795 protein-coding genes, 12 tRNA genes, 3 rRNA genes, 8 pseudogenes and 7 riboswitches (2 of these 825 only partly in view) are annotated in these 922,746 nt (G+C 66.7%); of the genes and pseudogenes, 338 read left to right on the top strand and 480 right to left on the bottom strand.

The genetic code is table 11. From position 1 onward, the window contains the following. From NVV90_RS07390 to NVV90_RS07380, 3 genes are all read left to right on the top strand, one after another. Window positions 1–12 carry the end of a quinone oxidoreductase gene (locus NVV90_RS07390; protein WP_258440533.1) on the top strand. The gene continues 954 nt to the left of window position 1, outside the view, so the window shows 12 of its 966 coding nt (coding positions 955–966); its start codon lies beyond the left edge, outside the window; the stop codon is at window positions 10–12. Window positions 13–193: 181 nt separating this feature from the next. After that, window positions 194–4,150 (top strand): Pls/PosA family non-ribosomal peptide synthetase, encoded by a 3,957-nt coding sequence (locus NVV90_RS07385; protein ID WP_258440532.1) that lies wholly within the window; start codon window positions 194–196, stop codon window positions 4,148–4,150. A gap of 10 nt (window positions 4,151–4,160) precedes the next feature. Continuing rightward, window positions 4,161–5,555, top strand: coding sequence for a M1 family metallopeptidase (locus NVV90_RS07380; protein ID WP_258440531.1), 1,395 nt, complete (start codon window positions 4,161–4,163; stop codon window positions 5,553–5,555). A gap of 47 nt (window positions 5,556–5,602) precedes the next feature. Here the strand turns inward: NVV90_RS07380 and NVV90_RS07375 are convergent, their stop codons facing one another. From NVV90_RS07375 to NVV90_RS07355, 5 genes are all read right to left on the bottom strand, one after another. Then, complete coding sequence (locus NVV90_RS07375) at window positions 5,603–6,289, bottom strand: 4'-phosphopantetheinyl transferase superfamily protein (protein ID WP_309304102.1); 687 nt, start codon at window positions 6,287–6,289, stop codon at window positions 5,603–5,605. Window positions 6,290–6,405: 116 nt separating this feature from the next. Further along, window positions 6,406–7,269, bottom strand: a complete 864-nt coding sequence (locus NVV90_RS07370) for a serine protease (RefSeq protein WP_258440530.1) — start codon at window positions 7,267–7,269, stop codon at window positions 6,406–6,408. A 199-nt stretch (window positions 7,270–7,468) separates the two neighbouring features. Then, on the bottom strand, window positions 7,469–10,012 hold the full coding sequence (gene pheT, locus NVV90_RS07365; RefSeq protein WP_258440529.1) for a phenylalanine--tRNA ligase subunit beta: 2,544 nt from the start codon (window positions 10,010–10,012) through the stop codon (window positions 7,469–7,471). Between the two features lie 2 nt (window positions 10,013–10,014). Further along, the gene (gene pheS / locus NVV90_RS07360) at window positions 10,015–11,076 is read right to left on the bottom strand and encodes a phenylalanine--tRNA ligase subunit alpha (protein WP_258440528.1); all 1,062 of its coding nucleotides are present in this window, start codon (window positions 11,074–11,076) and stop codon (window positions 10,015–10,017) included. Between the two features lie 175 nt (window positions 11,077–11,251). Beyond that, the gene (locus NVV90_RS07355) at window positions 11,252–12,124 is read right to left on the bottom strand and encodes a cytochrome c-type biogenesis protein CcmH (RefSeq protein ID WP_258440527.1); all 873 of its coding nucleotides are present in this window, start codon (window positions 12,122–12,124) and stop codon (window positions 11,252–11,254) included. A gap of 103 nt (window positions 12,125–12,227) precedes the next feature. On the opposite strand from NVV90_RS07355, the gene NVV90_RS07350 reads away from it, so the two are divergent. Then, complete coding sequence (locus tag NVV90_RS07350; protein ID WP_258440526.1) at window positions 12,228–12,674, top strand: hypothetical protein; 447 nt, start codon at window positions 12,228–12,230, stop codon at window positions 12,672–12,674. Window positions 12,675–12,676: 2 nt separating this feature from the next. Then, complete coding sequence (locus tag NVV90_RS07345) at window positions 12,677–13,330, top strand: SIMPL domain-containing protein (protein ID WP_258440525.1); 654 nt, start codon at window positions 12,677–12,679, stop codon at window positions 13,328–13,330. Here the strand turns inward: NVV90_RS07345 and pcp are convergent. Then, window positions 13,327–13,968 (bottom strand): pyroglutamyl-peptidase I, encoded by a 642-nt coding sequence (gene pcp, locus NVV90_RS07340; RefSeq protein ID WP_258440524.1) that lies wholly within the window; start codon window positions 13,966–13,968, stop codon window positions 13,327–13,329. The two genes, NVV90_RS07345 and pcp, sit on opposite strands and share 4 nt — an antisense overlap. Before the next feature lie 76 nt (window positions 13,969–14,044). Here pcp and NVV90_RS07335 point away from each other — a divergent pair, with 76 nt between their 5' ends. Next, window positions 14,045–15,151: an Rv2578c family radical SAM protein gene (locus tag NVV90_RS07335; RefSeq protein WP_258440523.1), complete on the top strand. Its 1,107-nt coding sequence runs from the start codon at window positions 14,045–14,047 to the stop codon at window positions 15,149–15,151. Window positions 15,152–15,218: 67 nt separating this feature from the next. Here NVV90_RS07335 and NVV90_RS07330 read toward each other — a convergent pair whose 3' ends face one another. Continuing rightward, on the bottom strand, window positions 15,219–15,653 hold the full coding sequence (locus NVV90_RS07330; RefSeq protein ID WP_258440522.1) for a (deoxy)nucleoside triphosphate pyrophosphohydrolase: 435 nt from the start codon (window positions 15,651–15,653) through the stop codon (window positions 15,219–15,221). A gap of 126 nt (window positions 15,654–15,779) precedes the next feature. On the opposite strand from NVV90_RS07330, the gene NVV90_RS07325 reads away from it, so the two are divergent. Continuing rightward, entirely contained in the window at window positions 15,780–16,988 is a 1,209-nt protein-coding gene (locus NVV90_RS07325; RefSeq protein WP_258440521.1) for an MFS transporter, read from the top strand. 81 nt (window positions 16,989–17,069) lie between these two features. On the opposite strand, the gene NVV90_RS07320 is transcribed toward NVV90_RS07325, so the two are convergent. Further along, window positions 17,070–17,987, bottom strand: coding sequence for a cation diffusion facilitator family transporter (locus NVV90_RS07320; protein ID WP_258440520.1), 918 nt, complete (start codon window positions 17,985–17,987; stop codon window positions 17,070–17,072). Between the two features lie 208 nt (window positions 17,988–18,195). Between NVV90_RS07320 and NVV90_RS07315 the strand changes: the two genes are divergently transcribed. Next, window positions 18,196–18,465 (top strand): GlsB/YeaQ/YmgE family stress response membrane protein, encoded by a 270-nt coding sequence (locus NVV90_RS07315; RefSeq protein ID WP_258440519.1) that lies wholly within the window; start codon window positions 18,196–18,198, stop codon window positions 18,463–18,465. A gap of 79 nt (window positions 18,466–18,544) precedes the next feature. Here NVV90_RS07315 and NVV90_RS07310 read toward each other — a convergent pair whose 3' ends face one another. The 4 genes from NVV90_RS07310 to infC form a co-directional block, all read right to left on the bottom strand. Next, window positions 18,545–19,441: an RNA methyltransferase gene (locus NVV90_RS07310; protein ID WP_258440518.1), complete on the bottom strand. Its 897-nt coding sequence runs from the start codon at window positions 19,439–19,441 to the stop codon at window positions 18,545–18,547. A gap of 25 nt (window positions 19,442–19,466) precedes the next feature. Continuing rightward, the gene (rplT, locus tag NVV90_RS07305) at window positions 19,467–20,123 is read right to left on the bottom strand and encodes a 50S ribosomal protein L20 (RefSeq protein WP_258440517.1); all 657 of its coding nucleotides are present in this window, start codon (window positions 20,121–20,123) and stop codon (window positions 19,467–19,469) included. Between the two features lie 119 nt (window positions 20,124–20,242). Continuing rightward, the gene (gene rpmI / locus NVV90_RS07300) at window positions 20,243–20,437 is read right to left on the bottom strand and encodes a 50S ribosomal protein L35 (RefSeq protein WP_003798720.1); all 195 of its coding nucleotides are present in this window, start codon (window positions 20,435–20,437) and stop codon (window positions 20,243–20,245) included. Window positions 20,438–20,555: 118 nt separating this feature from the next. Continuing rightward, window positions 20,556–21,569, bottom strand: a complete 1,014-nt coding sequence (gene infC / locus NVV90_RS07295) for a translation initiation factor IF-3 (RefSeq protein WP_258440516.1) — start codon at window positions 21,567–21,569, stop codon at window positions 20,556–20,558. Between the two features lie 370 nt (window positions 21,570–21,939). Between infC and NVV90_RS07290 the strand changes: the two genes are divergently transcribed. After that, window positions 21,940–22,332, top strand: a complete 393-nt coding sequence (locus NVV90_RS07290) for a DUF1844 domain-containing protein (protein WP_258440515.1) — start codon at window positions 21,940–21,942, stop codon at window positions 22,330–22,332. A gap of 117 nt (window positions 22,333–22,449) precedes the next feature. Here the strand turns inward: NVV90_RS07290 and NVV90_RS07285 are convergent, their stop codons facing one another. The 8 genes from NVV90_RS07285 to NVV90_RS07250 form a co-directional block, all read right to left on the bottom strand. Beyond that, window positions 22,450–23,754, bottom strand: a complete 1,305-nt coding sequence (locus NVV90_RS07285; RefSeq protein WP_258440514.1) for an MFS transporter — start codon at window positions 23,752–23,754, stop codon at window positions 22,450–22,452. A gap of 52 nt (window positions 23,755–23,806) precedes the next feature. Then, entirely contained in the window at window positions 23,807–24,715 is a 909-nt protein-coding gene (locus tag NVV90_RS07280; protein ID WP_258440513.1) for an SseB family protein, read from the bottom strand. Beyond that, a complete protein-coding gene (gene priA / locus NVV90_RS07275) occupies window positions 24,715–25,458 on the bottom strand; it encodes a bifunctional 1-(5-phosphoribosyl)-5-((5-phosphoribosylamino)methylideneamino)imidazole-4-carboxamide isomerase/phosphoribosylanthranilate isomerase PriA (RefSeq protein WP_258440512.1) in 744 nt (247 codons plus the stop codon). Before priA ends, NVV90_RS07280 begins: the two co-directional genes overlap by 1 nt. Window positions 25,459–25,490: 32 nt before the next feature. Then, window positions 25,491–25,640, bottom strand: a complete 150-nt coding sequence (locus tag NVV90_RS07270) for a hypothetical protein (protein WP_258441265.1) — start codon at window positions 25,638–25,640, stop codon at window positions 25,491–25,493. A 9-nt stretch (window positions 25,641–25,649) separates the two neighbouring features. Continuing rightward, window positions 25,650–26,432 (bottom strand): imidazole glycerol phosphate synthase subunit HisH, encoded by a 783-nt coding sequence (gene hisH, locus NVV90_RS07265; RefSeq protein ID WP_258440511.1) that lies wholly within the window; start codon window positions 26,430–26,432, stop codon window positions 25,650–25,652. Beyond that, window positions 26,429–27,055 carry an imidazoleglycerol-phosphate dehydratase HisB gene (hisB, locus tag NVV90_RS07260; protein ID WP_258440510.1) on the bottom strand — a complete coding sequence of 209 codons (627 nt, stop codon included), beginning with the start codon at window positions 27,053–27,055 and terminating at the stop codon, window positions 26,429–26,431. The genes hisH and hisB overlap by 4 nt, the downstream gene beginning before the upstream one ends. Window positions 27,056–27,101: 46 nt before the next feature. After that, window positions 27,102–28,220, bottom strand: a complete 1,119-nt coding sequence (locus NVV90_RS07255; protein WP_258441100.1) for a histidinol-phosphate transaminase — start codon at window positions 28,218–28,220, stop codon at window positions 27,102–27,104. Window positions 28,221–28,289: 69 nt separating this feature from the next. Continuing rightward, a complete protein-coding gene (locus tag NVV90_RS07250; RefSeq protein WP_258440509.1) occupies window positions 28,290–28,649 on the bottom strand; it encodes a LysM peptidoglycan-binding domain-containing protein in 360 nt (119 codons plus the stop codon). 360 nt (window positions 28,650–29,009) lie between these two features. Between NVV90_RS07250 and lexA the strand changes: the two genes are divergently transcribed. The 3 genes from lexA (at window position 29,010) to NVV90_RS07235 (ending at window position 31,903) form a co-directional block, all read left to right on the top strand. Next, the gene (gene lexA, locus NVV90_RS07245; protein WP_258440508.1) at window positions 29,010–29,756 is read left to right on the top strand and encodes a transcriptional repressor LexA; all 747 of its coding nucleotides are present in this window, start codon (window positions 29,010–29,012) and stop codon (window positions 29,754–29,756) included. A gap of 149 nt (window positions 29,757–29,905) precedes the next feature. Continuing rightward, complete coding sequence (locus NVV90_RS07240; protein WP_258440507.1) at window positions 29,906–30,529, top strand: dihydrofolate reductase family protein; 624 nt, start codon at window positions 29,906–29,908, stop codon at window positions 30,527–30,529. A 267-nt stretch (window positions 30,530–30,796) separates the two neighbouring features. Then, on the top strand, window positions 30,797–31,903 hold the full coding sequence (locus NVV90_RS07235; RefSeq protein ID WP_258440506.1) for an IS110 family transposase: 1,107 nt from the start codon (window positions 30,797–30,799) through the stop codon (window positions 31,901–31,903). Between the two features lie 280 nt (window positions 31,904–32,183). Here NVV90_RS07235 and NVV90_RS07230 read toward each other — a convergent pair whose 3' ends face one another. From NVV90_RS07230 to hflX, 4 genes are all read right to left on the bottom strand, one after another. Then, a complete protein-coding gene (locus tag NVV90_RS07230; RefSeq protein ID WP_258440505.1) occupies window positions 32,184–33,038 on the bottom strand; it encodes an IS3 family transposase in 855 nt (284 codons plus the stop codon). Further along, window positions 33,035–33,361 (bottom strand): helix-turn-helix domain-containing protein, encoded by a 327-nt coding sequence (locus NVV90_RS07225; protein WP_258437810.1) that lies wholly within the window; start codon window positions 33,359–33,361, stop codon window positions 33,035–33,037. The genes NVV90_RS07230 and NVV90_RS07225 overlap by 4 nt, the downstream gene beginning before the upstream one ends. Window positions 33,362–33,631: 270 nt before the next feature. Next, entirely contained in the window at window positions 33,632–35,689 is a 2,058-nt protein-coding gene (locus NVV90_RS07220; RefSeq protein WP_258440504.1) for an ATP-dependent DNA helicase, read from the bottom strand. After that, a complete protein-coding gene (hflX, locus tag NVV90_RS07215) occupies window positions 35,682–37,244 on the bottom strand; it encodes a GTPase HflX (RefSeq protein ID WP_258440503.1) in 1,563 nt (520 codons plus the stop codon). The genes NVV90_RS07220 and hflX overlap by 8 nt, the downstream gene beginning before the upstream one ends. Before the next feature lie 428 nt (window positions 37,245–37,672). Here hflX and NVV90_RS07210 point away from each other — a divergent pair, with 428 nt between their 5' ends. Further along, window positions 37,673–38,287 carry a class I SAM-dependent methyltransferase gene (locus NVV90_RS07210; RefSeq protein ID WP_258440502.1) on the top strand — a complete coding sequence of 205 codons (615 nt, stop codon included), beginning with the start codon at window positions 37,673–37,675 and terminating at the stop codon, window positions 38,285–38,287. On the opposite strand, the gene dapF is transcribed toward NVV90_RS07210, so the two are convergent. From dapF to NVV90_RS07180, 6 genes are all read right to left on the bottom strand, one after another. Next, complete coding sequence (gene dapF, locus NVV90_RS07205) at window positions 38,268–39,236, bottom strand: diaminopimelate epimerase (RefSeq protein WP_258440501.1); 969 nt, start codon at window positions 39,234–39,236, stop codon at window positions 38,268–38,270. The two genes, NVV90_RS07210 and dapF, sit on opposite strands and share 20 nt — an antisense overlap. A gap of 79 nt (window positions 39,237–39,315) precedes the next feature. Then, window positions 39,316–40,236 (bottom strand): tRNA (adenosine(37)-N6)-dimethylallyltransferase MiaA, encoded by a 921-nt coding sequence (miaA, locus tag NVV90_RS07200; RefSeq protein WP_258440500.1) that lies wholly within the window; start codon window positions 40,234–40,236, stop codon window positions 39,316–39,318. 4 nt (window positions 40,237–40,240) lie between these two features. Next, window positions 40,241–41,776 carry a tRNA (N6-isopentenyl adenosine(37)-C2)-methylthiotransferase MiaB gene (gene miaB / locus NVV90_RS07195; RefSeq protein ID WP_258440499.1) on the bottom strand — a complete coding sequence of 512 codons (1,536 nt, stop codon included), beginning with the start codon at window positions 41,774–41,776 and terminating at the stop codon, window positions 40,241–40,243. Further along, window positions 41,776–42,306, bottom strand: coding sequence for a regulatory protein RecX (locus NVV90_RS07190; protein ID WP_258440498.1), 531 nt, complete (start codon window positions 42,304–42,306; stop codon window positions 41,776–41,778). The genes miaB and NVV90_RS07190 overlap by 1 nt, the downstream gene beginning before the upstream one ends. 67 nt (window positions 42,307–42,373) lie before the next feature. Continuing rightward, a complete protein-coding gene (gene recA, locus NVV90_RS07185) occupies window positions 42,374–43,420 on the bottom strand; it encodes a recombinase RecA (protein WP_258440497.1) in 1,047 nt (348 codons plus the stop codon). Between the two features lie 246 nt (window positions 43,421–43,666). Then, a complete protein-coding gene (locus NVV90_RS07180) occupies window positions 43,667–43,891 on the bottom strand; it encodes a DUF3046 domain-containing protein (RefSeq protein WP_258440496.1) in 225 nt (74 codons plus the stop codon). A gap of 32 nt (window positions 43,892–43,923) precedes the next feature. Here NVV90_RS07180 and NVV90_RS07175 point away from each other — a divergent pair, with 32 nt between their 5' ends. Then, window positions 43,924–44,430 (top strand): MarR family winged helix-turn-helix transcriptional regulator, encoded by a 507-nt coding sequence (locus tag NVV90_RS07175; RefSeq protein ID WP_396125358.1) that lies wholly within the window; start codon window positions 43,924–43,926, stop codon window positions 44,428–44,430. Between the two features lie 90 nt (window positions 44,431–44,520). Here the strand turns inward: NVV90_RS07175 and NVV90_RS07170 are convergent, their stop codons facing one another. From NVV90_RS07170 to NVV90_RS07130, 9 genes are all read right to left on the bottom strand, one after another. Then, entirely contained in the window at window positions 44,521–44,955 is a 435-nt protein-coding gene (locus NVV90_RS07170) for a helix-turn-helix domain-containing protein (RefSeq protein ID WP_258440494.1), read from the bottom strand. A gap of 133 nt (window positions 44,956–45,088) precedes the next feature. After that, entirely contained in the window at window positions 45,089–45,586 is a 498-nt protein-coding gene (locus NVV90_RS07165) for a CinA family protein (protein ID WP_258440493.1), read from the bottom strand. Continuing rightward, the gene (gene pgsA / locus NVV90_RS07160; protein ID WP_258440492.1) at window positions 45,583–46,185 is read right to left on the bottom strand and encodes a CDP-diacylglycerol--glycerol-3-phosphate 3-phosphatidyltransferase; all 603 of its coding nucleotides are present in this window, start codon (window positions 46,183–46,185) and stop codon (window positions 45,583–45,585) included. The genes NVV90_RS07165 and pgsA overlap by 4 nt, the downstream gene beginning before the upstream one ends. Window positions 46,186–46,252: 67 nt before the next feature. Next, complete coding sequence (locus tag NVV90_RS07155; RefSeq protein WP_258440491.1) at window positions 46,253–49,099, bottom strand: DNA translocase FtsK; 2,847 nt, start codon at window positions 49,097–49,099, stop codon at window positions 46,253–46,255. Window positions 49,100–49,251: 152 nt separating this feature from the next. After that, a complete protein-coding gene (locus tag NVV90_RS07150; protein ID WP_258440490.1) occupies window positions 49,252–50,943 on the bottom strand; it encodes a ribonuclease J in 1,692 nt (563 codons plus the stop codon). 27 nt (window positions 50,944–50,970) lie between these two features. Beyond that, window positions 50,971–51,882 (bottom strand): 4-hydroxy-tetrahydrodipicolinate synthase, encoded by a 912-nt coding sequence (dapA, locus tag NVV90_RS07145; RefSeq protein ID WP_258440489.1) that lies wholly within the window; start codon window positions 51,880–51,882, stop codon window positions 50,971–50,973. Window positions 51,883–51,911: 29 nt separating this feature from the next. Then, a complete protein-coding gene (locus tag NVV90_RS07140; protein WP_258440488.1) occupies window positions 51,912–52,790 on the bottom strand; it encodes a carbon-nitrogen hydrolase family protein in 879 nt (292 codons plus the stop codon). 9 nt (window positions 52,791–52,799) lie between these two features. Continuing rightward, window positions 52,800–53,177, bottom strand: coding sequence for a hypothetical protein (locus NVV90_RS07135; protein ID WP_258440487.1), 378 nt, complete (start codon window positions 53,175–53,177; stop codon window positions 52,800–52,802). Window positions 53,178–53,250: 73 nt separating this feature from the next. Then, complete coding sequence (locus NVV90_RS07130) at window positions 53,251–54,240, bottom strand: GDSL-type esterase/lipase family protein (RefSeq protein ID WP_258440486.1); 990 nt, start codon at window positions 54,238–54,240, stop codon at window positions 53,251–53,253. A gap of 49 nt (window positions 54,241–54,289) precedes the next feature. Here NVV90_RS07130 and NVV90_RS07125 point away from each other — a divergent pair, with 49 nt between their 5' ends. Next, entirely contained in the window at window positions 54,290–55,522 is a 1,233-nt protein-coding gene (locus tag NVV90_RS07125; protein ID WP_258440485.1) for a DUF1624 domain-containing protein, read from the top strand. Here the strand turns inward: NVV90_RS07125 and NVV90_RS07120 are convergent. The 9 genes from NVV90_RS07120 to NVV90_RS07080 form a co-directional block, all read right to left on the bottom strand. Then, the gene (locus NVV90_RS07120; RefSeq protein ID WP_258440484.1) at window positions 55,498–55,986 is read right to left on the bottom strand and encodes a hypothetical protein; all 489 of its coding nucleotides are present in this window, start codon (window positions 55,984–55,986) and stop codon (window positions 55,498–55,500) included. The genes NVV90_RS07125 and NVV90_RS07120 overlap by 25 nt on opposite strands. Beyond that, the gene (gene dapB, locus NVV90_RS07115; protein ID WP_258440483.1) at window positions 55,986–56,744 is read right to left on the bottom strand and encodes a 4-hydroxy-tetrahydrodipicolinate reductase; all 759 of its coding nucleotides are present in this window, start codon (window positions 56,742–56,744) and stop codon (window positions 55,986–55,988) included. Before dapB ends, NVV90_RS07120 begins: the two co-directional genes overlap by 1 nt. A gap of 79 nt (window positions 56,745–56,823) precedes the next feature. Further along, complete coding sequence (locus NVV90_RS07110) at window positions 56,824–57,279, bottom strand: molybdenum cofactor biosynthesis protein MoaE (RefSeq protein ID WP_258440482.1); 456 nt, start codon at window positions 57,277–57,279, stop codon at window positions 56,824–56,826. Further along, complete coding sequence (locus tag NVV90_RS07105) at window positions 57,269–57,769, bottom strand: molybdenum cofactor biosynthesis protein B (RefSeq protein WP_258440481.1); 501 nt, start codon at window positions 57,767–57,769, stop codon at window positions 57,269–57,271. The genes NVV90_RS07110 and NVV90_RS07105 overlap by 11 nt, the downstream gene beginning before the upstream one ends. Then, the gene (gene moaC / locus NVV90_RS07100) at window positions 57,766–58,329 is read right to left on the bottom strand and encodes a cyclic pyranopterin monophosphate synthase MoaC (protein WP_309304101.1); all 564 of its coding nucleotides are present in this window, start codon (window positions 58,327–58,329) and stop codon (window positions 57,766–57,768) included. Before moaC ends, NVV90_RS07105 begins: the two co-directional genes overlap by 4 nt. Beyond that, complete coding sequence (gene glp / locus NVV90_RS07095) at window positions 58,317–59,522, bottom strand: gephyrin-like molybdotransferase Glp (RefSeq protein WP_258440480.1); 1,206 nt, start codon at window positions 59,520–59,522, stop codon at window positions 58,317–58,319. The genes moaC and glp overlap by 13 nt, the downstream gene beginning before the upstream one ends. 50 nt (window positions 59,523–59,572) lie before the next feature. Beyond that, on the bottom strand, window positions 59,573–61,126 hold the full coding sequence (locus NVV90_RS07090; RefSeq protein ID WP_258440479.1) for a molybdopterin-dependent oxidoreductase: 1,554 nt from the start codon (window positions 61,124–61,126) through the stop codon (window positions 59,573–59,575). Beyond that, window positions 61,123–62,364 (bottom strand): sensor histidine kinase KdpD, encoded by a 1,242-nt coding sequence (locus NVV90_RS07085; protein ID WP_258440478.1) that lies wholly within the window; start codon window positions 62,362–62,364, stop codon window positions 61,123–61,125. Before NVV90_RS07085 ends, NVV90_RS07090 begins: the two co-directional genes overlap by 4 nt. Continuing rightward, window positions 62,351–63,187 carry a response regulator transcription factor gene (locus NVV90_RS07080; RefSeq protein ID WP_396125357.1) on the bottom strand — a complete coding sequence of 279 codons (837 nt, stop codon included), beginning with the start codon at window positions 63,185–63,187 and terminating at the stop codon, window positions 62,351–62,353. The genes NVV90_RS07085 and NVV90_RS07080 overlap by 14 nt, the downstream gene beginning before the upstream one ends. 112 nt (window positions 63,188–63,299) lie before the next feature. On the opposite strand from NVV90_RS07080, the gene moaA reads away from it, so the two are divergent. Both moaA and NVV90_RS07070 read left to right on the top strand, forming a co-directional pair. Then, complete coding sequence (moaA, locus tag NVV90_RS07075; protein WP_258440476.1) at window positions 63,300–64,424, top strand: GTP 3',8-cyclase MoaA; 1,125 nt, start codon at window positions 63,300–63,302, stop codon at window positions 64,422–64,424. 4 nt (window positions 64,425–64,428) lie between these two features. Continuing rightward, entirely contained in the window at window positions 64,429–64,695 is a 267-nt protein-coding gene (locus NVV90_RS07070) for a MoaD/ThiS family protein (protein ID WP_258440475.1), read from the top strand. A gap of 22 nt (window positions 64,696–64,717) precedes the next feature. Here NVV90_RS07070 and NVV90_RS07065 read toward each other — a convergent pair whose 3' ends face one another. Beyond that, window positions 64,718–65,842: a LuxR C-terminal-related transcriptional regulator gene (locus NVV90_RS07065; RefSeq protein WP_258440474.1), complete on the bottom strand. Its 1,125-nt coding sequence runs from the start codon at window positions 65,840–65,842 to the stop codon at window positions 64,718–64,720. Between the two features lie 110 nt (window positions 65,843–65,952). Here NVV90_RS07065 and NVV90_RS07060 point away from each other — a divergent pair, with 110 nt between their 5' ends. Together NVV90_RS07060 and NVV90_RS07055 are read left to right on the top strand one after the other, a co-directional pair. Then, the gene (locus NVV90_RS07060) at window positions 65,953–66,264 is read left to right on the top strand and encodes a hypothetical protein (protein WP_258440473.1); all 312 of its coding nucleotides are present in this window, start codon (window positions 65,953–65,955) and stop codon (window positions 66,262–66,264) included. A gap of 66 nt (window positions 66,265–66,330) precedes the next feature. Then, a complete protein-coding gene (locus tag NVV90_RS07055) occupies window positions 66,331–67,926 on the top strand; it encodes an ABC-F family ATP-binding cassette domain-containing protein (RefSeq protein WP_258440472.1) in 1,596 nt (531 codons plus the stop codon). 34 nt (window positions 67,927–67,960) lie between these two features. Here the strand turns inward: NVV90_RS07055 and NVV90_RS07050 are convergent, their stop codons facing one another. From NVV90_RS07050 to truB, 9 genes are all read right to left on the bottom strand, one after another. Further along, window positions 67,961–68,446 carry a DUF1579 family protein gene (locus NVV90_RS07050; RefSeq protein ID WP_258440471.1) on the bottom strand — a complete coding sequence of 162 codons (486 nt, stop codon included), beginning with the start codon at window positions 68,444–68,446 and terminating at the stop codon, window positions 67,961–67,963. 105 nt (window positions 68,447–68,551) lie between these two features. After that, window positions 68,552–69,895 carry a pitrilysin family protein gene (locus tag NVV90_RS07045; RefSeq protein WP_258440470.1) on the bottom strand — a complete coding sequence of 448 codons (1,344 nt, stop codon included), beginning with the start codon at window positions 69,893–69,895 and terminating at the stop codon, window positions 68,552–68,554. 173 nt (window positions 69,896–70,068) lie between these two features. Further along, the gene (locus NVV90_RS07040) at window positions 70,069–72,309 is read right to left on the bottom strand and encodes a polyribonucleotide nucleotidyltransferase (RefSeq protein WP_258440469.1); all 2,241 of its coding nucleotides are present in this window, start codon (window positions 72,307–72,309) and stop codon (window positions 70,069–70,071) included. 242 nt (window positions 72,310–72,551) lie between these two features. Next, window positions 72,552–72,821, bottom strand: coding sequence for a 30S ribosomal protein S15 (rpsO, locus tag NVV90_RS07035; RefSeq protein WP_207615208.1), 270 nt, complete (start codon window positions 72,819–72,821; stop codon window positions 72,552–72,554). Window positions 72,822–73,045: 224 nt separating this feature from the next. Next, window positions 73,046–73,900, bottom strand: coding sequence for a tryptophan 2,3-dioxygenase (kynA, locus tag NVV90_RS07030; RefSeq protein WP_258440468.1), 855 nt, complete (start codon window positions 73,898–73,900; stop codon window positions 73,046–73,048). A 33-nt stretch (window positions 73,901–73,933) separates the two neighbouring features. Next, window positions 73,934–74,917, bottom strand: coding sequence for a bifunctional riboflavin kinase/FAD synthetase (locus NVV90_RS07025; RefSeq protein ID WP_258440467.1), 984 nt, complete (start codon window positions 74,915–74,917; stop codon window positions 73,934–73,936). 105 nt (window positions 74,918–75,022) lie between these two features. Continuing rightward, on the bottom strand, window positions 75,023–75,475 hold the full coding sequence (locus tag NVV90_RS07020) for a hypothetical protein (protein ID WP_396125356.1): 453 nt from the start codon (window positions 75,473–75,475) through the stop codon (window positions 75,023–75,025). Window positions 75,476–75,477: 2 nt separating this feature from the next. Next, window positions 75,478–75,831, bottom strand: coding sequence for a hypothetical protein (locus NVV90_RS07015; protein WP_258441098.1), 354 nt, complete (start codon window positions 75,829–75,831; stop codon window positions 75,478–75,480). A 2-nt stretch (window positions 75,832–75,833) separates the two neighbouring features. Continuing rightward, window positions 75,834–76,799: a tRNA pseudouridine(55) synthase TruB gene (truB, locus tag NVV90_RS07010; RefSeq protein ID WP_258440465.1), complete on the bottom strand. Its 966-nt coding sequence runs from the start codon at window positions 76,797–76,799 to the stop codon at window positions 75,834–75,836. Between the two features lie 34 nt (window positions 76,800–76,833). On the opposite strand from truB, the gene NVV90_RS07005 reads away from it, so the two are divergent. Beyond that, a complete protein-coding gene (locus tag NVV90_RS07005; RefSeq protein ID WP_258440464.1) occupies window positions 76,834–77,988 on the top strand; it encodes a pyridoxal phosphate-dependent aminotransferase in 1,155 nt (384 codons plus the stop codon). 75 nt (window positions 77,989–78,063) lie between these two features. On the opposite strand, the gene rbfA is transcribed toward NVV90_RS07005, so the two are convergent. The 5 genes from rbfA to rimP all read right to left on the bottom strand — a co-directional run bounded on the left by rbfA (window position 78,064) and on the right by rimP (window position 83,992). After that, entirely contained in the window at window positions 78,064–78,573 is a 510-nt protein-coding gene (gene rbfA, locus NVV90_RS07000) for a 30S ribosome-binding factor RbfA (protein ID WP_258440463.1), read from the bottom strand. Between the two features lie 285 nt (window positions 78,574–78,858). After that, window positions 78,859–81,708, bottom strand: a complete 2,850-nt coding sequence (gene infB, locus NVV90_RS06995; protein ID WP_258440462.1) for a translation initiation factor IF-2 — start codon at window positions 81,706–81,708, stop codon at window positions 78,859–78,861. A gap of 152 nt (window positions 81,709–81,860) precedes the next feature. Beyond that, entirely contained in the window at window positions 81,861–82,202 is a 342-nt protein-coding gene (locus NVV90_RS06990) for a YlxR family protein (RefSeq protein ID WP_258440461.1), read from the bottom strand. A gap of 195 nt (window positions 82,203–82,397) precedes the next feature. Next, window positions 82,398–83,378 carry a transcription termination factor NusA gene (nusA, locus tag NVV90_RS06985; protein ID WP_258440460.1) on the bottom strand — a complete coding sequence of 327 codons (981 nt, stop codon included), beginning with the start codon at window positions 83,376–83,378 and terminating at the stop codon, window positions 82,398–82,400. After that, a complete protein-coding gene (gene rimP / locus NVV90_RS06980) occupies window positions 83,378–83,992 on the bottom strand; it encodes a ribosome maturation factor RimP (RefSeq protein ID WP_258440459.1) in 615 nt (204 codons plus the stop codon). The genes nusA and rimP overlap by 1 nt, the downstream gene beginning before the upstream one ends. Before the next feature lie 87 nt (window positions 83,993–84,079). Between rimP and NVV90_RS06975 the strand changes: the two genes are divergently transcribed. The 4 genes from NVV90_RS06975 to NVV90_RS06960 all read left to right on the top strand — a co-directional run bounded on the left by NVV90_RS06975 (window position 84,080) and on the right by NVV90_RS06960 (window position 87,884). Further along, window positions 84,080–85,219 (top strand): DUF4439 domain-containing protein, encoded by a 1,140-nt coding sequence (locus NVV90_RS06975; RefSeq protein ID WP_258440458.1) that lies wholly within the window; start codon window positions 84,080–84,082, stop codon window positions 85,217–85,219. Between the two features lie 76 nt (window positions 85,220–85,295). Next, entirely contained in the window at window positions 85,296–86,024 is a 729-nt protein-coding gene (locus NVV90_RS06970; RefSeq protein ID WP_258440457.1) for a VIT family protein, read from the top strand. A 36-nt stretch (window positions 86,025–86,060) separates the two neighbouring features. After that, on the top strand, window positions 86,061–87,083 hold the full coding sequence (locus tag NVV90_RS06965) for an aminoglycoside phosphotransferase family protein (RefSeq protein WP_258440456.1): 1,023 nt from the start codon (window positions 86,061–86,063) through the stop codon (window positions 87,081–87,083). A gap of 9 nt (window positions 87,084–87,092) precedes the next feature. After that, entirely contained in the window at window positions 87,093–87,884 is a 792-nt protein-coding gene (locus NVV90_RS06960) for an aspartate dehydrogenase domain-containing protein (RefSeq protein WP_258440455.1), read from the top strand. A gap of 19 nt (window positions 87,885–87,903) precedes the next feature. Here NVV90_RS06960 and NVV90_RS06955 read toward each other — a convergent pair whose 3' ends face one another. From NVV90_RS06955 to NVV90_RS06945, 3 genes are all read right to left on the bottom strand, one after another. Further along, a complete protein-coding gene (locus NVV90_RS06955) occupies window positions 87,904–88,701 on the bottom strand; it encodes a TSUP family transporter (protein WP_258440454.1) in 798 nt (265 codons plus the stop codon). Continuing rightward, window positions 88,698–90,509, bottom strand: coding sequence for a proline--tRNA ligase (locus NVV90_RS06950; RefSeq protein ID WP_258440453.1), 1,812 nt, complete (start codon window positions 90,507–90,509; stop codon window positions 88,698–88,700). Before NVV90_RS06950 ends, NVV90_RS06955 begins: the two co-directional genes overlap by 4 nt. A 251-nt stretch (window positions 90,510–90,760) precedes the next feature. Then, entirely contained in the window at window positions 90,761–90,985 is a 225-nt protein-coding gene (locus NVV90_RS06945) for a hypothetical protein (protein ID WP_258440452.1), read from the bottom strand. A 193-nt stretch (window positions 90,986–91,178) separates the two neighbouring features. On the opposite strand from NVV90_RS06945, the gene NVV90_RS06940 reads away from it, so the two are divergent. Genes NVV90_RS06940 through NVV90_RS06930 form a run of 3 tightly spaced genes read left to right on the top strand, consistent with a single transcriptional unit; the run spans window position 91,179 to window position 93,339 of the window. Beyond that, window positions 91,179–91,976, top strand: coding sequence for an ABC transporter ATP-binding protein (locus NVV90_RS06940; RefSeq protein WP_309304100.1), 798 nt, complete (start codon window positions 91,179–91,181; stop codon window positions 91,974–91,976). Window positions 91,977–91,984: 8 nt separating this feature from the next. Continuing rightward, window positions 91,985–92,728 carry an ABC transporter permease gene (locus NVV90_RS06935; RefSeq protein ID WP_258441096.1) on the top strand — a complete coding sequence of 248 codons (744 nt, stop codon included), beginning with the start codon at window positions 91,985–91,987 and terminating at the stop codon, window positions 92,726–92,728. Further along, a complete protein-coding gene (locus tag NVV90_RS06930) occupies window positions 92,725–93,339 on the top strand; it encodes a TetR family transcriptional regulator (protein WP_258440451.1) in 615 nt (204 codons plus the stop codon). Before NVV90_RS06935 ends, NVV90_RS06930 begins: the two co-directional genes overlap by 4 nt. 57 nt (window positions 93,340–93,396) lie before the next feature. On the opposite strand, the gene NVV90_RS06925 is transcribed toward NVV90_RS06930, so the two are convergent. The 6 genes from NVV90_RS06925 to dxr all read right to left on the bottom strand — a co-directional run bounded on the left by NVV90_RS06925 (window position 93,397) and on the right by dxr (window position 99,212). Then, a complete protein-coding gene (locus NVV90_RS06925) occupies window positions 93,397–94,137 on the bottom strand; it encodes a hypothetical protein (protein ID WP_258440450.1) in 741 nt (246 codons plus the stop codon). A gap of 127 nt (window positions 94,138–94,264) precedes the next feature. Further along, a complete protein-coding gene (locus NVV90_RS06920) occupies window positions 94,265–95,143 on the bottom strand; it encodes a GNAT family N-acetyltransferase (protein WP_258441095.1) in 879 nt (292 codons plus the stop codon). After that, complete coding sequence (ispG, locus tag NVV90_RS06915; RefSeq protein ID WP_258440449.1) at window positions 95,106–96,272, bottom strand: flavodoxin-dependent (E)-4-hydroxy-3-methylbut-2-enyl-diphosphate synthase; 1,167 nt, start codon at window positions 96,270–96,272, stop codon at window positions 95,106–95,108. Before ispG ends, NVV90_RS06920 begins: the two co-directional genes overlap by 38 nt. A gap of 52 nt (window positions 96,273–96,324) precedes the next feature. Further along, window positions 96,325–96,618 carry a YciI family protein gene (locus NVV90_RS06910; RefSeq protein ID WP_258440448.1) on the bottom strand — a complete coding sequence of 98 codons (294 nt, stop codon included), beginning with the start codon at window positions 96,616–96,618 and terminating at the stop codon, window positions 96,325–96,327. Between the two features lie 59 nt (window positions 96,619–96,677). Beyond that, a complete protein-coding gene (locus NVV90_RS06905; RefSeq protein WP_258440447.1) occupies window positions 96,678–98,009 on the bottom strand; it encodes an RIP metalloprotease in 1,332 nt (443 codons plus the stop codon). An 18-nt stretch (window positions 98,010–98,027) separates the two neighbouring features. After that, a complete protein-coding gene (gene dxr / locus NVV90_RS06900; RefSeq protein WP_258440446.1) occupies window positions 98,028–99,212 on the bottom strand; it encodes a 1-deoxy-D-xylulose-5-phosphate reductoisomerase in 1,185 nt (394 codons plus the stop codon). A gap of 47 nt (window positions 99,213–99,259) precedes the next feature. Here dxr and NVV90_RS06895 point away from each other — a divergent pair, with 47 nt between their 5' ends. Continuing rightward, window positions 99,260–100,714: a lipase maturation factor family protein gene (locus tag NVV90_RS06895; RefSeq protein WP_258440445.1), complete on the top strand. Its 1,455-nt coding sequence runs from the start codon at window positions 99,260–99,262 to the stop codon at window positions 100,712–100,714. On the opposite strand, the gene NVV90_RS06890 is transcribed toward NVV90_RS06895, so the two are convergent. Further along, on the bottom strand, window positions 100,677–101,786 hold the full coding sequence (locus tag NVV90_RS06890) for a LacI family DNA-binding transcriptional regulator (protein ID WP_258440444.1): 1,110 nt from the start codon (window positions 101,784–101,786) through the stop codon (window positions 100,677–100,679). The two genes, NVV90_RS06895 and NVV90_RS06890, sit on opposite strands and share 38 nt — an antisense overlap. A gap of 247 nt (window positions 101,787–102,033) precedes the next feature. Between NVV90_RS06890 and NVV90_RS06885 the strand changes: the two genes are divergently transcribed. From NVV90_RS06885 to NVV90_RS06855, 7 genes are read left to right on the top strand one after another with little or no spacing between them, the layout of a single operon-like run. Continuing rightward, window positions 102,034–103,359, top strand: coding sequence for an extracellular solute-binding protein (locus tag NVV90_RS06885; protein ID WP_309304099.1), 1,326 nt, complete (start codon window positions 102,034–102,036; stop codon window positions 103,357–103,359). Beyond that, window positions 103,356–104,285 (top strand): carbohydrate ABC transporter permease, encoded by a 930-nt coding sequence (locus NVV90_RS06880; protein ID WP_258440442.1) that lies wholly within the window; start codon window positions 103,356–103,358, stop codon window positions 104,283–104,285. The genes NVV90_RS06885 and NVV90_RS06880 overlap by 4 nt, the downstream gene beginning before the upstream one ends. Window position 104,286: 1 nt before the next feature. Further along, window positions 104,287–105,192: a carbohydrate ABC transporter permease gene (locus NVV90_RS06875; protein WP_258441094.1), complete on the top strand. Its 906-nt coding sequence runs from the start codon at window positions 104,287–104,289 to the stop codon at window positions 105,190–105,192. A gap of 11 nt (window positions 105,193–105,203) precedes the next feature. After that, window positions 105,204–106,418 (top strand): Gfo/Idh/MocA family protein, encoded by a 1,215-nt coding sequence (locus NVV90_RS06870; protein ID WP_258440441.1) that lies wholly within the window; start codon window positions 105,204–105,206, stop codon window positions 106,416–106,418. 11 nt (window positions 106,419–106,429) lie between these two features. After that, window positions 106,430–107,434 carry a sugar phosphate isomerase/epimerase gene (locus NVV90_RS06865; RefSeq protein ID WP_258440440.1) on the top strand — a complete coding sequence of 335 codons (1,005 nt, stop codon included), beginning with the start codon at window positions 106,430–106,432 and terminating at the stop codon, window positions 107,432–107,434. Between the two features lie 46 nt (window positions 107,435–107,480). Then, complete coding sequence (locus NVV90_RS06860; protein ID WP_258440439.1) at window positions 107,481–108,182, top strand: ThuA domain-containing protein; 702 nt, start codon at window positions 107,481–107,483, stop codon at window positions 108,180–108,182. Beyond that, on the top strand, window positions 108,167–109,270 hold the full coding sequence (locus NVV90_RS06855) for a Gfo/Idh/MocA family protein (RefSeq protein WP_258440438.1): 1,104 nt from the start codon (window positions 108,167–108,169) through the stop codon (window positions 109,268–109,270). Before NVV90_RS06860 ends, NVV90_RS06855 begins: the two co-directional genes overlap by 16 nt. Here the strand turns inward: NVV90_RS06855 and NVV90_RS06850 are convergent. The 7 genes from NVV90_RS06850 to NVV90_RS06820 form a co-directional block, all read right to left on the bottom strand. After that, window positions 109,267–110,136, bottom strand: coding sequence for a CoA ester lyase (locus NVV90_RS06850; RefSeq protein ID WP_258440437.1), 870 nt, complete (start codon window positions 110,134–110,136; stop codon window positions 109,267–109,269). The genes NVV90_RS06855 and NVV90_RS06850 overlap by 4 nt on opposite strands. 34 nt (window positions 110,137–110,170) lie before the next feature. Beyond that, on the bottom strand, window positions 110,171–110,722 hold the full coding sequence (locus NVV90_RS06845; RefSeq protein WP_258440436.1) for a MaoC family dehydratase: 552 nt from the start codon (window positions 110,720–110,722) through the stop codon (window positions 110,171–110,173). Beyond that, a complete protein-coding gene (locus NVV90_RS06840; RefSeq protein WP_258440435.1) occupies window positions 110,719–111,459 on the bottom strand; it encodes a CoA transferase subunit B in 741 nt (246 codons plus the stop codon). Before NVV90_RS06840 ends, NVV90_RS06845 begins: the two co-directional genes overlap by 4 nt. A 2-nt stretch (window positions 111,460–111,461) precedes the next feature. After that, window positions 111,462–112,250, bottom strand: a complete 789-nt coding sequence (locus NVV90_RS06835) for a CoA transferase subunit A (RefSeq protein ID WP_258440434.1) — start codon at window positions 112,248–112,250, stop codon at window positions 111,462–111,464. Window positions 112,251–112,324: 74 nt separating this feature from the next. Next, the gene (locus tag NVV90_RS06830; RefSeq protein WP_258440433.1) at window positions 112,325–113,488 is read right to left on the bottom strand and encodes an acyl-CoA dehydrogenase family protein; all 1,164 of its coding nucleotides are present in this window, start codon (window positions 113,486–113,488) and stop codon (window positions 112,325–112,327) included. Between the two features lie 2 nt (window positions 113,489–113,490). Next, window positions 113,491–115,743 carry a biotin carboxylase N-terminal domain-containing protein gene (locus tag NVV90_RS06825; RefSeq protein ID WP_258440432.1) on the bottom strand — a complete coding sequence of 751 codons (2,253 nt, stop codon included), beginning with the start codon at window positions 115,741–115,743 and terminating at the stop codon, window positions 113,491–113,493. A gap of 4 nt (window positions 115,744–115,747) precedes the next feature. After that, window positions 115,748–117,358 carry a carboxyl transferase domain-containing protein gene (locus tag NVV90_RS06820; protein WP_258440431.1) on the bottom strand — a complete coding sequence of 537 codons (1,611 nt, stop codon included), beginning with the start codon at window positions 117,356–117,358 and terminating at the stop codon, window positions 115,748–115,750. A 171-nt stretch (window positions 117,359–117,529) separates the two neighbouring features. On the opposite strand from NVV90_RS06820, the gene NVV90_RS06815 reads away from it, so the two are divergent. Continuing rightward, entirely contained in the window at window positions 117,530–118,162 is a 633-nt protein-coding gene (locus NVV90_RS06815) for a TetR/AcrR family transcriptional regulator (protein ID WP_258441093.1), read from the top strand. A gap of 109 nt (window positions 118,163–118,271) precedes the next feature. On the opposite strand, the gene NVV90_RS06810 is transcribed toward NVV90_RS06815, so the two are convergent. The 3 genes from NVV90_RS06810 to pdhA are packed head-to-tail and all read right to left on the bottom strand — an operon-like array spanning window position 118,272 to window position 121,827. Continuing rightward, complete coding sequence (locus tag NVV90_RS06810; RefSeq protein ID WP_258440430.1) at window positions 118,272–119,654, bottom strand: dihydrolipoamide acetyltransferase family protein; 1,383 nt, start codon at window positions 119,652–119,654, stop codon at window positions 118,272–118,274. Next, window positions 119,651–120,661: an alpha-ketoacid dehydrogenase subunit beta gene (locus tag NVV90_RS06805; protein ID WP_258440429.1), complete on the bottom strand. Its 1,011-nt coding sequence runs from the start codon at window positions 120,659–120,661 to the stop codon at window positions 119,651–119,653. The genes NVV90_RS06810 and NVV90_RS06805 overlap by 4 nt, the downstream gene beginning before the upstream one ends. Then, window positions 120,661–121,827: a pyruvate dehydrogenase (acetyl-transferring) E1 component subunit alpha gene (pdhA, locus tag NVV90_RS06800; RefSeq protein ID WP_258440428.1), complete on the bottom strand. Its 1,167-nt coding sequence runs from the start codon at window positions 121,825–121,827 to the stop codon at window positions 120,661–120,663. The genes NVV90_RS06805 and pdhA overlap by 1 nt, the downstream gene beginning before the upstream one ends. A gap of 192 nt (window positions 121,828–122,019) precedes the next feature. Between pdhA and NVV90_RS06795 the strand changes: the two genes are divergently transcribed. The 5 genes from NVV90_RS06795 to NVV90_RS06775 all read left to right on the top strand — a co-directional run bounded on the left by NVV90_RS06795 (window position 122,020) and on the right by NVV90_RS06775 (window position 125,519). Beyond that, complete coding sequence (locus NVV90_RS06795; RefSeq protein ID WP_258440427.1) at window positions 122,020–122,493, top strand: Lrp/AsnC family transcriptional regulator; 474 nt, start codon at window positions 122,020–122,022, stop codon at window positions 122,491–122,493. 165 nt (window positions 122,494–122,658) lie between these two features. Continuing rightward, window positions 122,659–123,204 carry a hypothetical protein gene (locus tag NVV90_RS06790; protein ID WP_258440426.1) on the top strand — a complete coding sequence of 182 codons (546 nt, stop codon included), beginning with the start codon at window positions 122,659–122,661 and terminating at the stop codon, window positions 123,202–123,204. A gap of 142 nt (window positions 123,205–123,346) precedes the next feature. Further along, complete coding sequence (locus tag NVV90_RS06785) at window positions 123,347–123,754, top strand: DUF4383 domain-containing protein (RefSeq protein ID WP_258440425.1); 408 nt, start codon at window positions 123,347–123,349, stop codon at window positions 123,752–123,754. A 46-nt stretch (window positions 123,755–123,800) separates the two neighbouring features. Further along, window positions 123,801–124,397 carry a hypothetical protein gene (locus tag NVV90_RS06780; RefSeq protein ID WP_258440424.1) on the top strand — a complete coding sequence of 199 codons (597 nt, stop codon included), beginning with the start codon at window positions 123,801–123,803 and terminating at the stop codon, window positions 124,395–124,397. A 102-nt stretch (window positions 124,398–124,499) separates the two neighbouring features. Beyond that, window positions 124,500–125,519 (top strand): PHP domain-containing protein, encoded by a 1,020-nt coding sequence (locus NVV90_RS06775; protein ID WP_258440423.1) that lies wholly within the window; start codon window positions 124,500–124,502, stop codon window positions 125,517–125,519. Window positions 125,520–125,592: 73 nt separating this feature from the next. On the opposite strand, the gene NVV90_RS06770 is transcribed toward NVV90_RS06775, so the two are convergent. Next, the gene (locus NVV90_RS06770; protein ID WP_258441092.1) at window positions 125,593–127,200 is read right to left on the bottom strand and encodes a cation acetate symporter; all 1,608 of its coding nucleotides are present in this window, start codon (window positions 127,198–127,200) and stop codon (window positions 125,593–125,595) included. 5 nt (window positions 127,201–127,205) lie between these two features. Further along, window positions 127,206–127,586, bottom strand: a complete 381-nt coding sequence (locus tag NVV90_RS06765) for a DUF485 domain-containing protein (protein WP_258440422.1) — start codon at window positions 127,584–127,586, stop codon at window positions 127,206–127,208. A gap of 195 nt (window positions 127,587–127,781) precedes the next feature. Here NVV90_RS06765 and NVV90_RS06760 point away from each other — a divergent pair, with 195 nt between their 5' ends. The 5 genes from NVV90_RS06760 (at window position 127,782) to NVV90_RS06740 (ending at window position 132,301) form a co-directional block, all read left to right on the top strand. Further along, window positions 127,782–128,969, top strand: coding sequence for a sensor histidine kinase (locus NVV90_RS06760; RefSeq protein ID WP_258440421.1), 1,188 nt, complete (start codon window positions 127,782–127,784; stop codon window positions 128,967–128,969). A 23-nt stretch (window positions 128,970–128,992) separates the two neighbouring features. Beyond that, window positions 128,993–129,712, top strand: a complete 720-nt coding sequence (locus tag NVV90_RS06755; RefSeq protein WP_258441091.1) for a LytTR family DNA-binding domain-containing protein — start codon at window positions 128,993–128,995, stop codon at window positions 129,710–129,712. Continuing rightward, window positions 129,709–130,068: a hypothetical protein gene (locus tag NVV90_RS06750; protein ID WP_258440420.1), complete on the top strand. Its 360-nt coding sequence runs from the start codon at window positions 129,709–129,711 to the stop codon at window positions 130,066–130,068. The genes NVV90_RS06755 and NVV90_RS06750 overlap by 4 nt, the downstream gene beginning before the upstream one ends. Next, window positions 130,065–131,531 carry a cation acetate symporter gene (locus tag NVV90_RS06745; protein ID WP_258440419.1) on the top strand — a complete coding sequence of 489 codons (1,467 nt, stop codon included), beginning with the start codon at window positions 130,065–130,067 and terminating at the stop codon, window positions 131,529–131,531. Before NVV90_RS06750 ends, NVV90_RS06745 begins: the two co-directional genes overlap by 4 nt. Window positions 131,532–131,611: 80 nt before the next feature. Beyond that, the gene (locus NVV90_RS06740) at window positions 131,612–132,301 is read left to right on the top strand and encodes a hypothetical protein (RefSeq protein ID WP_258440418.1); all 690 of its coding nucleotides are present in this window, start codon (window positions 131,612–131,614) and stop codon (window positions 132,299–132,301) included. Window positions 132,302–132,354: 53 nt separating this feature from the next. Here NVV90_RS06740 and NVV90_RS06735 read toward each other — a convergent pair whose 3' ends face one another. From NVV90_RS06735 to rpsB, 6 genes are all read right to left on the bottom strand, one after another. Further along, on the bottom strand, window positions 132,355–132,939 hold the full coding sequence (locus tag NVV90_RS06735) for a DivIVA domain-containing protein (RefSeq protein ID WP_258440417.1): 585 nt from the start codon (window positions 132,937–132,939) through the stop codon (window positions 132,355–132,357). A gap of 22 nt (window positions 132,940–132,961) precedes the next feature. After that, window positions 132,962–133,897, bottom strand: a complete 936-nt coding sequence (locus NVV90_RS06730) for a phosphatidate cytidylyltransferase (protein ID WP_258440416.1) — start codon at window positions 133,895–133,897, stop codon at window positions 132,962–132,964. After that, window positions 133,897–134,454, bottom strand: coding sequence for a ribosome recycling factor (gene frr, locus NVV90_RS06725; protein ID WP_258440415.1), 558 nt, complete (start codon window positions 134,452–134,454; stop codon window positions 133,897–133,899). The genes NVV90_RS06730 and frr overlap by 1 nt, the downstream gene beginning before the upstream one ends. A 103-nt stretch (window positions 134,455–134,557) precedes the next feature. Beyond that, entirely contained in the window at window positions 134,558–135,295 is a 738-nt protein-coding gene (gene pyrH / locus NVV90_RS06720) for a UMP kinase (protein WP_258440414.1), read from the bottom strand. A 142-nt stretch (window positions 135,296–135,437) separates the two neighbouring features. Further along, on the bottom strand, window positions 135,438–136,274 hold the full coding sequence (gene tsf, locus NVV90_RS06715; RefSeq protein ID WP_258440413.1) for a translation elongation factor Ts: 837 nt from the start codon (window positions 136,272–136,274) through the stop codon (window positions 135,438–135,440). A gap of 121 nt (window positions 136,275–136,395) precedes the next feature. Next, window positions 136,396–137,256, bottom strand: coding sequence for a 30S ribosomal protein S2 (gene rpsB / locus NVV90_RS06710; RefSeq protein WP_258440412.1), 861 nt, complete (start codon window positions 137,254–137,256; stop codon window positions 136,396–136,398). Between the two features lie 424 nt (window positions 137,257–137,680). Here rpsB and NVV90_RS06705 point away from each other — a divergent pair, with 424 nt between their 5' ends. Both NVV90_RS06705 and NVV90_RS06700 read left to right on the top strand, forming a co-directional pair. Then, window positions 137,681–138,211 (top strand): M23 family metallopeptidase, encoded by a 531-nt coding sequence (locus NVV90_RS06705; RefSeq protein ID WP_258440411.1) that lies wholly within the window; start codon window positions 137,681–137,683, stop codon window positions 138,209–138,211. Window positions 138,212–138,326: 115 nt separating this feature from the next. Next, a complete protein-coding gene (locus NVV90_RS06700; RefSeq protein ID WP_258440410.1) occupies window positions 138,327–140,144 on the top strand; it encodes an HNH endonuclease signature motif containing protein in 1,818 nt (605 codons plus the stop codon). Between the two features lie 184 nt (window positions 140,145–140,328). Here NVV90_RS06700 and NVV90_RS06695 read toward each other — a convergent pair whose 3' ends face one another. The 7 genes from NVV90_RS06695 to NVV90_RS06665 form a co-directional block, all read right to left on the bottom strand. Further along, complete coding sequence (locus NVV90_RS06695) at window positions 140,329–141,519, bottom strand: acyl-CoA dehydrogenase family protein (protein WP_258440409.1); 1,191 nt, start codon at window positions 141,517–141,519, stop codon at window positions 140,329–140,331. Window positions 141,520–141,759: 240 nt separating this feature from the next. After that, window positions 141,760–142,623 carry a hypothetical protein gene (locus tag NVV90_RS06690; RefSeq protein WP_258440408.1) on the bottom strand — a complete coding sequence of 288 codons (864 nt, stop codon included), beginning with the start codon at window positions 142,621–142,623 and terminating at the stop codon, window positions 141,760–141,762. A 226-nt stretch (window positions 142,624–142,849) separates the two neighbouring features. Continuing rightward, window positions 142,850–142,923: transfer RNA gene (locus NVV90_RS06685), tRNA-Ile, on the bottom strand. Window positions 142,924–143,054: 131 nt separating this feature from the next. Beyond that, a complete protein-coding gene (locus NVV90_RS06680) occupies window positions 143,055–144,251 on the bottom strand; it encodes a glycosyltransferase (RefSeq protein WP_258440407.1) in 1,197 nt (398 codons plus the stop codon). Window positions 144,252–144,360: 109 nt separating this feature from the next. Further along, entirely contained in the window at window positions 144,361–145,266 is a 906-nt protein-coding gene (locus tag NVV90_RS06675) for a DMT family transporter (protein WP_258440406.1), read from the bottom strand. Continuing rightward, window positions 145,266–145,922, bottom strand: a complete 657-nt coding sequence (locus NVV90_RS06670) for a CDP-alcohol phosphatidyltransferase family protein (protein WP_258440405.1) — start codon at window positions 145,920–145,922, stop codon at window positions 145,266–145,268. Before NVV90_RS06670 ends, NVV90_RS06675 begins: the two co-directional genes overlap by 1 nt. A gap of 55 nt (window positions 145,923–145,977) precedes the next feature. Beyond that, entirely contained in the window at window positions 145,978–146,826 is an 849-nt protein-coding gene (locus NVV90_RS06665) for a phage holin family protein (RefSeq protein WP_258440404.1), read from the bottom strand. Between the two features lie 185 nt (window positions 146,827–147,011). Between NVV90_RS06665 and NVV90_RS06660 the strand changes: the two genes are divergently transcribed. The 3 genes from NVV90_RS06660 (at window position 147,012) to NVV90_RS06650 (ending at window position 148,903) form a co-directional block, all read left to right on the top strand. Beyond that, window positions 147,012–148,235 carry a multidrug effflux MFS transporter gene (locus NVV90_RS06660; protein WP_258440403.1) on the top strand — a complete coding sequence of 408 codons (1,224 nt, stop codon included), beginning with the start codon at window positions 147,012–147,014 and terminating at the stop codon, window positions 148,233–148,235. A 5-nt stretch (window positions 148,236–148,240) separates the two neighbouring features. Beyond that, window positions 148,241–148,420, top strand: a complete 180-nt coding sequence (locus tag NVV90_RS06655) for a complement resistance protein TraT (protein WP_258440402.1) — start codon at window positions 148,241–148,243, stop codon at window positions 148,418–148,420. 75 nt (window positions 148,421–148,495) lie between these two features. After that, window positions 148,496–148,903, top strand: coding sequence for a hypothetical protein (locus NVV90_RS06650; RefSeq protein ID WP_258440401.1), 408 nt, complete (start codon window positions 148,496–148,498; stop codon window positions 148,901–148,903). A gap of 64 nt (window positions 148,904–148,967) precedes the next feature. Here the strand turns inward: NVV90_RS06650 and NVV90_RS06645 are convergent. The 10 genes from NVV90_RS06645 to NVV90_RS06600 form a co-directional block, all read right to left on the bottom strand. After that, a tRNA-Asn gene (locus tag NVV90_RS06645) sits at window positions 148,968–149,040 on the bottom strand. A gap of 219 nt (window positions 149,041–149,259) precedes the next feature. Continuing rightward, window positions 149,260–149,332, bottom strand: a tRNA-Asn gene (locus NVV90_RS06640). A gap of 85 nt (window positions 149,333–149,417) precedes the next feature. Continuing rightward, window positions 149,418–151,367, bottom strand: coding sequence for a DNA primase (gene dnaG / locus NVV90_RS06635; RefSeq protein WP_258440400.1), 1,950 nt, complete (start codon window positions 151,365–151,367; stop codon window positions 149,418–149,420). Between the two features lie 78 nt (window positions 151,368–151,445). Continuing rightward, window positions 151,446–152,777, bottom strand: a complete 1,332-nt coding sequence (locus NVV90_RS06630; RefSeq protein ID WP_258440399.1) for a deoxyguanosinetriphosphate triphosphohydrolase — start codon at window positions 152,775–152,777, stop codon at window positions 151,446–151,448. Between the two features lie 65 nt (window positions 152,778–152,842). Further along, a complete protein-coding gene (dusB, locus tag NVV90_RS06625; protein ID WP_258440398.1) occupies window positions 152,843–154,024 on the bottom strand; it encodes a tRNA dihydrouridine synthase DusB in 1,182 nt (393 codons plus the stop codon). A 55-nt stretch (window positions 154,025–154,079) separates the two neighbouring features. Then, a complete protein-coding gene (locus NVV90_RS06620; RefSeq protein WP_258440397.1) occupies window positions 154,080–154,754 on the bottom strand; it encodes a uridine kinase in 675 nt (224 codons plus the stop codon). A 37-nt stretch (window positions 154,755–154,791) separates the two neighbouring features. Further along, window positions 154,792–156,219 (bottom strand): YibE/F family protein, encoded by a 1,428-nt coding sequence (locus tag NVV90_RS06615; RefSeq protein ID WP_258440396.1) that lies wholly within the window; start codon window positions 156,217–156,219, stop codon window positions 154,792–154,794. Window positions 156,220–156,310: 91 nt separating this feature from the next. Then, window positions 156,311–157,273: a GNAT family N-acetyltransferase gene (locus tag NVV90_RS06610; RefSeq protein WP_258440395.1), complete on the bottom strand. Its 963-nt coding sequence runs from the start codon at window positions 157,271–157,273 to the stop codon at window positions 156,311–156,313. A 1-nt stretch (window position 157,274) separates the two neighbouring features. After that, complete coding sequence (locus NVV90_RS06605) at window positions 157,275–158,660, bottom strand: glycine--tRNA ligase (RefSeq protein ID WP_258440394.1); 1,386 nt, start codon at window positions 158,658–158,660, stop codon at window positions 157,275–157,277. Window positions 158,661–158,783: 123 nt separating this feature from the next. Next, on the bottom strand, window positions 158,784–159,779 hold the full coding sequence (locus tag NVV90_RS06600) for a DMT family transporter (RefSeq protein ID WP_258440393.1): 996 nt from the start codon (window positions 159,777–159,779) through the stop codon (window positions 158,784–158,786). Between the two features lie 33 nt (window positions 159,780–159,812). On the opposite strand from NVV90_RS06600, the gene NVV90_RS06595 reads away from it, so the two are divergent. Next, entirely contained in the window at window positions 159,813–160,043 is a 231-nt protein-coding gene (locus NVV90_RS06595) for an RNA-binding S4 domain-containing protein (RefSeq protein ID WP_258440392.1), read from the top strand. Window positions 160,044–160,124: 81 nt separating this feature from the next. Here the strand turns inward: NVV90_RS06595 and NVV90_RS06590 are convergent, their stop codons facing one another. Further along, window positions 160,125–160,775, bottom strand: a complete 651-nt coding sequence (locus NVV90_RS06590; protein ID WP_258440391.1) for an alpha/beta hydrolase — start codon at window positions 160,773–160,775, stop codon at window positions 160,125–160,127. 96 nt (window positions 160,776–160,871) lie between these two features. Here NVV90_RS06590 and NVV90_RS06585 point away from each other — a divergent pair, with 96 nt between their 5' ends. From NVV90_RS06585 to NVV90_RS06575, 3 genes are all read left to right on the top strand, one after another. Beyond that, on the top strand, window positions 160,872–161,687 hold the full coding sequence (locus tag NVV90_RS06585; RefSeq protein ID WP_258441090.1) for an SGNH/GDSL hydrolase family protein: 816 nt from the start codon (window positions 160,872–160,874) through the stop codon (window positions 161,685–161,687). 38 nt (window positions 161,688–161,725) lie between these two features. Then, a complete protein-coding gene (locus tag NVV90_RS06580) occupies window positions 161,726–162,871 on the top strand; it encodes a winged helix DNA-binding domain-containing protein (RefSeq protein WP_258440390.1) in 1,146 nt (381 codons plus the stop codon). A gap of 65 nt (window positions 162,872–162,936) precedes the next feature. Continuing rightward, window positions 162,937–163,425, top strand: a complete 489-nt coding sequence (locus NVV90_RS06575) for a hypothetical protein (RefSeq protein WP_258440389.1) — start codon at window positions 162,937–162,939, stop codon at window positions 163,423–163,425. A 62-nt stretch (window positions 163,426–163,487) separates the two neighbouring features. Here NVV90_RS06575 and NVV90_RS06570 read toward each other — a convergent pair whose 3' ends face one another. Further along, window positions 163,488–164,645: a homoserine O-acetyltransferase gene (locus tag NVV90_RS06570; RefSeq protein ID WP_258440388.1), complete on the bottom strand. Its 1,158-nt coding sequence runs from the start codon at window positions 164,643–164,645 to the stop codon at window positions 163,488–163,490. A gap of 13 nt (window positions 164,646–164,658) precedes the next feature. Then, a riboswitch (SAM riboswitch) is annotated at window positions 164,659–164,774 on the bottom strand. 173 nt (window positions 164,775–164,947) lie between these two features. Then, the gene (locus tag NVV90_RS06565; protein ID WP_258440387.1) at window positions 164,948–166,264 is read right to left on the bottom strand and encodes a bifunctional o-acetylhomoserine/o-acetylserine sulfhydrylase; all 1,317 of its coding nucleotides are present in this window, start codon (window positions 166,262–166,264) and stop codon (window positions 164,948–164,950) included. Window positions 166,265–166,493: 229 nt separating this feature from the next. On the opposite strand from NVV90_RS06565, the gene NVV90_RS06560 reads away from it, so the two are divergent. Next, window positions 166,494–167,132: a VOC family protein gene (locus tag NVV90_RS06560; RefSeq protein ID WP_258440386.1), complete on the top strand. Its 639-nt coding sequence runs from the start codon at window positions 166,494–166,496 to the stop codon at window positions 167,130–167,132. 152 nt (window positions 167,133–167,284) lie between these two features. Here the strand turns inward: NVV90_RS06560 and NVV90_RS06555 are convergent, their stop codons facing one another. Further along, the gene (locus NVV90_RS06555) at window positions 167,285–168,046 is read right to left on the bottom strand and encodes a CPBP family intramembrane glutamic endopeptidase (RefSeq protein ID WP_258440385.1); all 762 of its coding nucleotides are present in this window, start codon (window positions 168,044–168,046) and stop codon (window positions 167,285–167,287) included. Between the two features lie 134 nt (window positions 168,047–168,180). Between NVV90_RS06555 and NVV90_RS06550 the strand changes: the two genes are divergently transcribed. Then, window positions 168,181–168,837: a histidine phosphatase family protein gene (locus NVV90_RS06550; RefSeq protein WP_258440384.1), complete on the top strand. Its 657-nt coding sequence runs from the start codon at window positions 168,181–168,183 to the stop codon at window positions 168,835–168,837. 6 nt (window positions 168,838–168,843) lie between these two features. On the opposite strand, the gene NVV90_RS06545 is transcribed toward NVV90_RS06550, so the two are convergent. From NVV90_RS06545 to NVV90_RS06525, 5 genes are read right to left on the bottom strand one after another with little or no spacing between them, the layout of a single operon-like run. Then, on the bottom strand, window positions 168,844–169,629 hold the full coding sequence (locus NVV90_RS06545; protein WP_258440383.1) for a DeoR/GlpR family DNA-binding transcription regulator: 786 nt from the start codon (window positions 169,627–169,629) through the stop codon (window positions 168,844–168,846). 22 nt (window positions 169,630–169,651) lie between these two features. Continuing rightward, window positions 169,652–170,506 carry a class II fructose-bisphosphate aldolase gene (locus NVV90_RS06540; RefSeq protein WP_258440382.1) on the bottom strand — a complete coding sequence of 285 codons (855 nt, stop codon included), beginning with the start codon at window positions 170,504–170,506 and terminating at the stop codon, window positions 169,652–169,654. Then, window positions 170,488–171,441 (bottom strand): 1-phosphofructokinase family hexose kinase, encoded by a 954-nt coding sequence (locus NVV90_RS06535; RefSeq protein WP_258440381.1) that lies wholly within the window; start codon window positions 171,439–171,441, stop codon window positions 170,488–170,490. Before NVV90_RS06535 ends, NVV90_RS06540 begins: the two co-directional genes overlap by 19 nt. Next, the gene (locus NVV90_RS06530; RefSeq protein ID WP_258440380.1) at window positions 171,438–172,442 is read right to left on the bottom strand and encodes an ROK family protein; all 1,005 of its coding nucleotides are present in this window, start codon (window positions 172,440–172,442) and stop codon (window positions 171,438–171,440) included. Before NVV90_RS06530 ends, NVV90_RS06535 begins: the two co-directional genes overlap by 4 nt. 8 nt (window positions 172,443–172,450) lie before the next feature. Further along, window positions 172,451–173,368 (bottom strand): SIS domain-containing protein, encoded by a 918-nt coding sequence (locus NVV90_RS06525; RefSeq protein WP_258440379.1) that lies wholly within the window; start codon window positions 173,366–173,368, stop codon window positions 172,451–172,453. A gap of 352 nt (window positions 173,369–173,720) precedes the next feature. Between NVV90_RS06525 and NVV90_RS06520 the strand changes: the two genes are divergently transcribed. After that, entirely contained in the window at window positions 173,721–178,106 is a 4,386-nt protein-coding gene (locus NVV90_RS06520; protein ID WP_258440378.1) for an endo-alpha-N-acetylgalactosaminidase family protein, read from the top strand. 118 nt (window positions 178,107–178,224) lie between these two features. Here the strand turns inward: NVV90_RS06520 and hutI are convergent, their stop codons facing one another. From hutI to tdh, 4 genes are all read right to left on the bottom strand, one after another. Then, window positions 178,225–179,448 carry an imidazolonepropionase gene (hutI, locus tag NVV90_RS06515; RefSeq protein ID WP_258440377.1) on the bottom strand — a complete coding sequence of 408 codons (1,224 nt, stop codon included), beginning with the start codon at window positions 179,446–179,448 and terminating at the stop codon, window positions 178,225–178,227. Window positions 179,449–179,459: 11 nt separating this feature from the next. Further along, the gene (locus tag NVV90_RS06510) at window positions 179,460–180,587 is read right to left on the bottom strand and encodes an FAD-binding oxidoreductase (protein ID WP_258440376.1); all 1,128 of its coding nucleotides are present in this window, start codon (window positions 180,585–180,587) and stop codon (window positions 179,460–179,462) included. 62 nt (window positions 180,588–180,649) lie between these two features. Further along, window positions 180,650–181,855: a glycine C-acetyltransferase gene (locus tag NVV90_RS06505; protein WP_258440375.1), complete on the bottom strand. Its 1,206-nt coding sequence runs from the start codon at window positions 181,853–181,855 to the stop codon at window positions 180,650–180,652. A gap of 29 nt (window positions 181,856–181,884) precedes the next feature. Continuing rightward, a complete protein-coding gene (tdh, locus tag NVV90_RS06500; RefSeq protein WP_258440374.1) occupies window positions 181,885–182,931 on the bottom strand; it encodes an L-threonine 3-dehydrogenase in 1,047 nt (348 codons plus the stop codon). A 180-nt stretch (window positions 182,932–183,111) separates the two neighbouring features. On the opposite strand from tdh, the gene NVV90_RS06495 reads away from it, so the two are divergent. Both NVV90_RS06495 and NVV90_RS06490 read left to right on the top strand, forming a co-directional pair. Beyond that, entirely contained in the window at window positions 183,112–184,449 is a 1,338-nt protein-coding gene (locus NVV90_RS06495; protein WP_258440373.1) for an amidohydrolase family protein, read from the top strand. 75 nt (window positions 184,450–184,524) lie between these two features. After that, window positions 184,525–185,451: a LysR family transcriptional regulator gene (locus NVV90_RS06490; protein WP_258440372.1), complete on the top strand. Its 927-nt coding sequence runs from the start codon at window positions 184,525–184,527 to the stop codon at window positions 185,449–185,451. Between the two features lie 53 nt (window positions 185,452–185,504). Here the strand turns inward: NVV90_RS06490 and NVV90_RS06485 are convergent, their stop codons facing one another. The 5 genes from NVV90_RS06485 to NVV90_RS06465 form a co-directional block, all read right to left on the bottom strand. Further along, window positions 185,505–186,689: a Gfo/Idh/MocA family protein gene (locus tag NVV90_RS06485; protein ID WP_258440371.1), complete on the bottom strand. Its 1,185-nt coding sequence runs from the start codon at window positions 186,687–186,689 to the stop codon at window positions 185,505–185,507. Between the two features lie 25 nt (window positions 186,690–186,714). Beyond that, window positions 186,715–187,758: a LacI family DNA-binding transcriptional regulator gene (locus NVV90_RS06480; RefSeq protein WP_258440370.1), complete on the bottom strand. Its 1,044-nt coding sequence runs from the start codon at window positions 187,756–187,758 to the stop codon at window positions 186,715–186,717. Window positions 187,759–187,854: 96 nt separating this feature from the next. Next, window positions 187,855–189,516, bottom strand: a complete 1,662-nt coding sequence (locus NVV90_RS06475; RefSeq protein ID WP_258440369.1) for a sugar ABC transporter substrate-binding protein — start codon at window positions 189,514–189,516, stop codon at window positions 187,855–187,857. A 60-nt stretch (window positions 189,517–189,576) separates the two neighbouring features. Then, a complete protein-coding gene (locus NVV90_RS06470) occupies window positions 189,577–190,503 on the bottom strand; it encodes a carbohydrate ABC transporter permease (RefSeq protein WP_258440368.1) in 927 nt (308 codons plus the stop codon). Between the two features lie 40 nt (window positions 190,504–190,543). Then, window positions 190,544–191,578: a sugar ABC transporter permease gene (locus NVV90_RS06465; protein WP_258440367.1), complete on the bottom strand. Its 1,035-nt coding sequence runs from the start codon at window positions 191,576–191,578 to the stop codon at window positions 190,544–190,546. 286 nt (window positions 191,579–191,864) lie between these two features. Between NVV90_RS06465 and NVV90_RS06460 the strand changes: the two genes are divergently transcribed. Further along, window positions 191,865–192,857, top strand: a complete 993-nt coding sequence (locus NVV90_RS06460) for a formylglycine-generating enzyme family protein (protein WP_396125389.1) — start codon at window positions 191,865–191,867, stop codon at window positions 192,855–192,857. Here NVV90_RS06460 and NVV90_RS06455 read toward each other — a convergent pair. The 5 genes from NVV90_RS06455 to NVV90_RS06435 all read right to left on the bottom strand — a co-directional run bounded on the left by NVV90_RS06455 (window position 192,854) and on the right by NVV90_RS06435 (window position 198,808). Then, a complete protein-coding gene (locus NVV90_RS06455) occupies window positions 192,854–193,486 on the bottom strand; it encodes a DUF5666 domain-containing protein (protein ID WP_258440365.1) in 633 nt (210 codons plus the stop codon). The two genes, NVV90_RS06460 and NVV90_RS06455, sit on opposite strands and share 4 nt — an antisense overlap. Window positions 193,487–193,677: 191 nt before the next feature. Further along, window positions 193,678–195,186 (bottom strand): Asp-tRNA(Asn)/Glu-tRNA(Gln) amidotransferase subunit GatB, encoded by a 1,509-nt coding sequence (gatB, locus tag NVV90_RS06450; protein WP_258440364.1) that lies wholly within the window; start codon window positions 195,184–195,186, stop codon window positions 193,678–193,680. Further along, a complete protein-coding gene (gene gatA / locus NVV90_RS06445; RefSeq protein ID WP_258440363.1) occupies window positions 195,186–196,757 on the bottom strand; it encodes an Asp-tRNA(Asn)/Glu-tRNA(Gln) amidotransferase subunit GatA in 1,572 nt (523 codons plus the stop codon). The genes gatB and gatA overlap by 1 nt, the downstream gene beginning before the upstream one ends. Before the next feature lie 4 nt (window positions 196,758–196,761). Then, window positions 196,762–197,058, bottom strand: coding sequence for an Asp-tRNA(Asn)/Glu-tRNA(Gln) amidotransferase subunit GatC (gene gatC, locus NVV90_RS06440; RefSeq protein ID WP_258440362.1), 297 nt, complete (start codon window positions 197,056–197,058; stop codon window positions 196,762–196,764). Between the two features lie 286 nt (window positions 197,059–197,344). Further along, window positions 197,345–198,808 carry a CitMHS family transporter gene (locus tag NVV90_RS06435; protein ID WP_258440361.1) on the bottom strand — a complete coding sequence of 488 codons (1,464 nt, stop codon included), beginning with the start codon at window positions 198,806–198,808 and terminating at the stop codon, window positions 197,345–197,347. A 244-nt stretch (window positions 198,809–199,052) separates the two neighbouring features. Between NVV90_RS06435 and NVV90_RS06430 the strand changes: the two genes are divergently transcribed. Together NVV90_RS06430 and NVV90_RS06425 are read left to right on the top strand one after the other, a co-directional pair. Further along, entirely contained in the window at window positions 199,053–200,750 is a 1,698-nt protein-coding gene (locus NVV90_RS06430; RefSeq protein WP_258441089.1) for an ATP-binding protein, read from the top strand. After that, window positions 200,743–201,402: a response regulator gene (locus NVV90_RS06425; RefSeq protein WP_258440360.1), complete on the top strand. Its 660-nt coding sequence runs from the start codon at window positions 200,743–200,745 to the stop codon at window positions 201,400–201,402. The genes NVV90_RS06430 and NVV90_RS06425 overlap by 8 nt, the downstream gene beginning before the upstream one ends. A gap of 91 nt (window positions 201,403–201,493) precedes the next feature. Here the strand turns inward: NVV90_RS06425 and NVV90_RS06420 are convergent, their stop codons facing one another. Further along, window positions 201,494–201,877, bottom strand: a complete 384-nt coding sequence (locus tag NVV90_RS06420) for a RidA family protein (RefSeq protein ID WP_258440359.1) — start codon at window positions 201,875–201,877, stop codon at window positions 201,494–201,496. Window positions 201,878–201,934: 57 nt separating this feature from the next. Further along, window positions 201,935–202,447, bottom strand: a complete 513-nt coding sequence (locus NVV90_RS06415; RefSeq protein ID WP_258440358.1) for a GNAT family N-acetyltransferase — start codon at window positions 202,445–202,447, stop codon at window positions 201,935–201,937. 284 nt (window positions 202,448–202,731) lie between these two features. Here NVV90_RS06415 and NVV90_RS06410 point away from each other — a divergent pair, with 284 nt between their 5' ends. Beyond that, window positions 202,732–204,093, top strand: a complete 1,362-nt coding sequence (locus NVV90_RS06410) for an LLM class flavin-dependent oxidoreductase (RefSeq protein WP_258440357.1) — start codon at window positions 202,732–202,734, stop codon at window positions 204,091–204,093. A 20-nt stretch (window positions 204,094–204,113) separates the two neighbouring features. On the opposite strand, the gene NVV90_RS06405 is transcribed toward NVV90_RS06410, so the two are convergent. From NVV90_RS06405 to NVV90_RS06320, 18 genes are all read right to left on the bottom strand, one after another. Beyond that, window positions 204,114–204,971 (bottom strand): inositol monophosphatase family protein, encoded by an 858-nt coding sequence (locus tag NVV90_RS06405; protein ID WP_258440356.1) that lies wholly within the window; start codon window positions 204,969–204,971, stop codon window positions 204,114–204,116. Further along, window positions 204,968–207,226, bottom strand: coding sequence for an NAD-dependent DNA ligase LigA (gene ligA, locus NVV90_RS06400; protein WP_258440355.1), 2,259 nt, complete (start codon window positions 207,224–207,226; stop codon window positions 204,968–204,970). The genes NVV90_RS06405 and ligA overlap by 4 nt, the downstream gene beginning before the upstream one ends. A 93-nt stretch (window positions 207,227–207,319) precedes the next feature. Next, window positions 207,320–207,916, bottom strand: a complete 597-nt coding sequence (locus tag NVV90_RS06395) for a hypothetical protein (RefSeq protein ID WP_258440354.1) — start codon at window positions 207,914–207,916, stop codon at window positions 207,320–207,322. Window positions 207,917–208,098: 182 nt separating this feature from the next. Further along, window positions 208,099–212,544, bottom strand: a complete 4,446-nt coding sequence (locus tag NVV90_RS06390) for an FtsK/SpoIIIE domain-containing protein (protein WP_258440353.1) — start codon at window positions 212,542–212,544, stop codon at window positions 208,099–208,101. Then, on the bottom strand, window positions 212,541–213,245 hold the full coding sequence (locus tag NVV90_RS06385) for a hypothetical protein (protein ID WP_258440352.1): 705 nt from the start codon (window positions 213,243–213,245) through the stop codon (window positions 212,541–212,543). The genes NVV90_RS06390 and NVV90_RS06385 overlap by 4 nt, the downstream gene beginning before the upstream one ends. 45 nt (window positions 213,246–213,290) lie before the next feature. Continuing rightward, the gene (locus NVV90_RS06380; protein ID WP_258440351.1) at window positions 213,291–214,997 is read right to left on the bottom strand and encodes a serine/threonine-protein kinase; all 1,707 of its coding nucleotides are present in this window, start codon (window positions 214,995–214,997) and stop codon (window positions 213,291–213,293) included. Beyond that, window positions 214,994–216,892: a hypothetical protein gene (locus NVV90_RS06375; protein WP_258440350.1), complete on the bottom strand. Its 1,899-nt coding sequence runs from the start codon at window positions 216,890–216,892 to the stop codon at window positions 214,994–214,996. Before NVV90_RS06375 ends, NVV90_RS06380 begins: the two co-directional genes overlap by 4 nt. Next, window positions 216,879–217,778, bottom strand: a complete 900-nt coding sequence (locus NVV90_RS06370; RefSeq protein WP_258440349.1) for a PP2C family serine/threonine-protein phosphatase — start codon at window positions 217,776–217,778, stop codon at window positions 216,879–216,881. The genes NVV90_RS06375 and NVV90_RS06370 overlap by 14 nt, the downstream gene beginning before the upstream one ends. Next, the gene (locus tag NVV90_RS06365) at window positions 217,775–219,166 is read right to left on the bottom strand and encodes an RDD family protein (RefSeq protein WP_258440348.1); all 1,392 of its coding nucleotides are present in this window, start codon (window positions 219,164–219,166) and stop codon (window positions 217,775–217,777) included. Before NVV90_RS06365 ends, NVV90_RS06370 begins: the two co-directional genes overlap by 4 nt. Beyond that, window positions 219,166–221,649, bottom strand: a complete 2,484-nt coding sequence (locus NVV90_RS06360; RefSeq protein ID WP_258440347.1) for a transglutaminase domain-containing protein — start codon at window positions 221,647–221,649, stop codon at window positions 219,166–219,168. The genes NVV90_RS06365 and NVV90_RS06360 overlap by 1 nt, the downstream gene beginning before the upstream one ends. Further along, window positions 221,646–223,010: a DUF58 domain-containing protein gene (locus NVV90_RS06355; protein ID WP_258440346.1), complete on the bottom strand. Its 1,365-nt coding sequence runs from the start codon at window positions 223,008–223,010 to the stop codon at window positions 221,646–221,648. Before NVV90_RS06355 ends, NVV90_RS06360 begins: the two co-directional genes overlap by 4 nt. A 47-nt stretch (window positions 223,011–223,057) precedes the next feature. Next, the gene (locus tag NVV90_RS06350; protein ID WP_258440345.1) at window positions 223,058–224,026 is read right to left on the bottom strand and encodes a MoxR family ATPase; all 969 of its coding nucleotides are present in this window, start codon (window positions 224,024–224,026) and stop codon (window positions 223,058–223,060) included. A gap of 46 nt (window positions 224,027–224,072) precedes the next feature. Then, complete coding sequence (locus tag NVV90_RS06345) at window positions 224,073–230,180, bottom strand: Ig-like domain-containing protein (protein WP_258440344.1); 6,108 nt, start codon at window positions 230,178–230,180, stop codon at window positions 224,073–224,075. 257 nt (window positions 230,181–230,437) lie between these two features. Continuing rightward, window positions 230,438–236,560 carry an Ig-like domain-containing protein gene (locus NVV90_RS06340; protein ID WP_258440343.1) on the bottom strand — a complete coding sequence of 2,041 codons (6,123 nt, stop codon included), beginning with the start codon at window positions 236,558–236,560 and terminating at the stop codon, window positions 230,438–230,440. A gap of 242 nt (window positions 236,561–236,802) precedes the next feature. Beyond that, window positions 236,803–237,969 carry an adenylate/guanylate cyclase domain-containing protein gene (locus tag NVV90_RS06335; RefSeq protein ID WP_258440342.1) on the bottom strand — a complete coding sequence of 389 codons (1,167 nt, stop codon included), beginning with the start codon at window positions 237,967–237,969 and terminating at the stop codon, window positions 236,803–236,805. Beyond that, entirely contained in the window at window positions 237,959–238,561 is a 603-nt protein-coding gene (locus tag NVV90_RS06330) for a PH domain-containing protein (RefSeq protein ID WP_258440341.1), read from the bottom strand. The genes NVV90_RS06335 and NVV90_RS06330 overlap by 11 nt, the downstream gene beginning before the upstream one ends. Further along, complete coding sequence (locus tag NVV90_RS06325; protein ID WP_258440340.1) at window positions 238,554–239,492, bottom strand: biotin--[acetyl-CoA-carboxylase] ligase; 939 nt, start codon at window positions 239,490–239,492, stop codon at window positions 238,554–238,556. The genes NVV90_RS06330 and NVV90_RS06325 overlap by 8 nt, the downstream gene beginning before the upstream one ends. A gap of 75 nt (window positions 239,493–239,567) precedes the next feature. Further along, window positions 239,568–240,455, bottom strand: a complete 888-nt coding sequence (locus NVV90_RS06320; protein WP_258440339.1) for an NAD(P)-dependent oxidoreductase — start codon at window positions 240,453–240,455, stop codon at window positions 239,568–239,570. A 206-nt stretch (window positions 240,456–240,661) separates the two neighbouring features. Here NVV90_RS06320 and NVV90_RS06315 point away from each other — a divergent pair, with 206 nt between their 5' ends. The 5 genes from NVV90_RS06315 to NVV90_RS06295 all read left to right on the top strand — a co-directional run bounded on the left by NVV90_RS06315 (window position 240,662) and on the right by NVV90_RS06295 (window position 246,400). Continuing rightward, window positions 240,662–242,245 carry an acyl-CoA carboxylase subunit beta gene (locus tag NVV90_RS06315; RefSeq protein WP_258440338.1) on the top strand — a complete coding sequence of 528 codons (1,584 nt, stop codon included), beginning with the start codon at window positions 240,662–240,664 and terminating at the stop codon, window positions 242,243–242,245. Next, entirely contained in the window at window positions 242,242–242,466 is a 225-nt protein-coding gene (locus NVV90_RS06310; RefSeq protein ID WP_258440337.1) for an acyl-CoA carboxylase epsilon subunit, read from the top strand. Before NVV90_RS06315 ends, NVV90_RS06310 begins: the two co-directional genes overlap by 4 nt. A gap of 61 nt (window positions 242,467–242,527) precedes the next feature. After that, window positions 242,528–244,213: a DUF885 domain-containing protein gene (locus tag NVV90_RS06305; RefSeq protein WP_258440336.1), complete on the top strand. Its 1,686-nt coding sequence runs from the start codon at window positions 242,528–242,530 to the stop codon at window positions 244,211–244,213. 175 nt (window positions 244,214–244,388) lie between these two features. After that, entirely contained in the window at window positions 244,389–245,873 is a 1,485-nt protein-coding gene (locus tag NVV90_RS06300) for a dicarboxylate/amino acid:cation symporter (RefSeq protein ID WP_258440335.1), read from the top strand. An 89-nt stretch (window positions 245,874–245,962) separates the two neighbouring features. Then, entirely contained in the window at window positions 245,963–246,400 is a 438-nt protein-coding gene (locus NVV90_RS06295) for a YbjQ family protein (RefSeq protein ID WP_258440334.1), read from the top strand. Between the two features lie 91 nt (window positions 246,401–246,491). Here the strand turns inward: NVV90_RS06295 and NVV90_RS06290 are convergent, their stop codons facing one another. The 3 genes and pseudogenes from NVV90_RS06290 to NVV90_RS06280 all read right to left on the bottom strand — a co-directional run bounded on the left by NVV90_RS06290 (window position 246,492) and on the right by NVV90_RS06280 (window position 249,795). After that, window positions 246,492–247,964 carry an HNH endonuclease signature motif containing protein gene (locus tag NVV90_RS06290; RefSeq protein WP_258440333.1) on the bottom strand — a complete coding sequence of 491 codons (1,473 nt, stop codon included), beginning with the start codon at window positions 247,962–247,964 and terminating at the stop codon, window positions 246,492–246,494. 270 nt (window positions 247,965–248,234) lie between these two features. Next, window positions 248,235–248,406: pseudogene (locus tag NVV90_RS06285) on the bottom strand (recombinase family protein); the annotation flags it as partial. Between the two features lie 9 nt (window positions 248,407–248,415). Next, complete coding sequence (locus tag NVV90_RS06280) at window positions 248,416–249,795, bottom strand: NAD(P)-binding protein (RefSeq protein WP_258440332.1); 1,380 nt, start codon at window positions 249,793–249,795, stop codon at window positions 248,416–248,418. 389 nt (window positions 249,796–250,184) lie between these two features. On the opposite strand from NVV90_RS06280, the gene NVV90_RS06275 reads away from it, so the two are divergent. The 11 genes from NVV90_RS06275 (at window position 250,185) to NVV90_RS06225 (ending at window position 260,705) form a co-directional block, all read left to right on the top strand. Continuing rightward, the gene (locus NVV90_RS06275) at window positions 250,185–250,883 is read left to right on the top strand and encodes a TetR/AcrR family transcriptional regulator (protein ID WP_396125352.1); all 699 of its coding nucleotides are present in this window, start codon (window positions 250,185–250,187) and stop codon (window positions 250,881–250,883) included. 1 nt (window position 250,884) lies between these two features. After that, entirely contained in the window at window positions 250,885–253,434 is a 2,550-nt protein-coding gene (locus NVV90_RS06270) for an MMPL family transporter (protein WP_258440331.1), read from the top strand. A gap of 209 nt (window positions 253,435–253,643) precedes the next feature. Beyond that, entirely contained in the window at window positions 253,644–253,901 is a 258-nt protein-coding gene (locus tag NVV90_RS06265; protein ID WP_258440330.1) for a hypothetical protein, read from the top strand. A 65-nt stretch (window positions 253,902–253,966) separates the two neighbouring features. Next, window positions 253,967–254,419: a hypothetical protein gene (locus NVV90_RS06260; RefSeq protein ID WP_258440329.1), complete on the top strand. Its 453-nt coding sequence runs from the start codon at window positions 253,967–253,969 to the stop codon at window positions 254,417–254,419. 3 nt (window positions 254,420–254,422) lie between these two features. Further along, on the top strand, window positions 254,423–255,109 hold the full coding sequence (locus NVV90_RS06255; RefSeq protein ID WP_258440328.1) for a nucleoside triphosphate pyrophosphatase: 687 nt from the start codon (window positions 254,423–254,425) through the stop codon (window positions 255,107–255,109). 350 nt (window positions 255,110–255,459) lie between these two features. Beyond that, complete coding sequence (locus tag NVV90_RS20960) at window positions 255,460–256,635, top strand: hypothetical protein (RefSeq protein ID WP_309304098.1); 1,176 nt, start codon at window positions 255,460–255,462, stop codon at window positions 256,633–256,635. Between the two features lie 3 nt (window positions 256,636–256,638). Beyond that, window positions 256,639–257,064, top strand: a complete 426-nt coding sequence (locus NVV90_RS06245; RefSeq protein WP_258440327.1) for a hypothetical protein — start codon at window positions 256,639–256,641, stop codon at window positions 257,062–257,064. Further along, window positions 257,057–257,563, top strand: coding sequence for a phage tail protein (locus tag NVV90_RS06240; protein ID WP_258440326.1), 507 nt, complete (start codon window positions 257,057–257,059; stop codon window positions 257,561–257,563). Before NVV90_RS06245 ends, NVV90_RS06240 begins: the two co-directional genes overlap by 8 nt. Before the next feature lie 128 nt (window positions 257,564–257,691). Then, a complete protein-coding gene (locus NVV90_RS06235; protein ID WP_258440325.1) occupies window positions 257,692–258,045 on the top strand; it encodes an N-acetyltransferase in 354 nt (117 codons plus the stop codon). A 102-nt stretch (window positions 258,046–258,147) separates the two neighbouring features. Further along, entirely contained in the window at window positions 258,148–259,959 is a 1,812-nt protein-coding gene (locus NVV90_RS06230; RefSeq protein WP_258440324.1) for a biotin carboxylase N-terminal domain-containing protein, read from the top strand. A gap of 140 nt (window positions 259,960–260,099) precedes the next feature. Further along, window positions 260,100–260,705: a bifunctional 2-polyprenyl-6-hydroxyphenol methylase/3-demethylubiquinol 3-O-methyltransferase UbiG gene (locus NVV90_RS06225; RefSeq protein ID WP_258440323.1), complete on the top strand. Its 606-nt coding sequence runs from the start codon at window positions 260,100–260,102 to the stop codon at window positions 260,703–260,705. 58 nt (window positions 260,706–260,763) lie between these two features. Here NVV90_RS06225 and NVV90_RS06220 read toward each other — a convergent pair whose 3' ends face one another. Further along, window positions 260,764–262,176, bottom strand: coding sequence for an MFS transporter (locus tag NVV90_RS06220; protein WP_258440322.1), 1,413 nt, complete (start codon window positions 262,174–262,176; stop codon window positions 260,764–260,766). 293 nt (window positions 262,177–262,469) lie between these two features. Between NVV90_RS06220 and NVV90_RS06215 the strand changes: the two genes are divergently transcribed. The 4 genes from NVV90_RS06215 (at window position 262,470) to NVV90_RS06200 (ending at window position 270,996) form a co-directional block, all read left to right on the top strand. Further along, window positions 262,470–263,882 (top strand): MFS transporter, encoded by a 1,413-nt coding sequence (locus NVV90_RS06215; protein WP_258440321.1) that lies wholly within the window; start codon window positions 262,470–262,472, stop codon window positions 263,880–263,882. Beyond that, window positions 263,883–266,093, top strand: coding sequence for a molybdopterin oxidoreductase family protein (locus NVV90_RS06210; protein WP_258440320.1), 2,211 nt, complete (start codon window positions 263,883–263,885; stop codon window positions 266,091–266,093). It begins immediately after the preceding gene. Then, window positions 266,090–267,658: an FAD-dependent oxidoreductase gene (locus tag NVV90_RS06205; protein ID WP_258440319.1), complete on the top strand. Its 1,569-nt coding sequence runs from the start codon at window positions 266,090–266,092 to the stop codon at window positions 267,656–267,658. The genes NVV90_RS06210 and NVV90_RS06205 overlap by 4 nt, the downstream gene beginning before the upstream one ends. A 227-nt stretch (window positions 267,659–267,885) precedes the next feature. Beyond that, window positions 267,886–270,996 (top strand): discoidin domain-containing protein, encoded by a 3,111-nt coding sequence (locus tag NVV90_RS06200; RefSeq protein ID WP_258440318.1) that lies wholly within the window; start codon window positions 267,886–267,888, stop codon window positions 270,994–270,996. A gap of 24 nt (window positions 270,997–271,020) precedes the next feature. Here the strand turns inward: NVV90_RS06200 and NVV90_RS06195 are convergent, their stop codons facing one another. Then, window positions 271,021–272,430, bottom strand: coding sequence for an NAD(P)H-quinone dehydrogenase (locus NVV90_RS06195; RefSeq protein WP_258440317.1), 1,410 nt, complete (start codon window positions 272,428–272,430; stop codon window positions 271,021–271,023). Between the two features lie 133 nt (window positions 272,431–272,563). Here NVV90_RS06195 and NVV90_RS06190 point away from each other — a divergent pair, with 133 nt between their 5' ends. Further along, on the top strand, window positions 272,564–273,382 hold the full coding sequence (locus NVV90_RS06190; RefSeq protein ID WP_258440316.1) for a purine-nucleoside phosphorylase: 819 nt from the start codon (window positions 272,564–272,566) through the stop codon (window positions 273,380–273,382). A gap of 32 nt (window positions 273,383–273,414) precedes the next feature. Here the strand turns inward: NVV90_RS06190 and NVV90_RS06185 are convergent, their stop codons facing one another. Beyond that, window positions 273,415–274,728 carry an Ig-like domain-containing protein gene (locus tag NVV90_RS06185; RefSeq protein ID WP_258440315.1) on the bottom strand — a complete coding sequence of 438 codons (1,314 nt, stop codon included), beginning with the start codon at window positions 274,726–274,728 and terminating at the stop codon, window positions 273,415–273,417. Then, a complete protein-coding gene (locus NVV90_RS06180; RefSeq protein WP_258440314.1) occupies window positions 274,725–275,393 on the bottom strand; it encodes a hypothetical protein in 669 nt (222 codons plus the stop codon). The genes NVV90_RS06185 and NVV90_RS06180 overlap by 4 nt, the downstream gene beginning before the upstream one ends. Before the next feature lie 549 nt (window positions 275,394–275,942). Here NVV90_RS06180 and NVV90_RS06175 point away from each other — a divergent pair. From NVV90_RS06175 to NVV90_RS06165, 3 genes are all read left to right on the top strand, one after another. Next, window positions 275,943–277,544, top strand: a complete 1,602-nt coding sequence (locus NVV90_RS06175) for a glycoside hydrolase family 68 protein (protein ID WP_258440313.1) — start codon at window positions 275,943–275,945, stop codon at window positions 277,542–277,544. A gap of 118 nt (window positions 277,545–277,662) precedes the next feature. Further along, window positions 277,663–279,321, top strand: a complete 1,659-nt coding sequence (locus tag NVV90_RS06170; protein ID WP_258440312.1) for a glycoside hydrolase family 32 protein — start codon at window positions 277,663–277,665, stop codon at window positions 279,319–279,321. 99 nt (window positions 279,322–279,420) lie between these two features. Further along, window positions 279,421–281,184 (top strand): phospho-sugar mutase, encoded by a 1,764-nt coding sequence (locus NVV90_RS06165; RefSeq protein ID WP_258440311.1) that lies wholly within the window; start codon window positions 279,421–279,423, stop codon window positions 281,182–281,184. 27 nt (window positions 281,185–281,211) lie between these two features. On the opposite strand, the gene nirD is transcribed toward NVV90_RS06165, so the two are convergent. Then, complete coding sequence (nirD, locus tag NVV90_RS06160) at window positions 281,212–281,592, bottom strand: nitrite reductase small subunit NirD (protein ID WP_258440310.1); 381 nt, start codon at window positions 281,590–281,592, stop codon at window positions 281,212–281,214. 279 nt (window positions 281,593–281,871) lie between these two features. Here nirD and nirB point away from each other — a divergent pair, with 279 nt between their 5' ends. From nirB to NVV90_RS06145, 3 genes are read left to right on the top strand one after another with little or no spacing between them, the layout of a single operon-like run. Beyond that, window positions 281,872–284,502: a nitrite reductase large subunit NirB gene (nirB, locus tag NVV90_RS06155; RefSeq protein ID WP_258440309.1), complete on the top strand. Its 2,631-nt coding sequence runs from the start codon at window positions 281,872–281,874 to the stop codon at window positions 284,500–284,502. A gap of 8 nt (window positions 284,503–284,510) precedes the next feature. Next, entirely contained in the window at window positions 284,511–285,545 is a 1,035-nt protein-coding gene (cobA, locus tag NVV90_RS06150; protein ID WP_258440308.1) for a uroporphyrinogen-III C-methyltransferase, read from the top strand. A 10-nt stretch (window positions 285,546–285,555) separates the two neighbouring features. Further along, window positions 285,556–286,713, top strand: coding sequence for a uroporphyrinogen-III synthase (locus NVV90_RS06145; protein ID WP_258440307.1), 1,158 nt, complete (start codon window positions 285,556–285,558; stop codon window positions 286,711–286,713). A 94-nt stretch (window positions 286,714–286,807) separates the two neighbouring features. Here NVV90_RS06145 and NVV90_RS06140 read toward each other — a convergent pair whose 3' ends face one another. Further along, complete coding sequence (locus NVV90_RS06140; RefSeq protein ID WP_258440306.1) at window positions 286,808–288,274, bottom strand: sugar porter family MFS transporter; 1,467 nt, start codon at window positions 288,272–288,274, stop codon at window positions 286,808–286,810. 135 nt (window positions 288,275–288,409) lie between these two features. Here NVV90_RS06140 and NVV90_RS06135 point away from each other — a divergent pair, with 135 nt between their 5' ends. From NVV90_RS06135 to NVV90_RS06085, 11 genes are all read left to right on the top strand, one after another. Then, complete coding sequence (locus tag NVV90_RS06135) at window positions 288,410–289,417, top strand: LacI family DNA-binding transcriptional regulator (RefSeq protein ID WP_258440305.1); 1,008 nt, start codon at window positions 288,410–288,412, stop codon at window positions 289,415–289,417. A gap of 102 nt (window positions 289,418–289,519) precedes the next feature. Further along, a complete protein-coding gene (locus tag NVV90_RS06130) occupies window positions 289,520–292,147 on the top strand; it encodes a GMC family oxidoreductase (RefSeq protein ID WP_258440304.1) in 2,628 nt (875 codons plus the stop codon). Next, complete coding sequence (locus tag NVV90_RS06125) at window positions 292,144–294,225, top strand: hypothetical protein (protein ID WP_258440303.1); 2,082 nt, start codon at window positions 292,144–292,146, stop codon at window positions 294,223–294,225. Before NVV90_RS06130 ends, NVV90_RS06125 begins: the two co-directional genes overlap by 4 nt. Before the next feature lie 2 nt (window positions 294,226–294,227). Further along, window positions 294,228–295,283: an alpha/beta hydrolase gene (locus NVV90_RS06120; protein WP_258440302.1), complete on the top strand. Its 1,056-nt coding sequence runs from the start codon at window positions 294,228–294,230 to the stop codon at window positions 295,281–295,283. Then, window positions 295,280–296,269 (top strand): acetoacetate decarboxylase family protein, encoded by a 990-nt coding sequence (locus NVV90_RS06115; RefSeq protein ID WP_258440301.1) that lies wholly within the window; start codon window positions 295,280–295,282, stop codon window positions 296,267–296,269. Before NVV90_RS06120 ends, NVV90_RS06115 begins: the two co-directional genes overlap by 4 nt. Next, window positions 296,266–296,748 (top strand): DUF1772 domain-containing protein, encoded by a 483-nt coding sequence (locus tag NVV90_RS06110; RefSeq protein WP_258440300.1) that lies wholly within the window; start codon window positions 296,266–296,268, stop codon window positions 296,746–296,748. Before NVV90_RS06115 ends, NVV90_RS06110 begins: the two co-directional genes overlap by 4 nt. Then, complete coding sequence (locus tag NVV90_RS06105) at window positions 296,745–297,155, top strand: hypothetical protein (protein ID WP_258440299.1); 411 nt, start codon at window positions 296,745–296,747, stop codon at window positions 297,153–297,155. The genes NVV90_RS06110 and NVV90_RS06105 overlap by 4 nt, the downstream gene beginning before the upstream one ends. Beyond that, window positions 297,152–298,543, top strand: coding sequence for a patatin-like phospholipase family protein (locus NVV90_RS06100; protein WP_258440298.1), 1,392 nt, complete (start codon window positions 297,152–297,154; stop codon window positions 298,541–298,543). The genes NVV90_RS06105 and NVV90_RS06100 overlap by 4 nt, the downstream gene beginning before the upstream one ends. A 169-nt stretch (window positions 298,544–298,712) precedes the next feature. Beyond that, window positions 298,713–299,573 carry an FAD-dependent oxidoreductase gene (locus tag NVV90_RS06095; RefSeq protein ID WP_258440297.1) on the top strand — a complete coding sequence of 287 codons (861 nt, stop codon included), beginning with the start codon at window positions 298,713–298,715 and terminating at the stop codon, window positions 299,571–299,573. 133 nt (window positions 299,574–299,706) lie between these two features. Further along, window positions 299,707–300,387, top strand: coding sequence for a deoxyribose-phosphate aldolase (gene deoC, locus NVV90_RS06090; protein WP_258440296.1), 681 nt, complete (start codon window positions 299,707–299,709; stop codon window positions 300,385–300,387). Between the two features lie 53 nt (window positions 300,388–300,440). Continuing rightward, window positions 300,441–300,668, top strand: a complete 228-nt coding sequence (locus NVV90_RS06085) for a hypothetical protein (RefSeq protein WP_258440295.1) — start codon at window positions 300,441–300,443, stop codon at window positions 300,666–300,668. A gap of 88 nt (window positions 300,669–300,756) precedes the next feature. Here NVV90_RS06085 and NVV90_RS06080 read toward each other — a convergent pair whose 3' ends face one another. From NVV90_RS06080 to mfd, 3 genes are all read right to left on the bottom strand, one after another. Then, window positions 300,757–302,385, bottom strand: a complete 1,629-nt coding sequence (locus tag NVV90_RS06080) for a DUF6345 domain-containing protein (protein ID WP_258440294.1) — start codon at window positions 302,383–302,385, stop codon at window positions 300,757–300,759. 146 nt (window positions 302,386–302,531) lie between these two features. Further along, window positions 302,532–303,341 carry a metal-dependent hydrolase gene (locus NVV90_RS06075; RefSeq protein ID WP_258440293.1) on the bottom strand — a complete coding sequence of 270 codons (810 nt, stop codon included), beginning with the start codon at window positions 303,339–303,341 and terminating at the stop codon, window positions 302,532–302,534. A gap of 4 nt (window positions 303,342–303,345) precedes the next feature. Continuing rightward, complete coding sequence (mfd, locus tag NVV90_RS06070) at window positions 303,346–306,942, bottom strand: transcription-repair coupling factor (RefSeq protein WP_258441087.1); 3,597 nt, start codon at window positions 306,940–306,942, stop codon at window positions 303,346–303,348. Between the two features lie 238 nt (window positions 306,943–307,180). Between mfd and NVV90_RS06065 the strand changes: the two genes are divergently transcribed. From NVV90_RS06065 to nhaA, 3 genes are all read left to right on the top strand, one after another. Further along, window positions 307,181–307,678 (top strand): DUF2505 domain-containing protein, encoded by a 498-nt coding sequence (locus NVV90_RS06065; protein WP_258440292.1) that lies wholly within the window; start codon window positions 307,181–307,183, stop codon window positions 307,676–307,678. A gap of 1 nt (window position 307,679) precedes the next feature. Then, a complete protein-coding gene (locus NVV90_RS06060) occupies window positions 307,680–307,901 on the top strand; it encodes an SCO4848 family membrane protein (protein WP_258440291.1) in 222 nt (73 codons plus the stop codon). A 73-nt stretch (window positions 307,902–307,974) separates the two neighbouring features. After that, window positions 307,975–309,285, top strand: coding sequence for a Na+/H+ antiporter NhaA (gene nhaA / locus NVV90_RS06055; protein WP_258440290.1), 1,311 nt, complete (start codon window positions 307,975–307,977; stop codon window positions 309,283–309,285). 33 nt (window positions 309,286–309,318) lie between these two features. Here nhaA and sufU read toward each other — a convergent pair whose 3' ends face one another. The 10 genes from sufU to NVV90_RS06005 all read right to left on the bottom strand — a co-directional run bounded on the left by sufU (window position 309,319) and on the right by NVV90_RS06005 (window position 322,611). Beyond that, entirely contained in the window at window positions 309,319–309,783 is a 465-nt protein-coding gene (gene sufU, locus NVV90_RS06050; RefSeq protein ID WP_258440289.1) for a Fe-S cluster assembly sulfur transfer protein SufU, read from the bottom strand. A gap of 7 nt (window positions 309,784–309,790) precedes the next feature. Continuing rightward, the gene (locus tag NVV90_RS06045; RefSeq protein WP_258440288.1) at window positions 309,791–311,098 is read right to left on the bottom strand and encodes a cysteine desulfurase; all 1,308 of its coding nucleotides are present in this window, start codon (window positions 311,096–311,098) and stop codon (window positions 309,791–309,793) included. Window positions 311,099–311,211: 113 nt separating this feature from the next. After that, window positions 311,212–312,159: a hypothetical protein gene (locus tag NVV90_RS06040; protein ID WP_258440287.1), complete on the bottom strand. Its 948-nt coding sequence runs from the start codon at window positions 312,157–312,159 to the stop codon at window positions 311,212–311,214. A 609-nt stretch (window positions 312,160–312,768) separates the two neighbouring features. Further along, complete coding sequence (locus NVV90_RS06035; RefSeq protein ID WP_258440286.1) at window positions 312,769–315,477, bottom strand: LuxR C-terminal-related transcriptional regulator; 2,709 nt, start codon at window positions 315,475–315,477, stop codon at window positions 312,769–312,771. Between the two features lie 4 nt (window positions 315,478–315,481). Continuing rightward, on the bottom strand, window positions 315,482–318,010 hold the full coding sequence (locus NVV90_RS06030; protein ID WP_258440285.1) for a helix-turn-helix transcriptional regulator: 2,529 nt from the start codon (window positions 318,008–318,010) through the stop codon (window positions 315,482–315,484). 343 nt (window positions 318,011–318,353) lie between these two features. After that, window positions 318,354–318,938 carry an aminoacyl-tRNA hydrolase gene (gene pth / locus NVV90_RS06025; protein WP_258440284.1) on the bottom strand — a complete coding sequence of 195 codons (585 nt, stop codon included), beginning with the start codon at window positions 318,936–318,938 and terminating at the stop codon, window positions 318,354–318,356. 107 nt (window positions 318,939–319,045) lie between these two features. Further along, window positions 319,046–319,612 carry a 50S ribosomal protein L25/general stress protein Ctc gene (locus NVV90_RS06020; RefSeq protein ID WP_258440283.1) on the bottom strand — a complete coding sequence of 189 codons (567 nt, stop codon included), beginning with the start codon at window positions 319,610–319,612 and terminating at the stop codon, window positions 319,046–319,048. Between the two features lie 322 nt (window positions 319,613–319,934). Next, complete coding sequence (locus tag NVV90_RS06015; RefSeq protein ID WP_258440282.1) at window positions 319,935–320,915, bottom strand: ribose-phosphate diphosphokinase; 981 nt, start codon at window positions 320,913–320,915, stop codon at window positions 319,935–319,937. Continuing rightward, window positions 320,912–322,417, bottom strand: a complete 1,506-nt coding sequence (gene glmU, locus NVV90_RS06010; protein WP_258440281.1) for a bifunctional UDP-N-acetylglucosamine diphosphorylase/glucosamine-1-phosphate N-acetyltransferase GlmU — start codon at window positions 322,415–322,417, stop codon at window positions 320,912–320,914. Before glmU ends, NVV90_RS06015 begins: the two co-directional genes overlap by 4 nt. A gap of 122 nt (window positions 322,418–322,539) precedes the next feature. Then, a tRNA-Gln gene (locus NVV90_RS06005) sits at window positions 322,540–322,611 on the bottom strand. Window positions 322,612–322,845: 234 nt separating this feature from the next. Between NVV90_RS06005 and NVV90_RS06000 the strand changes: the two genes are divergently transcribed. Beyond that, complete coding sequence (locus tag NVV90_RS06000; protein ID WP_258441086.1) at window positions 322,846–323,445, top strand: TetR/AcrR family transcriptional regulator; 600 nt, start codon at window positions 322,846–322,848, stop codon at window positions 323,443–323,445. Between the two features lie 586 nt (window positions 323,446–324,031). On the opposite strand, the gene NVV90_RS05995 is transcribed toward NVV90_RS06000, so the two are convergent. From NVV90_RS05995 to NVV90_RS05975, 5 genes are all read right to left on the bottom strand, one after another. Continuing rightward, a complete protein-coding gene (locus tag NVV90_RS05995) occupies window positions 324,032–325,858 on the bottom strand; it encodes an ABC-F family ATP-binding cassette domain-containing protein (RefSeq protein ID WP_258440280.1) in 1,827 nt (608 codons plus the stop codon). 51 nt (window positions 325,859–325,909) lie between these two features. Continuing rightward, window positions 325,910–326,884, bottom strand: coding sequence for a 4-(cytidine 5'-diphospho)-2-C-methyl-D-erythritol kinase (locus NVV90_RS05990; protein ID WP_258440279.1), 975 nt, complete (start codon window positions 326,882–326,884; stop codon window positions 325,910–325,912). A gap of 11 nt (window positions 326,885–326,895) precedes the next feature. Further along, entirely contained in the window at window positions 326,896–327,777 is an 882-nt protein-coding gene (gene rsmA / locus NVV90_RS05985; RefSeq protein WP_258440278.1) for a 16S rRNA (adenine(1518)-N(6)/adenine(1519)-N(6))-dimethyltransferase RsmA, read from the bottom strand. 26 nt (window positions 327,778–327,803) lie between these two features. Continuing rightward, window positions 327,804–328,946, bottom strand: a complete 1,143-nt coding sequence (locus NVV90_RS05980) for a resuscitation-promoting factor (RefSeq protein ID WP_258440277.1) — start codon at window positions 328,944–328,946, stop codon at window positions 327,804–327,806. A 292-nt stretch (window positions 328,947–329,238) separates the two neighbouring features. Next, entirely contained in the window at window positions 329,239–330,123 is an 885-nt protein-coding gene (locus NVV90_RS05975) for a TatD family hydrolase (protein ID WP_258440276.1), read from the bottom strand. Between the two features lie 172 nt (window positions 330,124–330,295). On the opposite strand from NVV90_RS05975, the gene NVV90_RS05970 reads away from it, so the two are divergent. From NVV90_RS05970 to NVV90_RS05960, 3 genes are read left to right on the top strand one after another with little or no spacing between them, the layout of a single operon-like run. Then, a complete protein-coding gene (locus tag NVV90_RS05970) occupies window positions 330,296–331,420 on the top strand; it encodes a MoxR family ATPase (protein ID WP_258440275.1) in 1,125 nt (374 codons plus the stop codon). Window positions 331,421–331,432: 12 nt separating this feature from the next. Then, on the top strand, window positions 331,433–332,935 hold the full coding sequence (locus tag NVV90_RS05965) for a DUF58 domain-containing protein (protein WP_258440274.1): 1,503 nt from the start codon (window positions 331,433–331,435) through the stop codon (window positions 332,933–332,935). After that, window positions 332,932–335,535, top strand: coding sequence for a DUF3488 and transglutaminase-like domain-containing protein (locus NVV90_RS05960; protein ID WP_258440273.1), 2,604 nt, complete (start codon window positions 332,932–332,934; stop codon window positions 335,533–335,535). The genes NVV90_RS05965 and NVV90_RS05960 overlap by 4 nt, the downstream gene beginning before the upstream one ends. Window positions 335,536–335,642: 107 nt before the next feature. Here NVV90_RS05960 and NVV90_RS05955 read toward each other — a convergent pair whose 3' ends face one another. Both NVV90_RS05955 and rsmI read right to left on the bottom strand, forming a co-directional pair. Further along, window positions 335,643–337,124: an NAD-dependent succinate-semialdehyde dehydrogenase gene (locus NVV90_RS05955; protein WP_258440272.1), complete on the bottom strand. Its 1,482-nt coding sequence runs from the start codon at window positions 337,122–337,124 to the stop codon at window positions 335,643–335,645. Window positions 337,125–337,322: 198 nt separating this feature from the next. Further along, complete coding sequence (rsmI, locus tag NVV90_RS05950; protein WP_396125350.1) at window positions 337,323–338,231, bottom strand: 16S rRNA (cytidine(1402)-2'-O)-methyltransferase; 909 nt, start codon at window positions 338,229–338,231, stop codon at window positions 337,323–337,325. A gap of 69 nt (window positions 338,232–338,300) precedes the next feature. On the opposite strand from rsmI, the gene NVV90_RS05945 reads away from it, so the two are divergent. Then, entirely contained in the window at window positions 338,301–340,034 is a 1,734-nt protein-coding gene (locus NVV90_RS05945) for a dolichyl-phosphate-mannose--protein mannosyltransferase (protein ID WP_258440271.1), read from the top strand. Window positions 340,035–340,101: 67 nt separating this feature from the next. Then, the gene (locus tag NVV90_RS05940) at window positions 340,102–341,934 is read left to right on the top strand and encodes a long-chain fatty acid--CoA ligase (protein ID WP_258440270.1); all 1,833 of its coding nucleotides are present in this window, start codon (window positions 340,102–340,104) and stop codon (window positions 341,932–341,934) included. Between the two features lie 2 nt (window positions 341,935–341,936). On the opposite strand, the gene NVV90_RS05935 is transcribed toward NVV90_RS05940, so the two are convergent. Both NVV90_RS05935 and NVV90_RS05930 read right to left on the bottom strand, forming a co-directional pair. After that, entirely contained in the window at window positions 341,937–343,043 is a 1,107-nt protein-coding gene (locus NVV90_RS05935) for a TIGR01906 family membrane protein (protein WP_258440269.1), read from the bottom strand. Window positions 343,044–343,222: 179 nt separating this feature from the next. Continuing rightward, window positions 343,223–344,215, bottom strand: a complete 993-nt coding sequence (locus tag NVV90_RS05930; protein WP_258440268.1) for a stage II sporulation protein M — start codon at window positions 344,213–344,215, stop codon at window positions 343,223–343,225. Window positions 344,216–344,315: 100 nt separating this feature from the next. Between NVV90_RS05930 and NVV90_RS05925 the strand changes: the two genes are divergently transcribed. Next, on the top strand, window positions 344,316–345,116 hold the full coding sequence (locus NVV90_RS05925; protein WP_258440267.1) for an RDD family protein: 801 nt from the start codon (window positions 344,316–344,318) through the stop codon (window positions 345,114–345,116). A 21-nt stretch (window positions 345,117–345,137) separates the two neighbouring features. Here NVV90_RS05925 and NVV90_RS05920 read toward each other — a convergent pair whose 3' ends face one another. The 4 genes from NVV90_RS05920 to NVV90_RS05905 form a co-directional block, all read right to left on the bottom strand. Continuing rightward, window positions 345,138–346,358 (bottom strand): Ig-like domain-containing protein, encoded by a 1,221-nt coding sequence (locus tag NVV90_RS05920; RefSeq protein ID WP_258440266.1) that lies wholly within the window; start codon window positions 346,356–346,358, stop codon window positions 345,138–345,140. A gap of 158 nt (window positions 346,359–346,516) precedes the next feature. Beyond that, window positions 346,517–347,995: an adenosylhomocysteinase gene (ahcY, locus tag NVV90_RS05915; RefSeq protein WP_258440265.1), complete on the bottom strand. Its 1,479-nt coding sequence runs from the start codon at window positions 347,993–347,995 to the stop codon at window positions 346,517–346,519. 49 nt (window positions 347,996–348,044) lie between these two features. After that, window positions 348,045–348,269: a Trm112 family protein gene (locus NVV90_RS05910; protein WP_258440264.1), complete on the bottom strand. Its 225-nt coding sequence runs from the start codon at window positions 348,267–348,269 to the stop codon at window positions 348,045–348,047. Window positions 348,270–348,443: 174 nt separating this feature from the next. Then, on the bottom strand, window positions 348,444–348,869 hold the full coding sequence (locus tag NVV90_RS05905) for a DUF3499 domain-containing protein (RefSeq protein WP_396125349.1): 426 nt from the start codon (window positions 348,867–348,869) through the stop codon (window positions 348,444–348,446). A gap of 94 nt (window positions 348,870–348,963) precedes the next feature. On the opposite strand from NVV90_RS05905, the gene NVV90_RS05900 reads away from it, so the two are divergent. Further along, window positions 348,964–349,482, top strand: coding sequence for a metallopeptidase family protein (locus NVV90_RS05900; RefSeq protein WP_258440262.1), 519 nt, complete (start codon window positions 348,964–348,966; stop codon window positions 349,480–349,482). A 70-nt stretch (window positions 349,483–349,552) separates the two neighbouring features. Here NVV90_RS05900 and NVV90_RS05895 read toward each other — a convergent pair whose 3' ends face one another. From NVV90_RS05895 to NVV90_RS05885, 3 genes are read right to left on the bottom strand one after another with little or no spacing between them, the layout of a single operon-like run. Beyond that, the gene (locus tag NVV90_RS05895) at window positions 349,553–351,241 is read right to left on the bottom strand and encodes a DUF5719 family protein (RefSeq protein WP_258440261.1); all 1,689 of its coding nucleotides are present in this window, start codon (window positions 351,239–351,241) and stop codon (window positions 349,553–349,555) included. After that, window positions 351,234–354,584 carry a glycosyltransferase gene (locus tag NVV90_RS05890; RefSeq protein WP_258440260.1) on the bottom strand — a complete coding sequence of 1,117 codons (3,351 nt, stop codon included), beginning with the start codon at window positions 354,582–354,584 and terminating at the stop codon, window positions 351,234–351,236. Before NVV90_RS05890 ends, NVV90_RS05895 begins: the two co-directional genes overlap by 8 nt. A gap of 29 nt (window positions 354,585–354,613) precedes the next feature. Further along, entirely contained in the window at window positions 354,614–355,156 is a 543-nt protein-coding gene (locus tag NVV90_RS05885; RefSeq protein ID WP_258440259.1) for a WhiB family transcriptional regulator, read from the bottom strand. A gap of 361 nt (window positions 355,157–355,517) precedes the next feature. On the opposite strand from NVV90_RS05885, the gene NVV90_RS05880 reads away from it, so the two are divergent. Next, window positions 355,518–356,210, top strand: coding sequence for a TIGR03089 family protein (locus NVV90_RS05880; RefSeq protein ID WP_258440258.1), 693 nt, complete (start codon window positions 355,518–355,520; stop codon window positions 356,208–356,210). Here the strand turns inward: NVV90_RS05880 and NVV90_RS05875 are convergent. After that, complete coding sequence (locus tag NVV90_RS05875) at window positions 356,197–356,751, bottom strand: GtrA family protein (protein ID WP_258440257.1); 555 nt, start codon at window positions 356,749–356,751, stop codon at window positions 356,197–356,199. The two genes, NVV90_RS05880 and NVV90_RS05875, sit on opposite strands and share 14 nt — an antisense overlap. Window positions 356,752–356,920: 169 nt before the next feature. Between NVV90_RS05875 and NVV90_RS05870 the strand changes: the two genes are divergently transcribed. Genes NVV90_RS05870 through NVV90_RS05850 form a run of 5 tightly spaced genes read left to right on the top strand, consistent with a single transcriptional unit; the run spans window position 356,921 to window position 362,549 of the window. After that, window positions 356,921–358,108, top strand: a complete 1,188-nt coding sequence (locus NVV90_RS05870) for a 5-(carboxyamino)imidazole ribonucleotide synthase (protein WP_396125348.1) — start codon at window positions 356,921–356,923, stop codon at window positions 358,106–358,108. Further along, a complete protein-coding gene (purE, locus tag NVV90_RS05865; RefSeq protein ID WP_258440256.1) occupies window positions 358,105–358,665 on the top strand; it encodes a 5-(carboxyamino)imidazole ribonucleotide mutase in 561 nt (186 codons plus the stop codon). Before NVV90_RS05870 ends, purE begins: the two co-directional genes overlap by 4 nt. 9 nt (window positions 358,666–358,674) lie before the next feature. Then, entirely contained in the window at window positions 358,675–360,309 is a 1,635-nt protein-coding gene (locus NVV90_RS05860) for an LCP family protein (protein WP_258440255.1), read from the top strand. 53 nt (window positions 360,310–360,362) lie between these two features. Further along, entirely contained in the window at window positions 360,363–361,610 is a 1,248-nt protein-coding gene (gene manA, locus NVV90_RS05855) for a mannose-6-phosphate isomerase, class I (protein ID WP_258440254.1), read from the top strand. Between the two features lie 3 nt (window positions 361,611–361,613). Then, a complete protein-coding gene (locus NVV90_RS05850; protein ID WP_258440253.1) occupies window positions 361,614–362,549 on the top strand; it encodes a peptidoglycan bridge formation glycyltransferase FemA/FemB family protein in 936 nt (311 codons plus the stop codon). Window positions 362,550–362,642: 93 nt separating this feature from the next. Here NVV90_RS05850 and NVV90_RS05845 read toward each other — a convergent pair whose 3' ends face one another. Beyond that, window positions 362,643–363,599, bottom strand: a complete 957-nt coding sequence (locus tag NVV90_RS05845; protein WP_258440252.1) for an endonuclease domain-containing protein — start codon at window positions 363,597–363,599, stop codon at window positions 362,643–362,645. Window positions 363,600–363,741: 142 nt separating this feature from the next. Then, the gene (glpX, locus tag NVV90_RS05840; RefSeq protein WP_258441083.1) at window positions 363,742–364,764 is read right to left on the bottom strand and encodes a class II fructose-bisphosphatase; all 1,023 of its coding nucleotides are present in this window, start codon (window positions 364,762–364,764) and stop codon (window positions 363,742–363,744) included. Between the two features lie 201 nt (window positions 364,765–364,965). On the opposite strand from glpX, the gene NVV90_RS05835 reads away from it, so the two are divergent. The 5 genes from NVV90_RS05835 to NVV90_RS05815 all read left to right on the top strand — a co-directional run bounded on the left by NVV90_RS05835 (window position 364,966) and on the right by NVV90_RS05815 (window position 370,358). Beyond that, a complete protein-coding gene (locus NVV90_RS05835) occupies window positions 364,966–365,685 on the top strand; it encodes a DUF4245 domain-containing protein (protein ID WP_258440251.1) in 720 nt (239 codons plus the stop codon). A 9-nt stretch (window positions 365,686–365,694) separates the two neighbouring features. Next, complete coding sequence (locus NVV90_RS05830) at window positions 365,695–366,309, top strand: carbonic anhydrase (RefSeq protein WP_258440250.1); 615 nt, start codon at window positions 365,695–365,697, stop codon at window positions 366,307–366,309. 108 nt (window positions 366,310–366,417) lie between these two features. After that, entirely contained in the window at window positions 366,418–367,845 is a 1,428-nt protein-coding gene (locus tag NVV90_RS05825) for a class II fumarate hydratase (protein WP_258440249.1), read from the top strand. 144 nt (window positions 367,846–367,989) lie between these two features. Beyond that, window positions 367,990–368,658, top strand: a complete 669-nt coding sequence (locus tag NVV90_RS05820; RefSeq protein ID WP_258440248.1) for a TetR/AcrR family transcriptional regulator — start codon at window positions 367,990–367,992, stop codon at window positions 368,656–368,658. Beyond that, the gene (locus NVV90_RS05815; RefSeq protein ID WP_258440247.1) at window positions 368,655–370,358 is read left to right on the top strand and encodes an MDR family MFS transporter; all 1,704 of its coding nucleotides are present in this window, start codon (window positions 368,655–368,657) and stop codon (window positions 370,356–370,358) included. Before NVV90_RS05820 ends, NVV90_RS05815 begins: the two co-directional genes overlap by 4 nt. On the opposite strand, the gene NVV90_RS05810 is transcribed toward NVV90_RS05815, so the two are convergent. Both NVV90_RS05810 and NVV90_RS05805 read right to left on the bottom strand, forming a co-directional pair. Continuing rightward, window positions 370,340–370,816 carry an NUDIX domain-containing protein gene (locus NVV90_RS05810; RefSeq protein ID WP_258440246.1) on the bottom strand — a complete coding sequence of 159 codons (477 nt, stop codon included), beginning with the start codon at window positions 370,814–370,816 and terminating at the stop codon, window positions 370,340–370,342. The two genes, NVV90_RS05815 and NVV90_RS05810, sit on opposite strands and share 19 nt — an antisense overlap. Before the next feature lie 313 nt (window positions 370,817–371,129). Next, on the bottom strand, window positions 371,130–371,690 hold the full coding sequence (locus NVV90_RS05805) for an A24 family peptidase (protein ID WP_258440245.1): 561 nt from the start codon (window positions 371,688–371,690) through the stop codon (window positions 371,130–371,132). 115 nt (window positions 371,691–371,805) lie between these two features. Between NVV90_RS05805 and NVV90_RS05800 the strand changes: the two genes are divergently transcribed. Beyond that, window positions 371,806–372,531, top strand: a complete 726-nt coding sequence (locus NVV90_RS05800; protein WP_258440244.1) for a hypothetical protein — start codon at window positions 371,806–371,808, stop codon at window positions 372,529–372,531. A gap of 58 nt (window positions 372,532–372,589) precedes the next feature. Then, on the top strand, window positions 372,590–373,237 hold the full coding sequence (locus NVV90_RS05795) for a GNAT family N-acetyltransferase (protein WP_258440243.1): 648 nt from the start codon (window positions 372,590–372,592) through the stop codon (window positions 373,235–373,237). Window positions 373,238–373,355: 118 nt separating this feature from the next. Here NVV90_RS05795 and NVV90_RS05790 read toward each other — a convergent pair whose 3' ends face one another. Both NVV90_RS05790 and NVV90_RS05785 read right to left on the bottom strand, forming a co-directional pair. Continuing rightward, window positions 373,356–374,750 (bottom strand): PhoH family protein, encoded by a 1,395-nt coding sequence (locus tag NVV90_RS05790; protein WP_258440242.1) that lies wholly within the window; start codon window positions 374,748–374,750, stop codon window positions 373,356–373,358. Window positions 374,751–374,999: 249 nt separating this feature from the next. After that, entirely contained in the window at window positions 375,000–375,761 is a 762-nt protein-coding gene (locus NVV90_RS05785; RefSeq protein ID WP_258441082.1) for an isoprenyl transferase, read from the bottom strand. A 224-nt stretch (window positions 375,762–375,985) separates the two neighbouring features. Here NVV90_RS05785 and NVV90_RS05780 point away from each other — a divergent pair, with 224 nt between their 5' ends. After that, entirely contained in the window at window positions 375,986–376,627 is a 642-nt protein-coding gene (locus tag NVV90_RS05780; RefSeq protein WP_258440241.1) for a hemolysin III family protein, read from the top strand. Here the strand turns inward: NVV90_RS05780 and NVV90_RS05775 are convergent. The 3 genes from NVV90_RS05775 to mca all read right to left on the bottom strand — a co-directional run bounded on the left by NVV90_RS05775 (window position 376,624) and on the right by mca (window position 380,163). Then, complete coding sequence (locus NVV90_RS05775; protein ID WP_258440240.1) at window positions 376,624–378,843, bottom strand: thioredoxin domain-containing protein; 2,220 nt, start codon at window positions 378,841–378,843, stop codon at window positions 376,624–376,626. The genes NVV90_RS05780 and NVV90_RS05775 overlap by 4 nt on opposite strands. Before the next feature lie 16 nt (window positions 378,844–378,859). After that, complete coding sequence (locus NVV90_RS05770; protein WP_258440239.1) at window positions 378,860–379,144, bottom strand: hypothetical protein; 285 nt, start codon at window positions 379,142–379,144, stop codon at window positions 378,860–378,862. Window positions 379,145–379,257: 113 nt separating this feature from the next. Further along, window positions 379,258–380,163 carry a mycothiol conjugate amidase Mca gene (gene mca / locus NVV90_RS05765; RefSeq protein WP_258440238.1) on the bottom strand — a complete coding sequence of 302 codons (906 nt, stop codon included), beginning with the start codon at window positions 380,161–380,163 and terminating at the stop codon, window positions 379,258–379,260. Between the two features lie 98 nt (window positions 380,164–380,261). Here mca and NVV90_RS05760 point away from each other — a divergent pair, with 98 nt between their 5' ends. Both NVV90_RS05760 and greA read left to right on the top strand, forming a co-directional pair. Continuing rightward, a complete protein-coding gene (locus NVV90_RS05760) occupies window positions 380,262–380,720 on the top strand; it encodes a DUF4307 domain-containing protein (RefSeq protein ID WP_258440237.1) in 459 nt (152 codons plus the stop codon). Between the two features lie 154 nt (window positions 380,721–380,874). Beyond that, the gene (gene greA, locus NVV90_RS05755; RefSeq protein WP_258440236.1) at window positions 380,875–381,369 is read left to right on the top strand and encodes a transcription elongation factor GreA; all 495 of its coding nucleotides are present in this window, start codon (window positions 380,875–380,877) and stop codon (window positions 381,367–381,369) included. A 146-nt stretch (window positions 381,370–381,515) separates the two neighbouring features. Here greA and NVV90_RS05750 read toward each other — a convergent pair whose 3' ends face one another. Genes NVV90_RS05750 through NVV90_RS05735 form a run of 4 tightly spaced genes read right to left on the bottom strand, consistent with a single transcriptional unit; the run spans window position 381,516 to window position 385,656 of the window. Then, complete coding sequence (locus NVV90_RS05750; protein ID WP_258440235.1) at window positions 381,516–382,130, bottom strand: rhomboid family intramembrane serine protease; 615 nt, start codon at window positions 382,128–382,130, stop codon at window positions 381,516–381,518. A gap of 13 nt (window positions 382,131–382,143) precedes the next feature. Further along, window positions 382,144–383,382, bottom strand: coding sequence for a threonine ammonia-lyase (gene ilvA / locus NVV90_RS05745; RefSeq protein ID WP_258440234.1), 1,239 nt, complete (start codon window positions 383,380–383,382; stop codon window positions 382,144–382,146). A gap of 3 nt (window positions 383,383–383,385) precedes the next feature. Further along, the gene (locus NVV90_RS05740) at window positions 383,386–384,666 is read right to left on the bottom strand and encodes an AI-2E family transporter (protein WP_258440233.1); all 1,281 of its coding nucleotides are present in this window, start codon (window positions 384,664–384,666) and stop codon (window positions 383,386–383,388) included. Window positions 384,667–384,705: 39 nt separating this feature from the next. Continuing rightward, window positions 384,706–385,656, bottom strand: a complete 951-nt coding sequence (locus NVV90_RS05735; protein ID WP_258440232.1) for an aldose 1-epimerase family protein — start codon at window positions 385,654–385,656, stop codon at window positions 384,706–384,708. 100 nt (window positions 385,657–385,756) lie between these two features. Between NVV90_RS05735 and galT the strand changes: the two genes are divergently transcribed. The 3 genes from galT to NVV90_RS05720 are packed head-to-tail and all read left to right on the top strand — an operon-like array spanning window position 385,757 to window position 389,340. Next, a complete protein-coding gene (gene galT / locus NVV90_RS05730) occupies window positions 385,757–386,887 on the top strand; it encodes a galactose-1-phosphate uridylyltransferase (RefSeq protein WP_258440231.1) in 1,131 nt (376 codons plus the stop codon). Beyond that, a complete protein-coding gene (gene galK / locus NVV90_RS05725) occupies window positions 386,884–388,044 on the top strand; it encodes a galactokinase (protein WP_258440229.1) in 1,161 nt (386 codons plus the stop codon). The genes galT and galK overlap by 4 nt, the downstream gene beginning before the upstream one ends. A gap of 57 nt (window positions 388,045–388,101) precedes the next feature. Continuing rightward, a complete protein-coding gene (locus NVV90_RS05720; protein ID WP_258440227.1) occupies window positions 388,102–389,340 on the top strand; it encodes an acetyl-CoA C-acetyltransferase in 1,239 nt (412 codons plus the stop codon). A gap of 68 nt (window positions 389,341–389,408) precedes the next feature. On the opposite strand, the gene NVV90_RS05715 is transcribed toward NVV90_RS05720, so the two are convergent. Next, window positions 389,409–390,359: a Bax inhibitor-1/YccA family protein gene (locus tag NVV90_RS05715; protein WP_258440226.1), complete on the bottom strand. Its 951-nt coding sequence runs from the start codon at window positions 390,357–390,359 to the stop codon at window positions 389,409–389,411. A 482-nt stretch (window positions 390,360–390,841) separates the two neighbouring features. Here NVV90_RS05715 and NVV90_RS05710 point away from each other — a divergent pair, with 482 nt between their 5' ends. Genes NVV90_RS05710 through NVV90_RS05695 form a run of 4 tightly spaced genes read left to right on the top strand, consistent with a single transcriptional unit; the run spans window position 390,842 to window position 394,864 of the window. Next, window positions 390,842–392,116, top strand: a complete 1,275-nt coding sequence (locus NVV90_RS05710) for a branched-chain amino acid ABC transporter permease (RefSeq protein ID WP_258440225.1) — start codon at window positions 390,842–390,844, stop codon at window positions 392,114–392,116. Window positions 392,117–392,124: 8 nt separating this feature from the next. Then, window positions 392,125–393,096: a branched-chain amino acid ABC transporter permease gene (locus NVV90_RS05705; RefSeq protein ID WP_258440224.1), complete on the top strand. Its 972-nt coding sequence runs from the start codon at window positions 392,125–392,127 to the stop codon at window positions 393,094–393,096. Continuing rightward, window positions 393,093–394,094: an ABC transporter ATP-binding protein gene (locus NVV90_RS05700; RefSeq protein ID WP_258440223.1), complete on the top strand. Its 1,002-nt coding sequence runs from the start codon at window positions 393,093–393,095 to the stop codon at window positions 394,092–394,094. The genes NVV90_RS05705 and NVV90_RS05700 overlap by 4 nt, the downstream gene beginning before the upstream one ends. Further along, window positions 394,091–394,864, top strand: coding sequence for an ABC transporter ATP-binding protein (locus NVV90_RS05695; protein WP_258440221.1), 774 nt, complete (start codon window positions 394,091–394,093; stop codon window positions 394,862–394,864). The genes NVV90_RS05700 and NVV90_RS05695 overlap by 4 nt, the downstream gene beginning before the upstream one ends. Window positions 394,865–395,148: 284 nt before the next feature. On the opposite strand, the gene NVV90_RS05690 is transcribed toward NVV90_RS05695, so the two are convergent. From NVV90_RS05690 to NVV90_RS05575, 24 genes are all read right to left on the bottom strand, one after another. Then, the gene (locus tag NVV90_RS05690; RefSeq protein ID WP_258440220.1) at window positions 395,149–396,507 is read right to left on the bottom strand and encodes an ABC transporter substrate-binding protein; all 1,359 of its coding nucleotides are present in this window, start codon (window positions 396,505–396,507) and stop codon (window positions 395,149–395,151) included. 214 nt (window positions 396,508–396,721) lie between these two features. After that, window positions 396,722–396,795: transfer RNA gene (locus NVV90_RS05685), tRNA-Leu, on the bottom strand. A gap of 38 nt (window positions 396,796–396,833) precedes the next feature. After that, window positions 396,834–397,754 (bottom strand): N-acetyltransferase, encoded by a 921-nt coding sequence (locus NVV90_RS05680; RefSeq protein ID WP_258440219.1) that lies wholly within the window; start codon window positions 397,752–397,754, stop codon window positions 396,834–396,836. Between the two features lie 78 nt (window positions 397,755–397,832). Continuing rightward, window positions 397,833–399,293, bottom strand: coding sequence for an NAD(P)/FAD-dependent oxidoreductase (locus NVV90_RS05675; RefSeq protein WP_258440218.1), 1,461 nt, complete (start codon window positions 399,291–399,293; stop codon window positions 397,833–397,835). A gap of 38 nt (window positions 399,294–399,331) precedes the next feature. Next, on the bottom strand, window positions 399,332–400,705 hold the full coding sequence (locus NVV90_RS05670) for a S8 family serine peptidase (protein WP_258440217.1): 1,374 nt from the start codon (window positions 400,703–400,705) through the stop codon (window positions 399,332–399,334). Window positions 400,706–400,773: 68 nt separating this feature from the next. Beyond that, window positions 400,774–401,721 (bottom strand): Ppx/GppA phosphatase family protein, encoded by a 948-nt coding sequence (locus tag NVV90_RS05665; RefSeq protein ID WP_258440216.1) that lies wholly within the window; start codon window positions 401,719–401,721, stop codon window positions 400,774–400,776. Continuing rightward, window positions 401,718–402,446: a DUF501 domain-containing protein gene (locus tag NVV90_RS05660; protein ID WP_258440215.1), complete on the bottom strand. Its 729-nt coding sequence runs from the start codon at window positions 402,444–402,446 to the stop codon at window positions 401,718–401,720. The genes NVV90_RS05665 and NVV90_RS05660 overlap by 4 nt, the downstream gene beginning before the upstream one ends. 67 nt (window positions 402,447–402,513) lie before the next feature. After that, window positions 402,514–403,281, bottom strand: a complete 768-nt coding sequence (locus tag NVV90_RS05655) for a septum formation initiator family protein (RefSeq protein ID WP_258440214.1) — start codon at window positions 403,279–403,281, stop codon at window positions 402,514–402,516. A 150-nt stretch (window positions 403,282–403,431) separates the two neighbouring features. After that, a complete protein-coding gene (gene eno / locus NVV90_RS05650; RefSeq protein ID WP_258440213.1) occupies window positions 403,432–404,712 on the bottom strand; it encodes a phosphopyruvate hydratase in 1,281 nt (426 codons plus the stop codon). A gap of 121 nt (window positions 404,713–404,833) precedes the next feature. After that, a complete protein-coding gene (locus NVV90_RS05645) occupies window positions 404,834–405,517 on the bottom strand; it encodes a MazG nucleotide pyrophosphohydrolase domain-containing protein (RefSeq protein ID WP_258440212.1) in 684 nt (227 codons plus the stop codon). A gap of 31 nt (window positions 405,518–405,548) precedes the next feature. Next, a complete protein-coding gene (locus tag NVV90_RS05640) occupies window positions 405,549–406,691 on the bottom strand; it encodes an adenosine deaminase (protein WP_258440211.1) in 1,143 nt (380 codons plus the stop codon). A gap of 145 nt (window positions 406,692–406,836) precedes the next feature. Beyond that, window positions 406,837–407,544, bottom strand: coding sequence for a DedA family protein (locus NVV90_RS05635; protein ID WP_258440210.1), 708 nt, complete (start codon window positions 407,542–407,544; stop codon window positions 406,837–406,839). A gap of 174 nt (window positions 407,545–407,718) precedes the next feature. Next, a complete protein-coding gene (locus NVV90_RS05630; RefSeq protein WP_258440209.1) occupies window positions 407,719–408,369 on the bottom strand; it encodes a DedA family protein in 651 nt (216 codons plus the stop codon). A gap of 150 nt (window positions 408,370–408,519) precedes the next feature. After that, window positions 408,520–409,833: a thymidine phosphorylase gene (locus NVV90_RS05625; protein ID WP_258440208.1), complete on the bottom strand. Its 1,314-nt coding sequence runs from the start codon at window positions 409,831–409,833 to the stop codon at window positions 408,520–408,522. Next, window positions 409,830–410,180: a cytidine deaminase gene (locus NVV90_RS05620; RefSeq protein WP_396125388.1), complete on the bottom strand. Its 351-nt coding sequence runs from the start codon at window positions 410,178–410,180 to the stop codon at window positions 409,830–409,832. The genes NVV90_RS05625 and NVV90_RS05620 overlap by 4 nt, the downstream gene beginning before the upstream one ends. A gap of 57 nt (window positions 410,181–410,237) precedes the next feature. Next, on the bottom strand, window positions 410,238–411,536 hold the full coding sequence (locus NVV90_RS05615; protein ID WP_258440206.1) for an ABC transporter permease: 1,299 nt from the start codon (window positions 411,534–411,536) through the stop codon (window positions 410,238–410,240). After that, window positions 411,533–412,888 carry an ABC transporter permease gene (locus tag NVV90_RS05610; RefSeq protein WP_258440205.1) on the bottom strand — a complete coding sequence of 452 codons (1,356 nt, stop codon included), beginning with the start codon at window positions 412,886–412,888 and terminating at the stop codon, window positions 411,533–411,535. Before NVV90_RS05610 ends, NVV90_RS05615 begins: the two co-directional genes overlap by 4 nt. After that, on the bottom strand, window positions 412,878–414,398 hold the full coding sequence (locus NVV90_RS05605; protein WP_258440204.1) for an ABC transporter ATP-binding protein: 1,521 nt from the start codon (window positions 414,396–414,398) through the stop codon (window positions 412,878–412,880). The genes NVV90_RS05610 and NVV90_RS05605 overlap by 11 nt, the downstream gene beginning before the upstream one ends. Window positions 414,399–414,532: 134 nt before the next feature. Further along, on the bottom strand, window positions 414,533–415,627 hold the full coding sequence (locus NVV90_RS05600; RefSeq protein ID WP_258440203.1) for a BMP family protein: 1,095 nt from the start codon (window positions 415,625–415,627) through the stop codon (window positions 414,533–414,535). Between the two features lie 237 nt (window positions 415,628–415,864). After that, on the bottom strand, window positions 415,865–416,881 hold the full coding sequence (locus NVV90_RS05595) for an NADP-dependent oxidoreductase (RefSeq protein ID WP_258440202.1): 1,017 nt from the start codon (window positions 416,879–416,881) through the stop codon (window positions 415,865–415,867). Then, window positions 416,878–417,309, bottom strand: coding sequence for an organic hydroperoxide resistance protein (locus NVV90_RS05590; RefSeq protein ID WP_258440201.1), 432 nt, complete (start codon window positions 417,307–417,309; stop codon window positions 416,878–416,880). The genes NVV90_RS05595 and NVV90_RS05590 overlap by 4 nt, the downstream gene beginning before the upstream one ends. A gap of 118 nt (window positions 417,310–417,427) precedes the next feature. Continuing rightward, window positions 417,428–417,862, bottom strand: coding sequence for a MarR family winged helix-turn-helix transcriptional regulator (locus NVV90_RS05585; protein WP_258440200.1), 435 nt, complete (start codon window positions 417,860–417,862; stop codon window positions 417,428–417,430). A gap of 142 nt (window positions 417,863–418,004) precedes the next feature. Further along, a complete protein-coding gene (locus tag NVV90_RS05580) occupies window positions 418,005–419,204 on the bottom strand; it encodes an amidohydrolase (protein ID WP_258440199.1) in 1,200 nt (399 codons plus the stop codon). A gap of 117 nt (window positions 419,205–419,321) precedes the next feature. After that, a complete protein-coding gene (locus tag NVV90_RS05575) occupies window positions 419,322–420,455 on the bottom strand; it encodes a mannose-1-phosphate guanylyltransferase (protein WP_258440198.1) in 1,134 nt (377 codons plus the stop codon). A gap of 296 nt (window positions 420,456–420,751) precedes the next feature. On the opposite strand from NVV90_RS05575, the gene sdhC reads away from it, so the two are divergent. The 5 genes from sdhC (at window position 420,752) to NVV90_RS05550 (ending at window position 425,115) form a co-directional block, all read left to right on the top strand. After that, the gene (sdhC, locus tag NVV90_RS05570) at window positions 420,752–421,087 is read left to right on the top strand and encodes a succinate dehydrogenase, cytochrome b556 subunit (RefSeq protein ID WP_309304115.1); all 336 of its coding nucleotides are present in this window, start codon (window positions 420,752–420,754) and stop codon (window positions 421,085–421,087) included. A gap of 3 nt (window positions 421,088–421,090) precedes the next feature. Next, window positions 421,091–421,567: a succinate dehydrogenase hydrophobic membrane anchor subunit gene (locus NVV90_RS05565; protein WP_258440197.1), complete on the top strand. Its 477-nt coding sequence runs from the start codon at window positions 421,091–421,093 to the stop codon at window positions 421,565–421,567. A 95-nt stretch (window positions 421,568–421,662) separates the two neighbouring features. Next, on the top strand, window positions 421,663–423,462 hold the full coding sequence (sdhA, locus tag NVV90_RS05560; protein WP_258440196.1) for a succinate dehydrogenase flavoprotein subunit: 1,800 nt from the start codon (window positions 421,663–421,665) through the stop codon (window positions 423,460–423,462). After that, the gene (locus tag NVV90_RS05555; protein WP_207614322.1) at window positions 423,462–424,244 is read left to right on the top strand and encodes a succinate dehydrogenase iron-sulfur subunit; all 783 of its coding nucleotides are present in this window, start codon (window positions 423,462–423,464) and stop codon (window positions 424,242–424,244) included. Before sdhA ends, NVV90_RS05555 begins: the two co-directional genes overlap by 1 nt. A gap of 103 nt (window positions 424,245–424,347) precedes the next feature. Continuing rightward, entirely contained in the window at window positions 424,348–425,115 is a 768-nt protein-coding gene (locus NVV90_RS05550; RefSeq protein WP_258440195.1) for a carboxylesterase, read from the top strand. Here the strand turns inward: NVV90_RS05550 and NVV90_RS05545 are convergent. From NVV90_RS05545 to NVV90_RS05495, 11 genes are all read right to left on the bottom strand, one after another. Further along, on the bottom strand, window positions 425,075–426,196 hold the full coding sequence (locus NVV90_RS05545; protein WP_258440194.1) for a YihY/virulence factor BrkB family protein: 1,122 nt from the start codon (window positions 426,194–426,196) through the stop codon (window positions 425,075–425,077). The genes NVV90_RS05550 and NVV90_RS05545 overlap by 41 nt on opposite strands. Further along, window positions 426,135–426,818: a 2'-5' RNA ligase family protein gene (locus NVV90_RS05540; protein WP_258440193.1), complete on the bottom strand. Its 684-nt coding sequence runs from the start codon at window positions 426,816–426,818 to the stop codon at window positions 426,135–426,137. The genes NVV90_RS05545 and NVV90_RS05540 overlap by 62 nt, the downstream gene beginning before the upstream one ends. Before the next feature lie 4 nt (window positions 426,819–426,822). Next, the gene (trpS, locus tag NVV90_RS05535; RefSeq protein ID WP_258440192.1) at window positions 426,823–427,914 is read right to left on the bottom strand and encodes a tryptophan--tRNA ligase; all 1,092 of its coding nucleotides are present in this window, start codon (window positions 427,912–427,914) and stop codon (window positions 426,823–426,825) included. A 17-nt stretch (window positions 427,915–427,931) separates the two neighbouring features. Next, on the bottom strand, window positions 427,932–428,765 hold the full coding sequence (locus tag NVV90_RS05530) for an exodeoxyribonuclease III (protein WP_258440191.1): 834 nt from the start codon (window positions 428,763–428,765) through the stop codon (window positions 427,932–427,934). Between the two features lie 10 nt (window positions 428,766–428,775). Further along, window positions 428,776–429,348 carry a hypothetical protein gene (locus NVV90_RS05525; RefSeq protein WP_258440190.1) on the bottom strand — a complete coding sequence of 191 codons (573 nt, stop codon included), beginning with the start codon at window positions 429,346–429,348 and terminating at the stop codon, window positions 428,776–428,778. 106 nt (window positions 429,349–429,454) lie between these two features. Then, complete coding sequence (locus NVV90_RS05520; protein WP_258440189.1) at window positions 429,455–430,300, bottom strand: ABC transporter permease; 846 nt, start codon at window positions 430,298–430,300, stop codon at window positions 429,455–429,457. After that, window positions 430,297–431,118 (bottom strand): ABC transporter permease, encoded by an 822-nt coding sequence (locus NVV90_RS05515; protein ID WP_258440188.1) that lies wholly within the window; start codon window positions 431,116–431,118, stop codon window positions 430,297–430,299. Before NVV90_RS05515 ends, NVV90_RS05520 begins: the two co-directional genes overlap by 4 nt. A gap of 10 nt (window positions 431,119–431,128) precedes the next feature. Then, window positions 431,129–432,058, bottom strand: a complete 930-nt coding sequence (locus NVV90_RS05510) for an ABC transporter ATP-binding protein (protein WP_258441081.1) — start codon at window positions 432,056–432,058, stop codon at window positions 431,129–431,131. A 132-nt stretch (window positions 432,059–432,190) separates the two neighbouring features. Then, window positions 432,191–432,493, bottom strand: a complete 303-nt coding sequence (locus tag NVV90_RS05505) for an SHOCT domain-containing protein (RefSeq protein ID WP_258440187.1) — start codon at window positions 432,491–432,493, stop codon at window positions 432,191–432,193. 155 nt (window positions 432,494–432,648) lie between these two features. Next, window positions 432,649–433,314, bottom strand: a complete 666-nt coding sequence (locus tag NVV90_RS05500) for a response regulator transcription factor (protein ID WP_258440186.1) — start codon at window positions 433,312–433,314, stop codon at window positions 432,649–432,651. After that, complete coding sequence (locus NVV90_RS05495) at window positions 433,311–434,465, bottom strand: sensor histidine kinase (RefSeq protein ID WP_258440185.1); 1,155 nt, start codon at window positions 434,463–434,465, stop codon at window positions 433,311–433,313. The genes NVV90_RS05500 and NVV90_RS05495 overlap by 4 nt, the downstream gene beginning before the upstream one ends. A gap of 194 nt (window positions 434,466–434,659) precedes the next feature. Here NVV90_RS05495 and NVV90_RS05490 point away from each other — a divergent pair, with 194 nt between their 5' ends. Then, window positions 434,660–435,118, top strand: coding sequence for a CHRD domain-containing protein (locus NVV90_RS05490; RefSeq protein WP_258440184.1), 459 nt, complete (start codon window positions 434,660–434,662; stop codon window positions 435,116–435,118). 115 nt (window positions 435,119–435,233) lie between these two features. Here NVV90_RS05490 and NVV90_RS05485 read toward each other — a convergent pair whose 3' ends face one another. Together NVV90_RS05485 and glyA (NVV90_RS05480) are read right to left on the bottom strand one after the other, a co-directional pair. After that, window positions 435,234–436,148 (bottom strand): bifunctional methylenetetrahydrofolate dehydrogenase/methenyltetrahydrofolate cyclohydrolase, encoded by a 915-nt coding sequence (locus NVV90_RS05485; protein WP_258440183.1) that lies wholly within the window; start codon window positions 436,146–436,148, stop codon window positions 435,234–435,236. Window positions 436,149–436,290: 142 nt separating this feature from the next. Then, complete coding sequence (gene glyA / locus NVV90_RS05480; RefSeq protein ID WP_258440182.1) at window positions 436,291–437,583, bottom strand: serine hydroxymethyltransferase; 1,293 nt, start codon at window positions 437,581–437,583, stop codon at window positions 436,291–436,293. Window positions 437,584–437,808: 225 nt separating this feature from the next. Between glyA (NVV90_RS05480) and purU (NVV90_RS05475) the strand changes: the two genes are divergently transcribed. From purU (NVV90_RS05475) to NVV90_RS05465, 3 genes are all read left to right on the top strand, one after another. Continuing rightward, a complete protein-coding gene (gene purU, locus NVV90_RS05475; protein ID WP_258440181.1) occupies window positions 437,809–438,669 on the top strand; it encodes a formyltetrahydrofolate deformylase in 861 nt (286 codons plus the stop codon). Window positions 438,670–438,763: 94 nt separating this feature from the next. Continuing rightward, a complete protein-coding gene (locus NVV90_RS05470) occupies window positions 438,764–439,423 on the top strand; it encodes a class I SAM-dependent methyltransferase (protein ID WP_258440179.1) in 660 nt (219 codons plus the stop codon). A gap of 91 nt (window positions 439,424–439,514) precedes the next feature. Then, window positions 439,515–440,042 carry a gamma carbonic anhydrase family protein gene (locus tag NVV90_RS05465; RefSeq protein WP_258440178.1) on the top strand — a complete coding sequence of 176 codons (528 nt, stop codon included), beginning with the start codon at window positions 439,515–439,517 and terminating at the stop codon, window positions 440,040–440,042. Between the two features lie 80 nt (window positions 440,043–440,122). Here the strand turns inward: NVV90_RS05465 and NVV90_RS05460 are convergent, their stop codons facing one another. Together NVV90_RS05460 and NVV90_RS05455 are read right to left on the bottom strand one after the other, a co-directional pair. Next, a complete protein-coding gene (locus tag NVV90_RS05460) occupies window positions 440,123–441,853 on the bottom strand; it encodes an NAD(P)/FAD-dependent oxidoreductase (RefSeq protein WP_258440177.1) in 1,731 nt (576 codons plus the stop codon). Beyond that, window positions 441,850–443,280 carry an amino acid permease gene (locus tag NVV90_RS05455; protein WP_258441080.1) on the bottom strand — a complete coding sequence of 477 codons (1,431 nt, stop codon included), beginning with the start codon at window positions 443,278–443,280 and terminating at the stop codon, window positions 441,850–441,852. Before NVV90_RS05455 ends, NVV90_RS05460 begins: the two co-directional genes overlap by 4 nt. A gap of 193 nt (window positions 443,281–443,473) precedes the next feature. On the opposite strand from NVV90_RS05455, the gene alr reads away from it, so the two are divergent. Both alr and NVV90_RS05445 read left to right on the top strand, forming a co-directional pair. After that, a complete protein-coding gene (alr, locus tag NVV90_RS05450) occupies window positions 443,474–444,706 on the top strand; it encodes an alanine racemase (protein ID WP_258440176.1) in 1,233 nt (410 codons plus the stop codon). Further along, a complete protein-coding gene (locus NVV90_RS05445) occupies window positions 444,696–446,303 on the top strand; it encodes a PucR family transcriptional regulator (protein ID WP_258440175.1) in 1,608 nt (535 codons plus the stop codon). The genes alr and NVV90_RS05445 overlap by 11 nt, the downstream gene beginning before the upstream one ends. Here the strand turns inward: NVV90_RS05445 and NVV90_RS05440 are convergent. After that, entirely contained in the window at window positions 446,300–447,112 is an 813-nt protein-coding gene (locus tag NVV90_RS05440; protein ID WP_396125346.1) for a carbon-nitrogen hydrolase family protein, read from the bottom strand. The two genes, NVV90_RS05445 and NVV90_RS05440, sit on opposite strands and share 4 nt — an antisense overlap. 235 nt (window positions 447,113–447,347) lie before the next feature. On the opposite strand from NVV90_RS05440, the gene NVV90_RS05435 reads away from it, so the two are divergent. The 6 genes from NVV90_RS05435 (at window position 447,348) to NVV90_RS05410 (ending at window position 455,103) form a co-directional block, all read left to right on the top strand. Beyond that, the gene (locus NVV90_RS05435; RefSeq protein WP_258440174.1) at window positions 447,348–448,538 is read left to right on the top strand and encodes an ROK family transcriptional regulator; all 1,191 of its coding nucleotides are present in this window, start codon (window positions 447,348–447,350) and stop codon (window positions 448,536–448,538) included. A gap of 139 nt (window positions 448,539–448,677) precedes the next feature. After that, a complete protein-coding gene (gene mmsA / locus NVV90_RS05430; RefSeq protein WP_258440173.1) occupies window positions 448,678–450,264 on the top strand; it encodes a multiple monosaccharide ABC transporter ATP-binding protein in 1,587 nt (528 codons plus the stop codon). 19 nt (window positions 450,265–450,283) lie between these two features. Then, a complete protein-coding gene (mmsB, locus tag NVV90_RS05425; protein ID WP_258440172.1) occupies window positions 450,284–451,573 on the top strand; it encodes a multiple monosaccharide ABC transporter permease in 1,290 nt (429 codons plus the stop codon). A 56-nt stretch (window positions 451,574–451,629) separates the two neighbouring features. Continuing rightward, window positions 451,630–452,724, top strand: a complete 1,095-nt coding sequence (locus NVV90_RS05420; protein WP_258440171.1) for a sugar-binding protein — start codon at window positions 451,630–451,632, stop codon at window positions 452,722–452,724. Window positions 452,725–452,941: 217 nt separating this feature from the next. Further along, window positions 452,942–454,396, top strand: coding sequence for an ABC transporter permease (locus tag NVV90_RS05415; RefSeq protein ID WP_258440170.1), 1,455 nt, complete (start codon window positions 452,942–452,944; stop codon window positions 454,394–454,396). Between the two features lie 2 nt (window positions 454,397–454,398). Further along, on the top strand, window positions 454,399–455,103 hold the full coding sequence (locus tag NVV90_RS05410; RefSeq protein ID WP_258440169.1) for an ABC transporter ATP-binding protein: 705 nt from the start codon (window positions 454,399–454,401) through the stop codon (window positions 455,101–455,103). Between the two features lie 2 nt (window positions 455,104–455,105). Here NVV90_RS05410 and NVV90_RS05405 read toward each other — a convergent pair whose 3' ends face one another. The 3 genes from NVV90_RS05405 to NVV90_RS05395 are packed head-to-tail and all read right to left on the bottom strand — an operon-like array spanning window position 455,106 to window position 458,106. Then, window positions 455,106–456,287: an ABC transporter permease gene (locus NVV90_RS05405; RefSeq protein ID WP_258440168.1), complete on the bottom strand. Its 1,182-nt coding sequence runs from the start codon at window positions 456,285–456,287 to the stop codon at window positions 455,106–455,108. Next, entirely contained in the window at window positions 456,284–457,024 is a 741-nt protein-coding gene (locus NVV90_RS05400; protein ID WP_258441078.1) for an ABC transporter ATP-binding protein, read from the bottom strand. The genes NVV90_RS05405 and NVV90_RS05400 overlap by 4 nt, the downstream gene beginning before the upstream one ends. Then, window positions 457,021–458,106, bottom strand: a complete 1,086-nt coding sequence (locus NVV90_RS05395) for a hypothetical protein (protein WP_258440166.1) — start codon at window positions 458,104–458,106, stop codon at window positions 457,021–457,023. The genes NVV90_RS05400 and NVV90_RS05395 overlap by 4 nt, the downstream gene beginning before the upstream one ends. Before the next feature lie 166 nt (window positions 458,107–458,272). Here NVV90_RS05395 and NVV90_RS05390 point away from each other — a divergent pair, with 166 nt between their 5' ends. Then, entirely contained in the window at window positions 458,273–459,343 is a 1,071-nt protein-coding gene (locus tag NVV90_RS05390; RefSeq protein WP_258440165.1) for a Gfo/Idh/MocA family protein, read from the top strand. Between the two features lie 17 nt (window positions 459,344–459,360). Here NVV90_RS05390 and NVV90_RS05385 read toward each other — a convergent pair whose 3' ends face one another. After that, on the bottom strand, window positions 459,361–459,801 hold the full coding sequence (locus NVV90_RS05385; RefSeq protein ID WP_258440164.1) for a DoxX family protein: 441 nt from the start codon (window positions 459,799–459,801) through the stop codon (window positions 459,361–459,363). Between the two features lie 129 nt (window positions 459,802–459,930). On the opposite strand from NVV90_RS05385, the gene NVV90_RS05380 reads away from it, so the two are divergent. After that, a complete protein-coding gene (locus NVV90_RS05380; RefSeq protein WP_258440163.1) occupies window positions 459,931–461,034 on the top strand; it encodes an FAD-dependent oxidoreductase in 1,104 nt (367 codons plus the stop codon). 79 nt (window positions 461,035–461,113) lie between these two features. Here NVV90_RS05380 and NVV90_RS05375 read toward each other — a convergent pair whose 3' ends face one another. Continuing rightward, window positions 461,114–463,333 carry an NADP-dependent isocitrate dehydrogenase gene (locus NVV90_RS05375; RefSeq protein ID WP_258440162.1) on the bottom strand — a complete coding sequence of 740 codons (2,220 nt, stop codon included), beginning with the start codon at window positions 463,331–463,333 and terminating at the stop codon, window positions 461,114–461,116. A 243-nt stretch (window positions 463,334–463,576) separates the two neighbouring features. On the opposite strand from NVV90_RS05375, the gene NVV90_RS05370 reads away from it, so the two are divergent. Beyond that, complete coding sequence (locus NVV90_RS05370) at window positions 463,577–464,596, top strand: serine protease (RefSeq protein ID WP_258440161.1); 1,020 nt, start codon at window positions 463,577–463,579, stop codon at window positions 464,594–464,596. Between the two features lie 100 nt (window positions 464,597–464,696). Here NVV90_RS05370 and purH read toward each other — a convergent pair whose 3' ends face one another. Next, window positions 464,697–466,367, bottom strand: coding sequence for a bifunctional phosphoribosylaminoimidazolecarboxamide formyltransferase/IMP cyclohydrolase (gene purH, locus NVV90_RS05365; protein ID WP_258440160.1), 1,671 nt, complete (start codon window positions 466,365–466,367; stop codon window positions 464,697–464,699). A gap of 118 nt (window positions 466,368–466,485) precedes the next feature. On the opposite strand from purH, the gene NVV90_RS05360 reads away from it, so the two are divergent. From NVV90_RS05360 to NVV90_RS05350, 3 genes are read left to right on the top strand one after another with little or no spacing between them, the layout of a single operon-like run. Then, entirely contained in the window at window positions 466,486–467,433 is a 948-nt protein-coding gene (locus tag NVV90_RS05360; RefSeq protein ID WP_258440159.1) for an N-acetylglucosamine kinase, read from the top strand. Next, entirely contained in the window at window positions 467,408–468,388 is a 981-nt protein-coding gene (gene murQ, locus NVV90_RS05355; protein ID WP_258440158.1) for an N-acetylmuramic acid 6-phosphate etherase, read from the top strand. The genes NVV90_RS05360 and murQ overlap by 26 nt, the downstream gene beginning before the upstream one ends. 35 nt (window positions 468,389–468,423) lie before the next feature. Then, entirely contained in the window at window positions 468,424–469,776 is a 1,353-nt protein-coding gene (locus NVV90_RS05350; RefSeq protein ID WP_258440157.1) for an MFS transporter, read from the top strand. 97 nt (window positions 469,777–469,873) lie between these two features. Here NVV90_RS05350 and NVV90_RS05345 read toward each other — a convergent pair whose 3' ends face one another. Beyond that, window positions 469,874–470,809, bottom strand: coding sequence for a hypothetical protein (locus NVV90_RS05345; protein WP_258440156.1), 936 nt, complete (start codon window positions 470,807–470,809; stop codon window positions 469,874–469,876). A gap of 120 nt (window positions 470,810–470,929) precedes the next feature. After that, entirely contained in the window at window positions 470,930–471,505 is a 576-nt protein-coding gene (gene purN / locus NVV90_RS05340) for a phosphoribosylglycinamide formyltransferase (RefSeq protein ID WP_258440155.1), read from the bottom strand. Between the two features lie 11 nt (window positions 471,506–471,516). On the opposite strand from purN, the gene NVV90_RS05335 reads away from it, so the two are divergent. After that, window positions 471,517–471,966: a hypothetical protein gene (locus NVV90_RS05335; RefSeq protein ID WP_258440154.1), complete on the top strand. Its 450-nt coding sequence runs from the start codon at window positions 471,517–471,519 to the stop codon at window positions 471,964–471,966. Window positions 471,967–472,053: 87 nt separating this feature from the next. On the opposite strand, the gene NVV90_RS05330 is transcribed toward NVV90_RS05335, so the two are convergent. Beyond that, window positions 472,054–473,391, bottom strand: coding sequence for a DUF6350 family protein (locus NVV90_RS05330; RefSeq protein ID WP_258440153.1), 1,338 nt, complete (start codon window positions 473,389–473,391; stop codon window positions 472,054–472,056). 200 nt (window positions 473,392–473,591) lie between these two features. Here NVV90_RS05330 and NVV90_RS05325 point away from each other — a divergent pair, with 200 nt between their 5' ends. Further along, entirely contained in the window at window positions 473,592–474,053 is a 462-nt protein-coding gene (locus tag NVV90_RS05325) for a DUF4383 domain-containing protein (protein ID WP_258440152.1), read from the top strand. Window positions 474,054–474,234: 181 nt separating this feature from the next. On the opposite strand, the gene NVV90_RS05320 is transcribed toward NVV90_RS05325, so the two are convergent. Continuing rightward, window positions 474,235–475,281, bottom strand: coding sequence for a VOC family protein (locus NVV90_RS05320; RefSeq protein WP_258440151.1), 1,047 nt, complete (start codon window positions 475,279–475,281; stop codon window positions 474,235–474,237). Window positions 475,282–475,531: 250 nt separating this feature from the next. Between NVV90_RS05320 and NVV90_RS05315 the strand changes: the two genes are divergently transcribed. From NVV90_RS05315 to NVV90_RS05300, 4 genes are all read left to right on the top strand, one after another. Continuing rightward, window positions 475,532–476,968 carry a flotillin family protein gene (locus NVV90_RS05315; protein WP_258440150.1) on the top strand — a complete coding sequence of 479 codons (1,437 nt, stop codon included), beginning with the start codon at window positions 475,532–475,534 and terminating at the stop codon, window positions 476,966–476,968. Then, the gene (locus NVV90_RS05310) at window positions 476,961–477,197 is read left to right on the top strand and encodes a hypothetical protein (RefSeq protein ID WP_258440149.1); all 237 of its coding nucleotides are present in this window, start codon (window positions 476,961–476,963) and stop codon (window positions 477,195–477,197) included. The genes NVV90_RS05315 and NVV90_RS05310 overlap by 8 nt, the downstream gene beginning before the upstream one ends. Before the next feature lie 99 nt (window positions 477,198–477,296). Further along, window positions 477,297–478,475 carry a glycosyltransferase family 1 protein gene (locus NVV90_RS05305; RefSeq protein WP_258440148.1) on the top strand — a complete coding sequence of 393 codons (1,179 nt, stop codon included), beginning with the start codon at window positions 477,297–477,299 and terminating at the stop codon, window positions 478,473–478,475. Further along, on the top strand, window positions 478,472–479,944 hold the full coding sequence (locus NVV90_RS05300; RefSeq protein WP_258440147.1) for a UDP-glucose/GDP-mannose dehydrogenase family protein: 1,473 nt from the start codon (window positions 478,472–478,474) through the stop codon (window positions 479,942–479,944). Before NVV90_RS05305 ends, NVV90_RS05300 begins: the two co-directional genes overlap by 4 nt. A 105-nt stretch (window positions 479,945–480,049) precedes the next feature. Here NVV90_RS05300 and NVV90_RS05295 read toward each other — a convergent pair whose 3' ends face one another. The 3 genes from NVV90_RS05295 to NVV90_RS05285 all read right to left on the bottom strand — a co-directional run bounded on the left by NVV90_RS05295 (window position 480,050) and on the right by NVV90_RS05285 (window position 482,178). Next, window positions 480,050–480,490 carry a hypothetical protein gene (locus tag NVV90_RS05295; RefSeq protein ID WP_258440146.1) on the bottom strand — a complete coding sequence of 147 codons (441 nt, stop codon included), beginning with the start codon at window positions 480,488–480,490 and terminating at the stop codon, window positions 480,050–480,052. Window positions 480,491–480,619: 129 nt separating this feature from the next. Beyond that, complete coding sequence (locus tag NVV90_RS05290; RefSeq protein ID WP_258440145.1) at window positions 480,620–481,876, bottom strand: plasmid pRiA4b ORF-3 family protein; 1,257 nt, start codon at window positions 481,874–481,876, stop codon at window positions 480,620–480,622. A gap of 98 nt (window positions 481,877–481,974) precedes the next feature. Next, window positions 481,975–482,178: a cold-shock protein gene (locus NVV90_RS05285; RefSeq protein ID WP_011773907.1), complete on the bottom strand. Its 204-nt coding sequence runs from the start codon at window positions 482,176–482,178 to the stop codon at window positions 481,975–481,977. A gap of 359 nt (window positions 482,179–482,537) precedes the next feature. On the opposite strand from NVV90_RS05285, the gene NVV90_RS05280 reads away from it, so the two are divergent. From NVV90_RS05280 to NVV90_RS05260, 5 genes are read left to right on the top strand one after another with little or no spacing between them, the layout of a single operon-like run. Further along, window positions 482,538–483,905 (top strand): DUF3375 domain-containing protein, encoded by a 1,368-nt coding sequence (locus NVV90_RS05280; protein WP_258440144.1) that lies wholly within the window; start codon window positions 482,538–482,540, stop codon window positions 483,903–483,905. Next, on the top strand, window positions 483,902–484,546 hold the full coding sequence (locus tag NVV90_RS05275; protein ID WP_258440143.1) for a DUF4194 domain-containing protein: 645 nt from the start codon (window positions 483,902–483,904) through the stop codon (window positions 484,544–484,546). The genes NVV90_RS05280 and NVV90_RS05275 overlap by 4 nt, the downstream gene beginning before the upstream one ends. Further along, a complete protein-coding gene (locus NVV90_RS05270) occupies window positions 484,543–487,965 on the top strand; it encodes an ATP-binding protein (RefSeq protein ID WP_258440142.1) in 3,423 nt (1,140 codons plus the stop codon). The genes NVV90_RS05275 and NVV90_RS05270 overlap by 4 nt, the downstream gene beginning before the upstream one ends. Further along, window positions 487,958–488,596 carry a DUF3322 domain-containing protein gene (locus tag NVV90_RS05265; protein WP_258440141.1) on the top strand — a complete coding sequence of 213 codons (639 nt, stop codon included), beginning with the start codon at window positions 487,958–487,960 and terminating at the stop codon, window positions 488,594–488,596. The genes NVV90_RS05270 and NVV90_RS05265 overlap by 8 nt, the downstream gene beginning before the upstream one ends. Further along, window positions 488,553–489,086, top strand: a complete 534-nt coding sequence (locus NVV90_RS05260) for a DUF2220 domain-containing protein (RefSeq protein ID WP_258440140.1) — start codon at window positions 488,553–488,555, stop codon at window positions 489,084–489,086. Before NVV90_RS05265 ends, NVV90_RS05260 begins: the two co-directional genes overlap by 44 nt. Here NVV90_RS05260 and NVV90_RS05255 read toward each other — a convergent pair. Both NVV90_RS05255 and NVV90_RS05250 read right to left on the bottom strand, forming a co-directional pair. Beyond that, window positions 489,054–489,380 carry a type II toxin-antitoxin system PemK/MazF family toxin gene (locus NVV90_RS05255; RefSeq protein WP_258440139.1) on the bottom strand — a complete coding sequence of 109 codons (327 nt, stop codon included), beginning with the start codon at window positions 489,378–489,380 and terminating at the stop codon, window positions 489,054–489,056. The genes NVV90_RS05260 and NVV90_RS05255 overlap by 33 nt on opposite strands. Continuing rightward, on the bottom strand, window positions 489,377–489,580 hold the full coding sequence (locus tag NVV90_RS05250; protein ID WP_258440138.1) for an antitoxin MazE family protein: 204 nt from the start codon (window positions 489,578–489,580) through the stop codon (window positions 489,377–489,379). Before NVV90_RS05250 ends, NVV90_RS05255 begins: the two co-directional genes overlap by 4 nt. Before the next feature lie 114 nt (window positions 489,581–489,694). Between NVV90_RS05250 and NVV90_RS05245 the strand changes: the two genes are divergently transcribed. Continuing rightward, complete coding sequence (locus tag NVV90_RS05245; RefSeq protein WP_258440137.1) at window positions 489,695–490,468, top strand: alpha/beta fold hydrolase; 774 nt, start codon at window positions 489,695–489,697, stop codon at window positions 490,466–490,468. Window positions 490,469–490,509: 41 nt separating this feature from the next. On the opposite strand, the gene NVV90_RS05240 is transcribed toward NVV90_RS05245, so the two are convergent. Continuing rightward, entirely contained in the window at window positions 490,510–490,806 is a 297-nt protein-coding gene (locus tag NVV90_RS05240) for a hypothetical protein (RefSeq protein ID WP_258440136.1), read from the bottom strand. Window positions 490,807–491,154: 348 nt separating this feature from the next. On the opposite strand from NVV90_RS05240, the gene NVV90_RS05235 reads away from it, so the two are divergent. After that, window positions 491,155–492,249 (top strand): thioredoxin domain-containing protein, encoded by a 1,095-nt coding sequence (locus NVV90_RS05235; protein ID WP_258440135.1) that lies wholly within the window; start codon window positions 491,155–491,157, stop codon window positions 492,247–492,249. 39 nt (window positions 492,250–492,288) lie between these two features. Here NVV90_RS05235 and NVV90_RS05230 read toward each other — a convergent pair whose 3' ends face one another. Then, on the bottom strand, window positions 492,289–492,753 hold the full coding sequence (locus NVV90_RS05230; RefSeq protein WP_258440134.1) for a MarR family winged helix-turn-helix transcriptional regulator: 465 nt from the start codon (window positions 492,751–492,753) through the stop codon (window positions 492,289–492,291). 64 nt (window positions 492,754–492,817) lie between these two features. On the opposite strand from NVV90_RS05230, the gene NVV90_RS05225 reads away from it, so the two are divergent. From NVV90_RS05225 to NVV90_RS05205, 5 genes are all read left to right on the top strand, one after another. Then, window positions 492,818–493,180, top strand: a complete 363-nt coding sequence (locus NVV90_RS05225) for a VOC family protein (protein WP_258440133.1) — start codon at window positions 492,818–492,820, stop codon at window positions 493,178–493,180. 41 nt (window positions 493,181–493,221) lie between these two features. Then, the gene (locus NVV90_RS05220) at window positions 493,222–494,451 is read left to right on the top strand and encodes an NAD(P)/FAD-dependent oxidoreductase (protein ID WP_258440132.1); all 1,230 of its coding nucleotides are present in this window, start codon (window positions 493,222–493,224) and stop codon (window positions 494,449–494,451) included. A 66-nt stretch (window positions 494,452–494,517) separates the two neighbouring features. Then, entirely contained in the window at window positions 494,518–494,835 is a 318-nt protein-coding gene (locus tag NVV90_RS05215; RefSeq protein ID WP_258440131.1) for a hypothetical protein, read from the top strand. A 248-nt stretch (window positions 494,836–495,083) separates the two neighbouring features. Further along, window positions 495,084–497,078, top strand: a complete 1,995-nt coding sequence (locus NVV90_RS05210; protein ID WP_258440130.1) for a hypothetical protein — start codon at window positions 495,084–495,086, stop codon at window positions 497,076–497,078. An 8-nt stretch (window positions 497,079–497,086) separates the two neighbouring features. After that, on the top strand, window positions 497,087–498,736 hold the full coding sequence (locus NVV90_RS05205; RefSeq protein WP_258440129.1) for an Hsp70 family protein: 1,650 nt from the start codon (window positions 497,087–497,089) through the stop codon (window positions 498,734–498,736). Here the strand turns inward: NVV90_RS05205 and NVV90_RS05200 are convergent. Then, a complete protein-coding gene (locus NVV90_RS05200) occupies window positions 498,729–502,079 on the bottom strand; it encodes a helicase-related protein (protein ID WP_258440128.1) in 3,351 nt (1,116 codons plus the stop codon). The genes NVV90_RS05205 and NVV90_RS05200 overlap by 8 nt on opposite strands. A gap of 223 nt (window positions 502,080–502,302) precedes the next feature. Further along, window positions 502,303–502,416: pseudogene (locus NVV90_RS21030) on the bottom strand (2,3-butanediol dehydrogenase); the annotation flags it as partial. Window positions 502,417–502,471: 55 nt separating this feature from the next. Here NVV90_RS21030 and NVV90_RS05195 point away from each other — a divergent pair. Beyond that, window positions 502,472–503,032, top strand: a pseudogene (locus NVV90_RS05195) (FAD-dependent oxidoreductase); the annotation flags it as partial. A 1,248-nt stretch (window positions 503,033–504,280) separates the two neighbouring features. Here the strand turns inward: NVV90_RS05195 and NVV90_RS05190 are convergent. The 9 genes from NVV90_RS05190 to NVV90_RS05150 form a co-directional block, all read right to left on the bottom strand. Continuing rightward, window positions 504,281–505,531, bottom strand: coding sequence for an McrC family protein (locus NVV90_RS05190; RefSeq protein WP_258440127.1), 1,251 nt, complete (start codon window positions 505,529–505,531; stop codon window positions 504,281–504,283). Beyond that, the gene (locus tag NVV90_RS05185; RefSeq protein WP_258440126.1) at window positions 505,531–508,542 is read right to left on the bottom strand and encodes an McrB family protein; all 3,012 of its coding nucleotides are present in this window, start codon (window positions 508,540–508,542) and stop codon (window positions 505,531–505,533) included. Before NVV90_RS05185 ends, NVV90_RS05190 begins: the two co-directional genes overlap by 1 nt. Further along, window positions 508,539–509,411, bottom strand: coding sequence for a hypothetical protein (locus NVV90_RS05180; protein WP_258440125.1), 873 nt, complete (start codon window positions 509,409–509,411; stop codon window positions 508,539–508,541). The genes NVV90_RS05185 and NVV90_RS05180 overlap by 4 nt, the downstream gene beginning before the upstream one ends. Further along, window positions 509,408–513,415: an SAM-dependent methyltransferase gene (locus NVV90_RS05175; protein ID WP_258440124.1), complete on the bottom strand. Its 4,008-nt coding sequence runs from the start codon at window positions 513,413–513,415 to the stop codon at window positions 509,408–509,410. Before NVV90_RS05175 ends, NVV90_RS05180 begins: the two co-directional genes overlap by 4 nt. Beyond that, complete coding sequence (locus tag NVV90_RS05170) at window positions 513,415–516,288, bottom strand: DEAD/DEAH box helicase (RefSeq protein ID WP_258440123.1); 2,874 nt, start codon at window positions 516,286–516,288, stop codon at window positions 513,415–513,417. Before NVV90_RS05170 ends, NVV90_RS05175 begins: the two co-directional genes overlap by 1 nt. Continuing rightward, complete coding sequence (locus NVV90_RS05165) at window positions 516,285–521,411, bottom strand: DEAD/DEAH box helicase (RefSeq protein WP_258440122.1); 5,127 nt, start codon at window positions 521,409–521,411, stop codon at window positions 516,285–516,287. Before NVV90_RS05165 ends, NVV90_RS05170 begins: the two co-directional genes overlap by 4 nt. A 146-nt stretch (window positions 521,412–521,557) precedes the next feature. Continuing rightward, window positions 521,558–521,884 (bottom strand): hypothetical protein, encoded by a 327-nt coding sequence (locus NVV90_RS05160; RefSeq protein ID WP_258440121.1) that lies wholly within the window; start codon window positions 521,882–521,884, stop codon window positions 521,558–521,560. Between the two features lie 92 nt (window positions 521,885–521,976). After that, window positions 521,977–522,573 (bottom strand): NYN domain-containing protein, encoded by a 597-nt coding sequence (locus NVV90_RS05155; RefSeq protein ID WP_258440120.1) that lies wholly within the window; start codon window positions 522,571–522,573, stop codon window positions 521,977–521,979. 301 nt (window positions 522,574–522,874) lie between these two features. Next, on the bottom strand, window positions 522,875–525,994 hold the full coding sequence (locus NVV90_RS05150) for a DUF3427 domain-containing protein (RefSeq protein WP_258441077.1): 3,120 nt from the start codon (window positions 525,992–525,994) through the stop codon (window positions 522,875–522,877). A 110-nt stretch (window positions 525,995–526,104) separates the two neighbouring features. Between NVV90_RS05150 and NVV90_RS05145 the strand changes: the two genes are divergently transcribed. The 4 genes from NVV90_RS05145 to NVV90_RS05130 all read left to right on the top strand — a co-directional run bounded on the left by NVV90_RS05145 (window position 526,105) and on the right by NVV90_RS05130 (window position 531,938). Beyond that, a complete protein-coding gene (locus NVV90_RS05145) occupies window positions 526,105–527,106 on the top strand; it encodes a hypothetical protein (RefSeq protein ID WP_258440119.1) in 1,002 nt (333 codons plus the stop codon). A 65-nt stretch (window positions 527,107–527,171) separates the two neighbouring features. Next, complete coding sequence (locus tag NVV90_RS05140) at window positions 527,172–528,851, top strand: NERD domain-containing protein (protein ID WP_258440118.1); 1,680 nt, start codon at window positions 527,172–527,174, stop codon at window positions 528,849–528,851. 632 nt (window positions 528,852–529,483) lie between these two features. Then, window positions 529,484–530,485: a hypothetical protein gene (locus NVV90_RS05135; RefSeq protein WP_258440117.1), complete on the top strand. Its 1,002-nt coding sequence runs from the start codon at window positions 529,484–529,486 to the stop codon at window positions 530,483–530,485. Between the two features lies 1 nt (window position 530,486). Beyond that, complete coding sequence (locus NVV90_RS05130; RefSeq protein ID WP_258440116.1) at window positions 530,487–531,938, top strand: hypothetical protein; 1,452 nt, start codon at window positions 530,487–530,489, stop codon at window positions 531,936–531,938. Between the two features lie 265 nt (window positions 531,939–532,203). On the opposite strand, the gene NVV90_RS05125 is transcribed toward NVV90_RS05130, so the two are convergent. Further along, window positions 532,204–532,893 (bottom strand): hypothetical protein, encoded by a 690-nt coding sequence (locus NVV90_RS05125; protein ID WP_258440115.1) that lies wholly within the window; start codon window positions 532,891–532,893, stop codon window positions 532,204–532,206. A 79-nt stretch (window positions 532,894–532,972) separates the two neighbouring features. Between NVV90_RS05125 and NVV90_RS05120 the strand changes: the two genes are divergently transcribed. Continuing rightward, entirely contained in the window at window positions 532,973–533,404 is a 432-nt protein-coding gene (locus NVV90_RS05120) for a VOC family protein (RefSeq protein ID WP_258440114.1), read from the top strand. Window positions 533,405–533,425: 21 nt separating this feature from the next. On the opposite strand, the gene NVV90_RS05115 is transcribed toward NVV90_RS05120, so the two are convergent. Next, window positions 533,426–534,397 carry an AraC family transcriptional regulator gene (locus NVV90_RS05115; RefSeq protein WP_258440113.1) on the bottom strand — a complete coding sequence of 324 codons (972 nt, stop codon included), beginning with the start codon at window positions 534,395–534,397 and terminating at the stop codon, window positions 533,426–533,428. Window positions 534,398–534,560: 163 nt separating this feature from the next. Here NVV90_RS05115 and NVV90_RS05110 point away from each other — a divergent pair, with 163 nt between their 5' ends. Further along, on the top strand, window positions 534,561–535,016 hold the full coding sequence (locus NVV90_RS05110) for an anthrone oxygenase family protein (RefSeq protein ID WP_258440112.1): 456 nt from the start codon (window positions 534,561–534,563) through the stop codon (window positions 535,014–535,016). Here the strand turns inward: NVV90_RS05110 and NVV90_RS05105 are convergent. Then, window positions 535,013–536,377 (bottom strand): MFS transporter, encoded by a 1,365-nt coding sequence (locus NVV90_RS05105; protein WP_258440111.1) that lies wholly within the window; start codon window positions 536,375–536,377, stop codon window positions 535,013–535,015. The two genes, NVV90_RS05110 and NVV90_RS05105, sit on opposite strands and share 4 nt — an antisense overlap. Window positions 536,378–536,425: 48 nt before the next feature. Beyond that, window positions 536,426–537,814, bottom strand: coding sequence for a hypothetical protein (locus NVV90_RS05100; protein WP_258440110.1), 1,389 nt, complete (start codon window positions 537,812–537,814; stop codon window positions 536,426–536,428). Between the two features lie 209 nt (window positions 537,815–538,023). Here NVV90_RS05100 and phnD point away from each other — a divergent pair, with 209 nt between their 5' ends. The 6 genes from phnD to NVV90_RS05070 all read left to right on the top strand — a co-directional run bounded on the left by phnD (window position 538,024) and on the right by NVV90_RS05070 (window position 543,366). Beyond that, window positions 538,024–538,926: a phosphate/phosphite/phosphonate ABC transporter substrate-binding protein gene (gene phnD / locus NVV90_RS05095; RefSeq protein ID WP_258440109.1), complete on the top strand. Its 903-nt coding sequence runs from the start codon at window positions 538,024–538,026 to the stop codon at window positions 538,924–538,926. Then, a complete protein-coding gene (phnC, locus tag NVV90_RS05090) occupies window positions 538,923–539,732 on the top strand; it encodes a phosphonate ABC transporter ATP-binding protein (RefSeq protein ID WP_258440108.1) in 810 nt (269 codons plus the stop codon). The genes phnD and phnC overlap by 4 nt, the downstream gene beginning before the upstream one ends. After that, window positions 539,722–540,570 carry a phosphonate ABC transporter, permease protein PhnE gene (gene phnE / locus NVV90_RS05085; RefSeq protein ID WP_258440107.1) on the top strand — a complete coding sequence of 283 codons (849 nt, stop codon included), beginning with the start codon at window positions 539,722–539,724 and terminating at the stop codon, window positions 540,568–540,570. Before phnC ends, phnE begins: the two co-directional genes overlap by 11 nt. Window positions 540,571–540,577: 7 nt before the next feature. Beyond that, window positions 540,578–541,345, top strand: coding sequence for a tyrosine-protein phosphatase (locus tag NVV90_RS05080; protein ID WP_258440106.1), 768 nt, complete (start codon window positions 540,578–540,580; stop codon window positions 541,343–541,345). Continuing rightward, a complete protein-coding gene (locus tag NVV90_RS05075) occupies window positions 541,338–541,940 on the top strand; it encodes a TetR/AcrR family transcriptional regulator (protein ID WP_258440105.1) in 603 nt (200 codons plus the stop codon). The genes NVV90_RS05080 and NVV90_RS05075 overlap by 8 nt, the downstream gene beginning before the upstream one ends. A 193-nt stretch (window positions 541,941–542,133) precedes the next feature. Further along, on the top strand, window positions 542,134–543,366 hold the full coding sequence (locus tag NVV90_RS05070) for an aminotransferase class I/II-fold pyridoxal phosphate-dependent enzyme (protein WP_258440104.1): 1,233 nt from the start codon (window positions 542,134–542,136) through the stop codon (window positions 543,364–543,366). An 18-nt stretch (window positions 543,367–543,384) separates the two neighbouring features. Here NVV90_RS05070 and NVV90_RS05065 read toward each other — a convergent pair whose 3' ends face one another. Continuing rightward, the gene (locus NVV90_RS05065; protein ID WP_258440103.1) at window positions 543,385–543,759 is read right to left on the bottom strand and encodes a GNAT family N-acetyltransferase; all 375 of its coding nucleotides are present in this window, start codon (window positions 543,757–543,759) and stop codon (window positions 543,385–543,387) included. A 128-nt stretch (window positions 543,760–543,887) separates the two neighbouring features. Between NVV90_RS05065 and NVV90_RS05060 the strand changes: the two genes are divergently transcribed. Continuing rightward, window positions 543,888–544,643 (top strand): metalloregulator ArsR/SmtB family transcription factor, encoded by a 756-nt coding sequence (locus NVV90_RS05060; protein WP_258440102.1) that lies wholly within the window; start codon window positions 543,888–543,890, stop codon window positions 544,641–544,643. A gap of 82 nt (window positions 544,644–544,725) precedes the next feature. Here the strand turns inward: NVV90_RS05060 and NVV90_RS05055 are convergent, their stop codons facing one another. Further along, a complete protein-coding gene (locus NVV90_RS05055) occupies window positions 544,726–545,979 on the bottom strand; it encodes a type II toxin-antitoxin system HipA family toxin (RefSeq protein WP_258440101.1) in 1,254 nt (417 codons plus the stop codon). Beyond that, entirely contained in the window at window positions 545,976–546,233 is a 258-nt protein-coding gene (locus tag NVV90_RS05050; RefSeq protein WP_258440100.1) for a helix-turn-helix transcriptional regulator, read from the bottom strand. The genes NVV90_RS05055 and NVV90_RS05050 overlap by 4 nt, the downstream gene beginning before the upstream one ends. Before the next feature lie 216 nt (window positions 546,234–546,449). Between NVV90_RS05050 and NVV90_RS05045 the strand changes: the two genes are divergently transcribed. After that, window positions 546,450–548,003 (top strand): serine hydrolase, encoded by a 1,554-nt coding sequence (locus tag NVV90_RS05045; protein WP_258440099.1) that lies wholly within the window; start codon window positions 546,450–546,452, stop codon window positions 548,001–548,003. Here the strand turns inward: NVV90_RS05045 and NVV90_RS05040 are convergent. The 6 genes from NVV90_RS05040 to NVV90_RS05015 form a co-directional block, all read right to left on the bottom strand. After that, on the bottom strand, window positions 547,926–548,492 hold the full coding sequence (locus NVV90_RS05040) for a GNAT family N-acetyltransferase (RefSeq protein WP_258440098.1): 567 nt from the start codon (window positions 548,490–548,492) through the stop codon (window positions 547,926–547,928). The genes NVV90_RS05045 and NVV90_RS05040 overlap by 78 nt on opposite strands. A 31-nt stretch (window positions 548,493–548,523) precedes the next feature. Continuing rightward, a complete protein-coding gene (locus NVV90_RS05035) occupies window positions 548,524–549,234 on the bottom strand; it encodes a hypothetical protein (RefSeq protein WP_258440096.1) in 711 nt (236 codons plus the stop codon). A 113-nt stretch (window positions 549,235–549,347) separates the two neighbouring features. Beyond that, window positions 549,348–549,665, bottom strand: coding sequence for an acylphosphatase (locus NVV90_RS05030; RefSeq protein ID WP_258440095.1), 318 nt, complete (start codon window positions 549,663–549,665; stop codon window positions 549,348–549,350). A gap of 113 nt (window positions 549,666–549,778) precedes the next feature. Next, entirely contained in the window at window positions 549,779–550,627 is an 849-nt protein-coding gene (locus tag NVV90_RS05025) for a glycosidase (RefSeq protein WP_258440094.1), read from the bottom strand. Between the two features lie 186 nt (window positions 550,628–550,813). Then, window positions 550,814–552,427 carry a hypothetical protein gene (locus NVV90_RS05020; RefSeq protein ID WP_258440093.1) on the bottom strand — a complete coding sequence of 538 codons (1,614 nt, stop codon included), beginning with the start codon at window positions 552,425–552,427 and terminating at the stop codon, window positions 550,814–550,816. A 189-nt stretch (window positions 552,428–552,616) separates the two neighbouring features. After that, window positions 552,617–553,639: an adenosine deaminase gene (locus NVV90_RS05015; protein WP_258440092.1), complete on the bottom strand. Its 1,023-nt coding sequence runs from the start codon at window positions 553,637–553,639 to the stop codon at window positions 552,617–552,619. Window positions 553,640–553,762: 123 nt separating this feature from the next. Here NVV90_RS05015 and NVV90_RS05010 point away from each other — a divergent pair, with 123 nt between their 5' ends. From NVV90_RS05010 to NVV90_RS04995, 4 genes are all read left to right on the top strand, one after another. Continuing rightward, window positions 553,763–554,686 carry an MSMEG_6728 family protein gene (locus NVV90_RS05010; protein ID WP_258440091.1) on the top strand — a complete coding sequence of 308 codons (924 nt, stop codon included), beginning with the start codon at window positions 553,763–553,765 and terminating at the stop codon, window positions 554,684–554,686. 140 nt (window positions 554,687–554,826) lie between these two features. Beyond that, window positions 554,827–555,225: a DUF1622 domain-containing protein gene (locus tag NVV90_RS05005; RefSeq protein WP_258440090.1), complete on the top strand. Its 399-nt coding sequence runs from the start codon at window positions 554,827–554,829 to the stop codon at window positions 555,223–555,225. Window positions 555,226–555,791: 566 nt separating this feature from the next. Then, window positions 555,792–557,537: an HNH endonuclease signature motif containing protein gene (locus tag NVV90_RS05000; RefSeq protein WP_258440089.1), complete on the top strand. Its 1,746-nt coding sequence runs from the start codon at window positions 555,792–555,794 to the stop codon at window positions 557,535–557,537. Between the two features lie 235 nt (window positions 557,538–557,772). Continuing rightward, window positions 557,773–558,324: an ATP-binding protein gene (locus NVV90_RS04995; RefSeq protein WP_258440088.1), complete on the top strand. Its 552-nt coding sequence runs from the start codon at window positions 557,773–557,775 to the stop codon at window positions 558,322–558,324. Window positions 558,325–558,552: 228 nt separating this feature from the next. Here the strand turns inward: NVV90_RS04995 and NVV90_RS04990 are convergent, their stop codons facing one another. From NVV90_RS04990 to NVV90_RS04975, 4 genes are all read right to left on the bottom strand, one after another. Then, window positions 558,553–559,932 (bottom strand): DUF3100 domain-containing protein, encoded by a 1,380-nt coding sequence (locus NVV90_RS04990; protein ID WP_258440087.1) that lies wholly within the window; start codon window positions 559,930–559,932, stop codon window positions 558,553–558,555. Beyond that, window positions 559,929–561,212: a M20 family metallopeptidase gene (locus tag NVV90_RS04985; RefSeq protein ID WP_258440086.1), complete on the bottom strand. Its 1,284-nt coding sequence runs from the start codon at window positions 561,210–561,212 to the stop codon at window positions 559,929–559,931. The genes NVV90_RS04990 and NVV90_RS04985 overlap by 4 nt, the downstream gene beginning before the upstream one ends. 26 nt (window positions 561,213–561,238) lie before the next feature. After that, the gene (locus NVV90_RS04980) at window positions 561,239–562,093 is read right to left on the bottom strand and encodes a MurR/RpiR family transcriptional regulator (RefSeq protein ID WP_258440085.1); all 855 of its coding nucleotides are present in this window, start codon (window positions 562,091–562,093) and stop codon (window positions 561,239–561,241) included. Between the two features lie 109 nt (window positions 562,094–562,202). Continuing rightward, window positions 562,203–564,728: a Tex family protein gene (locus tag NVV90_RS04975; RefSeq protein WP_258440084.1), complete on the bottom strand. Its 2,526-nt coding sequence runs from the start codon at window positions 564,726–564,728 to the stop codon at window positions 562,203–562,205. 88 nt (window positions 564,729–564,816) lie between these two features. Here NVV90_RS04975 and NVV90_RS04970 point away from each other — a divergent pair, with 88 nt between their 5' ends. Beyond that, window positions 564,817–565,113, top strand: coding sequence for a hypothetical protein (locus NVV90_RS04970; RefSeq protein WP_258440083.1), 297 nt, complete (start codon window positions 564,817–564,819; stop codon window positions 565,111–565,113). Window positions 565,114–565,211: 98 nt separating this feature from the next. On the opposite strand, the gene NVV90_RS04965 is transcribed toward NVV90_RS04970, so the two are convergent. Together NVV90_RS04965 and NVV90_RS04960 are read right to left on the bottom strand one after the other, a co-directional pair. Further along, the gene (locus NVV90_RS04965; protein WP_258440082.1) at window positions 565,212–565,649 is read right to left on the bottom strand and encodes a CBS domain-containing protein; all 438 of its coding nucleotides are present in this window, start codon (window positions 565,647–565,649) and stop codon (window positions 565,212–565,214) included. 143 nt (window positions 565,650–565,792) lie between these two features. Continuing rightward, entirely contained in the window at window positions 565,793–566,251 is a 459-nt protein-coding gene (locus NVV90_RS04960) for a nucleoside deaminase (RefSeq protein ID WP_258440081.1), read from the bottom strand. 167 nt (window positions 566,252–566,418) lie between these two features. Here NVV90_RS04960 and NVV90_RS04955 point away from each other — a divergent pair, with 167 nt between their 5' ends. Continuing rightward, a complete protein-coding gene (locus NVV90_RS04955; protein WP_258440080.1) occupies window positions 566,419–570,075 on the top strand; it encodes a bifunctional RecB family nuclease/DEAD/DEAH box helicase in 3,657 nt (1,218 codons plus the stop codon). Window positions 570,076–570,159: 84 nt separating this feature from the next. On the opposite strand, the gene NVV90_RS04950 is transcribed toward NVV90_RS04955, so the two are convergent. The 9 genes from NVV90_RS04950 to NVV90_RS04910 form a co-directional block, all read right to left on the bottom strand. Further along, window positions 570,160–571,023 (bottom strand): triose-phosphate isomerase family protein, encoded by an 864-nt coding sequence (locus NVV90_RS04950; protein WP_396125343.1) that lies wholly within the window; start codon window positions 571,021–571,023, stop codon window positions 570,160–570,162. Window positions 571,024–571,096: 73 nt separating this feature from the next. Next, window positions 571,097–572,446, bottom strand: a complete 1,350-nt coding sequence (locus tag NVV90_RS04945; RefSeq protein WP_258440079.1) for an MFS transporter — start codon at window positions 572,444–572,446, stop codon at window positions 571,097–571,099. 172 nt (window positions 572,447–572,618) lie between these two features. Next, window positions 572,619–573,383, bottom strand: a complete 765-nt coding sequence (locus NVV90_RS04940) for an SDR family NAD(P)-dependent oxidoreductase (protein ID WP_258440078.1) — start codon at window positions 573,381–573,383, stop codon at window positions 572,619–572,621. Window positions 573,384–573,402: 19 nt separating this feature from the next. Further along, the gene (locus tag NVV90_RS04935) at window positions 573,403–574,410 is read right to left on the bottom strand and encodes a 3-hydroxyacyl-CoA dehydrogenase family protein (protein WP_258440076.1); all 1,008 of its coding nucleotides are present in this window, start codon (window positions 574,408–574,410) and stop codon (window positions 573,403–573,405) included. Window positions 574,411–574,412: 2 nt separating this feature from the next. Further along, on the bottom strand, window positions 574,413–574,895 hold the full coding sequence (locus tag NVV90_RS04930) for a ribose-5-phosphate isomerase (RefSeq protein WP_258440075.1): 483 nt from the start codon (window positions 574,893–574,895) through the stop codon (window positions 574,413–574,415). After that, window positions 574,892–576,646, bottom strand: coding sequence for a dihydroxyacetone kinase subunit DhaL (gene dhaL, locus NVV90_RS04925; protein ID WP_258440074.1), 1,755 nt, complete (start codon window positions 576,644–576,646; stop codon window positions 574,892–574,894). Before dhaL ends, NVV90_RS04930 begins: the two co-directional genes overlap by 4 nt. Window positions 576,647–576,649: 3 nt before the next feature. Next, entirely contained in the window at window positions 576,650–577,651 is a 1,002-nt protein-coding gene (locus NVV90_RS04920; protein WP_258441075.1) for a sugar phosphate isomerase/epimerase, read from the bottom strand. A gap of 311 nt (window positions 577,652–577,962) precedes the next feature. Next, window positions 577,963–578,661: a GntR family transcriptional regulator gene (locus NVV90_RS04915; RefSeq protein WP_258440073.1), complete on the bottom strand. Its 699-nt coding sequence runs from the start codon at window positions 578,659–578,661 to the stop codon at window positions 577,963–577,965. 92 nt (window positions 578,662–578,753) lie between these two features. Beyond that, on the bottom strand, window positions 578,754–579,833 hold the full coding sequence (locus tag NVV90_RS04910) for an alkene reductase (RefSeq protein ID WP_258440072.1): 1,080 nt from the start codon (window positions 579,831–579,833) through the stop codon (window positions 578,754–578,756). A gap of 233 nt (window positions 579,834–580,066) precedes the next feature. On the opposite strand from NVV90_RS04910, the gene NVV90_RS04905 reads away from it, so the two are divergent. From NVV90_RS04905 to NVV90_RS04890, 4 genes are all read left to right on the top strand, one after another. Continuing rightward, window positions 580,067–581,413 carry a cytosine permease gene (locus NVV90_RS04905; RefSeq protein ID WP_258440071.1) on the top strand — a complete coding sequence of 449 codons (1,347 nt, stop codon included), beginning with the start codon at window positions 580,067–580,069 and terminating at the stop codon, window positions 581,411–581,413. Between the two features lie 5 nt (window positions 581,414–581,418). Beyond that, on the top strand, window positions 581,419–582,966 hold the full coding sequence (locus NVV90_RS04900) for a hydantoinase/oxoprolinase family protein (protein WP_309304114.1): 1,548 nt from the start codon (window positions 581,419–581,421) through the stop codon (window positions 582,964–582,966). Window position 582,967: 1 nt separating this feature from the next. Further along, window positions 582,968–584,110, top strand: coding sequence for a DUF917 domain-containing protein (locus NVV90_RS04895; protein WP_258440069.1), 1,143 nt, complete (start codon window positions 582,968–582,970; stop codon window positions 584,108–584,110). A gap of 103 nt (window positions 584,111–584,213) precedes the next feature. Next, a complete protein-coding gene (locus NVV90_RS04890; RefSeq protein ID WP_258440068.1) occupies window positions 584,214–585,785 on the top strand; it encodes a CdaR family transcriptional regulator in 1,572 nt (523 codons plus the stop codon). A 78-nt stretch (window positions 585,786–585,863) separates the two neighbouring features. Here NVV90_RS04890 and NVV90_RS04885 read toward each other — a convergent pair whose 3' ends face one another. Then, the gene (locus NVV90_RS04885; protein WP_258440067.1) at window positions 585,864–587,594 is read right to left on the bottom strand and encodes a cytosine permease; all 1,731 of its coding nucleotides are present in this window, start codon (window positions 587,592–587,594) and stop codon (window positions 585,864–585,866) included. A gap of 211 nt (window positions 587,595–587,805) precedes the next feature. Here NVV90_RS04885 and bioB point away from each other — a divergent pair, with 211 nt between their 5' ends. From bioB to NVV90_RS04860, 5 genes are all read left to right on the top strand, one after another. Then, window positions 587,806–588,834: a biotin synthase BioB gene (bioB, locus tag NVV90_RS04880; RefSeq protein ID WP_258440066.1), complete on the top strand. Its 1,029-nt coding sequence runs from the start codon at window positions 587,806–587,808 to the stop codon at window positions 588,832–588,834. A 235-nt stretch (window positions 588,835–589,069) separates the two neighbouring features. Beyond that, window positions 589,070–590,467: an adenosylmethionine--8-amino-7-oxononanoate transaminase gene (locus tag NVV90_RS04875; protein ID WP_258440065.1), complete on the top strand. Its 1,398-nt coding sequence runs from the start codon at window positions 589,070–589,072 to the stop codon at window positions 590,465–590,467. A gap of 8 nt (window positions 590,468–590,475) precedes the next feature. Further along, a complete protein-coding gene (locus NVV90_RS04870) occupies window positions 590,476–591,693 on the top strand; it encodes an 8-amino-7-oxononanoate synthase (RefSeq protein ID WP_396125387.1) in 1,218 nt (405 codons plus the stop codon). Next, window positions 591,690–592,373 (top strand): dethiobiotin synthase, encoded by a 684-nt coding sequence (bioD, locus tag NVV90_RS04865; RefSeq protein WP_258440063.1) that lies wholly within the window; start codon window positions 591,690–591,692, stop codon window positions 592,371–592,373. The genes NVV90_RS04870 and bioD overlap by 4 nt, the downstream gene beginning before the upstream one ends. Further along, window positions 592,370–593,530, top strand: coding sequence for a cytochrome P450 (locus tag NVV90_RS04860; protein ID WP_258441074.1), 1,161 nt, complete (start codon window positions 592,370–592,372; stop codon window positions 593,528–593,530). Before bioD ends, NVV90_RS04860 begins: the two co-directional genes overlap by 4 nt. Here NVV90_RS04860 and NVV90_RS04855 read toward each other — a convergent pair. Together NVV90_RS04855 and NVV90_RS04850 are read right to left on the bottom strand one after the other, a co-directional pair. Beyond that, a complete protein-coding gene (locus NVV90_RS04855) occupies window positions 593,493–593,756 on the bottom strand; it encodes a hypothetical protein (protein ID WP_258440062.1) in 264 nt (87 codons plus the stop codon). The genes NVV90_RS04860 and NVV90_RS04855 overlap by 38 nt on opposite strands. 2 nt (window positions 593,757–593,758) lie before the next feature. After that, window positions 593,759–595,168 carry a glycosyltransferase gene (locus NVV90_RS04850; protein WP_258440061.1) on the bottom strand — a complete coding sequence of 470 codons (1,410 nt, stop codon included), beginning with the start codon at window positions 595,166–595,168 and terminating at the stop codon, window positions 593,759–593,761. 110 nt (window positions 595,169–595,278) lie between these two features. Here NVV90_RS04850 and NVV90_RS04845 point away from each other — a divergent pair, with 110 nt between their 5' ends. Beyond that, the gene (locus tag NVV90_RS04845; RefSeq protein WP_258440060.1) at window positions 595,279–595,737 is read left to right on the top strand and encodes a very short patch repair endonuclease; all 459 of its coding nucleotides are present in this window, start codon (window positions 595,279–595,281) and stop codon (window positions 595,735–595,737) included. 3 nt (window positions 595,738–595,740) lie between these two features. Here the strand turns inward: NVV90_RS04845 and NVV90_RS04840 are convergent, their stop codons facing one another. The 8 genes from NVV90_RS04840 to NVV90_RS04805 all read right to left on the bottom strand — a co-directional run bounded on the left by NVV90_RS04840 (window position 595,741) and on the right by NVV90_RS04805 (window position 606,554). After that, window positions 595,741–595,968 (bottom strand): PLDc N-terminal domain-containing protein, encoded by a 228-nt coding sequence (locus tag NVV90_RS04840; protein WP_258440059.1) that lies wholly within the window; start codon window positions 595,966–595,968, stop codon window positions 595,741–595,743. Between the two features lie 72 nt (window positions 595,969–596,040). Continuing rightward, window positions 596,041–597,246 (bottom strand): McrC family protein, encoded by a 1,206-nt coding sequence (locus NVV90_RS04835; protein WP_258440058.1) that lies wholly within the window; start codon window positions 597,244–597,246, stop codon window positions 596,041–596,043. A gap of 52 nt (window positions 597,247–597,298) precedes the next feature. Beyond that, window positions 597,299–599,530 carry an McrB family protein gene (locus tag NVV90_RS04830; RefSeq protein ID WP_258440057.1) on the bottom strand — a complete coding sequence of 744 codons (2,232 nt, stop codon included), beginning with the start codon at window positions 599,528–599,530 and terminating at the stop codon, window positions 597,299–597,301. Between the two features lie 56 nt (window positions 599,531–599,586). Continuing rightward, window positions 599,587–601,548 carry a DUF5107 domain-containing protein gene (locus tag NVV90_RS04825; protein ID WP_258440056.1) on the bottom strand — a complete coding sequence of 654 codons (1,962 nt, stop codon included), beginning with the start codon at window positions 601,546–601,548 and terminating at the stop codon, window positions 599,587–599,589. Continuing rightward, window positions 601,541–604,735 (bottom strand): glycoside hydrolase domain-containing protein, encoded by a 3,195-nt coding sequence (locus tag NVV90_RS04820; RefSeq protein WP_258440055.1) that lies wholly within the window; start codon window positions 604,733–604,735, stop codon window positions 601,541–601,543. The genes NVV90_RS04825 and NVV90_RS04820 overlap by 8 nt, the downstream gene beginning before the upstream one ends. Window positions 604,736–604,869: 134 nt before the next feature. Further along, complete coding sequence (locus tag NVV90_RS04815; protein WP_258440054.1) at window positions 604,870–605,352, bottom strand: GNAT family N-acetyltransferase; 483 nt, start codon at window positions 605,350–605,352, stop codon at window positions 604,870–604,872. 23 nt (window positions 605,353–605,375) lie between these two features. After that, the gene (locus NVV90_RS04810; RefSeq protein WP_258440053.1) at window positions 605,376–605,726 is read right to left on the bottom strand and encodes a helix-turn-helix transcriptional regulator; all 351 of its coding nucleotides are present in this window, start codon (window positions 605,724–605,726) and stop codon (window positions 605,376–605,378) included. A gap of 93 nt (window positions 605,727–605,819) precedes the next feature. After that, window positions 605,820–606,554: an MIP/aquaporin family protein gene (locus NVV90_RS04805; RefSeq protein WP_258440052.1), complete on the bottom strand. Its 735-nt coding sequence runs from the start codon at window positions 606,552–606,554 to the stop codon at window positions 605,820–605,822. Window positions 606,555–606,600: 46 nt separating this feature from the next. Between NVV90_RS04805 and NVV90_RS04800 the strand changes: the two genes are divergently transcribed. The 5 genes from NVV90_RS04800 (at window position 606,601) to NVV90_RS04780 (ending at window position 610,788) form a co-directional block, all read left to right on the top strand. Further along, window positions 606,601–607,275 (top strand): metalloregulator ArsR/SmtB family transcription factor, encoded by a 675-nt coding sequence (locus NVV90_RS04800; protein ID WP_258440051.1) that lies wholly within the window; start codon window positions 606,601–606,603, stop codon window positions 607,273–607,275. A 167-nt stretch (window positions 607,276–607,442) separates the two neighbouring features. Continuing rightward, on the top strand, window positions 607,443–607,865 hold the full coding sequence (locus NVV90_RS04795; RefSeq protein WP_258440050.1) for an arsenate reductase ArsC: 423 nt from the start codon (window positions 607,443–607,445) through the stop codon (window positions 607,863–607,865). Between the two features lie 36 nt (window positions 607,866–607,901). Next, window positions 607,902–608,891 carry a thioredoxin-disulfide reductase gene (trxB, locus tag NVV90_RS04790; RefSeq protein ID WP_258440049.1) on the top strand — a complete coding sequence of 330 codons (990 nt, stop codon included), beginning with the start codon at window positions 607,902–607,904 and terminating at the stop codon, window positions 608,889–608,891. Window positions 608,892–608,901: 10 nt separating this feature from the next. Continuing rightward, complete coding sequence (locus tag NVV90_RS04785) at window positions 608,902–610,275, top strand: NAD(P)-binding domain-containing protein (RefSeq protein WP_258440048.1); 1,374 nt, start codon at window positions 608,902–608,904, stop codon at window positions 610,273–610,275. A 75-nt stretch (window positions 610,276–610,350) separates the two neighbouring features. Next, a complete protein-coding gene (locus NVV90_RS04780) occupies window positions 610,351–610,788 on the top strand; it encodes a low molecular weight phosphatase family protein (RefSeq protein ID WP_258440046.1) in 438 nt (145 codons plus the stop codon). Window positions 610,789–610,806: 18 nt separating this feature from the next. Here the strand turns inward: NVV90_RS04780 and NVV90_RS04775 are convergent, their stop codons facing one another. The 6 genes from NVV90_RS04775 to NVV90_RS04750 form a co-directional block, all read right to left on the bottom strand. Further along, on the bottom strand, window positions 610,807–611,547 hold the full coding sequence (locus NVV90_RS04775; RefSeq protein WP_258440045.1) for a copper homeostasis protein CutC: 741 nt from the start codon (window positions 611,545–611,547) through the stop codon (window positions 610,807–610,809). A gap of 34 nt (window positions 611,548–611,581) precedes the next feature. Further along, window positions 611,582–612,001 (bottom strand): thioesterase family protein, encoded by a 420-nt coding sequence (locus NVV90_RS04770; RefSeq protein WP_258441073.1) that lies wholly within the window; start codon window positions 611,999–612,001, stop codon window positions 611,582–611,584. Between the two features lie 101 nt (window positions 612,002–612,102). Further along, window positions 612,103–614,193 carry an ABC transporter ATP-binding protein gene (locus NVV90_RS04765; protein WP_309304096.1) on the bottom strand — a complete coding sequence of 697 codons (2,091 nt, stop codon included), beginning with the start codon at window positions 614,191–614,193 and terminating at the stop codon, window positions 612,103–612,105. Further along, entirely contained in the window at window positions 614,190–615,923 is a 1,734-nt protein-coding gene (locus NVV90_RS04760; protein WP_258440044.1) for an ABC transporter ATP-binding protein, read from the bottom strand. Before NVV90_RS04760 ends, NVV90_RS04765 begins: the two co-directional genes overlap by 4 nt. A 142-nt stretch (window positions 615,924–616,065) precedes the next feature. Further along, window positions 616,066–617,715 carry an MFS transporter gene (locus NVV90_RS04755; protein ID WP_258440043.1) on the bottom strand — a complete coding sequence of 550 codons (1,650 nt, stop codon included), beginning with the start codon at window positions 617,713–617,715 and terminating at the stop codon, window positions 616,066–616,068. A gap of 10 nt (window positions 617,716–617,725) precedes the next feature. After that, window positions 617,726–618,208, bottom strand: a complete 483-nt coding sequence (locus NVV90_RS04750) for a MarR family winged helix-turn-helix transcriptional regulator (RefSeq protein WP_258440042.1) — start codon at window positions 618,206–618,208, stop codon at window positions 617,726–617,728. A gap of 346 nt (window positions 618,209–618,554) precedes the next feature. Between NVV90_RS04750 and NVV90_RS04745 the strand changes: the two genes are divergently transcribed. Next, window positions 618,555–619,457, top strand: coding sequence for a hypothetical protein (locus NVV90_RS04745; protein ID WP_258440041.1), 903 nt, complete (start codon window positions 618,555–618,557; stop codon window positions 619,455–619,457). Between the two features lie 97 nt (window positions 619,458–619,554). Next, window positions 619,555–620,292 (top strand): class F sortase, encoded by a 738-nt coding sequence (locus NVV90_RS04740; protein WP_258440040.1) that lies wholly within the window; start codon window positions 619,555–619,557, stop codon window positions 620,290–620,292. 3 nt (window positions 620,293–620,295) lie between these two features. On the opposite strand, the gene NVV90_RS04735 is transcribed toward NVV90_RS04740, so the two are convergent. Next, on the bottom strand, window positions 620,296–622,011 hold the full coding sequence (locus NVV90_RS04735; protein ID WP_258440039.1) for a thiamine pyrophosphate-binding protein: 1,716 nt from the start codon (window positions 622,009–622,011) through the stop codon (window positions 620,296–620,298). Then, on the bottom strand, window positions 622,008–623,078 hold the full coding sequence (gene speB, locus NVV90_RS04730) for an agmatinase (RefSeq protein WP_258440038.1): 1,071 nt from the start codon (window positions 623,076–623,078) through the stop codon (window positions 622,008–622,010). The genes NVV90_RS04735 and speB overlap by 4 nt, the downstream gene beginning before the upstream one ends. Before the next feature lie 214 nt (window positions 623,079–623,292). Between speB and NVV90_RS04725 the strand changes: the two genes are divergently transcribed. Beyond that, window positions 623,293–625,266 carry an amino acid transporter gene (locus tag NVV90_RS04725; RefSeq protein WP_396125342.1) on the top strand — a complete coding sequence of 658 codons (1,974 nt, stop codon included), beginning with the start codon at window positions 623,293–623,295 and terminating at the stop codon, window positions 625,264–625,266. 87 nt (window positions 625,267–625,353) lie between these two features. On the opposite strand, the gene NVV90_RS04720 is transcribed toward NVV90_RS04725, so the two are convergent. Further along, window positions 625,354–625,929 (bottom strand): helix-turn-helix domain-containing protein, encoded by a 576-nt coding sequence (locus NVV90_RS04720; RefSeq protein ID WP_258440036.1) that lies wholly within the window; start codon window positions 625,927–625,929, stop codon window positions 625,354–625,356. A 266-nt stretch (window positions 625,930–626,195) separates the two neighbouring features. On the opposite strand from NVV90_RS04720, the gene NVV90_RS04715 reads away from it, so the two are divergent. Then, entirely contained in the window at window positions 626,196–627,713 is a 1,518-nt protein-coding gene (locus tag NVV90_RS04715) for a sodium:solute symporter (protein ID WP_258440035.1), read from the top strand. 125 nt (window positions 627,714–627,838) lie between these two features. Further along, a riboswitch (SAM riboswitch) is annotated at window positions 627,839–627,959 on the top strand. Window positions 627,960–628,284: 325 nt separating this feature from the next. Here NVV90_RS04715 and NVV90_RS04710 read toward each other — a convergent pair. Beyond that, entirely contained in the window at window positions 628,285–628,476 is a 192-nt protein-coding gene (locus NVV90_RS04710; protein ID WP_258440034.1) for a hypothetical protein, read from the bottom strand. A 254-nt stretch (window positions 628,477–628,730) separates the two neighbouring features. Between NVV90_RS04710 and NVV90_RS04705 the strand changes: the two genes are divergently transcribed. Then, complete coding sequence (locus NVV90_RS04705; RefSeq protein ID WP_258440033.1) at window positions 628,731–629,939, top strand: VIT1/CCC1 family protein; 1,209 nt, start codon at window positions 628,731–628,733, stop codon at window positions 629,937–629,939. A 90-nt stretch (window positions 629,940–630,029) separates the two neighbouring features. Here NVV90_RS04705 and NVV90_RS04700 read toward each other — a convergent pair whose 3' ends face one another. Next, window positions 630,030–631,148, bottom strand: a complete 1,119-nt coding sequence (locus NVV90_RS04700; RefSeq protein WP_258440032.1) for a hypothetical protein — start codon at window positions 631,146–631,148, stop codon at window positions 630,030–630,032. A gap of 94 nt (window positions 631,149–631,242) precedes the next feature. After that, window positions 631,243–632,145: a hypothetical protein gene (locus NVV90_RS04695; RefSeq protein WP_258440031.1), complete on the bottom strand. Its 903-nt coding sequence runs from the start codon at window positions 632,143–632,145 to the stop codon at window positions 631,243–631,245. Between the two features lie 327 nt (window positions 632,146–632,472). Between NVV90_RS04695 and NVV90_RS04690 the strand changes: the two genes are divergently transcribed. Next, complete coding sequence (locus NVV90_RS04690; RefSeq protein ID WP_258440030.1) at window positions 632,473–633,300, top strand: matrixin family metalloprotease; 828 nt, start codon at window positions 632,473–632,475, stop codon at window positions 633,298–633,300. 131 nt (window positions 633,301–633,431) lie between these two features. Here the strand turns inward: NVV90_RS04690 and purU (NVV90_RS04685) are convergent, their stop codons facing one another. From purU (NVV90_RS04685) to glyA (NVV90_RS04655), 7 genes are read right to left on the bottom strand one after another with little or no spacing between them, the layout of a single operon-like run. Continuing rightward, the gene (purU, locus tag NVV90_RS04685; protein ID WP_258440029.1) at window positions 633,432–634,331 is read right to left on the bottom strand and encodes a formyltetrahydrofolate deformylase; all 900 of its coding nucleotides are present in this window, start codon (window positions 634,329–634,331) and stop codon (window positions 633,432–633,434) included. A 2-nt stretch (window positions 634,332–634,333) separates the two neighbouring features. Beyond that, window positions 634,334–635,725, bottom strand: a complete 1,392-nt coding sequence (locus NVV90_RS04680; RefSeq protein WP_258440028.1) for an L-serine ammonia-lyase — start codon at window positions 635,723–635,725, stop codon at window positions 634,334–634,336. Next, window positions 635,725–636,360, bottom strand: coding sequence for a sarcosine oxidase subunit gamma (locus NVV90_RS04675; RefSeq protein ID WP_258440027.1), 636 nt, complete (start codon window positions 636,358–636,360; stop codon window positions 635,725–635,727). Before NVV90_RS04675 ends, NVV90_RS04680 begins: the two co-directional genes overlap by 1 nt. Further along, complete coding sequence (locus NVV90_RS04670; protein WP_258440026.1) at window positions 636,353–639,295, bottom strand: 2Fe-2S iron-sulfur cluster-binding protein; 2,943 nt, start codon at window positions 639,293–639,295, stop codon at window positions 636,353–636,355. The genes NVV90_RS04675 and NVV90_RS04670 overlap by 8 nt, the downstream gene beginning before the upstream one ends. Then, entirely contained in the window at window positions 639,292–639,621 is a 330-nt protein-coding gene (locus NVV90_RS04665) for a sarcosine oxidase subunit delta (RefSeq protein ID WP_309304095.1), read from the bottom strand. The genes NVV90_RS04670 and NVV90_RS04665 overlap by 4 nt, the downstream gene beginning before the upstream one ends. 11 nt (window positions 639,622–639,632) lie before the next feature. Further along, on the bottom strand, window positions 639,633–640,853 hold the full coding sequence (locus NVV90_RS04660) for a sarcosine oxidase subunit beta family protein (protein WP_258440025.1): 1,221 nt from the start codon (window positions 640,851–640,853) through the stop codon (window positions 639,633–639,635). Further along, window positions 640,850–642,208: a serine hydroxymethyltransferase gene (gene glyA / locus NVV90_RS04655; protein ID WP_258440024.1), complete on the bottom strand. Its 1,359-nt coding sequence runs from the start codon at window positions 642,206–642,208 to the stop codon at window positions 640,850–640,852. The genes NVV90_RS04660 and glyA (NVV90_RS04655) overlap by 4 nt, the downstream gene beginning before the upstream one ends. Before the next feature lie 150 nt (window positions 642,209–642,358). Between glyA (NVV90_RS04655) and NVV90_RS04650 the strand changes: the two genes are divergently transcribed. After that, window positions 642,359–643,030 carry a GntR family transcriptional regulator gene (locus NVV90_RS04650; protein WP_258440023.1) on the top strand — a complete coding sequence of 224 codons (672 nt, stop codon included), beginning with the start codon at window positions 642,359–642,361 and terminating at the stop codon, window positions 643,028–643,030. 85 nt (window positions 643,031–643,115) lie between these two features. Here the strand turns inward: NVV90_RS04650 and NVV90_RS04645 are convergent, their stop codons facing one another. After that, complete coding sequence (locus tag NVV90_RS04645) at window positions 643,116–644,249, bottom strand: LOG family protein (RefSeq protein ID WP_258440022.1); 1,134 nt, start codon at window positions 644,247–644,249, stop codon at window positions 643,116–643,118. A 65-nt stretch (window positions 644,250–644,314) separates the two neighbouring features. On the opposite strand from NVV90_RS04645, the gene NVV90_RS04640 reads away from it, so the two are divergent. The 3 genes from NVV90_RS04640 (at window position 644,315) to iolB (ending at window position 646,918) form a co-directional block, all read left to right on the top strand. Beyond that, the gene (locus tag NVV90_RS04640) at window positions 644,315–645,091 is read left to right on the top strand and encodes a gamma-glutamyl-gamma-aminobutyrate hydrolase family protein (RefSeq protein WP_258440021.1); all 777 of its coding nucleotides are present in this window, start codon (window positions 644,315–644,317) and stop codon (window positions 645,089–645,091) included. A 175-nt stretch (window positions 645,092–645,266) separates the two neighbouring features. After that, window positions 645,267–646,007, top strand: coding sequence for a GntR family transcriptional regulator (locus NVV90_RS04635; protein ID WP_258440020.1), 741 nt, complete (start codon window positions 645,267–645,269; stop codon window positions 646,005–646,007). A gap of 17 nt (window positions 646,008–646,024) precedes the next feature. Continuing rightward, entirely contained in the window at window positions 646,025–646,918 is an 894-nt protein-coding gene (iolB, locus tag NVV90_RS04630) for a 5-deoxy-glucuronate isomerase (protein ID WP_258440019.1), read from the top strand. A 19-nt stretch (window positions 646,919–646,937) separates the two neighbouring features. On the opposite strand, the gene NVV90_RS21025 is transcribed toward iolB, so the two are convergent. The 9 genes and pseudogenes from NVV90_RS21025 to NVV90_RS04590 form a co-directional block, all read right to left on the bottom strand. Continuing rightward, entirely contained in the window at window positions 646,938–647,126 is a 189-nt protein-coding gene (locus NVV90_RS21025) for a hypothetical protein (RefSeq protein ID WP_396125386.1), read from the bottom strand. Between the two features lie 164 nt (window positions 647,127–647,290). Next, window positions 647,291–648,019: pseudogene (locus NVV90_RS21020) on the bottom strand (DUF222 domain-containing protein); the annotation flags it as partial. A 560-nt stretch (window positions 648,020–648,579) separates the two neighbouring features. Continuing rightward, the gene (locus NVV90_RS04620; protein WP_258440017.1) at window positions 648,580–649,620 is read right to left on the bottom strand and encodes a Gfo/Idh/MocA family oxidoreductase; all 1,041 of its coding nucleotides are present in this window, start codon (window positions 649,618–649,620) and stop codon (window positions 648,580–648,582) included. After that, window positions 649,617–650,720 (bottom strand): Gfo/Idh/MocA family protein, encoded by a 1,104-nt coding sequence (locus tag NVV90_RS04615; RefSeq protein WP_258440016.1) that lies wholly within the window; start codon window positions 650,718–650,720, stop codon window positions 649,617–649,619. Before NVV90_RS04615 ends, NVV90_RS04620 begins: the two co-directional genes overlap by 4 nt. After that, window positions 650,717–651,715, bottom strand: a complete 999-nt coding sequence (locus tag NVV90_RS04610) for a Gfo/Idh/MocA family oxidoreductase (protein WP_258440015.1) — start codon at window positions 651,713–651,715, stop codon at window positions 650,717–650,719. The genes NVV90_RS04615 and NVV90_RS04610 overlap by 4 nt, the downstream gene beginning before the upstream one ends. A 127-nt stretch (window positions 651,716–651,842) precedes the next feature. Beyond that, on the bottom strand, window positions 651,843–652,787 hold the full coding sequence (locus NVV90_RS04605) for an ATP-binding cassette domain-containing protein (protein ID WP_258440014.1): 945 nt from the start codon (window positions 652,785–652,787) through the stop codon (window positions 651,843–651,845). A gap of 12 nt (window positions 652,788–652,799) precedes the next feature. After that, a complete protein-coding gene (locus tag NVV90_RS04600) occupies window positions 652,800–653,849 on the bottom strand; it encodes an ABC transporter permease (RefSeq protein ID WP_258440013.1) in 1,050 nt (349 codons plus the stop codon). A gap of 52 nt (window positions 653,850–653,901) precedes the next feature. Then, window positions 653,902–654,897, bottom strand: a complete 996-nt coding sequence (locus NVV90_RS04595) for a substrate-binding domain-containing protein (RefSeq protein WP_258440012.1) — start codon at window positions 654,895–654,897, stop codon at window positions 653,902–653,904. A 170-nt stretch (window positions 654,898–655,067) separates the two neighbouring features. Next, entirely contained in the window at window positions 655,068–656,078 is a 1,011-nt protein-coding gene (locus NVV90_RS04590; RefSeq protein ID WP_258440011.1) for a LacI family DNA-binding transcriptional regulator, read from the bottom strand. Window positions 656,079–656,233: 155 nt separating this feature from the next. On the opposite strand from NVV90_RS04590, the gene NVV90_RS04585 reads away from it, so the two are divergent. The 3 genes and pseudogenes from NVV90_RS04585 to NVV90_RS04575 form a co-directional block, all read left to right on the top strand. Next, window positions 656,234–657,421 carry a Gfo/Idh/MocA family protein gene (locus tag NVV90_RS04585; RefSeq protein WP_258440010.1) on the top strand — a complete coding sequence of 396 codons (1,188 nt, stop codon included), beginning with the start codon at window positions 656,234–656,236 and terminating at the stop codon, window positions 657,419–657,421. Then, the gene (locus NVV90_RS04580) at window positions 657,418–658,437 is read left to right on the top strand and encodes a sugar phosphate isomerase/epimerase (RefSeq protein WP_258440009.1); all 1,020 of its coding nucleotides are present in this window, start codon (window positions 657,418–657,420) and stop codon (window positions 658,435–658,437) included. The genes NVV90_RS04585 and NVV90_RS04580 overlap by 4 nt, the downstream gene beginning before the upstream one ends. A 168-nt stretch (window positions 658,438–658,605) precedes the next feature. Further along, window positions 658,606–658,830: pseudogene (locus NVV90_RS04575) on the top strand (Gfo/Idh/MocA family oxidoreductase); the annotation flags it as partial. A gap of 103 nt (window positions 658,831–658,933) precedes the next feature. On the opposite strand, the gene NVV90_RS04570 reads toward NVV90_RS04575, so the two are convergent. From NVV90_RS04570 to NVV90_RS04535, 8 genes are all read right to left on the bottom strand, one after another. Continuing rightward, window positions 658,934–659,806 (bottom strand): sugar phosphate isomerase/epimerase, encoded by an 873-nt coding sequence (locus NVV90_RS04570; protein WP_258440008.1) that lies wholly within the window; start codon window positions 659,804–659,806, stop codon window positions 658,934–658,936. Between the two features lie 16 nt (window positions 659,807–659,822). Continuing rightward, a complete protein-coding gene (locus NVV90_RS04565) occupies window positions 659,823–660,836 on the bottom strand; it encodes a Gfo/Idh/MocA family protein (RefSeq protein WP_258440007.1) in 1,014 nt (337 codons plus the stop codon). 40 nt (window positions 660,837–660,876) lie between these two features. Beyond that, complete coding sequence (locus tag NVV90_RS04560; RefSeq protein ID WP_258440006.1) at window positions 660,877–661,794, bottom strand: sugar phosphate isomerase/epimerase; 918 nt, start codon at window positions 661,792–661,794, stop codon at window positions 660,877–660,879. Between the two features lie 27 nt (window positions 661,795–661,821). Further along, a complete protein-coding gene (locus NVV90_RS04555) occupies window positions 661,822–663,333 on the bottom strand; it encodes a CoA-acylating methylmalonate-semialdehyde dehydrogenase (RefSeq protein WP_258440005.1) in 1,512 nt (503 codons plus the stop codon). Window positions 663,334–663,371: 38 nt separating this feature from the next. Continuing rightward, the gene (gene iolD / locus NVV90_RS04550) at window positions 663,372–665,300 is read right to left on the bottom strand and encodes a 3D-(3,5/4)-trihydroxycyclohexane-1,2-dione acylhydrolase (decyclizing) (protein ID WP_258441070.1); all 1,929 of its coding nucleotides are present in this window, start codon (window positions 665,298–665,300) and stop codon (window positions 663,372–663,374) included. Between the two features lie 18 nt (window positions 665,301–665,318). Further along, window positions 665,319–666,242 carry a deoxyribose-phosphate aldolase gene (locus NVV90_RS04545; RefSeq protein WP_258440004.1) on the bottom strand — a complete coding sequence of 308 codons (924 nt, stop codon included), beginning with the start codon at window positions 666,240–666,242 and terminating at the stop codon, window positions 665,319–665,321. Next, entirely contained in the window at window positions 666,239–667,282 is a 1,044-nt protein-coding gene (gene iolC / locus NVV90_RS04540) for a 5-dehydro-2-deoxygluconokinase (RefSeq protein WP_258440003.1), read from the bottom strand. The genes NVV90_RS04545 and iolC overlap by 4 nt, the downstream gene beginning before the upstream one ends. A 208-nt stretch (window positions 667,283–667,490) precedes the next feature. Next, complete coding sequence (locus NVV90_RS04535; RefSeq protein ID WP_258440002.1) at window positions 667,491–667,895, bottom strand: tautomerase family protein; 405 nt, start codon at window positions 667,893–667,895, stop codon at window positions 667,491–667,493. A gap of 99 nt (window positions 667,896–667,994) precedes the next feature. On the opposite strand from NVV90_RS04535, the gene NVV90_RS04530 reads away from it, so the two are divergent. After that, the gene (locus NVV90_RS04530; protein WP_258440001.1) at window positions 667,995–668,450 is read left to right on the top strand and encodes a helix-turn-helix transcriptional regulator; all 456 of its coding nucleotides are present in this window, start codon (window positions 667,995–667,997) and stop codon (window positions 668,448–668,450) included. Then, complete coding sequence (locus tag NVV90_RS04525; protein WP_258440000.1) at window positions 668,447–668,857, top strand: VOC family protein; 411 nt, start codon at window positions 668,447–668,449, stop codon at window positions 668,855–668,857. The genes NVV90_RS04530 and NVV90_RS04525 overlap by 4 nt, the downstream gene beginning before the upstream one ends. 49 nt (window positions 668,858–668,906) lie before the next feature. Here NVV90_RS04525 and NVV90_RS04520 read toward each other — a convergent pair whose 3' ends face one another. The 6 genes from NVV90_RS04520 to NVV90_RS04495 all read right to left on the bottom strand — a co-directional run bounded on the left by NVV90_RS04520 (window position 668,907) and on the right by NVV90_RS04495 (window position 676,120). Further along, on the bottom strand, window positions 668,907–669,356 hold the full coding sequence (locus NVV90_RS04520; RefSeq protein WP_258439999.1) for an SRPBCC family protein: 450 nt from the start codon (window positions 669,354–669,356) through the stop codon (window positions 668,907–668,909). A 256-nt stretch (window positions 669,357–669,612) separates the two neighbouring features. Then, window positions 669,613–670,515 (bottom strand): succinate--CoA ligase subunit alpha, encoded by a 903-nt coding sequence (gene sucD / locus NVV90_RS04515; RefSeq protein WP_258439998.1) that lies wholly within the window; start codon window positions 670,513–670,515, stop codon window positions 669,613–669,615. A gap of 11 nt (window positions 670,516–670,526) precedes the next feature. Beyond that, window positions 670,527–671,696, bottom strand: coding sequence for an ADP-forming succinate--CoA ligase subunit beta (gene sucC, locus NVV90_RS04510; protein ID WP_258439997.1), 1,170 nt, complete (start codon window positions 671,694–671,696; stop codon window positions 670,527–670,529). 270 nt (window positions 671,697–671,966) lie between these two features. Beyond that, the gene (locus NVV90_RS04505; RefSeq protein ID WP_258439996.1) at window positions 671,967–672,662 is read right to left on the bottom strand and encodes a hypothetical protein; all 696 of its coding nucleotides are present in this window, start codon (window positions 672,660–672,662) and stop codon (window positions 671,967–671,969) included. A 13-nt stretch (window positions 672,663–672,675) separates the two neighbouring features. Then, entirely contained in the window at window positions 672,676–675,213 is a 2,538-nt protein-coding gene (gene pcrA / locus NVV90_RS04500; RefSeq protein ID WP_258439995.1) for a DNA helicase PcrA, read from the bottom strand. 49 nt (window positions 675,214–675,262) lie between these two features. Next, window positions 675,263–676,120: an inositol monophosphatase family protein gene (locus NVV90_RS04495; protein ID WP_258439994.1), complete on the bottom strand. Its 858-nt coding sequence runs from the start codon at window positions 676,118–676,120 to the stop codon at window positions 675,263–675,265. A gap of 33 nt (window positions 676,121–676,153) precedes the next feature. Between NVV90_RS04495 and NVV90_RS04490 the strand changes: the two genes are divergently transcribed. Beyond that, window positions 676,154–676,777: a hypothetical protein gene (locus NVV90_RS04490; RefSeq protein ID WP_258439993.1), complete on the top strand. Its 624-nt coding sequence runs from the start codon at window positions 676,154–676,156 to the stop codon at window positions 676,775–676,777. Here NVV90_RS04490 and NVV90_RS04485 read toward each other — a convergent pair. Both NVV90_RS04485 and NVV90_RS04480 read right to left on the bottom strand, forming a co-directional pair. Further along, window positions 676,774–677,544, bottom strand: a complete 771-nt coding sequence (locus NVV90_RS04485; RefSeq protein ID WP_258439992.1) for a DUF998 domain-containing protein — start codon at window positions 677,542–677,544, stop codon at window positions 676,774–676,776. The two genes, NVV90_RS04490 and NVV90_RS04485, sit on opposite strands and share 4 nt — an antisense overlap. 60 nt (window positions 677,545–677,604) lie before the next feature. Beyond that, window positions 677,605–678,648: a hypothetical protein gene (locus NVV90_RS04480; RefSeq protein ID WP_258439991.1), complete on the bottom strand. Its 1,044-nt coding sequence runs from the start codon at window positions 678,646–678,648 to the stop codon at window positions 677,605–677,607. A gap of 170 nt (window positions 678,649–678,818) precedes the next feature. Between NVV90_RS04480 and NVV90_RS04475 the strand changes: the two genes are divergently transcribed. Beyond that, complete coding sequence (locus tag NVV90_RS04475; protein ID WP_258439990.1) at window positions 678,819–679,031, top strand: hypothetical protein; 213 nt, start codon at window positions 678,819–678,821, stop codon at window positions 679,029–679,031. Between the two features lie 60 nt (window positions 679,032–679,091). Here NVV90_RS04475 and NVV90_RS04470 read toward each other — a convergent pair whose 3' ends face one another. Both NVV90_RS04470 and NVV90_RS04465 read right to left on the bottom strand, forming a co-directional pair. Beyond that, entirely contained in the window at window positions 679,092–680,612 is a 1,521-nt protein-coding gene (locus NVV90_RS04470; protein ID WP_258439989.1) for a bifunctional diguanylate cyclase/phosphodiesterase, read from the bottom strand. Next, window positions 680,602–681,039 carry an STAS/SEC14 domain-containing protein gene (locus tag NVV90_RS04465; RefSeq protein ID WP_258439988.1) on the bottom strand — a complete coding sequence of 146 codons (438 nt, stop codon included), beginning with the start codon at window positions 681,037–681,039 and terminating at the stop codon, window positions 680,602–680,604. The genes NVV90_RS04470 and NVV90_RS04465 overlap by 11 nt, the downstream gene beginning before the upstream one ends. A gap of 336 nt (window positions 681,040–681,375) precedes the next feature. On the opposite strand from NVV90_RS04465, the gene NVV90_RS04460 reads away from it, so the two are divergent. The 6 genes from NVV90_RS04460 (at window position 681,376) to NVV90_RS04435 (ending at window position 688,725) form a co-directional block, all read left to right on the top strand. Further along, window positions 681,376–681,448, top strand: a tRNA-Arg gene (locus tag NVV90_RS04460). Window position 681,449: 1 nt separating this feature from the next. Continuing rightward, window positions 681,450–681,893: a DUF6314 family protein gene (locus NVV90_RS04455; RefSeq protein ID WP_258439987.1), complete on the top strand. Its 444-nt coding sequence runs from the start codon at window positions 681,450–681,452 to the stop codon at window positions 681,891–681,893. Next, window positions 681,890–682,306, top strand: coding sequence for an NUDIX domain-containing protein (locus NVV90_RS04450; RefSeq protein ID WP_258439986.1), 417 nt, complete (start codon window positions 681,890–681,892; stop codon window positions 682,304–682,306). The genes NVV90_RS04455 and NVV90_RS04450 overlap by 4 nt, the downstream gene beginning before the upstream one ends. Before the next feature lie 139 nt (window positions 682,307–682,445). Next, window positions 682,446–684,437 carry a glycosyltransferase family 2 protein gene (locus NVV90_RS04445; RefSeq protein WP_258439985.1) on the top strand — a complete coding sequence of 664 codons (1,992 nt, stop codon included), beginning with the start codon at window positions 682,446–682,448 and terminating at the stop codon, window positions 684,435–684,437. Then, on the top strand, window positions 684,434–687,751 hold the full coding sequence (locus NVV90_RS04440) for a response regulator (protein ID WP_258439984.1): 3,318 nt from the start codon (window positions 684,434–684,436) through the stop codon (window positions 687,749–687,751). Before NVV90_RS04445 ends, NVV90_RS04440 begins: the two co-directional genes overlap by 4 nt. 38 nt (window positions 687,752–687,789) lie before the next feature. Beyond that, window positions 687,790–688,725 (top strand): diguanylate cyclase, encoded by a 936-nt coding sequence (locus tag NVV90_RS04435; RefSeq protein WP_258439983.1) that lies wholly within the window; start codon window positions 687,790–687,792, stop codon window positions 688,723–688,725. A gap of 36 nt (window positions 688,726–688,761) precedes the next feature. Here NVV90_RS04435 and NVV90_RS04430 read toward each other — a convergent pair whose 3' ends face one another. Together NVV90_RS04430 and NVV90_RS20955 are read right to left on the bottom strand one after the other, a co-directional pair. Then, entirely contained in the window at window positions 688,762–690,675 is a 1,914-nt protein-coding gene (locus tag NVV90_RS04430; RefSeq protein WP_258439982.1) for an ABC transporter ATP-binding protein, read from the bottom strand. 5 nt (window positions 690,676–690,680) lie between these two features. Then, window positions 690,681–692,341 (bottom strand): annotated as a pseudogene (locus tag NVV90_RS20955) (ABC-F family ATP-binding cassette domain-containing protein). 210 nt (window positions 692,342–692,551) lie between these two features. Here NVV90_RS20955 and NVV90_RS04415 point away from each other — a divergent pair. From NVV90_RS04415 to NVV90_RS04395, 5 genes are all read left to right on the top strand, one after another. After that, window positions 692,552–693,277, top strand: a complete 726-nt coding sequence (locus tag NVV90_RS04415) for a hypothetical protein (protein ID WP_258439980.1) — start codon at window positions 692,552–692,554, stop codon at window positions 693,275–693,277. Next, on the top strand, window positions 693,274–693,999 hold the full coding sequence (locus NVV90_RS04410) for a hypothetical protein (RefSeq protein WP_258439979.1): 726 nt from the start codon (window positions 693,274–693,276) through the stop codon (window positions 693,997–693,999). The genes NVV90_RS04415 and NVV90_RS04410 overlap by 4 nt, the downstream gene beginning before the upstream one ends. Before the next feature lie 196 nt (window positions 694,000–694,195). Then, window positions 694,196–695,011: an amino acid ABC transporter substrate-binding protein gene (locus NVV90_RS04405; protein WP_258439978.1), complete on the top strand. Its 816-nt coding sequence runs from the start codon at window positions 694,196–694,198 to the stop codon at window positions 695,009–695,011. Further along, window positions 695,012–695,671 carry an amino acid ABC transporter permease gene (locus tag NVV90_RS04400; protein WP_258439977.1) on the top strand — a complete coding sequence of 220 codons (660 nt, stop codon included), beginning with the start codon at window positions 695,012–695,014 and terminating at the stop codon, window positions 695,669–695,671. It abuts the gene before it with no gap. Then, on the top strand, window positions 695,658–696,494 hold the full coding sequence (locus tag NVV90_RS04395; RefSeq protein ID WP_309304094.1) for an amino acid ABC transporter ATP-binding protein: 837 nt from the start codon (window positions 695,658–695,660) through the stop codon (window positions 696,492–696,494). The genes NVV90_RS04400 and NVV90_RS04395 overlap by 14 nt, the downstream gene beginning before the upstream one ends. A gap of 54 nt (window positions 696,495–696,548) precedes the next feature. On the opposite strand, the gene NVV90_RS04390 is transcribed toward NVV90_RS04395, so the two are convergent. From NVV90_RS04390 to NVV90_RS04340, 11 genes are all read right to left on the bottom strand, one after another. Further along, on the bottom strand, window positions 696,549–699,575 hold the full coding sequence (locus NVV90_RS04390) for a glycoside hydrolase family 38 C-terminal domain-containing protein (protein ID WP_258439976.1): 3,027 nt from the start codon (window positions 699,573–699,575) through the stop codon (window positions 696,549–696,551). Between the two features lie 208 nt (window positions 699,576–699,783). Further along, window positions 699,784–700,653 carry a formate dehydrogenase accessory sulfurtransferase FdhD gene (gene fdhD / locus NVV90_RS04385; RefSeq protein ID WP_258439975.1) on the bottom strand — a complete coding sequence of 290 codons (870 nt, stop codon included), beginning with the start codon at window positions 700,651–700,653 and terminating at the stop codon, window positions 699,784–699,786. 1 nt (window position 700,654) lies between these two features. Next, window positions 700,655–702,970, bottom strand: coding sequence for an FdhF/YdeP family oxidoreductase (locus tag NVV90_RS04380; protein ID WP_258439974.1), 2,316 nt, complete (start codon window positions 702,968–702,970; stop codon window positions 700,655–700,657). A gap of 54 nt (window positions 702,971–703,024) precedes the next feature. After that, window positions 703,025–704,377 (bottom strand): molybdopterin molybdotransferase MoeA, encoded by a 1,353-nt coding sequence (locus NVV90_RS04375; protein ID WP_258439973.1) that lies wholly within the window; start codon window positions 704,375–704,377, stop codon window positions 703,025–703,027. Further along, window positions 704,374–704,661 carry a DUF6457 domain-containing protein gene (locus NVV90_RS04370; RefSeq protein ID WP_258439972.1) on the bottom strand — a complete coding sequence of 96 codons (288 nt, stop codon included), beginning with the start codon at window positions 704,659–704,661 and terminating at the stop codon, window positions 704,374–704,376. The genes NVV90_RS04375 and NVV90_RS04370 overlap by 4 nt, the downstream gene beginning before the upstream one ends. A 20-nt stretch (window positions 704,662–704,681) precedes the next feature. Continuing rightward, window positions 704,682–705,296 carry a molybdenum cofactor guanylyltransferase gene (locus tag NVV90_RS04365; RefSeq protein ID WP_258439971.1) on the bottom strand — a complete coding sequence of 205 codons (615 nt, stop codon included), beginning with the start codon at window positions 705,294–705,296 and terminating at the stop codon, window positions 704,682–704,684. 39 nt (window positions 705,297–705,335) lie between these two features. Beyond that, window positions 705,336–705,836, bottom strand: coding sequence for an HNH endonuclease (locus NVV90_RS04360; RefSeq protein ID WP_258439970.1), 501 nt, complete (start codon window positions 705,834–705,836; stop codon window positions 705,336–705,338). 247 nt (window positions 705,837–706,083) lie between these two features. After that, entirely contained in the window at window positions 706,084–706,845 is a 762-nt protein-coding gene (locus NVV90_RS04355; RefSeq protein ID WP_258439969.1) for a C40 family peptidase, read from the bottom strand. A 98-nt stretch (window positions 706,846–706,943) separates the two neighbouring features. Next, window positions 706,944–707,573 (bottom strand): C40 family peptidase, encoded by a 630-nt coding sequence (locus NVV90_RS04350; RefSeq protein WP_258441068.1) that lies wholly within the window; start codon window positions 707,571–707,573, stop codon window positions 706,944–706,946. 70 nt (window positions 707,574–707,643) lie between these two features. Then, window positions 707,644–707,812: riboswitch (cyclic di-AMP (ydaO/yuaA leader) on the bottom strand. A gap of 137 nt (window positions 707,813–707,949) precedes the next feature. Further along, on the bottom strand, window positions 707,950–708,777 hold the full coding sequence (locus NVV90_RS04345) for a M23 family metallopeptidase (RefSeq protein ID WP_258439968.1): 828 nt from the start codon (window positions 708,775–708,777) through the stop codon (window positions 707,950–707,952). A gap of 4 nt (window positions 708,778–708,781) precedes the next feature. After that, a riboswitch (cyclic di-AMP (ydaO/yuaA leader) is annotated at window positions 708,782–709,023 on the bottom strand. Between the two features lie 237 nt (window positions 709,024–709,260). After that, window positions 709,261–709,956 carry a metal-dependent transcriptional regulator gene (locus NVV90_RS04340; RefSeq protein ID WP_258439967.1) on the bottom strand — a complete coding sequence of 232 codons (696 nt, stop codon included), beginning with the start codon at window positions 709,954–709,956 and terminating at the stop codon, window positions 709,261–709,263. 305 nt (window positions 709,957–710,261) lie between these two features. Here NVV90_RS04340 and serC point away from each other — a divergent pair, with 305 nt between their 5' ends. Further along, window positions 710,262–711,392: a phosphoserine transaminase gene (gene serC, locus NVV90_RS04335; RefSeq protein ID WP_258439966.1), complete on the top strand. Its 1,131-nt coding sequence runs from the start codon at window positions 710,262–710,264 to the stop codon at window positions 711,390–711,392. A 208-nt stretch (window positions 711,393–711,600) separates the two neighbouring features. Here the strand turns inward: serC and NVV90_RS04330 are convergent, their stop codons facing one another. Then, on the bottom strand, window positions 711,601–712,326 hold the full coding sequence (locus tag NVV90_RS04330; protein WP_258439965.1) for a DUF3027 domain-containing protein: 726 nt from the start codon (window positions 712,324–712,326) through the stop codon (window positions 711,601–711,603). A 7-nt stretch (window positions 712,327–712,333) separates the two neighbouring features. Next, entirely contained in the window at window positions 712,334–712,717 is a 384-nt protein-coding gene (locus tag NVV90_RS04325; RefSeq protein ID WP_258439964.1) for a cold-shock protein, read from the bottom strand. A 215-nt stretch (window positions 712,718–712,932) separates the two neighbouring features. Between NVV90_RS04325 and NVV90_RS04320 the strand changes: the two genes are divergently transcribed. Genes NVV90_RS04320 through NVV90_RS04310 form a run of 3 tightly spaced genes read left to right on the top strand, consistent with a single transcriptional unit; the run spans window position 712,933 to window position 717,319 of the window. Next, window positions 712,933–713,148 (top strand): hypothetical protein, encoded by a 216-nt coding sequence (locus tag NVV90_RS04320; protein ID WP_258439963.1) that lies wholly within the window; start codon window positions 712,933–712,935, stop codon window positions 713,146–713,148. Window positions 713,149–713,199: 51 nt separating this feature from the next. Beyond that, window positions 713,200–715,665, top strand: a complete 2,466-nt coding sequence (locus NVV90_RS04315; RefSeq protein WP_258439962.1) for a helicase-associated domain-containing protein — start codon at window positions 713,200–713,202, stop codon at window positions 715,663–715,665. 10 nt (window positions 715,666–715,675) lie between these two features. Further along, window positions 715,676–717,319 (top strand): DNA repair helicase XPB, encoded by a 1,644-nt coding sequence (locus NVV90_RS04310; protein ID WP_258439961.1) that lies wholly within the window; start codon window positions 715,676–715,678, stop codon window positions 717,317–717,319. 69 nt (window positions 717,320–717,388) lie between these two features. On the opposite strand, the gene NVV90_RS04305 is transcribed toward NVV90_RS04310, so the two are convergent. Together NVV90_RS04305 and NVV90_RS04300 are read right to left on the bottom strand one after the other, a co-directional pair. Then, window positions 717,389–717,583, bottom strand: coding sequence for a hypothetical protein (locus tag NVV90_RS04305; protein WP_258439960.1), 195 nt, complete (start codon window positions 717,581–717,583; stop codon window positions 717,389–717,391). A 191-nt stretch (window positions 717,584–717,774) separates the two neighbouring features. Further along, entirely contained in the window at window positions 717,775–718,713 is a 939-nt protein-coding gene (locus tag NVV90_RS04300; protein WP_258439959.1) for a LysR family transcriptional regulator ArgP, read from the bottom strand. A 68-nt stretch (window positions 718,714–718,781) separates the two neighbouring features. Between NVV90_RS04300 and NVV90_RS04295 the strand changes: the two genes are divergently transcribed. The 4 genes from NVV90_RS04295 to NVV90_RS04280 all read left to right on the top strand — a co-directional run bounded on the left by NVV90_RS04295 (window position 718,782) and on the right by NVV90_RS04280 (window position 722,085). Beyond that, complete coding sequence (locus NVV90_RS04295; protein WP_258439958.1) at window positions 718,782–719,423, top strand: LysE/ArgO family amino acid transporter; 642 nt, start codon at window positions 718,782–718,784, stop codon at window positions 719,421–719,423. Window positions 719,424–719,530: 107 nt separating this feature from the next. Beyond that, a complete protein-coding gene (locus tag NVV90_RS04290) occupies window positions 719,531–720,241 on the top strand; it encodes a response regulator transcription factor (RefSeq protein ID WP_258439957.1) in 711 nt (236 codons plus the stop codon). Between the two features lie 2 nt (window positions 720,242–720,243). Next, window positions 720,244–721,692, top strand: coding sequence for a HAMP domain-containing sensor histidine kinase (locus NVV90_RS04285; protein WP_258439956.1), 1,449 nt, complete (start codon window positions 720,244–720,246; stop codon window positions 721,690–721,692). Window positions 721,693–721,794: 102 nt separating this feature from the next. Continuing rightward, the gene (locus NVV90_RS04280; protein ID WP_258439955.1) at window positions 721,795–722,085 is read left to right on the top strand and encodes a WXG100 family type VII secretion target; all 291 of its coding nucleotides are present in this window, start codon (window positions 721,795–721,797) and stop codon (window positions 722,083–722,085) included. 89 nt (window positions 722,086–722,174) lie between these two features. Here the strand turns inward: NVV90_RS04280 and NVV90_RS04275 are convergent, their stop codons facing one another. The 5 genes from NVV90_RS04275 to NVV90_RS04255 form a co-directional block, all read right to left on the bottom strand. Then, entirely contained in the window at window positions 722,175–723,212 is a 1,038-nt protein-coding gene (locus NVV90_RS04275; protein ID WP_258439954.1) for a ribonuclease HI family protein, read from the bottom strand. Between the two features lie 308 nt (window positions 723,213–723,520). Then, complete coding sequence (gene groL / locus NVV90_RS04270; protein ID WP_258439953.1) at window positions 723,521–725,155, bottom strand: chaperonin GroEL; 1,635 nt, start codon at window positions 725,153–725,155, stop codon at window positions 723,521–723,523. Window positions 725,156–725,497: 342 nt separating this feature from the next. Then, on the bottom strand, window positions 725,498–725,704 hold the full coding sequence (locus NVV90_RS04265; RefSeq protein ID WP_258439952.1) for a cold-shock protein: 207 nt from the start codon (window positions 725,702–725,704) through the stop codon (window positions 725,498–725,500). A 228-nt stretch (window positions 725,705–725,932) separates the two neighbouring features. Next, complete coding sequence (locus tag NVV90_RS04260) at window positions 725,933–726,571, bottom strand: LytR C-terminal domain-containing protein (protein ID WP_258439951.1); 639 nt, start codon at window positions 726,569–726,571, stop codon at window positions 725,933–725,935. Between the two features lie 49 nt (window positions 726,572–726,620). After that, window positions 726,621–726,953: a DUF3263 domain-containing protein gene (locus tag NVV90_RS04255; protein WP_258439950.1), complete on the bottom strand. Its 333-nt coding sequence runs from the start codon at window positions 726,951–726,953 to the stop codon at window positions 726,621–726,623. 106 nt (window positions 726,954–727,059) lie between these two features. Between NVV90_RS04255 and NVV90_RS04250 the strand changes: the two genes are divergently transcribed. Together NVV90_RS04250 and NVV90_RS04245 are read left to right on the top strand one after the other, a co-directional pair. Further along, window positions 727,060–727,824 (top strand): uracil-DNA glycosylase, encoded by a 765-nt coding sequence (locus NVV90_RS04250; protein ID WP_258441067.1) that lies wholly within the window; start codon window positions 727,060–727,062, stop codon window positions 727,822–727,824. A 52-nt stretch (window positions 727,825–727,876) separates the two neighbouring features. Continuing rightward, window positions 727,877–728,716 carry a siderophore-interacting protein gene (locus NVV90_RS04245; RefSeq protein WP_258439949.1) on the top strand — a complete coding sequence of 280 codons (840 nt, stop codon included), beginning with the start codon at window positions 727,877–727,879 and terminating at the stop codon, window positions 728,714–728,716. Between the two features lie 48 nt (window positions 728,717–728,764). On the opposite strand, the gene NVV90_RS04240 is transcribed toward NVV90_RS04245, so the two are convergent. The 10 genes from NVV90_RS04240 to NVV90_RS04195 all read right to left on the bottom strand — a co-directional run bounded on the left by NVV90_RS04240 (window position 728,765) and on the right by NVV90_RS04195 (window position 742,006). Then, window positions 728,765–730,252: a threonine/serine exporter ThrE family protein gene (locus NVV90_RS04240; RefSeq protein WP_258439948.1), complete on the bottom strand. Its 1,488-nt coding sequence runs from the start codon at window positions 730,250–730,252 to the stop codon at window positions 728,765–728,767. 27 nt (window positions 730,253–730,279) lie between these two features. Beyond that, window positions 730,280–731,563, bottom strand: a complete 1,284-nt coding sequence (locus tag NVV90_RS04235; RefSeq protein ID WP_258439947.1) for an aminoacyltransferase — start codon at window positions 731,561–731,563, stop codon at window positions 730,280–730,282. Window positions 731,564–731,674: 111 nt separating this feature from the next. Further along, window positions 731,675–732,808 carry a peptidoglycan bridge formation glycyltransferase FemA/FemB family protein gene (locus NVV90_RS04230; protein WP_258439946.1) on the bottom strand — a complete coding sequence of 378 codons (1,134 nt, stop codon included), beginning with the start codon at window positions 732,806–732,808 and terminating at the stop codon, window positions 731,675–731,677. A gap of 32 nt (window positions 732,809–732,840) precedes the next feature. Further along, window positions 732,841–733,662, bottom strand: coding sequence for a DNA/RNA non-specific endonuclease (locus tag NVV90_RS04225; protein ID WP_258439945.1), 822 nt, complete (start codon window positions 733,660–733,662; stop codon window positions 732,841–732,843). A gap of 86 nt (window positions 733,663–733,748) precedes the next feature. Beyond that, window positions 733,749–735,164, bottom strand: a complete 1,416-nt coding sequence (locus NVV90_RS04220) for an L-serine ammonia-lyase (RefSeq protein ID WP_258439944.1) — start codon at window positions 735,162–735,164, stop codon at window positions 733,749–733,751. 141 nt (window positions 735,165–735,305) lie between these two features. Beyond that, window positions 735,306–736,628: a serine hydroxymethyltransferase gene (gene glyA / locus NVV90_RS04215; RefSeq protein ID WP_309304093.1), complete on the bottom strand. Its 1,323-nt coding sequence runs from the start codon at window positions 736,626–736,628 to the stop codon at window positions 735,306–735,308. Continuing rightward, window positions 736,625–737,008 carry a glycine cleavage system protein GcvH gene (gene gcvH / locus NVV90_RS04210; RefSeq protein ID WP_258439943.1) on the bottom strand — a complete coding sequence of 128 codons (384 nt, stop codon included), beginning with the start codon at window positions 737,006–737,008 and terminating at the stop codon, window positions 736,625–736,627. Before gcvH ends, glyA (NVV90_RS04215) begins: the two co-directional genes overlap by 4 nt. A 39-nt stretch (window positions 737,009–737,047) precedes the next feature. Next, a complete protein-coding gene (gene gcvT, locus NVV90_RS04205; protein WP_258439942.1) occupies window positions 737,048–738,181 on the bottom strand; it encodes a glycine cleavage system aminomethyltransferase GcvT in 1,134 nt (377 codons plus the stop codon). An 11-nt stretch (window positions 738,182–738,192) separates the two neighbouring features. Continuing rightward, window positions 738,193–741,045 carry an aminomethyl-transferring glycine dehydrogenase gene (gene gcvP / locus NVV90_RS04200; RefSeq protein ID WP_258439941.1) on the bottom strand — a complete coding sequence of 951 codons (2,853 nt, stop codon included), beginning with the start codon at window positions 741,043–741,045 and terminating at the stop codon, window positions 738,193–738,195. A gap of 175 nt (window positions 741,046–741,220) precedes the next feature. Beyond that, a riboswitch (glycine riboswitch) is annotated at window positions 741,221–741,318 on the bottom strand. A gap of 148 nt (window positions 741,319–741,466) precedes the next feature. Next, window positions 741,467–742,006, bottom strand: a complete 540-nt coding sequence (locus NVV90_RS04195) for a TetR/AcrR family transcriptional regulator (protein ID WP_258439940.1) — start codon at window positions 742,004–742,006, stop codon at window positions 741,467–741,469. A gap of 71 nt (window positions 742,007–742,077) precedes the next feature. On the opposite strand from NVV90_RS04195, the gene NVV90_RS04190 reads away from it, so the two are divergent. Continuing rightward, window positions 742,078–743,619 carry an MFS transporter gene (locus NVV90_RS04190; protein WP_258439939.1) on the top strand — a complete coding sequence of 514 codons (1,542 nt, stop codon included), beginning with the start codon at window positions 742,078–742,080 and terminating at the stop codon, window positions 743,617–743,619. Between the two features lie 4 nt (window positions 743,620–743,623). Here NVV90_RS04190 and NVV90_RS04185 read toward each other — a convergent pair whose 3' ends face one another. The 10 genes and pseudogenes from NVV90_RS04185 to NVV90_RS04140 form a co-directional block, all read right to left on the bottom strand. Next, entirely contained in the window at window positions 743,624–744,082 is a 459-nt protein-coding gene (locus NVV90_RS04185; protein WP_258439938.1) for an SRPBCC family protein, read from the bottom strand. Between the two features lie 9 nt (window positions 744,083–744,091). Further along, the gene (locus NVV90_RS04180; RefSeq protein WP_258439937.1) at window positions 744,092–744,451 is read right to left on the bottom strand and encodes a metalloregulator ArsR/SmtB family transcription factor; all 360 of its coding nucleotides are present in this window, start codon (window positions 744,449–744,451) and stop codon (window positions 744,092–744,094) included. 67 nt (window positions 744,452–744,518) lie between these two features. Further along, the gene (locus tag NVV90_RS04175; RefSeq protein WP_258439936.1) at window positions 744,519–744,845 is read right to left on the bottom strand and encodes a hypothetical protein; all 327 of its coding nucleotides are present in this window, start codon (window positions 744,843–744,845) and stop codon (window positions 744,519–744,521) included. Then, a complete protein-coding gene (locus tag NVV90_RS04170) occupies window positions 744,842–745,588 on the bottom strand; it encodes a cation diffusion facilitator family transporter (protein WP_258439935.1) in 747 nt (248 codons plus the stop codon). The genes NVV90_RS04175 and NVV90_RS04170 overlap by 4 nt, the downstream gene beginning before the upstream one ends. After that, complete coding sequence (locus tag NVV90_RS04165; protein ID WP_258439934.1) at window positions 745,585–745,911, bottom strand: helix-turn-helix transcriptional regulator; 327 nt, start codon at window positions 745,909–745,911, stop codon at window positions 745,585–745,587. The genes NVV90_RS04170 and NVV90_RS04165 overlap by 4 nt, the downstream gene beginning before the upstream one ends. Before the next feature lie 2 nt (window positions 745,912–745,913). Beyond that, entirely contained in the window at window positions 745,914–746,228 is a 315-nt protein-coding gene (locus NVV90_RS04160) for a hypothetical protein (RefSeq protein WP_258441264.1), read from the bottom strand. Between the two features lie 67 nt (window positions 746,229–746,295). Next, window positions 746,296–746,484: pseudogene (locus NVV90_RS04155) on the bottom strand (hypothetical protein); the annotation flags it as partial. 564 nt (window positions 746,485–747,048) lie between these two features. Beyond that, complete coding sequence (locus tag NVV90_RS04150; protein WP_258439933.1) at window positions 747,049–747,285, bottom strand: hypothetical protein; 237 nt, start codon at window positions 747,283–747,285, stop codon at window positions 747,049–747,051. A gap of 376 nt (window positions 747,286–747,661) precedes the next feature. After that, a complete protein-coding gene (locus tag NVV90_RS04145) occupies window positions 747,662–748,873 on the bottom strand; it encodes an MFS transporter (RefSeq protein ID WP_258439931.1) in 1,212 nt (403 codons plus the stop codon). Then, a complete protein-coding gene (locus tag NVV90_RS04140; protein ID WP_258439930.1) occupies window positions 748,870–749,412 on the bottom strand; it encodes a Chromate resistance protein ChrB in 543 nt (180 codons plus the stop codon). The genes NVV90_RS04145 and NVV90_RS04140 overlap by 4 nt, the downstream gene beginning before the upstream one ends. 347 nt (window positions 749,413–749,759) lie before the next feature. Between NVV90_RS04140 and NVV90_RS04135 the strand changes: the two genes are divergently transcribed. The 8 genes from NVV90_RS04135 (at window position 749,760) to NVV90_RS04100 (ending at window position 755,799) form a co-directional block, all read left to right on the top strand. Further along, window positions 749,760–750,044, top strand: coding sequence for a hypothetical protein (locus tag NVV90_RS04135; RefSeq protein WP_258439929.1), 285 nt, complete (start codon window positions 749,760–749,762; stop codon window positions 750,042–750,044). Window positions 750,045–750,216: 172 nt separating this feature from the next. Next, complete coding sequence (locus NVV90_RS04130) at window positions 750,217–750,711, top strand: RNA polymerase sigma factor (protein WP_258439928.1); 495 nt, start codon at window positions 750,217–750,219, stop codon at window positions 750,709–750,711. Continuing rightward, entirely contained in the window at window positions 750,708–751,556 is an 849-nt protein-coding gene (locus NVV90_RS04125; protein ID WP_258439927.1) for a hypothetical protein, read from the top strand. The genes NVV90_RS04130 and NVV90_RS04125 overlap by 4 nt, the downstream gene beginning before the upstream one ends. Window positions 751,557–751,865: 309 nt before the next feature. Beyond that, entirely contained in the window at window positions 751,866–752,189 is a 324-nt protein-coding gene (locus tag NVV90_RS04120; protein ID WP_258439926.1) for a hypothetical protein, read from the top strand. A 69-nt stretch (window positions 752,190–752,258) separates the two neighbouring features. Then, a complete protein-coding gene (locus NVV90_RS04115) occupies window positions 752,259–752,423 on the top strand; it encodes a hypothetical protein (RefSeq protein ID WP_258439925.1) in 165 nt (54 codons plus the stop codon). Window positions 752,424–752,425: 2 nt separating this feature from the next. Then, window positions 752,426–752,968, top strand: a complete 543-nt coding sequence (locus tag NVV90_RS04110; protein ID WP_258439924.1) for a hypothetical protein — start codon at window positions 752,426–752,428, stop codon at window positions 752,966–752,968. A 233-nt stretch (window positions 752,969–753,201) separates the two neighbouring features. Next, window positions 753,202–754,227: an agmatine/peptidylarginine deiminase gene (locus NVV90_RS04105; protein WP_258439923.1), complete on the top strand. Its 1,026-nt coding sequence runs from the start codon at window positions 753,202–753,204 to the stop codon at window positions 754,225–754,227. Window positions 754,228–754,239: 12 nt separating this feature from the next. Beyond that, window positions 754,240–755,799 (top strand): APC family permease, encoded by a 1,560-nt coding sequence (locus NVV90_RS04100; protein ID WP_258439922.1) that lies wholly within the window; start codon window positions 754,240–754,242, stop codon window positions 755,797–755,799. Between the two features lie 97 nt (window positions 755,800–755,896). Here NVV90_RS04100 and NVV90_RS04095 read toward each other — a convergent pair whose 3' ends face one another. The 6 genes from NVV90_RS04095 to NVV90_RS04070 form a co-directional block, all read right to left on the bottom strand. Next, window positions 755,897–756,445, bottom strand: a complete 549-nt coding sequence (locus NVV90_RS04095) for a hypothetical protein (RefSeq protein WP_258439921.1) — start codon at window positions 756,443–756,445, stop codon at window positions 755,897–755,899. Window positions 756,446–756,743: 298 nt separating this feature from the next. Continuing rightward, on the bottom strand, window positions 756,744–757,046 hold the full coding sequence (locus tag NVV90_RS04090; RefSeq protein ID WP_258439920.1) for a DUF4193 domain-containing protein: 303 nt from the start codon (window positions 757,044–757,046) through the stop codon (window positions 756,744–756,746). 128 nt (window positions 757,047–757,174) lie between these two features. Further along, complete coding sequence (locus tag NVV90_RS04085) at window positions 757,175–757,378, bottom strand: hypothetical protein (RefSeq protein ID WP_258439919.1); 204 nt, start codon at window positions 757,376–757,378, stop codon at window positions 757,175–757,177. Between the two features lie 411 nt (window positions 757,379–757,789). Beyond that, a complete protein-coding gene (locus tag NVV90_RS04080) occupies window positions 757,790–758,764 on the bottom strand; it encodes a proline dehydrogenase family protein (protein ID WP_258439918.1) in 975 nt (324 codons plus the stop codon). A gap of 362 nt (window positions 758,765–759,126) precedes the next feature. Continuing rightward, window positions 759,127–759,203, bottom strand: a tRNA-Thr gene (locus NVV90_RS04075). Window positions 759,204–759,438: 235 nt separating this feature from the next. After that, window positions 759,439–760,317, bottom strand: a complete 879-nt coding sequence (locus NVV90_RS04070) for a DsbA family protein (protein WP_258439917.1) — start codon at window positions 760,315–760,317, stop codon at window positions 759,439–759,441. A gap of 176 nt (window positions 760,318–760,493) precedes the next feature. Between NVV90_RS04070 and NVV90_RS04065 the strand changes: the two genes are divergently transcribed. The 5 genes from NVV90_RS04065 to NVV90_RS04045 all read left to right on the top strand — a co-directional run bounded on the left by NVV90_RS04065 (window position 760,494) and on the right by NVV90_RS04045 (window position 767,215). After that, entirely contained in the window at window positions 760,494–761,996 is a 1,503-nt protein-coding gene (locus NVV90_RS04065; RefSeq protein WP_309304092.1) for a trehalose-6-phosphate synthase, read from the top strand. Then, a complete protein-coding gene (gene otsB / locus NVV90_RS04060; RefSeq protein WP_258439916.1) occupies window positions 761,986–762,789 on the top strand; it encodes a trehalose-phosphatase in 804 nt (267 codons plus the stop codon). The genes NVV90_RS04065 and otsB overlap by 11 nt, the downstream gene beginning before the upstream one ends. 193 nt (window positions 762,790–762,982) lie before the next feature. After that, on the top strand, window positions 762,983–764,065 hold the full coding sequence (locus NVV90_RS04055; protein ID WP_258439915.1) for an ABC transporter ATP-binding protein: 1,083 nt from the start codon (window positions 762,983–762,985) through the stop codon (window positions 764,063–764,065). A gap of 153 nt (window positions 764,066–764,218) precedes the next feature. Further along, the gene (locus NVV90_RS04050) at window positions 764,219–765,796 is read left to right on the top strand and encodes a beta-N-acetylhexosaminidase (RefSeq protein ID WP_258439914.1); all 1,578 of its coding nucleotides are present in this window, start codon (window positions 764,219–764,221) and stop codon (window positions 765,794–765,796) included. A gap of 3 nt (window positions 765,797–765,799) precedes the next feature. Further along, window positions 765,800–767,215 carry a DUF4032 domain-containing protein gene (locus NVV90_RS04045; RefSeq protein WP_258439913.1) on the top strand — a complete coding sequence of 472 codons (1,416 nt, stop codon included), beginning with the start codon at window positions 765,800–765,802 and terminating at the stop codon, window positions 767,213–767,215. A gap of 56 nt (window positions 767,216–767,271) precedes the next feature. Here the strand turns inward: NVV90_RS04045 and NVV90_RS04040 are convergent, their stop codons facing one another. Further along, window positions 767,272–767,955 (bottom strand): GntR family transcriptional regulator, encoded by a 684-nt coding sequence (locus NVV90_RS04040; protein WP_258439912.1) that lies wholly within the window; start codon window positions 767,953–767,955, stop codon window positions 767,272–767,274. Between the two features lie 239 nt (window positions 767,956–768,194). On the opposite strand from NVV90_RS04040, the gene NVV90_RS04035 reads away from it, so the two are divergent. The 6 genes from NVV90_RS04035 to NVV90_RS04010 all read left to right on the top strand — a co-directional run bounded on the left by NVV90_RS04035 (window position 768,195) and on the right by NVV90_RS04010 (window position 775,451). Next, window positions 768,195–769,256 carry an ABC transporter permease gene (locus tag NVV90_RS04035; protein ID WP_258439911.1) on the top strand — a complete coding sequence of 354 codons (1,062 nt, stop codon included), beginning with the start codon at window positions 768,195–768,197 and terminating at the stop codon, window positions 769,254–769,256. Window positions 769,257–769,304: 48 nt separating this feature from the next. Next, on the top strand, window positions 769,305–771,032 hold the full coding sequence (locus NVV90_RS04030; protein WP_258439910.1) for an ABC transporter substrate-binding protein: 1,728 nt from the start codon (window positions 769,305–769,307) through the stop codon (window positions 771,030–771,032). Window positions 771,033–771,097: 65 nt separating this feature from the next. Beyond that, window positions 771,098–772,099 carry an ABC transporter permease gene (locus tag NVV90_RS04025; RefSeq protein WP_258439909.1) on the top strand — a complete coding sequence of 334 codons (1,002 nt, stop codon included), beginning with the start codon at window positions 771,098–771,100 and terminating at the stop codon, window positions 772,097–772,099. Further along, entirely contained in the window at window positions 772,096–773,163 is a 1,068-nt protein-coding gene (locus NVV90_RS04020) for an ABC transporter ATP-binding protein (RefSeq protein WP_258439908.1), read from the top strand. The genes NVV90_RS04025 and NVV90_RS04020 overlap by 4 nt, the downstream gene beginning before the upstream one ends. Before the next feature lie 8 nt (window positions 773,164–773,171). Beyond that, the gene (locus tag NVV90_RS04015) at window positions 773,172–774,197 is read left to right on the top strand and encodes an ABC transporter ATP-binding protein (RefSeq protein WP_258439906.1); all 1,026 of its coding nucleotides are present in this window, start codon (window positions 773,172–773,174) and stop codon (window positions 774,195–774,197) included. Window positions 774,198–774,221: 24 nt separating this feature from the next. Next, entirely contained in the window at window positions 774,222–775,451 is a 1,230-nt protein-coding gene (locus tag NVV90_RS04010) for an amidohydrolase family protein (RefSeq protein ID WP_258439904.1), read from the top strand. Window positions 775,452–775,537: 86 nt separating this feature from the next. Here the strand turns inward: NVV90_RS04010 and NVV90_RS04005 are convergent, their stop codons facing one another. The 6 genes from NVV90_RS04005 to NVV90_RS03980 form a co-directional block, all read right to left on the bottom strand. Next, complete coding sequence (locus tag NVV90_RS04005; RefSeq protein WP_258439903.1) at window positions 775,538–776,794, bottom strand: MFS transporter; 1,257 nt, start codon at window positions 776,792–776,794, stop codon at window positions 775,538–775,540. Between the two features lie 135 nt (window positions 776,795–776,929). Continuing rightward, a complete protein-coding gene (locus tag NVV90_RS04000) occupies window positions 776,930–778,279 on the bottom strand; it encodes an FAD-binding oxidoreductase (RefSeq protein WP_258441064.1) in 1,350 nt (449 codons plus the stop codon). A gap of 144 nt (window positions 778,280–778,423) precedes the next feature. After that, window positions 778,424–780,346 (bottom strand): glycoside hydrolase family 13 protein, encoded by a 1,923-nt coding sequence (locus NVV90_RS03995; RefSeq protein WP_258439901.1) that lies wholly within the window; start codon window positions 780,344–780,346, stop codon window positions 778,424–778,426. A 2-nt stretch (window positions 780,347–780,348) separates the two neighbouring features. Further along, window positions 780,349–781,290, bottom strand: coding sequence for a sugar ABC transporter permease (locus tag NVV90_RS03990; protein ID WP_258439899.1), 942 nt, complete (start codon window positions 781,288–781,290; stop codon window positions 780,349–780,351). Then, a complete protein-coding gene (locus tag NVV90_RS03985) occupies window positions 781,290–782,954 on the bottom strand; it encodes an ABC transporter permease subunit (protein WP_258439898.1) in 1,665 nt (554 codons plus the stop codon). The genes NVV90_RS03990 and NVV90_RS03985 overlap by 1 nt, the downstream gene beginning before the upstream one ends. 102 nt (window positions 782,955–783,056) lie before the next feature. Then, on the bottom strand, window positions 783,057–784,355 hold the full coding sequence (locus NVV90_RS03980; RefSeq protein ID WP_258439897.1) for a maltose ABC transporter substrate-binding protein: 1,299 nt from the start codon (window positions 784,353–784,355) through the stop codon (window positions 783,057–783,059). A 212-nt stretch (window positions 784,356–784,567) separates the two neighbouring features. Between NVV90_RS03980 and NVV90_RS03975 the strand changes: the two genes are divergently transcribed. Further along, a complete protein-coding gene (locus NVV90_RS03975; RefSeq protein WP_258439896.1) occupies window positions 784,568–786,313 on the top strand; it encodes a glycoside hydrolase family 13 protein in 1,746 nt (581 codons plus the stop codon). A gap of 19 nt (window positions 786,314–786,332) precedes the next feature. Further along, window positions 786,333–787,385, top strand: a complete 1,053-nt coding sequence (locus tag NVV90_RS03970; protein WP_258439895.1) for a LacI family DNA-binding transcriptional regulator — start codon at window positions 786,333–786,335, stop codon at window positions 787,383–787,385. Here the strand turns inward: NVV90_RS03970 and NVV90_RS03965 are convergent. From NVV90_RS03965 to NVV90_RS03930, 8 genes are all read right to left on the bottom strand, one after another. Continuing rightward, the gene (locus tag NVV90_RS03965; protein WP_258439894.1) at window positions 787,382–787,903 is read right to left on the bottom strand and encodes a GNAT family N-acetyltransferase; all 522 of its coding nucleotides are present in this window, start codon (window positions 787,901–787,903) and stop codon (window positions 787,382–787,384) included. The two genes, NVV90_RS03970 and NVV90_RS03965, sit on opposite strands and share 4 nt — an antisense overlap. Then, window positions 787,896–788,390, bottom strand: coding sequence for an SRPBCC domain-containing protein (locus tag NVV90_RS03960; protein ID WP_258439893.1), 495 nt, complete (start codon window positions 788,388–788,390; stop codon window positions 787,896–787,898). Before NVV90_RS03960 ends, NVV90_RS03965 begins: the two co-directional genes overlap by 8 nt. A gap of 128 nt (window positions 788,391–788,518) precedes the next feature. Further along, window positions 788,519–788,635 (bottom strand): 5S ribosomal RNA (gene rrf / locus NVV90_RS03955). 196 nt (window positions 788,636–788,831) lie between these two features. Next, window positions 788,832–791,970, bottom strand: a 23S ribosomal RNA gene (locus tag NVV90_RS03950). A gap of 539 nt (window positions 791,971–792,509) precedes the next feature. Further along, window positions 792,510–794,035, bottom strand: a 16S ribosomal RNA gene (locus tag NVV90_RS03945). Together the 16S, 23S and 5S rRNA genes form the textbook arrangement of a ribosomal RNA operon. Window positions 794,036–794,526: 491 nt before the next feature. Further along, window positions 794,527–798,177, bottom strand: a complete 3,651-nt coding sequence (locus tag NVV90_RS03940) for a 1,4-alpha-glucan branching enzyme (RefSeq protein WP_258439892.1) — start codon at window positions 798,175–798,177, stop codon at window positions 794,527–794,529. A 1-nt stretch (window position 798,178) separates the two neighbouring features. Next, complete coding sequence (gene treS, locus NVV90_RS03935) at window positions 798,179–799,975, bottom strand: maltose alpha-D-glucosyltransferase (RefSeq protein ID WP_258439891.1); 1,797 nt, start codon at window positions 799,973–799,975, stop codon at window positions 798,179–798,181. Then, the gene (locus NVV90_RS03930; RefSeq protein ID WP_258441063.1) at window positions 799,975–802,080 is read right to left on the bottom strand and encodes an alpha-1,4-glucan--maltose-1-phosphate maltosyltransferase; all 2,106 of its coding nucleotides are present in this window, start codon (window positions 802,078–802,080) and stop codon (window positions 799,975–799,977) included. The genes treS and NVV90_RS03930 overlap by 1 nt, the downstream gene beginning before the upstream one ends. Window positions 802,081–802,185: 105 nt before the next feature. On the opposite strand from NVV90_RS03930, the gene glgP reads away from it, so the two are divergent. Then, window positions 802,186–804,810 (top strand): alpha-glucan family phosphorylase, encoded by a 2,625-nt coding sequence (gene glgP, locus NVV90_RS03925; protein ID WP_258439890.1) that lies wholly within the window; start codon window positions 802,186–802,188, stop codon window positions 804,808–804,810. A 114-nt stretch (window positions 804,811–804,924) separates the two neighbouring features. Here the strand turns inward: glgP and NVV90_RS03920 are convergent, their stop codons facing one another. From NVV90_RS03920 to NVV90_RS03905, 4 genes are all read right to left on the bottom strand, one after another. Next, window positions 804,925–805,284: a barstar family protein gene (locus NVV90_RS03920; RefSeq protein ID WP_258439889.1), complete on the bottom strand. Its 360-nt coding sequence runs from the start codon at window positions 805,282–805,284 to the stop codon at window positions 804,925–804,927. Between the two features lie 6 nt (window positions 805,285–805,290). Beyond that, a complete protein-coding gene (locus tag NVV90_RS03915; protein ID WP_258439888.1) occupies window positions 805,291–805,794 on the bottom strand; it encodes a ribonuclease domain-containing protein in 504 nt (167 codons plus the stop codon). An 11-nt stretch (window positions 805,795–805,805) separates the two neighbouring features. Continuing rightward, window positions 805,806–807,935, bottom strand: a complete 2,130-nt coding sequence (gene glgX / locus NVV90_RS03910) for a glycogen debranching protein GlgX (RefSeq protein ID WP_258439886.1) — start codon at window positions 807,933–807,935, stop codon at window positions 805,806–805,808. Window positions 807,936–808,071: 136 nt separating this feature from the next. Beyond that, entirely contained in the window at window positions 808,072–808,758 is a 687-nt protein-coding gene (locus tag NVV90_RS03905; RefSeq protein WP_258439885.1) for a DUF2848 domain-containing protein, read from the bottom strand. Window positions 808,759–808,907: 149 nt separating this feature from the next. On the opposite strand from NVV90_RS03905, the gene NVV90_RS03900 reads away from it, so the two are divergent. Further along, window positions 808,908–810,275 carry an MFS transporter gene (locus NVV90_RS03900; protein ID WP_258439884.1) on the top strand — a complete coding sequence of 456 codons (1,368 nt, stop codon included), beginning with the start codon at window positions 808,908–808,910 and terminating at the stop codon, window positions 810,273–810,275. A 4-nt stretch (window positions 810,276–810,279) separates the two neighbouring features. On the opposite strand, the gene NVV90_RS03895 is transcribed toward NVV90_RS03900, so the two are convergent. Continuing rightward, window positions 810,280–810,870, bottom strand: coding sequence for a GntR family transcriptional regulator (locus tag NVV90_RS03895; RefSeq protein WP_258439883.1), 591 nt, complete (start codon window positions 810,868–810,870; stop codon window positions 810,280–810,282). 115 nt (window positions 810,871–810,985) lie between these two features. On the opposite strand from NVV90_RS03895, the gene NVV90_RS03890 reads away from it, so the two are divergent. Further along, window positions 810,986–811,801, top strand: coding sequence for a carbon-nitrogen hydrolase family protein (locus tag NVV90_RS03890; protein ID WP_258439882.1), 816 nt, complete (start codon window positions 810,986–810,988; stop codon window positions 811,799–811,801). A gap of 244 nt (window positions 811,802–812,045) precedes the next feature. On the opposite strand, the gene rlmB is transcribed toward NVV90_RS03890, so the two are convergent. The 6 genes from rlmB to NVV90_RS03860 form a co-directional block, all read right to left on the bottom strand. Then, window positions 812,046–813,038: a 23S rRNA (guanosine(2251)-2'-O)-methyltransferase RlmB gene (rlmB, locus tag NVV90_RS03885; RefSeq protein WP_258439881.1), complete on the bottom strand. Its 993-nt coding sequence runs from the start codon at window positions 813,036–813,038 to the stop codon at window positions 812,046–812,048. A 79-nt stretch (window positions 813,039–813,117) separates the two neighbouring features. Further along, window positions 813,118–814,572, bottom strand: a complete 1,455-nt coding sequence (cysS, locus tag NVV90_RS03880) for a cysteine--tRNA ligase (protein WP_258439880.1) — start codon at window positions 814,570–814,572, stop codon at window positions 813,118–813,120. 35 nt (window positions 814,573–814,607) lie between these two features. After that, on the bottom strand, window positions 814,608–814,949 hold the full coding sequence (locus NVV90_RS03875; protein WP_258439879.1) for a hypothetical protein: 342 nt from the start codon (window positions 814,947–814,949) through the stop codon (window positions 814,608–814,610). Continuing rightward, window positions 814,946–815,455 (bottom strand): 2-C-methyl-D-erythritol 2,4-cyclodiphosphate synthase, encoded by a 510-nt coding sequence (ispF, locus tag NVV90_RS03870; protein ID WP_258439878.1) that lies wholly within the window; start codon window positions 815,453–815,455, stop codon window positions 814,946–814,948. The genes NVV90_RS03875 and ispF overlap by 4 nt, the downstream gene beginning before the upstream one ends. A gap of 29 nt (window positions 815,456–815,484) precedes the next feature. Then, window positions 815,485–816,267, bottom strand: a complete 783-nt coding sequence (ispD, locus tag NVV90_RS03865) for a 2-C-methyl-D-erythritol 4-phosphate cytidylyltransferase (RefSeq protein ID WP_258439877.1) — start codon at window positions 816,265–816,267, stop codon at window positions 815,485–815,487. 64 nt (window positions 816,268–816,331) lie between these two features. Further along, on the bottom strand, window positions 816,332–816,814 hold the full coding sequence (locus tag NVV90_RS03860; RefSeq protein ID WP_207616576.1) for a CarD family transcriptional regulator: 483 nt from the start codon (window positions 816,812–816,814) through the stop codon (window positions 816,332–816,334). Between the two features lie 295 nt (window positions 816,815–817,109). On the opposite strand from NVV90_RS03860, the gene NVV90_RS03855 reads away from it, so the two are divergent. Further along, window positions 817,110–817,640, top strand: coding sequence for a hypothetical protein (locus NVV90_RS03855; RefSeq protein WP_258441062.1), 531 nt, complete (start codon window positions 817,110–817,112; stop codon window positions 817,638–817,640). Window positions 817,641–817,754: 114 nt separating this feature from the next. Here NVV90_RS03855 and NVV90_RS03850 read toward each other — a convergent pair whose 3' ends face one another. Both NVV90_RS03850 and NVV90_RS03845 read right to left on the bottom strand, forming a co-directional pair. Further along, entirely contained in the window at window positions 817,755–818,435 is a 681-nt protein-coding gene (locus tag NVV90_RS03850; RefSeq protein ID WP_207616577.1) for a response regulator transcription factor, read from the bottom strand. Continuing rightward, window positions 818,432–819,694: a cell wall metabolism sensor histidine kinase WalK gene (locus tag NVV90_RS03845; RefSeq protein WP_258441061.1), complete on the bottom strand. Its 1,263-nt coding sequence runs from the start codon at window positions 819,692–819,694 to the stop codon at window positions 818,432–818,434. The genes NVV90_RS03850 and NVV90_RS03845 overlap by 4 nt, the downstream gene beginning before the upstream one ends. A gap of 199 nt (window positions 819,695–819,893) precedes the next feature. On the opposite strand from NVV90_RS03845, the gene phoU reads away from it, so the two are divergent. Further along, window positions 819,894–820,547, top strand: coding sequence for a phosphate signaling complex protein PhoU (phoU, locus tag NVV90_RS03840; protein WP_258439876.1), 654 nt, complete (start codon window positions 819,894–819,896; stop codon window positions 820,545–820,547). Window positions 820,548–820,626: 79 nt separating this feature from the next. Here phoU and NVV90_RS03835 read toward each other — a convergent pair whose 3' ends face one another. Beyond that, the gene (locus NVV90_RS03835) at window positions 820,627–821,373 is read right to left on the bottom strand and encodes a phosphoglyceromutase (RefSeq protein ID WP_258439875.1); all 747 of its coding nucleotides are present in this window, start codon (window positions 821,371–821,373) and stop codon (window positions 820,627–820,629) included. A 131-nt stretch (window positions 821,374–821,504) separates the two neighbouring features. On the opposite strand from NVV90_RS03835, the gene NVV90_RS03830 reads away from it, so the two are divergent. Continuing rightward, window positions 821,505–822,326: a class I SAM-dependent methyltransferase gene (locus tag NVV90_RS03830; protein WP_258439874.1), complete on the top strand. Its 822-nt coding sequence runs from the start codon at window positions 821,505–821,507 to the stop codon at window positions 822,324–822,326. 6 nt (window positions 822,327–822,332) lie between these two features. Here NVV90_RS03830 and NVV90_RS03825 read toward each other — a convergent pair whose 3' ends face one another. Both NVV90_RS03825 and NVV90_RS03820 read right to left on the bottom strand, forming a co-directional pair. Further along, complete coding sequence (locus NVV90_RS03825) at window positions 822,333–822,674, bottom strand: DUF2516 family protein (protein ID WP_258439873.1); 342 nt, start codon at window positions 822,672–822,674, stop codon at window positions 822,333–822,335. Window positions 822,675–822,797: 123 nt separating this feature from the next. Then, window positions 822,798–823,982, bottom strand: coding sequence for a PLP-dependent aspartate aminotransferase family protein (locus NVV90_RS03820; RefSeq protein WP_258439872.1), 1,185 nt, complete (start codon window positions 823,980–823,982; stop codon window positions 822,798–822,800). Between the two features lie 73 nt (window positions 823,983–824,055). Here NVV90_RS03820 and tmk point away from each other — a divergent pair, with 73 nt between their 5' ends. From tmk to NVV90_RS03805, 3 genes are read left to right on the top strand one after another with little or no spacing between them, the layout of a single operon-like run. After that, the gene (tmk, locus tag NVV90_RS03815; RefSeq protein WP_258439871.1) at window positions 824,056–824,730 is read left to right on the top strand and encodes a dTMP kinase; all 675 of its coding nucleotides are present in this window, start codon (window positions 824,056–824,058) and stop codon (window positions 824,728–824,730) included. Then, a complete protein-coding gene (locus NVV90_RS03810; protein ID WP_258439870.1) occupies window positions 824,727–825,875 on the top strand; it encodes a DNA polymerase III subunit delta' in 1,149 nt (382 codons plus the stop codon). The genes tmk and NVV90_RS03810 overlap by 4 nt, the downstream gene beginning before the upstream one ends. 8 nt (window positions 825,876–825,883) lie before the next feature. After that, window positions 825,884–827,494 (top strand): alpha/beta hydrolase, encoded by a 1,611-nt coding sequence (locus tag NVV90_RS03805; protein WP_258439869.1) that lies wholly within the window; start codon window positions 825,884–825,886, stop codon window positions 827,492–827,494. A gap of 45 nt (window positions 827,495–827,539) precedes the next feature. On the opposite strand, the gene NVV90_RS03800 is transcribed toward NVV90_RS03805, so the two are convergent. Beyond that, window positions 827,540–828,256 carry an HAD family hydrolase gene (locus NVV90_RS03800; RefSeq protein WP_258439868.1) on the bottom strand — a complete coding sequence of 239 codons (717 nt, stop codon included), beginning with the start codon at window positions 828,254–828,256 and terminating at the stop codon, window positions 827,540–827,542. Window positions 828,257–828,479: 223 nt separating this feature from the next. Here NVV90_RS03800 and NVV90_RS03795 point away from each other — a divergent pair. Continuing rightward, window positions 828,480–828,552: transfer RNA gene (locus NVV90_RS03795), tRNA-Thr, on the top strand. A gap of 73 nt (window positions 828,553–828,625) precedes the next feature. Here NVV90_RS03795 and NVV90_RS03790 read toward each other — a convergent pair. The 7 genes from NVV90_RS03790 to NVV90_RS03760 form a co-directional block, all read right to left on the bottom strand. After that, window positions 828,626–829,465: an aldo/keto reductase gene (locus tag NVV90_RS03790; RefSeq protein WP_258439866.1), complete on the bottom strand. Its 840-nt coding sequence runs from the start codon at window positions 829,463–829,465 to the stop codon at window positions 828,626–828,628. A 125-nt stretch (window positions 829,466–829,590) separates the two neighbouring features. Then, window positions 829,591–830,031 carry a hypothetical protein gene (locus tag NVV90_RS03785; protein ID WP_258439865.1) on the bottom strand — a complete coding sequence of 147 codons (441 nt, stop codon included), beginning with the start codon at window positions 830,029–830,031 and terminating at the stop codon, window positions 829,591–829,593. Between the two features lie 8 nt (window positions 830,032–830,039). After that, complete coding sequence (locus tag NVV90_RS03780) at window positions 830,040–830,693, bottom strand: bacterial proteasome activator family protein (protein WP_258439864.1); 654 nt, start codon at window positions 830,691–830,693, stop codon at window positions 830,040–830,042. A 79-nt stretch (window positions 830,694–830,772) separates the two neighbouring features. Further along, window positions 830,773–830,964: a YbdD/YjiX family protein gene (locus NVV90_RS03775; RefSeq protein ID WP_258439863.1), complete on the bottom strand. Its 192-nt coding sequence runs from the start codon at window positions 830,962–830,964 to the stop codon at window positions 830,773–830,775. Then, a complete protein-coding gene (locus NVV90_RS03770) occupies window positions 830,964–833,240 on the bottom strand; it encodes a carbon starvation CstA family protein (protein ID WP_258439862.1) in 2,277 nt (758 codons plus the stop codon). Before NVV90_RS03770 ends, NVV90_RS03775 begins: the two co-directional genes overlap by 1 nt. A 228-nt stretch (window positions 833,241–833,468) precedes the next feature. Next, complete coding sequence (locus NVV90_RS03765) at window positions 833,469–834,050, bottom strand: PadR family transcriptional regulator (RefSeq protein WP_258439861.1); 582 nt, start codon at window positions 834,048–834,050, stop codon at window positions 833,469–833,471. Window positions 834,051–834,086: 36 nt separating this feature from the next. Continuing rightward, window positions 834,087–835,070 carry an NAD(P)H-quinone oxidoreductase gene (locus NVV90_RS03760; protein ID WP_258439860.1) on the bottom strand — a complete coding sequence of 328 codons (984 nt, stop codon included), beginning with the start codon at window positions 835,068–835,070 and terminating at the stop codon, window positions 834,087–834,089. A gap of 108 nt (window positions 835,071–835,178) precedes the next feature. Between NVV90_RS03760 and NVV90_RS03755 the strand changes: the two genes are divergently transcribed. Both NVV90_RS03755 and NVV90_RS03750 read left to right on the top strand, forming a co-directional pair. Beyond that, a tRNA-Ser gene (locus NVV90_RS03755) sits at window positions 835,179–835,266 on the top strand. 202 nt (window positions 835,267–835,468) lie between these two features. After that, window positions 835,469–836,254 (top strand): VOC family protein, encoded by a 786-nt coding sequence (locus tag NVV90_RS03750; protein WP_258439859.1) that lies wholly within the window; start codon window positions 835,469–835,471, stop codon window positions 836,252–836,254. 118 nt (window positions 836,255–836,372) lie between these two features. Here the strand turns inward: NVV90_RS03750 and NVV90_RS03745 are convergent, their stop codons facing one another. Continuing rightward, on the bottom strand, window positions 836,373–836,579 hold the full coding sequence (locus tag NVV90_RS03745; protein WP_258439858.1) for a hypothetical protein: 207 nt from the start codon (window positions 836,577–836,579) through the stop codon (window positions 836,373–836,375). A gap of 34 nt (window positions 836,580–836,613) precedes the next feature. Between NVV90_RS03745 and NVV90_RS03740 the strand changes: the two genes are divergently transcribed. Together NVV90_RS03740 and NVV90_RS03735 are read left to right on the top strand one after the other, a co-directional pair. Beyond that, window positions 836,614–836,937, top strand: coding sequence for a septum formation family protein (locus NVV90_RS03740; protein WP_258439857.1), 324 nt, complete (start codon window positions 836,614–836,616; stop codon window positions 836,935–836,937). A gap of 253 nt (window positions 836,938–837,190) precedes the next feature. After that, window positions 837,191–841,699: an ExeM/NucH family extracellular endonuclease gene (locus NVV90_RS03735; RefSeq protein WP_396125340.1), complete on the top strand. Its 4,509-nt coding sequence runs from the start codon at window positions 837,191–837,193 to the stop codon at window positions 841,697–841,699. Window positions 841,700–841,770: 71 nt separating this feature from the next. Here NVV90_RS03735 and cycA read toward each other — a convergent pair whose 3' ends face one another. Next, window positions 841,771–843,237 (bottom strand): D-serine/D-alanine/glycine transporter, encoded by a 1,467-nt coding sequence (cycA, locus tag NVV90_RS03730; protein ID WP_258439855.1) that lies wholly within the window; start codon window positions 843,235–843,237, stop codon window positions 841,771–841,773. 156 nt (window positions 843,238–843,393) lie between these two features. Beyond that, window positions 843,394–843,491, bottom strand: a riboswitch (glycine riboswitch). An 89-nt stretch (window positions 843,492–843,580) separates the two neighbouring features. Further along, window positions 843,581–845,569 carry an FAD/NAD(P)-binding domain-containing protein gene (locus tag NVV90_RS03725; protein ID WP_258439854.1) on the bottom strand — a complete coding sequence of 663 codons (1,989 nt, stop codon included), beginning with the start codon at window positions 845,567–845,569 and terminating at the stop codon, window positions 843,581–843,583. A gap of 116 nt (window positions 845,570–845,685) precedes the next feature. Between NVV90_RS03725 and NVV90_RS03720 the strand changes: the two genes are divergently transcribed. Continuing rightward, a complete protein-coding gene (locus NVV90_RS03720) occupies window positions 845,686–847,956 on the top strand; it encodes a prolyl oligopeptidase family protein (RefSeq protein WP_258439853.1) in 2,271 nt (756 codons plus the stop codon). Between the two features lie 110 nt (window positions 847,957–848,066). Here the strand turns inward: NVV90_RS03720 and NVV90_RS03715 are convergent, their stop codons facing one another. Continuing rightward, entirely contained in the window at window positions 848,067–849,071 is a 1,005-nt protein-coding gene (locus NVV90_RS03715; protein ID WP_258439852.1) for an ABC transporter substrate-binding protein, read from the bottom strand. A gap of 121 nt (window positions 849,072–849,192) precedes the next feature. Here NVV90_RS03715 and NVV90_RS03710 point away from each other — a divergent pair, with 121 nt between their 5' ends. From NVV90_RS03710 to NVV90_RS03695, 4 genes are all read left to right on the top strand, one after another. Beyond that, window positions 849,193–850,251 (top strand): iron ABC transporter permease, encoded by a 1,059-nt coding sequence (locus tag NVV90_RS03710; RefSeq protein WP_258439851.1) that lies wholly within the window; start codon window positions 849,193–849,195, stop codon window positions 850,249–850,251. Continuing rightward, window positions 850,251–851,345, top strand: coding sequence for an iron chelate uptake ABC transporter family permease subunit (locus tag NVV90_RS03705; protein WP_258439850.1), 1,095 nt, complete (start codon window positions 850,251–850,253; stop codon window positions 851,343–851,345). Before NVV90_RS03710 ends, NVV90_RS03705 begins: the two co-directional genes overlap by 1 nt. 71 nt (window positions 851,346–851,416) lie before the next feature. After that, a complete protein-coding gene (locus tag NVV90_RS03700) occupies window positions 851,417–852,232 on the top strand; it encodes an ABC transporter ATP-binding protein (RefSeq protein ID WP_258441060.1) in 816 nt (271 codons plus the stop codon). An 86-nt stretch (window positions 852,233–852,318) separates the two neighbouring features. Then, window positions 852,319–852,406, top strand: a tRNA-Ser gene (locus NVV90_RS03695). Between the two features lie 145 nt (window positions 852,407–852,551). On the opposite strand, the gene NVV90_RS03690 is transcribed toward NVV90_RS03695, so the two are convergent. Both NVV90_RS03690 and NVV90_RS03685 read right to left on the bottom strand, forming a co-directional pair. After that, the gene (locus NVV90_RS03690; protein ID WP_258439849.1) at window positions 852,552–853,991 is read right to left on the bottom strand and encodes an MFS transporter; all 1,440 of its coding nucleotides are present in this window, start codon (window positions 853,989–853,991) and stop codon (window positions 852,552–852,554) included. 7 nt (window positions 853,992–853,998) lie between these two features. After that, complete coding sequence (locus tag NVV90_RS03685; RefSeq protein ID WP_258439848.1) at window positions 853,999–856,167, bottom strand: ATP-dependent DNA helicase RecQ; 2,169 nt, start codon at window positions 856,165–856,167, stop codon at window positions 853,999–854,001. 124 nt (window positions 856,168–856,291) lie between these two features. Here NVV90_RS03685 and NVV90_RS03680 point away from each other — a divergent pair, with 124 nt between their 5' ends. The 4 genes from NVV90_RS03680 (at window position 856,292) to NVV90_RS03665 (ending at window position 859,939) form a co-directional block, all read left to right on the top strand. Continuing rightward, complete coding sequence (locus tag NVV90_RS03680) at window positions 856,292–857,710, top strand: phosphomannomutase/phosphoglucomutase (RefSeq protein ID WP_258439847.1); 1,419 nt, start codon at window positions 856,292–856,294, stop codon at window positions 857,708–857,710. Between the two features lie 8 nt (window positions 857,711–857,718). Continuing rightward, window positions 857,719–858,186 carry a hypothetical protein gene (locus NVV90_RS03675; RefSeq protein WP_258439846.1) on the top strand — a complete coding sequence of 156 codons (468 nt, stop codon included), beginning with the start codon at window positions 857,719–857,721 and terminating at the stop codon, window positions 858,184–858,186. Window positions 858,187–858,208: 22 nt separating this feature from the next. After that, window positions 858,209–858,658 (top strand): Rrf2 family transcriptional regulator, encoded by a 450-nt coding sequence (locus NVV90_RS03670; RefSeq protein ID WP_258439845.1) that lies wholly within the window; start codon window positions 858,209–858,211, stop codon window positions 858,656–858,658. Window positions 858,659–858,778: 120 nt separating this feature from the next. Next, complete coding sequence (locus NVV90_RS03665; RefSeq protein WP_258439844.1) at window positions 858,779–859,939, top strand: globin domain-containing protein; 1,161 nt, start codon at window positions 858,779–858,781, stop codon at window positions 859,937–859,939. A gap of 104 nt (window positions 859,940–860,043) precedes the next feature. Here the strand turns inward: NVV90_RS03665 and NVV90_RS03660 are convergent, their stop codons facing one another. Beyond that, on the bottom strand, window positions 860,044–861,870 hold the full coding sequence (locus NVV90_RS03660; protein WP_258439843.1) for a phosphoenolpyruvate carboxykinase (GTP): 1,827 nt from the start codon (window positions 861,868–861,870) through the stop codon (window positions 860,044–860,046). Between the two features lie 283 nt (window positions 861,871–862,153). Here NVV90_RS03660 and NVV90_RS03655 point away from each other — a divergent pair. Beyond that, window positions 862,154–862,227, top strand: a tRNA-Arg gene (locus NVV90_RS03655). Window positions 862,228–862,378: 151 nt separating this feature from the next. Here the strand turns inward: NVV90_RS03655 and NVV90_RS03650 are convergent. After that, window positions 862,379–863,107, bottom strand: a complete 729-nt coding sequence (locus NVV90_RS03650; RefSeq protein WP_258439842.1) for a FadR/GntR family transcriptional regulator — start codon at window positions 863,105–863,107, stop codon at window positions 862,379–862,381. 359 nt (window positions 863,108–863,466) lie between these two features. On the opposite strand from NVV90_RS03650, the gene NVV90_RS03645 reads away from it, so the two are divergent. The 12 genes from NVV90_RS03645 (at window position 863,467) to NVV90_RS03590 (ending at window position 878,221) form a co-directional block, all read left to right on the top strand. Further along, a complete protein-coding gene (locus NVV90_RS03645; protein ID WP_258439841.1) occupies window positions 863,467–865,104 on the top strand; it encodes an ABC transporter substrate-binding protein in 1,638 nt (545 codons plus the stop codon). A 204-nt stretch (window positions 865,105–865,308) separates the two neighbouring features. Beyond that, window positions 865,309–866,214: an ABC transporter permease gene (locus NVV90_RS03640; protein ID WP_258441059.1), complete on the top strand. Its 906-nt coding sequence runs from the start codon at window positions 865,309–865,311 to the stop codon at window positions 866,212–866,214. A gap of 3 nt (window positions 866,215–866,217) precedes the next feature. Then, a complete protein-coding gene (locus tag NVV90_RS03635; protein WP_258439840.1) occupies window positions 866,218–868,341 on the top strand; it encodes a dipeptide/oligopeptide/nickel ABC transporter permease/ATP-binding protein in 2,124 nt (707 codons plus the stop codon). An 8-nt stretch (window positions 868,342–868,349) separates the two neighbouring features. Continuing rightward, window positions 868,350–869,153: an ATP-binding cassette domain-containing protein gene (locus NVV90_RS03630; protein WP_258439839.1), complete on the top strand. Its 804-nt coding sequence runs from the start codon at window positions 868,350–868,352 to the stop codon at window positions 869,151–869,153. 48 nt (window positions 869,154–869,201) lie between these two features. After that, window positions 869,202–870,131 carry a dihydrodipicolinate synthase family protein gene (locus tag NVV90_RS03625; protein WP_258439838.1) on the top strand — a complete coding sequence of 310 codons (930 nt, stop codon included), beginning with the start codon at window positions 869,202–869,204 and terminating at the stop codon, window positions 870,129–870,131. 588 nt (window positions 870,132–870,719) lie between these two features. After that, window positions 870,720–871,682 (top strand): ROK family protein, encoded by a 963-nt coding sequence (locus NVV90_RS03620; RefSeq protein WP_258439837.1) that lies wholly within the window; start codon window positions 870,720–870,722, stop codon window positions 871,680–871,682. A 23-nt stretch (window positions 871,683–871,705) separates the two neighbouring features. Continuing rightward, a complete protein-coding gene (locus NVV90_RS03615) occupies window positions 871,706–872,392 on the top strand; it encodes an N-acetylmannosamine-6-phosphate 2-epimerase (RefSeq protein ID WP_258439836.1) in 687 nt (228 codons plus the stop codon). Between the two features lie 100 nt (window positions 872,393–872,492). Next, a complete protein-coding gene (locus NVV90_RS03610; protein WP_258439835.1) occupies window positions 872,493–873,953 on the top strand; it encodes an NAD(P)/FAD-dependent oxidoreductase in 1,461 nt (486 codons plus the stop codon). 40 nt (window positions 873,954–873,993) lie between these two features. Next, window positions 873,994–874,725, top strand: a complete 732-nt coding sequence (locus tag NVV90_RS03605; protein ID WP_258439834.1) for a hypothetical protein — start codon at window positions 873,994–873,996, stop codon at window positions 874,723–874,725. Between the two features lie 117 nt (window positions 874,726–874,842). Next, a complete protein-coding gene (locus NVV90_RS03600) occupies window positions 874,843–875,535 on the top strand; it encodes an ABC transporter ATP-binding protein (protein WP_258439832.1) in 693 nt (230 codons plus the stop codon). Beyond that, a complete protein-coding gene (locus tag NVV90_RS03595; protein ID WP_258439831.1) occupies window positions 875,532–877,568 on the top strand; it encodes a YhgE/Pip domain-containing protein in 2,037 nt (678 codons plus the stop codon). Before NVV90_RS03600 ends, NVV90_RS03595 begins: the two co-directional genes overlap by 4 nt. Next, a complete protein-coding gene (locus NVV90_RS03590) occupies window positions 877,565–878,221 on the top strand; it encodes a TetR/AcrR family transcriptional regulator (RefSeq protein WP_258439830.1) in 657 nt (218 codons plus the stop codon). Before NVV90_RS03595 ends, NVV90_RS03590 begins: the two co-directional genes overlap by 4 nt. A 49-nt stretch (window positions 878,222–878,270) precedes the next feature. Here NVV90_RS03590 and NVV90_RS03585 read toward each other — a convergent pair whose 3' ends face one another. From NVV90_RS03585 to NVV90_RS03570, 4 genes are read right to left on the bottom strand one after another with little or no spacing between them, the layout of a single operon-like run. Further along, window positions 878,271–879,437, bottom strand: a complete 1,167-nt coding sequence (locus tag NVV90_RS03585) for an anhydro-N-acetylmuramic acid kinase (protein ID WP_258439829.1) — start codon at window positions 879,435–879,437, stop codon at window positions 878,271–878,273. A gap of 27 nt (window positions 879,438–879,464) precedes the next feature. Continuing rightward, window positions 879,465–880,787, bottom strand: a complete 1,323-nt coding sequence (locus NVV90_RS03580) for an MFS transporter (protein ID WP_258439828.1) — start codon at window positions 880,785–880,787, stop codon at window positions 879,465–879,467. Beyond that, on the bottom strand, window positions 880,784–883,726 hold the full coding sequence (locus NVV90_RS03575) for an FAD-binding and (Fe-S)-binding domain-containing protein (RefSeq protein WP_258439827.1): 2,943 nt from the start codon (window positions 883,724–883,726) through the stop codon (window positions 880,784–880,786). Before NVV90_RS03575 ends, NVV90_RS03580 begins: the two co-directional genes overlap by 4 nt. After that, window positions 883,723–884,649, bottom strand: a complete 927-nt coding sequence (locus tag NVV90_RS03570) for an N-acetylmuramic acid 6-phosphate etherase (RefSeq protein WP_258439826.1) — start codon at window positions 884,647–884,649, stop codon at window positions 883,723–883,725. The genes NVV90_RS03575 and NVV90_RS03570 overlap by 4 nt, the downstream gene beginning before the upstream one ends. A 176-nt stretch (window positions 884,650–884,825) precedes the next feature. Here NVV90_RS03570 and NVV90_RS03565 point away from each other — a divergent pair, with 176 nt between their 5' ends. Further along, window positions 884,826–885,734, top strand: coding sequence for a MurR/RpiR family transcriptional regulator (locus NVV90_RS03565; RefSeq protein WP_258439825.1), 909 nt, complete (start codon window positions 884,826–884,828; stop codon window positions 885,732–885,734). Between the two features lie 95 nt (window positions 885,735–885,829). After that, window positions 885,830–886,405, top strand: coding sequence for a hypothetical protein (locus tag NVV90_RS03560; RefSeq protein WP_258439824.1), 576 nt, complete (start codon window positions 885,830–885,832; stop codon window positions 886,403–886,405). On the opposite strand, the gene NVV90_RS03555 is transcribed toward NVV90_RS03560, so the two are convergent. Further along, window positions 886,378–887,319, bottom strand: coding sequence for an EamA family transporter (locus NVV90_RS03555; protein WP_258439823.1), 942 nt, complete (start codon window positions 887,317–887,319; stop codon window positions 886,378–886,380). The genes NVV90_RS03560 and NVV90_RS03555 overlap by 28 nt on opposite strands. A 72-nt stretch (window positions 887,320–887,391) precedes the next feature. On the opposite strand from NVV90_RS03555, the gene NVV90_RS03550 reads away from it, so the two are divergent. After that, window positions 887,392–888,306 (top strand): LysR family transcriptional regulator, encoded by a 915-nt coding sequence (locus tag NVV90_RS03550; RefSeq protein WP_258439822.1) that lies wholly within the window; start codon window positions 887,392–887,394, stop codon window positions 888,304–888,306. 73 nt (window positions 888,307–888,379) lie between these two features. Here the strand turns inward: NVV90_RS03550 and NVV90_RS03545 are convergent, their stop codons facing one another. Continuing rightward, window positions 888,380–888,901: a histidine phosphatase family protein gene (locus NVV90_RS03545; protein ID WP_258439821.1), complete on the bottom strand. Its 522-nt coding sequence runs from the start codon at window positions 888,899–888,901 to the stop codon at window positions 888,380–888,382. A 116-nt stretch (window positions 888,902–889,017) separates the two neighbouring features. Beyond that, window positions 889,018–889,887 carry a winged helix-turn-helix domain-containing protein gene (locus tag NVV90_RS03540; RefSeq protein ID WP_258439820.1) on the bottom strand — a complete coding sequence of 290 codons (870 nt, stop codon included), beginning with the start codon at window positions 889,885–889,887 and terminating at the stop codon, window positions 889,018–889,020. Between the two features lie 666 nt (window positions 889,888–890,553). Here NVV90_RS03540 and NVV90_RS03535 point away from each other — a divergent pair. The 5 genes from NVV90_RS03535 to NVV90_RS03515 all read left to right on the top strand — a co-directional run bounded on the left by NVV90_RS03535 (window position 890,554) and on the right by NVV90_RS03515 (window position 895,661). Beyond that, window positions 890,554–891,294: a response regulator transcription factor gene (locus NVV90_RS03535; RefSeq protein ID WP_258439819.1), complete on the top strand. Its 741-nt coding sequence runs from the start codon at window positions 890,554–890,556 to the stop codon at window positions 891,292–891,294. Window positions 891,295–891,304: 10 nt separating this feature from the next. Continuing rightward, a complete protein-coding gene (locus tag NVV90_RS03530) occupies window positions 891,305–892,804 on the top strand; it encodes a HAMP domain-containing sensor histidine kinase (RefSeq protein WP_258439818.1) in 1,500 nt (499 codons plus the stop codon). Next, the gene (locus NVV90_RS03525) at window positions 892,801–893,565 is read left to right on the top strand and encodes a class I SAM-dependent methyltransferase (RefSeq protein ID WP_258439817.1); all 765 of its coding nucleotides are present in this window, start codon (window positions 892,801–892,803) and stop codon (window positions 893,563–893,565) included. The genes NVV90_RS03530 and NVV90_RS03525 overlap by 4 nt, the downstream gene beginning before the upstream one ends. Window positions 893,566–893,718: 153 nt before the next feature. Further along, window positions 893,719–893,875, top strand: a riboswitch (cyclic di-AMP (ydaO/yuaA leader). Between the two features lie 5 nt (window positions 893,876–893,880). Next, window positions 893,881–894,657 (top strand): hypothetical protein, encoded by a 777-nt coding sequence (locus NVV90_RS03520; protein WP_258439816.1) that lies wholly within the window; start codon window positions 893,881–893,883, stop codon window positions 894,655–894,657. A 182-nt stretch (window positions 894,658–894,839) separates the two neighbouring features. Beyond that, window positions 894,840–895,661, top strand: coding sequence for a glycosyltransferase (locus NVV90_RS03515; protein WP_258439815.1), 822 nt, complete (start codon window positions 894,840–894,842; stop codon window positions 895,659–895,661). Window positions 895,662–895,697: 36 nt separating this feature from the next. Here the strand turns inward: NVV90_RS03515 and NVV90_RS03510 are convergent, their stop codons facing one another. From NVV90_RS03510 to NVV90_RS03495, 4 genes are all read right to left on the bottom strand, one after another. Beyond that, window positions 895,698–896,195, bottom strand: a complete 498-nt coding sequence (locus NVV90_RS03510; RefSeq protein WP_258439814.1) for a gluconokinase — start codon at window positions 896,193–896,195, stop codon at window positions 895,698–895,700. 156 nt (window positions 896,196–896,351) lie between these two features. After that, complete coding sequence (locus tag NVV90_RS03505; RefSeq protein WP_258439813.1) at window positions 896,352–897,737, bottom strand: pyridoxal-dependent decarboxylase; 1,386 nt, start codon at window positions 897,735–897,737, stop codon at window positions 896,352–896,354. A 38-nt stretch (window positions 897,738–897,775) separates the two neighbouring features. After that, complete coding sequence (locus NVV90_RS03500; protein WP_258439812.1) at window positions 897,776–898,453, bottom strand: HAD-IA family hydrolase; 678 nt, start codon at window positions 898,451–898,453, stop codon at window positions 897,776–897,778. 44 nt (window positions 898,454–898,497) lie between these two features. Continuing rightward, entirely contained in the window at window positions 898,498–898,875 is a 378-nt protein-coding gene (locus NVV90_RS03495; RefSeq protein WP_258439811.1) for a VOC family protein, read from the bottom strand. Between the two features lie 138 nt (window positions 898,876–899,013). On the opposite strand from NVV90_RS03495, the gene NVV90_RS03490 reads away from it, so the two are divergent. Continuing rightward, window positions 899,014–899,409 (top strand): RidA family protein, encoded by a 396-nt coding sequence (locus NVV90_RS03490; protein WP_258439809.1) that lies wholly within the window; start codon window positions 899,014–899,016, stop codon window positions 899,407–899,409. An 11-nt stretch (window positions 899,410–899,420) separates the two neighbouring features. On the opposite strand, the gene NVV90_RS03485 is transcribed toward NVV90_RS03490, so the two are convergent. After that, on the bottom strand, window positions 899,421–899,759 hold the full coding sequence (locus tag NVV90_RS03485; protein ID WP_258439808.1) for a hypothetical protein: 339 nt from the start codon (window positions 899,757–899,759) through the stop codon (window positions 899,421–899,423). Between NVV90_RS03485 and NVV90_RS03480 the strand changes: the two genes are divergently transcribed. Continuing rightward, window positions 899,752–900,027, top strand: coding sequence for a hypothetical protein (locus tag NVV90_RS03480; RefSeq protein WP_258439807.1), 276 nt, complete (start codon window positions 899,752–899,754; stop codon window positions 900,025–900,027). The two genes, NVV90_RS03485 and NVV90_RS03480, sit on opposite strands and share 8 nt — an antisense overlap. 277 nt (window positions 900,028–900,304) lie before the next feature. Here the strand turns inward: NVV90_RS03480 and upp are convergent, their stop codons facing one another. Beyond that, window positions 900,305–900,940 (bottom strand): uracil phosphoribosyltransferase, encoded by a 636-nt coding sequence (upp, locus tag NVV90_RS03475; RefSeq protein WP_258439806.1) that lies wholly within the window; start codon window positions 900,938–900,940, stop codon window positions 900,305–900,307. 23 nt (window positions 900,941–900,963) lie between these two features. On the opposite strand from upp, the gene NVV90_RS03470 reads away from it, so the two are divergent. Next, on the top strand, window positions 900,964–901,473 hold the full coding sequence (locus tag NVV90_RS03470) for a nucleoside deaminase (RefSeq protein ID WP_258439805.1): 510 nt from the start codon (window positions 900,964–900,966) through the stop codon (window positions 901,471–901,473). A 63-nt stretch (window positions 901,474–901,536) separates the two neighbouring features. On the opposite strand, the gene NVV90_RS03465 is transcribed toward NVV90_RS03470, so the two are convergent. After that, window positions 901,537–901,818, bottom strand: a complete 282-nt coding sequence (locus tag NVV90_RS03465) for a hypothetical protein (RefSeq protein WP_258439804.1) — start codon at window positions 901,816–901,818, stop codon at window positions 901,537–901,539. Between the two features lie 523 nt (window positions 901,819–902,341). On the opposite strand from NVV90_RS03465, the gene NVV90_RS03460 reads away from it, so the two are divergent. Beyond that, window positions 902,342–902,797, top strand: a complete 456-nt coding sequence (locus tag NVV90_RS03460) for a hypothetical protein (RefSeq protein WP_258439803.1) — start codon at window positions 902,342–902,344, stop codon at window positions 902,795–902,797. Between the two features lie 57 nt (window positions 902,798–902,854). Beyond that, window positions 902,855–903,241, top strand: coding sequence for a VOC family protein (locus tag NVV90_RS03455; RefSeq protein WP_258439802.1), 387 nt, complete (start codon window positions 902,855–902,857; stop codon window positions 903,239–903,241). Between the two features lie 30 nt (window positions 903,242–903,271). Here NVV90_RS03455 and NVV90_RS03450 read toward each other — a convergent pair whose 3' ends face one another. The 3 genes from NVV90_RS03450 to NVV90_RS03440 all read right to left on the bottom strand — a co-directional run bounded on the left by NVV90_RS03450 (window position 903,272) and on the right by NVV90_RS03440 (window position 905,985). Then, window positions 903,272–904,483 (bottom strand): winged helix DNA-binding domain-containing protein, encoded by a 1,212-nt coding sequence (locus NVV90_RS03450; RefSeq protein ID WP_258439800.1) that lies wholly within the window; start codon window positions 904,481–904,483, stop codon window positions 903,272–903,274. Window positions 904,484–904,548: 65 nt separating this feature from the next. Continuing rightward, window positions 904,549–904,941, bottom strand: coding sequence for a 6-carboxytetrahydropterin synthase (locus NVV90_RS03445; protein WP_258439799.1), 393 nt, complete (start codon window positions 904,939–904,941; stop codon window positions 904,549–904,551). Between the two features lie 3 nt (window positions 904,942–904,944). Continuing rightward, complete coding sequence (locus NVV90_RS03440; RefSeq protein ID WP_258439798.1) at window positions 904,945–905,985, bottom strand: zinc-binding alcohol dehydrogenase; 1,041 nt, start codon at window positions 905,983–905,985, stop codon at window positions 904,945–904,947. Window positions 905,986–906,119: 134 nt separating this feature from the next. On the opposite strand from NVV90_RS03440, the gene NVV90_RS03435 reads away from it, so the two are divergent. Next, window positions 906,120–906,209: transfer RNA gene (locus NVV90_RS03435), tRNA-Ser, on the top strand. A gap of 61 nt (window positions 906,210–906,270) precedes the next feature. Here NVV90_RS03435 and NVV90_RS03430 read toward each other — a convergent pair. After that, window positions 906,271–907,404, bottom strand: a complete 1,134-nt coding sequence (locus NVV90_RS03430) for a site-specific integrase (protein WP_258439797.1) — start codon at window positions 907,402–907,404, stop codon at window positions 906,271–906,273. A gap of 2 nt (window positions 907,405–907,406) precedes the next feature. Further along, entirely contained in the window at window positions 907,407–907,988 is a 582-nt protein-coding gene (locus NVV90_RS03425) for a helix-turn-helix transcriptional regulator (RefSeq protein ID WP_258439796.1), read from the bottom strand. 88 nt (window positions 907,989–908,076) lie between these two features. Here NVV90_RS03425 and NVV90_RS21015 point away from each other — a divergent pair, with 88 nt between their 5' ends. The 8 genes from NVV90_RS21015 (at window position 908,077) to NVV90_RS03390 (ending at window position 911,980) form a co-directional block, all read left to right on the top strand. After that, window positions 908,077–908,283 (top strand): helix-turn-helix transcriptional regulator, encoded by a 207-nt coding sequence (locus tag NVV90_RS21015; protein WP_396125339.1) that lies wholly within the window; start codon window positions 908,077–908,079, stop codon window positions 908,281–908,283. Window positions 908,284–908,944: 661 nt separating this feature from the next. Beyond that, entirely contained in the window at window positions 908,945–909,196 is a 252-nt protein-coding gene (locus tag NVV90_RS03420) for a hypothetical protein (RefSeq protein ID WP_258439795.1), read from the top strand. Further along, entirely contained in the window at window positions 909,193–910,302 is a 1,110-nt protein-coding gene (locus NVV90_RS03415) for a helicase RepA family protein (protein WP_258439794.1), read from the top strand. Before NVV90_RS03420 ends, NVV90_RS03415 begins: the two co-directional genes overlap by 4 nt. 196 nt (window positions 910,303–910,498) lie before the next feature. Continuing rightward, on the top strand, window positions 910,499–910,654 hold the full coding sequence (locus NVV90_RS03410) for a hypothetical protein (protein ID WP_258439793.1): 156 nt from the start codon (window positions 910,499–910,501) through the stop codon (window positions 910,652–910,654). Beyond that, complete coding sequence (locus NVV90_RS03405) at window positions 910,651–910,935, top strand: hypothetical protein (RefSeq protein WP_258439792.1); 285 nt, start codon at window positions 910,651–910,653, stop codon at window positions 910,933–910,935. The genes NVV90_RS03410 and NVV90_RS03405 overlap by 4 nt, the downstream gene beginning before the upstream one ends. After that, complete coding sequence (locus tag NVV90_RS03400; RefSeq protein ID WP_258439791.1) at window positions 910,932–911,180, top strand: hypothetical protein; 249 nt, start codon at window positions 910,932–910,934, stop codon at window positions 911,178–911,180. The genes NVV90_RS03405 and NVV90_RS03400 overlap by 4 nt, the downstream gene beginning before the upstream one ends. Window position 911,181: 1 nt before the next feature. After that, window positions 911,182–911,820: a hypothetical protein gene (locus NVV90_RS03395; RefSeq protein ID WP_258439790.1), complete on the top strand. Its 639-nt coding sequence runs from the start codon at window positions 911,182–911,184 to the stop codon at window positions 911,818–911,820. Between the two features lie 4 nt (window positions 911,821–911,824). Then, on the top strand, window positions 911,825–911,980 hold the full coding sequence (locus tag NVV90_RS03390) for a hypothetical protein (RefSeq protein ID WP_258439789.1): 156 nt from the start codon (window positions 911,825–911,827) through the stop codon (window positions 911,978–911,980). A gap of 284 nt (window positions 911,981–912,264) precedes the next feature. Here NVV90_RS03390 and NVV90_RS03385 read toward each other — a convergent pair whose 3' ends face one another. Continuing rightward, on the bottom strand, window positions 912,265–912,465 hold the full coding sequence (locus NVV90_RS03385; protein WP_258439788.1) for a hypothetical protein: 201 nt from the start codon (window positions 912,463–912,465) through the stop codon (window positions 912,265–912,267). 264 nt (window positions 912,466–912,729) lie between these two features. Between NVV90_RS03385 and NVV90_RS03380 the strand changes: the two genes are divergently transcribed. From NVV90_RS03380 to NVV90_RS03375, 3 genes are all read left to right on the top strand, one after another. Beyond that, the gene (locus NVV90_RS03380; protein ID WP_258439787.1) at window positions 912,730–913,059 is read left to right on the top strand and encodes a terminase; all 330 of its coding nucleotides are present in this window, start codon (window positions 912,730–912,732) and stop codon (window positions 913,057–913,059) included. Window positions 913,060–913,529: 470 nt separating this feature from the next. Then, window positions 913,530–913,835, top strand: a complete 306-nt coding sequence (locus NVV90_RS21010; protein ID WP_396125338.1) for an HNH endonuclease — start codon at window positions 913,530–913,532, stop codon at window positions 913,833–913,835. A 114-nt stretch (window positions 913,836–913,949) separates the two neighbouring features. Next, entirely contained in the window at window positions 913,950–915,827 is a 1,878-nt protein-coding gene (locus tag NVV90_RS03375) for a hypothetical protein (RefSeq protein ID WP_258439786.1), read from the top strand. Between the two features lie 285 nt (window positions 915,828–916,112). Here NVV90_RS03375 and NVV90_RS21005 read toward each other — a convergent pair whose 3' ends face one another. The 4 genes and pseudogenes from NVV90_RS21005 to NVV90_RS03360 form a co-directional block, all read right to left on the bottom strand. Beyond that, window positions 916,113–916,250 (bottom strand): hypothetical protein, encoded by a 138-nt coding sequence (locus NVV90_RS21005; RefSeq protein WP_396125420.1) that lies wholly within the window; start codon window positions 916,248–916,250, stop codon window positions 916,113–916,115. Between the two features lie 9 nt (window positions 916,251–916,259). Further along, window positions 916,260–916,328, bottom strand: a pseudogene (locus NVV90_RS21000) (integrase); the annotation flags it as partial. Window positions 916,329–916,717: 389 nt separating this feature from the next. Then, window positions 916,718–916,999 (bottom strand): hypothetical protein, encoded by a 282-nt coding sequence (locus tag NVV90_RS03365; protein ID WP_258439784.1) that lies wholly within the window; start codon window positions 916,997–916,999, stop codon window positions 916,718–916,720. After that, the gene (locus NVV90_RS03360; RefSeq protein ID WP_258439783.1) at window positions 916,996–917,922 is read right to left on the bottom strand and encodes an EamA family transporter; all 927 of its coding nucleotides are present in this window, start codon (window positions 917,920–917,922) and stop codon (window positions 916,996–916,998) included. Before NVV90_RS03360 ends, NVV90_RS03365 begins: the two co-directional genes overlap by 4 nt. A gap of 91 nt (window positions 917,923–918,013) precedes the next feature. Between NVV90_RS03360 and NVV90_RS03355 the strand changes: the two genes are divergently transcribed. Beyond that, the gene (locus tag NVV90_RS03355; protein ID WP_258439782.1) at window positions 918,014–918,511 is read left to right on the top strand and encodes a MarR family winged helix-turn-helix transcriptional regulator; all 498 of its coding nucleotides are present in this window, start codon (window positions 918,014–918,016) and stop codon (window positions 918,509–918,511) included. Window positions 918,512–918,620: 109 nt separating this feature from the next. Here the strand turns inward: NVV90_RS03355 and NVV90_RS03350 are convergent, their stop codons facing one another. Continuing rightward, window positions 918,621–919,382, bottom strand: coding sequence for an NUDIX hydrolase (locus tag NVV90_RS03350; RefSeq protein WP_258439781.1), 762 nt, complete (start codon window positions 919,380–919,382; stop codon window positions 918,621–918,623). A 76-nt stretch (window positions 919,383–919,458) separates the two neighbouring features. On the opposite strand from NVV90_RS03350, the gene NVV90_RS03345 reads away from it, so the two are divergent. Both NVV90_RS03345 and NVV90_RS03340 read left to right on the top strand, forming a co-directional pair. Next, the gene (locus NVV90_RS03345; protein ID WP_309304113.1) at window positions 919,459–920,472 is read left to right on the top strand and encodes an SPFH domain-containing protein; all 1,014 of its coding nucleotides are present in this window, start codon (window positions 919,459–919,461) and stop codon (window positions 920,470–920,472) included. A 9-nt stretch (window positions 920,473–920,481) separates the two neighbouring features. Next, window positions 920,482–921,378, top strand: a complete 897-nt coding sequence (locus tag NVV90_RS03340; protein ID WP_258439779.1) for a hypothetical protein — start codon at window positions 920,482–920,484, stop codon at window positions 921,376–921,378. Window positions 921,379–921,393: 15 nt separating this feature from the next. Here NVV90_RS03340 and NVV90_RS03335 read toward each other — a convergent pair whose 3' ends face one another. Beyond that, window positions 921,394–921,765, bottom strand: a complete 372-nt coding sequence (locus NVV90_RS03335; RefSeq protein WP_258439778.1) for a VOC family protein — start codon at window positions 921,763–921,765, stop codon at window positions 921,394–921,396. Window positions 921,766–921,891: 126 nt separating this feature from the next. Between NVV90_RS03335 and NVV90_RS03330 the strand changes: the two genes are divergently transcribed. Next, window positions 921,892–922,623: a hypothetical protein gene (locus NVV90_RS03330; RefSeq protein WP_258439777.1), complete on the top strand. Its 732-nt coding sequence runs from the start codon at window positions 921,892–921,894 to the stop codon at window positions 922,621–922,623. Between the two features lie 51 nt (window positions 922,624–922,674). On the opposite strand, the gene NVV90_RS03325 is transcribed toward NVV90_RS03330, so the two are convergent. Then, on the bottom strand, window positions 922,675–922,746 hold the final stretch of the coding sequence (locus NVV90_RS03325) for an amidohydrolase (protein ID WP_258439776.1). The gene runs 1,590 nt beyond the window's last position; only the last 72 of its 1,662 coding nucleotides appear in the window; its start codon lies off the right edge, out of view; the stop codon is at window positions 922,675–922,677.

The following is a 922,746-nucleotide window of genomic DNA, read 5'->3' as shown; positions in this document are numbered from 1 at the left end:
CTGCTGCCCTGACGTGATTCACGGCGGGTCAGCTCCGCTGCAATGCCCATCCGGCGTTGGGCCCACGACGTGCAGTTCCAACGCCGTGAAGCCCAACGCCGGATGTCCTTAAGTGGACGCGCAGGCGAACACAACATGAACTCCGGTGAACACAAGACACCTTTTGTTCACCTTGAAAGGCCATGCTGGCGACGTGAGCAACGAACAACGGGAACAGGCCGATCAAGCGGATGTACAGACCCTGCATCTGCCCCAACTGCCGGGAGCTGCAGCAGCCCCGGCTGAACGAACCCTGATCGGCATCCTTGAGGAAACCGCAAGCACGTTTCCCGAGGCCTCCGCGCTGGACGACGGCCGCAAGTCCCTGAGCTATGCGGACCTGCTCAAGGCAGTCCACGGCTTTGCGCGGACACTCCATGCAGCGGGGTTGGGGAGCGGCGACAAGATCGGCGTGCGCATCCCCTCAGGCACCAATGAGCTCTACATCGCCATCCTGGGCATCCTCATGGCCGGCGCCGCGTATGTGCCTGTTGACGCGGACGACCCCGAGGAGCGTGCCCGTCTTGTGTTCGGCGAAGCCCAGGTTGCCGGGATCGTGCGGGCCGGGCTGCGGCTCGACGCCGCCGGAGAGCCCCGCGGGCCGCTTGCGGAAGCGCGGAAGCCACGTCTGGACGACGATTCCTGGATCATCTTCACCTCCGGATCCACCGGAACGCCGAAAGGCGTCGCGGTGCGGCACCGCTCGGCTGCCGCCTTCGTTGACGCGGAGGCCCGGCTGTTCCTCCAGTCCGAGCCGATGGGTCCGCATGACCGCGTCCTGGCCGGGCTGTCCGTTGCCTTCGACGCCTCCTGCGAAGAGATGTGGCTGGCCTGGCGCCACGGCGCGTGCCTGGTGCCCGCGCCCCGAGCCCTGGTCCGGACCGGCATGGACCTTGGCCCCTGGCTCATCAGCCACGGCATCACGGTGGTCTCCACCGTTCCCACCCTTGCTGCCCTGTGGCCGGCCGAATCGCTCGAAAACGTGCGCCTGCTCATCTTCGGCGGCGAAGCCTGCCCATCCGAGCTCGCGGAGCGGCTCGCCGTCGAGGGCCGGGAAGTCTGGAACACCTACGGACCCACCGAGGCCACCGTGGTCGCCTGTGCGGCGCCCCTTGGCGGACCCGGCCCCGTGCGGATCGGGCTGCCGCTGGACGGCTGGGATCTCGCCGTCGTCGATTCCGACGGCGTCCCGGTCGCCGAGGGTGAGACCGGCGAACTGATCATCGGCGGCGTCGGCCTGGCCCGCTACCTGGACCCCGCGAAAGACGCCGAGAAGTACGCCCCCATGGAATCCCTGGGCTGGGAGCGGGCCTACCGCTCCGGCGACCTGGTGCGGTATGAGAGCGCCGGGCTGGTGTTCATGGGCCGCGCGGACGAACAGGTCAAGCTGGGCGGCCGCCGCATCGAACTCGGTGAAGTCGATGCCGCACTCCAGGCCCTGCCCGGCGTTGCGGGCGCCGCAGCCGCCGTGCAGACCACGGCGGCGGGCAACCAGATCCTGGTGGGCTACCTAGCCCCGGCCGACGGTGCCGCGATTGACCTGGCCGCCGCGCGCGAACTCTTGGGCGGGAGCCTGCCGGCGGCGCTGATCCCGCTGCTCACGGTGGTGGAGTCCCTGCCCACCAAGACCAGCGGCAAGGTGGACCGCCATGCCCTGCACTGGCCCTTGGCCGGCGCCGCCGCCGCTGCGGCCGGCGAGGCCCCGCTCAACCTCCCCGACGACGCCCGCTGGATCGTGGAGCAGTGGGAAGCCGTCCTCGGCAGCCCGGTCACCTCCCTCGACGCCGACTTCTTCGCCTATGGCGGCGGATCCCTGGCCGCGGCGCAGCTCGTCTCGGCCCTGCGCATCCGCTACCCCACTGTGACGGTGGCGGACATCTACGCGACCCCGCGCGTGGGAGCCCTCGTGGACACGGCCCGGCAGTCGCTGCCCGACGGCGGGATCCCCGGCCCTGCGGCCGAACGCACCGTGCGTCCGACCGCCCTGAAATCCCAGCTCTTCCAGATCCTCATGGGGGTTCCGCTGCACATCCTGGTGGGCATGCGCTGGCTCACCTACCTGATGGCGGCCAACCGCCTGTTGGCAGACTTTGCCGGATTCTCTGCAGCCCCGGCCGTTTCCTGGTGGTGGATTGGCGCGTCGTGGCTGGTGTTCGTCAGTCCGTTGGGCCGCATGGCCATCTCTGTCGCGGCAGCCCGCTTCCTGTTGCGTCGCGTCCAGCCCGGAACGTATCCGCGCTCCGGCAAGACCCACCTGAGGCTGTGGCTCGCCGAGCAGGTCCAGGCTCTGTCTGGCGCCATCGGCCTGGCCAGCGCCCCCTTCGTTCCCTACTATGCCAGGGCCTTGGGGGCAAAAATCGGCCGGGACGTGCACCTGCATTCCCTGCCCCCGGTCACCGGATTCCTGTCCCTCGGCAGTGGCTCCAGCGTGGAGCCGGAAGTTGACCTCTCCGGCTGGTGGATCGACGGCGACCTCGTCCACATCGGCAGTATCCATGTGGGGGCCGGGGCCGTCGTCGGCGCCCGGAGCACCCTGATGCCGGGCGCGAGCATCGGTGCCGGCGCCCACGTCGAGGCCGGCTCCGCCGTGCTCGGCAAGGTCAAGGCCGGGCACTTCGTGGCCGGCTCCCCCGCCGAACGCCGAGGCAAGGCCAAGCGCGACTGGCCCGAACAGCCCGCCAGCCGTCCGCTGGTGAACCGTCTCTGGTTTGGCTTGTTCGCCACGGCGTCCGCCCTGCTGGCCCTCATCCCCTATGTGTCCGCCCTTGCCGGCGCCCTGGTGGTCCTCACTTTCATCCAGGGCCGCGAATCGCTCCAGGAGGCCCTGCCGCAGCTCGTGTTGGCCGTTCCGTTCGCTGCGCTTGCCTGGTTCTTCGGCAACATGCTGCTGATCCTGGCCGTCGCACGGCTGCTGGGACTCGGCCTGAAGGAGGGCCATTACCGCGTCCGGAGCCGTGTCGGCTGGCAGGTCTGGGCCACCGAACGCCTCCTGGACCTGGCCCGAGACCTGCTCTTCCCCATCTACGCCAGCCTCTTCACCCCCGTGTGGCTGCGGCTCCTTGGCGCCAAGGTGGGCCGCAACGTGGAAGCCTCCACGGTTCTGCTGCTCCCCCGCATGACCACCATCGGCGACGGCGCGTTCCTGGCCGACGACACCATGGTGGCCTCCTACGAACTCGGTGGCGGCTGGATGAAGATCGCCCCCGCCAAGATCGGCAAGCGCTCCTTCCTGGGCAACTCGGGAATGACGGCGGCCGGGCGCAACGTGCCCAAGAACTCGCTCGTGGCCGTGCTGTCAGCCACCCCGGCCAAGGCCAAGTCCGGCACGTCCTGGCTGGGCAGCCCGCCCGTCAGGCTGCGCCGCACCGCCGTCGATGCCGACCAGAGCCTCACGTTCCAGCCGCCCCTGCGGCTCAAGGTGGCCCGCGCCGTCTGGGAACTGTGCCGCCTGCTGCCCGTCATCCTGACGGCAGGCATAGCGGTGGGGGTCATGCTTGCCCTCGACTGGATCGCCACCGTGTCCGCATACTGGGTGGCGGCGCTGCTGTGCGGGGCCGCGGTGATGGCGGCCGGTGCGGTGGCGGCGCTCAGCTCCGTTGCGGCGAAGTGGCTCCTCGTGGGGACCATCAGGGCCGGCCAACATCCGCTGTGGAGCTCATTCATCTGGCGCAACGAGGTAGTGGACACCTTCATTGAAATGGTCAGCGCCCCCTGGTTTGCCCGTTCGGCAGCAGGAACCCCCGCGCTGGTCTGGTGGCTGCGGGGCCTGGGCGCCAAAATCGGGCGAGGCACGTGGTGCGAAAGCTACTGGTTGCCCGAGGCCGACCTCGTCACCCTCGGGGAAAACTCCACCGTCAACCGCGGCTGCGTCGTCCAGACGCACCTCTTCCACGATCGCATCATGAGCATCGACACCGTGACGCTGGGCAATGGTGCCACGATGGGCCCGCACGGCGTCATTCTCCCCGCTGCCAGCATCGGCGCGGGCGGCACGGTTGGTCCGGCGTCGTTGGTCATGCGCGGCGAAACCGTCCCGGCGGGGACGTATTGGATGGGAAATCCCGTGAGTCCATGGGAGGGTCCGGCCCCAGCGTCGGCCGGTGCCAAGTAGATTGAATTTCATGACACCGAGGGACCAATCCAGCACCGGGACCGCCGCTAAACCTCCGGTTTCCTACGCACTCCATGCACACGCCGCGAACGCGGATCCCTATACGCTCGACCATGGCAGCACCGTGTACCGCGTGGACCGCTACGAGCTGGAGCTGGACTGCCGGCTGGGCAGCAACAAGCTGATCGGCCGGGCCGTGCTGCGCTGTGTGGTGCTGAAGTCCACCTCGCAGCTGGTTCTCGACCTCGTGGGGCTGAAGGCGTCCAAGGTCCAGCTGGATGGAAGGAAGATCCAGAAGTTCAACCAGCGCGCCGAGCACCTGGTGGTGTCCCTCCCCTCGGTGCTGGAACCCGGCCACGAATTCAGCCTTGACATCCGCTACGAGGGCAACCCGCAGCCGCGCAGGGGGCTGTGGGGCGATGTCGGCTGGGAGGAGCTCAACGACGGCGTGCTGGTGGCCGGGCAGCCGAACGGCGCCGCGTCCTGGTTCCCGTGCAACGACCACCCGCGGCACAAGTCGAGCTTCCGGATCGCGGTGACCACCGACGACAACTACCGGGCCGTGTGCAATGGCAGCCTTGTCTCGAGGACGCGCAAGTCCAGCCGCGAAACCTGGACCTACGAACACGCCGAGCCCATGTCCACGTACTTGGCCACCGTGCAGATCGGCCGCTACGAGCTGGTGGCGCTGAATCCCGAGAACCCGCACCACAGGGTCCGCCAGTTCGTGGCAGTGCCCAGGCAGCTGGAAGAGGAGGCGCGTGAAGGACTGCGCCGCCAGCCGGACATGATGCGCACCTTCGAAGAATGCTTCGGACCCTACCCCTTCACCGAGTACACGGCCGTGGTGACCGAGGACGAGCTGGAGATCCCGCTCGAGGCGCAGACGCTGTCGATTTTCGGCCGGAACCACATGCGCGACGAATGGGAGGCCCAGCGGCTGATCGCGCACGAACTGTCGCACCAATGGTTCGGAAATTCGCTCACAGTGAGCAACTGGAAGGATATCTGGCTGCACGAAGGCTTCGCCTGCTATGCCGAGTGGCTGTGGTCGGAAGAATCCGGCACCCTGCCCGTGGCCGAGCGCGCCCGGGCAGCCTGGAAGAAGCTCAACTCCTCGCCGCAGGACCTGATGGTCGGAGACCCTGGGCCGGACCTGATGTTCGATGACCGGGTCTACAAGCGCGGCGCCCTGGCCGTGCATGCCGTCCGGTGCGCCGCCGGCGATGCCGCGTTCTTCGACTTCCTGCAGCAGTGGACCACCGCCAAGCGGCACGGTTCGGTGTCCACCCCGGAGTTCATCGCCGCCGCGGATGCCGCCGTGCCGGGCCTCGACTCTGCCGCGGTCCTGGGGCCGTGGTTGTACGAGGGGGCCCTGCCGCCGCTGCCTGTCCGGGGCTGCTAGCCAGCACGGTGCCGGTCAGCCCGCTTTCGGCTCAGCCCAGTTTCGGCTCAGCCCAGGGCCAGCGCCGCCACGAGTCCGGACGGCGGCCGTCCCTCGATGCGCAGGGCGGCTCCGGGGCTGGGCACGGCATGGCCAGGCACTGGAAATCCTGCCAGGTCAAGGTCCGTGAGTCCGGGCCGGTCCAGGACGTCCAGGCCCGACGGGTCTGTCCGGAGCCCCTCGCTGGTCATCTTGAGCCAGGCCTCCTTGCGGGCCCAGAGCCGGGCGCGCCCGGCAGCCTGTGCCCTGACCGGCAGCGAGCCCAGATGGTCCTTCTCCGCAGGCGTCAGCGCCACGTCGTCGAAGCCTTCGAAGCCGGTCTTCGCGGTGTCCTCAAGGTCGACGCCCAGTCTCTCGCCCGGGTCAGGATGCACGACGGCGGCGAGCAGCACCCAGCCGGCCGCGCGGGAGGCGCTGAGCAGCAGCGGTGCCGGACCTCCGTCGAGCATGAACCCGGGCCGCCCGTGGTCCTGGCCGGGGCCGCACTGGGGGCAAACGTAGACCGGGACGAGCCGCTCCGGCCCAACCGCGAGGAGACCGGCGGCAAAGCGCCGCAGTGCCTGACGACCGGCCACAAACTCGGCGCGGTCCCGCTCATTCGCGAAGCGGCGGGCCCTGGCCTGGGCCGGGTGGTCAAGCGGGCTCTCGATGAGGACTTGGTCGAGAGGCTCGAGGCGCAGGGAAATGCCGTCCACTGTTGCGCCTCCTTCCGGTCTCATTCTTACCCGGCCATCGTAGCCGGGTGGCTTGGAGAGGACGCAGCTGGTCCCCGCAACGCGTGCCGCGGGGACCAGTGCTGCAAAGATCCGTGCTACTTAACGGTGTCCAGGTAGGACGCCAGCGTGGGCGTGATGCGGGTGCCCGAGTTCGTGGTTCCGCCGTTGGTGTGGATGGCCACAATCGATGTGGAGCTGTTGTAGACCGGCGCCCCGCTCTGGCCTCCGTAGGTGTCCATCTTGTAGAAGACCTTCTCGGCCTGCGTCGAGGAGATCGAGCCGGTCATGGTCCACATGGTGCCCCGCGGCTTGTCCCCCGGATATCCCCGCACGGTTGCCGTGGTTCCCGTCAGGCTTGCGGTGGTGCCGGTGTAGTTGAGCCATCCGGTGGTGTTGCCTACCGTGCAGTCCAGCTTGATGACACCCCAGTCCGCGTTGGTGTTGGCCGAGTCGATCCACCGCTGGTCCGTGTAGAGCTGGGTGGCGCCGCACGTGCCGTAGGGGTCGGTGAGGCCATTGCGGCCGGGGGCTACGCGGACTCCCCAGGAGTAGTCCGCAGTGGAGCCCGTGCCGCCTTCATGGACGCAGTGGCCGGCGGTCAGGACGGTGTCGTCCGAGATCAAGGCACCCGAGCAGATGTAGCCGCCGTTGAACTCAATCTGCACAATGGAGCGGTTGGGGGCCGCCGTGGTGTTGCTGACCTGCGTCCGGCCATCCGCACCGATGACCGAATCCGTGGAGAAGCCACCGCTTTTTCCTGTCCTGACGAACGAGTACTTGTCGGCCAGTGGAGACGCGGCCGACCCCGAGGTCTGGAAGGGATCCACGGTATGTGATGCAGGCTGGATGTCGCTCGACGCCGCTGTGGCGGTGTCCGACGCCGTGGCCGTTCCACCGATCGAGGACGCGAGTGCCAGTACTGCAGCTCCGACAAGCAAGCCGACGTTGTGCCTTTTCATGGGTACCTTTCGCAAAGGCGGCTCTCGTGAAGCCGCACAGGAGTTGTGATACACATGCTTCACATGTGCATGACAGAACTGTCATGCACATGTGACTCTATTGTCAATAGATTTGGTAGCTTGGTCCCAGTAAACCTGCTTCCGGAAAAGAAGAATCCCCGGAACCTCAGGTTCCGGGGATTCTTCGCAACAGAAAGGATCAGCGCTGGACTGCCCCGAAGCGCTCTGCGGCGACAGCGACGGCGGCCTCGCGGGCCTCCGATGCTTCGTCGGCCGTCAGGGTGCGGTCCGCGGCACGGAAGCGCAGGCCAAAGGCCAGCGACTTCTTGCCGTCCTCGATGCCGGTCCCCACGTAGACATCGAACAATGCGACATCTTCGAGGAGGTCCCCGGCGCCTTCGCGCAGGGCCTCAAGTACGGCGTCCGCGGGGACATCCTGGGGCACCACGAGGGCGACATCCTGGGTGGCCACGGGGAAACCGGAGATGTGCTTGGCCACGATGACGTCCGCGGCGGCTTCGAAGAGCGCGTCCGCGTTGATCTCAAGGGCCACCGAGCGGGCCGGCATGTCGTGGGCTGCCAGCAGCTTCGGGTGAAGCTCGCCGGCGTAGCCGACCACTTCGCCGGAGCGCAGCGCGAGCTGGGCGGCGCGGCCGGGGTGGAAGGCCTGGTGGCTGCCCTGGCTGGCCACGAGCTCCACGCCAAGGACATCGCCCATGAGCCGGGCAACATCCAGGGCGTCGGCCCAGTCCCAGAGCCGCGGCTTGTGGCTGGCGGCGGCCGGTGAATCATGCCCGGTCAGGATGGCGGCGAGGTGCAGCGGCTGGGCCGGGACGCCGTCGTACAGTCCGTCCAGGACCTCATCGGACGGCTTGACGCCCAGCGGCGGGATCGACTCCGTGCCGAGCTGCTCGCCCGGGAGGAAGACCAGCCCGGCTTCGTAGATGGCCAGGTCGCGGAAGCCCCGGGAGTGGTTGCGGCGGGCCACTTCGATCAGGCCGGGCAGCACGGACGTACGCAGGTAGCCGTGCTCCTCGCTGATCGGGTTGGCCAGCTTGAGGGCCGGACGTGCCGCGCCTTCCTCGGCCACACCGAAGGTGTCGTTGGCGGCCTTGGAAACAAACGGGTAGGCCAGGACCTCGGTCAGGCCCGCATCGGCCAGGGCCTGCACCAAGCGGCGCTTCTGCTGCTGTGCACGGCTCAGGCCGCGGCCGGGAGGAGCCACGGGCAGGGTGGCGGGGATGTTGTCGTAGCCGACCAGCCGCGCGATTTCCTCGGAGAGGTCTTCCTTGGTTTCCAGGTCGTTGCGCCAGCTCGGAGCCGTGACAAGGTAGCCGGTGCCGGTCTTTTCGACGGTGCCGCCGAGGTCCTCCAGGGAGCGGGTGATCTGCTCTTCGGTGAAGTCGATCCCGATCCGGGCTGCGGCGTAGCCCGCCGGCAGTTCGATCGTGACGGGCTCGGGAGCGGTCCCGACGTCGGTGCCGGCTTCGTCCTCAGTGCCGCCGGCGAGCTCGACGAGCAGGTCCACGACGCGCTGTGCCGCAACGCCGGCGAGCTGCCAGTCCACGCCACGCTCGAAGCGCTTGGACGCCTCGGAGGGCAGCTTGTGGCGGCGGCGGGCGCGGGCGATGGAGACCTCGTCGAAGTGCGCGGCCTCCACCAGGATGTTCGTGGTGGCGTCGGAGACCTCGGTGGCGGCTCCGCCCATGACGCCTGCGATGCCGATCGCACCGGAGTCATCGGTGATGAGCAGGTCTTCGACGTCGAGCGTGCGCACCTTTTCGTCCAGGGTGGTGATCTTCTCCCCCGCCACGGCACGGCGGACCACGATGTCGCCCGAGAGCTTGTCCAGGTCGTAGCAGTGGTTCGGCTGGCCGAGCTCGAGCATCACGTAGTTGGAGATGTCCACGGGCAGCGAAATCGAGCGGACGCCGGCCAGGCGCAGGCGCGAGGACATCCACGGCGGCGTGGGACGGGTGGCGTCCACCCCGCGGACGGTGCGGGCCACGAAGCGGTCACAGCCGGGCTTACCGTAGATCGGGGCGTCGTCGTTGAGCTTGACGCCGTAGCCACCGGACAGTTCGGCCGGAGCCTGCACCTTGGAGGCGGGGTCAACGAAAGCCGTGCCGGTGGCGTGGGCGTATTCACGGGCCGCGCCGCGGATCGAGAAGCCGTAGCTGCGGTCCGGGGTGACGTTGATTTCGGCGGCTTCGTCGTACAGGCCCAGCAGGGCCATGGCGTCGGAGCCGATTTCCGGGTCCAGGCCGATGCGCGAGAGCACCAGGATGCCGTCGTGGTCATCACCGATGCCCAGTTCGCGCACGGAGGCGATCATGCCGGCGGAGAGGTGGCCATAGGTCTTCCGGGCCGAGATGTGGAAGTCACCGGGCAGCACGGCACCGGGAAGGGTGACAACCACCTTGTCGCCTTCCGCGAAGTTGTGGGCGCCACAGATGATGCCCTGCACGCCGGAAGGGTCGATGCCCTTGCCGGTGAGCGTCTGCTCCTGCCCTTCGGGGACAACGCGGACCTGGCACCAGTTGATGGTCTTGCCGTTGGACTGCGGCTCCTTGACCAGGCTCAGGACCTGGCCCACCACGATGGGACCCTTGAGGGCGTCCGTGGGGCGGTGGACCGCTTCTTCTTCAAAACCGACCTTGACGAGCTCCGCCATGACGTCTTCGGCCGTTGCATCGGCCGGAACCTGCGCGAATTCGCGCAGCCAGGAAAGTGGGATACGCACTGTTAGATCTCCATCCCGAAGTGCTCGCTGAAACGTACATCGCCTTCGATCATGTCGCGCATGTCGCCGACCTCGTTGCGGAACATGAGCGTGCGCTCAATGCCCATGCCGAAGGCAAAACCTGAGTAGACGTCCGGGTCGATGCCGGCCGCCCGCAGGACGTTGGGGTTGACCATGCCGCAGCCGCCCCATTCGATCCAGCGCGGACCGCCCTTGGCGCCGGGGTGCCAGATGTCCAGTTCCGCGGAAGGCTCCGTGAAGGGGAAGTAGTTCGGGCGCAGCCGGATTGAGGCTTCGTCACCGAACATCTGCCGGGCGAAGTGCTCCAGCGTGCCGCGCAGGTCCGCCATGCTCAGTTTCTTGTCGATGGCCAGGCCTTCGAACTGGTGGAACACCGGCGTGTGGGTGGCGTCGAGCTCATCGGTGCGGAACACCTTGCCGGGGCACAGCACATAGATCGGCACTTCGCGTTCCAGCATGGAACGGACCTGCACCGGCGAGGTGTGCGTGCGCATGAGCAGGTGGGCTTCAGGGGGCTCCACGAAGAACGTGTCCTGCATTTCGCGGGCCGGGTGGTCCGGCTTGAAGTTCAGGGCGTCGAAGTTGAACCACTCGGATTCGACCTCGGGGCCTTCCGCGATTTCCCAGCCCATGCCCACGAAGATGTCCGCAACGCGGTCCTGCAGGGTGGAGAGCGGGTGGCGTGCTCCTGCACGGCGGCGGCGCGGCGCTGCCGTGACGTCCACAGTTTCCTCGACCAGGATCCGTGCATCGTTTTCAGCCTCAAGCACGCTGGTCCGGGCGGCGAGCGCCTGGTTCACGCGGCCACGGGAGGACCCCATGATCTTGCCGGCCGCAGCCTTGTGCTCCTTGGCCAGCCCGCCGATTTCACGGTTGGCAAGGCTCAGCGGCGACTTCTCGCCCGTGTGGGCGAGGCGGACGGCCTTGAGTTCTTCGAGGGAGGAAGCCGCGGCAATCGCGGCAACGGCATCCTCAACGGCTGCGGTGATGGCGGCCTCATCCAGGGGATTCGGGATGGCAGCGCCTGGCAAAGTGTCAGTCATCTACTGTTCTTAGCTACGAGTCGGGAAATGGCCCCAATAAAGGCCGTCAAAACGAAAGGGCAATGCTCGCCGGGATTCCGGCGGGCATTACCCCTCAGTCTAGTTGAACGGTTCCGCTGCGATTTAACCTGTGACAGCCGCACCGGAGCCGCGGGCGTACGACGGCGGAGCCCGCCTACGCGGGCGGGTGGCCCGGCATGGGTGGAAGCGGCGGTGTCTGGCCGCTTTGGCCGGGACCGGCGCCCGTCGCTGGCGGCTGGACGGGCTGCTGTGGGTAGCCCTGCTGCGGGTAGCCGGGCTGCTGGGGGTAGCCGGGCTGCTGTGGCTGGCCGTGGGCAATGCCGGCGCCTGCGAGCGCCGGGGAGGGCTGCGCGGACTGCCGCCTGCGCAGCAGGACGAAGAGCAGGATGAGTGCGGCGGCAACCACCAGGACGGCAATGAGCACCCACAGCAGCCACATCGGGAAGGCAAAGCCCGGGTTGACTTCGGCCTTCACCTGGACGGTTTCTTCGGTCATGGCAAGCATGTCGAAGGTGGCGGAGTTTCCGTCAACCTTGGCGCCCTTGGCTTCCACGACCTTGCCCGGGAAGCTGATCTTGACGGTGGCCTCGTCGAAGATCGATTTTGCCAGCCCTGCCGTCGCGGGGTCGCTGCTGCCCGATCCGGTGATGCCGCCCATGGTCAGCAGGTAGAAATCGCCGTCCTTCCGAAGCTCGAACGGGGACTTGGAGGTGGACGCGGCCGAGATCTTGGCTGGTTCCAGACCTTTTGCCGTGACCCGTTTGCCTTTGTACTTGCCATCCTCGTAATCCACTACCGTGGCGCCTTCGGGAACATCCATCTGATCGCTGGAACTTCCGTTGGACTGCATGAATTCGTCGAAGGACTTGTCTCCCAGGACGGCCTTCTGGATGGCGTAGACCACGTCGTAGTCGACGCTGTTTTCGTTGTTGACCTTGACGTCCATGTTGATCTTGACACAGCCGGTCAAAGCAAGCACCAGTGCGATCATCACGCCGGCCATGCCGATGGCCCGTTTCGCGTTCATCTTCCCCCCGAACGATCAGGCACCAGGCCTGCCCCGGTGGTCCCTGATCAGACTATCCCCGGCACAGGGACCGTGCCAGAGGCCCCGGGGCTACCATGGCCTCATGAAATGGGGGCACCGCCTGCGACAGATCGTCAACGTCCTGGACCTGGCGACGCCCCTTGGCCTGCTCATCGCGCGGGCCTCGGGTTCCAGGCTGTCCCGCGGGCCGAGGGGCCTCATCATCGCAGCCGGCTACGGCTGGAGCCTGCCCCATGCCGGGGCGTTCACCGTGGGCAACGTTGTGCTGTTCCGGGCCCCGCAGGGAACAGCGGGCCACGACCCAGGCCTGCTGGGCCATGAGGAAAGGCACTGCTCGCAATACGCGTACTGCCTGGGCTTGCCGTTCCTGCTGCTGTACGCGCTCTGTGCCGGCTGGTCGATGCTGCGCAGCGGCAACCCGGCATCACGCAATTTCTTCGAACGCCAGGCCGGACTGGCTGCGGGCGGCTACATTGACCGTGGAGGCCGGATCCCGGACTTCCGCTCCCACAAGCGAAACGAGGCATAGGCATGACACGCACCATCACAGTGACCGGCACCGGCACTGCCGAGGCAGCCCCTGACCTTGTCACACTGTCCCTCGGCGTGGAAACGCGCCGCGACACCGCCGCCCAGGCGTACCAGGACGCCGGCAGCACGGCCGCCGCCGCTGTTGATGCCCTTCGCCGGAACGGCGTGGCGGACCGGGATCTGCGGACGAGCGGCCTCAATCTTCGGGCGGACCTCGTATGGGTCGAGGGCCAGGGCCAGAAGGTGACCGGTTATGTCGCCTCAACGACTCTGGTTGTCCGGCTCCGGGCGCCCGGGTCTGCCCCGGCCGCGATCGCCGCCGCCGTTGCGGCAGGAGGGGACGGCATCCGCATCAGCTGCCTTGAGCAGGGGTTTGCCGATCCCGCGGCAGTGACGGCACTGGCGCAGGACGCCGCATGGCAGGACGCTGTGGAGCGTGCCGGGCAGTATGCGTCCAGGGCGTCCGCGCGCCTCGGAAGCGTGCTGACCATCAGCCAGCCCCCGGCCGGTCACGGTCCGGTCCCCCTCGGTGGACTGGTGCGCGCATCCCTGGCCGAAAGCGTTGCCATCGAGGGCGGCGAATACTCGGTCTCGGCCAGCGTGACGGTGGAATGGGAACTGCTTGAGCCTTTGTCCGCCCCGCAGCCTGGCTAGTGGATGGCTCCCGCGGACAAGGCGGGATCCGTGTCCGTTACCAAGGCCGTGCGGACTACGACAGCGATGCCCTCGGCCATGGTCCCGGCTGGCATGGCCGGAACGGCGCTGCCGAGGGGTAATCCCGAAGCATCGTAGGGAACATGGACGAAGCCGCCGCGGGTCTGCGGCCGCGACGCCAGGGCGTGCATGAGTGCGTAGAAAACGTGATTGCAGACATAGGTCCCGGCCGTCTGTGACACTTCGGCCCTGATGCCTGCTATTTGCAGTGCCCGCAGTGCGGCCTTTATTGGAAGCGTACTGAAGTAGGCGGCGGGCCCGCCGGGTACAACCTCCGCGTCAACGGGGCGCCGGCCGGCATTGTCCGGGATCCTCGCGTCGTCGCAGTTGATGGCGACGCGTTCCAGCGAGATCCTGTCACGGCCGCCCGCCAGTCCAAGGCTGACCACGAGGGCCGGATTAAGGCGATCAACGGCCTCGAGGAGCCTGGCGGCCGCATCGCCGAAGACGCAGGGAAGCTCAAGCGCCTCCACCTCGTGCCCCTCGCCCCGCAGGATGTCGCGGGCCAGTGTTGCGGCCGCCCAGGACGGGTTGGTGGCGTCGCCTCCGAAGGGTTCGAACCCGGTCAGCAGAATCATGGACCAACCCTAGCAATGCCCGCGCCCACTTTCGAAGACCTTGACTTTGACTCGAACATACATTCGAATGGTCTTCATGAGATGGGACGCACAAGCACTCTCCGCGGCCGCTGTACCGGCATCGGACAACGACGCCGCTGGAGGTCCTTCCGTGGCGGCGTTCCCCGAGGCCTTGCTGCCGCTGGCCGGGCTGGTCCGGTCCGTCTCCACCCCCGAGTTCTCCGGAGTCACCTTTCATGAGGTCACCGCAAAGTCAGTGCTCAACAAGGTGGCTGCCGGTTCCCGGATGCCCTTCGAATGGACCGTCAATCCCTACCGCGGCTGCAGCCATGCCTGTGTCTACTGTTTCGCCCGCCAGAGCCACACTTATCTGGAGTTCGACGCCGGCCGGGACTTCGACTCCCAGGTGGTGGTGAAGATCAACGCGGCTGAGGTCCTGGCCAGGGAACTTGCCAAGCCGTCGTGGGCCCACCACCAGGTGGCCCTTGGCACCAACACCGATCCCTATCAGCGGGCCGAGGGCCGGTACGAACTGATGCCCGGCATCATCAGGGCCCTCGCGGATTCCGGCACGCCCTTCTCCATCCTCACAAAGGGGACTCTCCTGGCACGGGACATTCCCCTGCTGAAGCACGCGGCCACGCAGGTCCGCGTCGACCTTGGTATCTCCTTGGCCATGACGGACGAACACCTGGCGGGCCTCATCGAGCCCGGCACACCCTCACCCCGGGCACGGCTGAAGCTGATCGGCCGCCTCCGCGACGCCGGGCTGGCCTGCGGCGTCATGGCGATGCCTGTCCTGCCGTGGCTGACGGACACAGACGAAGCCCTGGACAATCTGTTCGGATCCCTCGCGGCAGCGGGAGCCACGGGCGTGACCGCCGGCGCCCTGTACCTTAAGCCCGGGACACGGGAATGGTTCATGAAGTGGCTTGCGGCCAACCACCCGGAACTTGTCGGACGCTACCGGCGCCTCTACGGCCGGGGCTCCTATGTTTCCAAGGAATACAGCAGCTGGCTCAGCGCCAAGGTCAACAACCTCAAAGCCAGGCACGGCTTTGCCGGGACACAGGGCTTCAGCCACCACAACGCCAAGGGCCCGGGGCCACGGATTGATCCGGCACGGAGGGCCGCACAGAGTGGCCCTGCCCAAACTGCCCCCGGCCAGCCCACGCTGTTCTGATCTGCACGCGGGGATCGTCCTTCATTTCAGCCTTCACGGCGAGCACGCTGCAGAAGGGGGGCCTCCATCACGCGGCTGCGGTTACCCGGGCCAGCAACGCCCGGACAATCGGGAGATCGGCCGGGATCCACGGCAGGCTGAGAGCTTTGCCACAATCATCCAGTGTGACCCAGCGCAGCTGGTCGTGGTCCTCGAGCGGGCGCGGCTCCCCGCTGCTCACCTCGGCAAACCACACCCGCATGGCGGCCCGCCCATTCAGCGGCCATCCTGCGGGCGCGCCGGACTCAAGTTCATCCCCCAGCCGCACGGTGACGCCCAGTTCTTCTGCCAGTTCACGGTGCAGTGCAGCCTCCGGGGCCTCCCCCGGCTCCACTTTCCCGCCGGGGAACTCCCACATCCCCTCGAACTGCGGCGGAGCGGTCCGCCGGGCGGCAAGGAGGCGGCTTGGGTTTTCCAGCGAGTCGACGACGGCGGCGCCCACCACGTGTATCAGTCCAGTCACCGCAACAGTCTATGGGCGGAGCCTGCGTGGAAGCCGTCACACTCAAAGGCCAAGGCCCGCGGTCCCCCGTAGAATTGAAATCAGATTTACTCTGATCGCCCCCGAGGCAAGCACAAGAACAGGCCTATGACTACCACTGCCACCACCGCCGTCGCCGCCAAGGCCCGGAACCGCCACCTTGCGCTGGCCATCCTGGCGCTGGCCATGGGCGGCTTCGCCATCGGCACCACCGAATTTGCCATGATGGGCCTGCTCAAGGAAATCGAGACCGGGCTGGACATCAGCACCTCGCAGGCCGGCAACCTGATCTCCGCGTACGCCCTCGGCGTGGTGGTCGGTGCCCCGGTGTTCGCCACCGTCGGCGCCCGGCTGCCCCGCAAACACCTGGCACTGGGCCTCATGTTGTTCCTGAGCCTTGCCAACCTGACGTCATTCATTGCCCCCGACTACGCCACCATGCTGGTCACCCGCTTCGCCTCGGGCCTGCCGCATGGAGCGTTCTTTGGAGTGGCCGCCGTCATCGCAGCGAGCCTGGTGGCCCCGAGCAAGCGGGGGTGGGCCATCTCGATGGTCATGGGCGGGCTGACAGTGGCGAACGTGATCGGCGTCCCGCTGGCCACCTGGCTTGGACAGACTTTTGGCTGGCGGCTGCTCTTTGTGGTGGTGGGCGCCATCGGCCTGGCCACCGTGGTGCTGTTGTGGAAATTCGTACCCTTCGAGCCGGCCCACCCGGAGGCCAGCATCCGCCGTGAGCTGGGCGCCCTCAAGCGCATCCAGGTCTGGCTTGCCCTGCTGATCGGCGTCATCGGCTTCGGCGGCTTCTTTGCCGTCTATACCTACATCGCCCACACCATGACCTCCGTGGCCGGCATTCCCGAGTTCCTCATTCCCGCCGTGGTGGCCCTGTACGGGCTCGGCATGGTGGTCGGCAACATCATCGGAGGGCGGATTGCCGACAAGTCCGTCATGGGGACCATCTACTTGGTCCTGCCCGGCATCGCCCTGGCGCTTGTTGTCTACGGCATCGCTGCCCACTGGGCGTGGTCCGCATTCATCATGGCCTTCGTGGTGGGGGCCATCGGCTCCATGCTGGTCCCGCCGCTGCAGACGCGCCTGCTGGACGCTTCCCCGGATGCCCCGTCGCTGGCCTCCTCGCTCAACCATTCCGCCCTGAACGTCGCCAATGCCCTGGGGGCGTTCCTGGGCGGCACCGTCATCGCGTGGGGCTGGGGCTATGTGGCCCCTGCCTACGTCGGCGCGGGCCTGGCGATGCTTGGCCTTGGCATCGCGCTCCTGAGCGGACTCCTGGAACGCAGGCGCCCGCTCGCCGCCTAGCGGCATCCGGGACAAGGAGATCAACGCAGAAGGGCTCCCGCGGTTTCGCGGGAGCCCTTCTGCGTTGAATCTGACAGACAGCTATGCCTGGACGCGCTCCACGTCGGGCTCAAGGTAGATGACCCGGGCGATCGGAACCGCCGCGCGGATCCGTTCCTCGGCGTCGTCGATCACCTTCGCGATCTCCTGTCCGGTGTCGGCTGCCCCGACGCTGATCTTGGCCGCAACCAGGAGCTCTTCCGGTCCCAGGTGCATGGTCTTGAGGTGGATGATCCGGGTGCCGTTGGCCTCGATGGCCCGCGCGATCCCGGCTGCGTCATCCTTGGTGGCGGATTCGCCCAGCAGGAGCGACTTGGTTTCCACGGCAAGGATCACGGCGATGGCGACGAGCAGCAGGCCGATCATGCCTGTGCCGGCAGCGTCCCAGATCCCGTTGCCGGTGACCAGGGTGAGGCTGACGCCGAACAGGGCGAACACCAGGCCAAGCAGTGCGCCGAGGTCTTCGAGCAGGATCACGGGCAATTCGGGCTGCTTGGCGTTGCGGACGAACTTGACCCAGCTCTGCTGCCCGCGGATGTGGTTCGACTCCAGAATGGCGGTCCGGAAGGAGAAGGACTCGGCAACGATGGCGCCGATGAGCACGGCCAGCGGCACCCACCAGAAGTCGCCCTCGATGGCGTGCGGGTGCTGGAACTTGTCCCATGCCTCGTAGAGGGCAAACAGGCCGCCGACGCTGAACAGCACAATCGAGACGATGAAGGCGTAGATGTACCGCTCGCGTCCGTAGCCGAACGGGTGCTCCGGGCTCGCCGCCCGCTTGGCGCGCTTGCCGCCCACCAGCAGGAGGACCTGGTTGCCGGAGTCGGCCACCGAGTGGATGGCCTCTGCAAGCATGGACGACGACAACGTCAGGATGAATGCAATGAACTTGAGTACGGCGATCGTCAGGTTGGCGGCAAGGGCCGCCACGATCGCTTTGGTACCGCCACTTGCAGCCACGAAAGCTTCACCTCTTCAGGATTCAGGGAAATTGGGAGAACCGACAGGTCGAGGGACCTCGGTGCGCTCCCCTGCAAGGAATACCGTACCGTTCCGGCCCCCGCCCATGCACAATCAAATCACCAAGGCTACTGACTATTCGAGAGCCGCGTGTTAGTTTGGGGCCGTGAACCGGGCCGCACAACGGCCCTGAACCGAAGGAGGAGTCATGGGTATTCTCGGATGGATCATTCTTGGACTCATTGTCGGAGCGATCGTCAAGGCAATCATGCCCGGCAAGGTCGGCGGCGGCTGGCTGACCAGCCTGGTGCTGGGCGTGGTCGGCGCGATCGTCGGTGGCTGGATCGGCGACCTGGTCTTCGGTTCCGGCAAGATGGAGTTCTGGAACCTCGGTTCCTGGGTCCTTGCCATCGTCGGCGGCCTGGCCGTGGCCGGCGTCTACGGCGCCATCACCGGACGCAACAAGTCCACCACCTGACGGGACCATCGGAAGCAAGCGCAACGCCCGCCCACATTCCCGTGGGCGGGCGTTTGCTTTGCGAGGGTGCTGGGCAGGCTCAGGAGCCCTGCTGGGACCGCGCGCTGGCGTAGAGGCACACTGTGGCGGCTGTTCCCAGGTTGAGGCTCTCAGCGAAGCCGTAGACCGGCACGGCCACTCGGTGGTCGGCCAGCGCGAGTTCGGCGTCGGAGAGGCCCTGGGCCTCGTTGCCGAACAACCACGCCGTGGGGGCTTCCAGCGCATAGTCCGAGGAAACATCTGCCGCACCGAGCCGCCGGGCAGCGTTTTCGTCCTGGAGTTTGTCCAGGTTGAGGGTGCCGTAGCCATCGGCGGCCAGGACGCCGATGCCGAGTTCCTTGCAGCGGGCCACGAGTTCGTCCACCTCGGCGCCCAGAACCACCGGAAGGTGGAACAGGGAGCCTGCGGTGGACCGGACGGCTTTGGGGTTGTAGATGTCCACGCTGGAGGAGGTCAGCACCACGGCGTCGGCTCCGGCGGCATCCGCAGCGCGCAGGACCGTGCCGGCATTGCCGGGGTCCCGCACCTGGCACATAACGGCGATAAGGCGGGGACCGGCGTCGAGCACTGAGTCCAGGCTCACATCCACAAAACTGCAGACGGCCACGATTCCCTGCGGATTGACGGTGTCCGCCATGGCGGACAGCACCTCGTCGCTGGCAAGCCTCAAGGCGGTGCCCTCAGCCAGGTCGGCGAGTTCGGGGAGACGGTCGAGGCAGGCCTCGCTCGCGTACACCTCGTGCACGACGCCGGGCTCCCCCGCCGCGATCCGCTCACGGTGCAGGGACAGGGCCTCGCGGACGGCCTGCGGCCCCTCGGCCAGGAAGCGTCCGCGCTTTAAACGCGCCGGGCGCCCGGCAAGCTTTGCGACATCCCTCACCCGATCAGCTCGGGGGTTGGTCATCGGAAAATCTTGCAGGCGCCCGGTTTCGTTCATATAAGAACTTTAGTGGCTGTTGCGACTAGTTCTTGATCTGCTGGCGGGCTTCGCCGCCGGCCGGCTCGAAGCCGGCTGCCTTTGCAGCTTCAACAGTGGCGAACCAGTATTCAGCAGCGGTGGCGTCGTACCAGGTGGAACCCGGAACGTGGTACTTCTTGGACTCGGCGTTGCCCTTGATGGCGTAGCCTTCCGGAGCGTCTTCGCCTTCAACGGCAGCAACGGCGCCATCGATGTCCGACTTGGCAGCGGCAGCGGCCGGAGCAGCCTTGGCGGCAGCCTTCGGAGCAGCAGCTTCAACCTTGGCGGCCGGAGCGGAAGTGTCGGCCGGCAGTGCAGCCTTGGCGATGTTCACCAGGGCAGCGAAAGCGTTGGCGTCGGAGACGGCCAGTTCGGCCAGCATGCGACGGTCAACCTCGACCTCAGCGGCCTTCAGGCCCTGGATCAGACGGTTGTAGGTGAGGCCGTTGGCGCGGGATGCAGCGTTGATACGCTGGATCCAGAGGCGACGGAAGTCACCCTTCTTCTTGCGGCGGTCGCCGTAGCTGTACACAAACGAGTGCAGCAGCTGCTCTTTGGCCTTGCGGTACAGGCGAGACCGCTGACCGCGGTAACCCTTTGCGCGTTCAAGGACAACCCGGCGCTTCTTGTGGGCGTTTACCGCCCGCTTCACACGTGCCACGTGCGTACTCCTTCAGAAATCTTTATCCCAAGCTGCTACTGCCGGAAACCCGGCCGGCCTGAGAAGGCTTTTGGTGTAGTCGGTTGCTGCCGGTTGGCAGAAACCAGAGAACTTGGAACTTAGATGCCGAGCATCTTCCGGATGACCTTGGCGTCGCCCTTGAAGACGATCTTGTCGCCGGCAAGGCGGCGGGTCAGCCTGGAGGACTTGTGCTCCAGGTAGTGACGGCGGTTGGCCTGCTGGCGGCGCAGCTTGCCGGTACCGGTCAGCTTGAAGCGCTTCTTAGCACCGCTGTGGGTCTTCATCTTCGGCATGGGAACCGATCTCCTTACGTATCCGCGGACGTGGTCCGCAGTTCTTTCGTGCAGCCGACCTCATGGGGCGGCGTGCTGGTTGCTTGCCGTGTGGAGGCTGGCCTCCTGCGGCGTTGAACTAGTTTGTCTTGCGTGCCGCGGGCTTCGGCGCGGCCTTGGGGGCCGCAGGCCGGGCTGCAGGCTTCGGGGCTGCCGGCTTGGCGACGGGCTTCGGAGCTGCCGGAACGGCGGGCTTCGGAACCACGGGCTTCGGGGCTGCCTCGGCCGGTGCCGCTTCAACAACCGGAGCTTCGACAGCTGCGGGTGCTTCCTCGACCACCGGGGCTTCTACGGCCACGGGTGCTTCTTCAACAACCGGGGCCTCTTCGGCCACGGGAGCTTCTTCAACAACCGGAGCTTCCTCGACTACCGGAGCCTCTTCGACAACCGGGGCTTCTTCGGCCACGGGAGCTTCCGCTGCGGGAACCTCCACGGCCTCTGCTGCGGTTTCCTCAGCGGGCTCTTCAACTGCTGCGAGCAGTCCTGCAGGCAGCAGATCTGCCAGGGACTGGGTCATCGGCGTGTCTTCGCCGGTGAGGTCCACGCGGCCGGCTGCCTTGGCTTCGTTCTGGGCCTTGGCCTCGGCACGCTGGGCGGCGCGGCGGGCTTCGGCCTTGGCTTCAGCCTTGTTCTTCAGCGGACCGATGACCATGACCATGTTGCGGCCATCGATGCGCGGGCTGGATTCGACGATGCCAACCTCGGCGACGTCTTCGGCGAACTTCTGGAGCAGGCGGATGCCCATCTCCGGACGCTGCTGCTCACGGCCACGGAACTGGATCATGGCCTTGACCTTGTCACCGGCACCGAGGAAGCGCAGGGCGTGGCCGCGCTTGGTCTCGTAGTCGTGCTTGTCGATCTTCAGGCGGAAGCGGATTTCCTTCAGAACCGTGTTGGTCTGGTTCTTGCGGGCTTCGCGGGCCTTGACGGCGGCTTCGTACTTGTACTTGCCGAAGTCCATCAGCTTGCAAACAGGAGGCTTGGCCTGCGGGGCAACTTCAACGAGATCGAGATCGGACTCGGCAGCAAGGCGCAGTGCATCCTCAATGCGGACGATTCCTACCTGTTCGCCGGCAGGGCCGACCAACCGCACCTCGGGGACGCGGATACGCTCATTGATTCTTGGCTCGCTAATGTTAAAGCTCCTGTGGTTGTGGTGAGTGTCACCGGCAAAATAGAGAAGGCCCCCAATTGCTGGCGCAATCGAAGGCCTCGAAGATCGGAGCAGGCTGCCCATGGGGCAGTGCGCACTGCTTATGGGCTGGGCCCGTGAGCAATGTCCGACCAGGTACCCGGCAACTTCCATCCCCTGAGGGAATACGGCTGACGCGGGTGGGAGAGAACTCCGCTTGCAAACTGAAAACCAATTCTACAGAAATACCCCGCCAAGCGCACATCAAGCGCGGCGGGATTCAACACAGCAAAATAACGACTTCCAGTCGGTCTGTGACAAGCTTAGCAGCATGAGCACTTCAGACAGCAATTCACACAATTCCTACAGCGAGGCACCCGCCGCCGACGCCGGTGTGGCCCAGCAGATCCGTGACATCTCGGAAGTTGCGGCCGTGGAGGTCATCACCACGGGCGCCGTCCACCTCATGAGCGCCGCAGCCGTCAAGGTCGGCCTGGCCGACGACGCCAACGCTGAAGAACTCAAGGACCTCGACGAAGCCCGCAAGCTCATCACGGCCCTCGCCGGCCTCGTGACCGCAGCCGCGCCGGAGATCGGTTCCCAGCACGCCGGGCCCTTGCGCGACGGCCTGCGCTCCCTCCAGCTCGCCTTCCGCGAAGCCTCCCTCATCCCCGATGAGCCCGGCAAGGGTCCCGGTGAGAAGTTCACCGGCCCGGTTAACTGAGGCTCGAGCAGCCAAGGCTCGGCAAAGCAAGCAGACGACGACGGCGGGCTGACCTTTGAAGGTCGGCCCGCCGTCGTCGTCTGTTTAAGTGTGCTGCTGCTCCTCAGTTCGCGCTGTTCAGACGCGCGCCGCACGCCGGCGCTTCATGAGCGCCAGGCCTGCTACGCACAACACGACGCCGGCCGTCCCCACGGCCACAAAGCCGCCCGAGGGGCCGATCCCGTCGATGAACACGCCGGCCAGCGGCGCCCCGAGCGCCACGCCGGCTGTGAGGGCGGAGCCGTACCAGCCCATGGCCTCGCCCCGGCGGTCCTCGTCCACGAGGTCTGCGACCTTCTCGGACGCAGCGGAGAGCACGGGCGCACACAGCAGGCCGGGCAGCAAGGAGAGCAGGGCCAGCGTCCAGGTGTCCCGGGCGAAGCCCATCGGGATGGTCAGGGCCGCCATCCCGAGCAGGAGCAGCATCGGCGAGACAGGCCGGTGCATGGCCCCGTAGATGAGTCCGCCGACCACAGACGCGGCGCACCAGAAGAAGAAAACGATGCCGATTTCGGTCTCGTGGCCCCCGCGTTCCAGGAGTGCCACAATGCCGACGTCGGTTCCGCTGAGCACCATGCCGGCGCCGCCCGCCACGGCGAACAGGGCCGCCACGGAGGCCGTGAACCAGGTGAAGTTACGCGCCAGCCTGCCCCGGAGGGCCCCGCCGCGGGTTCCACGGGCCGACGCCATTTCGGAGGCTGCTTCCTGGACGTGGGCCGGGGCGGAGGCCACCACTGCGGCTTCAGCGGCGGCAAGATCGTCCGCGGCACGGTCCGCGGCTTCTTCCGGAGTGCAGACATCCTCGCTGCGCGTGGGCGGGTTGAACCAGATGAGGAACAGCCCGGCCACGGAGACGGAGACGCCCACTGCGGTGAGGCCCGCGACGGTGAAGCCGGCCGTTGCCACAATGGCGCCCACGGCCGGCCCGATCATGAAGACCAGTTCGGTGGCTATCGAATCAAGGGCGAAGGCCGAGCGGCGTTGTTCGCCGTCCACCATTACCCCCAGGGACTGCCGGACCACGCTGAAGATCGGCAGCGTGAAGAGCCCGCCCACGAACACGAGCGGAAGGATCCATTCGTAGCTCACGTGCGGAACGATGGACCAGATGACGGTTTCGGAGATCACCGAGGGGATCAGGGCCTTCCGCAGCCCGGCGGTGTCCACGCGGCGCCCGCGCCAGGGCGCGCCCACGGCAATGCCGATGGTCATGACTGCGGCCGCGGCGCCGGCGGCAGCGTAGCCCAGGCCGAGCGTCAGGACGATATGCAGCGTCAGCAGCACTCCGGCCGCGGAGTGCGGAATGCGGGCGATCATGCCCACGAGCAGGAGCCGCCTGACAGGCGCCACGGACAGCATCTCTTTGTAGAGAGCGAAATTCACAAGCTACATCCTTTGTTCCCCCGGGGCAGCCCCGGGGAAACCGGTGCCGCCGTTACCGCGGCGCAGGCTCCTGCGCCGCACGCTGCAGCTTGACTTCGATCGAGTCGACCCCTTCCGCAAAGGCATCAAGCCGTGCCCACGATTCATTGAGCCCCGCAACGAGGGCCTGGACGGCTGCGGCGTCGAGCCCGTCTTCGAGGAAGAGCACCACGCGCAGTTCCGGTCCCGCACCACCGCCGGCAACCGGCAGGCCGCCTGCCGTACGCGAAGCGACGCCGGCGCCGGGATGCGTCTCCAGGCGGCGGACGGCCGGAAAGGCCGCTGCGGCGGAACCGAGAGCAGACTCCAGTTGATCATCAAGGTACGACGGCGTCCAATCCTGCTGCTGCGCCAGGGCCCACATCGCGGGACGGCGGACCACGAACGCGAAGTCGGAGCCCGGGTCCAGCACCAGGAGCTGTGCGCCCTCGGACACGGCTGAGAGCGCCGCCCTGGCAGCGTAGACAGCCACGGGCCTCGCCTCGGAATGCCAGGCTTCCAGCGCGGCGGCGGACGTGAAGACCGGCATGGCGGTCCGTCCGTCCGGGGCCTTCAGCGTGACCAAGGCCATGTCGGCCTGCTTGTCGGCATGCAGGCCGTCCACGCCCTCGGCTTCCTCGGCCAGCTGGGCCACCACGGGCACGAAGACCCGCGCCGTGGCCAGGGCCTGCACCACTGCGGCTTCGCCGCCGGTTCCGGCGAGAAGCCCGGCAACCGCGGCGAGGTATCCGGCATCCGCGGAACCGTCGTCGTCCTCGAAGTTGTGGATCTTGGCGTCGTCGCCGGCAAGGCTGCGCCCGGCCCAGGGCTGGCCGGCGGAGTCGCCCGCTCCCCCGGCTCCGGCCAGGGCCGCGGCGATGTGGCCCGGCAGCTCGCGCTTGGGCGGGCCTGCCGGGGGTTGCTGTGCTTGGGGCTCCCGCATCAGCGGCGGCCGGCCACGTCCAGGGCCTCGGGCAGGGTGAAGGCGCCGGCGTACAGGGCCTTGCCGACAATCGCGCCCTCAACGCCGAGCGGAACGAGTTCACGGAGCACGCGCAGGTCCTCCAGGCTGGAGATGCCGCCCGAGGCCACCACGGGCTTGCCGGTCTTCTCGACCATCTGGCGGAGCAGTTCGACGTTGGGGCCCTGCAGTGTGCCGTCCTTGGTGACGTCGGTGACCACGTAGCGGGCACAGCCGGCGTCCTCGAGGCGGGCGAGCACCTCCCAGAGGTCGCCGCCTTCCTTGGTCCAGCCGCGGCCGGCCAGGGTGGTGCCGCGGACGTCGAGCCCGACGGCGATCTTGTCACCGAAGCGGTCGATGGCGCGGCGGGTCCACTCCGGATTTTCCAGGGCCGCGGTGCCGAGGTTCACCCGCGCGACGCCCAGGTCCAGGGCGCGTTCGAGCGATTCGTCGTCGCGCAGGCCGCCGGAGAGTTCCACCTTGACGCTGAGCTGGGACACCACCTCGCTGATGAGGTCCGCGTTGTTGCCGCGGCCGAAGGCGGCGTCGAGGTCCACCATGTGCACCCATTCGGCGCCGGCGTTCTGCCAGTTCAGGGCTGCTTCGAGCGGCGTGCCGTAGCTGGTCTCGCTGCCGGCCTCGCCTTGAAGGAGGCGGACGGCCTGGCCGTCCACGATGTCGACGGCGGGCAGGAGTTCCAGGATGGACGTTTCGGAGGTGGTCATGAGGGTCCCTGAGGTAGTTGGGGACGCGGGGCTCAGTTGCCCGGCAGCGTCAGGAGGTAGGCGGCCAGCAGGGACATGCCTGCCAGCACATAGAACGAGATGGAGACCCAGCGGGGCTTCTTCTGCTGATGGAAGGAGATTCCCCCGCCCACCAGCAGGCCGGCGAGTCCCATGAGGACCACGGACCACATCTAGGCGGCGTCCGTTCCGCTGGTTCCGGCCTGGGCTGTTCCTGCCTGGGCTTTTCCGGTCTGGGCGGCGGCAGGTTTGCGGAGCCCGTCCACCCAGTTGCGCAGGAGGCGGGCACCGGCGTCGCCGGACTTTTCGGGGTGGAACTGCGTGGCGCAGAGCGGGCCGTTTTCGACAGCCGCGATGAACGGGGCACCGTGATCGGACCAGGTCACCAGCGGCGGGGCCATGCGCGGCTGCACCACGTCGAAGTTCCATTCCTGCACGCCGTAGGAGTGCACGAAGTAGAAGCGTTCCTGCTCGACGCCGGCGAACAGCTTGGAGCCTTCCGGCACCTGGACGGTGTTCCAGCCCATGTGCGGAACCACCTTGGCGGGCAGGAGCTCCACCTTGCCGGGCCATTCGCCCATGCCCTCGGCCTCGGTGCCGTGTTCGACGCCGCCTTCGAAGAGGACCTGCAGTCCCACGCAGATGCCCAGCACGGGACGTCCACCGGCAACGCGGCGGCCGATCATGCGGATGGCGTCAACGGCCTTGAGTTCCTTCATGACGGTTTCGAAGGCCCCCACGCCGGGGACCAGCAGGCCGTCGGCATTGAGCACGTCCTCGGGCTTGGCACTGAGGATGACCTCGGCGCCGGCCCGTTCCAGCGCACGCACGGCCGAACGGACGTTGCCGGAACCGTAGTCGAGCACCGTGACCGTGGGCTTGCCCTCGGCGGACACGGGCTTGGCGGTAGCGATGGCGTCGGTGACAGCGCCGTCCTTCAGGATCTGGGCGCTCACAGGGCACCCTTGGTGGACGGGATGCCCTCGACGCGCGGGTCCGGTTCCACTGCCGCGCGCAGGGCACGGGCGAAGGCCTTGAACTGTGCTTCGACGATGTGGTGCGGATCCCGGCCGGCGAGGACGTTCATGTGCAGGCAGATGCCGGCGTGCAGGGTGATGGCTTCGAAGACGTGACGGGTCAGGGAGCCCGTGAAATGGCCGCCGATCAGGTGGTATTCCTGGCCTGCGGGCTCGCCGCCGTGCACCAGGTAGGGACGCCCGGAGACGTCGACGACGGCGTGGGCCAGTGCCTCGTCCAGCGGAACGGTGGCCTCGCCGAAGCGGCGGATGCCGGCCTTGTTCCCCAGAGCCGTGCGCAGTACCTCGCCGAAGGTGATTGCCACGTCTTCCACAGTGTGGTGGGCATCGATGTGGGTGTCGCCCGTCGCTTTGACGGTCATGTCGATGAGGGAATGCTTGCACAGCGCCGTCAGCATGTGGTCGTAGAACGGGACCGTGGTGCTGATGTCCGAGACGCCCGTGCCGTCGAGGTTGATTTCAACCAGGACGGAGGATTCACTCGTGGCACGCTCCATGCGTGCGGTGCGGGCGGCGGACGGCATGGCGCCGGATTCGCTCATTGATATGTCCTTATGTACGAAGGATTGGCTGGGTCTAGCTACCAGTTTAGGCGGGCAAGGGCGTCTGGCCGCCCAGAAGGGATTGCAGCGCCTTGAGGAAGGCTGTGGTTTCCGTCTCAGTACCGGCGGTGACCCTCAGGTGTCCGGGGATTCCAACGTCGCGGATCAGGACGCCGGCGTCGAGCAGGCCCTGCCAGACGGCGTGCGGGTTCTCGAGGCCGCCGAAGAAGACGTAGTTCGAGTCGGAGGCGGCGGGCTTGAGGCCCAGGCGGCGCAGTTCGCTGACAATGCGGTCGCGCTGGACCTTGATGTCCTCGACGTCGGCCATGAGTGCCTCGCGGTGCCGGAGGGCGGCGAGTGCCGTGGCCTGGGTGACGGCCGAGAGGTGGTAGGGCAGGCGGACCAGCCGGATGGCGTCAGTGACCTCCGGGGCCGCGGCCATGTAGCCCAGCCGCGCCCCCGCCAGCGCGAAGGCCTTGCTCATGGTGCGCGAGACGATGAGCCGCTCACGGCCCGGCAGCAGGGTGAGTGCGCTGGGCGTGTTGTCGTGCGCGAACTCGTGGTAGGCCTCATCGACGATCACGATCGCCTGGCTGGCCTCACCGGCTTCGTAGACGGCCTCGACGACGTCCAGGCCCAGCCCCGTTCCCGTGGGGTTGTTCGGCGAACAGAGGAAGACGATGTTCGCACCGGATTCGCCGACCTGCGCGGCGGCGGAAGCAGCGTCCAGGCCGTAGCCCTCCGCACGGACGCCCCGGACATATTCGGTGTCGGTGCCGCTGGCCAGCAGCGGGTACATGGAGTACGTGGGAGGGAAGCCGAGGGCTTTGCGGCCCGGGCCGCCGAAAGCCTGGAGGATCTGCTGGAGGACCTCATTGGAGCCGTTGGCAGCCCAGATGTTGTCCGCGGACAGGCCATGGCCGAGGTATTCGGCGAGTGCTTCACGGAGCTCGGTGAACTCGCGGTCCGGGTAGCGGTTCAGCCCGGTGGCGGCCGCCGCGACGGCCTCGGTGATGGCGGCCTGCACATCCGCCGGCACGCCATGGGTATTCTCGTTGACGTTGAGCAGGATGGGGACGTCAAGCTGCGGTGCGCCATAGGGGCTCAGTCCACGCAGGTTGGTCCGGAGGGGAAGTCGGTCAAGTCGCTCAAGCTGGTCACTCACCATGACAGTTTAAGGTGCAAGGACGCCCGCCCCGTAACTGTGACGGGCCGCGACCATGGCCAGCCCGGCCTAGTTTGCGGGAACGAACAGGGATTGCCCTGGCACGATCTTGCCGCCGCGGAGGTTGTTCAGCTGGATGATTTCGGCAATGACGTCGCGGGGGTCGCGCTCCGGCGCAGCCGCACCGGCAATCCCCCACAGGGACTGTCCCGGCTGGACCGTGACCGTGACCGCTACGGGCGGGTGCAGCTCGGACGCGGCATCGGAGGCCTTGGCCGGGGAATTGAAGAATCCGGCCAGGCTGAGCAGCACAGCCACGAGCAGGAACATGGGGAAGCCGAAGAACACGATGCGGCCGCGGCGGGTGAGCCGAAGCCGGCCCGGTGCCGGCGTGTAGTGGGAACCGTGGAGCGTGGTGTTTGCAGACATGAGCTGAGCCCTCCTGAGCGATCGCCTCCGCCCCGTGAATCCCGGTGGGCGGCTGCCGTTTTCTGTGTCCGTTGGCCCCTTCGCGGCCCGGTGTTCGAACGAATCATTCGAACACCGGACCCGGATCGAAGCCTTAATAGAACACATATTCGAACCTTGCTACGACATTTTTAGCACTTATCAACGAACGGTGTCGAGACTCGCTAGAACAAATGTTTGATAAACGCCCGCGCCTGCCCTACGTTTGAGTGAAGAAACAGGCACTGTTTCAGTGGATCAGCAGGGTCTGACATTCAGACCGAACAGTCCCGGAAACCGCGGAACATCGCGGCCGGGCGGAACGGAAGGGCGTTGGCGAACATGGCAGCGAAAGCCACGGACGGCAGGGCAAGCCTGCGTAGCCAGCAGCCGCAGAAGAGCCCCAAGAGCCTGACCGTCCGGCAGAAGAAAATCCTGGAAACCATCCAGCGTTCGGTCAATGACAACGGCTACCCGCCGTCCATGCGAGAAATCGGCGACACCGTGGGGCTCGCCAGCCTGTCCAGCGTCACCCACCAGCTGTCGCAGCTGGAGAAGCTCGGCTATCTCCGGCGGGACCCCAAGCGCCCCCGGGCCATGGAAGTCCTCATGCCGCTGACCCTTGATGGCGGCGCGAAAATCCCGGGCGTCGAAACCCCGGCGAAGCTCCGCAGCACGGCCGGCCTGGCCGTCACGGAACTGGCCAGCGCCAGCGACATGGCCATGGTGCCCCTCGTAGGACGCATTGCCGCCGGCGGTCCCATCCTGGCCGACCAGACTGTTGAAGACGTCCTTTCGCTCCCGCGCCAGCTGGTGGGCCACGGCGAGCTCTTCATGTTGAAGGTGGCCGGTGATTCCATGATCGATGCCGCCATCTGCGACGGCGACTGGGTAGTGGTCCGGCGCCAGAATGATGCCATCAACGGGGACATCGTCGCGGCCCTGCTGGATGACGAAGCCACGGTGAAGACGTTCCGCCAGCGTGACGGCCACACCTGGCTGCTGCCGCAGAACACGCAGTACGAGCCGATCCTGGGCGACCAAGCAACCATCATGGGCAAGGTCGTGTCCGTGCTGCGCTCCCTCTAGGCCGCCGCGCCGGGGGTACACGGTCGCAACCGGCCTTCCGCCTGCGGTCCATGCCGGGCCGAAGGCCGTTGCCCCACGGCAGGAGGCTGTGGCAGCCTCGAAGTGATCCCGTCGCCGGGCCGGCGGCGGGCGCAGCGAAGGAGCACGGCATGGGACTCATCCATATAGACCTGTTCACCACGCTCGACGGCGTGGCGCAGGCCCCTGGCGGGCCGGGGGAGGACCCTGCCGACGGCTTCGAGTTTGGCGGCTGGCAGGCACCCCTCATCGACGAGATCGTCGGAGCGCAGATCGATTCCGGGATGGAAGGGATGGACGCGCTGCTGCTGGGGCGCCGGACCTACGACATTTTCGCCTCATATTGGCCGCATGCGAACGGGGACATAGCGCGGCTGTTCAACCGCCTCCCGAAATACGTTGCCTCGCGCCAGACGCCGGCCCTCGGCTGGGCCGGCTCCACACTGCTCGGTCCCGATGTTGCCGCCGCAGTGCGCGAGCTGCGCGAACGGCACGCGAGCATCCACGTCATCGGCAGTCTCGACTTCGTGCAGACCCTGTTTGCCGAGCGGATCTTCGACCGGCTCACGCTCTGGGTGTATCCGATCCTCCTCGGCAATGGAAAGAAGGTCTTTGCCGGCGGGGTGGTTCCGACGAACCTCAGACTCATCGAGCCGGTGGTCGCCTCACCGATGGGGGCGGTGATGCAGCGCTACGCGCTCGTCGATGGCACGCCTGCCGTCGGCGACATGTCGGCCGTCGACCAGGAGGGCTAGACGATATGTGTGAGGGGGCTGCGGCCCGGGGTGGGTTCTGGTCCTTCTGATCGTCCATTGTCGCCGGGACGGCTCCGGACCGCGGGCTGTGGGGTGTGCCCGGGTCCCGGGGCCGCGCTGTCCGGGGCCTGGTCCCCGGCGTGAATGGCCTTTATCGGAAGGACCGGGAAACTGGTGGGCTGGAACCTTCTCTTCAAGTTCCCGTGGGTTGTCCCCAGACTTAATCCGTTGGGGCAGAGCCACATTTGAAGGTTGGAGGTTCCAGCTATGTTCGAGCGTACTCACGTGGGCCTGGATGTCCACGCCCTGTCGGTTGTTGCCTGCGCGATCGACGGGCAGACCGGTGAGGTTCTCCGGGCCCGGCTGACCCCGGACCATGGGGAGATCCTGGCCTGGGTCCAGGGGCTGCCTGGCCCGTCCCGGGTCGTTTACGAAGCCGGCCCGACCGGTTTCGTCCTGGCCCGGGTGTTGCGGGCGGCCGGTGTTGATTGTGTGGTCGCGGCCCAGTCCAAGCTCCAACGCCCGCCCGGGGACCGGGTAAAAACGGACCGCAACGATGCCCTGCATCTGGCCCGGCTCTTGAAGCTGGACCAGATCACCGAGGTCACCGTCCCGGGCCCCGGGCAGGAAGCGGCCAGGGACCTGGTCCGGGCCCGGGAAGATACCCGCGGGGACCTGATGCGGGCCCGGCACCGGGTCTCGAAACTGCTGCTGCGCCAGGGCATCCACTACAGCGGCGGGGACACCTGGACCCAGACCCACATGGGCTGGCTCTACCGGCAACGCTTCGACTCCGCGCCCCTGCAGCTGGCCTACGATCTTGCCCTTGAGGCTGTCACGCAGGCTCTGGCCCGGCGGGACCGCCTGGATGCGGCCATCACGAAAATCGCCTATGACAGCGAATACACCCCGGTGGTGCGGGCGCTGGAATGCCTGCGCGGGGTCTCGACGCTGACCGCGTTCGGCCTGGCCGTCGAGATCGGGGACTGGAACCGGTTCACCGGATCCACGATCGGCGCCTACCTGGGCCTGGTGCCGTCGGAGAACTCCTCCGGCCAGCGCCGCGCCCAGGGCGGCATCACCAAGACCGGCAACACCCACGCCCGCCGGCTGCTCATCGAGGCCGCCTGGCACCATCGCCGGCCCTACACCCACCCCTCAACGCTTATGCGTTCGCGGTGGGAAGCCGCCACCCCCGCGGCACGGGCCCGCGGGCAGGCCGGCAACCGGCGCCTCCATGAGCGCTGGCTCGTCTACCTCGAACACCGGAAACGGCCCGTGGTCGCGAACGTCGCGATCGCCCGGGAACTGGCCGGCTGGTGCTGGTCTCTGGCCAGCGAAGCTCAAACCGCCGCCACACAGCAGCGGCCCTGAAAACCCCCGGGGCCTCTGCGTCGGTGTCTCGCAGCGCGTGGAGTGAACTCGCGTCACTCCTATGGGCAGCCCCCAACGGGGCCACGCCCGACCCTAGAGAAGCGATACCCTCCAGCCGAACACCTTCGCCCTGCGGTAACCAACCCGCGCATATTAGTCTGACCACGCCGTCGCCAACGACACGCTGAACACCAAACAGACGCCCCGGCCCACCATCAAAGAAGCGGCCCCAGCTCCACACTGAACTGGTCCCCGAATGTTGGACTGGCTAAATGGGATTCTAGGCTGCAAGGGTCTGGGCACGGTATTGCACCGGGCTCAGGCCCTTGAGCTTTGTGGAGATCCGTTCGGTGTTGTACCAGCGGATGTACTCGTGCAAAGCCGTTGCCAGTGCTTCGGTGTTGAGGAACCGGACGTAGTGGAAGAGTTCTTCCTTGAGGTGTCCGAAGTAGTTCTCCATGACGGCGTTGTCGTAGCAGTTGCCCTTGCGGGACATCGATTGGGCCGCGCCGGCACCTTGCAGGAGGTTCCGCCAGGAGGCGTGCTGGTACTGGAAGCCCTGGTCCGAATGCACGAGCGGCTGCTGGCCGGACTCGAGCGTCGCCAGGGCCTCGCGCAGTGAGGTGTTGGTCAGCTCCAGGTTCGGGGACGAACCGATGGTGTAGGAGATGATCTGCCGGTCGAAGAGGTCCATGACCGGTGAGAGATAGAGCTTCCGGTCCCCGACGCGGAACTCCGTCACGTCGGTAACCCACTTCTGGTTCGGGGCATCAGCGTCGAACTCCCGGTTCAGCAGGTTCGGGGCAATGGCGCCCTGTTCGCCTCGGTAGGAGTTGTAGCGCTTCTTCCGCCGGACCTTGCAGAGCAGTTGCAGTAAGCGCATCAGCTTCAGCACGGTCTTCTTCGCGACCGTCCAGCCTTGCTTGACCAGCTCGGTGTGGATGCGGCGGTGCCCGTACCGGCCGTGGTTCTTCTCGAAGATCTCCGTGACTGCAGCCTTGAGTGCTTCCTTCGGATCGGGTGCCTGGAGACGGGCCTGGTGATAGAAGAACGTCGACCGGGCAAGCCCTGAGACATCCAGCAGAACGGGCAGGGGGAAGTCAGCCTTGAGGGCGATGAGGGCCTGGACCTTCACCGTTGTTTTTGCGCCCTCAAGGCCCGCAATTTTCCCAGGTACGCCACCTCGGAGCGCAACCGCTCGTTCTCCCGCCGCAACCTCTCCAACTCGGGCAGCTCCGCAGGCGGCGGGGAATCTGGCTTCCGGGGCCTGCCTTTGGGCTTGGGCCGCAACCCGTCCTCGCCCTCCAGCCGATACGCCCTGATCCAGGCTTCCAGTAGGCGAGGCGAGGACAAACCGGCCTCCACCGCCAGATCCGGGGCAGTCTCGCCAGCGATGAACCGTTCGACCAACGCGAGCTTAGATTCGAAAGAGTACTTCTGCTTCGTCGGCTTGGTCACCAGCGCTCCTCGACCATGGATCCTCCACCGCCGATAGAGACGCTTGACCGGCGCCCGAGACACAGCCAGCGCCCTGGCCGTCGCCTTATCCGCGATGCCCTTCTCAAACCACGCTACCGCGGCCTCGCGCTGATCCTCTGATAACGAACTGCTCGCATACATAAAACTGCTCCCCGGGAGTCGGAACTGAATTTCTCAGTCCAACTTCCGGGGAGCAGTTCACACACCCGGGACCGCTTCGTCCTGCCTCTTGACAGAAACGACTACATATTAGGAGTCTGCTGCGTGCAGCCGTTCCAGCACGCCCCGCACCACTGTCCGGTCCGTGGTGGCCCAGAACGGCGGCAGGGCGGCGCGCAGGAACCCGCCGTAGCGCTCTGTGGAGAGCCGGGAATCCAACACGGCCACCACGCCCTTGTCGCCGGTGGAACGGATCAGGCGCCCGGCCCCCTGGGCCAGGCGGATGGCCGCATGCGTTGCCGAGACGGCCATGAAGCCGTTGCCGCCGGACTGTGCCACGGCCCGTGAGCGGGCCGTCATCAGCGGATCGTCGGGGCGCGGGAACGGAATGCGGTCGATGACCACCAGCCGGCAGGAGCCGCCCGGCACGTCCACGCCCTGCCACAGGGACATCGTGCCGAACAGGCAGGTATCCGGTTCCTCAGCGAATTGGCGCACCAGCGCCGCCATGGTCGATTCACCCTGGCAGAGAATGTCGACGTCGAGCCTGGCCCGCATGGCCTCGGCAGCTTCCTCAGCCGCCCTCCGTGAGGAGAAGAGGCACAGGGCGCCGCCGCCGGAAGCCCGGATGAGGTCCTCGAGCTCGTCCAGCGCCTCGGGGGACGTGCCGCGGCCCGGTTTGGGCAGGTGCCTGGCCACATAGAGCACGCCCTGCCTGGGATAGTCGAACGGGGAACCGACGTCGATCCCGGTCCAACCGGGGGCGCCGTCGCCAATCAGGCCCAGCCCGGCGGCAGCCGGTTCGAATGCGGAACCGATCGCCAAGGTGGCCGAGGTCAGCACCACCGTGTGCCCGGCGAAAAGGCCTTCCCGCAGGCGGCCGGCCACGCTCAGCGGGGCAACGTTGATCAGCACGGGCGAGGTCTCGTCGGGCTGCGCGTAGCCCTGCTGGGGGTCGAAGGTGCTGTTGCGCGAGAACCAGACCACCTCGCGGTTTTCGTTGGCTGCCAGCAGTCGCTCGCACAACTCGAGGATGAGCATGAGCCGCGAGCGGGCCAGCTGCCGGCCGCCGTCAACGGCGTTGGCCGAGTCCGACTTCGAGTCGGACAGGGCGGCGCGCGAGGCGTCACGCAGCTGGTCGACGCAATCGAGCTGCTCACTGTTCAGCCCATTGGGCAGCAGGCCGCTCGGCGCGCCCGCCACCGCATGCTCCAGGCGTTCCGCGGCCGCGTACAGTGCGTCCACGGTGATGGCGGTGTGCTTGCGCGCGCTGGACGCGGCGGCGTGGACCATGGCCACGGACAGCTGCCCGGACACAGCGCCGGTGACCCGGTCCTGCAGTTCGTGGGCCTCGTCCACCACCACCACGTCGTACTCGGGCAGCACGGCCAGGCCCTCGAAGGCACTGACGGCGAGCATCGCATGGTTGGTCACCACGACGTCGGCCTCGGCGGCCCGGGCCCGGGCCAGCTCGCTGAAGCAGTCCTCGGCCATGGGGCACTTCTGCGCGCCGAGGCATTCCATGGACGTCACGGAGACCTGCCGCCAGGCACGGTCGGTGACGCCGGGCATGAGCTCGTCGCGGTCACCGGTGGCTGTCTTTTCGGCCCACTCGCGCAGCCGGACCACTTCCTTGCCCAGTTGCGATGACGGGCCGCCCACTGCGGCGGCAAAGTGCGGCACGCTGGTGTCCTCGCCGAGCGAGAACAGCTGGCCCTCGGCCGGCTCCTCGCTGGGGAAGCCGCCCTCAAGCTTCTGCAGGCACACGTAGTTGGCCCGCCCCTTCACGAGCGCCACGTTGACGGGGCGTTCCAGGACGGAATCGATCGTCTTGAGCAGCCGCGGCAGGTCGCGGCCCACAATCTGGGTCTGCAGTGCGAGGGTGGCGGTGGACACGAGGGTCGGCTTGTTGCTGTCCATGGCGTGGGCGATCAGGGGAATCAGGTACGCCAAGGACTTTCCCGTGCCTGTCCCGGCCTGGACCAGCAGATGTTCCCCGGTATCGATGGCCCGGGCGACGTGCCGGGCCATCTCGTGCTGGCCCTCACGGCTCTGGCCGCCCATTCCGTCCACGGCCTTGTCCAGGAGATCAAGCGTGAACTGCTCCCCCGGCGATGCCTTTGCGTCCGCCGCCACCTTCTCAACCATTGGTGACGAACGACTCCAGTTCGGCGGCCAGGCCCTCGCGGACCATGACCACCACGCGCGTGCCGTCCTCCTCATGTTCGAGGCTCAGGATCTCGACGTCGGAGGTATGCAGCTTGTTGATCATTTCCCCGCGGTTGTAGGGAATGAGCACTTCCAGGCGAACGCCGGGGCGCGGAATGGCCTCGCTGATCATCTGCAGGAGTTCGCGGATGCCCTGGCCGGTGCGGGTGGACACCACCGCGTGCCGCGGTTCCTTCTGCTTCAGGCGCTCGACGACGAAAGGATCCGCCACGTCCACCTTGTTGAGCACGATGATCTCCTGGACCTTGCGGGCGTCCACCTCGGTGAACACGGCCCGCACGGCGGCAATCTGGCCCTCGGGGTCCGGGTGGGAGGCGTCCACGACGTGCAGGATGAGATCGGCGTCGGCCACTTCCTCCAAGGTGGAGCGGAAGGCTTCCACAAGCTGGGTGGGCAGCGAACGCACGAAGCCGACCGTGTCCGCCAGGGTGTACCCGATGCCATCCGGGGTCTGTGCCTTGCGGACTGTGGGGTCAAGTGTGGCGAACAGGGCGTTCTCGACCAGGACACCCGCGTCCGTGAGCCTGTTGAGCAGGGAGGACTTCCCGGCGTTGGTGTAGCCGGCGATCGCCACAGAGGGCACGGCATTGCGACGGCGGTTGGCCCGTTTGGTCTCGCGTGCCGGCTTCATGGCGGCGATCTCGCGCCGCAGCTTGGCCATCCGGGTGCGGATGCGGCGGCGGTCCAGTTCGATCTTCGTCTCACCAGGGCCACGCGAGCCCATGCCGGCGCCGGCACCGCCCACCTGGCCACCGGCCTGGCGTGACATCGAGTCACCCCAGCCGCGCAGGCGCGGCAGCAGGTATTCGAGCTGGGCCAGTTCAACCTGGGCCTTGCCTTCGCGGCTCTTGGCATGCTGCGCGAAGATGTCCAGGATCAAGGTGGTCCGGTCGACCACCTTGACCTTGACGATGTCTTCCAGTCCGCGCCGCTGCGACGGGGCCAATTCAGTGTCCACCACCACGGTGTCGGCGCCGGTGGCGGACACGATGTCCTTCAGTTCCTGCGCCTTGCCGGAGCCAAGGAAAGTGCCCGGGTCCGGCTTGGTGCGGCGCTGGACGATGCCGTCCAGCACCTCCGAGCCCGCGGTTTCGGCCAGTGCGGCCAGTTCACGCAGGGAATTCTCGGCGTCCGCCAGGGTGCCTTCGGTCCAGAGCCCGGCCAGCACCACGCGCTCTAGGCGCAGCTGCCGGTATTCGACCTCGGTGACGTCCTCGAGTTCGGTGGACAGCCCGGCCGTGCGGCGCAGTGCGCGGCGCTCGGCAAGATCTTCCTGGTCGCCGTCATAGATGCTGTGCTCTTGGTCCAGGCTGGAGATCGCCTGGGCCTTGCCGAACACTCCCCTGGCCTCCTGGTCCTCCGGAGCCGCGGAAGGGGCTTCCTTGGACAAAATCCGGTCGATGACAGCCTGGATCTCTTCAGGCCCCATGTTCTGGGCGTCGGATTCGGATCCGGAGTGCTGCTGGGTGGTCATGGTCTCCTTATGGTGTTCGGCATATCCAGAATAGTGCTCTTTGGCGTCCAGCGGTGCGGTATTCGCGCTGGGCTGACGGTCTCGGGTCATCCGGGCCTCCAGGGTGTGCTTCGTGGCAGCTGCGGCGTCTGGGCCGCGGACGGTGCTGCAGGGAAAGCCGCCGGTCCGAGGCTGCGGCCTGGTGGCGGGAGGATTGATCTTCTGAGTGCCCGGTCAACTGCAGGCGCCAACGTGAGGATGGCGGACAGTCTGTACCGGTGGGACCTGCCGTGCGGAATGGCGCAGCGCTGGTGCGCTGGCGTGCGTCGCGGGCGGTGCCGGCTACTCGAAGATCAAGAACATGTCTTCAACCCTAGCAGCGCGTGTCAACCGCCTGCCGGAGGCGGGCAGTTTCCCAAGCCGCCCGCAGGCAACTAATCTGGCAAATTATGGAGTCTGCACACTATTTCAGCGCCCAGCCGGCCGGACCGTTCACCCGCAAGCCCCTCACGGTGGAACTCGCCGGCGCCCAGCGCCGGCTGCAGACCTCCTCCGGCATCTTCAGCCCGGACGGCGTGGACAAGGGCACCACGGTGCTCCTGGCCGAGGTTCCGGCGCCCTCGCCGCAAGGAAATCTGCTGGACATCGGCTGCGGCTGGGGACCGATCGCGCTGACCATGGGCCTTATGGCCCCGCACGCGAGCGTCTACGCCGTCGACGTCAACGAGCGCTGCATCACGCTGACGAACGAGAACGCTGCCGCGCTGAAGCTGGGGAATGTCACCGCGAGCCTGCCCGACGACGTCGACCCTGCCCTGATGTTCGACACCATCTGGTCCAACCCGCCCATCCGTATCGGCAAGGACGAACTGCACTCGCTGCTGTTGAAGTGGCTTCCGCGCCTGGCACCGGGCGGCAACGCCTGGCTCGTGGTCCAGAAGAACCTCGGCTCGGACTCGCTGCAACGCTGGCTTGGCGAGCAGCTGGACAGCACCTTCACGGTGTCCCGTGAAAGCACCTCCAAGTCCTTCAGGATTCTGCGGGTCAGGAAAGCGTCCCACTAGCGACGATGACGGCGGGACCGCTGAGCTCCACATGCTCGCGGCCGCTGTCGCCCGGGAAGAACTTCACATCGACGACGCCGCCCGGAACGTTTACGTGCCAAGCGTCCGGAGCGCCGTCCCCGGCCCAGTGCCGGATCGCGACGGCCGCGGCGCAGGCACCGGTGCCGCAGGACTGGGTCTCGCCCACACCGCGTTCATGGACGCGCATGGTGATGGTGCCGACGCCGTCGTGGACCAGGGGTTCGGCCGGAACGACGAATTCGACGTTGGTGCCGTTCACGGGCTTCGGGTCCACCACGGGGGCCTTGAAAAGCTGGGTTGCGGCGAGTTCCCCAAGTTCGGCGAGGGCCACCACGGTGTGCGGGTTGCCCATGCTGACAGAGAGCCCGGGACGGGCGACTTCGAGGCCTTCGGCGCTGACGAGCGCGTCCATGGCCTTGCTGGTGGCCTCCTCCGGGAAGATGAATTCCCAAGGGCCCATGTCCACGGCGTAGCCGCTGTCCGTGCGGACGATCTTCTTGAGGCCGCCGCGTGTGCCGATGGTGAGGCTATCGCCTGCGCCGAGCTGGACGAGTCCCTGGGCGATCAGGAAGTGGACGAAGACGCGCACGCCGTTGCCGCACATTTCCGAGAGTGAGCCGTCGCCGTTGCGGTAGTCCATGAACCATTCGGCGGCGGGGTCAGTGGCGAGGAGCTCCCGGCCCTCAGGCAGGAAACGGGAGGGTACGGCACGGATGAGGCCGTCGCCGCCAATGCCCAGGTGCCGGTCGCACAGCTGCGCCACCTGCGCCGGGGAGATCACGTGGGAGTCCTCGGAATCGGCGATCAGGACGAAATCATTGCCCGTTCCATGGCCCTTGGAGAACGCCAGCCCGCTGAGCGTCGAGGCGGGCGTGGCGGAACCGTCAGCCGGGGGCTGCGGGGCGGGAACTGCAAGCGTTTCATCCATGGTTCTAGGCTACCCGCCGTGCGGGATCCGCCCGAAATTGCCGACGGCCCCTGCGGATGGTTCGGTCAACTGACTAACGTCAGACGAGAGCCGTCGCTTTGGCGAGCAGTCCGGGGTCCCGCCAGTCGAGCCAGTGGATGCGCGGATCCGCCCGGAACCAGGTCAGTTGCCGCCGGGCGAATTGCCGGGTGGCCACGATGGTTTCCTCGGCGGCCGCCGCGGCATCCAAGCCGCCGTCGAGCACGCGCAGGAACTGCGAGTAGCCCAGGGCCCGCGAGGCCGTCTTGCCCTGGCGCAGGCCCGCGGCGTCGAGCCGTTCGACCTCGGCGAGGAGCCCGGCGTCGACCATCCGGTGGACACGTGTGGCGAGCCGTTCGCGCAGGAGCTCCCGGTCCACCTCAAGGCCGATCTGCACGGCGGGCTGGAAGTATTCGCGGCTTGGCATGTAGGAGCTGAACGGACGCCCGGTGATTTCGAAGACCTCCAGGGCCCTGATGATGCGGCGGGCGTCATTGACGCGTCCTGCCGAGACGGGGTCAACGTCCTGGAGGCGCCGCTGCAGCACGGCCAGGCCGGCCGCTTCGCATTCGTCCTCGAGGCGTTTCCGGACGGCGGCGTCTGTCCCGGGAAATTCGAGCACGTCCAGGGCGGCCCGGACGTACAGGCCAGAGCCGCCGACCAGGATGGCGCGCTTGCCGCGGGCGTGGATGCTGGCGATCACGGCCCGGCACCCGGCCTGGAAATCCGAAACGCTGGCTTCCTCGGTGACGTCCAGGGTGTCCAGCAGATGGTGCGGCACACCCTTGCGCTCGGCGAGGCTGATCTTGGCCGTGCCGATGTCCATGCCGCGGTAGAACTGCATGGCATCGGCGTTGATGACCTCGCCGTCGAGGGCAAGTGCCAGTTCAACGCCGAGATCGGACTTCCCCGAGCCTGTGGGCCCGACGACGGCGATCACCGGGGGCCGGGCGGCCCCGGGCCGCGCGGGTGCAGTTGCCACGGTCCTAGCCGCGGCGGACGGGCAGCGAGGGCATGCCCAGGGACACGCCGGCCTTGCCGCTGGCGGAGCCTGGTGCCGGGGCGCCGCAGGAGTCGGCCTGCGAGCGGTCCCAGGCGTCACCGGCGCGGGAGCGGCGCAGGGAGTACTCGGCCACCGTGGCGGGGTCGGCCACCAGGTGGAACGCTGCGGCCTCGGTGATGGTCACGGTGACAAAGTCGCCGGGGCGCGGGGTCTCGGCGCCTTCCGGGACGGAGAAGTGCACCAGCCTCTGGTCCTGCGCTCGCCCGGACAGGCGGTGGGTCTCCCCGGCCTTGCGGCCGGACTGGGCAGTCACGAGGACCTCGACCCGGCGGCCAAGCTGCTTGGCGTTTTCCTCGGCCGCGATGCGGTCCTGCAGGGCGGTGAGGCGTTCATAGCGTTCCTGCACCACGGACTTGGGCAGCTGCTCCGGGAGCTCGGCCGCGGGAGTCCCGGGACGCTTGGAGTACTGGAAGGTGAAGGCCGAGGCGAAACGGGACTTCGCGACGACGTCGAGGGTTCCCTGGAAGTCCTCCTCGGTCTCGCCGGGGAAGCCCACGATGATGTCGGTGGAAATGGCCGCGTTGGGGATCTTCTCGCGGACCTTGTCCAGGATGCCCAAGAACCTGGTGGAGCGGTAGGAGCGGCGCATGTCCTTGAGGACCTTGTCCGAGCCGGACTGCAGCGGCATGTGCAGCTGGGGCATGACGTTGGGGGTTTCGGCCATGGCGTCGATGACGTCGTCGGTGAAAGCGGCCGGGTGCGGGCTGGTGAAGCGGACGCGTTCCAGGCCTTCGATCTGGCCGCAGGCGCGCAGCAGCTTGGAGAAGGCCTCGCGGTCTCCGAATTCCACGCCGTAGGAGTTCACGTTCTGCCCCAGGAGGGTGACCTCGACGGCGCCGTCGTCCACGAGGGCCTGGATCTCGGCCAGGATCTCGCCGGGGCGCCGGTCTTTTTCCTTGCCGCGCAGCGAGGGCACGATGCAGAACGTGCAGGTGTTGTTGCAGCCCACGGAGATGGACACCCAGCCCGAGTAGACCGAATCGCGCTTGGTGGGCAGCGTTGACGGGAAGACGTCCAGGGATTCCAGGATCTCCAGCTGGGCCTCGTTGTTGTGGCGGGCCCGGTCAAGCAAAGCCGGCAGTGCGCCGACGTTGTGGGTGCCGAAGACGGCGTCCACCCAGGGAGCCTTGCTCACGATGGTGTCGCGGTCCTTTTGCGCCAGGCAGCCGCCGACGGCGATCTGCATGCCCGGGTTGGCGGCCTTGACCTGCTTGAGTTCACCGAGGTTCCCGTAGAGCTTGTTGTCCGCGTTCTCCCGGACAGCGCAGGTGTTGAACACCACGACATCGGCCAGGGCACCCTCCGCCGGCACGTATCCGGCGGCTTCAAGAAGGCCGGCCATGCGCTCGGAGTCATGGACGTTCATCTGGCACCCGAAGGTCCTGACCTGGTATGTCCGCTGCTGCGGCGCGTCAGAGGGCGTGGTGTCTGCTGCTGGGGAAGGAATGGTCAAACTCACTAGTCAAGGGTACCGGCTTCGGTACGGGCCTGGGCCAGGACCTCGGCCACGATCCGGAATGCCATGGACGGCTGGTAACCCTTGCGCGCGAGCATGGAGGCCAGCCGTCGCGTGTGCTTGTCACGTTCAGCACGATCGGAAAGGTCGACGCCGGCCGGCAGCTTGCGTGCCACCAGATCCCGTGCGGCCTGCTCTTCGGCCTGCTCGCTCAATTGCCCCAGGGCGTCCTCGGCGGTGTCCTGGTCGATGCCCTTGTCGGCAAGTTCGCGCCGGATGGCGCCCTTGGCCAGCTTCCGGCTCCGGGAGCGGCTGCGGACCCACATCTGGGCGAACTCGGCGTCATCGATCAGCCGGACCTCTTCGAAGCGATCCAGCACGGCCTCAGCAACGTCCTCGGGAACATTGCGCTCGGCAAGTTTCCGGGCCAGCTGAAGCCTGCTCTTGGGCGAGTTGGTCAGCTGGCGCAGCACGATCGCCCGGGCGACGGAGGCCGGATCGGGCTCCGGGTCGGCCGCCACCGCCGAGTCCACGGCGGGCGAATCATCCGCCGGCTTGCGCCAAGTTTCCCCGCGTCCGCCGCGTCGGTACGCCCCGCCTCTAGCCGTCAACGGCCTTCAGCTTCGGGGAGGTCTCGGTCTCTGCCGGCTTGACGCCGACGCCGAGCTTTTCCTTGATCAGGCGCTCCAGTTCCTGGGCGAGCTCGGGGTTGTCCCGCAGGAAACGCCGGGAGTTTTCCATGCCCTGGCCCAGCTGGTCGCCGTCGTAGGTGAACCAGGAACCCGACTTCTTGATGATGCCGTGTTCCACACCCATGTCGATGATGCCGCCCTCGCGGGAAATGCCCTGGCCGTAGATGATGTCGAACTCGGCGATCTTGAAGGGCGGTGCCATCTTGTTCTTGACGATCTTGGCCTTGGTGCGGTTACCGACCGAGTCCGCGCCCTCCTTGAGGGTCTGGATACGGCGGACGTCGATGCGCACGGAGGCGTAGAACTTCAAGGCCTTGCCACCGGTGGTGGTTTCCGGCGATCCAAAGAACACGCCGATCTTCTCGCGCAGCTGGTTGATGAAGATGGCCGTGGTCTTGGTCTGGCTCAGGCGGCCGGTGATCTTCCGGAGCGCCTGGCTCATGAGACGGGCCTGGAGGCCGACATGGGAGTCGCCCATTTCGCCTTCGATTTCAGCGCGGGGAACCAGTGCGGCCACGGAGTCAATGACGATGATGTCCAAGGAACCGGAACCGATCAGCATGTCCATGATTTCCAGGGCCTGCTCACCGGTGTCCGGCTGCGAGACCAAGAGGGCATCCGTGTCCACACCGAGCTTGGCGGCGTAGTCAGGGTCCAAGGCGTGTTCGGCGTCGATGAACGCGGCGATCCCGCCCGCCTTCTGCGCATTTGCGACAGCGTGCAGGGCCACGGTGGTCTTACCTGAGGATTCGGGACCGTAGATCTCCACGACGCGGCCGCGGGGCAGGCCACCAATTCCCAGGGCTACGTCCAGGGCGATCGAACCGGTCGGGATGACCTCGATGGGTGCGCGGACTTCGTCGCCAAGGCGCATGACGGAGCCTTTGCCGAACTGCTTGTCAATCTGGGCAAGCGCTGCTTCGAGCGCCTTTTCACGATCCGGGGCTGCCGCCATGGTTCACACCTCTGATGCTTTCTCGCTGTGGAGTGGCCTGATCGGCCGCTTTCCTGTCATCTCAAACGCTAGCGCCGCCCTCTGACATTTTTGGCGGCGGTTTCGGCTATGTGGATAACCGTGGCTGCTGAGTGGCCGGGGAACGGTCCATCAGGATCAATTTTCCTCTGAAAAGAGCATAACCCTATCCGAATACATATTCGAACAAGTGGACGGCGTGTCACAGCCGCCCGAAGGGTACCCGGGTCAGCCTGCGGACGGTTTGACGTCGCGGCCCAGCCTGCGCTCCGGCGGCACGTCCTGGACATCACAGATGGCCAGCCAGACCTCGCGGGGGCCGCGGCCCGAGGCCAGGGCCTCCACGGCGGTCTTGCCGCCCACACCGGCCAAGACGAGCGAGCTGCCCAGGACCCGGGAATACCCCGCCCCGAACTCGTCGTCCATCAGCCGCCAGAAGTCACTAATCCGCACCAATAGAGTCTCTCACGGCCCCGGACTCTAGAATGGTTGCCATGAGCAATCCTCTCCAGAGCACGCCTGAACCGGCTGCAGCAGGCGACTCAGTGGATGACGCCCTGCAGCAGGTGGAACACCAGCTGAGCCTGCTCTGGCGCCGCGCCCGTTCCCTGTCGCACCAGCTCTCGCGCCAGGTGCACCCGGACATGGAACCGGCTGCCTACGGCCTGCTCACCATCATCCGCCGCGAAGGCACTATCAGGCTGACAGACCTCGCCACGTGCATCGGCGTCGGGAAGCCCTCGGTGAGCCGCCAGATCGCTTTCCTGGAAAGCATCGGCATGGTCTCCAAGGAGGCCGATCCTCAGGACGGCCGCGCCCAGTCCATCCGGCTGACGGCCAAGGGCGAGGAAAAGATGCACCAGGTTCAGGACGCCCGGCGGCAGGTCTTCCGGGAGCGCCTCGGCGAGTGGCCCGTGGATGACATCCAGACCCTGGCCGAGTACATGCGCCGGCTCAACGCCACGTACGGCGAACCGACCGCCAAGGACTGAGCGCCCCGCACACGCAGACGCTCCCCCGAAACGCAGGAAGCCCCGGCCATCGGCCGGGGCTTTCCTTGTGTGAAGTTTGGTGGAGTCTGCTTACCGGGCGCCGGAGAGCATGCCCTGCGTGAAATCCTCGCTCAGGTCCATGTCGCGGCCGTAGCGCTGCGCGAATTCCTGCGGGACAGTGTCCGGAACCGCCACGCCCTCAGCCACCGCAACGCGGTCGCTGACTTCGCGGAGCATGCTGGACAACGGGACGTCCAGTGCGGAGCAGATCGAGGACAGGAGCTCCGAGGAGGCTTCCTTCTGGCCGCGTTCAACTTCGCTCAGGTAGCCAAGGGAGACGCGTGCGCTGTGCGAGACTTCGCGGAGTGTACGGCCTTGACGCTGGCGGACATCGCGCAGTACATCACCGATTTCGTGGCGTAGTACAACCATTTTGCGCTCCTTCTGTTCGCTCTGTGCCTTTTCGGCCAAGCCCACATCCTTCCAGCGGACAACGCCGTTCACGGATACGGGCTGCTTAACCATCTGTATCGCCTTGCTCCTCATTCATCCGGTCCCGGGAAGGACCGCTTGGTTTTCTACATCCTAGGCGCCCCGGACATTCCGAAGCGACACAATGACACAACTATTGGGAATCAGTTTTTGTTCCCCGGCAACTTTACGAGTGGTAACTGGGCCTTTCCAGCGCCTCGAGCAGCCGTTCAAGGGCGGCTGTGCAGGCCTGTTCCCGGATGGCGGGCCGCTCCCCCGCGAGGCTGTAGCCGAACGACGTCGAGCCCTGTTCCGTCGCAATCCCGATGAAAACGGTGCCGACCGCTTTGCCGTCGTGCGGCTCGGGTCCGGCGACCCCGGTGGTGGACACCCCGACGTCGGCCCCGCAGGCGCGCCGGGCGCCGTCGGCCATCGCGGCGGCAACGTCGCCGTCCACCGAGCCCGCGGCGTCGAGCAGTTCGGCCGAAACCCCGAGGACGCTGGCCTTGACTGAATTCTGGTAGGCCACCACGCCACCCTGCAGCATGCCGGACGCCCCCGGCGTATCGGCGAGGGTCGCTGCGACGAGGCCCGCGGTCAGCGATTCGGCGGTGGCCACGGTCAAGCCCCGGGAAATGGCCAGCGCGACGGCGGAGGCCGCCGTTTCGGCGGTGGTGCGGCTCATGCGCGCCGGCCCGCAGCCCGGAGCCGGAGTGCCTGGACGACGTATTCGACGCCGGTCCAGACGGTGATGGCCAGTGCCACGATCATGACCCAGAACGCGATGTCGCCCAGCCAGGGGGCGAAGGATTTCACGGGCAGGATGTAGAGGAAGATGGCAATGGTCTGCACCACGGTCTTGAGCTTGCCGCCGCGCGAGGCCGGCATGACCCCGTAGCGGATGACCACGAAGCGCAGCGCCGTGATGCCCCATTCGCGGACCAGGATGACGATGGTGATCCACCACGGCAGTTCGCCGAGCACGGACAGCATCACCAGGGCCGAGCCGATCAGCAGTTTGTCGGCGATGGGGTCGGCGATCTTGCCGAAGTTGGTGACCAGTCCGCGGCTGCGGGCGATGTCGCCATCGAGTTTGTCGGTGTAGATGGCCACCGCGAAGGCAAGCACCGCGGCCCAGCGCCACAGCCCGTGCCGGCCGTCGTCGGCGAGCAGGAACCAGACGAAGAAGGGGACCAAGGCGATGCGGAGCATCGTGAGGATATTGGGCAGGTTCCAGACGTCGGAGCTGCTGGAACGGGCGTTGTCACCCTCGGTTTTAGTCACCCCTCTAGGCTACCGCCCCAGCGCCCGTTACCCGGGCGCCCGTTACCGGGGACGGCGGTCCCCTGCGCTACCTCCCGGTGAGCGACCAGGCGTCCTCGCCGTCGTCGTCCTCGTCGGTGCCGTCCGCGCCGTCGTAGTATTCCACGGCCTGCTTCCGGGCCTCGAGGTCGTTGGCGACGAGGTCTTCCGCATAGCCCCCGACGGCGATGTTCGCATTGGCGTTGTCGCTCAGCGCCGCAGTGTGGGCGTCAGGTGTTGCCGGGGCGTCCTGGCCCTTCATGGCGGCAAGGACCGGGGCGAGGTCGTCCGGCTTCACCAGGACATCGCGGGCCTTGGAGCCTTCGGAGGGACCCACCACGCCGCGGGACTCAAGCAGGTCCATGAGCCGGCCGGCCTTCGCGAAACCGACCCGCAGCTTGCGCTGCAGCATCGAGGTGGAGCCGAACTGCGTGGTGACCACGAGTTCGGTGGCCTGCAGCAGGACCTCGAGGTCGTCCCCGATGTCGTCGTCGATCTGCTTCTTCTGCGCCTCGGGGGCGACGTCCTCGCGGTAGACGGCCTGCAGCTGGCCCTTGACGTGTTCCACTACGCGGTGGATTTCGGATTCGGTGACCCAGGCACCCTGCACGCGCATGGCCTTGGAGGCGCCCATGGGCAGGAAGAGGGCGTCGCCCTGGCCGATGAGCTTTTCGGCGCCCGGCTGGTCCAGGACCACGCGGGAGTCCGTCACGGAGGATGTGGCGAACGCCATGCGGGAGGGCACATTGGCCTTGATGAGGCCGGTGACGACGTCCACGGACGGGCGCTGCGTGGCCAGCACCAGGTGGATGCCGGCGGCACGGGCCAGCTGGGTGATGCGCACGATGGAGTCTTCGACGTCGCGTGGGGCCACCATCATGAGGTCGGCGAGCTCGTCCACGATCACCAGAAGGTACGGGTACGGCCTGATGACGCGCTTGGAATCGACGGGGGGCGTGACTTTGCCCGCACGGACGGCCTTGTTGAAGTCGTCGATGTGCTTGTAGCCGTAGTTGGCGAGGTCGTCGTAGCGGGCGTCCATTTCACGGACCACCCACTGCAGGGCCTCGGCGGCTTTCTTGGGGTTGGTGATGATGGGCGTGATGAGGTGCGGGACGCCCTCGTACGCGGTGAGTTCCACGCGCTTGGGGTCCACCATGACCATGCGGACCTCGTCCGGGGTGGCGCGCATCAGGATGGAGGTGATCATGGAGTTCACGAAGGACGACTTGCCCGCGCCGGTGGCACCGGCCACGAGCAGGTGCGGCATCTTGGCCAGGTTGGCCACCACGTAGCCGCCCTCCACGTCCTTGCCCACGCCCATGACCATGGGGTGGTCGGTCCGCCGGGCGTTCTGGCTGCGCAGGACATCGCCCAGCGAGACGGTTTCGCGGTCCGTGTTGGGGATCTCGATGCCGATGGCCGACTTGCCGGGGATGGGGCTGAGGATGCGGACATCACTGGAGGCGACCGCGTAGGAGATGTTCTTGGACAGCGCCGTGACGCGCTCCACCTTGGTGCCCGGGGACAGCTCGATCTCGTAGCGCGTGACGGTGGGGCCGCGGCTGAAGCCCGTGACGGCGGCGTCAACGTTGAACTGGACCAGGGTGTCCGTCAGTGCCGCCACGATGGCGTCGTTCGCCTCCGTGCGCTCCTTGGGGATGGACCCGGGCGTCAGGAATTCGGACGCCGGGAGCGTGTAGGTGATGTCACCGGCGAGCGAGAGCTGTTCGGTGCGCTGCGGGATGGGCGTGGGCGGCATCGGCGGGGCCGCCGGCCTGGCGGGGACGGGGGCGGCCTGCCCGGGAATGACCAGGGGGATGGCCTCGGTGGGGTGCTCCATGGAGTGGTCCGGGGAGGAGTGGCCGGCGGTGCCGGCGCCCAGGCCCTGGGCCGCCTTGATCTTCTCGACGGCGATCTCGGCCGGAGTGGGGCGGCGGACACCGGGCGGCACACGGGGCGCCGATGCCCGCGGGGCCTCCTTCTCGTCGTCGTCGACGATGGCGTGCTCGAACGGCTCGTCCCCCACATAGCCCTCGAGGCCGGCGTCGTCGTCGTGGTCCTTGCCGAAGAAGCGCATGCGTTTCTTCCGCTTCGGCTTGGCGGCATCGCTTTCGTAGAGGTAGCTGCGGTCGTGTCCGTCGTCCTCGGGCGCCCGGTCGGCGAGGTCCAGGCCCATGAGGTGCTCGTAGGCGCCGCGGATCCGGCCGGGGATGGCCGTGAACGGCGTTGCGGTGACGATCAGGAGCGAGACAACGGCCAGGACCCCGTAGGCGATGACCGGGACGGCCGCATGGATGGCGGCCAGGGGCGAGGCCGCCAGGAATCCGAGCATGCCGCCGGCACGCCGGAGCCCGTCGAAGCCTTCGGCGACCGTGGGCTGTCCGCCGATGATGTGTGCCAGGCCGCTGCCGGCAATCGTCATGATCAGGAAGCCGATGCCCACCCGGTTGTTGCCGCGGCCGTCCTGCGGCTGCCGGAAGAGCCGGAAGGCGCAGACGAAGAGCATGAGCGGAAGCAGCAGCGACATCCAGCCGAAGGTTCCGTTGACGATGCTGTACACGGCATCCGGGAGCCAGCCGGTGAAACCCCACCACGCGAACGTGGCGATGAAGATGCCCAGCACCAGGTTGAACAAGGCGGCGCCGTCGCGTCGGTCCGCCGGGTCGAGGTCGCTGACGTCGTAGCCGATGCGGCGGATCCCGGCCCCCACCATGTGGCCGATTCCCTGCCAGGCCCAGCTGAGGGCGCGCACGGGGAAGGGCTGGTGGGGTTCGACGGCGGGCAGTTGCCTGGTGCGGGCCGTGCCCGTTTTGGCTGTGGCTGCGCCCCGGCCTGTGCCGCCGGACTTACTGCTGGAGCTGCCTCTAGGCGCGGAGGAAGTACGGGTCGCCATACCGGCCACGCTACCGCAGGACGCCGGCAGATCCGCGGATTTCCGCCTCCCGAGGGCATCCATGTTGCCCGGCCGGCCCTAAAACGCCGGATGGCCCGGTTCCTGGGAACCGGGCCATCCGTGGCAACTGTTGGGGGCTGGAGCCCCGCGGCCTATGCTTCCAGGACCACCGGGATGATCATGGGGCGGCGGCGCAGCTTGCGGTTCACCCAGGTTCCGATCACGCGCCGGACCACCTGCTGCAGCTGGTGGTTCGTGTGGTCGGAGTGGTTCAGGACGGCGTCTTCGAGCGCGGCGTTGATCTTGGGGATGATCTCGTCGAACACCGAATCGTCCTCGGCCACGCCGCGGGCGTGGATCTCGGGCCCCGAAACAACCTTGCCGGTGGCGCGGTTGATGACCGTGATGATGGAGATGAAGCCCTCATCGCCGAGCACCCGGCGGTCCTTGAGGTCGGCGTCGGTGATTTCGCCCACGCTGGAGCCGTCCACGTAGACGAAGCCCACCTCGACCTGTCCCACGACCAGGGCTTTGTGGTCCCTGAGGTCGATGACGGTGCCGTTGTCGCTGAGGATGACCCGGTCCGTGGGGAGGCCGGATTCCTCGGCGATCTTGCCGTTGGCGATGAGGTGCCGGGTTTCCCCGTGCACCGGCATGGCGTTGAGCGGCTTGAGGATGTTGTAGCAGTAGAGCAGTTCCCCTGCGGCGGCGTGGCCGGAGACATGCACCTTGGCCGTGCCCTTGTGCACCACGTCGGCGCCGAGCTTGAGCAGGCCGTTGATGATGCGGAACACGGCGTTCTCGTTGCCCGGGATCAGGCTCGAGGCCAGGATCACGGTGTCGCCCTTGCCGACGACCACGCGGTGGTCGCCGCTGGCCATGCGCGACAATGCCGCCATGGGCTCGCCCTGGGAACCCGTGGACATCAGGACCACCTTGTGGTCCGGCAGGTTGTCGATGTTCTTGATGTCCACCAGGATTCCCGGCGGCACATCGAGGTAGCCAAGCTTGGCCGCGATGGCCATGTTGCGGACCATGGAGCGGCCGACGAAGGCGACGTTGCGCTTGTGCTTGGCGGCGGCGTTGAGGACCTGCTGCACGCGGTGCACATGCGAGGAGAAGGACGCCACGATGATGCGCTTCCGGGCCTCCCCGAACAGGCGCTCCAGGGTGGGGCCTATCTCCTTCTCGGCGGTGGTGAAGCCGGGCACATCCGCGTTGGTGGAGTCGGCCATGAACAGGTCCACGCCTTCCTCGCCGAGCTTGGCGAAGTGGCGGAGGTCCGTGATGCGGCCGTCAAGGGGAAGCTGGTCCATCTTGAAGTCGCCCGTGTGCAGGACGTTGCCGCCGGCGGTGCGGATGAAGACCGCCAAGGCGTCCGGGATGGAGTGGTTCACGGCCACGAATTCGCATTCGAAGGGCCCGAACTGTTCCACCTGGTGCTCGGCCACGGTCAGGGTGTACGGCTTGATCCGGTGTTCCTGGAGCTTGGCCTCGACGAGGGCAAGCGTCAGCTGCGAACCCACCAGGGGCAGGTCAGGGCGCAGGCGCAGCAGGTAGGGAACGGCGCCGATGTGGTCCTCGTGGCCGTGGGTCAGCACAATGGCGACGACGTCGTCCAGCCGGTCCTCGATGTAGGAGAAATCGGGCAGGATGAGGTCGACGCCGGGCTGCGTCTCTTCGGGGAAGAGCACGCCGCAGTCCACGACGAGCAGTTTGCCGTCGATCTCGAAGACGGCCATGTTGCGGCCGATCTCTCCCAGTCCACCGAGCGGCACGATCCGAAGGGTGCCCTTGGGCAGTTTCGGCGGTGTTGCGAGTCCGGGAAGGGCGGTTTGGGTCATGGTGTGGCTACTTTCCGGCGGGTCGATCTAGACGGTGAAGTCCATTCCGGCTCCTGCCAAATCCTCGCGGATGATTGCGATCTCGACGGCGTCCGGCTCCACGAGGGGCAAGCGGACAATCGAGTTGGGCAGGACTCCCTGCCATTTAAGAATCTGTTTGGCGGCCACGGCGCCTTGGACCCGGGCCATGGTGGCACGGACCACGGGTTCGAGTTCGAAGTTGATCCTGCGGGCCGTGGCGAGGTCGTTGGCATTGACGGCATCGACCAGTTCGCGGAACCGGCGGGTGGCCACGTGCGTGGTGACGCCGATCAGGCCGACGGCGCCGATGGCCATCCACTGCAGGGTCAGGCCGTCGTCGCCGGAGTAGAACAGGAGATCGGTTTCGGCCATGACCCGGGTCGCGGCGGCGAAATCTGCCTTGGCGTCCTTGACCGCGACGATGTTGGGGTGGGCGGCCAGGCCGATCATGGTTTCCGGGGCGATCTGGATGCCGGAGCGTCCCGGGATGTCGTAGAGCATGACCGGCAGATCGGTGGCGGAGGCGATGGCCTCGAAGTGGGCGCGGACGCCTGCCTGGCTCGGCTTGTTGTAGTAGGGGGTAACGATCAGGAGAGCGTCGACGCCCAGCTTGGCCGCTTCCTGGGAAAGGTGGATCGAGTGGGCGGTGTCGTTGGTTCCCGTGCCGGCGATGATGGCGGCCCGGTCCCCCACGGCTTCCTTCACGGCACGGAACATGCCGAGGTTTTCCTCGTCGGTGAGGGTGGAGGTTTCTCCCGTGGTGCCCGTCACCACGAGGCCGTCGCAGCCGTCGTCCACGAGCTTGCCCGCGAGTTCTGCCGCCTGCCGGTAGTCCACGTCGCCGTCCTTGGTGAAAGGCGTGACCATGGCGGTCAGGAGGGTACCGAGCGCAGGAACGCTCGAGCGAGAGTCAGACATAGCAAAAACGTTACCCTGTCACGGCCTCGTTAGGAGAATGACGGCGGGGCGATGGCCGTCAACGTCGTGCGAAACGGCACCAGGCTGGACTGCTGGAGCGTGGCGGTGGCCATCGCCGTACGCGTGCCGGACGCCTGGGCGAGCTGCCGGCCATCCGGCCCCCAGGCTCCGCTGAGGCCGCACGACTCCCCCAGCGGCGTGGTGCCGCCGAGGTTCGCCAGGATGCTGAACATGCGGTTGTCCATGGCGCGGGCGCCCAAGTGCAGTCCCAGGCGGGTCTCCTCACCCTCGGCGTAAAGGGCGGAGACCGCATAGACGTCCGCACCGGCGTCGGCGGCCATTGCCGCGTGCGAAGGGTGGGCCGCGTCGGCGCACACGGCCAGCGCAACCTTCCAGCCGTCAACCGCAAGGTATCCCGGCCCGGTTCCCGGGACGAATAGTTCACGTTCGGGTCCGTGGAGGTGCGTCTTGTGGACTGCCCGCACTTCCCCGCCCGGAGCGACGATCAAGGAGGCAAGGCGCGGGGTCCCGTCCGGATCGCGCCAGGCCGCTCCGGCCACCGTGGTGATGCCCGTGCGGCGGCAGATCTCCCGGAGGCCGGCCAAGCTGGGATCCTCCTGCCGGAGCCATGGCGATTGCCCGCCCGCTTCCCCGGCCGGATCCGCCCTCAGCGGCCCGAGTTCATAGCCAAGCAGGGACAGCTCGGGGAAGACCACCAGGCGGGCTCCATGGGAGTGGGCGTCTTCAATGAGCCGCATGTGCGCGGCGGCGTTGGCGGGGATGTCACCGGCGACGGCCTCATACTGGACGGCACTGACCGTCAGGGTCGGTGAAACTCCCGGGGTGGCGGGAAGGTCCGCCCCGGGGCCGGAAATCGTGCTTGATGCGTGAGGCGGCTCGGCAGTCATCCAGCCATCCTATGCGGGCCCCGCTCCCCCGGCCGGCATGATTCCTTCGGCGGACCCCGCAGCCGCACCGGGCCCGCAGTAGAGGTTCACCGCCTGCTCGCGCAGCTGCCCGGCCCAGGCGGCGAGCCGCTGGGCCGCACGGACGTAGTCGAAGAGCTCGGCGGGCGTCAGGGCGTCGAGGTCCGTTTCCGTCAGCCGCCGGGCCAGTTCGGCGCCAGGAGGCTGTTCGCCGAGAAGAATCCCCTCGCGCCGCCACTGCACGTCTTCCGGCGGTTCGCCGGCAACGAGCCTCCTGAACAGGAAATCGACCACGCCCGGGCTCATGGCCTTCATGGGCCCGTCAGGCCCCCGGGGCTGCAGCGACGGCTGTTTCGAAGCATCGTTCATGCAGCCATGCTATTCGAACATATATTCGAAAACAAGAAGCGCCCCCGGGACGCGGGCGCCGGTCGGAAGGAGCTCAGTACCGCGCGTTCGCCACGGCGGCCAGCTGCGCCCCCAGCCTCGTGGCCATGAGCCGGTAGCCGGCGGCGTCCGGATGCAAGGTGTCCGGCATGAGCGTCGCCGACTCCGCCGGGCTGAACACGGATTCGCCGTCCAGGCACTGGATGCGGGTGTCGCCGCGGTCACGCAGGACCCGGACCACGTCCGCCGTCGCCGCCCTGTACTGGCGAAGGGTCCAGCCCACGGCGTTGGGCGTCTCCTCGCGCGGCAGCGAGAGCATCGGCGTGATCACGGCGATGGGCACTTTGGGATGCGCCTTCCGGATGTTGGCGATGAAGCCCAGGACCTGGCTGGCGTAGCTGCGTTCGGAGAACACTGCGGCGTTGTAGGAGTTGATGCCCAGGCACAGCGAGATGAAGTCCGCCGGGAGCTGCTCGATGGTGCTTTCCGCGGCAGGGTCCAGCTGGCACTCCCCGGCGAATCCGAGCGAGTACAGCTGCCAGCCGTATTGCCGGGCCACCAGCGAGGGCCAGGTTTCGGAGGGCCCGTCGGCCTGCTGGCAGTGCGTGATGGAGCTGCCGTATGTGAGCCAGCGCTTGCCGGACTCGGAGACCGCGGCGACGCCTTCGCCCTTGAGCGAGACTTCGAGCACCTTCAGCCGGCCAAACTGGGGCAGCCAGAGCTGGACCGTGGAGCCCGCGGAGAGCACGCCCAGGTCAAGTTCGTGGCTGACACGGCCCGCTGCCGGCACCCTGTGGGCGAGCCTGCCGTTGACCAGCACGTCGAAGGGCGAGCTGTCCTCGGAGCCTTCGGCTTCCACCACGAGCTTGCCGGACGAGGCCGTCCAGGTGGCCCGGATCCCGGCAGCCATACGCGCCCGGTCCTCGAGCCCGTCGGTGGCCGGGGAAATGAACAACGCCGGGTCCAGGCGGCGGAAATGCTGCCACCCCTCGGCGTCGGTGACGATCTTGAAAGCTCCGGCCCAGCGGGCCTCAACGGAATCCATGGGACAAATTTACCGCCGTCGGGCGGCCCGGCCGTGAGACGATCAGCCCATGACGTCCCGTGACACGGCGCCGCCGCGGCGAGCGCCAAGGAACGGCGCTGCCTCCCCACGGCTGTCCGGAATCGACGCCGCCAGGGGCGCCGCCCTGCTCGGCATGATGGCAACGCACCTGATGCCGACGTTCGGGGCAGACGCACATTTGACGCCCACCTGGGTTGGCCTGGTGTTTTCCGGCCGTTCAGCGGCGCTGTTCGCCGTCCTCGCCGGAATCGGACTGGCCCTGGCCACGGGCAAGGAGAGTCCAAGGCAGGGGCAGGAGCTATGGGCGTCCCGGCGCGGCATCGCGCTGAGGGCGCTGGTGATCGCCGTGGTCGGCCTGATGCTCGGCGGGTTGGAGGTGAACATCGCCGTGATCCTGGTCCACTACGCCGTGCTGTTCCTGTGCATGCTGCCGTTCCTGGGGCTGCCCGCGAAGGCCCTGTGCGCCTGGGCCGGCGGCTGGCTGCTGCTCTCCCCGGTACTGGCCTACCTCGTCCGGCCCTGGCTGCTGGCCGCCAGTCCGCCGCTGCAGCTGGGCCACAACCCGGGCACGGACGACCTGGAAACCCCGGGCGCGCTGCTGGCGGACCTCTTCTTCACGGGCTACTACCCGGTGTTGCAGTGGATGACGTACCTGCTGATCGGGCTGGCCATCGGGCGGCTGGCGCTCCACACGGCTGCCGTGCAGCTGTTGCTGCTGGGCTGCGGCACGGTGGTGGCCGTGGCGGCCAAGCTGCTGGGCGTCGTGGCCATGGACAGTTGGGGCGGCAAGGCGGCCCTGATGTCGATTCCCGGCCAGGATTCCCGCCTGGACAGCCTCCTCCAGGTGAACTTGACGGGCGTGCAGCAGACGGATTCCTGGTGGTGGCTCGCCACGGCAGCGCCGCACTCCGGAACCACGCTGGACCTGCTGCATACCTCGGGAACGGCAGCCGCCGTCGTCGGGCTGTGCCTGCTGCTTGGCAGGATCGGCGGGCTGCTGAAGCTCAATATCCTGCTCCCGCTCAGCGGGCCGGGGGCCATGACGCTGTCCCTGTACTCGGCCCATGTTTGGGTGGTGTCAGGATTCCACGAGCGGGGCCTGCCCGCGGGATGGACCGATGAGGGCATGTACTGGGCGCAGGCCATCACGGCCGCGGGCATCGGCGTGCTATTTGGGCTGCTGCGCCGGCGCGGACCGCTCGAGTGGCTGGGGCACCAGGCCTTCCGGCTGGGGCGCTACCGCCCGGCAGCGGTGGGCTGAGCGCGGAACAGCTTGGCGGCGTCGCGCATGGACGCACGGGCCCGCTTGCGGTCACCGGAGGCGTCGTAGGCGCAGCTGAGGCGGAACCAGGACCGCCAGTCCTCCGGCGCGGCCTCGGCCTCGGCCCGGTATTTGTCGAACTCGGCGTCGGCGGCGGCCCGGACGATGCGTCCGGCCGGTGTCCGGGGAAGCGTGTCCTCAGGCAGGCCGCCTTCGGCCTCAAGCACCTTGGCCATCTGCTCGGTGCGAGCGCCGAACAGCAGTTCCCGGATGAGCGCCCAGGCCCCCACGAGGGGCAGCACCAGGTAGGCCGCGCCGATGCCCTTGGCCACCAGGTTGGCATCGCCCAGCAGCAGAATGGAGCGCTGGAAGGACACCACCAGGTAGAGCACCAGCAGCAGCGTGACGGCGCCGACCCAGATCTTGGTGCGGTTCTTCTTGAACCCGGCCCACAAGGTGCCCATCAGAGCCCCAGATCCAGGTAGCCGTCGAGGCCGACCGTGAGACCGGGGTGCTCCGCCACCTTGCGCAGGCCCAGCAGCACGCCGGGCATGAAGGAGGCGCGGTCGTAGGAGTCGTGGCGGAACGTCAGCTGCTCGCCGGGGCCGCCGAGGAGGACCTCCTGGTGGGCCACCAGCCCGCGCAGGCGGACGCTGTGGACGCGGACGCCGTCAACGTCGCAGCCGCGGGCGCCGTCGAGGGCGGTTTCAGTGGCGTCGGGGCTGGCCGGGACGCCGGCTTCGTTGCGCGCTGCGGCAATGAGCTGGGCGGTGCGGACGGCAGTGCCCGACGGCGCGTCCACCTTGTTGGGGTGGTGCAGCTCGATGATTTCCACCGACTCGAAGTACTGGGAGGCTTTGGCGGCAAAGGCCGAGGCCAGCACCGATCCGAGGGCGAAGTTGGGGGCGATCAGCACGCCCGTGCCCGGGTTCTCTGCGAGGAGGGCGCGCAGTGCGGCCAGCCGCCCGGCATCCCAGCCGGTGGTGCCGACCACGGCATGCATGCCGTGTTCGACGGCGAAACGGATGTTGGCCTCGGTGCTGTCCGGGACGGTCAGGTCCACAACGTACTTGGCACCGGCGTCGACGAGGGCGTCCAGGGAATCGCCGCGGCCCAGGGCTGCCACGAGCTTCATGTCCGCGGCAGCTTCAACGGCTTTGACGGCTTCTATTCCCATGCGCCCGTGGGCGCCCAGTACGGCGACAGCAAGTTGTTCGGTCATGCCGTTAACCCTACCGCCGGGCAATGCCCCGGCTGGAACCGGGCGCCGGGCGTTACAGGCCCCACGTGCCGCCGGCGGGCTACTCCCCTGCGCCAACCCATTCCACGGTGCCGTCGCTGAAGAACTGTTCCTTCCAGATGGGCACCTGCGCCTTGATCCGGTCCACCAGCTCAGAGCACACGGCAAAGGCCTGGCCGCGGTGGGCTGCCGAGACGGCGCACACGAGCGCTGGGTCGCCGATCTCCAGCATGCCGATGCGGTGGGCGGCCCAGATGCGCACGGGCTGCTGGGCCTCGCCGGAGTGCTCGGCCACGAGCTGCGCCACGACCTCGGCCATGGTGCGGTGTGCCGTGGGGTGGGCACTGTAGCTCAGCCGGTCCACGGCCTTGCCGTCGTCGTGGTTGCGGACCACGCCGCTGAAGCTGACCACGGCACCGGCGGTGTCCGATTCCACGGCGGCGATCGCCTGGTCCACGGAGATGGGCTCCGGGCTGAGGACGGCGCTGACTACTTCGAAGTCGGTTTCAGTGCTCATGGCTTCCTTCCAGTTGATCGCACAGGTGCCCGATCACCGGGTCCAGCACGGCCAGGCCGTCCATGACGCCTTTCGGGGAGCCCGGCAGGTTGATGATGAATGTCTTGCCGGCGGCGCCGGCATGGCCGCGGCTGAGCATGGCCAGGGGTGTCTTGGCGGCGCCGGCGCGGCGGATGCCCTCCATGATGCCGGGTATTTCCCGGTCCAGCAGGGGCAGAGTCATTTCCGGGGTCTGGTCGTCCGGGCTCAGTCCCGTGCCTCCGCTGGTGATGATGACGGACGGTTCCTGGCTCAGCAGGGCGCGCAGGGCGGCGCCGACAGGTTCGCCGTCCGGCACCACCATGGCCGGGAAGGTGTCGTAGCCGTGCTCTGCAAGCCAGTCCAGGATGACGGGCCCGCTCCGGTCCTCGTAGATGCCGGCGGCGGCCCGGTTGGAGGCGATCACGACGCCGGCCTTGCGCGGGCCGTGGTGGGGCTCGCAGCCGCTCATGCCTGGCCTCCTTCGCCGAGGACCTCGCCGGGGGTCGCACCGGGGACCTCGCCGAGGCGCCAGTCGCCGCTCTTGCCGCCGCTCTTGGCGAGGACGTGGATGTCCGTCAGGACGGCGTGCTTGTCCACGGCCTTGATCATGTCGTAGACGCTCAGGGCGGCAACGGAGGCTGCGGTCAGCGCCTCCATCTCGACGCCGGTCACGCCGCGGGTCTTGACGGTGGCCAGCACCGCCACGGAATCCGCACCGAGTTCGAAGTCCACGGTGACTTTCGAGATGGGCAGCGGGTGGCAGAGGGGGATCAGCTCGGGAGTCTTCTTGGCGGCCATGATGCCGGCAACGCGGGCCACGGCCAGGGCGTCGCCCTTGGGCAGTTCGCCTGCTCCGAGCAGGGCCAGCACCTCGGCGGTGCTGCGCACCGTGGCGGTGGCGGTGGCTTCGCGGGTGGTCACGGCCTTTTCGGAGACATCCACCATCTGGGCGGTGCCGTCCTGGCGCAGGTGGGTTAATCCGCCGGTGGAGCTCCGGCCGGCGTTTTCAGTGTCGTTCACAGCATCCATACTTCCACTTCGGCCCCGGCAGGGAGTTCCGTGACGTCGGCGGGCACCTGGACCAGCACATCGGACAGCGCCAGGGCGTGCACCAGGTGCGATCCTGCGCCGCCGACCAGCCGGACGGTGCCGCCGGCCTGCAGGGTTCCGCGCCGGACCTGGTGCTTGCCGGCCGGCGAGGCCAGGGGCTCCGCCAGCCGGGCGATCGGGGCAGGGCGAAGGGCCGGCGCCCCGAGGACGGCGGCGAGCGCGGGGCGCAGGAACATCTCGAAGGACACCAGGCAGCTCACCGGGTTGCCGGGGAAGCCGAGGAACGGCACACCGTCGAAGGTTCCGATCCCCTGCGGCCCGCCCGGCTGCATGGCCACCGACAGGAACTCGACGGGCTGGCCGTCCATGGCCTGGCGGACCACCTCATAGGCGCCCTTGCTCACCCCGCCGGTGGTGACGATGAGGTCCACCGAGTCCGCGTTTCCGCGCAGCAGCCGCAGCAGCGCGGCGGGGGCGTCGTCGGAGATTCCCGTCCGCAGGATCTCCAGGCCGGCCTGGCGCATGGCGGTCTCCAGCAGGATGCCGTTCGAGTCGTAGATCTTTCCGGGCGTGAGCTCCTGTCCTGGCTCCAGGACTTCGTCGCCGGTGGTCACCAGGAGCACGCGGAGGGGCATGCGGACCTCGGCTGTGGTCAGGCCCAAGGCGGCGAGGAGCCCCAGCTGTGCCGGGCCGAGAACGGTTCCGGCGGCCAGGGCCAGGGCGCCGCGGGCGATGTCGCTGCCGGCGTCGCGGACAAAGGTGCCGGGGCCCGTGGCAGGAAGCGTGACCCGGGTATCGGTCCCCGGGGCGGGGAAGGCGCTTGGCTGGGCCTTTTCGATGGGTACGACGGCGTCGGCGCCGTCCGGGATCATGGCACCGGTCATGATGGGGGCGGCGTCGCCGGGCTGCAGCGGCTCCGGGGCGGCACCGGCGGGGACGGGGGCCGCGACGCGCAGCTCCGCGCCGCCGTCGGGGATGTCCGCGGATCGGACGGCATAGCCGTCCATCTGGGAGTTCGGGAAGGGCGGCAGGTCCAGCGGGGCATGGACGTCGACGGCGAGTGCCCTGCCCAGTGCCTCGGGCAGGGGGACCCGTTCGCTGCCGCGGGCCTCGGGCAGGCCGGAGAGGAGCTCCACCACGGCCTCGCGGTGGGCAAGCACGGATCGGGGCACGGCGTTCCTCCAGTTGTGTCGCTTCAGGGTTGCGTACCCAGCGTAGGGCCTCAGGCGACCCGCACGGTGATGGTGTGGAATCCCGTGGCGCCGTCCGGGGCCACGGGCGCCCGGGTTTCGGGCTGGGGCGTCCCCGTGGCGTCGGTGGCACGGACCTGGACCTCGTACTCCCCCGGGGTGAGGTCGATGCCCAGTTGCCACTGGTACCAGGTGTCCCGGGAGATCCCCGGTGCGAGCACGGCCCGCTGCCAGGGGCCGCGGTTCACGCGGAGGTCGACCCGTTCGATGCCGCGGTGCTGGGCCCAGGCGATGCCGCCGAACTGCACGGTCCCGGCCTTGGCGGTGCGCCCGGCCCGTGGAACGTCGATCCTGGACTGGGTCTTGATGGGCCCGTGGTCGCTCCAGCCCCGCGGGGTCCAGTAGGCAATGTCGTCGGCGAAGCGGGTGACCTTCAGCTCCGTCAGCCACTTGGTGGCGGAGACGAAGCCGTACAGCCCGGGCACCACCATCCTGACGGGGAAACCGTGTTCGAGCGGCAACGGGTCGCCGTTCATGCCGACGGCCAGCAGGGCGTCGCGTCCGTCCGTCAGCGCCTCGAGCGGGGTGCTGGCGGTCCAGCCGTCGCTGCTGCGGGAAAGGACCATGTCCGCCCCGGCCTTGGGCCCGGCCATGGCGAGCAGTTCACGGACGGGCCAGCCGAGCCAGAGGGCGTTGCCGATCAGGCTCCCGCCCACCTCGTTGGAGACGCAGGCGATGGTGATATGGCGGGCGGTCATGGGTTTGGCCAGGAGCGTGGCGAAGTCGATCTCGATCTCACGGTCCACCATGCCGGTGACCTTGAGCGTCCACTCCGGCGGGTTGATGGCCGGGATGGTCAGGGCCGTGTCGATGCGGTAGAAATCGGGGTTGGGGGTGATCAGAGGCGAGAGCCCGTCCACGCCCAGTGCGGCCCCGGCGGGAACGGGCTGGGGCGCCGTAGACGGCGAGGGCAGGGCCATCCCGCTGCGGAAGTCCGCGGCGGCGACGGTGGCACGGCGCAGCACGGCGGTCACTCCCCCCGCAACGGCGGCGGCGAGCCCGGTCACGGCGACGGCCTGCAGGAAGCCGCGCCGGGCCGATGACGTCAGTTCCGGTGCTGGTTCCGGTGCCGTGGAAGGCGCAGCGGCAGGTGCCCAGGCGGCGAGGCGCCGACACAGCACCCTCAGCAGGACCATGGTGAGCGCTGCGGCGGCGACGGGGGCGACGGCGGCGTTGGGGGTGGACTGGGCCCGGGTCACCACGGCGGCGAAACCGGCCGCGCCGGCCAGGGCGGCCAGCAGCAGGCCGGTCCCCTTCCGCCGGTATTCCAGCACACCGGCGGCGGCCGCCAGGACGGCAGCAACCAAGGCGATGCAGATGATGAGCACGGCCTTGTCCGCGGTGCCGAAGAGCTGGATGGCGAGATCCTTCACGGGTGGCGGAGTGGCGTCGATGACGGCCCCGCCGAGCGCCGTGACGGGTGAGAGGAGCGGACTCCAGATGCCGGCGATGAGTTCCCCGGCCGCCACTCCCGCCGCGCCCGCAGCAACCCCGCCGGAGGCCGCCCACCACTGGCTTGTCTTCATGCTGAGCCTCCCTGGAGCCTGTCGTGTGCCGCTCCCGGCATCTGTCCTGCGCCGGGGCCCGCAGGTAGCCGCAGCGTGAAGCAGCATCCGCCGTCGGCGTTGTGTACCGTGACCCTGCCGCCGTGGGCCTGGACGATCCCGGCCACCATGCTGAGCCCGATGCCCGCACCGCTGTACTGGACACCGCTGCCTCCCTTGGGGCCGGGACGCCCGGCCGCGCCGCCGCGGGACGGGTCCTTCTGCCAGCCGGTCTCGAAGAGGTGCGGCAGATCCTCGTCCTCGATGCCCCCGCAGCTGTCCTGGACCGCGACGACGGCGTCCCCGCCGTCGCGTCCGACGCCCACGTGGACGCTGCTGCCGTCCGGGCTGTAAATGATGGCGTTGAGCAGGACGTTGCGGACGGCCCGGCCCAGGCTGGGGCCGTCCGCAACGGCCATGCACTCCCGGTCCCCGCCGCCGTCGAGCCTGATGCCCCGCTGCGCGGCCACGGGGGCGAGGTCGGAGAGGGCGTCGCTGACAAGGTCGTAGAGGTCCAGGGATTCGGAGCTCAGCCGCAGGGTGCCGGCCTGGATCTTGGAGAGCTCCAGGAGGTCGTTGACCATGAGGCCCATCTGTTCTGTCTGGCCGATGATCTTGCGGTAGTAGGCGGGCACATCCGCGGCCATGCCGTCCTCAAGGGCCTCGGCCATGGCCCGCATGCTGGCCAGCGGGGTCCGCAGGTCATGGGAAATCCAGGAGACCAGTTCGCGCCGGGCCTTCTCGACGGCGGCCTCACGGCGGCGGGATTCGTCCAGGCTGCGGCTGCTCGCCTCGAGCTCCTGGGCGAGCTTGGCAAGTTCGGAAGTCATGGCCGGGGCGTCCCTGCCCGGGATCCCGGGGCCTGCGGCCTCCCCGCCGAGGGTCTCGCCCCGGCCTAGGCGGCGTGCCGCCGCGACCAGCCTGGCGGCGTTGCGGGACACGCCGGCTCCGAGCATGAGGGACAACGCAACCGCCACCGCGGAGGCCACGGCCAGGATGTACCACATGACTTCGAGGTCCCGGGCGGAGATGAACATGGCGTTGAACGCGCTGACCATCCCGGCCACGAGGACCGCCACGGTGGCAACCACCACCAGGCAGATCTGGACCAGGATCGAGGCACGGCGCAGGGCCCGCAGCAGGAGCAGGGTGAGCACGCCGATGGCCACGGCCCACAGCAGCACCCAGGCGAGGATGGTGAACAGCTCACCGCCTTGCATGCCCGCCGTCCTTTGCGTTGAGGCCCGGGGCGCCGGAACCCTTGGCGTCGAAGCGGTAGCCGACACCCCACACGGTCTTGATCAGTTCGGGGGTGGTGGGGTTGTCCTCGATCTTCTCGCGCAGGCGGCGCACGTGCACGGTCACGGTGGAGAGGTCGCCGAAGTCCCAGCCCCAGACGGCCTTGATCAGTTCCTCGCGGCTGAACACCTGGTTGGGGCGGCGCAGCAGGAAGGCCAGCAGATCGAATTCGCGGACGGTGAGGGCCAGCGGCGCACCGTGGTGGGTCACCGTCCTCGAAGCGGGGTCCAGCTTAAAGCCGGCGATCTCCACGGGCGGTTCGGGGCTGAATTCGCGGATGCTGCGCCGCAGCACGGACTTGACCCGGAGGACCAGTTCGCGGGGCGAGAACGGCTTGGTGACGTAATCGTCGGCGCCGGTTTCCAGGCCCAGGATCCGGTCATCCTCGGTGCCCAAGGCCGTCACCATGATGACTGGGACGCTCATGGTCTGCCGGAGCCGGCGGCAGACCTCCACGCCATCGAGCCCCGGCAGCATCCGGTCCAGGATCACCAGGTCCGGCTGCCGGGAGGCGGCCAGGCTGAGGGCCGTGAAGCCGTCCCCCGCCACGTCCACTTGGAAGCCGGCCTGCAGCAGGTAGTCGCGCACCACGTCAGCGATGGTCTGCTCGTCCTCGACCAGCAGGATGCGGCGGTTGCCGGGTTCGGCCGCGGCTGGCGCAGGCTGGATGTTCACGCTTTCAGCATAGGTTCGCGGACGGCCCGCTGCAGCGGATACCGGGCTCCCGGAGGCAACCGTACGCATTCCGTAAGAACTGCCCGGCGGCGGGACTGCCCTGCTGGAAGCGCCGCCAAGCATCCAGAAATGACCAGTGGCCGATATCACGCTTGGGCACGGGGTGGCGTAGCCTGAGTTTATGAGTGTTCAGCTAGGTATGCCGTTGCCCGCCGCGGGCGACGCCTCGGCTGCCGGCGCGCCTCCGCCCCGCCCCGCGGGCACGCCCACCGGCCTCTGGGACCGCTACGGCCGCCGCGCCACCGACATGCGCCTGTCCCTGACGGACAAGTGCAACCTGCGCTGCACCTACTGCATGCCTGCGGAGGGGCTCGAGTGGCTCAGCAAGCAGGCCGTCATGACAGCCGAGGAGATTGTCCGGATCGTCCGCATCGGCGTCGACGCCCTGGGCGTGCGGGAGCTCCGGCTGACCGGCGGCGAACCGCTGGTCCGGGCCGACCTCATCGACATCATCGCCGCCATCCGCGGCGAGCACCCGGAACTGCCCATCTCCATGACCACCAACGGCGTGGGCCTGGACAAGAAGGCGGCCGCCCTCAAGGCCGCCGGGCTGACCCGGATCAACGTCTCGCTCGATTCCCTCCACGAGGAAACGTTCGCCAAGCTCACCCGCCGCCCGTTCCTGGACAGGGTGCTGGCCGGCGTCGACGCCGCCTGGGCGGCAGGGCTGGGACCGGTCAAGCTCAACGCGGTGCTGATGCGCGGCATCAACGACGCCGAGTCCCCCGATCTCCTCGCCTGGGCCCTGGGCCGCGGCTACGAGCTGCGCTTCATCGAACAGATGCCGCTCGACGCGGACCATGGCTGGACGCGCCGGAACATGATCACGGCAGCGGAAATCCGGGAACTGCTCTCGCGCGACTTCGTGCTGAGCCCGGATCCCCGCGCACGCGACGGCGCCCCTGCCGAACGCTTCGAGGTCCGACGCCGGGACGCCCTCTCGCAGGACGCCGCGGGTCCGGTGCTGGGAACCGTGGGCATCATCGCCTCGGTCACCGAGCCGTTCTGCGCCGACTGCCGCCGCACCCGCATCACCGCCGAGGGCAAGATCATGAGTTGCCTGTTTTCCCGCGAGGAATTCGACCTCTTGGGCCTCCTGCGCCAGGGCGCCAGCGATGCCGAACTCGCGGAACGCTGGCAGGATGCCATGTGGGTCAAACCCAAGGCACACGGCATGGACCACACCGGTCTCGGCGCCGCGGACTTCGTCCAGCCGGACCGCAGCATGAGCGCAATCGGAGGCTGAACCCTTGCTCGTCCGTTACTTCGCTGCCGCACGCGCCGCCGCAGGTGTCGAGGAAGAACACCACGCCCTGCCCGAGGGCAGCAGCCTGGAAGCGCTCCTCGAAGCCGCGCTCGCCGTCGAACGCCCCCTGCCTCCGGAAGGCACTCCCCCGCTGGCCCGGATCATCGCACGCAGCAGCTTCCTGCGCAACGAAATAGCCGTCCGGGACCGCACCGCTCCTCTCGGCGCGGAAGACGTGGTGGACGTCCTCCCGCCGTTCGCCGGCGGATAACCAGAGCCCGACGGCGCCGGTCTCAGCCGCCGTACGCGGCGTCGTCTGCAGCGCTGCCGCCGAGCGCCAGTGCGAGAACCCCGGCCCGGCTCCGCATGCCCGTCTTGGCGAAGATCGCCTTGAAATGGTCCTGCACCGTGTAGCCGGCGATGCCCATGCGCCCGGCTAGTGCCTCGTTTTCGAGGCCAGCGGCCAGGAGGGCAAGGGCCTGGCGTTCGCGCGGGGTGAGCCCGTAGGCGCGGACAAACACCCCCAGCCGTGCGGCCGGCAGGCACTCCTGGATGGTGACTGCAATGGCCGGGGCCTGCGGCGTCGCCGCATCGTGGCCTGCGCTCCACGGCCGGTCCATCCGGGCGGCGCGGAGGGCGGCCCACCGTCCCGAACCGATGTGGACACGGGCTGCCGCGGCATGGTGATCCACCCTGGCCTCCTTCGCCAGGAGCTGTCCCACCACGTTGAATACCTCCGCCGGAATGCCGGAATAGGGTCCGGGCGCGCGCTGCAGAAGCGAGAGCCACGCCCCGGCCGAGGCGGTCTGCCCCAGGACTCCCATATCTTCGTCCACCACCAGGTCGGCCTGCGGTGGTGCCGGTTTTGCAGGCACGGCCCCTGCCTGGAATTGCCGGGCGCAGCTGCGGCGCAACCCGCGTGTCATGGCCGGCGCCAGGGAGGCTAGGAACGCCGTCTCGGATTCACTGAACGGCGCGTCACCGGCATCCCGCCACAAGTCCAGCCAGGACCAGATGCCGTATTGGTCTGCATGGACCACCGAGGCAACGTCCCCCACGCCCTGGCCCCGCAGCATGTCTTCCCACAGCCCGCCGGCGCCTGCCGCGCCGCCGGCTGTGCTGGACCTGAGCGTGCCCACCGGTGTTGCGGCCAGGGACAACGCCGTCCAGCGGTTCACGGTGCTGGCGTACTTGCCTTTGATCAGGAGCGGCAGATCGCGGGCTGAGTGCAGTTCGGCCAAGGGGGCGACGCCCGTTGCCGTTTCCGGGTCTGCGAGGGGCCACACGAAGGCACTGAATCCGAGGGTAAGGCGAAGCTCTTCGAGGGCCTCGACGCGCAGGGCGTGGCCATCGGCGGAGGACTGGAACAGCGTCTCCATCCGCTCCCTGCTGCGGCTCAGCGCACACGAGCTTGCCATGGTCCCAGTATGCCCCGGGCCTGCCGCGCCCTGTACCCCAGAATTCTGGGATACCCCACCCCTGGCCAGGTGCCTAGGCTGGCGCCGTACGGACCATGAAAGGACCAGCCATGTACACGCTTCAGATTGAACACTCAATCACGGACTTCACTTTGTGGAAGGCGGCCTTTGACCGGGATCCGCTGGACCGGGCGGGCTCGGGGGTCCTCGCGTACCGGATCGGCCGGCCCGTGGACGACGCCGCATACGTGGTGGTGGAACTGGACTTCGAGCGCCGGGAACAGGCTGCAGCGCTGCTCGCCGCCCTGCAGCAGAGGGTCTGGAACTCACCGGCCGCCCCGGCGCTGATCGGGTCTCCGCAGGCGCGGATCGTGGAGACCGCCCATTCGACGCTCGCCGGGCCGCAGCCGGGTTCCCGGTAGAATCGAGTCTGGCCGCACGGCGTCGCAAGACCGTGGGCCGCTTCCCCCTCGATAGGACATCACCCCATGAGCCTGATCCGGCTGCACGACGTCAGCGTCCGCTTCGACAATGTGCAGGTTCTGCGCGAAGCGTTTTTCCGGCTTGAATCCGGGGACCGGGTGGGCCTGATCGGCAAGAACGGCTCCGGCAAGTCCACCCTCCTGAAGATGATCCTGGACCAGGTGGCGCCCGACGCCGGGACGGTCACCCTCGAGCTGGGCACCAAGGTGGGCTATTTCTCCCAGTTCTCGGAGCTCGACGGCGACGCGAGCATCCTGGAGGTCCTGGACGGGCTGTTTGCGCACATCAAGGCCATCGAGGCCGAGCTGGCGGACATCGATGCTGCCATCGCCGCGGATCCATCCGACCCCGCCGAACTCGACCGGCTGATCCACCGGCAGTCAGGACTGTTCGAGGACATGGACCGCTTGGACGGCTGGGACTACCAGCGGAGCATCGAGAAGGTCCTCACCACCCTGGGCTTCAACGAAGCGCACCGCAGCTGCGCGATCGACGCGTTGTCCGGCGGCTGGCGCAACCGTGCGGCCCTGGCCAAAATCCTGCTCGAGGCACCGGACGTGCTGCTGCTGGATGAACCCACCAACTACCTGGACGTGGCCGGCGTCGAATGGCTTGAAGGATGGTTCCCTTCCTTCAAGGGCGCGGCGATCATCGTCTCGCACGACCGGCAGTTCCTGGATTCCGTGGTCACCCGCATCATCGAGGTGGAGAATTACCACCTTCACGAGTACCCGGGCAACTTCGGCGAGTACGTGACCGCCAAGCAGTTCCGGCTCAAGACCCTGGAAAGCCAGTTCATGCACGAGTCCGAACTCCTGGCCTTCGAGGCCGAGGGAATCTCCGACCGGCGCGAAGCCGCCAAGGCCGCCGGCAAGGGCCTGGGGAACCAGCTGGCCAAGATCAAGAAGTCCCGTGCGCCGCGCCCGGTGGACAAGATCATCACCGAAATCTACGGCGGCCTGCACGTCAAGGACGTGCTGTGCCGGGTGGAATCGCTGGGCAAGTCCTACGGCGGCAGGACACTGTTCAGCGGGCTGAGCTTCGAAATCCGGCGCGGCAACCGGATCGTGGTCCTCGGATCCAACGGCAGCGGCAAGTCCACCCTGCTCCGGGCCCTGACCGGGGAGGAAGCGGCCGATTCCGGCGAGGTCGTCTGGGCCAAGGGCGCCGGCGTGGTTTCCTACAACCAGATCCTTGCCGGGCTCGACGAGAACGACACCGTCACCCATGCGGTCAACGCCATGCCGGACAGCCTGGCGCTCACGGCCACCAAGAAGTCCGTGAACCGCTTCCTGGCCATGTTCCAGTTTTCCGAAGCCGATCTGAGGCAGCGGATCGGGAACCTGTCCGGCGGACAGCGGGCGCGCGTGGCACTGGCACAATGCCTGCTCTCCGGCGCCTCCGTCCTGCTCCTGGACGAGCCGACCAACCACCTGGACCTGTCCAGCACGCAGGTCATGGAACGGGCGCTGCTGCACTTCCCCGGAGCCGTGGTGGTGGTCAGCCACGACCGTTTCTTCACCGACAAGATCGCCACCAAGCGACTGGTCTTCGGACGCGACGCCGGGAAGCCGGCCGACGTCGAGGTGCTCGCCGCCTGACTGTCGGGATGCCGGGTGCCAGGACCCTGTGCCGTCAGCTCGCTTGAATGCCCGGCACCTGGACACGGCGGAACACCGAGCTCAGCAAGGGGCTGAATACGGAAGCCCCCTCGAGCCGGAGCTCGGCCGTGTGGATCAGGACGCCGTCCTCCACACGGAAGGCATGCCGGGCCACCCCGTAGGCGGTGCGCCGCTCCACGGTCAGCACGCCCTCATGCCAGGATCCGCGTGACGGTGCCGCGGGCGGGCGGCCCATGCTGTCCACGTAGTACCAGAGAGTTTCCCCGTGCCCGGGGTCGAGGGTGAACATGCCATGTCCCTCAAAGTGCGAACCGTCCGGCTCTTTGTGCCGGTAGCTCTGCACCACGGCGTAGCCGCCGGCGGCGCGTGTGAAGCTGGCCTCGGCGTCTGCGGTCCGGGCCGGGCCCCACGGCGAGGCCGCGAGCTCAGTGATGCCCCGCCACTGGCCGATGAAAGCCTTCAACGCATCCCCGGCGCGCCCCGTCAAGGGAAAGTCCATGGCGCCTCCAATGTCCGCTGGGCACCATCATCGTGCCCGCGGCGGGGCAAGTCCAGAGTCTGCGCCCCGGGACTCCCGGGCCGCAGGCCCTACGCGGGCAGTGCGTCAGAGCCCGAAGGTCTCGGTTTCCTCGAAGGGCCCCACTACGGTCACGGTGCGCGGCGCCGCGGCCAGCACGCGTGCCAGCTCCTGGACCTGCTCGGCAGTGACGGCCTTGATCGTGGCAAGGGTCTCGTCGATGTCCTGGAATTCGCCGGATACCAGTTCCGCGCGGCCCAGCCGGGACATCCGCGAGCCCGTGTCTTCGAGTGCCAGGACGATTCCGCCGCACAGCTGGCCAACGGCCTTGCGCAGCTCTTCGTCGGTGATGCCGTCGGTGGCGAGCTTGTCCAGCTCGGCGCCGAGCAGCCCCAGGACCTGCTTGACCTTCGACGGCGTGCAGCCGGCGTACATGCCGAAGTAGCCGGCATCGGCGTAGGCGGACGCGAAGGAGTAGGTGGAGTAGACGAGGCCGCGCTTTTCGCGGATTTCCTGGAAGAGCCTGGAGGACATGCCGCCGCCCAGGACGGCGTTGAGGACGCTCATGACGAAGCGCTGGCTGTCCGTTGCCACAATGCTGGGGCAGCCCATGATGATGTTGGCCTGTTCCACAGGGCGCTTGACCACGTGGAGACCGGCTGTGCCGGTGATTTCCGCCCGCTGGGTGGCGCGGCGCTCCACCGGAGCGGCGTCCTCGGCCAGTTCCCAGCCGGCGGACCGCAGGGCGTCGAGCACCAGACCGCACACGACGTCGTGGTCAAGGCCGCCTGCCGCCGTGATGACCAGCTCCTCCGGGCGGTAGTAGCGCCGGTAGTGCTCCCAAACGGAATCCCGGGGCACGGCCTTGATGGCGGCCGGCGTGCCACCGATGGGCCGGGCCAGGGGGTGGCTGCCGAGCACCGCGGCAACAAAGTTCTCGTGCGCGACGTCCGTGGGGTCGTCGCTGTCCATGGCGATTTCCTCGAGGATGACGTCGCGTTCCTGCTCCAGCTCCGCCGGGTCCAGCACGGCGCCGGTGATCATGTCGGCAATGACGTCGATGGCCATGGGCAGATCGGTGTCCAGGACGCGGGCGAAGTAGCAGGTGCTTTCCTTGGCAGTGGCCGCGTTGGACTCGCCGCCCACCTCGTCAAAGGCGGAGGCGATCTCCAGGGCGGTGCGCCGCTTGGTGCCCTTGAACAGCAGGTGCTCCAGGAAGTGCGTGGAGCCGTGCTGGCCTTCGGCTTCGTCGCGGGATCCGACGGCCACCCAGAATCCGATGGTGGCAGAACGCTGCCCCGGCATGGCCTCGGTGAGAACCCGTACGCCGCCCGGAAGGACCGAGCGACGGACTACGGAGCCGCCCTCGGCACCATGGATCAATTCGCCGCCGGGAAGAGTCTGCTCCAGCGGCAAGGGTACGACAGTCATCAAGGCCTTTCGGTTCTGCGGAAGCCCGTTCGGCGGGCCAAATCTGCCTGCAATCGTACCAGTGGCGCGATTGCACGGCGGGTGGTTTTGGTGCTTGGTGTTAAAGCCCGGAGGGGCCGGTGGAGCTTGTTCTCAAAGCCCACCGGCCCCGCCGGGTACTGCCTGCGTTCAGGCTACTCTGCGGATTCCTCTGCAGCGTCCTCGGACTCAGCGCCCTCTTCTTCGGCCACAACCGGGGAGAGGGAGAGCTTGCCGCGGTCGTCGATCTTGGTGATCTCGACCTGGATCTTCTGGCCGACAGCGACGACGTCGTCGACGTTGTCCACGCGCTTGCCGTTGGCCAGCTTGCGCAGCTCGGAGATGTGCAGAAGGCCGTCCTTGCCCGGGGTCAGGGAAATGAAGGCGCCGAAGGTGGTGGTCTTGACGACCGTACCCAGGTAGCGCTCGCCGATTTCCGGAACCTGCGGGTTGGCGATGGCGTTGATGGCGGAGCGTGCTGCGTCGGCAGACGGACCGTTGGTGGCGCCGATGTAGACCGTGCCGTCATCTTCGATGGAGATGTCCGCGCCCGTGTCTTCCTGGATCTGGTTGATCATCTTGCCCTTGGGGCCGATGACCTCGCCGATCTTGTCAACGGGGATCTTGACCGCGATGACGCGCGGTGCGAACTCGGAGAGCTCGTCCGGGGTGTCGATCGCGGCGTTGATGACCTCGAGGATGTGCAGGCGTGCTTCGCGGGCCTGCTTCAGTGCTGCTGCCAGCACGGAAGCCGGGATGCCGTCGAGCTTGGTGTCCAGCTGGATGGCCGTGACGAACTCGGAGGTACCGGCAACCTTGAAGTCCATGTCGCCGAAAGCGTCTTCGGCGCCGAGGATGTCGGTCAGGGCTGCGTAGCGGGTCTGGCCGTCAACCTGGTCGGAGACCAGGCCCATGGCGATGCCTGCAACGGCGGCCTTCAGCGGAACACCGGCATTGAGCAGCGACAGCGTGGAGGCGCAGACGGAACCCATCGACGTCGAACCGTTGGAGCTGAGAGCCTCAGACACCTGGCGGATGGCGTACGGGAATTCCTCGCGGGACGGCAGCACCGGCATGATGGCGCGCTCGGCGAGTGCACCGTGGCCGATTTCGCGGCGCTTCGGGGAACCGACGCGGCCGGTCTCACCGGTGGAGTACGGCGGGAAGTTGTAGTTGTGCATGTAGCGCTTGCGCGTTACCGGCGACAGGGAGTCGATCTGCTGCTCCATCTTGAGCATGTTCAGCGTGGTGACACCCATGATCTGGGTTTCGCCGCGCTCGAAGATCGCAGAACCGTGAACGCGGGGCAGAACCTCGACCTCGGCGGTGAGCTGGCGGATGTCCGTCAGGCCACGGCCGTCGATGCGGACCTGGTCCTTGAGGATGCGCTGGCGCACAACGTGCTTGGTGACCGAGCGGAACGCTGCGGACAGCTCCTTCTCGCGGCCTTCGAACTGTCCGGCAAGGGCGCCCAGGACTTCGTCCTTGAGCTCGTCGGAAGCGTTGTCGCGCTCCTGCTTGTCGGCGATCTGGAAGACAGCAGCCAGCTTGTCGGCGGCGGCGGCCTCAACAGCTGCGTAGGTGTCGTCCTGGTAGTCCAGGAACACCGGGAACTCAACGGTGGGCTTGGCGGCGCGTGCAGCAAGGTCAGCCTGTGCTTCACACAGAGCCTTGATGAACGGCTTGGCAGCCTCGAGGCCCTCGGAGACGACCTCTTCGGTGGGGGCGGTGGCGCCCTGTTCCTTGATGAGTGCCCAGGAGTTGTCCGTTGCTTCGGCTTCAACCATCATGATGGCGACGTCGTCACCGGCGATGCGGCCGGCCACAACCATGTTGAACACGGCGTTCTCAAGCTGGGAGTGCTTCGGGAAGGCAACCCACTGCGAACCCTGCTCGTCGGCGATGAGGGCAACGCGGACGCCGCCGATCGGGCCGGAGAACGGGAGGCCGGACAGCTGGGTGGACATCGAGGACGCGTTGATGGCGACAACGTCGTAGAGCTCGTCCGGGTTGATCGACAGCACGGTGACCACGATCTGGACCTCGTTGCGCAGGCCCTTCACGAAGGCCGGGCGGAGCGGGCGGTCCATGAGGCGGCAAGCCAGGATGGCCTCGGTGGACGGGCGGCCTTCGCGGCGGAAGAACGAGCCCGGGATGCGGCCGGCGGCGTACATGCGCTCTTCGACGTCAACCGTCAGCGGGAAGAAGTCGAAGCCTTCGCGCGGGGACTTGCCCGCGGTGGTTGCCGAGAGGAGTGCGGTGTCTTCGTCGATGTAGACCATCGATGCGCCGGCTGCCTGCTTGGCAAGGCGGCCGGTTTCGAAGCGGATGACACGCTTGCCGAAACGGCCGTTGTCAATGATTGCTTCGGAGAACTGGATTTCGGGACCCTCCATTGAGAGTCACCTCCGTTTCTGTGTGACGGAAGTCCGCCGCATCAACCCAGGCCACGTCTTTTGTTGGCCTGTACGACACCCGGTCATCGATCGAGACCCACGGGCCGTGCCTTCGTCACCGAAGGCTGCTCCCGGGGATCACTACCGAGGACCGCGAATGCGCGATGCGGTTGATTCCTGATGTAGTTGTTTTCTAAGAAGGCGGCCCGGTCCGAGTGGATCGGGCCGCCCCTAAAAGCTGACTAGCGGCGCAGGCCGAGGCGCTCGATGAGCGAACGGTAGCGGGCGATGTCAGTGTTCTTCAGGTAGCCAAGCATGCGCTTGCGACGACCAACCATGGCCAGCAGACCGCGCTGGGTGTGGAAGTCGTGCTTGTGCTCCTTCATGTGCTCAGTCAGATCCTTGATCCGCTGGGTCAGGACAGCAACCTGGACCTCGGGCGAACCGGTGTCGCCTTCAGACGTTGCGTATTCCTTGATGATGGACTGCTTTACAGCGGCGTCAAGTGCCACGTGAACTCCTAGAGTTGTGCCGTGTTTCCCGATTCAGCGCCTCGCTGCCGGGTTGTCTTCGCTGCGGCAGGCGCACACAAAAACAGGTCCAGCCGCCACGGACTGCAGCCGGATCCACAGACCAGTTTACCGTCAGGCCGGCAAAGTTGTCGAAAGCGGTGCTGTGAGCCTGCTCATCAGTGCCCGGAATGCGCCCGGGGTACCGGCTGCATGCTGCCGGGCGGTCATTTTCCGATCTCGGTGCGCACCGCGAAGAGTTCCGGGAAGAAGGTCAACTCGAGGGCCTTTTCCAGGAAGGCCGCCCCCGTGGAGCCGCCCGTTCCGCCCTTCATGCCGATGGTCCGCTGGACCGTGCGAAGGTGCCTGAAGCGCCACAGTTGGAAGTTGTCCTCCAGGTCCACGAGTTCCTCGCAGGCCTCGTAGGCTGCCCAGTTTTCCTTGGCGTGTTCGTAGATGTGCTTGAACACGGGGACCAGGGCCGGCTCGAACTGGTGGGCCTGGGTGACGTCGCGCTCCAACAGCGTGGGCGGGACCGCGAAGCCCTGGCGGTGCAGGTAGGCCAGGAATTCGTCGTAGAGGCTCGGGGCGTGCAGCAGCTCCTCGAGCATGGCCTTCGCCTCGGGATCGGAGTCGAACACGGGGAGCATCTTGCTGTTCTTGTTGCCCAGGATGAATTCCACGGCCCGGTACTGGCTGGACTGGAAACCGGAGGAGCTGCCCAGGAAACCGCGGAACTGCGCATACTCGGTGGGTGTCAGCGTGGCCAGGACCGACCACTGCTCGGTGAGCGTCTTCTGGATGTGCTTGACCCGGGCGATGGCTTTGAGGGCGGCGCCAAGCTCGTCCGTGCGCAGCCAGCCGGCCGCGCTGCGCAGCTCGTGCAGGACCAGCTTGAACCAGAGCTCGGTGGTCTGGTGTTGGATGATGAACAGCAGCTCATCATGGTGGACGGGCTGGCTGACGGGCTGCTGGGCGCTCAGCAGCACGGGAAGCTGCAGGTAGGAGGCGTAGCTCATGCGCGAACTGAAGTCCTGGACGATGCCCTCGTCCAGCTGCCGGGTGTTCTTCTCGATCGCCACAGTCCCGCCTTCCCGCCGGAATCCCGCGTTGGGCTACCCCTGGAGCAGGAGCTTGCGGGCCTGGACCACATCCAGGCCGATCTGCTCGGCCAACGCCTCAGGCCCACGGTACGCCACCATGCCCCGCAATCGCTCGGTGAATTCGACCACGATCAGCTGGCCGTACAGGTCGAAGGCCTCCACGGCTTCCTCGGGGCGGTCGATGACGTGGGCCTCGACCTGTCGGCTGACGCCGTCGAACGTGGGGTTGGAGCCCACCGAGATGGCGGCCGGCCAGCGCGTTCCGGCCTCGTCGACCAGCCAGCCCGCGTAGATGCCGTCGGCGGGGACGTAGCCGGTGGCGTCGTGGGAGAGGTTGGCCGTGGGAAAGCCCAGGAGGCGGCCGCGGGCTGCGCCGTGGACCACTTCGCCGCGCATGCGGTGCGGGCGCCCCAGGACGGCGGCGGCGGTCACCACATCGCCCTCGGACAGTGCCTCGCGCACCCAGGTGGAGGAACAGCGCCGGTCCGTCCCGCCGTCGTCGTGGACGGGGAAGCCTTCAGCGCCGAACTCATTGACCACCTGGACGGTGAAGCCCAGCGTGTGGCCCAGTTCCTGCATGGTGCCGACGTCTCCTGAGTTGCCGGCGCCGAAACGCAGATCGTGGCCCACCACAACGTGGGCGGCGTGCAGGCTGTTCACCAGGATGTCGCCGACGAACTCTTCCGGCGTCATCGCCGCGAGGTCGAGCGTGTATTTCATGACCAGCACGGCGTCGAGCCCGGTGTCCGCGAGGGCGTCCAGCTTGTCCTGCAGGCCCATGATGAGTTCGGGGGCGGAGTCCGGGCGGTGCAGCTGGGCGGGGTGGGGATCGAAGGTGACGGCGACGGAGCGCGCGTTGCCCTGCCGGGCCGTGGCCGCAAGCTGGGAAAGGACCTGCTGGTGGCCGCGATGGACGCCGTCGAAGTTCCCGATGGTGACGACTGTGGGGCCGAAGTCCTCCGGGACCTCGGTGGGATCGTTCCAGATGTGGACCATCAACCTCGCCTTTAACTGCAGACATTCCGTGCCGTCCGGCGGCCTGCTCGGCCCCGGAACTCTCTAAGGTTACCCGCAATGGCGGGGCGCACTGGACAGCCCGTACTACGGGGCGGCAACCTTCGCCGGGCGCCTGCGGTTGAGCCAGAGGAGCCCGAGAACGGGCAGCACCAGCGGCACAAAGCCGTAGCCGCGTCCGAACAGGGACCACACGGTGTCGTGCGGGAAGGCCACGGGATCGAAGAGGCTGACGGCACCGACCACCAGCACACCCACCAGTTCCACCAATACGGCTGTCAGTGAGACCTTGAACCAGGTGCGGCCCGGCTTGGCCAAGGACACGGTGGCCACCACGTAGACCAGCGCGGCGAAGGCCGAGAGGACGTGCGCCAGCGGGGCCTCGGAAAATTTGGTGGCGATCTGGTAGCCGGCGCGGGCCGTAGCCGAGAGTGCGAAGACGGCGTACACCGCGATCAGCAGGCGGCCGGGGCCGGTGTTGCGGGTGTCGCGCTTCGCGCCTTGTGCTTCAGTTGCCGTCACTTCGTGTGCTTCTTCCAATGTCAGTACCAGATCTGGTTCATGCGGGCCGCCATGACGAGGGCCGTGACGCCCACGGCGGCCAGGACAAAGTTGCTCCAGCGCGTCCGTTCCAGGATGGACCAGTACACGGCGCCCAGCGGGACCATCAGGGCGGTGGCCAGGTAGCCCCAGAATTCCCAGGCCTCACCTGCCATCTGCTCCCCCAGCGCCACCCGCACGATCGAGCCGACCAGGTAGACCAGCAGCACGGCCTCGACGGCGAGCACGGAGAAGATGGTGATGTCGTTCGGGGCCTTCTTCATGAGGCCCGCGACGACGCAGATGATCGTGGAGATCAGGCCCACGGCCAGTACGGCGTAAAAGTATCCGTCCAGCACTACCGGGCCTGCTTTTCGGTGGCGGGCTTCGCTGCGGTTTGGGGATCGGGGCGCGGCTTTTCGTTGTCCGGCGCGAACACCAGGACCGGCTTCGCGAAGCTGCCGGCGTCGGCCAGCAGCGCCACCAGTTCGCCCGCCGGGGAGAACGCCGCTGCGGGCTTCTCCGGCGTAGCCGCCTCGGGCGTGCCGGCTCCGGGGCCGGCGGCGATGCGGCGGCCGAAGGAGATTTCGGTGGCCTCTTCGTCGCTGAGTTCGCGGTTGGGCATGAGCGCCCGCGCGGCCTGCGACATTTCCAGGACCTCGAGTTCCTCGGCCAACTGCTCCAGCGTGCGGGCCTGCTCGATCGAGTACGGGCCCACCTTGGTGCGGCGGAGTGCGGTGAGGTGGCCGCCGGTGCCAAGGGCCTCGCCGAGGTCGCGGGCCAGGGCCCGGATGTATGTGCCGGAGGAGCATTCCACGGTGACGTCCACGTCCACCACCCTGCCGCCGTCGACCCTTCGGATCCCATGGACCTCGAAACGGTGGATGGTCACGGGACGGGCGGCGAGCTTGACCTCTTCGCCGGCGCGGACGCGCGCGTAGGAACGCTCGCCGTTGACCTTGATGGCGCTCACGCTGCTGGGAACCTGCCGGATCTCGCCGGTGAGTGCCGCGACGCCGGCAGCGATCGCGTCATCCTCGACGGCGGCGGCGCTGCTGGCGGCGGTGACCTCACCCTCAGCGTCGTCGGTGAGGGTGGTTTCGCCGAGCCTGATGGTGGCCGTGTAGGTCTTGGAGGTGCCGACGATGTACGTCAGGAGGCGCGTGGCCTTGTTGATTCCCACCACCAGGACGCCCGTCGCCATGGGGTCCAGGGTCCCGGCATGGCCCACTTTCCGGGTACCGGCCAGCCTCCGCATCCGTCCAACCACATCGTGGCTGGTCCATCCCTGCGGTTTGTCAACGATTACCAGTCCAGAAAGCACGCTTCCCAGTATATCCGTGGCTAGGATGGCTCCCATGCCTGAGCTTGCCGCGCACGTCTGCGACGTCCCCGTGAACCAGATCCGCGAGATCACCGAGGCCGCCTGGGCCACTCCCGGGGCCCTGGTGCTCAGCATCGGCGAACCCGGCTTCGCCTTGCCCCGGCACGTCCTCGAGGCCGGCATGGCGTGCCTGGACCGGGACGAGACCAACTACACGCCCAACGCCGGCATCCCGGCACTCCGGGAGGCCTTCGCGGCCCGGTTCCGGGAGCACAACGGCGTGGACATCGGCGCCGAACGGGTCTACGTGGTGGACGGCGCCCAGCAGGGGCTGCACTTTGCCATGAGCCTGCTGCTGACCCCCGGCGACGAGATCCTCATCCCCAACCCCGGCTACCCCACCTTCGCCATGACAAGCCGCCTGCTGCACGCCGTCCCGGTTGAATACCCGCTGTACCCTGAGCACGACTTCCAGCCCCGCATCGCGGACATCGAGGCCCTCATCACGCCGCGGACCAGGGTCCTGATGCTCAACTCGCCGTCCAACCCGCTCGGCGCGGTGATCGGCGAAGACCTCACCCGCCAACTGGTGGAGCTCGCCGTCCACCACGATCTGTGGATCATTTCCGACGAATGCTACGAGGCCTTCACCTTCGACGTCCCGCATGTCAGCCCGGCCCGCTTCGACAGTGACGCCCCCGGCAAGACCCGGGTGTTCACCTCCGTCACGCTGTCCAAGACGTATGGGCTGACGGGCCTGCGGATCGGGGCGTTGATCTGCCCTCCGGGCCTGGAACAGAAGATGAACAACGTCATGGAGGCGATCGTTTCCTGCGTTGCCTCGCCCTCGCAATACGCTGCCTTGGCGGCCCTGACGGGCCCGCAGGACTATGTGGAAGCCGCCCGGGAGCACTACCGCGGCAATCGCGACGCCGCCTCGGCGGTCCTGGCCGCCAAGGGCATCCGCTACCTTGATGCCCAGGGCGCGTTCTACCTCTGGGCGGACATGTCCCATGTGAGCGGCGGGAACGTGCGTGCCTGGGTGCGGCGGTTCCTGGCCGAGGCCGGCGTCTCCTTCGCCCCCGGCACGGCCTTCGGTTCCATCGGCGAGGGCTGGATCAGGATCGCCCTGTGCGGCGGGCAAGAGGAACTGCTCGACGGCGTAGGGCGGCTTCCGGCGCGGCAGTAGCCCCGGCGTCGGCAGCTGATTAACGCGTGAAGGCCGGATCCCCCGCGGGATCCGGCCTTCACCGTGCGGACGGGCCTAGCGGCCAGCGTCCTCGTCGAGTTCTTCATCGTCCGTGAGGTCGATGTCCTCTTCGTCAAAGTCGTCTTCGTCGATATCCGCGTCCTGCGGGGCATCGCTCTTGTACGGGTCGGCCTCGCCGGCGTGCGTGGCGCCGGCGGCCAGGGCGGCCACCTCGGCGTCGCGACGCTTGGCGGTGCGCAGCAGCTCCTCAAGGTTCGAGGCATTGACCGGAATCTGGTCGGCCACGAACTCAAGGGTCGGGGTCAGGCGGACGGTGATGTTGCGGCCCACTTCCTGGCGCAGCACCCCCCTGGCCTTCTCCAATGCCCTGCCGGCATCGGCGTGCGCGAGCTCGTCGCCGAACACCGTGTAGTACAAGGTTGCGTGCTGCAGATCGTTGGTGACGCGCGCATCGGTGATCGTGATGGCCTCAACCCGCGGATCCTTAACCCGACGGCCGAGTGCCTCAGCGACAACAACCTTAATCCGCTGCGCCAACTTGGCAGCGCGTGCCGGATCAGCCATTTTTACTCCTAAATTTTGCGTACGACGGCGCATGGCGGCTGGCGTACATAAGTTCTGTGTGGCGTGACGCACCTAAGGCGAGTCTACGACGGACCGCCGGGTTCCTCGGAGGCCATTGGAGCCAATATGGGGGCCCGGGAGTGGCATCGGGCCTGCCGGAGCTGGGTTGCTGACGTCGTAAGACGTCAGCAACCCAGCGGAGGGGCGGGGCCCCCATATCGGCGGAAAGGGCCGGGGCCGCCGGAAAAATCCAACGGCCCCGCACCTTTGTAAAGCTAGAACACCTTAGACGCGCGGCTTTTCGCGCATCTCGAAGGTCTCGATGATGTCGCCTTCGTTGATGTCGTTGTACGAGCCCAGGCCGATACCACATTCGAAGTCCGTGCGGACCTCGGTGGCGTCGTCCTTGAAGCGCTTGAGCGTCTCAACGGTGAGGTTGTCACCGATGATCTTGCCGTCGCGGCTGACACGTGCCTTGGTGTTACGGCGGATGATGCCCGAGCGGACGATGGAACCGGCGATGTTTCCGAACTTGGAAGAACGGAAGACTTCGCGGACCTCTGCGGTACCGAGCTGGACTTCCTCGTACTCCGGCTTGAGCATGCCCTTGAGGGCCAGCTCGATGTCATCGATCGCACCGTAGATGACCGAGTAGAAGCGCATGTCCACGCCTTCACGGTCGGCCAGGTCGGCCACGCGCTCAGCAGGCTTGACGTTGAAGCCGATGATGATCGCGTTGTCGACCGTTGCCAGGTTGACGTCGTTCTGGGTGATAGCACCCACGCCGCGGTGGATGACGCGCAGCTGAACGTCGTCGTCTCCGACGTCGATCTTGAGCAGTGCGTCTTCGAGGGCTTCCACGGCACCGGACACGTCACCCTTGAGGATGAGGTTGAGGGTGTCGATCTTGCCTTCGGCCACAGCCTTGTCGAAGTCCTCGAGGCTGATGCGCTTGCGGCGCTTGGCCAGGGCGGCGTTGCGGTCGGCCGCTTCACGCTTTTCGGCGATCTGGCGGGCCGTACGCTCGTCCGAGGTCACCAGGAAGGTGTCACCTGCACGCGGCACGTTGGACAGGCCGAGGACCTGTACCGGGCGGGACGGCAGTGCGATGTCGAGGGCGTTGCCGTCTTCGTCGAACATGGCACGGACGCGGCCGTGGGCCGTACCGGCCACGATCGTGTCACCGACGGCCAGGGTACCGGACTGCACCAGGACGGTGGCCACGGAACCGCGGCCCTTGTCCAGGTTCGCTTCGATGGCAATGCCTCGGGCGTCCTTGTCCGGGTTGGCGCGCAGGTCCAGGGCGGCGTCTGCGGTCAGGAGGACGGCGTCGATCAGCTCGTCGATGTTCAGTCCCTGGCGGGCAGAAACCTCGACGAACATGGTGTCGCCACCGTATTCCTCGGGAACCAGACCGTACTCGGTGAGCTGGCCCTTGACCTTGTCCGGGTTCGCACCTTCCTTGTCGATCTTGTTCACTGCGACGACGATCGGCACGTTGGCTGCCTGGGCGTGGTTGAGCGCTTCCACCGTCTGCGGCATGACGCCGTCGTCGGCTGCAACAACCAGGATCGCGATGTCGGTGACCTTGGCACCGCGGGCACGCATGGCGGTGAACGCCTCGTGGCCGGGGGTGTCAATGAAGGTGATGTCGCGGGGCGTGCCCTCGTGGACGTGGCTGATCTGGTAAGCACCGATGTGCTGGGTGATGCCACCGTGCTCGCCGGCAACCACGTTGGTCTTCCGGATGGCGTCGAGCAGGCGCGTCTTACCGTGGTCAACGTGGCCCATGACGGTGACCACCGGAGGACGGGGTTCAAGGACGTCGTCGCCTTCGGCGTCGAGCTCACCCTGGAGGTCGATGTCGAACGAGTCGAGCAGTTCGCGCTCTTCGTCTTCCGGCGAGACAACCTGGAGCTTGTAGCCGAGTTCGGCGCCAAGCAGGCCGAAGGTGTCCTCGTCGAGCGACTGCGTGGCCGTTGCCATTTCACCGAGGTGGAACAGCACGGTCACCAGCGAGGCGGGGTTCGCATCGATCTTCTCGGCGAAGTCCGTGATGGACGAGCCACGGCGCAGGCGGATGACGGTGTTGCCGTCGCCGCGGGGCACGCTTACGCCACCCAGCGACGGAGCACTCATCTGCTCCAGTTCCTGACGCTTGGCACGCTTCGACTTGCGCTGCTTGCCACGTCCTGCGCCACCCTTGCCGAAGGCACCCTGGGTGCCGCCGCGGCCGCGGCCGCCCTTGCCGAAGCCACCGCCGGCGGGAGCTCCGCCACCTGCACCGGGAGCACCGGTGCCGGGAGCGCCACCGGGGCGACCCGGGCCACGTCCGCCGCCACCCGGACGGGCAGCAGCACCGGGAGCCGGACGCTCAGTGCGGTTGGGCATCATGCCCGGGGTGGGACGGTTGCCACCGGGGCCACCGGCAGGACGCGGAGCACCCGGACGGGGTGCTCCGGGACGCGGTGCACCGGGACGCGGGCCACCTGCACCGGCTGCCGGGCGGGGACCGCCGGCGCCTGCTGCGGGACGGGGGCCGCCGGGGCGTTCACCCTCGGTACGGCCGCCCGGACGGGGCATGCCCTGGGACGGTGCAAACGGGTTGTTGCCCGGGCGCGGCGGACGTTCGCCGTCGCCGCCACGGCCGCGGGGCATGCCCTGCGAGGTGGCGAAGGGGTTGTTGCCCGGACGCGGGCCGCCGGGACGCGGAGCCTGGCCACCCTGGCGTGCCGGGGCCGGGGCCTCGGCCCTGGGGGCGGGACGGGCGCCGGGCTTGGCGGAAACGGGGCTTGCTGCGGACGGAGCAGCGGGTGCTGCCGGCGCCGGCGCGGGGGCCTCGAACTTGGCGGCCGGCGCGGGAACCGGTGCCGGTGCCGGAGCCTTGGGGGCAACCGGGCCCGGTGACGGGCGGGATGCAGCAGGTGCTGCCGGTGCCGCGGGGGCTGCTGCGGGCGCGGTGGCCCTTGCAGCGCCGGCACCCGGGTAGGCGTCGCGAAGCTTCTTCACGACGGGGGCCTCAATGGTTGAAGAGGCGGAGCGAACGAATTCGCCCAGTTCCTGCAGTTTTGTCACTGCATCTTTGGAAGTAATACCGAGCTCTTTGGCGAGCTCGTGTACGCGGACCTTGGCCACATTTCTCCTGTCTCGGTCCGCACCGAGCCAGGCACGAACCGTCTACTTCTTACTGCGGGCCCCTGCCACGACGGTGGCGGAAAGGCCCTGTGCAGAGCGCAACAAAGTTGTCATCGTTGCGCACTCATCGCTGGGAACTCATCGGGTTTCCATCAGATTTCTGACCCGCTTTCAGGTTTGGACGGTTTTCCCGCGGTGGCCGGAGCCTCCGCAAGGTGCGTGCCCGGCACTATGTGGCGTTCGACGTCGGCGGTTCCGGTTGCGCCCGCAAGGGCCCTTCCGAAGGCGCGCCGCTTGATCGCCAATGCCAAGCACGTTTCGCTGGGGTGCAGCCAAGCACCCCGGCCTGCCATCCGGCGTCGTTCGTCCACCAGGACAGCGGTTGACCCGCCGCCTTCGGCGACGAGCCGGACAAGCTCGGACCGGGAGCCTTGCTTCCGGCATCCGATACAGGTGCGAACCGGCTGATGGCCGTGTTGAAGCAGTTCAGCCACTATGTGTCCTTACCTGCCTCTGCATCTGGTACTTCATGGGCGCCCAAACGGCATTGCCGCTGGAGCACGCCAAAACGCACGGATACCGGACGTAAGCCCGGTTCCATTCATTCTAGCCCCCGGTGCCGGGCTGCCGAAACCGGCAGGCCGGGCAAACCGGGGCTGGACCGGCGGCCAGGGCCGCCCATCCGGGTGCTAGTCGTTCTTGGGGGCCGCCGCGTCGGAGACGATATCGATCCGCCAGCCGGTCAGCTTCGCGGCGAGCCGCGCGTTCTGGCCTTCCTTGCCGATGGCAAGGGAGAGCTGGTAGTCCGGGACCACCACGCGGGCGGAGCGGGTTGCTTCATCGGTGATGGTGACGGAATTCACGCGTGACGGCGAAAGGGCGTTGGCGATGAACGTGGCCGGGTCCTCGCTGAAGTCGACGATGTCGATCTTCTCGTCGTTGAGCTCCGTCATGACGGCGCGGACACGCGATCCCATTTCGCCGATGCAGGCACCCTTGGCGTTGATGCCCGGGGTGTTGGCCTTGACGGCGATCTTGGTGCGGTGCCCGGCTTCACGTGCCAGGGCCACGATCTCCACGGAGCGGTCCGCGATTTCCGGAACTTCCATTTCGAACAGCTTCCGGACCAGGCCCGGGTGCGAACGCGAAAGGGTGATGGACGGGCCCTTGGCACCGCGGTGCACGTCAATGACGAACGCGCGCAGGCGGCTGCCGTGGATGTACTTCTCGCCGGGGACCTGCTCGGGCGGCGGCAGCAATGCCTCCACGGAGCCAAGGTGGACCTGGACCATGTGCGGGTTGTTGCCCTGCTGGATCATGCCGGCCACAAGCTCGCCTTCACGGCCCTTGAACTCGCCCAGCACATTGTCGTCCTCAACGTCGCGCAGGCGCTGCAGGATGATCTGGCGGGCGGTGCTGGCAGCGATGCGTCCGAAACCGGCCGGGGTGTCCTCGAACTCACCCACGGGGGCGCCGTCGTCGTCGATCTCGGTGGCCCAGATGGTCACGTGGCCGCTCTTGCGGTCAAGCTCGGCACGGGCCTTTTCGAAGGCACCGGGCGTCTTGTGGTAGGCCACCAGGAGCGCTTGCTCGATGGTGGGGATCAGGAGGTCCAGCGGGATTTCACGCTCACGCTCCAGGAGTCTCAGTGCGCTCATGTCAATATCCATTAGGCCTCCTCAGAAGGTCCGTTGTGCTCGTCTTCCAGCCCGGCCTCGTGGAGGTGGCTGAATTCAATCTCGACTTTTCCTTGGCGGATCCTGTCGAAAGGAAGTTTCACGGGGTCGCCCTGCTTGGGCTTCATCCCCTTCTTGACCTCATGCTCCGGAACCAGCGTCACGCCGTCGGCGTCCACGGCCACGATGCGGCCGGTGAGGTTGTCACCCTGCAGCACGTTGACCTTGGCCATGCGGCCGAGGGCGCGGTGCCAGTGGCGGGGCTCAGTCAGGGGCCGTCCGACGCCGGGCGAGGACACCTCGAGGTCGTACGGGCGTCCGTCGTCGCCGGGATCGTTGTCCAGGATGTCCGACAGTGCGCGGGAGATCTCCGCGATGGAGTCCAGGCTGACGCCGCCGGTCTCCTCCTGCGGAAGGTCCACGACGACGTGGACGGTGCGGTGGGACCCTGCGACGTGGATTGCAACGTCCTCAAGGTAGAGCCGGTTGGCCAGGACAGCCGGTTCGAGCAGGGCCTTGAGCCGGCTCTCTTCCGGGTTGTGGATGGTGGGGGCCGTTGAGGATGAACCAGTACGGTCTGTTGAAGTCGTGGCTTCCGAGTCGCTCACGTTGCCAGCCGCCTCCCGATAGATGTTGTTGTGACTACTAGCCTAACGATTTTCCCGGCAACGTGGTGCACGGAGTTTCGCTCCTGCGTGACAACATGGTCTGTTGTGAAGGACGAGAGCAAGGAAAACGGCAGGATGCCCCGCTGGGCAAGGACCGCTTTGGCGTCCCTTCTCTCGGTGATCGTGCTGGCCACCGGAATGGTCCTCATTCCGCGTGATCCCGGGCCTCCCCCGGCCGTCCCCTTCTCCGAATCCGCGCGCGCCGGCGCCTTGGCGGACACCTTTTCCCTGCTTGATGCGGCCACCGGCCTACGCACTGCCGCCGCCGTTCCGGGCCGCAGCGCGCTGCCGGACACGGTCCTCGCGGACACTGTGACATTGCTGACAACACAGTCGCGGGCCCTGCTGTCCCCGGCCCAGGCGACCCCGCCGGCCGGCTCCGCGGCTCCGGATCGATCGGAAGCGGACCCTTCGGAAACGGCGCCCACACCGCAGGCCGTCGTGGCCGCGCTGTCAGCGAGCGGGGCGCAGCGCCTCGCCGATGCGGCAGACGCCGACGGCGGCATCGCCCGGCTGCTGGCCGCCGTCGGAACCGCTCAAATCCTGCAGTCCGCCCGGCTGGCTGCCGCCGCCGGGCTTCCGGCTCCGGCTGCCCCCGCACAGATCACGCCGACGGCGGTCCCCACGGCGACGGGGGCCTGCCCGCCATCGGCGGCACCAACGGCCCCGGGAACGGCGACGCTCGCCGGCGCGCTGGCGGCCGCGATCCGCGCCGAGCACGAGGCCGTGTACGTCCACCAGGTCGCCTTGACCCGGCTGGCCCCGGCGGCCTCCGGCGCCGCCCAGAACGCCCTGACGGCCCTGACGGCCCACCAGGCCGCCCTGCATCGGGCGGAAGCGCTCGGACACGAGCACTGTCTGGAGGTGCCACCCCGGGAGGCCGGCTACCGCCTGCCTGAACAGCTCTCCACCAAGCCCCTCGCCGCCCTGGGCATGCTGGAGGCCGGCATGCTGCCAGGCTTCGGGGACCTGATCGCGCTCGGCACGGGCGACACCCGCCAATGGGCGCTGGACGGGCTCCTGGAGGCTGCCCGCCGCAGCACCGCCTGGGGCACTCCCCTGGAGGCGTTGCCCGGCCTGGTGGTCGACGCCGCCGCCCTGCCTCCCCTGCCCGCACCGGCCACTTCCGCACCGGCCGCCAACGCAGCCGCCACCTCCGGACCGTAGCCGCCGGCGGACAGGTCACCCGAAGGAAAGCCTTGCTTGGCTGGCCAAGGTCCCGTTGCGGTGCTTGGCTTGATCCATGGCTACCACCGAAGCTGCCAGGCAGCACGACGACGAACCACACCGGGACGATCTGGCCCATCGGCTGAACTGGCTGCGGGCGGGGGTCATGGGCGCGAATGACGGCATCGTGTCCGTGGCGGCGATCGTGGTGGGCGTGGCCGGCGCCACGTCCAGCACCGCCCATATCCTGGCGGCCGGAACCGCAGGCCTGGTGGGCGGCGCAATCTCCATGGCGCTGGGCGAATACGTCTCCGTCAGCAGCCAGAGCGACACGCAGAAATCGCTGATCGAGAAGGAACGCCAGGAGCTCGAACAACAGCCCGAAGAGGAACTCGCGGAACTTACGGCAATCTACGAGTCCAAGGGGCTCAGCCCCGCCACGGCGCGAACGGTCGCCAGTGAACTGACCCGGCACGATGCCCTGGCCGCGCACTTGTCTGCCGAGCTGAACATCCAGGAGGACGACATCGTCAGCCCCTGGAACGCGGCCTTCGCTTCCGCCGTGGCCTTCACGCTGGGTGCCGCCCTGCCCATGCTGGCCATCCTGCTGCCGCCGGAAGGCCTCCGCGTGCCGCTGACCTTCGCTGCCGTGCTGGTGGCGCTGGCCATCACCGGGACGGTGGGCGCCTGGATCGGCGGCGCCTCCAGGATCCGTGCCGCGGTCCGGGTGGTCATCGGCGGCGCGCTGGCCCTGGCCGCGACCTTCGCCGTGGGCAACTGGCTGGGCGCCAGCGGCTTCGTCTGATCCCTGCCGGCCCCGATCGACGGCTAGGCTGGAGCCGTGACCCCACCGGCAGTTGTCCCCATTCCCAGTGACCTCCGGAAGCGCTACAGCCGCAGCCCCGAAGGCCGTGCCTGGCTTGCCGGCCTGCCCGGACTCATCCAGGACCGCCTGGACGAGTGGCAGCTGGCAGTCGACCTTGAACCCGGCGCCGAGCCGTGGAACGGCCACGGCGGACTGGTGTTCCCGGTGCTGCAGCGTGGCGCCCCGGCGGCCCTGAAAGTGGCCTTCCCGCACGACGAGGCCCTCGTGGAACGCCATGCCCTGTCCCTCTGGGACGGCCGCGGTGCCGTCCGGCTGCTTGCCGCCGATGCCGCCAGCTGCTCCATGCTGCTCGAGCGGCTCGACGCCGGCCGCTGGCTCCAGGACGTCCCGATGGAGGAATGCACTGAGGTGTGGGGACCCCTGCTCCGGCAGTTGTCCATCGCCCCGGACGGGCGGCCCGAGTGGCGGGAATTCGACCATGTCGCGGCCACCGCGGAGCGCTGGAGCGACGATCTTCCCGCCGATTGGGAGCAGCTGGGCAGGCCGTTCCCGCGCTGGCTCCTCGAAGCGGCCCTGGAAGTCTGCCAGACGCGCGGCGCCGTGGGGCGACGCTCCGGCACGGATGTCCTGGTCCACACGGATCTGCATTTCATGAACATCCTGGCCAAGCCGGGCGGCGGGCAGGACCACCGGGCCGCGTACCTGGCCATCGACCCCCAGCCCATGATCGGCGAGGCCGAATTCGCCGTGGCACCGCTGCTCTGGAACCGCATCGCGGAACTGCCGCGGAGCCATCCGGAAGTGGCACTGCTGGCCCGCTGCGAGGCCTTCAGCACGGCCGCCGGACTCGACGCGGAGGTCGCCCGGCAGTGGAGCCTGGCCCGGGAAGTGGAGAACGCCCTGTGGTACGCGGCCAAGCCTGGCCACGGCGGCGATCTGGCGCGTTCGCTCTGGGTTGCCAGCACCATGGCCGGGCGGACCCTCGACGGACTGCCGAAGGCGCATGAGCTCCCGGAACCCGGCCAGTCGCCTGTCTAGAATCGAGCCATGGTGGCGAATGGCGGAGCGGTCCTGAAAGTTGCATTGATCGGCGCGGGAGCCATTGGCGCCAAGGTCGCGGAACTGCTCGGCACCGGTGCGGCGCCGGGTGCCGAACTGAGCTGCGTGGTGCCGCACGAGGCCACCGAGGGCTTCAGCTTGGGGGAGGCCCTGAAAGACGCCGATGTGGTGGTGGAATGCGCCGGGGTGCCGGCCGTGCGCCAATATGGTCCGGCCGTGGTGGCTGCCGGCAAGGACTTCCTGGTGACCTCGATCGGCGCCCTGTGCGATGCCTCCTTGCGGTCAACGCTGCTCGACGGCGGCTCCGGCCGGACGTTCCTCACGAGCGGTGCGCTGGGCGGCCTGGATGCCATTGCGGCTGCCGCCACGGGCGGCACGGTGCACAGCATCAGGATCGAGTCCAGAAAACTGCCCGAATCGCTCATCCAGCCGTGGATGGACGGGGACACCAGGAACATGCTCCGTGCGGCGGCACATCCCGTGGAACTGCTGCGTGGCGGCCCCGAGGAGCTGATCAGCTCGTTCCCGAAGTCCACCAACATCGTTTCGGCCCTGGCGCTGGCGGCCGGGAACTGGGACATCGTGGAGGCTGTACTGATTGCGGACCCTGCGGCCGGCCGCACCTCGCACCACGTGGTGGTGGACACGAGCCTGGGCGGATTCGACATCCGCATCACCAACGAGCCCTCCCCCGGGAACCCGGCGTCGAGCGCCCTGGTGCCCCACGCCGTCGTACGCGGCCTCAAGACGCTCGCGAATCCCAGCGGAAGCTTCATCTGAGCGCGGGTATTTGCCGAAGTCAGGCGCCGAAGTAGTCCTGCCAGACGTCGTAGCCAAGCTTGACGATGAGGGCGGCCACCACGATCAGGAAGACGATCCGCACAAAGGAGCTGCCCTGCTTCACGGCCGTGCGGGCACCTAGGTAGCCGCCGGCCATGTTGGCCAGCCCCAGGACCAGTCCGAGGCCCCACAGCAGCGAGCCGTGCGGCAGGAAGAAAATGAGGGCTCCGGCGTTGGTGGCCATGTTGACGATCTTGGCCTTGGCGCTGGCTTCCAGGAAGGCGTAGCCCATGGCGGAGACCAGCGCGATCACCAGGAAGGAGCCGGTGCCGGGGCCGATCAGTCCGTCGTAGAAACCGATCGCGGCCCCGATGAGGCAGGCCACGATGTAGTGCGTGTGGCCGTCGTGCCGCAGGGCCGTCAGCTCGCCGGCGTTGGGGCGCAGGGCTGTGAACAGCGCGACGGCCACCAGGGCCACCACGATGATCGGCTTGAACACGCTCGCGGGCAGGTTCGCGGCCAGGACCGCCCCGCCGAAGCTTCCGGCGAGGGCGATCACGGCCATAGGAACGGCGGTCTTCAGGTCCGGGCCGACGCGCCGGTAGTACGTCACCGCACTCGTAGTGGTGCCGAAGATGGAACCCATCTTGTTGGTCGCCAGCGCCTGGACGGGCGTGATGCCGGGTACCAGCAGCAGGGCGGGGAGCTGGATCAGTCCCCCGCCCCCAACGACGGCGTCAACCCAGCCGGCGGCAAAGCCGGCCACCACAATCAGGATGAGGGTGGTGAGCTGGATCGATTCGAAGCCGGAAATCACCGGCCGCGGACGGCGTTGACCACGTAGTCGACGGCTTTGTCCACGGCGATGTTCTCTGCCTCGCCGCTGCGGCGGTCCTTGATTTCCACGACGCCGTCCACCAGTCCGCGGCCCACGGCCAGGATGGTGGGGACTCCGACGAGCTCGGCATCGCCGAACTTCACGCCGGGGGAAACCTTGGGGCGGTCGTCATAGATGACGTCCAGGCCGGCGGCCTCGAGTTCAAGGGCCAGTTTCTCGGCCGCGGCGAAGATCTCTTCGCCCTTGCCTACAGCCACCACGTGGACATCCGCCGGTGCCACGGCGCGGGGCCAGACCAGTCCCCTCTCGTCGTGGTTGGACTCGGCCAGGGCGGCGACGGCGCGGGTGACGCCCACGCCGTAGGAACCCATGGTGACCACTACCTGCTTGCCGTTCTGGTCCAGGACTTTCAGCTCAAGCGCGGCGGCGTACTTGCGGCCAAGCTGGAAGATGTGGCCCATCTCGATGCCGCGGGCGATCTCCAGCGGACCGGAGCCGTCCGGGGCGGGGTCACCTTCGCGGACGTCGGTGCATTCGATGACGCCGTCCCAGGTGAAGTCCCGGCTGGCCACGAGGCCGAACACGTGCTTTCCGGCCTCGTTGGCCCCGGTGACCCAGGCCGTACCGCTGACAACGCGGGGATCAACGAGGTACAGGAGCTTGGTGGCGCTTTCGCTGCCCAGCAGGGGTTCGTCCAGCGTCAGGCCGGGGCCAAGGTAGCCCTTGACGATGAGGGGCTGCTTCTTGAGGTCCTCGTCGTTGGCTGCTTCCAGGCCGATCTCGCCGGCGATGGGCAGGAAGGAACCGATGTTGGCTTCCACTCGCTTGAGGTCGACGCCACGGTCACCCGGCAGGCCGATGACCACAAGCTGGCGCTCCCCGGTGGGCAGGGTGACGGCGAGGACCACGTTCTTGAGGGTGTCGGCGCCGGTCCAGGGGCCGCCGTCGGCCTCGCTGCGGGGAAGCAGTTCGTTGGAGGCCGCCACCAGGGTTTCGATGGTGGGGGTATCCGGGGTGTCGAGGACCTTGGCGGCGGGGGCGTTGCTGAAGTCGATCGCGGCCGGTGCCACGGTGGTGACGGCTTCGACGTTGGCTGCGTAGCCGCCGGCGGAGCGCACGAAGGTGTCCTCGCCGATCTCGGTGGGGTGCAGGAACTCCTCGCTCTTGGACCCGCCCATGGCGCCGGCAGTGGCCGCAACGGGAATGACCTCCAGGCCCAGGCGGGCGAAGATCTTCAGGTAGGCGGCGCGGTGGGCGGCGTAGCTGGCGTCCAGGCCGGCGTCGTCCACGTCGAAGGAGTAGGAGTCCTTCATGATGAACTCGCGGCCGCGCAGGAGGCCCGCACGGGGGCGTGCTTCGTCGCGGTACTTGTTCTGGATCTGGTACAGGCTCAGGGGCAGGTCCTTGTACGAGGAGTACAGGTCCTTGACCAGGAGGGTGAACATTTCCTCGTGCGTGGGGGCCAGCAGGTAGTCGGCGCCCTTGCGGTCCTGGAGCCGGAACAGGCCCTCGCCGTATTCGGTCCAGCGGTTGGTGGCCTCGTAGGGCTCGCGCGGCAGCAGCGCCGGGAAGTGGACTTCCTGGGCACCGATGGCGTCCATTTCCTCACGGACCACGGCCTCGACCTTGCGCAGCACGCTCAGGCCCAGGGGAAGCCAGGTGTAGATGCCGGGCGCTGCGCGGCGGATGTAGCCCGCGCGGACCAGAAGCCGGTGGCTGGCCACCTCGGCGTCGACGGGATCTTCACGCAGGGTGCGCAGGAACAGCTTGGAAAGGCGAAGGACCACGGGTACGTATCCGTTTCTATGGCAGAACTGGCAAAAACAACTGTCTACTAATCTACCGGCTGGCGGCGGGCGCTCCGGCCCGCCTTGCCCGGCAACGGGGCCTGGCAGGGCACCGCTGCGGGAGAACCGGCCCGGACACAGAAGAGCCACGCCGTCAGGGTAGGAAGCCCCTGGCCGCGCGGCGGCTGGTCATCCTGCAATGTCGGCGTGGCTCAGCGGCCGGTCGGCCGCAGGCTCTGATTCCCTGAAGGCTACTTGGTCTTGCCCTCCAGGGCCACCAATACGCCTGCAATTGCGAAGTACTTGTTGCTGCCCAGTTCGCGGATGGTGTCAATGCCGAGGGCATCCTTCAACGCCTGTGCGGTGGCATCCGTAACACCCGCCAGCGCAGCCGGAGACGCGTCCAGGATTTCCTCGAGGGATTTGTCTTCGTATACCTTGTCCAGGGCCTTGGAAAGTTCAACGCTTACAGCCATTGTGTGTGTTTCCTCTCTGCAACCAACCGCACCCCAACGACACGGTTAGTGTCGAACCTAAGTGATGCGGGACACGTTTTCAAGGATTTGCCGCAACACGCCCTTGGGCAAACACCTCATTGACCGGAGGTGGATGGCGGGCTTAGCGTTTATTCATCACGTGATGAATAAACGGATGTCGTCGGAGGTCCTGATGTCACACCTTGCAAGAGACAACACGAAACCCCGCGGCCACGCCGGCGCACCGGCAGGGGCCGCCGCCGGGACGGCCGGGACTGCCGCCGTTGAGGCGGAGGCCCTGCACATTTCGAGGGGCCGGACCCGGATCCTGCGGGGCCTTGATTTCAGTATCGGGACCGGCCGCATCACCGGGCTGCTAGGTCCCTCCGGCAGCGGAAAGACCACCCTGATGCGCGGCATCGTGGGAGTCCAGAAGATCACCAGCGGCTCCATCAACGTCCTGGGGCAGCCTGCCGGTTCGCGGCCCCTGAGGCACGACGTCGGATACGTCACCCAGTCGCCCAGCGTGTACCCGGACCTGAGCGTGGAAGCCAATGTGCGCTATTTCGGTGCCATGCACGGCGCAACGGCGGCCGACACCGCGGAGGCGATTGACGCCGTCGGGCTCAAGGAATTCGCGCGGCAGAAGACGTCGGATCTGTCCGGCGGAGAGTCAAGCCGCGTATCGCTGGCCTGCGCGCTGGTCTCGCGGCCCAAACTGCTCGTCCTGGATGAACCCACCGTGGGACTGGACCCGGTGTTGCGGGCCGAGCTGTGGGAACGCTTCGCCGCCATGGCGGAGGCCGGCACCACCTTGCTGGTGTCCAGCCACGTCATGGAGGAAGCCTCGCATTGTTCATCATTGCTGTTGCTTCGGGACGGACTGCTGCTGGCCCAGCTGAGCCCCGAGGAACTCGCCGAACGGGGCCGCAGCAACGACCTCGAACGCGCGTTCCTGCACATCATCCAGGAAGGGCAGGCGGCGCGATGAATCCCCGGATGATGCTGGCCACCACGGCCCGGGTGCTGGGCCAGCTGCGGCATGACCACCGCAGCGTGGCGCTGATCCTGGTGGTGCCTGCCCTGCTGCTGACCGCCGTCTACTTCCTCTACGAGAATGAGTCCCTTCCGCCGGGGCTTCCCCGCACTTTCGACCGCGTTGGCCTCATGATGCTGGCGATCTTCCCCTTTGTGGTCATGTTCCTGGTCACTTCCATCACCATGCTGCGCGAGCGGACCACCGGGACCCTGGAACGGCTCCTGACCACGCCCATCCACAAGGCCGATCTCCTCTTCGGCTACGCCGTGGCGTTCTCGATCATGGCGGCCCTGCAGTCCATCGTGGCCACCGCCGTGGCCTACTGGGTGTTCGGTCTGGACATCAAGGGCGGCCCGGGCCTGGTGGTGATGATCGCCGTCATCAACGCGGTGCTGGGCGTTGCCTTGGGGCTGCTGTGCTCGGCGTTCGCGCGGACGGAGTTCCAGGCCGTGCAGTTCATGCCCGTGGTGGTGGTCCCGCAGATCCTGCTGTGCGGGCTGTTCGTGGCGCGGGACCGGATGAACGACGTCCTGGAGGCGATCTCCAATGTGCTGCCCCTGACGTTCTCCGTTGACGCGCTCCAGGAAATCGCGGGCAACGCCGAGGCGACGTCGGCCATGTGGCAGGACGCGGCCGTCATGGTGGCAATCGTGCTGTTTGTCCTGGTGCTGGCATCGTTGACACTGCGGCGGCGGACCTCGTGAGCGGCAGCCTGCAGCCGCTGCGGCGGGGGCGCCGGAAGGGCGGCGAGGACTCCCGGCAGCTCATCCTCGCCACGGCCCGGCGGTTGTTTTCCGAGCACGGCTTCGACGGCACCAGCCTGCGGCAGGTGGCACGCGAGGCCCAGGTGGATCCCGCCATGGTCCATCACTTCTTCAAGGGCAAAGATGAACTCTTCGCCCTCAGCGTCGAGCTGCCGGCGGATCCAGAGCAGGTCCTGGCCGGGGTGGAAACCCTGGACCCCGGAGAGCGTGCCGAGGCCATCGTCCGAGCGGTGCTGCGGCTCTGGGAGAGCCCCGCCCAGCACGGCCTGGTGGCCTTCATCCGCGGCACCATCGGTTCCAAGGCCAAGACGGCCCTGCTGCGTGAAATGGTGGCCCGGACCATCCTGTCCCGCATCATGGCGGGCGTGCCGGGCCCCGCCGAGGAGGTCAGGCTGCGCGGCAACCTGGTGGCCACGCAGATGGTGGGGCTCGTGCTGGTGCGGTACGTGGTGCGGCTCGAACCCCTGGCCTCGGCCTCGCGGGACGAGGTGGTCCGGATGGTCGCCCCGAACGTCCAGCGCTACCTCACGGGCGAGCTGGACAGCCCTTGAGGTCCACCGGAGATCCGGGGCAAAGTCCCGGCAGACCGCGTCTATGTGATACCGCGCCTATTTGATGAGGGCAGCGATCTCGTCGAGGGTGGCCGTGGCCTTCTTGGTCTCTGCCAGGACGTCGCCCTTGCTCACGTAGAGACTGGAGATGACCACGCCGCCCCTCGCTGCGGACACCTGGAGCATCGTGGTTGCGGTCCCGCCGAAGGTCGTGGTGGTCTTCAAGGCGATGGCGCCCGGCGTCTTTGACTCAACGGGCAGCACCTCGATTTCACCTTCGGCCTTCTGACCCATGACTTCAACCGTGATGTACTTGCACTTCTCAGCTTGGTCCTTGCTCTTTGCGATGATGCCGGCAATGGCCGATTCCTCCAGGCCGGACACCAGGCTGACAGTCTGCACCGGGGCGGTACCTGCTCCGGGCGTCGAAACAGCGGCAGCCATGCTGGCACCGTCGATGGCCTGCAGCCCGCCTGTGAGGTTGGCTCCGCCGCATTCCTCGGGAGTAACCGCAATCGAGGACATCATGCCCTTGGCACCTTCGAGGCCGGCTTTCAACTGCTCTGCGGGCATGACGGCCAACGGCTGGCCGTCGGCGTCCAGGACATCGGTGAGCAAGGCACCCAGTTCAGCATCGCTGTACTTCTTGAAGGCAGGCTGTGCCTGGTCCGGAGCCTGGCTGCTGGAGGATACTTCCGTCTTTCCTGCTTCGTTGTTCGAAGCCGGGGCCGAACACGCGGCCACGGAAAGCGTTGCGGCGAGCGACAAAGCAAGGACAATTCGACGCGCGTTCTTCATTCGTTCCCCCGAGAGATTGCAGTTCCAGATTCAACCCGGCCATTATTCCATTCAATTGATATGAAACGCGACGGGGACATCTCCCCACGGGGCGAAGGGTCCGCAGCAGCCGGGAAAGAACTCCCGCCTAGAACAAGACAGTGGCGAAGGTTCCGACCTGCTCGAAGCCGACCCGCGAATAGGTGGCCCGGGCCCGGGAGTTGTAGTCGTTGACGTAGAGGCTGGTGACCGGCGCCAGCTTCCGGGCGAGGACCACGACGGCGGCCATGTACGCCGCGCTGAGCCCCTGGCCGCGCATGTCCGGGTTCATCCACACGCCCTGGACCTGCGTGACGTCCGAGGTGACGGCGCCCAGCTCTGCCTTGAAGATCACCGTGCCGGCGGCATCGATGTGCACCAGGGAATGTCCTTGCCGGATGAGGCCGGCCACGCGGCGGCTGTAGAAGTCCTGGCCGCCAAGGAAAGGCGAGTAGCCCACTTCTTCCTCGAACATGGCGGCGCAGGCGGGCAGGATGCGGTCGAAGTCGGCCATCTGGCCGACGCTCAACGAGCGGTTGGGCTCGATGAGAGGGGGCCCGGCGATGGTAAGCAGGGGCTGGCGGGCACGGACCTCGTGGGCGAAATGCCCCAGCTCCTCCAGCCGCGAATGGATCGCAAGGACGGTTTCGGCCGGGCCGAAGATGGAGGCGTAGCGGCGACCGGTGTGGTGGGCTGCCATGGCGATGTAGCCAGCGAGCCCCGGGTCCAGCTGCACGGGAACCAGGTTGGCCCCGGCCCAGCAGGCACCCAGGAGCGTCCCGCCGTCGAACACGCCAAAGACGCTGGCGCCGCCCGAGGTGGGCGCCGCCGTGCCGGTGGTGTCCAGATGCGCCAGGATGAAGACGTTGGCAACAACGTCTTCATCCGCAAGCGCGCGCAGAGCCGGGGTGTCGGCAGAACCGAGCACCCGGACCTGTAAACCGGTCTCGTTACGAGACGCTAACCACGGGGCTACCCTTGACAGCATCTTCGCCATCGGCCTCCCCCATCTCTTCAGCGATACGCATGGCCTCTTCGATCAGTGTCTCAACAATCTGGCTCTCGGGGACAGTCTTGATGACTTCGCCCTTCACGAAGATCTGGCCCTTGCCGTTGCCGGAGGCGACGCCCAGGTCGGCCTCGCGTGCCTCGCCGGGCCCGTTCACGACGCAGCCCATGACGGCGACGCGCAGCGGGATCTCCATGCCTTCCAGGCCTGCGGTGACCTGCTCGGCGAGCGTGTAGACATCCACCTGGGCGCGGCCGCAGGACGGGCAGGAGACGATTTCCAGTTTGCGCGGGCGCAGGTTCAGCGACTGCAGGATCTGGTTGCCCACCTTGATTTCCTCGACGGGCGGCGCCGAGAGGGACACGCGGATGGTGTCGCCGATACCGCGGGACAGGAGCGCACCGAAGGCGGTGGCCGACTTGATGGTGCCCTGGAAGGCCGGTCCGGCCTCGGTCACGCCGAGGTGCAGCGGCCAGTCGCCCTGTTCGGCGAGCATCTCGTACGCCGCCACCATGATCACGGGGTCGTTGTGCTTGACCGAGATCTTGAAGTCATGGAAGCCGTGTTCCTCGAAGAGCGAGGCTTCCCAGACGGCGGACTCAACGAGTGCCTCCGGCGTGGCCTTGCCGTACTTCTTGAGGATGCCGGGCTCCAGCGAACCGGCGTTGACGCCGATGCGGATGGACGTGCCGTGGTCCTTGGCGGCCCGGGCGATTTCCTTGACCTGGTCATCGAACTTGCGGATGTTTCCAGGGTTCACGCGTACCGCGGCGCAGCCGGCCTCAATGGCCGCGAAGACGTACTTCGGCTGGAAGTGGATGTCCGCGATGACGGGGATCTGGGACTTGCGGGCGATGATCGGCAGGGCATCGGCGTCGTCGGCCGAAGGGCAGGCGACACGCACGATGTCGCAGCCGGACGCCGTCAGTTCGGCGATCTGCTGCAGCGTGGCGTTGATGTCCGTGGTGGGGGTGGTGGTCATCGACTGCACGCTGATGGGCGAATCGGAGCCGACGCCGACGGAACCCACCTTGATCTGGCGCGTCTTGCGGCGCGGTGCAAGGACGGGGGGCGGTGCTGACGGCATTCCCAGGCTGACCGAGGTCACGTGGACTCCTTGGGTTGAAGAGAGGTAGTTCTGAAGTGGCAGGACGCCGGGATCAGGAGGCGTGCCCGGCCAGCAGGCCGATCACCGGGTTCCATTCCGTGGTGCGGATGCCCGCGATGGCCTGCACGGCGGCAAAGGGATCCTGTTTAAGGGTTTCCTGCAGCGCCGCCGCATCGGGGGCCTTCATCAGCAGCAGCGCGCCTGCACCGTCGCCGTACGGGCCGCTGGCCAGCAGCAACCCTGCGTCCACCAGGCTGGAGAGCCAGGCGCGGTGGGCGGGGCGGTGCTCATCACGGACAGGGCCGGATTCGGCGTCGTACACGTATTCAACGGCAAAAACAGTCATACAGATACCCTAACGCCATGCAATGCCTGCACCGCCATCGCCATCGGCCCCAGAGACCCCTAGCCGAACAGGTTCACGGGTTTGACGATGTCCGCGTAGATCAGCAGGACACTCATCGCCAGGAGCACCGAGGCCACCACGTAGGTCAGGGGCAGCAGCTTGGCGATGTCGAAGGCTCCCGGGTCCGGCTTGCCGAAGAGTTTCGCCACGCGGCGGCGGACGCCCTCGTAGAGCGCTCCGGCGACGTGTCCGCCGTCGAGCGGCAACAGGGGGACCAGGTTGAAGACGGCCAGCGCAAAGTTCAGGCCGGCCAGAAGGCCCACCAAGGCGCCGATCCGCGCCTGCAGCGGGATCTCCTCCATGGCCGCGACCTCGCCGGCCACGCGTCCCACGCCCACCACGCTGATGGGCCCGTTGGGATCGCGGGGCTCCTCGCTGAAGGCGGCCTGCGCCACCCCCACCACGCGCGCGGGCAGGTTCAGGATGACGCCGGCCACCTGCCTGATGTTTTCACCGGCCATGGGCAGGACCGTCGACGCCGGCTGGGGCACCATTTCGGTCTGCGCGCCGATGCCTAGGAAGCCGACTTCCTGGTACTTGGTCTTGCCGTCGGCGTCCTTTTCGGGGCGGCCGTCGACGCCGATGATGGGCCGGGCGGACAGGACCGGCGTCACGGTGGTGGTGAGGGAGGCGCCGTCGCGTTCCACTGTCATCTGCACTTCCCGGCCGGACGAGGCCCGGATCCAGGAGGTCATTTCCTCCCAGTTGGTGACGGCTTTGCCGTCAAAGGAGGTGACGCGGTCTCCCGGCAGGAGGCCCGAGGCTGCGGCCGGCGTCGGCTTGCAGGCGGCGGAGTCCGGGTCAACGGTCTCCCCTGCGGCGACCTGGCACTTGGAGACATCGGCGATAGTGGTGGTGGCCGTGGCTGCACCGAAGCCCATGAGCAGCACCGCGGTCAGCACCAGGCCGATCAGCAGGTTCATGGCCGGCCCGCCGAGCATGATGATGACTTTCTTCCACACGGGCAGCTTGTAGAAGACCCTGTTTTCGTCGCCGGGCCTCACTTCCTCATGCGCCGCGGAGCGGGCCTCGGTGGCCAGGGTCTGGAACATGCCCGTGCTGGAGGGCCGCACGCTGCCGTCCTGCTTGTTGGGCGGATACATGCCGATCATGGCCACGAAGCCGCCCAGCGGAAGCGCCTTGAACCCGTACTCCGTCTCGCCCTTTTTCCTGGACCACAGGGTGGGGCCGAAGCCGATCATGTACTTCGTGACGCGCACCTTGAACAGCTTGGCCGGGACGAGGTGGCCGATTTCGTGCAGCGCGATGGACGCCGCGACGCCGATCGCCACGAAGACGACTCCGAGGATGAAGAGGATGACGGGATTCATGCCGGGATGGACTGCTTCCTAGAGGGTGGTGCTTGCTAAACGATCGTGTGTGCGGGTCCGTGCCCACGTTTCAGCTTCCAGCACGGACTCCACTGTCAGCTCCGAAGAGCCTGAGTGTTCGCTGAGAACGGACTCCACCGTGTCCACGATGTCCGTGAACCTGATCCGGCCGGCATGGAAGGCCTGCACGGCTTCCTCGTTGGCGGCATTGAAGACCGCGGGGAAGGTGCTGCCCTGCTTGGCGGCGTCCTTGGCAAGGTCTACGGCTGGGAAGGCTGCGGCATCCAGCGGTTCGAAGGTCCAGCTGGTGGCCTGGCTCCAGTCGCAGGCTTGGGCTGCCCCCGGCACCCGGTCCGGCCAACCCAGGCCGAGGGCGATGGGCAGGCGCATGTCCGGCGGCGAGGCCTGGGCGATGATGGAGCCGTCCACGAACTGCACCATGGAATGGACCACGGACTGCGGGTGGACCACAACATCGATGCGGTCCAGGGGCACGTCGAACAGCAGGTGCGCCTCGATGACTTCCAGGCCCTTGTTGACCAGGCTGGCCGAGTTGGTGGTGACCATGAGGCCCATGTCCCAAGTGGGGTGGGCCAAGGCTTCGGCCGGCGTGACATTGTGGAGCTGCTCGCGCGTGCGGCCACGGAACGGGCCGCCGGACGCCGTCAGGATGAGTTTTCCAACCTCGGCCCCGGTGCCCGAACGCAGGCACTGGGCGATGGCGGAGTGCTCGGAGTCCACGGGGACGATCTGGCCTTCGGCCGCGGCGGCCTTGACGAGGGCGCCGCCGACGATCAAGGATTCCTTGTTGGCCAGGGCCAGGCTTGCCCCGGATTTGAGGGCGGCAAGGGTGGGGGCCAGGCCAATGGAGCCGGTGATGCCGTTGAGTACCACATCGCAGTCGATGGCGGCGATCCGGGTGGAGGCGTCCGGCCCCGTGAAGATCTCCGGCCGGTAGTTGCGCAGCCCTGCGGCCTCGGCGGCCGCGTCGATGAGCCGCTGCAGTTCCGCGGCATCCCCATGGGCGATGCCCACGGCCCGGGCCTTGGTGTGGACGGCCTGCCGGGCGATCAGCTCCTGGTTCCCGCCGCCGGCGCTGAGCGCCACCACCTCGAAAAGATGCGGGGCGCCGTCGACGACGTCAATCGCCTGTGTGCCGATGGAACCGGTGGACCCGAGGAGGACGATCTTGCGCGGCTGCATTGCTTAAGTATCCCAGCCCGCCGCCCTGCAGGCGTACCGTAGGAAACGTGGACTGGGTGTCCTGGTTCGAGGCGCCGGACTACGGGTTCGCCCGGCAGGTTCTGCAGCGCGGTACCGCCGCGCTCTACTTCATCGCGCTCCTGTCCACCGTCAACCAGTTCCCGGCCCTTCTCGGCGAGCGCGGCCTGCTCCCTGTCCCCACGTACCTTGGCGGCGGGCGCCGCCTGATGCGTCCCACCCTGTTCCGCTGGCGGTATTCGGACCGGCTGCTCCGCGCGGTCTGCTGGACCGGGATGGGCATCGCGGCGACGCTCGTAGCGGGGCTGCCGCAGCTCGGGCCGCCCTGGGTGCCCATGGCCTCGTTCCTGGCATTGTGGCTGCTGTACATGTCGATCGTGAATGTGGGCCAGACGTTCTACGGCTTCGGCTGGGAGATCCTGCTGCTCGAAATGGGCTTCACGGTGGCGTTCCTGGGTTCGGACCAGACGCCGCCCCCGCGGACCATCCTGCTCCTGCTGGCGTGGTTGCTGTTCCGGCTCGAATTCGGGGCAGGCATGATCAAGATCCGCGGCGGAAGCGAGTGGCGGAACCTCACCGCCCTCTTCTACCACCATGAGACCCAGCCGATGCCCGGGCCGTTGAGTCGCCAGGCGCACCTCCTGCCCAAGGCGTTCCACCGGCTGGAGGTCCTGGGGAATCATTTCGCCCAGCTGGTGGTGCCGTTCTTCCTGTTCGCCCCGCAGCCCCTGGCCGGCATTGCCGCCGGAGTGGTTGTGTTCACGCAGTTGTGGCTGGTGGGGAGCGGGAACTTCGCCTGGCTCAACTGGTCCGCGATTGTGCTCGCCTTCGCCGCGGTGAGCGACCCTGTGGCGCACGCCGTGCTGCCGTTCCTGCCGCTGGACCGGCAAGCAGCCGGCTCCGGCGGGCAGACCCCGGTGTGGTGGCTCGCCGTCGTGCTGGCCGTGACTGTGCTGCTGCTGGTGCTCAGCTACTGGCCCGTCCGCAACCTGCTCTCGAGCGGGCAGCTGATGAACGCCAGTTTCAACCGCTGGCGGCTGGTCAACACCTACGGGGCGTTCGGCACGGTGACCCGGCAGCGGGTGGAGATCGTAGTGGAAGGCACCCTGGACGAGGACCCCGGCGCCGCCGAGTGGCGTGAGTACGGCTTCAAGGGCAAGCCCGGTGATGTGCGGGCGCTCCCCCGCCAATGGGCGCCGTACCACTTAAGGCTGGACTGGCTCATGTGGTTCCTGCCCCTGCGCACCGTGCACGAGGACTGGTTCTACGCGTTCCTGGACAAACTGCTCGACGCCGACCCACCCACCCTGCGCCTGCTGCGCCGTGACCCGTTCGACGGCGGACGGCCGCGCTGGGTGCGGGCGCGCAGCTATCTCTACCGTTTCGCGAGCCGTGCGGAGTTCCGGGAGAGCGGCGAGCGCTGGGTGCGGATGGAACTGTTCGACGCTATTCCGCCGTTGTCGCAGTCACGCCGACGGCGGTAGCTCCCCTGACCTTTGATGCCCACGGCGGGGCGGTGTTGGTTCCGCGGGGTGGAGCCGTGGATTCGCGGACAACCAGATGGGTGGCCAGCTCGACCCTGCGTGAATCAATGTCTTCGCCCCGCATTTGGCGCAGGATGAAGCGCAGCGCTGAACGGCCCATTTCCTGGAGTGGCTGCGACACGGAGGTCAGCGGGGGAACTGATTCCTCAGCCTGGTGCGTGCCGTCAAAACCCACCAGGCTCATGTCCTCGGGGATGCGGACGTGCTGCCGCCGGGCTTCCGCCAGGACGCCCAAGGCGATGCTGTCACTGCCGGCGAAGATGGCCGTGGGCGGATCCTCGAGCGCCAACAGTGCCTTCATTCCGCGCACACCGTTCTCCGGCTTAAAGGGTCCCGAGGACACGAATTCGTCGTCCACAGTGATGCCCTCGGCCATCAGGGCTGCCATGTAGCCGTGCAAGCGTGCCTGGCTGCATTCAGCCGTGGCCGGGCCGCCAATGTAGGCAATCCTCCGGTGCCCCAACTCCAGCAAATGGGTCGCGGCAGCCTTTCCTCCGGCCCAGTTGCTTGCCCCGACGCTGAAGACGTCCGCAGGTGGCGGGTTGAGCGGATCGATGACCACGAGCGGAATTTGCCGGCGCTGGAATGCTTCGAGTTGCGCCGATCCGTAGGCGGAGGTTACGACGATCATCCCGCTGCGGCCTTCGTCGATCATCCGTTGCGCGCGTTCTTCGGGTCCCAGGGGCGAAGCCGACTGCCTGCCGGTCACCGACAGGATCAGTTCCATCTCGGATACGGCAGCGTGCTCCAGCACCCCGTTGAGCACTTCAACGGCATAGGCCGAATTCAGCGAATCAAAGACGACTTCCACAGCCCGATGCTCTGCGGTGCCCTTGCGTTGGAGGGGGGACTTATAGCCTGTCCGCTGCAGGGCAGCCAACACGCGCGCACGCGTTCCCTCGGCCACGTCCCCCCGGCCATTGACCACCTTGGAAACCGTCGGCGCCGAAACGCCAACCTCTTTGGCCACTGCGGCCAATGTGAGCTTTGACGGACGCTGTTCCCGGTCCATGGATCCCCCTGTTGTCGAAATATTTCGGACCCGATCAGTGTGCATTAGTGACGATTACGCCGTCAAGCGACTCCAGAAAGTCCAAAATCTGATGCAAAGAGGGCTTGACGGTGACTCGCCTCACAGCTAAATTTGGTGAGCACTTCCGAAAGGTTGTTCGAAATATTTCGATACTTCCGCGAATGGCCACCCTTTAGGACATGAGCACCGCAACTTGCTCAACGAGGCGACTACACATGGAGAAGCAATGAGGCAGTTCCAATCATCCCGGCGTTCTTTTCTAGCTCTCGCGGCCGTAACGCCGTTCGCGGTCATGGCAACGAGTGCCTGTGGTACGTCCGGACCGGGCAGCGCAGGCGGAGGAGGGGCCAGCATGTGGTTCCTCTCCGGTGAACCGAACCAGACCACCATTCAGAAGGCAGTGGACGCTTTCGGTTCGTCGAATCCCGACAACAAGATCGCCGTCACGTACTTCCAGAACGACGCCTTCAAGACGAAGATCAAGACCGCCATCGGCGCCGGCCAGGCTCCGACCATCGTCTACGGCTGGGGTGGTGGAACCTTGAAGACCTACGCCGAGGCCAAGCAAGTGGAGGACCTGACCACCTGGTTCGACGCCAACCCGGACCTGAAGAACAAGTTCTTCCCTGCCTCCTTCGGTGCAGCCACAGTCAACGGCAAGATCTATGCCCTCCCCAACCAGTACGTGGCCCCCATTGTCCTGTTCTACAACAAAGAGGTTTTCGCAAAGGCCGGGGCCCAGCCGCCCAAGACCTGGGATGACGTCATGTCACTGGTGAAGACCTTCAACGACATGGGTGTGGCGCCCTTCTCCCTCGGTGGACAATCGCGCTGGACCTCCATGATGTGGTTGGAATACCTCCTGGACCGCATCGGCGGGGCCGAAGTGTTCAACGCCATCTTTGCGGGCAAGCCCAATGCCTGGATGGATCCAGCAGTGATCGAAACGGGCACCAAGATCCAGGAACTCGTATCGGCAGGTGGGTTCATCAAGGGCTTCTCTTCCATCACTGCAGATTCGAAGGCAGATCAGGCTCTGTTGTTCACCGGTAAGGCAGCAATGATGCTCCAGGGCTCCTGGACATACGGCGCGATGAAGAAGGATGGACAAAACTTCGTCCAGGACGGAAAGCTGGGCTTCGCAACATTCCCCACTATCCCGGGCGGCAAGGGCGACCCGAAGAACGGCGTAGGCAACCCTGCCCAGTACATGTCGATTTCGGCCAAGGCCTCCGACAGCGAAAAGGAAACAGCGAAGAAGTTCTTCAAGGACGGCATCATGACCGATACGGTCATCGACGCCTACATCAACTCCGGTTCGGTCCCCATCGTGAATGGAATTGAGGACAAGCTTTCAACCTCCCCGGACAAAGACTTCCTGAACTTCGTCTACGATCTCGCCAAGAATGCCCCGAACTTCCAACAGTCTTGGGATCAGGCCCTGAGCCCAACAGCTGCAGAAGCACTGCTGAACAACATCGATCAACTCTTCCTTAAGTCGATAACGCCACAGCAGTTCGCCGAGAACATGAATGCAACCCTCGGCAAATGAGTTCATCAACCACTCATAGGGCGGCCAACGTCTCGCGGAGCAGTGAACGGAGACCAGCGCAAAAATCTGCACTCCCTTGGCTGACGCTGCCGGCGCTGTTTTTCTTCCTGGTCTTCGCCGTTGTCCCCTTGGTAGGCGTTCTTGTCCTGAGTTTCGCCGACTGGGACGGTATTGGCGCCATCGGAGCAGCCGGCATGGAGAACTGGGCGTCGGTGCTCACGGACCCGGGCCTGTACAACGCCTTGGGTTTGACGTTCATGATCATGATTGTCTCCTGGCTCGTCCAGACGCCCATCAGTCTTTTGCTGGGAGTGTTCACAGCAGGAAGCCAGCGCTACAGGGCAGCTTTGGCGGTGCTGTACTTCTTGCCGCTGCTGCTTTCCTCAGCGGCAGTTGCCATCGCCTATAAAGCCCTGTTGGACCCGAATTTCGGCTTGGCAATGGGCTTGGGGTTGCCGTTCCTGGCCCAAGACTGGCTGGGCGTCCCACAGTTGGCCTTGGGCTTGGTCATTTTTGTGATCGCCTGGCAGTTCGTGCCGTTCCATACACTCATCTACCAAGGTGGCGTGCGGCAGATCCCCAAGTCCCTGTACGAGGCGGCCCAGATCGATGGCGCAGGAACCATCAAGCAGTTCTTCCACATAACCCTTCCTCAGCTGAAATACACCATCATCACGTCGTCAACCCTGATGGTCGTCGGATCGCTGACGTACTTTGACCTCATCTTCGTCCTCACCGGCGGCGGACCGGGTAACTCCACCCGCATCCTGGCGCTGGACATGTATCTACGCGGCTTCCGGGCAAACCTGATGGGACCAGCAAGCGTCATCGCCGTCATCCTCGTCGTCATAGGCCTTGCACTTGCCTTGTTCCTCCAACGCCTTGGGGGCAAGGACAAGCAAGGCAGCCAATTGGAAGGTTTGTAAGGTGAGCACTGTCCTGAAAAGCGATCGGAAGGCCGCACCCGACAATCCCCCGGCCCATTCGGTCAAGGCCCGGCAATCCCTCGGCACACGGGTCAAGCGGCTCAACATCCCCGGAGGTCTCGGCGGCTGGATATGGCTGGCCGTCATTATCGTTCCGGTGTATTACATCGTCATCACCAGCCTGAAGACATCGGAGGGGTACTTCGGCCAGAACCCGCTTGCTCCCCCGACGGCACCAACTCTGGAGAACTACCAACTGGTTCTTGAGGCCAACTTCGCGGCGTATTTCATGAACAGCGTGATCGTCACACTGGGATCAGTGATCCCCACCGTCCTGATTTCCTTCATGGCTGCCTTCGCGATCGTTCGGGGACACGGCCGTTACCTGAAGTTTGTCAATGGAATGTTCCTCATGGGCTTGGCGATTCCGCTCCAAGCGACGATCATTCCGATCTACTTGATGATCATCCGGCTGAATTTGTATGACAGCATCTTGGCCATCATGCTTCCGTCCATTGCGTTCGCCATACCCCTGACGGTACTGATCCTGTCCAACTTCATCCGGGATGTCCCCAACGAGTTGTTCGAGTCAATGCGGCTGGACGGCTGCAGCGAATGGCAGACCATGTGGCGGTTGGCTCTACCCCTGACCCGGCCGGCAATAGTAACCGTGGCAATTTACAACGGCTTGCACGTCTGGAATGGCTTCCTGCTCCCCCTGGTACTCACCCAGAGCCCTGAATTGCGTGTCCTCCCGCTGGCGCTGTGGACCTTCCAAGGCGAGTTCAGTGTCAACATCCCGGCAGTTCTTGCATCCGTGGTGCTCAGCACGCTGCCAATCCTGGTGATTTACGTCCTTGGACGCCGCCAATTGGTCAGCGGCCTCACCGCAGGCTTCAGCAAGTAGAAAGGAACCCCATGTCACAAACAAAACCCCTGCGCGTAGGCATGGTCGGCTACGCCTTCATGGGTGCCGCCCACTCCCACGCCTGGCGGACCGCGCCGCGGTTCTTCGACCTCCCGCTCGCCCCGGAACTGACAGCGGTGGCTGGGCGCAACGAAGAAGGCGTCCGTGCTGCGGCCCGTAAGTTCGGCTGGGATTCCGTGGAAACGGACTGGCGCCGCCTGATGGAGCGCGACGACATCGACCTGGTCGACATCTGCACGCCCGGGAACACCCACGCCGAGATCGCCATCGCGGCGCTCGAGGCCGGCAAGCACGTCCTGTGCGAAAAGCCCCTGGCCAACTCCGTGGAAGAGGCGGAACGGATGGTGGCTGCCGCTGAGGCCGCCGCTGCCCGGGGCGTGTTGTCCATGTGCGGATTCAGCTACCGCCGCACCCCGGCGTTGGCCCTGGCAAAGCGGATGGTTGACGACGGCCGGCTGGGCGAGCTCCGGCATATCCGGGCGCAGTACTTGCAGGACTGGCTCAGCGACGCTGATGCGCCGCTCACCTGGCGGCTGGATAAGGCCAAATCCGGGTCCGGCTCCCTGGGCGACATCGGCGCCCACAGCATCGACGCCGCCCAGTGGATCACCGGCCGGAACATCACGGGCGTCTCGGCCCTGCTGGAGACCTTCGTGAAGGAACGCCCCTTGGGTGGAGACTTCGTGGGGTTGGGCGGGCACGGCGGATCTGACGGCCCCCGGGGGCCGGTCACCGTGGACGACGCAGCGCTGTTCACCGCGCGATTTGAGGGAGCGCCCGACGGCGGTGCTGCCGCCGGCGGCGGTCCTTCCTCAGGTCCGGTCGGTGTCTTCGAAGCCACCCGCTTTGCCCTGGGCCGCAAGAACGCCATGCGCCTGGAACTCAACGGCACCAAGGGATCGCTCGCCTTCGACTTCGAAGACATGAACTCCCTGCAGTTCTACGATTCCGCCCAGGAACCGGACGCCGGCTTCCGCAAGATCATGGTCACCGAGCCGTCCCACCCCTACACCGGCAACTGGTGGCCCACCGGACACGGACTCGGCTACGAGCATGGATTCACCCACCAAGTGGTTGACCTGGTGACCGCCATCGGCGGTGGCGAGCAGCCCTCGCCGTCGTTCGCCGACGCCTTGCAGGTGCAAAAGGTACTGGCCGCCGTCGAGGCAAGCGCAGACAATTCAAGCCGCTGGCAGCACGTCTGAAAGGAATGACCATGACGCGACCCATCACTCTCTTCACCGGCCAGTGGGCCGACCTCCCGTTTGAGGAGGTAGCCAGGCTCGCAGGCGAGTGGGGCTTTGACGGCCTCGAGATCGCCTGCTGGGGCGACCATCTCGATCCGCAACGCATCCTCGAGGACGATGCCTACTTGCAGGGCAAGCTCGAGATCCTGGACAAACACAAGCTGACGGTGCATGCCATCGCCAACCACCTCACCGGCCAGGCCGTCTGTGACGATCCCATCGACGAACGCCACCGGGACATCCTTTCCGCCGAGGTGTGGGGCAACGGTGATCCGGAAGGGGTCCGCACACGGGCCGCCGAAGCCATGAAGACCACAGCCCGCGCCGCGGCAAGGCTCGGCGTCAACACCGTCACGGGTTTCACTGGCTCGTCCATCTGGAAGTGCGTCGCTATGTTCCCGCCGGCCTCGGAAGCCATGATCGAACGCGGCTACCAGGACTTCGCAGATCGCTGGAACCCCATCATGGACGTGTTCGACGAAGTGGGGGTCCGTTTCGCTCTGGAGGTCCACCCTTCGGAGATCGCCTACGACTACTGGACCGCCAAACGCACCCTTGAGGCGATCGGGCACCGGGCGAACTTCGGCCTGAACTTCGACCCCTCACACTTCATCTGGCAGGACCTGGATCCCGTCATGTTCCTCCAGGACTTCGCAGACCGGATCTTCCACGTCCACGTCAAGGAGTCCGTCCGCCAACTCAATGGCCGCAACGGCCGCCTCGGATCCCACTTGCCCTGGGCGGATCCCCGACGCGGCTGGGATTTCGTGACTGCTGGCCACGGCGACGTGAACTGGGAGCCGATCTTCCGCACACTCAATGCGATCGGCTACCAAGGCCCCACCAGCATCGAATGGGAAGACGCCGGAATGGACCGGCTGATCGGCGCTCCCCAAGCGCTGGAGATGGTCCGGGAACTGGCCGCCATCAAGCCACCGGTCGCTGCTTTCGACGCGGCCTTCGCCGCGCGCTGATCCACCACATCGACTCAAACGCATACACCCCGATACGAAGGAAACCATGACAAGCAACAACAAGACTGCCCTGGTGGTCCGCGGCGGATGGGACGGACACCAACCGGTGGAAGCCACCGAGCTGTTCATCCCCTACTTGACGGCCAACGGCTACGAGGTCCGGGTGGAGGAATCACCCAAGATCTACGCCGATCCGGACTACATGGCAGGCGTGGACCTCATCGTGCAGTGCATGACGATGTCCACCATCGAGAAGGACGAGTTCGAGGGGCTCCGCACCGCCGTCGAAAACGGCACCGGACTGGCCGGCTGGCACGGCGGCATCGCCGATTCCTACCGCAACACTTCGGACTATCTGCACTTGATCGGCGGCCAGTTCGCCTGCCACCCCGGCAAGCACGCTGACGAACAGACCGGTGAACAGTCGGACAACTACGTCCCCTACACCGTAAACATGCTCCCCGCGGCGGCCGGGCACCCCATCACGCAGGGAATCGGCGACTTCGACCTCGTCACCGAGCAGTACTGGGTCCTGGCCGATGACTACATCGACGTCCTGGCCACCACCACCCAAAAGGTCCGGGAATGGGACCCATGGCATCGCGAGGTCACCTCCCCCGCCATCTGGACCAGGCAATGGGGCAAGGGAAAGATCTTCGTCTCCACCCCGGGCCACCGGGTGGAAATCCTCCAGGACAGCAACGTCCGCACCATCATCGAAAGGGGCATGCTGTGGGCAAGCCGCTAAACGTAGGAATCATCGGCTGCGGCGCCATCATCGCCCAGTACCTGGCGAACTTCAGGCGGCTCGACGCCATTAATCTGGTGGCCGTCGCCGATCTCGATCCCGTCCGTGCCCAGGCAGTTGCCGACTCCTACGACGGCGTCCGCGCGCTGTCCGTGGACGAGCTGCTGGCGGCCGCCGACGTCGAACTCGTGCTGAACCTCACCATCCCGGCCGCGCACGCTGACATCGCCCTCAAAGCGATCTCTGCCGGCAAGTCGGTCTACGGCGAAAAGCCGCTGGCGGCTACAACCGCGGAAGCACGGCAAGTGCTCGATGCCGCCAAGGCTGCGGGAGTGGTGGTCGGCTGTGCGCCGGACACCGTCCTGGGCACCGGGATCCAAACAGCGCGCAAGGCGATCGACGACGGCCTGATCGGGGCACCGGTTTCGGCCACCGCCACCATGGCAACACCGGGCCACGAACGCTGGCACCCGAACCCGGACTTCTACTACCAGCCCGGCGGCGGACCGCTGCTGGACATGGGCCCGTACTACGTCTCCGCGCTTGTCACCTTGCTTGGACCTGTGGTGTCGGTGGTGGGCGCCGCCAGCCACACGCGCAGCGAACGTACCATCGGTTCCGGGCCGCGCGAGGGGCAAAAGGTGCCTGTGGAGATTGATTCGCACGTAACAGGCATCCTGGTTCACGCTTCCGGGGCCTTGTCCACGCTGTTCATGAGTTTCGACGCCGCCCAGACCAAGAGCCCCAACATCGAGATCCACGGGGAGTCCGGCTCGCTCATTGTGCCGGATCCCAACCATTTCGACGGCGACGTGCAGCTCTTTGCGCTCGGCGCCCAGGATTGGGAGACGCTCCCCGTCTCTGCCGGCTATGTTGACTCCGGAAGGGGCTTTGGCATCGCCGACCTCGCAGCCACTCCGGCCGGGCAGGAGCCACGCGCCGGCGGCGAACTGGCCTTCCACGCCCTGGAGGTCATGGAGTCGGTGCTCGAATCCGCGAAGAGCGGCCAGTCAATAGCCATTAAGAGCACGGCCGCGCGGCCGGCCTTGGTGGAGCTGGCAACCGTGGCCGAAACCGTGCGGGCCTAACGGCCTGCCCGGCGCAGGGTTGCCTCGGCGTGCTTGAGGATGGGGCCGTCGATCATCTTGCCCTTGAACTGGAAGACCCCGCTGCCCGCCGCTGCGGCCACGTCAAGGAGCTCCCGGGCCCCGGCCACGGCCTCAGCGGAAGGAGCATAGGCCTCGCGGACCACCGCCACCTGGTTCGGGTGGATGCAGGCCTTGACGCCGAAGCCGCTCGCCACGGCGTCGCGGGATTCGGCCGCCAATCCTTCAAGATCGGGGATGTTGACGTAGACGGCGTCCACGGCCTCCTTGCCGGCGGCCTTCGCCGCCAGGAGGACGGCGGAACGGGCGTTCAGCGCGACGGCACGGTACCCGCCGTCGTCGGTCCTGCTGGACGTTCCGCCCAGCGAGGCGATCAGGTCCTCCGCTCCCCACATCAGGGCGACGACGTTCGGCTCGGCCGCGATGGCGGCCGCGTTGACGATGCCTTTGGCCGTTTCGCACAGGGCAACCACCCGGTAGCCTTCGAGTTGCTTCAGCTGCGCGGCGCTTTCGGCCTTGGCGAGCATCACGGTGCGGTACGGGGTGTGCGCGAGGCAGTGCAGGTCCTTGGCGAAGTCCTCCGTGCCTGCCGGGTTGACCCGGACGATGGTGCGGCTGGGATCCAGTTCGGCGGCCTCCCCCTCCGATCCCACCTGCGCGAGGATGGCGCCGCGCGCCCGCTGCTTGTCCGCCGGCGCGACGGCGTCCTCGAGGTCCAGGATGACGGCGTCGGAGCGCCCGGCTGCTTTGCCAAAGCGCTCGGGCCGGTCCGCGGGGCAAAAGAGCAGGGCGGGGCCCATGGTGAATGCCGCCTCGGTGAAGGCGGTATCGGGCTCAGAGGGAGGCATCGCGGATCCTTGAATGTTGTGTCTGTGATGGTGTCTAGTTGGTCTCGCGCGGGGCGGCCGCCGAGGCCTGGTGGGCGTCCTTCATCCACATGAGGCATTTCCTGGTGGCCAGCGCCACCACATCCCCGTGCTGGTTCCGCCCGGTGTGCTGCATGGTCACGATGCCCTGGCCGGGACGCGATTCCGAAGCCCGCTTCCCGGTGACCACCGTCTCCGTGTACAGCGTATCGCCGTGGTAGAGCGGGTGCGGGAACGTGACGCTCTCCAGTCCCAGCTGGGCGATGATGGTGCCCTGGGTCAGCTGGGGCACGGACTGCCCCACCAATGTGGCGAGCGTGAACATGGAGTTCATCAGCCGCTGGCCGAAGGGCTGGCCGGCGCTCCAGGCGGCGTCCAAGTGCAGGGCCTGGGTATTCATGGTCATGGTGGTGAACAGGACATTGTCCGTTTCGGTGACGGTACGGCCGGGGCGGTGGGCGTAGACCACGCCTTCCTCGAGCTCGTCGAAGTACAGGCCGCGCTGTTCGATCACTCGCTGCTGTGGCAGAGGCTGCTGTTCCGGTTGCAGTGCTTCCGGCGCCGTCATACGGTCAACTCCTGGTCTTCTTCGAAGAGCTCCGCACCGGTGGCAGCGGCAAGCTCTTCAATCGACACGTTGGGGGCGAGTTCACGCAGGACCAGCCCGTTGGGGGTCACATCGATCACCGCAAGATCGGTGATGATCCGGTCCACGCAGCCCTTGCCCGTGAGCGGCAGGGTGCAGCGCTCCACGATCTTCGGATTGCCGTTCCGGTCCACATGCTCCATCATCACTATGACTTTCTTGGCTCCGAACACCAGGTCCATGGCGCCGCCCATCCCCTTGACCATCTTGCCGGGGATCATCCAGTTGGCGAGGTCCCCGTTGGCGGCGACCTCCATGGCGCCCAGCACGGCCACATCCACGTGCCCGCCGCGGATCATGCCGAAGGACAGCGAGGAGTCGAAGAACGCCGCGCCTTTGTTGACGGTGACGGTCTCCTTGCCGGCGTTGATGAGGTCAGGATCGACGGCGTCTTCCGCCGGGTAGGGCCCGACGCCCAGGATGCCGTTCTCCGAGTGCAGCACCACTTCCACGCCGGCGGGAATGTAGTTGGGAATGAGCGTGGGCATGCCGATGCCCAGGTTGACGTACTGGCCGTTGCTGAGCTCCTGAGCCACCCGGGCGGCCAGTTCGTTGCGGGTCCAGCCTTTCGTCTCCGGATGCTCGACGGCGGCGCGCCGGTATTCGTGCCTGACGGCTTCGGGTCGGGGCGGGACATCCTGGAGGCTGTTCGGTTCCATGGCTATGCTCCTGCCTGTTCGGGGGTGCCTGACGTGGCCGCGGCCAGCGCCACCGTCCTCTTCTCGATGCGCTTCTCGGCATCCGGGGCGAGGACTATGCGCTGCACGAAGATGCCGGGGACGTGGATGTGTTCCGGGTCCAGCTCCCCCGGTTCCACGAGTTCCTCGACCTCGGCGATGGTGACCTTGCCGGCCATGGCGCAGAGCGGGTTGAAGTTCATCGCGGTGGCATGGAAGACGAGGTTGCCGTGCCGGTCCCCCTTCCAGGCGTGGACCAGTCCGAAGTCGGGCGTCAGGGACTCTTCCAGCACGTAGTCGGCCCCGTTGAAGGTGCGCACTTCCTTGGGCGAGGAGGCGATCGCCACGGCACCTCCGGCGTCGTACTTTTGCGGCAATCCTCCCTCGGACACCTGGGTCCCGACGCCCGCCGCGGTGAAGAACGCCGGGATGCCGGCACCGCCGGCCCGGAGCTTCTCGGCCAGGGTGCCCTGCGGGGTGAGGACGACTTCGAGCTCCCCGGCCAGGTACTGGCGGGCGAACTCCTTGTTCTCGCCCACGTAGGAGCTGACGGTGCGGCGGATGCGGCCGTCCTTGAGCAGGATGCCCAGCCCCCAGTCGTCCACGCCGCAGTTGTTGCTGACCGTCTCAAGGTTGCGGGTGCCCTGCTGATGGAGCGCGTCGATCAGCGCCACCGGGATGCCGCACAAGCCGAAACCGCCGACGGCGAGCGAGGCGCCGTCGGGGATGTCCTTCACCGCGTCCGCGGCGCTGGCTACCACCTTGTCAATCATCGTCGATCCTTCCAGCCGGGGCCCGGTCCCGGCGGCGGTGGCCGCCGGGACCGGAAGGGCACTACAGTCCGGTACTACAGCCCGAGATCCCGAGCGATGAGCATCAGCTGGACCTCGGTGGTGCCCTCACCGACCTCAAGGATCTTGGAGTCGCGGTAGTGGCGGGCCACCGTGAATTCGTTGATGAAGCCATAGCCGCCGAACACCTGGGTGGCGTCCCGCGCGTTGTCCATGGCTGCCTCACCTGCGATCATCTTAGCGATGGCGGCCTCGGTCTTGAACGGCTTGCCGGCCAGCATCCGGGCGGCCGCGTCGTAGTAGGCCAGGCGCGCCGAGTGGGCACGTGCCTGCATGCGCGCGATCTTGAACTGGATGGCCTGGTACTTGCCGATGTTCTGGCCGAAGGCGCTGCGCTCCTTGGCATATTTGACGGAGAGGTCCACGCAGCCCTGCGCCGCACCGGTGGCCAGGGCGGCGATGGCGATGCGGCCCTCGTCCAGGATGGACAGGAAGTTGGCGTAGCCGCGGCCCTGCTGGCCGAGGAGGTTGGCCTCCGGGACACGCACGTCGGCCAAACTCAGCGGGTGCGTGTCCGAGGCGTTCCAGCCCACCTTGTTGTAGGCCTTTTCGGCCTTGAAGCCGGGCGTGTCGGTGGGCACCAGGATGGTGGAGATTTCCTTCTTGATGCTGCCGTCCTTGCGCTGGTGCTGGCCGGTGACGGCGGTGACCGTCACGAGCCGGGTGATGTCGGTTCCGGAGTTGGTGATGAACTCCTTGTTGCCGTTGATCACCCACTGGCCGTCCTCGAGGTGCGCATGCGTCTTGGTGCCGCCGGCGTCCGAGCCCGCCTCCGGCTCCGTCAGGCCGAAACCGGCCAGTGCCTGTCCCGTGGCCAGCTGGGGCAGCCATTCCTCCTTCTGTGCCTGGGTGCCGAAGCGGTAGACGGGCATGGCACCCAGGGAAACGCCCGCTTCCAGGGTGATGGCCACGGACTGGTCCACGCGGCCCAGCTGCTCCAGGGCCAGGGACAGCGCGAAGAAGTCCCCGCCCATGCCGCCGAGCTCCTCCGGGAACGGGAGGCCGAACAGGCCCATCTCGCCCATCTGCTTGATCACGTCGTAGGGGAAGCTGTGTTCCTCGTCGTGCTTGGCGGAAACGGGAGCAACCACTTCGTCGGCAAACTCACGAACGGAGTCGCTGAGGTCCTGGTATTCCTCGCTGAGTTCAAAATTGACCACGGTCAGACTTCCTTGTCGTTCTCGGCGTCGCTGGACGCACTGGTGTTGGCTGCTGTGCTGGTGTTGGCTGCCGCTTCGGGCGTGCCTTCCGGCACATGGATGGTGGCGAGGACCTGATCGGCCTTCACCAGGTCTCCCGTCTTGATGCTCAGGTGCACGGTGCCGGACACGGAAGCCACCAGCTGGTGCTCCATCTTCATGGCCTCCACCGCGAGCAGGACCTGCCCGGCCTCCACGGCATCGCCATTGGCCACGGAGACGGAGACCACTGTGCCGGGCATGGGTGAGCGGACCTCGGGATCGGCCACGCCTTCCTCCCGCTGGATGCCGGCCAGGAGACGCTGCAGCCGGGTTTCGCGGTCCAGGATCTCGACGCGGCAGGACCAGCCGTCGTTTCCGAGGAAGACCTCCCGGACGCCACGGGTTCCCCCCTTCCCGCCGGAAGCCGTGGCCAGCCCGAGGGCGAACCGGACCCGGCCGCCGTCGATCTCCAGGTCGACGCTGGAGGAGGAGCGGCCGAGTACCAGCACCCGGTGCCCGGGCCCGCCGTCCACCCGGACCAGGGCGTGGCCCTGCCGGGATTCGCCGCGCCGAAGCCCGCCGGGCGCAACCACGGACACCGTGGAGACGGTTCCGCCGGCCAGGCCCAGGCTGACGGTCCAGGGGGCACGGCCGCCCACCCGCCAGGCGTCCGGGGTGCGCCAGGCGTCGCCCGCCAGCGCGGAACCTTCACGGTCCAGCCAGGCGGTCATGGCCACGGCGATCAGCTCCGCGTCGCCGGCGTGCCGGAACTCCAGCTCGGGCAGCTTCCGCTCGATGAGGCCGGTGTCCAGGTGCCCGGCCCGGACGTCGCCGTCGTTGATCAGCAGGCGGAGGTACTCCACGTTGGTGTCCAGCCCGAGCAGCGTGTAGCGGCCCAGCGCGCTGTCCAGCGTGTCGAGGGCGGCCTTGCGGTCCGGCCCCCAGGCGATGACCTTGGCGAGCATGGGGTCGTAGTCGCCGGTGACGTCCAGCCGCGGGCGCATGGCGGAGTCGATCCGCACGTCCGCGTCCGCCGTGGCGGGGTCCAGCCCGTCGTTGAAGTCGACGCCGGAGGCATCGAACATGGTGCCGCGCTCGTCCAGGGCGAGGACCTGGCCGATGGACGGCATGAAGTTGCGTTCCGGGACCTCCGCATAGACGCGCCCCTCGACGGCGTGGCCGGTGAGCACGACGTCGGACTGCGCCACGGTAAGGACCTCGCCGGCGGCGATCCGCACCTGCCATTCGACCAGGTCCACGCCGGTGACCATTTCGGTGACGGGGTGCTCCACCTGCAGGCGGGTGTTCATCTCCATGAAAAAGAACTCGTCCGGGGCGTTGTCCGAAACCAGGAATTCCACGGTGCCCGCGCCGCTGTAGTGGACGCTGCGGGCGGCGTTGCAGGCGGCCTCGCCGACCCGCGCCCGGGTGGCCCCGCCGTCGTTCAGTGACTCCAGAAGCGGCGACGGCGCTTCCTCAATCACTTTCTGGTGGCGGCGCTGCAGGGAGCACTCACGCTCGCCGAGGTGGATGACATTGCCGTGGTTGTCGGCCAGGACCTGGACCTCGATGTGCCGCGGCGCCTGGACGAGCCGCTCCAGGAACAGGGTGTCGTCGCCGAAGGCCGAGGCGGCCACCCGGCGGGCCGTCAGCAGGGTCCCGGCCATGTCCTCTGGCCGTTCCACGATGTGCATGCCTTTGCCGCCGCCGCCGGCCGAGGGCTTGATCAGCAGCGGGAAGCCGACGCCTGGTGCCGCGGCGATCAGCTGTTCGTCGCTCAGCCCGGGTTCGGCGATGCCCGGGACGCAGGGAACGCCGAAGTCCATGACGTGGTTCTTGGAGCGGATCTTGTCGCCCATGACGTCGATGGCCTCGATGCCGGGGCCGATGAAGGTGATCCCTGCAGCGTCGAGGGCCTTGGCGAACTCCACGTTTTCCGCCAGGAAGCCGTAGCCGGGGTGCACGGCCTGCGCACCGGTCCGCCGGCACGCTTCGATGATGGCGTCGATGCGGAGGTAGCTCTCGGACGGGGCGGTTCCGCCGATGCCTACGGCCATGTCCGCCAGGGCCACGTGCTTGGCGGACGCGTCCGCATCCGAGTAGATGGCCACGGAGCGGATGCCCAGTGAGCGCAGGGTGCGGATGACGCGGCAGGCGATCTCGCCGCGGTTGGCCACCAGGACGGTGTCGAAGGGCGGTGCCGCCGCCCCGGAATTCCGGTCAGCTGAAGTCATCTGGTCACATCCTGAAAAGGCCGAAGGCGGTATCGGGCAGGGGCTGGCGGGAGACGACGTCCAGGGCCAGGCCCAGGACGCGCCGGGTGTCCGCGGGGTCGATGATGCCGTCGTCCCACAGCCGGGCGGTGGAGTAGTAGGGGCTGCCCTGTTCCTCGTACTGCTGCTTGATCGGGGCTTTGAAAGCTTCTTCGTCCTCGGCGGACCAGTCCCGCCCGGCGGCTTCGTGCTGTTCGCGCTTGACGGTGGCGAGCACGCTGGAGGCCTGGTTGCCGCCCATCACGGAGATCCGGGAGGCGGGCCACATCCACAGGAAGCGCGGGCCGTAGGCGCGCCCGCACATGGAGTAGTTTCCGGCACCGAAGGAGCCGCCGATCACCACGGTGAGTTTCGGGACGCGGGCGGTGGCGACGGCGGTGACCATCTTGGCGCCGTTCTTGGCGATGCCGCCGTGTTCGTAGTCCTTGCCCACCATGAAGCCGGAGAGGTTCTGCAGGAAGAGCAGCGGGACGCCGCGCTGGTCGCAGAGCTCGATGAAGTGGGCACCCTTGAGCGCCGATTCGCTGAAGAGGACCCCGTTGTTGGCCACGATCCCCACCGGGTGCCCGTGCAGGCGGGCGAAGCCGGTGACCAGGGTGGCGCCGTACTCCTTCTTGAACTCGTGGAATTCGGAGCCGTCCACCAGCCGGGCGATGACCTCGCGGACGTCGTAGGAGGCGTTCACGTCCACCGGAACCACGCCGTAGAGTTCGTCCGGGTCCGCCAGCGGCGGAAGCACGACGTCGGCAACGTCCCAGGCCGGGGCAGCCGGAGGCGGGAGGGTGGCGACGATGTTCCGGACGATTTCGAGGGCATGGGCGTCGTTCTCGGCCAGGTGGTCCGCGACGCCGGAGATCCGCGTGTGGACCTCGCCGCCGCCGAGTTCCTCGGCCGTGACGATTTCCCCGATCGCGGCCTTCACCAGCGGCGGGCCGCCCAGGAAGATGGTGCCCTGGTTCCGGACGATCACGGTCTCATCGCTCATCGCGGGAACGTACGCGCCGCCGGCGGTGCAGGAGCCCATGACGGAGGCGATCTGCGGGATCTTCGCGGCGGACATCTTTGCCTGGTTGTAGAAGATCCTGCCAAAGTGCTCTCTGTCGGGGAAAACCTCGTCCTGCTTCGGCAGGAACGCGCCGCCGGAGTCAACCAGGTAGATGCAGGGCAGCCCGTTCTCCAGGGCGATTTCCTGGGCGCGCAGGTGCTTCTTGACCGTCATCGGGTAGTAGGTGCCGCCCTTGACCGTGGCGTCGTTGGAAATCACCAGCACATGCCGGCCGTGCACCAGGCCGATGCCTGCGATCACCCCCGCCCCGGGGGAGTCGCCGTCGTACATGCCGTCCGCCGCCAGCGGCGCGATCTCCAGGAACGGGCTGCCCTCATCCAGCAGGTAATCGATCCGTTCCCGCGGCAGCAGCTTCCCACGGGCAACATGCCGCTCCCGGGACTTCACCGGCCCGCCCAGGGCCGCCACCGCCAAGCGCTCCCGCAGCTCCGCGGCCAGCGCCTCCTGGGCTTCGCGGTTGGCTTCGAAGGTTCCGCCGGCGGAACCCGGCAGATTGGCAATAGTCTCCATTGACCTGCATCCCATTCCCGGCCGCCGGTACCCAAACGGCCATTTCGGTTAGTGTCCTGTAACTGGAATTTAGGTTAGTCTCTATTAACTGTGAAGTCCAGCACACGAGACCGAGGAGGAAGCATGACCGAAGTCCCGGAGGCCAGGCCCGACGCCGCCCGGCGCGCCTCGATGCACAGCATCCCGACCCAGACCGCCCAGACGCAGGCTGCTTCAACCCAGCGCGGCCGGGCCAAGGAAATCCGCCGCAAGGCCCTGCTCACTGCGGCGGCCGGGCTGTTCGCCGAGAAGGGCTTCAACCGTGTGTCGCTCGAGGACCTCGGCGCTGCCGCGGGCGTGAGCGGCCCCGCCGTTTACCGGCACTTTCCCGGCAAGCAGGCTGTGCTGGGCGAACTCCTGCTAAGCGTGAGCCGGGACCTGCTCGACGGCGGCATGCGCGTCGCTGCCGAAGTCACCGATCCCCGGGCGGCCCTGGACGAACTGGTGCGGTTCCAGGTTGACTTTGCCCTCAGCAACGCGGACGTGATCCGGGTCCAGGACCGCGACCTGGACAGCCTCACCGAAGAAGACGAGACCGAGGTCCGCCACCTCCAGCGGTTGTACGTGGAGGTCTGGGTGGGAGTACTGGAAAAGCTCCACGTGGGCACGGACATTTCCGAGCTCCGGGTCCGCGCCCACGCCGCCTTCGGACTCATCAACTCCACGCCGCACTCGGTGCGCAACCACGGCCGCCGGATCGCAGCGAAGTCGGCCCGGACCATCCTGGAGCACATGGCCATCGCCGCGCTCACTGCGTCGTTCTAAAGCACGTGCCAGCAGCGCGAACGGGCAGCTAATGCCCAAAACCACGGTTTCAGGGGCATCAACTGCCCGTTCGCGCTGCGCCGACGCCGCAGCTGCCGATCCCGTGGAGCTACACCATGGTCATGACCATGGCGGGGTCGGCCAGGATCGCACCCAGGTCCGCCAGGAAGCGGGAGCCTTGCTCGCCGTCCACCAGCCGGTGGTCGAAGGACAGGCTCAGCGACATGACCTGGCGCACCGCGAGTTCATCGTTGTGCACCCACGGCGCCTTCCGCACCGAGCCCAGGGCCACGATGGCGGCCTCGCCCGGGTTCAGGATAGGCGTGCCGGCATCGATGCCGAACACGCCGATGTTGGTGATGGAGATGGTGCCACCGGACAGTTCCGCCGGCGAGGTCTTCCCCGCCCGCGCCGTGTCCGTGAGTTCGGTCAGCGCCGTGGAGAGCTCCAGCAGCGACATCCGGTCCGCGTCCTTGATGTTCGGCACGGTCAGTCCGCGCGGCGTGGCGGCCGCGATGCCCAGATTCACGTAATTGAACTGGACAATCTCCTGGGCGGCCTCGTCCCAGCGGGAATTCAGCGTCGGGTTCCGGCGCAGCGCAACAAGCACGGCCTTCGCCGCGATGGTCAACGGCGTGAGCTTGAAACCTTCGAAGGCCCTGCTGGACTTGAGGCGCGCCAGCAGCTCCATGGTGGGCGTGACGTCGACCGTCAGGAATTCGGTCACGTGCGGTGCCGTGAACGCACTCTGCACCATTGCGGCCGCCGTGAACTTGCGGACCCCCTTGATGGGCGTGCGCGTCTCGCGCTCACCGGAAACACCGGCGGCGGCCGGGACCGCGGTCGCCGCCGCGGCGCCGGCGTCCACGAAGTTCTGCACGTCCGTCCGGGTGATGAGCCCGCCGGGGCCGGTCCCCGTGAGCAGCCCCAGGTCAATGCCCAGGTCCCGCGCCAGCTTGCGGACCGGCGGCGTGGACCGCGGCCGCTCCCCTGCCGGCGACATGTCGGCCGGTCCTACCACCGGCGCGCTGACTGGCGCCGCGACTGGCGCGACCGCCGGCAAGGCGGCAGCCGACACTGGTTCTGCGGGCACCTCTCCGGCACGCTGGCGCCTCACCGGGCGGCCCGATGCCTCGACGACGGCACCATAGCCCACCAGGTTCGGCTCCCGTTTCGCCGGAGCCCCCACGGCCTCGGCGGCCGGAGCGGCACTGACGCCATTAACACTGCCGGATCCGGCGTCGTCCACCTCGAAGGAAACGATCGGCTTGCCGACCTCGACGACCGTCCCGGGCTGTTCGTGCAGTGCTGCCACCACGCCGGCGAAGGGCGAAGGAAGCTCCACCACAGCCTTGGCGGTCTCCACCTCGGCGATGACCTGGTTGAGGGTGACGGTATCCCCCACTGCCACCTTCCAGCTGAGAATCTCCGACTCGGTGAGTCCTTCGCCGAGGTCCGGCAGCCTGAATTCCTTGATCATGGCGGCGCTCATCCTTCCAGTCCGCTCAGCGAGTTGCGACGGCCCAGGGCCCGGTCGACACCGTCCAGGATCCTGTCCAGATCCGGCAGGTGGTGCATCTCGAGCTTGGAGTACGGGTAGGGGACATCGAAACCGGTGATGCGCACCGGCGCCGCCTCAAGGTAGTTGAAGCAGCGTTCGGTGATGCTGGCCGCGATTTCCGCGCCCAGGCCGCCCGACTGCGCCGCTTCGTGCGTGATGACCAGCCGGCCGGTCTTGCGCACGGAGGCCTCCACGGTGGGGAAATCGATCGGGGCAAGCGAGCGCAGGTCGATGACTTCGATGGAAGTCCCCTCGTCGGCGGCAGCCAGCGCGGCATCCCTGGCCGTCTTCACCAGCGGACCGTAGGCCACCAAAGTGACGTCGCTTCCGGCGTTGACCACCCGCGCCTTTTCCATGGAGAGGGCGGTGGCGAGCTCGGCGGCCTCGTCCACCTCGCCCTTGTCGTGGTAGCGGCGCTTCGGTTCGAAAAACAGCACGGGATCATCCGAGGCGATGGCCTGCTGAATCATGGTGTACGCGTCCTGCGGGTTGGAGACGCTGATGACGCGGAGTCCGGAGGTGTGGGTGAAGTAGGCTTCCGGCGACTCGGAGTGGTGCTCGGGCGAGCCGATGCCGCCGCCGAACGGGACGCGGATGGTGATGGGCATTTTGACGCGGCCCTGGGTGCGGTAGTGCATCTTGGCCACCTGGCTGACGATCTGGTCGAAGGCCGGGTAGATGAAGCCGTCGAACTGGATCTCGCACACCGGCCGGTACCCGCGGTAGGCGAGGCCCACGGCGGTGCCGATGATGCCGGACTCCGCCAGCGGGGTGTCCACCACGCGGTGGGTGCCGAAATCCTTCTGGAGGCCATCCGTCACGCGGAAGACGCCGCCCAGCGCGCCGATGTCCTCCCCCATGAGGACCACCTTGGGATCGCTTTCGAGGGACTTGCGCAGCCCTGCGTTGATTGCACGGGCAAAGGTCAATTTGGACATCAGAGTGCACCTTCCTCGGAAGATCCGGCGAAGCTTTCCAGATAGCGGGAGTAGTGGTCCTTCTGGCGTTCGATCCAGGAGTTGGGCGTGCTGTACACGTGGTTGAAGACGTCCAAGGGTGCGGGATCCGGCATGTCGATGCAGCTGGCGCGGAACTCGGCGGCGACGGCGTCGGCCTTGGCCCGCACCGTTGCTTCCAGGGCCTCGTCCAGCAGGCCCTTGGAATCGAGGAGGGCCTTCAGCCGGGCGATGGGGTCCTTGGCGGCCCAGTCCTCGAGCTCGTTGGGGTCGCGGTAGCGGGTGGGGTCATCCGCGGTGGTGTGCGGGCCCATGCGGTAGGTGACGGCTTCGATGAACGTGGGTCCGCCGCCCTTGCGGGCACGGTCCAATGCCACCCGGGTGGCCGCCAGCACCGCGAGCACGTCATTGCCGTCCACCCGCATGCTGGGAATGCCGAAGCCGTTGGGGCGGTCGGCGATCTGGACGTGGGACTGCAGGCGCACCGGCTCGGAAATGGCCCAGTGGTTGTTTTGGCAGAAGAAGACCACGGGCGCCTGGAAGCTGGCGGCGAACACCATGGCCTCACTGACGTCGCCTTCGCTCGTGGCGCCGTCGCCGAAGTAGGCCATTACTGCCGAGTCCGCACCGTCGTGCTGGATGCCCATCGCATAACCGGTGGCGTGCAGGCTCTGGGAACCAATGATGATCTGCGGGGTGGCCAGGTTGATGCGCTGGGGGTCCCAGCCGTAGGAGGCATTACCGCGCCACACCCTGGCAATCTCGGCAAGTTCCGCTCCGCGGACGTAGGCCACGCCGCTCTCGCGGTAGCTGGGAAACACGAAGTCGTCCTCGCGCAGGGCCCGGCTGGAACCTATCTGGGATGCTTCCTGCCCCAGCAGCGGCGGCCAGAGGGCCAGTTCGCCTTGGCGCTGGAGTGCGGTTGCCTCGGCGTCGATGCGCCGGATGACAGTCATGTCCTCGTACAGCGAGCCCAGCTGCTCGTCGCTGACGTCCTTGACCCAGACGTCGAATTCGGGATGGCTGATGCGTTCACCCTTGGGGGTAATCAACTGGATCAGGCTGCCGCCCGACCGCAGGGGATTCTCTGCACTGTGTACAGGGCGTGAGGCGCTTGTGGCGCCCTTGCCCACCTCGTCCGTCAACACAGGTATCCATACCTTCCGCGTCGTTTTTCGCCGATCCTGCAGGCCTTGTGGACCCGCGCAAACCAGCCCCGGGCGCCCTCGCCCGGGATAATTGTGACCCTACTCACAACGCTCAATGGGCACAACCACCTGCGCAGAAGTTGAGCATTGTGCCCTGTTTGGGTTCGCCCCGCCGTGCTAATCTTGCGCATTATGCAACCCTTGGATGTCACTGACAAACGCCTGCTTTCGGCCATGGCGAAGGATCCGCGCGGCACCGTTGTGGCTCTGGCCCAGAGGCTGGGGCTGTCCCGGAACACGGTGCAGGCCCGCATGGCGCAGCTCGAAAAGAAGCATGCCTTCCTGTCCTTTGAACGGCGCATCAATCCGGTGGCCCTGGGCTATCCGCTCACGGCCTTCATCTCGGTGCACGTCCAGCAGCAGAAGCTCGCGTCGCTGGCCCAGGACCTGGGAGCCATCCCGGAGATCCTCGAGGGCTTCGGCCTGACAGGCTCAGCCGATCTGCTGCTGCGGGTTGTGGCCCTGGACGCCGAGGACCTATACCGCATCAACGGCAAGATCCTTGCCTGCGACGGCGTGGAGCGGACCGACACCGCCCTGGCCATGCGCGAAATGATCCCCTACCGCGTCCAGCCGCTGCTGGGCCTGCGTTCCGCGGGGGGATGAAGCCGGCACGACGGCGGCCGGTGAAGCCGGCACGACGGCGGCGCCGCTGGCTATTGCCCCGGAGTACGCAAGTGCGGTTGGATGCAGGTGGATGGATTGGGGGCCGGCCAGCGGTTCCCGGCGACATGGCGGTGCCGGTGCAGGCCGCCGGGAAAGGGCACGATCGTGAGCAACCCGCAGGAACCCCACCAGCCAGGCCAGAATCCCCCACCGTTCCCGCCGCCCGGATACGGCGGACCGCAGCAAGCGCAGCCGCCGCAGTGGCAGCCGCAGTGGCAGCCCCCGGCCAAGAGCAGGAAGGGCCTGTGGATTGTGCTGGGCATCGTGGGCGGCGTGCTGGTCCTGGTGGTCATCGGCGTCCTCGTCCTGGTCAATGTGGTGGGCGGTGCCACCAACAGGGCGCGCTCGCTGGCGGACGAGTTCACCACACTGGTGGTGAAGGGCCAGACCGACGAGGCCTACGACAACTACATTCATCCCGCACTGCAGGCCGAGATCGACAAGGAATCCTTCAAGGAAGGCATCCAAGGCCTGGAACTGGATGCCTCCTGCAAACCGAACTACAGCTCCGTGAACGTGAAGTCGGAGAACGGCAGCAACTCCGCCGACATCGCGGGAACACTTCAGTGCTCCGGCAAGAGCATCGAACTCAGGTACGTGTTCGAAGGCACTGACGAGCTCAAGATGAGCAGCATCCGGCTGCGCCCCTGAACCCCGCCACCGGGCTGCTGTGAAAGCGGCCGGGAATCACACCCATCCAAGCCGGCACATGGTCCGAATCACTGGGTGAGAGCCCCGCCCGGGGCTCCAAGGACCGGCCGGGTTGCCCCGGCCCCACCGGAAGGTTCGGACCATGCGCACATCGCCCAACCGCCTGATCGCCACCGTTTTCGGAGCCGTGTACCTGCTCGTCGGCGTTCTCGGCTTCTTCGTCACCGCGGGAATCGGCTTCTTCGCCACCGAGGGAGCGAACCTGATCATCTTTGCCGTCAATCCGCTCCACAACGTCATCCATCTCCTCATCGGAGCGGCCCTGCTGTACGCGGGCATGAACAGCACCACGTTGTCCAAGACGATCAACTCGACCGTCGGCGGCGTGTATCTGCTGGTCGGGATCCTGGGCCTGTTCCTGGTGGGCTCCCCGCTGAACATCATCGCGCTGAACGGGGCAGACAACGTGTTGCACCTTGCCAGCGCCGTGGTGTTGCTCGGCGTCGGGCTTTCCCAGGACAAGGTTCCGGTCCGCACCGCACATGCCTGAGGCGCCCGGATTCATGCGAGCTGCAGTCGGGAGGAAGGCAACCACGATGGCCAGCAACGATCGCCCCACCCTCAAGGCGGCCGCCCTGATGTTCGCATGTTTCGCGGCCATGGCGGCCGGGATGGTCGATCTGTCCATCTCTGCCGGATACCTCACCGGAGCTGGCTCCGCGACACCCGGCATCATGGTTGCCGGGGGCGCAGCCCTCGCAGCAGGCCTGGCGCTTCTCGCCTGGTCCCTGCAGGGGCTGCACCGCAACTCCGTGGTCTACCCCCGGTACCTTTTCCCGGCGTCGGCCACCGCTGCTGCCGCGCATGTGGGAGCCCTCGCCTGGGGCATGGCGAATAGCCCACGCTCGCTCGATGTGAGCCACCTCGCCGCACTTGGCCTGACACTGATGGCTCTCGCCGGAGCAGGCTGGTTGCGCAGGCAACACACGAGCAACGACGGCGGCGCCCACGCCCAGCCAAGGACCGGGCGGCTTCTGGCCGCCGCGTTCGGAGCCGCCGTCGTTGTCGCTGCAGTGGCGACACCCGGCTTGGCCGCCTCAATGGCGGGCCAGCACGCTGTACCGCACGGGGAACACAGTCAAACACCGCCGGCAGGGCATAGTCCGGACGGAAGTCCCGGACACCGGCACTAACGAAAACCGGAACGGGCGCACCATCGATTCTGCCCAGGGTCGATGGTGCGCCACACGCGTTGGGGCTGTTGATGGCGAGCCCGGTTCGGGGATCATGGAGCCATGGATCCCGTTGAGGCGCTCGAAGAAATATCCTTCTGGCTGGAACGCGGCCGTGCCGAGTCTTTCAAGGTCCAGGCCTTCCGGAAAGCGGCCGACGTCGTCCGGCAGCTGCCGCCCGACGAGCTGGTGCGGCTGATCCGCAACGGACGGCTCACCAGCCTGAAAGGCGTAGGCAGCCGCAGTGCGGAGGTCATCACGCAGGCCCTGGAAGACCGGGTTCCGGAATATCTTGAAACCCTTCGAGAACGGGGCACCGAGTCCCTGGCCTCCGGTGGTCACACTCTCAGCTCGGCCCTCCGCGGAGACCTCCACAGCCACAGCAACTGGTCTGACGGCGGCTCGCCAATCGAAACCATGGTTGCAGCGGCCCGGACCCTCGGCCGGGAATACCTCGCCCTCACGGACCACTCCCCCAACCTCCAGATAGCCAACGGCCTCAGCGCCGAGCGGCTCGACCAGCAACTCGCGGTAGTGGACGGGATCAACGCGGACCACGACGAATTCCGCCTGCTCAAGGGCATCGAAGTGGACATCCTTGAGGACGGAACGCTGGACCAGTTGCCGGAGATGCTGGACCGCTTGGAAGTTGTGGTGGCCAGCGTGCACTCGAAACTACGGTCGGACAAGAAGACCATGACCAAGAGGATGCTGGCCGGTGTCCGGAATCCTCACACCAACGTCCTGGGGCACTGCACCGGCCGTCTCGTCCAAGGGTCGCGCGGAACCCGGCCCGAGTCCGAGTTCGATGCCGCCAAAGTCTTCGCTGAATGCGCCGAGTGGGGGGTCGCCGTCGAAATCAATTCACGGCCGGAACGCCAGGACCCGCCGGACAAGCTCATGCGAATGGCCCTCGACGCCGGCTGCCTGTTCAGCATCGACAGCGACGCCCATGCTCCCGGTCAACTCGATTTCCTCCAGTACGGTGCCGAGCGCGCCGAAGCCGTCGGGGTGCCGGAGGCACGGATCGTCACAACCTGGCCGCTGGAGCAGCTGAAGGAGTGGCTCAGTCTGAAGAAATAGCTCGATACGCGCAGGAGGGGCTCACCCGCGTGTTCGCGGATAAGCCCCTCGTTGCTGATTTGAGGCTGGCGGCTTAGTGCTCGACGGCCTTTTCGGCGCCCACTCCGGTCAGCGAGCGGACTTCCATTTCGGCCTGCTTGGCCGGATCCTCGCGCCGCTTGTCCAGCACGGTTCCGAGCCAGCCGAGGAAGAAGGCCAGCGGGATGGACACGATGCCGGGGTTGCTCAGCGGGAAGAGCGCGAAGTTGGCCCCGGGGATCATGGAGGTCTTGGCACCCGAGACCACCGGGGAGAGCGTGATCAGCAGGATGGCCGAGGCCAAGCCGCCGTACATGCTCCAGACGGCGCCCTGCGTGGTGAACTTCCGCCAGAACAGGGAGTAGACGATGGTGGGCAGGTTGGCCGAAGCCGCCACGGCGAAGGCGAGCGCCACCAGGAAGGCCACGTTCTGGCCATTGGCGAAGATGCCACCAAGGATCGCCAGGATGCCGATCACCACCACGGTCCGGCGGGCCACCTTGACCTCGGTATCGGGATCGGCCTTGCCCTTGGAGATGACGTTTGCGTAGATGTCGTGGGCGAACGAGGCTGCTGCGGTGATGGTCAGGCCGGCCACGACGGCCAGGATCGTGGCGAAGGCGACGGCGGAGATGAAGCCCAGGAGCAGCGGCCCGCCCAGGTGGAACGCCAACAGCGGGGCTGCCGAGTTCACGCCGCCGGGGGCGGACTTGATGGTGTCCGCACCGACCAGCGCGGCGGCGCCGTAGCCCAGGACCAGGGTGAAGAGGTAGAAGAGGCCTATCAGCCAGATGGACCACACCACGGACTTGCGGGCTTCCTTCGCCGTAGGGACGGTGTAGAAGCGCATCAGCACGTGCGGCAGGGCGGCCGTGCCGAGCACCAGGGCCAGGCCCAGGGACATGAAGTCCAGCTTGGAGGTTTCGGACTTGCCGTACTGCAGGCCCGGGTTGAGGATGTTCGGGTTGTTGGCCGCGTCGGCGGCCGCGCCGAGCAGATTGGACAGGTTAAAGCCGTAGATGGACAGCACCCAGGCGGTCATCACGGCTGCGCCGGCGATCAGCAGGATGGCCTTGATGATCTGCACCCAGGTGGTGCCCTTCATGCCGCCGATCAGCACGTACATGATCATGAGGGCCCCGACCACGATGATTACCAGGGCCTGTCCGCCCCAGTCGCTGATGCCCAGCAGGAGCGAGATCAGGCTTCCGGCGCCGGCCATCTGGGCCAGCAGGTAGAAGAAGCAGACGGCCAGGGTGGACAGGGCTGCCGCGATCCGGACCGGGCGCTGCCGGAGCCGGAAGGAGAGCACGTCCGCCATGGTGAACTTGCCCGTGTTGCGCAGCAGTTCGGCAACCAGGAGCAGCGCCACGAGCCAAGCCACCAGGAAGCCGATGGAGTAGAGGAAGCCGTCATAGCCGTTGATGGCGATGGCACCGGTGATGCCGAGGAAGGACGCCGCCGAGAGGTAGTCCCCCGCGATGGCTGTGCCGTTCTGGGATCCGGTGAAGGAGCGGCCGGCGGCGTAGTAGTCCGCGGCCGTCTTGTTGTTCCGGCTGGCCCGGAACACGATCACCATGGTGACCAGGACGAACAGGGCGAAGATGCCCATGTTCAGGAGCGTGGTGTCTTTGAGCGCACCCACATTGACCGCGGGGACCATTCCGTTCACTTTGCCGCCCCCATGACTGCGTTGCCTTCCTTGTCGAACTCGTGGCCTTCGATCTCGTTACGGATCTCGGCGGCGATCGGGTCCAGCTTCCGGTTGGAGTAGCTGACGTACCAGGCCGTGATGCCGAAGGTGGTGGCGAACTGGAGCAGGCCCAGGATCAGCCCGACGTTGATGTTGCCCCAGACCTTGATGGACATGAATCCCACCGCGTAGTCGGCCAGCAGGACGTAGGCGAAGTACCACAGCAGGAAGGCCACTGCCATGGGGAAGACAAAGCTGCGGTGACGGGTTCGGAGCGCCCTGAAGCGCTCCGTCTGCTGGACTTGCTGGAAGTCCACGGACGCCGTCTCGTCCTGGTTTTGGGCTCCATTACCCATGGTTCCTCCTGAGTGTGAGTGTCCACATCGGCTCCACGCACTCCGCCAATGTGACTGCAATCACTATCGGACGCGGTGCGGGCTGCCTTCCAGAGCCCCGCAGGTCCGGGTCGCCCAGCGGTCACGATGCTGCGCCCAACGGCATTCTCCGGGGCACGTCTGCGACGCCCCGGCACATTGGCTACGCTGGGCGTTATGCCCGATTCCCCGCTTTTCACCGCCGCGGCCATCGCCGTGATCGTCCTGGCCGTCGCCGTCGTCGTCGGGGTGGGGCTCAAGGTGATGCGGTCCTTCCGGGAGCTGGGCACGGATGCCGAGCGGGCCACCTACAACACCCTGCACGCCGCCTCACGCGCGGGGCAGCACCTCCGCGGCGGGCTGCAGCCCGCCGGCGCCGCGAAGGCAAGCAAGCAGCTGCGGGCCCTGCTGGGCTGCGAGGCGCTGGCCATCACGGACACCGGGTCCGTGTTGGCGTGGGACGGCGCGGCCGAAGAGCTGCGGCCTTCCCTCATGCGGCTCGCCGCCGAGGTCCTTGCCACCGGACGGACGGCGGTGATCCCTGCGGCGAGGGTGCCGGCCCACGGGGAGACGGCCTACAGCACGGTGATCGCGCCCATCCGGGCCGGTTCGCGGGTGGTGGGCGCGGTGGCCGCCTTCGCACCCAACGCCGGGGCGGGACTCGTCCGGGCCACCGGCGAGGTGGCCGACTGGATCGCCGCGCAGCTTGAACTGGCCGAACTCGACTCCTCCCGGACCCTGCTGATGGAGGCCGAGGTGCGGGCCCTGCGCGCCCAGATCAGCCCGCACTTCATCTACAACTCCCTCAACGCCATCGCTTCGTTCATCAACACCGACCCCGCCCGCGCCCGGGAGCTCGTGGTGGAGTTCGCCGATTTCACGCGCTACTCCTTCCGCAGGCACGGCGACTTCACCACCCTGGCCGAGGAACTGCGCTGCATCGACCGGTACCTGCTGCTCGAGCGGGCCCGCTTCGGCGAGCGAGTGCAGGTCAGCCTCCGGATCGCCCCCGAGGTGCTCAGCACGGTCATTCCGTTCCTCAGCCTGCAGCCGCTGGTGGAGAACGCAGTGCGCCACGGCCTTGAAGCCAAGGAAGGCCCCGGGCACATCACCATCTGCGCCAACGATTCCGGCGCGTTCGCCGAGGTCACCATCGAGGACGACGGCGTGGGCATGGACCCGGAACACCTCCGCTCGGTCCTCGCCGGGCACACCGACGGCGACCATGTGGGACTGCGCAACGTGGACGCGAGGCTGCGCCAGGTCTACGGGGACGAGCACGGCCTGGTCATCGACACCGCGCCCGGCGAAGGCACCCTCATCACCATGCGCGTGCCCAAGTCCCAGCCGGGACACGACGCCTGAAGGACCGGCGCTAGTCTTTAATGATGATCAACGTGCTCGTCGCCGACGACGAACTTCCCGCCGTGGAGGAGCTCGCCTTCCTGCTGGGCCGGGACGCCCGCATCGGGGCCATCCACCGGGCTTCCTCCGGGGCAGAGGCCCTCCGCACGCTGGAGCGGGAGAGCGTTGACGCCGTCTTCCTCGACATCCACATGCCCGCCCTCTCCGGCCTGGACATCGCGCGCGCCATTTCGCGCAGCAGCAACCCGCCCGCCGTCGTGTTCGTCACCGCGGACGAGGACTGCGCGCTGGAGGCCTTCGACCTGGCGGCCATCGACTACCTGCTGAAGCCCCTGCGCGCCGAACGGCTCGCCCGCTCCGTGGACCGCATCAGCGAACTGCTCAAGGACGGCACTCCGGCGCCGGAAATGATCACCGTGGAGCTCGGCGGCACCACGCGCATGATCCGCCGCGACGACGTCAGCTACGTCCAGGCCCAGGGCGACTACGCCCGGCTGCACACGGCCGAGGCCAGCTACCTGATCCGCGTGCCGCTCAGCGAACTCGAACAGCAGTGGGCCGAGGCCGGGTTCATCCGGATCCACCGCTCCTACCTGATCGCCCTGAACCATGTGGGCCACATGAAGCTTGGCGCGGCCGCGCCGAGCGTCACCGTGGCCGGCGCCGAACTGCCCATCAGCCGCCGCCACCTGCCCTTGGTGCGGGACAAGCTACAGGCCACGCGCATCCGGGCGCAGGGATGACCCGCGTCAGGGTCACGGCACCGCGGTCCTCGGCTGCCGCCCCCGTCCGCCTCCCGTACTCGCGCGAGCTCGCCGAGAACTCCGAGGTCGGCCAGGTGTTCGTCCGCTCGCTCATCCGGTCCCAGCTCCGGCTCGGGCTCGTGGTGGCCTGCGGTTTCCTGCTGATCGTCACGGTCTTCGCCCTGGTCCTCGCGTTCGGCCCCGGCGTGGCCGAAACAAGGATCCTGGGCATCCCGATGGACTGGCTGCTGATCGGCGCCGGCATCTACCCCGTCATCGGACTGAGCGCCTGGCTGTACAACCGGGCAGCCTCGCGGAACGAGGCACGCTACCGCGACCTGGCGGAGGATTCGTGAATCCCGTGGTGGGCCTTGCGGCCTTCGTGGCGGTCTCAATTGCGACGGCGGCCATCGGCTTCTACGGGCTGCGCATCTCCCGCACCACGGGCGACTTCTACGTCGCGTCCCGCACGGTGCCGCCCTGGTGGAACGCCTCGGCGATCGGCGGCGAGTACCTGTCCGCCGCGAGTTTCCTGGGCGTGGCCGGCCTGATCCTGCTCTCCGGCACCGATGCCCTGTGGTTTCCCGTGGGCTACACGGCGGGGTACCTCATGCTCCTGTTGTTCGTCGCCGCTCCCCTGCGCCGCTCCGGCGCCTACACCATCCCGGATTTCACCGAGGCCAGGCTCGAATCCAAGGCGGTGCGGCGGGTCACCAGCCTGGTGGTGGTGGCCGTCGGCTGGCTCTACATCGTCCCGCAGCTGCACGGTGCGGCACTGACCATCCGGATCAGCACCGGCCTGCCCGCCTGGGTGGGTTCGTTGGCGGTGGTTGTGGTGGTGTGCCTGACAGTAGTGGCCGGCGGCATGCGCTCCATCACGTTCGTGCAGGCGTTCCAGTACTGGCTCAAGCTCACCGCACTGGCCGTGCCCGTGGTGTTCGTGCTGCTGGTGGTGGCGGGCGGGCAGACGGAGGCCGTGGCCGGGCTGCAAAGCAACCCGACGCAGCTTCCCGCTGCCGGCCCTTACCAGAACATCTCCCTCATGGTCGCGCTGCTGTTCGGAACCTTGGGCCTGCCGCACGTCCTGGTCCGTTTCTACACGAACCCGGACGGGCAGAGCGCGCGCAGGACCACCCTGATAGTGCTCGGTCTCTTGTCCGTTTTCTACCTTTTCCCCACCGTGTCCGGCGTCCTGGGCCGGGTGTTCGCCCCCGAGCTCGCTCGCTCCGGTCAGGCCGATGCGCTGGTCCTGCTGCTGCCGGGCCGGCTGGTGGGCGGCACGGCCGGTGAGCTCCTCTCCGCCTTGGTGGTGGCCGGCGCCTTCGCTGCTTTCTTGTCGACGACGTCGGGCCTGGTGGTCTCGCTGGCCGGTGTCATCAGCCAGGACGTCTTCGGCGGGAGCGTGCGGGGCTTCCGCCTCGCGGCGCTGCTGGCCGCCGTCGTGCCGCTCTGCTTCGCTTTCCTGACGGATTCACTGGCCCTGGCGGGGAGCGTTGGCCTCGTTTTTGCGTTCACGGCGTCCACGATCTGTCCGGTGCTGCTGCTGGGGATCTGGTGGCGCGGGCTGAGCGACGCAGGCGCCATCGCGGGAATGGTCACCGGGGCGGTCCTGTGCGGTGGAGCCATGGTCTCCGGCACCTTGTTGGGCCCCGGCAACTCGCCGGCGTGGCTGGCCCAGCCCGCCGCGTGGACCGTCCCCGCGGCCTTTGCCGTCATGGTCCTGGTGTCCCGTGCCACGCGGAACCGGGTACCCCTGAACGTGGCACGCGTCATGACGAGGCTGCACGTTCCGGAGCGGCCGGTGGCGACAGAACGCTGAGTGGGTCCGGGGGCCCGCTGAGCCGCAGCAGATCAGCCGCGGGTCTCGCGCGCGGCCGTCCAAGGGTGGACAATGGCGGCATGTCCGATGAGGGCGATGTCCCGTCCGGAAACGCGCCCGCGGTGTCTGCAGCCGTCCGGGCCCAGTTGCTTGCGACCGAGCACTGGAGCCTGCTGGCCTCGCGCAGCACCACCCAGGGCGAAGTACTTACCCGCATCAGCATGTTCCTGACCTTCACCTCGGCGAGCCTGCTCAGTGTGGCGCTCGTGGGGCAGGCCACCAGATTCTCCGACACTTTCGTGATGCTGGCTCTGGTCATCCTCTTCATCGATCTCGGCATAGGGCTGCTCACGCAGATCCGGGTCATGAACGTGGGCATGGAGGACCTGATGTACGTGGTGGCGATGAACCGGCTCCGCGCTGCCTACGTCGAGCTTGATCCCGGCCTCGCCCGGTATTTCATGGCCGCCCATCACGATGACGAGGCGGGCTCGAACCAGACCTACGACTTCTTCGGGGACGGCAGCAGGGTGGGCCATGTGGCCGGCAGCAGCATGACCTTCATGACCACTGCGAACACCGCCCTGATGGCTCTCCTGCTGGGGACCCTTGCCGTGCTGCTGGGAGCCCCCATGGCGGTGGCAGTGGTCCTGGGGGCCGTATGCGGACTGGCCTTTTTCGTAATGTCCGCGGTGCGCGGCTACAAGCGCTACACCGCGGTGTGGCAGAAACTCACTCCCGTGTCACCGACGCCGCCGGGTGAAGCGTGAGGTGAGCCGACCGACGTCGGGCTGTCAGCCGAGGAGCGCGGGTCAGCCGCGCGTCAGTCGATGGCCGCCATGAGTTCAACTGCGCGGTCCAGGAAGGCATCCACCTGGGTCTCCTCGTAGCTGTCCTGTCCCTTGGCTGCGCGGAAGACCGCGCGCCGGACGGCGTCCACGCTCAGTGGCTGGTCCTGCTCGAGGTAGCCGATGAGTTCAAGGCACAGACCGTCCACGTCTTCCATGTTGTAGCCGCGGACCGAGCTCTTGGCAGGGTGGCGGAATCGCTCGCCGTCGGGCCGGTGCAGGCGTCCGCGCAGCAGGCCGGAGAGCTTGCCGATCTGCCGAAGCCAGGCTTCCTCGCCCTGCTGGCTGATGAGGTCGTCGCGCTCGCGGCGTGCAAAGGCATCTTCCAGCCGGTCCAGGGCGGAGTCGACGCTTGCCGCGTCGTAGCCTCCCTTGACCGGGTCGAAGGAGACCGAACGGACGTCGGTACTGCCAAGCGGGCGGGCGGTGCCGGCCGGGTCCTCAAACGCAACGCGGGCCCGTTTGAGGAACTCGTCCACCTGCTTGGCGTTGTAGCCGTACGTGCCACGCTCCACGCGCTCGAACGTTGCCGGAATCTGGCGCCGAATATCCAATGCCACTACCTATCCTTCATGCGAGGTGTCAGACGCCGCTCAGCAGCGCAAAGAGAACAAAGGCCACGGGGGCTGCAAAAACGATGGAGTCGAGACGGTCCATCACTCCACCATGTCCTGGCAGGATGCTGCTCATGTCCTTGATGCCAAGCTCGCGCTTGACCATGGACTCGGCCAGGTCCCCGGCTGTTGCCGCGGCCACCATGCCGACGGCCAGAACCAGGCCCACCCACCAAGGCTTGTCCAGGAACAACAGACAGGCCAGGACACCGATGACCATGGCGCCCGCCACGGAACCGGCAAAGCCTTCCCAGGACTTTTTGGGGCTGATCTTGGGGGCCATGGGGTGCTTGCCGAACAATGCGCCAACGATGTAGCCGAAGGTGTCATTGGAGACCACCAGCAGCAGCATGGTGACCACCTCCCAGACGCCTCCGGGAATGCCCTGCGGCCAGAGGCCCACGGGGGTGGCGCCACCTGTAGCGTGCAGCGGAAGCACGGCGAAACTGATCATGAACGGCACCCAGGCCAGGGTAAAGACGCCGGCGAAAATGCTTCGAGGGGCACCGGAAGCGCTTTCGATGGAGCGCCACAACAGCACCGCAACACTGCTGGCCAGCATGGTGAACAGCAGGCTTTCCAGGCCGCCGAAGTAGGCGGCCACGGGCATCGCTATGCTGCCGGTCATCACAGGGATGATGGGCAGCCGTGTCCCGTGGCTTTCCAGGGCGCGGAAAACCTCCCATACGCCCAGGATCGCGAATCCGGTGGTCAGCAGCACGAATCCGAGCGGCAGGAACAGCAGACCCCCCAAGACGGCAAAAAGCATGGCCAGCCCGACGCCGATGGCGGCCGGAAGATTCCGGCCGGCCTTCGGCGTCGGGTTTTCCCGCGGGCGTCTTTCGCGTTTCCGCCGTTCGCGTGTCGGGACCCGTTCAGCGGGCGCCGGCTCTGCCTGGTTCATCAGACCTCGAGCAGCTCGGCTTCCTTGCGCTTGAGGATCTCGTCGATGGCCTCGACGTGGGCTTTGGTGATGGCGTCCAGTTCCTTTTCGCCACGTGCGCCCTCGTCCTCGCCGGCTTCGCCGTCCTTGACGAGCTTGTCCAGGGAGTCCTTGGCCTTGCGGCGGAGGCTGCGGATGGTGACCTTGGCGTCCTCACCCTTGCCCTTGACGATCTTGACGTATTCCTTGCGGCGTTCCTTGGTCAGCTCCGGGATGGTGACGCGGATAACGTTGCCGTCGTTGGACGGGTTGGCGCCGACCTCGGAATCGCTCAGGGCCCGCTCGATGTCTCGCAGGGCGGTCTTGTCGTAGGGGGTGATGAGGATGGTGCGGGCGTCCGGCACCGCGAAGGATGCCAGCTGCTGCAGCGGCGTGGGGGTGCCGTAGTACTCCACGATCACCTTGCTGTAGAGGCCAGGGTTCGCGCGTCCGGTACGGATGGTCGCGAAGTCCTCCTTGGCCACCTCGACAGCCTTGTCCATCTTTTCCCCGGCTTCGAGCAAGGTTTCTTCGATCACGGTTTCTCCTCAGAAATAGTCGCGTCCCGGGGCGCGGGCCGCGGTACACAGTAAAGATCCGCCCCTGCAGGCGGAATGGGTCCTGGAAATATCCTAGCCCTTGCTACGGGGTGACCAGGGTTCCCAGCTTTTCGCCGAGGATGGCGCGGGTGACGTTGCCCTCGCCTTCCATGCCGAACACCACCATGGAGAGGCGGTTGTCCTTGCACATGGTCATGGCCGTCTGGTCCATGACACGGATGTCGCGGCGCAGGGCGTCGTCGTAGCTGAGCTTTTCGAGCTTCTCTGCCGTGGGGTCCTTCTTGGGGTCTGCCGTGTAGACGCCGTCCACGCCGCTCTTGGCCATCAGGACGACGTCGGCGTGCACCTCAAGGGCGCGCTGCGCGGCAACGGTGTCGGTGGAGAAGTATGGGAGTCCGGCGCCGGCGCCGAAGATGACCACGCGGCCCTTCTCCATGTGGCGGATTGCACGGCGCGGGATGTAGGCCTCAGCGACCTGGCCCATGGTGATGGCACTCTGGACGCGGGTCTCGACGCCGGCCTGCTCCAGGAAGTCCTGAAGGGCAAGGCAGTTCATGACGGTGCCAAGCATGCCCATGTAGTCGGCGCGGGAACGGTCCATGCCGCTCTGCGAGAGTTCAGCGCCGCGGAAGAAGTTGCCACCGCCGACGACGATTGCCACCTCGACCTCGGAGACCGCGGCAGCGATCTGCTTGGCGACCGCGCGGACCGTGTCCGGATCAACGCCGAGCTTGCCTCCGCCGAAGACTTCGCCGGACAGTTTCAGAAGTACACGACGGCGGGTCTTCTCGGGCTGGATTGCAGTGTTGAGGGTTTCCATGGTGCCTCCCGTTGGTGGACTCTGGCTTAGATTATCTTGCTGTGGGACCGGGCAGGTACTGCCCGGTCCGGTGCACGCTCCGGGAATGCCGGTGCATGCAAAAGGGGCGGCCACCGAAGTGACCACCCCTTTTCATGTCTGACTAGCTTCCGACGCGGAAACGAGTGACTGCAGTTGCCTTCACACCGGCTTCTTCGAGAACCTGTGCAACGGTCTTCTTGGAATCCTTGGCGAATGCCTGATCTACAAGAACTTCGCCCTTGTAGAAGCCCGTCACACGGCCTTCAACGATCTTGGCGAGTGCAGCTTCGGGCTTGCCTTCGGCCTTTGCGGTCTCTTCGGCGATGCGGCGCTCGGACTCGACCAGTTCGGCCGGAACGTCTTCGCGGGTCAGGTAGTTCGGAGCCATGGCTGCAACGTGGACAGCGATGTCGTGTGCTGCGGTAGCAGCGGCTTCGCCTTCACCGTCAACAGCGAACAGCACGCCAACCTGGGCCGGGAGGTCCTTGGAGGTCTTGTGCAGGTAGGCGTCAACCGTGGTGCCCTCAACGCGGGAAATGCGTCGAACGACGACCTTCTCGCCGAGGATGGCGCCTTCTTCGACGACGACCTCGGACAGCGGCTTGCCGTCGACGTCGGTGGCCAGCAGGGTTTCGAGGTCGGCAGCGCCGGACTCAACGGCAATGGCCAGAACGCGGTCAGCCAGCTGGATGAACTTGTCAGCCTTGGCGACGAAGTCGGTCTCGCAGTTGACCTCGATCATTACGCCCACGCCGCCGGTGACCTTGGCAGCAACCAGGCCCTCAGCAGTGGAACGGCCTTCGCGCTTGGTAGCGCCCTTGAGACCCTTGATGCGGATGATCTCGATGGCCTTCTCGGCGTCGCCGTTGGCTTCGTCGAGAGCCTTCTTGACGTCCATCATGCCGGCGCCGGTGCGCTCGCGCAGGGCCTTGATGTCAGCAGCAGTGTAGTTCGCCATGTGAACCCCTCTGTCTAGAAATTGTGTGATTACGGACTGACAGGACGGCCGCCCACCGTGTGGGCCGCCATCCTGTCAGTAGCCCCTAGCGCCGGAAACCGGTGTTAGGGAAGGTCCAGATTTACTTGCCTTCTTCGGCTGCAGCTTCAGTGGCTTCGGCGGCCGGAGCCTCTTCAGCTACGGGAGCTTCCTCAGCGGCCGGAGCTTCTGCTGCCTTGCTGCCTTCGAGGAGCTCGCGCTCCCACTCAGCCAGGGGCTCTTCCGGAGCTTCCGTGGTGCCGGTTGCGCGCTGGTTACGGGCGATGAGACCCTCGGCAACGGCGTCGGCAACAACGCGGGTCAGCAGGTTGACGGAGCGGATGGCGTCGTCGTTGCCCGGGATCGGGAAGTCAACTTCGTCGGGGTCGCAGTTGGTGTCCAGGATGGCAACAACCGGGATGTTCAGCTTCTTGGCTTCGTCAACAGCCAGGTGTTCCTTCTTGGTGTCAACAACCCACAGAACCGAAGGAGCCTTGGTCAGGTTGCGGATACCACCAAGGTTGGTTTCCAGCTTGGTGAGTTCACGCTTGAGGAGCAGGAGCTCCTTCTTGGTGTAACCGGAGCCGGCAACGTCCTCGAAGTTGATCTCTTCGAGTTCCTTCATGCGCTGGATGCGCTTGGCGACGGTCTGGAAGTTGGTGAGCATGCCACCGAGCCAACGCTGGTTGACGTAGGGCTGGCCAACACGGGTAGCCTGCTCGGCAATTGCTTCCTGAGCCTGCTTCTTGGTGCCGACGAACAGGACGGTGCCGCCGTGGGCGACAGTGGCCTTGACGAACTCGAAGGCGCGGTCGATGTAGGACAGCGACTGCTGGAGGTCGATGATGTAGATGCCGTTGCGCTCCGTGAAGATGAAGCGCTTCATCTTCGGGTTCCAACGACGGGTCTGGTGTCCAAAGTGGACGCCGCTGTCAAGCAGCTGGCGCATAGTTACGACGGGCATGCCGACGCTCCTTCCGGCAGGTCATTCATGAGAGAGCCCATGGGGCTGCTCTTACCCTGCCAATAGTTAACGGTTGATTAGCCTCACCCGGACGGGCCTGGCTCCTGGCATCCATTGCACTTCCCATCCGGCATGGCCGGACCGCAGGAGGCGCAATCCTCCGCAGCCTGAAGCCAAGGCTTCGCTGGTGGAGGGCTGGATACGCGTAGTCAGCCTGAGCCCCTCGCGCATCTGAATGAGACGCGCTTCTGTACAAGCCTGAGGGCACAGCAAACTGCTCAAACAAGTGTACTACAGCACCCCGGCACCCGTGACCGCCGGGCGCCCGGGACCAGGCCTCGAATCCATGTTCGGACCCGGCGGTTTTTCCACATGGCGGGACTCGGATCTTCCGCCGGGCGGCCTCCCACCCGAGGCTTGGTGCATGGTGTTGTTGAAGCGATCCCCGGCCGCCCTGCTGCTTGCGCTGATGGCAGTGTTCGCATTGCTGGGCGCGTTGGCATTGCTGGGCGCAGGCATGGCGCCAGCCGCCCCAACTGCCCGGCCCGGCTGGGACTGGCCGCTCTCCCCCAAGCCCGCCGTGCTGCGCGCCTTTGATCCGCCCGACAAACCGTGGTTGAGCGGGCACCGCGGCGTGGATTTGCAAGCAGCGTACGACGGCGCCCCGGTCACCTCGCCCGCGGACGGCGTGGTCAGCTTCGTGGGCGTTGTGGTGGACCGGCCGGTCATCACCATCGACCATGGCGAAGGCCTGCGAAGCAGCTTCGAGCCGGTCAGCAGCAGACTGTCAAAGGGCGAACATGTGACGAAGGGCCAGGTGATCGGCGTCCTCGAGCCCGGACACTGCGGGCCCGCGCCGTGCGTCCACTGGGGCGTCCGGCGTGGCGACGACTACGTCAACCCGCTGGCGTTCGTCATCGATTTGAGGCCATCGATCCTGCTGCCGCTGAATTGAGGCTGGGTGCCGAGTCTCCGCCGTCCTCTTTTTGCGCGGATGGCCCTTCGTCTCGCCCGCAGGGCCGCATGCCGCAGGGCCCTATATTGTCCGACCCCACTGGCAGAGTTGAGTCATGGAAGCACTTCTGCAGCTCAGCAGCCGCCAGGCCAGCCGGCCCGGCGTTGCTTCGGCTGTGCTGGATAGCTTGCTCGGGCAACTGCAGGTCATGGCCGACACGGCAGCCGACGACGTCGGGCGCATGGGCCTCCAAGACTCCGCCGCCTTCGCCTCGCAGTTGGAAGAGATCTCCCGCACCCTGGGCTACCTGCAGATCGTTGCTGCCGGGCATCTGGACCGGACACGCTCCCAGGAACCCTCCACAGGAACGGGCAAGGCCTCGGGCTGGACAACCGGGTGGGCCACGGACGGGAGCGCGGAGCTCAACGATTCGGCCACAACCTCCATCATCAACTCAAGTGCGGCGTCCGGAACCGCGTCCAGTGTGACTTCGATGGCGGCGCGGGAGTTCGCGCAGGAATTCCGGAACACCGGCGAGTACCTGCGCTCCCTGCTGCGGATCAGCGCCGCCGAAGCCCGCCGCCGGCTCGCCCTCGCCGCCGAGGTCCTACCCCGGCTCGGGCTCGCCGGCCAGCCCATGCCGCCCCGCCGCGAGGAACTCGCCGCGACCCTGGCCCGCGGCAGCATCTGCACCCGCTCTGCCACCACCATCACCATGGCCCTGGAGCATGTCCGGCCCTACACCAGCCCGGACATGGCAGCCCGCATGGAACACGCCCTCACGGTCACCGCAGCAGAGAACGACCCCGACTTCCTGGCGCGCATCAGCCGCCGCTGGGCCGAGGCCCTCAACCAGGACGGCACCGAACCCAGCGAGGAACAACTCCGTCACAGCCAAGGCGCGTTCCTGCGCCGCCCCCGCAACGGCCTCCAGCACCTCGAAATCTTCGCCACCACCGACCAGTTCGAACACCTCCTCACCGTCATGAACACCGCCACCAACCCCCGCACCTACACCGGCACCAACGCGGACACGGGCTCGGACACGGGCTCGGGCTCGGGCTCGGGCTCGGACAAGGCGGGCAGCAGCGAGCAAAGTGCCGGGGAGGCAGGCCTGGTCGGTGCAGCGGACGGTGGACCGACCGGAACCGCAGCAGGCGGCGAGGAGTTGGACCGGCGTTCCCGGGCCCAGAAACTGCTCGACGGCCTGGTCGGCGCCTGCAAACTCGCCCTCGCCACCGGCACCCTCCCGGCCACCGGAGGACTGCGCCCCCAAATCCTCGTCACCATCGACTACCAAACCCTGCTGGCCGAACTCCGGGACCACGGCGCCAAGACGCGCGGCACCGGACCTGGAGATGCCGTCCCAGGGGACGCCGGCCCGCGCCGCGTCCGAACCGGCACCGGGACCAGCGCAAGGATGGGTACCGGCGCAGGGATCGGCACCGGCCCAGGGATGGGTGCCGGGGGCATCACCCGCCCGGAATCCGTCCCCGGCGGCAGCCCCCTGACCGGCACGGGATCGTTCGCCTTCTCCGGCCCCGCCACGGCCCGGAGCATCCGCCAACTCGCCTGCGACGCCGACATCATCCCCCTCGTCCTCGGCGGCGCAGGCCAGGTCCTGGACATCGGCCGCGCCTCCCGCATCTTCCCACCCCACATCCGCAAGGCCATCACCGCCCGCGACAAGGGCTGCGCCTTCCCCGGCTGCACCATCCCCGCCCCCTGGTGCGAAGCCCACCACATCAGCTACTGGTCACACGGCGGGCCCACCAGCACGCACAACGGCACCCTCCTGTGCAGCCACCACCACCATCTGGTCCACAAGGAAAACTGGCACATCGAACCACGGAACGGCGCGCCCTGGTTCATCCCGCCACCCCACATCGACCCCCGCCAACAACCCCGCCAAAACCACTACTTCCACACCTGACCACGCCAGGCGAACCGGGCCAGCCACCACGGCCAGCAACCGGGGCGAGGCACCCGTCGGGCGACCAGCGCTCGCGACCAGCGTGAGCCACCAACGCAGGCGACCAGGGCGAGCCCGTTAACGACGCCGGCGCCCGGGTTCCCATCGAAGGAAACCCGAGCGCCGGCGTCGTGCGTTGAAGGCCCTAGACGATGGCCGACACCCCGGTGATGGCGCGTCCGGTCACCAGAGTGTTGATTTCCTGGGTGCCTTCATACGAGTAGATGGCCTCGGCGTCGGCAAAAATCTTGGCCATCCCGTAGTCGGTTACGATTCCGTTGCCGCCGAGGATGTTCCGGCCCATGGCAACGCTGTCCCGCATGCGGGCCGTGGTGAAGGCCTTGGCGAGAGCCGACTGCTCGTCACGGGCAATGCCGGCGTCTTCCAGCTGGGCGAGGCGGACCATCATGCCCATGGAGCTGACGGTGTTGCCGAGGATCTGCACCAGCTGGTCCTGGACGAGCTGGAAGGATGCGAGAGGCCTGCCGAACTGCTGTCGCTCCACCGCGTAGCGACGGGCAACATCGAACGCCGCGAGCTGCAGCCCCACGGCCTGCCACGCCACAGCCAGCCTGGTGACTTTGAGGACCTTGTTGGTGTCACGGAAGCTGTTGGCATTGGCCAGCTTGAAGAAATCGGGCACCACGACGTTGTCGAGCGTGATGTCGGCGTTCTGCACGGTCCGCAGCGAGATCTTGTTTTCGATCTTCGTGGCTGCGTAGCCCGGCAGGGAGGTATCCACCATGAACCCCTTGACCTGGTTGTCGGCCAGGTCCCGGGCGTAGATGACCACCCAGTCGGAGAAAGTCGCATTGCCGATCCAGCGCTTGGCGCCGTTCAGGATCCAGCTGTCACCCTCGCGTCGTGCGGTGGTTCTGGTGCCGCCGGCGACGTCGGAGCCACCCAGCGGTTCGGTAAGCCCGAAGGCGCCGATCTTCTTGAGCGCATAGATGTCCGGCAGCCAGGCCTCCTGCTGCTCCTGGGACGCGAGCGCCTCGATCGAGCCGGTGAACAGTCCGTCGTGGACGCCCAGGAACGTGGCGATCGAGGCATCGGCCCGGGTGGCCTCAGCATGCAGGATTCCGGCAAACAGGTTGGAATAGCCTTGCCGGCGCACCGGGCTGACCAGGTCGATCTCCGCCAGCTTCGGAATCAGCTCGGTGGGGAACTCGCCGCGGTTCCAGCAATCCACCGCAATGGGTTTGACCTCACGGTCCAGGAAGGAACGCACCTCGGCCAAACGGTCCTGTTCCTTCTGCGTGAGCAGCTGCTCGAAGGCGTAGAAGTCGCCGTCCGCGTAGGGGAGATTGTCAATGTCGATGGCTGCCTTGGACATGGGGCTCCTTCATGAATACCAAACAGTAAGTTACTGATGAGTAACATAGCCCAGTCCCGATCATCCCGCAAGGAGCTCGTTGCCTGCGGGAAATCAGGTGCACTCCGAACCATCCCAAGATGACTGGCCATTCAAACGTCAAACTGCTTGCAACGAAAGCTTCGAAAGCGATGCTCCGGAGAACGCCGGGAGCCGTGGTCGACCGACACGCTTCGACAACGGCTCCCGTGGGTGTTCGCCTCAACCGGCGTCCGGGCCTCGGAGACTTCCAAGCACTCGAACAGTCGTGACCATGGCATCCCCGTATTTGTTGACGAGGTTACTGATCCTCTCTAGCAAGTTCCCTCGGGATTCCTCTGCCCCTGGATCCTTGATCTCTCGTTCGAGCAAATCGGCGTGGGCCACGATCTGGGCAGCTATTCCGGAGTCTCTGGCCATGTCAGCATCCACGCGGAGCGCAAGAAGGATCTCGCGCAAGTTCCGCAGATCAGCACCAGCGACTTCCTGCTTGACGTCACCCATCTTCAGCGAAACGTCACTCCCTCCTTGAGCAACGCCGATGACGTTGCCACCGCCTGTGTTGATGTAGTTATTGGTGTCAATGCTTTGAAACTTCACAATCATCCGTTCAATCAGGATCTCTTGGCCGTTCAATTTGCTGTTCACCATCAGCAGCCAGTCTCGGTCACTGAGAATGAGCACCGTGGGAGGCATGCAGAAGAAATCCACCCACGCCTTTGCTATGAAGTCGAAGAAGTCGTTCTTGTAGGTCTGGGGAACGATGCCCACGACACGGGCGTCCACAAGCTCTCCGATGAGAGCCGACCGTACGGGCCGGGAAACCGAGTGCCCTTTCCAGAAGCCGGCAATGTTAACGGGTTGCCTCTGGTTCTCGGAGTAATACTGGATGCATTCCAGAAGCTCTGCCTGGATACTTCTCGCCCGTTTCTCATCATCATGGATCGTCTGCTTTGCTTGTTTGAGCAGCCGCCATCGGTTGAATCTGCTGGCGCCCAGGATGAGAGCCATTAGAACGAGCAAAGCAATGGCGGCCCACGTGGCCATTGCAAACAGGTTGCTGATTCCAACCGGCAGATCATTCACGATTTCCCCAATTCGTTGGCCGGTGCGTCAATTTGGATGCCATGAGGTGGTCGCGACCGGCAACGCTCCACTTCGATCTCGAAGGTAGGGCGGGCCCCTGACATTTTGAGGTGCGGGATCCGGCAGAAGCGTGTTTCAGCGCCGCCCAGTCGTTTTGCCGCCGGAAACACAAAGAGCCGTGGCCGACATCGGAATGTCGGTCACGGCTCTTTGCGTGCATTTGTTGTAGGGCTACTCGGACTTGAACCGAGGACCTTAGGATTATGAGTCCCGCGCTCTAACCAGCTGAGCTATAGCCCCGTGGTGCCGCCGGATCCCGCTTCCAGGAAGCGGTCCGGGGCAAAACACTCTAGCCATACTAATGGCTAGCAAGGCGCCCTGCAGCCACCGGCGTCCGCTCACCGCTGCTGCCAGGCCGGACGGCCGTCAGCTCATACTGCCTTGTCCGAGTAGGAAGCCCCGCGGTACAGGTCCTCGAAGGTCTGCAACGTGCCCTCGATGCTATGCGGTTCCACCATGGCGCGGCTCGTCTTTCCCATGGCTTCCAGCTCCTCCGCAGGCAGGCGCAGCAGCGTGGTGATCTTGGCTGCCAGTTCGTCGCTGTCGTTCGGGGTAAAGAGGTAGCCGTTCTCGCCGTCTCGCACCAGGTGCGGCAGTGCCATGGCATTGGCCAGAAGGACCGGTGTGGAGGCGGACATCGCCTCGAGGGTCACCAAGGACTGCAGTTCAGCGGTGCCGGGCATGCAGAAGATGTCTGCCCGGATGTACGCCTTGCGGAGGTCTTCGTCGCTGGCGAGGCCCAGGAACTTCACGCGGCTGCCGAGACCGAGCCGTGCCACCTGTGCTTCCAGGGCAGGGCGGACCTCGCCGCCGCCCACGATCTCGAGGTGGACATTGAGGTCCTTGGGCGTCTTGGCAACAGCGTCGATCAGCACGTCCACGTGCTTTTCCTCCGCCAGGCGCCCGGCGAACATCACGGTGGGGCTGGCGTGCGGTTCGATGACCTCGCCCGGCTGCAGTTCATAGGCCGCGGAGTCGATGCCGTTGGACAGCGGCAGGACCTCATGCAGGAACGCGTGCTGGTGCATCGCCTTGGCGGCAAGGGGGGTGGGCGTGGTAACCACGTCCGCCTGCCCCATGACCTTGCCCATGTCCTTCCAGGAAATGCGGCCCACGATGTTCTTGAACCACTGCGGGAAGGGCAGGAACGGGTTAAGGTTCTCCGGCATGAAATGGTTGGTGGCCACCACGCGGATCCCGCGCTTCACTGCCTCGTACAGCACGTGCTCGCCGATCATGTAGTGGCTCTGGATGTGGACGACGTCCGGCTGCACCTTGTCGAAGAGCAGGCTGATTTCCTTCTTGATCTCCCAGGGGAAGCAGATGCGGAAGTATTCGTGGGTCCATACGCCGTGGGAGCGCAGGCGGTGCACGGTGGCCTCGTCCCGGAATTCCGTGTAGCTCCTGCCGTCGTCTGCCCGGCAGGCCAGCACATGGACGTTGTGCCCCCGGCCGGTCATCCCCTTGGCCAGTCGGTACCCAAACTGCGCAGCACCGTTGACGTGCGGCGGGTATGTATCGGCCGCAATCAAGATGGTGAGGGGCTTGTTGGTGTCGGGAATGGTCACGTGGAGAACTCCTGATGTTCACGGTGCGGACAACACTGAGCTGCCAGTGCTGTGCTGTCGCCGGGTTGCCGGTCCGCGGAGGGCGGCGGCGTGTGCTGCAGCTGTTGCCCTAGGCCTTCCGGCCTGCGGCGGCCTTCGCATCTTTCTTGCGTTTGGTCACTTCCGGATGGTGCCGGCTCAGGGCAATAACCCCCACGATAGCAAGGGAAGCGGCCGCAGCCATGGCGATCGCCAGCACGGCGTGGACATCGGGACGAAGCTCACCAAGGATCGCGATGCCGATCGCAATGCCCACGATGGGGTCGATCACGGTAAGCCCGGCGATCACGAGATCCGGCGGGCCGCCCGAGTAGGCGCTCTGGACAAACCAGGAGCCAAGCCCGCCGGCCGCGGCAATGGCCACTACGGAGTACCACTGGACGTTGAGCAGGAACAGCCCGTTGGGGTCCAGCAGGTGCTTGCCGATGATGCGGGTGAGCACCGCCACGAAGCCAAACAGCACGCCGGCACCCAGGATGTAGACGAAGGCGCTCATCCGGTGCTTGAACAAGACGGCGAGCGTCCCGAACAGGCCCACCGCAAGGGCGAGCAGCAGCACGATGGTGAGTTCGTCGTCGGCGTTCACATGGTGGTTTTCCTGCGTGGCGTTGACGGCGAGCAGCACAAACAGGGCCGAACCGGTGACGCAGCAGGTAATGGCCACTACCGTGGCGCGGTTGATGCTCAGGCCCTGGTCCTTGGCGTTGACCACAGTGGTGATCACGAGCGCGATGGCCCCGATCGGCTGCACCACGGTCAACGGTGCGCTCACCAGGGCCACGGCGTTCATTGCCATGCCCGTGCACAGCAGCAGCAGGCCGAGCACCCACCGCGGGTTGCGCAACAGGCGCAGGAAACCGTGCGAGCTCAGCGCCAGTCCGCCGGTATCGGCCTTGACCGCACTGCCTTGGCGTTGCGCGCCGATGGCAAGGAAGAAGGCGCCAAGCACCGCAAGAAGAACCGCCAGCCAGACCATCAGCCCCGCCCGCCGTCGTCCGGCTTAACGTCGCCGGCCCTAGGATCGTCGTCGGGTTCCAGATCTTTGCCCTTGCGCAGGATCGCCCAGAAGTAGTTCCAGGCGGCCACCCAGTGCCCCAGCAGGCCCAGGCCCAGGGAGATCCAGGCGAGCACAAAATACGTCCCGGCGAACGGAACCGCCAGCTTGGAGAGCACCAGGAGCGGTGTACCGAGCAGCAGCAGGCCCGTGCGGATCTTTCCGATCCTGCTCACGGGAAGGTCGGGGTGGCCGCGGAAGTACCGCCAGGAGGCGACGGCCAGGACGGCGTCCGGAACCACCAGCGCGGCCAGGTACCACCACTGCACGACGCCGGCGATCGCCAGCGTGACGGCGACGGCGATGAGCGCGAGGCGGTCCGCCACGGGGTCCATGATCCTGCCCAGCTTGGAGGTCTGGTCGAATCGGCGGGCGACGTAGCCGTCGATCCAGTCCGTGCTGCCCATGATCGCCAGGACGAGGACGGCATAGCCGTACTCCTGCTGCCAGAGGACGAGCCACACAAACAGCGGCACGCCCATGAAGCGGAGCACGGTCAGGAAATTGGGCACGGTGAAGATGAGGTCGTGGTCGACCTGCGGTTTGCCCGGCCGTGAGCCGGCACCCATGAGCCTCATCTGTCCCCCTTCCTGATCCGGTGCAACTGCTGCTCTGCTGTATCCGCCGGGCGGGCTACTTCCTGAGCAGCTTCCGCAGCGCAAGCACCAGGACGGTGCCGGCTGCGGCGAATGCCAGCAGATCCTTCCACCGTGCGGCCAGCCGCTCAGTAAGTCCAGAAGGAACGGAACCGGCAAGGTCGGCCAGCTTGCTGGAAGCGAACTGGCTGCCGGTGCGGAACTGCTCCCCCGCCGCGTCCAGCAACGCCTTGCCCTGTGTCCTGACATCGAGTTCGACGCCGAGCTGGTCGCGGACATTGGCGAGGTGCTCGCGGCGTTGCTTCAGCCGGCTTTCAAGTTCCTCTTCGCTGACCGGCCGGGGCGCGTCGGCGGCAGCGGCGGCGGCCTTCGCTGCTTTCTCTGCCCTGGCGGCTTCCGCTGCCGCAGCCTTGGCGGCCTTGGCCGCCTGTGCAGCCTCCGACGCCGGATCAAGCGACGTCGCGTCGAAGGCGGTGCCCTCCTTGGCGATGCCAAGATCGTGCTTGAGCCCCAGGATGGTTTTCTCGGGAAGCAGCGGCAGGGCCTTCTTGAACTTTTGTAGTCCGATCAGGCCGCCAATCAGCACGATCAGCAGGAAGAACGCCGCGACAAGCAGTGCAGCAAGCCAGGCGGGCATGACGGTAGCCAGGCCCATGACGGCCGCGACCACGAGGGCGATGACAAGAAGGGAGACGAAGACCAGGGCGACCCCGAAGAAGGCCCCCGCGATGCCCAGCTGGATGCCCTTGCGCTTGAGCTCCGCCTTGGCCAGGTTGATCTCGTCATTGAGCTGCCGGGGCGCAAGACGTGCGACGAGCTTAAGGGTCTTCGGGAGCGCACGGATTCCCGGCCCCCGCCCCGTCCTGCCGGTGTGACGTCCACTCATCGGTTCCGCCCTGCTGCTTCCTCTTGGATTCGTGTCCTGCGGCTGCGCCGGCACGAAAAACCGGGCCCGCGCGTGCCTGTCCCCAAAACTATCATTCAGGCTCCTCCGCGAATTCCGGAACTGCGCCACGGCGCGCCAGTCCGGCCCTGTATAAATATGATCTTGCGGCCCTAGGATTGGTAACCGTGACCAGTCCCACACCTCCGGGCAACTCCCTGAACAAACGCGAAAAACTCCTCTACATCCTTCTCCTGGGCGCACTGACCGCCCTGGGTCCCTTCACGGTGGACCTATACCTTCCCGCCTTCCCCGCCCTGGAGCAGAGCTTCGGAGTGTCCGCCGCCGCGATCCAGCTCACACTGACCGGAACCACGGTGGGCTTTGGCCTCGGCCAGCTCGTGGTGGGGCCGCTCAGCGACAAATTCGGCCGCCGTGTGCCCCTCATCCTGGCCACCGCACTGCACATCGCCTCGTCGGTGGGGGCGGCACTCTCCACGGACATCGGCACACTGTCCCTGTTCCGCGTCCTGATGGGCGTGGGCGCGGCAGGCGGCGGCGTCGTTGCCATGGCCATGGTGCGCGACCTCTTCCACGGCTACGCCATGGTGCGCATGTTCTCCCGGATGTCGCTGGTCAACGGCCTGGCGCCCATCCTCGCTCCGGTCATCGGTTCGCAGCTGCTGCTCATCTCGCCCTGGCCCGGCATCTTCTACTTCCTGGCCGGATATGGATCGCTGGTCATCATCGCGTCGATCTTCCTGATCCGCGAGACTCTTCCCGCCGAACTGCGCGGCACGTCCACCACCACGGCCGGCCAGAGGTACAAGACCGTCCTGACGGACCGCGTCTTCATCGGCATGCTCATGGTGGGCAGCCTGAACTTCGGCGGACTCTTCGCCTACCTCTCGGCGTCCACCTTCCTGTTCCAGAATGTCTACGGTTTCTCCCCGCAGGCCTACGGCCTGCTGTTCGGCATCAACTCACTGGGCATCGTGGCGGGCGTGCAGATCAGTTCGCGGGCCATCAAGCGGATCGCGCCGCAGTGGATCATGGCCGGAGCAACCGCCTTCATGCTGTTGATGGCGGGACTGATCGTGGCGTTCGACCTGCTCCACTTCGGCCTGTGGGGAATCCTGATCCCGCTGTGGTTCTACATCTGCGCCACCGGGTTCATGTTCCCCTGCGTCCAGGTGCTCGCCCTGGCCAACCACGGCGCCCAGGCCGGAACGGCCGCATCCCTGCTGGGCGCCGCACAGTTCATGATGGCCGGAATTGTCCCGCCCGTGGTCGGCGCACTGGGAGTCAACACGGCGATTCCGATGGGCACGGTGCAGGCCGTCTGCATCGCTGCCGCCATCGCCGCACTGTGGCTGGTGGTGCGGCCGCGCACCGTTCCCTCGATCCACTAATGGCCATGGCACGAAAGCCGCACCGCAACGGCCGGGGACTCTTCCTCGGTGCCGTGCTCGGCGCCGTCGTGGGTGCCCTGCTGGGCCGCGCGGCCGGCATGGCCGTCCCGGGCGCCCTCCTGGGCGCGGTCGTGGGGGCGGCCGTCCTCTACCGGATCAATCCCGGCCCCTGGAACCGGGACTAGGGAATAGCCAAGCGGGCTCCCGCAGGCGGGCCTGCGGCCCTGTTGCCTGCGGGAGCCCGGCGATAAAGTTGAAACATGCCCCATTGGCAGGAACTGCACCCTCTCCCGGCCCCGTGGCAGCGACGGGATGACGGCATCCTGCCGTTGTGGTGGGAGCGGCTGTGCTCGGTGACGAGCGCCCAGTCCGCTGCCCTCTATGCGGCCGGTCTCTTCACGGAGGACCGCCGGCGCCCCATCGCCCAGTGGTTCAATCCGGCGGCCAACTCAGCATTGCTGGTGGCTCCGGAAACGTCTCCCGAGTGGCCCGTGCAGCGTTTTGGGATCTTCTACGCGCCGCCAGGTGCCGGCTTCACGCGCGTGCACTCCGCCGCCCATGAGTGGCATCCCAAGGAGCCCAGGACGCCGCCCACCGAACAGGAGGCCTTCGAGGCCGCCGTGGCCGAAGCCGCACGGTTCCTTCAGGTGGAAATGGATTTCGTCTGAATCAGCAAATTTTGAGCAAAAAACAGGTCCCGCACCGGCTGAATGCCGGTACGGGACCTTTGCGCTCCTCCGACTGGACTTGAACCAGTAACCCTTCGATTAACAGTCGAATGCTCTGCCAATTGAGCTACGGAGGAATGAAGCGGTTATGACTTTAGCAAAGGTTTTGCCGGAATGTGAAATCGGCGCCGTGAAGCCGGCCACGAGGCATGCACGGACCGGGCGGGCACACACGGCCGGGCGGGCGGGCACGGGGCCCTGGGCAATCCCTTGGCATCGGATGTCCAGGGCCGTGGTGGGTGGTCTTAACGAAAAATCCCCGCCAGCACGCGGCTGGCGGGGATTTCCGTCTAAAGCTCCTCCGACTGGACTTGAACCAGTAACCCTTCGATTAACAGTCGAATGCTCTGCCAATTGAGCTACGGAGGAATGAAGCGTGTACTAGCTTAACAGGGCCCTGCCGGAATACGAAATCGGCTCCCGGACGGGGTCCCGGGGCGGTTTCCAGGGCCGCTCAGCCGTCCGAGCGAAGGGCGCGGCGCTGCATTTCGAGCTGCATCAGCTCACGGTTGAGGCGCTGGAAGTCCTCCGGATGTGCCGCGGCATCGAGGCGTTGCAGCTGCCCCATCTTCTCGGCCTTGATCCGCGTGATCTGCAGCTCGAAGAGGCGCGCCAGGATGTCCCGGCAGTAGCGCTGCATGGCCTCGGGCGTGTTGGCCGGCAGCGGAGTCACGGCGAGTTCGGACACGAGGGCCCGCAGCGGCTCCGGGACCTCCTGGCGGATGTGTTCCACCCAGCCCACGGGATCGGCTGCGGGGCCGGGGCCGGTGGCCCTGATGGCGGTGTGCACGGCCGCATAGGCGGGCGTGGAGAAGTAGGAGGCCTCGAACTGCGGCCACGCTGCGCCGTCCAGCACGCCGGGTTCCTGAAGGACCACTTCGAGGGCCTGCCGCTCCATGGCCGCCACCGGGTCCCGCGGATCCGGCCGCATGAAGGCGGGAGCCCCCGACGGCGGTGCTCCCGCTGCCTGCCCCGCCATTGCCTGGCCTGGGGCTGCCTGTCCGTCCGCGGCAGAACCCCGGGGCTGCTGCGCAGCCGCCGCGGACGTGCCTGACGGCGGCTGCCCGCCGGTGGCCGCGCGCTTGGCCGCGGCGCCCACGGAGCGGCTGACTTCCTCGATGGGCGTCCCCAGCCAGCCCGCAAGTTCCCGCGTGTAGGCCGGGCGCATGCCGGCGTCGCGGATCTGGGCCACCACGGGGGCCGCCTCGCGCAGGGCTGCCACGCGGCCTTCCACGGTGTCCAGGTTGTGACGCCTCAGCGCGGCCTTGATGGCGAATTCGAACAGCGGACGGCGGCTGCCGATCAGTTCCCGCACGGCGGCGTCGCCCCGGGTCTGGCGCAGATCGCAGGGGTCCGCCCCGGTGGGTTCCACGGCCACATAGGTCTGGGCGGTGAACCGCTGGTCCTCCTCAAAGGCGCGCAAGGCGGCCTTCTGGCCTGCGGCGTCGCCGTCGAAGGTGAAGATGACCTCTCCCCCGCTGCCGTCGTCGGACAGCAGGCGCCTGGCGATCTTGATGTGCTCCGTACCGAACGCGGTGCCGCAGGTGGCGACGGCCGTGGCGACTCCGGCCAGGTGGCAGGCCATGACGTCCGTGTAGCCCTCCACCACCACCAGCTGGCGCTCCTTGGCAATGTTCCGCTTGGCGAGGTCGATCCCGTAGAGGACCTGGGACTTCTTGTAGAGGGTGGTCTCGGGGGTGTTCAGGTACTTGGGGCCTTGGTCGTCCTCGTAGAGCTTGCGGGCGCCGAAGCCGATGGTGTCGCCCGCGATGTCCCGGATGGGCCAGATGAGCCGGCCCCGGAAGCGGTCGTAGATGCCCCGGTTGCCCTCGGAGAACATGCCAGTGAGTTTGAGTTCCTGGTCCGTGAAGCCGCGCCCGCGGAGGTGCTTCAGGAGGGCATCCCAGCCTTGCGGCGCATAGCCGACGCCGAACTGTTCCGCGGCGGCGCGGTCGAAGCCGCGGCCGTCCAGGAAGTTCCGGCCCTCGGCGGCCCCCGGCGTCAGGAGCTGGGATCGGAAGAATTCGTCGGCGATTTTGTGGGCGTCCAGGAGCCGCTGGCGTTTGCCGACTTCCTCGCGGTTGGGGCCGCTGCCGCCGTCTTCATAGCGCAGCTCATAGCCGATCCGGGCGGCGAGCTTCTCCACGGCCTCGTGGAAGGAGGTGTGGTCCATCTTCTGGACGAAGGAGATGGCATCGCCGTCCTCGCCGCAGCCGAAGCAGTGGTAGCGGCCCACCTGGGGGCGGACGGTGAAGGAAGGCGAGCGCTCATCGTGGAAGGGGCACAGGCCCTTGTACGTGCCCAGCCCGGCACCCTTGAGGGTGACGTAGCCGTCAACGACTTCCTTGATGTCCGTGCGCTGGCGTACTTCGTCGATATCTTCACGTTTAATCAGGCCAGCCACCTGATAAGTCTAGTCTTAGATCTAAATTGCACCTTGGCTGGACCTACGCTTGGACATTCAGAGCGAACAAAGCATGGGTTACCAGAGCGAAGGCAGGCTGCCCACGAGGCGTTCGTACGTGGCCAGGGCGGAACCGTCGGTGAGCGAGGCCACCTGGTCGATGACCACGCGGAGCCGCGCGGCGTCGTCGGGGGCTTCCCGCCAGTCCGCGGCGAACATCGGCTCCAGGTGCCGGTCACCGCTGGCGTTGAGCACGCCCACCAGGGCGTGCAGCACTTCGCGCTGCCGCTCGTAGACCGGCTGCCGGTGGTCGGTGGAGATCACGAAGGTGGTGGCGAGGCCCTTGAGCACGGCGATTTCGGTCACGGTGTCCTCGGGGACCATGAGCTCGGCGCTGTAGCGGGTGAGGTTCTCCGGGCCGAAGTGGCTGCGGGTGGTCTCCATGGCGCTCTGGCAGAAGCGGCCGATCAGCTGGCTGGTCATGTCCTTCAGCGCGGCCATGGACTTGCGGCTGCCGTCGGCTTCCCGGACCCACACCTGGGTCGCCTCGAGTCGTGCCAGTGCGGCGTCGATGTCCGCGGGATCGTTGTGCGGCAAGTACCACTGCCGCGTGTAGCCCACCACGCGGGCACGGTGGTCCGGATTGTCCAGCCATTTGAGCTGGAAGTGGCCGGCCACAATGGCGTCTTCAACGTCGTGGACGGAGTAGGAGATGTCGTCTGCGAGGTCCATCACCTGGGCCTCGATGCAGGAGCGGTTGCCGCTGGCACCTTCGCGCAGCCAGGTGAAGACCGGGAGGTCGTCCTCGTAGGCGCCGAATTTGCTGGTCCGGTGGCCGTGGATGACGGGGGCGTCGACGGCGGACCACGGGTACTTGGACGCGGCGTCCAGGCTCGCCCTGGTGAGGTTGAGCCCAGCGGGCTGGCCGTCGGCGGAGAGGACCTTCGGCTCCAGCCGGGTCAGCAGGCGCAGGGTCTGGGCGTTGCCCTCGAAGCCGCCGATCGCGTGGGCGACCTCGTTGAGGGCGGATTCGCCGTTGTGGCCGAAGGGAGGGTGGCCGAGGTCGTGGCTCAGGCACGCGGTGTCCACGACGTCGGGGTCGCAGCCCAGGGAACGGCCGAGTTCGCGGCCCACCTGGGCCACCTCCAGGCTGTGGGTCAGCCGGGTCCGGACGAAGTCGTCGGTATCCGGGGCCACCACCTGCGTCTTGGCGCCCAGGCGGCGCAGGGCCGAGGAGTGCAGCACGCGGGCGCGGTCCCGTTCGAAGTCAGAGCGGTACGTGTTCTTGCGGGGCTCCTCCACCCAGCGCGCGGAGTCGGCCTCCGTGTAGCCGGATGTGGATCCGGACCCGCTTCCGGCGCGGCCCAGCGCTCCGGTTTGGCCCAGTGCAGACATCGCTTCAGTTCCCATGGGTATCTGCCTCCTCCGGCGCCGCTCGAACGGTGCCTATGCAAGCCAGTCTTCCACGACTGGCGCTAGCCGCCTGAAACGTCCAGTTCCGCGGCGGCGATGTCGCGGGTCTGCTCGGCGTCCATCTGCCGGCTCAGCAGCCAGTCCTTGGGCAGGGCAGGCTTCTTGGGCGAGCCGGCGCGGCCGCGCGGGCCCTCCGAATCGTTGCCGGGGTACGGCAGGTCCATGTCCAGCTGCTCGAGGAGCTCGCGCAGCACGGCCAGGGTGGGCACGGTGGCCAGCTTGGCGCGCAGTTCCCCGCCCACCACGTAGCCCTTGAAGTACCAGGCCATGTGCTTGCGGATTTCGCGCAGGGCCTTGTATTCGTCGTTGCCGAAGGTTTCGACCATGAGTTCGGCGTGCCGGTAGACGCCTTCGGCCACCTGGCGCAGTCCCGGGCGGTGGCGGTGCTCGCTGCCTTCGAAGGCGGCCTGGAGGTCGCCGAAGAGCCAGGGGCGGCCCTGGCAGCCGCGGCCCACCACCACGCCGTCGATCCCGGTCTCACGGACCATGCGCACGGCATCCTCGGCGGACCAGATGTCGCCGTTGCCCAGCACGGGAACGTCCGGGAGGGCCTCGCGCAGGCGGGCGATGGCGGACCAGTCGGCCTGGCCGGAGTAGAACTGTGCTGCGGTGCGGCCGTGCAGGGCGACTGCGGCGACGCCGGAATCGCGGGCAATGCGTCCCGCCTCGAGGTACGTCAGGTGGTCCTCGTCGATGCCCTTGCGCATCTTGATGGTCAGCGGGATGTCGCCCTTGGACGCTTCCTTGACGGCGGTCTGCACGATCGAGGTGAAGAGGTCGATCTTCCAGGGCAGGGCCGAGCCGCCGCCCCGCCGCGTGACCTTGGGCACGGGGCAGCCGAAGTTGAGGTCGATATGGTCCGCGCGGTCTTCCTCGACGAGCATGCGGACTGCCTGCCCCACGGTCACCGGGTCCACGCCGTAGAGCTGCACGGAGCGGACCTTTTCGTCGTCATCGTGCGAGATGATGCGCAGCGACTCCGGGGTGCGCTCAACCAAGGCACGGGAGGTCACCATCTCGGCCACGTACAGGCCGCCGCCGTATTCTCGGCACAGGCGGCGGAACGCCGAGTTGGTGATGCCGGCCATGGGAGCCAGGATCACGGGGGTGTCCACGGTGATCCTGCCCAGCTGCAGCGGGGGCAGTTCGAGCTTGGGCGCAGGGGGTGTTGCTACTACAGTCACCCATCCATTGTCGCAAAGCGGGGCAAATCGTCGACGACGGCCAGTCGCACCGCTGTCAGTGCCCTGCTACGGAGCCCACCACCGCTGGACGGGACCAGTCGCTGTTGTCGACGATCCGGTCAGCCCTCAGCCACGGTTTGCACGCCTGGAAATACAGGCGCTGTCCTTGGACGTACCGCCTCATGCCGGGATGCTCAGGATCGCCGGGGCTGCCGTCGCGGACAGCCATGCGCGAAGCGGTTTCGCTGAACGGAGCGTCGAGGAAGACGGAGTAGTTCCAGCGCCCTGCCAGCTCGTCCCGGTGCAGGAACATGCCCTCCACCACAACAATGGTCCCGGGCAAGGCCTGCTGCTGTTCCATGTCGACGTACCGGTCGCGTTCAAGATCCGTGGCAATCGCCTTGTAGCGGCCATCTCCCCCGGGGCCGAAGGGGTCCAGCACGTTCCGCCGCAGGGCCTGGTAGTCGTAGCTGTCGAGCCAGAACCCGGCAGGCGAGTCGCGGCCCAGGCGGTACCGTTCGGCCCGGAGATTGTGGAAGTCATCCACCCGGATCAGCACCACCGGATTCCCCCGGCGCCCGAGCTCCTCGGCCAGGGCATCTGCGAAGGTTGACTTGCCGCTTCCGTCAACGCCGTCGACAGCTACGAGCGTGAAGCCTGCGCCCGTGGCGGGTATTTCTTCGGCGAGACTGCGAAGCAGTTCAGCACGCGTTGCGTTGTGGGAACCCATCGGACAAGTATCACCCCGACGGCCCCTCCGGAGCCGCTCAGGAGCGGCCTTCGGCGGCACGGCGCTCCGCCTCACGCCGCTGCCTGCGGGTTTCCACGACGGCGGCGAGCTCGCCGGTGTCGAGCGAGGCGTAGGCGTCCAGGGCGTCAGGCGAGGCTTCAAGCTCACGGACGTTGCCGGCGTCGTCGGCTGGCCGGGTGCCGGCCGGCTGGGTGCCGGCGGCCGCAAGCCGCTTGGTGCCGGTGGCCTTGACCACGAGCACCGCGATCAGCGTGGTGACGGGGATGGCCAGCACCAGGCCGATGGAGCCCACCAGGGTGCGGACCACTTCCTCGGACAGCTCGGCACTGGTGAGGGCCTCCGCCACGGGGCGGTCGTAGAGCATCACGATGATGAGGATGGGCAGGGCCGCGCCGGCGTAGGCGAAGGCGATGGTGTAGACAGTGGAGGCGATGTGGTCGCGGCCGATCCGCATTGCGGAGGTAAAGAGCTTGCGGGCGCTGGTCTCCGGGGCGAGCTCATACAGCTCCCACACGGCGGAGGACTGGGTGATGGTGACGTCGTTGAGGACGCCGAGCCCGGAGATGATGAGCCCGCACAGGATGATGCCGGAGATGGAGATCTGGCTTGACATGTTCACCAGGGTGGCGGCGTCGTGGTTCCCGACGCCGGCCAGATTGGCCGCGTCCGTGGCCCAGGCCGCCAACAGGGCCGTGATGCCCAGGCCGAAAATGGTGCCCAGCAGGGCCGTGGAGGTCCTGGCCGAGAAGCCATGGGCGAAGTACAGCACCCCGATCATGATCACGGTGGAGCCCACCAGTGCCAGCAGCAGCGGCGGCTTGCCTTCCACCAGCCCGGGCAGGATGAAGCTGACCAGCACGGCATACGCACCGAGCAGGCCCAGGAGTGCGCGGAAGCCGCGCCAGCGCGCCACGGCGATGACCACCACTGCGTACAGCACGGCCAGCAGGGCGATCGGCACGTTGCGGACGAAGTCCACAAAGACGTACGCCGGCGATCCGTTGCCTTGTGAAGCGCCCTGGACGGCTGAAAGGTTCAGGTAGCGGATATCGTCGCCCACGTCCACGCCGTGGGACTTGGCCACGTCCGGGTTGATGACCACCTTGACGGGGCTGCCGCCCTTGTCCGGTTCCGTGAACGCGAAGGTGCACTGCGAGCCCGGGCCGGCCTGCTGGGCCGTTTGGCCCTGCGTGCAGCTTTCCTCCACCACGCTCTGGATCCGGCCGGTGTCGAAGGTGACGCCCGGTGCCGCGGCGTACGGGCTCGCGAAGGTGATCCCTTCCCGGCTGCCGGAGGGCCACATGAGCAGCATGGCGACGGCGGTCAGGACGCCCAGCGGCACCAGCACCGCGGCCAGGAGCCAGTTGGCCCTCTTCCGGGAAGCGAGTGCCTCGGGTGTGGCCACCTCGTGGCCGTTGTTTCCGTGAGAATGTCCATGACCCATCAGCTGCAAAACCTCATGGGTTTAACCCTACGTGGTTAAACGACGGACCCCGCCTGCAGGAATGCGGGCGGGGTCCGTCTGGAACGAAACGCTAGTCGCTGACGATCATGGTGTCCGCGCCGCGCTGCAGGGCCTTGCCGGACTCAAGCAGAGGCGCCAGGACCGCGCGCAGGGCGCCCATGGATTCATCCACTTCAAGCATGACCGGGTACTGGTACGCGATGAGCGCCAGCAGGTCCCGCACCGCGGCCTGGGCTTCCTCGGCCGGCAGTTGCGGCTCGTGGCCCAGGAACACGTCCGAGGGTTGGTCCGAACTGCCCTGGGCATAGCTGATGGCAAACGCCTGCAGCTTGCCCTTGCGGCTTGCCGGGACGCCCTGGCCAAAAGCGCTGGCCTTCGGGGAACGCAGCACGATCGCGCCGTGGGCGCCCGTCAGGTCATCGAGGAACAGCCGCTGCACGGTGGCGACGCCCAGTTCCCCCGGGCTGTCCCAGTGGTGCACGTGGGTGTAGTACCGGCCCACGACGTCGCTGAGTTCAACCGAGCCCGTGGCCAGGTCCTCCACCTGCTCTGAGGCAGCTTCCTCGGAGCCGTCACCGAAGACCGGCAGCCTGAGCGACTCCGGTTGCACCACCACCAGCTGCGAGCGCTGGATGGTGGCCATGCCGGCCCACTCCGCGAACGCGGCCCCGGGGGTGCCGGGCTCCACTTTGCTGCGCAGCTTGGAAACGCCCGACGGCGACTGCTCGGCTTCACGGCGGAGCATGGTCAGCAGGGCGGCGCCGATGCCGCTGCGGCGGTGGTCCCGGGACACCTCGATGTACGCCCAGAGGCGTTCCGGGTGCAGCGAGGCCTCGTGCACCACGGCGGCGGCGACGGGAATGCCGACGCCGTCCACCACGTCCTCGGCCACGATGCAGCGGCGCCACGGGGAGTTGCTGGACGGGGCCAGCGCGGCACGGAACTGCTGTGCCGGGAGCGTTTCCGGGTCACCCCAGATCTGCAGGAGGGCGAGGTCGTCGCCCTCCTGCCATTCGCGGTACTCGAGAGCCACGCTAGGCGCCGATCAGCCGTGCGGCCAGGTAGCCCTCCACCTTGTCCAGGGACACGCGTTCCTGGCTCATGGTGTCGCGCTCGCGGATCGTGACGGCCTGGTCCTCGAGGGTGTCGAAGTCCACGGTGATGCAGAACGGGGTGCCGATCTCGTCCTGGCGGCGGTAGCGGCGGCCGATGGCGCCGGCGTCGTCGAAATCGATGTTCCAGTTCTTGCGCAGCTGGGTGCCCAGCGCCTTGGCCTTCGGGGACAGGTCCTCGTTGCGGCTCAGCGGCAGCACGGCTGCCTTGACCGGGGCCAGGCGCGGGTCAAGCTTGAGCACGGTGCGGACGTCGACGCCGCCCTTCGCGTTGGGTGCCTCATCCTCGGTGTACGCGTCGATCAGGAACGCCATGAAGGAACGGGTCAGGCCGGCGGCCGGCTCAATGACGTACGGGGTGTAGCGCTCATTAGTGGCCTGGTTGAAGTAGCTCAGGTCTTGGCCGGACGCCTTGGAGTGCGTGGAGAGGTCGAAGTCGGTGCGGTTGGCGATGCCCTCGAGCTCGCCCCACTCTGAACCCTGGAAGCCGAAGCGGTATTCGATGTCCGTGGTGCCCTTGGAGTAGTGGCTCAGCTTGTCCAGGGGGTGCTCGAAGAAGCGCAGGTTGTCTTCCTTGATGCCCAGGCCGGTGTACCAGGACATGCGTTCCTTCATCCAGTACTGGTGCCATTCCTCGTCCGTGCCGGGCTCGACGAAGAATTCCATTTCCATCTGCTCGAACTCGCGGGTGCGGAAGATGAAGTTGCCCGGCGTGATTTCGTTGCGGAAGGACTTGCCGATCTGGCCGATGCCGAACGGCGGCTTCTTCCGGGACGTGGTGAGCACGTTGCTGAAGTTCACGAAGATGCCCTGGGCCGTTTCAGGACGCAGGTAGTGCAGTCCTTCGTCGCTGGCCACGGGGCCGAGGAAGGTCTTGAGCAGGCCGGAGAATTCCTGCGGTTCGGTCCATTCGCCACGGGTGCCGCAGTTGGCGCAGGCGATGTCCTTCAGGCCGTTTTCGGCCGGGCGGCCCTTCTTTTCCTCGTATTCTTCCTCGAGGTGGTCTGCCCGGTAGCGCTTGTGGCAGGACAAGCACTCCACCAGCGGGTCGGAGAAGACCTCGACGTGGCCGGAGGCTTCCCACACCTGGCGGGGCAGGATCACGGAGGAGTCCAGGCCCACCACGTCTTCGCGTCCACGGACCACGCTCTGCCACCACTGGCGCTTGATGTTTTCCTTCAGCTCGGCACCGAGGGGCCCGTAGTCCCACGCAGAGCGGGAGCCACCATAGATTTCACCGGCCTGGAAGACAAAGCCCCTCCGCTTGGAGAGGGAAATGACCTGGTCAAGGACGGATTTTGCTGCCATGGGGAACTCCATATTTCTACAGGGCCGCTGGGTGCGGTCCGCGGGTTATTGCCCCGGATCCGGACGTGCTGCCCGGCGGGGTGTTGCGAAGGAAAAGATTTGCAGAGAACTGCGTGTCCTAGCCTACCGGCCTTTGGCCGGGGCTCCCCGCGTGAACGCGCCCTTCGGCCACGGCAGGGTAGCCACGATAATGGCGGCCAAGGTGAGCACGGTCCCCAGCACCGTGGGCAAGGCGACCACGGATCCGGGCGCCGGGACCACGACGTCGAGCACCAGGGACCCCACCAGCTGGCCGGCAATCATGCCCAGCCCCGTGACCAGGACGCCCAGGCCGCGGACCAGCAGGGCGGCCACCCCGATGAAGACGCAGCCCATGGGGCCGCCAAGGTAGAGCCACCACTCGGCCGGCAGCGGGTTGCCTGCCCCCGCAACCGCAAGTTTGATGGCCCAGGCAATCCACAGCACGGTGGCACCGGCCACGAAATTGACCAGCGTGGCGGCGATGGGAGTGCCGTAGTGGACCGTGGCGGTACCGTTCATGGCCTGTTGGAAACTCATGAGGAAGCCCGCCAGCACCGGCAGGAGCAGAGGCAGCAGCAGGGAGGCGATGTCCGCGGCGCCGCCCAAACGCGGGGACACGGCCCAGGCCACTGCGGCAATGGTCAGGACGCTGCCGAGCACGCGGACCCCGGTGATGGGACGCTGCCCGCCCGGGCCCAGCCCGAGCCGGTCCACCAGAAGGCCGCTCAGCGTCTGCCCGGTGACGATGGCCACCGTGAACAGTGCGACACCCAGCAGGCCCACGGTGAAGGACTGGGCAAGGACAAACAGTGCGCCGAAGCCGCCGGCTGCGACGTAGTAGCGCGGGAAGCTGCGCTGGCGGACGGCCGGGACGATCCGCGCGAGCCCGGCCCTGCCCCTGGGCAGCAGCAGGGCGATGGCCGTGATCAGGAGCAATCCCGTGGTGAAGCTCACCACGGCCGCGGCGATGCCGTCGTCGAGGCGGGCAGAGAGTGCGCCGTTAATACGGCCCTGGAGCGGAATCAAAAGGCCGGCGGCGATGGCAATGGGCAGTCCCACCAGCAAAGGAATGGCGGGGCGGCGGGAAGTCTGCGGCATTGTCACCACATTACTTCAGGCATCATTGCTTATATGAGCAACCCGGAAATCGAAGAGATCCCCATCCGCGACGACATGATCCGCCTCGGTCAGCTGCTGAAGCTGGCCAACCTGGTGGAGGACGGCGTCGAGGCCACGGAGCTCATCAAGAACGGCCTGGTCAAGGTCAACGGCGAGATCGACGACCGCCGCGGCCGCCAGCTCCACGCCGGAGACACTGTCACGGTGAACGGCCAGACCGTCAAAATCACCGCCGCTTCCTGACGCCGCTTTCCGGAGCAACGCGGGGTCACTTACGGCCCATGTTGGGGCTTCGAATGGGCCGTAAGTGACCCCGCGTTGCTTCTAAGGCGCGAGGACCTTGTGGTTGAGGAACTCGCCCACGTGGCCGATTTCCTGCTGGTTGATGCCGTGCCACATGCCCGTGTAGAGGACCTTGGTGAGGTCCACGTGCTTGCGCACCCAGCCCATGGTGAATTCGATCTTGTCCGGCGTGATGACGGGGTCCTGCTGGTCGCGGCCCCAGAAGAGCGGCACCGTGCCGTCCAGTTCCGCGTCGCGGAAGCTGGCGTCAGCACCGGCGTCGACGGCAAAGCCTGAAAGCCCGACGACGGCGGCAAAGTCCGCCGGCCGCTGGCGCAGCAGCGTGGTGGCCATGGCCATGCCCATGGAGAAGCCGAGCAGCGTGACCGTGGGGTGGTCTCCCTTCACGGAGTCCAGCCACCCGAAAGCGTAGCCGGCGGCATTCTTAACGGCGTCCAACGAGTAGTCGATCGATGCGGTCAGCGGGAACCAGGTGAAGCCCGGGCCCATCGGAATCGGCGCACGCAGCGATGCCACCACGAACTCCTGCGGCAGCATCCCCGCCAGGCTGAACAGGTCCTGTTCGTTGGAACCGTAGCCGTGCAGGAGCACCAGCAGCGGCTTGCCGGCACGCTCCTCCTCTTCGTGGGACCACAGGACAACGGGGGCAGAGAATGCGGCGGCTTCAGTCATGGGTCTATTCTTACAGTTACTGACGAGTAACAAGTTACGGTGGCGTAGCTTCGTGTAGAGGGGCAGGATGTGAGCGTGAGCGACATCAATTTCGTGATGAAGCCGGACGGTACCGGACCGACACACCCGTGGAGCCGCTATGTGGCCCTGGGTGACTCCTTCACGGAAGGCATCGGCGACCCCGAGCCGCAGAGCCCCGGCGGGCACCGCGGCTGGGCGGACCGTGTGGCCGAGGAACTCAGCCGCGGCCACTCCGACTTTGCCTACGCCAATCTGGCGATCCGGGGCCGCCTGCTCCAGCAGATCGTGGACGAACAACTGGGCCCGTGCCTGCAGCTCCAGCCCGATCTGATTTCCATTTCCGCCGGCGGCAACGACCTCCTGAGGCCCGGCAGCGATCCTGATCTGCTGGCCGACAAGCTCGATGCGGCCGTCCAGAAACTCAGTTCCGGCGGCGCCACCGTGGTGCTGTTCAACGGGCCCGACGTCGCGTCGTCCGTGCTGGGCCGCATCCGCGGCAAAGTGGCGATCTACAACGAGAACCTGCGGACCGTCGCCTCGCGGCACGATGCCGTGGTGGCGGACATGTGGTCCCTGCGCCAATTGGCCGACACCCAGATGTGGGACGAGGACCGGCTGCATTTTTCGCCGCTCGGCCACCACACCGTGGCAGCAATGGTGCTCGAATCGCTCAACGTGGCCCACACCCTGGAGCCGCTCTTCCCCAAGCCGCTGCCAGCCCGCAGCTGGCGCGAAGCACGCACCGAGGATCTGGTGTGGGCGCGCGAATATTTCGTGCCTTGGGTGATCCGGAGGCTGCGGCACCGTTCCTCGGGCGACGGCATTACGCCCAAACGCCCGACGCCGGGTCCCGTCTTCGGGCCCGCCGACGTGACTCTGCCGCGGAACTGACGTTCCGGCCGGCACCATTGCACCTGAGAGGATGCCCCATGCAGCCTGACGATGTGGTCCGAAGCCGGCTGCGGCGCCAACAGCTGCGGGCGCCGCAGGCCGCAACCGTGGACGACGCCCTCCGAAGCCTGCTGGCCGTGCAATCCCAGGAATTCGCGTACGCGCGCTGGTCACTGGCGCAGCGCACCGGCGGAGCAACCGCCGACGCCGTGGAGGAAGCCCTGGCCGAGGGCACGCTGCTGCGGACGCACATCCTGCGGCCCACCTGGCATTCCGTGCACCGGGACGATCTTGGCTGGCTCATGACGCTGTCCGCTCCGCGGCTCCACCAGGGCAACAAAGGCATGTACCGGCAGTCCGGCGTGGATGAGGATACTGCTGCCCGCAGCGGCGCGATCCTGGCAGAGGCGGTGGCCGGCGGCGCCCACAAAACCCGTGAGGAACTGGCCGTCATCCTGGACGGGGCCGGTTTCCCGTCGAAGGGCCTCGGCTTCATCTACATCCTCATGCATGCGGAGATCAGCCGGATCCTGGTCAGCGGGGCGCCCGTGCGCTCGGCCGGCGGGGCCCTGAAACAGAGCTATGCCTTGTTCGATGAACGCGTGAACGGTTCGGCCGGCACGGCCTTGGACCGGGAGGCCGCACTGGCGCAGCTGGTCCTGCGCTATTTCAGCAGCCGCGGCCCGGCCACCATCAAGGACTGCGCCGTGTGGAGCGGGCTCACCATGAAGGACGTGCGCGAGGGCCTGCACCTGGCCGCGGACGTGGCACCGGGAGCCCTCGGCACCCTCACGGCGGACGGCATCGGCTTCCACCTGGCGGCCGAGGAGATCGACGCCGTAGCCGGATCGGCGGCGGCTTCCGGACCGGGAACCGACGGTCCGGGGAGTGACGGGCCGCGGGTGGACCTGATCCAGTGCTACGACGAGTACGTCATGGGCTACTCGCAGAGCCGGCATTACCTGGGTGGTTCCGCCCCGTACTTCCCCACAGGCGATGCGCCAATTCACGTGGTGCTGCTGGACGGCAGGCTGGCCGGTTGGTGGCGGCACGGCTTTTCCGGCGGGATCTGCGAACTGGACGTGCGGATGGACAGGCCCGCCACCGGGGCCGTGAAGCAGGCCCTCGACGCCGAAGTGGCACGCTACGGAGCGTTCCTGGAGATGCCCGCAAAGCTCATCTGAGGGCGCGAAGGTCCTTCCAAGGCTCCCATCGCTAAACTGGGACCAGACCTAGGAGGCCCGCACCCGTGAACAATCTGATCTTCTGGATCATCGTCTGCTCTTGGCTGATTCCCATGGGGATCCGCATGTACAACCGCTCACGCCAGCGCCGGATGCAGGACCGTGGATTCCCGGGGCAGAACTACCCCGGCCAGCAGTTCCCGCCGCAACAGTTCCCCGGCCAGCAGTTCCCGCCGCAGCAGTTCCCAGGCCAAGGCTTCCCGCAGCAGCAATTTCCCAATCAGCAGTACCCAGGCCAGCCATACCCGCCGCAGAACCTGCCGGGACAGTATCCGGTGATCATCCCAGGGGAACCGCAGCCTCCGGCCGGTGCGGCTTACGACGGCGCCGGCGCCCCGCCGTCGTCGACCGCTCCCCTGCCCTCCCCCACGCCCGGCGCCGAACCGCAAGGCTACCGGGCGCGCAAGCTCGCGGAGCTGGACGCGCAGTTCAGCAATGGGGAAATCGCGATGGAGGAATACATGAAGCGCCGCGCCGAGATCACGAACGGCTGACGCGCCCACTCATTTGGGAACGCGCCGCGAAGGGATGCACAGCGGGGACTGCGGGCGGCGGCTCAGGCGAAGAAGGCCCTGTGCAGCTGCTCGCCCAACTGGCCGATTTCCGTCAGGAAGCCGTCGTGGCCGATGGGCGCCTCGATGAGGTGGACCGGCACTTCACCCGGAAGAGCCGCCGCGAGTTCGCGTGACTGGGCCGGGAAGTAGAGGCGGTCGGTGTCCACGGCGGCGATGAAGAATTCGGCCGTCGCACGGGACAGGGCCTCCTTGAGTGTCCCGCGGCCGCGGCTGACGTCGTGGCTCATGAGCGCCTCGGTGATGGCGATGTAGCTGTTGGCGTCAAAACGGCGCACCAGCTTGGTGCCCTGGTGGTCCAGGTAGCTCTCCACTTGGTACCGGCCGCGCTCCCCGAGCACCGCGGCCTCGAGCGGAGCTTCCCTGCCCTGGGCATTGCGGCCGAAGCGGATGTCCAGTTCCAGGGCGGAGCGGTAGGTGATGTGGGCGATCCGGCGGGCCAGGGCAAGCCCGGCCTCCGGAGCCTGGCCGCCGTAGTAATCGCCGCCGTTGAAATCGACATCCTGCCGGATGGCGAGGGTCTGTGCCTGGGCAAAGGCGATCTGCTCGGCCGTGCTGTAGGCGCCCACGGAGACCACGGCGCACTGCCGGACGCGTTCCGGGTAGGTGACAGCCCATTCGAGGGCGCGGGCACCGCCCATGGATCCGCCAACCACGGCATGCCAGGCGGCGATGCCGAGCTGATCCGCCAGGCGTGCCTCGGCCGCCGTGCTGTCTCGAAGCGTGACGAGGGGGAAGCGCGAACCCCAGGGGCGGCCGTCCGGCGCCGTGGAGGACGGGCCCGTGCTGCCGTAGCAGCCGCCCACGATGTTGATGGAGACCACGAACCAGCGCTCGGTGTCGATGGTGGCGCCGGGGCCGACGAGCTGATCCCACCAGCCTTCTTCGTCGCTGCCGCCGCGGGCCACATGGGTGCTGCCGGTCAGCGCGTGCTGGATCAGCACCGCATTCGAGCCGTCTGCGTTGAGCCGCCCCCAGGTTTCGTAGGCAAGCACCACGTCCGGGAGGAAGCCGCCTGCCTCCAGCTCGAGCGGCCCCACGGAGACGTACTTCACGGTGCCGTCCTGCTCGATGGGTCGTTCCTGCTGGATGGTGCGTTCCTTGTGGCCGGATTCGGGTAGGGCTGTTGCAGCAATAGTCATTCGGTGACACCTCACATCGCGCTTGCCCGCCGCCAACAAAGCGGAAGGCCAGGTCTTCACCCGGGGCACCCCACCGCGGAAGGAGGGTTGCCGGCCAGCAAGCCGGGGCTGTCACTGGCACTCATGACCTATGACTACGAGTGTAGGAAGAAGAGGGTCCATCTGGCGAAGATTGTGACACTTATGTGACACCTGGGCGCAGTTTTGTTCACCAAAGCGCAGCCGCGAGGGCAGTCCGGCGAAGAATCGCACGCCCCGCCGGACGCCCCCGCAGTCTCGCCGCAGCCTTCCTGCGACCGCCCTCAGGCGCCCTTCGCGGCGCGGAAACCTGCGTCGAGGTCCGCCAGGATGTCATCGATGTGCTCGATGCCCACGGAGAGCCGGACCAGCCCCGGAGACACGCCGGCGATGGCCTGCTGTTCGGCACTCAGCTGGCTGTGGGTGGTCGACGCCGGGTGGATGACCAGCGAACGGACGTCACCGATGTTTGCCACGTGGGAGTGCAGTTCGAGGGCATCCACGAAGCGTTTGCCGGCTTCCACTCCCCCGCGGATGGTGAAAGCGACCACGGCGCCCGTGCCGCGGGGGCCGTATTTGCGGCCGCGCTCGAACCAGGGGCTTGACGGCAGGCCCGCATAGGCGACCGATTCGACGTCGTCGCGGCCTTCCAGCCATTCCGCCACGCGCGTGGCGTTGTCCACGTGCCGCTCCACGCGCAGGCTGAGCGTTTCAATGCCCTGGGAGATCAGGAAGGCATTGAACGGGGACACGGCCGAGCCGAGATCGCGCAGCAGCTGGACGCGGGCTTTGAGGATGTAGGAGAGGTTGGCGCCCAGGGCCCCGTCCTTGCCGAGGTCACGGGCGTAGACCAGGCCGTTGTAGCTGGGGTCCGGCGTATTGAAGCCCGGGAAGCGGGCAGGGTCCTTGCCGAAATCGAAGTTTCCGGAGTCGACGATCACGCCGGCGATCGCGGCGCCGTGTCCGCCGAGGTACTTGGTGGCCGAGTGCACCACGATGTCCGCACCCCATTCGATGGGCCGGATCAGGTAGGGCGTGGACAGGGTGTTGTCGACAATGAGCGGCACACCGGCCTCGTGCGCGGTGCGGGCGACACCCTCGATGTCGAGAACGTCCTGGCGGGGGTTGGAGACCACCTCGGCGAAGAACAGCTTGGTGTTCGGCTGCACGGCGTTACGCCAGTCCTCGAGATTGTCCGGGTCCGCCACGAACGTGACCGAGATGCCGAATTTCTTCAGCGTGTGCGCCAGCAGGTTGTACGTGCCGCCGTACAGGCTGGGGCTGGCGACCACATGGTCCCCGGCCTCGGCGACATTGAGGATGGCGAAGGTCTCCGCAGCCTGGCCAGAGCTGAGCAGCAGGGCCGCGAGTCCGCCTTCGAGGTCCGCGATGCGCTGCTCCACGGCATCCTGCGTGGGGTTGCCGATCCGCGTGTAGATCGGGGCCAGCTCTGCCAGGGCAAAGCGGTCGGCCGCACTCTGGGCGCTGGGGAAAACGAAGGACGTGGTCTGGTAGATGGGAAGCGCGCGGGCCCCGGTGGCCGCGTCCGGCTGCTGGCCTGCATGGATCTGGCGGGTTTCGAATGACCATCCCTGGGACATGGCGGGCTCCTGTTCGCGGTGGCTTGACCGGCCCGGGCTGAGCCCCGGGGCCGGCAGTGAGGCCAGTCTAGGAAGCTCCCGACGGCCTTCAAAGCATTGTGACGAACGCAGTATTTTTCAGTCCCCGCACGTCCCCGCGTGACTACGGCGCGCAAGCCCCAGATAACATCCCACGTAACTTAGGCTTGGCTTAGCTGAGACCCCGATCACAAAGTGCCAAGATGAAGCCATGCGCATGGATCACGTCTCTTACGCTTGTGAACGAGATGGCCTGTTGGCCACTACCGAACGAATTTCAGCGGCTCTGGGAGTGGACGCGGTCCGGGGCGGAGTGCACCCGCGCTTCGGCACCCGGAACATGATCATTCCCCTCGCTGACAACAAGTACCTGGAAGTTGTGGAGGTCCTGGACCACCCGGCTTCCGACAAAGCACCCTTCGGACAGGCAGTCCGTGCACGGTCCGCCGCGGGCGGCGGCTGGATGGGCTGGTGCGTCGCTGTTGACGACCTGGCACCGTTTGAAGTACGCCTCGGCCGCTCCGCTGTACCAGGCAACCGCAAGTTCCCGGACGGCCGGGAACTCGTCTGGCAGCAGATCGGCATCCTCGGGCTCATCGCCGACCCGCAGGTTCCCTACCTGCTCAAGTGGGAGGGCGACCCCGGGCTCCACCCGTCCAAGGTCTACGAAAGCAACGTCAAGATGTCGAGCCTGACCATTGCGGGTTCGGCAGAGCGTGTGACAGAGTGGCTGGGCGAACCCGTGGAGAAGCCGCTCGAGGACGTCGCTGTCCTGTGGATGGCTCCGCACGGTACCCCGGGCATCATGTCCGTCACGTTCGAAACCGCCACGGGCGCCGTCACCATCTGACGTTCTCTCTCCCCGGGCCCCGGCCCGGACCCTGGGCAAGGCTGCCCAAAAAGCTTCGGCCGCCATCAGCGGGTGCCAATGACGTCACCCACCGATGGCGGCCGAATTTCTTTAAGGGCGGTTCCTGCCCCGCCCCTAGCCGACGCCCGCCCCTAGCCGAGGCCCACCGCCTTGCCGAACAGGCTGAAGCCCACGAAGGCCACAATGTCCAGCAGGGCGTGCGCCACCACGAGCGGCATGACCCTCTTGGTCTTGGTGTAGAGCCAGGCAAACAGCAGGCCCATGATGGCGTTGCCGATGAAGGGTCCGAAGCCCTGGTAGAGGTGGTAACTTCCGCGCAGCAGGGCACTGAGCACGATGGCCAGCGGAGTGCTCCAGCCGAATTTCCCGAAGCGGTCCAGGAGGTAGCCCACCACGATGACCTCTTCGACGATGGCGTGCCGCACAGCCGAAAGGACCAGGACGGGCACGGTCCACCAGCACGCGTCCAGGCCGCTGGGGATGATCGCCGTCGTGATCCCCAAGGCCCTGCCCGCCGCATACAGCCCCAGTGACGGGATCCCGATCGCCGCGGCCAGGCCGAGTCCTTGGAGGACGTCGCGGCCGGGGCGGGCGAAGTTGAAGCCGAGGCGGGCGAACGCCGAGGGGCTCTCCGCCTGCCGCTGGACCGACAGGAAATAGAACACCAGGACCACGGGAACCAGCGCGAAGGCAATGTCCAGAAGCTGGTATGTCAGATCGAAGTATTCGCGTGTGTTCTGCGAACGGTTGAGCGTGGAGGTGGCCTCGGCAAGGGGCGCCCGGGTCATCTTGTCCAGCAACTGGACCACGGAGTACACGGCCGACTGCCCCAGGGACAATCCCAGGACAATGAGCACCTCTGCGCGAAGCCGGCGGTGGGAGGCAAGGAACATGTTCCTATCTTGCCCCTACTTTGCTGATGATTCCCCCGGCGGCGGCTGGACGCCCCGCGGTGCGCCCGCACGGCACTGAGCTGGGCGCGCCCGGACCTATGCTTGGGAGGATGAGCGCGCCAGGGAGAATCTTCATGATCCGGCACGGCCAGTCCGCCGCCAATGCCGACACCTCGATCTACAACCGTGTCCCGGACTACCGCATCCCGCTGACCGAGCGCGGGATCGGGCAGGCGAGGGCCACGGGCGAGCGGCTGAAGAGGGCACTGGACGGCCAGCAGGTGTGCGTCTACGTTTCGCCGTACCTGAGGGCGTACCAGACCCTGGAGGCGATGAACCTGGGCAATCTCACGGAACGGGTGATCGAGGAGCCGCGGCTCCGCGAGCAGGACTGGGCCAACTTCCAGATTGCCGGCGACATCGAGGACCAGAAGGAACTGCGCAATCTCTACGGGCACTTCTTCTACCGTTTCCGGGAAGGCGAGTCCGGTTCGGATGTGTACGACCGCATCTCGTCTTTCATGGAGACCCTGTACCGGCACTGGGAAAAGCCCAGCTACGCGCCCAACACCCTGCTGGTGACGCATGGGCTGACCATGCGCCTGTTCTGCATGCGCTGGTTCCACTGGACGGTTGAGTACTTCGAGTCACTCAACAACCCCGGGAACGGGGAACTGCGCACACTGCTGCGCAACGACGACGGCCAGTACAGCCTGGACACACCGTTCAGCCAGTGGGTGGCGCGCAGCGTGGACGACTCCGTGCTGGATGCTCCCCCGATGCGCTTCTAGCGGGACTTAGCCGGCCACGATCACTTCGGTGCCGCCCGCCTCGAACGCGGCCTTCTCCTCGGCGGTAATGCCGGAGTCCGTGATGAGGTGGCGGAACTCGTAGCCCGCCATCGCGGCGAAGGCGCGGCGGCCCACCTTGGAGGAGTCGGCCAGGACGTACGATTCCGTGGCGCGGCGGGCCATGACGGTGTTGACCATGGCCTCGCCCTCATCCGTAATGGTGGGTCCGAGTCCGGGGTCCACGCCGTTGACCCCGATGAACGCAATGTCCAGGGCAACCTTCTGCATGATGACGTCCGTGTACGGGCCCACCAGCTCATAGGAGCGGGGGTTCAGGATGCCGCCTGTGACCATGATCTTGATGTTGGGCCGCACCGCGAGGGCCGCGGCGATGTTGATCGCGTTGGTGACCACGGTCAGCATGGGCCGGTTCGACGGCGCGTTGAGGTCCTCCCGCGTGGACAGGACCTGGGCCAGGGCCGTGCTGGTGGTTCCGCCGCTGAGGCCGATGACGGCCCCCGGCTGGATGAGCTTGGACGCCGCCAGGGCGATGTCCTGCTTCGCCTCTGCGTGGTCGTCACGGTTGTAGCGGCCCGGGAGGTCGTAGGCAACCGATCCAGTGGTGGCACCGCCGCGGGTCCGGCTGAGCAGCCGTTGCTTGGCGAGGCTGTCCAGGTCGCGGCGCGCCGTGGCAGGCGAGACCGCCAAGCGTGTCACGATGTCCTCGACCTCAACGTGGCCGGACTCGGCCAGCAGATCAAGGATGGCGTTCAGCCGATCGGTGCGGGTCATCACGGGCCTTTCGCGGTTGGAGCTACTTCGCCTTCGCGAAGAGCGTCAGCAAACGTGCGGATTCCAGCACCAGGGCGTCCCGGCCGGCCTTGATGTACTTCCGGGAATCCACCACTGCAGGGTTGGCATCCAGGTACTCACGGACGGCGCGGGTAAAGAACCCGTTCAGGTGTGTGGATACGTTGATCTTAGTCATACCCGCGCCGATCGCGGCGACAATCATCTCGTCTGTGACGCCCGAGGAGCCGTGCAGCACCAGCGGTTTCCCGACGGCGGACTTGAGTTGGGCGATCAGGGCCAGGTCCAGCGCGGCGCTTCGTTCGGTCATCGCATGCGAGGAACCCACCGCCACGGCGAGGGCATCCACGCCCGTGGCTTCGACGAAGGCGCTGGCCTCCACGGGGTCGGTGCGGACGCCCGGAGCGTGGGCGCCGTCCTTGCCGCCGACCTTGCCGAGCTCGGCTTCGATGTACACGCCGTGCTCGTGGGCGTAGCGGGCAACGCGCCGGGTGGCCTCGACGTTCTGCTCGTACGGGAGGTGCGCGCCGTCGTACATCACCGAACCGAAGCCCAGGTCCACCGCCGCGAGGGCGAGTTCCTCTGACTCGGCGTGGTCCAGGTGCAGTGCGACCGGCACATCGGCATCGCGGGCAATCGCCAGTGCGGCCAACGCCACGGGTTCCAGGCCGCCGTGGAACTTGGCGCAGTTCTCGGAGATCTGCAGGATCAGCGGAACGCCGGCGGCTTCCGCACCGGCCACCAGGCCTTCGGCGGTTTCCAGGTGGACGATGTTGAACGCCCCCTGGCCCGTGCCTTCGGCCGCGGCCTTGTCCATCAGTTCCCGCGTGTTCACCAGGGTCACCGGGTCTCCTTCCATGTGACGATCAGTTGTTCTTCGAGTTCCCGGTACCGGGGCGAGATCTCGCCGGCGGCCGGCATGAGCACGGCGGCGGCGGACCAGGCGGTGGCGCGGCGCAGGATCTCGCGGGTCTCGGTGATGCCCTCGGCGAGGGCGGCGGCGGCAGCTGCCACACCGGCGTCGCCGGCTCCTGTGGGGTTGCCGCTGAGCGGTTCGGGCAGCCGCGCGGACCAGTAGCCGCCGGGGGCGGCATGGTCGAAGGCGAGCATGCCCTCGGCTCCGGCGCTGACCAGCACGGTCCGGGCGCCGAGCCCGATGAGGGTCCAGGCTGCGGCCTCGAGGCTGCTCTCGCCGGTGGCCTCGAACAGTTCATGGTGGTTGGGCTTGAGGACATCGGCACCCCCCGTGGCTGCGGCGATGATCCCGGAACCTGAGGTGTCCACGATCGCCGGGATCCCGGCGTCGTGCGCCAAACGGACCAGCGAGGGATAGAAGTCTTCCGGCGCCCCGGGCGGCAGGCTGCCCGAGCCGACCAGCACACCGGCGGGCTGCGCAGCGTTGCCGTTGAGGCCTTCGACGACGGCGTCCGCCAGGGCCTGCCATTCGGCCGGGCGCAGGGGCTGGCCTTCCTCATTGAAGATGGAGGTTTCGCCGCCGACGGTGTCCACGAGCGCTATGCTGCGCCGGGTTTCGGCGGCGACCGCAACGAGCGAGTGGGGCACGCCGCTGGTCCACAGTTCGGCGGCGAGCGTCTGGCCGGCTGCACCGCCGGTGGTGGCGATGGCGAGCACCGGGTGGCCCAGCTGGTGGGCGACGCGGGCGACGTTGAGGCCCTTGCCGCCGGCGCGGCTCATGGGGGCGGGCACCCGGTGGCTGGCACCGGGCGTGATGCCGGGTACGTGGTAGGTCAGGTCCACGGCAGGGTTGGGCGTGACGGTGACGATGCGTTTCATCGCGCGGCTCCGGTGGGGCCGGAGGCGTGTTGCGGTGCCTGCGCATGTTCGGGCGCGGGTGCGGGACCGGGCGTGAGTGCGGGAACGGGCGCCAGCAGCGTCCGGGCATTCATGGCCGCACCGAGCAGCCCGGCGTCCTGGCCGAGCTGGGCCCGGATGATGACCGGGCGCCGTTGGAAGTCGAGCATCTGGTCAACGCGGGCACGCAGGGGCGCAAGGAGTTCCTCGCCGGCCTCGGCCAGTCCCCCGCCGATCACGATGGCCTCCGTGCCCATGATGCTCACGCACTGGCAGATGCTGAAGGCCAGGGCGTCGATGGCGTCGGCCCAGATGCGCGCGGCCAGGGCCTCGCCGCCGCGGGCGCGTTCCAGCACCTCGCGTGCGCCGGCCACAGGGGTGCCCGAATGCGCGGTGTAGCGTTTGGCGATGGCCCCGGCGGAGCCGACGGCTTCGAGGATGGTGGAGCCGGGCCGGTCCGGATCGGGGACCAGTGCGTGGCCAAGCTCGCCGGCGAAGCCGCCGGCGGTGACGGCCTCCCCGCCGGAGAAGACGGCCGCGGCGATCCCGGTGCCCACCACCATCACCACCACATCGTCGAATTCCCGGGAGCCGCCGTAGCGGTGTTCCACTGCCGAGGCTGAGCGGACGTCATGGTTGAAGGCGACCGGCAGTCCGAGGCGGCGCTCGGCTTCGGCGGTGAACGGGAAGTCCCGCCAGCCGAGATTGGCGGAGTAGATGCCGATGCCGGCCGCGGAGTCCACGATTCCGGGGACGATCACGCCGGCTGCCCGCGCCGGGGCCTGCGGGAATTCTTCAGCCAGTTCCCGGGCTAGTTCCGCGACACGGTCCAGGATGGCCTCGCCGGGGCGGGCGGGATCCAGGGGCGTGGGGACGCGGCGCATGCCCAGCACCCTGCCGTCGGCGTCCACCAGCCCGGCCTTCAGGTCGGTCCCGCCGACGTCGAAGGCCAGGACTGCTGCTTCAGCGGCTCCGAGAACCATGGGAGGACCTACGCGGTGACGTCGAGGATGACGGAACGCGTCAGGTTCCGGGGCAGGTCCGGGTTGAGGCCACGGACGCGGGCACGCTCAAGCGTGACCTTATGGACCCTGGCCAGCTCGGCCAGCGGGTGCTTGTCCGTGTGGATGTACAAGGCGCCCGTGACGGCCATGTCGTTCTCCAGGCCCTCGGGCTGCTCGCCGAAGAGCCAGGTGACGCGGCCCGGGGCGGCGATGGAGATGGGTCCGTGGCGGTATTCCATGGCCGGGTAGGACTCGGTCCAGCCCTGGACAGCCTCGCGCATCTTCAGCCCGGCCTCGTGGGCCAGGCCCACGGTCCAGCCGCGTCCGAGGAAGGTGAACTGTTCGGCGTCGAGCAGTTCCTGCGGGACGCTTCCGGTGACGGCGTCGCGGGCATCCTCGACTGCCGCGGCGAGGTCGATGCCGAGGCTGCTCAGCAGGTAGACCAGGGCCGTGGTGGCGAAGCGGGTCTGGACGACCGAACGCTCATCGGCGTAGGGCAGGCCGACAATGGCGTCTGCCAGGCCGACGATCGGGGACCCGGTATCGCCGATCACGGCGATGGTGCGGACAGTCCCCTTGAGTTCGGTGAGCAGTTCGAGCACCTCGGTGGTGGTGCCGGAGCGCGTTATCGCCACAACGGCGTCGTACTGGCGGCCGGCACTGTTGCTGTTCACAAAGGCTTCCGAGGCGGCGAAGGCGTCGGTGACGCCCTTGCCGGCGGATTCGCGGGCGGCGGCGTAGCTCTGGGCCATGAACCAGGAGGTGCCGCAGCCGATCACGGCGATGCGTTCGCCGTCGGCCGGCAGGAGCTGCTCTGCGCGGGCCTGCTCGATGGCCCGCTGCCAGACGTCCGGCTGGGAGACCAGTTCTTCTTCCATGAAGGCGCCCAAGATGTTCGTGCTCATCGCGTGTTCCGCTCCTGCCTGCGTGGTTCACCATCGCTCCGCGGGGATCGATGGTGCATCCGTCCAATTGCCCTGTCACTCCGATTGGTGTGACGTTTTATGCTCACTAGAAACACTAAACGATCATTTTCAATCGCACAAGGATCACTCGCCGGACACGTCCCGGCCGTTGCGCCCTGCCGCCGCAACCCAGTGTCGGCAACCCGCCCACAGCGCTCATTTATGTGATTTTTTGTTCCTTTTGCCCAATATTCCGTTAACTCTTGTCAACTTGTGTCCGATAGAGCAGTCTTGGTGCAGTCCGCAAGAACATGATCGATGTTCGCTAGGAAAAATCAAGAAGGAGCAATGGATGCCCCGCTTGTCATCCCCCAGACGCCTCGCAGTGCTCAGCCTTGCGTGCGTCGTCGCCTCATCCTCGCTAGGCCTGCTCGCCATCCCCTCGGCTTCCGCAGTCACTGCCCTTGAGGCCGTCACTCCCGCCAACACCGCCACGCTCACCTCGGAGAAGCTCAGCGTTGCCGTTTCCACCGTCTTCCCGCAGGTCCTCGGCTACACGGATGTCGCCAGCAGCGCACGGCTCGGCGGCACCACCGGACAGCTGAAGACCATCACCATCAACGGCGTCGAACACGAAGTCACCGCCACGTCCTCACAGCCGGCGCCGAACCGGATGGACTACGTCCTGACCGTCCCGGGATTCGGCAACACCACCATCAACGCAAGGCTGGCCGTGGACAAGAACGTGGTCTCGTTCAACGTCACCGCCATCAACGACTCCGCCGAGCACCAGGTCCGGACCCTCCGGCTACCCCAGCTCAGCCTGGTCTCCGTGGCCTCCAGCCAGCCCGGCGCACAGGTCTCCACCGCCAACCTCTCCGTGGACCGCGGGGTCACCGGAGATCTCTTCACCCCGGTGACGGCGGCAACCCCGCTGGACGCCGCGGCGAAGAGCTCAGCCTACGCGCTCGCCAACACCGCCGAGCTCGGTGCCGCGCTGGAATCCAACGCCCTCTACGACACCTCCTCAGGCCCCGGCACCAAGGACCAGGGCCGCTTCTGGCGCCAGGCCGTCAGCGATGGCGCCGGCGGCGTGGCCATGGGCGTGGCCAGCGGCCAGTGGCTCTACCGGGCCGAAGGCTCCGCCACCACCGAGGAACTCCCCTGGACCAAGGTGGCCATCACCCCGGACGCCAACGCCGACGGCGGCGTGGACTGGCAGGACGCGGCCATCGCCATGCGTTCCATCCAGGTCAGCGCCAACAAGGGCGGGCAGACGCCGGACAACGTCATCACGCACATCCCGTTCAACTTCGCCTCGCAGGCAACCCACCCGTTCCTGCGCACCCTGGACGACGTCAAGCGCATCTCCCTCGCCACGGACGGACTGGGCCAGGTGGCCATGCTCAAGGGCTACACCAGCGAGGGCCACGACTCGGCCAACACGGACTACGGCAACAACTTCAACACCCGGGCCGGCGGCCTGGAAGACCTCAACAAGCTGGTCTCCGCAGGCAAGGCCTGGAATGCCCGGTTCGGCGTGCACATCAACGCCACCGAAATCTATCCCGAGGCCAAGTCCTTCGCCGAGGACCTGCTGACCGCCAACAAGAACCTCGGCTGGAACTGGCTGGACCAGTCCTACATGATCAACCAGCGCCAGGACATCAACTCCGGCAAGCTCGCCCAGCGCATCAAGGAACTCGCCGACGCCACCGACGACAACCTGGACTTCGCGTACGTTGACGTCTACTACGAATACGGCTGGCTCGCGGAGACCCTGCAGAAGGAGCTCGTCAAGAACGGCTTCCGTGTGGGCTCCGAATGGGCCGACAAGCTCTCCCGCAACAACACCTGGTCGCACTGGGCCAACGATGAGAAGTACGGCGGCAGCACCAACAAGGGCGTCAACTCCCAGATCCTGCGCTTCATCAACAACACCCAGTCCGACGTCTGGAACCCGGACGCCAAACTGGGCGTCTCCCACATCGTGGAGTTCGAAGGCTGGACCGGCCAGAACGACTTCAACGCGTTCTACAACAACATCTGGACCGCCAACCTGCCGGCCAAGTACCTGCAGCACCACCAGATCACCAAGTGGACCGCCGACCGCATCGACCTCGCCGACGGCGTGGCAGTCACCGGCAACACCCCCGCGGCCCGCGACATCACCGTCAACGGCGTCTCCGTGCTCCAGGGCAACAAGTACCTGCTCCCCTGGGCCTCCACCACGGGCGGCGCCCTGGACAAGCTCTACCACTACAACCCGGCCGGCGGCAGCACCACCTGGACGCTCACCGACGCGTACCGCAACTCCACCGGCCTGCAGCAGTTCAAGCTGACGGACAACGGCCGCGTCAAGGTGGCCGACATCCCGGTGGTCAACGGCCAGGTCACCCTCGCCGCAGATCCCGGCCAGCCCTATGTGCTGACCGCCAACGCCGCCACCGTCAGTGTCCCCGCCGACGCCTCCTTCGGCGAAGGCACCCGGATCAAGGACCCCGGCTTCAACGCCGTGGACCTCCAGAAGTGGAGCCCCACGGGCACGGCCGCGATTGTCCGCGATGCCAAGGGCCGCCGCTACGCCGAACTCGGCGCCGGCGCTTCCTCCATCTCCCAGCAGCTGCTGCCATTCAAAGCCGGCACCTACTCGGTGAGTGCCTTCGTCGAAATCGAGCCCGGCCAGAGCCGCCCCGCCACCTTGAAGGTGGAGGTTCCCGGCGGCAAGACCGAGACCATCACGGTGGACAGCTCCAACGCGGCGAACTCCGTTGCGGCCGATGAGAAGACCGGCACCAACTTCCAGCGCCTCCGTGTCCTCATCGATGTGCCCACGAACGGCACCCGCCCCACCGTCAGCTTCCAAGCAGGGGACGGCACAGCCAAGGTCCGCGTGGACGACTTCCGGGCCGTGGAAGCGAAGCGTGTTCCCAGCACCGGGGTCCTCAGCGAGGACTTCGAGAACGTGGACCAGGGCTGGGGCCCGTTCGTGAAGGGCAACGCCGGCGGTTCCACCGACCCGCGCACGCACATCACCGAACGCAACGAACCCTTCACCCAGAAGGGCTGGAACACCAACGTCATCGACGAGGTCCTCGGCGGCACCTGGTCCCTCCTTGCACACGACGAGAACCTCGGCCCCAACGGCACCCCCGGCATGGTCTACCGCACCACCGGCTACACCATGCCGTTCCAGGCAGGCCACAAGTACAAGGTCTCCTTCGACTACCAGAACTCCAAGGCAGGGCAGTACGCCTGGGTTTCCGGCTACGACTCCCAGGCGGGACCGGCAGTGACCGGAAGCCAGCCGCTCGGCGAGCAGACGAGCACGGCACGCTTTGAGGAGGTGCTGGACACCGGCTTCTGCGGCGACTACTTCGTGGGCCTGCAGCGCACCGGTTCCGCGAACGGTTCGGACTTCACCCTGGACAACCTCCTGGTCGAAGACCTCGGCGCGTCCGAGGCCGTGCCGGCCTGTGCCCAGCTGAGCGCGGCCCTCCAGGGCGATGTGGTGCAGCAGGGCAAGGCCCAGGACTTCGTGACCACGTTCGTCTCCGACGAACCGGCCGCCATCGCGGGCCTCGCCGTGGAACTCGAACTGCCGCAGGGCTGGACGGCAACCCCGGCAACTCCCGCCACCGCCGCCACGCTCCCCGCAGGCGGACGCCTGGGCACCACGTGGAAGCTGACCGCTCCGGCGGACGCTGACGGCGACTACACCGTCAAGGCCACGGCCCGCTACACCACCACCACAGGGCCGGCCGGTGCCCGCACCATCAGCACCAGCACCTCGGTGCGCACCCTGCCCAAGCCGCCGCAGGCCACGGTCTTCGCCAGCGACCACCCATGGGTGAGCGCCACGAACGGCTGGGGCCCGGTGGAAAAGGACATGTCCAACGGCGAACAGGGCAGCGGCGACGGCCGCCCGCTGAAGCTCAACGGCACGGCCTTCGCGAAGGGCCTGGGCGCCCACGCCAACAGCACCGTCCGCTACTACCTTGGCGGCTACTGCACCTCCTTCACCGCCGTGGTGGGCATCGACGACGCCCAGGCCACGCGTGGCAGCGTGAAGTTCTCCGTGGTTGCCGACGGCGCCACGAAGGTCACCACCCCTGTCCTGGGTGCGCTGAGTGCCCCGCTCCCGCTCACCGTGGATGTCACGGGTGCCGCCTATGTTGACCTGGTGGCCAACGATTCAGGCGACGGGAACGGCAACGACCACGCCGACTGGGCGGAGGCCAGGTTCACCTGCTCCACGACGCACCACGGTGTACCGCCCGCCGGCCTGAGCGGCACCGTGTTCGCCTCGGACCTGCCGTGGACGGCCAGCACCAACGGCTGGGGCCCCGCTGAACGGGACCGCGCCAACGGTGAGGAGAACGCCGGCGATGGTCCGGAGCTCCGCCTGGACGGCGTCACGTATGCCAAGGGGATCGGCGCCCACGCCGACTCCAGGATCGCCATCGCCACCGAGGCCAAGTGCAGCGCCTTCACCGCCCTGGTGGGTGTTGACGATGCCAAGTTGAACAAGGGCCTGCACGGCTCCGTGGTGTTCATCATCAAGGGTGACGGCCGCGAGCTGCTCCGGACCCCGATCCTCAGCGCGGACTCGGCAGCGCTCCCGGTCTCGGTGGACATCACCGGCGTCCAGGGCGTTGAACTGATCGCCGACAAGAACGGTGACGACGCCGGCGACGACTGGGCCGACTGGGCGGACGCCAAGTTCAGCTGCGCCTAGGGGTTCAGCTGCTCCTAGGGGTTCAGCTGCGCCTAGGGGTTCCTAAGACAACACGGGGTCACTTAGCGCCCATCCGAGGGATCGGAACAGGCGCTAGGTGACCCCGCGTTGCTGTTATCTAGACGACGCGCACGCCTGCCCGCCACACGGCCTGGGTCAGGGGGATGCCGGGCCGGTAGGCCAGGTGCGTGGCAGAAGGCGCCTTGAGCAGGTGCAGGTCCGCGCGGTGCCCGACGGCGATGGAGCCCACCGCCCTTTCGCCGTCGACGTCGTTCCCTGACTCCCGGCCCAGGGCGAGCGCCCCGCCATAGGTGGCCGCACGGACGGCCTCGTGGACGCTCAGGTGCATCTGGAGCACGGCCGTGGTCACGCAGAATGCGATTGAGCTGGTGTAGGAGGTGCCGGGGTTGCAGTTGGCCGCCAGGGCGATCTGGACGCCGGCGTCGATCAGGGCACGGCCCGGGGCGAGCGGCTGGCGGGTGGAGAGGTCGCAGGCGGGCAGGCATGTGGCCACGGTGCCGCGGCTTCCTGTGCCGGCGGCGGCATCCCAGCCGGCCCAGCTGCCCGCGAGGGCCTGGATGTCGGCGTCGGACAGGTAGTTGACGTGGTCCACGCTGGCCGCGCCGAACTCCACGGCGAGCTGCACACCCGGGCCCTCGCCGAGCTGGTTGCCGTGGACCCGCAGGCCCAGGCCTGCGTCCCGGCAGGCTTGCAGCACGCGGCGGGACTGATCCTCCGTGAAGGCGCCGCGCTCGCAGAAGACGTCCGCCCAGCGGACGTAGGGGCGCACGGCGTCCAGCATCGGCCCGCACACGAGGTCCGTGTACTCCTCCGCGTCCACCCCTGCCGGCACCAGGTGGGCGCCCAGGTAGGTCACTTCGTCCACGGCGGCCGCGGCGATGCGGGCGCTGCGGGCCTCGTTCTCGACGTCCAGGCCATAGCCGGTCTTGCTCTCCAGGTAGGTGGTGCCCTGTGAGACCGCCTCGGCGACGCGTCCGGCCACCAGGCGCGTGAGCTCCTCGTCGCTGGCTCCGCGGGTGGCTCCGGTGGTCACGGCGATGCCGCCGGCACTGTAGCTCTGGCCCGCCATGCGGGCCTCGAACTCGGCGGTGCGGTCGCCTGCGAAGATGAGGTGGGAGTGGGAGTCCACCCAGCCGGGCAGCACGGCCTGGCCGGCGGCGTCCACGAACGTGTCGGCGGCCGGAGCCTCGGCGGAGGGGCCGATCCAGGAGATGCGCTCCCCTTCCAGCACCAGGGCGGCGTCCCTCAGGACGCGGTGCTCCAGGTCCTGGGTCATGAGTTCGCCGATGTTGCCGATGAGTGTGCTCGCGTGCCCGTTCATGAACCCATTGTTCAGCGCCGGATGGACCAGCGCACGGCAGCCAGCTCCTCTGCTGTCCGGGATTCCGGACTCTGCTCCGCGCCCGGGTGCTGGCCGGACGGCCTGCCGGACAGTTCGCCGAGGACGAGGGCGGCCGCGAGCTCGGCGATGGCCGAGGAGGTCTGGAAGCCGTAGCCGCCCTGCCCGGCGAGCCAGAAGAAGCCCCGGGCCTCGGCGTCGAAGCCCACCACTGGGACCCCGTCCGCCGCCTCGGTGCGCAGCCCGGTCCAGGCACGGTCCACGGAACGGATGCCGAGGGTTGTGAGGGAATTGAGGCGGGCGATGAGGTTTTCGATGTCGCCGGGGTACGGCTTGGCGTCCTCGGCACGGCTCGGCACAGTCTCGGATGGCGAGATCAGCACCTGGCCGCCGTCGGGCTTGAAATAGTAGGTGTCATCCGCAGCGGCAACCATGGGCGTGTCCGGACCCAGCGGCTGCTCGACGTCGACAATCGCCGCGGTGCGGCGGAACGGCTGGAGTCCCAGCTTCTCCACGCCGCTGATGACGGCCAGCTCATCTGCCCACGCACCTGCCGCGTTGACCACTACGGCGGACTGGAAGCCTTCGGTGCCGGCGCCCAGCTGCCAGCCGCTGCCGAGCCGCTGGGCCGAGTGGACGCGGGCACCGGTGATGATGTCCACTCCCCCGGCCTCGGCACGGCTGCGGTGGTCTTCCAGGAGCAGCGGCGCGTTGCAGCCGTAGGAGCCGGTGTCCAGGCCTGCCGCGGTGAAGGACTCCGGCCTGAGCACGGGGCACAGGCCGAGTGCCTCGGCATGGGTGATGGCATGCATGTTGCCGCTGGACTCGGCCCGGACGATCGCTTCCTCGCCCACCAGCATGAAGCTGCGCGGGCTCAGCACCGGCTCCGGGAGTTCGGCGTCGCGGGCTTTCAACAACTCCAGCGTGCGGACGGTGAGTTCCTGCACCACGGGCGGACCGTAGCTGGGGATCAGCTGGCGGGCCGAGCGGGAGGACGTGTGGAAGGCCAGCGACTGCTCGGCCTCCACCAGCGCCACCGAGCACTTCCCGGCCAGGGCAGAAGCCAAGGACAGGCCGGCAATTCCGCCGCCCACGATTACCACGTCATAATTCGAAGCCATGGCTCCATCCTTCCAGACGGGGACTGATCGGGGCAGGGAAATGCCGGCCTGGTTCCCGGGCTTCAGGCGACTGCGGCCCGGCTCTTGATGAACGCCTGGACGCAGGCTTCGACGTCGTCGGCGCTGTGGGCGGCGGAGAGCTGGACACGGATGCGCGCGGCGCCCTTGGGCACCACGGGGTAGCTGAAGGCCGTCACGAACACGCCGCGGCTGAGCATTTCGTCGGCCACCTTTGCGGCAACCACGGCATCGCCGAACATGACCGGGATGATGGCGTGTTCGCCGTCGAGCAGTTCGAAGCCTTCCTCGCTCATGCGGCGGCGGAACAGGGCAGCATTCTCGAACAGGCGCGTGCGCAGCTCGCCGGAACCCTGCACCAGCTCGATGGCCTTGATGGTGGCCGCGACGATGGCCGGGGCGAGCGAGTTGGAGAACAGATACGGGCGGGCCTTCTGGCGGAGCATGGCAACGATCTCGCCGCGGCCGGACACGTAGCCGCCGGAGGCGCCGCCCAGGGCCTTGCCGAAGGTGCCGGTGTAGATGTCCACGCGGTCCGACACGCCGGCGTGTTCAGGCGTGCCTGCGCCGGTGGAGCCCATGAAGCCCACGGCGTGGGAGTCATCCACCATGACCAGGGCGTCGTACTTCTCGGCGAGGTCGCAGATCGCCTCCAGCGGGGCCAGGAAGCCGTCCATGGAGAAGACACCGTCCGTGACGATGATCTTCCGGCGGGCCGGTGTGGCCTGCGTGGTGGCCTCGATGAGCTTGGCCTCAAGGTCCGCCATGTCCTGGTTGGCGTAGCGGAAACGCTGCGCCTTGCTCAGGCGGATGCCGTCGATGATGGATGCATGGTTCAGGGAGTCGGAGATGATGGCGTCTTCGGCGCCGAAGAGGGACTCGAACACGCCGCCGTTGGCGTCGAAGCAGCTCGAGAACAGGATGGTGTCCTCGGTGCCCAGGAACTTGGAGACGCGCGCCTCGAGCTCGAGGTGGAGGTCCTGGGTGCCGCAGATGAAGCGCACCGAGGCCATGCCGAAGCCGCGCTCGTCCATGGCGGACTTGGCGGCGGCGATGATGTCCGGGTGGTCGGCCAGGCCCAGGTAGTTGTTGGCGCAGAAGTTCAGGACGGCGGCGGCGGGCTGGCCGAGCTGCCCGGCGGCGATGTGGCTGGCCTGGGGTGAATCGATGTGGCGTTCGGTCTTGAAGAGTCCGGCGCTGCGGATCTCGTCCAGCTCGCCCTGCAGCTGGTCTTTGATTGCTGAATACATGGTGCTTTGCTCCTTGGCTTCCGGGGTCTCTAGAGTTCGGTCCAGTCGAGGACGACCTTGCCGCCGGTTCCGGCGCGGGCAATGTCGAAGCCCTTCTCCCAGTCGGCGGCGGACAGCTTGTCCGTGACGACGGCGGAGATGTTCCGGTGCAGGGCGGGGTTGGAGGACAGCATGGCGCTCATGGCATACCAGGTCTCGTACATCTCGCGGCCGTAGATGCCCTTCAGCGTCAGCATGTGGGTGACCACCTTGCCCCAGTCGATGTCGATGGACTGGCTCGGCAAGCCGAGCATGGCGATGCGGCCACCGTGGTTCATGTTGTTGATCATCTCAGGCAAGGCCGTGGGGTGGCCGGACATTTCCAGGCCAATGTCGAAGCCCTCGCGCATGCCCAGTTCCTTCTGGGCGTCCTTGACGCGGGTCTTGGACACATCGATGGCCAGGTCCACGCCCATCTGGCGGGCGAGTTCCAGCCGCGGGCCGGAGACGTCGGTGATGGCGATCTTGCGGGCGCCTGCGTGGCGGGCGACGGCGATGGCCATGAGGCCGATGGGGCCCGCGCCGGTGATGAGCACGTCCTCGCCCACCAGTGGGAAGCTCAGTGCGGTGTGGACGGCGTTGCCGAAGGGGTCGAAGATGGCGCCGAGTTCCGGGGTGACGGAGGGGTCGTGGTGGACCCAGACGTTGGTCTCCGGGATGACGACGTACTCGGCGAAGGCGCCGTCGCGCTGCACGCCCACGGAGACGGTGTGGATGCACATCTGGCGGCGGCCGGCGCGGCAGTTGCGGCAGATTCCGCAGACAACGTGGCCTTCGCCGGAGACGCGGTCGCCCACCTTGACGTCGCGGACGTCCTCGCCGATCGCCACGACTTCACCGTAGAACTCGTGGCCTGCGATCAGCGGGGTTTCGATGATGCTTTGGGCCCAGGCATCCCAGGACTGGATGTGCAGGTCCGTGCCGCAGATGCCGGTGGTCATCACGCGGATCTTGACGTCGCCGGGGCCGGCTTCGGGTTCCGGGCGGTCGACGAGTTCGAAACCGGCCTGCGGGCCGGATTTGTAGAGAGCCTTCATGGCTCCAATTAGATGCCCTCGGAAAGCTTAGAACAAGCTCAAGTATCTCACTCAATAATTTAGGAATTGCTAAATCATTAGGGATCCGGAAGTCTTTTTCCGAAAAACCTTGAAACTACTTTGGTATACCAAATAGAGTGATGGGTGCCACCCGCCCAGGCCTGCCCCAAGGAGAAGCCCATGTGCAACCACGACCATTCGAGCGAAGACCTGCCGCCGGCGGGCCTGTCCCGCCGGGGAATCCTCGCGGGCGCCACGGCTCTCGCCGGAATCACCGTCGCCAGCGTTGCGGCCCAGATGGCCTCGGCCCCGGCCGCGCACGCCGCCGAGCCGCCCGCGGCTCCCAATTACCCGGGCCGCCCGGTGACGCCCGGCGCCGTCGTGATCGAGGGTGGCACCATCGTTGACCCGCTCACTGGCGATGCCGTGGTGGACGGCGTTCTGGTGCTCGACGGCGGCAAGGTCGCCGCCGTCGGGACCCGGGACGCCACGCGCAAGGCCGTTGCCGCCGTCGCGGGCCGCGCACAAGTCCTCAACGCCACGGGGCGCTGGGTGGTCCCCGGCCTCGTGGACGTCCACGTCCACGCGAACGCCCTCGCCGATACGCGCCTCATCCTGCAGGGCGGCGCCACGAGCATCCGCAGCGGCTCCTCCAGCTTCTACCAGGACGTGGCACTTGCAGGCCTTCCCGCGTGGGCACCGGGCGCCTCGCCGCGAATGCGTCCCGCCGGACTCTTCATTTCGCCGGAGCTTGGCGACTCGGTCCTTGCGGACCCGGACCTGGCCCCGCTCGTGGCGCTCCCCCACGGCGTCGTCGACGCCTCAGACCTGGCCTACCTCACGCGGGTCAACCTCAAGCGCGGTGCCGAGGTCATCAAGACCCGGGCAAACCCGCGTGCAGGCCTCGCCGAGCAGGATCCCCGTGAACTGGTCTACGACGTCGAGCAGCTCTCGGCGGTTGTCAATGCGGCCCGCGGCGCCGGCGTCCTGTGCCACGCCTACAGTGCCGAAGGGATCGACGGCGCCGTGCGCGCGGGCGTCCGCAGCATCGAACACGGCGTCTTCGTCACCGAGGCCAGCATTGCCGAGATGGCCCGCCGTGGCACCTTCTTCACGCCCACCATGGACGCCATCACCAGCATGGCCAGGTCAGCCAACCCGGTCCTCGCGGCCCGCGGACAGGAATACACGCCCATCCTCAAGGCTGCCGTCCGTGCGGCACACGAGGCCGGCGTGACCGTGGTGGCAGGCACGGACTCGTTCGGCACCGACGTCACTCCCCTGGGTACCGAAGTGCGGCTGCTCACCGAGGCGGGATTGTCGCCGCTGGAGGGTCTGCGCTCGGCGACCACCCACGCTGCCCGCCTACTCGGCTGGGAGGGCCAGGCCGGCCGCCTGGTCAGCGGCGGTTTCGCGGACGCCGTAGTGGTCGACGCCGACCCGCTCACCGACGGCACGGCGCTGGAAAAGGTCCGCGTCGTCGTTGCGCAGGGAACAGTGGTCCGCAACGGGCTCTGAGCCTCGGCGCGATTCGCGCGGCGCAACAGTTCAGGGAAGGCTACATCAACCGGGCCGACACTTTAGTCTTGACTCATGGATGTTCGCCAGCTTCAAGTCCTCCGCGAGCTCGGTGAGCTCGGCAGCGTCAAGGCCGTGGCGGAGACCATGATGGTCACCCCCTCCGCCGTGTCGCAGCAGCTCACTCTTCTTCAGCGCAGCGCCGGGGTGCCCCTCACCAGGAAGGAAGGCCGGAACCTCGTCCTGACGGACGCCGGCCAGGTCCTCGCGGACGCCGGCGGCGCCGTCGTCCGCGCCATGGCCGATGCCCGCGCCGCAATCGGCGGCTACCACGATGACCCGGCAGGGACGGTTTCCGTGAGCGCCTTCCACAGCGCCGGCCAGGCGCTGTTCGGCCGCCTTGCCTCCCGGCTCCTCGCCGGCGGCGAGGGGGTTCCCCGCTTACGGCTGGCCGATGAAGATGTCCCGCAACAGGGATTTCCGGCACTGACGGCGCGTTATGACATCGTCCTGGCCCACCGCATGGCGCACGGCCCCGCATGGCCGCGGGAAAAGGTGACGGTCATTCCGCTGGCCGACGAACCGCTCGACATCGCACTTCCGGCCGGGCATCCGCTCGCCGCACGGTCCGAACTGGAGCCGGCCGACGTCGTCGGGCAGCCCTGGGTGACCAGCCGCGACGGTTACTCCCCCGCGGACGTGCTGGCCGCCGTCGTGGCCGTCAGCGGCCGCCCGGCGGAGGTCCTGCACCGGATCAACGACTACTCCACCGTGGCGGCGCTCGTGTCCGCGGGCGGCGCGATCGGGCTGCTTCCGCGGTTCACGGCGCAGCGCGTGCTGGACGCGGGAGTGGTGCTGCGGCCGCTGGCCGGCGTCAACTCGGTGCGCAAGATCGACATCCTGGCCCGGCCCGAGACGCTGAAAAGGAAATCGGTCATGACGGTCTGCGATTCGCTGCAGTCCGTCATGACAGATCTGGCCCGCGTTGGCCCAACTGGGTAGCGCTAACTGTCGCTTTGAGCGCTCAAAACGACAGTTGGCGCTACTTACTTGGGTTAGTCGCGGACGAGGGCCGGCTGGCCGGCGTCGAAGTACTCCACGAGCGGCTCCGGCAGGGCCGGAACCTCCTTGGCCGAGCCGTCGCCGCGCAGGGATTCGGCGGCGAGGATGCCGGCCACCACTGCCTGGCGGGCCGCGATGGGGCTCGTCCGGGTCTGGCCGCCCTCGGCCGCGAAGCGCAGGAACTCTTCGATCAGGAGCGGGTCGGCGCCGCCGTGGCCGCCTTCGCCGTCCAGGATCTCCACCGTCTCATCCGGCTCGGCGAAGCCGGAGGTGCGGCTGGTCCAGACCTTGATGGCCTCGCCCGGGCCGTCGCCGAAGTTCTCGATCCGGCCCTTGGTGCCGATGACCGTGTAGTTCCGCCAGTAGTCCGGGGTGAAGTGGCACTGCTGGTAGGAAGCCAGCACGCCGTTGTCCAGGACCATGTTCATCATGGAGATGTCCTCGACGTCGATCGTCTCGGCCAGGTCCGTCTGCTCGGTGGGCGGCCAGTTGTCCAAGGAGAACCAGTCGCCCATGCGCTTGCCGTCGTTGTTGCTCCGGTTGCCCACGCCGCCGTAGACCGCGAGATCGCCGACGGCGGCAACCCGCTTGGTGTAGCCGTTGGCCAGCCAGTGGATCACGTCGATATCGTGGGCGCCCTTCTGCAGCAGCAGCGAGGTGACGTTGGCGCGCTGGGCGTGCCAGTCCTTGAAGTAGTAGTCGCCGCCGTGGCCCACGAAGTGCCGGCACCAGATGGCCTTGACCTCGCCGATCCTGCCCTCCTCGATGAGCTGGCGCATTTGGACCACCACCGGCATGTGGCGCATGTTGTGGCCCACGTACAGGCGGGTTCCGGTCTCGAAGGCGGTCTGCAGGATGCGGTCCGCGGCTTCCACGGTGACGTCCAGCGGCTTCTCGCAGAAGGTGGCGATGCCGGCCTTGAGTGTCCGGACCGCGACGGCGGCATGCCGGTTGTCCGGGGTCAGCACCAGGACGGCGTCGATCCCGCTGCCGAGGAGTTCCTCAAGGTCCGCCGTGACACGTGCGGTAGGGATGCGCTCCGCCGCATCGGCCCGTCCGCGTTCGCTCGTGTCACACACGATCGTGACCTCGGAGCCCTGGCCCGGCTTGTGCGCGTGGCGCCAAAGCCCCGATCGCAGGCCGAAGCCCACGATGCCAACCTTCAAATCCTGTTCCATTGCCTGTATATCCTTCTGCTGATTCTCAATAAAGTCGTGTGGTGGCACTGCGGTGCGGGGCCGATTCCCGCACGAACAACTGCCAGGGGAAGTCGAGGACACCGGGCCCGGCGTCGGACCCTTCACCCGTGGCCCGCTGCAGGAGCAGCCGCGCGAGCCTGTCGAAAAAGTCCACGGGGCCGACGCTGCTCAGTGACGGCGACATCCGCTCGCCCTCCACGGTGTTGCCGACACCGATGATGTCCACGTCCTTCCCGACGGCCAGGCCGAGCCGCTGGGCGGCATTGACGGCACTGACGGCCGCAAAGTCCGTGGTGGCGTAGACGGCCGTGGGCCGGTCCGGCAGGCTGAGCAGGCGCGTGGCAGCGGCGTAGGCCCCGGCCGTGGTGCCGTCGAAGCCGCCCACGTAATCCTGCCGGACAGGAATCCCGGCTCCTTCAAGCGCCCTGGCGTAGGCCTCGTAACGGGGACCCGCAGGTGTCCCGCTTGACGGCGCGGCAGCGAGGCAGCCGATCCTGCGGTGGCCGTTGAGCAGGTGCTCCATGGCCAGTTCGCAGCCGGGGCCGGCCACCGAACGGATGACATCGAAGCCTTCCGGTTCCAGCAGCTCGTCAAAGACCACCAGGGTGGTTCCGGTGGCAGCGAGCCGGCGCGGTGCGTCGCGCTCCTTCGCGCCCACGGCGTCCACGAAGACCGCGTCAGCGCTGTGGATGCCGAGGACCTTGACCCATTCCGCATCGCCGAGGATCATCGGCGTGATCCCCAGGGGCGCGGCCGCCCGCTGCACGGCCTCGATGACCGAGAGGGACCACGGGTCCGAGAGCATCGTCAGCGACAGGATCACGGTGTTGGTGCGTCCCGTGCGGATGGCCCGGGCGGCCTGGTTGGGCCGGTACCCCAGCCGCTCCGCGGCCGACTTGACCTTGTCCGCCGTCGGGTCCGAAACGCCCGGTCCGCCGTCGCCGCGCCTCCCGGACAGCACGTAGGAAACCGTGGCCGTGGAGACGCCTGCCAGTTCCGCCACCATGCGGATGGTGGGCCGCTGGCCCGTGCCTGTTGTCTTCGCCATGGTTCCCCCTTGTTCGTTCGTTCACCCGCCTGCGTGGCCGGGTCTGTATGGCCCTGCGGTGGCGGCGATCCGCCGCCACCGCAGTTGGCGCTCATTCTAGGACGTGAACACCGGCGCGTCGGATGCCAGCGACGCCTGGTATTCCTCGCGCATCTTGTCGCCGCCTTCGCTCTTCCAGCGCTTGACGCCGTCCTTGAGCTCGTCGATCTTCGCGCGGCCGGTGATGATGTCCACCACCTTGTCGCGGAGCTGCTTGGTGATCTTGGCACCCACCTTGGCATTGGTGTCCGAGTAGGAACCGTTGGTGGGGTTGCGCCAGGCGATTTCGAGGAGCTTCTGCTCCTGCCGGTTTACGTAGCGCGTGTCGTCGTCGAACCCGGGGTTGAAGATGACATTCTCCGGGCTGGACATGATGTTCAGCGCGGAAACCAGGCCCGGGGCGTTGGTGGTGCCCGTGTCCGTGCGGACCGGGTTGCCCGTGGCGTCCAGTGTGTAGTCGTGTCCCAGCTCGCCGTAGTTCTTCTGCATGTATTCGACCGTGCCGAACGGGGCGGAGAGGTAGTTGATGAGCGAGAGCAGTTCGCGGATCTTGCCTTCCTCGGCCTTCTTGAACGGCGTGAAGCCGACTGTTCCGTAGCCCATGTCGTAGGTCGGCTTGACCTTGCCGTCCGCACTGAACGGGACCAGGATGTCGAACTTGGCGCCCTTGTTCAGGGCGCGGAAGCCGCGGATGTCGTGCGGGCCGCTGCACACCTGGGCACCGACGCTGCCGTTGGCAACGCGGGAGCGGATGTCCGTGGCCTGGGCGTCCGGGTAGAACACGCCGGCTGCGAACATCTTGGCCACGAACTCCACGCCGGCCGCGTACTGCTCGGTCTCGTAGAGGTGGGTCAGGGTGCGGTCCTTGTTCACGGCCCAGGCGTTGGGGGCGCCGAACCATTCGGTGACCATGTGCAGGGCGTTGATGTAGGCCGGTTCCAGCGCGTACTTCTGCTCGCCGGGACGGGTGATCTCCTTGGCCTTCTGCAGGAATTCCTCGGCGCTGGAGGCTTCGAAGCCGCCCACCTGGGCCCAGGTGTCGTGGTTGCCGATGTAGACCTGGCCGAACGGCGTGCTGGGGATCGGCGCGCCCCAGATCTTGCCGTTCACGACGGCGGTCTTCCAGGAGTCCGGCTTGAGTGCGGCCAGGTTGGGGTACTCGAGCACGGCGTCGCCGGAGAGGTACTGGGTGAGGTCCTGGAACTTGGCCTCGAGCATCGGCCCGACGTTGGGGATGCCCTGGTTCGGCGGGACCCACATCATGTCCGGCAGGTCGTTGCTGGCCAGCACGGTGGCGAACTTGGCCGGGTAGCCGTCTCCGATGTCCTCGGCGATCTGCAGTTCCAGGTCACCGCCGAGCTTGGCGTTCAGTCGCTGCCAGAAGGGGTTGTCCTTCATGGCCGGGCTCATGGTGTCGAAGGTTTCGGTCAGGCCGGTCACCTTGCCCTTGAGCGGCATGCCCTTGACGGACTGCACCGGGGTGGGCAGCTTGAAGTAGGCGGCCTGCAGGCCCTTGGCGTTGCCCGCCAGGTCCGGGGTGAGGCCGGTGAATTCCTTGTACGTGGGCAACTTCACCGAGGCGGAGGCAGCGGCGCCTCCGGAGCTCGCGGCGCCGCCACCACCGCAGGCGGACAGGCCGGCTGCGGTAACAGCCAGGCCTGCGAGCCCGAGGAAGCCGCGGCGGCTGAATCCAGCCTGTCCTGAGGTAGTGCTCGTCATGGCATAACCCTTTCTGGTTACTTGCTTCATGGTTGGTGTTGCAGTCTTGTTGGCGGGCTGCTAGCCCTTGACGGCGCCGGTGATGACGCCCTTGGCAAAGTGCTTCTGGAGGAACGGGTAGACCATCAGGATCGGGACCAGGGCCACCACGACGACGGCCATCTGGATGGACTGCGGCGGCGGGGTGGTGGTGATTCCCAGCTGTTCGGCGGCGCCGCTGCCCTGGACCACGAAGTTGCGGAGCAGCAGCTGGATGGGCCACTTGCTGTGGTCGTTGATATAGAGCAGCGCGTTGAAGAAGGAGTTCCAGAAGCCGACGGCGTAGAACAGGCCGACGACGGCGATCACGGCTTTGGAGAGCGGCATGACGATCCGCCACAGGATCTGCCAGTCGTTGGCGCCGTCGATCCTGGCGCTTTCGATGAGCTCGCCGGGGATGTTCATGAAGAACGAGCGCATGACCACGAAGTTGAAGGCCCCGAAGATGCCGGGCAGGATCAGCGACCAGATGGAGTCAAGCAGGCCCAGCTCGCGGATCATCAGGAACGAGGGGATGAGTCCGGGAGCGAAGAGCAGGGTGAACAGCACTGCCAGCACCACGGGGCGGCCAAACAGTACGGAACGGCTGGTGGCGTAGGCCATGGTGATGGTCACGAACAGCGCCAGAATGGTGCCCACGGCGGTGATGAAGAGGCTCACACCGAGCGACTGCAGCACCATGGGGCCTTTGAAGATGGTGGCGTAGGCGTCCAGGGTGGGACGTTCGGGCCACATGACGAAGCCGCCTGCCCGGACCAGCTGCTCATTGTCCGCCAGGGACGTGGATACCACCAGCAGGATGGGGGCCAGGATCGAGAGGCTGAACAGGACCAGGATGACGCCCTTGACGGTCTGGTACAGCGGGGAAGGGCGTTCCTTCCAGACGGGGCGCTTGGAGTTGTAGCTCAGCTCCCGGGGCTTCTTCTTGAAAAGTGTTGTTGTTGCCATGGTGGTCTCCTTGTACGGCAGCCGCGCGGCTAGCCGAGCATTAGCGTGCTTGCTTTGCGAAAATTCCGTCTTCGCCGAAGCGGTGGGCCAGTTTGTTGGCGCCGTAGATCAGCAGCGCTCCGACGATGCCCTTGGCAAGGCCGGCCGCGGCACCGGAGCTCCAGCCGCCGCCGATCACTCCTGTGTAGTAAGTGAAGGTGTCCAGCACTTCCGCTGCGCCGGCTCCCACGGCATCGCGCTGCAGGATGAACTGCTCAAAGCCGACCGAGAGGATGTCGCCGATCCGCAGGATGAGCAGGAGCACGATCACGGGGCGCAGGCCCGGAAGGGTGATGTGCCACATGCGGCGCCAGCGGCCGGCACCATCCACCGCGGCCGCCTCATAGAGCGAGGCATCGATGCTGGCCAAGGCGGCCAGGAAGATGATCATGGCCCAGCCGGCGTCCTTCCAGATCATCTGGACAACCACCAGCAACGGGAACGTGTCCGGGTTGGTCATGAACGGGATGGGGTCCATGCCGATGTGGCGCAGCGTGTTGTTGATGAAGCCCGCACCGCCCAGCATCTGCTGGAAGAAGGCGATGACCAGCACCCAGGACAGGAAGTGCGGCAGGTAGGCGATGCTCTGGAAGACCTGCCGGACGCGCGTGCTGATCAGCGAATCGACGATCAGCGCCAGGATCAGCGGCACCGGGAACAGGAAAACGAGCTGCCAGGCGGCCAGGTACAGCGTGTTCCGGAAGGCCCGGATGAAGTCCGGGTTGCCGAAGAGGTCCACGAAGTTCTGCCAGCCGACGTAGAGGCTGTCCCCGATGCCGAGGTAGGGCTGGTAATCCTGGAACGCGATGACGTTGCCGAGGATCGGGATGTAGAAGAACAGGAGCAGGAACACTACGCCGGGGACCATCATGAGCAGCATCTGCTTGTCGCGGCGCAGACGGTTCCGGAAGCTCTGCGAGGGCGCCTTGCCGGCCTTGCCCTTCCGCTTGCCGGTGCCGGGCTTGTGCCCTCCCACCGGAACCTGGACCCGGCGCGCTTCCGGCAATGCCGGAGCTTCTTCCGTCGTCGAGTTCATGCTTTCTCCTCATGTGCTGAAGGCCGTGACGCAATGTGATGCCCGCCACCTTCGTTAACCGTTTAACAAACCATAAGTGACTCCGGTCTCCTTTGCAAGATCATGATCGCAAGTGCGCACAGGAATCATCTTTAGTCACCAATCCGCCCGTGTAGCCACGCGGTTAAGGTAGCCACGCGGTTAAGATGGACGGGGGTGTTCCCCGCCACACAACGAGCGAAAGGCCGGCATGGCAAGCTGCTGCAGCCCTGCACCCAACGGCCGGGAGCAAACCGGAATGGTCCCAATGCCGCCGGGCGCCGGAAACAGCGCCGACGTCGGCCTCCTTGACATTGCGCCCCGTGCTGCCGGCACCGCCCCAGGAAACAGCGCCGGCGGCAGCGGCGCGCTCCCCGCGGCAGGACAGCATGATGACGTGGAGGTGCCGGGAGGCGTCTTTGCCATGGGCGATCTCTTCAACGAGGGCTACGCTTCCGACGGCGAGACCCCCGTCCACGACGTCGCCGTTGCAGCCTTCCGGATCGACGCCACCGCCGTGAGCAACCAGGCCTTCGCGGCCTTCGTGGACGCCACCGGGTACCGCACAGAGTCCGAGCTCCATGGCACCTCCGCGGTGTTCCACCTCGCAGTCAAGGCCGCGCCGCAGGACATCCTGAACCGGGTTGTCGGCGCCCCGTGGTGGCTCAACGTCCGCGGCGCCAGCTGGGCGCGTCCGGCGGGGCCCCTGTCCTCCTGGCAGGACATACCGGACCATCCCGTCACCCAGGTGTCGCACAGCGATGCCCTGGCCTATTGCGCCTGGGCGGGCCGCCGGCTGCCCAGCGAGGCCGAATGGGAATTTGCGGCGCGCGGGGGCCTGGCCGGCCGGCGCTACCCCTGGGGCGACGAGCTCCACAATGCCGGATCGTCAGGGGCCGGGAAGAACAACTGCAACATCTGGCAAGGCGAATTCCCCACCAGCAATCTCCAGGAGGACGGCTACCTCACCACGGCGCCCGCGCGGAGCTTCGCCCCGAACGGCTACGGTCTGTACCAAACCAGCGGGAACGTGTGGGAATGGTGCAGCGACTGGTTCCTGCCCAAGTACTACCGCACGTGCCATAAGGAGGGATTGGCCACCGACCCGCAGGGGCCCACCATCGGCCGGGGCCGCGTCATGCGGGGCGGCTCCTACCTCTGCCACGACTCGTACTGCAACCGCTACCGGGTGGCCGCCAGAAGCTCGAACTCCCCCGATTCCGCGAGCGGCAACCTAGGTTTCAGGACTGTGGCAGCCTAGGGGTTCTGCCCGGAGTTCTGCCCACGGTTGTGCCCGAAGTGGTGGCCCGGACCCTTGAACTTGCCGTTGCCGTTGCCGTTGCCGGGCAGCTTGTCAGGGAGCTGTCCTGCCACGATGGACGTGGCGGTCACCGTGCTGCCGTCCTTGGTTCCTGCGATGCGCACCATGTCCCCGGCCTTGAGGTCGGCGGCCGTGGCGGCGGGCAGGTCCGGCTTGCCCTTGCCGTTGCGCAACTGTGAAACGTCCTCGGGGATCTTCACGATGCGTGTGTCACCGTTGATGGCGTAGCTCTGGGTGAAGCCGTCCTCGCTCTTCACGGTGATGGAGGAATCGTTCACGGATTCCACGGCGCCGCTCTGCGTCACCACGGTCCGGTAGTTTCCGTCCTTGTCCTTGACGGTGAACTCTCCGTGGATGCCGTGCCCGTGCAGCCGGCCCAGGCCGAGGCTTTTGCCTGGGGAGCCGCTGGGTGCGGGGCTCGGCGTTGCGGTGGCGGAGGGGGACGAGCCCGACGGCGAGGGGCTGGGCTGGGTGCCCGCCCACACGGTGGCTGCCCCGCCACCGGTCAGTGCGACGGCGACCCCGCCTGCGATGAGGGCCTTCCGAAGGCCCGGCGTCATGGTTGACATGGCCCGCTTCCTTTCAGCAGCCAGCGCTGGGCTGACACCTCAATGATGGACCCTGATCCTGTGTTCTGGCTGTGACTTTGCGCGGCGGTGAGTCCACAAAGACAACTGGGTCGCAGTTGTTGTCGTCTTGAGCGTTCAGAACGACGTTAACTGCGACCCAGTTGGGTTAAAACGCGTGGCTTGGCCTTCTGCTAGCCCTCAACTCCGAGCTTCGCCAGGATCAGTTCGCGGACACGGGCCGCGTCGGCCTGGCCACGGGTGGCCTTCATGACGCCGCCGACGATCGCGCCGATGGCCTGCAGCTTGCCGCCGCGGATCTTCTCCGCGACGTCGGGCTGGGCCGCCAGGGCGGCGTCGATGGCTTCCAGCAGGGGGCCGTCGTCGGACACGACTGCGAGGCCGCGCTTCTCCACGATCTCCGCCGGAGCACCTTCGCCGGCGAGGACGCCGTCCAGGACCTGGGTGGCCATCTTGTTGTTGATCTTGCCGTCTTCGATGAGCTGGTTCAGTTCCACGATGACCTGCGGGGTCACGCCGAGTTCGGCGGGATCGACGTCGGCGGCCTTGGCCCGGCCCACGATCTCACCCATCCACCACTTGCGGGCGACGTCGGCGCTGGCGCCGGCTGCGATGGTCTCCTCGATGGAGTCCATGACGCCGGCGTTGACGACGTCGCGAAATTCCAGGTCCGAGTAGCCCCAGTCGGCCTGGAGGCGCTTGCGGCGCTCGGCCGGCGGCTCGGGCAGCGTGGCGCGCAGTTCCTCGACCCACTCGCGCGAGGCGACAACGGGAACCAGGTCAGGCTCCGGGAAGTAGCGGTAGTCGTCGGCGTCGGACTTGGCGCGGCCCGACGTCGTCGAGCGCGTGTCCTCGTGCCAGTGGCGCGTTTCCTGGATGATCGGCTGGCCGGACTCCAGGACGGCGGCGTGGCGCTGGATCTCGTAACGCACAGCGTGCTCGACGGCGCGCAGCGAGTTCACGTTCTTGGTCTCGGAGCGGATGCCGAAGCGTTCCTGGCCGTGCGGGCGCAGGGACACGTTGGCGTCGCAGCGGACGTTGCCGCGTTCCATCTTGGCGTCGGAAACGCCCAGGTTCTTCACGATTTCGCGGACGGCGGCCACGTAGGCCTTGGCCAGCTCGGGTGCCCGGCTGCCCGCGCCTTCGATCGGCTTGGTGACGATTTCCACCAGCGGCACGCCGGAGCGGTTGTAGTCCACCAGCGAGTAGTCGGCACCCTGGATGCGGCCCGAGGCGCCGCCCATGTGCGTGAGCTTGCCTGCGTCCTCTTCCATGTGCGCGCGCTCGATCTCCACGCGGAACACGGTGCCGTCCTCAAGTTCAATGTCCAGGTAGCCGTCGTACGCGATGGGCTCGTCGTACTGGGAGGTCTGGAAGTTCTTGGGGGTGTCCGGGTAGAAGTAGTTCTTCCGGGCAAAGCGGCAGGTCTCGGCGATCTTGCAGTTCAGGGCAAGGCCGATCTTGATGGAGGACTCCACCGCAGCCTTGTTCACCACGGGCAGGACGCCGGGCATGCCCAGGTCCACCTCGTTGACGTTGGTGTTCGGCTCGTCGCCGAACACGTTCGGGGCCGAGGAGAACATCTTGGTCTTGGTGTTGAGCTCCACGTGGACCTCGAACCCCAGGACGGGATCGTACTTTTCCATGGCTTCTTCGAAGCTCAGGGTTGCGTCAACAGACATTAGTTGGAACCTCCCGCGGTTGTGGAAGCGGCACTCAGAACCGGGGCACGGTCCAGCAGCGGGCCGCCCCACTTCTCTTCGAGCAGGGACTCAAGGACCGCGCCGACGCGGTACAGGCGGGCATCCTCGCGGGCCGGGGCCAGCAGCTGGATGCCGACCGGCAGTCCGTCTTCGTCGGCCAGGCCGCCGGGCAGGGAAAGACCCGGGATGCCGGCCATGTTGGCCGGGATGGTGGCGACGTCGTTCAGGTACATGGCCAGCGGGTCGTCCAGCTTCTCCCCCAGCTTGAACGCCGTGGTGGGCGCCGTGGGCGAGATCAGAACGTCGGCCTGCGCGAACGCGGCGTCGAAGTCGCGCTGGATGAGGGTACGGACCTTCTGCGCGGAGCCGTAGTACGCGTCGTAGTAGCCGGCGCTCAGGGCGTACGTGCCCAGGATGATGCGGCGCTTGACTTCCTCGCCGAAGCCCGCGGCGCGGGTGGCGGCCATGACGCGCTCAATGGTCATGGGGCCGTCCTTGGGCAGCACGCGCAGGCCGAAGCGGACGCCGTCGAACTTGGCCAGGTTGCTGGACACCTCGGACGGCATGATCAGGTAGTAGGCGCCCAGGGCGTACTGGAAGTTGGGGCAGGACACCTCGACGATTTCCGCGCCGGCTTCCTTGAGCAACTCAAGGGACTCGTTGAAGCGGTTCTCGACGCCGGCCTGGTAGCCCTCGCCGTGGAGTTCCTTGATGATGCCGATCTTCATGCCGGTGACGTTGCCGGTGCGGGCAGCGGCCACCAGGTTGTCGAAGGGGTCCGTCAGCGAGGTGGAGTCGAAGGGGTCGTGGCCGCCGATGACTTCCTGCAGCAGGGCGGAGTCCAGCACCGTGCGCGATACCGGGCCGATCTGGTCCAGCGAGGACGCCATGGCAATGGCGCCGTAGCGGGAAACAGCACCGTAGGTGGGCTTCATGCCCACGGTGCCGGTGACGGCGCCGGGCTGCCGGATGGATCCGCCGGTGTCCGTGCCGAGGGCCAGCGGCGCTTCGAAGGCGGCGACGGCGGCCGCGGAGCCACCGCCCGATCCGCCCGGAATGCGGTCCAGGTCCCAGGGGTTGCGCGTGGGGCCGTAGGCCGAGTGCTCCGTGGAGGAACCCATGGCGAACTCGTCCAGGTTGGTCTTGCCGAGGATCGGCATCTTGGCGGCGCGCAGCTTCTTGATGACGGTGGCGTCATAGGGGCTGTGCCAGCCTTCAAGGATCTTGGAGCCGGCCGTGGTGGGCTGGCCGATGGTGACGATGAGGTCCTTGACGGCGATCGGCACACCGGCGAGCTCGTGGAGCTCTTCTGCGGCGGTGCCACCGGCGGCGCGGATCGCGTCGACCTCGGCGGCAACGGCGAGGGCTTCCTCGGCGTTGACGTGCAGGAAGGCGTTGACCTGTCCGTCCACGGCGGCGATGCGGTCCAGGTAGGCCTGGGTGACCTCGACGGAGGTGACCTCGCGGGCGGCCAGCTTGGCTGCGAGCTGCGCGGCCGAGAGGCGGATGAGTCCGGCGCTGTTAAGTCCGGTGCTGTTCAGTTCAGTCATTCGCTTAGTCCTCATCCAGGATTGCCGGGACCTTGAAGCGGCCCTCGTACGCGTCAGGCGCGCCGGACAGGGACTGTTCGGCCGTGAACGTGTGGCCCACAACGTCTTCGCGGAACACGTTGCTCAACGGAATCGGGTGGGACGTTGCCGGGACATCGTCACCGGCGGCTTCGCTTACGGTCTTGACCGAATCAACGATGACGGCGAGTTCGACCGCCATCCTGTCCAGCTCTTCGGCACTCATTTCAATGTGAGCGAGACGCGCGAGGTGCGCGACGTCGTCACGGTTGATCGCAGCCATGGATCTCCCCTGCAAAGTTCAAATGGTTTTCCGGACTAGTCTACGTTGGTTGCACCGCCTGCCGGGCGCCTTGCGTCGCTTGCCATGGTCGCCTTCCGTCGCCAGGTCGCCCATCCTCTGCGTGCTCGGTCGTTCCTCCCTTAGACGCACGCTGCCGGATGGCCGTCCTGGCGCCGATGTGCGCGGCTTGCTGTTCCGGTGTCGCCCGACCCCAAACACGCGAGACAGCAGAGTGCGGACCATTCGCACTCTGCTGTCTCGTTTTGTTTTTGTTTGTCGTCGTTGGCTAGCCGATGCCGATGGCTCCTGTCAGCATTCCTACTGCCAGCATGACTACCGAGATGACTGCCGTGCGCCAGAGGACCTTTTTGTGGTGGTCGCCCAGGTCTACCTTTGCGAGGGAGACCAGCAGGAGGATCGCGGGGACCAGGGGGCTCTGCATGTGGAAGGGCTGGCCGGTGATGGAGGCGCGGGCCATGTCGGCGGCACCGATGCCGTAGTGGGCTGCGGTTTCACTGAGGACGGGGAGGACGCCGAAGTAGAAGGCGTCGTTGCTCATGAAGAACGTCATGGGGATGCTGAGCAGGCCGGTGATGACGGCCATGAACGGACCCATGTCCGCGAGGATGATCTGGACGAGCCATTCCGACATTGCCTTGACCATGCCGGTGCCGTTGAGCACGCCGGTGAGGACGGCTGCGGCCATGACCATGCTGACCACGGCCACGATGGAGGGGGCGTGGGCCACCAGCTGGGCGCCCTGTTCCTTGACCTTGGGGAAGTTCACCAGCAGGGCGATGGCGGAGCCCACCATGAAGACGAACGGCAGCGGCACGATGTTGGCGACGAGCACCACCATGACTGCGGCGGTGAGGCCGAGGTTGAACCAGAAGAGCTTGGGGCGCAGCGTCTTGCGGTTGGGGTCCAGGGCCGTGTCGGCCATGGCGGTGTTGCTGTCTGTTTCCGTGCCTTCGACGAGGATCTCGGTGCGTTCCAGGACCGCGACGCCGCCGGTGCCCGGCTTGCCTGCGGGCTGGCTGGAGCCGGAGCGGCCGGCAGCAGAACCGCCGCGGCCGGCACCGCCGTCGAACATGTCCGACGGGTCCGCGACGTCGCCCCAGATCTCGGGGACGGTGCTACGGAGCCGGTTGCGTTCCTGCAGGCCGAGAAGCCAGGCGAAGACGAAGACCACCACAAGGCCGGCGATGAGGGACGGAATCATCGGGACGAAGACGTCGTTGACATCGATCTTCAGGGCGGTGGCCGCACGGGCGGTGGGGCCGCCCCACGGCAGGATGTTCATGGTGCCGTTGGCCAGGCCGGCCACGCAGGTGAGGACCACGGGGCTCATCTTCAGGCGCAGGTAGACAGGGAGCATGGCAGCAGTGGTGAGGATGAAGGTGGTGGAGCCGTCGCCGTCCAGGGAGACTGCGGCAGCGAGGATGGCCGTGCCGAGGACAACCTTGGCGGGGTCGTTGCCGAGCTTGCGGAGGATGAACTTCACCAGGGGGTCGAAGAGTCCGACGTCGATCATGAGGCCGAAGTAGATGATCGCGAACATCAGGAGCGCGGCCGTGGACGTCATGGACTTCATCGAGTCCATGACCATGGGGCCGAGGCCGAGGCCGGCCCCGGCGAAGAGGCCAAAGATGGTGGGGACGATGATCAGCGCCAAAACCGGCGTCAACTTTTTGGTCATGATCAGGACCATGAATACCGCAATCATTGCGAATCCAAGCAAAACCAGCACGGCCGGCTCCTTACTACTGTGAACGGCGTCACTTCGGTGTGATGCGCAATACAGACGCTATAGTGGCGGGCGCCACAGTCCGGGCTTTGCGGGATTTGATCGGCATACTGCTCATTCCCAGCGTTTTGCTCATTGTGCTCAGTGCCTAAGATGGGCAGAAGAAGTTTGATTGCCAGCGCCGCGGCTGCCCCCGCAGCTGCGAGCGCGTACGACGGCGGAAGGAGCCCGGGTGCCACGGCTCGCCATGCGTTTCTCCACCCAGACCCTGCTCCTGCAGCTGGGTGTCGTGCTGCTGGTGGTGCTGCTCAGCGGCACGGTCCATGGCTGGCTGGTGTACGTGCGGATCGGCGACGAGGCCGAGAACCAGGCACTGACGCTCGCCCGGACGGTGGCTTCGGATCCGGACATCCGCTCCGCCGTCCAGGCCATCAGCAAGGAAGTGGGCACGCCGCCGGCTCCCGTGCTGGCCGCCGGTCCCCTCCAGGCCGCTGCCGAGGCCGCCCGTCTCCGCACGGGCGCCCTGTTCGTGGTGATCACCGACGAGACCGGCCTGCGCTTGGCCCACCCGGATCAGGCCCGGCTTGGCGAACGCGTCAGCACCGACCCCTCCGTGGCCCTCGGCGGCCAGGAAGTGACCACCCGGAACACCGGGACGCTGGGCCCGTCCGCCGGCGCCAAGGTTCCCGTCTACGCCCCCGAAGGCGGCGGCGGACCGCCGGCCATCGTCGGCGAGGTCAGCGTGGGCTATTCGATGGAATCGCTGGGCCAAAGCCTGGCGCGCGACATCGTCCCGATCGCCCTCACCGCAGGCGGAGCGCTGCTGGCCGGCGTGCTCGCCTCCTTCCTGCTGCGCCGGCGCCTGCAGCGGCTGACCCTGGGGCTGGAGCCCGAGGAAATCAGCACTCTGGTGCACGACCAGGTGGCGGTGCTGCAGGGCGTGGACGACGGCGTCATCGGCATCTCCGCCGATGGCCGCATCAGCGTCTTCAACGCGGCCGCCGGACGGCTGCTGGACCTTCCCGACGCAACGGGCCAGCGCTGGTCCGAGGCCGCCGTCCCGGCGCAGCTGAAGCAGCTGACCCAGCCTGCGGCCCAGGACGCGGGGGCCATGGAACTCGTGGCCGGCGGGCGGGTCCTCGTGGCCAGCGCCCGCAAGGCCTGGCACCGCAAGGAGGACCTCGGCTGGGTGGTGATGCTGCGCGACCGCACCGAGCTGCAGCAACTGACCCGCCAGCTGGACGCTGTTGGAACCATGTCCACGGCCTTGCGCGCCCAGCGGCACGAGTTCGCCAACCAGCTGCACACCATTGCAGGCTTTATGAGCATCGGCCAGCACGAACAGGCCCGGGACTACCTCGCCCGCCTCGCCGCCACCGGCCCGCTGAAGTTCCCGGTGGAACAGGCGGAGCTGCTCCAGGACCCCTATCTGCAGGCGTTCGTGGGCGCCAAGGGCGTCGAGGCCAATGAGCGCGGGGTGGCGCTGCGGATCGGCCCGGAAACCCTGGTCCGCGGCAACGTGGCGGACCCGCAGGACGTCACCACCGTGCTGGGAAACCTGATCGACAACGCCGTCAGCGCCGCCGTCGCCGGTACCGCGGCGGAACGCTGGGTGGAACTTGAGCTTCTGGACGATGCGGACGACGACGGCGGAACGCTGCACATCGTCGTCGGGGACTCGGGCGACGGGCTGGGGAACCTGGACCCGGAGGAGGTCTTCGCGGAAGGCTTCACGACGTCGGGACAGACGCCGGAACACCCGGCGCGCGCCGGGGGCGGGCACGGCCTGGGGCTGGCGCTGGTGCGGCAGCTCGCGCGGCGCCGGGGCGGCGATATCCGCGTACTGGAGGCCGGCACCGCGGGCGGACCGGGCGCAGTGTTCATGGCCACCATTCCAGGGGTCATGGGCCGCACGACGGAAACGAGGAAGGACGGCAGTGGTTGAGGATTTGAGGGTGCTGATCGTGGATGACGACTTCCACGTGGCAAGGCTTCATGCGGCCTACGTGGATTCCGTGGCCGGGTTCATGGCCTTGGCGCCGGCGGGTTCGGTGTCGCAGGCCTTGCAGGCGATCCACAGCCTGCGCCCGGACTTGGTACTGCTGGACGTCTACCTGCCGGACGGTTCGGGCCTTGACCTGCTTGGCCAGCTGGACGTCGACGCCATGATGCTGACCGCGGCCTCGGACGCCGCCTCCATCAAGGTGGCACTGCGCCGCGGAGCCCTGGCTTACCTGCTGAAGCCCTTCACGTCCGAATCCCTGTCCCAGCAGCTGCGCTCGTATGCCCGCTACCGGCGGATCCTGGGGCACCAGATGGCCGTGGACCAGGCGACCATTGAACGCGCCAAGCGGGCGCTGATCCCCGGCGATGTGGCGCCGACGGCGAAGCCGCGCTCCGCGACGGAGGCTGCCGTGCTGGAATCGCTGCAGCCCGGGGAGCAGTATTCGGCGTCCGAGGTGGCGGACAAGGTGGGCGTCTCCCGCGCCACGGCGCAACGGTACCTGTCCTCGCTCGCGGACGACGGCGCCGTCGAGATCCAGCTGCGCTACGGGACCACCGGCCGCCCCGAACACCGCTACGGCGTCCCGGGTTAGCTCCCCCCGCCCCCGCAAGCGCGAACTGGCAGCTGATGCCCTCAAAATGTGGTTCTGAGGTCACCTGCTGCCAGTTCGCGGGGTTTAGTTTCTAGCTGGCGCTCTTCTGGGCGACGAGCTCGATCTCGACCAGCATTTCCTGGTCCAGGAACGGCAGCACGTGCACCAGGGCGAGGGTGGGGCGGATGTCGCCGAAGACCTCGCCGTGCGCGCGGCCGGCGTCTTCCCACTTGCTGATGTCCGTCAGGTACAGCTTGGACTGGACCACGTCCTCGTACGAGAAGCCGGCTTCTTCCAGGACTGCGCCGAGCTTTTCGAGGATGTACTTGGTCTGCGAGTAGAAGTCATCGCCGACGATGCCATCGGGGCCCGAGGCTGCCGTGGCGGAAATGAAGAGGGTGTTGTCCACCTGGACTGCACGGGAGTAGCCAAGGGTCTGTTCCCAGACCGAACCCGAGCCGAATGTCTTGCGCATGCCGCGCCTTTCCTGTCGCTGCGCCCGGTCTGATGACCGGGGTTTACGAGGGAAACTTTATTGCTGCTGGAGCTCGAGCCTGTAAACGAACAGCTTTATGTCGGTGCCGGGGACGAACCAGTCGCGTTCGGGTGCGCGGTCAAAGCCGGTCTTGGCGTAGAGGGCATTCGCGCTTTCCCAGGTGGCACCGGTGGTGAGCGAGACGGCGTTGATGCCGTCGAGGGAGCGGGCCTGCTCGACGACGGCCTGGACCAGGGCGCGTCCGGCGCCGGAGCGCTGCACGGCCGGGTCCACCACCAGGGTGCGCATTTCGAGTTCGTCCTCAAGTCCGATGTCGCTGAAGTCGCCGCCGGCGGGGGCCGAGGTGACCGAACCGACGATCTGCCCATTCCGTTCGGCCACAAAGACGTCGGCGTTTTCGGCGCGCCCGGCCACGTCCTGGAGCTTGAGCAGATACGGGTGGTCCGCGCTGCCGTAGTAGCCGGCGGTCACGTAGGAATCCATGGTGATGCGGGCCACGGCCTCGTAGTCTTCGGGCAGGGCGGGACGGACAGTAATCTGCGAATGCACTTATCAATGCTAGTGGTGCCTGGCGTGCCGGGCGCGCGAAAGCGGGGTTATGGTGACCGATCTATCAGTTGGAGGGCGGTAACCCCCGACGGCGGATTGTTGCGTCACCTTGTGTGTTCCGGGGCCGCCGGGCTGCTCTTCGTGTTGCCTCCCGTGGCGTCGCATGGAGTCCCGTTGCGCGCCGTGAAGCCCGGTTTCGCGCTGTTGCGGGAAGGTTTCGGGGCGCTGGCGCTGGGCCGCGCAGCCGTGGTTGATTGGCGGCCAGGAACCCAGAAAGGACCCCCATGAGCAATCCACAGCGAATCCTCCACCTCAACGCCTTCCTCATGAGCACCGGCCACCACGAGGCCTCGTGGCGCCTTCCGGAAAGCGATCCTCGTGCGTCCACGAAGGTGGCGCACTACCAGCACCTGGCCCGCACGGCCGAGCGCGGGAAACTGGACTCCATCTTCTTCGCGGACTCCCCCGTGCTGTTTGGCGACGCGGGCCGGCGGCCGGTCGGAAAGCTGGAACCCACGGTGCTGCTGACGGCCATCGCCGCGGCCACGGAGCGCATCGGCCTCATTGCCACGGCCTCCACCACCTACAACGATCCCTTCAACCTGGCGCGGCGCTTTGCATCCGTGGACTGGGTCAGCGGCGGCCGCGCGGGCTGGAACGTGGTCACCACTGCGGGACCGGACGCCGCGCGCAACTTCGGCGTGGACGACCAGCCCGCGCACGCCGTACGCTACGAGCGCGCCGCCGAGTTCATCGACGTCGCCCAGAAGCTCTGGGACAGCTGGGAAGACGACGCCGTGCTGGCGGACAAGGCCGGAGGAGTGTGGGGTGACGCCGAAAGGATCCGGGCTGTGGAGCACGAGGGCAAGCACTTCCGGGTCCGCGGCCCCCTCAACGTGCCCCGGTCACCGCAAGGGCACCCCTTGATCGTGCAGGCAGGGTCCTCGGAAGACGGCAAAAACCTTGCGGCACGGTACGCCGAAGCGGTGTTCACCGCGCATCAGACCTTGGCGGATGCCCAGGCCTTCTACAAGGACCTCAAGGCACGCACCGCCGCCGCGGGACGCGATCCGGAGAGCATCAAGATCCTGCCGGGCATTGTTCCTGTCATTGGCGCCACGGAGGCCGAGGCCCTGAAACTGGAGCGCGAACTGGACGAGCTGATCAAGCCGGAGTATGCCCGGATCGAACTGGCGCGCACGCTCCGGGTGGACCCCGGGGACCTCCCCCTGGACCGGCAGCTTCCGGCGGACCTCCCCACTGAGGACCAGATCGAAGGCGCCAAGAGCCGCTACACGCTGGTCGTCGAACTGGCCCGCCGTGAACAGCTCACGGTCCGGCAGCTGATCGGGCGGCTGGGCGGCGGCCGTGGCCACCGCACCTTCTCCGGGACGCCGGAACAGGTGGCTGACGCCATCCAGGACTGGTTCCACGCCGGGGCGGCCGACGGCTTCAACATCATGCCGCCCGTTCTCCCCTCCGGGCTTGAGGTATTCGTGGACCAGGTGGTGCCGATCCTCCAGCATCGGGGCCTGTTCCGCACCGAGTACACGGCCTCCACACTGCGCGGACACTACGGCCTGGCCCGCCCGGCCAACCGCTACGCCGCCGCCCCGGCGCTCACTCACCTGGGCTCGGGCGCCTGACGCCCCGGCGGCCCTTGACCCTAGAGCGGGAACTTGCCCGAGAGTTCCAGGGTCCCGGCACAGGTCCAGGCCGCCAGGCGGTCTTCGTCGCTGGGGCCGCCGTCGAGCGGGCTGGTCATCCGTGGCGTGCGCACCCAGCAGCCGGCTTCCTCGGCGATGAGCGCACCGGCCGAGTAGTCGTGCTCGTTCAGGCCCCGCTCCCCGTAGGCGTCGTGGGTTCCGTCGGCCACCATGCACAGGTCCAGGGCCGCAGAGCCGAGTCGGCGCAGGTCCGCGAAGCCGTCCATGATGCCGGCGAGCCCGGCTGCCTGGTCGGCCCGGGTGGCGGGGTCGTAGCTGAAGCCGGAGGCCACGATGAGCCCGGTGCGGCCAGGAACGGGACCGCTCAGCCGGGTGCGGCGGCCGGCCTCTTCAAGCCAGGCCCCGTGGCCGCGGGCAGCCGAGTAGACGCGGCCCAGCGCCGGGGCATGCACCACGCCGGCCTGCCACACGCCGTCGGGGTCGGCCACCGCCACCGAGGTGGCGTAGTAGACGATGTTGCGGATGAAGTTGGTGGTGCCGTCCAGCGGGTCGATGGACCAGCGGTAGCCGGACGGGCTCTCCGGCCGCGTGGTGCCGTGTTCCTCCCCGGTGATGATGTCCTGTGGCCGGGCTGCCGTGATCACCCCGCGTACGGCGTTCTCCGCCGCGATGTCGAAGGCCGTGACCCAGTCACCGGCGTCGCCCTTGTTGACGATGCCCAGGCCGCCGGCAACGGCGTCGGCGGAACCGCCGGAACCGCCGGATGTGGCGGTGGCCTCGGAGCGGGTGGCAAGCACGGCGGCCCCGGCCGCGGCGGCTGCCTTGGCGACGGCCAGCAGCTCAAGTACCTCGGTCATTCGGCGACCGCTGTTTCAGACGCCGCATCGGCGGCAGATTCGCCGCTTGCGGCGGCGTCCGCCGGCCCGGCCGCCAGCAAGGCCAGGAAACCGTCCTCGTCCAGCACGGGGATGCCCAGCTGCTCGGCCTTGTCCAGCTTGGTGCCGGCGTTCTCCCCTGCCACCACGTAGCTGGTGTTCTTCGAGACAGATCCCGCCGCCTTGCCGCCGCGGACAATGATGGCTTCCTTCGCCTCGTCCCGGCTGAGGGTGGGCAGCGTACCGGTGACCACGATGGTGAGGCCCTCGAGCGTGCGCGGGGTGTTCGCATGGGCTTCGTCAGCCATCACGACTCCGGCGTCTTTCCAGCTGTCAACGATCTCGCGGTGCCAGTCCACGGTGAACCACTCCACCAGTGCCTCGGCGATGATCGGACCCACACCGTCGATGTCCGCCAGCACCTTCTGCGCGTCGTCACGGTCCACGACCTCGCGGATGGCGTCCATGCTGCCGAAGGCCGTGGCCAGGGCCCGGGACGCCGTGGGGCCCACGTGCCGGATGGACAGCGCCACCAGCACACGCCAGAGCGGCTGCGTCTTGGCCTTCTCCAGTTCCGCGAAGAGCTTCTCCGTGGTGGCAGTGGGCTTGGACGGGGTCTTGGCGGTGGCCTTCGTGTAGAAGTACGGGACCAGCTCGAAGGTGCCCGTGCCGGCGCCCTTGGAGCGCTTCTCCCGCAGGATCATGACGTCGGCCAGGATCTCGCGGTTGAGGCCGAAGAGGGCCGCTTCGCTGGTGAGCGGCGGGGTTTCGGGTTCCGCGGGCTGCGTCAGGGCAATGGCTGCCTCCCAGCCCAGGGCCTCGATGTCGAACGCTCCCCTGCTGGCCACATGGAACACGCGCTCGCGGAGCTGTGAGGGGCAGGAGCGTGCGTTGGGGCAGCGGATGTCGATGTCGCCCTCCTTGGCCGGGGCCAGGGGCGTGCCGCAGGACGGGCATTCCGTGGGCATGACGAACTCCCGCACCGGCGGGTCCTGCTTGTCGCGCAGCGCCAGGACGGGGCCAACGATTTCCGGGATGACGTCCCCTGCCTTGCGGAGCACCACGATGTCGCCGATCATCACGCCCTTGGCCTTGACCACGTCCTGGTTGTGGAGGGTTGCCATCTCCACGGTGGAGCCTGCCACCTTGACCGGTTGCATGACCCCGAACGGTGTCACCCGGCCAGTGCGGCCCACATTGACCTGGATGTCCAGGAGCTTGGTGTGGACTTCTTCGGGCGGGTACTTGTAAGCGACGGCCCAGCGGGGCACACGGGAGGTGTAGCCGAGGGCACGCTGTGTGGCGAAGTCGTCAATCTTGACCACGATGCCGTCGATCTCGTGCAGGAGGTCGTGGCGGTGTTCGCCGAAGTGCTTGATGAAGCCCAGGACGGCCTCGAGGGAATCCAGGACCTGCAGGTAGGGGCTCACGGGCAACCCCCAGTCCGCGAGCAGCCTGTAGGTATCGGACTGGCTGAGGGCCTCCAGCCCGGAGCGTGCCCCGATGCCGTGGACGAACATGCTCAGGGGGCGTTTGGCGGTCTCGGCGGGGTCCTTTTGCCGCAGGGAACCCGCGGCAGCGTTGCGGGGGTTCGCGAGCGGCGCCTTGCCGGCCTCCACCAGTGCCTCGTTGAATTCGAGGAACGCCTTGGACGGGATGAAGACCTCGCCGCGGATTTCGACTTCGGCGGGGTACCCCGTGCCGCTCAGCTGGCGCGGGATCTCCTTGATGGTGAGGACGTTGTGGGTGATGTCCTCACCGGTGGTGCCGTCGCCGCGGGTGGCGGCACGGACCAGTATGCCGTCGCGGTAGAGGAGGTTCACGGCGAGGCCGTCGATCTTCAGTTCGGTGAGCCAGGAGATGGCGGGGACGGTGGAGCCCAGTTTTTCCACGGAGGCCTCGGCCTTGCGAACCCAGGCCTCAAGCTCCTCCAGCGAGAAGACGTCCTCCAGGCTGTACATCCGTTGCAGGTGCTCCACCGCGGCGAAGGCCGCGGACACCTCGCCGCCGACTTCCTGGGTGGGCGAGTCGTTGGAGACCAGCTCCGGGTGCAGCGCCTCGAGCTCCTCCAAGCGCCTGTAGAGTTCGTCGAACTCGGCGTCGGACACCGTGGGGGCGTCCTCCTGGTAATAGGCGTAGCGGTATTTGCGGACCAGATCGGCCAGGTTCTGGTACTCGTCCCGCAATGCCTCGGACGGGTTCGTGTCTGCCGGATCTGCGATTTCTGCTGTGCTCACAGTCCTATCTTGCCGCACGGGGCCGACATTCAAACTGCTTGGCGCCCCCGTCGGTGACTTACGCCGTCGGGCACTGCTGACCGGCGGCCAGCGTCAGTGGGATGCCACCCGGTTACGCATCCACAGTGCGAAGCCCATGCCGCCGAGGCCTACCAGCAGCACGCCGCCCATGATTGCGAACAGGCCGAACATGTTGGGGCCGTTGCCGTTGTCGGACGCCAGCGTGGCGGCCTGTGCCTTCGTCTTGCCGTCCTCAATGGGCGTGTTCCAGTTCGACGACACCGAGGGGCTGGATGTGGACGAGGGCGTGGCCGACGACGTGGCGGTCTCCGTGGTGGTGGGTTCCGGTGAGGGCGTTTCCTCCGCGGTGGCGGAAGGCTCCGGCGTCTGCGTGGGCTGCGGGGCCACCGGGACCACAGGCGCGGGCGGCTGTGTCACCACCGGAGGCTCGGGAGAGACGGTGGGCCGTTGCTTCTCGGCCGGCTGCGGTGCAGGATCCGGGGTGGGGCTTTCCGAAGGGGTTCCCGGGACCGTGGGGATGCAGACCGTTCCTGGCGGGCAGGCCGGTTCGGCGTGCGCGGCCACCACGGGGAAAGCGCACAGGGATAGGGCCAGCGCAACACCGGCGAGGGGTACGGAGAGCACAGTGCGCCGGGCGGCGGCGGAGGGTGCGGAAGATCGACGGATCATGGGTACCTCGGCTGGCGGTTGGGTCGCCCAAAGTTGGGGGTGTTTCCGGAATTTTCCTACAGCCCACCCGGCCTTCGCAAATCCATCCAGGCAGCCGTCGGCAACGGGACCGGCAGCAGCGGGCCCCGGGACCCGGTTCCTGCCTCCCCCCGAGACCCGCCGCAAGCGGGCCCCGGAGACGGTCAGCGGCCGTTTTCCGGCGGCAGCGCGATCTGCAGTTTGCGGACCTTTCCGCGGCCCACGATGTAGCCGCGGCCGGGGATGAAGTCCGGGCTGATCCGGCCCAGCGAGGTGTTGAGCAGGCTGTCGCCCTCCATGTCCCCGGGGTTCACCAGGAGGCCGCGTCGGCCGGACTTGAACGGCTGCGACAGGGACCAGGCCTGGGACCAGGTGGAGCTTTCGGATTCGCCCACCACCCATTGCTCGGCCTTGATGGACGCCGTGACCAGGCGGCCCACGCCGGATTCGGCCAGGGTGTCCGTGAACTCCGTGAGGCCCTCGATGAAGATGGCGATGGTTCCCGGGTGCTCCGTGGAGTGTTCGATCAAGCCTTCCACCGTCTCCGCCACGGCGTCCGCGCCCACCAGCGAGCGGCTCCAGATGTCCAGGGAGCCGACCGCGGAGCGGCGCGCCCCGAGGTAGATGAGCTCGGTTCCCGGGTTGGAACGCCGCAGTGCATGGGCCAGGGTGACGAGGGCCGTGGTGCGTCCGGCGCCGGGCGGCCCGGCCAGCAGCAGCGGGCCTTTGGCCACGATCGACGCGGGACCCAGGGTGTCGTCGTCGACGCCGATGACCGGCTGGTCCGTGGTGCCGGCCGGCAGGATGTCCAGGCCCACGAGTTCGGGCAGCCGCTGGATCTGCGGCGCGGCTTCGAGGCCCTGCCGGCGCATGGCCTGGCCGAGCTTGCTCAGCTCCCGTGCCTGCAGGGCCAGGTTCGAGTTGCCGCCCAGCACGGCCAGCTGGACCTCGAGGCCGCCCAGCAGGCCGCGCCCCGGCGGCGAGGCAGCATTGAGCACGTCCTTGGGCACGTCCAGGGTCATGTAGTCGTCCTCGGAGGACAGACGGAGGACCAGCCGCCGCTGGATCGATGCCAGCAGGGAGGCCGGAACGGAGTTCGGCCGGTCCCCGCTGACCACCAGGTGGATGCCCAGGGGCCGGCCGTCCGTGGCCAGTTGCAGGAAGATGTCCCACAGCGCGGACAGGCGGCTGTATTCGTAGCCTTCCCGGAAGGCTGACATGCCGTCCACCAGGATGAAGATCCGCTTCTCGTCCGGGCGGTTCGCCAGCTTGCGGTACTCCACGATGGTGGAGGCGCGCACATCGGAGAAGCGCGCGGCACGGTCCTCGGCGACGTCCTTGAGCCAGCGCAGCAGGCGGCCCACGCGTTCCACGTCGTCGCCGCTGATGATCTCCCCCACGTGCGGCAGGCCGTCGAGCATCTTCAGCCCCGAGGAGCCGCAGTCGATGCCGTAGACATGCACGGGCCCGCCGCGCGGCGTCACGGCCGCGGCGATGGCGATGCCGCGCAGCGCCGCCGACTTTCCGGAGCCGCCGGTGCCGTAGACGGCCATGTTGCCGTCCTTGTCCGGTTCGTAGAACACGGTGGGCTGGTCCTGGTGCGCCGGATCGTCGGCCACGCCCAGCAGCAGGCGCTCATCGGTGCGCGGGTTGGGCAGCCTGGAGAAGTCGTAGGTGGTGGCGAGTTCGTTGAGCCATGGCTTGCGGGGCGGTTCGATGCCCAGCGAGTCGGCCGCGCGGATGATGTTGGCCGTCATCCGGGCGATGTCGTTGGGCCCGGCCGGTTCTTCCTTGACGGCGTCCACCGGCGCGGGTGCTTCCCAGCTGGGACCGGAGCCGAACGCCATTTCCACGATGTCGATCCGTGGCCGCTGCGGTTTCTCCGTGGTCCAGCCGCCGGCGTAGCCGGTCTGGAAGCCCTGGATCCTGCCCGGGCCGGTCTTGGCGGCGCCACGGCCGGGAATGGACGGGTCGAAGTATGCGGCCGTGGGTACGCCGAGAATGTCCACGGCGTCCTCCTCATCGGCCATGCGCAGGGCAACACGGAGGTTGGTGTTGGCCCGCAGGCTGTCACGGATGACACCGGCGGGGCGCTGCGTGGCCAGGATCAGGTGCAGCCCGAGCGAGCGGCCACGGGCGGCCACGTCCACCACCCCGTCCACGAATTCCGGGACCTCGGTGGCCAGCGCGGCAAACTCGTCCACGATGATGATGAGGTAGGGCGGCGCCTCGGGATCGGCTTCGCGCTGCAGCGCGAGCAGGTCCTTGGCCTTCTTCCGGTTGAGCAGGCGTTCCCGGTAGTGCAGCTCGGCGCGGAGCGAGGTCAGGGCCCGCCGGACCAGGTGCGGGGACAGGTCGGTCACCAGGCCCACGGTGTGCGGCAGGTGCAGGCAGTCGGCAAAGGCCGCACCGCCCTTGTAGTCCACAAAGAGGAAACTGACCCGGTCCGGGCTGTAGGCAGAGGCCATGCCCATCACCCAGGACTGCAGGAATTCGGACTTGCCGGCGCCGGTGGTGCCGCCCACCAGGGCGTGCGGGCCCTCGTTCTTGAGGTCCAGGTGGAAGGGCTCCACGCCTTTGGACCCCACCAGGGCCCGGAGGCTTCCGTTGTCCTTGCGGTTGGGCACCGCGGTGGCGTGGACGGAGTTGTTTTCCTGCCAGCGTTCGGCCACGGCCTGCGGCTTGTCCATGAGGTCTTTGCCGATGAGCGTGGCATAGGAAACGGCGCGGGGCAGGTCGGATTCGTCATCCACCGGCTTGCCGACGTCCACCACCGGGGCCATCATGCGCGCCAGCTGGGTGGCCAGTTCCGCGTCGAGGCTCTCGCAGCTGACCGGGTAGCTGTGCCGGCCCAGCCGGACCTGGCCAGTGGTGGTGCCGTGGTGGCCGTCGACGGCAAGGAAGTCACGGCACGCGGCCGGGAGCGACTGGACGTTGGCGGCAACCCACATCACGTGGAGGCCGGCGTCCGGCCCGCGCTCCAGCAGCCGGGTCAGCCGGCCGCGGTCCACCGGCGCGTCGTCTTCGACCACCACCAGCACGGCAGGCAGGAGCGGGTCCGGCACCTCGCCGTGTTCGTCGGGCAGTCCGGGCCGCAGGGCCGGGCCTGCCGCCTTGGCAGCGGCTTCGCGCTGCTCCACGAGGTCTTCGAGCCGGGACAACAGGGAGGCACCGGCGGCAGGGCCGGCGGCCAGGTGGTCGCCGCCGAGCGGGCTGTGGCCCGAGCCGACGTGCGGGAGCCATTGAAGCCAGTCCCAGCGTTCCCGGGAACGGGGCGAGGTCAGGGCCGTGAGGACCAGTTCCGCGGGCGAATGCAGCCCCACGAGCTGCAGGACCATGCCGCGGGCCACGTCGTCCACCAGGCCGCGGTCACCGGCCACGCCGAACGAGCCCGAGGTCCGCAGCTGGGACACGATCGGCACGCCTTCGATGACCCGGACCTGCTGCAGGCACTCCTGGATCTCGCGCATGTAGCGTGGTTCGGTCTCGTTGGTGCCCGGTTCCTCGAATTCAATGCGCGACGGCGCCGTGCCCAGTCCGAATCGGACACCCAGGAAGCCGCTGTGCTCGGGCCTGTTGGTCCAGAGCAGGGGGCCCAGCTTGTACACCGCGTCCACGGTGTCGCTGACCGAGGGGGCCTCCTGCAGCCGGACGGAGCGTTCGATGTTCTGTTGCCGGTCGATGTCCTCGCGGAACGCCAGCATGGAGCTCTGGAAGTGTTTGTGGCCTTCCTTGGCCCGGCGCTTGTTCTGCATCTTCTGGTCCACGTAATGGCCGATCAGGAACATCGGCATCATGGCCATGAACACCACGGACAGCAGGTTCTGCGTGAAGGCGAACATGAGCGCCCCCATGATCAGGGGTGCCATCAGCATGATGTACGGGAAGGGCTGGTCTTCGGGCCGCTTGGGTCCGGCGGGCGGCACGCGCTTGGGAGAGTCGAAGCGGGGTACCACCCGCGGGGAGCGGTTGAAGTCCACCAGGGGCGAACTGGGTGCGGCACCGTGGTTCCGGGTGAGGGAAACGACGCCCACGGTGGTGTCGCCCAGGGTGACGCTGTCCGATGATTCGAGCGTGGCCCGGGTGACCGGCAGCCCGTCCATGAGCAGGCCGTTGGCCGAGTTGGTGTCCACGATTTCCACGGTCTCGCCGACGGTGACGCGGGCGTGCCGCTTGGACGTCATGGGATCGCTGAGCCGGATGTCCGCGTCCCGGTCCCGGCCGATATAGCTGGTGCCGAACGGCAGCGAAAACTCGCGCCCGACGTCGGGCCCTGAGATCACGCGCAGGGTCGCCGCCGCGGGACCGCGGCTGTGTCCGTTCGACGCGAACTGTTCACTCAGCTCCATGAGCGAGACGGTGGAGCCGGGCCGCAGCCCGGATTCGAGCAGGTTGTCCGCGGGGTTCAGGACATTGCCCGTCATGCCGCCGGCGACGAAGGCTTCATCGATCCTGATCGAGAGCCTGGGCGGGGCGGAGGTGCCTTTGCGGGCAGGGTCGGCCGCCCACAGTTCGCCGGCGATGTCACCCACGGTGGCGCGGCCGTCCACGGTGACGGCGAGGTCCTTGGCTTCGGCAGGATCGCGCCGCAGGGTCAGTCGGAACTTCACGCCTCTTCGGCTCCCCTCATCTTTTCAAGCAAATGCAGATCGCCGGCTGTGACCAGGTGCGAGGTGACGGCGTGCTCCACCAGCCGGGCACGGCGGTTGGTGGCGAGTTTGCCGCCGCCCCCGCGCAGTCCGACGACGCCCACGCGGTCCAGCTTGTCGCACACGTTGTCCAGCTTCCGGTTGAAGCGGGTCAGTGCCCAGCCGAGCCGCTTGGCGGCCTCCGCGGAGGATGGGATGGCGCTGAAGCCCGTGCCGTCGCGGCGCAGCATGGGTTCGGCGAGGGCCACGATCAGGGCCTTCTGCGAATCGGTGAACACCACGGGGCCGATGGTGGTGTCACCGGCAGACTCGTCCTCGCGGGCTTCCTGCCGGAAGGACGGGGTCTTCAGGTGCACGGCGAACTCATAGGTGGTGGGCCCGGCCGTGAAGATGACGTTCGTGTGGCTGAACACCAACGGGATCCGCGCCCCGGGCGAGAGCCAGGCCTGCATCCCGCCGGTGCCGTCGGCGATCGTGGCGGACAGCATGCTGCCCACGTTGCTCAGCCACCAGATGCCGTCGTAGCGGGCAATCTGCAGGAAGCGCCGGTGCAGGTAGGGGTTGTCGTCAACCTCCAGGTCGCCCTCGCGGCCTATGTCGAATACGTCCTCATCTGACGGTTCGTACCATTCCCCGCAGAAATCTATGGCTAGATCCCCCATTTTCGGTGCCTCCTCAGACGGCTGTGTGTACGTATCATGTGCCGGTCACGAGTCCAGGCAAGCGATGGAGTCCGGGCCTCCGGGCGATGCCTCACCGTCTGCGCGGACGATGATGACCTGGACGCAGATGGGCGCCTCGCCCAGCCCGGAGACTGCGGCTCTCTCGCCCAGCGCCGTCTCATATGTTCCCTCGGACTTGGCCGACTTCTGCCGGTACTTGTACTTGTCGCCTGCCTTGGGATCGGGGTTCTTCCACGTGAAGACGATGATGTTCGGGTCCTTGGCATCCCGCGCCCCGGCGAGGCCTTCGATCTCGGGAACGTTGCCGCTGTCCAGCGCGTCAGCGGGGGGCTTGCTGCCCTGTTCGGCGGGCTGGACCTTCGGTTGGGCACCGGAACCCAGCACAATGCCCACCACGATGGCGGACGCCAGGACCGCTGCACCGGCGGCGGCGAGCCAGAGGTTGCGCTTGCGGTGGTCCGCCGGCCCGTCCCCGGCGGGGTCGGCTCCGGGCTCCGCGGCTACGGCGGGCCGGTTGACGGTTGCGGCGAGGTCCACGTCGTCACCCGGCAGGCGGCCGGCGGGCGCGGCCGAAGGCGGTCCCTGGGGAATCCAGCCGCGGAGCACCGTGGACTCGGCTGTGCTTTCCGGCTGGGCCGGGGCGGGCGCGGAGGCAGGCACCGTCGGCCGTGCCGACGCCGGGGCCGGGGCGGGCGCAGCCGGGCCCGGCTCCGGAACAGTGGCGGGGAACGTCCGGGCCGGGAAGGTGGGGGCGGACGCCGTGGAGGCCGTGCCGCCGTCGGGATCGATCGAGGCGATGCTGCGGACGCGGGTTTCCTCGAACCCGTCATCCGGGTGCGAATCGTCCCCGTGGTGCGGTTCCTCGAGGACCTCGAACGGCGTGACGGAAAGGTTCAATTCGGCCTGGATGCGCTGCAGGGCCAGGGCGAAGGTGTGCGCCGAGGAGTACCGCGAGACCGGGGACTTCGCCATGGCCGTGGCCAGGACCAGTTCCAGGGATTCCGGGACGTCCGCCCGGCCAAGGCGCGGCACGGGCGAGTTGGTGATGCGCGAGATCAATTCCCGCTGCGAGTTGTCCTGGCCGGGGAGCACGAACGGGGAGCGTCCGGCGAGGAGCGTGTACAGGGTGGCGCCGAGCGCCCACACGTCCACCGGGACGCCGTCCACAGCGCCGCCCCGGAACTGCTCGGGCGGAGACCAGGGAATGGACATCCCGGCGTCCTGGTCGTCGTCCGCGCCGATCACGCCGGAGATGCCGAAGTCGGTCAGGGCGGGCCGGTTGTAGTCCGTCACCAGGATGTTGGCGGGCTTGATGTCGCGGTGCACAATCCCGGCCCGGTGCGCCGTCTCGACGGCGGACGCCACCTGGATGCCGACGGCCAGGACCTCGTCCACGCTGAAGCGCTGGCGGCGGTAACGGACATCCAGGCTCGGCCGGGAGCAGTACTCCATGGCGAGGTAGGAATGGCCGTTCTCGGTGATCTGGGCCTCGAAGATGGTCACGATGTACGGGTGCGAGGACAGCTGCGCCATCAGGTTGGCCTCGGACTCGAAGCTGCGCCGGGCGCCCTCGGTCTTCAGGTCCGAAAGCAGGACCTTGACGGCGACCTTGCGGCGCGGCCGGTCCTGCTCGTACAGGTACACGTCGGAGAATCCGCCGGAGCCGAGCAGGCTGATGTATTGGTACCCGGGCAGGGGTGGCGGCGGGGCGGGCGGCCGCTTGGAACTCACAGAATCTCCTCGAAACGCAATGAAATGTTGTCCCCCAGTTCGGCGATGTCGCCGTCCAGCAGGATGGCCATCTCGCTCTGGGCGAGACGGCGCGGGGCCTGGCCTTCACGGACCAGCACGGTGCCGTTGGTGGCCTTGAGGTCGCACAGCATGACGTGCCAGCCTTCCAGCCGCACCTCCACGTGTGAACGTGAAATGTCGCCTCCGGGACTGCCCACCTGGACCAGCTTGGGCATGACGCCGCCCTGGACGCGGGAAACGGAGGGCTGCCGGCCGATGATGAGCGATTGATCGAGGTCGATCACTTCACCGGTGGACAGGCGCATGCGGCCCAGACGGGGGCGCGGCACCTGGCGGCCGTCCCCGGGGAGCGACAGGCCGCAGGCCGCGCACTGGGAGTACGTGGGCGGGTTGGCGTGGCCCTGCGGGCAGACCCTGGCCAGCACCGTGGGGCCGTTGGAGTGCACCGCGGCCTGGGACGGCGCCTCGGGAACCGTGTCCACCGTGCCGAGGCTGCTCTTGACGATCGTCTGGCCGTCGTGGTCGTAGCCCGGGTCCTCACCGGGTTCCGGTGCCGGTGCCGGTTCGCTGGTGGTTTGCGGTGCGGCGCTCGGCGGCGCGGGAACGCCGGCCGGGACGGCTGGCAGCCACGCGGGCTGCTGGATGGGCGCCGGGGCCGGCTCCTGGGCTGGCTTCCCGGTTGGGGCCTGGCGCGCCGGAGCAGGCATGGGCGTGCCGCCGGTGCTCCAAGGGACGGAATCGATCAGGCCGCTGGCGATGGGTGCAAAAGGCTCGACGGCCGGTGGCTCGACAACGGCGGCAGCTGCCGGTGCTTCGGCCAGGACGTCTTCCTCTTCCCCCGCCGGAAGGACCTGGGCTCGGAAGGCTTCGCCTGCCACGGGCGGCTGAGGTTCGGCATGCTCGTCGGCGTCCGGATCCACCCGTACTGCGGCGTCCTCGATGTTCCGCATGACCGTCTTGTCCCAGAGGTGGTCGTAGCTGCTGGTGTTCTCCTCGGGGTGCAGGATGGACGCGGCCATGGCCGGCTGCTCCGGAACCTCGGCGGGAGCCGCCGCCGGGGAGTCCAAGGGGTGGGGCTGGCCGGGCGCGATCGTGAGGCCCAGGTCTGCGTCAGCATCAGCATTGGCATTGGCATTGGCATTGGCATTGGCATTGGCATTGGCATTGGCATCAGCATGGGCCTCTGCCTCAAAGCCCAGCACAGTTTCGACAGGCACTTCTTCAACCGGCGCGGCTTCAACCGGCACTTCTTCAACCGGCGCGGCTTCAACCGGCACGGCCTCAACCGGCGCGGCCTCAACCGGCACGGCTTCAATCAGCGCAAGTTCTCCGGACACCGACCCGGCTACCCCGTCGCCGGCCGCCGGTTCCCCGCCCGTGAAGGAAACGTCAAGGGCGGAGAGCAGCACCACGGCGTCGCCGAGCGGCAGTCCGGAAGCCGCCGTCGGGCCATCACTATTGAGGCCTTCACGGCCCTTGCCTTCACGGCCGGAAACACCGGGCGCGGCAACCGGCCCGATCCTGAGCCGGTAGGAGGCAGCGCCCGAAATCCGGCGTTCCGTCCACGTGGTGACGTCGCGCCCGCTGAGCCGTTCCGTTTCCGACCCCAGATCAACGGAGAGTTCCATTTCGCCCCGCAGGAACACCCGCAGGGACTCCTTGGAGTCGATGATGCCGAAGGGCGGAATCCGGCTCAGGGACACCCCGAAGGCATCCGTGACGGCGTGCAGGACCTCGTGCGCTTCCGGTGCCGATTCCAGCAGCGTCCAGACGGACTCCAGGAGATCGGGACGGGTCTCCGGTGCGAGGAGGACCACGGTGCCGGAGCGGGCCACGGCGAACCAGCCGCCCGGAATGTACCTAGCTTCGGCCATCGGTGTTGCCTTCACTGCGTGGGTTGCCTTCATCGGCGCTCACCAACTGCGAGCGGGGCAGGGTGTCCTCGGCGTGGCCCTGCCGCGGCGCCGTGGTGGCGGTGCCGGCGTCGTTGAACACGTTCTGGGCGTCGATGACAATGACCGTCACGTTGTCCCGGCCGCCGCTGCGCAGGGCGGCCTGGATCAGGGCGTCCACGGCGTCCTGGGGGTGGGCCACGGTGCTGAGGATCCGGAACAGGTGCTCGTCGCCGAGTTCCCCGTTGAGCCCATCGGAGCAGACCATCACGCGGTCGCCTTCCTGGATGGGGAGCAGCCAGAAGTCGGCTTCGGTCTCGTCTCCGGTGCCCAGGGCCCGGGTGACAACATGGCGGCGGGGGTGGACGGCTGCCTGCTCGGGGGTGATCTCCCCGGAATCCACCAGTTCCTGCACCTCGGAGTGGTCCACGCTGACTTGGGAGAACTCCCCCTGGCTGAGCCGGTAGGTCCGGGAGTCGCCGATGTTCATGACCAGCCAGTACGGGACCCCCATCTGTTCCACCACCACCACGCCGGACAGAGTGGTCCCGGCGCGGGCGCCGGTGGCCGCGCGGATGCGGGAGTCGGCGTCGAGCAGGCACGCCTGCAGGTCCACCGCCGTCGCCGAACGCACGCCGGCCGAGAGCTGCGGCACAGCCGCCAGGGTCCGCACGCAGGTGCCGCTGGCGATCTCGCCGGCCTCATGGCCGCCCATGCCGTCCGCCACGGCGAAGACGGGATCGGAGGCGATGAAGGAATCCTCGTTCAGTTCGCGCCGCAGCCCGCGGTCGGTGCCGTAGCCGTAGTTGAGGCGGAAGCCGGGCTCGAGGGGAAGGGTGTCGGCAGGGACTGCCGGCCGTGAATTCATGCTTGTCCTAGGTGGAAGGTGCGGTCCCCAAAGTGCACGGTGGAACCCGGGCGCACAAACAAAGCGTGCCCGGGGTGGAGCCTGGTCTGGATGCCGTCGGGAGTGGTGACGGCGCTGCCGTTGGTGGAATTGCGGTCCGTGACCCAGACGCCGCCGTCTGCCACCCGCAGCTGCAGGTGCGTCTTGGAGATGGAGCGTCCCGGATCCGCGACGGCGAGCAGCTGCTCTGCGGTTTCGCCCGGCTGGGCGGCCGGATTGCGGCCGATCAGTGCGGTGGCGGCGAGCTGGATGTCCTGGCCGTCGTCGATGCGGATCCGCAGCACAGCCCTGGCGCGGGCGGCACCGTCGCGGGCAGCGCCGGCGCGCAGCTGGGTCCGTTCGACGTCGTCGTCGGGATGGGAAGGCACCGGCTGCGCCAGGCGCGGCGGCACGGGGGCAGGGATGGGCGACTGCACAGGCGCCGGGACGCGGCTCGGCACAGGTGCTGAAGCCACCGGCGAGGACACCTGCTGCACGGGCGGCAGGTCCAGGGGCGCGAAACTGTACGGGCCCTGGATGCCCCCGCTGGTGATGGGGTTGCGGCCGGCGGCGACGTCGAACATCAGCGACTTGGCCGCTTTGTCCTGCCAGCCGCGGAGCTTGGCGTTGCTGTCCCAGGAGTTGGAGACCACCACCAGGATTGCCCAGACCCCGGCCAGGAGCAGCAGGGCCGGGAGGACCCACGCAGCCAGTCCGATCCAGCCCAGGAGGAGCAGCACCACGGCCGCGATGGCCGCCAGCAGCACGCCGGCCCCGGTCACGATGCCCCGCACGAAGACCACGCCCGCCCCGGGAGCGTAGCCGTCGGAGTCAGCGCTGCGGATCCCCATGAGCTGGTTGCCGATGGTGTTCCCGGAGCGGGCCTCAATGCCCAGCAGCACGAAGATGTAGGCCACGGTGACGCCCAGCCCGATGCTGCCGAGCAGCACGAGAAGGCCGGTGTCGTAGACAATGAAGCCGTTCGAACGGCTCTGCGTGATGCCCGCGATGCCCAGGGTGAAAGTGGTGGCCAGGACCACCAGCGGTCCGAGCCAGTCGAGCACCGCGGCGCCCAGCCGCCTGCCCGCCGACGCCGGAACAAGCTCCAGCCGTGCTGTCATGGTGGCCCCTCCCCCTGGTCCCGCTTGCCTTGCCGGCCCGCCTTGGCCGGCCGGCACTACGGAGATCCTACCGGGATCCGTAGGGCCCTGCCCTCCCGGCTGGCCTGCCGCAGCTCGCTGCGCTTGGTTCGCGTTGCGTCCGATCCGGGCGCCGCGGTTGCTCAGCGGCGCCCCGCAGTGGGTGCAATAGGCGGCGCCTGGCCGGACGGCCTGCCGGCACGCCGGGCAGAGTTCTGCGTGTGCGCTCATCACGGTTCCCGGCTCTCCCTGGCAGCGCCCTCCGCGGCAGCGCCCTCCTTGGCTGCACTCTCCTCCGATGCGCTCTCCTTGGATGCACGGCGCCGGCGCAGCAGGGCACGGCCGTCGGCGAGAAGGGAACGCGGTGAGAACCGCGCCTGCTGGCGCTTCCAGAAGCCAACGCTCGCCGTGATGCTCTCCAGCGAGGAGTCCACGGTGGCCCAGTAGTCCCGGACCTCCTCCTCGCTCGGCTGGCCAGCACCGAAGATCGCGGCATCGGCCCGGTGGGCCAGCAGGGTGGTGGTGGATCCCGTGGACGGGAACGCCTCGGCGATGACCGTTGCCGATTCGCGGCGCGTTGATTTGCCGTCGATCGCAGCACCCATGTCTGTTGCGAGGCTGAGGACTTCACTCCAGCCTCCGCCGAGCCGCTGGGCGGCGTGGCCGTCGCTCAGCCGGGACTTCCGGCGTCGGGCCTTCAACAAGGCGATCAGCAGCAGCGGCAGCGCCAGGATGCCGAGCGGGATCAGCGCGGTGCCGATGGTGGCCAGCAGCGGACCCCAGAACAGCCAGGGGTTGTTCTTCTTCTCGTCGGCGTCCAAGGCGTCGGGGGTGGAGTCCGGCGGAAGGTCCGCCGGCTCCTGCGGCGGGGGCGGCGGCTGCAGCACCTGCGGCTTGGGCTTGGATTTGTTCTCCGGGTCCGGCGGGATGGGGACGTTGTCCTTGGGCGGCGTGGGGTCGAAGGACACCCAGCCCACCCGGTCGAACGCCACCTCCACCCAGGCGTGGACGTCTTTGCCCTTGATCCGGACCTCGCCGGCACCGTTCTCCGGGCTCTTCGGGTCAGGGTAGAAACCCATGACCACGCGCGAGGGGATCCCCAGGTGCCGGAGCATCAGGGACATCGCCACGGCGTATTGCTCGTCGTCGCCGAGCATCTGCTTGGCGGAGAGCAGGCTGCGGATCCGGGCGGCACCGTGCCCGGGCAGGCTGGGCAGCTGCCCGTCCGCCACGAGCCCGTTGCTGAACGCCCCGCTCTTCTGGAAGTGCGCCTCGATCTGGCGCACGCGGTCGATGGCCGTGGGGGCGTCGGCGGACAATTCGTTGGCCTGCGACGCCACGATCGGCGGCACGTCCTGCGTTTCCGGCAGGGTCAGCCTGGCGAAGTCGTATTGGGTGAGCTGCCCGTGTTCGAGCTTTCCCGGGTCCGAGACCTGCACGGAGTAGGCATCGCCCGCGGCCAGGCCCTTGGTGGTGACGGCGGTGTCCGTCCCGGCATTGAAGTACAGCCCGGACCCGGCGCCGGAGCCCTGGGTGAAGCCCATGCCCGTGGTGTGCCGCCCGCCCGGGACGAAGTACCCCTGGTAGTCCTGGATGCTGATGTCCAGGGTGTAGCTGCTGCCGCCAGCGGGGCTTTCAGGGCCCGCGAGCGTGTTCAGCGAGCGGGCATCGCCCACCTTGCTGAAGTTGCCGGAGCTATTCGGATCCATGGTGTAGTTGACGCCGTTGAAGGCATCCAGTGCCGCCAGCCGGACCCGGCCGTCCTTCGGCAGGCCCTTGACGGTGAACAGTTCGTCGTCCTTCTTGTCCTTCACGAAGTTCCGGAAGCTGGCCAGCGGGGTGATGTAGTCCCGCGGATCGAAGGGCGGAACGATGCTGTTGCGCAGCACCTTGCGGTCGTCGTCCGAGGTCACCAGCGGGGATGCGACGGCGGTGATCCCGACGGCGGCCACGATCACCGCGGCGGCGGTCCCCAGACGGCGGATGCGGCCCCTTCGGGCCACGGCCGCATCGGCGCCGGGGCGGTTCGCGGACACCTTGCGCGTATCGTTGCGGCGCAGGGCGTCACGGCGGAAGGTAGCCCAGGCGATGGACACCATGGCCAGGGAGATGCCGCGTTCCACGTTCAGGAACCCGGCGCTGGTGCTGAAGGCGATGCCGGTGGCGAACAGGACCAGCACGGGCAGCAGCGGCCAGTACGGGCTCCTGAGCCGCCACACGAGCAGCCCCGCGCACAGCGAGGCCACCAGGGCGCTGAGGAACGGCACAATGAGCATGCCGTTGGCGGTGCCCACGGGCACGCCCACCGTCAGCATGTCCTTCCAGGAGAACACGATGCCCAGCAGCAGGGTGCGCAGCGAGTCCAGGCTCGGGAGAACCCGGGCCACGGCGGCATCGGGCACGGCGAGGGCCGTGCCCAGCACCATGTAGGAGCCGAAGGCCAGGGCCGTGGTGATCAGCAGGCCCAGCCGCAGCCGGGCGTTCAGGAGCGCGATGCCGAGGCCCAGGACCACGCCCCCGAAGCCGGCCAGCAGATAGTGCGGATCGCCGCCGAAGCTCAGGCTGAAGCCCAGCACGCCGAGCCCCAGCAGCACCACCAGGGCACCGGCGTCGACGGCGAAATGCCAGGCCGGACGCCCGTCGGCGAAGGTGGGGCCCGCATTGCGGGCGGCCGCGGTTTGCCTGCGCGTGGGCGGGCCCGGTGCGGAACTCATGCGGCCGCCTTTCGAAGGACAAGGGCCAGATCGTCAAGGTCGCCCACGGTGAGGACGGTGAGATCGGCGATGTTTGCGCGGGACGGCGCGGCGCCGGGCTGCACGCGGACGGCCAGGCTGCGTACGCCCGGCGGCACGGAGGCCGCGGCGGAACGGAGCTGGGTGGCGGTGATGCTGCTGCCCACCACGAAGAACACCACGGAGGCGTTGGGCACGTGGTCGGAGAGGGTCCTGGCGAGGTCGACGGCGGTCTTGCGCATGGATGAGCCGACGATCCGGGTCATGTCGTCCAGCATGTTGCGGCCGGTTTCGCAGCGCAGCGGCCCCTTCTGCGTCAGGACGTCCAGCTCGCGCTGCTCCCGGATGGCTTGCCGGCCGATGGACGCGGCCACCGAGATGGCCATTTCGAATTCGGCCTCGTTCGCGTATTCGTCCGTGTTGATGGACAGCGAGATGGCCAGGTGGGCGCGGCGGGTTTCCTCGAACTGGCGGACCATGAGCTTGTTGGTGCGGGCCGTGGTTTTCCAGTGGATGTGGCGGCGGTCATCGCCCGGCACGTAGTCGCGCAGGGCGTGGAAGGAGACGTCGGCGCTGGAGAGCTCGGTGGTGGGCATGCCCTCGAGGTCGCGGATGAAGCCGGCGGCGGAACCGGCCAGGGCCACGGTGCGGGGGTGGACGAAGAGGTCCACCGGTTGGGTCCAGAGGACCCGGCGGCGCAGCAGGTGCAGCGGATCCGCCCGCACTGAGCGGACCGGCCCGACGACGATCACGGCACGACGCGCCGTGGGGATGGTGAACAGGTCCTCGTGCACCTGTGCGGGCTTCATCCGTGGCAGGTGGAAGACCGCGATGTTGGAGCCGACCGGCAGTTCCAAGTCGGCGGGCAGCAACGGACGCGCCGAGGTGTTGGAGACGGCGATGCTCCCGACGGCGTCGTCCCCCACCGCGACGCGGGTGCGGGCCAGGTCAAGGACCACGCCGTAGGCGGAGCGGCCCAGGATGAAGACGATGGCGAGAAGCAGCAGGAGTCCGGCCACCAGGGCGGCTGAGGTGGCTTCGCCCCAGCCCCAGGCGTGTCCGGCGGCCCACAGTGCGAGGGCAGCCCCCAGCACCACCCAGCCGAGGACGCTGACCACCGAGAGCACGGGCCAGGCGTAGCGCAGCCACAGCCGGCGCACTGCCTCCCAGGACGGTGCGAGGAACTCCCCCGCTGCCGAATACGCTTCGGACCAGACGGCGGCCGGGTGCAGTTTGGCGGGCAGCCGGCCCGGCACGCGAGCGGCGCCGAGCCGAGCCCCGACGGCCGGGAGCGTACGCCTGAGGGACTCAGCAGCCCGTTTCAGGGGTGAGCTGGTGGACATGGTGGAGACCTTTGTTCGGTGCCGGAAGGGAGGGAAGGCGCCCGGCGTCAGGCGGCGCGTTGCTGCGGGGCGGCGACGTCGGCCAGCACCCGGGTGAGGACGGCGTCAGGCGTGGCGCCGGAGAACTCGGCCTCGGGGTCCATGACGAAGCGGTGCGTCCAGACCACTGGGGCAAGTTCCTTGACATCGTCCGGGAGCACGAAGTTGCGGCCCTGGCCGGCGGCCCACACCTTGGCGGCGCGGACCATGGCAAGGGCGCCACGCACGGAGACGCCCAGGCGGGTCTCGGGGGCATTGCGGGTCTCTTCGCAGAGCCGGGAGATGTATTCCAGGACGGCGGTGTCCACGTGCGTGGTGGCCGCAAGGTCCGCCATGTCCGCCACGGCCTGGGTGGTGATGATCGGGGTGAGGTCCTTGGAACGGTCCTTGAGGTTGGCGCCGCCGAGCAGGCGGACCGTGGAGCTGTGGTCCGGGTAGCCGATGGAGGTCTTGATCAGGAAGCGGTCCAGCTGGGCCTCGGGCAGGCGGTAGGTGCCGGCCTGCTCGATCGGGTTCTGGGTGGCGAGCACCATGAACGGGCGCCCGGCCTCGTGGGTGACGCCGTCCACGGTGACGCGGGATTCCTCCATGACCTCCAGCAGCGCGGACTGCGTCTTCGGCGAGGCACGGTTGATTTCATCGGCCAGGACGATGTTGTTGAAGACCGGGCCCTTGTGGAACTCGAACTTCTGCGTCTTCTGGTCGTAGATGGTCACACCCGTGACGTCGGAGGGCAGCAGGTCAGGGGTGAACTGGATGCGGTTGCTGGAACCCTGCACCGTGGCGGCCAGGGCGCGGGCCAGCGAGGTCTTGCCGGTACCCGGGGCGTCCTCGAACAGCACGTGCCCCTCGGCCAGCATCGCCATGAAGGTCAGGCGGATGACGTGTTCCTTGCCGAGCACCGCCAGGCTGACGTTGGCAACGAGCTTGTCGAAGGTGCCTGCAAACCACGTGGCCTGCTCGGTGGTCATGGTCATGGGTAGTTCCTGTTCTGTTGTGTCTGGCCTGGGTGGAGCGTGGTCATCAGCATCGGCCGACGCCGTTTCCGCGGATATCGATCGTCGCAAGCTTGACGTACCAGCCCACGTGCGGGCCGGTCTCCATGCGGTACCACTGGTAGTACGACGGCGGGTTGGAGCTTTCGCTCGAACCGTAGATGTTCATCCAGCAGCTGGTGCGGATCCAGCCGTCCGTGTAGGACACCCAGTTGGCATCGTTCCCCCCGCAGTCTGGCGGGGGCGAGCTGAACCGGTCCCGCACGCCGGGCTTGCCGGGACAGCTGTTGTAGTCGCTCTGCTTGACCCGGACTTCTGTTATGGGCGGCGTCGGGTCGGCGCCGGACGTGGAGTTGGCCGAGTCCGCTGCACCGCACACCACGGAGCATGCGCGGACCTGGAGGTTCTTGGTGCGGCTCCAGCCCCCGGTATCGCGGCTGTAGCTCTGGTCCATGCCGACGCTGGTCCAGCCGCCGCCGTCGTAGCTGACTTCAAAGCGCTGGATGGCCCGGCCGTTGGCGGCCGGTTTGTTCCAGGTCCAGCTGACGTTTTGGTTGCCCGTGCCGGAGGTTCCGCCGTTGAGGACCGGTGCGTTCGGCGGCCCGTAGGGGTTGCCGGTGCCGATGGCCTTGGCGTCGCCGGACATGTTGTTCTTCACGGACGTCGCAATGATGTTGACGGTGACGTCGGCGCCGTTGGGTTGGCCGGTGATGGTTCCGCCGCCTGCCGGAATGGGTCCGGATCCGCTGGCGGTGGACCATGTGTAGCGGATTTCGGTGTCCTGCGAACCGTTGCGCTGAGCCTCGGTGAGCCTGGTGAAGGTCACGTCCAGCTGGCCGCTGTTTCCGTTGGGGACCACCGTTCCGCTGTTCACGGTGCCGGGCTTCCCCGCGGCGCGGATCGCGGCCGAGTGCTGGCTGGCAGCGCTGGTTCCGGCCTTGTTGGTGGCCGAGACCGTGAAGGTGTAGTCGGCCTCGGAGTTCGCCACCGTGACGTTCTGCGAGGTCCCGGTCACCGGCTGGGAGGTCACGACCGCGCCGCCCAGGTAGGTGGTCAGCGTGTAGGAGGAGACGGCGTCGCCATTGTTGTTGGGCGCCGTCCAGCTGACCTTCATCTGGCTCTGGTTCCCCACGGATCCCGCACCGCTCGCCGTGGGAGCGGCCGGCGTGGCGGGCACGCCCGCCGGCGTCTCGGCCGCGGAGTACGGGCTCCATTCGGAGGGTTCCTTGGCGTCGTTGCGCGCCAGGACCCTGACCTTGTAGGCCACGCCGTTCTGCAGGCCCTTCCAAACGTAGCTGACAGCGGTCAGGTTCTGGATCTGGGCGTTCTGGCCTGCGGGGGCGGGGGAAATCTCCAGGTCGTAGGACGTGACCGGCGAGCCCTTGCTGGCCGGGGCGGTCCAGGCGACGGACAGCTGCTTGTCGCCGAAGGTCAGCGTGGGCGCCACCGGGGTGTCCGGTTTGACATCCGGCCGGACCTCGGCGGAGGCCGGCGAGGACTCCGACTCGCCGATGGCGTTGGTGGCCGTCACCGTGAAGTGGTACTTGGTGTTGTTGGTGAGCCCCGTCAGGGTGCAGGTATTGGCCGGGCAGTCGTGCGTGAAGCCTTCCCCCCGCACGGTGTACTTGGTGATGGGCGAGCCTCGGTCCGCGGGTGCCGTCCAGGTCAGCAGGGCCGTCCGGTCCCCCACGCTCTGTGCCAGCGGCGTGGTGGGGGCCAGGGGCCGGTCCTTGACCGTCAGGCGGATCCGAGCCGTGGCGTAGCGGGAGGAATCATCGGTCTTGTCCGCAACCGTGTAGGCCACGATCATGGTGCCGGTGAATCCCGCCGCCGGCGTCACGGTGACGGAGTCGCCGGTGACCGCTGCGGTTCCCTGGCCGGTTTCGGTGAGCGCGGAGATGATCTTCAGGGGCGCCTCCGGGAACGGATTGGCGTCGTTGGCAAGCACCTTGACGGTGACTGCCTTGCCCGCGGCCGCGTTGGCTTCGACGTCGTCGTTGGCCACCGGTTTGGGCCGATTGGAAGCTGTGACGGACAGCTTGTAGGTGGCCATCGCCTCGAGTCCGCGGGGGTCCTTGGCCTTGAGCTGCAGGGCACCCGCGGCACCGGGCTTCACGCCGTCCCCCGCCGACACCCGCAGGACCTTGCCCTCGATGCTGACGTTGAAACCGGCCGGAGTGCCGCCCACCATTTCATAGCGCATGTTGGCGACGTCGTCGCCGTCGGGATCGCTGGTGAGTTTGTCCAGCTCGGTGCTGGCCCGGTCGCCCAGGGGAACGTCGATGTTGCTGCCCAGCAGCGTGGGGGCGTGGTTCCGGTTGGGGTCCGGCAGGACCTTGGTGCGGATACTCAACGTGGCTTTGAGGCCGTTGGGGTCGTCCGGGCCTGTGCCGTCCGTGACCTCGAAGCTGATGGAACCGGGCCCCACGTATTCCTTGCCGGCCGTGTACTTGATGGCGGTGCCGTCGTTCGCGACCGGATCGCCGCCGTCGGCGCCGATGAGCTTGATGCGGTCGGTCTGGGTCAGCCGCGGTGAGCGTCCGTCGCGGACCTTGACCCATTCGCGCAGGTCCACCGTCACGGACTGCCCCGCGATGAGCTCGATGACCTCGTCCTTGGCCAGGGTGGGGAGCTGCTGGCCGATTCCGGGGACCCAGATGATGGCCGTGGACTTCTGCCCGTCCACGTCTTCCACGGTATACGGGATCAGCTGCGGCTGCTCGGTGAGCTCAACCACGATGTTGCCCTCGGTACCGGGCCGCGCGGTGGCGGCCTCGGTGCTGAGCTTCAGGTTCTCGCCCACGCCGTCCGGGTCCTCGTCGTTCTTGAGGACGGGAACGTCGACGGCAGACTTGCCGAGCGTCTGTGCCGAGGTCACCCGGTCATCGCGTGCCACGGGGGCCAGGAGCGGGATGTCGTTCTTGACCACGAGCCGGATGGTGGCATGCCCCACGGCGTCGCGTTCGTCGGCCACGGAGTAGCGGACGTTGACGGTTCCCTCGGTGGTGGGCGCCGTGACCAGAATGCGGCCGCTGGTCTCGCTGACGTGGGCGTCCAGGCCGGAGTCGGCTTCGATGCCGTCGCCCTTGATGCGGATCAGGTCGCCGTCGGGGTCGGAGTCGTTCGCGGTGACGTCAACGGCAATCTGGCGGCCCGGACGGACCTTGACCTCGTCGTCCACCGGCGTGGGCTTCTGGTTGGCGTCGCCGCGGGGAGCCACGCCCACCGTGACGGTGCCGGTGTTGACGGCGCCCTGGCGGTCGATGACCTTGTAGCGGAACGAATCCGTCCCGGATCCGTCGCCTGCGGCCACAAAGTCGATGAAGTTGCTGCCCACGGTGGCGGTGCCCATGCCCGGGGTGGTGTCGATGCCCGTGAGCTGGACCGAGTCGCCGTCGGGGTCGATTCCGTCCAGCGGCACCGGAATCCGCACCGATCCGCTGGCCACCACGCGGGCGGTCAGGTTCTGCGGCTGGGGGCGCGAGTTCTCGGCGCCTTCCAACGGCAGGATGTGGATGGTCACGGCGGCGGCACTCTTCTGGCCCTGCGGATCCACCGCGTTGTAGATGGCCCGCACGGTCTTGGCGGTGGGGCCGGCGATGAAGCGCAGCGTGTTTTCGGAGACGAACGCCTTGCCGTCGGCTTCCGGAATGGACTGGGCCAGCACCGGGTCCACCAGCAGCGGCTCGCCCTGCGGGTGCGTGTCATTGGCCAGCACGGGAATGGTGACCACGTCGTTGACGCGCACGTTGACTTCGTCCGGTTTGGGCTGCGGTGCCTCCACGACGGCGGGTGCCGGGACCGGGACCACGCTCACGGTTCCGGAGGCGGACTTGTGCCCGTTGGACATGGTGTAGTTGAAGACGAACGGCTCCTTGGTGCCCACCACGTCCGTGATGCGCAGGACGCTGTGGTCGATCACGCTGACGGAGGCGGTGGCGCCGTCGGCCAGTGCCACGGACTGCAGCACCAGCACGCCGCCGGAGGGGTCGGAATCGTTGGCCAGCGGGTCCAGCAGGGTGCTGCCGCCCACGGGGAGCAGCGCGACGTCGTGGACGGCCACGGGTACGCCCGCGTCCTTGCCCGATTCGACATCCACGCGGACCAGGCCCTGGCTGCTCTGCGGCCCGTTGCTGGCAATGTACGTCAGATAGACGGGCCCGGGAGTGGTACTGCGGAAGGTGAAGGTCCCGCCGTCGGTCACGGGGCCGAGTTCGGCCGGGCCGGCTGCCTCGACGTGCGCCAGGCGCAGTGCGCCGCCGTTGGGGTCGATGTCGTTCTTCAGCGGCGAGATGACCAGGTCCTGGCCCACCACGGCGGTGACGTGGTCGGCATTGACCACGGGAGCCAGGGCGCCCGGGGGCTGGACGTTGATGACCACGCGGCCAGTGGTGGTGGCACGGCCGTCCCACACGGAGACGGTGATGTTCTTCTTGCCCGGGGCCGCGCCGGAGTCCTGGTACGTCAGGAGCCCGTCGCGGCGGACCTTGACTTGGTCCTGGGGGTTGTCGGCCTTGGCATCCATGAGCACCAGGTCGTCGCCGTCGGGGTCCATCCAGTCCGTGAGGATGTTCTGGCTGACGGCCTTGCCCTGTTCCACCAGGATGGTGGTGGGGTCTGCCCGTTTGAAGAGCGGCGCCTTGTTCTCGTCGGGGCCCACCACGTGCAGGGTGACCTTGCCGCCGGCGGAGAGGCCGCGGCCGTCCGAGGCGTTGTAGTCGAAGACCTCGGTTCCGGTGCCCGCGTCGGCAGGAACGGCGATCTGGAAGGCGGTGCCGCCGTAGATGTTCTCCAGGGTCCCGGCTTTGGGTCCGGCGGTGCCCACAGCGGCGGTGAGGACGTCGCCGTCGGGGTCTGAATCGTTGTCCAGCACACTGAGAATGGTGGTGCGGCCGGGGCGCACGCCCACTTCGTCCGGTTTGGTTTCCGGGGAGCGGTTGGGTTTGGTGCGGTCCGGCAGCACGTTGATGGTGTTGTTGTCCGCTGAGTCCTTGTCCTGGTCGTCGGACTGGTTCTTGGGCGGAACCACGTCGTCCCAGTTGTCCACCAGCTGCATGTTCTGGTTGACCAGCCACACGCTGCCGGAGTTCACGTCGTTGAGTACCACCAGGTCCCGGTTGACCCGGAAAACGTACGACGGCGAGGCACTGGCCTTCGGGACGTCCGACTTCTTGTCGTCGGCGTCGTTGGCGCAGTCGCGGATGTATGTGTTGGCCCCGGACCAGGCCGCGTGGACGCAGCCGGACACCTGCACGGGCGCGGCGGGCACACCCTGGCCGCCGGCGTCCACGGTGGCGGCCGTGGAGCCGTCCAGGGGCTGCTTCAGGAGGGCCTGCTGGGTGGCGATGGCCACGTAGCCGCTCGCCGTGCTGCTCTGCTGGAGCTTGGCGTCACGGGCGTTCTGCAGCTGGAGTGTGCGTCCGCCGGGGAGGAAGAGCTTCCCGCCCACGGCATCCAGCACCACGGGATTGTCGCCCACCACGGCGAGCTGCAGGTCCCCTGCGCCCTTGAGGTCCTCCACCCGGGTGACCTCGGAGGCGGTCCGTTCGCCCGAGGGGTCCACCGTGGTGATGGTGATTTCGCCCTTCTGCGGATCTGCCGTGTAGATGCGGTTGTCGGAGCCGACCGCGGACACCAGGCCCGGCGAGCCCACCAGGACAGGCTCGGATCCTTCTTCGTCAAAGCCGTTGACGGTGGAGGGTGACAGGGACCAGACCTTGCCGCGGGCGGGGTCCGTCACGGACAGCACCTGCGAACCGAAACTGACCTGGGAGGAGGCGGGAAGCTGCTTGTCGCCGCCGAGCCGGAGGTTTGCGGGAGATACCTGGTTGAGGGTGGAGCCGGACTCGTCGTCCACGAACACATCGCCGTCGTGCTGGAGGATGTCGAAGGTGGTGGTGGCCGGTGTCACGGCGCCGTCCAGCACACGGGACGGGTAGTTGAGCCTCGCCACCGCGTTCTTGGTCTTGCTGACCACCCAGACGCCGCCGTCGTTGACTTCCACTTCGGCCGTCTTGAATCCCGGGTACAGCACAGCGCCGGTCACCAGGACGGCGGTGGCCGCGGTGAACGCGGTAGCGGTGATGAGCTTGTTCCGGCGCTTCCTAAGCCCCAGCTTGCCGAACAGAGAGGTCACAGCTTCAAATTCCCTTTTGCATCACAGCCGCCGGCAGCGGCGACTTCCGGACCGGACAGCAGATGCCGGCATTGGAGATATTCCGCAGTACCCCCATACGGCGGCGGAATTTTCATCACTAAGACTATGCCATGGCTGCCCCGGCACACCAAGGAGACCGAGACTCGACTCTCCCTTCGCCTGCCCAGAGTACCGTGGCCGTGCGGCGTACGCGATGGGCAGCGCTCCCCATCACGCTGCCTGCCCTGCGACCACCGTCAGCAATGCGGGATCCCATGGGCGTAGGGCAGATCAAGCTGCGAGTGCCTGGCCACCATGTAGTAGCCGACATTCCGGTTGGAGCCGGGGTCAATCCGGTAGAACGGCTGATCCGGGGTGTTGGTCCACTGGTCGTTCATCATGACGTAGCAGTGGACCACGATCCGCTCGCCGCTGTTGACGTAGAACCATGGCGGCGTATCGCCATTGTTGACACCTTGGCAGTCGAAGTACGGATTCGGACGGTAGCTGGCCTTTCCGTACTCGAAGGTGCAGGTGCGCACCAGGCCCGTGCCCTTGACGACGGTGGTGATCCATTCGCCCTGCGCCCCCGAGGACGCGGACGCGGATACGACGCTGCTTTCAGTCCCCATCGAGTTGACTGTTTTCACGTCGATCCGGTGGGACTCGCTGAATCCGCCGGTGTTGATGACCCTGCTGCCGGACGGGGCAACGTTCTCCCACCCGCCGCCGTCGATGCTGATCCTGGTCGAAACAACATCGTTGGTGCTGGTGGACGGGGAGGACCAGTTCAGGGTCAGCGATTTCTGGTTCATGGCGCCGTTCTGCCCCGATGCCGACGGCGTCCCGGGTGACCCGTAGGGGGTGGTCGACGCTCCGGCGCTGGCGTTGGAGCTCGGCGCAACCGTGGAGTGCGCAATCACCGTGATGGTGGTCCGGGTACCGTTGGCAAAGCCGCCAACGGTTTGGCCGCGTGTGATCGGGCCGCTTTCGCCGGTGCTGGCGTTATAGCTGTAACTCACCTCGTCCACCGACGAGCCGTTGCGTTCCGCGGCGGTAAGTTCCTTGAAATTGACGGTCACCTTCCGCCCGGCTCCTCCCGTGTCCGCTGCCCCGACGGTGACGCCTGAGACCTGGCCGAGTTTGCCGGTGGCTCGGCGGGGTGCCGACGGCAGACTGATGGCACCTTTTCCGGCCTTGTTTTCGGCCTGGACCGTGAACGTGTACCCGGCTTCGGAGTTGTTTGCCGTGAAGTTGGCGGTGCGTACCGTCCCTGCGATGGTCTGGGTCTGCGGCGCTCCGCCGCCACCGCTCATGGTGACGTAGTAGTTCTTGATGGCGTCGCCGTTGGTATCCGGTTCCGTCCAGTTAACCCGCAGCTGGTTGGTGGTTCCCACGGCGGACGCCACAGCGGACGTCGGTGCTGCCGGCGCGGCGGGTACCCCGGCGGGGTTGTCTTCGGAGGAGTAGATGCTCCAGTCGGACGGTCCGAGCTCGTTGACGGCCTGGGCGCGTATTTTGTAGCGGACGCCGTTGCTCAGGCCGGCCCAGGTGTAGCTCAGTCCGGTGACGGCGTTCTTTACGGCGATTCCGTTGGCCGGGGCCGGGGAAATCTCGAGGTTGTAGCTCTTCACGGCCGAGCCCTCGGTCTTGGCCGGCAGCCAGTTGATCGCCATGTTCTTGTCCCCCGCTTTCACCGTGGGCGCCTCCGGCGGCGACGGTTTTTCGTCGGGCCGGATTTCGTTCGACTGCGGTGACGGCTGGGAATCGCCCACCTCGTTGGTGGCGGTCACCGCGAAGACGTACTTCACGTCGTTGGTCAGCCCGCTGAGGGTGCAGGTGGTGGTAGCGCATTTCTGTTCGAAGCCATTGTTGGACTTGACCGTGTAGCCGGTGATGGTGGCACCGTTGTCCGACGGCGGAGCCCACTTGAGCACTGCCGTCCGGCTGCGCACGTCCGTTGCGGTGGGGGCCGAGGGGGCGTCTGGTTTGTCGCGGACCGTGATGCGCACCCGGCCGTTCACCTGGCGCGACGGATCGTCGGTCTTGTCCGAGACCGTATAGCGCAGCACCATGACGCCCTTGGATCCGTCCGCGGGCGTCACCGTGATGGAATCCCCGCCGATGACCGGCTGCCCGGCCGCCGAGCCGGTTTCAACGGCAACAGAGACGATTCTCAGCGCAGCGTCGCTGAATGGGTTGAAATCGTTGGCGAGGACGTTGATGGTCTCGGTGCGGCCGGCATTCGCCTTCTCCAGGACGTCCTCATTGGCGGTGGGGAGCGGCCGGCTGGAGGCGACGACGGCGGCCGTCACGGCGGCCTTGACCGGTCCGGAGCGGCCGTCGCTGACCTTCAGCGGGATGGTTCCCTTGCGGCCGGCCGCCATGCCGGTCGCGGAGCTGACTTTGAGCAACTGCCCGTCAATTGTTGCCGTGAAGCCTTCCGGCGTGGCCCCGTCGAACTCGAACTTGAGCTTCTCCTGGTCACCGGCATCGATGTCTTTGGCCAGATTGCCCAATTCCAGGGTGGCGGTTTCGCCCTTCGGCACCTCGAGCTCGCTTCCGCTGAACGTGGGCTCATGGTTGGCCGCCGGATCCGGGATGACGCGTGTGATGATGCTCAGCGTGGATTTCAGGCCTTGCGGGTCTTCCGGGCCGGAGCCGTCCGTCACCTCGAAAGTGACCGAGCCGGGGCCCACGTAGTCTTTGAGCGCGGCATAGCGCAGTGCATTGCCACTGCCAAGAATGACGTCCCGGGGGTCCGCGCCCTGCACCCGGATTCTGTCCGCCTGGGTGATCTGCGGTACGCGGCCCTCCCGGACCCGGACGTACTCGCTGAGGTTCAGCGTGATTTCCTTGCCGGCCATGACTTCCACGACGTCGGCCCGGGCCAGTGTTGGGTGCTGCTCCCCCTGCCCGGGCACCCAGATGACCGCCGTGGCGGTCTGGCCATCCATGTCGGTGACGGTGTACGGCACCAGCTGGTCTGTCGGTGCCAGGCTGACCATGACATTGCCGTTGCCTCCGGCGCGCGCGTTCGGGTTGCCGTCGGGAAGGCTGATCTTGAGTTCGGAGGCCACCCCGTCGGGATCGGAGTCGTTCTTCAGGACCGGCACGTCGACGGCGGACTTGCCCAGCGTCTCCGCCGGAGTGATGACATCGTCCTTGGCAACGGGGGCCTTGAGGGTGGCGTCGGGACTGACCCTGACCCGGATCACGGCACTGCCCTGGGCCTTCTTGTCGTCCTGGACCTTGTAGCTGATGCTCTCGCTGCCGGCGATACCCGGCGCTGTGAGCTGTACTTTGCCGCCGTCGGCCGTTTCGACGCGGAGTTCGGCCGGGGCTTCGAATGCGTTGGAGACCAGCCCGATCGGATCCCCGTCCGGGTCCGAATCGTTGCCGAGGGCGTCCACCGCGATTTTGCGTCCGGGGCGGACGTCGACGGAATCGTCGACGGCGATGGGCTTCTGGTTGTTGGCTTCCGGCGGCGCAATGCCCACAATCACGGTGCCGGTGTTCTCGGCGCCGATCCGGTCCCTGACCCGGTAGCTGAACGTGTCGGTCCCCGAGGCCGTCCCGGCGGCCGTGAACTCGAGGTAGCCGTCCTTGACCACCGCTGTTCCCATGGCCGGAGCCTTGTCGACGCTGACCAGCTGGACGGAGTCGCCGTCGGAGTCAATGCCGTCCAGGGGCACGGGGATCCGTACCACCATGCCGGACACCACACGGGCGGTGAGGTTCTTCGGCTCGGGACGGGTGTTCCGTTCGTCGTCCCGGGCGCGGATGCGGATGGTGAGCTGCTGGGAGTCCGACTGGCCGGTGTCGTTGGTGACCTTGTAGATCGCGTAGACGGTCTTGGGCACGTCCCCGGCAATGAAACGCAGCGTGTTGCCGGCCCGGAAGATGCGGCCATCGCCGTCGTCGGGCCGCTGCGCCAGTTCCGCGTCCAGGAAGAGGTTTCCGCCGTTGGGATCGGTGTCATTGTCCAGGACCGGTATCGTGACGACGTCGCCCACCCGGACGGAGGCCTCGTCGGGCTTGGCCTGGGGTGCCTGAAGCTTGGCCGGCGCTGGCACCACCAGGATGGCGATGTCACCGCTGGCCGAAGACTTGCCGTTGGAGATCGTGTATTTGACGTTGAGCTGGCCCTGCGCCCGGATGTCGGTGATCCGGACAACGGCGTGGTCCAGCACTGAGACGCTGGCCGGCAAGCCGTCGGCAGCCGTGACGGACTGGACCACCAGCACGCCGCCGGAGGGGTCCGAGTCATTGCCGAGGACGTCCACCACCACACTGCCCCCGCTGGGCAGCAGGGCCGTGTCCCGCACGGCAACGGGGACGCCGTCTCCGGCGCCCCGCACTACATCCACGCGTACCAGCTGCTGGGCGCTGGCCGGGCCGTTGGTCACCAAATAGGACATGTAGTGGGCACCCTCGGCCGTTGAGTTGAAGGTGAAGGTCTGTTGGTCCGCCCCCATGGTGGCCGTGGAGTTGCCGTCGGGAGTGACCTGGGCGAGGCGGAGGGCACCGCCCTGCGGATCGGAGTCGTTCTTCAGCGGTGCGATGACAGTGTCCACCCCGGCGACGGCGACCACGTGGTCTGCGTTGGCGATGGGCGGCAGGGCGCCCGGGGCGCGCACGTCCACTGTGACTTTGCCCTCGGCAGTCGACTGGCCGTCGGAGACCGTCAGGGTAACCACTTTGCGGCCGGGCTCCGTGCCGGCGTCCTGGAAGGTGAGCAATCCGTCCGGACGGACCTTGACCTGGTCGCGGGGGTCGCTTCCGGTTGCGCTGACTACGTAAAGATCGTCGCCGTCGGGGTCGGTCCAGTCCGTGAGGATGTTCTGGCTGACGATTTTGCCGGCCTGGACCACGAGGGTGGTGTTCCGGTTTGGCTTCTGCCGCGGGGCGGAGTTCTCCCCGGGCGGGATGATGTTGAGCGTGATGTCGGAAGAGGCTGTGAGTCCGCGGCCGTCGTCGACGGTGTATTTGAAGGTCTCGGAGCCGGATTTGTCGGCGGGAACGCTGACCTGGAAGCCGGTGGAGCCGTAGATCGGGGCGAGGAGCCCGGATTTGATCGGATCCGGGGCACGGACGGTCAGGATGTCGCCGTCGGGGTCCGCGTCGTTGTCCAGGACAGGCAGGATGACGGTCCTTCCTGCGCGTACACCGAACGTGTCCGGTTTGGCGACCGGTGCGCTGTTGGGTTTGCTCCGGTCCGGGAGCACAGTCTGCTGGACCTCGTCCGCGGAGTCCTTGTCGGCGTCGTCGGAGGTCTGTTGCGGGGGGATCACGTCTTCCCAGTTGTTCACGAGCTGCATGTTCTGGTTGACGAGCCACACATTCCCGGAATTCACATCGTTCAGCACCACAAGGTCCCGGTTGACGCGGAAAATGTAGCTGGGCGAGGCGCTGGCCTTGGGCACGTCCGCACGGCGGTCATCGGCGTCGTTGGCGCAGTCCCGGACGTAGGTGTTGCTGCCGGACCATGCACCGTACACGCAGTTGCCCAGCTGCACGGGCGCGGCCGGTACGCCCCGGCCGCCTGCCTGCACCGTTTTGGCGGTGCCGCCGTCGAGCGGCTGGAGCAGCAGGGCTGTTGGGGTCGCGATCGCGACGGCGTCTGCCGCCCCACTGCTCTGCTGCAGGCGGGCGTCACGGGCGTCGGCCAGGTGGACGGTCCGGCCGCCGGGCAGGAAAACAGTGCCCGACGCCGTGTCCAGCACCACCGGCTGTTCGCCCACCACCGTGACCGACAGCTCGCCGGCGTCCTTGAGGGGGTCGATGGTGCTGGTGCGGGTGTCCTTGGCGTTGCCTTCGGCGTCGACGGTGCCGCTGGTGATGCGGCCGCTTTCGGGCTCCACGGTGTGGATGGTGTCGTCGGTGCCCACCACGGCGATGATGCCGCGGCTGGAGTCACGCAGCGGCGTGGAAGCCCCGGGGTCGAAACTGTCCAGGTTCGCTGCCGGGAGGGCCCAGGCTTTGCCCTGCGCCGGGTCCGTGATGGCCAGCATCTGCGTGCCGAGGCTCACCTTCGCCGTGGCCGGGAGCCTGCGGTCCCCGCCCAGCCGCATGTTGGCCGCACTGACGGGGTTGAGGTTCCTGCTGCCTTGATCGTCGACGAAGATGGTGCCGGCCTGCTGCAGGATGTCGAAGTCAACGCTGGCGGGGGTGACAGCTCCGTCGAGCACCTTGGAAGGATAGTTGAGCCGGGCTGCGGCGTTCCGCGACTTGCTGGTGACCCAGACGGCGCCGTCGTTGAGATCGACCTCGCTGGTCTTGATGCCGGGGTACAGCACGGCGGTGGTGACCAGCACGGTGGCCGCGGTCACCCCGGCGGCGCCCGCCAGGAGCCGTTTCCGGGTCCTGCGCGCGGGCACGCTGTTTCGCCTAGGGTCGTTGTTCAGCCAAGACACACGGTTCAGTCCGGACACACGCTTCAGCCAAGAAATCACGGCGTCGAATCCCCCAATTACGGCCGCGCACTGTGGGCGACCCTCCGGGCCGGCTGGATCCCAGCGGCCAAGACATTCCGCCGTCCCCCATGCGGCGGCGAAACAAGTCTGCGGACACGACTATGCCATGGCCGCAGACGCAACTCCAACGCCGCTCAGGCCGGGGATCAGTCCAGGACCAGGCCCCTGCCGCGGCCGCGGGCCAGCATGACGGGGTGGATTTCGCCGAAGCCGCGCACGTTCTCGGACTTCTGCGGCACCAGCACGAAGCGTTCGTCCTGGCCAAGTGCCGCCGCCGTCATGGCGTCCACCAGGACGGTCCCGGGCTGGGCCAGCGTGGTGAGGCGGGCGGCCAGGTTCACGGTGGGCCCGTAGATGTCGCCAAGCCGGGACAGGATGCGCCCCCACACCATGGACACGCGGCACTGGGGCAGGATCTCGTCCTCGGTGAAGGCCTGCGCCAGGGCGAGCGAGATCTCCGCGCCCGCTGCCGGGGTTTCGGCGATGTAGAGGACTTCATCGCCCACGGTCTTGACCAGGCGGCCACCACCCACCGAGATGATTTCGGCGCACTTGTTTTCGAAGCGCTGCACCAGCTGGGCGAGGGTCTTCTCGTTCATCCGGCGCGACAGGCTGGTATAGGAGACGAGGTCGGCGAAGCCCACGGCGCGCGCCAGGGGCAGCGGAGCATCGTCCTCGTCGCCTTCCCGGCCCTCTTCGCTGGCCTGCAGCCCGGCTTCGGCGCGCACGGCGAGCCGCTGCACGCCGGCGTTCAGCTGGCGGTGCCAGGAGTAGACGAGGATTTCCTCAAGGGCGTCGATGAGGGTGGGCAGCTGGGTGACCAGCCGCTTGCGGGCCACGGCGTCCGGAATGCCCTGCTCCGAGACCATGTCCTCCACCAGCGCCTCGATCTGCCAGACGACCATGCGGTCCGTCATCTGGCCGATGGAGCGGGTGACGGAGATCGCGGCGTCTTCGGTCAGTATCCCGGCACGCACCAGGTCCAGGATGGTGGACAGCGCGGCCTTGTCGCGTTCGGTGAACGCCACGTCGTCGTCGCCGAGGTTGGGGAAGCCGAGGGCGCGCCACAGTTTCCGGGCGGACAGCAACGACACTCCGGCACCGGCGGCGACTTCACGACGGCGGAGCTTGCGTTCGCCGCCGAGGAGCCGGGCCTCGAGGGCCTTGATGGCGAGGCGCTCGGCGGACATCACCCCGGTGGGCGGGGAAGCATTCGTTGCCGGCACGGCCGGCTCGTCGTCCACGGAAGGTTCGGGTACGGCGTCGAACTCCTCATCCAGGTCCTTGCCGGACTGCTGGTCCTCAACGCTCATCTCTTCCACCTTCTCTCAGTTCCCAGGGCAAAGCGTCATCGCTGAAGTCTGTCAGCACATCGGCCTCGAAAATCTCGCCGTCGGGGAGATCGTCCATCGCGTCAAGAATGAAGCTCCGGAACTTTCGGACCTCCGGCACGTCCTTCAGGACGGTTTCGCCGGGGTGCCCGGTATCCAAGGATATATTCCCCGAGCGCAACATTCGTTGGAGCAGGCCCTGGCGCACCCCCACGCTGCGCACGGCGGCCAGCGAGACCTGCCAGTCTCCGCGCCGAAGCATGCCGAAGCGGGCAATTATCCGGCGGCTGGTCAGCGTGTACCTGATGGACCGCCATTTGAGGGCGCGGCGGAGGCTGTAGCCGCTGAGGACCACGGCCGCGATGGCCAGGCACACGCCCAGCAGCCAGGGTGTCCAGGCGCCGGTGACCACCGCGGGGAGCAGCCGTTGCGGGCCGCCCCTCACGATCCAGGCGCAGGCGTAGGCGGCCAGGGCAGGCAACAGGATGAAGGCCAGCGCGGGCAGCACCAGCATGCGCGCCTGTTGCCTCGTCTCAACGATCACCTGTTCCCCTGGAAGCAGGTCTCTACGCATAGCCGGTGTCGGTGGCCCGGAGGTGGACGACGTCCCCGGCGGTCACCACGTGCTCACGGCCGCCGTGGTCCACCACCAGGAGGGAACCATGCTCGTCCAGACGCGAGGCGTGGCCCACCAGCTCGTGGTCACCGGGCAGGTGCGCCCGCACTTCGCGGCCGAGGGTCACCATGGCCGACTCCACCCGCTTGTGCAGGGAGGCCCCGCCGGCCAGCCCGGCCGCGGGATCGCCGTCGGCGTTGCAGAAACTGCGGTACAGCGCCGCAAAGCGGGACAGATAGCTCTTCAGGATCGCCGTGCGGTCCGTGGTGGCGGCACCCTCCAGGAGCACCGACGTGGCCGTGGGGACGGGCAGTTCGTCTTCGGCAAGTGTCACGTTCAGGCCAACGCCCAGAATCACGGCAGGCACCGATCCGTCGCCCAGCGGCGTCATCTGGGCCAGGATGCCTGCAATTTTCTTGCCGCGGACCAGGACGTCGTTGGGCCATTTGATCTCGGCGGGAAGGCCGGCGGTTTCCAGCAGGGCGTCACGCAGCGCCACGGCGGCCAGCAAGGACAGCCAGGAGTAGCTCTGGGTGGGGACCGGAAGGCCGTCCCCGTTCACCGGGCGCAGCACCACGGACACGGAAACCGCCGAACGGGCCGGCGACTCCCAATGGCGGTCCAGCCGGCCGCGGCCGGCGGTCTGGTGCTCGGCCGTCAGCACGGCAAGGTCCGCCCATTTCTTGGGCTCCACCCTCACAGCCAGGACCAGATCCGCGTTGGTGGACCCTGTGGACTCCACGACGTCCAGCCGGGAAATGCCGGTGGCCGACAGGAAATCGGCGTTGAGCAGTGCGTCCCTGTCCAAGTCGGGACGGGCCAAGTCGGCACGGGCCAAGCCGGGACGGGGCGTGCGTGGTTCGCTGCTGGCGGGCTGTTCGGCATCCATGTCTGAATCCTATCGAGTCGGGCTCCGCAGTGTCCCTAGGCGCCGAAGCGGCCCTGCAGGCGGAACAAGACCGGTTCAGAGGAAGATGTCCGGGACGAGCCTGTCTTCGGGGGCGCCGAGGCTGTAGGGGCTGAAGTCGGTCACGCCGGCGGCGCGGAGCACCTCTTCGTCCGTGTAGAAGTTGCCGGAGGCGCTGCCCGGGTTGGCGCCGGCGGCCAGATTGGCGCCCGTCAGCACGGCATGGGCGGCGTCGGCCATGATTTCCGGGCCGCGGGCCGCCTGGACAATCTGCTGGCCTCCGGGCATGTTCCGGATGGCCGCGGTGTCAATGAGCGTGCAGGGCCAGAGCGAGTTGACCGCCACGCCGTCGTTCTTCAGTTCCTCGGCAAGGCCCAGGGTGGTGAGGCTCATGCCGTACTTGGCCATGGTGTAGGCCAGGTGCATTCCGGCCCACTTCGGGTCCAGGTTCAGCGGCGGAGAGAGGGTGAGGATGTGCCCGTGGCCGGACGCGCGGAGCGCGGGCAGCGCCAGCTTGGACAGCAGGAACGTGCCGCGGACGTTGATGTCCTGCATGAGGTCGTACCGCTTCATGTCCACGGCGTCCGTGGGAGAGAGGTCGATCGCCGAGGCGTTGTTGATGACGGCGTCGATCCCGCCGAAGTGCTCGACGGCGGCGGCCACCGCCGCGGCGACGTCGCCGTCGTTGCGGACATCGCCCACGAGGGGCAGGGCCTGGCCGCCCGCGGCGACCAGTTGCTCGGCCGCAGTGTAGACCGTCCCCTCCAGTTTCGGATGGGGTTCGCCGGTCTTGGCCATGAGCACGATGTTGGCGCCGTCGCGGGCGGCGCGGGTGGCTATGGCCAGCCCGATGCCGCGGCTTCCGCCGGACAAGAGGATAGTGCGGCCCTTGAGCGAGCCTGTGGCCCGGTACGGCGTGGCTGAAGCGTCGTTGCTTGGAGTCATGGGGACACTCTAACGCACTTATGTTACCGGCGGGTAACTTAGCGAAGTGTTTGGCTTGGAGGCTGAAAATTGTAGGGTTTCTACAGCGGTTCGCGGCAAAGGCGTCATTAGACTGGCCAACAGGGCCTGTTTTTTGTACGGATGCTACTTAAAGCCGTCCGCGAATTGCAGCCAGCGTAAATCAGCTACAGAGCCGGAGACACTTGATGAGCCACGATCTGACAACGACAGCGGGAAAGATTGCCGACTTCCGCGACCGCCAGGCCCGTGCAGAGCAGCCTTCCGGCCCGGAGGCGATTGAGAAGCAGCACGCCCGCGGAAAGAACACCGCCCGCGAGCGCATCGACCTCCTGCTCGACGAAGGCTCCTTCGTTGAATTCGACGCCCTCGCGGTGCACCGCTCCACGGCCTTCGGCATGGAGAAGAAGAAGCCCCTCGGCGACGGCGTCGTGTCCGGCTACGGCACCGTTGACGGCCGCCTCATCGCCATCTACAGCCAGGACTTCAGCGTGTACGGCGGCTCGCTGAGCCAGGTCAACGGCGAAAAGATCGTCAAGGTCCAGGAATTCGCCCTCCGCAACGGCTGCCCCGTGGTGGGCATCAACGACGGCGGCGGCGCGCGCATCCAGGAAGGCGTCGCCTCGCTGGCCATGTTCGCGGACATCTTCCGCAACAACGTCCACGCTTCCGGTGTGGTCCCGCAGATTTCCCTCATCATGGGCCCGTGTGCCGGCGGCGCCGCGTACTCCCCGGCCCTGACCGATTACGTGGTCATGGTGGACAAGACCTCCCACATGTTCATCACGGGCCCGGACGTCATCAAGACCGTCACCGGTGAGGACGTGGACATGGAGACCCTCGGCGGCGCTCGCCAGCACAATGCCACCACGGGTACGTCAACGTACCTGGCCAGCGACGAAGCGGATGCCATCGAGTTCGTCCGCGAGCTGTTGGACTTCCTGCCGTCCAACAACCTCTCCGAGGCCCCCGTGGTGGAGCACGAGCAGGAGCTTGAGCTCAACGACGACGACCTCGCCCTCGATGCCCTCATCCCGGACTCGGCCAACCAGCCCTACGACATACGCAAGGTCATCGAGCAGATCGTGGACGACGCGCACTTCCTGGAGATGCAGTCCCTCTACGCGCCCAACGTCATCATCGGCTACGGCCGCGTGGAAGGCCACACGGTAGGCATCGTGGCCAACCAGCCCATGCAGTTCGCCGGCACGCTGGACATCGCGGCCTCCGAAAAGGCCGCGCGCTTTGTCCGCCACTGCGACGCTTTCAACATCCCCATCATCACCCTGGTGGACGTCCCCGGCTTCCTGCCCGGCAAGGACCAGGAATTCCAGGGCATCATCCGCCGCGGCGCCAAGCTGCTCTACGCCTTCGCCGAGGCCACCGTGCCGAAGCTGACCGTCATCACCCGCAAGGCCTACGGTGGCGCGTACATCGTGATGGGCTCCAAGAAGCTCGGCGCGGACCTCAACCTCGCCTGGCCCACGGCCCAGATCGGCGTCATGGGCGCCCAGGGTGCCGTCAACATCCTGTACCGCCGCGATCTCGCCGCGGTTGCCGAGGCCGGCGGCGACGTCGAGGCCAAGCGTGCCGACGTGGTGCGACAGTACGAGGAAGAGCTCCTCAACCCGTACCAGGCGGCAGAACTGGGCTACGTGGACGCGGTGATCGCACCGTCGGACACCCGGCTGCAGATCATCAAGGGCCTGCGCGCACTGCGCGACAAGCGCGCCAGCCTGCCTACCAAGAAGCACGGGAACATCCCCCTGTGAGCCCGGACGCCAGCACACAGCAAGCCACCACGTTCCTTTCGGTGGTCAAGGGCGAACCGACGCCCGAGGAACTGGCGGCGCTGGCCGCCGTCGTCGCCTCTCTGTCTTCTCCGGCGTCGGCGGCTCCCCGGCAGCCGAGCACCCGGCACTGGGTGCGCCGGCAGCAGCTCCGCCTGTCCCCCACGCCGGGGCCGGGCGCCTGGAAGCGCAGCCGCGGCTAGCCGCCCGAATCGCCGCCTCGAAACCCTTTGACCGGGCAGGCCGCGCCGTTAGGCTCTTCGGGTGACTACTGCAAACACAGCTCCCGTGCGCCCGAAGACAGACATCGATGCCGTCGCCGACGCGTATACAGACACGCTCCTGGCGCTCAATCCAAGCTTCGCCACCATCCTCGGCCTGCCTGGACACGAGACCGAATATCCCGACTACTCCCCCGCCGGGGCCGAGGCCCTGGCTGCCGCGGCCAGGGAAACCCTGGACAAGCTCGCGGCACTTGAGCCGGCCGACGAATCCGACGTCGTCACGCTGGACGCGATGCGCGAACGCCTGGGCCTGGACCTGGAAATCCACGCCTCCGGCTGGCATGCCGCCGAGCTGAACAACATCGCCTCTGCCGCCCAGGACATCCGGGCCATCTTCGACCTCATGCCGACGGACACCGCCGAGCAGTGGGGCCACATCGCCGGCCGTGCGGCCAACGTCCCTGCCGCGCTGGAGGGCTACATCGCCTCGCTGCGCTCCGCCAGGGACGCAGGCAAGGTGGCCGCCGCCCGGCAGGTGCGCATCGTCATCGAGCAGTGCGGCCGCTACGCCGCCGCGGACGGCTTCTTCGCCAAACTTGCAAGGGACGCCCGTCTGGACGGCGCCCCGCTGCCTGCGGACCTGCAGGAAAGGCTCGACGCCGGAACTTCCGCCGCGCGCGCGGCCTACACCGCCCTTGCCGCCTTCCTCGCGGACGAGCTCCTGCCCGCGGCCCCGGAGAAGGACGCAGTGGGCCGCGAACGCTATGCCCGGGCCTCGCGCTCGTTCCTCGGCGCCACGGTGGACCTGGAAGAGACCTATGCCTGGGGCGTGCAGGAGCTCGAACGGCTCATCACCGAACAGGAGCGCGTGGCCGGGCAGATCAAGCCGGGGGCCACCATCGAGGAAGCCAAGGCCATCCTCAACAACGATCCTGCACGGCAGATCAAGGGCACCGACAAGCTCAAGGCCTGGATGCAGGACCTCTCGGACCGCGCCATCTCCGAACTGGCCGACGTCCACTTCGACATCCCGGAGGTCATGAAGACCCTCGAGTGCATGATCGCCCCCACCGACGAGGGCGGCATCTACTACACCGGCCCCTCGGACGATTTCTCCCGGCCCGGACGCATGTGGTGGTCCGTGCCGGCTGGCGAGGACACCTTCACCACCTGGTCCGAAACCACCACCGTCTTCCACGAAGGCGTGCCGGGGCACCACCTGCAGGTGGCCACCGCCACATACCGGCGCGAGCTGCTGAACAACTGGCGCCGGAACGTCTGCTGGGTGTCCGGCCACGGCGAAGGCTGGGCCCTGTACGCGGAGCAGCTCATGCTGGAGCTGGGATACCTGAAGGATCCGGGCGACCACATGGGCATGCTGGACGGCCAGCGCATGCGGGCGGCCCGCGTGGTCTTCGACATCGGCGTGCACCTGGAACTGCCCGTGCCGGAACGCTGGGGATCCGGCACCTGGACCCCGGAGAAGGGCTTCGAGTTCCTCAAGGCCAACCTGGACATCAGTGAAGGCCAGCTGCAGTTCGAGTTCACCCGTTACCTCGGCTGGCCGGGCCAGGCCCCGTCCTACAAGGTGGGCCAGCGCCTCTGGGAGCAGATCCGTGCCGAGTTGGAGACCCGCGACGGCTTCGAGCTGAAGTCCTTCCACAGCAAGGCCCTGAACATCGGCTCCGTTGGCCTCGATACGCTGCGGCGGGCGCTGCTGGGCTGAGCCTTTTGGACACTGGCCCCTGAGACAAATGCCACAGGGAGCCATGGAATAACTTGAAGTTTCATTGATTTGGCGGTCGTTCCGGGATGCCCGGGGCGGCCGCCCCTTCATGTGGCGCGTCATATTTCTAAACGTCCGTTCGCTCTGTTATTTGGCGTGCACCTAGCGTGTTCCCGTGAGCACATCAACCAACACCACCCCAGCCGCCGGTAAGACCGCGCCCCGGCTCCCCAAATGGGCAGGATCCTTCGGCGTCCAGATCGTCGCGGCCCTGGTCATCGGCCTGGCCCTCGGCCTGATCGCCAAGTACACCGGCAGCACCAAGACTGCCCCCAACGGCCTCGGTGCCACCTTGCAGACCATCGGCTCGAGCTACGTCTCGCTGCTGCAGACCGCCGTCGTCCCCCTCATCTTCACCGCGGTGGTCAGCTCCATCGCCAACCTGCGCCAGGTCTCCAACGCCGCCAAGCTGGCGTGGAACACCCTGCTCTGGTTCGCCATCACCTCCCTCGTTTCGGTGCTCATCGGCATCGGCCTGGGCGTGCTGCTGCAGCCCGGCGCCAACACCGGCATTACGCAGGAAGCCAAGTACGCCGGCAAGACCGGTGACTGGTGGTCCTTCCTCATCGGCCTGTTCCCCAAGAACTTCCTCGGTCTCGGCGCCAGCTCCACGGTGACCGAAAGCGCCTCCGCCGCCACCACGGTCAGCACCTCCGTCAGCTTCAACGTGCTGCAGATCCTGGTGATCGCCATCGCCGTCGGCATCGCCGCGCTGAAGGTGGGCAAGCAGGCAGAACCGTTCCTGAACCTCAACGCTTCCGCCCTGGCCGTCATCCAGAAGGTGCTGTGGTGGATCATCCGCGTTGCCCCGATCGGCACCATCGGCCTGATCGGAAACGCCGTGGCCATCTACGGCTGGGACACCATCGGCGCCCTGGGCAAGTTCACCGTGGCCATCTATGTGGGCCTGGCCCTGGTGCTCTTCGGCCTCTACCCGGTGCTGGTCCGCGCCCACGGCCTGTCCGTCAAGCAGTACTTCTCCGGGGTGTGGCCTGCTGTGCAGCTGGCCTTCGTCTCCCGCTCCTCGATCGGCACGCTGCCGCTCACGCAGCGCGTCACCGAACGCAGCCTGGGCGTCCCCCGCGGCTACGCCTCCTTCGCGGTGCCGCTGGGCGCCACCACCAAGATGGACGGCTGCGCGGCCATCTACCCGGCCGTCGCCGCGATCTTCGTGGCCCAGTTCTTCGGGATCAACCTGGACTTCAGCCAGTACCTGCTGATCGTGCTGGTCTCCGTCCTGGGCTCCGCAGCAACGGCAGGCACCACCGGCGCCGTCGTCATGCTGACGCTGACCCTCTCCACGCTGGGACTGCCGCTGGCCGGCGTCGGCCTCCTGCTGGCGATTGACCCGATCCTGGACATGGGCCGCACGGCGGTCAACGTCGCTGGCCAGGCACTGGTCCCGGCCATCGTGGCCAAGCGCCAGGGCATCCTGGACGAGTCGCTGTACAACGCGCCGCGCAACGGCACGCCGTTCATCGACGACACGTCCGACGCCGATTCCTCCGTGGAGGCAGCGCCCGGTGACTCCGACGCCGGAACGAACGACGGCGGAACGAACGACGGCGGGGCCCGCGAGCTCGCCGACAGCAAGGCATAGGCGGAAGCTCACCGCTGGACGACGAATCACCCGGGCCATGCCCGGGTGATTCGTCCGTTAACGGGCGGTTTCTGGGTAGGCTCGGGAGCATGTTGATCGTCACTTCCAATGAGATCCCGGGCCACAGGATCGACGCCGTCTTCGGCGAGGTCATGGGCCTCACCGTCCGCTCGCGGGACATCGGCTCACAGATGCTCGCGGGCTTCCGCTCCCTGGGCGGCGGCGAGCTGCCCGAGATGACCAAGGCACTGTATGAAAGCCGCCAGGAAGTCATGTCCCGCATGGTGGCCGAGGCGCAGCAGCGCGGCGCCAACGCCATCCTCGCCATGCGCTTCGACACGTCCGAGATGGGCACCAACTGGACCGAGGTGTGTGCCTACGGCACGGCGGTGTTTGCGATCCCGCTGGGTGAGGGCGAACCCGGCGCCACTGGCCAGTCGGTCTACCTGAGCAAAGCCGCAGCCCAGCCGACGCCGCCAGTTCAGCCCGCCCAGCCCGCCCCGCCGGCTCCCCCGCAGCAGTTCTAGGCCCTGCTGCGTAACTTGCCCCCTCCACGGACCTTCCCTCCCCGTACCTCGTTCCTCGTTCCTCGTTCCTCGTTCCTCGTTCCTTCAAGTATTAGGCGGCCAACGGTCTGGTGCGGCGGGCGTACTTGAGCGCCTTGGCACGCTTGCGGTGCCGGCGCCGGTGGCTTCGTGACTGCGGTATCGCCGTTGTGGGCGGCGACGTCTTGAGCGACGGCGTTGCGGCGCCCGACGCTGTGGGCGGCGACGTCTTGAGCGGCGGCGTTGCGGCGCCCGACGCTGTGGGCAACGTCAGTGTAGCCGCTGAGGCTGCGGGTAATGACGTTGCGGCATGCCGGTGCCCGGGTAAGGGCGGTGCTGTCGATTGGTAGCTGTGTCCGGTGGGCGTGCTGATTTCCAGTGAGTGCCGGTTCCCGGTCAGCGGCTTCACTGTCCACCCGCTGACTTCCTTGGTGTGGTTGCACTGTTCGCACAGTCCGGCGCCGTTCTGCAGCGCTGTGGTCCCACCGGAACGCCAGGGGACGATGTGATCGATATGCCTGATGGGCGCGTCGCAGTACGGGGTGCGGCAGGTGTCATCCCGCGCTTCGATGAAGCGTCGCATCCTGCGTGGGAAGAGGCGCGCCTTGGAATCAGTGGCAAGAAGCTCGCTGTTGCCCGGTGCCGTGTAGAGACGCCTCACCCACACCTCGAAGTCCTGATCCGGCCCGGCGGTTCTTTCAGCCAGGACGGACCTCGCCCATCCGGCCGGAACAACTCCGTAGCCCCTCAGGCGTGCCGGCTCGCTGTCGCCCTGGAACAGCGTGCGGTCCGTCATGACCAGCTGGATCTCGATGCTGGAGACACCCCCGAGCGTGCCGGTGAGCCGTTCAACAAGGGTGTCCGCCATGACCTGGCCGCGGCTGCGGGGGTCACCGTCCGAGCGGAGCGAGTCTGCCTGGTGGCTGAGCGCAGAGTGCACGGCCACGCCCTCGGCCACCGGGAGCAGCGCGGTCAGGTAGGTCATGGTGTCAGGTGCCGGGCGCAGGCTGACGTGCCGTTCGGCCGCAGCGCGACTGGCCCGTTCGGTCACGGAGCGTGGGTCCTTGCGGTAGGCAGCGGCCCTCGCGGCAGCGATGATAGCCCGGTCTCCAGCGCCTGAGAATGTCCCGGCGTCGGCCGCGAGTTCCTCGTCCACGGCGCAACGATCCACAGCGCTGAGGCAAGCTGTCTCCTTGACCAACAAAGTTGCCCGCCACTCGTTCAATTGCCCCGTTTCCAGGGCAGCCATGGTGCGTGGCATTTCGGTGACAAGAGCCTTGGCGAGGCCGAGGAGCCGGGATCCACGGCTGGGGGATTCCCGCCGGGCGAGCGCAATCTGCGCCGCCACGCCCTGGCCCTGCTCAGACGTTGGTACGCCGGCCTGGGCCTGCTCGCGGCGCTGCGCGAGGTCAAAAGCGACAGCAACCTTGGCCTGGAGGGCTGCAATCGCTGACTTCAGGTCCTCCAGCCCACGCAGCTGATCGACCAGTTCGCCGCTGCTGGTGCCCGTGCGGAGTGAGCCCACCGCGGTGATGAGATGCTGCATGCAGTCCCCGTGCCGAGGAGTCTCCGGGGCAGGTGTCTCCGGAACACGGGAACGTGCAGGCGCCACTCCCGGAGTGGTCCGCACTTCCTGAATCCCGTCCATGTCCACACTCTCCCAGCAGGCACCGACATTATTGGCCCGGATGCTCGCCGAGGCCCGGAAAATCGGGGCAGTCGGGGTGGCTTACTGTAGCGGCCGTTGTTCAAGTGGTCTGTATTCGTCAGTGTTTTGATTCTCGGCTGGTTATGGCCGGCCGTGGTTTCATGGGGTTTTGCCGTGCGTCGTAGCGGCCTGCATTTCCCTGGTCCGTGCCCGGATCAGGCCGGCTTCGAATTCGGCGACCATGGCCAGGACGCTGAAGAGGAGCTGGCCCACGGGATCGGTGGGGTCGTGGATGGAGCCCCCCCCGATTGCTTAGCCTGACTTCGCGACGCGTGAGTTCGCTGGCCCATCAGGCAAGCTGTGGCAGTCGCGCGATCGCGTCGGCAACGTGGTTCGTGAAGCGCCCGGCGGCCGCTTTGGCCGCAACGTCTCCCGTCCTTTCCGCCAGGCCGCACAGCAGGTTCAGCCGACTTTGTTCGATCCAGTGGCGGATATCGGCTTCGCCCTGCCAAAGTCGCTCGGTGACCCAGGTTCGGGTGAACATCGAGGCCATGTCGCGGGGCGTGTTGGCGTAGGGGTTCGGCGGAGCCAGGCGGTTCTTCTCCGCAGCGTCGTCTCGATGGGCCTCGATGAAGCCGAGGAGCGCCGCGTTGAACGTCGGCGAGTTGTGCCGTAACTGCTGAAGCCGGATGGTGTTGTCGACGAAGATCGGCACCGGCGGGGATGCGGACAGCCCGCGCGCCGAGCAGTCGACGACCAGCGTGTGCCGGGCGGCGGTCACGCCGCCTGCCGTCAGCCGCAGGCGGTCCACGCCGACGGCCTCAACATGTCCAAGGCGGATCACGTTGCCGATCTGCTGCAGCGCCGTCAGCTCCGGCCTGCTCAGCATGGTGCCCCGGTACATCGTGGGCTCGACACTGGGGTCGAGTCGCATAAGCCTGCCGACATCCTCCAGCCGGTGGCACATGTCGACGACGTCTCGCGCGTGGGCGCCCGCCTCGGCGTCGTCGGCCAGGCCGTTCAGGATCGACGCGACCTGTTCGAGAGGCTGCATACCCGCTCGATTGGTGAACCACATTTCTCGCGGCCTTACCCAGCGGATCCGGTCGGGGTCGGTCCCGGCGTCGAGCAGCCACAGGCATGCATCAGCCGCGGTCTTGCCGGCGCCGATGACGATGAACTCGCGATAGTCACCGGCGCGCTCGGGCAGCATTCCGACCGGCGCGAAAGCAGCGTCCGGATCGACGGTATACGACGGCGTGTGAGTGGCCGGTACGGATGCCTCTTGGTATCGGGCGTCCACGATGCGGCGGCGTACAACGACCTCCTCGACTTCGCCGGTCTCCAGGTGGCGGATACGGGCGATGCCGTCGTGGTGGTCTAGGAACCCGGTCCGGCCGAGGAATTGCGCTCGTCCGGATGACTGCAGCTGACGGGCCAGCACGGTCTCGAAGTATGCGCAGACCTCGGCACCGGTGGCCTGCTCGTAGAAGCCCGCGTTGCGGCCAGACTCGATGATTCGGTTTCGGCCGAGCCGCAACGAGTTGACGCCGTAGTAAGCCGACGGCGTGTGGAGCAGCACAAAGGAATAGGCATCGCGCCAGTGGCCGCCGACCTCCGCCCGCCGATCGACAAGCAGGACCTCGGCGTCTGATTCGTGGAGCAGAGCGTCCGCGAATGCGAGACCGCTCGCACCCGCCCCAATAACGAGATAATCGGTGATGCTCATCGTGGCTCTCCAGAGAGATACTGCATCAATGGTCCCATGGTATTGCAGACTTCAAGGGGTCGATCACCCGCTCCGCGTCTGCTTCCCCGTCACAGCCTTTCCATAGTGGGCTGCGACCTTTCGATGCCCCTTGAGGTCCTTCAATATCGGAGACAAGCAGGCTGATTGGCTCGCCGTCGGTACGGCGCTGAACATCTTCGAAAGTGAGTTGTTGTGAGCGCCCAATCGCGGAGGCGGTGGCCATGCCGTGCACCCCTGTGTCGGTCAAGAACATACAAAGCCCCCAACCCAGCCTTAGTCACCTTAAAGAACCGCTTCCGTAAGTAGCCGGAACGGAAGCAGAGGAGATCAACTTGCGCAGAGTGCAAAATTGCACTTAGTGTAAGTATGTGAATCCTCCAAGCAGCCTCGACGTCCTTGACGGCAGCGACCCCGCTGCCCCGTCACGCCGCGAACTCAACAAAGCGGCCACGCGGCGCGCCATCTCCATGGCCGCGCTGGGCCTGCTCCGCGAAAAGGGCGTTGGCCAGTTCACGGTGGAGGACATCGCGGCCGCCGCCGGCATTTCCCGCCGCACCTTCTTCAACTACTACTCGAGCTTCGAAGCCGCCATGGCCTCCGTCGCCGATGGCTTCCTGGACCGCGCCCTCGAACAGTTCCGGCTGCGACCCGCCAGCGAGCCCGTCCTGGAGTCGGCACAGGCCGCACTCATGGCCCTGGCCGATCCCGCGACCATCGCCCCCATGGCCGAGTTCTTCAGTCTCACGCAGGAAAACGCCTCCCTGGCCCGCTCCGAGCTGGAGGCCTGGGACCACTGCACCAGCCAGATCATCGACGCCGCGCGTGAGCGGTTCGGCCCCCATGCCAACGAGCTCTACCTCCGGGCGCTGGCCGGTTCCGTGATCTCCTGCGGCAAGGCGGCCATGACCGTCTGGTTCGAGGAAAGCGGTTCCGACCTCTCCGCCGCTTCCTTGACACGGCTCCGCCAATACCTCATTGACGCCATGGGCCTGCTCGGCTCAGGCTTCGCGGCGCAGGACGCGCCCGCCGCCCGACCTTCCACGTCCTCCACCACAGAACGGTTCTGACATGGCACTTCTCCTGTACCGGCTCGGCACATTCTCCTACCGGCACCGCTGGCTGGTGATCTCCCTGTGGCTTGCTGTCCTCCTGGGCGTTGGCGGCGCGGCCGCGGCCTTCCACGGCACCATGTCCAACAACTTCCAGATCCCCGGCACCGAGACCCAGCAGATGCTGGACAAGCTCAAAAAGGAGCTGCCGGAGTCGTCAGGCGGCTCCGCCGGCATCGTCTTCGAGGCCGGCGAGGCAGGCTTTACTCCGGCAGGAAAGGCCGCCGTCGGGGCCGCCCTGAAGGAACTCCGAACGCTGCCCGACGTCCAGGGCACGGTAGACCCCTTTGAAACGCAGGCACAGCTGGACGCGGCCCCGGCGGAAATCTCCGCAGCAGAGGCCAAGCTCGCAGCAGGCCAGGCCGAACTGGAGGCCGCGCGCACGCAGCTTGCCGGCGGCCAGGCCCAGCTGGCGGCCGCGGAGCAGCAGATGGCTGCGGCCGGACTGCCGGCAGAGGCCATCCAGGCGCAGCTGGCGCCCCAGCGCGCGCAGCTCGCGGAAGGCCAGGCAAAGCTCGACGCCGGAGCCAAGGAAGCGGCGGACGGCGCCGCCGCCCTGGCGCTCGGCAAGCGGCAGCTCACCGCATCCGAAGGCATGCGCTTCGTCTCCGCCGACGGCAAGGCCGCCATCGCCCAGGTCCAGTTCAAGACCTCCATCAACGGCCTGACCCCGGCCGTGCGCCAGCAGGTCCAGGACATCGTGCACGGCGTCTCCTCCGAAGGCGTCACGGCGCTGGCCAGCAAGGAAATCACCGAGGACGTCTCGCAGTTGTTCGGCGTCTCGGAAATCGTCGGCATCGCCGTCGCGGCCCTGGCCCTTATCGTCATGCTGGGAACACTCATTGCCGCCGGACTGCCGCTGCTAATGGCCCTCATCGGCGTCGCCGTGGGCGTCGGCGGGACCTTCGCCCTGACGGGCGTGGTGGACATGAGCTCCATCTCGCCCATGCTGGCCCTCATGCTGGGCCTGGCCGTCGGGATCGACTACTCACTCTTCATCGTCAACCGCCACCGAGGGCAGCTGCTCGCCGGCATGGACCCCGAGGAATCGGCGGCCCTCGCCACCGGCACCTCAGGCAACGCCGTGCTCTTCGCCGGCCTCACCGTGGTCATCGCGCTCGCCGCGCTCGTGGTGCCCGGACTCCCGTTCCTGGCCGTCATGGGCCTGTCCGCCGCCGCAACGGTGGCAGTCGCCGTCGTCGTGTCCTTGACCTTGACCCCCGCCGTCCTCTCACTTATCGGCCGCAGGCTGATCTCCAAGCGGGCCTGGGCCAAGGCTGAACGCCACAACGCCGAACCCGGCCATGCGGCCGCGGACCTGGAACGCGACGAGAAGCGCAGCAGCGGTGGCTGGGGCGGGCTGGTGACTCGCCACCCGTGGACCGCACTGCTGGCCGGCGTCGTTTTGCTGGGCGTCCTGGCGCTTCCGGCGGCGCAGCTGCGGCTCGCCCTGCCCGACGGCGGCTCCGAACCGGTCGATTCGCAGGCCTTCAAGGCCTACGACCTCACCCGCCGGAGCTTCGGCGAGGGCATGACAGGCCCCATCGTAGTGGTGGGCGAGTTCCCCGCCGGCCTCAGTGAAGACGAGGCCAGGAACAAGCAGTTCGACGTCGCGGACGAGCTCCGCAGCGTGGACAACGTCATTGCCGCCATTCCACTCGCCCTCAGCGATGACCGCCGCACGGCCGTGTTCCAGGTCATCCCCAAGGAAGGCCCCGCCAGCGCCAGCACCGTCCAGGTTGTCTCCGAGCTCCGCGCCAAGGGAGCGGAGATCCGTGGCACCACGGGCGCCACGATCGGGCTCACGGGCCAGACCGCCGGCAACATCGACGTCTCAGCCAAGCTGGGCGCCGCGCTGCCCCCTTACCTGGCGATCGTCGTCGGGCTGTCACTGATCCTGCTCCTGCTGGTGTTCCGCTCCATCGTGGTGCCGCTGCTCGCCACGGGCGGCTTCTTGCTCTCGCTCGCCGCGGCGTTCGGTGCCGTGGTGGCCGTGTATCAGTGGGGCTGGCTGGGCGCCGTGTTCGACGTCGCCAACCCGGGCGCCGTGCTGAGCTTCCTGCCGATCATCCTGATCGGCGTCCTGTTCGGCCTGGCCATGGACTACCAGGTCTTCATCACCTCCGGCATGCGCGAATCGTTCATGCACGGTGAAAGCGCCAAGCACGCCGTCCGGAGCGGCTTCAGCCACGCTGCCGCCGTGGTGACGGCCGCCGCGATCATCATGGTCAGCGTGTTCGCGGGCTTCATCTTCAGCCACCTGACCATGGTCCGCCCGCTCGGCTTCGCCATGGCGTTCGGCGTGCTGGTGGATGCCTTCGTAGTGCGCATGACCATCGTCCCGGCTGTGATGTACCTGCTGGGCGAGAAGGCCTGGTGGCTGCCGCGCTGGCTGGACCGGACCCTGCCCGACGTCGATGTGGAGGGTGCGAGCCTGAGCCGGACGGGAACCAAGACCCCCGAGAAGGAGCTAGTGTCCCAGGGCGGGAACAGCACCCGAGGCAATTGATAGCTAACTATCTCTTTTCCTTCGGGCGTGTCGCTTTACCAAATCGTGACATAAGGTGAGATCCACCACACGCCAACCGCCCTGTCCGTCGGAGCGCAGCGAGCCTGCTGCTTCGTCGCAGGGCGCCGGATCCGTTCAGATCCGGGGGCTCAGGGATCTGGCAGAGCCGGTTGCGTGGCCTGGGAGCGATGAGGATACGAGGGACACAGATGACTCTTGCAGACGCCGGACGCCGGCCTTCCGACCATGACCGCATGCCCGAGGGACAGCCCAAGGCGCCGGCCTGCGGGCGCTGCGGCCCCGGCACCTCACTGAGTTTCCTTGACTACATTCCGGAGGTCTACGCCACGGACGGAAGCGGGCTCCTGCCGCCGTCAGCCAGCTACACCTGCGTCAGGTGCGGGGAAACCGGCAGTCACCGGGTCCCCACCGGCTGGGCACCGCCCGGGTGGCACTGGTACTCCTGAGCGACAGTTCGGCACTCACCGCGCCATTGAACGCGCAATTCACTCGATGAAGAGGAATATGGCGAATGACGACTATCTCCGCAACCCCTGCCGCTGACAACGCCGATCGTTCGCGGGGCCGGCCTTGGTGCTCCGGCTGCCGAAGCGACGCCCATCTCATGGTGGACGGCATCGCGCCGGTCAGGCCATTGAGCCACGAGGCGGTGGACCTGTCCTACACGTGCTTGGAGTGCGACTCCTTCTACGCCCACCCTGTCGCGGTCGACCTGGCCGCAGCGATCATGGACCACCGGGGCATCGTTTCCGGAGTCCTCCACTTCGACGGGGACTACTTCCATTGCGGGGAGCCGATGAAAATGTCGGCCCCCGAACTGCCGGCAGTCTATGCCGCCACCCGGCTCCAGGACCCACCGGGAAACCTCGGCCCCTCGAAGGTCCTCCGTTGCCGCTGCGGGTTCCGGCTCGAGCTCCCGCCGGAAGGGAATCCGGAGCCCAGGCAGCGCGCATACTATTCTTGAGCGGTGACCCGATTGATCCTGGCCTCCCAGTCCCCCGCCCGCACCAAGCTCCTCACGGAGGCAGGCATCCACCACGAAGTCCTGGTGTCCGATGTGGACGAGGACGCAGTCCAGGCGCGGTACGGCGTTACTGACCCGCACGACACCGCGCTGCTGCTGGCCCGGGCCAAGGCGGAGGCGGTCGCCGCCCTGCCGGAGGCCGAGGGCGCCCTGGTGATCGGTTGCGATTCCGTCTTCGAGTTCGACGGCGAATCCCACGGCAAGCCCTACACGGCTGAGGTGGCCCGGGAACGGATGCTGCGCATGAGCGGCTCCAAGGGCACCCTCCACACGGGTCACTGGCTTGTGGACTGCCGCGACACGGAAGCCGACTTTGACGAGACGGACGACGCCGAAGAAACGGCCGAGGGAACCGGCGCCACACTGGGGGCGGTCTCCAGCGCAGACGTCCATTTCGCCGAGATGAGCGAAGGCGACATCGATGCCTACATCGCCACGGGCGAACCGCTGCACTGCGCCGGCTCGTTCACGATCGACGGCCTGGGCGGGGCCTTCATCCGCAAGGTGGACGGCGACCCGCACGCCGTCGTCGGGCTCTCCATCTCCACCCTCCGCGAACTGCTCAGCCATGCGAACGTCAGCATCACGGAGCTGTGGGCCGCAAACGGTTCCGCAGCGGCCGCCGGGTAACGCCGGGGCAAACTATCGTTTAACCTTGTTCCTCCGGCGCCTCGCGGCTAACGTTCATCCTGGACTGGACTTGGAGGAATTGCAGCATGGCAGCCAGTCACCTGCCGGTATTGGGGGCAGAATTCCTCACTACAAATATGGTCTCTAGGGGGTCCAGGGTGAGTCCTGCTTTTTTGGCATCCAAGTCCCGGGAAAGGCGCTCTGCGCTGTCCCGGAAGGTCCGGCTTTCCAGCGCAGCATTGGTGCTGCTCATTGTCGCTACAGGATGCACCACTTCCAACGGCAGCGCTGACTCCGGTACGTTCAGTGCCTGCCTCAACACCCAGCAGGGAACCATTAGTTCAGTTTCGTTGGGAACTGACAAGAAGAACTGCGACAACGGCACCATTGCGGTCTCATGGGGCAAGGATGCCAATGTCTCGGCGGCCGGCGGGGCGGGTCCTTCCGGCGCTGCCGGAGCCCAAGGTCCGGCAGGTCCGGCAGGCCCAAAGGGCGACCCGGGTGAAAACGGCGCCGACGGCGACACCGGCGCCACGGGCTCGGACGGTGCCGCCGGGACTGACGGGAACCAAGGAGCGGCTGGCGCGGCCGGCGCTACTGGAGCAACAGGCGCCACGGGGGCGACCGGCGCCACGGGGGCAACCGGCGCCACAGGCGACACGGGTGCGACAGGCGCAACAGGCGCCACGGGAGCCAAGGGCGACACCGGCGCAACGGGTGCAACCGGCGCCACCGGCGCAACAGGCGCCACCGGAGCCAAGGGCGACACCGGCGCGACGGGCGCAACGGGCGCCACCGGCGACACGGGCGCCACCGGAGCCAAGGGCGACACCGGCGCCAAGGGCGACACCGGCGCGACGGGCAGCAATGGGCTGCCGGGAACCGACGGAAACAGCATTCTCAGTGGAGCGGGCGCGCCGATATCCTCCGTTGGCAAGGACGGCGACTTCTATCTCAACCTTTCTGACTACAGGATCTATGGCCCCAAGTCGGCGGGGGCCTGGCCTGGTACCGGACAATCGTTGATTGGTCCGGCGGGCCCGATTGGGCCCGAAGGACCTGCCGGTGCCCAAGGCGCCACGGGCGCAACCGGGGCCCAAGGTGCCGCCGGGTCAACCGGTGCAACCGGTGCCCAGGGCGCCCCGGGCGCTGACGGGCCGCCGCCGGTCTTCACCGGATCGGTGCGGTTCATCGATCCTGTCGACACCATCGGCTACCTTCCGCTCTCGGGGAGCTCGGGAGTCGCACCGGCTGAAGCGGATGCCGCCATCACCATGCCCAGGTCCGGGACGCTCAAGGGCCTGACGTCGAACGTCAGCACCGGCCCGGCGGTAACCGTCACGGTAGTCGTGGCGGGAACCGACACAGCACTGACGTGTTCGGTTGCAGCAGCGGCCACGACGTGCAGCAATGCCGCAGCGACTGCTGCAGTTGCTGCGGGGCAAAGTGTGAGCATCAAGGTGACGCACGCCAACGGCGCTGCGGTCAAGAACCTTCGTTTCTCACTCGGCTTCAACGCAGGCTGATCGATGAAGGGCAACTACAAACTCAGCCGCAGGACGCTGCTGACGGGCGGCACGGCCGCGGTGGTCTTCGCTGCCGCGTATCCGCTGGTGACCCAGGCTTCCGAACCGGACGTCTTCGCGATGTCCAACTGGACGCCGCTGGTGGGCCAAGAGCTGCAGGCCGGTCCCGCCGTCGTCGTGCTGGAGAATGTGACGGATCTTCGGCAGGACGCACGACTTGGCGAGCTCGAGGATTCAGCCGAGCGGTACAGGCTGGCTTTTGGACTGGTTCGAGGCCAGCTTCCCACTGAGTCCCTGGAGATCAGCCACCCTCGCAGCGGTGCCGTGCAACTCTTCATCACCCACAGCGGCGCGAAAGCCACCGCTGTCATCGACAGGCGGGGCGCCAATCTCACGCCCCCAGTAGCAAAGGACCAGACCCATGAGTGAACCGTTCATCGGAGAAATCCGGCTTGTTGGATTCAACTTCGAGCCGCGCGGCTGGGCGTACTGCAATGGCCAACTCCTGTCGATCTCACAGAACACGGCGCTCTTTTCCCTGCTCGGTACTATGTACGGCGGGAACGGGCAATCCACTTTTGCCCTCCCCGACTTGCGGGGCCGTGCGGCGTTGCATTCCGGTCAGGGTCCCGGGCTGTCCAGTTATGTGCAAGGCGAGACCTTGGGACAGGAAACCACTCAGCTGTTGGCCTCAAACCTGCCGCCGCACACCCATGGCGGAGCATTCGCTTCCACGGCTGAAACAACGGACCGTCCCGCAGCGGGAATGGCACCTGCTCCGGGCGGCTCATACGGCCCCCCGGACTCGGGCGTGAGCCTGGCGCCGACGCAGGCTGCCGGTTCAGGGCTACCGTTCGAGAACATCCAACCTTCCCTGGTGCTCAACTACGTGATTGCTCTGGAAGGCATCTTCCCATCGCGGAACTAGGCGGTGCCGCCCCGGCGCTGGGCAAGCTTCGCTTCCGTTCGCCCGAGGGAAGCGATGCCGCCTTCCTGCTCCGCCTCTTCATTTCCGCGGCGCCGGGGCGCGAGTTCCTCCCTCCGGCGCTGCAGCAGATGCAGCAGCGAACGCAGGACCAGCAATGGTCGGGCCTGTGGGGCGGATACGGAAACGCCATTGTGGAGTTCGACGGCGTTCCGGCCGGCAGGATGTGGACTGCCTGGAGCACGCGCGAGGTACGGCTGGTGGATTTCGCCTTGTTGCCGGAATTCCGCGGCGCCGGCCTGGGCGGGCGGCTCCTCGACAATCTCTGCGAGGCTGCGGGCACTGCTTGGCTGGACGTCCGCCTGACGGTTGCACGCGGGAATCCCGCAGCTCTGGCCCTCTACCAACGGAAGGGTTTCGAGGTGGAGAAGGCAGGGGAGGTATTTCTTTCCTTGCTTCTGCGGCCCGCACACCCCTCTTTGTAGCAACCCTACAAAGCATCGCCCCTTCACACACGGAATCCCCCATCAATATGGGCGGAACCCTCAAAACCGCGCTAGTCTCCTTGGAGGACAGAAGGAGTCAACTTGTCAGCTAACCCGGCGCAGCCCATTTCCAGCCCTCTCACCAAGGTCTTGATTGCCAACCGCGGCGAAATCGCGGTCCGCATCATCCGTGCAGCCCGGGACGAAGGCATCGCCTCCGTAGCCGTCTACGCCGACCCCGACCGCGATGCCCTGCACGTCCGCCTGGCGGACGAGGCCTACGCCCTGGGCGGCAACACCGCTGCGGAATCCTACCTGGTCATGGACAAGCTGATCGAGGTGGCCAAGCAGTCCGGCGCCGACGCCATCCACCCCGGCTACGGCTTCCTGGCCGAGAACGCCGAGTTCGCCGCCAAGGTGATCAACGCCGGCATCACCTGGATCGGCCCGTCCCCCGCCGCGATCTCCGCGCTGGGCGACAAGGTCCAGGCCCGCCACATCGCCGAAAAGGTCGGCGCCCCGCTGGTCCCCGGCACCGCCGACCCCGTGGAATCCGCCGACGAGATCCTGGCCTTCGCCCAGGAATTCGGCCTCCCCGTGGCCATCAAGGCTGCCTACGGCGGCGGCGGACGCGGCATCAAGGTGGCCCGCACGCTGGAGGAAATCCCCGAACTCTTCGAATCGGCCGTCCGCGAGGCCATCGCCGCCTTCGGCCGCGGCGAGTGCTTCATCGAGCGCTTCCTGGATGCGCCCCGCCACGTCGAGACCCAGTGCCTCGCCGATGCCTACGGCAACGTGGTGGTGGTCTCCACCCGCGACTGCTCGCTGCAGCGCCGCAACCAGAAGCTGGTCGAAGAAGCCCCGGCTCCTTACCTAAGCGAAGAACAGAACAAGCGCCTCTACGAATCGTCCAAGGCGATCCTGAAGGAAGCCAACTACCTGGGCGCCGGCACCTGCGAGTTCCTGGTGGGCCAGGACGGCACCATCTCCTTCCTCGAGGTCAATACCCGCCTCCAGGTGGAGCACTGCGTTTCCGAGGAAGTCACGGGCATCGACCTCGTCCGCGAGCAGTTCCGCATCGCCCGCGGCGAAGCGCTCGGCTACGACGACCCCGAAGTCCGCGGCCACTCCTTCGAATTCCGCATCACCGGCGAAGACCCGGGCCGCAACTTCATGCCGGCACCGGGCACCGTCAGCACCCTGAAGAACCCCACGGGTCCCGGCGTCCGCGTCGACTCGGGCATTGAGCAGGGCGATGTCATCAGCGGCAACTTCGACTCGATGCTGTCCAAGCTGATTGTCACCGGTTCCACCCGGGCCCAGGCACTGCAGCGTTCACGCCGCGCCCTCGAGGAGATGGTGGTGGAAGGCATCCCCACTGTCATCCCCTTCGATCTCGCGATCGTCACCGACCCCGCGTTCGCCCCTGCCGAGGGTCCGTTCAGCGTGCACACCCGCTGGATCGAAACCGAGTTCGTGAACAACATTCCGGCCTGGTCCGCGGACGGCGCCAACACTGAAACGCACGACGCCGGTGAGCGCCAGCGCATTGTGGTCGAGGTCGGCGGCAAGCGCCTTGAGGTTGTCCTTCCCGCGACGCTCGGCTCCGTGGCTGCGGTTGCGGGCGGCGGCACGGCCAAGAGCGGCAAGTCCAAGAAGCGCTCCCGTTCGGCCGGCGCCACCGCGGCGGCTGCCGGCGGAAACGCCCTCACCTCGCCCATGCAGGGCACCATTGTCAAGGTCGCGGCGTCCGACGGCGATGTTGTGGCCGAAGGTGACCTGATCGTGGTCCTCGAAGCCATGAAGATGGAACAGCCCCTGACGGCCCACCGGGCCGGCACGGTCCACGGCCTCACCGCGAAGGCCGGCGAGACGGTGGCAGCAGGCGCGGTCATCGCCACGATCGAGGACTGACCACTCAGCGAGGAAAGGTCCCGCCCGGATCGGCCACCACGGCCGTCCAGGCGGGACCTTTCGCGTTCCCCAGGCACGGCCCGGAAGGCACGGCCCGGAAGGCGGTGGCCGGCGAGGCCGCAGCACGCCACACTGAAGGCATGAAGCTCATGTACAACCTTTGGTACAGATTTGGCACACCGCCATGGGTGGGCGGCGCGCGCAGGGAACTCGTCCGGCTGGTGGAGCAGGGCAGCCTGCTGCCTGGGCGCGCCTTGGACCTGGGCTGCGGCGAGGGCGACAACGCCATTTTTCTGGCCCTCCACGGCTTCGAGGTCACGGCTGTGGACTTCGCGCCTGCCGCCATCCGGAAGGCGGAGGCCAAGGCATCCGTGGCCGGGGCGGACGTCACGTTCTTGGTGGATGACCTGAGCCGTCTTCAGCACGTGGACGGCCAGTTCGACGTCCTGGTGGACTACGGTACCTTTGATGACCTGACAGCCGCGCAGCGCGCCGCCTACTGCACCCAGGTGGTTCCCCTGGCCAGGCCTGGTGCGAAGTTCCTCATGTGGAACTTCGAGTGGGAGACCAGCTTGTGGGAAAGGCTGGCGGCACGGCTGATTCCCTTCGGAAACCTCACGCTTGCACCCGGCTACGTCGAAGCCACTTTTTCGGGGGCTTTCGACGTGCAGCGGATTGCGGGCGAAACCGGGCTCACGGGCTGGCCCAAGGGATGGGCGGCCTACCTCATGACCAAAAGGGCCTGAACAGCAGAATGCCCGGCAAGTCCATGACTCGCCGGGCATTCTGGTGTTCAGGAAGGAATCAGGCCACGTTGTTCTCGTAGTCCATGTCCTTGGTTTCGCGGGTCATCCAGAGAGCCACGAACGTTGCCACGGCGGCGAGGGCCATGTAGAGGCCGATCAGCCAGGTGCTGCCCGAGCCGGCCTGCCACAGGGCGATGGCGACGAAGGAGGCCGGGGCCGCGCCGATCACCGAGGACAGGTTGTAGGCCACCGCGGAGCCCGTGTAGCGGACGTTGGCAGGGAAGAGTTCAGGCAGGATGGAAGCCATCGGGCCGAAGGTCAGGCCCATGAGTGTGAAGCCAATGATCAGGCCCACCATGGCGGCAGCCTGGCCGGGACCGAACATGGTGAACCACACTCCGCCGAAGACGAAGATGCCGGCTGTGACGCCCAGCAGGAACTTGCGGCGGCCCCACTTCTCGGCCAGGGGCCCGGAGACCAGCGTGAAGATGCCGAAGAAGACGACGCCGATGATCAGCATCCAAAGGAAGTCGCCGCGGCTGATGCCCAGGCCCGGGACGAAGGCCGCGATCTGTTCGGCCGGCATGGGCTTGCCGGCCTTCTCGGCCGCGGCCTTGGCGGTTTCGACGGAGGCCGGGGCCGTCCCGTAGCTCAGGGTGAAGGACGTCATGATGTAGAACAGCACGTACGTGGCGAACATGATGAACGTGCCGGCGACGACGGGCCGCCAGTGGCTCTTCATGGTGGCCGCCAGCGGCAGCTTCTGGACCTTGTCCTGTTCGACGACCTTGGTGAACGAGGCGCTCTCCACAAGCTTCAGGCGGACGTACAGGCCCACCAGCACCAGGACGGCGCTGAGGATGAACGGAACGCGCCAGCCCCAGTCCAGGAACTGCTGCGGGGTCAAGGCCACATTCATCCAGATGAAGATCAGGTTGGCGACGATGAAGCCGATCGGCGCACCCAGCTGCGGGAACGTGCCGAAAATGGCCCGCTTGCCCTCCGGAGCGTTCTCCGTGGCCAGCAGGGCAGCGCCGGACCATTCGCCGCCGAGGGCCAGGCCCTGGCAGAAGCGCAGGACGACGAGCAGGAGCGGGGCCAGGACTGCCCAGCCCGGCATCGACGCCGTCGGCAGGAGTCCGATGAGGAACGTGGCGATGCCCATGGTCAGCAGCGAGGCCACCAGGGTGCCCTTCCGGCCGAACTTGTCACCAAAGTGGCCGAACACGATCGCGCCCACGGGGCGGGCGACGAAGGCGACGCCGAAGATCGCAAATGCGCTCAGCAGCGCGTTGATGTCGGTGGCGTTGGGGAAGAAGAGTTTCGGGAAGACCAGGACCGACGCGGTGGCATACGCATAGAAGTCGTAGAACTCGATCGTCGTGCCGATCAGGCTGGCGAAGATCACCCGTCCCCGCGAGTTCGCCGGTTTGGCGGTCCCGCTTTCCTTGGATGTCGCTATGGAAGACATGTAATGGTTGCTTTCGTTCGCACCGGCCGCTGCCCCGTGGAGCCTGTCCGGCGAAGGATTATTCGAGAGTTCAATAATAGTTCCCACAGTCCATTGACCGGACAACTAAGTCCACCATGCGGACGCCCCGTGGAATCTCATCCTCTGGTCATGGGGAAAGTCCTCACCTTCGCCTCACGCGTTCGTGATGCCCCAGATAGGCAAATGTCACAGCACGTTTACAAACGGCGCCGGTCCGTGAAATGCGCCGTACCTACCTTAGAAGGACAACGTCCCCACCAAGGAGGCACTCCGTGACTGTTGACCGCACTGCAGATGAACTGGCCCCCCTCCAGTCCACTGCCACCGCCACCCCCGTCCTTGAACACCGCCCTGGCCGCTGGATTGCCAACTGGGATGCCGAAGACAAGGGCCAGTGGGAAGCCGAAGGCCGGTCCATCGCCAAGCGCAATCTGTACTGGTCGATCTTCGCCGAATTCCTCGGCTTCGTCGTATGGCAGCTCTGGTCGATCGTGGTCGTCCAGCTCCCCGCTGCCGGCTTCAAGTTCGACACCAACCAGATCTTCTGGCTCATCTCCATTCCCAGCCTGGTCGGCGCAACGCTCCGCATCCCCTACACGTTCATGATCCCGAAGTTCGGTGGCCGCAACTGGACCATCGTCTCCGCCTTGCTCCTGCTGATTCCGTCCGTGGGCCTCGCGATGTGTGTGTCCAACCCCGGCACTCCGTTCGGCGTCATGCTGCTCGTGGCGGGCCTGGCCGGCTTCGGTGGCGGCAACTTTGCCAGCTCCATGGCCAACATCACCTTCTTCTACCCGGCCCGCGAAAAGGGCTGGGCGCTGGGCCTGAACGCTGCCGGCGGCAACCTCGGTGCCGCCGTCGCACAGCTTGTTGTTCCGATCGCCGTGACGCTCCTGGCTGCCGGCACCGTCAACCTGCCCATGGCCGGCCTCATCTGGATCCCGTTGATCCTCGTGGCCTCCTTCGGCGCCTGGAAGTACATGAACAACCTCACCAGCGCCAAGGGTGACGTGGCCGGATCCGTGGCGGCCCTCAAGGAACCGCACCTATGGATCATGGCGTTCCTCTACATCGGAACGTTCGGCTCCTTCATCGGTTTCGCCGGTGTCTTCCCCAAGCTCATCAAGGACTACTTCCCGGACTTCTCCTCCATCCACGTCGGCGCGGTAGCCCTGTCGCTCGCCTTCCTGGGCCCTCTGGTCGGCTCGCTGGCCCGTCCCTACGGCGGACGCATGGCGGACCGCATGGGCGGCGCCCGCATGACCATCGTCTCGTTCGCCTCCATGGCCGTTATCACGCTGACCATGATCGCGACCCTGCCGTTGAAGAACTTCTGGCTCTTCCTGGTCCTGTTCCTCTTCCTCTTCGTGGCCAGCGGATTCGGAAACGGCGCCACTTACCGCATGATCCCGGTGATCTTCGCGACCTCCAGCCGCGCTGCCCGCTCCGGAGCCGACAGCGCCGTCACCGGACGGCTGGCTTCCTCCTCCCTCGGCCTGATCTCCGCGATCGGCGCCTACGGCGGATTCGTCATCCCCCAGGTGCTCAACGCCTCCAACTCGAGCACCGGTTCGTACACCCCGGCGTTCTACGGATTCGTCGGAACCTACGTCCTGATGCTCATCGTCTGCTGGGCCTGCTACATCCGCCCCGCCCAGAAGCGCAACACGATCGGACACATCTAGATGCCCAACGGCGCCGATACCCACTGCCCGTACTGCGCGCTCCAATGCGCCATGACGCTGACCCCGGCCGCCCAGCCGGGGTCGGCGCCCGCGCCCACCGCAGCACCGGCAAGCCTTGCTGCAGCCGCAGCGCCCCTGGAAGTTTCGGGGCGCGAGTTCCCCACCAACAGGGGCGGGCTGTGCCGCAAGGGCTGGACGTCGGCGTCGTTGTTGCGCCACAACGGCCGGGTCACCGAGCCGATGCTCAAGGGTTCCGACGGCGTCCACCAGCCCATCAGCTGGGACCAGGCCCTATTGCTTATCACCGCGGCCGTGAAGGACACGCAGAAGCAGTACGGCCCGGACGCCGTCGGGGTCTTCGGCGGCGGCGGCCTCACCAACGAGAAGGCCTACCTGCTGGGCAAGTTCGCCCGCCTGGCGCTGCGGACCTCACGCATCGACTATAACGGCCGTTTCTGCATGTCCTCCGCGGCAGCCGCCGGAAACCGCGCGTTCGGCGTGGACCGCGGGCTGCCCTTCCCCGTGACGGATCTCGACTCCGCGTCGGTCATCCTCATGCTCGGCTCCAACGTTGCCGAAACCATGCCCCCGTTCGTCCAGCACCTGCAGGGCGCCCGCGACGCCGGCGGGCTGATTGTGGTGGACCCCCGCCGTTCCGCGACGGCCGCGTTCACGGCCGACGGCGGCGGCTTCCACCTGCAGCCCACCCCCGGCACCGACCTCGCCCTGCTGCTCGGCATCTCCCACGTGGTAGTCCACGAGGGCCTCGCCGACACCGAATTCCTTAAGGCCCGCACCTCCGGCTACGACGCCCTGGTCCGCAGCCTCAACGCCTTCTGGCCCGAGCGCGTCCAGTCAATCACCGGCGTCCCCGCCACCCTGATCCGCGAAACCGCCCGCCGGCTCGCCCACGGCGCCCGCACCGGCGGCAGCTACATCCTCAGCGGCCGCGGCGTGGAGCAACACGTGGACGGTACGGACACCGCCACCGCCGCCATCAACCTCAGCCTGCTGCTTGGCCTGCCCGGCTCGGCCCGCAGCGGCTACGGCACCCTCACCGGCCAGGGCAACGGCCAGGGCGGCCGCGAGCACGGCCAGAAGGCCGACCAGCTCCCCGGCTACCGCAAGATCACCGACCCCGCCGCCCGCGCCCACATGGCCAAAGTGTGGGGCGTCGACGAGTCCCTCATCCCCGGCCCGGGACTGCCGGCCGTGCAGCTGCTCCAGTCCCTGGGACAGCCCGACGGCGTCCGCTGCCTTTTCGTGCACGGCGCCAATGTGGCGGTCTCCGCGCCCGACACCAACGCCGTCATCGATGGGCTCCGCAGCCTCGACTTCCTGGTGGTGTGCGACTTCTTCATGTCCGAGACCGCCGTCGAGGCCGATCTGGTCCTGCCTGTGACGCAGTGGGCCGAGGAGGAAGGCACGCTGACCAACCTCGAAGGCCGCGTGCTCCGCCGTCGGAAGGCCCTGACGCCGCCGCCCGGGGTCCGCAGCGAACTCTGGCTCATGGCCCGCCTCGCTGAACTCCTGGACGCGCCGTCCACCTTCAGCGACGACCCCGAAACGGTCTTCGAGGAACTGCGGCTGGCCTCCGCCGGCGGCCTGGCAGACTACTCGGGCATCGACTATGCCATGCTGGACCGCGGCGAGGCCGCCTACTGGCCCTACCCCGCCGGCAGCCAGGGCACGCCCCGCCTCTTCGCGGACGGTTTCGCCCACGCCGATGGCCGGGCCGTGCTGGTGCCCGTGACCCCGTCCAAGCGTGCCCGCCGGCACTTCGCCGACGCATCCGAGCCGGAATCGTTGGCCCTGGCCACGGGCCGGCTCCTGGAGCACTACCAGTCCGGCTCCCAGACCCGCCGCGTGGCCGAACTTGCCGCCAGCCAGCCCGAGGCCAGGCTCCTGATCCACCCCGCCACCGCCGCCGCCCGGAACATCGCCGACGGCGAGTTCGTGGCCGTCAGTAACGAGCGCGGCGAGGTCACCTGCCGGGCAGAGCTGAGCAACGCGGTCCGCACGGACACCGTCTTCCTGCCCTTCCACTTCCCGGGCCAGGAAAACGCCAACCGCCTCACCGAGGCGGCCACCGATCCCATTTCCGGCATGCCGGAGTTCAAAACCAGCCGGGTCTGGGTCCGGCAGGCAGCACTGCCGGCTTCTGTACCGGCCGGCGCGGGGCTGCCGCTGCACGTCAAGGAGGCATCATGAGCGAGCGTATTGTCGTTGTCGGATTCGGTCCCGTCGCGGCCCGGCTGGTGGAGGAGCTGCTCCCCGCCGTGCGCAGCGGGCTGGCGCAGCTGCTCGTGGTCGGGCAGGAGGCCGAGGCCGCCTACAACCGCGTCATGGTGGCCGAGCTCGGCGTCGGGCGGACCACGCCGGAGGCCCTCGCCATGGCCGACGCCGCCGATCTGGCGTCCGACGGCGTCGAGGTCCGCCTGGGCGTCACGGTCCGGCGCATCGACCGCGCCCGGCAACAGCTTGTCCTCTCCGACGGCACCACGCCCGGCTACGACCGACTCGTCTTCGCCACTGGCTCCCGGCCGGTCATCCCCAACCTCACGGGCCTCAACCCGGATCCCTCCGGCCCGGTCCTTCCTGCGGGCGTGACCGCGCTCCGGGACCTCCGCGATGCCGCCGTGCTCCGCGAGGCCGTGGCCGGACGCAAGCGCGTGGTGATCCTGGGCGGCGGTGTCCTGGGGCTGGAAACCGCGCTGGCGGCCGCCGAGGAAGGCGCCCAGACCACCGTGGTCCACAACGGCCCCTTCCCGCTCGGCCGCAACATCGACCGCGGCGGCGGCTCGGTCCTCACCGCCAGCCTGCGTGCCGGCGGCGTCCGCATGGCCGGCAACGCCCGGTCCACAGGCGTGGAGACGGCGGGCCCCGGCGGCAGCTTTTCAGCACTGCTCCTCGAGGACGGTTCAGCGATCGACGGCGATCTGCTGGTCCTCTCCTGCGGCGTGCGCCCCCGGATCGAGCTGGCCGAAGGCTGCGGGCTGCCCACAGGCTCCGGGATCCTGGTGGACCACCATCTGCGGACGTACCACGAGCCGCACATGTTCGCGATCGGCGACTGCGCCGAGGTGCGCTGCCCCGACGCCACGTGCCTTGATTGCCGCGGGGCCACCGGCCCCTCAGGACTGGTGGGACCGGGCTGGCGGCAGGCCGAATGGCTCGCCGAATACCTGGTCCTGCTGGCCAGTGACGGGCAGGAAGCGGCGGATGCCCTGGCCCCACTGCCCAAGGAACAGCCCGGTGTCGTGGTCTTGAAGGCCCGCGGCATCAACCTCGCCGTGGCCGGCGACAACCTGGCCGATCCATGGGACGAAGAACTGCTGGAGGCCGGCTCGGCCAACGGACGGCCGCGCCGCCAGATCTCCCAGTGGGCCGATCCCGAGCACGGACGCTACGTCAAGATGACCACGCGCGGCGGCGTCCTCGAAGGGCTGGTCTCGGTGGGCATGCCCCGTACGGCCGCCGAACTGGTGGTGCTGTTCGAACGCGCCGCCGAACTGCCCGCGGACCGCTCGCTGCTGCTCCGGCTCGACGGTCCCGACCAGCTGGACGCCGGAGGCGGCAACAACAACGACCCCGAGCGCACGGTGTGCCGCTGCGCCGGCGTCAGCGGGGCCAGGATCGAGGAGGCCGTCCTGGACGGCTGCAGCTCCGTCCCGGACGTCTCCAAGGCCACACGCGCCGGCACCGGCTGCGGTGGCTGCCACGAGGACATCAAGGGGATCATCGAAAAACATTTCCAAGCGGCCGCGGCCGCCTGAGACTGCCGGTGATTGGGCCTGTTGAACACGGGACGTTGATCGACGGGAAGCTCGTGGAGGAAGACAAGTACCAAGCACTGTCCAGCGAGTAGCCTGCGGAGCGAAAACAGGTACTGATTGCTCTGGCCGGTGTCCTGTGGGGTCTGTAAGCTTCGATCCATCAAGTCTGCGCTGGGAAGACAGGCCTGTGCGGTCCGGTGTTGCCGGCCGCTTGAGGAGAAGCGACTATGTCTGTTGCGAGCCGTTTTCGGTCCACTGTCTCCAGGATGATCAGCTTCGATGAGCTGTCCACAAACAGGCCGGTGACGGCAGCCGCACTCCCCCTTCGTGCGGAGAGGGTGCCGGGCGTCCGGACGTGGCGCCGCAGCAAGCGGGCGCTGGCGGGGCTGGTCACTTCAGCGCTGACGGCTTCCCTGCTGCTCGCATTATTCGTGTACGTGGCGGTGGCACCGCGCCACTCCCCGAGCGCGAGCGGATCACATGTCCTGGGATCACATGTTCACATCCAGGAGCTTCCGGCCGCCGCAGCGGAGGCTGCTCCACCTCCGTTGCTCCGGACAGGATGGACGGCTTCGGCCAGCGACGAAGAGATCTCCGGCAGGAATGGCCAGGCCGCCAACGTACTCGACGGGAACGACGCTACGTTCTGGCACAGCGCGGCGACCGCGCCTGCCGTCCCATTGCCGCACACCATCACGATCGACACCAAGATGACGCGAAGCATCTCGGGGTTCCGCTACCTACCCCGTTCCGACGTCCCGAACGGGCGCGTCGGAAGCTTCGAGATCATGGTGAGCACCGACGGCACTACGTGGAGCGCACCGGTGGCCCGCGGCACCTGGGCGGACAACAGTGCCGAGAAAAATGTGACGTTCACGGAAGTATCAGCGCGCTATGTGCGGCTGCAAACCCTCACCGAAGCCGGCAACCGCGGACCCTGGAGCAGCGCCGCGGAAATCAATCTGCTCGGCACAGGCGGAGGCACCCTGGCGGAGGCGCAGCTGGCGAGCTGGTCAACGCCCCGGCAAGTGGCGAGTGGGTCGCTGGGATCCTGGGGTCCCACGATCAACTTCCCGCTTGTCCCGGTGGCGGCGGCGCTGCTGCCTGGCAACCGGCTACTGACCTGGGCCGCCTACTCCCCCACCACGTTTGGTGGCAGCAAGGGCGTCACCCAGACGTCCATCCTGGACCTCACCACCGGCTCGGTGAGCCAGGCCCAGGTGTTCAACACGGGTCACGACATGTTCTGCCCCGGGACCTCGCTGCTATCGGACGGGCAGATCATGATCACGGGCGGCGCCAACAGCGCGAAAACCACCCTGTACAACCCTGGGACGAACATCTGGACCTCGGGGCCGGACATGCAGATCGCCAGGGGCTACCAGTCCAACGTGACCACGTCCACCGGTGAGGTGTTCACCATCGGCGGGTCATGGTCGGGCGGTGTCGGCGACAAGCATGGCGAGGTGTGGTCCGCCGCCGGCGGCTGGCGAACGCTGCCGGATGTGCTGGTCGACAGCATCCTGACCAATGATCCCCAAGGCGAATACCGTGCCGACAATCATGCCTGGTTGTTTGCCGCACCCAACGGCCGGGTGTTCCACGCCGGGCCGAGCCGCCAGATGAACTGGATCTCCACCACAGGCAATGGCAGCATCACCTCGGCCGGTCTGCGGTCCGATAGCCCGGACGCGATGAACGGCGACGCCGTGATGTACGACATCGGAAAGATCCTCACCATGGGCGGGGCGGCCGCCTACTCGAGCGGCCCCGCCACGGCAGGCGCGTACACGATCGACATCAATGACGGAGCCACCGTGGCCCGGACCTCAGACATGGCCGTCAGCCGGTCGTTCGCGAACGGGGTCGCGCTACCCGATGGCCAGGTGCTGGTGGTCGGCGGCCAGGCCATCCCTGCACCGTTCACCGACAACAATGCCAGGATGGCTCCGGAACTCTGGAACCCGGCCACCGGACAGTGGACCCTGCTGGCCCCGATGGCAATTCCCCGGACGTACCACAGCGTCGCCGTGCTGCTCCCGGATGCCAGGGTATTCGTCGGCGGTGGCGGGCTGTGCCCGGGCGACTGCACGACCAACCATCTCGACGGAGAGATTTTCACGCCGCCCTACCTGCTGAACGCAGACGGCAGCCCGCGAACCAGGCCCGAGATTGTGACCGCACCGACCACCGCAGCGGCCGGCAGCACGATTGCGGTAACCACCGGTGCGCCGGTCACCGACTTCTCCCTGATGCGGATGAGTACAGTAACCCACACGGTCAACACCGATCAGCGGCGGATCCCGCTGACCGCGACATCGGTGTCGGGCAACACTGCGACTCTGACGCTACCGGCGGACCACGGCGTGCTGGTACCGGGCACTTACCTGCTCTTTGCAGTGGACGGCAACGGGGTGCCCAGCGTAGCCTCGACGATCACCGTCGATCCGCCCCCGGCGGTCGCGGCGTTCACCGCCACCCCCACCACAGGCGCGGCCCCGCTGCCGGTGAGCTTCACCGACACGTCCACCGGCGCGAGCTCCTGGTCCTGGACCTTCGGGGACGGCGGCACCTCCACGGAACAAAACCCGAGCCACAGCTACACAGCACCCGGCAGCTACACCGCCCAACTGACCGCCACCAACGGCGGCGGCTCCACCACGGCCAGCACCACGATCACTGTCAGCCAAGCCCCGCCAACCGGAATAGCCGCCGTCGGCTCAACCACCACGCATTCGACGGCGGCCACCACCACGCCGTCCGTCAACGCGCCGGCCGGTACCGCGGCCGGCGACGTGCTGGTCGCAGCGATCACCGCCGACCTGAATCCCACGATGGCCACCATCCCGAGCGGCTGGACCCCCATCGTCAACGCCCTCGGCATCAACAGCGCATCAACCTCCGGCGCACGCGCGTTCGCCTACTACCACGTCGTAGGCCCGGCCGACCCGGCAAGCTACACCTGGACCCTGAGCAGGGCCGTGAAATGGGGCGCCGGCGTCACCGCCTACCGGGGCGTCAACAACACCACCCCCCTGGACAGCACCGTCACCACCGCCGTCAACATCAGCTACTCGGCCACCAGCATCACCGCCCCCAGCATCACCACAGCCAGCAACGGCGCGATGCTGATCGGCGGCATCGGCTTTGACGCCGCGACGCCCGGTGCTTTCCCGCCCGGCGGATGGACCGAACGCTGGCAAGCAGCAGCCGGCCAAATCGCCGAGCAGGCCGACAAGACACAGCCGGCCGCCGGCGCCAGCGGCACCGCCACCTGGACCTTCAGCACCCCCAAAGCCGTCGCAGTCTGGATGACCGCCCTCAAACCCGCCAGCTGAGCCGGGCGTTGGGTGCCCGTGGAGTTACATGTGCACGTGCAGGCGGCGTGCGGCTTCCGAGATGGATCCCGTGAGCGACGGGTAGACCGTGAAGGTACTCGCGACGTCGTCCACGTGCAGTTTCTGCGTGACCGCCACGGAGATCGGGAAGATCAGTTCCGAGGCGTTCGGGCCGACCACGACGCCGCCGATCACGGTGCCGGAACCCTTGCGCGCGATGATCTTGACGAAGCCGTCCTTGGTGTTGCGCATCTTGGCGCGGGCGTTGCTCAGCAGCGACAGCATCACCACGTCGCCCTGGTACTTGCCGGATTCGAGGTCGTGCTCGGAGACGCCCACGGAGGCGATTTCCGGCGAGGTGAAGATGTTGGATGCCACCTGGTTGAGCTTGAGCGGCTTCACGGCGTCGCCCAGGAAGTGCGCGATGGCGATGCGGCCCTGCATGGCCGCCACGGAAGCCAAGGCGAAGACGCCGGTGCAGTCGCCGGCGGCGTAGATGTTGGAGGCCGTGGTGCGGGATACGCCGTCCACCTTGATGTGGCCGGATTCGGTCACGGCCACGCCGGCTTCCTCAAGTCCAAGCCCCGCCGTGTTGGGGATGGAGCCCACGCACACCAGGCAGTGCGATCCGGTGACTACGGAACCGTCGCCCAGGGTGACCTTCACGCCGTCGTCGGTGCGCTCCACGGCCTCGGCACGGGAGCGGGACAGCACGCGGACGCCGCGGCGCGCAAAAACGCCTTCCAGCACCTTGGCGGCATCCGTGTCCTCGCCCGGGAGCACCTGGTCGCGGCTGGAAATCAGGGTGACTTTTGAACCCAGGCCGTTGTAGGCGGAGGCGAACTCGGCGCCGGTGACGCCGGACCCCACCACGATCAGTTCCTCGGGCAGTTCCTCGAGGTTGTAGATCTGGGCCCAGTTGAGGATGCGATCGCCGTCGGGCTTCGCCGTGGGCAGTTCGCGCGGGTGCGCGCCGACGGCCAGGAGGATGGCGTCCGCCTCGACAGTCTTGGTCCCCTCGGAGGTGAGGACCTCGATGGTGTTGTTGTCCACCAGCTTGCCGGAGCCGATCATGATCTCGACGCCCAGGTGCTCCAGACCGACGCGGATATCGTCCGACTGCTCGCGGGCCAGGTCCAGGACACGATCGTTGATGTGGCCCAGATCGGCGCGCGGCTTGAACACGCCGCCGTCGACGTCGAACTTGACTCCCAGCTCGTCCGCCTCGCCCACGCGGGTCATGAGGTCTGCGGTGGCGATCAGGGTCTTGGACGGGACGACGTCGGTGAGAACGGCGGAGCCGCCGAGGCCTGCGCGTTCGATGATGGTCACGCGGGCACCGAGGGAGGCGGCCACCATGGCGGCTTCGTATCCTCCGGGACCACCGCCCAGGATTGCGATTCGAGGGGAGCTGAAGTCAAGTTGGGTGGTCACAAAGGTCAATTCTTGCGTATCGATCCCATTGCTGCCACTCAGCTGTACCTCAGGAGCAGGGCCTCTGTGGCGGGCATCCCGGCCGCTGCCCGATCACTACCCAATCCGCCCGGCAGCAAGGTAGCTTGTACCAGTGAGTAACGCAGAGCTGAGCAGCACAGACCCGTTCGAGGCCGCACAGGCCGCCGCCGCCTACATTGCCGAGCAGACCGGCGTCGCTTCCCATGACGTCGCACTGGTGCTGGGCTCGGGCTGGGGCGAGGCCGCCGAGCTCATCGGCGAGACCACCGCCACCCTGACGGCCTCCGAGGTTCCGGGCTTCCATGCCCCCGCCGTGGAGGGCCATGTGGGCACCATCCGTTCGGTGCTGACCAAGGAAGGCAAGCGCGCCCTGGTCCTGGGCGCCCGCACGCACTACTACGAAGGCAAGGGGGTCCGTGCCGTGGTCCACGGCGTGCGCACGGCCGCCGCCGCCGGCTGCAAGACCTTCGTGGTCACCAACGGCTGCGGCGGGCTCAACGAGAACTGGACGCCAGGCACCCCGGTGCTGATCAGCGACCACATCAACCTCACGGCCGCGTCCCCGCTGGAAGGCGCCACGTTCGTGGACCTCACGGACCTGTACTCCCCGCGCATCCGCGCCTTGGCCCGCGAGGTGGACCCGTCCCTGGAGGAGGGCGTCTACGCCCAGTTCACCGGCCCGCACTACGAAACGCCCGCCGAGGTCCAGTACGCCAAGCGGATCGGCGCGGAGCTGGTGGGCATGTCCACGGCCCTGGAATCCATCGCCGCACGCCACGCGGGAATGGAGGTCTTCGGCATCTCGCTGGTGACCAACCTCGCCGCCGGCATCAGCCCCGTCCCGCTGAGCCACCAGGAAGTCATCGAAGCAGGCCAGGCCGCGGGCAAACGGATCTCCAAACTCCTCGCCGACATCATCGCCAAACTCTAGGCTCTCCTGGCCAGGTCTGCGTGCCTGGACCACTATTGCTTCACTGGTCCGGGGTCCGGTGCCACGTTCCCGACGGCGACGCCCACTGGGTTGCTGGATACACCGTCCGCTGACGCCGTGACCGTCGTCGAGCCCTGGAACGAGCCCTTTACGACCCCCGACTGGCTGACCGAGGCAAAGATCGGCCGGCTGGACGCCCAGGTGACGGATGTCCCCTTTGTGCCGTCGCTGTAGAAGACGGTTGCGGTCAATTGGACGCTGGCTCCGGGCTCGAGCTGGAGCGGTCCCGCCGGCGAGACGACGATGCTCTTGACGGAATGCTCCACCGTGAGCGAGGCCTGGGCCCGAAGCTGCTGGCCGTCGGCACCTGCCATAGCGGCCGTCATGGTCACGGTGCCAAGGCTGTGCGCGGTGAGCAGTCCGGAGGCATCCACGGTGGCCACTTTGCTCTGCACCGGGACCGTGCCCCAGGTGACGTTCGTGACGGTGCCGCTGGTACCGTCCGAGTACGTAGCCACCGCCGTGAGCTGCGCGGATTGCTTTTCCTTGAGCGTGAGCTTTCCGGGGTCAATGGACAGCGCGGTGGGCTTGGCCGCAGGCGGAACGGTCACGGTGATCACCGAGACTCCCTGCAGGCCGGCCTGGGCGGCGGAGATGGTGGCGGTGCCCGGCGTGGCCGCCGTGACCAGCCCATTGCCGTCAACTGCCGCAATCCCGGGGTTGCTGGAGGCCCACAGGGCCGAGGCGTTGAGGGTGCCGAGTGAACCGTCGCTGAAGGTGCCCTCGGCCAGGAGCTGCAGTCGCCCTCCGGAGTCCATGGAAGCTTCGCCGGGATTGACCTGCAAGGCGGCCAACTGCCCGCCGTCCGGTGCCAGCACCGCCAGCACGAGGCTTCCGGACACACCGCCCAGAGTGGCCGTGAGGCTCGCGTCTCCAGGAGCCACAGCAGTGACCACGCCGGCCGGGCTGATCTTGGCAACGTCCTGGTTGCTTGAGGCCCATGACACCCCTGAGTCCAGGCGCCGGCTGGAGCCGTCGCTGTACGTCCCGGTTGCGGTCAATGCAATGCTCGCCTCCGGCCGCAGGGCCTGCGCCTGGGCCTGCGGGGGCCCTGCGACGGCGATCGAGGCGAGGGTGACCGGCGCCAGGGGTGCAAGGAGCAGTCGCAATGCAACCAACCCGGCCGTCACAAGCAACGCGGCTGCGAGGGCGACGGCACAGGTGATGAGGAACCGCCGTCGCGCGCGGGCAAGACCCTCGACGACGGCGGACTCAAGGTCCGCGGGATGTTTGCGCACCTGGACGGCTGCGTCGGCGAGAAGCCGTTGCCGCAGCTCCTGGTTCATGGCCGGCCTTCTTCAAGCGGCAAGCGGCCTGTCACAGACGAGGCGAGGGCCAGTGATCTGGTCACTTCCGGCGTCGTCCGCTCCGTCATGCCGGCGATCTCGCCAATGGTCAGCCCTGCGAATTCGTGCAGTACGGTGACCATCCGCTCGCTGGGCGGCAGCGCCGCGAGCGGGCTGGTGGCAGGGCTTCTTTTCTTTTTCTTCGACTCCGCGCCATGTGGCTGCAGCCAGCGCTCGTGTTTCTGGAGCATGTGGACAAAGACGCACAGCGTGTAGACGCGCAACTGCGGAGTGACGGGGCCCTTCCAGGCCGACGCGGCTTGGGACCAGGCGGCTTCGAGCAGCTGCCGGGCGGTCTCCGGGTCATCGCACAGCAGGTGCGCACAATACTCCAGATCGCCCTTTTGCCGTTCGAAGACGCTGCGGAGCTCGGCCTCACGGTCTTTGATGGCCGGAGAGAGCTTGAAACTTGGCGACAGGCCGAACTCGATTTCCCGGACCGCGGGGAGGAGCACCGCGGCGACGAGCGTCAGAAGCCCGGCACCAATCGGGATGGCCGACGTGAGCTCGGGAAGGAGCCAGCCGGCGGCTACGGCAGCGAGCGCCAGGACACCCACCACGAGGCGCACTGGATTGAGGGAGGAGCGGAGGCGCCGCTTCGGCAATTCGCACATACTGCACCAGCTCACAATGTGGCGGGGCCCGGTTCGTTGCAGGTCCGATTCGCTACTACATTTTACGTCCATCGATTGGACTTTTGAAGAAGTCCGGGGCTTCCAAAGGTGCAGGCCGGACCGCCGGAACACCGCCCAGATAGGCCAGAACGTGCGCCTCGTCAAGTCAAATGCTGCCCGAGTAAACACACAGTGAATTCTCAGAATAAGTCCGCTCCAGACCGAAATATTTGACGCTCCGCGCAATACATGGCACGCGCGCATGAATATGATGTAAGCGCTTGCACTAATTTGTCTGACATCTGGAAACGGGCCAGGAAACGCGGTTTGATCCACTGGCCCGGGCGTGCAAATGTTTGAACCGTTCCGGCAAGTCGACGTGCCGGAACCACTGCAGTGAGCGCCCCACAAGGGCCTCACCGCCCCTCGACACGATGGCGTCCCTCGATGACGCCACCAGCGCATCGGGAGCCGCCGGAGTTAAGAGCCAGGGCATGCGCCCCACTCCACGTAGTCCAACACTCCGCGAGAAGAGCAAGCATGAACACTCACTCAACCCCCACACGGCCACGCCGCCGTCTGCGCTCGGTTGCGGCTTTCGCAGCCGCCGCCAGCGTGGCCGCCGGCGTTCTGCTGGTTTCCCCTGCTGCGCAGGCAAACCTGCCGGCCGACCAGCCCTCCACCGAAATGCCGGCCCCCACGCCGGGATTCCCGCTGCCCACCCTGCACACGCAGGAGGCCTATGACCCCGCGGCCAACTTCACGTCCAAGTGGACCCGCGCGGATGCCAAGCAGATCATGGCCCAGAGCGACGCCACCGTTGCAACCGGCCAGAACTCCATGAGCCCCAACGTCACCATGCCGGAAATCCCCAAGGACTTCCCGGCCATGAACGACGACGTCTGGGTGTGGGACACCTGGTCCCTGACCGATGAGAACGCGAACCAGATCAGCTACAAGGGCTGGGACGTCATCTTCTCCCTGGTTGCCGACCGCCACGCAGGCTACGGCTTCGACCAGCGCCACTGGAACGCCCGCATCGGGTACTTCTTCCGCAAGACCAACGCCGATCCGGCCACGGACAAGTGGAACTACGGCGGCCACCTGTTCCTGGACAACACCTCCATCGGCAACACCGAATGGTCCGGTTCCGCCCGCCTGATGCAGGGCAACCACGTCAACGTGTTCTACACGGCCACCACGTTCTACGACGTTGCCGAACGCAACGCAGGTGGCGGCGGCATCGCCCCCGATGCCGTGATCGCCAAGGCCCTGGGCAACATCCACGCCGACCAGAACGGCGTGACCTTCGACGGCTTCGAGCACACCAAGCTCCTGGAGCCGGACGGCGTCATGTACCAGAACAAGGCCCAGAACCCCGGCTTCGCCTTCCGCGACCCGTACACGTTCGCCGACCCGGCCCACCCGGGCAAGACCTTCATGGTCTTCGAAGGCAACACCGGCGGCAACCGCGGCGAGTACAAGTGCAAGGACGAAGACCTCGGCTACCGTGCGGGCGATCCCCACGCGGAAGACACCAACACGGTGAACACCACCACCGGTTCCTGGTTCCAGACCGCCAATGTGGGCCTGGCCGTGGCGGACAACAAGGACCTCACCAAGTGGTCCTTCCTGCCGCCGATCCTGTCCGCCAACTGCGTCAACGACCAGACCGAGCGTCCGCAGATCTTCATCCAGAACGAGAACGGCCAGAACAAGTACTACCTGTTCACCATCAGCCACCAGTTCACCTACGCGGACGGCATGCGCGGTCCTGACGGCGTCTACGGCTTCGTCGGAAACGGCGTCCGCTCGGACTTCCAGCCGGTGAACAACAGCGGCCTTGCCCTCGGCTCGCCGACGGACCTGAACATGCGGGCCAACGCGCCGGAAGGTCCGGACCCCCGCCAGAACGGGCGCCAGTTCCAGGCCTACTCGCACTACGTGCAGCCCGGCGGCCTGGTGCAGTCCTTCATCGACAACGTTGAAGGCGTCCGCGGCGGCTCCCTCTCCCCCACCGTGAAGATGAACTTCCAGGGCGGCGTGACCCAGGTTGACCGCAGCTTCGGGAAGAACGGCCTCGGCCCGTTCGGCTACCTGCCCACCAACCTCCGCGTCGGTGGCGAGGGCCTCTACAAGTAGGAACACCCGTTCCTGAACGCACTACCCAGTCGGCATGGCCGCCTTCAGGCCGGCCGCCGGCAACGGCGGGGGCGTCCGCACCAGCGGATGCCCCCGCTCCCCAACCCCAGGATCCACAATGACTTTCTCTCTCCCCCGGACCATCCTCCACCGCGCGCTTTCCGGCGTGGCCGCCGTCGCCCTCGCCCTCACCGCTGCTGCCTGCACCCAAGGCCCGACGCCGGCTCCCTCACCAAGCGCCGCTGCCGCGGCGCACGGCCCCTCGGCCGGCGATCCCTGGCGCCCTGCCGTGCACCTGACCGCGGAGCAGAACTGGCTCAACGACCCCAACGGCCTGGTCTACGACGGCGGGACGTACCACGCCTTCTACCAGTACAACCCCCGCGGCAATTCCTGGGGCAACATGTCCTGGGGCCACTCCACCAGCACCGATCTGGTCCACTGGACCCAGCAGCCCGTGGCGCTCGAGGCCGGCGCCGGCGAGGAAATCTTCTCCGGCGCCATGGTCATGGATACGGGGAACGCCTCGGGCCTGGGCACCAAGGACAACCCGCCGATGGTCGCCCTGTACACGAGCGCCTATGGCAAGGGCGGCGCCCTCCCGGAGGGCTCGCAGGCCCAGTCCGTGGCCTACAGCCTGGACCATGGGACCACCTGGTCCAAGTACCAGGGCAACCCGGTGCTCAGCCTCAATCCGGCGTCGAAGAACTTCCGCGACCCCAAGATCACCTGGTATGAACCAGGCGGCTACTGGGTCATGACCACCGTGGTGGCGGACGCCCAAGTGATCAAACTGTTCAAGTCCACCGACCTGCTGCACTGGGATTTCCTGAGCGATTTCTCGGGTGTGGGCGCCCAGGGCGGCCTCTGGGAGGTCCCGGAGCTGGTCCACATGGACGTCGAGGGCTCCGGCGGGCTCCGCAAATGGGTCATGCTGCTGAGCATCAACCCCGGCGGCATCGCCGGGGGCTCCGGCATGCAGTACTTTGTGGGCGAGTTCGACGGCACCCGGTTCACGGCCGAGAACGCAACGGCACCCGGCGCCCCGCTCACGGATTCCCAGTGGCTGGACCGCGGGGCAGATTACTATGCCGCCAATTCCATCAGCGGAGCCCCCGGCGGCAAGCCCGTTCTGCTGGGGTGGATGGGGAACTGGGACTACGCCCAGTCCGTCCCCACCACGCCGTGGCGCGGGGCCATGGCCATCCCGCGCGAGCTGACCCTGGTGGACGGCGGACAGCGCCTGGAGCTCCGTTCCGCCATTGCCGGGGCCGCTGCGACGGCCCTCACCGGCTCCCGCAGCGGTGAGGTCCACGGCAAGAACCTCACGGTGGCCGACTCCGCCCAGTCCCTCGGCGAAGGATTCGGGGGCCGCAGCCAGCTTCTCGACGTCGAACTCGATGCCTCGGGTGCCGCCGAAGCGGGCCTGGTGCTGCGCGGCCCGGCAGGCAGCAGCACGGGGAACGGCAGCACTGGCAGCGGCCTGCGGATCTCTTACAACACGTCCACGCAGACCCTCAAGGTGGACCGTTCGAAGGCCGGAACCTCGAACTTCTCGGAGAAATTCAGCCCCTACCACCAGGCCCCGGTGGCGCCCATTGAAGGCAAGCTCCGGTTGCGGATCCTGCTGGACGCGTCCTCCGTGGAAGTCTTCGCCGGGGACGGCTCCGTGGTCATCACGGATACCTTCTTCCCCGCGTGGGAAGACACAGTATCCTCGGTCTTCAGCACCGGGGGCACCACCACGTTCACGGTTTCCAGCACAACCCTGGACTAGCACGGGGCACGAATCAGGCGGCCGGAAGGACACGACCGCAATCAGTCCGATGTACGGACGGTCTGCGCTTCCGGCCGCTTTGACGATAGCTTTATCCCTATGACGTCGAACGGTGCCGAATTCGAGCAACTGATCATCGAAGCCCGCGAGTGGGCTTCCCAGGACCCGGATCCGGGCACCGCGGCTGCCCTTGAGGAACTTGCCGATGTGGCCGCCACCGGCGACCCTGCCGCGGGGCAGCAACTGGCCGACAGCTTCAGCGGAACGCTGCAGTTCGGCACCGCCGGGCTCCGGGCGGCACTGGGCCCGGGCCCCAACCGGATGAACCGCGTGGTGGTCCGCCGTGCGGCGGCCGGCCTGGCGGCTTTCCTGAACGACGCCGTGGCTGCGGCGGCCCCGGGCGCCCGGCCGCGCGCCGTCGTCGGCTACGATGCCCGGCACAACTCCGATGTGTTCGCGCTGGAAACGGCGGCGATCTTCACCGCTGCCGGGATCGAGACGTTCCTGATGCCCGCGGCCCTGCCCACGCCCCTGCTCGCCTACGCGGTGCGGGCCCTGGACTGCGACGGCGGCGTGATGGTCACGGCCAGCCACAACCCGCCGCAGGACAACGGCTACAAGGTCTACCTGGGCCGGCACGCCGTGGAGGAAAGCGGGCGCGGCGCGCAGATCGTCGCCCCGTACGACGCGGCGATCGCGGCGAAGATCGACGCCGTGGGAGCCCTCGACACGGTCACGCTGGCCAACGATGGCTGGACGGTGCTGCCGGGCTCGATCGCCACGGACTACCAAGCCGCCATGTCCGGCCTCGCGGACACCGCGAATTTCCCGGCCCGGGAGCTGAAGATCATCCTCACGCCCATGCACGGCGTGGGCGGGGCGACGGCCGTGGCCGTGCTCAACGCCGCCGGTTTCACGGACGTGACGCTCGTGGAGGAACAGGCCTACCCGGACCCGGACTTCCCCACCGTGGCCTTCCCGAACCCCGAGGAACCCGGAGCCCTCGATCTGGCCCTGGCCGCCGCGGACCGCTCCGGCGCGGACATCGTGCTGGCCAACGACCCCGACGCCGACCGCGCGGCGGTCGCGGCGAAGGACCCGGACAGCGGAGCGTGGCGGATGCTGCGGGGTGACGAAGTGGGCGCCCTCCTGGGGGCGCACGTGGTGGCCCGGCTCGCCGCCCGCAACGAAGACCAACCCCACGCGGCCGGGGACGCTGGTGGTGGCGTGTTCGCCAACTCCATCGTGTCCTCGCGGCTGCTGGCGCGCATCGCGTCCGCCGCAGGCTACGCCCACGAGGAAACCCTCACCGGCTTCAAATGGATTTCCCGGGTTCCCGGACTGATGTACGGCTACGAGGAAGCCCTGGGCTACTGTGTGGCTCCGTCCCTGGTGCGGGACAAGGACGGCATTTCCGCTGCCGTCCTGATCGCCGAACTTGCTGCCGCGGCCAAGGCCGAAGGCAAGACCATCTTCGACACCCTGGACGAGCTGTACCTGGTGCACGGGCTGCATGCGAGCGACCAGCTCAGCATCAGGGTGGCCGACCTGGGCCTGCTGGATGCCATGATGAACCGGCTGCGGGTGAGCCCTCCCGAAGCGTTCGGCGGCTCCGCCGTCGAGACCTTCACGGACCTCGCCCAAGGCAGCGCGCACCTACCGCCCACCGATGGGCTGCTCTACATCACCCGGGACCAGAGCAGGGTCATCATCCGCCCCAGCGGCACCGAACCCAAGCTCAAGTGCTACCTGGAGGTCATCCAGGCCGTGGGCTCCGCGGCCGAACTGCCCCAGGCCCGCCAGACGGCCCGCGCTGCACTGGACCACGTCCTGGACGACGTCCGCGAAGCGCTCGGCCTCTAGCAGCGCCGGGCGCGGCTGAGGTACGGCTTAGAGTTCGACTTCGAGGTACCCGTCAACCAGGCGGGTGTTGAAGGTGGCCAGGGCCAGTTCGGGGTTGGTGAAGCATTCGCCCGTCAGGAGGTCGTAGACCTCCTTGTGCAGCGGCGAAGCGATGGTGGGCCGGTCCCCGCGGGAACCGATGATGCCGCGCGCCATCACGTTGGCCAGGGTGGCCGGGTCCTGCTGAGCCACGGCGTACACCTCGTCCGGGGCGGTGCGGAACAACGCCACCTGGCGGCCCTCGATCAACGCGGCTTCGCCCCAGGCCAGCTCGAGCTCATCCACCGGGCATACCCGGTGCCAGCCGGCAGCGGTTGCTTCGGCCTGTTCGTCACGCCGCTCTTCAACACGGTCCAGAATTACGGTCATTTCAGCCCCTCTCGCAGTGCCCGGGTGCGGCGCTTCCGCCGTACTTCCCAGGCCGGGCCGCGCTTACGGCCACAGCTCCACGCTAAAACCCGGGTGTTTCAGCGGCGCTCCCCAATTGTGTCGGCGGCGTAAAAGAGACCTCACGGACCCGGAAATGTGATCGTGATGCAGAAGTTAAGACCACGAAACAAATGGGAAACTGAAGCGAAACTGCGGCTCCCTAGGCTGGATCCATAAGTTGCAGAGCTCCTTCTGCAACAACTTGCGAAAGGCCCACCCGTGACCGGACACACTTCAAGCATCGAGAACCCGCGCCGCATCGTTGTCGCCGGAGGCGGCCCTGCTGCCCACCGATTCGCTGACGCCATGCACACCCGTGGACTCGAAGGCTGGCAGGTCACGGTGCTGACGGAGGAAGCACACCTTCCCTACGACCGCGTGGCGCTGAGCAAGGCACTCACCGAAACAGACGTGGACCTCACCCTGGGCAATGCGTCCATGTGGGATCACGAAGCCCTGGACCTGCGCACCGGCGAGCGCGCCGTGAAGATCTGCACCGTCTCCCAGACGGTCACCACCGCGGCCGGCAACAGCTACGAATACGACGAACTGGTGGTCGCCACCGGTTCCGACGCCGCCCGCCTTCCCATCCCGGGCGCCGAGCACACCCATGTTTACCGCACGCTCGATGACGTCTGGGCCATCAACAAGGCCATCGCCGAGCTGACGGAAAAGCTGGGCCGCAAGGTCAACGCCGTCACCATCGGCGGCGGCCTCCTGGGCCTCGAGTCCGCGGCCGGCACCGAACAGCTCGGCGCCACCCCCATCGTCATCAACGGCTCGCCGTGGCTCATGAACACCCAGCTGGACGAGGGCGCAGGCCAGGCCCTGGGCCGCCTGATCGAAGCCAAGGGCTTCGAAGTGCACGGCGGCGTCTTCCCGTCCGAGGTTGTCACGGACGACGACGGCCAGGTCACCGGCGTCCTCATGGCCGACGGCCGCACCATCGCCGCCGACATTGTGATCGTGGCCATCGGCGTGAAGCCGCGCGACGAACTCTTCCGCGCTGCAGAGGGTGAAGATCAGCTGTTCGGCCTCGGCCCCCGCGGCGGTGTGGTCATCGACGATTCCTGCGCCACCGAGATCCCCGGCATCTGGGCCATCGGCGAGGTCGCCAACTTCGAAGGCATGTGCCTGGGCCTCGTGGCTCCGGCCAACACCATGGCCGAGATCGTGGCGGACCGTCTCCACGGCGGGGAAGCGACCTTCCCCGGCTTCGACACCGCCACCAAGCTCAAGCTCTCCGGCGTGGACGTGGCCAGCTTCGGCGACGCCTTCGCCAAGACCGAACACTCCCTCGAAATCGTCTACGCGGACCCCGCCCGCGGTGTCTACCAGAAGATCGTCACCACCGACGACGCCAAGACCCTCCTGGGCGGCATCTTCGTGGGCGACGCATCGCCCTACATGAGCCTGCGCCCGCTCCTGGGCCGCGAGCTGTCCGCGGAACCGGGCGCCTACCTCACGGCGGCCGGCGGCGGCGACGCCCCGGACACCGAACTCCCGGACGATGCCATCCTGTGCTCCTGCAACAACGTAACCGCCGGAACCATCCGCGACACCGTCAACGGCTGCGGTGCCTGCGACGGCAACGCCCCCGTGCAGGAACTCGGCGAGCTCAAGGGCTGCACCCGCGCCGGAACCAGCTGTGGATCCTGCGTGCCGATGCTCAAGAAGCTCCTGGAAGGCGAGCTCAAGAAGTCCGGCGTCGAGGTCTCCAAGGCCCTGTGCGAGCACATCGAACTCTCCCGCCAGGAACTGTTCGATGCCATCCGCGTCCTGGAATTGACCTCCTTCGAGGAGATCATGGCCAAGTACGGCACCGGGGCCGGCTGCGACATCTGCAAGCCCACCATCGCCAACATCCTGGCCAGCCAGAACAGCGCCTACGTGCTGGACGCCGGCCGCGGCACCCTGCAGGACACCAACGACCGCGCCCTGGCCAACATGCAGAAGGACGGCACCTACTCGGTGGTCCCGCGCATCGCCGGCGGCGAGATCACTCCCAAGGGCCTTGGCGTCATCGCCGCCGTCGCCGAGAAGTACAACCTCTACACCAAGATCACCGGCGGCCAGCGCATCGACATGTTCGGTGCCCGGCTGGAGCAGCTGCCGGAGATCTGGAAGGAGCTGGTAGACGCCGGCTTCGAATCCGGCCAGGCCTACGGCAAGAGCCTGCGCACGGTGAAGTCCTGCGTCGGTTCCACCTGGTGCCGCTTCGGCGTCCAGGACTCGGTGGCCATGGCCATCGCCCTGGAACTGCGCTACCGCGGCCTGCGCAGCCCGCACAAGCTCAAGATGGGCGTGTCCGGCTGTGCCCGTGAGTGCGCCGAGGCCCGCGGCAAGGACGTCGGCGTGATCGCCACGGCCGACGGCTGGAACCTGTACGTCGGCGGCAACGGCGGTGCCACCCCGGCCCACGCCCAGCTCCTCGCCAAGGACCTGGACGACGAGACGCTGATCAAGTACATCGACCGGTACTTCATGTACTACATCCGCACCGCCGACCGCCTGCAGCGCACCGCGCGCTGGCAGGAAGAGCTCGACGGCGGCATCAAGCACGTCGAGGACGTGGTGGTCAAGGACACCCTGGGCATCGCCGAGGAACTCGAAGCCGCCATGGCCAAGCACGTGGACACCTACGTGGACGAATGGGCGGACACCCTGAAGGACCCCGAGCGCCTGCGCCGCTTCCGTTCCTTCGTCAACGCACCCGACCAGAAGGACGACTCCATCACCTTCGTTTCCGACGAGCGCGGCCAGATGCGCCCGGCGACCAACGAGGAAAAGGGCGGCGTGCTCATCGCCTCCACCATCCCGGTCCGCAGTGCGGCCGGCGTAGAGAACTAGGGGCCACCATGCAGCTCACCATCGATCTCACCGGCCGCGAAGTCCTGGTCACCGGTTCGGCCATGGCAGCCCGCCAGGCCGTCCGCCGCTACGAGGCCGCCGGCGCCGTGGTCTACCGCCTGAGCACCCCGGACGGCGCCCCGGGCGACGGCCACCTCCCCGAGCGGCCGTTCCTGGTGGCGGCAGTGGACGACGGCGAAGCCGGCTGGGAACCGCTGCTGGAGCGCTGCCGCGAGGCCGGAATCCCCGTCTGCACCGAACCGGCACCGGGACCCGAAGGACACGTCACCCTGGTGGGCGGCGGGCCCGGCGCCCTGGATCTGCTCACCGTGGGTGCCGTCAATGCCCTGCGGGATGCCGACGTCGTGTTCTACGACCGGCTGGCCCCCTACCAGCTGCTGGCATCCCTGAGCTCGGCGGAACTGGTGGACGTCGGAAAGAAGCCGGGCCACCACAAGGTGGGCCAGCGCGACATCGAACAGCTCATGGTGGACAGTGCCCTGGCCGGCAAGAACGTGGTCCGGCTCAAGGGCGGCGATCCCTACGTCTTCGGCCGCGGCGGCGAGGAAGTGGCGGCCTGCGTGGCCGCCGGCGTCCCCGTCCGCGTGATCTCCGGCGTCACCAGTGCCATCTCCGTTCCGGCGGCGGCAGGCATCCCCGTCACGCACCGCGAGGTCAGCCACATGTTCACCGTGGTCTCCGGCCACGCGCCGCTCACGGAGAAGGAACACACCCACCTGGCCGGCCTCGGCGGCACCATCGTGGTGCTCATGGGCATCGGAACCCTGCCCCAGCTGGCGGCCGGCCTGCGCCGCGCCGGCATGAAGGCAGACATGCCGATGGCCGTGGTCGAACGCGGCTACTGCCCCGGCCAGCGCACCACTATTGCCGAGCTCGGCACCATCGAAACTGCAGCCTCCGGCTGCAGCAACCCGGCCGTCCTGGTCATCGGCGAGGTGGTCCGGGTGGCTGAAGCCAACCGTAATCATGCCGGTGCCTCCGCTGAACTGAGCCGGCTCGCGGCTTCGCTTCTTGAAGCCTGAAGGAAACCCCATGAGTGCACTGAACACCCTTGAACCGCTCGAGACCGTCAACCCCGTCGGGCTGCCGGATCCGTCCGACGCACCCCTGGACGGCTTCCGCATCGGCGTCACCTCGCACCGCCGCTCACGGGACCTCATCGAGGCCCTCGAGCGCCGCGGCGCCACGGTGCTGCACGCCCCTGCGCTGAAGATCGCGCCGGTCCAGGAGGACGAGTCACTCATCCAGGACACACGTGCCATCATCGACGCCCGCCCGGACATCTGCATCGCCACCACCGCCTACGGGATGCGCCGCTGGTGCGAAGCTGCGGACTCCTTCGGCATCGGCGAACAGCTGCTCGAAACGCTGTCCGCCTGCCGGATGTTCGTCAGGGGACCCAAGGCCCGCGGCGCGGTCCGCGCGGCCGGCCTGGCCGACGTCGGGATCAGCAGTGACGAAACCACCGCCACCCTGGTGGACATGCTGCTCGCCGAAGGCGTCCGCGGCAAGACCGTCGCCGTGCAGCTGCACGGCTACACCGATGTGCGCCAGCTGGAGCGGCTGCGCATGTCCGGCGCCACGGTCCTGACCGTGACCCCGTACCGCTGGGTCAAGCCCGACGGCGCGGACAAGCTGCCGCGCCTGATCGAGGCCGCCTGCAGCGGCAACCTGGATGTGCTCACCTTCACCAGTGCCCCCGCGGTGGACGCCGTCTGGAGCACGGCCCATGAAATGGGCCTCTACAAGCAGCTGATCGAAAGCCTGCAGGGCCCCGTGACGGTTGCCGCCGTCGGTCCCGTGACGGCGCAGCCGCTCATCGACGCCGGCCTCTCGCCCCTGATCCCGGAACGGTTCCGGATGGGTGCCCTCATCCGCCTCGTCACCGAACACCTCGCCCTGAACCACGTGCGCCGGCTGGAGACCAGCACCGGCCACATCGAACTGCGCGGCCGCTGCCTGCGGATCGACGGCGAAGTGGTGGAGCTGGCACCGGCCCCGTTGCTCCTGCTGCGCGCACTCCTCGGAGCCGGCGGTGCCGTGCTGTCCCGCGAGTCGTTGTCCGATCTGCTGGAGCTCCGCGGTTCCGTCCATGCCCTGGACATGACCGTCAGCAGGCTGCGTTCTGCCCTGCCGGACGGCAAGCTCGTCGAAACCGTGGTGAAGCGCGGGTACCGGCTCCGCGTCTAACTGCTTTGACGCAAGAGAACGACGGCGGGAACTTCCCGCCGTCGTTCTCTGCTGTTTGGTGCCTGCCGGGCTGCGTGGTGGGGGGTGCCCTGGATCAGTGCCCGGTGGTTGCCTGTTTCTTGTGGACGATGTAGATGGCCCCTGTGGTGACGTCCTCTTCGAGGGCTTCGAGGGTGCGGCCGCGGGTTTCCGGGACCTGGGTGTAGATGAAGACCAGCGCCAGGATGCCGACGGCGCCGAACAGGAAGAACGTCCCGGTGATGCCGACCGCGGCCACCAGGGACGGGAAGAACAGGCCGAGGAAGGCGTTGGCGATCCAGAGGCAGAAGATGGAGACGCCGATCGCGAAGCCGCGGATGTGCAGCGGGAAGATCTCCGAGAGCATCACCCAGACCGCGATGTTGAGAAAGGTCTGCATCGAGCCCACGAAGGCGACCACCAGGGCGAGGATCACGAACGGCCGGGCCGGGTCCCCCACCGGCAGGGCGATCGAGGCGATGCCGATGAGGAAGTGGCAGGCCGTGGTCAGGATGAAGCCGGTGATCAGGGTGGTGCGGCGGTTGATGCGCTGCATCAGGGAGAGCCCGATGACGCCGCCGACGACGGCGATGACGCCCGGGGCGACGTTGGCGATGAGCGCGGCGCCGGAGTCGAAGCCTGCCTCGATGAGCACGGACTGGCCGTAGTACATGATCGAGTTGATGCCGGTGAGCTGCTGGGCAACGCCCAGGCCGATCCCGACGAGCAGGATGCGCAGGATCCACTTGTTCTTCAGCGCGCCCCAGCCGGAGAGGTTCATCTGCTCTTCCTCGTCGGCGAGGTGCTTGACGTCGGCCATTTCCGCGGCGGCGCGCTCGGGCGAACGGATCGTGGAGAGCACCTCCAGGGCTTCCTGGGTGCGGCGCCGGGAGATGAGCCAGCGAGGGGACTCGGGCATCCGCAGCATGCCCAGGAACAGGGCAATGGCCGGCAGCGCGGCGACGGCGAGCATGATCCGCCACACCCCGGGGTGTTCGCCCCAGACATTGCCGATCACGGCGTTGACGACGAACGCCGCGAGCTGGCCGACCACGATCATCAGCTCGTTGCGGCCCGCCAGGGAGCCGCGGATCTCGTAGGGGGCAAGCTCGGCGAGGTACACCGGGACCACCGAGGAGGCACCGCCGACGGCCAGGCCGAGGATGATCCGGCCGAGGACCATGACCTCGAACCCCGGCGCGAACACGCAGGCCAGGGCGCCGGCGAGGAACAGCACGGCCAGGAGGATGATCGTCTTGCGCCGCCCCCAGGTGTCGGAGAGGCGGCCGCCTCCCACGGCGCCCGCGGCGGCGCCGAAGAGCAGGGAACTGGTCACGACTCCCTCGGTGATCGGCGTGAGGGCCAGTTCAGCGGTCATCGGCCGCAGCGCACCGTTGATGACACCGGTGTCATAGCCGAACAGCAGGCCGCCGAACGTGGCGACCAGGGCCACCAGGCCAAGACGCTTGCGGTGCGGCCCGTCAGTCAAAGGCGGGAGCGGGGTCGGTCTAGACGTTCCGCTTTGCACATTTGCAGTAGCCATCAGGACTCCTTTGTCAGGTTACGCGGTCGTTGTGGCCCGCGTCTCAGCAATACTAACGCGCGAAAGATTTAAATGTAAGGTCAAACTAACAAACTATTAATCTTTGTGTGTTCTGGACCGTGGGAGGATGAAGCCATGGTTCCTGACCGCCAGCACCGTCCCGCCACGCAAAGCGATGTTGCGCGCGAAGTCGGCGTTTCCCGGACACTCGTGTCTTTCGCGTTCAGGGGCGCCCCCGGCGTCAGCAGCGAGACCAAGCAAGCCATCTTCGACGCCGCCAAACGTCTCGGCTACCGGCCCAACGCGGTGGCTGCCGACTTGGCACGCAAGCACCGCTCCGCCGTCGGGCTCTATCTTATGGACATCCGCAACGAGGTCTATGCGGACATCCTCAGTGGCGTCCGCATGGCGCTCCCCCAGGACCGCAACCGGCTCATCCTGAGCGTCTCCCGATCAGTCGACGGCGTGGATCACGGTGCGCTTGAGTCGCTGATCGAAGCGCGTGTGGGGATCATCATCGCGGCAACGCTGCTGGACACCGATGAGCAGGTCCGCGAGCTGGCGCAGATCGTTCCGATCGTCAGCGTCACGCGTCCAGTGGAAGGGGTCGACAGCGTGTATTCAGACGACGAGGCCGGCGCCCGTGCCGCCACCGAGCACCTCCTCAGCCTGGGCCACACACGGATCGCCCATTTGGCCGGCCCTGTTTATGACGGCCATGTGGTGCGTCGGCAAAGCTACGAGCGAACAATGCGCGATGCCGGCTTGGCGCCGCAGACCCTTTCCGCACACGACTTCACGCAGGATGCCGGCCAGCGGGCCGCCGCCGAATTGCTTGATGCTGCGGACCCACCGACAGCCATCTTCACCCACAACGACCAGTTCGCCCTGGGGGCCCGCGAAGCTGCCTACGCCAGGGGCCTGACCATTCCCGGCCACTTGTCATTGCTTGGCTACGACGATTCAAGGACCGCCCGGCTCCATGGGATCGACTTGACGTCGGTGGATCTCCACGCCGTCGAGTTGGGGCGGTTGGCCGGAATGGTGGCCCTGGAGCGCCTCAACAATCCGGACGCGCCCGTCGCCAGTAAGCGCCTCACGCCACGGTTGGTGGTCCGCAACTCGACGGCGCCCCTCCGATAACCCTCCTGGCGGCCAAAACCTGGTTACTCCACCTCATGGACAGATTCCGGGCCCGGTGGGAACATGGGGCCATATCTGCTCTCTTCCTCGAGAGGAACGGCCATGGTTGGGCTGGAGGCCATTGAGTCCGTGGATGCCGTGGTGGTGGGATCGGGATTCGGCAGCTCAGTGGCCGCCCACCGTCTGTCCGCCGCCGGGCAATCCGTGGTGCTCATGGAACGGGGCAAGCCCTACCCTCCCGGCAGCTTCGCCCGCACGCCGGCCGAGATGGGCCGCAATTTCTGGGACCCGGACCGCGGACTCTACGGGCTCTTCGATGCCTGGACGTTCCGGGGCGTGGAGGGGCTCGTGTCCAGCGGGCTGGGCGGGGGCTCCCTGATCTACGCCAATGTGCTGCTCCGCAAGGACGAAAACTGGTTCGTCAAGGAATCTCCCGTGCCCGGCGGCGGCTACGAGAACTGGCCGTTCTCGCGGGCAGATCTGGACCCGTACTACGACGCCGCGGAGGCCATGCTCCAGCCCGTCCCGTACCCATATATGGACACGCCCAAGACCAACGCCATGGAAGCCGGCGCCGCGTCGCTGGGCCTGTCCATCAGCCGTCCGCCCATCGCCGTCACCTTCGCCACGGCACCCGGCGCGGCCCCCGGCACGAACCAGCCCCTGCCGGCCGCCTCGTACGGCAGCGTCCACGGCGAAGGCACGGTCAGGACCACGTGCACCCTGTGCGGCGAATGCGACATCGGCTGCAACACCGGCGCCAAGAACACCCTGGACCACAACTACCTCTCCGCTGCCGCCCGGCATGCGGACCTCCGCACCTTCCACGACGTCCGCGGCATCCGCCCCCTCGACGGCGGGGGCTACGAGGTCCGCTACGTCGTCCACGACCCCGCGACCCCGGGCGCCCTGCTCACGGAACGGCTCATCCACTGCCGCAGGCTGATCCTGGGGGCAGGCACCTTCGGCACCAACTTCCTGCTCCTGCGCAACCGTGGTTCCCTCCCGGCCCTCAGCGACGCCCTCGGCACCCGTTTCAGCGGCAACGGGGATCTGCTGACCTTCATCATGGACGCCAAGACGCGCAACGGTTCCAGCGGCGGTGTGCGCACTCTCGCCGGGAGCCGGGGCCCCGTGATCACCACCGCCATCCGGGTACCGGACAGCCGCGACGGCGGCGACGGCCGCGGCTACTACGTGGAGGACGCCGGCTACCCGGCCTTCATGAACTGGCTGATCGAAACCGGGCAGCTGGGCAAGGTGGCCGCCCGCACCTTCCGGGTGGCCAAGCAGCTGCTCAAAGACAGGCTCTTTGAGGCCCGGCGCTCCAACATTTCCGCCGACGTCGCGGCTGCCCTGGGCGACGGCAGGCTGTCCGCCAGTTCCCTGCCCCTGCTGGGCATGGGCCGCGACATCCCCGACGGCGTCATGGGCCTGGAGGACGGCAGGCTCGCCATCGGCTGGACACTGTCCACCTCAACCGCCTACTTCAACCGGGTCCGGGCCACCATGGCCTCGATCGCCGGGGAGCTGGACGGCACCTTCGTGGACAACCCGCTTTGGTGGGCCAAGCACGTCATCACGGTGCACCCGATCGGCGGCGCACCGGCCGGGCGCAACCCGGCCGAGGGCGTCTGCGATTCCTACGGCGAGGTGTTCGGCTACCCGGGCCTGTATGTGGTGGACGGGGCGGCCATGCCTGGTCCGGTGGGGGCCAACCCCTCGCTGACCATTGCGGCCTTCGCCGAGCGGGCCTGCGAGCGCATCCTCGAAGCGGGCAGGCCGGGTGCCGCCGGCAGGACTGTTGGCGCAACAGAGGCGCGGAGCCGCGGCGGCCTGGAGTCGGGAGCGCCGCCGGCGGCCGCCCCGGTGGCGGCGGGCGCCGTCGTCGACGCCGGAGAGCTGGTTCCCCGCGCCCTGGCACCGGACGCCACCAAAGGGAAGTCCGGGCGCGAAGAGCGCCCCGCCCCGGTTGCCCCGCCTGCCGGCCGCAGGACCCGGGGGCTGGAGCCTGGAGCGGCGGCCGGGACCGGCGCGCAGGCGACGTCCGTCAGCTTCACCGAGCAGATGCACGGCTGGTTCAGCCCAGGCGTGGCCGATCCGGAAAAGGGCCGCAACCTGGGCCGTGACCGCGGCCGGCGGATCATGTTCGAGCTGACCATCACCGCCGAGGACATCGATGCCTTCGTGGCGGACCCCTCGCATCCGGCCACAGCGGCGGGCTACGTGCTGGTGGACCAGTTCGGTGGCCGGCTGCCGGTGGAGCGGGGCTGGTTCAATCTGTTCGTTTCCGACGGCAGCGGCGAAGGATCCGACGGCGGCCCCTCGCGCCGCATGCTGTACCGCCTGTGGCTGCGCGATCCCGGCGGCACCCCGCTGACGTTCACCGGCTTCAAGGAGATCCGGAACGACGCCGGGCTGGACGTCTGGGCGGACACCACCATCCTGTATGCCACGATCCTGCGCGGCCATGTGCCGCCGCCGGAACCGGGTGCCGGGCCTGAACCGGCAGCAGAGCCTGGCCCCGCGGTCGATCCCGGAATCGCCGGTGCCGGGATCCTGCACATCCGGCCGCTGGACTTCGCCAAGCAGCTGACCACCTTCCGTGCCGTGGGTCCTTCCCCGGCCGCGGGGCTGGCCGCGTTCGGGAAGCTCTTCATGGGCGAGCTGTGGTACGTCTACGGCCGGGCCGCCAAACGCGTTCCGTTCCCCTTCAAGCCGCGGCCATGAAACGCCGGGAGCTCGCGGAGCACCGCGCCGTCCTGGGGTTCACGCCCCGGGAGGCCGTCCGCTGGCTCTCGCCGATGTCGCTGGCCCGGACCGCGCTGAAGGTCATGGCCGCTACGGTCTTCGCCGACTTCGGCGACAAGCGCGAACTGGAGGGCGGTTTCCCCTCCGATCCGCTGGACCTGGACCGGCTTCCGGTGCCCGGGCAGCCCGCGCAGCCACCGGTGGGCAGCAGGTCCCTGCCGTCGCCCGGGAAGCTCGCCGAGGAGGAGGAAGCTGCGACGGCGGCCTCAGGCAGCGCCGGCAAGGAACTCTGGCTCGACTTCGCCGCGGACCTGGGCGACGGCTTCGACGCCACGTACTCGGTTGCGCTGCTGCTGGCACAGGAATCGCTCGACGCCGGCGGCACGGTGCTGCCGCGCGGCAAGGTGCTGGTGCTCGGCGGCGACGAGGTCTACCCCGTGGCCTCCCCGGCAGCCTACGAGGACCGCATGGCGGGCCCCTACCGGATGGCCTTCCCTGCGCCGCGGAACCCCGTCCCCGGACACCTTGCCCCCGTCAACCCCGCCAAGCCCCCGGCCGCCCCGGCCGCGGTCATGCTGGCGCTGCCCGGCAACCACGACTGGTACGACGGCCTGACCTCCTTCATCCGCCTGTTCACGCGGCAACGCAGCATCGGCGCCTGGCGCACCATCCAGACCCGCAGCTACTTCGCCGTGCGGCTCAGCGGCGAAGCCCCGCGCGAAGGACACCAAGGCACGCCCGGCTGGTGGCTCCTGGGGCTGGACAGCCAGCTGGGGCAGTACATCGACGAACCGCAGCTGGACTACTTCTACCGCAACGTCACCACGCAGCTGCAGGACGGCGATGCCATCATCCTGTGCGTTGCCGCCCCGTACTGGGTCTACGCGGACCGGCCCGGCAGCGGCGAGTTCCGGCAGGTCAACTTCTTCGAGCAGGACTACCTGCGCCGGCGCTTCAACCCCGAGACCGGGCTGTTCGAGGCCACCGGGGCCGGTGTGCGGCTCTGGCTCAGCGGCGACCTCCACCACTACTCGCGGTACGAGCAGCGCGGCCCGGGCGAGGCGCAGGAGCTTCCGCCCGATCCCGCCCGCGCCCAGCTCTTCACCTGCGGCCTGGGCGGCGCCTATCTGTCCGACGCGCACTGGCTCCCGCAGAACGTTGTCCTGCCTCCCCCGGCAGGCTCGCCGGGCGAATCGGCCGCCCAGCCGCCGTCGTCGGCTGTCCCCGAAACGAACGTGCCCGGAGCAAGCGGGGCAGCCGCCAGCGGATCGGAATCAAGCGGAGCCGAAACACGGGGCAGGCGGTTCACCCGCATGCCCAGCATCTACCCGCAACCTGCGGATTCCCAGCGCTACGGGCGGCGGCTGGCCAACCCGCTGTCCCCGTACTGGCTGCCCGTGCGCAACCCGGGCTTCGGCGTGCTGCTCGGCATCGTGCACATGGTGGCCTTCCTGACCCTCTGGACGGTGTTCAGCGCCTTCCGCGGCCTGTCCTTCGTGGACAGCCTGCGCAGCCTCACCGGGGGAAACACCCTGCTGCTCACCGTCCTCCTGGTCGCCGCTCCGCTGCTCCTGCTGGGCGTCCTGGCCCTGCTGGCAAAATGGCTGGGCCTCGCCCGGAGGGGCCTGGTGGTCTTCCTCCGCGGCGCCCTGTATCAGCTGTCCGCGCTCGCGGTGAGTGCCGCCGTCGTGATCCTGATCCCGTGGCCCCATCCCTGGCCGCATTTCCTCATCGCCGCCCTCTCGCTCGCACTGGTGCACCTGGGCGGCTGGGCGGTGGGCAGCGAGGCCTTCGCGTTCTTCATCCAGGGGACGCCGGGCGGCGAGGTGGCGTCGTGGCGGATGTCCGGCCAGGCCATCGAGGACCACAAGGGCTTCCTGCGCCTGCACCTGGCCCCGGACGGCTCCGTCACCGTCTACCCGCTGGCCGTGGACGGCATCTGCCGCGACTGGCAGTTGCAGGAGAACGACGACGGCGCCCGCCTGGTGCCGGCGTCCGGCCTGCCCGCCGTCCGGCTGCTGGAGCAGCCGGTCACCATCGCCAGGAAGGGAGCCTGACCATGACCATCACCCGGGCCGAACACCGGACCGAGGTCATCCCGTTCCGGGCGCGGGACAACACACCGCTGAGCCTGGTGCACGTGAGCTCGCCCGCGGAGGTCACCAAGGGGCCAGTGCTCCTGGTCCATGGTTCCGGGGTGCGGGCCGAACTGTTCCGGCCACCGGTGCCAACCACCATCGTGGACGTCCTGCTGGACGATGGCTGGGACGTGTGGATGCTGAACTGGCGGGCCTCGATCGACCTCGACCCCCTGTCCTGGACGCTCGCCGACGCCGCCGTGTACGACCACCCGGCCGCCGTCGACCACGTCCTGGACGCGACCGGCGCGGACACGCTCAAGGCCGTGATCCACTGCCAGGGCTCCACCTCGTTCACCATGTCCGCGGTGGCCGGGCTGCTGCCCCGCGTGGACACGATCGTCTCCAACGCGGTGTCCCTGCATCCGGTGGTGCCGCCGTTCTCGCGGCTGAAAATCGACTACCTCACGCCCATCGTCAAGGTGTTCACGCCCTACCTGTCCCCCGCCTGGGGCTACAAGTCGCAGGGCTACTTCACCCGATTCATCCGCGGAATCGTCAAAGCCAGCCACCACGAATGCGACAACACCGTCTGCAAGCTGGTGAGCTTCACCTACGGCAGCGGCCGGCCGGCACTGTGGTCGCACGGGAACCTCGACCACGCCACGCATGAATGGCTGAAGGGCGAGTTCGCCGAGGTGCCCATGACGTTCTTCGAGGAAATGGGCCGCAGCATCCGGGCCGGGCACATGGTGGCCGCCGGGAGCCACCCGGAACTGCCGGAGAACTTCGTGGCGCAGGCGCCGAAGACGGACGCGCGGTTCGCCTTCCTGGCCGGGCAGGACAACCTGTGCTTCCTGCCCGAGAGCCAGGAGCGGACCTTCGACTTCTTCCAGCAGCACCGCCCCGGCAAGGACTCGCTGCACCTCATCCCCGGCTACGGCCATCTGGACGTGTTCTTCGGCGCCCGGGCCTGGCAGGACACCTTTCCGATCATCGTCGACGAGTTAAACAGAGTCCAGGAGCTGAACTCATGAAAAACCTCACCCAGCTGCTTGCCCCGCTGCTCAGGCGCATGCCCTCCCCGGTCCCCCGCCGCCAGGAGCGGCTGCGCGGCCAGCACGCCCGCGTGGACGGCATCAAATACCTGATGCCCGTGAACTCGGACGATTCCCCCGTGCTCATGGCAGCGTTCCCCATCAACAAGCGGGCCGCGGCCGCCATCCTGCCGGGCCGGGAAATGCGCCCGTTCAGCCTGGGCGGCAAGGGCCTGCTGGTGGTCACGGTGGTCAACTACAAGTCCACGGACATCGGCAAATACATCGAATACTCGCTGGCCATCGCCATCACCCACGGCAGCAGGCCCGCCCCGCCCATCCTCCCGCTGATCTTCCAGAAGACCTTCAAGCTGGGCCAGTTCGTGGTGGACCTGCCCGTCAGCACCGAGGTCTCGGTCAAAGGCGGCAAGGGCATCTGGGGCATGCCCAAGCACCAGGCCAATCTGGACTTCGTGGTCACGGACACCACGGTCTCGGCCCAGTACGAGCAGGACGGCGTGCTGGGCTGCTACATCGAAATCGAACGACCCGCCCCGCTTGGACTGCCCCTGAAGCTCGCCGCCTCCAACTACTGTGCTTTCCGCGGCATGCTCTGGAAATCGGACATCTACTTTGAAGCCACCGGCGACATCGCCCTTGGCGGGCAGGCCAAGGCGCGCCTCATCCTCGGCGACGCGCCCGGCGTCGCGCCCCTGAAGAAGCTGCGGGTGGAGAGCAAGCCCCTCTTCACCGCCTGGCTGCCCGAGGCCCACGGCGTGCTGGATGACCACTACGAGGCGTGGTTCCTGACGGCACCCACGGAGGCCGAGGCCGGGGCCATCCGCGGCGGGGACATGATGGACAGCGTGGTGGCCCTGGGCCAGGGGCAGGAATGGCTCGCGCCGCCGGACCGCAGCCGGGTCCCCGGCCCGGGCGCCGTTCCGCTCTCTTCTCCGGGAGACGCCACTCCCGGAGGTGCCCGATGACCTGGCTGCTGCTCCTGAACGCGCTGTACTTCCTCTTCGGCGCCACCATGTACGTCGGCACCATGTGGGTGCTCAAGTGGTTCCTGTACCCCACGTGGCGCTCCCTGGCCCGCGACAACGTGGACATGCACTTCGGCATCCCCACCCGCGCCGCCACCAAGTTCTTCACCGTGGTGGTGCCCATCATGTTCATTTCCGGCGGCATCCTGGTGTGGTCCGAGTGGGGCACCATCCGCGTCATCCCGGCCATCATCTGCCTGCTGGGCATCATCGTGCTGACCTGGGTGGGCCAGGGCATCATCATCCCCATCAACGTCCGGATCCGCGGCGGCGACTTCAAGGACGACGCCGAGCTCCGCTCCCTGCTGCAGCGCTGGATGGTGCTCAACGACATCCGCTTCTACGTCTCCACGCTGACCTGGCTGGCCATGGTCTGGCTGCTGGTGGACCGAGGCCGGCTGCTGGAGTCCTTCGCATGAGATTCGATCCCCTGCGCACCGTCCTGGCGGTGATCGCCGTCATCACAGTCATCTCGGGCGCCGTGCAGGTGCCGTTCGGCGGGCCTATCCTGCAGCTGCTCGGAGCCGGGCCGACGCCGGACACCCGCCAGCTGTTCGGCACGGTGGGCATGTTCATGGTGGTGGTGGGCGGGCTGCTGCTGCAGACCCTGCTCAGAGCGTCCCCGTCCCCGGATGTGGTGTTCTGGTCCGGGCTCCAGAAGCTGGGCGCCTTCGGTGCGGTGGGAATCGGTGTGCTGAACTCCGTGTTCTCGCCCCTTGCGCTGGCGGTCGCCTTCTTCGACCTCGCGACGGCGGTGCTCCTGTATGTGTACTGGCGCGGGCTCACGCGCGTCGAGGACGCAGCACATCCCGGCGGCGCGGCATGAAACGCCCTGCGAAGCGCTCGCTGGTGCTCGCCGGCGGCGGCATGCGGGTGGCCTGGCAGGCGGGCGTGGTGCGGGCGCTCGCCGAGGAAGGACTGGAATTCGATCACGTGGACGGGACCTCCGGCGGCATCCTCACAGCCGGGATGATTCTCTCCGGGATCGCGCCGGAAGCCATGTGCAGCAACTGGTCCGGCGTGAACGTCAAGGACTTCGGCTCCGCCCTGCCGCTGGGCGAGTACCTCAAGGGCCCGTGGTCGCTGCCCGCCATCGGCGACGCCGACGGCCTGCTCACCAAGGTCTTCCCCGCCCTGGGGATCGACGCCGGCGAGATCCGGCGCCGCGCGGCGGAAGCGGCGTCCGTCGGGGGTTCCTTCAACGTGGTGGAGTTCGTGGAGAAACGCTGCCACGCGATCGACGCGGCGGACATCGACGCCGAGCTGATGGCCGCGGGGATGTCGCTGCCGATCTTCCTCACCCCGCTGCGCCGGGACGGGAAGATCTGGACCGACGCCGTGTGGGTCCGCGACGCCAACGTGGCGGAGGCCCTGCGCCGCGGAGCCGAGGAAGTGTGGCTGGTCTGGTGCATCGGGAACTCCCCGTACTGGGGCGACGGACCCCTGGAACAGTACGTCCACATGATCGAAATGAGTGCCATGGGGGCGCTCCTCGCGGATTTCGAGGCCGCCCGGGCCGCCGGACGCGAGTTTGTGCTGCACGTGGTGAAACCTGAGCATCCCCTGCCGCTGGACCCCGAGTTCTACCTGGACAGGATCGACGCCGACACGCTGATCGGCATGGGCTACCGGGATGCCCGGAGGTACCTCGACGCGCTGGACCCTGCGGGCCTCACCAAGGACGCCTCCTGCACGGCCATGGCAGATCCCGCCCCCGGCGTCCGCTTCAACGACACCCTGCAGGGCGAGCTCGACGGCGAGCCGCTCACGTTCCGGGCCACCGTGGTCCTCCCCTCGGAAGCCGGCGGCACCGCGCCGCAGCTGTCCGGCTACCTGGACCACGCACCCCTGGGGCCGCGCCTGTTCCTCGCCGGCGGCCGGGTGGAGGCCAGCGGCGAGGAACTCAGTTACCGCGCCCGCGTCAAGCTCGACGGTGGCTGGCAGGAGCTGTCAGTCACCCGGACCCTGCACGACGATCCCGGCCCGGATGCCTGGTCCGACACGCGCAGGGCCTGGCTACGGCTGGGCGGGCTGGACCCCGACGGGCTGGCTGGGGATCCCCTTCTGGAGGCGGAGCTCAGCATGAGCCTGGCTGACGCGGCCGGGCTCCTCGCCTCCATTGAGCCCGTGGGATCGCACGGCGTCATCGACCGTGCCTCGGCGGTGGCGGCCTTCGCGGCCAACGGCCTGCGCGAGCTGCTGCGCCGGTACTGAGAAGGCACGCCAGCGCAGTGTGACGCACGTTATTACCGGCCGGTAAACGTGGTGTGTCCCCGTGCCGCAAAACGGCAACCGCCGGGAAACACGGCCGAAAAACCCCTTCCCTAGGCTGATGGCAACGCCTGCCGGACAAACCGCGGGTACTCCAGTGAAAGGGCCAAACATGTCCGCCACCCCCTCCGCAGCCTCCCCTCGCATCGTCGTCGCCGGCGCCGGTCCTGCGGCACAGGCACTGGTCCGGCGGCTCACCAGCCAGCCGGGCCCGGCAGGCGGCGCCGCCATCACCGTGCTCAGCAACCGTGACGACAGCTCCGAGGCACTGCTGGAACTGGCGGCCATCCCCCAGGTATCCGTCCGCTTCGGCCAGCCGGCAAGCCACATCGACGCCTCGGCCCGCACGGTGGCCACGGCCGACGGCCTTGAGTTCGCTTATGACCACCTGGTCATCGCCACCGGTTCCGCGCCCGTACTGCCTCCCGTCCAGGGCGCGGGCCGTGCCCTGAGCTACTCCACCATCGACGACGCCGGGCTGCTCGGCGAGGCCGTCAAGGACGTCACGCGGGTCGTGGGCCGCCGCCCGCTCGGCCTCCTCGTCGGCACCGGACCTGCCGCCGGCCAGGCGGAAGCCGTGCTCCGTGCCCGGGGTGTCCGCCCGGTCCGCACCACGCTGCGGCCGGCCGCCGTCCTTCCTTCCATCGCCGGTTCCGCACTGCCCGCCACGGGCATCGTGTTCGAGGACGGCAGCCGCATGAACGGCGACCTGGTGGTGCTGGCGGAGGAACGGGCGCCGCGCAGCGATCTCGCCGCAAGCGCCGGGCTGGAGACAGCCCCCGACGGCGGCATTGCCGTGGGGCGCGACCTCGCCACCTCCGTCCCGGGCATCTGGGCCATCGGCGACGCGGCGTCCTGCGACGGCCTCCGGCTCGGCCTTCTCCTGTCCGCCGAGGCCGCCGCGATGCTGTGCGCCTCGGGACTACTGATGGACGGGCTGTACGCCGGACGGCAGACCTCCCTGGCCGCCTGAGCAGTTCCCCCTGAACCGTTCGCCTGAACCGTTCCCCTGAACCGCGGCGCGCCGCTGTGGCAAGATGGTGCTTTGACGGGCAGTGACAACCTTGCGGCCACCGGGCCGGCCACGCCCGGCATGGAAGGACGCCATGAGCAACGAAGCCAGCATTGCCTCGTACATCGACCACACCCTGTTGAAACCCGAGGCCAGCGAGGCCGAGGTCCTGAAGGTCTGCAGCGAGGCCGCCGAGTACAAATTCAAGTCCGTGTGCGTCAACCCGATCTGGGTCAAGACCGTCACCAAGGCCCTCAAGGGTTCCGGCGTGCTCACCTGTTCGGTCATCGGCTTCCCGCTGGGCGCCACGCCGAGCGACGTGAAGGCCTTCGAGGCCCGCGGCGCCGTGCTTGACGGCGCCGACGAGATCGACATGGTGATCAACATGGCCGCCGCGCGCGCCGGAGACAAAGGCGCCCTCGTGGACGACATCAAGGCCGTCGCCGAGGCCGTCCACACCGGCGGCGCCATCCTGAAGGTCATCATCGAGACTTCCATGCTGAACGACGAACAGAAGGTCCTGGCCTGCGAGGCCTCCGTGGAAGCCGGTGCCGATTTCGTCAAGACCTCCACCGGCTTCAACGGCGGCGGAGCCACGGCCGAGGACGTGGCCCTGATGCGCCGTACGGTGGGGCCCGGACTTGGTGTCAAGGCGTCCGGCGGCGTGCGGTCACTGGCCGACGCTCAGGCTATGATTGCTGCTGGTGCAACACGTATCGGCGCGAGTTCCGGAATTGCCATTGTCAAGGGCGAACAGGGTTCGTCCGACTACTGAAGCATCCGCACACGCCACAGTTTTGAGCCCCGGAGGGGCCGAGGAGGAAAGTAATGTCCAAGAACGCCGTCAGCGCTCCCATTGAAAAAGAGAACAACCTCGGCCTGACCATTGTGCTGTTCCTGTTCAGCATGGCCCTGTTCCTCGGTGCGATCTACTCGCTGGCCTTCCTGACGCTGGACAACCCGTGGCCGATGGCCGTCTGCCTTGGCCTGTTCGCCCTGGCGTTCTGGATCCCGCAGACCATCCTTGGCCGCTCGGACTCCGCCGGCGAAAGCTGATTCTCCTCATGGCTGTGGCCCGGGCTGATGCCCGGGCCACAGCTGTTTAAGCCGGCCGCAGTTGCTTAAGCCAGCCGCAGTTGCTTGGTCAGCAGACCGTCCACATGCAGGAGAGCGACGTCGGCGAGACCGGATCGGCAGACACCGAGCCGTGGCCCCAGGCGTGGTCGTTGGCGGGGTCCGCGCCGGCCTTGCTGGCCCACATCACCCCGGTCCACACCACCGGACCGTCCGGGGCCGCGGAGCCGTTGGTGGCCGGCTGCGTTTCCTTGGCCGTGCGGAACCAGGCGTCCCGGAGCGTCTTGCCCTGCCGGGCGTACTTGACCAGGTCGCGGCCCTCGGTCTCGTTGTCGAAGGTGATGGCACCGTAGCCCATGAGCAGGTGCAGCCCGTCGAAGGCCCCGTCCCAGCGGGAGAGCACGTTGCCACCCCCGGGCGACAGGATGCTGTCCTGCAGGGGTCCGCAGGCCGCGACGGTCACCCACTCGAGGTCGTTCTGCCCCCAGAGGTCACCGGGATTGGCCGGACTTGCCCCCACCTCGCTGAAGTTCAGGCTGCCGTCGTCGGGGTTGGCCAGGACCCAGCCGTTCATGGACGCGTGGCCCGTGTAGAACACGAAGTCGGCCGCATCGACCCAGGTGTCGTCGTTGCGCCGCCAGTCGCTTTCGAAGGCGTTGGCGTCGCCCCAGTTGAAGTTGACGTTCCAGCCGGCGTTCTGCCATCCGTCAACGAATCCCTTGGCGTTCTTCTTGCTGCCGGCCAGCCCGCCGCTCACGCCGATCCAGGACGTTCCGGCTTCGAAGGGGTTGGCGGCCCGGGCCTCGGCCGTGACCCTCTCCCCCGTGGACGGGATGGTGTACCCGCGGCGCTGCCGGGGCTTTTCGTCGCCGCCGCCCGCGCCCGGCCTGGCCTTGGGCGGGCGCTTGCGCTCCGGGGCGGGAATGACGGGCTGGGGTCCGAATTCGGTGGCAGGAACCGTGGACATGCGCAGCGGGACCTGCTGGCCGTCCACCACGGCGGTGCCGCCGAGGACATGCACCGGATACAGGAACTCCTGGCCCTCCGAGGCCGGCGCGGAGTAGTACGCCAGATACGACGTGACGGATTCGAGCTTCAGCCCCGCGGCATCCAGGGATTTCCGGTAGGACTCCTCGGCTTCTTCGCGCGGGACGGTGCGGGACACGAAGGAATCGGCCAGTTCCCGCCACACGCCGTGGAAGCCGATGATGTCGCCACCATCGCCCAGCGCCAGCGTGAAGTCGCCGCCGCCGCCCACCACGGGCAGCCCTTCCACGAGCACGGGGAAGATGAACTGGCGGTCCAGCTCCCGGTCCTCGCGCTCCTTGCCGTTCACGGTCGCGAGCCGCGTTCCGCCGAGCACCACATCGCCCCAGGAGGCGGCTCCGCCCAGGGAAGGCAGGAGCCCGGAGTTGGCGGCGAAGTCCTTGGCGAACGATCCGGCCTTGTCCAGGTCCGGAAGCTCCGGCTTGAGGCCGGGGTTGAAGAGGCGGGTGTTGTCGGCCGCCCAGATGCCGCCGCTGGCACGGGCCAGTTCCACGGCGTGCGTGGGTGATTCGAGGATGAGGGCATCCTTGTTCTCACTCAGCTTGAAGTTGTCCGCGATCCGGAACAGGCCTTCAGCGGCGTGCAGGAGATCGCGGGTTTCCGGCTGCTTGACGACAGCACGGAAGATGGGGAGTTCAGATTTTTCAGGCATGGCGGTGTCCTCTAGAGACGATCCAATGTGTTTGCCCGGCGGAACCCCAGCCGGGCCCCAGAATTAATCCAGATGATGTAATAATCCGCCTGGGGCCCGTCCATGTCAATGCTTTTCACTGATACCCGTCCGCGGCACAGGCCCGGTCATACCCCCGCCAGCGCCCCCAGGGCCGAGAGCAAGCGCGGCCAGTGCTCCTGGGCCAGCGCCCACAGGGCCACCCCCATGCCCACCATGGCGTAGCCGCTCACGGGGATGAGCACCAGCCACTCCCGGCGCGAACCCGCTTTGCCCAGCAGCGGGATGGACAGGGCCCCGTTGGCCTTCCAGATCCCGCTGACCAGCGGCAGCTTGCGCCAGAATTTGGGCGGCTTGATGACGATCGGCCAGAGAAGCGGGACCCCGCCCACCGTGATCATGTCCCCCACAATGTGGACCACCACGCCGGCCAGCATGGACAACGGCAGCCATCCCCACTGCGCCGGGGCGAACCACGTGACCAGCCCGGCCATGACCAGCGCGAAGACCCAGTTGGCGAGCCAGCCGTGCTTTGGGAAGAGCTTCAGCGCGTCCGCGGCCAGGTTGATCATGAACATGCACAGCAGCCCGGCGCCCACCGAAAGCTGGCCCACCGGCGTGGCCACCTGGAACTGCGCGGCCATGGCCGCGAGGATGACAAAGGCCGAGGCTCCCAGCAGGGAATGCGTCCCCTGCCGGTGCCCGCCGCTGGCTTTCTCGATCCCCACCGCGATCACCTTCGAGAGCGGCGGCAGCGAATGCGCGATCGTGCTGGAGCGGTGGTCCCAGTCGCACACGAGCGCGGTTCCCGCCGTCGTCATGGCTCCGATCAGGATCCCGGTGGCGTCCAGCGGATACCAGCCCAAGGCATACGGGCCGGTCGAGGCAATGGCTATCCACGCCGCGGCACCTGACGCGGCGTGGTGTCCTCCCATCATCCGCCTAGCCCGCCTTCACGGGTACGTCACTGAAGATTGCCGAGATGACGCCGTTGGCCCATTCGAGGATTTCGGCGTCCTGCAGGTCCCTGCCGCCGATCCTGGCGGTCTTCGGCTTGGGGATCAGCACGGCGTCGAGCGCCGGCTTCGCCTGCGAGCCCGGGTACATGCGGTTCAGGCGCATGGCCTTGGACTCCGGGAGCTGTGCCGGCGAGAACTTGATGAAGTTGCCTTGGAGCGCGACGTCGGACAAGCCGGCTTCGCGGGCCCCCACCCGGAAGCGGGCCACCGAGATGAGGTTCTTGGCCGGCAGCGGCGGCTCGCCATAGCGGTCCACCAGCTCGTCCAGGACCTCGTCGATGGCCGCGTTGGTGATGGCGGCGGCCAGCTTGCGGTAGGCCTCCAGGCGCAGCCGCTCGCCTGGAACGTAGTCGTGCGGCAGATGGGCGTTGACCGGCAGCTCGATCTTCATCTCGGCCGCCTTTTCCTCGGCCTCGCCGCGGTATTCGGCCACGGCCTCGCCCACCAGGCGGATGTAGAGGTCGAAGCCGACGCCCTGGATGTGGCCGGACTGCTCGCCGCCCAGCAGGTTGCCGGCGCCGCGGATTTCGAGGTCCTTCATGGCCAGCTGCATGCCTGCGCCCAGTTCGTTGTGGGCGGCGACGGCCTTGAGCCGTTCCAACGCCACCTCGCCCAGGGGCTTCTCCGAGGGGTACAGGAAGTAGGCGTAGGCGCGTTCGCGGCCGCGCCCCACCCGGCCGCGCAGCTGGTGGAGCTGCGAGAGCCCGTACTTGTCCGCGCCGTCCACAATCAGGGTGTTGGCATTGGAGATGTCCAGGCCCGTTTCGATGATGGTGGTGCAGACCAGGACGTCGAAGCGCTTTTCCCAGAAGTCCACGATGATTTTCTCGAGCCGGCTCTCGGACATCTGGCCGTGCGCCACCTCCACGCGGGCCTCGGGGACCAGCTCGCGGATCTGGGCCGCCGTCCGTTCGATTGAGGAGACCCGGTTGTGGACGAAGAAGACTTGTCCTTCGCGCATAAGTTCACGCCGGATCGCGGCGGAAGCCTGCTTGTTGGTGTACGGGCCCACGTAGGTCAGCACCGGGTGGCGTTCCTCCGGCGGCGTGGCCAGGGTGGAGGTTTCGCGGATGCCGGTGAGGGACATCTCCAGGGTGCGCGGGATGGGGGTGGCGCTCATGGCCAGCACGTCCACATTGGTGCGCATCTTCTTGAGCGCTTCCTTGTGCTCCACGCCGAAGCGCTGCTCCTCGTCCACGATCACCAGGCCCAGGTCCTTGAACTCGAAGTCCTTGGACAGCAGGCGGTGGGTGCCGATCACGACGTCCACCGAGCCGTTCTTGACGCCCTCGGCCGTCTCCTTGGCCTCCTTGGCCGCCTGGAAGCGGGACAGGGGCTTGACGCGCAGCGGGAAGCCGGAGAAACGTTCCGTGAACGTCTCGTAGTGCTGCTGGGCGAGCAGCGTGGTGGGCACCAGCACGGCCACCTGCTTGCCGTCCTGCACGGCCTTGAACGCGGCGCGCACGGCAATCTCGGTCTTGCCGTAGCCGACGTCGCCTGAGACCAGGCGGTCCATGGGGATCTCCCGCTCCATGTCCGCCTTGACCTCGTTGATGGTGGTCAGCTGGTCCGGGGTTTCCACATACGGGAAGGCCTCCTCCAGCTCGCGCTGCCAGGGGGTGTCCGGGGCGAAGGCGTGCCCGCGGGAGGCCATCCGGGCCGAGTAGAGGCGGATGAGTTCGCCGGCGATTTCCTTGACGGCCTTGCGGGCCTTGGACTTGGTGCTGGCCCAGTCCGCGCCGCCCATCTTGCTCAGCGCGGGCGCGTCGCCGCCGACGTACCGGGTGACCTGGTCCAGCTGGTCGGTGGGCACGAACAGCCGGTCGCCGGGTGCGCCGCGCTTGGACGCCGCGTATTCCAGGACGAGATACTCGCGGAGCCCGGCATCACCGGCGGCGGACGAGCCGGCCACCTTGCGCTGGATGAGCTCCACGAAGCGGCCGATGCCGTGCTGTTCGTGCACCACGAAATCGCCGGCGTGCAGCTGCAGGGGATCCACGGCGTTGCGCCGCTTGGAGGGCATGCGGCGCATGTCCTTGGTGGAGCTGGACGAGGATCGGCCCAGCAGATCGGCCTCCGTGAGCAGCCCCAGCTTGAGGCCGTCCAGGACGAAACCGCGCCCGACGGCGGCAGTGGTCACCTCGATGATGCCGGCCTGCGGTTCCTTGTCCAGGGTGTCCACGCGGGCGCAGGGGATGTCCGCGTCGTGGAACAGCTCGGCCAGGCGCTGGGCCGGTCCGGGGCCGTCCGTGACCACCACGATCCGCCACTGGTCCCGTACATGGGAGCCGATGAACTCGAGCATTTCCGCGACATCGCCCTGGTAGCCGCGCGGCTCGCGGGCGTGCAGGTTCAGGACGTCGATGTCCAGGACCAGGTCCTCGTCCGTGGCCAGCGAGGTGATGGACCACCAGGACACGCCGTGCTCCAGCGCGGCAGTCCGGGTGTCCGTCAGGGAGCGGAAGCTCGCCGCGTGCAGGTCCGTCGACGCGCGGGACAACAGGTCAAGGGGCGCCGCACCGCCGTCGGACGCTGTTGACCAGGCGGCCTCGAGGAATTCCTCGTTGGTGGCCGCGAGGTCGTGCGCGCGGGTGCGGACCTTCTCCGGTTCGATGACGACGGCGAGGGAGCCGGCCGGGAGCTGGTCCACGAACGGCACCATGGCGTCCACCAGCACGGGGGCCAGGGATTCCATGCCTTCCACGGCGATGCCGCCCGCGATCTTCTCCAGCATGTCCGCCGCGGCCGGGAGCTCCGCCTTGAGCTTGGCGGCGCGGGACATGACCGAGGGGGTGATCAGGATTTCGCGGCACGGCGGCGCATGCAGCTCCGTGGGGTGGTGCACGCCCGGAGCGGACAGGGAGCGCTGGTCGGCCACGGCGAACCAGCGCATCTGGTCCACTTCGTCGCCGAAGAACTCCACGCGGATGGGGTGGTCCTCGGTGGGCGGGAAAACGTCCAGAATGCCGCCCCTGACGGCGAATTCTCCCCGATGCGTCACCATGTCCACCCGGGCGTAGGCGGCGTCTGCAAGGCTGCGTACAACGTCGCTGAAGGGTCTTTCCTGCCCTACCGCCAGCGTGACGGGAACCAGGTCCCCCAGCCCGGCCACGATCGGCTGCACCACCGCGCGGACCGGGGCCACCACCACACGCAAGGGGGCCGCCGTCGGGTTTTCCGGGTGGGCGAGCCGGCGCAGCACCGCGAGCCGGCGGCCCACGGTGTCCGAGCGCGGCGAGAGGCGTTCGTGCGGGAGCGTTTCCCAGCTGGGGAAGGCCGCCACGGACTCCGGCGGGAGGTATGCGGCCAGGGCGGCGGTAAGATCCTCAGCCTCGCGGCCGGTGGCCGTCACGGCCACAACCACGGGCGAGCCCTCCTGCGCGGCCAAGCCATCGGCCATCTCGGCCAGCAGGGCCGCACGCATGCCGGTGGGGGCGCTGATCTGGTAGTCCGTGCTGCGGCTGCCGAAGTCCTTGGCCGCCTCCGGCCGCACCCTGGCAAACGTCCGGTCCTCGGCCATGGCTCGCCGCAGGCCGCCGAGGGCGCTGGCGTCGCCGGCCTCTGTTGAGGGGGCGTTCGCTGACGGGGCCGGGGACTGCTGGCCTTTGGGGCTCATGGATTGCTCCTGGAGTGGTGGCAGGCAACACGAAAACCCGCGATTCTCTCGAATCCCGGGGTGTTCCTAGCCTACCCCGCCCACCCCGTAGGATGTTTGGAGCTGAAACAGCTTCCCTACCCAATTCGTCCACGGAGGACCCATGGCCCTGAGTGCAACCACCACCCTGCCGCACAGCGTTGACCGCGTCGCAGCGATCTTCGTCAACGAGGAATTCCTCCGGCACACGAGCGAGTTCGTGGGCGGCACGCTGGAATCGTTCACCATCGACGGCGACACCGCCGGCGCATTCAGCACCACCGCTGTGCGCACGCTGCCCACCACCCGCCTGCCGGACATCGCCCGCAAGTTCGTCGGCGACAGCCTGACCGTCACGCAGAACGAGCAGTGGGATGCCCCCGCTGCCGACGGCTCCCGCGTCAGCAACATCACCATGAAGATCTCCGGCGCCCCGCTGGACGTCACCGCGGTCCAGCGCCTCGTGGCCGACGGCGGCAGCACCCGCGTTGAGCTCGAAGGCACCGTGTCCTCCTCGGTTCCGTTCCTGGGCGGCAAGATCGCCGACGCCGCCGAGCCCATGGTCGGCAAGGCGCTGAACATCCAGTCCCAGCAGGCGCAGGCCTGGCTCGAAAGCCACTAGCATGCAGATCCCCGCAATCCTGGGCTGGGTCCTGATCGTTGCCGGCGTATGGTCCTTGGTGGTGTGGCCGCAGTTCCTGCGACGCGTCATGAAGGACCCGCGCGCCCGCGACGCCGCAGGCAAGGCCACCACGTTCCTCACCGTCCACGTCGTCCTGGTCACCATCTCCATGGTGCTGGGACTCGCGACGGCGGTCATCGGGGTTGCGGGGCTGCTCGGCTAGACTGGTACCTGGTGTGCCGGGAAGCCTGGTCGGCGGTTCGTATTGTCGTGCCCGCCTACCCGCAAGGAGCCCCATGGCCAGCCACACTTCGCCGCCGTCCCGCACGGAACGCGTCTTCAGCCGCACCAGCTACACCGAATACCGGCGGATCCTCGCGATCCTCCGCACGGAAACCGTGGGCGGCGCCCTGCTCCTGGCCGCCACGGTATTCGCCCTCGTCTGGGCCAACTCCCCCGCCGCGGACGGCTACTTCGCCCTGCGCGACATCAAGATCGGCTTCGAGCCCTGGCACCTTGAGCTGAGCCTGGGCCACTGGGCCTCCGACGGCCTGCTGGCCGTGTTCTTCTTCCTGGCCGGCCTGGAGCTCAAGCGCGAATTCGTGGCCGGCGAACTCCGCAAACCGGCCAAGGCCATCGTCCCCGTGGCCGCAGCCGTGGGCGGCGTGGCCGTGCCCGCCATCATCTACGCCGTGATCAATCTCGGCTCGGGAGCCGAAGCCCTTAGGGGCTGGGCCATCCCCACCGCCACCGACATCGCCTTTGCCCTGGCGGTGCTGGCCGTCATCAACACGCACCTGCCGGCGGCGCTCCGGACCTTCCTGCTGACTCTCGCCGTGGTGGATGACCTGCTGGCCATCGGCATCATCGCCTTCTTCTATTCCACCGGCCTCCAGCCGCTCATGCTCCTGGCCGCCCTCGTTCCGCTGGGCCTGTTCACGTTCCTGGTCCAGAAGCGCATCCGCAGCTGGTACCTGCTGCTGCCCCTGGCCCTGGCCACCTGGGGATTCGTCCACGCGTCCGGAATCCACGCAACGGTGGCCGGCGTGCTCCTGGGCTTCGCGGTCCCGGTGTTCGCCTCGGGCAAGAAGGGCGAGCCCGCCGAGGGCCTGGCCGAAAGCTTCGAGCACAGGCTGCGCCCCTTTTCGGCCGGCTTCGCCGTTCCCGTCTTTGCCTTCTTTTCGGCGGGCGTGGCCTTGGGCGGGGCGCAGGGCATGGCCGCCGCCTTCAGCGACCCCGTGGCCATCGGCATCATCGCGGCGCTTGTGGCAGGCAAGGCCGTCGGCGTTTTCGGCACCACGTTCCTGCTCACCAAGACCAGCCGGGCCAGCCTGGATGCCAGCCTCGCCTGGATAGACCTCGCGGGCGTGGCCATCCTCGCCGGCGTCGGCTTTACCGTCTCGCTGCTGATCGGCGAGCTCAGTTTTGGCCTCGGCTCGGCCCACAACGACCACGCCAAGGTGGCCATCCTGGGCGGTTCCCTGATCGCGGCGCTGCTCGCCGCCGTCGTGCTCCGGGTCCGCAACCGGCACTACCGGCGCATCGAGGCCGAAGAGCAAAGGGACGACGACGGCGACGGCGTCCCGGACGTTTTCGCCCGCACCTGAGCCGGGCGCGGATCATCCAGCCCGGCTGCCGGGCTAACCCCGCTGCCCGGCGACAGCCTGGGCCAGGGCGTCCTCCGCGGCGACCCAGGAGATCATGGCGCACTTGACGCGGGCCACGTAGCGGGCCACGCCTTCAAATGCGGCGGCGTCGCCCAGGACCTCAGGGTCCGCGGCGATCTTGCCGCGTGAACGCAGCATGTCGCGGAACGTATCGATGAGGTGCGTGAACTCCCCGACGTCCAGGCCTTCAGCGAGGTCGGTGAGGACCGACGCCGAGGCCATGGAAATGGAGCAGCCCGCACCGTCCCAGCGCAGCTGGCTGACCCGGCCGTCCTGCACCGCGACGCGCACCGTGATCTCGTCCCCGCAGGTGGGATTGAGCTGGTGCGACTGGCCCTTGGTGGAACCCTCCGGCGCCTCGATCATGGTGAGGCCGTCGCCGTGCCGGATCTTGGAATGGTCCAGGATGATCTGCTGGTACAGCTGTTCAAGGCTCATGGTGTTCCTACGCTCCGAAGAATCCCCGCACGCCCGCGACAGCCCGGACAAGGGCGTCGACGTCGTCGGTGGTGTTGTACAGGTACGTGCTGGCGCGGGTGGTGGCTGTCAGGCCGAGCCGCCGGTGCAGGGGCTGGGCGCAGTGGTGGCCCACGCGGACGGCGATGCCCAGGTCGTCGAGGTACTGCCCGACGTCGTGCGCGTGGACGCCGTCGACGTCGAACGCGGCCAGGCCGATACGCTCGATCCCAGCGGCGGGGCCCACCACGCGGACGCCCGGGATGCTGCTGAGGCCCTCCACCAGGCGGCGGCCCAGGACGGTCTCCCATTCGTGGATGCGGTCCATCCCCGTCTCGCTCAGATAGTTGGCGGCGGAGGCCAGCGCGATGGCCTGGGAAATCTTCTGGGTTCCGGCTTCGAAGCGCTGCGGCGCGGGCAGGAACGCGGCCTTCTCCATGGTGACGGTGGTGATCATGGAGCCGCCGGTGAGGAAGGGCGGCATGGCGTTCAGGAGCGTGGACTTGCCGTACAACACGCCGATGCCGGTGGGGGCCAGCATCTTATGGCCGGACAGCACGGCGAAATCGACGTCGAGCGCCTTGACGTCCAGCGGCATGTGCGGGGCCGACTGGCAGGCGTCCAGGACCACCAGGGCGCCGGCGGCGCGGGCCAGCGCCACGAGCTCGGCCACGGGGTTGATGGTGCCCAGGACGTTCGAGGCGTGCGCAAAGGCGAGGACCTTCGTGCCGCCGCCGATGATCCGGGCGGCCTCCTCCATGTCCAGGACTCCGTGATCGTCCACGGGGATGTAGCGGACCACGGCGCCGGTGCGCTGTGCCAGCTGCTGCCAGGGAATGAGGTTGGCGTGGTGTTCCATTTCGGTGACCACGATTTCGTCCCCGGCGGACAGCGCGAATCGGGCTGCCTCCGGATCGGCGCCCGGCAGGGACGCGTTCAGGAAGGAATAGCTCAGGAGGTTAAGGCCCTCGGTGGCGTTGGAGGTCCAGATGACTTCGTCCCACTCGGCGCCGATGAAGGCCGCAACCGTGCTCCGGGCGTCCTCGAAGGATTCCGTCGCCTCGACCGCCAGGTAGTGGGCGCCGCGGTGGACTGCGGAATTGCGCTGCTCATAGAACTCCTGCTCGGCCTCGATGACGCTGAGCGGATTCTGTGAGGTGGCGCCGGAGTCCAGGTAGATCAGCGGTTTGCCGTTGACGGTCTGCTGCAGGATGGGGAAGTCGTTGCGTATGCGCAGGATTTCCTCGTTGCCGAGCGTGGCAGCCGAGTGGAGAAGGTGGGCTGGGGTGGCAACCATGGTGAAGGCTCCTGATGCGACAGGTAGGTGACCTCGGACGCCGCGGCCGGGGCCGGACGAATTAAGTCACATGGACTGAAGCTAATTATCCCACGGCACGCCCCGCGGGCCGTTCAGCCAGTTGCCCCGTGCTGGCCATCACCGTCGTTGGGCCATTCCGCAGGTCCTGTTGCCGCCAGTGTGGAAATGTCGTCTGTGGAGTAGAGGGTCCGGATCCAATGGTCGTTGCTTCGCTGGGCCACATTGACGCCGCTGGGCGCCGTGGCCTGGCTTCCCGGGATCATCGGAAAGAAGTGGGGCATTGCCTCCACCTGGCGTGTCGGGATTCCGGCCCGCAGGGCCACCCAGTGGAGCCAGATATCGTCGGCGCCGGGGCACACGTCCATGAAAAGTTCGCCGCGGTTCCTGAGTTCGCGCTGCACCGCCGGCGGGTAGATGACGCCGGAGGCGCCCATCGCAAGATTGTTGAAGCCGGGGCGGGTGTCACGGCGCCGCAGCCAGGCCTCGTACTGGGTGATGCTTCCGCCGTTGGTGCCGATCACGCTGACCCGGTGCCCGTGGACCATGTCCGGGTAGCGGCGGTTGGCGTCCACGAGCGTTTTGAGCCACCGCGGCGGGTAGATGATGTCGTCGTCGGCCGTGGCCAGCGGGCTCACCGGGTCGCGGCCCCCTGCCACGCAGGGGTAGTACTTGGTGTGCGGGCCGAAGTTGCGCGAGAAGCGGACTTCGACGCCACGCCGCTGCAGCCGCCGAAGCCCCGGCTGTTCGGCCGTCAGCAGGGCCGGATCATCCAGCCACAGAATCAGCCGCCGCGGCTTCACCGTTCCCCGGGCGATGGATTCAAGGGCCACATCGACCGTGCGGAAATGCTGGCCGCACGTGGTCATGGAGACCACGACGTCGGCGGTTCCGGTGACAGAGTCACGCACCAAGGTGTTGCGCAGCCGCAGGTGGACCATACCCAGATAGGCGCTCAGCCGCTTTGACGCTTTCCTGACGCGCCGCGCAGTGACCCGGGCCAGTCGATCCGAACCGGCGGGCTTGAGCATGGTCCCGGTCATGCCGGCACCAGGTTGAGGGAGCCGAGGTTGAGGGAGCCGGCGGCGGCTGGGGGCAGAGCCTTGGTCTCAGAAGACTCTATCGCCGCCGGCTCCGTAGTGGGGGCGCCGCTGGCCACTCGAAGGAGCGAGGGAGCGCGCCGGATAAAACCTGGAGTCCGGATACTCACGGATGGAAAAACCACGACTGCCGGGGCGTTCGGCATGTGCCGGACAGCGGCATCGAGCAGCGGGTTGAGACGAGTGCTGATGCGAGCTGATGAGGCGAACATGTCGAGACCTTCCCCCGGTTTCTTGACTGCAATCAGTTAACTGCGCCCGGCTGGCGGGCACATCCGTAACCATTACTCGTTTTTCACGGCAGCATGGGGGGCACTACTGTGTCGCGGTACTCGGTATGGGCCAGTGCCTGGCCGGAATTACTTGCCCACTACTCGAACGAGTTAGTCCAATGAATGCACGTTCCCCGCGGCGCGAGGATGCCCCGTCGGGGGAAAGGCTGAGCCGGGCAGGTAGTCATGGCGGACAAAAATGAGTACGTCCCGGCGCTGCTCCCGGAAATCGTCCGACGGCGGAACCGGCATTCACGGCCGCCCGCGGGCACCGCCGCTCTCAGAGGCCGGCGGCACCTTCCAGCTCTTCGCGCCGCCTGATGCCAAGTTTGGCGTAGCTGCGGTAGAGGTGGCCCTCCACGGTGCGCACCGAGACCATGAGCCGGTCCGCGATCTGGCGGTCCGTCAGCCCTTCAACGGCCAGTGCAATGATGTCGCGTTCCCGCCTGGTCAGCTGGACCTGGGCGGTCTGTGCAGGCCCGGCGACGTCGCCCGGCTTCTGCTCTCCGAGGTCATGGTCGCACTGCGCCTGCCGGATGGCGGCCTGGCGGGCGCCGGACTGCTCGCCGGCTGCCTTGAAAAGGCCGGCTGCGTGCGCAAAACCATCCCGCGCCATCCGCATCATGCCGAGGGACGCAACCGACTCGGCAGCCTTCATTGCCGTGGCTGGATCCCGGGTCCCGCGGGCCGAGGCGAAGTGCGACCACGCGGACGCCCACTGCCCGGTCATGGTTGAGGTCAGCTCCAGCGTTTGCTCCACGGCCGCCCCGCTGCCAAGCTCCAACCACAGCGACAATGCCTGGAGGCGCGCTCCTGCCGGCAATGCGGGGGAAACAGAATCGAGTAGATCCTGGAGGGCAGCCACTCCTGCGCCGTCCCGGTTCAGGACCTCGCCACTTGCCGCCGCGAAGACCGGCCCAAGGCACCAGTCCGCTCCCCGTCCCGGTCCCCGGAATCCCCGGGATTCGTCCAACAGGATCTGGGCCTGCTGCCGTTCGCCGGCACGCACTGCCGCATAGGCGGTCAAGCCCACGGCGCACCGCAGAAGCTGCAGGGGATCGTTCAGGCGCAGGGCCTCGACGGCCGCGCGCAGCAGCTTGAACGCTGCATCAAAGCGCCCCTGCCGCACCAGCGCCATGCCCCGGAAATACTGGACGGTTCCGCCAAAGGTCGTCAGCCCGGCCCCTGCGCGGGCCTCATAGTCTCCCAAAATCTTCTCCGCTTGGGCCCAATCCCCCGCGTCCACGGCGGCGGCCGCCTGACGGTAGAGCACGAACTCCCGGATGAAGAAGAGTTCCCCGGAATCCTCGGCCACCTGCTCCGCGGCCTGGTTGGCCTCGGCCAGCGCCTGGACGGGGTCTCCCTGGCCACGGAGGGCGTCCGAATGCATGCACAGGAGGAAGGCACGGTGAACGTCCTGCTTCCGGTCCTCGCGGCCAGCCAGAAGCATGGGTCCCAGCTCCTCCAGCGCACCGGCAAGGCCTTGGAAGTCTCCCGCCACGTCCAGGTCCACGAGCTGCATGACAGGCTGGGGCGGTCCCGCCACTGAGCGCGGGACGCCGGCGCGATGGCCGGGTCCCCGGCCCAGCGCAGCTCCGAAGCCGCCGGGCTGGGCAGCGGCCAGTGCGCTGTGGATACTGGCCTCGAGCAGCACACAACCAGCCGGGGCGGCGCTGTCGCCGTGGCCCTGCAGACCTTCCAGCTTGCTTGCCTCAAGGGCCCGTGCCGCCTCGGTGTAGAGCCCAAGGTTGAAGTATGCACGGGATGCGGCGGCGCGGCCCTGCTGCCAGGGTCCGGGGTCATGGATCCGCGCTGCCAGGTTGATTGCAGCCTCGTTCTGGAACGTCCGGGAAGCATGGACGGCAGCCTTGAGCAGCTGGTGGTCAGGAACCTTGACTCCTGATTCAACCGACCAGGCCACCATCCGGAGCAGGGCGGCCTCGGAACCCGGCTGGCTGTCGAGATAGCTGATGAGCTGCTGGCGCAGCTGCAGGCTGCGCGACGACGAGACCATGCTGCGGATCGCCTGCCCGTACACGGCGTGGCGGAGGCGCAGCTGTTCCGCACCGTCGGTGGACATCTCCACCAGCTGGCTGTCCACCAGGGCCTGGACCATGTCGCCACCGGACGTTGCCTCCAGGGCGGCCAGGCTCACAGGCTCGGCCAACGCGATCATGGTGAGGGCCTCGCGCTCCTGCGGAGTCCGGCGCAGGAGCTGGTTCCGCACGGCCCCGGTCAAGGCGGGCCCGCCCGTGGCCAAGGGCCCGGCCAGCAGCCAGACACCGTTGTTGCGGACCATGCTGCCGTTGGCCCGCCCGTCTTCGAGCAGGCAGTTGAGCAGCATCGGGTTGCCCTCCGAGGCGGTCCACAGCATGTGCGTGGTGCTCGGCAGCACGGGCCCGCCGAGGATGCGTTCGGCAGCGTCGCCGACGTCATCCCGGCCGAGCGGTTCCAGGTCGAAGCGTTCCGCCATGCTGTCGTACCAGAGTTGCATGAGCGACGCCGGCAGGCCAGGGCGTGGCCGGCATGATGCCACCACTTTGGCCCAGTTGGCCGTGATGAGGTCGACGATCACATTGGCCGTCGCGGAATCAAGCTCGTGGGCATCATCGACGAGCAGCAGCAACGGCAGCTCGCGGCCGGCGCGAAGCCGCTCGAACTGGGCCCAGAACGCGCGCAGGATGGCCACATGGGAACTCGTCGGGTCTTCCGGCAGGTCCACCAGGTAGGGCGCCAGGACCCCGTAGGGAACGTTGGCCAGCGAGGGGCTGCCGTGGACCCGCATGACGATCATTTCGCCGGCCAGGTTCTGGGCGATGGCTTCCGCCAAGGCCGACTTGCCGAGGCCGGGCTCCGCGACCAGAAGGACGGCTCCCGTGGCGCCGCTGCGCAGCGTCTCCGTGGCCGCGTCGACGTAGTGCCGGCGTCCCACGAAGGGCCGTGGCCGTACCGGATTCAGGTCCGCGAGGCCACTCGGGCGTGTGTCCATGTCGTTAGATGAGGCCAAGGAGATCTCGCCGGGAGGATACGCTCAGCTTGGAAAACACCTGGTACAAGTGGCCTTCGACCGTCCGCACAGAGACGCCGATGTCCCTCGCGATGTCCCGGTTCGACACGCCGCGACCCGCAAGGCGGGCAATCTGCCGCTCACGCTCTGTCAGCAGCGGAGCGTTGCCCTGCGGCACCACCGGCAACTCGACCACCACCTGCGATAGCCTGTCCAGCCTCGCCTTGGCCAGCCGTGATGCGGCTTGGTCCGAAGCTTGCCGGGCGTAGTCAAGTGCCAGTGCCACGCAGCGGGCCTCCATGGCATCAAGTTCCAGGCTCGCCGCCAGGTCGGCGGCCTCCAGCATGATGCGGGAGCTGTGGCCCAGGCTGCCCTTGGCCATCAGCGCCGACAATCGGGCCAGTGCGCCTTGACGGTGCGAGGCCACCTGCTCCATCAGCAGGAAGTCCTCGTCCCGCCCGTTGACCGTGGCCCCTACCAGGTTGATTCCCGCGGTGGTGTAGCGCTGCTGCGCGATGTCTTCCTTGGCGGCAGTGATCAGCCTTTCCCTGGCGTCTGGTTCGCCGAGCCAGCGGCGGGCCATGTCCGTGCAGAATTCCCGCGCCCAGTTGGTCACGAAGCCGCCGGCCCACCCGTCCACGCCTTCCAGTGACAGGTATTTGTAGGCGTTGCTGGAATCACCGATTTGGGCATAGGCGAACGCAGTGGCAGCGTAAGCAACGGGGAGCAGGTTCATGACCGGCCTGTGCTCCAGCTGCGCTGCAGCCGGCAACAGCGATTCAAGCGCCTCCGGACCGCGTCCTGCGAACAGATTGGCCATGCCGATGGCGAGTTCCAGGACTGCACCCCGGTATTGCAGTTCCGAGGGCGTGGCCGCAGGTCCGGACGCAAGCAGCCGCAGGCAACTGCGCCAGTGCCCCGCAGCCAGGGTTGCGCAGAAAGCACGCAGCCGGAAATGCTCCCAGAACGCCCCCGCATGGGAAGCCTCGGCGATCCGCTGTCCGGTGTCTTCGACCAGGCGGAGCGCGTCCATTTCGCGCCCTGTCATGGCATAGGCCTCAATGAGGATGATGCTGCTATGGATGCTGTGCGAAAGATGGGAAACCGTGCGGTCCGCAGATGCTTTCTCCAACCGCTCCATGACGCGCAGGTACTCCCCGGAATAGGCGGCGTGGACGTATTCCTCAAGGTCAAGGCGGCGGAGTGCGCGCGCGTACTCCTCGCTTTCCGCGTCCTCGGAGAGCCGTCCGAGCCGGTCCCGGGCCTCGTCAAGGACGTGGGGAACCAGTCCGGCTTGCCCGGCCACGCCGCGCATCGCTGTGCAGCGCACTGCCGCGTAGGTCGCAAGATCCCTGATCGGCAGGGCGTCGAGCTGCTCTTCGGTGACATCCTCCACGGCGGTCAGGGCTTGTTTGCTGTCAGAGAGAAGAATGAACGCGGCGGCCTTTTCGCGTTGTCCCCCCGCCCATTCGGCGTCGGAGCGGCGGATGCTCTCGGCACACGTGATGGCGAACACCGGGTCGAAGAGCTGGACGCAAGCCCTGGCCGCGGCGAGGGCGTGCGCGGGGTCGAGCTCCACCTGGCAGTCATGTGCCCAGGCGGCATAGACCATGAGGTCCTCCGCCGTCATATCGGCAAGGTTGGGCTCGTTGCGCTCGAGCAGCTTTTCACGCAGTTTGCGCCGTCGCGGCACCGTCAGCCAGCCGCGGACGATGTCCGCCATGTACTGCAGCCGCAGGGAGGCCCAGCGTTCGGCGCCGTCGTCCACGTGCAGCAGGCCGGATTCCTCCATGTCCGCCAAGGTCTTGGCGCTGTACACGGTGGCCAGGACCGCTAGCGGCACCCGACGGGCGCAGGCCAGCATTTCAATGACTTCCTTGGCTTCCCGGGTTTCCCGGGACCACCTGGAGCGGACGATCTCCTCGAGGCCGTGGCCTCCCTCCAGCACCACGTCGCCGCGCAAGGTCCACACGGAATCGACCAGCACAAGGTTTCCGCTGTGCCTCTGTTCGGTGACGATTGATTCCAGGAGCAGCGGGTTGCCGCCCGTCATTGCGTGGAGTTTGCTGATGAGCGCCTTGGTGAGGCGGTGCCCGAGCATGGCGGAGAGGAGTTCACCTGTCTGCTGCTGCGTGAGCGTTTCCAGGGTGACTTCGGAGAGCCGGCCGTCCTGGACCAGCCAGTGGAAGTCCGCGGGCAGGTCGCTGACGTGCGGTGCAATGGCGATGATGCGGGCCGTGCCGGTGATCAGAATATTCATGAGGACGCCGGTGCTCATGTCGTCCATCCCCACCGGGTTGTCGACGACTATCACCACGTCACGGTCCCCGGCATCCTGCCGGATCATGGCGGCGATGCCCTGAAGGATCCCGGTGGGGGAACCCAGGTACTTCTGCGGGAGCCGGGCAAGCATGAAGCCGAAGGAGCTGTAGGCCGATGCATTGTCGGTGGTGGGGGTGCGGAGGTGAAGGACATGCGGCGCCTCGTCCAAGGAAGAAACCACCAAGTGGCTCATGGAGGTTTTCCCCACTCCATGGGCACCGGTAATGATGACCCCGAGGCAATCAGGTGCGGTCAGTGCGGCTTTGACACGTTCGAGTTCGGTGCCCCGTGCGGCAACCGACCATTTCAGGTGGCTCCCGGGCTTCGTATGTGCTGTGTCGACTGGATCCAACGCGATAGAAGCATCGCCCCAGCTATGCATCTCCCTTGACATTCAGTTTCCTTTTTCCCCTGCAGGCCTTGGCCCCCCAAGCCGCCTCCGCTTATGAGTAGAGTACCCCCTAGCCTTCCAAGTAAGTAGACGTTTTCAACGTCCCTTGGCCGAAAGAAATGTACTTGCGTGGGGGTCCGGGGAATCAGGCCTTTGCGGGGTGGAAACGCTGCTGGGCGGCCAACAGCCCCTCCTTCATGAGGAGCTCAACCGCATCCGCTGCTTCATCGAGCAGGAACGGCAGCTCCTTCTTTTCGGCCGTGGCGAAATCCTTGAGCACATAGTCCGCTGTATCCATGCGCCCCGGCGGCCGGCCGACTCCTACGCGAACCCGCAGATAGTCCTTGGTGGCCAGGGCTTTGGAGATGTCCCGGAGGCCGTTGTGGCCGCCTTCGCCCCCGCCGATCTTCAGCTTGACCGTGTTGAAGGGGATGTCGATTTCGTCATGGACGGCGATCACGTGGTCAGGGGCGATGTCGAAGAACTTGCTGAGGCCTGCCACAGGGCCGCCCGAGACGTTCATGTAGGTCATGGGCTTTGCCAGCACCACGCGGGGGCCGCCGATGCCCAGCCGGCCCTCCACCACCTGCGCCCGTGACTTGTGGACCTTGAAGCTTCCGCCTGCGCGCGAGGCGAGCTCGTCCAGCACCATCTGGCCCACATTGTGGCGGTTGTGGCTGTATTCGTTTCCGGGGTTGCCAAGGCCGACGATCAGCCAGGTGTCTGTCATGGACTCATCCTAAGGAAAGGTTCGCTGGGGGCAGGAAAGGAAAGTGGCCGGACCCCCACGGGGGCCCGGCCACTCAAAGGCTGTGCGCCTCGGCTAATCCGGAGGGACTAGGCGGTTGCTGCTTCTTCAGCGGCTTCGCCTGCAGCCTCGGAGATGCGGACCACCAGGGCGTCGCCATCGGAGAGCAGTGCGGAACCCTGCGGGAGGACGAGGTCCGAAGCGTGGATGTTCTCGCCGGCCTTGCGGCCTTCAATGCTGACCTCAACGGAGGTCGGCAGGTGCGTGGCTTCAGCTTCGAGGGAAACGGTGGTGGCTTCCTGGCTGGCAACGGCGCCCGGAGCAACTTCACCGGTGATGTGGACGGCCACGTTGACGGTGACCTTCTCGCCGGACTGGACGGTCTGCAGGTCAACGTGCTCGATGATCTGCTTGATCGGGTCGCGCTGGATGTCCTTGACCATGGCCAGGTGCAGTTCACCCTCGACGTCGATGGACAGCAGGGCGTTGGAAACGCGGACGGCCAGGGTGGTGGCGCGGCCCGGCAGGTTGATGTGGATGGGCTCGGCGCCGTGGCCGTAGATGACGGCCGGGATCAGGCCGGCTTCGCGTGCACGGCGGGCGAAGCCCTTGCCGAATTCGGTGCGCAGTTCTGCGGTGAGCTTCTGCTCAGACATGTGTACTCCTTGATTACTGGCGCCCGGCACTGTGCAGGGCAAGTCGATCAGCAAGGGCGGAGGTCTGTGGGACCTTCTACGCCCGGCAGGAAGCCGGCTGCAGCAGCAGCGGCCCGCCTTCGTTGAAGGAGATTCAGACCCAGTCGATAACGGAGACCCGCAACCCTGGTCCACAAAAATGCGAACCGGATGTGCTCTCCCTCGCCAAGGTATCCCCAAGATCTTAGCAGCGGGTCACCCGTATAGGGAAAACGGATACTGAAAACGGGCCATCCGCACGCCCGGAGGCGGCCGATGGCCCGTCGACATTCAGTCCTGGATGTCAGGCGTTGCCGTCGAAGAGGCTGGTGACGGAGCCGTCGTCGAACACTTCGCGGATGGCGCGGGCGATCAACGGCGCGATCGACAGCACGGTGAGCTGCGGGAAGCGCTTCTCGGCGGGAATCGGGAGCGTGTTGGTGACAACCACTTCGCGGGCACCGGACTCGGCCAGGCGCTGGGCGGCCGGCTCGGAGAACACGGCGTGCGTGCAGGCGATGATGACGTCCTTGGCACCGGCGTTCTTGAGGACCTGGACGGCACCCGAGATCGTTCCGCCGGTGTCGATCATGTCATCGATGAGGACACAGGTGCGGCCCTCGATCTGGCCCACCACGGTCTTGGAGACGGCCTGGTTCGGCACCGTCAGGTCGCGGCTCTTGTGCACGAAGGCCAGCGGGGCGCCGCCCAGGCGTTCGGCCCACTGTTCGGCGACGCGGACGCGGCCGGTGTCCGGCGAGACAACGGTGATGTTGTCCGCGTCCACGCGGGTGCGGATGTAGTCTGCCAGCAGCGGGATCGCCATCAGGTGGTCCACGGGGCCGTCGAAGAAGCCCTGGATCTGCGAGGTGTGCAGGTCCACGGACATGATGCGGTCGGCGCCGGCGGTCTTGTAGAGGTCGGCCACGAGGCGGGCGGAGATGGGCTCGCGGCCGCGGCCCTTCTTGTCCTGCCGGGCGTACGGGTAGAACGGCGAGACAACGGTGATCCGCTTGGCCGAGGCGCGCTTGAGCGAGTCGATCATGATCAGCTGTTCCATGAGCCAGTTGTTCAGCGGGGCCGGGTGCGCCTGGATGACGAAGGCATCCGTACCGCGGACGCTTTCCGCGGAGCGGACGTAGATTTCCCCGTTGGCGAAGTCGTAGGCGTCAATGGGCAGGAGCTCGGTGTCCAGCTCCTTGGCGATTTCCTGCGCCAGCTCCGGATGTGCCCTTCCGGCGGCGAGAACCAGTTTCTTCTCGCCGTGTGCGGTAATTTCGCTCATGCCTGTTTGCCCTCTTCTATGGTTGCCGGGGATTGTGAGGTTTGGGGGGTGGCAGCCAGCAGGGCTTCCTGCGCTGCCTGGGCCAGCTGCGCCGAGTTGCTGCCCTGGCGGTTCGCCAGGACCCAGCCGTCGGCGTTGCGCTGGGCGGCCAGGCTGAGCGCCAGTGCTCCGGGCGGGACGTCCTTGCGGATGACGGTACCGGCACCGCTGTAGGCGCCGTCGCCCACAGTCACGGGAGCAACAAAGACGGTGTTGGAGCCCGTCCGGACGCCGGAACCGATCACGGTGCGGTGCTTCTTCTCGCCGTCGTAATTGGCGGTGATGTTGCCGCAGCCGATGTTGGTGTCCTCGCCGATTTCGGCGTCGCCGGCGTACCCGAGGTGGGACAGCTTGGAGCCCCGGCCGATGGTCACGTTCTTGGTCTCGTAGAACGCACCGATCTTGCCGGTCTCGCCCAGCACGGTGCCCGGGCGGAGGTAGGTGAACGGTCCCACGCTGGCCTTGGCGCCGATCGTGGAACCGGAGCCGTGCGTGCGGGTCACCTTGGCGGCCTCGCCCACCACCACGTCGGTCAGGGTGGTGTCAGGGCCGACGACGGCGTCGCGCGCCACCGTGGTGGTGCCGTGCAGCTGGGTGTTCGGCAGCAGGCGGACGTCCTCGTCGAGGGTCACCGTGGCGTCGATCCAGGTGGTGGCCGGATCAACCACCGTCACACCGGCACGCATCCACGACTCGATGATGCGGCGGTTGTGCTCGGCGCCGAGCGCCGAGAGCTGGATGCGGTCGTTTGCGCCCTCAACCTGCCAACGGTCTTCGGTGACGACGGCGGAAACCCGGCCTCCGGCGTCGCGCGCCAGGCCGATAACGTCGGTGAGGTACATCTCACCCTGCGCGTTGTCCGTGGTGACCTGGGCCAGGGCGGCGCGCAGCACGGAGGCTTCAAAGGCGTAGATGCCGGAATTGACCTCGCGGATGGCGCGTTCGGCGTCGGTGGCGTCCTTGTGTTCGCGGATACCGGTCACGGTGCCGTCCGCGGCGCGCAGGATACGGCCGTAGCCGGTGGCGTCGTCCAGCACGGCGGTGAGGACGGTGACCGCATTGTGTTCGGCCTCGTGGGCCGCAACCAGCTCGCCCAGAAGCTCGCCGGTCAGGAGGGGGACGTCGCCATAGGTGACCACCACGGTGCCGCTCAGTTCACCAAGGGCGTCGAGCGCTTCCAGTGCCACCTGCACGGCGCGGCCCGTACCCGGGGTGTCGTCCTGGTCCACGATGACGGCCTCGGGATCCAGGGCGGACACGTGGGCTGCGACGAGATCGCGTTCGTGCCGGACAACGAGGGCCAGCTGGCGGGGCGCAATGGCGCGGGCTGCCAGGAGGGCGTGGCCCACCATGGAACGGCCGCCGATTTCATGGAGAATCTTGGGAGTCCGCGACTTCATGCGCGTACCGGCACCTGCAGCCAGAACGATGACCGCGGCGGGGCCGGTGGTTTCGGGGCTCACGTACAGGCTCTCCTTGCTCGGGATTCTCCGGGGCGAACCGGCTTCGGCACGAATTCATCCTACCCGCGCACAGTGGCAGCAACGCCGCCGTTCCAGGCACGGAGGACCGTATGATCCGACCGTTCCGCCCATAGGATTCGAACCTATACTCCACGGCTCCAAAGGCCGGGGTGCTGCCATTACACCAGAGCGGACCGCGCCCGGAGCGTCGAACCCTGGGCACGAGTACCTATTTTGCCATGCCTTGGCCGCAGCTTGCGACACGGCCACGGCCACGCCCTTGTCCCACGCTGCCGCGGGGCCGGAACGGCTGGCTGTCCGGGGTGGTGCATGATGGACGGGTGAGCAACAGCACAGACCTTCCCCGGGCAGCGGCCCCCCGCGGCGACAACAGCCATCGAGCGGCCCCCCAGGCAGTCCGTGCCCGCATGACCGGCCCGCAGCGGCGTGCCCAGCTCATCGGAATCGGCCGCGCCCTGTTCGCGGCCCGAGGCATGGACAGCACCACCATCGAGGAGATCGCCGCCGCGGCAGGCGTCTCCAAGCCAGTCATCTACGAGCACTTCGGCTCCAAGGAAGGGCTCTACACCCAGGTGGTGGAGCTCGAATTCCAGATCCTGCTCGAGTCCATCAACGAGGCCCTCGCCGCCGAAGCCAAGCCCCGCGTTCTCGTGGAACGCGCCGCACTCGCGCTGCTCGGCTACATCGAGGACCGCACCGACGGTTTCCGCATCCTCATGCGCGACGCCCCGCCCTCCCAGCCCGAGGGCGCCTTCTCCACGCTGCTCTCCCACGTGACCGCCCGCGTGGAGCACCTGCTCTCCGACGAATTCGCCCGCCGCGGCTTCAGCACCGCCGACGGCGCCATGTACGCCCAGATGCTGGTGGGCATGGTGGCGATGACGGGCCAATGGTGGTTGGACAGCCGCGAACCCGACAAACGCGCCGTGGCGGCCCACCTGGTCAACCTCGCCTGGAACGGCCTCACAGGCCTGCAAAAGGAGCCGGAGCTGAAGTCCGAGGCTTAGGCTTTTGCTTTTTTGTTCCTTTGGTCGCCTTCGCGGCACAGGGGCCCTTCGACGTCGCTTAGACACGGCCCAAAGGGACCGCCTTCGGTCGCTGGGCGACCTCCGGGGTCCGATGGGCCGCGATGCGCGACTACACGAAGGTCCCCCGCGCCGCTCGTGATGTAGTTCAGGACCGCTGTGCAAACTGGACGCCCCGTTCGTCACCTGTCCGCCTATTGCAGGCTGGCGGTCGCTCGCGAGGTCACTTTTGCGGATAGCCGGGACGTGAGGTCGGGTCCCGCGGTTGAGGGTAGGAGGAGTTTCCAAGCCCAGAGTGGGCCTGGACCTCATCCATCCCTCCCTGACGACAGTCCTAGGTGAGATCGACGACAGCGGCCGGAGGCGGTCCTTCGGAAAGGAGCGCATCGCGGCGCATCGGGGTGCCGGAGTTCGCCCAGCGACCGAAGGGCTCCCCCTATGCGGCTAAGCGTCGTCCCGAGGGCCCCGACGCGAGCTTGCGAGTGTTGGGAAGGGACCTACGCGCTAAGCGACGCCGAAGGATCGCTTCCGGCTACCCAAGGCACCCCAACGCCCCCAGCACCGAGACTTACTCGCCGAGGACTTCCAGGGCTTCCAACCATTCGAGCTCCAGGGCTTCGCGCTCCCCGGTGAGGTCCTTGAGCTTTTTGTTTTGTTCGGCCAGGGCGTCGAAGTCGTTCTCGGCGGTGCTTTTGACCATCTGCTCGTGGATCTTCTTTTCCTGCTGTTCCACCTTGCCCAGCTGGCGTTCGATCCGGTTCTTGGCCTTGCGGGCGTCGCGCTTTTCGGCTTCGGAGGCTCCCGTGGCCGCGGGGGCGGTGCTGCCGCTGGAGCCGGTGACGGGGTTGCCGCCGCCGGTGATAGTGGAACCGGCCAGGGCGGATTCGCGGAGCTCCAGGTACTGGTCCACGCCGCGCGGCAGGGGGCGGATCTTGCCGTCGCCCAGGAGCGCCATCTGGTGGTCCGTGACGCGCTCCAGAAGGTAGCGGTCGTGGCTGACCACCACGAGCGTGCCGGGCCAGCCGTCCAGGACGTCCTCGACGGCGGCGAGGGTGTCGGTATCGAGGTCGTTGGTGGGCTCATCGAGCATCAGGACGTTAGGCTCCCCCACCAGCAGGCGCAGGAGTTGGAGGCGCCGGCGCTCACCGCCGGAGAGATCCTTGACGGGGGTCCACTGCTTCTCGTTGGTAAAGCCAAGCTGCTCCACGAGCTGGCCGGCGGTGAATTCCTTGCCGCCCACGTTGAAGGAGCGCTTTTCGCGCTCGATCACTTCGATGACGCGCAAGTCCGAGACGTCGTCGAGCTCTTTGACTTCCTGGGTGAGCACCGCGGTGACCACGGTCTTGCCGCGCTTGAGCCTGCCCGACGTCGGCTCGATCTGGCCGTTGAGGAGCTTCAGCAGGGTGGTCTTGCCGGCGCCGTTGACGCCCACCAGGCCCAGCCGCTCCCCCGGTGCCAGCCGCAGCGTGATGTTGTCGAAGAGCTTCTGCCCGGCGTCGCCGCCGAGGAAGTCCAGCGATACGTTTTCCAGGTCCAGGACGTCCTTGCCCAGGCGTGCCGTGGCCATCCTGCTCAGTGCCGTGGAGTCGCGCGGCTCGGGGACGTCGGCGATCAGGGCGTTGGCGGCCTCGATCCGGAACTTGGGCTTGGCGGTGCGGGCCGGGGCGCCGCGGCGCAGCCATGCCAGCTCCTTCTTCACCAGCTGCTGGCGCTTGCTTTCCATCACGGAGGCCGAGCGATCGCGCTCGGCGCGGGCCAGCACGTAGGCCGCGTAGCCGCCGTCGAACGGATCCATGATGCCGTCGTGGATTTCCCAGGTCTTGGTGCAGACTTCGTCGAGGAACCAGCGGTCGTGGGTGACCACCAGGAAGGCGCCCTGGTTGGCGCGCCAGCGGGACTTCAGGTGCCTGGACAGCCAGGCGACGCCTTCGACGTCGAGGTGGTTGGTGGGTTCGTCCAGCATGATGACGTCGTGGTCCTCGATGAGGAGCTTGGCGAGGGCCACACGCCGCTTCTGCCCGCCGGAGAGGGCGTGGACGTTGGCGTGCCAGTCGACGTCGGACACCAGGCCGCCCATGACCTCGCGGATCTGGGGATTGCGGGCCCATTCGTAGTCCGCCTGGTCGCCGACGATCGCAGCACCGACGGTGAGGTCGCCGTCGAGCACGTCGCTCTGGTCCAGGTAGCCGATGTTGACGTCGCCGCGCTTGGTCACCCGGCCAGAGTCCGGGGTGGAGCGCATGGCCAGCAGGCGCATCAGCGTGGACTTGCCGTCGCCGTTCCGGCCCACCATGCCGATCCGGTCACCTTCTTCGAGTCCGAGGGTGATGCCGTCCAGGACGGTGCGCGTCGCGTACGAAACCGTGAGGTTCTCGCCGCCAAGAAGGTGTGCCAAGGTGTACTGCTTTCTGCTGCTGAAATGCGAGGGCTGATGGAGGGAAGACTGCTAGAGGACGGTGTCCGAGATGATCCGGGCCCCGGGCACGGGGCCGTGGACGGCCAGGGCATCGTGGCCAAGGTGCCGGAGCTCCTCGGCCAGCGATTCGGCGGAGCCGGCGCTGTGTGCCAGGAGGGCGATGGTGGGGCCGGAACCGGAGACGATGCCGGCCAGGGCGCCGTTGGACTCCCCCAGGCCGATCGTGTCGCGCAGCTGCGGGGCAAGGTCGATGGAGGCCCGCTGCAGATCGTTGATCAGGACGCGGCTGAGTGCGTCCGGGTCGCCGCTGCGCAGGGCCTGCAGGATCTTGGGGTCCACCTCCACGGGTTCGGGGACTTCCAGTCCCTCGGCGTCGCGGAGCCGGTCCAGGGTGCGGAAGACCTCGGGCGTGGAGAGGCCGTAATCAGCACACACCAGCACCCAGTCCATCTGTGCCTTGGCAAGCGCCGGGGACAGTTCGTCGCCGACGCCCAGCCCGACGGCGGTGCCGCCCAGCAGCGAGAACGGCACGTCAGCGCCGAGTTCGGCCGCCAGGTGGGCGAGCTCTTCCCGGGACAGGCCGCTGTTCCAGAGGGCGTCGCAGGCGAGGAGCGTTGCCGCGGCGTCGGCCGATCCGCCGCCCATGCCGCCTGCCACCGGGACGCGTTTGGTGATTTCAAGGTGGACGCCGGTGGCGTGCTCGGAGACGTCGGCCATGATGGCTGCCGCCTTGTACGCCAGGTTCCGCTCGTCCAGGGGGATGTCGACGCCGTCAAGGTCCAGGGTGCTGTTGGGGCTGATGCTGACCGTGATGCCGCCGGTCTCGGTGCTGGTGGCGGCCACTTCCTCGTAGAGGGAGACGGCCAGGTACACGCTGGCCACGGAGTGGTAGCCGTCGGGGCGCAGCGGGCCCACGTTCAGGGAGACGTTGACCTTGCCGGGGGCCTTGACCCGGACGGTCCTCGCGCTGAAGCGCCCGCGCGCGTTCGTTGTCCCCAGGTTCATGGCCCCGGAGTTCATGCGTCCACTGGGTGGCGGGCCTCGGCGATCCGGACGTAGGCGGAGATGTCCAGGACCTCGCCACGGGCGGTGGGATCGACGCCGGCGGCCACCAGGCAGCGTTCGGCTTCCACGGCGCTGCCGGCCCAGCCGGCCAGGGCGGCGCGGAGGGTCTTGCGGCGCTGGGCGAACGCGGCGTCGATGACGGCGAACACCTGCTCGCGCGTGGCGTGCGTCACCGGCGGTTCGCCGCGGGTGAAGGCGACCAGGCCGGAGTGGATCTTGGGGGCCGGCCAGAACACGTTCATGCCGATGACTCCGGCCTTGCGCATGTGGCCGTACCAGGCCGCCTTGACGGAGGGGACACCGTAGATCTTGGATCCCGGGGTGGCCGCGAGCCGGTCGGCCACTTCGTCCTGGACCATGACCAGGCCGTGCTGCAGGCTGGGGAAATGCTGGAGCAGGTGCAGCACCACGGGCACCGCCACGTTGTACGGGAGGTTCGCGACCAGGGACGTCGGCTGGACCGGGAGCTCGGTGACCTTCATGGCGTCGGACAGCACCAGGTGGAAATTGTCCACGGCCTCGGGACGCCAGTTGCGTACCGTTTCCGGCAGCTTGGCGGCCAGGACAGGATCGATTTCGACGGCGACCACGGACGTCGCCGCGTCCAGCAGGCCCAGCGTCAGGGAGCCGAGCCCGGGGCCGACCTCCAGGACGGTCTCCGCGGGGTCGATCCCTGCGGCAGCGACGATCCTGCGGATCGTGTTGCCGTCGATCACGAAGTTCTGCCCCAGGGTCTTCGTGGGGCGGACACCGATTTCCTCGGCGAGCCGTCGGATGTCTGTGGCGCCCAGCAAGGGCGCGACGGCGGCGGGTTCGGAATTCGGTTCAGTCACCTAGGTATCGTATCGCCTGCTCGGCGTCAGGCCGCCCACGCGCAGCCCCACGGCTGGAGGCCGCGCTGGGCGTAGACACGGTTGGCGATGTCGATCTGCTGGGCTTTGGTGGCGAGGCTGGCGTTGGGTGCATAGGCGCCGCCGCCGGAGCCGAGCCAGGTCCGGATGTCGAACTGCAGGCCGCCGTAATAGCCGTTGCCGGTGTTGATGGCCCAGTTGCCGCCGGACTCGCACTGGGCGATCCTGTCCCACATGGCCTCGTTGGGGGCTCCTGTTGCGGCGCCGGTGGCCGTGCCGACAGCGGGCTTGGGGCGCTCCTTGAGACCGACAGTGACCTTCTTGGCGACCGGCTTGACGGTGACGTTGCTGGAAACCTCGGTGCGGGATGCTTCGCGGCCGTCCACCAGGACCAGTTTGAAGGTCTTGACCACCTGGCCGGCGGTCCCGGCCTGGGTCACGGTCTTCTCGTCCGTGTAAAGGTCTGCGCTTTGCGTGGTGACCGTTTCGAACGGCACTTCCTCGGTGGCATCGGCGGTCTTGCTGGTGTCCACGCGGGAGACCTTGATGACCATGTCCTGGACGACGGGGGCGTTGCCGGGCTGGGAGACACGGTCGCTTGCACCGATGGTGAGGCCCGCGTCCTTGAGGACGGTGGCGACGTCGGCCGCCGTCGTGGTCTGCGCGGTGCTCTTGCCGTCCGCCACCAGGCGGATGGTCTTGGGGGTGGAGATGGAGATAAAGGAACCGGAGACGGCCAGGGCGGCGTCCTTGGGCTGGGACAGTGCGGCGGAGCTTGCCACGCCGAGTTCGCTGACCAGTCCGGCGACGTCGGGGGCCGTGGTGTTGACGGTGCGGCGGGCACCGTCGAGGCTGATGGCCACGTCCTTGGCCAGGTTCACATTGACCACGGTGCCGTTCTCCACACGGGCGTCCAGTGCCGGGGAGACCCGGTCTGCCGCCTTAAGTTCGACCTTGGCCGCCTTGACTACCTCGTCAACAGTGCCGCCGAAGGTCTGGACGGAGCTCACCTTGCCATCCACGTTGAGGGTGACTGTCTTGTTGTTGCCCACGAAGGCAACGACACCCAGAACCAACGCGGAGAGCACCAGCAGCTGCGCGCCGATCTTGAGGTAGCTGAACTTGCCGTCCGATGTGAAGAACTTGACCACGTTTGCCCGTAACTTTTGGACTGTCCGGGCACGGGGAAAAGCGCAATAAATTCATCCGGCCGCAAACAATCAGGGCCCGGCCGAAGCCTGGTCCTGAAGCCTGCAGCGCGGATCTGCGCCGCCATACTCATTCAACTGAAGCATCCATTGCGAACGAAGCACGATGTCCGAAGGCCTTCCCCGACCCCGGCTATTGCTTTCCACTGTAACCGAAGCGTTATATTGCGTCCAAGAAATCTGCATACCGGGTATTAAGGGGAGTGCCCGGAGTCAGTCCGAATTCGCTCCGGGCTTAGTCCCAGGATCCGTACGCGGACACCGTGTTCGCGGCGAGGCGGGAGCACAGCTCGGACAGCTCGGCGCCCGTCACCTCGGCCATGGACCGGACCGTGTACGGCACCATGTAGCTCGCGTTCGGGCGGCCGCGGTACGGGTGCGGGGTGAGGAACGGCGAGTCCGTCTCCACCAGGATGCGCTCCGGTTCCGCAATGGCCAGGGCCTCCCGCAATTCACCTGCATTCTTGAAGGTCATGGTTCCGGCGAAGGACATGTACCAGCCGTTCTCGTTGCAGATCCGGGCCAGCTCCGCGCCGCCGGAGAAGCAGTGGAAGACCACCCGCTCCGGGGCGCCCTCCTCGCGGAGCACCTGGACCACGTCGTCGTGCGCATCGCGGTCGTGGATCTGCAGCGTGAGGCCGAGCCGCTTGGCGATGTCGATGTGCCGGCGGAAGGAATGCCGCTGGTGTACCAGGCCCTCGCCGTGGGTGCGGAAGAAGTCCAGGCCGGTCTCGCCGATGGCCCGCACCCGGGGATGCCGGGCCAGTTCCTCGATCTCGGCGAGCGCGGATTCCAGCTCGCCGCGTCCGGCGTAGGCGGGGGCATCATTCGGGTGGATCGCCACGGCACCGAGCAGGCGCGGATCGGCGTCGACGGCCTGCACGGTGAAGCGCGATGACTCCAGGTCGCAGCCCACCTGGATGGCGCCCTGCACGCCCACTGCCTCTGCGGCGTCCAGGGCATCGCCGACGGCCACCTCGATCAGCCCGTGGCGGAAATCCAAATGCGTGTGGTTGTCCATGACCGGAACCGGCAATGGCTCCGGGGCGGGCGGGTACTCCTTGCGGGGATCGCTGTCTTCGGGCGCCCGGTAGGAGGCGGGGGCGAGGGAATTGCACATGCTTCAACCTTAATCGCCCTGCGCAGTGCCAACCGCCCTCGGGGCCTGGAGAACAAATCATCGCCTGCTCTGTCTGCCGCGGCAATACTCTGGGTAGTCTGGAACGAAAGGCGGGAATAGCGGCACGGCACAGTGGCCGGCCGGCTACCAGGCCACGGCTGAAGGGCAGTCCATGGACTCCAAGCGACATGTCACCGTTGGGGCTTCGGCTGTGCCGCAGGAGGCCTACGCTTCCCCCGCGCCGCAGGGCAGTTCCCTCAACGGACACAAACCGCAGCTCATGGACCTCGACAGTTTCCACGACGCCAGCGAGCGCATCCTGGGCGCCATCAACAAGGTCATCGACGGAAAAGCCGAAGCCGCCAAGCTCGCGCTGACCGTACTGCTGGCCCAGGGACACCTCCTGGTGGAGGACGTTCCGGGCGTCGGGAAGACCCTCCTGGCGAAGACGCTTGCCCGGACGGTCGACTGCACCGTGTCACGGATCCAGTTCACGCCGGACCTTCTGCCCTCGGACGTCACGGGCGTCTCGATCTACAACCAGGCGTCCCGGCAGTTCGAGTTCCGGCCGGGCGCCGTGTTTGCGAACATCGTGATCGGCGACGAGATCAACCGGGCCTCGGCCAAGACCCAGTCCGCGCTGCTGGAGTGCATGGAGGAACACCAGGTCACGGTGGACGGCCATTCCTACCAGCTGGGGCTGCCGTTCATGGTGGTGGCCACGCAGAACCCGATCGAGATGGAGGGCACCTACCCCCTTCCGGAAGCCCAGCGCGACCGCTTCATGGCCAGGATCTCCATGGGCTACCCGGACCGCGATTCCGAGATCGAGATGCTCGAAACCCACCAGGCCGTCTCCCCGCTGGCCAAGGTCATCCCCGTCCTCACGGCGGCCGAGGTGGCGGCCATGATCGCCACCGTCCAACAGGTCTACGTGTCCCAGGCAATCAAGGAATACACCGTGGCGATCGGCCGTGCCACGCGCGACAGCGCCCGCCTGCGCCTGGGTGCCAGCCCGCGCTCGCTGCTGCAGCTGCTGCGGGCCGCGAAGGCCACCGCCGCCCTGGACGGGCGCGACTTCGTGCTCCCGGATGACGTGGTGGCCGTCGCCGAGTCCGTGCTGGCCCACCGCATTATCCTGGACCGCAAAGCGGCAAGCTCCGGCGACACCCCGCAGAGCATCATCCGCGGCATCCTCGCTTCCCTTCCCGTGGCCCAGGACCCCGTGGCCACGGCACAGCGCACCCCGTTCGGATCCCCGCAGGGATCGCCGCGCAGGGACAAGCACGGCGGCTAGGAAGCGGTCCGGATGGCACTCCTGGAAAGGCTGCCCAAGCACCTGTTCACCGCCCGGGGCTGGGGATTGCTCGCCGCGGGGGCTGTCTCCTTGCTGTGCGCCTGGATCATGGGCCGCCGCGACCTGCTGACGCTGGCCATCCTCCTCTTCGTCCTGCCGCTGGTGTCCCTGGCCGGCGTCCGGCTCCTCAAGCCCCGGTTCCAGGTCTACCGGGAATTCAATCCCTCCTCGGTGGAGACGTCCTCAACCACCACCGTCCGGCTCGCCGTCGCCCGGACCACCCCCGCGAGCGGCCACGTGATCATGGAGGAACAGCTTCCGCCCCGCTTCGGCTCTCCCCCGGCCTTCCGCTTCCCCGCCCGGTCCGCCTCGGGCGGCACCAGCCGCTACGAGTACCACCTGCGCTCGGGCAAGCGCGGCCAGTTCAGGATCGGGCCGGTCACGGCCGAGTTCAGCGATCCGTTCGGGCTGTCCCTGCACCGGCATGCCATCGACGACGGCGACCTCCTCACCGTCACGCCAGCCGCCGTCGAGCTTCCCGTCACCGGCCTGGCCGGCGCCAGGGGCAACGACGGCGTTACCGCCACCCGGATCCGGGCGAATCCCAGCGACGACGATGTCATGACCCGCGACTACCGGCACGGCGACCCGATGCGCCGCGTCCACTGGCCCGCCACCGCCCGCCACGGGACGCTCATGGTGCGCCAGGAGGAATCGGTCACCACACCGGAAGCCACCATCATCCTGGACCAGCGCTTCTCCGCCTTCGCCACGGGTACCGGAACCGTATTCGGAAACACGGCCAGGGACGAGGACTCGGAGCTGTTGACCAGCCCGAACTTCGAATGGGTGGTGACAGCAGCCATCTCTGTCAGCGCGCATCTGGCAGAACGCAACTATTCGCTCAGGCTCCTGGATGCCCACGGCCACCCCGCGTTCCGCAGCTCGCCGTCGGCGCCGGATCCCGAGACCGAGGAATTCAGCGGCATCGGCGGGCTGCATTCGATCGCCGAAGGGCTCGCCGCCATCCAGCTGAGCGGGCCCCGGCATGTGCGGGCCGAGCACCACCATGCCGATCGCGCAGAGCATGTCGATCGAACTGAGTCAGGGCACCGGAGGGGCGGCGGCGCAGCGGCAGCGCACGGCCTGGCTGCTCCCGACGCCGGGGCCGAGGCTCCCGAGTCGGCCTTCGACGACCGTCTCATGGACAAGCTGGCCGCCCACCGGTTGCGCGGCCCCCTGCTGGCCCTGCTCGGCAACATGCCGCTCGCGGAAGCAAAGTCCCTCGCCGTGGCCGCGGGCTACGGGGCCAACGCCTTTGCGATCATGGTCACTGATGCTCCGGGCGGCAGCGAGGACGTAGTTGAAGCCCTCCGGCTGGGTGGCTGGCGGGCAGTTGCCGTCACCTCGCGCACCGAACTCACGGCGGCATGGTCCAGCTTCGACGAGGGCGGCATCCTGGCGGCCGCGGCCGCCGCCATGGACGTACGCCGCGGTGCGGCGGTGCCGCGATGACCACCACCTCGCGCCAGGGCTCCCCGGGGGCTGGCTCTTCCGATCCCCGTGCGTCCGGCAGCAGCCAAGCAGGAAATACGCCGTCCGGCAGCAGCCCGTCAGGGTTCAGCCCGCTCCGCCCGGCAGCCCGGAGGCCCGGCCCCGGCATCTATCCCTGGGCAATGTCGGGGGCCATCGCAGCGGCGGTCATCGGTGCCGCGATCTCCCTCAACGGGGTGCTGCGCGGCTGGGCTTGGCTCCTGCCCGTCATCACGGTGGTCTGCACGGTGGCCCTCACCCTGGCGGTGCTCCGTTCCCTGCGGGCCCAGTCCCTGCTGGCCATGCTGGGCGGGCTCGTTTCGCTGGTGGTCATCCTCACGTTCATCTTCCTCCGGCGCCACAGCCTGGCCGGGATCATCCCCACTCCGGACACACTGGCCGAGGCCGGCAGGCTGTTGAAACGGGCCGCGGAAACAGTCCTTTCCGAGAGTGCCCCGGTTGCCCCGAACGCCGGAATTGTCCTGGTCACGTGCGCCAGCCTGGGTGTGCTGGTGCTGCTCATCGATGCCCTGGCTGTTCCCTTGGACCTGCCGGCAAGCAGCGGCCTCGGTCTGCTGGCAGTGCTGGTGGTTCCCGCCACCATCAAGCCGCAAAGTGTGGGCGTGGCCGGATTCCTGGCCACCGCCGCCGGCTACCTCCTGATCCTGGCCTGCAGCCAATGGTTCGCCCCGGATGCCAGGCTGCAGTCCGCTACCGGCAGGGGCGCGGGCCAGTTCAAGCGCTCGGCCCTTACGGGAGCCCTCGCCCTGGTCCTGTCCCTGGCGGTGCCGCTCGCCATCCCCGGCTTCGAAAGCGGAACCTTCCCGCAGGGATCGCGCCTCAATTCCTGGGGCACCTCCAACGGCCTGAACCCCATGATCACCCTCGGCAACAGCCTGCGCAGCCCCAGCGGCTCGGGGCGCATCACGTACGCCAGCAGCGCCACCGGGCCGCTGTACCTGCGCTCGGTCACGATCGACCACTTCGACGGCGAAACCTGGGGACCGGACGATCGCGCCGGCAGCCGCCAGGCCGGCGTCGGGCAGATCCAGCCGGACTATCGCCTCGACAGCGAACCCGGCAACTCCCTGACCGTCATCGACGCCGGACTGTTCACCAGCCCGTACCTCCCGGCTCCCTACGCCCCCACCTCAGTCAACGGTCTCAACGGGCTCTGGACCTGGGACCCGGAAACCCTCAGCATCATGAGCACCAGCGCAACCACCCGCGGCCAGCAGTACACCGTGCTCTCGGCTGCGCCACGGCTGAGCGCCGCAGCCCTGGCGCAGGCCACCGGTGCGCCGCAGTCCATCTCGGAGGAATTCCTCAGGGTTCCGGGGGATGTTCCGGACCTCGTCCGCCAGACCGCCGGCAGCATCACCGCAGCGGGGAACAGCAGCTTTGCGAAGGCCCTGGCCATCCAGAAATACCTTCGTTCCGGCGCTTTCAGCTATTCGCTCCAGGCACCGGTGCAGAACGGCTACGACGGCAACGGCCTGTCCGTGCTGGCGGATTTCCTCACCCAGAAGAGCGGCTACTGCGTGCATTTTTCCTCCGCAATGGCGGTCATGGCGCGGCTCCAGGGGATCCCCAGCCGGATCGCGGTGGGCTACGCCCCGGGCCGGCCCACCGGCGAAACCGTGGCGCTGGGCGGCGAAGGCACCTTCGCCGAATTCGAAGTGGACGCCCGCGATGCCCACGCCTGGCCGGAGCTCTATTTCGAGGGACTGGGCTGGGTCCCGTTCGAGCCCACGCCGTCCCGCGGCTCCGTCCCGGACTACGCCCTCGACGCCCAGCTTCCCGGCGGTGCCAGCACGAACGACGACGAGCAGGGCGCCCTGCAGAGCGCGCCCAACCCGCAGCCAAGCAGCAGCACCGCGCCGGAGGCCCAGGGCGTTGGCCCCGGAACCGGTTCCGGCAGCCAGCTGCTGCTCCTTGGCCTCCTGACAGCCGGCGCCCTGCTCCTGGCCGCCCTCCTGGTCTCCCCGGGGCTGGTCCGTTTGGGCATCCGGAGACGCCGTCTGCGTCCGCGGCCCGCGCGGCCGGGAAGGTCCGCTGGGGGCACGGGCCCGGCCCGGTACGCCCTTCCAGAGCTTGCCTGGGATGAACTCCAGGATCTCGCCGCCGATTTCGGCGTTCCCGCCGCCCGGAGCGAAACCCCGCGCCACTTCTCCGCCCGTTTGCGCGGGTCCAGCGTCCTTGGCGAAGCGGGAGGCATCGACGACGCCGGGCACCGCGCCGTCGTCTCCCTCACCGGGGACTTCGAACGGCAGCGCTATGGCCGGCCCGGCGGCGCCGCTGGCGCCGCCGCCACCGAGGCGCAGGCCGCGGGCGGCCCAGGCGGCGATGCCGCCGGCGCCCCGGCTGCGGAGCGGATCGGCGCCGTGCGGGAATCCTTCCGGGGCAACTCCCCCTGGTGGGTCCGCGTCCGCGCGGACTGGCTGCCGCCGTCGCTCATGCACCGCTGGTCCCGCATCCTGGGCAGCCCCTTCCGGGGAACGGCACGGATCGCGAGACGATCCGGCCGGGCGCTGCGCAGCCTCTGGCGCCGGCTGCGTTCGCTGCTCCCGGGACGGCGCTGAAACCGGCTGGAAGGACCCCCCACAGCAGGCGAGGCCCGGCGCAGGAACCAGTGGTTCCCCCGACGGGCCTCGCTTGCTGCTCGCGCAGCTGCTGCGCGTGCCGGTAGTTAGTCGGCGTACGGGTCGGCGATGCCGACGTACTGGGTGTAGAGGTATTCCTCGATGCCCTCGGAGCCGCCTTCGCGGCCCAGGCCGGACTGCTTGACGCCGCCGAACGGGGCGGCAGCGTTGGAGATGACGCCGGCGTTCAGGCCGAGCATGCCGGTCTCCAGCTTCTCGCTGACGCGCAGGCCGCGGTTGAGGTCCTTGGTGAACACGTAGGCCACCAGGCCGTACTCGGTGTTGTTGGCCAGGCGGATGGCCTCGTCCTCGGTGCTGAAGGTGACGATCGGGGCCACCGGGCCGAAGATCTCTTCCTTCAGGATCCGGGCGTCCGCGGCGACGTTCTTGAGCACAGTGGGCTGGTAGAAGTAGCCCGGGCCGTCAACAGCGGCGCCGCCGGTGACGGCGGTTGCTCCGCCGGCCACGGCCTCTGCCACGAGGGCGTGCACGCCGTCGCGGGCCTTGCCGTCAATCAGCGGGCCCACCTTGGACTCGGGCTCGGTGCCGCGGGCAACGGCGAGCGAGGAGATCTTGGCCGCGAACTTCTCTGCGAAGGCATCGGCGATGGAGTCGTGCACGATGAAGCGGTTGGCTGCGGTGCAGGCCTCGCCCATGTTGCGCATCTTGGCGGCCAGGGCGCCTTCGACGGCCTTGTCCAGGTCGGCGTCCTCGAACACCACGAACGGGGCGTTGCCGCCGAGCTCCATGGAGGTGCGCAGGACTTTGTCGGCTGCCTCGCGGATGAGGGCCTGCCCAACCGGAGTGGAGCCGGTAAAGGAGATCTTGCGGAGGCGGTGGTCCTTGATCAGGGGTCCGGTGACCTGGCCGGCCTTGGACGTCTGGATCACGTTGAGGACGCCGGCCGGCAGGCCTGCCTCCTGCATGACCTGGGCGAACAGGAGGCTGGTCAGCGGGGTGAGGTTGGCGGGCTTGAGCACCATGGTGCAGCCTGCGGCGACGGCCGGGGCAACCTTGCGGGTGGCCATGGCCAGCGGGAAGTTCCACGGGGTGATGAGCAGGCACGGGCCAACGGGCTTCTTCTGCACCAGGAGGCGGTTCTTGCCGTCCGGAGCTGCGGAGTAGCGGCCGCTGATGCGGACGGCTTCCTCGGAGAACCAGCGCAGGAACTCGGCGCCGTAGGCAACCTCGCCGCGGGCTTCGGCCAGCGGCTTGCCCATTTCCAGGGTCATGAGCAGCGCGAAGTCCTCGGCGCGGGCAGTCACCAGCTCGAAGGCACGGCGCAGGATTTCGCCGCGTTCGCGCGGAGCGGTGCGGGCCCAGCCGGCCTGTGCCGCGGCAGCGGCGTCCAGAGCGGCTGCGCCGTCTTCGGCGCCCGCATCGGCGATGCTGAGCAGGACCTTGCCGGTGGAGGGGTCTTCTACATCAAAGGTGTTTCCGGATGCCGCCGGGAGCCACTGACCGTTGATCAACAGACCGGTGGGGACGGAATCCAGCAGGACGCTTTCGCGTTCGGCAGTGACAGTCATGGCGACTCCTTCGTCTACGGGTGGCCATTTGGATGGTTGCACCACTTGGTTCTTGGCCGGTATGTGGCCTGAATTACTGCCACGGTACTGCCAGGCGCCAAGCAGTGTCTACGCATCCGCGCACTGCCGGACAGGGTTCTTACTGTGCAGCTGCACAATGACTTCCGCGCCGCGTTCCGGGCGGCCAGCGGTGCCCTGCTACCGGGCGGCGAGGACCGCCGAGTAGAGTTCCCGCTTGCTGATCCGGGCATCGTCGGCCACGGCTGCGACGGCTTCCTTCAGCCGGATGCCTTGCGAAATGAGCTCGTTGACGGCAGCCACGTGGTCCTCGGGCTTGCCGGGGGCAGGCTCGGGGGCACCGCCCACCACCACGGCGATCTCGCCGCGGATTTCGTTGGTCTCGGCCCATTCGAGCAGCTCCCGCAGGGTGCCGCGGATGACTTCCTCGTAGGTCTTGGTCAGTTCCCGGCACACCGCGGCCCGGCGGTCCGCGCCGAAGCGTTCGTGGAGGGCACGCAGCATGACTTCGAGCCGGTGCGGCGCTTCGAAGAAGACCATGGTGCGGCGTTCATCCGCCAGCTCGGCAAGGCGTGAACTCCGCTCCCCCGATTTCCGGGGCAGGAAGCCTTCAAAACAGAACCGGTCGGTAGGCAGCCCGGACAAGGCGAGCGCGGTCAGCACGGCGGACGGGCCCGGCGCGGCGGTCACGGACAGGCCTGCCGCCACGGCACCTTCCACCAGGCGGAAGCCGGGGTCGGAGACGGCCGGCATACCGGCGTCGCTCACCATCAGGATCGTCTTGCCGGCCCGGACGTGGTCCAGCAATTCCCCGGTCTTGGCGGCCTCGTTGTGCTCGTGGTAGCTGATGACCCGCCCGGAAACGGTAACGCCCAGGGACTGGACCAGCCGGTGCAAGCGCCGGGTGTCCTCGGCGGCGACGATGTCCGCCGTCGCCAGCAGTTCAACGAGGCGCGTGGTGGCGTCCCCGACGTTGCCGATGGGGGTGCCTCCCAGCACGATCCGGCCGATGCCCGGAACGCCTCCGGTGCCTTCGGGCTCGACGGCGGGAAGGGGTGTCTCTTCGGGGGTGCTGAGTTGATCGTCCACCTGTTCAGCCTAATGCCGCGGGCCCCGCAACGCCGCAGCAGGCCTTGGGACGGGGGTGCAAAAGGTAGCATGGGCTGCGTGACCCAGTCCTCCGTTCCCCGCGCCCCATCCGGAACAGCAGGGGCGGGCACGGCCACGGCCCCACCAGCGGAGCGCCTCCACGTGCCCGGCCGCGGACTCCTCGGCCACAACTGGGTGGCCCGCCCGGAGGCGGCGTTCAGCGCGGCGGCACTGCGGACGCGGCTGATCGGCACCGTCCAGAGCTGGCGGGACTACCCGCCGTCGCTCCGGCTGTGGTACTGGCTCGTCCCCACCCTCACGGCGGCGCTGGGCGGGATCCTGCGGTTCTTCCGCCTCGACACCCCGCACAGCCTGGTCTTCGACGAGACGTACTACGTCAAGGACGCCTACTCCTATCTGGTGAGCGGCTACGAGCGCAACTGGCCCAGCAAGGCCAATGATTCCTTCAACGCAGGCAACCCCGCAGTGCTGCTGGACACCCCCGAATACGTGGTGCACCCGCCGGTCGGAAAGTGGATGATCGCCTTCGGCATGTGGCTCTTTGGCCCGGACAACCCTCTCGGCTGGCGCTTCGGGGCCGCGCTCACGGGAACCCTGTCCATCTTCCTGCTGTCCCTGATCGCGCTGAAGCTGCTGCGCTCACACCTTCTTGCGGCCGTGGCGGGGCTGCTCATGGCCGTCGACGGACACCACCTGGTCATGTCCCGCACCTCGCTGTTGGACGTCTTCCTGATGTTTTGGATCCTGGCCGCCTTCGGCGCGCTGCTGCTGGACCGCGACGACGGCAGGCGCCGGTTGGCGGTCCGGCTCGCCGCAGCGGCCGCCTCCGCCAAGGACGGCATGCCGTCCTCCCTTGCACTGTCCTCCGGGCCGTGGCTGGGGATGCGCTGGTGGCGCCTGGCCGCCGGAATCTGCCTGGGCCTGGCCGTGGGAACCAAATGGTCGGCGCTCGCCTTTGTGGCCGCGTTCGGCCTGCTGACGGTGTTCTGGGACATGGGCGCGCGGCGCATCGCCGGCATCCGGAGCTGGCCCAGCGCGGCCATCATCAAGGACGGCATCCCCGCCTTCCTCACCATGATCCCCGTGGCCGGCTTCACCTATGTGTGCACCTGGGCGGGCTGGCTGGCGTCCAGGGACGCGTACTACCGGCACTGGGCGGCGGGCAACCCCTCCAGGGAATGGGGCTGGGTGCCCGGCTGGATCCGTTCGCTCACGCACTACCACCTTGAGGCCTACAAGTTCCATCAGGGGCTGAGCTCTGACCACCCCTACGAGGCCAGCCCCTGGACCTGGCTCATCATGGGCCGCCCCACGTCCTTTTACTACCAGTCCCCCGCCCAGGGCACGGCGGGCTGCGAGGTGTCCAGCTGCTCCTCCGCCATCCTGTCCGTGGGCAATCCCGTGCTCTGGTGGGGCGCGACGATTGCCGTGGTGGTGCTCCTGTTCTGGTGGGCCGGGCGGCGCGACTGGCGTGCCGGGGCCATCCTGGCGGGCGTCGCAGCCGGCTATCTGCCGTGGTTCCTGTACCCGGACCGCACCATGTTCTTCTTCTATGCCGTCTCCTTCGAACCGTTCCTGGTCCTGGCCCTGACGTACGCCCTGGGGCTCGTCCTCGGCAGGAGCAGCGATCCGCCGTGGCGCCGCCGCTGGGGCCTGCATGTGGTCGCGGTGGTGGTGGTGCTCGCCGTGGTGGCGGCAGCGTACTTCTACCCGGTCTGGACCGGGGAAGTGATCACCTACCAGGACTGGCGCCTCAGGATGTGGATGCCGTCGTGGATCTAGGGCCGGCAGTTCCTGGAGGCAAGTCCAGGCACACAGGCACAGCAATGAATCCCATGAAAGGCAGGCCGTGAGGGAAGCAAGCACCGGGCTCCTGGTCGAGGCGGACGAACTCAGCAACGTGACGGACCTGCTCCTGGAAAGGCAGGCCCACAGCCCCAACGGCGCCCTGTACGCCGTCAACGGGCCCAACGGCTGGAGCAACATCACGGCCAGCCGTTTCCTCGCCGAGGTCACGGCCCTGGCCAAGGGACTGATCGCCGGGGGCCTCTCCGCCGGCGATCCCGTGGCGGTCATGTCGCGGAGCAGCTACGAGTGGACCCTGGCCGACTTCGCCATCTGGATGGCCGGAGGCGTCACCGTCCCCATCTATGAAACCTCCTCGGCGAGCCAGGTCGAATGGATCCTGGTGGACTCGGGTGCCCGGCGCGTCCTGGTGGAGGACACCGCCAAGGCCGGGCTGGTCCAGGGCGTGGTGTCCGGTTCGGTGCTCCTCGGCGACACCCCGGTGGCGGTCATCCGCATGGAGCACGACGGCGACGCCCCGAACCTTGCGAGCCTGGCCGCAGCAGGCGGCGGCATCTCGGACACCGAGCTGGAACGCCACCGCAGCGCTGCCACGCTGTCCGACGTCGCATCGATCGTGTACACCTCGGGCACCACCGGCAAGCCCAAGGGCTGCCAGATCACCCATGGCAACTTCGTCCTGGTGGCCCGCAACGTGGTCCCGTTCCTGCCCGAGCTCCTCATGCGGCCCGGCGCCCGGACCCTCATGTTCCTGCCCCTCGCCCATGTCCTGGCCCGGGCGGTCCAGGTGGTGTGCCTGGACGCCGGGATCACCCTGGGCCACAGCGCCGGCGCCGCGGGCCTCATGGCGGACCTGGGCACCTTCAAACCCACGTTCCTGCTCGCCGTGCCGCGCATCTTCGAAAAGGTCCACGCAGGGGCCGGCCACAAGGCAACCCTCGCGGGCAAGGGCCGGCTTTTTGCCGCTGCCTCGGCCGCCGCCGTCGAGCATTCCACCGCGGTGGAGCGGGCCGCCCGGGGCGCCGGTCCCGGACCGGGCTGGCTGCTCCGGAGCAAGCACACCTTCTTCGACAGGCTGCTGTATCCCAAGGTTCGTGGTGTGTTCGGCGGGAACGTCACGCACACGGTGTCCGGGGCCGGCCCGCTGAGCCGACGGGAAGCGCATTTCTTCAGCGGTGCCGGGATCCCTGTCCTGGAAGGCTACGGACTGACGGAGACATCCGCCCCCTGCACGGTCAACACCCCCGCGATGACACGCATCGGGACGGTCGGCATCCCGCTGCCGGGCACCACCATCCGCATCGCCGAGGACGGTGAGGTGCTGGTCAAGGGAATCGGCGTCTTCAAGGGCTACCACGCCAATGAGGCCGCCACCGCGGCCGCCTTCGTGGATGGCTTCTTCCGCACCGGGGATCTCGGATCCCTGGACGAGGACGGCTTCCTCACCATCGCGGGCCGCAAGAAGGACCTGCTGGTGACGGCGGGCGGCAAGAACGTGGCGCCCGCTCCGCTCGAGGAAAAGATCCGCGAACACCGGCTGGTGGGCCAGGCCGTGGTGGTGGGCGAGGGCCGCCCCTATGTTGCGGCGCTGGTGTACCTGGATTCCGAAGCACTGGCGGACTGGTGCGCCGAGCGCGGGACTGCCGTGCTGACGCCCGCCGAGGCCGCGGCGGACCCGGAGATCCGGGCCGCCGTGCAGGGTGCCGTGGACGAGGCCAACATGCTGGTCAGCAAGGCCGAGTCCATCCGATCCTTCGCGTTCGTGGACGCGGAGCTGAGCGTCGGTTCCGGCCATCTGACGCCGTCGCTCAAGCTCAGGCGCGCCGCCGTCATGTCCGGTTTTTCCGCGGAGATCGACAAGCTCTACGGCAACTAGGCCTACGGCGCCTTGCCGCTGTAGAGCTGGGCCTCTCCTGCCTCATCCCCGGCGTTGTCCGTGGACCCTGCATCGCCGGCGTCCGTCTCCGCGTCCCTGGCCGGGAGCCCGCGGCGACGGCGGGTCGGCCAGCTCAGCACGAGGGTCGCGGTGGCGGCCACGAACACCAGGGCCGCGATGACGATGCCCGCATCCATCCAGAACTGCCCCGGGAAGAGGCGGATCAGGGTGTCGTCAAGGGCAAACGTCCAGGTGCCGTTGGCAAAGAAGATCCGGTGGAATTCGGTGAAGAACTGCTGCCAGCCCATGACCCCCAGCACGCCGAGTCCGATGATGACCACGAGCGTGACGATGGAGCCGGCGAAGAGCCCGCGCCGGATGCCGCCCTTGCTGCGCTTGCGCAGGTAGATCATGGCGATGATGCTCAGCAGGATCAGCAGGGCGCCGGCGCCGAAGGACGAAAGCATCACGAGCTTCACATCGGCCATGTGGGCCACTTCGCTGGCCTTGAACAGCTTGCTGCCGTCCTGGCCCACGAGGTCGCCCAGGTAGCGCGGTCCCGACCAGTTGCTGAGATAGTCCATGGCGTACGAACCGTAGGTCATGCGGTCTTCGGTACTGAACCCGTAGCCGTCGCCGGGGAACCCCGGGCGGTTGTATTCCACCCAGAGGAACAGGGCACTGGTCACGGCACGCACGGCGAGCACCAGCAGGATCACGGGGTAGAACACGGCCAGCAGGACCTGGAAGACGCGCGGCATGGCGGGCTTGGCGTTGGCGGCCTGCTCGCGTTCGGCATTGCGCCGGGCCACTTCGGCCTCCGGCGGCCGGACGTGAAGGGCCGACGTCGGCAGCGGCTCGGAGAAGAGGGACGGCTTTCCGGCCGTGTCCCCAGCCGTGGAGGCATCCGCGAACAGTGGCTGTTCCGGGGTGGTCTCCGCGGCTTCGGCCGCCTTGCGGTCCGCGCGGCTGCCGGGCTGCGCTGCGGGGGCAGCTCCCGCCACGGGGGCCGCGGGCGTGGGTGCCGCCGCATCCTTCGCCGCTCCCCCGGCGGCCTTGGGCGTCATCCAGTCGAAGGCGGGTTCGTCGTTGTCGTCCTGGGTATCCATGTCCGGATCCTTCGGTATGGGGCGATTCTCGCTCACGTCGGCTTCTCTTCCCTAGGCAGCACACGCGCCGGCACACCGTTCGGGCCCGGCACTCTTCTGTCTTCGAGCCTACCGCCAGCCCTCCGGCGCAGACGAGGAGCCACCCCGGTCCGCGCACGATTGCAACCCTTCCGTAAGGTTCAGGCCGCGATCCGTGAGTAGCCGGCGTCGTTGCTGTCCAGGTCACCGGTGGCCCCGGCACGGACGGCCCGGCGCCCCAGCACCAAGGCGTACGTCCAGTACGCCGCCAGTACCAGGGCCCCGATGAGCAGCTTGGCCCAGACCGGCAGCGGGCTTGGCGTCACGAAGGCCTCCACCAGGCCGGAGACGAACAGCACGAACACCAGGCCCAGCGCCACGGTGATGAGCGAGCGGCCTTCGTCGGCCACGGCCTGCAGCCGGGTCCGCGGACCCGGGCGGACCATGGCCCAGAAGATATGCAGGCCGCCGGCGCAGGCGACGAAGACGGCCGTGAGTTCCATGAGGCCGTGGGGCAGGATGTAGCTGAAGAAGACGTCCAGCTTGCCCGTGGCGGCAAAGACGCCGGCCGCGACGCCCACGCCCTGCGCGTTGGCGAAGAGGATCATGGGGACCCAGAACCCGGTGATGCCCAGGGCCACGGCCTGCGCGGAAATCCAGGCGTTGTTGGTCCACACGGCGCCGGCGAAGGACGCTGCCGGGTTCTCCGAGTAGTAGTCGATGAAGTCCTCGTCCACGTACTGCTGGACCTTGGCGCTGCTGCCCATGGCCCTGAGCGCCTCGGGTGAGAGGCCGATCCAGAGCGCATAGGCGCCGCCCACCAGCACGAAGAACGCACCGCACCCGATGGTCAGCCAGCGCAGCCGGTAAAAGGCCGCGGGCAGCGCGATCACGAAGAAACGGGCCAGGTCCTCCATGAAGTTGGAGCGCGCACCGGTGAACCGCGTCCGGGCCTGGGCGAGGGCCGCCGACAACGACGCCGACAAAGCACTTTCCGGGGCCACCGAGCGGATGAGGGACAGGTGGGAGGACACGGTCTGGTAGAGGCGCAGCAGTTCGTCGGCCTCGGCCCCGCTGGGCCGGCGCCTGCGCCCCAGCTCGTCCAGGCGCGACCATTTGCCGCTGTTCACGGCCGAGAAGGCATCGATGTCCACGGCACCACCCTAGTGCCTTGTCCGCCCGGGCCGCAGGGCTAAACTCGTTTGCAGCGGGGCCGGCCGGTCCTGCTCTTCGTGCGAGGCAGTGGGGGCCGGCTTGAGTCCAATCATTACCGGGGAGGCGGTGGTCCTGGAGCTACGCCCGGCGTCGTTCGCCGTGCGCGCCATGGGACTCGCCCTCGACGTCATCGTCCACACGGTCCTGCTGATCGGGCTCAGCCTGCTCATCGGCATGGCGGCCGGCGAGCTCGATGAAGCGGCTCTCCGTGCATTGATCCTGGTGGCCGTGGTCTTTTCCTTCGTGATTGTCCCCGTGGCGGTGGAGACCCTGACGCGTGGCCGCTCGCTCGGCAAGCTTGCTGCCGGGCTCCGGATTGTGCGCGACGACGGCGGTTCCATCCGTTTCCGGCATGCGGTGATCCGGGGCCTGCTCGGTTTCGTGGAGGTCTACCTGACGTTTGGCGGCCTCGCGATCGCCGTGGCCTTGTTCAGCGACAAGTCCAAGCGGCTCGGTGACGTGGCGGCCGGGACGTACTCCCTCCGGCTGCGGGTTCCCGCTGAGCGCAGGATCCTGTCCTTCGCTCCGCCTTACCTGCAGTCGTGGGTGTCCCTGGCCGATATAGGCAGGGTGCCGGATGCCACGGCGCGCCGGGCCGCGCAGTTCGTGCAGCAGGCCCACCACATGGCGCCTGCGTCGCGGGACAGCCTGGCAGCGTCCCTGGCCTCCGAGCTGGCCGCGTACGTGGCGCCTCCGCCGCCGGCAGGAACCCGGCCGGAAGACTACCTTGGGGCAGTGCTGGGCGAGCGCCGGAACCGGGAACTCGTGCGGCTCCGGCGGGCCGAAGAGCGCAGCGCGGCCATGGCCGGGCGCCTCAACAAACTCCCGTTCCAGCAGTAGTTTCAGCAGTAGGACGGGCGGTCAGCGCTGGGCGTAACCCGCCCATGGGATGTTCCAGTCGCCGAAGCCTTCGAGGGGCTCGACGGCGGGGGCGCCGGTGTTGAGGATCTGTACGACGTCGCCGGTGGTCATGTTGTTGAAGAACCAGGCGGCATCCGCCGGCAGCAGGCCCACGCAGCCGTGCGAGACGTTGACGCGGCCGATGGCGCCCCATGCAGCTTCCAGTGCCTGGTGGACATAGACACCGGACCAGGTGAGCCGGTTCGCATACTCGGCCACCAGGGGCGGGTAGTAGCCCTTGTCACCGGGCTTGAGGCCGATGGTGCCGGCATTGAAGTTCGAGTACCGTTCCTGCTCCATGATCACTGCATAGCCGGTGGGCGACAGCCAGTCCGGTTCGCCCAGGGACACTGGGGCCGTGTGCACCAGCTGGCCGTCGGAGTACACGTTCATGAGCTTGGTGACATCGTCCACCACGGCCACGCGCTGCGGGCCGGTGGTGAAGGTGGAGGTGACGTTCCCGTTGCCGATCATCTTGTTGCCGAAGTCAACGCCCAGGAGCTTCATGTCCACGGTGACCTGGGTTCCGGAGGCCCAGAACGCTTCGGGCCGGATGCGGACTTTCTTGTCCGAATACCAGTGCCAGGCCACGGGCTGGCCGGAGGACACCGTGATGGCGACGAGCTTTTCCATGGCGGCCTTGTCGGCCACGGGTTCGCTGAAGTTGATCTCGATCGGCTGTCCGGAGCCCACCCTGGTTCCGTTGCGCGGGTAGATGGACGCATCGGCCTCGTTGGCGGCGGAGACCGTGCGGAAGGTCTGCGTCTTGGTGGTCCCGTGCCCGGCGGAATCAACCACCGTGAACGAGTAGCTGTACTGGGTCTTGAACTTCAGTACTTCCTTGGTGGTCCAGGTGCTGCCGTCCGGGCTGGTGGTGCCCACTACGGGCGTGCCGCCACCGGCCGGGGCAAGGACCACGTCCTTGAGCGTGCCGTTGATGGCCTTGATCTGGGGGGCCACCACGGGATTCCACTCCACTGCGCCATCCAGCGGCGTGATGCCCAGTTCAACGGGCTTGACGACTTCCGGCTGCTGGCTGGGGCTCTGCCCGGATCCGGGAAGGGCGGCGAAACCGGCCTTGTCCGCCACGGTGGCGACGCCGATGCCGCCGGCGGCGATGGCCGCGCAGATCCCGACAATTGCGAGGATCTTCCCCGTCTTCCTTTTCCTGACGTCGGTCATGATTCCAGTCTCCCTGTCCCCCGCAAAGCGGCCCGGCAGCCGATACCGGACACTCAATTCTAGCGGACGGGCCGGGCCCGCCCAGTGGCAGACCCGGCCCGTAGAGGCCGCAGAAAATCTTCCGGCAGCCCGCAGCCTGGTAGCGGTGGCGCTCCGGCCTAGTAGCGGTAGTGCTCCGGCTTGTACGGACCTGCGACGTCGAGGTCCAGGTAGTCCGCCTGGTCCTTGCTCAGTTCCGTGAGTTCGACGCCCAGGGCGCCGAGGTGCAGCCGGGCGACCTTCTCGTCGAGGATCTTCGGCAGGACGTAGACCTGCTTGCCGTATTCGCGTTCGCCGGCGGGCTGGTCCTTCTTGGTCCACAGCTCGATCTGCGCAATGGTCTGGTTGGCGAAGGAGTTGCTCATGACGAAGGAAGGGTGGCCCGTGGCGTTGCCCAAGTTGAGCAGCCGGCCTTCGGACAGCACGATGATGGAGCGCTCGGTGCCCGTGCCGGAGTCGAAGACCCATTCGTGGACCTGCGGCTTGATTTCGACCTTGGTGACGCCGGGAACCTTGGCGAGGCCGGCCATGTCGATCTCATTGTCGAAGTGGCCGATGTTGCCCACGATGGCCTTGTTCTTCATGCGGACCATGTCGGAGGCCATGATGACGTCCTTGTTGCCCGTGGTGGTGATGAAGATGTCGCCCTGTTCCAGCACCGTCTCCAGCTTGGCCACCTGGTAGCCGTCCATGGCGGCCTGCAGTGCGCAGATGGGGTCGATCTCGGTGACGATGACGCGCGAGCCCTGGCCGCGGAGCGCCTCGGCGGCGCCCTTGCCGACGTCGCCGTAGCCGCAGACGACGGCGACCTTGCCGCCCATGAGGACATCCGTGGCGCGGTTGAGGCCGTCCGGCAGCGAGTGGCGGATGCCGTACTTGTTGTCGAACTTGCTCTTGGTCACGGAGTCGTTGACGTTGATGGCCGGGAACAGCAGCTTGCCCTGTTCGGCCAGCTGGTAGAGGCGGTGCACGCCGGTGGTGGTTTCCTCGGTGACACCCTCCACGCGGGCCGCGATGCGGGTCCACTTCTGCGGATCGCCGGCGAGGGTCTTGCGCAGCACGTCGAGGACCAGGACAAATTCCTCGGGGTCGTTGGCGTCCGCGGCCGGCACGGCCCCGGCGGCCTCGAATTCGACGCCCTTGTGCAGCAGCATGGTGGCGTCGCCGCCGTCGTCGAGGATCATGTTGGGGCCCAGCTCCGGGTTCGAGTCGGCACCCGGCCAGGTGAGGATCTGCTCGGCGGTCCACCAGTATTCCTCGAGCGTTTCGCCCTTCCAGGCGAAGACGGGAACACCCTGGGGGTCACCGGGGGTGCCCTTGCCGACCACGACGGCGGCAGCGGCTTCATCCTGCGTGGAGAAGATGTTGCACGAGGCCCAGCGGACCTCGGCGCCCAGCGCCGTCAGGGTTTCGATCAGCACGGCGGTCTGCACCGTCATGTGCAGCGAACCGGCAATGCGGGCGCCCTTGAGCGGCTGAGTGGGGCCGAATTCAGCGCGCAGCGACATGAGGCCGGGCATTTCGTGCTCGGCGAGCCGGATCTGGTGGCGCCCGGCCTCGGCGAGGTTGATGTCAGCCACTTTGTAGTCGAAAGTCATGGAAGTCCCTTGCTTGTGCCGTGAGGTTACTGTCGGAAAGAGCGTTGCGTCAGGCTTTGGCTGCGCCGTCGTGCTGGTCGGAGGCGGCAGCATTGGCGGCCGCGCGCAGCTCCGGCGGCAGGAGCAGCGGGATGCCGTCCTCGATCGCGTAACGGACCTTCTCGCCGTCGGGCCCTGCAGTCGTGGAGACGAGCTCTTCGCCCTCCTGGACCAGCGGCGAACCCGTTACGGGGCAGCGCAGAATGGACAACAGTTCAGGACTGACCTTTGGCATGGATGAAGCTCCCTGGGTGGCGCCGCATCTGGCGCCGCTGGCTGACTGGTATGCAGCTTCCAGACTACAGCGGAGGGCGTCCCCGGACGGAGTCAGTGACACATTCGGTCAGCGGCTGGCGCGGCAGTTCAACATGGCGCCGGCCCCAAAAGGCACAGTTCAGAAGGCTTCGGTTCAGGAAGGTTCGCGGAGGACGCGCAGGTGCCCGCGCCGCGTGCCCTCGATCACGGCCGGGGCTTCGAGGTGGGGGCGGGCTGTGCGTGCTGTGTCCTCCGAAGGCACCGAGGCGGCTTCCCGGACGGCGTTGGCCAGGGCCAGGAGGTCGTCCGGACCGGGCTCGGCACGGGTCGCCGGCATGGCGAGGCGCAGGACTTCCCAGCCCCGCGGCACGGTGAGCGAGCCGGCATGCTGGGAGCACAGGTCATAGGAGTGCGGTTCCGCGTACGTGGCCAATGGGCCCAGCACTGCGGTGGATTCGGCGTACACGTACGTCAGAGTGGCCACCGCGGACTGGCGGCAGGCTGATCTTGAACACTTGCGAATGGCACCCACAACATCCCAGATTAGCGGCCTTCGCCCGGGATTGCGCACATTGGCCACCGTGGGGCTTTCCGTGCCACCGGAAGCGGCGTTGCCCGCGTCCTTGGATGGCTGCTGTGTCGCGTCCGCCGTGGGACAGGACTAAAGTCGATATATGCAGTCACAGCCACATATCCCGGGCTTCACCATCCGGCTGACTGACGCCGGCGGCGCTCAGGCCGAAGCAGGCACCCATGCCGCGGGACGCGGCTTCCGGCAGCGCAGGCGCAACCGCCACGGCCGCGGACTGCGCGGGGACATCATGCTCGCCACCCTCCCCGGCCACCGGACCCGTGCCGAACGCTTCGACGACTTCGTCATGGATTCCGCCGAGCGCCTGCAGGACATGTGGGGCAAACAATTGGACGGCGTGCTCTTCGCCGTCGATGAAATCCCGCCGAAGCTGGAACAGCTCGTGTCCCGGGGCGAAACGGCCCCCATGGGCTCCTACACCCCGGCGGGCGGCGGCGAGGGTCCCATGATCACCATTTACCGGCGGGTCGTGGAGCAGGCCACGCAGGGCCGTGAGGAACTCCAGGACCTGGTGCACGACGTCGTGGTGGAATACACCGCCGAAATGCTCGGCGTGGCGCCGGAAACACTGGACCCGGTGTACCGCCGTCGTTATCAGTAAGCGGCGATCAATGAGGAGCGCCCTGCAAGCGGCGCCCAATTAGCGGCGCTGCGGGCCTGGTGTACAAGGCCTAGTAGCCCACCGTCACGGGGACCTTTTCGTACCCCGCGGCAGCGTCCTGGATGGCGTTGACCGAGATATCGGCACGGTCTGCCTGCCCGAGAACCAGTGCGCCGTAGGCCGCGTCTCCGGCGGAGGAGACGATGTAGCCGGCCACGACCACGTCGTCCACTTTCTCGGGCACCTTCACCATTGCTGTGGTGCCGCCGGCGATATCGGAGGTGGTGGTCTTGCGTACTTTGCCGTCCACCGTCACCGGCGTAAGGCTGATCGTGGCGCGGCCTTCCGGTACACCGAAGCTGAGGAACCGTTCCCCCTCGCGCGGAACGGCGACGATGTGCTGGCTGCCCAAACGGGCTGCCGACGGCGACCAGGCGAAATCGACCGCGTCCTCGGCCTTGAGGCCGCGGGTCACCCGGGCCGAGGCCACGAAGGCCACGTCCGAGGTGGCGCGGACCGTGTAGCTTCCGGCCGGCACTCCGTCCAGCGGGATGGTCGTCACCGAACCGCCCTTCGCCGTCACCGCTCCCCCGTTGGGAAGGGGACGCTCCCCGTTGGTGCCCATGACGCGCAGCTGCACCACGGCGTCGGCGGCTCCCGGGACGGCGATCTGCAGGGCGGGCGTGGCATCTGCGAATCCGGACTTCGCGCTCAGCGCCTTGACGGCGGCCGGATCCTGGATGTCCACTCCGCTCATGACCTGGACGTTGGACGGCGCAGTGCCGGGGGCCAGGAATTCGATGCCGCCAGGAGTGAGGCCCCGCAGGACGCTCTGCTGGATGGTGGCTGCCACCGGTCCGCCGGAGCTGCGCAGGCGCACGGCAAGCTGGGCTTCACCCGGGGCCAGGCCGCCAAGGTTGATGGAGCGGGTGGTGCCGGGCGGGACCAGCAGGCCGCGCGCGCCGGCCGCCTGGATCTGCCCCTTGGCACCGAAGAGGTCCAGGTTGGCCGTGGCGGGGGTCCCGGAAGCGTTGCTGATGTTGAGCACGGCGCTGCGGCCCAGGGACGTGCTGGCTCCGAGGAGCCAGGAATCGTTGCCGGGCTGCGGGCAACTGGTGGCGGCTTCGCCGCGCAGGTCGCCGTCGGTGGCCGTGTAGTTCAGGTGGGCCGCCATGGAGGCCTGCTCGTTGCCGATGGCTTCGGCGCCGGTCACGGTAGCGGTGGTCACGGGCCGGTCCGACACGACGCCGGCAGCCAGGACGGGAGGCCCAACTACCGGCGACGGCGTGCTGGTGGGCTTCTTCGCGATTTCGGCCATGGGCGTGCCGCCCAGGGAGGTGATTCCGCTGCCGGGAATCGTGCCTGCCGTGTTGCTGAGCACCACGGCGTTCAGAAGGGTCTTGGCGGACTGTGACACGGGACTGAACTGCGCATCCGTGCCGTCGGCCGTGCCTGCGAGCAGCTTGGCCGGCTCCGGACACACGCCCAGTGCGTGGCCGGCAGGGACGTCGGCCTGCGGGATCTCCAGGGCGCGGCTGCCGGAGGATTCGGGCAGCAGGGATGCGGCAGACACCACGCCGCCGGCGGCGGCAAGGATCACGACGGCGGACAGGACGCCCGTGACAATGCCCTTGCCGGCGCCCTTGGCCTGGCGGCGCTGCTTGGGCTCCTGGGGGGCTGTTTCCTTGGGCTCCGTGGCTTGGGGCTCCGTGGCCGATCTTTCCTTGGCCGTTGTTTCCTCTGCCTGGTCCTCAGACACTGCTGTACTCCTTAGCGGCGGACTTCTCGTCCCGTGGGCGGCCGGTTCGACGTGGCCGGCGCGTCGCCCGTGTGCGCCGGGCAGGCATGGGCACGGCCATGAGCGCGGTCAGGCCAATCACAAAGGCCTGCATGGTGCCGAGCCACGGCACCCAGGGGCTGGTGTAGCGGACTTTCAGTACGCCTCCGTCCTGGGGCAGGATGAATGCCTGGGCCCAGCCTGATGTGGTGGCCTTGAGCGGCTTGCCGTCCAGCCAGGCACTCCAGCCTGCGTCGGAACGCTCGGCAAGGACAAGCTGCCGGCCCTCGTCACCGGCCGGGATGTCTGCGTTGACGGAGGTCTTGCCGGAGGGCAGCAGAAGGACCGTGGCTCCCTTGGCATCGGTGATGCGGACCCTGTGCGCGGTCTCGGCGGCAGTTGCCGCGGACTGGCTCAGCGGCGTGACGCGCCACAGCCAGCCGGCGTCGGTCTGTCCCACCGCCACCAGACCGGGAACGGCGTCGATGCGGCTTGCCGTCAGCTGCGCGGCAGAGTCTGAGGCCTTGAGCACCACGAACCCGGCGCCGAGTTGTTCAAGATCGGCCCGGGGGTCCACTCCCGTGCCTGCCACGATCGTGGCAACCGTGGTCCGGATCGAAGCGGTCACGGCGTCGTCGGCGGCGATTTCCTCGCGTCCGGGTGCCCCGATGATGGACCGGGCAGAGGCCACGGTGGACAGCGCGTCCAGTGTTGTGCCGGCACCGCGCATCAGCGAGGAGGTGTACGTGCCGTGTTCACCGGCCGCAATGATCAAGGTGCGGCTCTGCTCGGGCCCTTGGCCGCGGTCCACGGCTGTGGCGGGCAGGATGCCTGCTTCGGCGGGGCGCACCAAGCGTGCGGTTCCCAGGGCCTGCGGCGGTCTCTGCGTGCCCGCGGCAGCGGTGGCCGCAGAGGAGCCAGCGGCGGGCTGCAGCACATTCTGGGCAGTCCAGGCCGCCATGCCTGCCAAGGGACCGGCCAGGAGCACCAGCAGGCCAACGCCGGACAACACCCGCAGAGCAGCGTGGCCCTTGCCTGCGGTGCCCGCTGCCTGGCGTCCGAAGACCAGCAGCTGCTCGGCTCCGACAAGGGCCGCGCCCAGCAGGGCGATCCCGGCCGCTGACACGGCGGGTCCGGTGAAGGGACCCACCATCACATTGCCGTTGACGCCGGTGGCCACGTGGCCCAAGAGCCAGCCGCTGGCCAGGACCGCCAGCGCGGCCACCCAGAATATCCGTACGATCCTGGTGCGCTTGCCCGGGACGAAAAGGGCGGCAACGGCCAGCAGCAGCGCCGGCCCGCTGATCAGGAGGGCAAGGATCAGCGCCCAGGGCAGCGGGCTCGGACCGAACCAGCCCAGGCCGGCCAGCCCGCCGTCGAGGTCGAATTTCACGGGCTGCCCCAGCAGCTGCTGCCACAAGGGGGCGGCCTCAAAGCCGAGCGGCACTCCGGGGTCGGCGAGCAGCGAGCGTGGCCGGTCCAGGACGGAGATGCCGTAGGGAACAAACAGGGCCGCGCTGGGGAGCAGGGACCACCAGAGAGTGCGCCCGCGCCGGCCGAGAATCACGGCGCACAGGACGATGACCACGGCAAGGGGACCTGCGAGGGAGGGCGCCGAAGCCGTGACAATCGCCAGCGCGAGGCCGGCTGCAGCCGCGGCTGTCCACGACGGCGTGCCGTTGATCCCGGGCTTGATGGCCGCCGGGACGGAGGGCCGTCCGCGCTGGGCCTTCGGCGCAAAGCGGCCCTGGCCCACCGCGGCGCCCGAGGCCCGCAGCAGTGCCAGCAGCAGCAGCGGCATCACGACGTGTGCCACGAGGGCGCCGGCCCGGCCCTGGTTCAGGGCGATGTGCAGTGCAGGTGCCCCCGACCAGACCAAGGCGGCCAGGAAGCGGAAGCGCCGGCGTGAGGTCAGCGCACCGGCGGCGAACCAGGCGCCCAGGCCGGCCAGCGGCATCGCAAGGATCAGCAGCCACACCATGGCGGCGTTGGCATCGCCGGAGCCGAAAACGGACAGCAGCCACAGCACATAGCCGAACGGGTCACCGTGGCCGGGAAGTCCCGCGCTGAGCCCGATCCACCAGGAGGAGGCGTTCGCCCAGATGTCCGAGGATTTCGCCGAGAGGGGCAGCAGTCCGCCGCCGACTGCCCCGGTGGCCTGGAGCAGTCCGAGCAGTCCCGCGGCTGAGGCGGCAAAGGCCACAAGGACCGCGGCCACGGCGCCGTTGCCGACCCAGCCCCGCTCCTTCGTGGCCAGGGACGCAAAGTCGTCCATCGCGTCGCCGCTGGGTTCCGGGGCCAGCAGGTCCGAAACGGACGGGGAATCGTCGCCCAGCCCAATGGTCTCAAGGAGGGAGCGGCGATGCGCCCGGACCTCGCGGTAGGGCGTCTGCAGGCCCCGGATGACCGAGCGTTGCACGCGCCGTGTCCTGGCCGCGGCGCGGCGGGCGCGCAGGACTGCCAGGGGCCGTCCGAGGGCGGCAACGGTGGACGCAAGATGCGCAAAGCCCTGCCCGGGGTCTTTGACGATGATGCTCAGGACCAGCCGCAGGAGGCTGCCGATGAGTGCCCCTACGGCGTGGAACGGGACTTTCCACGCGGGTGCGTGCTTCAGTCGCAGATGCACCTGTGCCTTGCGGGCCGCGGCGAAGTTGCCTAGCGCGTAGGGCCGGCGCTCCGCATGGAACATGTGTGCGGAAGGAACCACCACCACGCGGTTGCCGGCGAGCCAGTTGCGCCAGCAGAAATCGACGTCGTCACCGCTGCCCGGCAGTGCGGGGTCAAAACCGCGCAGGAGTTCCCAGACGTCACGGCGAACGAGCATGCCTGCCGAGTTCACGGCGAACGTGTCCGAGCGGGCATCGTGCTGGCCCTGGTCGAATTCATCGGCGTCGATCAGGGTCAGCCGTTCGGCCCAGCGGCTCGTGGACAGGCCCACGTCCACCAGGCGATGCGCGGAGTCCCAGTCCAGCTGCTTGCAACCTGCCACTGTCACCGACGGCGCGCGCTCGACGGCGTGCAGCAGCTCGGCCAGTGCGTCCGGCGCAGGTGCGGCGTCGTCGTGCAGGAGCCAGATCCACGCCGCGGTCCCGTCATCATGGGCCGGGGCGAGCCCGGCCACAGCGTGTGCGACCGCCCCGCCGAAGCCGCTCTTCGGTTCGACATGGCTGGTGACATTGGCATCACCAAGGGCCCGGCGCAGCAACTCTTCGGAGTTGTCCCCCGATCCCGTGTCGACGCCAATGGCGGCATCTGCCGGACGCGTCTGGTCCGCCAAAGCCGCCAGTGTCCTGGGGAGATAGCTACCGCCGTCGTGCGAAACCACGACGGCGGTAACGTGAACTTCCTTGTGAATCAGACCGCTCGCTTCCTCAGCCGACGGCGTTCACGCTCGGACAGCCCGCCCCAGATACCGAAACGTTCGTCGTTCGCGAGAGCGTACTCAAGGCACTGCGAGCGGACGTTGCAGGCTCCGCAGACCTTCTTGGCGTCCCTCGTGGAGCCGCCCTTTTCGGGGAAGAATGCTTCCGGGTCGGTCTGGGCACAGAGCGCATCGCTCTGCCAGCCAAGTTCGCCTTCATCATCGAAGTCGTCCTGGCGGGGCAGCCCGATCCACACCGGCTGCGAGGGGTTATCGACCGGACGCCGCAACTCCATGGGAGGGTCATCCAGATCATCGTCCGGAGCTCCCGGATCGCCGAGCAATGCCTCATGTGCCGCGAGGAGGGCAGTTGCCTGCTCCTCAAGCGATTGCTGGACATTGTCGCTGTAGCGGTCCGCCGCTTCCGGATCCGCCGGGTCGACGTACCAATCCCCAGGCACACCCCGCGACCGGTATTTCACTGACGCATGTTCTGCGACGACTGCATCTTGCTGAATAGGCAACGCTTGCCCCATGGCGCCCCTCCTGATGTTGCAGCTGCTGTCCTGAACGTCGGCACTCGGTGGTGTGCCTGATGTTTGCGCAGCGGCGGTCTATACCTAATTACACGTGTGTAACTACGCAGCCGTCAAGCCGCGCTGGATAATAATCAACTTCCTGTAGAAACGCGCGATGCGCCACGCCCCGTGTTTTGCGCCCACGTTTGGCCGGGCAGGAGGGAAACGAAAGCCCTGCATCAGTTCGCATGCATATTCATTGAATTTCAGGGAAATTCCAGATGCACGGCAGCGCGCGTCCGTCCGCCAAGGGCCCGGAAACGTGGCGCAATTCACATTCCCAGGAGCCTGCCGCCCGGCCCCGTGACAAGATGTAGCCATGAGCATTCCGGCGATGAAACTGATGACCGCACTCCGGTCCGGCCATGCGACCTACCCGCGCCTGACCTGGTATGGCCCGGACTCCGAACGCGTGGAGTTGTCCGGCCGCGTTCTGGACAACTGGGTGGCCAAGACCAGCAACCTGCTGCAGGACGAGCTGGACGCCGAGCCCGGGATGAGTCTGCGCGTGGACCTGCCGGCGCACTGGAAATCGTTCGTGTGGGCCCTGGCCGGATGGCAGCTGGGCATGGAACTGGTGCTCGACGGCGGCGACGCCGAACTGCTCGTGACAGACACCCCGGAGGTGGGTTCCGGCGGCTTCAATGCCGTGGTGGCCGTTCCCCTCGCCGCGTTGGCGATGCGCTGGCCAGGGGAGCTGCCCGCCGGCGTCGTCGACTATGCCGCGGAGGTCCGTTCGCACGGCGATGTGTTCATGGCCCACAACGAACCGGAAGAGGCGATGCCGGCGCTTCGGGGCTCCGCCGCACACCACCACGGTGGCCTGCTGGACGGCTTCGCGCAGGCCCAGGAGCCCGGGGTCAGGCTGCTGGTGCGCGCCGGCGTCGGGCTCGAAACAGCCCTCGCCGCGGCCCTCGGGGCCTGGATGCAGGACGGCTCAGTGGTGCTGGTCCACCCGGATGTCGACGTTACGCAGCACCTGCTGGACAACGAGCGCGTCAGCGCTTCTTGACCGCGGCGGTGTCCTTGTCGATTGCGGCCCCTTCGCCCGCCCTGGGCTTGGGGTGCAGTTCGATGAGCTCGTGGTCGTGGGAGAACTCCGGCTCTTCGTCCAGTTCCTTGTTGAACACCAGGAACCGGTAGGCGAAGAAACGGACCACCGTGGCCACCAGGATGCCCAGGACACCAGCGGCAAACAGCATGTTCTTGTCCGTGATGTGCAGCCAGTAGTTGGCGATCGCCGTGAAGCCGGTGGAAATGCCGATTCCGATGCCGTTGATGATGACGAACATCACGAATTCACGCAGCACATTGTCTTGGCGGCGGTGCCGGAAGGTCCAGAAGCGGTTCGCGATCCACGAGAAAATCGTGGCGACCACGGCCCCCACAAAGCGTGCCTTGGAGGGACTGTCGGCCATGGGACCGTGCATGAGGTAGTACGTGAGGCCATTGTCAATGACAAAAGCCACGCCACCAACAGCGCCGAATTTGGCTACTTCACGCCAAAAAAGCGATGCGAGTCCGCGGATGCGATCTGCAAGTGTGGTGATCATGACCCTCCATGGCCGTTGAATATGCGGCCGATGGGCCACAGCCATTTTAGCGCCGATTCCTTGGAGGAACCGGAAGGGACCGCGATCCAGCCGGCAGTCCACGGGGCGCTCCGGCTGCCGAGGGGCACAGAATCCATGTTCCAGCCGCTGGTTCGGTAGGCTGAACCTTGTGACTTTTCCAGTAATAGGTGTGGTTGGCGGCGGCCAACTCGCACGCATGATGGCCCCGGCGGCCACCGCTCTCGGCTTCGAACTCCGCGTTTTGGCTGAAGGGGAGGACGTTTCGGCCGTCAACGCCGTGGCCACGGCCCCGGTGGGCGACTACAAGGACCTTGATGCTCTCCTCGAGTTCTCCAAGGGCCTGGACGTCCTGACCTTCGACCATGAACACGTCCCCACCGAGCACCTGCGCGCCCTGCAGGCGGCAGGCGTCAACGTGCAGCCCGGCCCTGACGCCCTCGTCAACGCCCAGGACAAACTCGTCATGCGCGCTGCCATCGACCGCCTTGGCCTGCCCAACCCCGCCTGGGCCGCGGTGCACGGCGTGGAGGAACTCGTCGCTTTCGGCGACCGGATCGGCTGGCCGGTGGTCCTCAAGACGCCGCGCGGCGGCTACGACGGAAAGGGAGTTCGCATCGTCGACTCCCCCGAGGACGCCCGCAGCGCCGCTGACTGGTTCGAGGCCATGAGCCCGCTCCTGGCCGAGGCCAAGGTGGAGTTCAGCCGCGAACTCTCCGCTTTGGTTGCCCGGACCCCCGGCGGCGAATCCCGTGCCTGGCCCGTGGTCCACACTGTCCAGGTGGACGGGGTGTGCGATGAAGTCATCGCCCCGGCGCAGGACATCCCCCTCGAAGTTGCCGCGGCAGCCGAGGAAGCCGCCCTGCGGATCGCCAACGAGCTCGGTGTCACGGGCGTCATGGCGGCCGAACTGTTCGAAACGCCCGGCGTCGGCGTCGGCTTCCTCATCAATGAACTTGCCATGCGCCCGCACAACACGGGCCACTGGACGCAGGACGGCTCCGTGACAAGCCAGTTCGAGCAGCACCTGCGGGCCGTGCTCAACCTACCTCTGGGGGCCACTGACGCCCTGGGCCCCGTGGTGGTCATGAAGAACTTCCTGGGCGGCGACAACCAGGACCTCTTCGCGGCGTACCCGATGGCTCTCTCCTTCGAACCGTCCGCCAAGGTCCACTGCTACGGCAAGTCGGTCCGTCCGGGCCGCAAGATCGGGCATGTGAACCTGGTGGGGGCCTCCGTTGCCGAGCTTGACTCCATCCGCAGCCGTGCCACCGCGGTGGCCGACATCATCCGCGACGGCAGGATGCCTGCTGCGAACACCTCCGAGGAGACAGCATGAGTGCAGAGAACGCCCCGATCGTCGGCCTGGTCATGGGCTCGGATTCCGACTGGCCCGTCATGGAAGCCGCTGCGGACGCACTGGCAGAATTCGGCATCCCCTTCGAGGCCGACGTCGTTTCCGCCCACCGCATGCCCACCGAAATGATCCGCTACGGCCAGACCGCCCACGAACGCGGCCTGCGGGTCATCATCGCCGGCGCCGGCGGCGCGGCGCACCTGCCGGGTATGCTCGCCTCCGTCACCCCGCTTCCGGTCATCGGCGTGCCTGTGCCGTTGAAGACCCTGGACGGCATGGACTCTCTGCTGTCCATCGTGCAGATGCCGGCCGGCGTTCCCGTGGCCACCGTGTCCATCGCCGGAGCCCGCAACGCCGGCCTCCTGGCGGTACGCATGCTGGCCTCCGGCACGGACGAGCTTGCCGTCCGGCTCCGCGCCGAACTGGTGGACTTCGCCCAGGAACTCAACGATGTCGCTACCAGGAAGGGCGCCAACCTTCGCGATAAGGTAGCCGAGGTCTTCTCGCAGGCCAATGTCTCAGCACGGAGTGGCCGTTAGGAACCGTTGATGTCGACCAGCACGAAGAGACCGCAGCCGCACGGGAGCGCACTGACTGATCCCGTCCGCTACCCGGCCAGTGCCAGCGCACCGGTCCGTACCAAGCGCGCCTTCGTGCTGGTCCTCCTGACCGTTTTCATACCGGGCAGCGCCCAGCTGGTTGCCGGGGACCGGCGGCTGGGCCGCGTGGCCCTCCGCATCACCCTCGCCGTCTGGGCCCTGGCCCTGCTTGCGGTCCTGGTGCTCCTGCTGAACCGGCCCCTCCTGCTGAACATCGTCACCCACCCGGTGGCCTCGCTCCTGGTGATCGTGGTGCTCGTGGCCTTGGCCATCGGCTGGGCCTTGCTGTTCATCAACACCTTCAAGATCATCCGGCCCGCCCTCCTGGCACCCGGGATGCGCCCGATTGTGGGCATCGCCGTGGTGGTGGCCATGGTCATCAGCAGCGGTTCGCTGGGCTATCTGGCCCACGTCCTCAATGTCAGCCGCAATGCGATCGGCAGCATCTTCAACTCCGGCCCGGCCATCGATCCCGTGGACGGCCGCTACAACTTCCTGATGATGGGCGGGGACGCCGGCGACGACCGCACCGGCCGCCGCCCGGACAGCCTCTCCGTGATCAGCGTTGACGCGAAGACCGGTCAGAGCGCCATCATCTCGATCCCCCGGAACCTGCAGAACGCCCGGTTCAGCGAAGAATCGCCCATGCGGGCGATCTACCCCGACGGTTACGACTGCGGCGACGAATGCCTCATCAACGCCATCAACACCGAGGTCACCAACAACTACCAGGACCTCTACCCCGGTGTGGCCGACCCCGGGGCCCAGGCCACCATGGAGGCCGTGTCCGGGACGCTGGGCATCACCGTCCAGGCCTATGTCCTGGTGGACATGGACGGCTTCGCCAAGCTCATCGACGCCATGGGCGGCATCCGCATCAAGGCCGGCGGCTGGGTGCCCATCAGCGGACCCACCGTTGACGAAATCAACGGAATCCACGGCATGCCCGAAGGCTGGATCGCGGCCGGCGAGCAGCACCTGGACGGCTTCCACGCGCTTTGGTACGGCCGGTCCCGCGAGTTCGTGGACGACTACGCCCGCATTGCCCGCCAGCAGTGCGTGCAGCAGGCCATGCTCAAGCAGCTGGATCCGGCCACCCTGCTGACCAAATTCGAGGACATCGCGAACGCCGGCACCAAGGTGGTGGAGTCCAATATCTCCTCGGCCCAGCTGGGCAGCTTCGTGGACCTGGCGATCAAGTCCAAGGGCCAGCCGGTCCAGCGCCTCACCATCGGCCCGCCGGACTTTGACGCCTCGTTCTCCACAGTCCCGGACTTCGACCAGATCCACGCCCGGGTCCAGCAGCTCCTGAAACAGGGCTCGCCGAAGGCTGACGACGCCCTGCTGCCGCAGCGCACTGCCGGCGGCGGCCTCCAGGCCGGCGGCCTGGCTCCCGAGACGCAGGCCAGCGGCGTGGCCACGGGGCAGCAGCCCTCGCCGGCGTCGTCGGACTTCACCCCCGTCACCACCACTCCGGACGGAACGCCCATCACGGTCGAACTGCTCAACGGGCTCAAGGCCCAGGGCGACGAACAGGGCATCCGCGACCTCGTGGCCACCAACGGACAGTGTGCCGCGCTCTAGCCGGGCCGCGCTCCAAGACCGCACCTCCAGCACAACGACAAGGACACCCTGCTGTGTACGAGATTGAGAACGTTTTGCGACCCTACGCCTGGGGATCGACGACGGCGATTGCCGAGCTTCTGGGACGCCCGGCTTCCGGCGGCCCGGAGGCCGAGCTGTGGATCGGGGCGCACCCCGACTCGCCGTCCACGGCCACCCGCCCCGACGGCTCCACCGTGGCCCTGGACGAACTGATCGCCTCCGATCCCGGGCATTTCCTGGGCGAGGCCAGCCTTGCCGAGTTTGGTCCGCGCCTGCCGTTCCTGACCAAGATCCTCGCGGCCGAGCAGCCGCTGTCCCTGCAGGTCCACCCGAGTCTCGAACAGGCACGGGAAGGTTTTGCCCGCGAGAACGCGGCCGGGATGGCAGCCGATTCGGCCGACCGTAACTACCGCGATGACAACCACAAACCGGAAATGATCTTTGCGCTCACCCCGTTCAAGGCCCTGTGCGGTTTCCGCGCGGCCGCCGAATCGCGGGCCATCTTCGAACACCTCGCCACAGTCCTGGACTCGGCGGCCCAGGACGTCCCCGCGGTCATCGATGGCGTCATTGCGGACCTCTCCGGCGCCGACGAGTCCGCTGCGCTGCGGGCGGCCTTCAGCCGCCTGATCGCCGGTGGCGGGGACGTCACTGCCGCCTCGGACCAGGTCATCTCCGTGCTCCGATCGGGTGCCCCGATGGAGCCGCACAGCGCGGCGCTGACCGCCGTGCTCGGCATCAACGACGCCTTCCCGGGCGACCCCGGTGTGCTGATCTCGCTGCTGCTGAACCTGGTTTTCCTGAACCCCGGCGAAGCGGTGTACCTGCCTGCAGGGAACATCCACGCCTACATCCATGGCCTGGGCGTCGAGGTCATGGCGTCCTCGGACAACGTGCTCCGCGGCGGCCTGACCCCCAAGCATGTGGACATCCCGGAGCTGAGCAAGACTATCCAGTTCGAGGCCCTCGGCGTGCCGCGCATCGAGGCAGCGCCTACGGCCTACGGCCAGGAGCTTTACCGGCCGCCGTTCCGCGAGTTCCAGCTGCAGCGCATCGAACTCAAGCCCGGTGCCGAGCCGGTGCCGCTGGCACAGACCGGTCCCGCCGTCGTCGTGGTGGTCTCCGGTGCCGTGGTCCTGGACTCTCCCAAGAGCGACCTGCCGCTGCAGCGCGGCGGCGCGGCGTTCATCCCCGACGCCGAGAACCCCGTCATGGTCCACCCGGCCTCCGGTGCCGGCACCAGCGTCGCCTTCGCCGTCACCACCGGGCTCGGGAACTGAGGCATGGAGTTCTTCCTGCAGACCGGCGCGTGGGCTGGCTTCCAGCGCTCCCTCGGGCGCGCCGTGCACCAGCAGAGCGGCCCGGGGTGGAGCTTCCTCGCCATCGAAGAGAAGAATCCGGCGGGCAAGGTCCTCTACGCGCCCTACGGTCCGGTTGCGGAGACTTTGGCAGCGTTCGACGACGCCGTGGCGGCTTTGCGGGCCCTCGCCGTGAAGCAGCGGGCTGTGTTTGTCCGGATGGAGCCGGTGGATGCCGGGTTCCCCACTGCCGACGCCGGGACCCTCCTGCGGGCGCGCGGCCTGCTGCCGGCGCCATCGAACCAGCAGCCCGAGCTCAGCTGGATCGTAGACCTCGAGGGTGACTTCAAGGACGTGTTGGCCGGCATGAAGCCGACCAACCGGAACCTGTACCGCAACATCCACAAGAAGGGTGTGACGTTCCGTTCCTCGCAGGATCCGGAAGAGATCTCCATCCTGCTGCACTTCCTGCACCTGACGGCCGCCCGCAACGGCTTCAAACCGCAGAGTGACGACTATCTGGGCAGTGTGGCACGTTCCCTGCTGCCCGCCGGTGCCGGGACACTGTTCATCGCCGAGCTCGAGGGTGAGCCCATCGCGGCGGCCCTTGCCTACGATTCGGCCGATACCCGTACCTACGCCCACGCCGCGCTGGACGATGCCCACCGCAAACTCAGCGCAGGCATCCCGCTGCTGGTCACGCTCATGGCCGACGCCAAGGAGAAGGGCCTCAAGTACGTGGACCTGTGGGGCGTGGCCCCCGAGGACCAGCCGGACCACAAATGGGCAGGCTTCACGGCCTTCAAGAAGTCCTTCGGCGGCCGCGAAGTGGCCTACCCGGGCACCTGGGACCTGCCGGTGAACAAACTCCGCTACGGCGCCTACCAGCTGGCCCGGAAGCTGCGCGAGAAGCTCCGCTAGGCTGACCTCTCCCCTCCCCCTGCGCGAACGAACACTTGAGGCCCCGATTTTCGCGAATTCTGGGCCTCAAGTGTTCGCTCGGCCAACCCGAAGTCAGCCATGCGAGGTACCCGCGGAGGAACCCGATCCAAATCCAAGGGGTCGGAGTGCTGCCCGTACCTTTTCAACAAGGAACGGTTTCTCGCCTTCGAGGTCTTCCTTGCTGACGCGTACCTCTTTCCATCCCAGCCGCTCGGTGGTGGCCTGCCGCCTGATGTCGTGCAGATACTGGTTCGGATCGGCATGATGCCCGCCGTCATATTGGAGCGCTATCCGGTGCTGCGGGTACGCCGCGTCGGGCCAAACAGCAGGCTGGCCCCAGCTGTTGCGGATGACGTGGTTGAGCATCGGTTCGCCAAGCCCGGTTCGCGAAAGGACCAACCTCATCCTGGTTTCCTGCGGGGAATCGGCGCCAACCCTGACTTCCGGAAGCGCCAGCCGGGCCGTCCGCATTCCACGCATCCCCGGATGCGCGGCGACCATGCGCCGAAGGTCATCGATCGCTGTCAGGGCTGTCTTCGGCCTCGGGAAGTCCGGCCCGTGCGCCACCACCAAGGAGTCGCCGAGTGCAACCAGGTCATCGACGCTCAGCAACGCGGCAAGGTCCAGCCACGTCCGCGCCGGAATGGTGACCCGCACGCCGTCGTGCACCACCACTTCACCCGGCCGGAATGTCATGCGGTGACCCACCACATTGCGGCGCCGGGGTTTGCTCCCGGCCCGGTCACGAGCAACGTGGATCCGCCAGTCCTCCTGGAGCCAAGCAGGAAGGCTGCCTTCCCAAATGCGCACGGCGGAATGGTGCGTAAGGACCGATGAGTCGTCCAGATCCGTGTAGGCCCGGAGATTCGCGGCTGCATCGGCGCTGCCGTTCAACGGCACCCTGATGCTGCGAGAGGGGATGAACACGTCGGCGGCCCGGATCCGCTTTCCGGGCACGCCAAGACCCTCGGCGGCGGCCGAGGTGAATGATCCGGTGAGCAATTCTTCCGGCAATGGCTTTCGTGGCATGCCCCAGTGTCCAACACCTGGCAGCTCAAGAAGCGGTTATCCACAGGCCCCCGTCAAACTCCCCGCGCGAACGAACACTTGAGGCCCCGAATCGCAAGGATCCGGGGCCTCAAGTGTTCGTTCGCGCTAAGGCGGGAAAGGGCTAGCTCTTGCGGGCGTAGCCTTCCCACTTGCTGGCCTGGTGCTCGCCGTCGACGAAGCGGATGGTGCCGGACTTGGAGCGCATGACGATCGACTGCGTCAGCACCTTGTCCTTGGAGTAGCGCACGCCCTTGAGCAGGTCACCGTCGGTGATGCCCGTGGCGGCGAAGTAGCAGTTGTCCGAGGTGACGAGGTCGTTCGTGGAAAGCACGCGGTCGAGGTCGTGGCCGGCATCGATCGCCTTCTGCTTCTCGTCGTCCGAGGTGGGCCACAGGCGGCCCTGGATGACGCCACCGAGGGACTTGATGGCACAGGCAGCGACGATGCCTTCCGGAGTGCCGCCGATGCCCATGAGGGCGTCGACGCCGGTGCCGGAGCGTGCGGCGGCAATGGCGCCGGCCACGTCGCCATCCATGATGAACTTGGTGCGGGCGCCGGCTTCGCGGATCTCTTCGACCAGCGGGCGGTGGCGGTCACGGTCAAGGATCATGACATTGAGCTGGTTGACTTTGACACCCTTGGCCTTGGCGATCAGGTGCAGGTTCTGTTTGACGGGCAGGCGCAGGTCCACCATGTCGGCGGCTTCGGGGCCCGTGACGAGCTTCTCCATGTAGAACACGGCGGAAGGATCGAACATGGAGCCGCGTTCGGCAACTGCCAGGACGGCGAGGGCGTTGTTGATGCCGAGGGCCGTCAGGCGGGTTCCATCGATGGGGTCGACGGCGACGTCGCACTCGGGGCCGGTGCCGTCACCGACCTGCTCGCCGTTGAACAGCATGGGGGCTTCGTCCTTTTCGCCCTCGCCGATGACAACGACGCCGTTGAAGTGGACGGTGTGGAGGAACGAACGCATGGCATCGACGGCGGCGCCGTCTGCCTTGTTCTTGTCGCCGAAACCTACCCAGTGGCCACCGGCAATTGCCGCGGCTTCGGTGACGCGGACCAACTCCAGTGCGAGGTTACGGTCGGGTTCGTCGAGGCCGACAGCCAGGGACGGCGAAATCGTGGAATACTGCTGGGTCATTGGTGCGGTAGACACTTAAACCTCTTCATTCGAGTGACGATTCATGGGACCAGGACCAGCTGCGGAAGGCAACTGCAGGGGTTCCCCTAGGAACGATCATAGTCGTCGCACCCTCCCCGAGTCATGGGATGACCTCCCGCTCCGGCCCGCCCTCCCGGCCCCGGATGTGTGTTCGCCACCGGGATAAGGGACTATGGAAGGGTGAGTGAAACGCAGGACAAGCCCGCAGCCGCCGCCCCGTCGGACACCGCCGAGGCCAACCGGGTCCACGCAGACCCGGCCCCCATCAAGCCCGTCATTGCCGCCAAGGCTGCAAAGCGGGCCAATGCCTCGGTGATCGGCATGGTCATCGCGCTGCTGGTCTGCGTCCTGGCCTTCCTGCCGATCGTGCTGATGAACCCGGCTCCGAAGAGCGATGGCTATCGGCCGAACGTGAATGTGTCTGCCATCGCGGCCAACGCCGCGGATGTGGCGGGATTCACACCCGTGGCCCCGGAGCTCGGCGACACATTCAGTCCCAATTACGCCAGATGGGATTCCGGGACCGCCAGCGGGGTGCCCATTTGGGAGATTGGCTACCTGACTCCCAAGGAGGCCTTCATCGGCGTCGCGCAGACCCGCAAGGCGAACCCGACGTGGCTCCTGCAGCAGACCAAGAACGCCCCCGTCACGGGCACGCGTAACGCCGGCGGGCAGGAATGGGAGCTGCGCGACTCGGGCAAGGACACCCGCAGCATGATTCTCGTGTACCGGGGAACCACCATCATCCTCAGCGGCACGGCAAGCCTGGACGAGTTCGCCACCGTGGCCGCCGCCGTCGTGAAATCCGTAGACAGCGCCCCGGCCGTACTTCCCGCTATGCCGACTTCAACGGCGAAGCCCGGCGAAACAGTGTCGCAGCCGGCCACCACCGCACCGTAAAGTAGCCCCGTGGCTACCTACCTGACCCCTGCCCTTGCCTGGCGCCGTCTGCGCGAAGGCAACGAGCGATTCGTTGCCGGTGAATCCCTGCACCCCAACCAGGACGCGTCCCGGCGTTCGTCGCTCCTGGAGCACCAGCACCCCTTCGCCGTCATTTTCGGCTGCTCCGACTCCCGCCTCGCCGCAGAGATCATCTTCGACCTCGGCCTGGGCGATGCCTTCGTGGTCCGCACGGCGGGCCAGGTGATTGACGACGCCGTCCTCGGCTCCCTCGAATACAGCATCAGCGAGCTCGGCGTTCCCCTGATCGTCATCCTGGGCCATGACAGCTGCGGTGCCGTGAGCGCCACCAAGGCCGCTGTGGAAACCGGTGACATGCCCGTGGGCTTCATCCGCGACCTCGTGGAACGCATCACGCCCTCGGTCCTGACGTCCCTGCGCAACGAGCAGCATGACGTCAACGAGATGGTGGTGGAGCACGTCAAGCAGACCGCCAAGCGCCTGGCCGACAGTTCCCGTGTGATTTCGGACGCCATCGACGACGGCCGGGTGGCCGTCGTCGGCCTTTCCTACAAGCTGGATGAAGGCCGGGCCGCGCTGGTTTCCGGCATCGGCAAGCTGTAGGGGGCACCGCCGGCGCCCGGAACCGCGAGGCTCCGGGCACAGCGGGAGGACCCGTAGCATGCGGGTCCGGGTTTTCGGAGTGGGGACGGATCGCCCTAAGCTAGCCCCATGACTTCCACTGCTGAATTCCGCATTGAACATGACACGATGGGCGAAGTTCGCGTCCCCGTGAACGCCCTGTACCGCGCCCAGACGCAGCGCGCCGTGGAGAACTTCCCGATTTCCGGCAAGACCCTCGAGCGCACCCACATCGAGGCCCTGGCCCGTGTCAAGAAGGCCGCTGCACTGGCGAACGCCGAACTGGGGGTGCTCGATGGTGAGCTCGCCGAGGCGATTGCCGCTGCTGCCGATGAGGTTGCCGCCGGCAAGTACGACGGCGACTTCCCCATCGACGTCTTCCAGACCGGCTCGGGCACCTCCTCCAACATGAACACCAACGAGGTCATCGCCGAGCTCGCAACGCGCGCCCTCGCCGCCGCCGGGAGCGACAAAGTTGTCCACCCGAACGACCACGTCAACGCCTCCCAGTCCTCCAACGACGTCTTCCCGACGTCCGTGCACGTTGCCGCCACCTCGGCCCTGATCAACGACCTGATCCCGGCGCTGGACTACCTGGCAGCTTCCCTGGACCGCAAGGCCGTGGAGTTCAAGGACGTCGTCAAGTCCGGCCGTACCCACCTCATGGACGCCACTCCGGTCATGCTGGGCCAGGAGTTCGGCGGCTACGCTGCCCAGGTCCGCTACGGCATCGAGCGCATCAACGCCTCCCTCCCCCGCGTCGCCGAGGTTCCCCTGGGCGGCACGGCCGTGGGCACCGGCATCAACACGCCGGCAGGCTTCCCGGAGCGCGTCATCGAGCTCCTGGCTGCCGACACGGGCCTGCCGCTGACCGAGGCCCGCGACCACTTCGAGGCGCAGGCCAACCGCGACGGCCTCATCGAGGGCTCCAGCCAGCTGCGCAACATCGCGATCTCCTTCATGAAGATCAACAACGACCTCCGTTGGATGGGCTCCGGCCCCAACACCGGCCTCGGCGAAATCGCCATCCCGGACCTGCAGCCGGGCTCCTCGATCATGCCGGGCAAGGTCAACCCCGTCATCTGCGAGGCGTCCATCATGGTCTGCGCCCAGGTCATCGGCAACGACACCGCCATCGCATGGTCCGGCACCAACGGCGCCTTCGAGCTCAACGTCGGCATCCCCGTCATGGCCGCCAACCTGCTCGAGTCCATCCGCCTGCTGGCCAACACCAGCCGCGTCATGGCCGACAAAATGATCGACGGCATCACCGCCAACGTGGAGCGCGCCCGCTTCCTGGCCGAGGCCTCCCCGTCCATCGTGACGCCGCTGAACAAGTTCATCGGGTACGAGAACGCCGCCAAGATCGCCAAGATCGCCGTCAAGGAGGGTCTGACCATCCGCCAGGCAACCGAGAAGCTCGGTTTTGTTGGTGAGGGCGAAGGCAAGGTCTCCGAGGCAGAGCTGGACAAGGCCCTTGACGTCACCACCATGACGTCCCCGGCACACAAGGCCTGACTTCTGGTCTAAGACTTAAAGCACGACGACGGCCGGTACCTTTCTTCGAGAAGGTGCCGGCCGTTGGCGTACGCGGGTGGATGTGAGAGACGGCACACGGCTATCTTTTTGCACTTTTAATGCAAGAGTGCAAAACTTTACTATGTGAGCAATAGTGCAAATATAGACGGCAGTCTCCGCGAGCGTAAGCGGGCTGCCACGCGGTCGGCGATTACCGCCGTCGCGCGTTCCCTGACGGCAGACCGCGGACTGAACGGCTACACGGTTGAGGAAGTCTGCGAAGAAGCCGGAATCTCCCGGCGAACCTTCTTCAACTACTTCCATTCCAAGGAAGACGCCGTCATTGGCTCGTTCTCCGATGACCTTCCCCAGGATGCCCTGGCGGACTTCACCCTGAACCCTGGCCGCATGCCGAACACCATCTCCAGCACGCTGCTCGCGGCGTTGCACCACCTGACGCTCACCATCATGGAGCGCTCGGCCGTCAGCCGGGCGGAAGTGCACCAGCTCATCGCGGCCATCAAGGCAGAACCACAATTGCTGGGACGGATGACGCTCGAAGGCGAAGCCCGGGAGCGCCAGTTTGCCGAGCTCATTGCGGCCCGCGAGGGCCTGCCTCCTGAGCACCCGGAAATCATCATGGCGGCGGCTGTCTTCGGTGCGGTCTCCAAGAGGACGGCCCAGCAGTTCTTCTCCGAAGACAACACCCGGCCCTACCGCGGGCTGCTCGAAACGAACCTCAGGGCGGCCCAAAAGCTCTTCTCCCAACCGCTGGACACCACGCCCGCCGACACCTCAAAGGACCACGCATGACTACCCTCCCGAAGCCGGCGGAACCGCTGCTGCTCACCCAGCGAAGAATCTGGATCATCTTCTCGGCCCTGATCGCGGGCATGCTGCTCTCCAGCCTGGACCAGACCATCGTCTCAACCGCCATGCCCACCATCGTGGGCAAGCTGGGCGGCGTGGAGCACCAGGCCTGGATCACCACCGCCTACCTGCTCGCGACCACCATCGTCATGCCCATCTACGGCAAGTTCGGCGACGTCCTGGGCCGCAGGAACCTGTTCCTCATTGCCATCGGCCTGTTCACGGCCGCGTCCGTGGGCTGTGCGTTCGCCACGGACTTCTGGGGCTTCGTGATCTTCCGTGCCCTCCAGGGCCTGGGCGGCGGCGGCCTGATGATCCTCTCGCAGGCCATCATCGCCGACATCGTCCCGGCCAAGGACCGCGGCAAGTACATGGGCCCGCTGGGCGCCATCTTCGGCCTCTCCGCCGTGGCCGGCCCTCTGCTGGGCGGCTTCTTCGTTGACCACCTGACGTGGGAATGGGCCTTCTACATCAACATCCCCATCGGCATCGCCGCGTTCGCCATCGCCTGGTTCACCCTGACCCTGCCGAACAAGAAGGCCGAGAAGCGCATCGACATCCTCGGTGTGCTGCTGCTCTCCGCCGCCACCGCCTGCCTGATCTTCTTCACCGACTTCGGCGGCAAGAAGGACGAAGGCTGGGATTCCCCGCTGACCTGGGCGTTCGGCGCCGGCATGGTCCTCTCCGCGTTCCTCTTCATCCAGGTGGAACGCCGGGCCGAGGACCCCATCATCCCGCTGAGCCTGTTCAGGAACCGGATCTTCGTCAATGCCACGGCCATCGGCTTCACCCTGGGCCTGGGCATGTTCGCGGCCATCGCCTTTGTCCCGACGTTCCTGCAGATGTCCTCCGGGACGTCCGCGGCCGTCTCCGGCCTGCTCATGCTGCCGATGATGGTGGGCCTGATGGGCACCTCCATCTACTCCGGCATCCACATCTCCAAGACCGGCAAGTACAAGATGTACCCGATCCTGGGCGCCGCCCTCACCATCGTGGCCATGCTCTGGCTGACCACACTGACGGCCTCCACGCCCATCTGGGTGATCTGCGTGCAGCTCTTCATCTTCGGCTCCGGCCTGGGCCTGATCATGCAGGTCATCGTCCTGGTGGTGCAGAACGCCGTCCCGGCCGAGCAGATCGGCACCGCCACCAGCACCAACAACTATTTCCGCGAAGTGGGCGCTTCCCTGGGCGTGGCCGTGTTCGGCTCGATCTTCACCACCCGCCTGGCAGAGTCCCTCACCAACGCCTTCACCGGTGCCGGAGCCTCGGCCGAACAGGCATCCCGGTCCACCAGCACCCTGGACCCGCAGACGCTGGCCCAGTTGCCGGCACAGATCAAGGACGCGATCATCAACGCCTACGCCGATTCACTGGCCCCGGTGTTCTGGTACCTGATCCCGTTCATCGCCGTCGCACTGCTGCTTGCCATCACCCTCAAGCAGATCCCGCTCTCGGACACCGCCGGCATGGTGGCCCGTGGCGAGGCCGTGGGCGGCGAGGAGGCGGAGCGCCTGGAAGCAGAGCGCACCGCCAAGGCAGAGGCTCCGGCCGACGCACCGACAGATGCGCAGGCAGTGCAGCCGGCTGACGAGGACCGCGCCGGGGCCCGGGTCCGTCAGCCTCAGTCCTCGAGTTGGTAGGCCACGGGACCTTCGGGTTCCGTAGCCAACCGGAGGACTTCGAGCTGGCCGGCGCTCATCTCCGGCAGCTCGTCCAGGGCGAACCACCCGACGGCCGTGGATTCGTCGTCGTTGACCTGGGCCTCCCCGGAGACGTACCGGCAGCGGAAAGCGATGTCCAGGAAGTCGCACACGTCGCCGTTGGGGAAGGTCACCGGGCCCACGACGCCGACGGCGATGATCCGCTCGGTCTCCGCCACCACCGCCGTTTCCTCGAAGATTTCCCGGACCAGCCCGGGCGCGGGATGTTCCCCCGGTTCGAGCATCCCCGAGATCAGGGTCCAGTGCCCGTTGTCGGAGCGCTGGCACAGCAGCACGCGGCCTTCGTCGTCGAAAACGGCACCACGCACCGCAGGCAGCCAGAGCGGATCGTTGCCGATTTTCTCGCGGAGTCTGAGCACGAAGTCGGGTGCACCCATGGCCTAGGATTCCTTCAGTTTGTTGGTTGCGGTGCCCACTGGGTGGTCCCGTGCCGATGCGTTTGCCCGCCACCGCCGCAGGCCATAACCGCTGCCAGGAGGGATGCCCCGCACGCCGCGGCACGGACCGCCGGACGGGTCCTGTTTCGAATTCCCACGGGCATCCCCTTCTGACCGGCTATGCCCCTTGCGCCCGGCTATGCACGAGCATGCACCCAACGGGCCCGCCGTTCAATCCCCGGTCTTCACTGCCAGAGCCCGCCGCCAGTGCGCCATGGTCCCACAGGCAGCCTGACAGGCAAGCAGCAGGCCGTCAGGCCGGCAGCAGGAGCATCGCGGCGGCTGCGCCGGCAAGCATGAACGGCCCGAAGGGAATCGCCGATTTCAAGGTCCCGCGGCGCGTGGCCAGTACCGCCATGCCCCACACACCGCCGAACAGGAACGCCGCGAACGTCCCGGCAAAGACGTGGGCCCAGCCCAGGTAGCCAAGATAGAGGCCCAGCACGCCCGCCAGCTTGACATCGCCGAAGCCCATGCCCGCCGGGTAGATCACGCGCAAGACGAAATAGAACAACCACAGCACGGCTCCCCCGGCCACGATCCCCAGCCCGGGGACCCCGAAAAGGTTCGCGCCGCCGTCGGGCACTTTCCCGGGAACCGCGGCGTCGGACAGCTCAGCCAGCACCGCGGCCCCCAGCAGCAGGACACCGGCCACTCCGTAGGACGGGAAAACGATCCGGTTGGGCAGCAGGTGGTGGCGGACATCGATGATGGTCAGGCGCACGGCCATCACGGCAAAATACAGGCACGCCGCGATCACCAGCCAGAAGCCCCAGGGGCTGGCGTCCCAGAGGGCGGCAAGTCGTCGGATCACACTCGGATGCTACCGGTTTTCCCGCCGGCCGCGCGGGGCCTGAGGCTAAACTGTGGATATGGGGCGCTTCAGTGCAGCTGGACAGGGTAGCCAGCAAGGCAATCAACAGGCCGACATGTCCTCCACGTTCAGGAATCTGTGCCGGTCCTCGCCCTGGAAGTGGACCAGCCTGAGGTTCGAATACCTCGACCGGCCGGGAACGGGCGCCGACATGGTCCGCGCCTGGCTGCGCCGGCCCGGGGCCCTCAGGCTGGAGACGCCGGACGGCATCCTCCTGTACAGCACCACAGGGATCAACGATTCCCGCGATGGCCTCTACATCAGCGCCACGCGGAAGTCCTGGCTGCTGCCTGCCCACCTGGTGACGCCGGTGTACGACGGCGCAGGCCTGGTCCGGCGCCGACCGGAAGCCGCCTACGGCGAGCCGTCGTTCGGCAACAGCCGGCTGGCCGCCGCCTTGGATCCCGTGGAGCTGGCCGGAAACGCTCCCGTGCCCATGGAATTCCCGGACTCCAATCCCGTGGACGTGGACGAGATCCGGGAAGTGGAGCACGAGGGCCGGATGGCCCTTGAGGCGATTGTCCGGCCGGGGCGCAACTATGCACCCGCGGATCCGGCCGATCCCCTGGCCCATCCGGGCCGCACCCTGGTCCGCATCGACACCGGCACCGGCGTGTGCGTCGCCAGCCAGTCCCTCGACGGCGACAGTTCGGGCACCGGCCACTGGATGAAGATCCTCGCCGTGGAAGAATACATGCTCGATGACCTTTTCCTGGCCGAGTCCATGAACCTCACGGACGTGCGCCGCCACATTTCCTGGGACATCGGCCCGGCCGCCTGACCGCTGCCCGGCGCCGAGTTCGGAGTGCAGGGCGTGTGGAACCCGCTAGGCTTCTGGGATGACTTCGCTCACCGCCGTCTGGCCCCCGTTTGGACTCACGCTGACCACGCCCCGCCTGGTACTCCGGACCATCCGCGACGAGGAGATCCCGGCAGCGGTGGCGGCGGCCCGCAGCGGAATCCACGACGCCGGCCGCTCGCCCTTCAGCAACCCCTGGACGGAGCTGCCCGACGAGGAACTGGGCCCCAACATGGCCCGCTGGTACTGGCGCTGCCGTGCGGGAATGGCGCCGGAATCGTGGACGCTCCTCCTGGGCATCTGGCACAACGATGAGTTCATCGGCTGCCAGGACGTCGAGGCCAAGAATTTCACGGCACTCAAGACCGTCAGCACCGGTTCCTGGCTCAAGCGGTCCGGGCAGGGCCGCGGCCTGGGCAAGGAGATGCGCGCCGCCGTCGTCAGCTACGCCTTCGACCACCTGAATGCGAACGTCGCCGAATCCGAAGCCGCCGCCTGGAACGAACAGTCCCTCGGCGTCTCCCGCTCCCTCGGCTACGAGCTCAACGGCATCTACCGCACCAGCTGGGGCCCCAAAACAGAAGACGTCCAACGCGTCCGCCTCACCCCCGAATCCTTCAAACGCCCCGACTGGACCCTGAAGGTAGAAGGCCACAAAGAGTTCGCCACATTCCTCGGCATCGCCTGAAGGTGGCTGGGTCCGCCAGGTAGTGGTCCTTCGCCGTCCCTTCTATAGTTGTCAAGCGACGGAGAAGGGCCGTGGTCCGACGAACTGGACCACGGCCCCTCGTGAACAGAGAGCCGGCTTAGATCTCGGCCCCCTCCAGCAGTTCCGTCACCAGGGCTGCGATCGGGGAGCGTTCGGAGCGGGTCAGGGTGATGTGGCCGAACAGCGGGTGACCTTTGAGGGTCTCGACGACGGCGGCGACGCCGTCGTGCCGGCCGACGCGCAGGTTGTCGCGCTGGGCGACGTCGTGGGTCAGGACGATCTTGGAGTTCTGCCCGATGCGGCTCATGACGGTCAGCAGGACGTTCTTCTCAAGGGACTGGGCTTCGTCAACGATCACGAAGGCGTCGTGGAGGGAGCGGCCGCGGATGTGCGTGAGCGGCATGACCTCGAGCATGCCCCGGTCCATGACTTCTTCGACGACTTCCTGGCTGACCAGCGCGCCGAGGGTGTCGAAGACGGCCTGCGCCCAGGGGTTCATCTTCTCGGCCTCGGAACCGGGCAGGTAGCCGAGCTCCTGGCCGCCCACTGCGTAGAGCGGCCGGAACACGATCACCTTGCGGTGTTCGCGGCGTTCCAGGACGGCTTCCAGGCCCGCACAAAGCGCGAGGGCTGACTTGCCCGTGCCGGCCCGGCCGCCGATGGACACAATGCCCACGGCCGGGTCCATCAGCAGGTCGATCGCGAGGCGCTGCTCTGCGGAGCGCCCGTGCAGTCCGAAGACGTCGCGGTCTCCCTTGACGAGACGGACCTGCTTGTCGGCGCCCACACGGCCGAGGGCGGAGCCCCGGTTGGACAGCAGCACCAGGCCGGTGTTCACGGGCAGTTCGGCGGCCGCCGGTATGAAGACCGGCTCGTGGCCGTAGAGGGTTGTGATTTCCTCCTCGTTGGCTTCCACTTCAGCCATGCCGGTCCAGCCCGAGTCCTTGACCAGTTCGTTGCGGTATTCGTCTGCGTGCAGGCCCATGGCCGAGGCCTTGACGCGCATCGGCAGGTCCTTGGACACCACCGTGACGTTGTGGCCCTCGTTGGCCAGGTTCTTGGCGACGGCCAGGATGCGGCTGTCATTGTCGCCGCCGCGGAATCCTGCGGGCAGGACCTCGGTGGAGATGTGGTTCATCTCGACGCGCAGGTGTCCGCCATCGCCGCCGAGCGGTATGGGGTGGTCGAGGCCGCCGTGTTCGATCCTCAGGTCGTCCAGGAGGCGGAGCGCCTTGCGGGCAAAGTACCCCAGTTCCGGATCATGGCGTTTGCCTTCCAGTTCGGTAATGACCACGATCGGCACAATCACCTCGTGCTCGGCGAAGTGCAGCAGCGCATGCGGGTCCGAAAGCAAGACGGACGTGTCAATTACGTAGCTGCGGCTCGCAGCGGACGGTGCTGTCCGCGCCCCTTTTGAGGCCCGCTTGGTGTGAGAGGTAGCTGAACTTCCCTCGTCTGAAACGACAACGGGCAGTTGCTCAGAAATAGCCACATCGACTCCAGCCCCGGGCGGTCGCCCGGCTCATTGGTGAGGCGGTTCGGCCTGAAGGCCGGGCGTGGCCTCCCCTGTATTCGGTGCGAAAATCCGCTCCATCTACTGGCCTCCCCGATTAGCGGGCAGTTTGCCTGCTAATGGGATTAACGTATTCCTGCGCGGTTACATTTCCGCGTAGGCGCGGCGGCCTGTCGTGTGTCGAGGCGGTGAATTCCGGGTTAACGGGATTTCACAGGGCGCCCGGCCCTACGCCCCGAAGCGCCGCTGGCGCCCGGCATAGTCACGGAGGGCCCTCAGGAAGTCGACTTTGCGGAAGGCCGGCCACAGCGCTTCGCAGAAGTAGAACTCGCTGTAGGCGCTCTGCCACATCAGGAAGCCCGAAAGCCGCTGCTCACCCGAGGTCCGGATGACCAGTTCGGGATCGGGCTGCCCGCGCGTGTACAGGAAGCGCGAGATGTCGTCCACGGACAGGGCATCGGCCACCTCGGCCATGCCCCGCCCCTCGGCGGCGGCTTCGTGCAGGAGTTCCCGGACGGCGTCGACGATTTCCCGCCGGCCGCCGTACCCGACGGCGACATTCACGTGGATCTTTTCCTGGATGGGTGTCCGGGCGGTGAGCTTGTTGAGGCGCTCGGCGAGGTAGTCGGGCAGGAGCTCCGGGGCACCCATGGCGCGGACGGAAATGTTCTCGTCCTCGTCCAGGCGGTCCATGGTGTTGGCGATGATCCCCATGAGCAGGTCCAGTTCCTCGCCGGAGCGGCTCATATTGTCCGTGGACAGCATGTACAAAGTGACAACTTTGACGCCCAGCTCCTGGCACCAGCCAAGGAATTCGTGGATCTTGTCGGCGCCGGCCTGGTGGCCCTGGCTGGTGGGCGCGTTGAACTGCCTCGCCCAGCGGCGGTTGCCGTCCACCATGACGCCGATATGCCGCGGAATCCGCTGCGGATCGAGCGAGCGGGCCAGCTTGCGTTCGTAGAAGCCGTAGAGGAAACCGGGAAGTTCCATCCGGATGCTCACCTGACTCCCTTTGAGTTGACGACGGCGGTGCGGGGCCGGCCGCGGACCGGCCAGCAGCCATTTGCGGCTGCTTTCAGCGGCGGCGGTGGCGCCGCAGCTGCATGTTCTAGGCTACCTGCCTAAGCCGGGCGCTCGGTGCAGAGGCCCCTGACGGCAGCCAAAGAAATGTCTACTCACGGGTAACTTACCGTTCCGTAGCTTACTCTTTAACAATGGCCGAGCTCCTCACCACCAAGCCCACCTGGCGCGGGTGGATCCATGCCGTGGCCGCCCCCTTGGCTGTCGCCGCAGGCATCATCCTGGTCGCCCTGGCACCCAGCACGGACCGGAAAGTCGCGTCCGTTGTCTACGCTGTCACGGGCGTGCTGCTCTTTGGCGTCAGCGCCGTCTACCACCGGGGCAACTGGTCCCCGCCGGTCAGGATGCTGCTCAAGCGCCTGGACCATACCAACATCATGCTGGTCATTGCGGGCAGCTATACGCCGCTGGCCTGGTCACTACTGGAGCGCTCGCAGGCCGTACTCCTGTTGTGGGTGATCTGGTCCGGGGCCATCCTGGGCGTACTCTTCCGGGTGCTCTGGACCGGGGCGCCGCGGTGGCTCTATGTGCCGATCTATGTGGCCCTGGGCTGTGGCGCCTTGTTCTATCTCCCCCAGTTCTTCGCGGCCAACGCCGCCGCCGCCGTCCTTATCTGCCTTGGCGGGGCCCTCTACATCGCCGGCGCCGTGTTCTACGGCATCAAGAAGCCCAACTTCAGCGTGCAGAACTTCGGCTTCCATGAGCTCTTCCATGCCTTCACGGTGCTCGCCTTCGCGGCCCACTTCATCGCAATCATGATGGCGGTGCTGAGCTAGGCGTCATGCCCAGGCTGCTGGTTTCCCGCGGTCATCGCGGCCAGGCGCTCCCGCAGCTCACGCACGGAACCCACCGGCCGGTCGCACACCATCGCTCGGCACAGATACACCTGCGGCGAGCCGTCGGCAGCGGCTGAACGGTTGGCCAGGAGCGGGACCTGCCGCCGGGCACTCTGGGAACCTTCGGCACTGCCGCCACCCCCGGCACCGTCCGCACCGCTGTCGTCGAGCTGCAGGGCGACCACCAGCCCCGGGCTCGAAGATTCCAGCAGCGCCTGGTGCAGTCCGCGCCGGGCGGACCCGTCAGGCCCGGCGATGGCGGCCTCCACCGGGCCGGCCAGGGCCGCCTGCGCCGTTGCCAGGAGCCAGCCCGCAGCCCGGGGAGCCCTCGTAGCCACGGGTGGCAGGAGCCCCAGGATGTTCCCCGCCATGAACCGGTGCTCGTGTGAGCCGGAATAGGCTGCATAGCTCAGGAGCACGCCAGCGAAGGCCGCGGCTCCGCTGGGCGTGACGTTGTCGAAGGGATCCAGCACGGATTGCCGGCCCTGGGCGTTGAAGAGCTGCGCGGACTCGCCCGCCGAATCCACCAGCCTCCCCTCGGCCACGAAGCGGGAGCAGGCGGCCCCGATGATGTCCTCCGCCAGGGCGTACCATCGGCTTTCTCCGGTGACCGAGTACAGGGCCAGGAGACCCTCGGCGCAGAAGCCGTAGTCCTCCAGCAGGCCGCCGATGCCGCGGGCGGCGCCGCCGTGCGAGACCCTTGTCAGCAGCCTTGCATCCGCGTTCCAGTGGACGCGTTCGAGGTACCCGGCCACGCCGGCGGCCGCCGCAACGAGTCCGGGACGGTCCAGCACGGCACCGGCTTCCGCCAGGGCGGCCACGGCGAGTCCGTTCCAGCCAGCAACCACCTTGTCGTCGCGGGCCGGCTGGGGACGCCGGGCGCGGGCGGCCAGCAGAACGGGTCGCGCACGCTCCCACAGCCGAAGCTCCGGGCCCTCCAAGCGGCGGCCCGGATGCAGCGGCGAGCCCAGCTCCGACACTGTTCCGGCGCCGCGGATGTTCATGAGCTTTGCAACTGCCCCGGCACCATCCAGTCCCAGGACCTCATCCAGGACCTCATCCAGGACCTCGCCCAGCGACTCCGGGGTCCACAGGTAGGCGGCGCCCTCATGGTGCACGCCGTCCACCACGGTGTCGGCGTCGAGCGAGGAGGCGAGTCCTTGCGGACCCGCGCCGGTTCCGAGCCCCAACCCCAGGCCAAGCGACGCGAGCATCCAGTCCGCGCAGCGGGACGCCACCTCCGCGGCCTCCCCTGCCGAGAAGACCCCGTTGCCGCCCAGGCGCATCCAGTGCGTGTAGACACGCAGCAGCTGGGCGTTGTCGTAGAGCATCTTCTCGAAGTGAGGGACGGACCACTCGGCCGTGACCGAATAGCGCGCAAACCCGCCGTCGAGCTGGTCGCACAGGGCTGAGCGGGCCATCGCGGCCAGCGTCCGGGCGGCCATGTCGCCCGCGGTTTCGGCAGTGTCCGAAGGCATGGCGGCGTGCCGGATCAGGAACTCGAGCACCGCCGACGGCGGGAACTTGGGCGCGCCGCCAAAGCCGCCGTCGGGATCCTCGGAACGGGCCAGCGCGCAGACGGCTTCGGACAGCATCTCCGCGTCCACGACGGCGGGTGGGCCGTCGAGCGCGACGGCGGCGGCAAGCTGCCCCTCGCCCATGTGGACGGCCAGGCCGCGGGCGTTCTGTTCGACGGCGTCGCGGCGTTCCAGCCAGGCCTCACGGACGGCGTCGAGCACCTGGCGGAAGGAGGGGCTCCCGGGCATGGGCCGGGGCGGGAAATAGGTCCCGGCATGGAAGGCCAGGCCCTCCGGGGTGAGGAACACGGACATGGGCCAGCCGCCCTGGCCGCTGATGGCCTGCGTGGCCGCCATGTAGACGGCGTCGACGTCGGGGCGTTCTTCCCGGTCCACCTTGATGGCCACGAAATGGGCGTTCAGGTAGTCTGCGGTGTCCTGGTCCTCGAAGGACTCCTGGGCCATGACGTGGCACCAGTGGCAGGCGGCATAGCCGATCGAGAGGAACACGGGAACATCCCTGGCTGCGGCGAAGGCGAAGGCCTCATCACCGAACGGCCGCCAGTGGACCGGGTTGTGCGCGTGCTGGCGCAGGTAGGCCGACGGTTCATCGCCCAGGGCGTTTGCGGCCCCGGGCATGTTGTGTGCTCCGGTGTCAGCGGGCCCCGGGGGCGGCATCGCCGTCGGCTTCTGTGGGGGCGTTTCCGGCCGCCTCGGCTTCGGCGGCCAGACGGGCCTCCTCCACCTGGCCGCGGTAACGGACGCGGCGGATCCGGCGGACCATGTCCACGATCAGCAGCGTGGTCAGCACCACGATGAAGGCCGTCAGAAGGAAGCCCCAGGTACCCGGCGTGACCTGGTCTTCGGACAGACCGGGGCGCAGCGACGGCGTCGGGGAAGGCGACGGGGTCGTGGCCAGGGTGAGGAGCAAATGGTGCACGGTTCAAACCTTCTGTGGGAGCTGATTCCTGCCGGTTTGCTTCCGCGGCAAGGGGCCGGGCCGCAATTGGGCGGCCCGGCGACTTCTACGAGCGATAGAAGCAGCCGGCAGTCCTATCTTATCCCCGCGAAGAGGTCGTTTTCAGGCAGCTCCGACGGGACGTTGGAATGGACCAGCGTGTAGTCCTCCCAAGGCCAGGCCTTGCGCTGCATCTCCGGGGACACCGCGAAGAAGAAGCCCAGCGGATCGATCTGCGTGCGGTGCGCGCGGAGGGCGTCGTCGCGGGCTTCGAAGAAGTCCCCGCAGTCAATCTGCGTGGTGGTCCGGTTCCCCGTGGCCGGCGGGGTGTGGCCCTCGGCGTCGGCCTCCAGCCACGCGGCCAGGCGCTCCGCATACGGCGACTGCAGCCCGGCTTCCTCCAGCGCGAAGTGCAGGGCCCGGAAGCGTTCCGGGCTGAAGGCACGGTCGTAGTACAGCTTGCCGGGCGCCCAGGCTTCGCCGGTGCCCGGGTAGCGTTCCGGATCGCCGGCAGCATGGAAGGCCTCCACTGCAACCTTGTGGGCCATGATGTGGTCCGGGTGCGGGTAGCCACCGTTTTCGTCGTAGCTGATGATCACGTGGGGCTTGAAGTCCCGCACCAGGCGCACCAGCGGCGCCGCGGCCCGCTCCAGTGGCTGCAGCGCGAAGCAGCCGGCCGGCAGCGGCGGCATGGGATCGCCGTCGGGCAGGCCCGAATCCACAAAGCCCAGCCACTGCTGGCGGATCCCCAGCACGGCGGCGGCATTGTCCATTTCCAGGCGGCGGGCGCCGGCCATGTCGCGCTTGGGATGCGGGGCATCCTCCATGGCGGGGTTCTGGATGTCCCCGCGCGAGCCGTCCGTGCAGGTGGCCACCATGACCTCGACGCCCGCGGCGGCATACATTGCCATGGTTGCGGCGCCCTTGCTGGACTCGTCATCCGGGTGTGCATGGACGGCAAGCAACCGCAGCTGCTGGGCGGGGCTGGTGGACGCAGTCACGGGACGGCTCCTCTTTCATCGGGCAGTTCATGGGCAGTTCATGGGGCGGCGCAAGGGCGGTGCAACGAAGGAGCCGGGATCCGAACTAAACTGGACGGGTGACTTCCGAGGACCCATCGGCCACCGCGCTGCCGGCAACTAACAGCCTAGCCAATCGCTACGGCGGCCAAAAGCGCGCCCTGGGCGGCAAGACCAAACGCAACATCGTCATCGCCGCCCTCGTGCTGGCCATGGCCTTCATGGCCTGGATCGCCACGTCCTCCGCGCAGACACCGGTGACCTTCAAGGACGTGGGCTACAGCACCGTGGACGAGACGCAGGTCGAGGTGGATTACCAGGTCACCAAGTACCCGGGAGCCACGGCCAAGTGCGCCATCAAGGCGATGGACTCCAAGTTCGCCGTGGTGGGCTGGAAGGTTGTGGAGATCGGCCCGAACGATCCCAAGGCAGGCGCCGACGGCGGCAGCACCACCGCCCAGCGCACGGTTCTGCGGACGGAGTCCGCGGCCGTGTCCGGCGTCGTCGACAGCTGCTGGATCGTGGACAGCGGCAAATGACATTCGTGTGAGCCACCTCTCAGCCAGCTTGGGTTTATCCACAGCATTGACTACACTGGATCAAATACCTTCACCCCGCTAAGTTGGTTACTGAGTTCCACGAGTGGCCACCTCGGCGGGGTCTTTTGCTTGTCAGATCCATAAGGAGAAATCCGTGTCTACCACCAACAGCGCGCCTGCAGCTTGGCTTACCCAGGAAGCTTTTGACCGCCTGAAGGCAGAGCTGGACCACCTTTCCGGTGCAGGCCGGGCGGAAATTGTCCAGAAGATCGAAGCCGCGCGCCAGGAGGGTGACCTCAAGGAAAACGGCGGCTACCACGCAGCCAAGGAAGAGCAGGGCAAGATCGAAGCCCGCATCCGCCAGCTCACCGCGCTCCTGCGCGATGCCCAGGTGGGCGAGGCCCCGGCTGACGACGGAATCGTTGAGCCCGGCATGCTGGTTGTCGCCCGCATCGCCGGTGACGAAGAGACCTTCCTGCTCGGCTCCCGCGAAATCGCCGGCAATTCCGATATGGACGTCTTCAGCGAGAAGTCCCCCCTCGGTGCCGCGATCATGGGCCACAAGGAGGGCGACAAGCTCAGCTACACCGCCCCCAACGGCAAGGTCATCCCGGTGGAGATCGTTTCCGCCAAGCCGTACGTCGGCTAAGCAGCCTTAAAGCACGACGCCGGCCCTCCCCTTCACGGGGCGGGCCGGCGTTTTTGTGCCGCTTTGCCCAACTGACTCGCAGTTGTGGTTGTTTTGAGCCCTCATAACAACCACAACTGCGAGTTACTTGGGTGAGGCGCCCTGCATTAGGCGGCGATCCCGCGCTTGGGCCGGAGCAGGACCGCAGCGGCGATGCCGCCTAGGGCACCGCCGAGGTGCGCCTGCCAGGAGACAAAGCCCATGACGGTGGGCAGCACACCGAACAGGATGCTGCCGTAGGCCATGAAGAGCACAACGGACAGCAGGATCTGCCACCAGCTCCGGTTGAAGAAGCCGCGCACCAGCAGGAAGGCGAAGAAGCCGAACACCAGGCCCGAGGCACCCACGGTCACGCCTCCCCCGCCGATCAGCCACACCACGGTGCCGGAGCCCAGCCAGCTGAAGGCCAGGGCGGTCAGGAAGATGCGCACGCCGGCGAGGAACACGAGGAAGCCGAAAATGATGAGCGGCAGCGTGTTGGAGAGCAGGTGCCCCAGGTTGGCGTGGAGCAGCGGAAACGTGAGGATGTCCAGCACGCCGTTGATGTTCCGCGGCCGCAGCCCGAAGGTGCCGTTGAGGCTGTGCTGCATGACGGTGTTCACGAGCTCGATCACGTACAGCAGGATGACGAAGCCGCCCATGAAGAGCAGCCCGCCCTTGGCCCGTTCCGCTAGTGATTCCCTGGCGGTTCCGCTCCCGCTTCCGGGTGTTCCGAGCACCATGGCCTTCCCCCTGTCAGTGCACCACGATGGGCTGGAAGCCCTCGGCACGCAGCGCGGCCAGGACCTGCTCGCTGTGTTCGTGGCCCTTGGTTTCCAGGTTTACGGTAATGGAGACGTCGCCCATGCTGATGGAACCGCCCACGCGGGTGTGGTCCAGGCCGGTGACGTTGGCATCGTTCTCGGCGATGATGCGGGCGATGGTCGCCAGGGAGCCAGGGCGGTCATCGAGCATCATGCGCACGGTCATGAAGCGCCCCGCGGCGGAGAGGCCGCGCTGGATCACCTTGAGCATGAGCATGGGGTCGATGTTGCCGCCGGAGAGGATGACGGCTGTGGTGCCCGGGTTTTCGATCTTGCCGTCCATGAGCGCGGCAACTCCCACGGCACCGGCCGGTTCCACCACCATCTTGGCCCGTTCCAGCAGGAAGATCAGCGCACGGGCGAGGGAATCCTCGCTGACGGTGACCACATCGTCCACGAGTTCGCGGATGATGCTGAAGGGCAGCTGGCCCGGGCGTCCGACTGCGATGCCGTCGGCCATCGTGGAGACCTTCTTCAGCGGCACCAGTGCGTCGGCGGCGAGGGAGGGCGGGTAGGCGGCCGCGTTTTCCGCCTGGACGCCGATGATCCGGATCTCCCGGCCCAGTTCCTTCGCCCGGGCCTTGACGGCGACGGCGACGCCGGCGAGCAGCCCGCCGCCGCCGACGCCCATCAGGATGGTGTCCACGTTGGGGATCTGCTCCAGGATTTCCAGGCCGATGGTGCCCTGGCCGGCAACGACGTCCACGTTGTCGAAGGGGTGCACGAAGACGGCGCCGGTCTCGTTGGCGTAGCGCTGCGCCTCGGCGAGGGCCTCGTCAACGTTGTGGCCGTGCAACACCACCTCAGCACCGTGGCTGCGCGTTGCGGCCAGCTTGGGCAGGGCAACGCCGAGGGGCATGTAGATACGGGCCTTGATGCCCAAGCTCTTGGCGGCAACGGCCACACCCTGGGCGTGGTTGCCTGCCGAGGCCGCCACGACGCCGCGCTTCTTCTCCTCCGGGGAGAGCCGGGCCATGCGCACATAGGCGCCGCGGACCTTGAAGGAACCGGCGCGCTGGAGGTTCTCGCACTTGAAGAAGACGTCACCGCCCACCATGGCGCCGAGGGCACGGGAGGTCTCGATGGGGGTCTTGGTAATAATGCCCTCGAGGAGCTCCTGCGCCTTGAGGACATCGTCCAGGGTGACGGGCAGGGTTTCGAGGGTATTCACTGGTTATTCTCCTTTGGTGGTGTCGGCTGCAGGGTCCTCAACGGACTTCCCTTCTGCGGCCGTACTCTTCTGTGCAGCATCCTTGCCGCGGCCGGATTTCCCGCCCGGCAAGTGGATTTCCTTGATGGTGGTGTCCGTGCCGGGGCCAGGCAATTCGGCCTCCGCGCGCAGCTCCGCCGCGGCTAATCCTTCATCATGTTCCCACGTCCGGGCGGCTATGTAGCGAACCGCCGAATTTGCTACGGCCAGGAGCGGGACGGCGAACAGCGCGCCGGGGATGCCTGCCAGGTAGGATCCGGCGGCTACGGAAAGGATGACGGCCACGGGATGGAGGGCCACGGCCTTGCCCATCACGAGGGGCTGCAGGATGTGGCTTTCCAACTGCTGGACCAGCAGCACGATGGCCAGCATGATGAGCGCGTTGACGGGACCGTTGGCGACGAGGGCAAGCAGCACGGCGATGGCGCCGGTGACGAGGGCACCCACCACAGGGATGAAGGAACCGATGAACACCAGCACGGCCAGGGGCAGCGCCAGAGGCACCTGGATGATGGCCGCGCCCACGCCGATGCCCACGGCGTCCACGAAGGCGACGAACATCTGGATGCGTACGTAGCTGACCATGGAGGTCCAGCCGCGGCGCCCGGCACCGTCGACGGCGGTGCGGGCCTTGCGGGGCAGCAGCCGCACCAGGAAGCCCCAGATGCGGCTGCCTTCGAGCAGGAAGAAGATCAGGATGAACAGCGCCAGGACCAATCCGGCGGCAAAGTGCCCGGCCGTGCTGCCAAAGGACAGGGCGCCGCTGAGGATGCTGCTGCTGTTGCTTTGCAGGGCCGCGACGCCCTCCGAAATGTATTTGTCGATCTGGTCGGCGGTCAGGTGCAAGGGCCCGTCGGCCAGCCAGGACTGGATCTGCTGGATGCCCGTCAGCGCCTGCTGCCAGAGTTCCCCGAAGCCGTTGTAGAGCTGGCGCCCCACCAGGGCGAGCGCGCCGGCGATCAAGCCGACGAACCCCACCACCGTCAGGGCGACGGCGCCGCCGGTGGGTACTTTCCTGCCCTTGAGCCAGGCGGTGACCGGGTGCAGAAGGCCGGCCAGCAGCGCGGCCACCATGACCGGAATGATGAGGAAGCTGACCCTCCCCAGCAGCCACACGAGGGCGCCGACCATCAGCAGGATGAGTCCCAGCCGCCACGACCAGGCGGCGGCGATCCGGATCCCGTAGGGGAGATCCTCGGAAATCTGTCGGTCAGTGGGGGCTTTGGCGTCCTGTGCTGGCGTCATGCCCCCATACTTCCGCAGCCGGTCCCGGATGGGAAACCGTCAGAGGGATGCGGTAATTGCCCAGTTCATGGTGAACGACTCCCCCGGGGCGATCCAGCGGAGCCCGTCGCCGCTGTTGAAGGCGTTGGCGGGCCCGGTCATGGGTTCGATCGCCACTGCCTTGGCGCGGCCAGGGAAGCCGTCCGTGACGAACACGTGGACGTAGGCGCAGCTCTCGTCCTGTTCCAGGCTGACGCTGCGGCCATCCGGCGCGGTCAGCACGTGGCGGGCCATGCCGCCGTCGAACGCCAGGTCCGTGTAGGCGACGTCGAGGTCCAGCCCGGCCACGCGGGCTCCTGTCGAAAGGTCGAAGTCCCCGTCCACGGGGGCGGTGCTGCGCGGGATGAGCCGTTCATCGGCCACCAGCCGGGTGCCGGCCTGGACGGTCAGCACCAGCTCTTCGCTGGGGACCTCGCCCAGGCGCAGGTAGGGGTGGGAGCCGAGCACAAAGGGCGCGGCGCTGCCGGAGTCGTTCACCAGTGTCTGGGACACCCGCAGGTCCAGCCCGGCGTCGAGTTCGTAGCGGACACGGTGCCGGACCAGGAAGGGGTAGCCGTGCTGCGGGAAGACCGTGGCCTCAAGGGTCACGGAGAATTCCGATTCGTCCACGAGTCCGTAGGGGGCGTTGCGCAGGAGGCCGTGGCTGGCGTTGTTGCGGGAGACCTCGCTGATGTCCAGCTGCTGCTTCTTGCCGCCCAGATACCAGATGCCGTCCTCCACGCGGTTGGCCCACGGTGCGAGCGTGATGCCGGTGGCGCCGGGCGGGATGTCGGCGTCGCCGTAGCTTTCCGTCAGTTCGACGCCGGCGCGGGAGTACAGGCGCAGCCCGGCCGCGAGTTCGGTGACGACCGCGAGCGCGTCGCCGCGGCGCAGTTCGAACTGGCGTCCGCTGGCGAAGCGGCGGTGGGCGGAATCATCGCCGGTTCCGGCGGGTGGTGTGGCAGAAGGCATGGCACCACCGTACTGCACTTCCGTGGTCCTGACCTTCCAACAATTGTTACTTTTTGTTTGAAACTATGCGCTTTTGGGAGTTTCGTGGAATGATGGGTCCATGACGCGCATCACCAGCACGAATCTCGCGGACGGCCGTGAACTGCTCTACTTCGACGACGCCGGCACGGCACCCCGCAGCGCGGACGCCCTGGAGGACCGCCGGGAGCTGCCCGGCCGCGGCGAACCGGGAGAACTAAGGTTCGACGCCCTCTCCGGCGACTGGGTTGCCGTCGCCGCCCACCGGCAGGGCCGGACCCACCTCCCGCCGGCGGACCAGTGCCCCATCTGCCCCACCACCGCGGCGAACCCTTCAGAGATCCCGGCGCCGGACTACGACGTCGTGGTGTTCGAAAACCGCTTCCCCTCCCTGGGCCCGGCCCTCGGCGCCGTTCCGGACTCCGCACCGCACGGCACCACGGTCCCCGCCTACGGCCGCTGCGAAGTGGTCTCTTTCACCCCCGAGCACACCGGCTCCTTCAGCGAACTGGGCGAGACGCGTGCACGGACCGTCATCGAGGCCTGGGCCCAGCGCACGGAGGCCCTCAGCGCCATGAACGGGATCAAGCAGGTCTTCCCCTTCGAGAACCGCGGCGCGGACATCGGCGTGACCCTGCACCACCCGCACGGCCAGATCTACGCCTACCCCTACGTCACCCCGCGTGCCGCCGCCCTCGGCAGCGCGGCCCGGAAGTACTACGACGACGCCAACGGCACGGATACGCTGACGGCCTCGCTGCTGCGAGCCGAACGGGAGGACGGCAGCCGCATGGTCCTGGAGGGCGAGCATTTCAGTGCCTACGTGCCCTTCTCGGCCCGCTGGCCGCTGGAAGTCCACCTGGTCCCACACCGCCCGGTGCCGGACCTTGCGGCCCTGACAGGCGGCGAGCGCGACGAGCTTGCCCATGTGTACCTGGACCTGCTCCGGCGCTTTGACGCCCTGTACCCGACGCCCACCCCCTACATTTCGGCCTGGCACCAGGCTCCCCTGGACAGCGTCCTGCGTCCCGCCGGGCACCTCCACCTGCAGCTCACGTCACCGCGCCGCGCGGCGGACAAGCTGAAGTTCCTTGCGGGCTCGGAGGCGGCCATGGGAGCGTTCATCAATGACACCACTCCGGAATCCGTGGCCGAGCGCCTGCGCGCGGTCGCGGCAGTTCCGGCCCCCGCACTGGAAGGCACCCGAGCATGACCACCACCACCGAGGCCGGCGTCCTCGCCGCCCGCTTTAAGGAAACCTTCGGGACAGCCCCCGACGGCGTCTGGCAGGCGCCGGGGCGCGTGAACCTGATCGGTGAGCACACCGACTACAACGAAGGCTTCGTGCTGCCTTTCGCGATCGACAGGACGGCCCGGGTGGCGCTGCGGCTCCGCGACGACTCCACGGTCCGACTGCTGTCCACCTTCGGCGGGCAGGACCTGGCCGAGGCCAGCCTTGCCGGACTCGCCCCGGGCTCGGGATCCGGGTGGACCCGGTATCCGCTCGGCGTGGCCTGGGCGCTGCAGGAACGCGGCATCGAGGTCCCCGGATTCGATCTGCTGCTCGACTCGGATGTCCCCTCCGGCGCGGGGCTCTCCTCCTCGCACGCGATCGAATGCGCCGTCATCTCGGCCCTCAATGAGCTCACGGACGCCCGGCTCGGCGCGGAAGAGCTGGTGCTGGCCACCCAGCGGGCCGAGAATGCCTTTGTGGGCGCCCCCACCGGCATCATGGACCAGTCCGCCTCGCTGCGCGGCGCCAAGGGCCGGGCCGTGTTCCTGGACTGCCGGGACCAGCACGTCGAACTGGTCCCCTTCGACGCCGAAACCGCCGGGCTGGTCCTGCTGGTGATCGACACCAAGGTCTCGCATTCCCACGCCGACGGCGGCTATGCGTCCCGGCGTGCCTCGTGCGAGCTGGGTGCCGGGCTGCTGGGCGTCAAGGCACTGCGCGACGTCGGAATGGCGGCACTGGACGACGCCGCGGCCTTGCTGGACCCCATCACCCTGCGGCGGGTGCGCCACGTGGTCAGCGAAAACGAGCGCGTACTGCAGACCGTCAAGACCCTCGGCACCGACGGTCCGGCCGGGATCGGCGCCCTGCTCGATGCGAGCCACGCGTCCATGCGGGACGACTTCGAAATCTCCTGCCCCGAACTGGACCTCGCCGTGGACACGAGCCGCGCCAACGGAGCCATCGGCGCCCGCATGACGGGAGGAGGCTTCGGCGGCTCCGCCATTGCCCTCACCCCGGTGGAGCATGAGCAGGCGGTGCGCGACGCCGTCGTGCGTTCCTTCGCGGAGGCCGGCTACGCGGCTCCGGACATCTTCACGGTCACCCCGGCAGCCGGCGCCCGCCGGATCGCCTAAGCGTCATGTGCCCCCGGCCCCCGGCGCATCGCCGGGGGCCGGGCGTAAGCTGGGGCCATGACTGAGGCTGTCATCGTTTCCACGGCGCGGAGCCCCATCGGGCGCGCATTCAAGGGATCCCTCAAGGAGGAACGTCCGGACGACCTCGCCACGGCCATGGTCACCGCGGCCCTGGCGAAACTGCCCGGCTTCGATCCCGCTGCCACGGACGGGCGCGGGCTCGACGACATCCTGCTGGGCTGTGCCGAACCCAGCGGCGAGGCCGGCTCCAACATGGCCCGGGTGGTGGCAGTGCTGGCCGGCCTGGACAACGTTCCGGCCGCCACCGTCAACCGCTTCTGCGCCTCGAGCCTGCAGACCCTCCGGATGGCGTTCCATGCCATCAAGGCGGGCGAGGCCCACGCCATCGTCTCGGCCGGGGTGGAGTGCGTATCGCGCTACCAGGACTGGGCCGGCGCAGGCGAAACGGATGCCGGCAACCACAACCCCCTCTTCAAGGCCGCGGGCCAGCGCACGGCGGCCAGGGCGGCGTCGAACACGCCCTGGACGGACCCGCGCCTGGGCGGCCGCCTGCCGGACGTGTACATCGCCATGGGCCAGACGGCCGAGAACGTGGCCACGAGCCACGGCATCAGCAGGGCCGAGCAGGACTCCTGGGGCGTCCTGAGCCAGAACCGGGCCGAGGCAGCGATTGCCTCAGGCTACTTCACCCGCGAAATCACCCCGTACGCGCGCCGGGACGGCACCGTGCTGGACCGCGACGACTCGCCCCGGCCGGGAGTGACCCTCGACGCCGTCGCGGCCCTGGAGCCCGTCTTCCGCCGCGAGGGCACCGTCACCGCCGGGAACGCCTGCCCGCTCAACGACGGCGCCGCGGCCGTGGTGGTGATGAGCGATGTGCGCGCCCGCGAACTCGGGCTCACGCCGCTGGCCCGGATCGTCTCCACCGGCGTCAGCGCCCTCTCCCCCGAGCTCATGGGCATGGGACCCGTGGAATCCACGCGCCGGGCGCTCGCCCAGGCCGGACTGATGATGGCGGACATCGACCTGGTGGAACTCAACGAGGCCTTCGCCGTCCAGGTGGTGGCCAGCGCCAGGGAACTGGGGATAGGCGAGGAGAAGCTCAACGTCCACGGCGGCGCCATCGCGCTGGGCCACCCCTTCGGCATGACAGGAGCGCGCCTGACCACCACGCTGATCAACGGGCTGCGCGAACGGGACGGCACGCTGGGCCTGGCAACGCTCTGCGTGGGCGGCGGGCAGGGCATGGCGGTGGTGCTGGAGCGGCTCTCCTGACGACCCATCCAAACGAAATGCCCCCGAAGACGAATCTTCGGGGGCATTTTCATGCTGTACCGCCGGCGCTAGTCGTCGCCGCGCAGGATCGCGAGCAAACGGATGATCTCCACGTAGAGCCACACGAGCGTCACGGTGAGGCCGAAGGCGGCGGTCCAGGAGTAGCGCTCCGGGGCGCCGGCACGGACGCCTTCCTCGATGCTGGTGAAGTCCATGATCAGGGAGAATGCGGCCAGGCCGATGGCCAGGATGCCGATGAGGACACCGAGCGGGATGCCGGCGATGGTGACGCTCGTCCGCAGGCCGAAGGGCTCGTCGACGGCGCCGGTCATCATCATCACCATGTTGATCAGGGCGAAGACGGCGTAGCCGATGGTGGCGATCATGAAGAAGCGCATCAGCTTGGGAGTGGCGCGCACCTTGCCGCTCTTGAAGAGCAGGAGCGTGACGCCGAAGACGGCCAGGGTGCCGATGACGGCCTGCAGGCCGACACCCGGGAACATGCCGTCCAGGACGCGTGTCAGGCCGCCCAGGAAGAGGCCCTCAAGTCCGGCGTACGCCAGGATCAGGGCCGGCGACGGCTGCTTCTTGAACGTGTTGACGAGGGCCAGCACGAAGCCGCCCAGGGCGCCTACCACCATGAGGATGGTGGACAGGGCCGGGGCAACGAAGAGCGTGACGGCAGCACCAAGGACCAGGACCACCAGGCAGGCGACAGTCTTCATGATGACGTCGTCAAAGGTCATCCGGCCGGTGTCGGCCGGACCTGCGGCAGGCTGGCTGTACATCTGCTGCAGCTGCTCAGGGCTCATGTTCGGCTGCGGAGCCGCCTGGCCGAACTGGCCATACGGGTTCTGGCCGTAGGGGTTCTGGCCATACGCGTTCTGGCCATACGCGTTCTGCCCGTACGGGTTTTGGCCGTAGGGGTTCTGCGCATACGGGTTATGCGGAACAGGCGGTGCCTGCGTTGCTCCACGGAAAGACTTTCCGTTGAAGATCGGGTTTCCGCCAGATGCCATTGCGGGTGTCCTCCTGAATAAGGGCGTAGTGATAGTTCACGGTACCAAGTCCTACGTCCCGCCGCCCGGGAAAGTTCCCTTGATGACCGAGCCGCAACGCAACCGTGACGTGCCCGCTTCCCCGGGCGCCGCCGTCGGGCATCAATGAACCGCTCCTCGACTCTTTAGGAGCACCGGGAAACAACAAAGGTTTACTTTAGTCCGACTACATGAACAGTTGCCTGCAGCTTCACGGTTGTTATCTGATCGCGACGTTTCCAGCCCTCCGGAGGGCATTTTTTGCCGCCTCAGAGCGGTAACATAGGCGTCACATGGGTGACGGAGATCACAGTCGAGGCAACGAAAGACGCGCCGCTCCCCCATAACCGTTCGCACCGGCCGCAAAGGCGCAGCCGGGACCACCCCCACTGTGGAGGTTTTCCATTTTGAGAAGCACACCGCGAGACCCGTCCATCAGACGGTCCAAAGGACTGCAGAGAATCGTGGGGGCGTTTTTCGCGGCCCTCATAGCAACCCTGCTGGTCGCCGCTCCCTCGGCACAGGCAACCACCCCATCGCCTTCGCCATCCCCGCAGAGTTTCCAGAACAACATCAGCGGCTTCCTCCGCGACGACGCCCGGGCCCCGATTCCGGGCGTCCGCATCACCGCCACAGGCAACAACTTCGAAGGCTCCGCAACCTCGGGAGCCAACGGATCGTGGAACATCGGCGTCCCGGTTCAGGGCACCTACACGGTTGAGCTGGATACGTCCACGCTGCCGGAAGGCATAAAGCTCGCCGACGGCCAGGAGAACCCCCGCGATGTCACGTTCAGCCAGACCACCAACCTCTCGGTGATCTTCGCCTTCGGCAAGGGCATTGTGGTCCAGGAACAGGACTTCGGCCAGAACCTGCTCAACCGCCTCGTCGCCGGACTGAGTTTTGGCCTGCTGCTTGCGCTTGCCTCCGTGGGCCTGTCCCTCATCTTCGGCACCACCGGACTGACAAACTTCGCCCACGGGGAGATGGTGACGCTGGGTGCCCTTGCCGTTTTTGCCTTCAATGCATGGGGGCTGCCGCTCTGGATAGCCATAGCCCTGTCATTGCTTGTGGGTGCAGGCTTCGGTTTCATCCAGGACACAGGACTGTGGAAGCCCTTGCGGCGTCGCGGCACCGGCCTGGTGCCCATGATGATTGTCTCGATCGGCCTTGCGCTGGCGGTCCGATTTGTGTTCCAGTTCTTCTTCGGCGGCGCCACCCAGCAGCTGCCCGGCGCCCAGGTCATCAATGTCGAGATCGGCCCGATCTCGGTCTCACCCAACACACTGTGGTCCCTCCTGGTTTCTGCTGTGGTGATCGCCATCGTCGGGATTGGGCTACTCAAGACCCGGCTTGGAAAAGCCACGCGTGCCGTCGCGGACAACCCCGCCCTCGCAGCGGCCTCGGGCATCGACGTCGACGGCGTCATCCGGATCGTGTGGGTGGTGGGAGGCCTGCTGGCCTCCTTGGGCGGTGTCCTGTGGGCTTACTACCGGCCTGGCGTCACGTGGGACATGGGCTCGCAGATCCTGCTTGCCATCTTCGCCGGTGTCACCCTTGGCGGTCTCGGAACCGTATTTGGCGCGCTCATCGGTTCGCTGGTTGTGGGCATCTTCATCGAGCTCACCAGCCTCGTACTACCACCGGACCTAAAGTACGTCGGCGCGCTCGTCGTCATGATCATCGTCCTCCTCTTCCGTCCCCAGGGCATCCTGGGCCGGCGCGAGCGCGTGGGTTAGGAGCAACAATGGACTTCGGCAACATCCTCCTTCTCGCACTGGGCGAGTTCTTGACACCTACGACGGCAGCCTATGCGCTGGCCGCGCTCGGCCTCGCCGTTCACTTCGGTTACTCCGGCCTGCTGAACTTCGGACAGGCCGGCTTCATGGCAGTCGGTGCCTATGGCTTTGCCATCTCGACGCTGACCTTCAAGGTCCCGTTCGTCGTGGGGTTCCTCATCGCCGTGACGTGCTCCGTGGTCTTTGCGCTCTTGCTGGGCATTCCGACGCTTCGCTTGAGGGCCGACTATCTGGCAATCGTCACGATTGCGGCGGCGGAAATCATCCGCTACATCGTCACGACAAACACCTTGTTCCGGGTCACCGGTTCCGCGGACGGCCTCTCTTCATTCCAGCGTGACTTCGACTCTTTCAATCCATTCCCAGCGGGAACCTACATGTTCGGCTGGAGCCACCGTGACCTGTATGTGCGGGTGGTGAGCTGGGCCGTAATCATCATCTGCGCCCTGGTTGTTTGGCTTTTGATGCGCAGCCCTTGGGGACGGGTTCTGAAGGGAATCCGGGAAGATGAGAATGCCGTACGGTCCCTCGGCAAGAACGTCTACTCGTACAAGATGCAGGCCTTGATCATCGGCGGCGTCCTCGGGGCCCTGGCGGGTCTGCTGTTCACGCTGCCGAGAGGATCAGTTCAGCCGGCAAACTATGCGACCGACCTCACCTTCTTCCTTTGGACAGTCCTTCTCCTGGGCGGCATGTCCACGGTGCTCGGACCGATCGTCGGCGCCATGATCTTCTGGGTGGTCCTGTCCTTGACCCAGAACCTGCTCGCCGGGTTGATTGAATCAGGCGCAGTCACCTTTATCTCCATCGTCCAAGCGGGCCAGCTGCGGTTCATCCTCGTCGGCGTGGCCCTGATGCTCCTGATGATTTTCAGGCCGCAGGGCGTCTTCGGCAACAAGAAGGAGCTGGCGTTCGCATGAGCACCATCAACGAAGACAACATCGACTACATGACGGATACCCGTCCGATTGCCGCCGGAGAGAACACCCCTGGGTGCAAGAAGCGGGACCCGATCGTGGTGGCCGAGAATGTCACGAGGAACTTTGGCGGCATCAGCGCCGTCGACGTCGAATACCTGGAAATCCCGCGGCACAAGATCACCGCATTGATTGGCCCCAACGGAGCCGGCAAGACCACCCTGTTCAATCTGCTGACTGGATTCGATGTTCCGAATACCGGAAAATGGCAGTTCGAGGGGAACAGCCTTGCCGGAGTTTCCTCCTACAAGGTGGCCCGCATGGGCATGGTCCGGACCTTCCAGCTGACCAAGGTCATGGGCAAGCTGACGGTCATGGAAAACATGCGGCTCGGTGCGTCTGATCAGCCCGGCGAGCGGCTGTCCAAGGCCCTGTTCAAGGGCATGTGGGGCGGCCGTGAGAAGGAGATCACCGCCCAGGCCAATGTCCTGCTGGAGAAGTTCAAGCTGGACACCAAGAAGGACGACTACGCGGCCTCGCTCTCCGGCGGGCAGCGCAAGCTTCTGGAGATGGCCCGGTCACTGATGGTCCGGCCCAAGCTCGTGATGCTGGATGAGCCCATGGCCGGTGTTAACCCGGCCCTGACGCAGTCGCTGCTGGACCACATCAAGAACCTCAAGGCCGAGGGCATGACCGTGCTGTTCGTGGAGCACGACATGAACATGGTCCGCCACATTGCCGACTGGGTGGTGGTCATGGCCGAAGGGAAGATCGTGGCCGAAGGCCCGCCGGGCGAGGTCATGAAGAACCCCGCCGTGATCGACGCCTACCTGGGCGCGCACCACGACGTGGACCTTGGCGACACCGAAGGCATCAGGGAACTCGAGGCCGTACTCGAAGCCGATGAGGAATCCGTAGTGGGCACTGAAGACGCAGGCATCCTCTCCACGGACGTCATTGCCGCCGAAGTTGCCGAAGCCCAGGAAGAGGAGCAGAAATGAGCGCAACCAGCGCAATGCCGGCGCCCAGCACGGCTCCCTCGGACGACGCCGTCGTCACCGTCACCAATCTTGTGGCCGGGTACCTGCCCGGCGTCAACATCCTGAACGGCTGCAGCATCGAGGCCCGCAAGGGCGAATTGATCGGCATCATCGGCCCCAACGGCGCCGGCAAGTCGACGCTGCTCAAGGCCATGTTCGGCCTGGTCAAGGTCCACTCCGGCTCCGTGGTGGTTCGCGGGCAGGACCTCACCGGGCTCAAGGCCAACAAGCTGGTGACGCAGGGCGTGGGCTTCGTGCCCCAGACCAACAATGTGTTCGCGACGCTGACCATCGAGGAAAACATGCAGATGGGCATGTTCCAGCGGCCGAAGGACTTCGCGGAGCGCTTCGACTTCGTCACCAGCCTCTTCCCGGAGCTCGGCAAGCGGCGCGCCCAGCGAGCCGGTTCCCTGTCCGGCGGTGAACGCCAGATGGTGGCCATGGGACGCGCGCTGATGATGGAACCGGCCGTGCTGCTCCTCGATGAGCCCTCGGCAGGCCTCTCCCCCGTTAAGCAGGACGAAACGTTCCTGCGGGTCCATGAGATCAACCGGGCCGGCGTCTCCGTCATCATGGTGGAACAAAACGCCCGCCGCTGCCTGCAGATCTGCGACCGGGGGTATGTCCTGGACCAGGGCAAGGACGCGTACACCGGAACCGGCCGGGAACTCATGAAGGACCCCAAGGTCATCCAGCTGTACCTGGGCACCCTGGCCGACGAAGTCGAGTAGGGGCACCACCGGGCGTTCCACAAGGGGCCCTGCGGAAGCACAAAGCTTCCGCAGGGCCCCTTGCTTGTGCCCGGGGGGCCAGAGCGCACAGGCAGCCCCCTGGAGTACGTGGACGGCCGCAGGGTGCACGGACAACGGGCGCATGGACACGGGGCGCGCACGGACAACGGGTGCACGGACAACGGGCGCATGGACACAGGGCGCATGGACACGGGGCGCATGCAGAAGCCCCCGCCGGTTTCCCGGCGAGGGCTTCTGCTGTTGCTGGCTAAGGCTCGTGCGGCTTAGAGCTTGCCGAACTCTTCCTTGACCGGCTTGTAGTTGTTGCTGTCCTCGTATTCGTAGATACCGATGTACGCCTCAGTGGGGTCACCGGCATCGGAGAAGGTCACCGGACCGGACTGGCCGTCGTAGTCGATGTCCTTGCCGTTGCGAAGCAGCGTCACGCAGGAGGCGAAGTCGGAGCACTTGTCACCCACTGCAGACACGTCCTTGAGTTTTGCTGCGATGTCCGTGCCCTTGGTGCTCTTGGCCGCTTCGGAAGCCAGCGCGATCAGGTTCACGGCGTCGTAGGACTCACCGGCGTAGCTGTAGTCCTTCAGCGCGGGATCGATTGCCAGCAGCTTCTGCTTGAAGGCGTCCTTGGCGAAGGTGCCCGGGATGGTGCCCTGGGCTCCCTTGAGGGTGCCTGGCTGGAAATTCTTGCTGTAGTCCGAGGTGTTTCCGTCTACAAGGAACATCTGGCTGCCCTTGATGCCCTTGGCCGTAAGGAGCGGAATGATGGACTTGGCCTCGTCAAAGGTGATCAAGGCAATGGCGTCCGGCTTGGCGGCAACCACCTTGTCCACCTGTGCCTGGAACTGCGAATCACCGGTGTTGTAGAGCTCCTCGGCAACAACCTTGCCACCGGCCGCGACGAAGGCCTCCTTGACGTTCTTCTGCAGGCCGGTGCCGTAGGCGTCGTTTAGGACGATCATGCCAACGGTCTGCGCACCACATGTGGCCATGTAGTTGCCCAGCACCTTGCCCTGAAGGACGTCGGATGGTGAGGTGCGCCAGTACAGGCCCTTATCGTCCCAGGTGGTGAAGTCCGGCGAGGTGTTTGCCGGCGAGAACTGGATGACGCCGGCGCCGGTGATCTGGTTGATGACCGTCTTGGAGACCGAGGAGGACGCAGCACCGATGATGGCCTGCGCGCCCCCGGCCAGGAGCGCCGTGACCGACTGCGTGGCAGTATCCGTCTTGGTGTCGCCGGAGTCGCGGTGCGTGACCTCCACAGGCTTGCCCAGGACGCCGCCGGCGGCATTGACTTCCTTCACAGCGAGGTTCACACCGGCGATTTCGGGTGGGCCGAGGAAGGCCAGGTTGCCGGTGGTGGGCAGGAGCGACCCAATCTTGAGCGCAGTATCCGTGGTGGTTGTCGCGGCAGGCACCGGTCCCGTTTGGGTGGCAGCCGCGGTGTTGCCCGCTCCCGCCCCTGCACCCGGCGCCGGGCAGGAAATGCCTCCGGCCGCGGCGGTGGTGGTGGTTCCAGTCGTACTCGGGGCGGGCGTCCCACCACAAGCCGTGGCCAGAAGGGCCACGCCGATTCCAAGCGCTGTCAGCTTGGCCGCACGGGGAGCCGCTTGGGAAAGATCAAACATTGATAGTCTCCTCGATCGAAAGGTGCGAACGTGCCTTTGATGCGATTACCAGGTGTTCCTGATTAAGACTCAAACTAATGCAATCGGAGCCGGAAGATAAGTGATTCAGGTCACATCCCTATAACGCTCGTTGCCTGTGAGGAATCGTGGCCGGATTCGGCGGTAGCCTCGGAGGTTCGCGGGAATCCGCTGGAGGGCGCCTGAACGGCAGTTGTGCCCCAGCCGGGACTCGAACCCGGACTGAGCGGATTTTAAGTCCGCTGCCTCTGCCGATTGGGCTACTGGGGCGCCCGCACCATGGTATCCCAGCCGGAGGAGTATTCCCGCTAGAGACCCTGGAACGGCTCGGCATAGCGGAACGTCCCGCGGGCGCCGTCAGGCCAGCCTGGGAGTGCCAGCAGCTGGAAGTGGTCACCCCAGGCAGGGTCCGGGGCTTCAATCCCAAGCGAGCTGGCCGGCACGTAGCCGAAGCGCGGATAATACTCCGTGCTGCCCAGCAGGGCGATGCCCTTCTCCCCCGCCGCCGCGGCCCGCGCGGCCGTCTCGCGCATGAGCGCCGATCCGATGCCGCGCCGCTGCAGCGTGGGCAGGACGCTGATCGGCCCCAGCCCCAGCAGCTCGAGGCTTCCAGCCGAGCCGCGGGTGCTGATGACATGGCCCACGATGTCGCCGCCGATCTCGGCCACGATGCTGAACTCCGGCAGGTAGCCTCCGCATTCGAACAGCTCACGCAGCAGGCCCACTTCCACGGGCGCCCCGGCCACGGGCAACCCCGTCACCGGCGAGATCGAAAAGGCCTGCGCCGTCAGTTCCAGGATGGCCTCGCGGTCCTCGGCCCGCTCCGTCCGCAGCAGGACCCCACGGCCCAGCAGCGCCAGCACCTCCATCGCACGGCCGGACTCCCCGGCGGGCACCAGGAGATGGTCGTGATGGAAGCCGGCCAGGACGTTGCAGCTGATCCCGGCGGCGGTCAGCGCCGTGCTTACGGCGGCGGTGAGTCCCACCGCCTCCAGCGCGGAATGGATCTGGAGGGTGATCCAGGCGGCCACGAAGTCGTACGCCAGACCGAGCCTGTCCGCCTCCTCGCGGCGCAGGACCACGGTCAGCCCTTCGGCTTCCCGGACTGCGGCCTCCACCGCGCCCTCCAGGGGCTTGCCGTGCGGCCAGAGCGCATAGACGTAGTCGCCGTCGCGGACCACCGGATGCAGGGATTCAAGCAGGGTCTTCAAATCGCTTTCGCCAGCCATGAGGACAGCCTAAACGACGACGGTTAAACGACGACGGCGGCCACTCCCCAGAAGGGGGCGGCCGCCGTCGGGCGTGGGCTACTTGGCGTCAGCCGATACCGGGGTCTTGAGCTCGGCGGGAGCCTCCACAGGCTTCTCGGCAGCCGGTGCGGGAGCAGCGGCCGGCTTGGGAGCCGGGGTTGCTGCGGCCACGAAGGCGCCGCGCGGGTTGTCCAGGTCGATCAGCTGCGTGGTGTCGCGGCCCATGAAGAACGCAAGGATCCAGCCGAGGATCACGCGGATCTTGCGCTCCACGGTGGGCATGGCCATGCCGTGGTAGCCACGGTGTGCCAGCCAGGCGAGGCCGCCCTTGAGGCCGATGCGGCCGACGATGTTGATGTTGGCAACACCCTTCCACTCGCCGAAGCCGGCAACAGCACCCAGGTTCTTGTGCTTGTAGTCGACCAGGGGCTTGTCCCAGCGGGAGGCCCACAGGTTCTTCGCGAGGCGCTTGGCCTGGCGCAGTGCGTGCTGCGCGTTCGGGACGCAGGTCCCGTCCGGCAGGCCACTGCCCGTGATGTCCGGGACGGCGGCGATGTCGCCGGCGGCCCAGGCGTTGTCGATGATGCCTTCGTCGCCGGCGATGCGCAGGTCCGGGAGGACGCGGACACGGCCGCGGGGCTCCAGCGGGAAGTCGGTGGAGCGGATCATCGGGTTGGCCTGCACGCCGGCGGCCCACACGAGGGTGTCCGCTTCGACTTCCTGGGCCAGGGTCTTCTCCGGCAGGTTGATGAGCTTGAGGTTGCCTTCGGCGCTGTCCAGCGAGGTGTTCAGCAGGACTTCGATGCCGCGGCTGCGGAGGTGCTCCACAACCCATTCGGCCTGCGGTGCCGTGACCTCGGGCATGATGCGGCCCATGGCTTCGACCAAGACGAAGCGGACTTCTTCCTGGCTGATGCGCGGGTTGTTCTTGACCGCGGCGCGGGCCAGGTCTTCCATTTCGGTGATGCATTCGATGCCGGCGAAACCGCCACCCACAACCACGAAGGTCAGGGCCTTGGCGCGGGCAGCGGCGTCCGTCATGGTGGAGGCGGCTTCGATGCGCTCAAGGACCTTGTTGCGCAGCGCAACGGCTTCCTCGATGGTCTTCAGGCCGATGCCCTTGTCCGCGAGGCCCTTGATCGGGAAGGTGCGGGTGATGGCGCCGGCAGCAATCACGACGTCGAAGTACGGAACGTCAAACGGTGCGCCACCATCGGCCGGGGCAACAACCGCGGTGCGGTTGGCGTGGTCGATGCTGGTGACGCGGCCCTGGAGGAGCTCGGTCTGCTTGAGGTGCTGGCGGTGGGAGACGACGGCGTGGCGTGCCTCGATGTTGCCGCCAGCCACTTCGGGAAGGAAGGGCTGGTACGTCATGTAGGGCAGGGGATCAACGAGGGTGACGATGCCACCGGCATTCGCGATCTTCTTCTGCAGCTTGAGTGCTACGTACAGGCCGACGTAACCGCCGCCGACAACGAGAACACGGGGACGGTCAATGAGCTCAGGGGTGGTTGCCATGGATACAGAATACAACACCTTGTGAAAAACTTCACTAACTATGTCGGGGTGGGCGGTTCCACCCTGTTGAGGGTCCCGGTCTCGGCCTCTTCCGGCGCCGCTGGAGGGTTCTTGTAGGTGCGTCGCAGCTGCACGGCGGCGCCGATCACGATGGCCAGGAACAGGCTTCCGAAGCCCAGTACAACGGCCGCCGGAAGGGCGTCGTCAACCCGTGCCGGCGCCTTGGCTACAGGCACCGTGGGGTTGGGCAGCGTGGGCTCGGCACTGCTGGGACTCTCGCTCGGTTCCGGGGTGGGCGCGGAGAAATCACCCCGGCGGTGGACTCGGATCCAATCCGCGATGGAGCCCAGCGGGTTGGCCCCTGTCTCGGGAACATCGGCCTTCAGTGCGCCCTCGGCGTCCAGCACCCCGAAGCCGTAGATCGGGTCCTTGCCGGGGGTACCTGCGTCCTTGGCCGTGGTGACGATCCGGTTGATGACCTGCTTGGCAGTCATCTCCGGCCACTTGGAGCGGATCAGCGCGGCCACGCCGGAGACTATGGGCGCGGAGCCGGAGGTTCCCGCCCATTCTGCGTAGCCCCCGTCCGGGAGGCCGCCCACGAGGTTCTCGGCCGGGGCCGCCACCCCGATGCTGATGCCCTGCGAGGACGAATCGACGCTGGCCTTGCCCGAGCGGTCCAGGCCCGCCACGGTCAGCACGCCGGGGATGGTGGCCGGCGCGCCCACCTGGATGCTGCCGCCGATCCGGTTCCCGGCGGCGGCCACAATCACCACGTCCTTCTGTTCGGCATACAGGAACGCTGCGTCCCAGCTCTGCGGCCAATCGGTGAAGGTGCTGCCGAGCGAAATGTTGATGACCTTGGCGCCGTTGTCCACGGCCCACCGCACGGCGTCGGGGATTTGTTCCTGGTCCGACTTGCCGCCGGGGTTCGGGGAGCCCAGCCACGCGGAGACGGTGAGGAGTTCGGCCTCGGGCGCCACGCCGATGATGCCGTCCGGTCCCCCTGCTGCCGCGCCCGGGGACGGGGACGGGGACGCGGTGGCCGTCTTGTGGCCGCGGCCCGCCAGCATGGTGGCCACGAGCGTTCCGTGTTCGGTCTTGGAGCCGATGCCCTTCTGGCCGTCGGGGGTGCCGGCCGCGGAAACGTCGGTGCCGCCGACCACCGCCCCCTTCAGGTCCGGGTGGTCGCCCTCCACGCCGCTGTCGATGATCGCCACCTTGACTCCGGCGCCCTTGGAAACCTGCCAGGCGTTGGAGATGCCGGATTCCTTGAGCCAGTATTCCTTGTCCCGCCAGGAATCTGCGAAGGCCGCAGGCGCGGTGAAGAGCCCCGCGGCCAGGCTGCCGCCTGCGAGCAGGGCAGCGAGGGCAGCGGAAACGGTCCGGCGGCTCCGTTGGTGTCGCGGGGTCATTCGGGGGTCCCATCAGCTGGAAGTCGGGGCGCTTGGCGGTCTCTGCGTGGCAGTCCCGGCCGGTTCGCCTATCTGATACTCAGGGCGATGCCGTCGAGGATGTCGTGTTCACTGGACACGGCGCCGGTGATGGCGCCGCCGCTGGCGGCTGCCACCCGCTCCAGGATGCGGCGCCAGACGAGGGCGCCCGCTCCGATCACGTCCACCCGGCCGGGGTGCATGTAGGGCAGCGCGGCCCGCTCGTCGCGGCTCATCTCCAGCAGGCTCGTGGCGGCATCGCTGATGGTGCCGAGGTCCAGCCGCGCACCATGGATGCGCCCGGGCTGGTATTCCTCGAGTCCCAGCGCATGGGCGGTGATGGTGGTGATGGATCCGGCAACGCCGACGACGGCGGTGGCCCGGCCAAGCGGGACCGTCAAGGATGCGAGCTCAATGGCGGCGTCGACGTCGGCTTCCGCCGCGGCGATCTGCTCCGGCGTCGGCGGGTCGTTACGCAGGTGCCGTTCGGTGAGCCTCACGCAGCCGATGTCCACGGACTTGGCGGCGATGACGCCGGTGGCGTCGCCCAGCACGAACTCGGTGCTGCCACCGCCCAGGTCGACCACCAGGATGGCGTCGCCTTCGCGGGCCGGCAACACACTGCTGGCGCCGGCGAAGGACAGGGCCGCTTCCTCATCCCCCGAGATGACCTCGGGTTCCACGCCAAGCAGCTCGCGGATGCCGTCCACGAAGACACTGCGGTTGCGGGCATCACGGGTGGCCGAGGTAGCGGCAAAGCGGATGCGCCCGGCGCCGTGTTCCTTGATCAGCCCTGCGTATTCCCGTGTAGCTTCGAACGTGCGCTCCAACGCTTCCGGAGCCAGTTCGCCCGTGGCGTCCACGCCCTGGCCAAGGCGAACCACGCGCATTTCACGGACCACGTCCGCCAACGGCGCCGTGGCCCCGTTGGCGGCAAGGTCGGCAATCAGCAGGCGGATGGAGTTGGTGCCACAGTCAATGGCGGCCACGCGGCTCATGCCTCGCCCCCGGCAAGGTTTGCGTCGGCAGCGCCGGCGGCGTTGGCAGCCGCGTCCGCAGGGCTGGCGGCGTCCGTCTTGGACTTCCGCACCGGGGCCGGGCGGCCCACAATGTCCGGCAGGCCCTGTGGCCCGTGGCGGCTGAGGTCCCGGGACGGGGCCTCCCCCGCGGTGTCCCAGGCGCCGTCGCAGTAGCAGCGGTCCTTGGTCCACCACTCGCTGATGGCCTCGATGGCCTCGTCGCCGAGCGGGTTCACGCCGGGACCGGCTGCCAGCGAGTGGCCCACCAGGACGTGCAGGCACTTGACGCGGGTGGGCATGCCACCGGCCGAGATGCCGTCGATTTCCGGTACGGCACCGGTACCGGAGCGTCCGGCGATGTCATTGCGGGCCTGGAGGTAGGCCTCGTGCGCACCCTGGTACGCGGCGGCCAGGGGCTCGTCCGCTGTGAGCCGATCGTTCATCTCGTTCATGAGCCCGGCGGCCTCCAGCCGGGACACGGCTGAGGTGATGACCGGGTGGGTCAGGTAGAACGTGGTGGGGAACGGTGTCCCGTTGCTGAGGCGCGGCGCGGTGGCGGCGACCAGCGGGTTGCCGCACACACAGCGCGCGGGGATTTCTACGACGTCGCGCACCGGCCGGCCGAGCTGGCGGCTGAGCACCTCGAGGTCGTGTGCTGATGGCTGGCGGGATTCCTGCGGCACGGCTGCCGTGTTCTGTTCCACTGCGCTGCCATCCTTCCTTCCCTGGTGGCCGTGTCCAGTGCGGACACGACGGCGGCGGGCACCGCGTCTAGTCTGTTGCCGATCTTCTGATGGACTCCCACAACGCGTCCACCCAAGGCAGATTTGCCGGGCTTCCGGAAGCTCCTGAGCCGGTGCGGCCACCCGGCGTCCCGGCCGGAACATCTCCGCCGAACACCCAGTAGCCCGTTTCACCCGGCATAACCATGTTAATGCGGTCGCGGGCCTGCTGTTTCACGTAGTTGGGATCCTGCCAGCGCGAGAGCTGCTTGTTGAGCTCGGCCTGTTCGCTCTTCTTGCTCTCGATCTCGGCCTCGAGCGCCGAGATCTCGGCACGTTTCTCCAAGAAGATCTTCACCGTAGGGGCCAGCATGATGGTGATCGCAATCATCACGACGGCGAGGGCCAGCATGCGTCCGGAGAACGCTTTGGCCGGGACGGGATCGTGCTGCGGGGTCTCATCGGAGCCGCCGACGCCGGTCTTGCCTGCCGCAGCGGACGCAGCCTTCGCATGGGGCGCCTTCGCGGCGGAGGACTTGGAGGCGGAAGACTTGGCGGCCGAACCTTTGCCGGCCGGATTCCTGGCAGTCCCCGCCTTCGGAGCTTTGGCCGCCTTGCCGCCGTCGGACGCTGCAGTCGCGTGCGAGGCTGCGGCGGGAGACGTTGCGGCGGGGCCCTGGCGGGTGCCGCCGAAGTCGGCGCGGATGACCTGGCCGCCGTCGGCCTTGTCCTGTGTTTGCCGGTCCTGGGGCTGCTTGTCCTGTGGCTGCCTGCCCAGGGCATCGGCCCGGGGAACCTTGGGTCGGCGGGTGGCCATGACACTCCTGTAATGCCCGGTGCTTGCCTGGCGGGTTGCTGCGCGTGCTGTGAACTGCGTGGTGGCCCGCGGATCGGAGGGCGGACCTTAAACAGAACCGGTGGCTATGGTCATTCCACCATAGCCACCGGTCAGTTGTTTCTACGGGTATTAGCCCTTGAAACGCGGGAACGCGCTGCGTCCAGCGTAGCGAGCGGCGTCGTCGAGTTCCTCTTCGATGCGCAGCAGCTGGTTGTACTTGGCGACGCGCTCGGAGCGGGCCGGGGCACCGGTCTTGATCTGGCCCGCGTTGGTGGCAACGGCGATGTCAGCAATGGTGGTGTCCTCGGTTTCGCCGGAGCGGTGCGAGGTGATGGTGGTGAAACCGGCACGCTGGGCCAGGGAAACGGCGTCCAGGGTTTCGGTCAGGGAACCGATCTGGTTCACCTTCACCAGCAGCGAGTTGGCGGTCTTGGTGTCGATGCCGCGCTGCAGGATTGCCGGGTTGGTGACGAACAGGTCATCGCCCACCAGCTGGACCTTGTCGCCGATGGTGTCGGTGAGGGTCTTCCAGCCTTCCCAGTCGTTCTCGTCCAGCGGGTCCTCGATGGAAACCAGCGGGTAGTCGGCAACGAGTTCGGCGTAGTAGGCGCTCATTTCGGTGGCGGAGAGTGCCTTGCCCTCGAACTGGTAGGCGCCGTCCTTGAAGAACTCGGAGGAGGCGACGTCCAGGGCCAGGGCGATGTCCTTGCCCGGGGTGTAGCCGGCGTTGGTGATGGCTTCCTGGATCAGGTCCAGTGCGGCGCGGTTGGACGGCAGGTTCGGCGCGAAGCCGCCCTCGTCGCCCAGGCCGGTGGAGAGGCCCTTGGCCTGCAGGACGGACTTGAGGTTGTGGTAGACCTCAACACCCCAGCGCAGGCCTTCGGAGAAGGTCTCGGCGCCAATCGGGGCGATCATGAATTCCTGGATGTCCACGTCGGAGTCTGCGTGCGAGCCACCGTTGAGGATGTTCATCAGCGGGACCGGCAGGACGTGGGCGTTCGGGCCGCCCAGGTACTTGTACAGCGGCAGGTCTGCCGAAGCGGCGGCGGCGTTGGCAACGGCCAGGGAAACGCCCAGGATGGCGTTGGCGCCGAGCTTCGCCTTGTTCGGGGTGCCGTCGAGGTCGATCATGGCCTGGTCGATGCTGCGCTGGTCCGTGGCGTCGAAGCCGATCAGGGCCGGGGAGATCTCGTCGATGATGGCGTCAACGGCCTTCTGGACACCCTTGCCAAGGTAACGGCCCTTGTCGCCGTCACGGAGCTCAACGGCTTCGTGCTCGCCGGTGGAGGCACCGGAGGGAACTGCAGCGCGGCCGATCTGGCCATCGGAGAGCAGGACCTCAACTTCTACAGTCGGGTTGCCGCGGGAGTCAAGGATCTCGCGGGCGTGGATGGCATCGATAATGGCCATGGATGTGCTCCTTATGGTGAAGCGATTTACTGGGAATCTAGAGGGAAAATCAAGACGTCCTCGTCGCTACTAGCGTAGTCGAGAGTGGCGCCCGTTACGGAACGGTGTCCGGCTTCTCATGTCATGAAGAGCCGTCAACGCTCCCCTGGTAGCGCCGCACGGCCCCGCGGAGGGCGCGTTCGGCGTCGAACCCCTGCTCCCTGGCAGCGGCAACGACGGCCAGCAGCAGCTCGCCGAGGGCGTCCTCAGTGGCCGGGATCCCTGGGATCCCGACGGCGGCCACCACGGCGTTGGGGCCGGCCGGCAGGCCCGCGCGGGCGGCCCGGTCCAGTGACTTCTGCGCACGGGCCAAGGCCGGAAGGTGCGCCGGGATTCCGGAGAAGGGATCGGCACGCTCCGGTTTCTCGGCCCGCTTGACGGCATCCCACTTCTGCTCGATTTCCTCCACCGTGGCGGGGAAGGTCTCCTGCAGCGAGCCGTCGGCCTTGAACACGTGCGGATTGCGGCGCACCATCTTGGCATACAGCCCGTGGGCGACGTCGTCGAAGGCGAAGCGGCCGTGTTCCTCGGCGAGCCGGGCGTGCAGCACCACCTGGAGCAGCACGTCGCCCAGCTCGCCGCGGAGTTCATCGGGAGAGCCCGGACCCACGCCGCCGGAACCCGCAGCACCAGCCTCGATGGTCTCCACCACTTCGTAGGCTTCTTCCACCAGGTACTCCACCAGCGATTCGTGGGTGAGCGCACCGGTCCACGGGCAATGTTCCCGCAGGGCCGCGATGGCAGCTACGAGCTCGACGACAGCCATCCCGTTGCTGTAGCTGTTGCTGTTGCTGTTGCTAGGCGAGGTTGGCATAGGCGTCGTTGATGTACTCGACCAGCGCTTCCTTCTCGTCCAGGGGCAGGAACGCTGCCTCGGCGGCGTTGAGCGTGAGCTCCAGGAGGTCATCGAGGTCGTAGTCGAAGGTTTCGACGAGGAGCTCGAATTCGTCCGTCAGCGTCACTCCGCTCATGAGGCGGTTGTCCGTGTTGATGGTGACGTTGAAGCCGAGCTGGAAGAGCATGTCCAGCGGGTGGCTTTCAATGTCCTCACCGAAGGCGGCGATGGCGCCGGTCTGCAGGTTCGAGGAGGGGCAGATTTCCAGGGCGATGCCGCGGTCGCGGACCCAGGAGGCCACGTTGCCGAGCGTCACCATGCCCACGGTTTCCTCGCCGTCGTCCTCCGAGTTGTTCTCGAACTCGACCAGGATGTCCTCGGCGATGCGCACGCCGTGGCCCAGGCGCAGGGCGCGGCCGTCCACGAGGGCGGACTGGATGCTCTCCAGGCCTGCGGCCTCGCCGGCGTGAACCGTGGCGGGGAAGTTGTTCTCGGCGAGGTACGTGAAGGCGTCCTTGAAGCGGGACGGCAGGAAGCCGTCCTCGGCGCCGGCGATGTCGAAGCCCACGGCCCCGGTGTTGCGGTGGCGGACGGCCAGTTCGGCGATTTCCTGGCCACGGTCGGCATGGCGCATCGCGGTGATGAGCTGGCCCACCTGGATCTGGCGGCCGCTGTCCTCCACAGCGTCGACGCCGGCTTCCAGGCCTTCCTGCACGGCCTCGACGGCCTCGTCCAGGGTCAGGCCCTTCTGAAGGTGCTGCTCGGGTGCCCAGCGGACTTCGCCGTACACGACTCCGTCGTCGGCAAGGTCCTCAACGAATTCCTTGGCCACGCGGGCCAGGCCTTCCTTGGTCTGCATCACGGCGATGGTGTGATCGAAGGTTTCGAGGTAGCGGACCAGGGAACCGGAGTCAGCGGACTCGCGGAACCACTCGCCCAGCGCCACGGGATCCGTGGAGGGCAGGGTGTGGCCGACGGCCTGGGCCAGCTCGATGATGGTGGCCGGGCGCAGTCCTCCGTCCAGGTGGTCGTGGAGGGAAACCTTCGGCAGGCTCTTCAGATCGAAGTCGAGGGCAGGGGCAGCGTCAACAATGGGCTCAGTCACGTACTAAGACTAGCGCGCAGGGGTCCCCGGGCGGGGGCCCACATCGGCGAGGGCCCCGAACTGAGCGAAGCGAAGTTTGGGAGCCGATGGGGACTTGCGAGCTAGGGGGGCGCGCTGGGGCGCTGGGGTCGGCACCCGTCCGGCGCTAGTTCCTGGCAGGCTCGGCGGCCGTGGTGGCGGCCGGGGCTGCGGTGGCTGTGGCTGATTCAGCGGCCGGGGCCTCCACGACGGCGGGCCGGGCGTCATGGCGGCCCAGGCGCTTGTGCCACCAGCGCAGAAGGTGGTCGATCACGATGCCCAGAATGACGGCGAAAACCACGGCAATGCCGGCACTCAGCAGGGGGTTGTGGTGCAGCCAGGGGAAGGAACTTGCCAGAATGCCGATCCCGATGGAATACGCCACCCAGGTGACGCACGCGAAGGCGTCTAGCAGGAAAAACCTCCGGCGCGGGAAAGCCGTAGTGCCCGCCACGTAGTTCACGGCCACACGGCCCCACGGGATATAGCGGGCAGTGAAGATGAGCACGGCGCCCCGCTTCTCCAGCTCATACCGTGCCCAAGCGAACACCTTCTGAACCTTGGGCTTGCGCATCCATCGCCAGCGCTCCAAGCCGATCTTGCGGCCGAGCAGGTAGGCCATATTGTCCCCGGCCATGGCTCCGACGAGGGCGGTCAGTCCCAGAATCCACAGATTGGGTTCGCCGCTGTGCCGGGAGAAGGCCGCGAGGGCAACAATGAGGGTCTCGCTGGGAACCACCATCGCGAAGCCGTCGACAAAAAAGAAGACGAGCAGTAGCGGGTAGATCCACCACTGTCCGGCTGCATGGAGCACGGCTTCATTAATAAACTCCACGCGGTATGGCTCCTAGACGAGTATGACTTGACACTGTGACGGAAGTCGCTCTTAGTGTCGCATGGCCGGGGCGTCGTTCGCTACGCCCCGGCCAAGGGGACACAGCCTTAACGCTACCGGGGGACGGCACGTTCCGGCGTCCTCCCGTGGGCGGATCTTCCGGCGTCGTGAGCGTCATACCAAGGGTGGAGGCGGCGCATCCTCTTCGGGGATGTTCTCCCCCTCCAAAGGGACCGAACCGCGGACCTTGCTGATGACGCGGTCGATGATGATGCCAAGGACCACGGCACAGGCGATGGCGATGATGGCTCCGAGCAGGTGGTTGTGTTCGAACCACTGCCCGAAAAACACGCCGATGACCACCGAATATCCGCCCCATAGGACGGCCGACATGGCGGTGAGCGCCACGAACTTGCCGTGGCTGAAGTGCGTGGCTCCGGCGGTCAGGTTTACGGCCACACGGCCGACGGGAATGAATCGGGCCACCATGATCAGGGAGGCTGCCCGGCGCCGCAATTCGCGGCCGGCCCAGCGGAACGCGCCCTGCATGCGCTGCGTGCGCATCCACCGCCAGCGCTGCACGCCCACCTTGCGTCCGATCAGGTAGGCAAGGTTGTCGCCGGAGAAGGCGCCAATGGCGGCGACAAGCACCAGGAGCCAGGCATTGGGCACGCCGGCGGTGGCGGAGACGGCAGCCAGGCCCACCACTACCGATTCGCTGGGGATCGGCGGGAAGAAGCCGTCGATCACGCAACAGGCAAGCACCAACAGAAGCACCCAGGGCTGTCCTGCGGCTGCCAGGATGAAGTCGTTGATGGCCTGCACGGTTTCCTCACGGTTGCGGCTCCCCCACTGGCAGCCGGATGCTTGCTCTCCCGGGCAGCCCGAAACGGACAACCCGGGAGAGACCCAGCCTAACTTGCGAGGGGCCCCGGCCGAGCGCAGCGAGGTTGGGGAGCAAGTTGGGCGGTAACGCTAGGCGATCCGGTCGATGATCAGCTGCTGCGCGGGGCGAGACCCCTCCGGTGCAATGACGACGGCTCCCTCGAGGGCTTCCTTGGCCCGCGCGAACCTCTCCGGCGTGTCCGTCAGGAGCGTCATGAGGGGCTCGCCCGCACGCACGGTGGCACCCGGCTTGGCGTGCATGCGCACCCCGGCCCCGGCCTGCACGATGTCCTCTTTCCGGGCCCGGCCTGCACCGAGGCGCCAGGCGGCAACGCCCACGGACAAGGCGTCGAGCCCCACGAGCACGCCGTCTGCGGGCGCGTAGATCGTCTCGGATTCCCTGGCCTCGGAGAGCTTGGCCCGCGGGTCGCCGCCCTGTGCCTCGATCATGCGGTTCCACACGTCCATGGCGCGGCCGTCCTTGAGCGCGGCGGCGGGATCGGCGCCGTGCACTCCGGCCCCCGCCAGCATTTCTTCCGCGAGCCGGAGGGTCAGTTCAACGACGTCGTCCGGGCCGCCGCCGGCCAGCACTTCCACGGACTCCTCCACCTCGATGGCGTTGCCGGCGGTGAGCCCCAGCGGCGTCTCCATGTTGGTCAGGAGCGCCACCGTGTGGACTCCCGCGTCCTTGCCCAGCGCCACCATGGTCTCGGCGAGCTCGCGGGCCTTGGCCAGGTCCTTCATGAAGGCGCCGGAGCCGACCTTGACGTCGAGCACCAGCGAGCCTGTGCCCTCGGCGATCTTCTTGCTCATGATCGAGGACGCAATGAGCGGAATGGCCTCCACCGTGCCCGTGACGTCACGGAGCGCGTAGAGCTTCTTGTCCGCCGGGGCAAGCCCTGCACCTGCGGCACAGATGACGGCACCCACATCCTGCAGCTGGGCCATCATCTCGTCGTTGCTTAGTGCCGCACGCCAGCCCGGAATGGCTTCCAGCTTGTCCAGCGTGCCGCCGGTGTGACCGAGTCCGCGGCCCGAAAGCTGCGGCACGGCCACGCCGAAGACGGCCACCAGCGGTGCCAGCGGCAGGGTGATCTTGTCCCCCACGCCACCGGTGGAGTGCTTGTCCGAGGTGGCCTTCATGCCGCCGTCGGGCCTTCTCAACGCGGAGAAGTCCATCCGCTCGCCCGAGGCGATCATCGCCGCCGTCCAGCGTGAGATCTCGGCGCGGTCCATACCGTTGAGCAGGATGGCCATGTTCAGGGCTGCCATCTGTTCCTCGGCGATCACGCCACGGGTGTAGGCATCCACCGTCCAGTCGATCTGCTCCGGGCTCAAGGTGCCCTTGTCCCGCTTGATGCTGATGATCTGGACAGCATCAAACGGTTCGCTTGCTTGTGTCACCGGGTCTCCTCCAGATGTTCCGGACCGAAGGCATCGGGCAGCACCTGGTCCATGGTCTTGATACCTTGCGTTGTCATGAGCTGCATGCCCGGCGCCCGGAACTCGTACAGCAGCTGCCGGCAGCGCCCGCAGGGCATGAGCACGTTGCCTTTGGAATCCACGCAATAGAAGGCGGCCAGGCGGCCGCCGCCGCTCATGTGGAGCTGCCCCACCAGTGCGCACTCGGCGCAGAGGGTGAGGCCGTAGCTGGCATTCTCGACGTTGCAGCCGCTGATGATCCGGCCGTCCTCGGTGAGGGCCGCCGCCCCCACCGGGAACCGCGAATACGGCGCGTAGGCCCGTTCCATGGCGGCAACGGCGGCCGACTCCAGCGCTTTCCAATCCACGTCGGTGTCAGCCAAGGCTCAGCCCTTCACGTACGGTATGCCGCTGGCCGCAGGTGGCCTCGACCTGCCCACCAGACCGGCGACGGCGAAGATCGTCACCAGGTACGGCAGCATGGCCATGAACTGGCTCGGCACGGGGGTGCCGATGATGCCCAGGATGGACTGCAGGTTGTAGGCGAAGCCGAAGAGCAGCGAGGCCAGGAAGGCGCCGATGGGGTTCCAGCGGCCGAAGATCAGGGCCGCCAGGGCGATGAAGCCTCGGCCGCCGGAGATCTCCTTGGTGAAGGAGTCGATCGTCACCAGCGTGAAGATGGCGCCGCCGATGCCGGCAACAGCACCGCCCAGCGTCACGTTCCAGAAGCGGGTGGCGTTGACGTTGATGCCCAGCGTGTCGGCGGCCTGGGGGTGCTCCCCCACGGCCCGGACGCGCAGGCCCCAGCGGGTCTTGAACAGGCCGAACCAGATGACGGCGACGGCCACGTACATGAGGTAGCCGGCAACGGACTGCTCAAACAGGATGGGCCCGATGATCGGGATGTCGGAGAGCAACGGGATGGGCAGGATGTCCAGCCGGGCCGGGGTGTTGAACAGCTCCTTGTTCGGGACCATGACCGTGCCGAACAGGAAGCCCGTAAGGCCGGAAACCAGCACGTTCAGGACCACGCCCACAATGATCTGGTTGACGAGGTACTTGATGCTGAACACTGCCAGGACCATGGACACCAAGGCACCGGCCGCGGCGGCGGCAAGAAGCCCCACATAGGCATTGTGCGTGACGGTTGCAACGAGTGCCGCCGTGAAGGCGCCGAAGAGGAGCTGGCCCTCAATGGCAATGTTGACCACGCCCACACGCTCGCACAGGACTCCGGACAGCGAACCGAACACCAGCGGAACAGCCAGCGTCACGGAACCCGCCACCAGCCCTGCCAAGGAAATGGACGGCTGGCGTGCGCCGGCAACGATCCAGACGAGCAGGGCGAAGACAAACACCACGGCGAACGCGATCGGCAGCCACTTCGGTGAGCGCTGTCCGCGGGTCCACAGGTAGACCGCATAGGCCGCCATGGCCAGCAGCAGCACGGCGAGCAGGATGCCGCCGGCCTGGCCCGGGATCATGAGTGCGGGCAGCGCGATGGCGTCATCCGGATCGCTGATCTTCATTTCGGCCGTCTGGTCCGGGCCCAGCAGGCCGAAGAAGACCAGGGCCACGAGCGCCAGGATGCCCAGCGATAGCGGCACCTTCATCGACGGGCGCAATCCGAGGCCGGGAACGGGTGCGCCGGCCGGAGCTTTGGGAGCGGTTGTTGCGGCACTCATTTGGCACCTCCGGTGGCGTTGGCGACGGCGGCCTTCGGGGCTGCCTTGGGCGTCTTCTTCTTCTTTTTGGTCTCAAGCCTGAAGATGGAGCGGATCAGCGGGGGTGCCGCGATGAACAGGACGATCAGGGACTGGACCACCAGGACAATGTCGATGGGAGTTCCGGTCTGGATCTGCATCTGCACGGCGCCGGCGCGGAAGGCCCCGAAGAGCAGGCCCGCGAAGAACGTGCCCCACGGCGTGGAACGGCCAAGCAGCGCCACGGTGATCGAGTCGAAGCCGATCTGGGCGGCGACGCCGCCCGTGAGGACCTTCTCGGTTCCGGCCACCTGTGCCACACCGCCGAAACCGGCGAGTGCGCCGGCCATGGCCATCACCAGGATGGTGGCCTGCGGGACCTTGACCCCTGCGGTCCGTGCCGCGATGGGGTTCGCGCCCACGGCCCGGAACTCGAAGCCGATGGTGGACCGGTTGAGCAGCCACCACACGCCGTACGTCAGAGCCAGGGCCACGATGAAGCCCAGGTGCAGCCGGGAACCCGGAATCAGCAGCGGGTAAGTGGCCGATTCATCGAGCCTCGGTGAAATGGGGCTGTTGTCCCCCGGCCGCCGGAACGCTGCCGTGTTCAGCAGGAAGTCCAGCAGGAACAGGGCCACATAGTTCAGCATGATGGTCACAATGACCTCATGAGCCCCTGTCCTCGCCTTCAGGATGCCCACGATCGCGCCCCAGAAGGCACCACCGATGACACCCATGACAATTACCAGAAGCAGGTGCAGGCCAAAGGGGAGATGCCAGGTGAAGCCGGCGTAGGCGGCCAGCGTGGCACTCATGATGATCTGGCCCTGGGCGCCGATGTTGAAGAGGCCGGCGCGGAAAGCCAGGGCCACGCCCAGGCCGGCGCAAATCAGAGGGGTGGCCACGGTCATGGTTTCGAGCAGCGGCTGGAAGCCCTGGCGCGGGTTGAACACCGAGCCCTGGAACAGGGCCACGTAGCTCTTGGTCATGGCTTCCCAGAGAGCCAGCAGGAAGTCCGACGGCCGCGCAAAGATGTAGCTCGAGGTGCGTGCGACCTCACTGTCCGTGCTGGCGATCAGGAGACCGCCCAGGAACAGTGCCACCACCACGGCCAGGACGGACACGAAGCCGTTGCCCATGACGATCCGGCGCATGAGGCTGCCTTGCAGGTGCCCGGTGTCGCCGCTTTGCGAGGAAACCGGAACCAGCGAAGGTTCCATGGTGCCGCCGGCCGTGTCGAGCGCGATGTCCGCCGCTTGAACTTCCGCCGCGGATTCCGCGGGAGTCTTGTCCTTGCTGGACTGATCGTTGCTGGACTGGTCGCTACTGGTCATCGGAGCCTCCTTCCGGGCCGACGCCGGCCATCATCAAGCCAAGGGTGTCGCGGGGAGTTCCTGACGGGACAATGCCCACCAGCTTCCCCTTGTAGAGCACGGCAATCCGGTCCGCCAACTCGATCACTTCGTCGAGTTCGGTGGAGACGATCATGACGGGCGTGCCGGCGTCGCGTTCGGCAACGATGCGCTTATGGAGGAACTCGATGGAGCCGACATCCACGCCGCGCGTCGGCTGGCTCGCGATGAACAGCCGCAGCGGCCGGGACAGTTCCCGGGCCATGACCACTTTCTGCTGGTTGCCGCCGGATAGCGTTCCGGCGGCGGAGCCGGCCGAAGGCGTCCGGATGTCGAATTCCTCGATCTTTGCCTTGGCGTTTTCGGCCACCTTGGCGGGCTTCATGCTGATGCCGCTGGCGAAGGGGGCCCGGTCGTAGAGGTCCAGCACCAGGTTCTCCGCAACAGAGAACGGGCCCACCAGCCCGTCCACGGTGCGGTCTTCGGGAACGAAGCCGACGCCGGATCGCAGCACATCCTTGACCGGCAGGCCCAGGAGCTGCTTGCCGTCGAGGGTAATGGAACCCGTGGCATGCGCCTGAATACCCAGGATCGCCTCGGTCAGTTCGGTCTGTCCGTTGCCCTGGACACCGGCGACGGCGAGGATCTCGCCCTGTGCGATGTCGAAGCTGATGCCGTCCACCACGTTGGTGCCGTTGGGCGCCCGGACCGTCAGGTTCTCCACCACGAACGTGGTTTCCTTGGGCTGGGCGGCGGCCTTGTCCAGGCTCAGGCTCACGGGCCGGCCGACCATCATGGAGGCGAGCTCCGCGGCCGAAGCCGTGGGGGGCGCATCGCCCACCACCTTGCCGCGGCGGACAACCGTGATGACATCCGAGACGGCCTTCACTTCGCGCAGCTTGTGCGAAATGAACACGATGGAGGTTCCGGAAGCCTTGAGCTGGCGCATGATGTCAAGCAGCTCGTCGGTTTCCTGCGGTGTCAGCACGGCCGTGGGTTCGTCCAGGATGAGCACCTTGGCTTCGCGGACGAGGGCCTTGATGATCTCCACGCGCTGCTGCACGCCGACAGGGAGGTCCTCAATCAGGGCGTCCGGATCGACGTCGAAGCCGTATTGCTTGGAGATGTCCCGGATCTTCTTGCGGGTTTCGTCGATGCTGAGCACGCCGCCCAGCGTGGTGGGCTCGGCGCCCAGGGCCACGTTTTCGGCGACCGTGAACACGGGGACGAGCATGAAGTGCTGGTGCACCATGCCGATGCCGGCGGCCATGGCATCACCGGGGCCGCGGAAGGCCACAACTTTGTCGTCGACCAGGATCTGGCCGGCCGTGGGCTCATAGAGTCCGTACAGCACATTCATGAGAGTGGATTTTCCGGCTCCGTTTTCGCCGAGAAGGCAGTGGATCTGGCCGGATTCGACCACAAGGTCGATGTCTTGGTTGGCGTAAAAGGTCCCGAATGCTTTCGAGATCCCTTTCAATTCGAGTTTCACAACTCCCACCGTTCTTTAGTCCGAGGGACGGCTGCATTGCTCAAAAGCCCATGAGCTTTGGGCACAGCTTAGTCAGGGCAAAAACGCGCCGCCAGTACCGCGGTCACGGTACTGGCGGCGCGTCCAGGAATTGTTTACTTCTTGGGGCTTGCCTGCGACTGGACGACCAGCTTGCCGGAGACAATGTCTGCCTTCAGCGCGTCCAGCTCGGACTTCGTTTCGGCGGAAACCGCGGAATCGAGGTCGTGGAACGGAGCAATCGCGACGCCGTCGTTGGCCAAGGTGCCGACGTAGGCGGCGTTGCTGAACTTGCCGTCCTTGTCGTCCTTGACGACCGCCTCAACGGCCTCGCCCATCTGCTTGATCACGGAGGTGAGCATGAGGTCCTTGTACTCGGGAGCAGTCAGGTAACCGTCGGAGTCAACCCAGATGAGCTTGACGTCCTTGCCGGCCGCCTTGGCTTCCTTGAGCGCGGCGCCCGAACCCTTGCCGACCGGACCGGCGACGGGCATGATGATGTCCGCACCCTGGTCCAGCAGGTTCTTGGTGACCTGCTTGCCGGTGTCCTGCTTCTCGAAGTCACCCGTGAACGAGCCGTCCTGGGTGGCCTTGTCCCAGCCAACCACCTGGACGGACTTGCCCTTGGCTTTGTTGTAGGCCTGGACCCCGTCGTAGAAACCGTCCATGAAGATGGTCACGGTGGGGATCTTGATGCCGCCGAAGGTACCTACCTTGCCGGTCTTCGACGTTGCCGCGGCCGCGTAGCCTGCCAGGTAGGCAGCCTGGGCGGTGTCGTAGACAACCGGCTTCACGTTGGCGATGGGGGCATCGTAGGCGAAGTCGATGATCGCGAAGTGCTTATCCGTGTTGGCCGCGGCGGCGGCCTTGGTGGCGTCGCCCAGGAGGAAGCCGACCGTGAAGGTCAGGTTGCAGCCTGCGCTCATCATGCCGTTCAGGTTGGTTTCGTAGTCGCTGTTGGCCTTGGATTCGGCGGACTTGACCGTGATGCCAAGGTCCTTCTCGGACTTCTTCAGCCCGTCGTAGGAGGACTGGTTGAAGGATTGGTCATCGAATCCGCCGGAGTCGGAGACTATACATCCCGTGAAGCTGCTTTTCGTGGCACTGCCCGAACCGGCATCGGGCGCCGCACCGCAGCCACTGAGCACGAGCATTGCCGCACCCGCGGTAGCAATTCCGGCAATTGAACCGCGCTTCAGGGTGGCACGCATTGGTTTCTTCAATTTTCCTCCAGGAAGAAAGAGATTGGCGCTACGACGGTTGGTCAATGAGTGTCCGTTTCGAATACCCAGGGCAGAAATTCTGTTTTCACTGATGCTTCGCAGCACTGCGCCGAAGCGCACTGATACTTCCACACTAGTGGCGTGGACCACAGGCCGGTAGCAGAAATCAGCCCTCCAGGGCAGATTGTTGACCTTTTGTTACCAAGCAGTAGGCGGGTGCGCAAGTCACAGGCGGACGAGCATCTTTCCGGTGTTGGCCCCGTCCAGCAGGTCCATGAAGGCCTGCGGCGCGTTTTCGAGTCCGTCCACGATGGTTTCGTCGTAACGGACGGTGCCGTCGCGGAGCCAGACGGCCATTTTGGCGGCGAATTCCGCGGCGTGCTGCCGTTGTCCGCCGACCAGGAACCCGCGCAGGGTCAGCTGCTTGCCGATGGCCACGGCGAGGTTGCGCGGTGCCGCGGCAGGCTCGGTGGAGTTGTACTGCGAGATGGCGCCGCACATGGCTACGCGGCCGCCTGCATTCAGGACGGAGAGCGCGGCTTCGAGGTGTTCGCCGCCCACGTTGTCGAAGTAGACGTCGATGCCGGCCTCCCCCGCCGCGGCCTGGAGCTGCTCCAGCACGGGAGCGTCGTTGTAATTGAAGGCGGCGTCGAAGCCGAGGTCCAGCAGGCGCGCCACCTTGTCGGGCGAACCGGCGCTGCCGATCACCCTCGATGCGCCCATGGCCTTGGCAATCTGGCCGACCATGGAGCCGACAGCACCTGCGGCCCCGGAAACGAACACCACGTCGCCGGCCTTGAACTCGGCCACCTTGAGCAGTCCCGCATAGGCGGTCAGCCCGGTCATGCCCAGGGCACCCAGGAACGCCGAGGTCGGGGCCAGCCCGGCCGGCACCGGCGTGGCCGCCGCAGCGTCCACCACCGCGTATTCGCGCCAGCCCAGCTGGTGCACGACGACGTCACCCACCTTGTGCGCGTCTGAACGGGACGCGATCACCTCACCTGCCGCGCCGCCGTCGAGCGCTGCATCCAGGCGGAAGGGCGCCGAATAGGACTTGGCGTCGTTCATGCGGCCGCGCATGTACGGGTCCACGGACATGAACTGGTTGCGGACGAGCACCTGGCCGTCCTGCAGCTCTGGAACCCCGGACTCGGCGATGCGGAAGTTCTCCTGGGCCGGGCGGCCGAGCGGACGCGAGGCGAGCTGGATTTCGCGGGAGACGGTGGGCAGCGCGGCGCTCATGCTGCGAACTCCACGAGCTTGATGTCCACGGCGATGTTCCCGCGGGTGGCATTGGAGTAGGGGCAGATCTGGTGCGCCTTGGCCATGAGGGCTTCGGCGGTGACGCGGTCCAGGGCAGGCAGCGCGATTTCAAGCTCGGCGGCCAGTCCGTAGCCTTCACGGCCCTCCAGGGCTCCGAAGTGGACCTTGGCGGCCACGGCGGAGTCGCTGAGATCGGCGCGTTCCTTGCGGCCCACCAGGCGGAGCGCGGAGTGGAAGCAGGCCGCGTAGCCGGCGGCGAAGAGCTGCTCGGGGTTGGTGCCCTGGCCGTTGCCGCCCAGTTCCACCGGGCTGGCGAGGGAGACGTCCAGCTTGCCGTCGTTGCTGCGGGCGTTGCCGTCGCGGCCTTCGCCGGATGCCAATGCTTCGGCTGTGTACAGAGTCTTCAAGGTTGTTTCCTTTTCTGTGTGGATTTCCTGAGCGCGAACGGGCAGATAATGCCCTCAATCCGTTGATTTCAGGGCATTATCTGCCAGTTCGCGCGGGGGTGGGTGGCGCGGAGAAGCGTCAGGGTGAGTCGTGGAGGGCGGCCGTGAGGCGGGCGAGGGTGCCGTGCAGCTGGGTGAGCTCTGCCGGGGTGAGTCCGGCGGCGTCGGCCAGGCGTTGCGGCACGGCCTGTGCTCCGGCGCTGAGCTCGCGGCCGGCGTCCGTCAGCAGGACGTCGACCCGGCGTTCATCCTCGGCTGAGCGGCGGCGTTCCACGAAACCCAGGGATTCGAGCCTCTTGAGCAGCGGCGACAGGGTGCCGGAGTCCAGGCCGAGCTCCTCGCCGATTTCCCGGACGCTGCGGGGGTCCTGCTCCCACAGGACCAGCATCACGAGGTACTGCGGATACGTCAGCCCGAGTGCGTCCAGCAACGGCCGGTAGACCGCCGTCGCGGCCTTGGACGCCGAGTAGAGCGCAAAACAGACCTGGTGCCGGAGGCGGGGAGCTTCACTCATGGAGTAAACGATAGCCCACAATTAAATTGTGCACAACTTAATTCCGGGAAGGGAAGCGCGAACGGGCAGTTGCGGCCCTGAAAAACGCTGTTCAGGGGGCCGCAACTGCCCGTTCGCGCTGGGATTCTCGCGCTGGAGGTTCCTAGACGCCGCGGATGGTGCGCAGCGCGGCGGCCGTGAGCACGCGGATGGCGCAGCCGAGGGCGCGCTCGTCCACGATGAAGTCGCCGCGGTGGAGATCGTACTCCTCGCCGCCGGGAACGTGCGTGCCCAGGCGCATCATGGCGCCCGGGAGGTCTGCCAGGAACCAGGCGAAGTCCTCGCCGCCCATGGACTGCGGCGTCAGGACCACGGCATGCTCCCCCAACTCGGCGCGGGCGGCCGCCTCGATGATGGCCGTCTCGTGCTCGGAGTTGACCACGGGCGGGACGCCGCGGGTGTGCTCCAAGTGGACGTCCACTCCGTAGGGCGCGGCAACCTGCTGCACGACGTCGTCGAGCAGTTCCCCTGCGCTGTGCCAGGCGTCGCGGTCCAGGCAGCGCATGGTCCCGGCCATGTAGCCGTTGGCGGGGATGGCGTTGGGCGCCGAGCCTGCCGAGATCTGGCCCCACACCACGGACACGCCGCTGCGGACGTCCACGCGGCGGGACAGCACGGCCGGGACGTTGATGGCGATCTGGGACAGTGCGAAGACCAGGTCCTCGGTCAGGTGCGGGCGGGAAGTGTGGCCGCCGCGGCCGGTCAGCTCGATCTTGATGGTGTCCGAGGCGGAGGTGATGGCGCCGATGCGCGTGCCGATCTGGCCGACGTTGATGCGCGGGTCGCAGTGCAGGGCGAGGATGCGCGGCACGCCTTCCAGGACGCCCTGTTCGATGCAGGACAGCGCGCCGCCGGGCATGGTTTCCTCGGCCGGCTGGAAGATGATGCGCACGGTGCCGCCCAGCGGGGTGCTTTCGTGCATCCGCTGCAGCACCAGGGCAATGCCCAGCATGGTGGCGGTGTGGATGTCGTGCCCGCAGGCGTGGGTGACGCCGTGGTTCTTCGAGGCGAACGGAAGGCCCGTCTCCTCGATGATGGGCAGGGCGTCGATGTCGCCGCGGAGGGCGGTCGCGATGGGGCCCTCGCCGATGTCCACCGTCAGCCCCGTGCCTTCCAAGCGCCGGGGCTTCAGCCCGGCAGCTTCCAGGCGCTCGACGAGCTTGTCCGTGGTGCGGAACTCCTTGAAGGAAAGTTCAGGGTGCGCATGCAGGTCACGGCGGAATTCGGTCAGTTCCGGCAGAAGGTCGTCCAGCCAGGGCCCCACAACGGGGGTCGGCTCGGTTTCAGTCGAGTAATTGCGCACGTCACAACCATAGCCATCCGCGCCCGGCCGCGCCTGAAAGTCGCCTCTTGGTTACGCCGTGTTCACTCTTTGCGGTCCCGGGGGACGAACGACGGTATAAGCGCGGGGCCTGAGGTCCTAGAGAACGTCCGTGTCGCCGCTGGCCTTGAGCGCGTCAACCGTGCCCTTGACCAGCTGGGCGTGCTCCTTGGTGGTGACCAGGAGGGCATCCGGGGTATCAACAATGACCACGTCCTTGATGCCGATCAGGGCAATGACGCGCTTCGTGTCCGACACCACCACGCCGCTCGCGTTCTCGGCGAACACACGGGCGCCTTCGCCGAGGACCGTTACTTCGTCCACGTCGCCGGCATTGTTGAGGCGGCCGATGGCGGCAAAGTCACCGACGTCGTCCCAACGGAAAGTGCCAGGCACGACGGCGACGTCCCCGGCCGCCGCTGCCGGCTCCGCCACGGCGTAGTCGATGGCGATCTTGGGCAGGGTGGGCCAAACACGCGCGGTTACTTCGGCGCGTCGCGGCGTGTCCCAAGCATCGGCGATCTCCTGGAGGCCGGCGAACAACACCGGCTGGTTGGCTTCGAGGTGCTTGAGCATGAGATCCACGGGAGCCACGAACATGCCTGCATTCCAGACGTAGTCCCCCGCCTCCACGTACTTCTTGGCCACCTCTTCACTCGGCTTCTCCACGAACTCGACCACGGTGTGCGCGTTCGGGGCGCCTTCTACGTTCAGGGCCACACCCGAGCGGATGTAGCCGAAGCCCGTGGAGGCGTGGGTCGGCTTGATGCCGATGGTCACGATCTTCCCCGTGGCTGCGGTATAGATCGCCTCGCGCACGGTTTCCTGGAAAAGCTCGTCCGGGCTGATGACCTGGTCCGCGGCGAAGGAGCCCATGATCGTGTCCGGATCGCGGCGGTGCAGGATGGCGGCTGCGAGTCCGATCGCGGCGCCGGAGTCCTTGGGCTCGCTCTCGAGGACCAGTTCGTCGTCGGAGACCTCGGGGAGCTGCCGGCAGACGGCGGCGCGGTGGGCAACGCCCGTGACCACCAGGATGCGGTTGCCGGCCAGCGGACCCAGGCGATCGTAGGTGGACCGCAGCAGGGTGCTTCCCGAGCCCGTCAGGTCATGGAGGAATTTGGGTGCGGCGGCACGCGAGAGCGGCCACAGCCGCGTCCCGACTCCGCCGGCAGGGATGACCGCGTGGAAGCGGCTCAGTGGCGAATTCGGGGTGCTCGCGTTGTCTGTACTCACCGCAGTACCTTATCTGACGCAGGTGGATATCGGCGGACAGGCACGGATATGTGGCCTTTGTCTCACGAACACCCCCGATTTGCCGCTATTCCGCGAAACTCACGCAATTGCGGGGACATCAAGGGGTGCCTAAATTGAATAAGCTGTGAGCGAAGCCTAGATTTAGGCCTGAGCTACGAGTGCTCTCGCAGCAGGCGTTCCCCCCGCGTGGTCCCATGCCAGCGCCGCTGTGTTGCAGGAAGGTTTATTCAGTGCCGACAAAACCAGCTGGCACCTTGTACCGCGGCCGTGAAGGCATGTGGTCCTGGGTTGGACACCGTATTACCGGTGTAGTGATCTTTTTCTTCTTGTTGGTCCATGTGCTGGACACCTCATTGGTGCGCGTGTCCCCTGAGGCCTACACCGCCGTTATCGGCGCATACAAGAACCCCCTGATGGCCCTTGGCGAAACCGGCCTGGTCGCCGCAATTGTGTTCCACGCCTTCAACGGCCTGCGCGTCATCGCCGTCGACTTCTGGAAGAAGGGTGCAAAGTACCAGCGCCAGATGCTGTGGATCGTACTGGCACTGTGGCTGGTCACCTTCGCCGCCTTCGCCATCCGCCACCTTTCCCTCGCTCTGGGAGGCCACTAAGCCATGACCACCATCCAGAACCCGCGCAGCGGAAACATCGGATCCGGCAAGATTGCGCCCAAGTACAACCGCACCGGCGGCAGCAAGGGCAACTTCGAGATGCTGGCCTGGCTGTTCATGCGCCTCTCCGGCGTCGTCCTGGTGGTCCTCATCTTCGGCCACCTCTTCGTGAACCTGCTGGTGGGCGAAGGCATCCACGCCATCGACTTCGGCTTCGTTGCCGGCAAGTGGGCCGACCCGTTCTGGCAGATCTGGGATCTTGCCATGCTGTGGCTGGCCATGCTGCACGGCACCAACGGTGTCCGCACCATCATCAACGACTACGCCGAAAAGGACTCCACGCGCTTCTGGCTCAAGGTAGTCCTCTACGCCGCCACCACGGTCATCATCATTCTTGGCACCCTGGTGATCTTCACGTTCAACCCGTGCCCCGTCGTCGACGGCGTTCAGCTGCCCGGCGGTTTCTGCCCGGCGCCGTAACGGCTCCCGCGCCGCCGCCGGCCCGGGCCGGCAGTGCGCAACTCAGCGGAGCAGCCTCCGCCGACCATCTGAATTAGAGAGAAAGAGCATCTAGTATGCAGGTCCACAAGTACGACGTAGTCATCGTCGGCGCCGGCGGCGCCGGCATGCGCGCGGCGATCGAATCCGGCCAGCGCGCACGAACAGCGGTACTGACCAAGCTCTACCCCACCCGCTCCCACACCGGTGCGGCACAGGGTGGCATGTGTGCAGCATTGGCCAACGTCGAAGAAGACAACTGGGAATGGCACACCTTTGACACCATCAAGGGCGGCGACTACCTGGTTGACCAGGATGCGGCCGAGGTCATGGCGAAGGAAGCCATCGACGCCGTGCTGGACCTGGAAAAGATGGGCCTGCCGTTCAACCGCACGCCCGAAGGCCGCATTGACCAGCGCCGCTTCGGTGGCCACACCCGCGACCACGGCAAGGCTCCGGTCCGCCGCGCATGCTACGCCGCCGACCGCACCGGCCACATGATCCTGCAGACGCTGTACCAAAACTGCGTCAAGCACAACGTCGAGTTCTACAACGAGTACTACGTCCTGGACCTGCTGATGGTCGAAGAAGACGCAGTGCGCGAAGACGGCACGCCGTACAAGCAGAAGCGCGTTGCCGGCGTGGTCTCCTACGATCTCGCCTCGGGCGAACTGCACGTCTTCCAGGCCAAGTCCGTGGTCTTCGCCTCCGGCGGCGCCGGCAAGGTCTTCAAGACCACCTCCAACGCCCACACCCTCACCGGTGACGGCATGGGCATCGCCTTCCGCCGCGGCATCCCCCTGGAAGACATGGAGTTCTTCCAGTTCCACCCGACCGGCCTCGCCGGCCTGGGCATCCTCCTCACCGAAGGTGCGCGCGGTGAAGGTGCCATCCTGCGCAACTCGGAGGGTGAGCGCTTCATGGAGCGCTACGCCCCCACCATCAAGGACCTCGCACCGCGTGACATCGTGGCCCGCGCCATGGCCAACGAAGTCCGTGAAGGCCGCGGCTGCGGCCCGAACAAGGACTACGTCCTCCTGGACCTGACCCACCTGGAACCGGCCCACATCGAGGCCAAGCTCCCGGACATCACCGAGTTCGCCCGCACCTACCTGGGTGTGGAGCCGTTCACGGATCCGGTCCCCGTCTTCCCGACGGCGCACTACGCCATGGGCGGCATCCCCACCAACATCACCACCGAGGTGCTGCAGGACAACGACACGATCGTGCCGGGCCTGTATGCCGCCGGTGAGGTTGCCTGCGTCTCGGTGCACGGCTCCAACCGCCTGGGCACCAACTCCCTGCTGGACATCAACGTGTTCGGCAAGCGCGCCGGCATCGCCGCCGCCGAGTACTCCAAGACGGCCGACTTCGTCGAGCTGCCGGAGGACCCGGAAGCAATGACCCGCGGCCTGCTCTCCGGTCTCCTCGAGGGCAACGGCACCGAGCGTGTTGCGCAGATCCGCAAGGAACTGCAGGACACCATGGACGCCAACATGCAGGTGTTCCGCACCAAGGAATCCCTCGAGAAGGTCCTCAGCGACATCGACTCCTTCGAAGAGCGCTACAAGAACGTCACGGTCCAGGACAAGGGCAAGCGCTTCAACCTGGACCTGCTGGAGGCCGTTGAACTCGGCTTCCTCCTGGACATGGCCAAGGTCATGACCGTTGGTGCACTGCACCGCGAAGAGTCCCGCGGCGGCCACTACCGCGAGGACTTCCCGGACCGCAATGACGAAAAGTTCATGAAGCACTCCATGGCTTACCTGGACTCCTCCGTCACCGTCGACTCGTCGGCCGAATCCGTTGCGGGCATCCGTCTCGAGACCAAGCCCGTTGTCTTCACCCGTTACGAGCCGATGGAGCGTAAGTACTAATGACTACCGAAATGGCAGAGCCCGCTTCCAAGATCGAGCTTCCGGCGAGCGTGGCCGGCGACGGTGAAATCCCCACGTTCCACATCACCCTGCGCGTCCGCCGCTACGACCCCGAGGTTTCGGAAGAAGCCCGCTGGGACGACTACAAGCTGACGATGTACGGCACGGACCGCGTGCTGGATGCCCTGCACAAGGTCAAGTGGGAAATCGACGGCAGCGTCTCCTTCCGCCGCTCCTGCGCCCACGGCGTCTGCGGTTCCGATGCCATGCGCATCAACGGCCGCAACCGCCTGGCCTGCAAGACGCTGCTGAAGGACCTGGACACCACCAAGCCCATCACCGTTGAACCGATCAAGGGCCTCCCCGTGGAGAAGGACCTGATCGTGGACATGGAGCCGTTCTTCCAGTCCTTCCGCGAGGTCATGCCGTTCCTCATCAACAAGGGCCACGAGCCCACCAAGGAACGCCTGCAGTCCGTCGAGGACCGCGAACGCTTTGACGACACCACCAAGTGCATCCTGTGCGCTGCCTGCACCTCGTCCTGCCCGGTCTTCTGGACCGACGGCCAGTACTTCGGCCCGGCAGCGATCGTCAACGCCCACCGCTTCATCTTCGACTCCCGTGATGACGCCGGCGACATGCGCCTGGAGATCCTCAACGACAAGGAAGGCGTGTGGCGCTGCCGCACCACCTTCAACTGCTCCGAAGCATGCCCGCGCGGCATCCAGGTGACGCAGGCAATCGCCGAGGTCAAGCAGGCCATCCTGGCCCGCAAGATCTAGTCCGCCGGTCACCCTAAGGACAGCACGACGGCGCCGCTCACCACTGATGGTGAACGGCGCCGTCGTCGTTAATACGGTCAGCGACAATCACAAGGAGATCAGCGTGTCCAAGTCGGAGAAGATCAGTTTCGAAGGCAGCAGCGGCGAGATGCTGGCTGGAACCGTGGATGTGCCCGAAGGCCCGGTGCGCGGCTGGGGCGTGTTCTCGCACGGCCTGACGCTCGGCAAGGACAGCCCGGCCGCGTCCCGCATCTGCAAGGGCCTGGCGGACCAGGGCGTGGGCATGCTGCGCTTCGACAACCTTGGCCTGGGCGGTTCGGGCGGCGAGTGGTCGGCCGGCTCCTTCAGTGTCAAGGTGGCGGACACCGTGCTGGCCGCGGAGTTCATGCGGGCCCAGGGCCGGGAGGTCTCGCTGCTGGTGGGGCACTCCTTTGGCGGGGCCGCGGTGCTGGCCGCCGCACGCAGCGTTCCCGGGTTGGACGCCGTGGTCACCGTGGGTGCCCCGTTCGAGCCCAAGCACGTGGAGCACATGTTCGACGCCGAGATCGGCACCATCCTGAACGAGGGCAGCGCCGTGGTGGACCTCGGCGGGCGGCGCATGGAAGTGCGCCGGCACTTCGTGGAGGACGTGGAGGCCGCGGATCTCCGCGACTGCATCCGGACGCTGCACAAGCCGCTCCTGGTGATGCATTCCCCCACCGACAACACCGTGGGGATCGACAACGCCAGTGAGATCTTCCGCACGGCCCGGCACCCGCGCAGCTTCATCTCGCTCGAAGGCAGCGAGCACCTTCTCACCGGGAAGGGTCAGGCAGCCCGCGTGGCCCGCATCATCGCCGCGTGGGCCGAGCAGTACCTCGACGCCGTTTAGCGTCCGCAGGCGCGTGGGGCGGGACGTGCCGGGAGCCAAGCGCCGACTTGGCCGGCGGCCCGGCCTCGCCGAGGTCGGCTTCCCGGATGGCTGCCCAGGCGGCGGCGAGCAGGTAGACCTGGCTGACCAGGTTGAACCAGATGAGCAGGCCGATGATGATGGCGAAGGGCGCGAGGACGGGGTTCTGGCCTGCCCGGGCCAGCAGTTCGGTGCTGAAGACCTGCAGGAGGGTAGTGCCCACCCCGGCCAGGGCCGTGGCCTCCAGGAACGTCCGCCTGCCCAGTTTCAGGCCGCCCGCCAGGCGGAACATGATGGCCGCCGTCGCCCAGTTCAGCAGCAGCGGCACCGCGACCTTCACGATTCCGGCCACCGGCCCGGCCACGGCCTCGTCCAGGCGCAGGAGCCCGATCAGCCAGCCCGCGGCGGTGCCGAAGACCAACGACACACCGGCGCTCAGGACCAGGACCACGCCGAGCAGCAGGAGCGTCGCAGCGTCCCCCAGCTTCAGCAGCACGGGGTTCCGTTCGAGGGCGGGCAGGCGCAGGACGCCGCGCAGGCCGTCCCGGACCCCGCTCATCCAGCCGAGCGAGGTGAACACGGTGACCGCTGCCGCGATGGCGGCGGTCAGGCCCAGCCCGGAAGGATTCAGAAGCTGCTCCGGCTCCACCAGGCCCTCGCCGCCGTCGAGCTTCAACAGTCCCGGCGCGGCCCGGGAGACACTCTCGATGATTGAATCCACCAAAACAGGGTTGCTGCTCAGGACCAGGCCCGCCAGGGCAAAGCCCGTGGCGAGGAGGCCCGTGATGGAGAAGAACATGGTGAAGCCGATGCCGGCGCTCAGGAGGGGTCCGTGCTGCAGCGCGTAGTGCTGCCAGGCGCGCAGCGGCAGCACCGTGGAGAGCCTGGCCTGCAGGAGGCTGAACAGGACCGGCGCCGATTTCAGGACGCCCTGGCCGGAGCGGCGGGCGTGGCCCCATTCCTGCCTGCGCCGGATCAGCCGGAGCTTGAGCTTGGCGCGCTCAGTTGGCAGCGGCGGCTTGTCCGCTGCTCGGGCTGGATTCCGCTTCGCGTGCTTCGTCACTGTCGCTGCCAAAGTCCAGCTCTTCCCGTAGCTGCCAGATGCCGTCGGTATCGTGCTCGTAAAGTCCCATGCTAACCACAGGGAAAGTGGCGCTGTAGTTCTGCAGGACCGTTTCGGCCTCATCGAGGCTTTCCGGGGCGACATCGTGGGCCACCGTGACGTGCGGGTGGTACGGGAAGGGCAGCAGCCGCTCAAGCGGGCCGGTCTGCAGCCGTTCATGTAGCCGGACGCACTCCTCGAAGCCGTCCTCCACATTGACGAACACCACCGGGGAAACCGGCCTGAACGAGCCGGTGCCGGAGATGGTGATGCTGAAGGGGGCCTGCTGCCGGGCGACCTCCCGGACGTGGTCACGCGTGGCGTCCCAGTCCTGGGTGGGCGTGGTGGTGATCAGCGTGATGTGGGCCGGAATGACCTCCGCCATGGGGTCCCCGAAGGAGGCACGCCATTGCTGGAGCTCTTCGGCGATCTCCGGCGGGAAGCCGAGGATGACGCCCACGCACAAGCTGTCCCCGGTACCGCAGCCGGTACCGGAGACAGGCTGCCGGCGCGCATCAACGTCCGGACCGCCTGCACCCCGGGGGGACGCGGTCTCAGCGTTGAGCTTGCCGGCGGCGCACATGGGCTTAGCGGTTTCCCTGGGCTCCGCCGTACGGCAGGAAGCCGACCTTGGCGTAGACGTCGGCCAGGGTGGCCGAGGCGATCTCGCGGGCCTTGGTGGCGCCGTGGGCCAGGAGGCGGTCCAGTTCGGCCGGGTCGGCCAGGAGTTCGTTGGCGCGGTCCCGGATCGGGGCCAGGTGCCCCGAGACGAGCTCGGCCAGGTCGACCTTCAGGTGGCCGTACATCTTGCCTTCATAGTCCGCCACGATCTTCTCGACCGTCTGGCCGCTGATGGCGGAGTAGATGCTCAGGAGGTTGGAGATGCCCGGCTTGGTCTCGCGGTCGAAGCGGATCTCCGTCTCGGTGTCCGTGACGGCGGACTTGATGCGCTTGGCGGTGACCTTCGGATCGTCCAGCAGGTTGATCAGGCCCGCGGGCGACTCGGCCGACTTGGACATCTTGGCCGTGGGGTGCTGCAGATCGTAGATCTTGGCCGATTCCTTCTGGATGAAGGCCTGGGGGACCTGGAAGGTCTCACCGTAGCGGCTGTTGAAGCGCTGGGCGAGGTCGCGGCTGAGCTCAATGTGCTGCCGCTGGTCTTCGCCCACGGGTACTCCGTGTGGCTGATACAGCAGGATGTCGGCTGCCTGCAGGATCGGGTACGTGAAGAGCCCGACGCTGGCGTGATCCGAACCGTGCTGCAGGGACTTGTCCTTGAACTGGATCATGCGCGAGGCCTCGCCGAAGCCGGTGATGCAGCCCAGGACCCACGCCAGCTGGGCGTGTTCGGGAACCTGGGACTGGACGAACAGCGTGCACTTGTCCACGTCCACGCCGCCGGCGATGTACTGGGCAGCGGTGATCCGGGTGCGGCGGGCCAGCTCCACCGGGTCCTGCGGCACGGTGATGGCGTGCAGGTCCGGGATGAAGAAGATGGCATCGTACTCGTCCTGCATGCGGACCCAGTTCACCAGGGCGCCGAGGTAGTTGCCCAGGTGCAGGGAGTCGGCCGAGGGCTGCATGCCGGACAGCACGCGGTGCTTGGCCCCGGCAGCAAGTTTGGTGGAGGTGGCCGTCGCGGCGGACACGGCGGTTTCAGTTGTGGTGGAGCTCGTCATGGGGAAACTTTCGGGGCTTAGAGCCGGTAGTCCACTACCAGCGGTGCGTGGTCGGAGAAGCGGGTGTCATATGACGCCGCCCGGTCCACCACAGCCGAGACAGCGGCTGCGGCAAGGCCCGGGGTGGCCATGTGGTAGTCGATGCGCCAGCCTGTGTCCGTGTCAAAGGCCTGGCCGCGCTGGGACCACCACGTGTAGGGGCCAGCGACATTTCCTGCCAGACCCCTGTGGACATCCCTCCATCCGATTTCTTCACCGAAGAAACGGTCGAAGTACGCACGCTCCTCGGGCAGGAAGCCGGCACGCTTGACGTTGCCCTTCCAGTTCTTGATATCGAGTTCGGTGTGGCCCACGTTGAGGTCGCCCACCACCAGCGCGTGGGCGCTGTGCTTGGCGAGCTCGGGCAGGCGGGTGCTCATGACGTCCAGGAAGCGGTACTTGTCCACCTGCTTGGGGGTGTCCACCTCGCCGGAGTGCACGTAGGCGCTCACAACGGTCAGGGTGGTGTCCTCGCCGGCGGCGGTCTTCAGCGCGTAGTCGGCCTCGATCCAGCGCCCGGTGGTGGCAAAGTAGTCGTCGCCGATGCCGACGCGGGTAGCGTCGGGTTCCTGGCGGGAGGCGATCGCGACGCCGGCGCGGCCCTTGGCCTCGGCTTCGGCGTGCAGGATGTGCCAGCCTTCGCCGATCAGCTGGTGGACCACCTCGTCAGGGGCACGGACTTCCTGCAGGCAGAGGATGTCCACGTCACGGGGCTCCAGCCATTCGGCCATGCCCTTCTTGTAGGCGGCACGAATGCCGTTGACGTTGACCGATGCGATGCGAAGGAAGTCCTTCTTCAATGCCGTGCTCACCCGCCCTACTCTAGTCGATGATGGTGCCGCTGACGGGCTCCTCGGAGCCGCCCGAGGACTTGATCATGTCGCGGGCGTTCGTGGACGTGATGGCGATGGTCTCGAGGGCACGGTTGATGGTGTCCTGGTCCGCGGAAACGCCCTTGGCGCGCTCGTCCTCGACCACGCGGACCTGCACCTGGACGATCTTGAAGGAGTGGTCCAGCTTGAGGTCACGGATCTCGTCCGCCTCGTTGCGCTCGGACACCACTCGGGTGCCGCCCTGGTCCGCACTGCCCGACGACGGCGCGCGGCCGGCTGCCGCGTTGAACGCGTTCTGGGCTTCCGTCAGCTTGGCTCCGGCGCGCTGGGCTGCCTTCTGGATGCTGAACACCACGAAGGCGGCGAGCAGGAGCCAGCCGAAGGAGACCACGGCCACGATCCAGCCCACCACATCGTTCTGGTTGGCGGCGAAGATGACGGCCACCAGGAACGCGGTGATCACCACCGCCATGCCCAGGCCGCCGATGCGGAAGCCCTTCAGGACACCCTTCGCAGGCTGGGAGGACGGTGCGGAAGACTGGGGGTCGCCAAGAGATTGCATGGATCAATTGTCGCAAACCCCGGAGTATGCCTGCGCCATTCCACGGATGGCGAACACGGCGGGGGCGGGGCCGGCTGCCGCGGCCCCTGGCTGCCGCGGCCGGGGCCTACTTCAGGAACAGCTGGCGCAGGCGTCCCGTGGTGAGCATGATGCCCAGGACGATCATCACCAGGTAGTAGCCCACGTGCACGGCGGTAGCGGGGCTGAAGGAGCCGATGCTGATCTGGCGCAGCAGCTCCACCCCGTGCCAGAGGGGCATGGCCTGGATGAGCCACTGGATGGCCTGCGGGTAGACGCTGAGCGGGTAGAACGTGGCGCTGAAGAGGAACATCGGCAGCATGAAGAAGTTGATCCAGTCCATCTGCTGGAAGGTCTTCATGAAGCTGGTGATGCCCATGCCGAAGCTCGCGAAGCCGAAGGCGATGAGCACCGAGGCCGGGACCATGAGCACGGCCCACGGCGTGGTGATGAGGCCCATGACGCCCATGACCGCGGTGAAGCCGGTGGCGTAGAGGAGTCCGCGGAGCAGGGCCAGGAAGATCTCGCCGATGGCCACGTCCATGGGCCCCAACGAGGTGTAGAGCATGCCCTGGTAGAGCTTGGCGAAGTTCATCTTGAAGAAGACGTTCCAGGTGGAGTCATACACCGCACCGTTCATGGCGGACACGGCCAGGAGCGCCGGGGCGATGTAGGCGGCATAGCTGATGTCCTGCCCGCCGGGGCCCTGGACGGTGCCCACGATCGAGCCAAGGCCCACGCCCATGGCGATCAGGTACAGCACCGGTTCGAAGAAGCCGGACACCAGGATGAGCCAGGTGCTGCTCTTGGCCGCCATGAGGCCGCGGGAGACAACGGCCAGGGCGTTGCGGGAGTACAGCGGCCCGAAGCTGCGCTGACGGGCCGCCTCCGGGGCGCTGCGGGGTCCCGTTTGTCCTTCGGCCACGGCGCTCATGAGCCCATCCTTTTGGCGAATTGGCGGCGCGTCAGCACCCATCCGGCGGAGGCCGTGGCCATCAGGAACACGAGGTGCGCCAGGGTCAGCAGCGGCGGCTCCTCGAGTCCGTAGCTCAGCACCCGGCCCAGTTCCGTGCCGTGCCACACCGGCGAGATCCAGCCGATCCAGCGCACGGCCAGCGGCAGCGAATCCAGGGGGAAGAACGTCCCGGAGAACAGGAACAGCGGCATGACGATGAAGCGCTGCACCAGGGCGAACTGGCCCGAGTCCTTGGTCAGGCTCGAGGCGTAGGCCATCAGGGGCAGGCCGAAGGAGAGCGCCGCCAGCGTGGCCACCAGCGCCGACAGCCACCCCCAGCCGCTGGGGGAAGCCCCGAAAAGCGCGACGACGGCGAAGTAGATCAGCGATTGGAGCAGGAACCGCAGCGTGCTGGCCATGATGTGGCCGGCGGCGATCTGCTGCGGAACCAGCGGGGAGGCGTGCGGGCCGAAGAACACGCGCCGCCATTTGAAGCCGTCCATGATCGGGTAGGAGAACTCGCCGGAGGCCGTCATGACCGCCGCCGAGACGAGCAGCGCCGGGGCGATGAAGGACAGGTAGCTGACGCCGCCGAACACGCCTCCCGCGTTGGCATCCACGAGGCTCGCCAGACCCACGCCCATGGCGAAGAGATAGGCCACCGGCTGCCCCACGCTGTACAGGAACACGGACCAGCCGTAGCCGCGCATCACCCGCAGCACCTGTTCGGCATAAAAGAACGAACCCCAGCGCCGGGCGCGGGCGGCAGAGACGGCCGGGGCGTGGGCGCTAATCAACTGTTCCCCGCTAATCAACGAGGCTCCGGCCGGTGAGCCGGAGGAACACGTCCTCCAGCGAGGAACGGCGCACCAGCGATGTCAGCGGGCGCAGCCCGCGGGCCGTGACCTGTTCCAGGGCGGCCTCGCCGTCGTCGGCGTAGATCAGCACGCGGTCCGGGAGCGCCTCGAGGCGCTCGCCGATGCCCTGGAGCTCGGCGCCGATGCCGGCGTTCCGTTCGGAGCCGAACCTGAGCTCGAGGACCTCGCGGGTGGAGTGCTCGCGGATGAGGCTGGCGGGCGAGCCTTCGGCCATGATGCGGCCCTTGTCCACCACGATCAGCCGGTCGCACAGCTGTTCCGCCTCGTCCATGTAGTGGGTGGTCAGGATGAGCGTGACGCCCTGCTCTTTGAGCCGGAAGAGCCGGTCCCAGAGCGTGTGGCGGGCCTGCGGGTCCAGGCCGGTGGTGGGCTCGTCGAGCAGCAGGATCCGGGGCTCGTTGATGAGGGCACGCGCAATGGTGAGGCGCCGCTTCATCCCGCCGGAGAGGGCGTCCACCTTGGACTTGGCCTTGTCCGTCAGCTGGGCGAATTCGAGCAGTTCGTCGGCCTTGGGGCGCAGGTAGCTCAGCGGCAGCCCGAAGTAGCGGCCGTAGACGATGAGGTTTTCACGGACACGCAGTTCCTCGTCCAGGTTGTCCTGCTGCGGCACCACCCCCAGGTGGGCACGGACTTCCGGGCCGTGGCTGTCCGGATCCAGGCCCATGATGCCGAGCTCGCCCGACGTCCGCCGGGACACGCCGCCGATCATCTTCATGGTGGTGGACTTGCCGGCACCGTTGGGGCCCAGCAGGCCGAAGGACTCCCCCGCCGGAACCTCGAAGGAGATGGAATCGACGGCGGTGAGCTCGCCGTATGTCTTGGTGAGGTTCCGGGCGCTGATGACGATGGGTGGGTTCATCTGGAAGCTGGCTGACGTGGAGGCGGAGCGGATGGCTTCATTGTGCACCCTTAGCAGGCTAGTGGAGCCAGGGGATACGTGAAAGGCCCCTTGCAGAGTTTTCTGCGAGGGGCCTCTCGAATCCGCCGTTTGCTAGGGCTTGGGCTGCGAGCGCAGTACCTCCAGGCGCTGGCGGAACTCCGTTTCGTCGATCTCGCCGCGTGCGTACCGCTCCCGCAGCACGCCCTCGGCGCCCTGGGTGGCGGCCCAGCGGTGGTTCCGGCGCCAGGTCCGGCGGCCGACGAAGACGAACAGGAGGACTATCAGGATCCAGAACAGCGGGAACAGCAGGAAGAACGGCCAGAATCCGCCGTCTCCCCAGGGTCCATGCGCGACGACGGCGGCCGGCAGCTGTGCCGCGGCTCCCCCGATGGTGGTGGTCAATGCAGTCAACATGGCGATGATCCAAACTCTCTGCCCCGCCGCTCCGGCCGGGCAAGCCGTGTTTCGGCTCTGGTTCGAGTCTGTCTGTTGGCCGTTTCATGCGCGTCCGCTGCGGGGATGCACTTGCGCGTGCGGGCGTACTCCGCCGGGAGACGGACGGCTCCGCATCAGCTGCTCCAGCCGGGCTGGACCAGCCCCGATTCATAGGCCAGGACCACCAGCTGGGCCCGGTCCCGGACCTGGAGTTTGGTCATGATGCGCGATACGTGCGTCTTGGCGGTCAGCGGCGTGATGAACAGCTGCTCCGCGATCTCCGCGTTGTTCAGGCCTTCGCCCACCAGTGCCAGGACCTCGCGTTCGCGGCCCGTGATCTGCCCCAGCGGCACGGTCCGGGCGGCCGCCCGGCTGTGCATGGCCAACTGGGCCATGATGCGGCGGGTCACGGACGGCGAAAGGAGGGCATCGCCGTCGTGCACTACCCGCACGGCACGGATCAGCTCCTCCGGTTCGGTGTCCTTGACGAGGAACCCCGCGGCGCCCGCCCGGACGGCTTCGGCGATGTACTCGTCCAGTTCGAAGGTTGTCAGGATGATGACGCGCGTCTGCGCGAGGCGCGGCTCGGCCAGGATCTGCCGTGCCGCGGCGAGGCCGTCTCCGTCCGGCATGCGGATGTCCATGAGGATGACGTCCGGGGCTTCGCGCATCGCCAGCCGCACGGCCTCGCGGCCTGTCCCGGCCTCGGCCACCACCTCCATGTCCGGCTCGGCGTCCAGCAGGGCCCGGAATCCGGCCCTGATGAGGGTTTGGTCGTCGGCGAGGAGAACACGGATCACTGGTGCCCGCTTTCGGTGGTGTTTGGCTGGGCTGCCGGCAGGAGCGCTTCGACCCTGAGGCCCGGGGCCAGTTCGCTCAAGGTAAGCGTCCCGCCCAATGCGGCCGCCCGCTCCCGCATCCCCGTGAGGCCGTTGCCGGGGAGCGCCCCGCGCATGCCCCCGCCGTCGTCGTCGATCCTCACCACCAGGCTGCCGTCCTTCAGCTCCAGGCTCACGACGGCGGACCCGGCACCAGAGTGCCTGCCGACGTTGGTCAGCGCCTCCTGGACGATGCGGTAGGCCGATTCCTGCTCCGCCGGAGCAATCCGGTCCGGCTCCGCACGGTTGTCATAGCGGAGCTCCAGGCCGCCCAGCCGGGCGTTCTGGACCAGCTCCGGGATCCTGGCCAGGCTGGGCCGTGCCGCCGGGCTGAGCGGGACGTCGTCGCGCAGCACGCCGAGCAGCTGGCGGACCTCGGCCAGGGACTCCTTGCTTGCGGTCTTGATGGCTTCCAGGGCCGGGCGGAGCCGCTCCGGATCGCTGGCGCCCAAGTGAAGCGCCACGGATGCCTGCACGTTGATCATGGACAGGGAGTGGGCCACCACGTCATGGATGTCCCGGGCGAGCGTGAGCCGGTACTCGTCGCGTTCTGCCTGTTTTGAGGCCTCGCGCCGGCGCCGGTACTCGGCCATGCGCTCGCCCCGGCGGCGGAAGCCCTCCCCCATCAGGACCAGGATCGCCGCCCAGGCCACACCGGCGGAGGCCCGGACGGGCCAGGCATCATCCCCCGCCAGGTACGAGGACACCACCACGGCGGCGGCACAGATCCCTGCCCCCAGCCAGGCCTGCCCGCGGAGGCCGGCTGCCGCCGTCAGGAGAATCGACAGGGCGAGCGAGAAGGCAATGGGCCCCCAGGCGTAGCCGAAGAGGAGGTAGCCGAAGGTGGCGGCCAGGGTGACGGGCAGCATGGCCGCCGGCACGCGTTTCCGCAACGCCAGGGCTGCCGGTCCTGCCAGAAGCAGGACAAAGGCGAGCGCATCCAAGGGGCGCTGTGCCGGCTGATGGCTTGCCGCGAACAAGGTGCCCAGCACCTGCACCAGGGCCACCGCGATAACGAGGAAGCTCGTGGGCGGACCGGCAAAACGGCGTGGTCCAGGGAAACGGCGCTGCATGATCTGAGCCTAGCCGGAGAGAGCCCGCGCGTCGTCGGGCTGACGGAGCAGGGTGCCTACTCCCGCAGGAGTAGGCACCTGGCCTGTTGCCGCAGGGTCTGTTGCCTCAAGGTCTGTTGCGGCGGCAGGTGGCGGCGTAGCGTGAACACCGCCGGGGGTGCCAACAATTCGGATGCCGGATGTGAGGACAAATCATGCAGAGAATGGACCGCACGAGAGTACGGAAAATCGCGGCGGCGGGAGCCATTGCGGCTCTCGTTTCCGTCGGCGCGGGCGCCGGTGCCGCCGGTGCCAATCCAGGCGGCGTTCCCGCCATACCGCTGAACACCGAACAGGAGGTCACCGGCTCCAATACGGGCGCCAACGGCTTTTTCTCTTACACCATCGACGGGGACCAGCTCTGCTACACCATGAGTGCCCGGAACCTGTCCCTGCCGGCCACGGCGGCCCACATCCACCTTGCGCCACGGAACGTTGCCGGGCCGGTGCTGGTTCCGCTCACGGTGGGATCGGGCAGCAGCTGGACGGTTTCGGCCTGCGCCGCCGCGGATGAAGCCGTACTGCAGGCCATTGCCGACAGCCCGCGCAGCTATTACGTCAATGTCCATACCCCGACCTTCCCGGGCGGAGAGATCCGGGGACAGCTGAAATAGCAGCAGGCGGCGAGAGGGGTCGTTAACGGGGCAGGGCGCCCGCTCCTGTGGGAGCAGGCGCCCTGCCTGATGTTTGTGCTGCCGGCGTGCTGCTTAGCGTCGTGGCCGCGCCTGGCTAGGCGATGCCGGCCTTGTCCTGCAGGGCCAGCTGGCGTTCGGCGGCTTCGACCACGTTGGTCATGAGCAGGGCCACCGTCATGGGACCAACGCCGCCGGGGTTCGGAGAAATCCAGCCGGCCACCTCCGCAGCGGCGGGGTCGATGTCGCCGTGGACCTTGCTCTTGCCCGTGGCAGCGTCGGTCTCACGGGTGACACCGACGTCGAGCAATGCGGCGCCCGGCTTCACGTCCGAGGCCTTGACGATGTGCTTCACGCCGGCCGCGCCCACGATCACATCGGCCTGGCGGAGCAGCTCCGACATGTTGGTGGTGCCGGTGTGGGTCAGGGTCACCGTGGCGTTGATCTCGCGGCGGGTCAGGAGCAGGCCGATGGACCGGCCGATCGTGACGCCGCGTCCCACCACCACTACGTGCTTGCCCTTGAGGTCATAGCCGTTGCGCAGCAGCAGCTCAATGACACCGCGGGGTGTGCAGGGCAGGGGCGTGTCGATGGGGCCGTTGACGTTGAGCACAAGACGGCCCAGGTTGGTCGGGTGCAGGCCGTCGGCGTCCTTGGCGGGGTCGATCCGCTCAAGGATGGCGTCCGTGTCAATGTGCTTGGGCAGCGGCAACTGCACAATGTACCCGTGGCATCCGGGATCCGCATTGAGTTCGTCAATGAGGGCCTCAACCTCGGCCTGGGTGGCGTCCGCGGGCAGCTCACGCTGGATTGAATTCATCCCGATCGCCACCGACTGCTTGTGCTTCATGGACACGTACAGCTGCGAGGCCGGGTCCGCACCGACCAGCACGGTCGCGATTCCGGGGATGACGCCACGGGACTTCAGGGCCGCCACTCGTTCGGTCAGTTCTGCCTTGATGGCTGCGGCGGTGGCCTTGCCGTCAAGGATCTGTGCGGTGGGCTGTGTCATTCCGTCTGCTCTTTCTTGTGGGTGAGCTGTTGGGGGGCTCATGCCAACGGGATCCGCCGCCTGGTGTGGGGCGCCGGATCCCGTCAGCTGATCCGGATCGGTGTCCGGGGGTGTTCGTGTCAGTGCTCCGAGAGGGAGCGGGTTACCACTGCTCGTGCTGCGGGTACAGCGGGAAGTCGGCGGCCAGCTTGTCGACGCGGGTCTGGAGGGACTCGACGTCGGTGGCGGAGCCGGACTTCAGCGCGGTGGCGATGATTTCCGCGACCTCGGTGAACTCTGCGGCGCCGAAGCCACGCGTGGCCAGGGCCGGGGTGCCGATCCGGAGGCCGGAGGTGACCATCGGCGGGCGCGGGTCGAACGGCACGGCGTTGCGGTTGACGGTGATGCCCACCGAGTGCAGGAGGTCTTCGGCCTGCTGGCCGTCCAGCTGCGAGTTGCGCAGGTCCACGAGGACCAGGTGGACGTCCGTGCCGCCGGTGAGGACCGAGACGCCGGCGTCGGCGACGTCGGACTGGTTCAGGCGGTCGGCGATGATCTTGGCGCCTTCGAGGACGCGCTCCTGGCGCTCCTTGAATTCCTCGCCGGCAGCGATCTTGAAGGCCACGGCCTTGGCGGCGATGACGTGCATGAGCGGGCCGCCCTGCTGGCCCGGGAAGACGCTTGAGTTGAGCTTCTTGGCCCACTCCTGCTTGGCCAGGATCACACCGGAGCGGGGGCCGGAGAGGGTCTTGTGCACGGTGGAGGTCACGACGTCGGAGTACGGGACCGGGCTCGGGTGCAGGCCTGCTGCGACCAGGCCGGCGAAGTGTGCCATGTCCGTCCAGAGCAGGGCGCCCACCTCGTCGGCGATGGAGCGGAAGGCTGCGAAGTCGAGGTGGCGCGGGTAGGCGGACCAGCCGGCGATGATGACCTGCGGCTTCTCGGCGATGGCCTGCTCGCGCAGCTTGTCCATGTCGATGCGGAAGTTGTCTTCTTCAACCTGGTAGGCGGCTACGTTGTAGAGCTTGCCGGAGAAGTTCAGCTTCATGCCGTGGGTCAGGTGTCCGCCGTGGGCCAGGGACAGGCCCAGGATCTTGTCACCGGGGGTGATCATGGCGGACAGTGCCGCGGCGTTGGCCTGGGCACCGGAGTGCGGCTGGACGTTGGCGTACTCGGCGCCGAAGAGGGCCTTGACGCGGTCGATGGCGAGCTGCTCGGCGACGTCGACGTATTCACAGCCGCCGTAGTAGCGGCGGCCCGGGTAGCCCTCGGCATACTTGTTGGTCAGCACGGAGCCCTGGGCTTCCATGACGGCGCGGGGGGCAAAGTTTTCGGAGGCGATCATTTCCAGGGTGCCGCGCTGGCGGCCAAGTTCCTGGTCAAGGACCGCGGCGATCTCGGGGTCAAGCTCGGCAAGCGACTGGTTGCTGATGGTCGCGGAGGTGGTAGTAGTCACGAAGAACTCCTGGCTAGGCAACGGGGTACTGCTACAGGTCAGGCTACCGGCAGGGCTGTTGCCGCGTCCCTCTCATTACGAGGGATGGCACCGGTAAAACGTGACCCTCGGCCCAGGCGTACGATCCGTGGTCTTCATGATTGCCGCTCCCTGGTGGTACACCACCCAACGCCAGTTGCGACGCCTTAAACAGTACAACAAGGGAGCCCGGGTAGGCTTGACTGTGTGACTGAATCCACCCTGCCTGCCGCTTTTGTCGTAACACTGTCCTGCCCGGACCGTCCCGGAATCGTCCATGCGGTGGCCGGAGCCCTGCTGGAGGCCGGATGCAACATCGCAGACTCGCAGCAGTACGGCAGCCCCAGCACCGGCAACTTCTTCATGCGCGTGGAGGCGACCACGTCGTCCACGCAGGCCGAGCTCGGCGTGGCACTGGCCCCCGTGGCCGAAGCCTTCGGCATGACCTGGCAGATCAACCCCGTGGGCCGGAAGGTCCGCACCATCATCCTGTGTTCCAAGGACGCGCACTGCCTCAACGACCTCCTGTTCCAGCAGCGGGCCGGCACCCTGCCGATCGAGGTCCCGGCCATCGTCTCCAACCACAGGGATCTTGAGGAACTGGCCGACTTCTACGGCATCCCGTTCCACCACATTCCCGTGACGCCTGAAACCAAGCCGCAGGCCGAAGCCCGGCTCCTGAAGCTGATCGCCGAGCACGACGTCGAGCTGACCGTCCTCGCCCGGTACATGCAGGTGCTCTCCAACGATCTGTGCACGGAGTTGAACGGCAAGGCCATCAACATCCATCACTCGTTCCTGCCATCCTTCAAGGGCGCCAAGCCGTACCACCAGGCGCACGCGCGCGGCGTGAAAATCATCGGCGCCACTGCCCACTATGTGACGGCCGACCTCGACGAAGGTCCGATCATCGAGCAGGAAGTCATCCGCGTGGACCACGCCCGCACGGCTGCCCAGTTTGTCCAGATGGGCCGCAACGTCGAAGGCCGTACCCTGGCCCAGGCCGTGCAGTGGCACGCCGAACACCGTGTGCTCCTCGACGGCACCCGGACCGTGGTGTTCAACTGACGGGATCCCCGCCCAAGTAACTCGCAGTAGTGGTTGTTCTGAGCCCCCAGAACAACCACTACTGCCAGCCAGTTGGGCGTTCTAGGCTGGACCCATGCAGGGCATCCCTGAACCAGCCGAGCACGAGGCAGACCTCGCCGCGTTCTACGACCGCCAGGCTCCGGTCCGGAACACGCGTTCCCTGACTCCGCACCGGGTCGAATGCCGCGAGTGGTTCATCCGCCTGCTCAAGGACGAGCACCGGCACGCGGTGTTCGAACTGGGTTGCGGTACCGGCGTCGAAGGTTTGGAGTTCGTCCGGGCAGGACTGCACTACACCGGCGTGGACCTGTCCGAGGAAAGCATCCACCTGGCCCGCGGCAACGGACTCGACGCCACAGTCGCCAGCGGGCGCAGCCTCCCGTTCCCGGACGGCGCCTTCCCTGCCGTGTGGACGATGAGCACCCTTTTGCACGTCCCCAACAGCAGAATCCACGACGTCGCCGGCGAACTCGTGCGGGTCAGCGCACCCGGCGCGCCGATCGCCGTCGGGCTCTGGTCAGGTGACGATGAAGAGGTCCTCAACCCGGAGGACCTGGAGGAACCCCGGCGGTTCTTCAGCCGCCGCAGCGACGAGACCGTGCAGGGGATCTTCGGCGAGCACGGCACCGTGGAACACTTCCGGACCTGGCCCGAAGGAACGGGCGACGAATCCGGCCCAGGCGCGGGGCAATGGGTGCAGCACTACCAGTTCCTGGTGCTGCGCACGCCCTGACCCAACTAAGGGACAGCACATGTCGCTATGAGTCGCTATGAGTGCTTGTAGCGACGTGTGCTGTCCCCTAGTTGGGAAATAAGCTGGGGTCATGGCTCCCTCTTACACTTTCGCCGGGGATACCCCGGCCATCCATGACTCCGCCTTCGTGGCACCCACCGCGTCGATCATCGGCAAGGCCAGCCTGGGCGAAAACTCCAGTGCCTTCTACGGCGTCTCCGTGCGCGCGGACACCGCTGCCATCAGCGTGGGCGCCGGTTCGAACCTGCAGGACAACGTGGTCCTGCACGCCGATCCCGGCTTCCCCTGCACGGTGGGCGAGCGTGTCAGCGTGGGGCACTCTGCGGTGGTGCACGGCTGCACGGTGGAGGACGACTGCCTCATCGGCATGAGCGCCACCATCCTTAACGGCGCCGTGATCGGGACCGGCTCGCTCATCGCTGCCGGTGCCGTGGTCCTCGAAGGGACCATCATCCCGCCGCGTTCCCTGGTAGCCGGCGTCCCGGCCAAGGTCCGCCGCGAGCTGAGCGACGAAGAGTTCGAGGGCGTCAAGCACAACGCGGCCCACTACCGGGAACTCGCCGCGGCGCACCGGGAGATGCACGCAGAATTGGCCTAGAACCCGCAATGCGGGGCCCGCTCTGCTTTCCTGGAGGTCCTCCAGGAAAGCAGAGCGGGCCCCGCAACTTTTGTGCCGGGTCAGTCCAGGCTGATGGGGCCCAGTTCGTCCAGCAGCTCGCCGGGACCCGGGTTGCCGGTGTGCGAGGCTCCACCGAGGTGGTTCACCACGCCCCAGACGGCGTTCAGGCCCGTGGTGACGGCACCTTCGGCCCAGCCTGCGGTGAACGAGACGTCGTCCCCGGCCAGGAAGATGCCGCGCTGGCTCTCCGGCAGCTTGTCCTGCTTGAAGTGCGTGAACAGGCGCTGCTGGTAGCGGTAGTGCCCCGGCAGGTTGGCCTTGAACGCGCCCATGAAGTTGGGGTCGGCCTCCCAGGACACCGTGATCGGCTGGCCCACGATGTGGCTGGCGATGTCCACACCGGGGTAGATCTGTTCCAGGGAGTGCAGCATGAGCTTGACGCGCTCCTCGGCGCTGAGCGAGAGCCACTTCAGGGCATCGTCGTTCCACGTGTAGGACAGCAGGATCACGGCGGGCTTGTCCGGGCCGTCGTCGAGCAGGTACGTCGCCCGGTTGAGCCGGTCCGTGAGTGTCATGGACAGCGTTTCGCGGCCCGTCTTGGGGTCGATGTCCTTCCAGAACGGCCGGTCCACCATCACGAACGTCTTGGACGACTGCATGTAGTGGCTGCGCTCGATGGCGGTCCACAGCTCCGAGGGGAACAGCGACTCCTCGGTGTGGATGCGCGTAGACAGCAGCCAGGACTGGCACGTGGTCACCACGGCGGGGTAGGCGGTTTCGCGGCCCCAGCGCTCGCGCACCAGGAGCTCGCCGTTGTCCGCACGGCTGATGTTGTCCACGGCGCCGCGCGGGGAACCGGAGTGCAGGGAGGCCAGGGAAGTGCCCTCGGGCCAGTGGGCCATGCCCGACGGCGCGTGGTGCCAGAGCGCTTCCGGCAGCCGCTGCGCTCCCCCGGTGATGAGACGGTGCTGGTCGTCGGCGTCCGTGTAGACCACCCGCAGGATTTCCAGGATGGAGTTGGGGAAGTCGGTGTCCCAGCCGCCGGTGCCGAAGCCGACCTGCCCGAAGGCCTCGCGGTGGGCGAAGCCGGCTTCCTTGAAGGACTCGCTGGCGGCGATGAAGCCGTAGAACGTCTGCTCGTCCAACTGCGGGAGCAGGGCGTTCCACAGTTCCTTGATCCGCTTGGTGTCGCGGGCCTTGATGGCCTCCTGCATTTCGCTGAAGGCGGCGCCGTCGTTGACGGCGGCCTTCCAGGCGGCGGCGACCTCGTGGAAGAACTCCGGGAGCTCGTCAGCCGTGGCCGCGTAGTGTTTCTTGCCGGCGAGCTCGATGACGGTGCTGGAGGTGGCCGGGGCCAGCGGGTTCGGGAAGTCCTGCGTGTCCAGGCCCAGGAGATCCACATAGTGGTAGAACGCCTTGCCGGAGACCGGGAAGCGCATGCCGCCCAGGTCTGCCACCACGCCGGGCGCGGAGGGGAAGCTGGCCGTCCGCAGGCGGCCGCCGATCTGGTCCGCCTCGAAGACCACGGGCTTGAGCCCGAGCTTCATGAGCTCGTAGGCGGTGACCAGCCCGGACAGCCCGGCGCCGATCACGGCCACCTCCGTGCCGTACAGCTCCGGGGGCACAGCGCCGAGGCCGTCCGGGTGTGCCAGGTAGTGGTCGTAGCTGAACGGGAAGTCCGGGTTCAGCATGGTGATGGGGGCATCCGCGGACGGGGCCGCGACAGCTTCGGCAGTCCCGGGGGCGAGTTCGGTGGTCAACTCGGTGGTCAACTCGGTGGCGATGGTCATGAGTTTGCTGCTTTCACAGGTTCCGGGCTCACGGCCCTGGTGGTCAGTTCACGGTAGTCCTGCTCACTGAGCGCGGCTACCTTGGAGTTCCGGCGTCCATAGCCGAAGTAGAAGGCGGCGCCCACCAGCATCCAGACGCCGAAGGTAATCCAGGTGTCGGCGCCGAGGTTGAGCATCAGATAGGCACACATCAGGGTGCCCAGCACCGGCGTGATCGGGTACAGCGGGACCCGGAAGCTCCGCTCAAGATCGGGGCGGTTGCGCCGGAGATAGATAACGGCGACGTTGACGAGCGCGAAAGCGAACAGCGTGCCGATGCTGGTGGCGTCTGCCAATGCACCCAGCGGGACCAAGCCAGCGGTGAGTGCGACGGCGGTACCCACAATGAGCGTCCCGGCAACCGGGGTGCCGGTGCGGCGGGAGACACGACCGAACACCTTGGGCACCATGCCGTCGCGGGACATCGAGAGCAGGATTCGCGTCTGGCCGTAGAGAACGGTGAGCACGATGCTGGCAATGGCGAGTACGGCGCCGGCAGAGAAGACCAGCGCCATCCAGGGCTGCCCGGTGATCTCGTGAAGTATCTGCACCAGGGCAGCTTCAGTACCGTCGAACCAACCCCAGGGGCGGGCCCCGATGGCGGCGACCGCAACCAGCACGTAGATGCTCGTGACGATCACCATGGAGAGCATGATGGCGCGGGGCAGATCACGCTTGGGGTTCCGGGCTTCCTCGCCGGCAGTGGAGGCGGCATCGAAGCCGATGTAGGAGAAGAAGACGCTTGACGCTGCGGCGGACACACCCGCAGCGCCCATCGGCAGGAGCGGCTCGAAGTTGCCCGTGTTGAAGGCGGTGAAGGCCACTGCGCAGAAGAAGACCAGGATGCCGACTTTAAGGATGACGATGGCGGTGTTGATCCACGCACTTTCACGTGCGCCCCGGACTAGCAGAATCATGGCAAGTACCACGATGACCATGGCGGGCACGTTCACCACGCCACCGTCTCCCGGCGGCTGGCTCATCGCATCCGGCAGGAACTGCCCAAAGGCGGCCAGTGTTTCGTTGACGTACTGCCCGGCGCCCACGGCAACCGCGGCGACGGACACGGCGTATTCCAGGACGAGGCACCAGCCACAGATCCAGGCCATTCCCTCGCCCATGGTGGCGTAGGAGTACGAATAGCTGGAACCCGCCACGGGCACCAGTCCGGCCATTTCGGCGTAGGACACTGCCGAGAGGAGCGCAGCCAGGCCGGCGATGACGAAGGAGATCCAGATCGCCGGACCGGCCAGTGGCACGGATTCGCCCAGGATGACCAGGATGCCGGTACCGAGCGTGGCCCCGACGCTGATCATGGTCAGCTGCAGGACGCCGAAGCTGCGCACCAGCGGCGTGCCGCCCTCGCTGCTTCCGGCTTCGCTGACCATCTGGCCAATCGGCTTGCGGCGCAAAAGCTGAGCGCCCAGGCCCGGCCTGGCAACGCCGGCCGCGGTTGAGTCTTTGGTGTTGACAGGCACAGTCACCGTTGACGTCCCTTCAGAGTAGTTTCGGTTTCCCTCCACAAGACTGGCATGTGAGCCAACTCTCATGCTGGTGCAAAATGACCTATAGTGGTCAACCATGAGACGTAATGCACCCATTCATGAGGCCGCTTCAACGGCCCTTTCCGGTCAGGTCAAGGTCGACTTGTCCGCGATTTCAGACAACATCAAAGCCCTGAAAAAGCGCACCGAAGCACCGTTCTTCATGGCCGTCGTCAAGGGCAACGCCTATGGCCACGGGCTGGTGGAAGTAGCCCGGACTGCAGTCAATTCCGGGGCCGACTGGCTGGGCACCGCTCAGCTCACAGAGGCCATCGCGCTGAGGAAGGCCGGCATCACAGCGCCGATTCTTTCTTGGCTGTATCTGGCATCCCAGACAAGTGCGACCATCCGCGAAGCCCTCGAATACGACGTCGATGTCTCCCTGGGAAGCATCGGCCAACTCGAGGTGCTCGCAGGCATCGCCCGGCAGCTGGGCCGGCCCGCCGTCGTGCATTTGGAACTCGACAGCGGGCTGAGCCGTGGCGGCGCGCGCAAGGAGGACTGGGCCGAGCTCGTAGCGCAAGCACGGCAGGCGGAACTCGACGGGACCCTGAGAGTCCGCGGCATTTGGACGCACTTGGCATGGGCCGATGTGCCCGCGCACCCTGGCAATGCTGCGGCAGTTGCGGAGTTCGAAGACGCTGTGGCCGGGGCCCGGGCCTCCGGGCTGGACCCCGAACTGCGCCACGTCTCCAGCTCGGCCAACATCCTTGACCGGCCTGAATTCCACTTCGACATGGTCCGCGCCGGCCTGGCCATCTACGGCCTCGCACCGGCCGACCATCTCAATCCGGCGGACTTCGGCCTCCGCCCGGCGCTGAGCGTCACGGCACCGCTGGTCATGGTGAAGAAGGTCCCCGCCGGGACGGGCGTCAGCTACGAGCACCAGGCCATCACGTACGAGCCCCGGTACCTGGGACTCATCCCGCTGGGCTATGCGGACGGCATTCCCAAGGGCATCAGCGGACGCAGCCTGGTGCAGATCGGCGGCCGGACCGTCCCGGTCATCGGGAAAGTGTGCATGGACCAGTTCATGGTGGACCTGGGGCCCGACGCCCCGGGCATCGCCGTGGGCGATACCGCCGTGCTGTTCGGCGATCCCGCCCACGGGGCCGCGAGCGCCGACGACTGGGGCGCCGCCATCGGCAGCCACGGGGACGAGATCATCAACCGGATCGCCCCCCGGCTCCCCCGCGTGTACGGGAGCAGCGCCTACGAATGCCCGGACTACCAGGAGCCGGCCGGCGCCGGGCACGGCAATGTCGCTTGAACCCGCCGCCGCACGCCTGAGCTTTGTCACGCTTGAGCAGTTCCTGGAGCAGCTGCCGCCGGAGTTGAAGATGCTTCACGACGGCGGCAGCGGCGCCGAGCTGCTGCGCTGGGTGGAGCCCAGCGAGCTGGATGACCCCACCCCCTACCTGCCGGAGGGCGAGTTCCTGCTCACGGCCGGGCTGCCCTTCCTGGGCGAGGGCGGTTCCAGCACAAATGTGGATGCCTACGTGCGGCGGCTGGTGGGGGCCAAGGTGGCGGCGCTTGGCTTCGGGATCCGGCCCTATTTCGACGCCGTACCCCGTGAACTGCTCGAGGCCTGCCGGCGCCACAATCTGACGCTGCTGGAGGTCCCGGAGTCGATCCCGTTCGCCGCGATCGGGCTGGAGTTCTCCCAGCTCCTGGAATCGGACAACGCCAGGGTGTTCCGCCAGCTTGCCGACACCAACCGCCAGCTCATGCGCGCGGTTCTCTCCCCCCGCCCGGAACACGAGCTGCTCGCGGTGCTGGTTCGGCAGGCCCCCGTGTGGGCCCTGCTGCTCGGTGCGGACGGCAGGGTCCGCGCGCGCGGGCACGCCGCCGGCGGCAGCACCGGCGTCGAGCTTTCGCTGCTGGCCCCCATGCTGGAGCGCTTGCTCTCCGGCAGCGGGCCCCGCGTGGAGATGGACGGTTTCGATCTCCCCGGCTCGGCCCGGGTGTTCGGCCACCCGCTGCGCAGCACCAAGGATGCCAACCTGGGCGCGCTGATCCTGGGCTCCGACGCTCCCCTGACGCCGGCGCAGAACAACGTGGTGCAGTCCGCCGTCGGGCTGCTCGAGCTGCTGGTGCGGCAGCGCACCAGCGGTTCACTGGCCCCGAGCCAGCTGGCCACGGCTATGCTATTGCATCCGGAAAGCCTCAGCAGCGGCGGCACCCGGCACGTCAATGGCCTCAAGGACCTCCTTGCGCAGAGCCTGTCCTCCACCCGTTCGGCCCCCATGCGCGTGGTCCAGGGCATCAAGGTGGATGCGCCGGACTGGCCCGCCGGCGACGGCCCGGTGCGGGAGCTGCTGCAGTGGCGGCGAATGTTCGACACAAAGCTCGTGGAGATCACGGACTACGGCTTCACGGCGGTCACCCGGCTCAAGGTGGACGACGCCCTGCTGGCGGACGTCGAAAAACTGGGCTGGCGCCTGGTGATCGGCGACCCCACGGAGCTGGCAGGGTTGGCGGCCGCCTACCAGCGGGCCACGTCGCTGCGGGCGCGCGTGCAGTCCAGCGGCAGGAGCGCCCGGGTGGATGAGGTCACGTGGTCCGTCGCCGGGCTGCTGGGCCGGGAGGCGGGCACCATGCTTGCTCAGCGCTTGCTGCAGCCTGTGCTGGCACTGGAGCCCGAGCGGCGCGATCCGCTCCTGGGGGTCTTGCGCGGCTGGCTCGGCGAAAACGGCAGCTGGGACGGTTCGGCAAAGCTGCTCGGCCTGCACCGCAACAGCGTGCGGCGCCAGATCGGCATCCTGGCCGAGCTGCTGGAGATGGACCTGAACCAGGCGCAAGTGCGCGCCGAGCTGTGGATTGCCCTGCAGTACACGGAGGAACTGCTGCGGGCCGGGGAGGCCTAGGGAGTATCCAAGCCCGACTCCCAGGCACCGTAGAGCTCCGGGCGGCGTTCCCGCAGGTACGGCACCTGCTCCCGGGCCGTGTGCACGCTCCCGGTGGAGACCTCGGCGAACAACAGCACCGCGGAGTCCCCTGCGGCGGCGAGCAGGGCGCCGTCCGGACCTGCCACGACGCTGCCGCCGCCGAACTCGTAGGTGTCCTCGTGCCCGCTGTGGTTGGCGTAGGCGATGTTGAGCTGGCTTTCGAGCGCCCTGGCCCGGATCAGCAGCTGCGGCACGGCATCGAATCCGGCGGACAGCGCCGTGGGCACCAGCAGCAGTTCGGCCCCGCGGGTGGCCGCGGCGCGGACCGCCTCGGGGAACTCGACGTCGTAGCAGATCAGCAGCGAAGTCCGGATGCCGTTGAAATCCACGACGCCGGGGGCTGCTTGGGCGGCCGAAAAGGCCTTGCGTTCCTCCGCGCCGAAGAGGTGTACCTTGGCGTAGTGCAGCAGCTCCGTTCCCCGGGAATCGATGAGCGTGGCGGTGATGTGCCACCCGCCGTCGGGGGAAACGGCCGGGAGGCTGTAAACCAGGCCGATGCCGTGGGCCCGGGCGATGCCGGCCAGGCGCTCCCGGATACCGGGGAGGGCAGCCGGATCGAATTCGGCATGGAGCCGCAGCGGGGCGTAGCCCACGGGGAAAAGTTCGGGCGTCAGGAGGAGCCCGGCGCCGGCCTGGGAGGAGCGCAGGGCTGCTGCGTCGATTGTCCGCAGATTGGCCTCGACGTCCAGGACTGCCGCGTTGGCCTGCAGGACGGATAGCAGCATCATTACCACCTTGATAGCGCCTGTTCCCCGGGATTCTCGCCGTCGGGGACTGTTCTTGTTTCCAGCGTAGCCAGCCCCAGGGCCACGCCCACGGGGCAAATGGACCCGCGGGCGGGCGCTCCGGGACACATCGCCCTTGCCGGTCCGGCCGGGTCGCGCTTTTCATGATGCCCCGGGGCCGCTCCGGTTTTGCGTTCATTTCTTGACTCCAAGGATGCTTTGCGGCACGCTGTCTTTCATGCCCGCAACGCAGCGCTCGACGAAGAGCCCACCCAGGAACCCAGGCTCGCAGTCAGCCCTGCGCCACCTCAACCAGCAGCGCATCATCGAATGCCTCCTGAGCGGGCCATCCACCCAGGCCGAGCTGTCGCGGCAGACGGGCCTGTCCACGGCCACGGTGTCGAACATCGTCAAGATCATGCAGGATGCCGGGCTCGTGTCCACGGAACCCACCACGAGCTCCGGCCGCCGGGCACTCAACGTGAGGCTCAACAGCAACGGTGCGGTGGCCGTCGGGATCGACTTCGGCCGCCGCCACCTGCGCGTGGTGCTGGCCTCGCTGGGCTACAACATCATCGCCGAGGAATCCGTCGAACTTCCCTTGGGCCACCACGCAGAGGAAGGCATCTCGGCCGCCGTCGGGCTGCTCGAAAAGCTGCTGCGCGAAAGCGGCGTGGAACGGCGCGCGGTGGTGGGTGCGGGGGCCGGCATTCCGGGCCCCATCGACCGCCGCACCGGCACCGTGGCACAGGGCGCGATCCTGCCGGAATGGGTGGGAATCGACATCCTCCACCGGCTCGAGGAAGCCCTTCAATTCCCCGTGTTTGTTGACAACGACGCCAATCTGGGCGCCCTATCCGAGGTCACGTGGGGGCCGCACAGCGGCGTCGCCAACCTGATGTTCCTGAAGATCGGTTCGGGCATCGGCGCCGGCCTCATCCTCAACGGCGCACCGTACTACGGGAACGTGGGAATCACCGGCGAAATCGGCCACGCCACCATCCACGAACACGGTCTCATCTGCCGCTGTGGCAACCGCGGCTGCCTCGAAACCATCGCCTCCACCACCACCATGATCGAGCTCCTGGGGCGGGGCCGGGAGGAGCTCCTGACGCCCGAGGCGATCGTGCGCAACTGCCTGGCCGGGGACAACGCGACCCAGCGGATCGTGGACGACGCCGGCCTCGCCGTGGGCCGCGCCCTGGGCAATGTCGCCAACCTGATCAACCCCGAGGTGATCGTGGTGGGCGGCCCGCTGGCCGGGCTCGGTGACCTGCTGCTGGACCCCATCAGGCGCGGCCTGGTGCGCCATGCGGTACCCGTGGTGGGCGAATCCACGCACCTCGCGATGTCCTCCCTGGGCGCCCGCGCCGAGGCCCTGGGCGCTGCCGCCCTGGTGTTCCAGCAGGCCGGAATCACGCGGAACTGACAGGCCGACACGCGGGCCGACACGCGGTTCTTGCGTTCAAGTCTTGACGACAAGACCTGTGATCCAGTTTACTTTCTGATCAGACAGCCCGTTCAAACGGGGACGACAACGAAGTCATGCATTGGAGGCGTGAGGGCTCATGACGAACCCCGATACGCAAGGCGGCCCGGTCATCCTGGAGATGCAATCCATCACCAAGGAATTCCCGGGCGTGAAGGCTCTGTCCAACGTGAACCTGCGGGTCAAGGCAGGTGAAATCCACGCAATCTGCGGTGAGAACGGCGCCGGCAAGTCCACCCTGATGAAGGTCCTCTCCGGCGTCTACCCCTACGGCAGCTACACCGGCGACATCGTCTACCAGGCAGAAGTCCAGCAGTTCAAGGACATCCGCGCCAGTGAAGCCGCCGGCATCGTGATCATCCACCAGGAACTGGCCCTGATCCCGGAGCTCTCCATCATGGAGAACATCTTCCTGGGCAACGAGCCGGCCCGCCGCGGAGTGATCAACTGGGGCGAGGCCCGCCAGCGGTCCATCGAGCTGCTGGCCCGCGTGGGCCTGCGCGAGGATCCGGACACCCCCGTCAAGGAAATCGGCGTCGGCAAGCAGCAGCTGGTGGAAATCGCCAAGGCCCTGAACAAGTCCGTGAAGCTCCTGATCCTGGACGAGCCCACCGCGGCCCTGAACGAATCGGACTCCCAGCACCTGCTGGACCTGATGCTGGGCCTCAAGGGCAGGGGCATCACCTCGATCATCATTTCCCACAAGCTCAACGAGATCGAGCAGATCGCGGACGAGATCACCATTATCCGTGACGGCAAGTCGATCGAGACCCTCAACGTCGTTGCCGATGGTGTGGACGAGGACCGGATCATCAAGGGCATGGTGGGCCGCTCGCTCGAATCGCGCTTCCCGGAGCACGTTCCGGACATCGGCGAGGTGCTGTTCGAGGTCCGCGGCTGGACCGTCGGCCACCCGCAGGTGGCGGACCGGCTCGTCTGCAAGGACTCGAGCTTCACCGTGCGCCGCGGCGAGATCGTGGGTTTCGCCGGGCTCATGGGCGCGGGCCGCACCGAACTCGCCCGCTCCCTCTTCGGCCGCTCCTACGGCAACTTCATCTCCGGGAAGGTCTTCAAGAACGGCGAGGAAATCCACATCAGGAACGTCCCGCAGGCCATCAAGGCCGGGCTGGCCTATGTGACGGAGGACCGCAAGAGCCTGGGCCTGAACCTGCTGGACGACATCAAGACCACCACTGTGGCGGCGAACCTCAAGGCCATCACCAAGGGCCTGGTGGTGGACAAGCGGCGGGAATTCACGGTGGCCGAGGGGTACCGCAAGAGCCTGCGGACCAAGGCGCCCACGGTGAACGAAGGCGTGGCCAAGCTCTCCGGCGGCAACCAGCAAAAAGTGGTCCTGGCCAAGTGGATGTTCACCGACCCGGACCTGCTCATCCTCGACGAACCAACGCGCGGCATCGACGTCGGCGCCAAGTACGAGATCTACGGCATCATCCAGCAGCTGGCCCAGCAGGGAAAGGGAGTCATTGTGATCTCCTCCGAACTGCCCGAGCTCCTGGGCCTCTCGGACCGGATCTACACCATTTTTGAAGGCGCCATCACGGGGGTCCTGGACAAGGAACAGGCCACCCAGGAAAACCTGATGCGCCTCATGACCTCAGCCACCCGCAGCGGCAACAACGCCGCCCCCACAGCACAGACCGCTTAAGCCCGAGGACGGAACCACTATGAATGCACTCAAAAGGATTTTCGGCGGTGACACCCGCCAGTTCGGCATGATCATTGCCCTCGTGGCACTCGTGCTGTTCTTCCAGCTTTTCACCGGCGGCAAGGTCCTGACGCCCACCAACATGATCAACCTGTTCAACGGCAACTCCTACATCCTGGTCCTGGCCATCGGCATGGTGCTGGTCATCATCGCCGGCCACATCGACCTGTCCGTGGGCTCCGTGGCAGCCGCCGTCGGCATCGTGGTGGCCATCGCCATGCGCGACTGGGGCATCCCCTGGTATCTCGGCATCCTGCTCGGCCTGGCCCTGGGCGCCGTCATCGGCGCCTGGCAGGGCTTCTGGGTGGCCTACGTGGGCATTCCCGCGTTCATCGTCACCCTGGCCGGCATGCTGCTGTTCCGCGGCGCCAACCAGTTCGTGGGCAAGTCCCTGACCGTGCCGGTGCCCGACGAATTCCGTGCCATGGGAGCGGGCTTCCTGCCGGAAATTGGCGACTTCGCCCGCTACAACGCCCCCACCGTCATCCTCGGTTTCCTGTTGATCGCCGCTCTGGTCTTCTCGGAACTCCGCAACCGCCGCGTCGCGGCCCGCACCGGCGCCACCCCGGACCCGCTCTGGGTTCCCGTGGTGCGGCTCGTGCTGCTCTCCGGCGCCATCCTGTACGTCACCTGGCTGTTCTCCACCGGCCGCTACGGAACCTCCTTCCCCGTCTCCGGCCTCATCCTGGTGGGCCTGGTGGCGCTCTACGTGTTCATCACCAGCAAGACCATCCTGGGCCGCCACGTCTACGCCGTGGGTGGCAACCGCCACGCGGCCGAACTGTCCGGCGTGCAGTCCAAGAAGGTCAACTTCATGGTCATGATGAACATGTCCATCATGGCCGCGCTGGCCGGCATGATGTTCGTGGCCCGTTCCACCAGCTCCGGTCCGGCCGACGGCATCGGCTGGGAACTTGATGCCATTGCCGCCGTCTTCATCGGCGGCGCCGCAGTGAGCGGCGGCGTCGGCACCGTGATCGGCTCCATCGTCGGTGGCCTGGTCATGGCGGTGCTGAACAACGGCCTCCAGCTGCTCAGCGTGGGCGCCGACCTGCAGTCGATCATCAAGGGTCTGGTGCTCCTGATCGCCGTGGCCATCGATGTGTACAACAAGAGCCAGGGCCGCCGCTCCATCATCGGGATGCTCATGAACGGCCTGCGCTCCAACCAGCCGCCCACCACGGAAAAAGAGATCGAAAAGATCTCCGACATCATCCACCCCGCAGAACCAGCCGAGTCAGCCAAATAGACCGCGACGGCGGCCGGTGCAGCCGGCTGCTATTGGACCAAGAAAGAGACACCCATATGCGTAAAATCGCAAAGACCCTGACCGTCCTCGCGGCTGTCGCCACGCTCTCCCTGACAGGATGCGGCCGGTCCGACGTCGACGCCGAAGCCGCCAAGGCGGGCACCGCACTGTCCGGTTTCGCGCAGGACTCCGTGATCGGCGTCGCGCTTCCCAAGAAGACCAGTGAGAACTGGACGCTGGCAGAGAAGCTGTTCAACGATGGCCTGTCCTCGGCAGGTTTCAAGGCCAACGTGCAGTTCGCCAACAATGGTGTTCCGGACCAGCAGAACCAGATCTCCACGATGATCACCTCCGGCGCCAAGGTGATCGTGGTGGGTGCCGTTGACGGTGCCCAGCTGGGCACGCAGCTGCAGCAGGCCAAGGACGCCGGCGCAGTCATCATTGCCTATGACCGGATGCTGACCAACACCAAGGCCGTGGACTACTACGTGGCCTACGACAACTTCAAGGTCGGTGAACTGCAGGGCCAGGCGCTGCTGGCCGGCATGCAGGCCAAGAAGGCGGGGCCATACAACGTGGAGCTCTTCGCTGGTTCCCCGGACGACGCCAACTCGAAGGTGTTCTTCGATGGTGCCATGAGCGTCCTGCAGCCGAAGATCGACGACGGCACCCTGAAGGTTGTCTCCGGACAGGCCGACTTCCAGAAGGCGGTCACGCAGGACTGGAAGGCGGAAAACGCCCAGAAGCGGATGGACTCCCTGCTCTCCGGCAGCTACTCCTCCACTGAGCTGGACGGCGTGCTGTCCCCCAACGACACCCTTGCCCGCGCCGTCATCACCTCCATCAAGAGCGCCGGCAAGCAGGTTCCGGTGGTCACCGGACAGGACTCCGAGGTGGAATCCGTGAAGTCCATCATGGCGGGCGAGCAGTACTCCACCATCAACAAGGACACCCGCAAGATCGTGGAACACACCATCACCATGATCAAGGACCTGCAGCTTGGCGTCGCCTTGGAAATCAACGACAACCGCAACTACAAGAACGAGTTCAAGCGCGTCCCGGCGTTCCTGCTGCCGCCGGCGATCGTGACCCAGGCCAACGTCAAGACGGCCTACACGGACGATCCGGTTCTCGGCCCGATCACCAAGTAGTCGCCCCCGGGCAGTCTCCCGACAGCCAGGCCCCGGGCCGCCAGCAACGGCGGACCGGGGCCTTCGCTGTGCCCGCGTGCTTTTGGCCGGACGGCTGCCCGGTCCTGCCACACGCTTCACAGCCCACGCATAGGAACACCACCGTCCCCGCACAGCAGCGCTCAGCACTGTGGGAGCAGAGGCCCTGCATCAGGCGGGCCAGGTCCCAAGGAGAAATGTGAGCGTCCTCGCCCGAAGCGTAGGCAATGCCTTCCGCAACAAGATCAGAACCGCGGCGGTGGTGGCCGTGCTGGCCGTCGCCATCGGCCTGGCATTGGCCATGCTCGTGGCCAACCAGGCCGTGGGTGCCAAGGTCCAGGAGCTCAACGCCTCGGTGGGCACCACGCTCACGGTCAACCCGGCGGGCGGCCAGGGCTTCGAAGGTGGCGGCGAGCCGCTCACCTCGGCCGAGGCTGCGACGGCGGCGGCCGTCCCCAACGTTTCCTCTGTGGTGGGCACCAAGGCCCTCCGCCTGCAGACCACGACGACGGACGCCACCACGGGCGCGGGCGGCACCACCGCTGCCGGTCCGGGCGGCGCGGGCGGTCCCGGCGGGCAGGCCACCGCCGTCAGCACCAACCTCACGGCGGCCATCGACGCCGGCACCCTCGGCAACCGCAACAACTCCAGCGGCGGCACGGGCTCAACAGGAGGCACCCAGCCCGCGCGCACCTTCACGCTTCCCATCACGGCCACCGGCATCGGCGCCGAGGTGGACAGCACCGGCAAGGCCCTGGACATCACCAGCGGCACCGGCCTGGGCGACTACGGCGCCGCCCAAGCCACGGCGCTCGTCGGCACCACGCTCGCCGAGAAGAATTCGCTCAGCGTCGGCTCCACGTTCACCATCCAGGACAAGAGCTACACCGTGGCGGGCATCTTCGACGCCGGCACCGCCTTCGGCAACAACGCCGTCTACCTGACCCTGCCCGAGGCCCAGGCCCTGGCCGAAGCCCCGGACGAGCTCTCCAGCATGATCGTCACGGTCAACAGCATGGAAAACGTGGACGCCGCCAAGACCGCCGTCCAGGCCGCCCTCGGCACGGACAAGGCCGACGTCACGCAGGGCCAGCGCAACCTGCAAACCGCCGTCAGCTCCCTCGACAGCGTCAAGAACATCTCCCTCGTCGCGTTCATCGCGGCTCTGGCCACGGCCGGGCTCATCATCCTGCTCATCATGGTGATGCTGGTCCGCGAGCGCCGCAGCGAAATCGGCGTGCTCAAGGCGATCGGGGCCCGCAACCGCACCATCGGGCTGCAGTTCGTGCTCGAGTCCCTGGTCCTGGTGGCCATGGGCAGCATGGTGGGCGCCGCCGTCGCGTCCTTCGCCAGCGGCAGCATCGCGTCCGCGCTGATCAGTTCCAGCGCCACCACCACGACGACGGCGGGCGCCGGCCAGCGCGTTGCCGGCGGTATCGCCGGCGGCGGCTTTCCGGGCGGCGGCGCCGCTGGCCCCGGCGGGAACCCCTTCGGCGGGGCCACCCAGCTGCTCACCTCCGTCACGGCGAGCGCCTCCCCCGGCGTCATCGCCGCCGGCATCGCCGCAGTGTTCGCGGTGGCCGTAGTGGGCGCGCTCATCCCCGCGCTGCTGACGGCCCGCATCCGTCCCATCGAAGTCCTCCGAGGAGAATAGCCATGATTGAAGTCAAGGACCTGGTCCGCCAGTTCAAGTCCGGGGACCGCACCATCAAGCCGGTCAACGGAGTCAGTTTCGAGCTCGGGAAGGGCACGCTGGCGTCCATCGTGGGCAAGAGCGGCAGCGGCAAGAGCACCCTGCTCTCGCTCCTGGGCGCCCTGGACAAGCCCACCAGCGGGGACGTGGTGGTGGACGGCGTCAGCCTCGCCGGGATGCCGGACGGCAAGCTCACCGAGTACCGGCGGCGCGATATCGGCTTCGTGTTCCAGCAGTTCAACCTCATCCCCAACCTCACGGCCGTGGACAACGTCATGCTGCCGATGGAGTTCGCCGGGGTCCGCCGCGCGGCCCGGCTGCAGCGCGCCCGGGCCCTGCTGGAGCAGGTCCAGCTGGACCCGGACAAGCACGGCCGCCGCGTGAACCGCCTGTCCGGCGGCGAGCAGCAGCGCGTGGCCATCGCCCGGGCCCTGGCCAACGAGCCCAAGCTCATCCTGGCCGACGAACCCACGGGGAACCTGGACGAGCAGACCGGCGAACACATCATCGAGCTGCTCAGTTCCCTGAGCCGCGACCACAACACCACCATCCTGGTGGTCACGCACGATCGCAGCCTCGCCCAGAAGACCGAGCGGCGTTTCCGCCTCCACCAGGGCCGGCTGAGCGAGGAAACGCCTGCCCTGCTCAAGACGGCCGTCAGAACCTGATGTCAGAACCTGATCGCGTCGATCACTTTCACGCGGACCGCCACCAGCGCCGGGATGGCGCCGGCGAGTGCACCCACAAGGACGGCGGCTCCCAGGCCGAAGAGCGCCGCCTCCACGGGGAAGGCAGGGTACTCGCTGAGGGCGGGGGCAATCCTGGATTCAATCCAGGGATGCTTCACCACGGCAACGGCCAGCATCACGCCGGCTAGCCCGGCCACGGCCGTCGCCACCACGGACTCCATCATGACGCCCACGAAGATGCGTCCGGAGGTGGCGCCGAAGCTGCGCCGGATACCGATTTCCCGGACCCGGTAGCGCACGGTGACCATGGAGATGTTCAGCATCCCCACGGCACCAAGCAGCAACACCAGTCCCGCGACGCCGCCCACGGCCAGCTGGGCGACGGCGAAGGGATCGCCGTTGGCGGCGTAGTCCATCCGGTAGGCGTTGGCGTACATGTCCGGGTATTCGGATTGCAGGTCCGCCTTCATTGCCGCGAGCAGGGCCTCCGCCTGGCCGTCCTGTACCCACACCTTGAAGTCGCCGTGCATGGGTTCGATTCCGGCAAGCTCGGCCCCGGACCCCAGCATGAACGCACTGGGCGGCATATCCGGATAGGAGTCCGGTACGACGCCGATGACCACCGCCGTGGTTTCCTGCTCGCCGGTGATCTTCACCGTGGGGTTGCGGGCAAGGTCCGGGCGTCCGGCGGCGTTGTAGAAGGCTTCCGAGACGACGACGGCAGGTGCCAGCCTCTGCTCATCATCCGCGGCGAACCATGAGCCCCGCCGCAGCTCCACGCGGTGGTGGACCCCGTAGCCGGGGTCCACCACGGTCACCTGCACCTGCTGCACCCCCCGGGGGAACTGGAAGCTGCCCTGTGCCTGCCCCACATGCGTGGAGTAGGTGATGCCATAGCGGCTGACAATTCCCTGGAAGCTCTTTTCCAGCTGCGCCGGGTCCGGCGGCGTGGGTCCGTTGACGCTGAGCCCCACGGTTGCCGTCCGGCCTCCGTTGCGTTCGGACATGGCCTTCATGCCTTCGCGGGCCAGGTTGCCCAGGCCCACCACGGACGTCAGCGCGGCCACGGACAGGGCCACGCCCAGAAGCGCGAGCAGGATGCGGACCTTGTTGATCCGCAGTTCCTGCCAGGCTTCGACGAGCGTGGAGACGAAGCCGGTCATGCGCCCACCCCCGCCGCCTGGTGGGTGCTCAGCCCGGCGTGGGTGCCGGTGTTCAGTTCGGAGAGGACACCGGCGTCGAGCCGGTAGCAGGCACGGGCCAAGGCTGCCACGTTGGCATCGTGGGTGATGGTCACCAGCGCCGCCGTTTCGGAGGCCACAGTGTCCAGGAGCGACATGACGGCCTGGCCCGTCTCCACGTCCAGGGCACCGGTCGGTTCGTCGGCCAGGATGAGCCGCGGCCTGCGGACCAGTGCCCGGGCGATCGCCACCCGCTGCTGCTCCCCGCCGGAGAGCATGTTCGGCATGGTCTGGGCACGCTCCGCCAGGCCCACCCGGTCCAACATGTCCATGGCGATGTCGCGGCGGCGCCAGAAATCCCGGCCTTTCGCGTACAGGAGCGGGGTGATGACGTTGTCCAGGGCGCTCCGGCCCTGGAGCAGGTTGAACTGCTGGAACACGAAGCCCACGGTGGAACCGCGCAACCGTGCCCTGGCGTTGCCGCGCAGCTGCCGCACGGGGACGCCCTGGAAGTCCAGTTCGCCGGAGGTGGGCACGTCCAGCAGTCCCAGCAGGTTCAACAGGGTGGACTTGCCGCAGCCGGAACGGCCGATGATGGCGGTATGGTCGCCGCTGCGGACCTCGAAGTCAACACCTCGCAAGATGTGCAGCTCCTGATCGTCCGGCAGGACCACGCTCCGGGTGACGCCCCTGAGGCTGACGAGGGTCTCCACGCTCAGCCGCCTGCCGGGCCGTACACGGCGCCGCCGGGCCCGGCCATGCCGGGTCCCTGCATCTGCGCAGGGGCCCCCGGCACGAATTCAAGGATCTGCTCGCCCTCGGCCAGCCCGGAAATAACCTCCACCTTGGTGCCGTCGTTGAGGCCGAGGGCCACGGTGCGCTGTTCGGGGGCCGCTCCCTGAGCACCGGCACCCTGGGCACCGGTGCCAGCCAGCCAGACGAGGCCTTCCTTGATGCTGCCCTTTACGGAGGTCAGCGGAACCGTCACCACGTCCTTCGCCTCGCCGGCAGTGACCGTCATGGTGGCGCCAAGGCCGGCAAAGACCTCCCGGCCTGCGGGAATGGCGCAGCTCAGCGTGCCGGTAGCCGGTCCACTGTCCTGCGTTGCACCCCCGGATCCGGGGCCTGCCAAGGCTCCCGGGACCAACATGCCCACGCCACCGGTGCCGCCCGGCGCGGAAGAGGTCCCGGCGTCGTCGGAGGCGTTGTTCTTGAGCGTCACGCCGGTGCACTGGAACGGTGCCGGGCCACCTACAAGGGAGATCTCCGCCGAGCCGGGCTTCCCCAGCAGCCGGTACTGCTGGGCGGCATTGACCGGTCCCGAGACGGTGAAGGTCCCGGGGTCCACCTTGCCCACGGTCTCGCCGACGCTCAGCTGCTGCTCTTCGAGCACGGTCAGCGAGTGCAGCGTTCCCCCGGCCGGTGCCAGCACGTCAAAGTAGTCGTAGACCGGCGCTGCAGGGGCCGGGATGCCGCCGTCCTTCGAAGGGGCCACCGGCTGGCTCTGCCGCTGTGCCGCGATCTGGAAGAGCCGGTCGCCCTTGGTGACGGCCACGCCTGGCTCGACGAAAGTCTGCACCACTTTGCCTGCCGCCGTGCTGCGTATGGCCACTCCGGCATCGCTCTGCACGGTGGCCTTGATCTGCACTGTGTTGGTGACTGTGGCGCGGGTGGCCGGAATCACCGGGATGTCCACCTGGGCCATGGGGCCGGGCTCGGAGGCCGTCGGCTTCAGGCCGTCCACAAACGCGATTTTCACCAGGGCAACTGCGATCACTGCGAAAACCAGCAACCATGCCACAGGCAAAATGATGCGACGAAAAATCCCCATCCCTGCTCCATTCGGTAACTCCCCACAGAACCTCTCTGCGAGGGATGATGTGACCAGCCTAGACGCGGGCCATAACAAGATTCACAATGCGTGTGACTTGACGCACTGCCCGGGCATTGATGGAAGGATGTCAGGCATGAGCCTGCATATTGCCAAACCGTGGCTGTTCAGCCAGATCAACCAAGACCCGCGCGCCGCCACCGGCAAGCGCCTGCGCTGGGGCGTCGTGGCCACGGGAGGCATCGCCAACTCCGTGTCCCAGGATCTCGCCCAGCTTGAGGACGCCGAGCTTTACGCGGTCAGTTCGCGGCGCCAGGAAGCGGCCGACGCCTTCGCAGCGTCGCGGGGCTTCAGCAAGGCCTACGGGGACCACGCCGGAGTGCCCGGCTACCAGCGGTTGGTGGACGACGAACTGGTGGACGTGGTCTACGTGGCCACCCCGCACGGGCAGCACTTCGAGATTGCCTCGGCAGCGCTCCGCGCCGGCAAGCACGTCCTCTGCGAAAAGGCCCTGACCATCAACGCCCGCGAGGCCGCCGAGCTGGTCCGGCTCGCCCGGGAGCAGAAGGTGTTCTTCATGGAGGCGGTCTGGAGCCGATTCCTGCCGAGCATGCAGCGCGCGTTTTCGATCGCGGCGAGCGGGGAAATCGGCGAGGTCCAGTGGGTCAGCGCCGATCTCGGTTTCCCGGCCCCGTACGACCCGGCGGCGCGCATCTGGGCGCTCAAGGACGGCGGCGGCGCGCTGCTGGACCTGACCGTCTACCCGCTGCTGTGGGCGTTGGGAACCCTGGGCTTCCCGCAGTCCGTCAGTGCGGTGGGTTCCCTGAACAACGACGGCGTGGACACCCAAAACGCACTGACCCTGGGCTACGCGAGCGGCGCGCAGGCCCAGCTGACGTCCTCGCTGGTGGCCCATGGGCCGCGCGTGGCCACGGTGGCAGCGAGCCTGGGCTACCTGCAGACGCACGGCTCGGTGAACAACCCGCGCGAACTGCTGGTCCGCACGGGGTGGGACGAACCGCGGACCGAACGCTTCGACGTCGTGGGCATCGGCTATACCTATGAACTGCGTGAGGTGACGCGCTGCGTGCAGCAGGGCCTCACGGAAAGCCCCGTCATGCCGCTGGAGGATTCGCTGAACACCATGCGGCTGTTCGACGGCGTCCGGGCCCAGCTGGGCATCCGGTACCCGAACGACGCCCGGTAGGCGCCCCCGGCACCCCGCTAGCGGCGGGTGCCGGAGCCCTGCCGGGCCAGTTTCCGGTCCACGGACAGGGCGCCGGGCCCGATGAAGGCGAGGGCCACGGAGATCGCGATGTAGACGATCAGCAGCTCGGCGTTCACGCCGGGCCTGTCCGTGAGCAGGGGCTTGCCCACCTCGGTGACGAACCAGATTCCCCCGTAGAGGACGGCGGCCAGGAAGCCTGCCACGCGCGTGAGCGCGCCCAGGACCAGGAGCAGGCCGAGGCCTGTCTCGCCGGCGATCACCAGCCAGGCCATGAGCTCGGGCTTCTGTACCCCCATGGCCGCCACGGAGGCGGCGAAGGCTGCGTGCCCGGCGGCGAGCTTCTGCAGCCCGTGCACCATGATCAGGGCGCCGAAGACCACCCGGAGGATGGTGGCGCCGCGGGCGGAGGACGTGGGTGACGGGTGAAGGAATTTCACCCGTCCCAATCTTCCATGCCGGGCGCCGCCTGCCAAGCACCGCGCCGACCGCGCCTTAGTGCCTCCCTGGCGGGCAGAATTGAAAGTGGTCTCGATCGGAGGCCGCTGGACACTGTGGATGGAGCAGGCATGCAGGTTGACGTCGTAGTTGTCGGCGGAGGAGCAATGGGATCGGCAGCCGCATGGCAGCTGGCGCGCAGCGGCAAGTCAGTGATCCTCCTGGAGCAATTCGAGGAAGGCCACCATATCGGCGCTTCCCACGGCGCCACCCGCAACTTCAACACCGCCTATGCCGAGGCCGATTACCTGGACCTCGTCACCGAGGCCAGGACCCTCTGGGATGAGCTCGCCGCGGAGACCGGCAAGCCACTCCTGGACTTGGTGGGGCTCGCGAATCACGGCAACGTCTCCCGACTGACACAGGTCCATGAGGCCCACGCGGAACGTGGCATCGAGAGCTACTTCATCTCCGCTGCCGATGCCGCCGGCCGCTGGCAAGGCATGAACTTCAGCACCGACGTTCTCTTCGTGCCGGAGGCCGGCCGGGTCCGCGCCGCGGAGGCGCTGGTGGCCTTGCGCACGTCCGCCGAGGCTCGTGGGGCCGCCTTCAAGTACTCGACGCCGGTGCGGGACATCCGGATTGTCGGGGACGAGCAGGTTTTGGTGGTCACGGACGACACCGAGTACACAGCCCGCCGCGTGGTGGTCACGGCAGGGGCGTGGACCAACAAAGTCATCGGCGGGCTGGCTAAACTGCCGCCGCTGGTGGTAACCCAGGAACAGCCCGCCCACTTCACCCCGTTGGACAACTCCGTGGTGTGGCCCAGTTTCAACCACAGCCCGGACCCCGACGATCCCGCCTACAAGTACTGGTACAGCCCGGTTTACGGCATGCTCACCCCGGGCGAAGGCGTCAAGGCCGGATGGCACGGCGTCGGCCCCGTCATGGATCCCGACGAACGCACGTTCGAGCCCGTCCCCCAGCAGCTCGAAGCCCTGGTGCGCTACGCACAAGAGTGGCTTCCCGGCGTCGACCCCTCCTCAGCGGTTCCCATCAGCTGCACCTACACCACCACGCCCAACGAGGATTTTGTGCTGGACCGTTTCGGTCCGCTGGTGGTGGGCGCCGGCTTCTCGGGCCACGGTTTCAAGTTCACGCCGGCTATCGGCCGGGTGCTGAAAGACATCGTCGACGGCGGCGTGGCACCGGAGCGCTTCTCGGCCACCCGTTAAGGAGCAACTGACTCGCAATTGTGGTTGTAATGAGCTCTCAAAACAACCACAATTGCGAGTCAGTTGGGCTAGCGCGTGACTAGTTCAGCGTCGCGAGGACCTTGTTGAACGTGGCCGAGGGGCGCATGATCTCGGCGGCCTTGGCTGCGTCCGGGCGGTAGTAGCCGCCCAGTTCGACGCCGGAACCCTGGACGGCGTTCAGCTCGCCCACGATGGTGTCCTCGTTGGAGGTCAGCGCCTCGGCAACGGCGGAGAAGGCAGCTGCGAGCTCTGCGTCTTCGGTCTGCTTGGCCAGTTCCTGGGCCCAGTAGGTGGCCAGGTAGAAGTGGCTGCCGCGGTTGTCCAGCTGGCCGACGCTGCGCTTGGGGGACTTGTCCTCCAGCAGGAACGTACCCGTGGCGCGGTCCAGCGTGTCGGCCAGGACCTGGGCGCGGGCGTTGCCCGTGGTGGTGGCCAGGTGCTCGAAGCTGACGGCCAGGGCCAGGAATTCACCCAGGCTGTCCCAGCGCAGGTGGTTTTCCTTGACCAGCTGCTGGACGTGCTTCGGAGCGGAGCCGCCTGCACCGGTCTCGAAGAGGCCGCCGCCGTTGATCAGCGGGACCACGGAGAGCATCTTGGCGCTGGTGCCCAGTTCGAGGATCGGGAAGAGGTCCGTGAGGTAGTCGCGGAGCACGTTGCCGGTCACCGAGATGGTGTCTTCGCCCTTGCGGATGCGCTCCAGGGTGAAGGCCGTGGCGGCTTCCGGGGCCAGGATCTCGATCTGCAGGCCCTCGGTGTCGTAGTCCTTAAGGTACTCGCGGACCTTGGCGATGAGCTGGGCATCGTGGGCGCGGGTCTCATCGAGCCAGAAAACGGCCGGGGTCTGGGAGGCGCGGGCACGGGTGACGGCCAGCTTGACCCAGTCGCGGACGGGGATGTCCTTGGTCTGGCAGGCGCGCCAGATGTCGCCCGGGGCAACCTCGTGTTCGATCAGGACCTTGCCGGAACCGTCAACGAGCTGCACGGTGCCTGCGGCCTGGATCTCGAACGTCTTGTCGTGGCTGCCGTATTCCTCGGCGGCCTGGGCCATGAGGCCAACGTTCGGGACGGTGCCCATGGTGGTGGGGTCGAAGGCGCCGTGTGCACGGCAGTCGTCGATCACGGTCTGGTAGACGCCGGCGTAGCAGCTGTCCGGGATGACCGCGAGGGTGTCGGCTTCCTTGCCGTCCGGGCCCCACATGTGGCCGGAGGAACGGATCATTGCCGGCATGGAGGCGTCAACAATGATGTCAGACGGGACGTGGAGGCTGGTGATGCCCTTGTCGGAATCCACCATGGCCAGTGCGGGGCCGTCTTCCAGGCCCTTGGCGATGGCTGCCTTGACGCCTTCGCGGACGTCTTCGGGCAGGTCTTCCAGGCCGCTGAGGATGGCGGCGAGACCGTTGTTGGGGCTGATGCCAGCGGCTGCGAGCTGCTTGCCGTACGTCTCAAACAGCTCGGAGAAGTAGGCCTGCACCACGTGGCCGAAGATGATGGGGTCCGAGACCTTCATCATGGTGGCCTTGAGGTGGGCGGAGAAGAGCACGCCTTCTTCCTTGGCGCGGACTACCTGGGCGGCCAGGAACTCGTCCAGGGCGGAGGCGCGCAGCACGGTGCCGTCTACCACTTCGCCGGCCAGGACCGGGAAGCCCTTCTTGAGGACCTTGACGGTGCCGTCTTCGCGGACCAGCTGGATGGTGAGGGCGTCATCGGCAGCGATGACAACGGACTTCTCGTTGGAGCGGAAGTCGTTGGCGCCCATGGTGGCCACGTTGGTCTTGGACTCGGCGGTCCAGGCGCCCATGGAGTGCGGGTTCTGGCGGGCGTAGTTCTTGACCGACAGGGGTGCGCGGCGGTCGGAGTTGCCCTCGCGCAGGACCGGGTTCACAGCGGAGCCCTTGATCTTGTCGTAGCGTGAGCGGATGTCCGTCTCGGTGTCCGAGGAGGGGCTGTCCGGGTAGTCCGGCAGGGCGTAGCCCTGGGCCTGGAGCTCGGCGATGGCGGCCTTGAGCTGCGGCACGGAGGCGCTGACGTTGGGCAGCTTGATGATGTTGGCTTCCGGCTGCTTTGCCAGCTCGCCGAGTTCGGCCAGAGCGTTGCCGATCTGCTGTTCCTCGGTCAGGAAGTCGCCGAAGACGGAGATGATCCGGCCGGCCAGCGAGATGTCGCGGGTTTCAATCTCCACGCCTGCGGTCGAGGCATACGCTTCCACAATCGGCAGGAACGAATAGGTGGCCAGCATCGGCGCTTCGTCAGTGTGGGTATAGATAATCTTTGCCATTGGCGGGGCATCTCCCTGAAGTCTGCAGATTTCAACGTCTCTAACTTACCCGAGGCAAGCCCGTTGGCGCCTACCGCGACGGCACGCAACAGCTTCCGTGACACGCCGCCTATCTGAAAGTCGGATATCACAAAGCGTGAAACAACTCTTTACAAAGTTGTCACGCGTTCGATAGCTTCAGTTCGTCAGTGGGCGGTCGCCATCAGCTGCCCGTCCTTTCTCCACCCCGATTGGTAGGAAACTGTGACACGAACCAAGACCCTGGCCACAAGCCTGCTGAGTCTCTCCGCCGCAGCGCTGCTGGCCTTCGCAGGGACCAGCGCCGCGAGCGCGTCCCCTTCCCCCGGCAAGGGCACGGGCAACGACGCCGGCCCCGCCGTCGTCAGCAGCCAGGCAGTCTCAGACAGCGGCACGGCGTCGTACTGGACCGCCGAGCGCATGAAGAACGCCAAGCCCGGCGACATCCTGGCGGACAAGGCCCTGCAGCGGGGCCAGAACAAGCATTTCACGTCCCCGGTGGAGCAGGGCCCTGCGAGCACGGTCGAGGGCATGCTGGCAGCGGCGGACCTTACCGCTGCCAAGGACATCACCATCAGCCTCAAGGTCAACAAGAACGAAACCCCCGTCAAGCACATCGGCAAGGTCTTCTTCACCTTGGGCGGCTCCAACTACGTGTGCTCCGGCAACTCGGTCACGGCCGCGAATAGGAGCACGGTTTCCACCGCGGGCCACTGCCTGAACGAAGGCCCCGGAGCCTTCGCCACGAACTTCGTCTTCGTGCCGGCCTACCTCAACGGCACGGCACCGTACGGACAGTGGACGGCGAAAGCGCTGTACGCCCCCGTCCAGTGGGCAGCCGAGGGCAACATGCAGTACGACACCGGCTTCGCTGTCATGAACACGCTCAACGGCAAGATGCTTTCCGACGTCGTGGGCGCCTCCGGTCTCCAGTTCAACGCCGCCCGCGGCCTGAGCTACAAGGCCTTCGGCTACCCGGCAGCCCCGCCCTTCAACGGCCAATCGCTCAAGAGCTGCTCCGGCACGGCCACCAACGATCCCTACAACCCGCAGTTCAACACCCAGGGCATCCCCTGCAACATGACCGGGGGCTCCTCGGGCGGTCCGTGGTTCATTGGCAGCAGCTCCAGCGGCTACCAGAACTCCGTCAACAGCTACGGCTACGGCAGCAACTCCACCAAGATGTACGGCCCGTACTGGGGCACCGTGATCCAGCTGGCGTACACGACCGCCTCGGCGTTGTAACGCGACACTGAGCCGAACGACTTCTTAAACGCCGACGGCGGCCGTCCCCTGGAGGGGGCGGCCGCCGTTTGCGTTACTGGCTCCTAGTGGAGACCGGTTCCTAGTGGAAGAAGTGGCGTGCACCGGTGAAGTACATGGTGATGCCGGCAGCGTTGGCTGCTGCGATGACTTCCTCGTCGCGGACGGAACCGCCCGGCTGGACCACGGCGCGGACGCCGGCGTCGATCAGGATCTGCAGACCGTCAGCGAACGGGAAGAAGGCGTCGGAAGCCGCAACCGCACCACGTGCTCGCTCAGGCGCGCCGGACGCGTCGGTGTTGGACGCACCGCCGGCACCATCGACGTCGGACTCCACCGAAACGCCCAGGCTGTTGGCGCGCTCCACGGCGAGCTTGCAGGAGTCCAGGCGGTTGACCTGGCCCATGCCGATGCCCACGGCTGCACCGTTGTCGGCCAGCAGGATGGCGTTGGACTTGGCTGCGCGGCAGGCGGTCCAGGCGAAGGCGAGGTCGGCCAGGGTGGCGTCGTCAGCGGCAGTGCCGGCGGCGAGGGTCCAGTTGGCGGGGTTGTCGCCGTCGGCGTCCACCTTGTCGCTCATCTGGACGAGGACGCCGCCGGAGACCTGGCGCATCTCGGCCGGGTAGCGGCCGTAGCCCTCGGGCAGGGCGAGCAGGCGGATGTTCTTCTTCTTGGAGAGGATCTCCACGGCTTCGGGTTCGAAGTCCGGGGCGATGACTACCTCGGTGAAGATGCCTGCAACCGTGGCGGCCATGGCTGACGTGACGGTGCGGTTCGCCGCGATGACGCCGCCGAACGCGGAAACGGGATCGCAGGCGTGGGCCTTGGCGTGGGCGTCGGCGATCGGGTCGGCTGCGTCGGCGGAACCAACGGCCACACCGCAGGGGTTGGCGTGCTTGATGATGGCGACGGCGGGCTCGGCGAAGTCGAACGCGGCGCGCAGGGCGGCGTCGGCGTCCACGAAGTTGTTGTAGCTCATGGCCTTGCCGTGCAGCTGGTCTGCCTGCGCGATGCCGGCCGGGGCGGCCTTGTCCACGTAGAGGGCGGCCTGCTGGTGCGGGTTTTCGCCGTAGCGGAGGACCTCGGAGCGCTCCAGGGCCAGGCCGGCGTAGGCGGGCCAGTCGATGATGCCGTCGCCGTCTTCATCGAGGAACTGGCTGGCGGTCCAGGTGGCCACGGCGGTGTCGTACGTGGCGGTGTGGGCGAAGGCCTTGGCGGCCAGGCGGCGGCGGGTCTTCAGGTCGAAGCCGCCCTCAGCGGCGGCCGTGACAACGGCACCGTAGAAGTCCGGGTCCGTGACGATCGCGACGGCGGCGTGGTTCTTCGCGGCCGAACGCACCATGGCGGGGCCTCCGATGTCGATCTGCTCGACGACGTCGTCCTGGGCTGCGCCTGAGCGGACGGTCTCCACGAAGGGGTAGAGGTTCACTACCACGAGGTCGAAGGGTTCGATCTCCATGGAGGCCAGGGTCTCCATGTGGGCCGGGACGCGGCGGTCGGCCAGGATGCCGCCGTGGACGCGCGGGTGCAGCGTCTTGACGCGGCCGTCCAGCATTTCCGGGGAGCCGGTGACTTCTTCGACTTCCTTGACCGGGATGCCGGCTGCGGCGATCTTCTTGGCGGTGGAGCCGGTGGAGACGATGGCCACGCCGGCTGCGTGCAGGCCCTTTGCGAGCTCCTCCAGTCCCGTCTTGTCGTATACCGAGATCAGTGCACGGCGGATGGGAACACGGTCAAGCTGCGTCAGGCTCACAAAAGTCTCCGTCTTATATCGCGGGAGTCCGCGGTTGGTGGGGATACGGGCAAGTTTATCGTGTTTCGTGCCTGCCCCCGCTTGGGGTGCGTTGTGAGGCAGGAAGTAGGGTTGTGCCATGGAAGCCACAGCAGTCGTCCTGGTTGCCGACGTCGGCAAGAGCCGTTGCCGCGTCGAGCTGCGCAGCGGGGGCGAAATCATCGGAACTGCGGACCAGCACGGTTTCCCCGGCGTGCACTTGGACGACGGCGCGCGCACCGCCTTTGACCTCCTGCTGGACACCGTTTCCATGCTGCCGCCCGGGCTACCCATCAGCACGCTCACGGGGATCGGCGCCGCCGTCGCCGGGGTGGAGGCGTCCGTGGAGAACTCCCGCGAGCTCGCCCGGCTGCTCTCCAAAAGCTTCAGTGTCCCCGCCGCGGTCCTCTCCGATGCCACCGCCGCGCAGCTCGGCGCCTTGCAGGGCGCCTCGGGCACCATCCTGATTGTGGGGACCGGCGCCGTGGCCTTCCGCTTCGACGACGCCGGCACTCTCCACCGCGCCGACGGCTGGGGGCCGCTGCTGGGCGACCGCGGCAGCGGCCGCTGGATCGGCCAGCGGGGCCTGCAGGCAGTCCTGCAAGCCCACGACGGCGGCCCGGCCACCTCGCTGCTGGCCGCGGCCGGCGCTCTGGTCGAGTCCCCCGAGATGCTGCCCGCCTGGCTGGCCGGCTCCGACAACCAGGCCCGGACCATGGCCCGTTTCGCGCCCCTGGTGCTGCACGCCGCAGAGGCGGGCGACGCCGTCGCGCGCGGGATCGTGGACGAGGCCTGCGGCATCCTGACCCGGACCGTGGTGCAGGCCGCCGGGGAGGCATCCGCCGCCGAACGGCGCGTGGCGTTGCTCGGCGGCGTGGTGGGCTCCGCGTTCTTCGCCGGGCTCTTGCGGAACTCCCTCGCTTCGGCTGGGATTGAGGTGGTGGCGCCCCTGGGCGATGGCCTGGACGGCGCCGCCCTCGCTGCGACGCGCCGCGGGCTCCTGCAGGAAAGGTACATCCACCGTGACGGAACAAACTGGCCCGACTAGCGATCCCAGCGGCGAAGCAGCCGAAGCGGCCGGCGACCGGCTCGAAGGGCTGCGCACCGTGCTCGCGGGGCTGCAGACCGAGGCCCAGGCGCCCGGGCTGGGCGAGCTGGACACCATGGGCACGGCGGAACTCGTGGCTGCCATGAACGCGCACAACAGCGGCGTGCCCGGCGCCGTCGAACTGGCCAGCGCCTCGATCGCGGCGACGGTGGACGCCGTGGCGGAGCGGCTCGCGCGCGGTGGCCGGCTGTTCTACGTGGGGGCCGGCACGGCCGGGCGGCTCGGTGTGCTGGACGCGAGCGAATGCCCGCCCACCTTCGGCACTCCCCCGGGGCTCGTCGTCGGGCTCATCGCCGGCGGCCCGCAGGCCATCCAGAAACCCGTGGAGTACGCCGAGGACAACGCCACGGCCGGTGCCCGTGACCTGCACGATGCCGGGATCGGCGAGGCGGACGCCGTCGTCGGGATTTCGGCGTCGGGCCGTACACCGTACGTGATCGGCGCGCTCGAGGAGGCCCGGAGCAAGGGGGCGTTCACGGCGTCGCTGGCCTGCAATCCGGGCTCGGCCATCAGCCACCTGGCCGAGGTGGCCATCGAGGTGGTGGTGGGTCCCGAGTTCGTGGCCGGTTCCACGCGGCTCAACGCCGGCACGGCGCAGAAGCTGGTGCTCAACATGATCAGCACCCTGGTGATGGTCAAGCTCGGCAAGACGTACGGAAACCTCATGGTGGACCTGCGCGCCACCAACGACAAGCTGCTCGCGCGGTCCCAGCGGACGGTGCAGCACGCCACTGGAGTGGACGCGCACGAGGCCAGCAGGGCGCTCGACGCCGTGGGTGGTTCGGTCAAAGCCGCCATCCTGGTGCTCCTCACGGGGATCGAGCCCGGGCAGGCCAAGGGCGCGCTGGAGGAGGCCGGCGGCTTCCTGCGGAAAGCGATAGAAAGCCATCGCTGACACACCCTGCGCCTAAGGTTTAAGCAGGAGGAGAAATGAATACGTACACAACCGTGCCCAGCGGCGAACATGTGGTGCAGGAACTGCCGTGGCGGTGGAAGGTCCAGGGCAGGATCTTCCTGATCGGCGGCCTGGGCTTCATGTTCGATGCCTGGGACGTGACGCTCAACGGGATCCTGATCCCCCTGTTGTCCAAGCACTGGTCGCTGCAGCCCGCCGACGCCGCCTGGATCGGCACGGCCAACCTGATCGGCATGGCGCTGGGCGCCTTCGCGTGGGGCACCATCGCGGACACCATCGGGCGCAAGAAGGCCTTCACGGCCACCCTCCTGATCTTCTCCATCTTCACGGTGCTCGGCGCGCTGGCCCCGGACATCGTGTGGTTCTGCGTCTTCCGCTTCATGGCCGGCTTCGGCCTGGGCGGCTGCATCCCCGTGGACTATGCCCTGGTGGGCGAATTCACCCCGCGCAAGCAGCGCGGCAAGGTGCTCACGGCCATGGACGGCTGGTGGCCGGTGGGCGCCGCCCTGTGCGGTTTCGTCTCGGCCGGGCTGGTGGCGGCGTTCGCGGACTGGCGGCTCACCATGCTGGTCATGGTGCTGCCGGCGCTGCTGGTGTTCTGGGTGCGCCGCAGCGTGCCCGAGTCCCCGCTGTTCCTCATCCGCAAAGGCCGCCGTCAGGAAGCGGCGGATGTCATAGACCAGCTGGTCCGCGCCACCGGCGCCGAACCCCGCGCCTACAGCCTGCCCGAACCCCAGGACGTGCCGCGCCTCTCCGCCGGCAGCGTCTGGGGCCAGTTGCGCCGCGTGTGGCAGTTCAACTGGAAGATCACTGCGGCGGCCTGGGCCCTGTTCTTCAGCATCCTTTTGGTCTACTACCTGTCCCTGACGTGGATGCCGAGGATCCTGATCGGCGCCGGCTTCGAGGAGTACAAGGCCTTCCTGACCACGGCGGGCATGGCGGCCGTGGGCCTGCTGGGTGTGGCGGTGGCCGCGCTGCTGGTAGAGCAAGTGGGCCGCAAATGGATCCTGGCCATCACCGGGCCGCTGTCCGCCGTCACTCTGGTGATCGTGGCGTTCGTGGTGGACATCCCGGGAGCGGCCGTGTTCTGGCTGCTCGTGTTCGGCTTCGTGGTGCAGGTGGCTATCCCGGTGCTATATGCCTACGTGTCCGAGCTCTACCCCACCGAGCTGCGCGGCTCCGGCTTCGGCTGGGCGTCCACGTTCTCGCGGGTCGGGGCTGGCCTGGGCCCGCTGGTGTTCGCCTCGTACTTCTGGCCGCAGCTGGGCCTGGCCACGTCCTTCGCCCTCGCGGGCGGACTGGTGCTGCTGGCCGTGCTGTGGATGGCGTTCTTCTCCCCGGAGACCCGCCAGCGCGAGCTCGGCTGAGCGGCGCTCTTCCCGTATCCCTTCCCTTCCCCCTTCCCCTCCCAACTGGGGGACAGCACATGTTCCACTGGGACCTCATAGCGACGTGTGCTGTCCCCTATTTTGCGAGCCACCCGCTGGCCTCGAGCGCCGTCCGGACCTTGGCCACGGCGGCTCTGGCGTCGTTGGTCATGTGACGCTTGGAGATGCGGACCGGAATCCAACCGGCCTTGGTGAAATCCTCTTCGCGGGCAATGTCCCGCACGACCTGTGCAGCCTCGGAGTGGCCCTCACCTTCGTACTCCACTGCAACGCGCTGCTCCCGATAGGAGAGGTCCGGTTGACGTACGACGCCGGGACTCAGCTCAGTGGGCACGTTGACTTCCGCTTTCGGCAGGCCAGCCCGTTCAAGGGCCAGTCGAAGTCGCGTCTCGGGTGCCGAGTCGGCACCGACGCAGGCCTGTTCCAAAGCCAATCGGGCCTTTCGGATTCCCGGTGTTCCCCAGTGGCGATCGAGCATTTCTTCAAGGTCGTCCAGAGTGCAGTAGGGCTCGGTTCTGCCCTCAAACTCGGGCCGGGGAATCCTCAGCAAGTGGTCCGCCACCACCGTCAATTCGTCAATGCTCATCTTTCGCGAGCAGTCCAGCCATGTCCGGGCTCTGCTCGTGATGTACATGCCATCGAGAACGGAGATCTCGTCCTCGAAGAACTGGCCTTTATGCCCAATGACACCCCTTCGTCTCGACCTGCCCATGGTGTCCGGTCGCGAAATATGCACACCCGGCTCATGAGTTCCCGGCAGGAACCCTGGAAACTCCCAAAGCAGGAAGGCCGTCGCGTGGGATGCCGCTGAAAACGGCGTGACGAGGGTTAGAGGCCGGACGCGATCTGCGAGACCGGGTTCGTCGATCGAACTGGGGATAAGGATCTGGCGGCTGGGTGAGTCCAGATCTCTGTAGCGCAACCGCCCAACAGTCACGCCGGCGTCGAGGGCTTCCTGCCTGGTGAACGGCTTGGAGTTCAGGTGTGCAGGCAACGAACGCGGGATCTTCATGCATCCATGCTGGCAAATCTGCCGAGAGCGCGTGGAGTTATCCACAGCCGTTCATGGGCGTCAACAAACTGAGGGACAGCACATGTCCCTATGAGGGCTCACTACGACGTTTGCTGTCCCTCAGTTGGGAGAGGAGGAGGACGCTAGCTGCGCCAGCGTGGAGACCAGGAGGCGGCGCTCCACCACCTTGATGCGTTCGTGCAGGGTCTCTTCGGTGTCGCCGTCCTCGATCACCACGGCTTCCTGCGCAATGATGGGTCCCGTGTCCACGCCGGCGTCGGCCCAGTGCACGGTGCAGCCGGTGACCTTCACGCCGTAGGCCATGGCATCGCGGACGCCGTGGGCGCCGGGGAAGGCCGGCAGTAGGGCCGGGTGCGTGTTGAGGTACTTGCCGTTGAAGGCATCGATGAAGTCTGCGCTGACGATCCTCATGAAGCCGGAGGAGACCACCACGTCCGGGGCGTACGAGGCCACCTTGTCCTTCAGCGCCGCGTCCCATTCAGCGCGGGTGGGGAACGAGTTGAAGTTGACCACGAAGGTCTCAATGCCGGCTTCGTCCGAGCGCTCCACGCCGTAGGTGTCGGGACGGTCCGCGCCCACCGCGGCGATCTCGACCGCCAGTTCACCGGACTTCACGGCGTCGATGACGGACTGAAGATTGGAACCGGTGCCGGAGACGAGGACAACTATGCGCATTGCACTAGCTTATGGGCGGCTCGCGTAGGCTGGAAAACATGAATCCAGACGGCGGCCCCCGGCCGAGCCAGCACCCGCTCAGCGAAGCAGCCAAATCCACCCTGGCCGTGACCCAGAGGCTCTTCCGGATCTTCCTGCTGACGGTGCTGGGAGCATTCTTCATTTTCTCGCTCAACGTCAGCTACGCGTGGCTGAGCGCCATCCTGACCGTGGCCGGCGGCGTGCTGGGCGTGGTGGTCCTGGTCCGAACCGTGAAATTCAAGCAGCCGCGGCTGGTGCTGTTCGGCACCATCTCCGGGCTGGTGGTGGTGGCCGTGATGACCCTGCTCGTCCTGACCACGTTCCTTTTCTATAAGCAAGTGGTCACGTACCAGGACTGCGCCCGCACGGCCCTGACGGAATCGGCCAAGACCCAGTGCACCACCGAGCTCGAAAAGTCGCTGCCCGGCCAGCTGCGCTGAACCGGCCGCTGAGACGGCCAGCTGCGCTGAGCCGGCCGCTGAGCCGCGCCACGCAGCGCGGCCCCGGCAAAAGGTGACCCTGCCGTCTCAGGCGGGGTCGGCGTCGTACGCTGCTGCGTCCAGGTCCGCTTCCCGTAGTTTCTGCCGGTGTTCGAGCCAGGGTCCGGCCGCGTAGCCGATCACGACGCCGATGCCCACCTCGGCGGCCACCCAGACGGCTGTCCACAGCGGGTCGGGCCCGATTTCGGTAAGGCGGCCGATGCCGGCTGAGCCGCGGGCGATCCATGCCAGGGCGCCGCTGAGCAGGCCGGCGGCGGTGCCGATGAGGGCGCCGAGGACGAGGGTGGACACCGCGGCGGTGAACCAGCGGGCCTTGACCTTGATGGAGAGCCATTCGTCGAAGTGGTTCTCGCCTGCGCGCAGGAACCACCAGCCGGCCAGGATGCCGGCCACCACCGGCAGCGCCAGGGCCATGCCGCCGAGATCGAGCTGCCCGGCCGGCAGCGCACCGAACACCGGGACGGCGGGCAACGGCCCGACGGCGGTGCCCAGCGGCCCGGCGTGCGAGCCGACCCCGAGCGAAAAGCCGGCGCCGGAGGACCAGGCCAGGGTGAAAACCACCAGGTTGGGCAGGAAGCCGAGCTGCGCGATGGTCAGCACGGCACCGCCCAGGGCGCCGGCCTTGAGGCCCTCGTAGACGGCGATGATGTCCGTCCAGTGGATCACGATGTCCGCGGCGAGGAGCAGCGCCGAGAGCGAGAGTGCGGCCATCAGGGCCACGGAGCCTGCCATCGCGGCCGAGCCCAGGTACGAGCCCGCCCAGCGCGAATGCTGGCTGGTGCGCGCCAGCCACGCCACGGCGTCGACGCCGATCAGCCGGCTCCAGGAACCGGCCTCGCGGCGGGCACCGATCACCATGCCCAGCCCGAAGGAGATCAGCGGCAGGCTCATGGCGTACAGGAGGTTGATGGAGACGTCGGCGGTGCGGCAGATGAAAGCGGTGGCGGCGCCGAAGGCCGAGTACACCAGCCAGGCGCCCAGGAAGGCCTGCCAGAGCTGGTCCGTGTAGGAGGCCCGTGCCAGGCGGCGGCCGGCCCGCCAGGCCAGCAGGAACGGGATGAGCGTGAGGCCCAGCGGCATGAGGGACAGCAGTCCGGTGCCGGGCTGTCCGGCCGTGCCGAGGCCCACGTTCACCGAGGCCAGGTGCAGGGGGACGCCGTGGATGAGCAGCCAAGCCTGACCGGCCAGCCGGGCCAGGGAATCGACGTTGCGGTTCTGGAAGCCGTCGGTCGCCCAGACCCCCACCAGGGGCAGGACCACAACCAGGGCGGAGATGATGGCTGCCTGTGCGGATTCGAAGGCCCCTTGGAGCCACAAGGGCATCGGGATTCCACGGTTTCCGGTCTGATCAGCGCGCAGTTTCATCGTGTCCTATCGTGCCACGCATTCCGCGCCGTCACGGTGTGCCGCGCTCCCCCGTGCGGTCCCCGGCCACCGACCGTGGACGGCGGCCAGGCCCCCGGCCGGCGGCCCGGAGGCAACGCCCCCGACCACCCGCCCAGCGCTTTTTCGATAAAGCAGACGTAAAATTGGAGTGTTCGCAATAGGTGGATGGAGGGCACATAATGTCTACCGCAGCTCCACATGCACACGGCGTTCACTTCGGACGTCTCGACATCCAGAACGTCGGCATGGGCGTTGGTATTCTGATGATCGTGGTGGGTATTCTCGGATTCATTCCGGGCATCACCATGCAGTACGGGGATTTGCAGTTCCTCGGGCCTAATTCGCACGCAATGTTCCTGGGTCTGTTCCAGGTGTCCATGCTGCTCAATATTGTGCAGCTGGCCATCGGCGCAACAGGCTGGGCCATGTCCCGTACCGGGATGGGCGCGCGGAATTTCCTGATGGCCTTCGGGGCCCTGTACATCGTGCTCAGCGTGTATGGACTCAGTGTCGGAGTGGATTCGGCGGCCAACTTCCTGTCGCTGAACACCGCTGACAACTGGACGCACATGGTACTGGGCGTTCTCATGATCGCCGCCGGCTGGATGTTCTCACGGCATCTGGCTGACGAGAAAAAATAGGCCCGGATCAAGGCAGACCGGGATTCCAGGAGCGGCCAATGGATAGATTCACCATCAATTCGGAATAGTCGTAACTAGTAGCTGGTGCAGTCCTGCTGACAGATTCGCAGGGGGCTGCGCCAGCCTTCTTTGTGTCCGGCGGCTTGCTTTTGGCTGAGTGCCCGACGGCGGGTGGCCGGCTTCAGCGGTCCGGCACCACCAGCTCGGCGCTGGTCACGTATTCCATGGCCTTGACGAACTCCGGCTGGCCGGCGCGCGCGAAGGCTTCTTCTTCGCTCAGCGCCGCGACCCGGCAGTGGATCCACCACAGGTTCCCGAAGGGATCCCGGACCCGGCCCACCTTCTCTCCCCAGAACATCTCCGTCATGGTCGTCACCGCCGTGGCACCCGCGGCGAGCGCCGCCGCGAACGTGGCATCGCCGTCGTCGACGTAGACGCGGAGGAACGCCGGCGTCGGGGGCCAATCGGGGCGGGAGTCGAAGGCGAGGACGTTGGAATCGCCGATGCGGGCCTCGGCGTGCCCGATCGATCCGTTCTCCATGGGTACGCGGAAGGCTTCCTGGGCGCCGAAGGCCGCGGTGATGAACTCGAGGATGCCTGCGGTGCTGCGGGAGATGATCCAGGGTTCCACGGAGCGGTAGCCCGCCGGGACCGCGGTGACTCCCGCCGCCCGTTTGATCGGCGCCATGGCGCCAACAGCCAAGGGGACGTTGTCCGGACCGTTTGGCCGGCCCGTCATGTGCCGGTGGAGGGAGTCGATGGCGTACTCCATGCCCGCAGCGTATTCGGGGGCTTGCCAGCGGCGGCCGGCCTCGTCCTCGCTGACGTCCTCCATGTGGGACATGATCCACCAGACGTTGCCCAGCGGGTCCTGGATGCGGGCCCCGCGGTCGCCCCAAGCGCTGTTGTCCAGCACCGAAACCGTGGTGGCACCCGCGGCGACGGCGGCATGGAACGCGGCATCGGCGTCGTCGACGTACACGCGAAGGTACGACGGCGTGGCGGGCCAGTGCGGCCGGCCGTCGAAGGCGAGGACCACCGAGTCGCCGAGCCGCGCTTCCGCGTGGCCGATGGTGCCGTCCTCGCCCACCACGCGGTCGATTTCCTGTGCGCCGAAGGCTGCGGCGAGGAATTCGAAGAGGGCGTTGGTATCCCGGGTGATGAGCCAGGGGCTGACGCTGGAGTAGCCGTCGGGAACAGTGCTGATAGTGGGGTCTTCCGCGGTCATGGCTGGTCCTCTGCGTTGGGGTTCCTCAGCTTCAGCATACGGACCATTGCGGTCAATTCATGTCCGCTTCCTACTGCGCGGTTGCCTTTCGAGCCGTGCGGTCTTTCGTCGAACGGCTGCCGTGCAGATTGCGCAGGAAAGTGCTGGATTTCCGGCCCCGGCAGAACGAGACTGTGTACACGAACAGGCACTTGGCCTACGAAGGTCAACGGATGTGGCCGGTTCACACCGTCTGAAGGGACTGGGTCACATGGACGAGCTCTCGGCATTCTTCCCACTGATCGGCGCAATTCTCGGCGTCGTGGCTGCTGTCGGTTTCGTGTGGCTATCGGTCAAGGCCATGTGGAAGGTGGCCGAGCCGAACGAGGCCCTGATCATTTCGGGCCTGACCCGTGGCACCCTGGAAAATACCGACGGCATGGACTTCAAGATCGTCACCGGCAAGGGGTCGCTGGTGGTCCCGGGACTCCAGACCGTGCGGACCTTGGCCCTCACCCTCAATGAGACCGAGCTGAAGGTATCTTGTGTCACCTCCCAGGGCATCCAGGTGATCGTGGAAGGCGTGGTGATCTACAAGATCGGTGACGCTCCGCCCTTCATTGCCAATGCGGCGCGGAGGTTCCTGGGGCAGCAACCGAAGATGGAGAGCCAGGTCTACAACGTGTTTGAAGGACACCTGCGCTCGATCATCGGCAGCATGACGGTTGAGGAGATCATCCGCGAGCGCGACAAGCTTGCCTCCTTGGTCCGCAGTGCGAGCGGTGTGGAGATGGAGAAGCTCGGGCTGGTGGTGGATTCGCTGCAGATCAAGGACCTGCAGGATCCCACGGGCTACATCCAGAACCTCGCCAAACCGCACATCGCGCAGGTGAAGATGGAGGCCCGCATCGCCGAGGCAACCCGCAACCGCGAGGCCGCTGAGAAGGAAGCAGAAGCAGCGGCACTGATCGCGGATGCCCAGAGCCTCTCAGCCATCCAGCAATCCGCCGCCCAGGCGAATGCGGAACGGGCCCGCGCCAACGCCGCCCAGGCCGGTCCTCTGGCCGACGCCACAGCCCGCCAGCAGGTGGTGGTCCAGGAAACCGAGGTGGCCAAGCTCGAGGCTGATCGCGAAGAACAAAAGCTGCAGACCACCATCCGCAAACCCGCTGACGCCAAGGCCTACGCCCAACGGACCGAAGCCGAAGCGAAGAAGGCCGCGGACATCAGTGCGGCAGAGGCACTGGCCAAGCGCACCGAACTGGAGGCCCAGGCGAACGCGCGGCGTGTGGAGCTGGAGGCCCAAGCCAACGCGGGAGCTGCCGCCGCAATGGCCGGCGCCACACGGGTGACCGGTGAAGCCGAAGCCGCTGCCACCACTGCCCGCGGCAATGCCGCGGCATCCGCCGTCAAGGCCAAGGCCCTGGCAGAGGCCGAGGGCATCAAGGCCCGCGGCGAGGCCCTGGAAACCAACCAGGACGCCGTGATCTCCCAGCAGCTGGCGGAGAACATGCCGGCCATTGTGGCTGCCGCCGCCGAGCCGTTCGCCCATGTGGGGCAGCTGACCGTCCTCAACGGCGGCGAGGGCCTGAACAACATGGTGGGCGGGATCCTGTCCCAGGTGGGGAACTTCCTGCCCTCGCTCGCGGCCGCGCTCAGGGGCGGGAAGGAAGCTCCCAAGCGGCCGACGAAAGCCCCCGATGCATAGGAACGTGGACCGAAGCCTCACCGGCAAGATCGGCCGGGTCACGGGGCGCATCGGGCCGGGCACCATCGGCGAGGTGATGCTGCCCTTCCACGGCGGAACGAACGCGTTCTTCGCCCATCCCTTTGACGGGACGAGCGAGTTTCCCGTGGGCGACAAGGTGCTGGTGATCTACTTCGAACCGCCGCAGACGGTGTACGTGGATGAGCTGCCGGAGGTTTTGCAAGGGTAGGGGCTTCAAACTGACTCCCGCCCATCTGTTAACCAAAGCTTTCATCCACCGTCACGCCCATTCCCCCGCCACGCCAACCGCGGACCACACCGTGGAGGGGTGAGGATCGCAATCGTCGCCGAATCATTCCTGCCGCTCATGAACGGGGTAACCCACTCCATCCTGCGGGTGCTGGAGCATCTGCAGGAACGCGGGGACGAGGTGATGGTGATTGCGCCGTCGACGTCGGACACTGCTGTTTCGGACGTCGTGAACGGCGCGTATGTGCACCGCCTCCCTTCCGTGCCGCTGGCCGGATACACGAATGTGCGGGTGGCGTTGGGCGGTGTGAACCGGGTCAAGAGAATCCTTGCCGACTACGCACCGGACGTCGTCCACCTCGCATCACCGTTCGTCCTTGGCTGGCGGGCCGTGCAGGCGGCGCACCAGCTCGGGATCCCCACGGTGGCCATCTACCAGACCGAGGTCCCCAGCTACGCAGCCCGCTACGGGGTCCCGTTCCTTGAGAACTGGGCCTGGAACAGGGTGGACGACATCCACCTGCTGGCCAACCGGACCCTGGTGCCGTCCACGTTTGCGCTGAACCAGTTGCGCGGCCGCGGCATCCTGCGCGTGGACATGTGGCGCCGCGGTGTGGACACCGCCCGCTTCAACCCCGCGAAGCGTTCGACGGCGTGGCGCGCCACCGTGGCGCGCGACGGCGAGCGCATCATCGGCTATGTGGGCCGCCTGGCCATCGAGAAGCAGGTGGAGGATCTCGCCGTGCTTGCCGACCTGCCGGGAACCCGCCTGGTCATTGTGGGCGACGGCCCCCAGCGGGCTGCCCTCGAAACAGCACTGCCCAGCGCCGTCTTCACGGGGTTCCTCAGCGGCGACGATCTCGCCCAGGCTGTTGCATCCTTCGATCTGTTCGTCCATCCCGGCGAATTCGAGACCTTCTGCCAGACCATCCAGGAAGCCATGGCTTCAGGTGTTCCTGTGGTGGCGACGGGCCGTGGCGGCCCCTTGGACCTGGTGGAGAACTCGCGCACGGGCTGGCTGTACGAACCGGGGAACCTTTCCCAGCTGCGCGGCTACGTGCAGGACCTGATGGGCGACGACGCCAAGCGCCGCGCGTTCGCCGAGGCGGCCACCGCCTCGGTCCAGGGCCGGACGTGGCCCGTGCTGAGCGCCAATCTGGTGCGGCACTACGAGGACGTGATCGCGGGCCGGGCCGTGGTGGAGCCGGGCGATCCTTCAAGCACCACTCTGACTTCAAGCAAAGGACCCGTTTCATGAAAATCTCCGTTGTCGGCTGCGGTTACCTTGGGGCCGTGCACGCGGCCACCCTCGCGTCGATGGGCCACAGCGTGGTGGGCATCGACGTGGATGCCGGCAAGGTTGCCCATCTGAACAAGGGGTTCGCTCCTTTCCACGAGCCCGGCCTGGACGAGCTGCTCCGGGACGGCTTCGCCACGGGCCGGCTGAGCTTCTCGACCGACTTCGCCGAGGCCGCCGCCGCCCAGGTCCACTTCCTCTGCGTCGGCACGCCGCAGTCCAAGACCTCTGACACCGCGGACCTGTCCTACCTGCTCGCTGCTGTGAAGAGCCTCCTCCCCCACATGGCGAAGGGTGCCGCGGTGGTGGGCAAGTCCACAGTTCCCGTGGGGACGGTGGAGATGCTCCGCAGCCTCCTCTCGCGCCGCTCCGATGTGCTCCTCGGCTGGAACCCCGAGTTCCTGCGCCAGGGCACCGCAGTCAAGGATTCCCTGGTTCCCGACCGCCTGGTTTACGGCGTCCCGGGCGGCAAGGGAGCCGCTGCCGGCGCCCCGGTCACGGCCGTCCTCGATGCTGTCTACGAGCCCCTGGTCCTGGCCGGCATTCCCCGGCTGGTCTGCAATTTCGCAACGGCCGAGCTGATCAAGTCGGCGTCGAACGCGTTCCTGGCCACCAAGGTCAGCTTCATCAACGCCATGGCCGAGTTGTGCGACGCGTCGGGTGCCGACGTCACCGAACTCAGCGAAGCCATGGGCCTGGACCCTCGCATCGGCAACCGGTACCTGCACGCCGGGCTGGGATTCGGCGGCGGGTGCCTGCCCAAGGACGTCCGCTCCTTCCGGGCCCAGGCCCGCGCCCTGTCCGTTCCGTCCGTGGATGAGTGGATGGGTGTGGTGGACTCGATCAATCTCGACCAGCGCTCCCGCACGGTTGAGGTGGCCCGCGACATGTGCCGCGGCTTCCTGTCCGGACGCACAGTGACCGTACTGGGTGCTGCCTTCAAACCGGATACGGACGACATCCGTGACTCCCCCGCCTTGGATGTAGCCCTCCAACTGGCTGCAGCCGGAGCCCACGTCACGGTGACCGATCCCAAGGCCATCAACAACGCCTGGATGAGGTACCCCCAGCTCCGCTTCGAGGCCTCCACCACCCGGGCCCTGGAAGGCGCGGAGCTGGTCCTGCTCCTGACCGAGTGGGACGAATACCGTGACCTCTCGCCCACAGCCGTCGCAGGACTCGTACGACGCCGGATGGTGCTGGACGCACGCAACGTCCTGGACGCCGAAACCTGGCGGACAGCCGGCTGGACAGTCCGTGGCCTGGGGACAGGATCTGCCGCTGCGGTGGATATTGCCAAAAGCCCCCAGGCTTCTGCCAGCGCCAGCCCGGCCAAGGCGTCAGCCGCGCCCCGGGCCACTACCGAGGTCCCGCCGTCGAACGGATATCGCCCGGCACAGTCGGCACCCGCCGCGGCGACTCCCCGCTAAGACGCTCGGCGGCTGCAAGGGACGCCACACCGCAGGCAGTCAGCGCGATGCATGCGCCGACGGTCGTGGCGGCCAGCTGTCGCTTCAGGTCGTTTCCGCAGCTCATCAGAAGATCCTCACGCCGTGCTCGGAACAAGCCTTGTGGAGTGCTTCGAGTATTTGGACTTCTCCGTCCTGGATGTGGTCCGGGTTGCCTGCTGCCGCACGGTAGAGCACCACTTGAAGTGCCGCCGAGGCCTGCTTGCGTATTTCTGCCGGCGCGGCGCCGGTGGCAGCAACCAGCCTTCGGCTGTCCTCCTCCGTTGCCGTGGCAGGGTCATAGGCTGCCCGGATCCCGTCACGCCAGGCGAGGCAAACCTCCCGAGCGCTCATCGCCGCCGCTGACCCATCCGAAGGTCGCGTGCTCGGCTCAGTTCCGACATCCGCCTCGGGCGTGTGCTGCTGGGAGGATGCTGTCGCGGCAGCTCGGTCCGGCACCGGAGGCGCGGCGCATCCGGCAATGGTGAGGAATCCGGCAAGGGCCAGGGCGGTGATGGTCCGGTTCATGGTTCTCCCTACGTGGTGGTCTTGCCATCACGCTACGGAGCCGCCGTCACGGCCAACAGCGGCCAATTGCCCTATGTGGAAAACTTCCCCAGTGGAAAACTTCCGCGAACCTCAGCAGGGCAGGCCCGCCTAAACGGCTCCGCCCTCCAGCCGCCGCTGCACGTCCAGGAGGAACTTCAGGCCGGCGTCGGTGGTTTTCGCATTAGGCGCCCAACGGGCGTCCTTCAGTTCCAGGGCGTCCAGGCTCCGGCGGACATCGAAGTACAAATCCCACCCAGCCTCCATTGGCACGGCGCCGCCACCCGGCATCCGGAAACCGGCCCGATTCAAGGCATCGTGGATCACCCGCTCGCGTGTGTCGTAGGACAGCTCCAGTCCCTCCACCAGCCAATGCACTGCCATCCGGGTCACCAGTTTGTCGGCGTCCGACAAGGGATGGGCCACGCGGTCCGCAAGGTAGTCCCAGAGGGCCTGCGGGTCTTTGGCGACCTTGCGGCCGGACGGCGTGAGGACGAGCCGTCCCTTGAATTTCCGGAGCAGTTTCCACTCTTGCAGCTGTTCCCGCAGCGCCAGCATGGGGCGCGTGTGGATCTCCTGACGGCCGGTGCCCATCCAGGCCTCGTCCCAGCCGAGCGCGGTCATGGCCGCCTTGACGATGGCGGGCTTCACGTAGCCGTCCTTGGTCAGCTCGAGGCCGTCGGGCGAAGCCTCGTCCAGGAACCACTGGACGGGCTTCAGGACGGCGTGCATGTCCTCCGCGCTCACCGGCCCGGGCCAGAGCCGCCTGGCCAGCTGGACCAGTTGCGTGTTGATGGCCTCAAGGCTGAAGGCTGCGGGGTCGAAGTCCGCGGCGGGTTCGCCCGTCATGCCTTCAAGCCACTCGGCGGCGCCGTCGTGGTCGCCATACTCCGGATCGTTCAGCTTCGAGAGCAGGTCCGCATAGCCGCCGATGCCACCGGAGTCCTCCACGGGTCCCCTCATGGCGCCGTCGACGCATTGGATGCTTCCCGGCGGCAGCTCGGCGGGGCCGAGTACCGCGATTTCGTGGATCCAGGAGTCGCCGAAGTCGTACTCATACTCGAGCTTGGCGGCGCCTGCGTCTGACGGATCGATCAGTTCGGAGAGTACGACGCCGGCGGCGGCTTCCGCTCCGAGCTCGTCAGCTGCTTCTTCCGTGCCTACGATCACGCGGGGCTGGCCTTTGCGGTCGCTGGCCCTGACTCCGTAGAGGTGGTAGTCCTGCCAGCCGAAGGCCTTCTGGATCGCCTGGTGGAAATCGGCGATGGTGGCCGACTCGGGCACAATCAGTCTCCGCCAGATCTCCGGGGTGGAGCCTTCGATGCTGATACGGAGGTCGAGTGCCGGCACGGTATCGGGTGTTCGCATGGCAACAATCCTGCCAGAACCGGCGCCCCGAAAACGGACAAAGCTTAAACGCCGGAAGGGCCGGTCAATGACCGGCCCTTCCTTTGAAAATCCGAAACCTAGATGGCCTGGATGTTTACTGCCTGGGGACCCTTGGGGCCCTGCTCGACGTCGAAGGAAACCTTCTGGTTCTCTTCGAGGGAGCGGTAGCCCGAGGAGTTGATGGCGGAGTAGTGAGCGAAAACGTCCTGGCTGCCATCTTCAGGAGAGATGAAGCCGAAGCCCTTTTCGGAGTTGAACCACTTGACGGTACCTGTAGCCATTTTTTCAGTCCTTACTGAAGGTGGAGGTTGTCCCGACTGTCGGGCCTCCGGTGTGGGGTGTTCTCCACCGTTACTTCAGAAGGTCGCGCTTCAATGAACCGCGGGAACTGCCTGAACTACCAAATGCCAAACACAACAACAGCTACAAGCATACAGAGGTTTTCCCGGATAGCTAGTATCTGGCGAAATTTCGTTGCCACGGATTTTGACGGCAGGCCAATATCATGGAGGAACCCGGGTTGAGCGCCGCGTTCGGGCCGCGGGAACGTGCAACGAAGGACCGGATGGACTACTACGCAATCAACGCCCTGCGTGAGAACCATGCAGGATGGGCCCTGCTTCGAGCTCAAAATGCTCCCTTGGCCGTTTGCTTTTTCATGGCCGCCTTCACGGGGCCCAATCAACGAAACCTCGGCCGCCAACACCTCATCGACATTCTGGATGACGTCCTCTTCGGACTCAGGGAGACGTACGGCGAGGAAAAGTTCCCCCGCCAAGCGAGCGAATACCTTGATGACTGGGCGGCACCTGAACGGTCCTGGCTCCGAAAGTACTATCTGCCGGGCCAGGACGAGCCTCGCTATGACCTCACTCCCGCCGCGGAGAACGTGGTGCGCTGGGCGGAAAGCTTGCGGGGCCGTGACTTCGTGGCCACACAGTCCCGGCTCAGCAGCATCTTCACGGTGCTCAAGACCCTGGTGCAGCAGTCCGAGGCGGACCCGGAAGTCCGGCTCACCGAGTTGCAGCGCCAGCGGGACGAGATCGACGCCGAGATGCAGCGCATCCGCGGCGGCAACATCAAGGTAATGAGCGCGCCCGAGGCCTTGGACCATTTCCAGCAACTCACGGCCCTCGCCAAGGACTTGCTCGCGGATTTCCGGGAGGTCGAACAGAACTTCCGCAAACTGGACCGGCTGGTGCGCGAGCAGATCGCCACGTGGGAGGGCAGCCAAGGCGAGCTCCTCGCCTCGATCTTCGGCAGCCAGCAGGACATCAGCAGCTCCCTGCAGGGCCGCACCTTCCAGGGCTTCTGGGACTACCTGATGTCGCCACAGCTCCGGGCCGAACTCAAGGACCTCCTCCAGCGGGCCACCGAGATCGAGGCACTGGCCGGCGTCGAGAATCTCCACGCAGTGACCGGCCTGCACCAGGACTGGCTTCCCGCCGTCGAGCAGACCCAAGGCACCGTCCGGCAGCTCTCCCAGCAGCTCCGCCGGCTCCTGGACGACAAGGTCTTCCTCGAGAACAAGCGCATCATGCAGCTGATCCGGCGTGTCGAATCCGGTGCGCTGGCTACCCGGCAAGCACCGCCGTCGGGGGTGTTCATGGACCTGGCTGCGCCCTCGGTGGACGTGATTCTGCCGTTCGAGCGGCCGCTCTATGAGGGGAGCCGGAAGGTTCTGGTGATGGACGACATAGTGACGGCCGACGACGGCGACGTTGACGCCGGGGCCCTCTTCAGCCAGTTCCACGTGGACAAGGAGCGGCTGCGCTCGAACATCGACGCCGTCCTGGAGGACGCCGAGCAGGCGACCCTGGCCGAGATCACCGGGGCGTATCCCCTGTCCCAAGGGCTCGCCGAGGTGGTGGCCTATTACCAACTGGCCACGGACTCGGAATGGGCCACCATCAATCCCGAGACCCAACAGCAGCTGAGCTGGACGCTGGCGGACGGCAGCACCCGGGAAGCAACCATCGACCAGATCATCTTTGCGAGGCCGGCATGACCCTTGAAACCAGAGAATCCAACGAGGCACGCACGCCCGAGGAACTTCCCGGCGTCGTCACCAGGCTGTTCAAGGGCGTGCTCTACGCCGAAAACGACGAGAAAGTGTGGCAGTCCCTCCTGGCGCTCGTCTCGCAGGTCCGCGACTACGTGGCCGTGCTCGGATTGGACTTGATCCTGGACCAATCGGAGGGCTACGCGTTCCTGAAGTCGCGCGAGGACCCGGACGGCTCGCTCCCCCGGCTGATACCGCGGCGCCAGCTGACCTTCAACGTCAGCCTCTTGCTGGCGCTGTTGCGAGGGCGGATGCTGGAGTTCGACACCAACTCCAGCGAGCTGCGCCTCATCATGACGGAGCAGCAGATCGCAGACATGGTGTCAGTGTTCCTGCCCGAATCCAGCAACGAGGCCCGCATCCTGGACCAGCTCGGCACCAACATCAAGAAGGTGGTGGAGCTGGGATTCTTGCGGAAGATGCGCGGGCAGCCCGGCACCTACGAGGTGGCCCGCATCCTCAAGGCCTACGTGGATGCCCAGTGGCTCGAAGAGTTCGACGCGCGGCTGTCCGACTACCGTGCGTCCCTCACCGGAGGTCCGGGCGCCGTCGCCCCAACAACCGAAACGGAAGTGGAGGGCGCATGACCGCCGAACTTCAGGACAGCCTGTTCAGCCTGGACCCTGCCGCACCGGTGGACGTCCCGCTGGAGGAAACAGCGCCCGACGGCGGCCTGCCGCCGGGTTTCCGGCTGCACCGTTTGGAGCTGCTCAACTGGGGCACGTTCCACGAAGGCGTGCGGACCTTCCGCCTGGACGGCGCCAACAGCCTGTTGACCGGCGACATCGGATCGGGCAAGTCCACGGTGGTGGACGCGATCACCACGCTCCTGCTGCCCGCCCACAAGATCGACTACAACAAGGCCGCCGGCGCGCAGAAGCGCGAGCGCACCTTGATGTCTTATGTGCGCGGCTTCCACAAGAGCACCCGCAGCACCGGCGGCGAACACTCCAAGCCGGTGGCCCTGCGCCAGCCGGGAACGCTCAGCGTGGTGCTGGGCGTCTTCCACAATGCCATACTGGGCAAGTCGGTCACGCTGGCCATCACGCTCTGGACCATGCAGGAAGCCGGCCAGCCCACGCGCTTCTACTCGCTCGCCGAATCCGATCAGTCCATCGCCGTGGACTTCGCCAACTTCGGCCAGGACCCGGCCAAGCTGAAGAAGAAACTGCGGGCCGCGGGAGTGGCCGTCCACGACACCTTTGAGCCCTACTCGGCAGCGTTCAAGCGGCAGTTCGGCATCAGCGGGAACCAGGCGATGGAGTTGTTCCACCGCACGGTGTCCATGAAGCAGGTGGAGAACATCACCTCCTTCGTGCGCACCAACATGCTGGAGGAGGACAACGTTGGCGAGCGCATCGGTAACCTCATTCACCATTTCGATGACCTGAAAAAAGCCCATGACGCGGTGCTGCGGGCCAAGGACCAGATCGAGCTGCTGCGGCCCATCCAGTCGGGCGCGGCCCAGCATGCGAAGCTGAGCGGCGAGGATGGTCTGGCCCGCTCCCAGCGGGACCAGCTGCACCCGTGGTTCACCACCCAGCGGCTGCAGCTGAGCCTGGAACACCGGAGCGAGCTCGGGAACACCGGCGTCAAGCTGCGCGAGGACAGCAGCCAGCTCGCCACCCAGATCACACAGCTGCGCCACGAGCTCTCCGCCGTCCAGGAAGACATCCGCACCAACGGCGGCGGCCGCCTGGCAGCCATAGACGCCGAGGCCGCCCGGCTGGGCGAGGAATCGCAGCGCCAACGCTTCCGCTTCGAGAAATACGTGGAAGCGGCCACCGATCTTGGCCTCAACGCCCCAGAGGACCGGGTCCTTTTCGATGCCAACCGGAACCGCCTGGCGGAGGTGGAAGCGGAGCTCGTCGCGCTGACAGCCGATCTGCAAAGGAACCGCACCGCACTGACCGTGGACCGTGAAGCGTCCACCAAGCGGGCGGCGGAGCTCGACGCCGAGCTCAGCAGCCTGAAGTCCCGGCAGACCCTGCTGCCGCTCGCCCAACTGGAGCTCCGCCGTCGTCTGTGTGAAGGGACCGGCATCGCCGAGACGGCCCTGCCGTATGCGGGCGAACTATTGCGGGTGCGCGACGGAGAAGCCGAGTGGGAGGGCGCCGCGGAACGGACCCTGCGGGGCTTCGCACTGTCCCTTCTGGTGTCCGCCGAGCACTACCCCGCAGTGAGCTCCTGGGTGGATTCGAACAATCTCCGAGGCCGGCTGGTCTACCTGAAGATCGGCGACTCCCCGCAGGCCAGGACCGCCGAGGCAGGCACGCTGGCAGCGAAGATCGCCGTCAAGCAGGGCACCCCGTTCCGCGACTTCCTGCTGGCCGAGCTCGCCGGCCGCTTCGACTACGTGTGCTGCGCCAGCATGGACGAGTTCCGCCGCTACCCCAAAGCGCTCACCGTCAATGGCCAGCTGAAGGGCGGCCGCGGCAGGCACGAGAAGGACGACCGCAAGGACCTGGCCGACCGCCGCAACTACGTGCTCGGCTGGGACAACCAGGACAAGATCAACCGTTTCCTCGCCGAACAGGATGAGGTGCACGGCAAGGTCCGCAGCATCGATGCCCGGCTGGCCAAGGTGGATGCGGCGATCGAAACCGTCCGATGGCAGAACCAGCAGATCGGCGTCGTCCGCAACACGGGTGACTACGCGGACATCAGCTGGCAGCTCACCGCACGCCGCATCGAGGAGCTCAAGGAGGAAAGGGCCGCCCTCCAGTCGGCCAGCAGCGTGCTGCAGCAGCTCGCAGCCAAGGAAACGGAGCTGCGCGGGCAGCTCCAGCGCCTCGAGGCAAAGTCGGACAAGATCCGGGAACGGCTCGGGGAGAACAACAACGAGTCCAGAAACATCGCGGAGGCGATCGAGGAATGCCAAGGGCTGCTCGCCGAGCAGCCCTTGACCGACAACGCCGGGGTGCTGGCCGCCGTCGAGCAGCTCACCGCCGCAGCACTCGGCGGGAAGACGCTGAACTACAAAAACACCGGCAGCATGGAAAGCGCCGTCCGCTCGGTGCTGACCGCCAGCATTGATGCGCTCGGCAAGCGCATCAACACTGCCGCAGCCAACACCTTACGGCTGATGGGCGACTTCCGGCACAAGTACGCCAACGAGACCGTGGAGATCGACGCCTCGCTGGAGGCCGCCGGGGATTTCAACCGGCTGCTGGAACAGCTCGAGGGCAACGATCTCCCCCGCTTCGAGGCCCGGTTCAAGGAGTCACTCACGCAGAACACCATCCACGAGGTGGTGGCCTTCAATGCCTTCCTGGACAGCCGCAAGCAGGACATCGAGCAGCGGATCAGCGCAATCAATGTGTCCCTGGCGGGGATCGAGTACAACTCCGGACGGCACATCCAGCTGGAGCACCAGGGTTCCACTGACCTGGACGTGCGCCAGTTCGGCATGGACCTGCGGGCCTGTTCCGAGGGGACCATCGGGGACGACGACCAGTACTCGGAGCAGAAGTACCTGCAGGTGGAGCGGCTGATCGAGCGGTTCCGCGGACGCGAGGGCTACACGGCGCTGGACGAGCGGTGGACGTCCAAGGTGACGGACGTGCGGAACTGGTTCACCTTCTCCGCCTCGGAAAAATGGACCGAGACCGGGGAGGAGTTCGAACACTTCACGGATTCGGGCGGAAAGTCGGGCGGGCAGAAGGAGAAGCTGGCCTACACCATCCTGGCGGCCGCGCTGGCGTTCCAGTTCGGGCTCGGGTCCGGGAAGGCGGGCGCGAAGGGCGCCACCAAGGGCCGCAGCTTCCGCTTTGTGGTGATCGACGAGGCTTTCGGCCGCGGCTCGGACGAGTCCGCGCGCTACGGCCTGGAGCTCTTCCAGCGCATGAAGCTGCAGCTGCTGATCGTGACGCCACTGCAGAAGATCCACGTGATCGAACCGTTCGTGGCACACGTGGGCTTCGTAGCGAACAGCAACGGGAACGACTCCCAGCTGCGCAACATGACCATCACCGAATACCGGGAGGAACGGGACCAGCGTGGCTGAGGTTTCCGGCCGGGCACAGGGCTGGACCACCCTCGCTGAGCTGCGCGCCGTCTCACTGAAGGCCTGGGGCAGCGGTGCGCTGCTGCGCGAGCTGCTGGAACCGGGCGGACTGTACCCGCGCCGTCGGCCGTTGAAGCGCCCGACGGCGGCGGGCCTCTTGCGCGATTATGCGGCGGCCCGCGCGTGGGCGGCTGAGTTGTTCGCCGCCGTCGGACATTTCAGCCTGGAGACCGCCGAGGTGGGCCGGACCACGGTTGGGGCCAACCAACTACCCGCGGCGGCCGTCTTCGCTGCGGTGGATGACGAGATCGCGTTCGCGGGGAAGTCCTTGGAGGCGGCCCGGGCCGTGGAGCTCGCCCGGGAGCTGTCTGCGTTGAGCCTGGCCTTCCGGGCGTGGGCGCTGAAGCGGCCGCTCAAACTGTTGGAACTCGGGGACGACGCGCTGACCGCCTCCCGCGTGGCGCTGTGGCTGCAGGACAACCCCGAGCCTGGCATCTACGTGCGGCAGCTGAGCCTGCCCGGGGTGCATACCAAGTTCATCGAAAACCACAGGGCGGTGATCGGCGAGCTGGCGCTGGGGCTGCAACATGGCGCTGCTTGGCCAGGCACGGGACCTGACGGTGACCGCTGAGGCCCTCAGTACGCTGCGGCTGCCTGTCACCAGAGTGCTCATCACGGAGAACCTGGTGAACTTCCTGGCCCTCCCCGAGTGCCCGGGCACGCTGGCGATTTACGGCGGCGGTTACGGCTTCTCGTCGCTGCGGGACGCCCAGTGGCTGCGGGACTGTGAGGTCCTGTATTGGGGCGATCTGGACACCCACGGGTTCCGGATCCTGGACCAGCTCCGCGCGGTCCATCCGCACGTGGCGAGCGTGCTGATGGACGAGGCCACGTTGCTGGCCCACCGCGATGTCTGGGGCACCGAGCCGTCGCCGTCGAAGGCTGTGTTGAGCCGGCTGACGGCCGAAGAGTCCGCGCTGCACGACGGGCTGCGCCATGACTCGTTTGGAACCGCGATCAGGCTGGAGCAGGAGCTGATCCGCTGGGACTGGGCGGTGGAGCGGCTCGGGACTGATGCCGGACGACAGTCAGCGGCCGAGGCCGAGAAAAACGATCAATGACTGCTCAACAGCGACCATTGTCTTTGAATCTATTCTTCCTATCCGCTGCCCGAGATTGACTCGCCGTACCGTTGTGAGCTTGTCGATCATGATCTGGCTGACACGCTCCAGCCCGGTCAACTGCCCGGGATCCACCGTCAGCCTCAGCAATGGGGCATCCGTCAGGTGCGACGTCAACGGCAGAAGGGTCACCGACTCGGAGGCCTCAAACAGATCGTCCTGGATGATGAGAGCAGGCCTGGGCTTTTGCGCATATGTTCCACCTGACACAGTCCACAGCTCGCCCCTATTCACTCCGGCCAGTCTTCCGAAATCTGCTCTATGAAGTCCTGGTCATCGCCGGCCCGGTCAGAAGCCGCGACGGCTAGTGACTGGCGGCGCGCCTCACGCCGAAATTCTTCCGTGCGGGCGTCCGGCACCCACACCTGAATCTGTCGAAATCCTCGCTCGCGCATGGCGGCCCGATGGCGGGCAACGCGATCCTTTACGCTCATGAATCAATGTTACATGTAACACACGATGACTGTCATGATCTGGCACGGAACCCCGTGAAGTCCTAGGCCAGGAGGCCTCCCCCACAGCCCCCTCGCCAGGCGTAGAGTTCAGACATGGAACCCATCCGGGCCATTCTTCTTCCCGGGAGCGTCCTCCCGGCCCACCTGGCGTATGACGCGCTGATCGAGGCGTTGGGGCCGGACGTCGATGCCGTCACGAAAGACCTCGAGCTCTACGCCGGCGACCAGCTGCCGGACGGCTGGACCTTGGATGCCGAGGTTGATGGCGTCCTGAGGGAAGCCGACGCCCGGGGCTGGGACACGTTCCACCTGCTGGGTTATTCGGGCGGCGGGGCCGCGGCCCTGGCGTTCGCCGCGAAACACCCGGACCGGCTTCTCAGCCTGACGCTGCTCGAGGCGGCCTGGGCCGGAAACTGGGGCTGGAGCGCGGCCCATACGCGGTTATGGCAGGACTACACCGCGCTGGGCTCCTTGCCGCCTGAGCAGTTCATGGCCGGCTTCATGAGGCTGTCAGTGAAGCCCGACGTCGTCCTTCCGCCTCCGCCGGAGGGCGACCCGCCGCCGTGGATGGCCAAGCGGCCGGCGGGGATCAGGGCGTTTCTGCGGACGTTCGAGGACTACGATCTGGACCGTGGGAGGCTGGCGGCCTTCCGCCGGCCTGTGTTCTTTGCGCTCGGGGGGCTGAGCAACCCGGACGACTACGGCGAGATCGCGACTCGCTTGACGTCGGTGTTCCGGGATTTCCGGCTGGAGGTCTTTGAGGACCGCCACCATTTCGATCCCCCGCACCGGATCGAGCCTGCACGGCTCGCCGACTTGCTGCGCGAGCACTGGGAACGGGCAGACCGCGTGGTTAGAGCTGGGTGAGCCGCCCGCGGTAGCCACCCGGAACTGCTCGCTCGAGGATCCTATGCGGCGCGCTGTTCCGGCTGTGCCGGTTCTTCGGGGATGGGAGTCTCCGCAGGGATCGAGGCGCTGCCGGGACGGTCCCATTCGCGATGTTCGCGCGTCTCCCCGTAGGGGACGTCGGGGCTGAGGGCAACGGTGTACCGGTTGTATCCGTGCTGGGTGACCAGGATGCCGCACACGCGCTCCTGCATGGCCTGGGTGAGGAGGGTCTCGACGGCGGCGTTCAGTTCGGTTTCGAGGGTGCCCGGGTCGTAAGCAGTGATTTCCAGGACGACGACGGGGAGTTGCTTGATCATGATGGTTCTCTCTTTCGAGGCTCCGGTTGCGTCGGGATGTCAGGGATGGGCCACTTCGGGAAGGGTAAGCAAACGAGGTGGAAGACAAGATTTTCGCGAAGTGCGCCCGGCATTCGATGATGGGGCGGTGGCCGGCCTTGTAGGTCAGGCGGGCGGGACCCGGGAGGTGTATGCCTCGTGGATCCAAGGACAGTCTTGCTGACTGCGCGCCGCGAACGCAAGTGGAAACGCAGGAATTTTCTAGCGGGTCTGCAGCCGCCACACCCTGCCGTGGGCACTGCACACGGGTCTATGCTCTGACCATTGGGGGGAGCGAAGTGCTCCTGCACACCGGAAGGAGCACTTCGGATGAGTGACTACCAGCCACCCGGCCCAAGCCCCTGGCCTCCCCCGCCGACCAGGGCCTCCGAGAGGCAGTCCAGCCCCTGGCCCGACCCGTGGCAGGCCTATCCCCCGCCGCCGTCGCTGCCTCCGCGCACCGAACCGCTGGCTATCGCCTCGCTTGTCTGCTCGTTCTTCATCTGCCTGCTCGGCATCGTCTTCGGGCACATCGCCCTCTCGCGGATCAGGCGCAGCGGCGACGGCGGCCGAGGTCTCGCCGTCGCCGGCCTGGTGATCGGCTACACCGCTCTCGCGGCTGGCACCATCGCGGCCATGGTCGCTGTGACGCTCCTGGCCTCCGGGATGATGACCGCGGGGACCTGGACCGGGAGCGCCCCCACTCCCACTCAATTCCGGCTCCCGGACCAAGGGCCGAGCCCTGCGAACATGAACGCCAACGGCGGCATCACGTTAGGTGTCGGCAGCGAAGTGGTCCCGGCCCCCGCGTCGAACGTCGACGCCGGCACCCTCCCCTCCCCCGACCCGGCCGCCCCGACGTTTGGTGTTCCGAACGCGCCCGGGATGGAGCCAGCGCCCGTGGGGCAGCCGGCCAAGGTGGTGGTGTACGTGGATTTTGCCTGCCCGGCGTGCGCCGAGTTCCACGAATCCTACGGGCCTACCCTTGATCGCCTGCGCAACGAGGGGCAGATCACGGTCGAATACCGCCCCGTCACCTTCCTCGACACTCGGTCCCCCAACAGGTACTCGTCGCGTGCGGCCGCCGCGGCTGCTTGCGTCGCCGACGCGCACCCTGACAGGTATGCGGACTTCTTCTCGCGGTCGTACGTCGAGCAGCCGGCCGAGGGATCCTCGGGCCTGAGCAACCAGGAGCTGAAGTCCCTCGCGGCGGCGGCCGGAGCCGATGCGGCCAAGTGCATCGACGGCGGCACCTACCTCGCGTGGGCGAGGTACTCCAACAGGCTGGCCCTCGACAGCGGGATCAACAGGGTCCCGATGGCGTTCGTCGACGGCGAGCGGTGGGGCGGCGGCACATCGACCGGATTGGACTTCGCCCAGTTCCTCCAGGCGGAGCTCAGCACCCGCGGTAGCGTTGGCTCATAGCGGGGCGTCCGCTGCTTGCGGACTGAGGCCCGCCCGGCGTCACGCAGTAGTTTGCCTTGGCAAGGCTTGCAGTGAAGCCACGCATGTCCTCAACATCCCTTGAAGCTGTTTCTGCTCGTCGTCAGTAAGGCCCGATCGCATGGTGTCCTCCACAGCCCTGACTGCAGCACTGGCGGCTTCGAGCTGCCGCCGGCCATGCTCCGTCAGTTCAGTCGGCAGTACCCGTCCGACCGAAGCCTCGGCAGCCCGGGAGACAAGGCCCTCCCGCTCCAGTGCCTGCAACAGGACGTTCATCGACTGCCGGGACACAAAGGCGCCCCTCGCCAGCTCGGAGTTGGACAGCCCTGGCCGCTGAGCAAGGAGCTCAAGGCATGCGTAATGGGTGATGCTCATGCCAAGCGGCCGCAACACGCCCTCCATTGCCGTGCGCAGCGCACTCGCCGCCTCCTTCAGGAGATATCCGAGCGAGGTATCGAGGTTGATTCCGGTTCCGTCTTGACCCATGTCAATATTCTGACATACCCTCCTTATGTCAACTAACTGACACTAACTAACTAAGGAGTTCCCCATGCCGGTCACCGGACCCGACTTCGTTTCCATCCAGGTGCGCGACCTCGCAGCGTCTGCCGCGTTCTACGAGCAGCACCTCGGGCTGACCCGTTCCCAGGCGGGGCCACCGCACGCGGTGGTATTTGACACCAAACCGGCCGCGTTCGCAGTCCGGGACCTGGCGCCGGGTGTCAGCCTTGCCTCCACGCCGCAGCCTGGCCTCGGCATCGGATTGTGGTTGCACGCCACTGACACGCAAACGATCCACGACAAATTGGCGGCTGCCGGTACCGAAATCGTCGTCGAGCCATTCGACGGCCCGTTCGGGCGTACCTTTACCTTCGCCGATCCCGACGGATACCAAATCACCCTCCACGAGTAGGAAGGCTCCCGCGCTCGAAGCACTCGGCGTAAAGTTTGGCCATGGACACGGTCATCATCGGTGGCGGCCAAGCGGGACTTGCGACGAGCTACTTCCTCAGCCGGGCCGGCGTCGAGCACGTGGTCCTGGAACGGCGGGCCGCGCTGGGTGGCGCGTGGCAGGACCGCTGGGACGCGTTCGTCCTGAACACGCCGAACTTCTCCCTGGACCTGCCCGGAATGCCGTACTCCGGCACGGAGCCGGAGGCGTTCATGGCGCGGGACCGCGTGGTGGACTACTTCCGGGACTATGCACGGAGGATCGCTGCCCCGGTCCGGACCGGCACGGATGTCACGCGGCTCGCGGCGTCGGACGGCGGCTTCAGCGTGGAGACGTCTGATGGTAGCTGGCAGGCACGCAAGGTGGTGCTGGCGACGGGCGCGTACCAGGTGCCGAAGGTCCCGGCCCTGGCTGCGGCCCTCCCGGAGGGCGTCCTGCAGCTCCACACCCACGACTACCGCAATCCGGAGCAGCTGCCCGATGGTGCCGTGCTGATTGTGGGGACGGGGCAGTCGGGCGGGCAGATCGCCGAGGAGCTGCACGCGGCCGGCCGCGAGGTGCATCTGGCGGTGTCCGCGTGCCCGGAGGCGCCGCGCCGGTACCGCGGGCACGACATCATCTATTGGATCCTGCAGGCTGGCATCCACGGGCCCGAGTACGGGCTCAACGCCCTGACGGTGGAGCAGCTGCCCTCCCCCGCGGCACGGTTCGCCTGCAACCCGCTACTGTCCGGCGCCGACGGCGGCCACGACATCCACCTCCGCGAGCTGGGCCGCCAGGGCATGCGCCTGCACGGCCATCTGGAAGCAGCCAACGACGGCGTACTCACCTTCACGGACGACCTCCCCGAACGCTTGGCCGCGGTGGAGTCCGGGTTCGGCCAGCGGATGGGCAGGGCGCTGGACGCCTACATCGCCGCTGCGGGGATCGACGCGCCTGAAGCTGAGCCGGTGCCGGCGGACGACTGGCTGCCCGCCTCGTCACCGCGCCTCGATCTCGCCGCCGAGAACATCACCTCGGTGCTGTGGGCCACGGGCTACAAGCTAGACCTGGGCTTTGTGGATCTTCCGGTTCTGGACGCGTGGAGTTATCCGCGCCAGGTCCGCGGCGTGACCGAACACCCGGGGCTGTATGTGGTGGGCCTCCCGTGGTTGACGGGCCACTACTCGTCGATCGTCGGCGGCGTGGGCGTGGATGCCGAGTACGTTGCGGGGCGGGTGGCTGACCGGTGAGCTTTGGCGCTTATTGCTCCCCGCGGGCACCGGGACGCCTGCCGGGTTGCGCGGGATAATTGATACATGGCCGATCAGGATCATGACCTTTGGGCTGAGTTCGACAATCTCGAGCCCGCAGGCCCGGACCTCGTCGAGGGACGCCCCGGCGGCGTGTCCCAGGGCTTCGGCCTCCGCACGGGCGTGCGCAGCGCCAAGGTGGCCCTCGGCTTCGCCATCTATGCCCTGGCCCTTGGAACCACGACGGTCCTGATCGGCGCCATCGTTTTCGCCGGCCAAGGCGAGTGGCTGCTGCTCGGGTTGCTGGTGCTGATCGAGGCCGTGTTTGTGTATGGCTTCAGGCAGCTGCTGCGACAGGTGCGGAACCGGCGGGCCGGGCTGTAAGGCGGCAGGGGACAGCGACCGCCCACTCCCTCCGGGCTCACCAGCAACTTGACCGCCCTGACCTTGCGGCTGATCAGGGTGTCGAAGCCCTGCTCCACCGAGTGCTCCGGTGCGATCCGGCCGGTGATAAACGGTTTGAGTTTCTCTGTGCCCTCCTGCACCATCCTGATTACGGCGGGGTGGTCCCGCTTCTGCCTGACGATGGTGGCGGGTCGGGTTGAAGCCGGTGCTGTGGATAGAATACGCGGGTGAAAGCGCCTCAGGTGGTCATGGACCTCGATAAGAAATCTCGGGTGGTCCTCCGAGAGGGACTCCTCGTCGACCGCAAGGGTGCTGAGGTCACTGTTCTTTGGAGTGACGGGTCAACCGATGATGTCCGGCTCGGCGCTGATGGGGACCACATTCTATTTGCCACCCCGGCCGGTGGGCTACGCCACCGAAAGTACGTCGACCCGGTTGCCACCTCGGAGCTCGTGCGCTCGTCGCCTGCACAGGCTTTCGCGTTCGCCCTCCTCGACTCTGCGAAGCCGGTGTCGAGTAAAGACCTCATCGCGCGTGTCGAGGAGGTCTTCACCGGGGATGTCAGTGCCCTGTGGAAGCGGGCTCGCCTGACTTTCGAGGCGAACGAGAATGTCAAGGCATCGGGTAAGGGTGCGAGCCTCAAGTACATCTGGGCGGGGCAGGCTCCGCTCGATGCAATTTCAGCTGACGTAGCCGCCCAAATGCGCGGAGGGACAGCTTTGAAAGAGAACACCGTGACGGTGGAACTCGATGCCGGAAATGCCGAGCGAGGCGGTGACGCTGCTCCGCAGGTCGCCGATGGCGCTGAGGGCGGGCAAATCCACCCGGCTGTCGAACTCGTCCATGCGACTTCGGTCTCAGGCCAACTGCCTGAGAACTGGGCTCGGCTACTGGGTATTGCCCTACGTAATCCTTTGGCAGCTGGGCTCGCTGTGGACTCGCTGTCCGATGATGCGCTTCAAGCTGCCGTTCCGGCGCTCGGTCGAGCTGCTTTGATCCTGCAGGCCCTGCCGAGGGAGAGCAAGACGATCAAGGCAATTGATGCGGTGCAATTGGCGGGACCCGAGGGTGCGGCCGCTCTAATAGATGCGGCAGACGCCGAGTTGCGCGGTCTTGAGCCGGCGTCTGCCAGCGCCCAGGAGCTACGGCACGCCAAAGACTTCCTGATTCGGAGGCTATTGAGCTCGCCCTCGGTTGGTCTCCTCAGCCTGGACACCGTCCTTCGTGCCACCCGCGAGATGGAAACGCCGAAAGATGCTGCGAAGAAGGGTGAGTGGGTCGCGGGGCTTTTGGCGACCGTCATAAGCGCGATGGATCAGGACTCCTGGAAGAATCTCGCTCTCCAGGACAAGTCTGCGGTGGCCCGGCGACTCACGTCCGTTCCGCTGAACGCAGCCGGCTCAAGGGCCCGCGTGCTGGGGTGGATCTGGCGCAATCATCCAGCAGATCTCGCCGACGAAATGTGGTGGCGGGACGTGGAGTTTGACGATCTGGCTTCGGTCGCCACCACGCCCTTGGCCAGCGCGCTCGAGAGCGATGCCATAGCGTCCGCCATAGTCAAGCCCTTGGTGGTCAAGAGGCTCGCGTCAGCCACGACGAGGCGTCAGCTGCTCACGTCGCTCGCCGCCCCCACCGCACTTGCTCGCCTCATGGATGAAAGTGCCGTTCAGCAAGCGTTCGACCGAGTCCTACGGGATGACAACATCGGCCGGGCCTGGCTTGTACGTCTCAGGAATGAGACACGGATATTCGAGCTTGCTCACCAAGTAGAGGCCCTCACTCGCCAGGCGAAGGAAAAGACGGAGCTGCTCGGCAAGGCCCAGGAAGCCGTGCGGTTAAGTGATGACCGGCTGCACCGCATGGAGGCACGACTTAGTGAGGCCGCCGCGAGCACCAACGAGCTTCGCGAATCTCAGTCGCGCCAGATCCGGATCGATGTCATGCGCGCCTTTGCGGGGCTCTGCGCGTACGTCGACGGGGCTGCCGACAGCCAGTCCGCTCAGCGCGTCCGGGAGCGGGTACGTCGGATGGCCGCCCGTGAGGGACTGACTCCGTCAGGTGTCCCAGGCCGGACGGAGCCCTATGACCCACAGCGTCACGATGTCGTCGGGGAGCCGCCACTGCCCAACACACCAGTGACTGTCACCGGCATCGGATATACATTGGGCGAGGGGGCCGATGAGATCGTTCTCGTGCGCGCGCTCGTTGAACGAACTTATTAGGAGTTGGATTGGCTCGAGAGCAGTTTCTGGGTGTCGACTTTGGCACGACCACGACACTGATCGCTGAAAGCCTGCCGGCGGGCAGGCCGACGGTGATCCCAATCGGTCACGCCGAATCGTGGATGCCCTCCGCTGCTGCGGTCAGCGCTGACGCCTTGGTGGTCGGCGAGGACGCACTCACGCACAATCCCGCCGCTCTGATCACTTCGGTCAAGCGCTGCATCACCGGACGCGCGGTAGTCGCGCGAAGCGCCGACGGTTCCGTCGAACGCAACGCCGACGAGGTCATCGGCGCGGTCCTTCGCGAGATCGCGAACCGTGCCCGCGCTGATCGGCTCCCCATCTCCGATAAAGGAGTCACGCGATTCGGCTGCCCTGCAATGTGGGACGCGGATCAGCGTGAACGGTTGCTCGGCCTCGCCGAGACGGCGGGCTTCAGCGTCGGCCCCTCGACTCTGATTGATGAGCCGATCGCCGCTGGACTGAACTGGATCGGCTGGCGAACGCAACAGAGGGAGTACTTCGACGAAGAGCGCGTGCTCGTGTTCGACATGGGCGGAGGAACGCTCGACGTCGCCGTCCTTGACGTCACGACCGGCCCGCTCAGGGATCCCGAAATCTACGTCCTCGCCTCAGACGGCCTCAACGAGGCCGGTGACGTGCTCGACGGAACGATCGTCGCTGACTTGGAGATCGCTCTCCGCGAGCAAGGGATCGAGCTCGAGGCGTTGCCCGACGCTGATCTCGCGAGGGCTTATCTGATGCGCGCAGCAGCTGAGGCGAAGGTTGACCTCTCGACACACAACGAGACGCAGGTGCATGTCGGCTATCAGGCCGGCAACCTGCCCAGCCTGCAATACACCCGCGAGCAGCTGGAGGATGCCATGCGTCCGCAACTGGAACGCGCCTGGTCCCTGATCACCTCGACCCTGCGCGCATCATACCTGACCCGTGCCGAAGGTGCGGTCACTTCTGCCCTGCGCCAGATTTCGGAAGAGAGCCTCACCTCAAACGTTCATCACGTTCTCCTTGCCGGGGGCATGAGCCGCGCCTCCGCGGTGGAGAAGTTCCTTAGCAGGAAGCTACCCACCGCCAGGGTCCACACCTTCCCCGGCAGGAACGGCGCGCAGGAGGCGATCGTTGCGGGGCTTGCCGAGAACACTTCCTACGAGCAGGTGAATCTGCATCGTCCCGCCTTCGACTTCGTGCTCGAGTTCTCGGCGGCAGGCGGGGACCTGACCCGTGTGCCGCTCTACCGAGCACACACGAAGCTCTACGAATGGTGGCAAGCACTGAGCCGGGACCGGCTCAGATATGAGTGGCCAGACGGCGCCACCGCGGTCAATCGCGATTCAGCTCGATCATTGCCAGCAACTGGCTACGGCCGCCTCGCTGTCTATGCGATGGACGGAACGCCGGTCGATCTGCGGTATGAGGAGACCGATGTGCCTGGATTGAAGGTTGCCTTCGGCCATGGTGGTGTCCGCTTCGCTCTGTCCACGGAAGGGCACGTCAACATCACCGATGGCCGCGGAACGAGTCAGTCATTCCGCGTCACGCGCTGGCCTGTGCTCACGGGCGGTTTCGCCCGCCTTGCCCTTCCTGTCAAGGAGCCGGACTGGCAGCCAATGGAACGCCGTTGGTGGGACGTCAAGTAGCCGGACCGACGAGCTCAATCACTGCGACCGTCCTGCGGCTCATCGAGAAGGCCCGCTGCTCCTCCAGCTCGGCCTCAAGCTGCTCGAGGTCCTGACCGAGGTTGCGGATGCGACCTTCTGCCATCCGGATGACCCTCGGATCGCGTTCTCGCTCCATAACGACGTCCAACGTTGCTCTCGCCTTAAGGATCTTGACCTGAAGACTCGCCTTGCGCGCGTCGAGGCGGGCCCCTACCAACGCCTCGTTGTCCAAACGCCTGCGTGACTCCTCCTCACGGTGCCGAGCCCAGCTGACCTCCTTAAGCGAAATGAGGAAGGGCTCCATCGGCGTTGGCGTGGCACCAGTAGCTTCCTCCAGCGATCCGTTCGCCACGGCCTCCAGCAACTGAACGCCGATGTCCGGTGCAACGGCCCCGGTCTGGATATCGATCGCCGTTGACCACAATTCCTTGGTCGGCCTCACGCCGGTCGACGCTACCAAGTCCACCGTGACGGCATAGCGAGTACCGGACGGCAGCGTCGCAAGCCTGCCTATGCCGTAACGATGCAACCCGAGCCCGTCCTGTTCCAGTTGGTGCACTGCCACGTCAACGATGGGATGTCGGAGAGATAGGAGTTCCACGTCTCGCGTGCTTGCCAGGTCGGCGTCGAAGGTCACTTCGATTGGTTCTCCGTTGCGGATACGACCTTGGAACAGCATCGCTGACCGACGGCTCGCTCCCTGGGTGCCTCGAAAGCGATAGATGAGGTCGGAGAGCTCATTGCTTCCCCGCAATAGCAGGATGCCCGGACGCTCCGACTTCTCCAGCTTGCCTCCAGTGGCTCGCAGCATGCGCTCAATGAGGGTGCGCACTTCTGTCGTTCCGACATACCGCCCGTCCACTGGCCCTGATTCCGAGAGGCCTTCCACCTGCATCTCATCAATCGTGGACAGAGTGGCGCGCTCCTCATTCAGTCGCCGAAGATTCGCCGCCCTCGTCTCGATTGCCGTTGCGATTTCTTCCGCTCGCTGCCTACGCTGGGAGTCGTCCAGTCGCGGATCAAGGATTTGGTTAGCTAGGTCACGGAAGTCGTCCCTGAGGATGGGCTCGAGGTCTCCAATGGAGTTCTGAAATACGCCGATTCGGGTGTATAGGCGTTCCAAGATGTCGGACTCGATCGTCCCCGGCACATGCATGTTGAGGATAAGGACCTTCTCGTGCTTTTGGCCGAATCGGTCCAAACGACCGATTCGCTGCTCGACTCGCATGGGGTTCCAGGGCAGGTCGTAGTTCACCAGTACGTTGCAGAACTCGAAGTCCAGACCCTCCGATGCCACCTCGCTCGCAATGAGGAAGTCGAATTTCCCATCGCGAAAGGCATCGATGATGGGCTGGCGATCCACCATGCGGATACCGCCGTGAAGCTGCTCGACCCGGAAGTCTGAGCTCAGGCGTTCTGCCAGGTACGCGATGGTCCCGCGAAAGGTGGAGAAGATCAGTGCCTGACGCAAGCCTTGTTCGCGCAAGTGCGTGAGCCGCTCCAGCAGGGCTTCAAACTTCGAGTCCTCGCCATGCCACTCGAAGGATGTCCAGTCCTCGCGCATTTCCGCCAGGTCCTCTTCGCCATACTCCTCGTCGTAGTCCTCCACCGAGCGCGCGAACTGGTCTGCGTTGGCAGAGAGTCGCGCCTGCATGGCGGGCAGGCAGCTCGCGACCTGGCGCAGCGGCATCTGCATGGCGAAGCCGGGTGGCGTTCCGTGCGCGCGAGCCCGGGACATGAAGTGGTCGACGACGCGGTCGTAGAAGCCCTTCTCGTCCGGCGACCAGGTCACGGCTACCTGATGGGGTTCACGCACGGCCTTGGCGTCAGGTACATCCACCTTCCGGGTCCTCGAGAGCACGCCACTCAAAGTGTTCAGCTCGGAAACGAGGCGTTTGACTTCGGCCCGTGGGCCAGCTGCCAAGGGTGCAGCGGTGTCAAGAAGCTCCTCTAGGCGCGCGTAGTCCGGGCGGCTCGACACGGCGCGGCCGAAGGGCAGTGTCTTAATCGACCGCAGGTGGTGGCGCAGGGCTGAGCCGGATGAGCCGTGAGAGATGCCGCGTTCGATCGCGTTGAGGTGCTGATTCGGCTCGAGCTGCATATGGAAGATTTGGGAGTCCTGGTACATGCCATCGTCGAGCAGAGTCAGCAAGTTGTACAGGTCGTCCGAGCGCAGGTTGATGGGGGTGGCCGACAAGAACAACAAGTGATCGGCCCAATCGGACAGCAACCCGCCTAGCAGGTTCGACCTCGTGCCGGTATTGCGCAACACATGGGCCTCGTCGACGATGACCAGATCAAATCTCGGTCGGATCCGGGTCAGCTGCTCGAGCACGTCGCTCGCACTGCGGAGGGACTCCACCGAGATGATCGCGTGGAGTTCCGGGTCCCGACCGGCGAGGAGATCTTCGGCGAGGTCAGCCAGCTTGCGAGGCTTGATAACCTCAAGGTCACGGTCGAAACGCCGGCTCATCTCCATGCGCCACTTGTGAGTCAAGGAGGAAGGCGTGACCACGAGCGTGCGACGAAGCGGTGACCTCTGCTCCAGCTCGCTCCACACCAGTCCCGCCTCGATTGTCTTTCCGAGACCCACCTCGTCCGCCAGAAGTAGCCGCCCGGTCGGAGAGTTGAGGATCTTGAGCGCAGGGATGAACTGGTAGGCACGAAAGACCGTTTTTGTCGCTCGGTAGGAGTACAGGGTGTTCGAGAGCGGCTCGCGCAACTTCGTCCACGTCAGAGTCATTGCGATCTCCCGTGCCGAAGCGGGTGCCGAGGTTACCCAGAAGGCTGGATCGCGTGGGTCTCCATCCACCTTCTGGAGGGACTCTGGCGCGACGTGCTGAGACTCCCCGTCGATACTCACCTCAATCACGTAACCAGCGCGCGTGCGAGTAACCCGCCGCACCCGACCAATGCGATCGGACCCGAGCACCTTCACGACATCCTCGGGCGCAAACGAACTTGTGCCGATGAAGGGCAGAGCGTCCTCCCACTGCTCAACCAGGTCCTCTCGAGCCTCCGCGAGGTGACGCATCCCTCCGTCCGCAGTGAATCGATGGCGGGCGGTTCCATTTGGCCTTTCTTGGCCCTCTCCGCGGATGACGAGGGCCTCCCATCGACCCTTGCGGTAGATCCCGTACACACCGTTGAAGAGATTGCCGCCGGAATATCCGGGCGGGAGCTGACGGACGTCGGCGTCGAGCGCTTCCAACTCTTCGACGTCCAGCCCTGTAAGTTCGCCTCGAACGAGGACCCGCTGGGCTCCGATCTCTTTCAGCCAAGCAAGCCCAGATTTCAGGCCACGATAGACCAGGTCATCCATCGACATCAGACTCGGACCTCCCTCGTAGGGATCTGCCCCGAGTTTGGCTGACGCTCGGGGATTTAATGGTGATCGGGCCGCTTCTGCGGCTGCCTAGATCATCGCAGACTCAACGGGTGAGAATCTTGATGTCGTCGTGGGATCGGCAATTTCCACACAGCCATCTTCCCCTGCAGACCACTGAGAACAATTTTCGACACTCTCTTGTCCAGAGGAACATCTCCACGGTGTAGTACGCCACGGACAGCGGCTCGATCAGCGCCGCCTCGTCCAGCGGGATGCCGCCGATGGGGTGCACCCACCGCGCGCCCACCACGATCTTCTCGCTCAGTGATGGCCGGATCCCTGTTGGTCCCGGCCCTGTCGGCATCGGCCGCGAGCCTCTCCGTCTTCTCGCGGCCCCGCAGCTGCCCTCCCCCGCGGCGCGGTTCGCCTGCAACCCGTTGCTGTCCGGCGCCGACGGCGGCCACGACATCCACCTCCGCGAGCTGGGCCGCCAGGGCATGCGGCTGCACGGGCATCTGGAAGCAGCCGACGACGGCGTACTCACCTTCACGGATGACCTCCCCGAACGCTTGGCCGCGATGGAGTCCGGGTTCGGCCAGCGGATGAGCCGGGCGCTCGACGCATACATTGCCGCCGCGGGGATTGAAGCGCCTGAACCTGAGCCGGCGCCGGCGGACGACTGGCTACCCGCCGAGCCGGCCCGGCTGGACCTGGCCGCCGAGAACATCACCTCGGTGCTGTGGGCCACGGGCTACAAGCTGGACCTGGGCTTTGTGGATCTTCCTGTTTTGGACGCGTGGAGCTATCCGCGCCAGGTCCGCGGCGTCACGGAACACCCGGGGCTGTATGTGGTGGGCCTGCCGTGGCTGACGGGCCACTACTCGTCGATCGTCGGCGGCGTGGGCGTGGATGCCGAGTACGTTGCGGGAAGGGTGGCTGAGGGGTGAGCACGGGCGTTGATTTGTTCATACACCCAGTGCTGAGACTGGCCATCGGCGTTCTTCACCAAGGGGGGGCGGAACGGGCGCCGGAGAGCGACCACGACTCCATGGACCATGGGACGGTCGCGCTGCGGCATCACGCAGGGATGGTTGGACGCTAACGTGCTCAACGCCTTAGTCCTGGCTGGCAAGCGCAAGCCGCAATTGGACTCACGACCTCAGCCTGGTTCCTCTTGCCGCACGAAGGCCTCTTCGCGATTATGCAGTTACTCGATTCACCAATGACCTTTACGCCTCCAAGGCGTTCGAAGCCTGCCGAACTCGGCGTCAGTAGCAAGCACAGTCGTATTTGCTGGTGCCCAAGTCGGGGCTGCCACAAACGGCTGCAGACAAAAGCGCACAGCCGCAGCGTGGCGCCATAAATCTGGGCACGTCGCCGCGCCAACTAAGCGAAGCAGCGCAATCCGCTGCGATTGAGGGACATGGCTAGCAGCGGTATAGGTAGCCTTGAGATGCTGCAACCCCAGCATACGCACAGCGGCCAAGGAAGTCGGATACATACCCTTCGATTTCCTGGGGTAGCAAATGTCCGCGAAGCTCCTGGGCAACGGCTCAGTGGGATTTGGCGGCTGCATCGTCGCGAGTTGTTCAGCTACGATGCTGCACCAAACATGTGACTCGACTACGTTGGATAGCGTTACAGTGGATCCCACAATTGATATCGCGCCCTTGGTTACGCCATCAACAAACGCCTTCTGCGCGTCCCTCACCGATTGGCTACTCTTCAGGCTCGCCTGAGCAACATCTATGAAAACTGCGTGCAAGGCTTCGTCAACGAGAAGTGTTTCACACCACGTCGCACCACTCAGTTTCGACAAACTGAGGGAGCCGATTTGGGCGCCTTTCGGGACAGTTCGAGCTCCGCGAGTAGGAGTAACGACATCGCGAAAGGTCTTATGAAAACCCCCCAATATCTTCTGCAAATTGTCGCTAAGAGATGTAAAGTCCGCCGTATTTGAGCACAAAGCTGCGCGAACGATCAGGTCATTTTGATGACCCGCTCCATGACAGAAACACTGGCAATTCGCCTGCGCCGCCGTCTCACAAGCCGCATTGTGTATATGTGGACTAGCAGAAGTTCCCGATGACATGTCGCCCCCAAAATCGAAATCTGTTGCAGGTGCCATCCTACATTAGTACATGCGGGACTTTGACGGGACACGCCTGGATAAAACTGGAGATCTTTAGGATCCGTCACATCCCGCTCTGCAAGTTCGATGAATAATTCATGCCATAATTACCCGCTCTGAACTCCAAATAAGACGAATTCGCCAGCTCCTGCACCCGCGCCAGCAATGCCTCCGGTCTCTGGGAAATATCCAGGCGAAACTCCTCCACGGAAATGCCGGTGTTGCGGATGCGTCGATTACGCCGACCGCCAGGACCGGCATAGACGAGCCAAGCCTTGGAAACACCCAGCGCCGTGCAGTACGCCAACATTTGGTAGTGGTCTGCATTTGGTGCATTCGTCTCAGTGGGTGCCTTGTATTTAGCATCAAAAACCATGGCCGGCGCACCGCCCACGGAATGCACAATGTCCACGAACATCCCCACCCGGTCCGTGGCCCTGTACCCAGGCTCGGCTTCGTCCAGATCTGTCGGAAATTGCCCTTCTGTCTCCCCCGGATATGGATCCAACGCCTCGCGCAATGCGGTGGTCACGAAGTCCTCGAACACGGTGGCCATGGTCACAACAAACGATGCAACGGTCCGGGTACCAACCCCGGTTTCCGCGGACATGTTGCGCAGCACGATCTCCGCCAAACGCAACCCTGGACCGTAGCGCTCGTTCAGCCTGCTCGGAGTCCATGCCGGCAGTGGCGCACCGAACCGTATCAATGAGACGCCATCAAGCTTCGCGTCGAGGTGCGCCAGCCGGCCACGGACATCGGACGCGAGGCGCGGCACCTGCATCATTAGTCGCACAGCAGCTCGGAGGATCCGATTCTCGGCAATGTCCACGGTGTAGTCGTCATAAGCGACTTCCAAAGGAAGGAGCATCCCTGGCCGGCGAGTCATTTGGTCCCCTACCCGGATACGTCCGCGGACCGTGCGCAGCGCCTCTTCCACGTGGAGGTAGCCATGAAGCACACCGCGCTCGAGAGCACGCTCTGTCTGACGCGCCAGCGATTCAGCCAGTGAGGCAAACAAGTCAGAATCCTCGACGCCGGCAACGTCGTCCGGGCGGAAGCCCGGGTTCCTCGCGTACCCCAGCAGGAAAAGCAAACGACCCAACCCGATTTTGCGCTTCGGTTTGACCTCCACGAGCAGCTCACCGATCTGTACGGCACCAACCGTTCCGCAAGGCATTAAGGTCCATTGACCGCCGTGCGCAGGCACAACCGTCACGAGACCGGATTCGCCGAGCGTAGCCGCCACCTCCGAATCCAGCTCAACAGCTTCCGGAAAAGGCTTCAGCTCGTCGAGGACTATGTGGCGGACCATCAAGCCTCGGCTTCGTCCGTTTCGGTGAACAACTGCTCCAATTCGTCGGACTGTGCACCGTCCGCTGGACCACTCTGGGTCGGTCCAGCGACCAAGGAAATATCAACCGGCCCCATGTCCAGGCCTGCCTTCTTCCGCATTGCTCCCAGTCCGAATTTTTCCCGCACTTTGTCCCGGCTGAGCCGCCCGAAGTACTGTTCCTCCAGCAGAGGCAGCAGTTCGTATTTCCAGATTTCCTCAAGTCCTTCGTCAGTCTCGGCATGAGGCTTCATGAAATATGAGGGCCCGATCATCAGGTCTCGATTGGTGGCCTCGATCTCGTTGTTAAGGGCGTTCAAGAGATCTGCGCGCAGCGACGGTTTGCCGTTGGCGGTAAGGAACCTCTCGAGCAACCCGGAAATCATGCCGTCCTGCGGGTGCAGCTCCACGAACGCAAAGCGTCGGCGGATGGCCGCGTCAACCATGGCAATGGATCGGTCCGAGGTATTCATGGTGCCGATGATGAACAGGTTGGGCGGCAAGACGAACGTCTGCTGCGGGTTGTACTGCAGGTTGATACCTTGGTCCCGGTATTCAAGCAAGAAGTACAGCTCACCGAAGATTTTTGCCAGGTTGCCTCGGTTCATCTCATCGATGATCAAGAAGTATGGTTTGTCCCGATTCCCATCCAGCGATGCTTCCGCCGCAATCCTCCGCAGCGGCCCTGGCTCGAGGCTGAACCCGACGTTTTCGCCCTCGGTCTTCGCCGGGCGGTAGCCCTCGAAAAAGTCCTCGTAGGCATACGACGGGTGGAACTGCACGGTCTTGACGTGATCACCATGCTCTTCACCGGCCAAGAAGCGGGCAATCTTGCCGGCAAGGTATGTCTTGCCAGTGCCTGGCGGTCCATAGAACACAATTTGCTGCCGAGTCTGGAGGAGCCGGACGATTTCCTGCAAGTGTTTCTGCTCGACATGGAGCCTGCCTGCCAGCTCAGCCGTCGCTTCCCGCAGTTGAGGTACGACGGCGGCCTGCGGCTGCACGATCGGCTCGGGTTCCGCCGTTCCGTCCTCGGCGTTGTCATCCTCGGTGTACCACGCGCCGATGACCGAGAGTCCGTCAGTCAGATCCACAACTGATCCCTGCTCCTCGAGGAGCCGGGGCAGCGGTGCGGGCAAGTCGACGTTGCTGATTGGTTGTTTCCGCCACACAACCTCACGCCTCAGCCGTGAGGTCTCGTCGTCCACATATTCAGCTTCCCCGGTTACAACTCCCAAGTAGAGTTTGTCCCCGAACGGAGTCAGAACGAGGTCGTCAACATTCATCTGACTTAGGAAGCGAAAATACTCGAACGCGCGGACTTTTCGCTCCGAATAATCGATGTGCTGGTATCCAGAGTTGACCGCACTCTGCACCTCTTCAAAGCTGGACCCGGGCGCCGGCGACCCAAGATGCTGTGCCCGAGTCGAGACAAACTCCTCGGCCAGCCACTGGTCCATCATGGCTATTCCGCCTTGATTTTGCCGGACAAGCCAAGCACGCTGCCCTCCGGTCTTATGCCCCATCCATTCGAAGCTGTATGGTTCGTCATACCATTCGATCCTGTGCCCATCCCGTTCAGTCATCACTGACTGGATTTGATGCAGGTCCCGAGCGATATCAATATCCGTGTTGCCCGTCCCTCCGCCGATGACAGGCGCAAACGCATTCCGGATCCGTACACGGTGCCCTCGGTTAACTACGGGTTCAGCGAAGGACGGCCACACCAAGTACTCGAAGGCGTAGCGAATGGCCTGGACATCCTCGTCCAAAGATTGCGTCACTTGCAAAAGCTGCTCAGGGTCCTCCAAGAGTTGATCCGGCGTGATCCCCTGCTGACGAATCGCGACGATGAGACTCGCGAGCCAACCGAGATGCTTCCACTGGTACATGTTGAAGCCGGTACCGCCATGGAAGGCTCCGCCGGCACCGAGCCCTTCATCTATGACCTTCGGAAGACTCGTCTCTTCTCCGAGCCACGACAGAACTGTTTTGATGCGCCCGCGCCGAGTTGCGGCTGTGAGATTCGACAGAGGCAATGTCTGCAGTGCAACTAATTCTGCTGCCAAACGTATAACGCCTGCCGAAGCACCCGAAAGTTGTAGCTCCAGCTTGCCCAGGAACGTCCCCGTTCCGATATCTGCGTTGACGATGACCCGTTGGAAAATCTCTTGAGCGTTCTTCAGCGTCCACGTCGGTTCGCCTCCACCAAACGGCGACGACTGCAACAGAAGACCGGCATCTATAATGGCGCGCGCGGCCGCCTCCGTCGCCGGATACGGTCCGAATAGCCGCGCCTCAATTGAATCGTTTTCCACTTTATCGCCACGCCATTCCCGGAGGGCCACGCTATCGGCGACGCTCCACTCAGAAGTTGGGTCCACATTCATGACGGTCCATAGAAGGCCCTGCGCATCCAACCGGTCCCGCAATTGCAGGCCGTGTTCCGGTGCCAAACGAAGGATTTCATCGAGGGCATCGAGCAAGATTTCGTACCGGAGGGCTGGCAAGCCGTTCGTTCCGCGGTCTTCCCACCCGACAAGCTTCAAGAACTTCTTGACGGCCCTCGCCCGGTACGGCGGAAACTGTTCTGGATCCCGCCCTAGCAGCAGGACTGCACCCAGAGTGGCAACGCTGCCGTTGGTGAACCTCTCGGGATTGTATGGCCCCAACGCTTCGCCGAATTTATTCAGCCGGCCGACGTCCGGCTCTCCGGCCCACACGTACTCGATTACTCCACGCAAGATCTCCGGTTCGGTCCGACCGAGCGCAGTGAAGCTCATCATGGTGTACTGATCGATCAGGTTCGCTGAAGCAAGCGCTCCGCGAAGCTGTTCAAACCAACCCTGGTCGTGGTTTAGGAAGGCTTTCCGAGCCACCCTGAGACGCTCTGCCAAGGCGAGCTTGTACGTGTATTCCTCAGCTTCGAGGTCGACTGTCTTGGCAAAGCGCGCGGCGAAGGCCATGAACTGGTTCCACTGAAAATCGCTCATGCTGGGACGTCCTTCGCGGGGTGGCGAGGGCCTTGGCCAGGCGGCGGATTCAGGGTCGATTCAAAAGGGATTCCGCTGTCGATAGCGGACTGCATGGAGTCGAAGGCCTCGAGGATCAATCGTTTGGTCCTGAACTCGCCAAATTCAGCCTCGTCCTTCCGGATCACGATAGGAAAGGTGTCCAGGATATATCCGACTTCCTCTCGAGGAACGCCATACTCGTGGAACATTGCTGCATCGATTTCCGCACGAAGAGTCTTCCTTCGGAAGTCATCCCAGAGAAATGGCTCAAACCCGTATCCCAAGTCATTGGCCAAAGCCTGCAGATCTCGGCTCGTGTACACCAACTCAATCGCCCGATCCGCAATCCACCTCCAGATGGTGTCACTTTGGCTCCAGGCGACACCAGTATCTGATCTGGTGTGAGGAACAGGCAATTGATTCATGACTGAAAACTGAAGATGCATTCCGGTCAGCTTTTGGCGCACGACGAAATCGAAAACGAAGGAGTTGATGGCGGCAGATATATAGGTGAAACCCAGAGGCGAGGTCTTCGAGAAAAGGAAGTCGTAGTTCCCTCCAGCAGCGGTTGTCCCAGCAAATGATGCCATGGCAGTCCGAACGTCCGTTGAGCGAGCAATTCCGCGCCACGCGAAGCTCCAACTCCGCTCCCAGCGCTGATCCAAACGGTCATCGCTCTCCAACTGTGGAACCCAGTATCGGGGGATGACCATGAAGTCCGCTTCCTGACGCTCTGCCAGTGTGACATCGCGCACGCCCGTCGCTTCGTAGGTTGCCCAGCGGTGGTCGAATTGGTGGATCATCTTGGCTTCGTACAGGGGGAGCATGCGCTCGGTGGTTGTTGTCATGCGGGTACTCCCTCTGAGTTTGTGAGCGGTGAGACGTAGGGTCGGCCGGACGCCATGGCATCGCTGAGTGCGGCATAGGCCGCGAGGACGCGCTCCTTAGTGACAAATCGACCGTGTTCGATCCATTCCTTGCGTCGCACGATCGGGAACGAGTCCAGGATGTGCTCCGCTTCGGCCGAATTAGCTCCGAACAATATGAGGAATGCGGCATCGAGTTCGGCGCGAATGAAGGTGCGTTGGTGTTCATCCCATGTCCGTGCGTCTGTCCCCATGGCTGAAGCGATGTCGTCTGCGTTCGTGATGAGTTTCACCGCCCGGTCCTCGATCCACTCGCGGACCGTCAAAGAGTCATCCCACCGCGCTGGTTCGATGAGAACACTGCCTTCGAGCATGGGCAGTTGCTTGAGGTAGGAGTAGGTCATGTGTGTGCCACCCACCTTTTGGCGCGCCACGTAGTCAAAGGCCAACGAGGACCATAGTGCGGTGAGCAGAAGCGGGCAATCGGCGCCGACGATCGGCGCTGTGTGCCCTACGGCGACCCTCGGCAGCGCACTCGCGATCATCGTGCGCTCGTCAGTCGATCGAGCAATGTCGCGGAATGCCAGGAGCCAAGGGGTGTCCCAGCTGTCCTTAAGCTTCTCCTCCACAAACTCCTCTGCAACCCAGTACCGCGGTAGCACCGTGAACTTGGTGTTCTGCTTCTGGGCGAGGGCCGTGTCGCGGACGTCCGTTCCTTCGTAGGTGGCCCAGCGGTGGTCGAACTGATGGAACATCTTGGCTTCGTAGAGCGGAAGCATTCTAGCTACCCCCCCCCCGCTAATTTCACGTTCGAAGACGTTGCCGTTGAGCGTCCAGCCCTCAGCTTCAAGCTGCTCGCGAGTGTGGAAAAGATGCGAATCAGAGGTCATGTTAAAGAGACCCTGCATAAACGAGACACCCCATGGGTTGCCATTTATGGGGTCATTTTCGTTGATGAGGACCGGTACCCGCTTGTAGATGCCCAACGTAATTTCCGCGTCACGACGTGTACGGAAAATGGGAAGCGTACCGGTGTTGGGGTTGATGAGCTTGATCTCCTCGGGGGTCAGAGCGAACTCCGAGACGGATATATCCGCGGGGTCATGCAGGAAGAAGGCAAATGACGCCACTTCTTCTTTAGCCAGCCGCCCAGCCATAGTGAGCAAACAGAATTTGAAGCTCCGATGGACGCCTTCGAATATGGGTCTGGCGTTCTCGAAATCATAGAGCGCAGCCACGGTGCCCGTCTCAACCAAATTCTTGAAGAAGTACTGAGTTGTGTGATCCGTTGCAATGCCCGTGGGGACAATGATTCCAGTGCGTCCATCCGGGTGGGTCATTGAGCGAAACAGCTCAGCAAAGATGGGATCAGTCTTCACACGGCCTCGTCCAGTAAAGGGATAGCGCCCCGAGACGGAAGCAAAATGCCGCAGACCATCGATCTCACGTTTTCGCGAGCGGAACTGTCCGTCGAGAATTGGATCCGAAGCAAATAATTCGGATATCAGCTTCTTTCGTTTGGCACCCGCTGCAGCGGCAATTTCAGGATTGTGGGCGGCAAAGAACTCCTGTTCCTTGAGCTCGATGTGCTCCCATGGCGGGTTGCCCAGCATGCAGGAGAAGCCGCCGGGCCAGCCCTCAGCTCCGACGTCATCCCCGGATTCAGGGTCCCCGAACACTTCGGGGAACTCCAGATGCCAGTGGAAGAAACGATATTCCAGTGAAAGTTGTTTGATTTTAGAGACAGTGCCGGCATAGCCGGCTGCCTCGCCTGCATCGCCCAGCTGACGGACGATGGAGGATGTCGGCGGTTCGGCTTCATGAGCGTTTAGCGGCCAGACGAACGCTGAGCACCAGGCGTCCGCGTGGAGGCGCTTTTGTTCCATATCAGCGGAATTATCAAAAGCCGCGTACTGTTTGGCGCGGGAACGCGCTTCGGCAGCACTGGAGACAGGCTTGACCAGGGCAAGTCGGTCTCCGATGATCCCTGCGAATCCTGATGCCGTGCTTCCAAGGCTGAAGGTCTCTTGACCGAGTTCGCCAAAGCGGCTTCCGGCCTTCGGCCGCTCGAGCTTGTTCCGCTTTTTGACCTCGGCGGCGTACTTCTTCTCGTCGCCTTCCAAAACGCCAAACGCTTCATCCGGCACTCCCACGGCCAACAGCGCGGGCGTCGTTCCCAGGAGGCTGTTGCCGATCTTGATGCGGGCATCCAGGAATCCAAGGGGTTTGCCCGGCTCCATTGCTTCCAACCATAGAGACACCTTGGCCAGTTCGGCGGCGAGGTCATTCATGTCCACGCCGTAGATGCAGCGCTCAACGACGTCGTGCAGGGCATGCTGGATAGCGTCGGGCGTTGGTTCATTCTCACCGGCTCGCACTTCGGCCAGTCGACGGGCGATGCGGCGCGCGGCTGCGACGAGGAAGCCGCCCGAGCCGGATGCGGGGTCGCACACTGTCAACGCCAGTAGGCGGGTCTCTGAATCCTCAGCGTCCTTGCCGCCATTGACGGCCTCATCGATGAGCGGATCCAAAGCGGTGTCCAACAGTGCGGAAACGAGGCTGGGTGGCGTGTAGTACGAACCAGTAGTCTTCCGGTCGTTACCGGACAGCCGGACCAACTCGAAGCTTCGCGTTTCCGGGTCGGGGCGCGGCACGAGCTCCAGCAGCGATTCATATACCGAACCGAGCTCTTCTGCGCCCAGGTGTCGGTAGTCAACGGGCTGAAGCCGATCTCCCTTGCCAATAACCCAGCCCAAGCTCCGGATCGCTCTGAGGAAGTCCTGATTTGCCATATCTGTACCGAGCAGCAGGTCAGCGTGCGGCTGGTGTTCCAACTTCTTCGCGCGCGGATCGGGATCAAATAGACCACCCAGCGCGGGGAGGGCTAAAGCCTCGAGGCCCTCGCCGCCCAGCGCTCCGAGCACCAGTTTCTGAGTGCGCCACAGGTCCGGGTGAGGACCGCCGTCGCGGGTTCTGGAGAGCTTGCGCAGGCGCTGGGTGGAGAAGTACTTGGCATAGCGTTCGCGTGCCTGGACGGGCGCATCGGGGATCAGAAGAGCGTTCCGGTCCTCCACCACGAAGCAGAACAACAGCCGGTAGGCCGTCCTCAGCAGAGCTTTGTGAAACTCCCTGTGGCTGAGTTCGCCGCTGTGAAGCGCCTCTACCAGCCAGGTGTTGCTTGGGTGCTGCAAGAAGCCGGTGCCCAAATGACTAAGAGCCCTTTCTACTCCCACACCCAGCTTGTCCAGAGCACGGGCACCCGCGTCAACAGACTCATTCCGCCACAACTCCAACCAGCAATCGGCCGGCGGCGCCTCCACTCCACCCTTCTGGTCCAGGCGGGACTGATGGCAAAGCTGCCAAAGAAGCTGGAATTCGGGATAGAGATCAGAATCGAAAATGGTTTCCAGATCGAACTCGATATAGGCCGACCCTGCAAGGGCGGTCGAGTCCCGCAGCAGCCGCAGTTTGAGGCCGTTGCTGAGGATAGCCCAGAGATATCCGTCTTCTCTGTTCAGGAATTCCTGCACCATGGCTTGCGGCGCCCTGGCTGCACCTTCCACGCCCGGATTCCGTTTGTCCAAGTCAACGCCGGGCCCCAACAAATGAATGGGAACTGACTCCCAGCGATGGGACACGGGATACACAGCCTCGCCGATCTGCAGGCCACCTGTTGTTGCCGGTACCTGGCCATAGCCAAACTCCCGCAACAGTACCAGGAGCCACTTTTGCCGGGCATCGCCAGTGCCCGCACCACGACCTTCGGGACGCTTCCTGGCGTCCAGCTCCCGCCATGAATGCCATGCAGTTTGCAAGTAACTCCAAGACCGGGACGCTGCATCGCGAACTGTCTCAGTGCCTGCAAGATGGTAGCTGCCGGGGTCCGTGCTCTTGGTGTCGTTAACCTCGCCAGCCTGGATCCTGCCCAACAGCGATGGCGGAACAACGCCGCCTACAACTGAAATCGCCTGAAAAGCCGTGCTCATTAGTTGCCTCCAGCCGGGCTGTAGACGTACACGCCCAGAATGTCCACAGGAAGATTCGCCTCAACACTCAGGCCCCGGATACCGAGCTGGCCGGCACGTTCGCCTCGGGCCACAATGCGTACTTCGCGGTGAGCATCGCGGATTTCTTCCGCCACTTGCTGGGCTTTCCCGTTCAGAGTGTCCGTCAGCAATGGAAGGTGTCCAAGGATTTTTGACATCATGTTCTCCGCATCCGGGGCGTTGGCGGCCGGCTTTGACAGCAAGAGTTGTTCAACCTGGTCCTCGTCCAACCAGACTGGGTTCTGCGGGGAGCCCGTGAACGCGACGATCCGTGCTTCCTCCGCCATGTCCGTTCGGTCACCGAGCCTGGCAGGCAGAACCAACTTCGTGCGGAACCGGACCAGCAGCGCGGTGGTGAGTTTTTCGACGTCGTTGGTTCTGATGAAGCCGCATCGGCGAGCAGGTCGCTCTTTGCCAGACAGCTGCTCATCCAATGCGGAGTTCAAGACGTATTGAGCCGCTGCGGCAACAATTGGATCCGTGCGCACCAGCACCGAAGTACTACGAGGAGTCGGGAAATCCTTCGCGAACTTCATGGGTTTATGTCCGTTGGCTGGGCCCATTCCCAAGGCGTTCCGGATGCCAGGTACGGCGGCCGTCAGCTCGGCAGTGAACCCGTCTGCCGTGTCCGCAATATGGGCGCCGGTTTCCTCCAGTGCCGCGCGGACAAAGTCGGCAACGTCTTCTGGATCGCCAAGGCTCCGACGGGCAGCTTCCACCACAGCCTGCACTTGGTCCGGTCGGACGGTGTTATGGGCAAACCTTGAGCGACTCGTGGTTTCCTCTTGCGCGCTGCTTCGCCACTCAGCCTCGAGCTGTTCGGCCTCGGGCGTCATGCTGAAGAGCTCCAACTGGTCGCCGTCTTTGCCTCGCATCAGAATTCCTTCCAGCAGGGCCGAAAGAATCTGGTCGCTTCGGGGCGGCACTGGAACACTAATACCCAGGTCTCTGCGTATGCTCTCATGCTTACGCAACAGAACGTTGAGAACGATGCCATCAATGCCGTTGTCATCGCCATAGAGCGTGAGGGCACGGACCTTCTCGGCAAGCTGGCCGAAGCGATCCACGCGCCCTTCGCGTTGTTCGTGACGGGTGGGGTTCCACGCAAGGTCGTAGTGGACCACCGCTTGGTAGCCCTCCTGAAGGTTGACGCCCTCGGAAAGGCAGTCGGTGGCAATCAAGACCTTCGGCGTATCCCCGGCCCGCTCGGCCTGCGTCGCTATACGCGCCGCCCGTTCCTCGGAGGGAAGCTCCCCCGTGACAACTTCGACGTCGAATTTCTTCTTCAGCGACTGGCGTAGGAAGTCGGCAACATAGTGGGCCGTGTGGATGAATCGGCAGAATACGATGGGTTGGTACCCGTCCTTGACCAATTGCTGGACTTTCGTCAGCAGCAGCTGGAGCTTGGCGTCCGTTGCCGGTTCTTGAGCCAGCTCCCGAGCTGTGGACCGGAATTTGTTGAGCAGAGATTTCTCGCGCGACGTCTCATCAAGACCATCTGGCCTGGAACCCGGGATGATGTCGATTCCCTCACCGCCATCGTCCTCAACCTGATCCATCACCAGCGTCATGCCACGCTTCTCGGCCACTGCATCCGACTCAGACTCATCGGCCACTGCGCGTGTGTTCAGCGTTGCAGCAGCCGCGGCCGGGGAAGAAGCCATGGAACGCAGCAGAGCCAACGCTGACCACCAGCGAATTCGTTGTTCCAGCTTTGTCCCAGTTTTGTCCTGCACACGTCCGCGGACGTAGTCCAGGACGGCATCGAAGAACGCGCGGTGTTCCTTGGACAATTTGTACGGGACCTCGATTGTCTCGCGGTCCTTGGGGAATTTTGTGTCTTGGTCCAAGTAGCTGCGGATATCCACGCGACGGCGCTGGACCATGTGCTCTGCGAGTTTTTTCCTGCCAGCTTCGCCAGACAAGTCGGCCGTTTTCAGGCTGTCGTCCAGAAGGCCGATGAGGTTGCGGAATGCGCCGTCATTGCCGGAGTGGGGGGTCGCCGTGACCAGAATCAGGTGGCGATCCTTGTCATCGGCGAGGCCTCGGACCAACTCGTAACGCTGGGTTCGGCCGGCACCTCCCTTGCCTGAATCATCGGCAGACACGCCATGGGCCTCATCGACGATGACCAAGTCTGGGGCCGTTCTGAGAAAATCGTGGCGCTTTGATTCCGACTTGATGAAGTCAGTGGAAACGATGGTGTGCTTGAAGTGCTCAAAAATGGACTGGTCGTAGCCGGCGGCCCGCTGCAGTTTCCGGGCTGTCCCTGGAAGAACCAACTCTGCATCGATGCCGAATTTCTGAGACAACTCCTGCCGCCATTGTTCCGCCAGGCTGGGCGGGCAGAGGACAGTGAGACCGCTCGCCTCGCCCTGCGCGAGCAGCTCGGAGGCGATGAGGCCGGCTTCAATGGTCTTGCCGATGCCGACGTCGTCCGCGACGAGGAGACGGACGACATCCTGCCTCAGGGCAAGCAGGAGCGGCACCAACTGATACGGGCGAGGAGAGACATTCAAACCTGCAAGAGATCGGAAGGGTCCGCCGCTGGAGCGAAAGCCAATACGCAGCGCATCGCGTAGGAGCCGGGCACTGCGGTCATCGCCGAGATCGCTGGCTTTCGGCAATCCGAATGACGCGGAGCTGACACTCTCCAGGGAGGGAATCACCGCCGCAATGTCATCGTCAGTCCCACCAATCGGCCTGAGGACAAGAAAATCGCGATCGCTTTCCGGCAGGACCACCCATTCACGACCACGTGCCGACACCAATGAACCAACCGCGAAACTTACCTCGGCCGTTGAAATACTCACTTCGTTGCTCCAAAAACGCCTGCATGCTCTTTGACGAACACGTCTAATTCCTGATCTTTAGCGAGTGTGATGACGTTCCAATTTGCAAAAGTCAGCGTCATCTCGTCCGCTGGCGGGCGCGACTCGTCCTCCACAATCACACATGTGGGCACTGACAATTTGCTGATGTACGTGAAATCGACAATCTGCCCTTCAATATCCTGCCCCACTGCGTCCGGAAGGTTGAGGCCGTTGGATGCCAAGTAGTCCAGGACGCCCTGGGCTCGAGACGTTACCGCTTGCCCCTCCGGCGTTGGTTGCTCCGGTGCTGTGAAATCCGGGGTTGACGGTCTGCCCACAGAGCCGGCAAGCCTCTTGAGCAAGTCAACCACCAGCCGGCGGTCGATGGACTCATGCGAGCGCTGGTTGCCGTAGGTGAGTAGGCAACGGTAGCAGCCACGAATGCATGAGCTCTCATGCTCCTGTCCCGTGTCAGGATCGATGTGCAATATTTCGAGGGCCTTGGTTGCAACCTTTGCCATTGCGTCCGGTTCGCTTTGCAGCCGGCGAAGTACTCCAGCGCCCCCTTCGGCAGCTTCCACGAACAAGAGCCGTCCGCGATCATCGGCATCGCTCAGCCGCTCGCTGGCGAGCTCGGAATCCTCGAGCTGAAAAACGGCTTCTATTCCGCGCTCGATGGCGTACTGCATGGTTGTGGCAGCGTCATCTGTAAGTTCCTCGGCCCAGCGAATGACTGCGATGTTCCGGCGATCCTCAACGAAGGGCGTAACCTTCTGCTTTTTCTTGGACTGCTCCACGGTCATGTCCTCGGAATCCGGAGATTCCGAGGTGTCTTCCGTGGCCCGCTTCTCGGAGAGCCACTCTCCTGTGATCAGGTCCAGCCAGAAGCCGTGTTTGTCTTTCGCCGCACGGTTCCGTCGGCCAAGGTTCGTTACCCGAACTGTGGCCCCGTCTCCGTATCGAATCTCGCCCAATAGTTCATCGCCGTCGTACATTTCGGCGTCCGAGCGTCCCGGTTTCTTGCCGTGATTCGCGAAACGGTAGGTGGTCACCAGTTCGAACCCCTGGCGGTTCCGTTCCTCTTCATCGGCGCTGATACGTTCCCTCCGGCGCGTAATCACCGACTGCAGCTGCATTAGGTTGGACCAGCTTCCGCCCAGAGGGGTTTGGCAGGATTCACAGACGTCGACACCGGCCCGCCGGTCATGGATGTAGCCACAGGCTTCGCAAACGCGAGCTTCGGAAAGGACAACATCGCCGGCCCCGCCGCCTTCTGAATCTCGAGGGAGGCTTACTCGCTTGACCTGGTACCGCGCGCCCTCGTGATAGATCAGGGCGTCAGGACCAAACTCACTGATGGCCAGGAACCGCGAGCGCTGGAGCCAGGTGCTGCTGTTGTCCCGCCCCTTGCGAATGCCGGGGATGAACGCGGCCAGCGGTAGCCGGGGGAAGGAATAGCCAGGCAGGAACCCTTCGGAGGCCAGATATCGGAGCGTGTAGAAATCGGATTGCCCCTGGGCGTCCGAGTCATTCAGGAGAATCTCCAGACGCTGTCCAGCCTCGCGGTGACGGTTGATCGCATCTTCACGCTGCTTCGAAGTAACCGAATGGTCCTGGCTGGCTTTGTGAGCGGCGTCCTGCTCTGTCAGTGCGCTTCGGTACAGCTGGCGCCAACGGTCGCAGGCAGAGTCGAGGGAATCCAAAGCATTGTCGATGACCGAGTCCGCCCAGCCCTCCGACCACCACGTGGTCTCCTGGAGCTCGGACTTCATGGCGCTCAGGAGTGATGCCGCAGAGACCTTGGCCCGATCTGCTGCGCTGGGGTCCTCCAGGAAAGACTTGATTTCCGGTTGGAGCGGGTATTTCTTGTCCTCTAGCTTGAGAAGACCACTCAGCGATTTTCCCAGTCCGGTGCTTGTGGCGGCCAGGGCTTCAGCCAGCCAAACTGCGTGAACATGCGAGCGGATCAGATCCTCGTTGGCGAAGTCCAACCGCGGTGGCTGCACCTGGCCGGAGACCATGAGATGAGAGCGCTCAAAATAGTACGTATCGTGGGCGTTGCCGGTTGCGCAGTAGGTGAGGACGAGCGCGGGTTGGCCCGAGCGACCGGCACGGCCGCTGCGTTGGGCGTAGTTGGCCGGGGTAGGCGGCACATTGCGCATGGCTACCGCGTTGAGGTCGGCGATGTCCACACCGAGTTCCATGGTGGGCGAGCAGAACAGCAGCGGCAGGTCCGCCGTTCTGAAGGCCTGCTCGCGGGCCTCACGGTCTTCGGACCGTACCTGTGCCGTGTGTTCGGATGCTTTCAGGCCGGCCAGTTCGGTGCCGGTTTCCAGGTAGAGGTCCTTGAAGAACTTGATAACTCTGGGTTTCTGGTCGGCATGATAGCTACGACGGAGTAGGTCAGGAGCGCCGAATTCACCCTTACCTTTGCGAAGTACCATCGCCGAAAGCTTCAACCGGTACCCGGCCATTTTCCCTTCGACGGCTTCGGTGATGAGGCCTGTCTTGAGAAGCACCTCGAACAAGGATGCGATCACTTCATTCACTTCGGCCATCGTCAGCTTGCCGGCGGACGATCCTGCAGGCACGGCAGTTCTTGCCAGCCATCGGCCGAAGGTGCCATGCGCTGTGACAGGAAGGAGATTGCGGAAACTGGCGCCACGTTTCGGCTCTGTGGAGACGAGCCCTACATTCGGATCGGGTTCCCGTTCCGGCAACGCCCAAATGCCTGTCAGATACTCGCGGCTTCGCCCCTTGACCTTGTTCAGTGAGTCCACGGTGAGTTCTTCGGCTTCGATCGCGAGGACGCGCCGGAACTCGTCCAACAGGACGCGGATGATCTCTTCGCGCTTGCCGCCGTCGAGGTCCCTCAGGATGTAGTGAGCGCGCTCCCAGCGGCTTTCCTGCTCCGCCAGGAGTTTCGCGTGGGGGTAGTCCACTAGCAGAAGGCCGGTCTGTTCGAGGTTTGGCAGGGTAATCCGCCAGCCTCGCTGTAGGTCCCGAAGGGCGCGATACGTTACAACGTCGTTCAATGCACGGACCGTCGGCTTGGGGTCCAGCGGATCCTCGATCTGGGCATAGTCAGCCCATTTCAGGCTCAGGGTCTTGACGATGGCCGCTCCGAGCTCATCGGCCTCGATGCCTTCGTCACCGGCAGCGGCTACTGCTCGGTAGAGGGCTGAGCGTAGCTGGGCGACTTGGACGAAGTCGTTCAGGTGCCCTGCTTGGAGAGACGCGTCCTGGCGGTTGTCCACGAACGTGAGTAGCTTCTTGGCTTCGTCACTCAGGTCACTGGCGGCATCTGACTTCAGAAGTTGCACCAACTTGGTTGCGATGACGGTCATCGCGCTGCTGCGGCCCTCTCTGTCCAAGGTGACCACCTTGGAGAACTCGCCGCTGCGGGCAGACTCATACGTGACCTGACAATTGAGGCAAAAGCCGAGACTGCCAGGAATCCAGGTTACGAGCTGGCCATTTGAGGCCGTGTATTCATTGTCCAGACTGGCCTCACCGTTGAGAGCGGCCCGATACCGGACAGGCAGCCGTTTCCGCTTCGACTCGACGACAGGGTGCCCCGCCTCGGTGTTCGTGAGCCAGCTCGAAGGGAGTCGGCCTGCCTTCACTGCATCCGCGGGCCATTCCTGGTCCATGGATATGAACAGGTACCCGTCCTTGCCGTGGTCGGTACCGCCATCGTCCTGGAACCTCAGCTCATGGCGAGCAATGAACAGCTTCCCCTCATCTGAATCAATAAGTCTGGCCATGAGATATTCCTGGCCGCATTCCCGGCAGAAGGCCAATGGATAAAGGCGCTTCTCTTCAGACCCACTGGTGACCTGAAATTCCGTCTCGATGAGACGCGTTGCTTCAGGCTCCAACGTCGTATAGACCGAGCCGCCTTTGGAGATGAACTGGTGAAGCCTGAATGCGAACAGCGGCCGCTGGGTGGCCATGGATTTCGCCTTTGAGCCCGCCAAGAGGGTGGCACGAATAGCTGTGGCGCAGCGTTTGGCGTCCATGCCAGTCACCTCAGCCAGAACCTCTGCCGCACCGGTCACCGTCTTCGGCACACTCCGGATCAGTTTCTGCGAGGAAGGTTCCGTGGTGAGACCAAATGTATCCTCGATCCACGAGGCCAACGGATCTGACTGCATCAGGGTGTATCCGCCGCTCAGTGTGGCGCTTGTGAACTCGGCGTCGCCCCGTTCGCGCACCGCATCCCGTAGCGCCTCAGCCGACTGCTGCCGGTCCAAAGTTGCCCTCACAAGAGATTCGGTCACGATGTTTTCCGGAGGGACGTTGGTCCCAAATATTCGAGAAGCGACCTCGGCGACGTCTTGCTGCTGCTCTTGGACGGTGCCGCCGCTCGACATCGTGGCCGACGTTCCAACGCACTGCAGGCTTGCCTGAGCGTGGCAGGCATCACGGAGTCGGCGCACCAGGAGGGCAACGTCCGCGCCTTGGCGGCCCCGATACGTGTGCAGTTCATCAAGCACCAGGAACTGAAGACCGGAAGCAGCACGGATCAGCGACTGTCGTTCCTCCGGTCGCGTCAAGACGTACTCAAGCATCACGTAGTTAGTGAGAAGGATGTCCGGCGGATTCTTCAGGATCGCCTGGCGTTCCTCGCCCTTTTCCTGCCCGGTGTAGCGTTTGAACGTGACGGGTCCCTGGCCGTTGTAGCCGTTGTCCAGGAACTTCGACAGTTCCTCCATCTGGCTGTTGGCCAAAGCGTTCATGGGATAAACGATGATGGCCTTGATCCCATTGCCGCTGCCTTCGCGAAGTACACGGTCGACTATCGGAACGATGTAGGCCAGGGATTTGCCGGATCCAGTGCCCGTCGTGAGGACATACGATTCTTTCCTGGCGGCGATTTCCACAGCGTCTGCTTGATGCTGATGGAGTGTAATGGGTGCGCTGCCTTTGTCCGTCAGGTCAGTCTTGCGGCGGAAGATCGCACTACACTCCTCGTGCAGGATGCCCCTCGACACGAGTTCGTCGATGCACCCGCCCGACTTGAATGACGGGTTCAGGGACAGCCATGGATCGGGCCACTGCCGGCCCTCATCGCCCATCTTTTCGACGGCATCCCGGATGCGCTCATCCTCAATGTCCACAAAGCCCTCGGTAAAGGACCTGTAGCCCTCAATGAGACTGTTACGTATTCCGAACGCATCCACCGCTGGATCCCCATCCTCCTAGTTGATTACTCAAGTAACCTTATGCCGGGCAGCGAGGTTCCCGAAGTTGCGACGCTCTGTGTTCAGGTGGCCTGGCGCGAGCGCCTGGCAAGCTCGACAAGATGCTCATGGAAACATCGCGCCTCACCTCCATCCATCAGCGCAGTCAGGCCTGCCGACGAGATCACACATACGTGATGGCCATGTGAATCCTGGTTCAAAACGTTCAGGAGCTTCTTGCTGAGCTCGAACGTCATGTCCGTAACGCCTTGTCCCGACAAGTCACCATGGACGAGCAGCGATATTTGACCGGTGACGTCGGTCTTGAATCGAACGCCATGTGTGAAGAGCAATTTGGCGAGAGTCTCCCGGGCGACGTGCTCACCCCGGACCATGACCTTCCCGGTCATGGCAACAGTCTGACCCCGCAGAGTCGAAACTTCGCCTCTACATGATCCTGAATATTTGTACATTTCTGCCTCCGTTCCGTGAATTTCAGGCTTCAGGCTGCCGCCGGGCTTTGAGTGCCCTGACAATCCCAAAAATCGTCCTCAGTTAGCCGATGGGTCCAGAGCTGGAAGTCTCTTTTGGCTTGATGTGAAAGCAAGTTGCCAGGCGTCCCTGTTCCGTCTGTCCAGGCCGCTAGCTCGACCCGTGTTGTCGTCTTGACGGCGTCCTGAACGGCGGGGAAGAGATCACAGTCACCCGAGAACAACACGATGGTCTCGAAGTTGTGAGCTTCTGCAACCTTCACGAAGTCCAAGCCGAGCCGTACGTCCACGCCGGCCTCCTTGGGCTTTTCCCTTCCGGCGCCGTACAACATGGGCAGATACGTTGCACTGATCAGTTCATCGGCGCCCCAGCGATCTTTCTCACCTCGGAACAGTCTGGTAGCTTCGGGATCGCGGATGCGGTCCGGACTTCCTCGATAGAGAAAAATCTTTGAGAGCTCGGAGTCGTTGCTTCTGGCACCCCTTATTCGATCAGCTACCATGCGTGGGGAAAGGTGGGTAGTCCACCTGTCGAAATGATTCGCGAATAGATCATGCCCAACCAAATGAACGTTCGAATAATCGAGGAAGACTGCGATTTTCTCCATTTTATTTCTCTCCTTTAACAGCTGAAGCCGCCACGGAACCGTGACGGCAATTAGTTGAGAAGATCGAAGGCGACTATTGATTCCTAGGATCTGCTCGTCGTACTGATCATGTTGCAAAGCTATTCGACGGGCATTTCCAAAATAGGAATCTACCCAAATATTGAAAAAACCCCGCGCCGCTTGGGCACGAGGAATGAGCTGAAATCAAGCTTGCGGCAAAACGCACCACTTGTCAACCAAGCGACCAGGACGGGCCCGCCGAGGAGCTCTGCTGTCCCAGATTCTTTGAAATGGGATGTCTTCATTGCGCCACTGCTGCCGCCGTCGCGTAAACGTCAGCAGGCATCTGCCGGTGCAGCTTCCAGGTGATGGCTATTGGTCTCTCGCCCGAGTGCTGGACGTAGTCCACCTGACCAAGGCAGGTATATGGGACGGTCAGGCCCGTCTCGTCTTCGGCCGTGTCACGGGTGAAGAGCACCATCTGCGAGCCGTGGGCTGACCGGTTAAGGTATCGTCTGCCAACCAGGCTGGACGGAGAAGTGTTGTTCTGCGACTCCCAATGGAACAACTCCGGGCTGATCGCGAAGTCCCTGTACATGGTTGTCACCGAGTGCTTCTTGTCGTCTTTGTTAAGCGTCACGAAGAAGGCGTCCGTGGAAGTTGCCGGGCACCAGGCCACGCCTTCACGATGCTGGACGTTCTTGCCGAGCTCCAAGGACCCGAACTGCAGGGCGGCCAAGATCTCCTCGCGCCGGTACGTCGCATGTGACAGCAGTGGGATGTGCTGCAGTCCTGCGCCGAGCCCCTTGGCCGCGTGCCTAGAAGCCGCCGTACCGAGCTTCACGAGCTGGCGGATTTCGCTGCAGACAAACTGATAGCCGCGGAGATAGTCCAGGCCGGCGTCGTACGTTGCGAAACCGCCGCCGTCGTTCCAGAGCGTGTAGAACAGCATTCTTGCGAAGGTCTGATCACGAGGTCCGAGCTCCGCGTAGCGGGGCGCCTCCGGCGTGACCAGCATCGAATAGGCATCGGCGCGTTCCGGATCGTCCACGTGAATGAAGGCAGCCATGCGTCCGAGGAGCTTCTTCTCATCGGCCGCCGACAGATCAAAATGCCGGTCCTTCAGCTCTGCCTCGAACGGCGAGAAGCCCTGGATCAGCTCGGCCTGGCGTAGGTATTCAGTCCATGAATCCTTCGTGGACCGGTAGATCGTCTTCAGTTCATGCCCGGACTCGCGCAGGTAGTCTGCCAACTGGACCTCCCGGTGGGAGGCTATGTCGCGGATCAACTGCCGCCTGTTGAAGCGCAGCTGCGCCTGGATGTTGTCCAGCACAACCTTCTGGGCCACCCGGTCCAGCACGATCTGCGAGCCCGACGGCAGGAACGGGAACTCGTCCTCCACAGCCCTCTCCAGCTTCTTGCGGCCATAGCCGGTCAGCGCCCGGTATCGGAGATCAAAGCGGAACTCACGGTGCTGCTGGCCAATGAAGTCGAGAACGGTGAGTACGGCCTTGTCGTCGGCCCTCCGGAGGCCGCGCCCCAGCTGCTGCAGGAAGATCGTGGCGCTCTGCGTGGGGCGGAGCATGAGGATCGTATCGACTTGCGGAAGGTCAAGACCCTCGTTGAACAGGTCGACAGCGAAGATACAGTTGATCTCCCTCTCAAGGAGCCTGTTCAGCGCAAGGGCGCGTTCGGCGTCGTCGGTCCCTCCGTGAACGGCGACTGAAGTGATCCCCGCACGGTTGAACACCTCGGCCATGTAGTGGGCGTGCTGCACCGAGACGCAGAACCCGATGGCGCGCATGTGGTCGGTGCCGGTGACCTTGTCCCGCAGCTCGCGGATCACCTTGGCGGCGCGGGCATCGTTGCCCGTGTACAGGCGGTCCAGCTGGGCGGTGTCGTAGTTGCCGCGCTTCCATTCGACCTGGCTGAGGTCGACGTCGTCGGACACCCCAAAGTAGTGGAATGGCACCAGGAGGTCGGCGTCCAAGGCGTCCCAGAGCCGTAGCTCGCTGGCGGTGCGGCCGTCGAAGAATTCCTTGGCGACATCGCCGCCGTCGCCGCGTTCCGGCGTCGCAGTCAGCCCCAGGAGCTGCTGTGGTCGGAGATAGTCGAGCAGCTGCTTGTAAGTGGGCGCCATGGCGTGGTGGAACTCATCGATGACGATGACGTCGAACTGTTCCGGCTTGAGGTTCTGGATTCCGATGGATGCGAGCGATTGGACGGAGGCGAAGACGTGTTTCCACTGCTTTGGCTTGTGCTCTCCGACGTAAAGCTCGCCAAAGGCGCCGTCCTGCATGACGTCGCGGTACGTGCGGAGCGACTGCTTCAGGATCTCCTGGCGGTGAGCAACAAACAGCAGCGTCAGGTTCCGGCCGGCACCTTCGCAGAGCCGCTTGTAGTCCAGCGCTGCGATGACGGTCTTGCCGGTACCCGTGGCGGCTACCAGGAGGTTGCGGTTAAATCCCTTGGAACGCTCGGCTTCCAGGTCTTCAAGCATCTCTTCTTGGTGGAGGAAAGGCTGGACCTCCAACCCGGTGCCAGCGTCCGGAGCCTGGGTGCGACGTCCGCCGTTCCGTTCGAGAGCTGCGTCCAACTTGGCACCGTCGCGCTCCGGATCGTAACTCTGGAAGGCCTTCTGTTCCCAATAGCTGTCGAAGGTCACCTCGAACTTCTTCAGGAGTGCGGGGGTGCCAACGGCGCTGAGCCGCACATTCCACTCGAGGCCGTCGAGAAGCGCGGCTTGGCTGAGGTTGGAACTGCCCACGTAGGCGGTATCGAAGCCGGAGTTCCTCCGGAAGAGCCATGCCTTGGCGTGGAGCCGTGTGGCCTGGGTTTCGTAGTTGATCTTCACCTCGGCGCCGTAGCGGTGGACGAGTTCGTCAATGGCACGGCGCTCTGTGGCCCCCATGTACGTGGTGGTGAGGACCCTGAATTTGACGCCGCGTTCCTGGAGTTGCTCCAGGGCCGGTTGGAGGAGCCGGAGGCCCGTCCAACGCACAAAGGCGCAGAGCAGGTCCACCGTATTGGCGGACTCGATCTCGGTCCGGAGCTCGGCTGCGAGGTTGGGCTCGTCCTTACTGTTGGTCAGGAGTGCCGAGTCTGACAGAGGTGTGGCGGGGCGGCGGAGTTGGCGCCGTTTGAGCGCGTCCGGGCGGTGGAGGGACAGAAGCCGCGTGGGGCCCTCGGTGATGCGGTCCGCATGCTGGATTTCGTTGAGGAGGCGGTTGGCCAGTGCCACTCGGTCCTCGGGTTTGGCCATTGTGAGAGCTTGGCGGACAGCGTCGGCTACGTGGCGCGACAGGATGTCCGGAGTGTCTTCGCTGTCCACGTCTGCGACCGACGGCTGGAGCTCGGGTACTAGCGTCAGCCTGGATGCGAGTTCCTCGGTGTGCAGGAGTTCGTACAGTCCCTCGGCCAGGTGCGAGTCTGCCGGTCCCCCATCGAATGTATTCACTTCGCCAGGCTATTTGGTGGGGGCGACAATGACCAACGCCTCTGAATGTCGGACCCGCGCCATATTCTGTTTCCATGACGATTTCAGTGGGAGAGCTTTTTGATAAATGCGGGCTAAGGTTCGACGGCGTCGCACGGTGGGACGAGAAGGTTCCGCTGAACGAACCCGGCATTTACGCCATCGCATCGACATCTGATCTCAATGACTCAATCGGTCTCATGACGTCGTATCGGCCATCCCAGCAAGCTTTTGACCTGCTCAAGGCCACATGCCCTTCAGTAACCATCGACGGCAGGTCCGCCACAACAGATGAATTGGCCGACAGAATCGGCGACTTCTGGATCCCGCAGTCCGCCATCTTGTACATCGGGCTTGCGGGGACATCGGTTCAAACGCGGGTCGACCAGTTTTACAGGACGCGCATCGGACAGCGTGCACCGCATTCAGGTGGCTGGTGGCTGAAGACGTTGTCCGGGCTCGAGGACCTATACGTGCACTATGCTGCCGCAAATGACCCCGCTGCGATGGAATCTCTCATGTTGCGAACATTTGCTGCGGCAGTCCCACCTTCTATTCGCCGCGCGCTCCACGACCACGACCATGTTGCCCCATTCGCGAATGTCAAAGTCGCCGGCGGCAACAAACGCCATGGTCTTGGAGGATACAAAATAATTCTTAGGAAGGCGGGGCAGAATGAGTTGGCGGCAGAGGCTAGACACGTGGTCACGCCGAGCATCGCCGAAATCCGGCCGATTGCAAACCTTCGCAAATCGGGACCGGAAACGACTGACCACCGAGCCCTGATCGAGTCTCAGGTCATCACCCAGAAGGACCGCGCCAATTCCAACCTAAGAATTCCCGCACGATCAAAATTTGCCTTGCCAGCAAACGATGGATTCTTGGACGTAACGTTCCGGGGACAGACTCAGAAAGTTCGGTGGCGTGTGAATGGGTCCCGTTCTGGAACCATCGGGCTTGGCAAGACGATTATGAGGTCAATCGGAAATACGAATGAGAGCATTTGGTTGCGCGTCGATGGCACGTCCGTGCTTGTTGAGGAAACCACGGCAGGATGAGGCTGGGCAGCGGGCTACTCTGTTTCACTTAGACCAACGAACTGGCAGCAGCAACGGGGGCCACAATGAAGTGCATACCGGAGGAGCCGGAATTCGGTGAGGGACAGCTGGCGGAGAAGGCCGTCTGGGACGCACTCAAGAACAGCCTCCCCGAAGACGTTGTCCTGGCCCACTCCGTCCAAGTGCGCGACGGACGGAGCGAGCACGAGATTGATCTGCTCGTCCTCTGGCCCGGCGTGGGCATCGCGGCCATCGAGGTCAAGGGCGGCCAGGTCAGCATCGCCGACGGCCAGTGGTACCAGTCCGACCGACAGGGCAAACACAAGATCCAGAGCCCCGTGGCGCAGTCGCAGAGTTCCCTGCACGCGCTCAGGGACTGGCTCGGGAAGCAGCTCGGTTCGCGAGTGAGCAGCCGTTGTGCCTACATGGTCAGCCTGCCCTACACCCATGTGCCCAACGACTGGGCCATGGCAGGCTGCCCCAGATCCCTGATCCTGGACCAGAACGACAGCAAATCCCCCGCCGAGCTCGTGCGCCGGGCAATCGAGAACGAAGGCGGCGGCGCCGCCCCGCTGACCCCGGCCTTCCTGGACCGCATCGTCCGCAAGTTGAGCGGAGACCTTGACGCCGCCGTCGGGCCCGGCCGCAATCCCCGGGAGGATGAAGACGTTCAGGACCACCTCACCGAGCGCCAGGCCGTACTGCTTCAAGCGACACGGTCACTCCCCCGGATCCGTTTCACCGGCGGTGCCGGCAGCGGGAAAACCTGGCTCGCCGTGGAGAAGGCCCGGCTGCTCAGCAGGCAGGGCAAACGCGTCGGCCTCTTTTGCTACAACAAAGGCCTTGGTCAGTATCTCCGGGACCGAGTCTCGACGTGGCGCCAGGCCAAGCCCGCATTCACCGGTGAGTTCCACGAATACGTGCGCGGGCTGGGGGTCCCGGACGGTGCGGGGCAGGACTACTTCGATGTGGAAATGCCCCGGCTGCTGAAGGAACTCGCAGCCGGCCTGGGGCCAGGCGAGCGGCTGGACGCGGTCGTCGTCGATGAAGCGCAGGACTTTGCCCCGCTGTGGTGGGACGCGCTGCTCGCCTGCACCAAGGACCCCGCCGGCGGCGAGGTCTACGCGTTCATGGACGACCACCAGGACGTCTACCGCAGGTGGAACGGTACGACGGCGGACCTCGCGTTCGGTCCCACCGCAACGTTTGTGCCCATCCACATTGATGACAACCTGCGGAACACCCGAAAAATCGCCGAGACATTCAAAGGCTTTGCCGGCGAACACTTCACGCCCCGCGGCAGCACCGGCCTGCCGGTCCGCTTGGTGGATTGCCCTACGGAGGAGGCGCTGGATGTCGCGGCTGACTGCGTGGACGCGCTTATCGCTGAAGGGTGGGCCAACAACCAGATCGCGCTCCTCACCACCAAGAAGCGGCACCCGGTGCACCTGGACTACTTCGAACGCGGCGCCACCGAAGAGTACTGGCGCGAGTTCCACGCCGGTGAAGCCGAGTTCTATGGCCACGTGTTGGGCTTCAAGGGCCTGGAACGCTCCGTTGTGGTGCTCTGCGTCAACGGCTTCAAGGATATGGATCGGGCAGCCGAGCAACTCTACGTCGGGCTATCCCGGGCGCGGAGCCTGCTGGTGGTGGTTGGCGATCCAGGGTTGCTGGCGGAAGCCGGCGGCCGGGAGTTGAAGGCTGCGTTGTCGCGGATGCAGGCGTGGACGCCGGCGCCCCACTAGTACTAGACGACGGCCCCACTGTTCACGGATACGTGATCATTCAACTCTTGGTCTCGTTGGAATGGCTTGTATGGACCTGCCCAAGGAAGACGACTCGATCCACGACGTAGAACCAGATGCGGGCATCGCCCTTAAGTGTCGGCTTGTGCTGCTATCGCTCATGGGTGGCCCCGCCACCACACCGGACGTGCAACTCCTGATCAAAGGAAACGGATCGCGGCTCTGAACCCGCCAAGCGGCTACCGCCCCCGCCTGCACCCATCCAGAAAGGAAAACCATCAGCACCGTGACCGGCGTGGAACCCGCCACCAACAACCGCCACCAGGCCAGCGGTCCAAATGTCACCCAAATGCCAAACCCAGTAACCATCAGGCAGCAAGTAAGCCCCCCGAGCAACCCCGCCTCAGGAAAGATCGAGGCTAGTAGGGGCACATCCTTCAACACTACTTCCCCCCAATGGACCCCTTAACCACTGTCCATCTCACCCACGTACCGCTTGCCTTGAAAGACTCCGATCCGACTGACCGGTACCGGCGCCAACCGAATGTCTGTGGTCTCAGATAGTGTTTCTTCAAAGACAGCGCCCAACCCCGAAATGGATGGGCTTGAGCCCACGAGGTTTGGAGATCGCCATGGTTGGACCCCTCAATATTGGTAAAGCTAAAGAGGGCATTGGTATGACTACTGAAGGTCTTGCCAAGGTCACCGAGAACATCCGCAAGGCCACCCGAGTCACGTCGACACATGTTGCTGACCAGGCGAGCAACGCCAAAAAGAAATTGGAGGAGTTGACCGTCAAAGCACCTGATCCCTATGACGAAGCTGTGGCCGAATACAACAGTGTGTTCACGGCCATGAACGATAAAGGTGTGTCGCTCTTACGCCAACGAGATCGCTCAACAGATGTGATCGAGCTAATCGAAATGCTGGTGAACAGTATTGCGAACGCTCCGAAGTCTTTCGAGACTGACTTCGACGAAATTTCCTTGCGCAAGAAGGAGTTCTTGCAATCTGAAGAGTTTGCTCAAAAGGACCTCGAGGCGGCCCGGCAATCTGCCGCAGGAGCTGGGGTCGGTTTCACCGCCGGCGCTGCTGTTGCCAGCATGGCGCCAACGGCAGCAATGTGGGTCGCGACCACCTTTGGTACCGCTTCCACCGGTACTGCCATCTCTACCCTTTCTGGAGCAGCGGCCACCAATGCCACGCTGGCATGGCTCGGTGGCGGCGCGCTAGCCGCTGGCGGCGGAGGTACCGCTGCCGGGAGTGCATTGCTCGCGATGGCTGGCCCCATCGGTTGGACGATTGCCGGTGCAACCCTGCTAACGTCGATCGTACTATTCACGAAGAAGAAATTTGAGAATCGAGAGGCAAAAGAGGATGCACTAACTGCAGTGAAACAGAACACCGCTTTTATTAGAAGCATGGATGTCCAGATTGCTGCACTCTTGAAAGAGTCCACCGCACTTCGTGAATCGCTTGTGACCCTCTATGGAGAGTGCGTTATATTCTTCAATGCTGATTTCCCGGCGCTAGCTGATTCTCATCAATCGAAACTTGCAACATTGGTCAACAACACGAAATCGTGTGCTGCCTTGCTGAGCAAACATGTTAGGCAGAGCCCTGGAGACGAGTGACTTGGAGAAACTCATCAAGTCCAACCAGGAGCAGGCAGTCGCTTCCTGGGTGAATTACCTCAACCAACTCAGGATAGATACGCTTCTGAGTTCATTCGCGATTCAGGATGAGAACCTCAGGAACGCAATCACCTGTGTCGATGAAGCCATTAGGAAGATTGACCTCGAAATCGTCTCGACCAATCGTGGCGGCCAAAAGGGAATGCACGGTTTCATCGCTGAGATCGCCGAAGTCGGGGTTGGTAACGCCCGAGAGCGGATTTTTGGTAAGGATGCCATCTACCAGTGGGTGAACGACAACGGACCCGTGGACATGGTGCGCGGCGGAATAGATATTCAACAGAAGTTTGTCGCAGCAGGGGGCCGTTTTTCGTTAGGCGCAGTAACGGAACACCTTCAGAAGTATCCCGATTACGTCAAGAACGGCGGAAGGTATCAGATTCCTCGTGACCATTTTGAGACGATCCAAAGGCTGCGCTCCATGTCTCCTGAAGAAGCCGGAAGACTGTTATCCCGAAGCGGGGAGGGGGCGACTTTCAAGGACTGGCAGAGAGTCGACAACTTCTTCAGTGAGGGGTCGCTCGGAATCGAATCGATCGAACCCTCGAAACTCGAGTATCACGAAGTGCAAAAGGGCCTGTATGAGTCGACCTTAGAGGCACAGAAGGACTCACTTAGGTCCACTGACCAGTCGCTGCGCGACAAGGCCTATCAGGGCAGCCGCCCGAAACTCCAGGAAGGCGCAAAAGCTACCGCCGTGGCCGCCGTCATTGAAGGTGGAACCACGTTTGTACTGACTGTGACTGCCAAACGCAGAGAAGGCAAGCGATTCAAGGAGTTCAGTGAGGATGACTGGTCCGAGATCCTTGGGCAGACCGGAATTGGGGTCACCAGGGGCGGGGTCAGAGGTTTGAGCATTTACTCGCTGACGAACTTCACCGCAACATCTGCGGCAGTTGCTAGTTCGATTGTCACCGCCACATTCGGTATCGCGGAACAAGCGCACAAGTTCCGGAATGGCGAGATTGGTGAGTTCGAGTTCATTGAGAATGCCGAGCTTGTTTGCTTAGAAGCAGCTGTGAGTGCTTTGTCATCCTTCATCGGACAGGCATTGATTCCGGTGCCCGTTCTCGGCGCTGTTATTGGTAACACGGTTGGCGCCGTTATGTATAGGGCCGTTTCTTCCTCCCTCTCTAAGAAGGAAGCGGAACTGATCAGTCGCTACCTCGCGGATCAGCATGAGCTCGATAGAGAGCTTGCAGCTAAGTACAACGACCTCATCGAGAAGCTAGACGAGAGCATGTCTAGCTACCTCACAGTGCTAGAACGAGCGTTCTCTCCAGACCTGCAGGTCGCGCTGCTTGGCTCGGTAGAACTCGCTCGAGAACTGGGTGTGCCTACTGAGGAGATACTGGACACCAAAGACAAGGCTCTCTCCTACTTTCTCGACTAGCTTGCCAAGACTACCCGGCCTGGCGCCGATGGACGGCCACTGGGGACAGTTCGAGGGTGAGGAAGAAATTCTCGCATGCCAAGCGATGGCGTTGCGGACGAAAGCGGCGATGCGCTGGACGGACGCCCCGGCAGAAGGATGCGCCGCCGAATAAGAGTTCGCGGCCAGATCGACGCATTGGTCCACGTCGGACCATGAAATCCAGCAGAATGTCGCCAAGAACTGCGGCTCCGGCACGGGTGCCGCGTTTCGCCGCATTCGCGATTCAGCCCGCCCGAGCATCCGACTCCGGCTCCCGCCGCACGTCCAACTCCCCTGCGATTCTCTCCTCCAGCGCCGCCACCGTGGCCTCGGGCAGGACAATCAGCCCGTCCAGTTCCCGCCGGGCGCGTTTGTAGGCGGTCTGCCGCTCTGCCGGAGTCGCGGCTTTGTCGGAGGCGATGTTGAGCAGCTTCCTGGCCGTTGCCAGGCGTTGGCGTTCGGGCTCAGTGAAGTTGTGGTCCTTGATCCGCTTGGCTTCGCGCTCTGCGACATCGAAGGCCACCTCGTAGCTGTGCACGGCTGCCCGGTACTCCGCCAGCCGGGCCGCCGTCGTGATGTCTCCCGCGGCGGCTGGCCTCAAGCCGTCGGCGTCCTTCTTCGCCCGGAGGAACGCGACCGTGAGAGGTTCCCGCACATCCGTCATGACGGGGAAATCAATGAGCTTCCCGATGTCGAGCTCGTAGTCGAGCCATCGCTGGTTCACGGCGTCGTGCGCCGCCAATAGCGAGGCGACTTCGGCCTGGCTGGCCTGCTCGGCCTGAATGGCTTGGTTCTTGAGCTTGTACAACTCCACGCGGCGACGGTGCCGGCGTTCGCTGGCTTTGGACCATTGCCGTGCCCAGCCGCCCGCCATTCCGCCGATGGGGAAGATGAGCCACCAGTAGCTGCCAAGGAAGTCAAAGAAGGGTTCCACGGATTCATCCTCCCACCGCCTCGGACGCACCCTCAACAAGTCGAGGTTTGCCCACCACTCGAGTGGCTACGATTCCCCTATGGACCAGCAACTGCACTTCATCACCTTCGCCACCGAGGACCTTGACCGTGCCCGCGCCTTCTACAAAGACGGACTCGGCTGGGACCCGCTGATGGATGTCCCCGGCGAGATCATCTTCTTCCAGGTCGCGCCAGGACTGGTCCTGGGGCTGTTTGACGCCGCGAAGTTCGACCAGGACCTGAACAGCCAGGAGAAGACCCCCGGCGTCAGCGGCGTGACCCTCTCCCACAACGTCGGCAGCGCGGCCGAAGTGTCCAGCACCATCGAAAAGCTCGCGGCAGCCGGGGCCACCATCCTGAAGCCGGCGCAGCCCGGCGCCTTCGGCGGCATCTTCCACGGCCACGTCAAGGACCCCAACGGCATCATCTGGGAGATCGCGCACAACCCGGGCTGGCGCATCGGCAGCGACGGCAGGGTCGTCTTCGGATGAGTTGACGACGGCGTCCGAACGTCAGCTTCCGGGAACCGCGGCTGCGGGACGTGCGTCGTGACCCTGGGAGCGCCGGTAGCCGCTTGGGCTGACGCCGTAGACCCGTGAGAATGCGGTGCTGAACGCGAACGCATTGCTGTAGCCGACCTCTTCGGCAATGACCGCAGTGGTGGCGGTGCTGGAGGCGAGTCTGTCGGCGGCCAGGGCCAGGCGCCAGGTGGTGAGGTAGGCCATGGGCGGTTGCCCCACGGCGGTGCGGAACCTGGCGGCCATGGTGGCCCGGGAGACGTGCGAGCGCAGGGCGAGTTCGGCCACTGTCCACGGCGCCTCCGGTTCCTGGTGCAGGAGCGCCAGCGCCCGGGCAACCACAGGATCGCGGGTGCCCGCCGCCCAGCTGGGGACCCTGGACTCGGTGCGGTCCACACATACGCGCACCAGATGCAGCAGCAGTAGATCCAGCACCCGGTCCAGGGCGCTCTCCTGCCCCAACCGCGGGTGGGTGAGTTCGCGTTCGAGCAGCGTGAGCAGGCCGGCGTCGATCTCCTCCTCGGTGAAGACGGCCAGGGTAGGCAGGGCGGAGGTGACCAGCTGGCCGGCCGCGGCGGTCGACTGGTACGTGCCGATCAGAAGAACCGTGCCGCCGTCGGGGCTGTTGCCCCAGGTCCGCATGCCTTGGGAAAACGTGAGCTCCAGATGCTCCCCGGCCGGCGTGCGGCAGGACTGGCCGGCGCCGATCACCACAGTGGGTGGCCGGCCGGGAGTGTCGGTCACAAGGTACGGGGCAGGTCCGCGGACAGTGGCGGCCTGACCCAGGCCCAGGGACCGTGGGGCAGCCCCTTCGACGGCGATCCAGGCCTGGCCGCTGACGGCAACAATCACGGTCAGTGCGGCCCCGTCCTGGACATCAATGGCGAACGGCGGGTCCATCACCACCCTGAGGGCGAACGCGGCTTGCGCCCGGGGTCCGGTGAGGAACTGCGACAGCGGATCCATGTGCCCATCCTAGACGCCAACATATGGAAAAGAGACCCCTACGCATTCTTCGTCCAGCCACAAGCGGGCAAGCTGGGGTTATGACCACGAACCGCAGACCCGATCCACATCCTCCCACCGGTGCAAGCGGCTGTGCCGGCGCCCTCTGGCACCTGGCCAGACGATGAACGCGTGGCTTCCGGTGATTGCCGGTACCGGTTCGGCGGTGGTGGGCGGCTTCTACTTCGCCTTTTCCGCACTGGTCATGCCCGCCCTCCGCGCGCGGCCGGCGAGGGAAGCTGCCGCGGCCATGGTTTCCATCAACCAGAAGGCCGTGACAGCTCCGTTCATGATCCTGTTCTTCGGCTCCGCCGCCGCCTGCGCGGCCGTGGCGGTGACCGCCGTCGTCGAACCGCAGACCCAGCCGCCCATCAGGGTGGCCGGAGCCGTCGCCTGCCTGGCCGGGTGGGTGCTGACTATGGCGGTCAACGTGCCCCTCAACAACCGCCTGGCACAGGGCGGCAGCCAGCCGGAGCAGGAGTGGCACGGCTTCTTGCGGCGGTGGGTTCCGGCCAACCACGTCCGTGCAGCTCTTTCCATCGCCGGCGCGGTGGGGTTGTTGATCCCGCTGAGCCCCTAAACCCCCGGCTTCCGCCAAGCCACCGCCAGCACCAGCACCACCGAGCTCAGCCCCAGCATCACCAAGACCATCAGCCCCCAGTTCGCCTGGTTCACGCCGGGCCCGTACAGCACACCGATCAGCACCGTCGCCGTGATGGCGCCCAGGTAGCGGCAGGTCTGGAAGATCCCGGCGGCCACTCCCCTCTCCTCCGGCCGCGCGGACACGTACAGGCCCTGGTTGGAGGCCGTGCTCACCGCGCCGTAGGGAACACCCATCAGAGCTGCAGCCACCAGCACCAGCGGCGGCCACAGCGACAACGTCAGCAATCCGAGCGCTCCCGAGGCACCCGCGAGCGCCAGCGCCCCGGCGATCATCACGGAACGCACGCCGAAGCGCTCGATGAACCGCGCCGCCAGCGGGGTCACCAGAACCGAGACCGCCGGAAGGGGTAGCACCAGCAGGCCCACCAGCCCGGCGTCGTAATGTCCTGCCTCCTGCAGCAGCTGCGGCAGGCCAAAGAACACGAAGTAGTACACACCGCTGAAGACGACGAACAGCAGGTACACCAGCAGCAGCGGCCTGTTGCGGCCCAGCAGCCGCAGGTCCAGGAACGGCGGGCTGAAGCGCAGCTCGCGCCAGGCAAACAGCCCCGCCAGGACGGTCGCGGCGCCCAGGAGCCACCAGCGGTAGCCCGGCATGACGTTGAGCAGCGCCATCATGGCCAGCGTGAGCGAGGTGACGAAGGCGAGGATGCCGGGGATATCGGACTCGCGGATCAGCTTCCCGAGTGAGCCCGTCTCGCGCCCTGCGTCGGCCGGCGCCGCCCGGTGCACCACAACCAGCGCCAGCAACGCGAGCGGAACGTTGATCGCGAACAGCGCCTGCCAGCCCAGCAGGCTCACCAGCAAACCGCCGACCACGGGCCCCACCGCGGCCGCCGAGGTGTTCGCCATCTGGATCCGGCCCAGCGGGCGGGTGGACGGCAGCCCAGCCAGCCGGCTCAGTTCGGTGACCATCACGACGGCGGACGGGTACGCCGTCGCGGTCCCGACGGCCATGAGCGCGCGGGCCACACAGACCAGGGCAAAGTTGGGCAGGAACGGCGCCACCGCGCACGTCACCACCACCAAAGCCATCCCGAAGGTGAACAGGCGCCGCGGCCCGAAGCGGTCGGCGAGCCTGCCCATGAGCGGCTGCCCCGCTGCGGAGGCGAGGTAGAACGAGGTGATCACCCAGGTGACGGTCCCGACGTCGAGCGCGAAATCCTCACGCAGCACCACCAAGGCGACGGCGATCATGGACGAGTTGAGCGGGTTCAGGGATGTTCCGAGGCCAAGCGCTGCGATCGCGAGGCCGGGACGGGGTTTCTTCGTGCTCACCTGCACAAGTCTGGTGCATGGTTGCTTCGGGTCACGAAAGCGGTCCGCTCAGGCCCCAATGCGCGGTAGCCAGGGGCTAACGGGAAGGGACATGGGACTGAGTCTTGGCAGGCCGCCAGTGATTGCTTCGTAGTTCAGCGTGGCCGCCACGACGGCGTCCAGCTTGTCTTCGCTCGTGTATTTGGCAACCTCGCCCAACAGCTCGGAATACCGGAAATGAAATTGGAGTACCTTCCCTGCTTCCGCGTGCCAGCCGGGCCACATGCTGGCCGCACCCGGTCTGCAGAGCTTGTACAGGAGCTGCTTGGACGGATCGCCGAGTACAGACCAATCGCTGATCAGTTGGGTCCGTGTGGTGGGCGATTCCATTCCCAGATTCACAAGATCCATGAGCAAGTTGGCCGCCTTCCGGATCATGCGGAATGATCGCCGAAGGTCTTCCACGTCCGCTGCCCCTCGGTACACGAACATCCGCTCTGTCCGGACCGCAGGGTTGTCGAAGGCGATGAGCGACAGCAACGTCTTCTTGAGGCTGTGGCTCGTATAGACCGGGGCCTTGACTCCGTATCGCTGTTTCAGAACTGAATCGAGTGCATCGTTCTCCGGCACGGCTTGTCCTACGGCCCTCTCCAGCCGCTCCACCTGCGCCAGGAGATTGCTCCGGGCATTCGACAGCTGGGCGATCGTCAGGACGATCGCCGAAGCATCAGCTCTGAAGCGGCTCCCAGCATCCGCGTATGGCGCCGCGCTTGCTGAGGGAACGGCTGCGATTCTCCCGCTCCAGCTGGCCGCTATTTCAGCCTTGGCCTCGCTGCCCACCTCTGCCCACCAGAGCCCCAGCAACCGGCTGTCCCGCTCCGGGTCAGGCGTGAACGATGCAAGGGCGGCAACCACGGGCGGGCAGGAATGCTCGGTGATCTGGTCCGAGAGTTCCAGCAAATGGATGCTGAACTGAGGCAGCTGTGCGGTACTGGCCAATCCCGCACCGAGCAACGCAGCGACCGCACCTACCTCCCGTTCCCCGTTGGCCGAATACTTCACGCACTGCACGAGGAGCTTCATCGAGTGGGAAGTGTTTCCCAATTTCAAGGCGGCAAGTGCCCCGATCAGGTACGGCGTGGCCCGGTACGGATACTGTTCAACGCTCGCAACGGCATCCCGCAGGGAATCGCCGTACCAGCCATGAAACAGCGCTGTTGCCGCCCGTTGGCATAGTTCATTGCCTGCTGTTTCAGTGGGCCGCTGCAAAACCTCGAGCAGCCTGGATCCCTGGGCCATGATTTCCGTCAGGGCATCCAGCACCGGTTTCAGGTCGACCGCGGGTTTGGAGTCCTTCTTGGGCGTGATCCCTAACGCGTCGAAGCCCGCGTCCAGCGTGGCTCCTACTACCCGGCTTTCGAATTCCTTTTCGAGGTCATCGAAGAAGTCTTCAAACATGATCGTTCCGCCCCCGACGCACCGCGGCTCCAACCACCAACAGCGCGCGTCCACGCCCGGCTGTGCTCATGGACCCTGTCTACTCTCCACCACCCCGCGCATCAACAGTTAACCTTCCCGCCATTCCAAGTACGGCAGTCTCGTAATTCCGATTCAGATACCGGTGGTTTCGTAATTCCGTCACCCCCAACATGACGGAAGGCACCACCATGCATGCTCGTGCAGGCATCATCGCAACTTCACTCATCGGCCTGGTAGCACTCACCGGAGCCCTGGCCGGCTGCTCCAGCGACGCCAACGCGTCCACCGCAAACCAAAGCAAGACGGAACTCGTCTTCGCCACTCCCCCGGGCACGGACGACCCCGAGGAGCAGGCCATCATGACCGACCTCTCCCACATGGTGGGCGAAGCCTCCGGCCGCACCGTGACCAACCTCCAGCCCGCCGACTACCTGGGCGTCGTGGAAGCCGTCCGCAACGGCTCCGTGGATGTCGCCGTGCTCAGCCAGTTCTCCGCCGCCCTCGCCTACAAGACAGACAGCGTGGATCCCCTCCTGGTGTGGGGCGCCAGCTCCGAGCCCGCCAGCTTCTGCCTGGCCAAGAAGGACAGCGGTATCAAGACCGCCGCCGACCTGAAGGGCCACCAGATCGCGTTCGTGGACCCCGGCTCCACCACCGGCTACTTCATGCCCAAATCCCTCTTCAAGAAGGCCGGCCTCACCGACGGCACCGATTACAAGAGCACCTTCGCCGGCTCGCACGACTCCGCCGTGCTGGCCATGGCCAACGGCAGCGTGGACGTGGCCTGCACCGCCCGCCAGCTCTACCCCACCTTCGTCCAGAAGGGCGTCATCAAGGAAGACGACGTCACCATCATCGCCAAGTCCGATCCCATCCCGGTGGGCATCTCCATCGTGGTCCGCAAGGGCCTCGACGAGCAGGCACGCGAAGCCCTCAAAGCCAAGCTCCCCGCCCTCATGGCCGGCAACGCGAAGCTCGTGAAGACCTTCGGCCTCAAGGGCGAGCCCGCCAAGGACCCCGAGTTCAGCACTTACGCCCCCCTGGTTGACGTGGCCCAGTCCATCGGCGTGGACCTCAAGGACCTCCGGTGAGCGTCTCCGCTTTGGAGAAGCGAACGACGGCGGCACTCGCCCAGGCGGGCGCGCCCACCGTCCGTGCCCGCAAGCTGCGCGTGCAGTACGGCCAGCAGATCGCCCTCAACAGCGTGGACCTGGACGCATACCCGGGCGAAGTCGTGGCGCTGCTGGGCCACTCGGGGTCCGGCAAGTCGACCCTCATGAAGACCCTCACCGGCATCGCCCCGTTCACGGCGGACACACTGGAGGTGGCCGGCCGCGAGGTCTCCACCCAAACGGCCGGCGGCCTGCGGGAGCTGCGTTCCGACGTCGGGCATGTCTTCCAGCACTTCAACCTGGTGCCGCGCCTCACCGCGCTCACCAACGTGCTCACGGGCGGCCTGCACTCCGCAGGACCCATCAACATGCTGGGGACCTTCAGCGGCACCCAGCGCGCAAAGGCCCTGGAACTCCTGGACCGCGTGGGCCTGGCCCACAAGGCCAAGCAGCCCTGCCGGAGCCTCAGCGGAGGCGAACAGCAGCGCGTCGCGATCGCCCGCGCCCTGATGCAGCAGCCCCGACTCATCCTGGCCGACGAACCCGTCGCCTCCCTTGACCCGCGGCTCGCCGGCAACATCCTCGGCCTCCTCCGCGACATCGCGCGGGAAGAACAGATCCCCGTGATCGTCAGCCTGCACGTAGTGGGGCTTGCCCGCCGCTACGCAGACCGTGTCCTGGGCCTGCACTCCGGCGAGATCGTCTTCTCCGGCCCCGCCGCCAACATCACCGAAGAGGAGGTGCACCAGATCTATGGCACAGACACCGAGCTCCTTGAAAACTGACACCGCGGCGCCTGCAGAAACTGGCAAGCAGATCGACACCACGCTCCCCGAGGCCGACCGCCTGCGCCTCTCCCGTCCGTTCAGCCTCCCCACACCGCGGGGCGCCCTGCTGTGGGTGCTGGTGGCCGTGGTCCTCGTGTGGGCCGGCATGGGCGCCGGATTTAACCCGGACAAGCTGCTGAGCGGCATCCCGAACATGGGCAACTTCCTGGGCCGCCTGCTCCCGCCCACGTTCGACAAGTTCGGCATCATCGTCAAGCTCCTCGTCGAGACGCTGCAGATGGCGGTGGTTGGCACGGTGCTTGGCGCACTGGCATCGCTGTTGCTGAGCTTCGGCGCGGCCAGCAACATTGCCCCGCGCTGGGTCTACACGGGCTGCCGGGCTGTTCTGAACGTGCTGCGCTCCATCCCCGAGCTCATCTACGCCCTGATGTTCGTCTCCGCCGTGGGCCTTGGACCGTTCGCCGGCATCCTGGCGATCGTGCTGGGCTCAGTGGGCTCCATCGGCAAGGTCTACGCCGAGGCCATGGAATCCGTGCAGCCCGGACCCGTGGAAGCGCTCACCGCCGTCGGCGCCAACAAGCGGCAGATCATCGGCTACGCGGTCCTCCCGCAGGCGGCTCCACTGCTGGTCAGCTACACCCTCCTGCTCTTCGAGGGCAACGTTCGCGGCGCCACCATCCTGGGCCTCGTGGGTGCGGGCGGCATCGGCCTGGAACTCACCACTGCCATGCGCATGTACGACTACGGGCACCTCTGCGCCATCATCATCAGCATCATCGTCCTGGTCAGCATCATCGACCGCGTCAGCGCCTTCATCCGCGCCAAACTCAGCTAGGAATCCCATGGATCTTCAGACTATCGACCTCGCCCCCGTCAACCTCCGCGACCTCGGCGGCCTCCCCGTCGACGGCGGCGTGACCCGCCCCGGCGTGCTGCTGCGCAGCGACGACGTCTCCGTCATGCCTGCCGATTTCGCCCAACAAATGATCCACGACGGCGTCACGTCCGTGATCGATCTGCGCTCACCGGAGGAGGCCCTCTTCACCGGGCGTGGGCCGCTCACGGTTCCCGGCGTCAACTACCACCACCTCGCCCTCACGGCTTCCGTGGCCGCCCCGGAGGACATCAGCCAGGAGCTCATGTCCTCCTCCGCCACCCCCGCACAGGTGGGTTCCTGGTATGCGAAGCTGCTCGAAACCCAGGCCCGGCAGCTCGCGCTGGGCATGACGCTCGTGGCCATGGCGGACGGCGCTACCGTCTTCCATTGCGCGGCAGGCAAGGACCGCACAGGGGTGTTCGCCGCCGTCGTACTCTCTGCCCTCGGTGCCTCGCAGGAGACCATTTCCGCCGACTATGCCGTGACCGCAACGCGCTTGCCGCGGCTGTTCCCGCGGCTCCGGGCGATCATGGGCGGGCTGATGCCCGAGACGGTGATCGGCGAAGGGGCTGACCACGGGGCGATGATGGGCGCGCATGCGGCGTCGATGGATGCCATGCAACGGATTCTGATTGAGCGCCATGGAAGTGTCCTGGAACCGGTGCTCCAGGCCGGCCTTTCGGACGCGACCATCGCCCGGCTGCGTGAGCGACTGGTGGCTGCCGATGCCTGAGGCAGACCGCCGCCCCGGAAGGCCCCGCGACACCTCCCTGGAGACCACCGTGCTGTCCGCTGCCGTGGATCTGCTCCTGGAGCGGGACACGCGGGACGTGACTATTTCGGCGATAACGGAACGGTCAGGCGTGAGCCGGGCTGCGCTCTATCGTCGCTGGAGCAGCCGTGAGGAACTACTCGCGGCCTCCCTGGACAGCGTGCGTTCCGGCATCGAACTCAGACGCGGCGCCACGAGCCTGGAAACCATTCTGAACACCTATGAGGAAGCGTCTGTGGCCGTCGACGGCCGGGTGGGGACGTTGGTGAAGAAGCGCGTGGCCATGGGCCTGGAGAACGATCAGCTCCGGGCACTGTCCTGGAACCGCCACGTATCCCGGCGCCGGGAACCGATCGCGGACGAAATCCGACGCGGCATCGAGGCCGGCGAAATCGATCCGGCCGTGGACGTGGAGGCCATGATCGACCTCATCAACGGCCTGTACTACTACCAGTTCGTGGTGCGGGCGCCCGAAGCCGGGTCCGGGGAAGCAACGCGGGAGCGCGTCCGGAATGCCGTGAAGCTGGTGTTCGACGGGGCGGCGCTGCGGGGTTAGAGCCCTGGTACATCGGGTTCGGGCCCGGACAAGGGACCGTGGTGCGGGGCCCGGACGGGCTCAGACCTTGGCGGAAACGCTGGCCGCCGCCATCTTTACTTCACCCTTGTGTCCGTCAACAATTGGTCCCAACGCAGCCTCCACTGGCTCAGCAGCGTGCTGCCCATCCGATTCCACGCGGAGGAACGCTGAAATGGACGAATCAACAGATATGGCCGCTCCGGATGCCGCAGTCGATACGGCGCCGCCGGTGTCCGCCCGCGCAGCGCGCCTGGCGTCCATCCCCAATTTCCTGAGGATCGAGCGCTTTATCAACGAAAATGGCACCCGCAGGGAGGTGTCCGCTTGCGACTTCACGTTTGGCAACCCGCACCAGATGCCGGACGAGCGCTACGTCACCACGCTGCGGGACGCCCTGACCCCTCAAAATGATCAGTGGTTCGCTTACCAGACCAACGGCGAACCCGCCCGAGAAGCGGCAGCGGAATCCCTTGGGCACCTGTTGGATGTACCGTTCCAGCCGGAGGATATCTACCTCACCACCGGGGGCTTCGCGGCAATCGCCTTGGCGCTGAAGACCGTGGCGGATCCCGGCGACGAGGTCATCTTCAGCCTGCCGCCTTGGTTCCTGTACGAGCCGCTCATCCTCGAGGCCGGACTCGTGCCCGTGAAGGTAACCATCAACACCGCCACGTTCGACCTCGACCTCGCCGGCATCGACGCCGCCATCACCGAACGCACCAAGGTGGTGATCGTCAATACACCCAACAATCCCACGGGACGGATCTACCCGCCCGAGCTGCTTCTGCGGTTGGCGGAATTGCTGGAAGCCGCCTCGGCCCGGATCGGCAGGCGCATCTACCTCGTCTCGGACGAGCCCTACAACCGGATCGTCTACGACGGCCTGCGCTTCCACAGCCCGGTGGAGTTTTATCCCTACACACTCCTGGCATACTCCTACGGCAAAACCCACCTCTCCCCTGGTGAGCGGATCGGATACCTGGCGCTGCCGCCCACCATGCCTCGCCGGGATGAGATGCGCCCGGCCATCAACAGCCTGCAGGTGGCTATGGGCTGGGTGTACCCGAACGCACTGCTGCAGCACGCCCTTCCCGAACTGGAGAAGTTCTCCATTGATATCGGCCGGCTGCAGAGCCGCCGGGACCGGCTGGTCGAGGCGCTGGGCAACATGGGCTACCGCATGTGGCAGCCGGAAGGAGCGTTCTACCTCTACGTCCCGTCCCCGATCCCCGACGACGTGGCGTTCGCCGAATCACTCGTACACCGGGATGTCCTGGTACTCCCGGGCGTCATGTTCGAAACGCCCGGCTTCTTCCGCATCTCCCTGACCGCGAATGAGGACATGATCGAACGCAGCCTGCCGGCATTCGAGGCGGCGATCAAAGAGAGCGTGCCCCGCTCCTGAGGATCGCGCGGCGCTGGCTCAGACCTTGGCGGAGCTGTTCAAGGCCTCGTCCAGGAAGCTGAGGTGGGCCTGGCTTGGCCTGACCACGTGCGCCTCGTATTCCGGGTGCTTGGCCACGAACTTCTTGATGAAGGGGCACACCGGAACCATCTTCAGGCCCGCGGCGATGGTCTGGTCGAGGGCCTCGGCGGCGAGCTTCCCGGCCAGGCCCTGTCCGCCATATTCCTCGTTGATGACCGTGTGGTAGAAAATCCGCTGCTGAACGGCTCCCTCGGCAGGGGCGGACGCACCGCCGTCCCAATCCTTGTACGCGGCCTTGCCGATCACGCGGCCGGCCTCCAGCAGTTCAAAGCGTTCCCGCTCGGTGTTGTGGCTGATGAGCATGTGGTCCATTCGGTCCTCTCCGGAGCAACTTCCCTGTTACGTTCCTCTGGGCATCCTAAACACAGGATGGCCGATGGATGTTCCCCAACCCCTGAAAACCCTTTACATGTGACTAAACAGTCACCTATTCTGATCCCATGGACGCCGTCTTCAAGGCACTCTCCGACCCCACCCGCAGGGAACTGCTCGATGAGCTTTTCCGCGAGGACGGGCAAACGCTGAGCGCGCTCGAAGCACGGTTCAGCATGACCCGCTTCGGGATCATGAAGCACCTCAGGATCCTTGAGGAAGCCGGACTGGTGGTCACCCGCCGTCGGGGGCGTGAAAAGCTCCACTTCCTGAATCCGGTACCCATCAGGCTCGTCCACGACCGCTGGGTGAGCAAGTACGCAGAACCATGGGCCGCTGCCCTCAGCGACCTCAAATCCAGATTGGAAAGTCCCATGGAAAAGATCTTCGAAATCTACATCAAGACCACCCCGGAACTGCTCTGGGAAGCCATCACGGACAGCGACATCCGCAGCAAGTACCAGTTCGGCAACACCCACACCGCGGACTGGACGCCGGGCGGCCACTACGAGATGCACAACCCCAAGGCCAACGGCATGGTCCTGGGCGAGGGTGAAAACGTGGAGGTGGATCCCCCGCGCCGGCTGGTGCAGACCATGCGGGCCCTGTGGGACGAGGCGGTCACGGCCGAGGGCACCAGCCGCGTCACGTGGGAGATCGAGCAGGTGGGCGATTCCTGCCACCTCACCGTCACGCACGATCAGCTCCGCGAAGGCGCCAACGACGAACTCTACGGCGGCTGGCCGATGATCCTCTCCGGCCTGAAGACCTGGCTGGAAACCGGCCAAAAGCTCACCACCCCGGGCTCGCTGCTGTACACCTGAGGGCCGGGGCTTAAGCCGGGCGCCGTCGTCGTGCTCCGCCGTCGTGCTCCCCCGCCCGGCGGCGGGTGTCACCTGAGGCCGGTCACAGCTGCCTGCGTGCCGCGCGGCCGGCAATGAGGTCCTCTGCGCGGGCGGCCAGCAGGGCGGGCAGGTGCGCGAGCTGCTCAGGAACCGAAGTACGGGCCTCCGCCGCCGCAACAAGCAGGCCCGTCACAGAAGAGAGGGCTTTTTCGCCGCCCATTCCCCAGCTGCCGGCCTCCCGGACAAGATGGTCCAGGGTGATGTAGTTCAGCCGGGCCTGACCCGCCACTGAGTGCCCCGCGTTGGAGCTGCGCGCGTAAAGCAGCAGCGTAGGGGCGGCGTCGTACAGTGGCGCCAACAGTACCTCCCCCGTCTCCCGGATCAGCACGGAGTAGTTCTTGGAATGGGCATCACCGTTGCCGATCAGGACGTTGAAAGCCACAGCCTTCAACAACTCAATCTTGAAGGCCTCAGCATCCCGGGCGTGCGTCGAAGCAATCGCGGCCACCTGCGCCAGGCGTGACGGCGCCGCAGTCGACTGATCATATTTGGCCGCGGAAGCAATCCCCAGAAGCTGCGTAAAGTCTTCCTGGTGAATCCTCCGGTGGTCCTCGGTCCGGTCATAGCGTTCCACGACCAGGGCGTCCCGGCTGCCGAATCTTTCCATCCGCGTCCGTGCCGCACGGAGTCCTGCCGCCCTGGCCAACTCCAGCGCCCAATGTTCGGCCGCCAGCAGGTCCGGAATGGGTGAATCAAGCGGGTCGGGTTTGATGATGTGCGTGGAGGCGGCACCCCGGGCCGGCCAATACCAGCGGCTATCGCCGCTGGACAGGCTTTGGGACAACAGGATCTTGGACTGGATGCCGCCAAGGGACGTGGTGATGGCGAAGTCCTCGGGGAGGTCCCATGTGGGGAGGGACTCGACGGCGGCCACGACCTCCTGCTCGGTCATCGGCAGCAGTTCCCCCGACTCCTCGGGATCCACGCCGTCGGGAAGGACTTGCACTGCGCCGGCACAGTCAGCCCCCACTGCAGCGAGCAACGCTTTGATGTCCGTGGACGCGACCCCGTGCAGCTCGGCAAGGTGCGCACGCACCTGACCTTCGGGGAGGAGGCCGTCGAAAAAGTTCAGGACTGCCGGACCATTGATGGCTTTGGACTGCAACGGCAAGGACAGCGAGAGCAGTGCCGCGCCGGCACCATACTCAGCCACAAGGTCCGGGAGGTATTCAAGCCGCGGACGTAACGACGTTCCTGTGAGCCAGGCAATCCGCCGTCCATGCAGCCAGACCCCCAGCCGCTCGTTCCGCGTCACCTCTTGACGTCCAAACGTGAGAACCGCGGAATAAGGGCGATGTCCCGCTCAAGGGCCCGCACGGCCGCGATGGCCGTTTCCAACGACACGTTCTCACCCTGCTCCAGACGGACGATGGTGTGGCGGCTCGCGTTGATGAGCTCGGCCAAGCCACTCTGCGTCAGCTTCCTCTCCTGACGGGCGCTACGGACCGAAGCTCCAAAGGATTTTGAGTCCATGGCGCGGAAGAACGGAGTTTCAACCGAATGTTCCATATATTCACCATAGCAGGCATAGGGCTCAAATGGTGAAGATCATGAACATTCGCGGCTATCTCCGGAATGTTCATGATCTTCACCATCATCGACACGCACCGCCGGCACCCAAGCCAGGCACCGCCGTCGTGCTCCGCCGCTCTGCCGCGTGCATTGTTTACGTGGCAGCCAGGCCATACCGTGAAAGGGACGGTCGGCCGAAGTGCAGGTGCGGGCATGCGAACTATTTCCTGGTCAGCGCGCTGCCTCCTGCTGTGCCTCCTGGCGGCTGTCATCTCCGGCGGCGGTGTGCTGGCAGCCAGCGCCGGCCCGCCGCCCACAGGGCCCGCCAATCCCGAGCAGACATATCAAGCGGTGGATGCCTTCCTGCGGGAGCAACTCGAATCCCTGGGGATACCGGGCGCCGCCATCGCCGTCGTCCGTGACGGCGTCCAGGTGCACTCCGCCGCGTTCGGCCGCGCGGACGAGTCCGGGCGGCCGCTGACCGCCCAGACGCCGGTGCTGCTGGCCTCCACCAGCAAGTCCCTCACGGCCATCGCCGTGATGCAGCAGGTGGAGGCCGGCCGGCTGCGGCTGGATGAGCCGGTGCAGACGTACCTGCCATGGTTCACCTTGGACGACGACCGCTCGCACGCCATCACGGTCCGCCACCTGCTCCACCAGGCCAGCGGCATGGCGTCCAAGGACACGGCGTTCGAGGCCTCCGACGCGCAGGGCCCGGAGGCCCTCGAACAAGGGGTCCGCGCCCTGTCAGGCGCACCGCTGGCTCGCGAACCGGGCGAGGCCTTCCACTACGCCAGCGCCAACTTCAACATCCTGGGCCTGCTGGTGCAGACGGTGTCCGGCCAGCCGTTCGGCGACTACCTGGAACAGCACGTCTTCGGGCCGCTGGAGATGACGCACTCGCATCCGACGCGGGCTGCCGCACTCGCGGACAACGCCGCCGCCGGCTATTCCCTGTGGTTCGGCTCGTTCTGGCGCCAGACGGACGTGCCCGCACCCACCACCGGCATGCCCTCCTCCACCCTGTACGCCTCGGCCGAGGACCTGGGCCATGAGCTGACGGCACTGCTCGACGGCGGACGGTACCGTGACGCCCGGATCCTCCAGCCCGGGAGCGTGGAGGCGATGATCGAGCCGCTGGTGCAGGTGGAAGGATCCAAGCGGTACGCCATGGGGTGGTTCACCCGGCCACTCGTGGAGTCCGCCGATCCTGCAGCCCCGCCCATCCCGGACGAGGAGTTGCCGCTGCTCCTGGAACATCAGGGCGAATGGGGCAACAGCCACACGTACCTCGCCATGGTTCCCTCGGCGGGCCTCGGCGTGGCCCTGGTCATCAACGGCAACGACACCGCCGCCCCGTCGCGGCTCAAGGCCATCGACACCAACGTCCTGCGGATCCTCCACGGGCACGCCCCGGTGCCTGCCGTGGTGTTCGAGGACTGGCTGCAGCGCTACAGCTGGGCGGTGGCCATGACGCTGCTGTTGGCGGAGCTGCTGAGCCTGGGGTTGGCGCTCCGCTTCCTGCTGCGGCGGCGTGCCACGTCCCGGAAGCGGTGGATTCCCCTGGCCTGTGGCGCCGCGGCCCTCGCTCTCGACGGCTTCGCCCTGTGGCTGTGCCTGGTTTATGCCCCTGCCCGGTTCGACACCCACCTGTTCGTGATCATCCGCCAGTTTCCCGACGTCGGCGTTTCACTGGTGCCGGTGCTCGTCCTGGCGATCCTCTGGCCGATTCCGCGGACGGTCTGGCTGCTCGCCAGGATGCGCTGAACGCACCATGCGGATCTCGCGCACACCGTCGTCCACATTCACGGTCCCGTCCGCCACGAACCCGTGCTTGCGGTAGAACGCCTGCGCCCGTGGATTCGGATCGGCCACCCAGAGTGCCGCCGAATCGTGCGGGCCGACGACGGTGTCCAGGAGGGCGGCCCCGGCGCCCGTCCCATGCTCAGCCGCGACCACGTACAGCACGTACAGATGGGTGCCCCACTCCAACTCGGGGCTCTGCGTGGGCCCCGCCATCGCGATCCCGATCATGCCGCCGTCGCGCTCAGCCACGGCGACGCTGTTCGCGCGGTAGCGCTCATCGCTGAGCATGGCAGTCCAGAACCGCTCCCGGGTGGCGGGCAATTCCGGGTCGTCGAGAACGTGGTCCGCCATCACCCCGCGGTACGTCTCACGCCACGACAACACATTCACGCGCGCCATCTCGGCAGCATCCTCGACGCGCGCGTAGCGAACACACACCGGGGTAGCCATGGACGAAACTCTACCGAGAGCGGCGGCCTGTCTAGCTCGCCGGCCGTAGCGACGTGATCATCCGCTTGATGTCCCGGTACTCGGGGGTGTCCATGTACAGCTTGGCGTTCTCCAGGTACGGCAGGGAAGCGTCTCCGGGCGTCACGTTGTTCTCGGGGTTGTAGAACGCCCCGAACATGGCAGCGTTGGGCGGCCAGGTGAAGAAGTGGAACATGTAGCACGCCGAGTCTCCCGTGGGCGCCGGGACGGACGTTATGCCGTAGGCCGCCGCCGGGGTGTCCGCCGGCCCGGGCGTGGTTGCATTGCCGCGGGTCTCGAACACGTACCGGGGAGCCGCGCCGTTCTGTGCCAGAGCCGTCAGCTCCTGCGACTCCAGGACTTCGTACGGATAGCGGTCAATGCACGTGGAGCCGGTGGCCATGTTGGTCCGGAGGGAGGCCAGTGTCTTCCCGGCTGCGTTACTGATCTCCGCAAAGGTGCCGCCGCCTTCAGCCAGCTCCCCTGCGGGCTCAGTGACGTCCCACGCCGCAGGAAGGTCGAAGGTGAGCGTGCCGTCCATCGTCGTGTATTTCATCCAGACCGACGCCGTGGCGGTAGGGCTGGGCGTGGCTGAGGTTGTGGAGGTGGCGGGACTGCCCGACGTCGACGCCGGCGGCCCAGCCTGCTGGGCGCATCCGGCGAGCAGCAAGGCGAAGAGAAATGCCGCGGGAACCGCGACGCTGGACGATGCTGACCTGCGCATGCCACCCTCCTTGGGACGAAACCGGTCCCTTAAGTGTGGCGCGGTCTGGTGCCTTGGGATCCTCCATCGAAGTGATTGGCGCCGAACCGTTAGTGGTCATAACGATCGGCCAGCTACCACCCCCGCATCGAGACAATCTGGAAGTCCCCAAACTCGCCCGTGGCGGCTTCCAGGGCGTGCTCCACGCGGGCCACGCGTCCGGGTGCGCGGGGTGACTCGAGCCAATCCAGCAGCTCCTGCACCACAGCGCGCGGACCCTCGGCAACCAAAGCGACCGAGCCGTCGTCGACGTTCCGGACGGTGCCGGTCAGCGCCAGTTCCTGGGCCCGCCGGGCGGTCCAATAACGGAAGCCGACACCTTGGACCATGCCATGCACCCGTACTGTCAGGCGGACGGCTTCACCGGGGTCTGAATCTGCGAACTCGGCCATGCTTCCACGGTATGCCGAGAGGCTGCCTTGGCGCTGCCTTGAACCGCTGGCGTGCTCGACTCCAAGTTTTCTCCAAGTCCAAATCTGGACTTGGAGAAAACTTGGAGAAACGGCTACGCGGTGACGATGTCCCGCGTGGCGTGGTTGTACGTGAAGGTGACCTTGCCGCCGCCGTGCTGGAGCTCGTGGTTGGCACCGTCCAGCACGCCGAACGCACCGTAGTTCTCGTCCCACGCGCGGTTGAGCGCGATCTTGTACGTGTAGAAACCGGCCGGCAGCTCGGCGGTCAGCGTCCACAGCTGGGCCTTGGCGTCGAACGCCATCTGGGCCTCGTCATACTGCGGCGCCCAGTCCTCCGGGGCACCCAGCAGGACGTTGAAGTCGCCGGCGATCGCAACGGCGTCAGGCTGGGGCAAGAGCTCGACGGCGGGAGCCGGGGCAGCCTTGGCAGGCGCCTTCCGGGTGGTCGTCTTCTTCGGTGCGGCCTTGGCGGCGGCAGCGGCCTTGGGAGCAGCCGTCTTTGCAGTGGCTGTCTTGGCAGCGGCGGCCTTCTTCGGCGCGGCAGCGCGCTTGGGTGCGGCGGCCTTCTTCGGCGGGGCCGTCGGCACGGCGACGTCGGACGGCACGGGAGTGCCGGCGTCGAGCGCTTCCGCGAAGGCATCCACGTTGGCGAAGGCGACCGTGGCGCGGAGGCCGTCATCCGGGATGGTCCAGCCCGAGCGGCCCTTGACCAGCCAACCGGCCTTGACCAGCTTGGCCGAGGCGGTGGTGAGCGTCTTGTGGCCGCGGGGAACCCCGCCGCTGAGCAGCTCGGCTTCGTGGGTGTTGAACGGGATCCGGTCGATGGCCTGCGCCAGCACCTCACCCGCGTTCAGCGAATCACCGGACCACACCCCCTCGGCCAGGATCTCGAGTACGGCCTGCAGCCGAAGGTTGGTGTTCTCAGCGGTGTTCGCGCCCATAGTTCTCCTTCAAAAGGTGATGCCTCCCTCAGCAGTCTGCCAACGAAATGTTAATTTGCGCGACTAGAAATGGTTAACACCGTGTGTCGTGACCAACTATGACTCGTGAGGAGCGGGAAGCGATGGTGGGGTCTCGGATTGGTGCCCGCTCGACTGTAGTCGATGCCCACACAGGATCGATTACCGCTAGATCCCATACAGCTTTAGCCCGACGTGATTGACGACGATTCGTTGCTTCGGTTTGTCCAGATCGAAATAGATCCGTCCAACCTCATTGGGCTTGACACCGTCGCGAACCTTCACGTGCGGTTCTTGTGAATAGACCTCACCTTCAAACTCAAACGATCGAAGCTTCCGACCCTGAGAGATGGTCTGGTCTTTCATGGCGACGTTGAGCTCGAAGTTGGTCTTGAACCACTTGTCGAGATGACCCATACCATCCGAAGTGCCGGTGTACAGGTCCTGCGCTGCGCGTGCTAGCCGAACGACCTTGTCTGTCATGTCGGTGGGATCCGGATAGTCGATACTGCGCCAAGAAGACATAGCTGCAGCAGTGAAAGCAATATGACCTTCCGAAGCATCTTCAATTGCGCGGAAAACATCAGAAGGATTCTCACCTGACAGGAGCATCGGAATGACAGTCCATGGATCCGTCACTTCAATTGAGTCATCGGCGACAAGTGACGTGTACTGCTCCCGCCAGTAACTGGCCTCCTCCTGATACCTTCGAGCAGATTCTGCGTCTTGCTCAAGGCTGTTGGCACGAAGCTCTTCGGCCTCCGTCAGCCCACGCCACGTCTCCACGTCAGCCTGCAACTTCTTGATCGTTTCATTCAGTGCAGCTAACTCGTCAGCCTTGTTGCCAGTGGACCGGGCTACATTTAGTCTGCCCTCAAGTTCTGCCGAGGCGATCTTGTCCACGGCGGCACGCGTCTTCCGCCAGCCAGCATCGGACCCGCGGACCAGTGCTGAGACCGCGGCCAAGTGGCGCATGGCCTCTTGCAGAATTACCGGGGCGGTCCGGCTGTCAATGACATTCTGTGTCCATGCTGGTCCCTTCAACGTGCAGTCCGACCAAATCAGCAGGGCACCACCAAATGGCACTGCCACGCTGGGGTTCAGGGCGCGCAATGATTGTGCCGTGCGGAAGTTGACAGTTGCGACTCGCGCAAGGCCGATCAATTTCCTTGCCAGTGTCGCCGCCAACGTCCAAGTCTCATCACTCCGCGGATGGACGAGAATAATCGGAAGGCGCTTCCGGTCTTGAAGAGCCTCTGACCAAACAACGACGTCATCAGGAGTCCGTACCTGCAAGTACCTCGAGTCGAGGCGCTGCCCTGATGACCGCACAATAATCTGCGGATCGTCAAGCAAGATCCGCACAAGACCCGGCTGGAATATCGAGGTTGCTGCCAAAGGCGACAATCGTCCGGAAGACTCTTCGCGTGCCAAACTGATTCGGACCAACACACCTGAGGGCACACTCGAGACAGTACAGCGCGTAACCAATGAGGCTTCGGCACCCGTTTCAAGTGCTTGAACAATTTGCAGCCTCAATGCTCGACTTTCGCCAGCGGCCAGTGCCTCCCACGTCAGAAATCTGTCCGGATTCCTTCGGCCCCAGGACTCATGCGCAGCGATTTCCAGACTTCCATCAACAGCGAAGTCAGCAACCGCAGGACCTTGTCCACCATTGTTGAGCCACTTTTCTAGTGCACCAAGGACATGCTGGTAGAGGTCCTCAGTGATTTCAGGCAACTCGCAAGTAGTTTCAAACTCAGTTACATAGAGCAATTCCATTGGTCCCCAATTCGCCTGTTGACATCCGACCGAAGCCTCAAGGCTCTGCGAACATCTAGCTTTCCAGTCTTTTGAAAGGCTACTGGCAACTGCCGGTCGTCGATAACCTAGACGTCCACGAGGGAAGCCCGACACTGAATCCGACTTGCCCAGGTGCCTCTCCCAGGTTTTGGCTTCATGACAGCCGTTCTAGAGTGACCCCCTCGCCCACTCCTCCACAGCCACCAGCAACTCAGCCTTCCGCGCCTCGTCGGCGAACGAGGACCGGATCGAGTTGGCCGCGAGCGTGGCCTGCTCAGCCACGGAGAAGCCATGCACGGCCAGGAGCTGCTCGAAGTTGTCGTCCACGTAGCCGCCGAAGTACGCGGGGTCGTCCGAGTTGACGCTGACGTTGAGCCCGGCGGCCAGCATGGCCGGCAGCGGGTGATCGGCCAGGGTGTCCACGGCGCGCAGCCGCACATTGGACAGCGGGCACACGGTCAGCGGCACCTGCTCCGCCACCAGCCGTTCCACCACGGCGGGGTCCTCCATGCAGCGGATGCCGTGGTCGATGCGTTCCGCACCAAGGAGGTCCAGCGCCTCGGTGATGTAGGCGGCCGGGCCTTCCTCGCCCGCGTGCGCGATCCGGCGCAGCCCGGCCTCGGCCGCACGGCGGTACAGGCGCTCGAACTTCGACGGCGGATTGCCCACCTCGGCCGAGTCGAGCCCGATCCCCGCGATCGGGGCCTTCATGGCGATCAGCTGCTCCAGGACCTCCAGCGCGGACTCCTCGGACAGATCCCGCAGGAATGCGGCAATCAGGAGCGTCGAAACGCCGAACTCCTCCACCGACGTCGCGAGCGCGGAAGCGACGCCGTTCACGCAGGTCTCCAACGCGACCCCGCGCGAGACGTGCGCCTGCGGGTCCATCATGACCTCCACATGGTGCACCCCGCCGGCGGCTGCCCGGGCCAGGTACGCCCGGGTCATGTCCGCGAAGTCCTCCTCAGTCCGGAGCACGGCCATGTTGGCGTAGTACAGGTCCAGGAACGACTGCAGGTCCGTGAACTCGTACTTGGCCCGCAGCTCGTCCAGGTCCGCGTAGGGCAGCTCAATCCCGTTTCGCTCGGCAAGAGCGAAAATCAGCTCGGGCTGAAGCGTCCCCTCAATGTGCAGGTGCAGTTCGGCAACCGGGGGTGCCGCCGTCGTCGTCGTTTCGCCAAAAGTTTCCACCCGTCCAGCGTAGGACCAAATACGGCCGTGTTTGAGGAGATCCAAGCCGGCTGTGGGGGAAGTCTCCACCCGCAGGCGGGCAACGCAATTGGCACACGGCGCGCGGGGCGTCAGACTGAGAGGATGCAGACTTACCTCCCATACCCCGATTTCCAGCAAAGCGCCGCCGCCCTGGACACCACCAGGCTCGGCAAGCAGCGCGTCGAAGCGCTGCAGACACTTCGTGCGCTGGTGATCCCGGAGTACGGCCGGCAGTCGCACCCCGTCATCCGCATGTGGATGGGCTACGTCCCCGCGCTCACCATGTACGCCCTGGCCATGGCCGACGAGTGGATCGCCCGCGGCAACCCGGACAACACCCGGGAGAGCATCAAGGAGTTCGCTCCGCAGGCCGCGCACCCGGACTACGCGGACAAGATCCCCATGCCGCCGTGGCTGGGAGACCCGGACTTCCACCTGAGCCAGCGCTCCAAGCTGCTCCAGAAGGACCCGCAGTTCTACGGGGAGGCCTTCGCCGGCACCCCCACGGACCTGGAATTCCTGTGGCCCGAGCCCCACCACGAATTCGTGCCCGAGGACCCCCAGGACGATTTCGTGTGGGTCCTGCGCGCCCCGGTGGGCGACGTCGAGCCCGAAAAGATCGACAAGGTTGGCATGCCCGCACCCGGCAAGGCCAAGCCTGCCGCTTCCGGCGACTCCGATGCCACGGCCGACAACTACGAATTCGTCTACGCCGAGGAAAAGCACCGGCGCCCGGCCGCCAAGGGTGCCCGCAAGGCCCCCAAGAAGCTGGTGAAGAAGCCCACCCGCAACCGCCAGCGCCAGGACGAGGCCTTCCGCACCCTCCCCGGCAACACCACGGTCCTCGTCCCGATCGACGGCGGCGCCCGCTTTGCGCTGGGCAAGATCCAGGGCCGGCCCATCACGCTCGACGACGGCCGCTTCGGCCGCGACTTCGAGGTCACCAGGATCATGGACCGTTCCGAGTTCGACTACCCGGCGCTGCTCCAGGATCCGCGGGTCTTCTTCCCGATCCCCGCGCCGTAGCGGCGGAACTGCGGCGGCAGTTCCCTGATTACATTCAAAGGGTGTGGAGTACGGAATCCGTGCTCCACACCCTTTCTCGTGAGACGGTGGAGGTTCAGGCGGCGCTGCAGGGTTGGGGGCCGGCAGGATTGGGGAGGACCATGGATTTCCAGCACATCATTGAGACGGTCGGCAGGTACATGGACTTTGCCGGGGTGGCCGTGATGGTGCTCGGGGCGCTGGTGTCGATTCCGATGGCGCTGCGTGGCTACCGGCCCAAGCGCGCCGCCGGCCTGGGAGAACTCTCGGTCTACCGCGCCTACCGCCAGTTGCTGGGACGCTCCATCCTGCTCGGCCTCGAACTCCTGGTGGCCGCCGACATCATCCGCACCGTGGCCGTCACCCCCACCTTCGAAAGCGTGGGCGTGCTCGCCATCATCGTGGCCATCCGGACCTTCCTCAGCTTCTCCCTGGAACTGGAAATCACCGGTCGCTGGCCGTGGCAGAAGGAACCTGCCTCTGGTGGTGGGGTTACTGCTCAACAGGGGAACCGAGCGTAGTCGCCCCTTCGCGCCCGACGGCGGTAGTCGGGTTGGGATGGTGCCACACACTCACCACCATTGCACCAAGACTTTGGCTCCGATAGCTTGTTCCTGGACGACACCTTCAGGTGAATCTTGGGTCGCCGCTATGAGCGGGCTACCAAGTGTGGATATGAGCCACGCACGTACTCTTCCAAGAAGGGTTCGCCCGATGGCAACCTGCACAAAAATCACCCATTCGACCTGCTGGCAGGCGAACCGTGCGCTCCAAACAATCGTGCGCAACAGCGACGCACCTGGCGCCAAGCTGCCCGCAAGTGTCTACCCTTGCAGGGACTCTAAAGGTGGCACCTGATTTCGAAAAGGGCAGCTGGAAAGGCCAAGAGGTGGCAGCTTCGTTGTCCGTGACAGAGGCGACACGGTCAGCCCGTTAGCCCGTACGCCCGGGTCCCTGTCGGAAGGAAGCCGGGCGTCGGCGTCGTGCGTGAAATTGGCCGTGATCGTGCTCGGGGTCACGCCGTGGGGGACCACCCCGATTCGGGGACCCTCGCTATATTGTCGGACCCCACTGGGAGAGTTGAGTCATGGAAGCACTTGTGCAGCTCAGCAGCCGCCAGGCCAGCGGGCCCGGCGCCGCTTCCACCGTGCCGGGCGGCGTGCTGGACGGCATGCTCGGAGAGCTGCAAGCCATGGCGGACACCGCAGCCGACGACGTCGCCCGCCTCGACCCGGTGGAATCCGTCTCCTTCGCCTCCAGGTTGGAAGAGCTCTCCCGGACGCTGGGCTACCTGCAGATCGTCGCGGCCGGGCAGCTGGACCGCGCCTGCTCCGAGGCCCCTGCCACGGCAGCCAGCCGGGGCACTGGCTGGACCACCGGGTGGAGTACCCAGGGGAGCACCGGAAGGGCCACGGATCCGGCGGCCTCCAATGCAGAGTCCGGAGCCGCGGAGGCGGCGCGGGAGTTCGCGCAGGAATTCCGGAACACCGGCGAGTACCTGCGCTCCCTGCTGCGGATCAGCGCCGCCGAAGCCCGCCGCCGGCTCGCCCTCGCCGCCGAGGTCCTACCCCGGCATGGGCTCGCCGGCCAGCCCATGCCGCCCCGCCGCGAGGAACTCGCCGCGACCCTGGCCCGCGGCAGCATCTGCACCCGCTCTGCCACCACCATCACCATGGCCCTGGAGCATGTCCGGCCCTACACCAGCCCGGACATGGCAGCCCGCATGGAACACGCCCTCACGGTCACCGCAGCAGAGAACGACCCCGACTTCCTGGCGCGCATCAGCCGCCGCTGGGCCGAGGCCCTCAACCAGGACGGCACCGAACCCAGCGAAGAACAACTCCGCCACAGCCAAGGCGCGTTCCTCCGCAAGCCACGCCACGGCCTCCAGCACCTCGAAATCTTCGCCACCACGGACCAGTTCGAACAGCTGCTCACAGTCATGAACACCGCCACCAACCCCCGCACGCGCACCGGCACCGGTACCGGCCAGACGGATACGGGCGATGCGGCAAGCAGTGACGAGGCAGCCAGGGACGCGGACGGCAGCGACCCGACAGACGGCCAGTACCCGTTGGACCGGCGTTCCCGGGCCCAGAAACTGCTCGACGGCCTGGTCGGCGCCTGCAAACTCGCCCTCGCCACCGGCACCCTCCCGGCCACGGGAGGACTGCGCCCCCAAATCCTCGTCACCATCGACTACCAAACCCTGCTGGCCGAACTCCGGGACCACCGCACCGCATCGGAGGACGCCGGAACCGGAGATCCCCTCTCAGCGGGCCCCGGCCCGCGCCGAGGCGGAAGCAAAACGGACAGAGGCAGGAAGAGAAACAGCGGCACGGGTACCGGCACAAGGATTGGCCCCGGTGCGGGGACCGTCACCGGCACCAGCGCCGGCCCGGGTGCTGTCACGGGCACGGGATCGTTCGCGTTCTCCGGCCCCGCCACGGCCCGGAGCATCCGCCAACTCGCCTGCGACGCCGACATCATCCCCCTCGTCCTCGGCGGCGCAGGCCAGGTCCTGGACATCGGCCGCGCCTCCCGCATCTTCCCACCCCACATCCGCAAGGCCATCACCGCCCGCGACAAGGGCTGCGCCTTCCCCGGCTGCACCATCCCCGCCCCCTGGTGCGAAGCCCACCACATCAGCTACTGGTCACACGGCGGGCCCACCAGCACGCACAACGGCACCCTCCTGTGCAGCCACCACCACCATCTGATCCACAAGGAAAACTGGCACATCGAACCACGGAACGGCGCGCCCTGGTTCATCCCGCCGCCCCACATCGACCCCCGCCAACAACCCCGCCAAAACCACTACTTCCACACCTGACGCTCCTATTGCTGTCAATTGCCGCGAAGTGCGCGCCATCGTTCCGCTGCCCACGGGGGACAATTCTCATGGGCAACCCACCGCTACTGCGGCCAGGGAGCTACGCAACGGCCCCCAATTTCCAGCCGTGGATAACCCGAATTGGCCCCCAGCCATGGACAGCTCGGTTGGTGGGCCGGGAGTCCCGGAATCGAACGCAAAATGAACATCGGTCCGGTGAACGGCACAATGAAATGTGGCTGAATCTGTGATCCTCATAAATGGTCTCCCCGGAGCGGGCAAAAGCACTCTAAGTGAACAACTCGGCGAGGAGCTAGGTGTGCCGGTTGTATCCAAAGACAGAGTCAAGGAACTCCTCGCGGATATCAGTCAGGGACAGGTAACTAGTGGCAGGCTTGGCCAGATCGCTTCAGACACCATGTGGCAGGTCGCCGCTGCGATTCCAGGCACTGTCATCGTCGAATCGTGGTGGTACCGGCCACGCGATCTTGGCTTTGTAACTGGCGGCTTAGCTCAATCAGGTAGTCCCGAGGTCGTTGAAGTCTGGTGTGAAATCCCCGCCAGCCTGGCGTGGAAACGTTACATAGACCGCCAACGCCACGAGATTCATCCGACCGGTATCACCGCAGAGCGGGACTGGGCTGATTGGTCAACAAATGCAGTTCCACTAGGCATAGGGCGGACCGTCAAAGTAGACACATCCTCACCCGTCGATGTGATCGCTTTGGTAGACCTGCTATCAACGCCCGTTTACAACGTGGAGGGAAACGATCAAGAGTCACCTTGAACTCCGGCACGAGGTCCGCTGGAACGCGACAAATGGACGATGAGTGTCATGCCAGTTCAGGACCAACACCATCGTTCCGACGGACGGCGAACGCCCGAGGTGAGGCGCCGGGCGAGCGACAGTAGCGACCCCGTTAACGACATGCGGCGCCCGGGTTCCTGTCGAAGGGAACCCGGGCGCTAGCGTCGTGCGTTGAAAGGGCCGTGCGTTGAGGCTAGTGCGGAAGTACTAGCTCCACATACCGAGCGCGAACTCGGCGATGATGGCGGACAGGATGAACGAGGCCGTAATGGCCACCAGTCCTACCGGGATGATCTTCCAGCCGATCTGCCGCAGCAAGGGGATGTCCTTGCCCAGCGAGAGGCCGGCGCAGGTCAGCACCACGGTGGCGATGGACAGGAAGTCCACGGCACCCACCAGCTTGACCAGCATCTCGCCCACTGGCGACCATGGGCTCGAAACCAGGGCGCCGATGGTGGTCGCCCACACAATCGCGGAGATCTTCCGGGAGACCTTGGCCAGGAACATGCTCACCAGGATCAGGCCTACCAGCACCGCGTAGCCGCCCACGATCGACCAGTTGAAGCCCTTCGCGGCGACGGACGCGGTGGCCATGCCCACCAAGGACAATGCACCCATGGAGACCCACAACGGCAGCTTGACCTCGGCGGAGCTCTCGGCCACCTGTTCGCGGAAGCGGCGGTTGGCCTCGGCAGCTTCGGCGGCGGTTGCGGCGTCGGCCTCGGAGACCTCAGCGGTGCCCGCCTCGGCGGACGCGGAAACCAGGGCTTCCTTGCGGGCTTCCTTGCGCGTCAGCAGGCGGTAGAACTTGTCGGCCAGCGGCAGTGCGATGTAGATGCCGACGTAGACGCCAAGGATGGTGGTGATCAGGTTGGAGACCGCGGCCATGCCCAGGATGGCTTCCTTGTCTCCAGGGTAGGCGGCGATGATGCTGCCTGCGGCGGCGGCCATCATGGAACCCGAGCCGACGCCGGCGCCCATGGCGAGGGCCAGCGGATCGAAGATGCCCCAATTGGAAATCAGCGAGGTCAGCAGCGTGATGTACACGGCGCCGAACAGCGTGCCGAAGACGTACATCGCGAGCACGCCGCGGTACTGGTCCGAGTCCGGGCCGTACTTTTCGCTGACCATGGCGAAGGACGGCTCACGGTCCAGGGAGAACGTGGCACCCACGGTGGACTTGCCCATGCGCAGCAGCACGGCCAGCGGAAGGGCCAGGACGATAGTGCCCAGCAGGTGGCCGACTTCCTGCAGGAGCAGGGCCGGGCCGGCCTTCACGAGTGTGGGCAGGCTGGGGCCGATGTTGAAGGCGAGCCGTGCCACGAGCAGCATGACGGCGACGCCCACCAGGGCTGCGGCGATCTTCTGCAGGTCAATGCCGAGCGGCTTGAACTTCTGCACGGAGACGAGCACGCCGGCGATGAGGCCCCACACCATGGGGAACACGACGATCGCGCCGATGCCCAGATCGAGCTTGAACTGCCCGATCAGCTGGACGACGACGGCGATGGCCAGGGCCAGCGCGACGATGGGCAGCGTCTTGCGCGCCTCGACGGTCTGCCCTGGGGAAAGGGACTTGGTACTCATGCGGCACCTTCCTTGTTTTCTGCAGACTGTGCTGCGTTCGCCGCGGACGGACCTGCCGTTCCTGACGGAGCTGCGTTTCCTGAAGAAGCGAGGGCTGCCGCGATGAACTGTTTCTTTTGTTGGGGATTTGCGGCCACACCGGCCACGGCCCAGGCCATGGCAACTGCGCCTTCGAGCATCACGCCGTAGGCTTGGGGTGTGTCGGCCAGGGCAGCGAATTTATGCGAGTGAATAGGCACATCGGCGCCCGGGATGCTCAGCCACGGGTGCAGGCTGGGGATGACCTGGGAAATGTTGCCCATGTCGGTGGAGCCACCGCCGAGGCCCTGGGACGGCGAGACGTCGTAGCCGAAGGCGGCCATGGCATCGGTCCAGTGCCCGGCGAGGACATCGTTCTGGAGAAGGGGTTCGTAGAGGGGTTCGCTGGCTTCGATCTCCAGCGTGGTCCCGGTGGCCAGGGCGCCCGCCTCGAAGCAGTTCCGGACCCGCTGGTGCAGGGCGTGGTACTCACCCAGCGTGAACGCCCGGCACTCAAATTCGACCACGGCGAGGTCCGGGATGATGTTGGTGGCGTAGCCGGCTTCCTTGATGTACATGGCCACGCGGTGGTCGCCCGGGATCTGCTGGCGCAGGAGGCCGACGGCCACCTGAGCGATGGTGGCGGCGTCGGCGGCATTGACGCCCTGGTGCGGGGCGGCCGCGGCGTGCGAGGCCTGGCCGTGGAACGTCGCGCGGTACCGGCCGACGGCCTGGGCCGAGGTGCCGGTGGGGTTGTAGGTGAGTCCGTCCTGGACGGGGTGGACCATCAGGGCCAGCCCGACGCCGTCGAACACTCCGCGTTCGAGCATCAGCTGCTTGCCGCCGCCGTGCTCCTCGGCCGGGGTGCCGATGGCCTTGAGGGTGATGCCGAGTTCGTCCACGAGCGGCAGGAGCGCCAGCGCTGCCGCCACGGAGGCACCGGCGATGAGGTTGTGTCCGCAGGCATGCCCGACGTCGGGCAGTGCGTCGTACTCGACGCACAGCGCAACCACCAGCTCGCCGCTGCCCGCGGTCGCCGTGAAGGCGGTCGGCAGGCCCGCAGTTCCGCGTTCGACGTCGAAGCCAGCCTCCTCGAGCAGCCCCGTGATGGCGGCGGCTGCCCTGACCTCCTCGAACGACAGCTCCGGGTCGGCGTGGATGGCGCGGCTCAGCGCCAACACGCGCTCGCTCCACCGGCCGACGTTCGCGGCGATCTCGCCCTCAACGCCGTTGGAGGCTTGGATGATGTCGGAGAGTTCCACTGGCCTGGTCCTTAAGTTGGGGTCTGTTAGTCGAGGTGGATGTCGAGCTCGTGCCAGAGCTGCTGCGAGCGGCGGATGACGGCCCGGCTGCGCTCGGGATGCGCAGCCTCCATGCCGGCCAGCAGCCCGTACACCACGGAGGTGGTGGCGGTGACGGATTGGAAGAAGGAGACGCCTTCGCTGGGAACCACCAGGGAGTGGTCCGCGATTTCGGCCAGGCGCCCGCGGCGCATATCGGTGATGGCGACGACGGTGGCACCGGCCTTGTGGGCCAGCTCGGCGGCCTTGATCACCTGCTTGATGGACCTCCAGATATTGATGATCACCAGCACGTCGCCCGGCCCCAGGGAGTTGGAGGCCGTGGCCAGGAAGACTCCGCCGCGGCTTTCCAGTGAAATGGGGTAACCCATGGTGGAACCCAGGTGTGCCATGACCACGCCCGGCGCCGAGAAGGACCCCATGCCGACCACCAGGATTGATTTGGCGTCGGCGAGGGTCCGGATGGCGCCTTCGACGTCCTCGGGCGTGTTCGATTCGAGGGTCATGCGGAGGTTCTCAAGGTCGTGCTTGATGGCGTCGTGCACGGGGCTGCGGTAGTTGCCGTGGACCGTAAGGGTGTCCTCCGTGGTGATCTTCACCAGGAACCGGGCCCGCAATTCGCGTTGCAGGTCCGGCCAGCCGCGGAAGCCCATCGCTTGGGCGGCCCGGACCACGGTGGAGTTGTTGACGGCGGTGCGCTTGGCGATCTCCGCGATGTCCGCATAGGACGCCAGCTGCGGGTTCTTGGAGATGACGTCGGCCACGCGCTGCTGCGAAGGGGTCAGCCCGGATTCCGGCAACAGGTCATCAAGCCAGCCGTCGCCTGCCAACTCCACGGACACGCAGGAGCCCTTCCACGAAGGAGACCGCACTCATTGGACGCCAGGGCCTGCGCACAAATGCAATCTCGTTTGCAAGAAGGTTATTCTGCAAACGAGATTGCACAAAGTGTTACAGCTCTCTTTTTCCCAGACCGGCCCGGCGCAGGGCTTCGGCCATGGCCGTGTTGGCCGGCGGGGCGGCCTTGGGGGCTGTTTTGGGGGCGGCACGGCGCGCTGCGTCGGGCGCTTTCGGGGCTGCGTTCGGGGCGGCTGACCGGGCAGCGTTCGGGGCGCCGTTCCGCGGCGCGGCGCCCCGGGGACCGGCGGCCTGGCGGGGTGCGCCACCTTCGCGAGGTGTGTTGCCCTGGCGTGGTGCGTTGCCTTCACGCGGTGCAGCGCTGCGTGGCGCGGCATTCCGCGGCCCGCTGCTGCGGACGCCCGGTTCATCGTCCAGGCGCAGGGTCAAGGAAATCCGTTTCCGCTCGGGATCGGCTTCGAGCACCTTCACCCGCACCACCTGGCCGGACTTCACGATCTCCCGCGGGTCAGAGACGAACTTGTTGGACAGCGCCGAGACGTGGACCAGCCCGTCCTGGTGGACTCCGACATCCACGAAGGCGCCGAATGCGGCCACGTTGGTGACCGTGCCCTCCAGGATCATGCCGGGTGTGAGGTCGGAGATCTTCTCGATGCCTTCGGAGAAGGTCGCGGCAGCAAAAGCCGGTCGCGGATCGCGGCCTGGTTTTTCCAGTTCGGCCATGATGTCCCGGACGGTGGGCAGGCCGAAGGTGCCGTCCACAAAGGCCTGCGGATCCAGGGAGCTCGCCGGGCTGCCGGCAGCAGCGGCCAGGATTTTCCGCGCCACGGAGTACGCCTCGGGGTGCACGCTGGAGGCGTCCAGGGGTTCCGCTCCCCCGGTGATGCGCAGGAAGCCGGCGCACTGCTCGAACGCCTTGGCGCCTAGGCGCGGCACCTTCTTCAGCTCGCTACGCTTCGCGAACGGCCCATTCTCGTTCCGGTAGGCCACGATGTTCTCGCTCAGCAGCGGCCCGACGCCGGCCACGCGGCTCAGCAGCGCCGGCGAGGCCGTGTTCACGTCGACGCCCACGGCGTTTACGCAGTCCTCCACCACGGCGTCCAGGCTGCGGTCCAGCTTCGCGGCCGTGACATCGTGCTGGTACTGGCCCACGCCGATCGATTTCGGCTCGATCTTCACCAGCTCGGCAAGCGGATCCTGCAGGCGGCGGGCAATGGACACCGCGCCGCGCAGTGACACATCCATGCCGGGAAGCTCCGAAGCGGCCAGCGCCGACGCCGAGTACACGGACGCGCCGGCCTCGGACACCACCAGTTTCTGCGGCGCCGGCACGCCGGACGCCGGGGTGCCCGGGGCCGAAGCGCCGAGCTGCTTGATCAGCTCGCTGGCCAGCTTGTCCGTTTCCCGCGATGCGGTGCCGTTGCCGATCGCCACAAGTTCCACCCCGTGCTGCTTCGCCAGCCGCCCGAGCGTGGCCAGGGCCTCGTCCCATTTCTTCACGGGCGCGTGCGGGTAGACGGTATCGGTGGCCACCACCTTGCCGGTGCCGTCCACCACCGCCACCTTCACGCCGGTGCGCAGCCCCGGATCCAGGCCCAGGGTGGCGCGGTTTCCGGCCGGCGCGGCCAGCAGGACGTCCCGCAGGTTCGCCGCGAACACGCGGACGGCCTCGTCCTCGGCATCGGCGAACATGCGTCCGCGCAGATCGGTGGTCAGCCGGTCCAGGACCCTGGAGCGCCAGGCAATCTGGGCGGTCTGCATGAGCCAGGCATCGGCGGGGCGGCCGCGCTCGGCGACCCCAAGGAACCTGGCCACAGCGTTCTCGTAGCGACCGCGGGCGGCGGCCAGCCCGGCGTCGTCGGCTGGTTCCGCCTCGGCAAGATCCAGCTCCAGCACGCCGTCCTTCTCGCCGCGCAGCAGCGCGAGCACGCGGTGCGATGGCATGCCGGACGGCACCTGGCTGAACTCGAAGTAGTCCTTGAACTTCTGGCCCTCGGCTTCCTTGCCCTTCTTCACTCGCGAGACCATGCGCCCCTGCGTCCACAGGCGCTCGCGCAGGGTCTCGGCGAGGTCGGCGTCCTGGGCCGCGCGCTCCACCAGGATGGAGCGGGCGCCGGCGAGCGCCGCGGCGGCGTCGTCGATGGAGTGCTCGGCGTTCAGGTACTTGGCGGCCTCGCGCTCGGGATCGAGCTGCGGGTTCGCGAGCAGCGCCTCGGCGAGCGGTTCGAGCCCTGCTTCCCGGGCGACCTGCGCCTTGGTGCGGCGCTTGGATTTGAAGGGCAGGTAGATGTCCTCAAGCCGGGCCTTGGTGTCGGCGCCCACGACGGCGGCCTCAAGTTCCGGGGTCAGCTTGCCCTGCGCGGCAATCGATTCCAGGATGGTCCGGCGCCGCTCCTCCAGTTCGCGCAGGTAGCGCAGCCGCTCTTCGAGCTGGCGCAGCTGGGTGTCATCGAGCGTCCCGGTGACTTCCTTGCGGTAGCGGGCGATGAACGGAACGGTGGAACCGGCGTCGAGCAGTTCGACGGCGGCCTTCACCTGCCAGGCTTTGACGCCGAGCTCCGCGGCGATCAGGGCGTGGATGGCGGTGTCTGCTGACTGGTGCTGGAGAAGTTGAGTCACTCTGACAGTTTGCCCTAAGCCGCCGACAGTTTCCGCTCCGGCCCGTCCGCCCCTATCCCGGCGGCGCCGTTAGTGCTGTAGTGGGAGCATGCAGGAACTGCTGATCATCCTCCAGGACGGGTTCGTCGCCGATGAGGTGGCCGTGACCGTCAACGGCAAAGAGGCACGCAGGGACAGGGACGTCACCACCAGGACGCTGCTGGGCATGGCTGCCGAGGTGACCGTGGAACTGCCGGCCAAGGGCGCCACGGTGGGCGTGGAGGTCAGCAGCCGCAAACTCAGCGCCGCGAAGAAGCTCGTCGGCAAGCCGAAGAGCCTGCTGGTCTCCATTGAGGACGGCGAACTGGTGCTGCGTGAGGGAACCGGCCGCGAGGCGTTCCTTTAGCTTCCGGCGCGCGGCTTCCGGTGCACGGCTCGGGCCCACCAGAAAGCGCCACGGACTGTGCTCCGCGGCGCTTGGTGGCTGTTGGCTTTGCTGTGGGGTTACGACATGTCGGCCATCGGCATCTTGGCGGAAATGTGCTCCACCAGTTCGCCTACGCGTTCCTCGTCGTAGTTGCGCGCGATGTCGCCCTGGCTGATGATGCCCACCAGCTTGTGGTCGGTGATGACGGGCAGGCGCCGGATCTGCCACTTCTCCATCATGGCGATGGCGTCGTCCACGCTGGCATCTGCGTCGATCCAATGCGGCTTGCCCGTGGCAAGCTCGCTGGCCTTGACCTCGCGGGCATCCCGGCCTTCCGCAACGCACTTAACCACAATGTCGCGGTCAGTGATGAAACCGGTCAGCTTGCCGTCGCTGCCGCAGATCGGAAGTGAACCGCAGTCCAGTTCCCTCATCAGCGCGGCGGCTTCCTGCAGTGTCTTGTCCTCTGCGATACATTGGGCATTCGTGGTCATGAATTCACGTACGACACTCATGGATCCTCCTTCATCGATTGGGGTACCGACGGCGGGTGATCGACTCCGACGCCGATGCTGTCAGCCTACGCTTGGGCCGGGTGCCTGAACAGTCTCGATCGGCCGCCTCGAGAGGCCCGGGAGGGTCCGCCGCTGGGTACTCCCTATTCGGCGATGTCTTCGGCCCAGAGTTCGGCGTGCTCCTCCTGGAAGGCACGCATCATGTCGACGCAGCGCTGGTCATCGAGCACCACCACCTCCACCCCGCGCGAGCGCAGGAGCTCGAATTCGCCGTCAAAGGTCCGGGCTTCGCCTACCACCACGCGCGGGATCTTGAACTGGATGATGGTCCCGGTGCACATGGCGCACGGCGCCAGGGTGGTGTAGAGAGTGGTGTCCCGGTAGCTCTTCTGCCGGCCCGCAGCGCGCAGTGCCGACATTTCCCCGTGCGCGATCGGGTCGCCGTGCTGGACCCGTTCGTTGTGCCCGCTCGCGATCACTTGGCCATTCCGCGCAAGTGCCGCGCCGATGGGAATGCCACCCTCGGCGAGGCTCTTCCGGGCTGCCTCGTAGGCGGCCTCGAAGGCCATGTCCGTGCTGGCTTGGGCCGTTTGCTCGCTCATGGGTCCGCCTGTCTCGAGGGCTCGTGTGTCCGTGCTGGCCCCAGCGTACCTTTTGTCGCCCGACTGTCCTCCGACTGACGCTTCCGGACCGGCTTCCGGACGGCCGCTAAATTGTCGGCGCCCGCTGATAGCTTGGCTCCAATGGTTCAACGTCCTTTGGGGGCACAGTGTTCTTTCTTGATTCGGAGCTGGAGGGCCAGCCGCAGGAGCTGGTCCTCTCTGCCACTGACCTGGTCACGGCGGCCACCTGCGAGTACCAGGTCCTCCGGAAACTGGACGAGAAACTGGGTCGATCCGTGAAACCGGACTTCGCCGCCGACCCCATGCTGGAGCGCACGGCCCGGCTCGGTGACCTCCACGAGCACCGCGTGCTGGAAGCATTCGTGGAACAGTTCGGCCGTTGGGATCCTTCCGCGGGTTCCGGGGTGTACGACGTCGTTCCCGCCGGGGGCGCCGATCCTTCAGGAGCGCTGGACCGCGCCAGCGCCATGGACCGCTCCAGCCTGCTGGCAAAGCATGAGGAATCCATCGGGGCGCTGCGTTCCGGGGCCGACGTCGTATTCCAGGCCGCGTTCTTTGACGGCCAGTTCCATGGCCGCTCCGATTTCCTCGTCAAGCAGCCCGGCGGCAGCTACGCCGTGTACGACACAAAGCTTGCCCGCCACGCCAAGGTCAGCGCGCTGCTGCAGCTTGCCGCCTACGGGGACCAGCTGCTGAAGGCCGGCATCACCCCGGATCCCACGGTGACCCTGGTGCTGGGCAACGGCGTCCACAGCGGCCATCCCCTCAGCGACATCCTTCCCGTGTTCAGGGAGCGCCGTCACCGCTTCCTCACCATGGCCAGCCAACACCGCGCCGAGCCCACGGCCGTGGAATGGGGCGATCCCCGCTACCTGGCCTGCGGGCGCTGCGACTACTGCGCCGAGCAGGTCCTCCTGCACCGCGACCTGCTGATGGTGGCCGGCATGCGGATCACCCGGCGCAAGAAGCTTCTGGAAGCCGGGATCCACACCATCGACGCGCTCGCGGCCATGCCTGACGCCGCCGATTCGGCCACGCGGCGCCTCCAGGAGCAGGCCCGGCTGCAGACCGGATCGTCAATCCCGGACGGCACGGTGGCCTACACGGACAAGTCCGGCGAAGCCAGGAGCATCAGCTACTCCGTGCTTGCGGCCAACTCCCTGTTGCGGCTGCCGCGGCCCGATACCGGAGACATCTTCTTCGACTTCGAGGGCGATCCGCTCTGGCAGGATCCGGCCACCGGCCAATGGGGGCTCGAGTACCTGTTCGGGGTGGTCGAGAACCCCACGGAACCGGGCGGTGAGCCCCTGTTCAGGCCGTTCTGGGCGCATTCCCGGGCAGAAGAGCGGCAGGCGTTCATCGAATTCCTGGACTATGTGGAGCAGCGCCGCCGGAAGTATCCGGACATGCGGATCTACCACTACGCAGCCTATGAAAAGACGGCGCTCCGCAAGCTCTCCGTCATGCACACCGTGGGCGAGGCTGCCGTGGATACCCTGCTCCGCGAAGGCGTGCTGGTGGATCTCTACGACACCATGCGGCACAGCATCCGCATCTCGGAGAACTCCTACAGCCTCAAGAAACTCGAACCGCTCTACATGGGCGAGCACCTGCGTTCCGGTGAGGTGACCGACGCCGGGGCCTCCGTGGTGGCCTACGCCGACTACTGCACGGCCCGGGACGGCGGACGTCCTGAGGAGGCGGCCACCATCCTGGCCGGCATCGCCGACTACAACGAATATGACTGCCTCTCCACGCTCGGGCTGCGCAACTGGCTGTTGGGCCTCGCGGCGGAACGGTCCACCGACGCAGGAAGCCTGGCCGGAGCGGAGCCGGAACCTCCGGCAGAGACCGAGCCCGCCAAGTACGAGGCCGCGCCCGAGGAAACAGCCCTGCTGGACTATCTCTTGGAGTTGCCCGGCGATGCCCGTCTGACGGACGACGGCAGGGCCGTGGCCATGGTGGCTGCCGCCGTGGGCTACCACCGTCGGGAGGACAAACAGTTCTGGTGGGGACACTTCGACCGCCTGGACCGGGCCGTCTCCGAGTGGGAGGACACCCGGGACTGTTTCGTGGTGGAGCACGCCGAGGTGTTGAGTGACTGGGCCAAGCCAAGGGGGAAGCGCAACCTTGCCCGGACAGTCCGTCTTGTCGGACGCGCGGCCGAGGGCTCCGGCTTCGCACCCGGCAAGACGTACTTCCGGATGTACGAGGCTCCGCTGCCCGAGGCCTTGGCGGACAAGGATCAGTCCGCCCTGGGACGGGCAGGGTGGGGCGGCACCGAGGTAGTTGAAGGCGGCGAAGGCGGAGGCCAGCTCGACGGCGAGGATAAGCCCGACAACGAGGACCGGCGCAATGGCGAGGGCTCGGACGTGGTGGTCATCTCGGAGCGGCTGCCCCGCGGCGCGGAAGCGTTCGCGCAGCTCCCCTCGGCCCTCATGCCGGACCGGCCGGTTCCCACTGACGGGCAAAGGGCCGCGCTCTCGGAGTTGGCCAGGACGCTGCGGGCCACGCTGCCGGGCTGGCCCAAAGATCCGGCGTTGGACCTTCTGCGCCGCCAGCCGCCGCGCTTGCGGAGCCTGGACGAACTGCCTGCCGTTGGGCCAGGACCTGACGGCTACATCGAGGCGATCACGGCCGCCGCGGCCGATTTGGACCGTTCGTATCTCGCCGTGCAGGGCCCGCCCGGCACCGGCAAGACCCATGTGGGCGCGCACGTAGTGTCGCGGCTGGTGGATCGCGGCTGGAAGATCGGTGTGGTGGCGCAATCGCATGCCGTGGTGGAACACCTGCTCAGCGCAGCCGTGGATGCCGGCGTGGATCCACGGCGCATCGCCAAGGAAATGAAGCACAGCGATCCGGTGCAATGGGCCGCGAGGACGAAGGCCGACGTCGAGCGCCTGTTGGCAGTACCTGGCGGAGCGTTGATCGGCGGCACGGCGTGGACCATGACGGGCAGCACGGTGCCGGCGGATTCGCTGGACCTGCTGGTGATCGATGAAGCCGGTCAGTTCTCGCTGGCCAACACCCTTGCCGTGAGCCGCGCGTGCAAGCGGATGCTGCTCCTCGGTGATCCGCAGCAGCTGCCACAGGTTACCCAGGGGACACATCCGGAGCCCGTGGACGAGTCCGCCCTGGGCTGGCTGGCCGATGGACACCACACGCTTCCAGCGGAGCTCGGCTACTTCCTCGCCACTTCGTGGCGCATGCATCCGGACCTGTGCCAGGCTGTGTCCGAGCTGTCCTATGACGGCCGCCTGCATTCCGCATCGGCGGCATCCATGCGGCATCTCGGCGGCGTGGCGGCCGGGATCGAATGCGTCTACGTCCCCCACAGCGGCAATTCAACGTCCTCGCCCGAAGAGGCAGCCGAAGTCGTCCGGCAGGCCAGGAACCACGTGGGGCTGCCCTGGCTGGATCCGCGGGAAGGTCCGGATGAGCGGGCCCTGGCGGAGAAGGACATCCTGGTGGTCGCGGCCTACAACGCCCAGGTCCAGCTGATCCATCGTGAGCTCCGCAGGGCCGGGCTTGGGGGCGTCCGCGTCGGCACCGTAGACAAGTTCCAAGGACAGGAGGCACCGGTGGTCATTGTGTCCATGGCGGCCTCCGCGTCCGGCGAGGTCCCCCGCGGCATGGAGTTCCTGCTCTCCCGCAACCGGATCAACGTGGCAGTATCGCGCGGGCAGTGGCGAGCCGTTGTGGTGCGGTCACCGGAACTGACGAACTATCTGCCCAGCCACCCCGAGGGGCTGGAGCAGCTGGGCGGCTTCGTGGGCCTGTGCCAGCGGGCCGGGCGGGGATAGGCGCCGGGCCGGGCCGGGCGGGGCGGGGATAGGCGCAGGTCCGGGCGGGGCTGATGAACGGGCACGGATGGGTGTTAGGCGCGGTCAGCGAACGGGCACGGATAGGGCCAGTGCCTCGTCGAGCACGGCCCCGAAGCTGGCAGCGTCATGGGCGAAGCGGCCCAGGAAAAGCCCGGAGACGTCGTGGAGTTCCGGGAGCAGCCCGGGCTTGGCCGAGCCACCGTAGATAATGGGCAGTCCGTCCAGGCCCGGCCCTGCCGGCAAGTCCTGTATGGCGGAATCCTGTCCGGCGGCATCATGCCCCGCCAGCAGATCGCGGAGGCAGGCCACGACGTCGGACACGTAGCCCGCCCCTGCAGCTTCCGCAGCGCCGATGGCCCACACGGGTTCATAGGCCACCATGATCCGGCCGGCCAGCGCCCAATCGTCCTGGACAGCTGCGCCGATCTGCTGGTACACAAAGCGGGCGGCCTGGGCCGGGGTGCCTGCCGATTCCTCCCCCACGCACAGCAACGGCGTCAGGCCGGCGTCGACGGCGGCAGCCACTTTGAGGGCGACCATCGCGTCGTCCTCGGCAAAATGCCGGCGCCGCTCGGCATGGCCAATCTCGACCAGCCCCACTCCCAGCTCAGCCAGCAGTGACGGCGACACCTCACCGGTCCAGGGACCGTCCGCCCAGCCGCAATCCTGCGCCCCCAGACGCAGCGGCGAGCCCGCCAAGAGGGACGCAGCCGCGGGCAACATGGGAAAGGACGGTATGACGAACGGGACCACCCGCCCGGCCGCAAGGGCCGGACGGGCGTCCGTTTCATGGCGCAGGCGCTCCAGCCACGCAAGGGTCTGCGCGTAGCCCATGTACATCTTGGTACTGACGCCGACGTAGACGGGATTGTCGACTCGGGGATCGGCCCCGGGCTCGGCTGGAGCTGGAGCTGGCGCTGGCTGCATCGTATGTCTCCTTGCTTGGCTGTTTGCGCGGGGACTGCTGGCGCCGCTTACTAGCGCCAGGTCTGGCGCCGGACTACTGGTCCAGGAGCTCGTCGGCCTTGTTGCGGAACTTCCTGGTGCCGAACATCAACAGGGCTGCCAGGAACGGGAGCACGCCCAGGGCGTAGACGCCCATGGTGCCGGTGTCCGAGGCCGTGACCTGGTTGACCGTGGTGCGCAGGATCGGGGCCACAAAGCCGCCCAGGTTGCCCAGCGAGTTGATCAGCCCGATGCCGGCGGCCGCGGCAGTTCCGGTGAGGAACGCCGTCGGGTAGGACCAGCAGATGGGGCCGGTGGACAGGAAGCTGCACACCGCGAGGGTGATGAAGATGATGCCCAGCGCCGGAAGGTGGTTGGCGCCTGCCCAGGCTGAACCAAAGATGCACATGCCGGTGGAGATGAAGAGCCCTGTGCCCCAGACCCGGCGGCGGACCACCGTGTTGGCGGCCTTCCCGATGAAGTAGCAGGCGAAGATGCCGAACAGCCACGGGATGGCGGCCAGGAGGCCGACGGCGAGGCCGACCTTCTGCCCCGTCAGCTGCGCCACCTGCTGCGGCAGGTAGAACGTCACGCCATACACGGCAACCTGGAGGCAGAAGTAGATCACCGTGAAGTACCAGACCTTGCCGTTGCGCATCGCAGCACCGATGCCGCGGGGACCGGTCTCTTCTTTGACGGAGTCCTCCAGCGCCATGACGTTCGTCAGCGCAAGCTTTTCTTCGGTGCTCAGGAATTTGGCGTCCTGTGGGCTGTTAATCAGGAAGAAGTAGGCGGCGATTCCGGCGAGGACCGCCAGCATGCCTTCCACGAAGAACATGACCTGCCAGCCTGCCACGCCCGGGACCTGGTCACCGATGTTGATGAGCCAACCGGAGAGCGGGGCGCCCATCATCTGCGAGAACGGCTGGGCCAGGTAGAAGATGGCGAACATCTTGACGCGGACCTTGTTGGGGAACCAGGCGGCAAGGAACATGATGACGCCCGGGAAGAGACCGGCCTCGGTGACGCCCAGCAGGAAGCGCAGGATCACAAACGAGGTCTCGTCCTGCACAAAAGCGAAGCAAGCGGACACGATGCCCCAGGTGATGGCGATTCGGGCAAGCCACACCTTGGCGCCGAACTTGGTCAGCAGCAGGTTGGACGGGATTTCGAACAGGGCGTAGCCGATGAAGAAGATCCCGGCGCCCAGGGCGTACGCGCCGGCGGTGATGCCCTTGTCCGTGTGGAGGGCGGCCTCGGCGAAGCCCACGTTGGTGCGGTCCAGGAAGGCCACCACGTAGAGGATGACCAGCATGGGCATGAGGCGGAAGGACGCCTTGGAGATCGCCGATCTGAGGACCGGCGAATCCAGAAGCTCCTTGGTGGAAGTTGTGGCAACAGACATTGAAACTCCTCTTTGAGCAACAGCTTGAGTAGTCAGTTGGGTGATCAACGACGGGACAGACGGCCCGTCATCAGCGGGGGAAGAAAATGAGCACCATGCCTACTGCGCAGGCAAGGATCCCGACGGCGAGATAGATCTTCCGTTCTCGTGTCCAGGTCTTCATGGCCGGGACCTAGTGCATGTACAGTCCGCCGTCCACATTCAGCGTCTGGCCCGAGATGTACCCGGAGTCCTCGCTGATGAGGAAGGCGATGGCGGCGGCGATGTCGCGGGTGGAGCCCACGCGGTTCACCACGAGGTCCTTGGTGAGTTCGTCCTTGCGTTCCTGGCTGAGCGTGCCGCCCATGATGTCTGTGTCGATGGGGCCGGGAGAGATGGCGTTGACGGTGATGTCGTACTCCCCCAGTTCTCGTGCGGTGGCGCGTGTCAGGCCGATCACGCCGGCCTTGGCCACGGAGTAGGGGGTCTTGGAGAAGGTGCCGCCGCCGCGCTGGGCGGAGACCGAGGAGATGTTGACGATGCGTCCGATCCGGTTCTTGACCATGGACTCGGCCACGCGGCGGGTGGCGTAGTGCACGCCGTTGAGGTTGATGTTCAGGACGCGGTCCCATTCGGCGGGCTCGAGGTCGAGGTATCCGATGGGCGAGCTGACGCCGGCCACGTTGGCGAGGGCAACGATCTGCGGCAGTTCGGCCTCAAGCGCGTCGACGGCGGCCCGGACCTCGGATTCGCTGGCCACGTTGGCGCCGACGCCATAGGCCTTGACGTTGTACTGCGCGGCGATCTCCTTGGCAGCCGCCTTGCACAGGGCGTCGTCGAGGTCGATGATGCCGATGTTCCAGCCCTGGGCAGCCAGGTAGTTGACGGTGGCGCGGCCGATGCCGCGCTCGGAGACGGCGCCGGTGACGATGGCGGTGCGTGCTGCGGGGAAAGTCATGTGTTTTCTCCTATAAGAGTTAGTTGATGGGGGCCGGGCCGAGCTCTTCGATGAGCTTCTGCATGGCGACGTAGGCCTTGTTGCGGTAGGCGATGAGTTCGGGGGTGCGCTCGGCGGGGACGTTGAGGAAGCCGGCGCCGGTCTTGGTGCCGAGCTTGCCTGCTTCCACAAGGTCCGAGAGGATCTTCGGCGTCGCGAAGCGTTCCGGGAAGCCCGTTTGCAGCGACTTGTAGCAGAAGTTGTAAACATCCAAACCGGCCATGTCCGCGATGGCGAACGGACCAAAGAACGGCAGGCGGAAGCCGAACGTCGTACGGACCAGGGTGTCGACGTCGTCCGCTGTTGCGATGCCCTGCTCCACCAGCTGCGCGGCTTCGTGGAAGAGCGCGTACTGCAGGCGGTTGAGCACGAAACCGGTGACGTCCTTGACGACGGCGGTCTGCTTACCGGCCGCGTGGACCAGTTCGCGGGAGGCGGCCACGGTCGCTGCGGCAGTTCCGGCGTGAGGAATGATCTCGACGCCCGGAATGAAGGGCGAGGGGTTGGAGAAGTGGACGCCCAGGAAGCGTTCCGGTGCGGCCACGGCTTCGGCGAGGTCGGCGATGGAAATCGTGGAGGTGTTCGAGCCGATCAGGGCATCCGGACGGGCGGCGGCGCTGATGCGGGCGAGGGTCTGGTGTTTGATTTCCAGGACCTCGGGGACGCATTCCTCAATGAAATCGGCGTCGGCAACAGCTTCCTCGATGTCCTTGGCAGCCCACAGGTTCTGCTTGAGGATTTCCGTGGACCCGGCCGGGAAGAGCCCCGCGGCGACGAATTCGTCCGATTCCACCAGCAGGCGGTCGTAGTTCTTCTGCGCGATCTCCGCGGACGCGTCCGCCAGGGCCACCCGCGCTCCGCCGAGGGCCAGCACCTGGGCGATGCCGCCGCCCATGTAGCCGGAACCGACGACGGCGATCTTCCGGGCTCCCGCTGCGGCGGGACCTTCAGCGGCTGCCGCGTTGGGGGTGCGTGAGGTGTCAGTCATGGTCAAACCGCTTTCGTGTACTCGGGTTCGTAGGAGCAGATGGCGTCCACCTTCGCGGCGGAGGAAGAAGTTTGATCGAAGTGATGGCCGAGCCATTCACCCACCAGCTTTTTAGCCAGCTCCAAGCCAATCACCCGCTGTCCGAGGGTGAGGACCTGGGCGTTGTTGCTCAGTACCGAGCGCTCCACGGAATAGCTGTCGTGGGCCGTGACGGCCCGGATTCCGGGGACCTTGTTGGCCGCGATGGCCACGCCCAGGCCGGTGCCGCAGATCAGCAGGGCGCGGTCCGCCTCGCCGTCGGCCACCTTGCGGGCAGCGTCCACGGCCACGTGCGGGTACGCCGTGGTGTCGTGGGCGCCCACGCCGACGTCCTGCACGGACGCCACCCGGGGGTCGGCCTCAAGCAGGGCCACGAGCGCCTGCTTGTATTCCACGCCTGCTTCGTCGTTGCCGACGACGATCCGCCAGCCTTGTGATGTGTTCATGCCCGGGCTCCGTTTCCTGCCGTAGTGGCCGGCTGGGTTTCAGCCAGCAGTTGATCGAGGTGTTGTGAGATCCGCGCCGTGATCAGCCCGAAGGAGACCGCCCCGGGATCGGGGTGGCCCAGGCTCTTCTCGGCGAGCGGGCGGGCGCGGCCCTTGAGCGGACGCAATTCTGCGGTCCGCGCGGCAGCGAGCTCGGCTGCGGCGGCGGCTGCCGCCAGCGCCCTGTCAACGGGCGCTCCGCCGTCGAGCTCGGCGAGGAACGCGTCCCGGAACGGGAGCAGCGCATCCACCATGGTCTTGTCGCCGGGGTCAGCCTTGCCGAGTTCGGTGATGGCCGAGACGAAGGCCGAAACGGCCGCCGCTGCGTCCTCGCCGGAATAGCTCTCCTTGTTCCCCAGCGCTTGTCCGGCCGCGATGACTGCGGACCCCCACAGTGCCCCGGAGGTTCCGCCGGCGCGTTCGCTCCAGGCCTCCCCCGCTGCGGCCAGGACCCGCCCCACCGCTGCGCCTTCGCTTGCCTGCGCCGCGGCAGCCGCAGCGTCCACGCCCCGGCGCATGCCGATGCCGTGGTCGCCGTCCCCGGCAATTGCGTCCAGCTTGCCGAGCATCTCTTCATGCTCGACGACGACGTCCCGCACCTGGGCGAGGACGGCCACGGCGTGCCGGCCGAGCTCCGCCGCCGCAGGGGCGGGCTGTTCGACGTCGGCGGTTTCGGCGTCGTCGATTCCCGCTGCCTGGCGGAGTGCGCGCGGCGACATGCTGCCCTTGCGGAACGCCGGGGTGTCCGTCGGTGCCGCCCAGTACTGCTCGAGTTCCTCGTCCAGCCACAGCAGTGTCAGGGACAGTCCGGACATGTCCAGGCTGGTCACCAGCTCGCCGCATTCCGGCTCCACCACGGTGAGGCCGGCGTTGACGAGGAGCTTCTCGATCTTGCCGAAGAGCAGGAATAGTTCGTCGTACTTGACGGTGCCCAGGCCGTTGACGATGGCTACCACGCGGCTGCCGGCGCCGCTGGGCTTGTCCTCCAGCAACCTGGAGACAAGGAGTTCCGCCAGCTCGGACGCAGTGGGCATCGGGTGTTCGGAGATGCCCGGCTCGCCGTGGATACCCAGGCCGAGCGACATCTGGCCGGCCGGCACGTGGAACAGCGGGGCCTTGGCGCCCGGCAGTGTGCAGCCGTCGAAGGCCACGCCCAGCGATCGCGTGCGGTAGTTGGTCTTGATGGCCAGGCGCTCGACGTCGTCGAGGCTTAGTCCCGCTTCGGCCGCCGCACCGGCGATCTTGAAGACCGTCAGGTCCCCCGCGATGCCGCGCCGCTTCTCCAGTTGGTCGATCGGCGCGCTGGCGATGTCGTCCGTGACCGTGACCGTGCGGGTTTCGATGCCCTCGGCGTTGAGGCGCAGCTGGGCCTGGCCGAAATGCAGCACATCGCCGGCGTAGTTGCCGTAGCTGAGCAGCACGCCGCCGCCGGCGTTGGCCGCCTTGGCCACGCGGTAGACCTGGCTGGCGGCCGGGGAGGCGAACATGTTGCCGCAGGCCGAGGCCGTGGCCAGCCCGGGGCCCACGAGTCCGGCAAAGGCCGGGTAGTGGCCGGAGCCGCCGCCCACCACCAGGGCCACCTGCCCGGCGGGGACTTCGGTGGAGCGGACCACGCCGCCGTCGACCCTGGCAACATAGTTGCGGTTCGCTGCCACGAAGCCGTCCAGCGCATCGTCGGCGAACTCTGCGGGGTTGTCGAAGATCTGTGTCATTTCCTAGACTCCTGCGAGCTGGGTTGCCGGTGCTTGGCGTCCCTGCGCAACCTGGCTCTTGCCAAGTGCGTAGCCGTCCGTCTTAGGGAGGACGTGCCGGCGCAGGTAGTCCTGGTTGCTGGCCGTGACACTGAGTCCGTCTCCGCCGTAGTGCTCGGTGCAGAGGATGCCCTGGAATCCGACGGACAGTGCGATTTTGAAGGCTTCGCGGTAGTTGATGAGACCGCTTTCCATCGGGGCCGGCATGGTGATGTAGCTGTCCCGGGCCACGTCTTCGTCGCGGATGTAGTTCTTCATGTGCCAGTAGTTGGAGTACGGAAGGGTCGTGGCCACCATCTCACGCCAGTCCTCAATGGGCCGGTGCAGTCGGATCAGGTTGCCGAGGTCCGGGTTGAGGCCCACGTTGTCCAGTCCGATGTCCTGGACCAGCTGCACCGAGGAATCGGCGGTGCCCAGGTAGGTGTCCTCGTACATCTCAAGCGAGAGCAGGATGCCGGCGTCCGCAGCGTGCCGGCCGAGTTCACGCAAACGCGCGACGGCGTTGCCCCAGCTTTCCTTGTCGCCCACCGGGTCCTTGTGGCCCTCCACGGTCCAGAACCACAGCTGCTTCTGCTGCTCGGCAGTCAGTGCCTGGTGCAGTCCGAAGGACACCACTTCGCAGCCCAGTTCCGCGGCGGCGTCGATGGTGCGGTGGCTGTACCCCAGGTTGGCTTCCCAGTCCTGCTGGTGGATCACGCTGCGGCGGATGGCGGAGATGACGGGGACACCGATGCCCACTTCATCAGCGGTCTGCTTGAACTCTGCCAAGCGCTCCTTGCTGAGGTCGCCGGGACGGACCCAGCTATCGGTGAGGTCGGCGTTGGCGAATCCGGCGTCCTTGACCTCCTGCAGGACCTCCGCCCAGGCGGAGGAATCGGCGTCGTTGATGTGCCGCCCCGTGGCATCGGTGCCGGGGAACTGCAGCAGGGCCGCGGTGATGGGCCAGCTTTCGGCGGTGTAGGCCATGGTGTTCACTCCCTCGTGGAATCCTGTTTCCTATAGGATCTACTATCCAAACAACACTGTCAACTTTTTTCGTGACGCCCGCCACTCGCCAGGCCTGCCGCCAAAGCAATATCGAAGATCCTATATGTCTTACATATGCTTGTGAAGCGGGTCACGCGAAATGCGTCATGCCCTGCCCCCGGCCGGGCATGCAAAAGCCCGCCGGCTATGTGAACTGGTCCCCGGAGCTCAGAACTGAATTCTCAGTTCAGCTTCCGGGGAGCAGTTCAGTGCGGCGGGCTCTTGCGTGTTGCTGCTCTGCGGCCTGGGAATCACTCAGCCGGGGCGTCGGCAATGGCGCGGCCGCGGACGTTCTGGATGTGCTGCGCCATGGCCGCAGCGGCCTTCCCGGGATCGCCGCTGGCCATTGCGTCGTAGACGGCCTGGTGCTCGGCAATGGCGTGATCGGCGTCCGTGATGCCGGTTCCCCCGAACAGCCGAAACCTCTGGACCTGCCCACCAAGGGCACTGTAGGCCGCGAGCATGAACTGGTTGCCCGTCTGCTCGGCAATGAGCTTGTGGAAGCGTTCATCGGCCTCAAGGTAGTCGCGGAACTCCGCGAAAGACGGACCGCGGGGAGCGGTCTCGAGGTCCTTCACGGCCTGCCGGAGATCGGCCATTCCATCCGGGGTGACCCTGCTGCAGGCCAGGCGCGCATTGACCGGCTCGATGGCGAGGCGTGCTTCCATGAGCTCGGCGAAGTCTTCCCGCGTGAACACCGGGGCAACCCTGTAGCCCTTCAACGCCACACGCCGGACCATGCCGGTGTGCTCCAGCCGCGCCAGCGCCTCGCGCACCGGAGTGGGCGAAACGTCCAGTTCCCGCGCCGTTCCGTCAATGCTGACGGCGGCGCCGGGCTCCAGCCTGCCGTCCATGAGCCAGGCCAGCAGCTCCTCGTAGACGTGGTCGGCCAGTACCTGTCGGCTGACTGGGCGGCCAGCGGCACGGTCCCGCGAGGAAGCAAGTTTCATGGACAAATCCTATAGGAACACGGGCTTCCCGGTGTTTTCGTCCACCGGGAAGCCGCGCGCTGCCCAGCTGGCGGGGGTCCAGTTGGCGAGGATTAGTTGGCGGACTCCGCGTAGAACGGGTAGTCGGTGTAGCCGGTCGCTCCGTCGGCGTAGAACGTGGCCTGCTCCGGCTCGTTGACCGGCAGTCCTTCCTGCCAGCGACGTGCCAGGTCCGGGTTGGCGATTGCCGGGCGTCCGACCACCACGGCGTCGGCGTGGCCGTCGGCAATCAGAGCGAAGGCTTCCTCCCGCGTGGTGATGGTGCCGAAGCCCGTGTTGAGCAGGAAGGCGCCATTGAAGCGGGACCGGAGGTCCTGGACCAGCTCACCGGACGGCTCGTGGTGCAGGACACTGAGGTAGGCAAGATTCAGCGGCGCGATGGAGTCCAGCAGGACCTCGTAGGTGGCGCGTACATCGGCGGCGTCGGTTTCGGCGATGCCTTGGACGCTGTGTTCCGGGGAGATGCGAATGCCCACCCGGTTGGCGCCCAGGGCGGCCACCACCGCGTTGACGGTTTCGATGACGAAGCGGGCACGGTTTTCCGGTGAACCGCCATAGCTGTCCGTGCGGATGTTCGAGTTGGGTGCCAGGAATTCGTGGAGGAGGTAACCGTTGGCCGAGTGCAGCTCCACGCCGTCGAACCCCGCCTCGATGGCGTTCAGCGACGCGGTGACGATCTCCTGGATGACGGCGGGCAGCTCGTCGCTGCGCAGCTCCCGCGGCACGGGGTATGGCTGCTTGCCGTTGGGTGTGTGGACCTCGCCCTCGATCGCCACGGCACTGGGGGCGACGATTTCATCGCCACCCGTGATGTCGGAGTGCGAGACGCGTCCGCCGTGCATGATCTGGGCAAAGATCCGCCCACCCGCAGCGTGCACCGCAGAAGTTACGGCCGCCCAGCCCGCGATCTGCTCCTTCGTGACGAGCCCGGGCTGCCCCGCGTACGAGCGGCCGGCCGGGACCGGGTAGACGCCCTCGCTGACGATCAGGCCTAGCGAGGCCCGCTGTGCGTAGTGCTCCGCCATCAGCGGGTTGGGGATTCCATCCTTGCCGGCGCGGAGACGGGTCAGGGGTGCCATGACCAGGCGGTTCGGAAGTTCCAGCTGGCCGACGGCCACGGGTGAAAACAGCATGCGCAGTGCCTTTCGAGAGGAAACGGGTCCACTCCCAGCAACTGCCACGCGCCTGCAACTATTCCGACTGAGATGCAGTTCACAGTCAGGCCCATGACGGCTCAATCCTCGCCAATCGCAATTCCGGTTATGCGATGTGCATGAATGACCCCGCCCAGCACTGCATTTTGCCCAATGACCTCACAACAGCCCGCGGGTACTGTGAAGTGAATCACTCGAAAGGAATGCATGTCATGTCCACATCCGAAACAGGGCACGATGACTACCCCATCACCAGGGTTCCCGCAACGAAGCGGAAGCACTGGTTCGGCATCGCGGTCCAGCGCTTTGGTCAGACTTCCGACCTGAGCCAGTTTCTTCTCGGGGCAACTTTTGGCTTCGGAATGACGTTCTGGGACGCTTTCTGGGCGTTTACCGTCGGCGCGTTGATCGTCGAAGCACTCATGATTTTCGTCGGCATCGCCGGCATGCGCCAAGGCCTCACAACATCGATGCTCGCCCGCTGGACCGGCTTCGGCCGCGGCGGCGCATCGGTCCTCGGTCTCGCCATCTGCATCAGCCTCATCGGCTGGTTCGGCATCCAATCAGGGATTTCAGGAGCCGGACTGAACCAGATAGTCCCCGAAATTCCCATCTGGGCCTGGTCGCTGGCCTTTGGCCTGGTGGTCACGCTGATCGTGGTCCGCGGCTTTGAATCAATGCAGTGGTTGGCCAACATCACCGTGCCACTGTTCATGATCCTTATCGCTTGGGCCGCGTGGGCCGAGCTGAGCAACCACTCCATCAGCCAGCTCATCAACGATGCCCCTCCGGGCCCGCAGCTGGATTTCGTCACCGCTACCACCATCGTTGCTGGAAGCGCCGTTCTCGGGGCAGTCATTACGCCCGACATGACCCGCTACAACAAGAGCGCCGGCGACGTCGTCAAGCAGACCGTCGTCGGAATGACGCTCGGCAACTACAGCATCGGCATGATCGGTGTCCTGCTGGCCCACGCCGTCAAGACGGCGGACGTCACGCAGATCATCTTCTCCTCGGTGGGCTGGATCGGCATCCTGATCATCGTCCTGGGCACGTCCAAGATCAACGACTGGAACCTCTACAGCGCCGGCCTCGGCGTGGTGGCCTTCTTCAACAGCGCCATGAACAAGCGCCTGAACCGCGGGCACGTCACGCTGCTGCTTGGCGTCGTCGGGACTGTCTTGGCGGCGATCGGCATCCTGGACAAGTTCATCGACATCCTCATGGTGTTGGGCGTCGTCTTCCCGCCGGTGGCCGGCATCATCATGGCCGAGTACTTCGTCGTCAGGAAGTGGCGTCCCCTCCTGGAAGCCAGCCGGGACTCGGGACTTCCGCCCGCCGAATCGCCCAACTGGATCCCGGCCACGTTCGTCATCTGGGCGAGCTCGGCGACCCTTGGCTACTTCGTCACCTGGGGACTCCCGGCGTTCAATTCCCTCGCCGCGGCGTTCGTGCTCTACATCATCGCCGGCAAGCTGAACCTCTTGCGGTCCTATGGCGACAAGCAACGATCAAACGAAATCACCCCGAGCAAGGAAGAATCGGTAACCGCACCATGAGTAGCCTGAGAATCGGCATTGACGTCGGCGGCACCAACACGGACGCTGTGCTGCTGGACGGCGGGCAGGTGCTCGCTTCCACCAAGGTCCCCACCACCAGGGACGTCACCAGCGGCATCACCCAGGTGCTCACCGCACTGAAGGAGCTGAACGGTTTCAGCCCGGACCACATCCGTGGCGTGATGATCGGAACCACGCATTTCATCAATGCCCTCATTGAGGCACGGGACCTCTGCCCAACAGCGGCGATCCGGCTGGGACTTCCGGCCACGGCGTCCCTTCCCCCGTTCACGGATTGGCCCGATGCCCTGACCAGCGCCGTGAAGGGCCGCGCCTACATGGCCCACGGCGGACACGAGTTCGACGGCCGCGCCATCAGCCCGTTCGACCCCGACGAAATCCGGCGCCACGCAGAAGACATGGCCGCCCACGGCGTCCGCTCCGTGGCGGTGTCCAGCGTGTTCTCGCCCGTCAACGACGAATTCGAACAGCGAGCACTGTCCATTCTTCGCGAGGAGCTCGGCCCGGATTTCCCCGTCTCCCTGTCGCATGAGATCGGCCGCGTGGGGCTCCTGGAGCGCGAGAACGCGACCATCGTGAACGCCTCCCTGGCCGAAATGGCCAACCGGATCGTTGACGGCCTCGCCAAGGCCGTCCTGGAGCAGGGCATCACGGCACCGCTGTACGTGAGCCAGAACGACGGCACGCTCATGGACATCGAATACACCCGCCGCTACCCGGTGTCCACGTTTGCATCAGGGCCCACCAACTCCATGCGCGGAGCAGCCGCCCTCTCCGGCTTCTCCGACTGCCTGATCGTGGACATCGGCGGCACCACCACCGACGTCGGCGCCCTGGTGAACGGCTTCCCCCGCGAGTCCAGCACCCACGTCCGGCTGGCAGGACTCCGCACCAACTTCCGGATGCCGGACGTCCTCTCGGCGGGCCTCGGCGGCGGATCCCGGGTGCGGACCGACCAAGGCACCGTGGGACCGGACTCGGTGGGCTACCGCCTGACCGACGAGTCGCTCGTCTTCGGCGGGTCAGTCCTGACAGCTACTGACATCGCCGTCCGCAGCGGAAGGGCCGACGTCGGAGACGCGTCTTTGGTGGCCCACATCAGTGACGCTGTGGTGCGCTCAGCGCTGGAACAGATCGACCGGACGATCGCCGACATTGCCGACCGGATCCGGACCTCGTCCGCGCCGTTGCCGGTTGTCGCCGTCGGCGGTGGATCCATCCTGCTGGCAGAGCAGCTGGACGGCCTGGGCAGCATCTACCGACCCGAGAACTTCGACGTCGCCAACGCGTACGGCGCCGCCATTGCCCAGATCAGCGGCGAGGTGGACCGCGTGTCCTACATCGCGGACGGCGATCAAAAGCGCGCCTTGGAATCCGCGCGGCAGGAAGCCGTGGACCGTGCCGTTGCCGCCGGCGCCAGTCCGGACACGGTCTCGATCGTTGAGCAGGAGGCCATCCCCATCCCCTACCTTCCCGGAAACGCCATGCGCGTTCGGGTCAAGGCAGCCGGCAACCTCACGTTAGGAAAGTGAAATGACCTTGGAAGTGACACACGGCCGCAAGCTCAAGAGGATCACTGTGGAAGACATTGATTCGCTGGCGCGGGGGGCAGCAATCCTCGGCACGGGCGGCGGCGGCGATCCCTATATCGGCGCGCTCCTGGCGAAACAGGCCATCGAAGAGTTCGGTCCCGTGGAGCTCGTCTCGGTCGAAGACCTTCCAGACGACGCCTTCATCGTTCCCATCGCCGCCATCGGCGCGCCCACGGTGTCCGTGGAGAAGCTGGACACCGTGGAAAAGCTGTATCTGACCATCGAGAAGCTCGCGGCGTCGTTGAACCGGACGGCCACCCACACCGCCTGCCTGGAGATCGGCGGGTCAAACTCGATGCTGCCTATCGTGGCGGCCGCGCAGCTGGGGATTCCGTTGATCGACGGCGACCTGATCGGACGGGCCTTTCCGGAAATCCAGATGGGCATGGCACCGCTGTACGGAATTCAGGCAACCCCCATGGCCCTGGCTGACGAGAAGGGCAACACGCTGGTCATCGAGGCCATCGACTCTTTCTGGGCCGAACGCTTTGCCCGGCAGGCTTCCATCGAAATGGGATGCAACGCCTTCAACAGCACCTATGCCATGACCGGCGCCCAGGCCCGCGAGAGCTTCGTGGCGGGCTCCATGTCCTTCGCCATCACCATCGGCGATGCCGTCGCAAACGCGCAGCACAACAACCTCAATCCCTGCGACGTGTTGGCGGAAACGCTCAGTGGCCGTGTGGTCCACCTCGGGAAGGTAGCCGACCTCCAACGCCAAACCACCGGCGGCTTCGCAAAGGGCCAGGCCATGATCGAGGGCATGGGCCCCGACGTGGGCTCTGTTCTTTCGCTGCATTTCCAGAACGAGCACCTGCTCGCCACCAAGGACGGCACGGTGGTCACTACGACGCCTGACCTGATCATTGTGGTGGACGCAGAATCCGCAGAACCGGTCACCACCGAAAATCTGCGTTACGGGCAACGCGTCTGCATCCTGACCGCGCCCAGCGACCCCCGATGGCACACCACCGAGGGCCTCGAACTGGCCGGCCCGGCGTACTTCGGCTACGGCGTCCCTTCGCACCGCTGGGATGGGACACCGGAAGGGCACACCGAGTCCATCGAGCGCTACCGCGCCTGACCGCCGTCGAACATCTGCCCGGCCGCCGCGCCGCCAACGAAAGTTGGCGGCGCGGCGGTGGCATCATGGGAGGGAAACCATCGAGGAGAACCGGAGCAGCAGAATGATTCCCCCGATCCCGCTGTGGTCCGTCATGAACCACCTCCCGGCGGGCGTGATCGAGAGCGTCGGGGACCCGGGTGCCAGGACAGTGTCCTCGCTGGTTGCCCTGACCGGTTCCCTTGCCGAGGTCAATCGGCAGGTCCGCGAGCAGCGCAACCTCGACGGCGATCCGCTGACCCTTCGGGACTGCATTCTGCTCCCGTTGGAGCCCCTTCCCTCCGGGGTGTCCTGGGATGTGGAGGCGTTGCTGGCGCTCGCGTCCGCGGCCGGCGTCGTTGCGCTTGCCGTAAGGCTGCCGGACGACGTCGGCGCGTTGCCGCCTAACGTCAAGCGGATCGCCGACCGCCTGGGACTTGTTGTGGTGGCCGTCCACAATGCGTGGCAATTCGGCACGGCGGCGCAGGAGTTGCTGTCCGGTGCCGCCCACCTTCAGGGTCTGCTGATCTCCCGCGTGGCCACCGAATGCCGCACCCCTCACGATTCCCTCAGTCACTTGTTGGCCAGGATCAGCCACGGCATAGGACACGACGTCACCCTCGTGGACAGTTCAGGGCTGCTCATTTCCGCTGACGAGGCTGCTCCTGGGAACCTCTCCCCGCGCCTTACAGCAACGAATGCCACGGCACGGCCCACCTCAAGCACGGAGATCCTAGTACCCGTCCTCAGGGACCACGAGTACAGCCCGCGGCTGCGGATTGCACTCGGGCCGAGTCTTGACCAGGAGCAAGCTGCCATCTGTACGGCCCTGGAAGTGGCGGCCATCGCCGTTTCAGAGCTGCTTTCCCGGCAGCGGCTTGAAAGGGAACGGGACGCCCGGCACCGGGTTGCCTTGCTGGGGCAGTTGATTGACAACGCCGGAGACGTCACTCCGTCTTTCAGGGCGCGGGCGCTGGAACTCGGATGGGCTTTAGATGGGTACCACATCGCCTTCCGGGTGATTGTGAGGGAAACAGTTGACCTGGTGGCCGGAAAGACCGATCTGGACCACGCACTTCTCCGTGAAAACCTCGAGGCATCAACCGTGGAGCAGTCGGACGGGTGGGCTGGTTGGATAACGTCCCCGTCCAAGCCGGGACCGGCAGAAGTCAGCCGCGTCAGCAGCGCTTTGCGCAGGGCCCAACGCGGGCTTGCAGCAACCATCGCCACTCAATTTGGCGTAGGCCGGATGCAGGGACAACCCGAGGGCATTGTCCGGTCCCTTGAGGAAGCCAACGATGCGGCACGGATCGCCGCTGCCAGGGAAAACTCCGGATACTTCGTCCATGTGGACCGCCTGGACATGGCCCAGTTGCTGCTCATGTGGACGCGGACCGACACGTTCAGGCCGGCTGCACGGGAACTTCTGGCCCCTCTCCTAAAGTCCGGCCCGGAACTCCTGCAGACCCTCACCACGTTCCTGGACTGCGAATCTTCGCTGACCGAGACCGCAGCGATCCTCAACGTCCACCGGAATACTGTCAGCGACCGCATCAGGCGGATTCAAGCACTCATTGCCATCAACCTGGAAGATCCGGAGGCACGGCTGGCCCTGCAACTTGCCTGCCGCAGCCTCTTGATGGATCGGCCGGGGTAGATCGAGGTTCCGACGGCGGACGGCGCAGCCTTGGAGGCGCACCGCCCGCCGTCGCCCCTGCCGGCGGGAGCAGACCGCTTACTTCTGCGCCGGCAGCACCAACGACCCCGTCTTGTCCGTCGACAAGGCAAGGGACGAGATGTACTGGGGTTCGCCGTCGGGCCCGTCCTGGGCCGAGCGAAGCATGTCCGGACGCTCGAATTCGAGGCCCGTCACGTGGCACAGCAGCTTTTCGTCGCTCGGGTTGCCGTCGACGTCGAACATGGGCAGATCGATCCCATCATCGGTGCGGCGCAGGTAGTATTTCCCGCGGGTCAGGACAGCCAGCACCGGCGGCAGCACAAGCCCCAGACCGACGGCGAAGATGGGCGAGTACGGCTGGACTGCCGCACCGAAAGCCCCGAAGAACACGGCGATCGAGACGACCGCGGAGACCAGCATGGAGACGAAGCCGACAGGGTTGACGGCGTAGAGCATGCCGCGGCGGAACTCCGGGGCCTTGGGCGAGATCTTCAGCAGGTACTTGTTGATGGCGATGTCGGAAGCAACAGTGACCACCCAGGCCATGGCGCAGTTGGCGTAGAAGCCCAGGATGGTGTTGAGGAACTCAAACATGTTGGCTTCCATCAGCACCAGCGCGATGGCCAGGTTGACGACCACAAACACCATCCGGCCCGGGTACGTCTTGGTGATGCGGGTGAAGCTGTTGGTCCAGGCCAGCGAGCCGGAATAGGCGTTGGTGACGTTGATCTTGATCTGCGAAATGACCACCAGCACCACGGCGAGGGTCATCGCGAGCCAGGCCGGCATCATTTCCTGGTACACGCCCAGGAACTGGTGCACGGGTTCATTCGCGTGGACGGATGCCGCCGGGTCCAGCGTGGCGATCAGGTAGATGGCGATGAACATGCCCACGATCTGTTTGATGGCACCGAAGATCACCCAGCCCGGACCGGCCAGGATCACGGCACGCCACCAGGCGCCCCTGTTTTCCGCGGTCTTGGGCGGCATGAAGCGCAGGTAGTCGATCTGCTCGGCAATCTGCGCCATGAGCGAGAGGCAGACGCCCGCGGCCAGCATCACTGACGCCAGGTTTGTGCCCTCCGCGCCGGACTTGCCCGTGAATGCGAAGAACCCGTCAATGCTTTCCGGGTGCGACACCACCAGATACCCCACCGGAACCACCATCAGCAGCAACCACAGCGGAGTGGTCCACACCTGCAGGGTGGCCAGCGTCTTCATCCCGTAAATCACCAGCGGGATGATGATGATGGTGGACGCCGCGTACCCCAGCCACTGCGGAATCCCCAGCCCAAGCTCCAGGCCCTGCGCCATGATGGAACCTTCAAGGGCAAAGAAGATGAACGTGAACGTCGCGAAAATGACGTTGGTGACCACCGAACCGTAGTAGCCGAAGCCGGAGCCACGGGTGATCAGGTCAAGGTCGATGTTGTAGCGGGCGGCATAGTAGGCCAGCGGGAATCCGGTGGCGAAAATGACCACGGCCGCCACCACGATGCCAAGAATTGCGTTCACCGTGCCGTAGGAAATGCCAATGTTGGCACCAATGGAAAAGTCGGCCAGATACGCGATGCCGCCCAAGGCGCTCGTCGCCACGACGCCGGCGCTCCACTTGCGGTAAGACCGTGGCGCGAACCTGAGCGTGTAGTCTTCCAGGCTCTCTTTGGCTGCGCTCAGCGCATCGGTGTTGCCAGCCGCCGGCCGGACACCGGAAGAATCGACGACGGCGGCCGCCGCTCCCGCCGTCGGAGGTTCCAGCACCTGTGTGTTCTTCAAATCGTCGGTCATCCCCAGTCACTTTCCTCGTCGGAACATCGCCCTTGACGCTATCGACGGGAAGCAACCGCGGAGTCACCACCATGTTTCGGCGCTGTTACTTATGCAAGGCCAAAATCCGGGAGCCTGGTTTGTGGACGTCCAACAAAATCGCGGTCATTTCCCGCGGCTACCGTCATGAACAGGGCAGTTCCAGCCCATCCATGCACCGCAAAGGAGCACCATGACGATCGATGCAAGCACGCAGGAAACCACCGGCTATGCCATCCTGGACACCGCCCGGGAGCAGGTCCTCGAGAACGGGATCGGCCTCAGCGAAGGCCAACTGCTCGAAATCCTCGAGCTCCCGGATGAGGCCATTCCGGCAGCCCTGGAACTCGCCCACGAGGTCCGCGTCAAGCACTGCGGCGAGGACGTCGAGGTGGAGGGCATCATCTCCATCAAGACCGGCGGCTGTCCCGAGGATTGCCACTTCTGCAGCCAGTCGGGCCTCTTTGACAGCCCCGTAAGAGGCGTCTGGCTCGACATCCCCGAGCTCGTGAAGGCCGCGAAGGAAACCGCAGCCACCGGCGCCACGGAGTTCTGCATCGTCGCCGCCGTCCGCGGCCCCGACATCAAGCTCATGAACCAGATCAAGTTCGCGATCGACCGCATCAACGAAGAAGTGGACATCAACATCGCCTGCTCCCTCGGCATGCTGACCCAGCGCCAGGTGGACCAGCTGGCCGAATGGGGCGTGCACCGCTACAACCACAACCTCGAAACGGCCCGCAGCTACTTCCCCGAGGTCGTCACCACGCACAGCTACGAGGAACGCCTGGACACCTGCAACATGGTCAAGGACGCCGGCATGGAACTGTGCTGCGGCGCCCTGATCGGCATGGGCGAAACCGTTGCCCAGCGCGCCGAACTCGCCAGCCAGCTGGCAGCCCTCGAACCCCACGAGGTCCCCCTCAACTTCCTCAACCCCCGCCCCGGCACGCCCCTGGAGAACCAGGGCATCATGGACGGCAAGGACGCCCTCCGCGCCATCGCCGCGTTCCGCCTCGCCATGCCGCGCACCGTGCTGCGCTACGCCGGCGGCCGCGAACTGACCCTCGGCGACCTCGGCACCCGCGAGGGCCTGCTCGGCGGCATCAACGCCGTGATCGTCGGCAACTACCTCACCACGCTGGGGCGCCCCGCCAACGCGGACCTGGACCTCCTCGTGGAACTGAACATGCCCATCAAGGAACTCCAGAAGTCGCTGTGAGCACAAGCATGCAAAGCTTCTGCGGGCACTGCGGTGAGGCAAGCAGTGGCGAGCCCACCGGCGTCGGGGCCGCACCGGAAGGTGAGACCCCGACGTCGGACCCTCACCAAATGTGCGCACAGCGCCTCGCGATGGAGCCACCGCGCTACTGCGCGGACTGCCGCCGCCGCATGAAGGTCCAGGTCACGCCGCTGGGCTGGACCGCCGAATGTTCCCGCCACGGCAGGCGGGCATCATGAGCTCCACCCAGCGCAGCCTCATCCAGCGCGACCGGGCGAGCTTGTGGCACCCCTACGCCCCGGCGTCTGGCGATCTTCCGTTGTGGGAGGTGGAAGCCGCCGACGGCGTGCGGCTGCGGCTCCGCGACGACGACGGCGGCCGGCACCAGGTGCTCGACGCCATGTCCTCGTGGTGGTCGGTGATCCACGGGTACCGGAACCCGTTCCTGGACGCCGCTGCCAAGCGCCAGATCGATGCGTTCAGCCACGTGATGTTCGGCGGGCTCACGCACGGGCCGGCCGTGGAGCTGGCCGAACGGCTGGTCTCGATGGCTCCGTCGGCGGAAGGCCGGCCACGGCTGGAACGCGTGTTCCTGGCCGACTCCGGCTCGATCTCGGTGGAGGTCGCCCTCAAGCTGGCGGTGCAATTCCAGACGGCGGCCGGGCGGCCCAAGCGGCAACGGTTCCTGAGCCTGCGCGGCGGCTACCACGGCGACACCTTCGCGGCGATGGGCGTGTGCGATCCCGTGGACGGCATGCATTCGGCGTTCCCGGGGCTGCTGGCCGCCAACGTCTTCGCGCCCCGGCCGCCCGCTGCGGCGACGGCCACGGCGGAGGACATCGGGCAGTGGCGTGCCGAGGTTGAAGTGCTGGCCGCCCGCCACTCGGACGAGCTGGCCGCGATCATCGCGGAGCCCGTGCTCCAGGGCGCCGGCGGCATGTTCGCCTACCCGGCCGAGTGCGTGCGCATCCTTCGCGAGATCGCGGACCGGCACGGGCTGCTGCTCATCCTGGACGAGATCGCCACCGGCTTCGGCCGCACCGGCGAACTGTTCGCGGCCAGCCACGCCGGCGTGGTCCCGGACATCATGTGCGTGGGGAAGGCCCTCACCGGCGGATACCTCACCTTGGCCGCCATGCTCTGCACGCGCGAGGTGGCCGGGACCGTCTCCCGCGGCGCGGCCGGGGCGCTCCTGCACGGCCCCACATTCATGGGCAACCCCCTGGCCTGCGCCGTGGCCAATGCCAGCCTGGGAATCCTCGACGGCGGAGCCTGGCGCGCGGACGTGGCGCGCGTCGGTGCCGCTTTGGAGGCCGGACTTGCCCCGGCGCGGGAGCTCGACGCCGTAGCGGACGTCCGCACCATCGGCGCCGTGGGAGTCATTGAGCTGCACTGTCCCAATGAAGGCGACCCCAATGAAGGCGACGCCGTGGACGTCGCCGCGGTGACGCGCGCCGCCGTCGCGCACGGGGTCTGGGTGCGGCCCTTCCGGAACCTCGTCTACGCGATGCCCCCGTACATCAGCACGGCCGCCGAGGCCGGGGCGATGGCGGCGGGCATGGTGGCGGCGGTGGCCGAGGTCCACGGCGTGGCCCGCTCCGCTGCGACACTCGCGGCAGGGGTCCGGCCATGAGCACCTCCATGACACGGTGGCTGGAACAGCAGGCCGCAGTCCGCGAACGCCGTGGCCTGGTCCGGACCCCGCACACCCGTTCCTCCGACGAACACCCCGTCGACCTGGCAAGCAACGACTACCTCGGCCTGGCAACGGATCCCCGTCTGGCCGAGGCCGCCGGCGAAGCCATCCGGCGCTGGGGCACGGGGGCCACGTCCTCGCGGCTGGTGGCCGGAACCACGGAACTGCACCTGGAACTGGAGCACGAACTCGCGGGGCTCACCGGCATGGAGGCGGGCCTGGTGTTCTCCTCCGGATACCTGGCGAACCTTGGCGTTACCGCCGCACTCGGCGGCCCCGGAACGCTGATCGTGGCCGACGAACACTGCCACGCTTCGCTGATCGACGGGTTCCGGCTGAGCCGTTCGCGGGTGGAAACCTTCACGCACAACGACGTCGACGGCGCCGCGCGGCTGCTCAGTGCCCATCAGCCCGGGGGCCGGAATGAGCCCCGTGCGCTCATCGCCGTCGAGTCCATCTACAGCGTGTGGGGCGACGCCGCTCCCCTGCCTGCCCTCCTGGCGCTGGCCGAGGAGCACGACGCCATGCTGCTGGTGGACGAAGCCCACAGCCTGGGAGTCGCCGGGCTTGGGGCATGGCAGGGGCACGGTGCCGTGGCGGGAACCGGGCTCGCCGGGCATCCGAACGTGGTGCTGACAGCCACCCTGTCCAAGGCCCTGGGCAGCCAGGGCGGCGCCGTGCTCGGCTCGGGCCTGCTTCGCGAACACCTGGTCAACCGGGCCCGCAGCTTCATCTTCGATACCGGCCTGGCGCCGGCATCGGCCGCGGCAGCCCTGACGGCCGTCCGGATCATCCGCACGGAACCCTGGCGCCCGGCGGCCGTTCACGAACACACGGCACTGTTGGCCCGCGGAATGGCGCCAGCGCTGGCACGGCTCGCCACCGCCGTCGGGCCGGCCGCCGTCGGGCACTCCGCCGTCGAGCTCCCCGGCGCTTTCCAAGCAGCCGGCGCCGTCCAGTCCATCCCCATGCAGTCCGCCGAGGCGGCGCTCGCCGCAAGCCAAGCCGCCCACGCCGCGGGCGTCCGCGTGGGGTGCTTCCGGCCGCCGTCGGTCCCCGACGGCATCTCGCGCCTGCGCCTCACCGCCCGCGCCACCCTCACACCCCACGAGATCGACCACGCCTGCGCAACGTTGCGCGGCATTCTGGAGGAAACATCATGAGACTGCCACGCATCATCCTGGTCACCGGAACGGACACCGGCGTCGGAAAGACGGTCACCGCCGCCGCCCTGGCTGAGACCCTGCAGTCCCGCGGCCGCTCGGTGGCCGTGTACAAGCCCTGCCAGAGCGGCAACGCGGGCGGCGATTCGGACTGCTCGGAAATCGCCCGGCTCGCGGCCCCGCTCACCGCCGAGGCCGGCGTGGTGCTCCAGGAGCCGCTCGCCCCGGTGCCGGCCGCAGCCCGGGACGGGGTGGAGCTTCCCGCGCTGGCGGCACACGCGGCGCGGATCGGCGAACTCGCCGCCGCGCATGACCACGTTCTGGTGGAAGGCGCCGGCGGGCTGCTGGTGGAACTGGATCACGACGGCGGGACGCTGGCCGACCTGGGGATCCTGCTGGGGTCCGGGGCTGCTTTTGCTGTGGTCGGGCGGCCGTCGCTTGGCACGTTGAACCACACCGCCCTGACGCTGGAGGCCTTGGAGCGGCGGGACCTCCCGGTGCTGGGGGTAGTGCTGGGCACCTGGCCGGAGCACCCCGGAGAGCTGGAGCGCAGCAACTACGCGACGATCGCGTCCTGGGCCGCGCCGCTGCTCGGAGCCCTGCCGGAGGATGCCTCGGCGCTGCCGGTGGAGCGCTTCCGTGAACAGGCGCCCCTGTGGCTGAGCGGGCTGCCGGCATGAGCGCGGGCATCAAGACCTGCCCGTACATGGTGCTCCGCGATCCGGACACCGTCCGCGAGGTGCTGCACCGCCCGGAGGACTTCAGCCCGGCCAATGCGCTCCTTGCGGTGACGCCGCTGTCCGGGCAGGCGCTGCGAATCCTCCAAAAGGCACGGTTCGCCCTCCCGCCTGTGCTGGCCAGCAACGATACCGATTCGCACGCGGGCATCCGCAAGGTGGTTGCCGCGTTCTTCACGCCCGCCACGGTGGCCGCCGCGGAGCCGCGCATCCGCCAGATCGCCCGGGAGGCCGCGGTGGACGCGGCCCGCGAACTGGACGCCGCCGGGACCGTGGACCTGGTCCAGGCGGTGGCCGCCTATCCCCCCGCAGTGGTGATGCTCGAGCTGCTGGGCCTGCCGGTGCGGGACCTGCCGCAGCTGAAGGCGTGGAGCATGGACTCCCTGGAACTGTTCTGGGGCTGGCCCGACGCCGATCGCCAGCTTGAGCTCGCCCACAGCGCCGCCGAGTTCTACGGCTGGCTGCGGGAGCTGGTGCTCGAATCGGTGGACGCCCCCGGGCGTAACCTGTTCAAGTCCCTCGCCCAGCATGGCCTGAGCACCCCGGAAATCTGCTCAATGGGCTACTTCCTGTTGATCGCGGGCCAGGAAACCACCACCCAGCTGATCAGCACCACGCTGTTCCGCCTGGCCGAAGGTTCCCGCGGCATCACCTGGGCAGAAGCAGCCTCCGCGGACAAGGCCCGCAAGCTGGTCCGGCACGTGCTGGCGACGGAATCCTCGGTGCCCACCTGGCGGCGGGTGGCCGCCAAGGACACCGTGCTGGACGGCGAGCTGATCCAGGCCGGCGAAGAGATCCTGCTGGAGCTCACCGGCAATCATGGCATCGCATGGGATCCCGGAAACCCCGGCGGCGGCGCTGACGCTGCCGGCGAAGGGGCGAGGCCGACAGCCTACGGTCTGGCGTTCGGCTCGGGCATCCACCGCTGCCTCGGTGCGAAACTCGCTGAACTGGAGGCCGCCGTCGTCGTTCAGGAAACTGCCGCCGCCCTCCCAAGCGTCCGCCTGCGGGACCACGAACCGGCTTGGATCCGGCTGCTGTCCTTCCAGGCGCCGCGCACGGTCACCGTGGGCTGCGGAGGACGTCCCGGTCCTTGGTGACGGCCAGCGCATCAGGGTGGATGCTACGGGTCTCCGAGCGCTGGTTCCGGGTCCGGATCCAGGCACTTGGGTGCACCTTCGGAAGGATTTTGGCGACGGCCAGTGCGGCGTACATCAGGGTGTTGATGGCAACGAAGGTGGCCAAAACGGCGAACCATTCTGAGTGCAGGACTTCCTCGGGAAACAAGATGCCGCTAGGAAGCGAGGCGGGAATGGCACTGGTCATTGTTACGCCACCTTCGAGAATTCGTGGGACTTTGCATGGTCGAGATGCTTCCACTTGGCCTGCCGGCCCAGGGAGATATCGATGACGCCCTTCACGTAGACCACGTTGAGGAACATGTCGAAGAGCAGCTCCGGGAAGAGCGTGGCTGCCAGCAGGCGTGCCCGCCAACCGCCCTTCCACACCGTAACCACGCGTTCGATCGAGAAGACCAGGCCAAGCCCCAGCCAGAACGGGAACCAAATCCACGTTTCCAGCGACAACGCCATCAGGAGGATGAGCAGGAAATAGGCACTGAGCGCAATCACTCCGTAGCCAATACCGAACTGCTGTGCCCAGTAGCGCAGGGTCTGGGGTGTGACACCGTAGGCGCCCAGGTTTTCCAGGGCTCCCCGCTGCCAGCGAAGGCGTTGGGCCCACAGGGTGCGGAAATTCGGCATCAACTCTGTGACGACCGTGCACTGCGCTGGAGAAATCATGAGGCCGCCGAGGGACTTCAGGGCAATCGTCAGCTCGTTGTCCTCGGTCAGCGATGCGGTGTCATAGACGTCACCGGGGATTCCCGGAATCGATGTACCCCGGCTCTGCGCCACAGTGCGCAGGGCTTTGGGCCGGAAGATCGAGGCTGTGCCGGTCAGGACAAAGACGCGGCCACGGCGGCGTCCGATTTCGCGCGTGTAGCGGATGTACTCGTTGCGCTGGAACTGCCCGATGATCCCGTGGCCCTCTTCCCCGTAGAAGAGGCCGCCGACGGCCATCAATGCCCTGTCGTTGCCCAGGCGCGAGACCGCAGCCTCGAGGAAACCGTCGTCGAGTCTCGTGTCGGCGTCCATGACCATGACGACGTCGTTGTCTCCCTGCCCGGGGAGCAGCCAGGTCAGCGCCTGGTTGAGGGCGCCGGCCTTCTTCTTGGTGTTGCCCGCCGACTCGAAGACCTCAACGCCGGCCTGATGGGCCAGCGCAACGGTGGAGTCGGTGCAGTTGTCGGCCACGACGATGACACGTTTGGGAGGGTGGGACTGGGCCAGCAGGGAAGCAATGGTGGACGGCAGCGACGCTTCTTCGTTGTGTGCGGGGATCAACACGGTGACCGTCACCGGGCCGGCGTACACACCGCGCGTTTCCGCCATGACAATCCTTGGCGCGAGCGGCGTGTCCGGATTCGCGGAGCGGCGCGATTTGTTGGCAATGCGCCGCTCCAGCAACGCCACTCCGGCGGACAGCAGGAGGGCAAACGCAACGGCCGCGAGAATCACCCGCGGTTCCGGGGCCTCTGAATCGTAAAGCACATGCCATACCCCGAAAATGATGCCTTCGGCCCGGGCCTCGACGCCGGCTGTCCCTGTTGACGCGATGGCGAACCACAGCAGCGCTGCCGCCCCGCCAACCGTTGCCCCAATGACAATGCCCACCACACGCTGAAATTTTCCTCGACCCATCGGCGAATGCTAACAGCCGATTCCGGCTTCGAAGAGAAGACGCGCAGCCCCACATCCACCTGGATGCAGGGGCCTAGACTTGAGGCATGGGCGAGAGCCGGGACACGCTGACGCCCGAACAGCGCAGCCTGAACATGTCCAAGATCCGGGGCAAGGACACCAAGCCCGAGTTGTTGGTCCGCCGGCTGCTGCACGCCAAGGGGTACCGCTACCGGCTCCACGGCCAGGCCCGGGGCGGGACACTGCCCGGCCACCCGGACCTGGTTTTCGCCGGCCGGCACAAGGTGATCTTCGTGAACGGCTGCTTCTGGCACTTCCACGACTGCAAGGCGGGCCAGCATGCCCCGGCGGCCAACGCCGGGTTCTGGGAGGCCAAACGGACTCGCACGCGCGACCGGGACGCGGCCCAGCACGCCCAGCTCGAACAGGCTGGCTGGGAGGTCCTGACCGTGTGGGAGTGCGGGCTCCGGGACCGCTCGGCCTTGGAGGAACAGCTGACGGAATTCCTCGGGCGTGCGCCGGAGCGCGCCCCGCGTACCGGCTAGGCGCTACACAACGTCCCTGCGCCGGCCGAAGATGAAGTAGCTCAGCGGCCCCAGCAAATTGATGAAGCACACGGCCCGCCACACTGCCTTCCTGCCACGGATCTGGGCGTCCGGGGTCTTGGCGATGCTGCGCTGCGCGGCCACCAGCAACGCCAGGTTCACCACTCCGCTGGCCAGGACGGAGATGCGTTGTCCGCGGCTCATGTCGCGCCACGATTTTTTGCGGCCCATGGTGCCTCCATCTGCAATAGCGTGCATCTTCAGGCTAGACCTCCACCGCAGCCGTGGCTATGGAAAGAGCGGCTATGAACGGGCCGGCTGCTCCCGCGCCTGGCGCACCACGTCGCCCCAGGACTGCTCGGCGAGGTCCGCCACGGCGGCCAGGATCTCCGACGGCGGCCGGGACAGGTCCAGCGGGTATTCGACGATGTCGATGTCCGTGTTCAGGATGCGCCGCAGCTTCATCTCGCCGGATCCTGCGTAGACCAGCCAGGCCGTGGGAACCTGCAGGGCCGTGCAGTAGGCCAGCAGTTGGTAGTGGTCCGCGTTGAGCGAGGCCCCGGCGTCCGTGGCCGCCTGGTACTTGGAGTCGTACACCACCACGGGCCGGCCGCCCAGGAAATGCACGGCGTCCGGGCGCACGGTGAGGCGGTCGGAATCGCGCACAGCCTCGTTGAGGAGTGCCCCGTACTGCAGCCGGGTCTCCCCCGGGTGGGCGGCCATGGCCTCGCGCAGGGCGGTGCCCACGAACTGTTCAAAGACCTCCGCCATGTCCACCACGAATGCCGCCGTCTGCTGCTTGCCCTCGCCGGCCTCGGCCGAGGAATTCCGCAGGATCACCTCGGCCAGCCGCAGCACCGCGTGGTAGCGCAGGTTCATCCGGCTGGCCCGCCACGGCGGCAGGGGCGCGCCGGACTGGAGTCGGGTGACGGCGTCGAGCTTTCCCTTGAGCTGCCGCAGGCGGCTCAGAACGTCGGCCCGGACGCGCGGGACGTGGCCCATGCGTTCGAGTGCTGCCCGGAGGATCCGGTTTTCCGCGATGTCCTCCGTGAATTCGTCGTACGAGACCTCCAGCGGCACCATCATGCCGGGGCGGCGGGAGATCTGATCGGAGATGCGGATGCGGCCCTTGACCGTGCGCAGGGATTCGTCCACGGTGAGGTAGCCCTGCAGGACGCCGCGGCTGAGGGCCCGCTCGGCCAGCTGGGCCAGGGATTCCGCCAGCGCACTCCACAGATCCGGGTGCTCCACGGCGGCCACCGAGTCGTCGCGGAAGCCCTGCTCTCCGGCGTAGCTGAGCAGGAACAGCAGCCGGCTCAGGCCAAGGCGGTCCTTCGGCCGGACCTCCAGCTGCACCGTGGGCGTCCGCACGGAGCCCACCTTGCCGACGGGTTCGATCCGGTACAGGCCCATGCCCATGGGCGAGGCTTTCGCCAGCCCGCTCGCGTTCACGAAAGCGGCGGACTCGGGATCGAGCTTGTCCACCACGCCGCGGGACAGCTCGTCCATGACGATGTGCCGGCCAACTGTGGGCTGGCGGCCCGGCCGGGGCGGAACGGCTTTAGCGGACCGCAAGGCGTCCCAGCAGCTGGTCCAGGCCGAAGCGTTCCTCCAACTGCGCCCGGTTCAGCTGCCCGTGGTAGTGCTCCTCCAGGAGCGGCATGAGCTCGTACTTCCAGATCCGGCGCAGCCCGGCCGGGTTCTGGGCGGCCTTCTTCATGAAGTAGGACGGCCCGATCATCAGGTCCCGGTCCCAGTCATCGATGGCGTCGTTCAGCGCATCGAGCAGCTCGGCGTTGAGGGAATCCAGGCCGCGGGCCTCGAGGAAGCGCCGCAGCGTGCCTCGGATCGGCTCCACCTTGGGGTGCAGTTCGATGAACGCGAAGCGGCGGCGGATGGCGGCGTCCATCATGGCGATGGAGCGGTCCGCCGTGTTCATGGTGCCGATGATGTAGAGGTTGTCCGGCAGGCTGAAGGGCTCGTTGGGGCTGTACTGCAGGTAGATGCGGTCGTCCCGGTATTCGAGCAGGAAGTACAGCTCACCGAACACCTTGGCCAGGTTGGCGCGGTTCATCTCGTCGATGATGAGGAAGTACGGCTTGTGCGCGTTTTCCGGCTTGGCGGCTTCCTCGGCGAGGCGCCGCAGCGGCCCGGCGACGAGCTTGAAGGACACCTGGCCGTCGTCGGTCTTGTCCGGGCGGAAGCCTTCAAAGAAGTCCTCGTACGCGTACGAGGGGTGGAACTGCACCAGCTTCACGCGTTCGTCCGTGCTGTCGCCCGCGAGTTCGGCGGCGAGGTGCTTGGCGAGGTAGGTCTTGCCCGTGCCGGGCGGACCGTACAGGACCAGCTGGCGGTTCTCTTCGAGCAGTTCCGCGATTTCCTTGAGCGGTTCCAGCTCCATGTGCAGGGAGGCCGCGAATTCTTCCGTCAGCGGGCGGAAGCCTTCCGGGACGGGCTCGACGACGGCGGCCGGGGCGGCGTCTTCCTCGCCGTCCGCTTCGGCCTCGGCCGGGAGCAGCGGAAGGAGTGCCTGGATGACGCGGGTGACGTCCACCAGGATGCCGGGCGTGGACAGCTGCCGCTGCACGTGGCGCGGGAGCTCGGCGATGGCATAGCTCTCCTCGAACCAGCGCACCTTGCGGCGGATGCGGCGGTTGTCCTCATTGTGCTCGGGTTCGCCCAGCACCACGCCCACACGGACGGTGCCCGAGTGCTGGAACAGGGTCAGGTCGCCGGGCTTCATGACGGTGAGGAAGGCGAAAACGGCGGTCTTGGTGTCTTCGCGCTCAACATAGCCGAGGTGCTTGTAGTCCTCGTCCACGGCGTGCTGGACCACCCCGGCGGTGACGCCGGCGGCCAGCGAGCGGAGGTGTTCGACGTCGAGCGTTGCCTTTTCCTCGCCCTGCCAGGCGGCCAGGAGCTCGGCATTGTCGTGGTGGGTGCGCAGCAGCCAGGAGCGTCGCCCGGGGTCGCCCACTTTGCGCCACTGGCTGACCAGCTGGCGGGCGTACCAGTCGATGCGCTGCCCGGCCTGTTCGTCCAGGTGCAGGCGGATGCGGTGGATGTCCGCCGTGATGTCCTCGTCGGTTTCGCCGTTGGCCCCGCCCACCAGGGAGGCGAAGGCGTCCCGGATTTCCTGGCGTTCAACGTCGGCCACCACGGGTTCGAAGTAGCTGGGCCAGGCCAGGTATTCGATGCTGCGGCGGATGGCCGGCTGGTCATCCGGGGTTCCGGCGGCAAGGTCGTGGAACTTCAGCGGATCCCTGAGGGCCTTGTTGATGGCCGCCGTGCTCTGCCCGTCCACGTGCGCCACGAAGCGGCAGAGCCACTTCAGGTGGTCCCAGATGGTCCAGTTGAATTCCGCGGTGCGGTCCCGGATGACGCCGTGGTCCGTCATGCCCTCGTAGAGTTCGCCGGGCAGTTCAAGTTCCGGCTCCAGCCAGGACGCTGCCTCGGCCACCCGGGCGCGCTTGACCTTGAGCGACTTGACCTCGTGCGCCAACGGCAGCGACTGCAGGAAGAGCAGCTCGACCGCCAGCAGCTTGGCCTCGCGCGAGGCGCCCTCAAGGTTCTGCCGCAGCTTGGTCATCATGGGCGCCTTGGTGTCCTCCACCTCGCGGTCCAGGCGTTCCAGCAGCTCAGCGGCCGAATCAGCCGTCCAGGTGAGGGTGGCTCCGTCAAGGGCCGAGGGCTTGCCCTGCAGCGCCGGGCCCAGCACAAACCACGCCGCATCTTCGATCTCTTTGGAGATGCCGATGGCGCGGTCAGGGGCGGGCTTAGCTGCGGGAGTCACCCTGCCAACTTACATGGTTTGCAGGGCCTCGGCACCCCCGCGGATCGCGGCCCCCGCTAGTGCATTCCGAACTGGTACCGGGCCGGCACCGGCTCGTCCGGGCACACCTCCTGCCACAGCGCCGAGAGGGCGTCCTCGCCTTCGAGCAGGTCCGGGATTTCCACGCCGTCGCGCAGGATCCGGGCCGCTTCCGGAACACGTCCGCTCCTGGCGAGCGCCAGTGCCGTCAGGAAACGGAAACGCCCGACGGCGGCACTCCCCTCGGGTGCCCGGCCTGCCAGTTCCAGCGCCTGGGCCGGGTTCCCGTGCCGGATGCTGAGCGTCATGGCCTCGGTGAGCAGGGGGATGCTGGCGGGCTCGAGCCGGCAGGCGGCGGCCAATTCGGGGAGGCCCTCAGCGTCCTCGTTCGTGGCGAAGAGTGCCAGGGCGAGGCCCCGGCGGGCCAGCGCCTGCGTGGCCGGTCTTACCGCCGTGTCCTGCAGGATTTCACGGTAGCCGGCGATGGCCTCCGCGAGGTCCTGGCGTGCATGCTTCATGGTGCCCAAGTGGAACCGCGCCTCCGGGTTGGTGCCGGCGGCGGAGAGGAGTTCCTCCCAGTCGGCGCCCGCGACGAAGCTTGCTGCTCCGCCGAAGTCCTGCCCCGCGAGCAGCTCCAGCCACGGCCGCTGCTCCGCGCCCACGCTGTCCTCGGCGAAGGGCGTGCCGCTTTCGTCCACCCACGCGCTGCCGTTGCGCCGGCGTCGGGCCTTCTCCACGGCACCCCAGCCGCTGCCCAGGCCGAGCATCGTCGACGGCGGCGCGTCCGCATTGCGGACGGCGGCCGGCAGCAGGGCCTCCAGCCGCTCGTTCGGCAGCAGCTCCTCGAGGCGGGCGCCGGCGTGGGCCACCGCGGCGTCCCAGTCCGTGCCGTGGGAGGTCTCCGGATCCAGCCGGCCGTTGCCGTAGGCCTCCACCCAGCTCCAGTGTTCCCCGGCAGGCAGGGCGAGGTGCTCGAACTGGGTCCGTGCCAGCCCGGCCTGGATCTCGGCGTAGGGCCCGGCGCCGGGGCTGAGCCATTCCTGCCAGCGCTGCCCGCCCTGGCCCTGTCCCCACACGAACAGCTTCTTGCCCCGCAGCCGGCTGGTGGACAGCATCGCCAGCCCGTCGCCGTCGTCGTCGGCCGCCACTACCCAGCGCTGCTCCGCCGGGTCGATGTCGAAGAAGAAGTCCGCGGCATGCGGGCTGCGGACCGGCCAGGTGCCGTCGATCCCTTCGTAATCCGTGGGCCGGACACGCGTGATGTCCGTGGCGTAGTCGCTGCCGAAGGCCTCGTCCGCGGGGGCGATGACGCGGGTGCGCGGTGTTTCCGGGATGGCGGCGTTGCTCCACCAGTACATGGGGACGTCGTGGCTGTTCGGGTTGCGGATACGCATGGCCGCATACAGCACGTCCGAGTCCGCGGGCAGCCACATGTCCACCTGGAACACCACCTCGCGGAGCCGTTCAAACTCCCACATCCGCAGGATTTCCTGGCCGTCGGAGGTGCGGACGATGGCGGCGTGGAGCGGATCGCAGGTGCTGGGCGAGTGCCCCCGCGTGCCGATGTTCCATTCGAGGCCGCCCGCGAACCAGGCCTTGCGCAGCGCGATGTTGGCCAGCTGCGGGGCGCCGTGGGTGTGCAGGAGCTGCTTGCCTGTGGCCTTGTCGAACAGTTCCCAGAGCCTGCCGCCGAGGCCGGGCAGGATGACGGCGCGCAGCTTGCTGTTTTCGAGCACGACGGCGGCCACCTCCCGGGGCGCCGCCTCCCGCGTGTAGCCGTCCTGCATGCGGTACGGGAACATGTTGGGCACCTGGCCGTAGCGGGCCGCAGCCTGCAATTCCTCGGGGACGCCGTCGCCAATGGTGTAGGGCTGGTTGAGTTCGGCCGCCACCACCGGGAGCGGGTTCTCTGGGCCGAGCTCCGCCATGCTCAGGCTGATGGTGGTGACGGTGAGGGTGGATTCAGACGGCGTTGATTCAGGCGGGCGTGTTTCAGGCATGGTGGTTTCCGATCATCAGCAGGAGTCCGCGCTTCGGGTCGATGGTGATGGGCTGGCCAGGCGCGTAGCTGGCGGCCGTCTGGAAGCCGTCGATCCCGGGCGCGGTGACCGGAGCGGCGGAAAATGCGTGGGCGTCGGCGAGCCCCGTTACAGGGGCGGGCGCTGCGGAAGGTGCCGCGTTCGCGGAAACGGCCGGGCCGCCGTCGAACATCAACGTCACGTCCACAGTCTCCTCGGCCCAGGAGGCCACCGCCACCACGAGTCCGGAGTTCGTCAGCCACGTGGTGGCCAGGACCTGCGGGTGGCTGGTACGGACCGGGGCGTCGGCGGCCCAGTCCCCGATCATCTCGGCCTGCTCCAGCCCGGCGTCGGCCCAGAACTGCCACAGGGGACGGTTGTCCACTGCAGGGGCCCGGCCGGTCATGCCGAACACCATGCCGCGCCAGGGGTTGCCGCCGCCCTCGAGCATCTCGCCCATCAGCCCGAACGGGATGCCCGAGAGCTCCACGAGCCAGTATTCGGGCGGCGTGTTGTCGTAGTCGAAGTACTCGCCGAACCACAGCCGGTCCACGTACGGCAGCTGTTCCATGTAGAGGTTGGCCGAGGACGCGAAGCCATCGTGGGCCGTGAACTGGTTCGCCGAGTGGAGATCGATTTCCGGGGCGCCCGAGTGGCAGTTCCGTTCCAGGACCTTGCGGACGCGGAGCATGGCGTGGCGGTCGTAGGCGATGTCGTCCAGGTAGATGCCGTCGATGCCGGTGTTGTCCCCGCCGGCCCCGGTCCCATGCGGTCCCGTGCCATGCGCCAGCTCCTGCAGGCTCCTGACGTAGAAGTTCTCCCAGCGCGACTCCCCCGTGGTCACCACGGCGATGTCCTCCACATTGGGGGCGAACCAGGCCGAGACGTAGCCGCTTCCCGCGTGTTCCCGCAGCCAGATGTGGCCCAGGCCGGGACCGTCGCTGAAGATTTCGTGGCCCAGGGACAGCAGGGGCAGCAGCTCGGGGCTGTGGAAGGTCAGTTCGCGGACGGTGTTGTAGATCTTGGCGGTGAGTCCGTGCCGGTGCGCCTCGGCCGTATACTCGGCGAGTGATTCCGTGGTCAGCAGGGGATCGTTGATGTAGGGGGCCGGGGCGGTGGCGTGGTGGACGTTGACCACGGTGGCGCCGGCTGCGGCGATCTGCTCCGGCGCAGCCGGGGCGTGGAAGTAGCGCTTGGCCAGGTGCTTGCCGGGCTCGATGGGTTTGAAGGGGGTCAGCAGCAGGCGGAAGTCGAAGTCCAGGCTCTCCCCCGCGGCCAGTGTGCGGGCGCCGCTGAAGGCGCGGAGGCTGACGGTGTTTGACTCAGTGCGGAGGGAAACGCCGCCGCGGACACCACCGTCCTGGCGGTTGGCCCACGACGCCGGCTCCTGCAGGGGCTTTTCCCGGTAGAAGTTGGTGTTCAGCGGCCGTTCGTAAGTGGCGTCGCGCAGGGCGAGCTGCACGCCGGCGTTGACCCCGCCCAGCCACAGCGCGTCCTGGTTGCGCGTGGCGACGTCCCAGCGCCAGTCGAGGGTGCCGGGCCTGCGGCCGCCGGGAACGCCCAAGCCCATGGCCAGCGGAACCGCGGCCTCGTGAAAATCGAGCGCCAGCCCGGCGTCGTACAGCGCAACTGCCGTCCCGCCCGCGGTGAGCTTGAGCGCGAAGGTACAGGCGCCGTCGGCCTCCAGCCCACCCCGGAGCTCCAGCGACAGCCCACTGCCGCCGGCCGTCCCGGTGGCCGTCCAGCGGCACGTCCACGACACCTGGGCCGGGCCATCGATGCTGAATTCCAGCGGCGAGTAACTCCAGCCTGGCTCCGCACCGGCGTCGAGCTCCAGTTCCATGGGGGCGGCCAGCAGCTCGACGGCGGGGCCGTCCGTTCCGGTGACGGCTGACGTGAACGTGGAGCTCAGCTGGGCGGGAAGGCCCGACGGCGCCAGCCGCACCGTCCGGCCGAGGATGCCCAGGGTGCGTTCCTGCGCGTCGAAGGTTACCGCCGTGAAGGGGGCGACGAGTTCGCGGTCCTGGGCCACGGCCGAGTCCAGCCAGGCGAGGCGACGCAGGCAGCGGGGGTCGCCGAATCCGCCGGACACGATCTCCGGGTCGGCGTCCTCAAGCGGAAGGACGTCCAGGGTGACGTCCACCGTGCAGGGATCATGGCCGGCCGCGGTGACGGTGATGCTGGCATGGGCGGTGGTCCCGGCCGCTTCCACGGGGATGGGCAGGACGGTGAACAAGGCCTGGACCGAGCCATTGGCGACGCCGAGCGTGCGGCGCAGCGGGCGCCCCAGCCGGTCCGTGCCGTGGGTGTTGATGCAGTGGCCTGATTCGGCGCCGCTGCGCTCCTCCCCGCCGCTCACATCCACCGTGACGCCGTCGAGATCCTGCAGCGCGTAGAGACCCAGCTGCACCACGTAGTCCTCGCCGGGCTGGGCGGTGGCCCGGAACTCATCGCGTGGACCGTTGATGGCCCAGTGCGCCGGCACGGCGTCCCGCATGGAAACGGGATTCAGCCGGTCCTCCGGGAACAGCAGGAACGCCTCACCGGAGTGGTTTGCGTGCAGCCGATCGAGTTCGTCGCTGCTGGCCGTGAAGTTCATGGGGGCGAAGGAGTCCCGCTGACTGGCGGCCTCGTAGCGAAGGACCGTCGCCCGCGGCAGTTCCGGCCGGGCCGGCCCCCAGACGGAATGCTCGACGGCGGCCGTCCACGCAGCTTCGGCGCTGTGCCGCCGCGGCAGGTACTGCGCCTGCGGGTAGTGGGCCTTGCCGAGCATGGCGTAGGGCAGGTAGTAGACGTAGTAGAGCCCCGGCCCGTCCACGGCTTCGAACAAAACGTCGCCCGATTTCCGGTCGGCGCGCTCCACCAGCACGTTGCGCACACGCGCGCTGGTTCGCGCCGAGACCACGATCAGCTCCACGCCGGCGGGATCGGCGTCCTGCCGGCGCCATGGGAGCAGTACGCGGTGGGCCGGAGCGGCTCCTGGCGCGGTGTCCTCCACCGCGGTGTCCTCCGCCGCGGGCACCTCCACCACAGGCACCTCCACCACAAAGCGGTGGTTCCCGTAGAGCAACTTGTCCCAGCTGCCCACTCCGCACTCCACCTCCGGGTGCCCTTGACTGATGGTGGCATGGACAATTCCGGCTGCTTGGGCCGGCGGGTTCAGCGGCATCGCTGGGGCTCCTGAAGGTAGCTCGTGAGGGCGTGTTCACCGATGTGGTGAATCCTTCAATCATCGAGGTCCAAGAGGCCCGCGTAAAGGGCTATTGCGAAGCGTGATGGGAGAGATTGCGGGGAGGCGCCAGCTCAGGGCTCCATGCGGCGTTCGATGAGGATGGTGTCCCGCCACTGTCCGGCGAAGGGGCCGCGTGGCATGCGCGCGATGCGGCTCCTTCGCCCGACGACCGTGAACCCCGCAGCTTCGTGAAGGCCAAGGCTGGGTCCGTTTTCAGGGAACACGCTTGCTTGGATTGTCCAGATTCCAGCCTTCTCCGTGGAGCTGACGAGTGCCTGCAGCAGCGCCCTGCCGACTCCACGTCCATGGGCTTCGGAGGCGACATAGATGGAGTGCTCCACCACTCCGGAATAGGCGGGCCGAGAGGATACGGGCGATACGGCGGCCCAGCCGACTATGGTCCCATCGTCCGCTGTTGCGACGTGGCGGTGGGCGGGCAGCTTCGACCGGTCAAAGGACGCCCAGTCAGGGGCTGAGGATTCGAAGGTGGCGTGCCCGGCATCGATGCCCTCCTGATAGATCCGCCGGACGGCCGGCCAATCAGAGGGCTCCATGCTCCTCAGGAGCACCGTAAGCGTCACAGCTTCGCCAGGATGCCGGCAACCTCATCCAGGGCGCCGGGCACAAGGGAGTAGTACGCCCAGGTGCCGCGCTTTTCGCGGTGCAGGAGACCGGCGTCCACCAGGATCTTCAGGTGGTGGGAGACAGTGGGCTGGCCAAGGTCCAGGGGTTCAGTGAGGTCGCAGACGCAGCACTCACCCGAGGATTCGGCCTTGACGATGGACAGCAGCCGCAGCCGGTTGGGGTCTGCCAGGGCCTTGAAGACCAAGGCCTTCTGCTTTGCCTCTTCAGCGCCCAAGGCCGGCTCCGCCACCGGATCGCAGCACGCTTGATCCATGACCGGCTCGAGGATGGGCAGTGCATTCATGCACCCATTATGCCTGAACATTGACCATCATCAATATATAGACCCGCATGCCCCTTCAGCCGAGGCTGGGCAGCTCATGCCCGACACTCAGGATCATGCCTTCTCCAAGGGGTGCGGGACCACCACATCGTCAGCCGTCCGCGATACCGCCGGGAACAACAGCACAAGAAGGCCAACGCCCACTGCCGCGCCGATCAGCTGCGCCAGAACGAAACCGGGAACGGATGCCGGCCCGATGCCCGCGAAGGTGTCGCTGAAAATGCGGCCAACCGTCACGGCGGGGTTGGCGAAGGAGGTGGAGGATGTAAACCAGTACGCTGCCCCGATATAGGCTCCCACCGCCGGAGCAGCGAGGACACCCCGGTTGGTGGCGGCCAGGGCGAAAATCAGAAGGATGAGCCCCGCGGTGGCGACGACCTCGGCGAGCAGGTGCCCGGCGGTGTCGCGGTCCTTGACCGAAATGGAGGTACCCATGTCAAACATCGCGTTCGCAAGAACACTGCCGCCAATCGCGCCCGCGGTCTGCGCCACCACATAGGTGCCAAGTTCCGGCAGAGTCAGCCCGGTGCCGCTGCTCCTGCCCAGGATCCAGTCAACGATCGAGACCGCCGGGTTGAAGTGCGCGCCACTGACGGGACCGAACACCAAGATCAGCACCGTCAAGCCCAGCACCGTGGCGGTGCTGTTCTGCAACAGCTGCAGGCCGACGTCGTTCGGGGAAAGCTGCTGCGCGGCGATCCCGGAGCCGACCACGATGGAAACAAGCAGGCAGGTGCCGAGCAGTTCGGCCACGGCGCGGCGCCACAACGGCGGCTGGTGTGAAGTCATGGGAACCAGCTTGACCGAGGAAAGTAACTCAGTCAAAATTGAATCAATGAATATTGAGTCAGTTGATGCCGTTCGGGCGCGGGCCGCCAAGCATGGCGCCCTCGCCGATCCTGCGCGGCTGCGCATCGTGGACCTGCTGACCCTGGGCGAGCTGTCCCCCACGGAGCTGCAGGCCAGGCTGGGGATGCCTTCCAATCTGCTGTCCCACCATCTGCGCGCACTTGAGGACGCCGGGCTGGCCACGCGCCACCGCTCGGAAGCCGACAGGCGCCGCAGCTACGTCCGCCTCGCCGACGGAGCACTGGAGGGGCTGACGCCGGGAGCAGGGCACGGAGTGCGCCGCATCCTGTTCGTCTGCACGCGCAACAGCGCCCGGTCCCAGCTCGCGACAGCTCTCTGGCGGCAGGCCAGCCCCATCCCCTCGGCCTCAGCCGGGACGCACCCCGCGGACCGCATCGCCCAGGGGGCCGTGGATGTCGCCCGCCGTCACGGCATCGACCTGGCCGGCCTGAGCCCGCGCCAGCTGGATGACGTGATGACAGACGGGGATTTCATTGTCACCGTGTGCGACAACGCCCACGAGGAACTGCCCGGCCTGCACGGCATCCACTGGTCCGTCCCGGACCCCCTCCGGCTGGACACCGCGGAAGCCTTCGAGGTCGCCTTCACCGACATCGCCCACCGCATCACCGACCTCGCACCACGCCTGCACGCCGCCTAGGCCAGCAGTCCAGCCCCGACCCATCGCGCCTGAAAGTAAATATTGACAATCATCAATCTATCGTCCGATACTCGGTGCATCGATAACCATCAATATATATCGACGCAGCAGTGGTGCGGTACAACGACGTCAACCAGACCCATCCAGCCGATCCCAGGAGAAACCCGATGACCGCAGAAGCCAGCAAGAAGCCCTCCGTCCTCTTCGTCTGCGTCCACAACGCCGGCCGTTCCCAGATGGCCGCCGCCTTCCTGACCACCCTGTCGGACGGGGCCATCGAAGTCCGCTCCGCCGGCTCGCAGCCCGCGGACAAAGTCAACCCGGCCGCCGTCGAGGCCATGGCGGAACTGGGCATCGACATGTCCGCCGAGATCCCCAAGGTCCTGACCACCGAGGCCGTCAAGGAATCCGACGTCGTCATCACCATGGGCTGCGGCGACGAGTGCCCTTACTTCCCCGGCAAGCGCTACGAAGACTGGGTGCTGGAAGACCCGGCCGGCCAGGGCGTGAACGCCGTCCGCCCCATCCGCGACGAGATCAAGACCCGCATTGAGGGCCTGATTGATTCCTTGATCCCGGCCGCCAAGTAGACCGCTTCGCATTTTCGAGCACCAGGAGAGAACCTCGTGAGCACCGACGTCCACACCGAACAGCTGATCATCATCGGATCCGGCCCCGCCGGCTACACGGCGGCGATCTACGCCGCCCGCGCGGGCCTGAACCCGCTGGTCCTGGCCGGTTCGGTCACGGCCGGCGGCGCCCTGATGAACACCACCGAGGTGGAAAACTTCCCGGGCTTCCCGGCCGGCATCCAGGGCCCGGAGCTCATGGACGGCTTGCAGGAGCAGGCCGAGAGGTTCGGCGCCCGTATAGTGTTCGACGACGTCACTGAAGTGGATCTGAAAGGTCACCTCAAGCGTGTGGTCACCGGCGCCGGCGAGACCCACGAGGCCCCGGCTGTCATCCTCGCCACCGGCTCCGCCTACAAGGAGCTCGGGCTGCCCGAGGAAAAGAAGCTCAGCGGACACGGCCTGTCCTGGTGCGCCACCTGCGACGGCTTCTTCTTCCGCGAACAGGACATCATCGTGGTGGGCGGCGGCGACTCCGCCATGGAGGAGGCCATCTTCCTGACGCGCTTCGGGAAGTCCGTGACCGTCGTCGTGCGCAAGGACGAACTCCGGGCCTCCCGGATTATGGCCCAGCGTGCCAAGGACAACCCCAAGATCAGCTTCGCCTGGAACTCGGCCATCACGGCCATCCACGGCGACGCCAAGGTCACCGGCGTGACGCTCACGGACACCCGCACCGGCGAAAGCCGCCAACAGGCCGCCACCGGCATCTTCGTGGCCATCGGTCACCTGCCGCGCACCGAACTCGTGGCCGGCCAGGTGGAACTGGACGCCGAGGGGTACATCAAGGTCGACTCGCCCACCACGGTCACCAACCTCACCGGGGTCTTCGCCTGCGGCGACGCCGTGGACCACCGCTACCGCCAGGCCATCACCGCCGCCGGCACCGGCTGCGCCGCGGCCCTGGACGCCGAACGCTACCTGGCTGCCCTGGACGACGCGGACAGCATCGCCACGGCGCTGGTGGAAGAGCCCACCCACTTCTAGGGAGCACACCATGGAATCGTTGAACCTTCCCGTCGCCGTGATCGGCGCCGGGCCGGTGGGCCTGGCCGCCGCGGCGCACCTGCTGGAGCGCGGGCTGCAACCGCTGATCTTTGAAGCAGGCCCGACGGCGGGCGCCGCCATCGAGCAATGGCGCCACATCCGGCTGTTCTCGCCGTGGCGGTTCAACCTCGACGCCGCGGCCGTCCGCCTGCTCGACGCCACCGGCTGGGAAGCCCCGCGCCTCACGGCACTGCCGTATGGCGGGGAACTCGTCGACAATTACCTGGCGCCCCTGGCCGCGACGCCGGAGATCGCCTCCCGGCTCCAGACCGGCGCCCGCGTCATCGCGGTCACCCGACGGGGCTTGGACAAGACCCATGTGCGTGACCGCGACACCACGCCCTTCATCGTCCGGGTTGAACACCATGGTGGAGAGGTCCGCGACCACACCGTGGCCGCCGTCATCGATGCTTCCGGCACCTGGTCCACCCGCAACCCGCTCGGTACCTCCGGACTGCCCGCCATCGGCGAGAACACCGCTGCAGAGCGGATTTCCTCGCCGCTGCCTGACGTTGTTGGGCGTGACCGCGCCGCTTTCGCCGGCCGCCGTGTTCTTGTTGTGGGAGCCGGACACTCGGCAGCAAATACCCTGATCAACCTGGCGGACCTTGCCAAGGAGGAGCCCGGAACCTCGATCGTGTGGGCAGTGCGCGGAGCCACCGCGGACAAGGTCTATGGCGGCGGGGACGCCGACGGCCTGCCCGCCCGCGGCCAGCTCGGAGCACGGCTGCGCCGCCTGGTGGGGGCCGGAACCATCGAACTGCACACCGGCTTCGGGATCTCTTCGCTCAAGACCTTGGACACGCATGTTGGCGTCGAATCCGCCGACGGACGCACCCTGGAGATCGACGTCGTTGTGCCCTGCACCGGATTCCGGCCAGATCTGGAGATGCTGCGCGAACTCCGCCTCAACCTCGACCCCGCCGTCGAGGCCCCGACGGAGCTGGGCCCGTTGATTGACCCGGAGTTCCATTCCTGCGGCACCGTTCCGCCGCATGGCGCCAGGCTGCTCGGCCACCCGGAGAAGGACTTCTACATCGTCGGCATGAAATCCTACGGACGCGCACCGACGTTCCTCCTGGCTACGGGCTACGAACAGGTCCGTTCCGTGGCCGCAGCCCTTGCCGGCGACCAGGCCGCGGCCGACACGGTGCAGCTGGAACTGCCGGAAACCGGAGTCTGCTCCACCGACGCCGGCAGCAGCTGCGACGCCCCCGCAGGCGCCGACGTTGTGTCGGAGAAAGCCGGCTGCTGTTCCGCGCCGGAACCTGTGCTCATCGGCTTCCCCACGGGGCTGGCCCACGGCCGCTCGGGCGAGAATTAGCCACCCCACCAAGCACAGCCCGCCACGACAGGACCAAGGTCCTGGTCTCCTCCCTCACGAAGGAAGCACACTCCCATGACACAGGAACACCCCGCAGTCCTCTTTGTCTGCAGCAAGAACGGCGGCAAGTCCCAGCTCGCCGCCGGCCTCATGCGTGGCCTCGCCGGGGGCGCCGTGACCGTGTACTCGGCCGGCACCAAGCCAGGCGCATCCCTGAACAGCGAGGCCGTGGACTCCCTGACGGAGCTGGGGATCGACATCACCGGGGAACATCCGAAGCCGGTCACCGATGACGTGCTGAACCTCGTGGACGCCGTAATCGTCCTCGGCAGCGAGGCAAAGCTTGATCCCCCGGCCGGGAAGCGTTTTGAGGTCTGGGCAACCGACGAGCCCTCCGAGCGCGGCATTGAAGGCATGGAGCGTATGCGCCTGCTTCGGGACGACATCAACGCACGGATCCAGCAGCTCCATGCGGACCTCACCGACAACAGGAACGGATCCTCCAATTCCTAGACGGAGCCCGGACGCTTTTTAGCGGCTGGCAGCCCGCGCGGCACGGACCGTCTCACGGTCGGTGACCATATACGCGGTCGGGTCAGCACCGTCCTGGCCTCCCAGCGCGATGGCGCCGGCGGTCAAGGTGGACACCATCTTCTTGGCCGACAGGTGGACGGCATCGACTCCTGCCTGGTGCATGGCGGGAATGTCCGCCAGCGCGAGTCCTCCTCCGGCCATGATCTCCAGGTCCCCGCCGGCGCGCTGCACCATCCGCGCCAGCGTTTCGACGCCGGCCCCGGCTGTGGCCGCGTGGCCGGAGGTGAGCACGCGGGTGAAGCCAAGTTCCAGCAGTTGTTCCAGCGCGGCCAGAGGATCGCTGCCTTGGTCGATCGCACGGTGGAAGGTCAGTTGCGCCTCAGGGTTGGCCTCCCGCGCGGCGTCGACCAGCAGCCCGGTGGCGTGGACGTCCACCTCGCCGCCGGCCGTGAGTGCTCCGAGGACCACACCGTGCGCTCCCTGGGCCAGCAGGCCGCGGATCTCCCGAGCCATGGTGTCCAGGTCCGAGGCGGAGTAGTGGAAATCGCCGGGTCGGCACCGGATGAGCGGATGGATCTCCAGGCGTCCGTCCACGTGCTCGACGGACGCTTCCATCAGCCCCTGGCTGGGCGTGACTCCGCCCAGCTCCAAGCTGCTGCACAGCTCAACACGGTCGGCGCCTTCCGAAGCGGCAACGCCGGCCCCCAGCGCACTGACAACGGCTATCTCCAGTTTCATGGGGCCACTCTACGGCCCGGGGTGGCTCCTGGAGCTATGGTGCCCGGTATTCTTCCAGCCGCTGCTTCTGTTCGGGGGTCAGCCGCAGCACCCGGCCCGTGGTTTCGTCCACGAAGGCCAGGTGCGTGGTTGCCTTCACGCAGTCCTCACGTGTCACCGGGTCCTTCATGACGTAGTGGAGGTCGAAGCTGGCCCCCTTCACGGCTCCCACCCAGATCTCCACCACGGCGGGAACGTTGCGGTATTCCAGGGTGCGCACGTAACGGACTTTGTGTTCCACAACCAATGCCATGGTGCCCTCCTCAACGTCGTTGAAGAGGGACACCGGAGGCTGGACACCCGGCAGTCCGGCGCCGCGGGGCGGGCCGAACGCCGCGATACGGGCTTCCTCCAACATCCGCATGATCTGCACGTTGTTGATGTGGCCGTAGGCGTCCATGTCGCCCCAGCGCATGGGCACCTGGACTTCGATGCGCCGGGGTACCGCCGCCGTGTTCGCTTCCACAGTGCTTGGTTCTATAGGGTTTGCTTTTACAGTGTTTGCCTCCACGGTGCTCAGCTGTGCACCGCCGTCGAATCATCCACGGTGATTTCCTCCACGTCCTCGCCTGCGAACTGCGACATGTACAGCCGGTAGTAGGCGCCCTGGAGTGCGAGCAGCTCGTTGTGGTTGCCCTGTTCCACGATCTGGCCGTTCTCCATCACCAGGATGGTGTCGGCGTCGCGGATGGTGGACAGGCGGTGCGCGATCACGAAGCTCGTCCGGTCAGTGCGCAGTGCGGCCATGGCCTTCTGCAGCAACAGCTCGGTACGGGTGTCCACGGAACTCGTGGCCTCGTCCAGGATCAGCAGCGAAGGATCGGACACGAAGGCCCGGGCGATGGTGATGAGCTGCTTCTCACCGGCACTGACGTTGCTGCCTTCCTCATCGATGATGGTCTGGTAGCCGTCCGGGAGTGCGCGGACAAATCGGTCCACATAGGTGGCCTTGGCCGCCTCCATGATCTGCTCCTCCGTGGCGTCCAGGTTGCCGTACTTGATGTTGTCGTAGATGGTGCCGCCGAACAGCCAGGCATCCTGGAGGACCATGCCCACCTTCGAGCGCAGCTCGGAACGGCTGAGCTCCTTGACGTCCACGCCATCCAACGTGATGCGGCCGGAGTTGAGCTCGTAGAAGCGCATGACCAGGTTGACCAGGGTGGTCTTGCCGGCCCCGGTAGGACCGACGATGGCCACGGTGTGCCCCGGTTCGGCGCTGAAGGACAGGTCCTCGATGAGCGGCCTGTCGGCCACGTAGCTGAAGGTGACGTGCTGGAATTCGACATGACCGTCGGTCTTGGCCGGCAGGTGCCCCGTGGCGTTTTCTTTGACCTCTTCATCGGCATCCAGGAACTCGAAGACACGCTCGGCTGAAGCCACACCCGATTGCAGCATGTTGGCCATGCCGGCAATCTGGCCCAGCGGCTGGGTGAATTCGCGTGAGTACTGGATGAAGGCGGTGGCGTCGCCCAGGCTCATGGAGCCGGAAGCCACGCGCAGGCCGCCTACGACGGCGATGCCAACATACGCCAGGTAGGACACGAAGTTCATGGCCGGGAAGATCACGCCGGAGACGAACTGCGCCCCGAAGGACGCCTTGTAGAGGGCTTCGTTGCGTTCGTCGAAACGCTCCAGCATGTCCGCGTCGCGGCCGAAGACCTTGACGAGGTCGTGGCCGGAGAACGATTCCTCGATCTGGCCGTTCAACGCCCCGGTGTTCTTCCACTGCGCGGCGAAGAGCTTCTGGCTGCGGGCGCCGATGACGCCTGCCACAATGCCGGAGAGCGGCAGCGCGATGAGGGCGATCAGGGCCAGCTCCCAGGAAACGATGAACATCATCACGATGATGCCCAGCACCGTCAGGACCGAGCTGACCAGCTGGGCGAACGCCTGCTGCAGGCCCTGCTGGACATTGTCGACGTCGTTGGTCACCCGGGACAGGATGTCGCCGCGCTGGCGGGTGTCGAAGTAGTCCAGCGGAAGCCGGTTGAGCTTGGACTGCACGTCATCGCGGAGCTTCCTGATGACCCGCATGACGATCCTGTTCAGGAGCCAGCCCTGGGCCCAGAGGAACATGTTGGCCACGAAGTACATCAGGAGCACGATCGAGATCAGGAAGGTCAGCTTGGGGAAATCGATCCCGTTGGTGAGCTCCATTTTGGCGACCATGTCCGCGAAGTTGCCCTGCCCCTGCTGGCGCATGAGCTCCGCGAACTGTTCCTGCGTCACTCCCGGAGGGAGCTGCTTGCCCATAACGCCGCCGAAGATGACGTCCATGGCGTTGCCCAGGATCTTCGGGGCGATCACGTTCAGGACCACGGAAACCACCACGAGGCCGATCACGATGATCACGCCGGCGCCCTCCGGCTTCAGCAGGCCCATGAGGCGCTTGGCCGATGGCCAGAAGGCCTTGGCCTTCTTGGCCGGCACGTCGCCGAACATGCCGCCGTCGGCCTCGCCGGGAGTGTATTCCTCTTCGACGAAGTCGTCGTCGTCAACAACGTCCACTGCCGCGGCGGATTCTTCCGCTTCGGCGGCACGGGCGGCCTTGGCCGCTTCTGCTTTGGCGGCCCAGCCGGGCTTGTTCTGCTGCTTGTGCTCGCTCATGCCACTTCCTCCGCAGCCAGCTGTGATTCAACGATTTCCTGGTACGTGGGAGAAGTTTCAAGGAGTTCGTCGTGGGTTCCCCGGTCCACGATCCTGCCATTGTCCAAGACCAGGATCTGGTCGGCGTCCGCGATGGTGGACACGCGCTGGGCCACGATGATTACCGTGGCGTCCTGCGTTTTCTCCTTGAGCGCCTTGCGGAGCCGGGAGTCGGTGGCGACGTCCAATGCCGAGAAGGAGTCATCGAACAGGTACACCTTGGGCTTGGTGACCAGGGCCCGGGCGATGCACAGGCGCTGGCGCTGCCCGCCGGAAACGTTGGTTCCGCCCTGGGCCACCCTGCGGTTGAGCCCCGAGGACTTTTCCTGGACGAAGTCCTTGGCCTGCGCCGTCTCCAGCGCGTCCCACAGCTCTTGCTCCGTGGCGTCGGTCTTGCCGAACCGCAGATTGTGTTCGATGGTGCCGGAGAACAGGTAGGGCTTCTGCGGCACCGTGGCCACGCGGCTGGTGATGTCTGCCCGGTCCAGTTCGGTGACAGGAACGCCGTCGAGCAGTACATCGCCGGAGGCGACGTCGTAGAGGCGCGGCAGCAGGGACACCAGGGTCGACTTGCCGGCACCGGTGGAACCGATGATGGCGAGCGTCTGCCCGGGCTCGGCGGTGAAGGAGATGTTGCTCAGCACGGGAGCCTCGGCCCCCGGGTACTTGAACGTGACGTCGCGGAATTCCACGCGACCCTTCTTCTCGGCCGGAGCCACCGGCGACGCGGGGTCGTGGATGGAGGATTCGACGTCGAGCACTTCGCCGATGCGGTCCGCACACACCGAGGCGCGCGGGATCATCATGGCCATGAACGTGCCCATCATGACGGCGATCAGGATCTGCAGGAGGTACTGCAGGAACGCGGTCAGGGCTCCCACCTGCATGTCCCCCGAATCCACGCGCTGGCCGCCGAACCACAGCACGGCAGCGGTGGACAGGTGCAGGATCATGCCGATGGCCGGGAACATGAGGACGAACAGGTTGCCGATCTTCACCGATACCTCGGTCAGATCGCGGTTGGCCTCACCGAAGCGCTTGGCCTCGTACGGTTCACGCACGAAGGCACGGACCACGCGGATGCCGATGATTTGCTCGCGCAGGACGCCGTTGATGGCGTCGATCTTCTTCTGCATGGAACGGAACAACGGCATAAGGCGGACCACCAGGTAGCCCACCACGGCGATCAGGATCGGCACGGAAACCCACACCAGCCAGGACAGGCTGAGGTCCTCGCGCAGGGCCATGATGATGCCGCCGATGCACATGATGGGCGTGGCCACCATGAAGTTCAATCCCATGAGCACCAGCATCTGGACCTGCTGGACGTCGTTGGTGCCACGGGTGATCAGCGTGGGCGCGCCGAAGCGGTTGACGTCCTGGGCGGAGAATCCGCTCACCTGCCGGAAAACGCTCCGGCGGAGGTCGCGGCCGATCGCCATGGCTGTCCTGGCACCGAAGTAGACGGCGGCGATGGCGGTCAGCACCTGGCCGAAGGCCACGGCGAGCATGAGTGCACCCGTCCGCCAAATGAAGTCGGTATCGCCCCGGGAAACTCCCTCGTCAATGATCTTGGCATTGAGGCTTGGGAGGTACAGGGTGGCGATGGTGGATGCCAGTTGGAAGATGAGGACGGCCAGAATTTGCGGCAAATACGGCTTGGAATAGCGCCGTATCAGTGTGACAAGCATGCCCACGGATCCTTAGAAAGAGTGCGCGAATAGGTTCAGGAAATTAGTACCAGCAGGGGCTGACAGTCTTAGATGAACCACTCTACGAAATCCGTTGCCTCAGCGAAACAACATCGGACAAAGATCATCCCAGCGGAGTATTTCAGGCCTTCGCGGCGGCTGGCTCCAGTTCGGTGGCGGCGTCGGCGTCCGCCGTGGCCGTCTCCGCGGCCGTCTCCACCGGTTCCCCAGCCGCATCCGCCTGCCGCACATCCACGGTCCGCCGCAGCGGGCGCTCCTTGATGAACAGCACGGCCACCAGGGCCACCACGCTGATGGCGGCGGCCACCAGGAAGATCCGGGCCGTGGCGTCGCCGTAGGCGGCGCGCATGATCTCGCGGACGGGTTCGGGCAGGTGGACCAGGTCCATGCTGGCGCCGGCGGATCCACCCCCTACGGGGATGTGTGCGGCGGCGAGCCCCTGCGCGGCAAGGTCCTTGACGTGGTTGCCCATCACGGCACCGAGCACCGAGACGCCGATCGCGCCGCCTACGGAGCGGAAGAACGCCACCGAGGCGCTGGCCGTGCCGATGTCCTTGGCCTGCACGGTGTTCTGCACAGCCAGGACCAGGTTCTGCATCATCATGCCCAGGCCCAGGCCGAAGGCGGCGGTGTAGATGGACACGAGCCACAATTCGGTGGTGTGGTCGATGGTCCCCGCAAAGCCGAGGCCGCCGATCAGGAAGAGCCCGCCGGCAATCAGGAACCGCTTCCACTTGCCGAAGCGGCTGATCAGGATGCCGGAGGCCACGGAGCCCAGCAGGTTGCCCGCAATCATGGGCAGGGTCAGGAGGCCGGCTTCGGTGGGCGTGGCACCGCGGGCCACCTGGAAGTACTGGCCAAGGAACGTGGAGGAGCTGAACATCGCGATGCCGACGGCCACCGAGGCCAGGATGGCCAGGGCGGTGGTGCGCTCGGAGATGATCTTGAGCGGGATGATGGGCTCGGCCACCTTGGATTCCACGAATACCAGCAGGGCCAGCAGCAGCACGCCGCCGCCCACCATCACGGCCGACTGCCAGGAGATCCAGTCGTAGTAGTCGGGGTTGCCGGCGAAGGACACCCAGATGAGGATCAGGCTGACGCCCGCGGTCAGCAGGATGGAGCCGAGCCAGTCGATTTTGGCGGGGCGCTTGATGTGCTGGATCTTGAGGGTCACCTGGAGCAGGATGAGCGCGACGACGGCGAGTGGCACGCAGACGAAGAACGTCCAGCGCCAGCCCAGCGGGCTGTCAACGATGAAACCGCCCAGGAGCGGGCCACCCGCGGTACCGACGGCCATGACCGCTCCCATGTAGCCGGAGTACTTGCCGCGGTCCCGTGGCGGAATCATGGAGCCGATGATGGCCTGGGCCAGGGCGGTGAGCCCGCCCATCGCGACGCCCTGGATGACACGCGCGGTCAGCAGGAAGGGGATGGACTCAGAGAAGCCTGCCATCACGGAGCCAGCCACGAAGATCACGATGCTCAGCTGGACGAGAAGTTTCTTGTCGAACAGGTCCGCGAGCTTGCCCCAGATGGGCGTGGTGGCGGCGTTGGCCAAGAGCGCAGCGGTGATCACCCAGGCGAAGTCGGTCTGGGTGCCTTCGAGTTCGGACATGATGGTCGGCAGCGCGTTGGCCACGATGGTGCTGCTGAGGATCGCGGTGAAGAAGGCGGCGAGCAGGCCCGTCAGGGCCTCCATGATCTGGCGGTGCGTCATCGGCGCGGCGGCCTGCACCGCCGTCGGGCGTTCAAGGGTTGGGCTGGCCATCGGGCGGCTCCTAAGCTGTCTGGTTCGTGTGGGAGGAACCGGCCGCCATTGCCCGGGGTGCGTCCTGGAGCGACGCCGTGAGTTTCTGCAAAACCCGTGTTGCTTCGAGCGCGTCTTCCTCGCTCCAGTCAGAGAGGTAGTTGCGGACCCGTTCGCTGCGCCGTTCCTCGAACTCGCGCAGTTTGGCGGCGCCGGTCCCTGTGAGCACCAGCAACTGGGCCCTGCCATCTGCCGGATCCGGCCGCCGGTCCACCAGGCCCAGTTCCTCGAGCTCCGCGATGTGCCGGCTCAGGACCGGTGCCGTGACGCCCAGGCGTGCGGCCACCTGCCCGGCGCGCGACTCGCCGTCGCCGATGAAGCGCATCACCCCCTGCAGGGCCAGGCCGATGTCCGGCACCTTGGAAAGGTGGGCAGAGACCGCGCAGCGCAAGGTGCGCTGGAGGTCGAAGATCTGGTGGACGAGTTCGGTTGCCGTGCTTGGCCCGACGGACATGGAAGACACCTCATTTTCATTGCCTGAAGCAACTATAATCTTAATTGATTACTTTGGGCAACTAATGAAGTGCGGCACTGAAGGAGACTCAACGCTCGATGCAATCCCAGTAGGCCTCCGCCGGCCCTAGAGTACTCGCGCCGGATCCAAGTGGCCTGCGACTGAAAAGACGGGTACTCACTACTCGCGACTATCCCGGCGCGGAATTCTAGCCTGAACAGACAGGAGAACTGCTGATTCCGCATACAGCAATCATCGACGCGTCTCAGGTAGTGATGGGGACCTTACTGAAGACGGTTGCTCGGGCGGTCTGGTCAGTTTCGATCAGATTGGATGGAGAACCACGATGAGACGCATCCTTGCTTTAGCCAGCGTTGTAGGCCTTGCCCTGCTCGGCGCATCAGGGCCGGCAATCGCAGTCCCTACCGTGAACGCCGGCCATCAAAACACAAGCCAGATTACGAATTCGTCCCAGACCCCTCTCAGCGGACTGGTCAACGCTGAGAACCAATCCGGCAACAACGGCGGTGGCAACAACACCGGCGCCAACGGCAACGGCGGCACCAACAACGGCGGCGACAACAACACCGGCGGCAACGGCAGCGGCGGCAACGGCAGCGGCGGCAACAACGGCGGCGGCAACAACGGCGGCGGCAACAACGGCGGCAACAACAACAACGGCGGCGGCAACAACAACGGCGGCAGCAACAACAACGGCGGCGGCAACGGCGGCGGCAACAACGGCGACAACAACGGCGGCGGCAACAACGGCGGCAGCAACAACAACGGCGGCGGCAACAACAACGGCGGCAACAACGGCGACAACAACGGCGACAACAACGGCGGCGGCAACGGCGGCAGCAACAACGGCGGCAGCAACAACAACGGCGGCAGCAACAACAACGGCGGCGGCAACAACGGCGGCGGCAACGGCGGCGGCAACGGCGGCGGCAACAACGGCGGCGGCAACGGCGGCGACGACGTACCGGAGGCTGCAGCCCCAGTCGTCCCGCAGGCAGTGAATCCCGCCGTTCCTAAGGCCGGCGCTGCGGCGGCAGTCGGCGCTGCGGCACCTGCGGCGGCAGTCGCCGCTGCGGCACCTGCTGTGGTCAACCAGGGCTTCAACGCCCAGACGGCGGTCAGCACCCACAACTCCGGGACGCCGCTGTCAGTGCTTGGGGCAGCTCTCCTCCTGACGGCTGGAACCATTGTGGCTCTGCGAAAGAGGCAACGGTCCCGAGGAATTTAGGCTCAAGCCGGACATGCAATGAGCGCCGCACACTACAACGGTGCGGCGCTCATTGCATGTCCGGGCAGTTCCACTGACATCCGGATGAAGGATTGTGATGCTAATCCACAGCAGCAGCCATCGCCACCGGGCGGCCAGGAAGGCCTGGCCATGGGGCCTGAACCGGGGCGACATCCTGCTGCTGGCCTGCGGTGTGCTGGCCTTCCTTGCCTTGACGTTTCTGCCGGGCCTGCTGGCCGGGCAATCGGCAAGCCCAAGCCCCGGTGGCAGAAACGAGACCTTGGCCGCTCAGGCTCCCTCCACAGCGTGGCCGGCCCGAGCACTGGATCCTGCGTCCGCGTCACCCGACGCCGGGCAGCCCCCCGCTGCTCCGGCTCCGAACTTCCCTCGGGCGGCCGCCCCCTCCCGCATCGTGTACCCGAAGGCAAGTATTGACGTGGAAATCCATCCGCTGCAGCCGAGCGCCGAGGATATCGCGAGCCAGGCCATTGAGCCGCCGGCAACCATGGACGGCTATTGGCTCGCCCTCTATGGGATGCCGGGGGCGGGGTCCTCGAACACCACCTATGTCCTCGGCCATAGCTGGGAGGACCGGGATGCCCCGTTTAACCACCTGAGCGCGGCCGCGACTCCCGGAGATGAACTGGCAGTCGCGACCGCGTCCGGAACCATGACCTACAGGGTGGACTCCATCACCACGTACCTGAAATCGACATTGAAGGACAGCCCCATCTGGCAGGCCGTGCCGAACCGCCTTGTCTTGATCAGTTGCTACACCGAGGACCCCATGGGCAAGAACGTAGTAGTGGTGGCCTCACCGATCAGCAGCCCCTAGTCCTTAGTCGTCCAGGTGGGTGGGGCCGAACATCTTCAGCAGGGTCTCAACCACGACGACGTTGGGACCGTCCGCTTCAAAGGACGCCTTCAGCGCGTCCCCGACGTCCTCCGGGGCCACCCGGCGGGCCGGGACGCCGAAGGATTCGGCGAGCTTGACGAAGTCCGGGCGGGCGAGCTCGGTGGCCGTGGCCTTACCGAAGGCGCCCACCATGTATTCGCGCAGGATGCCGTAGCCACCGTCGTCCACGATCAGCCAGGTGACCGGGATGTTGTGCTGCTTGGCGGTGGCGAGTTCCGAGATGGAGTACATGGACGAGCCGTCGCCGGACACGGCCAGGACCCGCGCCGAGCCGCCGGGCTTGCCGGTGGTTTCCAGGCCGACGGCACCGCCGATGGCCGCGGGGAAGCCGTAGCCGAGGCCGCCGGCTCCCTGCGCGGAGTGGAACTGGCCCTCGCGGGCATCCCAGCAGCTCCAACCCCAGTACGCGGAAATGGTCATGTCCCAGAACGTCTGCATGCCCGCCGGTACCGCTTCGCGGATATCGGACATGAACTTCAGTTCCTTGCCGAGGTCCTGGGATTCCAGGCGGGCCTTGACCTTGGCCAGGGATTCCTTGACGAGGTCCTCGGGCGAGGTACCGTGCCAGCTGCGCAGCGCCGAGTTTCCGGCGGCACCTGCCGCTGCCAGCGCCTCGTCGAGGGTGGCCAGTGCCTGCCCGGCGTCGGCACGGATGCCCAGGCCGGGACGGTTGGACTCGAGGACGCGGGGTTCGGCGTCGATCTGGATGATCCGGCCGCGTGGTTCAAAGGTGAAGTAGTTGGACGTGACTTCGCCCAGCGACGAGCCGATCACGATCAGCACGTCCGCGTCCTCGAGGAGCTCGGTCATGTACCGGTCCTCGATCCAGGACTGCAGCGAGAGCTCGTGGGTCCACGGGAACGCGCCGTTGCCGCCAGGGGTGCAGATGACCGGGGCCCGCAGCTGCTCGGCAATCGAGAGCAGGGACTTCTCGGCCCGGCCGCGGCGCGTACCGCCGCCGGCGATGATGGCCGGACGCTCCGCCGTCGAGAGCCACTTCACGGCTTCGCGGATCAGCTCAACGCGCGGCGGGTTGTCCGCCGCCTCGGCCAGGGCATCCTCTACCGGGGGCACCATGATGGGGTCCAGGAGCACGTTCTGCGGGATCTCGATCCACACGGGGCCCTGGGGCGAGGAGATGGCCTCGGTCCAGGCGTCCTGGATGGCGGAGGGGATGCCGGAGGCGTGCTGGATGAGGCGCTGGCTCTTGGTGACGTTGGCGGCCGAGGCCTTCTGGTCATCGAGCTGGTGCAGCATGCCCTTGCGGCGCGCACCCAGGCCTTCGAGTGGAATCTGGCTGGCCACGACCACCATGGGAACGCCGGTGGCGTAGGCCTCCTGCAGGCCGGCCAGGGACGTCAGCGCGCCGGGACCGGTGGACAGGAACAGCACGCCGACTTCACCGGTGGCGCGGGAGTACCCGTCAGCGGCGAAGGCGGAGTTGTTCTCCACTCGGGAGGACACGAAGTGGAGGTTGCCGCGGCCCATGGCGTCGAACAGGCCCAGGGCGTGCTGCCCGGGGATGCCGAAGACGGTCTTCGCGCCGAGCGCTTCGAGGGTCTCGACGACGAGGTCCCCGCCGTTGCGCTGGCTGGTGCCCTTGGTGGGGGCTGCTGTGCCGGGGTCGAAATCGATCACTTGATTCCTCCGGCAGCCTGGGTGGCGGCGGCGAGCTCGGCAATGCGGGCACCGAGGGCCTGGGCGGCGTAGCCGTTGGGGGCGCCGCGGCGGTCGCCTTCCACGGCAATGTCGGCCATCAGGGTGACGAGTTCGTAGGCAACGTGGCTGCCTGCGACGCCGGTGATTTCGGCATGGTCGTAGGCCGGGGCCACCTCCACAATGTCTGCGCCCACGAGGTTCATGCCCCGGAAGCCGCGGATGATTTCGAGGAGTTCGCGGCTGGTGATGCCGCCGGCCTCGGGGGTGCCGGTGCCGGGGGCGTGGGCCGGGTCCAGGACGTCGATGTCCACGGAGATGTACAGCGGGCGGTTGCCGATGCGGTCGCGGATCTTGGCCACGGTCTCGGCGACGCCCTGGTAGTAGACGTCGGCGGAGGTGACGATGCCGAATCCAAAGCGGTGGTCGTCGTCGAGGTCCTTCTTGCCGTACAGCGGGCCTCGGGTACCTACGTGGCTGATGGCCTCGGTGTCCAGGATGCCCTCTTCGACGGCGCGGCGGAACGGCGTGCCGTGGGTGTACTCGGCGCCGAAATAGGTGTCCCAGGTATCCAGGTGGGCGTCGAAGTGCAGCATGGCGACAGGCTCGCCGGCGCGTTCGGCGGCGGCGCGGAGCAGCGGCAGCGCGATGGTGTGGTCGCCACCGAGGGTCACGAGCTTGCTGCCGTTGGCCGTCAGGTCCAGGGCGTTCTGCTGGATGGTCTCGATGGCCTCGTTGATGTTGAACGGGTTCACCGCCATGTCGCCGGCGTCGGCTACCTGGATGTTCTCGAAGGGGCTGACGTCCCAGGCAGGATTGTACGGGCGGAGCAGGCGGCTTGCTTCACGCACGTGGTTGGCGCCGAAGCGGGCGCCCGGGCGGTAGGAAACGCCGGAGTCGAACGGGACGCCGACAACAGTGACATCGGCCTTGGCGACCTGGTCGAGTCGCGGAAGGCGGGCATACGTGGCGGCACCTGCGTAGCGCGGGATGCGGGACGAATCAATGGGGCCGAGGTTGCCGTTGGCCTCAATGCGAAGCTCTTCCAAAATACGCCTCTCCTTCGAGATCGATTGATGACTGTGACACCCATCATACACTCAAAGTTGCCCTATATGCATCACATGTTTACGAGCAGATTCTCTTGGCGCATGAGACGCCCGTCACAAGAGGCGTAAAGATTCCATAAAAACCGGGGTCCCGCCGTCGGGCCCGGCCATACGCTCCTTCTGGAGCAGCCTCCAGGCTGCGCGAAAGGACCACGTGACCACCCTGACCAGGCCCCCGGCCGACCCCTCCGACCACCGGAAGCACGAGCCCCGGTTCAAGCCCTGGCTGCTGGAGGGCATGCCGGACATCGCCGGCAAGCGGAAGGCAACGCACGGCCAGCCCGACGCCGGTCACGCACCCCAGGCCTGGTGGAAGGTCATGTGCCTCACCGGCGTGGACTACTTCTCCACGCTCGGCTACCAGCCGGCAATCGCCGCCCTGGCCGCGGGCATGGTCTCGCCCATTGCCACGATCGTCCTGGTGGCCGTGACACTGCTCGGCGCCCTGCCCGTGTACCGCAGGGTGGCATCGGAAAGCCCCCGAGGCGAAGGTTCCATAGCCATGCTGGAGCGGCTCCTCCCCCGCTGGGGCGGCAAGCTGTTCGTCCTGGCCCTGCTGGGATTCGCCGCCACCGACTTCATGATCACCATGACCCTCTCGGCCGCCGACGCGAGCGCCCACGCCATCGAAAACCCCTTCGCCCCCGAGTGGCTCCACGGCCAGGAAGTGGCCATCACGCTGGCGCTGATCGCCGGCCTGGGAATCGTGTTCCTGCGCGGGTTCAAGGAAGCCATCAACGTGGCTGTGCTGCTGGTGGGCGCTTTCCTGGCACTCAACCTGGTGGTGGTCGTCGTTGGCCTGTTCCACGTGTCCACCGAGGCCCACCTGGTGACCGACTGGTGGGCGGCCCTGAACCAGCAGCATGGCAATCCGCTGATGATGATCGGCATCGCCCTGCTGGTCTTCCCGAAACTCGCCTTGGGCCTGTCCGGCTTCGAAACCGGCGTGGCCGTCATGCCGCAGATCAAGGGCGATCCGGACGACACGGAGGCCCGCCCGGCGGGCCGCATCCGCGGCGCGCACAAACTGCTCACGACGGCGGCGCTCATCATGAGCGCGTTCCTCATCGCCTCAAGCTTCATCACCACGTTCCTGATTCCGGCCGCCGAGTTCGAGCCCGGGGGCAAGGCCAATGGCCGCGCCCTGGCCTTCCTGGCGCACCAGTACCTGGGCGACGGTTTCGGCACCGTCTACGACATCAGCACCATCGCCATCCTGTGGTTCGCCGGCGCTTCCGCCATGGCCGGGCTCCTGAACCTGGTGCCGCGGTACCTGCCGCGCTTCGGCATGGCCCCGGCGTGGACCCGTGCAGTCCGGCCGCTGGTCCTGCTGTTCACGGCCATCGGCTTCCTCATCACCATCGTCTTCGAGGCCAACGTGGAGGCCCAGGGCGGCGCCTACGCCACCGGCGTCCTGGTGCTCATGACTTCCGCCTCGATCGCCGTCACGCTCTCCGCCCGGCGGAAGAAGCAGCGCGGCAAGACCATCGCGTTCGGGGCTGTCGCCGTCGTGTTCACCTACACCACCGTGGCGAATGTGGTGGAAAGGCCGGACGGCATCCGCATCGCGGCACTGTTCATCCTGGGCATCGTGGTGGTCAGCTTCGCCTCGCGCGTGCGTCGCTCCTTCGAGCTGCGCGCCACGCACATCAAGATGGACGAGAAGGCCCTCGAATTCACCGCCGCCAACGAGGAAGGGCCCATCCGGATCATCGCCCACGAGCCCAAGCGGCTCAGCGCGGACCGTTACCGCGAGAAGCTCTCCCATGCGGAACAGGCCAACCACCTGCCGGCGGACAGCGATGCGGTGTTCATTGAGATCATCGTGGACGACAGCTCGGACTTCGAGCAGGAACTGCAGGTGGTTGGCAAGGAACGCCACGGCTTCAAGATCCTGGAAGTCCACAGCAACAACGTGCCCAACACCCTCGCGGCCGTACTGCTCCACATCCGCGACGTCACCGGCCTCATGCCGCACATCTACTTCCGCTGGACCGAGGGCAACCCGATCGCCAACCTGAGCAAGTTCCTGTTCTTCGGCGAGGGCGAGATCGCCCCGGTCACCCGCGAAGTGCTGCGCGAAGCCGAACCGGATATCACCCGCCGGCCCTGGGTCCACGTGGGGTAAGTCGCGCGGCCGCTTCGACGGCTCCCCGCACGTTCGATGCGTCGCAACATCGGGAACGCGGGGAACCGTCGAAACGGGAAACCAGGCCTACCGGCTTGCGGCGGGAACCAGGATCCAGAGGACCTCGACGGTCTCGTCGGTGGGGTTGACCCAGGTGTGGGGCTCCCGGCCGGGGAAGGACAGGGTGTCGCCCTCCTCAAGCTCATACTCCTCGTTGGTCAGGATCAGCTTGATGCGCCCCTTGACCACATGGAGGACGTCGACGTCGCAGTCCACGGCGTACAACTCTGACTCCCCGCGGCCGCGGGGTTCGATGATGGCCCGCAGGATCTGCAGGCGGCGCTCGGAACGGGCCGTCAGCAGCCGCTCGACAATCCCCTCGCCGCCGAGCGAAATCCTGGGCCCGTCGTCGCGCCGGGTCAGGTGGGTTTCCGGGGCCGCAAACAGGTCACCGACGGAGACCGACAGGACCTGGCACAGCGTGACAAGCGAAGCGACCGACGGCGACGTCAGGTCCCGCTCCACACGGCTGAGGAACCCCTTGGTCAGGCCGGTGGCGTCCGCAACCTGTTCGATGGTGAGGCGCTGCGACTGGCGGGCGGCGCGGATTCTGGAACCGATGGCAACGGGTACATTGCTCGGTTCAACGGGTAGAGCCTTCATTCACGAACCTTTCAGGCCGCCCAGCGGCCCTGTTATTGCAGCCATACTACTGGGATCACGCTCCATTCCGGCCTGAAAACACAATTGCGGCGCATCGCCAATTGACTGTTACTCCCATCACAACGTATTCTCTTAGGCAACAAGTGTTGCTTGTGAGGCACACAACACAAGCCACCCCCCAAAACCATCAGCGCAGAGACTCCGCGATACGCAGGAGTATCGTCGGAAACCCCAACACTCTGCGCATCAGCTCCAGGGAGCCAACCATGGACTCTTCGTTCATCAACATCGCGATAGTTGTTGTGTATCTGCTCGCCATGCTGGCCTTCGGCTGGTGGGGCAAGTCCCGTACCAAGAACAACAGTGACTTCCTCGTGGCAGGACGCCGTCTGGGCCCGTTCCTCTACACCGGCACCATGGCAGCCGTCGTCCTGGGCGGTGCCTCCACCGTTGGCGGCGTCGGCCTCGGCTACAAGTTCGGCATCTCCGGCATGTGGCTCGTGGTGGCCATCGGCGCGGGCGTGCTCCTGCTGAGCCTGCTCTTCGCCGGCACCATCCAGAAGCTGAAGATCTACACGGTCTCCCAGATGCTGACGCTTCGCTACGGCAGCAAGGCCACGCAGACCTCCGGTATCGTCATGCTGGCCTACACGCTCATGCTGTGCGCCACGTCCACCGGCGCCTACGCCACCATCTTCGTTGTCCTCTTCGGCTGGGAGCGCTGGCTCGCCATCGCCATCGGCGGTGCGATCGTGCTGGTCTACTCCACCATCGGCGGCATGTGGTCCATCACCCTGGCCGACCAGGTCCAGTTCGTCATCAAGACGGTGGGCATCTTCTTCCTGATGCTCCCGTTCGCCCTCAACGCAGCCGGCGGCCTGGACGGCATCCGTGCCCGCGTGGACGCCAGCTTCTTCCAGATCGACGGCATCGGCCTGCAGACCATCATCACGTACTTTGTGGTCTACACCCTGGGACTGCTCATCGGGCAGGACATCTGGCAGCGCGTCTTCACCGCCAAGACCCCCACGGTTGCCCGCTGGGGCGGCGCCACCGCCGGCGTCTACTGCATCCTCTACGGCCTCGCCGGTGCGCTGATCGGCATGGCCGCAAACGTTGCGCTGGCCGGCATTGAGATCAAGGCCAAGGACGACGTCTACGCCGAAGTCGCCACGCACCTGCTCCCGATCGGCATCGGCGGCCTCGTCCTGGCCGCCGCCGTCGCAGCCATGATGTCCACCGCTTCCGGCGCGCTGATCGCCGCAGCCACCGTTGCCCGTGCCGACGTCATGCCCTTCGTGGCCAGCTGGTTCGGCAAGAACGTGGACACGTCCGACTCGGACAACCCCGAGCACGACGTCAAGGCCAACCGCTACTGGGTCCTCGGGCTCGGCATCGTCGCCATCATCATCGCCATCAGCACCAAGGACGTTGTGGCCGCCTTGACCATCGCCTACGACATCCTGGTGGGCGGCCTGCTGGTTGCCATCATCGGTGGCCTCGCCTGGAAGCGTGGGACGGGCATCGCCGCGGCCGCCTCCATGGGTGTTGGCTCCGTGATCACCCTCGGCACCATGATCATCCTCGAAATCAACGCGAAGGCGCCGCTGGACGGCATCTACGCCAACGAGCCCATCTACTACGGCCTCATCGCCTCGGCAGTGGTCTACGTGGTGGTTTCGCTCCTCAGCAAGCCCACCGACCCTGCCGTCATGAAGGCCTGGACGGACCGCGTCGCCGGCACCAAGCTGGCCGAAGAAGAGGTTCCGGCCTCCACAGTGTAGGGCGTCCCGGAACTACAGCAACCACGACGGCGGTGCCGCCCTTTGCGGGGGCCGCACCGCCGTCGTCGTTAATGCGGCAAAAAACGGTGCCATGAGGCTGGGCGCCTGCGGTACAGTAGTGCCAGCTTCAAGAGATGTGGCGCCAAGCTCCGACTTGCCACGCACCAACCCCATGTTCGCGGGTGGTTCGGATGAGGAAGCGGCCCGGCTCCGGACCCGAGACAACCGAGCGGGCAAGAGCATCTCCCGCAATGAGCAGGCACGTGCCGCACTCCCCCGATTCTGTCCACACCGCAGAACCCGCCTCAGTCCGTGTGATTCCGGGCGTCGACCTGGTGCTCGGCACCGTGACGTTCGTGGTTGGCGGGGAGCTCGAGCACCACTGGCACCACGAACCGCGGCTGATCACGGACGCCTTGGGCCAGTCCGTGCGTCCGGCGCGCTGGTGCCCGGCTACGCGGACGCTTTCATTGACGGTCGCCGCCCGGGGCAGGCCGGCAGGCGTCGAAAAACGCTTCAGCTTCGCGCCGGCTCCTGAGCCCCGGCGGCCGTTTGGAACGGCGGCTGCAGCTCAGATTTCTTCCTCGGGCTCGCGGAAATCATCCACTTCGTCCAGGGGGACCACGCGTTCCTCGTCGGCGGGGGCTTCGTCGTCCTCCGTCCAGGCCTCGTCCACTACCTCGTCCTCGTTGTAGTCATAGGCGGGGTCGGACTCGATGGTTGGCCGGTCCGGATGCCGGGCGTGTGATGCGGTGGTGTCCATGATGCAACCTCCGTCTCAGGGGGCTGAAGCGAGCCCTGCGCGTACGGGATCCATGCCGTCCCGTTCCTGTCATTCCATCTGAGCACTGCCCGTTGCATGGGTCAAGGCACCATTCTTCGGCGCGCGGCACGGAATCGTCTTTACGGTCCGCCTAAGAATTCCGTTGAGGAACACCAGCCAAAAACCCGCTGAAATTCGCGGTAAGGTGGGCGTGCAATGGGGCCGCAAAAGCCCCAGCCAGCACAGGAGTAGAAGTGCAGAAGCACCAGGAATCCCGCCATCCGTCGAGCCCCGCTCCGGACGCAGCATCCACCCCCGGAGCAGCCCCCGCAGGCGCAGGGTCCCGCCTGTGGGCCCCGGCCGACACGTCAGCCTCCCGCCCGGCGCCGTCGTCGTCGGACATCCGCCGCTGGCGCCAATACCTGGCCGATGAACGGGCCGAAGCGGCCGTCTACCGTGAACTCGCACTGCGCCGCGACGGCGAGGAACGCGAAATCCTCCTGGCCCTCGCCGAGGCCGAAGGCCGGCACGAGGCCCACTGGCTGAGGCTCCTCGGCGAGCACGCGGGCATGCCCAAGGGCGCCTCCGCCCGCAGCCAATTGCTCGGCTTCCTGGCCCGCCACTTCGGCTCCGTATTTGTGCTGGCACTCGCCCAGCGTGCCGAGGGCCGCTCACCCTACGCGAGTGACCCCGCAGCCACGGCAGCCATGGCCGCCGACGAACAGATCCACGAGGAAGTCGTCCGCGGACTCGCAACCCGCGGCCGCAACAGGCTCTCCGGCACCTTCCGCGCGGCTGTATTCGGCGCCAATGACGGCCTGGTCAGCAACCTGTCCCTTGTCATGGGCATGGCCGCTACCGGAGTTCCCAGCCCCGTGGTGCTGATGAGCGGCGTGGCGGGCCTTCTGGCCGGTGCACTGTCCATGGGCGCAGGCGAGTACGTCTCGGTCCGCTCCCAGCGCGAACTGCTGAATGCCACCCGGCCCACGCAGGCCACCTTGACCGCCGCTCCGTCCTTGGACATCGAACACAATGAGCTCGTCCTGGTGTATCTGGCCCGCGGCATGAGCCACGAAGCAGCCGAGCACCGGGCGGCCGAACGCATGGGCCTCTACAGCTGCGACTGCGATCCCAGCCTCTCCCTGCACCCCGAAACGGAGGAGCCCGAGGACGAGCACGAAACTGTCGGCTCCGCCTGGGGCGCCGCCTTGTCCAGTTTCTGCTTCTTCGCCTCCGGCGCCATCGTGCCGATCCTGCCCTTCATCTTCGGCATGAGCGGCCTGGCCGCGCTGATGGTAGCGGGCGTGCTGGTGGGAGTGGCACTCCTGGCGACGGGCGCCGTCGTCGGGCTGCTCTCCGGAACCTCACCGCTGAGCCGCGGCCTGCGGCAGCTGGCGATCGGAATCGGAGCGGCTGCCGCCACTTACGGGCTGGGGCTCGCGTTTGGTGCTGTGATTGTCTAGTCCCGCAGTGCGGGTGCGGCATTTGTTCCTCCGCGGGGCGCGCCCTGCGGAGGAACAAATGCCCATCTGACGTCTAGCTGCGCCTTGCTCCTATCTTCCGGCGGGCCACCAACCTGTCTCCCGGCGGGCCACCAAGGTGAACAGCAGCCCTGCCAGGAGCAGGGACGCCGCCAGCGGCAGCCACAGATCGTTGACGCCCGTCCTGGCAAGTGCCGCAGCAACGCCGACGGCGGACACGCCTCCAAGCTGCTTGGCCGCCAGCGGGTTCACCACCGGCGGGTTCACCACCGGCGGGTTCACCACCGGCGGGTTCACCACCGGCGGGTTCACCACCGGCGGGTTGACCACCGGCGGGTTCACCACCGGCGCCAGGGGTCCGTCAACACCGAACAAGGTCTCGCCCAAACTGAGCGGAACGGAGTCGGGCGAGCCCAGCAGCGCTCTGGAGACGAGGCCGTTCTCCCCCAGCGTGCCGGCCCTGAGCAGTCCGATGGCAGTTCCGCCACCGGTGCCCGCCGGGTCGATAGCGCCGAGGTTCGGGGAGGTGGGCTCGACGATGACAGGGACCGCCGCCGGAGCCACCCCCAGAGACCCCAACGCCACATCCACCGAAGCAGCCCCTGCGCCCGCAGGCGCCAGGACGTCCGCCGAAGCGAAGGAATCAGTGCTGCCCTTGCTCCCCGGAGCAGCAACGCCGAGGTCCAGGGAAGCGGCTCCGACGATGACAGGGACCGCCGCCGTCGCCACCCCCTGAGACCCCAACGCCACATCCACCGAAGCAGCCACTGCGCCCGCAGGCGCCTGGACGTCCGCCGAAGCGAAGGAATCAGTGCTGCCCTTGCTCGCCGGGGCAGCAACGCCGAGGTCCAGGGAAGCGGCTCCGACGATGACAGGGACCGCCGCCGTCGCCACCCCCTGAGACCCCAACGCCACATCCACCGAAGCAGCCACTGCGCCCGCAGGCGCCAGGACGTCCGCCGAAGCGAAGGAATCAGTGCTGCCCTTGCTCGCCGGGGCATCAACGCCGAGGTCCACAGAGACGGCTCCGACGATGACAGGGACCGCCGCCGTCGCCACCCCCTGAGTCCCGAACTGGATGTCCACCTGTCCACTGGCTGTGTCCGCAGCGTTTGCTGCGGTGGCGCCGAAGGCAATGATTCCTCCGGCAATGAGGGTGCCAAGCATCCCTCGTCGTACGATTTTGTGCATTTTGGTTTTCTCCTGAACAGCTTGATTCCAGGGCGCCAAACCGAGGACGCCTAATGACCGTTGGCCGCGCGACGAGGCGCGGCGGGGTCAGGAATCAGTCAGGAGAAGAACCGGGGTCGAACGAGACCGGTGCGGGAAGGTGCTGGGCTGCCTCAACTGCCAGACCGTCGCCGGACAGTGGAGGCAGGGCAAAGCCGCCCTGCAGCCAGGCTGCGGACGCAGCTGAGCCGCCGGCCGGTCCATTGCCGGACCCGGCCCCGGCAGCATTGCCGGCGGGCCAGTTCGGAAGACCAATCGGGGAATTCCCGCCCGGAACACTGCGACTGTGCTGGCCTGTTGCAGGCCAGTGTTCGATGCCGCCAGGGGCAAACTTCCAGGATGGTGGGGCACCGGCAACTAGGCTGCCGGCGGGCCCCTTGAGTTCCTGGGCCAGCATGCCGGGCTGCGGGCCAGAACCATCTGTCCGGGTCTGGAATGCCGTGCCGAGCACTTCGCCCGCGACGTCCGGCACCACTGATTCCGGGACGACACCCGGAACTACGACCGGCGGCACAAGGAGGTCAACTACCTCAGCAACAGGCTGGAGGACAGGGACGACGACGTCCTCAACAACCGGCGTGACGGTGCCCTGAACCAGCGGTGCCACTACCGCGTCGAGCACGGGCTCTGCAAGTACGACGACGCCGGGAACTGCGTCCGCAACCGTGGCGTCCACGGTCTCGGACAGCTGGGTCACCGCTGAGGTCTCCGGGGCCGGCGCAGGGGCCACAGGCGCAGGGGCCAACAGCTTGGCTGTCGCGGTCAGAGGTCCGCCGGCGCCGCCGGCTGTTCCCGTCGCGGACGATACGGTGGAGCTCAGTCCATCAAGCAAGGAGTTTCCGGAATCCGCGGTGGCTGCCGAGGCTGAAAGGACCATCCAGAGGCCGGTACCGGCTGCCGCGATCAGAATGGAGCGGAGCATTCGAGCGGGGCGCGCATGCTTGCGTGCTGCTTCCATCTCGACACCCCCAGACGAATCAGCGGTCGAATCGGCAATCGAGTACATCTTAGGACTGGAGTAAATCGTTAGTCCATAGCCTCGACAAATTGTTCCGACGCTGTAGTCACCGGCTGGGTCCGGATTCCAGCCGGTGCGTCCGGTTCTGCACATCCGGCACTGCACCCTGCGCCGCCCATGGACGGCGCTGCCTGGCGGTCCTAAGCTGGTCTGAGTGGCCGACGGCGGCAATCACCGCCTGTTTGGTGCCGCTTGGCAGGGGGTTCAATGGAACCTTATGGGCCGCCGCGTTGGCCGGACCCCAATGTTCCCCCGCCCCGGGAAGGGTTGCGGCACAGCAGCATCGCCGCGGTTCTCTTCCTGCTGGGAATCATTTCTTTGGTGTGTGCCGGCGCGTACTTCAGCGGCGATCTGCGGCCCGCCCTGTTCGGCGCGCAGGACGAAAGCCAGGTGGCCGGACCCGGCATTTTCCCGTTCGGCCAACGACGGGATCCGGTTCCAGGCCTGGAGGAGGCCAATGCGCCGATGGGCAGCCCGCCGCCGCTCGACTGGCCCAGCGACTCCTACAAGTTCCTTGCGGTCAAGGGAGACGGTTCACCCTTGACGTATTCACCGTGCCGTCCCATCCACTACGTGGTGAACACGGATCTGGCACATGCGTCCTGGCAGCGGCTGCTCGAGGAGGCCGTTAAGGAGGCCAGTTGGGCATCCGGGCTGCAGTTCATCTACGACGGGACAACGGACGAAGTCCCCTCAAACAACCGGGCCGGCTACCAGCCGGACAAGTATGGGAACCGCTGGGCTCCGGTGCTGATCGCCTGGACCACGCCGGACGTGGTGCCGCGGCTGGATGGGCAGACCGTGGGGCTGGGCGGAAGCTCGTCCATTGCTCTCAACAACGGCTACAAGGCCTATGTCACCGGTTCCGTTGCCCTGGATGCGCCCCAGTTCGGCGAGATCCTGGACTCTCCCGGCGGCGAGGCGATCGGGATCGCCGTCATCATGCACGAACTGGGGCACTTGCTGGGTCTGGACCACGTCAGCGATCCCGAACAGCTCATGTTCGATGAAGCGTCCTGGGTCCGCGACTACGCTGCCGGAGACCGGGCCGGTCTGGCCAAACTCGGCACGGGCCCCTGCAGCAAGGATTTCTAGCGCACCAGGCACGTCATGTACAACCACGGGTGGCCCAGCCCTTAAACGCCAAATTCGATGGTTCCCTGCTCAGCAGACGGTTGCAACCATCTACTCCGCAGGGAACCATCGAAAACGGGTGCTGCAAGACCCTACTTCAGCACAATCGTCCTGTTCCCATTCAGGATGATCCGCCCCTCGCAGTGCCAACGAACGGCGTTGCTGAGGGCCTTGCATTCCGTGTCCCGACCGGCCGCCACGAGGTCTTCCGGTCCGAACGTGTGATCCACCTCCACCACTTGCTGCGAGATGATGGGTCCCTCGTCCAGTTCGCCGTTGACGTAGTGCGCGGTGGCACCCACGGTCTTGACTCCCCGGGCGTACGCCTGGTGGTACGGCTTGGCGCCCTTGAAGCTCGGCAGGAACGAGTGGTGGATGTTGATGGCCCGCCCGTCCAGCTTGCGGGCGAGCTCGTCACTGAGGACCTGCATGTACCGGGCAAGCACCACGAGCTCAACGTCCAGCTCGTCGATGATCTCCAGCAGCCGGGCCTCGGCCGCGGGCTTGGTTGCCGCGGTGACGGGCACGTGGAAGAACGGAATCCCGTGCCACTCCGCCAGCCCCTGATGGTCCGTGTGGTTGGAAACGACGCCCACTACTTCGATGGGCAGTTCACCAATCCGCGCACGGAACAGGAGGTCGTTCAGGCAGTGACCGAACTTTGACACCATGATCAGTACGCGACGCTTGGAACCCTGGCGTTCCAGCTGCCAGTTCATGTTGTACTTCTCGCCCACAGGGGAAAACGCGGCGCGCAGCGCGTCCACGGTTGATTCATCACCGGAGGAAGCGAAGTGCACCCGCATGAAGAAGTGCCCTTCAGCGCGGTCGCCGTACTGTTTGTTGTCGATGATGTCGCAGCCGTGTTCCAGAAGGAATCCGGACACGGCGTGCACGATGCCCGGACCCTCGGGGCAGTCCAAAGTCAGAACGTGCTCCACGGTGGAAGAACCCAGGGATGAAACATCGGTTTCAGTTTGGATGGCAGTCATGGCTAGCACTCCACTACGTTGACGGCGAGGCCTCCGCGGGAGGTCTCCTTGTACTTGCTTTTCATGTCGGCACCTGTCTCCCGCATGGTCTTGATGGCTTTGTCCAGGGACACCTTGTGGCTGCCGTCGCCGTGCAGGGCAAGGCGGGCGGCATTGATTGCTTTGACGCTGGCGATGGCGTTGCGCTCGATGCACGGGATCTGGACCAGGCCTCCCACGGGGTCGCAGGTCAGGCCCAGGTTGTGTTCGATCCCCACCTCCGCGGCGTTCTCCACCTGGGCCGGTGTGCCGCCCAGGACTTCGCAGAGCCCGGCGGCGGCCATGGAGCAGGCGGAACCCACCTCGCCCTGACAGCCGACTTCCGCACCGGAAATGGAGGCGTTGATCTTGAAAAGAATCCCGACGGCGGCCGCGGCCAGCAAGAAGCGGACCACGCCGTCGTCGTCGGCTCCCGGCACGAACTTCGTGTAATAGTGCAGCACCGCCGGCACAATGCCGGCGGCCCCGTTGGTGGGCGCGGTGACGATGCGGCCGCCGGCCGCGTTTTCCTCGTTGACGGCCAGGGCGAAGAGGTTCACCCACTCCATCGCGAGCAGCGGGTCGGCCGACCCCTCGCCGTTCAGTTCGGCGTCGGTGGCGGCCAGCTTCTTGAACAACGACGGCGCGCGGCGCCTGACCTTCAAGCCTCCCGGCAGGATGCCTTCCGCCGTGCAGCCGTTGTCCACGCATTCACGCATGACGGCCCAGATGCCCAGCAGCCGCTCCCGCAGTTCGGATTCGCTGCGCCACACGAGCTCGTTGGCAAGCATGATGTCCGAAATGGACTTGCCTTCGCGGGCACAGATGGCCAGCAGCTCGTCCGCGCTGGTGAAGGGATAGGGCAGCACGGTGGCGTCCGCCACCACTTTGTCGGTGGCTGCGGCATCGCCGTCCACCACGAAGCCGCCGCCGATGGAATAGTAGCTGCGCTCCCGCAGCACCTCCCCGGTGTGGTCCAGCGCGCGGAAGGTCATGCCGTTCGGGTGGGCCGGCAAGGACTTGCGGCGGTGCAGGACCACGTCCTCGTCCCAGTTGAAGTCCACCCGGTGGCTGCCGCCCAGGTGCAGTTCGGCGTCGAGTGCCGCGGCTGCCACCTGATCGTCGGCCGTGCGGGTGTCCACTGTTTCCGGCGCTTGGCCCTGCAGTCCCAGCACCACGGCCTTGTCCGAGCCGTGGCCGCGACCGGTGGCGCCAAGGGAGCCGAAGAGCTCAGCCTGGACGCGCACCGTGGCAGCGAGCTGGCCGGACGATTCAAGACCGTCCGTGAACTGCTTTGCCGCCCGCATCGGGCCGACCGTGTGTGAGGACGACGGCCCGATGCCAACAGAAAACAGGTCAAGCACACTGAGTGCCATCAGGGGACCTCGGGTGAGGCGTACTCCCGCATGGAGTCGAGCAGCCAGCGTCCCAGGTAGTCGGCGAACGACGCACGCGGGAAGATCCGGAAGGTCTCCTCCCCGGTCTTCCATAGCATCACGGGGATGTGGCCGATCTCCGTGGCCAGTGCCGTGCCGGCCTTCAGGACGCGCGGGTGCAGGTCCGCCGAGCAGCTCTTCTCAAGCACTTCCCTGGCGCGGCTGCCGGAGAGCTCAAAGGTGGTGCGGTTGGCGGACAGGTCCACCACCTGGCCTTGGTCGGCACCGAGGGCCGCCGTGAGATCGCCCACCAGCGAGCCGCCGAGGGAGTCGTGCGACTCCTCCGGGGCCACCACCAGGAACTCTGCCGGTCCCAGCCACAGCGCGTTCACCGAACCGGTGCCCGTGACCTCACCGCACGTGGCAGGCAGTCCGCCGGTCACGGACGCAATGCGCGTCCCGGCGTCGGAATCCCGTTCAACGCGGATCCCCACCATCGCCTGGTACGGGATTTCCTTCAGTGTCACGGCGCCGGGGACGGAGCCGGCCGTGAAGGTCTCGGCGAGGTGTTCGGCCGGGCTGCGGCGGGCCGCCCGGAGTCCGTTGGTGTTTGCGAGTTCTGCTGTTTCAGCCATCTTTGCGGGTCCCTTCAGCGTCGAAAAGTACGGTTTCGCCAACAACCACGTCCACCAGCTGGTCTCCCAGCGCGGCCACCAGGGTCTCGCCGATGCGGTTGCGGCCGTTCTGGATCAGGGCCAGGCCGAAGGAACGGCCCAGTGCGGCACTGTGGTAGCTGGAGGTCACGAAGCCCTCCATGGGTACGGGGCCGTAGGCCGGGTTGGCCGGAATGCCCTTTTCCACCAGCTGGGTGCCTTCCGGCAGCCGGATGGTGCCGTCCACCGGAAGGACGCTGACCAGGTGCTTGCGGTCCTCGCGCTGCGCGTCGGCCCGGCTGTAGGAGCGCTTGCCGATGAAGTCCTTGGCCTTGGAGACGATCCATTCCATGCCCGCGTCCTGCGGCGTGACGGTGCCGTCGGTGTCCTGCCCCACGATCGGGTAACCCTTCTCGGCGCGGAGCACGTGCATGGTTTCGGTGCCGTACGGGGTGATGTTGAACTCCGCGCCGGCGGCGGCCACGGCTTCCCAGGTGTTGAGGCCGTACCAGGATGGCACGTTGATTTCGTAGGCCAGTTCACCGGAGAAGGAGATACGGCCGACGCGTGCCTGCACTCCGGAGGCCAATGTGGTCTCCCGGAAGGTCATGAACGGGAATGCCTCGGCGTCCAATCCCCCGTTCTCGGCGAGCTGCGGGGCGACCTTGGCGATCACCGCACGGGACTTCGGGCCGACCACGGCGATAGTGCTCCACTGCTCCGTCACGGAGGTGCAGACCACGTCGAGTTCCGGCCATTCGGTCTGGTGCCACTCTTCGAGCCAGTCCAGTACCTTCGCGGCACCGCCGGTGGTGGTGGTCATAAAGAAGCGGTCCTCGTCCAGGCGCAAGGTCACGCCGTCGTCGAAGATCATTCCGTCGGGCGTGCACATGACGCCGTAGCGGGCGGATCCCGGAGCGAGCTTCTTGAACGCGTTGGTGTAGATGCGGTTCAGGAACTCACCCGCGTCCGTGCCGCGGATTTCGATCTTGCCCAGCGTGGTGGCGTCCATGAAGCCCACGGACTCACGGACCGCAGCGCATTCACGCAGGACTGCTGCGTCCATGTCCTCGCTGCCCTGCGGATAGTACCACGGGCGCTTCCACTGTCCGACGTCCTCGAAGAGCGCGCCCTTGGCGACGTGCCACGGGTGGATGGAGGTCTTGCGGGCGGGGTCGAACAGCTCGCCGCGCTGGCGTCCTGCCAAGGCTGCGAAGGCCACGGGAGTGAACGGTGCGCGGTAGGTGGTGGTGCCGATCTCGCCGATGCCGCGGGAGGCTTCGCCGGCCGTGCGCAGCGCTGCGGCGATAACGCCGATTGCGTTGACGCCGGAGGTCTTGCCCTGGTCGTTGGCGGTGCTGATGGACGTGTACCGCTTGACGTGTTCCACGGAGCGCATGCCGGCGCCGGTGGAGCGGAGGACGTCAGCCACGGACTGGTCGCGCTGGAAGTCCACAAAGTGGTGGTGCCACTCCCCCGGCTGACCTTCCTGGCCGGGGACCAGCCAGAGCTGGCGGCTCGGTGCCGAAGCCACCGGCGCCTTGGGCTCGGCGGGGACGACGGCGGAGCTAAAGCCGGCTGCGATCGATGCTGCGGCACCTGCGGAGATGCCCTCGGCCAGGCAGTCCCGGAGCTCGTAGCTTCCGCGGCCTGCGCCGACAACCTGCTGGTCCTTGACCACCGTTGACGGTACGAAAGCTGCGAGCTCGTCGTCCCAGCGCAGCTTGCCCTGGCGCTGGCTGTGGAGGTGGACCACCGGGCTCCAGCCACCGGAAACGGCGAGCAGATCGCAAGCGATCTGCTCTACGCCCGAGGTGAGTTCGCCGTCGTCGTTAATGCTGCGGACGGTGACCCCGTCCAGGCGTCCGGCGTCGTCTGCGGAGGTGTCTGCCACCGCGCTGCCGATCAGGACGCGGATACCGGACTCGACGGCGGCAGCCGCCTTCGCGCTGATCTGCGGACGGGCGTCCACGACGGCGGTGACGGTCACCCCGGCTGACCTGAGGTCGTCAGCGAGTGCGTAGGCGGAATCGTTGGTGGTGCTGATGACCACGCGCGAACCGGCCGCAACGGCGTAACGGTTGAGGTAGCTGCGGACGGCCGAGGCGAGCATGATGCCCGGGCGGTCGTTGTTCTCGAAGACCAGCGGACGCTCGTGGGCGCCGGGAGCCAGAACAACCTGCTTGGCACGGATGTGCCAAATACGCTGGCGGGAGATGCCCGGAGCTGCCGGGACGCTCAAGTGATCCGTGCGGTTCTGGGCTGCGATGACGTAGTTGGAATCGTAGGAACCGAACGCCGTGGTGCGGTTCAGCACCGTGCATTCCTCGGCGGAAACCAACTCGGCCTCCACATCGGCAACCCACTCGAGTGCGGGCTTGCCTTCAACCCGTTCGGCCAATCCTTCGGCGGTGGACTCTGAAAGCAGCGAGCCACCCAGTTCCGGCTGATCGTCGATCAGGATGACGCGGGCGCCCGTGCGGACGGCTTCGCGGGCCGCTGCCAGCCCGGCAACACCGCCACCCACCACCAGGACGTCAGTGTGGACGTACTTCTTGTCGTATTCGGCGTGGTCCTCGTTCGGGTCCAGCTTGCCCAGGCCGGACAGGAGCTCCACGTTGAGCCCGTCCACGAGGGACACGGCGGTAGCGGGGAGCATGGATTCGGCGACGTGGCCGAGGAAGCGGGCCGCGATCTTGACGAGGGCGTTGGATTCCTCCACGCCGGCAGCCATGATGCCGCGCGGGCGGTCCTGGTAGAGGGAGTTGCCTGCGTTGATGTGGCCATTGGCCAGCAGCGCCGAAGCGATGGTGTCACCGGGGTGGCCGGAGAATTCCTGGCCGTCCACAGTGAACCGCCAGGAGATGCTGCGGTCGATGCGGCCGCCGGTGGCGAGGCGGGCGTTCTGGCTGGTCACTTCTGGGCTCCTTCCGGGGAGGTGATGGTGGCTGCTGCTGCGCCGGCGCGTCCGCCGTCGGGGCGCGGTTCGCCCATCCGGTAGATGGACTGGATTTCATAGCTCACGGTGTCCCGGAGCATGTTGAACCATTGCCGGCACCCGGTGCTGTGGACCCAGCGTTCGGCGAAGGCGCCTTTGGTGTTGTCGCGGTAGAACAGGTACTCGGCCCATTCACGGTCGCTCAGCGCGGCCGGGTTTTCCGGGTAGGCCACGTGGGCCTGGCCGCCGTAGTGAAATTCGGTTTCGTCGCGTGGCCCGCAGTTGGGGCATGAGATGAGGAGCATGTCCGGCCTTTCTAGTGGGCCACGGCTGCGGCGCCGTGTTCGTCGATCAGTGCACCGGTTTCGAACCGTTCCAGCGCGAAGGGCTTGTTGAGCTTGTGCGGTGCGCCCGTGGCGATCGTGTGGGCGAAGGTCAGGCCCGCTGCCGGGGTGCCCTTGAAGCCGCCCGTTCCCCAACCACAGTTGACGAACATGTTCTCCACCGGAGTGAGTCCGACGATCGGCGAGGCGTCCATGGTGGTGTCCACGATCCCGCCCCAGGTCCGGAGCACGTGGGCCCGGGCGAAGATCGGGAAGAGCTCCACGGCGGCGGCCATCTGTTCCTCGATGACGTGGAAGGAGCCGCGCTGGCCGTAGCCGTTGTAGGAGTCCACGCCTGCGCCCATGACCAGTTCGCCCTTGTGTGCCTGGGACACGTACACGTGAACGTGGTTGGACATGACCACTGTGGGGTGGACGGGTTCGTGCAGTTCGGATACCAATGCCTGGAGCGGGTGGGACTGGATCGGGAGGCGGAAACCGGCCATCTCGGCCAGGACTGAGCTGTGGCCGGCGGCGGCGAGGCCCACTTTTTCGGTGTTGATGGTGCCGCGGTTTGTCTTGACGCCCACCACGCGGTTGCCGTCCTTGACGAAGCCGGTGACTTCGCAGTTCTGGATGATGTCCACGCCCAGTTCATCGCACTTGCGGGCGAAGGCCCAGGCCACGTGGTCGTGCTTGGCTATGCCTGCACGCGGCTGGTAGGTGGCGCCCATGACGGGGTAGCGGATGTTGTCGCTGATGTTCAGGATGGGGCAGAGTTTCTTGACCTGCTGCGGGTCCAGCCATTCAGCATCCACGCCGTTGAGCTGGTTGGCGCCCACGCGGCGGACGCTTTCGCGCACATCGCCCAGGGTGTGGGCGAGGTTCATGACGCCGCGCTGGCTGAACAGGAAGTCGTACTCGAGCTCCTCGGGCAGGACTTCCCAGAGCTTGAGGGCGTGCTCGTAGATGGCGGCGCTCTCGTCCCAGAGGTAGTTGGAGCGGATGATGGTGGTGTTCCGGGCCATGTTGCCGCCGGCCAGCCAGCCCTTTTCCAGGATCGCGATGTTGGTCATGCCGTGGTTCTTCGCGAGGAAGTAGGCCGTGGCCAGGCCATGTCCGCCGCCGCCAACAATGACGGCGTCGTAGGAGGACTTGGGCTCCGGGTTGCGCCAGAGGAAGTCGGGGTGTTCGGGGAGGTGGTCTGAGCTCACTGGGCTGCTCCAATCATTTCGGCCTCAAGTTCGGTGGTTGCGGCGCCGTTGCCGAGGTGCGGGTACAGGGGGAACTTCGCCGCCAGGGCGGTGACGCGGCTGCGGAGTTCGACGGCGGTGGCGTCGTCAAGGGTGCTGTCACCCTCGGTGCCCCTCGTAGCAGCGGCGAGCAACGCCGTCGCGATGATGTCTGCGACTTCGGTGAATTCCTCGGCGCCGAAGCCGCGGGCGGCGAGGGCCGGTGTGCCGATGCGCAGTCCGGAGGAGACCATCGGCGGGCGGGGGTCGAAGGGGACGGCATTGCGGTTGACCGTGATGCCGATGCGGTGCAGCGTGTCCTCGGCCTGCTGGCCATTCAGTTCGGAGTGGCGGAGGTCAACCAGGACCAGGTGCACGTCGGTCCCGCCGCTGACCACGGAAATGCCTGCTGCGGCTACGTCGTCCTGCAGGAGGCGCCGGGCGAGGATCTTGGAGCCTTCCAGTACGCGGACCTGGCGTTCCTGGAACTCGGGCTCGGCAGCCATCTTGAACGCGACGGCCTTGGCTGCGATGACGTGCTCCAGCGGTCCACCCTGCTGACCAGGGAAAACAGCCGAGTTAACCTTCTTGGCGATGTCGGCGTCGTTGGTCAGGATCACGCCACCACGAGGACCGCCAAGTGTCTTGTGCGTCGTGCTCGTTACGATGTGGGCGTGCGGCACCGGGCTGGGGTGCAGACCGGCTGCGACCAGGCCGGCGAAGTGTGCCATGTCCACCATGAGGTAGGCGCCCACCAGGTCTGCGATGCGGCGGAACTCCGCGAAGTCCAGGTGGCGGGAGTATGCGGACCAGCCTGCAACGATCAGCTGTGGCTTGTTCTCGACGGCGAGGCGCTCTACCTCGGCCATGTCGATCAGCATGGTGTCCTCTTGGACGCCGTACGGGACAACCTTGTACAGCTTCCCGGAGAAGTTGATGCGCATGCCGTGAGTCAGGTGGCCGCCGTGGGCCAGGTTCAAACCAAGGATGGTGTCGCCCGGGTTGATCAGCGCGTGCATCGCCGAGGCGTTGGCCTGCGCGCCGGAGTGGGGCTGGACGTTGGCGAACTCGGCTCCGAAGAGCGACTTCAGGCGGTCGATGGCCAGCTGTTCGATCACATCAACGTGCTCGCAGCCGCCGTAGTACCGCTTTCCGGGGTAGCCCTCAGCGTACTTGTTGGTCAGCACCGAGCCCTGGGCCTCCATGACGGCCGTGGGGGCGAAGTTCTCAGAGGCGATCATTTCCAGCGTTGACTGCTGGCGGATGAGTTCCTGGGCGATCGCCTGATCAACCTCCGGGTCCGCCTGTGCGAGCGGGCGGATCAGCGGTTCAACCATGGTGTTCTCCTTCGACGATTGTCTAGTGGCCAACTGTTAGGCAACTGATATATTAGAACTGTTGCCATAGTATGTTGGAGATCACATAGTCGTCAACAGGTCTTCGGTAACTCATCCAGCAGACTGGGATTGCGACAACGGGAGAGAGCAATGAGCGCAGCATTGGAAGCACTGGAAACAGCTCCGCAGGGCACGTCCCTCGCCGAGAATGCGTACCTGCTGCTGCGCGACCGGCTCATCATGCTCGACATCAAGCCCGGCGCTCCCATCAACGACGGCCAGATCGCTGCCGAACTCGGCATCGGCCGCACGCCGGTCCGCGAAGCCATCAAGCGCCTCGAAAGCGACCACCTTGTGGTGTCATACCCGCGGCGGGGCACCTTCGCCACGGGGGTGGACATTACAGAACTCGCCGAAGTGTCGGAGATTCGCGAGCTGCTCGAACCCCTGGCTTCCAAGCGAGCTGCCCGCATGGCCAGCCCAAAGATGCGTGACGAGATCCGCGAAGTGGCGGCCACCATCAGCGGGCTGGAAGGCCAGGACATTTCCGCGCAGGATCTCATGCGCTACGACATCCAGATCCACCGGCTCATCTACAAGGCTGCGGCGAACGCACACCTGGAGGACGTGCTGATCCGGTACGACAACCTCGCCACCCGCATCTGGTGCCACATGCTGGAAAGGATGCCGTCCGTCACGGGGCACATCGCCGAGCACGCCGAACTGCTGACCGCCATTGCCGACGGCGACGAAGACCGCGCATCCCAGCTCGCCCTTCATCACGTGGCAAGCTTCGAGGAAACCATCCGCAAGGTCCTCTGACGCTCGTTCGTGTGCGCGGCCCAAGTAACTCGCAATAGTGGTCGTTCTGGGCCCTCAAAACAACCACAACTGCCAATCAGTTGGGCTAAGCCGCGACGACGGCGAGCGCCTCCTCCACGCTGTCCACCAGGAAGATCCGCTCCGCCATCAGCTTGCCCTCCGCAAGGCTCTGCAGCATGGGCCAGGCCGGGTGCTTGTTTACCCAGTGGTCGCGGCCCACAAGCACCATGGGCGTGACAGTCTCCGGGGCGCCGTAGTAGTTTTCGCACGCGTCCTGGAAGATCTCCTGCACTGTGCCGGCGGAGCCGGGCAGGAAGACGATCCCGCCGTTGCACAGCTCCAGCAGGATGGCCTCCCGCACCGAGTTCGCGAAGTATTTCGCGATGTGCGTGGCGAACAGATTGGGCGGCTCATGGCCGTAGAACCACGTGGGGATGCCCAGCGACGCCGTACCTTCCGGATGCTGCCCGACGACGGCGCCCGCAGCCCGCGCCCAGGCCGTCACCGACGGCCTGAACCCCGGCACGGCGGCAAGCTCGGACAGCGCCGCCGCAAAACCGGCGTCGGGCAGTCCGCTGAGGTAGGCGCCCATATTGGCCGCCTCCATCGCACCCGGCCCGCCGCCCGTGGCCACGGTGAAGCCGTTCCGGGCCAGCAGCCTGCCCAGCAAGGCGGCGTCGGCGAAGTCCCGGGTGCCGCGCTGCGCGGCATGGCCGCCCATGACCCCCACCAACTTGGTCCCGGCAAAGTCCCCGTTGCCGAGCAGTTCGTCCAGGGCATCGCCCACGGCATGGTCGTGCAGCGCCGCTGCCAGGGTCGCGTCGAGGCTGGTCCGTTGCCCGGGCAGGATGCTCCACTGGTAGACCTGTGCGTCCAGGGTGGCCTCGTATTCGCTGGATCCGATGTCGGCGTAGAGTTCCGCGGCGCTGTAGAGGCTGCCGCGATACGGGTTGAAGGGGACGCCGCGCATCTTGGGGAAGATCAGCGCGCCGCGGCTGCGCAGGGTGTCCTCCACGCCCTCATCGAAAGTGCAGCCCAGGAAGATGGCGCCCTGCGCGTTGAGGGCATTGAGGTCCCGGGAGCGCCCGCGCAGGTCCAGGGACTGCGCATGCCAGCCGTGCATCGACGCCGCCCCGGCGCCCACCAGCCTGTCGAAGTGGGCCAGGCTCTCCACGTCGAGGGTGCGAGGGCTCGGATTCAATGCACCATGCGGATTCATGGCCCCAGCGTAGCGGTGTGCGTGCGTCGTTGTGCGCGGGCAGCCCGCCCGGTGCACTATGGATCATGCAGACTTCAGCAGACCCCCAGCGTCCTTACCCGCGCATCGGCCTCCCGGTCCGGCTCAGCAGTTCCGAGGGTGCCGATGCCCGGGTGGGCGAGGCCAATGAGCTGTTCGTGTTCATTGTGGATCTGTTGCACGCCGCGGGTGCCGAGCCGGTGCTGTTGGACAGTGCCTACGGACATGAGGAGGGCCTGCTGGCCACGGCGATGAAAGGGCTCGACGGCGTGCTGCTGCCGGGCGGCGGCGACCTCCACCCCAACCTCTACGGCCAGGATCCCGGCCCTGCGCTGTACGACGTCAACCCTGAGCAGGACAGCCTGGACATCGGCGTCGCCCGGGCCACGATCGACGCCGGCCTTCCGCTGCTGGGCATCTGCCGCGGCCACCAGCTCCTCAACGTGCTGTACGGCGGCACGCTGGTCCAGGACATGCCGTCCTCCACGGTGCGGCACAACGGCCTCGCTCCCGGCGAAGGCGAGCTGGACGCCTGGGCCTGGCACGACGTCGAGCTCGCGCCGCACTCGAAGACTGCGGCCCTGTATGGCACCCCGGAAGGCAGCACCGTCAGGATCGCCTCCGGCCACCACCAGGCCGTGGACCGCCTGGGCGAGGGCCTGGTGGTCACGGCCGTGGCCGACGACGGCACGGTGGAAGCGCTGGAGGATCCCACCCGCTGGGTGGCTTCCGTCCAATGGCACCCAGAGGCATCGCAGCTTCCCGACGACGAGCGGCTCATTCCGTTCAAGGCCTTCGTGGAGGTCTGCCGCCGGCGCAGCTGAGCGTTCCGGGCCCGCGAGACGCCACTCGTTCTAATGTCAGGACATTGGACCGCAACCCTGCGGGGTGGCGCGGAGAGGTGCCCCTTGACCCTCGGCTGCCGACTGCTATCATCAAGAAAAGGCTATATGTCCTATCAAGAGAACATATAGCGACATACTCGGCAGGAAGCATGCAATGGCGAATCAACTTGGTCTCAGCATCGACCGCTCCTCCCCTGTGCCCCTGTACCACCAGGTGGTCCAGGGCATCGAGGCCGCCATCCACAGCGGTGTCCTGGAGCCCGGCAGCCGGCTCGACAACGAGATCGACCTTGCCGCGCAGCTGAACCTGTCCCGGCCCACCATGCGCAAGGCCATGGACGAACTGGTCCGCTCCGGCCTCCTGGTCCGCAAGCGCGGCGTGGGCACGCAGGTGGTCTCCAGCCAGGTCCGCCGTCCGCTGGAACTCTCCAGCCTGTTCGACGACCTCAGCAACAACGGCAAGAAGCCCACCACCCAGGTGCTGAGCTTCTCCCACATGGAAGCCGACGCCGCCACCCTGGCCGCCCTGCAACTGCCCGCCGGCTCCAAGGTCTACCACTTCACCCGACTCCGCAAGGTGGGCGGCAAGCCGCTGGCCCTCATGGAGAACTGGGTCCGCGACGACATCGCCACCATGGACGAGGCCATGCTCGCCTCCGAGGGCCTCTACGCCATCCTGCGCCGCGGCGGCGTCAACTTCCGCCTGGCCTCGCAGCGCATCGGCGCCATGATCGCCAACGACTACCAGGCACCGCTGCTGGAAGCGGAGCCGGGGTCCGCCCTGGTCACCATGGAGCGCACCGCCGTGGACGACACCGGCCGCATGGTCGAAACCGGCCATCACGTCTACCGGGCCGATTCCTACAGCTTTGAAATGACACTCGTACAGCGCTAACGCAAGGACACAACTTCATGGCCAACTGGGTCTACCCACTGGGAACCGCCAACGACGGCGTTTGGGACATTTCGCTCGGAACCTCCGATTCAACCTTGGCCGTGGACGGCTGGGCCCACACGGGCCTGAAACTCGCCACCCTGGCAGCGGGCGCCGCCGTCGAGCTTCCCGCAGCAGGTGAGGAACGCATCGTGGTGCCGCTCAACGGATCCTTTACGGTGACCGTGGACGACGTCGAGTACCCCCTCGCGGGGCGGGCGTCCGTGTTCCACGGCCCCAGCGACGTCCTGTATTCGGGCACCGGCAAGGCCGTCACCATCAGCTCCCCCGACGGCGGACGCGTGGCCGTTGCCACCGCCCCGGCCAAGGCCTCATACCCCACCCGGCTGGTTACTGCCGCCGAAACCCCGGTGGAACTGCGCGGCGCCGGCAACTGTTCCCGGCAGGTCCACAACTTCGGCACTCCCGCAGCCCTGGAGGCAGACCGTTTCATCGTCTGCGAGGTGCTTACACCTGCGGGGAACTGGTCCTCCTATCCCCCGCACAAGCACGATGAGGAAAAGGACGGCGAAACGCACCTCGAGGAGATCTACTACTTCGAGACGCAGGTGGCCGCCGGCTCCGGGGCCCCCGCCGACGCCGACGCCATCGGCTACCAGCGCGTCTATGCCTCCGACGAACGCCCCATCGACGTTGCTGCCGAGGTCCGCACGGGCGACGTGGTGCTGGTCCCCTATGGCTGGCACGGCCCCGCCATGGCGGCCCCCGGATACGACATGTACTACCTCAACGTGATGGCCGGTCCCGGCCCCGTCCGTGAATGGCTCATCAGCGACGACCCGCACCACGGCTGGGTGCGCCAGAGCTGGGAGGGCAAGGACATCGACCCGCGCCTACCGTTCGGCGCCTGAGAGCGTTTGCTGTTCATCCTCAGCATCTGAAGTAGTGGTTTCGGCGCGGTTCCCGTTTCGGGTCCAGATGGGCCGGAGGCACAAACCACGGCACTCCGTTCCTGACGCGGATACGCCAGTCTTCTTTGTGGATGACGTGGTGGTGATGGCTGCACAAAAGCGTGCCGTTGCCTGTGCTGGTGCGTCCTCCCCTGGACCAATAGTCGATGTGGTGGGCTTCGCACCAAGGCGCCGGGAGGGTGCAGCCAGGAATGGCGCATCCTTGGTCCCGGTCCCGGTGAGAGTGCTGCCGCTGGGCGGGTTCTTGAGCTCCGCCGGGGTCTTGAGCTCGGCGAGCAAATCCTGATGGCTGATGGTCACCATGATCTGTGGCCGGAGTCCTCCTGCTGCGGGAAGCGTCCCGGTGGAAAGCGCGACTTTGCAGGCTCCCACCAGACCGTCGAGCATTTTCTGGGGACGGCTGCGCCGATCAAGCTGGGAAGCAGCGCCAGGCGACTCGTCCGTCCCGCCAGACTCAACTTCACCGGCAGGCCCGGTCGAATCGACGCCACCTGACATCCTGGGGTTCGCGGCCGTGTTCATGACCGTGACGAGGTGCTCGAACTGCTCTGCCGTGGCAAAGATTTCGAGGTGCTGAAGGCCGTGGCGGGGTTTGCGGAGGAAGGCGCCTTGGAGCTGGCGGAGCAGTTCTTCCCTGGGCTCGGCCCCGTCGTGGTCGATGGTTTCAGTCCAGCGTCGTGCCACGCGGTGCAGGAAGTCGGCGTCGTTTTCCTGGGCTGTGGCGGTGAGCTCAGCTTCGATCCGGGAAGTCGTCTGCGCGGGGCAAAGTGGCCGGATCCTGTCCAGGGCGGCAGCGATGATGGAGGCTGAGCGGCAGGACACTGTCCCGGCCGAAACGGCAACGGCGAGATGTTCATGCTCCGGAGCCATGACTTGTCCGGTCAGCCCGGTGCGAGGCAGGAGAGCGTCAGCCAATGCCAGGCGCCGGCGGGCTTCGCCAAGTCCTATCCGTAGCCTGGCCCGAAGGAATTCGGCTGCATTGCGGAACTCGGGTGATCCTGGCCCGGGTTCCCGGACGGCACCGTCGGCTGGGCACCTCATGGCACCGTCACCCGAAGACCCACTGCCGCCCTGGACCGCGTCTTGTCGGCGGACACGTTCCACGAGGCCGGCGGCGAGCAGCTGCAGGCAGTCGACAATGCGGGACAGCTCCTCTACCTGCCCGGCGAAATCAGCTGCCTGCCGGCTCCCGAACAAAGCCACATCTTCCACAGCCGTACCGGCAAATTCCTGCAGGAGACCAAGCGCTATGTCCAGGGCCGTGCGGGAACCCGGCAGCGGCAGCTCGTCTGGCGGCAGCGGAGGCATGGTCCATTGCTCCTGCAGAGGAGCGGACACCGACCAGCCGGCCGCGGCGCCAAACGATCCGGCGTCCTGCCACAGCCCGTTGTCCATGGACAGGCCGGTGGGCATCGACTCCACCAGGCTTCTGCTCCGGTGGTCCGCCGCATAGCTGCTGCCTCCCGGAACGCCCCGGTGCGCGGCAACCAATCCAATGGCTTTCATGGCTTAACTCTTCCAAGGGGGTACGACATTAAAGGCCCCTCAGGAGCGCATGGGCCCCCAGGAACGCATTCCTGGAGGCCCATGAAGCAGAAAGCTCAGCCTGCGCTTGCCGTAGCCAGGGCCACCTTCACGGGGACGCCCTTGGCCAGCGATTCCTGGGCGGCATCCGCCACGCGGGAGGCGGCCACGGCGTCTTCCGGCGTGCAGGGATTCTCCCGCCGGCCCAGGATCAGTTCAACGAAGGCTTCCATCTCGGAGCGGTACGCCTGGTGGAACCGCTCGGCGAAGCTCGTGTGGGGGTCCCCGGCAGGGAAGGCGATCCCCGCTTCGGCCGAGCCCATCGCCGTCTTGTCGTCAAGTCCCACCATCAGCGAACCGCGGGAGCCCTGGATTTCGAGGCGGACGTCATGGCCGGCCCCGTTGTAGCGGGTGGCGGAGACGGTACCTACCGTCCCGTCGTCGAACGTCACCAGCGCCAGCGCCGTGTCCACGTCGCCGACCTCCCCGATGGCCGGGTCGCCGTTGTTGGAGCCCTTGGCGTAGACCTCGACGATCTCGCGGCCGGTCAGCCAGCGCAGGATGTCGAAGTCGTGCACGGAGCAGTCGCGGAACAGTCCGCCCGAGGTGGCCAGGAACTCCACCGGAGGCGGCGTCATGTCGCATGTGACCGCACGCAGGGAGTGGATCCAGCCCAATTCGCCGGCTTGGTAGGCGCGCCTGGCTTCCAGGTAGCCGGCGTCGAAGCGGCGCTGGTGGCCGATCTGCACCACACCGTTGTTGGAACGGATGTAGTCCAGCACGGGAAGGGCATCCGCCACGTTCATGGCCACAGGCTTTTCGCAGAAGACCGGGATGCCGGCGTCCACTCCGGCGCGGATTAGCTCCGGGTGGGTTCCGGTGCCTGTTGCAATGACCAGGCCGTCCACACCCGAGGCGATGAGCGCCTCCACGGAGGGCAGGAACTCTGCACCGAGACCGGCCGCGACGCCGCGGGCATGGTCCTCGGCGACGTCGGTGAGCCGGAGCCCGACCTTGATGCCCTGCTGCTTGAGCACCTCGTTGAGTGCGGCGATGTTGGTGGCGTGCATGACGCCGATGCGCCCCACCCCGACCAGACCGAGAATGACGTCCTTCATGGCGTTCCTTCCGTTGAATAAGTTGCAGTGTCCTCGGTTCCGGTGGCGTGCTGCGTTCCGCCCGGGACAGCCGTATCGCCCAGGAACATCACGCCCAACTGGCGTCGGATTGCATCAGCGACCTCAAGGGTGCGGATGGAGGCCGCCAGGGTCCGCTGGCTGGCCTGGGTCTGTCCGGCAGCCACGGCACGGGCCACGGCTGCAGCCTCGTAGTGCAGTCCCTCGAAATGGCCGCCGGCCGCTTCGTCATGGCGCAGGCGGGTGCCGTCCGGGAAGCGCACCTCGAAGCCGCCCGGCATGTTGAAGGGCCCGTCGATTGTCAGCGTGGCAACGGAACCGACAATGGTGGCGGAGGTGGGCGTGAAGTTGTGCACGTGCGTGTTCACCACGGCCTGGGCGCCGCTGCCGAACCGCATGATGGCGGAAAGCTGGGCATTGACCCCGGATTCGTGGGACTGGCCGATGGCGTGGAGCTGTTCCGGCAGGCCCAGGACCTCGGTGACCAGAGCCAGCGGGTAGGTGCCGAGGTCCAGCAGCGGGCCGCCGGCCAGCTCGGGATCGAAGATGCGGTGGCTGCGGTGGAAGTGTTCGCCGTACTCGGCAAAGACCGTGGTGATGGTCCCCAGGGTCCCGGCGTCGAGGATCTGGCGGATCACGTCGAATTTCGGCAGGAAGAAGGTCCACATGGCCTCGGCGGCGAATACCCCGGCGGCCTCGGCCCGTTGGGCAAGGTCCCGGGCCTGCGCGGCATTGAGCCCGATCGGTTTTTCGACCAGCACGTGCTTGCCGGCGTCGAGGGCCAGCACCGCCGCCTGGTGGTGGAAATTGTGCGGCGTGCAGACGTAGACAATGTCGATGTCCGGGGCGGCGGCCAGCTCCTCGTAGCTGCCGTAGGCTGCGGGCACATTGAAAGAGTCCGCGAATGCCTTGGACCGGCTGAGCGAACGGGACGCGACGGCGGCGATCACCTGATCCGTGTGCGCCTGGACGGATTCGGTGAACCTTTCAGCGATCCAGCCGGGTCCCATGATCCCCCAGCGCAGCACCGGGGCATCCCGCGAAGCGGGCACACGGGAGGCCGGAAGTCCCGCGGCGTTCATGAGTAGCTCACTTTCGCGTAGGCGCCGTCACTGTGCAGGGACTGGATCATGGCCTGGGCCACCAGTGATGCGTTAAGTCCATCCTGCGCGCCGGCCAGGGGCGGTTGTTCTCCCGTGGCCAGTGCTGATATCCAGGCCTGCAGCTGCAGCCGATACGCGTCGGCAAAGCGCGGGCGCCAGTCCGCGGGGATTCCCTCCTGGCTGCTGCCTTCCTGCCTGATGCCCAGCAGTGCGGATTCGTTCAGGCCGGTAGTGCCCCGTTCCGAGACAACCTCGCAGCTGGTGGTGTAGCCGTAGCGGGCGTTCAGGAACAGCTCCAGCGTGGTCAGCGTGCCGTCGGCCGTGCGAAGCGTCATGAAGGCCGGGTCCTTGAGCCCGCCTTCGGCATGGCGCGAGCTCCGCCCGGCTTGCCAGGACACTTCGGTGATGGGCGAGTCCAGCAGCCAGGGGATGATGTCCAGCTCGTGGATGGCCGAATTGGTGATGGCCGATTCCGCCGTGGTGCCCGGGCCTGCCGCGGCGTTCCGGCTGGTGCAGTGGACCACCAAGGGCTCGCCTTGGACGCGGCCCTGCACGGCCTGGCGCAGCGCCACGTAGCCGGGGTCGAAGCGCCGCATGAAGCCCAATGACAGCAGCGAGGCCCCCGTGGCGGCCACGATGTCGACGTCCGCTGCCACGACCTCGAGGCTTTCCAGGAGGGTCGGTGCCAAGGGTTTCTCGCACAGCACCGGTGTCATCGCTTCGAAGCATTCGAGCACCAGTCCGGCGTGGGTGGAGTCGTGCGAGGCAATCACGACGGCGTCCACCTCGCTGGAGTGGATCAGTTCGGAGGGGTCCGCGGTGATGCGGGCGGAGGGAGGTGCCGCGGCTGCGGCACGTCCGGCGTCGAGGTCTGCCACAAAGGTGACCTCGGCTCCGCCGATGGTGGTGGAAAGGTTCCTGATGTGGTCCGCGCCCATGATTCCGGCGCCGATGACGCCTACCCGGATCGGCATGTTTGTTCCCGTCTTGTCGGTGGTTCGTGTGCTTCGAACAGAATTTTCTTGGCTCCGGGGCATGAAGGCGCGGCGCAAGGCGTTGCAGGAGTCCCGACGGGGACCCCTCCAACGCCTTGCGCCGGTGCTAGCTGTGCGCCGAGTGCCGTGCCGGCGCCTCGCCGGCCGGGCCAGCCACCTCCGCGACGTCGGCGACTTCGGCCTGGACTTCCTTGAGGGCCTCGCTGTGGCCGCCGAGCTGCTCGAGCTCGTGGGCGAGCTCGGCCAGTTCCGCGCCGCCGGCCATCTGCGCCGTCAGCTCGTCCAGGGTGATGTCCTTCTTGTCGTAGTAGCCGATCGACTTGCCGCGCTTGAGCAGCAGGAACCGGTCACCCACGGGGAAGGCGTGGTGCGGGTTGTGCGTGATGAAAATGACGCCCAGGCCGCGGTCGCGGGCCTGCAGGATGTACCGCAAAACCACGCCGGACTGCTTCACGCCCAGGGCCGCCGTCGGCTCGTCCAGGATCAGCACCTTCGCACCGAAATACACCGCACGGGCGATCGCCACACACTGGCGCTCGCCGCCGGAGAGCTGGCCGATGGGCTGCTCCACGTCACGCAGATCGATGCCCATCTCGGCGAGTTCCTTGAGCGTGATGTCCTTCATCTTCTGGACATCCAGGCTCTTGAACGGGCCAAAGCCGGTGGTCAGCTCCGAGCCGAGGAAGAAGTTCCGCCAGATCGGCATCAGCGGTACCACTGCCAGGTCCTGGTAGACCGTGGCGATGCCGGCGTCGAGGGCGTCGCGGGGCGAGGTGAATTTCCGTTCCTCGCCCATGATGTTCAGGACCCCGGCGTCGTGCTGGTGCAGGCCGGCGATGATCTTGATCAGGGTGGACTTGCCGGCGCCGTTGTCGCCCAGCACGCAGGTGACGCGGCCGTTGTCCACGGCCATGGTGACATCGCTCAGGGCAATGATGTTGCCGTAATGCTTGCCCACCCCCTCAAGGGAGAGCAGGTGGACAGGCGTGTGCGTGAGGGGATCTGTTTCATTCTGGAGCAGCGTTTGCTGGTCGATTTCGTTGGCATTCATTTCTCCGGCCCCTTACTTGAGTTCTGCGCGGCGCTTGACGATGAGGTTGACGATGGTGGCCAGCAGCAGCATCAGGCCCAGGAAGAACTTGAACCAGTCCGGGTTCCACTGCGCGTAGACGATGCCCTTGTTGGCCATGCCGAAGATGAACGCGCCGATCGCCCCGCCCACGGCCGAACCGTAGCCGCCCGTCAGGAGGCAGCCACCGATGACCGCGGCAATGATGTAGAGGAACTCGTTGCCCACGCCTTCGCCGGACTGCACGGTGTCGAAGGCGAAGAGGTTGTGCATGCCTAGGATCCAGCCGCAGAAACCCACTCCCATGAACAGGCCGATCTTGGTGGCCTTGACCGGGACGCCGACGGCGCGGGCGGCGTTCTCGTCGCCGCCCACGGCGAAGATCCAGTTGCCCACCCGGGTCCGCATGAGCACCCAGGTGGCCACGGCCACCAGCGCGATCCAGATGAACACCGTGATTTTGACGTCGATGCCGCCAATGGTGACGGAGGAGGCAAACACCGCGCGGGCGGAGTCGAAGCCATCCATGACGGAGATGGACGGCGATGACACGGAGCCGCCGATCAAGCGGGTCAGGCCCAGGTTCAGGCCTGTCAGCATCAGGAAAGTGGCCAGCGTGACGATGAAGCTGGGCAGCTTGGTCTTCACCAGGATCCATCCGTTGATGAAGCCGATGGCCAAAGAGACCAGCAGCGCCAGGAGCACCCCGACCCAGACGTTCGTGCTGAAGTACCAGCTGAACATGGACGCGGTCAGCGCCGAGGAGATCACGGCGACACCGGTGGAAAGGTCGAACTCCCCGCCGATCATCAGCAGGGCGACACCTACGGCCATGATCCCAATTGTCGAACTGCCGTACAGAATGGTCGCCAGGGCGTTGGGCTGGGTAAACGTCGGGGAAACCAACGCGAAGAAGACGAAGAGGACGATTGCGCCCACGAGGGCACCGACCTCGGGACGGCTGAGGAGCTTCTGCAACGGACTGCGCGTGGCGACGCGCTCATCGATCGCAGGTTGTTTGAGCTTGGGCTGGGTCATGGTCATGGTGATTCTCCTTGCTGCCGGGCCGGCGTTGGCCGGCCCGGCCAGCGGGCTGTTAGCGGATACCCTGTTCAGCGAACTTCAGGACTTCGGCCGCGTTGGACTTGTCGATGATGGCCGGGCCGGTCAGGACCGACTGTCCGCCGCCGAGCTTGAATCCGCCGCGCTTGTTCTGCCACAGCGCATCCACGGAGCTGTAGCCCTGCAGCCACGGCTGCTGGTCCACAGTGAACAGCACGCTGCCGTCGGAGACCTTTTGGGCCAGTTCCTTGTTCAGGTCGAAGCTGGCAACCTTGGCGGCGCTGCCGGCGGTGGAAACGGACTTCAGGAGCGTCAGCGTGATCGGCGCACCAAGGCCGATGATCACGTCGGCGTCTTTGGAGGCCTGCAGCTTGGCGGTTGCCGTTGATTCAACGGACGTCATGTCGGCGCCGTTGACGTAGAGGATTTCGGTCCCGGCTACCTTGGCCTTCACACCCGCACACCGAGCTTCGAGGCCCACGTGCCCCTGCGCCTGGATCACGCAGACCGGGTGCTTGAACCCGCCCTCTGCGAGCTTTGTGCCCACGGCCTCGCCTGCGAGCTTTTCATTTGAGCCGAAGTGGGTGAACGCTCCGAGCTGCGCGGAGGCCGATTCGCCGGCGTTGAAGCTGACAATCGGAATGCCCGCATCAGCGGCTTTCTTCAGCGCACCCTTCAACGCCTCAGGCGTGGCCAAGGTGACGGCGATGCCGTCCACCTTCTGATCCACGGCCTGCTCGATCAGCTGCGCCTGCCGGCCGGCCTCCGGATCGGAGGTGTACAGCAACTCAACGTTGTCCTTAGCGGCTGCCTCCTCGGCGCCCTTGCGGACGGTGTCCCAGAAGGTATCACCGGCGGGGGCATGGGCAATCATGGCGATCTTGATCCGGGCCGTCGTGGCCACCTGGCCGCCGCCGGCGGCGTTGCCGCTGTCGGCCGGCCTGCCGCCCGTGCTTGAACAGGCGCTCAGGGCCACCATGGGAACAACAGCCGCCACAAGGGCCGCTTTTCGCCAGGAAAACTTCATCACGATCTATCTCCTTTGATAAGGGTTCCGGCCCTGCCACTCTGCAGGAGCTCAAGGCCCTCTACTCAGATCATGGTGAGTCACCTCACACTTTGTCAATAGTTTGTCCTGACATTAGGATGTTTTTACGTAGATCGATCGAGGATCACTCCGATGCAAGCGCCGAAGCAGCCCTAGGAAGCCGGGCGGGCCGTGGTGCTTCGCTCCACCAGAACCGGCGCGATGAGCTTGCGCTGCGGTTCGAGGCCCGGGTCCTCAAGGCGCGCCAACAGCCTGCGGGCAACATCGACGCCCAGAATGTCGCTTCGGTTGTCGATGGACGTGATGTCCAGGTAGCGGGATTTGGCCACCTGCGAATTGTCGTAGCCGATCACCGAAACGTCCCCCGGAACCGCGAGCCCACGCGCCTTGAGGGCAGCAAAAGCACCCAGCGCCATAGTGTCGTTGGCCGCGAAAATGGCCGTCGTCTCCGGGTGATGGTCCAGTAGCCAGCAGGCGGCGGCGTAGCCGTCTTCCTCCGAGGTACCCTCGGACTCGGCGATCACAACGTCGACGCCGGCCCGCTCCAGCCGCTGCCGGAAACCGGCCCGCCGGTGGGCCGACGCGCCGTCGGACCCTGAGAGGTGGCCGATACGGACATGACCCAGCTCCAGCAGGTGGCTGGCGGCCATGCCGCCCCCGCCGTCGTCGTCGTTGGTTATCAGGTCCGCGCCACTCGGAACGCCCTTGCGCCACCCCGCCACCACCGTCGGAACTTCCGCCCCAGCCAGCATGGATTCACTGGGTTCCGCAGCGATCACCAGCCCGTCGACATGCATGGCCAGCAGGCCGTCCACCGCTTCCTTGATGCGGTTCTCCCCGGGCCGCGAGTCGGCCAGCATCACCTGGTAGCCGAGGTCCGAGAGGACCGACTCCATGCCCCTGAGCAGATCTACGAACCACAGGTTCCGGTAGTCATCGATGACCAGGCCGATGCTCTTCGTCCGGCTGCTGGCGAGTGTGGTGGCGGCACGGCTGGGGCGGTACCCCAGCTCGGATATGGCCGCCTGGACGGCCTCGCGGCGCTTGTCGCTCACCCGCGTGGGATTCTGCAGCACCAGCGAAACCAACGACGGCGAGACTCCCGCCCGCTTCGCTACGTCATAGATCGTCGGTCGTCGTGCTTTGGGGCTGTGCAACGTCATGGGAGGCGCCTTTCGTGTCTGCCCTTGAGGATATCCGTTGGGCGATTGACAGGACATACATACATAGTTACGCTCAGATTCAGCGTAGAAAATTGTAGCGCTACAAAATGCCGCACAGCGCCCCACGCGGCGGCGAAATTTCGAAGGAGAAATCAATGGCTGAAAGCCTCGGCGTCGCCGTCATCGGTGCAGGCATGGCCGGCAAGGCCCACGCTGCCGCCTACCGCACGGCATCCGCCCTCTACAGCCCCGTACTTCCCCCGGTGCGCCTGGTTTCGATCGGCGACGTCAACGCCGAGTTCGGTTCCCTGGCCGCCCGCCGTTTCGGATACGAGCGCAACGACACGTCATGGCAGGCCATCGCCGAGGCCGATGACATCGACGTGGTCAGCGTGGTCATCGCCAACTCGCTCCACCGCGAAGTGGTGGAAGGCCTGCTCGCAGCCGGCAAGCACGTCCTGTGCGAAAAGCCGCTGAGCGACACCCTGGACGATGCCCGCGCCATGGCCGAAGCAGCCCGCGTGGCTGAGGCCCGTGGAACGATCGCCCGCATCGGCTTCACGTTCCGCCGCACCCCCGGCATCGCCTACATCCGGGACCTGATCCGCAATGGCGTGCTGGGCAATGTCCTGCACTTCAGCGGCCGCTACTGGACCGACTACGGTTTCAGCCCCTCCGCTCCCATGAGCTGGCGCTACAAAGGTGGCGCAGGCTCCGGTGCTCTGGCCGACGTCGGAAGCCACCTGACGTATGTCTCCGAGTTCCTGTGCGGCGACATCAAGTCGATCAGCGGCGGCCGGCTGACCACCGCGATCGACAAGCGCCCCCTGCCGCTCGCGGCCGTCATGGGCCACGACCACGTTGCAGTCAGTGACACGTTCGAGGCCGTAGAGAACGACGACTACGCGGCATTCAACGCAGAGTTCGCCAACGGCGCCGGCAGCTTCGAAGTCTCCCGCGTTGCGGCCGGTCACGCCAACAGCCTCCAGTTCGAGGTCTTCTGCGAGAACGGCGCCGCCAAGTTCGACCAGCGCCGCCCGTCCGAAATCCAGCTGTTCCTCAACGATGGCTCCGGCAACGAGAATGGCTACCGCCAGGTCATCCTCGGCCCCGGCCACCCCTACATCGCCGGCGGCTTGGCCATGGACGCCCCGGAGGTCGGCTTCGGCCAGAACGACGCCTTCGGCTACCAGGCTCGCGCTTTCCTCGAAGAGGTCGCAGGCCTCAGCGAGGCGGACTCGCTCCCCCGCTGCGCCACCTTCGACGAGGGCGTGCGCAACATGGAACTGCTCGGCGCCGTCACCGAATCCGCCCTCAACAACGGAAAGAAGATCGCGCTGTGAAGCTCGGAGTCTACAACGCGGTCCTGCACGACCGCCCGCTTCCCGAAGCACTGAAGGTCATCGCCGATCTGGGCCTCACCGGCATCGAGATCAACACCGGCGGCTTCCTTCCCGCCGTGCACGTCCCCACCTTTGACCAGATCCTGGAAAGCGATGCGGCACGGGACGACTATCTGGCGATCTTCGAAGGCACCGGCGTCGCAATTGCAGGCCTGAACTGCAACGGCAACCCGCTGCACCCCAAGCGTGAAATCGGCGAGAAGCATGCGGAGGACATCCGCCGCTCCATCCGCCTGGCGCACCGGCTCGGCCAGAACCGTGTGGTGACCATGTCCGGCCTGCCCGGTGGCGAACCGGGCGCCACCACAGTCAACTGGGTGGTCAACGCCTGGAACTCGGCCGCATTGGACGTGCTGGACTACCAGTGGGGCGTGGCCGCGGAATTCTGGAAGGAAACCGACCGCCTCGCTGCCGATCACGGCGTCAAGGTGGCCCTGGAACTGCACCCGCAGAACATCGTCTTCAACACCGCGGACGTCCACAAGCTCATCGAGCTCACCGGCGCCACGCATGTGGGCGTCGAGCTGGATGCCTCCCACCTGTTCTGGCAGCAGATGGATCCCGTCGCCGTCGTGCGCGAACTCGGTCCTCTGGTCTTCCAGGCGGCGGCCAAGGACGTCCGCGTCAACACCGCGAACGCCGCCCTCTACGGCGTACTGGACAACAGCTTCCGCCGGCTCTCACCGGAGGAAAACCGCACCAACCTCGGCGGCGACGAATGGGCCAACGAATGGCCCACAAACTCCGCCTGGGACTTCGTGGCGCTGGGCCGCGGACATGACACGGCCTATTGGACCGAGTTCCTGCGTGCCCTGCACGAAGTGGATCCAGGCATGCTCGTTAACATCGAGCACGAAGATACTTCACTCGGCCGGATTGAAGGACTCGAAGTCGCAGCCAAGGTGCTGCGGGATGCCGACGCGGCTCTCTCCACGTCGCTGAACCTGACAGCCTAGTCAGCCAAGGGGCCCAGGTACCCACGGCCCAGGGACAGACAGCAGGGGCGTCGCTTGTGCGGCGTCCCTGCTGTTCCGTCTTTCCAGACCCGGCCATTCCCCGCAGACAAGGAAAACGAACCATGCGTATTGGCATTGTGGGCTACGGGGCAGGCGGCAGATACTTCCATGCCCCGTTCATTGAAGCCGCCGAGGGCGGTCGAACTCGTGGGCATAGTGGCCCGTTCGGAAGTGAAGAGGGCTCTGGCCGAGGCGGACTTCCCCGGACTGCCGGTCTACGGGAGCCTTGCCGAAATGCTCCACGCCGGCGTGGACGCCGTAACCATCACCACCCCGCCGCACACCCGCCAGGACCTGGTCCTGGAAGCCGTCGCGGCCGGTGTCCACGTGGTGGCCGACAAGCCCTTTGCCCCGGACGCGGCCGCTGCGCGCGTTCTGGCCGAGACAAGCAAGCGCCCGACGCCGGCCGGCGTCGGGCGCTCTTGCGCTGCCCCCGCTACTGGACCTTGGCCACGTACTTGGACATGGTCTCCAGCTGGTAGCGGGACACGTCCTCGGCGTTCTCGTCCTCGGCGAACACGCTGGACACCATCACGGTGTTGTCCTTGTCCAGGAAGCCGATTTCCTTGAGCCCGCCGAAGAACTCGTCCCAGTTGACGTCGCCGTCGCCGATCTTCAGGTGCTGGTGCACCCGCACGGCGTTTCCGGGCGGGTTGGTGATGTAGCGCAGGCCGTGGGAGGCGTGGTGGTCCATGGTGTCCGAGACGTGGACCAGGCGAAGCTTGTCCCCCGCCGCACGCATGATCTCCAGGGGCTTGTTGCCCATGTGGAAGGAGTGCGAGGCCACGTAGACCATTCCGATGTTGGGCGAATTGACGCCACGGATGACGCGGATGGCGGCCAGGCCGTCTTCGACGAAGTCGTCCGGGTGGGGGTCGATCAGCACGTCCAGACCTTCGCGTTCGATGATCGGCAGCAGTTCCTCCATGGAGCGGTAGAAGGCGCGTTCTGATTCCTCGGCCTTTTCGGGGCGGCCGCTGAACTCGGTGTTCATGGTGCTGACGCCCAGGTCCACGGCAATCTGGATGGCGCGCTTCCAGTAGCGCACGGCTGCTTCGCGGGCGTCCTCGTCCGGCCCGGACCAGCGCAGCACGGGAAGGACGGAGGCGATTTCGACGCCGGCGTCCTTGCAGGCCTTGTTCATCTGGGCCACGAGTTCGTCGTCGGCCTTGGGGTGGTTGTAGAAGGGGATCATGTCCGCATGCGGAGTGAGCTGCAGGTATTTGTACCCGAGATCGGCGGCGACGCGCGGAAATTCCAGCAGGCTGTGGCTGTGGTGGAACGGGGTGGGGTCCAGGGCGATTTTCATGGTCACTCCTTGGTGATTAGTTGTAGAGGTCCGGCTTGGTGTTGAGCTGGACCGCGACCTTTTCGCCCGACTTCTGGGCCTCGACGCCGGCCTCGCAGCAGGCTGCGGTGGCGTAGCCGTCCCAGGCGGTGGGGCCGCCGATTTCGCCGCGGCGGGCCGCGTCCGCCCAGGCCTGGACCTCGACGTCGTACGCCGCACCGAAGCGGTCCTCGAACCCGGGCGTGACCTTGCCACCCCAGCGGCCTGAGGTGCGGATGTACGGGCCGCCGTCGCCGCCGATGTTCACGATGCCGTCCTCGAACGAGGCCTGGGTGGCTACCTCGTAGCCGAACTTGGCGTTGACGTAGATCTCGACGTCGGCCAGGACACCGGATTCGGTTTCGAGCAACACGTGCTGTGGATCGTGCTGGCCGTTCGGGGCGCTGCGCGTTGCCTTGCCCAAGCGGACCTGCACGGAGGTGATTTCCTCACCGGTGAAGAAGCGGACGGCGTCGAATTCGTGCACCACGGAGTCGTTGATGAGCATCTCGTTGGTGAAGCCCTCGGGGGTGCTCGGGTTGCGGTGCTGGTGGTGGAGCATGAGCAGCTCGCCGAGCTCGCCGTCGCGGATCACGGAGCCCAGGGCGGCGTATTCGGCGTCGAAGCGGCGCATGAAGCCGACCTGGATGCGCTTGTGGCCGAGGGCCGTCTCGGCCTGGACCACTTTCCAGGCGCTCTCGGCGTCCGGGGTGAGCGGCTTCTCGCAGAGGATGGGGAAGTCCTTCTCGAGTGCCTTGTAGAGGATTTCCTCGTGGAGGAAGCCCGGGGTGGCGATCAGCACGGCGTTGACGTCGCCGTTGTTGAGCGCCTCATCGGCGCTGGCCAGCGCCACGGCGCCGTCGATCCCTTCGATGGCGGCCTGCGCGCGGGCGAGGTCGACGTCGACGACGGCGGCTACTTCAGCGCCGTGGATGCGCGTGCTGAGGCGCTTGATGTGGTCGGCGCCCATGCGGCCTGCGCCGATGACGGCGACGCGGAGAATGTCAGTCATTTATTCTGTCCTTAGAGTCTTTGGGGCTGGCTGACGCGGGCTACTGGACCCGCGTGCGGGAGCCGCAGGAGAGCAGGTAGTTGCGGGTTCGCTTGGCGATGGGCATCGGCACGTCGAAGGCTACCGGATACATGTCCTGTTCCACGATGCCAAAGACCGGCCGGTTGAGTCCCTCCACCGCTTCGATGACGGCGCGCAGGTCCGGGAGGCCATTGGGCGGCTCTGTCATGACGCCGGCCAGGTTGGCGGCAGCCCACGTCATGTTCTTTTCGTTGACCTCGGCGAGGATCTCCGGGTTGATCTGCTTGAGGTGCAGGTAGCCGATGCGTTCCGGGTAGTTCTTGATGAGCTCCAGGCTGGAGGCCCCGCAGTATTCCGCGTGGCCTGTGTCCAGGCAAAGGTTCAGGTACTGCGGATCCGTCGCCGCCAGCAGGGTTTCGATGTCCTGCTGGGCGCCCACGTGCGAGTCCGCGTGGGAATGGAACTGCTGGTGCAGGCCGAAGTCTTCCAACAGGACCTTGCCCATGCGGTTGTGCCCGGCGAAGAGGTCGGCCCACTGTTCCTCGCTCAGTTCGCCGTTCTCCACGGCCTCGCCTGTGACATCGTCCCGCCACATCGCCGGGATGACCACGATGTGTTCGCCGCCCATGGCGGCCGTCAGCTCGGCCACCTTGCGGGCAGGTTCCCAGGCTTCCTCGTACTGCCCCGCGCCGCGGTGGAAGGCCGTGAAGACCGTTCCGGCCGTGACCTTCAGATCGCGGGCCTTGAGCTCCTCCGCAAGCCGGGTGGGATCGTTCGGCAGGTAGCCGTACGGACCCAGCTCGATCCACTTGTAGCCGGATTCGGCCACCTCGTCCAGGAAGCGCTCCCACGGAGTCTGCTTGGGGTCATCGGCGAACCACACACCCCAGGAGTCCGGGGCGGTTCCGATGATGAGCTTGTTCTCGACGTCAGTCATGACAGCTTTTTCTTTCTTGGGACGTGGTCAGTTGGAGGGGAAGTTGTAGGAGGCGCCGGAGGCGTGGGTGGCTTCGGGCCAGCGGGAGGTGATGACCTTGCCGCGGGTGTAGAAGGAGACGCCTTCGGGGCCGTAGATGTGCTTGTCGCCGAAGAGGGAGGCCTTCCAGCCGCCGAAGGAGTGGTACGCCACGGGCACGGGCAGGGGCACGTTGATGCCGATCATGCCCACGTCCACGGAGCGCTGGAACTTCCGTGCTGCCGCGCCGGAGGAGGTGAAGATGGCAGTGCCGTTGCCGTAGGGGTTGGAGTTGATGAGCTTGATCCCGGCGTCGAGGTCTTCCACGCGGACCACCACCAGGACGGGACCGAAGATCTCCTCGGTGTACGCGCTCATCTCGGCGGTGACGTGGTCGATCACCGTGGGGCCGACCCAGAAGCCTTCCTCGTGGCCGGGGACCACCAGCTCGCGGCCGTCCACCACCATGGCGGCGCCGGCGGCTTCCGCCTCGGTGACGATCCGCACGATGCGTTCCTTGGAGGCGGGCGTGATGACCGGACCCATGTCGGCGTCGGGCTCGATGCCGTTCTTGACCTTCACGGCCAGGGCGCGCTCCTGGACCTTCTTGACCAGCAGCTCTGCGGCATCGCCGACGGCGACCGCAACGGAGATCGCCATGCAGCGTTCGCCGGCGGAGCCGAAGGCCGCGGCGGCCAGGTGGTCGGCAGCGTTGTCGAGATCGGCGTCGGGCAGGACGATGGCGTGGTTCTTCGCGCCGCCCAGGGCCTGGACCCGCTTGCCGTGCTTGGTGGCGGTCTCGTGGACGTACTGGGCGATCGGGGTGGAGCCGACGAAGGAGATGCCGTCCACGTCCGGGTGGGTCAGGAGGCCTTCCACGGTTTCCTTGTCGCCGTGCAGGACCTGGAACACGCCGTCCGGGAGGCCGGCCTGCTTCCACAGTTTGGCGAGCAGCATCGAGGCGGAAGGGTCGCGCTCGGAAGGCTTGAGGATGAAGGCGTTACCGGCGGCAATGGCCATCGGGGCCATCCAGAGCGGCACCATGACCGGGAAGTTGAACGGCGTGATGCCGGCAACCACGCCGAGGGGCTCGCGGAAGGAGAACACGTCGATCCCGGTGGAGACCTGGTCCGAGTACTCGCCCTTGAGCAGCTGAGGGATGCCGCAGGCGAACTCGATGACCTCCAGGCCACGGCCGATCTCGCCCTTGGCATCGGAGAGGACCTTGCCGTGCTCGGCAGTGATGAGGGCGGCGAGTTCGTCCACGTGGGCGGCCACGAGTTCGCGGAACTTGAACAGCACGGCGGTGCGCTTGGCCAGGGAAATGTCGCCCCAGGAGTCGGCGGCGGCGCGGGCCGCGGCGACGGTGGCGTCCAGGTCCGCCCGGTTGGCCAGGCGCAGTTCAGCCGAAGCCTGGCCAGTGGCCGGGTTGTAGACGGGCTGGCTGCGGTCGCCGGTGCCGGCGGTTTCAACACCGTTGATGAAGTGCTTGATGGTGGTCAGTGTGGTCGTCGTCGACATGTGCGTCCTCTTCGGTAGCTTTGCGGGCTGGGGTGTGTCTAGCCGAGCAGCTTGCGCTGGCGGTTTTTGTGGTCGGTGTACGTCTTGAAGGCCTGCTGGGTGGATTCCAGTTCGGAAACCTGGGAGACGGGGACGTCCCACCAGGACTCGGAGCTGGGCGCGTCCAGCAGGGGATCGGACTCGATGTGGATGACGATCGGGCCGCTGTCTTTCGGGGCCGCCTTGGCTTCCTTGAGGGCAGCGCCGAGAGCCTGGATGACGTTCTCCCCCGGTTCGATCCGGATGACCTTCGCGCCGAGGCTTTCGGCATTCAGGGCCAGGTCCACCGGCAGGTTCTCGCCGGCGTCGAAGCTGTGCTGGTCCTTGTCCAGCACGCGGTACTGCGTGCCGAAACGCTGCGAGCCGAGCGATTCGGAGAGCGAGCCGATGGAGGCGTAGCCGTGGTTCTGGATGAGGACCACGATCAGCTTGATGCGTTCGGCGACGGCGGTGACCAGTTCGGTGTGCATCATCAGGTAGGAGCCGTCCCCCACCATGACCACCACGTCCCGGTCCGGGCCGCCGGCGGCGGCTTCGGCCAGCGCCGCGCGCTTCACGCCCAGGCCGCCGGGGATTTCATAGCCCATGCAGGAGTACGCGTATTCCACGTGGTAGCCGAACGGGTCACGGACGCGCCACATCTTGTGCAGGTCACCCGGCAGGGAACCGGCGGCGCAGATGACAACGTCCTGGTCGTCCATTGCCTTGTTCGTGGCACCGATGATCTCGTTCTGTGCCGGCAGCGGCGTGTGGCGGGTGTCGAAGGCTTCGTCGACGATCGCGTTCCAGCGCTTCTTCTCCGCAGCGATCCTCGTTTCGAGGTCCCCGCCTACCCGGTACCCGCCCAAAGCCTGGTTCAGCTTGACCAGGGCCTTGCGGGCATCGGCAACGATCGGCAGGGAGGTGCCATGCTTGTAGGCGTCGATCGGGGCAACGTTGATGTTGATGAAGCGGACGTCCGGGTTTTGGAATGCCGTGCGCGACGCCGTGGTGAAGTCCTCGTAGCGGGTGCCGATGCCGATGATCAGGTCCGCGTCCGCCGCGATGGCGTTGGCCGCAGTGGTGCCCGTGGAGCCGATCGCCCCGAGCGAGAACTTGTGGTCCCACGGCAGGACACCGACGCCGGCCTGCGTGTTGCCCACCGGGATGCCCGTCAGCTCGGCGAACTTCGCCAGTTCCTCGTTCGCGTAGGCATACAGCACGCCGCCGCCGGCGATGATCAGCGGGCGCTTCGCGGCGCGGATGGCCTCGGCGGCGCGGCGGATGTCCTCGTCGTCGGCCTCCGGGCGGCGGATGCGCCACTCGCGCTCAGCCAGGAACTCCTCCGGGACGTCGAAGGCCTCGGCCTGGACATCCTGGGGCAGCGAGATGGTGACGGCGCCGGTTTCGGCCGGATCCGTCAGGACCCGCAGGCCATGGTGGAACGCCGAGAACAACTGCTCCGGGCGGGACACCCGGTCGAAGAACTTGGACAGCGGTCGGAAGGCGTCGTTGACGGTGATGTCGTACGCGTAGGGCTGTTCGAGCTGCTGCAGCACGGGGTCCGCGGCGCGGGTGGCGAAGGTGTCGCTGGGAAGCAGCAGCACCGGCAGGCGGTTGGTGGTGGCCAGCGCCGCGCCGGTGAGCAGGTTCGAGGAACCCGGGCCGATCGAGGTGCTGATGGCGAAGGTCTGGCGGCGGCGGGTGTGCCGGGCGTAGCCGACCGCCTGGTGCACCTGGGCCTGCTCGTTGCGGCCCTGGTAGTACGGCATGATCGTGGGATCCGCGTGCTGGTACTGCTTGAGGGCCTGCCCGACGCCGGCAACGTTGCCGTGGCCGAAGATGCCGAACGTGCCCGGAATCAGGCGTTCGCGGTAGTCCTCGGTGCCGATGCGGTCCACCGTGTACTGCTTGGACAGGTACTCGACCACAGCCTGGGCCACTGTCATTCTGCGTGTTGCCATGAGTTACTCCGATACTTTCACTGTCGACTGCAGCGCAGGGGTCTTGAGCAGGGAGGCTGCCGTGGCAACGGCACCGGCCACGTCGCCGTCCTGCGGGTACAGCAACGTCCGGCCGACGGTGAGGCCTTGGACTCCGGGCAGGGACAGCGCAGCCTGCCAGCTGGCGAAGACCTCGTCCTGGGTACCGTCCGGGTCCCCGCCGAGGAGCACGGTGGGCAGTGTGGTGGCGGCCATGACGCGTTCCATCTCGGCCACCACGGGCAGCTTCATCCAGGTGTAGGCGCTGGTGGAGCCCAGGCCCTGGGCGATCGCGATGGACTTGATGACGCCGTCAGGGCTGAGGTCGTTGCGGACTCGACCGTTCTCCCACACGGACAGGAACGGTTCCACCATGGCGATGAGCTTGCGTGCGGCCAGGGAGTCGACGGCCTTTGCCGTGGCTTCCAGCGCGGAGGCGGTGTCCGGGTCGCCGAGGCAGATGCGGGTCAACATCTTGCCGCCGTCGGCGCCCAGTGCCTCCAGTGCTGCGGCCGTGTGGCCGGTAAAGCGGTCGTCGATTTCGTTGACGAGCCCGGAGAGGCCGCCGCGGTTCATCGAACCGAAGACCAGCTTGCCTTCCAGCGCACCGAGCAGGAGAAGGTCATCCATGATGTCCGGCGAGGCAAGGACGCCGTCCACGGCGGGGTTGGCCAGGGCGATCTGCAGGCGGTCAAGCAGATCCAGGCGGTCGGCCATGGCCACGGGGTCGTTCCCGACGGCCAGGGCACCGCGGGCCGGATGGTCGGCAGCGACGATGAAGTTCTGCACACCGTACTTCAGCCCCGGGTGGTGGCGGCGGCCGGCCGCCGCGCGGGCCACGGCCTCCGGATCTTCCAGTCGGAGGGCACTCAGGTGCTCGTAGCGGCGGGGATCCTCGTTGAGGCTCACGATGTTGCTCCTTCTGAAACTGCTGCGTGGGAAAGTGTCGTGTTGGCGGCTGCCAGGGCTCCGGCCAGGGCCGGGACCAGGCGGCCTCGTTCGGCCAGCAGCGAGGTGACTTCCTCCGGCGTCGGCATGGCATCGGCACAGGAAAGGCGCGAGGCGACGATGGCGCCGGCGGCGTTGGCATAGTCGAGGACCTGCGCCAGCGGCCAGCCGGAGAGCAGGCCATGGCAGAAGGCCCCGCCGAAGGAGTCTCCGGCACCCAGGCCGTTGACGGTTTCCACCGGGACGGGGGCCGAAACCACGCGCTCCGTGCGGGTCTTTGCCATCACGCCTTCGGGGCCGAGCTTGACGACGGCGATCTCGACGCCGGCGGCCAGCAGGCGGTCCGCCTGCTCATCGGGCGTTCCCTCGCCGACCGCGACGGCACATTCTTTGTCATTGCCGATGGCGACCGTGACGTGCGGGAGGATCTTCGCGACCCCGGCCTGGGCTTCCTCCTCGGAAGCCCAGAACATGGGGCGGTAATCCAGGTCCAGGATGGTGAACTGGCCGTCCTTGAGGCCGGTGCGCGGACGGGCCTCGTGGGCGGCCAGGTGCGCCCCGCGGCTGGGTTCCTGGCAGAGCCCGGTCACGGTGGACCAGAAGATTCCGGCGTCCCGGATGGCGTCCAGGTCCAGCTCAGCGGCCTTGATCTGCAGGTCCGGTGCCGTGGGGAAACGGCCGTAGAAGTAGAGCGGGAAGTCCTCCGGCGGCTTGATCGCACAGAAGGTCACCGCCGTGGGCCACTCTTTGACCGGGGTGACGAAGGTGTCATCCACATTGAATTTGTGCAGCTCGCGGTGCAGGTAGGTGCCGAAAGCGTCGTCCCCGGTCCGGGTGATCACGCCGGCGCGCCGGCCGTGGCGGGCCGCGGCAACGGCCACGTTGGACGGGGAACCGCCGAGATACTTGCCAAAGGACTGCACGTCCTCGAGGTCCACCCCAATATCGTTCGGGTAGATATCAACACTGATGCGCCCGATCGTGAGCAGTTCGTGGGTCACGGTAATCGTGGACCTTTCTGTTGAGACTCTGTACCTCTGTGCGGGCCTTGGCCCGGTGCCGGGGCGGCCCCCGCGTGAGCGGGGCCACATCCCTACTTTGCACCAGAATTCATGTCCTGTCAAAGGTTTGTACTGACATATTTACAACATGACACGCGGCATATCCCGGGATCGCCACAGACCCCCCGTATCCGCGCGCCGGAACCGGCTACTTGCGCGGGATGGCCAGCTCGCCGGTAAGGTACTGGGCGCGGCCGAAGCCGAACGACCAGTCGTTGGCGGTGTTTTCGACATAGCCAATGAAGACGTCTTCGCCAGCCACGCCGATCTCCCCAAGCGCTGCGGCAATGGCCGTATACAGGGACTGCTTGGCCTCCTGGCTGCGGCCACCTTGGGTAAAGATCTGGATCATGACCACGCCTGGGGTCCGCTCGAAGCCAAGCCCGGCATCCTGGGCGACGATCTGCCCCCGGGGGTGTTCGGTGACGATATGGAAGTAGTCGCGCGCGGGAATGCCATATTCGGCGAGGACCGCCTCATGGATCCGGCGGCTCAGCTCGCCGAGCTGTTCACTGGAGCGGCCCTGGTTGACATCGATGCGGACGAGGGGCATGAATTCTCTCCTTGATAGTTTGTCCTGACATCCTAACAAAGATTGAAAATGGTCCACAAGACTCCTGACGTCCGATGCGCCGGATGTTACGGTGGGATCATGACCCCGCAGGATCTGGAGAACCTCGCGTGCCTGCGCCGCGCCAAGGACCTGATCGACCGCGAGTACGCGGAACCGCTCGACGTCCCCACCATGGCCGGCGAGGCGCTCATGTCACCCGCGCACTTCTCGCGCCAGTTCCGCGCGGCCTACGGCGAGACCCCATACAGCTACCTGATGACCCGAAGGATCGAGCGCGCCATGGCACTGCTGCGCGCGGGTGTGAGCGTCACGGACGCGTGCATGGCTGTGGGCTGTACGTCCCTCGGGTCGTTCAGCTCGCGGTTCACCGAGATCGTCGGGGAAACCCCCACCGCCTACAGGGCACGCGAACACGACGCGGTCAAGGCCATGCCCGCCTGTGTGGCGAAGACGCACACGCGCCCGGTCCGGAACGGATCGAGCAGGATTGGAGAAGCGGCCGGGGAAGCCTCGGCGCTAGAGTCTCGGTTATGACAATCGAACTCCAGTACTGCAATATCACCGTCAACGACGTCGACGAGTCGATCGCCTTCTACGGCGACGCGCTCGGCCTCAAAGTGAGCAACGATGTGGCCTCGGGCGGGTTCCGCTGGGTCACGCTCGGCAGCGACGCCCAGCCCGGGCTCGAGATCGTGCTTTCAGTGCCTCACGCGGGCCGCTCGAAGGCGGACGGAGACGCGCTGCAGGAACTCCTCACCAAGGGCGTCCTGCCGATGTTCGTTTTCCGCTCCGACAACGTCGATGCCACCTTCGAAACCCTGCGCGCCGCTGGCGCCGAGGTCCTCCAGGAACCGATCGACCAGCCCTGGGGCCCGCGTGACTGCGCCTTCCGCGACCCCTCAGGCAACATGGTCCGGATCGCACAGGCGCCCGCCGCCTGAATCCCCTCCGTCTGAATCGCGGCGCCGAGCAGGCGCCGACGAGTCCCGCCTAGAGGCTGGGCGTCCCGCTCAGGTGGGCGTCCAGCTTCTCCAGCGTGCGGTCGATGCTGGCCGTGTTCCGCCGGGCGTAGCCAAGCAGGCGCATGACCAGGCGGGTGGGTACCTCGCGGGCGTCCCATTCCTCGGTAACCAGGGTGCCGCCGTCGGCCGGTTCCAGGACGTAACGCCAGATATGCTTGCCGAAGTGCTGCCAGGCGATCCGCCGGCCTTCCTCGAACTCGCAGACCGTGTTGGTCATTTTGTAGTCGATCTTCATGTTCATGTCCATGCCGAACACGGCGCCGGGGCCAAGCCTCGCGGGGCCATTGGGCCGGACGCTCTTCACCGTGTTGGAACCATCAATCACGCTGTGCAGGGCCGGCCGGGCGAGCACTTCGAAAATGTCGGCGGCGGGGGCGGCGATGAAGCGCTGCCGGGACACGAAATACGGATCTATCACCGGCTAAGCCTAGTACGCGAGGGCCCCGAACTGAGCGCAGCGAAGTTTGGGAGCGGACTGGGCGCTAGTACGCGAGGGCCCCGAACTGAGCGCAGCGAAGTTTGGGAGCGGACTGGGCGCTAGTACGCGAGGGCCCCGAACTGAGCGCAGCGAAGTTTGGGAGCGGACTGGGCGCTAGTTAAACAACAACGCGGGGTCACTTCCGGCCCATCCCACAGGGTGGAATGGGCCGGAAGTGACCCCGCGTTGCTTGTGCTTAGAGTGCTGCGAAGACTTCGCGGAGCAGCTTGGCGGTCTCGGACGGCGTCTTGCCGACCTTCACGCCTGCGGCTTCGAGGGCTTCCTTCTTGGCCTGGGCCGTACCGGCGGAGCCGGAGACGATGGCGCCTGCGTGGCCCATGGTCTTGCCCTCCGGGGCGGTGAAGCCGGCCACGTAGCCGACAACCGGCTTGGTGACGTTGGCCTTGATGAAGTCGGCTGCGCGCTCTTCAGCGTCACCGCCGATTTCGCCGATCATGACGATGGCCTTGGTCTCCGGGTCGGCTTCGAACGCAGCCAGGGCGTCGATGTGCGTGGTGCCGATGACCGGGTCGCCGCCGATGCCGATGGCGGTGGAGAAGCCGAGGTCGCGCAGTTCGTACATCATCTGGTAGGTCAGGGTACCGGACTTGGAAACCAGGCCGATGGGGCCCTTGCCCGTGATGTTCGCCGGGGTGATGCCGACCAGGGCTTCACCCGGGGTGATGATGCCGGGGCAGTTCGGCCCGATGATGCGGGTGATCTGCTTGCCGTCAGCGTCCACCTTGGACTGGGCCAGTGCCCAGAACTCAGCGGAGTCCTGGACCGGCACGCCTTCGGTGATGACCACGACGAGGCCGATGCCTGCTTCGATGGCTTCCACAACGGCGTCCTTGGTGAATGCCGGGGGAACGAAGACGATGGAGACGTCCGCGCCGGTTTCGGCGATGGCTTCCTTGACGGTGCCGAAGACGTTGATTTCCTTGTCGCCGTGCAGCACCGTGGTGCCGGCCTTGCGGGCGTTGACGCCGCCGACGATGTTGGTGCCGGCCTTGAGCATCAGGGCGGTGTGCTTGGTGCCTTCGCCGCCGGTGATGCCCTGGACGATGACCTTGGAGTCCTTGTTCAGGTAAATGCTCATTTTCGAGTCCCTTACTTCGCTGCGTTGGCGAGCTCGGCGGCCTTGTCGGCGCCCTCGTCCATGGTTGCTGCCAGGGTCACCAGCGGGTGGTTGGCCTCGGCCAGGATGCGGCGGCCTTCTTCGACGTTGTTGCCGTCGAGGCGGACAACCAGCGGCTTGTTCGCGGAGGAACCGAGCTCGGCCAGTGCGCCGACGATGCCCTTGGCAACGGCGTCACACGCAGTGATGCCACCGAAAACGTTCACGAAAACGCTCTTGACCTGCTCGTCGCCCAGGATGACGTCCAGGCCTGCGGCCATGACCTCAGCGGAAGCTCCACCGCCGATGTCCAGGAAGTTGGCGGGCTTCACGTTGCCGTGGTTCTCGCCGGCGTAAGCAACGACGTCGAGAGTGGACATGACAAGACCGGCGCCGTTGCCGATGATGCCCACTTCGCCGTCCAGCTTCACGTAGTTGAGGTCCTGCGCCTTGGCCTTGGCCTCGAGCGGGTCAGCTGCGTCCTTGTCCTCCAGCTCGGCGTGGTGGACGTGGCGGAAGTCGGCGTTCTCGTCGAGGGAGACCTTGCCGTCGAGGGCAACGATGTCGCCTGCTCCGGTGCGGACCAACGGGTTGACCTCAACCAGGGTTGCGTCTTCCTTCTTGAAGACGTCCCACAGCTTCAGGATGACGTCGGCAACCTTGCCGCGCAGTTCCTCTGCGAAACCTGCAGCGGCAACGATTTCGTCGGCCTTGGCCTGGTCGATGCCGACGGCCGGGTCGATGGAGATCTTGGCCAGGGCCTCGGGGCGCTCAACAGCGAGCTGCTCGATCTCCATGCCGCCTTCCACCGAGCACATGGCCAGGTAGTTGCGGTTGGCGCGGTCCAGCAGGACCGAGAAGTAGAATTCCTCAGCGATGTCAGCACCCTGGGCAATCATCACCTTGTTGACGGTGTGGCCCTTGATGTCCATGCCCAGGATGTTGGTGGAGTGCTCAAGCGCCTCTTCGGCGGTCTTGGCAACCTTGACGCCGCCAGCCTTGCCGCGGCCACCGACCTTAACCTGTGCCTTTACGACAGTAACGCCGCCGATCTTCTCGGCAGCTGCCTTTGCTTCTTCAGGAGTGTGCGCCACGATGCCGGCGAGCACGGGTACACCGTGCGCTTCGAACATATCGCGCGCCTGATATTCAAACAGGTCCACGGTTTAGTGTCCTTCTACGTCGAAGTAGTTTCTGTTCAGCCGGAAACCACGGTGACCGCGATGACCGGCTGCGGAGAATACGCGTCAAACGACCGGTTTCGGAGCCGGTCACATTGCGTAAGGTCCTTTCGGAACTTTAGCCCTAAGAGGAGTCCCGCCTGCTACACACTACCGGTTAAGTGAGTAACCTTACACTTCTATCGCGCGTAGAAAAACCGCTGTGTGACGCGGATTTCCGGGGCATGGCCCCGCCCCGCTGCCGCGCAGGAGCTACGGCGAGGGAAGGGTGCCGCTGACCGTCTTGCCGCCGTCGGAAATCAGCTGGTACCCGGCCTGGCTGACAAAGAAGGCCACCCCGCCTGAGACGTTTCCGCAGGCGACGCCGCCATTGTAGGCGGAGCACCGCAGGCCGTTGCGTTCGATGTTCTGCCCCTCGGCCAGCTCCGGCAGCTGTGAAATGGGGCCTTTCCTGCTGCCTTTGGGGCCGAACTCGGATTCCATTTGGGTGATTCCGGAGCGGCATCCCCCATAGCTGGCCTTGTCCGGCCGCAGCAGGGCGGTGCCGCCGAGGTAACCCAGGCCCGTCCCTGCGCAGTCGTCCCGGACGTCGGCTGCCTGCGGTTTGGGGTAGACCGCCAGTTCGCACTGCACCACGGGCACGATCGCGAACTTGTTGTTGGCGCTGTCCGAATAGGAGTTGGGCTCGTACGGCAGGTTGAGGTGCTCGCCGCGGGCCGAGGTCATGGCACAGGCAACATTTCGGTCCGCCGTCACAAACGCGGTGACCCCGCCGCTGGCGGACCCCGGCGTGGGCTCGGTGACAGGCACCTGCTTGAGTTGCTCCAGCGGTGCCAACGGCGCGGGCGGAACGTAGTCCGGGTCCTTGGTGGAATAGGAGCAGGACGTGGCCGCCACCATCAAGAGGGCGGCCAGGATTCCAACCACAGTCCGTCGCATGGCTCCCATTATGCCCGGCGGCTCACTTCTCCAGTTTGGTCAGCGGGGCGTAGCGCAGCAGCAGCCGCTTCTCCCCGATGTCGAACTTCACCTTCGCCACGGTCTTGTCCCCCGCGCCCTCGACGCCGATGACGGTCCCGTTGCCGAAGCTCGTGTGGTTGACCTTGTCCCCCACGGCGACGGCGACGACTTCCTTTTGCGGCTGCACGCGGTTGCGCACGACGGCGGCCGGGACGTCCGCGTTGAAGCCTGCACTGGGGCTGGCGGCGGCACCGCGTGAGGCGCCCGCGCCCCAGAAGGAGCCGCCGTAACGGTTGGACCCGATGGACGGGCTGCCCCAGCCGCCGGACTGCCGTGAAGTGCCCTCGCGTTTCCAGTCCAGCAGTTCCGAGGGGATCTCCTCCAGGAACTGGCTGGCCGGATTGTACTGGCTCTGTCCCCACATGCTGCGCACCTCGGAGCGGGTCACGTAGAGCCGCTTGCGGGCGCGGGTGAGGCCGACGTAGGCGAGGCGGCGTTCCTCGGCGAGCTCCTTGGGATCCGTGGCGGAGCGCTGGTGGGGGAAGATCCCGTGCTCCATGCCGGTCAGGAAGACCACCGGGAATTCCAGGCCCTTGGCCGTGTGGAGGGTCATCAGGGTCACCACGCCCAGGCGCTTGGCCTCGGCCACTGCGGCGTCGATGTCGGTGCCCGGGGCGTCCGGAATCTGGTCGGCGTCGGCCACCAGGGAGACCTGTTCCAGGAACTCGCCCAGCGAACCCTCGGGGTTGTCGCGCTCATATTCGCGGACCACGGCCACCAGTTCGGCCAGGTTTTCCACCCGGGACTCGTCCTGGGGGTCGCCGCTGGCGCGCAGCCCGGCAAGGTAGCCGGTCTGTTCCAGGACGGCTTCCAGGGCCGCGGACGCACCGGAGCCGGAGGCCACCTCGGCGAGGTCGTCGAGGAGTTTCACGAAGCCCAGGACGGCGTTGACCGAGCGCGTGGCCATGCCAGGGGCCTGGTCCGCGAGGCGGGCTGCGGCCATGAAGGACGTGCGGCCCCGCTCGGCGAGGGCAGCCACGGCGCCCTCGGCGCGGTCACCGATCCCGCGCTTGGGTTCGTTAAGGACGCGGCGGAGGTTGACGTCGTCGTCCGGGTTCACCAGCACGCGGAGGTACGCCAGGGCGTCCTTGATTTCCTTGCGCTCATAGAAGCGGGTGCCGCCCACCACCTTGTACGGCAGGCCCACGCGCACCAGCACGTCCTCAATGGAACGGGACTGGGCGTTGGTGCGGTAGAAGATGGCGACGTCTCCGGGGCGCAGTCCGTCCTGGTCCTGCAGGCGGTCGATCTCCTTGGCGATGAACCTTGCTTCGTCGTGCTCGTTCTCACCCACGTAGCCAATGATTTTCTCGCCGTCGCCCTCGGCCGTCCAGAGCCGTTTGTCCTGCCGGTTCGGGTTGCGGGAAATCACCGAGTTGGCGGCGCTCAGGATGTTCTGCGTGGAGCGGTAGTTCTGCTCCAGCTTGATGGTGCGGGCGTTCGGGTAGTCGTGCTCGAACTCCACGATGTTGCGGATGTCCGCGCCGCGGAAGGCGTAGATGGACTGGTCTGAATCGCCGACGACGGTGAGCTCGCTGGGCTCCACCCCGGAGCCGGCGTCCGCGCCGATGCCAACAATTTCACGGACCAGCGCGTACTGGGCGTGGTTGGTGTCCTGGTATTCGTCCACCAGGACGTGCCGGAAGCGGCGGCGGTAGGACTCCGCGAGCGCAGGGAAGGCCCGGAACATGTAGACGGTCTGGGCAATGAGGTCGTCAAAGTCCATGGCGTTGGCCTGGCGGAGGCGCTGCGTGTAGCCCTTGAAGACCTCGGCGACCGCCTGTTCGAAGGGATCACTGTAGTTGGCTGACGACGCGTAGGAATCGTCGTCGATGAGCTCGTTCTTGAGCGCCGAGATCTTGTGCTGGATGGCCTTGGGGGCGAACTTCTTGGGGTCCAGCTCCAGGTTCTTCGCCACGAGGGTGATGAGCCGGAGCGAGTCCGCGGAATCGTAGATGGAGAAGTTGGACTTGAGGCCCACGTTGGCGGCTTCCCGCCGCAGGATCCGCACGCAGGAGGAGTGGAACGTGGAGATCCACATGGCCTTGGCCCGGCCGCCCACCAGCGCTTCGATGCGTTCGCGCATCTCGGCGGCGGCCTTGTTGGTGAAGGTGATGGCCAGGATCTCGCCGTGGTGGGCGCGTCGGGTGGCAATCAGGTAGGCGATCCGGTTGGAGAGCACCCGGGTCTTTCCCGAGCCTGCCCCGGCTACGATCAGCAGTGGGCTGCCGGCATGCTTGACGGCTTCTTCCTGCTGCGGGTTCAGTCCCTGCAACAGTTCCTCGGCGGAAGGCAGCCCGGCGCCTTGGTTCCCCCATGCCCCTGCGCTGTCGCCACCCTGGGGGCGTCCGGCGGGGCCTCCCCCCGCATTTCCGGCAGGGCGGACTGCACCGCTCCCGGCGTCCGTGCGCAAGGCCGGGGCGGTTGTGGTGGCAGCCTTGAAGGGGCCGTCTGCGTAAGGGTCAAACAACATATCCATGGTGAATCAAGTCTAGGCCGTGGGGCCGACACTCAACGGCGGCGCTCAATCAGGCAAACTGCGGCACTGACGTGAGCGCCGCCCGGAGCTCGCGGACCGCCGTCGGGCCTCCGGCGATGAACCAGTCCAGTCCGTTGACGCGCACGACGCCGGTGTCCCCGCCCGCGGCGCGGACGATCGCCTTGCCGGGGAGCCAGTCCCATTCCGGGCAGCTGTGCTGGAACCAGCAGCCGAGCTCGCCGTCGGCGATCCGGCCGAGGTCGCACGAACCGGAGCCGAACATCCGCAGGGAAGCCGCGGAGACCGCGGCGGCGTGCCAGGGCATCGCGGAGCGGGGATCGGCCAGCCACGTCGGGTGGATGTAGGTGGCGGCGCAAAGCTCCGCCAGGGGGATCTCGGAGGGCCCGGCAATCCGTTCGCCGTTCAGGGTGGCGGGGTGCTGCTCGCCGCCGAGCCACAGCTTGTCCAGCTCGGGCTGGTAGATGGCCCCCAGCAGGACGGCCGGGTCCGCAGCGGTGGCGGCTGCCCCGCCAGTGGCGGTTCCGGCGTCGTCGGCCTTCAAGGCAAGCGCAGAGCACCAGTAGGTGGAACCGTGCAGGAAGTTGTAGGTACCGTCCACGGGGTCGATGACCCAGGTGCGCCCGCTGGTGCCGGCCACCGCGGTGCCCTCTTCGCCCAGGATGCCGTCTTCCGGCCGGCAACGGCGCAACTGCTCCAGGACGTAGGCCTCGGCCGCGTGGTCGGCGGCGGTGACGACGTCCGAGACGGAGGTCTTTCGCTGGGCCTGCAGTCCGCCCATCCGCATCAGCAGCGCGAGCTGGCCGGCCTCCCGGACCAGCGCCGCAGCGAGCTGGTGGTCGTCGAGGGATGGATCGAGGTCAATTGCTGTGTGCCTGCCGGTGGTCATGCCTCCAGCTTATGTGGCGGGATAATGGAAGGCATGGCCAAGACACCAGCCCAGCGCATCAGGAAACACGGCGCCAAAGCCGCCGTCCCGCAGCACAGCCTGCCGCCGGTGATCAATCCCACTACGCACCGGACGCCGGAAAAGGCACAGAACAACTCGAAGCTGATCGTGATCGCCGGCGTGGTGGCAAGCCTGTTCCTGTTCTGGTACCTGCACCTGCTCACCATGAACCAGATGACACAGCTGTCCGGCGGCCTCGCCATGCCCGATTCGCTCATCGGCGGTTTCTCCCAGGACTACGTGGCGCAGTTGCGGGCAGCCATGGACGAGTCCGCGCGCGGGCAGCTCAACTACGTCCACAAGACCGCCGGCACCTTGTTCCCCTTGATTTTCGGCTTCAGCTGGCTGCTGTTGATCGGGACCAACGTGGCGCGCAAGGCGCTGCGCTGGGCACTCTGGGCGGCCCCGCTGCTGTTCGCGGTGGCCCACCTGTGGTCGAATGCGGCCATTGACGGCCTGCTAGGCTCTGCAGCCCCCGACACCGGTTCGGTCGCCCTGGCGTCCGTCCTGACCGTTGCGTCCTGGGTGCTTTTCGTCCTGAGCCTGCTGGCCGGAGCGGCCGCGGTGTTCCTGGGGTGGCGGAAAGCCAAGGACTAGACGGGCCCCTGCAGCCGCCTCGCCCTCACGAGCCCGCGCTCGTGGTGGACGCGGTAGGCCACCGTGATACCCACCAGCGCCAGGCCAAGGATGATCGGGTAGGCCATGGTCCGTTCGATCGCCCCGGGCTCGTCAACACGCAGCTGCACGGCGAGGACGTAGCCCGTGGCGCCCAGAGAAGTCGCCCCGAACAGCAGCACCATCCAGGCGATGCTGGTCCTGCGCAGCCACACGATGCCCAGCAGCACCAGTCCCAGCGGGCCCGCGATGAAGTACATTCCCGCGGAGGCCAGGTGCACGTTGAAATCGGTGTCCTCCGGGAACAGGCCCACCATGGCCTGGCCGACACCCGCCACGAAAACCAGCACCCGCACGCCGCCGGCCGCCAGCCAGTGCACTTTCCCCGGACCGGTCCTGATGTAGCGCTGGCCCGGCTGCGCACCCACGGAGAGCACCCCGGAGCTCAGCAGCACGGCACCCAGGATCATCGCGACGCCCTGAAGGATGAAGGAGGCGTTCATGAGCCAGTTCAGGGGCGAGCAGACTTCATAGCCGTTGAACGGTCCGCAGTGCGCCGCACCGAGGTCGCTGATGACGTGGGCCCGGCGGTCATAGTCCGGGCTGCCCCGCCATGCGGCCATCGCCACCGCTTCGACAATGAAGTAGTGGATGAGACTCAAGGAGGCCCATGCCCCCACCAGCTCGCGTCGTCCCGCCAGATCCGGCAGGAGCGCCCGGTCGGCCGGAGGGGTACCCGCCGTCGTCATAGCGCCAGAATAGACCCGGCCGCGGCGCAAGCGAAGGCCAGGCCAGGTGGATCTGCCTGCCTAGGGCTCTGCTTCCGGATCGGTTTCGGATGCCAGCAGCGCGCGGGCCTGCTGGGCCCGCTGGTGCGCGCCGGCCTGGTCGAATCGTTCGGTGGCTTCGAACAGGCTCTTCTTGGCTGCCTGCTGGTCCCCGGCTGCGGCATGGGCCCGTGCGCTCAGCAGGAACACCTCGCCGGCAGTCTGCGGAGGCAGCTTGTCCGCATGCCCGCTGATCTCCTCGAGCAGCGCAAGGGCCGCACCGGCATCTCCTGACAGAAGGGTCCAGTGCGCGCGGATGAGCCGGAGCAGGAGAATGTCTTCCTCGCTGCCGCCCACGATGTCCGTGGCAAGTTCCGCCCGTTCGATGCACCGCAGCGTGGCGGCGTCCGACACGTCGGCCGCCAGCCTCATCGCGGCCGATGCCTTGTTGAACTTGGCCCACAAATCAAGGTTCCGGGACGGGGAAAACGTCTCGGCGGCAAGTTCATGGTGATGGAGCCCCTCTTCGACCCGGTCGCAAAGGAACGCCACATTGCCGATCACCCAGTACGCCTTGCCGGCCAGCTGGTCATCCATGTCATCGGAGATTCTCGATGCGAGGGTGAGGCATTCCTCCCAGGCTTCATCAAGTTTGCCGGACTCGCCAAGGGCCGCGATGAGGGCCTGCCTGGCGTGGACGTCGACCTCCATGTCGGCTTCGTCGTGCACGATTCCGACGGCCGAGGCCGCTGCGGCGGCGGCGTCCTCCAGGAGTCCTTCGCCCTGCAGGGACTTGGCCATCAGGATCAGGGCCCGGGCCCGGTGCTGGGGAGAGCCGGCGGCCAGCGATGCCTCCGAGAGGGACCGTGCCAGCAGTGCGCATGCGCTGAAGTCCCCCGCGTCAAGCAGATTCTCGGCCTGGAGGAACGTCATGTTCCACCAGCCCGTGGAGTCGCCGTCGTCGAGGGCCATGTCGGCGGCGCTGCGAGCCCCATCCGCAGCCTTGACGAAGTCATGGCTGGCCCGGTGCCCCCTGGCTTGGAGTTCGGCGGCAGCATATGACGGAGCGACCTTGTTTTCTCGCATGGCTACATTATGTCCCGCGCAGCTCTCCTGGCCTCCGGAAGTCGCGGCCGCGCCCTAGCATGACCCCGAGTCCCAAACACTCGTGACACGGCGTTTCGTTGTTCCTATACTGAGCGAGCCGTACTTCGTTCACTCTGGTCACATCAGTCACTCATATCAGGAGCATCCCAATGAAAAAAACAATCGCCGTTCTCCTTGCGGCCGCCGCAATCGTACTGGCCGGACTCTCCGGAGCGGCCGCCGTTTCTGCCAGCAGTGAGAACTCCGGGCAGGACTCGTCCATAGCCGTTGGCTGGTGGCCGAACTTCACACAGAACTCGGTGGATGCGGATGCTGTCGGTTGGTGGCCGAACTCCGCACGCACCAACTCCGGCGCAAACTAGGCAACTGCAAGGGCAGGGGCGCCGGACATGGCGCCCCTGCCTGTCCGCGGCCGGACGGACTCAGCCGCGCCGCAGCAGTTGCGCGAACTCTTCCGGCGGCACGGGCCGGCCAAAGTAGTACCCTTGGCCACTGGTACAGCCAAGACGAGTGAGCTCTGCCGCTTGCTCTGCCGTTTCTATGCCTTCCGCGACTGCCTCCATGCCGCATGCGTGGATGAGCTGGAGGACCGCGGCCACAAAGACCCGCTCACCCTCATCCGAGCCGAGACCTTCAATCAGCGAGCGGTCAATCTTGACCACGTTGACGGGCAGGCTGCGGAGGTAGCTGATGGACGAATAGCCCGTGCCGAAGTCGTCGATCTCCAGCCGGACACCCAGTCGCCGGAGCCCGGTCAATGAGTACTTGTCCACGTCGCTGCCGCTGAGTGCCATTGACTCTGTCAGTTCGATGATGAGTTTCGACGCCGCGATGCCGGTTTCGGCGAGCACCTCCCGGACGTGCTCAATCAGCTCAAGGCTCTGCAGCTCGGTCGTTGAAATATTGACCCTCATGCTGAAGTCCTCGCACACCCCGGGAAGGTCCTCCCACTCGCGCAGCTGCCGCATGGCCTCCTTCAGCACCCAGTAGCCGAGGTCGATGATGATGCCGGTGTCCTCGGCCAGCGGGATGAACTGGTCCGGCATAAGGAGTCCGCGTTCGGGGTGGTTCCACCGCACCAGCGCTTCGGCCCCTTCGATCCGGCCCGATTGCAGCTCAACGACAGGCTGGAAATACAGCACCAGCTGGTTCGTCCGGATGGCTTCACGCAGCTCCGTGATCATGAGCCCCTGGAGTCGGCGGGCGTATAACAACGCCGGTTCGAAGACCCTGACCGTGCTTCGTTGCTCGGCTTTGGCCGCGTACATGGCTGTGTCGGCTTCCATCACCAGTTCGTCCACCGTATGCCCGGGTTCGGCAACCCTGAGCCCGATGCTGGTTCCGCAGACGATGCGAACGTCGCCGATGTCTATGCTCTCGCCGAGTGCGCGCAGTATCCGCTTGGCGACCCCTCGCGCATGGGCCGCGTTGGATTTGGGCAGCATCACGGCAAACTCGTCCCCGCCGAGCCTGGCCACGGTGTCGCCGTCGCGGACAGTCTCCACCAGTCGCCGGGCGGTGACCTGCAGGACGGTGTCCCCTGCGCCATGCCCCAGGGTGTCGTTGATCCCCTTGAATGAGTTCAGGTCCATGACCAGCAATGCCGGGGGTAGCTCTCCCCGCTCAGCCTCCGCCAGCTCGTGATCCAGCGCCCTGTTGAGGGCCGTGCGGTTGGCCAATTGGGTCAGGGGGTCGGTCAGGGCCATTCGTTCAAGCTCGATCTGGGCCTGGCGCAGCATTGCCGTGCGGCTTTCGACGCGTTCCTCGAGCTCCTGGTAGATGGCCTGAAGATCGTCCGCCATGAGATTGATCCCGGTGATGACAGCGGCCACTTCGTCCCGCGGACCGGTGACGGGAATCCGTGTGCTCAGGTCACCGTCCGCAATCCGGACAACGCCTTCAACCAAAGCCAGGAGCCTCGGATCCTGGGGCTCAGGATTCAAGGCGATACCTTCCCAGCCATTCCCGTGCCTCAGGCCCTGAGGTGAAGAACCGCGCCGGAACGGAATCCGACTTCACCCGCAGCAGATAATGCGCAATCACCCGGTCCACCGGGCTTTCCCCAAGCAAGGCAAATGCCGAAACCGCCACGGAATTAGTGTAGGCCTGGCGGACCTCGTTGGTGACGGACAGCACTCCGGTCACTGTCAGCAGCACCGGCAACCTCCGCCCGTTCGCCATGGCGCGGACAACGGCAGCCGCGGCCAGGGCTTCCCGGGCGCGGATGACCCCGTTGGGCGGCAGCGTGACTTCGACGATGCCGTCCTCGGCGAGGTTGACGGCGATAGGTTCCGCAACGGGCCGTCCTGCGGACGGGGCAACCGGATGGAGTGAGCCCAGTGCGGGCTGGGGTGCGAGCCTCATCACCATGCAGCCCGCCACCGCCAGGCACTGGGCCCGCGCAGTTCCTGGAGCCCAAACGCCACGAGGCAGGTTCTCTTGACCGGGGATATGAGGCCTGCGTATCCCGGACGCCGCAGAACAAGCTGTTGAGTCATGGGTCCTAAGTTCTGCTGTATCGATGGAGCCGGCATGCGCTGAAGCCTAGTGCAAGCCTCAACCCAGCACCGATCCGGTGAGTGTCATGATAATGCACAGATCGCCTGCCCGCTGGCAGGCCGCGTTCGGTGCCTGCCACCACAGCTTGTATGCTTGTAGTCGTGTCCGGCGAGCCGCGTATTTCGTGGCCTTGCCCGGTACGCGCAGGCCCTCGTAGCTCAGTGGATAGAGCACGGCTCTCCTAAAGCCGGTGTCGTTGGTTCGATTCCAATCGAGGGCACTTGAACCACCAGCAGCCCACCCAGGATCTGCGGGCCTATCTGGCTGGCAGCTGGGCCGTCGAACGGACCCTGTGGGACCGGGCCTCCGGCACGCACGGAACCTTCACCGGCGTCGTGGTCTACTCCGAAACCCCCGACGGCGGCCTTCTGTTCCGGGAAGACGGCACCATGCACTGGCCCACGCATTCGGGGCCCGCCTTCCGCGAATACCTGCTGCGCCCCTCGGGCACTCCCGAGTCCATGGACGTCTTCTTCCCCGATGGCCGCCCCTTCCATGTCATGAGCTTCGCCAAACGGGCCAACGAGGACCAGCACTGGTGCGATCCCGACGACTACAAGGTCAGCTACGTCCGGGACGGGCAGGATGCCTTCAGCTACGTCTGGGACGTCCACGGTCCGGCTAAAGACCTGCTGCTCGAATCGCATTTGAGGAGACAACAGTGACTTCGAACCAGCGTGCCAAGGACCTCATCGTTGTGAGCGCCGTGTGCGTATTCGACGACGCCGGCCGGCTCCTCACCGTCCGCAAGCGCGGCACGGACAAGTTCATGCACCCCGGAGGCAAGCCGGAGGCCGGCGAGACGGCAGCCCAGGCAGCGTCGCGGGAACTGTCCGAGGAGGTCGGGATCGTCGTGGCGCCGGAGGACCTGGCACCCATGGGCGTATGGCTTGCCGTGGCCGCCAACGAGGCCGCCACGGACATCGAGGCCACGGTCTTCACGGCCCCGGGCACCTGGGAGGCCCACCCCTCAGCAGAGATCGCCGAAATCCGCTGGCTCGACCTCAGCGCAGAGCTGCCCCACGACCTTGCCCCACTCCTCACGGACCACGTCCTGCCCGCCCTCACCGCCGAGTAGCCCTGTTTCCTGTGTGTCCCGAGTTTTCTGTGTTTCCCGTGTTTTCCGAGTGAAATATGGTGGACCAATTACTGTGTGAATGGCACAGTTGATTTATCAGAATTCAGGTCTGCATCGTCAGGTCCAGCTGGGGGATCTCATGCACTCTCTTGAACGAAACGTGCGCGGCGGTGATGTCGAAGAACGTGACACGGCCCGGGAAGTCCGGGCCGTCACGACGGCGGGCCTCGCGGCATGGACCGCTCAACTGGGTTCCCCCGCGCCCGAAGCGAAGCGTTCCCGCCGCATGGCCCGGATCGGCGGAATCGCCGCGATTGCCGCCTTGCTGCTGTATCTGATCTGGCGCATCGCGTTCACCATGCCGCTCGGCGGCTGGAACTCCGGGGTCGCCTGGACGCTGGTCATTTTTGAGGCCCTGCCCCTGGGCGGCCTGGTCCTGAAAGCCATCACCCTGTGGAACATCGACGGCCGCGCGCCGGAACCTGTCACGGAGGCCCCCAACGGCATGAGGGTGGCGTTGCTGATCCCCACATACAACGAGCCCGTCGAGGTCCTCGCACCCACTGTGGCCGCGGCCTGCGCACTCCAGCCGGCCCACGAGACCTGGGTGCTGGATGACGGCGACCGCCCGTGGGTCGCCGAGCTGTGTGCCTCCCTCGGTGCACGCTGTGTGACCCGTGCCGAACACGGCCACGCCAAGGCCGGCAACATGAACCACGCGCTGGACCTGATGGCAGCCGAGGAAGCAGCCGGCAGGCCCGCCATCGACGTCATCGCCGTGCTGGACTGCGACCATGTGCCGCTGCCGACGTTCCTGACAGCCACGCTCGGATGGTTCGCCCAGGAGGACATCGCCCTGGTGCAGGGTCCGCAGGCGTTCTACAACTCCGGAGCCTTCGACGACGACGGGATCTCCGGCGAGCAGGGGCTGTTCTTCAATGTGCAGATGCCTGCCCGCAACGTGGCCGGGGCGGGTCCGTTCTGGTGCGGCTCCACCTCGCTGCTGCGGGTCCGGGCCCTCCGCGAAGTGGGCGGAGTGGCCACGGAGACCATCACGGAGGACATGCACACCACCCTCAAGCTGATCCGGGCCGGTTGGACGACCGTCTACCACCACCAGACCCTGGCCGTGGGGCTGGCCCCTGCAACGGCGGACCAATACCTGCTGCAGCGCCGCCGCTGGGGCATGGGCGCGATGCAGATCCTGACCCACGAGCGGCTCTGGGCCGCCAAGAGCTGGCTGTCCTGGCGGAACTTCCACGAGTACCTCAACGGAACGTTGTGGTGGCTGGAAGGCGCCGGCACCCTGGTTGCATTCATCATCCCGGTGCTGGTCATGGCGTCGGGTGCCCAGACATCCACGGCTGGGCCCCTCGAGTTCGCGCTGGCCTTCGCCGCCATGTTCTTCATCCGGCTATGGGGCTCGAAGAGACTCATGCGCCACCAGATCCACTGGCCAACGGCGTTCGCCCTGCGGATCTTCCGCGTCCCGATCGGCCTAGCCTGCCTCTGGTGGCTGGTGTCCCGCAAGTCCTTGGAGTTTCAAGTCACCCCCAAGGGTGCCGCCGAAGAACGGCTCCGGGGACGCGCCCCGCGGTTGCTCATTGTCCTGATCGTCGTCGTGGCCGCTGTCATGCTTTACGCTGCCGCCGGGGTCCTGGGATGGGTGCCCTGGCGGACCAGTCCCGGGTCAACGGTCGCCTCGGGAGTGTGGCTGCTGCTGGCCGGGGTGGTCCTGGTGTTGGGAACCCTCCGGATCCGGGCCGCCGAATTCGCCACGTCCCGAAGGAGCGCCCACAGGGTCGCCATTGCGGTCCCGGTCACGGTCGACGGGGTTCCGGGGCAGCTCGTGGACATCTCCATGGGTGGAGCGGCCGTCACCCTGGCCTCCGGATCGCTGCCGGATACCGGAAGCGTGCTGCTGGAACTGCCGGGAGTCGAACCGCTTCCCCTGGACATCGTCCGCATGCGGCCAGCCCCCGGCGGGGTCCGGAATGCATCGCTGCGGGTCCGGGACGGCGATTGGGAGGCCTACCGCAGTCTCTCGCTGTGGCTGTTCCACACTCCCCCCAATGTCCTGCCCGGATTCCCGCCGGGCGTACCCGCCATCGCCTCAAGGGAGTCAACGTGACCGGAACGGCTCCGCGGCCGGCAGCTCAGCCGAAGCTGGGGTGGGCGATCGCCTTGGTGGGCGCCGCCGTCGTCGCGCTCGCCCTGGTTCTCGGGGCAAACCCGGGGACACCGGCTGCGCAGTCCGTTGGCGACTTCGCCATTCTGGCAGCGGCGCTGACCGCCGCCGCCAGCTGCGCCAGGGCAGCACTGAGGCATGGGGATGCGGCCCGGGCCTGGCGGTTCATGGCATATGCCACGCTCCTGTGGGCCGTTGGAATGACAATCTGGACGTATTACGGCCTCACCCAGGACCACGTCTATCCGTACCCCTCGCTGGCCGATGCGGGCTTCGTCGGTTACGGGGTACCGGCTGCCATCGCGCTCTTCCTTTTCCCGCGTCCCCGGACCTCCCGCGTGACTTCGCTGCGCACAGTGCTCGACGCCGCCGTCATTGCCACTGCCGTCCTGTTCATGAGCTGGGCCACCGTGCTGGGCCCCGTGTACAAGGCCGAGGGCCAGGACGTCCTCACGCACCTGACAGGCCTGGCCTATCCGGTGGTGGATGTTGTGATGGTTTCGGTGGTCCTGGTGCTTACCATGCGGAAGCAACCCGGAGAGCGGCTGCCCTGGCTCTGCCTGGGCGGTGGTTTGCTGGTACTGGCCGTCACGGACAGCGTCTACGTGAGGTTGACGTTCGACGGCGTCACGGGCGTGACCGGCACGCCGCTGGCCGCGGGCTGGGTCATCGCATTCCTCCTGATTGCCCTTGCCCCGCTGGCCCCGCACGCAGCGCGTTTCCGGAAGGACCTGCGCGTCTACACGCTGGCCCTGGAAATGGTTCCCTATATCCCGGTGGCGGGCGCCGTCATGGCCTCCCCCGTGCGCAGCGGACGCGGCCTGGACCAATTCCTGCTGGTGGTGGGCGTCAGCCTGCTGGTCATGGTGGTGGTCCGCCAGGTCCTGATGGTTCTTGAAAATGTCACCCTGACCAGTGACCTGGAAACCAAGGTAGCCCAGCGCACCGCGCAGCTCGAAGGCCTCGGCGCGATCGTAAACTCATCGGCCGACGCGATCGTGGGCCAGACGCCGGACGGCGTCATCACCAGCTGGAACCCCGGTGCCGAACGGATCTACGGATACCGCGCCGCCGAGGCCATCGGCAGGCATGTTTCCTTCCTCATTCCGGAAAACCTCCGGGATGGCGAGGATGTCCTCATGGCGGCGATCAGCACAGGGGGTGAAACACGCAGCTACGAGACGGACCGCCTGCGGGGGGACGGTTCCACGGTGAGCGTCTCCCTGACGATGTCCCCTATCCGCGGTGAGGCCGGCATCCACGGCGTCGCCACCATCGCCCAGGACATCACCGAGCGCCGGCTCGCACAGGCGGAGCTGGTGGCGGCCCGGGAGGCGGCCGAGGAATCCAGCCGCCTGAAGTCCGAATTCCTGGCCACCATGAGCCATGAGATCCGTACGCCGATGAACGGCGTCATCGGCTTGACGGCCCTCCTCCTGGACACGCCCCTGGAGGAGAACCAGCGCCAATACGCCGAGGGCGTCAAGGGCGCAGGCGAAGCCCTCCTGACCCTGATCAATGACATTCTGGACTTCTCGAAACTGGAGGCCGGCAAGGTCGACCTCGACCCCGCGCCTTTTGATCCGCGCCTGCTGGTGGAGGAACTCGCCTCCCTCCTCGCCGAGTCCGCACAGGCAAAGGGCCTGGAGCTCATCGCCTACTGCCGCCCGGAGGTTCCCCCGCTTCTGGTGGGAGACTCAGGACGGATCAGGCAGGTCCTGTTGAACCTGGCCTCCAATGCCGTGAAGTTCACGCATGCCGGAGAGGTCGTCATCAGCGTGAATGTGGTGGAGAAGGACTCCGAAAGGGTTAAGCTGCGCTTCGACGTCCGTGACACCGGGATCGGGATCGAGGCCGCAGACCATCTCCGGCTCTTTGAGTCGTTCTCCCAGGCCGATGCATCCACCACGCGCCGGTACGGCGGGACCGGCCTTGGTCTGGCGATATCCCGGCGCCTGACGGAGGTCATGGACGGCGAGATCGGTTTGACCAGCTCCTTGGGAGACGGCAGCACCTTCTGGGTCACTCTCCCTTTGCTGGTGGCGGGCCCCAGCCAAACTCCCCCCGTGCTTTCACCTGGCCAGCTGAACGGGCTCCGGGTCCTGGTGGTGGACGACAACGCGACCAACCGCCTGGTCCTGAAGGCGCAGCTGAAGGGCTGGCGGATGAACCCGGAAACCGTCGACGGCGGGCTGCAGGCCCTGGAACGGTGCCGCGAGGAAGCCGCCGCCGGGCGGCCCTTCGACATCGCCGTGCTGGACATGGTCATGCCCCGCATGAACGGCCTGGAGCTCGCCCGCGAGATCAGCGCCGACGCCGCGCTGGGAACCACGCGCATCATCATGCTGACCTCCACCATGCAGGTGGACAGGGCCGAACTTGTGGCCGCCGGCGTCCGGGAATGGCTGACGAAACCCGTGCGCAGCTCGGAGTTCTACGATCGGCTGATGCGCCTCGTGGCGGCCCGGCCAGCCGCGAAACCCGTGCCCGCCCCCGCGGCTCCCGTGGAAAGCACCGTGCCTTCGCGCGGCCTGGTCCTGGTAGTCGAGGACAATGAAGTCAACCAGTTGGTCGCCCGGAGCATGGTGGCAAAGCTGGGGTACCAGGTGGACGTGGTGGCAGACGGTGCGGAGGCGGTGGCCGCCACGGCAGCCACCGAGTACGCCGCCGTGCTGATGGATTGCCATATGCCCGTCATGGACGGTTTTGAAGCCACGCGGGCCATCCGGGCCCGGAGCAACGGGCAGCGGCGGCTGCCGGTCATTGCCATGACCGCCGGCGCCTTGGATGAGGACCGCGACCGCTGCCTCGCCGCCGGGATGGACGACTACCTCACCAAGCCGGTGGACGTGGACAGGCTGGACACGGTTCTCAGCAGGTGGATTACGGACGCGCCGGAGCCTGAGGGGGGCGAACCGGCACTGGACCCGGCACGGCTGGCGACGCTGCGCGAGCTCGGGCCGGCGGACGGGCAGGGCCTGTTGCCCGCTGCGGCCGAAGCTTTCCGGCAGGACATCCGCCCAAGCCTCGAAGCCATCCGCCGCGCCGTGGAAAACGGCGGCGGGCAGGCCCTCGAACAGGCAGCCCACAAACTGAAGGGCGCCGCCGCAAACATCGGGGCAAACCGCGCGGCACGGGTGTGCGGGGAACTGGAAAACGGCTCCGCTTCAACTGATCCCGGCCTGCTCACACGCCTCGAGGCAGAGCTCGCGCTGGTGGATGAAGCCCTGGACCGGGCACTGGCCGTGAGGCTATGAAGACGACGCCGTGAAGATGACGATGTGAAGGTGACGCTGTGAAGGTACTCGTAGCCGATGACGATGCCGGTTCGCGTATGGTGGCAAAGGCTGCCGTGGAGCAGTCCGGACACGAATGCATCGTGGCCGCAGACGGGAACGCCGCCTGGGAGCTGTACCAGAGCCATCGCCCACACGTTGTGGTGACGGACCTGGTGATGCCCGGACTTGACGGACTGGACCTGTGCCGCGCCATCCGCTCCGCCGAACAGGATTCCTACACTTATCTGGTCCTGGTGACGTCGAAGGGATCGCGGGAGGACGTGGTGGCAGGCATGCAGGCCGGCGCGGATGATTACGTGACCAAGCCGCTGGACCCGTTCACCCTGCACACGCGCCTCCTGGTTGCGCTCCGGGTGACGACCTTGCATGCGGACCTTGCCCATTACCGCGCCGCGCTCTCGGAACAGGCGCGGACCGATCCGTTGACCAAGCTGTACAACCGGCTGAAACTCACGGAGGACCTCGAACGGCTGCACAGCAGCAGTGCGCGGTACGGGCACGACTACAGCCTGGCCATCTGCGATGTGGACAATTTCAAGAGCTACAACGACATCTACGGCCACCAGGCCGGCGATGCCGCGCTGCAGGCAGTGGCCACCTCGCTCGCACGGCAGGGCCGGCAAAGCGACGGTGTCTACCGCTTCGGCGGCGAAGAATTCCTCCTGGTGCTCCCCGGCCAATCCGCGTCCGGGGCAGAGGCCATGCTGGAGCGTGCCCTGGCGGCCGTACAGGGCCTGGGCATCGCCCACGCCGGCAACCCTTCCGGTGTCCTGACCCTGAGCGCAGGCATTTCCTCCTACACGGCGGAGCACCGGGTCAGCAATGACCGGATCCTGAACGAGGCCGACGTCGCACTGTACACGGCCAAGGCGGCCGGGAGGAACCGCGTGGAGCTTGCGGCCGAGATCCGCCAGATGGTGCACGGACGCTGAGCCCGCACCGAAGCGGGCCGGGCTGAACCCAGCCGGCTACAGCTCCGGGACGGCTTCCTCGGCCACGGCCGTGGCCTCTGCGAATTGGGTCCGGTACAGCTCGGCGTAGCGCCCCTCGGCGGCCAGCAGCTCCGTGTGCGTGCCCCGTTCCACGATCGAACCGTCTTCGACCACCAGGATCACGTCGGCAGCCCGGATGGTGGAGAGCCGGTGTGCGATCACGACGGCGGTGCGCCCCTCGAGCGCCTCGCCCAGGGCCGCCTGGACGGCGGCCTCGTTGGTGGAGTCGAGCGCGGCCGTGGCCTCGTCGAGGATGACCACGCGAGGCTGGGCAATCAGCAGGCGGGCGATGGTGAGCCGCTGGCGTTCACCCCCGGAGAGCCGGTAGCCGCGCTCGCCCACCACGGTGTCCAGTCCGTCGGGCAAGGAGCGGATCATGGCTTCGAGGCGGGCGCGCCGGAGCACATCCCACATGTCCTCCTCCGTTGCCTCCGGCCGGGCCAGGCGCAGGTTCGAGGCGATGCTCTCGTGGAAGAGGTGGCCGTCCTGGGTGACCATGCCGAGGGTTCCCCTCAGCGAATCGAAGGTGGCGTCACGGACGTCCAGGCCGGTCCTGGGGCCGTGGCCGCCCAGGCGCACGGCGCCGGAGTCGACGTCGTACAGGCGGGACAGCAGCTGGGCGACGGTGGACTTTCCCGCACCCGAGGAACCCACCAGGGCAACCGTCTGGCCCGGCTCCACGCGGAAGCTGATGCCGTGGAGCACCTCTTCGCCACCGCGGGTATCCAGCGTGGACACATCCTCGAGCGAGGCCAGCGAAACTTTGTCCGCGGAGGGGTAGGCGAAGCGGACGTCGTCGAATTCCACCGCCACGGGCCCGGCCGGAACAGCCACGGCACCGGGCTTTTCCTGGATGAGCGGCTTTAGGTCCAGGATTTCGAACACCCGTTCAAAGCTGACCAGTGCACTCATGATTTCGACGCGGGCATTGGACAACGCCGTGAGTGGCGCATAGAGGCGGGTGAGGAGGAGCGCGAGCACCACGACGTCGCCGGCGGCCAGCTGCCCTTCGATGGCGAGCCACCCACCCAGGCCGTAGACCAGTGCCAAGGCAAGGGCGGACACCAGCGTGAGCGCGGTGACGAACGTGAACTGGAGCATGGCGGTGCGGATGCCGATGTCCCGCACCCGGCCGGCGCGCAGCGCGAATTCGTGTGATTCCTCATCCGGCCGGCCGAAGAGCTTCACCAGGGTGGCGCCCGGGGCAGAGAAGCGCTCGGTCATCTGGGTTCCCATGGCGGCATTGTGGGAGGCTGCCTCGCGGCGCAGATCGGCAAGCTTGGAGCCCATGCGCCGGGCCGGGATCAGGAAGATCGGCAGCAGGACCATGGCCAGGACCGTCACCAGCCAGGAGGTGTTCAGCATGACGATGAGCGTCAGAGCCAGGGCCACGACGTTGCTGACCACTCCGGAGAGGGTGCCGGCGAAGGCCGACTGGGCCCCGATGACATCGTTATTCAGGCGGCTGACCAGGGCGCCGGTGCGGGTCCTGGTGAAGAACGCGATCGGCATGCGCTGGACATGGTCGAACACCCGTGTGCGCAGGTCCACGATGACGCCTTCGCCGATGGTGGAGGACAGCCAGCGGGTCACCAGGCCCACCCCGGCTTCGGCCACGGCCACGATGGCGATGAGCGCCGCTAGCCAGATCACGGTGCCGGTGCCGGCCCGGGCGATGATGGAGTCCACCACCTGCCCGGCCAGGACCGGGGTGGCCACGGCCAGCACGGCGCCGGCGATGGACAGCAGCACGAAGGCGATGAGCTTGCCACGGTGCGGGACGGCGAAGCCCAGCACCCGTTTGAGCGTTTCCTTCGAGAAGGGCTGCGAGCCGGACTTGGCCCGGGTGATGTTGTACAGCGAGCTCCAGGCCACGCGGTCCATGCTCACGGTTCTTAGCGCTCCTGACGGGGGGTGTGGTGGAGTTCCTTCACGGTGCCGTCCTCCACGTGCCAGCGCACATCGAGGCGGACGTTTTCAAGCAGCCGGCGGTCGTGCGTGACCAGCAACAGCGCACCTTCGTAGCTTTCGAGGGCTTCCTCGAGCTGTTCTATGGCGGGCAGGTCAAGGTGGTTGGTGGGTTCGTCCAGGACCAGCAGGTTCACGCCGCGCGCCTGCAGCAGGGCCAGGGCGGCGCGGGTGCGCTCGCCCGGGGACAGCGAGTCCACGGTCCGCGAGGTGTGGTCCGCCTTGAGCCCGAACTTGGCCAGGAGCGTGCGGACGTCCGCGCTGTTCCAGTCGGCCAGCACGGTCTCCACGGCGTCACCCAGCGGCCGGCCGCCGTCGAGCAATCCGCGGGCCTGGTCGATCTCGCCGATGGCCACCGAGGCACCCATGGAGGCGTCGCCGTCGTCGGGCTGTTGCGTTCCGAGCAGCAGCCGCAGGAGGGTCGATTTCCCGGCGCCGTTGGGGCCGGTGATGCCGATGCGCTCGCCGCCGTTCAGCTGCAGGCTCACCGGCCCGAGGGTGAAGTCGCCTTGGCGCGCGACCGCACCGCGCAGGGTCGCGACGACGGCGCTGGAGCGGGGAGCCTGGCCGATGCTGAACTGCAGCTGCCACTCCTTCCGCGGCTCTTCGACCTCGTCCAGCCGGGCGATGCGCGATTCCATCTGCCGCACCTTCTGGGCCTGCTTTTCCGAGGACTCGGTGCTGGCGGCGCGGCGGATCTTGTCGTTGTCCGGGTTCTTCTTCATGGCGTTCCGGACGCCCTGCGAGCTCCATTCGCGCTGCGTACGGGCCCGGGAGACGAGATCGGCCTTGGTGGAGGCGAACTCCTCGTACCGTTCGCGGGCGTGCCGCTTGGCCACGGCGCGTTCCTCGAGGAAGGACTCATAGCCGCCGTCGTACACGGCCACGGAGTTCTGGGCGAGGTCCAGTTCCACGATCCTGGTGACGCAGCGGGCAAGGAATTCGCGGTCGTGGGATACCAGCACCACGCCGCCGCGCAGGCCCTGCACGAAGGATTCCAGCCGGGCCAGACCGTCAAGGTCGAGGTCGTTGGTGGGTTCGTCGAGGAGGACGACGTCGAAGCGGCTCAGCAGGAGGGCGGCGAGCGCCACGCGGGCGGTTTGTCCGCCGGAGAGGCCGGTCATCAGGGCGTCCGTGCCCAGTTCCAGCCCCAGCTCGGCCAGGACGGCGGGGATGCGGTCCTCGAGGTCGGCCGCGCCGGAGGCCATCCAGCGGTCGAAGGCGAGCGAGTACGCGTCATCGCTGCCGGGGCGCCGCTGCCCAGGGCCTCGGCGGTGGTCTCCATTTCCTGGGTGGCGTGGGCACAGCCGGTGCGCCGGGCAATGTACGCCGCGATCGTTTCGCCATCGGTACGTTCATGTTCCTGGGGCAGCCAGCCGACGAAGGCGTCCGAAGGTGCCAGGTTGACGGCGCCCTCCTGGGGCTGGTCAACGCCGGCCAGCAGTCGCAGCAGGGTGGACTTTCCCGCGCCGTTTGCGCCGACGACGCCCACCACGTCGCCCGGGGCGACCGTCAGGGAGAGTTTGGAGAACAAGGTGCGGTGGCCGTGGCCCCCGGCGAGTTCCTTGGCGACCAAGGTTGCAGTCATTTTTCAATCCTCTCACTGTGCCCCTGCGGCGGGAAAAGCCGCGGGCATGGAAAAACCCGCCGGTCCGGACTTGGGGGGTGTACGGACCAGCGGGTTCAGTGATCAAGCATAATTCACGAGGGGCCTTATCGTAAAATCAAGCACTGTCTCGGTTTCAGCCGGCCGCCGGCCCTGATCTTCATGACTTGACCAAGCAGTAGAATGCTGCATATGCCCCTCCCATCCAAGGCGTTCCAACGCTGGCTGCACGGGATCGCACCCGACGCCAGCACGGCCGACGTCTGCAGGATCTCGGGGATCAAGCGCACCACCCTGGCCCAGCAGCTGGTCCGGGGCAAGGTGGCGGAGGCAACCCTGGTAAGCATCAGCAGGGCCTTCAACGTCAACCCCGTGGCCGCACTGGCCGCCTTCGAGGCCTATGCCGGGCTGGCCGGCGACCCCGTGCCGCCCACCCCCGCGGAGCTCGTAAGCCAGATCGACACCTTTGACCTGCTGCGAGCCCTGGTGGCCCGCTCCGAGGCCGGGACCGCCGGTCCGGAACATTCCCTGGCGCCGACGCCGCATGCCAGTTCCGTGCGGAACTGGGTGGAGGCCATCGACGACGGTGAGCTGCGGCACCGCGTGAGCGAAGCCACCGGGATCGCGCCCCAGAACTTTTCCGCCCACCTGACGGCCAACCGGCTCCCGCCAGAGCTGGCCGTCGCCACCTCGCGCGCGGCCGGCGTCGGCCCTGCCGGTGGACTCGTGGCGAGCGGGCTGGTCACGGAAGCCGAGGCCGGCTGGCCCGCCGGAGCCCGGCAGGAGGCCCTCGACCGGATGACGCGCGGCGAGCTGGCCCTGCTGGCCGGCGAGAGACTCCAAGCGCTGGGCAAATCCCTGCGCCGCCAAGAACAAGACCACGAACGCACCGAACGTATTTGGGAGAACCTCGGATGACAGCCATCCTGCCTTGGGCCACGCTGACTGTCTGCCTCCTGATTGCCGTTGCCCGCATCCCGAGTGCCATCCGCGGCGAGAACAGGGCTCTGTTTTACCTCTTCTCGTTGATCACCCTGGACATCCTCCTAAGCATCGAGGGCCCGTACCTGGCCATCGATTCCTGGCTTGGCGGTTTCAACCTGACCAACCTGCTGCTTCGTTTCCTGCTGTACGGCACCTTCCTGCTTCTGGGCGTCAAGCTCGCCACAGGCTTCGGCTCCCCCGCCGGCGTCCGGGCCATCGCCGGACGGGCCGGCCTGGCCGTGCTGGTGATCGTCGCGGCCCTCACCGCCGGGTTCTTCCTGGCGACGGACACGCGAGGATCCACGGTGGGCCTGACCGAGCTGGACTGGGGTCCCTCGCTGGAGGCCTACGCGGCGCTGGGACGGCTGTACCCGAGCTACGTTGCGGTGTGCCTGGTGCCGGGCATCGGGCGCACTGTGGCGGGCGCCGGGCCCCTGCTGCTGCGTGGAGCGTCGGCCCTGCTGCTGCTGGGCCTGCTGCTGCTGGTGTCTACCCAGGCTTTCCCGCTCATCCCCCTGGACAACGCGTGGCTAAAGCCGTTGATCAATTATTCCGCGGCGCTGGCCACGGTCCTGGGACTGGGCGGCATCTGGCTCTCCAAGGCCTATTACCGGAGAAAGTCACAAGGCGACCCAGGAATTTCACAAAAGCATTAGAGCATGGCACAATCATGAATGTGTGAATGAGGTTGCTGCCTGGCACCGGGATCAATGAACGGGTTTTCGGTGACCGTGGCGCCCTCAGGATCACATTTGGGGGGATGAGTGGTGGCGGACTGTTGGGGACCGCCCCCACTCAGCCTTTTTAACGGCCCTGCCGGAGTCCCCTCGCCGCCGTGAGTAGGATGGCTGCATGAACAGCCTGCACACGCGTCGTACCGCCCTCGCCTCCACCCTTGCTGCCATCGCCCTGGCGCTGTCCGCCTGCGGCGGATCGTCGACGCCGGCGCAGACGAGCGGCGACACCTCGCTGTCCGATGTGACGGCCAAGGGCGAAATCGTCATCGCCACGGAAGGCACGTACCGGCCCTTCAGCTTCCATGCCGAGGGGGCGGGAAAGTTGACGGGCTTCGACGTCGAGATCGCCGAGGCGGTGGCGGGCAAGCTGGGCGTCAAGGCCACGTTCCAGGAGACCCAGTTCGACGGCATCTTCGCCGGCCTCGATTCCAAGCGTTTCGACACGATCGCCAACCAGATCTCCATCAACGCAGAGCGCAAGGCCAAGTACGATTTCTCCACCCCGTACACAGTGTCCACGGGCGTGGTGGTGACGAAATCGGACAACTCCAGCATCAACTCCTTCGCCGACCTCAAGGGCAAGTCCACGGCACAGTCGCTGACCAGCAACTTCTACAAGATGGCCGTGGAGGCCGGAGCCAACGTACAGGCCGTCGAGGGCTGGGCGCAGGCCGCCACATTGGTACGCCAGGGACGCGTGGATGCCGTGGTGAACGACAAACTCACCTACCTCGACTACGCCAAGAGCACCCCGGACTCCGGCCTGAAGATCGCCGCCGAGACCACCGAGAAGACGGACAGCGCCTTCGTCTTCCGCAAGGGTTCCACGGCCCTCGCCGCCGCCGTGGACAAGGCCCTGGCGGAGCTGCGCGCCGACGGCACGCTGGCCACGATCTCCACGAAATACTTCGGCGCGGACGTCACCAAGTAAATGAACTGGGATCTCGTCTGGAGTTCCTTCGGGCCGATCATCGGCGGCGCCATCACCGGGACCATCCCCGTGACCTTGGTGTCGTTCTTCTTCGGGATCCTGCTGGCCCTGGTGGTGGCACTCATGCGGCTGAGCCCCAATCCGGTGATCACCGGCGTCGCGCGTTTCTACGTCTCCGTCATCCGCGGCACGCCCCTGCTCGTCCAGCTGTTCGTGATCTTCTACGGCCTGCCGACCCTCGGCGTGAAGCTGGACCCGTGGCCCAGCGCCATCATCGCGTTCTCCCTGAACGTGGGCGGCTACGCGGCCGAAATCATCCGCGCGGCCATCCTGTCCGTGCCCAAGGGGCAATGGGAAGCCGGACACACCATCGGCATGTCCCGGCCGCAGACGCTGCTGCGCATCATCCTGCCCCAGGCAGCCCGGGTGTCCGTGCCGCCGCTGTCCAACACCTTCATTTCGCTGGTCAAGGACACCTCGCTGGCGTCGCTCATCCTGGTGACCGAGCTCTTCCGCAATGCCCAGCAGATCGCCGCCTTCAGCCAGGAGTTCATGATCCTGTACCTGCAGGCGGCCCTGGTGTACTGGGTCATCTGCCTCGTCCTCTCCACCGGGCAATCCGCGCTGGAGAAGAGATTGGACCGATATGTCGCCCACTGATACACCGGACCTCCACGGACCAGGACAGGGCCAGCGCGAGCCGCGCGTCACCACGGTGCTGTCCGCCCGGAACCTGGCCAAGGCCTTCGGCAGCAACGTGGTGCTCCGCGACATCGACCTCGACATCCGCCGCGGCCAGGTGGTGGCCCTGATCGGGCCGTCCGGCTCGGGCAAGACCACGGTGCTCCGCTCGCTCAACGGCCTCGAAGTGCCCGACGCCGGGACCGTCACCTTCGCGGGGCCAGCCGCCGCTGCGGGCCCCGGGCTGGCGATCGACTTCTCAGCCAAGGTGGGCAAGAAGGAAATTGCCGCGCTCCGTGACCGCAGCGCCATGGTCTTCCAGCACTACAACCTGTTTCCGCACATGACGGTGCTGAAGAACATCATCGAGGGGCCGGTCCAGGTCCAGAAGCGTCCGCGCGCCGAGGCCATCGAGGAAGCCGAGCGCCTGCTGGACAGGGTGGGCCTCAAGGACAAACGCGACGCCTACCCCTTTGAACTGTCCGGCGGCCAGCAGCAGCGCGTCGGGATCGTGCGGGCCCTGGCCCTGAAGCCGCAGCTGCTGCTCTTCGATGAGCCCACCTCGGCCCTGGATCCCGAGCTGGTGGGCGAGGTCCTGGGAGTCATCAAGGAACTGGCCGAGGAAGGCTGGACCATGGTGATCGTGACCCATGAGCTCGCCTTTGCCCAGCATGTGGCCGACGAGGTCATCTTCATGGACGGTGGCGTGGTGGTGGAACGGGGACCCGCCGCCGAAGTGCTCCGGGCACCCCGGCAGGAGCGCACCAAGCTGTTCGTCAAACGCCTGCAGCACGACGTCTAAGCCCTGCTGGCCCGCGGTTGGGCAGGTACAGCTCAGCGGCCAGGTGGGTACAGCTCAGCGGGTGAAGCGCAGGGTCACCAGCTGGAAGGGACGCAGCACCAGTTCCGCGGAGCCCGTGCCGGCCGCCACGCCGGGAGCGTCAACGGCCCGTTCGAGGAGGTCCACGGAGTGCACCGCACGGGAGTCGAAGTTCGCCGTCACCACGCCGGCGGAGCGCTCCCCCAGTGATTCGTAGAGCCGCACAATGACGTCCCCGGAGCCGTCCTCGGCCAGCTTGACGGCCTCAACCACCAGTGCCGGGTTGGACACGGTGAAGAGCGGTTCGGCGGCCTTGGCTCCCTTGACGAGCCGGGGCTTGAGGTTGGTGCGGTAGCCCTCCTCCACGGCGTCCGCGATCTCCGCCCCGGGCCTGATGCTCAGTTCCAGGACGTGTTCGCCGCGGTCGGCCTGCGGATCCGGGAACTTGGCCGCGCGCAGCAGGGACACCCGGATGTTGGTGGTGGTGCCGCCGTCTGCCCGGATGGCCCGCGTCACGTCGTGTCCGTAGCTGGAGGCGTTGGACACGGCCACGCCGTAGCCGGGCTCGCCCACGTGGATCCAGCGGTGCGCACAGATTTCGAACTTCGCCGCCTCCCACGAGGTATTGGTGTGGGTGGCACGGAAGATGTGGCCGAACTGGGTTTCCGAGGCCGAACGGTCAGCGCGGACGTCCAGCGGGAAGCCGATCTTGAGCAGCTTTTCGCGTTCCTGCCAGTCCACGGCCGTGGAAATCCCCAGTGACGGGGCGCCGGCCTCGAGCGAGATCCGCTGCGTGACCTTGGAGTCCCCCACCGTCCGTTCCACCACGACGACGGCGTCCCCGCCGTGCAGCTCGAGCGTCAGGGATTGGGCCTCGGTCACCGAGGTGACGTTGCGGCGGTAGAACTCGTCGATGTCCCAGGCGTCCCATTCGTTGGGGGTGTCCCGGTGCAGTTCCAGGTGGTTGCCGAACTGCCCGGGAGCGATCGCTTCGCGGCCGCTGGCGTGGTCCACGAGGGAGGTCAGCAGTCCGTTGGCGTCCAGCACGGCGCGCACGATGCCGTTGTCCAGGATGTATCCGCCAGCGGATCCGGTGGCGACCACAGGCCGGACGGCCGGCACCGCTTCAGCGGCCGCGAAGGCCTGGACGCCGCTGCGGGCGTGCGGGGCGGCATTGAGCAGGAATTCCTTGCTGCCCTTGCCGAGCAGCGCCCCGGCGGCCTCCGCGATGATGGCCTCGAGGTCCCGGGCCACGGCGGCATAGTTCCGTTCGGCGTCCTGGTGGACCCAGGCGATGGAACTGCCGGGCAGGATGTCGTGGAACTGCTGCAGCAGCACCAGGCGCCACAGGCGCTTGAGTTCCGCGGCAGGGTAGGCGAACGCGCCGCCCGAGCGGACAGCCGCCGTCGAGCACCACAGCTCCGCCTCCCGCAGCAGGTGCTCGCTGCGCCGGTTGCCCTGCTTGGTGTTGGCCTGGCTGGTGTAGGTGCCACGGTGCAGCTCGAGGTACATCTCCCCCACCCAGACGGGAAGGTTCGGGTCCTCGGCCTCGGCCGTGGTGAAGAATTCCTTGGCCGTGCCCATCCGGACCTTGGGCGATCCCTCCAGGTCCGCGGTGCGGTGCGCGGCGGCCACCATTTCGCGCGTGGGTCCGCCGCCGCCGTCGCCGTATCCGAACGGCACCAGCGAGGTGCGGCCGCGGCCGTGGTCGCGGTAGTTGCGCTCCGCGTGGGCAAGCTCGCGGCCGCTCAGTTCGGAGTTGTAGGTGTCCACGGGCGGGAAGTGCGTGAACAGGCGCGTGCCGTCGATGCCCTCCCAGTTGAAGGTGTGGTGCGGCATCCGGTTGACCTGGTTCCAGGAGATCTTCTGCGTGAGGAACCAGCGCGAGCCGGCGGACTTGACGATCTGCGGCAAGGCACCGGAGTAGCCGAAGGAATCCGGCAGCCAGGCTTCCTGGCAGTCGACGTCGAACTCCTTCAGGAAGAAGCTCTTGCCCTCCACGAACTGGCGGGCCATGGCCTCGCCGCCGGGCATGTTGGTGTCCGATTCCACCCACATGCCGCCCACGGGCATGAACTGGCCGCTCTTGACCTTTTCGCGGATGCGGATGAAGAGCTCCGGGTAGAAATCCTTGATCCAGGCAAGCTGCTGGGCGGACGAGCAGGAGAACACGAAGTCAGGGTGCTCGTCCATGAGGGCCACCACATTGGAGAACGTCCGGGCACACTTGCGGATGGTTTCGCGGACCGGCCAGAGCCAGGCCGAGTCGATGTGGGCGTGGCCCGTGGCGAGGAGTTCGTGCGCCGAGGCATAGGCGGGCCGGCTGAGGACCTCGGCCAAGGCTTCCCGGCCTGCGGCAGCGGTGCCGGGCACGTCGTCCGGGTCCATGGTGTCCAGCATGCGTTCGAGGGCCCGCAGGATTTCGTGGCGCCGGGGCTGGTCAATGGGGAGCTCGTGCATCAGGCCGCTGAGGGTCCAGATGTCCTGGTTCAGCTCCCAAACGGTTTCGTTGAGCTCGGCGATGGCGATGCGGCCCAGCCGGTATTTGGGCTCGTCCCCCGAGCTGGCTTTGTCGCCGAGCGGAGTCTCGGCGAAGCTCCAGCCCTGGGCAACGTCAGGGTTGGCAGCTGCCTCCACGTAGAAGTCCACGGACATGCCGCTGCCCAGCAGCTTGAGCGGGACGTGGTGATTGCGCGGCGAGATGGCCTTGATGATGCTGCCGTCCGGGCGCCAGGCGATGCCTTCGCACTGGAAGCCGGGGGCATCGGCGCTGAAGCCGAGGTCCACCACAATCTCGACGGCGGTGCCATCCGCGGTGCCCCAGCCTTCCGGGACTTCGCCCCGCAGCCGGAGCCACTTGGTGCTCCAGGGCCTGCCCCAGGCCGCGTTGTGTTCCTGCTCGACGAAGGGCTGGTGCAGCGCCTTGGCGGCCGGCACGGGTTCGCCGGGAACATCCCAACTGCTCAGGGAAAGGGGCACCGAGCGGCCGTAGATGGCAGGGACAAGCCGCTCCCGAACAAATCGGTCGAGGCGTTTCTCTGTGATCCGGCGGTCATCGTGCAATGAAGTTCTCCCTGGGCGCTTGACGGAGTCGCAATGCTACGTGCCGGCAGTTCCAAGCCTAGCCACGCGGGGTTGCATTTCCTAAGGCAACTACGATTCCATTCGATGGATAAAATCTACGTCGTTTGCCCGCTCCCTGCCAAGTGATGGTCGACTATCCGAAACAGGCCGCGGCGTGCCTGTGGTTTGCGGCCTATGGTTTGCGGGCCTACGGCCCGGTGGATCCCGCCGCAATCCGTTCCCGTCCGGCATACACGTTCAGGCTGTAGCCCCGGCTGAAGCCGGCAAGGGTGATGCCGGCGTCCTCGGCCAGTTCCACGGCCAGGCTGGACGGCGCGCTGACGGCGGCCAGGACCGGGATCCCGGCCATGGCCGCCTTCTGGACCAGTTCGAAGGAGGCCCGGCCCGAAACCTGCAGCACGGTGCCGCGCAGGGGAAGCATGCCGGCCCGCAGCGCCCAGCCCACCACCTTGTCCACGGCGTTGTGCCGGCCCACGTCTTCGCGCAGGCACAGCAGCTCGGTGCTGCCGTCGTCGTGGATCCGGAAAAGCCCGGCCGCGTGTACTCCCCCGGTCTTGTCGAACACCGCCTGCGCCTCGCGCAGCCGCTCCGGCAGGGCCGCCAGGGCCTCCACCGGCAGCCGCAGCGGATCGTCCGCGGGGCTGTGGTGCGAGGACTTGCGCACGGCGTCAATGGAGTCCGTGCCGCAGATCCCGCAGGAGCTGGAGGTGTAGACGTTCCGTCCCGTTTCGGGACGGACGACGTCGGGACGCAGCTGGGCGTCCACCACGTTAAAGGTCTGGACGCCGTTCTCATCCTCGCCGGAGCAGAAGCGCTCCGAGATCAGCTGCGTGGGCTCCCAGACAATGCCCTCGGAGACCAGGAATCCGGCCACGAGGTCGAAATCGTCGCCCGGGGTCCGCATGGTCACGGAGAAGGACAAGTTGCCCAGCCGGATTTCGAGCGGCTCCTCGACGGCAAGGACGTCCTCCTTGAACCGCACGGGGAACTCCAGCGCCTGATCGGAACCATCAAGGACGAACTTGTGCACCTTGCGGCGCTGCGTCACGCGGCCCATCTCAGACGCCCGCGCCCTCTGCGGCGGCGTGCTTCACGAAGCGCACCGTCATGGCCTTGTAGCCGGGCGTGTTGGACTCGCGGGCCACGAGTTCGCGGTGCACCAGGGCGTTCGCTTCCGGGAAGTACGCGGCGGCGCAGCCTTTGGCCGTGGGATAGGCCACCAGGCGGAACTTGTCGGCCCGGCGTTCCGTGCCGCCGAAGGTGGAGATGACGTCCACCATGTCCCGGTCTGCGAACCCGAGCTCGCGGAGGTCGTCCTCGTGGACCAGGACCACCCGGCGCCCCTCGGACACCCCCCGGTAGCGGTCGTCGAGGCCGTAGAACGTGGTGTTGTACTGGTCGTGGCTGCGGACGGTCTGCAGGATCAGGTGGCCCTCCGGGGCCTCAAGGTATTCGAGCGGGCTCACCGTGAAGCGGGCCCTGCCGATGTCCGTGGCGAAGGTGCGGGTATCACGCGGCGGGTTGGGAAGCACGAAGCCGTTCTTGGTGCGGACCCGGGTGTTGAACTCCTCGAAGCCCGGAATGACGCGGGAAATGTGGTCCCTGATGACGTCGTAGTCCTCGGCCATGGCACGCCAGTCCACGGCGTGATCATCGCCCAGCACAGCCTGAGCCATGCGTGCCACAATGACAGGTTCGCTGAGCAGGTGCTCCGAAACGGGCGTCAGGCGGCCCTGCGTGGAGTGGATGACGGACATGGAGTCCTCCACCGAGAGGAACTGCTTGCCCTTGGGGTGCTTGTCGTCGGTGTCCGTGCGGCCCAACGTGGGCAGGATCAGGGACGTCCTGCCGTGGACCACATGGGCGCGGTTGGGCTTGGTGGAGATGTGCACGGTCAGCCCGGCCTTGCGCAGGCCCGCCTCCAGGGCCACGGTGTCCGAGCCCGCGGCCGCGAAGTTGCCGCCCATGGAGACGAACACGTCCACCTCGCCCTTTTCCAGGGCGTGCTGGGTTTCCACGGAGTCATGGCCGTGTTCGCGCGGCATGGCGAAGCCGAATTCCTGGTCCAGGGCGGCGAGGAACTTCTCGGCCGGCTTCTCCCAGATGCCCATGGTGCGGTCACCCTGGACGTTGGAGTGCCCGCGGACGGGGCAGGCGCCGGCGCCGCGCTTGCCGAAGTTGCCCTGCAGGAGCAGCAGGTTGATGATTTCGCGCAGGGTATCCACCGAGTGCGGCTGCTGGGTCAGGCCCAGGGCCCAGCAGATGATGGTGCCCTTGGAGGCGGCCAGCATGCCGGCAACCTTGGTGATTTCGATGCGGCTGAGCCCGGTGGCCCGCTCGGTCTCGGCCCAGTCCAGGCTGGCCCGTGCCTCGGCGTATGCCTCGAAGCCGTCCGTCTGGGCGGCGATGAACTCGTGGTCCACCACCGTTCCGGGCGCGCGCTTCTCCTCTTCCAGCAGCAGGTGGCCCAGCGCCTGGAAGAGGGCGAGGTCGCCGCCCACCTTGATCTGGAGGAAATCGTCGGCGATGTCCGTGCCGCCGCCGATCACGCCGCTGAGGGACTGCGGGTCCTTGAAGTTCAGGAGCCCGGCCTCGGGCAGCGGGTTCACGGCCACCACCTTGCCGCCGTTGTTCTTGCAGTCACGCAGCGCGGAGAGCATGCGGGGGTGGTTGGTGCCGGGGTTCTGGCCCACCACCAGCACCAGCCGGGCCTCGTGGATGTCCTCGAGGGAGACCGTGCCCTTGCCGATGCCGATGGTCGGGTTCAGGGCGCTGCCGGAGGACTCGTGGCACATGTTGGAGCAGTCGGGCAGGTTGTTGGTGCCCAGGCTGCGGGCGAAGAGCTGGTACATGAACGCCGTCTCGTTGGCCGTGCGGCCGGAGGTGTAGAAGACGCAGCGCTCCGGGGTGGTGGCGTTGACGTGCTCGCCGATCAGGGCGAAGGCGTCGGCCCAGCTGATGGGCGAATAGTGGGTGTCGCCGGGCCGGATGACCACGGGCTCGGAGATGCGTCCCTGGCTGCCGAGCCAGTACTCGGTCTTGTCCTCGAGTTCGGCCAGGGAATGCCCGGCCCAGAATCCGGCGTCGACGATCCTGGTGGTGCTTTCCTCGGCAATGGCCTTGGCGCCGTTTTCGCAGAACTCGGCGGGACTGCGTTTGCCGGTGATGGACTCGGGCCAGGCGCAGCCGGGGCAGTCGAAGCCATTGTGCTGGTTAACGCGCAGCATGGACTTCACGGTCCGGCCTACGCCGGCCTGGGCCAGCCCGCGTTCCAAGGCTACGGTGACAGCCTTGACACCTGCGGCGGATCGTTTGGGCGCGTGGATCTGGAGGTCATCTTCGTTGATGTCCTGCTCGGGGGCATGCCTGTTCATGGCTCCATCATTGCAAGCCCTGCCCCGCGGTGCCAGCCGGGACCATATCCGGGCTCAGCCGCCCAAGGCGCTCCAGTCCACGGGTCCGGAGGGCGCCTTGCGGGGTGGCCGGGCCGGAGCCTTGCGGGGCTTCTCCCCCGCGGTGTCGGGAACCGGCAAGGGCTCGCCCCAGGGCAGCGCAAAGGCCGGCACGGGCTCACCCAGCTGGACGCCATGGGGTGGCACCACCATGACGCCGTCCGCGGCCGCGAGGCCGCGCATCATGCCCGGTCCGGTGTGCCGGGCCGGGGACGCCAGGCCGTACACGAACCTGAACGGCATCAGGCGTGTGCGGCCGGGATCGGCGTCGATCATGGCACCGCAGGGGACCTCGCCGATCTCCGCCAGTGGGGCATGGCCGAGTGCCGCGAGCAGCGGCGCGCCCACGGTGAAGAGTGCCATCATGGCCGCCAGCGGGTTGCCGGGCAGCCCCAGGACGAAGCGGCCGTCAGGCAGTTCCGCCAGCACGGCCGGGTGGCCGGGGCGCATCGCGATGCCGTCGATCAGGAGGCGGCCGCCCAACTGGGCCACAGCGTTGCGGAAGTGGTCTGTTCCGGAGCGGCCGGTGCCGCCGGTGGTGATGACCACGTCGGCCGGCGGCGCGTCCGGGGCCGGCTCGGCGTCCTCGAGGGCCTCGAACCATTCCTCGTAGGAGTCGCCCACCTTGAGCTGCTCACCGGCGATCCCGCCAAGGAGCTCGACGACGGCGCCCAGCTGGGGGCCGAAGGTATCGCGCACCTGACCTGGCGCCGGCATGCCCGACGTCACCACTTCGGAGCCGGTCATCAGGAACTTCACCAGCGGCTTGCCGAGGACGGTGACGTCATCCCGGCCGGCCAGGGCGGCCAGCGCAAGGTGCGCCGGGTTGAGCACGGTGCCGGCCTTGATCAGCAGCTCCCCGGTTGTTGCTTCCTCCGCGGCCTTGCGGATGTGCTGGCCATTGCGCGGTTCCCCCGGCTTGGCCGATCCGCCCAGGGCGAGCACAGGCAGGCCGTCTTCGTCCCGGCTGATGACGCCGCTTTCGCTGCGCAGCACGGCCTTGGCCCCGGGCGGGATCAGGCCGCCAGTGACGATCTGGCTGGCCTGGTGCGGGGCGAGAGGCTGGCCGGGATCGGCAAGGACCCACGGCCCGCTGCCGTTCACGGCCCAGCCGTCCATGGCCGAGGAGGCATAGTGCGGCAGGTCCTGCAGGGCGAGGACGTCGGCGGCGAGGATGCGGCCGAGGGCAGCCGTAAGCGGAACGGGGCCCGCGGGGATGGGCGTGGCGCAGTCGAAGGCGCGCTGGCGGGCCTCGTGCCAGGTGTGCGCCAGGCGGTGGCCCGCGTCCGGGGCAGTGGTTTCGGTGCCCTGTCCGGGGGCATCCGTCATTCGGCGTCGGCCCCGGTGCCCGTGTACTCGCTAACCAGCTTGCGGGCCAGGCCCATGGCCGCAGCCATCGAGGCGTCATCCCGTGCTTCGCCGGCGCTGGATGCGCGGCCAGCGGCATAGCCGGCGATGAAGGTGGTCAGGGGGGCGGCCGGGCGGATCACGGAGTGGGCAGCGACTCCGGCGAGGGACAGGACCTCGTTGATGTCGACGTCGAGGTCTTCCAGTTCAAATGCCTGCAGCAGGGCGCGGCACCATTCCTCGAGCGTCTCTTCCTGGCTCTTCATGTCCGCCTCCACAAATCGGTTCAGCTGGTACGGCGTGGGCCGTCTATTCCTAGTGCTGCAGCATCTTCCCAGGTGTCCACGTCATCGGTGGACCCCGAAGGAACAGGCACGGGCAGCAGCTCCAGCCTAGCAAGCAGCCCGAACACGGAGGCGTTCACCAGCCCGCCGCTGCCATGGGCCGCCGCGATTTCCCGTTCCAGGGCCGCCGTGCTGTATAGGCCAAGCAGCGGTTGCTTGCGGCCATCCGCCGAGACTGCCATGGCGCCTTCGGTCCCGGGGCTGGCCTCGAGACCGTGGATGAGGACGTCCACGGCGTCCCGGGCGTGGGGCATGTCGCAGGCCAGGACGAGTATCCAGGGCACGGTTGGGGTACCGTCCGGGCGCCCCGCCAGGGCCGCAAGGCCGGCGGCAATCGCGGCTGCCGGACCAGCGAACGGCGGTTCCTCCCGGGCCGTGAGCGTGCCGGGCGGGAGGCCCTCCAGTGGAGGACCCACGACGACGGCGGACCTGGCCCCGCGCGCGGCCAGCAGGGCGCGCTCAAGCAGGGTGGCGCCGTCGTACTCCAACCCGGACTTGGGCACGCCGCCGAGGCGGCTGGACCTGCCACCCGCCAGGATCACTGCATCGAACTCCATCCGCCCAGACTACCCGGACGCGGCACGGCAGGCGTCGGTTCAGGCCGCGGATTCGGGCAGCAGGAACGGGTCCCATGCCGGCGCAGGTTTCTCAAGTTCCTTGATCTGCCACATGGTTCCGGACGGAACCGAGGGGGTGAACCGCAGTTTCCAGCCCATCTCGGCCAGCGTGTAGTTGCTCTTGGCGTTGTTGCACCGCAGGCACGCCGCAACCAGGTTTTCCCAGGAATCCGCGCCGCCCCTGGATTTGGGGTGGACGTGGTCAATGGTGTGGGCTGCTTTCCCGCAGTAGGCGCAGCGGTGGGCGTCGCGGCGGAGGACCCCGCGGCGGCTCACTGCAGTGATCCGGTTGTACCGTGGCCGGATGTAGCGGTTGAGGAGTATCACGGACGGGCGCCCGAGGATCTCCTGTGGCCCGACGACAGGCTCGTCGCCTTCGGCCACCACGCTAGCTTTTCCAGTCAGCACAAGGACCAGCGCCCGGCGGAAGGTCACTACCGCCAGCGGTTCATATCCAGCATTCAGAACGAGTGTGCGCATGCACATACCTCTTCACGGCCGCACCCGTCAGGGGCACGAGGGCCGGCTGCCCTCGGCATGGCCGGGCTGTGGATCGACACCACAAGAGTAAGCACCAGATTGCCCGATCACCGAATTTCCGGACCGCTTCCGGGCCGGTGTCAGCCAAAGTTCATGAGCCGGCCATGTGCGGGGCACCGGAGTTTGCGCGTTAAAGCGGAACACCCCGCCGGCCGGTGGCCTGCGGGGTGTTCCGTGGGGACGCTGCTTAGTTAACGCGGATGAAGACGGGGCCGGAGCCCACGTTCACGCTGAACAGTGCGGTGGTGCTGCCGTTCCAGCCACCGTGCACTGCCATGCCGTTGCCGACGTAGACGGCGATGTGGGCCATGCCGCCGAAGCCGCCGTTGGAGTAGTAGGCCAGGTCGCCCGGCTGTGCCTCGGCGGCGCTGACCGTGCGGCCGAGGGACAGGTAGCCTGCCGGCCAGTCGTGGAAGTGGATGCCAACGGCCGCGAGCGAATTGGTGACCAGCATGGTGCAGTCCTGCGTGACACCGAGCTGGGCGTAGGCTGCGGCGGCAATCGCTGCGCCCTTGCCGCTGGCGGAGGCGGCCGGGGCAGCCTGGGCCGTGCGCTGGACGGTGACATTCGCGCCTGCTGCGGCACTGGTGCCTGCTGCCGGTGCTGCCTTGGGTTCCGGAGCAACCTCAACCGGTGCGGGGGCCTCGACGGCGGTGACCACGGGGCGCTCGTAGGAGATGGCAACCTTGGAGTCGGCGGCGATGCTCGCCTGGACCACGGACTGGACGTCCAGGGTGCTGGTGGAGGTCGATTCGCGCTGGACGTTGGCTTCGGCGGCGTTGGCCGCGATGCCGCTCGTCAGGACAAGGCCCGAAGCAGCAGCAATGACGGCTGCCTGGCGGCCCACGCCGCCTGCGTTGTCACCGATGGCCTTGGCAATGACGGCCAGCGAGCTGGTCTTGGGTGCCTCGGCGCGGTGCCGCGCAATGGTGTTCGCACGAGTAGTCATAAGTTTCTCTCTTTGGTCTTCCGCAGCGGGCAAACAGCATGCGGCTTGCGGGTGCGTCAGCATCTTGGGGGCATGCTGACGCACCCCGGACAGAATTCTTAGCGGAGGGTGTAGAACGAGGACGTGCCGGTGGAAGCCACGGAGTGCAGGAGCGTGCCCTGGCCGGGGTTCAGTGCGCTGATCATCATGCCGTTGCCGACGTAGATGCCAACGTGTGCGCCGCCGTTTTGCATGACGAGGTCGCCGGGGGCCGGAGTGGCCGTGGGGGTCATGGCCGTCCAGGCGTTGACGCGGGGGATGCTGATGCCGGCCTGGGCGTAGACCCACTGGGTGAAGCCGGAGCAGTCCCAGCCGTTGGGGGTGTTGCCGCCCCAGACGTACGGGTGGCCGATGCCGGTGTAGGCGATGGCTGCCAGGCCGGAGCCTGCGGCCGTTGCGGAGCCTTCAGCGGAGGTGGAGGACATGGCCGACACGGCAGTGGCAGCGGCTGCCGGGCGTTCGACAACCTTGGGGGCTGCCTTGGTGGCCACAACGGGGCGCTCGAAGGAAACGGTGGCCGAGGAAGCTGCGGTGACAACCAGCTGCGTGCTGCCGGTTTCTGAGGCGGCGACGTCCAGGTCCGCTGCCTGGGCGGACACTCCCGCGCTCAGCAGGAGGCCGGAAGCCGCTGCGATAACGGCGGCCTGGCGGCCAACGGTGCCGGCATTAGAGGAAACAGCCTTGGAAATGTTGCTCAACGGGTTCGTACGAACCGTTTCGGCGCGATGGCGCGCAAGGGTGTTGCGTGAAGACACGAAGGTAGCCTCTCCCAATGCCTGCGAGGTGAGCTGTCGGATTCGGATGGGAGTCACCCGGCCGCGCCGCTTCCAAGGAAGCTTTGCGACTTAACCCCAAGGCCTTCTTTCAAAGGCCAAAATTGGTTCCCCCGCCCCTGCCAGACGATTTTTGCGAACGGATCTTGAGTGGTGGCAGAGCTAGGCAATCCACTCAAGTGGACCGGCTCCCTAAAAAGCCGATGTGCTTTAGACGGTACAACAGTTGGAGCTGAATGTCACATTCAGATCACGGACCGTTGCCAGCATCCGAGAGGCAACCCTCAAATCGTTACAGCCAACCCATGGGATCGACGACTTCGCCGTTGACCTGGACCTCGAAGTGGAGGTGGCAGCCGGTGGAGGCGCCGGTGGTGCCACTGAGGGCCACGACGTCGCCGCGGTTGACCGTCTGGCCCATCTGGACAGTGAAGGAGGACAGGTGGTTGTAGGTGGTCTCCAGGCCGTTGCCGTGGTCCACTACCACCCGGTTGCCGCCGCCATAGGGGTGCCAGCCAACAAACGTGACCTTGCCCGCCGCGGCCGCATGGACCTGGGTGCCGCACTGGGCCACGAAGTCCTGGCCGCGGTGGAAGTCGCCGGCGCCGCCAGTCAGCGGGCTGATGCGGTAGCCGAAGGGCGAAGCGGTGACCAGCGAGTCCAGGGGGCTGCCAAGGGTGCCCAGGGAGGAAGCACGCTGGATGGAACCTGCGGACTGTGCGCTGAGGAGCTGCTTGAGCTTGCCGTCCGGGTCTGCCTTGGTGGCGACCGCCGCGCGGCTGAAGTCGATCTTCGCCGTTGCCGCAGCGGAGACGGCGGGCTGGCTGCCCGCTGACATGGCCGACACGGCCTGGCCCGATTCGGAGGTGGCCATCACGGGGCCTGTGGCGGGCAACGCCACGGTCAGGGCCAGTCCGGTGGCAGCGAGAGCAACGCCGGCCTTCTGTCCTACGCCGCTGGCTGCCGCGAAGTCGGCCACCTGGCGCAGTGCGCCCTTGCGGCGGCGTACCTCGCGGTGCGGGTCGCGGGGGCGGTCCTGCGCCGAGACAACTCTGGCGGTCCGCACCTCAGCAACGGGATCCGGCGAGCGGCGGCGACCCCTGACGTTTTGCGTGCTCAAAAGTGTTTCCTCTCTGGATAGCCTGCGAAGTTAGCTGTCGGATTCGGGTCAGAGAGTTCAAAGACCCGGTCCGCACGAAGGACACACGGCACAGAGGTATCCCCGGAGGGACCTTCGTTGGTGGGCACTTCTGCTGCGGACTTCACCCCAAGGCTGCTTCTTTAGACAGCCGCTTGTGGTTCCTCCGCCTCTGCCAGTAGTGGGTGACACACCTGATCCGCTGGCAGAGCTCGGCTCCAGATCAGGTAACGCTTTGATATCGGCGCTAGTAGTCAACTATAGGTGATTAAGGTGCGCGGTAATAATTTCGTTATCTTTCGGCAGGCGGCGTCAGCACACCGTCCATAGCAGCTTTCGGGCAAAACCGCAGGTCACATGGCCTCGGCGCGCACATCGGACACCCCTGCAGGTGATGCATCACTGCCATGGGGCCACAGCGTCCGCGGCGGGTCAGCCCGCATGGCCAGCTGCCTGGCGGCCGGCCTAGCTGACGGTAACGAAGACGTGGGCCGCGACCTCGGGCGGCAGCTCCAGCGCGCCCTCGATGTCGGGCACGCGGACGGAGATGTACTCCCCCACGCGCTCCAGGGAGATCTTGGCGCCGGGGCGGATGCCGCCCTCGTCGAGCTGGACCAGAAGCTCGGGCTCCACCTGGATGGGCTCGGCAAGCCGGCTGACCACCACGCGGGAATCCGCCGCGTAGCCGTCCATGGCGTCGATCAGGTTGATGACGCCCTCGGAGAACAGTTTGCCCGCGCTTCCGCCCAGCGCCTCGAGGCCGGGAATCGGGTTCCCGTAGGGGGATTCGGTGGGGTGGCCCAGGAGTTCGTAGAGGCGGCGCTCCACGCGCTCGCTCATCACGTGTTCCCAGCGGCAGGCTTCGTCGTGGACGTAAGCCCAGTCCAGGCCGATCACATCAGCCAGGAGCCGCTCGGCAAGGCGGTGCTTGCGCATGACCTCGGTGGCGCGTTTGCGGCCCGTTTCGGTCAGCTCAAGGTGGCGGTCGTTGCTGACCACCACCAGGCCATCGCGTTCCATGCGGCCGATGGTCTGGGAGACGGTAGGGCCAGAGTGGCGCAGCCGTTCGGCAATGCGTGCACGCAGTGCCACGATGTTCTCTTCTTCAAGCTCCAAAATGGTCCGAAGATACATCTCAGTGGTATCGATCAGATCCGTCATCCAGCTCAGCTCCTCGAACGCAGTATTTGCGTAATTTCCACCGTACCGCGTCCCGGCGGTGGGCTTCGGTACTCAGCCCGGGCCCCTTGGACGCCAACCCCCAGCCTAGCTTATTTAGAATTAGTCTGGATAATTTCGCCGGGGTGCCTGACCACCCTGTGGACATCGGGTGTTCCACGTGGCGGACTATGACACCGCGGGTTCCTGCGCGCCCGCGACGTCAGGCAGAATTGGGGAGTCGAAGAGGCAGCCGATGCCACCTGCCGCGACCCATCTCGACCGATACTTCACCATTGGAGCCACACGTGAGCGACAACAGCATCACCATCCCCGCCGCACTGCTGCCCAAGGACGGCCGCTTCGGCGCTGGCCCGTCCAAGGTCCGCCCCGAGCAGATCGAAGCGCTGTCCGCCGCATCGGCAACCATCCTGGGCACCTCGCACCGCCAGGCGCCGGTCAAGAACCTCGTGGGCTCCGTCCGCGAAGGCCTCAGCCAGTTCTTCCGCGCCCCCGAAGGCTACGAAGTGGTCCTCGGCGTCGGCGGATCCACCGCTTTCTGGGACGTCGCCACCTTCGGCCTCGTGGAAAAGAAGGCCCAGCACCTGTCCTTCGGCGAGTTCGGCTCCAAGTTCGCTTCGGCCACCAACAAAGCTCCGTTCCTGGACGCCTCCTCCATCATCAAGTCCGAGCCCGGCACCCGCCCGGTTGCCCAGGCCGAGGCAGGCGTGGACGCCTACGCCTGGCCGCAGAACGAAACCTCCACCGGTGTGGCCGCCCCGGTCAAGCGGGTTGAAGGCGCCGACGCCGGTTCCCTGGTCCTGGTGGACGCCACCTCCGCGGCAGGCGGCCTGGACGTGGACGTTGCCGAGACCGATGTTTACTACTTCGCCCCGCAGAAAAACTTCGCGTCCGACGGCGGGCTGTGGATCGGCCTCTTCTCCCCCGCCGCGCTGGAACGCGCCGCCCGCGTCAAGGCAAGCGGCCGCTGGATCCCGGACTTCCTGGACCTCCAGACCGCCATCGACAACTCCAAGCTGAACCAGACCTACAACACCCCGTCGCTCTCCACCCTGGTGACCCTCGAAAACCAGGTCCAGTGGCTCAACAGCAACGGCGGACTGGACTTCGCCGCCGGACGCACCGCTGACTCCGCCGGCCGGATCTACTCCTGGGCCGAGGCCTCCGAGTACGCCACCCCGTTCGTGGCCAAGGCCGAGGACCGCTCCAACGTCATCGCCACCATCGACTTCGACGACTCCATCGACGCCGCCGCGATCGCCAAGGTGCTGCGCGCCAACGGCATCGTGGACACCGAGCCGTACCGCAAGCTGGGCCGCAACCAGCTGCGCATCGCCACGTTCGTGGCCATCGACCCGGACGATGTCTCGGCGCTGCTGGCCAGCATCGACTACGTGGTGGGCGAACTGCGCAAGTAGCGCTCTGCGCGGGCTTCCGCGGTCAGGGCTGGTCGGCGTCGTCCGGGTGCGAATCCCGGGCGGCGCCGTCGTCGTTAGCGCCTCCGGGGGGTGCTCCAGGGACTCAACGCGGAAGAAGCGCAGTCCGCCGGCCCGGCGGTCGAAGCGGAGCCGCAGCCACCGTGCCCGGATGATCCAGACGAGACCCACCCCGCACAGCCATCAACTGCTATTCGGCCGCGGCTGCGTCGTCGTCATCCTCGTCGAAGTCTTCTTCGTCGTCAGGGTCTTCGTCAGCGGAGTCTTCGTCGTCAGAGTCCTCGTCAAAGTCTTCGTCGTCAGGCTCGACGGCGGCAGCGCCGGCGTCGGGCCCTTCGCCATCCGCTGCTTCCGCGGCAATCTCTTCGACAGCTTCCCCTGCGGGCCCTTCGACCGACTCCTCGACCACGGGGGTCTCGTCTTCCGGGCGGACACGCTTCGCCCACGGAATCCATTCCGGGGCCAGGATGGAGTCCTCGGAGGGCAGCAGTCCGAGTTCGCTGACTGTGACAATCTTGGAGCGCGAATTGCGGGTCACCACGGCGTACCACTGCCAGCCGAGGTAGCCGCTGAGCCGCGACTCGAAGAGGTGCGTGACCACGCGGTCGCCTTCGGACTTGGCGGCAAGGTGCGCGCCGATCTCGCCGGGCCCGGCAATGGTGGCCACTGCCTCGCGGGCAGCGTCGACGGCGGCCGCCAGGAAGGCGTCCGGCTTTCCAACGCGCCACACGGGAACCCCGGCGCGGGGCTTGTCTGCACTGCTCTTCCCGGCACTGGCCTTGGCGGTGCTGGCCTTGCCGGCACCGGCCTTCCGCGCAGAGCCGGCCCCGGCGTCAGGAGCCTGTGCTGCTGCGGCGGGGGCAGTTGCTGCGGTGGCTGCGTCTGCCGGGGTGCTCTCTGCGGATTCCGAAGTCATGGCAGGCCTAAGCGTCCAGCTCGTCGGCAACCTTGCGCAGGGCCATCGCAATGGCCTTGCCCTTGTTGCCTTCGGGGTACTTGCCGGCGGACAGCGAGCCGGAGAGGTTGTCCAGCACGGTGACGAGGTCCTGCACCATGGGGGCCAGGTCCTTGGCGTTCACACGCTTGGCCTTGGCAACGGACGGCGTCTTCTCCAGGACCCGGACACCCAGGGCCTGGGCGCCGCGGCGGCCATCGGCCACGCCGAACTCCACGCGGGTGCCGGCCTTCAGTTCCGTTACTCCTGCGGGCAGGGACGTCTTGGGCAGGAATACTTCCTGGCCATCCTCGGCTGCGAGGAATCCGAATCCCTTGTCCTTGTCATACCACTTGACCTTGCCGGTAGGCACGTAATCAACCTTCTTCGTTCTTGCTTGGGAGACACGCCGGGCCGCCACCGCATCCGCAGGGTAGTGCGGGTACAAGGGTGGCAGCTCGGTCCGTGTTGGTCTGTTCCTTCAAGGTTATCCTGCCTTGCCCCGTAATCCCGCTTTGCGGCGCGGAAGCGGGGGCACGGGCACCCGGCGGCGGACGCCGGCGGGCCGCGGCTGTTAGCGTTTGAGGCATGACATCCACCGGCTACCGCCGCCCCCTCATGATCATTGCCGCCGTCGTCGCGGTGTTGTCGCTGGCGGCTGTTGCCGCCGTCATGGCGATTGCCTTCGGTGGCGGGGCGGCCCCCGTCTGGGTAACATCCACGGCCCTGTACGGACTGCCGCTCGCGTTCATCCTGATGATCGTGCTGATCCTGGATGATGTGCGGCGCCGGCGACGACAATAACGTCAGCCTGACAAAGGGCTTAGGGGACCGCGTGGCGGTAACGTTGGAGTGATGTCCCTTATACGCGCGCTCAGCAAGGAACTGGAGGCACGCAGCGACAACTCGCTGCGGGCCCTGTTTGCCGCCCGGCCGGACCTGATGTCGCCAATGGCGCCGGATTTCGCGGCCCTGGCCGCACGCGCAAGTGCCCGCGTCAGTGTGCAGCGGGCCCTGGAACGGCTCAACAAACCCGAGATGCAGGTCCTGGAAACGCTGCACCTGTGCACCAACACCGATACCGGGCACAGCGCCTCCGCTGCGGGACTGAAAAAGGTCATTGCCGGTGCCACGATCGCGGCCATCGAACCGATCCTGGCCAAGCTCCAGGAACTGGCGCTGGTCCACCGGGCCGAGCCGCCGGCCGGGGCCGCCGCCCACGGCACCACCCGGCAGCGCTTCTACTTGCCCGTGGGCAGCCTCAGGGACGTCATCGGCATCTATCCTGCAGGATTGGGCCGCAGCTACACCGAGCTGGTCCGGCTGCAGCCCGCGTTCGCCCAGCGCGTGGTCCATCTGGTGGCCGAACTCCACCAGAGCGGCGCTGGCATCCACGCCGCCAGCACCCCGATGGACGCGGCCCTGGCCTTGCAGCGCTGGACGTCCAGCCCCGAAAGCGTGCAGGAGATCCTGGCGCACGCCCCGGAGCGCACTAGGGGCCTGCTTGACAAGTTCGGCAGCTGGGCGATGGGCGCCGTTCCGCAGGCGCAGCGGCGTGCGTCCGTCGTCCACGAAAACGCCGACGTCGGACCGGTGGACTGGCTGCTGGCACGCGGCCTGCTGGTGCCCCTTGACGCCGCGCATGTCGAGCTTCCGCACAGCGTGGGGATTGCCCTGCGCGGGGGCGCCATCGTGGACCATTTCACCCTGGCCCCGCCCGTCCCCGAGCTCGGCAGCACCAGCGCTGCCCTGCGCCGGAACGCCGCGATGGGTGCCATTGCGGAAACCCTGCGGCTCACCGGTGAACTGCTGGCCGCCGTCCGTGAGCAGCCCCTGGCGACGCTGCGCAGCGGCGGCGTGGGTGTGCGCGAACTCAAGCGCCTCGCCGAGGCCATGCGCTACGGGATGCACGAGACGGCCGTTCTCCTGGAAATCTGTGCCCTGTCCGGGCTGCTCCGGCTCGACGTCGACACCTCCACCTGGGTGCAGCCGCCGTCGCTGGAATGGCTGGGCCTCCCCCGCCAGGAGCAGTGGCTGTGGCTCGTCAATGCCTGGCTTGCCAGTGAACGCGCGCCGTCGCTGGTGGGCCAGCCGCTCACTGGCCCGGCGTCCACCTCCGCGACGCACCACGGTACGGCCGGCACCACCATCAACGCCCTGTCCGCAGAGGCGCAGCGGCCCGATGCCCCTGTGGTCCGGCGTCGGATTCTGGAAATCCTGGACGAGCTGACGGTCGAGGCCGGCGCCGCCGACGGGCGGGCCCCGGTCCTGAACACCGCCGCCGTGATGGAACGGGCCGAATGGACCCAGCCCCGGATGTCCCGCCGGTTCAGTTCGCTGGTGCGCGGCATCCTGCAGGAGGCCGAACTGTTGGGGCTGATGGGCTCCGGCGCCTTCACCCAGCTGGGCTCGGCCCTCGCTGCCGGGCAGCCCGAGCAGGCCATGGAAATCCTCGGCGAGCATTTGCCGGCGGCTGTCAGCCATGTGCTGCTGCAGGCCGACCTGACGGCCGTGGCACCGGGCTACCTGGCGCCGGAAATCAGCGGGAAACTGCTGCTCATGGCCGACGCCGAGGGGCAGGGCCCGGCCACGATCTACCGCTTCTCCGGGGACTCAGTGCGGCGGGCGCTCGACGCCGGCCACGACGCCGAGTCCCTGCTCGCCTTCCTGCGCGAGCACTCCGCCACGGAGGTTCCGCAGCCGTTGGAATATCTGGTGCAGGACACGGCGTCCCGGCACGGGCGGCTGCGCGTGGCCAGCAGCGCCAGCTTCATTCAGAGCGACGACGAATCGGCCATCGCGGATCTCCTGAACGGGGACGGCACATCGGTCCTTGGCCTGGTCCGGATCGCGCCCACCGTCCTGACCTCAACCGCCAGCCCGCGCGAGGTGGCCCGGGTCCTGCGCGGACTCGGCCTCTCGCCCACCCTCCAAGAGTCGGAGGCCGCCGTCGTGCGCCTGAAGCGGACCACCGCACTGCCCGGCAGCGCCCGCCCGCTGTATGCGGCGCCGCGGACGGCGCCGCCTGACGACGACGTCGACGCCCAGATCGCGGTGCTGCGCCAGGAACGCCCTGCGGAAGCCACGGGCGAGGCGAGCGCGCAGCTTGGCCTGGAAACGCTGCACAAGGCCATCCGGCTCAAGCAGGCCGTGACCATGAACGTGGTGGACAGCCTGGGCAATTCCAACACCGAAACCGTGGTGCCGGTCTCCGTGTCCGGCGGCCGCGTCCGCGTGTTTGATCCGGGCAAGGAGACCGAACGGGTGCTGTCCATCCACCGGATCATCGACGTCGAACCTGCAGGGGAACTGCACAAGTGAGGAATCAACAGTGAGCAACGGTCCGCTGATCGTGCAAAGCGACAAGACCATCCTGCTGGAAGTGGACCACGAGCTCGCCACCGAGGCCCGGCATGCCATTGCGGCCTTTGCGGAGCTCGAACGGGCACCGGAGCACATGCACAGCTACCGGCTGACGCCCCTGGGCCTGTGGAACGCCCGGGCGGCCGGGCTCGACGCCGAGCAGGTGCTGGACACGCTGCTGAAGTACTCCCGTTTCCCCGTGCCGCACGCGCTGCTGATCGATGTCGAGGAGACCATGTCACGGTACGGCCGCCTGCGGCTGGAGAAGGACCCGCAGCATGGCCTGGTGATGCGCACCGATGACTACCCGGTGCTGGAGGAAGTCATCCGGGCCAAGAAGATCGCCCCGCTGCTGGGGCCGCGGATCGACGGCGAAACCGTGGTGGTCCACTCCTCCCAGCGCGGGCAGCTCAAGCAGCTGCTGCTCAAGCTGGGCTGGCCCGCCGAGGACCTGGCCGGCTACGTGGACGGCACCCCGCACCTGATCGCCCTGAACGAGGACGGCTGGAAGCTTCGCCCCTACCAGCAGTTGGCCACGGAGAACTTCTGGGCCGGCGGCAGCGGCGTCGTGGTGCTCCCCTGCGGCGCCGGGAAGACCATCGTTGGCGCGGCAGCCATGGCCACCAGTTCCACCACCACGCTGATCCTGGTGACCAACACGGTGGCGGCGCGTCAGTGGAAGGACGAGCTGCTCAAGCGCACGTCACTGACGGAGGATGAGATCGGCGAGTACTCGGGCGCCGTGAAGGAGGTCCGTGCCGTCACGATCGCCACCTACCAGGTGCTGACCACCAAGCGCGGCGGCCTCTACCCGCACCTGGAGCTCGTGGACGGGCACGATTGGGGCCTGATCATCTACGACGAGGTGCACCTGCTGCCGGCCCCGATCTTCCGCATGACCGCGGACCTGCAGGCCCGGCGCCGGCTGGGCCTCACCGCCACGCTGGTGCGCGAGGACGGCCGCGAGGGCGAGGTCTTCAGCCTGATCGGCCCCAAACGCTACGACGCGCCGTGGAAGGACATCGAGGCGCAGGGCTACATCGCGCCCGCAGACTGCGTGGAGGTGCGGGTGGACCTGCCGCGCGATGAGCGGGTGGCCTATGCCATGGCCGACGACGCCGACAAGTACCGGCTGTGTTCCACCTCGGAGACCAAGACGCAGCTCGTGGAGCGGATCGTGGCCCGGCACCAGGGCGAGCAGCTGCTGGTGATCGGCCAGTACATCGACCAGCTGGACGAGATCGGCGAGCGCCTGGGCGCCCCCGTCATCAAGGGCGAGACCTCCGTGAAGGTGCGGCAGTCGCTCTTTGACGCCTTCCGCGCCGGGGAGGTGCACACCCTGGTGGTCTCCAAGGTGGCCAACTTCTCCATCGACCTGCCCGAGGCCTCCGTGGCCATCCAGGTCTCCGGATCCTTCGGTTCCCGGCAGGAGGAGGCCCAGCGCCTGGGACGGCTCCTGCGGCCCAAGCAGGACGGCCGCTCGGCCCGCTTCTATTCCCTCGTGGCCCGGGACACCCTGGACCAGGACTTCGCGGCGAAGCGGCAGCGGTTCCTCGCGGAGCAGGGCTACGCGTACCGGATCCTGGACGCGAAGGACGTCGAGGCGGCGTAGTGGCTGCGCAGGGGCTGCGCGCTACGCGGCGGGGCTGGGCGGTTAGGCGGGCTGGGCGGGGCTGGGCGGTTAGGCGGCAAGCCGCCGGGCCTGCTGGACCGCGACAGCGTCCACGACGGCCCAGGAGTCCTCGTCCTTGAGCCGGGCATTGGCGAAGCGTTCGGCTTCCCCCCGCTCAGCGAAGACTTCGGTCCGGACCAGCCCTGAGTCCGCGTCCAGGTAGCTGACGTGGAATTCCATCTGCGGTTCTGATTGTTCTTCCATGGATTCAGTGTGGAACGGGGCCACGACATTATTGCTGTGGCCTCGCGGCGTGTTGACATGCCGGGTCAGACATTCTGGTTCAGACATTCTGGTTCAGACATTCTGGTTCAGACATTCTGGTTCAGACATTCTGGTTCAGACATTCTGGTTCAGACATTCTGGTTCAGACATGCCGGCCCAAGCACTGCAGCTCAGGCAGGGAGCAGCACCTCGGCGGCCGTGTCCAGGACTGCCGTGCTCAGGGCGTCCAGCATGCGGGACTCGGCGCGCCAGCGCTGCCAGTAGAGTGCGACGTCGAAGGTCCTGCCCGGTGCCAGCTCCACCAGGCGAGCGGCGTCGAGATCCGCCCCGCACTGGATCTCCGGCACCAGGCCCCAGCCGAGCCCCAGCCTGATGGCGTCGGCAAAGTCCTGGGTGGCGGGAACATAGTGCCGCGGACCCGGGACCGAGACGGGGCTGCCGAGCAGGGTGTTGAGGAACTTCCGCTGGTAGCTGTCCTTGCGGTCGAAGTCGACGGCGGGCGCGGCGTTCAGGACGCCGGCGAGAGCAGCTCCGGCAAGGGCAGCGCCGCCGCCGCCGTCCACGCCGCCAGGCAGCCAGCGGTCCACGAAGTCCGGGGCGGCGACCGCCCGGTACCGCATAGTGCCCAGGCCCTCCACCCGGCAGCCCTGGACGGGCTCGGGCGTGGCCGTCACGGCCGCCATCACCGTCCCGGAACGCAACAGGGAGGTGGAGTGCTGCTCGTCGTCGCGATGCAGATCGAACACGACGCCAAGGTCCTTGGGCACCCGGGCCAGTGCCTTCAGGAACCAGACGGCCAGGGAGTCGGCGTTGACCACAACCGGCACGGCCACCTGCCCGGGGCCTGCCGGCAAGCCAAGCTCGGCACCGGCGTCGGCCTCCAGCTGGGCGAGCTGCCGGGCGAGCCGCAGCACCACCTCGCCCGCTTCCGTGGCCTGCACCGGGTTGCTGCGCTGCAGGAGCACGCGCCCGGCGCTCTGCTCAAGCGCCTTGAGCCGCTGGGAGACGGCCGACGGCGTGATGTGGAGCAGGCGGGCCGCCGCCTCGAGCGTCCCTTCCGAGAGCACGGTGGCGAAGGTGAGCAGCTGTTCCGAAGGGAAGCGTGTCATAAGCAGATCTTACGCAGGGTGAAAATCTTTAGCTGGTCTGATTTCACGGGCGACCCTAGTGTCGGAGGGTGAACATCTCCGACATCCTCCACACCACCGGCCTTGGCCTCGGCACCGGCCTGGCCCTCATCGTTGCCATCGGCGCACAGAACGCCTTCGTGCTGCGGCAGGGAATCCGCGGGGAGCATGTCTGGCCCATCGTGGCGGTCTGCGCCCTCTCAGACGCCGCCCTCATCGCCGCCGGGGTGATCGGCACCGGCGCGCTGTTCACCGCGGCGCCTGCCGCCGTCGTCGTCCTCCGCTATGTGGGGGCCGCCTTCCTGGTGGGGTACGGGGCCTTGGCGGCACGCCGCGTCATGCGGCCGGGAGCGCTGACGGCGGCCGACGGCGGCACTGCATCCCCTCCCGGCCGCCGTGCGGGACTGGCCGCGGCCCTGGCGACTGTGCTGGCCCTGACGTGGCTCAACCCGCACGTCTATCTCGACACCGTGGTGCTCCTGGGATCCGTGGCCAATGCACAGGGCGCGGGGCTGCAGTGGTGGTTCGGCGGCGGCGCAATGGTGGGCAGCATCCTGTGGTTCTGCTCGCTGGGCTTCGGCGCGAGGCTGCTGCGGGGCTTCTTCGCCCGGCCGGCTTCGTGGCGGATCCTGGACGGCGCCATCGCGGTCACCATGACGACCCTCGGCCTGGGCCTGGCCTTCGGAAGGTAGCAGCGCCGGCCCGCCCGCGGCGCCGGCCAGCAGGCGCTCCGGCGGCGCGCAGCCTCCTCCCATCAAGCGTCCAGAAAACTCTCAGTTTCTGGGAGCATCATGGATGCATGAAAAAGAACGGCCCCGAAGCCAAGCTCCTTGTCGTCGATGACGAACCCAACATCCGCGAGCTGCTCTCCACGTCCCTGCGCTTTGCAGGCTTCGAGGTCGTGGCTGCTTCCAACGGCCGCGAGGCGCTCGCCGCCGCCGAGCTGCACGCCCCGGATCTGGCGGTCCTGGACGTCATGCTCCCGGACATGGACGGCTTCACCGTCACCCGCCGCCTCCGCGCTTCCGGAAAGCACTTCCCCGTCCTGTTCCTCACCGCCAAGGACGACACGGAAGACAAGGTCACCGGCCTCACCGTAGGCGGGGACGACTACGTCACCAAGCCCTTCAGCCTGGACGAGGTGGTGGCCCGCATCCGTGCCGTGCTGCGCCGCACCCAGCCGCTGGACGACGACGACGCCGTGATCCGCGTCGATGACCTCGAACTCGACGACGACGCCCACGAGGTCCGCCGCGGCGGCACCGTGATCGAGCTGTCCCCCACCGAGTTCAAGCTGCTGCGCTACCTCATGCTCAACCCCAACCGTGTGCTGTCCAAGGCCCAGATCCTGGACCACGTGTGGGAGTACGACTTCAACGGCGATGCCTCCATCGTGGAGTCCTACATCTCCTACCTGCGCCGCAAGGTGGACATCGATCCCGATGCCGCGGCCCTCATCCAGACCAAGCGCGGCGTGGGCTACGTGCTGCGGACGGCAGAGAAGCGCTGACCTTGGTACAGCGGTGGAAAGCGGCCTCCCTGCGGTCCCAGTTGGTCGCCATCATCATGGGCCTGCTTCTCCTTGCCCTGGCCGCCACGGGAGCCGGGACGCTGGCCCTGGTCCAGAGGTACCTGCAGGACCAGGTTGACGACAAGCTCAAGGCCGCGGTCCAGTTGGCACAGATCCAGCAGTCGTTCGACAAGCTGTCCCAGTTCAACCCCTCCGTGCCCACGGACTATTCGCTGACGCTCTACGTCCAGGGCCTCGCGCCCTACCCCTTCGGCGGCAGCAAGACCTCCCGCCCCGACATCTCCAACATCACCCCGGCCGAGGCCAAGGACCGCGGCTACAACCCGTTCCAGGCGCGCGGCACCGATGGCGGGAACTGGCGCGTAGTGGCCGTGAATGTCGTGGACGAGACCGGGCGCAACGGCGTGGTCATCGTCGGCCTGCCCCTCTCCCCGGTGGACAAGGTCATGGAGCACGCAACCCTGGTGGTGGTCGGCGTCGGGCTCCTGACGCTCGTCCTCGCGTTCTTCATCGCGACGTGGACCGTGGCGCGGTCCTTCCGGCCGCTGGGCAGGGTGGAGAAGACCGCCGCGGCCATCGCCGCCGGAGACCTGTCCCGGCGTGTGGAAATCGAGAACCCGAATACCGAGGTCGGCCGTCTGGGCGGATCCCTCAACGCCATGCTCGCCCACATCGAATCCTCGTTCGCGGCGCGGGCAGCTTCCGAGTCCCGCATGCGCCGTTTCGCCGCGGATGCCTCGCACGAACTCCGGACCCCGCTGGTCACCATCCGAGGCTTCTCCGAGCTCTACCGCCACGGCGCCCTGGCCAGCAAGGACGACGTGGCCATGGCCATGGGCCGGATCGAAAGCGAGGCCAAGCGCATGGGCTCCATGGTGGAAGACCTCCTGCTGCTTGCCCGCCTCGACGAACAGCGGCCGCTGCAGCTCAAGCCCGTCGACCTGCAGCTGCTCGCGCACGACGCCGTGGTGGACTCCCGCGCGACCTCGGGCGACCGCACCATTGCGCTCACAGGGCTCGACGGCGGGACCGCCTCGCCTGCCCCCGTGCGCGGCGATGAGGCCAAGCTCCGCCAGGTGGTGGGGAACCTGGTGGGCAATGCCCTGCGCTACACGCCCGACGGCAGCCCGGTTGAGCTGGCGGTCGGTGTCAGGAAGACCCCCACGGGGGCCTCCTCGGTGATCGAGATCCGCGACCACGGGCCCGGCATCCCGGACAGCGAGGCTCCCAGGATCTTCGAGCGCTTCTATCGCTCAGATACCTCGCGGACCCGCGAGACCGGCGGCAGTGGCCTGGGCCTGGCCATTGTGGCGGCGATCGTGGGATCGCATGAGGGCACCGTGCGCGTGGAAGAGACCGACGGCGGCGGCGCCACCCTGGTGGTCAGCCTGCCGTTCCGCGAAGAGCCAGCCAAGCTGTTATCCACATAGCAGCGAAGGGTGCTTACCTGGCCACGTAGGGCTTCCTAGGCTCGAGGCAGAGGACAAAGTCCCGCCGCAGCACGCGGACCATCAGAGTCGAAAGGCCCCATCATGAGCGTCATTTCCGTCGATACCGAACTGCTCCAGCTCAAGTCAGCCAACGTCAAAGCGACGGTGGACCGCATCAGCGCGGACGTCCAGGCCATGAAGAGCGGGCTTGACGAACTGCAGGCCACGTGGCGGGGCTCGGCCGCCAACAACTTCCAGTCCCTCGTGAGCGAATGGACGCTGACGCAGCGCAAGGTGGAGGAATCACTGGCCTCGATCAACCTCGCACTGTCCTCCGCGGCTGCGAGCTACCAACAGGCAGAGCAGGGCAACACCCAGCGCTTCACGTACTAGGTTCCTGCTGGGCCGCCGCCTGTCCCCCACGGGTGGCGGCCCCCGCAGGTCAGTGCATGCCCCAGGTCAACGCATCCCTCGTCAGCGCATCAGTTCTCCGGCGTTCCCTGGTGGAACCGCAGCCGCCACCGGCCGCCGTCCAGCAGCCAGACCGAGCTGCGCAACGCAGACCCGGCCCTTCCGTGGCTTCGGTAGTTCAGGAGCACGGTGCCCTCATTGAGGCGGTCGGCGCCCAGGAGTTCCAGTTCAGTGGATTCTCCAGGATCGCCCTCAAGCTCCATCATCATTGCGTCGCGGGTCCACAGGCGCCCGGAGCTGCCGATCTCAGTGAAGTCGGGGTGCAGCAGCACGCCGGTGCGGCCGATATCGGCCCGCACCTCCGGCTGCAGCAACTCCCGTTCCAGCGCCACCACGACGTCCTCGGCGGAGACTTCCTGCCCGGCGGGTGCTTCTTCGTCGAAGTCGCTGAAAAGGTCCGGTTCGCTGAAAAGATCCGGCTGGTTGAACTGTTCCGGCTGGTTGAAAAGGTCAGGCCGGGAAACAGGAGCCGCTTGGACTGACGGGGCCAGGCTGCCAAAGAGCGTGGGCTCGCCGGCAGCGGCCGCGGTTCCAATAGCCGGAGCGGCCTGTGAAGGCGCGGTTCCGTTGGACGTGGCAGGGGCGCCGGGGAAGCCGGGGCCCTGGGGGGCTGTGGACTTTTGCTGGTAGGCGGTTGCCACGGCACGGGCACGGTCGTCGGCGGCCTCATTGAGGGGGTGCCCGGCATGGCCCTTGACCCACTCGAAGGTGTATTTACGCCCGACAACGGCCTGGTCGATCTCCTTGAGCAGATCGAGGTTCAGGACCGGCTTGCCGTCCGCCTTGCGCCAGCCTTTGCGCTTCCAGCCCGGCATCCATTTGCTGATGCAGTTGATGACGTACTGGCTGTCGCACAGGATCCGCAGCTCTTCCTGCGGGAGGTGCGCGGTGGACCGGAAGAGGTCCAGTACTGCCATGAGCTCGCCCTGGTTGTTGGTGCCGTGCGGCCATCCCCCGGCACGCCAGCAGGAGTCGTCAACGTACCAGGCCCAACCGGCCGGCCCGGGATTGCCGAGGGCAGAACCGTCGGCGGCAGCAATAATCGTCATGCCCTTAATCCTGCCAGACCCAGCAGACAGGATTCTTCGCGCGGAGGATCATGCCGGAGCTGCGCGGCCGGACTGTGCGCCGCGCGGGCATCCTGGGAGCTCGGGGACACCCCGCAGGCCGGCACATCTGCACCCGGTGCGGACATCCGCTGCAGTTCGGCCGGGTGCCGATCTCCTCAACGGGTGCCGAAACAGCGTCGGGCACGGAGCGGGGTGCCGAAACGGCAGCACAGAAACAGCGACGGCGGCCCCCGCCTTTCGGTGGGAACCGCCGTCGTCAGTGTGGCTGAATGGTCAGCGCAGGGGGCTTAGAAGCCGCCCATGCCGCCCATGCCGCCCATGTCGTCGCCGCCGCCAGCCTGAGAGTGCTTCTCCGGCTTGTCGGCAACAACGGCCTCGGTGGTCAGGAACAGACCAGCGATGGAGGCAGCGTTCTGCAGGGCCGAGCGGGTGACCTTTACGGGGTCGTTGACACCAGCAGCCAGCAGGTCTTCGTAGACGCCGGTTGCAGCGTTCAGGCCGTGGCCTGCAGGCAGGCCGCGGACCTTGTCGGCAACAACGCCCGGCTCGAGGCCGGCGTTGAAGGCGATCTGCTTCAGCGGAGCGTCGATGGCAACCTTGACGATGTTGGCGCCGGTTGCTTCGTCACCCGTGAGGTTCAGGTTTGCGAAGGCCTTGGCACCGGCCTGGATGAGGGCAACGCCACCACCGGCGACGATGCCTTCTTCAACGGCAGCCTTGGCGTTGCGGACGGCGTCCTCAATGCGGTGCTTGCGTTCCTTGAGCTCAACTTCGGTTGCGGCACCGGCCTTGATGACTGCAACGCCGCCAGCCAGCTTGGCCAGGCGTTCCTGCAGCTTCTCGCGGTCGTAGTCGGAGTCGGAGTTTTCGATCTCGGCGCGGATCTGGGCCACGCGGCCGGCGATCTGCTCGGCGTCGCCGGCACCTTCAACGATGGTGGTCTCGTCCTTGGTGACAACAACCTTGCGGGCGGTGCCCAGCAGTTCGAGGGTTGCGTTCTCAAGGTTCAGGCCGACCTCGGAGGAGATGACCTGGCCGCCGGTGAGGATGGCGATGTCGGCGAGCTGTGCCTTGCGGCGGTCGCCGAAGCCCGGAGCCTTGACGGCAACGGACTTGAAGGTGCCACGGATCTTGTTGACGATCAGGGTGGCCAGGGCCTCGCCCTCGATGTCTTCGGCGATGATCAGCAGCGGCTTGTTCGACTGCATGACCTTCTCCAGAACCGTGACGAGTTCCTTCACGTTGGAGATCTTCGAGTTGACGATCAGGATGTACGGGTCCTCGAGGACCGTTTCCTGGCGCTCAGCGTCGGTGACGAAGTAGGCGGAGATGTAGCCCTTGTCGAAGCGCATGCCTTCGGTGAGTTCGAGCTCCAGGCCGAAGGTGTTGGACTCCTCGACCGTGATGACGCCTTCCTTGCCGACCTTGTCCAGGGCCTCGGCAATGAGGTTACCGATTTCGGTGTCGCCTGCGGAGATCGATGCGGTGGCCGCGATCTCTTCCTTGGTCTCGATCTCCTTGGCGGAAGCCAGGAGTTCGCGGATGACGGCTTCAACAGCCTTCTCGATGCCGCGCTTGAGGGACAGCGGGTCGGCGCCGGCAGCTACGTTGCGCAGGCCTTCCTTGACCAGTGCCTGGGCCAGAACGGTGGCGGTGGTGGTACCGTCGCCAGCGACGTCATCCGTCTTCTTGGCAACTTCCTTGACCAGCTCGGCGCCGATCTTCTCGAACGGGTCGTCCAGTTCGATCTCCTTGGCGATGGAAACACCATCGTTGGTGATCGTGGGGGCGCCCCACTTCTTTTCGAGGACGACGTTGCGTCCACGCGGGCCGAGGGTGACCTTGACGGCGTCGGCGAGGATGTTCAGACCCCGCTCGAGGCCGCGGCGTGCCTCTTCATCAAATGCAATGATCTTGGCCATAGCGGCGGTAGTCCTTTCGGGACAGTCGTTAAGAAGGTACCTGGAGCTGCGGTGCCCGCGACGGACGATCCTTGTGCTTGCGGCCTCTGTATGCCACGCGCTCCGGATCTCACCACAGCAAGGTGTTTCTTGGTCCCCTGCGCCCCGAAAGCGGCCACCGCCGGCCGGAGCCGGGCGTCGAATTAGCAGTCAGAGCGTAGGAGTGCTAACACAATAATTAGCACTCACCCGGGGAGAGTGCAAGCAGAAGGGGACTTGTTTGCCCGCGGCTTAAGCCACGCGGGGCTGTGAACAGGGCCATGGACAGGGCGCCGGCACGGCTGCAGCACCCCGGCCCGGCAATTACTCGGCGAGCTGCACGCCTTCGGCCTGGGGGCCCTTCTGGCCTTCGCCAAGCTCGAATTCAACACGCTGCCCTTCTTCAAGGACGCGGTAGCCTTCCATCTGTATGGCAGACCAGTGCACAAAAACGTCGTCGCCGGATTCATCCACAGTGATGAAGCCGTAGCCCTTTTCGGCATTGAACCATTTGACGGTTCCCAAAGCCATGATGCCCACACTTTCAACTAGCCTGATCCGGCCTCCCGGGATCTCCGGGCCGGATGCAATCAACTGTAACCACTGTCACGTTGTCCGCGCCCGGGGGCAGGGCAGGGACCGCCACATTGTTATTGAGGCTTAACCGAGTTCAGCCGGAACGGACCCGGTTCGGGCGCCGCGGGACCCCGCCAAGGCACCCAAACGGGCACCCAATCGGGCACCAAGAGCCAGCAGAGGCTAGGCGTATCCGGGGCCCAGGACAACTACCAGGGGCTGCTGGATTTCCAGGGATTCCACGACGTTGGCAATCCGTAGCAGGGTGGCCAGCGCCTGGGCGTTGCCTTTCTGGGCCGGGCTGTTGTAGAAGATCACCGAGCTCTGCTGCGGCAGTCCGCCCCAGTTGCCGACCGTGGAGAGTGGCCAGCCGCCGCCTTCAACAGTCCCGGCAACACGACCGGCCAGGCCGCCGGTGGTGGTGGCGTTGTAAACGGACACCGCCGTGGTCTTGTCCACGGCCGGGCCCGCCGGGGCTGAGGGAGTTCCCGACGTCGAGGGCCCAGCGGAGGGCTCCGTGGAAGACGCGGCGGACGGCTCCGTGGAAGCGGCTGGCTGGTTGGCCGGGTCCGAGGGCGAGGATGACGGGGCCGTTCCCTTGGCGGCACCTTGCTGGGAGATGCTCGTGGCCGCCTGCGGCGCGGTGAACCCGACCTTGGGGAAGATGAAAAAGGCAAGCAGACCGACGGCCAGTGCCAGGACGCCAAGGGTGAGGACCGGCCACAGTGCAGGGCGGGACGGTGCGGTGGTGGCACGGTGGACACCCTGCCGCGAGGGGCTCTGCGGGACTCGGTCGAATTCATCCCTGGCAAATTTGGTCATGGTGAAGCGTTGTCCTTGCTGCTTGCTTGCTGAGAAATCAGCGTGGCGTTTACGCGTCGGACCCCAAGCGGCGCGCAGTACGCGCACACTGGCGCGACGTACGTAGTCTACGCAGTCGCTTCACCAGCATGGGATCGTGGGCCAATGCATCCTCGGTATCGATGAGTGCATTGAGGATCTGGTAATAGTGGGTGGCCGAGAGGTCGAACAGCTCCCTGATGGCCTGTTCCTTGGCCCCGGCGTACTTCCACCATTGCCGTTCGAGGGCGAGCATCTGCTGGTCCCGCTCGCTCAGGGGGGAATCACTGCGCGTCTCGGCCGAGAGGTCTGCGAGGGCCGGGCGCTCAGGGCCGGACCCGTGCTCGGGGGCGGGCTCCGTCATGGCACACTCCTTCGGCTCTGTTGGGGGTCTCCTTCTCCATGCTACGGGCGAATACGAACGCTGTCATTTAGCCGGCGGCCTCCGCGCGGGAGACAATGGCGGCGTGATGGGTGACGATGCGCTGTTTGAGCTGGAGCCGGCCGGTGGCGGCGCGGACGGCTTTGCGGAACTGGCCGGCCTGCCGTTGGCGGAGCTCATGGCCCCGGACTGGGCGTCGGCCCTGGGGCCGGTGGAGCCGCAACTGCGCTCCGCTTTGGACTTCGTGGCAGCCCAATCCGCTGCCGGGCATCAGGTCCTTCCCGCCGCCGGAAACCTCCTCCGTGCCTTCCGCCAGCCGCTGGCCGACGTCAAGGTCCTGATCCTGGGCCAGGATCCCTACCCGACGCCGGGACACGCCGTCGGGCTTTCCTTCGCTGTTTCGCCGCAGACCCGGCCGATCCCCCGCAGCCTCAGCAACATCTACCGCGAACTCCACGACGACCTGGGACTGCCGCCGCGCGTGCACGGCGACCTTTCGGCCTGGAGCAGCCAGGGCGTCCTCCTGCTCAACAGGGTCCTCAGCGTCACCGCCGGCAACGCCGGCTCGCACCGGGGCAAAGGCTGGGAGGCCATCACGACGGCGGCAGTCACGGCCGTCGCCGGCCGCCGGGATGCGGACGGCAAGCCGAGCCCGCTTGTGGCCATCCTGTGGGGCAAGGACGCCGAGGCCGTGGTGCCGCTGCTGGACGGCGCACCGGCGCTGGTTTCGGCACATCCGAGCCCGCTTTCCGCCTCCCGCGGCTTCTTTGGCTCGCGGCCGTTCAGCCGGGCTAACGCCCTGTTGTCCCAGCAGGGCGCCGCGCCGGTCGACTGGGAACTGCCCGTCCTGTAACGGGAAGCCACCGAATGGGCGCGGCGGCGGTTATTAGCTTAGGCTTACCTACATGACTGCCCTGCCTGCCACTTCTTCTGCCACGCGCAACACGCGCCCCCAGGTGAACCTCACGGTCCTGCGCAAGGAACGGCTTTCGCCGCACATGGTGCGGGTCGTCGCCGGCGGCCCGGGCTTTGCCGACTACACGAACAACGAGTTCGTGGACCGGTACATCAAGATCGTTTTCCCGCAGCCGGACGTCGAGTACCCGCAGCCGCTGGACCTGTGGTCGATCCGCGAATCGATGCCCCGCGCCCAGTGGCCCCACACCCGCACCTACACGATCCGCTGGGTGGACCTGGCGGCGCAGGAACTGGCCGTTGACTTTGTGGTGCACGGCGATGAAGGCCTCGCCGGGCCGTGGGCACTGGCTGCCGAACCCGGCGACCCCATGGTCTTCACGGGCCCGGGCGGCGCGTTCAATCCCGCCCGCGACGCCGACTGGCACCTTTTCGCCGGCGACGACGCCGCCCTGCCGGCGATCGCCGCGTCCATCGAGTCGCTGTCGCCGGACGCCCGCGGCGCCGCGTTCCTCGAGGTGGACAGCACCGCCGACATCCTGGACATCGCAGCCCCCGCAGGCGTCGAACTGACCTGGCTGTTGCGCGAAGGCGTCCCGGCAGGCTCCAGCGAGCTGCTCATCGAGGCGCTGCGCTCCGCCGAGTTGCCGGCCGGCCGCGTCAGCGTGTTTGCGCACGGGGAGCGCGGGTACATGAAGGCCATGCGGGAAGTGTTCTTCGTCAAGCACGGCCTGGAACGCTCCCAGGTTTCCCTGTCCGGGTACTGGGCCCAAGGCCGCGTGGAGGAAGACTTCCAGGCCGAGAAAAAACTGCCGATCGGCCAGATCTAGCGCCGCCGTCAGCGGCGCCTGACCCCGGCCGCCGACCGGGTGCCGCCGTCAGCGGCGCCTGACCCTGCGTCGCTCGTTGCTGGACAGGCTCTTGGTGAACGGCCGGGCCAGATTGTCGCCCAGCACAATGCCGGCGGCCACGCCCATGACAATCGCGGCCGCGTTCAGCATGCCGCCGGCGCCAAGCAGGATGTCCGCTTCCTCCACGGTCAAGACATACATGGAACGGAATATCTTGAGTCCCGGCAGCAGGATCAAGGCTGCCGGCACGGCCACCACCAGCTGGGGCGCGCCGAGCTTCAGGGCGACCACCCGGGCCAGCAAACCGATGATGACCGCCGCGATGGCGGGCGACAAGCGGTCGCCCAGGCCGAGGAAGGTGGCCCCCCACAGGGCGAAGAATCCCACCAAGCCCACCGCCGCGGTCGGAAGCAAAAGCCTGGTCTGCGTCTGTTCGGTGACGCCGATGGCCACCACCGCAACGGCGATCAGGATCGCCTGGCCCCACAATGGATACGCCTCGGGGAATGTTTGGGTGACGTCCAGGACCTCGCTGCCGATCAGCTCCCCGCAGACCACCGCGACGGCGATGCCGGCGACGATCGCGCCGAAGGTCAGGAGGGTCGAGAGGAAGCGGCCGGCCGCGGTGACAGGGAAGCCATTGATGGCGTCCTGCACGGACGAGACGAGGCGGCCCGTGGGCAGCAGCAGCAGGATGCCGCCCGCCACCACGATGGACGGCGCGATGTCCGCCCCCGCCCACTTCAGTGCCAGGGCGATGAAGGTGACCAGGAACGAACACGCCATGGTGGCGAAGAAGTCCGGCGTGCGCCATTTGCCCAGCTGGCGGGCCACCAGGTTGACCAGCAGATTGGCCACGAAGGCCAGGCCCGAGGCGCCGGGGCCGCCGCCCAGCACACCCACGAACACGGCGGCGAACACGCCGAAGGCCATGGTGACCATCCAGCGCGGGAACGGCTTGGTGCTGCGGATGATCTCATCCAGCCGCCGCACCGCCTCGGAACGGCCCACTCCCCCGGCCACGATGTCCGTGACCAGCTGGTGCACCTGGGCCAGCCCGGCGTAGTTGTTGGTCCAGGACCGGACCACCCGCAGAAGCGAGATGGGCGTCTGGTCCTTGGGAGCGTAGTTGATGGCGAAGGACTGGTTGGTGATGTCCACCTCGATGTTCTTCAGCCCCAGCGCCGCCGTCACGGCGATCATACTGGTCTCAACCTCGAGGGCACCCGCACCGTACCGGAACATGGACTCGGCCAGGTGCAGGGCAAAGTCGATCGTCTTGCGCGCCGACGCGTCAACGCCGCCCACCTGGATGGTGGGGTTGGCGTAGGGGCTGCCCGCCAGGCGGTCCACGATGCTCATGGGCGCGGTGGGCGGGTTCTCCCCCTGCACTAGCCGGCGGAGCATGCGCTTGGCGTTGACATTCTGGCGGACTTGGGAAGGCCTGAGCGGCTGCGTCTTGGGAAGACCGTCCGTGTGGGGCCGGGAACCGGCGCCCTGGGGTCCTTCAGTCACTCTGTTCTTCCTCCCTTGGTGGACGGATTACCGCTTTCCCCGCAATCTTCCCAGCAGATCCTGTGCAACGCCGATCGCTTTCCTCGCGAGGCGGTTTGCGTGGAAGACCGGCGGATTCACCGGGGCCACGAAATCGCCCAGCAACTGCACCACCTCGCCGCCAAAGCCCTTCTTGAAGGCGTAGCCGCCGTGCCCTTCCTCGTCCTGGCCTTGGATGCCGAAGGTGCCGTAGAAGTTGTACCGGGAATAGCCGTTGTGCAGGGCGTGCAGCATCATGCCCCAGTACAGGGACGTGGCGCCGTTGAAGTAGATGTAGTCCTGCACGGTGCCGCCGATCACGCAGACCAGCTCATCGCCGAAGCAGGCAAAGTGGATGGCTGCCACGGTGGCCACGCCGACGGAGTCCGGGAAGCGCTCGATGTCCTTGAGGCTGCGCTCGTAGCTGTCAACGAGGTCCTGGACCACCTTGATGCGGTTGGCCTTCTTCTTGCTGCCCGTCTCCTCCACCTCGCGGCGCAGATCGGCCAGGACCAGGGACTCGGCGTCGAGGCGTTCCGTGATGGAGCGCCGGTATTCCGGGATGTTGATCTTGGCCATCATGAGCTTGGTGAACTCATCGGAGGTGCTCTTGAGCAGCTGCTCGTAGTACGCGCGCTCGCGGTAGGTGAAGCCCTTCTCGTCGCCGGCGGTGCTCAGGGCACCGTAGAACTCGTCCAAGGTCTCCAGCGTGGCCTGTTCCAGGTACACGCCGTTCTTCTCGGCCTTCCGGATGGCCTTGCGGGTGCGGTAGTTCATGCCCATGATGAGCTCTTCGGAATCCGCCACGCCGTCGAGCGTCTTCACGAACATCCAGTTGATGTTGGCGAAGTTCATGTCCGAGCCCTGGTGGGCGAAGCCCTGGCCGGCCAGCGCGGCCACCAGCCAGCGGTTGTCCTCCACCTCCGGGTGCTCGGCGCCGTCCTCGTCGCGGGCGAGGTACCGCAGATTGGGCGAAATCCGCAGTTCAGCGGCCTTCCGGGAGGCGGCGTGCTTCTTCAACTGCCCGACGACGAAGCCGAGCGCCTCGGCGTCGCTGTAGTCCATGAGCGGGCCCTTGGCGCAGTCGCAGATCTTGTAGCCGAAGCGGTTGGCCGTGTACACGAGCTTCCCGGCGGCAATCAGGATGCCGCCGCGGCGGACGCCGAACAGTTCCACAACCTGGCCCCGGGCACGCTGGAAGCGCGTGAGGTCCATCGACTGAATGAAGGTGTTTTGGGGGTGGCCCTTGGCGAAGGTCTCGAATTCAGCGTCGCTGAGAAGTGCGAATTCCATGGCGGTTCCAGCCTCAATCGGATTCAAAAGAAGTTACCTCACGTTGATGAAAGTGTGCCGTTCGTGGCAGGCACGGGCCGGTGCTTGATGGCAGCCTGGTTGCGGCCGGGGTCAGTAGAACTGGCCGCCGGTCCGCATGGTCTCGAGCCGGCGGAAGATGCGCTCGCCCCCGTTGAGCCACAGGCGGTGCCGCACCGGGCCCAGGACGAGGTCGTAGCAGCCCACAAAGTCCGTGACGGTCTTGGTGAAGCTGGTCTTGAACAGGCCCATGCCGTACAGCGGGTGGGTCTTGTCCTTGATCCGGGCGGCGGTGGGCGTGCCGCAGAAGTCGTATGCGACGCAGCCCAGTTCCTGCATCCTGCGGATGGCCGCCCACTGCACCAGGTGGGAGTCGCCGTACTGCTTGCGGTCCTGGGTGGAGCCGCCGTCCTTGTACGTGGCCTTGGAGCCGTAGTTGATGACGAAGGCGCCCACGCTGGGCTTGCCGTCCTCGTAGACGAAGAAGAAGTGGCCCTGGCCGCGGCTGCAGAAGCCGTCCCAGAAGCTGGAGTAGTAGTCGAAGCTGCGCAGCGGCATGGCGCCCTTGGCGTTGACGGTGTTCTCCATCAGGGCGTAGAGCTTGCGGTAGCTCCCGACGCCGGCTTCCTCCTGCCGTACCTCGCAGCCCTCGCGCTCGGCGCGGCGGACGGCGTTGCGGGCCCGCGAGGAAATGCTCCGGAGGACCTCGTTCTCCGGAGCGGCGATGTCCAGCAGGGCCGTGGAGTCGTTGGACTGGATGTTGGGGGCCTTGACCAGCCCGGCCGCCGAGAGCTGCGCGGCGGCTTCTGCGGAATCAACGATGTCCGGTTCGATCTTGATGGTGAACACGTTCATCTTCTGGCTGCGGGCCAGCTCGGCGCAGGCCGAGAGCATGGGCCGGATGTCGTCCGGGGAGGCTGCGTCGGGACCCTTGATCAGGTACCAGAGCCGGCCAAGCACGGGGAACTTCTTTTCCAGGATCAGGTTGTAGCTGGCGTACTGGCCGTTCTCCAGGACCAGCCAGCGGACCTTCCAGCCGTTGCCGTCCTTCACGGTGGCGTAGGCGGCCGACTGGAGCATGTTGCCCCCGTTGGGGTTGGCCGTGACGTGCTTGTCCCAGTTTTCGATTTCCTCGGCGGTGGCGAAGCGTGCGGTGAATTCTCGCAAGGGCCGTGTCCAATCAGTTGCGTACTTGTGGCTGCAGGCACCGTGGCGCGGCGCAGGCATGCAGCCACAAGTCTATCGGCCCCGGGAAGGCCCTACAGCCTGATCTGCTCCGCCGTCTCCAGCCGGATGGCCTTCGGCTTCTCCCCGAGGGCCCGCTGCCCGCGGGCAAGTCGGTCGGCGTCCGCGAGCGTGTCGAGCGGCAGGCCGGTCAACCCGGCGATGTCCTCGATGGGCACCTGGAAGGTGCGGAACGGTCCCAGGGGCGGGGGTTCGTCCGTGAGGAGCCGCTCCCTGGTGGCCTCTTCCAGCTCCACCTTGTCCATGAGCGGGGTCTGGTCCACCACGAAGCCCACGGCGCCGAGCACGGCGTCGTTGGTCCACGCGGCGATCTTCCAGAACTTCCGCGGCACGTGCACGCCGCGGTAGGGCGGATCATCGTCGCGGAAGACCGGCCCGGTGAAGACGCTCAGCCTGGCGTCGAAGGTGTCGGCATGGCCCAGCACATGGTCCTCGAGTCCCACCCAGAGCTGCTTGCCCTGGTTGAAATCATCGATCTGTGGAGCCGCGTTGGTGAAGGCAAAGGTGTCCTGGTTGGCTTTCTTGGCCGTCGCGGCGTCGCCCCACACGGGATCCAGGCGGCGGACCAGGTGTCCGCGGTCGAAGGCATTGTTCTTGTAGACCTCGGGCCCGGCCTGCTGCTCCTTGGGGATCCTGGAATCAAAATGCCAGGTGCCCTCCCGGGCCAGGGCGTCCAGTTCGCTGCCGTTGATGTTGACGCCCACGATCGCCGCCAGCTTGCGGTCGGGGCGGAACCGCACCGAGAAATGAATGTAGTCAAGAAGAACCGTCGTCTCCGACGGACTGGGCAGCTCAAGGCCGGCCCGCAGAAAGTCGCTGTCATATCCCCCGCTCATGGGTACATGATGGCACCACGGACCGACACTGAACAGACAGCAGCGGCAGGCCCTGAACCGCTGGGACAGACCCTAGGCTTGCGCCCTCAGCACTCCACCACGTTGACGGCGAGGCCGCCCATGGCGGTTTCCTTGTACTTGGAGGACATGTCCTTGCCGGTTTCGCGCATGGTCACAATGACCTCGTCCAGGGAAACCCGGTGCGTGCCGTCGCCCCAGAGTGCCATCTTGGCCGCGTTGATGGCCTTGGCCGCGGCGATCGCGTTGCGTTCGATGCAGGGGATCTGCACCAGCCCGCCGATGGGGTCGCAGGTCAGGCCCAGGTTGTGCTCCATCGCGATCTCGGCCGCATTCTCCACCTGCCCCGGCGAGCCGCCCATGACCTCGGCCAGGCCGGCCGCGGCCATGGAGGACGCGGAGCCCACCTCGCCCTGGCAGCCCACCTCGGCACCGGAGATGGAGGCCTGCTCTTTGTAGAGCACCCCGACGGCGCCGGCGGCCAGCAGGAACTTCACCACGACGTCGTCGCGGTCCTGCTGGGTGGCCTTGTCCATGCCGGGGGCAAAGTTGAGGGCGTAGTAGAGCACGGCGGGGATGATGCCCGCGGCGCCGTTGGTGGGGGCCGTGACCACGCGCCCGCCCGAGGCGTTTTCCTCGTTGACGGCCAGGGCGATCAGGTTCACCCATTCCTGCCAGTACTTGGGGTCGCGGTCCTTGTCTTCCTTCAGGAGCCGCTCGTGCCAGTCGGGGGCCCGACGGCGGACCCTGAGTCCGCCGGGCAGCACGCCTTCGCGCTTGAGGCTGATCGCGACGCAGCCTTCCATGACGGACCAGATGTGCAGCAGGCCCGCCCGGATTTCCTCTTCGCTCCGGGAGGCGCGTTCGTTGATGAACATGATGTCCGAGATGCCCATGCCCTTGGAGGAGCAGCGTCCCATCAGTTCCGCGGCGGTGCGGAACGGCAGCGGGAGTTCCTTCTTGGACTCGTCCAGTTCTTTCTGGGCTGCGTCTTCCTCGCCCTCGCGGACGATGAAGCCGCCGCCTACGGAGAAGAACGTGGCCTCGTGCAGCACGGCGCCGTCGGCGTCGGACACGCTGAACTTCATGCCGTTGGTGTGGCGCGGGAGCACGGTGAGCGGGTGCAGGACCATGTCGCCCTCGCCGTACGGCAGGGGCACGCCGGAGGCCGGATCCGCGGCGCCGGCCAGGTTCAGGGTGCCGGTCTCCGCGATCGATGCCAGGCGTTCCTCAACCTCATCGGGGAGGATGACCTCGGGGTGGTATCCCTCCAGGCCCAGCAGCACGGCGGTCATGGTCCCGTGGCCCCGGCCTGTGGCGGCCAACGATCCATACAGGTCAACGCGCAGCGAGGCCACGCGCTCCAGCGCGCCGGAGTCCTTGAGTTCGCCCGCGAAAACCGCGGCGGCGCGCATGGGCCCCACAGTGTGGGAACTCGAAGGGCCGATCCCCACGGAGAAAAGATCGAAGACACCAACAGCCATTGTCGGATTCCTAACATACTGCTTGCTGTGGTCCGGCAGATGGTCCTGCCGGATGGCAGCGGCCATGTGGGCCGTTGCCGGGGACGGGCATCCGCTTGTGGCGGACGCCCGTCCCGTGGCTACCTTGTTAACGATCCTCGCCTAGGCGAGGTTCGCAACACCCGGGTAGAGCGGGTGCGCGGCGGCGAGTGCCTCAACGCGGTGACGCAGGCCCGAGAGGTCGGCGTCGGCGTCGGCGATCAGGGCCTCGGCGATGATGTCCGCGACTTCACGGAACGCTGCTTCGCCGAAACCGCGCGTAGCCAGGGCCGGGGTGCCGATCCGGAGGCCGGAGGTGACCATCGGCGGGCGAGGGTCGAACGGCACGGCATTGCGGTTGACGGTGATGTCAATCGCGGCCAGGCGGTCCTCGGCCTGCTGGCCGTCCAGCTCGCAGTTGCGCAGGTCAACCAGGACCAGGTGCACGTCGGTGCCGCCGGAGATCACGGAGATCCCCTTGGCCGTGACGTCGTCCTGGACCAGGCGCTCGGCGAGGATGCTGGCACCGGCGAGGACACGCCCCTGGCGCTCCTTGAACTCCGGCGAGCCGGCGATCTTGAAGGCCACGGCCTTGCCCGCGATCACGTGCTCCAGCGGACCGCCCTGCTGGCCCGGGAAGACCGCAGAGTTGATCTTCTTGGCCACGTCGGCGTCGTTGGAGAGGATGATGCCGCCGCGCGGACCGGCGAGGGTCTTGTGCGTGGTGGAGGTGGTGACGTGGGCGTGCTGCACCGGGCTCGGGTGCAGGCCTGCTGCCACCAGTCCGGCGAAGTGCGCCATGTCCACCATCAGGTACGCGCCGACGAGGTCCGCGATGCGGCGGAACTCGGCGAAGTCCAGCTGGCGGGCGTAAGCGGACCAGCCGGCAACGATCAGCGCGGGCTTGTGCTCCAGCGCCAGGCGCTCCACCTCGGCCATGTCCACCGTGTGGCTGTCCTCGCGGACGCCGTACGGGACCACGTTGTAGAGCTTGCCGGAGAAGTTGATCCGCATGCCGTGCGTCAGGTGTCCGCCGTGGGCCAGGTTCAGGCCCATGATGGTGTCGCCCGGCTTGATCAGCGCGTGCATCACCGAGGCGTTGGCCTGGGCGCCGGAGTGCGGCTGCACGTTTGCGTACTCGGCACCGAACAGTGCCTTGACGCGGTCGATGGCCAGCTGCTCCACGACGTCCACGTGTTCGCAGCCACCGTAGTAGCGCTTGCCCGGGTAACCCTCGGCGTACTTGTTGGTCAGGACCGAGCCCTGGGCCTGCATGACGGCAACGGCGGTGTGGTTCTCCGAGGCGATCATTTCCAGGCCCGAACGCTGGCGGGTCAGTTCGTCGTCGATCTTCGCCGCGATTTCCGGGTCCAGATCGGACAGCAGGGCGTCCAGGCTCGGCGAAGCAACCTGCTCAAAAGCGGTTGCGGCAGCCGCGGCCGTCACAGCTCGCCGCCGTTCTTGGAAGCGTATTCTTCGGCGGACAGCAGCGGGCCGTCGGAATCGGCGGCGACCTTGAAGAGCCAGCCGGCACCGTAGGGGTCGTTGTTGATCAGGGCCGGGTCAGCGACGACGGCGTCGTTGATTTCCGTGACCTCGCCGGTGACCGGGGAGTACAGGTCCGAGACGGACTTGGTGGACTCGACTTCGCCGCAGGTCTCGCCGGCGGTGACGGCGGAGCCGACCTCGGGCAGGTCAACGTAGACGATGTCGCCCAGGGCGTCGGTGGCCACAGCGGAAATGCCGATGGACACCAGGTTGCCGACCTCGCGGGCCACCCACTCGTGCTCGTCGGAGTACTGCAGTTCGGGAGCTACTTTAGCCATGTTTGTTCCTTAAGTTGTGGTGGTCGTTGTGAAGTCTGGTTACTTCTGGCGCTTGTAGAACGGCAGGGCGATGACCTCGAAGGGTTCCGCCTTGCCACGCAGGTCGATGTCCAGGGCGGTGCCCAGTTCGGCATGCTCGACGTCGACATAGGCCAGTGCCACAGGGTAGCCCAAGGTGGGGCTCGGCTGGCCGGAGGTGACCTCGCCCACCACGACGCCGTCCTTCAGGACCGGGTAGTGGCCGCGGCCGGCGCGGCGGCCCAGGCCCTTGAGGCCGACCAGCTTGCGGCCGCTCGTGGAGCCGGCGCCGTCTGCCTTGAGTGCTTCCAGGGCGGCGCGGCCCACGAAGTCGGATTCCTTGGCGAGTGAGACGACCGGGCCCAGGCCTGCGGCGAAGGGGTTGCCTTCGAGGGAGAGCTCGTTGCCGTAGAGCGGCATGCCGGCTTCCAGGCGCAGCGAGTCGCGGCACGCCAGGCCGGCGGGGATGAGCTCGCCTTCCTCTGCTACGGCGTCGATGGCCTGCCACAGGGCCGCGGCAGACTCGTTGGCCACGAAGATCTCGAAGCCGTCCTCACCGGTGTAGCCGGTGCGGGCGAGCAGCAGCTCTTCGGTGCTGCCGCCGAACGTGAAGGGAACCTCGACGGCGGCGTAGTACTTCAGCTCGGTGACCAGGGCGTGCTGTTCGGCCGGGACCATGCGGAGGAGGATTTCCTCGGCCTTGGGTCCCTGGACGGCGATCAGCGAGGTGGCTGCGGAGGCGTCCTCCACCACCACGTCGAAGCCGGCGGCACGCTCGGCCAGTGCCGCGGCGACCACCACGGCGTTGCCGGCGTTGGGGACCACGAGGAACTTCTCTTCGCCACGGCGGTAGGTGATGAGGTCATCGATGATGCCGCCGTCTTCCTGGCAGATCAGCGAGTACTTGGCCTTGCCCACGGACATCGCGGAGATCTTGCCGACCAGGGCGTAGTCAAGGAACGCGGCGGCGCCGGGACCGGTGACCCAGACTTCGCCCATGTGGGAGAGGTCGAACAGGCCGGCGGACGTGCGGACCGCGTGGTGTTCGGCCAGTTCGGAGGAGTACTTCAGGGGCATCTGCCAGCCACCGAAATCGGTGAACGAGGCGCCGAGCTTCTTGTGCTCTTCGTAGAGCGCGGTGTAGTTCTCAGTCATCGCGGAAATCCTTAGTTCTCGAAGTCTTCGATCGGCGGGCAGGAGCAGACCAGGTTGCGGTCGCCGGCTGCGCCGTCGATGCGGCCTACGGGCGGGAAGTACTTGTCCTGCTTGAGGTGGTGGACCGGGAAAACGGCCTGCTCGCGCGGGTACTCGCGGTTCCAGTCGGAGGACACGACGGCGGACGCGGTGTGCGGCGCGTTGCGCAGCGGGCTGTTCTCGACCGTGAAGTCGCCGTTGGCGACCTGGTCGATTTCCTTGCGGATGGTGATCATCGCGTCGATGAAACGGTCGATCTCCACGAGGTCCTCGGACTCGGTGGGCTCCACCATCAGCGTGCCGGCAACCGGGAACGCCAGGGTGGGGGCGTGGAAGCCGTAGTCGATGAGGCGCTTGGCCACGTCTTCCGCGGTGACGCCGGTCTTGGCCGTCAGTTCGCGCAGGTCCAGGATGCACTCGTGGGCCACGAGTCCGCCTTCGCCGGTGTACAGGACCGGGAAGGACTCGTTCAGGCGGGCAGCGATGTAGTTCGCGGCCAGCAGCGCGGACTTGGTGGCCTCGGTGAGGCCGGCGCCGCCCATGAGCTTTACGTAGGCCCAGGAGATGGGCAGCACGCCGGCAGAGCCGAAGCGCGATGCCGAGATGGCCACGCCGTGGCCGGCCTCGTGGGCTGCCTTGTTGGCATCGCCCGGCATGAACGGTGCCAGGTGGGCCTTGGCTGCCACCGGGCCGACGCCCGGGCCGCCGCCGCCGTGCGGGATGCAGAAGGTCTTGTGCAGGTTCAGGTGGGACACGTCGCCGCCGAACTTGCCCGGCTGGGCCAGGCCCACGAGCGCGTTCAGGTTGGCGCCGTCAACGTACACCTGGCCTCCGGCGGCGTGCACCGAGTCGCAGATTTCGCGGACGTCGGCGTCGTACACGCCGTGCGTGGACGGGTAGGTGATCATGATGCAGGACAGGACGTCCTTGTTTGCCTCGATCTTGGCGGTCAGGTCCGCGTGGTCGATGGTGCCGTCAGCGGCGGTGGCCACCACCACAACCTTCATGCCGGCGAGGACGGCCGACGCGGCGTTGGTGCCGTGGGCCGAGGCCGGGATGAGGCAGACGTTGCGCTGCTCGTCGCCGCGGGACAGGTGGTAGCCGCGGATGGCCAGCAGGCCGGCGAGCTCGCCCTGGGAGCCGGCGTTCGGCTGGATGGAGACCTGGTCGTAGCCGGTGATTTCGGCGAGGTCCGCTTCCAGGCCCTCGATCAGTTCACGCCAGCCGGCGGTCTGGGAGTCCGGTGCGAAGGGGTGGATGGAGGCGAACTCCGGCCAGGAGATGGCTTCCATCTCGGCCGTGGCGTTCAGCTTCATGGTGCACGAACCCAGCGGGATCATGGTGCGGTCCAGTGCCAGGTCGCGGTCCGAGAGCTTGCGGATGTAGCGCAGCAGCTGGGTCTCGGAGCGGTGGGTGTTGAAGACCGGGTGCTGCAGGTAGTCGGAGGTGCGCTCGACCGCGGCTTCCAGCCCGAAACCTTCCACGGACTCACGTACCTCAGCGCCGAAGACGCCGGCGACGGCGGCGACGGTTTCCGGCGTCGTGGTCTCGTCAACCGAGATGCCGACCGTGTCGGCGTCGATGCCGCGCAGGTTGATGCCCTCGGCCTCGGCGGCGGCAACGATGTCCGCTGCCTTGCCCGGGACACGGACAGTGACGGTGTCGAAGAAGCTGCCGTGCAGGACCTCCAGGCCGGCGGCCTTCAGGGACGCGGCCAGGGTGCGGGCGTTGTTGTGGACGGTCTCGGCGATCGACTTCAGGCCCTCGGGGCCGTGGTAAACGGCGTACATCGAGGAGACGATGGCCAGCAGTGCCTGGGCGGTGCAGATGTTGGACGTGGCCTTTTCGCGGCGGATGTGCTGCTCGCGGGTCTGCAGGGCCAGACGGTACGCGGGGGTGCCGGCGTCGTCCTTGGACACGCCAACCAGGCGGCCTGGCATGGAGCGCTCAAGGCCCTTCTGGACGGCCATGTAGGCAGCGTGCGGGCCGCCGAAGAACAGCGGCACGCCCAGGCGCTGGGTGGAGCCGACGGCGATGTCGGCGCCCTGCTCGCCCGGAGGCGTGATCAGCGTCAGGGAGAGCAGGTCAGCGGCGACGGTGACCAGTGCGCCGCGCTCCTTGGCGGCGGCGATGACGGCGGCGTGGTCGAACACGCGGCCGGAAACGCCCGGCTGCTGCAGGACGATGCCGTTGATGTCGCCGTCGGGCAGGCCCTGGGAGAGGTCAGCGACCTCCACCTCGAAGCCGAGCGCCTCGGCGCGGCCCTTGACGATGGCAATGGTCTGCGGCAGCACATCGGCGTCGAGGACGGTCTTGCCGTCGTGGGCTGCCTTGTTCTTGTTCGCGCGGCGCATCATGAGGACGGCCTCGGCAACGGCGGTGGCTTCGTCCAGCAGGGAGGCGTTGGCGATGGGCAGGCCCACCAGGTCCTGGACCATGGTCTGGAAGTTCAGCAGCGCCTCGAGGCGGCCCTGGGAGATTTCGGGCTGGTACGGGGTGTAGGCGGTGTACCAGGCCGGGGATTCGAGGATGTTGCGGCGGATGACCGGCGGCGTGACGGTGTCGTAGTAGCCCTGGCCGATCATCTGCACGGCGGTCTTGTTCTTGGCAGCGAGCTTGCGCAGCTCGGCCAGGACCTCGACCTCGCTGAGGGCGTCCTGCAGGGTCAGCGCAACGTCCTGGCGGATGTCGTTGGGGACCGCGGTGTCTACGAGCGAATCGACGCTGTCGTAGCCGACGGACTTGAGCATGGTGTCGATGTCGGCCTGGCGGCGGGCGCCAATATGCCGGTCGACGAAGGTGGTGGAGGCTGAACTAACCGTCACGAAGGAACTCCATTACTAAGGCGGCGCAGGGTACGCCGCAGTGGTTCGGGTTCCTCCCCGCTCTGTATTGGACCTGAGAGTTTCCGCAGACACAGGTCTGCTTGCACCGTCGGTGAGCACAGCGTGTTCAGGTGTCATTGACACCCGTGGACAGCTTGCTGCTTTCCAGAGTTGCCTTGCCGCGGCGGTACATGGGCCTGAGAGATTCCTGGGGAGGATTTGCTCCTACGGCGCCCGCATCACTTGCCTGCAGGACTCTCCCGCCGCAGATCAAAGGCGTATTTAGTTGTTCTAACACGGGTTGCAGCTGCCGGTGACGACGGCCACAAGCACCCATTCTCCTATGGACGGGGCCTGTCCGCAAATGGCAATTTTTGCACCGCTTCACACAGGCGGGCCACCCGGCGCGCGGTCCCGCGAGTCAGCCGCGGAGGCGGTCCAGCGTCGCCAGGAGGGAGTCGACGTCGGCCTGCCGCCCGGGCGCCGCACCGCCGGATGTTCCCTCGAACATGGCATTGAAGTAGAGGCCGTCGCCCATGTAGCGCACGGCCTTGGCAAGCTCGGGCCCGACGTCGTCCGCGAGCACATCGAGCCACTGCTGCTGGATTCGGGCGAAGCGCCGGCGCGTTTCCTCGTGAGCCACCTCGGCCAGGCGGGTGGAGGCCACAAACACCCGGTCCAGCGGAGTGTCGGCCCAGAGCGAGGATTTGATGAAGTAGGCGGCGGCACCCTCGGGGGCTGACTTCATGCCCTCAATGTCATCCTGCGCCAGCCGGTCCATGCGCTCGAGCAGCGAACCGATCAGCGCTTCCTTGTTCGGAAAGTGGTACAGCAGGCCGCCCTTGGAGACGCCCGCCCGCTTGGCGACGGCGTCGAGGGTTGCGGCGCGCTCCCCCACCTCGATCAGCAGGGCTTCAAAGGCATCCAGGACCGCGTCCCGGGCAACTGGTTTTCGTGGCATGGCTCCTATCATCCCCTAGTTCCGCCGGCATTCATTTGAAACTGTACCGTCTGGACGGTACAGTAATGAATATGCTCAGCCCGACCACAACCCTGCACAGCCCCACCACCTCCACCCCGTCCGCGCCGTGGCGCGACTGGGCCGCCCTGGCCCTGCTGATGGTCCCGGTGCTCCTGGTGGCGGTGGACAACACCGCACTGACGTTTGCGCTGCCGGAAATTGCCCGCTCGCTGGACGTGGGCGGCATGCAGCTGCTGTGGATCGTGGACGCCTACCCGCTGGTGCTGGCGGCCCTGCTGGTCTCGATGGGAAACCTGGGCGACAGGATCGGCCGGCGGCGGCTGCTGCTGATCGGCAGCACCGGCTTCGCCGTGATGTCGGCCGTGACGGCGTTCGCGCCGTCGGCAGAGTGGCTCATTGCCGGACGTGCGGCGCTGGGCATCTTCGGCGCCATGCTGATGCCGTCCACGCTGTCCCTGATCCGCAACATCTTCGCCGACCCGAACCGGCGGCGGCTGGCGATCGCTATCTGGGCCGCCGGCTTCTCCGGCGGTGCCGCCTTGGGCCCGATCTTCGGAGGCTGGCTCGTGGAGCACTTCTGGTGGGGTGCGGTGTTCCTGGTGGCGGCATTCCTGCTGCTGCCCCTGCTGGCGCTGGGCACCTTCCTGATCCCGGAGTCCCGGGATGCCAACCCCGGCCGCGTTGACGTGACAAGCATCGTGCTTTCCATGCTGGCCATGGCGCCAACCGTCTACGGCATCAAGGAATTCGCCTCGCACGGCATGGCCCCCCATGCAGCCGCATTCGTGACCCTGGGCCTGTTCATGGGCGTGCTGTTTGTGCGCCGGCAGCGGCGCCTGGACTCCCCCATGCTGGACGTCCGGCTCTTCGGCAACAGGGTGTTCAGCACGGCCATCGCGGCCAACATCCTGTCCCTGTTCTCAATGACGGGCTTCTTCTACTTCTTCGCCCAGCACCTGCAGCTGGTGGACGGCCAGTCCCCCATGCAGGCCGGAATCGCCATGGTCCCGGCCCTGCTGGCCACGGTGGTGGCAGGCCTGCTGGTGGTGCCCCTGGTCAGGAAGATCCGCCCAGGCCTGGTGGTGGCGGGCGGATTGGCCCTCAGCGCCGCCGGCTATGCGGTGGCAGCCCTGGGTGACCACGGCCAGGGCCCGGTGTTCCTGCTGTCCGCGCTGCTGCTGATTGCCCTGGGCGTGGGTTCGGCGGAGACGATTTCCAACGACATGATCCTGGGCGCCGTCCCGGCGGACAAGGCGGGCGCAGCGTCAGCGATTTCGGAGACCGGCTATGAGCTGGGTTCCCTCCTGGGGACCGCGGTGCTGGGGTCGATCCTGACCGCGTCCTACCAGCACAACCTGCTGCTGCCGGAAGGGCTTTCAGAGGCAGGGGCCGGGCAAGCAGGGGAAACGCTGGCCGGTGCGGTGGAGACAGCCGCAGCCCTGCCCGCTCCCCTGGCGGAGGCCCTGACCGCAGCGGCCCGGGCAGCCTTCGAATCGGGCGTCCATGTCACCGCGGCGATCGGGCTGGTACTGATGGCCGGCGCGGCAGTGCTTGCCGCCGTCGTGCTCCGCCACGTGCCGACCGCGAAGTAGCCGCTCAGCTGCCTTCCACGAAGGCTTGGAGGGCATCGAGGAGTCCCTCGGTGCCCTCTTTGCGGCCTTCCACATGGTCTTCGTCGGTGAAGTAGGCGCCCTGTTCGGTGAGGGTGAGGCGTGTGCCTTCGCCGTCGGCCTCCATCTCGATGGTGGAGAGGGAGACTGACATGCGTTCGCCGTCGAGCAGCATCTCGTAGCTGTAGACGATCCGCTGATTCTCAACGATGTCGTGGTAGACCGCCTTCATGGTGGAGACGAAGCCGCCTTCGGGGCCACCGGAATCCGTCTCGCTGCCGCCTTCGCGGAAGTCCAGGCTGGATTCGCCTTGGGCCCACTCCTCCGGGCCCACGAACCACTTCTTCTTGTTGCCGTAGTCCGCGAAGGCGGACCAGACGCGGGATACCGGGGCGTTGAGTTTGCGTTCAAGGCTGAAGCTCGCGTGCGTAATGGGCGTGGTCATGACGTGCTCCTAGTGTTCGTTGGCCGGAGTGGTGTTATCCGGGATGCTGAGGAACTCCTCCAGGCGGTCGAGGCGCCGCTCCGCGCTGGTCCGGCGCAGGCCGAGCCAGGCTTCGGCGGACCGGACCGCTGAGGGCACGATGCTGCAACTGCGGACCCGTCCGGTCTTTTCGCTGCGCACCAGCCCACTGTGTTCCAGGACCTGAAGGTGCTGGACAATCGCCGGCAGGCTCATGGAGAAGGGCTTCGCCAGCTCCGAGACCGACGCCGGTCCCTCACAGAGCCGGACCACAATGGCCCGGCGGGTAGGGTCGGCGAGAGCCTGGAACACGGAATCGAGATCCACGTCCTGCCGCTGATTGTTAAGCATATGCTTAAGTATCCGCCGAAAGGCCGGGAAGTCAAGGGGTCACTGGTTCTCGTCCCGATCAGGACCCCTACTTGGGCTGAGCCGCCCGCAAGATGGCCAAACGAACCGCCAGACGCAACGCAGCGAGGCTGGGCTGTCCCGAGAGGCCGTCCGGAGTCGGATACACGCGGCATGTCACGGCAGGCTCGGCACTCGACGGGAACAGGTCCCTTCCACCGATCATGAACGTCGGCGAACCGTGGAAGCCCAGCTCCCGGGCTTCGTCCTCGGAGCTGACTTCCCGGACATGCACCTCGGCATCCCGGCCCTCTTCGGCCAGGGCCCTGCGGTACAGCTCCAGTGCCGGGCCACTGTTGGGGCAGTCCGCAATGATGCGCAATTCGTAGTTGGTCATGGCTGCTCCTTCCCGAGTCCAAAGGCCACGGCCCGGGGGTGGGACCCGGATCCGCATTCCTCGCAGCAGCCGGCGGCAGCATCCTTCTCCGCCGCGGGCTGGGCTGCCTCGGTGCGCGGGACTGTGCAGCAGACGTCTCCGCGCCAGGCGTTGACGCCTTCACGGACGGCGATGACGGCAATGACCAGGGCGGCGCCGGCGTCGGCCCACCACCAGCCCAGGGCGCTGTTCAGCAGCAGTCCAGCGAGCAGCACCGCGGAGAGGTAGGTGCACAGCAGGGTCTGCTTGGAATCGGCCACGGCGGTCCGGGAGCCGAGTTCGCGGCCGGCGCGGCGCTGCAGCCAGGACAGGACGGGCATGATCGCCAGGCTCAGCACCGCAATCACGATGCCCGGCGTGGAGTGCTGCGCCTCGCCGCCGCCGGCCAGCGAGCGGACGGCGTCGACGGCGACGAAGGCCGCCAGGGCGAAGAAGGAGACGGCGATGATCCGCAGCGTCAGGTGCTCGCGCCGCTTGGGGTCCTTGGCCGAAAACTGCCAGGAGAGCGCGACGGCGGAGGCCACCTCGATCACCGAGTCCAGTCCGAAGCCGATCAGCGCCGAGGAATCCGCGACGCCGCCGGCCCAGAGCGCCACGATGGCCTCGATGACGTTGTAGGTAATGGTGGCGGCGGCGAAGATCCGGATGCGGCGGCTGAGGACGGCGCGGCGGGCCAGGCCGGGCGCCTGCTGCAGGGCGGTCATACCAGGCACTCGCCATCCGGAGCGCAGCAGGCAGGGTCCACGGCCAGCACGACGCCGATCAGGTCCGTGATCGCATGGCCCAGCCGGGCGTCGGCGAGCTCGTAGCGGGTCCGCCGGCCGTCCGGAAGGGCCACCACCAGGCCGCAGCCGCGAAGGCATGTCAGATGGTTGGACATGCTCTGCCGCGACACCCCGAGGGCGTCGGCCAGCTCCGAGGGGTAGCCGGGTTCTGCGGCCAGCGCCAGCAGGATCCGTGCCCTGGTGGGATCAGAGACCGCGTAGCCGAACCGCGCCAGGACCGGGGCGTGCGTGAGGGTTTCCATTCTCAAAATGTACATCGACACGTGTATTCAGGCAATTCTGTACAAACAAAAAAGTGAGATCTCGACTCTTTCATTGGGTGAAAGAGCCGAGATCTCACTTTTGGGGAGCATGGCTCGCCGTCCGGGGCCAGGGCGGGTGCGATGGCGTCCAGGATCTGGCTGGCCCGCGGGGTGAGCTCGGGCCGGTCCGGCAGGAAGAGCGCCTGCGATCCCACCAGTTTCACGGTCAGCCCGCGTTCCCCGATCTGGCACTGGACGTTGGCATCGAACTGGGCCGCCTTCAGCGCGGATTCCATCTGCCCGGTGAGGCGGTCCACCTCCTTCAGGGCCAGGTCGGTAGTTCGCGATCAGTTCAACGACGTCGGCGAGGCTCTCGCGCACGACGGATGCGGCGCCGTTGAGCGTCACCAGGTGCGTGTCCGGGCTTTCATGGATCCGTTCGTGACGTCCGGATGCACCGCGAAGCGGGTGCCGTTGAGGCGAGTGGCGTTGAGGCGGGTGGCGGGACTGTCCGAACCCGCACCTGAAGAACACGCTGTGAGACTTCGTGCTTCGTTGAACGGATCCATTCATCCTTTCTGAGGACGACGCCCAGAAAGTCGTCATGTCTCAAGTGGGCGCGTGCTGAACAACATCTGGTCGAATCCCTGGAACCATGTTTTCGTTGACTTATGGAAGTGCACCTGGGAGCCATGTGAAACGCCGTCCGGTTCCGAAGATTCATGGCCAGATCGTTGCTGTCGCGCTCTCGATGCTTGCGTCCTTGGTCCTGCTCCTGGTTCCGGTCTACGTAAAGGTAAGACTGACGAACGGCGGGCCAGGGCAGGTTAGCCATTCAACCCTGTTTGAGACAGTTGGGGCATCCGTCTTGGTGCCGCTACTCATTCCTGTGGCTCTGACCGCACTGCCCTTCCTGCTAAAGGGGAGGGCACGGATCTACCTGTCCGTTCCGACCACTGCTGCTCTCGCCGTGTTCGTAGTGATCGGCTCCGCAACCGTTGGTTGGTTCTATATACCCGCCCTGATCGCCGCCGTCGCTGGAGTCGCCCAAGGCAAGTCCAGCAGGCCGCCAGCCAGGCCCGCCAGTGGTTCCGCGTCTGCTGACCGCGGCCTCAGGATGCCCTGACGGCGGCGCCGTCAGGGAACCTCGGGCGCTTCGCCGTTCCCTACCGCCTCGATCCAGTCGACCGCCTCGTCCGAGAAATAGAACCCTGAGAGCCCGGTCTGACCAACCCACCAGGCATCGGAAGGAATCGGCCCGCCGACTTGGGTGATCTCCGTAACCACTTCCGGGGGAACCGCGTCGCCGTTGTTCTCGATCAGCCATTTCCGGGTGGACGGCTTCAGCTTCAGCCACCAGTGCTCGATACTCATGGCCGAAGTCTGCCATGTCTGCCGATCGAGAGGGAGTAGCTGCACGTTCTCGAGAATCGGGCCCACTAAGAGCGTGCTAAATCTTCGCCGGTAGGCATATGGAACCCATTAAGACCCCGGGCGGCCGTCCCCTCCGCAGGAGATGAATCCACCATGGAGTGCATTGCCTTCAACAAGGGAACGGCACGCGATGCGACTGTCCCGGGCACGCGTCCGAACGACTACGTGGTCGATGACGTCGGCGATTTCATCTACCACCAGTCCGCCATACCACCCACCGTTTCCTCGCCCCGGGTGCGGGCTCGATCTGTGACGTCGAGATCCGCCCCCGCAAGCGGAATCTACAGCTCTCGGGAGCCCAGCAACATCCTGCTTCCTAGGTCTCGGCTTGGCTGCGTCTTGCTCGGTTCCCAGTGACACGGGGCAGGCTGGCGGCAGCTACCAGCAGCGCGAGGGCTCCGAGGCCAAGGGGCAAGGCACTGACCGTGGCGATGCCTCCGACGAGAAGCGGGCCTCCGGCGTCGCCAAGTTCGCGGCCGAGTTCGGCCGAGCCCATGGTCCTTCCCATTCGTTCGGGCGGTGTGGTCTCGGCCAAGTGGGCAAAGCCCAAAGGCGTGGAGATGCCGATGCCCGCACCAATTGCTGCGGCCGAGATGAACAACGTAACCGGCCCCGGCACCAGGGCGATGAGGGCCACGCCGCTTGCCGTGAGCAGGAGCCCGGTGGTCATCCCGTGGCTGTCGCCGATGCGTTCCTGGTCGCGCAGCGCGCCAATCCGGGGTTGCACAAGCAGCGAGGCTATCGCCAGGACGCTTACCGTTGCCGTGCCTGCGACGGGGCCCATGCCATGTTGAGCCGCCAAGGCGGGAAGGAAGCCAATCGCCGAGCCCATCGCGGCCGTGGAAGCGGCGAGAACCAGTGTGGGGACCAGGAAACGCCGTTCCGTGACTTGTCGGGCCAAATCAATGACCGTGTACCGCTGGCGCGGGAGCGGATCCAGATGGGGGACGCAGATGAGGACCCACACGGCTGCAACTGCTGCCAACACGGAGAGCGCGGCAAAGAGCAGCGTGAAGCCTCCGGCGAGTATCAGGCCCGCGCCCAGCAGTGGCCCGATGACGTAGCCGAGGCTCTTCCAGGATCCGTACCGGCCGAAGTACGTGCCGGCCTTCTTTCCACCGGCCCTGCGTGCGACCATGGCCGACGCTGCCGGGGAAAAGGCTGATGCCGCGGCTCCTTGGCCGAGGCGTGCCAGTCCGAGCATGAGCGGATCGCTTCCCCACAGCCCGGGAAGTGAAAGAACGGCGAATGCCAGGAGGCCCCCGACAATGACGGGCTTGGTGCCGGTCCTGTCGCTGAGCGCGCCGAAGATGGGTTTGAGGAACACCTCTGAGATGTCATAGGCAGCCAGCAGCAGCCCCAGAGTATGCAAAGTCAGGCCGATGTTCTCGCTTTGGGCACCCATGCCTGCAGCAATGCTGTGGGCACCGAAAGCCGTCACGAAACCGGCTGCATACAAGGGCGCGGAGGAGGTCGCGGCGCCCAGCCGAGGTCCCAGCCGTGTGGGGCTCAGGGGCGAGGGGCTCATGAGTGGACTTCCCGGTAGACGAGCCCGGCGAACTCATCCAGCGCTGAGGTGCAGCGGACCAGCATTCCCTCGGCCTGTGTTGCACCGGCACTGCCGAAAACATCGCGGGCGCGGATGGTCCGCGACCATCGGCGGAGCCGGTCCAGGCTTTGCTCTTCCTCTTCGAGCTCGGCGAGCGTGAACTTCTGCTTGGCGATCTCCCGAGCGATTTCCTCGGTGAATTTCACGCAGTCAGCCAGGAATTCGCTCCATTCATCCTCCCGTGCCGCGTCAAAGAGCGCACGCAGCCGTGGGGCGTCGTCGTCACTGGCATGCGTCATCAGCAGGATCAACTCGCCCTTTCCCGTCTGGGCAAGATCACGGGCCTTGTTGGCCCCGTCCCGGCAGGCCGGTACGTCGGGGGCAACCCAGGTCCCTTGTCCGAGCGGGACGGCGCCGAAGCGCCGCAATTCCCGCCAGACGGCCACGCGATGACGGGATGGCGCCGCGGGAACCTGCACGATCATGACGAGCCAGGCGGAGTTCTCAGTAGGTGGCACAATCAAGATATGTAACAGCTGTTACATATCCACCTGGTGTCCTCGCGCATCATAGATCGCGGCCAGCACTCTGCCCTCGTCTTCTCCTGACAAAAGGGCTCGGGACGCCTATGCTTCGAGCAATTCGACATTGGGCGGGGGCCATGGAGATTCGCAGGATATTTGCCATCACCGCTGTTGTCCTGTTTCTCGGGATGACAGTGGCCTCGTGCGGCTCCAACCCCGGTGCGCCGGACCCGGTGCAGACTTCAAGACCAGCAAGTGAGTGTGCCCAGTTCGTTTCTGACGCCCCCTGTGGGAAATACACCAGCACAGCCGGATCCGATGACGGCGCCGCTATCCCCTGGGTGACCGCCGGCGAGGTTACGGCGAAACTTTCCAAAGTCAGCGGGGACACCCATCTGGTGGTCAGGATGCCGTGCGGTCCCCTTGATGCCGTCGTCACGATCAAAGGCAACACCATGCGCCTGACGGGGCAGCGGGCCCTCGGCGCTTCAGGCTGCACGGGACCAACGAGTGAGCAGCAGCGATGGGTCCTCGACTTCCTCGACGGAGCCGTGGAACTGGGCTACAGCAAGGACACCCTGATCTGGACGAACGGGAAGGACTCGCTTTCCTTCGTGGCCGGCTAGTCCGGCTTCTTTCGCAAATGATGGAACCTTTCCAGTGGTCCGGACACTATGGGGTATGGGCGGAAACCGGGACGGTTCAGACGAGGTGCTGTGGCAGCGAGTCGTGACCGGTGATGGCGAAGCCTTTGGTGCCGTCTTTGACCGCCATCGGGACCGCATTTTCCGTCACTGCGTGAAACTTGTCGGCTCTGCAGATGGGGCTGAAGACATCACAGCAATGGTCTTCTATGAGGCCTGGCGTCGGCGGGAGTATGTCCGCGTGGTCAACGACTCGATTGTTGCCTGGCTGCTGGTCACCGCCAACTACACCATCAAGAACGATCTGCGTGAGCGTCGGAGGTACAGGAACTTCCTGGACCGGCTGCCCCGGCCAGTCGATAGTCCGGACGTAGCCGACGCATTCATCGACGCCGCGGAGCAGGACAACGAGGCGGCAACCCTGCGGGAGGCGTTTGTACGGCTGCGCACGGCAGATCGCGACGTTCTGACCCTTTGCGTAGTCGAAGGCATGAGCATCAGGGACGCCGCCGCCGCCCTCGGGATCGTCGAAGGAACCGTGAAGTCCCGGCTTAACCGGGCCAAGACCAGGCTCGGACATCTATACAACGAAATTTCCAGTGACCAGGCGGTTGGGTCCCGGGTTATGCATGAACGGAGGACGGTATGAAGACCCATCAGTTTCAGTCCGAGCGGAGCGATGCGCTCCGCAAGCAGCTCGTGGAAATGCCATCCCAGCTGCAGCCGCGTAAGCCCCACCCTTCGCGGAGGGTGCTGCTGGCGATAGGGGCGGCCAGCGTCGGCGCCATCGTCCTATCCGGCGTACCCAAGTCTGCCGACCCAGCGACAAATCGTGGGTCGAATCAGCAGCTCAGGCCGGCTGAAACAGCGGTGCCCCATGATGCGTACGCCAGCATCCCGAGTGACGAAATCCAGCACGTCGGAACCGGCGCTGACTTTTTTGGGGCCGCGAGGGATGACTTTCTTTGGGACATGAAGGACCCGTATTACGGATACGACAGGGCTCCCATCGTGGCCCGCGTGCATATCGACTCCATCGACGGCGGACGGGTTTTCAGCCCGATCTATGAGCAATACGTATCCCCGCAGACCATTGGGAAAATGACGGTCCGTGAGGTCTACAAGGGTGACCTGGCGGCCGGTGGCCACGTGAACTATTCTCGGGGCGGCGGGATCATTACCTTCGAAGAGTTCTGGAACAGCCGGACCCAGCAGCAGAAAGACAAGGGCCTCGCCACGAATGGCGGCCAGCGGCCGATCGGGCCGAAGTACGTCCAAATGAAGCTCATGGACGATATCGACATCGAGGCCGGCAAAGAGTATGTCGTCTTGCTCAGTCCGCGGTCCTCCAAGGACGGAACGTTCCACGAATATTTCATCGACGGGATGCAGTTCGGGCTCAGGGAGGTGAAAGGCTCCGGTGCTGACACGATCGTGCTCAACAATGTGACCAAAACCTGGGAGAGCCTCGGAAGTCTTGTAAGGCTGCCTTAGCCCCAATGCAAACCAGAACGGATTGACTGGCGGAACAAGGCGTCGATAATCGCGGTGCTGTCCAGGCCGCTGGACAGCCCGTCAACTGACATTCCCACAGGAAGCTGCTTCTGCTGGTGGACCGGGCTTGCCGGCGGCCCGCTCCGTGGGCGCTCACGGCCACCTTCGCCCCGGCCCCCTATGACAACGAGCTCACAGCCTCTATTCTCTTGACATGAGCGTTGGGGTCGCATTTTGGCGTGCGGAACCCCGCCATCCTGAGCGGGACCGGCGGGGACACCCGGCCGAGGTGCCACGTGCGGGCCACGCATGAATCCCAAGGACATCCCGCCCCATGACAGCTACACGGCGTTCCTCGCGAGGCTGGACGCCGCCACGGCAAACCTGAGCAAACGGGCCGTGTCGCTCGACAAGGCGCTTGCGGCGGTTTCGTTGCTCCTGGGACCCTACGAATCAGCCGTGCGGACGTGGGAACGGCGGCGCGCCCAGGTCGGCATGGAGCTGGCCCGGCAATCTGGGAATCCACAGACTGCCGCCACGCTGAACGAGCTTCATGACATGGCTGTGAACATGGAATCCGCGCTCCGCGACCGCGCCCTTCGCGTCTCGGAAAAACTATCGGTCATGCAATGACGCCGCGACGCACTCGGCAGCTCCCTCCTGGAGCTTGAGATCAGCAGAGCCAAACTGAATTCGTCCCGCATGCTGTCACAAGACCGCGAAAACCTAAACCGGGCCTTCTCCGAACTTTCCGGCGCGGCCGGCGCCACCGTAACCATTGCCGATCTGGGCCTGGGCAGAGATCTCAAGGAAGCACGCGAGGCAGTCATCCTGGCTGAAGCGCTGATGGAAGTGAAGGGGCACTAGGCATGGAAAGTTCAGCGCGCGATCAGCCACTCAGGAACACCGTCACGCTGGTGCGCTGGTCAAGGAATCCGGGCAAAGACCCCATGATCAAGTTTGTCGTGTTCAGCATCCTTGGCCTGATTCTGGGCCTGATCTTGATGCTCTTCATGCCCGGCCTCAGGAATGCCGGTGCCGTTGCGTTGTTCACAGCCCTCTTCGCGGCCATTCTCACGATTCCCGCGGTCAACGGCCAGAGGAACGTCATGCGGGGACTGACCAAGAAGGTCAACGACACCATCCTTGAAGTGACCGGTTCCAGTGCTGACCAACTCTCGGTGAGGGATTTCCGGCAACGTGCCAAGAGCGGCGAACAGCTTCCGCTCCTCGTCAACGGTGTGCCGGGGTTGCATCTGCAGGTGAAACGGACTCCTTCGCTGGAGAACGATGCCCTCGAAAACTGGTTTGTGGTGTTCTCCGTCATCCCACCAAAGAACGGGACCGCCAGCTTTGACCGCTTGCTTGCCGCCGCACTTGACGCCCGCCCCGAGGCCGCCGGCAGCAGCTAATCCATGTGACTGGGCAAACCAGTACTCGGCGGCGCCTGAGTCGCTCCGCCCTCACCCAAATGAACTAAATTCATTTTTCCCTTGCTTCCCGGCACTTCTCCGTCCATACTAAATGAACGTCATTCATTTAGTGACTACCGTCTCACCGGAGAACTTGCCATCATGATTGAAGTTACCTGCCTCGGAGCCCCCGCTTCCCTGGCCCGCACCGAACCGTCCACCCACACACACGCATGAGCGACTGGCGCATGCCCGCCGAGACCGCTCCGCAGGAGCGCGTCTGGATGGCTTTCCCCACCGGCGGCTACACCCTGGGCGACACCCCCGAAGCGGCGCACGCCGCCCGTTCCACCTGGGCCGCCGTCGCGAACGCCGTGCTCGAATTCGAGCCGGTCACCGTCGTCGTACACCCCGACGACGTCGATACCGCCGCGCGGTACCTGGCCCCCGGCGTCGAGGTACTGACCGCTGAACTGAACGACGCCTGGATGCGGGACATCGGCCCCACCTTCGTGCTGGATGCGCACAAGCAGCTCGGTGCCGTGGACTGGATCTTCAACGGCTGGGGCGGACAGGACTGGGCGTCGTGGGACCAGGACTCGCTCATCGCGGCCGAAGTCTCCGGCCGCTCCGGCGCCCGGCACATCCCGTCCGGGATCGTCAACGAGGGCGGCGGCATCCAGGTTGACGGCGAAGGCACCGTGCTGGTCACCCAGACCGTGCAGCTGGATCCGGGCCGCAACCCGGGTCTCACCAGAGCTGACATCGAGCAGGAACTGGCCCGCACCATCGGCGCCACCCACGTGGTCTGGCTGCCCCGCGGCCTCACCCGGGACTCAGAGAAGTTCGGTACCCGCGGCCACGTGGACATCGTGGCGGCCATCCCCTCCCCCGGAACGCTGCTTGTCCACTCCCAGCAGAACCCGGACCACCCGGACTACGAGGTCTCCCGGGACATCATCGACTTCCTGCGCACCACGCAGGACGCCGCCGGCCGCGACTGGAACATCATCGAAGTCCCGGCCCCGGCAACCCTCCGCGACGAGGAGGGTTTTGTGGACTACAGCTACATCAACCACCTGGTGGTGAATGGCGGCGTCATCGCCTGCAGCTTCAACGACCCCATGGACGAGAAGGCCCTCCGCATTCTCGCCGATGCCTACCCCGGCCGCCGCGTGGTCAGTGTTGACGCGCGCGAACTGTTCGCCCGGGGCGGCGGAATCCACTGCATCACCCAGCAACAGCCAGCGGCCGTCTAGAAAGGGCCCACCATGAGCCAGACAATCAGCCAGGGCGGCAACGCAGCCGCCCTCAACAGCACCGCCGCCGGTGATCCGCACGGAGTCACCGGCAAGGGACTGAAGACGGGGCAGCTGGGGCTCCTCGCCGTCGTCGTTCTCGGCATTTCAACCATCGCACCGGCCTACACGCTGACCGGCGCGCTCGGCCCCACCGTCAACGCGGCCGGGCTGCAGCTGCCCGTCATCTTCCTCATCGGATTCATCCCGATGATCCTGGTGTCCCTCGCCTACCGCGAACTCAACGCCGATTCGCCGGACAGCGGCACCACGTTCACCTGGGTGACCAAGGCGTTCGGGCCGTGGGTGGGCTGGATGGGCGGCTGGGGGCTGCTCGCGGCCAACATCATCGTCCTGTCCAACCTGGCCGGCGTGGCGGTGGACTTCTTCTACCTGTTCCTGGCGCAGCTGACCGGCACACCGGAGCTGGCGGACCTTGCCGCCAACAAGCTGCTCAATGTGGCCACCTGCTTCGTGTTCGTGGCGCTGGCGGTGTGGATCAGCTACCGGGGCCTGCACACCACCAAGATCGTCCAGTACGGCCTGGTGGGCTTCCAGCTGCTGGTCCTGGGCCTGTTCGTGGCCATGGCCTTCGCCAACTGGTCCACGTCCGAGACCGCCATCCCGTTCAGCTGGGACTGGTTCGACGTCACCAAGATCGAGGCCTTCGGGCAGATCGCCGCCGGCATCTCCTTGTCGATCTTCGTGTACTGGGGCTGGGACGTCTGCCTGACGGTCAACGAGGAGACGGCCAACGGCAAGAAGACCGCCGGCCTCGCGGGCACGCTCACCGCCGTCGTCGTCCTGGGCATCTACCTGGTGGTCACCATCGCCACCATGATGTTCGCCGGCGTCGGGGATACCGGGATCGGCCTGAACAACGAGGAAAACAGCGCCAACGTCTTCACGGCACTGGCCTCCCCCGTCATGGGACCGTTCGCCATCCTGATGTCCCTGGCGGTGCTGTCCAGCTCGGCCGCCTCGCTGCAGTCGACCTTCACCTCGCCGTCGCGCAGCCTGCTGGCCATGGCGCACTACGGCGCCCTGCCCAAGCCGTTCGCCCACATGAGCAGGAAGTTCTCGACGCCGGGCTTCGCCACCGTGGCCGCGGGCGTGCTGTCCGCCGGGTTCTACGCCATCATGCACGTCATCAGCGAGAACGTCCTCAACGACACCATCCTGGCCCTCGGCCTGATGATCTGCTTCTACTACGGCCTGACCGCCATCGCCTGCGCCTGGTACTTCCGGGAGAGCGTATTCAGCAGTGTCCGCAACTTCGTCCTGCGGCTCCTGTGCCCGGTGCTGGGCGGCGTGGGCCTGTTCGTGGTGTTCCTGCAGACCGCCGTGGACAGCTGGGATCCGGAGTTCGGCAGCGGTTCGGAGATCGGCGGCGTGGGGCTGGTGTTCGTCTTGGGCATCGGGATCCTGGCCCTGGGCGCGGTGTTCATGGTGATCATGGCCCGGATCCGTCCCGGTTTCTTCCGCGGCGAGACGATCCGCCGGGACACCCCCGCGCTGGTGGTCCCGGAGTAGCCCTTACATCGAGAACGCTGAAAAGCGGTCCGTTCGCCGGAGACTTCCGGCGAACGGACCGCTTTCCCGCGTTCTGGCAGTTATTCGGCGAACCCAATTACCAGCGGTGGGCGACATCCACTACCAGCCGCGATCCGGTGCCGGGGCCGTCGAGCGTGAAGACCCGGAACGGAAGGCGAGCGCGGACGCCCAGGCCGATGCTGGTGTAGCCTTCAAAGCTGCCCGCGTAGGCCACCTGGCGGAAGGTCTGGTAACCGCTCACGTTGGACAGTTCGGCCTTGGCTGCCGGATTGTAGGTGACCTGGCCGTTCTGGTCGTACGACGGTGCAGTCACGGTGACCTGCAGGAACGCGCCGCCCAGAAGCGGGATCGGGAAGCCGGAACCGTCCTGGACCACCACGGGGACGTACTGGACCGAGTAGCCTTGGACCTTCCCCTGGAGATCAATGACCATCCGGTCGTAGCAAAGATGCTGCCCCGTCCTGACATTGGTGACATTGGCGGCGCTCATGGTCGGGTTGGCCTTCGCCAGGGAACCCCACACAATGCCGCAATATGACGTGGTTGCCGAGGCGGGCCCCGGAGCCACCAGTCCGAGTCCGGCAGCCATCAATACCGCTGCCAGCCACACGTGAATTCTTTTCATTTGGCCACCTCCTGGAGTGCTTGGATACCTCAAGCGTAGGAGCGTTCAAGGCCCTCTGGCGGGCTTGTGGCCGCTTCGGCGCCCAACCGTTAGTAGGCCTGTTCCGGGGTCACAGGAGCGTAATCGGCGGCTGGTTTTTCGCGGCTCCAGAAGGGTTTTTGAGGGCCTTCGGGACTGCGTTCGTGACCAAACATAACGACACCAAAGCGTGATTTTCGACGGAATGCACGCAAAAGCCCCGTCCGGCCTTTGGGGGGAACCTGACGGGGCTTTCCGCGTTACGGCGTTTTGGGAAATTCTAGCCTTCGCAGTCCTTGCAGAACTTGAGGCCGTTCTTTTCCAGGGCAATCTGGGACCGGTGACGGACCAGGAAGCAGGATGAACAGGTGAATTCATCGGACTGCTCCGGGACAACCACAACGGTCAGTTCTTCACCGGAGAGGTCGGCACCCGGGAGGTCAATGCCCTCCGCGGTGTCGTTCTCGTCGACGTCGATGACTGCGGTCTGGGCACCCGCACCGCGCGACGCCTGAAGGGCCTCGAGCGATTCAGCGGGAGACTCTTCTTCTGTCTTGCGGGGAGCATCGTAATCGGTAGCCATTGAGGGGTTCACTTTCGTTGCTGCATAGTGCCATTTCAGGCACCTCAGTGAAGCAGTTTAGGGCATATTACACGCAATAAACGAATAGTGTGCCCAACGCGACATTCTGCAGCCCAAACCTCGTTTCCTCAGGTGCCCGGCCTGGCCGATTCCTCGTGCCATTTGGCCGCCTGGGTGCTGGCGACCGTCACTCCGCTCAGGGCAGGAAGCCACCCGTAGCGGGTGGTTTCAAGGGCGCCTTCCGGGGTCCGGTCAACGCATTGGTGGAAGTAGGCAGCCTCGATCCAGGCGACGATTCCGGAGCCGATCCTGGCGGCAAGTGATGCGTTCATGCGGCCACGGTATCCGGCGCGAATTCGGGGGCGGTTTCCGGCGTGTCACAGGGGTGTTAATTGGTTCTGGCCGCCGCTTTGGTTCTGGCTGCCGCTTCAGATGTGCGTTGCAATGCCGGGCGCATCTACCCCAGCCAGGTGCAGGGCCCCGAAGACCGGATCCCGCCCGGCTGCAGCAGAGGCCTACTGGAGGCTCCATGCGGGCGCTATTGACGCCCACAAGTCGAGCCCAGCAGCGCTGCCGAACGACGAGACCGAGCCGTCTTCGATATCGGTCCACGCGGAGCCGGTGGGCTGCGTGGACATCGAGGAGGCTTCCCGGACTCATCGGCATGACATCCCAAAGCCGGCCCGCTCACGTCTGCTGCTGCTTCAGGTGGGGCTACTGCCCCTCTCTGTGCACACTCACGACTAAACTCCATCATCCGGAGGCGATTGGCGCCAGGATCCAAGGTCGACGATGGCATCGAAGACGCGGTCCGGTTGTTCGGCGATGCGGTTGAGGACATACAGCCACCATTCGCCGCCAAAGATTGAGTACTCACGCGTCGCGAAGCCTTCGGAGTGTAGACGGTCAAGGGTTTCGGTTCCGAGACCGAGGAGCATTTCGAACTCAATATGGCCGGCATGGTAAATCGCGGGGACTGCAGTGAAAAGCTTGTCGAGAAGTTCGGCGTCATGGGTCGCGATAGCGGCGCGATGACCGCTTTCGATCAGCGTGCGGGCCATCTCAAGGTAGGCCTCTTGTAGTTCAACGCTTCCTCTGGGATAGGCGATGTCCTCCGGTTCGAGGAAAGCGCCCTTCACAAGCCGAATGGGGCCAGGCAGCGCCAGGACCCGGTCAAGGTCGGCAGAGGTTCTGTGCAGGCGGGCCTGAATGGTGATGCCGACGTTGTCGTGGGCGTTCGCGAGCTCCTCGTAGATACCAAGCACGAGGTCAGTCCGGTCCGAACCCTCCGCTGAGATCATGAAGGTCATGCCAAGCGGCTCAAGCGCTGAAATGATACGCCGCGCGTTGCGAAGACCTTGTTCACGGTCAACTACTGCACCGATGTGGGAAAGGTCCGCCGAGACCGTGCAGGCCATGCCTGACTGTGCGAGCTCAGCGATGAGCCGCAGGAAAATGTCGGTCTCCGCGTTGGCAACTTCCGCGTCGCGAACACTCTCGCCCGCGTATTCTATGCTGACTGCATGTCCGCGCGCCATGCTTGCCCGGGCAGAATCGAGGACGTCTTCAATGGACTCGCCGCCGGAGTAGCGTTTAGCGACATGGGCGGCGAGTGAAGCCATGGAAGGCGAGCCCATCACGAGCTTCTTGAGGTTCTCGTCGAGCGCCCAGGCGCGCAAAACGTCTGCCGCGGCTTGGCGAGTCGGGGTTCCAGTCATCTTACGTCCCTTGGTCATGCGCAGAGTTCGTTGAAGTCGAACAATCCGCCATTGAGGTCGCCCGGGCCAGACATGGGCCGCACGGCCACCAACGTCCGCGCCAACGCAATCGCCACCGCAGTCCTGGGCCGCCGTCACGACCGTGAAGCCGCACTCCACACGTACTCGGCTCAGGATACAGAAGGGGACGTCCGGAGCGCTGAAGGTCAGGGACTCGCACACGTTCACTAACCAGGGCGAGACAACCAGCAATCCGACAGTAACCGCGGAACTGCAAAGGGCCTCCGCCCGCTGGCGGCGGCAAGCCGCAAGTGCAAAAGGCCCTGCGCTGCGAGACTAAAACCGCAGCTCAGGGCCTTGTGTGGAGCCCCCTGTCGGATTCGAACCGACGACCCCCGCTTTACAAGAGCGGTGCTCTGGCCAACTGAGCTAAGGAGGCACGCCCCGGCATACCGGAGCTGGCGTTCCGGCGGACCGGAACAGTGCGCGCGAGCGCTAGATAAGGGTAGCCCAGACCGTCCCCGGCACGGAAATTCGGCCTGCCGGGGACGGCGCACTTCGGCCCCGCACTGGCCCCGCGGACGCCCGACAAACGGGTTCGGGCCGCACTCGCTGCGTCGAAGCAGCGTGTACGGCCCGAACCCACGAGCGGAACCGGGAAAGACCCGCGGAAGCTATCCCTTGGCGTCGATGGCCGTCTGGATATCCGCGGCCAGGTCGGTGGTACCGGCCCACTGCTTGCCGTCGATGAAGACGGTGGGCGTGCCCGTGATGCCGATTGCCGCGGCTTCCTGGGTCGAGTACTTCACGTAGGGGCGGAACTGCTTGGTGTCGATGCAGGAGTCGATGCTGGCCGAGCCTGCATCGGTGGCCAGCTTCTTGAGGTCGTTGTCCGAGATGCCGGCACTGCCTTCGGCGGGCTGGCGTTCGAAGAGCAGGTTGAAGAAGTCGGCGTACTTCTCCGGAGAGGTGTTCACCACGCAGGCGGCCGCGTTGGCCGCACGGGAGGAGTAGTTGGTGCTGGACTGGTTGTCCAGGAAGCCGAGGGGACGGTATTCCACGGAGATCTTGCCCTCGTTGCGCAGCGTGGTCAGGGTCTCGCCGTAGGTGGTTTCAAAGCGCTTGCAGACGGGGCAGATGAAGTCGATGTAGGCCACCACCTTGACGGGCTTGCCCGCCTCGGCCTCGGCGCCGGGCGCCGTGACCGTGGCCGGCTTCGTCGCGGGAGCGGAAGGAACGTCGGCGAGCTTCACCGTGGTCGACTGGGTCTTCACCACTTCGGTGTTGGCCAGCAGCGTCACGCCGCCGTGCACATTGCCGTTGGCCGGCGTCGGGCCTTCATCCGCAACCGGTGCGCTCTGCTGCAGGCTGGTGGTGACCACCAGTGCCACTACGGCGATGATGGCCACCACGGCCACCACAATGCCCCAGGCGATGAGCAGTTTGTTGCGCTTGTCCTTTTTCAGCTGCGCTTCGCGGATCTCGCGGGCCCGTTCACGGGCCTGGGCGGTGCGTTCGGCCTTGGACAGGCGTGGTTCGTTAGCGGGGCTCATCAGTTCCTCGGGTCATTCGACGTCGTAATAGTGGCTATGGCAACGGGGCCAGTTTACGGGAGCGTTCTGTGGCCCGGCTGCGGGCCCTGCCATCCCGCCTGAGAAACGAGCAAGTGGCGCCGATGATTCCCGCCGGTAGGGTGGGATATGAGTCACAGCAACCCCAGGGAGCAGTAATGCAGGAACCGGCAAGCGGCAAACTCAAGACAAACGACGGCGTCAGGGCCGCTCCGGCAAGGCGCCCGGCGGGGACGAAATTCGACTTCATGGTGGTCTCGAACAGGCTTCCCGTTGACCGCTTCACCAGCGATGGCACGGACGACGGCGGTTCAGGTTGGCGCCGCTCCCCCGGCGGGCTCGTCGCGGCGCTCGCTCCCCTCATGGGCAAGTCCGAGGGCGCGTGGGTGGGCTGGCATGGCGCCCCGGATGAGACGGTCCGTCCGTTCAGCCACGAGGGCATGGACCTTGTCCCGGTGCAGCTGAGCGCCGACGATGTTGAGCTGTATTACGAAGGCTTTTCGAATGCCACCTTGTGGCCCCTGTACCACGATGTGATTGCCCCGCCGGAGTTCCACCGGACCTGGTGGGACTCCTACCGCAGGGTCAACCGGAAGTTCGCCGAGGCGGTGGCACGCCATGCAGCCGAGGGCGCCACCATCTGGGTGCAGGACTACCAGCTGCAGCTGGTTCCGCGCCTGCTCCGCGAGTCCCGGCCGGACCTGAAGATCGGCTTCTTCAACCACATCCCGTTCCCGCCGCCGGAGATCTTCGCGCAGCTGCCATGGCGCAAGGAGATCATCGACGGCCTGCTGGGCGCGGACCTGCTCGGCTTCCAGCGGCCCAGCGACGCCGGCAACTTCATGCGTTCGGCCCGCCGCTTCCTGGGGGCCAGCGTCAAGCAGCAGCAAGTACACGTCAAGGGTCCCGACGGCGCCATCACGCACATCGCCCGGGCCCAGGCCTTCCCGATTTCCATCGCCGTGGACCAGATCAGCGATCTCGCCAAGAGCCCGGCGATCATCGAGCGTGCGCGCCGGATCCGCGAAGACCTGGGCAACCCGAAGACCATCCTGCTCGGCGTGGACCGGCTCGACTACACCAAGGGCATCCGGCACCGGCTCAAGGCCTACGAGGAGCTGCTGGCCGAGGGCCATATCAAGGTGGAGGACGCCACGCTGATCCAGGTGGCGAGCCCCAGCCGCGAGCGCGTGGAGCAGTACCGGCTGCTGCGTGAGGAAATCGAAGGCACCGTGGGCCACATCAACGGCACCTACGACACCATCCAGAACACAGCCGTCCGCTACCTGCACCACAGCTACCCGGCAGAGGAAATGGTGGCCTTGTACCTCGCCGCGGACGTCATGCTGGTCACCGCATTGCGCGACGGCATGAACCTGGTGGCCAAGGAGTACGTCACCGCACGCACCGAGGACACCGGCGCCTTGATACTCAGTGAGTTCGCCGGCGCCGCGGACCAGCTCAAGCAGGCACTGCTGATCAACCCGCATGACATCGACGGCATGAAGAACGCCATCATGCGGGCGGTCAACCTGCCGGCCCGCGAAGCCCACCGCCGGATGAAGGGCATGCGCAAGCAGATCCTCACGCACGACGTCGACCATTGGTCCGCCGATTTCCTTGCGGCCCTGAAAGAGAAGGTAGTGCGCGATGACACCTGAGCAGACCCCCCTGAGCCTGTCACCGGAACTGCTGGACGCCGTCCGCCGCATCGCCGGGACCGAACACCTGCTGGTGGCCCTGGACTTCGACGGCACCCTCTCCCCGATCGTGGACCACGCCGACGACGCACGCCCGCTGCCGCGTTCGGCGGCCGCGCTGGGCAGCATCGCGGAACTGCCGCGCACGACGACGGCGCTGATCTCCGGCCGCGCACTGGCCAGTCTGCGGGAGGTCGCTTCGCCCCCTGCCGCGACGCTGCTGGTCGGCAGCCACGGCGCCGAGGTCTGGCTGGGCGAGGGCTCCCTCGGCCTGGAGCTGGACAGTGCCCAGCGGCAGCTGCTGGAGGAGGTGCGCGGCGTGCTTGCCGAGATCGTGGAGGAAGCCCCCGGTACGTGGCTCGAGGACAAGCCCGCCGGCGTAGTGCTGCACACGCGGCTGGCGGACGACGACGTCGCGGAGGACGCCGTCGAGGCCGCCGCACGGGTCCTGCGGGACCGCCCCGGCGTGTACCTCAAGACCGGCAAGCGGGTCCTGGAAACGTCCGTGGTCCATGCGTCCAAGGGCGAGGCCGTGGAGTTCCTGCGGCAGGCCACCGGGGCCACGGCGGTGCTGTTTGCCGGCGACGACGTCACGGACGAGGACGCCCTGGGCCGGCTGCTGCGTGGGGACGTCGGTGTGAAGGTGGGGCTGGACTTCACCCAAGGGGAGTTCCGCGTGGAAGCCCCGGTCCATGTGGCCGAACTGCTCGAGGCGCTGCTGCGCGAGCGTCGCCGTGTTACCGCCAGCAAGTGAGCAAAAATGTGAGATCCGTAACATTTGCGTGACTATGCAAAAAGTCTGACATACTCTCTGTGTGATGTGGCGCACAGAAACCGTGCGGCGTCACGCGATGCTCCCCGGCCTCGGCCGGGGAGTCAACTGAATACAAAGAACCATTCACTACGGATCGTCCGGCACGTACCTGCCGGTGAAGGGATTGATAACTGTGGCTACAGTTACTTTTGATAACGCTACGCGTCTGTACCCGGGCACAGATAAGCCCGCCGTCGATAAGCTCAACATCGACATCGCCGATGGCGAATTCCTGGTCCTCGTTGGACCCTCCGGTTGCGGTAAGTCCACCTCCCTGCGCATGCTCGCAGGTCTTGAGGATGTGAACGCCGGCCGTATCCTGATCGGTGACCGTGACGTCACGGATGTTCCGCCGAAGGACCGCGACATCGCCATGGTCTTCCAGAACTACGCCCTGTACCCGCACATGACTGTTGCGGACAACATGGGCTTCGCACTGAAGATCGCCGGCGTCTCCAAGGAAGAGCGCGCCGAGCGTGTCCGCGAAGCCGCCAAGCTCCTGGACCTTGAGCAGTACCTGGACCGCAAGCCGAAGGCACTCTCCGGCGGCCAGCGCCAGCGTGTTGCCATGGGCCGCGCAATCGTCCGTAACCCGCAGGTCTTCCTCATGGATGAGCCGCTGTCCAACCTGGACGCCAAGCTCCGTGTCCAGACCCGCACCCAGATCGCATCCCTGACCCGCCGACTGGGCGTCACCACCGTCTACGTGACCCACGACCAGGTCGAGGCCATGACCATGGGTGACCGCGTTGCAGTGCTCAAGGACGGTCTGCTCCAGCAGGTCGACACCCCGCGCAACCTGTACGACCGCCCGCAGAACGTCTTCGTGGCCGGCTTCATCGGCTCCCCCGCCATGAACCTGCTGGAACTGCCCGTCGTCGACGGCGGCGTCCAGTTCGGTGGCGCGGTGTACCCGGTTCCGAGCGATGTCCTCGAAGAGGCCCACGGCCGCACCGTCACGGTCGGTTCCCGTCCGGAAGACCTCGAGACTGTTGCTCCGGGCGAAGGCCTGCAGGTTGAGGTGGATGTCGTCGAAGAGCTCGGCGCCGACGCCTACGTCTACGGCCACACCATCCTGGACGGCAAGAGCCACGACATCGTGGCCCGCGTCGACGGCCGCCGCCCCCCGATGAAGGGCGAGTCCATCCACGTGCGTCCGCAGTCCGGCCACGTGCACCTGTTCGACACCAAGACGGGCCTGCGCCTGGGCGACTGATCCCCACCGGCCCCCTAGCCTCGCTCCGTTTCGGCCAGGGAACCCTGCCGGCGTGGGCCCAGCCACCGGCCAAGCCGCACCGCACTAACGACGCGGCCCGACCCCTCCAGGTCGGGCCGCTCTCGCGTTAACCTTTCTCGCAGAAAGTACGGCATGAATTCGACGGAAGACCTGATCCCCCGGCCGCAGCATGTTGCCACCACCGACGGCGCGGCGTTCACGCTCCACGCCTCTGCCCGCATCGCGGCCTCCGGGGCTGCCCAGGCCGTTGCGGGCCAGCTCGCCGCATTGCTGCGCCGGGCCACGGGCCGTGCCCTGCCGCTCGTCGCCGAGCCTGTGCCCGGTGACATCGCCCTGGAACTTGCGGAAGCGCCCGACGGCGGTCCCGAGGCCTACGCCTTGTCCGTCACCGCTGAATCGGTCCGCCTCACGGCGACGGACCCCGCCGGCCTGTTCAACGCCGTCCAGACCCTCCGGCAGCTGTTCCCGGCGGCCGTTGAGAGCGCCGACGCGAGCGCGCCCGCCTGGACGCTTCCCGCCGTCGAGATCTCCGACGCGCCGCGCCTCCCCTACCGCGGCCTGATGCTGGACGTCGCGCGCAGCTTCTTCACCGTGGCGGAGGTCAAGCAGCAGGTCGACACCATGAGCCAGTTCAAGCTCAACGCCCTGCACCTGCACCTCACGGATGACCAGGCGTGGCGCATCGAGATCCACAACCCGGCGGAGAACCCGTCCGGGCTGGACTACAGCCGGCTCACGGGCATCGGCGGGCAGGGCGCGGTGGACCACCCCGGAGTCGGGCTCACCCCGGGCCGCACAGGTTTCTACACGCAGCAGGACTTCCGGGAGATCGTGGACCACGCGGCCGCCAGGAACGTGCTCATCGTCCCGGAGATCGACCTCCCCGGGCACGTCAACGCCGCCCTCGCCGCTCTCCCGCAGCTGAACCCGGACGGCAAGCCCAAGCCCATGAACACCAGCGGCGACGTGGGCTACTCCACCCTGGATGCCGCCAACCCCATCACCTACGAGTTCGTCCGAGAAGTCCTGGGCCAGCTCGCCGCCATCACCCCGGGCCCCTACCTGCACATCGGCGGCGACGAGGCCCTCGTGACCGGCCACGACAACTACGTTGCGATGGTGCGCGAGTTTGCCGCCATTGCCGCCGGGCTGGGCAAGACCGTGGCCGGCTGGAACGAATACGCCGACGTCGAGCTCCCGCGCGGCGCGGTGGTCCAGTACTGGCACGGCGAGCTCGCCCCCGCGATGCGCCAGGCCACGGAGAACGGCGCCCGGATCCTGATGTCCCCGGCGGCGAACACGTATCTGGACCAGAAGTACGATTCCGCCAGCCCCATCGGCCTCGAATGGGTGGAGGGCGGCCCGTTCACCTGGGCCGAGTACTACGCCTGGGACCCCGCCCAAGGCGGCATCGTCGACGAGCAGCTGCTCGGCGTCGAAGGCCCCTTGTGGACCGAGACCGTGCGCGGCAACCACCAGGCCGCCTGGCTGACGTACCCGCGGGCCATTTCCCTCGCCGAAGTGGGCTGGTCACGCCAGGAAGACCGCGAGCTCCAGGACTTCCGACGCCGGCTGGGAACCTTCGGCGAGCGCCTCGCCCGGCAGGGTGTCACCTTCCAGGCGGCGCCCGACGTCGACTGGTCCGCCCAGCCCGCACCCGCCTTTTCGGCGGAGGCCGTGCCCGCCGACCCCCAAGTACGGAAGAATTGAGCCATGAGCGAGCAAAACGGTGCCCAGTGGCATGACGAACCAACCGACTACGGGCAGATCGGCAAGCTTCCCCGCACCGAGGCCGCGAGCGCCAAGGACGATGCGCCCGATGCGTCCGTCATGGGTTCCCTGAACATCACGGCCGCGGCCACGGACCCGGAACTGCTGTTCCTCCCGTGGCACATCGCCCTGGAGGACTGGCCGGCCGAGAACCTGGCGGCGCTCCCCCGCGGCATCTCCCGGCACATCGTGCGCTTCGCCCATCTGGGCGGCTCGGTGATCGCCATCAAGGAGACCTCGGAGCACGTGGCCCGGCATGAGTACCACATGCTGCGCAAGCTGGCCCGGCTGGATGTGCCGTGCGTGGAGCCCGTGGCTGTCATCACGGGCCGCACCACGCCGGACGGCAGCCCGCTCAACCCGGTGCTGGTCACCCGGCACCTGAAGTTCTCCATGCCCTACCGTGCCCTGTTCTCCCAGATGCTGCGCAAGGACACCCTGACCCGCCTGATCGACGCCCAGGCGCTGCTCCTGGTCCGGCTGCACCTGATCGGCTTCTACTGGGGAGACGTGTCCCTGTCCAACACGCTGTTCCGCCGCGATGCCGGTGCGTTCGCCGCGTACCTGGTGGATGCCGAGACCGGCGAGCTTTACCCGGACCTCTCCACGGGCCAGCGCGAATACGATCTGGAGATCGCCCGGGTCAACATCGCCGGGGAGCTCATGGACCTGCTCGAGGGCGGGCTGATCGAGGAAAAGGTGGACCCGGTTGCCACCAGCGAGCTCATCATGGGCAGCTACCGGCGGCTGTGGACGGAACTGACGGAGAAGGAGTCCTTCGAGTTCGGCGAGCGCTGGCGGGTGGGCGCCCGCATCCGGCGGCTCAACGAACTGGGCTTCGACGTCGAGGAATACGCCATCAAGACCACGGCGGACGGCTCCACCATCCAGCTGCAGCCCAAGGTGGTGGATGCGGGACACCACCAGCGGCGCCTCCTCCGGCTCACCGGCCTGGACGCCCAGGAAAACCAGGCCCGCCGCCTGCTCAACGACATGGACTCGTTCCGTGCCGACAACAACCCGGACCTTGACGAGGAGATCAGCGCCCACGCCTGGGTCAGCCAGATCTTCGAACCGATTGTCCGGTCCATCCCGCGGCACCTGGCCGGAAAGCTGGAACCGGCCGAGGTGGTGCACGAAGTCCTGGAGCACCGCTGGTACATGAGCCAGAAGCAGGACCGGCACATCCCGCTGGCGGAGGCCGTGCAGTCCTACCTCGACACCGTGCTGCAGCACCGCCGTGACGAGGCCGCCATCATGCTGAACCCGGACACGGAACTCCTCAAGATCCTCGAAATCGAGGTGGAGGAATCCTCCCGCTACGACGAGGTGGACGACTACCCCGACGCGGACGACTGACGTTCGCTGACCGATTCCCGACGGCGGCACTCACGCGAGTGCCGCCGTCGGGCGTTTCAAGGTTCCAGCGTTTCCGCGAGGCCGGCGAGCACGGGCTCGCGGCCCAGCTCGATGTGTGAGTAGGCCAGCGAATAGGCCAGCTCCGGCCTGCCCTTGAGGATCGCGTCGCAGAGGGCGGTGTGTTCGTCGCGCTGGAGCTCGTTGCTGCGGTTGTGGGCAAGGCCGAAGATCCAGCGCATGCGGCCAAAGAGCGGCTTCACGGATTCGATGAGCAGCCGGTTGCCGGACATGCGGACGATCTCTGCGTGGAGTTCGGCGCTCAAGCGGACCACGTCGTCCGGACGGTTTTCGTCGATGGCGGTCCGGGACTCGTCCAGCAACTCCTGCAGGCGCCCGCCGGAGTGGCCTTCTGCGACGCGGGCGGCAGCCATTCTGGCGGCAAAGGCCTCGAGGCAGAGCCGGACGTCGAAAAGCTCATTGACGTCCGTGAGCGTGAGCTGGCGGACCACCGCTCCCCTGCGCGGGAACGTCTCCACGAAGCCGTCCTGCTCGAGGCGCTGGATGGCTTCGCGGACCGGGATCCTGGAGACGTCGTACATCTCGGACAGCTCACGTTCGCGCAGGCGTCCGCCCCGTTGGAAGGTGCCGGTCACGATCCCTTCGAGCACCAACTGGTAGACGTGCTCGGCCCGGGCCTCGTCGTCACGGGCCTTCGCTGGCTCCGGCATCGATTCTGCCACTGTTCCACTCCATTCAGGCTAAGGCCGGCGGCGTCCCGTGGACGCCGCCGGTCAGCGTTCCACCCGAGCATACACGGGCGGAAAGGGCTCATCGGAGTCCAGGAACAGGGCGTCGCGGGACGCTTACGCTGATTCGCGTCTGGTATTCCAAATAATACAATATTTGTGATTTACATCGCACCAAACGTGCTCTAGTCTTTTTTGGTATACAAAACGTTCCGGAGCCATCTCCTTGGATCATGAATCGAGCACAACCGTTGACCCAGCTAAAGTCCGCCGAGCCGAATACCGGCAGTCCGCCGCCGGACGAACCCGAAAAGATGCCCGCCAGGCCCGCATCCGCTGCCCCGGCCGAGGCGCGTTCCCTGCTCGCCACGGCGTGGCTGCGGATCCGCCGGAGCAAGGTCGCCCTGCTCAGCCTGTTCGTGGTGGTGGCCATCATGCTGTTCGCCATCCTCGCCCCGTGGCTCAGCGCCCTGTCCGGCAACGACCCCTACACGTCCAACACCAGCCCGGACGTCCTGGATGATTTCCAGACGCCGGGGCTGCCCCTCCCGGGCTTCATGTACCCTTCGGCCCAGCACTGGCTCGGCGTCGAACCCGGCCTGGGCCGCGACCTGTTCGCCCGGCTTGCCCACGGCGGCCAGATCTCGCTGACCATTGCCCTGCTGTCCACCCTTGTTTCCGTGGTCCTGGGCACGGTGCTGGGCGCGGCGGCCGGCTACTTCGGCGGCAAGACCGACGCCATCATCAGCCGGATCATGGACTTGTTCCTCGCGTTCCCGCACCTGCTCCTGGTGCTGTCCCTCACCCCGATCCTGCAGTCCCGCCTCCGCGGCACGCCGCTGGGCGAGGGAAGCTTCCTGCCGATGGCATCGCTCGTGATCATCCTGGGCTTCTTCGGCTGGGCCTACCTGGCCCGGATTGTCCGCGGCCAGGTCCTGAGCCTGCGCGAGCGCGAATTCGTTGAAGCAGCACGCTCGTTCGGAGCCTCGCACCTGAGCGTGCTGTTCCGCCAGATCATCCCCAACGTCATGGGCGTGGTCCTGGTGTACGCCACCATGCTCATCCCCACAAACATCTCCGCCGAGGCCGCGCTGTCATTCCTCGGCGTCGGCGTCAAGGACCCCACACCGTCGTGGGGCCAGATGCTCAATGCCGCACAGTCCGGCAACTGGTACCTCAGCGATCCCTGGTTCCTGGCCGTGCCCGGCATCATGCTCGTGGTCACCGTCCTGGCCTTCAACCTGCTCGGCGACGCCGTGCGGGACGCCCTGGACCCCAAGGCCTCACGCCACTAGATCCCCACCGCACGTCCCTCAGTTCACCAACCCCTCACGAGGAGCAACATGAAAACCCCCACAAAAGCACTGGCGCTTTCTGTGCTGATCGCCATGGCGGCCACCGGCTGCGGCGCGGCCGGGCAGGCCCCGGCGGGCAATGCCAAGCCCGCCGAGTCCGTCACCGAGCTGGCACCCAATGTGGTCAAGTCCGGCTTCACGGCCAAGGGCGGCAACATCAACGTCCTGATGTCCTCCGATTTCCAGACCCTTGACCCCGGAAACAGCAACTACGTCCAGACGGCCAACGTCGGCCAGCTGTACTACCGCACGCTGACCATGGCCAAGGAAACCGCCGGCCAGCCGCCTACTGTTGTTCCCGACCTTGCCACGGACACCGGCAAGGTCTCCGAGGACGGGCTCAGCTGGACCTTCACGCTCAAGGAAGGCGTGAAGTTCGAGGACGGCAGCCCCATCACCTCCGCGGACATCAAGTACGGCATCGAGCGGACCTTCGCCCAGGACGTCTACACCCAGGCCCCGCAGGAGCTGAATGCCGCGCTCGACGCCGGCGGGTACAAGGGGCCGTACAAGGACCCTTCCGCTGTGCTCAAGGCTGTCGACACGCCCGATGAGCGCACGGTGGTCTTCCACCTGAAGAAGCCGTTCGCGGAGTTCCCCGCCCTGGCGTCGCGTTCCAACACGGCCCCGGTCCCCAAGGGCAAGGACACCAAGCTGGACTACACCAACCACCCGGTCTCCTCCGGGCCCTACATGGTGGAGTCCTACAACCGCGGCAAGTCCCTGAAGCTGGTCCGCAACCCGCACTGGGACGCCGCCACGGACCCCAACCGCACGGCCCTGCCGGACACGTTCAGCTTCTCCCTGTCCACGTCCCAGGCCACCATCAGCCAGCAGCTGCTCGCCAACTCGGACCCGAACGCCATCACGCTCGACTCCAACGGCGCCCTGCAGACCTCCGATTCGGCCAAGCTTGCCGACGCCCAGGTCAAGGACCGAGTGGCCTCCGGGCTGCTGGGCTGCAACGACGTCCTGAGCCTGAACACGCAGAAGATCACGGACCCCGATGTCCGCAAGGCCATCGCCCTGGCCCTGGACCGGCAGTCCATCCTGGTCCAGTACGGCGGACGCCGCTTCGGCGAGCTGACCCAGAGCCCGCTGAACTCCAAGATGCGCGGCTACGTGTCCACTGAGCTGGAGCTGGATCCCGCGGGCAAGCCAAAGCTGGAGGAAGCCAAGAAGCTCCTCGAGGGCAAGACGTACCCCAAGACCCTCACGTTCGGCTACGCCAACAACCGCGACGCCTACAAGAACACCGGCACCGTGGTGCAGCAGAACCTCAAGGCGCTGGGCATCGACGTCGAGCTCGTGCCGATCCCGGCCCCGAACTACTACTCGGTCCTGGCCAGCGAGCAGCTTCCGGACATGGGACGCTCGGGCTGGTGCGGCGGCGCCGACCCCGCCTCCGTCCGCACCTCTGCCGACCCCATCCTGGGCCCGAACAACGACGGCACCAGCTACGGCTTCTCCAACACCTCGCGCTACTTCGACCCCCAGGTTTCCAAGGCCATGTTTGAGCTGCGGAACACCACCGGGTCCTCGGAGGAACTCGGCAAGAAGTGGGCCGAGGCCTTCGGTTCGGCCCTGAAGACGTACCCGATCATTCCGCTCATCCGCAGCCACACCAACAGCGTGGTGGGCTCCAACGTCCGCAATGCCCAGGTGGGCTACTTCTTCGGCGGAATCGACCTCTCGATCGTCGGCGTCGAGCACTAGACAGGGCTTCGTCCAGAAGGAGAAGCGGGCCGCCCGGCACCCCCGGGCGGCCCGCAACCAGCACAATGATCACATTCATTCTTCGCCGGGCAGGCTCGTTGATCCTGCTGCTCGCCGCGGTCAGTTTCATCACCTTCACCCTGTTCCAGCTCGGCCCCTCGGATCCCGCCGCGGCCGCCTGCGGGCAGGAATGCACGCCTGAACGCGTGGCCGAGGCCCGGGTGGCCCTCGGCATGGACCAGCCCTTCCTGATCCAGTACGCCGATTACATGCGCGGCCTGTTCTCCCCCCGCATGATCGGCGCCCCGGGCGCCCAGTCCATCTGCGAATGGCCGTGCCTGGGCAAGTCCTTCCAGACCAACGAGAACGTGGCGGACATCATCGGCCGCTCACTCCCCTACACCCTGTCCATGGCCGTCGGAGCGCTGGTCCTGTGGACGGTTTCCGGCGTCGGCCTGGGGCTGCTCGCGGCCCTGCGCAAGGGTTCAGCCACGGACAAGTTCATCGTCGGCGCGGCCTCGGTGGGCGTTTCGCTCCCCATCCCCGTCACCGGCCTGTTCCTCCTCCTGCTGTTCGTCAACCAGCTGCACGTGCTGCCCTTCACCACCAACGAAATCAGCAGCCCGTTCGGGCCGCACGGGCCGTGGGCGTGGGTCACCAACTACCTGCTGCCGTGGATCGCCCTCGCCGTGCTGTTCAGCGCCTCCTACATCCGCGTCACCCGCACCAACATGATCGAGACCTTCGGCGAGGACTTCATCCGCACCGCACGCGCCAAGGGACTGGCGCCGCGCACCGTGACCTTCAAGCACGGCGTCCGGGCCGGTATCACGCCCGTGGTCACCATGCTCGGCATGGACATCGGCCTGCTGCTGGGTGGCGCAGTCCTCACCGAACAGATCTTCTCCGTTCCCGGCCTGGGCTTCACCGCCGTGCACGCAGCCATCTCCGGCGACCTGCCCGTGACCATGGCCATCACCATGCTGGCCGCCTTCTTCGTCATCGTGGCGAACGTCGCCGTCGACCTCGCCTATGCCGCCATTGACCCCCGAGTGAGGCTCCAGTGACCCAGATCCAGCACAGCCCCCAGACTGCCGGGGACGCCTCCGGAACGCGCCCCGGCGCCCAGCCCGGCGCCTTCCTAGAGGTCAGCAACCTCACGGTGAAGTTCCCTACGGACGACGGCGTGGTCTCGGCAGTGAACGGCATGGACTTCGCCCTGAACCGCGGCGAAACCCTCGGCATCGTGGGCGAATCCGGGTCCGGGAAGTCCGTCACCAGCCAGGCGCTGATGGGCTTGCTCAAGGGCACCTCGGCACAGGTCACCGGGCAGGCGCTCTTCCAGGGCAAGGACCTGGTTACTCTGCCGGAGTCCGGCATGCGCCAGCTGCGCGGCCGCAACATCGGGATGATCTTCCAGGACCCGCTCTCGGCCCTGCATCCCTTCTACACAGTGGGCCACCAGATCGCCGAGGCGTACCTGGTCCACAACAAGGCGACTAAGAAGCAGGCCCGGGCGGCCGCCGTCGACATGCTGGGAAGGGTGGGCATCCCCAGTCCCGAACAGCGCTTTGACGAGCACCCGCACCACTTCTCCGGCGGCATGCGCCAGCGCGCCATGATCGCGATGGCCCTGATCTGCGAACCTGAGCTCCTCATCGCCGACGAACCCACCACGGCGCTGGACGTGACCGTGCAGGCGCAGATCCTGGACCTCATGTCCGAGCTCCAGGAAGAAACCAACTCGGCGCTCATCCTGATCACCCACGACCTCGGCGTCGTGGCCGAGGTCTGCGACTCCGTGCTGGTCATGTACGGCGGGCAATGCGTCGAATCCGGCCCGGTGGACGAGATCTTCTACGACACCCGGCACCCCTACACCCTGGGCCTGCTCAACTCCATGCCCACACTGAACAGCCCTTCCAGCCGGCTGAATCCCATCCCGGGCCAGCCGCCGTCGCTCCTCGACCTGCCCAAGGGCTGCATCTTCAGCGCCCGCTGCGAATACGCCGAGCTGGCCGGGGACGGCATCTGCGCCAGCCAGCGGCCCGAGCTGCGCGTCGAGGACGGCCACGGCAAGCGCTGCCATCTGAGCGGCCCCCAGATCATCACCATCCGGACTTCGCGTTAGGAACCGCCATGGAAAACCAGGCAATTCTCCAGGTGGAGAACCTCCAGAAGCATTTCCCCATCAAGAGCGGCCTCTTCACCGGCGGTCGGGCCGGCAAAACGGTCAAAGCGGTCGACGGCGTCTCGTTCAGCCTCGGACGCGGCCAGACCTTGGGGCTTGTGGGCGAGTCGGGCTGCGGCAAATCCACCACAGGGCGGATGATCTCCCGGCTGATGGACCCCACGGGCGGGAGGATCGTCGTCGACGGCGTCGACATCAGCCAGCTGCGCGGCAGGGACCTTTACGATTTCCGCCGCAAGGTCCAGATGATCTTCCAGGACCCCTTCGCCTCGCTCAACCCCCGCCAGACGGTGGGCACCGCCATCGCGGCGCCCATGGTGGCGCAGAAGATCAACCCGACGGGCGGCCTGAAGAACCGGGTCAAGGAACTGCTGGAGCAGGTGGGCCTCAAGCCGGAGCACTACAACCGCTTCCCGCATGAGTTCTCCGGCGGCCAGCGTCAGCGTGTGGGTATTGCCCGCGCCATTTCCTTGAACCCCTCGGTGATCGTGTGCGATGAGCCCGTGTCTGCCCTGGACGTCTCGGTGCAGGCCCAGGTCGTGAACCTCCTGCAGGAAATCCAGCGCGACACCGGCGTTTCCTACATCTTCATCGCCCACGACCTCTCGGTGGTCCGGCACATTTCGCACGAGGTCGCGGTGATGTACCTGGGCAAGATCGTGGAGCAGGGGCCGCGCGACGAGCTGTTCAGCAACCCCCTGCACCCCTACACCAGGGCGCTGCTCTCCGCCGTGCCGTTGCCGGACCCCCGGGCCGCGCGCGAGCAGGTCAAGATCCGGCTCCGTGGCGATCTGCCCTCGCCGGCCAATCCGCCCAGCGGCTGTGTCTTCCGCACGCGCTGCCCGCTGATCGGGACGCTTCCCGAAGAGCAGCGCCGGCGCTGCATGGACGTTATCCCTACCCCCGCCAGCCCCGGCGCGCCGGCCTGCCACCACGCAGGACTGGCCGCTGCGGCCATGGCGGGTGTGCAATAGATCCACTACCAAAGGAGCAACACATTGAACACCCTGATCCGCGCCGTCCGCCCGTGGGGGCAAGCGCTCAGCGACGTGACTATCGTTGCGGACGCGACAGGCGGCAAGATCATCCGCGTCGAGCCCCACGACGCCGCACGCACTGTTGCGGCCGGCGTGACAGTCGTCGAGGGCCGCGGCCGCCTCTTGGTGCCATCCTTCTCCGACGTCCACGTGCACCTTGACTCTACCCGCATCGGCCTGCCCTTCCGCGAGCACACCGGCGGACCGGGGGTGTGGACCATGATGATGAACGACCGCCAGAACTGGCGCAACGCCGAGGTCCCCCTGCAGGACCGTGTCAACGGTACCCTGGGCCGGATGATCGCACGCGGCACCACCCGCGTCCGCTCCTACGCCCAGGTGGATGTGGACTGCCATCTGGAGCGCTTCGAGGCCGTGGCCGCGGCCAAGGAGCAGTTCAAGGACCGGGCCGACGTGGAGATCATCGCCTTCCCGCAGGCCGGCCTGCTCCGTGAAAAGGGTACGGTCGAGCTCATGGAGGAGGCGCTCGAAGCCGGTGCGAACGTCATGGGCGGCATCGACCCCTGCAGCCTGGACCGGGACCCCGCCAAGCACCTGGACATCGTGTTCGGCCTGGCCGAAAAGTACCAGGTCCCCATCGACATTCACCTCCACGAACCCGGTGAGCTCGGCGTCTTCAGCACGGACCTGGTGCTCGAGCGCACGCGCGCCCTCGGCATGCAGGGCAAGGTCACCATGTCCCACGCGTACCAGCTGGGCAGCGTCAACGAGGCCACCACCCGCAGGCTCATCGACGAATTCGCCGAGCTCGACGTCTCCATGGCCACCGTTGCGCCGTCCATCTCCGGCCAGCTCCCCCTTCCGATGCTCGCCGAAGCCGGGGTCCGCATGGGCCTGGGCGAGGACGGCCAGCGCGACTACTGGTCCCCCTACGGCAACACGGACATGCTGGACCGCACCTGGCAGCTCGCCTTCACCCACGGCTTCCGCAAGGACGAGCTCATCGAGCACTGCCTCGCGATCGCCACCATCGGCGGCGCCAGCGTGCTGGACCCGGGCGCCACACGCCTGAAGGGAACGGCCCACCGCCCCGGCATCGAGGCCGGCGACCCGGCCGAGCTGCTGCTGCTCGACGGCGAGACCGTCGCCTCCGCGGTCATGGACCGCGGCAAGGACCGCACCGTGATCCACCGCGGCAAGGTAGTGGCGGACGGGCTCGAACTCGTCTGACCCTCCCCCGCTTAGAGCGCGAACTGGCAGCAGATGCCCTTAAATCCCGGTTCAGGGGTCATCTGCTGCCCGTTCGCGCTGTTTGTTTAACGCCCGACGGCGGCTGGTTCCGCTGGGCGGTCCGCGGTGGTTTCGCCGACAGACACCACCGGCCCCCGGACGGCAGCGAAGCCCGCCACGGCAACCAGGAGTGCTACGCCCGCCAGCACGAAGAAGCTGAGCGTCCAGCCGCCGGTCCACCCGTGCAGCAGCCCGGCAACGAGCGGGCCGAGCGAGGCCACGGCGAAGCCGAGCCCTTGGCTCATGGCGGACAGCCGCCCTGCGGTGCGCGGCCCCGCCGAGCGGAGCACGATCAACGCCATGCCCAGGCCGAAGGGGGCACTCTGGACAAAGCCCAGCACGCCTATCAGCGCGAACTGCATCCCCGCCGGGGCGGCCAGCACGCCCAGCAGCGCTGCTGCTATGAGGATGCCCAGTCCGGGGGCCATGATCCTCAGGACCCTCGGCCGGCTAGCAAGAACGGGAGCCAGGAGGCTGGCGGGCAGTCCGGCAATACTGAACCAGGCCAGCAATGCCGCGGATTCTGCGGCCGGCAGGCCCTTGGATTCCAGGAAGACCGCCAGCCAGGACGTGATGGCAAAGTAGAGCATGGCCTGCAGCCCGAAGAAGGCGGCAACGGCCCAGGCCGTGCGCTGCTTCCGCAGGGGCACCGCCGCCGTGGTGGACGCCCGGGCGTCGGCCGTTGGCACCGCTCGGCGCCCTGCGGCACCGCCTACAAACAGCGCTCCCAACACCGCCGGGACTGCCCAGACTGCCAGGGCCCAGGCCAGGCTGCCGCCCAGGGCAGACTGCAGGGGCTGGACGAGCCCGGCCCCCAGTGCCGCGCCGAGGCCGAACCCCATGGTGCACAAGCCTGTCCACCATCCGGTTCCCCGGCGCTCCTTGACGATCTGCGGCAGCAGCACGCTGGCCGTCATGATGGCTGCTCCGGCCAGGAAGGTTCCGGGAAACAGGAAACCCGGAACCAGGGCGCGGGCTGCCAACGCCGCAGCAAGCACCAGGAGCGCGACGGCGACGGCCCGGCTGGAACCCAGCCTGCGGGCCAGCCACGGGCCGATGGGGGCGGCGATCCCGAAGGCCAGCACCGGCACAGCCCCAAGGAGCGGGAGCAGCCGCCCTTCGACGCCGAATCCGGATTCCAGTTGCCCCATGACACCGGCGATGGTGGTGATGGCCGGGCGGAGATTGATCGAAACGAGAGCCAGGGCAAGCAGCACCCAGACCGCCGTCGATCGCTTGCTGTTGCCGGGCAGGCCTCTGCTGCCCTGGTGCTCGTCGCGCACGGGATGGTCCCCTTTTCGTCTCTTTTGGTATACCAAATAAGACTATGGGTAGAATCCATCAAAGTAAATGCACCGAAATATGGACATGGTTTGTGACATCAGGGAACGCGTCGCATTTTTGGGATACCAGAAAAGCTAGATGGCCTTGCCTGGATTCAGGATGCCTGCGGGGTCGAAGAGGTCCTTGATCCGGCGCTGCAGTTCCCGCACGGGCTCGGGCTGTTCCAGGCCCAGCCAGCGGAGCTTGTACTGGCCCACCCCATGCTCGCCGGTGATGGTGCCGCCCATATCCAGGCCAACCCGGATGGATTCGTCCAGGGCAGCGTTGAGCCGGAGCAGTGCCGCGGCGTCGGTCTGCTCATCCACGCGGTCCATCCAGAACGTCGGGTGCAGGTTGCCGTCGCCGGCATGGGCCACCACCTTGAGCCCCACCCGGTACCGGGAGGCCATGGCTTCGAGCTCCGCCACGAAATCAACAAGCCGTGAACGCGGCACCGCAATGTCTTCGCCCACGCGGAATTCGTCGTCCACTTCGGCGCCGCGGCTGTTGCGCCGCAGCTCCACGAGTTGCTCGGCTTCCTCGCTGGCCTCGGTGGTCACCACGGCGCCCCCGGCCGCCAGGACCCGGCGCACCACCTCGGCCTCGGCGGCGGCACCGAATCCGTCCGTCTGGACAAGCAGCAGCGACTTCCCGCGGGACTGCAGCTCGGAGCCGTTCATCTCGTCCAACTGCTGCAAGGTGCCGTTGTCCAGCAACTCCATGATGGCCGGCTGGACCCGGGCCTTGCCCACTGCCAGCACGCCGGCGGCGGCGCTACGGAAGTCCGGGTAGAAGGCGGCCACGGTGTGGACCTCATGGGGAAGGTACTTGAGCCGGACCGTCACGCCCACCACGATCCCCAGGGTCCCCTCCGAGCCCACCAGAAGCGCCGTGAGGTCATAGCCGGCCACACCCTTGAAGGTCTGGTGGCCGGTGTGCAGCAGCGAGCCGTCGGACATGACCACGTCCAGTGCCAGCACCGAATCGCGCGTTACGCCGTACTTGGCGCACCGCAGCCCGCCGGCATTCGTGGCCACGTTGCCGCCGATCGTGGAGATCTTGAAGCTCGCCGGGTCAGGCGCGTACATGAGGCCGTGTTCGGCGGCAGCAGCGTTCAGCCCGGCGTTGATGACGCCGGGCTCGACGACGGCGGTCTCGTCGTCCGGGTTGAGGTCCAGGATGCGGTTCATGCGTTCCAGGCTGAGCACGATGCAGCCTCTGCTCGCATGCGCGCCGCCGGAGACGCCCGTGCCGGCGCCGCGGGCCACAATGGGGATGCCGTACGCAGCGCAGCTGCGGACAATGTGCTGCACGTTCTCCACGGATTCGGCCCACACCACGGCCAGCGGCAGATGCCGGTCCACGATGGGTCCCTGGTCGATCGAATAGCTGTTCCGGGTGGCTTCGTCGAGGGCCAGCTGGGCGTGGGAGAGCCGGGAGGACAGGCGTTCCAGGAAGGCCTCGTTGCCGGCTCCGCTGCCTGCGGTGTTTTCCTCGGTGCTGCCGGCCACGGCCGTGTAGTCAGACAAGATGGTTCCTTTGCACGTGTGCACCGCGGACACGCCAAACCGGCAGTCTTCGCAGTGTTTTCAGTGCTCCAAGTCTAGATCTTGCCCCGTCCGGATCGTGGGGAACACAGTTCCCGGGAGAGTCCACACGGCAGCAGCAGCTCCTGCCGCGGACAACTGCACCCCGTCCGGCACCGGGTCTGCGGTGAGCCGTCCGCTGGCAAAGTCCGGCGCCTTGCGAAGGGCGTCGAGCTGCGGTCCTGAGAGGACGGTGCTGTCCAGCAGGGCCTCGCCGCCGCTCCGGGCAACCGCCACCAGCACCGACGATTCCGGTGTTTCCCGGATGAAGACGAGCACATCGCCTTCGGCGTGGATCCAGCGGAGCCCGCCCTCCGTCAGGGCCGGCTGCTGGCGCCGCAGCCGGCCCAGTGCCGAATAGCTGGTCCGGAGGTCCTTGACCGGCCGTGCTGGCCCCTCCACGGCTGCCGGCCCGGACGCCGCCCCCGCTTCGGGCCACGGCATGGGGGTCCGGGAGTCCTCGCCGTTGAACCCTTCGAGGCCGAACTCATCGCCGGCAAACACCACCGGAACGCCCGGCAAGGTGAACATCAGCACGGCCCCGAGCTCCTGGCCGCCGTCGATCATCACCGTGGCCGCCCGCGCCGTGTCATGCGTGTTGAGGGCGTTCATGTTCTGATTTCGCACACCCCAGCTAAATCCGGAGGCGAGGTCCAGGTGGGTTGCCAGGAAGTCTTCCGCGTCGACCTTGTTGGGCCCTGCGAGTGGCGTGCCGAAGAAGTTCACGTGCGGGGCGTCCTTGGCGAGCCAGGACCACAGGGGGCGGGTGAAGTTGGAGTACGTCATGGCGCCCTGCCAGTGTTCGCCGCTGAAATCCGGGGCTGCGTCGGAGGTTGATTCCGCCAAGAGTGCGGCGTCCGGATTGATCTCTCGCACGCGCTTGGCGATGAGCCGCGCGACGTCATGGTTGAGATCAACGGAGCCCAGGCGCCCGGTCATGTTCCCGACGTCGATCCGCCAGCCGTCAAGGTTGAACGGAGGCTTCAGCCAGCGGGCCACCACCGAATCGTCGTCCAGCACAAAGCGGCGCCGGAGCGCCTCCGAGGACCAATTGAGCTTGGGCAGCGAGGGCACGCCCCACCACGACTCGTATTCCGAATGGTCCGGGCTGAAGTAGTAGTAGCCCGCTTCCTCCGAGCCGGCGTCGGCGAGCGCCTTCACGAACCATTCGTGGGCGTCGCCGGAATGGTTGGCGGTCAGGTCACCCATGACCCGGATGCCCCGGGCATGCGCTGCTTCCACCAGGTCCACCAGGGCCTGGTCCCCGCCGAGCAGAGGATCCACGGCGTCGAAGGTGGACGCGTCGTAGCGGTGGTTGGAGCGCGCCGGGAAGAACGGCGTCAGGTAGATGACGTCCGCGCCGAGGTCCTGGATGTGGTCCAGCTTGTCCATGATCCCGGGCAGGTCGCCGCCGTAGAACTGCACGGGCGTTTCCGGTCCCGCGCCCACCACGGGCGTGTCCCACGAACAGCCGATGGCCCAGTCCGGCGTCGGATGGCCGTCGGCCTGCGTGGAGCGGGCAAAGCGGTCCGGGAAGATCTGGTACATCGTGGCGCGGCGCAGCCAGTCCGGGGCCTGGGCGTAGCTGCTCAGGCGGAAGTCCGCGTTGTCGGAGACGTCCCTGCTGAACAGGCCCTGCGCATTGAGGCTCCAGTAGCGGCCTCCGGCTTCCAGCAGGAAGCGGTACCGGGCCACCGGGTTGGCCGCCAGCATCGACCCTTCCCACCAGTCCCAGCCCTCGGCTTCGCCCAGCTTCAGCGCGGCGTCGTAGCGCGGCTCGCCGTCCTGGACGGACCGGATCCACACGCGCGACGCCCTCCCCCAGCTGTGCGGAATACGGATCCGGAGCCGGACGGTTTCGCCCAGCTGAACGGAGGCGGGTGCGTGGAGCGGGGAACCGTCGTGGTGGGGAAGGGCGATGGGCATGGTCAGCCTTTCACGGAGCCGGCGGTGAGGCCGCTGACGATGTACTTCTGGAGGAAGAGGAAGAGCGCCATGACCGGGATGGAGGCGATGACGGCGCCCGCGGCAAAGACGCCCCAGTTCTCGGAGCGCTGCTGGGCCACGTAGGAGTAGAGCCCCACGGCGAGTGTCTGGCTGTCCGGGTCCGTCAGCACAACGCTCGCAATGACGAATTCGCTGGAGATGCCGATGAAGGCCAGGAGCCCCACCACGGCCAGGATCGGGGTGACCAGGCGCAGGATGATGCCGAAGAAGATCTGCACGTGGCTGGCGCCGTCGATCTTGGCGGCCTCGTCGAGGGACTGCGGGACCGTGTTGAAGAAGCCGTACATGAGGTAGGTGTTCACGCCCAGGGCGCCGCCCAGGTAGACCATGATGAGGCCGAGCTGGCTGCCCAGCCCCAGGGCAGGGATGACCTGCGAGATGCCGCTGAGCAGCAGGAAGATCGCGACGACGGCCAGCAGTTGCGGGAACATCTGCAGCAGGAGCAGGGACAACAGGCCGATCCGGCGGCCTTTGAAGCGCATGCGGGAGAACGCGTAGGCGGCCATGGCTCCGAGGAAGACCGTGGCGGCGGAGGTCACCACGCCCACCACCAGGGTGTTCACGAACCAGCGGCCGAAGGGGCGGCTGGGGTCGTTGAAGAGGGCGGTGAAGTTGCCGGGGTCGATCCTGGTGAACAGTCCGTTGGAGCCCACCAGGGTGCCGCTGGAGTCCAGGGCCGCGGACAGCACGTACAGCAGCGGGAACACCGCGAAGATCGTGGTGACTATCCCGACGACGTGCCGCCAGCCCTTGTCCTTGAACCAGGCCCCAAACGGACGCCGCCTCGGAGCGAGCGGTGCGGGTCCGCCGTCGGGCGCTGTTTTCCGGGTAGCGGGGAGGGTGCGTGCCTGTGCCTCGCTCATTAGTTCACGTCCTCGAGTGCTTTGGTCTGCTTGAAGCTGATGGCCGAAATCGTGGCCACGATGATGAAGATGATGATGGCGAGCGCGCTGGCCAGGCCGTAGTCGCGCCCGGTGCCCTGGCCGAAGGCCACCTTGTAGACGAGGGTGATCAGGATGTCCGTGGCTCCGATGTCGCGGTCGGTGTCCGCGAAGCGCGGTCCGCCGCCGGTCAGCATGTAGATGACGTTGAAGTTGTTGAAGTTGAACGCGAAGGAGGAAATCAGCAGCGGCGCCACGGACACGAGGAGCAGCGGCAGCTTGATGGAGCGGAAGACGCGCCAGGCCGAGGCGCCATCCATGCGGGCCGCTTCGTCCAGTTCCGTCGGGAGGGACTGCAGGGCGCCCGTGCAGACCAGGAACATGTAGGGGAATCCGAGCCAGAGGTTCACCACCAGCACGCTGATCTTGGCCAGGAACGGATCGGTGAGCCAGCCGATGTTGGCCCCGCCCAGCAGTGTCTGGTTGAGCCAGCCGAACTCCGGGTTGAGGATGCCGGACCACACCAGCCCGGACAGGAAGGCCGGGAAGGCGTACGGCAGGATCATCAGGATCCGGTACACCTTCTTGCCGCGCAGGTCCTCGCGGTTGAACGTTGTTGCCAGGAACAGGCCCAGGATGAACGTCAGCGCCACGGAGGCCACGGAGAAAGTGAAGGTCCAGATGATCACGCCGAGCAGCGGCCCGCGGAGGCTGGGATCGGTGAAGGCCCGGGCGAAGTTGTCCATGCCGACGTCGATCTTCCACCCGGTGGAGAGCGTCTGGCCGCTCTTGTCGGCGAAGGCGCCCTTGCCGTTGTCCCGGTAGACGGCACCGGTCTCGGTGTCCGTGAAGGTGTCGGCGGCGGCGTCAAAGCTGAGCGCGGGCTTGAACTGGTAGGCCGAGCTGCCGTCCGCGGTGCGCAGGGTCCCGTCAGCCGGGTTGTCCGAGACGGGAACGGTGATCTTGAGGATCTCCTGCTGGTTGGCAACGATCTCCTGGAAGGCCAGGGTTTCATAGCCGGGCAGGGAGTTGGCCTTGCCAGTGGAGTCCTTGCCTGCACCGGGAGCATCGGCCAGCGGTTCGCCGTTGCTGCCCAGCTGCACCTTGCCGGACGGATCCGTGAACAGCAGATGGAAGCTGTTGTCCTTGCTGAGCACGGATGCCTTGTAGGCGGGAGAATCCGGGACGCGCTTCTGGGCGGTCAGCTGGATGGCCGCGATGGCGTCATCCTTGGTGCTGTTGTGCCCGTCTCCGTAGTTGGTGAACGCGATGTAGCCGCTGAAGAACACCACCAGGACCTGGAACACGAGCAGGAACAACACGCCCGGTGCCAGATACTTGGCCGGGAGTCCGCCCTTGCGCAGGTAGATCCAGTTGATCCCCAGCACCACCAGGGAAGACACCGCCAGGGCGGCCCAGGACTGGCTCAGGAAGAGCATCATCAGCACGTACACCGCCAAAGCATCCACCAGCCCCAGGAGGACAATCTTGACGATGATGCCCCTGAGGGAGTCGGGCCCGAAGCGGCGCTTGCCAGCGCGGCTTCGGTTTCGGCTGGCGCCCAGGCCAGCGGGTCCGCTGCCGGGCGAAGAGGCCCGGGTGGCAGTGGTGTCTGGTGCTTCGTGGAGGAGGTCTGGCTTTGGCATGGCTGTTTCGATCCTTGGAGAAAGCGGTTTGCGGCTGGCACGGGCCGGGCGGTGGTGTGCCGCCCGGCCCCGGGCAGACCGGTGGAGTCACCGGGTGCGGCGTCAGCCGCCGATCTTGGCCTTGATGCTGGCAGCCATCTTGGTCCAGGCTTCGGCGGGATCGCCCTGGCCCTTGATGATGGCCAGCTCGGTGGCGCCCCAGTCGGCCCAGACCGCGCTCATTTCGGGGATGGCCGGCATCGGCACGCCGGTGGCGCCGATCTTGCCGAACGCCGCAACGACCGGATCGCTGGCGGCCTTCTCGAAGGAGGCCTTGAGGGCCGGCGGGCGGCCGCCTGCCTTGTACATGGAGTCCTGGGCAGGCTCCGAGCTCAGGTAGTTGGTCACGAACTCATTGGTGGCCAGGGCGTTGGCGCTCTTGGCGCTGATGAAGAAGCCGTTGACGCCGATGAACGGCTGGGCTGCCGAGCCGCCGGCGGCCGGGAGCTCATCCACGGCGAACTTGATGCCCTTCTTCTGCACGTCCGGCACGTTCCACGGACCGGTCAGGAAGTACGGGGATTCGCCGGCGAGGAACTTCTCCTTGGCGATATCGCCCGTGATGTTTGAGTTGATGATCTTTTCGCCGGCGTCGCCCCAGGCGGCCAGCTTCTTGGCGAACTCGACGCCGGCAGCGTCACCGATCAGCAGCTGCTTGGCGTCGTAGCCGCCGTCGGCGCCCTTGCCGAAGACCTGCGAGCCCAGCGAGGCCTGCAGCGGGTACAGGTGATAGGGGTCGCCCTGCTTGGGGTCCATGCCCACCAGGAACGGGAAGGTGGCTTTGCCCTCGGTCACGGCCTTCTTGCCGTTGGCCACCACGTCCTCGAAAGTGGAAGCTTTGGCGTCCACGATGGCCGTGTTGCGCAGGAGGGCGATGTTCTCCACCGCGTACGGCACACCGTAGACGGCGCCGTTGTAGCTCATGGCCTTGATCGAGGAGTCCTGGAACGTGGCAGCCTTGTCGCCGAGTTCCACGGGGGCGATCACGCCGTTCTGGACAAACTTGCCGATCCAGTCGTGCGGTCCCACGATCAGGTCCGGGCCCTTGCCGGTGGGGACCTGGGTGATGAAGTCGTCTCGGACGGCCGCGAAGTCCTTGACCACGAGCTTCACTTCGATGCCGGTGTCCGCCTTGAACTTTTCGGTGATCTCCTTCAACGCCGGGGAACGTTCGGCATCCACCCACATGGTGATGGTTCCTGCACCTGCGGCCTTGAGGTCGGGCTTGGCAGCGGCCGAGCCCGGGGCACTGGAGGCGCCGCCGCCACAGGCGCTCAGGGCCAGGGCCGCGACCACGGAGATGGCGCCGGTGGCGAAGACGCGGCGGCTTGTTTGGGTCGCGAGGGTGTTGTGCACCTTCATTGGTGTCCCTTTCCTAAATTCTGCTTCCACGGCTGGGCCTCAGGGGGCCCGTGGCATCATCGGTGATGTGGCTCACAACTGTAAGCGCTTCCAAAAGTACACGTCAACTCCCCGCTTGGGAAACCCGCAAGGTGTCGTATGTGGATAACTCACAGGAGAACGCTAACTGGAAACGCTTTCAGTTTTCCAGTTTTGTCTCTTAGGATGTCCCTATGTCCGTTGACTCTTTGCTCTTCCCCGCGGCTCCGGCCCTTGGCGCGCTGACGCCCATCCATGACGCTTCCAAGGCCCACGGATGGTGGCGTTCCGCCGTTATCTACCAGATCTATCCGCGGTCTTTCCGGGACCTCAACGGCGATGGGATCGGCGACCTGGCGGGGATCACCGCAGAGCTCCCGCAGCTCGCCGGCCTGGGCGTCGACGCCGTGTGGTTGTCGCCGTTCTACCGTTCGCCGCAGCGGGACGCCGGCTACGACGTCAGTGACTACTGCGACGTCGATCCCCTGTTCGGCAGCCTCACGGACTTCGATGCCCTCATCGCGGAGGCAAACCGGCTCCAGCTGCGCATCATCGCGGACCTCGTCCCCAACCACTGTTCCGATCAGCACGTGGCCTTCCAGGCTGCCCTGGCGGCACCGTCCGGCAGCCCGGAACGGGGCATGTTCATCTTCCGCGACGGCGCAGGACCGGACGGCACCGAGCCGCCCAACAACTGGCAGTCACACTTCGGCGGCCCCGCGTGGACGCGCGTCACGGAGCCGGACGGGCAGTCCGGGCAGTGGTACCTGCACCTCTTCGATTCCTCGCAGCCGGACTTCAACTGGGACAACCCCGAGGTACACGCCGAATTCGAACGTGTCCTGCGCTTCTGGCTGGACCGCGGCATTTCCGGGTTCCGCGTGGACGTGGCCCACGCGCTGGTGAAGGCCGCCGGCCTGCCGGACTGGGGCGGCCGCGCGGATGGCAACAGCACCGACGGCTTCCCCGGCCACGAGGCCCCCATGTTCGGCCAGCCCGCCCTGCACGACATCTACCGCCGCTGGCGTTCCATCCTGGACGAGTACGGCCCGGACCGCATCCTGTGCGCCGAAGCCAATGTGGATCCGCTCCCCCGGCTGGCCCAGTGGGTGCGGCCCGATGAAATGCACCAGGCGTTCAACTTCCCATTCCTGCACGCCGGACTGGACCTGGACCGGCTCCGGAGCGTCATTTCGGACTCCCTCATCGCGCTCGACGCCGTCGGGGCCCCCAGCACCTGGGTGCTCTCCAACCACGACGTCGTCCGGCACGCCTCGCGCTTCGGTTACGACGGGCCGGGCCCGCGCGACGGCGACGGGATCGGCCCCAACGATCCGCAGCCGGACGAACAGCTCGGACGACGGCGGGCCGCCGCGGCCACCATGTTCATGCTGGGCCTCCCGGGCGGCGCCTACCTGTACCAGGGCGAAGAGCTCGGCCTCCCGGACGCCACCAACATCCCAGGCAGCCTCCGCCAGGACCCCACCTTCGCCCGTACCGGCGGCGCCCGGATCGGCCGCGACGGCTGCCGTGTTCCGCTGCCCTGGCGCTCCGCCGAGCTCCACGCCGGCTTCGGCGACGGCCTGGACCCCTGGCTGCCGCTCCCGGAGTCCTGGAGTGCCCTGGCGAGGGACAAGCAAGAGGCGGATCCGGCGTCGCACCTTAACCTCTACCGGGAGATGCTCGCCCAGCGCAGCACGCTCCGGCTGGGCGAGGGCTCCCACGCCTGGGCTGAAGATTACTGCGGCGATAGCTCGCTGGCGTACCTCAATGGCAGCACCCTGGTGGTCATGAACCTGGGCGCGGAGCCGCTGCCGCTGCCGCCCGGTGAGGTCCTGCTGCGCAGTTCAGTTCAGCGCGGTTCAATTCAGCGCAGTTCAGCGGCGGAGGGCACCGATCCACTAGGCTCGGGAGAGACCATTTGGCTCAAGGCCAGATAATTTCCAGCGAGGAGCGGCGATGACCGGCATCAAGGATGTGGCCGTGCGTGCAGGGCTCTCCGTTGCCACCGTTTCCCGCGCCCTCAGCGGCAAGGGCAATGTCTCCCCGGCCAGCCGTGAACGTGCCCGGGCCGCCGCCGCCGAGCTGGGCTTCGTGCTGTCCTACCATGCCTCTAGCCTGGCGTCGGGCCGCACGCATAACGTCGGGCTCGTGGTTCCCTCGGTCCACCGCTGGTTCTATTCGGCGGTGGTCGAGGGCGCCTCGGCCGCGCTCCTCGAGGCTGGCTACGACCTAACCCTCTACAACATAGGCGAGAACCCGCAGCACCGGCACAGCGTCTTCAACGACTTCCTGCTCCGCAAGCGGGTGGACGCCGTCATCGCCGTCTCCCTGGAGCTCAGCGAAGACGAAATCCAACAGCTCCTCGCGGTCCACCGGCCCATCGTGGGCATCGGCGGACCCCTGCCCGGCGCCGCCACCATCAGGATCGATGACTTCGCCATCGCGGAGAAAGCCACCAACCACCTCATCGGGCTGGGGCACAGCAAGATCGCCCACATGACCGGAGACGAAGCCTACGAACAGGACTTCAAGTTGCCCGGCACCCGCCGCGGCGGTTTTGAAAAGGCAATGCACGACGCCGGCTGTCCGGTCCGTCCCGAATGGCTAGTGTCCGCGGACTTCACCATCGAGGGCGCGTATGCAACGGCCCGGCAGCTGCTGGCCAGCGCCCCTGAGCGGCCCACGGCCGTGTTCGCGGCGTCCGATGAAATGGCCATTGGAACCATTCTCGCCGCGCGTGACTTCGGCCTGCGCGTCCCGGATGATCTCTCGGTCATCGGCATCGACGGGCACGATCTTGGCAAGGTCTTCGGCCTGACCACCATCGACCAGGACGCCAAGGGCCAGGGCGCGCTTGCCGTCCGCACCCTCCTGGGCGCTATCAATAGCGGGGCAATCAACAGCGGACTGGTCCTGGAAGCGGACGACACCAGGCACCCCACCAAGCTCGTGGTCAGGTCCAGCACCGCCGTTCCTGGCGACCGCCGTTCAGTGGGGCCGCGGGGCTAGGACAAACGCCGTTCCATGACCAGCTCGGACTTTGACTTGTCTTGCGGATAGGGCCTCCTGGCCCCGGTGGTTCGGAAGCCATGGCGCTCGTAGAACTTCAGGGCCCGGGTGTTGTCCTCGTGGACGCCCAGCTCGATGATTCCTGCCCCCAGATCCGTCTCTGCGACGGCGCACGATTCCAGCAACAGCTGGTCGGCCAGACCCAGGCCGCGGTGCTCGGGGGCAACATAGACGCTGCTCAGCATCACTTGCCGCGGCCTCCCTGGCTCTTGGGGGTGCTTGATGACCACACGCATGAGGGCACTGATCCTGCTGCCGTCCTGGCCGCCGTCAGCCACCAGCGTGACGCTCGAGTCCTCCGACATCGCGGCGGCCCGTTCCTGCCATTGGGTGTCCGTCTGACGCTTCGCGGCGGCCAGGCTCTCGACATATGCCATGGGGGTGTCGGCAATCATCTCAAGCCGGACATCGCGCAGCAGCTGCCAATCGGAACGCGCCAGCCGGCGGATCCTAGGCACTGGCTCCGCCCATGAACCGGGCGAAACGCTCCAGGACGCCGGGCCAGCCTTCCGCGTACGACTCTCGCGTCGCCGCTGGGTCTTCGGCGCCTTCCCAGCCATCGTGGACCAACTTCACTTCAGTGCCGCCATCCACGGCGCGGAAGGCTACGCGAAGCTCCGTCGACCATATCGCGGTGCTGGCGGGATACCAACTGGCGTGGAAGGACAGGGGCGGCTGCCAGTCGTCGATGGTGCCCCATACAGAGGTGCGGCCGTCCTCGGCAGTTTCCAGGATCAGGTTCTCTTCGAACTCCACGTGCGATCCTGCACCGAAAACGCTGTGTTCCTCCAGCGGCCACCACAGGTGCGGGTGGTCCGTGAAGCCCATGAATGCATGGGACACCGTGGCGGGTACGACGGCGGTGAAGACCAGCGGATCCAACTCGTTGCCGGCCTCCTGGGACGGCTCGGAATCCGGTTCGGCGTGGCTGAAAAGACTGTCCATGAACACCAACTTTACCGGCATTGCAGGACCGGGATGGCTGCCTGTTTGTGGGGCCAATGGCTGTGTGGTTTGTGGGTTAAATGGCGGGAGCCCCGGCCGTGGTGGCGGGGGCTCCCGGTGCAATGTGTGTCCGGCGGTGTCCTACTCTCCCACACCCTCCCGGGTGCAGTACCATCGGCGCTGTGGGTCTTAGCTTCCGGGTTCGGAATGGGACCGGGCGTTTCCCCCACGCTGTGACCGCCGTAACCCTGTGTCCCGTCCCCTGCACTCACCTGGCGGTGGCGGGGGTGGGAAAACGGTGGTTACAACATGTGTTCCTGCCGTGCCGGCAGGTGTGGTGTTGTTGTTGTTTAGTTGTGGTTGTGTTCCTGTGCCGTGCAAGCCCGGTGCGGGTTTGTTGGTCGGGAACCACATAGTGGACGCAAGCAGTGTTTTGTTTGTGTGGTGTAAGTTGTCGGCCTATTAGTACCGGTCAGCTTCAACAGTCTTTGGTCCTGTCTTCCACATCCGGCCTATCAACCCAGTGGTCTGGCTGGGGGCCTCTCACACACGAGGTGTTTGGAAATCTCATCTTGAAGCGAGCTTCCCGCTTAGATGCTTTCAGCGGTTATCCCATCCGAACGTAGCTAATCAGCGGTGCACTTGGCAGTACAACTGACACACCAGAGGTTCGTCCGTCCCGGTCCTCTCGTACTAAGGACAGCCCTTCTCAAATTTCCTGCGCGCGCAGCGGATAGGGACCGAACTGTCTCACGACGTTCTAAACCCAGCTCGCGTACCGCTTTAATGGGCGAACAGCCCAACCCTTGGGACCTACTCCAGCCCCAGGATGCGACGAGCCGACATCGAGGTGCCAAACCATGCCGTCGATATGGACTCTTGGGCAAGATCAGCCTGTTATCCCCGAGGTACCTTTTATCCGTTGAGCGACGGCCATTCCACAATGTACCGCCGGATCACTAGTCCCGACTTTCGTCCCTGCTCGAGATGTCTCTCTCACAGTCAAGCTCCCTTGTGCACTTACACTCGACACCTGATTGCCAACCAGGCTGAGGGAACCTTTGGGCGCCTCCGTTACTTTTTAGGAGGCAACCGCCCCAGTTAAACTACCCATCAGGCACTGTCCCTGACCCGGATCACGGGCCGAAGTTAGATGTCCAAAGTGACCAGAGTGGTATTTCAACGATGACTCCACCCGGACTGGCGTCCGGGCTTCCACGTCTCCCACCTATCCTACACAAGCCACTCCGAACACCAATACCAAACTATAGTAAAGGTCTCGGGGTCTTTCCGTCCTGCTGCGCGTAACGAGCATCTTTACTCGTACTGCAATTTCGCCGAGTTTATGGTTGAGACAGCGGGGAAGTCGTTACTCCATTCGTGCAGGTCGGAACTTACCCGACAAGGAATTTCGCTACCTTAGGATGGTTATAGTTACCACCGCCGTTTACTGGGGCTTAAATTCTCAGCTTCGCCACCGAAGTGGCTAACCGGTCCTCTTAACCTTCCAGCACCGGGCAGGAGTCAGTCCGTATACATCGTCTTGCGACTTCGCACGGACCTGTGTTTTTAGTAAACAGTCGCTTCCCCCTGGTCTCTGCGGCCCACACCCGCTCCGGAGAGCAAGTCTCCATCACGGGGCAGGCCCCCCTTCTCCCGAAGTTACGGGGGCATTTTGCCGAGTTCCTTAACCATAATTCTCTCGATCGCCTTAGTATTCTCTACCTGATCACCTGTGTCGGTTTGGGGTACGGGCGGCTAAAACCTCGCGTCGATGCTTTTCTAGGCAGCATAGGATCACCGGATCCCCCCTTGCGGGAGTCCCATCAGATCTCAGGAACGTGATTGAACACACAGGGACGGATTTGCCTATCCCTGACCCTACATCCTTAGACCGGGGCAACCATCGCCCGGCCCGGCTACCTTCCTGCGTCACACCTGTTAATACGCTTACCTCCCGGGATCAGGTCCCGCGCTCGGCCAAAACCCGCACACCACAAGGGTGATTGGGCAGGCTCCGGGCGGTTAGTATCCCCCGCTTGGCATGGGCGGTTTTTCGCCGGTACGGGAATATCAACCCGTTGTCCATCGACTACGCCTGTCGGCCTCGCCTTAGGTCCCGACTTACCCAGGGCAGATTAGCTTGACCCTGGAACCCTTGATCATTCGGCGGACGGGTTTCTCACCCGTCTTTCGCTACTCATGCCTGCATTCTCACTCGTGTAGGCTCCACCGCTGGTTTACACCGCGACTTCACCGCCCACACGACGCTCCCCTACCACTCCAGACGCCTGAACCACGAAGGCTAGGCCATGTCTGAAATCCACAACTTCGGCGGTGTACTTGAGCCCCGCTACATTGTCGGCGCGGAATCACTTGACCAGTGAGCTATTACGCACTCTTTCAAGGGTGGCTGCTTCTAAGCCAACCTCCTGGTTGTCTTCGCAACTCCACATCCTTTCCCACTTAGCACACGCTTAGGGGCCTTAGTTGGTGGTCTGGGCTGTTTCCCTCTCGACTATGAAGCTTATCCCCCACAGTCTCACTGCTGCGCTCTCACTTACCGGCATTCGGAGTTTGGCTGACGTCAGTAACCTTGTAGGGCCCATCGGCCATCCAGTAGCTCTACCTCCGGCAAGAAACACGCAACGCTGCACCTAAATGCATTTCGGGGAGAACCAGCTATCACGGAGTTTGATTGGCCTTTCACCCCTACCCACAGCTCATCCCCTCCATTTTCAACTGAAGTGGGTTCGGTCCTCCACGACGTCTTACCGTCGCTTCAACCTGGCCATGGGTAGATCACTCCGCTTCGGGTCTAGATCACGCCACTACGATCGCCCTGTTCAGACTCGCTTTCGCTACGGCTTCCCCACACGGGTTAACCTCGCGACGTAACACTAACTCGCAGGCTCATTCTTCAAAAGGCACGCCGTCACAGCTACAAGGCTGCTCCGACGGATTGTAAGCACACGGTTTCAGGTACTGTTTCACTCCCCTCCCGGGGTACTTTTCACCTTTCCCTCACGGTACTGGTCCGCTATCGGTCATTAGGAAGTATTTAGGCTTATCAGGTGGTCCTGACAGATTCGCACGGGATTTCTCGGGCCCCGTGCTACTTGGGATCCTCTCCAGGCGGTGCACAACATTTCGGTTACGGGGCTCACACCCTCTCTGGCCGGCCTTTCAAGACCGTTCACCTATGCCTGCACTCCACACCCCACCGGTCCGGCAGAACCAGTACGGAAAGTCCCACAACCCCGCCCATGCAACGCCCGCCGGCTATCACACATGGAACGGTTTAGCCTGATCCGCGTTCGCTCGCCACTACTAACGGAATCACTCTTGTTTTCTCTTCCTGCGGGTACTGAGATGTTTCACTTCCCCGCGTTCCCCCCACGCACCCTATGTGTTCAGATGCGGGTCACCAGATCACTCGCGCGTCTGGCGGGGTTTCCCCATTCGGACATCCTGGGATCACCGTTCGGTTATCAACTCCCCCAGGCTTATCGCAGATTCCTACGTCCTTCTTCGGCTCCTAATGCCAAGGCATCCACCGTGTGCCCTTAAAAACTTGACCACACAAAGATCAAAAGCTTTCTCGAGAGAACCATGACCACAAGGGCCAGGTTCTTCATAAAAAGAAATTGCTGTAAGACACACACACGCCCCGCCCCCGAAGGAACGGCCATGCGCATGCCTAGATGCTCGCGTCCACTATGTAGTTCTCAAACAACAACCCCGTCCCCCACACCCCACACACCAGCCACCCCCAAGAGGGCGGCCACCGTGCGTGTTCGGTGAAGGCAGGAAAAACAGAAACCCCAGGAGGTTCCCGCATTGCTGCAGGTCCTGTTGCCTCAGGACCCAACAGTGCGCCAAACACAACCCCGCATCCCACGCCCCGGCGCGTTCCCAACACCCACACCCCCAAGGGGGCGCGGGCGCCGTACTGGCACCAGGACACGGCCGCGACGGCCATGCCAAAACAAGTCTGATTCGTTGATATTCCACCCATGAGCACCCACCGCAGGACGAATGCCTGCGCAATGGGCTTTGCTTCCACACACCCACTCCAGGACCATGCGGTCCCTTCGGGGCGATGATGGTGCTCCTTAGAAAGGAGGTGATCCAGCCGCACCTTCCGGTACGGCTACCTTGTTACGACTTAGTCCCAATCGCCGGTCCCACCTTCGACGGCTCCCTCCCACAAGGGGTTAGGCCACCGGCTTCGGGTGTTACCAACTTTCGTGACTTGACGGGCGGTGTGTACAAGGCCCGGGAACGTATTCACCGCAGCGTTGCTGATCTGCGATTACTAGCGACTCCGACTTCATGGGGTCGAGTTGCAGACCCCAATCCGAACTGAGACCGGCTTTTTGGGATTAGCTCCACCTCACAGTATCGCAACCCTTTGTACCGGCCATTGTAGCATGCGTGAAGCCCAAGACATAAGGGGCATGATGATTTGACGTCGTCCCCACCTTCCTCCGAGTTGACCCCGGCAGTCTCCTATGAGTCCCCGCCATCACGCGCTGGCAACATAGAACGAGGGTTGCGCTCGTTGCGGGACTTAACCCAACATCTCACGACACGAGCTGACGACAACCATGCACCACCTGTGAACCAGCCTCAAGAGGGGCGCCTGTCTCCAGGCGTTACTAGTCCATGTCAAGCCTTGGTAAGGTTCTTCGCGTTGCATCGAATTAATCCGCATGCTCCGCCGCTTGTGCGGGCCCCCGTCAATTCCTTTGAGTTTTAGCCTTGCGGCCGTACTCCCCAGGCGGGGCACTTAATGCGTTAGCTACGGCGCGGAAAACGTGGAATGTCCCCCACACCTAGTGCCCAACGTTTACGGCATGGACTACCAGGGTATCTAATCCTGTTCGCTCCCCATGCTTTCGCTCCTCAGCGTCAGTTAATGCCCAGAGACCTGCCTTCGCCATCGGTGTTCCTCCTGATATCTGCGCATTTCACCGCTACACCAGGAATTCCAGTCTCCCCTACATCACTCTAGTCTGCCCGTACCCACTGCAGAACCGGAGTTGAGCCCCGGTCTTTCACAGCAGACGCGACAAACCGCCTACGAGCTCTTTACGCCCAATAATTCCGGATAACGCTTGCGCCCTACGTATTACCGCGGCTGCTGGCACGTAGTTAGCCGGCGCTTCTTCTGCAGGTACCGTCACTTTCGCTTCTTCCCTACTGAAAGAGGTTTACAACCCGAAGGCCGTCATCCCTCACGCGGCGTCGCTGCATCAGGCTTTCGCCCATTGTGCAATATTCCCCACTGCTGCCTCCCGTAGGAGTCTGGGCCGTGTCTCAGTCCCAGTGTGGCCGGTCACCCTCTCAGGCTCAGCTACCCGTCGTCGCCTTGGTAGGCCATTACCCCACCAACAAGCTGATAGGCCGCGAGTCCATCCAAAACCGCAAAAGCTTTCCACCACCACACCATGCGGTGAGCGGTCGTATCCGGTATTAGACCCAGTTTCCCAGGCTTATCCCAGAGTCAAGGGCAGGTTACTCACGTGTTACTCACCCGTTCGCCACTAATCACCGGCGCAAGCACCGGGTCATCGTTCGACTTGCATGTGTTAAGCACGCCGCCAGCGTTCATCCTGAGCCAGGATCAAACTCTCCGTTGAAGTAAAACAAAAACAGACACAACCAACACCCCCGGAAACACGGGGAAAGAAGGCTGCACAAAATTTGAAACCAGCTGAAACCAGGCCACCACACACGGGGGTGCGGGCAACCCGGCAAATCAACCAATTCATAAAAAATCGGTATCAACAAACTTGGCACACTATTGAGTTCTCAAACAACAGACACACCCGGCACCACCAACCCCCACAAACAGGGACCGGCTCGCTCCGGAGCAACTTTTCAAGCTTACACGCTGGCTTCATCCTGGTCAAACCGGAGACCGTGACTTGATTTTCCTTGCGGATTCAACTCGGCCTCACTGGTCTGCACCTGTGAGCTGCGCGGGTACTAACTCTACCACCACTTTGGCGGGCTGGCAAAAGCTACCTGGCGGAGGGTCCTCGAAGCCCGCAGACACGCGGAAGAGGGCCCGGAAACTCATGGTTTCCGGGCCCTCGAACTGCTTCCGCAGGCTGCCGTTTGCTCCGACTTAGCCCGCCGGCGTGAACCAGCTGGAGCCAAGCGGCGGCAAGGTTACGGTCAGCGACGCAGGCTGCCCGTCCACGCCGGGGGCTTTGGCAGTGAGGCCGCCTGCGTTGACCACGCCTGAACCGCCGTAGACCTCGGCATCCGTGTTCAGGACTTCCCGCCATTCGCCGGCAAGAGGCACGCCCAGGATGTAGCCCTCGTGCGGGCCACCCGAGAAGTTGACGGCACAGACAAGCGGCTTGCCCTGGGCGTCCCAGCGGATGAAGGTCAGGACGTTGCGGTCAGAGTCCCCACCGTTGATCCAGGTGAAGCCAGCAGGCTCGTTGTCCTGTTCGTACAGCGCCGGCGTCGAGGCGTAGAGCCCGTTCAGATCGCGGGTCAGCAACTGCAATCCGCGGTGCGAGGGGATGTCCGCCAGGAACCAGTCGAGTCCGTGCTGCTCGGACCATTCGGCTTCCTGGCCGAATTCGGTACCCATGAAAATCAGCTGCTTGCCCGGGTGGGCCCACTGGTAGGCAAGGAAGGCACGCAGGTTGGCCAGCTGCTGCCAGCGGTCACCAGGCATCTTGCGCAGCATGGAGCCCTTGCCGTGCACCACTTCGTCATGGCTGATGGGCAGCAGGAAACTTTCGGAGAACGCATAGATCATGGAGAACGTGATGGTTCCGTGGTGCCAGCTGCGGTTGACCGGGTTCTCGGCCATGTACTTGAGCGAATCGTGCATCCAGCCCATGTTCCATTTCAGGCCAAAGCCGAGTCCGCCGTGGTCCGTGGGTGCCGTCACTCCCGAGAAGGCGGTGGATTCCTCGGCAATGGTCACGGCACCGAGGTGGGTCTTGTAGACGGTGGCATTGACTTCCTGCATGAAGGAAATGGCCTCGAGGTTCTCCCGGCCGCCGAACCTGTTGGGCGACCACTCGCCGTCTTCGCGTGAGTAGTCCAGGTAGATCATGGAGGCCACAGCGTCCACGCGCAGACCATCGATGTGGAACTCATCCAGCCAGTACAGCGCGTTGGCCACCAGGAAGTTCCGGACCTCGGTGCGGCCGAAGTCGAAGATCAGCGTGCCCCAGTCGGGGTGCTCGCCCAGCCTGGGGTCGGCGTGTTCGTAGAGGGCCTCGCCGTCGAAGCGGGCCAGGGCCCATTCGTCCTTGGGGAAGTGTGCGGGAACCCAGTCCAGCAGGACGCCGATGCCGGCCTGGTGCAGGGCATCGACCAGGAAACGGAATTCGTCCGGGTGCCCGAAGCGGGACGTGGGCGCGAAGTAGGAGGTGACCTGGTAACCCCATGAACCACCGAAGGGGTGCTCGGCCACCGGCATGAACTCGACGTGTGTGAAGCCGAGCCACTTGACGTAGTCCACCAGCTCCGTGGCCAATTCCTTGTAGCCAAGGCCCAGGCGCCAAGAGCCAAGGTGGACTTCGTAGACGCTCATGGGCGAGTTGTGCGGATCGCGCGCGGCCCGGGCGGCCATCCATTCCGAGTCCTTGAAACGGTACTTCGATTCCACCACCCGCGATGCCGTCAGCGGCGGAACCTCCGTGCCAAAGGCGAGTGGATCGGCCTTTTCCACCCAGTGCCCGGCCTTGGTGAGCAGTTCGAATTTGTAGCATGCCCCTGCTACAACACCGGGGACGAAGATTTCCCAGACGCCGGAGGAGCCCAGCGAGCGCAGCGAATGCTGGCGGCCGTCCCAGGCGTTGAAGTCTCCCTTGACGCGCACGGCCTGAGCGTTGGGAGCCCACACGGCGAATGAAACGCCGTCCACATCGCCCAGCGCCGAACGGTACCGCTGGACGTGGGCACCCAGGGTGTCCCACAGCCGCTCGTGTCGGCCTTCCCCGATGAGGTGCAGGTCCAGCTCACCGACCGTGGGGAGGTAGTGGTAGGGGTCGTCGACGGTCAGCGGCTCGCCGCCGTCGTACACGACCTCAAGACGATAGTCCGGCACGTGCCCGGCCTGAAGCGGTTCCAGGACGGCCGTCCAGACGCCGTCGCTCTCGTGCTCCATGGGCGTGGTTCCTGCTTCAGTCACCACGGCCACCGAATCCGCCAGGTGCTTCACGGTACGGACAGTGACGTGTCCATGGTCATCAAGGTGTGCCCCCAGCACGGAGTGCGGAGCATGGTGCGCGCCGGCCGCCACACGGGCCAGGGTCTCGGCGTCCACTTGCAAGGGGACGCGGGGCCGTTCGGTACGTGCAGAGCCAGTCATTTCATTACCTTCCGCTGTAGCCGCGGCGTGCTTGCCGGGGCTCGTGTTGTCGAGGAGTTTCCGCGATGCGTTGACCGGAATGGCCAGCCATTCCGGCCGGTTCCGCAGCTCGTAAACCACTTCGTATAAGGCCTTGTCCAGCCACAATGCCACAAAGAGTGGAGAGCGGCGGTCTGTGGTTCCGGGCGTGACTTCGCCATACCCGGCCAGGAATGCTTCGGCGCAGTCGTCCACCCACCCGGCGGGGATGCTGGCGCCCGGGTTTTCGCGCCCGGCGGCGCCCGCGGCGTAGTCGAAGGAACGCAGCATGCCGACCACATCGCGGAGCGGCATGTCGGGGAGGTTGCGCTCGGAGATCGGCCGCAGCGGCTCCCCTTCGAAGTCGAGGATGGCCCACCTGCCGGGCTCCCCCGGTGCCGGGACCTGCAGGATCTGGCCCAGGTGCAGGTCGCCGTGGATGCGCTGCAGGCGCCCGGCGCCTTGCCCGTCGAGACTCGCCACAAGCGCTTCGAGCCTGTCGTCATAAGGCCCGACGGCGGCAGCGGCTTCCGTCCAGGAGCGGCGGATCCGCCCGGCTACTGCGGGTGCGATGTCCTGGCCCGGATGCCTTTCAACGCTGCTTCCCAGGGTCCGGGCGAGCCTGTCATGGACCGTGGCAGTGGCAACGCCGAGTGCGTGGGCCTCCGCGGTGAAGTCGGCACCCGCGGCGGCGGCGTCAACGGCCAGCCGCCAGGCGTCCAGGCCGCCGTCCAGGAATTCATGGGCCACGGCGAGTTCGCCACTGGCCGTCCCGTCCGGGGTTGTCCAGGATCCTGTGATCCAGCCCAGCGTCGCAGGGACCTCGGAGGTGCCGGCCGCGGTCAGTGCGGCACCAAGCTCCACCTCGGGATTCCTGCCGGCGGAAAGGACCCGGAAGATCTTCACCATGGCTGCGGTCACGCCGTCGTCGACGATCACGGAAGTGTTGGACTGCTCACCGGACAGGACCCGGAGTCCTGATCCCGCTACCGGCAGCGCGAAACCGGGAAGTCCCAGGTGGCCGCTGGCCGCGCCGTCGGCTGTGGAGCGTTGGTGCTGCATGAGGTCCAGCCACGCGGCGATGAAGTGGGGGTCGTGCACGGCGTCGTAGACCCAGCGGTGACCCAGACCGGGGAGCATGGCTTCGCCCACCAGCGCGGACGCTGCGTCCTCCAGCGGCGCGGACCGGAAGCTCAGCGGCAACTGCACGACGTCGGTGCGGCCGCCGCCGTCGGCCGTTTGGTAGGACACCGCCACCAGGACAATGTCCAGCACGGCTTCGCCGTCCCGGTCCCCCAGCGGGAAACCGCCCACGCGTTCCAGCCCGAAGCCGGCGTTCTTGACGGGGAACCAGCGCTTCCCGGGCAGCCAGGCCCGGAGCAGTTCCTCTATGGAAGGATCAAAAGTGCCCTGGCTCATCTCATCCTTTGGACGTCACCACGGGAATGGCCTGGGTGTAGGGGGACGCGGGGTTGGAAGAGACCGAGCGCACGCGGAGCCAGTAGAAACTGTGGCTCCCCAGCGTCAGTGTGAGCCTGCCGTCGTTGCCGATGGGCGGGAACGGCTGGCCGCCGAACACATCGCGCAGCCCGCGTCCCGCGTACTCCGGAACATCCAGGGTGGTGGCCACCGGGTGCTGGGAGAGGTTGAAGGCACACAGAATCGTCTCCGCCTCTTCTCCTTCGGAGTTCCCCTCGTTGAGCTCGCGGACGTAGGCGAGCACCACTTCGTGGTCCGCCTCAACGTGGCGGAAGCCGCCCAGCCCGAAGACCGGGTGGTTCCGGCGGACGCTGAGAATCTGGCGGGTCCAGCGGAGCAGGGATCCGGAGTGCGCCGCTTCGGCCTCAACGTTCGCCATGCCGTAGTTGTAGACCAGCGACTGGATCACCGGGAGGTAGAGCTTGCCCGGGTCGGCGGCGGAGAAGCCGGCATTCCGGTCAGGATTCCACTGCATGGGGGTCCGGACGGCGTCGCGGTCGTCCAGCCAGATGTTGTCGCCCATGCCGATTTCATCCCCGTAGTACAGGAACGGGCTGCCCGGCAGCGAGAGCAGCAGGGCGTTGATGAGTTCGATCTCTGCCCGTGAGTTGTCCAGCAGCGGGGCCAGCCGGCGGCGGATGCCGATGTTGGCCCGCATCCGCGGATCCGGGGCATACCAGCCGAGCATGGCCGCCCGTTCGTCCTGCGTGACCATTTCCAGGGTCAGTTCATCGTGGTTGCGCAGGAAAGTACCCCACTGCGCACCCGCGGGAATGTCAGGAGTCTCGCGCAGTGTCTCGATGATGGGGGCGGCCTTCTGGTCCCGCAGTGCGTAGTACAGCCGGGGCATGATGGGGAAGTGGAAGGCCATGTGGCATTCCGGTTCCCCCTCGGTGCCGAAGTATTCCACCACCTCGTGGGGAGGCTGGTTCGCCTCGGCGATGATCACGCGGCCTGGGTAGTTTTCGTCCACCATCTTGCGCAGATCGCGCAGGAACGTGTGCGTTGCGGGCAAGTTCTCGCAGTTGGTGCCCTCTTCCTCGAAGAGGTACGGAATGGCGTCCGCCCGGAACCCGTCGATCCCCTGGTCCAGCCAGAAGCGGATCACGTCGTAGAGCGCCTCCACCACCTTGGGGTTCTCGAAGTTCAGGTCCGGCTGGTGGCTGAAGAAGCGGTGCCAGAAGAACTGCCGGCGGATCGGGTCGAAGGTCCAGTTGGACTCTTCCGTGTCCACGAAGATGATGCGCGCATCCTGGTACCTCTCGTCCGTATCGCTCCAGACGTAGAAGTCCCCGTACGGTCCCGTGGGGTCCCTGCGGGATTCCTGGAACCACATGTGCTGGTCCGAGGTATGGTTCAGGGGCAGGTCGATGATGACCCGGACGCCCCTGGCGTGTGCCTCGGCAACGAGCCGCTTGAAGTCGCTGATGGTGCCGAATTCATCGAGGACCGTGTTGTAGTCCGCGATGTCGTAGCCGCCGTCGCGCAGCGGGGAGTGGAAGAACGGCGGCAGCCAGAGGCAGTCCACGCCGAGCCACTGCAGGTAGTCCAGCTTGTCGATGAGTCCATGGAAGTCGCCGGAGCCGTCTCCGTTGGCGTCCGCAAACGCCCTGACCAGTACTTCGTAGAAGACCGCTTTCCGGTACCAGTGTGGATCATGCTGGAGACCGGGCGCGCTCAGCTCGAAGGTGTTCTTCGGGGTGAAGTACTGGCCAGGGTTCTGCGGGGTGAAGCTCACTAAGGTTGCCTCCGGATGCTGAGGACGTGCGCCGGTTCGGTGTGGGCGTCAAGCCGGACGTAGTTGTACTCGCCCCACTCCCAGCTCTGCCCGCTGATCAAATCATCCACCCAGAAGCGTCCGTTTGCACCGGTATCGGCGGGATCCAGCTGCAGCGCCGCCAGATCCAGGGAGACGGTGCTCTCGCGTGCGCTGTGCGGGTCCACGTTGACGACGATGATCAGGGTGTCCTTGCTGCCGTCCGGCAGCGTCTTGTGCTTGGAGTAGACAATGGTGGCGTCATCGGTGCTGTGGTGCAGGGTGAGATTCTGCAGATCGCCCAGTGCCGGGTGCGCCTTGCGGATGGCGTTGAGCCGGGTGATGTACGGCGCCAGGGTGTGGCCGGAGGCGGCGGCGCCGTCCCAGTCGCGGTCCTTGTACTCGTACTTCTCATTGTCGATGTATTCCTCGGCGCCGGGCCGGGCCACGTGCTCGTACAGTTCGTAGCCGGCGTAGACGCCCCAGAGCGGGCTGGCCGTGGCTGCGAGTGCAGCGCGGATGCGGAAAGCCGCGGGACCGCCGTACTGCAGGTACTCGGTAAGGATGTCCGGGGTGTTGACGAAGAAGTTCGGCCGGAAGTAGGCCGGGCTTTCGTGGCTGACCTCGGTGAAGTATTCCTCGAGCTCGGCCTTGGTGTTCCGCCAGGTGAAGTAGGTGTAGGACTGCTGGAAGCCGGCCCGGCCCAGGGCGTGCATCATGGCCGGGCGGGTGAACGCCTCCGCCAGGAACACCACGTCGGGGTGCTTCTTGTTGACCTTGCCGATGAGCCACTCCCAGAACCAGACGGGCTTGGTGTGCGGGTTGTCGACACGGAAGATCTTCACGCCGTGGCTGATCCACAGGAACACGATCCGCAGGATCTCCTTGGACAGGCCCTCAGGATCGTTGTCGAAGTTCAGCGGGAAAATATCCTGGTACTTCTTGGGCGGGTTTTCCGCATACGCAATGGTGCCGTCCACGCGGGTGGTGAACCATTCGGGGTTCGACGCGACCCAGGGGTGGTCCGGTGCGGCCTGAAGGGCCAGGTCCAGGGCAACTTCAAGGCCTAGTTCGGCGGCGCGCGCCACGAAGGCATCGAAATCCTCAAAGGTGCCAAGGTCCGGGTGGATGGCGTCGTGTCCGCCTTCCTTGGCGCCGATGGCCCACGGCGAGCCGGGGTCCTGCGGGCCCGGGGTGAGCGTGTTGTTGCGTCCCTTGCGGTGCTGGACGCCGATCGGGTGGATCGGCGGCAGGTAGATGACATCGAAGCCCATGCCGGCCACGGCGTCGAGCCGCTTCGCCGCGGTGCGGAAAGTCCCCGAGGTCCATTCGCCGGTGGCACGGTCCAGGACGGCACCTTCGGAGCGGGGGAAGAACTCATACCAGGAGCCGCGGCCGGCGAGCTCGCGCTCAACCAGCAGCGGATACTTTTCGGAAACGGTCACCAGCTCGCGGATCGGAAAACGCCCGACGGCGGCAGCCACGTCCGTGCCGAAGCCGGCGCCCAGGCGCTCCTCGACGGTTTTCGCCGTGTCGGCGAGGGCTGCCGATGCGGTCTGGAAGGTGCGTTTGTCCGCCGCGCTGCGTCCGGCGTCGTCGGCCGCTCCGGCAAGGAGTGCGGCACCCTCGGCGAGCATGAGCTCGACGTCGATCCCGGCCCCAACCTTGACCTCGGCGTTGTGGTGCCAGCTACCGTAACGGTCATGCCAGGCCTCGATGACGAACGACCAGGCGCCTGGGGCGGTGGGGGTCAGCACGCCCTCATAACGGTCCGTGCCCATGCCCCGCACACCCGGTGCCGGGGTGAGGCGGACGCGTTGGCGCTCCTTGCCCTTGGGATCGAGCAGGACCGCGGTGACGCCCAGCTGGTCGTGGCCTTCGCGGAACACCGTGGCTCCCACCACGAGGTCCTCGCCCGGCAGTGCCTTGGCGGGAAAGCGGCCATTCTCGATGACCGGCTGCACGGCAGTGATGGGGAACCTGCCGAAGCGGAGCCCGTCAGTGATGCGCGTCTTCGTCTTGGTTTTCGATGGTGAGCTGGCTCGCAAAGTAGTGGTCACAGCCTCGACGTTAGCGACAAAAATCACAGATTGCGAAGGCACCGTCACATACTCCTGCTTGCAATGAGTCATTTACCTAAAAGAAACCAAATCCGGTTCCAGCTGTGGTGGGAGTCCGTTAGTGTGGCGCTCGTGAAGGCAATTCGAAGGTTTACAGTCCGTACCGTCCTCCCCGAGTCGATCCGGCCCCTGGCACGGCTCGCGACCAACCTGCGCTGGTCATGGCACCGCCCCACCCGGGAGCTCTTCGCGAGCCTCAGCCCGGAGCTCTGGGAGGAAGGCCATCACGACCCCATCGCCCTGCTCGGCTCGATCAGCCGGGAAAAGCTGGAGGAACTGGCCGCCGACGGCGCAGTGGTGGAGCGCATCCAGTCCGCCGCGGCCGACCTGGACCGGTACCTCAGCGAGCCGCGCTGGTACCAGGGCCTGGGCGAGGACGCCCCGGCCTGCATCGCGTACTTCTCGCCCGAGTTCGGCATCACCGAGGTGCTCCCCCAGTACTCCGGCGGCCTCGGCATCCTGGCCGGCGACCACCTCAAAGCGGCCTCTGACCTGGGCGTGCCGCTGATCGGCGTCGGGCTGCTGTACCAGGCCGGCTACTTCAAGCAGTCCCTCTCCCGCGACGCCTGGCAGCAGGAAACGTACCCGGTCCTGGACCCGGACGGCCTGCCCCTGACCCTGCTGCGCCACGAGTCCAGGAACGGTGTCCCCGGCAAGCCGGCCCAGATTTCGCTCCCGCTGCCCAACGGCCGGACACTGCACGCACACATCTGGCGTGCCGACGTCGGGCGCGTCCCGCTGCTGCTGCTGGACTCCAACGTGCCGGCCAACGACGACGCCGCCCGCGGCATCACCGACCGCCTCTACGGCGGCGGCGGAGACCACCGCCTGCAGCAGGAGCTCCTGCTGGGCATGGGCGGGGTCAAGGCGCTGCGCGTCTACCAGCAGCTCACCGGCACCCCCGCACCCGAGGTCTTCCACACCAACGAGGGCCACGCCGGCTTCCTGGGCATCGAACGCATCCAGGAGGCCATGTCCGATCCCGGCGAACCGCTCACCTGGGACGAGGCCCTGGCCGCCGGCCGCGCCTCCACGGTGTTCACCACCCACACCCCGGTCCCGGCCGGCATCGACCGCTTCGAGACCGTACAGATCAGGCACTTCTTCGACGCCGGCCTGGCACCGGCCGTGCCCGCCGAGAAGATCCTGGACCTGGGACGCGAGAACTACGACGGCGGCAACCCCGCCGTGTTCAACATGGCCGTCATGGGGCTCCGCCTCGCCCAGCGCGCCAACGGCGTGGCCAAACTCCACGGCGTGGTCTCCCGGGAAATGTTCGCCGGCCTGTGGCCCGGATTCGACCACTCCGAAATCCCCATCACCTCCGTGACCAACGGCGTGCACGTGCCCACCTGGGTGGACCCGCGGATCTCCGCACTGGCCCGCGAACAGTTCGGCGCCGAAGCCGAAGCCCTGGGCCGCTGGGACCTTGCCTACAACGTCAGCGACGAGGACGTCTGGGGCCTGCGCCGGCAGCTCCGCGTGTCCTTGGTGGAGGACGTGCGCCGCCGCCTGCGGGCCGCGTGGAAGAAACGCGGCGCCGCCGACGCCGAACTGGGCTGGACCGACACCGTCCTGGACCCCGACGTGCTCACCATCGGCTTCGCCCGCCGCGTGCCCACCTACAAGCGCCTCACCCTGATGCTGCGGGACCCCAAACGCCTCAAGGCCCTGCTCCTGGACCCCAAGCACCCCATCCAGCTCGTCATCGCCGGCAAATCCCACCCCGCCGACGACGCCGGCAAGAAAATGATCCAGGACCTGGTCCGCTTCACCGACGACCCCGCCGTCCGGCACCGGATCGTGTTCCTGCCCAACTACGACATCGCCATGGCACGGACCCTGTTCCCCGGCTGCGACGTGTGGCTGAACAACCCGCTCCGCCCGCTGGAGGCCTGCGGCACCTCCGGCATGAAGGCCGCCATCAACGGCTCCCTCAACCTCTCCGTGCTGGACGGCTGGTGGGACGAAATGTACGACGGCGAAAACGGCTGGGCGATCCCGACCGCCAACAACGGCGCCTCCCCCGAGGAACGGGACAACATCGAGGCCGCCGCCCTCTACGAACTCCTCGAAACCCAGGTCGCCCCGCGCTTCTACGGCCTCACGGTCTCCGACGGCGCCGGCGCGGCCGGCCCCTCCCAGGCACCGGCAGCCGGCGTGCCCACGCACTGGGTCTCCATGATCAAGCACACCCTCGCACACCTGGGCCCGGCCGTCTCCGCCGAACGCATGCTGCAGGACTACGTGAACACCCTGTACCGCCCGGCCGCCTGGTCCGGACGCCGCGCCGTGGCGGATTCCTTCAAGGAAGCCAAGGAACTCGCCGCCTGGACCTCCAAGGTCCGCGCCGCCTGGCCGCAGATCGTGGTGGAACACGTCGACTCCGTGGGCGTCTCCGAGGAACCCCAGATCGGCGACACCCTGCACGTCAACGCCTACGTGGCCCTGCACGGCCTCACCCCGGACGATGTGTCCGTGGAAGTCGCCTACGGCCGCGCCGAGGAATCCGACGAACTCGACGACGTCACCGTCGCCGAGCTCGGCGCCCTGGAAAACCTCGGCAACGGCCGCCACCTGTTCAGCGGCTCCATGGTGATCAACCGCTCCGGCTCCTTCGGCTACACCGTCCGGGTCTTCCCGAAACACCCGGCCCTGGCATCCAAGGCCGAACTCGGGCTGATCGTCAACGCCTAAAGACGCTGTCACCGCTGGGTGACACTGACCTCCGCGTGCTGCTTCGTCACTTTGACGCACGCTTCCGGGCCAGTGTCACCCAGTTTGGATTAAGCGGCGTTGTCGGTTGGCGATCTAGTTTTGGAAGACGGCGATGACTGCCAGGTCGCGGCCTGAATACTTTTCGGCGTCCTGGAGGATTTCGCAGACCACGCCGAAGGAACGGTCCGTGCGGTAGGCCGCCGGGACTTGCCAGATCAGGGTGACCGGGGCTTCGCCGTCTTCAGAGAGGGAGTCGGCGAAGTCATGCAGGGAGTCGTTGAGGGCGTCCAGGTTCACGCCATAGTATTCGGGAAAGTCAAGGACCTGGCCGAAGACTTCCAGGACTGCCTTCTTCGTGGCGGCAGGAGGCACCAGCACCGTGATGCGGCCGGCGTCGTCCACCTGCTCCTGAAGTTCCTCGATCGTCCAGGTGTCTGCTGAATAGATCTTCATGGGCTCCTACTTGCCTTCGACGATGAACTTGAACGATTCGTAGTGGTCCGGCGTGTAGTACTTGGCGCCGTCCTTGCCTGCGATGATCCGGCGCGCGCCCCGGTCCGACTCACCGGGGGTCTTCACCGTGTATTCCTTGTAGTAGCCACCGGACTTCTTCGGCAGCAGCCCTTCGAAGTTCCCGAAGTTCACGCCGTCCCGCTCATACGGGTACGGGCCGCCCTTCGCGATCAGTGCGAGCGTCTGCCGGGCTTCTTGGGGCAGCTGCGAGGCATTGACGGCCGCCAGGCCCGAGGTGTTCGCCGGAGCCGGCGCACTGCTCTCCAGGGCGGAACCCAAGGGTGCTGACGGCGCTGGCGAAGGCGCCGTCGTCGTGCCTGAACTGCTGGGGACGGAACCGCTGGTGACTGAGCCGCTCAGGGCGGGTCCGTTGACGACCGCCAGGACGAGAACCACGACGGCGATGACAAGTCCCGCCAGGGCCAGCAGCCTGCTGCTGATCCGCTTCATGTGAAGGATCCCTAGGTGCGGTAGATGTTGATGGTGTTGGCTTGCAGGATATCCCGCTCGCCGGAAGCCACCCAGGCGCCCTGTCTGTGCCCATGGAGCTCGGAGGTGGTGAAGCGGAGTTCGAACATGCGTTTGCCGATCCCGGATTCGCTCAGGATTTCCGGCAGGACGATCTTGAGGTCGTCCTTGCTCCCGTTGACCACGATCAGGCCGCGGATTTCGCTGTCCTCGGCGCCCATCAGCAACTGCACCACCCGCAGGGAGGGGTCATGCCAACGGATGGGCGTCATGCGCTTGCCCTTGTCGTCGAACCACTGCAGGAAAGAGTCGTCCGCCTTCGCCGGAAAATCCCAGGGCTGGTGCCGGAGGAAGGACCGGCGCAACTCAATGAGCTCCTTGGTGGTCTGGAGGATGGCGCTGGATTCGTGCGACATGCTCCAGTCGAGCCATGCGATGTGGTTGTCCTGGCAGTAGGCGTTGTTGTTGCCGTTCTGCGTGCGGCCAAGTTCGTCGCCGGCCGAGATCATGGGGACGCCCACCGACATGATCAAGGTGGTCAGCAGGTTGCGGATGGACAGGGCCCGGGCAGCAACCACCGCCCCGTTCTCCGTGCGGCCCTCGACCCCGTGGTTGTGGCTGCGGTTGTCGCCGTGGCCGTCCCGGTTCTGCTCTCCGTTGTCCTCGTTGTGCTTGCGGTCGTAGCTGACCAGGTCCGTCAGCGTGAAACCGTCGTGGGCGGTGATGAGGTTGATCGAGGCCAGGCGCGAACGGCCGGAGGGCGCGAAGAGGCCAGCCGATCCGGAAAGGGCGTCGGCGAGCAAGGCGACAGGGCTGCCGTGCCCTCCAGCCTCGATGGCGGCGCGGTCGGAGAGCCAGAAGCGCCGGACGCCGTCGCGGAAGTGGTCGTTCCAGTCCGCCCATCCCTCGGGGAAGCGCCCCGTCTGCCAACCGTCGTAGCCGACGTCCCACGGCTCGGCGATGAGCTTGACCTTGGACAGGACCGGATCCTCGGCGATTCCGGTGAGGAAGGGATGCCGGGGGTCGAACTGATTGCCCTCGTTGCGGCACAGGGTCACGGCCAGGTCGAAGCGGAAGCCATCGATGTGGAACTCGTTCACCCAGTACCGCAGCGAATCGAGAGCCATCCCCACCACCACAGGATCGCTGAAATCGAGCGTATTGCCGCAGCCCGTGGTGTCAAGGTAGCGCCCATGGGCGTCATGCCGGTAGTACCGGTCCTCGGCCAGGCCCCGGAAGCTCAGCGTGGGCCCGTCGGGCCCGGCCTCGGCCGTGTGGTTGTAGACGACGTCGAGAAGCACCTCGATGCCGGCGGCATGCAGGAGCTTCACCATGCCCTTGAGCTCGTCCTGCACCGCGTGCGGTCCGGCGTTGCGTGCGGCTTCCGTGGCGTAGTCCGCGTGCGGGGCGAAGAAGGCGGCCGTGTTGTAGCCCCAGTAGTTGGTCATGCCAAGGTCCTGGAGGTGCGCCTCGTCGAGGTGGAAGTGCACCGGAAGCAGCTGGATGGCGGTCACGCCGAGCTCGCTCAGGTGCTTGATCATGGCCGGGTGGGCCATGCCGGCGTATGTGCCGCGGAGGTGTTCGGGGATGCCGGGGTGCAGCATGGACTGGCCGCGGACGTGTGCCTCGTAGAGGACGGTGTTGCGCATGGGAATGCGGCGGGCAAAATCGTCGCCCCAGTCAAAGGTGGAATCCATGCGGACGCTCGTGAGGAATTCGCCCCGCTGGTCCACGGCCCGGCCATAGGGATCCAGCAGCAGCGGCTGGCCGTCCTCGGTGGCCTCGGCCACGCGGTCGAAATCCGGAGCCGGGACGGACACCGGAAGCCCGCCCTCTTTGGGCCCGGCACGGAAGCCATACCGGGTGCCGGGCGGCATGCCGGCGACGATCCCGAAGTGCACGCCGTCTTCCTGGTAAGGGAGTGTGTGGGCGCGCCAATCCTCTCCCGGGGCCTGGTAGGCGAGCTCCACGTGCCTCAGATCCGGGGCGAACACGGCCACGTTCACGGAGTCCGGGGCCGGCGAATCCGCGTACGGAAGCCCGGGCTGGGGGGTGCTCAGTCCGAGCGGTGTGGGCCGCGAGGCGTCCAGGGCGGATGCTGTGTCAATAATCGGTATAACCATTGGTTTCAAGCTTAGTTCCCGGCCGGGAAACTGCACTGCCGACGTTACATGTGACGACACAACCGGCGCGGCACTTTCAATCTTACTGTGAGTGCCGCACCGGCCGAATGCGCCGTTCACGTGCTGAAATATCCAACTAACCGATGGGTTCAGCCATAGCGCGGACACGGTAAGCGGCGCCGATTGTTTCGCCGGTAACGGGGTCGCCCAGTTCCACACGCCAGGCGGGCGCGAACTGGTCCACGCCGTGCACCATCGCCACGGTGCCGGACAGCAGGACCGTACCGGGTTCGTTGAGGCCTCGTTCCTGCAGGACTTCCAGCCAGTAGTCAGGGCTCAGGAGTGCCCCCATGGTGCTGTCCTGGATAAGGGTTTCCTGCCCTGCCGCATCAGTGACCCACCCCCGGATGGTGATGCTGTCCAGGTGCCCGCGGACGTCGTCGAGCTTCCAGGCTTTCCGACCCAGGACGTCCGGGCTGGCATTCTTGCTCCAAGCCACGCCGTGGACTTCCAGCGCACGGTCGGTGTGGTCGCACGCAACGGTCAGGAGGGGCCCCTGCTCACTGATGACCAACGCCCACTCCGCCTCTCCTGAGGTGCGGCCATGCTGGACGTCGACGACGTCGGGCTGGCCTGCGAGGTAGGGCGAAACGGGATAGAGGGCCGGGGTTGTTGCGGGGCCGGGGACCCCCAGTTCGGCCAGTTCGGCGATGTGCGCCTGGACTTCTTCCTGCTCGCGCCCCGCATAGCCGGCGTTCAGGAGGTTCTTGACCTCGACGGCGGCGATGGAGCCGTCGGGGAGCTCGAAAGTCAGTTCAGTCATGGGTCTGTCCTTTAGATTGGCGGGTCTTCTTGGTTCAGCGGAATTTACGTGCTGTTTACGGAAATCGCTCGCTTTTCGATGATCGTATGCCTAATGTATACAACATGCATCACCAGTGGTGCCAGTCACATGAATCGAAAGGACGCCTGATGGCCGCCAAAAATCATCTCCCGGCATCACCGGCTCCGGAGGACTCCCTGGACCGCAAGAGCCTGATCAAGGCCTTTGCCGCCAGCCTTACCGGAACGTCGCTGGAGTGGTATGACTTCGCCGTCTACTCGGCTGCAGCCGCGATAGTTTTCCCGGCAATCTTCTTCCCGGCCAGCGACCCACTGACCGGAACCATGCTCGCGTTCTCGACATACGCCGTCGGCTACATCTCACGTCCGATCGGCGGCATCGTCTTCGGCCGGCTGGGTGACCGGATCGGCCGCAAGAAGGTCCTGGTCACCACGCTGGTGCTCATCGGCGCCGCAACGTTCCTCATCGGGCTCCTGCCTACGTACAGCAACATAGGCATGTGGGCGGGCGCTTTGCTGGTGGCCCTGCGTTTTGCCCAGGGCGTAGGTGTCGGCGGCGAATGGGGTTCGGCCGTCCTCCTGTCCAGCGAGTTCGGCGATCCACGCAAGCGCGGCTTCTGGTCATCCGCGGCGCAGGTGGGACCGCCGGCCGGCAACCTGCTGGCCAATGGCGCATTGGCACTGCTCACCACGGTGCTGCCGGAGCAGGGCTTCCTGGACTACGGCTGGCGCATAGCATTCCTGGTATCCGCGGTGCTGGTTGGCTTCGGGCTGTGGATCCGCCTCAAGCTTGAGGACACCCCCGTCTTCAAGGCCATCGAGGCCCGCGGCGATGCCCCCAACGCGCCCATCACCGAAGTTTTCAAGTACGAGCTCCGCCCGCTCATCGCCGCCATCCTCAGCCGTGTGGGACCGGACGTCCTCTATGCCATGTTCACCGTCTTCACCCTGACTTACGGCACCACCGCCTTGGGTCTTCCCCGTAACCAGGTACTCGTGGCTGTCATGATCGGATCCGCGTTCCAGCTCGTGGCCATCCCGCTGGCCGGGGCCCTCTCGGACCGCATCAACCGCCGCTTCCTCTACGGGGCGGCAGCGGTTGCCGGGGCAGTCTGGGCCTTCGTGTTCTTCATCCTGCTCGAGGGCAAGTCGCCCGCAGTCCTGGTAGTCGGAATCGTGCTGGGACTCCTTGCCCACTCCTTCATGTACGGACCGCAGGCCGCCTTCGTGGTGGAACAGTTCTCGCCGCGGCTTCGCTCAACCGGTTCCTCTTTGGCCTACACCTTTGCCGGCGTGATCGGAGGCGCCATCGCGCCCCTCATGTTCACGTGGCTGCTGGCGGCGTTCAACAGTTGGGTTCCGGTGGCCATCTACCTGTCCGTGGCCTGTGGACTCACCCTTGTTGGCCTGGGCCTCGGCCGGGACTCCAATGTCCGGGAGGACGAGGACTACCTGCAAAGCTACGTCGACAGCCAGCCGGCTGCCACCAAAGCCTGAGCCGTCAGGCCCGGAGGACAACGTTGAGCGTGACGGCGAGGTGATCGTCGATGGCCGCCTGCGCGGCCGCGACATCGCCTCGCCGCAGCGCCTCCATGATCATCTCGTGTTCATCGCACACCAGGCTCTGCCTGTCCGGGGTCCGGAAGAGCGCTTCGACGCCAATGAACACCTGGCGGGCGCGGAGCTTATTGTAGCTCTGGGAGATGAGCTCGTTGGCAGTCGCATCGATGAGGAGCTGGTGGAAATGCTGGTCAAGGCGGATGAACTCCTTAGCCTGCCCCCGCGCGCCGTCGTCAGTTCCACCACCATGCACAATGAGCTCGCGCTGTTCCTGAAGGGTCTGTTCCATGAGGGCGGCAGGAACCGATCCGGCGGCAATCGTGGCCGCGGCCGCATGGCGCTCAAGCACGCCACGCAGCTCAAAAAGTTCGGCGATCTGGCGCCCGGAGATGACTGGAATCAGCGCACCCCTGTTGGGGATGAGTTCGATCACCCCGTCCGACACCAGCAAAAGCAGGGCCTCACGCACCGGGGTCCGCGAAACACCGATATCGCGGGCAAGCTCCTGCTCGTTGACAAATTTCCCCTGCATGCCAGGGTCCACAAGGATCTGGTCGCGCAAGTACTCGTAGGCTTTTTGCCGGCCGGTCGCCGCGTCCCCTGATCGTCGTTGCATACTTTACGTATACACCAAACTGGAGGTAATTGTGCGCGTAGCACTCGCTCAAGTCATAACCGGCCGTGATCTGGCGGAGAATCTGTCACTCCTCGAAGACTACGCCCGGCGCGCGAAGGACGGCGGCGCCGAACTGGTGGTCTTCCCGGAGGCCACCATGAGGGCGTTCGGGAATTCCTTGGTGGACATCGCCGAACCGCTCGACGGACCGTGGGCCACCCGGGTGCGCGAGATCGCCGCGGAGCTGCGCATCGTCATTGTGGCCGGCATGTTCACACCCGGCACAAGCGGCGACGGAACCGCCGTGACCAAGGTCCGCAACACCCTGATCGCCACCGGCCCCGGCGTCGACACAAGTTACGACAAGATCCACCTCTTCGACGCGTTCGGCTTCGCCGAGTCCGACACCGTTGATCCCGGCACCGAACCCGTCACCTTCGAGGCCGGCGGCATGACCTTTGGCCTGGCAACCTGCTACGATGTCCGGTTCCCGGCCCTCTTCACGGCCAACGCCCTGCGCGGCGCCGTGGCCAACATCGTTTGTGCGTCCTGGGGATCCGGTCCGGGCAAGGCGGAGCAGTGGCAGCTCCTGGCCCGCGCCCGCGCGGTAGACACCACCACATTCGTGCTGGCCTGCGGCCAGGGCGACCCCGCCACCCAAGGAATCGGGCCCAAGGGCGCGGCGCCCACGGGAGTGGGGTACTCCGCCGTCGTCTCCCCCTTGGGCCAGGTACTCGAAGCCCTCGACGCCGAACCAGGCCTCCTGTTCGCCGAGCTCGACGCGACCGCCGTCGAGGAAGCCCGAACAAAACTCCCAGTCCTCGCCAACCGCCGCGATTTCCACTAGAAACAGCAACGCTCCCCCACCGAAGAGGTGAGGGAGCGTTGCTGTTTAAGGCGTCAAAGCTGCGAGAGCGTCGGTGACACAACCGCCGAGCCGTAGCGAGTGCTTTGCAAAGGAGCGCATCGCCGACCAGAGCCGAGCAGGCCGCCCGCGGCCGAACGAGGCGTCGGGAGGTGTCTAAGCGACGGCAAAGCGCTCGCTGCGGCGGACCCGCAACGGCGAACCCGCCGCCCTCGGCAGGCTGAGGCTACTTAGCTGCGCGCTGCCGCGAGACTTCGTACAGGGAGATGCCAACCGCCATGGAGGCGTTAAGCGATTCCATGGCCGAGTCGATCGGGATGGAGACGATCTGGTCGCAGTTTTCGCGGACCAGGCGGCTGAGGCCCTTGCCTTCGGAGCCGACCACGATGCAGACGGGCTCGGTGGCCACGGTGAGGTCGGGCAGCGAGACATCGCCGTCGCCGTCCAGGCCGAGCACGTAGATGCCCATGTTCTTGAACTGCTTGAGGGCGTTGTTCAGGTTGGCCGCGCGTGCCACGGGGACGCGGACTGCGGCACCGGCACTGGTCTTCCAGGCGGAGGCCGTGACGCCCACGGAGCGGCGCTCGGGAACGATCACGCCGTGGCCGCTGAAGGCCGAGACGGAGCGGATGATGGCGCCCAGGTTGCGGGGGTCGGTGATGCCGTCCAGTGCCACGAAGATGGGGGCGTTGGAGACATGACCCTTCTTCCACTTGGCGAGGGTTTCCTCGGCGAGGTCGTAGGCGTCCTGGTACTCGTACGGCGGGATCTGCAGCACGAGGCCCTGGTGGACGGCTTCCTCGGTCATGCGGTCCAGTTCCGGCTTGCCGGTTTCCAGCAGCGGGATGCCGCGCTCGGCGGCAAGCTTCAGGGATTCCTTGACGCGGTCGTCCATCTCGATGCGGATGGCGACGTGCAGGGCCTTGGCAGGGATGCCGGCACGCAGTGCCTCGACGACGGAGTTGCGGCCCGTGACCATTTCTTCCGTGGCGCGGCCCTTGGGACCGGAACGTGCGCCGGCGCCGCCGGGACGGGTGCCCGTGCCGCGCTTGGCAGCGGAGCGCTCGGCCAACTGCTTGTTCTTGTACGCCTTGTGGTAGGTGCGTTCCTCCGCCTTGGGCGTGGGACCCTTGCCCTCCAGGGCCTTGCGGCCGTGGCCACCGGTTCCGGTGGTGGGGCCCTTCTTCTGCTTGACCGACCGGCGACCGTTATTGGCCATGATTGTCCATCCTTGATTTCGTGAGTAAGTCTGCTATCCAGTCTACTGAATCAAGTTAAATCGAGTTTCCGCGGCTTTCTCAGTCCCTTTTGAGGCTCCAGCTGGCGCCGTCCGCACCATCTTCGACGACGATTCCGGCGGCAGCGAGGGTGTCGCGGATGGCGTCGGACGCGGCCCAGTCCTTGTTGGCCCGTGCCTCGGCACGCGCCGCCAGCTGGGCCTCGACCAGGACCTCAAGCGCCTGGGAAAGCTGCGGGTTGTCCTGTGCCTCGCCCTGGACATCGTTCAGGCCCAGGACCGTGGTCATGGCCATGACGGAGCGCAGGGCCTGCGCGGCAGCGGCGTCGTCCCCGGCCGCCAGTGCGGTGTTGCCCGCCCGGACGGTTTCGTGCAGCACGCCCAGCGCCTGGGGCACGTTCAGGTCATCGTCCATCGCCGCCCCGAAGGCTTCCGGCACGGGGCTGGTCGCCGCGTCGGAGGTGACGTCCCCGCCGAACTTCCTGGCAGCCTTGGCGATGAAGCCGTAGATGCGTTCCACCGCGGCAGCGGCCTCCTGCAGCGACGTGGGCCGGTAGTCCAGGATGGAGCGGTACTGGGCCTGGCCGAGGTAGTAGCGGACCACCCGGGCCGAGGCGAGCGACAGCATCTCGGCCGGGCTCACGGTGTTGCCGATGGACTTGGACATTTTTTCACCCTCGTAGGTGACCATGCCGTTGTGCATCCAGAAGTTCGCGAAGTCATCGCCGGCGGCCTGGGACTGGGCCATTTCGTTTTCGTGGTGCGGGAAGCGCAGGTCGAGTCCGCCGCCGTGGATGTCGAACTGCGCGCCGAGGTATTTGGTGACCATGGCGGAGCATTCCAGGTGCCAGCCGGGTCGGCCGGCGCCCCAGGGCGAGGCCCAGCTTGCCGAGGCCGGCTCGCCGTCCTTGTAGCCCTTCCACAGCGCAAAGTCGCGGGGATCCTTCTTGCCACGGGGATCGGCGTCGGCGGCTCCCTGCATGTCGTCGATGTTCTGGTTCGTCAGCGAACCGTACTTGCTCCAGGAGCGGACGTCGAAGTAGACGTCGCCCGAGTCGTCCAGCGCCGGGTAGGCGTGGCCGCGGTCGATGAGGCGCTGGATGAGCGCGTGCATTTCCGGGATGTGGCCGGTGGCGCGCGGCTCGTACGTGGGGCGTCCGACGCCGAGGGCATCGTAGGCCTGCTCAAATTCCTGCTCGTACCGGTAGGCCAGCGCCCACCATTCCTCCGCCTGCTTCGCCGACGGTTCCTCGGCCCAGTCCGGGCCGAACGACTGCTCCGACTTGGCCAGGATCTTGTCGTCAACGTCCGTGACGTTGCGGACCACGGTGACGCGCAGGCCGCGGTATTCGAGCCAGCGGGTCAGCTGGTCGAAGGCGATGGCGGACCTGACGTGGCCCACGTGCGGCATGCCCTGGACGGTGGCCCCGCAGTAGTACACGCTGGCCTTGCCGGCTTCGAGGGGAACGAAGTCGCGGACTTCGGCTGAGGCAGTGTCGTAAAAGCGCAGGGTCACCGCTCCAGATTAGCCGATGCCTGCTGCCGATCGGCCTACTTGCAGTACTCGCCGATCTTGTTGAAGTGGACGGCCAGTTCCTGCTGCTGCTGCGGGGTGGCAGCACCGAGCGAGGATGCGGCCGCTTTGTCCATGATTTCGGCCATCTGCTTGATGGGTTCCGAGATTTCGGACGCCAGTTTGCCGGCGATCTCGTGGTAGTGCCGGGCTATCTGCGTGGACTGCTGTTGCTGGTTGCCTTCTGGCTTGAACGTGTCCTCGTTGAGGAAACTGCAGCTTTCCTTGACACCCAACGTGGGGCTGCCTGCGCAGCCGGCGAGCAGCAGTGCTGCCGCCACAGCAGCGGAGAGCACGACGGCGGTGCGCGACGTGCTCATGCCGGGTCTCCCTCGGGGGCGGCCGGGACGGCGTAGACGAGCGCGGTGGCCACGGCCGAGATGCCTTCGCCGCGGCCGGTGAAGCCCAGGCCGTCGCTGGTGGTGGCGGTGACGCTGACCGGTGCGCCGGCGGCCTCGCTGAGGACGCGCTGGGATTCCTCGCGGCGGGGGCCGAACTTGGGCCGGTTCGCCACGAACTGCACGGCCACATTGCCGATCTCGAAGCCGGCCGCCCGCACGATCCTGGCGGCTTCGCCGAGGAGCGTCACTCCGGACGCGCCGGCAAGCTCGGGCCGGTCGGTGCCGAAGTGGGTGCCGAGGTCGCCGATGCCGCAGGCCGAGAACAGGGCGTCGGCCGCGGCGTGGGCCACGCAATCGCCGTCGGAGTGGCCCGCCAGGCCGCGCTCTCCCTCCCAGAACAGTCCGCCGAGCCACAAAGGCTGGGGGTCGTCGCTGGGCGCGTAGGCGTGCACGTCGACGCCGATGCCGGTGCGCGGCAGCAGCATGTGTCCTCCTGACGTATGGGGGGCGGCCATCAGCCTTCCACCCAGCGGATCCCAAGGGGCCCTTCGAGCAGGCCTTCGGCGATGATCAGGTCCAGCGGCGTGGTGATCTTCAGGGACTGGCTGGCCCCGCGCACGGCGTGGACGGGAACTCCGAGGAGCTCGACGAGCATGGCGTCATCCGTGACGGCGGCCGACTGGGCGTCGTCGAACAGCAGGGCGGCCTCGTGGGCGCGCAGCAGCGTTGCCACGTCGAAGCCCTGGGGCGTCTGGACCGCGCGGAGTGCTTCGCGGGGCGCCGTTCCAGTCACGAGCTCGGGGGCCACGGCGGCGTCGTCGCCATGGGTCTCAATGACCGTCTTCACGGTGTCCACCACGGGAATCGCCGGGATCACTGCTTTGGCACCGGCGGCCAGGGCGTCCGCGACGCGATGGAAGACACGCTCCGGGGTCAGGGCCCGGGCCGCATCATGCACCAGTACGGCTTCGGTGCCGTCCAACAAGGCCGCGAGGGCTGAGCGGACGGAATCCGAACGCGTGGAACCGCCGTCGACCACTGTGATCCGGGGGCTCGAGTCGCCGAGCTCGGCGGCGAACGCGGCGCACAGAGCCCGGAGCTCGGTATCGCCCTTGGGAACCGCCACGCAAATCTGGCGGGCGACGTCCGCCGCGGCCACGCCGCGCAGCGCGTGGGTGAGGATCGCTTCGCCGCCCAGCGGCACCTTTGCCTTGGGCATGCCGTACCCGAGCCGTTCACCGGAGCCTGCTGCGACCACGATGACGGCGGTGACCGGACGCTTTGCTGAATTAGTCATGCGCTCCAGTCTACTTTCGGGCAAAAAGAAACCCCGGCAGCAATCTGCTGCCGGGGTTCAATTCTTAGGAAGCAAGAACCTCATCGAGAACGCTGGCTGCCTTCTCTTCGTCGGTCTTCTCGGCCAGGGCCAATTCTGAGATCAGAATCTGGCGAGCCTTGGCCAGCATGCGCTTCTCACCTGCGGAAAGGCCGCGGTCGTGATCGCGGCGCCACAGGTCGCGGACGACCTCTGCCACTTTGATGACGTCACCGGAAGCAAGCTTCTCCAGGTTTGCCTTGTAACGACGCGACCAGTTGGTAGGCTCTTCAGTGAACTCGGCGCGGAGCACATCGAATACGTGCTCCAAGCCTTCTTTGCCCACTACGTCCCGGACCCCAACAAGGTCTACGTTCTCTGCTGGAACTTCAATGGTCAGATCACCCTGAGCCACCTTGAGCTTGAGATACATCTTCTCAACGCCCTTGATGGTGCGCATCTTGATTTCCTCAATTTTTGCTGCACCGTGGTGAGGGTAAACTACTGTCTCGCCGACCTCAAAAACCATGTGGACTTTCCCCTTTCCCGCAGACCAGTTTATCACGGTTAAGGCATACAACTGGCACCGAAGGGCCCCTCCTGCCGCGCCAATAAAGGGAATGGGGCCCCAAACGGCCCTTTGGACCCCCTTGACGGAACGCCTGAAAGGTGCATCGAGGAGGCCCGCGGTGCCAGCCGGTCCCGGTCACCGCAGACGCCACATTGCCGGCACGAATCCTTGTTTCAGGCGGTTTGCCGATAGGCTAGGCCTGAAAAAGTGTTCCAATGACTCTTGAGGAGTAGGTGTCGTGCGCATTACTGCGATGAACCCTGTCCAGCGCGGCAAGCTGGCAATTGCGGCGGCCGCAATCGGCGTCGGCCTTCTGTCGGTGACCGGCTGCGGCTTCGTCAACGCCCAGCAGACTTCCCACACGTATGCGGCTTCCGACGGCATCAACGAAGATCTCGGCCCGCTCAAGCTGCGCAATGTCATGATCGTCTCCACCGGCACGGACAAGCCGGGCCGCGTTCTGGGTGCCGTGTTCAACGATTCCAGCAGCGACGCAACCCTGACCATCAGCGGCGCCAACGGCTCGCAGACCCAGGTTCCGGTCAAGGCCAAGTCCGAGACGTACCTGACGGACGCCGCCGATGCCGCGGTCCTGAGCACCAGCGGTGCCAACCCGGGTGCAATGACGTCCGTGACCATCCGGACCGGTTCCGAATCCCGCAGCGTGAAGGTCCCTGTGGCCGACGGCACCCTGCCCGAGTACGTCAAGTACCTGCCGGCAGGTGCTACGCCTAGCAGCACGCCCTCCACCTCGGCCACGCCGAGCCACAGCGCCGGCCACTAACAGGCCAGCTCCAGCAAACACAAAAAGGAAGGACCTCCGCGGTGCGGAGGTCCTTCCTTTTGCTGTGGCCGGACTGGCGGCCGCGTTCCCTGGACGGAAGGGGCGCCGGGCGGCCTACGGCTCGAACTTGTAGCCGAGGCCGCGGACGGTCACCAGGAAGCGCGGGGCCGAGGGATCGGGCTCGATCTTGCTGCGCAGGCGCTTGACGTGGACGTCCAGGGTCTTGGTGTCGCCGACGTAGTCGGAGCCCCAGACGCGGTCGATCAGCTGCCCGCGGGTCAGGACACGGCCGGAGTTGCGGAGCAGCATCTCGAGGAGCTCGAATTCCTTCAGCGGCAGGGCAACCTGCTCGCCGTTGACGCTGACCACGTGGCGTTCGATGTCCATGCGGACGGGGCCGGCCTGGACCGTGGAGGTGATCAGTTCCTCCGGTTCGCCCTGGCGGCGCAACACGGCCCGGACGCGGGCCACGAGCTCGCGGGAGGAGTACGGCTTGGTGACGTAGTCGTCGGCACCGAGTTCCAGGCCCACCACCTTGTCGATTTCCGAGTCCTTGGCGGTCAGCATGATCACCGGGACACTGGAGCGCTGGCGCAGCTGGCGGCAGACCTCGGTTCCGGGGGTTCCCGGGAGCTGCAGGTCGAGCAGCACCAGATCGGCGCCGTTGCGGTCGAACTCGATCAGCGCATCGCTGCCGTTGTCCACCACCTCGACGTCGAAGCCCTCCTTGCCCAGCAGATAGGACAGCGGGTCGCTGAAGGACTCCTCGTCCTCCACAATCAAAATCCGGCTCAAGCGCTGGCTCCTTGCTCTTGGGCGCCGGGGGCGCCCGTGGTTTGACTCAAGTTTCGGGTACTGGACACGGCTGGCCCGGCTGACGCGGGCACCGCCCCGGGTACGGCCGCACCGGAAACCGGGCGGCCGGCGTCGTCGTCCTGGCCTTCCATCTCCGGGAGGCGGAGGGTGAACGTGGATCCCTGGCCCGGCTGGGACCACAGCGTGACCTCGCCGCCGTGGTTGGACACCACGTGCTTGACGATGCTCAAGCCGAGGCCCGTGCCGCCGGTGTGCCGTGACCGGGCGGCGTCCACACGGTAGAAACGCTCGAAGACGCGCTCCTGGTCCTCGGGGCTGAGGCCTTCGCCCTGGTCGGTGACCGAGACGGCCACCACGCCTTCCTTGGTGCGGACGCCGACGCCTACGCGGGTGTTTTCCGGGGAGTAGCGGATGGCATTGTCGATCAGGTTGCGCAATGCCGTGACGAGCAGGTCCTGGTCGCCGAAGACCACACTGTCCGAGTGGCCGCCCACCACAATCTGGATGTTCTTGCTCTCGGCCGGGAGCTGCGAGCGGTCCACGGCCTCGGCAACCACGGCGTTGATGTCCACGGCGTGGCCCTGCTGGGCGACGTTGGCCCCCTGGAGGCGCGAGAGCTCGATGATGTCCTGGACCAAAGCAGCGAGCCGGCCGGATTCCTTGTGCATGCGCTTGGCGAAGCGGCGGACGGCCACCTCGTCATCCGGGCTGGCTTCCAGTGCCTCGGCGAGCAGCGAAATGGCCCCCACAGGGGTCTTCAGTTCGTGGGAAACGTTGGCCACGAAGTCGTTGCGGATCTCCTCGGTGCGGGTGATCTCCGTGCGGTCGTCGGCCAGGAGCACGATGTATTCCCAGCCGAGCATGGCGGCCCGGACCTGGACCACGATGGTGCCTTTGCCCAGGGGCCCGCGCGGGAGCTCGTACTGTTCCTCGAGGATCACGCCGTCACGCCGGACCCTGGCCGTCATGTCCAGGAGCTGCTTGTGGACCACCGTATGGCCCCGCACCAGGCCGTAGGCGTAGGCGGCCGGACTTGCGCGGACCACGCCGTCGATGGCGTCCACCACCACAAAGGCACGGCCGACGACGGCGAGCACCTCTGCGGCGCCTTCCGGCAACAGTGGCTCGGCGACGTCCAGATCCACGATCCGGCGCTGGCGTTCGCTGATCCTGAATGCGAGCATGCCAAAGACCCCCAGCGACAGCCCAACCAGGCCTGCAATGACAGCTAAGAGCAATGGATCCACTCGTCCAGCTTATGCGCTGGAAACGCCGCGAAGTATTGATCCGGAGCCAAACGCCGGTGGTTCAACTAACGTTCATCTAAAGATGCGCAACAGTTCACAGATTCCTGTCACTGTTACTAGTTGGACTGCCCAATGGTTTGAAATCCGCCGCCCGCCACGGGAACAGGATTTCCAAGGAAAGGACGCCTCAGTGCGCAAGGTTTTTCAGGAGGAACTCACCCAGGTAGGTGAGGACCTCATCGAGATCTCCAAGCTGGTCAGCGAAGCAATTGAGAAGGCCACCACGGCCTTCGAAGGCGCCGACGTTGATCTTGCCCAGGACGTCATCGCGGCCGATGCCCGGATCGACTTCCTGCAGAACGGCCTGGACGAGCGCGCCATCGACATCCTGGCACTGCAGGGCCCCGTGGCCAGCGACCTGCGCATGCTCGTCGGGTCGCTGCGCATGAGCGCTTCCCTGGAGCGCATGGGCGACCTCGCGCGGCACGTGGCCCAGCTGGCCCGCCTGCGCTACCCGGCCACCGTCATTCCCTCCTCGATGACGGAAACATTCAAGGCCATGGCCCGGCACGACATCGAGATCACCCGCCAGGTCACCGAGCTCCTCGAAACCCGCGACCTGAATGTGGCCCGGGAAATCCTCAAGACGAACAGCGCCGTGGATGACCTGCACCTGAGCGTGTTCAAGGCCATCGCTTCCCCCGACTGGAACGAGACCGCTTCCACCACCGTGGACGTGGCCCTGGCCAGCCGCTACTTCGAACGCTTCGCCGACCACGGCGTGTCCGTGGCCCGCAAGGTCACCTACCTTGTGACGGGTGAATGGCAGCCCGAAGGCTTCTAGAACTGAATTAACGACGACGCTAGGCCGGTCACCCTTGTGGGGTGACCGGCCGGCTTTCGTTAATCTGTGGCGCGAAGCCCTACTTCTTGCCCTGGTTGGCCACTGCGAGGATGGCCTCGGCTGCGGCTGCGGGGTCGAGGTAGGTGCCGCCGGCGTTGATCGGCTGGAAGTCCTCGTCCAGTTCGTACACCAGCGGGATGCCCGTGGGGATGTTCAGGCCGGTGATGTCTTCGTCGCTGATGCCGTCCAGGTGCTTGACCAGGGCGCGCAGGGAGTTGCCGTGGGCGGTGACCAGGACGGTCTTGCCGGCCTTCAGGTCTTCCTTGATGTCCGATTCCCAGTACGGGAGGAGACGGACCAGGACGTCCTTGAGGCATTCGGTGCGGGGCAGGGCGTCGCCAAGGTCCGCGTAGCGGGGGTCGTGCGCCTGGGAGAACTCGCTGTCGTCCGAGAGGACGGGCGGCGGGGTGTCGTAGCTGCGGCGCCATTCCATGAACTGCTCTTCGCCGAACTCGGCCAGGGTCTGGGCCTTGTCCTTGCCCTGCAGGGCGCCGTAGTGGCGCTCGTTGAGGCGCCAGTCGCGCTTGACCGGGATCCAGCCGCGGTCGGCCTTGTCCAGGGCGATGTTCGCCGTGTTGATGGCGCGCTTCAGGAGCGAGGTGTAGAGGACGTCCGGGAGAATCTCGTTCTCAACCAGGAGCTCACCGCCGCGGGCTGCCTCCCCACGGCCTTGGTCGTTCAGGTCAACGTCCACCCAGCCGGTGAAGAGGTTCTTGGCGTTCCAGTCGCTGTGGCCGTGGCGCAGCAGAATCAGCTTGTAAGTCATGGTTTTCATCCTAATTGATCCGCGGAGGGCCCTGCCGGGCGTTACGTTTCACAACGCGGGGTCACTCACGGCCCATGGCGAGGCCTCGGATGGGCCGTAACTGACCCCGCGTCGCAGGATAAAGTTGGGCCGTGGTGCAAAAAGCAGAACGGGTGAGCGCTCCCCGGAGCCGGAGCGGCAAGCCTGTCGGCAACATCACCCGCGGCACCACCAACCCGAACCGCATGCGGCGCCTGGACCGTTGGCTGGCCGGCCCGCAGGCGTGGCGGCTGCGCGCCGCCGTCGACCCCTTGGTGGTGGACCTGGGCTACGGGGCCTCGCCGGCCACCGCCGTCGAGCTCTTTGAACGGCTGCGGGCCGTCCGCCCGGATGTCCGCGTGTGCGGCATCGAGATCGAGCCGGAGCGCGTGCGGACCGCCGAAGCGCTCGAACGGCCCGGCCTGAGTTTCCACGTGGGCGGTTTCGAGGTGCCGGTGCCCGGCAATCCCGTGCTGGTCCGTGCCTTTAACGTGCTGCGGCAGTACGAGGAAGCCGATGTGGCGGGGATCTGGGGGCTGGTGCAGTCGCGGCTGGCCCCGGGCGGGCTGTTCATTGACGGCACCTGCGACGAGATCGGCCGCCGGGTCACCTGGGTGGCACTGGATCCGGAGAAGCCGCTGAGCCTGAGCCTCTCGGTACGCTTCGGCAGCTTCGAACTGCCCTCCGAGGTCGCCGAGCGGCTGCCCAAGGCACTCATCCACCGGAACGTGCCCGGCGAGCGGATCCACGCCTTCCTGCAGGCCATGGACAAGGCCTGGCTGGAGGCGGCGCCGCTGGAATCGTTCGGCAAGCGGCAGCGCTGGACCGGCATGTGCCAGTCACTGCGCGACGCCGGCTGGCCCCTTCAGGACGGACCGTCGCGGTGGCGCCTCGGTGAAGTCACCGTGGCGTGGGACGCGGTGGCGCCCAGGTAGGAGTCGCTACCAGGGGCCGTAGGGCCCGACGTTGCGGCCGCCGGCGCTTCCGGCCTCACGGACAGCGGGCCGGACATCCGCGAGGTACACGCACGACGCCGTCACTGCGGCGATGCCGAACAGGCCAAGGCTGCTGCCGCCGGTCACCAGGGTCAGCGCGCCGATGGCGAAGCCGATGCCGGTCAGTGCGAGCCAGAACGTCTTGGTGCGCTTGGACGCGGCCACGAAGAGATCGGGCTTGTGACGGAGGCAGTCCACCAAGGCCCACAGCTCAAGCGAAACGGCCACGAGCGCCAAGATGAAGTAGATCCCGCTGGTCACAAAGCTGATCAAGATTTTTCCGTCCACGTCCCTAAGCCTAATCCCCAATGCCCCCTAACCTCGCTTCGCTTCGGCCAGGGAACCCTGCATCGTGGGCCCATGCGAGGGGCCCCCAGCCGAGCGCAGCGAGGTTGGGGAGCAAGCTGGGCGCTAGCTGTCCAGAGACTTCAGTGCTTGCTCCAGATCGGACCAGAGGTCCTCGACGTTCTCAATTCCGACGCTGAGGCGGACCAGGTTCTCGGGGACGCTGAGCGGCTCGGCCGTGTGCCGGCGTCGGCGTTCAATGAGCGACTCGACGCCGCCGAGCGAAGTGGCGGGGAGCCACAGCCGGAGGGCACGGACCAGGGCGTCCGCGGCGTCGGCGCCGCTGCGTGTGTCGTCGCCGGCCACCTGGATGCAAAGGACGGAGCCGCAGCCCTTCATCTGGGCCTTGGCGCGCTCGTGGCCGGGGTCGCCGGGCAGGCCCGGGAAACGGATGGCCTCCACCCGTGGGTGGGTGCTGAGCCGCCCGGCAAGCGTCGCGGCCGAGGCTTGCGATCGCTCGATCCGCAGGGCCAGGGTGCGCAGGCCGCGCAGGGCCAGCCAGGCTTCAAAGGGGCCCGCGATGCCGCCGTGGATGCTGCGGTGGTGCAGGAGCGTGGCACGCAGCTCCGGATTGGAGGTCACCAAGGCGCCGAGCACGACGTCGGAGTGGCCGGCCAGGTATTTGGTCACCGAGTGGAGCACGACGTCGGAGCCCAGAGCCAGGGGCTGCTGCACGAGCGGCGTGGAAAAGGTGTTGTCCGTGACCACGATGGCGCCGGCCGCGTGGGCGGCCTCCGTCAGGGCGCGGACGTCGGCGATGCCGAGCATCGGGTTGGTGGGGCTCTCCAGCCAGAGCAGGTCAGCGGCCCTGCCGCCGGCCGGGGCGAGCTGGGCCTTGACGGCGTCGGTGTCCGCGATGTCCACGGTGCGCAGTTCCAGGAAGCCCTTCTCGGCGAGCTCCGTGGCCATCACCAGGGACCCCGCGTAGCTGTGGGACGGCATGACCACCACACCGCCGGCCGGGACCAGGGACAGGGCCGAGCTCACGGCGGCGAGGCCGGAGGCGTAGAGCAGGCCCGGCAGCGTGGCGCCTTCGAGCTGGGCCAGGGCCTCCTCGAAGGGGTCCCAGGTGGGGTTGGCGTAACGGCCGTAGCCGCGGTCGCCGTCGCCCAGCGAGCCCGTGCCGAAGTACGTGGAGGACAGGACGATGGGCGGGTTGACCGGTTCGTCGTGGCTGCGCTCGGGGCGGCCTGCGGCCACCACCACGGTTTCCGGGGACAGGGCTGCGGCGTGCTCTTCGGAAAGGCTCATGGTTTCAGGGTAATCGCGGGCAAGGCTGTGGATGAAAGCCGTTACGCGGCCCGGTGATCGGTAGGCTAGACGAGTGAGTATTCAGAGCCCAGGACTTTTCATCGCCTTCGAGGGCGGGGACGGAGCGGGCAAGTCCACGCAGGCCGCCCGGCTCGCCGCGGCCCTTGAGTCGCAGGGGCTGTCCGTGCTGCGCACGCGCGAACCCGGCGGCACGCCCATCGGCGAGAAACTGCGCTCCCTGGTGCTGGACCACGGACACGGCACCATCGACGCCCGCACAGAGGCCCTCATGTTCGCTGCTTCCCGTGCGGCGCACGCCAGCCAGGTGATCCGGCCCGCGCTTGCCGAGGGATCAGTGGTCATCACCGACCGCTACATCGACTCCTCCGTGGCCTACCAGGGTGCCGGCCGGGACCTCGGCACCGACGGCGTCCGCACCCTGAACGAATGGGCCACCGAAGGCCTGCTGCCGGACCTCACGGTACTGCTCGACGTGGACCCCCGCCAGGGGCGTGAACGCCGCACCGCCGGCGAGGCCGCCGAGGACCGTTTGGAGTCCGAGCCCGACGCTTTCCACTCGACCATCCGCACGGCGTTCCTGGATCTGGCCGAGGCGCGGCCCGCTGCCTACCTGGTGCTGCCCGCCAAGAGCCCCATCGACGAGCTCGCGGCGAGGATCCTGGAGCGCGTGGAGTCCCTGCTGGCTGAACGCGTTGCCGGCCATCGGCTTGCGGGCGAGCGCCCGTGACCGTTTGGGATGACCTCCAGGGCCAGGCGCCCGTCGTCGCGCAGCTGAAGCAGGCGGCGCAAGGCGAGGGCCTCAGCCATGCCTGGCTGTTCACCGGCCCGCCGGGGTCCGGCCGTTCCAACGCCGCCAAGGCGTTCGCCGCCGCGCTGAACTGCGATCAGGACGAGGTCGCGCTGCGGGGCTGCGGCGAGTGCGCTGCCTGCCGCACCATCCTGGGCGAAACGCACTCGGACGTGACGTTCGTGCGCACCGAGAAGGTCACCATCACCATCGACGAGGCACGCGAGCTCGTCTCCAAGGCCGGCGACCGGCCAGCCACCGGGCGCTGGCGCATCATCGTGGTGGAAGACGCCGACCGGATGGCCGAGCGCACCACCAACGTCCTCCTCAAGGCCATCGAGGAACCCACCCCGCGCACCATCTGGATGCTGTGCGCCCCCTCCCCCGCCGACGTTCTCGTCACCATCCGTTCGCGCTGCCGCCCGGTGAGCCTGCGGCTTCCGCCGGCCGCCGACGTCGCGGCCCTCCTGGTGAGGCGCGACGGCGTCGACCCCCAGCTCGCGGACCGCGCCGCCCGTGCGGCGCAGAGCCACATCGGCATTGCGCGCCGGCTGGCCCGCGACCCCGAGGCCCGCGAACGCCGGCTGGAGACCGTGCGCTTCCCGCTGACGCTGCGCGGCGTCACGGCAGCCGTCATGATGGCCGAGAAGCTCGTCAAGATCGCCACTGACGAGGCCAACAGCTCCAACGACGAGCGCGACGCCGCCGAGAAGATCGCCCTGCTGGCCAGCCTGGGCGCACCCGAATCCGGGACGCTGCCGCCGTCGATGCGCGGCCAGGTCAAGCAGCTCGAGGACGACCAGAAACGCCGCGCCAAGCGGTCCATCACGGACTCCCTCGACCGCACGCTGACGGACCTGTTGTCCTTCTACCGCGACGTATTGATCATCCAGCTGGGGAACGCCGTGGAACTGGTCAACGTTGAACTCAGGAGCGAGCTGGAGGAATACGCCGGCCGCTCGACGCCGGAAACCACCCTGGCCCGGATGGACGCCATCAACAAAGCCCGGGTCCGGATCACCACCACCAACGTGGCGCCGCTCTTGGCGGTCGAGTCCATGGCCACCAGCCTCATCCAGCAATAGGAGAACCCATGAAGTCCGCCCGACGCCGGCCTGCCGGTACCCCTTCACGGGACCGGTCCCGCCAGCTCCGGACGGCCCGCGGCGCCGGTGCCCGCCGCGGACTCCTCGCCATCGCAAGTGCCCTGGCCGCGGCCCTGGTGTTGGGCGGCTGCAGCTTCCCGTTGCCGTTGCCAACCCCGTCGGCAACGCACGGCACCGTGGAGCCTTCCATCGCGGCGGGCGCCCCGGAAGGCTTGGAGGATTTCTACTCCCAGCAGGTCGACTGGACCTCCTGCGAAAGCGGCTTCCAATGCGGCAACGTCCGGGTCCCGCTGGACTACGCAGACCCGGCGTCCGGGCACATCGCCCTGGCCGCGATCAAGCTGCCCAGCAGGGGCACCAAGCAAGGCTCCCTCCTGGTCAACCCGGGAGGCCCGGGCGGTTCCGGCTTCGACTTTGTGAAGGATGCAGGGCGCACGCACTTCACCGACAAGCTGCGTTCGGCGTTCGACCTGGTGGGCTTCGACCCCCGCGGGGTCAAGCGTTCGGCCCCCGTCACGTGCCAGAGCGACGCCGAACGCGACGCCTCGCGGCAGAAGGTCTACCAGTTCGATACGGATGCCGGAATCGAGGCCGCCCTCGCGGACAACAAGGCCATTTTCGATCAGTGCGTGGAGAAGACCGGCCCCATCCTGGCACACATTGACACCGTCAGCGCGGCGAAGGACCTGGACATCCTCCGGGCCGTGATGAACGATGCCAAGCTGAACTACCTGGGCTACTCCTACGGCACCTTCCTGGGCTCCACCTACGCCTCGCTGTTCCCCAACAACGTGGGCCGCCTGGTGCTGGACGGGGCCGTGGATCCTTCCATCAGCAACGAGGACCTCACCTCCGGCCAGGCCAAGGCGTTCGAGAAGGCCATCCACAGCTACGTGGCCGAGTGCCTTTCGCAGAAGTCCTGCCCGTTGCAGGGCACCGTTGAGCAGGGAGTCCAGGAGATCCGGGACCTCATCACCTCGGTCAACGAGACCCCGCGGACGGCCAACGACGGCCGCCTGGTGACGGGCCCTGCCTTCGTCAACGGCTTCATCACGCCGCTGTACGACGACGCCAGCTGGCCTGCCCTGACCCAGGCCCTCGATGCGGCCCTGGGCGGCGACGTCTCGCCGATGCTGCGGATCGCCGACCTCGCCGCGGACCGGGAGCCGAACGGCAGCTACAGCTCGAACTCCACCTTCGCGTTCAACGCCATCAACTGCCTCGACTACCCAATGGTCTCGGACACCGCAGGCATGCGGGCCGAGGCCGCACGCTTGATGGTGGATTCCCCCACGCTTGGCTACTTCTTCGCCTACGGCGGCATCAACTGCAAGGGATGGCCCTACAAGAACACCCGCACCCCGGGCCCCGTCGAATACAAGGGCGAGGCCCCGATCGTGGTCATCGGCACCACGGGCGACCCCGCCACACCCTTGGAATGGGCGGAGTCCTTGCGCCAGCAGCTGGGCAACGCGTCCCTGCTCACGTGGAAGGGCGAAGGCCACACCGCCTACGGCCGCTCCAACAGCTGCGTCTCCAACGCGGTGGATGGCTACCTCGTGGACGGGAAGCTGCCCCAGGACGGGCTGAGCTGCTGACTTCTTCGGCCGGCGCCGGCAAAAGTGGTCGGAACTTGAGGCGGCTCAGAGCTGCCAGGCGACGCGCTTCTCCAGCAGGCGCGGAAGCTCCCTGATGGAATCGACGACGGCGGTGGCACCGGCGGCGCGAAGGGTCGCCTCCGAATGCGATCCAGTGAGGACGCCCGCAATGACGGAGGCTCCTGAACGGACACCGGTGAGCATGTCGGCTCCGGTGTCCCCCACGACGGCGACCTCCCGCACGTCGTCGAGGTCCAGGGCCAGCACTGCCGTCAGCACCATGTCCGGGTAGGGGCGGCCGCGGCCGGCATCGGCGGGGCACAGGCTCAGATCCGCGAGGCCCATCCAGCCCAGGGATTCGAGCACCATGTTCTGGGTGTGGCGGCCGAATCCAGTGGCCAGGCAGACCTTCATGCCAGCGTCCCGCATCCAGGCGATCGCGTCCTCGGCGCCGGGGATGGCACGGACACCGCCGTCGGAGATCAGTTCGTCGTAGGCGAGCTCGAACACCTTGTTGGCCCGCTCGGCCACGGCTGCGTCGTCGAAAAGGTGGCTGAAAACCTCCATCTTGGAGTAGCCCATGGTGTCCCGGGCGTAGCCCAGCATGCTCTCGAAACGGCTGGTGCCGGGCTCGACGCCGTGCTCGACGAGGGCGCGGGACATGGCGCGCTCGGTGCGGCCGTCGTCGGTAATGGTGGTGCCCACCATGTCCAGCACGGCGAGTGACAGCCTCTTGGGTGTGTTGTCCATGTGCGTCGTCATCGCGCAGCCCTTCGCTCGGGGGTGGCCGCTTGCACTCGGCCACGGTAGATGTCCCAGCATCCGCCGCAAGGGAAACGCCCGGCTGAACCGGCCCCGACGCCCCGGTGAACATCGCCGCAACGGCTGCCCCGGCGTCGGGAACGCCGCCGTTTTGACCCGGGCACCGTGCCTCTATTACAGTTATGTCTTGCGTGATTCAGCCGCTTCGGCCGAAATGCGCGGCGCTTCCTTAGCTCAGTCGGTAGAGCGTTTCACTCGTAATGAAAAGGTCATCAGTTCGATTCTGATAGGAAGCTCGAAAAGAAATCCCCGCACTCATCGAGTGCGGGGATTTCTGCGTTCCGGCCGGCTTTGCGGCCGACGGCGGGATCAGGCGAAGTCGGAGACCGCCGGGTCCGGGCCGATGCGGCCTTCGGCCCCGCGGTCCAGGCCGTTGATGGCCTCGACGTCGGCAGCGTCAAGGGTGACGCCCAGGGCCGCGAAGTTCTCCTGGATGCGGGACTCGGTGACGGACTTGGGGATCACCACGTTGCCGATGGCCAGGTGCCAGGCGATGACCACCTGGGCCGGCGTGGCGCCGTGCTTGGCGGCAATCCCGGCTACGGTGGCGTTCTCCAGGAGCTCGCCGCCCTGGCCCAGCGGGGACCAGGCCTGCGTCAGGATGCCCTTGGACGCGTTGAACGCGCGCAGCTCGGCCTGGTTGAAGAACGGGTGCAGCTCCACCTGGTTGATGGCCGGAACCACGCCGGTCTCATCGATGATGCGCTGCAGGCCTTCCTTGGTGAAGTTGGAGACGCCGATGGACTTGACGCGGCCGCGCTTCTGCAGCTCGATCAGGGCCTTCCAGGTGTCCACGTACTTGTCCTGCTTGGGCTGCTGCCAGTGGATGAGGTAGAGGTCCAGGGTCTCCAAGCCGAGGTGGTCCAGGGACTTCTCGAATGCTTCAAGAGTGGATTCGTAGCCCTGGTCCGCATTCCACAGCTTGGTGGTGATGAAGAGTTCCTCGGCCGTGAGACCGGAGGACGCGATGGCGCGGCCCACACCTGCCTCGTTGCCGTAGATCTTGGCGGTATCGATATGGCGGAAGCCGGCTTCGAAAGCCTGGCGCACCACCTTTTCGGCTACATCGTCTTCAACTTGCCACACCCCGTAGCCGAGCTGGGGAATGGTGTTGCCGTCGTTAAAGGTCAGGTTTGGTGACAAAGTCATGACTGCCATCCTGCCAGCCACGGCGGCCCGCGGCCACGGTTTGTCACCCGGCTAAGCTAGGCGCTTAAAATGTTGCAATGAAGGAATAAAGGCGCCTGCAACGAATTTCCCCGGCCCCGGCAGACTCAGGCGTGAAGCTGCCGCTCGGCGTCGGCGATCTGCTCAAACACATGTTCCGCACGCCGGCGCACCGAAGCGGCACCGACGGGAACGGGCCCGACGGCGAGCCGCAGCATTGCGGCTGCCTCCGCCGTGGTGGCCAGGGAGTTGCCGGCCTTCGACAATGCGCGGTGGACGCCGGCCAGCGGCCCCGGAATATCCAGCCCGTCGCTGGGCGAGACCTTCTGCGCTTCCACGCAGATCGCCCTCACCCGAGGTGACAACTCGGCCAGTTCATTGGCGATCTCCACGAGCTCGTTGTAGAGCTGCTCATCCTCCACGCCTTCCAGGACCTGGTGGTACCGGTCCAGGCCGCGGTGGAAGCGGTCATGGGCCCGGCGCCACAGCCCCTTGCCCAGTTCAATATCGTCCTTCCGCCCTTGCCGGACGGTCCCGAAGAAACCCAAATCCGCCCTTAGAGGTATTGGCCGGGACCGTGGTCCGGGTCCTCGGCGTGCGAAGGCTGGGCAGGGCCCGGCCTGCCTGGCGCAGAGGCGCGCTGCGGCTCACCGTTCGCGCCGATGACGACGCCGGGGGCAATCACGGTGCCTGGCGGCAGCTGGCGGAGCTGCATCTGGGCGACGGCATGTTCGCGCGCGGCCTGCTGCGCTGCAATGGTCGCCTGGATGCCGTGGAACAGGCCCTCCAGCCAACCGACCAGCTGCGCCTGGGCAATGCGGAGTTCGGCTTCGGAGGGTGCCTTGCCCTCGGGGAACGGCAGGCTGATGCGCTCCAGTTCGTCGATGAGTTCCTGGGAGAGGCCTTCTTCGAGCTCCTTGATGGACCGCTCGTGGATCTCGGCAAGCCGGCCTCGTGCGGCCTCGTCCAGGGGCGCGCTCTTCACTTCCTCCAGCAGCTGGCGGATCATGGTGCCGATCCGCATCACCTTGGCGGGCTCGTCCACGAGGTCCTGGATGCTGGCGGCCTTCGCCTTGGCGGCTTTGCCCCCGGCTTCCTGGGCAGTCTCCTGCTCCTGGGGTGTCTGCGCGCCGTTGTCCAGGGTGGTGCCTTCCACGGGGATGTCGTCCGAAGTTTCATCCGTGGACTGAATGTCGCTCAGATCGCTCATGCGTTCATACTCTCACGGAGCCCCGACAGTCCACTTGTCATGGCCGGCATTTCGACTTCGTCCGTAGCGAAACCACATGTCAGCAGCATCTTCCCTGTGGGTTGCTGTCCTGCCGGTCCATGCGGTCACGCCAGAACTCGCGCTCGGTCATGGCAGGACCGGAGTGGCCCGAGGACTCGTGGTGTTCAAGGTACTTCTCGAACGCGTCGGCGCCGATGATTCCCTTCACGAACGCCGCGAAACCCCGGAGGCCCCTCACGATGGCAGCCATCAGTGGTGTGCCGGCCGCTCGGTCCGTTGCCCGGCCGGCAGGCTGTTCCACTCGGCCTGGAGTTCCTTCTCGGCCTTGGTGGGGAAGAGACCGGCGGGGGCGTATACCCTGGACGGCCGGGGCTCGTCCTCGTGGTCGTGGCCGCCACCCTGCTTGAAGGCCTTGGAGGTCGCGATGAGCGCGGCGATGATGACAATGACGCTGAGCGTCACGAAAATGACCGACAAGACCCCTTGGACCATCGTGTTGCGCACCACCGCTTCCATGGCCTCGACCGTCTTGGCCGTGCCGAAGGACGTCTTGCCGTCCGACAGGGCCTTGGCGAACGCGGCATTGTTGGCAAAGTAGCCCACTGCGGGAACCGGGGAGAAGATCTTCTGCAGGCTCGCCGTCACGGTGACGACGGCCACGAAGGCCAAGGGTAGGGCCACTACCCAGAGGTACTTGAAGGAGCCCCGCTTGGCTGCGATGGCCATGCAGACCGCAAGCGCGATGGCGGCCAGCAGCTGGTTGGCGATGCCGAACAGCGGGAACAGCGTGTTGATGCCGCCCAGCGGATCGGTGACGCCCATGAGCAGGACGGCGCCCCAGGCGCCGACCATCACGGCGGTGCACAGCCAGGCTCCCGGGCGCCAGGACGCCTCTTTGAACTTCGGGATGAAGTTGCCGATGGAATCCTGCAGCATGAAGCGCGCCACGCGGGTTCCGGCGTCGACGGCGGTGAGGATGAACAGTGCCTCGAACATGATGGCGAAGTGATACCAGAAGGCCATCATGGAGGTGCCGCCGATGAACTGCTGCATGATGTGGGCCAGCCCGACGGCGAGGGTCGGGGCGCCGCCGGAACGTGAGACGATGCTGGGCTCGCCGACGTTCGTGGCGGTCTGGGCGAGATCGCTCGGCGTGATGTTGACGCCGGACAGCCCCAGGCTGTTGACCCAGGCCGCTGCCGTCTCGACCGTGCCGCCGGTCAGGGCCACGGGGGCGTTCATGGCGAAGTAGATGCCGCGGTCAATCGAGATGGCCGCAACGAGGGCCATGATGGCGACGAACGATTCCATCAGCATGCCGCCGTAGCCGATGAACCGGGTCTGGCGCTCCTTTTCGATCAGCTTGGGCGTGGTTCCCGAGGAGATCAGGGCGTGGAAGCCGGAGAGCGCGCCGCAGGCGATGGTGACGAAGAGGAACGGGAACAGCGCTCCGGAGAACACGGGGCCGTTGTCCCTGCCGGCGAATTCGCTGAAGGCAGGGACGGTGATCTCCGGGCGGACCACGATGATGGCCACGGCCAGCATCACGATCACGCCGATTTTCATGAACGTGGACAGGTAGTCGCGCGGCGCCAGCAGCAGCCATACGGGAAGGATCGCGGCGATGAAGCCGTAGACGATGATGCCCCAGGCAATGGTGACCTTGTCCAGGTGGAAGAACGCGGCGCCCCATTCAGTACCGGCAACCGCGCCGCCGCCGACGATGGCGGCCATCAGCAGGACGAAGCCGATGATGGAGACTTCCATGACCTTGCCCGGGCGGATGAAGCGCAGGTAGACGCCCATGAACAGGGCGATGGGGATGGTCATGCCCACGGAGAAGACGCCCCAGGGGCTTTCGCCGAGGGCGTTGACCACCACGAGGGCCAGGATCGCGACGATGATGATCATGATCAGCAGTGTTGCGATGAGCGCGGCCGTACCGCCGATGGCGCCAAGCTCCTCACGTGCCATCTGGCCAAGGGAACGTCCGCCGCGGCGCATGGAGAAGAACATCACCAGGTAGTCCTGGACGGCACCGGCGAGGACGACGCCGATGATGATCCAGATGGTGCCGGGCAGGTAGCCCATCTGGGCCGCGATGATGGGGCCCACGAGCGGCCCGGCGCCGGCGATGGCGGCGAAGTGGTGGCCGAACAGCACGTTCCTGTCCGTGCGCACGTAGTCCTTTCCGTCGGCCTTGTATTCGGCCGGAGTGGCGCGGCGGTCGTTGGGTTTGAGCAGGTAGCGCTCGATGAACTTGGAGTAGAAGCGGTAGCCGATCAGGTAGGTGCAGACCGCCGCGAACACGAACCAGATCGCATTCACCGTCTCCCCGCGGACCAGGGCCACCATGAACCAGGCGACGGCGCCGAGCAGGGAAATGGCCGCCCAGACAGCAACCTTGGCCGGCGTCCATTTCCGCTCCGCGGCCTCGCGGACGGCGTCGTCCACGGCGGGTGCGGGCAGGGTGGGGTCAAGTTCCAGTACTGCGAGGGCCGGTTGTTCGTCTGCGGGTCTGCCCATGTCTCCTCCTTGAGATGAAGTGCCGGTGCATTGCTGCGGTCCAGTCCACTGCACCCTAGCAAGGGGCACGGACAAGACTGTGGACGCGGCGGGCCTGTCGGATGGCTGCTCGGTGAACGGCGGCAACCGTGCGCCGGGCGCAGCGGCTCCACGGCAAGGCCCGGTCATATGGCGCCTCCTTGGCGGTGATCCCGCCCCGGTGATTCAGCCCCGGCTGCTCCGCCCCGGTTATTCTCCCCCGGCCCCGTTGCTGGTTGTCCGTCCGCCGTTGTCCGCCGCGGTGGCCAGGGCAAGCTGGCCCAGCCGCGCCTCGCAGAGGTCCAGCCAGCGGACTTCGGCTTCGGCCTGGAAGATCAGGGAATCCAGCACGAGCAGCCGGGCGGTGTCCGCCGGCCGCTGGTTGGCGGCCGCGTCCTTCCGGCCCTGCGTATGATCCTTGAGCGCCTTCATGCTGACCTCGCGCTGGGCCTGGATGATGGCCGGGACGTCCATGCCCGGCAGCGTCACAGCCAGGGCCAGTTTGATCGCCAGCTCGTGCCGCGGCGGATTGCCGCGCTCCGCGGCGTCGGCAAACCAGGCCCGAACATCGGCGTGGCCCGCCTCGGTGAGGCTGTAAACGACGTGCCCGCCGCCGTCGTCGCCGTCGTTGCTGACCAGGCCGTCCCGCTCCAGCCGGTCCAGGGTGGTATAGACCTGGCCGATGTTCAGCGGCCAGACGGCCCCGGTGCGGCTCTCAAACTCTACGCGCAGCTGATAGCCGTATCTGGGCTGTTCCTGCAACAGTGCCAGGATGCTGTGCCGGATGCTCATGGGGCTCCTTGCGGGCAGGGAGGTGCACGGACACGATCAGAGGAGCAGCAGGACCTTGCCCACGTGCTCGCCGGAATCGAAGTACTCATGGGCCTGCCGGACTTGCTCCAGCGGGAACGATTTCGCCACGAGCGGCTTGATCCGGCCATCGCTGAGCATCGGCCAGACGACCTCACGTACAGCATTCATGATGACGCCCTTTTCCTCCACGGGGCGCGGCCGCAGGGCGGTGCCGATGATCGCCGCGCGCTTGCTGAGCAACTGGCCGAGGTCGAGCTCGCCCTTGGCGCCGCCCTGCAGGCCGATGACCACCAGACGGCCGTAGTCGGCCAGGGCTTCGACGTTCTGCCGAAGGTATTTGGCGCCGACGACGTCGAGGATCACGTCCGCGCCTTTGCCCCCGTTTTGTGCCTTAAGGCTTTCCGGAAAGTCCTCCACGGCGTAGTTGATGGCGATGTCCGCACCGAGGAAGGCCTTGGCGGTGCCGACTTTCTCGTCACTGCCGGCGGTGGTGGCCACCGTGGCGCCAAACGCCTTGGCCAGCTGGATCGCCATGGTTCCGATGCCGCCCGTGGCGCCGTGGATCAGGACCGTCTCACCCGCCTGCAGCTGCGCGGTCATGATCAGGTTCGAGTAGACCGTGGCCGCGACCTCGGGCAACGAGGCGGCGGTAACCAGGTCGATGCCCTCGGGAAGCCGCAGGACCTGCTCGGCGGAGACGGCCACCTGCTGGGCGTAGCCCCCGCCCGCGAGCAGCGCCACAACCTTGTCCCCGAGCGAGAACGCCTTGGTGACACCGGGGCCGAAGGCCGCGATGCGGCCGGAAACTTCCAGTCCCGGAATGTCGGAGGCTCCGGGGGGCGGCGGGTAGTGGCCCCTGCGCTGCTGGACATCCGCCCGGTTGAGGCCGGCAGCGACGACGTCGATCAGCACCTCGCCCGGTCCCGGCACCGGAGCGGGGACCTCGCGGATCTCGAGGACTTCGGGCCCGCCCGGGGTGGAGATGTAGACGGCTTTCATGAAGTGCTCCCGATTCCTGGCTGATGCGTGCAACAGGCTGCCCGCCCGCGTGGAACACGGCGTCCGGTTTTTGGTGCAGCCAACTCCCTATGAAACACTACTAGGCAGGGAAGGTTGTCCGAGCGGCCTATGGAGCTGGTCTTGAAAACCAGTGTGCGGTGACCCCGCACCAAGGGTTCAAATCCCTTACCTTCCGCCCATGGGACGCCCCGGATTCTGTTGCAGAGTCCGGGGCGTCTTCTTATTGCCTGTTTCTTGACCCGTCCACGCGATCTGAGAACTGACCCCCAGAAGAGCATTGAAACTGTCAGGGGCCCGGCATAGGGTTCTGTCTGTCTCCACCACTTACTCAGAAGAGCGTGGCCTCCGGGCCCGGAACAGACACAGGAGCCATACCCATGCCAACGCCTGACATCACTCCCGGCGCACCCTGCTGGATCGACCTGATGACCTCGGACACCGAAAAGGCCAAGACGTTCTACAGCGCCCTCTTCGGCTGGACATATGAGACCGGCGACCAGGAAAAGTACGGTGGCTACATCACGGCGTCGAAGAACGGCCAGATGGTGGCCGGGATCATGCAGAAGCAGGAAGACATGGCCCAGATGCCGGACGTCTGGTCCACGTACCTGCGCACGGATGACATCAAGGCCACCACCGCGGCCGCCACCGCCAATGGCGGGCAGGTCTACATGGAACCCATGGAAGTCCCGGAACAGGGCAGCATGGCCATGTACGGCGACCCGTCCGGAGCGGCCATCGGCGCCTGGCAGTTCGGCGAGATGAAAGGCTACGAGCTCGCCGCTGAATCGGGAGCCCCGGCCTGGCACGAACTGCTGTCCAAGGACTTTGCCGCGGCTGTGGGCTTTTACGAGAACGTCTTCGCCTGGGAGACATCAGTGGTGGGCGACACCGACGAATTCCGCTATTCCACGCTCGGTGCCGGGGACGACGCCAAGGCCGGCATCATGGACGCCTCAGGCTTCCTGCCGGAGGAGGTTCCGTCCCATTGGGGCGTTTACTTCGCGGTGGACAAGGTGGACGACACCGTTGAGCAGGCACTCGCACTCGGTGCCACGGTCATGCAGCCGGCCGAGGACACCCCGTTCGGCCGCCTCGCAACCCTCACCGACCCGACGGGCGCCACGTTCAAGCTGGCCGAGGACCTGAAGCAGGCAGGCTAGCCCACCACAGCAACGGATCACTCCGGCGGGCACCGGACAAGCATACGGTGCCCGCCGGCCGGATCCGCTCTGTGCCAGCGTCGGGGGATCGGCTGGCCGGAGTCGTTGACTTGGTCCCTCAGCCGACCACCGAGCCGAATTCCAGGAATCCCGGGCTTCGGTGGTTCTTCTGGGAAATGAGGACCAAAATGCACGCACCATCCCACTGCATCAAAGCGGCCGCCGCCCTGCTGTGTTGTTTGTCCTTGACGTTGACGGGGTGCTCGCTCATCAGCAGCGGTGATGCCAAGCGTGATGCATCCGGCGTGCCCACCGAAACATCCAAGGCTGACGCCTTCAAGCTAAAACTGGGCGACTGCATGGCAGAGCCCTCGGGCACCGAAGTCCAGGACGTGACCATCATCCCCTGCGGCGCGAGCCACGATTTCGAGGCCTACGCCGCCATGAAGTTCGACGGCGGGGCCTACCCGGGCGACGACGCCGTCCAAACCCAATCGCAGGACTTCTGTGGAACCGAGTTCGCCACCTTTGTGGGCAAAGCCTTCGATGACTCCACCCTGGAGATCACCTACCTCTACCCGACGCGGGACAGCTGGAAGGGTGGCGACCGCGAGATCATGTGCCTGATCGGCGGTGCCGCCGGCGCGAAGACCACCGGCACGCTCAAGGGAACCGGGCTCTAGGAGTTCCAGGCCCAGCAGTTCCAGGCCCAGCAGTTCCAGGCCCGCCATCCCGGCCCAGTCCTGCCTGGTGCACCCCCGTCAAGCACGTCATTCACCGTCCACCCGGCATTCACCCGGCCATGTTGTAATGCCCGGGCACAAGGTTTACCCGGAGTAAGTTCCGGTCAGCGCCCGCCGCACAAGACCGCGGGCGCCGTCCACAGGGCCCTACAGGGCTCCCTAATGGAAGTTAGAGCGGATGCACCAAAGACACATGAAATTGCTCATCGGCACTGCCCTGTCAGCGGGGCTCATCGCGGCACCACTGGCCGCAGTCCCGGCCTTGGCCGCAGACGAGACGGCCACGGGGACATCCCCGGTGGTCATCAGCGAGGCCTACCTCAGCGGCGGAAGCGCAGGAGCCGCCTACAAGAACAAGTTCGTGGAGCTGTACAACAGTTCCGACTCCCCCGTGGACCTCGCCGGCTGGTCCGTTCAGTACCGCCCGGCCACCGGCACGGGAGCCCCCAGCGGAGTCACCCCGCTGACCGGCAGCATCCCGGCCAAGGGCCACTACCTGGTCCAAGGGGCAACGAACAGCGCAACGTCCACGGCACCGGCCCTGCCAAAGGCCGATGTGGAAGCACCCGGAACCCTGAACCCCAGTGGAACCGCCGGAACCATCGTCCTGGCCAGGCAGAGCACCGCCCTCAACCCGCTGCCCGCAGGCTCCGTGGTGGGCAACCCCGCCGTCGCCGATCTGCTGGGCTACGGCACGTCCAACACCTTTGAAACGGCAGCCGCTACGGCTCCTGCCGGCAACACGGACGTCAAGAGCCTCAACCGGAGCAACGGCAGCGACACCGACTCCAACGCCGCCGACTTCAGCCTCAGTGCCAGCATCACGCCCACCGCGGCGGGCGGCGGAACTACGCCGCCTGAGCCCGGCGGCACGAAAACCATCGCCGAAATCCAGGGCACCGGGGCGGCCAGCCCGCTGGTCGGCGCCACCGTGACCACCCGCGGCAAGGTCACCGCCGTGTACGCAGCCGGCGGCCTCAACGGCTACTACGTCCAGACCCCCGGCAGTGGAGGGGACGCCGAGCAGGCGGCCAGGACGGCGTCGGACGCTCTGTTCATCTACTCGCCGGCAACCGCCGCCACCGTCCAGGCCGGAGACTACCTCGAACTCAGCGGCGTGGTGAGCGAATTCGCGAACCAGACGCAACTGACCGTCGAGGCGGCCGGGCTCACCAAGCTCGCCGACGCGGTGCCGGAAGTCAAGGCCACCGCCTTCACGCTCCCGGCCGCTGAAGCCACCCGCGAAAGCCACGAGGGCATGCTCCTGGCACCGCAGGGCGCCTTCACCGTGACGGACAACTACTCACTCAACCAGTACGGCGAGATCGGCCTGGCGGCCGGAACCTCGCCGCTTGTCCAGCCGACGGCGGTGGCCACGTACGGCTCGGCCGAGTACGCCGCGACGGTTGCGGACAATGCGCTGCGCGCCATCAAGCTCGACGACGGCGCCTCCACCAATTTCCTCAAGGACGCCGCCACCAAGGCCCAGGCGCTCCCCTACCTGACTTCGTCGGACCCTGTCCGGGTGGGCTCGCCGGTCCAGTTCCGCAGCAACGTGGTCCTGGGCTACGGCAACAACGCCTGGAAGTTCCAGCCCCTGGCCCAGCTCACCGCGGCCAATGCGGAGTCCGTCCAGCCGGCCAGCTTCACCGCCAGCCGTCCGCAGGCTCCGGCCAACGTCGGCGGAACCTTGAAGATCGCGTCCTTCAACGTGCTGAACTACTTCCCCACCACCGGCGACCAGCTCACCGGCTGCAATTTCTACTATGACCGCGACGGCAACCCCATCACCGTCAAGGACGGCTGCAACGCCCGCGGTGCCGCGAACGCCGAGAACTTCCTCCGCCAGCAGGCCAAGATCGTCGCCGCCATCACCAAGTCCGGCGCCGACGTGGTGTCCCTCGAGGAGATCGAAAACTCCGCACAGTTCGGCAAGAACCGCGACGACGCCTTGTCCAAGCTGGTGGACGCACTCAACATGGCAACGCCGGAGGTGTGGGACTACGCCCGCACGCCCGCCAACGCTCCCCCGCTCAGCGATGAGGACATGATCCGCACCGCGTTCATCTACAAGAAGGCCGCGGCTGAGCCGGTGGGCGAATCCATCATCCACAACGACACCACCGCCTTCGCCAGTGCCCGCAAGCCGCTGGCCCAGGTGTTCAAGCCGGTGGGCGCCGACGATGACAAGAAGTTCATCGCGATCGTGAACCACTTCAAGTCCAAGGGCTCCGCGGCCACCCTGGATGATACGGACAAGGGCCAGGGCGCGTCCAACGTCGCCCGCACGCAGCAGGCCCAGTCGCTGCTGGCATTCTCCAACGACCTGCAGGCGTCCAAGGGCACGGACAAGGTATTCCTGATCGGCGACTTCAACGCCTACAGCAAGGAAGACCCCATCAACGTCCTGACCGGGGCCGGTTACACCGACCTTGAGGCGGGCACGGGCAAGCATTCCTACCTGTTCGGCGGCCTGGTGGGCTCCCTGGACCACATCCTGGCCTCCCCGGCAGCCAAGGCGGTGGTCACCGGAACCGACATCTGGAACATCAACTCCGTGGAGTCCGTTGCCCTGGAGTACAGCCGGTATAACAACAATGTGAGCAACTACTACGCCCCGGACGAGTTCCGGGCGAGTGACCACGATCCCGTGATCGTGGGCTTGGACCTCCCGGCCGGCCCGGTCACCCCTGCCAGCGTTGACCTGCAGTTCCTGGGCATCAACGATTTCCACGGCCGGATCGACGCCAACACGGTCCTCTTCGCAGGCACCGTGGAGAAGCTGCGTGCCGCTGCCGCACCGGGGGCCACGGCCTTCATCTCGGCCGGCGACAACATCGGGGCCTCCCTGTTCGCCTCCTCCGTGGCCAAGGACCAGCCGACCATCGACGTCCTGAACGCCCTGGAGCTGCGGGCCTCCGCGGTGGGCAACCACGAGTTCGACGGCGGCTGGACGGATCTGCGCGACCGCGTCATCGCGGGCGGCAGCAACGCGAAGTTCCCTATCCTGGGCGCCAACGTCTACCAGAAGGGCACCACCACCCCGGTGCTGCCCGAATACACGGTGCTGGAGCTGAACGGCATCCGTGTGGCCGTCATCGGGACCGTGACCCAGGAAGTGCCGTCCCTGGTCACCCCGGCCGGCATCACGGAGCTCGAATTCGGTGACCCGGTGACGGCCATCAACCGCGTGGCCGCCACCATCAAGGCCGGGAACCTCGCCGATGTGATCATCGCCGAAACCCACGACGGCGCCGCCTCAGGCACGCCCGAGGGCTCCACCCTGGAACAGGAAGTCGCCGCAGGCGGGCCGTTCGCCAGGCTCGTGCGGGAAACCAGCCCGGACGTCGCCGCGATCTTCACCGGCCACACCCACAAGGAATACGCCTGGGCGGCCCCGGTGCTGGACGCCAACGGGCAGCCTACCGGCAAGACCCGCCCGATTGTCCAGACCGGCAACTACGGCGAAAACGTGGGCACGGTGACCCTGACCGTGGACACGGCGAGCAAGGCCGTGACGGCCCACAAAGCCGCCATCGTCGACCGGACCACGGACTCCGCCGACAGCCTGGTGACCGCCTATCCGCGCGTCGCCACGGTCAAGGGGATCGTGGACAAGGCCGTGGCCGCGGCGGCCGTCATCGGCAACCAGCAGGTGGGCACGGTCACCGGCGATATCACCACAGCCTTCACGCCCGACCCTGCCGGCGGCGCCCCCAAGCGCGACGACCGCGCGAGCGAATCCACGCTGGGCAACCTGGTGGCGGACTCCCTGGTGGACACGCTCAAGGCTCCGGACCTGGGTGCGGCCGAAATCGGCGTCGTGAACCCCGGCGGCCTGCGCAACGAGCTCTACTACGCGCCGGACGGGACCATCACGTATGCCGAGGCCAATGCGGTGCTGCCGTTCGTGAACAGCCTGTGGACCACGTCCCTCACCGGGGCGCAGTTCAAGACCCTGCTGGAGCAGCAATGGCAGAGCAATCCGGACGGCACGGTGCCCAGCCGCCCGTACCAGCAGCTGGGCCTGTCCAAGAACGTGAACTACACGTACGACGCCGCCCTCCCGGCGGGCGAGCGCATCACCGGCATCTGGGTGGGCGGGGCGCCGATCGACCCGGCCAAGCAGTACCGGATCGGCACGTTCAGCTTCCTGGCCACCGGCGGTGACAACTTCCGGATCTTCAAGGAAGGCAGCAACACCAAGGACACCGGGCTGGTGGACCGCGATGCCTGGATCAAGTTCCTGAAGGAGCACCAGCCGGTTTCGCCGGACTTCGCCCGCCGCTCCGTGGCCGTGGTGAACTCCACCGCCGCCGAGGTGAATGCCGGAGAAGCCATCGCCCTGGCCGTCTCCAAGCTGAACCTGACATCGATCGGCAGCCCGGCCAACACCTCCCTGGACGCCGTGTTTGTCGACGCCAAGGGCGCGGCGGTGGCCCTCGGTTCCGTGCCGGTCACGGCCGGTGCTGCCACCGTGGACCTCAAGGTCCCCGCCGCTGCGGCCGTCGGCACCGGCACCCTGGTGCTGACCGCCGTCGGGTCCGGAACCGTGGTCAAGGCCCTGGTGAAGGTTGCCGACAGCGGGCCGGTCCCGCCGCAGTGCACGCCGCCGGTCAAACCGGCCAAGTGGTACGACATCGCAGGCTGGCTCCGGTACGCGATCGCGTGGCTGGAGTACCAGAAGTGCCTTAGGGGCTAGGACCCCCGGTTCCCGAGCAAAGGCAATGCCCCTCAAGACCGTCGTTTTGAGGGGCATTGCTTTGCCGGCGATTACTTCTGCGCCGGCTCCGGTTCCTGTGCCCGGCCGGATTCCTGCACCAGCTCGGCCTGGAACGCTGCGTAGCGGGCGAGGTGTGCGGGCCGGCGGCGCAGGATGAACCAGGCGATGCCGAGCACCACGAACCAGACCGGGGTGACCAGCAGGGCCGTCAGCGTGTCCGGCTGCGTGGTCAGGGTCCACAGCACGAAGGCGAAGAAGGCGAACACCGCCCAGACCATCGGGATGCCGCCCGGCATCTTGAACTTGGACCCGTCATGCAGCTGCGGGCGGCGCTTGCGGAAGGCCAGGTAGCTGGCCAGGATGATCGACCAGACGAAGACGAAGCAGACGGCGGACACGGTGGTGACCATGTCGAAGGCTTTGCCGATGTCCTGGCCCGCGTACATGAGCACCACGCCGGAGAGCAGCAGCACGCAGGACAGGAACAGGGCGTTCTGCGGCACCTTGCGGCGGGAGAGCTTGCTGAACACCGACGGGGCGTCGCCCTCCTGCGCCAGGCCGTAGACCATGCGCGAGGTGGAGTAGATGCCGGAGTTGGCCGAGGACATGGCCGAGCTGAGGACCACCAGGTTGACGATGGTGGCTGCGGCGCCCAGGCCTGCCAAGGAGAACATGGCGATGAAGGGGCTGTGCCCGGCTGCGAACTGGGTCCAGGGCGTGACGGACATCAGGATGATGAGGGCGCCCACATAGAAGAGCAGCACGCGGATGGGGATGGAGTTGATGGCCTTGGGCAGGTTCTTCTCCGGGTCCTTGGCCTCGGCGGCCGTGGTGCCCACCAGTTCAATGCCCACAAAGGCGAACACGGCAATCTGGAAACCTGCCACGAAGCCCATGAACTCGTTCGGGAAGAAGCCGCCGTGGCTCCACAGATTGGTGAAGCTTGCCGGTCCGGCGTCGGACTGGAAACCGCTGAAGATCATGAACAGGCCCACCACGATCAGTGCCGCAATGGCGATGATCTTGATCAGGGCAAACCAGAACTCGGTCTCGCCGAAGGCCTTGACCGTGGTGAGGTTCAGGAGCAGCAGGATGGCTATGGTGACCAGGCCGGGGATCCACAGCGGGAGGGCGGGCCACAGTTCCTGCGAGTAGCCCGCGATGGCAATGACGTCCGCGATTCCGGTGATCACCCAGCAGAACCAGTACGTCCAGCCGGTGAAGAAGCCGGCCCACGGGCCCAGCAGGTCCGCGGCGAAGTCGCTGAAGGATTTGTAGTTCAGGTTGCTCAGGAGCAGCTCGCCCATGGCCCGCATGACGAAGAACAGCATGAAGCCGATGATCATGTAGACGAAGATGACGGAGGGCCCTGCCGCCGAGATGGTCTTGCCGGAGCCCATGAACAGGCCGGTGCCGATGGCGCCGCCGATCGCGATGAGCTGGATGTGCCGGTTGCTGAGCTGCCGCTCGAGGTGCGGCGCTTCCGCGGTGGTGGATGGTGGGCGCTGAATCGTCATGAGGAACTCCATCGTTCAGGCGGCACGGGGGTGCCACAATGATTCGGGTTCCTCCCCGCTCTGTCGTGGACCTGAGAGTTTCCGCGGCTCCTGCTCGCGCAGGACCCGCTTGCACCTTCGGTGAGCCCGGTAGACCGGACTGCTTTCCAGAGTTGCCTTGCCGCGGCGGTACATGGGCCTGAGAGATTCCTGGGGAGGGTTTGCTCCTACGGCGCCTGCTGAATGTACCGGCAGGACTCTCCCGCCGCAGATCATAAGCGTCTTCACTTGTCAGTGATGCGGCTCACACACTAGCGGGAATGGGATGCGCTCCGCAAGCGCGCCGCCACACGGCGCACGAAAACTACAGGCCGAGAATGCTCCGCGCGATGTCATCGGCGTCGCGCAGGGTCCGCTGGCCGCTGGCGTACGCCTGGCCCTCTGCCGGCCGGGCTTCGGCGGCGATGGCCGTCCCCCACTGGGCGGCGGACAGCTGCAGGCCGAGCACGTAGATGCCTTCCGTCACCGAGCCGTTGGCGCCCACCGGACGGTATGGGTGCGGTTCCACGTCCAGGCCCGAGGTCAGCACGGGGCTGCCCTCGGCCCCCATCATGACCTTCGCCCGGACCAGGCCGTCGGCGAACAGCCGCCGGAGGAGCGGCGAGACGTTGACGGCCACCCGGTTGGCCGGCGACATCGCCTCGATGAGGGTCCGGGCTTCCACGGGTGCGTCGTGGACCCACGGCGAGACCGCGCGGAACACCCCCGCACCCCGGTCCACGCTGAATTTGGGGTCCGGTCCCACGAAGCTCACGACGCCGGCCCTCGCCAGGGCGGCCAACTGCTCGGAACGCAGGGCGGGCGGCCCGCTGGCCAGCCCCTCGACGAACGACTCGAACCAGCCGCGCAGTTCGGCCACCCATGACTCATCGGTGATGCCGCCGTCGGCCACTGCCGTCTTGAGGATCGCACGTCCCGTATGCAGCGCCCCGATCGCCATCTTGACCGGGTCCGCCTCGCCCAGCGCCGAGCGCCGGGCGTCGTCGTCCAAGTAGGCGGTGACGGCGTCGTCGAGGTCCGTCCGGGAGTCGAACGAACGCCCGGCCAACGGTGCGGCAAGCCCCGGCAGATGCAGCCGCCGGGACGCGACAACGTGCCTGTCCACCAGGCCGGCCACCACGGCTTCCCAGCGCCCGGCCGCGTGGGCATGCGGCCGCAGGGCATCATCCAGGGCCGCGAGGAACTCCTCCGCGTCGCTCACCGCGACCGGTTCCGAGCGGGCCAGGGTGGCGTAGTATGCCCACAGGGCGTCCCGGTGCAGGAGCGGCCAGAGGTCATGGTCGAAGCCTGGCTGGATGCCCGCCGCCCTGAAGCGCGCGACGGCGGACTCCGTGAGGTATCGCAGCGTGACGCTCCGGGCGTAGTACCCGTCCAGCCCCGCCTTGGCACGGTATGGCGTGCCTCTCCGGGACGCGGCGACGATCCGCGGTTCCCGGCCCGAGGGCCGGTATTCGAGCACCCCGCCGGATCCGCCGGCCTTGACGAACACGCCGCCGCGGCCCTCGGTCAGCTGGCCCATGACGTCGAAGAAGTTCAGGCCCATGCCGCGGACCAGCACGGTTTCCTGGTCCGGCACCTGTTCCCAGTCGACGTCGGCCGGCGCGGCGGGCGGGACGTAAAGCAGGCCGAGTTCCCCGGCCGCGTCCTTGAAGGCGCGCTGCTCGGGGTTCAGTTTGGATTCGATGTGCCCGAGGGCGAGGACCAGCGAATCGACGGCGAGGCTGCCGCCGCCGGCGAGTTCGACGTCGAAGCCTCCCGTGGTGGGCCGGGCGGCCGTCGCGCTGGTTTCGTGGAAGGTGACCGTGACGCCGTCGGGCAGCCGCTCCAGCAGTTCTGCCAGCGTCCACCGCAGGTAGCGCCCGTACAGCGCGCGGCTGGGGAAGCTGTCCGACTCCAGGCCGGCCAGCTCGGCACGCTCCGCATCGCTCAGCCCTTTTCGGTCCGGCCCGGCGCCGTACAACCCGCCGCCGTCCTGCCGGCGGGCGGCCCGCCACTGGTCAAAGGAACTGCCGGCCAGCGGCGGCGCAAGCCCCGGTTCCTCGGGGATCAGCGTGGGGTAGAAGGACTGCGTGTTCATCAGGTACAGCCGCGACTGGCCGGGCTGCCAGACATGCCCGGCACCGGCCGGGTAGGGGTCCACGACGTCGATGTGCAGCGAGCGTCCGGGGGTGGCCGGAGCGTCCCCGGACCGGGCGGCGCCGGCGGCCCAGTTGGCGAGCAAACGCTCCAGCACGCTGGTGCCGCGGGGGCCTGCCCCGATCAAAGCCACACGGATGTTCTGCGATTTGCCCACGGTCAAGCCTAATCCCCGATGCCCCCTACCCTCGCTTCGCTGCGGGCAGGGAACCCGGAACCGTGGGCCCATCCTGTGACTTGCTTCCTGTCGGAGGGTGTTGCTTGGATGGGTAGATGACCACCACAGCAGCTGATCACACGCCACTGCCCGAGAACGAAACTGCCCAGGAGTCCAACCCCGGCGGCGCCACCACGGCCGCCCCGGAGCCCACGGATGAAAACGTGTGGCTCGAGGAAATTCATGGCGAGGCGCCGCTGGCCTGGGTCCGCGAACAGAATGCCCGGACCGAAGACCTGCTCGAAGACGCCGGTTATGCCGCCCTCGAAGCGGGCATCCTGGAGGTCCTCGATTCGACCGACCGGATCGCCATGGTCAACAAGCGCGGAGATTTCTACTACAACTTCTGGAAGGACCAGGAGAACCCCAAAGGCCTCTGGCGCCGCACCACCTGGGAGAGCTACCTGAGCGAGGACCCCGAATGGGATGTCCTCCTGGACGTGGATGCCCTCGCCGCCGCCGAGGGCGAGGAATGGGTCTTCCACGGCGCCGGTTTCCTGCGCCCCGCCGAGGGCGAACCGCACCGGCTGGCCATGATCTCCCTGTCCCCCGACGGGGGCGACGCCAACCGGCACCGGGAGTTCGACGTCCAGACGCGCACCTTTGTGGATCCGGCCGCCGGAGGCTTCGACATCCCCACGGCCAAGGGCCACACGAGCTGGCTCGACGCCGACACCCTGCTGGTGTCCAGCACCGCCGGCGGCCTGCCCGCGACAAGCTCCTCCTACGCCCGCACGGCCGTGCAGCTGCGCCGCGGCGAATCCCTGGCCCAGGCCCCGAGAATCTTTGAAATCCCCGAAGACCACATGCTCGCGATGGTCGCCCACGATCCCACCCCCGGGTTCGAGCGGACTTTCGCAGTGGACTACATCGACTTCTACAACCGCACCACCTCGCTGCTCCGCGGCGGGGAATGGATCGCCATCGACGTGCCCACGGACGTCAACATCAGCGCGCACCGCGACTGGCTGCTGTTCCGCCCGCAGCAGGACTGGGACGTGGACGGCACGGTCCACCCGGCAGGCTCGCTGCTCGCCGCCGGGTTCGAGGACTACCTGGCCGGCGTCCGCTCCTTCGTGGTGCTCTTCGAACCGGACGAGTCCACCTCGCTGCAGTCCTGGAGCTGGACCAAGGACTACCTGCTGCTGAACCTCCTGCGGGACGTCTCCTCCGAAATCCGGGTCCTGAATCCCGCGCGCACGGACTCCACCGGGGCCTGGGCCAGCACCGTGCTGGACGCCTGCCCGCCGCTGCACGACGTCAACGCCTACGCCGTGGACGACGAGGACGAAGCCGCCGGGGATGAGGCCGCCGGCAACGACTACTGGCTGGTCGCCACCGGTTTCACCACGCCCACCACCCTCACGCGGGGCACCCTGTCCCAGGGTGAAGCCACCTACACACTCGATTCAGGGCGCGACGGCGGTGTGGCCAGCCAGCACACGGTGGTGAAGTCATCGCCGTCGTTCTTCAACGAATCCGCATACGAGGTCCAGCAGCATTTCGCCGTCTCTGCGGATGGCACCCGCGTTCCGTACTTCCAGGTGGCGTCCAAGGAGCTGGTGCTGGACGGCCAGAATCCCACGCAGCTTTCGGGCTACGGCGGTTTCGAGGTCTCCCGCACCCCGGCTTACAGCGGCACCGTGGGCCGGGCCTGGCTGGAACGCCGCACGGACGACGCCGCCATCCCGGACAGCTCCGAGACCCACTCCCGCGGCGGCGTGTACGTGGTGGCGAACATCCGCGGGGGCGGCGAATACGGGCCGTCCTGGCACCGCGCCGCCCTGAAGGACAAGCGGCACCGCGCCTACGAGGACTTCGCGGCCGTGGCCCGGGACCTCATCTCCCGCGGCGTCACCAGCCGCCGGCGCCTCGGCTGCGTGGGCGGTTCCAACGGCGGTCTCCTGGTGGGCAACATGCTGACCCAGTACCCGGAACTGTTCGGCGCCGTGTCCTGCGGCGTGCCCCTGCTGGACATGCGCCGCTACACCAAACTGTCGGCCGGTGCCTCGTGGATCGCCGAATACGGCGACCCCGATGTCCCCGAACAGTGGGAGTACATCCGCACTTTCTCGCCCTACCACCTGCTCCGGGACGGCGTGGAATACCCCGAGACGTTCATCTGGACGGCCACCTCGGACGACCGCGTGGGGCCCGTCCAGGCGCGCAAGATGGCCGCCCGGATGCAGGCCATGGGCATTCCGAACGTGTGGTTCCACGAGGCCCTCGAGGGCGGGCACGCCGGCGCCTCGGACAACCGCCAGGCGGCGTCCCAGCAGGCCCGCAGCAACCACTTCCTGTGGCGGGCCCTGGCCGGCGGCAACTAGCGGACAGCCGTCCGGGCCGGCACACGCGCGCCGCGCACAGTAAAGGGAAGGCCCCGCCGTATTGGACCGGTCCAATACGGCGGGGCCTTGCCTTTCAGCCTGGCAGCAGGCTACTCGGCCAGATGGGCGTCTACGCCGAATTCCTTGGCGACCTGGGTGATGACCTCATTGGCACCCTGGATGCTGACCGAGGAAAGGAACACGCCGTCGTCGACGCTGACCTTCTTGCCGGCCAGGCGGCTCCACAGCGGGTTGCCTTCGAAGGCCTTGACCTGGGCGCGGGACTTGTCGCCGGCGGCACCGGCCGGGGTGTAGGCGGAGACGAAGATGACCTTCGCTTCGGCCTGGAGGATCTGCTCCTGGGAGAGCGGCACGAAAATGGCCTTGTTCGTGTCCGGGCCGTCCTTGGGACGCGGGATGCCCATGTCGGCCATGATGGCGCCGATGAACGACGTCGAAGAGTACAGCCGAGCGGTGTCCTCGCCGGCGAAGCGAAGCAGCGAGTACGTGGCGGCCGGGTCCTTGGCCAGGATGGCCGCGCCCACCTTCTTGGCCCGGTGCTCATAGTCCGCGACGATCTTTTCGGCCTTGGCCTTCTCGCCCAGCGCGTCACCGAGGAAAACGACGTTCTGCTTCCAGGTGGGCCCGGTGCTCTCGGAGAAGATCGTCGGAGCGATTTTGGACAGCTGCGGGTAGATGGCCTCGTGGCGGACCTTGGCGGAGACGATCAGGTCCGGCTTGAGCTCGAGGATCTTTTCCAGGTTGGGTTCCTGCAGCGTGCCGACGCTCTTGGATTCCTTGGTTGCGTCCTTCACGTCGCCCAGGTACGGGGCGAAGGGGTTGGCAGGGTCCTGGCGGTAGTCGATGTAGCCCACGAGTTCGGCACCAAGCAGCAGGGTGGCATCAATGTAGCTCGAGTCCAGGGCCACCACGCGCTTGGGCTGAGCCTTGATCTCGGTGGCGCCCATGACGTGCGAAACCGTCTTAGGGAAGCCCGCTGCCGCCTCGCCGGTGCTGGCCGGGGCGGACTCGGGGGCGCCGCAAGCCGTGACGGCGAGCAGTGCGGCGGCAGTGGCGACAGCCGCCACCTTGCTGGAGATCTTGGGGAGTTTCACGTAGTTGACTTTCAACAAAGGATGCGAGGGTAACCAAACTAAGGCTTACCTTAGGAACGACGTAGACTGTACCAGCCAATACGAATTACGCAACAATAGCGTTTCGCAATTAAGGAACCACGTGACACCCCAGACCACCGGGCTGCCCCGGGCGGGCCGAACCGGCCGGACCGGCCCGCCTCACGGGACCGGCCCGACTCGCCGGAGCAAACTGCTCCTGGCGCTGGCCGCCTTCCTGCTCGCCGTCCTCGCAAGCATCGCCTTCGGCGGCCAGCCGTCCAGCCTCGGCGATCTATCGCACGCGCTCTTCGCTCCTGACGGCTCCACCATGGACGTCACCATCCGCGAACTCCGCTGGCCCAGGACGGTGACAGGGATCGTCGCCGGCATGTGCCTGGGCCTTGCCGGCGTGCTGACCCAGGGACACACCAGGAACCCGATCGCCGAGCCCGGCCTGCTCGGCATCAACCAGGGCGCGGCCCTGGCAATCGTGGCCGTCACCGCCGTCGCCGGGCCCCTGCTGCCGTTCAACCAGGCGATCCTGGCCTTCGCCGGGGCGCTGGTGACCTGCGCGTTGGTCTTCTCCATCGGCAGCGCCGCACGCGTCGGCGCCACTCCGGTCACCCTGGTCCTCGCCGGCGCCGCGGTCTCGTTCCTGGCCGGCGGGCTGGTGTCCGGGATTGTCCTGCTCAACGAATCCGCCCTCGACACCCTCCGCTTCTGGCAGGTCGGTTCCCTCGTGGCCCGCGACGGCGTCCTGGAATCCGTCTGGATCTTCGTGGCCGCGGGCGTGGTGCTGGCGTTCGCCAACATCGGCCCGCTCAATGCCTTGGCCCTCGGCGAGGAAAACGCGGTGTCCCTGGGGGTGTCCGTGCGCCGCGCGCGGTTCCTGGGCATCGCCGGCGTGACACTGCTGGCAGGCTCGGCGGTGACCTTGGCAGGCCCCATCGCCTTCGCCGGACTTCTCGTCCCGCACTTTGCCCGCTTCATCGCCGGAGCCGACTACCGGTGGCTCGTCCCGCTGTCGGCGCTCCTTGGCAGCGCCCTCGTCTTGTTCGCGGACACCGCCGGGCGGCTGATCGCCCGCCCGGGTGAGCTGTCCGTGGGAGTGGTGCTCGCCGTCGTCGGGGCCCCGTTCTTCATCCATCTGGCACGGCGCAAGAGGCTGGTGACCATCTGATGACCACAACAGGGGCCGGGCTGAAACTCAGCAGCTACGCCGGAATCCACGCCATCCGGGCCGGGCGGACCTCGTGGCGCTGGCGCCCGCGGACCGTGGCGGTGTCCGTCGCGCTGGCCGTCCTGGTCTTCGCGGCCATGGGCGTGCATGTGGCCTACGGAGGCCTGCCCCTCGCCTACGGCGACGTGCTGCGCTCCCTGCTGGGCGACGCTTCACAGCCGCGCACGTACCTCGCCGTGACCGAGTTCCGGGCCCCGCGCATGGTGGCGGCCGTGGTGGTGGGCCTGTGCCTGGCAGCGGCCGGTGCCATCACCCAGACCGTGGCCCGCAACCCCCTTGCCAGCCCTGATGTCCTGGGCATCACCTCCGGCGCCTCGCTCGGCGCCGTGTCCGTGCTGGTGCTTGCCGGTGGCGGTTACGCGGGGCTTAGCGGCGCGGCCGCCACCATCGGGCTGCCGTCCGCGGCCTTTGCCATGGGCCTGTGCACCGGCGTGGCCGCCTACGTGCTCGCCTACCGCAAGGGCCTGGACAGTTACCGCTTGGTCCTGGTGGGCATCGGACTCACCGGCCTTGCCACCAGCCTGACCACCTGGCTGCTGACGCTCGGCGATGTCACGAACGCCGGGCAGGCGCTCACTTGGATGATGGGATCGCTCAACGGCAAGGACTGGGCTCTGGTGGTTCCCATGACGCTCCTCGCGGCCCCGCTGCTGCTTCTGAGCTTCCTTGCCGGCCGCTGGCTGGAGCTGCTCAGCTTCGGCGACGAGGCCGCCGTGGGGCTGGGCATCCGTTCCGGACGGGTCCGCGTCATGTGCCTGAGCCTGGCGGTGGTGTTGGCGTCCATCGCCACCGTGCTGGCCGGTCCCCTGGCCTTCGTGGCGCTGGCGAGCCCGCAGATCGCGCGCCTCGTCTGCCGCACGGCGGTTCCCTCGGTGCTGCCGTCCGCCCTCACCGGAGCGCTGTTCGTGCTGCTGTCCGACACGATCGCAGCCCACGCCCTGCCGGTGTCGCTGCCCGCCGGCGTCGCGACCGCCGTCGTCGGGGCCCCCTACCTCATCTATCTCGTCCTCAACTACCAGCGGAGGCTCGCATGAGCACAGCATTGTCCGGAGCCCCCACGTCCAAGGATCCGCAGGCCAAAGATCCGCGGGAGGTTTCCCTTCCCATGGGTTCCGTTCCACAGGGCCCGACGCCGGCCGGCCCGGCGCTGCAGGCCCGTCGCCTGACGCTGGGCTACGACGGCAGGGAGATCGTCCGTGAACTGGATCTGGACATCCCCGACGCCAAGGTCACCTCGATCATCGGGCCCAACGGTTGTGGAAAGTCCACGCTGCTGAAGGGACTGGGGCGCGTCCTTCCGGCGCTGGGCGGCGAGGTCTTGCTGGATGGGCGGCCCTTGACGTCACGGCCGAGCAGGGAGATCGCCCAACGGCTCAGCATGCTCCCGCAGACCCCGCAGGCTCCGAGCGGCCTGACGGTGGCGGATCTCGTGTCGCGCGGCCGGCATCCCCGCCAGAAGTGGTACCAGCAGTTCTCGGCGACGGATGAGCTGGCCGTGGCCTCGGCCCTGGCCGCCACCGACCTCACGGAGCTGGCCCCGATGCTGCTGGAGGACCTCTCCGGCGGGCAGCGGCAGCGCGCCTGGATTTCCATGACCATCGCCCAGGAAACCGACATCCTGCTCCTGGATGAACCCACAACCTACCTGGACCTGGCCCATCAGCTGGAGGTCCTTGAACTTGTCCGGACGCTCAATGAGTCCAATGGCAGGACGGTGGTGATGGTGCTGCACGATATCTCCCTCGCAGCACGCTATTCGGACCATATCGTGGCGATGAAGGACGGTGGCATTGTGGCCCAGGGGACGCCGGCCGAGGTTGTCACCGCGCCGCTACTGGAAGAAGTTTTCGGCCTGCGGGCCACCGTCATCGAGGAGCCGCTGACCGGAAGGCCGCATGTGCTCCCGATCGGCGTGGCCTGAGGCCGCAGCCGCCGGCCCACGCCCGGACGCCGTTTTGCGCTGCGAGCCCTGTTCTGCGTATCCTTGGTGGGCTAGCAATAGCGACTGGAGACGTGCCAGAGCGGCCGAATGGGCTTCACTGCTAATGAAGTGTGGGGCACAACTCCACCGGGGGTTCAAATCCCCCCGTCTCCGCGATCAGGTCCCGGTTTTCGAACCGGGACCTTTTGCGTTTAAGCGTTCGCGACTCCAGGAGCGGGGCCTGTCTGGCCTCGCCAAGGCGCCCGGGGCCTTTAGGAACGCGGGCCTTTAGGAGCGCGGGTCCTAGGAATACGGAGCCCTAGGAGCCCGGGGCGGATGTTGCTGCCCGGACTCCCCGGCTGACCTCGGCGCCGGCATGCCGATGGAGCGTGAGGCTGTCCACGGTGCTGACCAGCATCATCGCCGCCATGGCGAGGAATGCGCCCTTGTAGGGTGCAACCGGGCCGCTGCCGAACACCGGCGCCATGTCGAAGAGCCGCAGGAACAGTGCGCCCACCGCAATGCCCGCCCCGGCAGCCAGCTGGACCAGTGTTGCCGACACCGCATTCGCGGAAGGCAGTTGCTCCGGGACGATGTCCGCGTACTGCACCGAGGCGTACGCGGAAAAGCCGACGGAACGGAAAACGCCACTCAACACCAGGAGGCCGAAGATGAGCGGCTCCGGCGTCAGGGCGTCCAGGAACGCGCAGGCAGCAAAGGTGGCGGCCGACGCCAGCGAGGCGAACACCAGCACGGGCTTGAAACCGAAGCGCCTGATGATGGGCGTGGTGGCAGGCTTGATCCCGATGTTGCCGATGAAAACGGCGGCCACCATGGCTCCGGCTTTCAGGGGGTCCCAGCCAAAGCCGTCCTGGAACATCAGCGGGAGCAGGAAGGGCACCGAACTGATGGTCAGCCGGTAGATGAATCCCCCGGTGGAGGTTGCCCGGAAGGTCCTCGCAGCAAAGACGTCCAGCCGGAACAGCGGCGCCCTGGCCTTGAGCATCCACCAGGCAGCTCCCGCCAGCGAGAGCACGCCGGCACCGACAATGGCGGCAGCCAGTAGCCCCGCGCCGTGCCCGCCCACGGCCTCCAGCCCCACAACAAGGGCCCCGACGCCCAGTGTGGTGAGGGCAAGCCCGAACCAGTCGAGGCTGCGGCCGCGGTCCCCAGCGGTCCGGGGGACGATCCGCGACGCTGCAATGAAGGCCGCGATGCCCAGCGGGAGGTTGATCAAGAAAATCCAGTGCCACGACAGGTAAGAGGTGATGGCGCCGCCCACCAGCGGAGCCAGCACCGGCGCCAACAGTCCCGGCCAGACGAGGTATGCGGTGGCCCGCAGCAGATCCGTTTTGGGGGTTCCACGGAGCACCAGGAGCGTACCCACGGGAACCATCATGGCCCCGCCCGCGCCCTGGGCCACGCGGCTGAGAGTGAGCATCGTCAGGTCCTGGCTCACGGCGCAAAGCAGCGAGGCCACAGTGAACAGGGCGATGGCCAGGCAGAAAACGCGGCGTGCTCCCAGCCGCTCAGCGAGCCAGCTGCTGAACGGAATGCCAACGGCCACGGTCACCAGGTAGGCGGTCATGGTGACGTTGACATCCGCCGGAGCCACCTGGAAGTCCGCGGCAATGCTCGGTATGGCCGTGGTCAGCACAGTTCCGTCCAGGAACTCCATGAAAAAGGTGGCCGCCACAAGCAATGCCAGCCGTGGTTGCCATGCCGCAGTATTCGCTTTGACGTCGGTATTGCCCGGCATGCCCCTCCTATCCCGCCTGCGCGAGGGCCAACGGGAGCACGGCAGAGGCCCCGGCTTGCCGCAGGGCGCGGCCGGCAATGGTCAGGGTCCAGCGGCTGTCCACGAGGTCATCGACCAGCAGGATGCTCTGCCCCTGGAAGTCCGCGAGCGCCTCGCTGAGCTCCGGTCCAACGACCAGCCTCTCCCATACCCCGGCCAGGCGGTAGGCGCTGTTGCCGCCACGGCCGCCAGTGGGGCCGCCGTGCTGAAGCTGCAGTTGCCCGACGTACGGCATCCGGCCGATGCCGGCGATTCCCTGGGCCAGAGATTCCACCAAGCGGGGCTTGCCGCGCGAGGGAAGGCTGACGACGGCGGCCGGACGCTCGGCGCTGCTCCACGGCGTGGTGCGGCCATCGGCCCCGGACCATTCGCGCAGCACCTGCACGCAGGCCTGGAGCATCCCGGGGTCCACTTCGCGGTCCGGCGCCCCTGCGGCAAACAGTTCGCGAAGGGGTCCACCCCAGCCGAGGTCCGTCAACCGGGCCAGGACACGGCCCTCGGAGATGCTTTCGTCCGCTTTGATCCTGCCCTTAACTGCCACGCCAAGCCGGTCCATGCCGCTGGGCCACTGGAGCCGCGGTTCCAGGGCAATGCCGGCGCGGCGGAGCGTCTGCCCGGCAGACTCGGCAGCGGCTGCGGCAACATCCGCGGCAAACCAGCGGCCGGCGCAGTTGTCGCAGCGTCCGCAGGCGGCGGCGGTCTCGTCGTCCAGGACGGAGGTGATGTATTCCATCCGGCAACCGGCCGTGTCCTGGTAGATGACCATGGAATCCTGTTCGTCCACGCGGGCCTCCGCAATCCGTGCGTAGCGCTCGGCGTCGTAGATCCAGGGCAAGCCGGTGGAACGCCAGCCGCCGCCGACCCGTTCCACGGCACCGTCCACGGCAAGGACCTTCAGGAGCAGTTCAAGCGGTGTCCTCCGCAGGTCCACGCGTGCCTCCAGCGCAACGGTGGACAGGGCTCCGCCGGCATCCGCCAAGGTGGAAAGCACCGCCGCAGCCTTCTCCTGGGACGGCATGGACGCGGTGGCGAAGTACTGCCAGATCTCGCGGTCTTCGGAGCCGGGCAACAGCAGGACATCGGCGTTGGCGGCGCCACGGCCCGCACGGCCGACCTGTTGGTAGTAGGCCACGGGCGAGGATGGGGCGCCGAGGTGGATGACAAAGCCCAGGTCCGGCTTGTCGAAGCCCATTCCGAGGGCCGATGTGGCCACCAGGGCCTTGACCTGGTTGTCCTTGAGCAGCTGTTCGGCGCGTTCGCGGTCCGCGGGGTCCGTCCGCCCGGTGTAGGAGAGGACTTGGTGGCCGGCTTCGGACAGCAAACGGGCAGTGTCTTCCGCGGCGGAGACGGTCAGCGTGTAGATGATGCCGCTGCCCGGCATGTCCGAAAGATGGGTCAGTAGCCAACCGAGCCGGTCCCGGGAATCGGCGAGGGTCAGCACGCCCAGCCGCAGCGATTCGCGGCCGAGCGCGCCACGGATGGTCAGCACACCGGCGCCCAATTGTTCCTCGATGTCATGGACCACCCGAGAGTTGGCCGTGGCAGTCGTGGCCAGGACGGGGACACTCTCCGGAAGCTGTTCTATAAGGTCTGCGATGCGGCGGTAGTCGGGCCGGAAATCGTGCCCCCAGTCTGAGATGCAGTGGGCCTCATCGATCACCAGAAGTCCGGTCCGCCGGATGAGTTCGGGGAGCTGGTTCTCCCGGAAGGAAGGATTGGTCAGGCGCTCGGGCGAAACCAGCAGGACATCGACCTCATCCGCGGCCAGCTGCTCCAGGATGCTGTCCCATTCAAGGGCATTGGCCGAGTTGATCGCCACGGCGCGCACTCCTGCACGGGCGGCCGCGGCCACTTGGTCCCGCATCAGGGCAAGCAGCGGGGACACGATCAGCGTGGGCCCGGCCCCGCGGCGGCGCAACAGCAGCGAAGAGACGAAGTACACTGCCGATTTTCCCCAGCCGGTGCGCTGGACCACCAAGGCGCGGCGCCCGGCGTCCACGAGGGCCTCAATGGCCTCGAACTGGCCATCATGGAACTCGGCCCCGGGGTGCCCCACGAGCTCACGCAGGCACTCGAGTGCCTGCTGACGGGTGGAGGACTGGACTGGAGCGATTGCTGCATCCGGGGTATTGGCCATGGATTCAGTATTCCAGCCGGCACCGACAGCAAGAACCGCGGGTCGTGGCTATGTGGACATCGTTCATCCACATAGCAGGGTGGGATGGCTGGTCCACGGGCGCGCTCACAGTAGGATTAGGGCCGTGACTAGCGAGCAGAACAAGACATTCGACCTTTCGGCTTCCTTCAAGGCCTACGACGTCCGCGGCATTGTGGGCGAATCCATCACGGCCGAAATCGTCGAAGCGGTCGGCGCCGCCTTCGTCGACGCCCTGGGGCTGGGTGGCGAAACCGTCCTCGTGGGCGGAGACATGCGTCCGTCTTCCCCCGAGTTCACACAGGCATTCGCCTCCGGCGCCGCGCAGCGCGGCGCCAACGTCCAGCTCCTGGATCTCATCTCCACTGACGAGCTCTACTACGCGTGCGGCGCCCTTAACGCAGCCGGCGCCACCTTCACCGCAAGCCACAACCCGGCCGAGTACAACGGCATCAAGATGGCGAAGGCCGGGGCGCAGCCCATCTCCTCGGAAACCGGCCTCAAGGAAATCCAGGCCCTCGCCGAGCAGTACCTGAACCAGGGCAGCATCCCCGTGGCGGAAACGCGCGGCCAGATCAGCGTCCGCGACGTCCTCAAGGACTACTCCGAGTACCTGCGCAAGCTCGTTGACCTCAGCGGTTCCCGCCCGCTTAAGATCGTGGTGGACGCCGGCAACGGCATGGCAGGCCTCACCACACCGGCCGTCCTGGGCGACAAACTGCTCACCGCGCTGCCGTTCGAGATCATCCCGCTCTACTTCGAGCTGGACGGTTCCTTCCCCAACCACCCGGCCAACCCGCTCGAGCCCGAAAACCTGCGCGACCTGCAGGCCGCCGTCGTCAAGCACGGCGCCGACATCGGCTTGGCGTTCGACGGCGACGCCGACCGCTGCTTCGTCATCGACGAAAAGGGCGAAGCCGTGTCTCCGTCCGCCATCACCGGCATGGTGGCACGCCGCGAAATCGCGCGTGCCCAGGCTGCCGGTGAGGCAACCCCCGTCATCATCCACAACCTGCTGACCTCGAAGGCCGTCCCGGAACTCGTGGCCAAGGACGGCGGCCGTGCGGTCCGCACCCGCGTGGGCCATTCCTTCATCAAGGCAGTCATGGCGGAGGAAGGCGCCGTGTTCGGCGGGGAGCACTCCGCCCACTTCTACTTCCGCGACTTCTGGAACGCAGACACGGGCATGCTGGCCGCCATGCACGTCCTGGCAGCACTCGGCGAGCAGGACGGCCCGCTGTCCGAGCTCGGACGCCAGTACGAGCCCTACGTGTCTTCCGGTGAGATCAACTCCGAAATCGAAGACAAGGCCGGCGCCATCGAACGCGTCCGCGCCGACTTCGAAGGCGAAGACATCGAGATCGACCACATGGACGGCAGCACCTTCAGCGCCAAGGACGGCAGCTGGTGGTTCAACCTGCGCCCGTCCAACACCGAGCCCTTCCTGCGCCTGAACGCCGAGGCCAAGGACCACGCCACCATGGCCAGCGTCCGGGACCGTGTCCTGGGCCTCGTCCGGGCATAGGGGCGTCCGTGACTGAAGCATCCTGGCGCGATTCCGTGCCCGAAACCTCCGCCGCCGATCTGGAAACGCTCCTGGGCACCGGGATCGGGGCCGCCCGCGAACAGCTTGAAGGGCACGGCGGCTTCCTGCCGTTCGCCCTGGCCATGGAGCACGGCAGCGACGTCCGCCTGCTTGCCGTCGCTCCCGAAGCAAGCGCTCCCGGGGCCGGGGATGAGTCCGGTTTCGACGCCGATGCGATGATCCAGGACCTCATCGAGTTGCTGCGCCAGAACCGCGGCGACTACCGCGCCGTGGCCTTGGTCTGCGACATCACCCTCGTGGAGGAGGACTCCGATGCCATCCACGTCGCTGCCGAGCACCATGACGGTTCGGTCTTCGCGGCCGTCCTCCCCTATGGCCTTGACACCGCGGGTACAGGTCTGGAGTTCGGCCAGCTTGCTGCGGACACCAACGAGCCCGTTGTCTGGGTCGACTAGACCGGGCTAGTAGGCTTCCGTCATGAAAATCAACGCGTTCGCGGACGTCAGCCTGCGCGCACTGCTGGTGCTGGCTTCGGCACCGCAGGGGGAACTGCTGACGACGCAGACCATCGCCGACGCCGTCGGAACGCCGTACAACCATGTCAGCAAGGCTGTGATCCGGCTCCGTGAGCTGGGGCTGATCGACGTCGAGCGCGGCCGCAACGGCGGCTCAAGGCTCAACCAGGCCGGCCGCAGCGTGACGGCTGGAGCCTTGCTCCGGAGCCTCAATACCCGCCAGGATCCTGCCGAGTGCACCTCTCCACAAGGCGACTGCCCGCTCATCCTGGACTGCGGCCTGCGCCATGCGATGGCCAGGGCCCGGGAAGCCTTCTACCGGGAACTCGACGACGTGGTGGTCGCCAGCCTGCCCAATGCCCGCCAGATGGCGCCCGTTTTCGCGGGCATCGGCCTTCGCCCCGGTCTTTAGGGCTCCAATTTGCACCAATCTTCTACGGGGTGTAGAAATTAGCTTGAATCTAGCATTTCAAATGCTCCATTCAATCCATGGCCCGGATGCAGGCACCGGGCCCTTATCTCAGGAGTAGCCATGCTCTCGGACAAGTCCCGCCCCATCATCGAGGCCACCCTGCCGCTCGTCGGCTCCAGGATCGGCGACATCACCAAGGCGTTCTACGAGCGCCTGTTCGCGGCCCACCCCGAACTGCTCGACGGGCTCTTCAGCCGCTCCAACCAGCGTTCCGGCCAACAGCAGCAGGCCCTCGCCGGGAGCATCGCAGCCTTCGCCACCCACCTGGTCAGCAACCCGGACACCCTGCCCGAAGCCGTGCTGTCGCGGATCGCCCACAAGCACGCCTCCCTCGGAATCACGGAAACCCAGTACGGAGTGGTCTACGAACACCTCTTCGCAGCCATCGCGGAAGACCTCGCCGAGGTCATCACGCCGGACATCGCCGCGGCATGGACCGAGGTCTACTGGCTCATGGCCGACGCCCTTATCAAACTCGAGAAGGGCCTGTACGCGGCGCAGGCCAACAACGCCATGTGGAGCCCGTGGCGGGTGGCGGCCAAGGTCCCAGCCGGCACGGGATCCATGACCTTCGTCCTGGAAGCCGCCGACGACACTCCCGTCACGGAAGCCCTGCCCGGCCAGTACATCAGCGTCAGGGTCCGGCTCGCGGATGGAATCCGGCAGGTCCGCCAGTACTCCCTCTCGGGAGAGGCCGGCACCGGACGCACCTTTACGGCCAAGCTGAACGACGGCGGCGAGGTATCCACCGCCCTGCACACCGCCGTCGAGCCCGGCGACATCCTGGAAATCTCCAACCCCTACGGCGAGGTCACCCTCAGGGACGGCGACGGACCGGTGGTCCTGGCCTCCGCCGGGATCGGCTGCACACCGACGGCGTCCATCCTCCGTTCCCTGGCCGACACGGGCTCCACCCGCAAGGTCACCGTGCTGCACGCCGAGAGCACCCTGGACAGCTGGGCGCTGCGCGGCCAGATGACGGACGACGTCGAACGCCTGGCCAGCGCGGAGCTGCAGCTCTGGCTGGAGGAACCGCAGGCGGGCAGCAATGCCGGCTTCATGTCCCTGCGCGAAGTGGACCTCCCGGCCGACGCGTCCCTGTACCTGTGCGGGCCGCTGCCGTTCATGAAGAAGATCCGCAACGAGGCGATCGACGCCGGATTCCCGGCCACGCAGATCCACTACGAGGTCTTCGGCCCCGACAGCTGGCTGGCCTCCTAGGCAGCGCCTGAAACGACGGCGAACGCACGACGGCGCCCCCGCACCTTTCTTGCAAAAGGTGCGGGGGCGCCGTCGTACTTCCGGTGGGCGTACGCGCCGGTGGGCTAGCCCAGGCGGGACTTCAGGCCATCAAGCTCGGACTGCAGCGCGGCCGGCAGGGAACCGCCGAACTTTGCGTACCATTCCTCGATGGAGGCCAGCTCGGTCTCCCATTCGGCGGGATCCACGCGGACAGCGTCCTCGACCTGGGCCGGGGTCATGTCCAGGCCCTCAAGGTCGATCGATGCGCCGGTCGGAACGAAGCCGATGGGGGTCTCCACGGCGTCCGCCTTGCCCTCAAGGCGCTCGATGGCCCACTTGAGGACGCGGGCGTTGTCGCCGAAGCCAGGCCAGGCGAAAGCACCCTCGGCCGTGCGGCGGAACCAGTTGACCAGGAAGATCTTGGGCAGGCGCTCCGGGTTGGCCTTGGCTGACAGGTTCACCCAGTGGTTCAGGTAGTCGCCTGCGTCGTAACCGATGAACGGCAGCATGGCCATGGGGTCGCGGCGGACCACGCCGACGGCTCCGGCAGCTGCGGCCGTGGTCTCGGAGGACAGCGTGGAGCCCATGAAGATGCCGTTGGACCAGTCGCGGGCCTCGGTGACCAGCGGGATGGTGGTCTTGCGGCGGCCGCCGAACAGGATCGCGGACAGCTCCACGCCCTCCGGGCTGAAGTATTCCTCGGCCAGCATGTCGATCTGGTCGATCGGCGTGCAGAAGCGCGAGTTCGGGTGTGCCGCCGGAGCGCCCGATTCCGGGGTCCAGTCGTTGCCGCGCCAGTCGGTCAGGTGTGCCGGAGTCTCCTCGGTCATGCCCTCCCACCAGACGCCGCCGTCGTCGGTCAGTGCAACGTTGGTGAAGATGCTGTTGCCCTTGGCGATGGCACGCATGGCGTTCGGGTTGGTGCCCCAGCCGGTGCCGGGAGCGACGCCGAACAGGCCGGCCTCAGGGTTGACGGCGCGGAGTTCGCCCTCCTTGCCGAAGCGCATCCAGGTGATGTCGTCGCCGAGGGTCTCCACCTTCCAGCCCTTGATGGTGGGGTCGAGCAGCGCGAGGTTGGTCTTGCCGCATGCGGAGGGGAAGGCAGCGGAGACGTAGTAGGTCTTCTGCTCCGGGGAGGTCAGCTTCAGGATGAGCATGTGCTCGGCGAGCCAGCCCTCGTCGCGGGCCATGACGGAGGCGATGCGCAGGGCGTAGCACTTCTTGCCGAGCAGGGCGTTGCCGCCGTAGCCGGAACCGAAGGACCAGATGGAACGCTCTTCCGGGAAGTGCACGATCCACTTGTCCGTGTTGCACGGCCAGGCGACGTCGGCCTGGCCGGCTTCGAGGGGCGCACCCAGGGAGTGCAGGGCCGGGACAAAGTAGGCGTCGGTCTGGGTAATGCGGTCCAGGACGTCGGTGCCGATGCGGGCCATGATGCGCATGGAGGCCACAACGTAGGCGGAGTCGGTGATCTCGACGCCGAACTTCGGGTCCTCGGCGTCCAGGTGGCCCATGACGAACGGGATGACGTACATGGTGCGGCCGCGCATGGAGCCGGCGAACAGTCCGCGCAGCTTCTGCTTCATTTCGGCCGGGGCCATCCAGTTGTTGGTGAAGCCTGCGTCGCGCTCGTTCTCGGAGCAGATGAAGGTCTGCTCTTCGACGCGGGCAACGTCTGCCGGATCGGAGAATGCCGCGAAGGAGTTCGGGAAGGTCTCCGGGTTCAGCCTCTTCAGGGTGCCGGCCGCGACCAGTTCCTCGGTCAGCTTCTTGTTTTCCGCTTCGCTGCCATCGACCCAGTGGATGCGGTCCGGCTGTGTCAGCTCGGCTACTTCCTCGACCCAGGCCAGCAGGCGTGCATGCGTAGTAGGTGCCTTCTCAAGCAGCGGCAGTCGCGCCAGATCGCCCATCGTGGTTCCCTTCCTCGGGTTCAGTGGTGTGTCCTAAATGCTAGGGGTCGCGGACCAGACCAATTCGAGGTCAGACATGGGATAACCAGGGGGTTTTGGGGCAAAACCGCGGAAAATCAAGGAAGAGGCGTCCAAAATGCGCCATTTTCGTGACCAAGGTCACATAGACCGGTCTAGTTAGCTAGATTACACCGTTTCGATTTGGCACTTCGCAGGAACTCCAGTAAAGTTTATTGAGGTTCGAGGGGGTCAGAGAAACAGACCGCCGAGAATCACACGAAATGCGCCCATAGCTCAGCTGGATAGAGCGTCTGTCTACGGAACAGAAGGTCAGGGGTTCGAATCCCTTTGGGCGCACAAATGAAAGACCCGCACCGCTTCGGCGGTGCGGGTCTTTTGCTTTGCCCGGCTCACCCAAGTGGATCGGTGAGCCGACGACGCAACGCCAAGGGCCGCCGTCGTACTTCAAGGAAAAGTACGACGGCGGCCCTTGCGTTTGCTGCGGATGCTACTCGGCGACGGCCTCGCCGATGCGGCTGCGGATGCCGTCGAAGTGGCGGTTGAGCCGCTCGGAGGCGGCGATCTTGTCGCCCGCGGCCACGGCAGCGTAGATGCTGCGGTGCATGGCCGCGGTGGCGATGAGGTCCTCGTTGCCCATGCCGATCTCCACATGGATCTTCCGGTAGACCTTCCAGAAGACACCCATGAGGTTGATCAGAAGATCGTTGCTCAGCGGTTCGAACAGGCGGCGGTGGAACTCGGCGTCGGCGGCCACGAAATGCTCGCCGGCCGCTGCCTGCTCCTCCATCTTCCTTACAGATTCCTCGATCAGGGCCAGCTGCTCGGTGGTCATGACGTCCATGGACGAGCCGATGAGTCCCGATTCCAGGGCCTGCCGGACATCCACCAGCTGAAGGGCCTCCACACCCTGGTGGCGCAGCGACAGCCGGCCGCGGAAGGACAGGCCGTCCGCGAGGGCATCGAAGTTGCTGGGGGCCACGAACATGCCGAAGCCGTGGCGGATCTCGATCACGCCAAGGGCCTGGAGCACCTTGAGGGATTCCCGCAGGGTGTTGCGGCCCACGCCAAGGGCCACGGACAGCTCGTTTTCGGTGGGCAAGGGGTCCCCGGCCTCGAGTTCACGCTCAAGGATCAGTTCCATGATGTCCGCCTGCAGCGCCCTGAGCCGGGCCTGTGCGCTGAACCGCGCCTGCGGAACGACTCCTGAAGTCGTCATTGGCTCTCCTTGCGAAAATGTGTGGATCTGTCCATGGAGCCATGTGGGGCCTAGGACGTGGAATCAGCACGGTGTTAATATTGAGGCGAGCCTATCGGCTGGCCGAGAACAAGTGACTCTCGACATAGAATATCGGATGTCCCACCTCCTTGATAAGTATGTCTCGCTAAGTATCCGAAAAAAGTTTCGCGGCCCGCCCCCTTGGCCCCCGGCCCCGCTGGCCACTCCCCCGCCGCCGCTCCCCGAGCCGGCCCTGCGTGACTGCTTCGTGGCGCGAATCTCACTTGACGTTCCCATGTGACCACCCTTACAGTTTCAATACGAGCATCGGACGTCCTACATCCGATAACTATTCTTGAATGGTGAGGCATCTTATGAGCAACACGATCAATAACCTGCCGCTGGTCAACGACGCCAGCCGCCGGAACTTCCTGAAGCTGACCGGCGCAGTTGGTGCGGCGGCAGCATTCACGGCAAGCCTCTCCGCTTGTGGCGGCGCAGCCACAACCACAGCAGGCACGGCAGCCAACACGGCAGCGGTGAACAAGGACCTCATCATCGAGGCCGGCATCTCCTACGCCCTGTCCACAGGCTTCGACCCGCTGAGTTCCTCAGGCGCCACGCCCATGGCAGCGAACCTGCACATCTTCGAAGGCCTCATCGAACTGCACCCGGCCACCCGCCAGCCGTACAACGCCCTGGCCGCAGCCGACCCCAAGAAGGTCAACGACACCACCTACCAGGTGACCATCCGCGAAGGCGCCAAGTTCCACAACGGCGCCCCGGTCACTACCGAAGACGTTGCCTTCTCCTTCACCCGCGTGATGGACCCGGCGAACAAGTCCCTGTTCTCGCAGTTCATCCCGTTCATCCAGGACGTCAAGCCTGTTGATGCCAAGACGGTCGAGTTCACGCTCAAGTACGCCTTCCCGGGCTTCGGACCGCGCATCTCCGTGGTGAAGATTGTCCCCAAGGCCCTCGCCACCGAGCTGAAGGCCTTCGACGCCGCCCCGGTCGGCTCGGGCCCCTATAAGCTCATCTCCGCCGTCAAGGACGACAAGATCGTCTTCGAAGCGTTCGCCGACTACAACGGCCCCAAGCCGGCACTGGCCAAGGGCATGAACTGGCTCCTGCTCTCGGATGCCGCAGCACGCGTCACCGCCGTGCAGTCCGGCCGTGTCCAGGCCATCGAAGACGTCCCCTACCTGGACATCGACGGCCTCAAGTCCAAGGTCAGGGTCGAATCCGTCCAGTCCTTCGGCCTGATGTTCCTCATGTTCAACTGCGCCAAGGCCCCGTTCAACAACAAGCTCGTCCGCCAGGCCCTGCACTACGGCCTGGACAAGGAAGCCATCATCAAGAAGGCGCTGTTCGGCAACGCAAAGGCCGCCAGCTCCTACTTCCAGGAAGGCCACCCGGACTACGTCAAGGCCAAGAACGTCTACGGCTACGATGCCACGAAGGCAGCCGACCTTCTCAAGCAGGCCGGCGTCACGAGCCTCGAATTCGAGCTCCTCACCACCGACACCGCCTGGGTCAAGGACGTCGCCCCGCTGATCCTCGAATCCTGGAACAAGATCCCGGGCGTCAAGGTCACCGTCAAGAGCATCCAGTCCGGCGCCCTGTACACCGACCGCGTCGGCAAGGGCGACTACTCCGTCGTCGCGGCCCCGGGCGACCCCTCCGTCTTCGGCAACGACGCGGACCTGCTCCTGAGCTGGTTCTACTCCGGCGCCACCTGGATGGAAAAGCGCGCCTACTGGACCGCTCCGGAGCGCGCCGCCCTGCAGGACCTCATGAACAAGGGTTCGCAGGCCGCCGCGGCAGATGCCAAGAAGATCACCGGCCAGATCGTGGACCTCGTTTCCGAGGAACTCCCGCTCTACCCGATCTTCCACCGCCAGCTGCCCAGCGCCTGGGACGAGAAGAAGCTCAACGGCTTCAAGCCGCTGCCCACCACGGGCATGTCGTTCATCGACGTTGGGCGCACCTCCTAAGGAGCGCACCTCCCGGGCCCTCCCGGGACAGGCACCACCAACTCGACGCAGCAGGGGGCTGTGGCCAGCTGGCCATGGCCCCTCTGGGGCTGAGTAGCACTACACAGTGACGCAGGCCAACCCTGCAGCACACCAGACAAACCGGAGAACAAATTGGTCACGATATTGCGTCTGCTTGGCCGCAGACTCGCAGCACTGCCATTGATGATCCTGGGCATCACCCTGCTCGTCTTCCTCGTCCTGCAAGCGGCCCCCGGCGACCAGGCCAGCTCGGCCCTCGGCGAAGGTGCCAGCGAAGAAGCTAAGCAGCAGTACCGCCAGGAAAACGGCCTGAACGATCCGCTGGTCATCCAGTACTTCCGCTTCCTCGGCAGGCTGCTGCAGTTCGACCTCGGCGTCACCACCCCGCCGGCGAAGTCGGTCGCCTCCATGATCGGCTCGGCGTTCCCCCTGACGCTGCAGCTGACCTTCCTGGGCGTCCTCATCGCCATCGTCCTGTCCCTGACCTTCGGCATCATGGGCGCCCTCTACCGCGACAAGTGGCAGGACCAGCTGGTCCGCGTCTTCTCGATCGCCGCGATCGCCACGCCGTCGTTCTGGCTGGGCATCCTGCTGATCCAGTGGTTCGCGCTCGGCACCAACCCGCTTTTCCCCTCGGGCGGCATCGCGACGCCGGAATCCGGCTTCGGCGGCTGGCTCAACTCGATGGCCCTCCCGGCCCTCGCGCTCGGCATCCCCGTCTCGGCCTCCCTGATCCGCGTGGTCCGCACCTCGATGGTGGAAGAACTGGACCGCGACTATGTCCGCACCGCCATCGGCAACGGCGTCCCCTACCGCGAGGTCGTCTCAAAGAACGTCCTCCGCAATGCGCTCGTCACTCCGGTCACCGTGCTGGGCCTGCGCGTGGGCTACCTGCTCGGCGGCGCCGTCGTGATCGAAATGATCTTCGCTCTTCCCGGCATGGGCCAGCTGATCCTCAACGGCATCACCAACCTGGACGTCAACCTGGTCCAGGGCGTGGTGCTCACCATCTCCGTCACCTTCGTTCTGGTGAACATCGTGGTGGACCTCCTCTACCTGCTCATCAACCCCCGAATCAGGACGGTATAGCTCATGCGTAGCAAGCTTGCTGAACGGCTGAGTGCCCCGGGCATCCGTTTCAAGGCCCTGCCCTGGGGCTCCCGCATCGCCCTCCTCTTCCTCATCATGATCGTCCTCGCGGCCGTCTTCGCCCCGGTCATCGCCCCGCACGACCCGCTGGAGACGTTCATCCCGGCAACCGCACCGGGGGCCGAGCACTTCTTCGGCACCGACCGCCTGGGCCGCGACATCTTCTCGCGCCTGCTCTTCGGCGCCCAGTCCTCGCTCATGATCGGCCTCGGCGCCGTGGCCTTGGCCATCCTCGTCGGTGCCCTCCTCGGCTCCTTCGCCGCCACGTCCAGCAAGTCCGTCAACGAGATCATCATGCGTCTCATGGACATCCTGATGGCGTTCCCGGGCATCGCCCTGGCCGCCGTGCTGCTGGCCGCCTTCGGCAACTCGGTTCCGACCATCATCATTGCGATCGCCATCATCTACACCCCGCAGCTTGCCCGCGTGGTCCGCGCCAACGTGCTCTCCCAGTACGGCGAAGACTACGTCCGTGCCGAGCGCGTGATCGGTGCCGGCCGCTTCTACATCCTGCTCAAGCACATTGTCCGCAACACAGCCGCTCCGGTTCTGGTGTTCGCAACGGTCATGGTGGCCGATGCCATCATCCTGGAAGCCTCGCTGTCCTTCCTGGGCGCAGGCGTGCAGGATCCTGCACCGTCCTGGGGCAACGTGATCTCCTACGGGCGCAACCTGGTCCTGTCCGGCGGCTGGTGGGCCACCACGTTCGCCGGTGTGACCATCCTGCTGACCGTGCTGTCCCTGAACATCCTGGCCGAGGGCCTTACCGACGCCATGGTGAACCCGAAGCTGCGCAAGGCGCCCGTGGTGAAGGACGACGACGGTTCCGCCGCCGCCGTTGCCGGTGCCGCCATCGACACCGAGATCGCCACGTCCGTGGCCCAGCCCTCCGTGGTGGAAGAGCACGAGCTCGACGCCGTCCGCACGGCCGCCGGGGATGCCCTCTCCGACGAGGACTACAACGACGCCGGCGTTCTCGCCGACCCGAAGCTGGCCGCGGCCAACCCGCACCTGCTCCTGGACAAGGAACTGGAGCTGCTGGCCGCCATCGAGGCCAAGCGCACCGACCGCCTCTCCCAGGTCCCGGCCGGCGCCCGCAACGTCCTCGAGGTCACGAACCTGTCCATCCGCTTCCCGGGCCGCTTCGGCGACACCGCGATCGTGGACAACGTTTCCTTCACGGTCCGCGAAGGCGAGACCATGGGCCTGGTGGGCGAATCCGGCTGCGGCAAGTCCATCACCTCCCTCGCCGTCATGGGCCTGCTGCCCAAGACCGCGCAGATCAGCGGTTCCATCAAGTTCGACGGCAAAGAACTCCTGGACCCGTCCATCCATCACAGCGACGTCAAGGCCTACCAGGGCCTGCGCGGCGAGCAGATCGCCATGGTCTACCAGGACGCCCTGAGCTCCCTGAACCCGTCCATGAAGATCAAGGACCAGATGGAGCAGCTGACCAAGCGCGGCGGCCGCAAGACCCCCACGGAGCTGCTGGAACTGGTCAAGCTGGATCCCGTCCGGACGCTCGCCAGCTACCCGCACGAACTCTCCGGCGGCCAGCGCCAGCGCGTGCTGATCGCCATGGCCCTGTCCCGCTCGCCGAAGATCGTGGTGGCCGATGAGCCCACCACCGCCCTGGACGTTACCGTCCAGAAGCAGGTTGTGGACCTCCTCAATGGACTGCGCGAGCAGCTCGGCTTCGCCATGGTCTTCGTCAGCCACGACCTTGCCCTGGTGGCCTCCCTGGCCCACCGCATCACGGTCATGTACGCCGGCCAGGTGGTGGAATCCGCACAGGCTTCCGAACTCCTGCAGAACCCCCAGCACGAGTACACCCGCGGCCTGCTCGGCGCTGTCCTCTCCATCGAGGCCGACGCCGTCCGCCTGCACCAGATCCCCGGCACCGTCCCGTCCCCGCGCGACTTCGCCGCGGGCGACCGCTTCGCCGCACGTTCGCTGCGGTCCGACGCCGACCCCAGCCAGAAGCTGGTCCTCACCTCCGTTTCATCCGCCGGAGGCGGGGATGCCGACCACTACTGGGCGAGCCACCTGAAGGAGGACGCAAAGTGAGTCAGTCCATGCAGCAAGACTCAAAGCCGGTCATCGAGCTCAAGGATGTCAGGGTCTACCACCACGCCCGCACGGGCAGCCTGTTCCGGCCGAACATCGTCAAGGCCGTCGACGGCGTCGACTTCACCATCAGCCGCGGCGAAACTGTCGGCATCGTGGGTGAGTCCGGCTGCGGCAAGTCCACACTTGCTTCCGTGCTGGTGGGACTGCAGACCCCGACGTCGGGCGAGGTCCTCTTCCACGGAAAGCCCGCCATCAAGCGGAACGCCCGCATGCGCAAGGCGTTCGGCCGCTCCGTGTCCGTGGTGTTCCAGGACCCGGCCACGGCGCTGAACCCGCGCATGACCATCCAGGACATCCTCACGGACCCGCTGCAGATCCACGGCATCGGCAACGCGGCCTCCCGTACGGCCAAGGTCAAGGAGCTGCTGGCCCTGGTGGGCCTGCCGCAGTCCGCGTCCGAGGTAACGCCGTCGCAGGTTTCCGGCGGCCAGCGCCAGCGCGTGGCAATCGCCCGAGCCTTGGCACTGGACCCGGACATCATCGTGGCGGACGAACCGACGTCGGCCCTGGACGTCTCCGTCCGCGCCCAGGTCCTGAACCTGCTGTCCGACCTGAAGACCCAGCTGAACCTGGGCATGGTGTTCATCTCACACGACATCCAGACCGTCCGCTACGTCTCGGACCGCATCTGCGTCATGTACTTCGGCAAGATCGTCGAGCAGGGCACAGCCAGCCAGGTCTTCGACAACCCCAGCAACGACTACACCAAGAAGCTGCTGGGCGCCGCGCCGAGCCTGCTCCACATCTAGCCTCCCCCTCAAGAAGTTTTCGTCCAACCATCAATATTTGGAGTACACGTGACCACCGTCGCTACCCGTTTCCAGGGCGTCATCCCGCCCGTCGTGACCCCCCGCACCGCCGAAGGCGCCATCGACGTGCCGTCGCTGGAAAATGTCACCAAGCACCTGCTCGACGGCGGCGTCAGCGGCCTCTTCGTGCTGGGTTCCTCCGGCGAGGTCACCCACATGACCAACGCCGAGCGCGACCTTGTGGTGCAGACCGTGGCCGGCGTGAACGCAGGCCAGGTGCCGGTGATCGTGGGCGCCGTTGAGCAGACCACCAACCGCGTCATCGAAGAAGCCCAGCGCGTCATCGCCCTCGGTGCCGACTCCATCGTCGCCACCAGCCTGTACTACGCCATCTCCAACGCCCAGGAGAACGGCACGCACTTCCGCTCCATCGCCGCCGCCGTGGACGTCCCGGTCTTCGCCTACGACGTGCCGGTGCGCACCCACTTCAAGCTGCCCACCGAGCTGCTGGTGGAGCTGGGCCGCGAGGGTGTCATTGCCGGTGTGAAGGACTCCTCCGGCGACGACGTCTCCTTCCGCCAGCTGCTGCTGGCCGCCAAGGACATCCCCAACTTCGACATCTTCACCGGCCACGAAGTGGTTGTGGACGGCGCCCTCCTTGGCGGCGCCCAGGGCGTTGTTCCGGGCCTCGGCAACGTTGACCCGGCCGGTTACCGCCGCCTGTACGACGCTGCTGTTGCCGGCGACTGGGCCCAGGCCGCCGCCGAGCAGGACCGCCTGGCCGATGTCTTCGAGATCGTCTACACGCCCAAGGCCGGCCGCATGTCCGGCAACGCCGCGGGCCTGGGCGCCTTCAAGACCGCCCTGCAGCTCATGGGCATCATCAAGACGAATGTCATGAGCGCACCGATGCTCTCCCTGGATGAGGACGAGACCGCCGCGGTCAAGGTCATCCTGGAGCGCAACGGCCTGATCTAAGGTCCCCCGACGCAACCGGGCCTGCCGAGACCATGCGGCAGGCCCGGTCGCGTCTCAGCCCGTCGCCTTGAGTGGGTATCCGTGGCCGGGTCGTGTCGCAGGGGCCATTTTGCCGTCCCTTAGACACCTTCCTCCGCCGCATTCCCGTCGCTGGGCGACGTCCACGCGGCGCTGGTCGGCGATGCGGGACTACGCAAAACAGCCCCTCCGACACTCAGCTGAGCATGTCACCTTCGGGACAGGCGGCAAGCCCACCTGCGGGAGGCAAAACGTCTCGCTGGCGCCGTTAGCACGTAGTCGGGCTTGTCCCTATCACTCGTCGGCATCGCTTCGGTTCGGCGGACGGCGATGCGATGCCGCAGGTGAGCCGAACGGCCAAAGCGCGCAAGGATCGTTTCGTGTAGGCGCGCATCGCCGACCAGAGCCGTTCGTAGGTCGCCCAGCGACCGGAGAACGGCGCCGGGAGGTGTCTAAGCGCCGGCGAAATGATCCTTACGCGCTGTCCCAACCCGGACTAACGTGACCCCGACAGCACCGCAACAAAAACCAGAACTGCAACCGCAGACAGAACGACTTCGGAGGACAAGCATGACGTACGTGATCGGTGTTGATCTTGGGGGGACCAAGACTGCTGCCGGCGTTGTGGCTGCCGACGGGGCCGTGGTGTTCACGGAGCAGATCCCCACGCTGAACCGGGACGGCGGCGAGGCCATTCTGGATGCGACGGCGGGACTCGTCTCCCGGCTCATGCAGCGGGCCGCGGGCGAAGGGATGGACGTCGGGGGCGTTGGCATCGGCTCGGCCGGGGTCATTGATGCTGCGGAGGGGACCGTTGTTTCGGCGACCGACGCGATCCTGGGCTGGACCGGGACCAAGCTGACCGCGGGCTTGGCGCAGCGGCTGGGCTTGGCCGGCGGGGACGTCAAGGCCGTCAATGATGTGCACGCGCATGCCCTGGGCGAGGCGTGGCTGGGTGCGGCTGCGGGGTCCTCGAGTTCGCTCATGGTGGCGTTCGGAACGGGCGTGGGCGGCAGCTTTGTGCTGGGCGGCGCGCCGGTCCTGGGCCACCGCTTTGTGGGCGGGCATGTGGGGCACTTCGCCTCGCCGTACGCGCATCACGAGGGCACAGCCCTCCCGTGCGTGTGCGGGCATGCGGGGCACGTCGAGGCAATTGCCTCCGGCCCCGCCATTTACGAATCCTTCCTCCGCTTCGGCGGCTCCCCCGATGTTCCGGACACGCGTGCCGTGTTTGGTCTGGCGCACGACGGCGATGCGGCCGGCACCTCCCTGGACAGCGCTGCCGCGGTCCGCGCGATCGGCGTGGGCGCCGCCGCAGCCGGGCAGGCCGTGGGCGGGCTCATCAACATCCTGGACCCGGAGACCGTGGTGGTGTCCGGCGGCCTGGCCGATGCCGGCGACATGTGGTGGACGCCCATGGAACGCGCCCTGCGCGAAGAACTGCTTGCCCCGCTCGCGGCCGTCCCCGTGCGGCGGGCCACGCTGGGCAATACCGCGGCCATTGTGGGCGCGGCCAAACTTGTACTGAAGTAAACACGAATACCTGAGGAGACCCCATGATCCTGACCCCCGAAGGCCTCGAGGCCCTCCGTTCCCAGCTGATCGTCTCCTGCCAGGCCTACCCGGGCGAGCCCATGCGCGATCCCCGCACCACGGGGCAGGTGGCGGCGTCGGCAGTCATCGGCGGCGCCGCGGCGATCCGCGTGCAGGGGCTGGCCGATGTGGAGTTCACCCGCACCGCCGTCGAGGTCCCCGTGATCGGGCTCTGGAAGGACGGGCACGACGGCGTCTTCATCACCCCCACGCTCCGCCATGCCCTCGCGGTGGCCAACGCCGGCGCGCACATCGTGGCGGTGGACGGCACGCGCCGCGCCCGCCCGGACGGGCTGAGCCTCAAGCAGACAGTTGACGGCATCCACGCCGGATCGCACGCCCTGGTCATGGCCGACTGCGGCTCCTACGACGACGCCGTGGCCGCAGTGGAGGCCGGTGCGGACCTGATCGGCACCACCCTTGCCGGCTATTCGGGCGAGCGTCCCAAGACCGAAGGCCCGGACCTTGAACTGCTGGCGGAGATCGCCGGCGCCGAGCTCGGCAAGCCGCTCATCGCCGAGGGCCGCATCCACACCCCACTGCACGCCCGCCAGGCACTCGACGCCGGCGCGTTCGCCGTCGTCGTCGGCACCGCCATCACCCACCCGGCCAGCATCACCGGCTGGTTCAAGGGTGCGATGCACGGCTGATGTCCCGCGTCGCGTTGCGGGGTCCGCTCTACGGGCCCGGCAACGCTGGGAGCACGTAGAGCAGGCCTCACAACGCCGCATCCGGGCGTAGGCTGTCCCCATGGCTGCGGAGAGTTCCCGGGAATTCGATGTCATTGTGATCGGCGCGGGCGCCGTGGGCGAAAACGTCGCGGACCGTGTGGTCCGGGGCGGGCTGACGGCGGTGGTGATCGAGGCCGAACTCGTCGGCGGCGAATGCTCCTACTGGGCCTGCATCCCCTCCAAGGCACTGCTCCGGCCCGGTTCCGCGCTGCACGCGGCCCAGCTGGTGCCCGGCGCCGCCGAGGCCATCACCGAAACCCTGGACGCCGACGCCGCGCTGAAGCACCGGGACTGGTTCACCGCCCGCTGGCAGGACCACAGCCAGGTGAAATGGCTTGAAGACACGGGCATCGCACTCATCCGCGGGCGCGGGCGCATCACCGGCCCCCGCGAGGTCCAGGTGGACGGCCTGGACGGCAACAGCTACGCGCTCAAGGCAACCCACGCCGTCGTGCTCGCAACAGGCTCAAAGCCCACCATCCCGGACATCGAAGGCCTCGGCGAGGTCCCCTACTGGACAACGCGCGGGGCCACCTCTGCGCGCAGCATCCCGGACCGGTTCATCGTGCTGGGCGGCGGCGTGGCCGGCGTCGAGCTGGCACAGGCCTTTGCGCGGCTTGGGGCGGATGTGGCCCTGGTGGCCCGCGGCCGCCTGCTGCGCACCTACCCGGAGGAAGCCGCGCACCTGGTGGCGGCGGGGCTGCGGGCAGACGGCGTGGACCTCCACCCGAATACCGACACCCGGCGGGTAGCAAAGAACGACGACGGCACCCTCACCGTGACGCTGGGCGACGGGAAGACCCTGATCGCCGAGCAGCTCCTGGTCGCGGCCGGACGGCACCCTGCCTTGGCCAACCTCGGCCTCGAAAACGTGGGCGTCGAGGCCCTCAATGACAAGCCGCTGCGGCTGACCACGGACTCGACCGGGCTTGTGGAGGGCGCCGCCAGCGACGGAACCAGCGGCCTCTGGCTGTACGCTGCCGGCGACGCCGCAGGCAAGGCCCTGCTCACGCACCAGGGAAAGTACGAGGCCCGGGCCACCGGGGACGCGATCGTTGCCCGCGCCGCCGGCAAGATGCATGGCGCCCCGCAGCCGTGGAGTCCCGTGGTGCAGACCGCCAGCGAGCATGCCATCCCCAGCGTGGTCTTCACCGATCCCGAGGTGGCTTCTGTGGGGCCCTCGCTGGAACAGGCCCTGCTCCGCGGGATCAACGCCACCTCCGTGGAACTGCCCATCAATGTGTCCGGCTCCCAGTTGTATTCCTCCGGCTACAAGGGCTGGGCGCAGCTGGTGGTCGATGAAGACCGCAAGGTGGTCCTGGGCGCCACCTTTGCCGGGCCCGGCGTGGCCGAGCTGCTGCACGCCGCCACCATCGCGATCGTGGGCGAGGTACCCCTGGACCGCTTGTGGCACGCGGTGCCATCCTTCCCCACGTTGAGCGAGGTGTGGCTGCGGCTGCTGGAAAAATACGGGCTCTGATCGCGGGGCTGGCCCCGGCGCGGACGGACAGGGAGGCATCGTGAGAAGCACCACCAGGGCAGCAGCATTTTCGACCATCGTCTTCGCCCTGGCCAGCATCGTCTGGTTCGTCCTGGAAGGCACGCCGCAGCGACTGGGTTTCGAGGACACGGATGACCCTGCGCTGATGGTCGCGTTCATCCAGCAGCATCCCGAGGTCTTCATCCAGGCGGGCACCATGTTGATCGTGATGGCCGCCAGCCTGACCGTTGCCGTGCTGGCGGTGGCGCAGCTTGTGGGATCACTGCTGGCGCCATCATCGGGTGCGGTGGGGCTGCGGGCCACATCGACGTTTGGCCTCTTCGCGGCAGCGTTCTTCCTGTTCGGCGGCGGGGTCCGGATCGGCTCGTCCGGTCCGCTGCTCCACATGGCCGGCCTCAGGCCGGAGTGGGGCGAGGGTGCCTACCTTGCGGCGCAGGTGGTCAGCCAGGCGGTCCTGATCGGCGGCATCCTGGCGCTCTGCCTGTGGGCCGTCGGGCTGAGCCTGATCGGCCTCCGGACGAAGGCCCTCCCGCTGCCTCTCTGCATCCTCGGGGTCCTGCCTGCCTTCCGCATCGTGAGCAGCATCCTCGGGGCGCTGGGACTCCTGCCCGGCGACGACATCCTCTGGGTGCTGGGCATGGCATCCATCGTCGGGACGGTCCTGTGGTGCCTCGTCCTCGGACTCGTCCTCCTGCGCCGGGGCTTCGGGCCGACCAGGGCGCGAGCGGGCACGGCGCGAGCGGACATTTGAGGCCCCAATTCCGGCAATTCCAGGGCCTCACGTGCCCGTTCGCGCGGATCTATTTGAACTGACCGGTCAGTTTAGTTAGACTGATAGGAGACACTCAGTTCTGCGAAAGGTCCCATTGTGCTGTCCGTACAGCAACTCCAGATCAACGGCCGCCGGGATGACCTCCTGCCGGCCACCTCGCTGCAGGCACGCCGCGGCGAGCTCCTCCTCGTGGCCGGGGACGGGCAGGAGCAGCGGACCGCATTGGCGCTCGCCCTCAGCGGCCGCATGAAGCCCGGCAGCGGCCTCCTGAGCTGGGACAACAACGCCAAAACCAAGAAGGTCCGGAGCGCCAGCGCCCTGGTGGACTCCCCCGGCGTCAACGAGCCCGAACAGCACCTCAGCGTCCGCGACCTCGTCACCGAGGACCTCGCCCTCATCCCCCGCCGGTACCGCGGGGCCCTCCTCAGCAAGCCGTGGCTCAAGGTCAACAGCTTCGAGGACATCGCGGGGCTGTGGATCGAACAGCTTCCGGCAGGCCGCCGCATCGAACTCCTCACCGCGCTCGCCTTGGCCGACCCCGCCACGGACCTCCTGGTGCTCGACTCCCCGGACCGGCACAGCGCGGACCCCGGCGCGTGGCTCCCCCGCCTCGAGCAGTTGGCGTCCGACGCCGGGCGGCCGCTCGCCGTCGTCGCCGTCGTCTCCGCCCTCCCGGACACCTGGACGGGCGCCGCCGCGGTGATCGGCAACTCCGTTTCGCCGTCCGTCCACCGGCCAAAACCGGCCACACACCAAGCAACACCTTCCCTGCAAAGGACCGCAAAGTGACTGTTCTGCGGCTGGCCCGCTCCGAGCTCAAGCGCATGACCGGCGGGCTCCTGCCCAAGCTGACCATCCTCGCCCTGACCATGGTGCCGTTGATCTACGGCGCCGTGTACCTCTACGCGAACTGGGACCCGTACGGGAACCTGAACCAGATCGACGCAGCGCTGGTGGTCGAGGACACCGGGGCGCAGGCCTCGGACGGAACCGAACTGCAGGCCGGCCGGAAGGTGGCCGACTCGCTGGTGGAGGGCCACGTCTTCAACTGGAAGACCGTGTCCACGGCGGAGGAAGCGGATGCCGGCGTGGAGTCCGGCACCTACGCGTTCGCCCTGAAGATCCCCAAGGACTTCTCCGCGAACCTGGTCTCGCCCGGCAGCTTCGACGCCGCCAACCAGGCCATGCTTAACGTCACCACCAACGACGCCAACAATTACCTCCTGAGCACCATCGTGGACAAGCTCACCACCGCGGTCCACTCCACCGTGGCCAAGGAAGTGGGCGAGGAAACCGCCAACCAGCTCCTCACCGGCTTCGGCACCATCCACACCTCCATCGTGAAGGCCGCCGACGGAGCCGCCCAGCTGGCCGACGGCATCGGCAAGCTCAGCGACGGCGCCGCCACCCTGCACGACGGCACCACCCAGCTCCGCACCGGGACCGGCGAACTCGTGGCCGGCCAGACCCAGCTGCGCGACGGCGCGAACCAGCTCAACGACGGCGCCGGGAAGCTCAGCGCCGGGCTCAGCGAACTGAAGAACAAGACAGCCACCCTGCCCGCCGATTCGCGGAAGCTCGCCGACGGCGCCGCCCAGGTGGCCGCCGGAAACGCCGAACTGAACACGAAAGTCCAAGACGTCGTCGGGCAGCTGGACACGCTCGACGCCGGCCTCCGGGACCGCGTGCTGGCCTCCAACGCCCGGCTCGTCGCCGCCGGGGTGCTGAGCCGGGAGCAGGCGGACAAGGTCCTGGCGGACTTCGACGCCGCCGCGGCGTCCGGCCCCGTCGCGGATGCCAAAGCCAAAATCGCCGGCGACGCCGCCAAGATCCAGCAGCTCTCGGACGGCTCGGCCGCCGTCAGCGCCGGCGCCGCCAAGCTTGCCGGGGCCACGCCCGCACTGACGGACGCGATCGCGCAGGCCTCGGCCGGCGCGGACCAGCTCAGCTCCGGCGCTTCCACCCTTGCCGCCGGCCAGCAGAAGGCGCTCGACGGCGCGGTGGCGCTCGCGGAGGGCGCCGCCACGCTCGACGACGGCGCCGGGCAGCTCGCCAGCGGCGCCGTCACCGCCTCCGAGGGCGCCCACACCCTGGCCGACGAGCTGGCCAAGGGCGCCGGCCAGATCCCTAACCCGGACGATTCCCAGAAGAGCAACGTCTCCAAGGTGATCGCCGACCCCGTGGCCGTCAGCAACGTCTCGCAGGCCAAGGCCGGCTCCTACGGTGCCGGGCTGGCCCCGTTCTTCCTGACGCTGTCCCTGTGGATCGGCGTGTTCATGCTGGTCCAGGCCATGCGGCCCATCACCCAGCGGGCCCTGGCCTCAAACGCCCCCGCCTGGAAAATCGCCGTCGGCGGCTGGCTGCCGTTCTTCGTGGTCTCGGTGCTTCAGGCCAGCATCCTGACCCTGGTGGTAAACCTCGGGCTCGGCCTGAACCCCGCCCACCCGGTCCTCATGTGGCTGTTCATGCTGGCGGCCGTCATGGCGTTCACCGCGATCATCCAGGGCATCGTGGCGCTGATGGGGACTCCTGGAAAGTTCGTGGTGCTGGTCCTCATGGTCCTGCAGCTGGTCTCCTCCGGCGGCACCTTCCCCTGGCAGACCACCCCGATGCCGCTGCACGTGGTGCACGAGGCGCTGCCGATGGGCTACGTGGTGACGGGCATGCGGCACCTGATCTACGGCGCGGAGCTGTCCATGATCTGGCCCACCGTGCTGAGCCTTGTTGGCTACACTGTGCTGGGAATGGGACTGTCCACCCTGGCGGTCCGCAAGCACAAGACGTGGACCCTCAAGACCCTGAAGCCGGAGATCGCAGTATGAGCACCCAGGACTCCGGAGCGGCGGCCGGGGCTGCCGGGGCGCCTGAGGCGCCCGCCGAAAAGAAGCTCCGCCCGTCCCGCACCAACGCCACCAAGCAGCGGCTCTTCGAGGCGTCCATGGAACTGATCGGCGAGCGCGGGGCGGCCGGGGTCACGGTGGACGAAATCGCCGCCGCGGCCGGGGTGTCCAAGGGCACGGTGTACTACAACTTCGGCAGCAAGTCCGATCTGATCGCCCAACTCCTGCGCCACGGCGTGGACATCATGCTGGGCAGGCTCCAGGCCATCGAGGGCCAGGCCAGCGATCCCCTTGGGGCCATGGAGGGCATGGTGGGCCAGGCCATGGACTTCATGGACGACTACCCCTCCTTCGCCCGGCTCTGGGTCAGCGAGAACTGGCGCACGCCGAGCGAATGGGGCAAGGTCTTCGCCGAACTCCGCGAGGAGCTGCTGGCCGTGATCCGCGGGGCCATCGACGCCGTAGCGGACCGCTACCCCGTGGACCGCTCGATCGCCCGGGGCAGCCTGGAAGCGGCCACCCTGGGTGCCATCTTTGTGGTGGGCCTGGACCGGCAGACGTACAACCCCGAGCGCACGCGGGAGCAGAGCATCGCCGCGATCATGACCATCATGCGCGGCTACGTCCTCAAATAGGGGTGGGCCTCAAACAGCGGCCGGCCACCCGGTAGCGGCCGGCTGCACCTCAGGCGAAGCGCAGGCTCCTCGGCGGCGTCGCCGCGGGGACCGCGGACGGCAGGCCGTTCAGTCCGGGGGTGATGGAGCCGAGCACGCTTGCGTGCCGTGCCCCGGTGCAGCCGGGCAGGGTGCCCGGGAATCCGTTCGCGGTGAGGTATCCCAGCACAGCGAAAGCCAAGGCCTCCTTGCTGGAGGACGGCAGCCCCAGGGCATCCGAGGTCAGCAGCTCCACGTCGCCCAGTTCCTCGTCGAGGGCCCGCATGAGCGTGGGGTTCTGCGTGCCTCCGCCGGAGGCGATCACCGAGCTGCCCTGCGCCGATGCGACAGCTGCCGCAACAGTGCGTGTGGTCAGCCTCACGAGCGTTGCTACGACGTCCTCGAGTGCCAGGCCCTGCGTGCCGGTGGCCGTCATTGCAGCCGTGAGATAGGGCAGGTGGAACAATTCCTTCCCTGTGCTCTTCGGCGCAGGCAAGGAATAGTAGGGCTCCGCGAGCAGCTGCCCCAAAAGCCTGTGGTTGACCGTGCCGCGGGCACCGAGTTCGCCATTGTGGTCATAGCGCTGGGCACCTGAGGTCATGTATGTCACGGCGGCATCGATGAGTGCGTTGGCCGGCCCCGTGTCGAAGGCCGTCGGTTCGTCGGAGGCCACCGTGATGTTGGCGATCCCGCCCAGGTTCAGGGCCACCGGCGTCCCGGGCAGGCCGCGCAGCCACATCGCGTCGAACAGGCTTACGAGGGGTGCGCCCTGTCCGCCGGCGGCAACGTCGCGTGAGCGGAAGTTGGAGACAACGGCACAGCCGGTTGCCTCGGCAATCCAGGCGGGCTCACCGATCTGGAGGGTTCCGTGGACCCTGCCTGATTCCACCCAGTGGAACATGGTCTGGCCGTGTGAGGCCACCAGCTCGGCCGTTCCGTCGCACAACTCGTTGTTGGCCCGGACCGCGAGCCGGGCGAAGGCCTGGCCGATGCCGGTGTCGAGGCGACAGACCTGCTCCATGGACGTTGTTGCGGGCGGCATCTGCGCCGCCAATGCCGCCCGCAACTCCCCCGGATAGGCCTCGCTCACCATCCCCAAGGGTGTAAGCACCAAGGCATCTCCGTCCCTGGCGATGTCGACGGCGGCTGCGTCGATCGCATCGTAGGACGTTCCGGACATCATGCCGATGATACGCATGGCACTACTCCCTATTCTTCTGTTCAGTTAGTCGCGGAGGGCGTTCTTGTGGGCAGCGCCGCGCAGCGTGGCGAGCGCGAAGACGCTGACGAAGCAGGTGGCCATCACGTAGTAGGCCGGAATGTCCTTGTTGCCCGTTGCGGCGATGAGCCCGGTGATGATGAGCCCGGCGGATCCGGAGAACACGGCATTGGACAGCGAGTACGCCAGTCCGAGGCCGGTGTAGCGGACCGTGGTGGGGAACATCTCGGACAGCATGGCGGGGCCGGGGCCGGCCAGCATGCCCACGATGGCACCGGCGAGGAAGACGCCTGCTCCCATGAGCCATGGCGAACTGGCCGGATCCTGCAGGATCTTCAGCAGCGGCAGAGCCAGGACGGCGATGAGGATGGCGCCTGCCAGCATCACGGGCCGGCGCCCCCAACGGTCGCTGAGGATGCCGCTGGGAATGATCGACGCGGCAAAGCCGGCGTTGGCGAGCACCGTGGCAATCAGGGCAGCCTGGAAGGTCGCATGGAGGCTCGTCTGCAGGTAGGAGGGAAGCACCACGAGGAACGTGTAGCCCGCTGCGGACCAGCCCATGAGGCGGCCGATCCCCAGCAGGATCGCCTTGGCGGTTTCGGCCTTGCTGGGGTGCACCACCACGACGCCGGGGGTGTGGGCCTTCTCGGCCGCCACGGTGCGCTGGAAGTTGGGCGTCTCCTCGAGCTTCAGCCGCAGGTACAGGGCCACGAGCCCGAGGGGCAGCGCCAGCAGGAACGGGATACGCCAGCCCCAGTCGCCCAGGTCCTTCGCGGTCATCGAGGAGGACAGGAGTGCGGCCACGCCGGCGCCGGCCAGGAGGCCCAGGGCCACGGTGAAGGACTGCCAGGCACCGTACAGGCCGCGCTTCCCGGTGGGTGCGAATTCGGTCATGAGGGAGACTGCTCCGCCGAACTCACCGCCGGCGGACAGACCTTGGAGGATCCGGACGAGCGTCAGCAGGATGGGTGCCATGATGCCCAAGGTTGCGTAGTTCGGGATCACGCCGATGAGGGCGGTGGCCCCTGTCATCAGCAGCAGGACGATGATCAAGGTGGGGCGGCGGCCGATCCGGTCACCGATCCGGCCGAAGATCCAGGCTCCCACCGGACGGAAGAAGAACGCAATCGCGAACGAGGCGTAGGTCTTGATGAGCGCCTCGAAGTCGGAGGCCCCGGCGGTGGTGAAGAAGTTGGCGGAGATGATGGTGGCGAACGAACCGTAGATGCCGAATTCGTACCATTCGATGAAGTTGCCCACCGATCCCGCCACAAGGGCGCGGCGGGCCTGCTTGGCGGGTGGTTGCTGGACGAGGGTGGGAGTGCTCATTGTTGGTCCTCAGGGTTGTTGTTGGGGATGGTCGGGGACCCTGCACGACGCTGCGTCGCCTCGTCCAGGAGTTCCAGGATGTGTCGGTACTGATGGCCGGTGGCCTGGGTCATCCCCAGTTCACAGGTCCGGTTGGTTGATGCGTAGGCAGAGTGCTTGCGCTGGTTGACTTCGGCTGCCTGGACCGCTGTGGCGGCTTCTGTGAGTTCGGGGTGCAGGAGACCCCGGTCGCCGGCGTAGGCGCAGCATCCCCAGCTGGGCGGCACCATGACGTCGTCCGCCAGTGAGTCCGCGATCGCCGTGAGGTCCCCGTTGATGCCCAGCCGGGTGGACGAGCAAGTGGGGTGCAGAGCCAGGGATTCCAGGTGGCGGGTGACCTCAAGGCCGGGCAGCAGCCGCTCCCGCGTGAACCGGACTGCGTCCGTGAACTTCAGCTGCGAATATTCCGAAGGCATGTCCGGCGCCGCTGCCATGTCCCGGAGGGTCTCAAGCCCTTCCGTGCAGGAGGACGCGTCGCAGACGATCGGGAGCCTGCCGTGCCCGCTCGCTTCCCACAGCGCCGGGAGGACCTTGGCCTTCATGACGTCGAAGCCTGCAGAAAAGCCCTTGGATTTCCACGGCGTCCCGCAGCAGAGCTCCCCGATGCCTTCGGGAACAAGCAGTTCGACGCCGGCGCGTCGGGCGAGGTTCCGGAACGCGGCGGTGACGCCTTCCCCGGGACCGCCGCGGCCGTCGTCGGCGGGGCCGAACATGGCACCGATGCACGCGGGGAAGTAGACAGCCTCGGCTGAGCGGCTTTCCGGTGCGGTGGCTTCGGCCTTGGTGTCTGCGGCGGCGGTGCGCTTGCGCCCTCCCTTCGGCAGGACCGCGCCGTACTGCGGTACGTTCTCGGCACCGAGCAGCAGCCGTCCCACGGCGGTGATGGCCTTGACTGCCGGCGCGGGCGCGGCTTTGGCGGCGCTGAGGCCCAGCGAGCCGACGGCGGTGACGGCACCCCAGTGGTTGGCGGCGGCAGTCCAGCCCTTGTCCGCTAGGGAGTTGCGGTTTTCCGCGCGGAGGCGGCGCACCAGATCCCCGGTGTTGATCAGCACCGGGCAGGCGCTCTGGCACATACCGTCCGCGGCGCAGCTCTGGAGACCGTCGTACTCGTAGTCCTGGCGCAGGCGTGCGGCAAGGGCGTGGTCGCCCCGTTGTTCGGCGACGGCGATTTCCCGGCGGATAACGATCCGCTGCCGGGGCGTCATGGTCAGGTCCTTGCTGGGGCACACCGGCTCGCAGTAGCCGCACTCGACGCAACGGTCCACTTCTTCCTCGACCTCCGGGGCGGTCTTCAGGTGGTCCAGGTAGGACCGGGGGTTCTCGGAGAGAACGACGCCGGGATTCAGCAGCCCTGCCGGGTCCACCAGCCGCTTGAGTTCGGCCATGACCTCGTAGAGCTCCTGGCCGTATTGCCGTGCGACGAACGGCGCCATGATCCGGCCGGTTCCGTGCTCGGCCTTGAGCGTGCCGTGCCTGCCAAGGACCAGGTCCACCATGTCCTCGGTGAAGGCCTCGTAGCGGTCCAGCTGGGCGGGGTCGTCGAACCGTTCGGTCAGCATGAAGTGGATGTTGCCGTCCTTGGCGTGGCCGAAGATGACGCTGTCCTGGTAGCCGTGGCGGTCAAAAAGGCCAAGCAGTTCCTCGCAGGTGTCCGCCAAGGCAGGCACCGGCACCGCAATGTCCTCCAGCAACGCGTTCGTCCCGGGCGGGCGGTTGCCGGCCACGGTGGTGTACAGGCCTTTGCGGATGTGCCACAGTGCGGCGCGTTCGCCGGGGTTGCTGGACAGTTCGAACGGAGCGGCCAGGTCCAGCGAGGCGAACAGCTCCTGGCTCATCGCCGCCTTGTGCTGCAGTTCTTCCGCCGTGGCGCCCTGGTGCTCCACCAGCAGGGCCGCATGGCGCTGGACGTGCAGCCCTGCCAGCGCAGCCGGCGTGCCGGCCTGGCGCTGGGCCACTTTGAGCGATGCGGCGTCCATCAGTTCCACCGTGGACAGCCCCGAGGCGACCAGCGCCGGCAGGGCGGAGGCGGCCGCATTCAGCGAAGGGAACATCATCAGGCCGGTGGCGGCATGCTGCAGCGACGCGACAGTGCGGAACGTGGCCTGCGCAATGAAGCCGAGCGTGCCCTCGGAGCCGACCATGAGGTGCTCCAGGATCTTGACCGGGGACTCGAAGTCGAGGAAGGCGTTGAGGCCGTAGCCCATGGTGTTCTTCATGGAGAACTGATGCTCGAGTGTCCGCACGGAATCCGGGTTGAATGTCACCCTGCGGCGCAACCTGAGCAGCCCTTCGTGCAGGGCAGGTTCCTTGGCGCGCAGGTGCCGGTCCGCAGCGGGGTCGGCGGTGTCGATCACCGTGCCCGAGGCCAGGACGAACACCAGGGAGTCAAGGGTGCGGTACGTGTTGAACTCGGTGCCGCAGGACATCCCCGAGGAGTTGTTGGCAACCACGCCGCCAATGGTGCACGCGCCCTCGCTGGCGGGATCGGGGCCAAGCTTGCGCCCGAGCTGGGCAAGCGTCGCGTTGACGCTCCGCACGGTGGCGCCGGGACCCACCCGGACCCGGGCGCCGTCGTCGAGCACTTCGACGGAACGGAAGTGCTTCCGCACGTCCACCAGCAGGCCGTCCGTGACGGCTTGCCCGCTCAGTGACGTCCCGCCGGACCGGAAGACCAGGGGCAGTTTGGCGGAGGCAGCCTGTGCCATGATCCGCCCCACCTCGGCAGGGTCCACCGGAGCGACGACGGCCTCCGGCGCCAGGAGGTAGTGGGAGGCGTCGTGCGCCAGCGCAAGGCGGTCCAGGTCCCGGATGGAGTACCCGGAAAAGCCGCTGAGTTCCGGATGCCGGTGCGCCGCTTCTCGGTCCCGACGGCGGGTCCTGCCCATCGTTTTCAGCGTCATCGGGCGAGGGCGTCTGTTGCGTTGCGGACGTTTCCGCCGGCTGCCTCGACGGCGTCGCGCGCCTGGGCCGGGGTGGCGCCTGAGAGCAGGACCGCGAGGGCAACCTTCAGTTCGCCGCCGGCGGATTCGAGTGTCTCCCGGCAGCGCTCCTCGGCGTCGCCGGTGGCCTCCATCAGGATCCTGACGGTGCGGGCCCGGAGCTTTTCGTTGGTGGCCACCATGGAAACCATGAGGTTTGACCACGTTTTGCCGAGCCTGATCATGAGGGCCGTGGAAAAGCCGTTGAGCATAAGCTTCTGCGCCGTGCCGGCCTTGAGCCTGGTTGACCCGGCCAGCGCCTCGGGGCCCGTGTCCGCGGCCAGCACGAAGTCGGCAAGAGGGCCGAGCTTCGGTGCTGATGCGCAGGCAATCAGCGCTGTGACGGCACCGCGCTCGCGGCCCGCCGTGAGTGCTCCGCCGACGTAGGGCGTGCGGCCCGAGGCTGCGATGCCGATGACCACGTCTCCCGGGCGCACGTCGGCGGCTGCCGATGTTCCTGCGTCCCAGGAGTCCTCGATGTTTTCCACTGCCCTGATCAGCGCGTCGGTTCCGCCTGCGTGGTGGGCAATGACGACGCCGTCGGGAAGGTTGAAGGTGGGCATCAGTTCGGCAGCATCAAGAACCCCAAGCCGTCCCGAGGTCCCGGCACCGAAGTAGTGGACCCGGCCGCCGTTCCGCACGGATTCGGCCGCCGCGTCAACGAGCTCCGCCATGCGGGGAAGGATCCTGCGGACTGCGGCCGGAGCCAGGCTGTCTTCGTCGTTGAGTGCTTCCAGGATTTCCACGGTGCTGCGCTGATCCAGGCCAATGGTCCTGTCGTTGCGCGCCTCGGTGCTGATGTCCAGCCACGCCGAATCTTCCCGGCCGTGCGGTTCCGTGCCCATCGATGTCCCTAACTGTTGGTTCTGTGATGTACCTGACATCGAAGATAGGGTCGAAACCAGACTCATGTCAATGATTTACACAGATTCTCCATTTTAGGTAAGATATATACGCATCGGGGGATCGCCTGGACGCGATACCGTGTTACGTGATCACGCGATCGCAGGAGGAGGATCCTTTGGAACAGGCAAGGAACGGGGAATCGTCAAGGACGGTACTGGTCAGGATCCGTTCCGTCCTGCCGGCACTGCGACCGTCCGAACGCGCCATCGCGGACGTGGTCCTTGCGGAGCCTTCTCGCGTGGCCGCGATGTCCATCGGGGACGTCGCCGAACTGTGCGGCACGTCCACCACATCGGTGGTGCGGTTCTACAAGAAAATCGGCTACAGCGGCTACTCCGATTTTCGCCTCGACCTGGCGAGGGAAACCGCGCGTGAGAGCCTGGCCAACAACGTTCCCGCGGAAGTCTACGAAGACATCGACCAGTCAGACTCCCTTCAGGATGTGGTGTCCAAGATCGCCTTCAACGAGACCATGTCGATCGCCGACACCGCCCAAATGCTGGACATCGTCAGGCTGTCCGAGGCCGTGGCCGCGCTCTCGAACGCACGCAAGACGGACATCTTCGGTGTGGGGGCAGGGGCCCTTGTCGCGCAGGACATGCAGCAGAAGCTGCACCGGATCGGCAAGGTGTCGTTCAGCTGGTCCGAGGCCCACGCGGCCTGGACCTCCGCGGCGCTTCTCGACCCCACGTGCGTGTCGGTGGCCATTTCGCACTCGGGGACCACCATGGACACTGTCGAATTCGTGAACATCGCCAAAGAGGCAGGCGCCGTCACCATCGCCATCACCAACCATGCCGATTCGCCGCTGGGCAGGGCGGCCGACATCGTGCTCAGCACCGCGGCCCGGGAGTCTCCCTTCCGGCCGGGCGCCCTGGGCAGCCGCATTGCCCAGATGATGGTGATCGACTGCCTGTTCGTAGGCGTCGCGCAGCGCTCCTACGATGCGTCAATCGATGCCCTGCGGAAGACCCATGCGGTCATACGGTCCCGCAGGCTGCCCTCGAACGCCCCGGCCAAGTAGGCCCCGGGGACGCCGGTACGGAACTGCAACGTGCCGGTGGGCGCCCGACGGCGCGGCGGGGCGCGTGGTCGGGGATGATTAACCTCATGCGTCACATGGGAAACAGCGGGAAGCTTGCGGTGGTGGCCGCCGTCGTGTCCCTCGGGCTGCTCGCCTTGACCGCCGCGGTGCTTGAGGAAGCGCTCCTTTACCTTTTCCTGGCCTCGCTGCTGACGTGCTACCTGGCGTCCGTGGTCCAGGTGTTCAACCGGCGGCGCTACCTGACCGTGGTGGCCGGCGCTGCGGGGACCAGCCTGTTCATCGGCTTCTCGATAGCGTTCCTGCGCATGTGGGGCCTCGCGTTCAACCAGGACCCCGATGCCTTCGGCACCGCCGTGAGCAGCCGGGACTCGGACGTCTACTTCTACCTCGCGGTGGTGGCCGGCTGCGGTACGCTGCTGCTCCTCTTTGCGGGGGCGGTGCTGCCGGGCCGCTCACCACGTACGACGGCGGTGCGGCGCCCGGCCGGGTCCGCCAAGCGGCCGCCTGCCCGTACGGCACAGCGCCCGGCGCCGCGCACTGCAGCGTCAGCCGCCAAACGGCCGGTACCGCGGAAGCCGGCGGCGCCCCGGGCACCCGCGAAGCGTCCGGCGTCGGGGTCTGCTCAGCGCAAGGCCGCCCCGAAACGCTGAGGCTCCAGCTTCCCGGCCGGTCCGGACGCCGGCGGACCGGAGGCTGCCCGCCGCTGCAGCACCGCGGTGGCCACGCCGGCCAGCAGCAGGAGCCCGCCGGCCAGTTCACCTATCGAGGGAACCTCCTGCAGCATGAGCCACGCGGCCGTCATGCCCACCACCGGGACCAGGAGCGTGAAGGGCACCACGTCCGAGCTCGGGTACAGGCCCAGCAGCCGGTTCCAGATGCCGTAGCCCACCAACGACGCGAACACGGCCGTGTAGAGCGCGCTCAGCAGGGTGGCCGGCTGAAGATCGCCGAGGCTTGCCAGGACAGTGTCCGGACCGTCCACCAGCAGCGAGAGCCCGGCGAGCGGCAGCGGGACCACGGCCCCGGACCAGACCACCAGCCCCAGCCCGGAGGCCGCTTTGGCCTTGCGGGCGATGATGTTTCCCGTGGCCCAGGACAGCGCTGCCGCCAGGACGATCAGCAGGGGCAGGACGGGCGCCACGGCACTGCGGCCGACGGCAACCACGGCAAGGCCCGCCACCCCCAGCACCACGCCCAGCAGCTGGCGGCGGCTCGGCTTCTCGCCGAGGAACCTCGCCGCGAGCAGCACCGTCAACAGCACCTGGGCCTGCAAAACCAGGGATGCGAGGCCCGCCGGCATGCCCAGCGCCATGCCCAGGTAGAGCAGGCCGAACTGCCCCGCGCTCATGAAGAGCCCGACGCCGATGATCGCCTTCCAGCCGACGTCCGGTTTGCGGATGAAGAAGATGAACGGGAACACCACGAGCACGAAGCGCATGGCCACGAACAGCAGGGGCGGAACTTCCCGGCCACCGCCGGGGTGCAGGCCGAAGTCGATGGCGACGAAGTTGAGGCCCCAGAGGACGGCGACCAGGACGGCGAGGGCGGAGTGGCGAAGGTTCACGGTTCCACTGTGCCAGCGGGGGGAATGAAGCACCAGCGTTGAATTGTTTGGGTAACCATGTAGATTTGCTTCATGATCGATATTTCCGCGTTGCGTGCCCTGGTGGCCGTGGAGCTGCATGGCTCCGTGGTGGCGGCTTCCGAGGCCATGGGATTCAGCCCATCGGCGGTCTCGCAGCAGATCAAGAAGCTTGAGAAGCAGACGGGCATGTCCGTTCTGGAGCGCAATGGCCGTGGCGTGCTGCTGACCGAGCGCGGCATTGCCCTGGCCGGCTACGGGCGGCGGATCATGGGCGAGCTGGAGGAACTCCAGGCCACGCTGCTGGCCGATCCCTCCGCGCCGTCCGGGCTGCTGCGGTTGGTGGCCTTTTCCACGGCCTGCCGCGGGCTGGTGGGTCCCATGCTGGGCCGGATGGCGGCCACGGCATCGGCGGTCCGCGTCACCGTGCTGGCCGAGGATCCGCGTGAGGCCGTGCAGCGGGTGGCGTCCGGCGAGGCCGAGCTGGCCGTGGTGCACAACTGGAATTCGGTGCCGCTGGTGATCCCGGAGAACCTGGTCCACGAGGAACTCTGCCTGGACACGGCGGATGTGCTGCTCAACAGCGGGCATGACCTGGCCGGGCGGGCCTCCGTGAAGCGCGAAGACCTGGTGGACGAGCCCTGGATCAGCACGCCGGCCGGGGCCATCTGCAACGAGGCGTTGATGCAGATCTTCGCCGGCCTGGGGCGCGTGCCGGACATCCGCATCTATGATCCCGATTTCTCCACGCACATCGCCATGGTGCAGCAGGGCGTGGCCGTGGCTCTGGTGCCGCGGCTCGGCCGGCCTCCGCTGCCGGACGGCGTGGTGGCCGTGCCCGTGGTGAACGCCCCGCAGCAGCGCGCGGTGGGCATCGTGTACCGGAAGACCATGACGGCCAGCCCCAACATCAGGCACGCCGTTCAGCTCCTGCGGGAGGTTGCCGCGGGGCTGGAGCAGCCCAACTGAGTAGCAGTATCTGTCGTTTTGAGCTCTCATAACGACACATAGCGCTACCTAGTTGGGGGCCGGTCCACGACTCCTAGCGGGGCACCTTGAAGTGGGTGAGCTTGGCGTCCTGGCCGTCCAGCTCGGCCCACGGCTTGTCGATCTCCATGACCGTCAGCGCACTGGTGGGGTACCGCGTGGCGGCGTCCATGTAGGCGTCGTGGTCCGAATCGCGCGAGGCCAGGTGCATGGCAAGGTCCTGCACGCCGGGCATGTGGGCGAAGATCATCAGCGTGGTGACAGTATCCGGCACATGGTTGATGACGGTCAGCATGCGCTGCGCGGAGGCGGCATACAAGCCGTCCTCAAGTTTGGGCGTCGGGGCCTTCTCGCCCAGTTCACTGCACACCCAGGTGCAGGTCTGCCGGGTCCGCAGCGCGGACGAGCACAGGATGAAGTCAGGGACCACATGGTGCTTTAGCAGCCACTTCCCGGCCAGCGGAGCCTCCCGGTGGCCGCGTTCCGCCAACGGCCGGTCATGGTCCGGCACCCCCATGGGCCAGTCCGACTTGGCATGCCGCATGATCACCAGACGCTTGATGTGATGGTCGCTCATCCCCCAACCATAGCGCCGCAACCCCCAGCCGCGGAGGCACATGCTCACCGGCCCCGAACGCGCGAAAGCGCCCGCTCCCCAGGAGGGGGAACAGGCGCCTTCGTGCGTAGTTGGAGCTAGATCGAGTATTCCGGAGCAGCCCAGACGATGACCTCGGGGTGCTCGTAGAAGCGGTAGCCCTGGCCACGCACCGTGCGTACGGTGTTCGCCAGTCGGCCCAGCTTGGAGCGAAGGCGGCGGATGTGGACGTCGATGGTGCGCTCGTTCGGCACTTCCTCGGCGTTGCGCCACAGACCCTCGAGCAGTTCGTCGCGGCCCACGGTGCGCGTGCCGTTTTCGACGAGGTAGTTGAGGAGCTCGAATTCCTTGAACGTGAGGTTCAGGGATTCGCCGTCCAGGTGCACCTCACGGCGGGCGAGGTCGATCAGCACGCCGGAGGGGCGGGCATCCTGCTGCTGTGCCGGGCGGGCCGGTTCGGTGCGCTGGCGGGCGGCCACGGTGGGGTCGCCGAAGGTGGAACGGACGACGTCGAGCGCGGAACCGGGCGCTCCGGCCGGCGCGACGGCGACGGCGGCATAGCTCTCGGCACCCGTCACGAGCGACTGGGCGTAGGCGCGGATCTCCTGGGCGAGCTTGGCGATCGAGGTGCCGGCAGCCGCCGCGGTTTCCTCGTCAATGCCCATGTAGAGGACAAAACCACGGGCCACGTTTTCGTTGGGCACGGGGCGAAGGGCACGGTCGGCCGGGGCCACGACGGGCGTGGGAGCCGTCATCGGTGCGGCCTCGTTCGCCGGCACGGCACGCAACTGGCCGTACGAGTTGGGGTTGTAGCCCTGGGGAACATAGCCGGGCGCCTGCTGGCCGTTGGCCTGGCTCGGCTGGGCGTACGCCGGGCGGTTGCCGAAGCCGGGACGGAGCCCTGCGTTGGAGGCGGCCTTGTTGGCGTTTCGAACGGAGATGTGGACGTATCCGGATGCAACTGACATGGATTGCTTACCTCAAAGTGAATAGCCGTCATCGCGGCTTCGAATGCTGGTTGTCCCCGCAATGAGTTTGGGGATGGGCGCCCAACGGCGGGCTAGGGGCGAATGCCTGAAACTTTTTGGGGTGGAAAGTTAGGCTTGCATTCGACAACGGCACATCTGGTCACCGGCGGGTGCGCTGGGCCTGACTTCTGCGGCTGCAGGTGCTGTTGAGTTCTTGTTCACATTGGAAGTGTGCAACGTAACAATGGCAACTTGCAAGTAACAATAGGCCAAAACGTCCACATTCTGAGACGTTCAGCACTATTGTGCTGCAGATCACAATTTGATCGTGACGAACGATGACCGGATGGAGTTCGGCAAATGGGGCCAATTTGGGCCATGAGATGAACATTCTTCGCCTCATACAGCATGATGGCCCATCCGGTTCGAAGCTTTGCTTTAATCTCGAATCCCAAAATCTGAAACAGATGCTGCCTAATCTCAAGCCCGGATCGGGTAAGGTTTGGCGGCAAATTTCTGCTACAAGGCGTAGAAGTGGGACCGGGGCGGGGGGTTTGAGCAGGCTGGCCCCTCGGCGCGGCCCCTCCGCGTGGCTAGGCTGGAACTCACAGCGCACTCACAGTTTCGGCAAAGCACCGGTTAACCGGCAGATCGGAGAGTTGTCCCATGGCATCCTCGCACTCCGTGACCAACAACCTTCCCCAGCTGACCCACCCGGACGGCTCCCCCATCCGCGCCCTGGTGGTGGATGACGAACCCAGCCTTGCCGAGCTCATGAGCATGGGCCTGCGCATGGCCGGCTGGTCCGTGGCCGTGGCCGGCGACGGCCCCGCCGCCGTCAAGCTCGCCAAGGACTTCCGCCCCGACGTGCTGGTGCTGGACGTGATGCTGCCAGGGTTCGACGGCGTGGAGCTGCTGGGCAGGATCCGCGCCTTTGCGCCGGAGGTGCCTGCGCTGTTCCTCACCGCAAAGGACGACGTGCAGGACCGCATCACAGGCCTGGCCGCCGGAGGGGACGACTACGTGACCAAGCCGTTCAGCATGGAGGAAGTCCTGCTGCGCCTGCACCGCCTGGTCCAGCGCTCCGGCGTGGCCGCGATGGACACGGCCGAGTTGGTGGTGGGCGACCTGACCCTGAACGTGGACACCCGCGAGGTCACGCGTGGCGGCGAGGACATCCCGCTGACGGCCACCCAGTTCGAGCTGCTGCGCTACCTCATGGAAAACCCCAAGCGCGTGGTCAGCAAGGCCCAGATCCTGGACCGCGTGTGGGACTACGACTTCGGCGGGCAGGCCAACATCGTGGAGCTCTACATCTCCTACCTGCGCAAGAAGATCGAAGCCAACCACCCGCCCATGATCCACACCGTGCGCGGCGCCGGCTACGTCATCAAGCCCGCCGACTAGGCCGGGCCGCATGTCCACACTCTCCGGCGTGCCCCGCCCTGATGGCCCGCGCTGGCTGAACCCGTCCACCTGGCACCTGCGCACGCGTCTGGTGCTTGTGGCCATGGCCCTGCTCGTGGCGATCTGCGGGGCCATCGGCCTCTTCAGCTATGCCTCGATGGATTCGTTCCTCACGCGCCAACTCGACGACCGGTTGTCGCAGCAATCGAGACTCTCCACGGCCTTCGGCAGGCCGCCGTCGGGCAATCCCACAGGCCGGCCAGACCCCCTGGACGCGAAAGGCCAGGGTGTGGGCACGCTCAGCGCCCGGATCCTCGGTTCCGCCGTCAGCAGTGCAGGGTTCATCGACTCGGACGGCACCCGGGCCACGCTCTCCGCCGAGGACAAGCAGGTCCTGCTCGAGCTCCCGCGCGACAACCGGCCGGCGGACCGGACGCTGTCCAACGGCGACTACCGCCTGGTGGCCACCGAAACCCCGTACGGCGACGTCATTGTGACCGGGCTGCCGCTGGCCGACAAACAAAGCACCGAGGCCTCGCTGGTCTGGACCATGGTGTTCGTTTCCCTGGGCGGGCTGGTGCTGATCGGGCTCGCCGGGACCGTCATCATCCGGCGGACCATGCGGCCGCTGGAACAGCTGTCCGAGGTGGCCACCAAGGTGTCCCGCTTGCCGCTCGACGCCGGTGAGGTGGCACTCGCGGTGCGCGTTCCGGCGAAGGCGGCCCACCCGGGCACGGAGGTCGGCAGCGTGGGCCATGCCCTGAACCTGATGCTCAACAACGTCTCCAACGCGCTCGAGGCCCGGCAGCAAAGCGAGACGAAGGTGCGCCAGTTCGTCGCCGATGCCTCCCACGAGTTGCGCACCCCGCTGACTGCCATCCGCGGCTACACCGAGTTGCTGCGCATGACGGAGACGTTCACCGATGACGGACGGAAGTCGCTGGCACGCGTCCAGAGCCAGTCCGAGCGCATGACCGCCCTGGTGGAGGACCTGCTGCTGCTGGCCCGCCTGGACGAGGGGCAGCCGCTCAAGCTGGCGGAGGTGGACCTCACACAGCTGGTCATCGAGACCGTCAGCGACGAGAAAGTCATGGCCCCGGAGCATGTGTGGCAGCTCAACCTCCCGGACGAGCCCGTGACCGTCCGCGGCGACGCCAAGCAGCTGCACCAGGTCCTGGCGAACCTGCTGTCCAACGCACGCAAGCACACCGAGGCCGGCACCACGGTGGTCACCGGCGTCATGCTCTCGGCCGACGGCAGCGCCGTGGTCACCGTGACGGACAACGGGCCCGGCATTCCGGCGGAGTTCCAGGGCCGGATCTTCTCCCGCTTCGCCCGCGCCGACGCCGCGAGGTCGGGTTCCGAGGGGACGTCCGGGCTGGGCCTGTCGATCGTGGAGTCGATCGTGCACGCCCATGGCGGCAGCGTAGAAGTGACGTCCCGGCCGGGCCGGACAGAGTTCGCGCTCAGGCTGCCGGTGGCAAAGGCCGACGGCGGTCCGCGCCAATGAGTCGACGGACGGGGCAGGGCAGCAGAGCCCTGCTCCACGACGAGGTCCGTCCTCCGTGGAGACAGGACGTCGTTTCCTGGCTGCTGGGCTCGCCCGCGCCCGGAGAGCGCCTTTCCGTCCTGGACCTCGGCGCTGGGACAGGGCTGGGAAGCCGGACGATCGCGGCCCTGGGCCACACCGTAACTGCCATGGATACCGCGGAGGACATGCTTTCTGTGCTTGAAGCAGCGAGTCTTGGGCTTCCACCCGACATCGCCGGCCGCATCACGGCACGCCTCGGCTCGGCCGAACGTTTGCCTTTGGACGACCGCACCTTTGACGCCGTCGTCTGTCTTCAGGCCTGGCATTGGGTGGACCCGGCGTCAGCCGTCGCCGAATGCGACAGGGTCCTGGTTCCCGGAGGCATGGTCGGCCTGGCGTGGCACACTTGGGACCGATCCAAGGCCTGGGTACGGGACCTGGCCGCAATCGTGGAACCCGGCGGTGCCGCAAGGGATCAGACTGCTTCTGTTCCTTCGGCATTTGCCGGCCGTGGAGGCTTTGAACGCCGGCGATTCCCGTTCGACTACGAGCTGAATGTGGATCAACTGGTGCAGCTCGCCAGTTCCTGGACGTTCGTCTCCCAACGGCCTGAGCGGCAGGCCATCCTTGCGGAAGTCAGGCTATTGGGCGCCAAGGCTGCTTCGCCCCACACAGGGCTCCTCGCTTTCCCCCACGTCACGGACTGCTACCGCTTGCAGCGCCGGGCGACGGATCGGTGATGGGCGACGTTCGGCAACGGATTGCGCAAGGCGACGCACCGCCGTCGTGATCTCCGTTACCTAAATGTGACTTAAGAGGAAGGCTCCTGTACCGTCGAATGGGTGAGCCGACCGTTCCGGCGCACCTCCGGGCAGCCGCCGAGCTCTGCCACTGCCCGGATTCCGCTACTTCAAGGCAGAGACGGGGGACCCAGAGTCTCCGGGCCATTGCTTCCATACAGGCCCTAGGGGTGAAGCCGCAACGCCACGCGTGCGGCCGGATGACCTCATCCGAATCCGACAGCTAACTCCGCAGGCGCCGAGAGGTATACACCCATGTCTTCCAAGGATCAGTCGCGCCCTGAAGCGCGCCACCGCGGCGAAAACGCCGCCCCTCTGAGCAAGTCCCAGGCCGTTCTGAAGAACGCCGCCCGCGGCGGCAAGACCCAGCGCATGTCCGTGGTGGCAGGCGTCGTGGCCGCCCTGCTGGGCGCCGCATCCGTCGGCCAGGCCGCCGATGCAGCCTTCAAGGCCCCGGAGATCAGCCGCGTCTCGGCAACCCAGGCAACCGCGCAGGCGAACGTCTCGGGCCTCGACACCGAAATGGCCATCCTCAAGAAGGCTGCCGCCGAGAAGGCAGCAGCCGACAAGTCAGCAGCAGCGAAGGCCGCGGCGGACAAAGCCGCAGCTGACAAGGCTGCCGCCGAGAAGGCAGCGGCCGACGCCGCCGCGAAGCAGGCCGCCGACGCCGCTGCTGCCGCGGCTGCCGCAGCAGCAGCCGAGGCCGCCGTTCCGGTCGCCGTCGATGACCCCGCAGCCGCCAAGGCCTACGCCGCCAGCCAGCTGGCATCCTACGGCTGGGGCCAGGACCAGATGTCCGCCCTGAACATCCTCTGGGAAAAGGAATCCAACTGGCGCACCACGGCCACGAACGCTTCCAGCGGCGCCTACGGCATCGTGCAGTCCCTGCCCGCGTCCAAGATGGCTTCCGCCGGCGCCGACTGGGAAACCAACTACAAGACCCAGATCAAGTGGGGCCTGGACTACATCAAGGAGCGCTATGGCTCCCCCGCAGCCGCGCTGAGCTTCCACTACGCCAACAACTGGTACTAGGCCGGGCCCGCTGCGCACTGACTTTGGAAGGCCCGTTCGCTGGGGGAACGGGCCTTCCTGCATGTCCCGGCCCGGTTGATCCGGCAGGCGCCGGCACACCGACACAGGCCCCGGCGCAGATCCACAGTCACGGCACAGCTTGCGCCTAAATCCCGCTAATCTGGCGGCGTCACGCTGGATTCATGACTATCACAGACCACGCCCCGCGCACGGTGCCTGCACCCGTGGACACCCGCTCCGTGGTGCCCGTCCTGGATGTCATCATTCCCGTGTGCAATGATGCGAACCGTCTTGAGGCGTGCCTGCGGCAGCTCCACGGGCACCTGCTCGGCACCTTCCCGCACAGCTTCCGCATCACCGTGGCGGACATCGCCAGCACGGACCGCACCTTGACGGTTGCCGAACGCCTGGCACGGGAACTCCCTGAAGTCTCCGTGGTGCGCTTCGAGGAAACGGGCCGCGGCAACGCGCTGCGCCGGGTCTGGTTCGCCTCCCCCTCGCCTGTCCTGGCCTACCTGGACGTGGCACTGTCCACGGACCTCGCCGCGCTGGCGCCTTTGGTGGCACCACTGCTCTCCGGCCATTCGGAGGTGGCCATCGGCACGCGGCTGGCCCGCAGTTCCCGCGTGGTCCGCAGCCGCAAGAACAAGCTCATCTCCCGCAGCTACAAGCTGCTCTTGAGCTTGCTCATGGGCGCCCGATTCTCCGATGCCCAGTGCACCTTCAAGGCAATTCGCGGCGACGTCGCCCGCTGCATTCTGCCGCACACCGTGGACAACGCGTGGTTCTTCGACACGGAACTGCTGGTGCTGGCCGAGCGCTGCGGCCTGCGGCTGCACGAGGTTCCGGTCGACTGGACGGACGACTCCGACGTCGACGTCGTCCGCACCGCTGTGGCGGACCTGCGCGGCATGGTGCGGCTCACCCGGGATCTGCTCACCGGCCGCATTCCCGTCCCGGAGCTCCGCGCGGCACTGGCCCGCGGCCCGCTCCGCCCCGCTTAGCTTCCGGTTTAGCTTCCGCAGCGGGCGGACGCGGACTCAGTTGCCTGCCAGTCTTACGACGAGCTGATCAACGATGACGTCCGGCTCCGCGCTGATGTCCACGGCGATGAAGGCTTCGTCGGATTCGGGGGCTTCGAGCGTCGCCAGTTGGGACTGCAGGAGGCTGCTGGGCATGTATTCGTGGCTACGTCCGTTGATCCGCTCGGAAAGAACCGCGGGGTCACCCGAGAGGTAAACGAATACCAGGCCGGGCGCGTAGCTGCGGAGAAGGTCCCGGTACCGGCGCTTCAAGGCAGAACACGCGATGATGGCCGATCCGTCAGCGAGGGCCCGCCCGATTTCGGCGAGCCAAGGCAGTCTGTCCTCGTCCTCAAGGGGGATGCCGTTCGCCATCTTCGCCTTGTTCGCGGTCGGATGGTAGTCGTCCCCGTCGGCAAACGGGATGCCCAGCCGTTCGCCGAGCATCCCTCCGATGGTGGACTTGCCGCAGCCCGAGACGCCCATGACTACGAGTGGCGGGAGTTTGTTGTCCATTTTCGTTCTTGTCCTTGCTTGTTGCGCCGCAGGCCGCGCCCGCAGGCGCCGAAGCCACATTTCCTTCGAGCCTAGGCAGCCAGGGCCAAGCATGGATAAGACCTAAATTGCGTGGACGGATAAGCGTCCCTTATGGCCGGCCGGCCGCTCCCGCGCTTACGGCTCCGCCTCGGCCGCCCTCCGGACGGCCTCCACGGATTGCGCGACGTCGGCGGCGTCCGTGGACCAGTTGCTCACCGAGATCCGCAGGATGTCCCGCCCCCGCCATTCGGATCCAGACATCCACACCGCGCCTCCCGCCATGAGCCGCTGGGTGATGCGCCGCGTGCGCTCATCGCTGCCAAAGCTGACGGAGACCTGGGTGAAGACGACGTCGTTGAGGATCTCCACCCCTGGAATGCCGGACAGCCCCTCTGCCAACGCGCGGGCGTTGCGGGCCAGCCCTTCAACCATGGCGATGGTTCCCGAACGTCCCAGCTGCCGGAGGGCAGCCCAGACCGGGATGCCGCGGGCGCGGCGGGACATTTCGGGGACTTTCTCGAACGGGTCTCCGGGCCCGGCCTCGGTGGCGATCAAGTAGCTGGTGTGGACGCTGAATGCCCGCCTCACGGCATCCGGGCGTGAAACGATCGCCAACCCACAGTCGTAGGGAACGTTGAGGGTCTTGTGGGCATCCGTCGCCCAGGAGTCCGCTGTCTCCACTCCTGCCAGATGCTTGCCGAGCTCCGGACTCACCGCTGCCCACAAGCCGAAGGCGCCATCCACATGCACCCAGGCACCGCGATCGTGGGCCACGGCGACGGCTTCGGCCATAGGATCAAACGCCCCTGAATGCAGGTTTCCCGCCTGCAAGCACACCAGGGATGCCCCGGGCTGCTGGTCCATGGCGTCCGCGAGCGCAGCCGGCAGGATCCGCCCTTGCTGGTCCGTATGGACCGGAACACAAGACCCCAAGCCGAGATACCGCAGGGCCAGGTCCACCGCGGCGTGCCGTTCCCGGCCGGCAAACGTGGTGATTGGCGGCGCGCCGTTCAGCCCCAGGTCCGCGAGGTCCCAGCCGGCTTCATCCATCAGGTATTGGCGCCCTGCAGCGAGCCCCACGAAGTTGGCGGTAGTGGCTCCGGTGGTGAATCCGACGTCGGACCCCTCAGGAAGGTGCAAAAGGTCCAGCAACCACGCCGCGGCGGACTCCTCGATGGCGGCGGCGGCGGGCGTCGCGAAACGCAGGCCGGCGTTTTGGTCCCAGGCCGTGACCAGCCAGTCGGCCGCCATGGCGGCCGGCAGCGTCCCGCCCATGACCCAGCCATAGAACCGCCCGGACTGGATCGCCATCAAACCGGGCTCGGCCAATGCGGCGAGCTCGTCAACCACGTCGGCGGCATCGGTGGGTCCATCGGGGAGCCGCGGGGGGAGACTGGCGGCGACCTGATCGGCGTCGGACTCAGGACGGACAGCTCGCTCTGGGACGGACGCGAGCCAGTCTGTGGCGTGGGCCATGGCCCGTTCCAGTGCGGCACCATAGGCGTCCGGCAGCGCAGACATGCGGACAGCCTACTCCCGTGCACACGGGCGGAACAGGGTCAGATGGCGAGGCTGATGAGGTGACCGCCGTCGTCGTCCTTCACGGCGGTGACCGTGACGGCTGAGTAGTCCCGGATCCGCCACATGCCCGGCTCCAGTTCCCCTCCGGCGTCGCCCACCACAACGGTGCGCATCCCGGCCGCGCGGGCGGCGGCAATGCCCGCCGGCGCGTCCTCGAAAACCACGACGTCGGCGGGTCCGGCGCCCAGCAGCGCCGCGGCTTTGAGGTACCCCTCCGGATCCGGCTTGCCGCGCGTGACGGCCTCGGCGGTGACCGCCGTCGTCGGCATGGCAAGGCCGGCGGCCCGCATGCGGACGTCCGCCAGGATGCGGTCCGCGGAGGTGACCAGAGCGATGGCCTCGTCCGGAAGCGCCGCCAGCAGGGCGGTAGCGCCCGGAAGGGCGATGACGCCGTCCGTCCGTGTGCGCTCCATTTCGCCGAGCTCAGCGGTCAAGGCGGCAAGATCGGCGCCTGCGGGCGCGAACCTGCGGACCGTGTCCCCTGCCTGCACGCCGTGCGAGGTCCGCAGGATCTCCTCGATGTCCAGGCCATGGCGCTCGGCGAACTCGGTCCAAACTTGCTCCACAACCGCAGTGGAGTCCACCAACGTTCCATCCATGTCAAAGAGGACAGCACGGACGGTCAGCACGGCGGCTTGCTCGGCAGGATGGCTCATCCCTCCATCCTGCCGCATGGGGTGGTGATGGAGTGGACGTGTGACTAGCCGTTGGGCCGGCCCGGGAGGTACTGCACGGCCCATTTGTTGCCGTCCGGATCGGAGAAGTACACGAAGTGGCCCCAGTCCTGGATGTCCACATCGCTGACGTCCACGCCGTTGGCCTTGAGGTGGTCGTGGGCTTTGTGGATGTCGCTGACCACCATCTGCAGGCTGGGGGCAGTGCCCGGAGGGGCGTCGTTGAGCCCCTCGCCGATGCAGATGGAGCACGCGGAACCGGGCGGGGTGAGCTGCACGAAGCGGAGGCCGTCCATGGGCCGTTCGTCGTAGTCGGCGTTGAAGCCGACCTTGTTGACGTAGAAATCCTTGGCGACGTCCACGTCCGACACGGGCACAAACACAAGTTCAAGTTTCCAGTCCATGCGCCACAGGCTAGCGGCGGAGGCGGGAAAGCGGTAGAGGTCAATCGTTAGCCGCACGATGCTCCTGCCGGTCGCGGCGGCGGGCCTGGATCGCCTTTCACAGTCATACTTGGTTCAGATTCTGCAACGAGGAGTGCCATGACCACCCGCGATTTCACCTTCAGCAAGAAGCTCTTCCAATCGAGCGCACCGTTCTCACATTTCGTGCGGTCCGGCGACCTGGGCTTTGTCTCAGGCATCATCGCGCAGGATCCCCGAATGGGAGGGTTGGTTTCAGAGGATGTCTCCGCTCAGTGCCGTGCCATGATCGGGAATCTGTCAACGTTGCTCAACGAGGTCGGTCTCGGGCTGGAGAATGTACTTCGGACCACCGTCTATTTGCTTGACTATGCCGACTTCCATGACATCAATGCCGTCTACGCGGAGGAATTCACAGCGCCGTTTCCAGCCAGAACCACATTGCAGGTTGCCGGACTGCCACTCGGTGCCCGTGTGCAGATTGATGCTGTAGTCAGCGTTCCGTCCGCCGCCTGAGCAGACCCGGACTAGCGGGCCGGGCGGCTGGGCGTTTCGAGGCGTTCACCGTTGGGGCCCACATTCTTCCTGTTCTGCAGGTGCTCGGGCAACGGTGCAGGGTTCCCCGCGGCATCACGGTAGATCTGGGCTCCTCGCGTGCTTGGAGCCGTCGCTTGGGTCCCGTCTCTGGGACGGATCACGGTGCTCGGCTCCAGGCCGCCCGGATTCTTGGGCCGCCAGGAAGACACCTTCCACGCAGGGCCTGCCGCAATCAGCTCGAATTCCTGTTCGTAAACGTAGACCTCGTCGGGCGACGGGAATCCGTCCGAGTGCGGTGCATAGGCGATGTGCGTTTGTTCGGTGATCACGGCGGTTGCCCTGCCGTCCGAGATCTTCAAGGCCGTCATCCGCACATCGCTGGCTGGTGCCGGTGTGGACGACGCCGAAGGTCTTCAGCTGCGGCCGGCGCTCACGCAGCAGCGCCATTTCCCGCTCCGCCAAGGCAATGGCACCGGGGTCGAAGACCTGCTCCAAGGCCTGTGCCTCCGGAGCCTCGGCGCCGGAGACAAGCTGGCTGTTCCGAGTTTCCACTGCCTTCACCACAGCATCGCGGATGGCCGGCGCCTCAGGGCTTGACAGCTGAGATTCCGAGGCGGTCCAGGAACCCGTGGCGCATGCCGTGAGGAGCGCGGCCGCGCACACTGCCGTCACGAGGCCCGCCGCTCCCGCGGAGAATTCCCTGAACCCCATGTGCGTCCCCATCCGCTGTGACCACGCCCGGCCACGGTTGTCCGGTCCAGCCACACAGTATGTTGGCGTCCCCCGGCTGTCCAGAGCGGCGCCGGACCCAGCCGGCCCGAACACAAAAGCGGCGGCCCCGCCATGGGGACCGCCGCCGTCGTACGTTGTGGGATCAGCCAGCCACGCCGTAAAGGCGGTCGCCGGCGTCGCCCAGGCCCGGAACGATGTAGGACTTTTCGTTGAGCTTCTCGTCGATGGAGGCCAGCACGATCTTGACGTTGGCGTCCGAGAGCTCTTCTTCCAGCTTGGCCAGGCCCTCGGGGGCGGCGAGCAGGCAGATGCACGTGACGTCCGAGGCGCCGCGCTTGAAGAGGAACTTGATGGCCTCGCGCAGGGTGCCGCCGGTGGCCAGCATCGGGTCCAGCACGAAGATCTGGCGGCCCGTGAGGTCCTCCGGAAGGCGCTCGGCGTAGGTGATGATGTCCAGGGTCTCTTCGTCGCGGGCCATGCCCAGGAAGCCGACCTCGGCGGTGGGGACCAGCTTGGTCATGCCCTCGAGCATGCCGAGCCCGGCACGCAGGATGGGGACCACCAGCGGCGTGGGCTTGGTGAACGCAGTCCCGATGGTCTTGGTGACCGGGGTTTCGATTTCCACCGGCTGGGTCTTCACCTCGCGCGTGGCCTCGTAGGCCAGCAGCGTGACGAGTTCCTCGGTGAGTTGCCGGAAGACCGGTGACGGAGTGTTCTTGTCCCGCAGAACGGTGAGCTTGTGAGCGACCAGCGGGTGGTCCACGACGAGTGTGCGCATGCCTCCAAAACTATCATTGAGCTATGAGCACCAACGAGCTTTATCACGCAGAACACATTGCCTGGATGGGGCTCGCCCTGGACGAAGCCCGCCTGGCCCTGGAGACCGAGGACGTGCCGATCGGCGCGGTGGTGCTGGGGCCCGACGGCGGTGTGCTGGGTGCCGGCCGCAACGAGCGTGAGGCGCACGGGGACCCGACGGCGCACGCCGAGATTGTCGCCATCCGCGAGGCGGCTGCTGCCCTGCAGCGCCATGCGCTCGAGCTGGGCGAGGGCGGCGACGGCTGGCGGCTGGAGGACTGCACACTGGTGGTCACCCTGGAGCCGTGTGCGATGTGTGCCGGGGCGATCGTGCTGGCGCGGATTCCGCGGGTGGTGTTCGGCGCCTGGGACGACAAGGCCGGTGCCGCAGGCTCGGTGTTCGACATCCTGCGCGAGCGCCGCCTGAACCACTGGGTGGAGGTCTACCCCGGCGTCCGCGAGGAGGAGTGCGCGGCCTTGCTGCGCGACTTCTTCGCCGCGCACCGGGCGTAGCTGCCGGAGCACACGGTGGAGCGGCAGGCGGCGGACGGCAACCAGCGAGTCCTGGGATTGGGCCTATCCGGCGAGCGGATCGGCGGTCTGCCCGGCACCGCGTGCGGCCTGGTTCCGGCGCCAGCGCCGCAGCAGGTCCATGCCGGCCAGGAACCCGGCGACGGGCGTCAGGACCACGGAGGCGTAGACGAACAGCATCCAGCCGAGCGCGAGCAACGGTGGCTGGTTCAGCCTCAGCATGGACAGTCCGCCCATGAGGCCGACGATCCAGAAAAGCAGCACGGCAAAGAGCACGGTGGCTGCCGGAAAATACTCACTGGACACGGCCTTCTTTACGGTTTCCACGACTGTTCTTTCTATGAGCCCTGGCAGCCTGCCGGGGAAGGGTTCTGTGGGGGACTTCTCCAGTATGCGGCCCGTCCGAGGCCGAATCCGCACAGACTCAGCGGACGTGATGAAACTAACCTTCCGGCCCTCTCCGGCAGCCGGAAATCGCCGGAATTCGAAGGAATCTCAACGATGTTGTCAACGCGATTCCAGCGGATCAGTCATCTACCGAAGGCGAAGAGAGGGTGCCGCGAAGCAATCCAGGGAACTCACCCACCAACTGGAGAACCGGGCGCACGGATCCTGCCGGGCTGACGGCGCGCCTAGGGCGTGCCTGGCAAAGGTTGGGCGTTCTGGCTGGAACTCTGGTCCCGTGTCGCGTTTTCAGTTGCTCTCGACCGAGCCCGTCCGCGACCGCAGACGGCCGACCCCACCGGGACGGGGCAATGCGACGGTGGTCGGAAATGGCCGTGAAGTACAATCGCGGTGAGGGCGAAGCGCCAGGCCGAGATTCCGGCACCGGTGTAAGGGAGGGGCCAAGATGTTCTCGATGTTCGGTTCGAAGAAGCAGAAGCAGAAGCTCAACGATATGATGGCGCAGCTCAGGCCCGACTTGAGTCGGGAGTCGCTCGGCGTCGGCCCCGACTTCCCGGGCGTCGCCCCGAATCCGCTGCTGAGCAGTAATGCAAGGAAGCGCAATGCGGAACTGCGTACGGGGGCGCTTGCGCTCGGCGTCCTCGTCGACTGGCGGGAGGTCAATAGCAATCCACGCGTGGTCCTGATGTTCGACGTGGAGACCGCCGACGGCGTCTCGTTCCGCGGTATCGCAGACGAAAGCCTCACGATCACCGCGCTCACCCGACTCGCCCCAGGACAGACGTTGCCCGTGCGCTACCGGCCGGCCGTCATGGACCACTACGTCGCCCTTGCCCGGGACGCGGACCCCGCCCAGGTGCAGCAGCTCTCTGAGAAGATCGCGAGCCGCAAACGGACCTGACCCGAAGCCACTGGCCGGGTCCCAAGGGGCCCGTCCCCGAAACCATGAGGTCAGGACATGACCATCGCGTTCAACCACACCATCGTCTACGCCACGGACAAGCACCGTTCCGCGGAGTTCCTGGCACGAATCCTGGGACTGCCGGAGCCCCGGCCCATGTGGTCCTTCCTGACCGTGACCTTGGAGAACGGCGTCACGCTGGACTTCCTTGAGGCCACGGGGGAAATCTCCCCGCAGCACTATGCCTTCCTGGTCAGCGAGGACGAGTTCAGCGGCATCTTCGAACGCCTCCAGGCCGAGGAGATCCCGTATTGGGCAGACCCGGCACGCTCGCGTCCACAGCAGATCAACCACAACGACGGCGGCCGGGGCGTCTACTTCTGCGACCCGGACGGGCACTTCCTCGAGGCGATCACGCGGCCGTATGGCTCCGGAGCGGCCTGACCGCTCTGGAGACGCCTGGCTCTGCTGGGTTCAGCCGTTGGCGGCGTCCAGCGCGTCGATCCTGTCCTGGCGCGACGCCGGCGAGTCCAGGCTGAAGGAACGGAAGTCGCCCAGCTCCTCGCGGATCCACGCCTCCACCTCGGCGATGCGCTTGCTTACGGCCGCGGTGGGCTTGGCGAACGTCCACGCCGCGATCCGTTCCTTGCCGGGATCGTACTGCCACAGCCCGATGATCCGGCCGCGGTCCAGGATGGGGTGGTCCGGCAGATCGGCCTGCAGCGCGAGCGTGGTGTCCAGGACCTTCTTGCCCCGGTCCTCGTCCTCGAACATCTCCCCGGAGTTCCGTCGGTGCAGCACCAGTGAATCCGTCCCGGCCAGCAGCTGGATCTGTTCATCGGCAGGTGCCTCAAAAGCAGCGAGCTTCTCGACGTCGTCGGGCAGCATCCAGAGCACCTCACCTGCGGCGGTGGCCACCTCCACGGCCCCGACGTCGGCCAGCGCCTTTTTGCTTTGGGCGACCGTGAACGCCGTGAACCACTGGCTCTGCTTCAGCGTGGCGCCGCCGGTCCAGCGGAGGTAGCGTTCGAGCAGGAGGCGGCGGGCGCCGTCGTCGTCGACTGTGCTGGGCGGCAACTCCCAGGCGGTGTACGCGTAGCGCTGCTGGTCCAGTCGGCCGTTCACGGGCACGCGGCGGATGCGGCCGTCGGCCTGCAGCAAGCCCAGGGCCGTGGGCAGCGTGGTGGACGCGCCCTTCTTCTTGCCTTCCTCGCCGAGGCTGCGCACGGAATCGCCGAGTTCGTCCCGGAGCTGCTTGGGGTCCAGGGGATCGCTGGCCTCCTTGAGGGCGTGCAGCACTTCCTCCTCGAGCAGCGTGATCTCGTTGCGCTCGACGCCCATCCGCGCCAGGACCTTGAAGGGCGCGACGGCGGCGTCGCGGCCCAGCTGGAGCCCCCAGGCGTAGTCGGCCTGGCCCAGGACGTAGGTGCAGCCGCGGGCGGTGGGGAGTTCGTGGATTTTCAGGGCGGCGACGTCCCGGTCCGCCTGTTCGCGGCCGATGCCGGCCCGGGAAAAGAGCGTCAGATAGGGGTTGGCGCCGCCCACCGAGCGGGCCCAGCCGGCGTGGTGCAGGACGTCCTCGGAACTCTTGCCCAGCAGCGAACCGTCCAACCCCTGACAATGCCAGGCCCAGGCGCGCAGGCGTTGCGGGGTGAGCGAAGCGGAATGGGGCACTGTGGACGTCATGGCCCCATTCTGCACCCGACTACCGACAACGTGGGAGCACCTGCCGCTTGCTGGCTGGCCGCCTGCTAGTCGAAATCCAGGGAGAAGGACGCCCAGGCGTCGGGATGCTCCCGGAGCAGCACGTCCACTCCGGCGAGCGCACCGCCGTCGGGGGTTGGACGGACCCGTGCCGCGACGGCCTGGGCGATGAAGCGGGCCAGCACCTCCGTCGTCGTGAGCTGTCCCGTGAAGTCCGCATGCTCGTCCAGGTTCCTGTAATTCAGGCCGTCCAGCACCGCGTCCACCATGGTCCCGGCCGCGCCGATGTCCAGCACGATCGCGTCCTGGTTCAGCTCCGCGCGCCGGAACGTCACCTCGGCAACGAACGTGGCCCCGTGCAGGCCCTGCGCCGGTCCGAAGACCTCCCGCGGAAGGCTGTGGGCGATCATCAAGTGGCGCCGGACGGTCAGGCTGAACATCGGCTACTCCCCTTCGTGGACGGGCTCTGCGGGCTCTGCGGGCTCGACGGCGGGTGGCGGGTATTCGATGAGGTGGCACAGCGCGTCCCGCCGGCCGGCCGCAAGCTGCTCAATGGTTCCGGGGAGGTCCGCGAAGTCGGACGTGCCGCTGAGGAAGGTGTCGAAAACGGGGTCGCGGAGCAGCGAGACGGCGAGCGCCAGGCGGTCCGCGTTGCTCCGGCGGTGCCGCCGGGCCCGGGCCACCACGCCCACCTGGCTGGCCCGCACGGACAGGCGGCGGGCGTGGAAGTCCTCCCCCAGCGGAAGGCTCACGCGGCGCGTGCCGTACCAGGACAGCTCGATGATCTCGCCATCGGTGCCGCACAGCTGCAGGCAGCGTTCCAGGCCCGGCTCACTCGCCGAGCAATGGAACACGATGTCACAGTCGGCAAGGGCCTCCTCCGGGAGCGCGAAGTCCACCCGCAGGGCGTCCGCCAGCTCCCTGCGCCGGGGGTCGACATCGACCAGCTGCAGCCGACCCAGCGGGAAGCGCGTGAGGAGTGCGGCCAGCACCCCGCCCACCAGCCCGGCCCCGACGACGGCGATCCTGTCGCCGATCCGCGGTCCGGCTTCCCAGAGGGCGTTGACGGCAGTCTCCACAATGCCGGTGAGCACGGCGCGCCTGGCGGGGACCTCGGCGGGAACGGCGGTCAGCGCGTCGACGGGCACCACGTACCGGTCCTGGTGGGGGTGGAGGCAGAACACGATCCGGCCGGCCCAGCCTTCCGGGCCATCCTCGACCACCCCCACCGACAGGTAGCCGAACTTCACCGGCGAGGGGAAGTCCCCCGTCTGGTGGGGCGCGCGCATGGCCTCAGCCACACGGTCCGGCACGCCTGCCTTGTGGACCAGAAGCTCCGTGCCCCTGCTGATGCCGGAGTAGAGGGCACGCACCAAGGCCTGGCCTGGGTCCGGTGCCGGCAGCTCCTCAACGCGGAGCTCACCCGCACCCGGCCCCACGGTCCAGTAGGCGGTTGCTTGGCGGCGGGGCTCTGACTCGCTCATGCTGCCTATGAATCTAGACCCGGGCGGACGCCAATGTAAGGGCTGGGCGGTGGCCGGCGCAGTCCGTCCGCGTCGGCGGGCGGCGAGGGGCCGTTTTGGGGATCTTGCGGTAACTCCGGTAACCTATTCCAGTTGGTGACGTGTCCGAGCGGCCGAAGGTGCAACACTCGAAATGTTGTTTGGTGTAAAAGCCAACGTGGGTTCAAATCCCACCGTCACCGCCAAATAGCAAGGCTCCGATTCCCTTTGTTTACAAGGGAACCGGAGCCTTTGCTTTGCCCGGAGTCAGGTGTTTGCCCACATTTTGCCCACACTCGCCAGAGAGACGGCGTGATCCAGAGCGTCTGAAACTGAATCCAGATCCCCGTCGAACAGGTCCGCGTAGACGTCCAGGGTCATCGCGGCCGAGCTGTGCCCCAGCATCTTTTGCACGGCCTTGACGTTGGCGCCGGCCGACACTGCGAAGCTCGCGGCCGAGTGCCGCAGGTCATGCGGCGTGATCCTCGGAACCCCGGAACGCTTCACCGCACCGGCAAACCAACTCATATTGTCCTCATGCACCCGCGCCAGCCGCAAATGGTGCCCATCCTCGCCAGGGAACACCAGATCATCCCGCCCCTTGCCCTCGCACTGTTGCGCCAGGCGCTCGCCAAGGAACCTCGGGAACGGCACCGTCCGTTTCTTGTGGTTCTTCGGCGTCCCCACCTCAATCACGGATCCCACCTGGACGGCGTTCTCTTCGATCATGAATCGCCGCCTGAGCATGTCCAGGTGCTTCACCCTCAGTCCAGTAGCTTCACCCCACCGCAGGCCGCAGTAGGCCAGCACCAGGACCAGCGCGGGGTACTTGCTGACGCCGGCCAGGGAATGCACCTGCTCATGGGACAGGTAGACGTGAGGTTTCTTGACCTTCCGGGGCAGCGACACTCCGCGGGCCGGGTTACTCAGCGCTCGCCGGTCTGCCACGGCGTCATCAAGGATCGCGGCCAGGACACCATAGGCCCGGATCACGAGTGTGGCCCCCTTGGGCTTTCGCGGCGGCACGGCCGTCTTGTCTCCGGTGGTCATTTCGGAGACCCATTGCTGCACTGCCGTCCGGCGCACGTCTGCGACGGCGGTACTCCCCCAGGCAGGCAGCACGTGGTTACGCCAGGCGGATTCAACGGGCCTGTAGGACGACGGTTTCAGATGCGTCTGCCGAGCCAGCCACGCGGCCCCCAGCTCGCCTATGAGCGCTTTCGCGGCCGTGGCGTCGATGAACTCCCCGCGGGCCTTGGAAACCTCCACGCTCGCCAGGAACAGCTCAGCATCCCGCTTGGTCCTGAACCCTCGCTTGTCCGTCTGCGAACGGTCAGGCTTCCGATAACGAACCCGGTAACGCCGGCCCGCCGTCGTCTCGTAGGGCTCAATCGTTGCCATGACTAGTACTTTTCGACGCGCGGTGGGGAGTCAGGAAAATCGCCGCGAAGCGCTCGTTCAAGGATCTGGGCCTCAGCGGTTCGGCGCTGATGCAACCGCTCCAACACCTCGTTGTGATCCAAGCCCGCGTATACGGCCGAATCCTTCATAACTCTGTGCTCTTTTACCTGAACTCCCGCCTCGTTGGCCATGACGTTCAGACGTTCTCGACTTCCGATGAGGGCAGCTTGCCGCTGATAGTAAACCGCTACCGCATGGGCCAGTTGCTCAACACCGTCAAGGAGCTCCATCAGGGCCAGGTCAACCTCGCTCTCCAGCCGGCTTAGGCTGTCACGCTGGAAGAGAGTCTGAATTGGCACTTCCAGTACCAGGGCGAGCACGGTCGCCTCCTCCACCGTTGTGGGCCTATCTCCGCGCTCCAGCTTGGCAATCATCGTTTGGGTTAGATGAACCTTCAGTCGCCTTAGCTCATCAGAGAGTCCCTGTTGAGTCAGACCAAGCTCTTGGCGCAATTCTCGGACATTCGAGCCGAAGAGCTTTCGTACACCCAGCGCATCGCTTTCATCAATATTCCTCACAGACATACGTTCATTGTCTCACTGGGCTTGACGAGATCACAACCAGTGGGCACAATAGTTGTGAGGGAACTTTTTTGATAGTTCTCCTGAACTAATGGGAGGGACGTTGGAGGATCATCTCCACAAGCCGCCGGCCGTCGCCGAGTTCCTGGGGACCACCGAGGGCAGCTTGGCGCAGATGCGCTACAGGGGCCAGGGCCCCCGATTCATCAAACTCGGCCCCAAGGCCGTCCGATACCGAGAATCAGACCTCACAGCCTGGCTGGATCAGCAGACCCGCCAGCAAACAGGCGCGGCGTGATGACCGAGCCGGAGAACGTCGCGGAGGCCAAGGCCAGGTTCACGGGCCAGCGCGTCCAGTTCGTGGGCATGTTTGGCACCACAGCCGGGCCCATAGCAAAAGTGTGGAGGGTGACCAGCAAAGGCGTCTGGGTGACCCTAGACGGGAGCCGGCAACAGTGGCATACCGAAGATGTCCGGGTAGTCCATCCGGCAAAGGAAAAAGCGGCCCCGGAATGATCACTTCGCCAAGTGATAACCGGAACCGCTTCACAAGATAATCAACCAAACCCAAGAAAGTTGATCATTATGTCTACCACCATGATGCCAGAATCCGCCGTCAAAGTCGATGGAGCCCCCGAACTGCCGGGCCCCGCAATGACCCAGATAGCGGCGCAGTATCTCACCGCGTTCCTCGGTTCCATCCGCCCGGACTGGGAACCCAGGGAACTGATACGACACCTCCAGAGCGCTGCATACCCGGCTGGGGAGCCGCACCGGAGTTCCGCGGACGTCGCAATTGCAGCCATCAGCGCAGCAGTCGCCCATCCTTTCACGCCGCTAGCTGACTTCGATGAAGGATTCCTCCTGCGGTAACCCAACCTGCCCGTCGCGGAGATGAGCGCCCGCGACGGGCACCCCCAAAAGACACTGTTGTTTCGTCCCACACCTTTAGGACAGAGATGCGCAAGCACCAGCCCACGCTCACCGAGGCACCGAGTCTCCCGACCACCGATCACCGCAAGGTCCGCCACGGATGGCCCGACCACGAGTACGCCAGGTTTCTGTACACCGGCGACCCACTACGCGCCTACTGCGGTTACCACATCGCCGCGGAACGCGTCCGCTGCACAGACGTCTGTGACCAGCCACTCCCCGTCTGCCCCGACTGCCTCAAAGCATGGGCAAGAATCAACCAGAAGGCAGCGGCATGACGACGATCCCCGAATATTTCCGCGCCGACGCGTTCGAAGACGACAACCCATCCAAGCTACGCAACGCCTTCACCGCCGATTGGCTTATGGCGCAGGAATTCCCCGCTGTGAACTACGTAGTGGATGGCATCATTCCCGAAGGGCTGACTCTATTGATCGCGGCCCCGAAGATCGGCAAATCCTGGATGGTCCTAGGGTTGGCCATGGCAACCAGCACCGGCTCCCCGGCGCTCGGGTGCGTGCCAACCAAGGCGGCCCCAGTGCTCTACATGGCGCTTGAAGATGGACCTCGCCGGCTGCAATCCCGGATGAAGGTTCTGAACGTCCGCAGCGTGTCATCGCGGCTAACGTTTATCACGCAGGTTCCCCGCGGCGACATGCTAGCCACCATCCGAGAGTTCATGGACCGACACCCAGGCGAAAACCCTGTAGTCATCCTCGACACGCTCGGCAAGGCGATGCCGCCCGCAGTCGGAGGCGAAACCCAGTATGACAGGGACTATCGCGTCCTAGGCGGGTTGAAGGCCCTTGCGGACAATAACCCCGGATCCAGCGTAATCATCGTGCACCATACACGGAAGATGGACGGCGCGGACTTCCTGGACGCTGTAAGCGGCACTCAGGGCATCGCTGGGGCGGCTGACACGATCATGCTGTTGAAGCGCTCACGGCATGAGTCGCAAGCTTCGCTACAGGTCACCAGCCGTGACGCTGCCGAGGGTGAATACATCCTCGAGCAGGCCGGAACGGGCAACTGGGTACTTGCAGGCGGATCCCGCGCCGAAGCCGCCAAGGCGGCAATGGAGTCCCGTTCCGTGGAAGGCGTCGATACGGTCATGGCTGACGTGATCGCCGCCGTGAACCAGACAAAGCAGGACGTAACACCGGCTCAAGTCTCGGCACTGGTTGGCTCCATCGATGGCAAGAGGGCAGGAACATATCTCGCCAGAGCCGCCGATGCGGGGCGGATCCGCAAGACGTCGCGTGGAAAGTATGCCTCCGTCAACAGTGTGGAAAGTGTGGAAAGTGGAAACGAAGATCTAGACGACTTTCCACAATTCCACACATTCCACACACCCACAGATCAGGACGGGGAGGCGGCGTGACTGACGCGGAACTGACTGAGTACTACAGGTTCCAAGCAATCCACTGGCGGAACCTGGCACTCACGTACAAACAGCAGCTCGACGCTAACCGAAACACACCCACCCGCGAACCCCACCACGGGCGTCCGCTGCACCGAGACCCCACCGCTCAGGCCGCGATCCGGAACGCCACCCGAGAACAGAAAGGACAGTAGCCATGGCTTACGACTGGACCGAAAAACAAATCTCCCAATACGACTACCCGGCGATGGCCACCGTGTACCGACTCAAGTTCGAACACGAGGCCCGCCGCGCCGCTTACCTCCTGCGCCGCCTCGAACGATACGAAACCGCCCAGGAGCCCACCAAATGACCATCAAACGGAACACCCCGCAGGACGCCACCCAGCACGCCCTGAAACTCGTCCTGGCCGCCGCCGAAGAAGACTGGCCCACCTACAAGGCGCTCTGCGTCGACGTGAACCGCCGCAACGTACGCTTCGCCGGCGACGTGATCCTGGCCATGACAGTCATCTCCGCGAACGCCGTCAAGACCGCGCACCCCGATAGCTGGAACGCATTCCTGCGGCTCAACATCCACGACGTAGACATCGACCCCGCCCAGTGGGGACCGGACACGAAAGACAACAAATGACGAGACACAACCTATTCACCGCTTGGCGCGAGAACTACGCCAAGAACTACAACGACGGCGAAAGCCTCCGCGTCATCCCCGCACAGATCAACCACCAAACCGGAAACACCCCCGGAGTGGCCATCTTCGTCGGATCCAGAGTGACGCTAGTCCTCACGGCAGAACACGCCTACAGCCTCGCAAATGGCATCGCAGACACCCTAGAAACCCACCCAAACCGGGTAACCACCAAGCAGGAGAACTAACATGACACGCCCCCATCTTCGCCCGCACACCGGCTACGACCGATCCACCGAACCCCTGAGCCGGCCCACCACGGACCTACTCCCCGAAATCTTCGCCACACTCTTCGCGGACGCCGACAAATACAGGGAACAGGGCAGCCGCGCCGAGCAGGAGCTCAAACGACTGGCCGAGCCAGCCCGCGACACGGAAGCCAAACAGGCCGACGACCAGGCAGCAGCAGCCGCCGTAAGGGACGGCAACCCAGCCCCCGCCCGCATCCACGAAGCACAGCTAGTCACAGACAGGGAACAGGCCATAAGGAACATGGCCGCATACCCCGGCATCATCGCTGACACTACCAACGCCATCCACGAGGCACGCGCCGAACTCCGCGAACACCCGGACCATGGCAAAGAAACCGCCAAGATCAAGGCCAAGCTCAAGACCGACCTCGAGAAAGCGCAAGCCACCTACCAAGCGTTCCTCGAATCCGAAGCCCGCGACGCATGGATCGAAACAGCAACCCCCATGCGCCCCCTCCGGAACCTCGTGAATCCAGCCGATATTGTCCACGACCTCGAACGCGGATACATCACCGACCAAACAGCAGGAACAACCGTCCTCGCCAACCTCCACACCGCACTCACCCGGGAGAACTGAAACCATGCCAGAAGACCACCGCAGCCCAGCCGCCCGCCTCCGCCAGCGTATCGCCGCAACACCCCGCACCACCGTGGACGCCCAAGGCCGACCCACCCAACGCTACGTCTACACCTACGACGAACACGGCAACCTCATCAAAGCCGAACCCGTCGAGTGACACAGCTAGGCGAACCCGGTGACGCGCACCACATCACCATGAATCCCTTCATCTCCTATAGGGACGGGTACGGGTTTGGACCCAGGAACCAGCGCGAGCAATGGATCAGCGAGTGTAGCTGCGGCTGGTCCGCTGTCAACGTCACCGCCGCACTCGGGGAACAACGGGCGATGGCACACACCAACCACCCCGGAACCTGAACCCAAGATTCATCCAGGCACGAAGGAGCCCCCGCCGTCTATCGATCGCGGGGGCTCGGCGCAATGGTTATGGCAGGACTCAGGTCACGGCTGGTGCTTCGCGGCCTTATCCTCTCGGGCCATCTCGGCAAGCCGGTCTTGCGCAGCCTGAGCCCCCGCATTCAGCAGAGCCTGCTCACCCTTGGGCAAGTCTCCACGGTGACGAGCAGGCGCTTGCCTACCGAAGGCTTCCACCACTTCGATGAGGTCTTTGCGTTCTGATGATCGATCTTCTTCTGTAGTCATGGAGTTCATCATGCCAAGAACAGGAACCAAGCGTTCAAAGCTATGGCAGACATAGGCGGGGCATGGGCCTATGCACCCTCCCCCGCCCCGGTTTTTCGCTCCTCCGGCCTAGCGGAATGTCCCTCCCCGCGTGCCGAAACGTTCGGCCCTTGAGGGGCTGCATGGCCCGTAGCGGCGCTAATTTCGCCTGTTTGGAACGGGGGTAAACAGGCACTTTCTAGGCCCTTCACGGGGCCTTTTCTGGTTAATTGAAAGGTTGTTCTGATGGCAGTACCGAGAGGCTTGCGGGCAGCAGGTAAGAAGTTGTGGGAGACCACCACCGCGGATTTTGAGTTGGCTGACCACGAGATGGCCCTTCTGGAGGAAGCCTGCCGGATCCGTGACCGGATTGTTGGGCTAGACGCCGCCGTTGTCACTGACGGTCTGATGATCCCCAGCTCCCAGGGGCCGCGGTTGCATCCTGCCGTAGCGGAGAGCCGTCAGCAGCGGTTAGCACTGGCGCGGTTGCTGGCGACGTTGCAGATCCCTGGCCTAGATGATGATCTGCCGACAGCTCGTGGCGTGCGCGGGGTCTACGGCGGCAAGCGTGGTTAGGCGCAGGCGCAAGGAACCTGATGTGACTCTCGGGGTTCCTTCCGATTTAGCGTCGTTTGATCCTCGCATGTGGCCGGGTGGTTCGGAGTATCAGCGTTGGGATGCTTGGCATGAGGCCCGCTGTTCGTGGGCTGAAGAGAACCTGCCTGACGGTATGGAGGATATGCCGGAATGGGATGGAGTGGTCCCGGACCAGCCGTGGGCTGAGGTGAACCTGTGAGGCGTAGGCCTGTAGTGGATGGTGGGCTGAACGTGCCCCGGCATTTGTGGCCTGACAGGGCTGCTGTGGATCCGATCGCGTGGCGTGATGCCCGGATGGCATGGGCGCGGCAGTATGACTGGGGCCGTCGAATGCTGGGGTTCCTAGCGTTCTTTGACGAGACAGTCTATCTGTATCGGACGGCGCTGGGCTTGAAGACCCCGATGGGCTGCGCTCAGCGTTACGAACGGCGCATCTCAGGCGCTTCGTAATGGCAACGTCACGGACGGGCACCACTAAGTGGCTGCGGGTGCGGGCTGCGGCTATCTACCGCGCTAAGCGGGCGGGCGTTACGCATTGCGTTGTGTGCGGCGTGGAGCTGGACTATGACGTTGGTCTTACGCCTAGCAGCGCTGAAGTGGACCACATCATTCCCCATAGCCAGGGCGGGAAAGACGATCTGGATAACGTGCGCGTCATTTGCCGCTACGACAACCAGTCGTTGGGCGGCAAGCAGAACAGCAGGCCGAAGCCGCCACGGGAGCAAGGGCCACTGCGGACAAGCCGTAAGTGGTAGTTGTTCCGCTTCATTGGGAAGCGGTTTGTGGGCGTAAGTGTGACGCCCAGTGAAATGACAAATTGCCAGCACCTATGACGGGTGGCTGGCTTTCCCGTTTAAGGGGGAACATTCATGGCCGGTGTAGAGCTCGGCGCGGCTTTTATCAGCGTGGGTTTATCGACTGGGGGTCTGAGTAAGGAGATCTCTCAGGTTTTTGGTGAGGCGTCCAGTAAAGCGGAGTCTTCGGGCAATGGAGTAGGCAAGAGCTTTTCTAGTGGTGTTGCTTCGGCGTTGAAGTCGGCCATGTTGCCGGCGTTGGCTACGGGTGGCGGGTTGCTGGCGTTCGGTCAGAACGTGGGTGCCCTGGCTGCGGAGGCTGAGCAGAACATGGGGGCTGTGGGTAGCGTCTTCAAGTCTGCTTCGGGGGATGTGGCGACGTTCGCCGCGGACTCGGCAACCAAGCTGGGCATTTCCAGCAGTGAGTACAACTCGTTTGCTTCGCTCATCGGTTCGCAGTTCAAGAACGCCGGCGTTCCCATGGATCAGCTCGCGGGGAAGACCAACGACCTCGTGACCAAGGGCGCGGACCTGTCATCGATGTTTGGTGGTACCACGTCAGACGCCGTGAGTGCTCTTAGCTCGGCGCTCAAGGGCGAGATGGACCCCATTGAGAAGTATGGCATCAGTCTCAATGACGCCTCTATCAAGGGCAAGATGGCCGAAATGGGTTTGTCTGGGCTTACGGGTGAAGCTGAGAAGGCCGCACGCACACAAGCGATCCTGGCGCTCGTGAACCAGCAGTCAGCCGACGCCACGGGCAACTTCGCTAAGGAGTCTGGAACTGCTGCGGGTGCCCAGCAGATCGCCAATGCCAAATGGGAAGACGCTCGTGCGACTCTTGGTGAGGCCCTGCTCCCGGCGATGACAGCCATTTCTTCCACGCTTTCGGGGATGGCGGGCTGGATCAAGGAAAACTCGGGGCTTGTCACCGGGCTTGCTATCGGTGTTGGCGGGCTTGCCGCAGCGGTTGTCATTGCTAATGCTGCCGCGTCCACGTTCGCGGCGGTTTCGGCCATTGTCAGAGGTGCCACGATGGCCTGGACTGGCATTCAGTGGGCGCTAAATGCGGCAATGACGGCTAACCCGTTGGGTATTGTGGTTGTCGCAATTGCGGCCCTTGTAGCGGCTGTCGTGCTCGCCTATAACAACGTCGGTTGGTTCAAGGACGGCGTCGATGCCGCGTTCAAGTGGGTATCCGAGGCAGCCGGCGCGATGGCCAAGTGGATCGGTGAAGCACTCGGCAACATTGGAAAGTTCTTCACGGATACGTGGAACAACGTGACCGGGTTCCTGCGCGATACCTGGAACAACATTGTGTCTCTCGTGCAGGGCTCGATCAGCAACGTCGGCGGTTTCATTTCTTCTGGGCTCAACATGTGGTTTGGGCTTGTGAGCTCGATCCTCGGCAACATTGGCGGGTTCTTCTCTGACACGTGGAACAACGTCATCAATGGCGTGGCCGGGTTCATCAGCGGGTTCCTTAAGTTCTTCAACGACCTACCCGGAAACATCATGACCGCACTCGCGGGCGCGGGTAAGTGGCTGTTCGACGTGGGCAAGAACATTGTCCAGGGCCTGATTGATGGCGTGAAGGGCATGATCGACGGTGCCGTGAACGCGGTCAAGGACGTCGGCGGGGCCATGTTGGATGGCGTCAAGGGCTTCCTTGGGATCCATTCCCCGTCCCGCGTGTTCAAAACACAGGTGGGCATGATGATCGGCGCGGGCCTCATCGAAGGCATCGACGCATCCCATACGGGGGTTACTTCGGCGGTGAACGGCCTGGTTGCAATCCCGCAGGTTCCGGCGTACGGCGCGGGTTCGTTCACGCCCGCGGGAGCAGGGGCGCAGCGCGTGAGTGCGTCCAACGTTTTCAACATCACGCAGGTTGACGACCCGATTGGGACGGCTCACGCGACTGCCCGCCGCTTCCAGGCAATGGGAGTCTAGACACAGAGAAACCCCCGCCGGCTAACCATGCTGGCGGGGGATCCTGTTGTTAAGTGGGCGTCCAGTAGGGCCACACGCGTGCGAGTCGTGCCCACATTTTGCCCACATCCTGCCCACATTTGCCGTGAAACATGGTGATTTACGGTGACGTAAAACCGCGGAATCTAGCGGTTTTCCTCTCCAGTAGTGGCGCGGGAGAGGTTTCAAATCCCACCGTCACCGCCAAGTAGCAAGGCGTCTAGATCGTTGATAACACAGCGAACTAGGCGCCTCGCTTTTTGTAATTTAGTCCCGTGAGCGCACTTTGAGCGCCACCTGTTGTGATGCTGCGGCATCGAGCGCGACTGCTACGGCGTCAAGGTCATCCGGGAACAGGTCAGCGTAGGTGTCCAGCGTCATTGTTGCGGACGCATGCCCAAGCATTGCCGGGACGCTTTTTACGTTTGCCCCTGCCGAGATCGCTAGCGACGCGGCAGTATGGCGGAGGTTGTGCACTGTCATTCGTTCAAGACCAGCGCGGCCAAGCGCACCTACGAACCAGCCCCTGCTTGTCTGGCTTGTACCGCCCCGCTTCATGTACTTGCCGTCGTCGCCAGGGAACTCAGACCACCCGTTGGACAAACATCAGAGGCTCCTCGCCACAGCCACGTCGACTCACAGGCAGGGCGTCCAATACGCAACGGTGAAGTGGCCCAACCCTGGTTCGGCGTCTCGACCTCGTCCAGTGCGGCAACGGCGAGGTCTTCGGCCGATATCCGTGACTCGCCTCTTAGATCGATGGGGATCTGGTTTCCTCCCCGGCGGTAGGTCCCTGTCCGTGTGCCGGGTCCGAATAGTGCAGGCGGGCTCAGGTAGGTCCAGTCCGCGGGATGTGTGGCGCAGGCGTTGAACTAGTCGACGCTGACCTGTGCGATGGTTCGCCACTGTCGGGGGACGAAGCGCGGGTCGTCGATTACGAGTTGCTCTGAGTCGGAGCTCTGGAGTGGGCCAGCGCCGCCGATCACGACGACGCGACGCCCGAAGTTCAGGGCCGCACCCAGAACCGTGGTCACCACGGAGCTGACGTCATCCTCCGCGCCGGGAGCTGGCCTGGTGGCGAGCACGATGACGTCGTGCTGTGCCGCGATGCGGGAGCCTGCCATTCCCGTCGCTCCGATAACGGCGATCTTCATGATGCTCTCCTTCTCTCTGCGGCGGCCATCGCCGGCTGCTTGACGTCGGCGTTCGTGCCCGTAGGTGGTTTTCTGCCGGGGCTGATCTGGCCGGCGGCGATTGCTGCCAAGGCAAGGGCGAATCCGAGCAGCTGGATTGCGCTTAGGGCTTCGCCAAGGAGGAGTGCTCCAAGGGCTGCTGCGACCAGTGGTGAGAGCAGTCCCAGCACAGCGGCCGAGGCGACGGGGAGGCGGGCGATCCCGCTGAACCACAGCGTGTAAGTCAGAAGCCCCCCGATGAGTCCCAGCCAGATGTAACCGGCCAGCGCCGAGCTGTCGATGGTCGTGGGCATTCCCTCGAAGAGCAGCGTGATCGGCAGGAGGAATAGCCCTCCGGCTGTCAGCTGCCATCCGGCCAGGCTCATTGCAGGCGCCCCTGCGGGCCGACCCCACTTCTTGGTGAGGGTGATGCCGAAGCCCATGGACACCGTGCCGAGCAGACCGGCGGCCATGCCGACCCCGTCGAGTGTCGCTGTGGAGCGCAGGACGACCAGGGCGACGCCAGCAATTCCGACGATCCCCCATGACAGGCGCCACGCGGAGATCGGCTCACGCAGGATGATCACGACGAGGATGGCGACGACCAGCGGTTGCGCAGCCCCGAGGGTGGCGGCCACGCCGCCAGGTAGCTGGTAAGCGGCAACGAACAGCAGTGGGAAGAAGGCACCGATGTTCAGCACGCCCAGCACGGCCGATTTCCACCACCAGGCACCCGTAGGTAGCGCACGGGCCAGCACGATCGCGAGCAAGCCTGCCGGCAATGCCCGAACCAGCGAGGCGAACAGTGGATGCCCCGGGGGCAGTAGCTCGGTCGTCACTATGTACGTCGTCCCCCACACTGCAGGTGCGATCGCGGTGAGCAGCGTGGTCTGCAGTCTGTTCACGATTAACTCCTTAACGTTCAACTATTCAACGTTGAACAGACTACGATGGTAGTCTGACTCGCGTCAAACATTTCAACGCTAAGAGGTTTCAGTGGAAGACAGCGTCGACCGCATCATCGCCCAATGGGCGCAGGTGCACCCTGATAGCGATGTCGGCCCGATGGGCGTGCTCGGAAGGTTATACCGCCTCACACGTCTGTTCGAGCGCGAATTGCAGGATGTATTCACTGAGCACGGTCTACAAGCGGGAGAGTTCGACATCCTTGCGACCCTGCGGAGGGCAGACACCGACGGGAACGGCCTGACCGCGGGACAGCTTGCCGACAGCGCCCTGGTCACATCGGGTGCGATCACAAACAGGCTTGACCGACTCCTCGCCAAGGATCTCATCACCCGCCAGGTCGACCCGCGCAGCCGCCGCACGATCCGCATCGCCCTCACCTCGCGAGGCCGCGAGATCATAGATGTGGCCTTGCGCGACTATCTCGTCAACGAAAAACGCCTGCTCTCCACATTGACAACCAGCCAACGCGAACAGCTCGAAGGCCTGCTCCGCGTTCTGCTCCACGACCGCGAGAACCAGACCTAACGGCCGGCGCGGGCAGCAGGTCAGAGCACGCTACCGCTCCAGGGACTCCAGATAACGGTCGTTCTAGACCCTCCGGACACCTTTGCACGGAACCGGACTGACCAAGGCGTCACTCCCCCGGCCGCATCAGCGGTGGGTTGAGCACGGCCCGCGCGGCCTGTCCCGCCGTCGTCCGGGCTGCCTCGGCGAGCCGGAAGAGCGCAGCCGGCCGGCCGGCGTCGCCTGCTGTCATCCGACCCGTGTCCTCCAGGAACCCGGGCGTGCCAGTCGCTTTGCGGTGGAAATTGCGAGGGTCCAGGCGAGTACCCCACACGGCCTCATAGACGGCGCGGAGTTGGGCGATGGTGAATTCCTCGCCGCAGAAGGCCGCGCCCAGGGGCGAGTATTCGAGCTTCGACTTCGCCCGCTCCAGGGCATCGGCGAGAATCCGCTCGTGGTCGAAAGCCAGCCGCACCTCACCGTCCAGCACCTCGCTGACCGGATACCAGGCCGCATGCTCGGCGTCGCTCCCGGCCGCAAGGACGGGGAAGTCGGGCGCCAGCAGCAGGTGGGCGACCGTGAGAATATCCCCCCGCGGGTCGCGCCCCTTTGGCCCATAACTCCCCAACTGCTCCAAGTGCCCGGGAACCTGCCCGACGCCGGTCTCCTCAGCCAGTTCCCGGCCGGCCGCCTCGAGCAGATCCTCTCCGGCCAGCACGAAACCGCCGGGGAGGGCGAGCTTCCCGCGGAACGGCTCGATGAGGCGGGTGATCAGCAGGACGTTCAGCGCGCCGTCGCGCACTGTAAGGGCGACGACGTCGACAGTCACCGGGAAGCGCGCCGGCGCCGGGTGGGATTCGGGCATGGATCCATCGTAGGTAGTTATCGTCACATTGACAATAAGGCTCCTCGCGCTCTACTGTTTGATTATCGTCAAAATGACGATAACAACGATTGAGGAGACCACCATGGCCAGCATCAAGCGCTACCCCTGGATCAGCCACTTCCTGGGCAGCCCCACCGGGTACGTCGTCCACCTGCAGAAGGGCCAGGTCAAGCACCAGGGCGTGGGGCAGGCGTTCTGGTTCCGGCCGGCGAACTCCGTGCTCAGCGAGGTTCCCGTGGACGACCAGGAACTGCCCACGCTCTTCCACGCCATCACCCGGGACCACCAGGACGTGAGCGTCCAGGCCAACGTGACCTACCGCTTCATCGACCCCGTGTCCGTCTCCAGCCGGCTCGATTTCGGGCTCCAGTCTGCCGGATCGGCACCGGCCACCGGGCGCGAACAGGTGGCCACGATCATCGGCCAGCTGTGCCAGAGCCACGCGATCGACCAGATCGCCACCACCACGCTGGCCGAAGCACTGGCGCGCGGGGTCAGCCAGCTCCGCAACGTCCTCGCCGAAGCACTGCGCGCGGACACCCGGCTGCTGTCCACCGGGATCGAGATCCTTGGCGTGCAGGTCCTGGCCGTCCGGCCGGAGTCCGACGTCGAACGGGCGCTGCAGACGCCGGTCCGCGAACAGCTCCAGGCCGAAGCGGACCGGGCCGTCTACGAACGCCGCGCAGTCGCCGTCGAGCGTGAACGGACCATCTCCGAGAACGAGATGGCCAGCCAGATCGAACTCGCCACGCGCCGCGAACACCTGGTGGCCCAGGAAGGCGCCAACGCACGGCGCGAGGCCGAGGAATTGGCCGCCGCGGGACTCATCCAGGCCCAGGCTTCGGCCGAACGCCAGGGCATCGGCGCCACCGCCGAAGCGAACCAGATTCGGCTGGTGGGCGAGGCCGCTGCTGCACGCGAGGCCGCCACCATGGAGGTCTACCGCGGCATGGAGCAGTCCACCTTGCTGGCCTTGGCCCTGCGTGACGCCGCCGGATCACTGCCCAACATCGGCAACCTCACCATCACCCCCGACCTCCTGAGCGGGGCCCTCGCCGGACTGTTCCGGGAGCCCGCCGGCAGCATCGAGAAGTAGGATCCGGTCATGGCAAACCCCCGTCTCGTCATCGTCCACCGGCGCACCGAACTCCAGGAACTCCTGGACCGGCACGCCACCCGCGGCCAGGCCGAGTTCTTCCTCCGCACCAGGGGCCGCAGCATCCAGGACGTCCAGGAACGCCACGACCGCCTGACCGCAGCCCTGGTAACCGTCCGCGCCGCGGTTCCGGGCGAGTGGCGCCGCGCCGACGTGGAGCGTGCCGATCTCAGCCGTTTCCTGCTCACCCCGGAGGACATCATCGCCGTGGTGGGCCAGGACGGGCTCGTTGCCAACGCGGCCAAATACCTCAACGGGCAGCCCGTCATCGGGATCGACCCGGAGCCGGGGGCGAACCCTGGCGTCCTGGTCCGGCACACGCCCGCCGCCGCGGCCGCGTTGTTGAGCGATGCGGCCAAGGCCGGGCCGGAGCGGCTGCTCTGCCAGGAACTCGCCACCGTGACGGCACGCCTCGACGACGGGCAGGAACTCTCCGGACTCAACGAGGTCTTCATCGGGCACACCTCGCACCAATCGGCCCGGTACCAACTGACGACGCCGGACGGAAGGGCCGAACGGCAGTCTTCCTCCGGACTGATCATCTCCACCGGCACCGGCGCCACGGGCTGGTGCGCCTCCATCGCCATGGAACGCGGCGGGCGCGCCCTGCCGGCACCCACGGATTCCCGGCTGGCCTGGTTCGTCCGCGAAGCCTGGCCCTCACCCATCACCGGAACCTCCCTGACCGAAGGCATGCTGGAGGCCGGAGAAACACTCCGGATCACCGTGGCATCAGATCAGCTGGTGGTGTTCGGCGACGGCATGGAAGACGACCGGCTCACTGCCTCCTGGGGCCAGGAAATCACGGTGCAGCTGGGCGAACGGCCGCTGCGGCTGGTGGGATAAGGGGCCGCAGCCACCTCACACGTGCTGGTCCACGAGCACCGTGTTGCCGTCGGGGTCCACCACCATGAAGCTGGCCGGCCCCGTGGATTCTTCGTCTGCTTCGGCCGTGAACTCCACGCCCTTGGCTTTCAGCTGCCGCTGGAGTTCGCGCACATCGGTGAATTCTTCGAGCGCTTCTGCGCCCTGGTTCCAGCCAGGGTTGAAGGTCAGCAGGTTCCCCTCAAACATTCCCTGGAAGAGCCCGATGACGGTCTCGCCGTTCTTCAGGATCAGCCAGTTCTGCGTGATGTCGCCGCCGTGGTGGCTGAATCCCAGCTTCTCGTGGAACGCGGCTGAGGCCGCGACGTCCTTGACGGCAAGGCTGATTGAGAAGGCTCCGAGTTGCATGATTGCTCCACTCTGAAGGATGAATTCCTCCGATGATAGCCGTGGCCCGGCAACAGCGGAGCGCCAACACCGGCATGGTTTCCCACAGCCCTGTGAATGCCCCTGCGCCTGGCCATAGACTGCCTCATGTTGAAGAATTTTCTCTACCTCAACGAACCCATGCTGGACGGTTTCCTCAGCGCACTGGGAGCAGGCTCCCCCAAGGCGGCCGGCGCCGGTTCCGGCGTCGAGCAGGACGGCCAGGACAGCGCAGATCAGGCCGCAACCCCTGAAGCCAAGTTCGAACAGCTGCTCAAACTGGCCAGGCGGCACGCCAAGGCCAGCGCCTGGATTACCGTCGCAGACGTCGACGCCGATCTCAAGGAAGCCCACCGGGGTGCCATCCTGGAGCTCGAATGTGAGATCTTCGTGCCCGACGCCGCAAAGGCCTTCTCCCCCTGGGCCTCGTTCCCGCAGCTCATGGAACAGCTGGAGGCTTACTGGCCGTTCGCAGGCATGATGAACCCCGGAGCCAAACGGAACCTTCAGGAACACTTCCGCGCCAAGGGCATGGGGGCTCCGTTCGGATCGCACCTGGTGTTTGTCGGCGACATCGAGGGAACAGATGTGCGCATCGCCGGGAAGCTTATCGGCACGCATCTGCGCGGCGACATCGACGGCTACGCGCACGTGGTCGGCAAGGTCACCACGCAGTGGGACGCAGGCCGGTGGAAGCCACTCATTTCAGTCCCCGACATGGATCCCGCCGCCCGCGAAAAGCGCCGGGAAACGGAACAGAACGGCCCCGCCCCGGGCCAGGAACAGAACTGGCTGGAGGGCCCCGCCTTCATGCTGGACGTGCTGGCCATCTACCGATAGCCCGCTTCCCCGGGCGGTGACCTGCGGGGGCGGTCGGAAAGACACCCCCACCTACCCCGGGTACCGCACCTGTCCGCCCACCACCGTGAGCGCCACGGAGGCCGTCAGCAGCGAGTCGAGGCC

Origin of the sequence: Arthrobacter sp. CJ23, from assembly GCF_024741795.1 — a bacterium.
In the GTDB taxonomy this organism is placed as follows: Bacteria; Actinomycetota; Actinomycetes; order Actinomycetales; family Micrococcaceae; genus Arthrobacter.
The sequence above is the reverse complement of the archived record's forward strand: the minus strand, read 5'-3'. Positions and strand labels throughout refer to the sequence as shown.

Coding starts and splice junctions, on each gene's coding strand:
- NVV90_RS06870 (WP_258440441.1), top strand. CDS start 105,204: ATGTCACAAACAAAACCCCTGCGCGTAGGCATGGTCGGCTACGCCTTC.
- NVV90_RS05285 (WP_011773907.1), bottom strand. CDS start 482,178: ATGGCTACAGGTACCGTCAAGTGGTTCAACTCCGAAAAGGGCTTCGGC.
- NVV90_RS04445 (WP_258439985.1), top strand. CDS start 682,446: ATGCACTCTCTTGAACGAAACGTGCGCGGCGGTGATGTCGAAGAACGT.
- NVV90_RS07355 (WP_258440527.1), bottom strand. CDS start 12,124: ATGAACGCGAAACGGGCCATCGGCATGGCCGGCGTGATGATCGCACTG.
- NVV90_RS03995 (WP_258439901.1), bottom strand. CDS start 780,346: ATGCCCATCGCCCTTCCCCACCACGACGGTTCCCCGCTCCACGCACCC.
- NVV90_RS04710 (WP_258440034.1), bottom strand. CDS start 628,476: ATGGACACCACCGCATCACACGCCCGGCATCCGGACCGGCCAACCATC.
- NVV90_RS06520 (WP_258440378.1), top strand. CDS start 173,721: ATGCCCCGCTTGTCATCCCCCAGACGCCTCGCAGTGCTCAGCCTTGCG.
- NVV90_RS05675 (WP_258440218.1), bottom strand. CDS start 399,293: ATGGCAACCACCCCTGAGCTCATTGACCGTCCCCGTGTTCTCGTTGTC.
- NVV90_RS06110 (WP_258440300.1), top strand. CDS start 296,266: ATGACCTGGCTGCTGCTCCTGAACGCGCTGTACTTCCTCTTCGGCGCC.
- NVV90_RS05695 (WP_258440221.1), top strand. CDS start 394,091: ATGAGCGCAACCAGCGCAATGCCGGCGCCCAGCACGGCTCCCTCGGAC.
- NVV90_RS04300 (WP_258439959.1), bottom strand. CDS start 718,713: ATGACACGCTTCCCTTCGGAACAGCTGCTCACCTTCGCCACCGTGCTC.
- NVV90_RS06185 (WP_258440315.1), bottom strand. CDS start 274,728: ATGAACCAGGAGCTGCGGCAACGGCTTCTCGCCGACGCAGCCGTCCAG.
- NVV90_RS05970 (WP_258440275.1), top strand. CDS start 330,296: ATGGACTCCAAGCGACATGTCACCGTTGGGGCTTCGGCTGTGCCGCAG.
- NVV90_RS06785 (WP_258440425.1), top strand. CDS start 123,347: ATGCGCACATCGCCCAACCGCCTGATCGCCACCGTTTTCGGAGCCGTG.
- NVV90_RS03540 (WP_258439820.1), bottom strand. CDS start 889,887: ATGTCAGTTGCATCCGGATACGTCCACATCTCCGTTCGAAACGCCAAC.
- NVV90_RS05965 (WP_258440274.1), top strand. CDS start 331,433: ATGGCACTCCTGGAAAGGCTGCCCAAGCACCTGTTCACCGCCCGGGGC.
- NVV90_RS04180 (WP_258439937.1), bottom strand. CDS start 744,451: ATGCTTAACAATCAGCGGCAGGACGTGGATCTCGATTCCGTGTTCCAG.
- NVV90_RS05490 (WP_258440184.1), top strand. CDS start 434,660: ATGCAGAGAATGGACCGCACGAGAGTACGGAAAATCGCGGCGGCGGGA.
- NVV90_RS05780 (WP_258440241.1), top strand. CDS start 375,986: ATGGCCGAGCTCCTCACCACCAAGCCCACCTGGCGCGGGTGGATCCAT.
- NVV90_RS03425 (WP_258439796.1), bottom strand. CDS start 907,988: ATGTCTGTGAGGAATATTGATGAAAGCGATGCGCTGGGTGTACGAAAG.
- NVV90_RS05455 (WP_258441080.1), bottom strand. CDS start 443,280: ATGGTCAGCGAAGCCGGAAGCAGCGAGGGCGGCACGCCGCTGGTGCGC.
- glyA (WP_258440024.1), bottom strand. CDS start 642,208: ATGGTTGAACCGCTGATCCGCCCGCTCGCACAGGCGGACCCGGAGGTT.
- NVV90_RS07345 (WP_258440525.1), top strand. CDS start 12,677: ATGACACGCACCATCACAGTGACCGGCACCGGCACTGCCGAGGCAGCC.
- NVV90_RS05380 (WP_258440163.1), top strand. CDS start 459,931: ATGCAGGTTGACGTCGTAGTTGTCGGCGGAGGAGCAATGGGATCGGCA.
- NVV90_RS06120 (WP_258440302.1), top strand. CDS start 294,228: ATGACCATCACCCGGGCCGAACACCGGACCGAGGTCATCCCGTTCCGG.
- NVV90_RS07380 (WP_258440531.1), top strand. CDS start 4,161: ATGACACCGAGGGACCAATCCAGCACCGGGACCGCCGCTAAACCTCCG.
- groL (WP_258439953.1), bottom strand. CDS start 725,155: ATGGCCAAGATCATTGCATTTGATGAAGAGGCACGCCGCGGCCTCGAG.
- NVV90_RS05595 (WP_258440202.1), bottom strand. CDS start 416,881: ATGAGCGCCGCGCTGCCCACCGTCTCCCGCGAAATCCAGCTCGCCTCG.
- NVV90_RS07090 (WP_258440479.1), bottom strand. CDS start 61,126: ATGAAGACAAGCCAGTGGTGGGCGGCCTCCGGCGGGGTTGCTGCGGGC.
- NVV90_RS05735 (WP_258440232.1), bottom strand. CDS start 385,656: ATGCCTTCTGCCACACCACCCGCCGGAACCGGCGATGATTCCGCCCAC.
- NVV90_RS04355 (WP_258439969.1), bottom strand. CDS start 706,845: ATGACTACTCGTGCGAACACCATTGCGCGGCACCGCGCCGAGGCACCC.
- NVV90_RS06550 (WP_258440384.1), top strand. CDS start 168,181: ATGATCCGGCACGGCCAGTCCGCCGCCAATGCCGACACCTCGATCTAC.
- nhaA (WP_258440290.1), top strand. CDS start 307,975: ATGGCCAGCCACACTTCGCCGCCGTCCCGCACGGAACGCGTCTTCAGC.
- NVV90_RS03535 (WP_258439819.1), top strand. CDS start 890,554: ATGGCATCCTCGCACTCCGTGACCAACAACCTTCCCCAGCTGACCCAC.
- NVV90_RS05705 (WP_258440224.1), top strand. CDS start 392,125: ATGGACTTCGGCAACATCCTCCTTCTCGCACTGGGCGAGTTCTTGACA.
- ispD (WP_258439877.1), bottom strand. CDS start 816,267: ATGACTAATTCAGCAAAGCGTCCGGTCACCGCCGTCATCGTGGTCGCA.
- NVV90_RS06410 (WP_258440357.1), top strand. CDS start 202,732: ATGAGCAATCCACAGCGAATCCTCCACCTCAACGCCTTCCTCATGAGC.
- NVV90_RS04255 (WP_258439950.1), bottom strand. CDS start 726,953: ATGACGGAGCCCGCCCCCGAGCACGGGTCCGGCCCTGAGCGCCCGGCC.
- NVV90_RS06850 (WP_258440437.1), bottom strand. CDS start 110,136: ATGCCTCCCTCTGAGCCCGATACCGCCTTCACCGAGGCGGCATTCACC.
- NVV90_RS04590 (WP_258440011.1), bottom strand. CDS start 656,078: ATGACGTTGCACAGCCCCAAAGCACGACGACCGACGATCTATGACGTA.
- NVV90_RS06795 (WP_258440427.1), top strand. CDS start 122,020: ATGCAACCCTTGGATGTCACTGACAAACGCCTGCTTTCGGCCATGGCG.
- NVV90_RS05320 (WP_258440151.1), bottom strand. CDS start 475,281: ATGACCGCGGAAGACCCCACTATCAGCACTGTTCCCGACGGCTACTCC.
- NVV90_RS07210 (WP_258440502.1), top strand. CDS start 37,673: ATGGAGTCTGCACACTATTTCAGCGCCCAGCCGGCCGGACCGTTCACC.
- NVV90_RS05600 (WP_258440203.1), bottom strand. CDS start 415,627: ATGCGTGCCACCCTGAAGCGCGGTTCAATTGCCGGAATTGCTACCGCG.
- NVV90_RS03460 (WP_258439803.1), top strand. CDS start 902,342: ATGTTCTCGATGTTCGGTTCGAAGAAGCAGAAGCAGAAGCTCAACGAT.
- NVV90_RS05295 (WP_258440146.1), bottom strand. CDS start 480,490: ATGAACCGGACCATCACCGCCCTGGCCCTTGCCGGATTCCTCACCATT.
- moaC (WP_309304101.1), bottom strand. CDS start 58,329: ATGGATGCTGTGAACGACACTGAAAACGCCGGCCGGAGCTCCACCGGC.
- pcp (WP_258440524.1), bottom strand. CDS start 13,968: ATGATTCTGCTGACCGGGTTCGAACCCTTCGGAGGCGACGCCACCAAC.
- NVV90_RS04175 (WP_258439936.1), bottom strand. CDS start 744,845: ATGACCAACTACGAATTGCGCATCATTGCGGACTGCCCCAACAGTGGC.
- NVV90_RS06430 (WP_258441089.1), top strand. CDS start 199,053: ATGCGTTTCTCCACCCAGACCCTGCTCCTGCAGCTGGGTGTCGTGCTG.
- NVV90_RS05035 (WP_258440096.1), bottom strand. CDS start 549,234: ATGCGCAGGTCAGCATCGTCCAGCGTCGCGGTTCCCGCGGCATTTCTC.
- NVV90_RS06355 (WP_258440346.1), bottom strand. CDS start 223,010: ATGTCCACCAGCTCACCCCTGAAACGGGCTGCTGAGTCCCTCAGGCGT.
- NVV90_RS03855 (WP_258441062.1), top strand. CDS start 817,110: ATGAACCCTGTCCAGCGCGGCAAGCTGGCAATTGCGGCGGCCGCAATC.
- NVV90_RS03365 (WP_258439784.1), bottom strand. CDS start 916,999: ATGAAGATCGCCGTTATCGGAGCGACGGGAATGGCAGGCTCCCGCATC.
- NVV90_RS06075 (WP_258440293.1), bottom strand. CDS start 303,341: ATGATGGGAGGACACCACGCCGCGTCAGGTGCCGCGGCGTGGATAGCC.
- NVV90_RS04665 (WP_309304095.1), bottom strand. CDS start 639,621: ATGCTCCTCATCTCATGCCCCAACTGCGGGCCACGCGACGAAACCGAA.
- NVV90_RS07315 (WP_258440519.1), top strand. CDS start 18,196: ATGGGTATTCTCGGATGGATCATTCTTGGACTCATTGTCGGAGCGATC.
- NVV90_RS05525 (WP_258440190.1), bottom strand. CDS start 429,348: ATGCAATCTCTTGGCGACCCCCAGTCTTCCGCACCGTCCTCCCAGCCT.
- NVV90_RS07235 (WP_258440506.1), top strand. CDS start 30,797: ATGTTCGAGCGTACTCACGTGGGCCTGGATGTCCACGCCCTGTCGGTT.
- NVV90_RS05850 (WP_258440253.1), top strand. CDS start 361,614: ATGGAGTTCTTCCTGCAGACCGGCGCGTGGGCTGGCTTCCAGCGCTCC.
- NVV90_RS06295 (WP_258440334.1), top strand. CDS start 245,963: ATGTTGATCGTCACTTCCAATGAGATCCCGGGCCACAGGATCGACGCC.
- NVV90_RS04845 (WP_258440060.1), top strand. CDS start 595,279: ATGGGCGAGAGCCGGGACACGCTGACGCCCGAACAGCGCAGCCTGAAC.
- NVV90_RS04195 (WP_258439940.1), bottom strand. CDS start 742,006: ATGCCACGAAAACCAGTTGCCCGGGACGCGGTCCTGGATGCCTTTGAA.
- NVV90_RS05655 (WP_258440214.1), bottom strand. CDS start 403,281: ATGGCCACCCGCCGACCCAAGGTTCCCCGGGCCGATGCCCTGGGCAGG.
- NVV90_RS07250 (WP_258440509.1), bottom strand. CDS start 28,649: ATGTCTGCAAACACCACGCTCCACGGTTCCCACTACACGCCGGCACCG.
- NVV90_RS06480 (WP_258440370.1), bottom strand. CDS start 187,758: ATGGCGAAGACAACAGGCACGGGCCAGCGGCCCACCATCCGCATGGTG.
- NVV90_RS06665 (WP_258440404.1), bottom strand. CDS start 146,826: ATGAGTGGACGTCACACCGGCAGGACGGGGCGGGGGCCGGGAATCCGT.
- NVV90_RS06000 (WP_258441086.1), top strand. CDS start 322,846: ATGACCGGCCCGCAGCGGCGTGCCCAGCTCATCGGAATCGGCCGCGCC.
- purU (WP_258440029.1), bottom strand. CDS start 634,331: ATGACTGCCATCCAAACTGAAACCGATGTTTCATCCCTGGGTTCTTCC.
- NVV90_RS04535 (WP_258440002.1), bottom strand. CDS start 667,895: ATGCCCCTCGTCCGCATCGATGTCAACCAGGGCCGCTCCAGTGAACAG.
- NVV90_RS03335 (WP_258439778.1), bottom strand. CDS start 921,765: ATGCAACTCGGAGCCTTCTCAATCAGCCTTGCCGTCAAGGACGTCGCG.
- NVV90_RS04615 (WP_258440016.1), bottom strand. CDS start 650,720: ATGAACGCCGCGGGACTTCCGGCCTCCCGTGTGCCCGCTTCGCGGGAT.
- NVV90_RS06605 (WP_258440394.1), bottom strand. CDS start 158,660: ATGGCAGCAAAATCCGTCCTTGACCAGGTCATTTCCCTCTCCAAGCGG.
- NVV90_RS04220 (WP_258439944.1), bottom strand. CDS start 735,164: ATGGCTGTTGGTGTCTTCGATCTTTTCTCCGTGGGGATCGGCCCTTCG.
- NVV90_RS05145 (WP_258440119.1), top strand. CDS start 526,105: ATGACGATTTCAGTGGGAGAGCTTTTTGATAAATGCGGGCTAAGGTTC.
- NVV90_RS05645 (WP_258440212.1), bottom strand. CDS start 405,517: ATGGCTGTCGTCGAGCTCGTAGCTGCCATCGCGGCCCTGCGGGAACAT.
- NVV90_RS05350 (WP_258440157.1), top strand. CDS start 468,424: ATGAATACGTACACAACCGTGCCCAGCGGCGAACATGTGGTGCAGGAA.
- NVV90_RS06385 (WP_258440352.1), bottom strand. CDS start 213,245: ATGGGGGATCTAGCCATAGATTTCTGCGGGGAATGGTACGAACCGTCA.
- NVV90_RS06135 (WP_258440305.1), top strand. CDS start 288,410: ATGGTTCCTGACCGCCAGCACCGTCCCGCCACGCAAAGCGATGTTGCG.
- NVV90_RS04485 (WP_258439992.1), bottom strand. CDS start 677,544: ATGACGACGGCGGGTACCCCTCCGGCCGACCGGGCGCTCCTGCCGGAT.
- NVV90_RS03610 (WP_258439835.1), top strand. CDS start 872,493: ATGGCTGCGGAGAGTTCCCGGGAATTCGATGTCATTGTGATCGGCGCG.
- NVV90_RS06360 (WP_258440347.1), bottom strand. CDS start 221,649: ATGAGTTCCGCACCGGGCCCGCCCACGCGCAGGCAAACCGCGGCCGCC.
- NVV90_RS04930 (WP_258440075.1), bottom strand. CDS start 574,895: ATGAACACATCACAAGGCTGGCGGATCGTCGTCGGCAACGACGAAGCA.
- NVV90_RS04405 (WP_258439978.1), top strand. CDS start 694,196: ATGAACAGCCTGCACACGCGTCGTACCGCCCTCGCCTCCACCCTTGCT.
- NVV90_RS04795 (WP_258440050.1), top strand. CDS start 607,443: ATGACCGCAGAAGCCAGCAAGAAGCCCTCCGTCCTCTTCGTCTGCGTC.
- NVV90_RS03525 (WP_258439817.1), top strand. CDS start 892,801: ATGAGTCGACGGACGGGGCAGGGCAGCAGAGCCCTGCTCCACGACGAG.
- NVV90_RS07065 (WP_258440474.1), bottom strand. CDS start 65,842: ATGGCAAGCTCGTGTGCGCTGAGCCGCAGCAGGGAGCGGATGGAGACG.
- deoC (WP_258440296.1), top strand. CDS start 299,707: ATGAGCAACGAAGCCAGCATTGCCTCGTACATCGACCACACCCTGTTG.
- NVV90_RS05485 (WP_258440183.1), bottom strand. CDS start 436,148: ATGACACAGCCCACCGCACAGATCCTTGACGGCAAGGCCACCGCCGCA.
- NVV90_RS04290 (WP_258439957.1), top strand. CDS start 719,531: ATGAAAAAGAACGGCCCCGAAGCCAAGCTCCTTGTCGTCGATGACGAA.
- NVV90_RS21015 (WP_396125339.1), top strand. CDS start 908,077: ATGGGAGGGACGTTGGAGGATCATCTCCACAAGCCGCCGGCCGTCGCC.
- NVV90_RS04855 (WP_258440062.1), bottom strand. CDS start 593,756: ATGACCAGTGCCATTCCCGCCTCGCTTCCTAGCGGCATCTTGTTTCCC.
- NVV90_RS06395 (WP_258440354.1), bottom strand. CDS start 207,916: ATGATCCGTCGATCTTCCGCACCCTCCGCCGCCGCCCGGCGCACTGTG.
- NVV90_RS03765 (WP_258439861.1), bottom strand. CDS start 834,050: ATGAGCATCCGGCACAGCATCCTGGCACTGTTGCAGGAACAGCCCAGA.
- NVV90_RS04275 (WP_258439954.1), bottom strand. CDS start 723,212: ATGACGATTATTGCTGCCGCCGACGGTTCTGCCCTCGGCAATCCCGGG.
- NVV90_RS06860 (WP_258440439.1), top strand. CDS start 107,481: ATGACAAGCAACAACAAGACTGCCCTGGTGGTCCGCGGCGGATGGGAC.
- NVV90_RS03685 (WP_258439848.1), bottom strand. CDS start 856,167: ATGGCCAATACCCCGGATGCAGCAATCGCTCCAGTCCAGTCCTCCACC.
- priA (WP_258440512.1), bottom strand. CDS start 25,458: ATGACCACCTCCGAAACGTCCATCCTGGAACTCCTGCCCGCCGTCGAC.
- NVV90_RS06675 (WP_258440406.1), bottom strand. CDS start 145,266: ATGGTCTGGCTGGCGGTTCTTCTTGCGGTGCTTGGCGCCTTCTTCCTT.
- NVV90_RS06460 (WP_396125389.1), top strand. CDS start 191,865: ATGCCGCCGGGCGCCGGAAACAGCGCCGACGTCGGCCTCCTTGACATT.
- NVV90_RS05955 (WP_258440272.1), bottom strand. CDS start 337,124: ATGACTGTCACTGCCGAACGCGAAAGCGTCCTGCTGGATTCCGTCCCC.
- NVV90_RS03385 (WP_258439788.1), bottom strand. CDS start 912,465: ATGACTACAGAAGAAGATCGATCATCAGAACGCAAAGACCTCATCGAA.
- NVV90_RS06335 (WP_258440342.1), bottom strand. CDS start 237,969: ATGAGCGTTGAGGACCAGCAGTCCGGCAAGGACCTGGATGAGGAGTTC.
- purE (WP_258440256.1), top strand. CDS start 358,105: ATGAGTGCAGAGAACGCCCCGATCGTCGGCCTGGTCATGGGCTCGGAT.
- NVV90_RS03395 (WP_258439790.1), top strand. CDS start 911,182: ATGACACGCCCCCATCTTCGCCCGCACACCGGCTACGACCGATCCACC.
- NVV90_RS04870 (WP_396125387.1), top strand. CDS start 590,476: ATGACACGGTGGCTGGAACAGCAGGCCGCAGTCCGCGAACGCCGTGGC.
- NVV90_RS04035 (WP_258439911.1), top strand. CDS start 768,195: ATGAATCGAGCACAACCGTTGACCCAGCTAAAGTCCGCCGAGCCGAAT.
- NVV90_RS03770 (WP_258439862.1), bottom strand. CDS start 833,240: ATGGGCAGACCCGCAGACGAACAACCGGCCCTCGCAGTACTGGAACTT.
- NVV90_RS04875 (WP_258440065.1), top strand. CDS start 589,070: ATGAGCTCCACCCAGCGCAGCCTCATCCAGCGCGACCGGGCGAGCTTG.
- NVV90_RS07080 (WP_396125357.1), bottom strand. CDS start 63,187: ATGCGTACGGTTGCCTCCGGGAGCCCGGTATCCGCTGCAGCGGGCCGT.
- trpS (WP_258440192.1), bottom strand. CDS start 427,914: ATGACGAGCTCCACCACAACTGAAACCGCCGTGTCCGCCGCGACGGCC.
- NVV90_RS03895 (WP_258439883.1), bottom strand. CDS start 810,870: ATGCAGGGGAAATTTGTCAACGAGCAGGAGCTTGCCCGCGATATCGGT.
- NVV90_RS03775 (WP_258439863.1), bottom strand. CDS start 830,964: ATGGCTGCCATCGTGAGGGGCCTCCGGGGTTTCGCGGCGTTCGTGAAG.
- NVV90_RS05445 (WP_258440175.1), top strand. CDS start 444,696: ATGTCGCTTGAACCCGCCGCCGCACGCCTGAGCTTTGTCACGCTTGAG.
- NVV90_RS04110 (WP_258439924.1), top strand. CDS start 752,426: ATGGAAAGTTCAGCGCGCGATCAGCCACTCAGGAACACCGTCACGCTG.
- NVV90_RS07085 (WP_258440478.1), bottom strand. CDS start 62,364: ATGCAAGGCGGTGAGCTGTTCACCATCCTCGCCTGGGTGCTGCTGTGG.
- NVV90_RS06115 (WP_258440301.1), top strand. CDS start 295,280: ATGAAAAACCTCACCCAGCTGCTTGCCCCGCTGCTCAGGCGCATGCCC.
- NVV90_RS03980 (WP_258439897.1), bottom strand. CDS start 784,355: ATGAAGGTGCACAACACCCTCGCGACCCAAACAAGCCGCCGCGTCTTC.
- NVV90_RS03450 (WP_258439800.1), bottom strand. CDS start 904,483: ATGACGTCCACAGTGCCCCATTCCGCTTCGCTCACCCCGCAACGCCTG.
- NVV90_RS06095 (WP_258440297.1), top strand. CDS start 298,713: ATGTCCGCCACCCCCTCCGCAGCCTCCCCTCGCATCGTCGTCGCCGGC.
- NVV90_RS05810 (WP_258440246.1), bottom strand. CDS start 370,816: ATGGGTGCACCCGACTTCGTGCTCAGACTCCGCGAGAAAATCGGCAAC.
- NVV90_RS05920 (WP_258440266.1), bottom strand. CDS start 346,358: ATGACCGACGTCAGGAAAAGGAAGACGGGGAAGATCCTCGCAATTGTC.
- NVV90_RS03515 (WP_258439815.1), top strand. CDS start 894,840: ATGACTATCACAGACCACGCCCCGCGCACGGTGCCTGCACCCGTGGAC.
- NVV90_RS06535 (WP_258440381.1), bottom strand. CDS start 171,441: ATGAAACGCATCGTCACCGTCACGCCCAACCCTGCCGTGGACCTGACC.
- NVV90_RS04715 (WP_258440035.1), top strand. CDS start 626,196: ATGGACTCTTCGTTCATCAACATCGCGATAGTTGTTGTGTATCTGCTC.
- NVV90_RS03835 (WP_258439875.1), bottom strand. CDS start 821,373: ATGACTTACAAGCTGATTCTGCTGCGCCACGGCCACAGCGACTGGAAC.
- NVV90_RS05115 (WP_258440113.1), bottom strand. CDS start 534,397: ATGGATCCGCTGTCGCAGTTCCTCACCGGACCCCGGGCGCAAGCCGCG.
- NVV90_RS05540 (WP_258440193.1), bottom strand. CDS start 426,818: ATGTGCGCCGCCGGCAAGCTCAACGCTGAGACCGCGTCCCCCCGGGGT.
- NVV90_RS05120 (WP_258440114.1), top strand. CDS start 532,973: ATGGACCAGCAACTGCACTTCATCACCTTCGCCACCGAGGACCTTGAC.
- NVV90_RS06590 (WP_258440391.1), bottom strand. CDS start 160,775: ATGACTGAAGCCGCCGCATTCTCTGCCCCCGTTGTCCTGTGGTCCCAC.
- NVV90_RS05155 (WP_258440120.1), bottom strand. CDS start 522,573: ATGGAGAAAATCGCAGTCTTCCTCGATTATTCGAACGTTCATTTGGTT.
- NVV90_RS05670 (WP_258440217.1), bottom strand. CDS start 400,705: ATGACCCCGCGACACCAACGGAGCCGCCGGACCGTTTCCGCTGCCCTC.
- pyrH (WP_258440414.1), bottom strand. CDS start 135,295: ATGGAAACCCTCAACACTGCAATCCAGCCCGAGAAGACCCGCCGTCGT.
- NVV90_RS04990 (WP_258440087.1), bottom strand. CDS start 559,932: ATGAGTACCAAGTCCCTTTCCCCAGGGCAGACCGTCGAGGCGCGCAAG.
- NVV90_RS05040 (WP_258440098.1), bottom strand. CDS start 548,492: ATGGCTACCCCGGTGTGTGTTCGCTACGCGCGCGTCGAGGATGCTGCC.
- NVV90_RS04920 (WP_258441075.1), bottom strand. CDS start 577,651: ATGGCCTACACCGCCGAAAGCTGGCCCATCACCGCGGCCCTGCTGCAG.
- sdhC (WP_309304115.1), top strand. CDS start 420,752: ATGTGGTCCTGGGTTGGACACCGTATTACCGGTGTAGTGATCTTTTTC.
- NVV90_RS06810 (WP_258440430.1), bottom strand. CDS start 119,654: ATGAGCGCCGCCATGATCAAGGAATTCAGGCTGCCGGACCTCGGCGAA.
- NVV90_RS05080 (WP_258440106.1), top strand. CDS start 540,578: ATGGATCTTCAGACTATCGACCTCGCCCCCGTCAACCTCCGCGACCTC.
- NVV90_RS05185 (WP_258440126.1), bottom strand. CDS start 508,542: ATGAGCGATTTTCAGTGGAACCAGTTCATGGCCTTCGCCGCGCGCTTT.
- NVV90_RS04940 (WP_258440078.1), bottom strand. CDS start 573,383: ATGACTTTCCCCGCAGCACGCACCGCCATCGTCACCGGCGCCGTCTCC.
- NVV90_RS04085 (WP_258439919.1), bottom strand. CDS start 757,378: ATGAACGCATCACTTGCCGCCAGGATCGGCTCCGGAATCGTCGCCTGG.
- NVV90_RS04025 (WP_258439909.1), top strand. CDS start 771,098: ATGATCACATTCATTCTTCGCCGGGCAGGCTCGTTGATCCTGCTGCTC.
- NVV90_RS03735 (WP_396125340.1), top strand. CDS start 837,191: ATGAAATTGCTCATCGGCACTGCCCTGTCAGCGGGGCTCATCGCGGCA.
- NVV90_RS04805 (WP_258440052.1), bottom strand. CDS start 606,554: ATGACTTCACACCAGCCGCCGTTGTGGCGCCGCGCCGTGGCCGAACTG.
- NVV90_RS03585 (WP_258439829.1), bottom strand. CDS start 879,437: ATGCGTATCATCGGCATGATGTCCGGAACGTCCTACGATGCGATCGAC.
- NVV90_RS04230 (WP_258439946.1), bottom strand. CDS start 732,808: ATGCCTGCGCCGCGCCACGGTGCCTGCAGCCACAAGTACGCAACTGAT.
- NVV90_RS06030 (WP_258440285.1), bottom strand. CDS start 318,010: ATGAGCCACTTGGTGGTTTCTTCCTTGGACGAGGCGCCGCATGTCCTT.
- NVV90_RS05880 (WP_258440258.1), top strand. CDS start 355,518: ATGAGCATTCCGGCGATGAAACTGATGACCGCACTCCGGTCCGGCCAT.
- NVV90_RS03700 (WP_258441060.1), top strand. CDS start 851,417: ATGGGTTCCGTTCCACAGGGCCCGACGCCGGCCGGCCCGGCGCTGCAG.
- NVV90_RS03340 (WP_258439779.1), top strand. CDS start 920,482: ATGGCAAACCCCCGTCTCGTCATCGTCCACCGGCGCACCGAACTCCAG.
- NVV90_RS07280 (WP_258440513.1), bottom strand. CDS start 24,715: ATGCGGGAGCCCCAAGCACAGCAACCCCCGGCAGGCCCGCCCAAGCGC.
- NVV90_RS05135 (WP_258440117.1), top strand. CDS start 529,484: ATGGTTGGACCCCTCAATATTGGTAAAGCTAAAGAGGGCATTGGTATG.
- NVV90_RS06820 (WP_258440431.1), bottom strand. CDS start 117,358: ATGGAGACTATTGCCAATCTGCCGGGTTCCGCCGGCGGAACCTTCGAA.
- NVV90_RS04235 (WP_258439947.1), bottom strand. CDS start 731,563: ATGGAATTCGCACTTCTCAGCGACGCTGAATTCGAGACCTTCGCCAAG.
- NVV90_RS05075 (WP_258440105.1), top strand. CDS start 541,338: ATGCCTGAGGCAGACCGCCGCCCCGGAAGGCCCCGCGACACCTCCCTG.
- NVV90_RS04365 (WP_258439971.1), bottom strand. CDS start 705,296: ATGGAGTTCGATGCAGTGATCCTGGCGGGTGGCAGGTCCAGCCGCCTC.
- NVV90_RS03720 (WP_258439853.1), top strand. CDS start 845,686: ATGACCACCACAGCAGCTGATCACACGCCACTGCCCGAGAACGAAACT.
- NVV90_RS05795 (WP_258440243.1), top strand. CDS start 372,590: ATGACTTCGCTCACCGCCGTCTGGCCCCCGTTTGGACTCACGCTGACC.
- NVV90_RS06485 (WP_258440371.1), bottom strand. CDS start 186,689: ATGGAACAGGATTTGAAGGTTGGCATCGTGGGCTTCGGCCTGCGATCG.
- NVV90_RS06325 (WP_258440340.1), bottom strand. CDS start 239,492: ATGGATGCCGAACAGCCCGCCAGCAGCGAACCACGCACGCCCCGTCCC.
- NVV90_RS06945 (WP_258440452.1), bottom strand. CDS start 90,985: ATGGCTGTAAGCGTTGAACTTTCCAAGGCCCTGGACAAGGTATACGAA.
- NVV90_RS06555 (WP_258440385.1), bottom strand. CDS start 168,046: ATGTTCCTTGCCTCCCACCGCCGGCTTCGCGCAGAGGTGCTCATTGTC.
- NVV90_RS06265 (WP_258440330.1), top strand. CDS start 253,644: ATGACTCTTGCAGACGCCGGACGCCGGCCTTCCGACCATGACCGCATG.
- NVV90_RS03375 (WP_258439786.1), top strand. CDS start 913,950: ATGGCCGGTGTAGAGCTCGGCGCGGCTTTTATCAGCGTGGGTTTATCG.
- NVV90_RS07025 (WP_258440467.1), bottom strand. CDS start 74,917: ATGGTCCACATCTGGAACGATCCCACCGAGGTCCCGGAGGACTTCGGC.
- NVV90_RS06375 (WP_258440350.1), bottom strand. CDS start 216,892: ATGGCCGAAGCTAGGTACATTCCGGGCGGCTGGTTCGCCGTGGCCCGC.
- glpX (WP_258441083.1), bottom strand. CDS start 364,764: ATGACCCAGCAGTATTCCACGATTTCGCCGTCCCTGGCTGTCGGCCTC.
- NVV90_RS06650 (WP_258440401.1), top strand. CDS start 148,496: ATGCCCCATTGGCAGGAACTGCACCCTCTCCCGGCCCCGTGGCAGCGA.
- NVV90_RS05555 (WP_207614322.1), top strand. CDS start 423,462: ATGACTACCGAAATGGCAGAGCCCGCTTCCAAGATCGAGCTTCCGGCG.
- NVV90_RS03400 (WP_258439791.1), top strand. CDS start 910,932: ATGACGAGACACAACCTATTCACCGCTTGGCGCGAGAACTACGCCAAG.
- NVV90_RS05020 (WP_258440093.1), bottom strand. CDS start 552,427: ATGGAATTGCTCTATGTAACTGAGTTTGAAACTACTTGCGAGTTGCCT.
- NVV90_RS04410 (WP_258439979.1), top strand. CDS start 693,274: ATGACAGCCATCCTGCCTTGGGCCACGCTGACTGTCTGCCTCCTGATT.
- NVV90_RS05510 (WP_258441081.1), bottom strand. CDS start 432,058: ATGAACCCACCCATCGTCATCAGCGCCCGGAACCTCACCAAGACATAC.
- NVV90_RS03495 (WP_258439811.1), bottom strand. CDS start 898,875: ATGGACTGGAAACTTGAACTTGTGTTTGTGCCCGTGTCGGACGTGGAC.
- gatB (WP_258440364.1), bottom strand. CDS start 195,186: ATGTCTGTTGACGCAACCCTGAGCTTCGAAGAAGCCATGGAAAAGTAC.
- NVV90_RS04070 (WP_258439917.1), bottom strand. CDS start 760,317: ATGAGCCCCGCTAACGAACCACGCCTGTCCAAGGCCGAACGCACCGCC.
- NVV90_RS03750 (WP_258439859.1), top strand. CDS start 835,469: ATGCCAACGCCTGACATCACTCCCGGCGCACCCTGCTGGATCGACCTG.
- NVV90_RS07055 (WP_258440472.1), top strand. CDS start 66,331: ATGAGCCTGATCCGGCTGCACGACGTCAGCGTCCGCTTCGACAATGTG.
- NVV90_RS06015 (WP_258440282.1), bottom strand. CDS start 320,915: ATGAGCGAAATTACCGCACACGGCGAGAAGAAACTGGTTCTCGCCGCC.
- NVV90_RS06865 (WP_258440440.1), top strand. CDS start 106,430: ATGACGCGACCCATCACTCTCTTCACCGGCCAGTGGGCCGACCTCCCG.
- gcvT (WP_258439942.1), bottom strand. CDS start 738,181: ATGACTGAGAACTACACCGCGCTCTACGAAGAGCACAAGAAGCTCGGC.
- galT (WP_258440231.1), top strand. CDS start 385,757: ATGACGCGCATCACCAGCACGAATCTCGCGGACGGCCGTGAACTGCTC.
- NVV90_RS07150 (WP_258440490.1), bottom strand. CDS start 50,943: ATGACCCAAACCGCCCTTCCCGGACTCGCAACACCGCCGAAACTGCCC.
- NVV90_RS04225 (WP_258439945.1), bottom strand. CDS start 733,662: ATGAGCGGGGGATATGACAGCGACTTTCTGCGGGCCGGCCTTGAGCTG.
- NVV90_RS05025 (WP_258440094.1), bottom strand. CDS start 550,627: ATGGGCGCGAACACCGCTGAGAACACCAACCTTCGGCTGCAGGCCGTA.
- NVV90_RS05405 (WP_258440168.1), bottom strand. CDS start 456,287: ATGACCGGCTTCGTCTCCACGCTCGTCGAAGCCTGGCAGGAACTGCGG.
- NVV90_RS06775 (WP_258440423.1), top strand. CDS start 124,500: ATGGATCCCGTTGAGGCGCTCGAAGAAATATCCTTCTGGCTGGAACGC.
- NVV90_RS06525 (WP_258440379.1), bottom strand. CDS start 173,368: ATGAGCACGAACATCTTGGGCGCCTTCATGGAAGAAGAACTGGTCTCC.
- NVV90_RS06065 (WP_258440292.1), top strand. CDS start 307,181: ATGGCCCTGAGTGCAACCACCACCCTGCCGCACAGCGTTGACCGCGTC.
- gcvH (WP_258439943.1), bottom strand. CDS start 737,008: ATGGCTAAAGTAGCTCCCGAACTGCAGTACTCCGACGAGCACGAGTGG.
- NVV90_RS06695 (WP_258440409.1), bottom strand. CDS start 141,519: ATGTCCAAGGCAGCCATCGACATTGACAATCTCCCCTACGCGGACGGC.
- NVV90_RS06245 (WP_258440327.1), top strand. CDS start 256,639: ATGAAGGGCAACTACAAACTCAGCCGCAGGACGCTGCTGACGGGCGGC.
- NVV90_RS06505 (WP_258440375.1), bottom strand. CDS start 181,855: ATGTATTCAGCAATCAAAGACCAGCTGCAGGGCGAGCTGGACGAGATC.
- NVV90_RS06205 (WP_258440319.1), top strand. CDS start 266,090: ATGAGCGAGCGTATTGTCGTTGTCGGATTCGGTCCCGTCGCGGCCCGG.
- NVV90_RS05410 (WP_258440169.1), top strand. CDS start 454,399: ATGATTGAAGTCAAGGACCTGGTCCGCCAGTTCAAGTCCGGGGACCGC.
- NVV90_RS05050 (WP_258440100.1), bottom strand. CDS start 546,233: ATGGAACATTCGGTTGAAACTCCGTTCTTCCGCGCCATGGACTCAAAA.
- NVV90_RS05470 (WP_258440179.1), top strand. CDS start 438,764: ATGCAGGGCATCCCTGAACCAGCCGAGCACGAGGCAGACCTCGCCGCG.
- NVV90_RS04120 (WP_258439926.1), top strand. CDS start 751,866: ATGAATCCCAAGGACATCCCGCCCCATGACAGCTACACGGCGTTCCTC.
- NVV90_RS04490 (WP_258439993.1), top strand. CDS start 676,154: ATGGCCAAGACACCAGCCCAGCGCATCAGGAAACACGGCGCCAAAGCC.
- NVV90_RS06750 (WP_258440420.1), top strand. CDS start 129,709: ATGACCCGCGTCAGGGTCACGGCACCGCGGTCCTCGGCTGCCGCCCCC.
- NVV90_RS06570 (WP_258440388.1), bottom strand. CDS start 164,645: ATGACTATTGCTGCAACAGCCCTACCCGAATCCGGCCACAAGGAACGC.
- NVV90_RS04015 (WP_258439906.1), top strand. CDS start 773,172: ATGGAAAACCAGGCAATTCTCCAGGTGGAGAACCTCCAGAAGCATTTC.
- NVV90_RS05220 (WP_258440132.1), top strand. CDS start 493,222: ATGGACACGGTCATCATCGGTGGCGGCCAAGCGGGACTTGCGACGAGC.
- NVV90_RS05250 (WP_258440138.1), bottom strand. CDS start 489,580: ATGAGCGTAAAGGATCGCGTTGCCCGCCATCGGGCCGCCATGCGCGAG.
- NVV90_RS06170 (WP_258440312.1), top strand. CDS start 277,663: ATGACTTTCTCTCTCCCCCGGACCATCCTCCACCGCGCGCTTTCCGGC.
- NVV90_RS04505 (WP_258439996.1), bottom strand. CDS start 672,662: ATGGGAGCCATGCGACGGACTGTGGTTGGAATCCTGGCCGCCCTCTTG.
- NVV90_RS04740 (WP_258440040.1), top strand. CDS start 619,555: ATGCTAATCCACAGCAGCAGCCATCGCCACCGGGCGGCCAGGAAGGCC.
- NVV90_RS04095 (WP_258439921.1), bottom strand. CDS start 756,445: ATGAAAAGAATTCACGTGTGGCTGGCAGCGGTATTGATGGCTGCCGGA.
- pheS (WP_258440528.1), bottom strand. CDS start 11,076: ATGACTGACACTTTGCCAGGCGCTGCCATCCCGAATCCCCTGGATGAG.
- NVV90_RS06175 (WP_258440313.1), top strand. CDS start 275,943: ATGAACACTCACTCAACCCCCACACGGCCACGCCGCCGTCTGCGCTCG.
- NVV90_RS04815 (WP_258440054.1), bottom strand. CDS start 605,352: ATGGAGCCCTCTGATTGGCCGGCCGTCCGGCGGATCTATCAGGAGGGC.
- NVV90_RS03550 (WP_258439822.1), top strand. CDS start 887,392: ATGATCGATATTTCCGCGTTGCGTGCCCTGGTGGCCGTGGAGCTGCAT.
- NVV90_RS04650 (WP_258440023.1), top strand. CDS start 642,359: ATGAGCGCAGCATTGGAAGCACTGGAAACAGCTCCGCAGGGCACGTCC.
- NVV90_RS04600 (WP_258440013.1), bottom strand. CDS start 653,849: ATGACCATGACCCAGCCCAAGCTCAAACAACCTGCGATCGATGAGCGC.
- NVV90_RS04465 (WP_258439988.1), bottom strand. CDS start 681,039: ATGGTGATGAGGCTCGCACCCCAGCCCGCACTGGGCTCACTCCATCCG.
- NVV90_RS06420 (WP_258440359.1), bottom strand. CDS start 201,877: ATGCGCAAGACATTCGGCTCGGGTTCGGTCTGGGAACAGACCCTTGGC.
- NVV90_RS06465 (WP_258440367.1), bottom strand. CDS start 191,578: ATGAACTCGACGACGGAAGAAGCTCCGGCATTGCCGGAAGCGCGCCGG.
- NVV90_RS06845 (WP_258440436.1), bottom strand. CDS start 110,722: ATGACGGCGCCGGAAGCACTGCAACCGGAACAGCAGCCTCTGCCACAG.
- NVV90_RS05180 (WP_258440125.1), bottom strand. CDS start 509,411: ATGACAACAACCACCGAGCGCATGCTCCCCCTGTACGAAGCCAAGATG.
- NVV90_RS04835 (WP_258440058.1), bottom strand. CDS start 597,246: ATGGACGAGCTGTCCCGCGGCGTGGTGGACAAGCTCGATCCCGAGTCC.
- NVV90_RS07045 (WP_258440470.1), bottom strand. CDS start 69,895: ATGACTGTCGTACCCTTGCCGCTGGAGCAGACTCTTCCCGGCGGCGAA.
- NVV90_RS05335 (WP_258440154.1), top strand. CDS start 471,517: ATGGGCGGCTCGCGTAGGCTGGAAAACATGAATCCAGACGGCGGCCCC.
- NVV90_RS07140 (WP_258440488.1), bottom strand. CDS start 52,790: ATGACTGCCGAGCCGCCTCACGCATCAAGCACGATTTCCGGCCCCGGG.
- glgX (WP_258439886.1), bottom strand. CDS start 807,935: ATGGTTATACCGATTATTGACACAGCATCCGCCCTGGACGCCTCGCGG.
- NVV90_RS03645 (WP_258439841.1), top strand. CDS start 863,467: ATGGTGAGGCATCTTATGAGCAACACGATCAATAACCTGCCGCTGGTC.
- NVV90_RS03650 (WP_258439842.1), bottom strand. CDS start 863,107: ATGACGACTTCAGGAGTCGTTCCGCAGGCGCGGTTCAGCGCACAGGCC.
- NVV90_RS04080 (WP_258439918.1), bottom strand. CDS start 758,764: ATGACTGGAACCCCGACTCGCCAAGCCGCGGCAGACGTTTTGCGCGCC.
- NVV90_RS03590 (WP_258439830.1), top strand. CDS start 877,565: ATGAGCACCCAGGACTCCGGAGCGGCGGCCGGGGCTGCCGGGGCGCCT.
- NVV90_RS05875 (WP_258440257.1), bottom strand. CDS start 356,751: ATGATCACCACACTTGCAGATCGCATCCGCGGACTCGCATCGCTTTTT.
- NVV90_RS06020 (WP_258440283.1), bottom strand. CDS start 319,612: ATGTCTGAGCAGAAGCTCACCGCAGAACTGCGCACCGAATTCGGCAAG.
- NVV90_RS05420 (WP_258440171.1), top strand. CDS start 451,630: ATGCGTAAAATCGCAAAGACCCTGACCGTCCTCGCGGCTGTCGCCACG.
- NVV90_RS06835 (WP_258440434.1), bottom strand. CDS start 112,250: ATGATTGACAAGGTGGTAGCCAGCGCCGCGGACGCGGTGAAGGACATC.
- rpmI (WP_003798720.1), bottom strand. CDS start 20,437: ATGCCGAAGATGAAGACCCACAGCGGTGCTAAGAAGCGCTTCAAGCTG.
- NVV90_RS03875 (WP_258439879.1), bottom strand. CDS start 814,949: ATGAGCACGTCGCGCACCGCCGTCGTGCTCTCCGCTGCTGTGGCGGCA.
- NVV90_RS04400 (WP_258439977.1), top strand. CDS start 695,012: ATGAACTGGGATCTCGTCTGGAGTTCCTTCGGGCCGATCATCGGCGGC.
- NVV90_RS05030 (WP_258440095.1), bottom strand. CDS start 549,665: ATGGCCGAGTTCGCAGATTCAGACCCCGGTGAAGCCGTCCGCCTGACA.
- NVV90_RS06700 (WP_258440410.1), top strand. CDS start 138,327: ATGGAAGCACTTCTGCAGCTCAGCAGCCGCCAGGCCAGCCGGCCCGGC.
- NVV90_RS06320 (WP_258440339.1), bottom strand. CDS start 240,455: ATGACTCCAAGCAACGACGCTTCAGCCACGCCGTACCGGGCCACAGGC.
- NVV90_RS04260 (WP_258439951.1), bottom strand. CDS start 726,571: ATGACCAAATTTGCCAGGGATGAATTCGACCGAGTCCCGCAGAGCCCC.
- NVV90_RS04305 (WP_258439960.1), bottom strand. CDS start 717,583: ATGGAAGAACAATCAGAACCGCAGATGGAATTCCACGTCAGCTACCTG.
- NVV90_RS06670 (WP_258440405.1), bottom strand. CDS start 145,922: ATGAGGCTCATGGGTGCCGGCTCACGGCCGGGCAAACCGCAGGTCGAC.
- tdh (WP_258440374.1), bottom strand. CDS start 182,931: ATGAAGGCTCTCTACAAATCCGGCCCGCAGGCCGGTTTCGAACTCGTC.
- NVV90_RS06545 (WP_258440383.1), bottom strand. CDS start 169,629: ATGACCCGCACCGATCGGCTGAACGCCATCCTTGATCTGCTGGCCGAG.
- NVV90_RS07370 (WP_258440530.1), bottom strand. CDS start 7,269: ATGAAAAGGCACAACGTCGGCTTGCTTGTCGGAGCTGCAGTACTGGCA.
- NVV90_RS06235 (WP_258440325.1), top strand. CDS start 257,692: ATGCAGCAGCGAACGCAGGACCAGCAATGGTCGGGCCTGTGGGGCGGA.
- NVV90_RS06225 (WP_258440323.1), top strand. CDS start 260,100: ATGAAGCTCATGTACAACCTTTGGTACAGATTTGGCACACCGCCATGG.
- phnD (WP_258440109.1), top strand. CDS start 538,024: ATGCATGCTCGTGCAGGCATCATCGCAACTTCACTCATCGGCCTGGTA.
- NVV90_RS05230 (WP_258440134.1), bottom strand. CDS start 492,753: ATGGGTCAAGACGGAACCGGAATCAACCTCGATACCTCGCTCGGATAT.
- NVV90_RS03800 (WP_258439868.1), bottom strand. CDS start 828,256: ATGACGACGCACATGGACAACACACCCAAGAGGCTGTCACTCGCCGTG.
- NVV90_RS03940 (WP_258439892.1), bottom strand. CDS start 798,177: ATGAGCCAGGGCACTTTTGATCCTTCCATAGAGGAACTGCTCCGGGCC.
- NVV90_RS05910 (WP_258440264.1), bottom strand. CDS start 348,269: ATGCCAAAGGTCAGTCCTGAACTGTTGTCCATTCTGCGCTGCCCCGTA.
- NVV90_RS05300 (WP_258440147.1), top strand. CDS start 478,472: ATGAAAATCTCCGTTGTCGGCTGCGGTTACCTTGGGGCCGTGCACGCG.
- NVV90_RS05665 (WP_258440216.1), bottom strand. CDS start 401,721: ATGAGCCGCGTGGCCGCCATTGACTGTGGCACCAACTCCATCCGCCTG.
- NVV90_RS07135 (WP_258440487.1), bottom strand. CDS start 53,177: ATGAACGATGCTTCGAAACAGCCGTCGCTGCAGCCCCGGGGGCCTGAC.
- NVV90_RS06540 (WP_258440382.1), bottom strand. CDS start 170,506: ATGGAAGGAGACCCGGTGACCCTGGTGAACACGCGGGAACTGATGGAC.
- NVV90_RS04800 (WP_258440051.1), top strand. CDS start 606,601: ATGAATATTGAGTCAGTTGATGCCGTTCGGGCGCGGGCCGCCAAGCAT.
- cobA (WP_258440308.1), top strand. CDS start 284,511: ATGCAGCTCACCATCGATCTCACCGGCCGCGAAGTCCTGGTCACCGGT.
- NVV90_RS03985 (WP_258439898.1), bottom strand. CDS start 782,954: ATGCCAAAGCCAGACCTCCTCCACGAAGCACCAGACACCACTGCCACC.
- iolD (WP_258441070.1), bottom strand. CDS start 665,300: ATGACAGTGGCCCAGGCTGTGGTCGAGTACCTGTCCAAGCAGTACACG.
- NVV90_RS05270 (WP_258440142.1), top strand. CDS start 484,543: ATGACCGCCGAACTTCAGGACAGCCTGTTCAGCCTGGACCCTGCCGCA.
- NVV90_RS04945 (WP_258440079.1), bottom strand. CDS start 572,446: ATGTCTGTTGCCACAACTTCCACCAAGGAGCTTCTGGATTCGCCGGTC.
- NVV90_RS05240 (WP_258440136.1), bottom strand. CDS start 490,806: ATGATCAAGCAACTCCCCGTCGTCGTCCTGGAAATCACTGCTTACGAC.
- NVV90_RS05325 (WP_258440152.1), top strand. CDS start 473,592: ATGTCTACCGCAGCTCCACATGCACACGGCGTTCACTTCGGACGTCTC.
- NVV90_RS04100 (WP_258439922.1), top strand. CDS start 754,240: ATGAGCCAGACAATCAGCCAGGGCGGCAACGCAGCCGCCCTCAACAGC.
- NVV90_RS06530 (WP_258440380.1), bottom strand. CDS start 172,442: ATGGTTCTCGGAGCCGCTGAAGCAGCAGTCCTGGCCTTCGACGTCGGC.
- NVV90_RS04415 (WP_258439980.1), top strand. CDS start 692,552: ATGCCCCTCCCATCCAAGGCGTTCCAACGCTGGCTGCACGGGATCGCA.
- NVV90_RS04895 (WP_258440069.1), top strand. CDS start 582,968: ATGACCTTGGAAGTGACACACGGCCGCAAGCTCAAGAGGATCACTGTG.
- NVV90_RS06240 (WP_258440326.1), top strand. CDS start 257,057: ATGAGTGAACCGTTCATCGGAGAAATCCGGCTTGTTGGATTCAACTTC.
- NVV90_RS06495 (WP_258440373.1), top strand. CDS start 183,112: ATGTGCAACCACGACCATTCGAGCGAAGACCTGCCGCCGGCGGGCCTG.
- NVV90_RS03380 (WP_258439787.1), top strand. CDS start 912,730: ATGGCAGTACCGAGAGGCTTGCGGGCAGCAGGTAAGAAGTTGTGGGAG.
- NVV90_RS05225 (WP_258440133.1), top strand. CDS start 492,818: ATGCCGGTCACCGGACCCGACTTCGTTTCCATCCAGGTGCGCGACCTC.
- NVV90_RS06290 (WP_258440333.1), bottom strand. CDS start 247,964: ATGCAGCATCTCATCACCGCGGTGGGCTCACTCCGCACGGGCACCAGC.
- NVV90_RS07040 (WP_258440469.1), bottom strand. CDS start 72,309: ATGGAGGGTCCCGAAATCCAGTTCTCCGAAGCAATCATTGACAACGGC.
- bioB (WP_258440066.1), top strand. CDS start 587,806: ATGACGATCGATGCAAGCACGCAGGAAACCACCGGCTATGCCATCCTG.
- NVV90_RS07220 (WP_258440504.1), bottom strand. CDS start 35,689: ATGGTTGAGAAGGTGGCGGCGGACGCAAAGGCATCGCCGGGGGAGCAG.
- NVV90_RS06040 (WP_258440287.1), bottom strand. CDS start 312,159: ATGACCGGGACCATGCTCAAGCCCGCCGGTTCGGATCGACTGGCCCGG.
- NVV90_RS04970 (WP_258440083.1), top strand. CDS start 564,817: ATGCAGGAACTGCTGATCATCCTCCAGGACGGGTTCGTCGCCGATGAG.
- NVV90_RS04695 (WP_258440031.1), bottom strand. CDS start 632,145: ATGGAAGCAGCACGCAAGCATGCGCGCCCCGCTCGAATGCTCCGCTCC.
- NVV90_RS04090 (WP_258439920.1), bottom strand. CDS start 757,046: ATGGCTACCGATTACGATGCTCCCCGCAAGACAGAAGAAGAGTCTCCC.
- NVV90_RS05010 (WP_258440091.1), top strand. CDS start 553,763: ATGCAGACTTACCTCCCATACCCCGATTTCCAGCAAAGCGCCGCCGCC.
- NVV90_RS05700 (WP_258440223.1), top strand. CDS start 393,093: ATGAGCACCATCAACGAAGACAACATCGACTACATGACGGATACCCGT.
- NVV90_RS04680 (WP_258440028.1), bottom strand. CDS start 635,725: ATGGCACTCAGTGTGCTTGACCTGTTTTCTGTTGGCATCGGGCCGTCG.
- NVV90_RS03545 (WP_258439821.1), bottom strand. CDS start 888,901: ATGAGCGACCATCACATCAAGCGTCTGGTGATCATGCGGCATGCCAAG.
- NVV90_RS04960 (WP_258440081.1), bottom strand. CDS start 566,251: ATGAGCGAGCAAACGGCCCAAGCCAGCACGGACATGGCCTTCGAGGCC.
- NVV90_RS07325 (WP_258440521.1), top strand. CDS start 15,780: ATGACTACCACTGCCACCACCGCCGTCGCCGCCAAGGCCCGGAACCGC.
- NVV90_RS05935 (WP_258440269.1), bottom strand. CDS start 343,043: ATGGATACCCAGGACGACAACGACGAACCCGCCTTCGACTGGATGACG.
- NVV90_RS03900 (WP_258439884.1), top strand. CDS start 808,908: ATGGCCGCCAAAAATCATCTCCCGGCATCACCGGCTCCGGAGGACTCC.
- NVV90_RS03390 (WP_258439789.1), top strand. CDS start 911,825: ATGCCAGAAGACCACCGCAGCCCAGCCGCCCGCCTCCGCCAGCGTATC.
- iolB (WP_258440019.1), top strand. CDS start 646,025: ATGGCCAACTGGGTCTACCCACTGGGAACCGCCAACGACGGCGTTTGG.
- NVV90_RS06805 (WP_258440429.1), bottom strand. CDS start 120,661: ATGTCCAAATTGACCTTTGCCCGTGCAATCAACGCAGGGCTGCGCAAG.
- NVV90_RS05785 (WP_258441082.1), bottom strand. CDS start 375,761: ATGGAACTTCCCGGTTTCCTCTACGGCTTCTACGAACGCAAGCTGGCC.
- NVV90_RS04065 (WP_309304092.1), top strand. CDS start 760,494: ATGCAGGAACCGGCAAGCGGCAAACTCAAGACAAACGACGGCGTCAGG.
- NVV90_RS06085 (WP_258440295.1), top strand. CDS start 300,441: ATGTCCAAGAACGCCGTCAGCGCTCCCATTGAAAAAGAGAACAACCTC.
- NVV90_RS07170 (WP_258440494.1), bottom strand. CDS start 44,955: ATGGTTAAGCAGCCCGTATCCGTGAACGGCGTTGTCCGCTGGAAGGAT.
- pcrA (WP_258439995.1), bottom strand. CDS start 675,213: ATGGATATGTTGTTTGACCCTTACGCAGACGGCCCCTTCAAGGCTGCC.
- NVV90_RS04765 (WP_309304096.1), bottom strand. CDS start 614,193: ATGAGCGAGCACAAGCAGCAGAACAAGCCCGGCTGGGCCGCCAAAGCA.
- NVV90_RS04115 (WP_258439925.1), top strand. CDS start 752,259: ATGCTGTCACAAGACCGCGAAAACCTAAACCGGGCCTTCTCCGAACTT.
- NVV90_RS06210 (WP_258440320.1), top strand. CDS start 263,883: ATGCCCAACGGCGCCGATACCCACTGCCCGTACTGCGCGCTCCAATGC.
- NVV90_RS04480 (WP_258439991.1), bottom strand. CDS start 678,648: ATGCGAGAAAACAAGGTCGCTCCGTCATATGCTGCCGCCGAACTCCAA.
- NVV90_RS04030 (WP_258439910.1), top strand. CDS start 769,305: ATGAAAACCCCCACAAAAGCACTGGCGCTTTCTGTGCTGATCGCCATG.
- NVV90_RS07335 (WP_258440523.1), top strand. CDS start 14,045: ATGAGATGGGACGCACAAGCACTCTCCGCGGCCGCTGTACCGGCATCG.
- hisB (WP_258440510.1), bottom strand. CDS start 27,055: ATGAGCGAATCCGGCGCCATGCCGTCCGCCGCCCGCACCGCACGCATG.
- NVV90_RS06585 (WP_258441090.1), top strand. CDS start 160,872: ATGAAGCCGGACGGTACCGGACCGACACACCCGTGGAGCCGCTATGTG.
- NVV90_RS05215 (WP_258440131.1), top strand. CDS start 494,518: ATGGCCGATCAGGATCATGACCTTTGGGCTGAGTTCGACAATCTCGAG.
- NVV90_RS06060 (WP_258440291.1), top strand. CDS start 307,680: ATGCAGATCCCCGCAATCCTGGGCTGGGTCCTGATCGTTGCCGGCGTA.
- NVV90_RS06825 (WP_258440432.1), bottom strand. CDS start 115,743: ATGACTTCAGCTGACCGGAATTCCGGGGCGGCGGCACCGCCCTTCGAC.
- NVV90_RS05315 (WP_258440150.1), top strand. CDS start 475,532: ATGGACGAGCTCTCGGCATTCTTCCCACTGATCGGCGCAATTCTCGGC.
- NVV90_RS03405 (WP_258439792.1), top strand. CDS start 910,651: ATGACCATCAAACGGAACACCCCGCAGGACGCCACCCAGCACGCCCTG.
- NVV90_RS06755 (WP_258441091.1), top strand. CDS start 128,993: ATGATCAACGTGCTCGTCGCCGACGACGAACTTCCCGCCGTGGAGGAG.
- NVV90_RS06100 (WP_258440298.1), top strand. CDS start 297,152: ATGAAACGCCCTGCGAAGCGCTCGCTGGTGCTCGCCGGCGGCGGCATG.
- NVV90_RS04185 (WP_258439938.1), bottom strand. CDS start 744,082: ATGACCACGCCCATTACGCACGCGAGCTTCAGCCTTGAACGCAAACTC.
- NVV90_RS04965 (WP_258440082.1), bottom strand. CDS start 565,649: ATGAGTGTCGTACGTGAATTCATGACCACGAATGCCCAATGTATCGCA.
- sdhA (WP_258440196.1), top strand. CDS start 421,663: ATGCAGGTCCACAAGTACGACGTAGTCATCGTCGGCGCCGGCGGCGCC.
- NVV90_RS05360 (WP_258440159.1), top strand. CDS start 466,486: ATGGAAGCCACAGCAGTCGTCCTGGTTGCCGACGTCGGCAAGAGCCGT.
- NVV90_RS05520 (WP_258440189.1), bottom strand. CDS start 430,300: ATGAGCGCCGTGGCCGAAGGACAAACGGGACCCCGCAGCGCCCCGGAG.
- NVV90_RS06200 (WP_258440318.1), top strand. CDS start 267,886: ATGTCTGTTGCGAGCCGTTTTCGGTCCACTGTCTCCAGGATGATCAGC.
- NVV90_RS05720 (WP_258440227.1), top strand. CDS start 388,102: ATGACTGAGGCTGTCATCGTTTCCACGGCGCGGAGCCCCATCGGGCGC.
- NVV90_RS04530 (WP_258440001.1), top strand. CDS start 667,995: ATGACCCCGCAGGATCTGGAGAACCTCGCGTGCCTGCGCCGCGCCAAG.
- NVV90_RS06935 (WP_258441096.1), top strand. CDS start 91,985: ATGATGCTGGCCACCACGGCCCGGGTGCTGGGCCAGCTGCGGCATGAC.
- NVV90_RS05390 (WP_258440165.1), top strand. CDS start 458,273: ATGAGCCTGCATATTGCCAAACCGTGGCTGTTCAGCCAGATCAACCAA.
- NVV90_RS03670 (WP_258439845.1), top strand. CDS start 858,209: ATGAAAATCAACGCGTTCGCGGACGTCAGCCTGCGCGCACTGCTGGTG.
- NVV90_RS03580 (WP_258439828.1), bottom strand. CDS start 880,787: ATGAGCACTCCCACCCTCGTCCAGCAACCACCCGCCAAGCAGGCCCGC.
- NVV90_RS06780 (WP_258440424.1), top strand. CDS start 123,801: ATGGCCAGCAACGATCGCCCCACCCTCAAGGCGGCCGCCCTGATGTTC.
- NVV90_RS04125 (WP_258439927.1), top strand. CDS start 750,708: ATGAAGACCCATCAGTTTCAGTCCGAGCGGAGCGATGCGCTCCGCAAG.
- NVV90_RS03570 (WP_258439826.1), bottom strand. CDS start 884,649: ATGGGCACGGAACCGCACGGCCGGGAAGATTCGGCGTGGCTGGACATC.
- NVV90_RS03905 (WP_258439885.1), bottom strand. CDS start 808,758: ATGACTGAACTGACTTTCGAGCTCCCCGACGGCTCCATCGCCGCCGTC.
- bioD (WP_258440063.1), top strand. CDS start 591,690: ATGAGACTGCCACGCATCATCCTGGTCACCGGAACGGACACCGGCGTC.
- NVV90_RS05495 (WP_258440185.1), bottom strand. CDS start 434,465: ATGCAGCGCCGTTTCCCTGGACCACGCCGTTTTGCCGGTCCGCCCACG.
- NVV90_RS06140 (WP_258440306.1), bottom strand. CDS start 288,274: ATGGCTACTGCAAATGTGCAAAGCGGAACGTCTAGACCGACCCCGCTC.
- NVV90_RS06740 (WP_258440418.1), top strand. CDS start 131,612: ATGTCCGATGAGGGCGATGTCCCGTCCGGAAACGCGCCCGCGGTGTCT.
- dapA (WP_258440489.1), bottom strand. CDS start 51,882: ATGTCTGACTCTCGCTCGAGCGTTCCTGCGCTCGGTACCCTCCTGACC.
- mmsB (WP_258440172.1), top strand. CDS start 450,284: ATGAATGCACTCAAAAGGATTTTCGGCGGTGACACCCGCCAGTTCGGC.
- NVV90_RS03960 (WP_258439893.1), bottom strand. CDS start 788,390: ATGGACAGTCTTTTCAGCCACGCCGAACCGGATTCCGAGCCGTCCCAG.
- NVV90_RS03635 (WP_258439840.1), top strand. CDS start 866,218: ATGCGTAGCAAGCTTGCTGAACGGCTGAGTGCCCCGGGCATCCGTTTC.
- NVV90_RS05000 (WP_258440089.1), top strand. CDS start 555,792: ATGGAAGCACTTGTGCAGCTCAGCAGCCGCCAGGCCAGCGGGCCCGGC.
- NVV90_RS04165 (WP_258439934.1), bottom strand. CDS start 745,911: ATGGAAACCCTCACGCACGCCCCGGTCCTGGCGCGGTTCGGCTACGCG.
- NVV90_RS03975 (WP_258439896.1), top strand. CDS start 784,568: ATGTCCGTTGACTCTTTGCTCTTCCCCGCGGCTCCGGCCCTTGGCGCG.
- NVV90_RS06145 (WP_258440307.1), top strand. CDS start 285,556: ATGAGTGCACTGAACACCCTTGAACCGCTCGAGACCGTCAACCCCGTC.
- NVV90_RS06260 (WP_258440329.1), top strand. CDS start 253,967: ATGACGACTATCTCCGCAACCCCTGCCGCTGACAACGCCGATCGTTCG.
- NVV90_RS05750 (WP_258440235.1), bottom strand. CDS start 382,130: ATGGTGCTCGGAACACCCGGAAGCGGGAGCGGAACCGCCAGGGAATCA.
- NVV90_RS04825 (WP_258440056.1), bottom strand. CDS start 601,548: ATGCCTGAAACACGCCCGCCTGAATCAACGCCGTCTGAATCCACCCTC.
- NVV90_RS03445 (WP_258439799.1), bottom strand. CDS start 904,941: ATGTTCAGCCTGACCGTCCGGCGCCACTTGATGATCGCCCACAGCCTT.
- NVV90_RS03665 (WP_258439844.1), top strand. CDS start 858,779: ATGCTCTCGGACAAGTCCCGCCCCATCATCGAGGCCACCCTGCCGCTC.
- alr (WP_258440176.1), top strand. CDS start 443,474: ATGAGACGTAATGCACCCATTCATGAGGCCGCTTCAACGGCCCTTTCC.
- NVV90_RS04265 (WP_258439952.1), bottom strand. CDS start 725,704: ATGGCTTTGGGAACCGTCAAATGGTTCAATGCCGAAAAGGGCTACGGC.
- NVV90_RS05260 (WP_258440140.1), top strand. CDS start 488,553: ATGGCGCTGCTTGGCCAGGCACGGGACCTGACGGTGACCGCTGAGGCC.
- NVV90_RS03490 (WP_258439809.1), top strand. CDS start 899,014: ATGACCACCCGCGATTTCACCTTCAGCAAGAAGCTCTTCCAATCGAGC.
- NVV90_RS03420 (WP_258439795.1), top strand. CDS start 908,945: ATGCGCAAGCACCAGCCCACGCTCACCGAGGCACCGAGTCTCCCGACC.
- NVV90_RS21005 (WP_396125420.1), bottom strand. CDS start 916,250: ATGCTTGGGCATGCGTCCGCAACAATGACGCTGGACACCTACGCTGAC.
- eno (WP_258440213.1), bottom strand. CDS start 404,712: ATGGCCATTATCGATGCCATCCACGCCCGCGAGATCCTTGACTCCCGC.
- NVV90_RS03970 (WP_258439895.1), top strand. CDS start 786,333: ATGACCGGCATCAAGGATGTGGCCGTGCGTGCAGGGCTCTCCGTTGCC.
- NVV90_RS06600 (WP_258440393.1), bottom strand. CDS start 159,779: ATGCCGCAGACTTCCCGCCGCCCCGCCATTCCTTTGCTGGTGGGACTG.
- NVV90_RS05900 (WP_258440262.1), top strand. CDS start 348,964: ATGCAGTCACAGCCACATATCCCGGGCTTCACCATCCGGCTGACTGAC.
- NVV90_RS05160 (WP_258440121.1), bottom strand. CDS start 521,884: ATGACCGGGAAGGTCATGGTCCGGGGTGAGCACGTCGCCCGGGAGACT.
- NVV90_RS04780 (WP_258440046.1), top strand. CDS start 610,351: ATGACACAGGAACACCCCGCAGTCCTCTTTGTCTGCAGCAAGAACGGC.
- NVV90_RS04360 (WP_258439970.1), bottom strand. CDS start 705,836: ATGCGCACACTCGTTCTGAATGCTGGATATGAACCGCTGGCGGTAGTG.
- NVV90_RS04885 (WP_258440067.1), bottom strand. CDS start 587,594: ATGACCGACGATTTGAAGAACACACAGGTGCTGGAACCTCCGACGGCG.
- NVV90_RS05345 (WP_258440156.1), bottom strand. CDS start 470,809: ATGAAGATCCCGCGTTCGTTGCCTGCACACCTGAACTCCAAGCCGTTC.
- NVV90_RS04170 (WP_258439935.1), bottom strand. CDS start 745,588: ATGACCGCCCTGCAGCAGGCGCCCGGCCTGGCCCGCCGCGCCGTCCTC.
- NVV90_RS03440 (WP_258439798.1), bottom strand. CDS start 905,985: ATGAGCGAGTCAGAGCCCCGCCGCCAAGCAACCGCCTACTGGACCGTG.
- dxr (WP_258440446.1), bottom strand. CDS start 99,212: ATGCAGCCGCGCAAGATCGTCCTCCTCGGGTCCACCGGTTCCATCGGC.
- NVV90_RS03410 (WP_258439793.1), top strand. CDS start 910,499: ATGGCTTACGACTGGACCGAAAAACAAATCTCCCAATACGACTACCCG.
- NVV90_RS06080 (WP_258440294.1), bottom strand. CDS start 302,385: ATGCCTGAAAAATCTGAACTCCCCATCTTCCGTGCTGTCGTCAAGCAG.
- NVV90_RS06840 (WP_258440435.1), bottom strand. CDS start 111,459: ATGGAACCGAACAGCCTCCAGGATGTCCCGCCCCGACCCGAAGCCGTC.
- NVV90_RS06125 (WP_258440303.1), top strand. CDS start 292,144: ATGAAACGCCGGGAGCTCGCGGAGCACCGCGCCGTCCTGGGGTTCACG.
- NVV90_RS05845 (WP_258440252.1), bottom strand. CDS start 363,599: ATGCCACGAAAGCCATTGCCGGAAGAATTGCTCACCGGATCATTCACC.
- NVV90_RS04045 (WP_258439913.1), top strand. CDS start 765,800: ATGAGCGAGCAAAACGGTGCCCAGTGGCATGACGAACCAACCGACTAC.
- NVV90_RS03920 (WP_258439889.1), bottom strand. CDS start 805,284: ATGAAGATCTATTCAGCAGACACCTGGACGATCGAGGAACTTCAGGAG.
- NVV90_RS03430 (WP_258439797.1), bottom strand. CDS start 907,404: ATGGCAACGATTGAGCCCTACGAGACGACGGCGGGCCGGCGTTACCGG.
- NVV90_RS06130 (WP_258440304.1), top strand. CDS start 289,520: ATGGTTGGGCTGGAGGCCATTGAGTCCGTGGATGCCGTGGTGGTGGGA.
- NVV90_RS04525 (WP_258440000.1), top strand. CDS start 668,447: ATGACAATCGAACTCCAGTACTGCAATATCACCGTCAACGACGTCGAC.
- NVV90_RS06760 (WP_258440421.1), top strand. CDS start 127,782: ATGCCCGATTCCCCGCTTTTCACCGCCGCGGCCATCGCCGTGATCGTC.
- NVV90_RS06270 (WP_258440331.1), top strand. CDS start 250,885: ATGGCACTTCTCCTGTACCGGCTCGGCACATTCTCCTACCGGCACCGC.
- NVV90_RS06405 (WP_258440356.1), bottom strand. CDS start 204,971: ATGACCGAGGTACTTGAGCTGCTGGCCGTCGCCAAGGCAGCCGCCGCG.
- gatC (WP_258440362.1), bottom strand. CDS start 197,058: ATGGCTGCGATCAACCGTGACGACGTCGCGCACCTCGCGCGTCTCGCT.
- dapF (WP_258440501.1), bottom strand. CDS start 39,236: ATGGATGAAACGCTTGCAGTTCCCGCCCCGCAGCCCCCGGCTGACGGT.
- NVV90_RS04340 (WP_258439967.1), bottom strand. CDS start 709,956: ATGACGGATCTGATCGATACCACTGAGATGTATCTTCGGACCATTTTG.
- NVV90_RS07165 (WP_258440493.1), bottom strand. CDS start 45,586: ATGAGCCGCACCACCGCCGAAACGGCGGCCTCCGCCGTCGCGCTGGCC.
- NVV90_RS03860 (WP_207616576.1), bottom strand. CDS start 816,814: ATGGTTTTTGAGGTCGGCGAGACAGTAGTTTACCCTCACCACGGTGCA.
- NVV90_RS04330 (WP_258439965.1), bottom strand. CDS start 712,326: ATGACTTCGGAATCCGCAGAGAGCACCCCGGCAGACGCAGCCACCGCA.
- NVV90_RS03615 (WP_258439836.1), top strand. CDS start 871,706: ATGATCCTGACCCCCGAAGGCCTCGAGGCCCTCCGTTCCCAGCTGATC.
- NVV90_RS04560 (WP_258440006.1), bottom strand. CDS start 661,794: ATGACTGACGTCGAGAACAAGCTCATCATCGGAACCGCCCCGGACTCC.
- sucD (WP_258439998.1), bottom strand. CDS start 670,515: ATGAGCATTTACCTGAACAAGGACTCCAAGGTCATCGTCCAGGGCATC.
- NVV90_RS04375 (WP_258439973.1), bottom strand. CDS start 704,377: ATGACGGATGCCCCCGGACAGGGCACCGAAACCACTGCCCCGGACGCG.
- NVV90_RS05680 (WP_258440219.1), bottom strand. CDS start 397,754: ATGGCTGGCGAAAGCGATTTGAAGACCCTGCTTGAATCCCTGCATCCG.
- NVV90_RS07060 (WP_258440473.1), top strand. CDS start 65,953: ATGTACACGCTTCAGATTGAACACTCAATCACGGACTTCACTTTGTGG.
- NVV90_RS06560 (WP_258440386.1), top strand. CDS start 166,494: ATGCGCATGGATCACGTCTCTTACGCTTGTGAACGAGATGGCCTGTTG.
- NVV90_RS03990 (WP_258439899.1), bottom strand. CDS start 781,290: ATGAGCGAGGCACAGGCACGCACCCTCCCCGCTACCCGGAAAACAGCG.
- NVV90_RS07125 (WP_258440485.1), top strand. CDS start 54,290: ATGACGTCCCGTGACACGGCGCCGCCGCGGCGAGCGCCAAGGAACGGC.
- NVV90_RS04565 (WP_258440007.1), bottom strand. CDS start 660,836: ATGACTGACATTCTCCGCGTCGCCGTCATCGGCGCAGGCCGCATGGGC.
- NVV90_RS04840 (WP_258440059.1), bottom strand. CDS start 595,968: ATGGGCCGCAAAAAATCGTGGCGCGACATGAGCCGCGGACAACGCATC.
- NVV90_RS03820 (WP_258439872.1), bottom strand. CDS start 823,982: ATGAGCCTTTCCGAAGAGCACGCCGCAGCCCTGTCCCCGGAAACCGTG.
- NVV90_RS04280 (WP_258439955.1), top strand. CDS start 721,795: ATGAGCGTCATTTCCGTCGATACCGAACTGCTCCAGCTCAAGTCAGCC.
- NVV90_RS04190 (WP_258439939.1), top strand. CDS start 742,078: ATGCTCAGCCCGACCACAACCCTGCACAGCCCCACCACCTCCACCCCG.
- NVV90_RS05375 (WP_258440162.1), bottom strand. CDS start 463,333: ATGGCAAAGATTATCTATACCCACACTGACGAAGCGCCGATGCTGGCC.
- NVV90_RS04770 (WP_258441073.1), bottom strand. CDS start 612,001: ATGCGCTGGGGCGACATGGACGCCTACGGCCACATCAACAACGTGCAG.
- NVV90_RS06815 (WP_258441093.1), top strand. CDS start 117,530: ATGCACAGCATCCCGACCCAGACCGCCCAGACGCAGGCTGCTTCAACC.
- NVV90_RS04820 (WP_258440055.1), bottom strand. CDS start 604,735: ATGCCGCTGAACCCGCCGGCCCAAGCAGCCGGAATTGTCCATGCCACC.
- gatA (WP_258440363.1), bottom strand. CDS start 196,757: ATGACTGAACTGAACAGCACCGGACTTAACAGCGCCGGACTCATCCGC.
- NVV90_RS05815 (WP_258440247.1), top strand. CDS start 368,655: ATGACTACCCTCCCGAAGCCGGCGGAACCGCTGCTGCTCACCCAGCGA.
- NVV90_RS04495 (WP_258439994.1), bottom strand. CDS start 676,120: ATGACCACCGGCAGGCACACAGCAATTGACCTCGATCCATCCCTCGAC.
- rbfA (WP_258440463.1), bottom strand. CDS start 78,573: ATGGCTGATCCGGCACGCGCTGCCAAGTTGGCGCAGCGGATTAAGGTT.
- NVV90_RS04700 (WP_258440032.1), bottom strand. CDS start 631,148: ATGCACAAAATCGTACGACGAGGGATGCTTGGCACCCTCATTGCCGGA.
- NVV90_RS04890 (WP_258440068.1), top strand. CDS start 584,214: ATGATTCCCCCGATCCCGCTGTGGTCCGTCATGAACCACCTCCCGGCG.
- NVV90_RS03470 (WP_258439805.1), top strand. CDS start 900,964: ATGAGCACCAACGAGCTTTATCACGCAGAACACATTGCCTGGATGGGG.
- NVV90_RS05610 (WP_258440205.1), bottom strand. CDS start 412,888: ATGACCAGTAGCGACCAGTCCAGCAACGATCAGTCCAGCAAGGACAAG.
- NVV90_RS05460 (WP_258440177.1), bottom strand. CDS start 441,853: ATGACCATCGCCACCGAGTTGACCACCGAGTTGACCACCGAACTCGCC.
- NVV90_RS03520 (WP_258439816.1), top strand. CDS start 893,881: ATGTCTTCCAAGGATCAGTCGCGCCCTGAAGCGCGCCACCGCGGCGAA.
- NVV90_RS03620 (WP_258439837.1), top strand. CDS start 870,720: ATGACGTACGTGATCGGTGTTGATCTTGGGGGGACCAAGACTGCTGCC.
- dapB (WP_258440483.1), bottom strand. CDS start 56,744: ATGACCGAACAACTTGCTGTCGCCGTACTGGGCGCCCACGGGCGCATG.
- NVV90_RS06455 (WP_258440365.1), bottom strand. CDS start 193,486: ATGTCAACCATGACGCCGGGCCTTCGGAAGGCCCTCATCGCAGGCGGG.
- purN (WP_258440155.1), bottom strand. CDS start 471,505: ATGCGCATAGTTGTCCTCGTCTCCGGCACCGGTTCCAATCTTCAGTCC.
- NVV90_RS05200 (WP_258440128.1), bottom strand. CDS start 502,079: ATGGATGACCTGGTCTATCGTGGCCTGAAATCTGGGCTTGCTTGGCTG.
- NVV90_RS03705 (WP_258439850.1), top strand. CDS start 850,251: ATGACCACAACAGGGGCCGGGCTGAAACTCAGCAGCTACGCCGGAATC.
- NVV90_RS03915 (WP_258439888.1), bottom strand. CDS start 805,794: ATGAAGCGGATCAGCAGCAGGCTGCTGGCCCTGGCGGGACTTGTCATC.
- NVV90_RS07110 (WP_258440482.1), bottom strand. CDS start 57,279: ATGAGCACTGAAACCGACTTCGAAGTAGTCAGCGCCGTCCTCAGCCCG.
- NVV90_RS03510 (WP_258439814.1), bottom strand. CDS start 896,195: ATGGACAACAAACTCCCGCCACTCGTAGTCATGGGCGTCTCGGGCTGC.
- NVV90_RS03330 (WP_258439777.1), top strand. CDS start 921,892: ATGTTGAAGAATTTTCTCTACCTCAACGAACCCATGCTGGACGGTTTC.
- NVV90_RS06655 (WP_258440402.1), top strand. CDS start 148,241: ATGGCACGAAAGCCGCACCGCAACGGCCGGGGACTCTTCCTCGGTGCC.
- hutI (WP_258440377.1), bottom strand. CDS start 179,448: ATGAACGGGCACGCGAGCACACTCATCGGCAACATCGGCGAACTCATG.
- moaA (WP_258440476.1), top strand. CDS start 63,300: ATGAGTGTTCAGCTAGGTATGCCGTTGCCCGCCGCGGGCGACGCCTCG.
- NVV90_RS05505 (WP_258440187.1), bottom strand. CDS start 432,493: ATGTTGACTGCATTGACCACCACCATCGGGGGAGCCGCGGCACAGCTG.
- NVV90_RS06470 (WP_258440368.1), bottom strand. CDS start 190,503: ATGGCAACAACAACACTTTTCAAGAAGAAGCCCCGGGAGCTGAGCTAC.
- NVV90_RS04910 (WP_258440072.1), bottom strand. CDS start 579,833: ATGCTGTTTTCACCCGTGGCCGTCGGCCAGCTGGAACTTCCGAACCGC.
- NVV90_RS03640 (WP_258441059.1), top strand. CDS start 865,309: ATGATCCTGGGCATCACCCTGCTCGTCTTCCTCGTCCTGCAAGCGGCC.
- NVV90_RS04145 (WP_258439931.1), bottom strand. CDS start 748,873: ATGAGCCCCTCGCCCCTGAGCCCCACACGGCTGGGACCTCGGCTGGGC.
- NVV90_RS05690 (WP_258440220.1), bottom strand. CDS start 396,507: ATGTTTGATCTTTCCCAAGCGGCTCCCCGTGCGGCCAAGCTGACAGCG.
- mmsA (WP_258440173.1), top strand. CDS start 448,678: ATGACGAACCCCGATACGCAAGGCGGCCCGGTCATCCTGGAGATGCAA.
- NVV90_RS05715 (WP_258440226.1), bottom strand. CDS start 390,359: ATGGCATCTGGCGGAAACCCGATCTTCAACGGAAAGTCTTTCCGTGGA.
- NVV90_RS04620 (WP_258440017.1), bottom strand. CDS start 649,620: ATGAAGGACGTCATTCTCGGTCTGGTCGGGGTGGGGCGCATCGGCGTC.
- NVV90_RS04640 (WP_258440021.1), top strand. CDS start 644,315: ATGCAGACTTCAGCAGACCCCCAGCGTCCTTACCCGCGCATCGGCCTC.
- upp (WP_258439806.1), bottom strand. CDS start 900,940: ATGCGCACACTCGTCGTGGACCACCCGCTGGTCGCTCACAAGCTCACC.
- nusA (WP_258440460.1), bottom strand. CDS start 83,378: ATGGATATTGACATGAGCGCACTGAGACTCCTGGAGCGTGAGCGTGAA.
- NVV90_RS06315 (WP_258440338.1), top strand. CDS start 240,662: ATGAGCCACGATCTGACAACGACAGCGGGAAAGATTGCCGACTTCCGC.
- NVV90_RS04950 (WP_396125343.1), bottom strand. CDS start 571,023: ATGCAGCCAGCGCCAGCTCCAGCTCCAGCCGAGCCCGGGGCCGATCCC.
- NVV90_RS06365 (WP_258440348.1), bottom strand. CDS start 219,166: ATGAGCGCACACGCAGAACTCTGCCCGGCGTGCCGGCAGGCCGTCCGG.
- NVV90_RS03500 (WP_258439812.1), bottom strand. CDS start 898,453: ATGAGCCATCCTGCCGAGCAAGCCGCCGTGCTGACCGTCCGTGCTGTC.
- NVV90_RS04395 (WP_309304094.1), top strand. CDS start 695,658: ATGTCGCCCACTGATACACCGGACCTCCACGGACCAGGACAGGGCCAG.
- NVV90_RS06475 (WP_258440369.1), bottom strand. CDS start 189,516: ATGACGAGCACTACCTCAGGACAGGCTGGATTCAGCCGCCGCGGCTTC.
- NVV90_RS05065 (WP_258440103.1), bottom strand. CDS start 543,759: ATGGACCACATGCTCATCAGCCACAACACCGAGCGGGAACGCTTTGAA.
- NVV90_RS06165 (WP_258440311.1), top strand. CDS start 279,421: ATGACGTCGAACGGTGCCGAATTCGAGCAACTGATCATCGAAGCCCGC.
- NVV90_RS05565 (WP_258440197.1), top strand. CDS start 421,091: ATGACCACCATCCAGAACCCGCGCAGCGGAAACATCGGATCCGGCAAG.
- ispF (WP_258439878.1), bottom strand. CDS start 815,455: ATGCTGCTGCCGCGCACCGGCATCGGCGTCGACGTGCACGCCTACGCG.
- sufU (WP_258440289.1), bottom strand. CDS start 309,783: ATGAGCCTTGAACAGCTGTACCAGCAGATCATCCTGGACCATTCCAAG.
- NVV90_RS05885 (WP_258440259.1), bottom strand. CDS start 355,156: ATGGGGCAAGCGTTGCCTATTCAGCAAGATGCAGTCGTCGCAGAACAT.
- NVV90_RS04245 (WP_258439949.1), top strand. CDS start 727,877: ATGACTGCCCTGCCTGCCACTTCTTCTGCCACGCGCAACACGCGCCCC.
- rlmB (WP_258439881.1), bottom strand. CDS start 813,038: ATGGCCAATAACGGTCGCCGGTCGGTCAAGCAGAAGAAGGGCCCCACC.
- NVV90_RS03505 (WP_258439813.1), bottom strand. CDS start 897,737: ATGTCTGCGCTGCCGGACGCCTATGGTGCCGCACTGGAACGGGCCATG.
- NVV90_RS06330 (WP_258440341.1), bottom strand. CDS start 238,561: ATGCGTAGAGACCTGCTTCCAGGGGAACAGGTGATCGTTGAGACGAGG.
- dhaL (WP_258440074.1), bottom strand. CDS start 576,646: ATGACACAGATCTTCGACAACCCCGCAGAGTTCGCCGACGATGCGCTG.
- NVV90_RS05945 (WP_258440271.1), top strand. CDS start 338,301: ATGGGCTGCGTGACCCAGTCCTCCGTTCCCCGCGCCCCATCCGGAACA.
- NVV90_RS04250 (WP_258441067.1), top strand. CDS start 727,060: ATGGGTGACGATGCGCTGTTTGAGCTGGAGCCGGCCGGTGGCGGCGCG.
- NVV90_RS04150 (WP_258439933.1), bottom strand. CDS start 747,285: ATGAGTATCGAGCACTGGTGGCTGAAGCTGAAGCCGTCCACCCGGAAA.
- NVV90_RS04810 (WP_258440053.1), bottom strand. CDS start 605,726: ATGAATGCACTGCCCATCCTCGAGCCGGTCATGGATCAAGCGTGCTGC.
- recA (WP_258440497.1), bottom strand. CDS start 43,420: ATGGCGGCAGCCCCGGATCGTGAAAAGGCGCTCGAAGCAGCGCTTGCC.
- NVV90_RS06045 (WP_258440288.1), bottom strand. CDS start 311,098: ATGGTTGCCACCCCAGCCCACCTTCTCCACTCGGCTGCCACGCTCGGC.
- NVV90_RS03560 (WP_258439824.1), top strand. CDS start 885,830: ATGGGAAACAGCGGGAAGCTTGCGGTGGTGGCCGCCGTCGTGTCCCTC.
- NVV90_RS06615 (WP_258440396.1), bottom strand. CDS start 156,219: ATGGGTCATGGACATTCTCACGGAAACAACGGCCACGAGGTGGCCACA.
- NVV90_RS04610 (WP_258440015.1), bottom strand. CDS start 651,715: ATGCCGATCCGGGTAGGCGTCATCGGCGCCGGAATCATGGGCGCGGAC.
- NVV90_RS03345 (WP_309304113.1), top strand. CDS start 919,459: ATGGCCAGCATCAAGCGCTACCCCTGGATCAGCCACTTCCTGGGCAGC.
- NVV90_RS05440 (WP_396125346.1), bottom strand. CDS start 447,112: ATGATGCTGCTATCCGTCCTGCAGGCCAACGCGGCAGTCCTGGACGTC.
- NVV90_RS06890 (WP_258440444.1), bottom strand. CDS start 101,786: ATGGACCGGGAACAGCGTCCGTCAAAGCTCACATTGGCCGCAGTGGCC.
- NVV90_RS04935 (WP_258440076.1), bottom strand. CDS start 574,410: ATGACTGACACCTCACGCACCCCCAACGCGGCAGCCGCTGAAGGTCCC.
- NVV90_RS04320 (WP_258439963.1), top strand. CDS start 712,933: ATGACATCCACCGGCTACCGCCGCCCCCTCATGATCATTGCCGCCGTC.
- lexA (WP_258440508.1), top strand. CDS start 29,010: ATGGCAGCGAAAGCCACGGACGGCAGGGCAAGCCTGCGTAGCCAGCAG.
- NVV90_RS07120 (WP_258440484.1), bottom strand. CDS start 55,986: ATGGGCACCTTGTGGGCCGGGTTCAAGAAGAACCGCACCAAGATCTGG.
- NVV90_RS07005 (WP_258440464.1), top strand. CDS start 76,834: ATGCCTGAGCTTGCCGCGCACGTCTGCGACGTCCCCGTGAACCAGATC.
- NVV90_RS06595 (WP_258440392.1), top strand. CDS start 159,813: ATGAGCAACCCGGAAATCGAAGAGATCCCCATCCGCGACGACATGATC.
- NVV90_RS04635 (WP_258440020.1), top strand. CDS start 645,267: ATGGCGAATCAACTTGGTCTCAGCATCGACCGCTCCTCCCCTGTGCCC.
- NVV90_RS05175 (WP_258440124.1), bottom strand. CDS start 513,415: ATGAGCACGGCTTTTCAGGCGATTTCAGTTGTAGGCGGCGTTGTTCCG.
- NVV90_RS21010 (WP_396125338.1), top strand. CDS start 913,530: ATGGCAACGTCACGGACGGGCACCACTAAGTGGCTGCGGGTGCGGGCT.
- NVV90_RS06620 (WP_258440397.1), bottom strand. CDS start 154,754: ATGGGTTCCCACAACGCAACGCGTGCTGAACTGCTTCGCAGTCTCGCC.
- NVV90_RS06350 (WP_258440345.1), bottom strand. CDS start 224,026: ATGACCATGACCACCGAGCAGGCCACGTGGTTTGCAGGCACCTTCGAC.
- NVV90_RS07155 (WP_258440491.1), bottom strand. CDS start 49,099: ATGGCGACCCGTACTTCCTCCGCGCCTAGAGGCAGCTCCAGCAGTAAG.
- NVV90_RS05005 (WP_258440090.1), top strand. CDS start 554,827: ATGGATTTCCAGCACATCATTGAGACGGTCGGCAGGTACATGGACTTT.
- NVV90_RS03690 (WP_258439849.1), bottom strand. CDS start 853,991: ATGCCGGGCAATACCGACGTCAAAGCGAATACTGCGGCATGGCAACCA.
- NVV90_RS06630 (WP_258440399.1), bottom strand. CDS start 152,777: ATGGGAACTGAAGCGATGTCTGCACTGGGCCAAACCGGAGCGCTGGGC.
- NVV90_RS06490 (WP_258440372.1), top strand. CDS start 184,525: ATGGATGTTCGCCAGCTTCAAGTCCTCCGCGAGCTCGGTGAGCTCGGC.
- NVV90_RS03530 (WP_258439818.1), top strand. CDS start 891,305: ATGTCCACACTCTCCGGCGTGCCCCGCCCTGATGGCCCGCGCTGGCTG.
- NVV90_RS06905 (WP_258440447.1), bottom strand. CDS start 98,009: ATGAATCCCGTCATCCTCTTCATCCTCGGAGTCGTCTTCGTGGCGATC.
- NVV90_RS05960 (WP_258440273.1), top strand. CDS start 332,932: ATGACCACCACCTCGCGCCAGGGCTCCCCGGGGGCTGGCTCTTCCGAT.
- NVV90_RS03630 (WP_258439839.1), top strand. CDS start 868,350: ATGCAGCAAGACTCAAAGCCGGTCATCGAGCTCAAGGATGTCAGGGTC.
- NVV90_RS07350 (WP_258440526.1), top strand. CDS start 12,228: ATGAAATGGGGGCACCGCCTGCGACAGATCGTCAACGTCCTGGACCTG.
- tsf (WP_258440413.1), bottom strand. CDS start 136,274: ATGGCGAACTACACTGCTGCTGACATCAAGGCCCTGCGCGAGCGCACC.
- NVV90_RS05465 (WP_258440178.1), top strand. CDS start 439,515: ATGGCTCCCTCTTACACTTTCGCCGGGGATACCCCGGCCATCCATGAC.
- NVV90_RS06705 (WP_258440411.1), top strand. CDS start 137,681: ATGGTGTTGTTGAAGCGATCCCCGGCCGCCCTGCTGCTTGCGCTGATG.
- NVV90_RS03805 (WP_258439869.1), top strand. CDS start 825,884: ATGAAGTCCGCCCGACGCCGGCCTGCCGGTACCCCTTCACGGGACCGG.
- NVV90_RS07130 (WP_258440486.1), bottom strand. CDS start 54,240: ATGGATTCCGTTGAGGCCCGCTGGGCCGGAGCTTTCAAGATCGTCACC.
- NVV90_RS04750 (WP_258440042.1), bottom strand. CDS start 618,208: ATGTCCGTCGGGCCAAGCACGGCAACCGAACTCGTCCACCAGATCTTC.
- NVV90_RS06920 (WP_258441095.1), bottom strand. CDS start 95,143: ATGCTGTCAAGGGTAGCCCCGTGGTTAGCGTCTCGTAACGAGACCGGT.
- hflX (WP_258440503.1), bottom strand. CDS start 37,244: ATGACCACCCAGCAGCACTCCGGATCCGAATCCGACGCCCAGAACATG.
- NVV90_RS05435 (WP_258440174.1), top strand. CDS start 447,348: ATGCCCGCAACGCAGCGCTCGACGAAGAGCCCACCCAGGAACCCAGGC.
- NVV90_RS05825 (WP_258440249.1), top strand. CDS start 366,418: ATGACTTCCACTGCTGAATTCCGCATTGAACATGACACGATGGGCGAA.
- NVV90_RS03780 (WP_258439864.1), bottom strand. CDS start 830,693: ATGAGCGATCTGAGCGACATTCAGTCCACGGATGAAACTTCGGACGAC.
- NVV90_RS05140 (WP_258440118.1), top strand. CDS start 527,172: ATGAAGTGCATACCGGAGGAGCCGGAATTCGGTGAGGGACAGCTGGCG.
- NVV90_RS05740 (WP_258440233.1), bottom strand. CDS start 384,666: ATGACGCCAGCACAGGACGCCAAAGCCCCCACTGACCGACAGATTTCC.
- NVV90_RS06960 (WP_258440455.1), top strand. CDS start 87,093: ATGGTGGCGAATGGCGGAGCGGTCCTGAAAGTTGCATTGATCGGCGCG.
- pth (WP_258440284.1), bottom strand. CDS start 318,938: ATGACAGACACCTGGCTGATCGTCGGCCTTGGCAACCCCGGAAACGAA.
- NVV90_RS03575 (WP_258439827.1), bottom strand. CDS start 883,726: ATGACGCTGAAAACGATGGGCAGGACCCGCCGTCGGGACCGAGAAGCG.
- NVV90_RS06580 (WP_258440390.1), top strand. CDS start 161,726: ATGCAGCCTGACGATGTGGTCCGAAGCCGGCTGCGGCGCCAACAGCTG.
- NVV90_RS03790 (WP_258439866.1), bottom strand. CDS start 829,465: ATGACTTTGTCACCAAACCTGACCTTTAACGACGGCAACACCATTCCC.
- NVV90_RS06730 (WP_258440416.1), bottom strand. CDS start 133,897: ATGAACCAGGCAGAGCCGGCGCCCGCTGAACGGGTCCCGACACGCGAA.
- cycA (WP_258439855.1), bottom strand. CDS start 843,237: ATGACGATTCAGCGCCCACCATCCACCACCGCGGAAGCGCCGCACCTC.
- NVV90_RS06035 (WP_258440286.1), bottom strand. CDS start 315,477: ATGGACACACGCCCGAGTGGCCTCGCGGACCTGAATCCGGTACGGCCA.
- NVV90_RS05110 (WP_258440112.1), top strand. CDS start 534,561: ATGAACGCGTGGCTTCCGGTGATTGCCGGTACCGGTTCGGCGGTGGTG.
- NVV90_RS05100 (WP_258440110.1), bottom strand. CDS start 537,814: ATGTTTGAAGACTTCTTCGATGACCTCGAAAAGGAATTCGAAAGCCGG.
- NVV90_RS04555 (WP_258440005.1), bottom strand. CDS start 663,333: ATGTCGACGACGACCACACTGACCACCATCAAGCACTTCATCAACGGT.
- nirD (WP_258440310.1), bottom strand. CDS start 281,592: ATGACCGTAATTCTGGACCGTGTTGAAGAGCGGCGTGACGAACAGGCC.
- NVV90_RS05045 (WP_258440099.1), top strand. CDS start 546,450: ATGCGAACTATTTCCTGGTCAGCGCGCTGCCTCCTGCTGTGCCTCCTG.
- NVV90_RS07240 (WP_258440507.1), top strand. CDS start 29,906: ATGGGACTCATCCATATAGACCTGTTCACCACGCTCGACGGCGTGGCG.
- NVV90_RS05615 (WP_258440206.1), bottom strand. CDS start 411,536: ATGAGTGCCGCAACAACCGCTCCCAAAGCTCCGGCCGGCGCACCCGTT.
- NVV90_RS05275 (WP_258440143.1), top strand. CDS start 483,902: ATGACCCTTGAAACCAGAGAATCCAACGAGGCACGCACGCCCGAGGAA.
- NVV90_RS05775 (WP_258440240.1), bottom strand. CDS start 378,843: ATGCCCGGGGCCGCAAACGCCCTGGGCGATGAACCGTCGGCCTACCTG.
- NVV90_RS04370 (WP_258439972.1), bottom strand. CDS start 704,661: ATGAAGAGCCAGGAAGAGACGCTCGAGGAATGGTGCCGCGCCCTGCTG.
- NVV90_RS06105 (WP_258440299.1), top strand. CDS start 296,745: ATGAGATTCGATCCCCTGCGCACCGTCCTGGCGGTGATCGCCGTCATC.
- NVV90_RS03740 (WP_258439857.1), top strand. CDS start 836,614: ATGGCAGAGCCCTCGGGCACCGAAGTCCAGGACGTGACCATCATCCCC.
- NVV90_RS04675 (WP_258440027.1), bottom strand. CDS start 636,360: ATGGCTGAAACAGCAGAACTCGCAAACACCAACGGACTCCGGGCGGCC.
- ahcY (WP_258440265.1), bottom strand. CDS start 347,995: ATGACTTTCGACTACAAAGTGGCTGACATCAACCTCGCCGAGGCCGGG.
- rpsB (WP_258440412.1), bottom strand. CDS start 137,256: ATGCCCGTCGTAACTATGCGCCAGCTGCTTGACAGCGGCGTCCACTTT.
- NVV90_RS07310 (WP_258440518.1), bottom strand. CDS start 19,441: ATGAACGAAACCGGGCGCCTGCAAGATTTTCCGATGACCAACCCCCGA.
- NVV90_RS07290 (WP_258440515.1), top strand. CDS start 21,940: ATGAGCACTTCAGACAGCAATTCACACAATTCCTACAGCGAGGCACCC.
- NVV90_RS06565 (WP_258440387.1), bottom strand. CDS start 166,264: ATGTCCCAGGGATGGTCATTCGAAACCCGCCAGATCCATGCAGGCCAG.
- NVV90_RS04315 (WP_258439962.1), top strand. CDS start 713,200: ATGTCCCTTATACGCGCGCTCAGCAAGGAACTGGAGGCACGCAGCGAC.
- NVV90_RS06885 (WP_309304099.1), top strand. CDS start 102,034: ATGAGGCAGTTCCAATCATCCCGGCGTTCTTTTCTAGCTCTCGCGGCC.
- NVV90_RS05245 (WP_258440137.1), top strand. CDS start 489,695: ATGGAACCCATCCGGGCCATTCTTCTTCCCGGGAGCGTCCTCCCGGCC.
- NVV90_RS05585 (WP_258440200.1), bottom strand. CDS start 417,862: ATGAGTGAAGCTCCCCGCCTCCGGCACCAGGTCTGTTTTGCGCTCTAC.
- NVV90_RS05990 (WP_258440279.1), bottom strand. CDS start 326,884: ATGAACCTGGGGACAACGAACGCGCGCGGGCGCTTCAGCGCGAGGACC.
- NVV90_RS04860 (WP_258441074.1), top strand. CDS start 592,370: ATGAGCGCGGGCATCAAGACCTGCCCGTACATGGTGCTCCGCGATCCG.
- NVV90_RS04570 (WP_258440008.1), bottom strand. CDS start 659,806: ATGAAAATCGCCCTGGACCCCACCCCGTTCCACCACAGCCACAGCCTG.
- NVV90_RS03660 (WP_258439843.1), bottom strand. CDS start 861,870: ATGGGCGATCTGGCGCGACTGCCGCTGCTTGAGAAGGCACCTACTACG.
- NVV90_RS06220 (WP_258440322.1), bottom strand. CDS start 262,176: ATGTCTTCCATAGCGACATCCAAGGAAAGCGGGACCGCCAAACCGGCG.
- NVV90_RS04760 (WP_258440044.1), bottom strand. CDS start 615,923: ATGCTTGTCACACTGATACGGCGCTATTCCAAGCCGTATTTGCCGCAA.
- NVV90_RS06925 (WP_258440450.1), bottom strand. CDS start 94,137: ATGAAGAACGCGCGTCGAATTGTCCTTGCTTTGTCGCTCGCCGCAACG.
- NVV90_RS06765 (WP_258440422.1), bottom strand. CDS start 127,586: ATGGGTAATGGAGCCCAAAACCAGGACGAGACGGCGTCCGTGGACTTC.
- NVV90_RS05330 (WP_258440153.1), bottom strand. CDS start 473,391: ATGAAACTGCGCGCTGATCAGACCGGAAACCGTGGAATCCCGATGCCC.
- NVV90_RS04380 (WP_258439974.1), bottom strand. CDS start 702,970: ATGAACAGGCATGCCCCCGAGCAGGACATCAACGAAGATGACCTCCAG.
- NVV90_RS06940 (WP_309304100.1), top strand. CDS start 91,179: ATGTCACACCTTGCAAGAGACAACACGAAACCCCGCGGCCACGCCGGC.
- NVV90_RS04605 (WP_258440014.1), bottom strand. CDS start 652,787: ATGAATGCCAACGAAATCGACCAGCAAACGCTGCTCCAGAATGAAACA.
- NVV90_RS07175 (WP_396125358.1), top strand. CDS start 43,924: ATGGTTGCCATGAGCAATCCTCTCCAGAGCACGCCTGAACCGGCTGCA.
- NVV90_RS05620 (WP_396125388.1), bottom strand. CDS start 410,180: ATGGAACGGGCCTACGCGCCGTATTCGCGGTTCCCGGTGGGGGCGGCG.
- NVV90_RS06280 (WP_258440332.1), bottom strand. CDS start 249,795: ATGAGCATCACCGATTATCTCGTTATTGGGGCGGGTGCGAGCGGTCTC.
- NVV90_RS04745 (WP_258440041.1), top strand. CDS start 618,555: ATGAGACGCATCCTTGCTTTAGCCAGCGTTGTAGGCCTTGCCCTGCTC.
- NVV90_RS05290 (WP_258440145.1), bottom strand. CDS start 481,876: ATGCGAACACCCGATACCGTGCCGGCACTCGACCTCCGTATCAGCATC.
- NVV90_RS06970 (WP_258440457.1), top strand. CDS start 85,296: ATGGCTACCACCGAAGCTGCCAGGCAGCACGACGACGAACCACACCGG.
- NVV90_RS05235 (WP_258440135.1), top strand. CDS start 491,155: ATGAGTGACTACCAGCCACCCGGCCCAAGCCCCTGGCCTCCCCCGCCG.
- NVV90_RS05975 (WP_258440276.1), bottom strand. CDS start 330,123: ATGTGCAATTCCCTCGCCCCCGCCTCCTACCGGGCGCCCGAAGACAGC.
- galK (WP_258440229.1), top strand. CDS start 386,884: ATGACCACCACCACCGAGGCCGGCGTCCTCGCCGCCCGCTTTAAGGAA.
- fdhD (WP_258439975.1), bottom strand. CDS start 700,653: ATGGGCCGCGTGACGCAGCGCCGCAAGGTGCACAAGTTCGTCCTTGAT.
- NVV90_RS06880 (WP_258440442.1), top strand. CDS start 103,356: ATGAGTTCATCAACCACTCATAGGGCGGCCAACGTCTCGCGGAGCAGT.
- NVV90_RS05070 (WP_258440104.1), top strand. CDS start 542,134: ATGGACGAATCAACAGATATGGCCGCTCCGGATGCCGCAGTCGATACG.
- NVV90_RS04475 (WP_258439990.1), top strand. CDS start 678,819: ATGAAAAAAACAATCGCCGTTCTCCTTGCGGCCGCCGCAATCGTACTG.
- NVV90_RS04905 (WP_258440071.1), top strand. CDS start 580,067: ATGTCCACATCCGAAACAGGGCACGATGACTACCCCATCACCAGGGTT.
- NVV90_RS05060 (WP_258440102.1), top strand. CDS start 543,888: ATGGACGCCGTCTTCAAGGCACTCTCCGACCCCACCCGCAGGGAACTG.
- NVV90_RS04645 (WP_258440022.1), bottom strand. CDS start 644,249: ATGAATCCGCATGGTGCATTGAATCCGAGCCCTCGCACCCTCGACGTG.
- NVV90_RS03455 (WP_258439802.1), top strand. CDS start 902,855: ATGACCATCGCGTTCAACCACACCATCGTCTACGCCACGGACAAGCAC.
- NVV90_RS06770 (WP_258441092.1), bottom strand. CDS start 127,200: ATGGTCCCCGCGGTCAATGTGGGTGCGCTCAAAGACACCACGCTCCTG.
- NVV90_RS07050 (WP_258440471.1), bottom strand. CDS start 68,446: ATGGACTTTCCCTTGACGGGGCGCGCCGGGGATGCGTTGAAGGCTTTC.
- NVV90_RS03415 (WP_258439794.1), top strand. CDS start 909,193: ATGACGACGATCCCCGAATATTTCCGCGCCGACGCGTTCGAAGACGAC.
- otsB (WP_258439916.1), top strand. CDS start 761,986: ATGACACCTGAGCAGACCCCCCTGAGCCTGTCACCGGAACTGCTGGAC.
- NVV90_RS04050 (WP_258439914.1), top strand. CDS start 764,219: ATGAATTCGACGGAAGACCTGATCCCCCGGCCGCAGCATGTTGCCACC.
- NVV90_RS04755 (WP_258440043.1), bottom strand. CDS start 617,715: ATGGCCAGCCCAACCCTTGAACGCCCGACGGCGGTGCAGGCCGCCGCG.
- mfd (WP_258441087.1), bottom strand. CDS start 306,942: ATGGCCGAGGACCGGACGTTTGCCAGGGTGCGGCCGGAGGCGGCCAAG.
- NVV90_RS04720 (WP_258440036.1), bottom strand. CDS start 625,929: ATGAAGGCTCTACCCGTTGAACCGAGCAATGTACCCGTTGCCATCGGT.
- NVV90_RS05800 (WP_258440244.1), top strand. CDS start 371,806: ATGTCCTCCACGTTCAGGAATCTGTGCCGGTCCTCGCCCTGGAAGTGG.
- NVV90_RS04585 (WP_258440010.1), top strand. CDS start 656,234: ATGGCTGAAAGCCTCGGCGTCGCCGTCATCGGTGCAGGCATGGCCGGC.
- NVV90_RS04785 (WP_258440048.1), top strand. CDS start 608,902: ATGGAATCGTTGAACCTTCCCGTCGCCGTGATCGGCGCCGGGCCGGTG.
- NVV90_RS03760 (WP_258439860.1), bottom strand. CDS start 835,070: ATGAAAGCCGTCTACATCTCCACCCCGGGCGGGCCCGAAGTCCTCGAG.
- NVV90_RS06910 (WP_258440448.1), bottom strand. CDS start 96,618: ATGACTGTTTTTGCCGTTGAATACGTGTACGACGCCGAATCCGGCCCT.
- NVV90_RS06510 (WP_258440376.1), bottom strand. CDS start 180,587: ATGGCTTCGAATTATGACGTGGTAATCGTGGGCGGCGGAATTGCCGGC.
- NVV90_RS04105 (WP_258439923.1), top strand. CDS start 753,202: ATGAGCGACTGGCGCATGCCCGCCGAGACCGCTCCGCAGGAGCGCGTC.
- NVV90_RS04915 (WP_258440073.1), bottom strand. CDS start 578,661: ATGAAACTTGCTTCCTCGCGGGACCGTGCCGCTGGCCGCCCAGTCAGC.
- NVV90_RS06370 (WP_258440349.1), bottom strand. CDS start 217,778: ATGAATTCACGGCCGGCAGTCCCTGCCGACACCCTTCCCCTCGAGCCC.
- NVV90_RS07105 (WP_258440481.1), bottom strand. CDS start 57,769: ATGAGCGGCTGCGAGCCCCACCACGGCCCGCGCAAGGCCGGCGTCGTG.
- NVV90_RS04775 (WP_258440045.1), bottom strand. CDS start 611,547: ATGAAACTGGAGATAGCCGTTGTCAGTGCGCTGGGGGCCGGCGTTGCC.
- NVV90_RS05310 (WP_258440149.1), top strand. CDS start 476,961: ATGCATAGGAACGTGGACCGAAGCCTCACCGGCAAGATCGGCCGGGTC.
- NVV90_RS05860 (WP_258440255.1), top strand. CDS start 358,675: ATGTCGACCAGCACGAAGAGACCGCAGCCGCACGGGAGCGCACTGACT.
- NVV90_RS05190 (WP_258440127.1), bottom strand. CDS start 505,531: ATGGTCCGCCACATAGTCCTCGACGAGCTGAAGCCTTTTCCGGAAGCT.